Source organism: Microbacterium sp. AC026, from assembly GCF_979258475.1.
The window spans coordinates 2219244-3109515 of the sequence record NZ_OZ409857.1; the positions used below are offsets into that span (position 1 = coordinate 2219244).

At 68.2% G+C, this 890272-nt stretch carries 867 protein-coding genes, 5 tRNA genes, 3 rRNA genes, 73 pseudogenes and 1 riboswitch (2 of these 949 only partly in view); of the genes and pseudogenes, 543 read left to right on the forward strand and 405 right to left on the reverse strand.

Going from position 1 to position 890272, the window contains the following annotated elements; genetic code table 11:
• The 5 genes in view from ACZZ93_RS11010 to pknB are tightly spaced (at most 54 nt apart) and all read left to right on the forward strand, a layout consistent with a single transcriptional unit that may run on beyond the window.
• A protein-coding gene (locus tag ACZZ93_RS11010; RefSeq protein WP_053098271.1) for a PP2C family protein-serine/threonine phosphatase crosses the window boundary here: on the forward strand, positions 1–8 show its end. The gene continues 1288 nt to the left of window position 1, outside the view; the window shows 8 of its 1296 coding nt (coding positions 1289–1296); the start codon falls outside the window, past its left edge; its stop codon occupies positions 6–8.
• Positions 5–1390, forward strand: coding sequence for an FtsW/RodA/SpoVE family cell cycle protein (locus ACZZ93_RS11015; RefSeq protein ID WP_072590403.1), 1386 nt, complete (start codon positions 5–7; stop codon positions 1388–1390). The genes ACZZ93_RS11010 and ACZZ93_RS11015 overlap by 4 nt, the downstream gene beginning before the upstream one ends.
• A gap of 1 nt (position 1391) precedes the next feature.
• Entirely contained in the window at positions 1392–2846 is a 1455-nt protein-coding gene (locus ACZZ93_RS11020; protein WP_056275724.1) for a peptidoglycan D,D-transpeptidase FtsI family protein, read from the forward strand.
• Positions 2843–4594 carry a protein kinase domain-containing protein gene (locus tag ACZZ93_RS11025; protein WP_083569241.1) on the forward strand — a complete coding sequence of 584 codons (1752 nt, stop codon included), beginning with the start codon at positions 2843–2845 and terminating at the stop codon, positions 4592–4594. Before ACZZ93_RS11020 ends, ACZZ93_RS11025 begins: the two co-directional genes overlap by 4 nt.
• Before the next feature lie 54 nt (positions 4595–4648).
• Positions 4649–6343: a Stk1 family PASTA domain-containing Ser/Thr kinase gene (gene pknB, locus ACZZ93_RS11030; protein WP_053098267.1), complete on the forward strand. Its 1695-nt coding sequence runs from the start codon at positions 4649–4651 to the stop codon at positions 6341–6343.
• Here pknB and ACZZ93_RS11035 read toward each other — a convergent pair.
• The 3 genes from ACZZ93_RS11035 to ACZZ93_RS11045 are packed head-to-tail and all read right to left on the reverse strand — an operon-like array spanning position 6322 to position 7883.
• On the reverse strand, positions 6322–6990 hold the full coding sequence (locus ACZZ93_RS11035; RefSeq protein ID WP_463511109.1) for an anthranilate synthase component II: 669 nt from the start codon (positions 6988–6990) through the stop codon (positions 6322–6324). The two genes, pknB and ACZZ93_RS11035, sit on opposite strands and share 22 nt — an antisense overlap.
• Positions 6987–7142: a hypothetical protein gene (locus ACZZ93_RS11040; RefSeq protein ID WP_167947501.1), complete on the reverse strand. Its 156-nt coding sequence runs from the start codon at positions 7140–7142 to the stop codon at positions 6987–6989. The genes ACZZ93_RS11035 and ACZZ93_RS11040 overlap by 4 nt, the downstream gene beginning before the upstream one ends.
• 21 nt (positions 7143–7163) lie before the next feature.
• Positions 7164–7883, reverse strand: coding sequence for a class E sortase (locus ACZZ93_RS11045; RefSeq protein WP_463511110.1), 720 nt, complete (start codon positions 7881–7883; stop codon positions 7164–7166).
• Between the two features lie 160 nt (positions 7884–8043).
• On the opposite strand from ACZZ93_RS11045, the gene ACZZ93_RS11050 reads away from it, so the two are divergent.
• On the forward strand, positions 8044–8283 hold the full coding sequence (locus tag ACZZ93_RS11050; RefSeq protein ID WP_042541028.1) for a cell division protein CrgA: 240 nt from the start codon (positions 8044–8046) through the stop codon (positions 8281–8283).
• 145 nt (positions 8284–8428) lie between these two features.
• Here ACZZ93_RS11050 and ACZZ93_RS11055 read toward each other — a convergent pair whose 3' ends face one another.
• Entirely contained in the window at positions 8429–9331 is a 903-nt protein-coding gene (locus ACZZ93_RS11055; protein ID WP_053098263.1) for a rhomboid family intramembrane serine protease, read from the reverse strand.
• A 21-nt stretch (positions 9332–9352) separates the two neighbouring features.
• Positions 9353–9910 (reverse strand): peptidylprolyl isomerase, encoded by a 558-nt coding sequence (locus tag ACZZ93_RS11060; protein WP_053098262.1) that lies wholly within the window; start codon positions 9908–9910, stop codon positions 9353–9355.
• Between the two features lie 145 nt (positions 9911–10055).
• On the opposite strand from ACZZ93_RS11060, the gene ACZZ93_RS11065 reads away from it, so the two are divergent.
• Both ACZZ93_RS11065 and ACZZ93_RS11070 read left to right on the forward strand, forming a co-directional pair.
• The gene (locus ACZZ93_RS11065; protein WP_463511111.1) at positions 10056–10556 is read left to right on the forward strand and encodes a DNA helicase; all 501 of its coding nucleotides are present in this window, start codon (positions 10056–10058) and stop codon (positions 10554–10556) included.
• Positions 10557–10606: 50 nt separating this feature from the next.
• Positions 10607–11068: an aminoacyl-tRNA deacylase gene (locus ACZZ93_RS11070; protein ID WP_053098258.1), complete on the forward strand. Its 462-nt coding sequence runs from the start codon at positions 10607–10609 to the stop codon at positions 11066–11068.
• Between the two features lies 1 nt (position 11069).
• On the opposite strand, the gene ACZZ93_RS11075 is transcribed toward ACZZ93_RS11070, so the two are convergent.
• Positions 11070–11492: an NUDIX hydrolase gene (locus tag ACZZ93_RS11075; RefSeq protein WP_230101137.1), complete on the reverse strand. Its 423-nt coding sequence runs from the start codon at positions 11490–11492 to the stop codon at positions 11070–11072.
• Positions 11493–11681: 189 nt separating this feature from the next.
• Here ACZZ93_RS11075 and ACZZ93_RS11080 point away from each other — a divergent pair, with 189 nt between their 5' ends.
• From ACZZ93_RS11080 to ACZZ93_RS11090, 3 genes are all read left to right on the forward strand, one after another.
• Positions 11682–12131: a DUF1801 domain-containing protein gene (locus ACZZ93_RS11080; protein WP_053098256.1), complete on the forward strand. Its 450-nt coding sequence runs from the start codon at positions 11682–11684 to the stop codon at positions 12129–12131.
• A 43-nt stretch (positions 12132–12174) separates the two neighbouring features.
• The gene (locus ACZZ93_RS11085; RefSeq protein WP_463511112.1) at positions 12175–13290 is read left to right on the forward strand and encodes a M24 family metallopeptidase; all 1116 of its coding nucleotides are present in this window, start codon (positions 12175–12177) and stop codon (positions 13288–13290) included.
• Positions 13291–13444: 154 nt separating this feature from the next.
• Positions 13445–13960 carry a DUF3253 domain-containing protein gene (locus ACZZ93_RS11090; protein WP_463511113.1) on the forward strand — a complete coding sequence of 172 codons (516 nt, stop codon included), beginning with the start codon at positions 13445–13447 and terminating at the stop codon, positions 13958–13960.
• Positions 13961–13982: 22 nt separating this feature from the next.
• On the opposite strand, the gene ACZZ93_RS11095 is transcribed toward ACZZ93_RS11090, so the two are convergent.
• From ACZZ93_RS11095 to ACZZ93_RS11110, 4 genes are all read right to left on the reverse strand, one after another.
• The gene (locus ACZZ93_RS11095) at positions 13983–14264 is read right to left on the reverse strand and encodes a hypothetical protein (RefSeq protein WP_053098248.1); all 282 of its coding nucleotides are present in this window, start codon (positions 14262–14264) and stop codon (positions 13983–13985) included.
• A 231-nt stretch (positions 14265–14495) separates the two neighbouring features.
• Positions 14496–14568, reverse strand: a tRNA-Ala gene (locus ACZZ93_RS11100).
• A gap of 26 nt (positions 14569–14594) precedes the next feature.
• Positions 14595–14668 (reverse strand) — tRNA-Ile (locus ACZZ93_RS11105).
• Positions 14669–14753: 85 nt separating this feature from the next.
• Positions 14754–15536, reverse strand: coding sequence for a DUF4097 family beta strand repeat-containing protein (locus tag ACZZ93_RS11110; RefSeq protein WP_056277585.1), 783 nt, complete (start codon positions 15534–15536; stop codon positions 14754–14756).
• Here ACZZ93_RS11110 and ACZZ93_RS11115 point away from each other — a divergent pair.
• On the forward strand, positions 15508–15663 hold the full coding sequence (locus ACZZ93_RS11115) for a hypothetical protein (protein ID WP_463511114.1): 156 nt from the start codon (positions 15508–15510) through the stop codon (positions 15661–15663). The two genes, ACZZ93_RS11110 and ACZZ93_RS11115, sit on opposite strands and share 29 nt — an antisense overlap.
• Positions 15664–15702: 39 nt before the next feature.
• Here ACZZ93_RS11115 and ACZZ93_RS11120 read toward each other — a convergent pair.
• The 9 genes and pseudogenes from ACZZ93_RS11120 to dnaA all read right to left on the reverse strand — a co-directional run bounded on the left by ACZZ93_RS11120 (position 15703) and on the right by dnaA (position 27730).
• Positions 15703–16388 (reverse strand): annotated as a pseudogene (locus ACZZ93_RS11120) (LuxR C-terminal-related transcriptional regulator).
• Positions 16376–17644, reverse strand: coding sequence for a sensor histidine kinase (locus ACZZ93_RS11125; protein ID WP_053098246.1), 1269 nt, complete (start codon positions 17642–17644; stop codon positions 16376–16378). The pseudogene ACZZ93_RS11120 and the gene ACZZ93_RS11125 overlap by 13 nt, the downstream one beginning before the upstream one ends.
• Positions 17645–17780: 136 nt before the next feature.
• Positions 17781–18185 (reverse strand): DUF3566 domain-containing protein, encoded by a 405-nt coding sequence (locus ACZZ93_RS11130; RefSeq protein WP_053098244.1) that lies wholly within the window; start codon positions 18183–18185, stop codon positions 17781–17783.
• Positions 18182–20743: a DNA gyrase subunit A gene (gene gyrA / locus ACZZ93_RS11135; protein WP_053098243.1), complete on the reverse strand. Its 2562-nt coding sequence runs from the start codon at positions 20741–20743 to the stop codon at positions 18182–18184. Before gyrA ends, ACZZ93_RS11130 begins: the two co-directional genes overlap by 4 nt.
• A 51-nt stretch (positions 20744–20794) precedes the next feature.
• Positions 20795–22864, reverse strand: a complete 2070-nt coding sequence (gene gyrB, locus ACZZ93_RS11140; protein ID WP_171821963.1) for a DNA topoisomerase (ATP-hydrolyzing) subunit B — start codon at positions 22862–22864, stop codon at positions 20795–20797.
• A 118-nt stretch (positions 22865–22982) separates the two neighbouring features.
• Positions 22983–23486 (reverse strand): DciA family protein, encoded by a 504-nt coding sequence (locus ACZZ93_RS11145; protein ID WP_056275693.1) that lies wholly within the window; start codon positions 23484–23486, stop codon positions 22983–22985.
• A complete protein-coding gene (gene recF, locus ACZZ93_RS11150) occupies positions 23479–24639 on the reverse strand; it encodes a DNA replication/repair protein RecF (protein ID WP_463511115.1) in 1161 nt (386 codons plus the stop codon). The genes ACZZ93_RS11145 and recF overlap by 8 nt, the downstream gene beginning before the upstream one ends.
• Positions 24640–24702: 63 nt before the next feature.
• Complete coding sequence (gene dnaN, locus ACZZ93_RS11155) at positions 24703–25845, reverse strand: DNA polymerase III subunit beta (RefSeq protein ID WP_053098240.1); 1143 nt, start codon at positions 25843–25845, stop codon at positions 24703–24705.
• 493 nt (positions 25846–26338) lie between these two features.
• On the reverse strand, positions 26339–27730 hold the full coding sequence (gene dnaA, locus ACZZ93_RS11160) for a chromosomal replication initiator protein DnaA (protein ID WP_053098239.1): 1392 nt from the start codon (positions 27728–27730) through the stop codon (positions 26339–26341).
• 318 nt (positions 27731–28048) lie between these two features.
• Between dnaA and rpmH the strand changes: the two genes are divergently transcribed.
• The 12 genes from rpmH (at position 28049) to ACZZ93_RS11220 (ending at position 39123) form a co-directional block, all read left to right on the forward strand.
• Positions 28049–28186 carry a 50S ribosomal protein L34 gene (gene rpmH, locus ACZZ93_RS11165; protein WP_022889115.1) on the forward strand — a complete coding sequence of 46 codons (138 nt, stop codon included), beginning with the start codon at positions 28049–28051 and terminating at the stop codon, positions 28184–28186.
• Positions 28187–28213: 27 nt separating this feature from the next.
• Positions 28214–28534, forward strand: coding sequence for a ribonuclease P protein component (gene rnpA / locus ACZZ93_RS11170; RefSeq protein ID WP_230101163.1), 321 nt, complete (start codon positions 28214–28216; stop codon positions 28532–28534).
• On the forward strand, positions 28531–28881 hold the full coding sequence (yidD, locus tag ACZZ93_RS11175) for a membrane protein insertion efficiency factor YidD (protein ID WP_072592157.1): 351 nt from the start codon (positions 28531–28533) through the stop codon (positions 28879–28881). The genes rnpA and yidD overlap by 4 nt, the downstream gene beginning before the upstream one ends.
• A gap of 3 nt (positions 28882–28884) precedes the next feature.
• Positions 28885–29955, forward strand: a complete 1071-nt coding sequence (gene yidC, locus ACZZ93_RS11180; protein WP_056275685.1) for a membrane protein insertase YidC — start codon at positions 28885–28887, stop codon at positions 29953–29955.
• Positions 29952–30446, forward strand: a complete 495-nt coding sequence (locus ACZZ93_RS11185; RefSeq protein WP_056275682.1) for a Jag family protein — start codon at positions 29952–29954, stop codon at positions 30444–30446. The genes yidC and ACZZ93_RS11185 overlap by 4 nt, the downstream gene beginning before the upstream one ends.
• A 37-nt stretch (positions 30447–30483) precedes the next feature.
• Positions 30484–31104 (forward strand): 16S rRNA (guanine(527)-N(7))-methyltransferase RsmG, encoded by a 621-nt coding sequence (gene rsmG, locus ACZZ93_RS11190; RefSeq protein ID WP_463511116.1) that lies wholly within the window; start codon positions 30484–30486, stop codon positions 31102–31104.
• Positions 31105–33856: 2752 nt separating this feature from the next.
• Positions 33857–34300: an AAA family ATPase gene (locus tag ACZZ93_RS11195; RefSeq protein WP_463498375.1), complete on the forward strand. Its 444-nt coding sequence runs from the start codon at positions 33857–33859 to the stop codon at positions 34298–34300.
• A 587-nt stretch (positions 34301–34887) separates the two neighbouring features.
• Positions 34888–35763: a ParA family protein gene (locus ACZZ93_RS11200; protein ID WP_269464941.1), complete on the forward strand. Its 876-nt coding sequence runs from the start codon at positions 34888–34890 to the stop codon at positions 35761–35763.
• The gene (locus ACZZ93_RS11205; protein ID WP_083569415.1) at positions 35763–36731 is read left to right on the forward strand and encodes a ParB/RepB/Spo0J family partition protein; all 969 of its coding nucleotides are present in this window, start codon (positions 35763–35765) and stop codon (positions 36729–36731) included. The genes ACZZ93_RS11200 and ACZZ93_RS11205 overlap by 1 nt, the downstream gene beginning before the upstream one ends.
• Before the next feature lie 61 nt (positions 36732–36792).
• Entirely contained in the window at positions 36793–38241 is a 1449-nt protein-coding gene (locus tag ACZZ93_RS11210) for a sugar porter family MFS transporter (RefSeq protein ID WP_053098230.1), read from the forward strand.
• Positions 38242–38250: 9 nt separating this feature from the next.
• On the forward strand, positions 38251–38586 hold the full coding sequence (locus tag ACZZ93_RS11215) for a hypothetical protein (protein ID WP_053098229.1): 336 nt from the start codon (positions 38251–38253) through the stop codon (positions 38584–38586).
• 18 nt (positions 38587–38604) lie between these two features.
• Positions 38605–39123 carry a GrpB family protein gene (locus tag ACZZ93_RS11220; protein WP_320489778.1) on the forward strand — a complete coding sequence of 173 codons (519 nt, stop codon included), beginning with the start codon at positions 38605–38607 and terminating at the stop codon, positions 39121–39123.
• A 90-nt stretch (positions 39124–39213) separates the two neighbouring features.
• On the opposite strand, the gene trxA is transcribed toward ACZZ93_RS11220, so the two are convergent.
• The 4 genes from trxA to ACZZ93_RS11240 form a co-directional block, all read right to left on the reverse strand.
• Complete coding sequence (gene trxA / locus ACZZ93_RS11225) at positions 39214–39537, reverse strand: thioredoxin (protein ID WP_042541543.1); 324 nt, start codon at positions 39535–39537, stop codon at positions 39214–39216.
• Between the two features lie 67 nt (positions 39538–39604).
• Positions 39605–40579 carry a thioredoxin-disulfide reductase gene (gene trxB, locus ACZZ93_RS11230; RefSeq protein ID WP_053099317.1) on the reverse strand — a complete coding sequence of 325 codons (975 nt, stop codon included), beginning with the start codon at positions 40577–40579 and terminating at the stop codon, positions 39605–39607.
• A gap of 88 nt (positions 40580–40667) precedes the next feature.
• On the reverse strand, positions 40668–42287 hold the full coding sequence (murJ, locus tag ACZZ93_RS11235; protein WP_463511117.1) for a murein biosynthesis integral membrane protein MurJ: 1620 nt from the start codon (positions 42285–42287) through the stop codon (positions 40668–40670).
• Entirely contained in the window at positions 42280–44463 is a 2184-nt protein-coding gene (locus ACZZ93_RS11240) for a DUF6049 family protein (RefSeq protein ID WP_463511118.1), read from the reverse strand. Before ACZZ93_RS11240 ends, murJ begins: the two co-directional genes overlap by 8 nt.
• 74 nt (positions 44464–44537) lie before the next feature.
• On the opposite strand from ACZZ93_RS11240, the pseudogene ACZZ93_RS11245 reads away from it, so the two are divergent.
• The 4 genes and pseudogenes from ACZZ93_RS11245 to ACZZ93_RS11260 form a co-directional block, all read left to right on the forward strand.
• A pseudogene (locus ACZZ93_RS11245) lies at positions 44538–46079 on the forward strand (class I SAM-dependent methyltransferase); the annotation flags it as partial.
• A gap of 54 nt (positions 46080–46133) precedes the next feature.
• Positions 46134–47189 (forward strand): LLM class flavin-dependent oxidoreductase, encoded by a 1056-nt coding sequence (locus ACZZ93_RS11250; RefSeq protein ID WP_463511737.1) that lies wholly within the window; start codon positions 46134–46136, stop codon positions 47187–47189.
• 95 nt (positions 47190–47284) lie between these two features.
• Positions 47285–48871 carry an MSCRAMM family protein gene (locus ACZZ93_RS11255; RefSeq protein WP_463511119.1) on the forward strand — a complete coding sequence of 529 codons (1587 nt, stop codon included), beginning with the start codon at positions 47285–47287 and terminating at the stop codon, positions 48869–48871.
• Positions 48841–49233, forward strand: a complete 393-nt coding sequence (locus tag ACZZ93_RS11260; RefSeq protein ID WP_463511120.1) for a carboxypeptidase-like regulatory domain-containing protein — start codon at positions 48841–48843, stop codon at positions 49231–49233. Before ACZZ93_RS11255 ends, ACZZ93_RS11260 begins: the two co-directional genes overlap by 31 nt.
• Positions 49234–49269: 36 nt before the next feature.
• On the opposite strand, the gene ACZZ93_RS11265 is transcribed toward ACZZ93_RS11260, so the two are convergent.
• Complete coding sequence (locus ACZZ93_RS11265; RefSeq protein ID WP_463511121.1) at positions 49270–51030, reverse strand: alkaline phosphatase family protein; 1761 nt, start codon at positions 51028–51030, stop codon at positions 49270–49272.
• A 79-nt stretch (positions 51031–51109) separates the two neighbouring features.
• Here ACZZ93_RS11265 and ACZZ93_RS11270 point away from each other — a divergent pair, with 79 nt between their 5' ends.
• From ACZZ93_RS11270 to ACZZ93_RS11295, 6 genes and pseudogenes are all read left to right on the forward strand, one after another.
• Positions 51110–51403 (forward strand): hypothetical protein, encoded by a 294-nt coding sequence (locus tag ACZZ93_RS11270; RefSeq protein ID WP_053098222.1) that lies wholly within the window; start codon positions 51110–51112, stop codon positions 51401–51403.
• A 61-nt stretch (positions 51404–51464) separates the two neighbouring features.
• A pseudogene (locus ACZZ93_RS11275) lies at positions 51465–52890 on the forward strand (CCA tRNA nucleotidyltransferase).
• A 216-nt stretch (positions 52891–53106) separates the two neighbouring features.
• Positions 53107–54432: a sigma-54-dependent transcriptional regulator family protein gene (locus ACZZ93_RS11280; RefSeq protein ID WP_056275638.1), complete on the forward strand. Its 1326-nt coding sequence runs from the start codon at positions 53107–53109 to the stop codon at positions 54430–54432.
• 137 nt (positions 54433–54569) lie between these two features.
• On the forward strand, positions 54570–56120 hold the full coding sequence (gene exaC / locus ACZZ93_RS11285; protein ID WP_053098219.1) for an acetaldehyde dehydrogenase ExaC: 1551 nt from the start codon (positions 54570–54572) through the stop codon (positions 56118–56120).
• A gap of 68 nt (positions 56121–56188) precedes the next feature.
• A complete protein-coding gene (locus ACZZ93_RS11290) occupies positions 56189–56590 on the forward strand; it encodes a DUF779 domain-containing protein (protein WP_463511122.1) in 402 nt (133 codons plus the stop codon).
• Between the two features lie 357 nt (positions 56591–56947).
• The gene (locus ACZZ93_RS11295; protein ID WP_463511123.1) at positions 56948–57412 is read left to right on the forward strand and encodes an HIT family protein; all 465 of its coding nucleotides are present in this window, start codon (positions 56948–56950) and stop codon (positions 57410–57412) included.
• Between the two features lie 28 nt (positions 57413–57440).
• On the opposite strand, the gene ACZZ93_RS11300 is transcribed toward ACZZ93_RS11295, so the two are convergent.
• From ACZZ93_RS11300 to ACZZ93_RS11335, 8 genes are all read right to left on the reverse strand, one after another.
• Positions 57441–58220 carry an ABC transporter ATP-binding protein gene (locus ACZZ93_RS11300; RefSeq protein ID WP_463511124.1) on the reverse strand — a complete coding sequence of 260 codons (780 nt, stop codon included), beginning with the start codon at positions 58218–58220 and terminating at the stop codon, positions 57441–57443.
• Positions 58217–59014: an ABC transporter ATP-binding protein gene (locus ACZZ93_RS11305; protein ID WP_463511125.1), complete on the reverse strand. Its 798-nt coding sequence runs from the start codon at positions 59012–59014 to the stop codon at positions 58217–58219. The genes ACZZ93_RS11300 and ACZZ93_RS11305 overlap by 4 nt, the downstream gene beginning before the upstream one ends.
• Entirely contained in the window at positions 59011–59871 is an 861-nt protein-coding gene (locus ACZZ93_RS11310) for an ABC transporter permease (RefSeq protein WP_056275574.1), read from the reverse strand. The genes ACZZ93_RS11305 and ACZZ93_RS11310 overlap by 4 nt, the downstream gene beginning before the upstream one ends.
• Positions 59868–60830, reverse strand: coding sequence for an ABC transporter permease (locus ACZZ93_RS11315; protein WP_053098213.1), 963 nt, complete (start codon positions 60828–60830; stop codon positions 59868–59870). Before ACZZ93_RS11315 ends, ACZZ93_RS11310 begins: the two co-directional genes overlap by 4 nt.
• Positions 60831–60882: 52 nt before the next feature.
• Positions 60883–62376 carry an ABC transporter substrate-binding protein gene (locus ACZZ93_RS11320; protein ID WP_187249175.1) on the reverse strand — a complete coding sequence of 498 codons (1494 nt, stop codon included), beginning with the start codon at positions 62374–62376 and terminating at the stop codon, positions 60883–60885.
• Between the two features lie 28 nt (positions 62377–62404).
• Positions 62405–63100: a DUF1684 domain-containing protein gene (locus ACZZ93_RS11325; RefSeq protein ID WP_056275568.1), complete on the reverse strand. Its 696-nt coding sequence runs from the start codon at positions 63098–63100 to the stop codon at positions 62405–62407.
• A gap of 371 nt (positions 63101–63471) precedes the next feature.
• Positions 63472–64587, reverse strand: coding sequence for a hypothetical protein (locus ACZZ93_RS11330; protein ID WP_463511126.1), 1116 nt, complete (start codon positions 64585–64587; stop codon positions 63472–63474).
• Entirely contained in the window at positions 64584–65546 is a 963-nt protein-coding gene (locus ACZZ93_RS11335) for a hypothetical protein (RefSeq protein ID WP_400339317.1), read from the reverse strand. The genes ACZZ93_RS11330 and ACZZ93_RS11335 overlap by 4 nt, the downstream gene beginning before the upstream one ends.
• Positions 65547–65761: 215 nt before the next feature.
• Here ACZZ93_RS11335 and ACZZ93_RS11340 point away from each other — a divergent pair, with 215 nt between their 5' ends.
• On the forward strand, positions 65762–66121 hold the full coding sequence (locus tag ACZZ93_RS11340; RefSeq protein ID WP_230101268.1) for a hypothetical protein: 360 nt from the start codon (positions 65762–65764) through the stop codon (positions 66119–66121).
• Positions 66122–66140: 19 nt separating this feature from the next.
• Here ACZZ93_RS11340 and ACZZ93_RS11345 read toward each other — a convergent pair whose 3' ends face one another.
• Positions 66141–66728 carry an Lrp/AsnC family transcriptional regulator gene (locus ACZZ93_RS11345; RefSeq protein ID WP_230101269.1) on the reverse strand — a complete coding sequence of 196 codons (588 nt, stop codon included), beginning with the start codon at positions 66726–66728 and terminating at the stop codon, positions 66141–66143.
• 149 nt (positions 66729–66877) lie between these two features.
• Between ACZZ93_RS11345 and ACZZ93_RS11350 the strand changes: the two genes are divergently transcribed.
• From ACZZ93_RS11350 to ACZZ93_RS11380, 7 genes and pseudogenes are all read left to right on the forward strand, one after another.
• On the forward strand, positions 66878–68464 hold the full coding sequence (locus ACZZ93_RS11350; RefSeq protein WP_463511127.1) for an ABC transporter substrate-binding protein: 1587 nt from the start codon (positions 66878–66880) through the stop codon (positions 68462–68464).
• A gap of 252 nt (positions 68465–68716) precedes the next feature.
• On the forward strand, positions 68717–69538 hold the full coding sequence (locus tag ACZZ93_RS11355; RefSeq protein ID WP_463511128.1) for an ABC transporter permease: 822 nt from the start codon (positions 68717–68719) through the stop codon (positions 69536–69538).
• A 73-nt stretch (positions 69539–69611) separates the two neighbouring features.
• Complete coding sequence (locus tag ACZZ93_RS11360; RefSeq protein WP_463507277.1) at positions 69612–70445, forward strand: ABC transporter permease; 834 nt, start codon at positions 69612–69614, stop codon at positions 70443–70445.
• Positions 70442–70720, forward strand: coding sequence for an ATP-binding cassette domain-containing protein (locus tag ACZZ93_RS11365; protein WP_463511129.1), 279 nt, complete (start codon positions 70442–70444; stop codon positions 70718–70720). The genes ACZZ93_RS11360 and ACZZ93_RS11365 overlap by 4 nt, the downstream gene beginning before the upstream one ends.
• Positions 70672–71316 carry an ABC transporter ATP-binding protein gene (locus ACZZ93_RS11370; RefSeq protein WP_463511130.1) on the forward strand — a complete coding sequence of 215 codons (645 nt, stop codon included), beginning with the start codon at positions 70672–70674 and terminating at the stop codon, positions 71314–71316. The genes ACZZ93_RS11365 and ACZZ93_RS11370 overlap by 49 nt, the downstream gene beginning before the upstream one ends.
• A 111-nt stretch (positions 71317–71427) precedes the next feature.
• A pseudogene (locus tag ACZZ93_RS11375) lies at positions 71428–71768 on the forward strand (ATP-binding cassette domain-containing protein); the annotation flags it as partial.
• Positions 71769–71963: 195 nt separating this feature from the next.
• Positions 71964–72146: an ABC transporter ATP-binding protein gene (locus ACZZ93_RS11380; RefSeq protein WP_463511738.1), complete on the forward strand. Its 183-nt coding sequence runs from the start codon at positions 71964–71966 to the stop codon at positions 72144–72146.
• A gap of 181 nt (positions 72147–72327) precedes the next feature.
• Here ACZZ93_RS11380 and ACZZ93_RS11385 read toward each other — a convergent pair whose 3' ends face one another.
• Positions 72328–73041: a hypothetical protein gene (locus ACZZ93_RS11385; RefSeq protein ID WP_230101270.1), complete on the reverse strand. Its 714-nt coding sequence runs from the start codon at positions 73039–73041 to the stop codon at positions 72328–72330.
• Positions 73042–73266: 225 nt separating this feature from the next.
• Between ACZZ93_RS11385 and rpsF the strand changes: the two genes are divergently transcribed.
• The 4 genes from rpsF to rplI are packed head-to-tail and all read left to right on the forward strand — an operon-like array spanning position 73267 to position 74919.
• The gene (gene rpsF, locus ACZZ93_RS11390; RefSeq protein WP_029264265.1) at positions 73267–73635 is read left to right on the forward strand and encodes a 30S ribosomal protein S6; all 369 of its coding nucleotides are present in this window, start codon (positions 73267–73269) and stop codon (positions 73633–73635) included.
• Positions 73636–73640: 5 nt separating this feature from the next.
• Positions 73641–74150, forward strand: a complete 510-nt coding sequence (locus ACZZ93_RS11395; RefSeq protein ID WP_053098204.1) for a single-stranded DNA-binding protein — start codon at positions 73641–73643, stop codon at positions 74148–74150.
• A 50-nt stretch (positions 74151–74200) separates the two neighbouring features.
• Positions 74201–74455, forward strand: a complete 255-nt coding sequence (gene rpsR / locus ACZZ93_RS11400; RefSeq protein ID WP_042541518.1) for a 30S ribosomal protein S18 — start codon at positions 74201–74203, stop codon at positions 74453–74455.
• Between the two features lie 11 nt (positions 74456–74466).
• Entirely contained in the window at positions 74467–74919 is a 453-nt protein-coding gene (rplI, locus tag ACZZ93_RS11405) for a 50S ribosomal protein L9 (RefSeq protein ID WP_053098203.1), read from the forward strand.
• A gap of 254 nt (positions 74920–75173) precedes the next feature.
• On the opposite strand, the gene ACZZ93_RS11410 is transcribed toward rplI, so the two are convergent.
• Positions 75174–76958: a chaplin family protein gene (locus tag ACZZ93_RS11410; RefSeq protein WP_463511131.1), complete on the reverse strand. Its 1785-nt coding sequence runs from the start codon at positions 76956–76958 to the stop codon at positions 75174–75176.
• A 390-nt stretch (positions 76959–77348) separates the two neighbouring features.
• Complete coding sequence (locus tag ACZZ93_RS11415) at positions 77349–78158, reverse strand: hypothetical protein (protein WP_463511132.1); 810 nt, start codon at positions 78156–78158, stop codon at positions 77349–77351.
• Positions 78159–78712: 554 nt separating this feature from the next.
• Between ACZZ93_RS11415 and dnaB the strand changes: the two genes are divergently transcribed.
• Entirely contained in the window at positions 78713–80086 is a 1374-nt protein-coding gene (gene dnaB, locus ACZZ93_RS11420; protein ID WP_053098201.1) for a replicative DNA helicase, read from the forward strand.
• A gap of 191 nt (positions 80087–80277) precedes the next feature.
• Here dnaB and ACZZ93_RS11425 read toward each other — a convergent pair whose 3' ends face one another.
• The 3 genes from ACZZ93_RS11425 to ACZZ93_RS11435 all read right to left on the reverse strand — a co-directional run bounded on the left by ACZZ93_RS11425 (position 80278) and on the right by ACZZ93_RS11435 (position 81880).
• The gene (locus ACZZ93_RS11425; protein WP_053098200.1) at positions 80278–81033 is read right to left on the reverse strand and encodes an SDR family oxidoreductase; all 756 of its coding nucleotides are present in this window, start codon (positions 81031–81033) and stop codon (positions 80278–80280) included.
• 86 nt (positions 81034–81119) lie between these two features.
• Positions 81120–81335, reverse strand: a complete 216-nt coding sequence (locus ACZZ93_RS11430) for a hypothetical protein (protein WP_463511133.1) — start codon at positions 81333–81335, stop codon at positions 81120–81122.
• On the reverse strand, positions 81332–81880 hold the full coding sequence (locus ACZZ93_RS11435) for an SDR family oxidoreductase (RefSeq protein ID WP_463511134.1): 549 nt from the start codon (positions 81878–81880) through the stop codon (positions 81332–81334). The genes ACZZ93_RS11430 and ACZZ93_RS11435 overlap by 4 nt, the downstream gene beginning before the upstream one ends.
• A gap of 190 nt (positions 81881–82070) precedes the next feature.
• Here ACZZ93_RS11435 and ACZZ93_RS11440 point away from each other — a divergent pair, with 190 nt between their 5' ends.
• On the forward strand, positions 82071–82979 hold the full coding sequence (locus tag ACZZ93_RS11440; RefSeq protein WP_463511135.1) for an RNA polymerase sigma-70 factor: 909 nt from the start codon (positions 82071–82073) through the stop codon (positions 82977–82979).
• A 62-nt stretch (positions 82980–83041) separates the two neighbouring features.
• Positions 83042–83386, forward strand: a complete 345-nt coding sequence (locus ACZZ93_RS11445; protein ID WP_056275539.1) for a sigma-70 family RNA polymerase sigma factor family protein — start codon at positions 83042–83044, stop codon at positions 83384–83386.
• Here the strand turns inward: ACZZ93_RS11445 and ACZZ93_RS11450 are convergent.
• Together ACZZ93_RS11450 and ACZZ93_RS11455 are read right to left on the reverse strand one after the other, a co-directional pair.
• Positions 83383–84168 carry a DNA/RNA non-specific endonuclease gene (locus ACZZ93_RS11450; RefSeq protein WP_463511136.1) on the reverse strand — a complete coding sequence of 262 codons (786 nt, stop codon included), beginning with the start codon at positions 84166–84168 and terminating at the stop codon, positions 83383–83385. The two genes, ACZZ93_RS11445 and ACZZ93_RS11450, sit on opposite strands and share 4 nt — an antisense overlap.
• 102 nt (positions 84169–84270) lie before the next feature.
• Entirely contained in the window at positions 84271–85167 is an 897-nt protein-coding gene (locus ACZZ93_RS11455; RefSeq protein WP_053098197.1) for an SDR family oxidoreductase, read from the reverse strand.
• Positions 85168–85320: 153 nt separating this feature from the next.
• On the opposite strand from ACZZ93_RS11455, the gene ACZZ93_RS11460 reads away from it, so the two are divergent.
• Entirely contained in the window at positions 85321–85878 is a 558-nt protein-coding gene (locus tag ACZZ93_RS11460) for a dihydrofolate reductase family protein (RefSeq protein WP_463511137.1), read from the forward strand.
• A 19-nt stretch (positions 85879–85897) separates the two neighbouring features.
• On the opposite strand, the gene ACZZ93_RS11465 is transcribed toward ACZZ93_RS11460, so the two are convergent.
• Entirely contained in the window at positions 85898–86125 is a 228-nt protein-coding gene (locus ACZZ93_RS11465; protein ID WP_053098195.1) for an RNA-binding S4 domain-containing protein, read from the reverse strand.
• Positions 86126–86149: 24 nt separating this feature from the next.
• Positions 86150–87301: an ROK family protein gene (locus tag ACZZ93_RS11470; protein WP_053098194.1), complete on the reverse strand. Its 1152-nt coding sequence runs from the start codon at positions 87299–87301 to the stop codon at positions 86150–86152.
• Positions 87302–87452: 151 nt separating this feature from the next.
• Between ACZZ93_RS11470 and ACZZ93_RS11475 the strand changes: the two genes are divergently transcribed.
• The 8 genes from ACZZ93_RS11475 to ACZZ93_RS11510 all read left to right on the forward strand — a co-directional run bounded on the left by ACZZ93_RS11475 (position 87453) and on the right by ACZZ93_RS11510 (position 95938).
• Positions 87453–88814, forward strand: coding sequence for an ABC transporter substrate-binding protein (locus tag ACZZ93_RS11475; protein WP_447648355.1), 1362 nt, complete (start codon positions 87453–87455; stop codon positions 88812–88814).
• Complete coding sequence (locus ACZZ93_RS11480) at positions 88811–89839, forward strand: carbohydrate ABC transporter permease (protein ID WP_463511138.1); 1029 nt, start codon at positions 88811–88813, stop codon at positions 89837–89839. The genes ACZZ93_RS11475 and ACZZ93_RS11480 overlap by 4 nt, the downstream gene beginning before the upstream one ends.
• Positions 89836–90753, forward strand: coding sequence for a carbohydrate ABC transporter permease (locus ACZZ93_RS11485; protein WP_082297926.1), 918 nt, complete (start codon positions 89836–89838; stop codon positions 90751–90753). Before ACZZ93_RS11480 ends, ACZZ93_RS11485 begins: the two co-directional genes overlap by 4 nt.
• 24 nt (positions 90754–90777) lie before the next feature.
• Entirely contained in the window at positions 90778–91836 is a 1059-nt protein-coding gene (locus ACZZ93_RS11490; RefSeq protein ID WP_320489240.1) for a zinc-dependent alcohol dehydrogenase, read from the forward strand.
• Complete coding sequence (locus ACZZ93_RS11495; RefSeq protein ID WP_463498398.1) at positions 91833–92930, forward strand: Gfo/Idh/MocA family protein; 1098 nt, start codon at positions 91833–91835, stop codon at positions 92928–92930. The genes ACZZ93_RS11490 and ACZZ93_RS11495 overlap by 4 nt, the downstream gene beginning before the upstream one ends.
• On the forward strand, positions 92927–93421 hold the full coding sequence (locus tag ACZZ93_RS11500; protein ID WP_463511139.1) for a hypothetical protein: 495 nt from the start codon (positions 92927–92929) through the stop codon (positions 93419–93421). The genes ACZZ93_RS11495 and ACZZ93_RS11500 overlap by 4 nt, the downstream gene beginning before the upstream one ends.
• A gap of 85 nt (positions 93422–93506) precedes the next feature.
• Positions 93507–94226 (forward strand): glycoside hydrolase family 36 protein, encoded by a 720-nt coding sequence (locus ACZZ93_RS11505; RefSeq protein WP_463511140.1) that lies wholly within the window; start codon positions 93507–93509, stop codon positions 94224–94226.
• Complete coding sequence (locus tag ACZZ93_RS11510) at positions 94223–95938, forward strand: sugar phosphorylase (protein ID WP_372984844.1); 1716 nt, start codon at positions 94223–94225, stop codon at positions 95936–95938. The genes ACZZ93_RS11505 and ACZZ93_RS11510 overlap by 4 nt, the downstream gene beginning before the upstream one ends.
• Before the next feature lie 93 nt (positions 95939–96031).
• On the opposite strand, the gene ACZZ93_RS11515 is transcribed toward ACZZ93_RS11510, so the two are convergent.
• The 4 genes from ACZZ93_RS11515 to ACZZ93_RS11530 all read right to left on the reverse strand — a co-directional run bounded on the left by ACZZ93_RS11515 (position 96032) and on the right by ACZZ93_RS11530 (position 99551).
• Entirely contained in the window at positions 96032–96223 is a 192-nt protein-coding gene (locus ACZZ93_RS11515) for a hypothetical protein (protein WP_463511141.1), read from the reverse strand.
• Between the two features lie 194 nt (positions 96224–96417).
• A complete protein-coding gene (locus tag ACZZ93_RS11520; RefSeq protein WP_463511142.1) occupies positions 96418–97356 on the reverse strand; it encodes a PepSY domain-containing protein in 939 nt (312 codons plus the stop codon).
• Positions 97357–97549: 193 nt separating this feature from the next.
• Positions 97550–98857 (reverse strand): sensor histidine kinase, encoded by a 1308-nt coding sequence (locus ACZZ93_RS11525; protein ID WP_463511143.1) that lies wholly within the window; start codon positions 98855–98857, stop codon positions 97550–97552.
• 16 nt (positions 98858–98873) lie between these two features.
• Complete coding sequence (locus tag ACZZ93_RS11530; protein WP_072592125.1) at positions 98874–99551, reverse strand: response regulator transcription factor; 678 nt, start codon at positions 99549–99551, stop codon at positions 98874–98876.
• Between the two features lie 158 nt (positions 99552–99709).
• Between ACZZ93_RS11530 and ACZZ93_RS11535 the strand changes: the two genes are divergently transcribed.
• Positions 99710–100246 carry a hypothetical protein gene (locus tag ACZZ93_RS11535; protein ID WP_053098185.1) on the forward strand — a complete coding sequence of 179 codons (537 nt, stop codon included), beginning with the start codon at positions 99710–99712 and terminating at the stop codon, positions 100244–100246.
• A 14-nt stretch (positions 100247–100260) separates the two neighbouring features.
• On the opposite strand, the gene ACZZ93_RS11540 is transcribed toward ACZZ93_RS11535, so the two are convergent.
• Entirely contained in the window at positions 100261–100467 is a 207-nt protein-coding gene (locus ACZZ93_RS11540) for a CDGSH iron-sulfur domain-containing protein (RefSeq protein WP_053098184.1), read from the reverse strand.
• The gene (locus ACZZ93_RS11545) at positions 100464–101504 is read right to left on the reverse strand and encodes an iron-containing redox enzyme family protein (protein WP_463511144.1); all 1041 of its coding nucleotides are present in this window, start codon (positions 101502–101504) and stop codon (positions 100464–100466) included. The genes ACZZ93_RS11540 and ACZZ93_RS11545 overlap by 4 nt, the downstream gene beginning before the upstream one ends.
• Positions 101505–101651: 147 nt before the next feature.
• On the opposite strand from ACZZ93_RS11545, the gene ACZZ93_RS11550 reads away from it, so the two are divergent.
• Positions 101652–101831, forward strand: coding sequence for a hypothetical protein (locus tag ACZZ93_RS11550; RefSeq protein WP_053098182.1), 180 nt, complete (start codon positions 101652–101654; stop codon positions 101829–101831).
• A 27-nt stretch (positions 101832–101858) separates the two neighbouring features.
• Here ACZZ93_RS11550 and ACZZ93_RS11555 read toward each other — a convergent pair whose 3' ends face one another.
• The 5 genes from ACZZ93_RS11555 to ACZZ93_RS11575 form a co-directional block, all read right to left on the reverse strand.
• The gene (locus ACZZ93_RS11555; RefSeq protein WP_053098181.1) at positions 101859–103244 is read right to left on the reverse strand and encodes an LLM class flavin-dependent oxidoreductase; all 1386 of its coding nucleotides are present in this window, start codon (positions 103242–103244) and stop codon (positions 101859–101861) included.
• Between the two features lie 81 nt (positions 103245–103325).
• Positions 103326–104057: a nicotinamide riboside transporter PnuC gene (pnuC, locus tag ACZZ93_RS11560; RefSeq protein ID WP_187249190.1), complete on the reverse strand. Its 732-nt coding sequence runs from the start codon at positions 104055–104057 to the stop codon at positions 103326–103328.
• On the reverse strand, positions 104054–104581 hold the full coding sequence (locus ACZZ93_RS11565; protein WP_056275511.1) for a GNAT family N-acetyltransferase: 528 nt from the start codon (positions 104579–104581) through the stop codon (positions 104054–104056). The genes pnuC and ACZZ93_RS11565 overlap by 4 nt, the downstream gene beginning before the upstream one ends.
• 218 nt (positions 104582–104799) lie before the next feature.
• The gene (locus tag ACZZ93_RS11570) at positions 104800–105162 is read right to left on the reverse strand and encodes a hypothetical protein (protein ID WP_463511145.1); all 363 of its coding nucleotides are present in this window, start codon (positions 105160–105162) and stop codon (positions 104800–104802) included.
• A gap of 31 nt (positions 105163–105193) precedes the next feature.
• Complete coding sequence (locus ACZZ93_RS11575) at positions 105194–106111, reverse strand: DUF808 domain-containing protein (protein WP_463511146.1); 918 nt, start codon at positions 106109–106111, stop codon at positions 105194–105196.
• 151 nt (positions 106112–106262) lie between these two features.
• On the opposite strand from ACZZ93_RS11575, the gene msrB reads away from it, so the two are divergent.
• Entirely contained in the window at positions 106263–106730 is a 468-nt protein-coding gene (gene msrB, locus ACZZ93_RS11580) for a peptide-methionine (R)-S-oxide reductase MsrB (protein WP_053098177.1), read from the forward strand.
• Entirely contained in the window at positions 106727–107272 is a 546-nt protein-coding gene (gene msrA / locus ACZZ93_RS11585) for a peptide-methionine (S)-S-oxide reductase MsrA (RefSeq protein ID WP_053098176.1), read from the forward strand. Before msrB ends, msrA begins: the two co-directional genes overlap by 4 nt.
• A 191-nt stretch (positions 107273–107463) precedes the next feature.
• Here msrA and ACZZ93_RS11590 read toward each other — a convergent pair.
• The 3 genes and pseudogenes from ACZZ93_RS11590 to ACZZ93_RS11600 form a co-directional block, all read right to left on the reverse strand.
• Positions 107464–108272: pseudogene (locus ACZZ93_RS11590) on the reverse strand (alpha/beta fold hydrolase).
• An 83-nt stretch (positions 108273–108355) separates the two neighbouring features.
• Positions 108356–109807 carry a catalase gene (locus ACZZ93_RS11595; RefSeq protein ID WP_053098174.1) on the reverse strand — a complete coding sequence of 484 codons (1452 nt, stop codon included), beginning with the start codon at positions 109805–109807 and terminating at the stop codon, positions 108356–108358.
• Between the two features lie 63 nt (positions 109808–109870).
• The gene (locus ACZZ93_RS11600; RefSeq protein WP_053098173.1) at positions 109871–110293 is read right to left on the reverse strand and encodes a Fur family transcriptional regulator; all 423 of its coding nucleotides are present in this window, start codon (positions 110291–110293) and stop codon (positions 109871–109873) included.
• A 94-nt stretch (positions 110294–110387) separates the two neighbouring features.
• On the opposite strand from ACZZ93_RS11600, the gene ACZZ93_RS11605 reads away from it, so the two are divergent.
• Entirely contained in the window at positions 110388–110918 is a 531-nt protein-coding gene (locus tag ACZZ93_RS11605; RefSeq protein ID WP_056275501.1) for a hypothetical protein, read from the forward strand.
• Between the two features lie 30 nt (positions 110919–110948).
• Here the strand turns inward: ACZZ93_RS11605 and ACZZ93_RS11610 are convergent, their stop codons facing one another.
• The 11 genes and pseudogenes from ACZZ93_RS11610 to cycA all read right to left on the reverse strand — a co-directional run bounded on the left by ACZZ93_RS11610 (position 110949) and on the right by cycA (position 123267).
• Complete coding sequence (locus ACZZ93_RS11610) at positions 110949–111614, reverse strand: histidine phosphatase family protein (RefSeq protein WP_082298058.1); 666 nt, start codon at positions 111612–111614, stop codon at positions 110949–110951.
• A 47-nt stretch (positions 111615–111661) separates the two neighbouring features.
• Positions 111662–113701, reverse strand: coding sequence for a hypothetical protein (locus ACZZ93_RS11615; RefSeq protein WP_463511147.1), 2040 nt, complete (start codon positions 113699–113701; stop codon positions 111662–111664).
• Between the two features lie 4 nt (positions 113702–113705).
• Positions 113706–114688 (reverse strand): annotated as a pseudogene (locus ACZZ93_RS11620) (glycoside hydrolase family 130 protein).
• 15 nt (positions 114689–114703) lie between these two features.
• On the reverse strand, positions 114704–115543 hold the full coding sequence (locus ACZZ93_RS11625) for a carbohydrate ABC transporter permease (RefSeq protein WP_053098169.1): 840 nt from the start codon (positions 115541–115543) through the stop codon (positions 114704–114706).
• Positions 115544–115545: 2 nt separating this feature from the next.
• On the reverse strand, positions 115546–116511 hold the full coding sequence (locus ACZZ93_RS11630) for a carbohydrate ABC transporter permease (RefSeq protein WP_082586444.1): 966 nt from the start codon (positions 116509–116511) through the stop codon (positions 115546–115548).
• 10 nt (positions 116512–116521) lie between these two features.
• Complete coding sequence (locus ACZZ93_RS11635) at positions 116522–117790, reverse strand: extracellular solute-binding protein (protein ID WP_072592117.1); 1269 nt, start codon at positions 117788–117790, stop codon at positions 116522–116524.
• Between the two features lie 35 nt (positions 117791–117825).
• On the reverse strand, positions 117826–118818 hold the full coding sequence (locus ACZZ93_RS11640) for a LacI family DNA-binding transcriptional regulator (protein ID WP_053098166.1): 993 nt from the start codon (positions 118816–118818) through the stop codon (positions 117826–117828).
• Between the two features lie 151 nt (positions 118819–118969).
• The gene (locus ACZZ93_RS11645) at positions 118970–119899 is read right to left on the reverse strand and encodes a J domain-containing protein (RefSeq protein WP_053098165.1); all 930 of its coding nucleotides are present in this window, start codon (positions 119897–119899) and stop codon (positions 118970–118972) included.
• Positions 119900–119950: 51 nt separating this feature from the next.
• Positions 119951–120604 (reverse strand): IMPACT family protein, encoded by a 654-nt coding sequence (locus tag ACZZ93_RS11650; RefSeq protein ID WP_463511148.1) that lies wholly within the window; start codon positions 120602–120604, stop codon positions 119951–119953.
• Positions 120605–120635: 31 nt separating this feature from the next.
• The gene (locus tag ACZZ93_RS11655) at positions 120636–121622 is read right to left on the reverse strand and encodes an aldo/keto reductase (protein WP_372984686.1); all 987 of its coding nucleotides are present in this window, start codon (positions 121620–121622) and stop codon (positions 120636–120638) included.
• A 184-nt stretch (positions 121623–121806) separates the two neighbouring features.
• A complete protein-coding gene (gene cycA, locus ACZZ93_RS11660) occupies positions 121807–123267 on the reverse strand; it encodes a D-serine/D-alanine/glycine transporter (protein WP_463511149.1) in 1461 nt (486 codons plus the stop codon).
• A gap of 146 nt (positions 123268–123413) precedes the next feature.
• Here cycA and ACZZ93_RS11665 point away from each other — a divergent pair, with 146 nt between their 5' ends.
• Positions 123414–124886: an MATE family efflux transporter gene (locus ACZZ93_RS11665; protein ID WP_072592114.1), complete on the forward strand. Its 1473-nt coding sequence runs from the start codon at positions 123414–123416 to the stop codon at positions 124884–124886.
• A gap of 118 nt (positions 124887–125004) precedes the next feature.
• Positions 125005–125397: a hypothetical protein gene (locus ACZZ93_RS11670; protein WP_463511150.1), complete on the forward strand. Its 393-nt coding sequence runs from the start codon at positions 125005–125007 to the stop codon at positions 125395–125397.
• A 7-nt stretch (positions 125398–125404) separates the two neighbouring features.
• Here ACZZ93_RS11670 and ACZZ93_RS11675 read toward each other — a convergent pair.
• Together ACZZ93_RS11675 and ACZZ93_RS11680 are read right to left on the reverse strand one after the other, a co-directional pair.
• A pseudogene (locus ACZZ93_RS11675) lies at positions 125405–127113 on the reverse strand (AMP-binding protein).
• Between the two features lie 191 nt (positions 127114–127304).
• The gene (locus ACZZ93_RS11680) at positions 127305–127772 is read right to left on the reverse strand and encodes an acyl-CoA thioesterase (protein WP_072592111.1); all 468 of its coding nucleotides are present in this window, start codon (positions 127770–127772) and stop codon (positions 127305–127307) included.
• 154 nt (positions 127773–127926) lie between these two features.
• Between ACZZ93_RS11680 and ACZZ93_RS11685 the strand changes: the two genes are divergently transcribed.
• Complete coding sequence (locus ACZZ93_RS11685; protein WP_285363513.1) at positions 127927–128541, forward strand: ClpP family protease; 615 nt, start codon at positions 127927–127929, stop codon at positions 128539–128541.
• The gene (locus ACZZ93_RS11690; protein WP_053098157.1) at positions 128538–129131 is read left to right on the forward strand and encodes a ClpP family protease; all 594 of its coding nucleotides are present in this window, start codon (positions 128538–128540) and stop codon (positions 129129–129131) included. The genes ACZZ93_RS11685 and ACZZ93_RS11690 overlap by 4 nt, the downstream gene beginning before the upstream one ends.
• A 177-nt stretch (positions 129132–129308) precedes the next feature.
• Here ACZZ93_RS11690 and ACZZ93_RS11695 read toward each other — a convergent pair whose 3' ends face one another.
• Positions 129309–129584, reverse strand: coding sequence for a helix-turn-helix domain-containing protein (locus ACZZ93_RS11695; protein WP_230100911.1), 276 nt, complete (start codon positions 129582–129584; stop codon positions 129309–129311).
• A 138-nt stretch (positions 129585–129722) separates the two neighbouring features.
• Positions 129723–130610, reverse strand: a complete 888-nt coding sequence (locus tag ACZZ93_RS11700; RefSeq protein ID WP_053098155.1) for a helix-turn-helix transcriptional regulator — start codon at positions 130608–130610, stop codon at positions 129723–129725.
• 92 nt (positions 130611–130702) lie between these two features.
• Here ACZZ93_RS11700 and ACZZ93_RS11705 point away from each other — a divergent pair, with 92 nt between their 5' ends.
• Entirely contained in the window at positions 130703–131575 is an 873-nt protein-coding gene (locus ACZZ93_RS11705) for an aldo/keto reductase (RefSeq protein WP_463511739.1), read from the forward strand.
• Between the two features lie 228 nt (positions 131576–131803).
• On the opposite strand, the pseudogene ACZZ93_RS11710 reads toward ACZZ93_RS11705, so the two are convergent.
• The 3 genes and pseudogenes from ACZZ93_RS11710 to ACZZ93_RS11720 all read right to left on the reverse strand — a co-directional run.
• Positions 131804–132049, reverse strand: a pseudogene (locus tag ACZZ93_RS11710) (MarR family transcriptional regulator); the annotation flags it as partial.
• Positions 132049–132708, reverse strand: a complete 660-nt coding sequence (locus ACZZ93_RS11715) for a GTP cyclohydrolase II (protein WP_372984683.1) — start codon at positions 132706–132708, stop codon at positions 132049–132051. The pseudogene ACZZ93_RS11710 and the gene ACZZ93_RS11715, both read right to left, overlap by 1 nt.
• A 44-nt stretch (positions 132709–132752) precedes the next feature.
• Positions 132753–133640, reverse strand: a complete 888-nt coding sequence (locus tag ACZZ93_RS11720; protein ID WP_463511151.1) for a DMT family transporter — start codon at positions 133638–133640, stop codon at positions 132753–132755.
• A gap of 134 nt (positions 133641–133774) precedes the next feature.
• On the opposite strand from ACZZ93_RS11720, the gene ACZZ93_RS11725 reads away from it, so the two are divergent.
• Positions 133775–134611 (forward strand): sulfurtransferase, encoded by an 837-nt coding sequence (locus ACZZ93_RS11725; RefSeq protein WP_463511152.1) that lies wholly within the window; start codon positions 133775–133777, stop codon positions 134609–134611.
• Here ACZZ93_RS11725 and ACZZ93_RS11730 read toward each other — a convergent pair.
• Entirely contained in the window at positions 134599–135552 is a 954-nt protein-coding gene (locus ACZZ93_RS11730; RefSeq protein WP_463511153.1) for a hypothetical protein, read from the reverse strand. The two genes, ACZZ93_RS11725 and ACZZ93_RS11730, sit on opposite strands and share 13 nt — an antisense overlap.
• 303 nt (positions 135553–135855) lie before the next feature.
• Between ACZZ93_RS11730 and ACZZ93_RS11735 the strand changes: the two genes are divergently transcribed.
• The 3 genes from ACZZ93_RS11735 (at position 135856) to ACZZ93_RS11745 (ending at position 138375) form a co-directional block, all read left to right on the forward strand.
• A complete protein-coding gene (locus ACZZ93_RS11735; RefSeq protein WP_394195119.1) occupies positions 135856–136506 on the forward strand; it encodes an acyl-CoA synthetase in 651 nt (216 codons plus the stop codon).
• Complete coding sequence (locus ACZZ93_RS11740; protein ID WP_053098147.1) at positions 136503–136856, forward strand: hypothetical protein; 354 nt, start codon at positions 136503–136505, stop codon at positions 136854–136856. Before ACZZ93_RS11735 ends, ACZZ93_RS11740 begins: the two co-directional genes overlap by 4 nt.
• A gap of 85 nt (positions 136857–136941) precedes the next feature.
• Complete coding sequence (locus ACZZ93_RS11745) at positions 136942–138375, forward strand: MFS transporter (RefSeq protein WP_463511154.1); 1434 nt, start codon at positions 136942–136944, stop codon at positions 138373–138375.
• A gap of 213 nt (positions 138376–138588) precedes the next feature.
• Here ACZZ93_RS11745 and purB read toward each other — a convergent pair whose 3' ends face one another.
• Both purB and ACZZ93_RS11755 read right to left on the reverse strand, forming a co-directional pair.
• A complete protein-coding gene (gene purB / locus ACZZ93_RS11750) occupies positions 138589–139971 on the reverse strand; it encodes an adenylosuccinate lyase (protein ID WP_056275439.1) in 1383 nt (460 codons plus the stop codon).
• Positions 139968–140444 carry a low molecular weight protein-tyrosine-phosphatase gene (locus tag ACZZ93_RS11755; RefSeq protein ID WP_230100954.1) on the reverse strand — a complete coding sequence of 159 codons (477 nt, stop codon included), beginning with the start codon at positions 140442–140444 and terminating at the stop codon, positions 139968–139970. Before ACZZ93_RS11755 ends, purB begins: the two co-directional genes overlap by 4 nt.
• Before the next feature lie 230 nt (positions 140445–140674).
• Here ACZZ93_RS11755 and ACZZ93_RS11760 point away from each other — a divergent pair, with 230 nt between their 5' ends.
• On the forward strand, positions 140675–140938 hold the full coding sequence (locus tag ACZZ93_RS11760; RefSeq protein WP_072592106.1) for a hypothetical protein: 264 nt from the start codon (positions 140675–140677) through the stop codon (positions 140936–140938).
• On the forward strand, positions 140935–142212 hold the full coding sequence (locus ACZZ93_RS11765; RefSeq protein WP_463511155.1) for a hypothetical protein: 1278 nt from the start codon (positions 140935–140937) through the stop codon (positions 142210–142212). The genes ACZZ93_RS11760 and ACZZ93_RS11765 overlap by 4 nt, the downstream gene beginning before the upstream one ends.
• A 27-nt stretch (positions 142213–142239) precedes the next feature.
• Here the strand turns inward: ACZZ93_RS11765 and ACZZ93_RS11770 are convergent, their stop codons facing one another.
• Entirely contained in the window at positions 142240–142644 is a 405-nt protein-coding gene (locus tag ACZZ93_RS11770; protein WP_053098140.1) for a phage holin family protein, read from the reverse strand.
• A gap of 52 nt (positions 142645–142696) precedes the next feature.
• On the opposite strand from ACZZ93_RS11770, the gene ACZZ93_RS11775 reads away from it, so the two are divergent.
• The 5 genes and pseudogenes from ACZZ93_RS11775 (at position 142697) to ACZZ93_RS11795 (ending at position 148463) form a co-directional block, all read left to right on the forward strand.
• On the forward strand, positions 142697–143770 hold the full coding sequence (locus ACZZ93_RS11775) for a histidinol-phosphate transaminase (protein ID WP_171821958.1): 1074 nt from the start codon (positions 142697–142699) through the stop codon (positions 143768–143770).
• 96 nt (positions 143771–143866) lie between these two features.
• The gene (gene pdhA, locus ACZZ93_RS11780; RefSeq protein ID WP_053099303.1) at positions 143867–144994 is read left to right on the forward strand and encodes a pyruvate dehydrogenase (acetyl-transferring) E1 component subunit alpha; all 1128 of its coding nucleotides are present in this window, start codon (positions 143867–143869) and stop codon (positions 144992–144994) included.
• A 115-nt stretch (positions 144995–145109) separates the two neighbouring features.
• Positions 145110–146089 (forward strand): annotated as a pseudogene (locus tag ACZZ93_RS11785) (alpha-ketoacid dehydrogenase subunit beta).
• 36 nt (positions 146090–146125) lie between these two features.
• Complete coding sequence (locus ACZZ93_RS11790; protein ID WP_053098139.1) at positions 146126–147481, forward strand: dihydrolipoamide acetyltransferase family protein; 1356 nt, start codon at positions 146126–146128, stop codon at positions 147479–147481.
• 67 nt (positions 147482–147548) lie between these two features.
• Complete coding sequence (locus tag ACZZ93_RS11795; RefSeq protein ID WP_463511156.1) at positions 147549–148463, forward strand: aldo/keto reductase; 915 nt, start codon at positions 147549–147551, stop codon at positions 148461–148463.
• On the opposite strand, the gene ACZZ93_RS11800 is transcribed toward ACZZ93_RS11795, so the two are convergent.
• Genes ACZZ93_RS11800 through ACZZ93_RS11810 form a run of 3 tightly spaced genes read right to left on the reverse strand, consistent with a single transcriptional unit; the run spans position 148454 to position 150217 of the window.
• Positions 148454–148723, reverse strand: a complete 270-nt coding sequence (locus ACZZ93_RS11800; protein ID WP_463511157.1) for a hypothetical protein — start codon at positions 148721–148723, stop codon at positions 148454–148456. The two genes, ACZZ93_RS11795 and ACZZ93_RS11800, sit on opposite strands and share 10 nt — an antisense overlap.
• Positions 148687–148992, reverse strand: a complete 306-nt coding sequence (locus ACZZ93_RS11805; RefSeq protein ID WP_463511158.1) for a hypothetical protein — start codon at positions 148990–148992, stop codon at positions 148687–148689. The genes ACZZ93_RS11800 and ACZZ93_RS11805 overlap by 37 nt, the downstream gene beginning before the upstream one ends.
• A gap of 4 nt (positions 148993–148996) precedes the next feature.
• A complete protein-coding gene (locus ACZZ93_RS11810) occupies positions 148997–150217 on the reverse strand; it encodes an ROK family protein (protein WP_394195124.1) in 1221 nt (406 codons plus the stop codon).
• A gap of 101 nt (positions 150218–150318) precedes the next feature.
• On the opposite strand from ACZZ93_RS11810, the gene ACZZ93_RS11815 reads away from it, so the two are divergent.
• The 12 genes from ACZZ93_RS11815 to ACZZ93_RS11870 all read left to right on the forward strand — a co-directional run bounded on the left by ACZZ93_RS11815 (position 150319) and on the right by ACZZ93_RS11870 (position 162995).
• Positions 150319–151662: an ABC transporter substrate-binding protein gene (locus ACZZ93_RS11815; RefSeq protein WP_463511159.1), complete on the forward strand. Its 1344-nt coding sequence runs from the start codon at positions 150319–150321 to the stop codon at positions 151660–151662.
• 65 nt (positions 151663–151727) lie between these two features.
• Positions 151728–152660 (forward strand): carbohydrate ABC transporter permease, encoded by a 933-nt coding sequence (locus ACZZ93_RS11820; RefSeq protein WP_400341229.1) that lies wholly within the window; start codon positions 151728–151730, stop codon positions 152658–152660.
• On the forward strand, positions 152660–153538 hold the full coding sequence (locus tag ACZZ93_RS11825; protein WP_463511160.1) for a carbohydrate ABC transporter permease: 879 nt from the start codon (positions 152660–152662) through the stop codon (positions 153536–153538). The genes ACZZ93_RS11820 and ACZZ93_RS11825 overlap by 1 nt, the downstream gene beginning before the upstream one ends.
• Positions 153539–153583: 45 nt before the next feature.
• Entirely contained in the window at positions 153584–155263 is a 1680-nt protein-coding gene (locus ACZZ93_RS11830) for a glycoside hydrolase family 13 protein (RefSeq protein ID WP_400339198.1), read from the forward strand.
• Between the two features lie 212 nt (positions 155264–155475).
• On the forward strand, positions 155476–156411 hold the full coding sequence (locus ACZZ93_RS11835) for a metal ABC transporter solute-binding protein, Zn/Mn family (RefSeq protein WP_463511161.1): 936 nt from the start codon (positions 155476–155478) through the stop codon (positions 156409–156411).
• On the forward strand, positions 156408–157262 hold the full coding sequence (locus ACZZ93_RS11840; RefSeq protein WP_056275410.1) for a metal ABC transporter ATP-binding protein: 855 nt from the start codon (positions 156408–156410) through the stop codon (positions 157260–157262). The genes ACZZ93_RS11835 and ACZZ93_RS11840 overlap by 4 nt, the downstream gene beginning before the upstream one ends.
• Positions 157259–158137 (forward strand): metal ABC transporter permease, encoded by an 879-nt coding sequence (locus tag ACZZ93_RS11845; protein ID WP_187249213.1) that lies wholly within the window; start codon positions 157259–157261, stop codon positions 158135–158137. The genes ACZZ93_RS11840 and ACZZ93_RS11845 overlap by 4 nt, the downstream gene beginning before the upstream one ends.
• Before the next feature lie 44 nt (positions 158138–158181).
• Positions 158182–158598 carry a Fur family transcriptional regulator gene (locus ACZZ93_RS11850; RefSeq protein WP_042540517.1) on the forward strand — a complete coding sequence of 139 codons (417 nt, stop codon included), beginning with the start codon at positions 158182–158184 and terminating at the stop codon, positions 158596–158598.
• Between the two features lie 23 nt (positions 158599–158621).
• On the forward strand, positions 158622–159629 hold the full coding sequence (locus ACZZ93_RS11855; protein ID WP_053099299.1) for a permease: 1008 nt from the start codon (positions 158622–158624) through the stop codon (positions 159627–159629).
• Positions 159622–160413 carry a TIGR03943 family putative permease subunit gene (locus ACZZ93_RS11860; RefSeq protein ID WP_232224497.1) on the forward strand — a complete coding sequence of 264 codons (792 nt, stop codon included), beginning with the start codon at positions 159622–159624 and terminating at the stop codon, positions 160411–160413. The genes ACZZ93_RS11855 and ACZZ93_RS11860 overlap by 8 nt, the downstream gene beginning before the upstream one ends.
• The gene (locus ACZZ93_RS11865) at positions 160403–162262 is read left to right on the forward strand and encodes an Ig-like domain-containing domain (RefSeq protein ID WP_463511162.1); all 1860 of its coding nucleotides are present in this window, start codon (positions 160403–160405) and stop codon (positions 162260–162262) included. Before ACZZ93_RS11860 ends, ACZZ93_RS11865 begins: the two co-directional genes overlap by 11 nt.
• A gap of 4 nt (positions 162263–162266) precedes the next feature.
• Positions 162267–162995, forward strand: a complete 729-nt coding sequence (locus tag ACZZ93_RS11870; protein ID WP_056275403.1) for a DNA-3-methyladenine glycosylase — start codon at positions 162267–162269, stop codon at positions 162993–162995.
• Here ACZZ93_RS11870 and ACZZ93_RS11875 read toward each other — a convergent pair.
• Positions 162935–163945 (reverse strand): LacI family DNA-binding transcriptional regulator, encoded by a 1011-nt coding sequence (locus tag ACZZ93_RS11875; protein WP_056275400.1) that lies wholly within the window; start codon positions 163943–163945, stop codon positions 162935–162937. The genes ACZZ93_RS11870 and ACZZ93_RS11875 overlap by 61 nt on opposite strands.
• Positions 163946–164205: 260 nt before the next feature.
• Between ACZZ93_RS11875 and ACZZ93_RS11880 the strand changes: the two are divergent.
• The 11 genes and pseudogenes from ACZZ93_RS11880 to ACZZ93_RS11930 form a co-directional block, all read left to right on the forward strand.
• A pseudogene (locus ACZZ93_RS11880) lies at positions 164206–164397 on the forward strand (beta-galactosidase); the annotation flags it as partial.
• A 55-nt stretch (positions 164398–164452) separates the two neighbouring features.
• Positions 164453–166093, forward strand: a complete 1641-nt coding sequence (locus ACZZ93_RS11885) for a beta-galactosidase (protein WP_463511740.1) — start codon at positions 164453–164455, stop codon at positions 166091–166093.
• The gene (locus ACZZ93_RS11890; protein ID WP_053098126.1) at positions 166090–167019 is read left to right on the forward strand and encodes a carbohydrate ABC transporter permease; all 930 of its coding nucleotides are present in this window, start codon (positions 166090–166092) and stop codon (positions 167017–167019) included. Before ACZZ93_RS11885 ends, ACZZ93_RS11890 begins: the two co-directional genes overlap by 4 nt.
• Positions 167016–167921 (forward strand): carbohydrate ABC transporter permease, encoded by a 906-nt coding sequence (locus tag ACZZ93_RS11895; RefSeq protein WP_372984668.1) that lies wholly within the window; start codon positions 167016–167018, stop codon positions 167919–167921. Before ACZZ93_RS11890 ends, ACZZ93_RS11895 begins: the two co-directional genes overlap by 4 nt.
• 88 nt (positions 167922–168009) lie before the next feature.
• Complete coding sequence (locus ACZZ93_RS11900; RefSeq protein ID WP_056275394.1) at positions 168010–169341, forward strand: ABC transporter substrate-binding protein; 1332 nt, start codon at positions 168010–168012, stop codon at positions 169339–169341.
• A 61-nt stretch (positions 169342–169402) separates the two neighbouring features.
• Positions 169403–170041, forward strand: a pseudogene (locus ACZZ93_RS11905) (glycoside hydrolase family 36 N-terminal domain-containing protein); the annotation flags it as partial.
• Between the two features lie 149 nt (positions 170042–170190).
• On the forward strand, positions 170191–171522 hold the full coding sequence (locus tag ACZZ93_RS11910; RefSeq protein ID WP_463511163.1) for an alpha-galactosidase: 1332 nt from the start codon (positions 170191–170193) through the stop codon (positions 171520–171522).
• Positions 171523–171682: 160 nt separating this feature from the next.
• Positions 171683–171919 carry a 50S ribosomal protein L28 gene (gene rpmB / locus ACZZ93_RS11915; RefSeq protein ID WP_042540533.1) on the forward strand — a complete coding sequence of 79 codons (237 nt, stop codon included), beginning with the start codon at positions 171683–171685 and terminating at the stop codon, positions 171917–171919.
• Positions 171919–172089 carry a 50S ribosomal protein L33 gene (gene rpmG, locus ACZZ93_RS11920; protein ID WP_017203558.1) on the forward strand — a complete coding sequence of 57 codons (171 nt, stop codon included), beginning with the start codon at positions 171919–171921 and terminating at the stop codon, positions 172087–172089. Before rpmB ends, rpmG begins: the two co-directional genes overlap by 1 nt.
• Before the next feature lie 3 nt (positions 172090–172092).
• Complete coding sequence (gene rpsN, locus ACZZ93_RS11925) at positions 172093–172398, forward strand: 30S ribosomal protein S14 (RefSeq protein WP_042540535.1); 306 nt, start codon at positions 172093–172095, stop codon at positions 172396–172398.
• 245 nt (positions 172399–172643) lie between these two features.
• Positions 172644–173468, forward strand: coding sequence for an endonuclease domain-containing protein (locus tag ACZZ93_RS11930; protein WP_463511164.1), 825 nt, complete (start codon positions 172644–172646; stop codon positions 173466–173468).
• Between the two features lie 141 nt (positions 173469–173609).
• Here the strand turns inward: ACZZ93_RS11930 and ACZZ93_RS11935 are convergent, their stop codons facing one another.
• Entirely contained in the window at positions 173610–174437 is an 828-nt protein-coding gene (locus ACZZ93_RS11935) for an alpha/beta hydrolase (RefSeq protein ID WP_463511165.1), read from the reverse strand.
• Between the two features lie 125 nt (positions 174438–174562).
• On the opposite strand from ACZZ93_RS11935, the gene ACZZ93_RS11940 reads away from it, so the two are divergent.
• From ACZZ93_RS11940 to ACZZ93_RS11955, 4 genes are all read left to right on the forward strand, one after another.
• A complete protein-coding gene (locus tag ACZZ93_RS11940) occupies positions 174563–175171 on the forward strand; it encodes a TetR/AcrR family transcriptional regulator (RefSeq protein WP_372984664.1) in 609 nt (202 codons plus the stop codon).
• Between the two features lie 109 nt (positions 175172–175280).
• Positions 175281–175826: a helix-turn-helix domain-containing protein gene (locus tag ACZZ93_RS11945; protein WP_082586520.1), complete on the forward strand. Its 546-nt coding sequence runs from the start codon at positions 175281–175283 to the stop codon at positions 175824–175826.
• Positions 175827–176147: 321 nt separating this feature from the next.
• On the forward strand, positions 176148–176435 hold the full coding sequence (locus ACZZ93_RS11950) for an HU family DNA-binding protein (protein ID WP_042541574.1): 288 nt from the start codon (positions 176148–176150) through the stop codon (positions 176433–176435).
• Positions 176436–176519: 84 nt separating this feature from the next.
• Entirely contained in the window at positions 176520–178529 is a 2010-nt protein-coding gene (locus ACZZ93_RS11955; protein WP_082297919.1) for a bifunctional copper resistance protein CopD/cytochrome c oxidase assembly protein, read from the forward strand.
• 95 nt (positions 178530–178624) lie between these two features.
• Here the strand turns inward: ACZZ93_RS11955 and ACZZ93_RS11960 are convergent, their stop codons facing one another.
• The gene (locus tag ACZZ93_RS11960; RefSeq protein WP_463511166.1) at positions 178625–179620 is read right to left on the reverse strand and encodes a hypothetical protein; all 996 of its coding nucleotides are present in this window, start codon (positions 179618–179620) and stop codon (positions 178625–178627) included.
• A gap of 159 nt (positions 179621–179779) precedes the next feature.
• Here ACZZ93_RS11960 and ACZZ93_RS11965 point away from each other — a divergent pair, with 159 nt between their 5' ends.
• Entirely contained in the window at positions 179780–181174 is a 1395-nt protein-coding gene (locus ACZZ93_RS11965; protein WP_053098120.1) for an ATP-dependent DNA helicase, read from the forward strand.
• A 12-nt stretch (positions 181175–181186) separates the two neighbouring features.
• Here the strand turns inward: ACZZ93_RS11965 and ACZZ93_RS11970 are convergent, their stop codons facing one another.
• Both ACZZ93_RS11970 and ACZZ93_RS11975 read right to left on the reverse strand, forming a co-directional pair.
• Positions 181187–181834 (reverse strand): biliverdin-producing heme oxygenase, encoded by a 648-nt coding sequence (locus ACZZ93_RS11970; protein WP_053098119.1) that lies wholly within the window; start codon positions 181832–181834, stop codon positions 181187–181189.
• Positions 181835–181889: 55 nt separating this feature from the next.
• Positions 181890–182213, reverse strand: coding sequence for a DUF2470 domain-containing protein (locus ACZZ93_RS11975; protein ID WP_372984662.1), 324 nt, complete (start codon positions 182211–182213; stop codon positions 181890–181892).
• Between the two features lie 90 nt (positions 182214–182303).
• On the opposite strand from ACZZ93_RS11975, the gene ACZZ93_RS11980 reads away from it, so the two are divergent.
• Positions 182304–183587: a serine hydrolase domain-containing protein gene (locus tag ACZZ93_RS11980; RefSeq protein WP_053098118.1), complete on the forward strand. Its 1284-nt coding sequence runs from the start codon at positions 182304–182306 to the stop codon at positions 183585–183587.
• A 45-nt stretch (positions 183588–183632) separates the two neighbouring features.
• Positions 183633–184649: a magnesium and cobalt transport protein CorA gene (locus ACZZ93_RS11985; RefSeq protein WP_053098117.1), complete on the forward strand. Its 1017-nt coding sequence runs from the start codon at positions 183633–183635 to the stop codon at positions 184647–184649.
• A gap of 204 nt (positions 184650–184853) precedes the next feature.
• Here ACZZ93_RS11985 and ACZZ93_RS11990 read toward each other — a convergent pair whose 3' ends face one another.
• The 3 genes from ACZZ93_RS11990 to ACZZ93_RS12000 all read right to left on the reverse strand — a co-directional run bounded on the left by ACZZ93_RS11990 (position 184854) and on the right by ACZZ93_RS12000 (position 188424).
• Positions 184854–186659 carry a sigma-70 family RNA polymerase sigma factor gene (locus tag ACZZ93_RS11990; RefSeq protein ID WP_463511167.1) on the reverse strand — a complete coding sequence of 602 codons (1806 nt, stop codon included), beginning with the start codon at positions 186657–186659 and terminating at the stop codon, positions 184854–184856.
• A gap of 171 nt (positions 186660–186830) precedes the next feature.
• Positions 186831–187055, reverse strand: a complete 225-nt coding sequence (locus tag ACZZ93_RS11995) for a multidrug transporter (RefSeq protein ID WP_400339151.1) — start codon at positions 187053–187055, stop codon at positions 186831–186833.
• Positions 187042–188424 carry an APC family permease gene (locus ACZZ93_RS12000; protein WP_053098106.1) on the reverse strand — a complete coding sequence of 461 codons (1383 nt, stop codon included), beginning with the start codon at positions 188422–188424 and terminating at the stop codon, positions 187042–187044. Before ACZZ93_RS12000 ends, ACZZ93_RS11995 begins: the two co-directional genes overlap by 14 nt.
• 211 nt (positions 188425–188635) lie before the next feature.
• Here ACZZ93_RS12000 and ACZZ93_RS12005 point away from each other — a divergent pair, with 211 nt between their 5' ends.
• Positions 188636–189280, forward strand: a complete 645-nt coding sequence (locus ACZZ93_RS12005; protein WP_053098105.1) for an MIP/aquaporin family protein — start codon at positions 188636–188638, stop codon at positions 189278–189280.
• Positions 189281–189400: 120 nt separating this feature from the next.
• Entirely contained in the window at positions 189401–190072 is a 672-nt protein-coding gene (locus tag ACZZ93_RS12010) for a GOLPH3/VPS74 family protein (RefSeq protein WP_400339145.1), read from the forward strand.
• Positions 190073–190078: 6 nt separating this feature from the next.
• Here the strand turns inward: ACZZ93_RS12010 and ACZZ93_RS12015 are convergent, their stop codons facing one another.
• The gene (locus tag ACZZ93_RS12015; RefSeq protein WP_463511168.1) at positions 190079–190828 is read right to left on the reverse strand and encodes a DeoR/GlpR family DNA-binding transcription regulator; all 750 of its coding nucleotides are present in this window, start codon (positions 190826–190828) and stop codon (positions 190079–190081) included.
• Positions 190829–190895: 67 nt separating this feature from the next.
• On the opposite strand from ACZZ93_RS12015, the gene ACZZ93_RS12020 reads away from it, so the two are divergent.
• Together ACZZ93_RS12020 and ACZZ93_RS12025 are read left to right on the forward strand one after the other, a co-directional pair.
• Entirely contained in the window at positions 190896–191267 is a 372-nt protein-coding gene (locus ACZZ93_RS12020) for a DUF4406 domain-containing protein (protein WP_187249235.1), read from the forward strand.
• A 52-nt stretch (positions 191268–191319) separates the two neighbouring features.
• The gene (locus tag ACZZ93_RS12025; protein WP_072592087.1) at positions 191320–191685 is read left to right on the forward strand and encodes a cupin domain-containing protein; all 366 of its coding nucleotides are present in this window, start codon (positions 191320–191322) and stop codon (positions 191683–191685) included.
• Positions 191686–191700: 15 nt separating this feature from the next.
• Here the strand turns inward: ACZZ93_RS12025 and ACZZ93_RS12030 are convergent, their stop codons facing one another.
• Both ACZZ93_RS12030 and ACZZ93_RS12035 read right to left on the reverse strand, forming a co-directional pair.
• Complete coding sequence (locus ACZZ93_RS12030) at positions 191701–192603, reverse strand: SDR family NAD(P)-dependent oxidoreductase (protein WP_295103313.1); 903 nt, start codon at positions 192601–192603, stop codon at positions 191701–191703.
• A 10-nt stretch (positions 192604–192613) separates the two neighbouring features.
• The gene (locus tag ACZZ93_RS12035; RefSeq protein ID WP_463511169.1) at positions 192614–193156 is read right to left on the reverse strand and encodes an isochorismatase family protein; all 543 of its coding nucleotides are present in this window, start codon (positions 193154–193156) and stop codon (positions 192614–192616) included.
• A gap of 254 nt (positions 193157–193410) precedes the next feature.
• Here ACZZ93_RS12035 and ACZZ93_RS12040 point away from each other — a divergent pair, with 254 nt between their 5' ends.
• From ACZZ93_RS12040 to ACZZ93_RS12075, 8 genes are all read left to right on the forward strand, one after another.
• Positions 193411–193935, forward strand: coding sequence for an Asp23/Gls24 family envelope stress response protein (locus ACZZ93_RS12040; protein ID WP_053099288.1), 525 nt, complete (start codon positions 193411–193413; stop codon positions 193933–193935).
• Positions 193932–194120 carry a DUF2273 domain-containing protein gene (locus ACZZ93_RS12045; protein ID WP_053098100.1) on the forward strand — a complete coding sequence of 63 codons (189 nt, stop codon included), beginning with the start codon at positions 193932–193934 and terminating at the stop codon, positions 194118–194120. The genes ACZZ93_RS12040 and ACZZ93_RS12045 overlap by 4 nt, the downstream gene beginning before the upstream one ends.
• The gene (locus ACZZ93_RS12050; RefSeq protein WP_187249239.1) at positions 194120–194515 is read left to right on the forward strand and encodes a hypothetical protein; all 396 of its coding nucleotides are present in this window, start codon (positions 194120–194122) and stop codon (positions 194513–194515) included. The genes ACZZ93_RS12045 and ACZZ93_RS12050 overlap by 1 nt, the downstream gene beginning before the upstream one ends.
• Complete coding sequence (locus ACZZ93_RS12055; RefSeq protein ID WP_053098098.1) at positions 194512–195096, forward strand: DUF6286 domain-containing protein; 585 nt, start codon at positions 194512–194514, stop codon at positions 195094–195096. The genes ACZZ93_RS12050 and ACZZ93_RS12055 overlap by 4 nt, the downstream gene beginning before the upstream one ends.
• A complete protein-coding gene (locus ACZZ93_RS12060) occupies positions 195093–195707 on the forward strand; it encodes a hypothetical protein (RefSeq protein WP_056275349.1) in 615 nt (204 codons plus the stop codon). The genes ACZZ93_RS12055 and ACZZ93_RS12060 overlap by 4 nt, the downstream gene beginning before the upstream one ends.
• 44 nt (positions 195708–195751) lie before the next feature.
• Positions 195752–195964: a hypothetical protein gene (locus ACZZ93_RS12065; protein ID WP_053098096.1), complete on the forward strand. Its 213-nt coding sequence runs from the start codon at positions 195752–195754 to the stop codon at positions 195962–195964.
• A gap of 99 nt (positions 195965–196063) precedes the next feature.
• On the forward strand, positions 196064–196237 hold the full coding sequence (locus ACZZ93_RS12070) for a CsbD family protein (protein ID WP_053098095.1): 174 nt from the start codon (positions 196064–196066) through the stop codon (positions 196235–196237).
• 86 nt (positions 196238–196323) lie between these two features.
• Positions 196324–197187 carry a hypothetical protein gene (locus tag ACZZ93_RS12075; protein WP_463511170.1) on the forward strand — a complete coding sequence of 288 codons (864 nt, stop codon included), beginning with the start codon at positions 196324–196326 and terminating at the stop codon, positions 197185–197187.
• Between the two features lie 14 nt (positions 197188–197201).
• Here ACZZ93_RS12075 and ACZZ93_RS12080 read toward each other — a convergent pair whose 3' ends face one another.
• The gene (locus ACZZ93_RS12080) at positions 197202–197858 is read right to left on the reverse strand and encodes a TetR/AcrR family transcriptional regulator (protein WP_463511171.1); all 657 of its coding nucleotides are present in this window, start codon (positions 197856–197858) and stop codon (positions 197202–197204) included.
• A 150-nt stretch (positions 197859–198008) separates the two neighbouring features.
• Here ACZZ93_RS12080 and ACZZ93_RS12085 point away from each other — a divergent pair, with 150 nt between their 5' ends.
• From ACZZ93_RS12085 to ACZZ93_RS12110, 6 genes are all read left to right on the forward strand, one after another.
• Complete coding sequence (locus ACZZ93_RS12085; protein ID WP_463511172.1) at positions 198009–199976, forward strand: glycoside hydrolase family 2 TIM barrel-domain containing protein; 1968 nt, start codon at positions 198009–198011, stop codon at positions 199974–199976.
• A complete protein-coding gene (locus ACZZ93_RS12090) occupies positions 199943–200539 on the forward strand; it encodes a DUF4982 domain-containing protein (protein ID WP_463511173.1) in 597 nt (198 codons plus the stop codon). The genes ACZZ93_RS12085 and ACZZ93_RS12090 overlap by 34 nt, the downstream gene beginning before the upstream one ends.
• A gap of 63 nt (positions 200540–200602) precedes the next feature.
• The gene (locus ACZZ93_RS12095; RefSeq protein WP_463511174.1) at positions 200603–201961 is read left to right on the forward strand and encodes an MFS transporter; all 1359 of its coding nucleotides are present in this window, start codon (positions 200603–200605) and stop codon (positions 201959–201961) included.
• A 28-nt stretch (positions 201962–201989) separates the two neighbouring features.
• The gene (locus ACZZ93_RS12100; protein ID WP_463507327.1) at positions 201990–203234 is read left to right on the forward strand and encodes a glycoside hydrolase family 1 protein; all 1245 of its coding nucleotides are present in this window, start codon (positions 201990–201992) and stop codon (positions 203232–203234) included.
• Positions 203234–204589: a hypothetical protein gene (locus tag ACZZ93_RS12105; protein ID WP_463511175.1), complete on the forward strand. Its 1356-nt coding sequence runs from the start codon at positions 203234–203236 to the stop codon at positions 204587–204589. The genes ACZZ93_RS12100 and ACZZ93_RS12105 overlap by 1 nt, the downstream gene beginning before the upstream one ends.
• The gene (locus ACZZ93_RS12110; RefSeq protein WP_463511176.1) at positions 204544–205290 is read left to right on the forward strand and encodes a hypothetical protein; all 747 of its coding nucleotides are present in this window, start codon (positions 204544–204546) and stop codon (positions 205288–205290) included. The genes ACZZ93_RS12105 and ACZZ93_RS12110 overlap by 46 nt, the downstream gene beginning before the upstream one ends.
• Positions 205291–205410: 120 nt before the next feature.
• Here ACZZ93_RS12110 and ACZZ93_RS12115 read toward each other — a convergent pair whose 3' ends face one another.
• Positions 205411–206127 (reverse strand): winged helix-turn-helix transcriptional regulator, encoded by a 717-nt coding sequence (locus ACZZ93_RS12115; protein ID WP_463511177.1) that lies wholly within the window; start codon positions 206125–206127, stop codon positions 205411–205413.
• A gap of 90 nt (positions 206128–206217) precedes the next feature.
• On the opposite strand from ACZZ93_RS12115, the gene ACZZ93_RS12120 reads away from it, so the two are divergent.
• A complete protein-coding gene (locus tag ACZZ93_RS12120) occupies positions 206218–207051 on the forward strand; it encodes a class I SAM-dependent methyltransferase (RefSeq protein ID WP_463511178.1) in 834 nt (277 codons plus the stop codon).
• Between the two features lie 75 nt (positions 207052–207126).
• Here the strand turns inward: ACZZ93_RS12120 and hxlA are convergent, their stop codons facing one another.
• Together hxlA and hxlB are read right to left on the reverse strand one after the other, a co-directional pair.
• On the reverse strand, positions 207127–207750 hold the full coding sequence (hxlA, locus tag ACZZ93_RS12125; protein WP_053098088.1) for a 3-hexulose-6-phosphate synthase: 624 nt from the start codon (positions 207748–207750) through the stop codon (positions 207127–207129).
• Between the two features lie 46 nt (positions 207751–207796).
• A complete protein-coding gene (gene hxlB / locus ACZZ93_RS12130; protein ID WP_053098087.1) occupies positions 207797–208378 on the reverse strand; it encodes a 6-phospho-3-hexuloisomerase in 582 nt (193 codons plus the stop codon).
• A gap of 94 nt (positions 208379–208472) precedes the next feature.
• Between hxlB and ACZZ93_RS12135 the strand changes: the two genes are divergently transcribed.
• Together ACZZ93_RS12135 and ACZZ93_RS12140 are read left to right on the forward strand one after the other, a co-directional pair.
• A complete protein-coding gene (locus ACZZ93_RS12135) occupies positions 208473–209300 on the forward strand; it encodes a helix-turn-helix transcriptional regulator (RefSeq protein ID WP_463511179.1) in 828 nt (275 codons plus the stop codon).
• Positions 209301–209402: 102 nt separating this feature from the next.
• Positions 209403–209719 (forward strand): annotated as a pseudogene (locus ACZZ93_RS12140) (DUF2277 domain-containing protein).
• A gap of 7 nt (positions 209720–209726) precedes the next feature.
• On the opposite strand, the gene ACZZ93_RS12145 reads toward ACZZ93_RS12140, so the two are convergent.
• Complete coding sequence (locus ACZZ93_RS12145; protein WP_400339104.1) at positions 209727–210329, reverse strand: TetR/AcrR family transcriptional regulator; 603 nt, start codon at positions 210327–210329, stop codon at positions 209727–209729.
• Between the two features lie 94 nt (positions 210330–210423).
• On the opposite strand from ACZZ93_RS12145, the gene ACZZ93_RS12150 reads away from it, so the two are divergent.
• The 5 genes from ACZZ93_RS12150 to ACZZ93_RS12170 all read left to right on the forward strand — a co-directional run bounded on the left by ACZZ93_RS12150 (position 210424) and on the right by ACZZ93_RS12170 (position 214076).
• Positions 210424–211050 carry a stage II sporulation protein M gene (locus tag ACZZ93_RS12150; protein WP_157557453.1) on the forward strand — a complete coding sequence of 209 codons (627 nt, stop codon included), beginning with the start codon at positions 210424–210426 and terminating at the stop codon, positions 211048–211050.
• Positions 211051–211172: 122 nt separating this feature from the next.
• A complete protein-coding gene (locus ACZZ93_RS12155) occupies positions 211173–212000 on the forward strand; it encodes a DUF4397 domain-containing protein (protein ID WP_053098083.1) in 828 nt (275 codons plus the stop codon).
• Positions 212000–212665 carry a class F sortase gene (locus ACZZ93_RS12160; protein WP_463511180.1) on the forward strand — a complete coding sequence of 222 codons (666 nt, stop codon included), beginning with the start codon at positions 212000–212002 and terminating at the stop codon, positions 212663–212665. The genes ACZZ93_RS12155 and ACZZ93_RS12160 overlap by 1 nt, the downstream gene beginning before the upstream one ends.
• A 33-nt stretch (positions 212666–212698) precedes the next feature.
• Entirely contained in the window at positions 212699–213259 is a 561-nt protein-coding gene (locus ACZZ93_RS12165) for an RNA polymerase sigma factor (protein ID WP_150115128.1), read from the forward strand.
• On the forward strand, positions 213243–214076 hold the full coding sequence (locus ACZZ93_RS12170; protein ID WP_463511181.1) for an anti-sigma factor: 834 nt from the start codon (positions 213243–213245) through the stop codon (positions 214074–214076). Before ACZZ93_RS12165 ends, ACZZ93_RS12170 begins: the two co-directional genes overlap by 17 nt.
• Positions 214077–214126: 50 nt before the next feature.
• Here the strand turns inward: ACZZ93_RS12170 and ACZZ93_RS12175 are convergent, their stop codons facing one another.
• Together ACZZ93_RS12175 and ACZZ93_RS12180 are read right to left on the reverse strand one after the other, a co-directional pair.
• On the reverse strand, positions 214127–214618 hold the full coding sequence (locus tag ACZZ93_RS12175; protein ID WP_463511182.1) for a FadR/GntR family transcriptional regulator: 492 nt from the start codon (positions 214616–214618) through the stop codon (positions 214127–214129).
• A gap of 125 nt (positions 214619–214743) precedes the next feature.
• Positions 214744–214887: pseudogene (locus ACZZ93_RS12180) on the reverse strand (hypothetical protein); the annotation flags it as partial.
• A gap of 89 nt (positions 214888–214976) precedes the next feature.
• On the opposite strand from ACZZ93_RS12180, the gene ACZZ93_RS12185 reads away from it, so the two are divergent.
• The 11 genes and pseudogenes from ACZZ93_RS12185 (at position 214977) to ACZZ93_RS12235 (ending at position 224807) form a co-directional block, all read left to right on the forward strand.
• A complete protein-coding gene (locus ACZZ93_RS12185) occupies positions 214977–216575 on the forward strand; it encodes an ABC transporter substrate-binding protein (protein ID WP_463511183.1) in 1599 nt (532 codons plus the stop codon).
• Positions 216576–216650: 75 nt separating this feature from the next.
• Positions 216651–217607 (forward strand): ABC transporter permease, encoded by a 957-nt coding sequence (locus ACZZ93_RS12190; RefSeq protein WP_463511184.1) that lies wholly within the window; start codon positions 216651–216653, stop codon positions 217605–217607.
• A gap of 1 nt (position 217608) precedes the next feature.
• Entirely contained in the window at positions 217609–219663 is a 2055-nt protein-coding gene (locus ACZZ93_RS12195; protein ID WP_463511185.1) for a dipeptide/oligopeptide/nickel ABC transporter permease/ATP-binding protein, read from the forward strand.
• A complete protein-coding gene (locus ACZZ93_RS12200) occupies positions 219660–220478 on the forward strand; it encodes an ABC transporter ATP-binding protein (RefSeq protein ID WP_463511186.1) in 819 nt (272 codons plus the stop codon). The genes ACZZ93_RS12195 and ACZZ93_RS12200 overlap by 4 nt, the downstream gene beginning before the upstream one ends.
• Positions 220475–221422 carry a dihydrodipicolinate synthase family protein gene (locus ACZZ93_RS12205; RefSeq protein WP_463511187.1) on the forward strand — a complete coding sequence of 316 codons (948 nt, stop codon included), beginning with the start codon at positions 220475–220477 and terminating at the stop codon, positions 221420–221422. Before ACZZ93_RS12200 ends, ACZZ93_RS12205 begins: the two co-directional genes overlap by 4 nt.
• A 71-nt stretch (positions 221423–221493) precedes the next feature.
• Positions 221494–222303 (forward strand): ROK family protein, encoded by an 810-nt coding sequence (locus tag ACZZ93_RS12210; protein WP_463511188.1) that lies wholly within the window; start codon positions 221494–221496, stop codon positions 222301–222303.
• Positions 222297–222419, forward strand: coding sequence for a hypothetical protein (locus tag ACZZ93_RS12215; RefSeq protein WP_463511189.1), 123 nt, complete (start codon positions 222297–222299; stop codon positions 222417–222419). The genes ACZZ93_RS12210 and ACZZ93_RS12215 overlap by 7 nt, the downstream gene beginning before the upstream one ends.
• Complete coding sequence (locus ACZZ93_RS12220) at positions 222416–223099, forward strand: N-acetylmannosamine-6-phosphate 2-epimerase (protein ID WP_400339082.1); 684 nt, start codon at positions 222416–222418, stop codon at positions 223097–223099. Before ACZZ93_RS12215 ends, ACZZ93_RS12220 begins: the two co-directional genes overlap by 4 nt.
• Positions 223099–223874: pseudogene (gene nagB / locus ACZZ93_RS12225) on the forward strand (glucosamine-6-phosphate deaminase). Before ACZZ93_RS12220 ends, nagB begins: the two are co-directional and overlap by 1 nt.
• Positions 223871–224083 carry a hypothetical protein gene (locus ACZZ93_RS12230; RefSeq protein ID WP_463511190.1) on the forward strand — a complete coding sequence of 71 codons (213 nt, stop codon included), beginning with the start codon at positions 223871–223873 and terminating at the stop codon, positions 224081–224083. Before nagB ends, ACZZ93_RS12230 begins: the two are co-directional and overlap by 4 nt.
• Positions 224056–224807, forward strand: a pseudogene (locus ACZZ93_RS12235) (DUF4862 family protein). The gene ACZZ93_RS12230 and the pseudogene ACZZ93_RS12235 overlap by 28 nt, the downstream one beginning before the upstream one ends.
• 18 nt (positions 224808–224825) lie before the next feature.
• Here the strand turns inward: ACZZ93_RS12235 and ACZZ93_RS12240 are convergent.
• From ACZZ93_RS12240 to ACZZ93_RS12255, 4 genes are all read right to left on the reverse strand, one after another.
• Entirely contained in the window at positions 224826–225749 is a 924-nt protein-coding gene (locus ACZZ93_RS12240; protein ID WP_463511191.1) for a DUF1295 domain-containing protein, read from the reverse strand.
• A 17-nt stretch (positions 225750–225766) separates the two neighbouring features.
• Positions 225767–226180 carry a hypothetical protein gene (locus ACZZ93_RS12245; protein WP_463511741.1) on the reverse strand — a complete coding sequence of 138 codons (414 nt, stop codon included), beginning with the start codon at positions 226178–226180 and terminating at the stop codon, positions 225767–225769.
• Between the two features lie 23 nt (positions 226181–226203).
• Positions 226204–227595 carry an AMP-dependent synthetase/ligase gene (locus ACZZ93_RS12250; protein WP_463511192.1) on the reverse strand — a complete coding sequence of 464 codons (1392 nt, stop codon included), beginning with the start codon at positions 227593–227595 and terminating at the stop codon, positions 226204–226206.
• Positions 227596–227698: 103 nt separating this feature from the next.
• A tRNA-Gly gene (locus ACZZ93_RS12255) sits at positions 227699–227772 on the reverse strand.
• A gap of 93 nt (positions 227773–227865) precedes the next feature.
• On the opposite strand from ACZZ93_RS12255, the gene dcd reads away from it, so the two are divergent.
• The 3 genes from dcd to ACZZ93_RS12270 are packed head-to-tail and all read left to right on the forward strand — an operon-like array spanning position 227866 to position 229115.
• Positions 227866–228471, forward strand: coding sequence for a dCTP deaminase (gene dcd, locus ACZZ93_RS12260; RefSeq protein WP_042536862.1), 606 nt, complete (start codon positions 227866–227868; stop codon positions 228469–228471).
• Between the two features lies 1 nt (position 228472).
• Positions 228473–228907, forward strand: a complete 435-nt coding sequence (locus tag ACZZ93_RS12265) for a hypothetical protein (RefSeq protein ID WP_056275320.1) — start codon at positions 228473–228475, stop codon at positions 228905–228907.
• Positions 228900–229115, forward strand: coding sequence for a DUF2283 domain-containing protein (locus ACZZ93_RS12270; protein WP_230100931.1), 216 nt, complete (start codon positions 228900–228902; stop codon positions 229113–229115). The genes ACZZ93_RS12265 and ACZZ93_RS12270 overlap by 8 nt, the downstream gene beginning before the upstream one ends.
• A gap of 94 nt (positions 229116–229209) precedes the next feature.
• On the opposite strand, the gene ACZZ93_RS12275 is transcribed toward ACZZ93_RS12270, so the two are convergent.
• Positions 229210–229644 carry a DUF6069 family protein gene (locus tag ACZZ93_RS12275; RefSeq protein ID WP_463511193.1) on the reverse strand — a complete coding sequence of 145 codons (435 nt, stop codon included), beginning with the start codon at positions 229642–229644 and terminating at the stop codon, positions 229210–229212.
• Between the two features lie 92 nt (positions 229645–229736).
• On the opposite strand from ACZZ93_RS12275, the gene ACZZ93_RS12280 reads away from it, so the two are divergent.
• Positions 229737–230321, forward strand: coding sequence for a TetR/AcrR family transcriptional regulator (locus tag ACZZ93_RS12280; RefSeq protein WP_295101196.1), 585 nt, complete (start codon positions 229737–229739; stop codon positions 230319–230321).
• On the opposite strand, the gene ACZZ93_RS12285 is transcribed toward ACZZ93_RS12280, so the two are convergent.
• Positions 230318–231004 (reverse strand): twin-arginine translocation signal domain-containing protein, encoded by a 687-nt coding sequence (locus ACZZ93_RS12285; RefSeq protein ID WP_463511194.1) that lies wholly within the window; start codon positions 231002–231004, stop codon positions 230318–230320. The two genes, ACZZ93_RS12280 and ACZZ93_RS12285, sit on opposite strands and share 4 nt — an antisense overlap.
• Before the next feature lie 400 nt (positions 231005–231404).
• Between ACZZ93_RS12285 and ACZZ93_RS12290 the strand changes: the two genes are divergently transcribed.
• Both ACZZ93_RS12290 and ACZZ93_RS12295 read left to right on the forward strand, forming a co-directional pair.
• The gene (locus ACZZ93_RS12290; protein WP_072592060.1) at positions 231405–231965 is read left to right on the forward strand and encodes a MarR family winged helix-turn-helix transcriptional regulator; all 561 of its coding nucleotides are present in this window, start codon (positions 231405–231407) and stop codon (positions 231963–231965) included.
• Positions 231966–232116: 151 nt separating this feature from the next.
• Entirely contained in the window at positions 232117–233607 is a 1491-nt protein-coding gene (locus ACZZ93_RS12295; protein WP_463511195.1) for an HNH endonuclease signature motif containing protein, read from the forward strand.
• A gap of 24 nt (positions 233608–233631) precedes the next feature.
• On the opposite strand, the gene ACZZ93_RS12300 is transcribed toward ACZZ93_RS12295, so the two are convergent.
• From ACZZ93_RS12300 to ACZZ93_RS12315, 4 genes are all read right to left on the reverse strand, one after another.
• Positions 233632–234552: a cation diffusion facilitator family transporter gene (locus ACZZ93_RS12300; RefSeq protein WP_463511196.1), complete on the reverse strand. Its 921-nt coding sequence runs from the start codon at positions 234550–234552 to the stop codon at positions 233632–233634.
• Positions 234553–234597: 45 nt separating this feature from the next.
• Positions 234598–235299, reverse strand: a complete 702-nt coding sequence (locus tag ACZZ93_RS12305) for an MFS transporter (protein ID WP_463511742.1) — start codon at positions 235297–235299, stop codon at positions 234598–234600.
• The gene (locus tag ACZZ93_RS12310; protein ID WP_463511197.1) at positions 235191–236009 is read right to left on the reverse strand and encodes an MFS transporter; all 819 of its coding nucleotides are present in this window, start codon (positions 236007–236009) and stop codon (positions 235191–235193) included. The genes ACZZ93_RS12305 and ACZZ93_RS12310 overlap by 109 nt, the downstream gene beginning before the upstream one ends.
• 72 nt (positions 236010–236081) lie before the next feature.
• Positions 236082–236783, reverse strand: a complete 702-nt coding sequence (locus ACZZ93_RS12315) for a serine protein kinase RIO (protein ID WP_463511198.1) — start codon at positions 236781–236783, stop codon at positions 236082–236084.
• Between the two features lie 443 nt (positions 236784–237226).
• Between ACZZ93_RS12315 and ACZZ93_RS12320 the strand changes: the two genes are divergently transcribed.
• Positions 237227–238429: an MFS transporter gene (locus ACZZ93_RS12320; protein WP_463511199.1), complete on the forward strand. Its 1203-nt coding sequence runs from the start codon at positions 237227–237229 to the stop codon at positions 238427–238429.
• Between the two features lie 36 nt (positions 238430–238465).
• Here ACZZ93_RS12320 and ACZZ93_RS12325 read toward each other — a convergent pair whose 3' ends face one another.
• Both ACZZ93_RS12325 and ACZZ93_RS12330 read right to left on the reverse strand, forming a co-directional pair.
• Positions 238466–239164 (reverse strand): helix-turn-helix domain-containing protein, encoded by a 699-nt coding sequence (locus tag ACZZ93_RS12325; RefSeq protein WP_463511200.1) that lies wholly within the window; start codon positions 239162–239164, stop codon positions 238466–238468.
• Between the two features lie 47 nt (positions 239165–239211).
• The gene (locus ACZZ93_RS12330; RefSeq protein ID WP_463507344.1) at positions 239212–239379 is read right to left on the reverse strand and encodes a hypothetical protein; all 168 of its coding nucleotides are present in this window, start codon (positions 239377–239379) and stop codon (positions 239212–239214) included.
• A gap of 73 nt (positions 239380–239452) precedes the next feature.
• Between ACZZ93_RS12330 and ACZZ93_RS12335 the strand changes: the two genes are divergently transcribed.
• Complete coding sequence (locus tag ACZZ93_RS12335) at positions 239453–239914, forward strand: DUF3817 domain-containing protein (protein ID WP_463498586.1); 462 nt, start codon at positions 239453–239455, stop codon at positions 239912–239914.
• A 13-nt stretch (positions 239915–239927) separates the two neighbouring features.
• On the opposite strand, the gene ACZZ93_RS12340 is transcribed toward ACZZ93_RS12335, so the two are convergent.
• From ACZZ93_RS12340 to ACZZ93_RS12350, 3 genes are read right to left on the reverse strand one after another with little or no spacing between them, the layout of a single operon-like run.
• Positions 239928–240614 carry a hypothetical protein gene (locus tag ACZZ93_RS12340; protein WP_463511201.1) on the reverse strand — a complete coding sequence of 229 codons (687 nt, stop codon included), beginning with the start codon at positions 240612–240614 and terminating at the stop codon, positions 239928–239930.
• 34 nt (positions 240615–240648) lie between these two features.
• On the reverse strand, positions 240649–242412 hold the full coding sequence (gene cobA, locus ACZZ93_RS12345) for a uroporphyrinogen-III C-methyltransferase (RefSeq protein WP_463511202.1): 1764 nt from the start codon (positions 242410–242412) through the stop codon (positions 240649–240651).
• Positions 242409–243134 (reverse strand): sirohydrochlorin chelatase, encoded by a 726-nt coding sequence (locus ACZZ93_RS12350; protein WP_053098067.1) that lies wholly within the window; start codon positions 243132–243134, stop codon positions 242409–242411. The genes cobA and ACZZ93_RS12350 overlap by 4 nt, the downstream gene beginning before the upstream one ends.
• A gap of 220 nt (positions 243135–243354) precedes the next feature.
• Between ACZZ93_RS12350 and dnaK the strand changes: the two genes are divergently transcribed.
• From dnaK to ACZZ93_RS12375, 5 genes are all read left to right on the forward strand, one after another.
• Positions 243355–245217, forward strand: coding sequence for a molecular chaperone DnaK (gene dnaK / locus ACZZ93_RS12355; protein WP_053098066.1), 1863 nt, complete (start codon positions 243355–243357; stop codon positions 245215–245217).
• A 214-nt stretch (positions 245218–245431) separates the two neighbouring features.
• Entirely contained in the window at positions 245432–245860 is a 429-nt protein-coding gene (locus ACZZ93_RS12360; RefSeq protein WP_463511203.1) for a nucleotide exchange factor GrpE, read from the forward strand.
• A gap of 7 nt (positions 245861–245867) precedes the next feature.
• Positions 245868–246857 carry a DnaJ C-terminal domain-containing protein gene (locus ACZZ93_RS12365; protein ID WP_053098064.1) on the forward strand — a complete coding sequence of 330 codons (990 nt, stop codon included), beginning with the start codon at positions 245868–245870 and terminating at the stop codon, positions 246855–246857.
• 56 nt (positions 246858–246913) lie between these two features.
• Entirely contained in the window at positions 246914–247345 is a 432-nt protein-coding gene (locus ACZZ93_RS12370) for a heat shock protein transcriptional repressor HspR (protein WP_053098063.1), read from the forward strand.
• A gap of 73 nt (positions 247346–247418) precedes the next feature.
• Positions 247419–248828, forward strand: coding sequence for an FAD-dependent oxidoreductase (locus tag ACZZ93_RS12375; RefSeq protein WP_463511204.1), 1410 nt, complete (start codon positions 247419–247421; stop codon positions 248826–248828).
• Between the two features lie 63 nt (positions 248829–248891).
• On the opposite strand, the gene ACZZ93_RS12380 is transcribed toward ACZZ93_RS12375, so the two are convergent.
• Positions 248892–249536, reverse strand: coding sequence for a Pr6Pr family membrane protein (locus ACZZ93_RS12380; protein ID WP_230100937.1), 645 nt, complete (start codon positions 249534–249536; stop codon positions 248892–248894).
• Positions 249537–249743: 207 nt separating this feature from the next.
• On the opposite strand from ACZZ93_RS12380, the gene ACZZ93_RS12385 reads away from it, so the two are divergent.
• Positions 249744–250184, forward strand: coding sequence for a DoxX family protein (locus tag ACZZ93_RS12385; protein ID WP_056275271.1), 441 nt, complete (start codon positions 249744–249746; stop codon positions 250182–250184).
• A gap of 73 nt (positions 250185–250257) precedes the next feature.
• The gene (locus ACZZ93_RS12390; RefSeq protein WP_285363460.1) at positions 250258–250923 is read left to right on the forward strand and encodes a GntR family transcriptional regulator; all 666 of its coding nucleotides are present in this window, start codon (positions 250258–250260) and stop codon (positions 250921–250923) included.
• Between the two features lie 51 nt (positions 250924–250974).
• Here ACZZ93_RS12390 and ACZZ93_RS12395 read toward each other — a convergent pair whose 3' ends face one another.
• The 4 genes from ACZZ93_RS12395 to ACZZ93_RS12410 are packed head-to-tail and all read right to left on the reverse strand — an operon-like array spanning position 250975 to position 254833.
• Positions 250975–251409 carry an ATP-binding protein gene (locus ACZZ93_RS12395; protein ID WP_285363459.1) on the reverse strand — a complete coding sequence of 145 codons (435 nt, stop codon included), beginning with the start codon at positions 251407–251409 and terminating at the stop codon, positions 250975–250977.
• On the reverse strand, positions 251399–251731 hold the full coding sequence (locus ACZZ93_RS12400; protein ID WP_053098057.1) for an STAS domain-containing protein: 333 nt from the start codon (positions 251729–251731) through the stop codon (positions 251399–251401). Before ACZZ93_RS12400 ends, ACZZ93_RS12395 begins: the two co-directional genes overlap by 11 nt.
• Positions 251715–253676, reverse strand: coding sequence for a glycosyltransferase family 2 protein (locus ACZZ93_RS12405; protein WP_053098056.1), 1962 nt, complete (start codon positions 253674–253676; stop codon positions 251715–251717). The genes ACZZ93_RS12400 and ACZZ93_RS12405 overlap by 17 nt, the downstream gene beginning before the upstream one ends.
• Positions 253673–254833 (reverse strand): PP2C family protein-serine/threonine phosphatase, encoded by a 1161-nt coding sequence (locus ACZZ93_RS12410; RefSeq protein ID WP_463511205.1) that lies wholly within the window; start codon positions 254831–254833, stop codon positions 253673–253675. The genes ACZZ93_RS12405 and ACZZ93_RS12410 overlap by 4 nt, the downstream gene beginning before the upstream one ends.
• A 162-nt stretch (positions 254834–254995) precedes the next feature.
• On the opposite strand from ACZZ93_RS12410, the gene ACZZ93_RS12415 reads away from it, so the two are divergent.
• The 9 genes and pseudogenes from ACZZ93_RS12415 to ACZZ93_RS12455 all read left to right on the forward strand — a co-directional run bounded on the left by ACZZ93_RS12415 (position 254996) and on the right by ACZZ93_RS12455 (position 264989).
• Positions 254996–255964 carry a tripartite tricarboxylate transporter substrate binding protein gene (locus ACZZ93_RS12415; RefSeq protein WP_053098055.1) on the forward strand — a complete coding sequence of 323 codons (969 nt, stop codon included), beginning with the start codon at positions 254996–254998 and terminating at the stop codon, positions 255962–255964.
• Positions 255965–256040: 76 nt separating this feature from the next.
• A complete protein-coding gene (locus ACZZ93_RS12420; protein ID WP_056275260.1) occupies positions 256041–256577 on the forward strand; it encodes a tripartite tricarboxylate transporter TctB family protein in 537 nt (178 codons plus the stop codon).
• Positions 256574–258229 (forward strand): tripartite tricarboxylate transporter permease, encoded by a 1656-nt coding sequence (locus ACZZ93_RS12425; RefSeq protein ID WP_053098053.1) that lies wholly within the window; start codon positions 256574–256576, stop codon positions 258227–258229. Before ACZZ93_RS12420 ends, ACZZ93_RS12425 begins: the two co-directional genes overlap by 4 nt.
• Positions 258226–259095, forward strand: a complete 870-nt coding sequence (locus ACZZ93_RS12430) for a dihydrodipicolinate synthase family protein (protein ID WP_320489038.1) — start codon at positions 258226–258228, stop codon at positions 259093–259095. Before ACZZ93_RS12425 ends, ACZZ93_RS12430 begins: the two co-directional genes overlap by 4 nt.
• Before the next feature lie 65 nt (positions 259096–259160).
• Positions 259161–260857 (forward strand): annotated as a pseudogene (locus ACZZ93_RS12435) (long-chain-fatty-acid--CoA ligase).
• A 55-nt stretch (positions 260858–260912) separates the two neighbouring features.
• Positions 260913–261908 carry a LacI family DNA-binding transcriptional regulator gene (locus ACZZ93_RS12440; protein ID WP_463511206.1) on the forward strand — a complete coding sequence of 332 codons (996 nt, stop codon included), beginning with the start codon at positions 260913–260915 and terminating at the stop codon, positions 261906–261908.
• A 1324-nt stretch (positions 261909–263232) separates the two neighbouring features.
• Positions 263233–263469: pseudogene (locus ACZZ93_RS12445) on the forward strand (fucose isomerase); the annotation flags it as partial.
• An 18-nt stretch (positions 263470–263487) separates the two neighbouring features.
• The gene (locus tag ACZZ93_RS12450; protein WP_463511783.1) at positions 263488–263628 is read left to right on the forward strand and encodes a hypothetical protein; all 141 of its coding nucleotides are present in this window, start codon (positions 263488–263490) and stop codon (positions 263626–263628) included.
• 152 nt (positions 263629–263780) lie between these two features.
• Positions 263781–264989, forward strand: coding sequence for an endo-beta-N-acetylglucosaminidase H (locus ACZZ93_RS12455; protein ID WP_463511207.1), 1209 nt, complete (start codon positions 263781–263783; stop codon positions 264987–264989).
• Between the two features lie 19 nt (positions 264990–265008).
• Here the strand turns inward: ACZZ93_RS12455 and ACZZ93_RS12460 are convergent, their stop codons facing one another.
• The 6 genes from ACZZ93_RS12460 to ACZZ93_RS12485 are packed head-to-tail and all read right to left on the reverse strand — an operon-like array spanning position 265009 to position 271466.
• Complete coding sequence (locus ACZZ93_RS12460) at positions 265009–265440, reverse strand: hypothetical protein (protein ID WP_463511208.1); 432 nt, start codon at positions 265438–265440, stop codon at positions 265009–265011.
• Positions 265437–267059, reverse strand: a complete 1623-nt coding sequence (locus ACZZ93_RS12465; protein ID WP_463511743.1) for a glycoside hydrolase domain-containing protein — start codon at positions 267057–267059, stop codon at positions 265437–265439. Before ACZZ93_RS12465 ends, ACZZ93_RS12460 begins: the two co-directional genes overlap by 4 nt.
• On the reverse strand, positions 266951–268306 hold the full coding sequence (locus ACZZ93_RS12470) for a hypothetical protein (protein WP_463511209.1): 1356 nt from the start codon (positions 268304–268306) through the stop codon (positions 266951–266953). Before ACZZ93_RS12470 ends, ACZZ93_RS12465 begins: the two co-directional genes overlap by 109 nt.
• Positions 268303–269238, reverse strand: coding sequence for a carbohydrate ABC transporter permease (locus tag ACZZ93_RS12475; protein WP_230100944.1), 936 nt, complete (start codon positions 269236–269238; stop codon positions 268303–268305). The genes ACZZ93_RS12470 and ACZZ93_RS12475 overlap by 4 nt, the downstream gene beginning before the upstream one ends.
• Positions 269235–270161: a carbohydrate ABC transporter permease gene (locus tag ACZZ93_RS12480; RefSeq protein ID WP_320489031.1), complete on the reverse strand. Its 927-nt coding sequence runs from the start codon at positions 270159–270161 to the stop codon at positions 269235–269237. Before ACZZ93_RS12480 ends, ACZZ93_RS12475 begins: the two co-directional genes overlap by 4 nt.
• A 3-nt stretch (positions 270162–270164) precedes the next feature.
• Complete coding sequence (locus ACZZ93_RS12485) at positions 270165–271466, reverse strand: ABC transporter substrate-binding protein (RefSeq protein WP_372984054.1); 1302 nt, start codon at positions 271464–271466, stop codon at positions 270165–270167.
• A gap of 212 nt (positions 271467–271678) precedes the next feature.
• Between ACZZ93_RS12485 and ACZZ93_RS12490 the strand changes: the two genes are divergently transcribed.
• A complete protein-coding gene (locus ACZZ93_RS12490) occupies positions 271679–272989 on the forward strand; it encodes a glycoside hydrolase 5 family protein (RefSeq protein ID WP_187249284.1) in 1311 nt (436 codons plus the stop codon).
• A 30-nt stretch (positions 272990–273019) separates the two neighbouring features.
• On the opposite strand, the gene ACZZ93_RS12495 is transcribed toward ACZZ93_RS12490, so the two are convergent.
• A complete protein-coding gene (locus ACZZ93_RS12495) occupies positions 273020–274051 on the reverse strand; it encodes a LacI family DNA-binding transcriptional regulator (RefSeq protein ID WP_053098044.1) in 1032 nt (343 codons plus the stop codon).
• Positions 274052–274240: 189 nt separating this feature from the next.
• Between ACZZ93_RS12495 and ACZZ93_RS12500 the strand changes: the two genes are divergently transcribed.
• The 3 genes from ACZZ93_RS12500 to ACZZ93_RS12510 all read left to right on the forward strand — a co-directional run bounded on the left by ACZZ93_RS12500 (position 274241) and on the right by ACZZ93_RS12510 (position 278335).
• Complete coding sequence (locus ACZZ93_RS12500; protein ID WP_463511210.1) at positions 274241–277234, forward strand: alpha-mannosidase; 2994 nt, start codon at positions 274241–274243, stop codon at positions 277232–277234.
• Positions 277235–277360: 126 nt separating this feature from the next.
• Positions 277361–277855 carry a hypothetical protein gene (locus ACZZ93_RS12505; RefSeq protein WP_056275232.1) on the forward strand — a complete coding sequence of 165 codons (495 nt, stop codon included), beginning with the start codon at positions 277361–277363 and terminating at the stop codon, positions 277853–277855.
• 69 nt (positions 277856–277924) lie between these two features.
• The gene (locus tag ACZZ93_RS12510; RefSeq protein ID WP_056275229.1) at positions 277925–278335 is read left to right on the forward strand and encodes an MmcQ/YjbR family DNA-binding protein; all 411 of its coding nucleotides are present in this window, start codon (positions 277925–277927) and stop codon (positions 278333–278335) included.
• A gap of 22 nt (positions 278336–278357) precedes the next feature.
• Here the strand turns inward: ACZZ93_RS12510 and ACZZ93_RS12515 are convergent, their stop codons facing one another.
• Together ACZZ93_RS12515 and ACZZ93_RS12520 are read right to left on the reverse strand one after the other, a co-directional pair.
• The gene (locus ACZZ93_RS12515) at positions 278358–279014 is read right to left on the reverse strand and encodes a hypothetical protein (protein ID WP_463511211.1); all 657 of its coding nucleotides are present in this window, start codon (positions 279012–279014) and stop codon (positions 278358–278360) included.
• Positions 279011–279520: a MarR family winged helix-turn-helix transcriptional regulator gene (locus tag ACZZ93_RS12520; protein WP_463511212.1), complete on the reverse strand. Its 510-nt coding sequence runs from the start codon at positions 279518–279520 to the stop codon at positions 279011–279013. The genes ACZZ93_RS12515 and ACZZ93_RS12520 overlap by 4 nt, the downstream gene beginning before the upstream one ends.
• A gap of 163 nt (positions 279521–279683) precedes the next feature.
• On the opposite strand from ACZZ93_RS12520, the gene ACZZ93_RS12525 reads away from it, so the two are divergent.
• Positions 279684–281240 (forward strand): HNH endonuclease signature motif containing protein, encoded by a 1557-nt coding sequence (locus tag ACZZ93_RS12525; RefSeq protein WP_463511213.1) that lies wholly within the window; start codon positions 279684–279686, stop codon positions 281238–281240.
• Between the two features lie 117 nt (positions 281241–281357).
• On the opposite strand, the gene ACZZ93_RS12530 is transcribed toward ACZZ93_RS12525, so the two are convergent.
• Complete coding sequence (locus tag ACZZ93_RS12530) at positions 281358–281948, reverse strand: hypothetical protein (protein WP_053098040.1); 591 nt, start codon at positions 281946–281948, stop codon at positions 281358–281360.
• Between the two features lie 121 nt (positions 281949–282069).
• Here ACZZ93_RS12530 and ACZZ93_RS12535 point away from each other — a divergent pair, with 121 nt between their 5' ends.
• Entirely contained in the window at positions 282070–283296 is a 1227-nt protein-coding gene (locus ACZZ93_RS12535; protein WP_053098039.1) for a glycosyltransferase, read from the forward strand.
• Positions 283293–284537, forward strand: coding sequence for a glycosyltransferase family 4 protein (locus tag ACZZ93_RS12540; RefSeq protein WP_463511214.1), 1245 nt, complete (start codon positions 283293–283295; stop codon positions 284535–284537). The genes ACZZ93_RS12535 and ACZZ93_RS12540 overlap by 4 nt, the downstream gene beginning before the upstream one ends.
• Here the strand turns inward: ACZZ93_RS12540 and ACZZ93_RS12545 are convergent.
• Genes ACZZ93_RS12545 through ACZZ93_RS12555 form a run of 3 tightly spaced genes read right to left on the reverse strand, consistent with a single transcriptional unit; the run spans position 284522 to position 285813 of the window.
• Positions 284522–285031 (reverse strand): hypothetical protein, encoded by a 510-nt coding sequence (locus tag ACZZ93_RS12545; RefSeq protein ID WP_463511215.1) that lies wholly within the window; start codon positions 285029–285031, stop codon positions 284522–284524. The genes ACZZ93_RS12540 and ACZZ93_RS12545 overlap by 16 nt on opposite strands.
• A gap of 15 nt (positions 285032–285046) precedes the next feature.
• Positions 285047–285604 carry a hypothetical protein gene (locus ACZZ93_RS12550; RefSeq protein ID WP_463511216.1) on the reverse strand — a complete coding sequence of 186 codons (558 nt, stop codon included), beginning with the start codon at positions 285602–285604 and terminating at the stop codon, positions 285047–285049.
• Between the two features lie 47 nt (positions 285605–285651).
• Entirely contained in the window at positions 285652–285813 is a 162-nt protein-coding gene (locus tag ACZZ93_RS12555; protein ID WP_463511217.1) for a hypothetical protein, read from the reverse strand.
• 90 nt (positions 285814–285903) lie between these two features.
• Between ACZZ93_RS12555 and ACZZ93_RS12560 the strand changes: the two genes are divergently transcribed.
• Positions 285904–286878, forward strand: coding sequence for a GlxA family transcriptional regulator (locus ACZZ93_RS12560; RefSeq protein ID WP_363522728.1), 975 nt, complete (start codon positions 285904–285906; stop codon positions 286876–286878).
• Positions 286879–286961: 83 nt separating this feature from the next.
• On the opposite strand, the gene ACZZ93_RS12565 is transcribed toward ACZZ93_RS12560, so the two are convergent.
• Together ACZZ93_RS12565 and ACZZ93_RS12570 are read right to left on the reverse strand one after the other, a co-directional pair.
• On the reverse strand, positions 286962–287312 hold the full coding sequence (locus ACZZ93_RS12565) for a hypothetical protein (RefSeq protein WP_463511218.1): 351 nt from the start codon (positions 287310–287312) through the stop codon (positions 286962–286964).
• Positions 287306–287662, reverse strand: a complete 357-nt coding sequence (locus ACZZ93_RS12570; RefSeq protein ID WP_463511219.1) for an NRDE family protein — start codon at positions 287660–287662, stop codon at positions 287306–287308. The genes ACZZ93_RS12565 and ACZZ93_RS12570 overlap by 7 nt, the downstream gene beginning before the upstream one ends.
• Before the next feature lie 68 nt (positions 287663–287730).
• Between ACZZ93_RS12570 and coaBC the strand changes: the two genes are divergently transcribed.
• Both coaBC and ACZZ93_RS12580 read left to right on the forward strand, forming a co-directional pair.
• On the forward strand, positions 287731–288945 hold the full coding sequence (gene coaBC, locus ACZZ93_RS12575) for a bifunctional phosphopantothenoylcysteine decarboxylase/phosphopantothenate--cysteine ligase CoaBC (RefSeq protein ID WP_463511220.1): 1215 nt from the start codon (positions 287731–287733) through the stop codon (positions 288943–288945).
• Positions 288946–289009: 64 nt separating this feature from the next.
• Positions 289010–291232 (forward strand): ATP-dependent Clp protease ATP-binding subunit, encoded by a 2223-nt coding sequence (locus tag ACZZ93_RS12580; RefSeq protein ID WP_230101032.1) that lies wholly within the window; start codon positions 289010–289012, stop codon positions 291230–291232.
• Positions 291233–291326: 94 nt separating this feature from the next.
• Here ACZZ93_RS12580 and ACZZ93_RS12585 read toward each other — a convergent pair whose 3' ends face one another.
• On the reverse strand, positions 291327–291914 hold the full coding sequence (locus tag ACZZ93_RS12585) for a nitroreductase family protein (protein ID WP_320489013.1): 588 nt from the start codon (positions 291912–291914) through the stop codon (positions 291327–291329).
• Between the two features lie 118 nt (positions 291915–292032).
• Positions 292033–292941 (reverse strand): LysR substrate-binding domain-containing protein, encoded by a 909-nt coding sequence (locus ACZZ93_RS12590; RefSeq protein ID WP_053098034.1) that lies wholly within the window; start codon positions 292939–292941, stop codon positions 292033–292035.
• Between the two features lie 148 nt (positions 292942–293089).
• Here ACZZ93_RS12590 and ACZZ93_RS12595 point away from each other — a divergent pair.
• A pseudogene (locus tag ACZZ93_RS12595) lies at positions 293090–296571 on the forward strand (bifunctional proline dehydrogenase/L-glutamate gamma-semialdehyde dehydrogenase).
• Positions 296572–296661: 90 nt separating this feature from the next.
• On the opposite strand, the gene ACZZ93_RS12600 reads toward ACZZ93_RS12595, so the two are convergent.
• From ACZZ93_RS12600 to ACZZ93_RS12625, 6 genes are all read right to left on the reverse strand, one after another.
• Positions 296662–297717 carry an ABC transporter permease gene (locus ACZZ93_RS12600; protein WP_053099273.1) on the reverse strand — a complete coding sequence of 352 codons (1056 nt, stop codon included), beginning with the start codon at positions 297715–297717 and terminating at the stop codon, positions 296662–296664.
• 47 nt (positions 297718–297764) lie between these two features.
• A complete protein-coding gene (locus tag ACZZ93_RS12605; protein WP_463511221.1) occupies positions 297765–298661 on the reverse strand; it encodes an ABC transporter ATP-binding protein in 897 nt (298 codons plus the stop codon).
• A gap of 200 nt (positions 298662–298861) precedes the next feature.
• Positions 298862–299992: a hypothetical protein gene (locus ACZZ93_RS12610; protein WP_463511222.1), complete on the reverse strand. Its 1131-nt coding sequence runs from the start codon at positions 299990–299992 to the stop codon at positions 298862–298864.
• Between the two features lie 34 nt (positions 299993–300026).
• The gene (locus ACZZ93_RS12615; RefSeq protein ID WP_463511223.1) at positions 300027–301199 is read right to left on the reverse strand and encodes a benzoate/H(+) symporter BenE family transporter; all 1173 of its coding nucleotides are present in this window, start codon (positions 301197–301199) and stop codon (positions 300027–300029) included.
• Positions 301200–301225: 26 nt separating this feature from the next.
• A complete protein-coding gene (locus tag ACZZ93_RS12620) occupies positions 301226–301924 on the reverse strand; it encodes a response regulator (protein ID WP_463511224.1) in 699 nt (232 codons plus the stop codon).
• Positions 301921–303210, reverse strand: a complete 1290-nt coding sequence (locus ACZZ93_RS12625) for a sensor histidine kinase (RefSeq protein ID WP_394195458.1) — start codon at positions 303208–303210, stop codon at positions 301921–301923. The genes ACZZ93_RS12620 and ACZZ93_RS12625 overlap by 4 nt, the downstream gene beginning before the upstream one ends.
• A gap of 103 nt (positions 303211–303313) precedes the next feature.
• Here ACZZ93_RS12625 and ACZZ93_RS12630 point away from each other — a divergent pair, with 103 nt between their 5' ends.
• From ACZZ93_RS12630 to ACZZ93_RS12645, 4 genes are read left to right on the forward strand one after another with little or no spacing between them, the layout of a single operon-like run.
• Positions 303314–304492, forward strand: coding sequence for an MFS transporter (locus ACZZ93_RS12630; RefSeq protein ID WP_053099272.1), 1179 nt, complete (start codon positions 303314–303316; stop codon positions 304490–304492).
• 31 nt (positions 304493–304523) lie between these two features.
• Positions 304524–304928, forward strand: coding sequence for a VOC family protein (locus tag ACZZ93_RS12635; RefSeq protein ID WP_053098028.1), 405 nt, complete (start codon positions 304524–304526; stop codon positions 304926–304928).
• A complete protein-coding gene (locus ACZZ93_RS12640) occupies positions 304925–305236 on the forward strand; it encodes a winged helix-turn-helix transcriptional regulator (RefSeq protein WP_056280383.1) in 312 nt (103 codons plus the stop codon). Before ACZZ93_RS12635 ends, ACZZ93_RS12640 begins: the two co-directional genes overlap by 4 nt.
• 34 nt (positions 305237–305270) lie before the next feature.
• Positions 305271–305897: a dihydrofolate reductase family protein gene (locus ACZZ93_RS12645; RefSeq protein WP_463511225.1), complete on the forward strand. Its 627-nt coding sequence runs from the start codon at positions 305271–305273 to the stop codon at positions 305895–305897.
• Positions 305898–306053: 156 nt separating this feature from the next.
• Here ACZZ93_RS12645 and ACZZ93_RS12650 read toward each other — a convergent pair whose 3' ends face one another.
• Both ACZZ93_RS12650 and ACZZ93_RS12655 read right to left on the reverse strand, forming a co-directional pair.
• On the reverse strand, positions 306054–306869 hold the full coding sequence (locus ACZZ93_RS12650) for a Cof-type HAD-IIB family hydrolase (RefSeq protein WP_463511226.1): 816 nt from the start codon (positions 306867–306869) through the stop codon (positions 306054–306056).
• A gap of 4 nt (positions 306870–306873) precedes the next feature.
• A complete protein-coding gene (locus ACZZ93_RS12655; protein WP_463511227.1) occupies positions 306874–307719 on the reverse strand; it encodes an exodeoxyribonuclease III in 846 nt (281 codons plus the stop codon).
• A 37-nt stretch (positions 307720–307756) separates the two neighbouring features.
• On the opposite strand from ACZZ93_RS12655, the gene pyrE reads away from it, so the two are divergent.
• Both pyrE and ACZZ93_RS12665 read left to right on the forward strand, forming a co-directional pair.
• Complete coding sequence (gene pyrE / locus ACZZ93_RS12660) at positions 307757–308317, forward strand: orotate phosphoribosyltransferase (RefSeq protein ID WP_463511228.1); 561 nt, start codon at positions 307757–307759, stop codon at positions 308315–308317.
• Positions 308314–309216 carry an ROK family protein gene (locus ACZZ93_RS12665; RefSeq protein WP_463511229.1) on the forward strand — a complete coding sequence of 301 codons (903 nt, stop codon included), beginning with the start codon at positions 308314–308316 and terminating at the stop codon, positions 309214–309216. Before pyrE ends, ACZZ93_RS12665 begins: the two co-directional genes overlap by 4 nt.
• A 19-nt stretch (positions 309217–309235) precedes the next feature.
• Here ACZZ93_RS12665 and ACZZ93_RS12670 read toward each other — a convergent pair whose 3' ends face one another.
• The gene (locus tag ACZZ93_RS12670) at positions 309236–309619 is read right to left on the reverse strand and encodes an apolipoprotein A1/A4/E family protein (RefSeq protein ID WP_230101041.1); all 384 of its coding nucleotides are present in this window, start codon (positions 309617–309619) and stop codon (positions 309236–309238) included.
• A gap of 200 nt (positions 309620–309819) precedes the next feature.
• Between ACZZ93_RS12670 and ACZZ93_RS12675 the strand changes: the two are divergent.
• A pseudogene (locus tag ACZZ93_RS12675) lies at positions 309820–309999 on the forward strand (anhydro-N-acetylmuramic acid kinase); the annotation flags it as partial.
• Between the two features lie 89 nt (positions 310000–310088).
• Positions 310089–310976: pseudogene (locus tag ACZZ93_RS12680) on the forward strand (anhydro-N-acetylmuramic acid kinase).
• 17 nt (positions 310977–310993) lie between these two features.
• Here ACZZ93_RS12680 and ACZZ93_RS12685 read toward each other — a convergent pair.
• The 4 genes from ACZZ93_RS12685 to ACZZ93_RS12700 are packed head-to-tail and all read right to left on the reverse strand — an operon-like array spanning position 310994 to position 313541.
• Complete coding sequence (locus ACZZ93_RS12685) at positions 310994–311725, reverse strand: YdeI/OmpD-associated family protein (protein WP_463511230.1); 732 nt, start codon at positions 311723–311725, stop codon at positions 310994–310996.
• 1 nt (position 311726) lies between these two features.
• A complete protein-coding gene (locus tag ACZZ93_RS12690; protein ID WP_053098019.1) occupies positions 311727–312536 on the reverse strand; it encodes an HAD-IIA family hydrolase in 810 nt (269 codons plus the stop codon).
• A 55-nt stretch (positions 312537–312591) separates the two neighbouring features.
• The gene (locus ACZZ93_RS12695) at positions 312592–313224 is read right to left on the reverse strand and encodes a metal-dependent transcriptional regulator (protein WP_230101043.1); all 633 of its coding nucleotides are present in this window, start codon (positions 313222–313224) and stop codon (positions 312592–312594) included.
• Positions 313225–313238: 14 nt separating this feature from the next.
• Positions 313239–313541 (reverse strand): hypothetical protein, encoded by a 303-nt coding sequence (locus tag ACZZ93_RS12700; RefSeq protein WP_053098017.1) that lies wholly within the window; start codon positions 313539–313541, stop codon positions 313239–313241.
• A 158-nt stretch (positions 313542–313699) separates the two neighbouring features.
• Here ACZZ93_RS12700 and ACZZ93_RS12705 point away from each other — a divergent pair, with 158 nt between their 5' ends.
• Positions 313700–316261 (forward strand): rhamnogalacturonan lyase, encoded by a 2562-nt coding sequence (locus ACZZ93_RS12705; RefSeq protein WP_463511744.1) that lies wholly within the window; start codon positions 313700–313702, stop codon positions 316259–316261.
• Positions 316262–316360: 99 nt separating this feature from the next.
• On the opposite strand, the gene ACZZ93_RS12710 is transcribed toward ACZZ93_RS12705, so the two are convergent.
• Entirely contained in the window at positions 316361–317650 is a 1290-nt protein-coding gene (locus ACZZ93_RS12710; protein WP_056280409.1) for an Nramp family divalent metal transporter, read from the reverse strand.
• Between the two features lie 69 nt (positions 317651–317719).
• On the opposite strand from ACZZ93_RS12710, the gene ACZZ93_RS12715 reads away from it, so the two are divergent.
• Complete coding sequence (locus tag ACZZ93_RS12715; protein WP_463511231.1) at positions 317720–318379, forward strand: TrmH family RNA methyltransferase; 660 nt, start codon at positions 317720–317722, stop codon at positions 318377–318379.
• A 71-nt stretch (positions 318380–318450) separates the two neighbouring features.
• Positions 318451–318918 (forward strand): VOC family protein, encoded by a 468-nt coding sequence (locus tag ACZZ93_RS12720; protein WP_053098014.1) that lies wholly within the window; start codon positions 318451–318453, stop codon positions 318916–318918.
• 74 nt (positions 318919–318992) lie between these two features.
• Here the strand turns inward: ACZZ93_RS12720 and ACZZ93_RS12725 are convergent.
• Positions 318993–320311, reverse strand: a pseudogene (locus ACZZ93_RS12725) (MATE family efflux transporter).
• A gap of 112 nt (positions 320312–320423) precedes the next feature.
• Here ACZZ93_RS12725 and ACZZ93_RS12730 point away from each other — a divergent pair.
• The 4 genes from ACZZ93_RS12730 to ACZZ93_RS12745 all read left to right on the forward strand — a co-directional run bounded on the left by ACZZ93_RS12730 (position 320424) and on the right by ACZZ93_RS12745 (position 324536).
• Positions 320424–320984: a DnaJ family domain-containing protein gene (locus ACZZ93_RS12730; protein WP_463511232.1), complete on the forward strand. Its 561-nt coding sequence runs from the start codon at positions 320424–320426 to the stop codon at positions 320982–320984.
• A gap of 41 nt (positions 320985–321025) precedes the next feature.
• A complete protein-coding gene (locus ACZZ93_RS12735; RefSeq protein ID WP_463511233.1) occupies positions 321026–322990 on the forward strand; it encodes a M13 family metallopeptidase in 1965 nt (654 codons plus the stop codon).
• Positions 322991–323169: 179 nt separating this feature from the next.
• On the forward strand, positions 323170–324093 hold the full coding sequence (locus ACZZ93_RS12740) for a serine hydrolase (protein ID WP_394195444.1): 924 nt from the start codon (positions 323170–323172) through the stop codon (positions 324091–324093).
• A gap of 47 nt (positions 324094–324140) precedes the next feature.
• Positions 324141–324536 carry a hypothetical protein gene (locus ACZZ93_RS12745; protein ID WP_463511234.1) on the forward strand — a complete coding sequence of 132 codons (396 nt, stop codon included), beginning with the start codon at positions 324141–324143 and terminating at the stop codon, positions 324534–324536.
• A gap of 51 nt (positions 324537–324587) precedes the next feature.
• Here ACZZ93_RS12745 and ACZZ93_RS12750 read toward each other — a convergent pair whose 3' ends face one another.
• A complete protein-coding gene (locus ACZZ93_RS12750; RefSeq protein WP_463511235.1) occupies positions 324588–326030 on the reverse strand; it encodes an MFS transporter in 1443 nt (480 codons plus the stop codon).
• A gap of 53 nt (positions 326031–326083) precedes the next feature.
• Entirely contained in the window at positions 326084–327547 is a 1464-nt protein-coding gene (locus tag ACZZ93_RS12755; protein ID WP_187250630.1) for a peptide MFS transporter, read from the reverse strand.
• 91 nt (positions 327548–327638) lie between these two features.
• Between ACZZ93_RS12755 and ACZZ93_RS12760 the strand changes: the two genes are divergently transcribed.
• The gene (locus ACZZ93_RS12760) at positions 327639–328328 is read left to right on the forward strand and encodes a GNAT family N-acetyltransferase (protein WP_463511236.1); all 690 of its coding nucleotides are present in this window, start codon (positions 327639–327641) and stop codon (positions 328326–328328) included.
• Between the two features lie 105 nt (positions 328329–328433).
• A complete protein-coding gene (locus ACZZ93_RS12765; RefSeq protein WP_053098005.1) occupies positions 328434–329819 on the forward strand; it encodes a glycine--tRNA ligase in 1386 nt (461 codons plus the stop codon).
• A 57-nt stretch (positions 329820–329876) separates the two neighbouring features.
• Here ACZZ93_RS12765 and ACZZ93_RS12770 read toward each other — a convergent pair whose 3' ends face one another.
• The 4 genes from ACZZ93_RS12770 to ACZZ93_RS12785 all read right to left on the reverse strand — a co-directional run bounded on the left by ACZZ93_RS12770 (position 329877) and on the right by ACZZ93_RS12785 (position 332805).
• Positions 329877–330302 (reverse strand): DUF1801 domain-containing protein, encoded by a 426-nt coding sequence (locus ACZZ93_RS12770; protein ID WP_463511237.1) that lies wholly within the window; start codon positions 330300–330302, stop codon positions 329877–329879.
• Complete coding sequence (locus ACZZ93_RS12775) at positions 330299–330871, reverse strand: HhH-GPD-type base excision DNA repair protein (RefSeq protein WP_431738342.1); 573 nt, start codon at positions 330869–330871, stop codon at positions 330299–330301. Before ACZZ93_RS12775 ends, ACZZ93_RS12770 begins: the two co-directional genes overlap by 4 nt.
• A gap of 37 nt (positions 330872–330908) precedes the next feature.
• Complete coding sequence (locus ACZZ93_RS12780) at positions 330909–331352, reverse strand: hypothetical protein (RefSeq protein ID WP_463511238.1); 444 nt, start codon at positions 331350–331352, stop codon at positions 330909–330911.
• A gap of 145 nt (positions 331353–331497) precedes the next feature.
• A complete protein-coding gene (locus ACZZ93_RS12785) occupies positions 331498–332805 on the reverse strand; it encodes a glutamyl-tRNA reductase (protein WP_230101054.1) in 1308 nt (435 codons plus the stop codon).
• A gap of 61 nt (positions 332806–332866) precedes the next feature.
• Here ACZZ93_RS12785 and hemE point away from each other — a divergent pair.
• The 13 genes and pseudogenes from hemE to ACZZ93_RS12850 all read left to right on the forward strand — a co-directional run bounded on the left by hemE (position 332867) and on the right by ACZZ93_RS12850 (position 343263).
• Positions 332867–333888: pseudogene (gene hemE / locus ACZZ93_RS12790) on the forward strand (uroporphyrinogen decarboxylase).
• A 66-nt stretch (positions 333889–333954) separates the two neighbouring features.
• Positions 333955–334293 carry a metalloregulator ArsR/SmtB family transcription factor gene (locus tag ACZZ93_RS12795; RefSeq protein ID WP_053097999.1) on the forward strand — a complete coding sequence of 113 codons (339 nt, stop codon included), beginning with the start codon at positions 333955–333957 and terminating at the stop codon, positions 334291–334293.
• Positions 334294–334437: 144 nt separating this feature from the next.
• Entirely contained in the window at positions 334438–335913 is a 1476-nt protein-coding gene (locus ACZZ93_RS12800; RefSeq protein ID WP_463511745.1) for a protoporphyrinogen/coproporphyrinogen oxidase, read from the forward strand.
• Positions 335914–336066: 153 nt separating this feature from the next.
• Positions 336067–336489 carry a hypothetical protein gene (locus ACZZ93_RS12805; protein WP_463511239.1) on the forward strand — a complete coding sequence of 141 codons (423 nt, stop codon included), beginning with the start codon at positions 336067–336069 and terminating at the stop codon, positions 336487–336489.
• 1 nt (position 336490) lies between these two features.
• Entirely contained in the window at positions 336491–336898 is a 408-nt protein-coding gene (locus ACZZ93_RS12810) for a phage holin family protein (protein ID WP_053097996.1), read from the forward strand.
• A complete protein-coding gene (locus ACZZ93_RS12815; RefSeq protein ID WP_072592006.1) occupies positions 336885–337166 on the forward strand; it encodes a hypothetical protein in 282 nt (93 codons plus the stop codon). Before ACZZ93_RS12810 ends, ACZZ93_RS12815 begins: the two co-directional genes overlap by 14 nt.
• Positions 337167–337235: 69 nt before the next feature.
• Positions 337236–337913 (forward strand): hydrogen peroxide-dependent heme synthase, encoded by a 678-nt coding sequence (gene hemQ / locus ACZZ93_RS12820; protein WP_053097994.1) that lies wholly within the window; start codon positions 337236–337238, stop codon positions 337911–337913.
• 7 nt (positions 337914–337920) lie between these two features.
• A pseudogene (gene hemC, locus ACZZ93_RS12825) lies at positions 337921–338936 on the forward strand (hydroxymethylbilane synthase).
• Positions 338933–339724 (forward strand): uroporphyrinogen-III synthase, encoded by a 792-nt coding sequence (locus tag ACZZ93_RS12830; RefSeq protein WP_053097992.1) that lies wholly within the window; start codon positions 338933–338935, stop codon positions 339722–339724. The pseudogene hemC and the gene ACZZ93_RS12830 overlap by 4 nt, the downstream one beginning before the upstream one ends.
• Positions 339721–340698 (forward strand): porphobilinogen synthase, encoded by a 978-nt coding sequence (gene hemB, locus ACZZ93_RS12835; RefSeq protein ID WP_053097991.1) that lies wholly within the window; start codon positions 339721–339723, stop codon positions 340696–340698. Before ACZZ93_RS12830 ends, hemB begins: the two co-directional genes overlap by 4 nt.
• A 111-nt stretch (positions 340699–340809) precedes the next feature.
• Positions 340810–342138 (forward strand): glutamate-1-semialdehyde 2,1-aminomutase, encoded by a 1329-nt coding sequence (gene hemL, locus ACZZ93_RS12840; protein WP_363522601.1) that lies wholly within the window; start codon positions 340810–340812, stop codon positions 342136–342138.
• 371 nt (positions 342139–342509) lie between these two features.
• Complete coding sequence (locus ACZZ93_RS12845; protein ID WP_053097989.1) at positions 342510–342959, forward strand: hypothetical protein; 450 nt, start codon at positions 342510–342512, stop codon at positions 342957–342959.
• 55 nt (positions 342960–343014) lie between these two features.
• Positions 343015–343263: a pentapeptide repeat-containing protein gene (locus ACZZ93_RS12850; protein ID WP_463511746.1), complete on the forward strand. Its 249-nt coding sequence runs from the start codon at positions 343015–343017 to the stop codon at positions 343261–343263.
• A gap of 964 nt (positions 343264–344227) precedes the next feature.
• Here ACZZ93_RS12850 and ACZZ93_RS12855 read toward each other — a convergent pair.
• Positions 344228–345013, reverse strand: a pseudogene (locus ACZZ93_RS12855) (ATP-binding cassette domain-containing protein); the annotation flags it as partial.
• On the opposite strand from ACZZ93_RS12855, the gene ACZZ93_RS12860 reads away from it, so the two are divergent.
• The 3 genes from ACZZ93_RS12860 (at position 344907) to ACZZ93_RS12870 (ending at position 350139) form a co-directional block, all read left to right on the forward strand.
• A complete protein-coding gene (locus ACZZ93_RS12860) occupies positions 344907–345968 on the forward strand; it encodes an enoyl-CoA hydratase/isomerase family protein (RefSeq protein WP_463511240.1) in 1062 nt (353 codons plus the stop codon). The pseudogene ACZZ93_RS12855 and the gene ACZZ93_RS12860 overlap by 107 nt on opposite strands.
• A gap of 200 nt (positions 345969–346168) precedes the next feature.
• The gene (locus ACZZ93_RS12865; protein WP_463511241.1) at positions 346169–347896 is read left to right on the forward strand and encodes an ABC transporter ATP-binding protein; all 1728 of its coding nucleotides are present in this window, start codon (positions 346169–346171) and stop codon (positions 347894–347896) included.
• Positions 347893–350139, forward strand: coding sequence for an ABC transporter ATP-binding protein (locus tag ACZZ93_RS12870; RefSeq protein ID WP_320488966.1), 2247 nt, complete (start codon positions 347893–347895; stop codon positions 350137–350139). The genes ACZZ93_RS12865 and ACZZ93_RS12870 overlap by 4 nt, the downstream gene beginning before the upstream one ends.
• Here the strand turns inward: ACZZ93_RS12870 and ACZZ93_RS12875 are convergent.
• Positions 350128–351564 (reverse strand): D-alanyl-D-alanine carboxypeptidase family protein, encoded by a 1437-nt coding sequence (locus ACZZ93_RS12875; RefSeq protein ID WP_463511242.1) that lies wholly within the window; start codon positions 351562–351564, stop codon positions 350128–350130. The two genes, ACZZ93_RS12870 and ACZZ93_RS12875, sit on opposite strands and share 12 nt — an antisense overlap.
• Before the next feature lie 234 nt (positions 351565–351798).
• A riboswitch (TPP riboswitch) is annotated at positions 351799–351908 on the forward strand.
• Between ACZZ93_RS12875 and ACZZ93_RS12880 the strand changes: the two genes are divergently transcribed.
• From ACZZ93_RS12880 to ACZZ93_RS12900, 5 genes are all read left to right on the forward strand, one after another.
• Positions 351902–352558 (forward strand): ECF transporter S component, encoded by a 657-nt coding sequence (locus ACZZ93_RS12880; RefSeq protein WP_053097984.1) that lies wholly within the window; start codon positions 351902–351904, stop codon positions 352556–352558. Its footprint overlaps the riboswitch before it by 7 nt.
• A complete protein-coding gene (locus ACZZ93_RS12885) occupies positions 352555–354015 on the forward strand; it encodes an ABC transporter ATP-binding protein (RefSeq protein ID WP_463511243.1) in 1461 nt (486 codons plus the stop codon). The genes ACZZ93_RS12880 and ACZZ93_RS12885 overlap by 4 nt, the downstream gene beginning before the upstream one ends.
• Entirely contained in the window at positions 354012–354737 is a 726-nt protein-coding gene (locus ACZZ93_RS12890) for an energy-coupling factor transporter transmembrane component T family protein (RefSeq protein ID WP_463511244.1), read from the forward strand. The genes ACZZ93_RS12885 and ACZZ93_RS12890 overlap by 4 nt, the downstream gene beginning before the upstream one ends.
• 308 nt (positions 354738–355045) lie before the next feature.
• Positions 355046–356086, forward strand: coding sequence for a TerC family protein (locus ACZZ93_RS12895; protein ID WP_463511245.1), 1041 nt, complete (start codon positions 355046–355048; stop codon positions 356084–356086).
• 94 nt (positions 356087–356180) lie between these two features.
• Complete coding sequence (locus tag ACZZ93_RS12900; RefSeq protein ID WP_463511246.1) at positions 356181–357464, forward strand: hemolysin family protein; 1284 nt, start codon at positions 356181–356183, stop codon at positions 357462–357464.
• 8 nt (positions 357465–357472) lie between these two features.
• On the opposite strand, the gene ACZZ93_RS12905 is transcribed toward ACZZ93_RS12900, so the two are convergent.
• A complete protein-coding gene (locus tag ACZZ93_RS12905; RefSeq protein ID WP_463511247.1) occupies positions 357473–358198 on the reverse strand; it encodes a phosphotransferase in 726 nt (241 codons plus the stop codon).
• 139 nt (positions 358199–358337) lie between these two features.
• Between ACZZ93_RS12905 and ACZZ93_RS12910 the strand changes: the two genes are divergently transcribed.
• From ACZZ93_RS12910 to ACZZ93_RS12920, 3 genes are all read left to right on the forward strand, one after another.
• Positions 358338–358994: a hypothetical protein gene (locus tag ACZZ93_RS12910; protein WP_463511248.1), complete on the forward strand. Its 657-nt coding sequence runs from the start codon at positions 358338–358340 to the stop codon at positions 358992–358994.
• Between the two features lie 167 nt (positions 358995–359161).
• On the forward strand, positions 359162–359923 hold the full coding sequence (locus ACZZ93_RS12915; RefSeq protein ID WP_056280483.1) for an SDR family NAD(P)-dependent oxidoreductase: 762 nt from the start codon (positions 359162–359164) through the stop codon (positions 359921–359923).
• 46 nt (positions 359924–359969) lie between these two features.
• Complete coding sequence (locus ACZZ93_RS12920; RefSeq protein WP_053097980.1) at positions 359970–360800, forward strand: SDR family oxidoreductase; 831 nt, start codon at positions 359970–359972, stop codon at positions 360798–360800.
• Between the two features lie 27 nt (positions 360801–360827).
• Here ACZZ93_RS12920 and ACZZ93_RS12925 read toward each other — a convergent pair whose 3' ends face one another.
• The 4 genes from ACZZ93_RS12925 to ACZZ93_RS12940 are packed head-to-tail and all read right to left on the reverse strand — an operon-like array spanning position 360828 to position 362842.
• The gene (locus ACZZ93_RS12925; RefSeq protein WP_463511249.1) at positions 360828–361577 is read right to left on the reverse strand and encodes a sulfite exporter TauE/SafE family protein; all 750 of its coding nucleotides are present in this window, start codon (positions 361575–361577) and stop codon (positions 360828–360830) included.
• Between the two features lie 16 nt (positions 361578–361593).
• Positions 361594–362079: a bifunctional 4-hydroxy-2-oxoglutarate aldolase/2-dehydro-3-deoxy-phosphogluconate aldolase gene (locus ACZZ93_RS12930; protein ID WP_463511250.1), complete on the reverse strand. Its 486-nt coding sequence runs from the start codon at positions 362077–362079 to the stop codon at positions 361594–361596.
• Positions 362076–362231, reverse strand: coding sequence for a hypothetical protein (locus ACZZ93_RS12935; RefSeq protein WP_463511251.1), 156 nt, complete (start codon positions 362229–362231; stop codon positions 362076–362078). Before ACZZ93_RS12935 ends, ACZZ93_RS12930 begins: the two co-directional genes overlap by 4 nt.
• Positions 362232–362287: 56 nt before the next feature.
• The gene (locus ACZZ93_RS12940; protein WP_463511252.1) at positions 362288–362842 is read right to left on the reverse strand and encodes a ribosomal protein L7/L12; all 555 of its coding nucleotides are present in this window, start codon (positions 362840–362842) and stop codon (positions 362288–362290) included.
• Between the two features lie 70 nt (positions 362843–362912).
• Between ACZZ93_RS12940 and rlmN the strand changes: the two genes are divergently transcribed.
• Positions 362913–364202, forward strand: coding sequence for a dual-specificity RNA methyltransferase RlmN (gene rlmN, locus ACZZ93_RS12945; RefSeq protein ID WP_171821948.1), 1290 nt, complete (start codon positions 362913–362915; stop codon positions 364200–364202).
• On the opposite strand, the gene ACZZ93_RS12950 is transcribed toward rlmN, so the two are convergent.
• Positions 364151–364783: an NAD(P)H-dependent oxidoreductase gene (locus ACZZ93_RS12950; RefSeq protein ID WP_463511253.1), complete on the reverse strand. Its 633-nt coding sequence runs from the start codon at positions 364781–364783 to the stop codon at positions 364151–364153. The genes rlmN and ACZZ93_RS12950 overlap by 52 nt on opposite strands.
• 66 nt (positions 364784–364849) lie before the next feature.
• Between ACZZ93_RS12950 and ACZZ93_RS12955 the strand changes: the two genes are divergently transcribed.
• The 4 genes from ACZZ93_RS12955 (at position 364850) to ACZZ93_RS12970 (ending at position 368834) form a co-directional block, all read left to right on the forward strand.
• Positions 364850–365416: a TetR/AcrR family transcriptional regulator gene (locus ACZZ93_RS12955; RefSeq protein ID WP_056280495.1), complete on the forward strand. Its 567-nt coding sequence runs from the start codon at positions 364850–364852 to the stop codon at positions 365414–365416.
• 77 nt (positions 365417–365493) lie between these two features.
• Positions 365494–367122 (forward strand): DUF4407 domain-containing protein, encoded by a 1629-nt coding sequence (locus ACZZ93_RS12960; RefSeq protein WP_463511254.1) that lies wholly within the window; start codon positions 365494–365496, stop codon positions 367120–367122.
• A 131-nt stretch (positions 367123–367253) separates the two neighbouring features.
• On the forward strand, positions 367254–367766 hold the full coding sequence (locus ACZZ93_RS12965; protein ID WP_295105388.1) for a hypothetical protein: 513 nt from the start codon (positions 367254–367256) through the stop codon (positions 367764–367766).
• Positions 367767–367820: 54 nt separating this feature from the next.
• Positions 367821–368834, forward strand: a complete 1014-nt coding sequence (locus ACZZ93_RS12970; RefSeq protein ID WP_053097972.1) for an aldo/keto reductase family protein — start codon at positions 367821–367823, stop codon at positions 368832–368834.
• Between the two features lie 62 nt (positions 368835–368896).
• Here ACZZ93_RS12970 and ACZZ93_RS12975 read toward each other — a convergent pair whose 3' ends face one another.
• The 4 genes from ACZZ93_RS12975 to ACZZ93_RS12990 form a co-directional block, all read right to left on the reverse strand.
• Positions 368897–369802, reverse strand: coding sequence for a carbohydrate ABC transporter permease (locus tag ACZZ93_RS12975; protein WP_222839501.1), 906 nt, complete (start codon positions 369800–369802; stop codon positions 368897–368899).
• Entirely contained in the window at positions 369799–370749 is a 951-nt protein-coding gene (locus ACZZ93_RS12980; RefSeq protein ID WP_053097971.1) for a carbohydrate ABC transporter permease, read from the reverse strand. Before ACZZ93_RS12980 ends, ACZZ93_RS12975 begins: the two co-directional genes overlap by 4 nt.
• 3 nt (positions 370750–370752) lie before the next feature.
• Positions 370753–372048: an ABC transporter substrate-binding protein gene (locus tag ACZZ93_RS12985; RefSeq protein ID WP_222839518.1), complete on the reverse strand. Its 1296-nt coding sequence runs from the start codon at positions 372046–372048 to the stop codon at positions 370753–370755.
• 78 nt (positions 372049–372126) lie between these two features.
• Positions 372127–373362, reverse strand: a complete 1236-nt coding sequence (locus tag ACZZ93_RS12990; RefSeq protein WP_285363401.1) for an aminotransferase class V-fold PLP-dependent enzyme — start codon at positions 373360–373362, stop codon at positions 372127–372129.
• Positions 373363–373527: 165 nt separating this feature from the next.
• Between ACZZ93_RS12990 and ACZZ93_RS12995 the strand changes: the two genes are divergently transcribed.
• Entirely contained in the window at positions 373528–374241 is a 714-nt protein-coding gene (locus tag ACZZ93_RS12995; protein ID WP_053099265.1) for a FadR/GntR family transcriptional regulator, read from the forward strand.
• A gap of 124 nt (positions 374242–374365) precedes the next feature.
• Here ACZZ93_RS12995 and ACZZ93_RS13000 read toward each other — a convergent pair whose 3' ends face one another.
• The 6 genes from ACZZ93_RS13000 to ACZZ93_RS13025 all read right to left on the reverse strand — a co-directional run bounded on the left by ACZZ93_RS13000 (position 374366) and on the right by ACZZ93_RS13025 (position 379194).
• Complete coding sequence (locus tag ACZZ93_RS13000) at positions 374366–374881, reverse strand: glycine cleavage system transcriptional repressor (protein ID WP_053097968.1); 516 nt, start codon at positions 374879–374881, stop codon at positions 374366–374368.
• Positions 374882–375015: 134 nt separating this feature from the next.
• A complete protein-coding gene (locus tag ACZZ93_RS13005; RefSeq protein WP_072591991.1) occupies positions 375016–376074 on the reverse strand; it encodes a PLP-dependent cysteine synthase family protein in 1059 nt (352 codons plus the stop codon).
• A 20-nt stretch (positions 376075–376094) separates the two neighbouring features.
• A complete protein-coding gene (locus ACZZ93_RS13010) occupies positions 376095–376904 on the reverse strand; it encodes a hypothetical protein (protein WP_463511255.1) in 810 nt (269 codons plus the stop codon).
• A 111-nt stretch (positions 376905–377015) separates the two neighbouring features.
• Complete coding sequence (locus ACZZ93_RS13015; protein WP_053097965.1) at positions 377016–377819, reverse strand: GntR family transcriptional regulator; 804 nt, start codon at positions 377817–377819, stop codon at positions 377016–377018.
• A gap of 1 nt (position 377820) precedes the next feature.
• Entirely contained in the window at positions 377821–378225 is a 405-nt protein-coding gene (gene rbsD / locus ACZZ93_RS13020) for a D-ribose pyranase (protein ID WP_053097964.1), read from the reverse strand.
• An 18-nt stretch (positions 378226–378243) separates the two neighbouring features.
• On the reverse strand, positions 378244–379194 hold the full coding sequence (locus ACZZ93_RS13025; protein WP_295104082.1) for a ribokinase: 951 nt from the start codon (positions 379192–379194) through the stop codon (positions 378244–378246).
• Between the two features lie 107 nt (positions 379195–379301).
• Between ACZZ93_RS13025 and ACZZ93_RS13030 the strand changes: the two genes are divergently transcribed.
• A complete protein-coding gene (locus ACZZ93_RS13030; RefSeq protein WP_463511256.1) occupies positions 379302–379964 on the forward strand; it encodes a transaldolase family protein in 663 nt (220 codons plus the stop codon).
• 173 nt (positions 379965–380137) lie between these two features.
• On the opposite strand, the gene ACZZ93_RS13035 is transcribed toward ACZZ93_RS13030, so the two are convergent.
• Entirely contained in the window at positions 380138–380815 is a 678-nt protein-coding gene (locus ACZZ93_RS13035) for a FadR/GntR family transcriptional regulator (RefSeq protein ID WP_053097960.1), read from the reverse strand.
• Positions 380816–380861: 46 nt separating this feature from the next.
• On the opposite strand from ACZZ93_RS13035, the gene ACZZ93_RS13040 reads away from it, so the two are divergent.
• Complete coding sequence (locus ACZZ93_RS13040; protein WP_463511257.1) at positions 380862–381683, forward strand: amidohydrolase family protein; 822 nt, start codon at positions 380862–380864, stop codon at positions 381681–381683.
• Positions 381680–381841 carry a hypothetical protein gene (locus ACZZ93_RS13045; RefSeq protein WP_463511258.1) on the forward strand — a complete coding sequence of 54 codons (162 nt, stop codon included), beginning with the start codon at positions 381680–381682 and terminating at the stop codon, positions 381839–381841. Before ACZZ93_RS13040 ends, ACZZ93_RS13045 begins: the two co-directional genes overlap by 4 nt.
• A 46-nt stretch (positions 381842–381887) precedes the next feature.
• Here the strand turns inward: ACZZ93_RS13045 and ACZZ93_RS13050 are convergent, their stop codons facing one another.
• Both ACZZ93_RS13050 and ACZZ93_RS13055 read right to left on the reverse strand, forming a co-directional pair.
• A complete protein-coding gene (locus ACZZ93_RS13050) occupies positions 381888–382661 on the reverse strand; it encodes an SDR family NAD(P)-dependent oxidoreductase (protein WP_463511259.1) in 774 nt (257 codons plus the stop codon).
• Positions 382643–383503, reverse strand: a complete 861-nt coding sequence (locus tag ACZZ93_RS13055) for a fumarylacetoacetate hydrolase family protein (protein WP_463511260.1) — start codon at positions 383501–383503, stop codon at positions 382643–382645. Before ACZZ93_RS13055 ends, ACZZ93_RS13050 begins: the two co-directional genes overlap by 19 nt.
• A 135-nt stretch (positions 383504–383638) precedes the next feature.
• On the opposite strand from ACZZ93_RS13055, the pseudogene ACZZ93_RS13060 reads away from it, so the two are divergent.
• Positions 383639–384933 (forward strand): annotated as a pseudogene (locus ACZZ93_RS13060) (L-fuconate dehydratase).
• The gene (locus tag ACZZ93_RS13065; protein ID WP_463511261.1) at positions 384920–385885 is read left to right on the forward strand and encodes an aldo/keto reductase; all 966 of its coding nucleotides are present in this window, start codon (positions 384920–384922) and stop codon (positions 385883–385885) included. The pseudogene ACZZ93_RS13060 and the gene ACZZ93_RS13065 overlap by 14 nt, the downstream one beginning before the upstream one ends.
• Before the next feature lie 138 nt (positions 385886–386023).
• On the opposite strand, the gene ACZZ93_RS13070 is transcribed toward ACZZ93_RS13065, so the two are convergent.
• Both ACZZ93_RS13070 and ACZZ93_RS13075 read right to left on the reverse strand, forming a co-directional pair.
• Complete coding sequence (locus ACZZ93_RS13070; protein WP_463511262.1) at positions 386024–386887, reverse strand: substrate-binding domain-containing protein; 864 nt, start codon at positions 386885–386887, stop codon at positions 386024–386026.
• Complete coding sequence (locus tag ACZZ93_RS13075) at positions 386830–387270, reverse strand: LacI family DNA-binding transcriptional regulator (RefSeq protein WP_463511263.1); 441 nt, start codon at positions 387268–387270, stop codon at positions 386830–386832. Before ACZZ93_RS13075 ends, ACZZ93_RS13070 begins: the two co-directional genes overlap by 58 nt.
• On the opposite strand from ACZZ93_RS13075, the gene ACZZ93_RS13080 reads away from it, so the two are divergent.
• From ACZZ93_RS13080 to ACZZ93_RS13095, 4 genes are all read left to right on the forward strand, one after another.
• Positions 387215–388084: a sugar phosphate isomerase/epimerase family protein gene (locus tag ACZZ93_RS13080; protein ID WP_187250660.1), complete on the forward strand. Its 870-nt coding sequence runs from the start codon at positions 387215–387217 to the stop codon at positions 388082–388084. The two genes, ACZZ93_RS13075 and ACZZ93_RS13080, sit on opposite strands and share 56 nt — an antisense overlap.
• A 187-nt stretch (positions 388085–388271) precedes the next feature.
• Positions 388272–389774 carry a sugar ABC transporter ATP-binding protein gene (locus ACZZ93_RS13085; protein ID WP_056280538.1) on the forward strand — a complete coding sequence of 501 codons (1503 nt, stop codon included), beginning with the start codon at positions 388272–388274 and terminating at the stop codon, positions 389772–389774.
• The gene (locus ACZZ93_RS13090) at positions 389774–390808 is read left to right on the forward strand and encodes an ABC transporter permease (protein ID WP_171821947.1); all 1035 of its coding nucleotides are present in this window, start codon (positions 389774–389776) and stop codon (positions 390806–390808) included. The genes ACZZ93_RS13085 and ACZZ93_RS13090 overlap by 1 nt, the downstream gene beginning before the upstream one ends.
• 49 nt (positions 390809–390857) lie before the next feature.
• Complete coding sequence (locus ACZZ93_RS13095; RefSeq protein ID WP_056280540.1) at positions 390858–391856, forward strand: ABC transporter substrate-binding protein; 999 nt, start codon at positions 390858–390860, stop codon at positions 391854–391856.
• Positions 391857–391935: 79 nt separating this feature from the next.
• Here ACZZ93_RS13095 and ACZZ93_RS13100 read toward each other — a convergent pair whose 3' ends face one another.
• The 9 genes and pseudogenes from ACZZ93_RS13100 to ACZZ93_RS13140 form a co-directional block, all read right to left on the reverse strand.
• Positions 391936–392232 carry a putative quinol monooxygenase gene (locus ACZZ93_RS13100; RefSeq protein ID WP_463498742.1) on the reverse strand — a complete coding sequence of 99 codons (297 nt, stop codon included), beginning with the start codon at positions 392230–392232 and terminating at the stop codon, positions 391936–391938.
• A gap of 72 nt (positions 392233–392304) precedes the next feature.
• A complete protein-coding gene (locus ACZZ93_RS13105) occupies positions 392305–393273 on the reverse strand; it encodes a phosphotriesterase family protein (RefSeq protein ID WP_053097941.1) in 969 nt (322 codons plus the stop codon).
• Positions 393273–394226: a shikimate dehydrogenase family protein gene (locus ACZZ93_RS13110; RefSeq protein ID WP_463511264.1), complete on the reverse strand. Its 954-nt coding sequence runs from the start codon at positions 394224–394226 to the stop codon at positions 393273–393275. The genes ACZZ93_RS13105 and ACZZ93_RS13110 overlap by 1 nt, the downstream gene beginning before the upstream one ends.
• Positions 394227–394311: 85 nt before the next feature.
• Positions 394312–395193, reverse strand: a pseudogene (locus ACZZ93_RS13115) (NAD(P)-dependent oxidoreductase); the annotation flags it as partial.
• The gene (locus ACZZ93_RS13120; protein ID WP_463511747.1) at positions 395193–395954 is read right to left on the reverse strand and encodes an FGGY-family carbohydrate kinase; all 762 of its coding nucleotides are present in this window, start codon (positions 395952–395954) and stop codon (positions 395193–395195) included. The pseudogene ACZZ93_RS13115 and the gene ACZZ93_RS13120, both read right to left, overlap by 1 nt.
• Complete coding sequence (locus tag ACZZ93_RS13125) at positions 395852–396694, reverse strand: FGGY family carbohydrate kinase (protein WP_463511265.1); 843 nt, start codon at positions 396692–396694, stop codon at positions 395852–395854. Before ACZZ93_RS13125 ends, ACZZ93_RS13120 begins: the two co-directional genes overlap by 103 nt.
• A 9-nt stretch (positions 396695–396703) precedes the next feature.
• On the reverse strand, positions 396704–397261 hold the full coding sequence (locus tag ACZZ93_RS13130; protein ID WP_463511266.1) for a glucose-6-phosphate isomerase family protein: 558 nt from the start codon (positions 397259–397261) through the stop codon (positions 396704–396706).
• Positions 397262–397466: 205 nt separating this feature from the next.
• Entirely contained in the window at positions 397467–398297 is an 831-nt protein-coding gene (locus tag ACZZ93_RS13135; protein WP_463511267.1) for an acetylxylan esterase family protein, read from the reverse strand.
• Positions 398298–398492: 195 nt separating this feature from the next.
• On the reverse strand, positions 398493–399029 hold the full coding sequence (locus ACZZ93_RS13140) for a CGNR zinc finger domain-containing protein (RefSeq protein WP_053097930.1): 537 nt from the start codon (positions 399027–399029) through the stop codon (positions 398493–398495).
• Positions 399030–399068: 39 nt separating this feature from the next.
• On the opposite strand from ACZZ93_RS13140, the gene ACZZ93_RS13145 reads away from it, so the two are divergent.
• The 6 genes from ACZZ93_RS13145 (at position 399069) to ACZZ93_RS13170 (ending at position 404351) form a co-directional block, all read left to right on the forward strand.
• Positions 399069–399680: an EamA family transporter gene (locus tag ACZZ93_RS13145; protein ID WP_463511268.1), complete on the forward strand. Its 612-nt coding sequence runs from the start codon at positions 399069–399071 to the stop codon at positions 399678–399680.
• A gap of 29 nt (positions 399681–399709) precedes the next feature.
• Positions 399710–400048: an EamA family transporter gene (locus ACZZ93_RS13150; protein WP_463511748.1), complete on the forward strand. Its 339-nt coding sequence runs from the start codon at positions 399710–399712 to the stop codon at positions 400046–400048.
• Positions 400049–400121: 73 nt separating this feature from the next.
• Positions 400122–400790 (forward strand): GntR family transcriptional regulator, encoded by a 669-nt coding sequence (locus ACZZ93_RS13155; RefSeq protein WP_056280558.1) that lies wholly within the window; start codon positions 400122–400124, stop codon positions 400788–400790.
• Complete coding sequence (locus tag ACZZ93_RS13160; protein WP_463511269.1) at positions 400787–402313, forward strand: MmgE/PrpD family protein; 1527 nt, start codon at positions 400787–400789, stop codon at positions 402311–402313. Before ACZZ93_RS13155 ends, ACZZ93_RS13160 begins: the two co-directional genes overlap by 4 nt.
• Complete coding sequence (gene prpB / locus ACZZ93_RS13165) at positions 402313–403215, forward strand: methylisocitrate lyase (RefSeq protein WP_053097922.1); 903 nt, start codon at positions 402313–402315, stop codon at positions 403213–403215. Before ACZZ93_RS13160 ends, prpB begins: the two co-directional genes overlap by 1 nt.
• A gap of 2 nt (positions 403216–403217) precedes the next feature.
• A complete protein-coding gene (locus tag ACZZ93_RS13170) occupies positions 403218–404351 on the forward strand; it encodes a bifunctional 2-methylcitrate synthase/citrate synthase (protein ID WP_372984108.1) in 1134 nt (377 codons plus the stop codon).
• Positions 404352–404422: 71 nt separating this feature from the next.
• Here ACZZ93_RS13170 and ACZZ93_RS13175 read toward each other — a convergent pair whose 3' ends face one another.
• Positions 404423–404854, reverse strand: coding sequence for an META domain-containing protein (locus ACZZ93_RS13175; RefSeq protein ID WP_162253870.1), 432 nt, complete (start codon positions 404852–404854; stop codon positions 404423–404425).
• Between the two features lie 304 nt (positions 404855–405158).
• Between ACZZ93_RS13175 and ACZZ93_RS13180 the strand changes: the two genes are divergently transcribed.
• The gene (locus tag ACZZ93_RS13180; RefSeq protein ID WP_463511270.1) at positions 405159–407321 is read left to right on the forward strand and encodes an LPXTG cell wall anchor domain-containing protein; all 2163 of its coding nucleotides are present in this window, start codon (positions 405159–405161) and stop codon (positions 407319–407321) included.
• Between the two features lie 191 nt (positions 407322–407512).
• Here the strand turns inward: ACZZ93_RS13180 and arfA are convergent, their stop codons facing one another.
• Genes arfA through ACZZ93_RS13205 form a run of 5 tightly spaced genes read right to left on the reverse strand, consistent with a single transcriptional unit; the run spans position 407513 to position 413403 of the window.
• Complete coding sequence (gene arfA, locus ACZZ93_RS13185; RefSeq protein WP_187250672.1) at positions 407513–409036, reverse strand: arabinosylfuranosidase ArfA; 1524 nt, start codon at positions 409034–409036, stop codon at positions 407513–407515.
• A gap of 38 nt (positions 409037–409074) precedes the next feature.
• Positions 409075–409980 carry a carbohydrate ABC transporter permease gene (locus tag ACZZ93_RS13190; protein ID WP_053097912.1) on the reverse strand — a complete coding sequence of 302 codons (906 nt, stop codon included), beginning with the start codon at positions 409978–409980 and terminating at the stop codon, positions 409075–409077.
• Positions 409980–410930, reverse strand: a complete 951-nt coding sequence (locus ACZZ93_RS13195; protein ID WP_053097910.1) for a carbohydrate ABC transporter permease — start codon at positions 410928–410930, stop codon at positions 409980–409982. The genes ACZZ93_RS13190 and ACZZ93_RS13195 overlap by 1 nt, the downstream gene beginning before the upstream one ends.
• Positions 410927–412264, reverse strand: a complete 1338-nt coding sequence (locus ACZZ93_RS13200; RefSeq protein WP_463511271.1) for an extracellular solute-binding protein — start codon at positions 412262–412264, stop codon at positions 410927–410929. Before ACZZ93_RS13200 ends, ACZZ93_RS13195 begins: the two co-directional genes overlap by 4 nt.
• A 41-nt stretch (positions 412265–412305) precedes the next feature.
• On the reverse strand, positions 412306–413403 hold the full coding sequence (locus ACZZ93_RS13205; RefSeq protein WP_463511272.1) for a LacI family DNA-binding transcriptional regulator: 1098 nt from the start codon (positions 413401–413403) through the stop codon (positions 412306–412308).
• A gap of 79 nt (positions 413404–413482) precedes the next feature.
• On the opposite strand from ACZZ93_RS13205, the pseudogene ACZZ93_RS13210 reads away from it, so the two are divergent.
• The 12 genes and pseudogenes from ACZZ93_RS13210 (at position 413483) to ACZZ93_RS13265 (ending at position 424906) form a co-directional block, all read left to right on the forward strand.
• Positions 413483–414741, forward strand: a pseudogene (locus ACZZ93_RS13210) (D-arabinono-1,4-lactone oxidase).
• An 83-nt stretch (positions 414742–414824) separates the two neighbouring features.
• Positions 414825–415844 (forward strand): LacI family DNA-binding transcriptional regulator, encoded by a 1020-nt coding sequence (locus ACZZ93_RS13215; protein ID WP_053097905.1) that lies wholly within the window; start codon positions 414825–414827, stop codon positions 415842–415844.
• Complete coding sequence (locus tag ACZZ93_RS13220; RefSeq protein WP_463511273.1) at positions 415841–416491, forward strand: ATP-binding cassette domain-containing protein; 651 nt, start codon at positions 415841–415843, stop codon at positions 416489–416491. Before ACZZ93_RS13215 ends, ACZZ93_RS13220 begins: the two co-directional genes overlap by 4 nt.
• Positions 416488–417387, forward strand: coding sequence for an ATP-binding cassette domain-containing protein (locus ACZZ93_RS13225; protein ID WP_463511274.1), 900 nt, complete (start codon positions 416488–416490; stop codon positions 417385–417387). The genes ACZZ93_RS13220 and ACZZ93_RS13225 overlap by 4 nt, the downstream gene beginning before the upstream one ends.
• 180 nt (positions 417388–417567) lie before the next feature.
• Positions 417568–418563, forward strand: coding sequence for a substrate-binding domain-containing protein (locus ACZZ93_RS13230; RefSeq protein WP_053097901.1), 996 nt, complete (start codon positions 417568–417570; stop codon positions 418561–418563).
• A gap of 86 nt (positions 418564–418649) precedes the next feature.
• Positions 418650–420257 carry a sugar ABC transporter ATP-binding protein gene (locus ACZZ93_RS13235; RefSeq protein ID WP_463511275.1) on the forward strand — a complete coding sequence of 536 codons (1608 nt, stop codon included), beginning with the start codon at positions 418650–418652 and terminating at the stop codon, positions 420255–420257.
• Positions 420254–421321, forward strand: coding sequence for an ABC transporter permease (locus ACZZ93_RS13240; RefSeq protein ID WP_053097897.1), 1068 nt, complete (start codon positions 420254–420256; stop codon positions 421319–421321). The genes ACZZ93_RS13235 and ACZZ93_RS13240 overlap by 4 nt, the downstream gene beginning before the upstream one ends.
• Complete coding sequence (locus ACZZ93_RS13245; protein WP_072591968.1) at positions 421318–422355, forward strand: ABC transporter permease; 1038 nt, start codon at positions 421318–421320, stop codon at positions 422353–422355. The genes ACZZ93_RS13240 and ACZZ93_RS13245 overlap by 4 nt, the downstream gene beginning before the upstream one ends.
• A 166-nt stretch (positions 422356–422521) precedes the next feature.
• Positions 422522–422812: a type VII secretion target gene (locus ACZZ93_RS13250; RefSeq protein WP_053097891.1), complete on the forward strand. Its 291-nt coding sequence runs from the start codon at positions 422522–422524 to the stop codon at positions 422810–422812.
• Positions 422812–424125 carry a putative T7SS-secreted protein gene (locus ACZZ93_RS13255; protein WP_463511276.1) on the forward strand — a complete coding sequence of 438 codons (1314 nt, stop codon included), beginning with the start codon at positions 422812–422814 and terminating at the stop codon, positions 424123–424125. The genes ACZZ93_RS13250 and ACZZ93_RS13255 overlap by 1 nt, the downstream gene beginning before the upstream one ends.
• On the forward strand, positions 424122–424622 hold the full coding sequence (locus ACZZ93_RS13260) for a hypothetical protein (RefSeq protein ID WP_463511277.1): 501 nt from the start codon (positions 424122–424124) through the stop codon (positions 424620–424622). Before ACZZ93_RS13255 ends, ACZZ93_RS13260 begins: the two co-directional genes overlap by 4 nt.
• Positions 424622–424906, forward strand: coding sequence for a WXG100 family type VII secretion target (locus ACZZ93_RS13265; protein ID WP_463511278.1), 285 nt, complete (start codon positions 424622–424624; stop codon positions 424904–424906). Before ACZZ93_RS13260 ends, ACZZ93_RS13265 begins: the two co-directional genes overlap by 1 nt.
• Position 424907: 1 nt before the next feature.
• Here ACZZ93_RS13265 and ACZZ93_RS13270 read toward each other — a convergent pair whose 3' ends face one another.
• The 4 genes from ACZZ93_RS13270 to ACZZ93_RS13285 all read right to left on the reverse strand — a co-directional run bounded on the left by ACZZ93_RS13270 (position 424908) and on the right by ACZZ93_RS13285 (position 429942).
• Positions 424908–426776 carry a glycoside hydrolase family 127 protein gene (locus ACZZ93_RS13270; protein ID WP_463511279.1) on the reverse strand — a complete coding sequence of 623 codons (1869 nt, stop codon included), beginning with the start codon at positions 426774–426776 and terminating at the stop codon, positions 424908–424910.
• Complete coding sequence (locus tag ACZZ93_RS13275; protein ID WP_082297903.1) at positions 426773–427663, reverse strand: carbohydrate ABC transporter permease; 891 nt, start codon at positions 427661–427663, stop codon at positions 426773–426775. Before ACZZ93_RS13275 ends, ACZZ93_RS13270 begins: the two co-directional genes overlap by 4 nt.
• Before the next feature lie 5 nt (positions 427664–427668).
• On the reverse strand, positions 427669–428574 hold the full coding sequence (locus tag ACZZ93_RS13280; RefSeq protein WP_053097880.1) for a carbohydrate ABC transporter permease: 906 nt from the start codon (positions 428572–428574) through the stop codon (positions 427669–427671).
• 69 nt (positions 428575–428643) lie between these two features.
• Positions 428644–429942, reverse strand: coding sequence for an ABC transporter substrate-binding protein (locus ACZZ93_RS13285; protein ID WP_072591962.1), 1299 nt, complete (start codon positions 429940–429942; stop codon positions 428644–428646).
• Between the two features lie 192 nt (positions 429943–430134).
• On the opposite strand from ACZZ93_RS13285, the gene ACZZ93_RS13290 reads away from it, so the two are divergent.
• Complete coding sequence (locus ACZZ93_RS13290) at positions 430135–431157, forward strand: LacI family DNA-binding transcriptional regulator (RefSeq protein ID WP_053097877.1); 1023 nt, start codon at positions 430135–430137, stop codon at positions 431155–431157.
• A 27-nt stretch (positions 431158–431184) separates the two neighbouring features.
• Here the strand turns inward: ACZZ93_RS13290 and ACZZ93_RS13295 are convergent, their stop codons facing one another.
• Positions 431185–432030: an NAD-dependent epimerase/dehydratase family protein gene (locus ACZZ93_RS13295; RefSeq protein ID WP_463507417.1), complete on the reverse strand. Its 846-nt coding sequence runs from the start codon at positions 432028–432030 to the stop codon at positions 431185–431187.
• Between the two features lie 57 nt (positions 432031–432087).
• On the opposite strand from ACZZ93_RS13295, the gene ACZZ93_RS13300 reads away from it, so the two are divergent.
• The 6 genes from ACZZ93_RS13300 (at position 432088) to ACZZ93_RS13325 (ending at position 438764) form a co-directional block, all read left to right on the forward strand.
• The gene (locus ACZZ93_RS13300; RefSeq protein ID WP_463511280.1) at positions 432088–433104 is read left to right on the forward strand and encodes a LacI family DNA-binding transcriptional regulator; all 1017 of its coding nucleotides are present in this window, start codon (positions 432088–432090) and stop codon (positions 433102–433104) included.
• A gap of 243 nt (positions 433105–433347) precedes the next feature.
• Positions 433348–434067 (forward strand): L-ribulose-5-phosphate 4-epimerase, encoded by a 720-nt coding sequence (locus ACZZ93_RS13305; protein WP_285363427.1) that lies wholly within the window; start codon positions 433348–433350, stop codon positions 434065–434067.
• On the forward strand, positions 434064–435665 hold the full coding sequence (locus ACZZ93_RS13310) for a xylulokinase (RefSeq protein WP_463511281.1): 1602 nt from the start codon (positions 434064–434066) through the stop codon (positions 435663–435665). Before ACZZ93_RS13305 ends, ACZZ93_RS13310 begins: the two co-directional genes overlap by 4 nt.
• A 48-nt stretch (positions 435666–435713) precedes the next feature.
• Positions 435714–437237, forward strand: coding sequence for an L-arabinose isomerase (gene araA, locus ACZZ93_RS13315; protein WP_463511282.1), 1524 nt, complete (start codon positions 435714–435716; stop codon positions 437235–437237).
• Positions 437237–438166, forward strand: coding sequence for an aldose 1-epimerase family protein (locus tag ACZZ93_RS13320; protein ID WP_187250690.1), 930 nt, complete (start codon positions 437237–437239; stop codon positions 438164–438166). Before araA ends, ACZZ93_RS13320 begins: the two co-directional genes overlap by 1 nt.
• Positions 438167–438212: 46 nt before the next feature.
• A complete protein-coding gene (locus tag ACZZ93_RS13325) occupies positions 438213–438764 on the forward strand; it encodes a hypothetical protein (protein ID WP_463511283.1) in 552 nt (183 codons plus the stop codon).
• Here the strand turns inward: ACZZ93_RS13325 and ACZZ93_RS13330 are convergent.
• Positions 438700–439365, reverse strand: coding sequence for a type 1 glutamine amidotransferase domain-containing protein (locus ACZZ93_RS13330; RefSeq protein ID WP_463511284.1), 666 nt, complete (start codon positions 439363–439365; stop codon positions 438700–438702). The two genes, ACZZ93_RS13325 and ACZZ93_RS13330, sit on opposite strands and share 65 nt — an antisense overlap.
• Before the next feature lie 93 nt (positions 439366–439458).
• On the opposite strand from ACZZ93_RS13330, the gene ACZZ93_RS13335 reads away from it, so the two are divergent.
• A complete protein-coding gene (locus ACZZ93_RS13335) occupies positions 439459–439842 on the forward strand; it encodes a LysR family transcriptional regulator (RefSeq protein WP_463511285.1) in 384 nt (127 codons plus the stop codon).
• A complete protein-coding gene (locus ACZZ93_RS13340) occupies positions 439839–440357 on the forward strand; it encodes a substrate-binding domain-containing protein (protein ID WP_463511286.1) in 519 nt (172 codons plus the stop codon). The genes ACZZ93_RS13335 and ACZZ93_RS13340 overlap by 4 nt, the downstream gene beginning before the upstream one ends.
• Before the next feature lie 397 nt (positions 440358–440754).
• On the opposite strand, the gene ACZZ93_RS13345 is transcribed toward ACZZ93_RS13340, so the two are convergent.
• Positions 440755–441342, reverse strand: a complete 588-nt coding sequence (locus ACZZ93_RS13345; protein ID WP_053097861.1) for an antibiotic biosynthesis monooxygenase — start codon at positions 441340–441342, stop codon at positions 440755–440757.
• Between the two features lie 379 nt (positions 441343–441721).
• On the opposite strand from ACZZ93_RS13345, the gene ACZZ93_RS13350 reads away from it, so the two are divergent.
• The 3 genes and pseudogenes from ACZZ93_RS13350 to ACZZ93_RS13360 all read left to right on the forward strand — a co-directional run.
• Entirely contained in the window at positions 441722–442906 is a 1185-nt protein-coding gene (locus ACZZ93_RS13350; protein ID WP_463511287.1) for a thiolase family protein, read from the forward strand.
• A gap of 407 nt (positions 442907–443313) precedes the next feature.
• Positions 443314–449038: pseudogene (gene pulA, locus ACZZ93_RS13355) on the forward strand (pullulanase-type alpha-1,6-glucosidase); the annotation flags it as partial.
• Positions 449039–449098: 60 nt separating this feature from the next.
• A pseudogene (locus ACZZ93_RS13360) lies at positions 449099–449344 on the forward strand (Ig-like domain-containing protein); the annotation flags it as partial.
• 68 nt (positions 449345–449412) lie between these two features.
• Here ACZZ93_RS13360 and ACZZ93_RS13365 read toward each other — a convergent pair.
• Positions 449413–451452 (reverse strand): beta-galactosidase, encoded by a 2040-nt coding sequence (locus ACZZ93_RS13365; protein WP_463511288.1) that lies wholly within the window; start codon positions 451450–451452, stop codon positions 449413–449415.
• A gap of 169 nt (positions 451453–451621) precedes the next feature.
• On the opposite strand from ACZZ93_RS13365, the gene ACZZ93_RS13370 reads away from it, so the two are divergent.
• The 4 genes and pseudogenes from ACZZ93_RS13370 (at position 451622) to ACZZ93_RS13385 (ending at position 456050) form a co-directional block, all read left to right on the forward strand.
• Positions 451622–453124 carry a CoA-acylating methylmalonate-semialdehyde dehydrogenase gene (locus ACZZ93_RS13370; protein ID WP_463511289.1) on the forward strand — a complete coding sequence of 501 codons (1503 nt, stop codon included), beginning with the start codon at positions 451622–451624 and terminating at the stop codon, positions 453122–453124.
• A 26-nt stretch (positions 453125–453150) separates the two neighbouring features.
• A complete protein-coding gene (locus ACZZ93_RS13375) occupies positions 453151–454332 on the forward strand; it encodes an acyl-CoA dehydrogenase family protein (RefSeq protein ID WP_463511290.1) in 1182 nt (393 codons plus the stop codon).
• Positions 454329–455230 (forward strand): annotated as a pseudogene (mmsB, locus tag ACZZ93_RS13380) (3-hydroxyisobutyrate dehydrogenase). The gene ACZZ93_RS13375 and the pseudogene mmsB overlap by 4 nt, the downstream one beginning before the upstream one ends.
• A 44-nt stretch (positions 455231–455274) precedes the next feature.
• Positions 455275–456050 (forward strand): annotated as a pseudogene (locus ACZZ93_RS13385) (enoyl-CoA hydratase-related protein).
• A gap of 121 nt (positions 456051–456171) precedes the next feature.
• On the opposite strand, the gene ACZZ93_RS13390 reads toward ACZZ93_RS13385, so the two are convergent.
• Genes ACZZ93_RS13390 through ACZZ93_RS13400 form a run of 3 tightly spaced genes read right to left on the reverse strand, consistent with a single transcriptional unit; the run spans position 456172 to position 457620 of the window.
• A complete protein-coding gene (locus ACZZ93_RS13390) occupies positions 456172–456615 on the reverse strand; it encodes a YdeI/OmpD-associated family protein (RefSeq protein WP_463511291.1) in 444 nt (147 codons plus the stop codon).
• Positions 456612–457082, reverse strand: a complete 471-nt coding sequence (locus ACZZ93_RS13395; protein ID WP_053097845.1) for an SRPBCC family protein — start codon at positions 457080–457082, stop codon at positions 456612–456614. The genes ACZZ93_RS13390 and ACZZ93_RS13395 overlap by 4 nt, the downstream gene beginning before the upstream one ends.
• A 1-nt stretch (position 457083) precedes the next feature.
• A complete protein-coding gene (locus ACZZ93_RS13400) occupies positions 457084–457620 on the reverse strand; it encodes a MarR family winged helix-turn-helix transcriptional regulator (RefSeq protein ID WP_053099260.1) in 537 nt (178 codons plus the stop codon).
• Between the two features lie 133 nt (positions 457621–457753).
• On the opposite strand from ACZZ93_RS13400, the gene ACZZ93_RS13405 reads away from it, so the two are divergent.
• The 3 genes from ACZZ93_RS13405 to ACZZ93_RS13415 are packed head-to-tail and all read left to right on the forward strand — an operon-like array spanning position 457754 to position 461245.
• On the forward strand, positions 457754–458530 hold the full coding sequence (locus ACZZ93_RS13405) for an electron transfer flavoprotein subunit beta/FixA family protein (RefSeq protein WP_053097843.1): 777 nt from the start codon (positions 457754–457756) through the stop codon (positions 458528–458530).
• 1 nt (position 458531) lies between these two features.
• Positions 458532–459503 carry an electron transfer flavoprotein subunit alpha/FixB family protein gene (locus tag ACZZ93_RS13410; RefSeq protein ID WP_463511292.1) on the forward strand — a complete coding sequence of 324 codons (972 nt, stop codon included), beginning with the start codon at positions 458532–458534 and terminating at the stop codon, positions 459501–459503.
• A 2-nt stretch (positions 459504–459505) separates the two neighbouring features.
• Entirely contained in the window at positions 459506–461245 is a 1740-nt protein-coding gene (locus ACZZ93_RS13415; RefSeq protein WP_463511293.1) for a cytochrome b/b6 domain-containing protein, read from the forward strand.
• 109 nt (positions 461246–461354) lie between these two features.
• Here ACZZ93_RS13415 and ACZZ93_RS13420 read toward each other — a convergent pair whose 3' ends face one another.
• Complete coding sequence (locus ACZZ93_RS13420) at positions 461355–461861, reverse strand: GNAT family N-acetyltransferase (protein ID WP_053097837.1); 507 nt, start codon at positions 461859–461861, stop codon at positions 461355–461357.
• A gap of 130 nt (positions 461862–461991) precedes the next feature.
• Here ACZZ93_RS13420 and ACZZ93_RS13425 point away from each other — a divergent pair, with 130 nt between their 5' ends.
• The 12 genes and pseudogenes from ACZZ93_RS13425 (at position 461992) to rrf (ending at position 477098) form a co-directional block, all read left to right on the forward strand.
• The gene (locus ACZZ93_RS13425) at positions 461992–462552 is read left to right on the forward strand and encodes an acyl-CoA thioesterase (RefSeq protein WP_056280685.1); all 561 of its coding nucleotides are present in this window, start codon (positions 461992–461994) and stop codon (positions 462550–462552) included.
• Between the two features lie 60 nt (positions 462553–462612).
• Positions 462613–463380 carry a Rossmann-fold NAD(P)-binding domain-containing protein gene (locus ACZZ93_RS13430; protein ID WP_463511295.1) on the forward strand — a complete coding sequence of 256 codons (768 nt, stop codon included), beginning with the start codon at positions 462613–462615 and terminating at the stop codon, positions 463378–463380.
• Between the two features lie 130 nt (positions 463381–463510).
• Positions 463511–467210: pseudogene (locus ACZZ93_RS13435) on the forward strand (proline dehydrogenase family protein).
• 90 nt (positions 467211–467300) lie between these two features.
• Positions 467301–467735 (forward strand): hypothetical protein, encoded by a 435-nt coding sequence (locus ACZZ93_RS13440; RefSeq protein WP_285363442.1) that lies wholly within the window; start codon positions 467301–467303, stop codon positions 467733–467735.
• Complete coding sequence (locus ACZZ93_RS13445) at positions 467735–467965, forward strand: helix-turn-helix transcriptional regulator (protein WP_053097831.1); 231 nt, start codon at positions 467735–467737, stop codon at positions 467963–467965. The genes ACZZ93_RS13440 and ACZZ93_RS13445 overlap by 1 nt, the downstream gene beginning before the upstream one ends.
• A gap of 1 nt (position 467966) precedes the next feature.
• Positions 467967–468614 (forward strand): alcohol dehydrogenase catalytic domain-containing protein, encoded by a 648-nt coding sequence (locus tag ACZZ93_RS13450; RefSeq protein WP_463511296.1) that lies wholly within the window; start codon positions 467967–467969, stop codon positions 468612–468614.
• Entirely contained in the window at positions 468497–468982 is a 486-nt protein-coding gene (locus tag ACZZ93_RS13455; RefSeq protein ID WP_463511749.1) for a zinc-binding dehydrogenase, read from the forward strand. The genes ACZZ93_RS13450 and ACZZ93_RS13455 overlap by 118 nt, the downstream gene beginning before the upstream one ends.
• Before the next feature lie 165 nt (positions 468983–469147).
• Positions 469148–470035, forward strand: a complete 888-nt coding sequence (ddaH, locus tag ACZZ93_RS13460; protein WP_372984137.1) for a dimethylargininase — start codon at positions 469148–469150, stop codon at positions 470033–470035.
• The gene (gene rocD / locus ACZZ93_RS13465) at positions 470032–471243 is read left to right on the forward strand and encodes an ornithine--oxo-acid transaminase (RefSeq protein WP_463511297.1); all 1212 of its coding nucleotides are present in this window, start codon (positions 470032–470034) and stop codon (positions 471241–471243) included. The genes ddaH and rocD overlap by 4 nt, the downstream gene beginning before the upstream one ends.
• Before the next feature lie 593 nt (positions 471244–471836).
• Positions 471837–473361, forward strand: a 16S ribosomal RNA gene (locus ACZZ93_RS13470).
• Positions 473362–473767: 406 nt separating this feature from the next.
• Positions 473768–476871 (forward strand): 23S ribosomal RNA (locus ACZZ93_RS13475).
• A gap of 109 nt (positions 476872–476980) precedes the next feature.
• Positions 476981–477098: ribosomal RNA gene (gene rrf, locus ACZZ93_RS13480) — 5S ribosomal RNA — on the forward strand.
• Together the 16S, 23S and 5S rRNA genes form the textbook arrangement of a ribosomal RNA operon.
• 110 nt (positions 477099–477208) lie before the next feature.
• On the opposite strand, the pseudogene ACZZ93_RS13485 reads toward rrf, so the two are convergent.
• Positions 477209–477963 (reverse strand): annotated as a pseudogene (locus ACZZ93_RS13485) (IclR family transcriptional regulator).
• Between the two features lie 73 nt (positions 477964–478036).
• On the opposite strand from ACZZ93_RS13485, the pseudogene hutH reads away from it, so the two are divergent.
• From hutH to ACZZ93_RS13505, 4 genes and pseudogenes are all read left to right on the forward strand, one after another.
• Positions 478037–479577: pseudogene (gene hutH, locus ACZZ93_RS13490) on the forward strand (histidine ammonia-lyase).
• Positions 479570–481249, forward strand: coding sequence for a urocanate hydratase (gene hutU, locus ACZZ93_RS13495; protein ID WP_463511298.1), 1680 nt, complete (start codon positions 479570–479572; stop codon positions 481247–481249). Before hutH ends, hutU begins: the two are co-directional and overlap by 8 nt.
• Positions 481246–482462, forward strand: a pseudogene (gene hutI, locus ACZZ93_RS13500) (imidazolonepropionase). The gene hutU and the pseudogene hutI overlap by 4 nt, the downstream one beginning before the upstream one ends.
• Positions 482443–483348, forward strand: a complete 906-nt coding sequence (locus ACZZ93_RS13505; RefSeq protein WP_463511299.1) for an arginase family protein — start codon at positions 482443–482445, stop codon at positions 483346–483348. The pseudogene hutI and the gene ACZZ93_RS13505 overlap by 20 nt, the downstream one beginning before the upstream one ends.
• Before the next feature lie 22 nt (positions 483349–483370).
• Here the strand turns inward: ACZZ93_RS13505 and cls are convergent, their stop codons facing one another.
• Together cls and ACZZ93_RS13515 are read right to left on the reverse strand one after the other, a co-directional pair.
• Positions 483371–484831 (reverse strand): cardiolipin synthase, encoded by a 1461-nt coding sequence (gene cls, locus ACZZ93_RS13510; RefSeq protein WP_053097816.1) that lies wholly within the window; start codon positions 484829–484831, stop codon positions 483371–483373.
• A 135-nt stretch (positions 484832–484966) separates the two neighbouring features.
• Positions 484967–486244 carry a DUF445 domain-containing protein gene (locus ACZZ93_RS13515; protein ID WP_053097814.1) on the reverse strand — a complete coding sequence of 426 codons (1278 nt, stop codon included), beginning with the start codon at positions 486242–486244 and terminating at the stop codon, positions 484967–484969.
• A gap of 127 nt (positions 486245–486371) precedes the next feature.
• Here ACZZ93_RS13515 and ACZZ93_RS13520 point away from each other — a divergent pair, with 127 nt between their 5' ends.
• The 3 genes from ACZZ93_RS13520 to ACZZ93_RS13530 are packed head-to-tail and all read left to right on the forward strand — an operon-like array spanning position 486372 to position 487365.
• Positions 486372–486653, forward strand: a complete 282-nt coding sequence (locus ACZZ93_RS13520; RefSeq protein ID WP_053099257.1) for a type II toxin-antitoxin system prevent-host-death family antitoxin — start codon at positions 486372–486374, stop codon at positions 486651–486653.
• Complete coding sequence (locus ACZZ93_RS13525; RefSeq protein ID WP_463507435.1) at positions 486650–487063, forward strand: PIN domain-containing protein; 414 nt, start codon at positions 486650–486652, stop codon at positions 487061–487063. The genes ACZZ93_RS13520 and ACZZ93_RS13525 overlap by 4 nt, the downstream gene beginning before the upstream one ends.
• A gap of 29 nt (positions 487064–487092) precedes the next feature.
• A complete protein-coding gene (locus ACZZ93_RS13530; RefSeq protein WP_053097810.1) occupies positions 487093–487365 on the forward strand; it encodes a metal-sensitive transcriptional regulator in 273 nt (90 codons plus the stop codon).
• A 21-nt stretch (positions 487366–487386) separates the two neighbouring features.
• Here the strand turns inward: ACZZ93_RS13530 and ACZZ93_RS13535 are convergent, their stop codons facing one another.
• On the reverse strand, positions 487387–488934 hold the full coding sequence (locus tag ACZZ93_RS13535) for an amino acid permease (RefSeq protein WP_053097808.1): 1548 nt from the start codon (positions 488932–488934) through the stop codon (positions 487387–487389).
• Between the two features lie 156 nt (positions 488935–489090).
• On the opposite strand from ACZZ93_RS13535, the gene ACZZ93_RS13540 reads away from it, so the two are divergent.
• From ACZZ93_RS13540 to ACZZ93_RS13565, 6 genes and pseudogenes are all read left to right on the forward strand, one after another.
• Complete coding sequence (locus tag ACZZ93_RS13540) at positions 489091–490446, forward strand: glutamine synthetase family protein (protein WP_463511300.1); 1356 nt, start codon at positions 489091–489093, stop codon at positions 490444–490446.
• Between the two features lie 52 nt (positions 490447–490498).
• A pseudogene (locus tag ACZZ93_RS13545) lies at positions 490499–490810 on the forward strand (gamma-glutamyl-gamma-aminobutyrate hydrolase family protein); the annotation flags it as partial.
• Positions 490811–490953: 143 nt separating this feature from the next.
• Positions 490954–491178, forward strand: a complete 225-nt coding sequence (locus tag ACZZ93_RS13550) for a gamma-glutamyl-gamma-aminobutyrate hydrolase family protein (protein WP_463511301.1) — start codon at positions 490954–490956, stop codon at positions 491176–491178.
• Positions 491175–492536 carry an aldehyde dehydrogenase family protein gene (locus tag ACZZ93_RS13555; RefSeq protein ID WP_463511302.1) on the forward strand — a complete coding sequence of 454 codons (1362 nt, stop codon included), beginning with the start codon at positions 491175–491177 and terminating at the stop codon, positions 492534–492536. The genes ACZZ93_RS13550 and ACZZ93_RS13555 overlap by 4 nt, the downstream gene beginning before the upstream one ends.
• Positions 492537–492583: 47 nt before the next feature.
• The gene (locus ACZZ93_RS13560) at positions 492584–493363 is read left to right on the forward strand and encodes a 3-oxoacyl-ACP reductase (protein WP_053097800.1); all 780 of its coding nucleotides are present in this window, start codon (positions 492584–492586) and stop codon (positions 493361–493363) included.
• Between the two features lie 33 nt (positions 493364–493396).
• The gene (locus ACZZ93_RS13565; protein ID WP_053097799.1) at positions 493397–494125 is read left to right on the forward strand and encodes a FadR/GntR family transcriptional regulator; all 729 of its coding nucleotides are present in this window, start codon (positions 493397–493399) and stop codon (positions 494123–494125) included.
• 34 nt (positions 494126–494159) lie between these two features.
• On the opposite strand, the gene ACZZ93_RS13570 is transcribed toward ACZZ93_RS13565, so the two are convergent.
• Complete coding sequence (locus ACZZ93_RS13570; protein WP_463511303.1) at positions 494160–495548, reverse strand: aminotransferase class III-fold pyridoxal phosphate-dependent enzyme; 1389 nt, start codon at positions 495546–495548, stop codon at positions 494160–494162.
• 36 nt (positions 495549–495584) lie between these two features.
• Positions 495585–497069 carry a CoA-acylating methylmalonate-semialdehyde dehydrogenase gene (locus tag ACZZ93_RS13575; RefSeq protein WP_056279153.1) on the reverse strand — a complete coding sequence of 495 codons (1485 nt, stop codon included), beginning with the start codon at positions 497067–497069 and terminating at the stop codon, positions 495585–495587.
• A 99-nt stretch (positions 497070–497168) separates the two neighbouring features.
• On the opposite strand from ACZZ93_RS13575, the gene ACZZ93_RS13580 reads away from it, so the two are divergent.
• Complete coding sequence (locus tag ACZZ93_RS13580) at positions 497169–498707, forward strand: PucR family transcriptional regulator (protein WP_463511304.1); 1539 nt, start codon at positions 497169–497171, stop codon at positions 498705–498707.
• Between the two features lies 1 nt (position 498708).
• Here the strand turns inward: ACZZ93_RS13580 and ACZZ93_RS13585 are convergent.
• From ACZZ93_RS13585 to ACZZ93_RS13610, 6 genes and pseudogenes are all read right to left on the reverse strand, one after another.
• Positions 498709–500102: pseudogene (locus ACZZ93_RS13585) on the reverse strand (aspartate aminotransferase family protein).
• A pseudogene (locus ACZZ93_RS13590) lies at positions 500099–500580 on the reverse strand (Lrp/AsnC family transcriptional regulator). The pseudogenes ACZZ93_RS13585 and ACZZ93_RS13590 overlap by 4 nt, the downstream one beginning before the upstream one ends.
• A 72-nt stretch (positions 500581–500652) precedes the next feature.
• A complete protein-coding gene (locus ACZZ93_RS13595) occupies positions 500653–501813 on the reverse strand; it encodes an acyl-CoA dehydrogenase family protein (RefSeq protein ID WP_072591930.1) in 1161 nt (386 codons plus the stop codon).
• Complete coding sequence (locus tag ACZZ93_RS13600; RefSeq protein ID WP_463511305.1) at positions 501810–502568, reverse strand: alpha/beta fold hydrolase; 759 nt, start codon at positions 502566–502568, stop codon at positions 501810–501812. Before ACZZ93_RS13600 ends, ACZZ93_RS13595 begins: the two co-directional genes overlap by 4 nt.
• Before the next feature lie 44 nt (positions 502569–502612).
• On the reverse strand, positions 502613–503488 hold the full coding sequence (locus ACZZ93_RS13605) for a sugar kinase (RefSeq protein WP_463511306.1): 876 nt from the start codon (positions 503486–503488) through the stop codon (positions 502613–502615).
• Positions 503489–503522: 34 nt separating this feature from the next.
• On the reverse strand, positions 503523–504686 hold the full coding sequence (locus ACZZ93_RS13610) for an MFS transporter (RefSeq protein WP_056279162.1): 1164 nt from the start codon (positions 504684–504686) through the stop codon (positions 503523–503525).
• A 434-nt stretch (positions 504687–505120) separates the two neighbouring features.
• On the opposite strand from ACZZ93_RS13610, the gene nrdH reads away from it, so the two are divergent.
• The 4 genes from nrdH to nrdF all read left to right on the forward strand — a co-directional run bounded on the left by nrdH (position 505121) and on the right by nrdF (position 509771).
• Complete coding sequence (nrdH, locus tag ACZZ93_RS13615) at positions 505121–505354, forward strand: glutaredoxin-like protein NrdH (RefSeq protein ID WP_042537838.1); 234 nt, start codon at positions 505121–505123, stop codon at positions 505352–505354.
• Between the two features lie 6 nt (positions 505355–505360).
• Positions 505361–505822, forward strand: a complete 462-nt coding sequence (gene nrdI, locus ACZZ93_RS13620; RefSeq protein ID WP_053097788.1) for a class Ib ribonucleoside-diphosphate reductase assembly flavoprotein NrdI — start codon at positions 505361–505363, stop codon at positions 505820–505822.
• Positions 505823–505842: 20 nt separating this feature from the next.
• Positions 505843–507963 carry a class 1b ribonucleoside-diphosphate reductase subunit alpha gene (gene nrdE, locus ACZZ93_RS13625; RefSeq protein ID WP_053099256.1) on the forward strand — a complete coding sequence of 707 codons (2121 nt, stop codon included), beginning with the start codon at positions 505843–505845 and terminating at the stop codon, positions 507961–507963.
• Between the two features lie 830 nt (positions 507964–508793).
• The gene (gene nrdF / locus ACZZ93_RS13630) at positions 508794–509771 is read left to right on the forward strand and encodes a class 1b ribonucleoside-diphosphate reductase subunit beta (protein WP_053097786.1); all 978 of its coding nucleotides are present in this window, start codon (positions 508794–508796) and stop codon (positions 509769–509771) included.
• Positions 509772–510428: 657 nt separating this feature from the next.
• On the opposite strand, the gene ACZZ93_RS13635 is transcribed toward nrdF, so the two are convergent.
• The 4 genes from ACZZ93_RS13635 to ACZZ93_RS13650 all read right to left on the reverse strand — a co-directional run bounded on the left by ACZZ93_RS13635 (position 510429) and on the right by ACZZ93_RS13650 (position 513766).
• Entirely contained in the window at positions 510429–510893 is a 465-nt protein-coding gene (locus ACZZ93_RS13635) for a hypothetical protein (RefSeq protein ID WP_463498894.1), read from the reverse strand.
• A 548-nt stretch (positions 510894–511441) separates the two neighbouring features.
• Positions 511442–511882, reverse strand: coding sequence for a hypothetical protein (locus tag ACZZ93_RS13640; protein ID WP_082297898.1), 441 nt, complete (start codon positions 511880–511882; stop codon positions 511442–511444).
• Positions 511883–511973: 91 nt separating this feature from the next.
• Positions 511974–513320 carry an MFS transporter gene (locus ACZZ93_RS13645; protein ID WP_463511750.1) on the reverse strand — a complete coding sequence of 449 codons (1347 nt, stop codon included), beginning with the start codon at positions 513318–513320 and terminating at the stop codon, positions 511974–511976.
• Positions 513321–513325: 5 nt separating this feature from the next.
• Positions 513326–513766 (reverse strand): MarR family transcriptional regulator, encoded by a 441-nt coding sequence (locus ACZZ93_RS13650; RefSeq protein ID WP_053097780.1) that lies wholly within the window; start codon positions 513764–513766, stop codon positions 513326–513328.
• Positions 513767–513895: 129 nt separating this feature from the next.
• Here ACZZ93_RS13650 and ACZZ93_RS13655 point away from each other — a divergent pair.
• The 6 genes and pseudogenes from ACZZ93_RS13655 (at position 513896) to ACZZ93_RS13680 (ending at position 518494) form a co-directional block, all read left to right on the forward strand.
• Positions 513896–514584 (forward strand): annotated as a pseudogene (locus ACZZ93_RS13655) (copper homeostasis protein CutC).
• Between the two features lie 55 nt (positions 514585–514639).
• On the forward strand, positions 514640–515494 hold the full coding sequence (locus ACZZ93_RS13660) for an alpha/beta fold hydrolase (RefSeq protein WP_372984567.1): 855 nt from the start codon (positions 514640–514642) through the stop codon (positions 515492–515494).
• A 161-nt stretch (positions 515495–515655) separates the two neighbouring features.
• Positions 515656–516057 carry a hypothetical protein gene (locus ACZZ93_RS13665; RefSeq protein ID WP_463511307.1) on the forward strand — a complete coding sequence of 134 codons (402 nt, stop codon included), beginning with the start codon at positions 515656–515658 and terminating at the stop codon, positions 516055–516057.
• Complete coding sequence (locus tag ACZZ93_RS13670) at positions 516021–516392, forward strand: DUF1684 domain-containing protein (RefSeq protein WP_463511308.1); 372 nt, start codon at positions 516021–516023, stop codon at positions 516390–516392. The genes ACZZ93_RS13665 and ACZZ93_RS13670 overlap by 37 nt, the downstream gene beginning before the upstream one ends.
• Positions 516393–516441: 49 nt before the next feature.
• Positions 516442–517490: pseudogene (locus tag ACZZ93_RS13675) on the forward strand (lipoate--protein ligase family protein).
• 38 nt (positions 517491–517528) lie between these two features.
• A complete protein-coding gene (locus tag ACZZ93_RS13680) occupies positions 517529–518494 on the forward strand; it encodes a DNA-methyltransferase (protein ID WP_232224481.1) in 966 nt (321 codons plus the stop codon).
• A 51-nt stretch (positions 518495–518545) separates the two neighbouring features.
• On the opposite strand, the gene ACZZ93_RS13685 is transcribed toward ACZZ93_RS13680, so the two are convergent.
• Positions 518546–519091, reverse strand: coding sequence for a hypothetical protein (locus ACZZ93_RS13685; protein ID WP_463511309.1), 546 nt, complete (start codon positions 519089–519091; stop codon positions 518546–518548).
• A gap of 124 nt (positions 519092–519215) precedes the next feature.
• On the opposite strand from ACZZ93_RS13685, the gene ACZZ93_RS13690 reads away from it, so the two are divergent.
• Complete coding sequence (locus ACZZ93_RS13690) at positions 519216–520682, forward strand: carboxylesterase/lipase family protein (protein ID WP_463511310.1); 1467 nt, start codon at positions 519216–519218, stop codon at positions 520680–520682.
• Positions 520683–520727: 45 nt separating this feature from the next.
• Here ACZZ93_RS13690 and ACZZ93_RS13695 read toward each other — a convergent pair whose 3' ends face one another.
• From ACZZ93_RS13695 to ACZZ93_RS13710, 4 genes are all read right to left on the reverse strand, one after another.
• On the reverse strand, positions 520728–521201 hold the full coding sequence (locus ACZZ93_RS13695) for a DUF3237 domain-containing protein (protein ID WP_463511311.1): 474 nt from the start codon (positions 521199–521201) through the stop codon (positions 520728–520730).
• Positions 521198–521653, reverse strand: a complete 456-nt coding sequence (locus tag ACZZ93_RS13700) for a MarR family winged helix-turn-helix transcriptional regulator (protein WP_463511312.1) — start codon at positions 521651–521653, stop codon at positions 521198–521200. Before ACZZ93_RS13700 ends, ACZZ93_RS13695 begins: the two co-directional genes overlap by 4 nt.
• The gene (locus ACZZ93_RS13705) at positions 521650–522912 is read right to left on the reverse strand and encodes a flavin-dependent oxidoreductase (RefSeq protein WP_463511313.1); all 1263 of its coding nucleotides are present in this window, start codon (positions 522910–522912) and stop codon (positions 521650–521652) included. Before ACZZ93_RS13705 ends, ACZZ93_RS13700 begins: the two co-directional genes overlap by 4 nt.
• Before the next feature lie 94 nt (positions 522913–523006).
• Positions 523007–523663 (reverse strand): TetR/AcrR family transcriptional regulator, encoded by a 657-nt coding sequence (locus tag ACZZ93_RS13710; protein WP_072591912.1) that lies wholly within the window; start codon positions 523661–523663, stop codon positions 523007–523009.
• A 162-nt stretch (positions 523664–523825) separates the two neighbouring features.
• Here ACZZ93_RS13710 and ACZZ93_RS13715 point away from each other — a divergent pair.
• From ACZZ93_RS13715 to ACZZ93_RS13740, 6 genes and pseudogenes are all read left to right on the forward strand, one after another.
• Positions 523826–525178: pseudogene (locus ACZZ93_RS13715) on the forward strand (amidohydrolase); the annotation flags it as partial.
• Positions 525169–525525, forward strand: coding sequence for an amidohydrolase family protein (locus ACZZ93_RS13720; RefSeq protein WP_463511314.1), 357 nt, complete (start codon positions 525169–525171; stop codon positions 525523–525525). The pseudogene ACZZ93_RS13715 and the gene ACZZ93_RS13720, both read left to right, overlap by 10 nt.
• Entirely contained in the window at positions 525522–527180 is a 1659-nt protein-coding gene (locus ACZZ93_RS13725; protein WP_463511315.1) for an ABC transporter substrate-binding protein, read from the forward strand. Before ACZZ93_RS13720 ends, ACZZ93_RS13725 begins: the two co-directional genes overlap by 4 nt.
• Positions 527177–528043: pseudogene (locus ACZZ93_RS13730) on the forward strand (ABC transporter permease); the annotation flags it as partial. The gene ACZZ93_RS13725 and the pseudogene ACZZ93_RS13730, both read left to right, overlap by 4 nt.
• 85 nt (positions 528044–528128) lie before the next feature.
• The gene (locus ACZZ93_RS13735) at positions 528129–528995 is read left to right on the forward strand and encodes an ABC transporter permease (RefSeq protein WP_187250739.1); all 867 of its coding nucleotides are present in this window, start codon (positions 528129–528131) and stop codon (positions 528993–528995) included.
• Positions 528992–530575 (forward strand): ABC transporter ATP-binding protein, encoded by a 1584-nt coding sequence (locus ACZZ93_RS13740; protein ID WP_463511751.1) that lies wholly within the window; start codon positions 528992–528994, stop codon positions 530573–530575. The genes ACZZ93_RS13735 and ACZZ93_RS13740 overlap by 4 nt, the downstream gene beginning before the upstream one ends.
• Before the next feature lie 42 nt (positions 530576–530617).
• On the opposite strand, the gene ACZZ93_RS13745 is transcribed toward ACZZ93_RS13740, so the two are convergent.
• From ACZZ93_RS13745 to ACZZ93_RS13795, 11 genes and pseudogenes are all read right to left on the reverse strand, one after another.
• Positions 530618–530752 carry a hypothetical protein gene (locus tag ACZZ93_RS13745; protein ID WP_463511784.1) on the reverse strand — a complete coding sequence of 45 codons (135 nt, stop codon included), beginning with the start codon at positions 530750–530752 and terminating at the stop codon, positions 530618–530620.
• A 76-nt stretch (positions 530753–530828) separates the two neighbouring features.
• Positions 530829–532393, reverse strand: a pseudogene (locus ACZZ93_RS13750) (amidohydrolase); the annotation flags it as partial.
• A complete protein-coding gene (locus ACZZ93_RS13755) occupies positions 532296–532763 on the reverse strand; it encodes a DUF3237 domain-containing protein (RefSeq protein WP_056279221.1) in 468 nt (155 codons plus the stop codon). The gene ACZZ93_RS13755 and the pseudogene ACZZ93_RS13750, both read right to left, overlap by 98 nt.
• Positions 532760–534463: a nickel ABC transporter ATP-binding protein NikE gene (gene nikE, locus ACZZ93_RS13760; RefSeq protein WP_463511316.1), complete on the reverse strand. Its 1704-nt coding sequence runs from the start codon at positions 534461–534463 to the stop codon at positions 532760–532762. Before nikE ends, ACZZ93_RS13755 begins: the two co-directional genes overlap by 4 nt.
• Positions 534460–535323 carry an ABC transporter permease gene (locus tag ACZZ93_RS13765; protein ID WP_463511317.1) on the reverse strand — a complete coding sequence of 288 codons (864 nt, stop codon included), beginning with the start codon at positions 535321–535323 and terminating at the stop codon, positions 534460–534462. The genes nikE and ACZZ93_RS13765 overlap by 4 nt, the downstream gene beginning before the upstream one ends.
• A complete protein-coding gene (locus ACZZ93_RS13770) occupies positions 535320–536267 on the reverse strand; it encodes an ABC transporter permease (protein ID WP_295100879.1) in 948 nt (315 codons plus the stop codon). The genes ACZZ93_RS13765 and ACZZ93_RS13770 overlap by 4 nt, the downstream gene beginning before the upstream one ends.
• Positions 536264–537946 carry an ABC transporter substrate-binding protein gene (locus ACZZ93_RS13775; protein WP_463511318.1) on the reverse strand — a complete coding sequence of 561 codons (1683 nt, stop codon included), beginning with the start codon at positions 537944–537946 and terminating at the stop codon, positions 536264–536266. The genes ACZZ93_RS13770 and ACZZ93_RS13775 overlap by 4 nt, the downstream gene beginning before the upstream one ends.
• A gap of 73 nt (positions 537947–538019) precedes the next feature.
• Positions 538020–538454 carry a DUF3237 domain-containing protein gene (locus ACZZ93_RS13780; protein ID WP_056279234.1) on the reverse strand — a complete coding sequence of 145 codons (435 nt, stop codon included), beginning with the start codon at positions 538452–538454 and terminating at the stop codon, positions 538020–538022.
• The gene (locus ACZZ93_RS13785; RefSeq protein WP_463511319.1) at positions 538451–539455 is read right to left on the reverse strand and encodes a CocE/NonD family hydrolase; all 1005 of its coding nucleotides are present in this window, start codon (positions 539453–539455) and stop codon (positions 538451–538453) included. Before ACZZ93_RS13785 ends, ACZZ93_RS13780 begins: the two co-directional genes overlap by 4 nt.
• Positions 539413–539970: pseudogene (locus ACZZ93_RS13790) on the reverse strand (CocE/NonD family hydrolase); the annotation flags it as partial. The pseudogene ACZZ93_RS13790 and the gene ACZZ93_RS13785, both read right to left, overlap by 43 nt.
• Positions 539916–540107, reverse strand: a complete 192-nt coding sequence (locus ACZZ93_RS13795; protein WP_463511320.1) for a hypothetical protein — start codon at positions 540105–540107, stop codon at positions 539916–539918. The gene ACZZ93_RS13795 and the pseudogene ACZZ93_RS13790, both read right to left, overlap by 55 nt.
• A gap of 146 nt (positions 540108–540253) precedes the next feature.
• On the opposite strand from ACZZ93_RS13795, the gene ACZZ93_RS13800 reads away from it, so the two are divergent.
• Positions 540254–540823 carry a TetR/AcrR family transcriptional regulator gene (locus tag ACZZ93_RS13800; RefSeq protein ID WP_463511321.1) on the forward strand — a complete coding sequence of 190 codons (570 nt, stop codon included), beginning with the start codon at positions 540254–540256 and terminating at the stop codon, positions 540821–540823.
• A gap of 285 nt (positions 540824–541108) precedes the next feature.
• On the opposite strand, the gene ACZZ93_RS13805 is transcribed toward ACZZ93_RS13800, so the two are convergent.
• A complete protein-coding gene (locus ACZZ93_RS13805; protein ID WP_463511322.1) occupies positions 541109–541555 on the reverse strand; it encodes a nuclear transport factor 2 family protein in 447 nt (148 codons plus the stop codon).
• A gap of 154 nt (positions 541556–541709) precedes the next feature.
• Here ACZZ93_RS13805 and ACZZ93_RS13810 point away from each other — a divergent pair, with 154 nt between their 5' ends.
• Positions 541710–542534 carry a helix-turn-helix transcriptional regulator gene (locus tag ACZZ93_RS13810; protein WP_463511323.1) on the forward strand — a complete coding sequence of 275 codons (825 nt, stop codon included), beginning with the start codon at positions 541710–541712 and terminating at the stop codon, positions 542532–542534.
• 45 nt (positions 542535–542579) lie between these two features.
• On the opposite strand, the gene ACZZ93_RS13815 is transcribed toward ACZZ93_RS13810, so the two are convergent.
• From ACZZ93_RS13815 to ACZZ93_RS13835, 5 genes are all read right to left on the reverse strand, one after another.
• The gene (locus ACZZ93_RS13815) at positions 542580–543008 is read right to left on the reverse strand and encodes a (R)-mandelonitrile lyase (RefSeq protein ID WP_463511324.1); all 429 of its coding nucleotides are present in this window, start codon (positions 543006–543008) and stop codon (positions 542580–542582) included.
• Between the two features lie 59 nt (positions 543009–543067).
• Positions 543068–544117, reverse strand: a complete 1050-nt coding sequence (locus ACZZ93_RS13820; protein WP_463511325.1) for an alpha/beta hydrolase — start codon at positions 544115–544117, stop codon at positions 543068–543070.
• On the reverse strand, positions 544114–544989 hold the full coding sequence (locus ACZZ93_RS13825) for a helix-turn-helix transcriptional regulator (protein WP_463511326.1): 876 nt from the start codon (positions 544987–544989) through the stop codon (positions 544114–544116). The genes ACZZ93_RS13820 and ACZZ93_RS13825 overlap by 4 nt, the downstream gene beginning before the upstream one ends.
• Before the next feature lie 62 nt (positions 544990–545051).
• Positions 545052–545804, reverse strand: a complete 753-nt coding sequence (locus ACZZ93_RS13830) for an SDR family oxidoreductase (protein WP_463511327.1) — start codon at positions 545802–545804, stop codon at positions 545052–545054.
• Positions 545804–546649 (reverse strand): aldo/keto reductase, encoded by an 846-nt coding sequence (locus ACZZ93_RS13835; protein WP_463511328.1) that lies wholly within the window; start codon positions 546647–546649, stop codon positions 545804–545806. The genes ACZZ93_RS13830 and ACZZ93_RS13835 overlap by 1 nt, the downstream gene beginning before the upstream one ends.
• A gap of 196 nt (positions 546650–546845) precedes the next feature.
• On the opposite strand from ACZZ93_RS13835, the gene ACZZ93_RS13840 reads away from it, so the two are divergent.
• On the forward strand, positions 546846–547427 hold the full coding sequence (locus ACZZ93_RS13840; protein WP_463511329.1) for an MFS transporter: 582 nt from the start codon (positions 546846–546848) through the stop codon (positions 547425–547427).
• On the forward strand, positions 547424–548188 hold the full coding sequence (locus ACZZ93_RS13845; protein ID WP_463511330.1) for an MFS transporter: 765 nt from the start codon (positions 547424–547426) through the stop codon (positions 548186–548188). Before ACZZ93_RS13840 ends, ACZZ93_RS13845 begins: the two co-directional genes overlap by 4 nt.
• A 69-nt stretch (positions 548189–548257) precedes the next feature.
• Here the strand turns inward: ACZZ93_RS13845 and ACZZ93_RS13850 are convergent, their stop codons facing one another.
• A complete protein-coding gene (locus ACZZ93_RS13850) occupies positions 548258–548989 on the reverse strand; it encodes an SDR family oxidoreductase (protein ID WP_463511331.1) in 732 nt (243 codons plus the stop codon).
• Positions 548986–549318 (reverse strand): carboxymuconolactone decarboxylase family protein, encoded by a 333-nt coding sequence (locus ACZZ93_RS13855; protein WP_463511332.1) that lies wholly within the window; start codon positions 549316–549318, stop codon positions 548986–548988. Before ACZZ93_RS13855 ends, ACZZ93_RS13850 begins: the two co-directional genes overlap by 4 nt.
• Positions 549319–549457: 139 nt before the next feature.
• On the opposite strand from ACZZ93_RS13855, the gene ACZZ93_RS13860 reads away from it, so the two are divergent.
• The 3 genes from ACZZ93_RS13860 to ACZZ93_RS13870 all read left to right on the forward strand — a co-directional run bounded on the left by ACZZ93_RS13860 (position 549458) and on the right by ACZZ93_RS13870 (position 550857).
• Entirely contained in the window at positions 549458–549913 is a 456-nt protein-coding gene (locus ACZZ93_RS13860; protein ID WP_463511333.1) for a hypothetical protein, read from the forward strand.
• Positions 549914–550140: 227 nt separating this feature from the next.
• Positions 550141–550524, forward strand: a complete 384-nt coding sequence (locus ACZZ93_RS13865; RefSeq protein WP_463511334.1) for a hypothetical protein — start codon at positions 550141–550143, stop codon at positions 550522–550524.
• Positions 550525–550605: 81 nt separating this feature from the next.
• Positions 550606–550857: a PASTA domain-containing protein gene (locus tag ACZZ93_RS13870; RefSeq protein ID WP_463511335.1), complete on the forward strand. Its 252-nt coding sequence runs from the start codon at positions 550606–550608 to the stop codon at positions 550855–550857.
• 24 nt (positions 550858–550881) lie between these two features.
• Here ACZZ93_RS13870 and ACZZ93_RS13875 read toward each other — a convergent pair whose 3' ends face one another.
• The 5 genes from ACZZ93_RS13875 to ACZZ93_RS13895 all read right to left on the reverse strand — a co-directional run bounded on the left by ACZZ93_RS13875 (position 550882) and on the right by ACZZ93_RS13895 (position 553258).
• Positions 550882–551229 carry a hypothetical protein gene (locus ACZZ93_RS13875; RefSeq protein ID WP_463511336.1) on the reverse strand — a complete coding sequence of 116 codons (348 nt, stop codon included), beginning with the start codon at positions 551227–551229 and terminating at the stop codon, positions 550882–550884.
• Between the two features lie 84 nt (positions 551230–551313).
• Positions 551314–551577, reverse strand: coding sequence for a hypothetical protein (locus ACZZ93_RS13880; RefSeq protein ID WP_463511337.1), 264 nt, complete (start codon positions 551575–551577; stop codon positions 551314–551316).
• A 64-nt stretch (positions 551578–551641) separates the two neighbouring features.
• Entirely contained in the window at positions 551642–552253 is a 612-nt protein-coding gene (locus ACZZ93_RS13885; RefSeq protein WP_463511338.1) for a hypothetical protein, read from the reverse strand.
• A 23-nt stretch (positions 552254–552276) separates the two neighbouring features.
• Positions 552277–552690, reverse strand: coding sequence for a hypothetical protein (locus ACZZ93_RS13890; RefSeq protein ID WP_463511339.1), 414 nt, complete (start codon positions 552688–552690; stop codon positions 552277–552279).
• Between the two features lie 7 nt (positions 552691–552697).
• Complete coding sequence (locus tag ACZZ93_RS13895; protein WP_463511340.1) at positions 552698–553258, reverse strand: hypothetical protein; 561 nt, start codon at positions 553256–553258, stop codon at positions 552698–552700.
• Between the two features lie 105 nt (positions 553259–553363).
• Between ACZZ93_RS13895 and ACZZ93_RS13900 the strand changes: the two genes are divergently transcribed.
• On the forward strand, positions 553364–554140 hold the full coding sequence (locus ACZZ93_RS13900; RefSeq protein WP_463511341.1) for a lysostaphin resistance A-like protein: 777 nt from the start codon (positions 553364–553366) through the stop codon (positions 554138–554140).
• A gap of 159 nt (positions 554141–554299) precedes the next feature.
• Here the strand turns inward: ACZZ93_RS13900 and ACZZ93_RS13905 are convergent, their stop codons facing one another.
• From ACZZ93_RS13905 to ACZZ93_RS13915, 3 genes are read right to left on the reverse strand one after another with little or no spacing between them, the layout of a single operon-like run.
• Positions 554300–554647 carry a cupin domain-containing protein gene (locus tag ACZZ93_RS13905; RefSeq protein ID WP_463511342.1) on the reverse strand — a complete coding sequence of 116 codons (348 nt, stop codon included), beginning with the start codon at positions 554645–554647 and terminating at the stop codon, positions 554300–554302.
• Entirely contained in the window at positions 554644–556050 is a 1407-nt protein-coding gene (locus tag ACZZ93_RS13910) for an NAD(P)/FAD-dependent oxidoreductase (protein ID WP_463511343.1), read from the reverse strand. Before ACZZ93_RS13910 ends, ACZZ93_RS13905 begins: the two co-directional genes overlap by 4 nt.
• A gap of 28 nt (positions 556051–556078) precedes the next feature.
• Positions 556079–556546 carry an Lrp/AsnC family transcriptional regulator gene (locus tag ACZZ93_RS13915; protein WP_053097765.1) on the reverse strand — a complete coding sequence of 156 codons (468 nt, stop codon included), beginning with the start codon at positions 556544–556546 and terminating at the stop codon, positions 556079–556081.
• Positions 556547–556646: 100 nt separating this feature from the next.
• Between ACZZ93_RS13915 and ACZZ93_RS13920 the strand changes: the two are divergent.
• Positions 556647–558079, forward strand: a pseudogene (locus tag ACZZ93_RS13920) (gamma-aminobutyraldehyde dehydrogenase).
• Positions 558080–558093: 14 nt separating this feature from the next.
• Here the strand turns inward: ACZZ93_RS13920 and ACZZ93_RS13925 are convergent.
• The gene (locus tag ACZZ93_RS13925) at positions 558094–558381 is read right to left on the reverse strand and encodes a hypothetical protein (RefSeq protein ID WP_463511344.1); all 288 of its coding nucleotides are present in this window, start codon (positions 558379–558381) and stop codon (positions 558094–558096) included.
• A gap of 157 nt (positions 558382–558538) precedes the next feature.
• Here ACZZ93_RS13925 and ACZZ93_RS13930 point away from each other — a divergent pair, with 157 nt between their 5' ends.
• The 3 genes from ACZZ93_RS13930 to ACZZ93_RS13940 are packed head-to-tail and all read left to right on the forward strand — an operon-like array spanning position 558539 to position 561905.
• The gene (locus tag ACZZ93_RS13930) at positions 558539–559678 is read left to right on the forward strand and encodes an ROK family transcriptional regulator (RefSeq protein WP_072591897.1); all 1140 of its coding nucleotides are present in this window, start codon (positions 558539–558541) and stop codon (positions 559676–559678) included.
• The gene (locus ACZZ93_RS13935; protein WP_463511345.1) at positions 559675–560583 is read left to right on the forward strand and encodes a polysaccharide deacetylase family protein; all 909 of its coding nucleotides are present in this window, start codon (positions 559675–559677) and stop codon (positions 560581–560583) included. The genes ACZZ93_RS13930 and ACZZ93_RS13935 overlap by 4 nt, the downstream gene beginning before the upstream one ends.
• Positions 560580–561905, forward strand: a complete 1326-nt coding sequence (locus ACZZ93_RS13940) for an MFS transporter (RefSeq protein ID WP_463511346.1) — start codon at positions 560580–560582, stop codon at positions 561903–561905. Before ACZZ93_RS13935 ends, ACZZ93_RS13940 begins: the two co-directional genes overlap by 4 nt.
• A gap of 6 nt (positions 561906–561911) precedes the next feature.
• Here the strand turns inward: ACZZ93_RS13940 and galE are convergent, their stop codons facing one another.
• The 3 genes from galE to galT form a co-directional block, all read right to left on the reverse strand.
• Entirely contained in the window at positions 561912–562889 is a 978-nt protein-coding gene (gene galE, locus ACZZ93_RS13945; protein WP_463511347.1) for a UDP-glucose 4-epimerase GalE, read from the reverse strand.
• Between the two features lie 94 nt (positions 562890–562983).
• Entirely contained in the window at positions 562984–564180 is a 1197-nt protein-coding gene (gene galK / locus ACZZ93_RS13950; RefSeq protein WP_463511348.1) for a galactokinase, read from the reverse strand.
• Positions 564177–565397, reverse strand: a complete 1221-nt coding sequence (galT, locus tag ACZZ93_RS13955) for a galactose-1-phosphate uridylyltransferase (protein WP_053097758.1) — start codon at positions 565395–565397, stop codon at positions 564177–564179. The genes galK and galT overlap by 4 nt, the downstream gene beginning before the upstream one ends.
• Before the next feature lie 158 nt (positions 565398–565555).
• On the opposite strand from galT, the gene ACZZ93_RS13960 reads away from it, so the two are divergent.
• The 8 genes and pseudogenes from ACZZ93_RS13960 to ACZZ93_RS13995 all read left to right on the forward strand — a co-directional run bounded on the left by ACZZ93_RS13960 (position 565556) and on the right by ACZZ93_RS13995 (position 573530).
• Positions 565556–566509: a LacI family DNA-binding transcriptional regulator gene (locus tag ACZZ93_RS13960; protein WP_463511752.1), complete on the forward strand. Its 954-nt coding sequence runs from the start codon at positions 565556–565558 to the stop codon at positions 566507–566509.
• 298 nt (positions 566510–566807) lie between these two features.
• Positions 566808–567971 carry a Gfo/Idh/MocA family protein gene (locus tag ACZZ93_RS13965; protein WP_053097757.1) on the forward strand — a complete coding sequence of 388 codons (1164 nt, stop codon included), beginning with the start codon at positions 566808–566810 and terminating at the stop codon, positions 567969–567971.
• Between the two features lie 2 nt (positions 567972–567973).
• Positions 567974–569146 carry a dihydrodipicolinate synthase family protein gene (locus ACZZ93_RS13970; RefSeq protein WP_463511349.1) on the forward strand — a complete coding sequence of 391 codons (1173 nt, stop codon included), beginning with the start codon at positions 567974–567976 and terminating at the stop codon, positions 569144–569146.
• Positions 569143–570006, forward strand: a complete 864-nt coding sequence (locus ACZZ93_RS13975) for a sugar phosphate isomerase/epimerase family protein (RefSeq protein WP_463511350.1) — start codon at positions 569143–569145, stop codon at positions 570004–570006. Before ACZZ93_RS13970 ends, ACZZ93_RS13975 begins: the two co-directional genes overlap by 4 nt.
• Before the next feature lie 540 nt (positions 570007–570546).
• Positions 570547–571305, forward strand: a complete 759-nt coding sequence (locus ACZZ93_RS13980) for a sugar phosphate isomerase/epimerase family protein (protein WP_463511351.1) — start codon at positions 570547–570549, stop codon at positions 571303–571305.
• Between the two features lie 71 nt (positions 571306–571376).
• Positions 571377–572357: pseudogene (locus ACZZ93_RS13985) on the forward strand (LacI family DNA-binding transcriptional regulator); the annotation flags it as partial.
• A 73-nt stretch (positions 572358–572430) separates the two neighbouring features.
• Positions 572431–572604 (forward strand): annotated as a pseudogene (locus tag ACZZ93_RS13990) (glycerate kinase); the annotation flags it as partial.
• Between the two features lie 137 nt (positions 572605–572741).
• Positions 572742–573530 (forward strand): glycerate kinase, encoded by a 789-nt coding sequence (locus ACZZ93_RS13995; RefSeq protein WP_463511753.1) that lies wholly within the window; start codon positions 572742–572744, stop codon positions 573528–573530.
• A 589-nt stretch (positions 573531–574119) separates the two neighbouring features.
• Here ACZZ93_RS13995 and pgm read toward each other — a convergent pair.
• Entirely contained in the window at positions 574120–575763 is a 1644-nt protein-coding gene (gene pgm / locus ACZZ93_RS14000) for a phosphoglucomutase (alpha-D-glucose-1,6-bisphosphate-dependent) (RefSeq protein WP_320490665.1), read from the reverse strand.
• 62 nt (positions 575764–575825) lie between these two features.
• Between pgm and pheA the strand changes: the two genes are divergently transcribed.
• Positions 575826–576776 carry a prephenate dehydratase gene (pheA, locus tag ACZZ93_RS14005; protein ID WP_053097750.1) on the forward strand — a complete coding sequence of 317 codons (951 nt, stop codon included), beginning with the start codon at positions 575826–575828 and terminating at the stop codon, positions 576774–576776.
• A gap of 15 nt (positions 576777–576791) precedes the next feature.
• Here the strand turns inward: pheA and ACZZ93_RS14010 are convergent, their stop codons facing one another.
• The 12 genes and pseudogenes from ACZZ93_RS14010 to ACZZ93_RS14065 form a co-directional block, all read right to left on the reverse strand.
• Complete coding sequence (locus tag ACZZ93_RS14010) at positions 576792–578858, reverse strand: molybdopterin oxidoreductase family protein (protein WP_463511352.1); 2067 nt, start codon at positions 578856–578858, stop codon at positions 576792–576794.
• Complete coding sequence (locus tag ACZZ93_RS14015) at positions 578855–580399, reverse strand: FAD-dependent oxidoreductase (RefSeq protein WP_463511353.1); 1545 nt, start codon at positions 580397–580399, stop codon at positions 578855–578857. The genes ACZZ93_RS14010 and ACZZ93_RS14015 overlap by 4 nt, the downstream gene beginning before the upstream one ends.
• A 2-nt stretch (positions 580400–580401) precedes the next feature.
• Complete coding sequence (locus tag ACZZ93_RS14020; protein WP_295102002.1) at positions 580402–581793, reverse strand: MFS transporter; 1392 nt, start codon at positions 581791–581793, stop codon at positions 580402–580404.
• Positions 581794–581918: 125 nt separating this feature from the next.
• Positions 581919–582203, reverse strand: coding sequence for a DUF6457 domain-containing protein (locus tag ACZZ93_RS14025; protein WP_463511354.1), 285 nt, complete (start codon positions 582201–582203; stop codon positions 581919–581921).
• A complete protein-coding gene (gene mobA, locus ACZZ93_RS14030) occupies positions 582200–582910 on the reverse strand; it encodes a molybdenum cofactor guanylyltransferase (RefSeq protein WP_463511355.1) in 711 nt (236 codons plus the stop codon). Before mobA ends, ACZZ93_RS14025 begins: the two co-directional genes overlap by 4 nt.
• Entirely contained in the window at positions 582907–584139 is a 1233-nt protein-coding gene (locus ACZZ93_RS14035) for a molybdopterin molybdotransferase MoeA (protein ID WP_463511356.1), read from the reverse strand. The genes mobA and ACZZ93_RS14035 overlap by 4 nt, the downstream gene beginning before the upstream one ends.
• Positions 584140–584246: 107 nt before the next feature.
• Entirely contained in the window at positions 584247–584456 is a 210-nt protein-coding gene (locus tag ACZZ93_RS14040; RefSeq protein ID WP_053099248.1) for a hypothetical protein, read from the reverse strand.
• 231 nt (positions 584457–584687) lie between these two features.
• The gene (locus ACZZ93_RS14045; RefSeq protein WP_463511357.1) at positions 584688–585005 is read right to left on the reverse strand and encodes a hypothetical protein; all 318 of its coding nucleotides are present in this window, start codon (positions 585003–585005) and stop codon (positions 584688–584690) included.
• Between the two features lie 92 nt (positions 585006–585097).
• On the reverse strand, positions 585098–585607 hold the full coding sequence (locus tag ACZZ93_RS14050; protein WP_463511358.1) for a hypothetical protein: 510 nt from the start codon (positions 585605–585607) through the stop codon (positions 585098–585100).
• A 387-nt stretch (positions 585608–585994) separates the two neighbouring features.
• Positions 585995–587034 (reverse strand): annotated as a pseudogene (locus ACZZ93_RS14055) (LLM class flavin-dependent oxidoreductase).
• Positions 587035–587097: 63 nt separating this feature from the next.
• Positions 587098–587334: a DUF2795 domain-containing protein gene (locus ACZZ93_RS14060; RefSeq protein WP_463511359.1), complete on the reverse strand. Its 237-nt coding sequence runs from the start codon at positions 587332–587334 to the stop codon at positions 587098–587100.
• Positions 587335–587398: 64 nt separating this feature from the next.
• Complete coding sequence (locus ACZZ93_RS14065) at positions 587399–587821, reverse strand: Hsp20/alpha crystallin family protein (RefSeq protein WP_053097741.1); 423 nt, start codon at positions 587819–587821, stop codon at positions 587399–587401.
• Positions 587822–587944: 123 nt separating this feature from the next.
• On the opposite strand from ACZZ93_RS14065, the gene ACZZ93_RS14070 reads away from it, so the two are divergent.
• Both ACZZ93_RS14070 and ACZZ93_RS14075 read left to right on the forward strand, forming a co-directional pair.
• Positions 587945–588229, forward strand: coding sequence for a MerR family transcriptional regulator (locus ACZZ93_RS14070; protein ID WP_053097740.1), 285 nt, complete (start codon positions 587945–587947; stop codon positions 588227–588229).
• A gap of 75 nt (positions 588230–588304) precedes the next feature.
• Positions 588305–590035, forward strand: coding sequence for a cation:proton antiporter (locus tag ACZZ93_RS14075; protein ID WP_053097739.1), 1731 nt, complete (start codon positions 588305–588307; stop codon positions 590033–590035).
• 63 nt (positions 590036–590098) lie between these two features.
• Here ACZZ93_RS14075 and ACZZ93_RS14080 read toward each other — a convergent pair whose 3' ends face one another.
• The 5 genes from ACZZ93_RS14080 to ACZZ93_RS14100 all read right to left on the reverse strand — a co-directional run bounded on the left by ACZZ93_RS14080 (position 590099) and on the right by ACZZ93_RS14100 (position 593619).
• Complete coding sequence (locus ACZZ93_RS14080) at positions 590099–591526, reverse strand: dicarboxylate/amino acid:cation symporter (RefSeq protein ID WP_072591880.1); 1428 nt, start codon at positions 591524–591526, stop codon at positions 590099–590101.
• Positions 591527–591667: 141 nt separating this feature from the next.
• Entirely contained in the window at positions 591668–592006 is a 339-nt protein-coding gene (locus tag ACZZ93_RS14085) for a hypothetical protein (protein WP_053097737.1), read from the reverse strand.
• 127 nt (positions 592007–592133) lie between these two features.
• The gene (locus tag ACZZ93_RS14090) at positions 592134–592364 is read right to left on the reverse strand and encodes a helix-turn-helix domain-containing protein (protein WP_400341424.1); all 231 of its coding nucleotides are present in this window, start codon (positions 592362–592364) and stop codon (positions 592134–592136) included.
• Positions 592361–592996, reverse strand: a complete 636-nt coding sequence (locus tag ACZZ93_RS14095; protein ID WP_463511360.1) for a hypothetical protein — start codon at positions 592994–592996, stop codon at positions 592361–592363. Before ACZZ93_RS14095 ends, ACZZ93_RS14090 begins: the two co-directional genes overlap by 4 nt.
• Positions 592997–592998: 2 nt before the next feature.
• Positions 592999–593619 (reverse strand): hypothetical protein, encoded by a 621-nt coding sequence (locus ACZZ93_RS14100; RefSeq protein ID WP_463511361.1) that lies wholly within the window; start codon positions 593617–593619, stop codon positions 592999–593001.
• 226 nt (positions 593620–593845) lie between these two features.
• On the opposite strand from ACZZ93_RS14100, the gene ACZZ93_RS14105 reads away from it, so the two are divergent.
• The 4 genes from ACZZ93_RS14105 (at position 593846) to ACZZ93_RS14120 (ending at position 598358) form a co-directional block, all read left to right on the forward strand.
• Entirely contained in the window at positions 593846–596371 is a 2526-nt protein-coding gene (locus ACZZ93_RS14105; protein ID WP_053097733.1) for an ATP-dependent Clp protease ATP-binding subunit, read from the forward strand.
• A gap of 124 nt (positions 596372–596495) precedes the next feature.
• Positions 596496–596999, forward strand: a complete 504-nt coding sequence (locus ACZZ93_RS14110; RefSeq protein ID WP_042539928.1) for an amino-acid N-acetyltransferase — start codon at positions 596496–596498, stop codon at positions 596997–596999.
• A 9-nt stretch (positions 597000–597008) separates the two neighbouring features.
• On the forward strand, positions 597009–597668 hold the full coding sequence (locus ACZZ93_RS14115) for a hypothetical protein (RefSeq protein ID WP_394194451.1): 660 nt from the start codon (positions 597009–597011) through the stop codon (positions 597666–597668).
• Positions 597669–597947: 279 nt separating this feature from the next.
• Positions 597948–598358 (forward strand): dehydrogenase, encoded by a 411-nt coding sequence (locus ACZZ93_RS14120; protein WP_463511362.1) that lies wholly within the window; start codon positions 597948–597950, stop codon positions 598356–598358.
• 252 nt (positions 598359–598610) lie between these two features.
• On the opposite strand, the gene radA is transcribed toward ACZZ93_RS14120, so the two are convergent.
• Positions 598611–599978 carry a DNA repair protein RadA gene (gene radA, locus ACZZ93_RS14125; protein WP_285364454.1) on the reverse strand — a complete coding sequence of 456 codons (1368 nt, stop codon included), beginning with the start codon at positions 599976–599978 and terminating at the stop codon, positions 598611–598613.
• Positions 599979–600078: 100 nt separating this feature from the next.
• Between radA and ACZZ93_RS14130 the strand changes: the two genes are divergently transcribed.
• From ACZZ93_RS14130 to cydC, 5 genes are all read left to right on the forward strand, one after another.
• Complete coding sequence (locus tag ACZZ93_RS14130) at positions 600079–600759, forward strand: ArsR family transcriptional regulator (RefSeq protein WP_056279328.1); 681 nt, start codon at positions 600079–600081, stop codon at positions 600757–600759.
• 93 nt (positions 600760–600852) lie between these two features.
• Positions 600853–602268 carry a cytochrome ubiquinol oxidase subunit I gene (locus ACZZ93_RS14135; protein ID WP_053097727.1) on the forward strand — a complete coding sequence of 472 codons (1416 nt, stop codon included), beginning with the start codon at positions 600853–600855 and terminating at the stop codon, positions 602266–602268.
• Between the two features lie 14 nt (positions 602269–602282).
• Positions 602283–603347, forward strand: coding sequence for a cytochrome d ubiquinol oxidase subunit II (gene cydB, locus ACZZ93_RS14140; protein ID WP_463511363.1), 1065 nt, complete (start codon positions 602283–602285; stop codon positions 603345–603347).
• Positions 603348–603410: 63 nt separating this feature from the next.
• Positions 603411–605078: a thiol reductant ABC exporter subunit CydD gene (cydD, locus tag ACZZ93_RS14145; RefSeq protein ID WP_463511364.1), complete on the forward strand. Its 1668-nt coding sequence runs from the start codon at positions 603411–603413 to the stop codon at positions 605076–605078.
• The gene (cydC, locus tag ACZZ93_RS14150; protein WP_463511365.1) at positions 605075–606745 is read left to right on the forward strand and encodes a thiol reductant ABC exporter subunit CydC; all 1671 of its coding nucleotides are present in this window, start codon (positions 605075–605077) and stop codon (positions 606743–606745) included. Before cydD ends, cydC begins: the two co-directional genes overlap by 4 nt.
• Positions 606746–607077: 332 nt before the next feature.
• Here cydC and ACZZ93_RS14155 read toward each other — a convergent pair whose 3' ends face one another.
• On the reverse strand, positions 607078–607854 hold the full coding sequence (locus ACZZ93_RS14155; RefSeq protein WP_463511366.1) for a hypothetical protein: 777 nt from the start codon (positions 607852–607854) through the stop codon (positions 607078–607080).
• Positions 607855–607981: 127 nt separating this feature from the next.
• Between ACZZ93_RS14155 and ACZZ93_RS14160 the strand changes: the two genes are divergently transcribed.
• Both ACZZ93_RS14160 and ACZZ93_RS14165 read left to right on the forward strand, forming a co-directional pair.
• The gene (locus tag ACZZ93_RS14160) at positions 607982–609028 is read left to right on the forward strand and encodes a hypothetical protein (RefSeq protein WP_463511367.1); all 1047 of its coding nucleotides are present in this window, start codon (positions 607982–607984) and stop codon (positions 609026–609028) included.
• A gap of 57 nt (positions 609029–609085) precedes the next feature.
• Positions 609086–609176, forward strand: a tRNA-Ser gene (locus tag ACZZ93_RS14165).
• A 771-nt stretch (positions 609177–609947) separates the two neighbouring features.
• Here the strand turns inward: ACZZ93_RS14165 and ACZZ93_RS14170 are convergent.
• Positions 609948–611201: an MFS transporter gene (locus tag ACZZ93_RS14170; RefSeq protein ID WP_463511368.1), complete on the reverse strand. Its 1254-nt coding sequence runs from the start codon at positions 611199–611201 to the stop codon at positions 609948–609950.
• Between the two features lie 88 nt (positions 611202–611289).
• Between ACZZ93_RS14170 and ACZZ93_RS14175 the strand changes: the two genes are divergently transcribed.
• The 4 genes from ACZZ93_RS14175 to ACZZ93_RS14190 all read left to right on the forward strand — a co-directional run bounded on the left by ACZZ93_RS14175 (position 611290) and on the right by ACZZ93_RS14190 (position 615523).
• Positions 611290–612807 carry an FAD-dependent monooxygenase gene (locus ACZZ93_RS14175; RefSeq protein WP_463511369.1) on the forward strand — a complete coding sequence of 506 codons (1518 nt, stop codon included), beginning with the start codon at positions 611290–611292 and terminating at the stop codon, positions 612805–612807.
• Positions 612808–612843: 36 nt separating this feature from the next.
• Positions 612844–613896 (forward strand): alpha/beta hydrolase, encoded by a 1053-nt coding sequence (locus ACZZ93_RS14180; RefSeq protein ID WP_463511370.1) that lies wholly within the window; start codon positions 612844–612846, stop codon positions 613894–613896.
• 109 nt (positions 613897–614005) lie between these two features.
• Entirely contained in the window at positions 614006–614812 is an 807-nt protein-coding gene (locus ACZZ93_RS14185; protein ID WP_463511371.1) for an amidohydrolase family protein, read from the forward strand.
• A gap of 66 nt (positions 614813–614878) precedes the next feature.
• On the forward strand, positions 614879–615523 hold the full coding sequence (locus ACZZ93_RS14190) for a TetR/AcrR family transcriptional regulator (protein ID WP_372984762.1): 645 nt from the start codon (positions 614879–614881) through the stop codon (positions 615521–615523).
• A 63-nt stretch (positions 615524–615586) separates the two neighbouring features.
• Here the strand turns inward: ACZZ93_RS14190 and ACZZ93_RS14195 are convergent, their stop codons facing one another.
• Together ACZZ93_RS14195 and ACZZ93_RS14200 are read right to left on the reverse strand one after the other, a co-directional pair.
• Positions 615587–616498 (reverse strand): alpha/beta hydrolase, encoded by a 912-nt coding sequence (locus tag ACZZ93_RS14195; protein WP_463511372.1) that lies wholly within the window; start codon positions 616496–616498, stop codon positions 615587–615589.
• 269 nt (positions 616499–616767) lie between these two features.
• Complete coding sequence (locus ACZZ93_RS14200) at positions 616768–617712, reverse strand: LacI family DNA-binding transcriptional regulator (protein ID WP_463511373.1); 945 nt, start codon at positions 617710–617712, stop codon at positions 616768–616770.
• Positions 617713–617879: 167 nt separating this feature from the next.
• On the opposite strand from ACZZ93_RS14200, the gene ACZZ93_RS14205 reads away from it, so the two are divergent.
• The 8 genes and pseudogenes from ACZZ93_RS14205 (at position 617880) to ACZZ93_RS14240 (ending at position 627109) form a co-directional block, all read left to right on the forward strand.
• Positions 617880–619232, forward strand: a complete 1353-nt coding sequence (locus ACZZ93_RS14205) for an MFS transporter (protein WP_372984765.1) — start codon at positions 617880–617882, stop codon at positions 619230–619232.
• Between the two features lie 39 nt (positions 619233–619271).
• Entirely contained in the window at positions 619272–621737 is a 2466-nt protein-coding gene (locus ACZZ93_RS14210; protein ID WP_463511374.1) for a glycoside hydrolase family 2 TIM barrel-domain containing protein, read from the forward strand.
• Positions 621734–622530: pseudogene (locus ACZZ93_RS14215) on the forward strand (family 43 glycosylhydrolase); the annotation flags it as partial. The gene ACZZ93_RS14210 and the pseudogene ACZZ93_RS14215, both read left to right, overlap by 4 nt.
• A gap of 6 nt (positions 622531–622536) precedes the next feature.
• Positions 622537–623247 carry a hypothetical protein gene (locus ACZZ93_RS14220; RefSeq protein WP_463511785.1) on the forward strand — a complete coding sequence of 237 codons (711 nt, stop codon included), beginning with the start codon at positions 622537–622539 and terminating at the stop codon, positions 623245–623247.
• Positions 623244–624446 (forward strand): glycoside hydrolase family 1 protein, encoded by a 1203-nt coding sequence (locus tag ACZZ93_RS14225; protein WP_463511375.1) that lies wholly within the window; start codon positions 623244–623246, stop codon positions 624444–624446. Before ACZZ93_RS14220 ends, ACZZ93_RS14225 begins: the two co-directional genes overlap by 4 nt.
• Before the next feature lie 22 nt (positions 624447–624468).
• The gene (locus tag ACZZ93_RS14230; protein ID WP_372984769.1) at positions 624469–625470 is read left to right on the forward strand and encodes an SDR family NAD(P)-dependent oxidoreductase; all 1002 of its coding nucleotides are present in this window, start codon (positions 624469–624471) and stop codon (positions 625468–625470) included.
• 56 nt (positions 625471–625526) lie between these two features.
• On the forward strand, positions 625527–626306 hold the full coding sequence (locus ACZZ93_RS14235; protein ID WP_463511376.1) for an SDR family NAD(P)-dependent oxidoreductase: 780 nt from the start codon (positions 625527–625529) through the stop codon (positions 626304–626306).
• 35 nt (positions 626307–626341) lie between these two features.
• The gene (locus tag ACZZ93_RS14240; RefSeq protein ID WP_463511377.1) at positions 626342–627109 is read left to right on the forward strand and encodes an SDR family NAD(P)-dependent oxidoreductase; all 768 of its coding nucleotides are present in this window, start codon (positions 626342–626344) and stop codon (positions 627107–627109) included.
• 96 nt (positions 627110–627205) lie between these two features.
• Here ACZZ93_RS14240 and ACZZ93_RS14245 read toward each other — a convergent pair whose 3' ends face one another.
• Together ACZZ93_RS14245 and ACZZ93_RS14250 are read right to left on the reverse strand one after the other, a co-directional pair.
• Positions 627206–629485: a glycoside hydrolase family 3 N-terminal domain-containing protein gene (locus ACZZ93_RS14245; RefSeq protein ID WP_463511378.1), complete on the reverse strand. Its 2280-nt coding sequence runs from the start codon at positions 629483–629485 to the stop codon at positions 627206–627208.
• 38 nt (positions 629486–629523) lie between these two features.
• Positions 629524–630876: an MFS transporter gene (locus ACZZ93_RS14250; protein WP_372984773.1), complete on the reverse strand. Its 1353-nt coding sequence runs from the start codon at positions 630874–630876 to the stop codon at positions 629524–629526.
• Positions 630877–631894: 1018 nt separating this feature from the next.
• Here ACZZ93_RS14250 and ACZZ93_RS14255 point away from each other — a divergent pair.
• Positions 631895–632251, forward strand: a complete 357-nt coding sequence (locus ACZZ93_RS14255; protein ID WP_463511379.1) for a cupin domain-containing protein — start codon at positions 631895–631897, stop codon at positions 632249–632251.
• A gap of 19 nt (positions 632252–632270) precedes the next feature.
• Entirely contained in the window at positions 632271–632825 is a 555-nt protein-coding gene (locus ACZZ93_RS14260) for a tetratricopeptide repeat protein (RefSeq protein ID WP_463511380.1), read from the forward strand.
• Positions 632826–633057: 232 nt separating this feature from the next.
• Here the strand turns inward: ACZZ93_RS14260 and ACZZ93_RS14265 are convergent, their stop codons facing one another.
• A complete protein-coding gene (locus tag ACZZ93_RS14265; RefSeq protein WP_463511381.1) occupies positions 633058–635271 on the reverse strand; it encodes an arylsulfatase in 2214 nt (737 codons plus the stop codon).
• A 2-nt stretch (positions 635272–635273) separates the two neighbouring features.
• Positions 635274–635414, reverse strand: a complete 141-nt coding sequence (locus tag ACZZ93_RS14270; RefSeq protein ID WP_463507526.1) for a hypothetical protein — start codon at positions 635412–635414, stop codon at positions 635274–635276.
• A 242-nt stretch (positions 635415–635656) separates the two neighbouring features.
• On the opposite strand from ACZZ93_RS14270, the gene ACZZ93_RS14275 reads away from it, so the two are divergent.
• Entirely contained in the window at positions 635657–636148 is a 492-nt protein-coding gene (locus ACZZ93_RS14275) for a DUF1269 domain-containing protein (protein WP_201471033.1), read from the forward strand.
• A 153-nt stretch (positions 636149–636301) separates the two neighbouring features.
• Here ACZZ93_RS14275 and ACZZ93_RS14280 read toward each other — a convergent pair whose 3' ends face one another.
• Complete coding sequence (locus ACZZ93_RS14280) at positions 636302–636472, reverse strand: hypothetical protein (protein WP_463511382.1); 171 nt, start codon at positions 636470–636472, stop codon at positions 636302–636304.
• Between the two features lie 76 nt (positions 636473–636548).
• On the opposite strand from ACZZ93_RS14280, the gene ACZZ93_RS14285 reads away from it, so the two are divergent.
• Positions 636549–637346 carry an FUSC family protein gene (locus ACZZ93_RS14285; protein ID WP_463511383.1) on the forward strand — a complete coding sequence of 266 codons (798 nt, stop codon included), beginning with the start codon at positions 636549–636551 and terminating at the stop codon, positions 637344–637346.
• Between the two features lie 7 nt (positions 637347–637353).
• Here ACZZ93_RS14285 and ACZZ93_RS14290 read toward each other — a convergent pair whose 3' ends face one another.
• From ACZZ93_RS14290 to ACZZ93_RS14305, 4 genes are all read right to left on the reverse strand, one after another.
• Complete coding sequence (locus tag ACZZ93_RS14290; protein WP_463511384.1) at positions 637354–637557, reverse strand: hypothetical protein; 204 nt, start codon at positions 637555–637557, stop codon at positions 637354–637356.
• Positions 637558–637602: 45 nt separating this feature from the next.
• Complete coding sequence (locus tag ACZZ93_RS14295; RefSeq protein WP_463511385.1) at positions 637603–637746, reverse strand: hypothetical protein; 144 nt, start codon at positions 637744–637746, stop codon at positions 637603–637605.
• Positions 637747–638282: 536 nt separating this feature from the next.
• The gene (locus ACZZ93_RS14300) at positions 638283–639524 is read right to left on the reverse strand and encodes a Fic family protein (protein WP_463511386.1); all 1242 of its coding nucleotides are present in this window, start codon (positions 639522–639524) and stop codon (positions 638283–638285) included.
• Between the two features lie 27 nt (positions 639525–639551).
• A complete protein-coding gene (locus ACZZ93_RS14305; RefSeq protein ID WP_463511387.1) occupies positions 639552–639758 on the reverse strand; it encodes a hypothetical protein in 207 nt (68 codons plus the stop codon).
• Between the two features lie 288 nt (positions 639759–640046).
• Between ACZZ93_RS14305 and ACZZ93_RS14310 the strand changes: the two genes are divergently transcribed.
• Positions 640047–640574 carry a GNAT family N-acetyltransferase gene (locus ACZZ93_RS14310; protein WP_463511388.1) on the forward strand — a complete coding sequence of 176 codons (528 nt, stop codon included), beginning with the start codon at positions 640047–640049 and terminating at the stop codon, positions 640572–640574.
• Positions 640575–640646: 72 nt separating this feature from the next.
• On the opposite strand, the gene ACZZ93_RS14315 is transcribed toward ACZZ93_RS14310, so the two are convergent.
• From ACZZ93_RS14315 to ACZZ93_RS14325, 3 genes are all read right to left on the reverse strand, one after another.
• Positions 640647–641303: a hypothetical protein gene (locus ACZZ93_RS14315; RefSeq protein WP_463511389.1), complete on the reverse strand. Its 657-nt coding sequence runs from the start codon at positions 641301–641303 to the stop codon at positions 640647–640649.
• A 108-nt stretch (positions 641304–641411) separates the two neighbouring features.
• Entirely contained in the window at positions 641412–643040 is a 1629-nt protein-coding gene (locus ACZZ93_RS14320; RefSeq protein ID WP_463511390.1) for an MFS transporter, read from the reverse strand.
• Positions 643041–643203: 163 nt separating this feature from the next.
• Entirely contained in the window at positions 643204–644571 is a 1368-nt protein-coding gene (locus ACZZ93_RS14325) for a D-alanyl-D-alanine carboxypeptidase family protein (protein WP_463511391.1), read from the reverse strand.
• 141 nt (positions 644572–644712) lie between these two features.
• Here ACZZ93_RS14325 and ACZZ93_RS14330 point away from each other — a divergent pair, with 141 nt between their 5' ends.
• From ACZZ93_RS14330 to ACZZ93_RS14340, 3 genes are all read left to right on the forward strand, one after another.
• On the forward strand, positions 644713–645363 hold the full coding sequence (locus ACZZ93_RS14330; RefSeq protein WP_463511392.1) for a hypothetical protein: 651 nt from the start codon (positions 644713–644715) through the stop codon (positions 645361–645363).
• 131 nt (positions 645364–645494) lie between these two features.
• On the forward strand, positions 645495–646355 hold the full coding sequence (locus ACZZ93_RS14335; RefSeq protein ID WP_463511393.1) for a CPBP family intramembrane glutamic endopeptidase: 861 nt from the start codon (positions 645495–645497) through the stop codon (positions 646353–646355).
• A gap of 32 nt (positions 646356–646387) precedes the next feature.
• Entirely contained in the window at positions 646388–646837 is a 450-nt protein-coding gene (locus tag ACZZ93_RS14340; protein WP_463511394.1) for a GNAT family N-acetyltransferase, read from the forward strand.
• Between the two features lie 79 nt (positions 646838–646916).
• Here the strand turns inward: ACZZ93_RS14340 and ACZZ93_RS14345 are convergent, their stop codons facing one another.
• The 3 genes from ACZZ93_RS14345 to ACZZ93_RS14355 form a co-directional block, all read right to left on the reverse strand.
• Positions 646917–647270, reverse strand: coding sequence for a hypothetical protein (locus ACZZ93_RS14345; RefSeq protein ID WP_463511395.1), 354 nt, complete (start codon positions 647268–647270; stop codon positions 646917–646919).
• A gap of 66 nt (positions 647271–647336) precedes the next feature.
• Positions 647337–647654 carry an NIPSNAP family protein gene (locus ACZZ93_RS14350; protein WP_053097674.1) on the reverse strand — a complete coding sequence of 106 codons (318 nt, stop codon included), beginning with the start codon at positions 647652–647654 and terminating at the stop codon, positions 647337–647339.
• 40 nt (positions 647655–647694) lie between these two features.
• The gene (locus tag ACZZ93_RS14355) at positions 647695–648138 is read right to left on the reverse strand and encodes a hypothetical protein (RefSeq protein ID WP_463511396.1); all 444 of its coding nucleotides are present in this window, start codon (positions 648136–648138) and stop codon (positions 647695–647697) included.
• Positions 648139–648249: 111 nt separating this feature from the next.
• On the opposite strand from ACZZ93_RS14355, the gene ACZZ93_RS14360 reads away from it, so the two are divergent.
• The 7 genes from ACZZ93_RS14360 (at position 648250) to ACZZ93_RS14390 (ending at position 661143) form a co-directional block, all read left to right on the forward strand.
• A complete protein-coding gene (locus tag ACZZ93_RS14360) occupies positions 648250–648510 on the forward strand; it encodes a hypothetical protein (RefSeq protein WP_053097671.1) in 261 nt (86 codons plus the stop codon).
• Positions 648503–648976: a BLUF domain-containing protein gene (locus ACZZ93_RS14365; protein ID WP_463511397.1), complete on the forward strand. Its 474-nt coding sequence runs from the start codon at positions 648503–648505 to the stop codon at positions 648974–648976. Before ACZZ93_RS14360 ends, ACZZ93_RS14365 begins: the two co-directional genes overlap by 8 nt.
• A 136-nt stretch (positions 648977–649112) precedes the next feature.
• Positions 649113–649844: a hypothetical protein gene (locus ACZZ93_RS14370; protein WP_463511398.1), complete on the forward strand. Its 732-nt coding sequence runs from the start codon at positions 649113–649115 to the stop codon at positions 649842–649844.
• On the forward strand, positions 649841–651460 hold the full coding sequence (locus tag ACZZ93_RS14375) for a hypothetical protein (RefSeq protein WP_463511399.1): 1620 nt from the start codon (positions 649841–649843) through the stop codon (positions 651458–651460). The genes ACZZ93_RS14370 and ACZZ93_RS14375 overlap by 4 nt, the downstream gene beginning before the upstream one ends.
• Positions 651412–658092: a DUF5979 domain-containing protein gene (locus ACZZ93_RS14380; protein WP_463511400.1), complete on the forward strand. Its 6681-nt coding sequence runs from the start codon at positions 651412–651414 to the stop codon at positions 658090–658092. The genes ACZZ93_RS14375 and ACZZ93_RS14380 overlap by 49 nt, the downstream gene beginning before the upstream one ends.
• A 51-nt stretch (positions 658093–658143) precedes the next feature.
• Positions 658144–660060 carry an alkyl/aryl-sulfatase gene (locus tag ACZZ93_RS14385; protein ID WP_463511401.1) on the forward strand — a complete coding sequence of 639 codons (1917 nt, stop codon included), beginning with the start codon at positions 658144–658146 and terminating at the stop codon, positions 660058–660060.
• Between the two features lie 72 nt (positions 660061–660132).
• On the forward strand, positions 660133–661143 hold the full coding sequence (locus ACZZ93_RS14390; RefSeq protein WP_463511402.1) for an alpha/beta fold hydrolase: 1011 nt from the start codon (positions 660133–660135) through the stop codon (positions 661141–661143).
• Positions 661144–661181: 38 nt separating this feature from the next.
• On the opposite strand, the gene ACZZ93_RS14395 is transcribed toward ACZZ93_RS14390, so the two are convergent.
• From ACZZ93_RS14395 to ACZZ93_RS14405, 3 genes are read right to left on the reverse strand one after another with little or no spacing between them, the layout of a single operon-like run.
• Entirely contained in the window at positions 661182–662801 is a 1620-nt protein-coding gene (locus ACZZ93_RS14395; protein WP_463511403.1) for an MFS transporter, read from the reverse strand.
• Positions 662798–663532, reverse strand: a complete 735-nt coding sequence (locus ACZZ93_RS14400; protein ID WP_463511404.1) for an ion channel — start codon at positions 663530–663532, stop codon at positions 662798–662800. Before ACZZ93_RS14400 ends, ACZZ93_RS14395 begins: the two co-directional genes overlap by 4 nt.
• Complete coding sequence (locus ACZZ93_RS14405; RefSeq protein ID WP_072591803.1) at positions 663529–664995, reverse strand: DUF2252 domain-containing protein; 1467 nt, start codon at positions 664993–664995, stop codon at positions 663529–663531. Before ACZZ93_RS14405 ends, ACZZ93_RS14400 begins: the two co-directional genes overlap by 4 nt.
• Positions 664996–665252: 257 nt before the next feature.
• On the opposite strand from ACZZ93_RS14405, the pseudogene ACZZ93_RS14410 reads away from it, so the two are divergent.
• The 5 genes and pseudogenes from ACZZ93_RS14410 to ACZZ93_RS14430 all read left to right on the forward strand — a co-directional run.
• A pseudogene (locus ACZZ93_RS14410) lies at positions 665253–666131 on the forward strand (ATP-binding cassette domain-containing protein); the annotation flags it as partial.
• A 144-nt stretch (positions 666132–666275) separates the two neighbouring features.
• A pseudogene (locus ACZZ93_RS14415) lies at positions 666276–666473 on the forward strand (response regulator transcription factor); the annotation flags it as partial.
• A gap of 93 nt (positions 666474–666566) precedes the next feature.
• Positions 666567–667076, forward strand: a complete 510-nt coding sequence (locus ACZZ93_RS14420; RefSeq protein WP_463511405.1) for an LLM class flavin-dependent oxidoreductase — start codon at positions 666567–666569, stop codon at positions 667074–667076.
• Positions 667013–667531 (forward strand): LLM class flavin-dependent oxidoreductase, encoded by a 519-nt coding sequence (locus tag ACZZ93_RS14425; protein ID WP_463511754.1) that lies wholly within the window; start codon positions 667013–667015, stop codon positions 667529–667531. Before ACZZ93_RS14420 ends, ACZZ93_RS14425 begins: the two co-directional genes overlap by 64 nt.
• Positions 667528–669191, forward strand: a pseudogene (locus ACZZ93_RS14430) (alpha-amylase family protein). Before ACZZ93_RS14425 ends, ACZZ93_RS14430 begins: the two are co-directional and overlap by 4 nt.
• 3 nt (positions 669192–669194) lie before the next feature.
• Here ACZZ93_RS14430 and ACZZ93_RS14435 read toward each other — a convergent pair.
• From ACZZ93_RS14435 to ACZZ93_RS14445, 3 genes are read right to left on the reverse strand one after another with little or no spacing between them, the layout of a single operon-like run.
• Positions 669195–670055, reverse strand: a complete 861-nt coding sequence (locus tag ACZZ93_RS14435) for an ADP-dependent NAD(P)H-hydrate dehydratase (RefSeq protein WP_463511406.1) — start codon at positions 670053–670055, stop codon at positions 669195–669197.
• Positions 670039–670767 carry a histidine phosphatase family protein gene (locus tag ACZZ93_RS14440; protein WP_463511407.1) on the reverse strand — a complete coding sequence of 243 codons (729 nt, stop codon included), beginning with the start codon at positions 670765–670767 and terminating at the stop codon, positions 670039–670041. Before ACZZ93_RS14440 ends, ACZZ93_RS14435 begins: the two co-directional genes overlap by 17 nt.
• A gap of 1 nt (position 670768) precedes the next feature.
• Positions 670769–671038 carry a hypothetical protein gene (locus ACZZ93_RS14445; protein ID WP_463511408.1) on the reverse strand — a complete coding sequence of 90 codons (270 nt, stop codon included), beginning with the start codon at positions 671036–671038 and terminating at the stop codon, positions 670769–670771.
• 109 nt (positions 671039–671147) lie between these two features.
• Between ACZZ93_RS14445 and ACZZ93_RS14450 the strand changes: the two genes are divergently transcribed.
• The 4 genes from ACZZ93_RS14450 (at position 671148) to ACZZ93_RS14465 (ending at position 673264) form a co-directional block, all read left to right on the forward strand.
• The gene (locus tag ACZZ93_RS14450; protein WP_463511409.1) at positions 671148–671351 is read left to right on the forward strand and encodes a hypothetical protein; all 204 of its coding nucleotides are present in this window, start codon (positions 671148–671150) and stop codon (positions 671349–671351) included.
• Positions 671352–671395: 44 nt separating this feature from the next.
• Entirely contained in the window at positions 671396–671539 is a 144-nt protein-coding gene (locus ACZZ93_RS14455; RefSeq protein WP_463511410.1) for a hypothetical protein, read from the forward strand.
• Between the two features lie 121 nt (positions 671540–671660).
• Positions 671661–672176 carry a cyclodeaminase/cyclohydrolase family protein gene (locus ACZZ93_RS14460; RefSeq protein ID WP_463511411.1) on the forward strand — a complete coding sequence of 172 codons (516 nt, stop codon included), beginning with the start codon at positions 671661–671663 and terminating at the stop codon, positions 672174–672176.
• A gap of 86 nt (positions 672177–672262) precedes the next feature.
• Positions 672263–673264, forward strand: a complete 1002-nt coding sequence (locus ACZZ93_RS14465) for an NADP-dependent oxidoreductase (protein ID WP_463511412.1) — start codon at positions 672263–672265, stop codon at positions 673262–673264.
• Positions 673265–673337: 73 nt separating this feature from the next.
• Here ACZZ93_RS14465 and ACZZ93_RS14470 read toward each other — a convergent pair whose 3' ends face one another.
• On the reverse strand, positions 673338–674054 hold the full coding sequence (locus tag ACZZ93_RS14470) for an SDR family oxidoreductase (RefSeq protein WP_463511413.1): 717 nt from the start codon (positions 674052–674054) through the stop codon (positions 673338–673340).
• A 154-nt stretch (positions 674055–674208) separates the two neighbouring features.
• Between ACZZ93_RS14470 and ACZZ93_RS14475 the strand changes: the two genes are divergently transcribed.
• Positions 674209–674811, forward strand: coding sequence for a TetR/AcrR family transcriptional regulator (locus tag ACZZ93_RS14475; RefSeq protein ID WP_463511414.1), 603 nt, complete (start codon positions 674209–674211; stop codon positions 674809–674811).
• Positions 674812–674818: 7 nt separating this feature from the next.
• Here ACZZ93_RS14475 and ACZZ93_RS14480 read toward each other — a convergent pair whose 3' ends face one another.
• From ACZZ93_RS14480 to ACZZ93_RS14505, 6 genes are read right to left on the reverse strand one after another with little or no spacing between them, the layout of a single operon-like run.
• A complete protein-coding gene (locus ACZZ93_RS14480; protein WP_463511415.1) occupies positions 674819–675376 on the reverse strand; it encodes a hypothetical protein in 558 nt (185 codons plus the stop codon).
• Between the two features lie 21 nt (positions 675377–675397).
• Positions 675398–676240 carry a galactosyltransferase-related protein gene (locus tag ACZZ93_RS14485; protein WP_463511416.1) on the reverse strand — a complete coding sequence of 281 codons (843 nt, stop codon included), beginning with the start codon at positions 676238–676240 and terminating at the stop codon, positions 675398–675400.
• Positions 676237–676968 carry a glycosyltransferase gene (locus ACZZ93_RS14490; RefSeq protein ID WP_463511417.1) on the reverse strand — a complete coding sequence of 244 codons (732 nt, stop codon included), beginning with the start codon at positions 676966–676968 and terminating at the stop codon, positions 676237–676239. Before ACZZ93_RS14490 ends, ACZZ93_RS14485 begins: the two co-directional genes overlap by 4 nt.
• Positions 676965–677246: a hypothetical protein gene (locus ACZZ93_RS14495; RefSeq protein ID WP_463511418.1), complete on the reverse strand. Its 282-nt coding sequence runs from the start codon at positions 677244–677246 to the stop codon at positions 676965–676967. Before ACZZ93_RS14495 ends, ACZZ93_RS14490 begins: the two co-directional genes overlap by 4 nt.
• Positions 677243–677962: a glycosyltransferase gene (locus ACZZ93_RS14500; protein ID WP_463511419.1), complete on the reverse strand. Its 720-nt coding sequence runs from the start codon at positions 677960–677962 to the stop codon at positions 677243–677245. Before ACZZ93_RS14500 ends, ACZZ93_RS14495 begins: the two co-directional genes overlap by 4 nt.
• Positions 677956–678432: a glycosyltransferase gene (locus tag ACZZ93_RS14505; protein WP_463511420.1), complete on the reverse strand. Its 477-nt coding sequence runs from the start codon at positions 678430–678432 to the stop codon at positions 677956–677958. The genes ACZZ93_RS14500 and ACZZ93_RS14505 overlap by 7 nt, the downstream gene beginning before the upstream one ends.
• A gap of 145 nt (positions 678433–678577) precedes the next feature.
• On the opposite strand from ACZZ93_RS14505, the gene ACZZ93_RS14510 reads away from it, so the two are divergent.
• The 5 genes from ACZZ93_RS14510 (at position 678578) to ACZZ93_RS14530 (ending at position 683077) form a co-directional block, all read left to right on the forward strand.
• Entirely contained in the window at positions 678578–679498 is a 921-nt protein-coding gene (locus tag ACZZ93_RS14510) for a hypothetical protein (RefSeq protein ID WP_463511421.1), read from the forward strand.
• 64 nt (positions 679499–679562) lie between these two features.
• Positions 679563–680492: a WcbI family polysaccharide biosynthesis putative acetyltransferase gene (locus tag ACZZ93_RS14515; RefSeq protein WP_463511422.1), complete on the forward strand. Its 930-nt coding sequence runs from the start codon at positions 679563–679565 to the stop codon at positions 680490–680492.
• On the forward strand, positions 680489–681463 hold the full coding sequence (locus tag ACZZ93_RS14520) for a hypothetical protein (protein WP_463511423.1): 975 nt from the start codon (positions 680489–680491) through the stop codon (positions 681461–681463). The genes ACZZ93_RS14515 and ACZZ93_RS14520 overlap by 4 nt, the downstream gene beginning before the upstream one ends.
• Positions 681457–682767 (forward strand): glycosyltransferase family 2 protein, encoded by a 1311-nt coding sequence (locus ACZZ93_RS14525; protein ID WP_463511424.1) that lies wholly within the window; start codon positions 681457–681459, stop codon positions 682765–682767. Before ACZZ93_RS14520 ends, ACZZ93_RS14525 begins: the two co-directional genes overlap by 7 nt.
• Positions 682768–682783: 16 nt before the next feature.
• Positions 682784–683077 (forward strand): DUF7882 family protein, encoded by a 294-nt coding sequence (locus ACZZ93_RS14530; RefSeq protein ID WP_463507577.1) that lies wholly within the window; start codon positions 682784–682786, stop codon positions 683075–683077.
• A 10-nt stretch (positions 683078–683087) separates the two neighbouring features.
• Here ACZZ93_RS14530 and dinB read toward each other — a convergent pair whose 3' ends face one another.
• Positions 683088–684284: a DNA polymerase IV gene (gene dinB, locus ACZZ93_RS14535; RefSeq protein ID WP_463511425.1), complete on the reverse strand. Its 1197-nt coding sequence runs from the start codon at positions 684282–684284 to the stop codon at positions 683088–683090.
• Positions 684285–684344: 60 nt separating this feature from the next.
• Positions 684345–685007: an arsenate reductase/protein-tyrosine-phosphatase family protein gene (locus tag ACZZ93_RS14540; protein ID WP_463511426.1), complete on the reverse strand. Its 663-nt coding sequence runs from the start codon at positions 685005–685007 to the stop codon at positions 684345–684347.
• Positions 685008–685123: 116 nt separating this feature from the next.
• Between ACZZ93_RS14540 and ACZZ93_RS14545 the strand changes: the two genes are divergently transcribed.
• From ACZZ93_RS14545 to ACZZ93_RS14565, 5 genes are all read left to right on the forward strand, one after another.
• Positions 685124–685384, forward strand: coding sequence for a DUF6458 family protein (locus ACZZ93_RS14545; RefSeq protein ID WP_053097641.1), 261 nt, complete (start codon positions 685124–685126; stop codon positions 685382–685384).
• A 7-nt stretch (positions 685385–685391) separates the two neighbouring features.
• The gene (locus tag ACZZ93_RS14550; RefSeq protein ID WP_053097640.1) at positions 685392–686066 is read left to right on the forward strand and encodes a phosphatase PAP2 family protein; all 675 of its coding nucleotides are present in this window, start codon (positions 685392–685394) and stop codon (positions 686064–686066) included.
• Positions 686063–686875 (forward strand): DUF1206 domain-containing protein, encoded by an 813-nt coding sequence (locus ACZZ93_RS14555; protein WP_053097639.1) that lies wholly within the window; start codon positions 686063–686065, stop codon positions 686873–686875. The genes ACZZ93_RS14550 and ACZZ93_RS14555 overlap by 4 nt, the downstream gene beginning before the upstream one ends.
• 95 nt (positions 686876–686970) lie before the next feature.
• Positions 686971–687129 carry a hypothetical protein gene (locus ACZZ93_RS14560; RefSeq protein ID WP_463511427.1) on the forward strand — a complete coding sequence of 53 codons (159 nt, stop codon included), beginning with the start codon at positions 686971–686973 and terminating at the stop codon, positions 687127–687129.
• A complete protein-coding gene (locus ACZZ93_RS14565; protein ID WP_463511428.1) occupies positions 687126–687326 on the forward strand; it encodes a hypothetical protein in 201 nt (66 codons plus the stop codon). The genes ACZZ93_RS14560 and ACZZ93_RS14565 overlap by 4 nt, the downstream gene beginning before the upstream one ends.
• Before the next feature lie 65 nt (positions 687327–687391).
• Here ACZZ93_RS14565 and ACZZ93_RS14570 read toward each other — a convergent pair whose 3' ends face one another.
• From ACZZ93_RS14570 to ACZZ93_RS14580, 3 genes are read right to left on the reverse strand one after another with little or no spacing between them, the layout of a single operon-like run.
• Entirely contained in the window at positions 687392–688417 is a 1026-nt protein-coding gene (locus ACZZ93_RS14570; protein WP_463511755.1) for a zinc-dependent alcohol dehydrogenase family protein, read from the reverse strand.
• Positions 688418–688458: 41 nt separating this feature from the next.
• On the reverse strand, positions 688459–688656 hold the full coding sequence (locus ACZZ93_RS14575; RefSeq protein WP_463511429.1) for a hypothetical protein: 198 nt from the start codon (positions 688654–688656) through the stop codon (positions 688459–688461).
• Positions 688596–689702, reverse strand: a complete 1107-nt coding sequence (locus ACZZ93_RS14580; RefSeq protein ID WP_463511430.1) for a Bcr/CflA family efflux MFS transporter — start codon at positions 689700–689702, stop codon at positions 688596–688598. The genes ACZZ93_RS14575 and ACZZ93_RS14580 overlap by 61 nt, the downstream gene beginning before the upstream one ends.
• Before the next feature lie 101 nt (positions 689703–689803).
• Between ACZZ93_RS14580 and ACZZ93_RS14585 the strand changes: the two genes are divergently transcribed.
• The 11 genes and pseudogenes from ACZZ93_RS14585 to ACZZ93_RS14635 all read left to right on the forward strand — a co-directional run bounded on the left by ACZZ93_RS14585 (position 689804) and on the right by ACZZ93_RS14635 (position 698857).
• Positions 689804–690694: a helix-turn-helix transcriptional regulator gene (locus tag ACZZ93_RS14585; protein ID WP_463511431.1), complete on the forward strand. Its 891-nt coding sequence runs from the start codon at positions 689804–689806 to the stop codon at positions 690692–690694.
• A 107-nt stretch (positions 690695–690801) separates the two neighbouring features.
• Positions 690802–692523 carry an MDR family MFS transporter gene (locus tag ACZZ93_RS14590; RefSeq protein ID WP_372984906.1) on the forward strand — a complete coding sequence of 574 codons (1722 nt, stop codon included), beginning with the start codon at positions 690802–690804 and terminating at the stop codon, positions 692521–692523.
• 1 nt (position 692524) lies between these two features.
• Positions 692525–692980, forward strand: coding sequence for a MarR family winged helix-turn-helix transcriptional regulator (locus tag ACZZ93_RS14595; RefSeq protein ID WP_053097635.1), 456 nt, complete (start codon positions 692525–692527; stop codon positions 692978–692980).
• A 124-nt stretch (positions 692981–693104) separates the two neighbouring features.
• A complete protein-coding gene (locus ACZZ93_RS14600; RefSeq protein ID WP_463511432.1) occupies positions 693105–693839 on the forward strand; it encodes an ABC transporter permease in 735 nt (244 codons plus the stop codon).
• The gene (locus ACZZ93_RS14605; RefSeq protein WP_372984903.1) at positions 693836–694606 is read left to right on the forward strand and encodes an ABC transporter permease; all 771 of its coding nucleotides are present in this window, start codon (positions 693836–693838) and stop codon (positions 694604–694606) included. The genes ACZZ93_RS14600 and ACZZ93_RS14605 overlap by 4 nt, the downstream gene beginning before the upstream one ends.
• Positions 694603–695550, forward strand: coding sequence for an ABC transporter substrate-binding protein (locus ACZZ93_RS14610; protein WP_053097631.1), 948 nt, complete (start codon positions 694603–694605; stop codon positions 695548–695550). Before ACZZ93_RS14605 ends, ACZZ93_RS14610 begins: the two co-directional genes overlap by 4 nt.
• A gap of 84 nt (positions 695551–695634) precedes the next feature.
• Positions 695635–696108 (forward strand): MarR family winged helix-turn-helix transcriptional regulator, encoded by a 474-nt coding sequence (locus ACZZ93_RS14615; protein WP_053097630.1) that lies wholly within the window; start codon positions 695635–695637, stop codon positions 696106–696108.
• A gap of 93 nt (positions 696109–696201) precedes the next feature.
• Positions 696202–696776, forward strand: a pseudogene (locus ACZZ93_RS14620) (NADPH-dependent FMN reductase).
• 33 nt (positions 696777–696809) lie between these two features.
• Positions 696810–697445, forward strand: coding sequence for a DUF1684 domain-containing protein (locus ACZZ93_RS14625; protein WP_056279558.1), 636 nt, complete (start codon positions 696810–696812; stop codon positions 697443–697445).
• Between the two features lie 62 nt (positions 697446–697507).
• Entirely contained in the window at positions 697508–698596 is a 1089-nt protein-coding gene (locus ACZZ93_RS14630) for an alkene reductase (protein WP_372984900.1), read from the forward strand.
• A 60-nt stretch (positions 698597–698656) separates the two neighbouring features.
• A complete protein-coding gene (locus tag ACZZ93_RS14635; RefSeq protein ID WP_463511433.1) occupies positions 698657–698857 on the forward strand; it encodes a hypothetical protein in 201 nt (66 codons plus the stop codon).
• 161 nt (positions 698858–699018) lie between these two features.
• Here the strand turns inward: ACZZ93_RS14635 and ACZZ93_RS14640 are convergent, their stop codons facing one another.
• Positions 699019–700422, reverse strand: a complete 1404-nt coding sequence (locus ACZZ93_RS14640) for a threonine/serine exporter family protein (RefSeq protein WP_463511434.1) — start codon at positions 700420–700422, stop codon at positions 699019–699021.
• A 66-nt stretch (positions 700423–700488) separates the two neighbouring features.
• Complete coding sequence (locus ACZZ93_RS14645; protein WP_053097624.1) at positions 700489–700833, reverse strand: DUF7882 family protein; 345 nt, start codon at positions 700831–700833, stop codon at positions 700489–700491.
• A gap of 192 nt (positions 700834–701025) precedes the next feature.
• Between ACZZ93_RS14645 and ACZZ93_RS14650 the strand changes: the two genes are divergently transcribed.
• Complete coding sequence (locus ACZZ93_RS14650; protein ID WP_056280245.1) at positions 701026–702210, forward strand: alcohol dehydrogenase catalytic domain-containing protein; 1185 nt, start codon at positions 701026–701028, stop codon at positions 702208–702210.
• Between the two features lie 3 nt (positions 702211–702213).
• Here the strand turns inward: ACZZ93_RS14650 and ACZZ93_RS14655 are convergent, their stop codons facing one another.
• Both ACZZ93_RS14655 and ACZZ93_RS14660 read right to left on the reverse strand, forming a co-directional pair.
• The gene (locus tag ACZZ93_RS14655) at positions 702214–703038 is read right to left on the reverse strand and encodes a CPBP family intramembrane glutamic endopeptidase (RefSeq protein ID WP_056279562.1); all 825 of its coding nucleotides are present in this window, start codon (positions 703036–703038) and stop codon (positions 702214–702216) included.
• A 223-nt stretch (positions 703039–703261) separates the two neighbouring features.
• Positions 703262–703537, reverse strand: a pseudogene (locus tag ACZZ93_RS14660) (SRPBCC family protein); the annotation flags it as partial.
• A gap of 173 nt (positions 703538–703710) precedes the next feature.
• Here ACZZ93_RS14660 and ACZZ93_RS14665 point away from each other — a divergent pair.
• Both ACZZ93_RS14665 and ACZZ93_RS14670 read left to right on the forward strand, forming a co-directional pair.
• On the forward strand, positions 703711–705069 hold the full coding sequence (locus ACZZ93_RS14665) for a cytochrome P450 (protein WP_463511435.1): 1359 nt from the start codon (positions 703711–703713) through the stop codon (positions 705067–705069).
• An 89-nt stretch (positions 705070–705158) separates the two neighbouring features.
• Positions 705159–705320, forward strand: coding sequence for a hypothetical protein (locus tag ACZZ93_RS14670; protein WP_171821937.1), 162 nt, complete (start codon positions 705159–705161; stop codon positions 705318–705320).
• 115 nt (positions 705321–705435) lie between these two features.
• Here ACZZ93_RS14670 and ACZZ93_RS14675 read toward each other — a convergent pair whose 3' ends face one another.
• Positions 705436–706416 (reverse strand): cation efflux transmembrane domain-containing protein, encoded by a 981-nt coding sequence (locus tag ACZZ93_RS14675; RefSeq protein WP_463511436.1) that lies wholly within the window; start codon positions 706414–706416, stop codon positions 705436–705438.
• Positions 706413–707003, reverse strand: coding sequence for a hypothetical protein (locus tag ACZZ93_RS14680; protein ID WP_463511437.1), 591 nt, complete (start codon positions 707001–707003; stop codon positions 706413–706415). Before ACZZ93_RS14680 ends, ACZZ93_RS14675 begins: the two co-directional genes overlap by 4 nt.
• A 39-nt stretch (positions 707004–707042) precedes the next feature.
• On the opposite strand from ACZZ93_RS14680, the gene ACZZ93_RS14685 reads away from it, so the two are divergent.
• Entirely contained in the window at positions 707043–707885 is an 843-nt protein-coding gene (locus ACZZ93_RS14685; protein WP_463511438.1) for a hypothetical protein, read from the forward strand.
• A 308-nt stretch (positions 707886–708193) separates the two neighbouring features.
• On the opposite strand, the gene ACZZ93_RS14690 is transcribed toward ACZZ93_RS14685, so the two are convergent.
• The 8 genes and pseudogenes from ACZZ93_RS14690 to ACZZ93_RS14725 all read right to left on the reverse strand — a co-directional run bounded on the left by ACZZ93_RS14690 (position 708194) and on the right by ACZZ93_RS14725 (position 714331).
• The gene (locus tag ACZZ93_RS14690; RefSeq protein WP_463511439.1) at positions 708194–708679 is read right to left on the reverse strand and encodes a hypothetical protein; all 486 of its coding nucleotides are present in this window, start codon (positions 708677–708679) and stop codon (positions 708194–708196) included.
• Positions 708676–709233 (reverse strand): hypothetical protein, encoded by a 558-nt coding sequence (locus tag ACZZ93_RS14695; protein WP_463511440.1) that lies wholly within the window; start codon positions 709231–709233, stop codon positions 708676–708678. Before ACZZ93_RS14695 ends, ACZZ93_RS14690 begins: the two co-directional genes overlap by 4 nt.
• Positions 709230–709931 carry a hypothetical protein gene (locus tag ACZZ93_RS14700; RefSeq protein ID WP_072591750.1) on the reverse strand — a complete coding sequence of 234 codons (702 nt, stop codon included), beginning with the start codon at positions 709929–709931 and terminating at the stop codon, positions 709230–709232. The genes ACZZ93_RS14695 and ACZZ93_RS14700 overlap by 4 nt, the downstream gene beginning before the upstream one ends.
• Before the next feature lie 37 nt (positions 709932–709968).
• The gene (locus ACZZ93_RS14705) at positions 709969–710847 is read right to left on the reverse strand and encodes an endo alpha-1,4 polygalactosaminidase (RefSeq protein ID WP_463511441.1); all 879 of its coding nucleotides are present in this window, start codon (positions 710845–710847) and stop codon (positions 709969–709971) included.
• A pseudogene (locus ACZZ93_RS14710) lies at positions 710783–711477 on the reverse strand (DUF899 family protein). Before ACZZ93_RS14710 ends, ACZZ93_RS14705 begins: the two are co-directional and overlap by 65 nt.
• Before the next feature lie 61 nt (positions 711478–711538).
• Positions 711539–712945 carry an MFS transporter gene (locus ACZZ93_RS14715; protein WP_053097614.1) on the reverse strand — a complete coding sequence of 469 codons (1407 nt, stop codon included), beginning with the start codon at positions 712943–712945 and terminating at the stop codon, positions 711539–711541.
• Between the two features lie 38 nt (positions 712946–712983).
• Positions 712984–714054: a carboxylate-amine ligase gene (locus tag ACZZ93_RS14720; protein WP_463511442.1), complete on the reverse strand. Its 1071-nt coding sequence runs from the start codon at positions 714052–714054 to the stop codon at positions 712984–712986.
• Positions 714055–714064: 10 nt separating this feature from the next.
• Complete coding sequence (locus ACZZ93_RS14725) at positions 714065–714331, reverse strand: DUF7218 family protein (protein ID WP_053097612.1); 267 nt, start codon at positions 714329–714331, stop codon at positions 714065–714067.
• A gap of 123 nt (positions 714332–714454) precedes the next feature.
• Here ACZZ93_RS14725 and ACZZ93_RS14730 point away from each other — a divergent pair, with 123 nt between their 5' ends.
• Positions 714455–714619 carry a hypothetical protein gene (locus ACZZ93_RS14730; RefSeq protein ID WP_167347464.1) on the forward strand — a complete coding sequence of 55 codons (165 nt, stop codon included), beginning with the start codon at positions 714455–714457 and terminating at the stop codon, positions 714617–714619.
• A gap of 49 nt (positions 714620–714668) precedes the next feature.
• Here ACZZ93_RS14730 and ACZZ93_RS14735 read toward each other — a convergent pair whose 3' ends face one another.
• Entirely contained in the window at positions 714669–714875 is a 207-nt protein-coding gene (locus ACZZ93_RS14735; protein WP_053097611.1) for a CsbD family protein, read from the reverse strand.
• A gap of 167 nt (positions 714876–715042) precedes the next feature.
• Positions 715043–715303: a hypothetical protein gene (locus tag ACZZ93_RS14740; RefSeq protein WP_232224473.1), complete on the reverse strand. Its 261-nt coding sequence runs from the start codon at positions 715301–715303 to the stop codon at positions 715043–715045.
• Between ACZZ93_RS14740 and ACZZ93_RS14745 the strand changes: the two genes are divergently transcribed.
• Positions 715302–715481: a hypothetical protein gene (locus ACZZ93_RS14745; protein ID WP_232224472.1), complete on the forward strand. Its 180-nt coding sequence runs from the start codon at positions 715302–715304 to the stop codon at positions 715479–715481. The two genes, ACZZ93_RS14740 and ACZZ93_RS14745, sit on opposite strands and share 2 nt — an antisense overlap.
• 24 nt (positions 715482–715505) lie before the next feature.
• Here ACZZ93_RS14745 and ACZZ93_RS14750 read toward each other — a convergent pair whose 3' ends face one another.
• Entirely contained in the window at positions 715506–715853 is a 348-nt protein-coding gene (locus tag ACZZ93_RS14750) for a hypothetical protein (RefSeq protein WP_463511443.1), read from the reverse strand.
• A 311-nt stretch (positions 715854–716164) separates the two neighbouring features.
• Between ACZZ93_RS14750 and ACZZ93_RS14755 the strand changes: the two genes are divergently transcribed.
• A complete protein-coding gene (locus tag ACZZ93_RS14755) occupies positions 716165–716650 on the forward strand; it encodes an FBP domain-containing protein (RefSeq protein WP_053097609.1) in 486 nt (161 codons plus the stop codon).
• 4 nt (positions 716651–716654) lie between these two features.
• Here the strand turns inward: ACZZ93_RS14755 and ACZZ93_RS14760 are convergent.
• The 4 genes and pseudogenes from ACZZ93_RS14760 to ACZZ93_RS14775 form a co-directional block, all read right to left on the reverse strand.
• A pseudogene (locus ACZZ93_RS14760) lies at positions 716655–718954 on the reverse strand (beta-xylosidase/alpha-l-arabinosidase).
• 64 nt (positions 718955–719018) lie between these two features.
• Positions 719019–719909: a carbohydrate ABC transporter permease gene (locus ACZZ93_RS14765; RefSeq protein ID WP_056279587.1), complete on the reverse strand. Its 891-nt coding sequence runs from the start codon at positions 719907–719909 to the stop codon at positions 719019–719021.
• Positions 719906–720937 (reverse strand): carbohydrate ABC transporter permease, encoded by a 1032-nt coding sequence (locus ACZZ93_RS14770; protein WP_082297874.1) that lies wholly within the window; start codon positions 720935–720937, stop codon positions 719906–719908. The genes ACZZ93_RS14765 and ACZZ93_RS14770 overlap by 4 nt, the downstream gene beginning before the upstream one ends.
• Positions 720918–722212, reverse strand: a pseudogene (locus ACZZ93_RS14775) (ABC transporter substrate-binding protein). Before ACZZ93_RS14775 ends, ACZZ93_RS14770 begins: the two are co-directional and overlap by 20 nt.
• 163 nt (positions 722213–722375) lie before the next feature.
• Here ACZZ93_RS14775 and ACZZ93_RS14780 point away from each other — a divergent pair.
• The gene (locus tag ACZZ93_RS14780; RefSeq protein ID WP_053097606.1) at positions 722376–723374 is read left to right on the forward strand and encodes a LacI family DNA-binding transcriptional regulator; all 999 of its coding nucleotides are present in this window, start codon (positions 722376–722378) and stop codon (positions 723372–723374) included.
• Here the strand turns inward: ACZZ93_RS14780 and ACZZ93_RS14785 are convergent.
• The 6 genes and pseudogenes from ACZZ93_RS14785 to ACZZ93_RS14810 all read right to left on the reverse strand — a co-directional run bounded on the left by ACZZ93_RS14785 (position 723352) and on the right by ACZZ93_RS14810 (position 730256).
• On the reverse strand, positions 723352–724290 hold the full coding sequence (locus tag ACZZ93_RS14785; RefSeq protein ID WP_463511444.1) for a PaaX family transcriptional regulator: 939 nt from the start codon (positions 724288–724290) through the stop codon (positions 723352–723354). The two genes, ACZZ93_RS14780 and ACZZ93_RS14785, sit on opposite strands and share 23 nt — an antisense overlap.
• Positions 724229–725493 (reverse strand): annotated as a pseudogene (locus ACZZ93_RS14790) (kynureninase). The gene ACZZ93_RS14785 and the pseudogene ACZZ93_RS14790 overlap by 62 nt, the downstream one beginning before the upstream one ends.
• 1 nt (position 725494) lies before the next feature.
• On the reverse strand, positions 725495–726553 hold the full coding sequence (locus tag ACZZ93_RS14795) for an amidohydrolase family protein (protein ID WP_463511445.1): 1059 nt from the start codon (positions 726551–726553) through the stop codon (positions 725495–725497).
• Entirely contained in the window at positions 726553–727344 is a 792-nt protein-coding gene (locus tag ACZZ93_RS14800; RefSeq protein WP_463511756.1) for a tryptophan 2,3-dioxygenase, read from the reverse strand. Before ACZZ93_RS14800 ends, ACZZ93_RS14795 begins: the two co-directional genes overlap by 1 nt.
• Positions 727268–729220 (reverse strand): amidase, encoded by a 1953-nt coding sequence (locus ACZZ93_RS14805; protein ID WP_463511446.1) that lies wholly within the window; start codon positions 729218–729220, stop codon positions 727268–727270. Before ACZZ93_RS14805 ends, ACZZ93_RS14800 begins: the two co-directional genes overlap by 77 nt.
• Positions 729217–730256: pseudogene (locus ACZZ93_RS14810) on the reverse strand (agmatine deiminase family protein). Before ACZZ93_RS14810 ends, ACZZ93_RS14805 begins: the two are co-directional and overlap by 4 nt.
• A gap of 91 nt (positions 730257–730347) precedes the next feature.
• Here ACZZ93_RS14810 and ACZZ93_RS14815 point away from each other — a divergent pair.
• Positions 730348–731055 carry a TetR/AcrR family transcriptional regulator gene (locus ACZZ93_RS14815; RefSeq protein WP_463511447.1) on the forward strand — a complete coding sequence of 236 codons (708 nt, stop codon included), beginning with the start codon at positions 730348–730350 and terminating at the stop codon, positions 731053–731055.
• 9 nt (positions 731056–731064) lie between these two features.
• Entirely contained in the window at positions 731065–732438 is a 1374-nt protein-coding gene (locus ACZZ93_RS14820; RefSeq protein WP_053097599.1) for a pyridoxal phosphate-dependent decarboxylase family protein, read from the forward strand.
• Between the two features lie 41 nt (positions 732439–732479).
• On the opposite strand, the gene ACZZ93_RS14825 is transcribed toward ACZZ93_RS14820, so the two are convergent.
• From ACZZ93_RS14825 to ACZZ93_RS14835, 3 genes and pseudogenes are all read right to left on the reverse strand, one after another.
• Complete coding sequence (locus ACZZ93_RS14825) at positions 732480–733388, reverse strand: alpha/beta hydrolase (protein WP_463511448.1); 909 nt, start codon at positions 733386–733388, stop codon at positions 732480–732482.
• Positions 733389–733642: 254 nt separating this feature from the next.
• The gene (locus ACZZ93_RS14830; protein WP_463511757.1) at positions 733643–733879 is read right to left on the reverse strand and encodes a TetR-like C-terminal domain-containing protein; all 237 of its coding nucleotides are present in this window, start codon (positions 733877–733879) and stop codon (positions 733643–733645) included.
• Between the two features lie 173 nt (positions 733880–734052).
• A pseudogene (locus tag ACZZ93_RS14835) lies at positions 734053–734193 on the reverse strand (hypothetical protein); the annotation flags it as partial.
• A 55-nt stretch (positions 734194–734248) separates the two neighbouring features.
• Here ACZZ93_RS14835 and ACZZ93_RS14840 point away from each other — a divergent pair.
• On the forward strand, positions 734249–734959 hold the full coding sequence (locus ACZZ93_RS14840; RefSeq protein WP_463511449.1) for an MBL fold metallo-hydrolase: 711 nt from the start codon (positions 734249–734251) through the stop codon (positions 734957–734959).
• On the opposite strand, the gene ACZZ93_RS14845 is transcribed toward ACZZ93_RS14840, so the two are convergent.
• From ACZZ93_RS14845 to ACZZ93_RS14855, 3 genes and pseudogenes are all read right to left on the reverse strand, one after another.
• Positions 734956–735507, reverse strand: coding sequence for a cysteine hydrolase family protein (locus ACZZ93_RS14845; protein WP_320490466.1), 552 nt, complete (start codon positions 735505–735507; stop codon positions 734956–734958). The genes ACZZ93_RS14840 and ACZZ93_RS14845 overlap by 4 nt on opposite strands.
• Positions 735504–736949: a purine-cytosine permease family protein gene (locus ACZZ93_RS14850; protein WP_463507609.1), complete on the reverse strand. Its 1446-nt coding sequence runs from the start codon at positions 736947–736949 to the stop codon at positions 735504–735506. The genes ACZZ93_RS14845 and ACZZ93_RS14850 overlap by 4 nt, the downstream gene beginning before the upstream one ends.
• A 47-nt stretch (positions 736950–736996) precedes the next feature.
• Positions 736997–738279: pseudogene (locus ACZZ93_RS14855) on the reverse strand (M18 family aminopeptidase).
• A 366-nt stretch (positions 738280–738645) separates the two neighbouring features.
• Here ACZZ93_RS14855 and ACZZ93_RS14860 point away from each other — a divergent pair.
• The 3 genes from ACZZ93_RS14860 (at position 738646) to ACZZ93_RS14870 (ending at position 741793) form a co-directional block, all read left to right on the forward strand.
• Positions 738646–739404, forward strand: coding sequence for an EamA family transporter (locus ACZZ93_RS14860; RefSeq protein WP_463511450.1), 759 nt, complete (start codon positions 738646–738648; stop codon positions 739402–739404).
• Between the two features lie 180 nt (positions 739405–739584).
• The gene (locus ACZZ93_RS14865; RefSeq protein WP_463511451.1) at positions 739585–739986 is read left to right on the forward strand and encodes a GNAT family N-acetyltransferase; all 402 of its coding nucleotides are present in this window, start codon (positions 739585–739587) and stop codon (positions 739984–739986) included.
• Positions 739987–740266: 280 nt separating this feature from the next.
• Positions 740267–741793: an HNH endonuclease signature motif containing protein gene (locus ACZZ93_RS14870; RefSeq protein ID WP_463511452.1), complete on the forward strand. Its 1527-nt coding sequence runs from the start codon at positions 740267–740269 to the stop codon at positions 741791–741793.
• 230 nt (positions 741794–742023) lie between these two features.
• On the opposite strand, the gene ACZZ93_RS14875 is transcribed toward ACZZ93_RS14870, so the two are convergent.
• Entirely contained in the window at positions 742024–742677 is a 654-nt protein-coding gene (locus ACZZ93_RS14875; protein WP_222839407.1) for a response regulator, read from the reverse strand.
• 226 nt (positions 742678–742903) lie between these two features.
• On the opposite strand from ACZZ93_RS14875, the gene ACZZ93_RS14880 reads away from it, so the two are divergent.
• Positions 742904–744046 (forward strand): sensor histidine kinase, encoded by a 1143-nt coding sequence (locus tag ACZZ93_RS14880; protein ID WP_187250275.1) that lies wholly within the window; start codon positions 742904–742906, stop codon positions 744044–744046.
• A gap of 316 nt (positions 744047–744362) precedes the next feature.
• On the opposite strand, the gene ACZZ93_RS14885 is transcribed toward ACZZ93_RS14880, so the two are convergent.
• Positions 744363–745106: a GntR family transcriptional regulator gene (locus ACZZ93_RS14885; protein ID WP_295101454.1), complete on the reverse strand. Its 744-nt coding sequence runs from the start codon at positions 745104–745106 to the stop codon at positions 744363–744365.
• A gap of 170 nt (positions 745107–745276) precedes the next feature.
• On the opposite strand from ACZZ93_RS14885, the gene ACZZ93_RS14890 reads away from it, so the two are divergent.
• The 7 genes and pseudogenes from ACZZ93_RS14890 (at position 745277) to ACZZ93_RS14920 (ending at position 751883) form a co-directional block, all read left to right on the forward strand.
• A complete protein-coding gene (locus tag ACZZ93_RS14890; RefSeq protein ID WP_053097587.1) occupies positions 745277–746206 on the forward strand; it encodes a phosphate/phosphite/phosphonate ABC transporter substrate-binding protein in 930 nt (309 codons plus the stop codon).
• Positions 746207–746335: 129 nt separating this feature from the next.
• On the forward strand, positions 746336–747181 hold the full coding sequence (gene phnC / locus ACZZ93_RS14895) for a phosphonate ABC transporter ATP-binding protein (protein ID WP_363521041.1): 846 nt from the start codon (positions 746336–746338) through the stop codon (positions 747179–747181).
• Positions 747178–747924, forward strand: coding sequence for a PhnE/PtxC family ABC transporter permease (locus ACZZ93_RS14900; RefSeq protein WP_463511453.1), 747 nt, complete (start codon positions 747178–747180; stop codon positions 747922–747924). The genes phnC and ACZZ93_RS14900 overlap by 4 nt, the downstream gene beginning before the upstream one ends.
• 86 nt (positions 747925–748010) lie before the next feature.
• Positions 748011–748913 carry a phosphonate ABC transporter, permease protein PhnE gene (gene phnE / locus ACZZ93_RS14905; RefSeq protein ID WP_463511758.1) on the forward strand — a complete coding sequence of 301 codons (903 nt, stop codon included), beginning with the start codon at positions 748011–748013 and terminating at the stop codon, positions 748911–748913.
• A pseudogene (locus ACZZ93_RS14910) lies at positions 748910–750057 on the forward strand (TIGR03364 family FAD-dependent oxidoreductase). The gene phnE and the pseudogene ACZZ93_RS14910 overlap by 4 nt, the downstream one beginning before the upstream one ends.
• Positions 750054–750785, forward strand: coding sequence for an HAD family hydrolase (locus tag ACZZ93_RS14915; RefSeq protein ID WP_463511454.1), 732 nt, complete (start codon positions 750054–750056; stop codon positions 750783–750785). The pseudogene ACZZ93_RS14910 and the gene ACZZ93_RS14915 overlap by 4 nt, the downstream one beginning before the upstream one ends.
• A gap of 9 nt (positions 750786–750794) precedes the next feature.
• Positions 750795–751883, forward strand: coding sequence for an alcohol dehydrogenase catalytic domain-containing protein (locus ACZZ93_RS14920; RefSeq protein ID WP_463511455.1), 1089 nt, complete (start codon positions 750795–750797; stop codon positions 751881–751883).
• Positions 751884–751916: 33 nt separating this feature from the next.
• Here ACZZ93_RS14920 and ACZZ93_RS14925 read toward each other — a convergent pair.
• Both ACZZ93_RS14925 and ACZZ93_RS14930 read right to left on the reverse strand, forming a co-directional pair.
• Positions 751917–752494: pseudogene (locus tag ACZZ93_RS14925) on the reverse strand (CinA family protein).
• Complete coding sequence (locus ACZZ93_RS14930) at positions 752491–753012, reverse strand: FHA domain-containing protein (RefSeq protein WP_053097580.1); 522 nt, start codon at positions 753010–753012, stop codon at positions 752491–752493. Before ACZZ93_RS14930 ends, ACZZ93_RS14925 begins: the two are co-directional and overlap by 4 nt.
• A 171-nt stretch (positions 753013–753183) precedes the next feature.
• On the opposite strand from ACZZ93_RS14930, the gene ACZZ93_RS14935 reads away from it, so the two are divergent.
• The 3 genes from ACZZ93_RS14935 to ACZZ93_RS14945 all read left to right on the forward strand — a co-directional run bounded on the left by ACZZ93_RS14935 (position 753184) and on the right by ACZZ93_RS14945 (position 755587).
• Complete coding sequence (locus tag ACZZ93_RS14935) at positions 753184–753534, forward strand: DUF7882 family protein (RefSeq protein ID WP_053097579.1); 351 nt, start codon at positions 753184–753186, stop codon at positions 753532–753534.
• Between the two features lie 152 nt (positions 753535–753686).
• Positions 753687–754571 carry an SDR family oxidoreductase gene (locus ACZZ93_RS14940; protein WP_187250281.1) on the forward strand — a complete coding sequence of 295 codons (885 nt, stop codon included), beginning with the start codon at positions 753687–753689 and terminating at the stop codon, positions 754569–754571.
• A gap of 44 nt (positions 754572–754615) precedes the next feature.
• Positions 754616–755587, forward strand: coding sequence for an EamA family transporter (locus ACZZ93_RS14945; protein WP_072591721.1), 972 nt, complete (start codon positions 754616–754618; stop codon positions 755585–755587).
• Between the two features lie 12 nt (positions 755588–755599).
• Here the strand turns inward: ACZZ93_RS14945 and ACZZ93_RS14950 are convergent, their stop codons facing one another.
• A complete protein-coding gene (locus tag ACZZ93_RS14950) occupies positions 755600–756361 on the reverse strand; it encodes a YidC/Oxa1 family membrane protein insertase (protein ID WP_053097576.1) in 762 nt (253 codons plus the stop codon).
• 62 nt (positions 756362–756423) lie between these two features.
• Positions 756424–756696, reverse strand: coding sequence for a DUF6412 domain-containing protein (locus ACZZ93_RS14955; RefSeq protein ID WP_053097575.1), 273 nt, complete (start codon positions 756694–756696; stop codon positions 756424–756426).
• A 103-nt stretch (positions 756697–756799) separates the two neighbouring features.
• Between ACZZ93_RS14955 and ACZZ93_RS14960 the strand changes: the two genes are divergently transcribed.
• Entirely contained in the window at positions 756800–757846 is a 1047-nt protein-coding gene (locus ACZZ93_RS14960; RefSeq protein WP_463511456.1) for an NAD(P)H-dependent flavin oxidoreductase, read from the forward strand.
• 100 nt (positions 757847–757946) lie between these two features.
• On the opposite strand, the gene purU is transcribed toward ACZZ93_RS14960, so the two are convergent.
• The gene (gene purU / locus ACZZ93_RS14965; protein ID WP_056279633.1) at positions 757947–758798 is read right to left on the reverse strand and encodes a formyltetrahydrofolate deformylase; all 852 of its coding nucleotides are present in this window, start codon (positions 758796–758798) and stop codon (positions 757947–757949) included.
• A 93-nt stretch (positions 758799–758891) separates the two neighbouring features.
• Between purU and ACZZ93_RS14970 the strand changes: the two genes are divergently transcribed.
• Positions 758892–760106, forward strand: coding sequence for a cation:proton antiporter (locus tag ACZZ93_RS14970; protein ID WP_463511457.1), 1215 nt, complete (start codon positions 758892–758894; stop codon positions 760104–760106).
• Positions 760106–760561 carry a glutaminase gene (locus tag ACZZ93_RS14975; protein ID WP_463511459.1) on the forward strand — a complete coding sequence of 152 codons (456 nt, stop codon included), beginning with the start codon at positions 760106–760108 and terminating at the stop codon, positions 760559–760561. Before ACZZ93_RS14970 ends, ACZZ93_RS14975 begins: the two co-directional genes overlap by 1 nt.
• A gap of 54 nt (positions 760562–760615) precedes the next feature.
• Here ACZZ93_RS14975 and ACZZ93_RS14980 read toward each other — a convergent pair whose 3' ends face one another.
• The gene (locus ACZZ93_RS14980; protein ID WP_463511460.1) at positions 760616–760750 is read right to left on the reverse strand and encodes a hypothetical protein; all 135 of its coding nucleotides are present in this window, start codon (positions 760748–760750) and stop codon (positions 760616–760618) included.
• Between the two features lie 143 nt (positions 760751–760893).
• On the opposite strand from ACZZ93_RS14980, the gene ACZZ93_RS14985 reads away from it, so the two are divergent.
• A complete protein-coding gene (locus tag ACZZ93_RS14985) occupies positions 760894–761322 on the forward strand; it encodes a hypothetical protein (RefSeq protein WP_463511461.1) in 429 nt (142 codons plus the stop codon).
• A 114-nt stretch (positions 761323–761436) separates the two neighbouring features.
• On the opposite strand, the gene ACZZ93_RS14990 is transcribed toward ACZZ93_RS14985, so the two are convergent.
• The 5 genes and pseudogenes from ACZZ93_RS14990 to ACZZ93_RS15010 all read right to left on the reverse strand — a co-directional run bounded on the left by ACZZ93_RS14990 (position 761437) and on the right by ACZZ93_RS15010 (position 768966).
• Positions 761437–762177 carry a LysR substrate-binding domain-containing protein gene (locus tag ACZZ93_RS14990; protein ID WP_285363933.1) on the reverse strand — a complete coding sequence of 247 codons (741 nt, stop codon included), beginning with the start codon at positions 762175–762177 and terminating at the stop codon, positions 761437–761439.
• Positions 762178–762229: 52 nt separating this feature from the next.
• A complete protein-coding gene (locus ACZZ93_RS14995) occupies positions 762230–762637 on the reverse strand; it encodes a DapH/DapD/GlmU-related protein (protein ID WP_053097570.1) in 408 nt (135 codons plus the stop codon).
• 81 nt (positions 762638–762718) lie between these two features.
• Complete coding sequence (locus tag ACZZ93_RS15000) at positions 762719–763492, reverse strand: DNA-formamidopyrimidine glycosylase family protein (protein ID WP_056280260.1); 774 nt, start codon at positions 763490–763492, stop codon at positions 762719–762721.
• A gap of 232 nt (positions 763493–763724) precedes the next feature.
• Positions 763725–764342, reverse strand: a pseudogene (locus ACZZ93_RS15005) (EI24 domain-containing protein); the annotation flags it as partial.
• Positions 764339–768966: pseudogene (locus ACZZ93_RS15010) on the reverse strand (ATP-dependent helicase). The pseudogenes ACZZ93_RS15005 and ACZZ93_RS15010, both read right to left, overlap by 4 nt.
• Positions 768967–769035: 69 nt before the next feature.
• Between ACZZ93_RS15010 and ACZZ93_RS15015 the strand changes: the two are divergent.
• On the forward strand, positions 769036–769446 hold the full coding sequence (locus tag ACZZ93_RS15015) for a DUF6157 family protein (RefSeq protein ID WP_463511462.1): 411 nt from the start codon (positions 769036–769038) through the stop codon (positions 769444–769446).
• 2 nt (positions 769447–769448) lie between these two features.
• Here ACZZ93_RS15015 and ACZZ93_RS15020 read toward each other — a convergent pair whose 3' ends face one another.
• Together ACZZ93_RS15020 and ACZZ93_RS15025 are read right to left on the reverse strand one after the other, a co-directional pair.
• Positions 769449–771146, reverse strand: a complete 1698-nt coding sequence (locus ACZZ93_RS15020; RefSeq protein ID WP_463511463.1) for an ABC-F family ATP-binding cassette domain-containing protein — start codon at positions 771144–771146, stop codon at positions 769449–769451.
• Between the two features lie 258 nt (positions 771147–771404).
• Positions 771405–772061, reverse strand: a complete 657-nt coding sequence (locus ACZZ93_RS15025; RefSeq protein ID WP_463511464.1) for an alpha/beta hydrolase — start codon at positions 772059–772061, stop codon at positions 771405–771407.
• 113 nt (positions 772062–772174) lie between these two features.
• Here ACZZ93_RS15025 and ACZZ93_RS15030 point away from each other — a divergent pair, with 113 nt between their 5' ends.
• Complete coding sequence (locus ACZZ93_RS15030; RefSeq protein WP_053097566.1) at positions 772175–772774, forward strand: DUF4916 domain-containing protein; 600 nt, start codon at positions 772175–772177, stop codon at positions 772772–772774.
• A 24-nt stretch (positions 772775–772798) separates the two neighbouring features.
• On the opposite strand, the gene ACZZ93_RS15035 is transcribed toward ACZZ93_RS15030, so the two are convergent.
• Complete coding sequence (locus ACZZ93_RS15035; RefSeq protein WP_053097565.1) at positions 772799–773866, reverse strand: threonine aldolase family protein; 1068 nt, start codon at positions 773864–773866, stop codon at positions 772799–772801.
• 92 nt (positions 773867–773958) lie between these two features.
• On the opposite strand from ACZZ93_RS15035, the pseudogene ACZZ93_RS15040 reads away from it, so the two are divergent.
• Positions 773959–775496: pseudogene (locus ACZZ93_RS15040) on the forward strand (MFS transporter).
• A 51-nt stretch (positions 775497–775547) separates the two neighbouring features.
• On the opposite strand, the gene ACZZ93_RS15045 reads toward ACZZ93_RS15040, so the two are convergent.
• The gene (locus ACZZ93_RS15045; RefSeq protein ID WP_463511465.1) at positions 775548–775889 is read right to left on the reverse strand and encodes a Rossmann-fold NAD(P)-binding domain-containing protein; all 342 of its coding nucleotides are present in this window, start codon (positions 775887–775889) and stop codon (positions 775548–775550) included.
• Between the two features lie 410 nt (positions 775890–776299).
• A complete protein-coding gene (locus ACZZ93_RS15050) occupies positions 776300–777739 on the reverse strand; it encodes a DUF6421 family protein (RefSeq protein ID WP_463511466.1) in 1440 nt (479 codons plus the stop codon).
• 72 nt (positions 777740–777811) lie between these two features.
• Between ACZZ93_RS15050 and ACZZ93_RS15055 the strand changes: the two genes are divergently transcribed.
• Positions 777812–778276 carry an Lrp/AsnC family transcriptional regulator gene (locus tag ACZZ93_RS15055; RefSeq protein ID WP_053097561.1) on the forward strand — a complete coding sequence of 155 codons (465 nt, stop codon included), beginning with the start codon at positions 777812–777814 and terminating at the stop codon, positions 778274–778276.
• A 16-nt stretch (positions 778277–778292) separates the two neighbouring features.
• Here ACZZ93_RS15055 and ACZZ93_RS15060 read toward each other — a convergent pair whose 3' ends face one another.
• The gene (locus tag ACZZ93_RS15060) at positions 778293–778883 is read right to left on the reverse strand and encodes an ArsR/SmtB family transcription factor (RefSeq protein ID WP_463511467.1); all 591 of its coding nucleotides are present in this window, start codon (positions 778881–778883) and stop codon (positions 778293–778295) included.
• Positions 778880–779335 carry a hypothetical protein gene (locus ACZZ93_RS15065; protein ID WP_463511468.1) on the reverse strand — a complete coding sequence of 152 codons (456 nt, stop codon included), beginning with the start codon at positions 779333–779335 and terminating at the stop codon, positions 778880–778882. The genes ACZZ93_RS15060 and ACZZ93_RS15065 overlap by 4 nt, the downstream gene beginning before the upstream one ends.
• 45 nt (positions 779336–779380) lie before the next feature.
• Here ACZZ93_RS15065 and ACZZ93_RS15070 point away from each other — a divergent pair, with 45 nt between their 5' ends.
• From ACZZ93_RS15070 to ACZZ93_RS15085, 4 genes are read left to right on the forward strand one after another with little or no spacing between them, the layout of a single operon-like run.
• Positions 779381–779743, forward strand: a complete 363-nt coding sequence (locus ACZZ93_RS15070; RefSeq protein WP_463511469.1) for a cupin domain-containing protein — start codon at positions 779381–779383, stop codon at positions 779741–779743.
• Between the two features lie 23 nt (positions 779744–779766).
• Positions 779767–780057: a DUF4287 domain-containing protein gene (locus ACZZ93_RS15075; RefSeq protein WP_463511470.1), complete on the forward strand. Its 291-nt coding sequence runs from the start codon at positions 779767–779769 to the stop codon at positions 780055–780057.
• 56 nt (positions 780058–780113) lie between these two features.
• The gene (locus tag ACZZ93_RS15080) at positions 780114–780758 is read left to right on the forward strand and encodes a dihydrofolate reductase family protein (RefSeq protein ID WP_463511471.1); all 645 of its coding nucleotides are present in this window, start codon (positions 780114–780116) and stop codon (positions 780756–780758) included.
• 44 nt (positions 780759–780802) lie between these two features.
• Positions 780803–781780, forward strand: coding sequence for a 1,4-dihydroxy-2-naphthoate polyprenyltransferase (locus ACZZ93_RS15085; RefSeq protein WP_053097558.1), 978 nt, complete (start codon positions 780803–780805; stop codon positions 781778–781780).
• Positions 781781–781810: 30 nt separating this feature from the next.
• Here ACZZ93_RS15085 and ACZZ93_RS15090 read toward each other — a convergent pair whose 3' ends face one another.
• Positions 781811–782095, reverse strand: a complete 285-nt coding sequence (locus ACZZ93_RS15090; RefSeq protein ID WP_053097557.1) for a DUF4229 domain-containing protein — start codon at positions 782093–782095, stop codon at positions 781811–781813.
• A 37-nt stretch (positions 782096–782132) separates the two neighbouring features.
• Positions 782133–783026 carry a hypothetical protein gene (locus ACZZ93_RS15095; RefSeq protein WP_463511472.1) on the reverse strand — a complete coding sequence of 298 codons (894 nt, stop codon included), beginning with the start codon at positions 783024–783026 and terminating at the stop codon, positions 782133–782135.
• A 153-nt stretch (positions 783027–783179) separates the two neighbouring features.
• Between ACZZ93_RS15095 and ACZZ93_RS15100 the strand changes: the two genes are divergently transcribed.
• From ACZZ93_RS15100 to ACZZ93_RS15140, 9 genes are all read left to right on the forward strand, one after another.
• Complete coding sequence (locus tag ACZZ93_RS15100; RefSeq protein ID WP_463511473.1) at positions 783180–783848, forward strand: glycosyltransferase family 2 protein; 669 nt, start codon at positions 783180–783182, stop codon at positions 783846–783848.
• Positions 783833–784159: a hypothetical protein gene (locus ACZZ93_RS15105; protein WP_463511474.1), complete on the forward strand. Its 327-nt coding sequence runs from the start codon at positions 783833–783835 to the stop codon at positions 784157–784159. The genes ACZZ93_RS15100 and ACZZ93_RS15105 overlap by 16 nt, the downstream gene beginning before the upstream one ends.
• Positions 784156–784512, forward strand: a complete 357-nt coding sequence (locus ACZZ93_RS15110) for a hypothetical protein (RefSeq protein ID WP_463511475.1) — start codon at positions 784156–784158, stop codon at positions 784510–784512. The genes ACZZ93_RS15105 and ACZZ93_RS15110 overlap by 4 nt, the downstream gene beginning before the upstream one ends.
• Positions 784443–785135, forward strand: a complete 693-nt coding sequence (locus ACZZ93_RS15115; RefSeq protein WP_463511476.1) for a polysialyltransferase family glycosyltransferase — start codon at positions 784443–784445, stop codon at positions 785133–785135. Before ACZZ93_RS15110 ends, ACZZ93_RS15115 begins: the two co-directional genes overlap by 70 nt.
• Positions 785105–785512, forward strand: coding sequence for a hypothetical protein (locus ACZZ93_RS15120; RefSeq protein ID WP_463511477.1), 408 nt, complete (start codon positions 785105–785107; stop codon positions 785510–785512). Before ACZZ93_RS15115 ends, ACZZ93_RS15120 begins: the two co-directional genes overlap by 31 nt.
• A 6-nt stretch (positions 785513–785518) precedes the next feature.
• Positions 785519–785962, forward strand: coding sequence for an acylneuraminate cytidylyltransferase family protein (locus tag ACZZ93_RS15125; protein ID WP_463511478.1), 444 nt, complete (start codon positions 785519–785521; stop codon positions 785960–785962).
• The gene (locus ACZZ93_RS15130; protein WP_463511479.1) at positions 785890–786741 is read left to right on the forward strand and encodes an HAD hydrolase family protein; all 852 of its coding nucleotides are present in this window, start codon (positions 785890–785892) and stop codon (positions 786739–786741) included. Before ACZZ93_RS15125 ends, ACZZ93_RS15130 begins: the two co-directional genes overlap by 73 nt.
• An 85-nt stretch (positions 786742–786826) precedes the next feature.
• Positions 786827–787699 (forward strand): N-acetylneuraminate synthase family protein, encoded by an 873-nt coding sequence (locus ACZZ93_RS15135; protein WP_056279662.1) that lies wholly within the window; start codon positions 786827–786829, stop codon positions 787697–787699.
• Positions 787696–789114 (forward strand): DUF6716 putative glycosyltransferase, encoded by a 1419-nt coding sequence (locus ACZZ93_RS15140; RefSeq protein ID WP_463511480.1) that lies wholly within the window; start codon positions 787696–787698, stop codon positions 789112–789114. The genes ACZZ93_RS15135 and ACZZ93_RS15140 overlap by 4 nt, the downstream gene beginning before the upstream one ends.
• Positions 789115–789120: 6 nt before the next feature.
• Here ACZZ93_RS15140 and ACZZ93_RS15145 read toward each other — a convergent pair whose 3' ends face one another.
• Both ACZZ93_RS15145 and ACZZ93_RS15150 read right to left on the reverse strand, forming a co-directional pair.
• The gene (locus tag ACZZ93_RS15145) at positions 789121–789933 is read right to left on the reverse strand and encodes a hypothetical protein (RefSeq protein WP_463511481.1); all 813 of its coding nucleotides are present in this window, start codon (positions 789931–789933) and stop codon (positions 789121–789123) included.
• On the reverse strand, positions 789921–790055 hold the full coding sequence (locus ACZZ93_RS15150) for a hypothetical protein (protein ID WP_463511482.1): 135 nt from the start codon (positions 790053–790055) through the stop codon (positions 789921–789923). Before ACZZ93_RS15150 ends, ACZZ93_RS15145 begins: the two co-directional genes overlap by 13 nt.
• Positions 790056–790191: 136 nt before the next feature.
• On the opposite strand from ACZZ93_RS15150, the gene ACZZ93_RS15155 reads away from it, so the two are divergent.
• A tRNA-Met gene (locus ACZZ93_RS15155) sits at positions 790192–790267 on the forward strand.
• A 17-nt stretch (positions 790268–790284) separates the two neighbouring features.
• Here ACZZ93_RS15155 and ACZZ93_RS15160 read toward each other — a convergent pair.
• A complete protein-coding gene (locus ACZZ93_RS15160; protein ID WP_463511483.1) occupies positions 790285–790896 on the reverse strand; it encodes a TetR/AcrR family transcriptional regulator in 612 nt (203 codons plus the stop codon).
• Between the two features lie 70 nt (positions 790897–790966).
• Here ACZZ93_RS15160 and ACZZ93_RS15165 point away from each other — a divergent pair, with 70 nt between their 5' ends.
• The 4 genes from ACZZ93_RS15165 to ACZZ93_RS15180 all read left to right on the forward strand — a co-directional run bounded on the left by ACZZ93_RS15165 (position 790967) and on the right by ACZZ93_RS15180 (position 793910).
• On the forward strand, positions 790967–792280 hold the full coding sequence (locus ACZZ93_RS15165; protein ID WP_233277235.1) for an MFS transporter: 1314 nt from the start codon (positions 790967–790969) through the stop codon (positions 792278–792280).
• Positions 792281–792314: 34 nt separating this feature from the next.
• The gene (gene arfB, locus ACZZ93_RS15170; RefSeq protein ID WP_363521103.1) at positions 792315–792752 is read left to right on the forward strand and encodes an alternative ribosome rescue aminoacyl-tRNA hydrolase ArfB; all 438 of its coding nucleotides are present in this window, start codon (positions 792315–792317) and stop codon (positions 792750–792752) included.
• A 67-nt stretch (positions 792753–792819) separates the two neighbouring features.
• Positions 792820–793515 (forward strand): helicase HerA domain-containing protein, encoded by a 696-nt coding sequence (locus ACZZ93_RS15175; RefSeq protein WP_463511484.1) that lies wholly within the window; start codon positions 792820–792822, stop codon positions 793513–793515.
• Positions 793476–793910 (forward strand): ATP-binding protein, encoded by a 435-nt coding sequence (locus ACZZ93_RS15180; RefSeq protein WP_463511485.1) that lies wholly within the window; start codon positions 793476–793478, stop codon positions 793908–793910. Before ACZZ93_RS15175 ends, ACZZ93_RS15180 begins: the two co-directional genes overlap by 40 nt.
• Positions 793911–793931: 21 nt before the next feature.
• On the opposite strand, the gene ACZZ93_RS15185 is transcribed toward ACZZ93_RS15180, so the two are convergent.
• The 3 genes from ACZZ93_RS15185 to ACZZ93_RS15195 form a co-directional block, all read right to left on the reverse strand.
• The gene (locus ACZZ93_RS15185) at positions 793932–794879 is read right to left on the reverse strand and encodes a DUF1214 domain-containing protein (RefSeq protein WP_463511486.1); all 948 of its coding nucleotides are present in this window, start codon (positions 794877–794879) and stop codon (positions 793932–793934) included.
• 63 nt (positions 794880–794942) lie between these two features.
• A complete protein-coding gene (locus tag ACZZ93_RS15190; RefSeq protein ID WP_463511487.1) occupies positions 794943–797018 on the reverse strand; it encodes a bifunctional lysylphosphatidylglycerol flippase/synthetase MprF in 2076 nt (691 codons plus the stop codon).
• A gap of 4 nt (positions 797019–797022) precedes the next feature.
• Positions 797023–797598, reverse strand: a complete 576-nt coding sequence (locus ACZZ93_RS15195; RefSeq protein WP_463511488.1) for a hypothetical protein — start codon at positions 797596–797598, stop codon at positions 797023–797025.
• A gap of 264 nt (positions 797599–797862) precedes the next feature.
• Between ACZZ93_RS15195 and ACZZ93_RS15200 the strand changes: the two are divergent.
• Positions 797863–797985: pseudogene (locus ACZZ93_RS15200) on the forward strand (PQQ-dependent sugar dehydrogenase); the annotation flags it as partial.
• Between the two features lie 125 nt (positions 797986–798110).
• Here the strand turns inward: ACZZ93_RS15200 and ACZZ93_RS15205 are convergent.
• Entirely contained in the window at positions 798111–798992 is an 882-nt protein-coding gene (locus ACZZ93_RS15205) for an SDR family NAD(P)-dependent oxidoreductase (RefSeq protein WP_463511489.1), read from the reverse strand.
• 56 nt (positions 798993–799048) lie between these two features.
• On the opposite strand from ACZZ93_RS15205, the gene ACZZ93_RS15210 reads away from it, so the two are divergent.
• Positions 799049–799450, forward strand: coding sequence for a MerR family transcriptional regulator (locus tag ACZZ93_RS15210; protein ID WP_463511490.1), 402 nt, complete (start codon positions 799049–799051; stop codon positions 799448–799450).
• Positions 799451–799465: 15 nt separating this feature from the next.
• Here the strand turns inward: ACZZ93_RS15210 and ACZZ93_RS15215 are convergent, their stop codons facing one another.
• Positions 799466–800119 carry a DsbA family protein gene (locus ACZZ93_RS15215; RefSeq protein WP_295103952.1) on the reverse strand — a complete coding sequence of 218 codons (654 nt, stop codon included), beginning with the start codon at positions 800117–800119 and terminating at the stop codon, positions 799466–799468.
• 84 nt (positions 800120–800203) lie between these two features.
• Positions 800204–800620, reverse strand: a complete 417-nt coding sequence (locus tag ACZZ93_RS15220; protein ID WP_463511491.1) for a hypothetical protein — start codon at positions 800618–800620, stop codon at positions 800204–800206.
• Positions 800621–800708: 88 nt separating this feature from the next.
• On the opposite strand from ACZZ93_RS15220, the gene ACZZ93_RS15225 reads away from it, so the two are divergent.
• The 3 genes and pseudogenes from ACZZ93_RS15225 to ACZZ93_RS15235 all read left to right on the forward strand — a co-directional run bounded on the left by ACZZ93_RS15225 (position 800709) and on the right by ACZZ93_RS15235 (position 803623).
• Complete coding sequence (locus ACZZ93_RS15225; protein ID WP_053097541.1) at positions 800709–801077, forward strand: PLD nuclease N-terminal domain-containing protein; 369 nt, start codon at positions 800709–800711, stop codon at positions 801075–801077.
• Positions 801074–802736, forward strand: a pseudogene (gene menD / locus ACZZ93_RS15230) (2-succinyl-5-enolpyruvyl-6-hydroxy-3-cyclohexene-1-carboxylic-acid synthase). The gene ACZZ93_RS15225 and the pseudogene menD overlap by 4 nt, the downstream one beginning before the upstream one ends.
• Positions 802737–802780: 44 nt before the next feature.
• A complete protein-coding gene (locus tag ACZZ93_RS15235) occupies positions 802781–803623 on the forward strand; it encodes a polyphosphate kinase 2 family protein (protein WP_463507642.1) in 843 nt (280 codons plus the stop codon).
• 22 nt (positions 803624–803645) lie between these two features.
• Here ACZZ93_RS15235 and ACZZ93_RS15240 read toward each other — a convergent pair whose 3' ends face one another.
• On the reverse strand, positions 803646–804911 hold the full coding sequence (locus tag ACZZ93_RS15240; protein WP_295103962.1) for an isochorismate synthase: 1266 nt from the start codon (positions 804909–804911) through the stop codon (positions 803646–803648).
• Positions 804912–804973: 62 nt separating this feature from the next.
• On the opposite strand from ACZZ93_RS15240, the gene ACZZ93_RS15245 reads away from it, so the two are divergent.
• From ACZZ93_RS15245 to ACZZ93_RS15275, 7 genes and pseudogenes are all read left to right on the forward strand, one after another.
• Complete coding sequence (locus ACZZ93_RS15245; protein WP_056279688.1) at positions 804974–805537, forward strand: hypothetical protein; 564 nt, start codon at positions 804974–804976, stop codon at positions 805535–805537.
• A 56-nt stretch (positions 805538–805593) separates the two neighbouring features.
• Positions 805594–806252, forward strand: a pseudogene (locus ACZZ93_RS15250) (ubiquinone/menaquinone biosynthesis methyltransferase).
• 45 nt (positions 806253–806297) lie between these two features.
• Positions 806298–807358, forward strand: a pseudogene (locus ACZZ93_RS15255) (polyprenyl synthetase family protein).
• A 58-nt stretch (positions 807359–807416) separates the two neighbouring features.
• Positions 807417–808790 (forward strand): FAD-dependent oxidoreductase, encoded by a 1374-nt coding sequence (locus ACZZ93_RS15260; RefSeq protein ID WP_053097534.1) that lies wholly within the window; start codon positions 807417–807419, stop codon positions 808788–808790.
• A gap of 62 nt (positions 808791–808852) precedes the next feature.
• Positions 808853–809239, forward strand: coding sequence for a DUF3558 domain-containing protein (locus tag ACZZ93_RS15265; RefSeq protein ID WP_463511492.1), 387 nt, complete (start codon positions 808853–808855; stop codon positions 809237–809239).
• Positions 809218–809901 (forward strand): hypothetical protein, encoded by a 684-nt coding sequence (locus tag ACZZ93_RS15270; RefSeq protein WP_463511493.1) that lies wholly within the window; start codon positions 809218–809220, stop codon positions 809899–809901. The genes ACZZ93_RS15265 and ACZZ93_RS15270 overlap by 22 nt, the downstream gene beginning before the upstream one ends.
• Positions 809902–809928: 27 nt before the next feature.
• A complete protein-coding gene (locus tag ACZZ93_RS15275) occupies positions 809929–810942 on the forward strand; it encodes an alpha/beta hydrolase (RefSeq protein WP_463511494.1) in 1014 nt (337 codons plus the stop codon).
• 25 nt (positions 810943–810967) lie between these two features.
• Here the strand turns inward: ACZZ93_RS15275 and ACZZ93_RS15280 are convergent, their stop codons facing one another.
• Positions 810968–811603, reverse strand: coding sequence for a GntR family transcriptional regulator (locus tag ACZZ93_RS15280; protein WP_053097531.1), 636 nt, complete (start codon positions 811601–811603; stop codon positions 810968–810970).
• Positions 811604–812311: 708 nt separating this feature from the next.
• Here ACZZ93_RS15280 and ACZZ93_RS15285 point away from each other — a divergent pair.
• The 6 genes from ACZZ93_RS15285 to ACZZ93_RS15310 all read left to right on the forward strand — a co-directional run bounded on the left by ACZZ93_RS15285 (position 812312) and on the right by ACZZ93_RS15310 (position 816247).
• On the forward strand, positions 812312–812902 hold the full coding sequence (locus ACZZ93_RS15285) for a 4-fold beta flower protein (RefSeq protein WP_463511495.1): 591 nt from the start codon (positions 812312–812314) through the stop codon (positions 812900–812902).
• A gap of 276 nt (positions 812903–813178) precedes the next feature.
• A complete protein-coding gene (locus tag ACZZ93_RS15290) occupies positions 813179–814015 on the forward strand; it encodes a hypothetical protein (protein ID WP_463511496.1) in 837 nt (278 codons plus the stop codon).
• A gap of 71 nt (positions 814016–814086) precedes the next feature.
• Positions 814087–814338: a hypothetical protein gene (locus ACZZ93_RS15295; RefSeq protein WP_463511497.1), complete on the forward strand. Its 252-nt coding sequence runs from the start codon at positions 814087–814089 to the stop codon at positions 814336–814338.
• 442 nt (positions 814339–814780) lie between these two features.
• Entirely contained in the window at positions 814781–815539 is a 759-nt protein-coding gene (locus tag ACZZ93_RS15300; protein WP_463511498.1) for a GAF domain-containing protein, read from the forward strand.
• 87 nt (positions 815540–815626) lie between these two features.
• The gene (locus tag ACZZ93_RS15305) at positions 815627–815773 is read left to right on the forward strand and encodes a hypothetical protein (protein ID WP_463511499.1); all 147 of its coding nucleotides are present in this window, start codon (positions 815627–815629) and stop codon (positions 815771–815773) included.
• 201 nt (positions 815774–815974) lie between these two features.
• Positions 815975–816247 carry a hypothetical protein gene (locus tag ACZZ93_RS15310; RefSeq protein WP_463511500.1) on the forward strand — a complete coding sequence of 91 codons (273 nt, stop codon included), beginning with the start codon at positions 815975–815977 and terminating at the stop codon, positions 816245–816247.
• A gap of 86 nt (positions 816248–816333) precedes the next feature.
• On the opposite strand, the gene ACZZ93_RS15315 is transcribed toward ACZZ93_RS15310, so the two are convergent.
• The 6 genes from ACZZ93_RS15315 to ACZZ93_RS15340 all read right to left on the reverse strand — a co-directional run bounded on the left by ACZZ93_RS15315 (position 816334) and on the right by ACZZ93_RS15340 (position 818829).
• Positions 816334–816666, reverse strand: coding sequence for a hypothetical protein (locus tag ACZZ93_RS15315; protein WP_463511501.1), 333 nt, complete (start codon positions 816664–816666; stop codon positions 816334–816336).
• A gap of 80 nt (positions 816667–816746) precedes the next feature.
• Positions 816747–816875, reverse strand: coding sequence for a hypothetical protein (locus ACZZ93_RS15320; RefSeq protein ID WP_463511502.1), 129 nt, complete (start codon positions 816873–816875; stop codon positions 816747–816749).
• 148 nt (positions 816876–817023) lie between these two features.
• The gene (locus ACZZ93_RS15325; RefSeq protein ID WP_463511503.1) at positions 817024–817410 is read right to left on the reverse strand and encodes a hypothetical protein; all 387 of its coding nucleotides are present in this window, start codon (positions 817408–817410) and stop codon (positions 817024–817026) included.
• A 5-nt stretch (positions 817411–817415) separates the two neighbouring features.
• The gene (locus tag ACZZ93_RS15330) at positions 817416–817628 is read right to left on the reverse strand and encodes a hypothetical protein (protein ID WP_463511504.1); all 213 of its coding nucleotides are present in this window, start codon (positions 817626–817628) and stop codon (positions 817416–817418) included.
• An 8-nt stretch (positions 817629–817636) separates the two neighbouring features.
• Positions 817637–817888 carry a hypothetical protein gene (locus ACZZ93_RS15335; RefSeq protein ID WP_463511505.1) on the reverse strand — a complete coding sequence of 84 codons (252 nt, stop codon included), beginning with the start codon at positions 817886–817888 and terminating at the stop codon, positions 817637–817639.
• 740 nt (positions 817889–818628) lie between these two features.
• Positions 818629–818829 (reverse strand): helix-turn-helix domain-containing protein, encoded by a 201-nt coding sequence (locus ACZZ93_RS15340; protein WP_463511506.1) that lies wholly within the window; start codon positions 818827–818829, stop codon positions 818629–818631.
• 274 nt (positions 818830–819103) lie between these two features.
• Here ACZZ93_RS15340 and ACZZ93_RS15345 point away from each other — a divergent pair, with 274 nt between their 5' ends.
• The 4 genes from ACZZ93_RS15345 (at position 819104) to ACZZ93_RS15360 (ending at position 821869) form a co-directional block, all read left to right on the forward strand.
• A complete protein-coding gene (locus ACZZ93_RS15345; protein WP_463511507.1) occupies positions 819104–819541 on the forward strand; it encodes a hypothetical protein in 438 nt (145 codons plus the stop codon).
• Between the two features lie 263 nt (positions 819542–819804).
• Positions 819805–820239, forward strand: coding sequence for a hypothetical protein (locus ACZZ93_RS15350; protein ID WP_463511508.1), 435 nt, complete (start codon positions 819805–819807; stop codon positions 820237–820239).
• Between the two features lie 10 nt (positions 820240–820249).
• Positions 820250–821020, forward strand: a complete 771-nt coding sequence (locus ACZZ93_RS15355) for a hypothetical protein (RefSeq protein WP_463511509.1) — start codon at positions 820250–820252, stop codon at positions 821018–821020.
• 78 nt (positions 821021–821098) lie between these two features.
• Entirely contained in the window at positions 821099–821869 is a 771-nt protein-coding gene (locus tag ACZZ93_RS15360; protein WP_463511510.1) for a hypothetical protein, read from the forward strand.
• A gap of 28 nt (positions 821870–821897) precedes the next feature.
• Here ACZZ93_RS15360 and ACZZ93_RS15365 read toward each other — a convergent pair whose 3' ends face one another.
• The 5 genes from ACZZ93_RS15365 to ACZZ93_RS15385 form a co-directional block, all read right to left on the reverse strand.
• Positions 821898–822242, reverse strand: coding sequence for a hypothetical protein (locus ACZZ93_RS15365; RefSeq protein WP_463511511.1), 345 nt, complete (start codon positions 822240–822242; stop codon positions 821898–821900).
• Positions 822235–822699, reverse strand: coding sequence for a WhiB family transcriptional regulator (locus tag ACZZ93_RS15370; RefSeq protein ID WP_463511512.1), 465 nt, complete (start codon positions 822697–822699; stop codon positions 822235–822237). Before ACZZ93_RS15370 ends, ACZZ93_RS15365 begins: the two co-directional genes overlap by 8 nt.
• 391 nt (positions 822700–823090) lie before the next feature.
• On the reverse strand, positions 823091–823501 hold the full coding sequence (locus ACZZ93_RS15375) for a hypothetical protein (protein ID WP_463511513.1): 411 nt from the start codon (positions 823499–823501) through the stop codon (positions 823091–823093).
• Positions 823498–824058 carry an FIVAR domain-containing protein gene (locus tag ACZZ93_RS15380; protein WP_463511514.1) on the reverse strand — a complete coding sequence of 187 codons (561 nt, stop codon included), beginning with the start codon at positions 824056–824058 and terminating at the stop codon, positions 823498–823500. The genes ACZZ93_RS15375 and ACZZ93_RS15380 overlap by 4 nt, the downstream gene beginning before the upstream one ends.
• Complete coding sequence (locus ACZZ93_RS15385) at positions 824055–824372, reverse strand: hypothetical protein (protein ID WP_463511515.1); 318 nt, start codon at positions 824370–824372, stop codon at positions 824055–824057. Before ACZZ93_RS15385 ends, ACZZ93_RS15380 begins: the two co-directional genes overlap by 4 nt.
• 113 nt (positions 824373–824485) lie before the next feature.
• Here ACZZ93_RS15385 and ACZZ93_RS15390 point away from each other — a divergent pair, with 113 nt between their 5' ends.
• Both ACZZ93_RS15390 and ACZZ93_RS15395 read left to right on the forward strand, forming a co-directional pair.
• Positions 824486–824701: a hypothetical protein gene (locus ACZZ93_RS15390; protein ID WP_463511516.1), complete on the forward strand. Its 216-nt coding sequence runs from the start codon at positions 824486–824488 to the stop codon at positions 824699–824701.
• The gene (locus ACZZ93_RS15395; RefSeq protein ID WP_463511517.1) at positions 824676–825785 is read left to right on the forward strand and encodes a tyrosine-type recombinase/integrase; all 1110 of its coding nucleotides are present in this window, start codon (positions 824676–824678) and stop codon (positions 825783–825785) included. The genes ACZZ93_RS15390 and ACZZ93_RS15395 overlap by 26 nt, the downstream gene beginning before the upstream one ends.
• 14 nt (positions 825786–825799) lie before the next feature.
• Here ACZZ93_RS15395 and ACZZ93_RS15400 read toward each other — a convergent pair whose 3' ends face one another.
• Entirely contained in the window at positions 825800–826288 is a 489-nt protein-coding gene (locus ACZZ93_RS15400) for a YajQ family cyclic di-GMP-binding protein (RefSeq protein ID WP_053097515.1), read from the reverse strand.
• 188 nt (positions 826289–826476) lie between these two features.
• Here ACZZ93_RS15400 and ACZZ93_RS15405 point away from each other — a divergent pair, with 188 nt between their 5' ends.
• The 4 genes from ACZZ93_RS15405 (at position 826477) to ACZZ93_RS15420 (ending at position 830509) form a co-directional block, all read left to right on the forward strand.
• Positions 826477–827685: a sugar ABC transporter substrate-binding protein gene (locus ACZZ93_RS15405; RefSeq protein WP_053097514.1), complete on the forward strand. Its 1209-nt coding sequence runs from the start codon at positions 826477–826479 to the stop codon at positions 827683–827685.
• Positions 827686–827751: 66 nt separating this feature from the next.
• Positions 827752–829356 (forward strand): ABC transporter permease subunit, encoded by a 1605-nt coding sequence (locus ACZZ93_RS15410; RefSeq protein WP_056279698.1) that lies wholly within the window; start codon positions 827752–827754, stop codon positions 829354–829356.
• Between the two features lies 1 nt (position 829357).
• The gene (locus ACZZ93_RS15415; RefSeq protein ID WP_053097512.1) at positions 829358–830284 is read left to right on the forward strand and encodes a sugar ABC transporter permease; all 927 of its coding nucleotides are present in this window, start codon (positions 829358–829360) and stop codon (positions 830282–830284) included.
• A 72-nt stretch (positions 830285–830356) separates the two neighbouring features.
• Complete coding sequence (locus ACZZ93_RS15420; RefSeq protein ID WP_171821933.1) at positions 830357–830509, forward strand: hypothetical protein; 153 nt, start codon at positions 830357–830359, stop codon at positions 830507–830509.
• Between the two features lie 307 nt (positions 830510–830816).
• Here ACZZ93_RS15420 and ACZZ93_RS15425 read toward each other — a convergent pair whose 3' ends face one another.
• Complete coding sequence (locus ACZZ93_RS15425; protein ID WP_463511518.1) at positions 830817–831014, reverse strand: hypothetical protein; 198 nt, start codon at positions 831012–831014, stop codon at positions 830817–830819.
• A 252-nt stretch (positions 831015–831266) separates the two neighbouring features.
• Between ACZZ93_RS15425 and ACZZ93_RS15430 the strand changes: the two genes are divergently transcribed.
• The 9 genes from ACZZ93_RS15430 (at position 831267) to ACZZ93_RS15470 (ending at position 839432) form a co-directional block, all read left to right on the forward strand.
• Positions 831267–831527 (forward strand): hypothetical protein, encoded by a 261-nt coding sequence (locus ACZZ93_RS15430; RefSeq protein WP_463511519.1) that lies wholly within the window; start codon positions 831267–831269, stop codon positions 831525–831527.
• 124 nt (positions 831528–831651) lie between these two features.
• Positions 831652–832143: a hypothetical protein gene (locus ACZZ93_RS15435; protein WP_072591693.1), complete on the forward strand. Its 492-nt coding sequence runs from the start codon at positions 831652–831654 to the stop codon at positions 832141–832143.
• Positions 832144–832202: 59 nt separating this feature from the next.
• Positions 832203–832850, forward strand: a complete 648-nt coding sequence (locus ACZZ93_RS15440; RefSeq protein ID WP_463511520.1) for a spermidine/putrescine ABC transporter substrate-binding protein — start codon at positions 832203–832205, stop codon at positions 832848–832850.
• A gap of 220 nt (positions 832851–833070) precedes the next feature.
• Positions 833071–833439 (forward strand): 30S ribosomal protein S12, encoded by a 369-nt coding sequence (gene rpsL / locus ACZZ93_RS15445; RefSeq protein WP_013584051.1) that lies wholly within the window; start codon positions 833071–833073, stop codon positions 833437–833439.
• Positions 833440–833444: 5 nt separating this feature from the next.
• A complete protein-coding gene (rpsG, locus tag ACZZ93_RS15450; RefSeq protein ID WP_050722490.1) occupies positions 833445–833915 on the forward strand; it encodes a 30S ribosomal protein S7 in 471 nt (156 codons plus the stop codon).
• Between the two features lie 83 nt (positions 833916–833998).
• Entirely contained in the window at positions 833999–836119 is a 2121-nt protein-coding gene (gene fusA, locus ACZZ93_RS15455; RefSeq protein ID WP_053097509.1) for an elongation factor G, read from the forward strand.
• 148 nt (positions 836120–836267) lie between these two features.
• Positions 836268–837458 carry an elongation factor Tu gene (gene tuf, locus ACZZ93_RS15460; protein ID WP_053097508.1) on the forward strand — a complete coding sequence of 397 codons (1191 nt, stop codon included), beginning with the start codon at positions 836268–836270 and terminating at the stop codon, positions 837456–837458.
• Between the two features lie 183 nt (positions 837459–837641).
• Complete coding sequence (locus ACZZ93_RS15465) at positions 837642–838304, forward strand: VanZ family protein (protein WP_053097507.1); 663 nt, start codon at positions 837642–837644, stop codon at positions 838302–838304.
• A gap of 597 nt (positions 838305–838901) precedes the next feature.
• Entirely contained in the window at positions 838902–839432 is a 531-nt protein-coding gene (locus tag ACZZ93_RS15470) for a hypothetical protein (RefSeq protein ID WP_463511521.1), read from the forward strand.
• A gap of 120 nt (positions 839433–839552) precedes the next feature.
• On the opposite strand, the gene ACZZ93_RS15475 is transcribed toward ACZZ93_RS15470, so the two are convergent.
• Entirely contained in the window at positions 839553–841694 is a 2142-nt protein-coding gene (locus ACZZ93_RS15475; RefSeq protein ID WP_400341734.1) for an asparagine synthetase B family protein, read from the reverse strand.
• A gap of 229 nt (positions 841695–841923) precedes the next feature.
• On the opposite strand from ACZZ93_RS15475, the gene ACZZ93_RS15480 reads away from it, so the two are divergent.
• A complete protein-coding gene (locus ACZZ93_RS15480) occupies positions 841924–842892 on the forward strand; it encodes a hypothetical protein (protein WP_463499556.1) in 969 nt (322 codons plus the stop codon).
• Positions 842889–846023: a glycosyltransferase gene (locus ACZZ93_RS15485; RefSeq protein ID WP_463511522.1), complete on the forward strand. Its 3135-nt coding sequence runs from the start codon at positions 842889–842891 to the stop codon at positions 846021–846023. The genes ACZZ93_RS15480 and ACZZ93_RS15485 overlap by 4 nt, the downstream gene beginning before the upstream one ends.
• Positions 846024–846106: 83 nt before the next feature.
• On the opposite strand, the gene ACZZ93_RS15490 is transcribed toward ACZZ93_RS15485, so the two are convergent.
• The 5 genes from ACZZ93_RS15490 to ACZZ93_RS15510 form a co-directional block, all read right to left on the reverse strand.
• Entirely contained in the window at positions 846107–847225 is a 1119-nt protein-coding gene (locus tag ACZZ93_RS15490; protein WP_400341738.1) for a polysaccharide pyruvyl transferase family protein, read from the reverse strand.
• Positions 847226–847498: 273 nt separating this feature from the next.
• Positions 847499–850549: a glycosyltransferase gene (locus ACZZ93_RS15495; protein WP_463511523.1), complete on the reverse strand. Its 3051-nt coding sequence runs from the start codon at positions 850547–850549 to the stop codon at positions 847499–847501.
• A gap of 72 nt (positions 850550–850621) precedes the next feature.
• Positions 850622–852946, reverse strand: coding sequence for a glycosyltransferase (locus ACZZ93_RS15500; RefSeq protein ID WP_463511759.1), 2325 nt, complete (start codon positions 852944–852946; stop codon positions 850622–850624).
• Entirely contained in the window at positions 852876–855194 is a 2319-nt protein-coding gene (locus ACZZ93_RS15505; protein WP_463511524.1) for a glycosyltransferase family 4 protein, read from the reverse strand. Before ACZZ93_RS15505 ends, ACZZ93_RS15500 begins: the two co-directional genes overlap by 71 nt.
• Positions 855195–855411: 217 nt before the next feature.
• On the reverse strand, positions 855412–856401 hold the full coding sequence (locus ACZZ93_RS15510; protein WP_463511525.1) for a hypothetical protein: 990 nt from the start codon (positions 856399–856401) through the stop codon (positions 855412–855414).
• A gap of 30 nt (positions 856402–856431) precedes the next feature.
• On the opposite strand from ACZZ93_RS15510, the gene ACZZ93_RS15515 reads away from it, so the two are divergent.
• The gene (locus ACZZ93_RS15515; RefSeq protein WP_463511526.1) at positions 856432–857139 is read left to right on the forward strand and encodes a hypothetical protein; all 708 of its coding nucleotides are present in this window, start codon (positions 856432–856434) and stop codon (positions 857137–857139) included.
• Between the two features lie 11 nt (positions 857140–857150).
• Complete coding sequence (locus tag ACZZ93_RS15520) at positions 857151–857474, forward strand: hypothetical protein (protein WP_463511527.1); 324 nt, start codon at positions 857151–857153, stop codon at positions 857472–857474.
• A 16-nt stretch (positions 857475–857490) separates the two neighbouring features.
• On the opposite strand, the gene ACZZ93_RS15525 is transcribed toward ACZZ93_RS15520, so the two are convergent.
• The gene (locus ACZZ93_RS15525) at positions 857491–859824 is read right to left on the reverse strand and encodes a glycosyltransferase (RefSeq protein ID WP_400341748.1); all 2334 of its coding nucleotides are present in this window, start codon (positions 859822–859824) and stop codon (positions 857491–857493) included.
• A gap of 40 nt (positions 859825–859864) precedes the next feature.
• Here ACZZ93_RS15525 and ACZZ93_RS15530 point away from each other — a divergent pair, with 40 nt between their 5' ends.
• The 6 genes from ACZZ93_RS15530 (at position 859865) to ACZZ93_RS15555 (ending at position 865926) form a co-directional block, all read left to right on the forward strand.
• Positions 859865–861031: a nucleotide sugar dehydrogenase gene (locus ACZZ93_RS15530; protein ID WP_400341750.1), complete on the forward strand. Its 1167-nt coding sequence runs from the start codon at positions 859865–859867 to the stop codon at positions 861029–861031.
• A gap of 262 nt (positions 861032–861293) precedes the next feature.
• Positions 861294–861986 carry an ABC transporter permease gene (locus ACZZ93_RS15535; RefSeq protein ID WP_463511528.1) on the forward strand — a complete coding sequence of 231 codons (693 nt, stop codon included), beginning with the start codon at positions 861294–861296 and terminating at the stop codon, positions 861984–861986.
• Entirely contained in the window at positions 861979–863004 is a 1026-nt protein-coding gene (locus tag ACZZ93_RS15540) for an ABC transporter ATP-binding protein (RefSeq protein ID WP_463511529.1), read from the forward strand. Before ACZZ93_RS15535 ends, ACZZ93_RS15540 begins: the two co-directional genes overlap by 8 nt.
• Entirely contained in the window at positions 863004–863654 is a 651-nt protein-coding gene (locus ACZZ93_RS15545) for a hypothetical protein (protein ID WP_463511530.1), read from the forward strand. Before ACZZ93_RS15540 ends, ACZZ93_RS15545 begins: the two co-directional genes overlap by 1 nt.
• Positions 863651–864823: a hypothetical protein gene (locus ACZZ93_RS15550; RefSeq protein WP_463511531.1), complete on the forward strand. Its 1173-nt coding sequence runs from the start codon at positions 863651–863653 to the stop codon at positions 864821–864823. The genes ACZZ93_RS15545 and ACZZ93_RS15550 overlap by 4 nt, the downstream gene beginning before the upstream one ends.
• Complete coding sequence (locus ACZZ93_RS15555) at positions 864820–865926, forward strand: glycosyltransferase family protein (RefSeq protein ID WP_372983969.1); 1107 nt, start codon at positions 864820–864822, stop codon at positions 865924–865926. Before ACZZ93_RS15550 ends, ACZZ93_RS15555 begins: the two co-directional genes overlap by 4 nt.
• Here the strand turns inward: ACZZ93_RS15555 and ACZZ93_RS15560 are convergent, their stop codons facing one another.
• Both ACZZ93_RS15560 and ACZZ93_RS15565 read right to left on the reverse strand, forming a co-directional pair.
• The gene (locus ACZZ93_RS15560; protein ID WP_463511532.1) at positions 865927–866748 is read right to left on the reverse strand and encodes a glycosyltransferase family 4 protein; all 822 of its coding nucleotides are present in this window, start codon (positions 866746–866748) and stop codon (positions 865927–865929) included.
• Between the two features lie 139 nt (positions 866749–866887).
• Positions 866888–868015, reverse strand: a complete 1128-nt coding sequence (locus ACZZ93_RS15565) for a glycosyltransferase (RefSeq protein ID WP_463499567.1) — start codon at positions 868013–868015, stop codon at positions 866888–866890.
• 166 nt (positions 868016–868181) lie between these two features.
• Here ACZZ93_RS15565 and ACZZ93_RS15570 point away from each other — a divergent pair, with 166 nt between their 5' ends.
• The 31 genes and pseudogenes from ACZZ93_RS15570 (at position 868182) to map (ending at position 888941) form a co-directional block, all read left to right on the forward strand.
• Positions 868182–870254: a glycoside hydrolase 5 family protein gene (locus ACZZ93_RS15570; protein ID WP_463511533.1), complete on the forward strand. Its 2073-nt coding sequence runs from the start codon at positions 868182–868184 to the stop codon at positions 870252–870254.
• Between the two features lie 73 nt (positions 870255–870327).
• Entirely contained in the window at positions 870328–872067 is a 1740-nt protein-coding gene (locus tag ACZZ93_RS15575) for a DUF4012 domain-containing protein (protein WP_463499568.1), read from the forward strand.
• A gap of 140 nt (positions 872068–872207) precedes the next feature.
• Complete coding sequence (locus ACZZ93_RS15580; protein ID WP_463511534.1) at positions 872208–872675, forward strand: hypothetical protein; 468 nt, start codon at positions 872208–872210, stop codon at positions 872673–872675.
• On the forward strand, positions 872588–873397 hold the full coding sequence (locus ACZZ93_RS15585) for a sugar transferase (protein ID WP_463511535.1): 810 nt from the start codon (positions 872588–872590) through the stop codon (positions 873395–873397). The genes ACZZ93_RS15580 and ACZZ93_RS15585 overlap by 88 nt, the downstream gene beginning before the upstream one ends.
• Positions 873316–873645, forward strand: a complete 330-nt coding sequence (locus ACZZ93_RS15590) for a sugar transferase (protein WP_463511760.1) — start codon at positions 873316–873318, stop codon at positions 873643–873645. The genes ACZZ93_RS15585 and ACZZ93_RS15590 overlap by 82 nt, the downstream gene beginning before the upstream one ends.
• 179 nt (positions 873646–873824) lie before the next feature.
• The gene (locus tag ACZZ93_RS15595; RefSeq protein WP_463511536.1) at positions 873825–874229 is read left to right on the forward strand and encodes a hypothetical protein; all 405 of its coding nucleotides are present in this window, start codon (positions 873825–873827) and stop codon (positions 874227–874229) included.
• Positions 874230–874297: 68 nt separating this feature from the next.
• Positions 874298–875248 (forward strand): M23 family metallopeptidase, encoded by a 951-nt coding sequence (locus tag ACZZ93_RS15600; RefSeq protein WP_400341766.1) that lies wholly within the window; start codon positions 874298–874300, stop codon positions 875246–875248.
• A gap of 153 nt (positions 875249–875401) precedes the next feature.
• Positions 875402–875614, forward strand: a complete 213-nt coding sequence (locus tag ACZZ93_RS15605; protein WP_053099214.1) for a hypothetical protein — start codon at positions 875402–875404, stop codon at positions 875612–875614.
• A gap of 863 nt (positions 875615–876477) precedes the next feature.
• A complete protein-coding gene (gene rpsJ, locus ACZZ93_RS15610) occupies positions 876478–876786 on the forward strand; it encodes a 30S ribosomal protein S10 (protein WP_017201594.1) in 309 nt (102 codons plus the stop codon).
• An 8-nt stretch (positions 876787–876794) separates the two neighbouring features.
• Positions 876795–877454, forward strand: coding sequence for a 50S ribosomal protein L3 (gene rplC / locus ACZZ93_RS15615; RefSeq protein ID WP_053097486.1), 660 nt, complete (start codon positions 876795–876797; stop codon positions 877452–877454).
• A 2-nt stretch (positions 877455–877456) separates the two neighbouring features.
• Positions 877457–878118 (forward strand): annotated as a pseudogene (gene rplD, locus ACZZ93_RS15620) (50S ribosomal protein L4).
• Positions 878115–878438 (forward strand): 50S ribosomal protein L23, encoded by a 324-nt coding sequence (gene rplW, locus ACZZ93_RS15625; RefSeq protein ID WP_053097484.1) that lies wholly within the window; start codon positions 878115–878117, stop codon positions 878436–878438. The pseudogene rplD and the gene rplW overlap by 4 nt, the downstream one beginning before the upstream one ends.
• Before the next feature lie 20 nt (positions 878439–878458).
• Positions 878459–879298, forward strand: a complete 840-nt coding sequence (gene rplB, locus ACZZ93_RS15630) for a 50S ribosomal protein L2 (protein ID WP_053097483.1) — start codon at positions 878459–878461, stop codon at positions 879296–879298.
• A gap of 12 nt (positions 879299–879310) precedes the next feature.
• Positions 879311–879592, forward strand: coding sequence for a 30S ribosomal protein S19 (gene rpsS, locus ACZZ93_RS15635; protein WP_017829205.1), 282 nt, complete (start codon positions 879311–879313; stop codon positions 879590–879592).
• Positions 879593–879617: 25 nt separating this feature from the next.
• Positions 879618–880016 (forward strand): 50S ribosomal protein L22, encoded by a 399-nt coding sequence (rplV, locus tag ACZZ93_RS15640; RefSeq protein WP_053097482.1) that lies wholly within the window; start codon positions 879618–879620, stop codon positions 880014–880016.
• On the forward strand, positions 880016–880771 hold the full coding sequence (gene rpsC / locus ACZZ93_RS15645; protein WP_042538759.1) for a 30S ribosomal protein S3: 756 nt from the start codon (positions 880016–880018) through the stop codon (positions 880769–880771). The genes rplV and rpsC overlap by 1 nt, the downstream gene beginning before the upstream one ends.
• Positions 880771–881190: a 50S ribosomal protein L16 gene (gene rplP, locus ACZZ93_RS15650; protein ID WP_053097481.1), complete on the forward strand. Its 420-nt coding sequence runs from the start codon at positions 880771–880773 to the stop codon at positions 881188–881190. Before rpsC ends, rplP begins: the two co-directional genes overlap by 1 nt.
• Positions 881190–881507 (forward strand): 50S ribosomal protein L29, encoded by a 318-nt coding sequence (gene rpmC, locus ACZZ93_RS15655; RefSeq protein ID WP_017829202.1) that lies wholly within the window; start codon positions 881190–881192, stop codon positions 881505–881507. The genes rplP and rpmC overlap by 1 nt, the downstream gene beginning before the upstream one ends.
• On the forward strand, positions 881507–881824 hold the full coding sequence (rpsQ, locus tag ACZZ93_RS15660) for a 30S ribosomal protein S17 (RefSeq protein WP_053097480.1): 318 nt from the start codon (positions 881507–881509) through the stop codon (positions 881822–881824). The genes rpmC and rpsQ overlap by 1 nt, the downstream gene beginning before the upstream one ends.
• Entirely contained in the window at positions 881821–882189 is a 369-nt protein-coding gene (gene rplN, locus ACZZ93_RS15665; protein WP_053097479.1) for a 50S ribosomal protein L14, read from the forward strand. The genes rpsQ and rplN overlap by 4 nt, the downstream gene beginning before the upstream one ends.
• Positions 882190–882192: 3 nt before the next feature.
• Positions 882193–882552 carry a 50S ribosomal protein L24 gene (gene rplX, locus ACZZ93_RS15670; protein WP_045253837.1) on the forward strand — a complete coding sequence of 120 codons (360 nt, stop codon included), beginning with the start codon at positions 882193–882195 and terminating at the stop codon, positions 882550–882552.
• Positions 882552–883142 carry a 50S ribosomal protein L5 gene (rplE, locus tag ACZZ93_RS15675; protein ID WP_053097478.1) on the forward strand — a complete coding sequence of 197 codons (591 nt, stop codon included), beginning with the start codon at positions 882552–882554 and terminating at the stop codon, positions 883140–883142. Before rplX ends, rplE begins: the two co-directional genes overlap by 1 nt.
• 120 nt (positions 883143–883262) lie before the next feature.
• Entirely contained in the window at positions 883263–883661 is a 399-nt protein-coding gene (rpsH, locus tag ACZZ93_RS15680; protein ID WP_045253835.1) for a 30S ribosomal protein S8, read from the forward strand.
• Positions 883662–883667: 6 nt separating this feature from the next.
• Positions 883668–884204 (forward strand): 50S ribosomal protein L6, encoded by a 537-nt coding sequence (gene rplF / locus ACZZ93_RS15685; RefSeq protein ID WP_053097477.1) that lies wholly within the window; start codon positions 883668–883670, stop codon positions 884202–884204.
• Between the two features lie 2 nt (positions 884205–884206).
• Positions 884207–884569, forward strand: a complete 363-nt coding sequence (rplR, locus tag ACZZ93_RS15690) for a 50S ribosomal protein L18 (RefSeq protein WP_463511537.1) — start codon at positions 884207–884209, stop codon at positions 884567–884569.
• Positions 884562–885257, forward strand: a complete 696-nt coding sequence (gene rpsE, locus ACZZ93_RS15695; RefSeq protein ID WP_072591671.1) for a 30S ribosomal protein S5 — start codon at positions 884562–884564, stop codon at positions 885255–885257. The genes rplR and rpsE overlap by 8 nt, the downstream gene beginning before the upstream one ends.
• On the forward strand, positions 885257–885442 hold the full coding sequence (gene rpmD / locus ACZZ93_RS15700) for a 50S ribosomal protein L30 (RefSeq protein WP_042538783.1): 186 nt from the start codon (positions 885257–885259) through the stop codon (positions 885440–885442). The genes rpsE and rpmD overlap by 1 nt, the downstream gene beginning before the upstream one ends.
• Positions 885442–886068, forward strand: coding sequence for a 50S ribosomal protein L15 (gene rplO / locus ACZZ93_RS15705; protein WP_072591670.1), 627 nt, complete (start codon positions 885442–885444; stop codon positions 886066–886068). The genes rpmD and rplO overlap by 1 nt, the downstream gene beginning before the upstream one ends.
• A gap of 101 nt (positions 886069–886169) precedes the next feature.
• Positions 886170–887492 carry a preprotein translocase subunit SecY gene (gene secY, locus ACZZ93_RS15710; RefSeq protein WP_053097474.1) on the forward strand — a complete coding sequence of 441 codons (1323 nt, stop codon included), beginning with the start codon at positions 886170–886172 and terminating at the stop codon, positions 887490–887492.
• Positions 887489–888083, forward strand: a pseudogene (locus ACZZ93_RS15715) (adenylate kinase). The gene secY and the pseudogene ACZZ93_RS15715 overlap by 4 nt, the downstream one beginning before the upstream one ends.
• Before the next feature lie 10 nt (positions 888084–888093).
• A pseudogene (gene map, locus ACZZ93_RS15720) lies at positions 888094–888941 on the forward strand (type I methionyl aminopeptidase).
• Positions 888942–889051: 110 nt separating this feature from the next.
• On the opposite strand, the gene ACZZ93_RS15725 reads toward map, so the two are convergent.
• Positions 889052–889297, reverse strand: a complete 246-nt coding sequence (locus ACZZ93_RS15725) for a hypothetical protein (RefSeq protein WP_463511786.1) — start codon at positions 889295–889297, stop codon at positions 889052–889054.
• Between the two features lie 13 nt (positions 889298–889310).
• Between ACZZ93_RS15725 and ACZZ93_RS15730 the strand changes: the two genes are divergently transcribed.
• The 4 genes from ACZZ93_RS15730 to rpmJ form a co-directional block, all read left to right on the forward strand.
• Positions 889311–889571 carry a DsbA family protein gene (locus ACZZ93_RS15730; protein WP_463511761.1) on the forward strand — a complete coding sequence of 87 codons (261 nt, stop codon included), beginning with the start codon at positions 889311–889313 and terminating at the stop codon, positions 889569–889571.
• Entirely contained in the window at positions 889463–889756 is a 294-nt protein-coding gene (locus tag ACZZ93_RS15735) for a DsbA family protein (RefSeq protein WP_463511538.1), read from the forward strand. The genes ACZZ93_RS15730 and ACZZ93_RS15735 overlap by 109 nt, the downstream gene beginning before the upstream one ends.
• Before the next feature lie 181 nt (positions 889757–889937).
• On the forward strand, positions 889938–890159 hold the full coding sequence (gene infA, locus ACZZ93_RS15740) for a translation initiation factor IF-1 (protein ID WP_017201569.1): 222 nt from the start codon (positions 889938–889940) through the stop codon (positions 890157–890159).
• Positions 890160–890223: 64 nt separating this feature from the next.
• On the forward strand, positions 890224–890272 hold the start of the coding sequence (gene rpmJ / locus ACZZ93_RS15745; RefSeq protein ID WP_033106073.1) for a 50S ribosomal protein L36. It continues 68 nt past the right edge of the window; the window shows 49 of its 117 coding nt (coding positions 1–49); it begins with the start codon at positions 890224–890226; the stop codon falls past the right edge of the window.

Below are 890272 nucleotides of genomic sequence, written 5' to 3' on the forward strand. Positions count from 1 at the left end.
CAGGATGACCACCGACGTCACGGCCGACACCAGCGTCATCAAGGCCCTCAAGAGAATGCGGATGCCGCAGACGCAGCGCAACCGCGAGTTCTGGCTGCTGCTCTTCGCCGTCGCTCTCAGTGGCGGCGCTCTCACGCTCGTGCAGCTCGGTGCTCTCGGTCTGATCGACCCGATGATCCTGGCGATCGGCGGTGGCCTCGCCGTGCTGGCGTTCGCCGTGCACTTCGTGCTGCGTGCCGTCGCGTCGGCCGCCGATCCGTTCCTGCTCCCGATCGCCACGCTGCTGACCGGCCTCGGCATCGCGATGATCTATCGCATCGACATCGCGAAGTCCCTCACAGGGTGGGACGCCTACTCGACGAAGCAGCTCGCGTGGACGGGCATCTCTCTCGCCGGGGCGATCGCGTGCGTGATCCTGCTGCGCAACTACCGGGTGCTGTTCCGCTACACCTACATCTTCGGCCTCTCCGGCATCCTGCTCCTGCTGCTCCCCTTCGTCCCGGGCCTGCGCATCCCCGATGCGAACGCCCAGGTCTGGGTGTCGCTCGGCGGCATGTTCGCCTTCCAGCCCGGCGAGCTCGCCAAGATCTGCCTCGCGATCTTCTTCGCGGGCTATCTCGTGCGCACGCGGGAGAGCCTGACGTCTGTCGGCACGAAGTTCCTCGGCATCATGTGGCCGCGCATGCGCGAACTCGGACCGGTTCTGGTGGTGTGGGCGATCTCGCTCGGCATCATCGTCATCCAGCGCGACCTCGGAACCGGAACCCTGATCTTCGGCATGTTCGTCGCGATGCTCTACGTCGCGACCGGCAAGACGAGCTGGGTGCTCATCGGCCTCGCCCTCGTGGCTGCGGGTGTCGCGGTGGCGACACAGATCCTCAGCTACGTGCAGGGCCGCTTCGTCAACTGGCTGTTCCTCTTCGACCCCGAGAAGGTCGACCCCGACGGCGCCGGCTTCCAGCCCATGCAGGGCCTTTTCGGGCTGGCGCACGGCGGCCTTCTCGGCACGGGCTGGGGTCAGGGACGCCCCGACGTCACGCCCCTCGCCCACAGCGACTACATCATCACGAGCCTCGGCGAGGAGATCGGCCTGATCGGGCTGTTCGCGATCCTCTGCCTCTACATGGTCTTCGTGAGCCGTGGCGTGCGCATCGGACTGGCGGGTCAGGACGACTTCGGCAAGCTGCTCGCCATCGGCCTCTCGTTCACCATCGCGCTGCAGGTGTTCATCATGGTCGGCGGCGTGACGAGGGTCATCCCGCTGACCGGTCTGACCACGCCGTTCCTCGCCGCCGGTGGATCCTCGCTCATCGCCAACTGGCTGATCGTGGCCATCCTGCTGCGCATCTCCGACGGCGTCCGCAGCCAACCCCGGGCGGTGATCGGCTGACATGACCAAAGAACTCCGCCGTCTCAGCATCGTGATGCTGTTCATGTTCCTGTCGCTGTTCGCCGCGACCAGCTGGATCCAGGTCGTCGAGGCCGACGCCCTCGGGCAGAACCCGAACAACAGGCGCACGCTCCTCGACAGCTACGAGATCCAGCGCGGGTCGATCATCGTCGACGACGTCGCGATCGCCTCCTCGACCCCCTCGGACGACCGCTACCAGTTCCAGCGCGTCTACACGGATGCCGCGATGTGGGCCCCTGTCACCGGGTACTTCAACCCGGCGCTGCAGTCGGCGACCGGCATCGAGCGGGCGATGAACGCCGACCTGTCGGGAACGGGATCGAGCGCCTTCTTCGCCGAGATCGAGCGGATCCTCTCGGGTCAGCCGCAGAGCGGATTCAGCGTCGAGCTGACTCTGGACACAGCCGCGCAGCGCGCCGCATACGACGCTCTGCAGGGCCTCAACGGCGCGGTCGTCGCTATCGAGCCGAAGACCGGGCGCATCCTCGCACTGGTGTCGACCCCCGGGTTCGACACCAACCAGCTCGCGACGCACGACGCGGATGCCGCGAACGCGACCTACGACCAGCTCGACGAAGACCCCACGAAGCCCCTCTCGAACCGAGCGATCGCCGGCGACCTCAACCCTCCCGGCTCGACGTTCAAGCTCGTCGTGGCGGCCGCGGCCTACGCGTCGGGCAACTGGACGCCCGACTCGACGCTCCCGAACCCGGCCCGCTATCAGCTGCCCGGCTCGACGAACACGGTCGCGAACGCCTGGGGCGGCACGTGCGGCAGCGGAGACACCGTGTCGATCTCCGAAGCCATCCGCCTGAGCTGCAACATCCCGATGGCCGAGCTCGCCGTCGAGCTCGGCGATGACGCGATCCGCGAGATGGCGGAGAAGTTCGGCTTCAATCGGAGCTTCTCGACGCCGCTCGAATCGACTCCGTCGAGCTACCCGCGTGCCCTCGACGACGCGCAGACCGCCCTCACCGGATTCGGCCAGGGACAGGTCACCGCGACGCCGCTGCAGATCGCGATGGTGGCGGCCGGCATCGCGAACGACGGCGTCGTGATGAACCCCCGTCTGGTCGACACGGTGATCGGCAACGACCTCTCGGTCATCCGTTCGTACGACGACACCCAGTTCGGTCAGACGACCGATGCGACGATCGCCGATCAGATCACGGCGTCGATGGTCGCGAGCGTCTCAAACGGCGCTGCGCAGGGTGCAAGAATAGACGGGGTCGATGTGGCGGGGAAGACCGGCACGACCGAGAACGATAACAAGCCGTACACGTTGTGGTTCACCGGTTTCGCGCCGGCGGACGACCCCGAGGTGGCAGTAGCGGTCCTCGTCGAAGACGGCGGTGGACAAGGGCAGTCAGGATCCGGCGACACCATCGCCGCTCCGATTGCAAAGAAGGTCATAGAGGCGGTGCTGGGCAGATGAGACCGACGCAGGGTGTGTCGTTCGGTGGTCGCTACGAGCTGCAGTCGCGTATTGCGATCGGCGGCATGGGCGAGGTGTGGGAGGCGACGGATCACGTCATCGGTCGCACCGTGGCCATCAAGATCCTCAAGGACGAGTACATGGGGGACCCCGGGTTCCTCGAGCGGTTCCGCGCTGAGGCGCGCCATGCCGCACTCGTCAACCACGAGGGCATCGCGAGCGTCTTCGACTACGGCGAGGAGAACGGCAGCGCCTACCTCGTCATGGAGCTCGTTCCCGGCGAGGCCCTCTCGACCGTGCTCGAGCGCGACGGCGCCCTGAGCGCCGACAAGACCCTCGACATCGTCGCGCAGACGGCATCCGCTCTGCAGGCCGCGCATGCGGCAGGTCTCGTGCACCGTGACATCAAGCCGGGAAACCTGCTGATCACGCCGGACGGCCGCGTCAAGATCACGGACTTCGGCATCGCCCGCATCGCCGACCAGGTGCCGCTGACGGCCACCGGCCAGGTCATGGGCACCGTGCAGTACCTCTCGCCCGAGCAGGCGTCGGGGCACCCGGCGTCACCCGCGACCGACACGTACTCGCTCGGCATCGTCGCCTACGAGTGCCTCGCAGGCAAGCGGCCCTTCACGGGTGAGTCGCAGGTCGCGATCGCGATGGCGCAGATCAACGAGCAGCCTCCGCCGCTGCCGCCGACCGTGCCGATCCCGGTGCAGAACCTCGTCATGGCGATGATCGCCAAGAAGCCCGCCGACCGCCCGTCGTCGTCGGCGACCGTCGCACGCGCCGCCCAGGCTCTGCGCCGAGGCGATCTGAACTCCGCGGCCATCGCGGTGCCGGCCATCGCGACCGGCGGTGTCGCCTCCGACGACGCCACCCGGCTGCTCACCGCATCGGGCGACGACGGCACGACGCGCATCCTCCCCACGACGGCCCAGCTGCCCACCGGCGAGCAGGCCGAGGAGGAAGCCGAGAAGAAGAAGAAGCGCAGCCCCTGGACGTGGCCGCTGATCGCTCTCATCGCACTGCTCGTGATCGTGCTCGGTGGAACCGTGTTCGCCCTGATGAATCAGGGCGACCCCGATCCCGAGCCGACCCAGTCGGAGACCGTGTCGCAGACCCCGAAGCCGACACCGACCGAGACCGAGACGCCCGAGCCCGAGCTCGTGGACGTCGATGCTCTCGGTCTCGTGGGGATGCAGTGCGATGCCGCGCAGACCGCTGCCGTCAACGCCGGACTCCAGGCCGAGTGCGTGGTGGGCAACACCATCGCTCCCAACGCGAACCAGGTCGGCACGGTCGAGTCCGTGCAGCCCGGCGGCAACGTTCCCGAGGGCACGGCCATCACGCTGACGACCTTCAAGGAGCAGGTGAAGGTGGGCAAGCCCTCGGGCACCCCGACCATCGCCGGCACCGCCACCGAGGGCGAGCCCGTGACCCTCAACTGGCCGAGCTTCGAGTGCCCCTCGGGCACCCCGGCGCGATCGGCCTTCGAGGTGACGCTCACCAACGCGACGTTCTCCGGCGGCAACGCCGGCGAGTCCATCCGCAGCTTCGGACCCAGCGTGCTCTCGACGCAGATCGTCCCCGGCACGGCCGGACAGTCGATCACCGCCACGTTCCGCGTCTTCTGCGGCAGCGACATGCCGTCCGAGCAGTCGGATGCCATGCCGGGCGTCGTCATCCTGCCCGCCGCGCCGGGCGCCGATGAAGGCGACGCAGACGGCGGAGACTCAGGCGAATAACCCGCTCCCGCCGTAGGCTGGAGCATCCACAAGGTCGTATCAGGGGGTCACTACGTGTCGACAGAGCCACGCGTTCTCGCGGGTCGCTATCGCGTCGACGAGCTCATCGGGCACGGCGGCATGGCGAAGGTGTACCGCGGGTACGATCTGACGCTCGGTCGTGCGGTGGCGATCAAGATCCTCGACCCCGAGCTGGCACGCGACAACGCGTTCCGCACGCGATTCCGTCTCGAGGCCCAGTCCGCGTCGCGCATGTCGCACCCGTCGATCGTCCGCGTCTACGACGCCGGCGACCCCTCGACGACCGACAGCAGCACGGATGAGCCTCCGTACATCATCATGGAGCTGATCAGCGGCACGCTGCTGAAGGACATCATCGCCAAGGGCCCGGTGCCCGTCGACGACGCCGTGCGCTATGTCGACGGCATCCTCGAAGCGCTGGACTACTCGCATCGTGCGGGTGTCGTGCACCGCGACATCAAGCCGGGCAACGTGATGGTGACCGACAAGGGCCAGGTCAAGGTCATGGACTTCGGCATCGCCCGAGCCGTGTCCGACTCGTCATCGACGGTCGCCGAGACCACCCAGATCATCGGCACCGCGGCATACTTCTCACCCGAGCAGGCCAAGGGCGAACCGGTCGACGCACGCGCCGACCTCTACTCGACCGGCGTCGTGCTCTATGAACTGCTCACCGGCCGTCAGCCGTTCCGCGGCGAATCCCCCGTGGCCGTCGCCTATCAGCACGTCAGCGAGACTCCGGTCCCTCCGACCGAGGTGAACGAGGACTCCCCCGGCGCGCTCGACCCGATCGTCCTGCGCGCGCTGGCCAAGGATCCCTACCAGCGATACCCGGATGCCGCGCACTTCCGCGCTGCGCTCGACTCGGCGGTCTCCGGCCACGCGCCGAGCCGCAAGGAGCTCGGCGCGCTCACGAGCGAGCTGTACGGACCGAATCCGCGCGCCGCGCAGGAGACCGCCCGGTCGCTCCGCCAGCTGAGCACCGACACCACCATGGCTCGCACGCAGTCGGGTCCGCCCGTCGCGTGGATCTGGGCGGGTGTGGCACTGCTCGCCGTTCTTCTCGCCTCGGTGCTGTTCTGGGTCTGGACGCTCAGCATGCGCCCGGACGACGTGCCGTCGAGCTCGCGCGTGGTGCCTGATCTCGTCAATGTCTCGTCCGAGCGCGCCCAGGATGATCTCGGCAAGCTCGATCTCACCTCGAAGCTGGTGCTCGAGTCCAGCAACGACATCGTCGAGGGCAACGTGACCCGCACAGACCCTGCGTCCGGCACCGCCGTGAGCGAGGGCGATTCCGTGACGGTCTACGTGTCCTCCGGCAAGGAGACGGTGGTCGTCCCGATGCTCGAGGGCCTGTCTCTGACGGCCGCCAAGGACGCACTCGCGGCGGCAGGGCTCGAACTGGGCACGGTCATCCAGCGCAACGACAAGGGGCTGGCGGCCGAGACGGTGATGGAGGCCAGCGAGGCGGCCGACACCGAGGTCGCACCGCAGACCATCGTGAATCTCGTCGTCGCGAGCGGCCGGGTCACCCTCACCGACGTCACCGGGTGGACGATGGAAGCGGCTCAGGCTGAGCTCGAACGCATCGGCCTCACGCCCAGTCCGGTCGAGCTGATCGACTGCACGCCGACCGAACCGCCCACCGTGTCATCGATGTCGGCCGCGCCGGGAGACGTGGCGATCGGCTCGACGGTCGAACTGCGCTACTGCGTCGCCGCCGGCTGATCCACACGAGCGTCGGGGCCCGACAGCGGGTGCAGTGCCGCTGAGCGTGCCACGGCATGTGCGTCGCCGCACAGTTCGAGCCAGTTGGCGAGCAGACGGTATCCGCCTTCGGTCAGCACGCTCTCGGGGTGGAACTGCACCCCGAGTATGGGCAGACGGGTGTGCTCCAGTGCCATGACGGTGCCGCTCGCGGTGCGCGCAGTGACGGCCACGTCAGCCGGCAGGTCGGTCTCCGCGAGAGCGAGGGAGTGATATCTGCCCGCGTCGAACGGCGACGGGATGCCGGCGAAGAGCGCTGATCCGTCGTGCGTGACCGGCGACACCATGCCGTGCATCAGCTCAGGCGCCTCTGAAACGGTGGTGCCGAACGCGGCGCCGATCACCTGATGCCCCAGGCAGACGCCGAGAAGCGGCATCCGGATCCTCGCGGCGAGCCGCACGGCGTCGACGGAGACGCCGGCATCGTCAGGGGTGCCCGGGCCGGGAGAGAGCAGCAGCGCGTCGAAGTCCGGCAGCATCACCGCGAGTTCAGCGGCATCGATGGTATCCGCCTCGATCAGCGTGACGTCGGCACCGAGCTCGCGCAGATAACCCACGAGCGTGTGCACGAAGCTGTCGTGGTTGTCCACGACGAGCACGCGGGTCATTCGAGGTCGACCTCGCCCGGGGTGATCAGCGGGCTCACCCAGGGGAAGACGTACCAGAAGAGCCCGTAGAGCACCGCTGCGACGAGCACGAGGAGGATGAAGAGCTTCAGCCACCACGGGCCGGGGAGGATGCGCCAGAGTGCGGCGTACATGGGTCGTCTCTTTCCGTTCGGCTAGATCGACGGCGCGGCCGGCGGAGGCGGTGGATCGGTGAGCGCGGCGGGCGGACCCTCGGCGCGGGGCTGGAAGCTCTCGTACACGCCGTAGGCGACGATGCGCTCGGCGAGGGAGTACAGCGGCGAACAGGCGGTCAGCGTGATGTACTTCTCCCCCGTCGCGACGCCGGGCATCTGCGGCACATCGAGCAGCACGTCCGTCTGCGTGGGCTTGACGTACTCCAGCGTCCGGAAGCGGTACGTGAACCATCCGTCAGGCGTCTCGACGACGATCGCGTCGCCGACCTGGAGCTTGTCGAGCTGGTTGAAGGGCTTGCCCCAGGTGGTGCGGTGGCCGGCCATCGCGAAGTTGCCGACCTCACCGGGCATCTTCGAGTCGGTGTAGACGCCGATTCCGAGCTTGTCGAGCGTGCGCGCGCGCGTCGTACCGCCGTAGATGCCGACGTTGTACTCGGCACCGAAGCGCGGCACGTGCATCTGGCCGAGGAGCTCGGTGTCGGCCGGAGCGGCGGGGATCACGGGCTCGAAGACTGTCGCTCCGTCGTCGGTCTCGACGACCGGTGGGAGCTCGGGAGTGGGTGCGTTCGCCCATTCCTGCGAGACCGCCTCACCCTCTTCGTTCTTCTGGGCCGCGATGATGATGTCGCCGATCCACATCTGCCACGCGACGAAGAGAAGCACGATCACTCCACCCGTGAGCAGCAGCTCGCCGAGCACGCTGGTGAAGGTCGCGCGCGACCGGGGGCGGCGGCGGTGTGCACGTCGCTCCCCGAGACGACGGATGCAGTCATGGCGACATGCTATCCGCCAGACCTGTACTCCCGCCCTGCGGCCCTGGTTTTCCGCGCGATATGACACTCTTGGGTACACTGTGGGAATGGCACGCGACCGCAAGACCGAAGAACCCGAAGCTCCGCGCAGCGAAGGCGAAGCCGCACCCAACGCCGTGTGGTTCAAGCCGGTGATGGTCGGCTTCATGCTCCTCGGTCTCGTGTGGATCCTCGTGTTCTACATCTCGGGCATGCAGTTCCCGATCCCGGGGCTCGACAACTGGAACCTTGCGATCGGCCTGGGCATCGCCCTGATCGGCTTCCTGATGACCACACGCTGGCGCTGACGCCCGCCCCACCGATATCGAAGAAGGCCCCTCTCGCGCTGGCGAGAGGGGCCTTCTTCTGAGTTATCCACAGGTTATCCCCAACATGGGGAGAATTACACAGATGTTATTCACATCGGTCAACAAACCTGTTAACAACTTCTGATCAGGAGTAAACCGTCGTGATCAGGAACGGTACCAACAGGGCGACGATCAGGACGAGCGCGACGACGACGGCAACGAGCAGCACGATCTGTAGCGTCCGCTGCTCACGCCGTCGGGTCCTCGTGAGGATGAACGCCACGAGCGCACCGACGATCGCCCCGCCGAGGTGCGCCTGCCAGGCGATGTTCTGAGAGAACACGAAGCCGACGACGAAGTTGATGCCGAGGATCACGAGGATGCCGGTCACGTTCGCGCCGATGTGCCGTCCGATGATCAGCAGGGCGGCCATCAGGCCGAAGATCGCACCGGAGGCGCCCACCGTCGCGGTTCCGGGCGCGAGCAGTGCGACGGCGACGGAACCGCCGAGCCCGCTGATCAGGTACAGCGACAGGAAGCGGATTCGCCCGAGCATCGGTTCGAGACTCTGACCCAGCATCCACAGCGCGAGCATGTTGAGCGCGAGATGCAGGAAACCGCCATGCACGAACACCGCCGTGAGAAGCCGCCACGGTTCGAACGGCATGAGCGACAGATCCGGATACAGATAGCCCGCCGCGAAGAGCAGCTGGCCCGTGATCGCCTGTCCCACACCCGGGATGAGCTGAAGGAGCCCGATGAACGACGTGATCGCCAGCAGCGAGTACGTGACGACGGGCTTGCCGCTGCCACGCGAGGCGAGTGCGGCGCCGCGCCCGCCCCAGCGACGCTCGGCGCGCTTCTGGGCGGGACTGCGGTTCTTTCGCTCTGCGGCCATGCACTCGGGGCAGATGACCCCGACAGCCGCCTGCGTCTGGCATTCGGGGCAGATCGTGCGCAGGCACCGCTGACAGAGCACGAAGCTCTGCCGATCCGGATGCCGGTAGCAGAAGTTGTCGCGGTTGTCCGCGAACTCAGGCGTCGTCATCCGGATCGGCCAGCGTCGGCGTCAGGCCGCGACGATGTCGATCGACTGCAGCACGACCGGCTCGATGGGACGGTCGCCCGCAGCCGTCGGCACAGCGGCGATCGCGTCGACGACAGCCTTGGAGGCGTCATCGGCGACCTCGCCGAAGATCGTGTGCTTGCCCTGGAGCCAGGGGGTGGGGTCGGTCGTGATGAAGAACTGCGAGCCGTTGGTGCCCTCGGCCTTGCCTGTGATGGCGTTGCGACGCAGACCGGCGTTGGCCATGGCGAGGATGTAGGGCTCGTTGAAGTTGAGCTCCATGTTGATCTCGTCGTCGAAGTTGTATCCGGGGCCCCCGACGCCCTGTCCGAGCGGGTCGCCGCCCTGGATCATGAAGTTCGGGATGATGCGGTGGAAGATGACGTCCTTGTAGAGAGCACCCTCGCCCGGCTTGCCGGTGGCGGGGTGCGTCCACTCCTGGGTGCCGTCGGCGAGGCCGACGAAGTTCTTGACGGTCTTCGGGGCGTGGTCGCCGAAGAGGTTGATGACGATGTCACCGTGGTTGGTGTGCAGGGTTGCGACATGAGAAGCGTGAGCCATGGGTCCATTCTCGCAGAGCTTCCCATGAGTTGGCCCGCGTCTAGCGCTCATCGGCCTCCGACGCAAGGGTTCGGCGATTCCCTCGCCCCATACACGGTCGCGTGGCAAGATGGGGAATCCGTACTCCAATCGACAGGAGAGCATCGTGAGCATCAGCCGCAAGCGGAAGAAGGAGCTGCGTCGTCTTCAGAACGACGCCAACCAGCTCTGGGAGAACCAGCAGGTCCTCGTCGGCCACGCCGCCGACGTCGCGCGTGAAGCCGGACGTCAGCTCGGCCACTTCGGTCGCGAGCAGGTCGGTCCTGTCGTCCAGGACACCTACAACCGTCGCGTCGCACCGGTCGTCGACCGTGGCGTCCGCTTCGGTCACCACGTGGTGGACGACAAGGTCGTCCCCATCGTCGGCGGAGTCGTCGGCACCGCGCTCACCGCGTGGGATGTCGCGAACGCCAAGCGCGAAGGCGTCGTGAAGAAGGTCAGGAAGGCCACTCAGCCCGAGCCGAAGGGCCCGAGCGTCGGTTCGGTCATCGCCCTGGTCCTCGGAGTCGCCGCAGCGGCCGGCGTTCTCTACGCCGCGTGGCAGGCACTGCGCGCAGACGACGAGCTCTGGGTCGCAGACGACCCGCTCTCCGCACCTGACGCGTGACCTCGACATCGGAGCCCCCGGCCACTGAGCCGGGGGATCTCCATGCCCGGGTGAGGGACGCCGCAGCGGCTCGCGGACTCGACATCGAGATCCGCGAGCGTCCTGCCGCCCGCAGTCTCTTCGAGGCGGCTGAGCTGCTCGGCATCCCTCCCTCCGGCATCGTCAAGACGCTCGTCGTCAAGCGTTCGGACGACACGTATCTCTTCGCGCTGGTTCCCGGCGGCAGATCGATCTCGTGGCCGAAGCTGCGTGCGGTCGTCGGAGTGAACAAGCTCCGCCTGCCCGAGCCGGATCTCGCCCTCGCGGCGACCGGCTACGAGCGCGGAACGATCGTGCCCATCGGCAGCACCACGGACTGGCCGGTCTTCGCCGACGAGTCGATCGTCGGGCAGCGGATCGCCATGGGTGCCGGCGCTCACGGCTACAGCCTCTTCGTCGACGCCGATGACCTCATCGCCGCGTACGGTGCCACAGTCGCCGACATCTCGGTGCCCGAAGAGGCCCGCGACTGAGTCAGAGGATGCCGGCCATCCGTAGCGAGATGTCGACCAGCTTGACCCTCTGCAGTTCCTTCACGGCTTTCAGTGGGAACCACTCGGCCATGTCGGTCGAGCCATCGGCCTCGAATGTCAGCTTGCCGCCCGTCACCGACGCCCGGTAGACGATGCGCAGGGTGTGCAGAGGCTGATCCGACTGGTTCACCCGCTGGCTCGCCGGGATCACCCTCGAATGAATGCCCAGCAGCTCGCCGACCTTGACCGTGTAGCCGGTCTCCTCGCGCAGCTCACGCCGCACGGCGTCCTCGGGAGCCTCACCCGGTTCCAGCCCTCCGCCGGGCATCGTCCATGCCACTCGACGACCCTCGGTCCAGCGCGCGAGAAGTATGCGACCGTCGTCATCGGTGACGACCGCGTATGCCGCGACCCGCATATCCATGCGTCCACCATAGTGGCCGGGGTTCAGCCAGGGTACGCGCGTGACGATCCTGGACGAAACCTCGCCTCGAGAGGCGTCCGGCTCGTCACGCTTGACCCCGAGACATCGATCACGAATCAAGAAGCACAGCAGTGCGCTGCATCCGTAGTGTGAGATTCACCGCAGATCACACAGTGAAAGGAGTCGGCCATGGCTGACAAAGAGAAGAACTTCAGTGCCGAAGAGCGCGAGGCGATGAAGGAGGCCGCGGCCGACAAGCGCAAGTCTCGGTCTCGTGCCAAGAAGACCCCGGAAGAGGTGCGGGCCGAGGGTGTCGCAGACCTCGAGGCGGCGATCGCGAAGCTTCCCGATGACAACGATCGAGAGCTGTCGAAGGCGCTCCACGACCTCGTGACCGAGGTCGCTCCCGAGCTCATGCCGCGGACCTATTACGGCATGCCCGCTTGGGGCAAGGACGGCAAGGTGCTCTGCTTCTTCCAGCCGGCCAGCAAGTTCAAGGTCAGGTACGGCACGTTCGGTTTCGAGCCGATCTCGAACCTCGACGACGGCACGATGTGGCCGACCGCATACGCGCTGCTCGATCTCTCTGCCGCGAACCGCAAGGTTCTCACCGAGCGCATCCGCCTCGCCGTCAGCTGAGTCGCCGTTCCCGGGGAACGGCCGGCGCAGTAGCGTGGATGCCGTGAGCACACTGCCGTTCCCCGCCTCCGTGTACGCCGCTCGACTCGACCGCGCAGCAGCGCTTGCCGCTGACGCCGGTCTCGACGGGATAGTGGTGGGTCCTGGCCCTGATCTGGAGTATCTGGTCGGCGTCGAGGGAGACACGATCGAGCGCCTCACCGCACTCGTGCTCGGACCCGGCATCGCTCCCACCGTCATCGTGCCGCGCATGGAGTTGGCGAAGGTCAGGACCACGGCGGTGGGTGAGCTCGGCCTCGCCGTCTCCGACTGGGTCGACGGACAGAATCCCTACGACCTCGTGGCCGCCGCCCTGGGCGCAGTCACGCGAGTGGGAGTTTCAGACGCTCTGCCGGCGTTGCACGTGATCCCGCTCTCCGATCGGATCGACGTGCGCGTCGAGCTCGCCACCCCGGTGCTGCGTGAGGGCCGCATGATCAAGGATGCAGAAGAGGTTGCCGAGCTCCGGCGTGCCGGCTCCGCGATCGACGCCGTGCATCGTCGAGTGCCCGAGTGGCTGCGGCCGGGGCGCACCGAGCGCGAGGTGGCGGCCGACATCGCCGAGGCCATCGTGGCCGAGGGCCACCGCACCGTCGAGTTCGTCATCGTCGGCTCGGGACCCAACGGCGCGGATCCCCACCACGAGGTGTCCGACCGCGTGATCGAGGACGGAGACGTCGTCGTCGTCGACATCGGCGGCGCCGTGCCGAGCGGCTACAACTCCGACAGCACCCGCACCTACGTGGTCGGCACACCCGACCGTGAGGCCGCCGATCGCATCGCCGTGCTCGTCCGCGCTCAGCAGGCCGCTGTCGACGCCGTGCGCCCCGGCGCGACGGCCGAGGCTGTCGATGCCGCGGCGCGGTCCGTACTCGCCGAGGCGGGGCTCGGCGAGGCCTTTCTGCACCGCACGGGTCACGGCATCGGCGTCTCGGTACACGAAGAGCCCTACATCGCGCCCGGCAACGATCTCGTGCTGCGCGAGGGCATGGCGTTCAGCATCGAGCCCGGGATCTACTTCGCGGGCCGATGGGGTGCACGCATCGAGGACATCGTCGTCGTGACCGCCGACGGGTGCGAGCGTCTCAACGTCGCCCCGCACGACCTGCGCGCCGTCTGACCTCCGACCGAGAGCCGTTCGAAAGGAGATCCGCACACGGGAGGACGCTTGTCCGTCGACTCGTCCTCCGCAGCGCAGATCTCCTCCCGATCGGGGGTACCCAGGTGCGGTCAAGCCCCTGGTCGACCTGATCATGGTCGGATTGACTGGCTGCATGACCTCGGACGACAGCGCGAACGGCGGCGGTGTGAGCGGTCCGGAGCGCACGCCCGACGGTCATCACGTCGTCATCGACGGCCGGCGTTGGCGCGCGACCGACCCCTTGATCCCCGAGACGTTCCGCCAGGAGCTGGTCAACGAGCTGATGGCTGCGCGGCGCGCGGTGAAGGCGCACGAGCCGGACGCACGACGTCGGGTGCAGGACGCGAAGACCGCGCTCGGGGAACGAGGGGCGCCCTGGTGGGAGGACCGCACCGGCGACGACTTCGACGAGAGGATCGCGGCCGCGATGCGCGCGCTCATCCGCAAGCGGGGCGAGTCTTCGATCTGTCCGAGTGACGTCGCTCGGACTGTAGGCGGGGACTCGTGGCGCTCGACCATGTCGGACGTCCGCCGAATCGCGGCTGCACTCGCCGAGCGCGATGAGATCGTCGTGACGCAGAAGGGCGAGAAGGTGTCCATCGACGACGCCAGAGGCCCGGTGCGCATGGTCCGCGGGCCGAACCTCTGATCACCCGCTCAGACGCGTGGAGTCAGAGCTCGTCGTAGAAACCGGTGTACGGGAAGTCGACGTCACCGGTGTCGCGGGGGTCATATGCCACAGTCGCCACACTGATCGTCACTTGCGTCGTCGGGGTGATGAGCACGCTGACTGCCCGGTTGCCGACGACGACCATGTCGACGAAGGTGCCGGCGGTCTTCGTGGCTGACTCGATACGTTCTCGCAGATCATCGATGTTCTGATCCTGGGCGAGCAGGTAGCTCGATCCATCGAACACGATCTCGGTCTGGATCATCGTCTCCCCGTCGGTCATGCCAGCACGCTACGCCCTCGACCTGAGAATTCGGAGGGGGTTGATATCTAGGAGGTCTAGTGAGAGGCGGGTGCCGCATCGCCCTCGTTGTTAGCAGGTCCATCCACAGCTGTGCACTCAGATGGCACCGCGCGAGCAGTTGTTAACAGGGTTGTTAACACCTGTGGAGACATGCGAAAACGAGAAGGCCCCGCACATGGCGGGGCCTTCTCGAACTGTCTCAACACAGTGTGGAGCCTAGGAGATTCGAACTCCTGACATCCTGCTTGCAAAGCAGGCGCTCTACCAACTGAGCTAAGGCCCCGTGAGGGTATTCATTTAGTTGAGGAGTGGGCCCACCAGGACTTGAACCTGGGACCTCTTCATTATCAGTGAAGCGCTCTAACCGCCTGAGCTATGGGCCCGTCAACCTCCGAAACTTTACCGGAGATTTCCCGAAATACCCAATCGAGGGCGAGGGCACCGGCGCGCCCTCGCCCTCGATCGGAATCAGCGGCCCGGACGGATCGTCACACTGCCTGCCGCAAGTGTGACGTCGATCGTGTTCCGGGTGCCGGATGACTGATCGACCTTCGCGTCGAGCGATCCGGCACTGACGTCCTGGATGATCGAGTACGACTCATCCGGAACCGTGAGATCGACCGAGCCCGCGCTCACGTCGATCGTCGTCTCAGACGGTGCCCGGCCCGTCAGCTCGACGGTGAGGTCGCCCGCCGACACACTGAGATCGGCCGCGTCGACGCCGTCGAGCATCGCATCGGCACGACCCGCGCTCATGTCGATGCTGAGGCTGCTCGCCGCACCTTCGACATCGAGCGCACCGGCGTTGACCGTGACGTCGAGGGCACCGAAGTCTCCGACCACATCGAGACTGCCCGCATCGAGAGTGAGGTCGGCATCGAGCTGCGCGTCGCTCAGCTCTTCAGGCAGGGTCAGCACCGCCGACTGGTCGTCGCCGAACCACTCGCCGAACCACCATCCGAAGCGGAACTCCGGGCTGCGGACGATCAGCTCGTCGCCCTCGCGTTCGAGTCTCCAGGCAGGGCCGCGAGCGTTCGTCACTGCCAGCTCGGCCTCATCGACGTCACCGAACTCGATGCGCATGTTGCCGGCATCCACGTCGAGGTCGAGGGTGTCGATGCCGGACGCATCCTCGGTCAGCACGGCGTCGCTGCCCTGAGTGGAGGCCATCATGCTGCCGGTGGCGGCGACAGCCGCCGACCCGCCCGCTCCGAGGAGCGCGATGCCTCCGACGATCGCCGTGACGATCATGATCGCCGTCGTCCCCGAAGAGCGGCCGGCATCGGCCGGTGCCGCCTGCGCCTGCGCGGGCGCCGGTGCCGATGCCGGTGCCGGTGTGGGCTCCTGTCCCTGCGGCGCGGATGCCGGCGGGGAGTAAGGGGCGTGTGCCCGCCCTGGTAGTCGTCGTTGTTCGTGGTCATCGTCCCAGTCCTGTCTGTCCGGTCGGCGTCGAGCCGCCCGTGTTCTCGATGTGTGCCAGGGCCGCCAGCACGCGTCGGTTGCCCGACTCGCCCTGTTCGAAGCCCAGCTTCTGGAAGATCGCGGTGATGTGCTTCTCGACGCTCGCCTCCGAGAGGAAGAGCAGACCGGCGATGGCCTGGTTCGACTTGCCCTCGGCGATCAGTGCGAGCACGGTCCGTTCGCGCTCGGTGAGACGCTGCATCCGGTCGTCGCGGTTGCGGCGGGTGAGCAGCTGAGCCACGACCTCGGGGTCGAGCACGGTGGCACCCTCGGAGATCCGCTGCACGGAGGCGAGGAACTCAGAGACGTCGGCGACCCTGTCCTTGAGCAGATAACCCAGGGGCCCGCCCTGTGCGGCGATGAGGTCCGATGCGTACCGCTCCTCGACGTACTGAGAGAGCACGAGCAGCGGAAGCGCGGGATTGGTGTCCCGGAGTCCGAGCGCCGCGCGGATGCCCTCGTCGGTGAAGGTCGGGGGAGCCGTACGTCGAGGATGCACAGCTCGGGATCCGTCTCGATGACGGCCTCGCTGAGACCGCTGGTGTCGGGAAGAGCCGCGACCACACTGTGTCCGGCGTCCTCGAGCAGTCGCACGAGCCCCTCGCGCAGCAGGACGGAGTCCTCGCAGATCAGGATGCGCATGGCACGTTCACCTCCAGGCTGGTCGGTCCGCCGACGGGGCTCTCAAGGCGGAAGGTTCCGCCCGCTGCGAGGATGCGATTCGCGATGCCGTCGAGGCCTCCGCCGGGCTGCACCTGGGCGCCGCCCATGCCGTTGTCCTCGACGCGGGCCCAGAGCACCCCTCCGTCGCGGAGGCGGACAGTGACACGCGCCTCGCTGGCCCGCGAATGCTTCGCGGCGTTGGTGAGCGACTCGGCGATCGAGAAGTAGACAGCGGCTTCGGCCTCACGGCTGCAGCGGCCGTCCATGCGCACATCGAGATGCACGGGGATGTGCGAGCGGCCGGCGAGGGCGGACAGCGCCGCGTCCAGGCCCCGGTCGTCGAGGACCGATGCATGGATGCCACGGGCCAGCTGACGCAGCTCGGTGATCGCGGCCTTGGTCGAGGTGTGCGCCTCGGCGATCAGCTCCTTCGCGGCATCCGGGTCGTTGTCGATCTTCTGCTGGGCGAGCCCCAGGGTCATGCCGACCGATACGAGTCGCGGTTGGACGCCGTCGTGCAGGTCACGCTCGATACGTGTGCGTTCGACATCCGCGGCACGTACAGCGCCCTCACGCTGAGCAGTGCTGGTGCGCACTCGCTCGGTGAGCTCGGCCTCGCGGCTGCGAACGACGATGGCGAGTGAGAGCACGCGGTTGAGGAGCGCCAGTCCGATCATTCCGGCGAGGCACGCGGCGACTCCGAGGATCCCGATGAGCGGTGCCCACGCGGGGTCGATGCCGCCCCCGCCGAACGGACCCATCACGGCATCCGTTCCCGTGAGAGGAGCGAACGAGATGGCGATCGACCAGACGAGGCCGAAGGCGAGCCGCAGCACGATCCAGCCGAGAACGGCGGTGATCGCGAAGTTCGCGAGGGCCCTCCACATGCGGCCGTCGATGGCCTGGCGGCCGAGCGAGCGGAGCCAGCCCGCGAACCCGGGGCGATCCCGAGGGCGCCATCTGAGCGGCGTGATGGGCGACCTGTAGAGAGCGCTGACTCGCGCGACCTCGAACCAGCCGACGCCGAACAGGGCGTACACGAGCCCGACGAGCAGCACGATGCCGACGCCCGCCGCGAAGAGCAGGCCGAGGCCGGTGCCGAGGAGTCCGGAAAGAGTCGCGAAGATGAAGCCGCCGATGACTCCGATTCCCGCGAGATGCAGGATAGAGAGCACGATGCGCAACGGCGGCTTCGTGGCCGTCGCCGGTGGTGGCGTGGCAGTGTGTGTCGTCATGGTTCAAAGGTACGGCGGCCCCGATCCGGCCGACACCGAGGCAACCGGAGACCCGGGTTCGGGTTTTCCCTACTCCGTCGGAGAACAGAAGAGGGGCGGATGCTGTTCGCATCCGCCCCTCCTCGAATCCTGACGATCAGTTCGACATGAACCCGACCAGCAGTCCGCCGGTCACCTTCACGGCGACGTTGTAGATCCCGGCGATGACCGCACCCAGCACCGTGAACACGATGAGGTTGAGGATCGAGACCACCGCGGCGAATGCCATCACCTGCGGCAGGCCGGCGACCTCGGAGATCCGCACGGAGTTGTCGGTGATGGTTCCGATGAACTCATCCGCCTGCGTGAGGATGCCGGTCGCCTGCAGCACGAGGAAGATCAGGAAGAACGACACCATCGTCACGATCGCGAGCGCCACAGCGCCCAGGAACGACAGCTTCACGGCCGACCAGAAATCCACGTAGACGAGGCGCAGGCGCACCTGCTTGCCACCGGTCTTGCGCGTGGACTTCTTCGCCAGCTTGTCGGCTACTGTGCTCATGCGTCTGCTTCCTCAGGGTTCTCGTTCGTCTCGGGGGCCGTGGACTCGGAGTCCACCGCAGCCTCATCCGATTCGTCTTCTTCGGTGAGGCCCCGCTCACCGTTGCGGGCGATGGCGAGGATCCGGTCGGCTTCCGTCGTCCGTGCGAACACCACTCCCATGGTGTCTCGGCCCTTCGCGGGCACCTCGGCCACGGCAGAGCGTACCACCTTGCCGCTGGACAGAACCACAAGGACCTCGTCGTCGGAGGAGACCATCAGACCACCCGCGAGAGTGCCCCGATCATCGTTGAGCTTGGCGACCTTGATGCCGAATCCACCGCGTCCCTGGACGCGGTATTCCTCGATGGCGGTGCGCTTCGCATAGCCGCCGTCGGTCACCACGAACACGAACTGGCCGAGGGCGGCGACGGATGCCGACAGCAGGCTGTCGCCCTCACGGAACTTCATGCCCTTCACGCCGGCGGTCGCGCGTCCCATCGGTCGCAGCGCATCATCGGTCGCACTGAACCGGACGGACATGCCGCGGCGGCTGATGAGCAGGATGTCATCCTCAGCGTTCACCATGAGAGCCGAGACCAGCTCGTCCTCGTCATTCAGGCGGATCGCGATGACGCCGCCCTGGCGGTTGGTGTCGTACGCGTCGAGACGCGTCTTCTTGACCAGACCGTCGCGCGTCGCGAGAACGAGATAGTCGGCGACCCCGTAGTCGCGGATGTCGAGCACCTGCGCGATGTTCTCGTCGGGCTGCAGGGCGAGGAGGTTCGCGACGTGCGTTCCCTTCGCATCGCGGCCGGCCTCGGGAACCTCGTAGGTCTTCGAACGGTAGACGCGACCCTTGTCGGTGAAGAACAGCAGCCAGTGGTGCGTCGTCGTCACGAAGAAGTGCTCGACGATGTCATCGGCCCGCAGCTGGGCGCCCTTGATGCCCTTGCCGCCGCGGTGCTGCGACCGGTAGTTGTCGCTGCGCGTGCGCTTGATGTAGCCGGCGCGGGTGATGGTGACGACCATCTCCTCTTCAGCGATGAGGTCTTCCATCGAGACGTCGCCGTCGAAGCCGTGCAGGATGTGCGTGCGACGGTCGTCTCCGAAGCGCTCGACGATGCCGGTGAGCTCTTCGCGGATGATGTCGCGCTGCAGCGACTCGTCGACGAGGATCGCCTGGTACTCGCCGATCAGCCGCTCGAGCTCCGAGGCCTCGTCGAGGATCTTCTGACGCTCGAGGGCGGCCAGTCGGCGCAGCTGCATGTCGAGGATGGCCTGGGCCTGGATGTCGTCGATGTCGAGGAGCTTCTGCAGTCCCTCGTTCGCATCCTGCGTGGTCTGCGATCGACGGATGAGAGCGATGACCTCGTCGAGAGCGTCGAGCGCCTTGAGGTAGGCGCGCAGGATGTGCATGCGAGCCTCTGCCTTGGCGAGACGGAAGCGCGTGCGTCGGACGATCACTTCGAGCTGGTGCGTGATCCAGTGGGTCACGAATCCGTCGATCGCGAGCGTGCGCGGCACGCCGTCGACGATCGCGAGCATGTTCGCGCCGAAGTTCTCCTGCAGCTGCGTGTGCTTGTACAGGTTGTTGAGCACGACCTTCGCGACCGCATCGCGCTTGAGCACGACCACGAGACGCTGACCCGTGCGGTCGGACGACTCGTCGCGGATGTCGGCGATGCCGGTGATCTTGCCGTCACGGGCGAGGTCGCCGATCTTCACCGCGACGTTGTCGGGGTTCACCTGGTACGGCAGCTCGGTGATCACGAGGCACGTGCGGCCCTGGATCTCCTCGACATTGACGACCGCGCGCATGGTGATCGAGCCGCGACCCGTGCGGTACGCCTCGTGCACGCCCTTGGTGCCGAGGATCTGCGCGCCGGTGGGGAAGTCGGGGCCGGGGATCCGCTGGATGAGACCCTCGAGCAGCTCTTCGCGGGGGAGGCCGGGGTTGTCGAGCGCCCAGAGGGCGGCAGACGACACCTCGCGCAGGTTGTGCGGAGGGATGTTGGTGGCCATGCCGACCGCGATACCCACCGACCCGTTGACGAGGAGGTTCGGGAAGCGGGCCGGAAGAACCGTCGGCTCCTGAGTCTGGCCGTCGTAGTTGTCGGTGAAGTCGACCGTGTCCTCTTCGATGTCCCGAACCATCTCGAGCGCGAGGGGGGCCATCTTGGTCTCGGTGTACCGGGGCGCCGCGGCACCCATGTTGCCGGGAGACCCGAAGTTGCCCTGGCCGAGGGCCAGCGGGTAGCGCAGCGACCAGGGCTGCACGAGACGCACGAGGGCGTCGTAGATCGCCGAGTCACCGTGCGGGTGGTACTGACCCATGACCTCGCCGACCACGCGAGCGCACTTCGAGAAGGACTTGTCGGGGCGGAATCCGCCGTCGTACATGCCGTAGATCACGCGTCGGTGGACGGGCTTGAGTCCATCGCGCACGTCGGGCAGCGCACGGCCGACGATCACGGCCATCGCGTAGTCGAGATAGCTGCGCTGCATCTCGGACTGCAGGTCGACCTGGTCGATCTTGCCGTGGTCGTGTGCCGGCTCGGGGCGTACTTCGTCAGTCATGTGTGTTGTCGATTCCGGTCGTTATGGGAACGAATGCAGGCGCGGGACGCGTCAGATGTCGAGGAAGCGGACATCCTTGGCGTTGCGCTGGATGAAGCTGCGTCTCGATTCGACGTCCTCACCCATCAGCACGCTGAAGATCTCGTCTGCCGCGGCGGCATCCTCGATGGTCACCTGGCGGAGCGTCCGGGTGCTGTGGTCCATCGTGGTCTCCCACAGCTCCTTGGCGTTCATCTCGCCGAGACCCTTGTAGCGCTGGATGCCGGCATCCTTCGGGATCCGCTTGCCGTTGTCGAGTCCGAACTTGAGCAGCGCGTCGCGCTCGGCGTCGCTGAACACGTACTCGTGGGGCTGGTTCGTCCACTTGAGACGGTAGAGCGGCGGCATCGCGAGGTACACGAAGCCGGCCTCGATCAGTCCGCGCATGTAGCGGAACAGCAGCGTGAGCAGCAGCGTCGTGATGTGCTGGCCGTCGACGTCGGCATCCGCCATCAGCACGATCTTGTGATATCGCGCCTTCTCGATGTCGAACTCTTCGCCGATTCCGGTGCCGAAGGCCTGGATCATCGCCTGGACCTCTTTGTTGCCCAGGGCCTTGTCGAGACGCGCGCGCTCGACGTTGAGGATCTTGCCTCGCAGAGCGAGGATCGCCTGCGTGTGCGGATCGCGACCCTGCACAGCGGAGCCACCTGCCGAGTCACCCTCGACGAGGAAGATCTCACTGATCGAGGGATCCTTGCTCGTGCAGTCCTTGAGCTTGTCGGGCATCGCGGCGGACTCGAAGACGCTCTTTCGACGAGCGGTCTCGCGGGCCTTGCGCGCGGCGAGACGAGCGGTGGCCGCATCGATCGCCTTGCGGATGACGTTCTTCGCTTGGATCGGGTTGCGGTCGAACCAATCGCCGAGCTGATCGCCGACGACCTTCTGCACGAACGCCTTGGCCTCGGTGTTGCCGAGCTTCGTCTTGGTCTGCCCTTCGAATTGCGGCTCGCCGAGCTTGATCGAGATGACCGCGGTCAGTCCTTCACGCACGTCGTCGCCCGACAGGTTGTCGTCCTTCTCCTTGAGGAGATTGTTCGCCCTGGCGTACTTGTTGACGAGCGTGGTGAGCGCTGCGCGGAAGCCCTCTTCGTGCGTGCCGCCCTCGTGGGTGTTGATCGTGTTCGCGTAGGTGAAGACGTTCTCGGTGTACGACGTGGTCCACTGCATCGCGACCTCGAGAGAGATCTTGCGCTCGGTGTCCTCGGACTCGAACGCGATGATCTCGTCGTTGACGACCTCGGCGTGACGCACCTTGTTGAGGTATTCGACGTAGTCGACGAGACCGCGCTCGTAGAAGAAGACGTCGTTCGGCTGGGTGAGGGTCGGCTGCCCGTCGACCTCGACCTGGTAAGCCGAATCGGGACGCTCGTCGGACAGCTCGATGCGGAGGCCCTTGTTGAGGAACGCCATCTGCTGGAAGCGCGTGCGCAGGGTGTCGTACTCGAAGTTCGTGGTCTCGGTGAAGATCTCGGCGTCCGGCCAGAACGTGATGCTGGTTCCGGTGTCGTCGGACGCCTCGCCCTTCTCGAGCTGCTGCTGCGGGACGCCGCCGTTCGCGAAGCTGTGCCGCCAGACGAAGCCCTTCTGCTTGACCTCGACGTCGAACCGCGTCGACAGGGCGTTGACCACCGACGAGCCGACGCCGTGGAGACCGCCCGAGACGGCGTACGCGCCGCCGCCGAACTTTCCGCCGGCGTGCAGGATGGTCAGAACGACCTCGACCGTGGACTTCGTCGGGTCGGAGGAGTGGGGATCGACCGGGATGCCGCGGCCGTTGTCGACCACGCGGACGCCGCCGTCTTCGAGCAGCGTCACGAAGATGGTGTCGGCGTAGCCGGCGAGGGCCTCATCGACCGAGTTGTCGACGATCTCGTAGACGAGGTGGTGCAGACCACGCGGTCCTGTGGAACCGATGTACATACCGGGGCGCTTGCGGACGGCTTCGAGACCTTCGAGGATCTGGATCGAGTCGGCACCGTACTCACCGGGCTGCTTCACCTTGGGTGAGATCTTGCCCTCGGTCGCGGGGGTTCCCCCGTTGGTCGATTCCGTCTCGTCAGCGGGGGATTCAGGCGTCATCAGAGGGCATTCTCCACATCGATATCACGAATCCCCAGTCTAGCGGCTTTTCGTGGCGAGATGCGGCTCAGCGGCCGCGTGTGGCCCTCTGAGCGTTTCAGACCCCATCCGTGGTGTCCTACCCGTAGGTATCGCGCGGGCCCCGTCCTGGAACGACTCTGGGACCCCATTTCCAGGAGGGTACGTCCGGTCCGATGAAGCGGAGGTTCTCGACACCCGCGTCCGGATACCGTCGGCCGATCTCCGTCAGGATCGTTCCCCGCATGTACTGCAGGTTCTTCGCCCAGGCGGTCGAGTCGCACTTCACCGTGAGCACACCGCGCTCGAGGGAGACGGGTTCGGAGTGCTTGGCGGTGTCCGTGCCGGCGAGGTCGGACCACTGCCTGACCAGGTCCTCACGGGCGAGAGTCTTCTGCCAGCCGGAGTCCCGGGTCAGCTTGTCGAGCACGGCTCCGAGCGGTCCGGGGTCGCGGCCGGGCGTGAACGGCGCGTTGTCGTCGTCGGTGACGATGCGTCGCTTGCGCTTCCACGTCTTCGAACTCGGGGCGAGTCCGCGCAGGCGCAGATAGGTCGCGACGGTCTCGGGAGTCTCGGATGCCGGATCGGGTGCGATCTCACTCATCTGCCACCTCCCTCTCATCACTGATCGTTCCCGCCGAGATCCGCACCACATGGGCGTGGAGCACTTCGGGGATATCCTCCTCCACGGCTGCCGTCACGACCACCTGCTCATAGCCCGCAGTGAGAGCGGCCAGTCGCTGACGGCGATCGGCGTCGAGTTCGGCGAACACATCGTCGAGGATGAGGACGGGATCGCCGGCGGGAGACTCGCTGCGCAGCAGCTCGGCGGAAGCGAGACGCAGCGCGAGGGCCACCGACCAGGATTCTCCGTGGGACGCATACCCCTTCACCGGAAGGCCACGAACGTGCAGCACGAGGTCGTCGCGATGAGGACCGGTGAGCGTGAGACCGCGGTCGAGCTCGTTCGATCGTTTCGAGAGGAGTGCGGCGTGGAACATCTCGGCGATGTCTCCCGACGTCTCGGCCGGCGCGTCGACACCCTCTTCGGGATCCGCCCCGCGCACTGACAGAGCCCACTCGAGCTGCGGACGATGATCCTCGCCCGCGATCGCCGCGTACGCCTCGGCCACCGGCTGCTGGAGATCTGCGGCGAGACGCTGTCGCGCGGTGATGATCTCGGCACCGAGGGAGACCAGCTTGTCGTCCCACACATCGAGGGTGCTCAGGGCCTCGCCCTTGATGCCGCGCGCCCTGGCCGACTTCAGAAGCGCATTGCGTTGCTTGAGAACACGGTCGTAATCGGCGAGGACCGAAGACATGCGGGGCGTGCGCTGGATCAGCAGCTGGTCGACGAAACGACGCCGAGACGAGGGGTCGCCGCGGACGATCTGGAGATCCTCGGGAGCGAAGAGCACCACATGGGCGTAGCGAGGCAGCTCATTGGTCTTCGAGGGGGAGCCGTTGATCCGCGCCTTGTTCGAACCCTGCTTGTTGAGCTGGACCTCGATGAGCACCTTGCGTTCGCCGTGGGAGAGGCGAGCGCGGATGATCGCGAAGTCCTGACCTTCGCGCACCATCGGCGCATCCGACGAGACGCGGTGCGAACCGAGAGTGGCGAGGAAGACGACAGCCTCTGCAAGGTTGGTCTTGCCCTGGCCGTTGCGCCCGACGAGGACGTTGGGACCCTTGTGCAGAGCGAGATCCGCGGTCGCGTAATTGCGGAAGTCGACCAGGCTCAGGTGTTCCACAATCACGCTGTCAGCCTACCTTCGGGCTCTGACACTGCCGTCGCCGCGCGGAGCGCGCCCGTCGCAGGATCAGCGAAGCAGCAGGTTCGGCTGCAGCAGGTACTTGAACGAATCCAGACCGGCCTGGTCGACCGAGGTCTGGCTCGTGATCAGCACGGGGCTGAGCTTGTTCGCGTTGTCGCTCGACGTGAAGGTGACGCGGACGAACTCGCTCTTGACCGCGCCGAGCGCCTCGATGAGGTACTGCGGGTTGAGGCCGAGCGTGACGTCGTCGCCACCCGAGAGGATCGCGTCGACGGACTCGGATGCACGCGCATGCTCACTGCCCGACGCATCCATCGTCACGCTGTCGGACGTGAACGTGAAGCGCAGCGGAGCTGCTCGGTCGAGCACGAGGGACACACGGCGCACGGCCTCGACGAGGTCTGCGGTGTTCACGACCGCGTAGTGCTCGGTCTGCTCCGGGAAGAGACGGCGGACCGGAGGGAAGTTTCCCTTGATCAGCAGCGAGGTGACCGTCTTGTTGCCGGCCGTGAACGCGATGATCTCGCGGTCGCCCGCTCCCGAGAACGCGATCTGGATGGTGCCGGCGTGACCGAAGGTCTTTCCGACCTCGAGAAGAGTGCGTGCGGGCACCAGTGCGCTGGCTTCGACCGCTTCGCCGTCCCACGGCACGTCGCGGAGCGAGACGCGGTAGCGGTCGGTGGCCACGAGGCTGAGCGTCTGACCGGAGACCTCGAGCTGCACTCCGGTCAGGACCGGGGTGACGTCGTCGCGCGAGGCGGCGAAACCCACCTGGCTGATCGCGGTGCCGAAATCGTCGGCGGGCACGACGCCGGAGGAACCGGACACCTCGGGGATCGACGGATATTCCTCGACCGGCATGGCTGCGAGGGTGAACCGCGCCGAGCCGCAGGTGACCGTGATGCTGCCGTCGTCCTCGACGGCGATCTCGATCGGCGCGTTGGGAAGGCGGCTGGCGATGTCGGAGAGCAGTCGACCGTGCACCAGGATCGTGCCCGGTGTGTCGACGGTGGCTTCGATTGTCGTGCGCGCGGATGCCTCGTAGTCGAACGCCGAGAGCGTGAGACCGGAGCCGTCTGCCTCGATCAGGACGCCGGCGAGGATCGGCTGCGGGTTGCGCTGCGGAAGCAGCTTGACCACGAACGACACGGCCTCGCTGAAGACATCGCGGTTGACCTGAAACCTCACGGGTGCTCCCTTGTCGTCGTTCTGAGACGTGTCGTCATCGGTCCTGCCAGTGCAGGGCTTCCCATGCTAGCCCCCAACTCGGGAGTATCCCTACGACCGGATCAAAGCTCGGGCCTGTCGGACTTTCCCCACCCTCTGGTGATCGGATCGCCCCTGAATTGAATTAACTCCTTAACGGTGTTAACACCTGTGGATACTGTGGATAACTCGGTGGAAAGCAGACGCGAGTAGGGAACTACACGGTTGTCAGTTGTGGAATCCCTGAGGAATCCGCGGGTGGACGGCATCCGTCGGGTCGAACCGTCTCCCACAGTTATCCACAGGTTCGGCGGTTTCACACACATTCGTCCCGACCTGCAGGCGAGTCATCCACAAGTTATCCACATGTGCAAACTGGCATCGATCTGCTCCGTCGTATGCCGCTCACACGCACGCAAAGGGGGTCGCAGCCTCCTATCGGAAGCTACGACCCCTTTTTCGAGGCGGCGTGGACTCAGCGTCGACCGAGCTGCGTGGTGATCTCGGTCACCTGGTTGTAGATCGAACGGCGCTCCTTCATGAGCTCGCTGATCTTCTTGTAGGCGTACATGACGGTGGTGTGATCGCGGTTGCCGAACAGCTGGCCGATCTTCGGCAGGGACAGACTCGTCCGCTCGCGGCACAGGTACATCGCGATCTGGCGCGATGTGGCGATCTGCTGAGACCTGCTGGAGCCGTACAGGTCGTCGACCGTCAGCTTGAAGTACTGCGCGGTCGCAGTGATGATGTCGGTCGGCGAGATGATGTTGTCCTCTGCCGTGTCGATGATGTCGCGGAGCACCGTCTGGGCGAGCGAGATGTCGAGGGCCGAACGGTTCAGGCTGGCGAATGCGGAGACGCGGATCAGCGCACCCTCGAGTTCGCGGATGTTCGACGACACCACGGTGGCGATGTACTCGAGTACCTCGTCGGGAATATGAAGCGCCTCGCTCTGCGCCTTCTTGCGGAGGATCGCGATGCGCGTCTCGAGGTCGGGCGCCTGCACGTCGGTGATCAGGCCCCATTCGAACCGACTGCGCATGCGATCCTCGAAGCCGGTGAGATGCTTCGGCGCGACGTCGCTGGTGATGACGACCTGTTTGTTGTGGTCGTGCAGCGTGTTGAAAGTGTGGAAGAACGCCTCCTGGGTCTCCGCGCGACCCTGTAGGAACTGGATGTCGTCGATCAGGAGGATGTCCACATCGCGGTAGCGGGCCTGGAAGGCTGCACCTCGGTTGTTCGCGATCGAGTTGATGAAGTCGTTCGTGAACTCCTCGCTGGAGACGTACCGGACCTTGACCCCTGCATAGAGGGATTGGGCGTAGTCGCCGATCGCGTGCAGCAGGTGCGTCTTGCCGAGGCCCGAGTCGCCGTAGATGAAGAGCGGGTTGTACGCCTTGGCCGGCGCTTCGGCGACGGCGACGGCTGCGGCATGGGCGAACCGGTTGGACTGCCCGATGACGAAGTTGTCGAAGGTGTACTTCGGGTTCAGGCGGGACTCGTGGCGCAGCTGCGTCGGCTGCTCCATCGGGGATTCGACGCGGATCTGCTCCTGGCGGCCGTAGTCGGCGACCGCGATGGGCGCCGTCGGCTGCTCGGCGAGCTCATGATTCACGACCACGCGGTACGACGTCACCTCATCGCCGATGTGGGAGAGGGCCTCCATGATCGGAAGCCGCAGCCTCTTGTTGATCTGCGCGGCGGTGAGATCGTTCGGGACCTCGAGATAGAGGGTGGCCGCCATCACGCCGGCCGGAACCGCGAGACTGAGGAATCCCTGGAGCTGAGGAGTGACTCGGTCGTCCGCCTCGAGGAGCTCCTGCACCGTGGTCCAGATCGGAACGTCGGGCTGGGCAGGTGATGACATGACGCTCCGTGCTGAGGGGACGACGGGCCGTCTGGATGACGCGGCCCGCCTGTGGATAACTTCGGATGCCACGGTAGTCACCACGGCTGGGAACGGCAACCTGCCTACGGGAATCCGCGCGCGTGTTGCTCATACGTGCACGCCGCAGGGTTGTGGATAATAGCTGTGCGGATCGTGCCTGAGCTGGTGGTCGAAGCGCGCAGATTTGCTCTGCGCGCCGTCAAGACGTACCCTTAATCGGTTGACTTATGCCTGAACGGCAGATCCCTATGTCTCCGGTCAAAATGATCCCGGTGGCAGCATTCCCGGAGTGATTCCATGAGCAAGCGCACCTTCCAGCCCAACAACCGTCGTCGCGCCAAGAAGCACGGCTTCCGTCTTCGTATGCGTACCCGCGCCGGCCGCGCGATCCTTTCGGCTCGTCGCGCGAAGGGCCGCACCGAGCTCTCCGCGTAGATCGCTGTGCTCGCCCGCCCGTATCGTGTGACCCGCGGGAGCGACTATCGACTGGTCGTTCGACGCGGATCCCGTTGTGGCGGAGCCAAGGTCGTCACCTCGATGCTGACGACGGGCGAGAGCAGAGCCGCGAGGTTCGGATTCATCATCAGCAAGCAGGTGGGCACCGCTGTGGTGCGCAACACCGTGCGCCGGCGACTCAAAGCCGTGTGTGCGGACGCGCTGACGCGGGTCCCCGAGGGCACGGATGTCGTCATCCGTGCCCTTCCTGCATCCGCGACCGCGACCTACGCCGAGCTGAGTGCGGACGTGAACCGGTGTCTGGATCGTCTCGGGCAGCGGCCATGACCGCTCTTCCGGCATCCTCGATCGGCTCCGCTCAGCTTCATGCCGGTGACGCGATCCGCAGCATCCCGCTGATCCCCCGGAATCTCGTCCTGGGGCTCCTCGCCGGGTACCGCAAGGTGATCTCCCCGATGTATGGAGATGTCTGCGCCTATTACCCATCTTGTTCCGCTTACGCTGTAGGTGCGGTGCAACAGCACGGCGCAGTGCGGGGAGCGGCGCTCTCGGCGTGGCGCATCGTTCGTTGCAATCCCTGGAGCCACGGCGGCGTCGATGACGTCCGTCCGCACGAACACTTCCGTTATGACCTGACCGCTCACGGTTTCGTCGTCCCTGCCCGAAAGGATTGATCGGTGGGTCTTGACCTTCTGCTCGCCAGCGCAACACCCTCGCCGGAGCCTGCCTCCGGCGGCTTCGATCTGATCGGAACCATCCTCTGGCCCCTCAAGTGGGTCGTCGAGCTCGTGCTCGTCGCCTGGCACTGGCTGTTCACGGCCGTCGGTCTTCCTGCCGCATCGGGTCTGACCTGGGTGCTGTCGATCGTCGGTCTCGTGATCGTGGTCCGTGCTGCCCTGATCCCGCTCTTCGTGAAGCAGATCAAGAGCCAGCGAAAGATGATGGAAATTGCTCCTGAGCTGCGAAAAGTTCAGGAGAAGTACCGGGGTAAGAAGGATCAGCTCTCTCGCGAGGCCATGAGCCGCGAGACCATGGCGCTCTACAAGAAGCACGGCACGACGCCGATGTCGAGCTGTCTTCCGCTTCTGGTGCAGATGCCCATCTTCTTCTCGCTGTTCAGCGTTCTGAGCGACGTCTCCAAGCACCACAACCTGGGTGTCGGCGGCGTCGGTCTGCTGAACGCCGAGCTCACCGAGCAGTTCTACAACGCCGAGCTCTTCGGTGTCGCATCGCTGCACGAGACGCTGGGGAACGCGGTCGACGCGGGGAACACCACAGCGATCATCATCCTGGTCACGCTCGTCGTGCTCATGATCGCGTCGCAGTTCTTCACGCAGCTGCAGATCATCTCGAAGAACCTGTCGCCCGAAGCCAAGACCGGCCAGGCGTACCAGATGCAGAAGATCATGCTCTACGTGCTGCCTCTCGGCTTCATCTTCTCGGGCATCTTCTTCCCGCTCGGCGTGGTCGTCTACTGGTTCATCTCGAACCTCTGGACCATGGGACAGCAGTTCCTCGTCATCCGTGAGATGCCGACTCCCGGATCTGAAGCGGCGAAGGCTCGTGAAGAGCGTCTTGCTCGCAAGGGCAAGGCGATCGACGCCTCGGGCAAGGTCGTCCCGATGGCGGCATACGAAGCAGAGCAGCAGCGTCTGCTCGAAGAGGCGGAGCGCGCGAAGGCGCAGGCCCCCAAGCGTCAGCAGCCGGTGGGCAAGAAGCGTTCGAAGAAGAAGGGGAGCGGTTCGTGACGACCGACAACGTGACCGAGACCGTGGAGCCCACGGTCGCAGAGCTCGAGAACGAGGGCGACGTCGCCGCTGACTACCTCGAAGAGCTGCTCGACATCGCCGACATCGATGGGGACCTCAACCTCGACGTGCGGCAGGGCCGCGCATATGTCTCGGTCGAGGCTGAGGGAGACGGACTGGCGCTCCTGTCTGCACCCGACACGGTGCAGGCGCTTCAGGAGCTCACGCGTCTTGCGGTCCAGAGCAAGACGGGTTCGTTCTCGCGATTGATCCTCGATGTGGGCGGATCCCGCGATGCGCGCCGCCGTCAGCTCGAGACGCTCGTGAACGCAGCCGCAGCCAAGCTCGACGATGGAGCGACCCAGGCGTCGCTGCCCGCTATGTCCAGCTATGAGCGCAAGCTGGTGCACGACATCGCGGCCGATCAGGGTCTCGTCTCCGAGTCCTACGGCGAGGGTGCCGACCGCCACACCGTTCTGCGTCGTCGTTGACGTCTCACATGCGACGTCAGGCCAGCGGGATGCGGTCGTGAGTGACCTGGAGATCGAACCGTCGGTGGCGGTCGATCTGTTCGGCGATCGGATCGAGCTGGCCCGGCAGTTCACGGCGGCTCTCGCCCAGCATGGCGAGGAGCGAGGACTCATCGGTCCTCTCGAGCTCCCGCGTTTGTGGTCCCGGCACATCTTGAACAGTGTCATCGCCGCGCCGTTGTTCCACGGTTCGGTCGCAGACATCGGTTCGGGTGCGGGGCTGCCCGGTATCGTCCTCGCTATCGCGCGACCCGATGTGCACTGGACGCTCGTCGAGCCGATGGAGCGCCGGGTGATCTGGCTGAACGAGCAGATCGCCGAGCTGAAGCTCACGAATGTCGAAGTTCTGCGCGCGCGTGCCGAGGAGGTGACTCCTGCGAGCTTCGACGTCGTGACAGCTCGTGCGGTGAGTGCTCTGAAGACGCTGATCCCGCTCACCGCTCCGCTCGTGCGCGATGGAGGCGAACTCACCCTTCTCAAGGGAATGAATGCCGCCAACGAGATCGAAGCAGCGCAGAAGCAGATCAAGAAGTTCCGCCTGTCGGACGTCCGCGTCGAGACTCTCGGCGAGAACGTACTGCCCGAGACGACGCGCGTGGTGAGGGCAGTCGTCCGCTGACGGGTCGATGCCGCGGCTTAGGAAGCTGACCTTCGTCGGGATGGACCTACATTCCGCGTTCGAGATGTACCCGCGCGCTAGAGCGCAGGTGGTGGGTGACTTGGCCACGCACGGTGGTCATGGGCCTGGCACTGTTGTGATCTGCCTCTGCAGCATATGAGGTCTATTGTCGGGGCTCGTCCGGTTGAGCCAGACCTGGTCACCGCGCGAGGCCGGTAGAGTCCCTCGACGATCGTGCCACGATTCGAGTTTATGGCTGATGAGAAGGGTTTTCTTCCGACCCTGGTCGTGCACCTGTGTGGGAGCTCCGTTGCGACGTGACGAGGCACTCAAGCGCTGCTGGATACGGTCAGCAGTGCCGGATAGCCGCCGGCACTCTGCCCTCGCCGTCAAGACTGTCCCGGGATCACGGTCGGTGGTAACGGAACGTGGGCGTGTGGCACGACAGATCAGGCTTCACAGCAGACGTGTCCGGTGTCGGAATCCGGAATGGGTCTGTCCCCGTGTGCTCGTAAGCGAGAGTGTTCGCCCCTCTGGGAACGACCGGGGGTCCTGACGATGTTTCACGTGAAACATGGTTAGGACGACTGCCATGCGGGGGTAAGTCGGGGCGGGCCGAGGTGGGGTGAAGGGATTCCGCCGACAACTTGCGGTGGTCCGGGTCACGAGGGCGTTGCGCTCGCTGGTCTGATCTGTGCCACTCAGCCGCACTTCGAGGCACTGCGGACGGCTGCTGTGCGCTGCGATGCTCGTCGCTGCGCGGGGAGCGGTGCTGCGAGCTACCCTTCTTCTTGGCGCCGGGTCTGGATCTTTGCTTTTCGACCCACGTCACTTCACAGCAGCGAACTTCACCTCACTGAGCTGCCCTAGACCGCACTACACCGTGCGGTCTGCAGTGATTTCTCCTGTTCTGATCTGCGTTCTCGTGATCTGACCTGCGCTACTCGGCCGTGTGCCGTGTGCCGTGTGCCGTGCGCCGTCTGTTGGGCGTTCTGACTACTGAGTGGGGTCCGCGCGTGGTGGAACCCACGTGCGGCACTCAGAGCTTGTGGACAGGGGACCCGGTCCACCCGGGAGTCGTATGTTTCACGTGAAACAGTCGTTTCGTCGCTGCCACGGAACGGGTCACGGTTTTCCCTCGCGTGGCTACGGATGGCATCCCGGTACACCATCCGCCGGGGGAGCGTTGTGAGCTGACAACCAGATCATGGCGCCGAGGAGCGGGACCGTCTGCTCTAGGCATGGTGGGCGGCGGAACATAACTGGAACTTTCAATCGGGTATCGCGGCGGAACCGGTCAGGCGGCTGTTCTGACCCGCTGCCGCTGACAACATTCGGGCGACAGGGTGACCTGGCAACACCCTGATCAGTCTCACCGGGATTCTTGCGGCGTGCGGGAGTGAACGACCACCCTTCGACGGCACGAATGGACACCTATCCTCGGACTGACCGCGTCGCGTTATGCGGCAGGCACAAGTGTTTCACGTGAAACATTGAGCGGCGGGTGGTGATGTCTTTGGATGATTGCGAACGCGCGAAGGCAGGAACAGGGGGAGGGTCTCGGGGGTCAACCGCGACGTGGCGATCGAAGGCACGCTAGTGGCGCATCGTTACTGCCTGCCGGAAACAGTCGGATTGACGGCCCAAAAGACTAGTCATCGTCTGACGATCCCAGTGACTTGATGTGCGAAGCCCCGCCCGCAGTCCAGTCGCTAGCGCACTGATGTGACAAGGCATCGGGGGTATTGATTGTGCGGGGATTCTTTGGCCGGGGAGCGGCCGTCCCCAGTATGAACGACAGAAGCCCCTGAATTGGCGCGAGGCTCGGTGTCGAGCCCGAGCAGCAGCGGGCCGGAGAGTGCAGCGCAATGGCACGCCGCAGTCGCCGCTGGCCCCCCTGCCGCCGATGTCGGCGAGGTCCACCCCGACGTCGGGTGCGGCGGTCTCGCGCAGGGATCCCGGATAAATCCCAGTTCAGCGGGGATCCTTGCACCATACGAGCTCGGCAGCTGTGGCCAGGCGGCACGCGTGACTCGTGCTGGGTTGCCGTCAGTATCACGCAAGGGAAGAGCGGACGGGACTCTATGGACGAACGTTTCACGTGAAACACCGCGAGTGTTGTTTCGCGCCTGCGGTTCCTTCGTGGGTCGACGCCAGGCTCTAGTTCCTCATCGGACCCAACGTGTGCCAGCTCACCCTAGAGCGATGTTTGCAGCGAAGAGCCGAGGCCGTCGACGCGCCTTGGCCCAATCTTTGATAGCTGTGCAGCATGCGAACAACGTACTTCGTTAGCGCCCGTCTGAGCAGATGTTTCACGTGAAACACCGCTGAACTCGTGAGGCGATGGGTGGGGCTCGACCTCGAATAGTCGGTCTCACGTGACCACGGCGCTACCCTTCGTCATCCGACTCGGGTTGGGTGTGTGAAGCCGCGCGTGGCGTGCCCGATGCGTCTCTGATGAGTACGTGATCTGCGCGTGGGTGCCCCCGAGGTGAGGTTCACTGGTGACATGACCCTGAGGCAATGAGCACAGGCGCTCCCGCAGCGGAGCGAAACCCGTCGCGGCTCACGGTGATGCGCCGGCTGGATGCGGCGTATAACCCGAAGCAATAGTGGGGGCCCGCTACCACTCGGCTAGCCGGAGCAGCTCTGGGCGCGAAGGCAATCGCGTCAGGCTGCACCCGATCCGGCTAGAACGCTCCTGTGACTCACGTCGGCAATGTTCCACGTGAAACATCGATATGGTGAATGCATGGTGCGCATGCTCATCACTGGGATGTCCGGCGTCGGCAAGTCCAGCGCGCTGCACGTACTGGGGGAGCGGGGATACTCCGTCGTCGATACCGACTATGGACCGTGGACAACCGAGTCGGGACTGTGGGATGAGGTCTTGATGGGTGCGCTTCTCGGGGAGAGCACTGAAGTCATCGTGTCTGGCACGGTGTCGAATCAGGGTGCCTTCTACGACCGATTCGACCATGTGGTGCTCCTGTCAGCGCCTATTTCGGTGATGCTCGATCGTGTTGGTCGGCGATCTTCGAATCCCTACGGCTCGACGAGGGTGCAGCAAGACGAGATTCGCACGAACCTCGAGACCGTGGAGCCGCTACTGCGGGCGACATCCACCTGCGAGATCGACGCAACTCAACCGCTGACCGCCGTTGTCGACCGGATCGAGCAGCTTCTACGATCTTGACCGAGGCCGAGGTGCGTCAGATGTTTCACGTGAAACTATGCGGCTGTCGACCGTCACCACGGACCTCGGCGCACCGGGGGAGGATCCGGTTCCACGCGATAGTGGTGTGAGGGACGCTGACGAGTTCTGTGCGACCGGTTGGTCTCCCCGAAACGAGGGGCCTCAGCGACGGAGACTCGTCGAGTCCCGTAAGCCGCTCGCGGACAGCCTCTTTCACAGAGGGCAGGACATCCGTGTGGGCCGAGCACAGAGACCTCCCCTCTCCTCACGCCGACGAAATGACCGACACGAACTGGTCACAGGCGCGACAGATGGTGCAGTGCGTGGACGTCGTCCCTCCATGCGTGTCGCCCGATCTCCGGTGCGTCAGGACGTCCAACGGCACAATGAACACCCAGGCCAGAAGGCGAAAGTGCCACTCTCTCCGCAACGGCACGCCCGGACGAGGTATCACCGGCCTGCACGACTCAGGAGGGATTCGAGAAGGCAACGTCTGCCGCAGCGATTAGAGTGGAACACGGCCCCGAAAGGAGTGGATGTTTCACGTGAAACAGCCCGAAAAGGCATCACCGAAGGACTCTTTCGGGATGGATACGCCCCTCGCGCGGGAACTCGCCGATCTCTCCGCACGACGCAGAGCACTCGAGACCGTGTCCATCGACTTCGCCGGCGACACCCGCATCCTGACGGTCTCCAACCAGAAGGGCGGCGTCGGTAAGACGACGAGCGCCGTCAATGTCGCCTCTGCACTCGCGGGTCTCGGAGCACGGGTCCTTGTGATCGATCTCGACCCCCAGGGCAACGCCTCGACCGCGCTCGGTGTGCCGCACAACGCCGAGACTCCGAGCGTCTATGACGTCCTGATCGAAGACACCCCGCTCGCCGACATCGTGCAGCAGAGTCCCGAGGACGAGAACCTCTTCTGTGCACCGAGCACCATCCATCTCGCCGGCGCAGAGATCGAACTCGTCGCGCAGGTCGCACGGGAGCATCGACTGCGACGCGCGCTCGAGGAGTATCTCGTCGACAACCGTATGGACTTCGTCATCATCGACTGCCCTCCGTCGCTCGGGCTGCTCACGATCAACGCCTTCACCGCGGCGAACGAGGTCTTCATCCCCATCCAGTGCGAGTACTACGCGCTCGAGGGTCTGAGTCAACTGCTCGGCAGCATCCAGATGATCCAGAAGCACCTGAATCCCGGACTGCACCTCTCCACGATTCTGCTGACGATGTTCGACGGACGCACGCGACTCGCGCAGCAGGTGGCGGACGAGGTCCGCACGCACTTCCCCGAACAGGTGCTCGACACCGTCATCCCGCGTTCCGTGCGGGTGTCGGAGGCACCGAGTTTCGGTCAGACCGTGATCGCCTACGATGGGCAATCCGCCGGCGCCGTCGCGTATCGCGAGGCCGCTGTCGAGATCGCGTCGCGCACGGCGACGCAGAGCAAGGAGAAATGATGGCGAAGCGCACTGGACTGGGTCGGGGCATCGGAGCCCTCATCCCGACGGCTGATCAGTCCGAGCGTCCCGTGGACGTGTTCTTCCCCGGAGCCAATCTGCGTCCGGCGACGGAGCAGACCAGTGACCAGCCCGCAGCAGAAGCCGACCTCGAGGTCGTTCCCGGCATCCACCTCGTCGAGGTGGATCCGCAGAAGATCGTGCCGAACCCGCGTCAGCCGCGCACGCACTTCAACCCCGAAGACCTCGCAGAGCTCGTGCACAGCGTGCGTGAGTTCGGCGTTCTGCAGCCGGTGGTCGTTCGCAAGAACAGCGACGGCGAGTACGAGCTGATCATGGGGGAGCGGCGCACCCGCGCCGCGCGGGAGGCGGGCCTCGAGAAGATCCCAGCGATCGTCCGCGAGACTGCCGACGAAGATCTCCTGCGCGATGCTCTGCTCGAGAACCTGCACCGCTCCGAGCTGAATCCGCTCGAAGAGGCCTCGGCATACCAGCAGCTGCTCGAGGACTTCGGGATCACCCAGGAAGAGCTCGCCACGCGGATCGGTCGGTCGCGCCCTCAGATCAGCAATACGATCCGTCTGCTCAAGCTCCCCGTTCCCGTGCAGCAGCGTGTGGCGGCGGGGGTGCTGACGGCTGGACACGCTCGCGCGATCCTCAGCCTGGAGTCACCCGAGGCCATGCAGCGTCTCGCCGACAAGGTCGTGAACGAGGACCTGTCGGTGCGCGCGACCGAGGTCGCTGCGAAGACGGAGCCCGCAGCACCCGGCCGGACGGCGAAGCCGACTCCGGGCGCTCGACGGGCGTACCTCGACGAGGTGGCCGGCAACCTCGGGGATCGCCTCAACACTCGCGTCAAGGTGTCGCTGGGCGCTCGAAAAGGCCAGGTCATCATTGATTTCGCATCGATTCAGGATCTGAACCGCATCCTCGGTGAACTGGGCGAATCGGGGTACGGTCCGGCGTGATTCCGCCGCTCGACCCCTGAGCGGTCGTAGACTCTCGACATCTCGTCGATGAGGGGGAGTCATGTCCGGAGCAGCGAGTCCAGTGAAGTTCCAACGCCGCGTCATCGCGGTGAGTATCGCCGCAGCACTCGGTGGCTTCCTCTTCGGATTCGATACCGCCGTGATCAACGGCGCTGTCGATGCTCTCGCGGGGAACGTCTCGGGCTTCGACCTCGGGGTCGGGCTCAAGGGCTTCGCGGTGTCGTCGGCCCTGATCGGGTGTGCCGTCGGTGCGTGGTTCGCAGGACCGATTGCGAACAAACGCGGGCGAATCCCCGTGATGGTCTTCGCGGCGGCGATGTTCTTCGTCTCCGCCATCGGCTCGGGACTCGCGTTCAGTGTGGTCGACCTCATCATCTGGCGAGTGGTGGGCGGTCTCGGTGTCGGTGCGGCATCCGTCATCGCTCCCGCATACATCGCCGAGGTCTCGCCTGCCCGGGTGCGAGGTCGACTGGGCTCTCTGCAGCAGCTCGCCATCGTCACCGGAATCTTCGCCGCTCTGCTCTCCGACGCGTGGCTGGCGGGCCTCGCGGGTGCCGCAGACCAGCCTCTGTGGGGACTCACCGCCTGGAGATGGATGTTCATCATCGAGGCGGTGCCCGCACTCGTCTACGGGATCATGTCGTTCCGTCTGCCCGAATCGCCGCGATATCTCGTGCGCAAGGGCGATCTGAAAGGCGCGTCCCAGGTGCTCGAGACGGTCACGGGGGCCGTTGACGTCGACGCGAAGATCCAGGAGATCACCAGCACCATCGACACCGAGCGCAAGGAGTCGCTGAGCGACCTGCGGGGCAGTCGTCTGGGGCTCAAGCCGATCGTGTGGGTCGGCATCCTGCTCTCCGTGTTCCAGCAGTTCGTCGGCATCAACGTCATCTTCTACTACTCGACGACACTGTGGCAGTCCGTCGGCTTCGATGAGTCGAGCGCCCTGCTGACCTCCGTCATCACGTCGGTGACCAACATCGTGGTGACCATCATCGCGATCCTGCTGGTCGACAAGGTCGGCCGACGCATCATGCTTCTCGTCGGCTCTGTGGGTATGACGGTGACGCTGGGCCTCATGGCGCTCGCCTTCTCGTTCGGTGAGCTGAACGCCGAGGGCACAGCGACCCTGCCTGACCCGTGGGCGACCGTCGCCCTCATCTGCGCGAACGGCTTCGTGGTCTTCTTCGGTGCCACCTGGGGTCCGCTCGTCTGGGTCCTTCTGGGAGAGATCTTCCCGAACTCGATCCGCGCCGGCGCACTCGCGGTCGCGGCAGCAGCCCAGTGGGCAGCGAACTTCTTCATCTCGACCACCTTCCCTGTGTTCGCCGAGATCGGCCTCACATTCGCCTACGGCTTCTACGCGTTCTTCGCGCTGCTGTCGTTCTTCTTCGTGTACTTCAAGGTGCCCGAGACCAAGGGTCGCGAGCTTGAGGAGATGACGGACGAGCTGAAGGTGGAGCGCCGGGGCACCCGCAGGGCGACGTAGGCTGGAAGCATGACCGAGTCAGTTCCGCGCCGCGCCAGCCTCGAAGTGCTGAGAGCAGAAGCGTCGGACGAACTCGCCGTGCTGATCCAGGAGAGACTCCTCGGCGGGGAAGACCCATGGGAGTTCATGGAGGAGCTGCCGAGCGTCGATGAGCTCGTCGTCTACCTGCTGCGAGCCGACAACATCACCGCGAACGACGGTGTGCGACCGAACGCGGCTCGGCACTACCGGGTGCTGCGCCAGATCGCGCTGGAGTACCCCGAGCTCACGCCGGCGGTCTGGGGCCTTCTCGACGAGAAGCAGCGGCACCGACGCTGGGACCCGTCCGTGGCCGACGCCTCCTAGGCTCCCACCGTGCCGCGGATGCTCGTCTCCTACGACCCGGAGTGGCCGAAGCAGTTCGAGGCGTTCGCCGCTGAGATTCAGACGGTCGCGGACGCGGATTGGCTGATCGAGCACATCGGATCTACGGCGATCCCCGGCATGCGCGCGAAGCCGATCATCGACCTGGCCGTCCGCATCGTCGATCGCAGCGACTTCGACGCGCGCAGGCCCGCTCTGGAAGCCGCAGGATGGCGCCTGGGCAGCGCTGTGCGCACGCACCCGGTCATGATCCGCGAATCTGACGGCGTACGGATCGCGATCGCGCACTTCTTCGTCGAGGAGGAGTGGGATGCGGTGCACCAGCGCATCCTGCGGGACTGGCTTCTGGAGCATCCGGAGGATGCCGATCGCTACGCGCATGCGAAGTGCGACGCCGTCGCCGCTCAGGCGAGGGGGAGGACGACCTACAACACCGCGAAGTCGCCCATCATCCAGGAACTCGTCGACCGCGCTCGCGCGTCTCGAGGACTTCCTCCGGTGCGGATCTCCGACAAGTAGTCGGCTCTCGTCTCAGGAATGGGGACGGAAGCGGCTGGGTACGAGAAAGGGCCGCCACCCGGAGGGGTGACGGCCCTGAAGACTGCAGGATCAGCCGATGAAAGCCGCGAGGTCCTGCTCGAGGGCCGGCTTCGGCTTGGCGCCGATGATGGTCGTCTTGACCTCACCGCCCTGGAACACCTTCATCGCGGGGATCGAGGTGATCTGGTACTTCATCGCCAGCTGCGGGTTCTCGTCCACGTTCAGCTTGAGGATGGTGATCTTGTCGGGGTTGTCCGCCTGGATCTGGTCCAGAACGGGGGCGACCATACGACACGGTCCGCACCACTCGGCCCAGAAGTCCACGAGGACGGGACCTTCGGCCTGCAGAACGTCCTGCTCCCAGGTCGCCTGGCTCGTAGCCTTTGCACTCATCAGAGTTCTCCTTGATTCGAGGTTCGCCTGCTACAACAGCGGGCGAGGTGAAAGTGTTCCCGTCCGCTCAGGCGGTGATGATCTCAGCGGCTTCGGCGGCCGGGAACTCGACCGATGCGTCTTCGAGGTCCGCCAGGAAGTGCTCGGCGTCGAGAGCGGCGACCGTGCCCGAGCCAGCGGCCGTGATGGCCTGACGGTAGGTGGGGTCGATCACGTCGCCGGCGGCGAACACACCGGGGACCGAGGTGACGGACGAACGGCCGTCGACCCAGATGGTGCCCTCGGCGGTCAGCTCGAGCTTGTCGTGCACGAGGTGCGTGCGCGGGTCGTTGCCGATCGCGATGAACAGGCCGTCGAGCGCGAGGTCGCTCAGCGTGCCGTCGACCGTGTTGCGCAGCTGCACGCCCGTGACGGAATCGCCACCGAGGATCTCGGCGACCTCGCTGTTCCACACGAACTCGATCTTCTCGTTCGCGAAGGCCCGCTCCTGCATGATCTTCGAGGCGCGCAGGGTGTCCTTGCGGTGGATGACGTAGACCTTCTCGGCGAAGCGGGTGAGGAACGTGGCCTCTTCCATCGCCGAGTCGCCGCCGCCGACGACGGCGATCGTCTTCTCGCGGAAGAAGAAGCCGTCGCAGGTGGCGCACCACGAGACGCCGTAGCCCGACAGGCGCTCTTCGCCCTCGATGCCGAGCTTGCGATAGGCGGAGCCGGTCGCGTAGATCAGCGACTGGGTCTCGTGCACCGTTCCGCTGCCGAGGGTGACCTTCTTGACGGGGCCGGCGAGGTCGAGCTCGGTGACGTCGTCATAGACGACCTCGGTGCCGAACTTCTCAGCCTGCTCCTGGAACTTCGCCATGAGCTCGGGGCCCTGGATGCCCTCGGGGAAGCCGGGGTAGTTCTCGACCTCGGTGGTGTTCATCAGCTCTCCGCCGACCTCGACCGTGCTGGCGATGAGCAGCGGCTTGAGGTTCGCGCGCGCCGCGTAGATGGCGGCGGTGAATCCGGCGGGACCGGAACCGATGATGATGACCTGACGCATGTGCTCTCCGTCGTAGATGCTGAGACGCCGAAAGACGTTCGACTGCTTCAACCAATGGTAACCGCGCGACATTCCCGCGCGAGGGGGCTCAGCGGCCCGGCAGGAAACGCCGCAGCATGCCGCTCGCGACCTTGAGCTCCGGAGCGCGCAGGACAGCCAGGATGCCGATGTAGACGACCACGACGGCGAGGCCGATGATGCAGGTGCCGATGGCTCCCTGGATCTTGTCGGACGTGGTCCACCCGGTCGGGCCGCCGAGCAGGAGGAAGACGCCCCACCCGGCGAACCCGGCAGGAACGGCAGCGACGGCGTAGCGGACGACAGCGGTCATCCAGGTGCGGATCTGGAGTCCGCCGATCTTGCGGTGCAGCAGCCAGCTGGCCACGATCATCTGCAGGGTGCTCGCGATCGACTGGCCCAGCGCGATGGCTGCGGCCAGCATGGTCACCTCGATGATCTCGGCGGCGAGCAGCCACTGCGCGACCAGAGCGGTGACGACCACGAGACCGCACTGGAACAGCGTGAACCAGAAAGGCGTGCGGGTGTCGCCGTAGGCGTAGAAGGTGCGTTGCACGATGAAGAGGATCGTCAGCGGAACCAGGCACACGAGGAAGGCGAGCAGCACCAGCGCCGCTCCTTCGGCGTGCGACGCCTGATTGGTGAAGACTCGCGACGCCGGAATCGCTGCCGCGGCGACCGCGGCGACGGCGACGGCGATGAAGAAGAGCAGGGTGCGGATGCTCTGGGCGATGTCTGCGCGGACCTCGGCATGTCTGCCGGCCGCCGCGTGCTCGCTGATCTGCGTGAAGTAGGGCGTGCCGATCGACAGCACGATGATCGAGTACGGGAGCATGAAGATCAGCCAGGCGTACTGGAAGGTGGCGACGGACGCGCCTCGTCCGGAGGCTTCGGTGAGGATCTGGGTCTGCACGAGTCCGGCGCCGAGGCTCGTCAGCGCCATGAGGAACGTCCATCCGGCGAGCCGTCCGACGTTGCCGAGTCCGACGCCGCGCCAACGGAAGTCGGGGCGGAGCGCGAGACCCGTGCGGCGCCAGAAGATCAGCAGGATCGCGGCCTGGATCACGATGCCGAGCGTGGCCGTTCCACCGAGGGCGGCGATCATCTCGGGAGTCCAGTCGGAGACGCGGGTGAGCGGGCCGCCGAACAGCGCGCCCACGACGAGGAAGCCTGCGATCGACACGATGTTGTTGATGACCGGCGCCCAGGTGAAGGGCCCGAAGATCCGCCGTGCGTTGAGCGCCTCGCCCAGCAGCGCGTAGAGCCCGTAGAAGAGGATCTGCGGCATGCACCAGTACGCGAACGCCGTCGCGAGCGCGAGGAACTCCGCGGAACCCTCCTTGCCGGCGTAGAGCCACACGAGCCAGGGCGCGGCGATCGTGGCGATACCCGTGATGACGACCAGCACGACGGTGCCGAGCGTGAAGAGCTTCGAGATGAAGGCGTTGCCACCGTCGGCGTCCGCTGTCGCCTTGACGATCTGCGGGATGATCACCGCGGTCAGCACGCCCACCGAGATGAGAGAGAAGACGTTGTTCGGCAGCTGATTCGCGATCGCGAAGGCGTCTGCGGCGCCCGCACCGACCGAGCCGATCACGCCGACGAGGACGATGGTTCGCAGGAGCCCGGTGACGCGCGAGATGAGCGTTCCGGCCCCGATCAGTGCGCTGGCGCGGCCGAGACTACTCATTCAGCTCCTCGACGGTATCCGGTGAGGAGGTCGCCTGTTCTTCGTCGCCGGCGAGGGCTTCACGCCGCCGGCGTCGGACGGTGCGGATGATGCCGAGACCGAGCAGCAGCACGATCAGACCGCCGAATGCGGCGAGCCCGATGGTCTCCCATTCGGCCCGCACCGAGACGCGCACGCGCTCGGGCTGACTGATCGGCACACCGGTGGGGCTCGAGAGCGACAGCGTCAGGGTGACCTCGCCACTGCCCACTCGGGCCGACACGGGGACCTTCACCCTCGTCGTCGTGCCGGGCTGGATCGTCCACGGCGTGACGGACTGCACCTCGAGGCGCGGGTCGCTCGGCTTCACCGTGAGCTCGATGTTCACCGGCCATGGCAGGTCGTTGCGCACCGAGAACGGGAGGTCGGCGTTGGCGGAGAGCAGCTGGATGGTGCTCGCCGGAGGGATGTCGACCGCGTTCAGCGTCTCGGTCGTCTGCTCGTTCACGTCGGCGACGGCCTCTGAGAAGCCCTTGTCCGTCAGGCCGACCGCGGTCGCCCGCATGATCTGGATGCGCTTGGGGCTCAGCAGAAGCTGGCTGTCGTCGAGGATCGTGGAGAACTCGCCGAGCACGACCTCGCTGTCGAGCATCCCCTGCAGGGCCGTGGCTCGTGCCGGGTCGGGCTCGGTCGAAAGGGTCGAGGGTGTCGCCGGGATCGCGAGGACCTCGGAGAGACCGAACCCGAGGGAGTCGACCGATGAGACGGCCTCTCTGAGCGCATCAGCGGTGCGGGTCTCGTCGCGGTCGAGTCCGATCAGAAGCGGCGTCGTCGGACTCTCCTGAGCTGACAGGGCGAGATAAGCGCTCGCCTCGGCCAGCGACTGCTGACGGGCGGCGTCGTCGTCTTCGCTCGCCGCCTGCGACAGAGCATCCGATGCGGCATCCACGGCGACCAGCACGCTGTGCGAATCGATCGCGGCGTGCGCGCCGACCGCACCGCCGACCGCTGCAGAGGAGAGGACTGTGACCGCGCCGCCGCTCAGGTACGTCGAGAACGTGTCGAGATCGGCGGCGGAGACATCGCTGCGGGGCCACAGAATGCCGGGGGTCGACCCCTCGACGGCCATGAGCTGTGCGTCGTCGGGCAGCACCGGACCGTCGGTGGGCTGAGGGCTCGGCTCATCACTCGGTGTCGGCACGGGAGTGGGTGCGCTGCCATCCGTCGGCAGCGAGGCGGGAGTCGGCGCGGGAGTCGCGGTGGGGGTCTCGTCCGGAGGCTCGGTGAAGCTGCTGAGGGTGAGGAACGGCGCGAGCGTCGTGGGCTGCAGCAGTCCCGGAAGACCCGCCTGCGCCTGTGTGGTGGCATCGGCATCGCCGAACTGCAGAGAGAACCGCTCGTTGGGCAGAGCGTCGAGAAGTCGCAGCCACTCGCGCGCGCTCTGCGGCGCCGAAGAGCCGAGCACGCGGATGGCGGCGGGGATCGCCGGGTCGATCGCCAGGGTCGCGGACGTCCCTCGGACACCCTCGATCGTCGCGGTGAGTGCGCCGTCGGGCGCGGTGAGAGCGCTGAGCTCGTCCGCGGTGAGAAGGGCGCCGTCGGAGGGCGTCGCCGTGATCGGCACCATCACGGCGACGGGCGGATTCGCGGCAGCGGTCACCACGAGCACGGATGTCGACGTCACCGTTCGCGCGGCATCCTGACCCTCGTTCTGCGCTCCGCTGAGCGTCGCGCGCAGCGGGTACACACCCGGTGCGAGGTCGCCGAGAACTTCGGGAGGCAGGAAGAGGCTCGTCGTCGCGGAGGTCTCGGCGTCGACCGGTGCGACGGTGTCGGTTCCGAGCTGGTCGAAACCCCCTGTGGCGTCGGAGTCATCCAGCCACGTCGTGACCGAGGCTTCGTCCGCGAGCGGAGTGCGGTTGATCTCCAGAGTGACTCGTCCGGCGGAGAGTTCGGACTTCGCGTCGTTCTGCACGGTGATCGAGGCCGTCGTCGCTGTGCCAGGGGCGACCGTTCCGCGCACCCCCGCCGACAACAGGAGCTCGACGGAGGACGCCTCTGACTCGTCATCGGCGGCTGCCACCGCGCTGCCTGCGCCCGTGCTGACCAGGCCGAGTACGATCGCCGAGATGACGGACCCGCGCGCCAGGCGCTGCAGGCGCGTGCGGAGGCCGTTCTCGAAGATGGTCGCGGTCATGAAGGTCTTCCTCGAACGCCGGGATCCCAGGCTGCTCGTGAGTGGTGACCTTGTGATTCTAGGCCGCTGGCTGAATGAGAACCCTGAAGACGCGTAGAGTGACGGCCGTGTCCGACACCCTCGCCCCCACGCCCGATCCGCTCCGCAGCACCGCGCTCGCCGCAGATCTCGACGCCGCGGATCTCCGCTCGGAGCCGCTCCGTCGCCTGTGGGGCGAGGAGGAGGACGACGCGCTGGCCAGAGGCATGCGCGAGCCGATCCTGCGCGCGATCGCCGGTGACGACGGTGTGCTCGCGACTCTCGGCAGGCTGTTGGTGCTCGGGATGCCGCAGCCGATCGCCGCGGTGACGACGGCTCTCCCGAGACTCGGAGCGGACGGCCTCGTGGCCCTCGGCCTCGCGAGGATCGAGGGCGACGAGGTGATCCCCACTGCGCTGCTGCGTCCCCAGTCGTTCGTCGACGCCGACGGGATCGGCGAATGGTGGATCGCCAGCGATCTCGACGAGGTGGCGCTCGACGGCGCGCTGCCCGCGGATCACGTGCTCGGAGTCGGCGGCGCCTCCCGTACGCTCGCCGAGGTCATCATGCCGATCGAGGTCGACCGTGCCCTCGATCTCGGCACCGGATGCGGCATCCAGGCACTGCTCGTCGCTCGTCACGCAGGATCCGTCGTCGCCACGGACATCTCGGCGCGAGCGCTCGCCTATGCCGAGTTGAACGCCCAGCTGAACGGCGTCTCGAACATCGAGTTCCGATTGGGCAGCATGTTCGAGCCCGTCGGGGGAGAGGCGTTCGACCTGATCGTGTCGAACCCGCCTTTCGTAATCACCCCGCGTGCGGAAGGGGTCCCCGAGTACGAGTATCGCGACGGGGGACTCGTCGGTGACGCGCTCGTCGAGCAGTTCCTCCGTGCGGTTCCGTCTTTCCTGACCCCGGGAGGCGTGGCACAGCTGCTCGGCAATTGGGAGTCGCGCGGTGGCCAGGCATCGCTGAGTGGACGCGCGGGTCTCGATCGCCTCTCGTCGTGGGTTCCTGGCGACCTCGATCTGTGGGTCATCCAGCGCGAAGAGCTGTCGCCGCTGGGCTACGCAGAGCTGTGGATCCGCGACGGAGGCACGACGCCCCGCGATGCCGCGTTCACCCCGCTGCTCACCGCATGGCTCGATGACTTCGCCGCGCGTGGCGTCACCGCCGTCGGATTCGGCTACATCCTGGTGCGGCGGCCGGCAGGCGGCGGAGCGCCCCTGCGTCGTCTCGAGCGCGTCGCACAGCCCGTCTCGAACGTGGGCGGGGCGCTGCGTTCGGGTCTCGCGGCGCACGACGTGCTCGCAGAAGGACTGCCTACGACGCTGATCGTCGCTCCGGATGTCACCGAGGCACGACATCTGCTTCCGGGCAACGACGATCCGAGCATCATCGAACTGCGTCAGGGCGGTGGCTTCGCACGGACCATCGCGGTCGACCCGGCGCTCGCCGCTCTCGTCGGGGCCTGCGACGGCGAGCTCACGGTGATGCAGATCGTCGCAGCTCTGGCCGACCTGTTCGAGGTGCCGCTCGTCGACCTGTGGGCCGACCTCGAGCCCCGCATCCGCCAGCTCGTGCTCGACGGTCTGCTGATCCCGGGGAGTGATGCAGGAATACCCGCTCGCATATATGCGTTCGAATACACCATGAAGGCTTTCGGATTCCTCTCCTTCGGGCACTATGCAGACGTGCCCGGTTCGGCGACCCGCACCGCGGAGGACATGCTGAAGCAGACCATCGAGATCGCGGAGGGTGCCGACGAGATCGGCGTGAACGGCGCCTCTGTGCGCGTGCACCACTGGGCTCGCCAGGCGGCGTCGCCCATGCCGCTGCTGTCAGCCATGGCTGCGCGTACGAAGCGCATCGAGGTCGGCACCGGCGTGATCGACATGAGGTACGAGAACCCGTTCCAGTTCGCTGAGGAGGCGGCGGCACTCGACCTGATCGCCGACGGTCGCATCGCGCTCGGCGTGAGCCGCGGGTCACCCGAGACGGCTCTGCGCGGATACGAGACCTTCGGCTTCCCCGACGAGGAGGACCCCGAGCGCGGCAGTGTCATCGCTCGCGAGAAGTTCGACCTCTTCCTCCGTGCGATCGACGGCGAGGGTCTCGCCCCCGGCGACCCCCGCATGGTGGGAGCCGGCCGATACCTCGCGATCGAGCCCCAGTCGCCCACCCTGCGCGACCACATCTGGTGGGGCTCGGGTTCCCGCGCCACCGCGGAGGAGACCGGCCGCAAGGGTCTCAACATGATGAGTTCGACCCTGCTCACCGAGGCGACCGGTGTGCCGTTCCATCAGCTGCAGCGCGAGCAGATCGACCTGTTCCGTTCCGCCTACAAGGAGGCAGGACACACCGGAGCACCTCGCGTCTCGGTGAGCCGCAGCGTGTTCCCGCTCGTCTCGGACATGGACAGGGCGTACTTCGGTCTGCGCAGCGAGGAGAATGCCGACCAGATCGGCATCATCGACGGCTTCCGCTCGACGTTCGGCAAGACGTATGCGGCCGAGCCCGACGTGCTGATCCAGCAGCTCTTGGCTGACGAGGCCGTCATGTCGGCAGACACTCTGTTGCTGACGATCCCTAACCAGCTGGGCCCGGCATACAACCTCCACGTGCTCGAGGCGTTCGCGACCCATGTCGCCCCGGCGCTCGGCTGGAAGCCGAACACCGAGGGTCCCGTGCAGGGAGATCCGGTCTGACGATCGACCGCAACTGCGGATGAAGGGGCGGATGCGAACTGCATCCGCCCTTCTTTTCCTCGACCGGCGAGCCGATATATCGATAGCCTGGCCGCATGCGAGCGCCCAAGAGCGGATTCCTGGCCGGAGCCATCGTCCTCGTCGCAGTGCTTGTCGGCGCGATGCCGGCGGCCGCAGCCACCACCACCACATGGTCGACCTGGCAGCCGCTCACCGGTGTGGGCGGCGCGTACACCACCACCGTGCAGGTGGCAGCGCAACCCGCCCTCACCGCGACGATGACCAGCGATTCGCGCGCAGGGCAGGTCGGAGTCATCTCGGGTGCATCGACCTGGCTGTCTCAGGGCACCCCCGTCGGCGAGAAGTACGGCAGCAGCATCGATCAGCAGTATCTGAACCTGCGGCCGAAGGTCGACAGCCCCACGAGCCCCTCGACGACGACCTACTCATTCGCACGGCCGACGCCGACATCCGGCTGGACGTTCGTGCTGGGCGACATCGATGCTGACTCCGTGCGCATCCAGGCGATCGGCGTCGACGGTCAGACACTCACCGCCGAGGATCTCGGCTTCAACGGAGGCTTCAACTACTGCGCCCCCGGCATCGCGGGCAAGCCCTCGTGCTCGGGAGACGCCGCGGATGTTCCCGCCTGGGACGCCGCGACCCAGACCCTCACGGGCAATGCGGCCGCGTCTGACACGAGCGGCTCGGCGGCCTGGTTCGAGCCGTCGGTGCCGATCACCTCTCTCACGTTCTTCTTCACGCAGCGCTCCGGATTCCCGATCTACCAGACGTGGTTCGCATCGATCGCACGGGACATCACAGGGACCGTCACCGATCAGGCCGACGGCCCGCTGCCGGGGGCCGCTCTCGCGCTCGCGGATGCGAACGGCGATGTGGTCGCCACGACCACGACGGATGCCGACGGTGCGTACTCCTTCCCCGGCTTCGTCGCGACCGACGGATACACGGTGACGGTCACTGTCCCGGAAGGCAAGATCGCCGTGTCGCCGTCGGCGCAGGCCGTCGACCTCACGACCGACGACGGCAGTGCCGACTTCGAGGTGCGTGACATCGTGCCTGTCGCGGTCTCCGGTCGCGTCGTCGACGAGGAGGACGCCGGGGTTCCCGGTGCCGTCATCACGATCGACGGCGTCGAGCCGGTGGCGACCGACGCGGACGGCGGATTCCTGATCGAGGGCGTTCCGGCCGGTCCGCACACCGTCGAGATCACTCCTCCGCCCGGATTCACCACGACCGAGACCGCTGAGATCATCGTCCCGGACGACAGCGAGGAGCCGATCGTCCTCGAGGAGCTGGTCGTGGTCGAGAACCCCGACCTCAGCGGCACGGTGCGGGTCGACGGAACGGGCATCGCCGATGTCACGATCGCCGCCTCAGACGGCGTCGACACGGTCACGACGGTCACCGACGACGAGGGCATCTTCACATTCCCGCGACTGCCGGCGGGAGAGTACGAGATCACGATCACGCCCCCGACGGGTACATCGCAACCGGACCGACGACTCGCACCGAAGAGCTCACCACGGACGACCTCGCGGGCATCGACTTCGAGCTCGCCCGCCCGGGATCGATCTCGGGCGCGGTGCTCACGGACGAGGGCGACCCTCTGGCCGGCGTGGTCCTCACGGTGGAATCGGATGACATCTCGCAGGAGGTGACCACCGACGCCAGCGGCGCCTACGCAATCGTCGACCTGCCGCCGGACACGTATGACCTGACGATCACCGCTCCGGAGGGACGCACGATCATCGGTCCGGCGACGGCCACCTTCGTCGTGACGGCTGCGGGAGAGGCGCTCGTCGGCCCGACCTTCACGGTCTCCGCCGCGGCCGTCACGCCGACGGACCCGACCACGCAGCCACCGACGCAGCCGACGACGCCGCCCGACACCGGGGCGGGCCAGCTGCCTGCGACAGGGCTCGGCTCCGAGACCTTCGTCTGGGCCGCCGCAGGCGCCGCGGTGCTCGTGGTCGGAGCTGTGCTCTTCCTGATCTCTCGTCGCCGCTCGAACCGCGACTGAGACACCGGGGCTGGATGCTGGCATCCACCCCCGAGATCAGGAACCCTTCGCGGGCCCGAACAGCTCGTCGCCGTGCTCGTGCAGCAGGCGATAGGCGTCGGCGAACGTCTCGGGCTCCGGCTCACCCGGCTTGCCGTACTTGGCGAGGAGCAGCCCGAGCAGGCCGCGGGCGGGTGGGGTGAGCGGCTTCATCTGGTCGGCCTCACCGGGCTTCGGCTCGCGCTGCTCGGGATTCGGCGGCGTGTAGGCGGGCGTGGTCACGGGCCAGTCGGCCGGATGCCGGGGTGCGTCGAGGTTCACAGCGGTGAACAGTGCGTTCGCCGACTGGTCGCGGTCGTTGAGCGGCTTCAATCCGTGCAGCCGCGAGAGGGTGGCCGTGACGGATCCGTGGTGCATCTCGTCGTGGACGATCGTGCCGCGCTTCGTATAGGCCGACACGGCGATCGCGGGCACTCGGCATCCGAGTCGATCGAACGTGAAGCCCATCTCACCCGCCCCGGTGTCTTTCGTGGGCTTCGTCGCCGCGGGCGGAGGCACGTGGTCGTAGCATCCGCCGTGCTCGTCGAACGTGATGAGCAGCAGGGTGTTGACGGCGTTCGACCCCTGCGGCGACGCACTCGTGCGCACCGCCTCGTAGATGTCGTGGATCAGCCGATCGCCGGCCCGGACGTCCGAGATGGCGCTGTCGTAGACCGCTTCGCCGTCGACCTCGCTCTCACGGGGCGACCCGAACGGCGGGTGGAAGTCGTTGTGGTCGTAGACCATGCGCGGCTCGATGAACGCATACGCCGGAAGGGTGCCGTTCTTCGCATCGGCGTAGAAGTCCTCCATCGTGCCGAAGTGCTCGGTGCGCCAGTACTTCTCCAGCACGGCAGCGTGCAGCATCCCGGTGAACGACACCAGCTGGAGCTTGTCGATGTAGATCTTCCAGCTGACCTTCTCGTCTTCCAGACGGTTGAACACCGTCGGGGCCGCGGGCGCATCGAGCCACTTGCGGTACCCGCCGCCGGCCTGGTTCGTGACGAAGCCGTGCGACGTCGACGCGTGGAAGAACGACCGGTTGCAGAACGTCTGCGACGGCACCCCGGCGTACCAGTGGTCGAACACCGCGAACTCCGCTGCGAGGGTCGAGAGCACAGGGAGCATCTCGGGCGAGAAGGACCCCATGATGTGCGCGGCCTCGTCGGGGGCCGGCTCGACGCCCTTGCGCAGACGGCGGAAGTTGATGATGTAGTCCTCGAGGAACCCCGACATCGTCGCCTTCTCGCCGCGGGTGGGTGCGTTGAAGGGGGCCGTCATCTGGTCGACGAACAGGTCGGCGTTGTCCTTCGGGTCGACGGTGCCGAAGATCTGCGTGTTGACGTGGGGGTATTCCTCGCCCGGATCGGGATCGGGCAGGCTCATGATCCGGTCGGTGTCGCCGGTGTAGATGTGCGCCTCGACGACCGTGCCGTCGGATGCCGTGTTGCTGTGCGTCCCGAACGCGAGACCCTCGAACTTCTCGCCTGTCGGAAGCGACTCCTTCGAGTAGAGGTACCCGAGCAGGTTGTCGAACGAGCGGTTCTCACCCATCACCACGACGAGATGATCGAATCCGGGTTCGCTGCGGGGAGTCAGTGCGGCGAACGGATCAGGTTCAGTGGCGAAACCCTTCCGCTGGTTCGCGACGTTCGCGCCGATCGCAGCGCCAGCCGCGCCACCGACCACGACGCCGGCCAGTGCGGCGCCGCCCATCTTGAGGAACCCGCGCCGGGACGTGTCAGGCGCTGAGGGGGACTCGTTCGCTTCTGCGGCCACGTGCCGATCCTAGGACTCGGGCGATGCCGAGCACGAGAGCGGGGACTGTGAGGCGATTCGACGCCGGTAGCGTGGGGGCATGAGCTACGCAGGTGAGTCGTCGATCGAGGCGCGCGTCCGTGCCGTGAACGCCGATTTCGGCCGCCGTCAGACGCGGCTGTTCGTGACATTCGCGCTGATCGAGGGGCCGGTGCTGCTTCTGCTCGTTGTCGCGATCTACGGCTTCGAGCTGATCGATCCCGAGATCGGGATCTGGTTCATCGTCGCTGTCGCCGTCGTCGGCGGGTTCCTGTTGAGCACGCTCCTCGTGCGGCTCGTGCAGGCGCGAGTTCGCGCGGTCGCGCAGGCCAAGGGTGAGAACCCGCTGTTCTGACGTCCGCTCGACGGGGACTGCGGCCCGCGGGTGACACCCGTACCCCGGTACGCTGGAACCCATGCTCAACATGGCTGACGGCCTCGCCCGTCTCGGCGCGCTCGCCGAGAATCCGGTCGTCCGCACCCTCGCGGAGGCTTTCGAGAAGGCGGGCTTCGACCTCGCCGTCGTCGGGGGCCCGTGCGCGATGCGCTGCTCGGCAGGCCGACCCACGACCTCGACTTCACGACGAATGCGATGCCGGACGACATCCTGCGCATCGTCAAGCCGATCTCCACGGCCCAGTGGGACATCGGTCGGGCGTTCGGCACGATCGGCGCGCGTGTGCAGGGTGAGCAGGTCGAGGTCACGACCTATCGCGCAGACAGCTACGACGGTGTGACCCGCAAGCCCACCGTCGAGTTCGGCGACACGATCGACGCGGATCTGCACCGACGCGACTTCACCGTCAACGCCATGGCTCTGCTGGTGCCGGCCATCACGCTCGTCGACCCGACCGGGGAGTCGAAGACCTCGTCGCCGGGGTACTGCGCACTCCGGCCGACCCTCAGGTCTCGTTCGGCGATGACCCGCTGCGCATGCTCCGCGCCGCGCGCTTCAGCGCCCAGCTCGGCTTCCGGATCGACGATGACACCGCCGACGCGATCACGCAGCTGCGCGCCACCCTCGAGATCGTGAGTCCCGAGCGCATCCAGTCGGAGCTCGTGCGGCTGATGCAGACGGATGACCCGGTGCGCGGCATCCGCGTGCTGGTCGACACCGGTCTGATGGAGGAGTTCCTGCCAGAGGTGAGTGCGCTGCGACTCGAGGTCGACGAGCATCATCATCACAAGGACGTCTACGAGCACTCCCTCACGGTCCTCCGCCAGGCGATCTCGCTCGAGCACTCGCGTCACCCCGGTGCCGAGCCCGATGTGGCCCTGCGGATCGCGGCGCTGCTGCACGACATCGGCAAGCCCCGCACCCGCAAGCTGGAGGACGGCGGAGTCGTCACCTTCCACCATCACGACGTCGTCGGGGCGCGCATGGCACGCAAGCGCCTGCAGTCGTTGCGCTTCGACACCGACACGACCGAGTCGGTATCGACGCTGATCGAGCTGCATCTGCGGTTCTTCGGATACGCCGAGGGCGCGTGGACGGATGCCGCGGTGCGGCGCTACGTGCGCGACGCCGGCGACCTGCTCGAGCGGCTGCACATCCTCACCCGCGCCGACGTCACGACGCGCAACAAGCGCAAGGCCGGACGACTGGCATCCGCCTACGACGACATCGAATCGCGCATCGCGGCGTTGCGCGAGCAGGAGGAGCTCGACTCCATCCGGCCCGAGCTCGACGGCAACCAGATCCAGAAGATCCTCGGCATCTCGCCCGGTCGTGAGGTCGGCGAGGCCTACAAGTTCCTGCTCGAGCTGCGCCTCGACGAAGGCGTCATCGGAGCGGATGCCGCCGAGCAGCGGCTCCGTGAATGGTGGGCAGCCCGGGTCTGAGCCGATCGAGCCGCATCGACAGCGATGCGGCGGTCGGGCGCGGGCGTCCCCATGAGGGGTCCCCCAGACGACTCGTCACTCCTCCGGTTCGTCGACCTCGGCGGCCTGTGCGAAAGCCTGCACCCGGAACGCGTGACCGGAATATCGCGGGTACCGCCGACGGCATCCGGCTCCTACACTGAGGTAACGCTCCACCATCGACGATCGGAGACGCCCGTGGTCGCGTCGTGGCAGGTGTCACGTGAAGGGCCGCCTGAGGCCTCTCGTCTTCTGATCGAGCGTGCACACGAAGAGCTCATCGCCGGCAATCTCGATGACAAGCGCCTGCAGGAGGTGCGACCTCTCGTCCGCGAATCGTGGGTGCGATCCTGGCGAGGGCGCGTCGGCCCCGAAGGGGCCCCGCAGATCGAACTCGTGAGCGAAGAGCTCGAGGCCTATCGACTCGCGCATCCGCTCGCGTCCGCGATGGACATGATCCGAGCCCTGCTGCTGCCGGGAACCGAGGGGGACTCCGGTGTCGTCGTCGCCGTCGGAGATCAGGCCGGACGGCTGCTGTGGATCGAAGGCGATCGCAAGCTGCAATCGCTCACCGAGGGCATGGGCTTCGTGGCCGGCGCGAACTGGGCCGAGGACGCCGTCGGCACGACAGCTCCTGGCACAGCGCTGGCGCTCGGACAGTCGGTGCAGATCCGCGGTGCTGAGCACTACAACAGGCTGGTGCATCCGTGGTCGTGCACGGCGGCTCCGGTGCGAGACCCCGAGACGCGGCGTGTCCTCGGGGTCATCGACATCACCGGAGGAGACGAGGTCGTCTCGATGCAGGCCAGGCTGCTGGTCGATGCGACAGCGCGCGCGGTCGAGTCGGAGTTGCTCGTGTCGAGACTGCGGGCCCGCAGCGAGTCGCATCGTCCGATCACCATCTCCTCGCGAGCCAAGCCCACGACCCGGGCGACGCTGCACGTCCTGGGACGCGATCGCGCCCGCCTCGAGACCGAGACAGAACTCGAGGAATCCGTGATCGAGCTCAGCGCTCGTCATGCCGCGATCCTCCTGATGCTTGCCGTGCATCGCCAGGGGCTGTCGGCCGAGAGACTCAGCGAACTCGTCTACGGACCAGACGCGTCGGCCGACACGCTGCGGCCGGAGATGGTACGTCTGCGCAAGGTGCTCGAGAAGCACGCCCCCAGCCTCGTCCCCGAGTCGCGGCCGTATCGACTGCCGGTGGTGCTCGAGACGGACGCGCACGACGTCCTCTCGCTGCTCGACCGAGGTGCCCATCGGGTCGCCCTCACCGCATACCGAGGTCCGGTCCTTCCCGAATCCACATCGCCGGGAGTCGAGGAGTTCCGCGAGTCCGTCAGAGCGGCGCTGCGCGAGACGATGCTGTCGGAGGCAAGCCTCGACGTCCTCCTGGAGTACGCCGAGATCCCGGAGGGACAGAGCGATGCCGCGGCCCTGCGCCTCGCACTGGAGATGCTTCCGGCGCGCTCGCCGAAGCGCGCCGGGCTCGTCGCCCGCATCGAACGCATCGAGGAGAGCTGAACCGTCCGGTCTGTCTCGGACATCTGCCGACGGCGTGCAACCATCCGCAACGTTGCGCATCGGGGCGCAACCTCTGCCGACCTACCTTCGAGACACAGCCCGCAGCACCGACGCCGCGGCCCGTCGAAGGAGTCCCGATGACCATCGTCGAAGAAGACGTGTCCACCGCCTACGCCGCTCCCGGTCAGCCGGGCGCCCTCGCTACCTACCGTCCGCGGTACGGCCATTACATCGGCGGAGAGTTCGTGGATCCCGTCAAGGGCCAGTTCTTCGACAACGTGAGCCCCGTCAACGGCAAGCCCTTCACCGAGGTGGGCCGCGGCACCGTCGAGGACATCGACCGCGCGGTCGACGTCGCCTGGAAGGCCTTCGCCAGCTGGGGCAAGACCAGCCCGGCGGAGCGCTCCGTGATCCTCAACAGGATCGCCGACCGCATCGAACAGCATCTCGAGGAGATCGCCGTCGCCGAGACCTGGGAGAACGGGAAGCCCGTGCGCGAGACGCTCGCCGCCGACATCCCACTCGCCGTCGATCACTTCCGCTATTTCGCCGGAGTGCTCCGGGCGCAGGAGGGCGGCATCAGCCAGCTCGACGAGAACACCGTCGCGTATCACTTCCACGAGCCGCTCGGCGTGGTCGGACAGATCATCCCGTGGAACTTCCCGATCCTCATGGCCGTGTGGAAACTCGCGCCGGCGCTCGCCGCAGGCAACTGCGTCGTCATCAAGCCGGCCGAGCAGACGCCGGCATCCCTGCTGTTCCTCTTCGACATCATCGGCGATCTGCTGCCCGCGGGGGTCGTGAACATCGTGAACGGCTTCGGCATCGAGGCGGGTGCACCGCTCGCGCAGCACAAGCGCATCCGCAAGGTCGCGTTCACAGGTGAGACCACGACGGGGCGTCTGATCATGCAGTACGCGTCGCAGAACCTCATTCCGGTCACCCTGGAGCTGGGAGGCAAGAGCCCGAACGTGTTCTTCGAGGACGTCGCCCGCGACACCGCCGACCCGTTCTACGACAAGGCGCTCGAGGGCTTCACGATGTTCGCTCTCAACCAGGGAGAGGTCTGCACCTGCCCGTCGCGGGCGCTCATCCAGCGCTCGATCTACGACGGCTTCCTCGCTGACGGCCTCGAACGCGTCGGCAGGGTCGTGCAGGGCAACCCGCTGGATCCGGCCACGATGATCGGAGCGCAGGCATCGAACGATCAGTTGGAGAAGATCCTCAGCTACATCGACATCGGCAAGCAGGGAGGCGCGCGACTGCTCACGGGTGGCGACCGCGTCGATCTCGGCGGCGACCTCAGCGAAGGCTTCTACGTTGCGCCGACCGTGTTCGAGGGCACGAACGACATGCGCATCTTCCAGGAGGAGATCTTCGGCCCGGTGCTCTCGGTCACCTCGTTCGATGACTTCGACGATGCGATCTCGATCGCGAACGACACCCTCTACGGACTGGGTGCGGGAGTGTGGAGCCGCAGCGGCGACACGGCCTATCGCGCGGGACGGGCGATCGAGGCCGGTCGTGTCTGGACGAACACCTACCACCAGTACCCGGCGCATGCGGCGTTCGGCGGGTACAAGCAGTCGGGCGTCGGTCGCGAGAACCACAAGATGATGCTCGACCACTATCAGCAGACCAAGAATCTCCTGGTCTCGTATGCAGAAGGCCCGATGGGCTTCTTCTGAGCTCGACCTCCGGGCGGGCGCTGCACCGGCAGCGCCCGCCCGGAACCACCTGCAGGAAGGCTCGGACAATGGTCAGCATCGGCACCTATCAGCGGGTCGACGTGACGGATGCCGCGGCATCCCTCATCCGCGATCTCACCGTGCAGCACGGACCCCTGATGTTCCATCAGTCGGGAGGATGCTGCGACGGCTCGTCACCCATGTGCTACCCGGTCGGCATGTTCATCACCGGGCCGAGCGATGTGCTGCTCGGCACCCTCGATGTGGGGCTCGACTCCCCGGTCGAGGTCTTCATGTCGGAATCGCAGTTCGAGTACTGGAAGTACACCCACCTCACGATCGACGTCGTGCCGGGCCGCGGTGCCGGCTTCTCGGTCGAGGGTCCCACTGGAATGCGGTTCCTGATCCGCTCGCGGATGCTGAACGACGCGGAGTTGGAGTACTTCGGGCTCGCGCATTCGGGGAGCTGAGGGAAATGTGGCCAGAAGTATGCCTCTGTTGGCAGCGCATCGGACTAGAAAGGCGAGATGCAGCGCGTATACAGGAGTGAGTTGAAGGACTGCGTATCGCCTCTCGTCGACTTTTGGTTGTCGCAGCCAGGCATCGGTCAGGATATTGAAGACGCACGAAGGCAGTCAGCGGCCGGTGAGTTGCGCACGACTGAGGAGACGATGAAGCGATACGGATTTCAGCCCCGGTGAGTGGAGTCGATTTCGCGGATCCATCCGGGCGAAACCGCGACAGGCTGCCGGAGCAACCAGCCAAAGCATGGCCGGGATGCCGTGAGTTCTACCGTGGCCGCCCTCGCGCCTGGTTACCATGGGCCGATGTGGTGGACGGATGAGGAGTGGGCCGAACTCGTGGACCCGGAGGTCTGCGGTATGTGTGCCGACGCACATCTGCCGGAGAACGAGCACAGCATCCTGGTGGCCTCGACCGAGATGACTCACGTCCGATTGGTACGAAACCAGGCGCATCCCGGCTACACCGTCGTGATCCTCCGTGAGCATCTCACTGACCTCGGTCAGCTGGATGCCGGTCAGCTCAGCGCGTTCTGGCGCGACGTCCAACGAGCGGGCCGATCCATCGACAAGGCATTCGACCCGCGGAAGATCAACTACCTGGTGATGGGACATCGGGCCCCGCATCTCCACTGCCATGTGTTCCCGCAGCATCTGGCGGATGACCCGCTTCAGAACGTGGACATCTCCGATGGACCTGTGCAACTCCCTGACTCGGACATGACCCATTCTGTGGTCGCACTCCGAGAGGCCTGGCACGCGTCAGCCTGACACCACGGAGTCGTCTGCGGCCACCCTGCTAGACGAAGTCGGCTGGCCGCGACTCAGCGGGGAGTCGCGGAACCGCGTCGACCAGCGCCCGGGTGTACGGGTCCTGCGGTGCGTGCAGCACGGATGCGGTGGCGCCCTGTTCGACGACGCGGCCGTTCTGCAGCACCACGGTGCGGTCGCAGGCTGACGCGATCGCGGTGAGATCGTGCGACACCATCACGAGCGACAGGCCGTTCTCTCGACGCAGGCGGTCGAGCAGCTCGAGCACCTGCACGCGCGTCGTCACGTCGAGGGCGCTCACCGGCTCATCGGCGAGCAGCACGCGCGGGCGCGAGACCACGGCTCGGGCGATCGCGATGCGCTGACGCTGGCCGCCCGAGAACTCGTGCGGGTATCGGCGGGCGGTGTCGGCGGGAAGCCCGACCGACTCGAGGGCCTCGGCGATGCGGCGCTGCGCGTCGGCGCCGGAGGCGAGGCCGAGTGAACGCAGGGGCTCGCCGATGATGCGGTCGATGCGCTGACGGGGGTCGAGCGACGAGTACGGATCCTGGAACACCGGCTGCACGCTCGCGCGGAAGCGGCGCATCTGCGCACGGTCGCGCAGCGACAGGGGAGCACCGTCGAAGAGCACCTGTCCATCGCGTGGTGCCGAGAGCCCGAGCATCAGCCGCAGGATCGTCGACTTGCCCGCACCCGACTCGCCCACGAGGCCGAGCGAGTCTCCCTCGTCGAGGCTCAGCGAGACGTCGTCGAGCACCCGGCGCGATCCGTAGGCGAAGCCGGCACCGCGCAGTTCGAGGAGGCTCATGCGTCAGCCTCCTTCGCATCGAGGAACGCATCGAGCGCGCGAGCGCTGTCGACCAGCATCCGCGTGTACGGCTCCGCGGGGCGCCGCAGCACCTCGGCGACCGCCCCCTCCTCGACCACCAGACCGTCGCGCAGCACGACGATGCGGTCGACCATGCGAGACACGACGGCGAGGTCGTGGCTGATGAACAGCAACGCCATGCCGCGTTCGGCGACGAGTCGCTCGAGCAGCGTGAGCACGGCATCCTGCACGGTCACGTCGAGCGCGGTGGTGGGTTCGTCTGCGATGAGCAGCTGTGGCCGGGCGGCCAAGGCGATGGCGATCGCCACACGCTGGCGCTGACCGCCGGACAGCTCGTGCGGGTACGCGCGCGCGAATCGCGGCTCCGACAGCGACACCTCATCGAGCGCCGCCGTGACGGCCGACCCCAGTTCCGCGCCGCGCAAACCGAGATGACGACGCAGCGGCTCGGCGATCTGGCGACCGACCCTCATCAGAGGGTCGAGCGCCGTGAGCGGCTCCTGGAACACGATCTGGGCGACCGGTCCGCGCAACGGCCTCAGGTCGGCATCCTGCGCACCGACGACCTGGTGCCCGTCGAGCAGCACCGACCCGGACGAGACGAGAGAATCCGGCAGCAGGCCGGTGACCGCGAGCGAGGTGAGCGACTTGCCCGACCCGGACTCGCCGATCAGCCCCAGGCGTTCGCCGGGCTGCAGCGAGAACGAGACATCGCGCACGAGAGCCCCGGATCTGGAGTGAACGGTGAGCCCTGCGACCTCGAGAATGCTCATCGGCTCCTCCTGCGGGTCGGGTCGGCGAGATCGCGCAGGCCGTCGGCGAGGAAGTTGACCCCGAGCACGAGGGCGATGATCGCGATGCCGGGGGCGATAGCGCCGACGGGAGCGGTGAGCACGGTGCCCTGCGCCTCCTGCAGCATCCGACCCCACGAGGCGTTGGGCGGCGGGGCACCGAGCCCGAGGTACGACAGGCTCGCCTCCGCGAGCACCGCGGCACCGAACTGCAGCGCCAGGCTGACCGCGAGGGTCGGTGCGATGTTGGGGAGCACGTGCTGGAACACGATGCCGAGCACACCCGTGCCGCTGGTGCGTGCGGCGGTGATGTACTGCTCCTGCAGCACGCGGCGCGAGAGGATGCGGGTGAGACGCGCGACGACCGCCGACATCGCCAGTCCGATCGCGAGCACCGCCGACCACAGCGACGCTCCCTGCACCGCGACGACGAGCATCGCGAGCAGCAGCACCGGGAAGGCGATCACGACGTCCAGTCCGGCGGAGAGCGTGTCGTCGACCCATGGCCGCGAGAAGGCGGCGATCAGTCCGACGATCACGCCGAGAACGGCGGCGATCGCGACCGAGCAGATGCCCACGATCAAGGCGATCCTCGCACCCCACATGAGCTGCGAGAGCAGGTCGCGGCCGAGCCGATCGGTGCCGAGCAGGTGCATGGCGCTCGGCCCCTCGAGACGACTACCACTCGTGTCGGCGAGCGGATAGGGGAGCCAGAACAGCGACACCAGCGCGATGAGCACGATGATGCCGGTGAGCACGAGCCCGATCAGCAGGGTCGCCTTCGGCCGCCTCCGCACGGGGACGGATCCGGTGATCAGCTGCTCGGCGACGCGGCTCATCGGTTGCCCGAGACGCTCGTGCGCAGTCGCGGATCGATCAGGCGCTGCACGATGTCGGCGGCGAACCCGACGAGCAGCACGAAGAGCGTGCTGACGACGAGGACGCCCTGGATGACCTGGAAATCATGCTGTTCGATGGCCGACAGCAGCAGACTGCCGAGACCGGGAAGAGTGAAGACGCTCTCGACGACGACCGCGCCGAGCAGCGTGGTGGACAGCTCGATGCCGAGGACCGCGACGACCGGCACCGAGCCGTTGCGCACTCCGTGACGCAGCAGCGCCTCGGACATGCCCGACCCGCCGGCGCGCGCGGTGCGGAGGTAATCGCTGCCGATCACGTCGAGGGTGGCGGAGCGCACGTAACGGCTGAGGGATGCACTCATCACGATCACGATCGTCGTCACCGGCAGCGCGAGAGACCGCAGCGCGTCGGCCGGATCCTCCCAGCCGTCGCGCGGGAATCCGCCGGACGGCAGCAGGCCGAGGCCGAGTGCGAAGATCCAGACGAGCACGACGCCCACCCAGAACACCGGCACGGCAACACCCAGCTGCGCGAATCCCGAGAGCGCGATGCCGTACCAGCGGTCGGACTTCACGGCGGCGGTGATGCCGATCACCAGGGAGACGAGAAGGGCGGCGGTGAACGCGATGAGTGTGAGTGGGAGGGTCACGGCGAGGCGATCGGCGATGTCGGGGCCGACCGGACGCGAGCTCAGGAACGACTCACCGAGGTCGAAGCGCAGGAGCTGACCGGCCCAGGTCGTGAACTGCTGCAGGAGGGGCTGATCCGAGCCGACCTGTGCGCGGGCGGCGGCGATCTGCTCGGGTGTCGCATTCACCGAGAGCAGGGCGTTCGCCGGGTCGCCGGGGAGCAGCCGCAGCAGCACGAAGATCGCGATCATCGCGACGACGAGCGAGACCACGAGGAACGCGAGGCGGCGCAGCAGGTAGGCGAGCATGGCTTCTCAGGATGAAAGAGGGGGATGCCGACACGCGGCATCCCCTCGCGCGTCAGGACTTGACGATGTCGTAGGCGAAGAACTGCGAGTTCAGGCCGTTGACCGGGTAACCGCTGAGGTCGCTCGAGGCGACCACGATCTGCGGGTACAGGTACAACCATACGCTCGCGGCATCCTCGGCGATCTTCTCGTTGACCTGCTTCAGCAGAGCTGTCTGCTCGTCGGTCGTGGCGGCCTGCTCGGCCTCGGCGACCCACTGCTGCACCTGGGCGTCGTCGTAGCCCCAGTAGAAGTCGGGGTTGCCGTACCAGACCACGTCGCGGTCGTTCACGTGCTCCTGCAGGGTGGCCTCGAAGTCCTGCTCCTTGAAGACCTTCGTGTACCACTCGTCGGCGCTGATCGTGTTGATCTCGACCGTGATGCCGACCTCGGCGAGCTGCGACTGCAGGAACTCCGCGACGGCGGGGTGCGGGTCGTAGCTCGGGGTGTCGAGCGTGAAGGTGAAGCCGTCCGCGTAGCCGGCCTGCGCGAGCAGATCCTTCGAGAGGTCGACGTCGTACGGGTTCACCTGGGTGAGGTCTTCGTACCAGGGGTCGGTGGGCGGCACCATGGATCCGATGAGCGTGCCGTAGTCGCCCCAGATCGACTCGAGCAGCTTCTGGGTGTCGATGGCCGAGTAGATCGCCTTGCGCACGAGGGCGTTGTCGAACGGGGCGACCCGGTCGTTGAAGGCGAGCAGCTCCTTGGTCGTCGAGGTGCCCTCGCTGATGACGTAGTCGTCGCTGTCGAACTGCGCGAGCGAGTCCGGGCTCTGCACGCTGGTGATCACGTCGATCTCGCCGGTGGCCAGAGCGTTGTTCTCAGCGGTCGCGTCGGTGAAGTACGTGTAGACGACCTCGCCGTTCTTGGCGGGCTCGCCCCAGTAGTCGTCCCAGCGCTCGAGGGTCAGGGTCGAGCCCTTCTTCCACTCGTCGAGCGTGTAGGGGCCGGTGCCGTCTTCCGTGCCGGTGATGTCACCGGCCTCGTCGTTGACGATCCAGACGTAGCTGAGGTTGTAGAGGAACGAGATCGACCGCTGCGACAGCGTGAAGACGACGGTCTGGTCATCGGGCGTCGCGATGTCGGCGATGGTCGTGAAGCTCGACTTGCGCGCCGACACGGAGTCCTCGGCGGTGACGGCCTCGATGCTCGACTTCACGTCGGCGGACGTGAGCGGGTCACCCGAGTGGAACGTCACATCGTCGCGCAGAGTGATCGTGTAGGTCAGGCCGTCATCCGACACCTGGGCGTCTTCGGCGAGAAGCGGCTCGACCTCTCCGTCGTCGGTCAGGCGATAGAGGCCCTCGTAGACGTTGCCGGTCAGTGCCTCGGTCACACCCTGGCCGCCGCCCTGCGTGTTGCTCAGGTTGGTGGGCTCGTACAGCGACCCGATGAAGATGGTGGCGTCTTCGCTCGCGGCGTCGTCGGTGGCGCCCGACGCGCAGCCGGCCACGAGGGCGAGCGTGGCGACGGCGCCGAGCGCGCCGAGGATGCGGGTTCTTCTCATGAGTGCTCCAGGGTGAGGGTGCGCGGCGTCACGCCGCGTAGATGTCGAAGCCGTCGCGGAAGACGACGTTCTTCTCGCCTGCTCGGATAGGCAGGGGGAAGCGGTTGGATGCCGGCGGCAGCGGGCAGTTGTACTGGGCGCTGAATCCGCACGGCGGCACGAAGGCGCGGTTGAAGTCGAGCACCACGGTGCCCTCGTCGTCACGGAGCTCTACGAAGAGGAAGCGGCCGGATCCGTAGGTCTCGGAACCGTTCGTCTCGTCGCCGAAGACGAGCAGCAGCGTGCCGCCGTCGTCGAAGGCCGCAAGGTCGTACGCGCGGCCGTCGAGCACGAAGTGGATGTCGCCGGGGACGACGAGCTCACGCGTGCCGCCGTTGTCGCGGATGTGCTCGAACGACACCCGACGATCGCCGGAGACCGGCGTGAAGTGTCCCTCGAGAACCCATGCCGGGTCGTACTCGTATGTGTCGATGCGGTCGAAGGCGCGGATGGCGGGGGACTCGGCATCCCACACGCGCAGCCCGTGCTCGGCCTCCCCGGTCTCGATGTTCGTGCGCTGGATCGGCGTCACGGTCACCGTGTCGGATGAGGCCTGCCGCTCGGCATCCAGATCGGGAGCCTCGCCCGTCCAGCGGGTCTCGATCAGCGCGAGGTTGCCGGTCGCAGAGGTGACGGAGGCGCGGCGATCGGCCTGCCACTGGGTGTGATCTTCGAGTTCAGACATCACCTTCCATTCTCTTGCATGCAGACGGGGGTGGGGCCGGACGCGTCACTCTGGGTAACGGAGATCACGGTGCGAGGAGGGTATGCACGAATGCGGTGTCGGAAAGGCGCCCCAGACCCTCATTTCGCACGTTTCTGGACCGGATGCAACGTGTTCGGTCGAGTCTCTCGGACGCAATGGAATGCAACGTATACCGGTATACCATTACTCATATACGCGCAGAGTCGTCAGTCCCCAGCTGACCCGCGCGTGGACGGTTCGACCGTCCTGCGGAGGGAGAGTCAGATCTTCTTCTGATCCCGAGGGGGATGGGGTGGGAGCGCTGATCCCCAGTCAGCACCCACCCCCACAACCCACCCTCGGGGGTTCCCTCAGAACGACCTGAACCAGAACCAGATCAGTGCGAAGCCGACGAGGAACACGATCGGCACCCACTGGAAGCTGCGCTTCAGCCGGCGTCCCTCACGCGCGACTCCTGGCGGGGGAGCGAGAAGACCGGCCGGCGGAGCGAAGGGCAGACTCGCGGATGCGCCCACCGGTGCGAGGGCGGGCGACGGAGATGCCGGAGCCGCACTCTCGAGCCGCAGACGCTCATCGCGCCAGCGCTCCCACTGATCGAGCTTCGTCATCAAGGCGCCGACGGCTCCGAACAGCCACGCCCAGGTCGCAGGGTCGAGGGTCGACGCCTTGCGCTGTGTATAGAGGAACATCCAGTCGTCGACGATCTCGACATCGAGCTCGGCGGCATTGTCGATGAACCTGGCCATGATGTCGGGCGTGAACAGATACAGCGCGTCACGCTCGTACCCCTCGGGGCAGTACAGCGTGAAGTACTGATCGAAGTCGCCCTCCAGCGAGAGGCGCTGCTCGCGCTGGAACGACGCGGGCAGATTCGACCCGAAGCCGTTGTTGCCCTTGGCGTCGAGCACGATGTTCGGCAGAGGCACATCGAGCTTGACGGCGACGTAGCCCCAGCGGTGGGTGGTCGAGTTCTTCCCCGACCCGGTCGTGTATCGGTAGTTGCCGAACTCGACGAAGCGAGGCTTCGCGCCTCGCACGAGATCGGTGGCTTCTCGGGAGCGTCCGAGGCCGAACAGCATGCCCGGAAGGGCAGGATCGGCGACCCTGGCCTCGTACGTCATGCCGTTCGCCCGGGCGAATGCGTCGAGGCGGTACCGCGCGATGCGGGATCGGCGCCAGCCGACGGTGGCGATCGTGATCCCGACGACCGCGGCGACGAGGATCCCTATGCCGGCGAACGACGACGACCCTGCGTCGGTGAGCAGCGAGACCATCGTCGCGCCGACGACCGTCATGGCCGCGAGGAACGCGATGCCGAAGATCACCAAGGCGACGATCGTCGTGGCCGAGCCGCCCATCTTGCCCCGCGAGCGCAGCTCGGCGTTGAAGGTGCTGACGGCCCGGGCGTCGACGGGATCGGTGAGCGGGCGGGCGTCGAACGATGCGGCCGGCTGCGGTGCCGTCATCGGTTCACCTCGTCGGAGTCCCACGTGAGTTCGGCGTTCTCGGGGATGGCGAAGACCTCGAGGAGGTCGTCGGCGATGAGGTCGGCGATCAGCTCGGCGGACCCCGCGATGATCGTCGAGTCGTAGTCGACCTCGGTGACGAGCACCCAGGCGTGATCGTCGGGCCACAGGATGCTGGGGCTCTGCGCGGCCGGCGCGAACCCGTGCTCCTCGGACTCGCGATCCCGCCACGGCACGTCGAGCACCCAGTCCCGACGCGCGAACGTGCTCGGCGCACCACGGAACAGCACGTGATCGCGGTCCCGCAGCTGCAGCCGCGGACCCTCCGAGACCTCGCGCGACAGGATGCCCTCCTGCCACGTCGGCTTGCGGAACGCGTTGTTGAGCGGATCGCGGATGCTGCGGTCGAGCATCGCCCGGTGGTTCGGGTCGTCGTCGAACGTGAGGAAGGTGCGCGAGGGGCCGTGTCCGAGGTGACCCAGCAGCCCGCCCGTGCCCTCCCACAGCGCGGCGAATCCGGCATCCGGCGTCGCGGTATGCGCGACGAGATGACCCACGACGGTCGCGAGCATCTCGGGTGAGACGACGCCGTCCATCGGCGCGGTGAACTCGCGCCCGTCGGGGGAGATCCGCGCGTTCCAGTCGGTCTCCGGCGGAGTGCGCACGATCCGCTGCCATTGAGCGAGAGGATGCAGCGTCGTGCCGAAGGCGGCGGCCGTCTGCGCCCATGTCGCCGGTTCATCGATGAACCGATCGAGGAGCGACTGTCGCTCGGCCTCCGGCATCCGGTCGTAGTCGTCGTAGGTCGGCACCGGTCGGTCGGGGAGCGAACGCACGATCGCGGGGTGCAGGATGCGCGCATACGCGGGGAAGCCGTGCGGCACTACGGCGTGCATCGTCGAGTTCCAGGGGTCGTCGAGACGCTCGCGCAGCCAGTCTCCGGCAGAGGTGTCAGGCATCCAGTGCATGCGACCCACGGTACCCGGGCCCTTCCCGTCTCCCGAGGTCTCCGCGGCGATGCGGCACCTCGACCCCGATCGTGTGGTCAGACGAAAGGGCGCGCCGGGGAGCCTCTCTGCGGAATTCGTCTCGCTCCGCGCGCCCGTCCGGCGGCCGGCACAGACGGTTCACGAGGCGAGGTGAGAGTCGCCGCCACCCCCTCCATAATCGGAGGGTGAGCACGACTGCAACCATCCCCTCCCTCGACGGCCGCCGGTTCCTGATGGTCTCGTCGACCACCTCGGCCGTGGATCCCGAATCGCCCAGCGAGTTCGTGTACTGGGAGAAGGACGGGGCGATCTGGGGCGACTACTCCGGTGACACCGTCACCTTCGGGCGCTTCGTCGGCACCCGCACCGGCGACACCATCTGGGTCTCGTTCGTGCACGTGCTCGTCTCCGACGGCACCGTCGTGACCGGAGACGGGGAGAGCCGGCTCGAGCTCACGGATGACGGTCGCATCCGCCTCGTCGAGCACTACGAGATGCACGGACTGCCGCAGCTCAGCGTCTGCGAAGAGCCCGCAGCCGCCTGACGGCTCGTTCCGCCGCGGGTCAGCGTGGCGGGAGCATGTCGCGGCCCGGCGTCGCCGGCGTCCACCGCGTCATGCCCAGCGGCGTGGCCAGGTCGCGCTCGGGCAGGTCGCTCGGCAGCAGGAACGACCGGCGGATGACCTCGTCGAGCACGACCACGCTGACGACCGTGCGCACCTCGGGCAGCTGCGCGATGACACCCGTCGTGAACTCGTGCACGCCGCTCACGTCGACCGCACGGATCAGCAGCATGGCGTCGTGCTCGCCGGTGGTGATGGCGCACCACTCGACATCGGGCATCTCGAGCACGCTCTCGCGGAACGACGCCCAGGCCTGCGGGTGCACGGTGACGAAGACCAGCGCACCGATCGACAGCCCGGCCTTCGACTGGTCGACGCGGGCGCTGAATCCCGTGATCACTCCGTCCTGCATGAGCGTCTCGACGCGGGTGTAGGCGTTGGCCCGCGAGATCCCGACGGTCTCGGCCAGTGCGGCGATCGAGATACGACCGTTATCACGCAGCGTCTCGAGGATTCTGTATCCGATGTCGTCCAGTGGGGCGGCACTTCGTCCAGATTGCCTCGTGGCTTCGTCGCTCTTGGTGGACACAATGCTCCTCACGGGCGGGGTCTTGGACAGACTGTGATGACGTCTGCATTCTTGCTGGACACATAGTCCCATACAATGCGAATCTGATCACCGGTCGTCCACCCGGCGTCGACCGAACCCGATGAAACTCCTCGCCCCTGGAGGCCCATATGTCGTCACGTCGCAGCACGTCCGTCATCGCGATCGGAGCCGTCGCTCTCTTCGCCCTCGCTGGTTGCTCCGGTGGCAACTCGGCGAACAACGGCGGAGAATCCTCCGGTTCCGACTCGCTCGTCATCGACACCGCGTTCTCGATCGAGACCGCCGACCCGGGTCACACCTACGACCCGACCGGCAACATGATCGCCAAGGCGCTCTACGAGACGCTCGTCGACTTCGAGGGCTCGGACGTGTCGACTCCCGTTCCCGGCCTCGCATCGTGGGAGCAGAACGACGAGGCGACCGAGTTCACGTTCACGCTCGAGGGGGACCGCGTCTTCTCCGACGGCTCGCCGATCGAGGCGAAGGACGTCGTCTTCACCCTGCAGCGCATCCAGGGCATGACCGATGCCAAGCCGAACTTCCTCCTGGGCGGTCTGACCATCACCGAGGTCGACGAGAAGACGATCTCGATCACCTCCGAGACGCCGCTGCTGCAGCTGCCCGCGATCCTCGCGAACCCGGCGCTCGGCATCGTCAACTCCGACGTCGTGATCGAGAACGGCGGAACCACCGACGGCACCGACAGCGCGCAGGAGTTCCTCGACGGAACCTCCGCCGGCTCTGGACCGTTCGTGCTCGACACCCTCGACCTCTCGTCGCAGGTCGTGCTGACCAAGAGCGACGAGTACAACGGCGACGAAGAGTCCGAATACGGCCGTGTCGTCGTGCGCAACGTCTCGGAGAGCGCGACGCAGCTCGCGAACCTCAAGGGCGGCGACTCGATGGTCGCGATGGACCTCAACGGCGACCAGGTCTCAGGCCTCGGCGACGGACTGAACGTCGAGTCGGTGCCGTCGGGCCAGACGATCTTCCTGCTGCTCAACCAGTCCGAGGCCGTCGCGGGCGAGCTCGCGAACGTCAAGATCGCCGAGGCGATCCGCTACGCGCTCGACTACGACGCGCTGCTCGAGCTCGCGGGTGCCGGCGCCGTGCAGGCGACCGGAGTGATCCCGCCCGGATTCGAGGGCGCCCTCGACAGCGGTGTGGAGCAGGACCTCGACAAGTCGAAGGCTGCTCTGGCCGAGGCCGGCTACACGGGTCAGACCCTGAAGCTGCAGTTCCCGAACGACTACCCGGTCGGCGGTGTGGAGTTCACCCCGCTCGCCGAGCGCGTCCAGGCTCAGCTCGAGGATGCCGGCATCGCCGTCGAACTCGCGCCTGCCCCCTTCGCCACCGAGCTCGACGCGTACGTCAACGGCACCGAGGGCTTCGGCCTGTGGTTCTGGGGCCCCGACTACGCCGACTCGGCGAACTTCCTTCCGTTCGCTCCCGGTCTGAAGGTCGGCCTGCGTGCCGGCTGGGCGGCTGAGGCGAACCCCGAGATCGCAGGCATCGCAGCCGGTGCTGCCGCCGCTACCGATGAGGCCCAGCGCAGCGAGGCCTTCACCTCCTTCGCCGAGGCGATGCAGACCGAAGGTCCCTTCGTTCCGCTGATCGTCCCCGGTCGCAACATCGCCACGGCGGATACCGTCACCGGCGCCGTGTACAACTCGGTGTGGGAGATGGACATCGCCGAGATCACGCCTGCCGGCTGATCGGAGCTGACTCATGACGACGGTGGCCGTGCGACGGCAAGCACAGCGTCGCAGGTCGCCGCTCGTCGGATACCTGCTGCGCCGGATCGGCACTTCGCTGCTCCTTCTCGTGGGGGTCACGATCGTGACCTTCGCACTGACGAACCTCGTGCCCGGCGACCCCGTGTCGGCGGCACTGGGCGAGGAGCATCGCAGAATCCCGAGACGCGCGAGGCGTTCATCAAGGCCCAGGGCCTCGATCAGCCGCTGTTCGTGCAGTACTTCATCTACATGGGGAATCTCCTTCGCGGAGACCTCGGCACATCGCTGGTGACCGGGCGACCGGTCACCAGCGACCTGGCCACCGCGGTGCCGGCGACGATCGAGATCGCGATCGGCGCCATCATCCTCAGCCTCGCGGTCAGCGTCGTGCTCGGCACCCTCGCCGCCTACCGGCGCGGACTCGTCACCGATCAGGTGATCCGCATCGTGACACTGATCGGTCTGAGCGTGCCGACGTTCTGGCTCGCGCTGGTCAGCTTCTACGTGTTCTTCCTCGAGCTGCGCATCGCCCCCGGCTCGGGTCGTATCTCGCCGTCGATCACGCCGCCGCCCCGCATCACCGGGCTCTACACGGTCGACTACCTCCTCAACGGAGACGGTGTCGGATTCGCCGACGCGCTCGCCCACCTGGCGCTGCCGGTGATGGTGCTGTCGCTCGTGACGATCGGCCTGCTCACCCGCTTCATCCGCACCTCCGTGCTCGAGGTGCTGGGCAGCGACTACGTGCGTGCTGCCCGGGCCAAGGGCCTTCCGGCGATGCGCGTGATCCTCGACTACGTCCTGCGCGGGGCATCCCTCCCGATCCTCACGGTCGTCGGCGTCGCCTTCGGATCCCTGCTCTCGGGCACCGTGCTCGTCGAGTCGGTGTTCGCCTGGCCCGGCCTGGGCACCTACGCCTACAACTCGGCGGCCAACCTCGACCTGCCCGGCATCATGGGCGTCGGCCTGGTCGTCGGGTTCATCTACCTCCTCATCAACTTCGTCGTCGACCTGCTCTACGGCGTCCTCGACCCGAGAGTGAGGATCGCATGAGCCGCATCGACTCGGCATCCGGCCCCTGGCGGTTCCGCTTCCGCTGGCCGCGCGCCTGGCGCACGCCCTCGGCGTGATCGGCACCGTGATCGCGGGCGCCTGGATCATCGTCGCCTTCACCGCGCAGTGGTGGGTGCCGTACGGCCCCAACGCTCAGGTGCTGCCACGACTGCAGGCGCCGGGCATCGACACTCTGCTCGGCACCGACGGCAACGGCCGCGACATCTTCTCGCGTCTGATGACGGGTGCGACGGTGAGCCTGCCGCTCGCGCTCATGCTCGTGATCGCCGCGATGATCATCGGCACCGTGGTCGGCGCCGTCGCCGGGTACTTCGGCGGCTGGGTCGACGAGACGCTGATGCGCATCACCGACCTGTTCATGGCGTTCCCGACCGTCATCCTCGCGATGGTGGTGGCGGCATCCCTCGGCCCGTCGCTGTTCAACGCGGTGATCGCGGCGATCGTCGTCTCGTGGCCGCAGTACTCGCGAGTCACCCGCAGCATCGTGCTGGGCCTCCGCGGCCAGAACTACGTGATCGCGGGCCGCCTGCTCGGCCACTCGCCGCTGCGGACGCTGTTCATCGACATCCTCCCGAACATCGCCGGCCCCGTGCTGGTGCTCGCGACGCTCGACATCGGCGCCGCGATCCTGCTGCTGTCCGGACTCTCGTTCCTCGGTCTCGGCGCGCAGCCGCCGACCGCCGAATGGGGCTCCATGATCTCGGCGGCCATGCAGAACTTCGACGCGTGGTGGCTCGGAGTCTTCCCGGGACTCGCGATCCTCACGGTGGTGCTGGCATTCAACTTCCTGGGTGATGCGATGCGCGACATCCTCGACCCGACGGCCGAGGTCACCCACGAGAAGCAGGCCGAGCATGTGGCCTCCGCGAAGGGAGCGGCAGCATGAGCGCTTCGGCCCCCACGAGTGCTCTGAGCATCCGCGACCTGACGATCGACATCGGTCGTCCTCTCGTGCACGGCATCTCTCTCGACCTCGAGGCCGGACGCATCCACGGTCTCGCCGGCGAGTCAGGATCCGGCAAGACGCTCACCTCGTTGGCCGTCCTCGGACTCCTGCCCCGGCAGGCACGCACGGGCGGATCGATCACGCTCGCGGGGAGGAGCTGGTGGGCATGCGCCGGCGGGCGCTCAACCGCATCCGCGGCAGGCGCATCGCGATGATCTTCCAGGACCCCTCGGCGTCGCTGCACCCGCAGCTGCCGATCGGCCGCCAGCTCACGGATCACATGCGCGTGCACCTCGGACTGCGAGGCGAGGCGGCGAAGGCTCGGGCCATCGAACTGCTCGAGACCGTGCAGGTGCCGAACCCGGATGCTGCGCTGAAGCGCTATCCGCACCAGTTCTCCGGCGGACAGCGCCAGCGCATTGCGATCGCGTGCGCCCTCGCGTGCGACCCCGAGGTGCTGCTGGCCGATGAGCCGACCACCGCACTCGACGTCACGGTGCAGGCAGGCATCCTGCGGCTGCTGCGCGACCTCGCGACCGAGCGCAACCTCGCGGTGCTGCTCGTCACCCACGACCTGGGCGTCATGAGCGCGATCGCCGACGAGGTCGCGGTGATGAAGAACGGGCAGATCGTCGAGCGGGCCGACCGCGAGACGCTGTTCCGCGACCCGCAGCACGAATACACTCGCACGCTGCTCGCGGCGCTGCCGGGGTCGAAGATCGCGACCGCCGACGCGGATCCCGCGCTGCTCGATCCGGTGCTGCCGGAGTCGGCCGTGCAGGATGCCGAAGAGGAGGCCCGAGATGAGTGAAGTCGCCGTCCTCGACGCGCAGGGCGTCGTCGTGCGCTACCCCGGAGTCCTCCGGTGGTCGCCGTCGACGGCGTCTCGCTGACCGTCGCCCCCGGAGAGACCGTCGCGCTCGTGGGCGAATCCGGCAGCGGCAAGTCGAGCCTCGCCCGCGCGGTCGTCGGCATCGAGAAGCTCGCCGGGGAGAGGTGCGCTTCCGTGACGCTCCTGTGAAGCCGCTCGGCATCCGTCGACGCGACCTGGCGCTCACCGGCATCCAGATGGTGTTCCAGGATCCGTCGACCTCGCTGAACCCTCGTCGCCGCGTGGGCGATCAGATCGCCGACGGCATCGCTACGGCTCGGGCTCGGGGTGCCGAAGGGTCGACGGTCGCCGAGTGGCTCGACCGCGTCGGCCTGCCGACCGAAGTGGCCACGCGGTTCCCGCACCAGTTCTCGGGTGGGCAGAAGCAGCGACTCGCGATCGCACGAGCGCTCGCCGCGCGGCCGTCGCTTCTCGTCGCCGACGAGCCGATCTCGGCCCTGGACGCATCGACCCAGACCAGCGTCGCGGGGCTCATGCGAGACCTCGTCGCGGAATCCGGCGCGGGGATGCTGTTCATCTCGCACGACCTCGCCGTGGTCCGCCGCATCGCGGACCGCACCTTCGTGATGTTCGCCGGGCGGGTGCTCGAAGCCGGGGCCACCGACCGTGTGTGGTCTGCGCCGCAGCATCCGTACACCCAGGCCCTGCTCGCTGCGATCCCCGAGCCCGACGGTGCGGGCCGCATCCCGGTCGCCCCCTCGACGAACGAGCGGACCGTCTGGTCGGAGATCGCCCCCGTCCTCGACTGAGCCGCGCTGTCGGTTCGGTCGGTAGGGAGGAGATCCGCGGACGGGAGGATGCTCCGAGCCGGATGCTCCTCCCGATCGCAGATCTCCTCCGAATCGCCCGACCCCAGCGCCGGACAGGAATCGACCCGGAACGCACTGCGGGCCGAGGCGTCAGCCCCGGCCCGCAGCATCCGCTCGTGGTTCAGAGCGGGGCGACGATGTCCTGCTCGACGTCCCACTCGGTGATCTCGAGAGAGGTCTCGATCATCTGGCCCGCGGCCTCGGTGCTGCCGCTCGTGGCCAGCACGACGTAGTCCTCGGTGACCTCGAAGACGACGTCGACGGCGACGCCCTGCGCCTCGGACGTGCCGCTCACGAGATACACGTCCTGACCCAGGCGCGTGCCGGTTCCGGTGACTGTGAACTCGCCGGTGAGGGCGCCGGCGGCGGTGGCCGGGTCGGTGCCCGCGGCCGTGGCGGCGCCGCTGCTGAGAGCAGCGACGATCGGGTCGCTCGAGTTCGGGTCGGCGACCTGCCACTCGGTCGTCGGCGTCTTCACCCATGCGTCGTCGCCGATCAGGATGAGCGAGCCCATGGGCGTGATCGTCTCGACGGCATCCGTCTCGGGGTTGAACCGGGCGGTGGTGTCCATGCCCAGGATCGACGTCTTGGCGGCATAGCCGGCGGTGTCGGTCATCGCCTCGGTGATGCAGGCGCCGAGCTCGGCGCCGTCGACCGTCGCACCCTCCGACAGCTCGGGGCAGTCGGAATCGGATGCGGCACCGTCGGTCGCAGGCGTCTCCTCGGCAGCCGACGTCGGCTCCGAATCGGCGGGCTCTTCGGCACCCGCGGTGCACCCGGTGAGCAGTACGGTGGCGGCCAGGACGATGCCGACCCCCCACTTGTTGACGCGCATGGCGTTCCCCTTCGGTCGTGTGCGCACCGAGAGTCAGCACGCACGCATTCCAGCATGCCAAGTGCGAGGTGATGCGCGTGGGGGCACTCCGAAGGTTTCTCCGCTACACTGTCAAGGTTGTCTGCCATCAGGCACCCACTCGGGTGGCTCGGCGGATGACGTGCACACACCCTCCTGCTTCCGGGAAAGTCCCGGAAGCCGTTCTAGTCCGAAGGAGGTGGGTAAGTGACGCACCAGTACGAACTCATGGTCATTCTGACCCCCGAGATCGACGAGCGCCAGGTCGCCCCTACGCTCGACAAGTTCCTGAAGGTCATCACCAACGATGGTGGCTCGATTGACAAGGTCGACATCTGGGGCAAGCGCCGTCTGGCTTACGAGATCCAGAAGAAGAACGAGGGCATCTACGCCGTCGTCAACTTCACCGCCACCAGCGAGGCCACGCAGGAGCTCGACCGTCAGCTGAAGCTGAACGAGCAGATCATGCGCACGAAGGTCCTTCGCTCTGAGGAAGCTCAGGCGATGGTCGCTTCGGAGGCCAAGCGCTCTGAAGAGAAGGCTGCCCGCAAGGCCGCCAAGGCTGCGAAGGCCTGAGTCCGATGGCCGGCGAAACAGTCATCACCGTGGTGGGCAACCTCACGGCCGACCCCGAGCTGCGCTACACGCAGAACGGACTGCCGGTGGCGAACTTCACCATCGCTTCGACGCCTCGGAACTTCGACCGCGCCGCCAACGAGTGGAAGGACGGCGAAGCGCTGTTCCTCCGCGCGTCGGTCTGGCGCGAGTTCGCCGAGCACGTGGCGGGTTCGCTGACCAAGGGCATGCGCGTCATGGCGCAGGGCCGTCTGCGTCAGCGTTCCTACCAGGACCGCGAGGGCAACCAGCGCACCGCGATCGAGCTGGAGGTCGACGAGATCGGCCCCTCGCTTCGGTACGCGACCGCGCAGGTCACCCGTGCGGCGTCGACCGGTGGCGGCGGCGGTGGCGGACAGTCCCGTCCCGCACAGCAGCAGCAGGTGTCGGAAGAGCCGTGGTCTACGCCCGGCTCGTCGACCAGCGCAGATGCCTGGAGCACTCCGGGCAGCTTCGGTGACGACACCCCCTTCTGAAACAGGATCTCCGGATGCTTCGGCATCCGACTCATAATTAAGGAAAAACAATGGCTGGAAAGTCGAGCGGCGACCGCCGCAAGCCGCGGAAGGGTGGCAAGCCCACCGCTCCCGCGAAGTCGATCCGGGTCGGAGTCATCGATTACAAGGATGTCTCCACCCTCCGTAAGTTCGTCTCGGAGCGCGGCAAGATCCGTGCCCGTCGTATCACCGGTGTTTCGGTGCAGGAGCAGCGTCTGATCGCCACCGCGATCAAGAACGCACGCGAAATGGCACTCCTGCCCTACGCTGGCGCCGGCCGGTAAGGGGTAACGAGATGGCAAAGCTGATTCTCACGAACGAGGTCGCCGGGCTTGGTAGCGCCGGTGACGTGGTCGAGGTCAAGAACGGGTTCGCCCGCAACTACCTCATCCCCCAGGGCTTCGCTACGGCGTGGACCCGCGGTGGCGAAAAGCAGGTCGCTTCGATCCAGGCTGCTCGTCAGGCTCGCGCGATCCACGACCGCGACGAGGCCGTGGCACTGAAGAACTCCCTCGAGAACACCAAGGTGCGCCTGGCCGTCAAGGCCGGCAACGAGGGTCGTCTCTTCGGTTCGGTCAAGACCGATCACATCGCGGATGCTGTCGCAGCCGCAGGTCTCGGCTCGATCGACAAGCGCAAGGTGCACATCCCGTCGGCGATCAAGACGACCGGTGAGCACGAGGCCACGGTTCGTCTGCACGACGACGTGACCGCAGTCATCACGCTGCAGGTCGTCGCCGCCAAGTAAGGCGCGACGCTCTCGAACGCCCCCTGTCCTTCGGGACAGGGGCGTTCTGCGTGTGCGGGGTTGTCAGGGCGCACTCGCTCGGGGAGTGGCGGGGCACGACGGATGCCCCGCGCTGGGGACGCGGGGCATCCGTGAACTGTGCGGCATCGCCGACGCGGGCAGGTCTGGGGAACCTGCGCGGGGCGTCGCGGGACCCGCACACCGACGGTGTCGCATCTCCTCCCCGAGGACGTCGACACCGCCGGGGTCTGCGGCTACGCCGTCACACGGCGGCGACGCAGCATCCCCGCTCCGAGCAGGAGCAGGAGAGCGGCGAGCGACACGAAGCCGATCGAGGACGAACCACCTGTGGCGGCCAGTCCCTCGATGGGCTCGGATGCCGTCGCAGCTGTGCCGCTCGCGGCAGCGGCTGCGGTGGCGCCCGTGCCGACGGCTGTCACCGTTCCGGGATTCATGCCGATTCCGGGGGTGGTTCCGGGGTCGGTGCCGGGGTTCGTTCCGGGGTCGGTGCCGGGGTTCGTTCCGGGGTCGGTTCCCGGGTCGGTGCCGGGGTCGGTGCCCGGGTCCGTGCCGGGGTCGGTGCCCGGGTCCGTGCCGGGGTCGGTGCCCGGGTCCGTGCCGGGGTCGGTGCCCGGGTCCGTTCCGGGATCAGTGCCCGGGTCCGTCGTCGGCGGCGTCACCGTGCTCTCGCCGACCACGGAGATGGCGTTGCCACCGACCGTGATCGGGAGAGTGACAGGCGCGGTGACCTGCGTTCCGCCGAGGATTCCGTCGTCTCCGGTGGTGGTGCTGCCGGTGGTCGGGGTTCCTGCGGTGCCGGTGCTGGTACCGCCGGTGGATTCGCTGTCTCCGAGGACGGAGATGGCGTTGCCGGTGACGTCGATCGGCGCGGTGACGGGTGCGGTGACCTGGGTGCCGCCGAGGATTCCGTCGTCTCCGGTGGTGGTGCCGCCGGTGGTCGGGGTTCCTGCGGTGCCGGTGCTGGTGCCGCCGGTGGATTCACTGTCTCCGAGGATGGAGATGGCGTTGCCGGTGACGTCGATCGGTGCGGTGACGGGTGCGGTGACCTGGGTGCCGCTTGCGATTCCGTCGTCTCCGGACGTCTCCGCTCCGGTGCTGCTGCCTCCGGACGGGGTGCCGGTGCTGGTGCCGCCGGTGGATTCGCTGTCTCCGAGGATGGAGATGGCGTTGCCGGTGACGTCGATCGGCGCGGTGATGGGAGCGGTGACCTGGGTGCCGCCGAGGACTCCATCGTCTCCGGTGGTGGTGCTGCCGGTGGTTGGGCTTCCTGCGGTGCCGGTGCTGGTGCCGCCGGTGGATTCGCTGTCTCCGAGGATTGAGATGGCGTTGCCGGTGACGTCGATCGGTGCGGTGATGGGTGCGACGACCTGGGTGCCGCTTGCGACCCCGTCGTCGCCCGAAGTGGTCGGCTCAGTCGATCCCGCGCCGCCGCCGTCCGAGGATGCCGGTGCTGCAGCAACCTGGCCCGCCGTCTCGCTGTCACCGAGCACGGTGATCGCGTTGCCTGAGACGGTGACCGGAACGTCGACGTCCAGCAGGGCCTGGGTACCCGAGAGGACGCCGTCGGCGCCGTTCGTCGTGATCGCGGGAGCGGGAGCGGGAGCGGGAGCCGGAGCTGGGGCCTGGGGAGCCTCAGCCGGAGCGGCCGCCGTGTCGCTCGACGAGTCTCCGAGCACGGTGATCGCGTTGTCGGTCACCGTGACAGGCACGACGACGTCCACGACGGCCTGAGTGCCCGATGCGGTGCCGGAATCGCCACTCGTGGTGGCGGCCGGTGCGGGAGCGGGAGCGGGAGACGAAGCGGGCGCCGAGGTCTGCTGGGCGGAGGTGTCTCCGAGCAGTGAGACCGCGTTGCCGACGACCGTCACGGGCACCGAGATCGGCGCATCCGCTTGGGTGCCCGAGAGCAGCCCGTCTTCTCCTGAGGTGTCTGCCGCGTTGGCGGCTGTTGCGCCGAGCAGGGTGATCCCGCCGGCGAGAAGCGTGCCCCACAGGGCCCGCTTGATGTATGTACGCATGATGACCTTCTCCTGACTGGAAGTGGGTGTGTCTGGATGGGTGCACGCGAAGAGCATGTGCGCGCGCAGCACGGCATCTGTCGTTCACGAGGAACGACCGGACAACCCGTCAGTCAGGAGAGACGTCGGTGTCGGCGACCAGAGACGTCGGAAGGACGTCGTCGGATGCACCGCAAGTGCGCTCCACAGTGCGGAACGCAGAAACTCCCGCATCGCTGAGGCGCGCGGGGGTGAATGAGGATGCTCCGCTCGAACCGGCGGAGGAAGTAGGCGCGGAGGGGGCTCCGGCGGGCGGTGCAGAGGGGGACTCCTCGAGGTCGGCTGCCGGCTCGTTCACCTCGGATGCCGCGACGGACACCGTAGGCGGGAGGTCGGACCCGGCCGACGGAATCACCGGCTGGCGCACCGCGGACGTGGAGAAGTGACCGCGTGTCGGCTCATCGGCCAGGGGGAAACCGTTCCGAGCGGCGCTGTTCCGATCGGACCGGGGTCGGGGTCGGGGTCCGATCCGGAGGATCCGGGGCGTGCGGGGGTGATGGCCTCGAGCACCGGCGGGAGAGTGTTCTCGACCACCGTGCCGACAGTCGGGGTGGTCGCGTCGATGACGCCGACGACATCGTCGATCACCGGCGGCACTCCGAGATCGTCGACCAGTTCTCCGACGATCGGCAGCTCGGTGATCAGATCCTGCACAGGGGCCACGATCTCGGCGACCGGGGATCCGTCCAGCAGATCGGTCACGGGAGTGATGACGGCCCCGGTGGTGTCGGTGGCGGCGTCGATGATCGGCGACGCTGCAGGGCCGACGACGGGCACCTGAGCGATCGTCTCGGCGACGTGCTCGACGACCGGAGGTGCCACCTGCTGCACGGGTTCGACGACGTGAGTGACGACGGGCTCGACGACCTCGGTCACGACCGGCTCGACGACCTGGGTGACCACAGGCTGGACGACCTCGGTCACGACGGGCTCGACCGGCGCGACGATCGGGGAGGTCACCGACGTCACGGTGTCTTCGACCGATGAGACGGTCTCGCTCACGATCGAGGAGACGCCGTCGAGCAGCGAGTCGTTCGATCCGTCGTCCGCGCTCGCGGACGAACCGCCCGTGAGGATCGTGATCGTGGCCCACGCGATCGCGCCCACGCCACCCCAGAGAGCGACGGCAGGTAGGCCGCGGCGGGTTGCCTGAGCGTTCACGTCGACTTCCCTCCCCGAGAGCGATCGTTCGTCCTCGACGCACAGTACGTCGATAGCGGGTGACGATACTCCCGGTATATCGCCGTGTCTAGAGGGTTCCGCTCGGAAACGATGACATATCGCGCACATTTCGGAGGGTTGCGCACTGTGACGCGCCCGGTGGAATCTCGGCTTGACTTTCCCCAGGTTCTACACATCCCATCCCGGATTCGATGAACCTTCAATGCCCGGTTGAACCACGATCTCATCCACAGGGTGGGGAAACTCTAAATACCAGATCAGGTGCAAAAAGAAACTTGTGTTTCGAGGTACTCCACCGACTTATCCACATGCGTTCTGCACAGACTCTCCGGACTTGTTCGCACGCTTTCCACATAGTTATCCACAGGCCGTGTTGCGACCGAAAACCCCCGCTCGTAGCGTGGTCCAGCGACCCGATGTCGGAAGTGCCTGGTTTGCTGTGCGGACGGCCCTTCTCGAGCTGATTCGCATCGCGTGACCGACGCAGTCGGCACCGAGCACACCGGAAGAACCGTCGCATCGAAGGGAGCAGCGTGTCGATCGCCGACATCTCAGAGGAGCGCCTCGGAGGCAAGCGTCCGCAGGAGCGAACGCCTCCCCACGACACGCTCGCCGAACAGAGCGCCCTGGGGGGAATGCTCCTCTCGAAGGATGCTGTCGCCGACGTCATCGAGACGCTCAAGGGTGCCGACTTCTACATCCCCAAGCACGAGCTGATCTTCGAGGCGATCCTGTCGCTCTACTCGCACGGCGAGCCGACCGACGTCGTCGCCGTCACGGACGAGCTCATCAAGACGGGAGAGCTGAGCCGGGCCGGCGGTGCCGACTATCTGCACACGCTCACCTCGATCGTCCCCACCGCCGCCAACGCCGGCTACTACGCGGGCATCGTGTCGGAGCGGGCGATCCTGCGTCGTCTGGTCGATGCGGGAACGCGTATCGTGCAGCTCGGCTACGACGGACAGGGCGACGCGACCGACCTCGTCAACAACGCCCAGGCTGAGATCTACTCGATCACCGGCTCCGAGACCGCAGAGGACTACGTGCCGCTGCAGATCGCGGTCGACGCCGCGCTCGAGGAGATCGAGGCCGCCAGCGGTCGCGACGGGTCGATGACGGGTGTCCCGACCGGCTTCAAGGAGCTCGACGAGCTCACCAACGGCCTGCACGGCGGGCAGATGATCGTCGTCGCCGCTCGTCCCGCCATGGGTAAGTCGACGCTCGCGCTCGACTTCGCCCGCGCTGCCTCCATCGGCCACAACCTCCCCTCGGTCTTCTTCTCGCTCGAGATGGGCAAGAGCGAGATCGCGATGCGTCTGCTCAGTGCCGAGGGGCAGATCCCTCTGCAGAACATGCGAAAGGGAAACCTCGACCCGCGGGACTGGACCACGGTCGCCGCGACCCGCGGACGTATCAACGACGCTCCGCTCTACATCGACGACAGCCCGAACATGACGCTGGTCGAGATCCGGGCGAAGTGCCGTCGACTCAAGCAGCGTGAGGGTCTGCGGATGGTCATCATCGACTACCTGCAGCTGATGACGTCAGGCAAGCGCGTCGAGTCGCGTCAGCAGGAGGTCTCGGAGTTCTCGCGAAGCCTCAAGCTCATCGCCAAGGAGCTGCAGGTTCCGGTCATCGCTCTGTCGCAACTGAACCGCGGTCCCGAGCAGCGCACCGACAAGAAGCCCGCGATCAGCGACCTGCGTGAGTCCGGCTCGATCGAGCAGGACGCCGACATGGTGATCCTGCTGCATCGCGACTCGGTCTACGACAAGGACGTGCGTCCGGGCGAGGCCGACCTGATCGTCGCCAAGCACCGTAACGGCCCGACCGCGACGATCACCGTGGCCTTCCAGGGCCACTACTCGCGCTTCCACGACATGGCACCGGGCGGCGACTTCAACTGAGTCGCGCTCGCTCGCCAGGTCGGGGAGGACGGGACGCCCCCACCACGGGGAGGTAGCAGAAAGGGCGCCCCATCCGATGCCGCCGATGAGCGGCACCCCAGCTGTCGCGTTACAGCGCGACAGAGCTGTGACGCAAGCGTGACACCGGCCGACGCGCCGCGCAAGACCTATTGTCGACCGGTATGCCGCCGCTACTCGCGAGGCGGGTTCAGCGGCAGCCACTCTTCGAGAGTCGTCTCGAAGATGTGCGCCCCGTCTACCGGGATGAGGGTGCGCTCCTCGATCTGCGCACCGTAGTACGGCGCAGCGTCATCACGCACGACCGTGCGAGGATCGCCACGGAAGGCCAGGGCGCGGCGCGCGAACTCGTCCATGCCGAAGGCCTCCGGGCCTGCGATCTCGATGTCGCCGGTCGGCTCACCGGCCGCAGCACGGGCCACTGCCGTGGCGACATCCTCGGCGGCGATCGGCTGGATCAGCGCCCCGGGCAGCGTCACTGTGTCGCCGTCGGTCGAGATGTCGGCGATGCTTCCCACGAACTCGAAGAACTGTGTGGCGTGTACGAGGGAGTATCGGATCCCGGAGTCACGGATCAGCGTCTCCTGCGCGACCTTCGCCGCGAAGTAGGGGATGTTCTGCGGGCGGTTCGTGCCGACGATCGTGAGAGCGACGTGGTGGGTGACACCGGCCGCGGCCTCAGCGGCGAGCAGGTTGCGAGTCGACGTGGTGAAGAACTCCAGCACATCGTCGGGGGCGAACGAGGGGGAGTTCGACACGTCGACCACGGTGTGGGCTCCGACGAGAACCTCCGCGAGGCCCTCGCCGGTGAGCGAGTTCACGCCGGTGTTCGGCGATGCGGCGACGGCGTCGTGGCCGTGCTCCGTCAGCTTCGCGACGACCTTCGAGCCGATGAGGCCGGTGCCTCCGATGACGACGATCTCTGCCATGTCCAAACCTTTCTTCGGTGACGACGCCCGGGTGGCGTCTGCCAGGTATGACCGCTGAGTGCCCGAAGATGTGACGCCTCGGGTTCTCAGATGCTGGCGGGCGTCTTCACCCTCCAGTCGTGATACCTCGTCGGAGCGATCGTCGCGGTCATCTCCGGCAGCAGGTCGCGGGCGGCGAGATGCGCGCCGAAGTACGTTCCGAGCGGATCCGGGACGACCTCCCGATCGTCCTGTCTCGCCCGCAGGTCGAGTGCCGCGAGTTCCGTCAGGCTGAACACCTCGGGGCCGCCGAACTCGATCATCCCGACACGGGGTTCTCCGAGCGCTGCCGTTGCGACCGCGTTCGCGACGTCGTCGGCCGCCATCGGCTGCACGAGCACATCGGCGATGTGCGCGGCTCCTCGCGCAGGGCGTGGTCGGTGATGCTGCGGATGAACTCGAAGAACTGCGTCGCATGCACGAGGGTGTACGGGCGACCGGATGCCGCGATGAGGCGTTCCTGCTGATGCTTGGCGATGAAGTATCCGCCCTGCGCGCGTGCGAGGCGGTCGGTGCCCACGACCGACAGGGCGACGTGATGGGAGACGCCCGCGGCTTCGCCGTAGGCGAGCAGGTTCATCGTCGAGGTGGAGAAGAACTCCTGCGCACCGGCCTCGTCGGTGTACGACGAGTTCGACACATCGACCACCGCGGATGCGCCGGCGAGAGCGTCGTCGAGCCCCTCGCCGGTGAATGAGTTCACCCCCGTGGCGCGGGACGCGACGACGACGTCGTGTCCCGCGCCCTTCAGGATGCGCGTGACGCGGGTGCCGATCAACCCCGTGCCGCCGATGACTGTGATCCTCATGCCGCTCCTCCGATCGAGTGATGCGGACGAGCCCGCATGTACCTGGTTGACCGGCCGGGAGACCAGGCTGTGACGGAATCGCCAGGATTCGTCACAGATCGCGTCGCCCTCCGGTCAGAGCTGTGAGTGGGAGCGCCGACGGCGCGGAAAGGGAGTGCGCATGCGGCGACCTCTGGTGCAGAGTGAAGACGTGACCGCGACACGTGACGAGCACAGCGGGTCGATCCGAGACCTCGGCACCGCGTTCTCGGTGTTCGCCGCCCAGCGTCGCCGACTGTTCGGCATCGCCTACCGGATGCTGGGCACCGTGGCCGACGCCGAGGACATCGTGCAGGAGACCTGGATCCGCTGGCAGAACACCGACCGGACCCAGGTGCAGGAACCCGCCGCTTTCCTCACGACCATCACGACGCGTCTGTCGATCAACGTTCTCCAGTCGGCTCGCGTGAAGCGGGAGACCTACATCGGGCCGTGGCTGCCTGAACCGGTCAACACCGACGACGATCCCTCGCTCGGCGCCGAGCGCGCCGAGGCGCTGCAGTTCGCGATCCTGCTGACGCTCGAGAAGCTCACCCCGACCGAGCGTGCGGCGTACATCCTCCGCGAGGCGTTCGACTATCCGTATCCCCGCATCGCCGAGATCATCTCGTCGAGTGCGGTGAGCGCTCGACAGCTGGTGAGCAGGGCTCGCGCGCACCTGGCCTCGGCGAAGCAGATCACCGTCGAGCCCTCGCATCAACGTCACCTGCTCGAGGCCTTCCTCGCCGCCGCGCGGAAGGGCGATGCCCGGGAGCTCGAGAAGCTCTTCGCCGCCGACGTGGTCAGCTACACCGACGGCAACGGGGTGAAGCTGGCGGCGCGGATCCCGGTGATCGGTCGTGGCCGCGTGGCGCAGTTCGTGGCTGCCTTCGCGCACCACTTCTGGACGGGCAAGTCGATCGGGTGGGTGGAGGTCAACGGTCAGCCCGCCGCGACGCTCGTCGAGAACGGTGAAGTCACCACGATGGTCACCGTCACGGCGTCCGACGAAGGGATCGAGCAGTTGCTCTGGGTGATGAGTCCCCAGAAGCTCGGACACATCACCGCGGTCGCGACATGACTCGCGGGCGGCATCCGGCTCGTCTGGGCCGGCGACCTCGGGATGCCTCCGAACCGATCGCTGTGGAAGAACTCCGGCTGGCGCTCGCCGCGGGCGACCGCGCCGGCATCCGCTCGATGCTGCACCCTGACGTGGTGATGATCATCGACAGCGGCGGTCGCATGCCGCAGTCGTCGACCGCCGTCGACGGGACCCACACGGCATCCGCGGAGCTGGCGGCACTGGTGGCGACCGGCCCCACGGTCTCGATCGCGTCGATCAACGGCTCCGCTGGACTCGTGCTGGAACGAGACGGCGCAGTCGTCGCGGCGGTGTCGGTCGAGAGCAGATCAGGGCTGCTCTCGCGCATCTGGGTCGTCTGCAACCCTGACAAGCTCACCCACTGGAATCGACGCCGCGACGGCTAGAGCGAGATGTCGGATGCCGAGGCGAGCGCCCGCCACTCGGTCGATCGGGCGCTGCGCCGGTCGAGCACATCGGCATCGAGCAGCGGGCCGACATCCAGCCCCGTCACCCGGACGATCTCGGTGATCGGAACCTGGAAGGTGCGGAAGGCGCCGAGCGGCGGAACCGCGAAGAGACCGTCCGGTGACTGGACGAGCTCTGACTGATCGAGCACGAACCCGGCCGCTGACAGACCGTCGGGGCCCTGCCACGCCGCGATCTTCCAGAACAGAAGAGGGATGCGGATGCCGCGGTACGGCGGATCGTCGTCTCCCAGCACAGGGGCCGTGAACACCGAGATCCGCTGATCCGTCGTCTCGGCATACTCGAGCACGTGGTCTTCCAGACCGAGCCAGAGCTCTGCGGACTGATTGAAACCGGCGGCCTGCGGGGCGGCGTTCGGATAGAAGAACGTCGCCTCGGTCGCCGCCCGAGCGTCGTCGACATCACCCCAGCCGGGGTCGCGTCGGCGCACGAGGTGGCCGCGATCGAGGTCGTTGCGCGCATACACCTCGGGTCCGGTCTGCAGTGCTGCATCGACTCGGGGGTCGAGCTGCCAGTCCCCGGTGCGGGGCAGCTCGCGCAGCAGCGCCCCGTCGATGTTCACGCCCGTCACGGCAGCCAGGCGGCGCTCGCGGTCGAGCAGCACGCTGAAGTGGGGGTAGGTCAGCTCCGTCGCATCGCGGGCCGGCCCGGGCAGGGGCACTCGCGTCGGAAGGAAGTCGAGGTCGTATCCGTCTGCCATACCGACATACTGCCTGGTTCCACCGACATCGCCGCGGCCTCGCCGCACACGCGAACGCCCCCTCCGAAGCGAGCTCGGGAGGGGGCGTCCGCGGTCAGCGACTCACGGCGTGGGCATGCCGCCGTTGACGTTGAGCGTCTCGCCGGCGACGTAGCTCGACTCCGCGGAGGCGAGGAAGACGTAGGCGGGGGCGAGTTCTGCGGGCTGGCCCATGCGGCCGAGCGGGGTGTCCTCCCCGAACTCCGGGAGCTTCTCCTGCGGCTGTCCGTCGCTCGGCTGCAGCGGCGTCCAGATCGGTCCCGGTGCCACGGCGTTCACACGGATGCCCTTCGGCGCGAGCTGCTCGGCGAGGCCCTTCGTGAACGCGTTGATCGTGGCCTTGGTCGATGCGTAGTCGACGAGGATCCCCGACGGCGAGTAGGCCTGGATCGACGTGGTGTTGATGATGGTCGAGCCTGCCGGGAGGTGCGGCAGCGCGGCCTTCGTGATCCAGAACATCGCGTAGACGTTGGTCTTGAAGGTGTCGTCGAACTGCTCGTCGGTGATGTCGGTCAGCGACTCCTTGTAGATCTGCTTGCCGCCGTTGTTGACGAGGATGTCGAGGCCGCCGAGCGCACCGACCGCCTCCGAGACGAGCGTGCGGCAGTACTCGGGGTCACGGAGATCACCGGGGATCTGCGCCACGGTCGCGCCGGCGTCGCGGAGGATGCCGGCGATGCGCGCCGCATCCTCTTCCTCTTCGGGCAGGTACGAGAGCGCGACGTCCGCGCCCTCGCGTGCGAAGGCGATCGCAGTCGCCGCGCCGATGCCGGAGTCGCCGCCGGTGATGAGCGCCTTGCGTCCGGTCAGTCGGCCGGTGCCGCGGTAGCTCTCCTCACCGAGGTCGGCCTTCGGACCGAGGTCGGCATCGAGGCCGGGCTCCGGCATGTGCTGCTTCTCGGGTTCGATGTCGGAGTAGAGCTCGGCCGGGTTGGTGAAGGTGTACTGGTCGCGAGACATGGGGGTTCCTCTCGGTCGCTGGTCTGGGGGTATGGCTCCAGCGTGCGCCGACGTCGGAATGTCGGCCAGCACCTTGCGTCTCACGCCGAGGGTCGCTAGAGAGGACGCCGAGAAGGGGTCGACCCGTGCGGACGCCGGGAGTAGCCTCGCCGCATGGCCCGACTCATCTACTCCATGATCACGTCGCTCGACGGATACGTCAGCGGGCCGGACGGCGGGTTCGGCTGGGCGCTCGACGACGACCTGCACGACTTCATCAACAAGCAGTTCGCAGACGTCGGCACCTACCTCTACGGGCGGCGCATGTACGAGACCATGGTCTATTGGGAGACCGCTCATCTCGAACCCGATCAGCCGCAGGTCGGCATCGACTACGCGCGGGTGTGGCAGGCCGCGCAGAAGGTCGTCTTCTCGAAGACCCTCGCCGAGGTGTCGAGCGAGCGCACCCGGCTCGAGCGCACGTTCGATCCGGAGGTGATCGCGCGGTGGAAGGCTGAGTCCGACAGCGACTTCTCCGTCGACGGCCCCACTCTCGCCGCCGAGGCGATCCGCGCGGGACTGGTCGACGAGTTCGGTCTCTTCATCGGACCGGCGATCGTCGGTGGTGGCAAGCCGTTCTTCCCCGACGGGGTGCACGTCGACCTGGAGCTCGCCGAGGATCAGCGCTTCGACAGCGGCGTGATGTTCCTCCGCTACACGACGCGGGTGTGACCGGAAGCGGCCCGCGTGATCAGGGGCGTACGCGAACGGTACGGCCCTCGAAGGTGACCAGATCGCCGTCATGCAGCTGGCGTCCGCGCCGTCGATCGACCTCGCCGTTGACCTTCACGAATCCGTCGATCACGACCTCCTTGGCGTCACCACCCGAGTCGAGCAGTCCCGAGTACTTCAGGAACTGGCCGAGGCGGATCATCTCGCCGCCGATGGAGACATCGTCGATCGGACCGGAATTCGTCATGACTCCGATGGTATCCGGCGGTGCTCAGCTGCGAGCGAGCGCCGCGTTCACCGCGGATGCCGAGTACTCGCGCTCCACCACCATCGCCGCGAGCCCCACGGCTGTCGCCTTCTCGCCCAGTGTCGACTGGCTGATACTCAGGTGCCGGGTCGCGCGGGGCAGGGATCGGGGATAGAGGGTCTCGCGGACTCCGGCCAGCAGCGGCGGCGATGCCAGCATCCCGCCGAGCACCACCTCCGAGGGGTTGAGGAGCGAGACGACCGTCGCGACGACCTCGCCGATCACCCGACCCGCCTCTTGAGTGAGTCGCGCGGCATCGGGGTCGCCGTCAGCGAGGTAGGTGCCGACATCCGAGGCTGACGAGGCGGGCTTGCCGAGCTGGGTGAGCGCCCTGGCCACTGCTCGGCCTGATGCCGCGGCCGCCAGACATCCGTGCGCTCCGCACTGGCACAGCAGGTCGTCGTGCCCGGCGATCTTCACATGGCCGATGTCACCCGCCCCTCCGTCGGTGCCGCGGTATGCCCGGCCACCCAGCACGATGCCGGTGCCGATGCCCGACGAGACCTTGATGAAGCACAGGGAGCGTGAATCGGGATGCGCTGCGCGCTGCTCACCCAGTGCGGCGGCGTCGGCGTCGTTCGAGACCAGCACGGGGACGCCGAGGGCGTCGTGCAGGTGATCGGGGATCGGGTAGGCGTCCCAGCCGGGCATGATCGGCGGCTGCGAGGGGCGCTCGGTGTCGGGGTCGACAGGACCGGGGATGCTGAGCGCGATCGCAGCCACATCCTCGCGGCGGATGCCGGCCTGCGACAGCAGGCGCTCGGCGTGCTCGGCGATCGCGTTGAGGGTCGCGTCGGGTCCGTCGGCGACGGCGACCTCGATGCGCTCCTCGGCGGTCACGCGTCCGGCGAGATCGGTCAGGGCGACGGTGGTGTGCGTGGTGTCGACGTTGGCGGCGATGACGTGCGCGTGAGCGGTGTTGAACTCGAGGCGCCGTGACGGTCGACCCGAGGTGACCTTCTCGGTTCCCGACTCGATGATGAGTCCCGCCTCGAGAAGCGCGTCGATGCGCGTGGCGACGGTCATCCGCGACATCCCGGTGACGTCGAGCACATCGCCGCGCGTGAAGGCGCGGCGCTCTCTGATGAGATCGAGGACTTCCCCGGGACCGGACATCGAACCTCCTGACGACGGGTTCAGCTTAATGCTTGACAGCTAGGCGACTTATGTCTAGCTTTTAGTCTTAATGGGAGTCGACCCGACGGCTCAGTCCTGCATTTCCAGCGCAAGGAGGCGCATAGTGAATACCCGTGCGACAGCAGCAGCAATGGCCGCGGTGTGCGTGACGGCGCTCGCCCTCACCGGATGCACGAGCTCCGGCGACGACGACGGCGGCGATGCCGGCATCACCTTCTGGCTGCAGGAGGACCTTCCCGATCGGGTGGCCGCCACACAGGAGATCGTCGACGCGTTCACCGACGAGACCGGCATCGAGGTCGAGGTCGTCTCGGTCGCGGAAGACCAGTTCGCCCAGCTCATCACCTCGTCTGCCGCGGCCGGCGACCTGCCCGACGTGATCGGCGGGATCTCGCTGCCTCAGGTGCGCACGCTGTCGGCCAACGAGTTCGTCGACACGGATGCCGTCGCGGCGACGATCGACGCGCTCGACGCGTCGACGTTCTCCGAGAACGCGCTCGCCCTGACCTCCGACGGCGACACCAGTCTGGCGATCCCGAGTGAGTCGTGGACCCAGATGCTCTTCTACCGCACCGACCTCTTCGAGGCCGCGGGCCTGGACGTCCCCGACTCGTACGAATCGATCCTCGAGGCCGCGAAGACCCTCGACTCGCCCGAGGTCGCCGGTTTCGTCGGCGCCACCGCCCCGGGCGACGCCTTCACCGAGCAGACCTTCGAGCAGATCGCGCTAGGTAACGGATGCGAGCTCGTCAACGAAGACGGTGACGTCGAGCTCGACTCGGATGCCTGTGTCAGCGCGTTCGAGTTCTATGGCGAGCTGACCGGCGACTACTCGGTGCCGGGTGCGCAGGACGTCGACACGACCCGCGCCACGTACTTCGCGGGCGACGCGGCCATGTTCATCTGGTCGAGCTTCGTGCTCGACGAGCTGGCAGGCCTGCGTGAGGATGCGAAGCCCTCGTGCCCCGAGTGCCTCGCCGACCCGGCCTTCCTCGCGGCGAACACCGGCGTGGTCACGTCGATCGCCGGACCCGACTCCGATGCCGCGGCGCAGTTCGGCGAGATCACCTCGTGGACCATCACCGAGGGAGCGAACACCGACGCGTCGCAGTCGTTCGTCGAGTACATGATGAGCGATGGCTACGAGCCCTGGATCGCGATCGCGCCCGAGGGCAAGGTTCCCGTCCGCACCGGCACCCCCGAGGATCCGACGATGTTCTCCGACATGTGGGCGACGCTTCCCGCCGGAGTCGACACCAAGGCTCCTCTGTCCGACTTCTACGCACCCGAGGTCCTCGATGCTGTGGCCGCAGGGCCGGAGGATCTCGCCCGCTGGGGCATCACCCAGGGCCAGGGCTCGCTGCTCGGCGCGCTGCAGGGCGAGCTTCCGGTCGCGACGGCGGTGAGCGATGTCGCCCAGGGCGGTGACCCGGCTGACGCCGCGTCGACCGCCGCCGAGACCGTGCGCTCGATCGCAGAGTCGCTGAAGTGAGCAGAGTCGTCGAGGGGTCCGGGCTCGGGGCACAGCGCCCCGAGCCCGGCACCACGCCGCCGAGACCGACCGGCGCGGTGAAGCCGCGGCGCGGGTCGAGGCACAGTCGGGAGGAGAACCGGGCGGGGCTGCTGCTCATCTCGCCGACCTTCATCATCATCCTGGTCGCCGTCGTCCTGCCGATCATCTGGGCGATCTCCCTCGCGTTCCAGGACGTCCGCCTGATCAACATCCGCGGCACCGGGATCATCGGCGACTACACCCTCGACAACTTCATCGACGTGCTGACGTCGCCCGGCTTCTTCAGCGCGCTGTGGACCACGGTCGTCTACGCCGTGTGCGGCACGGCGCTCGCGATCGGCATCGGCCTCGCCGCCGCCCTCGCCCTGCGCAAGCCGTTCCGCGGGCGCGGCCTCGTGCGCGCCTCGCTGCTGCTGCCGTACGTCGCCCCGGTCGTGGCCGCGACGTTCGTGTGGTCGACGATGCTCAACCCGCAGTTCGGCATCGTGAACTGGTTCGGCACCACCGTGCTCGGATGGGAGGAGCCGATCGCGTTCCTCTCGGACCGCGCCCTGCCCGTGAGCATCTTCGGGTGGGAGGTCGAGCTGCCGATGGCGCTGATCACCGTCATCCTGTTCGAAGCCTGGCGATCCTTCCCGTTCGCCTTCCTCTTCCTCACGGCCCGACTCGAGGCGGTCCCGGCCGTGCTCGACGAGGCGGCCAGGGTCGACGGCGCGACCCCCACGCAGCGCTTCCGGCACATTCTTCTTCCGCAGCTGCTGCCGACGATCGCAGTGCTCTGCGTGCTGCGCTTCATCTGGACGTTCAACAACTTCGACGACATCTACCTGCTGACGGGTGGCGGAGCCGGCACCGAGGTCGTCTCGGTGCGGGTGTTCGACCTGCTCACCGCTCGCGGTGACATCGGCGCCGCCGCCGCTCAGGCCCTGGTGCTCGCGGCCATTCTCGCCGTGCTCGTCGGCGTCTATCTGAAGATCTTCGGCCGACAGGAGGAGCAGGCATGAGTGCGACGACCGACGCCGTCACCGAGGCCCGGCCCGCCAGACGCGGATTCGACCGCGACGGCTTCGAGAACGCCCTCTTCCGCATCCTCCGCCCGATCGTCATCGTGCTGCTGGTGCTCGCCGCCGTCGTGCCGTTCTACTACATGGTGCTGCTCAGCTTCCGCTCGCTCGACTCGCTGCTGCAGAACCCGGGCGCGCTGTGGATCACGATCGAGGAGCTCGACTTCTCGACCTACCTCGACGTGCTGGCGCCCGTGGACGCCGGCGGGCAGGGCTTCATCGTCTTCATGCGCAACTCACTGCTGGTCGCTCTCGCGACGGTCGTGCTCACGCTCCTGGTGTCGATTCCCGGTTCGTATGCCGTCAGCCGACTGGCCTTCTTCGGTCGCCGTCAGGTGTCCGGCCTGTTCCTCGCGGTGTACTTCTTCCCTGCGATCCTGCTGGCGGTGCCGCTGTTCGTGTTCTTCACGCAGATCGGGCTGCGCGGCTCGCTCGTCGGACTGCTCATCGTCTACGTGTCACAGGTCGCGGCGGTGTCGATCTACACGCTGCGCAACTACTTCGCCACGATCCCGGTCTCGCTCGAGGAGGCTGCGGCACTCGACGGGTGCACCCGGTTCCAGATCATGCGCCGGGTCAGCATCCCGCTCGCCATGCCCGCGATCGTGTCGAACGGACTGTTCATCTTCATGATCGCCTGGAACGAGTTCCTCTTCGCTCTGCTGTTCCTCGTCGAGAAGCGCGATTCGTGGACCGTCTCGCTGGGCCTCTCCCAGCTCTCCGGCAGCATCGAGGTTCCCACCACGGTGCTCATGGCCGGTTCCGTGATCCTGACCCTGCCCATCATCATCCTCTTCTTCGCCTCCGAGCGGCTCCTCGTCGGAGGCCTCACCGCCGGTGCGGAGAAGGGCTGAGTCCCCGCTGGAAAGAAGGCCCCCGTGCCCCACGTCGTGCAGTTCTCCGCCGTCCGAGAGGTCGAGCTGGTCGAGATCGCGCCGCAGCCGCTGACATCCGGAAGCGTGCGGATCTCCACCTGGTACTCGGGCATCTCAGCCGGCACCGAGCTCACCGCCTACCGCGGCACCAACCCGTATCTCACCTCCACGTGGGACGCCGACCGACGGCTCTTCGTGCCGGGTGAGCCCAGCTTCGGCTACCCGGTCTCGGGCTGGGGCTACTCCGAGGTCGGCGAGGTGACCGAGGTCGCGGACGACGTGAGCGGAGTGCGGGTCGGAGACGTGGTGCACGGCATCTGGGGACACCGCAGTGACGCCGTCGTGCCGGCATCCGCGGTCGTGGGGCGGCTCGTGCCCGACGGCGCCGATCCCCTGCTGGGGACTTTCGCGCGGGTGGGAGCGATCGCTCTGAATGCCGTGCTCGCCGCCGACGTGCGGCTCGGCGAGCAGGTCGCGGTGTTCGGACAGGGCGTGATCGGCCTGCTCGCGACTCGCCTCGCCACCCTCGCCGGCGGTCGGGTCACGGCTGTCGACACCCTCGCGACCCGGCTGGCGATGGCCGAGGTCTTCGGCGCACGCCACACGGTCGACGCGTTGCGGGAGGGTGGCGCCGGAGAGTCGATCCGCGAGATCACGGGCGGCGGGGCCGACAGTGCGATCGAGCTGTCCGGCACGGATCGCGCCCTGCACGAGGCGATCCGAGCGGTGAGGCCCGAGGGGCTCGTCGCCGCTTCCGGCTTCTATCAGGGTGGAGCTGCCCACCTGCGCCTGGGGGAGGAGTTCCACCACAACCGCGTGCGGATCGTCGCCAGCCAGATCTCTGGAGTGCCTGTCGCGCTCGGCGGCCGATGGGACCAGGCTCGTCTCGTGCGCACCGTCATGGCGCTCATCTTCGACGGATCGGTGGATGCCGGGGCGCTCGTGTCCGACATCGTGCCGTCGGCCGATGTCGCCGCGGTCTTCGACAGGCTCGACGCAGGCGACCCCGACATCATGCAGGCCCTGCTCCGCTTCGACGCCGCCCCCGAGCGTCTCCGGTGAGCGGCATCCCCGACCATCGCCCGCTCGTCCCGGACCGGCGTCGCGCGATCGGCATCGTCGGCGCGGGGGCGATCGCCCGCAGCGCCCACCTTCCGGCATACGGCGCGTGGGGCCTCCCTGTCGTGGCCGTGACGTCGCGGACTCGCGGTGACGCCGAAGCGCTCGCCGCGGACTTCGGCATCGAGACCGTCCACGAGTCCGTCGAGGCGCTGCTCGCGGATCCCCGTGTCGACATCGTCGATCTGGCGACCGGGCCGACCGGTCGCGTCGAGCTGATCGCCGCGGCAGTGGCAGCGGGCAAGCACGTCCTCGCCCAGAAGCCGCTCATCAGCGACCCCGCTGATCTGCCGCGTCTGCGCGAGGTGCTCGCTGATGCGCGTGAACGGGGGATCCGCGTGGCGGTGAATCAGAATGCGCGGTGGGCTCCGGCCTGGCGCCTCGCGTCTCTGCTGATCCGTGACGGCCGGATCGGAGAAGTGGTGGGGGTCACGCATCTGCACGACAAGCCGCTGCCGCCACTCGTGGGCACGCCGTTCGACGACGTGCCGCACATGCTCCTGAACGACTACCTCGTGCACTGGGTCGACATCACCCGCTGCTGGCTCGAAGGATCCCGGGTGGTCGAGATCGCGGCCCGCGACCACCGCGTTCCCGGCCAGCCCGCTGCCGCCCGGAACCCGTGGGGGGCAGACCTGCGGATGCAGACGTCGACGGGGGCGAGTGCATCGATCCGCATCGTGGGCAACGCGCGGACAGACGCCGGCGGGTGCCCGTTCTGGATCCACGGGACCGAAGGGACCCTCCGCGGCAGCATCCTGCTCGGCTCCGACCGGCTGGTGCTCGAGCGCGACGGGGAGAGCACCGAGTTCGACCTCGACGGCCAGTGGTTCACCGACGGATTCGCCGGCGCGATGGGCGAGCTGCAGTGCGCGATCGACGAGGAGCGCGAACCCGAGAACTCGGCCGAGCACGTCCTCGCCACGGTGCGCGCGACCTTCGCCGCCGTCGAATCCGCTGAACTCGACGGCGCACCCGTGCGCCCCCACGACCTCGAACTGACGACAGCCCTCGCCGGGCGGAGTGGAGAAGCGTGAGCGTCCTCGATGAGATCCCCGTCGGGCCCGACGCCCGGGTGTACGCGGAGGGCTGGCAGAGCTGGAGCCCGACCACGTGGCACGGCCAGGGCGACCCGATCCTCCGGCCGGCCGAGCCGTGGCAGCACGCCATGCGCTTCCGGCCGGGAACCGAGGTGGCGACGGATGCGGTTCAGGGCGAAGGGCTGCTCGTCGTCGATCCGGGCGACGGTGCTCCCGCTCGGGTATTCGGCACGCTCGACGCCCGCCGCGAGGTGCCCACACTGCGCGCCCGCTGGCACGGCGACCGGGTGATCGTGGACACGATCGGCGATGTCGCCGACGTCTCGTCGTGGACTCCGGATGCCGGTGGCGACGACACGGGCCCTCTGCGCTCGCCGCGTTCGGTGACCGCTTCGGCGCAGCCGCCGGTGCCCGGACCGCCGCTCGGTCACCTCGCGTGTGGTGCACCTGGTACCAGTACTTCGAAGACGTGCGGGCTGCTGACGTGATCGAGAACCTTCGGACGATCGACGATCGAGGGCTCGACGTCGACGTGGTGCAGATCGATGACGGCTGGAGCCTCGGCACCGGCGAGTGGACCGCGCCGCACCCCGATTCGGGTCACTCGCCTCCGCGGTCGATGCGATCCGCGAGACCGGGCGCCGCGCGGGGATCTGGGCCGCGCCTTTCTCGGTCGGCGCCGGCTCGACCGTCGCCCGGGAGCACCCCGAGTGGCTCGTCGGCGACGCGGGGCGCAACTGGGGCGACGACCTCCGTGGGCTCGACCTGACGCATCCGGGAGTGCGCGAATACCTGGCCACCGTGTTCGGCGACATCCGCGATCTCGGGATCGACTACGTCAAGCTCGACTTCCTCTACTCCGGGGCGATCCCGGGGGCACGGTGGGATGCCGACGCCACGCCGATCTCGGCCTACCGCTCAGGGCTCGAGCTCATCCGCGAGGTGCTCGGCGACGACGCCTTCATGCTCGGGTGCGGTGCTCCGATCCTCCCGAGCGTCGGACTCGTCGACGCGATGCGGGTCTCGGGAGACACCTTCCACGAGGGTGGCGAGGACGGCTCGCAGGGACTCCGCGGGCGGATGTCGCTCGAGGCCAGGTCGTGGCAGCACGGCCGGTTCTGGGTCAACGACCCCGACTGCCTCGTCGCGCGACCGGAGTTCGCCCTCCGAGACGAGTGGGCTGAGGTGGTTCTCGCGGCGCCCGGGATCCGAGGGTTCTCCGATCGCATCGACGGTCTCGATGCACGCGGCATGCACCTCGTCCGCGAGCTTCTGAAGGAGTCGGTGGCATGAAGACCAAGATTCAGCTCGAGCAGCGCCTGGCCCCCCTGATCGCGCAGCTCTATCCGGATGCCGCGCCCGAGGTGCTCGCGGCGCTGCTCGAGCTCGCTGAGACCTGGCGTGACCGCCTGTCGCCGGCCGCGAAGGCGCGTCCGGATCAGAGCACCGCCTACCTGATCACCTACGGCGACTCGTTCCGGCGGGCCGGTGAGGCGCCGCTGCACACCCTCGCGGGAGTGCTGCGGGAGCACATCGGTGACGTCATCAGCGATGTCCACCTGCTGCCCATCTACCCCTGGACCTCGGACGACGGCTTCGGCGTGCTGGATCACCGTGAGGTGAACCCGGCGCTGGGCACGTGGGATGACGTCGCCGACCTGCGTGAGGAGTACGCCCTCGCCCTCGACTTCGTCGCCAACCACATCTCGAGCTCGTCGCACTGGTTCCGCCGCTGGCTCGAGCGGGACGAGCGGTTCGCCGGGTACTTCCTCGATCCCTCTCCCGACTTCGACGTCTCGCACGTCGTGCGTCCGCGCACCACCCCGCTCGTCCACGAGTACACGCGGCCCGACGGCTCGACGGCCCGTGCCTGGACGACCTTCGGGGACGACCAGATCGACGTCGACCCGAGCACGCCCGCGGTGCTGCTCGACCTCACCGACATCCTGCTCGGCTACCTCGCTCACGGGGCGACGACCGTGCGCCTCGACGCGATCGGCTACCTCTGGAAGGAGTCGGGCACCACCTGCATCCACCTGCCGCAGACTCACGCGATCATCCGCATCTGGCGCGCACTGGTCGACGAGCTCGCACCGGGCACGATGCTGCTCACCGAGACCAACGTCCCCCACGCCGACAACATCACCTACTTCGGCGACGGTGGTGACGAGGCGAACATGGTCTACCAGTTCGCTCTGCCGCCTCTGGTGCTGCACGCGTTCGTGACCGGACGGGCGACGGCGCTCGCCGCCTGGGCGAGCAGGGTGGGACCGGTGAGCGACACCGCGACCTGGTTCAACTTCCTGGCCAGTCACGACGGCATCGGACTGCGCCCCACAGAAGGACTGCTGACCGACGACGATCGCGCCCTGCTCGTGGAGCGCACCCTGGCCCGCGGTGGCCGGGTCTCGATGGCACGTCGCCCCGACGGGAGCGAGGGGGTCTACGAGCTGAACACGAACTACCTCGAGGCACTCGTCGATCCGCAGGACCCCGACCCCGACGCATCGGCTGTGACCCGCGGCCTCGCGGCGCACGCGATCCTGCTGTCGCTGGTCGGAGTGCCCGCGATCTACCATCACTCGCTCTTCGGGTCCGAGCAGGACCACGCGGGAGTGCAGGAGAGCGACATCGCGCGTCGCATCAACCGCGAGGTGCTCGACGCCGACCGTCTGCGCGAGGAGCTGCAGGTCTCGGACCGTCGAGCGGGCATGCTCGACGGCGTGCGGGCGATGCTGGCGGTACGACGCGAGATCGCCGCGTTCTCTCCGTTCGCGTCGCAGCACATCGAGTCGCTCGACGACCGCGTGCTCGTGATCCGTCGGGCGGCCGGCACCCCGGATGAGGTGACGGCGGTCGTGAACGTCAGCGACGCGACGGTCGATCTGCCGTCGGTGAGCGGCACGGATCTGCTCACCGGCACGCGTCATGAGGGGCTTCGCATCCCACCCTTCGGATACGTCTGGCTCGCGGTCAGCCCAGCGCCTTCTGAATCCGCACGCTGAGGCGGTCGGCGGCCCTGGTGGTCAGCGACCGGCGGCTCGCCGTCCGCCGGGTCTTCGTCTGCAGCGCGATCCTCACATCCGATCCGCCGGTCGTCAGGGAGTCGTCACGATCGTCACGTCGGCCGGTGCCTCGAACAGCGACCCGCGGGTGCTGAACGCGACCGAACGGCTGTCGAAGTATCGCCGCTCGACGTGCTTCAGGTCGGTAACGAGGTGCTGCAGTGCCTGCACGACGGAGTCCGCTCGAGCGGGTGTGTAGAAGTAGGTGTGCGCCGTGACTGGCATGGATCCCCCCGGTGTCCGCATCGTCGGCGCGCGATGGCGACCGAACTCACTGAGAGAGACCCGACGAGTGACGGATCATGACGCTACGCGGCGGAATCGCCTGCGGGAACCGGGCCGCTGCCGGCACGTCTGGCTGAAACCGCGTCGAGCCGCCGACCCCAGAGGGCCGGCGGCTCGAAGAACGACGAGGGTGATCAGTCGTCGATGTCGGTGCCGACGACCGCGTAGTCGGCGCTGAAGTCGATGTCGATCGAGCGGCGGTCGCTGGTGAGCACCGACGCGTCGTAGGGGCTGACCTCGTCGTTGTCGGCGTCGAGGTCGGTGATCATCCCGTCGGCCTCGGCCAATGCGGCATCCACGAGGGCACGGATCGCGGCCTCGTCGAGGGTGTGGGTGGGAGCCGTGTCGTCGTCCTCCTGCTCGGTCGAGATCACGGTGGCGGCGAGGTCGGCATCCACTCGCACCTCGGTCTCGCTGCCGTTCGCGGCGGTCAGCTGGACCTCCCAGGTGCCGTCGCGCTTCGCGTCGATCGAGGTGACGTCGCCCTCGGCGGCTCCGCGGGCGGCATCCGCGATGTCCACGAGCTCGTCGGCCGAGTCCGTGCCGATCCCTGTCACGGGGCCGCCGCCCTGCGGAGCGCCCTGATCGTCGCTGTCGCTGTCGTCACGGTCGTCGCCGGGCTGTCCACCGCGGTCTCCGTCGTCGTCGCGGGGTCCGTCCGAGACCGAGGGGCGGTCGTCGTCGTCGCCGATGTCGTCTCCGATGGCTGCTCCGACGGCCACGCCTCCACCGGCGAGGATCAGGGCAGCGGCGACTCCGCCGCCGATCAGCAGAGCGCGCTTGCGACCGCGCTTCGCGGGAGCTGCGGACGCGGATGCCGGGGCGGCGTTCTCAGCCGCGAGCGGCGCGACGGGAACGGTCTCACCATCGTGGGACGGCGTCGCGGTGGGCGCGGGGGTGCGGGCGGTGCTGGGGGAGTCGCGTTCGTCGGGAGGTTCTCGGGCGTCTGGTCGGGGGTCGGGTTCTTGTCGTTCATGTCTCGATGCTCTCGCGGCAGTGCTGAAGCCACCCTGAAGCGTCCTGAAGGCGTCTTCAGGAAGCAGGGGCGTCTCGGCCGCAGTGACACGTACCACCTGCAGGATCCGGGCACGGATGCAGGACGAGACATGGATCCTGTTCCCGCATCCGTGCTCGGGTCCTGCAGACGGCCCGGATACTGAGGTGCCAGGTCCTGCAGACGGCCCGGATGGCGAGGTGCCAGGTCGTGCAGACGGCCCGGACGCTGAGGTGCCAGGTCCTGCGGACGGCCCGGACGCCGAGAGAGTGTCAGTCCGAGAGGGGCAGGGCCACGACGAAGCGCGCGCCGCCCCAACGGGAGGCGTCGACCGAGACGGTGCCGCCGCCGGCCACGGCGATGCCCTGCACGATCGCGAGGCCGAGACCGCTGCCTCCGGCATCCCGGCTGCGCGCCTCGTCGAGCCGCACGAACCGTTCGAAGATGCGCTCGCGCTCGTCGGACGGCACGCCGGAGCCGTCGTCCTCGACGGTCACGAACACCCACAAATCCTGCGGGATCACGCTGATGGCCACGCGAGCCGCGCTGTGCCGGACGGCGTTGTCGGCGAGGTTGCGCAGCAGCTGACCGAGCAGGCGGGGGTCTCCGGTGACACGCGCCGCACGGATGCCGGAGCCGTCGACCTCGACGCCGCGAGACCTCAACCGTCTCACCTCAGCGAGCGCGAGGTCGTCGAGATCGATCGCCTCGTCGTGCGTGCCGCCGCCTTCGTCGAGCCGGGCGAGCAGCAGCAGCGATTCGACGATGCCCTGGAGCCGGAGTCCTTCATCGGACACGACCTCCGCGAGCTCGCCGATGCTCGTGGTGGCCGGGTGGGCCTGCGCGAGCTCGGCGTGCTGTCGGATCGTCGCGAGCGGGGAGCGCAGCTCGTGCGACGCATCGGAGACGAAACGGCGCTGCGCCGTCGCCGAGGCGTCGAGGCGATCCAGCATCCGGTTCATGGTGGTCGCGAGCGCCGCGATCTCGTCCGATGACGGCGGCACCTCGACGCGCCGATGCAGGTGCTCGGCGGTGATCCCGTCGACCTCTTCGCGGATGCGCGTGACCGGTCGGAGGGCCCGTCCGACGACCAGCCACGTGGTCACGGCGACGAGCAGCAGCAGCAGCGGCACGGCCACCGCGAGCAGCAGCGCGACCGTCGACAGCGTCTCGACCCCGTCTTCGATCGACACCGCCAGCACGAGGGTGTCGTCGTCCTCGATGCCGTCGGAGACCACGAGCATGGGCTCGCCGCCGATCGTCAGGGTCTGCGCGCCGTCGGAGACCGGCAGAGCGGTCGACCCCAGTTCGTCGCGCGCATCCTCACTGGCGGCGCGCACCGATCCGTCGCCGCCGATGATCTGCACGATCTCGTCGTCGAGGGTGTCGATGCCGCGTTCGCCGCCCGGTCCGCCGCCGGGGCCGTCGAAGCGATCGGCGAGTTCGTCGAGGCGCTGCTCGGCGGCACGCTCCGCGCTCGCGTGGATGCTGGAGCTCAGGATGCCGTAGAACGAGAACGCCCCGATGAGCAGGGCGACGGCCACGACGAGCGTCGCGCCGAGGGTCGTCCGGGCGCGCACCGATCGGAATGAGCGCCTAGCCACCGTCGGCCGCCAATCGGTAGCCGGCACCGCGGATCGTCTCTATCGCCTCGCGTCCGAAGGGCTTGTCGAGCTTGCGGCGCAGGTGTCCGACGTAGACCTCGACGATGTTGGGGTCGCCGTCGAAGTCGTCGTCCCATACACCGTCGATCAGCTCGCGCTTCGAGAGCACCTGACCTCGATGACGCATCAGGTGCTCGAGCACGGCGAATTCGCGGGCGGTCAGCGTGACCGGGGTCTCGCCCCGCCAGACATGGTGCGACGAGGGGTCGAGCTTCAGGTCTCCGGCTTCGAGGACGGCCGGGCGGGCCACGGCTCCGCGGCGCACGAGGGCGCGGATGCGGGCGACGAGGATCGCGAAGGAGAACGGCTTCGTCACATAGTCGTCGGCGCCCGTCTCGAGGGCCTCCACCTGATCCCACTCGCCGTCCTTGGCGGTGAGCATCAGCACGGGCGTCCAGTTCTCCTCGGCGCGCAGGGCCTCGCACACCTTCCAGCCGCTCATGCCGGGCATCATGAGGTCGAGCACGATCGCGTCGTATCGGGTCTCGCGCGCACGCCAGAGCCCGTCGACGCCGTTGTTCGCCACGTCGACCGCGAAGCCCTCGGCCTCGAGTCCCCGGCGTACGGCGTCGGCCAACCGCACCTCGTCGTCAACCACCAGGATCCGCATTCCTCCAGTGTGGCGGGCGCACGCTGAATCCGGGCTGAAGCGGGGTCGTCGCGCCTCATCGCCGCATCCGGCCTGCACCCCGGGGCGTTGTCGCGGTGAGCGGAGGCGCACACGGAATGACCATTGGCCATTGAGCTCCCGTGTGGTTGCATGAGGGAATGACCGGACTCCGGGGGGACAGGTCGAGAGGTGCACGGCTGCTTCTCGTCGTTGCGACGACCATGATGCTCGCAGGGTGCGCGACGGCCACCGCCGGCCCGCCGGGCGCATCGCCGTCTGCATCTCCGAGTCCCACTCCCACGGCAGCGTGCCCGCAGATCGAAGGCGTCGATCTGCCTCCGGACTGCGCGCCCTACGACCCCGACGACGCGATGGCGCAGAACGAGCGCTACCGCGATCGCGTCGACCTCTCGGAGGAGAGCCGAGCCGCCGCCGAGAAACCGGCGAACGACATCCGCGCCGGCCTCGAGTCGCTCCGCACTTCCGGCGGCCTGTCGGTCGCCGCTGTGGAGGAGGTCTTCGCCGACGCCGGCATCGCCTACGTCCAGACGCTGGGCGACGAGCGGGCCGTGGCCTTCGGTGCAGCTGCTCCCGAAGGCGGATGCATCTTCGGCGAGGTCTCGGCCGACGTGCTCACGGTCGAGATCGGCGGCGTCATCATGGACGGCGGCTGCCTGCCGGCAGTCGGGCACTGACCGACGGGTTGAGATCAGGCGTCGGTGCGGAACCCTGCGGCCTTGTGGGTGCCGTCGCAGAACGGCTTGATCGTCGAGAGGCCGCAGCGGCACAGCGCCACCGTGCGGCGCGTGACCTCGATCGGCTCGCCGTCGGATGACTCCAGCACCGCCGCGCCCCGCACGAGCAGCGGTCCGTCGGGGTAGGCGGTGATGGTGACGGCATCCTCGCGCGCGCTCATCGTGCGTCCCTCGGCCGCAGCGAGGATTCTCCACGCGTCCACGAGTCGAGCATGTGACCCGCTGCCCAGCCGTCCACGGTCAGGCAGGCGGCCGCGCCGAACATGATGTCGGGCAGCAGCTCGGGGTGATCCTCCGCCAACCCGCCGGCGAGGTCACGCGCCGCGATCTGCTCATGCACGGCATCCGCTTCGACGTGCTCATCGAAGTAGTCGGTCACATCCTCACCGAACCCGAGGCGCCGCAGGCCGTCGGCGTACAGGCGGTTGGGGATCGACGAGGTCATCTCGAACGCGGCGAGGTGTCCGACGATGGCGCCGAGGAGGCGCCGGTTGACGCCGAACATCGACATCGAGTTCAGCGAGGCGAGCGTGATGGCCGGCACGTCGTCGACGTATCCGCCGTAGGTGTCGTCGAGTCCGGCGCCGCGCATCGCGCGAGCGAAGATCGTCGCGTGCACGCGGTCGGGCCGCCCGCCGCCGTACTCGTCGGACTGGATCTCGACGAGCGCCGCCTTCGCACGCCCGTGCAGGCGCGGGATCGCCCACGAGTGCGGGTCGGCCTCGCGCAGCGTGTAGATCGAGCGCTGCATGAAGAACTCGTGCATCTGCTCTTCCGTCGCCTTCTTCGCGACGTAGCGCGACAGGCTGGGACCCGTGTCGGCCTCGGCGAGGGCGAAGAGGGCCCGCCCGACGGCATCGACGGTCGGCTCGGGGAGTTCGGGCATCGGGACAGTCGCCCGCAGTGCCCGCTCGAACGCGTGCTCGAGGATTCCCCGTGTCGCGATCAACGCCGGATCCCACTCGAGGGCGGGGTCGAGCTCGGGAAGCGACCCGTACGACGAGGCGTAGAGCACGAAGAGCGCGAGCTGGATGTCGTCGTCGCGCACGACGTCATTGGTCGAAGCGAGCGCAGCCTCGGCCCTGGCACCGAGATCGTCGGCGTCTTCGCCGGTCAGTCGGCGGATGACGGCGTCGCTGAGGGGACCTCTCGCGGTGATGCCGTGAACGGCGGACGAAGTGAGTGCTGGCGCAGACATGGAGATGCTCCCAAGAGTCGGATGCTTGCAGTCTCACCCCGGTGATCAGCGCACGGGAAGGGGATTGACGGCGACGCATCGGATGCGGAAGGGCGGATGCCGCAGCATCCGGATCTGTGACGTCGCCGCGCCGCCTAGGCTGGAACCATGAACAAGAACTCGCTCTGGACCATCGTCGGCGTCGTCCTCGCCGTGGTGATCGCCTGGTGGATCGTCAGCGCGCTGTTCTCGATCCTGTGGTTCATCGCCAAGCTGGCGATCGTGCTCGTCGTCGCGGTCGTGGTGTTCCTCGTGCTGCGCGGGCTCTTCACCTCGAAGGCCGACTGACCGCGCCCGACCGAAGGTCGCTGAGGGTCAGGCGACCGGGACGTTCGCCCCGATCCGATACCTCGCGGCGCGGTGCGTGTCCTGCACGCGGTCGCCCTTGCCCTGCAGCTTGTTGCGGAGGGTGCCCGGCGTGTACTCCTCGGGGTAGACGCCGCGTTCGCGCAGCACCGGGATGACGTGCTCGATGACGTCCTGCCAGGTGCCGGGAGTGACCGCGTAGGCGAGGTTGAAGCCATCGATGTCGGTCTCCTCCACCCACGACTGCAGCTCGTCGGCGATCTCGACGCCCGAGCCGACGATGGTCGGGCCGAGGCCGCCGATCGCGTTGTGGCGTCCGAAGTCGCCGACGGTCCACTCGCGTCCGAGGTCGGCCTCCTCCTTGAGGTGCTGCAGCACAGACTGGATGGCGTTCGACTCGACGTTGCCGACGGGCTCGTCCTCCGCGTACTGCGAGAGGTCGACGCCCATCCAGCCCGACATGAACGTCAGCGCGCCCTCGGGGCTCGCATACGAGAGGTACTCGGCGTGCTTCGCCGCGGCATCCTCGCTCGTCGCCCCGGTGATGACCGTGAGCAGCGTGTAGATCTTCGCGTCGTATCGGTCGCGGCCCGCCTCTTCGAGTGCGTCGCGGATGCGCTTCACGGTGCCGGCGAGCACCTCCTTCGACGGGGCGGCGACGAAGATCGCCTCGGCGTTCTCCGACGCGAAGCGCACGCCGCGGGGGCTCGCTCCGGCCTGGTAGATGACCGGCGTGCGCTGCGGTGACGGCTCGGAGATATGGATGCCGGGAACGCTGAAGTGCTTGCCCTCGTGGCCGATGGGGTGCACCTTCGACGGGTCGGTGAAGATGCCGCGCTCACGGTCCTCGACGACCGCGTCGTCTTCCCACGACCCCTCCCAGAGCTTGTAGAGCACCTCGACGTATTCATCGGCATGGTCGTAGCGGTCGTCGTGCGCGAGCTGGTCCTCCTGGCCCATGTTGCGCGCGGCGCTGGGCAGGTAGCCGGTGACGACGTTCCAGCCGACGCGTCCGTTGGTCAGGTGGTCGAGGGTGCTCAGACGGCGCGCGAACGGGTACGGGTGCTCGAAGGCGGTGCCGGCGGTGATGCCGAATCCGAGGTGCTCGGTGACGGCGGCCATCGCGCTGACGAGCAGGATCGGATCGTTGACCGGAACCTGGGCGCCGTTGCGGATCGCCGCCTCGTTCGTCCCGCCGTAGACGTCGTAGGTGCCGAGGACGTCGGCGATGAAGATGCCGTCGAAGGTCGCGCTCTCGAGCAGCTTCGCGAGGTCGGTCCAGTACGAGATGGTGTTGTACTGGCGCGATCGATCGTCAGGATGCCGCCACAGGCCGGACGACTGGTGGGCGACGCAGTTCATGTCGAAGGCGTTGAAACGGATCTGACGGGTCATGGGGACCAGCAAACCCGTCGATCGACCTCCCGGCCACCCCGGTGACATGCGCCGACACATTCGCCGAGTGGTCGGGGCGGGTCAGTCGCGGTCGCGGTCGACGGTCTTCATGGTGGAGGTGATGGGTCGGGGATCCGGCATGATCGTGTCGACCTGCGGTTTGGCATTCGCCTGCGCGCGGCACCACACGACGAATCCGACCGCGGTGAAGACGCCGTAGAACACGTACATCAGGCCCGTGGCGTAGAAGCCGGAGCTGAACAGCAGCGGCACGCCCACGATGTCGACGGCTATCCAGATGAGCCAGAACTCGGTCCAGCCCTTGGCCATACCGTAGGTGGCGAGCAGCGAGCCGACGAAGGTCCAGGCATCCGCCCACACGGGCTCCCAGGAGCCGAGCGCGCGGAACAGGGGAGTGAGGGCGATCGTGCCGATCACCATCACGAGCACCAGGCCGATGCGGGCGCTGTTGGGCGCCCATCGCGGGGTCACGCGCCCACCGTTCGAGGCGGCCTGGCGCCAGCGCACCCAGCCGTAGATCGCGACGATGATGAACATGATCTGACGCCCGGCCTGGCCGAGCAGATGCGGCAGCTCGTGGTCGGGATTCAGGATCGACCCGAGGAAGACCGTGAGCAGCAGCAGATTGCCGACGATGCCGACCGGCCACGCCCAGATCTTGCGCTGCATGCCGCCGAGGGCGCTCGCCAGGCCGAACGCGTTGCCGACCACTTCGCGGATCAGCAGCACCTGACCGCCGGGGAGCACCCACTGCGAGTTGAAGGCGTCAGCGAGCCAGAGCAGCGGGTTCACGGGCGCTCGTCCGGGAACGGGCGCTCATCGAGCACCAGCTGCAGGAAGGTGAGATCGAGCCAGCGATCGAACTTGGCGCCGACCTGCGGCATCCGTCCGACCTGCATGAAGTCGAGGCGCTTGTGCATGATGATCGACCCTGTGTTGCTGCTCTCGATCGCCGCGACCATGACGTGCTTGCCGAGGCGTCGCGCGCGGTCGATGAGCTCGATCATGAGCGCCTTGCCGATGCCGCGCCCGCGCTGCCCCTCGCGCACATAGACGGAGTGCTCGACCGTATGGCGGTAGCCGCTGTGCGGGCGCCAGTCGCCGAACGTCGCATAGCCGAGGACGCCGGTGTCGTCGACTGCGACGATCACGGGGTAGCCGCGCTCGGTGCGCTCGGCGAGCCAGGCGGTGCGGTCATCGACCGTGACGGCCTCTTCGTTCCAGATGGCGGTCGTGGTCAGCACCGCGTCGTTGTAGATGGCGGTGATCGCCTCGACGTCGGCGGTCTCGGCATCCCGGATCTGGTGGTCGCTCATCGGGTCTCCTGCATCTGCGCTCGGGTGCGCACGGGACGACGGTAGCAGGATGCGGGGGCGGGGTCGGTCTCCGAGGGCTCGCCGCGGCTTCCCTCCTGTGCCGCGTGCAGGACCGGGGCACGTCTGCAGGGCGAGATCCCTCGGATCCTCCTGCATCCATGCGGCGGCCCTGCAGACGGTCCGGGTCCACGGAGTCTCGGAGGGCTCGCCACGTCGGTTCAGGTGTGAAGTCGCCAGTGCGTGAGCTTGGCGGGATTGAGGACGATCCACAGCTGATCGATCACGCCGTCTTCGACGTGCAGGTTCATGACCGAGTGCACCCTCCCTCCGTCGCGGAACACGAGGCCGAGACCCTCGCCGAACTGCCTCTCCTCGACGGTGAAGTGCGGGTTCTTGGCTGCGATTCCGAGCAGGAAGCGCGCGACATTGTCGGCGCCGGCGCGTACGGGAAAGGGCTGGCGTCGGGGTCGCTGCGCGGCGACGCCGATGTTCTGCAGGGTGAGATCACGTTCGACGAATGGCTGCGCACTGAGGATCACGTGCGCGGCGAGTGAGTCGCGCCCCGGATCGCATGTCGGCATACCGACCGAGATTCGAACAGCGGCGTCAGTGTCAGACGTGCACGTCGGCGGGCGATTCCTCACCCTCGTGGAAGCTCGGCTTCTTGCCGATCAGGCGACCGATCCCGAGGATGATCCCCACGATGATCAGACCCGCGATCAGGCCCGCGATGGCCGAGAACAGCGTGTCGCCGATCCAGACGATGACACCGCCGGCCGGCTCGAGGAAGTGCTCGATGCCGTGCAGGATGTCGGCGCCGAAGTGCACGCCGACCTCGCCGAGGTTCACGAGCAGCAGGTGTCCACCGACCCACAGCATCGCGACGGTGCCGAGGATGCTGATGAAGCGGAAGACCGCCGGCATCGAGCGCACGATGCGCGTGCCCGTGTGGCGAACTCGCTGGGACGGGTTCTTCGCCATCTTCAGACCGATGTCGTCGATCTTCACGAGCAGGGCGACTGCACCGTAGACGACGCCGGTCATGAGCAGCGCGATCACGGCGAGGATCGCGAGGGTCGTCCAGATGTCGAGGCCGGCCTCGAGGTTGGCGAGCGAGATCAGCATGATCTCCGTCGACAGGATCAGGTCGGTGCGCACCGCGCCCCACACGAGCTTGTTCTCGTTGCGGGCGCCCTCATCGGCATGGCCGTGCTGCACGCCGAACCATTCGAGCACCTTCTCGGCCCCCTCGAAGCAGAGGTAGGCGCCACCGAGGATCAGGAGATACGGCAGCACCCACGGCGCGAAGGCGGTGAGCAGCAGCGCGATGGGGATGATGATGACGAACTTGTTCGCGAGAGATCCGAGGGCGATCTTCGCCACGACCGGCAGCTCGCGCGCGGGCGTGATGCCCTGCACGTACTGCGGGGTCACGGCGGCGTCATCGATCACGACGCCGGCGGCCTTGGCCGAAGCCTTCATCGCCGCGCTGAGAATGTCATCGACGACGGCGAGCAGTCCAACCGACATGTGTGTCTCCCTGGTGTCTATATAGCGGAGCAACTCTATCGAGTGCGCACAAACTCACAGCGCGCTCACAGTCCCGCGGGACCAAAACCGGCATCCTCCTGGTTCTCTTTTATGACGCTGCAGCCAGCCGCGTCGGACAAGGAGACAGACCATGTCGAACGAGTACAGCAAGACCCCCGAGGCCGTCAGCGACCTCACGCACCTGCAGTACGAGGTCACGCAGGAGGATGCGACCGAGCCGCCCTTCCGCAACGCGTACTGGAACACCCACGACGACGGCATCTACGTCGACGTCGTCTCGGGTCAGCCGCTCTTCGCGTCGACCGACAAGTTCGACAGCGGCACCGGATGGCCGAGCTTCACCAAGCCCATCGAGGCCGACGCCGTGACCACGCGCACCGACCGCACGCTGTGGATGAAGCGCACCGAGGCGCGTTCCAGCGGCGCGGACAGCCACCTCGGGCACGTCTTCGACGATGGACCCCGAGACGCAGGAGGACTCCGGTACTGCATGAACTCCGCCGCCCTGCGCTTCATCCCGGCTGACAGCCTGGAAGATGAGGGGTACGGTCGCTACCGTCACCTCTTCCCCACCCCGAACTCCGAGGAGAACTCATGACCGACACCGGAACAATCACCCGCACCCCCGGGACCGAGACCGCCGTGCTCGCCGGCGGCTGCTTCTGGGGCATGGAAGACCTCATCCGCCGCCAGCCCGGCGTGCTCGACACCCGTGTCGGCTACACCGGCGGCAGCAACGACCACGCGACCTACCGCAACCACCCGGGTCATGCCGAGGCTGTGGAGATCGTCTTCGATCCCACGAAGACGACGTACCGCGACATCCTCGCCTTCTTCTTCCAGATCCACGACCCGTCGACCAAGGATCGCCAGGGCAACGACATCGGCTCGAGCTACCGCTCGGCGATCTTCCCGCTCAGCCCCGAGCAGGAGGCCGTCGCGCGCGACACCATCGCCGACGTCGACGCCTCGGGTCTGTGGCCGGGCAAGGCCGTGACCACGATCGAGCCCGTCGGCCCGTTCTGGCAGGCCGAAGAGGAGCACCAGGACTACCTGATCAAGTACCCCAACGGCTACACCTGCCACTTCCCGCGTGCGGGATGGGTGCTGCCGAAGCGCGAAGAGAACGCGACGGTCTGACCGTCACCCCGAGAGCCCTTCGTCTCCCCGAGACGGAGGGCTCTTCTCGTGCCCGCGGTCAGTGCTCGGGCAGACGGCTGCCGCTCCGGCAATGAAGGAGATCTCGCGGATCGAAGGAGCGGATGCTGAGAAGCATCCTTCGTTGCCTGAGATGTCCTCCGCTACGAGTGGGCAGGCGTGGCGCCCCGCGGTCAGCTCTCCGACAGGAAAGCGAGCGCGGCTTCCTTGAAAGCGCGCGATCCCGGTGCGTTGAAGTGGTTGCGATCGGGGATCTCGAAGAACTGTCCCTGCGGGGCAGCTGACGCCAGGGCGCGAGAGCCCTCGATGATGGCATCCTTCGACCCCGTCGCGAACAGGATCGGGCTCGCCGGCGCGTTCGACGGGTCGGGATCGATCGTCCGAGACGACCGCATCCCCTCGGCCAGCGCCACGAGTGCGCCGAGGTCGTTGCCGGGCACGCGCTCGGTCAGCGCGATGTAGTTCTGCGTCGTCGGATCCGCGACGGGCGTCCCGTCGGCGAGATACGCGCGCACCTGGTCGAGATCGAGCCGCGCGAGAGGATGCCGTCCGGCACCCCTCCGAGCACGGCGCGGCCGATCCGGTGGGGCAGATCGCGCACGACCTCCCAGCCGACCCGGGCCCCGAGCGAGTATCCGACGTAGACGGCCTCGTCGACGAGATACATGTCCATGACCGTCTCGACGTCGGTCGCGAGAGTGCGGATGCCGTAGGCGTCGGCCTGGTGCGGCTTCTCGCTGAGCCCATGGCCCCGCTGATCGAGCGCGAGCACCCGATACCCCGCCTTCGTGAGCTCGCGCACCCACCCCGTGAGCACCCAGGTGTCGCGGGCGCTCGACGCGAACCCGTGCACGATCACCGCCACGGGAGCATCCACATCACCCCAGGTGTATGTCGCGAGGCGAGTGCCATCGGCGGCGTGCACCTGCTGGGGTTCGGGCATCTGGGTCAGGTCGGAGAGAGGAACAGCCACGGCATCCATTGTGCTCCCCCTGCGATGCCCGGAGACGCCGAGACCCACCGGCCCCGAAGGGACGGTGGGTCTCGGTCCTCAGTGGAGGCGGCTCAGAAGCGAGCGCGCAGAGCGTCGCCCAGCGAGGCGTCGACGTTCGTCCAGTACTGGAAGAACCGCTCGCGGATCGCGTCGATCGTGATGCCCTGTCCCTGGCCGGTCAGCGTGTCGAGGAAGCGCGCGCGCTGCTCGTCGTCGAAGACCGTGCGGTAGAGCGTGCCCGCCTGACCGAAGTCGTCGTCGTCGAGGTGCAGGGTCGCGGCGGCGCGGATCAGCTCGCCGTCCGACTCCCAGCTCGCCTCGACACCGGCAGCGGGGTCAGCCGTGGGTCCGCCGGCGGGGCCGTAGGAGTTCGGCGTGTAGACGCGGTGCTCGGCCGGGTTGAACTTGTACTGCATCTGGCCTTCGTGCATGTAGTTGCGCACCTCGGCCGCGTGCGGCTGGTTGACCGGCAGCTGGTTGTAGTTCGCACCGATGCGGTAGCGCTGAGCATCCGAGTATGCGAACACGCGAGCCATGAGCATCTTGTCGGGCGAGATGCCCGTGCCGGGAACCTGGTTGCCGGGCGAGAAGGCGGCCTGCTCGATCTCGGCGAAGAAGTTCTGCGGGTTGCGGTCGAGCGTGAACGTGCCGACCTTGATGCGCGGGTAGTCCTTCTTCGACCAGGTCTTCGTCAGGTCGAACGGGTTGAAGCGGTAGGTCTTGCCCTCTTCGTAGGGCATGACCTGCACGTAGACGTCCCACGAGGGGGCGTCGCCGCGAGCGATCGCGTCGAACAGGTCGCGACGGTAGTAGTCGGCATCCGATCCGGCGAGCTTCTCGGCCTCTTCGGCGCTCATCGCCTCGACGCCCTGCTTCGACAGGAAGTGGTACTGCACCCAGAAGCGCTCGCCGGCGGCGTTGACCCACTGGTAGGTGTGCGATCCGTAGCCGTTCATGTGGCGCCAGCTGCGCGGCAGGCCGCGGTCGCCCATGAGGTAGGTGACCTGGTGGGCGGACTCGGGGGAGAGGGTCCAGAAGTCCCACTGCATGTCGGCGTCGCGCAGACCCGAGTCGCCGAGACGCTTCTGCGAGTGGATGAAGTCGGGGAACTTCATGGCGTCGCGCAGGAAGAAGGTCGGGGTGTTGTTGCCCACGATGTCGAGGTTGCCCTCGGGCGTGTAGAAACGCAGCGCGAAACCGCGCACGTCGCGCCAGGTGTCGGGCGAACCCTGCTCGCCGGCGACCGACGAGAAACGCAGCAGCGTCTCGCTCTGAGCGCCCGGCTGGAAGGCCGCGGCACGGGTGTAGGCCGACACGTCCTCGGTGACGGTGAACGTTCCGAAGGCTCCGCCGCCCTTGGCATGGGGGTTGCGCTCCGGCACGCGCTCGCGGTTGAACGACGCGAGCTTCTCGACGAGGTAGCGATCGTGCAGAACGGTGGGGCCGTCAGCTCCGACGGTGAGCGAGTGCGCGTCGCTCGCGACGGGTGTGCCCGTCTGGGTGGTGGTCGATGGATCGGTCATGTTCTTCTCCTTCTGCACGCAGACACGACGATCATCCCGGGTGCCCGGGATCGGCGTCGGATGCTACTGCGCGGCGTTCTGGCAACTGGGGCACAGGCCCCAGAAGGTCACTTCGGCTGTCTGGACGGTGAATCCCCCCGCCGAAGACGGGGTGAGGCACGGCGCTTCGCCGACGACGCAGTCCACATCGCCGATCGCACCGCACTGGGTGCACACGATGTGGTGATGGTTGTCGTCGATGCGCCGCTCGTAGAGCGCCGCGGACCCTGCCGGTTCGATCCGGCGGATGAGGCCCGCCGTCGTCAGGTCCGCGAGGATGTTGTGCACCGACTGGATCGACGTCGTCGGAAGCACGTCGGACACGGTGCGGAAGATCCGCTCCGCATCCGTGTGGGCCATGGATTCCAGTGCCTCGAGCACGGCGACGCGGCCCGCGGTCGCACGCAGCCCGGCACCGCGAAGTGCCGAGTCGAGTTCTGTCTCCATGGCCCCGACTCTACCGTTTATTTTGAGTAACTCAAAAGAATGGCGTGTCGGGCGCGGCGGTTGCATCATCCTGGCTCATCCGTAGCGTGGAGGCATGTTCAGGAAACGAGCGGCGACGATCGGACTGGTCCTGATGGCGGGCATCGCGCTCGCCGGATGCACGGGAGAGCCGTCGGGGTCGGCGACCGGATCGACGTCTCCCTCGCCATCTCCGAGCGGCTCCGCGTCGACGGCGACTCCGGATGCCGACTCCGACGAGGCGCAGCTTCCGCTGCCCGTGGACGAGATCGCCGAGTGGGCGCAGACGGCGGTACCGGGGTCGGACTCGCCCGGATACGTCTTCGGCTTCTCCGGATGGATGAGCGAGAACAGCTCGGCCAACGACGTCACCAGCTTCACATCGCTCGAACCGGGGACCTATCAGGCGCAAATAGCATGCCGAGGCGAGGGGACGATCGTGCTCACCGTCAGTGAACTCGATGAGGGATCGCCGTCGGAGCCGATCGCGTGCACGAACGAGACGATCGCGTTCGACGTCACGAATGCCCGGACCGGGGTGAGGTTCGAGCTCGCTCTCGACGGCGCTCCCACGATCAATGCGATCTCGCTCGTCACCGTGCCGTGAGTTTCCAGTGCTCTCGTTCCGCTGCGGGGGTCAGGACTCCGACGGTGCGAGGGGCAACTCGAGGCCGTAGTTCCACGTCAGGATCGCCGGCTGCTCGCGATAGAAGCTCAGCACCGACACCGATCCGGCATCCAGCGTGATCTGCGCGCCGAAGCGCGGAGCGAGGCGCAGGTAGACGGCGGTGAGGATGCGGAGGAAGTGGCCGTGCGCGACGAGTGCCACATCGCCCTCGGTCAGCGCCGGCAGCACCCGTGTGAGCACGCGGGACGCGCGGGCGGCGACCTCCTCCACGGTCTCGCCCGGCGTCGCGCCCCGGATCACACCGTGGGTGAAGGCGCTCCAGTCGTAGCCGAGCTCCTCGCGGATGTCCTTCGTCGTGCGACCCTCGTATCCGCCGTAGTCCCACTCGACGAGCAGCGGATCGACCTCGGCGTGAAGCCCCGCGAGCTCGGCCGTGCGCCGAGAGCGCTCGAGGGGTGACGACAGGACGAGCGAGAAGTCGTAGTCGGCGACCAGCCTCCCGGCAGCGCGAGCGAGGTCTTCACCCCGCGCCGTGAGCGGGATGTCGGTGAGGCCGGTGTGGCGGCCGGCCCTCGACCACTCCGTCTCGCCGTGGCGCAGGAGGACGAGCTTTCCCGAGGGATTGTCGGGGGCGGGGCGATCGGGCAGCGGGTCGTACTCGGGAAGCGCAGGCACACCGCAACCGTAGTCCGCACACGTGCCGACGGCACAGCCCCGCACCCTCACCGCGTGATGGTGAAACCTCCGCCGCGCACGCGAACCCTGCCGCCCTGCACAGCCTGGCCACGCTGCGACCCGTCGGCCTCGTAGGCTCGGCCCGATCCCGCAGCGAGGGGCGAGACTCGCTGATCGCGCCGAGCGCCGTTCGCGTACAGCACCGCGGAACCGGATGCCATGGCATACACGGCCGTGGACACCGCCGGCTGGATGACGAGAGCGTCGAGCCGCAGATCGCCGGTGCTCGTGCACCGGACGGTCACCGCATCGGCGGGAAGATCGCCACCGAGCAGCTGGGGAACGAGCATCCCGTCGGCCTCCGTGAGGCCGCGATCGCCCGTTCCTCCGGCAGGGGTTCGCGTGCTCCAGAGCCGCCTGCCACCGCGGAACACCTCCCACACCGCCTCTCCGGCATCCGCCTTCTGTCTCCAGACGAGACCGTGCAGGATGCCGCCGGCCTCCGTCACATCGAACTCGACCGACTCGCCCGCGGGAACCCGCACATATGCGGCTCCCGAGAGGTTGCCCTCGCCGATCCACGCGCCGCCCTCTGGCCGCACGACCTCGCAGCCCGCCGAGAGCCGAGCGCCCTCGGCATCGATCACCCGAAGTCCCGAGAACGAGGACAGGCCGGTGATCGATGTCGCGATGCGTGCGATGTCGTGGTTCGCGTCGAGCAGCAGCATCGTGAGCAGCCCGTGGATCGTGGACTCAGCCCCCGAGTTGCGATTCACGCGCCCGTCGGTCTCCACGCCGTCGAACGTCACGCCGGTGGCCGGGTCGTACACCGGGACGCCTGCGGTGTTCGCCCCGAAGAACCAGCTGGCAGTCAGCCCGGCGAGCACGCGCAGACCTTCTCCGCCGACCGACGCCGCCTGCACTGCGCCCGCGACGCGGCCGTGTGCGCCGTACGCGATCTGCGCCTCCGCGGGCAGTGGCGCCCAGGCGTTGTGCGGTCCGCCCGAGGCGAGCACCTGCGGGGTGAACGTCCCCGCGTCCGCCACGGCCGCGGCGGTCCACTCTCGGCGGCGCAGCAGCGCACCCGCGCGAGCCAGCGCCTCCGGTGCGGCAGCGCCCCAGGCATGCCAGAAACCGAGAGACCCGGTCCACGGCAGAACGGCGCCGAACGGCCATCCCTTCGCCGGGTCGGTGGCCATCGCGGCCACCCCTTCTCCGTAGGTCTGCAGAGCCTGACGGCTGCGCGCATCTCCGGCCTCGGTCGCCGCAGCGAGCCCGAGCATGGCCTCGGCCGTCGCATCCGCGCCGCCGGCGATCAGCCAGGCGGGCAGATCCCGTCCGTCGCTGCGCACCCAGTGACCGGCACGCGACAGAGACTCGCGACCGAGCGCGTCGAGAGCGAGATGCAGCCGTGCGAGCAGGAACGCCGCGAACTCGGAATCCTCCCGCCGGAACGCCGCATAGCCCTCGCCGAATGCCCAGACCGAACGAGCGAGCCAGTAGGACTCGGCGGAGTCCGACGGGTCGGGCAGTTCGACGGGGATCGCACTGGGGTTCAGGGTGCCGTCCTCCTGCTGCCACAGCACCACCCGGCCGGCATTCGGCCCACTCGTCGTCTGCAGGAACGCCAGCGACCTCAGCACATCGCGTGCCTCGTCGCGGGCCTGCGCGTCGCCGGTCGCCTTCCACGCGCGCAGGAACACGATCGCGGCTCGTGCGATGTCATCCGCGTTGTAGGCGCCCTGCGTCCAGTACCCGGTCACGGCGTCGCGAGTGCCGCCACCCACCGGACGGAAGCCGCCCGCACCGTCGGTGTCGGCATAGGTCCACGGTGCGAGCACGCGGGGTGAGGCGTCGATGCCGAACGTGGTGTGCGTGGTACTCGCCACCACGGGAACCTCGGCGAGCAGGAAGCGCAGGTGTGCGAGGTTCGTGAGCCGCGCGCCTCCACCCGCGCCGATCGGTCGAGATCCGAGCGGCAGTGGGGCGGGCGCCGAGGCGTGCGCTCCGGCAGGGTCGAGCGGAAGCAGCGCGAGTGCAGAGGTCGCGGCTGCGGCGGTCAGGAACGTGCGTCGGGAGATGGACATGCTCTCATTCCTCGTTCGCGTCTCTCAGTGCCCGGCCCCACGGCTGCGCGGGATCGTGGATGGCGACGGCCAGCGTCGTGTCGGACTGCCCGTAGTAGGCGAACCACTTGCCTCGGAACTTCACGAGTCCTTCGACGAACGTGACGTTCGACACCAGGCCGTTCATGTCCTCGAATGTCTGCGGCCTCAGCCATGGCTCCTGCAGGCGGGCGATCACCTTCGTCGGCTCGTCGGGGTCGATCGCGATCTGCCCGCACCGGTAGTCGACGTCGACCGATCCGTCGTCATGCACGACCCTCGTCGCGCCGTTCGTGAGGAACACCAGCAGTCCGTTGTCGGCGAGCACGGGCGAGGTGCCGATCTCGACGAGCGCTTCGTCCCAGGTGCCCGGGGTCGGCGAGTACATCGGATCGGTGTCGGCCGTGCCCGGCGTCCAGTGGATGAGGTCGTCGCTGGTCGCCCAGTAGATCGCCCCCTCGCCGAAGTACATCCACCATTTGCCGTGCATCTTCTGCGGCACGATCACGCCGGCCTTCGACCAGTTGAACCCACGCGGATCCATGGTCTTGAACGTGTCGAAGTCGTCGAACAGCGGGCCGTGCTTGGTCCAGGTGCGCAGGTCGGTCGAGGTGGCGAGGCAGAGCTGGGCGCTGCGTCGGTCCCATCCCGTGTAGGTCAGATAGTAGGTGCCGTCGATCAGCGCGATGCGCGGGTCCTCGCATCCGAAGCGCTCGTAGTCCTCTGAGGGGAGAGGATCGGCGCGTCCTCGCGGGTGAAGTTCACGCCGTCGCTCGATCGCGCGATGCCGATGTGCGAGACGATGTCGTCGGCGTGCGCCCGATAGAGCAGCACGACCTCGTCGCCGTCGACGATCGCGGCCGGGTTGTAGAGATTGGCCGACTCCCAGCTGTCGCCTTTCGGTCGAAGGATGGGATTGGCCTCGTAGGGGACGAAGGGGCCCAGGGGGAAGGTTGCTCCGGTGAACATGGGGTGCCTTTCTGGCTAGCCTTTGACGGCGGCGCCGAGGTCGGTGGCTCGGAAGAACCGCTGGAAGACGATGAACAGGATGACGACGGGGAACGCGAGCGCCGTGGCGCCGGCGAGGATGGCCCCGTTCGGATTCGCCGTCGACTGCGCGACGTTGGAGATGTAGTTGGCGAGCGATACGGCGAGCGGCTGCAGCGACGCGTCCTTCGTGATGAGGAACGGCCAGAGGAACTCGTTCCAGGGGCCGATGAACGTGACGAGCACCACCGTGACGAGTACCGGCTTGATCAGCGGGATCGCGACGGACGTCAGCAGCCGGATCTCGCCGGCTCCGTCGATGCGCGCCGCCTCGAAGATCTCGACGGGCAGCGCCTTGAAGAACTGCACGAAGATGAACACCGCGGTCGTGTTGATGAGGAACGGCAGGATCATGCCCATGTATGAATCGCCGAGCCCGTAGTTGCGGGTGATCTGCACGTAGAGCGGGATCATCAGCAGCTGGAACGGCACCATCTGCACGAGCAGCATGAGCACCCAGATGACGCCACGGCCGCGGAAGTCGAGCCTCGCGATCGCATATCCGGCGAGCAGCCCGAACACCACGGTGCCCAGCAGCACACCCGCCGTGAAGATCAGCGAGTTGAGCAGGGAGCCCGCGAGGTCGATGCGGGAGTCGATCGCGAGGAAGTTGTCGACCGTCCACCCGCTCGTCGGGAAGAGCTCGCTGGGCGAGTTCGTCGGATTCTCCTGGAAGGCCCCGACCAGCATGAAGTAGAACGGGAAGGCGAAGCCGATGGCCGCGACCGTGAGCAGGATGAGGCTCAGGATGCGGGGCAGTGAACGCGTGCGTCTCATGGTCATCGCTCCCTGGTCGCGCGGTTGGCGGCGAGTGACAGCATCCCGACCAGGATCACGAGGATCATGCCGATCGCTGCCGCGGTGTCGGGGTTCTGCTGCTGGATGCCCAGCTGGTAGATCAGCAGCACGGGGGTCGACGAGGCGCCGTCGGGGCCACCGCCGTTGGTCAACAGGTAGGGCTCGGTGAAGAGGTTGGCTCCGGTGATGATCGACAGGATCAGCACGAGCGTGGTGGCGCTACGGACGCCGGGAACCGTGACGTTCCAGAATCGGGAGAATGCTCCCGCGCCGTCGGTTTCGGCCGATTCGTAGAGCTCCTTCGGCACGTTCTGCAGCGCCGCGAGATACAGCAGGATGTAGAAGCCCAGCTGCTTCCATGTGACGTAGAGCGCGATCATCGGCATCGCCAGCCCGCTGTTCACGAGCCACGACGGATCGGGGGCGAGCGGGCCGAGGATCGTGTTGATCAGACCGTTGCCCGAGAAGAGCAGCATCCACACGCCGACGAGCGAGACACTGGCCGTCAGATACGGCACGTAGAACGCCACGCGGTAGGCGGCGACCCAGCGGATGCCGGTGTTCAGCGCCGCGGCCAGCACGAGCGAGAGCACGGCGGTGAGCGGCACGTTGATGACGAGGAAGATCAGGGTGTTGCGGAACGAACCGAGCACTCTCGGGTCGGTGAGCACGGTCACGAAGTTGTCGAAGCCCACGAACGGTCGCTCGACCTCGACGTTGGGCGCGGTGAAGAAGTAGTCGTGGAAGGCGATGTAGACCGCGAATCCCAGCGGGAACGCGAAGATCGCCAGCACGAAGACCAGGTACGGCAGCGCGAACAGGCCGCCGATCGGCTGCGCACCCAGCAGTCGGGTGCGCAACCGCGCCCTCGGTGGCCGGCCCGCGGACGGGGCCGGGGCTGAAGTGCCCCCGGCCACGTCCGCGACGGCGTCGTCTCGGAGCGTCATCGCAGACTCATCACTCGGCGACGAGGTCGTCGATCTTCGTCGTGGCGTTCTTCAGGAAGTCGTCGATCGACTCCTTGCCGAAGATCACGGCGGCGGAGTACTCGTCGCGGAACGCCTGCCAGGCCTCCACGGAGTTCGGGATGCTGGGCACGTCGGCCGTCGCCTCGGCCTGCTCGGCGAACGCGACGTAGTTCGGGTTCGCATCGAAGTAGTCGGCGTAGGTCTCCGTGAGGTCGGTGCGCATCGGCATCTGACCGGTGGCCTCGAGCAGCTGTCCGTCGCTGTCGACGCTCGTCGAGAACTTCAGGAACTCCCACGCGGTGCCCTGGTTCTCGCACGCGGTGAACATGGAGACGCTCTTCGAGTCGGCGAAGGTCGTCGGGTTCTCGCGGCCGTCGCTGGTCGGGACCGGCATGAACCCGACGTCGACGGTCTCGGCGTACGAGGGGATCGCCCACGGACCGGCGAGCTGCATGGCGGTGGTGCCGGCGGACATCGCATCGTCGGTCGACGCCTCGTTCGGCGAGAGCTTCTCGTCATAGAACGTCTTCCAGAATTCGGCGACCTCGCGTCCGGCATCCGAGTCGACCGTCGCCTTGCCGTCTTCGACGAGCATGGTGCCGTCGGTCTCGGCGAGGTAGAGCGGGTAGAAGTCGAACCAGGGCTGGTAGAACTCGCTCGTCGGAGCCGGCCAGATGGCGCTCTGCACACCGGAGGCGACGATCGCCTTGGACCCCTCGAGGAACGCGTCGTACGTGTTCATCTGCGGGTCCTCGGGATCGATGCCCGCGGCCTGGAACAGCGCCTTGTTGTACATGACCATGACGGGGTTCGACTTCCAGGGCAGCTGGTAGAAGCTGCCGTCGGTCGCGTACGAGTCGACCTCTCCTCCGCGCTCGGTGATGTAGTCGCTGCCGCCCTCCATGGTGCTGAGGTCGACGAGTCCGCCCTGCTTGACCCAGCCCGAGACGGCGGCCGGGGCCACGTTGTAGACGAGGCAGGGTGCGGTGCCGGCGGTGATCGCGGCGGTGATGGCCTCTTCCGACGACGAGCCCGCGGGGATCTCCTGGGCGTTGACCTTCTCGTCGGGGTGCTCGGCGTTCCAGGCGTCGACGACGGCGGTGCCCCAGGCGACCTCCTGCTCGTTGTTCGACAGCCAGATGTCGATGGAGCCGGTGCCGTCGGCCGAGGCGTCGCCGCCCCCGCCTCCTGACGAGCATCCGGTGGCGACCAGTGCGACGGCTCCCAAGAGCGCTGCTGCGCGGATCTTCTTCTTCATGTTGTCCTCCTTGACGCGATGGTTCGGGTGATCGTCTAGCGGGTGGTGCTCTCCCGGAAGTGCACGACGTTGCAGTCGACGACCTCGGTGCGCGGTTCGGCGCCGAGGATGTCGGCCTGCAGCAGGCGGGCTGCCGCGCGGCCACGTGCGGCAGGACCCGACGAGACGCTCGTGAGCGCAGGGGAGAGGTGGGCCGAGAGGTGGTCGTCATCGAAGCCGGCGATCGCGAGATCGCGGGGGATGCTGAGTCCGCTCGAGCGGGCGTACGACAACCCGGCGATCGCCATCGTGTCGTTGGAGTAGAGGATCGCGGTCGGTCGCTCGGGAAGCGCGAGCAGCTCGGTGGTGCGCTCACGACCGCTGGATGCCGTGAAGTCGCCCTCGCGCAGCAGTGCGTCTCCGCCCACGGCGTCGATGTAGGCATCCGCCCGCACCCGCGAGTGCACGTAGTCGAGAGGACCGGCCACGTGCGCGATGCGCTCATGCCCCTCGGCGCGCAGGTGGGCGATGATCTCGCGCACCGGGGCGTCGTCATCGGTGCGTACGCACGAGAAGCGGGTCGGCTGCTCGTAGGCGCCGACCAGGACGGCCGGCAGGCCGAGTTCTTCGAGCAGCGGCACGCGCCAGTCGTCGTTCCGAAGATCGAGGAGCAGGGCGCCGTCGGCCCGCCCGTGGCTGAGCGAGCGATAGGCGCGTTCCTCTGCCGCCCGATCGGGAACCACCTGCAGGATCAGGGCGGTCTCGGTCTCGGCCAGCACGGACTCGACGCCGGCGATGAACGCGGGGAAGAACGAGTCGTTCGCGATGACCTCGGGGTCGCGGGCCAGCACGACGGCAAGGGCGTTGGCCTTCTGGGTGGCCAGAGCGCGGGCGCTCTGGCTCGGCACCCAGTTCAGCTTCTCCGCGGCGGCGAGCACTTTCGCCCTGGTGTCGTCGGAGATGGGGCGCTTGCCGCTCATCGCGTGAGAGACGGTGGCCTTGGTGACTCCCGCCTCGCGGGCGACGTCGGCGATCGTCGTGCGGCTCATGCCACCTCCTCGTGGAACATCGGGCTGATCGTCCGCATCATCGCCAGGCGTCGGTTTAACCGGTTTGACAGGTGCGGGTGCAGCGAGTGTAAACCGGTTTGACGACGCCCGTCAAGAGGGCCGGACGGATGCCGACAGGGCGCGACCAGGGTCAGACGAAGGTGACGGTCTGCTGCAGTCGGGTGCGGACGTCGAACAGTTCGTTGCCGCCGATCGCTCGTGCGCCGGGCACTCCCTGGCGCAGCACCATCGCCAGGGCGCTGCGCCGCACGACCACGACGGGCACCCCGCGACTGCTGCCCAGAGGTGTGACGGCCTGTGCCAGGTCGTCGTCGGGGAGCACCATGATCAGACCGCCGAACTTCACCTTGGCGGCCTTCGCGACGGTGCGCATGCGGCCGAGCGCCGCGGTGACGGGCGCGCGTGTGCCGAGGCTCGGGCCGGTGATCTCGCCGCGGCGGAACCCGACGACGCCGCCGAAGTCCTCCGACATCACGCCGTAGAGACCCGACGGACTGAGCACGACGTGGTCGAGCTTGTCGTCGGGGTCGGCGCCGGTCGCGACGTCGTGCCAGACCGTGAATCCCATTCCGAGGGCGCTCACCGTGCGGGCGGTCGCCTCTTCTGCCAGCGCATCGGCGAGCAGCCGTCGCAGGTCTCGCGGCGCTGATCGCACGAGCGCCGGGTCATAGGGATCGGGAACCTCGACGCCACGGCCGGCCCACTCGCGGATGAGTGAGAGGTAGCGCTCTCGACGCCATCCGCCGGGGTGGCCGTACGACCGCGCCCGGGGACGCGTGTCGGTGCGGGTCGCCGACTGCGGCCGCCAGCCGTTCCACTCCGGTTCGGCGGGGATGCCGGGGTGGGCGCCGGAGCGACGGTCATAGGCGGCGCGGCCCTCGGGCGTGCCGACGAGTTCCCACGCGCGCTGCACCTGGATGAAGACGGCCGCGTCCCCTCCGGTGTCGGGGTGGGTCTGGCGCAGTCGCAGACGATAGGCGCGCCGCAGCTCGCCGTCGTCGACGGTGGGGTCCACCCCGAGGATCTCGTAGGCGGAAGCCGAGAGCGGGCTGTCGAACATCGCTCTCCTTCCGAGATCGCGTCATCCAGAATATCCGGGCGCTGTTGTGGATCAGCCGGGGACGTCGACGATGCGCTCCACGCCGGTCACCGGCACGACGGAACCGGCGGACGCCGCCGCGATGTCCTCGACGAGACGGTCGACCTCGTCCGCTGGCGCCCACACCTCGAACGTCGCCAGCGCTGCATAGCGGGCGTCGCCGAGCGTCGCTCCGTGGTGCAGCACCCAGTCGCGCAGGAGGTTGTCGTAGCGCCCGGCATCCGCGTGCGAGACGTCGAACATCACCTGCGTGAGCGACTGCCGGTGCACCGGCCACGCGAGGTCGAGGGCCTCCGAGACCGCTGAGGAGTATGCCCGCACGAGGCCGCCGGCGCCGAGCTTGACCCCGCCGAAGTACCGCGTCACCACGGCCACCACATCGGTCAGCTCTCGCCTGCGCAGCACCTCGAGCATCGGCACGCCCGCGGTGCCCGACGGCTCGCCGTCGTCCGACGAACGTGCCTGGTCTCCGAGGAGTCCGGTGACCATCGCGCTGCAGTTGTGCCGGGCATCCCACCACCGCTTCCGCAACCGTGCGATCACGGCATCCGCCTCGTCGACTGAGGCGACCGGCGCGACGGTCGCGATGAATCGTGACTTCTTGATGACGAGCTCGTGCTCCACAGGCGCGGCGATCGTCGCCGGGTAGCTGCGGGGCGGAGTCATCCGCCTCAGACTACCCAGCGCCGGCGCGGGCTCACCGGTCGACGAACGACATCTGCTGCGGGTTGTAGCGGTCGCCCTGCACCCCGACGCGAGCGGCGAGCTGGTCGAGATCCGCCATCTCGTCTGCCGAGAGCGCCACGGCCGCCGCTCCCGCGTTCTCGGCGATGCGCGAGGTGCGGCGGGTGCCGGGGATCGGCACGATCCACGGTTCGCGGGCGAGCAGCCAGGCCAGCGCGATCTGGCCGGACGATGCGTCCTTCGCCTCGGCGAGTGCCGTGACGTGACTCACGAGGGCCTGGTTCGCCGCCCGGTTCTCCTCGCTGAAGCGGGGGATCGTGCCGCGGATGTCTCCGTCTGCGAATGAGGTGGTCTGGTCGACGGTGCCGGTGAGGAACCCCTTGCCCAGAGGGCTGAAGGGTACGAAGCCGATGCCGAGCTCACCGAGCATCGGCAGCACCTCCGCTTCGGGATCGCGGGTCCACAGCGAGTACTCGCTCTGCAGCGCGGTGACCGGCTGCACGGCATGCGCGCGTCGGATGGTGGATGCCGAGGCCTCGGAGAGCCCGAAATGGCGCACCTTGCCTTCGGCGATCAGCTCCGACACCGTGCCCGCGACGTCTTCGATCGGCACGTCCGGGTCGACGCGGTGCTGGTAGAAGAGGTCGATCACGTCGGTGCGCAGGCGCCGCAGCGATGCCTCCGCGACGCGGCGGATCTGCTCGGGGCGGCTGTCGAGCCCGACGCTCTTGCCATCTTCGATGCGCCACCCGAACTTCGTCGCGATCACGACCTGGTCGCGGATCGGCTCGAGCGCCTCGCCGACGAGCTCTTCGTTGACATAGGGCCCGTACACCTCCGCGGTGTCGAAGAACGTGACGCCGAGGTCGAGAGCCGACCGCAGCACGCCGATCATCTCGTCGCGGCTGCCGGGATTGGGTCCGTAGCTCTGCGACATCCCCATGCAGCCGAGTCCGACTGCCGAGACCTCGAGGCCCTGTCCGAGTGTGCGAGTGTGCATGCCGTGTCCTTTCGTCAGGCCCGACGCTACGCGCACGCTCGCTGCTGAGGGAGGGCCTGTCGGAACCTCCCACAGGCAGCCGCCGTTCACGATTCAGCACGAGCAGTCCCGGACACAGCAGAACCGGCCGATTCGTCAGGAATCGGCCGGCTCATGCTGAATTGTGAACGCCGAGCCGTCGCGACTACTCCGTCGAGTCGTCGCGCAGGTAGGCGATGTGCGCGGCGTGCCGGGTCAGGTGGTTCTGCGACTTCCGCACGAACAGCCACGCGACGAGCAGCAGCACGAACCAGATCGGGGTCACGAGCAGCGCGGTCAGCGTGTCGGGCTGTGTCGTCAACGCCCACAGGATGAACACGAAGAACGCGAGCACGACGTAGACCATGAAGATGCCGCCCGGCATCCGGAACCTCGATGCGGCGACCTTCTCGGGCCGCCGGCGCCGGTAGACGAGGTAGCTGCACAGGAAGATCGTCCAGACGAACATGAAGCACACCGCCGAGACCGTGGTGACCATGTCGAACGCGGTGCCGATGTCCTTGCCGGCGTAGAGCAGCACGACACCCGACAGCAGCAGGATGCACGACAGGAACAGCGCGTTCTGCGGCACGCGGCGCTTCGACAGGCGCCCGAACAGCCGGGGCGCATCGCCGTCCTGTGCGAGCCCGAACACCATGCGCGAGGTCGAGTAGATGCCCGAGTTGGCGCTCGACATGGCCGAGGTCAGCACGACGAGGTTCACGACGGTCGCGGCGATGCCGAGGCCCGCGAGAGCGAACATCGCGATGAAGGGGCTCTCGCCCGCGACGTACTCGGTCCAGGGCGTGACGGCCATCAGGATGACGAGGGCGCCGACGTAGAAGAGCAGGATGCGGATCGGGATCGCGTTGATCGCCTTCGGCAGATTCTTCTCGGGGTCCTTCGTCTCGGCCGCGGCGGTGCCGACGAGCTCGACGCCGACGAACGCGAAGACAGCGATCTGGAACCCGGCGACGAAGCCCATGAACCCGTGCGGGAACATGCCGCCGTGATCCCACAGGTTCGCGAAGCTCGCCGTGCCCGCATCGTGCTGGAAGCCGGTCAAGATCATCACGAGACCCGTGATGATGAGCGCCACGATCGCCACGATCTTGATGAGCGCGAACCAGAACTCCATCTCGCCGAAGGCGGCGACGGTGGGCAGGTTCAGCGCGAGCAGGATGACGATCACCAGCACGCCGGGGATCCACAACGGGATGCCGGGGAACAGCGCATCCGTGTAGCCGGCGATCGCGATCACGTCGGCGACTCCGGTGACGACCCAGCAGAACCAGTAGGTCCATCCGGTGAAGAACCCCGCCCACGGGCCGAGCAGGTCGCTGGCGAAGTCGCTGAACGACTTGTACTTGAGGTTCGAGAGCAGCAGCTCGCCCATCGCCCGCATGACGAAGAACAGCATGAAGCCGATGATCATGTAGACGAAGATGACCGAGGGGCCCGCGACCGAGATGGTCTTGCCGCTGCCCATGAACAGGCCGGTGCCGATCGCGCCGCCGATCGCGAGCAGCTGGATGTGCCGGTTGCTCAGTGCCCGCTTCAGGTGCTGCTCGTCGCCGTCGGCCGATCCGTCCACCCCGACGGATCCGCCTGTCTTCTCTGTCGTCATCGCTCGAACCTCCGGTGTTCCGTGCCGCGTCCCGCTGCGGCATCCTTCCGACCGTACTTGGCGATCGGGGATGGCATCCAACCGAATCGATTCGATATCCTGGTACGACCCCCGATCATCCCCCAGTTCTGCGAGCCTCTTCTCTCATGGCCACCTCTCTGACCACGGGCCGTCCGTGGCGTGTCATCCTGTCGTTCTCCATTCCCCTGCTGCTCGGAAACGTCGTGCAGCAGATGTACCAGTTCGCCGACGCCGTCGTCGTCGGCCGGCACCTCGGCGTCGAGTCCCTCGCAGCCGTCGGCGCCACCGGCAGCCTGCTGTTCCTGCTCATCGGCTTCGCCTGGGGTCTGACCAGCGGTTTCGCGATCCCCATCGCGCAGGCGTTCGGAGCGGGTGACGGTGCCGCCGTGCGCCGCTCCGTCGCGACCGGCGTGATCCTGACCGGAATCACGAGCGTGGTGCTCACGATCGTCGCGCCCCTGATCGCCCGGCCCGTGCTCGAGCTGCTGCAGACGCCGGCCGAGCTCATGCCCGAGGCGACGGTCTTCACCCAGATCAGCTTCATCGGCGCGAGCGCGACGATGTTCTTCAACTACCTCTCGGCGATCATCCGGGCGATCGGCGACTCGCGCACACCGCTCATCTTCCTGACCGTCTCGTGCGCGCTCAACGTCGGCCTCGTGATCCTGATGGTCGGTCCGCTCGAGTGGGGAGTCGGCGGCGCAGCCCTCGCGACCGTGGTGGCCCAGGCCGTCTCCGTCGCACTGTGCCTCGAGTTCGTGCGCCGTCGCCTGCCGATGCTGCACCTGCGTCGTGCCGACTGGCGAGTCACCCGCGACGACTTCAGGGAGCACCTGCGCCTCGGTCTGCCGATGGGATTCCAGGCATCGATCATCGCGATCGGCACGCTCACCGTGCAGGTGGCGCTGAACACGCTCGGCTCGGATGCCGTCGCGGCCTACACGACGGCATCCCGCGTCGACGGCCTCGCGGTCGCCTTCCTCTCGTCGCTGGGCCTCGCGTCGTCGATGTACACGGCGCAGAACCTGGGCGGGCGCCGCCCCGACCGCATCCGTCGAGGGGTCGTCGAGGGCACCTGGATGGCGATCGCCGCCGGCATCGCACTCGGCGTCATCATCATCGCGTTCGGCACGCCGATGGTGCGCCTGTTCGTCGGTGAGGGGTCCGACGAGGTCGTGCGACTCGCGCACCTCATGCTGATCATCAACGGATGCGGGTACTGGGCCCTCGGTGTGCTGTTCGTGCTCCGCGGTGCGCTGCAGGGCCTCGGCCACACACTCATCCCCACCGTCACGGGCGTGATCGAGCTGGTGATGCGCGTGGGAGCGGCCGTCGTGCTCGGCGCGCTCATCGGATTCGAGGGCGTCGCGCTCAGCAACCCTCTCGCCTGGCTCGGCGCGATCGTGCTGCTGGTGCCCGCGTACGTGCGCGCTCACCGGTCGCTCGCCCGCATGCCGGTCGACCCGATCGAGTCCACCGAGACGTCGGCGATGGCGATCATCGGTCCGACCGACGGCTCCATGGTCGTCGATGCGGTCGTCACCCAGCCGGTGCGAGTGGTCAAGAGGTCCCGGTTCGCACGGTTGAAGCGCCGCTGAACAACGCGTCACGGTTGAGGAACATCATCCTTCAGATGGATGCCCAGAATGCCGACACTTCGTAATGTTGGTGATGCGGAGGTTCCGCGGACCGGGGGTCGTGATGACATCGTCAAGGGTGGCAAGCGAACTGGCATCGATACTGGTGCCGATCGGAGTGGTGGGGGCCGTGCTCGCGGCGCTGTGCGCGATCGTGGCGGGAGTCGCGATCATGCGCGGAGCGGCGGGTCTCGCCGGCGGAGCGGTAGGACTGTGGATCCCGAGCGCGATGCTCAGCACCACGGCATCGTTCGCGAATCAGTGGACGCCGCTGCTCGTGTCCGGCATCGTGCTCGTCGCGATGCTGGTGATCGGAGCCGTCGCACGCGGGGTCGTCAACGCGGGCGAGCCTGCCCGTGAGGTCGCCCGCGCCGCGCGGATCCAGGCTGTCGTCGACGCGCCCGAGCCGACGGTCCCGGCGCGCTCCACGAAAGCGCCGAGCACCGGCAGTCAGCCTGCGCTCGCAGGCTGAGCCGCACTCAGCGGTAGTCGCGATCCCGGTGCTGCGCGGCCTCGTCCCCTGAGGCCACGCGCTCGGCCTCTCGGGCGCGCAGTTCGACCCGGCGGATCTTGCCGGAGATCGTCTTGGGCAGCTCGGGCACGAACTCGATGATCCGCACCCAGAGGTGCGAGGACAGCCGGTCGTGGGCGTAGGCGAAGATCGATCGCGCGGCCTCGGCGTCGGATCCGGCCGCGTCGGGGCGCAGGCACACGTACGCCTTCGGGACTGCGAGCCGCGTCGGATCGGGGCTCGGGATCACCGCCGCCTCGATCACGAGGTCGTGCTCCAGCAGCACCGACTCGAGCTCGAACGGCGAGATCTTGTAGTCGGACGCCTTGAACACGTCGTCCGCCCGGCCGATGTAGGTCAGATAGCCGTCGGCATCCCGCTGGGCGATGTCGCCCGTGTGGTGGTATCCGCCGACGCGCGACTCGGCCGTCTTCTCGGGGTCGTCGTAGTACCCGGCCATGAGCCCCACCGGAGGATGCGCCAGGTCGAGCGCGATCTCGCCCTCGTGCTCGGCGAGCTCACCGGTCGCGGGGTCGAGCAGCACGACGGGGTATCCGGGCAGGGGTCGTCCCATCGATCCGATCTTGACGACCTGACCGGGGAGTTGCCCACGCAGGCCGTCATCTCGGTCTGGCCGAAGCCGTCGCGGATCGTGCCTCCCCACGCCTCCTGCACCCGGTCGATGACCTCGGGGTTCAGCGGTTCGCCGGCTCCGACGAGCTCGCGCGGCGGGTGGGTCAAGCGCCCGAGGTCGGCCTGGATCAGCATCCGCCACACGGTGGGCGGCGCGCAGAACGTCGAGACATGATGCGTGTCCATGACCTGCATGAGGGTGTTCGCGTCGAAGCGGTCGTAGTTGTAGACGAACACGGTCGCCTCGGCGAGAAAGGGCGAGTAGAAGCTCGACCACGCGTGCTTCGCCCAACCCGGCGACGAGATGTTCAGGTGCACGTCGTCGGGGCGCACACCGAGCCACCACATGGTCGACAGATGCCCGATCGGGTACGACACGTGGGTGTGCTGCACGAGCTTCGGACGGTTGGTCGTGCCGCTCGTGAAGTAGAGCAGAGCCGTGTCATCGGCGGGGGTCGCGGCGTCGGGCTCGAAGGTCGTCGGAGCGTCGGCGGAATCGTCGAAGCGCGTCCACCCGGCCGGAATGCCCTCGCCCACCCCGATGCGCAGGACGTCGCCGTCGATGTCGGTGATGCGCTCGGCCAGGCCGCCGAGCGTCACGATGGCGCGGGCGCGTCCGTGGTCGACGCGGTAGGCCAGGTCGGATGCCGAGAGCAACGTCGAGGTGGGGATCGACACCGCGCCGACCTTGGTGATGGCGAGCATCACCTCCCAGAGTTCGATGGTGTTGCCGAGCATCACGATGACGTGGTCGCCGCGCCCGATGCCGAGTCCTGTGAGCCAGGCGGCGACCTGGTCGGAGCGGTTCGACAGCTCTCCGTAGGTCCACGACTCGAGGCTGAGGTCGGCTGACACGATCTGCACCGCCGGGCGGTCGGGCGACTCGCCGGCGATCACGTCGAACCATTCGAGCGCGAAGTTGAACTCAGCGGGCGCAGGCCAGGCGAACCCCTCGCGTGCCGCGGCGTAGTCCGTCGCGTTCGCGAACAGGAAGTCGCGCATCTCTCTGATCGCGGTCGTGGCTGCGGTGGCGCTGCGGCTCATTCTGGGCTCCTTTGCTCGGCAGACGTGTTCCATCCTCGCACCGAGCGCAGACGCCGGCCTCTGACCCCCGCACCTGCGGAAGGAGATCCCTCGCTCAGAAGGACCGAATCCACTGCCTGGTCCTTCGGTGCGAGGGATCTCCTCCTGAACGGAGGCCCGAACACGGGCAAAAGAGCGGGCGGGAGCCGCGGCTAGGGCAGACGGATCGTCCCCGTGGCGATGCGCTCGGTCGGCATCCGATCGCGGTTGTACGTGATCTCGTCGTATCCGTGCGGCGTCGGCATCCCGTCGTCGTCCAGGCTCACGAAAACGATCTTCTCGATCGTGAGGATGCGCTTGCGCGTGATCATGTTGCGGGCGACGGCGCGCATGGTCAGAGACGTGGTGCCGAAGTGCGTGGCCTGCAGGCCGATCTCGATCAGGTCGCCCTGCACGGCTGAGGCCTCGAAGTTGATCTCGGAGATGTGCTTCGTCACGGCCCGATAATTGCCCAGCTGCACGATCGCGTAGATCGCGGCCTCTTCGTCGATCCACTTCAGCAGGCTGCCGCCGAACAGCGATCCGTTCGCGTTGAGGTCTTCCGGCTTCACCCATTTGCGGGTGCGGAAGTTGATGCCGTCTTCGGACCACTGCCACTCGGGTGTCTTCTGCTTCGCCATGCTACGAGGGTAGGAGCCGCGTGAGTCGGGGGTGTTACGCGAGGATGCCGAACCGATCTGCACGAGTGGATGTGCTGGGGGAGATCTGCTCTGGGCCGATCTGCCGCGAGCGGATACTCGCCCGCACTCCGACACGGCGGCGGATGCTGGGGCCATGAGCGAAGACAACCCCATCCCGCAGTTCGGCCCCGAGGCCCGCCGGGCACTGTTCCACGAACGAGTGCTCGTGCTCGACGGCGCCCTCGACGACGACAACGGCACGCTGCTCATGACGCAGCTGCTCACCCTCTCGGCGGAGGATCCGACGACCGACATCGCCCTGTGGATCCATTCGCCCGGTGGTTCCGTGCCGTCGATGCTCGCGATCCGCGACCTCATGACCCTCGTGCCGAACGACGTGTCGACCCTCGCACTCGGGCTCGCGTGCAGCGCCGGGCAGTTCCTCCTCTCAGCCGGGGCGAGGGGCAAGCGCAGGGCGCTCCCGCACGCGCGCATCCTCATGCATCAGGGCTCGGCCGGGATCGGCGGCTCGGCGGGCGAGCTCGAGACGCAGGCCGACGACCTGAGGCACATGCGCGACACCGTGCTCGGGCTGATCGCGGCCGACACCGGACAGCCCGTGGAGCGCATCTTCGAGGACTCGCTGCACGACCGCTGGTACACGGCGGAGCAGGCGAAGGACTATGGCTTCATCGACGAGATCGTCGCCTCGCTCGCGGATCTCATGCCGCGTCGTCGGGCCCGGGTCGGGCTGGGGGCGGGCGCATGAGCGGCTACACGATCCCCAACGTCATCGCGCAGCATCCGCGCGGTGAACGCGTCATGGACGTCTACTCGCACCTGCTCGCCGAGCGGGTCATCTATCTCGGCACCGGCATCGACGCCGGAGTCGCCAACGCGTTGATCGCGCAGCTGCTGCACCTCGATGCCGACAGCCAGGATTCCGGCATCCAGTTCTACATCAACAGCGAAGGTGGCGACCCGGGGGCGGCGCTCGCGATCTACGACACCATGCAGCACGTTCGTCCGGCGATCGCGACGACGTGTGTGGGTCAGGCGATCGGGCCGGCGGCGCTGCTGGTCGCGGCAGGGGCTCCGGGACAGCGGGCAGCTCTCGCGCACGCCCGCATCGTGCTGCATCAGCCGGCGGGCCAGTCGCGGGGAGCGATCCCCGACCTCATCCTCGCGGCGGACGAGGTCGTGCGGGTGCGTTCCGACATGGAGTCGATCCTCGCCAGGCACAGCGGACGCTCGCTGAGCGAGCTGCGCGCCGACACCGACCGGGATCGCGTCTTCACGGCATCCGCCGCCCGGGACTACGGTCTGGTCGACACCGTGCTGGGGGAGCGGGCGGACTGAGGGGCCACGGCGTTCGTCTGCAGGATCGGGGCACGGATGCAGGATGATTCTGCCGTTCTGGTCCTGCATCCGTGCCGAACTCCTGCAGACGGGCTGACCTGCAGACGGACGGACCTGCAGACGGACGGACCTTCAGACGGACGGACCTTCGGACGGGCGGGCAGACGAGACGAGCCGTCAGGCGGCGAGGGCGAAGGCCCCGCGGGTGGCGGACACCGCAGCGGATGCCGGCGCCATCGTCGCCTGGCGCAGCTCGTCGGCCACGGCGCTCGTCAGTTCGATCAGCGAGGTGTCGAGGGCCCCGGCGATCGCCGCGATCATCTCGCTCGACGGCTCCTTGAGTCCCCGTTCGACCTCGGAGAGGTATTGCGGGGAGACTCCGGCGTTCCCTGCCGTCTCGGTCAGGGTCTCGTCCCGGTCGTGTCGTCGACGGCGCAGCTGGTCGCCGACCATCTGGCGCCATAAGGGCTCGGGCTCACTGGGACGAGGGCGGGCAGAGCGAGGTGCGCGAGGGAACGGGACGAGGTCGGCCATGCCTCACGATAATCCGCCGTCAGCGCACGATTCGAGCCGTTCTGCTCACAGCAGAAATCAGGCCTCGGTGCGCTCTGAAGGCGCATCGATGGTCCCATCGGCAGCGTCGGTCGCCGCCCAGCTGGCCAGCATCCGCAACTTGTCGGCCGATGCCGTTCCCGGCTCCGCCGTGTAGGTCGACATCTGCAGGCCCGGGTCGGCAGGCAGCTCGAACGCTTCGTAGGTGAGTTCCATCTCGCCGACGACGGGGTGGTTGATCCTCTTGACGCCGCTGCGGTGGAAGCGCACGTTGTGCGCCGCCCACAGGGTGCGGAACCGCTCACTGCGCGTCGACAGCTCGCCGACGAGATCGGTGAGCTTGCGGTCGAACGGGTTGCGCCCCGCTTCGCCGCGCATCGCGGCCACGAGCTCCTGGGTGTTTCGCTCCCATTCGGGGTAGAACGTCTGTGCGGCCGGGTCGAGGAAGGCGAAGCGGGCGCTGTTCGGCACCGGGGTCGTGAAGAGCGGCGCATAGAGCGCGCGGCCGAGCGCGTTCGCCGCGAGGTAGTCGAAGTAGTTGTTGCGCACGATCGCCGGCGCCTCGGTCATCGCGTCGAGCAGGCGCAGGATGCTGGGGCGCAGCGTCTCGACCTTCTTGCGCGGCTTGCGGGCGACGGGTGAGGCGTTCGCGGTGCGGGCGAGATCGAACAGATGCGCGGTCTCGGCCTCGTCGAGCTGAAGAGCACGGGCGAGCGCATCGAGCACGCTGTCGGAGACGCCGGACAGATCGCCCCGTTCGAGCCGGGTGTAATAGTCGACGCTGACGCCGGCGAGCAGCGACACCTCTTCACGGCGCAGCCCCGGCACACGGCGGTTGCCGCCGAATGCGGGGAGGCCGGCCTGGTCGGGGGTGATGCGGTCGCGCCTCGACGAGAGGAATTCGCGCACCTCGCTGCGGGTGTCCATGTATGCGACGGTACGCCCCCTGTCGCGAGGGAGGGAGGTACTGGTGGACTCTCCCTCGCGTGGGAGCGGACGCGCACACTGGAGGTATGACGATGAACATCACGCTCAACACCGGCATCGAGATGCCCGCCCTCGGCTTCGGAGTGTTCCAGGCCGCTCCGGACGAGACGGTCGATGCCGTCAGCACCGCTCTCGAGACCGGCTACCGCCTGATCGACACCGCCGCTGCGTACGGCAACGAGCGCGAGGTGGGCGAGGCGATCCGCCGCACCGGTATCGCGCGCGACGAGGTCTTCATCGAGACCAAGGTCTGGATCAGCGATTTCGGCTACGACGAGACCCTGCACGCGTTCGAGAAGTCGACGGGCAAGCTCGGGGTCGATCAGCTCGACCTGCTGATCCTGCACCAGGCCCTGCCGACCCGCTTCGACCTCACCCTGGGTGCCTATAAGGCGCTCGAGACCCTGCTCGCCGACGGTCGGGTGCGCGCCATCGGCGTCAGCAACTTCATGGCGGGGCACCTCGACAAGCTGGCGGCGGAGACGAGCATCGTCCCCGCGCTCAACCAGATCGAGGTGCACCCCTACTTCCAGCAGCGCGAGGTGCAGCAGGCGGATGCCGCGGCCGGCATCGTCACCCAGGCGTGGTCGCCCATCGGCGGCATCACGGCCTACCGCCCCAACGGCGCATCCGTCTTCGACGACGAGACGCTCACGGCCATCGCCGCAGAGCACGGCAAGTCGCCGGCACAGGTGATGCTGCGCTGGCACCTGCAGCAGGGTCGCTCCGCGCTGCCGAAGTCGGTGCGTCCCGCCCGCATCGCCGAGAACTTCGACGTCTTCGACTTCGAGCTCACCGCCGACCAGCTCGACGCGATCGATGCGCTCGACACCGGTGTGCGCCGTGGCCCTGAGCCCGAGGACGTCACGCTCGAGACCTTCGGCCGCGAGATCCCCGAGGCGTGACCTAGAGAGCGGCGGCGACGCCGGGGAGCAGCTTGGCCGTGATCGTGCCGAGCTGCTCCTCTCCTCTGCGGTCAGAGGGTCGAGGATCAGTTCGCGGATCTGCGCCACATGAACGGGCGCCGCCGCCCGCAGCAGGTCACGACCGGCATCCGTCAGCGCAGCGGTCAGCGTGCGCTTGTCGCTGCTGCACGAGGTGCGCGTCACCCAGCCGCGGTCTTCGAGCGAGTCGATCGCGTGGCTGAGTCGTGAGCGGCTGAGCCCGGCGATCTGCGCGAGCTCGGTCATCGGGATCGCGCGATCACCCTGACCTGCGAGGGTCACCAGGATCGCGTAGTGCGAGTGCTTGAGCCCGGTCTCGGCCTTGAGCGTGCGATCGAGCACCTGCGGCAGCAGCTGCACGAACCGGATGGTCGGCAGCCACGTCTGCATCTCCGCATCGTCGAGCCTCCGCTCGCTCGCCGGCTGCGCGTTCATCAGGCGGCTGACAGGTCGAGCGTGTGCGAGGTGTGGTCGCGCTTGGCCTCGAGGTAGCGGTGGTTCGCGTCCGACAGGTGCACGCCGGTGCGCACCTGCTCGGTGACGCGGATGCCGAGGGCGTCGAGCTGTGCCGCCTTGTCGGGGTTGTTGCTCAGCAGACGGATGCTGTCGACGCCCACCGCCTGCAGCATCTGCGCGGCGATCGTGTAGTCGCGTTCGTCTTCGCCGCGGCCGAGTGCGACGTTCGCCTCGTACGTGTCGAGGCCGGCATCCTGCAGCGCGTACGCGTCGAGCTTGGCGTAGAGGCCGATGCCCCGACCCTCCTGGCGCAGGTAGAGCAGGAACCCGCCGTCTTCGGCGATGCGCTCGACGGCTTCACGCAGTTGCGGGCCGCAGTCGCAGCGCTCAGAACCGAACACGTCACCGGTCAGGCATTCGCTGTGCGGACGCACGAGGGGTGCGTCGCCGCCGTCGGCCGCGCGCTCCAGGGCGGCCCTCCAGTCGCCGAGCCCGAGCAGCAGGTGCTCGCGGCCGTCGATCAGTCCGTCGAACGTGACGACATCCGCCGTGGTCGAGAACCCGTCGGCGAAGCGCATCGGCACGCGCACCCGCGTCCGCTCTGTGGCGACCGGAACGACGGTTGAAGTTTCAATCATGTCGGGTGCAACGCGCCGACGCCTGCGATATTCCCGCTGGCGCACTACTCCACGGAACGACGACGCACGGGCTTGAGCTCGCTGGCGAGGATGCCGAGCACCACGAGTGCTCCGCCGATCAGTGCGGCGACGGGCAGGCGTTCACCGGCGATGCGCCCGATCACGGCCGCCCAGACCGGTTCGCCCGCATAGATGATCGTCGCGCGGGTCGGGGACACGGACTTCTGGGCCCAGTTCATCGTGAGCTGGATGACGCAGCTCGCCGCTCCGAGTCCGACTGCGCAGCCGACCCAGATCCACGAGAACTCGGGCAGGCCCTCGCCGACGACCGGCATGGTGAGGATGCCGAGCACTCCGGCGGTGAGGAGCTGGATGATCGTGATCCTGCCGAGGTCGATCCGACCGGCGAACACGCTGATCAGGACGATCTCGGCCGCGATGGGCAGGGTGCTGATGAGCGTCAGGATCTCGCCCGCCCCGAGGGTCAGGGCGAACGCATCGGGTCCCGCGATGAGCAGCAGTCCGAGAAACGCGAGCGCGGCGCCCACGAACGCCATGGCCGGTGGGCGCTTGCGGAAGACGGCCCACTGCGCGAGCGGCACGAGAGGGATGTACATCGCGGTGATGAACGCCGAGGTGCTCGAATCGATGGTCTGCAGCCCGACGGTCTGCAATCCGTATCCGAGATAGATCATCACGCCGATCGCGACCCCGGCGCCGATGTCGCGCCAGCGGATGCCGCGCAGCGCCCGTCGGAAGATGACGATGCTGATCGCGCCGGCGACCAGGAACCGGATGCCGACGAAGAACCACGGCCCCGAGTGCTGCATCGCCCAGTGCACCAGGAGGAATGTGCTGCCCCAGACCGCCGTCACGGCGATGAGGGCGACCTCCTGTCGGCGCAGGCTCATGAAGCGGAATCGAGTGGACATGCTGTCCTTTCTCGACGCGGCCGGGACGAGCCTAGCGCCGCGCCGACCGCCGTCTCGAATCGCCGGTCGGCCCGATATGTCGACGGAATACAGCCGGGTGCGCGATCCGGACGGCGTCTCGCTAGCCTCGGATCATGAGCAACTTCGTGAGCGCCACCGAACTGCGCGATCTGCTGACGTCCGAGACCCCCGTGCGTGTGATCGACGTGCGCTGGCGACTCGACCGGCCCGACGGCCGAGAGGACTACCTCGCGGGCCACATCCCGGGGGCGGTCTTCGTGCCGCTCGCGACCGAGCTCGCCACCCACGGCGAACCCTCGGACGGCCGGCACCCCCTGCCCTCCACAGCGACGCTCCAGGATGCCGCCCGGCGGTGGGGTGTGAACCGGGGTGACGTCGTCGTCGCCTATGACGACGCCAAGGGAGTCAGTGCGTCACGAGCATGGTGGCTGCTGCGTCAGGGCGGTGTCGACGTGCGCGTCCTCGACGGCGGCATCCGCGCGTGGACGGCCGCCGGCCTTCCGGTCGCCGAAGATGACGTGCAGGCCGAGCCCAGCGACGTCGTCCTCGACGAGATCGGCGGCGATGCGATCTCGATCGACGAGGCCGCCTCGTTCGTCGACACCGGTGTGCTGCTCGACGCGCGCGCGCCGGATCGCTATCGGGGAGAGCACGAGCCTTTCGATCCGATCCCCGGGCACATTCCGGGCGCGCTCAACGTCCCGATGGCCGCCCATCTGGATGCCGAGGGCCGGATCCTCGACACGCACACCCTTCAGGCGACCTTCGCCGCCCTCGGGGTGACCGAGGGGACGCCCGTCGCGGCCTACTGCGGCTCGGGCATCACTGCGGCGCACACCGCGCTGGTGCTGGATGAGATCGGCATCGAGGCGAAGGTCTTCCCCGGCTCGTGGAGCCAGTGGTCGAACACTCCGGGACGCCCGGTCGCGGTCGGCGATCAACCCGGGTGAGTCGGTCGGCTCCGAGCTCGCAGGCGGGCGCGGTCAGCGCCCGTCGGCGTAGCTCCAGGCGACGCCGAGCAGTCCGGGTCCGAATGCGCGTCGCACCTGGTGCACCGAATTGCGGCCCTCGAGCGACAGCTCGGTGAGCGTCGAGCCGTCCGGGGTCTCGACGCGCTCTTCGATCCGGTCGGGCAGCGCGTCGGGGTGGAATCGCGTCCACACCAGCAGCTCCCTGGTCTGCCGGGCGACGGCATGACCCGTCTCGCGCTGGGGCGGATAGTCCGGGGGTAGGCGACCGACCACTCGACCATCGCGGTGCTCGGAGCGGTCAGAGGAACGTCGAGTTCGAACAGGACGCCGTGCACCTCGCCGTTCGGGTGCGAGTACCGGGCAGCGATGCGTCCTCCCGCCACCGCCTCGATGAACGGGGCGGGAGTGCTGATGCCCGGTGTCATCTCGAGGAACGGGATCGACGCGACGGTGCCGACGGTCGACTGCACGATGCTGCGCGTGATCGAGTACGAGACGTTGCCCGCGGCATCCACGTCCGTCACCGAGTGGGTCGTGAGTTCGCGCGACGTGTCGGGGTACTCCGCGCCGAGAGCGGCGAACGCCTCTTTGACGGCGTCCTCGAGCTCCTGCTCGTCGAGCGGGAAGAGGTTGGGTCCGAGCGGACCGGTGCGGTTCGTGGTGCCGAGCAGGGCGGTGAGAGAGCCGGGCTCGAGGTGCAGCAGCTGCTCGATGTCGCCGAGCGCGGCCATCGACTGGGCACCCTCGGGGCGCCGAGCTCCGGACCGCCAGTAGCTGAGCGTCGCCATGGACACGCTGTTGCCGCGGGCGCGCAGCTGCTCGTGCAGCCGCGCCAGAGTCAATCCACGCGCATTGATCGCGTCGCGGAAGGACGCTGCGAATACATCGGCATATCGGCGCAGACCACTTTCCATGCTCATCACAGCACCCCCTCCGGTATGTGAAGAATCGAGCCCTAGAGTGAGCATACGACCACACCAGCATCGCGTAGGGGACGAGGTGCTATTTCTGGGGTCTATCGGCTGAGCAGTCGTGAGCAGGGTGCCCGACCTCGCGACCACTCGGCCTGACGCAGTGTCGCCCCCGTCGCTGCGTTCTGTCGCGGGGCCTGATGATCGATCTGGGGAGATCCATCGGGCCCCGCGAACACCTCTCCGGTGTCGGCGCTCACTCAGCGCCCCCGCGTAGACTGGGGGGAACACCCCGGAGGACCCTCGATCTTCATGTCTGCCACCGCCCGCGCGTTCACCGTGCGTCATCTTCAGCTGCTGCGCGCGCTCTTCGCCGCCGCCGCTGCAGTGATGATCACCTTCTCGCCCGATCACTCGGCGGCCGTCGGTCTCTCCGTCTTCAGCGGCTTCGTGCTCACCACCGGCCTCGTGATGATCGTCGCCGCGTGGCTCGTCTTCCCGGCCGGTCAGCGCTGGCCGTCCGTCGTGTTCGCCCTGCTGAGCTTCGTCGCCGGGATGACCGCCGGTGTGCCCGCATGGCGTACCGAAGACCTCTTCTTCGTCGTCGTGATCGCCTGGGCGGTCTCGACCGGCATCCTCGAGCTCGTCGTCGGACTCCGTGCTCGCAAAGCCGGCGATGCAACCGCACGGGACTCGATCACCCTCGGCGCCTTCGGCCTGCTGCTGGCCGTGCTCCTGATCGCGATCCCGGCGGGCTTCGTGCAGCCGTACGCCATCGAGGGAGCCGGTGCGTTCGAGCTGACCGGCATCATCCTCGGCGTCGGGATGTTCGGCGGATACGCGGCCATCGTCGCGGTCTTCCTCGGCATCGCCGGTCTGACCCCGAAGCGAGCGGATGCTGTCGCCGCCGGGACCACGATCGAGAACGACCCCGCCCCCGCCGGGCACGGAGGAGAGCGATGAGCGACGAGAAGCCCACCCGACGCGACATTCTGCGCCCGCTGCACCTGCTGGGCATTGCTCTCGGCTGCGGCGTCTTCGCCGCGGTGGTGACGCTCGTGTCGACCGGCGCCTTCACCGCCCGGGTGAACAACGCCATCGCGAACGGCACCTACGACGGCCTCACGCCGATCGCGCTCGGCCTGGTGGTCGGCGGCGGCGCATTCATCGTCACGCTGCTGTTCCTCGCGATGCTGATCCTCGTGGTCGACCCGGCCGAGGTCACCAAGAAGGTCGACCGCCCCGTGCTGTTCGACCCCGAGACTCCCGACGAGCCGGGCGCCGACAAGCCGGGCCGCACGTCCTCCTCCTGACCGGATCGCAAGCTCCTCCTGACCGGATCGCAAGGTTCTCCATCGCGACCGGAATAGTCCCGGGCTGCGACGGCTTGTCCCTGTAGTGACTGCCTCGATCGACCGCGCCTCCATCGGACTCAGGTCGGAACGAGGCCCGGTGCTCGGGGCCCTCATGCTCGCCACGGGGCTGATCGCGATCGACGCGACGATCCTCGCGACCGCGGTGCCCAGCATCGTGCGCGATCTGGGCAGCTACCAGCAGTTCCCCTGGCTCTTCTCGGTCTATCTGCTCGCACAGGCGGTCAGCGTGCCGATCTACTCGCGCTTCGCCGATACCGTCGGCCGCAAGCCGATCATCCTGCTCGGCATCGCGCTGTTCCTGCTCGGGTCGGTCCTCTCCGGCTTCGCCTGGAGCATGACCGCCCTGATCGTGTTCCGCATCATCCAGGGCCTCGGCGCCGGTGCCGTCGCGCCGATGTCGATGACGATCGTCGGCGACATCTACACGGTCGCCGAGCGCGCCAAGGTGCAGGGGTACATCGCCTCGGTGTGGGCGATCTCCTCTGTCGTCGGGCCGGCGCTCGGCGGCATCTTCGCCCAGCTCGACGCCTGGCGGTGGATCTTCTGGGTCAACATCCCGCTGTGTCTGATCGCGGGATGGATGCTGCTGCGGCGGTATCACGAAGAGAAGCAGACGCAGCGTCATCGCATCGACTACGCCGGTGCCGTGCTGCTCACGGTCGGACTCACGGGCCTGATCCTCGGGATGCTGGAGGGCGGCAACGCCTGGGCGTGGCTGTCGATCCCCAGTGCCGTCTGTTTCGGACTCGGCGCCGCGGCGCTCGTGGCCTTCGGCCTCGTCGAGCGTCGCGCAGCCGAGCCGATCGTGGACCTGCGCCTGGCGGCGCGGCCGCTGATCCTCACGACCACGATCGTCTCCCTGGGCGTCGGCGCCCTGATGACCGGCGTGACGAGCTTCGCACCCGCATATCTGGAAGGGTCCATCGGCATCGCACCGCTGCTGTCGGGGTTGGCCGTCGCGGCGCTCACACTCGGCTGGCCGCTCGCCGCAGCGAACGCGGGCCGGCTGTACATGCGGATCGGTTTCCGACGCACAGCGCTCACCGGCATGTCGATCACCGCGGTCGCGGCGATCGCTCTGGCGGTGGTCTCTCCCTGGCCCAATCCGTTCTCGATCGCCGCCGTGGCATTCGTCCTGGGCTTCGGCCTCGGCTGGAGCGCCGCCCCGACGCTGATCGCGGCTCAGGCCTCGGTCGGCTGGGGCGAGCGGGGTGCCGTGACCGGCATGAACGCCTTCGCCCGCTCGGCGGGCAGCGCGCTCGGGGTGGCCGTGTTCGGCGCGATCTCGAACTCGGTGATCGCGCAGGGCGCGGGGCCCGAGGACCCGGCGACCATCATCTCGGCATCCGTCTGGGTGTTCATCGCTGCCGCCGTCGTGGCCGTGCTCACCCTGATCGCCGCGGCGTTCATGCCGCGGGATCCGGCGGGCGCGCACTCCGGAGAGCCCCGCCCCTAGCCCGCACGGCGTTGGTGACCCGGCGCCGGGTCAGATTCGTGCGGGGTCGCTTCGCTGCGGGGTCGCTTGGCTGCGGGGTCACTTGGCTGCGGGGTCACTTTCGCATCCGATTCGGCCGATTGCGGTGCGTTTCTGGCCCCGCATCGCGCGCGCGGTGCGTTTCTGGCCCCGCACCGAACGAGCGGATGCCTCAGCGGCACCCGCTCGTTCGCGCTACTTCGCGAGCTGCTCGGCGATGCCGGTGTACGAGGCGGGGGTGAGGGCGAGCAGACGCTGCTTCGCGGCATCCCCGATCTCGAGTCCCTCGACGAACTCCGCCAGGTCCGCGGCGCCCACGCGGTGACCGCGGGTGAGCTCCTTCAGCAGCGCGTAGGGGTCGCTGATCGACGAGCGGCCGGCGACGACCTCCGCGCGGATGACGGTCTGGATTGCTTCGGCGAGGACTTCCCAGTTCACGTCGAGGTCGGCGAGCAGCACGTCGCGCGAGAGCGAGATGGCGTTCAGACCGCGACGCAGGTTGTCGATCGCGAGCAGCGAGTGGCCGAACGCGACGCCGATGTTGCGCTGCGTCGTCGAGTCGGTGAGGTCGCGCTGCAGTCGGCTGGTGACGAGGGTCTGTCCGAGGGATGCCAGCAGGGCGCCGGAGATCTCGAGGTTGGCCTCGGCGTTCTCGAACCGGATCGGGTTGATCTTGTGCGGCATCGTCGACGATCCGGTCGCGCCCGCGACGGGGATCTGCGCGAAGTAGCCGAGCGAGATGTACGTCCAGATGTCGGTGGCGAGATTGTGCAGGATCCCGCCGGCGTGACGCACGCGATCGTAGAGCTCGACCTGCCAGTCGTGCGACTCGATCTGCGTCGTCAGCAGGTTGAAACCCAGACCCAGGCCCTCGATGTACTCGCGCGAGATGGTGGGCCAGTCGGCGTCGGGGTCGGCGGCGATGTGCGCCGACCAGGTGCCGGTCGCGCCCGAGAACTTGGCGAGGTAGTCGGATGCCGCGATCTGCGCGCGCACGCGCTCGAGACGCCACGCGAAGACGGCGAGCTCCTTGCCCATGGTCGACGGAGTGGCCGGCTGACCGTGGGTGCGGGAGAGCATCGCGGCGTCGGCGTGCTCGGCGGCCAGCTCGCGGAGCTTCGCGATCACGACGTCGAGACCCGGCAGCCAGACCTCCTCGACCGCGCGCTTGACGGTCAGGGCGTAGGACGCGGAGTTGATGTCCTCGCTTGTGCAGGCGAAGTGGGTGAGCTCGGCGATCGCGTCGAGGCCGAGGGCCGACAGGCGGTCGCGCACGAGGTACTCGATCGCCTTCACGTCGTGCTGCGTGACGGCTTCCTTCTCGGCGAGCCAGTCGATCTCGGCCTGGCCGAAGTCGCGGTAGAGGGCGCGCAGGCGCTCCTTGTCGGCATCCGACAGGGGGCTCGTCTCGAAGAGCGAGCGGTCGGTGAGCGCGATCAGCCACTCCACCTCGACCTCGACACGGGCGCGGTTGAGGCCGGCCTCCGAGAGGAAGTCGGCGAGGCCGGTGACGGCGCCGCGGTAGCGACCGTCGAGGGGGCTCAGCGGCTGGGGCGGGAGCGAAGGCTGGAAAGTCAGGGGAGTCCTCCTGATCGGGCCCCGGGAGTGCGGGGCGTGCGGGGCTGGCGGAGAGCCGGCTCGAGCTGGCGGAACAGCCCGCGAGTCGCGGTCTCAATCATACCGAGCACCGAATCGAACATCTCGGCGCCGGCGTAGTAGGGGTCGGGGACGTCCTGGCTGTGCGCGTCGGGGTCGAAGGCGAGCAGCAGGGTGACCTTGCCCTCCTCGTCCTCGTTGGCGGCCCACTCGCGCAGGATGCGCTCATGAGTGCGGTCGAGGGCGACGACGAGGTCGTTTTCCGAGAAGGAGGAGAAGGTGAACTGCTTCGCGCGGTGGAGTGAGCCGTCGTAGCCGCGGCGGCTGAGGGAATCGAGAGTGCGGTGGTCGGCCCGTTCGCCGAGGTGCCAATCGCCCGTTCCCGCGCTGCGGGAGACGATCCGCGAGCCGAGACCCTGACGTTCCGCGAGATCGCGGAACACCACCTCCGCCATCGGAGAGCGGCAGATGTTCCCCGTGCACACGAAGATCACGCGGAAGGGATCCGGGGATGTCACCGTCCTATTCTGCCGGTCGCAGCCCGATCGCGCGATGCCGGAGATCCCGGGCCGGGCGGGCGCACCCGTTCTGCACCGGTGCCGCGACCGAGCCATCTGCTCACGAGGCCCGAGATCCGAGGGGCGTCCGCACATCGCAGCGGCAGTGGATCGCGGATGCTGGGCGCATGTACTCCTTCGCACTCGCACAGACCGGCGCCGCCGACACCGCCTGGGCCCAGTCCCGCGCCGTGGCAGCGCTTCGCAGCGCCGTCGAGGCGCTCGACGACGTGCGCGCATCGCTCGCCGTCCTCACCGCCGACACCGACTGGCACTCCGACGGGGTGCGCGCGATGCAGCACTCGCTCGACGATCTCCGACGGAGGACACGCGTCGAGGCATCCGAGATGCGCAGCCGTGAGTCAGAGGCCGAACGGATCGACGTCTCATGACAGGGCTGACGATCGACCACGGGGGAGCGATCGCCGTCGACCCCGACGTGCTGCGCGATGTCGCTCACCGCATCGATGCCGTCGCCTCCCGTTATGACGATGCGCGTTCGGCCATCATGCGAGCGCATCGGATCATCGTCGACACACCGGGCTTCAGCGAGCACGTCGACACGGTGGGGCTGTGGGCGTCGGGCGAGCACGTCGCTCGACTCCACTCCGAGTGCCAGGAGACCGCCGAGTCCACCCTTGTCATGGCCGACGCCTACGAATACGTCGAGCTGCGAGCGGAGGCCGAGATGCTCGCGCAGACCGATCCGAGCACGGCGCAGCGGCTGACACGACGAGCCGATCGTCTTGCTGCGTCGGACGAACGCATCTCGAAGATGGCCGACGACCTCGTCGCTGAGTGGCGCGGCAGACGCTTCGAAGGCCTCACGGGCAACCTCGTGACGCCCGCCCTGTACGACCACGTCTTCGGGACCGCCGCGCTCGTCGGGGCGTTCGCGGGGTTCGGCAAGGTGCTCCCCGGCGAGAGGCTGCAGGGCACGGCCGACCCCGTCACGGTCTCGCCGGTGAAGACGTCCTCGCCCCAGGGGGCGCCCTCGGGCCTGGCGGGAGCCTTGAGGCGCATGCCGGGCGCCGTCGGAGCGCAGGTCGCCGTCGAGAAGTACTCCTTCGCCGACGGCACCACGAAGTTCGTCGCCTACCTGGAAGGAACGCAGAGCGTCGCATGGGGAGGTGCGCAGCCGTGGGACTCCAAGTCCAACGCCGAGCTCTACACCGGGAAGAGATCCGCGTCGTATCAGGCGACGATCGAGGCGCTCGAGGCGGCGGGGGCGCAGCCGGGCGATGAGGTCGATGTCGTCGCCCATTCGCAATCGGCCATGGTCGCCGCTCACCTTGCGATGGAGAGTCCGTTCGACGTGCAGATGCAGATCACCGCGGGAAGCCCGGTCGAGCCGACCCTGGATGACGACCAGACCATCATCCAGCTGCGTCATTCCGACGACGTGGTCTCCGGGCTGGCCGGCGGAGGATCGCCCGAGGGGACCGGGTCGGATGACAGCATCACCCTGCTCACTGAAGGAACCCCGCAGGACACCCTCAGGGACCTGACGGTCGACGCGCACCACCTCGACACGTACATCGACACCGCGGAGATGGCCGATGAGCTCAGCGACCTGCGAATCGATGCGATGCACGAGTTCTGGCGCGAGCTCGACACCGCCGAGGTGGTCGAGCGCACCGAGTATCAGGCCGAGCGTGTCGGATGACGGCCGCGCGAGGTGCGCAGGCAGGCGTCAGTCCCGACGCTGCTTCTTGCTCTGCGGACGCAGGATGAAGCCGAAGACACCGTTGATCAGCGAGATGATGAGCGCGGCGAGCACGCCCCACCAGAAGCTGCCGACCGTGAGACCCCAGCCGAACCCGCTCGTGATCCACGCCGTGAGCCAGAGCAGGAAGCCGTTGATCACGAAGCCGATCAGTCCGAGGGTGATGATGTACAGCGGGAACGCGACGATCTTCACCACCGTGCCGATGACGGTGTTCACGAGCGCGAAGATCGCGGCCACCGCGAGCAGGGTCAGTACGAGCTGCAGGGTCTCGCCCGGCGCGAACGCCCTGATCTGCACCTGCAGGGCGGGGATCAGCGTCACGACCCAGAGGGCGAACGCGTTGACGACGACTCGGATGATGAAGCGCATAGTCCGTCCAGTCTTCCATGTGGGGCGCGGGAGCGCCGCGGAATCTAGACTCATGACTGTGACCGACCCGATCCTTCCGCGCATCCGTCCCGCCATCGCCGCCCTGGCGCCGTACCGACAGGGCAAGCAGGCGGGCCCCGACGCATTCAAGCTCTCGAGCAACGAGAACCCGTTCGAGCCGCTTCCGTCGGTCGCCGCGGCGCTGCAGCACACGACGCCCATCAACCGATACCCGGATGCCACCGCCGGCCGCCTTCGCGTACGACTCGGTGCACGGTACGCCGTCGAGCCCGACCAGGTGCACGTGGCTGCGGGCAGCGTCTCGATCCTCCACCAGCTGATCCTCGCGACCGCCTCCGTGGGTGACGAGGTCGTCTACGCCTGGCGCTCGTTCGAGGCCTATCCGAGCCTGCCGCTCGTCGCGGGCGCGACCGGGGTGCAGGTGCCTCTCACGCCCGATTCCCGTCACGACCTCGACGCGATGGCTGAGGCGGTCACCGAGCGCACGCGTGCCGTCATCCTCTGCACCCCGAACAACCCGACCGGTCCGATCATCACGAGCGACGAGTTCGCGACGTTCGTCGAGCGCGTCCCCGCCGATGTGCTGATCGTCCTCGACGAGGCCTACGCCGAGTTCGTGACGGTGCCCGGGGCGGTCGACGGTCTCGCCGAGCGGGTGTTCGAGCGGCATCCGAACGTCGTCGTGCTGCGCACCTTCTCGAAGGCCTACGGACTCGCGGGCCTGCGCATCGGATACGCGATCGGCAACGAGAAGGTCCTCGATGCCGCGCGCACCACCGGCATCCCGCTCTCCGTCACGTCGGCAGCCGAGAACGCCGCGATCGCGAGCCTCGACGCCGAGTCCGAGCTGCTCGAGCGCGTCGCGGTGATCGTCGAGCGCCGCACGCGCCTGCTCGAGGGGCTGCGTCGGCAGGGCTGGGACGTGCCCGACTCGCAGGCCAACTTCATCTGGCTGCCCACCGGCGAGCGCACCGACGAGGTCGCCGCCGCATTCGTCGCCGCCGACCTCATCGTGCGCCCGTTCCCGGGTGACGGCATACGCATCTCCGTGGGCGAGGAGGCATCCGTGGCGCGCGTGCTCGAGGTCGCATCGTCACTGCGCTGATCCGCGCCGTTCCGCCGTTTCTCCGGGTTCCCGGCAGATGCGAGGACGTCCTAGGTATGCGTGACCGGGCATGCGCGCGCGGGTAGCGTGGGGGTCGTGACCTCGTCAGAGACTGAACTCGTCCGCGTCCTGGATCAGGATGGCCGCTTCACGCCGAGTCCGGCTGCTGAGCAGTATCTGTCGTTGATCGAGGCGATCAGCGACGCCGAGCTCGAGCAGTTCTACCGGGACATGGTGGTCATCCGCGCGATCGACACCCAGGCCACCAACCTGCAGCGACAGGGACAGCTGGCGCTGTGGCCGCCGAGCCGTGGGCAGGAGGCCGCCCAGGTCGGTTCGGCCCGCGCCGCCCGCGCCCAGGACACACTCTTCCCGTCGTACCGCGAGCACGCCGTGACTCGCATCCGCGGCGTCGACCCCGTCGACATCATCAAGCTGATGCGCGGTGTCTCGCACGGCGGCTGGGATCCGACAGACCCCAAGAACGGCAACACCCGCCTCTACACCCTGGTTCTCGGCTCGCAGGTGCTGCATGCAGCCGGCTACGCGATGGCGTTGAACTTCGACGGTCGATCCGGCACCGGCGACGTCGACAAGGACGAAGCCGTCATCGTCTACTACGGCGACGGGGCGTCGAGCCAGGGCGACGTGCACGAGGCGATGGTCTTCGCCGCGAGCTACCAGGCTCCCACCGTCTTCTTCCTGCAGAACAACCACTGGGCGATCTCGGTGCCGGTCGCGACGCAGTCGCGGGTGCCGCTGGTCGAGCGCAGCGCCGGCTACGGCATCCCCAGCGTCCGCGTCGACGGCAACGACGTCCTCGCCAGCTACGCCGTGTCGCGCGTCGCTCTCGACGAAGCCCGCAGCGGCCAGGGTCCCCGGGCGATCGAGGCGGTCACGTACCGTCTCGGCGCGCACACCACCAGCGACGACCCCACGAAGTACCGCGGCTCCGACGAAGAGCAGTCGTGGGCGCTGCGAGACCCGATCGACCGCATGCGCGCCTTCCTCGAGAACAGGGGAGCGGCGGGGCAGTTCTTCGCCGACGTGGATGCCGAGGCGGCCGACGCCGCCGAGGACCTGCGTTCACGCAGCGTCGAGCTCGGATCGCCGACCGCAGACAAGATCTTCGATCACGTGTACAGCGACCCGCATCCGCTCGTGGCGGAGCAGAAGGCCTGGCACACGCGCTACGAGGCATCGTTCGAAGGAGACGGCAAGTGATGGACTGCCTTCAGGATTCTCGGCCAGGAGCGACTTTCGCGGCCCGCGCTGCGCGCAGTGGCCGCCGAACGTGCGTATGGCCGCAGAAGTTCACGACGTCGAGGACGGTGCACGCATGACCCTCGAGACGATGCCCCTCAGCAAGGCGCTGAACTCGGGCCTGCGCCGGGCGCTTGAAGACGACTCCAAGGTCCTGCTCATGGGCGAGGACATCGGCAAGCTCGGCGGTGTCTTCCGGGTCACCGAGCACCTGCAGCGCGACTTCGGCGACCGCCGCGTGCTCGACACCCCCTCGCGGAGTCGGGCATCGTCGGCACCGCGATCGGGCTCGCGATGGCCGGGTTCCGTCCGGTGATCGAGATCCAGTTCGACGGTTTCGTGTTCCCCGCGTTCGACCAGATCACGACCCAGCTCGCCAAGCTCACGAACCGCCACGAGGGCAGGATCAGCCTGCCCATCGTGATCCGCATCCCCTACGGCGGGCACATCGGAGCGGTCGAGCACCACCAGGAGAGCCCCGAGGCCTACTTCGCGCACACCCCCGGCCTGCGGGTGGTGTCGCCGTCGACGCCGAACGATGCGTACTGGATGATCCAGGAGGCCATCGCGTCGAACGACCCGGTGATCTTCATGGAGCCGAAGAGCCGCTACTGGCAGAAGGGCGAGGTCGAGCTCGACGCGTCCGCCGCCCCGCTGCACTCGTCTCGCGTCGTGCGCACCGGATCCGACGTCACGCTCGTCGGACACGGAGCCATGGTCACGACCCTGCTGCAGGCGGCCGCGCTCGCCGAGGCCGAGGGCACCAGCTGCGAGGTCGTCGACGTGCGGTCGCTGTCTCCGGTCGACTACGAGCCCATCCTGAGCTCGGTGCGCAAGACCGGACGCATGGTCTACGCCCAGGAGGCCCAGGGCTTCGTCAGCATCGGCAGCGAGATCGCCGCGACCGTCATGGAGCGCGCCTTCTACGCGCTCGAAGCTCCCGTGCTCCGCGTCTCGGGATACGACACTCCGTTCCCGCCCGCGAAGCTCGAGGGCACCTACCTTCCCGACGCCGACCGCATCCTCGAGGCCGTCGACCGTTCGCTCGCCTACTGATCTCACCCTGATCTCACCGTTCCGAAAGGACCGCACATGAGCACGCAGAACTTCAACCTCCCCGATGTGGGCGAGGGCCTGACCGAGGCCGAGATCGTGGCATGGAAGGTCGCGCCGGGTGACTCCGTCGCCATCAACGACGTCATCTGCGAGATCGAGACCGCCAAGTCGCTCGTCGAGTTGCCGTCGCCGCACGCCGGAGTCGTCGGCGAGCTGCTCGCCGCCGAGGGCGCGACCGTCGAGGTCGGCTCGCCGATCATCACCTTCGTGACCGATGCGCGCGACGACGCCGGACCCGGCAAGATCGCCACCGCGGAGGCCCCCGCGCCGGAAGAGGGCGGCGGGTCGGTTCTCGTCGGCTACGGCACGGGCGGCGGTGCGACGTCGCGGCGCAAGCGTCCGGCGGAGCGCCCGGTGCGCTCGTCGGTCGGCGTGATCGCGAAGCCGCCGATCCGCAAGCTCGCCCGCGATCTGGGCGTCGACCTCACCACGGTCACGCCCACCGGAGCCGACGGCGAGGTGACTCGCGACGACGTGATGACCCACGCCTCGCAGGCCAGCGTCTTCCGCAACATCGAGACGCCCGAGTGGGGCGCCGTGCGCGAAGAGACCGTGCCCGCACCGCAGAGCACGCCGGCGGGCCTCGCCCGTGGAGTGTCGGCAGCGCCGGCATCCGCCCCGGTGTCCGACGACCGCACCGAGTCGATCCCCGTGAAGGGCGTGCGCAAGGCGACCTCGTCGGCGATGGTGCAGAGCGCGTACTCCGCTCCGCACGTCACCGTGTGGAAGGAGATCGACGCGAGCCGCACGATGGAGCTCGTCAAGAGGCTCAAGGCATCGCCTGACTATGCCGACATCCGCGTCTCGCCGTTGCTGATCATGGCCCGCGCCGTCATCTGGGCTGCCCGCCGCACCCCGATGGTGAATGCCGCGTGGATCGAGACCGAGGGCGGCGCGGAGATCGCGGTGCGTCACTACGTGAACCTCGGCATCGCCGCGGCGACGCCTCGCGGTCTGCTCGTGCCGAACATCAAGGACGCGCAGGACCTCAGCATGAAGGACCTCGCCCGCGCTCTGAACAGGCTGACGCTCACGGCTCGCGAGGGCAAGACGAGCCCCGCCGACCAGCAGGGCGGCACGATCACGATCACGAACATCGGTGTGTTCGGGATGGATGCCGGTACCCCGATCATCAACCCCGGCGAGGCGGGCATCGTGGCCATGGGCACGATCAGCCAGAAGCCGTGGGTCGTCGACGGCGAGGTGCGCCCCCGCTGGGTGACCACGGTCGCAGGCTCGTTCGACCACCGCGTGATCGATGGCGACGGTATGAGCCGCTTCATCGCCGACGTGGCATCCGTGCTCGAGGAGCCCGCACTGCTCGTGGAGTGAGGCGGACAGCGGGGATACAGTGGCGGAGAACCGTGATGACCGCCCCGACAGAACGGACTCAACGCGGATGAGGATCGAACCGACTGCCATCACCCTCGGAACCTCCGGCCTCGGCCGGCATTCGGAGCCGGGATCCGCCGAGGAGAGAGCGGCCGTCGATGTCGCCATCGACCTGCTCACGAGCAGGCACGGCTTCGTGGACACGTCGAACAACTACTCGGCCGGTCGATCCGAAGCCGTCATCGGCATCGCGCTGCGCGAGCTGGGGATGGACGGTTCGCGAGTCATCTCGAAGGTGGATCAGGACCCTGAGACGGGCGTGTTCGACCGAGACCGCGTCCTCCGCTCGTTCGAGGAGACGACCGCGCGGCTCGGGGTCGACCGGCTTCCGCTGTTGCACCTGCACGACCCGTACTCGGTGTCGTTCGAGGACATGATCTCGATCGGCGGCGCGGTGCAGGGGCTCATCGAACTGCGGAGCGCCGGCGTGGTGGACGCGATCGGTGTGGCGGCGGCTCCGGTCCCGCTGATGGCGAAGTACGTCGAGACGGGGGTGTTCGACGCCGTGCTGATCCACAACCGATTCACGCTCGTGGATCACTCGGCTGAGAGTGTGTTCGCCGACGCCAAGGCACGCGGCATGGCCGTGTTCAACGCTGCGCCCTTCGGTTCGGGACTGCTCGTCAAGGGGCCGCATTCCGGTGCGCAGTACGCCTATCGACCTGCCGGCGAGGAGCTGCTGAGGTGGACCGAGCGTCTGCAGCGCGTCTGCGCCGACCATGGAACGTCGATGGCTGCCGCAGCGCTGCACTACTCGCTGCGGTCCCCGCTGGTCGACTCCACAGTCGTCGGGGTGTCGAGACCGCATCGTCGTGAGCAGCTCGACGAGCTGGAGCAGGCGGAGGTCCCGGAGGGGCTGTGGGGTGCCATCGAGAGCCTGGGGCCGGCGCCTTCCCCGGTCGACGACAGCGACTACGCCTGACGCAGCTCCGCGAGAGCAGTGATCTTCGCGGCGCCGGGGTCCCAGTGCCGCACACTGCGCGCGTGAGCGTGGATGTCGCCGCCGATGAGATCCAGCGCGTCCGCCAGATCGGTGACCCGCAACCGGCGGGCGAGGGCGACGTGCGGCATCCACTCGCCCGGCGCGGTATGCGGGGCATCGTCACCGGACCCGACGGCGGCGAGGATCGTCTCGCGGAGGTGGATCAACTCCGCACGGGGAACGATGCTCCGCGCCAGCACACGGCGATCTCCGGAGCCGAAGAGCAGGGAGCGCCCAGCGTGATCGGGAACGACGGGATGCCGGCGAAGACATCTGGTCCGGGCGGTGACAGGTCGACGCGTGCGACCAGCGTGATGTGAGGGCGGTTGCTCGCCGACGTGTGCCCCGCGAAGCTCGACAGGCCGCGCGCCGCGAGAGCATCCCATTCGGCCCGGACCACGGCCTCGGCCTCTGCGTCGAGGAGCAGTTCGATCGATGACGGGGAGCGCTGCGGCTCTGGTTCTCGCACGACGTCAGCTCACCGCGCTGAGCCGCCGCTCCGCGAGCAGCGGCACGGCCACCTCGCGCGCCGCCCTGCGCGCGGTCGCGACGGCGCCGATCGAGACGACCTCGGCGCCCAGCGTCGAGGCGAGGATCTCGGGTGCCGGCAGGTGCAGCTGGGCCGGCAGCACCTCGCGCGCAGCCGTGAGAACGGGGGCGATGCTCTCGGCCACCGCCCCGCACACGATCACGCGGGAGGGGTCGTACATGCTGCCGAGCACGCCGACCACACGGGCGAGCGTCGCGCCGACGCGGGAGGTGGCCAGGAGCGCATCGGCATCGCCGGCTGCCGCCGCCGTCAGCACGGCGCGGGGGTCGATGCGGTCCTCGCGTGCGAGCCGCCCGATCGGGGATTCGGAGGAGATCTCGCCGCTCTCGACCGCCGCCCGCACCTGATCCTGCAGGGCGTAGCGCAGACCGAAGGCCGAGCCGACGCCGATGATGTGGTCGAACACGACACCCTCGCCGACTCCGCCGTGAGCGCCGTGCAGCACGTGGCCGTCGACCACGACGCCGCCGCCGAAGCGTTCGCTCGCGAGCAGGGCGACGTAGTCACGGCATCCGATGGCTGCGCCGGCCGAGCCCTCGGCGATCGCGGCGAGCTGTGCGTCGTTCTTGATCTCCACGACGGGGGCCCAGTCGGCGAGCGCCTCGGCGAGACCGGGGTTCGTGCGCTCCCAGAAGCCCTCGGGATGCGGCGGAGAGATGCCCGCCCGGTTGACGGGCGCGGCGACGCCGACGCAGATCGCGAGCACCGCCTCGCGCGAGACCTCGGCCTCGGCGAGCGCGTGCTGCATCTGGTCGAGGATCGTGGCGCGGCGTGCCGCCGCGGTCTGCGTCGGGTCGAGGTCGGTGCGGTGGTGCACGAGAGTGTGGTCGGTGGGGTCGGCGACGGTCACCGCGAGGTGGGTGTCTCCGGCATCCACCCCGATGACGACGCCCAGGTCGGATGCCAGCACGAAACGTCGCGCCGGGCGTCCTGCGCGGTAGCTTCCGGCGGCGCGGGCGTTGGGCAGCTCGCGCAGCACCCCGGCATCGACGAGGGTGTCGATCCCGTCGATCGCTGTCGAACGGGTCAGCGAGGTGCTCGCCATCGCCTCGGTCGCGGTGAACTCCCCGGCCGCCCAGGCGAAGTCGAGGATGGCGCCGACGCTGGCTCGTCCGGTGCCGAGACCTGCGGAGACTTCTGTCACGGGCCTTGACCTCACTCTCGTCCAGATGAGAGAGTACCGTTCATCGAAGTAAATTCGCTCACTAGATTTAGTCTGCGGATCTACAGGACGAAAGGACGACGGTGTCTGTGAAACCCCCACGCCCGGCGCAGCTGGTGGCCGGTGCGGCCGCGCTCGCCCTGGTCGGAGCGGCTCTGACCGGCTGCTCGACGGCCGGCGGAACCGAGACCATCCGCTTCACGTTCAGCAAACGCGAGGCGATCGAGTTCATGACAGAGCTCGTCGCCGAGTACAACTCCTCGCAGGACAAGGTGCGCGTCGAGATCGACACCTCGGGTGTCGACGTCGTGTCGGCGAGCTTCGTGCGCGGCAACCCGCCGGACATCATGCTGGCCAACTACAACTACGAGATCGCCCGGTTCGTGCAGCGCTGCGCGCTCACGGATCTCTCCGACACCGAGGCCGCCTCGACCATCCGCGACGACCTGCAGCCGCTCATGGAGCAGTACGGCTCGTGCGAGGGGCGCACGAGCGCGCTGCCGTACTCGGTGATGGGCGCGTCGGTCATTTACAACAAGCAGATCTTCGACGAGCAGGGCCTCGAGGTCCCGCAGACGTGGGACGAGCTGCTCGCCGTGTGCGATCAGCTGAAGCAGGCGGGGATCGACCCCTTCTACGCCACCTTCAAGGACGACTGGACCGTCGCGCAGGGCTGGTACGACTACACCGCCGGCGGCTCGGTCGACGTGATCGACTTCTTCGACACCCTCGCGGAGGAGGGTACCGAGGTCGGTCTCGACTCCGAGGTGTCGTTCGAGAAGGACTTCGCCGAGCCCATGGACCGCATGATGACCCTCGCGACCGAGTACACCAACGCGGATGCCGCGAGCCGCGGCTACGGCGACGGCAATCTCGCATTCGGCAAGGGCGAGGCGGCGATGTACCTGCAGGGGCCGTGGGCGTTCAGCGAGATCGAGAAGACGGCTCCCGACCTCGACCTCGGCACCTTCCCGCTGCCGATGACCGACGATCCCGCCGACCTCGGCGTGCGCGTCAACATGGACCTCGCCGCGATGATCCCCGAGGGGTCGCAGCACCAGGAGGCAGCAGGTGACTTCCTCGAGTACCTGTTCCAGCCCGAGAACATCGAGGCCTACAACGCGTCGCAGCTCGGGTTCACCCCGACGAAGGACGCACCGGCCCCGGACGACCCTCGGATCGAGGGAATGATCGAGTACTACGACAACGGCCAGATCTATCAGGGACCCTCGGTGCTCGTGCCCCGAACCCTGCCGGTCTTCAACTACGCGCAGGCGATGGTGCTGGGCGCGTCCCCGACGTCCACGTTGCGCACCATGGATGCCGACTGGGCGAGGATCGCGTTCCGCGCTCCCATCCCGTCGACCCAGGACAACGCCTCCGGTGAGGACTCAGCATCCGGCGAGACAGAGGAGTCCACGCCATGACGAACACCGCTCTGCCCAACCCGGCAGCCCCCAACCCCTCGTCGTCGAGGCCGACGGCGGGCGCCATCACGAAGCCCAACACCCCCACGACCGACACCACGGCGATCATCACGGGAGGCACCCGCAAGCTCGGTCGCCGCACCCGCAAGGTCGAGCCGATCTACTACCTGTTCCTGCTGCCGACGCTGGTCATCTTCACGCTCGCGATCACCGTGCCCGGCATCATGGGCATCTTCTTCAGCTTCACCGACTCGATCGGCATCGGCGAGTGGAGCTTCAACGGGCTGACCAACTACATCGCGATGTTCAGCGACCCGGCCATCCTGCAGAGCTATCTGTTCACGTTCGGTTTCTCGATCGCCACGGTGATCGTCGTCAACGTGATCGCGTTCCTGCTGGCGGTCGGGCTGACCTCCCGCATCCGGTTCAAGACGGGGCTGCGCACGATCTTCGTGATCCCCATGGTGATTTCGGGCATCATCATCGCCTACGTCTTCAACTTCCTGTTCTCGAACTCGATCCCTGCCGCGGGCGCCGCCACCGGCATCCCGTGGCTCTCGACCAGTCTGCTCGCGAATCCCGATCTCGCGTGGGTGGCCATCGTCATCGTCACCGCGTGGCAGGCGGTTCCGGGCACACTGCTCATCTACATCGCCGGCCTGCTCTCGGTGCCGGGCGAGGTCTACGAGGCAGCCAGCATCGACGGAGCGAACAAGAGGCAGCAGCTCTTCCGCATCACGCTTCCGCTCGTCGCGGGGTACGTGGTGATCAACGTCATCCTGGGCTTCAAGGGCTTCCTCAACGCCTACGACATCATCGTCGGCCTCACCAACGGCGGTCCCGGCACCGCCACCCGCAGCGTCGCGATGACGATCATCGCGGGCTTCAACGGCGGCGACTACGCCTACCAGATGGCCAACGCGACGATCTTCTTCATCGTCGCCGTGCTCATCTCCCTGCTGCAGCTCTCGCTGACCCGCGGAAGGAACGCACTCTGATGTCGACGCAGACACTCACCACCATCCCCACCTCGGGCAAGAAGCCGCGCGTCCGCATGGAGCGTGTCAACTGGTCGGGCACGATCATCCTGATCCTGTGTGCCGTCACCGTGCTGCTGCCGCTGTACGTCACGATCTCGATGGCGTTCAAGACCACGGGTCAGGCGGTCGACGGCGACGCGTTCTCGCTGCCGGCGCCCTTCAGCATCGACGGGTTCGTCGAGGCCTGGAATCTCACGAAGTTCCCGGTCGGCGCGGGGATCTCGCTGCTGGTCACGGCCGGCACCGTGATCGCGACGATCGTGCTCGCGGCCTTCGCGTCGTACGCGATCGTCCGCAACTGGGACCACCGCCTGTTCCGCTGGTCGTTCTTCTACCTGCTCGCCGCGATGTTCATCCCGTTCCCCGTGGTGGCGCTGCCGCAGATCCAGCTGACCGGCTGGGTGGGACTCGACAACCCGTTCGGCGTGATCATCCTCGCGACGATGTTCCAGCTGAGCTTCAGCGTGCTGCTGTTCACCGCGTTCCTGCGGTCGATCCCGATCGAGCTCGAAGAGAGTGCCCGCATCGACGGCGCCACCACCTGGCAGACGTTCTGGCAGCTGATCTTCCCGCTGCTGGCGCCGATGAGCGCGACGGTCGGCATCTTCGCCTTCCTCTACGCCTGGAACGACTTCATGATGCCGTCGCTGATCATCTCCGATCCCGCGCTGCAGACGCTGCCGGTGCGGCAGAACCTCTTCCAGACCCAGTTCAGCAACAACTACAACGTGTCGTTCGCCTCGTACCTCATGGCGATGGCCCCGGCGATCCTGGCCTACCTGTTCACGCAGCGCTTCGTCATGGAGGGCGTCACACAGGGCGCCGTCAAGGGCTGACACGTCGCACACCCCAGACCGCAACACGAAGGAGCAACACCCCTCATGACCGATGCGCTTCTCACCGAGACCCGCGACGACACGACGGCCGCATGGTGGCGCCAGGCCGCCGTCTACCAGATCTATCCCCGCAGCTTCGCCGATGCGAACGGCGACGGCCTCGGTGACATCCCTGGCATCGTCTCGCGGGCCGACTACCTGCGCGACCTCGGCATCGACGCCGTGTGGCTCAGCCCGTTCTATCCGTCGGCCCTGGCAGACGGGGGCTACGACGTGGCCGACTACCGCGACGTCGATCCGCGCCTGGGCACGCTCGACGACTTCGACGACATGGTCGCGGCGCTGCACGAGCGCGGCATCCGCGTCGTGGTCGACATCGTGCCGAACCATTCGTCCGACCTGCACGAGTGGTTCCAGGAGGCGCTCGCCGCAGGCCGCGGCTCGGCGGCCCGCGAGCGGTACATCTTCCGCGAGGGATCCGGTCCCGACGGCGCGGAGCCGCCGACCGACTGGACCGCCGCGTTCGGCGGATCGGCGTGGGAGCGGGTCGATGACGGCCAGTGGTACCTGCACAGCTTCGCCCCCGAGCAGCCCGACTTCAACTGGGACCACCCGGAGGTGCGCGAGGACTTCCTGACGACGCTGCGCTTCTGGTCGGACCGCGGGGTCGACGGCTTCCGCATCGATGTCGCCCACATGCTGACGAAGGATCTGACCGAGCCGCTGCCCAGCACCGCCGATCTCGAGCTGCTCCCGCACGACGGCAACCATCCGCTGCACGACCGCGACGACGTGCACGAGATCTACGCCGAGTGGCGCCGGGTCTTCAACGAGTACGACCCGCCCCGCACCGCCGTGGCCGAAGCCTGGGTCAGCACTCCCGAGCGCCGCGCACGGTATGCCTCGGCCGAGGGGCTCGGGCAGGCATTCAACTTCGACCTGCTGGTCGCCGACTTCGACGCGACGCAGTTCCGCACGATCATCACCGACAACCTCGCGCAGTCCGAGGCCACCGGGTCGTCGACGACGTGGGTGCTGTCGAACCATGACGTCACCCGCCACGCGACGCGCTACGGTCTCGCGCCGCTCGAGGGGCGCACCGGAGTGAAGCAAGGGGTCGAGTGGGTCGCGGCCGGCGGGCCGGAGGATCAGCTCGATCGCGAGGCGGGTCTTCGCCGAGCGCACGCTGCGACGCTGCTGCTGCTCGGGCTCCCCGGCAGCACCTACCTGTATCAGGGCGAGGAGCTCGGCCTCCACGAGGTCGCCGACGTCGCGCCCGAGCAGCGTCAGGACCCGGCGTTCTTCCGTGGTGCCGTCTTCGACGGACTGGGACGGGACGGATGCCGCGTGCCGCTGCCCTGGACCGCATCCGGACCGTCGTTCGGCTTCGGATCCGCCGAGGCGCACCTGCCGCAGCCCGCGTGGTTCGCCGAGTCCGCGGTCGATGTGGAGGCCGCCGATCCGTCGTCGACGCTCTCGCTCTACCGGGAGGCGCTGCGGCTGCGGCACGAGCTGCAGACCGAGGAGAGCCTGGAATGGATCGAGACCGGCCGGCCCGATGTGCTGCGCTTCGCTCGCCCGAACGGCTGGCAGATCGTGACGAACTTCGGCACCGAGCCGTTCGACCTCGGAGCGGATGCCGCCGATGTCGTCCTCGGCACGGTGGTCGACGGGGCGGTCCCGGCGGACTCGACCGTGTGGATCGCGCCGGGTCTCATCGGCTGACCGGATCCGATCGCAGGACGAAAGCACGGATGCAGGGCGAGAACACGGTTTCTCGTCCTGCATCCGTGCGTCGGCCCTGCAATCGATCGTGAAGCGTGCCACCGCACCCCACCGATTTGATAATGGTTCTCATTAGCGTTTAGAGTGGGGGACATGAAGAAGCCGTTCGTCGCCCTCGCCCTCGCATCCGTCGCCGCGCTCTCGCTGGCCGGATGCTCGACCACCCCGCTGCGGGAGAGGGCGGCGACGGCGGAGCGGTGACGGTCGTCGCGAGCACCAATGTCTACGGTTCGCTCGCCGAGCAGATCGGCGGCGACCGCGTCGACGTGACCTCGATCATCACCTCGGCCACGCAGGACCCGCACTCGTACGAGGCCTCGGCCCGTGACCGCCTGACGGTGCAGAAGGCCGACCTCGTGATCGAGAACGGCGGCGGCTACGACGGCTTCATCGACACCCTGCTGAAGGATGCCCAGGACCCGCACATCGTCACCGCCGTCGAGTTCTCGCACGACTTCCCGGGCAACGAGGGTCACTCCGATGAGGAGGGCGCGACCGAGGAAGAGCACGATCACGACCACGCCGAGGGCGAAGAGGGGCATGAGGGCCACAATCACATCGAGGGCTTCAACGAGCACGTCTGGTTCGACCCGCACACCATGATCCACGTGGTCGAGGCGATCGCCGACGAGCTTGCCACGATCGACCCCGACGGCGAGGCGGAGTTCACCGCCAACGCCGAGGACATCGTCGCCGACCTCGAGGGCTTCGAAGCCGACCTCGAGACCCTCAAGACGGATGCCGCCGGCGCCGATGTGATCATCACCGAGCCGCTGCCCGGCTACATCGCCACCGCCGCCGGACTCACCGATGTGACCCCCGAGGGATTCGCGGAGTCGGTCGAGGAGGGCAGCGATGTCGCCCCCGCGACCCTGCTCGAGACCCTGAACGTCGTCGCCAGCGGCGACGTGGCAGCCGTGCTCACCAATGCGCAGACCGGCGGGGCCGAGACGCAGCGCGTCGAGGATGCCGCGACCGCCGCCGGCATCCCTCTCGTCGCGTTCACGGAGCTGCTGCCCGAAGGATCGTCGTACTCTGAGTGGATGAGTGACGCGATCCAGAGCCTCGCCGACGCGCTCCAGTCGTGAGCGCCGCCGCCGACGCGCGGGCAGGAGCCGAGAAGTCGAACCCCGTGCTCGAGGTGCGGGGAGCCGCCCTCCAGCGCGGCGACCGGGAACTGTGGTCGGGCCTCGACCTGACCGTCGAGCCCGGGGAGTTCATCGCCGTGCTCGGACCGTCGGGTTCGGGCAAGACCACGCTGCTGCGCAGCATCCTGGGCCTGCAGCCGCTGTCGGCCGGCGAGATCTCGGTCGCCGGCGGGCCGGTGCGCAAGGGCAACCCGCGCATCGGATACATCCCGCAGCAGCGTTCGCTGGCTCCCGACACGAGCATGCGGGCCCGCGATCTCGTGGCGCTCGGTGTGCAGGGCAGCCGCTTCGGCTTCCCGATCCCGCACCGCGGCGACAAGGCCAAGGTCGATCAGCTGCTCGCCTCGGTCGGAGCCGCGCACTACGCCGACCGCCGGGTCGGCCTCCTGTCGGGCGGTGAGCAGCAGCGACTGCGCGTCGGTCAGGCGCTCGCCGACGAACCCGCCCTGCTGCTGTGCGACGAGCCGCTGTCGAACCTCGATCTCGCGAACCAGGTCGCGATCACCGACATCATCGACCGCCAGCGTCGCGATCGCCGCGCCGCTGTGCTGTTCGTCACCCACGACATCAACCCGATCCTCGGCCGCGTCGATCGCATCCTCTACATCGCCGGCGGTCGCTTCGTGCTCGGCACCCCCGAAGAGGTGCTGCAGACCCGCGTGCTCACCGAGCTCTACGGCACCCCGGTGTTCGTGCTGCGCGCCGGCGACCGACTCGTCGTCGTCGGGGTGCCGGATGCCGAGCCCCACCACCTGCACGACCACGACCACGACCACGGAGGTGCCGCATGACCGTCATCACCGGCATCGTGCCTGCGGTCGACTGGAGTGACGTGTTCTCGTTCCAGGACTACGGCGAGCTCGTCGCCCTGCTCGCGAACTCGATCATCGCGGGTGCGGTGCTCGGCATCGTCGGCGGACTGATCGGCGTCTTCGTGATGCAGCGCGACCTCGCGTTCGCGGTGCACGGCGTCAGCGAGCTCTCGTTCGCGGGTGCCGCCGCAGCGCTGCTCTTCGGGGGCAGCGTGGTCGTCGGATCCCTCGGCGGTGCGCTCGTGGCGGCGATCCTGATCGGCGTCCTGGGGGCCAAGGCCCGAGATCGCAATTCGATCGTCGGGGTGCTCATGCCGTTCGGCCTCGGCCTCGGCATCCTCTTCCTGTCGCTCTACGACGGGCGCAGCGCCAACCGCTTCAGTCTGCTGACCGGACAGATCGTCTCGGTCTCGAGCCCCGACCTCGGCTGGCTGCTCGGCATCAGCATCGTCGTGCTGCTCGGGCTGCTGCTCATGTGGAACCCGCTGCGCTTCGACTCGCTCGACCCCGAGTCGGCCGCGGCCCGCGGTGTGCCGACCCGCGCGGTGAGCCTGCTCTTCATGGTGCTGCTCGGTCTGATCGTCGCGGTCAGCGTGCACATCATCGGCGCCCTGCTCGTGATGGCGCTGCTCGTGACTCCCGCGGCGGCCGCCATGCGCGTCTCGGCCGGGCCGGTCGCGGTGCCTCTGCTCGCGGCGCTCTTCGGGTTCGTGTCGGCCGTCGGCGGCATCCTGCTCGCCCTCGCGGGCACGCTGCCGGTGAGTCCGTACATCACGACCCTGTCGTTCACGATCTACGTCGTGTGCTGGATCATCCAGCGCGCCCGAGGCGGCGTGCGCCGCGTGCGGGCCTGACGTTCCCAGGGCCCGGCAAGGGCGGCGCGCCTAGAATCGTGGGTATGGCTCAGCGGAACACCTGGCAGCGCGATCGCGTGCGCGAAGCCCTCGCCGACGCGCGAGGATTCGTCAGCGCGCAGAATCTGCATGCCTCGCTCCGCGACGACAACACAGGCATCGGCCTCGCCACGGTCTATCGGGCCCTGGCCGGACTCGCCGCAGCCGGCGACGCCGACTCGCTGCAGAGCCCCGAAGGTGAGGCGCTCTACCGCGCCTGCACGACGCAGGGCCACCACCACCACCTGATCTGTCGCAACTGCGGACTCACGGTCGAGATCGAGGCGACCGACGTCGAGCAGTGGGCGCACCGCACCGCGGCCCTCCACGGCTTCACGGATGCCGCGCACGTGGTCGACATCTTCGGGCTGTGCGCCTCCTGCACCAACAAGCGGGACGCCGAAGAGGCAGCGAACGCGTGACCACCCAGGCCGCTCCACGGCCGGTGCACTCGCACCGGCCCTCCCGATCGCCGCGCTCGCCGTGGATCGGGGTCGGCCTCGGCGCCGCGATCGTGCTCGCGCTCTTCCTGATCGACCGGTTCCTTCCGTCGCTCTTCACCGCGAGCCTGCCCAGCAGGGCTCAGGACGGACTGACCCTCGCCCTGAGCGTGCTCATCGAGGCGCTGCCGTTCGTGATCCTCGGCGTGCTGCTGTCGATCGTCGTCCAGGTGTGGCTGCCCGCCGACGTCATCCACCGCTGGCTGCCGAAGCGCGCATGGGCCCGGCGTGCGGTGCTGTCGCTGCTCGGCATGCTCATCCCGGTGTGCGAGTGCGGCAACGTGCCCTTCGCCCGCGGTCTCATGATGCGCGGGCTCGCACCGGCCGAGGCGCTGACGTTCCTGATCGCCGCCCCGATCGTGAACCCGATCGTGATCCTGACCACGCACGCGGCATTCGGCTTCGATGACGGCATCCTGGTGGCCCGTCTCATCGGCGGATACCTGATCGCCAACCTCATCGGCTGGATCTACAGCCGCCACCCCTCGCCCGACTCGCTGCTCACCCAGCGGTTCATCGACACCTGCGACCGCGTCACGCACGAGCACGGCACACCGGTGCGCCGCAGCCTCACGCAGTTCCTCGTCGAGCTGCGCGCCGTGATGCCCGCGCTCGTGATCGGATCGGCGCTCGCCGGAGCGGTGCAGGTGCTGATCCCGCGCGAGGTGCTGCTGGCGATCGGCTCGAACCCGGTGCTGTCCATCCTGGCGATGATGGCCCTCGCGATGACCGTCGCGATCTGCTCGAACGTCGACGCCTTCTTCGCCCTGTCGTTCGCCTCCACCTTCTCGTCGGGCGCGCTCGTGGCGTTCCTGCTCGTCGGCCCGCTCGTCGACGTGAAGATGCTCGCTCTCATGCGCACGACCTTCACCACCCGCACCCTCGTCGGGATCGTCGGCGTGGTGCTGTTCGCCGCCTTCGCGATCGGGATCGGGGTGAACGTCCTTGTCTGATCACGCGCACCCCACGCAGGCCCGCTCGCGCGCCCGTGCCCTGGGCACCCGCTGGCTCGGCATCGGTCTCGCCACGGTGATCTCGGTCGTCACGCTCGGACTCGGCCTGACCGGTCGCCTGAATCTCTACATCAGCCCCGAGTCGGTGTGGTTCGCCTGCGCCGCGGCCGTCGTGACTCTTGCCGGAGCGATCTGGTCGTGCACCCTGCCGCTCGGCGAAGAAGGCGACCACGGACACGATCACGGACACGGCACGGATGCGGATGCCGAGCCGTCGCCTCGCCGCAGCCTCGCCCTCGTGGGCACGGTCACCGGAGGTGTCGTCGCCTCGGGTGTCGTCATCGCAGCGCTCGTGCTGCCGCCCGCATCGCTGTCGGTCGAGCTGGCGATGTCGCGGGTCGGAGAGCAGACCGCGCTGTTCGCCGGGGCCGACGATGTGACCCTCGGGGTCGCCGACACCGCGACCTTCGGGGTGGGCGACTGGGCGAGCGTGTTCGCGACGGCGACCAACACCGCCGCCTACGACGGCAAGACGGTCACGCTGACCGGCTTCGTCACCCCCACGGATGCCGACGGCGTCAACCTCACGCGCCTCGTCATCACGCACTGCGTGATCGACGCGCAGCCGGCGACGCTGCCGGTGACGATCGACGCGGGAGAGTTCGACACCGGCCAGTGGGTCGAGGTCGAGGGCACGGTCAAGGCGGATGCCGACGGCTCGCTGCACGTCGAGCCCACCACCGTCACCGCGATCGACGAGCCTCAGGACCCGTATGAGTACTGACGACGAGCGCCCCGACCTCCCGGCGGTGCCGCGCACGCGCGCCGAGCTGCGCGCCGCCCGCGAGGCGGAAGCGGCCGCTGCTGCCGCGGATTCCCCGTCGCCGTCGGTGAGCGACGGCGGCGCAGCCGAACCCACCGCCCAATCGCCGGACGAGGGCGGCGGGGCAGAGCGAGACGGAACCTCTCCTGCGACCGACACGCCTGTCGTCTCGCCTGCGGCTCGCGGGGCTCGCGGGGCCGGCGGCGAACGGCCGACGCGTTCGACCTTCGTCCCGCCTGATGCGGAGTCCACGACGTCGTTCGCGGCTCACTCCACGACCGACTACGCGCCCCCGGCGCCGGTGCAGCCGAAGGCCGAGAAGAAGCCGAAGGCCGAGAAGAAGCCCAAGCCGGCGAAGGCCGCCAAGCCCGCAAAGGCCGCCAGGCCCGCGAAGCCCGCCAAGCCGGAGAAGCCCGCGAAGCCCGCGAAGCCCGACACCCCGAGCGACCGCCGGTTCCTGCTGGCGCTCGGCGCTGTGCTCGGCATCCTCGTGCTGGTGGGGGCGGGACTCGGCGTCGTCAGCCTCACCCAGGGACCCCGCATCACCGAGGTGCAGGTCGACCCGACCGAGGCCATCGAGACCTCCGGCAGCCGGGTCATCCTCACCGCGAACCAGTCCCTCGCCGCGATCGACGAATCGCAGGTGACGGTCGATCCCGCCGTGCCCTTCACCCTCGACGCCGCGGGCCGCGGCATCGGCATCCGCTTCACCGTGCCGCTCGACGATGACACCGAGTACACGGTGAAGGTCGCTGATGCGGTCGGCGCCGGAGGCGGCCCGAGCGCCACGCTGTCGACGAGCTTCTCGACTCCGGCATCCCACATCTTCCTGCTGCGCCGAGACCCCGACGGGAACGACCAGATCTTCCGCACCGACCTATCGGGCGAGAAGGCGCAGCCCGTGTTCGCGGCCGATAAGATCAACGACTTCCGCGCGACGTCGTCGCAGCTCGTGGTCTCGGTCGAGGAGGACGAGGGCTCGAAGCTGCTCGTGATGGACCGCGACGGGACGGACCAGCGCGAGCTCGAGCTGCCCGGTGTCGGATACGTCGGGGCGATCCAGGTCTCCGACCGCGGGGGTCTGGTCGGCTACAGCTACTCCGACAAGGAGCTCAGCGATACGGAGGGGCGCGCCAGCGTGCTCGTCACCCAATCGCTGAGCGGCGACGACGAACCGGTGGTGACAGAGGTCGGGGGCAAGGAGGCGAACATCTTCGTCTGGCAGTTCGTGCCGGACAGCTCCGCCGTGCTCTTCATCGACTTCGACGGTGCGCTCCCGCTGGTCGACCGCTCGACCGATGCGGGAGTGCAGTCCCTCGGACTCGCGACGACCATCCAGGGCATCTCGCGGGGCACGTACACGGCGATCGTCGAGCGACTCGACGGCACGGTGGTCGAGCTGAACCTCGCTGACGGGTCGGAGGTGCCGCTCGAAGCATCGACTCCCGACTACGGCACCGCGATCACGATCACGCCGTACCCCGGCGGCACGCTGCGCCACGTGGTGTCGCGCGACGAGAACGGTCTGCCCGTCGGTCAGGCGGTCATCCGGGTCAACGACGAGGGCGCGGCGACACCGCTCGTCGAGGTCGATTCGACCGACTCGATCCTGCAGGCCTGCGCGTCGCCCAGCGGCCAGTACGCCGCGGTCGTCATAGCGCCGGAGCTCGCCGACAACCCCTACGACCAGATGCTGCTGCCGCTGCCCGAGAACCTCGAGACGCACCTGCTCGACCTGCGCACGGGTGACGAGATCGTGGCGCTCACCGGCTTCGACGCCTCGTGGTGCCAGACGGCCCCACAGTTCTGAGCCCATGCCGACGGATGCCCTGCACCGAGCGACCCGCGCCGAGCTGAGCGGGCTGCCGGTCGAGGCCGCTCCGCTGCTGCTCGGCGGCGAGCTGCGCACCGTCGTCGCCGGCTCCGAGGTGCGACTCCGACTCACCGAGGTCGAGGCCTATCACGGGCAGGGCACGGGACCCGCGGCCGACCCCGGGTCGCACGCGCGCATGGGGCGCACCGCACGCAACGCGACGATGTGGGGCGAGCCGGGGCACCTGTACGTCTATCTGAGTCACGGCATCCACTCGTGCGTGAACGTCGTCTCGGGCCCCGAGGGTCAGGCGGGCGGGATCCTGCTGCGTGCGGGCGAGGTGGTGCACGGGGCGGATGCCGTCGCGGTGCGCCGCCGTGCGACGCCCCCTCTGACGGCGACTGCGCTGCGCGACCTCGCGCGGGGGCCCGGTCGATTCGGCCAGTCGGCGGGCCTGCGGCATCCGATCCACGACGGCATCGACGCGATCACCGGAGCGGAGTTCGCGGGCGCCCGCGCCGAGCTGTGGCTGCGTGACGAACCGGTGACCGATGTGGCGACCGGGCCGAGGGTCGGTGTGGCCGGCATCGCCGGGACCGCGGCATTCCCCTGGCGCTTCTGGATCTCCGGCGACCCGACGGTCTCGCCGTTCCGCTGGGGGAGGGGCGCTCAGGCCGAGTCTCTCCATACCACGGGCGTCGGCAGCATGATCCCTTCGCGCGGACGCTGATCGTCGCGCAGCTGCGCGAGGACGGATGCCGCGGCCGCGGCCCCGAGACCTTCGGCCGGCTGGTCGACGGTCGAGAGCAGCGGGGTGGTGCGCGTCGCCCACGTGCTGTTGTCGAAGCCGACCACGCCGACGTCATCCGGCACACGCCGTCCCGCTTCGCGCAGCGCCCACATCGCTCCGGCGGCCACCGCGTCGGACGCGGCGAAGACTCCGTCGATGTCGGGTGCTCGGTCGAGCAGTCGCCTCATGGCGGCGGCTCCGTCGGCGTAGGAGTACAGCGGCACCTCTTCGACGAGGTCCGGATCGAAGTCGTCGCCGAGAGCGTCGGTGAATCCGGCGAGTCGATCGGTGCCCGAGTCGCGGTCGAGGGCGGCGGCGATCATGCCGACCCTCGTGCGACCGGTCGCCAGCAGACGTGAGGTGACGGCCTGCGCGGCGCCGCGGTTGTCGACGCCGACCCAGGCGGCATCGACGTCGGGTGGGTGGCCGACGTAGGCGACAGGCAGGTCGAGTCGCATCACGGCCTTGGTGATCGGATCCTGCGCTCGGGCCGAGACGATCACAGCGCCGTCGACGAACCCGCCGTTGAGGTAGCGCGCGACGCGTTCGGTGTCTCGCACCGAGTCGACCACGAGGCAGACCATCTGGTAGTCCGCCTCGGAGAGAGTCTCGTTCGTGCCGAGCATGATCGCGCCGATGTTGGGGTCTTCGAGGAACAGCGCGTGCGGCTCGTGCACGATGAACGCGATGGCCTGGGTGCGCTGTCGCACGAGGTTCTGGGCGGCGGTGTTCGGCACGTAGCCGACCTCTCGGATCGCCTCTTCGATCGCGGTGCGCGCGGCGTCCGACACGTAGCCGCCGTTGATCACGCGGCTGACGGTTCCTCTGGAGACTCCGGCGACGCGCGCGACATCGTGCACGGTGCTGCGACGACGGGCCGAAGTGCTCATGATCGACAGCCTAGCGACCCGGACTTGACGGGATTCGCCACGACATGCGACGATGTGTGCACGTTCACAGAAATCCCGATCGCTGTTTCGACGCAGCGGACTGTGCACGTGCACACATGATCCGCAAAGGAGCGTCACCGATGGCCGCCGCTGTGTCCGACCGCATCGCCACCCTCTCCGCAGGGCGCGGCCTCGTCTTCGGATGCGACTACAACCCGGAGCAGTGGGACCGCAGCGTCTGGCCCGACGACGTGCGGCTCATGCAGCAGGCAGGCGTGGGTCTCGTGGCGATCAACATCTTCGGCTGGTCGTCGATCAACCCCGCCAGGGGAGTGTGGGACTTCGCGGCGCTCGACGAGATCATCGCGCTGCTGCACGCCGCGGACATCCGCATCAACCTCGGCACCGGCACGGCCTCGCCCGCACCGTGGCTCACCGCGCAGCATCCCGAGATCCTGCCGGTCGGCGAAGACGGGACCGTCTTCCAGCAGGGCGGTCGTCAGGGTACTGCCCGAGCTCGCCCTCTTCCGCGCGTACGCCGCCGAGGTCGTCACCCGTGTCGTCGAACGCTACGGCGACCACCCGGCCGTCGCGCTCTGGCACGTGTCGAACGAGCTGGGCTGCCACAACGCGCTCTGCTACTGCGACACGAGCGCCGAGGCCTTCCGTGGCTGGCTGCGCGAGCGGTACGCCGACATCGACGCGCTGAACCGCGCGTGGGGCACGACATTCTGGAGCCAGCGCTACAGCGACTTCGACGACGTGCGGGTGCCCGCTCAGGCCCTCTCGCTGCGCAACCCGGGGCAGATCCTCGACTTCCAGCGCTTCAGTTCCGACGAGCAGCTCGCGCTCTACCGCGCCGAAGCCGCGATCCTGCGCGAGCGGAGCGACGTGCCGGTGACGACCAACTTCATGGTCACCGCGCACATCCGCAACCTCGACTACTGGTCGTGGGCGGGCGAGATGGATCTGATCGCCAACGACCACTACCTCGACCGTCGCCTCGACGACGCGCGAGGCGAGCTCTCGTTCGCCGCCGACCTCACCCGCGGCCTCGCCCAGGGTGCGCCGTGGCTGCTCATGGAGACCTCGACCGGCGCAGTGAACTGGCAGCCCTACAACCTCGCCAAGGCTCCCGGTGAGCTGCAGCGCAACATCGCCGCGCACATCGCGCGCGGCGCCGACGGCATCTGCTTCTTCCAGTGGCGTGCGTCGACCCAGGGCGCCGAGAAGTACCACACGGCACTCGTGCCGCACGCGGGCGAGGACTCCGACCAGTGGCGCGAGGTCGTCGCGCTCGGCGGACTCCTCGATCGCCTGGGCGAGGTCGCCGGGACGCGCGTCGTCGCCGACGCCGCACTGTTCTTCTCCTGGGAGAGCTGGTGGGCCGCCGAGAACGAGGGCCGTCCGAGCGAGGCGCTGACCTACCTCGGCCAGGTGCATGCCGCGCATGCCGCGCTGGCGGATGCCGGCATCACCACAGACGTCGTACGCCCCGGCGGCGACCTCGACGGCCACCGCCTGCTGATCGTTCCCGCGCTGCACCTCATCGGCGATGCGGATGCCGCGGCGATCGCCCGCGCGGTCGAGAACGGCGCGACAGCACTGATCACCTTCTTCAGCGGCATCGTCGACGAAGAAGACAGAGTGCGCACCGGCGGCTATCCCGGCGCGTTCCGCGACCTGCTCGGCATCCGCTCGGAGGAGTTCACGCCCCTGCGTCCCGACGAGACCGTCACCCTGACCGACGGCACGACCGCGACAGTGTGGAGTGAGCGCCTGAAGGCCACGGATGCCGAGGTCATCGCGTCGTTCGTCGACGGCCCCGCCGCCGGACACCCCGCGATCACGCGGCGCGCGGCGGGAGCGGGCGAGGCCTGGTTCCTCGGCACCCAGCCCGCTCGCGAGGACTACCGCGCACTGATCGCACGGCTCGCCGCATCCGCGGGTGTCGCGCCCGTCCCCGGCGCCGGACCCGACGTCGAGATCGTGCGCCGCACCGGCGATGCCGGCTCGTTCCTGTTCGTCATCAACCACGGATCCACGGATGCCGAGGTCGCGGCCGCAGGTCACGACCTCGTCACCGACGCCCGCGCCACCGGCCTGGTGCCGGCCGGTGCGGTCCGCATCATCAAGGAGGATGTATGACCACCACGCTCGCCGCTCCGGCGGTCGCCTCAGCGCCGAAGGCGCCGGGCCGCCGCCGACGGATCCCGCACAAGGGCGCCATCGCGTTCCTCATCGTGCCCTTCGGCGTGCTGTTCGCGCTGTTCTACGTCGTCCCCATCGCCTACGCGTTCTGGCAGTCCCTGCTCGTGGTCGAGCGCGACGGCACCTTCGGCAAGGCCGAGCAGGTGTTCGGCGGCTTCACGCAGTACGTGCTCGTCTTCCAGAACGAGGCCTTCTGGGCATCGATGGGGCGGATGCTGACCTTCGGCGTCGTGCAGGTGCCGGTCATGCTCGGCCTGGCCCTGCTGTTCGCGCTGCTGCTGGACTCGCCGCTCGTCCGCGGCAAGCGCTTCTTCCGCCTCGCGTTCTTCGTGCCGTATGCGGTGCCCGGTGTCATCGCCGCGATCATGTGGGGCTCGCTGTTCTCGCCCAACCTCTCGCCGTTCACCGCGATCACCAAGAACATCGACTTCCTCGGGGCAGACCTCGTGCTGTGGTCGATCGCGAACGTCGTGACGTGGGTCTACGTCGGCTACAACATGCTGATCATCTACTCGGCGCTGCTCTCGATCCCGCAGGAGCTCTACGAGGCGGCCATCCTCGACGGCGCCGGACAGTGGCGCATCGCCTGGTCGATCAAGATCCCGCTGGTGCGCCCGGCGATCGTGATGACCGCGATCTTCTCGATCATCGGCACGCTGCAGCTGCTCGCCGAACCGCAGGTCTTCCGTTCGTTCAGTTCGGCGGTCACGAGCACGTTCACCCCGAACATGACCGTCTACGCCACGGCATCCATCCCGAACACCAACCTCGCGGCCGCCTTCTCGGTCGTGCTGGCCGTGACGACGTTCGTGCTGTCGTTCGGATTCATGAAGTACATGCAGCGCAAGGAGCAGAACGCATGAGCACCATGACGATCGTCGCCCCCGGTCGGGGCTCGCGCGCACAGGCCCCGCGCGGAAAGGGTGCTCGCGAATCGGGCATCTCCCGCACCGGCGCCATGCTGATCATGGCCGTGTTCACGGTCTACTTCCTGCTGCCGCTGTGGTGGCTGCTCGTCGCGTCGAGCAAGGAGACCGGCGACATCCTGACCACCGCCCCGCTGTGGTTCGCCGACTTCCACCTGCTCGACAACATCGCCGAGCTGTTCGCCTACCGCGACGGCGTCTACCTGCGCTGGCTGCTGAACTCGGTGCTCTACGCCGCGCTCGGCGGTGCCATCGCGACCCTGCTCGCCGCCATGGCCGGCTACGCCCTCGCGAAGTACCGGTTCCCGGGCCGCGACCTGATGTTCGACATCGTGCTCGGCGGAGTGCTGGTTCCGGCCACGGCCCTCGCGCTGCCGCTGTTCCTCATCTTCAGCCAGGCGCAGCTGACCAACACGTTCTGGTCGGTGTTCCTGCCGTCGATCGTGAGTCCGTTCGGCGTCTACCTGGCGCGGATCTTCGCGGCCTCCTCCGTTCCCGACGAACTGCTCGAGGCGAGTCGGCTCGACGGCGCGGGGGAGATCCGCACGTTCTTCACGGTCAGCATCCGACTGATGACGCCCGCGCTGGTGACGATGTTCCTCTTCCAGTTCGTCGCCATCTGGAACAACTTCTTCCTGCCGATGATCATGCTGCGATCCGAAGACCTCTTCCCGGTCGTCTTCGGTCTCTACAACTGGAACAACCAGCTGAACCAGCTGCCGGAACTCCGTGGTCTCGTGCTGATCGGCGCTCTGCTGTCGGTCATCCCGCTGATCGTCACCTTCCTCCTGCTCCAGCGCTTCTGGCGCAACGGACTGGGCGCCGGCGCCCTGAAGTGAGCAGGCGGCCGCCCGGACCGACCGGACGGCCCGCACCACCGCACCATCCCTACCGCACCACCCCCATCGCATCCACGAAAGGATCGAAATGCAGCATTCGAAGATGAAGGCAGCCGCTGTCATCGCCATCTCGGCACTCGCGCTCGCCGGTTGCTCGGCGTCCGGCGGAGACAGCTCCGGCACCGGCGGCGAAGCCGCCGCGTGCACCCCGGCGGACGGCGACGTCACGCTCGAGTTCACCTCCTGGATCCCCGGCATCGAAGACGTCGTCGAGATCTGGAACGAGGCCAACCCCGAGATCCAGGTCGACGTGCAGACCGGCCCGAACGGCAACGGCGGCACGTACCAGAACTTCTTCAACCAGATCAAGGCCGGCGATGCGCCCGACCTCGGTCAGATCGAGTACGACGCGCTGCCGAACTTCCTCGTGCAGGACGGCCTCGAAGACCTCAGCGGCTGTGAGGACGTCGTCGCCGCGGAGGACCAGTTCGTCGACTGGGCCTGGGGACAGGTCACCCTCGGCACCGAGGGCGTCTACGGCGTTCCGCAGGACACCGGCCCCATGGCGCTGTTCTACCGCGCCGACCTCTTCGAGCAGAACGGCATCGCGATCCCCACCACGTGGGACGAGTACCGCGAGGCGGCCGTGAAGATCCGTGACCTCGGCGGATACATCACCAACTTCTCGCAGTCGGACATCAACCAGTTCGCCGGCTTCGCCTGGCAGGACGGCGCTCAGTGGTTCTCGAGCGACGACGAGGGCTGGACGGTGTCGCTGGCCGACGACGCGACCACCACGGTCGCCGACTTCTGGCAGAGCATGCTCGACGACGACCTCGTCGCCACGGTTCCCGCCTGGACCGACGAGTGGAACAACGCCTACAACTCCGGTCAGGTCTGGACCTGGAACTCCGCCGTCTGGGGCGCCAACTCGATCTCCAGCGGAGCCCCCGACACCGCCGGCTCCTGGGCTGTCGCACCGCTGCCGCAGTGGGAGGCCGGCGGCACCGCGGCCGGCAACTGGGGCGGGTCGTCGACCGCTGTCCTCAAGGGCAGCGAGCACGTCTACGAGGCGACGAAGTTCGCGCTGTGGCTCAACACGTCGGATGAGGCGCTGACCGCGCTCGCCGAGGCCGCCAACCTCTACCCGGCCACGACAGCCGGTCTCGAGCTGCCGGTCTACGCCGAGGGCGTCGAGTTCTACGGCGGACAGAAGATCTACGACGTCTTCGCCGACGCCGCCACCCAGGTCTCCCCCGACTTCGCGTGGGGCCCGACCATGACCCAGACCTACTCGGACGTGTCCGACGGCTTCAAGGCCGCGGTCTCGGGCAACGGCACTCTGCTCGACGCGATCGAGAAGGGCCAGACGGCGACCATCGACGCGCTCAAGGCCGCATCGATCCCCGTCACGGAGTAACACCTCTCGGAGGCCCGCCCGTATGCTCACGGGCGGGCCTCCCCTTTCGTCTGGAGCGGCAATGAGCGAACTCGTCCACCTGACCTCGGCCGGCGTCAGCGTCGTCATCGACACGACGAGTGCGCGACTGCTGCACTGGGGCGCGGCGCTCGACACCGCCGACCTCGACGCACTCGCGGTGTCGTCGACCGGGGCTGTGACGTTCAGCTCGTTCGACGCCTCGCGCACCGTCCCGCTGCTGGCTGTCGAAGCCGACGGATGGTCCGGCGCCCCGGCGCTCGCGTGGCACCGCGGCGGGCTGCACAGCGCTCCGCTGCTGCGCTCGACCGGGTGGAAGGCGACGGAGTCATCGCTGCGCGGGGAGTTCGCGGATCCCGCGGCCGGCGCATCCGTCGTCCTCGATCTCGAGCTGGATGCCGTCGGCGTGCTCGCCGCCCAGGTGTCGGTCACGAGCACGGCGGATGCTGCCGAGCCGCTCGACCTGCTCGCCGCGCGCATCCTGCTGCCGATCCCCGCACATGCGACAGAGGTGCTCGATCACACCGGACGCTGGACGGGCGAGCGGCGACCACAGCGAGGCGCCCTGCGCCACGGAGCGCATCTGCGTCAGGTGCGCCGCGGTCGCGGTGGCCACGACGCCCCGTACCTGACCGCGATCGGCACCGACGGGTTCGGCTTCCGCCGAGGGGAACTGTGGACCGCGCACGTCGCGTGGAGCGGGGACCTCGAAGTCGGCGTCGAGCGTCTTCCCGAGGGTGCCGGCGTTCACGGGGCGGTGCTCGGCGGGGAGAGCTGCTGCTGCCCGGCGAGATCCGGCTCGGCGCGGGGGAGACCTACGTCTCGCCGCAGGTGTTCCTCGCCTACGGCGAGAGCGGGCTCGACTCCGTGTCGGCCCGCCTGCATCAGACCGTCCGCGCGTTCTCCGCACACCCCACGACGCCGCGCCCTCTCGTGCTCAACACCTGGGAGGCCGTGTACTTCGACCACGACCCCGCGAAGATCATCGAGCTGGCCGAGGCTGCGGCATCCGTCGGCGTCGAGCGGTTCGTGCTCGACGACGGATGGTTCCGCGGACGCCCCGACGACCGATCAGGACTCGGCGACTGGTTCATCGACGACGCCAAGTGGCCGGAGGGGCTGCGGCCGCTCGCCGATCAGGTGCACGGTCTCGGGATGCAGTTCGGTCTCTGGTTCGAGCCCGAGATGGTGAACCCGGTCTCCGACCTCGCCGCGCAGCATCCGGACTGGGTGCTGCAGGCCGCGCCCGACGCGCCCACCTGGCGGCATCAGAAGGTGCTCGACCTGGCGAACCCGGATGCCGCGGCCCACCTGCTGGAGCGCATCGACGCCCTGGTCTCCGAGATCGGCATCGACTTCATCAAGTGGGACCACAACCGCGACCTGCACGCCGCGGTGTCGCCGCACACCGGCCGCGCGTCCGTGCACGCTCAGACGGCCGCCTTCTACGCCCTGCTCGACGCGCTGCGCGAGCGGCATCCCTCTCTCGAGATCGAGTCGTGCGCGAGCGGCGGAGCCCGCTTCGACCTCGGGGTGCTCCAGCGCACCCAGCGCGTCTGGGGCTCGGACTCGAACGATCCGATCGAACGGCAGCAGATCCAGCGCTGGACAGGCACTCTCGTGCCCCCGGAGGTCGTGGGGTCTCACGTCGGTCCGCCGGTCGCCGAGACGACGCATCGCGCGGCATCCTTGCCGTTCCGCATGGCCACCGCGCTGTTCGGGCACGCCGGCATCGAGTGGGACATCACGCGGTGCACGGATGACGAGCGGGAGGCGCTGACCCGCTGGACGGCGCTCTATCGCGAGCTGCGGCCGCTGCTGCACTCCGGGGTCACCGTGCGCAGCGACGAGGTCGACGACGAGACGCTGCTGCACGGCGTCGTCGCGGTCGACGGCTCGCGCGGTGTGTTCGCGTGGGTGCGGCAGGGTGCGTCGGTCGACGCGTTCACGCCGCGCACCCGCATCCCCGGACTGCAGCCCGGCGGGCGCTACCGGCTGCGGGTGCGGGACGAGCTGGGAACCGCGACGCGGCATCAGGTCTCGGACCCCGCTTGGCTGGATGCCGGGATCGAGGCGACCGGCGCGTTCTTCGAGACGGTCGGGGTGCCCCTGCCCCTGCTCGCGCCGGGGGCGGCGCTGCTGCTCGAGGTCGTTCGGGTCTGACTCGGGGTCATGCTAGACTGACTCTTTGTCTGCGCACACTCCTGTGCGTAGTTCGCGTGCTTCCCCTTCTTCGGCCGAGAGATCGGCGATGCGGGGTGGCGCGCAGACAAGGGATCTTGGGTGAGACCGTCCGGTCTCACGGTATAGAAGGAGTCACATCATGGCAGCAGTGTGCCAGGTGACAGGAGCTGTTCCCGGCTTCGGTCACAACGTCTCGCACTCGCACCGCCGGACGAAGCGTCGCTTCGACCCGAACGTGCAGAAGAAGACCTATTTCGTCGCTTCGCTCGGTCGTAAGATCACGCTCAACGTGTCCGCCAAGGGCATCAAGGTGATCGACGTCCGCGGCATCGAGAACGTGGTCAAGGACCTCCAGGCGAAGGGTGTGAAGCTCTAATGGCCAAGAAGGCTCAGGACGTACGTCCGATCATCAAGCTGCGCTCCACGGCAGGTACGGGCTACACGTACGTGACCAAGAAGAACCGCCGCAACACCCCCGACCGCCTCGTGCTCAAGAAGTACGACCCGGTCATCCGTCAGCACGTCGAATTCCGAGAGGAGCGTTGATCAATGGCTAAGAAGAGCAAGATCGCTCGCAACGAGCAGCGCAAGGTCATCGTCGAGCGTTACGCAGAGCGTCGCGCCGAGCTGAAGAAGACCCTGGTCGACCCGAACGCCACCGACGAGGCCCGCGAGGCCGCACGCGTCGGCCTGCAGAAGCTGCCGCGCAACGCGTCGCCGGCTCGCGTGCGTTCGCGCGACGTCATCGACGGCCGCCCCCGCGGTGTCCTCACGAAGTTCGGCGTCTCGCGCGTCCGCTTCCGTGACATGGCACACCGTGGCGAGCTGCCCGGTGTCACCAAGTCCAGCTGGTAAGTCTCAGCAGACAAGCCGAAAGGGGCGAGGATCTTCGGATCCTCGCCCCTTCGCTGTCCCCGGCCTGCGGCCCTCGCTGCGAAGGGGATCTCTCGCTGAGAAGGGGATGCTGCGCCATTCGCTCCTTCGTTGCATGAGATCTCCTTCGCAGCAGTCGCTCTGCACCGAGGGACCGAGTTCACGGTTCTCTACAGGGGCCGGGTGCGCGGCCTCCTCGGAAGCCGACCACGGGGGAGTATCGCCTGATGGATGCGGTCACCGAGCTCGAACGTCAGGGTGGGGTCGCGCGCGTCGAGCGACTTCGGTCACTCGGGGTGAGCGCTCACACACTGCGCCGTGCGAAGGAGCTCGGTGCGGTGAGATCGATCCGCCGAGGATGGATTGCGCTGCCCGACGCCGACCCGATCGTCGTGGGCGCCGCGACTCGCGGGGTCGTCATCACCTGCGTCACCGCAGCCGAGCGCATGGGGTTGTGGGTGCCGAACGCATCGTCCGTCCACGTGGCTGCCCGCCCGAATGCCGCCCGCGTGCGGGTGCCGTCGCAGGTCGTCGTCCACTGGTCGCGCCCGGTGGTTCAGCGCGACCGCGACTCCACCGTCGACGGGCTCGTCAACACCCTCGCCGTGGTGGCGCGCTGCCAGCCGAGAGAGACCGCCCTGGTGATCTGGGAGTCGGCTCTGAACAAGGGGCTCGTCGACGAGCGTGTGCTGTCGCGATTCGAGCTGCCGCCCGCCGCCCGGGAGCTGCTCGAATCCGCCAGGCCGTTCTCGGACTCGGGTCTCGAGACGATCTTCGTGTCGAGGCTGCGGTGGTTGGGTCTTGCGATGGTGCAGCAGGCGTGGCTGCACGGACACCGTGTCGACCTCCTGATCGGCGAGCGCCTGGTGATTCAGATCGACGGAGCGACACACGTCGGAGCACAGCGGACGGCTGACATCGAGCATGACGCACAGCTCATGCTCCGTGGCTATCACGTGCTGCGGTTCGGATACGAGCAGATCATGGCTCGCTGGCCAGAAGTGCAGGCGATCATCATGGATGCTGTCGCTCAGGGCAGGCATCTCGGCTGATGTCCTCGCTTGCAGAGAAGGAGATCTCACCCAGCGAAGGACCGAATGCCTCATCCAGTCCTTCGCTGCGCGAGATCTCCTTCGCGCACCGAGTCGCTCTCCGTATCGCAGACGCCCTCCGAAGCGCCGCAGCGCCCCGCATCAGGCGACGGATGCTGCCGCGTGCTCCACCGCCCAGGTGAGCGCGTAGTCGGCGATCTCCTCCCAGCCGTCCTGACTGACGAGACGGTGGGTGCGGCCCGCATACTCCTTGTACTCGACGATGGCGGTGCTGCCGGACGAGTGGTACTTCTTCACGATCGCGCGGCCGATGGCCGGGGGCACGACGTGGTCGATCTCGCCGGTGATGACGAGCAGCGGGGCGCGGTCGGCGCGTGCGTAGTCGACGTGGGTGACTCCGCCCTTCTCGTTGAGCACCGAGGTCACGCCCTCGAAGAAGACCTTGTTGTAGGAGTTCACGGCGTATTCCTCCCAGAGGGCGTCGGATGCTGCGCGGGGGAGGTCGTTGCCGAACGTGAAGTGGAAGTGGCGCTTCGACAGCGGCTTGGCTCCGTTGATGCCGAAGGGGTTGGAGAGGATCGGCGTTCCGGTCCACAGGGTCGAGAGGGGCAGTGCGGTGACGCCGGCGGTCTGTCCCGGGGCCACGCCCACGTAGGCGGCGCCGAGGCCGCGGTCGGCGAGCATCTGGGTGAGCACGCCGCCGAACGAGTGGCCCATGATGATCGGCTTGGCCGGAAGCGCACGGATGATGCGCTCGTAGTTGTCGGCGATCTGCTTCAGGCCGATCCCCTTGAGGGCCGACGGGTCGCGGCGGATGTCCTCGACGGAGCGGTCATCGATCCCGGGCCATCCCGGGATGATCACCTCGTGGCCCTGCGCGCGGAACCGCTCGGCCCACGTGTCCCAGCTCTTCGGCGTCATCCAGAGTCCGTGGATCAGGACGATCGGGGTCTTGTCGGTGCTGTTCATCGTTTCTTCTCCTATGTCTGCCCCGCCCGGTGCGAGTGCGTTACGCTGATAGTAGACCGAACGTTCTATCTAGCACAACCTATTCCCGAAAACCCGAATCGGATGACACGATGAGAGGGATCATCATGAAGACCACGACTTCCACCTCCGCTCCGACGACGGCTCCTAAGCGGCCCAGCGCAGCCCGCACCCGGCTGATCGACACCGCCACCAGGCTCTTCTACGAAGAGGGGATCCATGCGGTCGGCGTCGACCGCATCATCGATGAGGCCGCGGTCACCAGGGCGACGCTCTACAACCAGTTCGGCGGCAAGGAGAACCTCGTCCTCGCGTACCTGCGCAACGAAGACGAGATGCTCCGCGCGATGTTCGCCGACGCGGGCGAGGCGGTGACGGATCCTGCGCAGCTGATCGACGCCGTGATCGACGGCATCGCCGCCGACATCCGCCTCCGGCACACGCGTGGCTGCCCGTTCATCAACGCGGCAGCGGAGTATCCGGATGCCGACGGTGCCGTCCGTCTGCTGATCGACGAGCACCGGGAGTGGTTCCGCTCGACGCTCCAGGCCGTCGCCGAGCAGGCCGGCCTCGAGAGCCCCGTCGATGTCGCGGCGTCCCTCGTGCTGCTGCGCGACGCCGCGCTCGTCGGCGGGTACCTCGACGGAGACGAGCGGGTCACGCCGGCGTTCGAGCGCACCGCGCGCTCGGTGGTCGCCGCCCACCGCCCGCTCTGACGCGGCGACGGGGCGGCGGATGGCGGCGGGTCGATGGCGGCCAGCTGGCGGCTGACTGGCGGCTCGGTGGCGTGGCGGCGGATCGGGGCCGCTGGAGAGCATGGAGAACATGAACACGACACGGATCACGGAACTGCGCCAGGCGCAGGGGTGGACTCAGGAACGACTGGCGACCGAGAGCGGCGTGGGACTCAGGACCGTGCAGCGCCTGGAAGCCGGACAGGATGCGAGCCTGGAGACGCTGTCTCTGGTCGCGGATGCGCTGCAGGTGCCGGTGCGGGACCTCTTCGCCACGATCGACGATGAGGCACTCAGCAGCCGGGTCGATTCGCTGCAGCAGCGCACGGATGACCAGCAGGCCGCGCGTGATCGCATCGCCCACGCCTGGACCTGGCTCTATGTCGGCATCGGCATCGTGTGCACGCTGCTGAGCTTCACGTTCTCGTATGGACTCGTGCTGTTCCTGTCCTACTGGGTGGGCGGGTATGTGATCCTCACTGCGCTGCGTCGGATCGTCCTCGAGCCACGGCTGGACGCCCGGTACCCGTTGTCGAAGGAGACCCGCACCCGTCGTGCGAAGCGCCGCGCCGCGATGGCCTCCGCCACGGCCGACGACGCATCCCCGACCGCCACGACGACGGCCGAACCGACCTGAGACGCGTCGTCGCCCGGGCTGATCTGCGCGCGCCGAGCGAAGGAGATCTCTCTCACGCAAGGATCGAACGGTGATTCCGAGCCTTCGCGGCAAGAGATCTCCTTCCCACGATGAGGCCGACAGGCGCGCTGAAATCGATGCCCCACGAGTCACATTCGTCACTTCTGCCCCACGACACGCCGCCGAAAAGCCCAAAACCCGCGAAATGACGCGGAAATGTGGGTGGTGGTTGGTACATTCAAGGCGGTCACTCGACCAACGGAGGGCAGCAGCCCTCTGAACCACAACGATGCGACGGGAACCTCGTCGCTGGAGGATGACATGGCTGACAAGTCCATCACCAAGACCGAGCTCGTCGCGAGCATCGCTTCTGCCACCGGCCAGAGCCAGGCCACCGTCTCGGGTGTCCTCGACGCGCTGTTCTCCTCGGTCTCCGACGCTGTTGCCAAGGGCAGCAAGGTCTCGATCCCGGGCTGGATCTCGTTCGAGCAGGTCGCGACCGCAGCTCGCACGGGCCGCAACCCGCAGACCGGCGCCGAGATCAAGATCCCGGCCGGCCACCGCGTCAAGGTGACCGCTGGTTCCAAGCTCAAGGCTGCCGTCAAGTAAGACCGCACCTCTTCGAAGGCCGCTCCCGATCCGTCGGGGGCGGCCTTCGTGCGTCCTCCCGGATCCGCGGCTTAGGCTGGAGGGGTGAGTGCCCGCGCCGTGCAGACCCCGACCCGCTCCGCGTATCGCGCGGCCGGAATCGGCATCCTGCTCGCGACCGGACTGATCGGCGTGATCTTCGCCCTCGTGATCGGCGGAGGCGCGGCTCCGCTGCTGCTGCAGGATCCGGGTCCCTTCGTGCGCTGGGCCACCCCCATCGTCAAGCTCGTGATGAACATCGCGGCCGCGGCGATGCTGGGTTCGCTCGTGCTGGCGCTGTTCGCCCTGCGCAGCGAGGAGAAGTCATTCGACACGGCGCTCAACACGGCCTCGGCCGGCGCTGCCGTCTTCACGGTCACCGCCGGCATCAGCGGATTCTTCACCTTCATGGCGGCCTTCAACCCGCAGCTGAGCGCCGAGCGCGAGTTCGGTGAGCAGCTCGGACGATTCCTGCTGCAGCTGCCGCTCGGTCAGTCATGGCTGATCACCACCATCATGGGTTCGGTGATCACCGTGCTCGCGTTCGCGTGGCGCACGTGGACGCCGACGCTCATCACGGCGATCCTCGCCGCGGCATCCTTCCTTCCGCTGGCGACGCAGGGTCACTCCGGGGAGCTCGCCGGTCACAACATCGCGGTGAACTCGATCCTGCTGCACACGATCGGCGCGGCGGTGTGGCTCGGCGGCCTGCTGCTCGTCGTGATCCTGCGCGACCGCTCGGGCGTGGGCACGGCGCAGCTGGTGAGCCGCTATTCGAGTCTCGCGATCGCCGCGTTCGCCGTCGTCGCGATCTCGGGTCTCGCCCGCTCCGTCGTCTCGTTCGGCGACATCTCGCAGCTCTGGACGCCGTACGGCACCATCCTGCTCGCGAAGGTCGTGCTCCTCGTCGGTATGGGAATGCTGGGCGCCTGGTATCGCACCCGCCTGATCCCTCGGCTCGAGGACGACGGAGCCGCGCGCTGGTTCTGGATGCTGGTGCTGTGCGAGGTCGCTCTGATGGGTCTGGCCTCGGGAGCTGCCGCCGCGCTCGCGCGCACGCCCCCGCCCACCGGCGAGGAGGCGGCGTTCGTGCAGACCCCCGCCGAGAACCTCACCCGCTCCCCGCTGCCGCCGGAGTTCACGATCGACCGCTGGTTCACGGCGTGGGACATCGACGTGCTCTGGCTGGTGGCCGCCGGGTTCGGCCTCTTCCTCTACCTCGCCGGCGTGCGCCGACTGCGGCTCCGTGGTGACCGCTGGCCGATCCACCGCACCGTGTTCTGGGTGCTGGGAATGCTGATGCTGCTCTGGGTCACGGGCGGCCCGATCAACGCGTATCAGGAGTATCTCTTCAGCGTGCACATGCTGGGGCACATGATGCTGTCGATGGCGATCCCGCTGCTGCTGGTCTCGGGGGCGCCGGTCACGCTGGCCCTTCGAGCGATCCACAAGCGCGACGACGGCACCCGCGGTGGTCGCGAATGGATCATGTGGGCCGTGCACTCGCCGTTCTCGAAGGTCGTCACCCACCCGTTCGTGGCGGCGGGCATCTTCATCCTGTCGCTGTGGGCGTTCTACTTCACCGACCTGGTGCGCTGGTCGATGTTCGAGCACCTCGGCCACGAGTGGATGGTCGCGCATTTCCTCATCTCCGGCTACCTGTTCGTGCTGAGCCTGGTCGGCGCCGACCCGGTGCCCTACCGTCTGCCCTACCCGGGGCGCCTCATCACCCTGATCGCCATCATGGCCATGCACGCCTTCTTCGGCGTCGCGATCATGATGCAGGAGGGGCTGATGGTCGCCGACTGGTTCGGGTCGATGGGGCGCACCTGGGGCCCGACGCCCATCGAGGATCAGTACATCGGCGGCGGCATCGCGTGGTCGATCGGAGAGATCCCGACTCTGATCCTCGCGATCACCGTGGCGATCCAGTGGAGCCGCAGCGACACCAAGCTGCAGAAGCGCCGCGACCGTCATGCAGACCGCACGGGCGAGGCGGAGCTCGAGGAGTACAACCAGAAGCTCGCGGCTCTCGCCGAGCGCGACCTGCGTCAGGCGGAGCGCGACGCGCGGTGACCGTGCTCCCGGCCGGCGTCAGCCCGTGGACTCCTCGTCGGGGGATCCGACCCGGATCGACACCTTGCCGTCGGGGAGGATCGTGATCGATCCGTTCACCTGGAACGGGACGTCTTCCGACCGCTCCTGAACCGAGCCGTCGAAGAGCGAGCGGATCTCGACGTCGACGTGCGCGACGGCATCCGTCGGGGGATCTTCCAGTGTCCGCCGTCGGGCACGACGCTCACCTGCGGTTGTGCGGCGATCGACCACTTCGGCAGCGAGGCGAGGCGGTTGGAGACCTCGAGGCCGAACGGGCAGGCGGTCGGCTGCAGCACCTCCTGCGTCGTGCAGGTGGTGAGGAACTCCTCGACCCGCTGCTGCACCACCGCGACGAAGTCCGAGGTGGGCTCGGTCTGCACGTCGACGGGCGTGGTGGCGAGCGGGGTGTCGGCGAGGACGCCGATGCCCTCGGACTCCGCGATCGCAGTGTCGACGGTGACCGAGTACAGCCCCGGCGTGAAGACCAGCAGGGGAAGGGGATCGAGGGGTGCGGCCTCCGCCCCGGCGGGTGAGACCTGGCGGCGATCCATCTCGAAGCCGTTGACGGCGAACTGATCGGCACCGCGCACCGTGAGCTCGACCACGGCCAGCGGGCTCGTCGTGAAGCGCCAGTTGGGGGTGACCCCCGCCCAGCCGTCCTGCTCGACGGTGAAGGTGGTGGTGCCGGCGTGCCCGCTCGCCTCGTACGACACGGTCACCTCGGTCTTGCCGGACTCGTCGGCCTGTTCCGACTGCACCTCCACGTCGGTGAGCGGCGCGAGTGCCGAGTGACGCAGCAGCGCCTCCGACGCCGTGGCTCCGATGCCGGCGATCTCGAGGGTCTCCCGATCGATCGCGACGCCGGGCACGCGCAGAGCGTCAGCCGCTCGTCCTTCCGAGAGCAGGTCGAGGTAGCGCACGACGAACGCCGACGGCCCGTAGAACTGCTGGTACAGGGTGGCTCCACCTGCACCGAGAGCGGCGACGAGCACGAGGCCGACGACCGCGAGGAGCGCGAGATCGGCAGCGAGGCGCGAGCGCCGGGGCGCCTTCGTCTCGACCTGCTGCATGGCGTCAGTCTAGAAGCGTGGCCTGGGACGACGCCGTGCGTGAGTCGGTGTGCGTCGGCCGCGATCGCTGTGTTCCTCGGATGCCGGGCGGCGCCGCCACGTAGCATGGGGAGGCACGGTCTCGCCGTGCATTCCCGCCTCCGTCCGTGTGAGAGAACCGTGTCGCTTCCCGCCCTGTCCGAAGAGCAGCAAGAGCTGTTCCGGTTGATCGAGGACACCAGCGAGCACGTCTTCATCACCGGTCGAGCGGGCACCGGCAAGTCGACGCTGCTGCAGTACTTCTCGTGGAACACGAAGAAGCAGATCGCCATCTGCGCGCCGACCGGCGTCGCCGCGCTCAACGTCGAGGGTCAGACGATCCACTCCCTGTTCCGGCTGCCGATCGGACTGATCGGCGACTCGGACATCGATCAGAACGACAACACGCGACGGATCCTCAATGCGATCGAGACGCTCGTGATCGACGAGATCTCGATGGTCAACGCCGACCTGATGGATGCGATCGACCGTTCGCTCCGTCAGGCGCGGGGCAAGCGGGGCATCCCGTTCGGCGGAGTGCAGATCGTGATGTTCGGCGATCCGTATCAGCTGGCTCCCGTGCCGCCGCGCGGCGACGAGCTGCGCTACGTCAAGGACCACTACCGTTCGTTCTGGTTCTTCGATGCCAAGGTCTGGGCGGGTCCGGCCGGCGGTGAGGGTGACGATGACGACGGGGGACTGTTCGCCGTCGACACCCGGGCCGAGCTGCACGTGCGCGAGCTCGTGCAGATCCACCGGCAGTCGGATGACGGTTTCAAGGCGATGCTGAACGCGGTGCGGTACGGGCGGGTCACCGCGGAGATCGCGGGAGTGCTGAACACGCAGGGCGCGCGCACACCACCGGACCCGGAGCCGGGAGAGGTGCCGATGATCACCCTCGCCACCCGCAACGACATCGTGAACACCATCAACAGCCGCCACCTCGCAGCGCTGCCCGGCAAGGAGCAGACGGCGCGTGCCGAGGTCAGCGGCGAGTTCGGGAAGGGCGAGGCGTCGCTGCCGGCCGAGTCGGAGCTCAAGCTCAAGATCGGCGCGCAGGTGATGTTCCTCCGCAACGACACCTCGATGTCGGGCGAGCCGCCGCGGTGGGTGAACGGCACGATCGGCACGGTCGTGCGGATCCTCGGAGAGACCGTGCGCGTCGAGATCGACGGCGAAGAGGTCGATGTCGAGCCCGCGGTCTGGGAGCGGTTCCGATACTCCTACGAGCCGAGCACCAAGAAGCTGAGCCGTGACGTCGTGGCGGAGTTCACCCAGTTCCCGCTGCGCCTCGCGTGGGCGGTCACGATCCACAAGTCGCAGGGCAAGACCTACGACCGCGCGATCATCGACCTCGGCTCAGGCGCCTTCGCTCCAGGGCAGACCTATGTGGCGCTGTCTCGGCTCACGTCCCTCGACGGGCTCTACCTGTCGAGGGCGCTGCGCCCGAGCGACATCCGCGTCGACGAGGATGTGCGCCGCTTCATGCGCGACGCGTGGCTCGCGGCATCCACTCCCGAGGTCGGGAAGGGCTGAGCCCGTTCGTCGTCAGGCGGCGACGCGTGCGCGGTCGAGGTCTTCGAAGAGCTCGGTGTTGAACCGGTAGGCGAGCAGGACCTCGTCGATCACGCGCTCGCGCTCGGCGTCGTCCCAGGGGGCGGAGTCGAGCTGCTCGCGGTAGACGTCCTTGAACGCCGACGGGTCGGCGATGTCGTCGAAAAGATAGAAGCCGATGCCGTTGGTCTCGAAGCCGAAGCGGCGTGCCATGACGCGTCCGATGAAGATGCCGCCCGACAGATCGCCGAGGTAGCGCGTGTAGTGATGCGCGACGAAGCCACCGGCCCAGGTCGCCCCGACCTGGCGGATGCGCTCGACGTAGCGCTGCGTGGTCGGCAGCGCGACGATCACATCGCGCCAGTGCGCCCCGAGGAGGAACTCGAGGTCGGCCTCGAGCGCGGGCAGGCGGGTCAGCTTGTCGCTGAGGAAGACGGATGCCACGGGGTCCTGGCGCATGCGCTCGCCCGCGCCCTCGAGGGCTTCGTAGATGAAGTAGTGCTGCGCAACGAGCGCGATGTAGTCCTCGCGCGATCCTTCGCCCTTGAGCAGGTCGGACATGAAGCCGGCACCCTCGCTGCGCGAGTGCGAACCGGAGGATCGCTCACGGAGGGCTGCGGAGAAGGAGAGGATCTCGGACATGTGCCCAGTGTAAGGGTCGCCTAACCTGAAAGGAAACCCCTCGGTGAGCCGAGCGTCATGCGTGCGGGCGCGGCTCGACCCCGAGCTTCTCGCAGGCGAGATCGTAGAGCGCGACGACCTCGCGGCGCACGGCGGGGCGCTCCGTGATCGGGCCGGAAGGCCAGGGGATGCGCAGCTCGGAGGCCTCGCCGGAGCGGGTGACCTTCCAGACTCCGCCGTCGCCGTCGAGGTCCGTCATCACGGCGTCGGTGATCTCGTCCGACTGAGACCCTCCGGTCGGCGCGAAGGCGCGCGTGATGAGCAGATTGTCATCGGTGTGGTCGCCGTTCATGTGGCGGAGGATCGCGGAGACGACGTCGGCATCGAACGTGTGGGGCATGGTGATCACCCTAAACGGCGTTCGGTGATGCCTTTCTTTCAGGATGGGCGTTCTAGACTCGGGAGACACGTCTTCCGGGGGTCCCCTTTCATGCAGCTTCTCTCGTCGCGCACGTTCCGCGCAGCAGTGGCCGGCGCAGCCGCGCTCGGGCTCTTCCTCACCGGCTGCACGGCCGAACCGGAGTTCAGCTACCAGCCTCCGTCCCAGGTCGACGGCCCTCTGCCTGACGACACGGTCGCCGCCATGGAGGCGGCCATCACCAACGCGCTCGCCGCATCGGGTGCCTCGGGCGCCGTCGTGGGCGTGTGGGCTCCGTGGAGCGGCAGCTGGGTCGCCGGCCTCGGCACCCAGACCCCCGGCGGCGACGAAGAGATCAGCACCGACATGTCCTTCCGGATCGCGGACATGACGCGTCTCATGACGTGCGACGTGCTCTACGGTCTGGCCGATGACGGCGTGGTCGATCTCGACGACCCCGTGCCCGACCACGTCTCGGGCGTCGCTGACATGAAGGACATCACGCTGCTCGACCTGTGCAACAGCACGAGCGGCGTCGGCTCGTCCGAGGCGACCGCGCAGGCCGCATGGTTCACCACCCCCGAGCGCGTGTGGGCACCCCTCGAGCTCGCGGCGTACGGCCTCGGCGCCCCGCGCACCACTCCGAAGACGACCTACACGAACTCGGATGCCGGCTACCTGCTGCTCGGACTCGCACTCGAGCGGGCGTCCGGCCGCACGGCGTCCGAGCTGATCGCCGAGTACGTGACCCAGCCGCTCGGTCTCTCGGCGACGTCGCTGCCTTCGCCGGCCCCGGCGCCGCCCTCTGACGGACCGGTCATGAACGGGCACTACCTGACACCCGTCGAAGGCGGGTACGACTGTGCGGCCCCGGTCGACATCACCACGCTCTCGTCGAGCACCGGCTACACCGACTCCGGCGTCGTGTCGACGATCGAGGATCTCGGTCGGTACGCCCAGGCCGAAGCCGCGCAGAAGCTGCGCACGAAGGACGAGCCGAACCGCTTCGGAGCTCCCCTGCCGCAGGGCCCCCAGGCTCCCTCCTGGCTCCAGGCCACGGGCGGGGCTCTGCTCGTCGGCTCGATGGTCGGACAGGCGGGCTGGACTCCCGGGTATCAGACGTCGGCGTTCTCCGACCCCGAGACGGGCTTCACGGTCGCGGTGTCGCTCAACAACTCGACGACCGGCGCGACGACCGCGATGTACCTGGCCTGGGAGCTCGCGGCGATCGCCTCCAAGGTGCCTGCGGCCGCGGGTGAGACCGCTCCCGAGTTCGGGCTTCCGTTCACGGCCGAGCAGTATCACCAGGCCATCACGGACTCGGCGGTCGCCTGCGTCGCACCGCCGGCCGCCTAGGGCCCGGCGCACGACCGCCGCGGCATACCGACGAAGGGAACGCCGATGGCGATCATCGACAACGCGATCTACGTCGACGGTGTCCGCACCGAGAATCCGCGGAGCCTCAGTGAGACGTTCGAGGTGCTGCGCGAACGCGGCGGCATGAGCTGGATAGGTCTGTACCGACCGAGCGAAGCCGAGATCCGCGAGGTCGCCGACGAGTTCGGCATCCACGCTCTCGTCGTCGAGGATGCGCTCTCGGGTCACCAGCGGTCGAAGCTCGAGCGGTACGGAGACGTGCTGTTCATGGTGCTGCGATCCGCCCGGTATCTGGATGCCGCGGAGGAGGTCGAGTTCGGCGAGATCCATGTGCTCGTGGGGCCCGACTTCGTGGTGACGATCCGCCACGCGGAGTCTCCCGACCTGGGGCGGGTGCGACGCCGACTCGAAGACGACCCCGGTCTGCTGAAGCTCGGTCCGGAGGCGGTGCTCTATGCGATCCTCGACGAGGTCGTCGACGAGTACGCACCCGTGCTGTCGGGACTCGAGAACGACATCGACGAGATCGAGAGCCAGCTCTTCGAGGACGAGGTCGACGCGACGCAGCGCATCTACGAACTCGGTCGTGAGGTGATCGACTTCCAGCGCGCGGTGCAGCCTCTCGCGGGCATGCTCGACTCGCTGCTGCGAGGTTCGACGAAGTACGAGGTCGACGAGGAACTGCAGCGGTACCTGCGCGACGTGCTCGACCACACCCTGCGTGTGTCGGAGCGCGCGAACACCTTCCGCACGGTGCTCGACAACGCGCTGACCGTCGAGTCCACGATCGTGGCGCGGCGGCAGAACGAGGAGATGCGGCGGATGACCGAGTTGAGCATCCGCCAGAACGACGAGGTCAAGAAGATCTCGGGCTGGGCGGCGATCCTGTTCGCCCCGACGCTCGTCGGCACGGTGTACGGCATGAACTTCGACCATATGCCCGAGCTGCATTGGACGCTCGGATACCCCATGGCGGTCGCTCTGATGCTGGCGATGGGCGTCGGGCTCTACTGGGCGTTCAAGCGCAAGGGCTGGCTGTAGGCCCCACACGGGTGCGGAAGGGAATGCGGGTGGGACTGGGGAGCAGCCCCACCCGCGAGTGCCGCGTCCGTAGGGGAACGCGAGCTCTCGGACACGAAGTCGACTCAGGTCCCCAGGGCCGGCTTCTCGTCCCACTATCAAGACGCTGACGACGCCCGTTCCTGACGCCGCAACCAATATTCCGGTCGGATCCGTGCCCGGACGTCACTTGCCGCCCGGGGTGACGACGACCGCGTACTCGGCTCCAGGACCGGTGACGCCCGACTCCGCATCGACGTATCGCAGGGTGAGCAGGTGGAATCCGAGATGGATGTCGGGGATGTAGTCGTCGGAGGTCACCTCGTCGATGGCGATGAGGTGGGGCACCACGACGCCGTCGACGGCGACCTGCACCCAGCCGCCCGGGATGCCCTCGAGAGTGACGAGCGCGTCGTCCTGCTCGCCGTCGGCGTCAGCATCCGCCCGGTCGATGTGGAGGCTCGACTGGTCACCGGAGATGACCGGCACGGGGAATGCGAGGGGGCCGACCGGCTCGCTGAGGTCCACGTCGCCGGAGGGTGAGGTGTGCTGGGCCGTGAGCGTCATGCCCTGCCTCAGTTCGCCTCCCGCGACGGAGAGCGTGAACTCACCGTCGTCGTCGACCGGCGCCTGGGCGAGGACGGATCCGAGCTCGTCGATGACGGCGACCGTGCTGCCGGGGATGCCGGTGCCGCTCACCGAGGCCGCGAGGGGACTGCTGGTGTCCCACCCGTCCGGACCGATCGCGAACACGGGCGGGATCTCGACCGGCGGGACCTCGACCGGCGGGGTCGCCACGGGGGGTCTGGTCACCGGAGGGCCCGCCGCCGGCGGTGCGGCCACCGGGGCGCTCGGCGGCTCCGGAACGGCGCGCACAGGTGTGTCCTGCCGAGTCGTCTCGACGACCGGCTGCACTGGCGGCTCCACCGGAGCAGGAATGAGCGGTGCGACAGGTGGGGGCGTCGGTGACGTGTCGTCGTCCGTCGCGGGTGTGGCACCGGGAGTCGGGGCGATGGGTCGGGCGGCGGGCCCGGACGCCTCACCACGGTCGCCGTCTGCCGCCGGTTGCGACCAGGGGCCGACCATCGCCACGGCGACCGTCGCCGCGAGGGCGACCGCGCTTCCCGCGGCGATCCCGATGGTGAGCACGCGGCGGGTCCGCAGGGCGGCGGACGGTCCGATGACGGAGGCGCTCGCTGCCGCGCCGGGCTCGAGAGCGGCGTAGGCGGCTGCCCCGGCGCTGCCGAGTGCGAGGGGCAGCAGCACGGCTCGCAGCTTCGACGAGGCCGTGTCGATGTCTCGCGCGATGATCGTGCAGCCGGCGCACCCTTCGAGATGGGATTCGAGGCGGGGGCGCTCGTGCCGACTCACCGGGCGTCGAGAGCGGCGAACGAGCCGCCCGCACGCCCAGCGACACTCCTCGGGACGGGAAGGGTCGGCGATGAGCGCATCCAGCCAGGCATGGCGGAATCCGTCGCGAGCGCGGAGAGCCAGCGCCGACACGGCATTCGGAGTCAGTCCCATCAGCGGAGCGATCTCGCGCGGCTTCATGCCCTCGACCTCGAGGTACCAGAGCAGGGTGCGGTGGTTCTCGGGCAGATTCTTGAACGCCGCCGCGAGCATCGTCTTGTCCGACAGCTGCTCGATCGCGTCGGGGGCCTCATCGGGGATCTCCTCGATGAACTCGATCGGGATGTCCTTCTGCTTGCCGCCCCACGTCGCGGCGGCGTTGCGGATGGCGGCGTAGAGATACGCCCGGAAGCCATCGGTCGGTCCGCCGCCGTTCTGCATCGCGCTGAATGTCTTCGTGAAGGCCTCGCTGACGAGGTCGTCAGGGTCGATGGAACGCGTCACTGCGCGGGCCGCGCGGAGCCCCGCCTCGGAATGGCGCTGCCACAGCACGGCGAACGCTCGGGCGTCTCCGCTCCGCGTCGCGTCGGCGAGCTCGGCATCCGACCGCGTGTCGGTGCTCGGATCTGTGGTGATGCTCATGGCGTCCCCCCGATCGTGGTGACGGGGTCCGGGTCACCGACTCCGAGACCGCGGAGGCGGTCTCGGAGTCAGCATACGCTCAGAGCTTGCTATCGAGGGGTGAGTCGTGATATATCGGAACGCTGAAGTATCGCGGGGGCGATCCCGCGCGAGTTCTCGCCGCCGCTCCGCCTACTGCTCGGGCTCGTCGTCGACCTCGACCCCGGGTCCGGGTCCCGGCCGCACGGCGGCATCGGGGAGGATGTCGATGCGGGTGTTCCCCTCGTGCTCCGAGACCTCGATGCGCGGGGCGGCATCGGCCTCGGTGGCATCAGGGGCCGCGGTCAGCTGGTCGTGGCGCTTCTCCTCGCTCGTCATGGCGTCATCGGCGTCGGGGGTGAGGTCAGGCGTGCTCATCGTTCTCCTTCGTGGTGGTGGATGACGGGGCTCCGTCGTGGTCGCGACGGTCGGAGCGGTTGCGGCCCCAGCGGGCGAGCAGGTACAGCACGGCGCCGACCGCCAGCAGGATCGCGCCGAACAGCCAGACGACCCCTCGCTGCTGGGTGAGCAGCAGGATGCACGAGGCGATGCCCAGCACCGGGATGACCGTCCAGATGCGGAAGTGATCGTGCTCGACGCGGTCACGTCGCAGCACCAGCACCGAGACGTTGACGCTGAGGAAGACGAAGAGCAGCAGCAGCACGACGGTCTCGGCGAGCGTCGCCAGATCGCCGACGAGCGTGAGTCCCATCGCGACGAGGGTCGTGGTGAGGATCGCCACCCACGGGGTCTTTCGATTCGGCAGCACCCGGCCGAGCACGGCGGGCAGCAGGTTCTGCTCGGCCATCCCGTAGGTCAGGCGGCTCACCATGATCATCGTGAGCAGTGCGCCGTTCGCCACCGCGATCAGGGCGATCAGGCTGAACAGCCAGGAGGGGATGCTGGCACCCGCGGCCTCGACGACCGACAGCAGCGGTCCGCTCGACTCCTGCAGCTCGGAAGCCGGCAGCGCGATGGAACTCGCGACACCCACGAGCACGTACACCGCACCGGCGGTGAAGAGCGCGCCGAAGAGGGCTCGCGGATAGGTGCGCCGCGGATTCTTGACCTCTTCGATCATGTTCGCCGAGGTCTCGAAGCCGACGAAGGAGTAGTAGGCGATCACCGCTCCCGACAGGACCGCCAGGGCGACGGGCGTCCCCTCGGGCGTCTGAGTCAGCCGCGAGGCGTCGCCGCCGCCGCCGACCACGAACATCCCGACCACGACGATCACGATCACGAGACCGCTCAGCTCGATCGCCGTCATCACGAGATTCGCGCCGAGCGACTCACGGATGCCGCGGGCGTTGAGTGCTCCGACGATCGCGAGGAAGACGATCGCGACCGGAATGGTCGGCAGGTCGAAGAACGTGCCGAGGTAGTCGCCGGCGAACGCGATCGCCAGGCCCGCGGCGCTCGTCACGCCGGCCGCGAGCATGCTGAACCCGACCAGGAACGAGACGACGGGGCTGTGGAAGGCGCGCTCCGCGAAGACGGATGCCCCGCCGGCGCGCGGATACTTGGTCACCAGCTCGGCGTACGACCCCGCGGTCAGCAGCGCGAGCAGGAGAGCGAGAAGCAGCGGTGCCCACAGCATCCCGCCGACCTTCTCGGACAGCACACCCATCAGGGCGTAGATGCCGGCGCCGAGCACGTCGCCCAGGATGAAGGCGAACAGCAGGGGGCCGGTGATGGCGCGACGCAGGCGAGTGGGCTCCTCCGGCGTCGTGGCGGTGTCGGAAGTCATCCCGGAACAGTACGGACAAGCGTGCCGATGTGGCGACGGGGTTGACATGCCGTCGCATCGCATTCAGGTATTTCACAGGCGCCAGCGCGGCGTACGCCCGGACTCCGACTGCCGTCGCTAGATTCGGGGGCGTTATCGGAGGGTGCGTCGGCTGGAGTGCGCAGGCGGACGGGGGTCGCCTTCCCTCACCTCTCAGAAAAGAGCACTTCTCATGTCCGGTACTCCCCGAAAGGCGCTCGCCGAAGCGATCGCCACGTTCCTCTTCGTCCTCACGATCATCGCGGCGATCAACAGCGAGAGCCCGCTGACTCCGCTCGCGATCGGCTTCACGCTCGCCGTGCTCGTCTTCTCGACCGGCCACATCTCGGGCGCTCACCTCAACCCGGCGGTCTCCGTCGGCGTCTTCATCCGTGGCGGCCTCAGCGTCGTCGACTTCATCGCCTACCTCGTGGCGCAGTTCGTCGGTGGCGCGCTCGCCGCGCTGGTCAGCTTCGCCGTGTGGCCCGCCGGTGGCGAGGCTCTGGTCGTCGAGGTAGGACCCGCCTTCTTCGTCGAGGCGCTGTTCACGCTGATCCTCGTCTGGGTCGTGCTCAACACCGCGACCTCGAAGGACACCGAGGGCAACTCGTTTTACGGCCTCGCGATCGGGGCGACGGTGTTCGTCGGCGCAGCGACCGTCGGTTCGATCTCGGGCGGCGGCTTCAACCCGGCGGTGGCCCTCGGCCTCTCGGTCGGCGGGTACTTCGACTGGGCCTCGCTGTGGCTCTACATCGTCGCCCCCGTGGTCGGCGCGGTCATCGCGGCTCTGCTCTTCCGCGTGCTCAACGCGGACGATGCCAAGAAGATCGGCGCGTAACCACTCTTCATCGAACGCCGCGTCCTCTCCGGAGGGCGCGGCGTTCGTGCGTGTGGGGGTGTTCCGGAATCATCCGTCCGGGGGATGCCGTCGTGAGGTGGCCGGTCATAGCGTGGATGCATGCTGATCGTCGAGGAACTCCACATGCTGCTTCTCCGGCCTGATGGCCGCGTCGAGAGCGCGGTGAGCGTGAACCGCCTGTACGGCGAGGTCGCGGCCGTGATCGTCGACCTCGCCCTGCACGGACGCATCGCGGTGTCGGACGAGAAGAACCCGGTCGTCGAGATCGTGTCGACCGACCCGACGGGCAACCCGATCCTCGATACGACACTGCAGCGCCTCGTGCCGTTGCGCGGCAAGCGGCTGCAGTCGCTCGTGGTGCGCCCCAAGCTCGATCCGCTCGAGATCGTGGTCGAGTCGCTCATCGTGCAGGGCGTGCTCGTCAGAGGGGAGCGCGGATTCTTCGGCTGGGGGTCGGCACGCACTCCCGAATCCGATTCCACACCCGAGCAGGCGCTGAGGGCGCGGCTCGCCGCGGTGATCGCCGGAACGGGTGCTCCGACGCAGGCCGACCTGGCGCTGCTTGCGATCCTGCAGAATCTCAACGCGGCGCACGCGATCCTGCGCGAGGAGTGCGGCGGGCTGTCCTCGCGCGACCTCAAGAAGCGGATCGAGCAGCTCACGGCAGGTTCGCAGGCAGGGGATGCCGTCGCCAAGGCGGTCAACGATGCGATCACGGCCGCGATGGTGGCGATCATGACGCCGACGATCGTGGCGGCGACCATCACCTGACACCGGTCAGCGCAGCACCGGCATGCCCTCTGCGAGATCGCCGATGACCGGGTTCGCGTCTTGAGGGTCGACCACGAGACCGGTGATGGCGTCGACGTTCAGAACCGGGAAGCGCGAGATGGCGCCGATCTTCTCCTCGCTGCCCAGGACGTAGGTCTGCGCACAGCGCGCGGCGATCGCGCGTTTGGTGGCGGCGTCGTCGAGGTTGCCGGTGGTCAGGCCGTGGACGGGATCGACGCCCGTCACGCCCAGGAAGAACAGGTCTGCGGCGAGATGCTGCACGGCCTCCATGGCGAGGGGGCCGCTCGCGACCATCGAGAAGCGGGCGAGTTCGCCGCCGATGATCACGACGCGGGCGTCGGAGTGGTCGGCGACGGCGAGGGCGATCGCCGGGCTGGGGGTGATGACGGTCAGGTCGGCGCCGTACGGCAGCATGCGGGCCATCGCGAGCGTCGTGGTTCCGGCATCCAGCACGATCGTCGAGCCCGGCAGGATCAGCTCGACGGCGCGGCGGGCGACCCGCTCCTTGCTCTCGGTGGCCAGCGACGAGCGCTCGTCGACGGGCCGATCGGCCGGCGGAACCGGCAGAGCGCCGCCATAGACGCGGACGAGTTCGCCCGTGTCGGCGAGCTCGCGCAGATCGCGACGGATCGAGTCCTCGGAGACGCCGAGATCGGTGGCGACGTCCTTCGCCACAACGCGACCGTCTCTGCGCAGGATCTCGCGCAGATGATCCTTTCGTTGCGCACTCAGCATCCGAAGCTCCATCCCGTTCATTCACGAAGTTGCACGTTCCTGCACGGTTAACGTTACAGTCTTCTCCATGAACACACCACTGCTGATTCTCATCGCCGGCCCCTACCGCTCCGGCACGGGCGGCGACCCCGCCCTGATCGCCCGCAACCTCGAGGTCCTCGAAGAGGTCGCGGCCCCCATCCACCGTCTCGGCCACGTGCCGATGATCGGCGAATGGGTCGCCCTGCCGATCCTCCGAGGCATGGACGAGACGGATGCCGCCGAGGGCGACGTCATGTACGAGACGGCCCACCGACTGCTGCAGCACTGCGACGCGGTGCTGCGCCTGCCGGGAGACTCCGCCGGCGCCGACAAGGACGTCGAGATCGCGCTCGAGCGCGGGCTGCCCGTGTATCGATCGATCGACGAGATCCCGTCGAGGGATGCCGAAGCCGTGTGAGCGCTGCTCATCGGGAGGGGGCCGTGGCCAGCCGGTGGCTAGGCTCGTGAGCATGACAGACGATGTGCGCAACGTCCACGACGCCCTCTCGACGATCACCGAGCACTGGCAGCCGCACCGGCTCACCAGCGTCAACGACTACGACGTCAAGGTCGTCAAGCTCCAGGGCGAATTCGTCTGGCACACCCACCCCGACACCGATGAGCTGTTCATGGTGGTGAGCGGCCAGCTCACCATCCAGCTCCGCGACCGTGACGTGATTCTGCACCCGAACGACGTCTTCGTCGTGCCGCGCGGGGTCGAGCACTGCCCGAAGGCGACGGACGAGGTGCACGCGATCCTGTTCGAGCCGAAGGGAACGGTCAACACCGGGGATGCCGGAGGCGACATGACTGCGACACTCCAGGAGCTCGCCTGATCCGCCGTCAGATCGTCAGATCGTGAAGCGCACGCCCGAGAGGTGCTCGGCGACCGACCACAGTTCCGCGCCGACGTCGACCGACCGGACCTGGGCGCTCGCGGCGACCCGCTTCGGCGCCCCGCGGAACTCGAGCAGCCCGCCCGGACCCCAATAATCGCCGCCGGTGGCATCGGCCGCGACGGCAGCATGCACGATCGGCGCGGCCCCGGCATCCTTGCCCTGCACGAGCGGGCGGCTGACCGACGCGAGGGCGCGCGTCAGAGGTGAGACCGCGGCGAGTCCGTCGCGGTGCGGAGTCAGCGGATCGACGGCGTAACCGGGGTGAGCACACAGCGCAGACCGCGCCGTGCCCCGCCACCGGCGGTTCAGCTCGAAGGCGAGGGCCATCAGGGCGGCCTTCGAGCGGCCGTACTGACGCAGCGACGCACCCGTCCACGGCTGAGAGAGCGTGCCAGGGTCGATCTCGGCGAAGCGATGCGCCAGCGATCCGACGGCCACGACCCGAGCGTCGTCGGCGAGCAGACGGTCGAGCTGGGCGACCAGGGCGAAGTGTCCGATCGCGTTGGTGCCGACCATGAGGTCCAGTCCGTCCGCGGTGCGGGCGCTGCGATCCGCCGCCTTGACCCCGGCATTGCAGATCACCGCATCGAGCCGCTCGTCGAGCGATGCCGTCGCCGAGGCGACGCTCGCCAACGACCCGAGATCGACCGGCACGATGTCGAGGTCGGCACCCGGAACCTGCGCGCGGATCGACGACACGGCCACCTGTGCGCGCTCTGCCGACCGGCATCCGAGCAGCACCCTGGCACCCTGCGTGGCCAGGATCTCCGCGCACCAGTATCCGATGCCTGCGTTCGCCCCGGTGACGAGGATCGTGCGGCCGGTGAGGTCGGGGAGCGCGAGCGGCGAGGGCATGTCCTCCAACCTAGGCGGAGACACCCACCCGGTCGGCCGTGCGGACGATCGTCGCGAATCCGCGCGCCGCCAGGATGCTCTCGGTCCGCTGCATGATCTCGTCGCCCGAGACGGCCGCGAGCCCGTCCGTCGCCTCGATCGCCGAGGTCGTCGTCGCATCCGTCACGAACTCCACCGTGAAGCCGAGGTCGGCCGCCATCCGGGCCGTCGTCTCGCAGCACTGCTCGGTGCGGATGCCGCAGACGACCACCCGGCCGACGCCGCGGCGCCGGAGCTGATCTTCGAGATCGGTCGATGTGAACGCGTTGACGGTGGTCTTCGTCACGGCGATCTCGTCGCTCTGCGGGTCGAGGTCGGAGACCACCCGGACGAAGCCGTTGGCCGGATCGAAGACTCCTCCGCTGCCCGGCTCGGAGTGCGTGACCCACACGACGGCGTCTCCCGACCGACGCGCGTACGCGACGAGCTGGGAGATGTTGTCGATGACGCCCGGGTTGGCGGTGGCCGCCCACTCGTCGGGTCGCTGGCGGAAGGATTCCTGCGCGTCGATCACGAGCAGGGCGGTGGCGGGGAGTCGTGGCTCATCCGATCATCCTCGCGGTCCCGGCCCGCGACGGCCAGTGCCTGCACGGCCAGCGACCGCGTGTTCTCTGCCGTCGATCGCCGCTCGGGCGCCGTCTCACAGATTCTCCCGACGAATCTGTGACGAATCCCGCTCGGCGCTCGTCCTATCTGTGAGCGACACACACACGCTCCCGGCGAAGCCACCACGGCCCGGCCGGCACATCGTGAGACGAAGGAATGGTCATGGCAACTCAGGATCAGAACACCCCCACGAGCCCCGCCGACAAGGAGCTCGCTCAGACGTCGACCGCACCGAAGCCGGCTGCCTCGGGTTCGCGCGTCGACCGCACGTCGGCATTCTCGACGTCGCGCGTCCCCGCCGACTCGGATGCCGCGGGCAAGACGGTCATCGCCGACGGCGTCGTCGCCAAGGTCGCCGGCATCGCCGCCCGTGAGGTCGCCGGTGTCTACGCGCTCGGCGGTGGCGGAGCACGTGCCTTCGGCGCCATCCGCGACGCCGTCAACGCCACCGACCTGACGCAGGGCGTCAAGGTCGAGGTCGGCGAGACGCAGGCCGCCGCAGACCTGACCATCGTCGTCGAGTACCCCGCCCCGATCCAGGAGGTCGCGAGCAACGTGCGCGCCGCCGTCGCCGGTGCGATCAGCCGTCTGGTCGGTCTCGAGGTCGTCGAGGTCAACGTCGAGGTCAACGACGTGCACGTCCCCGGTGACGACAACCAGGAGAACGAGGAGTCGCGAGTCTCATGACCCCCACCACCACAGGCGCCCTGATCGGCGCACTCCTGGCCCTGGCTGCTCTGCTGTTCGGGTTCTGGGGATTCCTCCTCATGGCCCTGTTCGCAGGCGTCGGAGCCGTCATCGGCCGGATCGCCTCCGGGAAGCTCGACGTCCGCGGTCTCGCCGACGCCTTCACAGGGCGGCGCACCTCCTGATGCGCGTCGACCAGCACCTCGCCGCCGGTGGCGGCCCCGCGCGGGCCGCCACCGCAGAGGCCACCGTCCCTGGGCGCATCGACGTGAAGGAACGCGTCTACCGCACGGTCACCGAGAAGGCGTCCGCAACCCTGATCGGTGTGCCGCGCGGTGACGTGAAGGTCGACGTCGCCGAGCACCCGGGCGGGATCGCCGTGCGCATAGCGACCCCGCTTCCCGTCCCCGATCTCGACGACACCGTCGCGATCTCCCAGAGCGTCCCCGTCCTCGACCGAGCTCGTCAGCTGCAGGAGCAGCTGCAGCAGAGTCTCAGCGGTCTTCTCGGACGTGACGTGACCCGCATCACCCTCACCATCACCGGTGCCACCATCCCAGAGAGGAGACGAGTGCGATGAGCACCCCGGTTCTTCGTCGCGTCGTCCGACGCGAGACGCATTCGCCGCGGACCGTCGCGATGTTCGTCGCGGTCATCCTCCTCATCCTCGCCCTCGCCTACATCGGGCTCGAGATCGTGCTGAGCCTCGCGGCGCAGCCCGCTCTCCTGCTGGGTCCCGCCGCGGCGGGCGGATGGCTCGTCGGCCTGCCCACCGCACAGCCGGCCGGACTCGTGATCGCGGGCAGCGTCGTGCTCGCCCTGATCGGCGTCGTGCTCGTCGTGCTGGCCGTCACTCCGGGTCGCCTGTCACGGCACACCCTCGAGGCGGGCGACAGGGCGGTCGTCGTCGACAACGGCGTGATCGCCAGCGCGCTCGCCCAGCACCTCTCGGAGGAGACGGGCCTGGCTCGCGAGAGCATCACCGTCGGAGTCGGCCACCGCAGTGTCGACGTCACCGTGCGCCCCGGCGCCGGCATCCCCCTCGACAAGGGCGCCGTGCAGTCGGCCACGGAGGCAGAGCTGCAGACCTACCGGCTGACCCGCAGCGTCCGCACCCGCGTGCGCATCGAGCGCCCCCACGAGAAGGAAGACGAGCTGTGAACAACACCAATCGTGCGCTGAACCGCACCCTGCTGCTCATCATCGGCCTGCTCTTCCTCGGACTGGGCGCTCTCGGCATCGCCATCATGAGCTGGCCGACCGCCACCGACATCTGGACGTCGGCCGGCACGGACGCCCGCTCATGGCTCGACCAGGCGATCGCCGCCACGGCCATCGCCGGCGGCAGCCTCTCGTGGATCGGCATCGGCGCAGTGGCCGCGATCGTCATCGTGATCGTGCTGCTGATCGTCGCCCTCACCAGCATCTCGGGCCGCCGGTCGAAGACCGCCTTCCGCTCGAGCGGAGCACAGAACCCGCTCGGACGTGTCACGGTCACCGAGTCGTTCGTGTCGGATGCCGTCAAGAACTCCCTCGCCGGGAGAGCGGAGATCCTGTCGTCGCAGGTCACCGCGAACGACATCCGTCGAGAGCCGGTGCTGCATGTGGCCGTCACGCCCCGGCAGAACACCGATCCGCGTGAGCTGGTCGACCACATCGACAAGCTGCTCACCAACCTCGCCACCCTGACCGGCCGCGAGAGCGCGACCTTCGTCTCGATCCACACCGGCCTCCGGGCGCGGCTCGCGCACGATCAGCGACGTCTGTCGTGAACGTCGGACCTCGCCCCCACCACCCCAGGAAGCAGGACATCACCATGCGAAACAAGATCCTCCTCATCGGCGCCATCGCCTTCGTCGCCTACGTCGTGGGCAGTCGGGCAGCGACCGTGCAGGTGAACAAGGGCGAGTCCGTGCGGCACCAGCTGGTGCGCATGTGGAACGACCCGAAGGCGAAGAAGGAACGCGCCAAGGCAGCCAAGAAGGCGGCGAAGGCGGCCGAGAAGGCACTCGACAAGGTCCGCCGCTGACACCCCTCCACAGACTTATCGTCGGTCGCGACACGCAACGGCGATAAGACGTCGGGAATCCTCCCGCCGTCACGATCACCCTCACGAAAGGAGCTCCTCATGGGACTCGATGACAAGATCAAGAACGCCGCTCAGGACATCGCCGGCAAGGCGAAGGAAGCGATCGGCAACGCGACCGACAACGACAAGCTCGCCGCCGAAGGCAAGGCCGACCAGGTCAAGGCCGACGCGAAGAAGGCCGGCGAGAACGTCAAGGACGCATTCAAGAAGTAAGACCCCGGCGCGGGCGGATGGAGCGGTGTCACGCTCCATCCGCCCGTTGCTGTGCGCGGCGAGGATGCCGTGAGACGATGCCGGGGATGGATGCTGCCGCTGATGACGAGCTTCGCGAGCTACGGGCTCGTGCCTACGGTCCGCGTGCTGACATCGCGAGCGACCCGTCCGCGGTCCGCCGACTCGAGGAGCTCGAATCCTCGCGCAGCGCGGCGTCGACCGGGGGCGCGGCGGGATCCCAGGCCGCTGGCGCCGCATCCGTTGTGGCCTCCGTTGCCGACTCGGCGCGCGCCGAGCTGCGGGTGGTGCATCCCTCGGCCGATGCATCGCGCGAGAGCGGTGACCTGCTCGACCGACTGGACGACGAGTCCACGTGGGACGAGCCGGTCGCGCCCGCGGCGTCGCGCGAGGTGACCGGGTGGCCGGGGCGCCTGGCGAGGTGGCGAGCACCGCTGTGGGTGGCCTCCGTGGCGGCGTCGGCCGCGCTCGCGGCATCGATCGCCTACGCCTTCGCCGTGGTCCCTCCCGTGTCGTCTTCTGCGGGTGCGCCGCAGATCGAGACGCTCGAGCTCACGAGATCCGGAATGATCGCGCCGGGGTGGTTCGGCGCGGAGAAGGATGCGGCATCGGCCGAGTTCTCCGGCCTGACGGTCTTCCTGACGCCCGGGTGGTACGCCGACTCGGGAGAGCGTTCCTCGGAGAACGTCTGTCTCAATGTCGTCAGGAACGACCAGCTGCCCGATGTGCGTGACTTCACCGAGACGTCCTGGAGTTTCGAGGGCCAACGGTACGCGGCGTGCGGCGTGGGTGCATTCCCGCCGACCGTCGCGGTGCCGTTCGACTCCGGGACCCCCGACGAGCTCGCCGAGCGCTTCCCGTCAGGCGTGGCGCTGCAGTTCGTGCTCGACGGCGACCATGTCGGAGTCTTCCTCGACAGCGGCGAGGAGTAGATCCCGACGCACCGTCAGTGTGCGGCGGTGTCAGCCTCTCGATGGGCGTCCGGGGCGTCCCGGGCGGTCGGGAAAGCGGGGATCACGCTCCGGAGATAAGCCCGCAGCACCCGGTCGATGTCCGTGTTGTCGCGGTTATAGAGCCATTGGATCTGCAGCCCGTCCATCAGTGCGAGATAGGTCGACGCAAGGGTGTCGGAGTCCTCGTCCGACCTGAGTTCCCCGTCGCCGCGCACCTCGTCGAACGCGCGGGCGAGATACTGCCGGAGGCGGTCGTACTGCAGGCGATGATGCTCGTGCGCCGGATGCTCGGTCGCCGTGGCATCCGCGCGCAGCAGGCTGTACAGCTGGATGAGGCCTGGGCGGTCGGCGTTCTGGGTCGAGACTTCGAGCACGGCGGCCAGTGAGTCGATCCCTCGGGTGTCGCGGATGCGCTCGGCGTCCTCGTCCTGGCGCTGGTCCAGCACTTCGGTGAGAAGCTCCTCCTTGCTTCGGAAGTGGTGTCCGAGACCGCGGCGGCTGATGCCGGCACGGTCCGCGATGTCATTGAGAGAGGTGGCGAAGTAGCCGACCTGTGCGAAGCCCTGCATCCCCGCCTCGAGGATCCGCTGACGCACGGCTGCGCTCTTCGCGTAGGGGCCGCGGCCCCCGTGTGTGGCGTCGTTCGTCATGTCTTCTCCTGACCGCTCCGGTCCTCTCGACGACGTCCCGGGCACCTTCGAGAGTACTTCGAATGAAATTACCCATCTGTGGCGTATTTCGTGCTATCTTCATGAAAACCGCCATGCCTGGGTATTTTGGCGGACGTCAAGGAGGATGCTGTGCTGTCAGAGTCGATCGCAAGAGACGATGTCGAGAGTCGTGAGGACCGGCGAGCGTCGACGGGTCGCTTCCTCTTCACCGACGGCTGGGCATATCGCAGCAAAGTGACCGCCTTCCAGGAGCTCGGCGGCAGCTCGGCATCCGAATGGACTTCGGTGCACCTCCCGCATGACGCGCTCATCGCGCAGGAGCGCCGCGCTGACGCGCCGCGAGGAGAGACCAGCGGGTACTTTCCCGGTGGAGCGTTCGAGTATCGGAGGACGCTCGAGGTTGCTGCCGAGCTCGCTGGCCGTCTGATGCGGCTCGAGTTCGACGGCGTGTACCGCGATGCAGCCGTCTACGTGAACGGTCACCTCGCCGGACAGCGGGCGTTCGGCTACTCCCGTTTCTCGGTGCGGATCGACCCGTTCCTGGTCTTCGGGGCCGAGAACGAGATCCGAGTGGAGTGTCGTACCCACCTCGACAGTCGCTGGTATGCAGGAGCGGGCATCTACCGTGATGTGCATCTCGTCGTGAAGGACGCGGTCCACATCGTGCGTGACGAGTTGAGAGTGAGCACGCCGAGTGTCGACACCGACAGCGCTGTGGTCGAGATCGCCGCCGTCGTGGAGAACAGCGGTGCGTTGACGCGGACGTACCGCCTCGAGGTCGACGTCGTCGGGACATCGGGCGAGATCGCCGCAGCGGGAAGCTCGCCCGTGACTCTGCTGCCCGGCAGTCGCGCGACCGTTCGGCGGCGGCTGTTCCTCGAGGATCCGGCGCTGTGGAGCGTCGACGCGCCGAACCTCCACGACGTGCTGATCACGTTGCGCGACCCCGTGGACGAGCGCGTGGTCGACGAGGAGAACGCGGTCGTCGGCATCCGATCACTGCAGCTGGATCCCCGCCATGGCCTCCGCATCAACGGCGAGGTCGTGAAGCTGCGCGGCGCCTGCATCCATCTCGACAACGGCCCCCTCGGCGCGGTGTCGATGCGCGCCGCGGAGGAACGGAAGATCGCCCGCCTGAAAGAGGCGGGGTTCAACGCGATCCGCAGCTCGCACTGCCCGATGAGCACCGCGCTGCTCGAAGCCTGCGACCGACTCGGGATGCTGGTGATGGATGAGACGTTCGACGTCTGGACATCGGCCAAGAGCGACTACGACTACTCGTTCGACTTCCCCGAGTGGTGGGAGCGCGACATCGAGGCGTTGGTCGCGAAGGACTTCAACCACCCGAGCGTGATCTTCTATTCGATCGGCAACGAGATCCCCGAGACCGGAACGCCGATCGGCTCGACCTGGGGTCGCCGACTCGCGGAGAAGGTGCGGTCGCTGGACTCGACGAGATTCGTGACCAACGGCATCAATCCGTTCGTGGCGATGCTCGACACGATCGTGCCGCAGATGAAGGCGCGTCGCGAGGCGAGTGCGCCTGAGACGGCGGGCGGGGTCAACACGATGATGGCGGGGTTCGGCCAGATGATGGGTCATATCCAGTCTTCCGATGCGGCGACCGAGCGCACGGAGGAGTCGTTCGCGGTGCTCGACGCTGCGGGCATGAACTACTCCGACGCCAGATACGTCCAAGACCGCGAGCGCTTCCCTGACCGGATCATCGTGGGCACCGAGACGTGGCCCAGTTCGATCGCCGGCAATTGGGAGCTCGTACAGGCCGACCCGCGAGTCATCGGGGACTTCACCTGGACCGGCTGGGACTACCTGGGCGAGACGGGTCTCGGCACCGTCCGGTACCTGCCTTCCGCCGAGGCGGGCGACACCGCCCCGACATCGGGCTTCTCGGGGGATTCCCCGAACTCACGGCCTGGTGTGGCGACATCGACATCATCGGCACGCGGCGTCCGGTTTCCTACTTCCGCGAGACGGTCTTCGGCCTGCGGTCTGAACCGTATATCGCCGTCGAACGACCCGCCGTCCACGGTGTCCCGGTCGCGGTGGCAACGCCCTGGTCGTGGACCGATTCGCTGAACAGCTGGTCCTGGGCCGGATTCGAGGGGCGCCCGGTGGAGGTCGAGGTGTACAGCGACGCAGACGAGATCGAGCTCCTGCTCGACGGGGCCGTGATCGGCCGCAGTCGGGTGGGAGACCCCGCGCCGTTTCGTGCCGCCTTCACGACGACGTACAACCCGGGAACGCTCGAAGCGGTCGCGTATACCGACGGAGTCGAGACGGGAAGAAGCATGCTTCGCAGCGCGTCGAGCGATCTGCGGCTCTCGGTCGAGGTCGAGCGTGCTGTGCTCCGCCACGACGGCACCGATCTCGGCTTCATCGAGGTGGCACTCACGGATGCGACCGGAACGGTGCACGCCGCCCGCGATCAGGCCGTGACGGTCACCGTCGAGGGCGCGGCCGTGCTGCAGGCTCTCGGCAGCGGCGCACCGGCAACCCGGGAGACCTTCTCGGCCGACACGCATCACACCTTCGACGGGCGCGCACTCGCCATCATCCGTCCGATCGGCACCGGAGACATCACAGTCACTGTCTCGTCCGAGTTCGCGAATCCAGTGAGCGTCGCCCTGACGGCATCCTGACCGACCCCGCACCTTCACCAGACACCCGCACACACGCCACGCACGCCAGACAAAGGAGTCACCATGAGCACCGACGACCACACCGCACCGGGGACCACCCCTGTGACCGCAGGAGTCAGCGACCCGCTGCTGAACGCAGCGACCGTCCCCGAGGAGCCGGTCTTCACCGAGACAGGCACCCTCATCGTGCGCGAGAGGGTGAGCAGAGCCTTCATCGCCCTCCTCGCACTCGGCCTGTTCGGCACCTACCTCGCATTCGTCACCCCGATCGCCATCTCGCTCGCTCTGCGGGTCAACGTCCTCGCGCCCGAAAACCCGGAGTACCTCGGTCTGCTGCTCGGCATCGGCTCGCTCGCCGCGCTGCTGGTCGGGCCGCTGGGTGGGCAGCTGAGCGACCGCACAAGATCACGCTTCGGGCGCCGCCGTCCCTGGCTCATCGGCGGTGTACTGCTCGGACTCGTCGGTCTCACCGTGATGGCTCTCGGCCCGAACGTCCTCGTGCTGGGTCTCGGGTGGATCATCGCCCAGATCGGTCTGAGCCAGGCCGCCAACCTCTTCACGACGATTCAAGCCGACAAGCTGCCCGAGTCGCAGCGAGGACGCGTCGCCGCGATCACCGGGTTCGTGACGATGGTCGCGCCTGTGGTCGGTGCGGTGGTCGGCGGTCGATTCGCCACTCAGCCGTTCCTCCTCTTCCTCGTCCCCGGTGCCGTCGCGCTCGTCTTCGTCTTCGTCTTCGTGCTGTTCTACAAGGACGCCGACAGTCGTTCGCTGACCTTCGACGGACCCCTCTCGGTGAAGGGCGTGCTCTCGGGGTACGTCTTCAACCCGAAGCGCTACCCCGACTTCGCCTGGAACTGGTTGGGCCGCTTCCTGTTCTTCTTCGGGCTCACGCTCAACACGACCTACACGGCTTACTTCTTCGCACAGCGCCTGGACATTCCCGTCATCGAGATCGGCGACACCGTCGCGACCGTCGGCCTGATCGGCATCCTGGGCACCATCGTGGGCGTCTTCGCCGGTGGGTTCCTGTCTGACAGGCTTCGTCGTCGTAAGCCGTTCGTCCTGGGCTCGGCGATCCTGTTCGGGGTCGGAGCCATCGTCATGGTCCTCGCGCCCGACTTCACGCTGCTCATCATCGGCTCGCTGCTGACGAACCTGAGCATCGGGGTCTTCTCGGCGGTGGATCAGGCGCTGTTCCTCGACGTGCTTCCCGAAAGGGACACCGAAGCGGGTCGCTTCGTCAACATCACGCAATTCGCCACCACCATCCCCCAGGCGCTGGCGCCACTCGTCGCGTCCGGTGTCCTGACGCTGATCGCCACGGAGGGAGGACCGAACTATTCGGTGCTCTATGTGGCTGCAGCCGTGCTCGTCGTGATCGGTGGATTCGTCATCCTCCGCGTCAAGTCCGTCCGCTGAATCGCTATACGCACGAAGGATCTCCGAGATGACCGACACCTCCTCCGCGTTCCTCTGGGGTGCGGCGACTGCGCCGCACCAGGTCGAGGGCAACAACGTCAACAGCGACTGGTGGCTCTATGAGCAGCTGATGCCGCACTTCGGCCTGAGCGGCGACGCGGTCGACAGCTATCACCGGTATGAAGAAGACATGCGGCTGTTGGCGGATGCCGGTCTCACCGCCTACCGCTTCGGCATCGAATGGTCGAGGGTCGAACCGATCGCGGGAGAGTACTCACGAGCGGCGCTGGCACATTACCGCCGCATGATCGACACCGCACAAGGGCTCGGTCTCACGCCCGTCGTCACCCTTCACCACTTCACGAGTCCGCGCTGGTTCGTCGAAGAGGGCGGGTGGCTGGGGGACACCGCCATCGACCGGTTCGCGGCCTATGTGACCCGGGTCGTGGAGATCCTCGACGGCGTCGACTGGGTGTGCACGATCAACGAGCCCAACATGCTCGCCCTGATGGTGCTGATGTCGCGATCGATCAACCCGGACGCCGTACCGTCGTTCATCACCCCCACGGTGCAGCCGGGCGAAGGGTTCGTGCTTCCCCGTCCGTCTCTCCACGTCGGTGAACGGCTCGTCGAGGCTCACCTCGCTGCGCGCGCCGTGCTGAAGGAGCGCACCAGCGCCCGGGTCGGATGGACGCTGGCGAATCTCAATCTGTGGGCGAAGCCCGAGAACGAGGTGTACCTCGAGGCCGAGCGTCACGCACGGGAGGATCTCTATCTCCGAGCGGCGCGCGACGATGACTTCATCGGTGTGCAGGCCTACTCGACGCAGGAGATCGATGCGCAGGGATTCGTGGCGGCTGAGCCGGGACCGGAGAACACGCTGGTCGGAACCTACTACCGTCCGGATGCTCTCGAATCGGCCGTGCGGCACGCCTGGGAAGTGACCGGCGGCGTGCCGATTCTCGTGACCGAGAACGGGCTGGCTACGGCCGACGACGATCGTCGAATCGCATACACGACAGGGGCGCTCCGCGGACTGGCCACCGCGATCGATGACGGTATCGATGTGCGCGGTTATCTGCACTGGTCTCTGCTCGACAACTTCGAATGGGGCCACTGGGAGCCGACGTTCGGTCTCATCTCCGTCGATCGAGAGACTTTCACGCGCACACCGAAACCGAGTCTGGCGTGGTTGGGCGAAGTCGCCGCGAGCGATGGGGGCGCGATCGGCATCGGTTTCCCTCGGGCGCGCCTGGCGGAGGGAGCGCGCTGATGGGCGTCGCGATCAACCGGCGCGAGGTCGTGAGCCGTCACGACGTCACCGTCAGCACGCCCGACCCCGAGCACGTTCTCACGGTCGGCAACGGCGACTTCGCCTACACCGCCGACATCACGGGCATGCAGACGTTCACGGCGTTCCACGATCAGTCCCTGGCGGTCAGGGAGGGCCGAGTCGCGGTCAACACGGCGACGATGAGCTCCTGGGGATGGCACGAGATGCCCAACCCCGAGGGTTTCGTCCTCGACGACGCGATGTCCGAGCACCTCACCCGCCGAGGAGCTGTGCGTTACCCCGACCGCCACGACATGGAAGGTGCGATGCGCGGCCAGGTCGCTGACGAGAACCGGGCCGGCGCTTGGTTGAACGCGAACCCGCAGCGGCTGGATCTCGGTCGCATCGGCTTCGCGTTCGACGACCCGGCAACGGGCCCTGAGGCGCTGCGGGACACGCGGCAGACGCTCGACCTGTGGTCGGGGGTCATCCGCTCGGCATTCGTCTTCGACGGGCAACCCGTATCCGTTCAGACGGTGTCGGCCCCCGACGAGTCGCTCGTGGCCTTCCGCATCCACTCTCCGCTGATGGGCGACGGACGGCTGAGGGTCGCGCTGCGTTTCCCCTACGCACATCCGGGGTTCTTCCAGACCTCCGACTGGTCCTCGCCGGAGCGCCACGAGTCCGCCCTCGAGTCGACTGATCTCGGTGCTCGGATCATCCGCACCCTCGATGACACGGCCTATGGGGTCGAACTCGGTTTCACCGGTGGCAGCATCAGTCGGATCGCAGCTCATGCGTTCGAGCTGCGATCCGACGGCGACGATCTCGACCTCATCGTCCGCTTCACCGAGGAGAGCGCCCGAGAACTGCCCACCTTCGACGAGGTGGCCTCGGCCTCGGCGCTCTCGTGGGAGCGCTTCTGGAACTCGGGCGCCGCGGTCGACTTCGCCGGAACGGACGATGCTCGCGCTGCAGAACTCGAACGCCGGATCGTGCTCTCGCAGTACCTCACAGCCGTGAACTCCGCTGGAGTGATGCCGCCGTCGGAGACCGGACTCATCACCAACTCCTGGTCGGGCAAGTCACATCTGGAGATGCACTTCTGGCACGCCGCGCACTTCGCGACCTGGGGTCGCCCCGAGCTGCTCGAACGCAGCCTCGGGTGGTATCGCGCTATCGCCGACCGGGCGCGGGCGACTGCCGACGGGCAGGGCTATCCGGGGATCCGTTGGCCCAAGCAGGTCGGCCCGGAGGGAGGGAGAGCCCCGACCCGATCGGCTCTTTCCTCGTCTGGCAGCAGCCGCACGTGCTCTACCTGCTGGAGCTCGTGTGGAGAGCGTCGGACGCGGTGAAGCGCGCCGCGCTGATCGACGAGTTCGGCGATCTCGTCGTGGGCACTGCGGAGTTCATGGCCGCTTTCGCAGAAGAGCGTGGCGGCCGTTTCCACCTGCTCGGGCCGCTCATGCCGGCGCAGGAGTTCTATGACGTGACCACCACCGAGGATCCCACGTACGAGCTCGCATACTGGTGGTGGGGGCTGGAGATTGCCCAGCGGTGGCGCGAGCGTGCGGGTGAACCTCGACGAGAGGACTGGTCCGCCGTGCAGAACGGACTGACCTCGCCTCATGTCGAGAACGGGCGCTACACGGCCATCGCCACCGCGCCGTACCTTCGTCGCGACGATCATCCGTCGTTGCTGGCCGCGTTCGGAGTGCTGCCATCGACGCCTGTGATCGACCCGAGCATCATGCGCGCGACGCTCGACGACGTCCTGCGCACATGGGAGTGGCCGTCGGCGTGGGGGTGGGACTTCCCGGTGCTCGCCATGACCGCCTCCCGGCTGGGATCGGCCGACGTCGCCATCGATGCGCTGATGCGCGACGAGGTGAAGAACCGATTCACCGCGGTCGGGCACAACAGTCAGATGGGTTCGATCCTCCCGATCTACCTGCCAGGCAACGGCTCGCTTCTCGCCGCCGTCTCGATGCTCGCCACGCACGGGTTCCCACCGACGTGGACCGTCGCCACCGAAGGCTTCTCTCCATGGCCGTGAATGACAGCATCCGTCCCGGTGAGGTCTGGCTCGACACGACGGGTGCGCTGATCCAGGCCCACGGCGGTTCGGTGCTCTACGAGAACGGCACGCTCTACTGACACGGCGAGACTAACGCCCTTAGGCGCTCGCGCCCGCACCCTCCGGCGCACCCACCGGCGCACCCACCCGCGGCACCGCGGCATATCCCGGGCGCATGAACCACGACGGCAGCGCTCGCCGCAGGTCGCTCGGGCCGGTTGCGGTGGCGTCTTCGGCGAGCAGCAGCGTCGTCCATTCGATGTCCCCGCGCCAGAACCGGGTCAGCGCTCGGAGCGTGCAGCGCACTTCGACCGACACGTCGTACCCGGGGTCGGCGTCGCACACGTCGGCCTCGCCGTCGTGGATCACCAGCCACCACCGGCGCTGCGCCGGACTCGCGTCCGTGAAGTGCAGTGCGATCACCGTGCGCGCATCGGGGACGGTGCCGTGATCGACGTTGCGGTGCATGTCCCACAGCAGCAGCTTGGGGTCGAGGTCGGCGTCTCCGAGCTCGCCGATCCAGCGCACCCCCCACGCCGAGAGCTGTTCGACGACCGGACGCAATTCGGCACCCGCGACGGTGAGCACGTAGCGGACGTCAGCACCCTGGGCGATCCGCTCGATGAGGCCGGCACGCTGCAGCTGGTCGAGTCGATGGGACAGCAGCGTCGGCGACATGCGGGGGAGGCCGCGGCGCAGCTCGTTGAAGTGCTCGGTGCCGAGCAGAAGCTCACGCAGCAGGAGCATCGTCCACCGCTCGTCCAGCAGCTCCATCGCCTTGGCGACGGGGCAGAACTGATAGTAGGGGGCGCCCACGGACCTCACGATAGACCCGGTACAGATCGGATACTAGAGCGGTCTGCGCGGGGTTCGTAGCGTGAGGATCACAAGGCAGAGGAGCCCACCATGAACACCACCACCACCGACCTCCAGGCCGACGCCGACCGCGCGCTGAAGGCGAAGCACAGAGTCGTCTGGGCGCTCGGCGACTATTCGGCCGTCGCGCGCGAAGTGATCCCCCAACTCGGTCGCGTGCTCGTCGCCGAGAGCCGCATCGGGCCCGGCGATCGCGTGCTCGACGTCGCCGCCGGCACCGGCAACGCGTCGATCGAAGCTGCGCGCACCGGCGCATCCGTGGTCGCGAGCGACCTCACGCCCGAGCTGCTCGAGATCGGCAGGCAGGATGCTGCACGGCAGGGCGTCGAACTCGCCTTCGAGGAGGCGGATGCCGAGGCGCTGCCCTATGCGGACGACTCTTTCGATGCCGTGCTCTCGTGCGTCGGCGTCATGTTCGCGCCGCATCACGAGGTGGCGGCCGGCGAGCTGACGCGGGTGGTGCGCGCCGATGGACGGCTGGCGTTGATCAACTGGACGCCGGAGGGGTTCGTCGGACAGTTGTTCGCCACGCTCAAGCAGTTCGTCCCCGCGCCGCCTGCCGGTGTGCAGCCGCCGCCGCTCTGGGGTGACGAGGAGCACGTACGCGCCCTCCTCGGAGACCGCGTGACCGAGCTGTCGACGCAGCGTCGGCAGCTGCCGGTCGACAGGTTCGCGTCGGGTGCGGAGTTCCGGGACTTCTTCCGGGACTTCTACGGCCCGACCGCGGCGGCGTACCGAGGCATCGGCGACGACCAACAGCGGCGAGCAGAGCTGGATGATGCGCTCGCCGACCTCGGCGATCGTCACCTCGAGGACGGTCGGATGCCGTGGGAGTACCTGCTCATGACGGCCCGCGTCGTCTAGAGCGGCGCCGTCGGGGCGTTCGACGCACGAAGGGGCCGACCGGGCATCGCCGGTCGGCCCCTCTCTGTGCGGTCGTCAGCTGATCGCGGCGCGCAGCTCGGCGGCGGCGTCTCCGACGTTCTCGGCGCTGTAGATCGCGCTGCCCGCGACGGCGACCTGCGCCCCGGATGCCTGGACGGCGGCGATGCTCGAGGCGTTGACGCCGCCCGCGACGGAGAAGGCGACGCCGGATGCGGTGCCGTCGGTGAGCAGGCTGTCGAGCGAGTAGCCGTCCTGCGCCTGCTCGTCGAGACCCGCGTGCATCTCGACGAACTCGGCACCGAGGCCGATGACCTGCTGCGCGCGGGCGGGCTTGTCGGCGACGCCGATCAGATCCACGACGATGCCCTTGCCGTGCTTCTTCGCGGCCTTCACCGCGCCGGTGATCGTGCTGTCGTCGGCCACGCCGAGCACCGTCACGAGATCCGCACCCGCGCCGAAGGCGATGTCGGCCTCGAGTTCACCGGCATCCATGGTCTTGAGGTCGGCGAAGATCACCTTGTCGGGGTGGGCGCTCTTCAGGGCGGTGATCGCCGAAAGGCCCTCGCTCTTGATCAGCGGGGTGCCGAGCTCGAGGATGTCGACATGCGCGGCCGCGGCGGCGGCGAGCTCGAGGGCCTTCTCGGTGCTGAGCGTGTCGATGGCGAACTGCAGTTTCATGGGTGTTCCGTTCGTTCTGCGGGGTGGATGGTGGGGCGGCAGCCGCTCATTCGAGGTTCGCGTGGCGCGGCCAGAGGTCGTCGGCGCTGGTGCCCTGGCGCTGCCAGAGGGCGTGGAAGAGCCCGTCGCCGATGACGACGACCGCCTGCTCGAACAGGCTCGCCGCGTACTGGTGCGAGGCGTCGGCCGTGCGGTCCAGCTTCTGGGCGGCAGGCACCCGCACGACGACGTCGGCGAGCTCTGACAGGGGCGATGTCGCTGCGGTCGTGAGCGCGCCGATGCGCGCCCCGACCGACGAGGCGCGCTGCGCGGCTCGCACGATCGATTCCGTCGTTCCCGACCCGCTCGCCGTCAGCAGCAGGTCGTCGGCCTCGATTGCCGGAGTGGTGGTGTCGCCCACCACATGCACGTCGAGTCCCAGGTGCATGAGGCGCATCGCGGTCATTCGCAGGGCGAGCCCTGAGCGGCCGGCTCCGAGCACGAAGACGCGCCGGGCATCTACGACGAGGTCTGCCAGATCGATGAGCTGATGCGCGTTCGCGACGCTCGTGCGCTCCGCGACGCGGAGCAGCTCGTTGGCGATGAGGGAGATGGCGGCGCCGGGCGACATCGTGGCGGTGAGAGGCATGTCTCCACTCTTGCGATCGCGCGACCTTCGGGCGCTCCCGCCTCGGGACCGTTCCACCTACCCGAAGGGAGAGGGACGAATAGAGTAGGTGATCATGAGCATCGAAGAGCATGCTGGGCCGGCGGGATCACGCCGACTGGCCGCAGACCACGCGCTCGCCCTCGCCGAGCAGCGGGACCGCTACGCCCTCACCCTCGAATCCCTGCTCGCGACGCTGCGCTCGCAGCGGCTCGACGACCGGGCGGCACGCACGATCGCGGTCGATGTCGCGGCCGGTGCACTGGTCGGACTGCGGACGCACAACGATGAGCAGGGAGCAGGACTCGAGCCGGTGACGGGCGCCTTCGAGCGTCTGCGCGGCGATCTGCGCCCGCTCGTGCGATACAGCGAACTCGACGTGCAGTTCGTCGAGCCCCCGGCCAACGGTCGCGCGCTCCCCGGGGTGATCGCCCACTCTGCGCGCTCGATCGTGAGAAGCACCGTGCTGGCGATCGTCGACCGCGGAGAGACGCGACGCGTGCGCATCCAATGGGACTGCGACGGATTGAACCTGCTGATCGCGATCCGCGACGACGGCCGAGGAGACCTGACGACGCACGACGACGCACTTCGCCCGATCGCCGAGCAGGTCTCTGCACTGTCAGGCGACCTGTCGGTGGCCTCGACACCCGGATGGGGGTCGGAGGTCGTCATCCGCCTTCCTCTCGATCCACCGGCCGAGCCGGGCGATCTGCCGGATGCGATCGACGCCAGCCCGCGAGAGCGCGATGTGTTGCGACTGGTGTCGGCGGGGCGCCGCAACCGCGAGATAGCCGAGACGCTGAACGTGAGCGAGAACACGGTGAAGTTCCACGTGTCGAACCTGCTGCGCAAGTCCGGGGCGGCGTCACGCGTAGAGCTCGCGGCCATCGTGCGCGGCTGACCACCCCTTCGGGTGGGGCTGCGCCTGCTCGGAAGGATAGGTGGGGAAGTCGTCGGTCCGATGCCTCTTGACTCCGGCGCTCAGCGCTCTACCCTGGCAGGCATGTGCCGCAACATCGTTCCTCTGAACAACCTCGCCCCACCGGCCACCGATGACGAATGCCATGAGGCCGCAGTGCAGTTCGTGCGCAAGATCTCGGGTGCGAACGCCCCTCCCGCGCCAACAGGGAGGTGTTCGACCGTGCTGTCGCTGAGATCGAGAAGTCGGTGCGACATCTGCTCGATGACCTCGTCACGACCGCACCCCCGAAGGACCGCGACGAGCAGCGCGAGAAGCGACAGGCTCGCTCAGCCGAGCGGTACGAGGCGATCCGGGTCTTCCAAGAGGCCAAGCGCGCGGCGAAGGCGGCGGCGGACTGAGCCCTCGCTAGTCGTCGCGGAACACGGCATCGACCGCCATCGTGAGCGTGTTCGTCTCGGATCCGAGGATCGATTCGTCCGAGGGGAGCGCCCGTTCGAGGGCGAGGCCGGCGAGGACGGAGTTGAGGAAACGCGCGCGCGTGGCGTTGTCTCCGGCCGGGAGTGAGCCTTCGTCTTCGAGGACGGACAGCCAGTGCTCGACCCTGCGCTGCCCTTCGCGCTCGATGGCCAGGTAGGCATCACGGAGTTCGTCCGTGAGCTCGGGTTCGATGAAGGTCCGGTGCAGGATCGTGGCTGCCTCGCGTGCCTGCGCCCCGACGCCTGACGGAGCGAGCACCTGCCTCAGACATGCGAGGAGCCGCTCCTTCGCGGTCAGCGACTCATCGTGGATCGGGTCGTCCGGTGCGATCACCTCGTAGACCACGCGGAGGACCTCGTCGAGCAGCGCCCGCTGCGTCGGGAAATGGAAGCGCAACGACCCGGTGCTCACGCCAGCCCGCGCTGCGACCGCGCGGACGCTGAGCTTCGCGCCGCGTGATTCGCCGAACATCGTGAGTGCCGCGTGCAGGATGCGGTCCTTCGTCGGCAGCATGCTCGGGTCGGCGGTCATCATCCCATTCTCCACGACCCCCGGTGACACAGTGTGTTAGCGTGGCGTGCGTCCCTTACTAACACACCGTGTTAGTCCATCGACGGGAGCACCCATGACACTCATCCGCAGGCCTTTCCAGATCATCCGCTCGAACCTCCGCGTCTACGCGCTTCTCAATGCGCTCGCCTACGGCACCTTCGCGATCGGCTTCATCCTCGGGCTGCTCTTCCCCGACCTGGTCGCCGGCCGCGCCCAGGCGCTGGAGGACGACGGCACAGCGAGCCTCGTCACCTCTCTGCTCAGCAGCCCCTGGCTCTTCGCGCTGACGATCCTGGCGGTCAACACCCTGCGGCTCGGCGCCCTCACGATCCTGCTGCCCTCGCTCGTCGTGCCGTTCCTCGGACTCGCGACGTTCGCGGTCTGGTCGGTGACGACCGGAGTGACCCTCGTGCCGACGACGCCGGAGGGGTGGGTCGCGCTGATCCCGCATTCGCTGACTCTCGTGATCGAGCTGCAGGCCTACATCCTCCTGCTGCTGGGCGCGTTCCTGCTGGGCCGGTACTGGGTTCGCCCACAGGCGATCGGTGCGCGGAATCGACGCGCGGCCTACCTGCGCGGACTCCAGCACATCGGCTGGCTGAGCCTGCCCGCCCTCGCGCTGCTCATCATCGGGGCGCTCTACGAGGCCTTCTCGCTGCTCTACTTCGTGTACCCGTTGCAGCAGTGGCTGCTCGGATAGCCGGAACGGACATCGACACGGCGATCTGAGAAATCTTTATCCAGGTGCATCCAAACCCGGCGCTCCCGGAGAACAACTCCTATGAAGGGCCGCACAGGGCGGTCCGGGTACAGGAGGAACAGATGCGCAAGACAGTCGCCGCCGGCCTCGCCGTCGGAATGATCACCGCTCTCGGTCTGGCCATGCCGGCCGGCGCCGCCACCACCCAGGCCGCACAGCTCTCGGTGCTGCACGCGATCCCCGACACCCCCGTCGACGTGTACGTGAACGGCGAGCTCACCCTCGACGACTTCGCGCCCGGAGACCTCGCCGGACCGCTCGAGCTGCCCGCCGGTTCGTACGAGGTGGCGCTCACCGCTCCCGATGCCGCCGACGCCAGCGCGCCCATCCTCGGCCCCGCGACCCTCGCTCTCGAAGCAGGCGGGAACTACACCGCCGTGGCCCACCTGACCGAAGCGGGCGAACCCGGTCTCAACCTCTTCACCAACGACATCTCGCAGACGGCTCCCGGCCAGGGGCGACTCACCGTGCGTCACACCGCCGCGGCGCCCGCAGTCGACATCCTCGCGGGCGGATCGCCCGTGATCGAGAACCTCACGAACCCGAACGAGGCCAAGCTCGACCTCCCCGCGGGCACCGTGTCGGCCGCCGTCGCTCTGACCGGCACGACCGACCCGGTCATCGGTCCGGCAGACGTCGCGATCGAAGAGGGCGTCAACACGATCGTCTACGCGTGGGGCAGTGCCGAAGACGGCAACCTCGCGATCGCCGCACAGACGATCTCGGGACTCCACTCGAACCCCGACGGAGTGCCCTCCGGCACCGCGGGCTACCTCGCTGAGCAGGATGCCTCGGCGAACGCCCTCCTCTCGGCGGGTCTCGTCGCCCTCGCGATCGCGACCGCCGTGGGTGCGGGCCTGATCGTCCGTCGCCGCCAGACGGTGCGCTGATGCTCCGAGGCACGCTGCGGACGGCCCGTCTGCGCCGCGTCATCATGACGCTCGGCGCCCTGGTCACCGCGGCGTGCCTCGTGGCATGCACACCGGGAGGGGCGGGCGCGGATCTCCCTCCTTCCACGGAGTCGCCCCCCACGACTCCATCGCCCGTCCCTCCCACTCCCACGAGAGACGTCGCCGTGCGGCCGGGTGCTCTCCCCACCCCGACCGCATCCGTCGCTCCCGTGGGTCTGGCCATCCCGTCGCTCGCCATCGACATGCCGGTGACGGACGTCGGGGTGGCCGACTCCGGACAGATGGAACTGCCCGTCGACCCGGCCATCGCCGGCTGGTATCGATACGGAGCGGATGCCACGAGCACGAGCGGCCGGATTCTGATCGCAGCGCACGTCGACGCGATCGACTATCCGATCGGACCGCTCGCTCGCCTGCGGGACGTGCCCGCCGGCGAGACCATCCTCATCACGGCGGCCGACGGCACCAGCCGCGAGTTCGTGGTGCAGTCGCTGACCTACTACGAGAAGGCGGCACTGCCGACCGACGAGCTCTTCCAGCGTGGTGGCCCCTCGGCCCTGGTGCTGGTCACGTGCGGCGGACCTTTCGACAGCCAGACCGGGCACTACCGCGATAACGTGGTCGCGGTGGCGGTCCCGCGATGAGGCGGGGTGATCACCATGGAGAGGAGACTCCGGGTGGATGAGACCACCGAAGCCGAAGCGGCGCTCGACAGGCGCTTCGTCGCGGGCGACGAGCAGGCGCTCGCGGAGCTCTACCGGCGGTGGTCGCCGGTCGTCTTCACCCTGGCGCTGCGCTCGCTCGGCGATCGGGGGGATGCCGAGGACGTCACCCAGCGCACCTTCGTGTCGGCGTGGAACTCGCGTGCCGGATACGACTCGTCGAAGGCGCGACTGTCGACGTGGCTGATCACGATCGCGCGGCGCCGGATCGCCGACACGTTCGAGGCGCGCGCCAAGGTGCAGCAGCTGCAGGCCGAGATGGAACGACTCACTCCGCCCGACGCCCTCGTCTCCGAATCGATCGATCTGTCCGAGACGCTGCTGCTCTCGAGCGAGCTCCAGCAGCTCGCGCCGGATGCACAGGCCGTCATGCGACTGGCCTTCTACGATGACCTGACCCACGAAGAGATCTCACGCAGAATGGGGATGCCGCTCGGCACCGTGAAGAGCCATATCCGCCGAAGCCTTGCCCGCATGCGCGACCGATTGGAGGTGAACCGTGTCACATCTCGATGACGAGAAGATCGCCCTGATCGCGATGGGCGAACCGGCCGGATCCGACGCCGACATGGAACACCTCGTCGAGTGCGAGAACTGTGCCGCCGAGGTCGCTGCGATGTCGCGGGTGGCGCTCGTGGCGCGCTCCAGCGTCGTCGAGGGCGATCTGGAATCCCCGCCCGCCGACGTCTGGTCGAGGATCCACGGCGAACTCGGGCTGACCTCGGCGGTCGCTGCCGACCCGGCATCCGACGTCCACCCGCCGGAATCGGAGTCCGCATCGGCACCGGCTGCATCGGCACCGGTCTCGGCGGCCGGTCCGGCGACAGCGACTGAGGCGGATGCTGCGGAAGCGGCTGCGCCGCGACACCGGGCTCGTGTCCGTCCACGCCGCCGCTCGTCGGCCACCATGTGGATCCTCGCCGCGTCGATGGCGCTCGTCGTCGCGATCGGCGCCGGAGTCTGGATCGCCCGCACCCTCACGCCCTCCTCTGCCGTGATCGCCTCGGCCGAGCTCGCCGCGTTCCCCGACCACCCCGATGCGGAGGGACAGGCCCGGATCGACGACGACGGCGACGGCCGGCGCACGTTGACGGTGACCCTCGACGGCGACGAGCTCGTCGCCGGCGACTACCGCGAGGTGTGGCTGATCCGCGAGGACGGACAGGCGCTGATCAGCCTCGGGGTGCTCGACGACTCGTCGGGCACGTTCCGCGTCCCCGACAGTGTGGACCTCGACGAGTACCGCCTGGTCGACATCTCATTCGAGCCGGTCGACGGCGATCCTGCGCACTCGGGCGACTCGATCGTGCGCGGCGAGCTCGACTTCGCGTGAGAGGCGCTCCTCCGTCCCCGTAGCTCCGCGAGCGCGCCGTGGCTCTGGGTTCAGGCGCGCGCAGCGCCGGCCTGTGCGAGCACGCGCTGCAGCGGACGGTAGTGCTCGATCACCGCCTCGCGATACGCGTCGACGTCGCCTGCTCGGACGGCGGCGAGCATGTCGCCGTGCGCGACCGCAGTCTGGTGGATGTCATCGGGCTGATCGATGTCGAGCTGGGGCAGTACGGCCGTGTGCACATCCCAGAAGGCGCCGACGAGCTGGCCGACGAGACGGTTGCCGATCGCGTCGAAGAGCTTGGTGTGGAACAGGCGGTCGGCCTCGAGGAAGTGCTCGCCTCGGCTCGCCTTGTCGACCATCTCGGCGACGAGCTCATCGAGCTCTCCACCCTCGTCGACCTGGGCGGCCGCGACGACGCGCTCGGCCATCGAGAGGTCGAGAGCCAGGCGCACCTCGACCACCTCGCGCAGAGACTGGAGGGATCCTTCGGGTGAGAGGACCCCTCGGAAGACCAGCGCCTCGACCATCGGATCCAGCGACATCGCGCCGACGTAGGTGCCGTGGCCGTGCCGGACATCGACGATGTCGAGCGTCGACAGGGTGCGGATCGCCTCCTTACCGACGAGCGCGACACATCGAGCTCTTCGCAGAGCTCGGTCTCGGTCGGGAGTGGATCGCCGGGGGTCAGCCCGCGGGCGATGATGAGCTGCTTGATCTGATCCGCCGTCGTCGAGCGCCGCATCCGCGATGCCCTACTCGTGGTGGACTTCATCTGGTCTCCCTCTCGTCCCGACGCAAACGCTCTGATCATCTCACTCTTGTGATTCGATCGAACGTGTGTTTAGAGTACATCAGACATCAGATGTCCTCAAGATGTCCCCCACCCACCCTGGAGCACACATGAACCGACACGTCACCCGCCGCCGTGCGGGTCGATTCACGACACTGATCGCCGGCACCGTCGCCGCGTCGGTCGTCCTCGCCGGCTGCGCGGCCGGCGCGACCCCGGCAGCCGACGAGAGCGCATCCGCCGGCGACATCGACGCGGACGCGATCATCGAAGCGGGCATCTCGTACACGCTGAACGGCAGCTTCGACCCGATGGTGGCCTCCGGCGCCGTCACGGTCTCGGCGAACTGGCATGTCTTCGAAGGCCTGGTCGACCTCGACCCCGTCACGCAGGAGGCGGCGCCCGCGCTGGCCGCGGACCTCCCGACCCAGGTCGACGACACCACGTACGAGATCGATCTGCGCGAAGGAGCGACGTTCCAGAACGGCGACCCCGTCACTGCCGAGGATGTCGTCTTCAGCTACGAGCGGGTGCTGAACCCCGACAACAACTCACTGTTCCGCACCTTCATCGACTTCGTCGACACCGTCACCGCCGCCGACGAGGACACGGTGCAGATCACCACCGACTACCCGTTCTCGCTCATCAATGAGCGACTCGGCGTCGTCAAGATCGTTCCGAAGGCGGTCGTCGAGGCAGATCCCGAGGGCTTCGGAGCGAACCCCGTCGGCTCGGGCCCGTACTCGCTCGTCTCCGCCGTGCCCGAGGACAAGCTCGTCTTCGAGCGCTACGACGACTACAACGGCCCGCACCCGGCACGCGCTGCGGGCATGAACTGGAACCTGCTGTCCGACGCCTCCGCCCGAGTCACGGCGATGTCGACGGGCACGATTCAAGCCATGGAGGACGTGCCGTACATCGACGTCGACTCCCTGGCATCCGCGGCTGACGTCGAGAGCGTGCAATCCTTCGGGCTGCTGTTCATGATGTTCAACACGAAGGCAGCGCCCTTCGACGACGTACGCGTGCGCCAGGCGATGCACTACGCCCTCGACATGGACAAGATCATCGAGACCGGGATGCTCGGCAACGCGACCCCCGCGACCTCGTTCCTGCCCGAGACGTACCCGAACTACAACGAGGCCTCGACGGTCTACAGCTATGACCCCGAGAAGGCCGAGGAGCTGCTGGACGAAGCGGGCGTCGACGACCTGTCGATCACGCTGCTCACCACCGACACCGGCTGGGTGAAGGAGGTCGCGCCGCTCATCAAGGAGTCGCTCGACGCCATCGGCATCGACACCACGCTCGACATCGGGCAGTCGGCCGCCATGTACGAGAAGGTCGACTCCGGTGACTACACGGTCGCGATCGCACCCGGAGACCCATCGGTCTTCGGCGTCGACCCGGACCTGCTGATGAACTGGTGGTACGGCGAGAACGTCTGGACCCGGACCCGCACCAACTGGGCCGACTCGCCCGAGTATGCCGAACTGCGGACGCTCCTCGACTCCGCCGTGCGGCAGCAGGGCGACGAGCAGCAGGCCACGTGGGACGAGGCGTACGACCTGCTCTCCGACCAGGCAGTGCTCTACCCGCTGTTCCACCGCAAGCTGCCCACCGCATGGAGCAGCCAGGAGCTGGTCGGATTCGCCCCCGTCCCCACCACCGGCCTGTCGTTCCTCGACGTCGGCGTGGCGGCGAAGTAGCCCCGGCCCCCGCGGCGGGGGTGCGCGCCCGAGCGCACCCCCGCCACACCTCCCCGAACCTGGAAGGAGCGGCACGTGTCCAACACGCTCCGCCTCATCGGACGACGCCTGCTGCAGCTGCCGTTCATGATCCTCGGCATCACGTTCCTCGTGTTCTTCGTGATGTCGTTCTCCCCCGTCGACCCCGCGCGCACCGCGCTCGGAGAGACGGCATCCCCCGAGGCGCTCGAGGCGTACCGAGAGCAGTACGGCCTCGATCAGCCGCTGCTCGTGCGGTATTTCACATTCCTGCTCGGCCTGCTGCAGGGCAACCTCGGGACCTACTCGGCGCGCAGCCTTCCGGTGATCGACGAGGTCGTCCGCGCGTTCCCCGTCACCCTGGCGCTGACCTTCCTCGGCCTCCTCATCGCCGTCATCGTCGCCTTCGTGATCGGCGTCCTCGCCGCCGTCTATCGTGACCGCTGGCCCGACCAGCTCATCCGCATCATCGGGGTGGCGTCGCTGTCGACGCCCTCGTTCTGGCTCGCGATCCTGCTCATCCAGCTCTTCACCCTCGGGCTGAACGTGCTGCCCGCGTCCGGTCCCCTGCCCGATCCGTGGGCCGACCCGGCAGGGTGGCTCGCCCGCATGGCGCTGCCGGCCATCGCGCTCGCCGTTCCGGTGATCGGTCAGCTCTCCCGCGTCGTGCGCACCTCGATGGTCGAGGAGCTCGACCGTGACTACGTGCGCACGGCACTCGGCGCCGGCATCCCGCGGACCGTCGTCGTCGGTCGCAACGTGCTGCGCAACGCCCTGATCACGCCCGTGACCGTGCTCGGCCTGCGCATCGGCTACCTCATCGGCGGGGCGGTGGTGATCGAGATCATCTTCGCGATCCCCGGCATGGGCACCCTGATCCTCAACGGCGTGACCAACAACGAACCCAATCTCGTGCAGGGCGTGACTCTCGCAGTGTCACTGGCCTTCGTGGTGATCAACATCATCGTCGACCTCCTGTACGTGCTCATCAATCCCCGAATCCGGGCGGTGTGACATGCGACGCAAACTGACTGAACGACTCTCGCTTCCGGGGCTCCGCTTCGGCGGGCTGTCCCTCGGCTCCCTGATCTGCATCGTGGTGCTCGCGGTGATCGCCCTGGCGGCGATCGCTGCACCCCTGATCGCACCGTTCGATCCGCTGGCCTCCGGCGCCCCGGTGCAGCCGCCGAGCGCCGAGCACTGGTTCGGCACCGACCGCCAGGGTCGCGACATCTTCTCTCGCCTGGTCTACGGCGCCCGGTACTCGCTGGTGATCGGACTCGGTGCGACACTGGTCGCCCTCGCCGCGGCCTGTGTGTTCGGCACCATCGCGGCGACCGCGCCCCGCTGGATCTCCGAGACGCTCATGCGGGTGATGGACGTCGTCATGTCCTTCCCCGGCATCGCGCTCGCCGCGGTGTTCGTGGCGGTGTTCGGCAAGTCGCTGCCGGTTCTCGTGCTGACGATCGCCTTCCTCTACGTGCCGCAGCTCACTCGCATCATCCGTGCGAACATCCTCGACCAGTACGGCGAGGACTACGTCTCGGCCGTGCGCGTCATGGGGGCGGGCACTCCGCGGATCATCGCCAAGCACGTCGCTCGCAACGCGATGGCCCCGGTGCTCGTCTTCGCGACCGTGCTCGTCGCCGATGCGATCGTCTTCGAGGCGTCGCTGTCGTTCCTGCAGGCCGGCGTACCCGACCCCGAGCCGTCATGGGGCAACGTCATCGCCGCCGGGCGCAACCTGCTGATGAGCGGCGCGTGGTGGGCGACGTTCTTCCCCGGCATCCTCATCATGATCACGGTGCTGTGTCTCAACATCCTCTCCGAGGGGATGACCGACGCGATGGTGTCGCCGCGTGCACGCAAGATCAGCGCGGATGCCGCCAACACCGAGGAGTCGACTCACGAGCTCGAAGAGGCGGCCGCCGGCCCGGACGACACGAATGTGATCGTCACGGTCGACACCGCGGTCAACCTCTCCGTTCCGAGCGGCGTACCGGACGTGCTGGTGCCGGTCGCACCCGCGGTGCCACTCGCCGAGCGCCTCGCCGGTCTGCGTCAGCGCGAGCTCGCCCGCGCCGATCGTCTCGTCTACTCGGGCGACGACACCCCGCTGCTCGATGTGCAGGACCTCTGCATCTCGTTCCCGCGGCACGGCGACGTCGACGTGGTCGACCGCGTCAGCTTCACGGTGCGTCCCGGCGAGACCATGGCGCTGGTCGGCGAGTCGGGCTGTGGCAAGTCGATCACGTCGCTCGCGATCATGGGCCTGCTCGACGCGAAGGCCGACGTCCGAGGGCGCATCCTCTTCGACGGCGAGGATCTGCTGCAGATGACGCCGAAGAGCCGCAATGCGCTCCGGGGGCACGACATCGCGATGATCTACCAGGATGCGCTGAGCTCGCTGAACCCGGCGATGCTCATCCGCTCGCAGATGAAGCAGCTCACCTCGAGGGGTGGCACCCGCACGGCCGAGGACCTCCTCGAGCTGGTGGGTCTCGACCCCGCGCGCACGCTCGCCTCGTACCCGCACGAGCTGTCGGGCGGTCAGCGTCAGCGCGTGCTGATCGCGATGGCGCTCACCCGCGATCCGCGACTCGTGATCGCCGACGAGCCGACCACGGCTCTCGACGTCACGGTGCAGGCGCAGGTCGTCGAGCTGCTGATGCGGCTGCAGCGCGAGCTCGGCTTCGCCCTGGTCTTCGTGTCGCATGACCTCGCGCTCGTCGCCGAGCTCACCCACCGCATCACGGTGATGTACGCGGGGCAGGTCGTCGAGCAGGGCACGACCCGAGAGATCCTGACGCAGCCGGTGCACGAGTACACGCAGGGTCTCCTCGGCGCCGTGCTGTCGATCGAGGCGGGGTCCGACAGGCTCCACCAGGTCTCCGGCGTCGTCCCGTCTCCGCGCGACTTCCCCGCCGGCGACCGCTTCGCTCCTCGCTCGTCCGACCCGACCCGCTATGCGGGGGTCGAGCCGGTGAGTCGACGGATCGAGGGAACCGACCATTACTACGCCGCGCATCCCGACGATGCGCCCATCGACGCGATCGGAGCAGGACGATGAACGACGCCGTCATCGAGCTCGAGGACGTGCACGTCCGCTACAAGACACGTGCGTCGTCGCTGTTCCGGCCGAAGTACGTCGACGCCCTCGCCGGTGTCTCGCTCACCGTGAAGCGGGGGCAGACCCTGGGGATCGTGGGGGAGTCGGGCTCGGGCAAGTCCACTTCCGCCAAGGTGCTGGTCGGCCTCGAGAAGCCCACGAGCGGCCGGGTCGTCTTCGACGGCGAGACCGTGACGTCGTTCACCCCGGCGGTGCGCCGACGGCTCGGCCGCATCCTGTCGGTCGTGTTCCAAGACCCGGCGACGGCCCTGAACGCTCGGATGACCGTGCGCGATGCGCTGCTGGACCCGATGCAGGTGCACCGGATCGGCACGACCTCGAGCCGTGACCGCAAGGTACGCGATCTGATCGGACTCGTGGGGCTCCCGGCCTCGGCACTCGAGGCACTGCCCAGCCAGCTCTCGGGTGGTCAGCGTCAGCGTGTCGCCATCGCCCGGGCACTGGTGCTGGATCCGCAGGTCATCGTCGCCGACGAACCCACCTCGGCGCTCGATGTCTCGGTGCGCGCTCAGATCCTCAACCTCCTCACCGACCTGAAGGAGCAGCTCGGGCTCGGCATGGTCTTCATATCGCACGACATCCAGACCGTCCGCTACCTCTCAGACGAGATCGCCGTGATGAACCGGGGAGGGTCGTCGAGTTCGGCGATGCCGCCCGCGTGTTCGAGGCGCCCTCCGACGACTACACCAGAACGCTGCTGGGCGCCGCGCCCTCGCTGCTCGAACCGACCAACTGAAACGACCGGAACACAATGACTGCTGCATCCTCCTCCGTCACCTTCACCGGTGTCATCCCGCCCGTCGCCACCCCGCTGCTGCCCGACGGCACGATCGACCACGTCTCGCTCGAGCGTCTCGTCGAGCGACTGATCGCCGAGGGTGTCTCGGGTCTGTTCGCGCTCGGGTCGACGGGCGAGACCGCCTACTTCACCGACGACCAGCGCGTCGAGCTGCTCACCACGATCGTCAGGGTGAACGCCGATCGGGTGCCGATCATCGCCGGTGCGATCGAGCTGACTGCTCCCCGCATCATCGAGACCGCGCGTCGTCTGGTGGCGGCCGGGGCAAGGGCGATCGTCACGACGGCACCGCTCTACACTCTGAATTCCGCCGCAGAGGTCGCCGATCACTTCCGGGCGATCGCCGCGGCGATAGACGTGCCGCTGTGGGCGTACGACGTGCCCGTGCGGGTGCACTCCAAGCTCGGCATCGACCTGCTCGTGCGACTCGGCGCCGAGGGAGTCATCCACGGGGTCAAGGACTCCTCGGGCGATGACGTCTCGTTCCGCCGTCTGATCGCCGCGAACGACGCCGCCGGGCGTCCACTGCAGCTGCTCACCGGTCATGAGGTCGTCGTCGACGCGATGGCGCTGGCCGGAGCCGACGGCGTGGTGCCGGGCTTCGCGAACGTCGAGGCCGCGGGCTACGTCAGGCTGTGGGATGCCACGCAGCGCGGCGACTGGACAGAGGCGCGCACCGAGCAGGAGCGCATCAACCGCGCGTTCGACATCGTCTTCGCACCGCAGGGCCTCTCGGGTGACGCGACCGGAGTGGGCGCGTTCAAGGCCGCCATGCACGCCCGCGGCATCATCGACCACGCGACGATGGCCGACACCGTGCAGTCGCTCGATGCCGACACCGTCACGCGCATCCGTCAGATCCTCTCGGAGCAGGGGATGCTGCCGGTCGTCGTCTCCTGATGGCGCATCGTCTCGTGCCAGCGCATCATGTCGGATCAGCGCATCATGTCGGATCAGCGGAGTCGCGCGAGGTGGTGCTGGCGGTGGACATCGGCGGCACGAAGACGTCGGCGGCCCTCGCCGATCGTGGCGACATGCTGCTGTGCACCGAGACGGCGCCCACGCGAGCAGCGGAAGGACCGGCGGCGGTCGTCTCGACCGTCGCCGGTCTGGCGCAGAGACTTCTCGACGGATCACCCGCGCGTCTCTCGGGCGTCGGGATCGGCGCGGCCGGGGTCGTGAACGCCGTCACCGGCACGATCGTCTCGGCGACCGACACCTTCGCCGACTGGCCGGGCACCCCCGTCGCCGAGCTGGTGCGCGAGGCGCTGGGCGACCTGCTGGTGCCCCGCGCCCCGGTCGTCGTGCAGAACGACGTCGACGCGCATGCCGAGGGCGAGTACCGGCACGGGGCGGCGGCCGGTGCGGCCAGCGTGCTCGTCGTCGCCGTGGGAACCGGTGTCGGGGCGGGGCTCATCCTCGACGGCAGCGCCGTGCGCGGCGCACACCACGTCGCCGGCGAGATCGCCCACCTGCCGACCCCGGGGGCCGAGCATCTGCGCTGCCCCTGCGGTCGCATGGGGCATCTCGAGGCCATCGGCTCCGGCATCGGTCTGCACGCGCACTTCCGGTGGCTGGGCGGGGATCCGCACATCATCGACGCCCGCGGGGTCGCAGCCGCCGCAGCCGACGGCGACCCGATCGCCATCCGTGCAATCGGAGAGTCCGCCGCTGCCGTCGGGCGCGCGCTCGCCGGCGCCGCGACCATCCTCGACCCGGAGCGCATTGTGATCACCGGGGAGTGCCGAAGATCGGCGACGCATGGTGGACGCCGATGCTGAGCGCGTACGCGGACGACGCCATCGATGCACTGCAGTCCACTCCGATCCTGCCGGGCGCGCTCGGTGACGACGCGCCCCTGCGGGGCGCCGCAGCATCCGCCTGGAGGGCGATATGACATCCATCGACATCCTCGACCGGCTGCGAGGGGGCCTCATCGTCTCGTGCCAGGCCTACCCCGGCGAGGCGATGCGCGATCCCCGCACCATGGCGCAGGTCGCGCAGGCGGCGGTCGTCGGCGGAGCCGCCGGCATCCGGGTGCAGGGCCTCGACGACATCAGAGCCGTCGCCGGGATGACCGTGCCGGTGATCGGGCTCTGGAAGGACGGCGACGCCGACGTCTTCATCACCCCGACGCTCGAGCACGCCAAGGCGGTCGCTGACGCAGGTGCCGACATCGTCGCGATCGACGGGACCCGCAGGCCCAGGCCGGACGGCAAGAGCCTCGCCGAGACGGTCGCGGCGCTCCGCGAGCACACGGACGCCCTGATCATGGCCGACTGCGGCTCGCTCGACGACGCCCTGGCGGCCGAGCGGGCCGGCGTCGACATCCTCGGCACGACGCTCTCGGGCTACACGGCCGAGCGCCCGAAGACCGAGGGGCCGGATCTCGAGCTGATCTCGCTCCTCGCCGCCCGCTGCAGCACCCCGATCATGGCGGAGGGGCGGATCCACTCGCCTGCGCAGGCGGCTGCAGCGGCCGCCGCCGGGGCGTTCGCCGTGTGCGTCGGCACCGCGATCACCCACCCGGCGACCATCACGTCATGGTTCGTCGCCGCACTCACCGAGGAGAGCTGATGGACGTCGTCATCGCACCCGAAGCCCAGATCGGCGAGATCGTCGCCGACGATATCGCCGCCCTGATCGCAGCTCGGCCGGATGCCGTGCTCGGCCTCGCGACGGGATCGAGTCCGCTGCGCATCTATGACGCGGTCGCCGAGCGCGTCGAGCGCGGGGAGCTCTCCTCGCGCGCGCTCGGGGGTTCATGCTCGACGAGTATGTCGGACTGCCCCTGGGACATCCGTGCCGCTACAGCACGGTGATCGACGAGGACTTCGTCTCGCGCGTGGATCTCGCCCCCGGCGCGGTGCGCGGGCCGGACGGTGACGCCGCTGATCTCGACGCGGCGTGTGCCGGCTACGAGAAGTCGATCCGCGATGCCGGCGGTGTCGACCTGCAGATCCTGGGCATCGGCACGGACGGGCATATCGCGTTCAACGAGCCCGGCTCGTCGCTGGCGTCGAGGACCCGAGTGAAGACGCTCACCGCACAGACCCGTGAAGACAACGCCCGTTTCTTCGGCGGCGACGTCGACGCGGTGCCGTATCACTGCCTCACGCAGGGGCTCGGCACGATCATGGACGCGCGACGCATCGTGCTCGTCGCGACCGGTGAGGCGAAGGCAGAGGCCGTCGCGCAGCTCGTCGAAGGGGCGGTGTCGGCCCGATGGCCCGCGACGATCCTGCAACACCACCGACGCGTCACCGTGCTCGTCGATGACGCGGCCGCGTCGCGGCTCGCGCTCGCCGAGTACTACCGGCACACTCAGGCGCACCGCCACCTGGTGTCATGAACGAGCCGCTCGCACCGCTGCTGGTCAGCTCCTACGCGGTGTCTCCCGCGCACGCGACCTGGGATCCCGATCTCGAGGCCGAACTCCTGCCCGCGCTCTGCGCGCTGCCCGATGTCGTAGGGCTCGAGGTGCCGTGGATCGGGGCCTGCACCCTCATGATCCGGGGTGGTTCCTGCGCCACGTGCCTGCCGCGGCCGAGCTCGCGGTGACCCCGCTGCCATGGGTGATGAAGCGGTGTGCGGCCGACGCCCGCTACGGCATCGCCTCCCCGGATGAGGACGGGCGTAGCGCCGCCATCGCCGACCTGCGCGCAGTCGCCCGAGACGTGCGGCGGATCGACCACGACACCGATGCGTCGGTCGCTCTGGTCGCGCTCCACACCGCTCCGCAGGGGGAGGAGATCGAGCGCATCTGGCGGCATCGCTCGCCGAGATCACCGGATGGGACTGGGCGGGAGCGCGGCTCGTCATCGAGCACTGCGACGCCGCGGTGCCGGGTCACCCGTGGGAGAAGGGCTTCCTGACGCTGGACGACGAGCTCGGCGCGATGCTCTCGGTCGACGCTCCGCTGGCGCTCTGGCTGAACTGGGGTCGCTCGGTGATCGAGACGCGCGACGCCGACGCGGTGACCGGGCAGATCGCGGATGCGGCGGCGACCGGTCGGCTCGCCGGGCTGACGTTCTCGGGGTCGGCAGCGATCGACGGCCCCTATGGCCCAGCCTGGACGGACGGGCACCTGCCGCTCGCGGCAGCGGATCCCGCATCCGGTTCGCTGTTGGATGCGGCCCATGCCGCCGCCGCGCTCGCCTCCGCCGGTCAGGTCGAGCGACTCGGGCTGAAGGTCAGTCGACGGCCGGGAGACACGACGGCGGAAGATGTCATCCGAACGGTCGACGACAATCTGCGCGCGTTGAGGGCGGCTGCCCGCGCGTGAACCCGGTCTCCGCGCTTTCTACGCAGCACGCTCCCGCACGGCAGGCCGCGTGAGCCGCGGGATCAGCGAGGGCGTGCTCTCGCGGTACTCGACGTAGTCGGCGCGGTCGCCCCACTTCTTCTCGGCGCGAGCCTCGAGCAGCGGGATGCCGCTCACGCGCGTGAGCAGCAGGATGACGAAGAGCGGCGAGAGGATCGCGACCCACTGCCATCCGCCGAGCACGGGTGCGGCGGTCAGGAACACGCCCACCCAGATGACGATCTCGCCGAAGTAGTTCGGGTGCCGCGAGCGCGACCACAGGCCGGTGCGGATGAACTCGTCCTTGTTCTTCGGGTCGGCGCGGAACGCCGACTTCTGCGCGTCGGCGACGATCTCGATGGTCATGCCGAGCAGCCACACGACGATGCCCACGACGGTCAGCCATCCGATGGGCGCTCGTGCCGCAGCATCCGTGCTGATCGCGATCCATGCCGCAGCCGCCGTGATCGACACCCACGCACCCTGGATCACCCACACCTGCAGGAAGCGCACCGGCGATCCCTTGATCTCGTCGAAGCGGCCGTCGGATCCGGCCTTGTGCACGCGCATCGCGAGGAACGATCCGAGGCGTGCCGCCCACAGGATCACCATCGCCGCGAGAATCCAGCTGCGGGCATCTGGCATGGGCGTCATCAGCACGAGGGCCACGGAGATGGCGAGGAAGGTGAGGCTGCCGGTGAGGTCGAAGAACCGCTCGGTGCGCAGAAGCATCGCGGGGATGAAGGCGAGGATCTGGATCGCGAAGGCCGCGGCGACGGCGATGGCGAACAGCGGGATGCCGCCGACGGTCGCGCCGCCCTGGCTGCCGGCAAGTGCGACGAGGGCGCCGATGACGAGGGCGACGATGATCGCGATCAGCGAGGACCGGGATGACTTCGGTGCGGAGGAAGTGGGGGAGGACATGATGTTCTTTCCGGTTGTCAGAGGTAGAGGTCTTCGACGGTGAGGGCTGCGCGATGCAGCACGACGCTCCGCTTGAGCTTCATGGTCGGGGTGACGAGTCCGCGGTCGTCGAGGTCGGCGAACACGACGCTGAAACGGCGCACCTGCTCGCTGCGAGCGACGAGCGCGTTGGCCGCGTCGACGGTGCGCTGCAGGCGGGCGCGCAGCGTCGGCTCGGTCACGGCGCGGATGTCGGTCTCGGCGAGGAGAGGGATGCTGAGGCCTTCGGCATCCGCCCATGCCCGGGTCTGCTCGGGGTCGAGCACGAGGAGCGCCGAGAGATACGGCTTCCCCTCGCCGACCATCACCGCGTGCGAGACCAGCGGATCCGCCTCGACGACGCTCTCCCAGCGGGTCGGCACGATCGTCTTGCCGTTCGACGTCACGATCACGTCCTTGAGGCGGCCGTCGAGGATCAACCTGCCCTGGTTGTCGAGGCGCCCGAGGTCGCCCGTCCGGAAGAATCCGTCGATGAAGGCGCCGTCGTCGTGCGCGGGGTTGCGGTAGCCGCTGAAGACGCCGAGCCCGCGGGCCAGCACCTCTCCTTCGTCGCTGATGCGCACCGTGAGTCCCGGAAGCGGCGAGCCGACGCTGCCCGACGCGATGCGACCGGGCAGGTTGCCGGTGAGGGAGCGGTCGTCTCGGTCAGGCCGTAGCCCTCGATGACAGGGACGCCGATGCCGCGGAAGAAGAGCGACAGCTCCGAGTCGAGCGCTGCTCCGCCGGAGAGGATGTAGTCGACCCGCCCGCCCATCACAGCGCGGAGGCGGCGGTAGAAGACGGCGTCGTAGAGGCGGTGACGCAGGCGCAGCCCGAGGCTCGTTCCGGGGGTGAGGCCCGCGTCGACCCGCTCGGCACGCCGGCCCCACGCGATCGCCGTCGCCCGAGCCTTCTCCCACACGGCGGTGAGACCCTTATCGGACGCCTTGGCGGCGGCTGCCGCCTCGATCTTCTGCAGCACCCGCGGAACGACGACCAGGAATGTCGGGCGCAGAGTGTCGAGAGTCGCGACGACCGTCGAGGGATCGGAGAGGTGCGCGATGCGCATGCCGCTGGCCAGGCAGATCAGCTGCAGCCCGCGCGCCAGCACGTGGGCGAGGGGCAGGAAGATGACGGTGTTGCCCTGCTCGTTCACGATCTCGCGATACGCGGCGGCGATGTTGAGGACCTGCCCGAGGAAGTTCCGGTGCGTGAGCACGACGCCCTTGGGCTCGCCCGTGGTGCCCGAGGTGTAGACGATCGTCGCGGGGTCGTCCTGCGAGGCCGAGGTCCTGCGAGCCTCGAGTTCGTCGTCGGCGACGTCGACGCCCCGCGCGACCAGGTCGGAGAGCGTGCCGGATGCCGCGGCATCCATCGTCCAGGCGCCGAGAGTGTTCCGTCCGGTCTGCGTGAGCGCCGCCCGAAGAAGCACCGCGTGCTCCGTGGTGCCGCCGATCGCCAGGCGCACGCCGGCATCGGCGACGATGGCGTTGACCTGCAACGGCGATGACGTCTCGTAGATCGGCACGACGACGGCGCCGGCGAACCAGGAGGCGAGGTCGGCGACGGCCCATTCGTAGCGCGTCGGCGCCATGATCGCGATGGGGTCGCCGGCCCGCACGCCCTGGGCGATGAAGCCCTTGGCCAGAGCGCGCACCTGGGTGAGGAACTCCCGAGTCGTGATCGGGCGCCACGGTCCTCGAGCATCCGCGCCTTTGACCTCGAAGGCGACGTGATCGGGAGCTGCGGCTGCGCGTGCGACCAGCAGGTCGGTGACGTTGCGGTACCCGTCGAGGTCGGCGAGCGGCGGGGTCGACGATTCGATCATCGGAACTCCTCTCGGGCGCGCGAGAACGGGCCCATCTGCTCCTGTTCGGAGCGGAGGAGGAAACGGATGGCAAGAGAAAACCCCGGGCGAGCCGGGGGTCCTGTGGAGGGGCTGACGGGAATCGAACCCGCGCTATCTGCTTGGGAAGCAGAAGTTCTGCCATTGAACTACAGCCCCGTACCCGCATCCGAGGAGCGGGTGAACGCAAGCCTACCCGCCTGATCCGTCATGGCCAAAGTGTCGGCGGCGTGTGCCAACTAGGCTGGGGCCGTGCTTCTCAGCGACCGCGACATCAGAGCAGAACTCGCCTCCGGCCACATCGGTCTCGACCCGCACGAGCCGGAGATGATCCAGCCGTCGAGCATCGACGTGCGGCTGGACCGGTACTTCCGTCTCTTCGACAACCACAAGTACCCGTTCATCGACCCGTCGGTCGATCAGCCGGAACTCACTCGGCTGATCGAGGTCGACCCCGACGAGCCGTTCATCCTGCACCCCGGTGAGTTCGCGCTCGGTGCAACGTTCGAGCAGGTCTCCCTGGCCGATGACATCGCGGCTCGCCTCGAGGGCAAGTCGTCGCTCGGTCGCCTGGGGCTCATCACGCACTCGACTGCCGGGTTCATCGACCCGGGCTTCACAGGGCATGTCACGCTCGAGCTCGCGAATGTCGCGACGCTGCCCATCAAGCTGTGGCCCGGAATGAAGATCGGTCAGCTGTGCTTCTTCCGGCTGACGTCGCCGGCCGAGAACCCGTACGGTTCGGGCCCGTACGGCAACCGCTACCAGGGGCAGCGCGGGCCGACCGCCTCCCGCTCGTTCCAGAACTTCCACAAGACGGACGTCGGCACGACCGACGTCGGAGCCGTAGGGGGCTGAGATGAGCAGTGACAGCAGAGATCCGTACATCCGACCGGAGGATGCTGTCATTCCCCCGCCTCCGCCCGAGTCCGAGGTTCCGGATGCGGTGATCCCGCCACCTCCCGCGGAGTCCGAGATTCCGGATGCCGTCATTCCGCCGCCTCCGCCCGAGGCGATGCTTCCCAGCACTCGCCGGTCGCGGCCCAAGCCGGCGATCCTCACGGGCGATCAGCCGGCGCCGGTGGCCGACGACTGGGCGCAGCCGTCGGTGGCACCTGAGGTGCCGACATCCGGGGGATACCGCGCGCTGTCGGCGGTGATCTTCGGATTCCTCATCGTGCTGCTCGCGGCGGCGATCGCCGGTGCGGTCTACCTCGGCACGACGGTGTCGTTCGCGCAGTCGGCGGGTGCCCCGGATGTCGCCGCCGCCGCCGCGACTCTGTGGCGTGGGTGAGCTGCGACGCGACCCTGAGGTCGACGCCGCGTACGTGACGGTGGGCGCAGCGATCGCGGATGGCGAGGTCGCGAGAACCGTCGCGGTGAACCTGCCCGACGACATCTCCGGTGAGCTGTTTCTCGACTTCGATCGCGACGGCCACCTGCTCGGCATCGAGATTCTCGGTGCCTCCCGGTTGCTCCACCCGGAGGAACCGGGCGCCTGACCTTCGCGCCGTGCGACGCGTCGGCCGACGCGCTGTCACGCACGGACTTCGCGGCCGTGCGACCTCTCGGCCGAGAGTGGCGCCAGTGCTTCCCTCAGCGTCTTTTCGAGGCCCAGATGTAGGCGGGCACTGCGACTCCGACGACGACGACATGCATGACCATGAGCCCGATGACGGCGCTCACCGTCGTTCCCGGGATGAAGCGGAGAACGAGCAGCAGGACGTCGGGGATGAACGACGCCACGGTCACGATCGGCACGAGGATCGAGAGCGTGCGGCGGTGGTTGCGGGCGCGGCGGCGCACGAGCGACCAGCCGATCCAGCCGACGACGATGCCCAGAGTCGTGAACAGAGCATAGGCGGGCAGTGTCAGCGGCCCGTATGTCGCCGGAGCGCCGGCAGCCACTGCGAGGAGGGCCACGACGGAGTTCGTCGCGATGGCCACGGCGATGGCGGCGGTGAGGATGAGTGCGGTGCGCAACCGGGATCCGGTGGTGCGCCGGTCTGCGCGGACGGCGGTGGTGACCATGACGGCTCCTTGGAGTGTGGTTCGGATATACGGTACCGAGTAGTACCGGATATAAACGGTACTGCTCGATACCGGAATGTACAATGGGTCCGATGAGCGCAGATGCGATGACCAGACCGGCGGGGCGTCCTCGTGACCCCGGCGTGGAGGCGTCGATTCTCGAGGCGGTGCAGGATCTGCTGATCGAGAGCGGCTACGCCGGCACGACGATCGGCGCCGTGGCAGAGCGCGCCCGCTGCGGGCGTTCCGCGATCTACCGCCGATGGGAGACGAAGGCCGAGCTCGTCGTGGCAGCGGTCGGTGCGCTGCAGGTCGCTGCCGAGGTGCCGGACACGGGCACCCTCCGCGAGGATCTCCTCGCTGCGGCGATGCACTTCGCGAGGGCGGATGACCGCACGGCCGGCGTGCTCGCCAGCATCCTGAGCGAGATCGGACGCGACGACGAGCTGCGCGACATCGCCTATCGAGTGGTCGGCGGACCGCCCGTCGCGGCGCTCACAGCAGTGATCGAGCGATGGATCGAGCGGGGCGAGGTGCGTGCGGACGCTCCGGTCGCGCTCATCGCCGGCCTCGTGCCGACCGCGGCGTTCGGCAGCGTCAGCCTGCGGCGGCGCGCACTCGAATCGGATGCGGTGGTGCAGCTCGTCGACGAGGTCGTTCTGCCCGCTCTGCGCTAGGCGCCTCTCCGCGGCTCGCGACGGGGTCGGCGCTGTTCTCCTGGCGTGAGCTGCCTCGGGGTGCGGTTCCGACGCGCGGGAACGCCCCGTGCGCCGAAGCGAACGGGGCGTTCTGGGTGCAGCGGATGCGGGTGTGACGCCTCAGGCGTCGCGGCCGCGGGAGAAGCCGGCGTCGAAGCCGCGCTCGTAGGCGTGCTGCGCCGCGCGGGCGACGCGGTGCTCGCCGTGGCGTACGTCTCCGAAGCCACCGTGACCGTGACCACCATGGCGGTGGTCACGGTCTTCCGCGATGTCACGCGGGTGGCCGTGGTGGCCGTGGTGTGAGCGGCGTGCGTCCGCGAAGCGGTCGTGGCCCGGGTGTCCGCGGTGACCGCACTCGCGGCGGCGGAACTCGGCATCCGATTCGTGGTCGTGCTCGTGCTCGGACGCGAAGTCGGGTGCGACACCGTGATCGCGTCCGAACGGGTGTCGGTGGTGGCGGCCGAAACCGCGTCCCGGGGCGAATCCGGGTCCGAAACCGTGGCGGCCGAAGCCGCGGCGACGGCCGCGTCCACGAGGAAGCGGCGTCTGCTCGTCCCAACCGAACGCGCGAGCGATCTGCTCGAGCGTGGCCAGTGTGGTCTCGAGGTCTTCGGGCCCGACCGCGTCGGTGACCTTGGCGCGGATGCCGTCGACGACGGCACTGAGGCGGTCTTTCGCCGCGCGGCCGTCGTCGGTGAGCGTCCAGCCGCGGTCGCTGTCGGTGTCGGCGACGACCCAGCCGCGCTCGACCAGGCTGTGCAGCTTGTGTGCGTTGAGGGGGCGGCGGGCCGGCGCGGTGCCGTCGATGATGTTCAGCATCCGCCAGTCGCGGCGGCTTGCATGCTCGCCGTCGAAAGCGGAGTCGAACTCGGTCGCCATCAGGCGGTCGACGGCCTTCAGCCAATAGCCGAAGGGGCGGGAGGTGCTGTCTGTGTTCTGAGTGTCAGAGGTGTTCATGGGTGGAGTCCTTAGATGTCATGGAGCATGTGCTTGTCACTATGCATGTATATGTAGTGTGACATGTAGTGCAGATCCATGTCAAGTCGCATGTAAAATCGATCTGTGAGCGCCGCAGAGAACGACCCCGCCGAGGCCATCGCCCGCGCCCTGTCGCGCCTTCGCGGAAGGCGCCCCGGCGACCGTGGTCGCGGATCGCGAGGGATGGGCGGGCCGCACGGCTGGCACGGCGGACCCCACCCTGACCACTTCGAGCAGGGGAGTCACGGACGCGGGCACCCTGTGCACCCCGGCATGCCGCCGTGGGCGAACGACCCGTCCGGACGCTTCGGCGGTCCGGCGCGGATGCGGATGCTCGAGGCGCTCGCCGCGGCATCCGCTCCTCTCAGCGTCAGTGATCTCGGCGCGGCGATCGGAGTCGATCAGCCCCGGGCCTCGCGGCTCGTGCAACAGGGGGTCGCTCACGGTTTCGTGCGCCGCGAGGCCGACCCCGACGACGCGCGGCGCACGCGCATCGCGTTGACGGACGAAGGGCGCAAGGTCGCTCGGGGCATGCGTGGCGAGCGGCGGGAGGCGCTCGGCAAGGCGCTCGCCGCATTCACGGATGAGGAGCGCGATCAGCTCGCGACGCTGCTGAACAAGCTCGCCGACAACTGGGAGAACTGACTGGCGCGTGGCGGTACTGGCGGTCGGTGTGGGTAGGCGCTCGCCGGTGTTCCGGAATGCATGTCCAGTGTTCCGGAATATGCTTCTGACCTGGCCGAAAAGAGGCTGACTTCAGGGCTCGAATGTCGGTGGCCCCGTGTGTGATGGAGTCATGTCATCCCGCACTCGTGCCCTTCTCGATCAGGTCGTCTCCGACCTCGATCAGGTGCTGTCCGACGACGCGCTCGCGGGGCTTACGGATGCAGAACGGGTCGAGGTGCTGCAGGCTGCGAGCGCGGCGTTCCGGCGGGTCGAAGCCGTGGTGGTCGAGACGATCGCCGCAGGGGATGCGGTGGACTTCCCGCATGCCACGGGGTGCCGCACTCAGAACGAACTGCTGCAGCGCACCCTGCTGACAGACGTGCGAGAGGCGACGCGCGTCGGCAAGGTGGTCGCTCTGGTCCGCCGGGACGTGAATCTGGTGTCCGGCGATTGGCTGCCTGCTCGCTGGCCGGCGCTGCGGGAGGCGCTGCTCGATGGGGTGATCGGAGTCGCGGGGATGCTCGCCGCGACAGAGCCGATCGAGAAGGTGTCGCATCGCATCGGTGCCGCTGATCGGCTCGACGCCGACACGTGTCTCGCTCGCGCGGCTCGCGGCATCAGACCTGACGCCGAGGCGGGCCCCGACGGGGAGGTCCGTGGCCCGGCGCCCACACTCGATGAGCTGAAGCTGCTTGCTGAGACGCTGGTCGCGCTGCTCGACCCTGATGGAGACGGGCCGGGTGATGAGCCTGCCCGGCGTCGGGGGATAACCCTCGGGCGGGTGCGAGACGGGCTGCGGTCGATCAAGGGATACCTGACGCCCGAGGTCGCCGCGCAGTTGGAGCTGATCCTCGATGCGCTGAACAACCCCAAGGGGGACGGGCCGCCGATGCCCGGCGTCGCGTTCACGCCCGCGGCCGATCGCGGCGACGGGGAAGACGGCGGCGAGGAAGACGGCGGCGGGGAAGCCGACGAGGATCCGTACAACTCCGATCCGCGTGCCGTCATCGATGACCGCACGCCGGCGCAGAAGCGTCATGATGCTCTCGCCGCGGCATTGGCGATCGCCGCCCGTCATCGAGATATGCCCGCACTCGGAGGCGCCGCACCGGTGCTGGTCGTGACGGTGGATGCGAACGACCTCGTGAACGGCACCGGGCGTGCGAGCGTCAGCGGTGCGTGGGGCCAACTGCCTCTGAGTGTCGCCTCCCACGTCGGATGCTCCGGCACCATCCAGCGAGTTCTCCTCGACGAGGGTCGGATCATCGGGATCACGACGACCGATCGGGTGTTCACCGTGCATCAACGTCGCGCGATCATCGCCCGCGACAGAGAATGCCTCATCCCCGGGTGCCATGTCCCGGCATCCTGGTGCGAGATCCATCACGTCACCGAACACGCCAGGGGCGGGCCGACGCACACCGACAACGGGGTGCCGTTGTGCTGGTGGCACCACCGGAGTCTGGGAACGTCCGGGTGGGAGATCCGGATGAATGACGGCATTCCGCAGGTGGGAGGTCCGAGGTGGTGGGACCCCGCACAGCAATGGCGCACGCCTCGGCTCAGCGCCTCGGCGCAGGGCAGAACGCGGCGGCCGCCCGTCTTCGCGCGTGCCGGATGAACTCTTCGCGCGTGCCGGATGAACTCAGACAGCTGCCCCGAACTTGAGGGACTCCTCGTCGTCGACCGACAGCGACAGCACCACCGTCTCGACGACGTCGTGCGCCTCGATCTGCTGCTCGATCGCGCGCAGGCTTCGAGCCACATCGTGCTCGCGCGCGTCGCCGGTCAGGTCGACCTCGGCGACGATGAACAGGCGGTTCGGGCCCACGTACTCGATGTGCAGATACGTGAGCCGCTGGATCTGCGGCGACGAGAGCAGCGCCCGCCCGACTCGATCACGCAGCGCGGGCGACGCGTTGGAGCCCACCAGAAACGCGATGTTGCGCCCGATGAGGATGACCGCCACGACGCCCAGCAGGATGCCGACGAGGATCGACCCGATCGCATCCCATGCGGCGACGCCGGTGACCTGGTGCATCGCGATCGCGCCGGCCGCGATCACGAGGCCGATCAGAGCCGCCAGGTCCTCGAAGAACACCGCCCGCAGCGTCGTGTCGCTGGTGTCGAGCACGTAGTCCCACGTCGACGACCCGCGCTCGCGTGCCAACCGTCGAGACTTCACCATCGCCTGCGTGAACGACGCGCCCTCGAGCACGAATGCGATGCCGAGCACGGTGTACGCGACGGTCGGGCTCTCGACCGGGCCCGTCTCGGACAGCTCTTGGACACCATGCATGATCGACACGATCGAGCCGGCGGTGAAGATGCCGAACGCCGCGATCAACGACCAGACGAACGCCGCGCGCCCGTAGCCCAGCGGATGCCGGGCATCCTTCGCCCGCGCACCGCGACGGTCGGCGATCAGGAGGAAGACCTCGTTGCCGGCATCCGCCCACGAGTGCGCGGCTTCGGCGACCATCGACGCGGAAGAGGTGATCACGGCCGCGACCGTCTTGGCGATCGCGACGAGGATGTTGGCGAGGAAAGCGATGATGACCGTCACGCGGTCAGGCTACTCCCGGGGCTGCGACGTCCGCGGGCCATCGGATCAGGCCCGCTGTGTCGCCTTCACCGGCAGCAGCAGGAGGAACCCGGCGATCAGCATCAGCACGATGCCCAGGATGCCGTACGACGTCGACCCCGAGAGCACGATCAGCAGCGTCCACGCACCGGATGCCATCCAGCTCGCCGCCCGACCGGTCGTGGCGTAGAGGCCGAAGATCTCGCCCTCGCGCCCGGCCGGGGTGATGCGGGCGAGGAACGACCGGGATGCCGCCTGCGCGGGACCGACGAATGCGCAGAGCAACAGGCCGCCGATCCAGAACACGACCGTGCCCGCATCCACGAGGAAGAAGACGGCGAGCCCCGCGATCACCATCGAGGCGAGCGAGATGAGGATGATGCGCTTCGGCCCGAAGCGGTCGTCGTAGCGGCCGGCGATGATCGTCGAGACGCCCGCGATGAGGTTCGCGGCGATGCCGAAGATCACGAGATCGAGGAAGGCGAAGTCGAACACCTGGCTGGCGATGACGGCCCCGAAGGCGAAGACGCCGCCGAGTCCGTCGCGGAACACCGCGCTCGACAGCAGGAACCAGAACGTCTGACGGGTCTCGGGGTTGCGGTAGAGGCCGACGACGTCCTTCACGAGAAGTCCGTAGGAGGCGAAGAAGCCGACCTTGCGCTCGGGGCGCCCGAGCGACGGCTCCGGCACGTTGAGGAAGATCGGGATCGAGAAGACGATCGCCCATATCGCGCAGCCGACGGCGATGATGCGGAAGGGCAGCCCCCGTCCTCCGGCAGGCCGAACCAGTCGAGCATGTAGAAGATGACGACCAGGACGAGAGCGATGATCCCGCCGATGTAGCCGAACCCCCATCCGAGCCCCGAGATGCGGCCCACGGTCTTGGGGTTCGCGATGCCGACGAGCATCGCGTTCGAGTTCACGGCAGCGATCTCGCCGAACACAGAGCCGGCCGATATCAATGCGACGCCCAGCCAGAACAGCGCGGGCGTCGGTTCGACGAACCAGAGGCCGAACATGCAGGCGACGAGCGCGCCGGTGCCGATCCCGAGCCAGAGCTTCTGGCGCCCCGCGGCATCCGCTCGCTGACCGAGCACCGGCGCGATCAGGAGGATCGCGATGCCGGCGATCGTCGACCCGAGGCCGAGCCCCGAGGCGAGATCGGCCTCAGCGGCTTCGCGGATCGGATCCTTGGCGTCGAGGCCCGCGATCGACGCCGGCAGGAAAGCCTCGGTCGTGAGGTACAGGGCCGTGAAGATGAAGGTCAGGATGACGGTGTTGAAAGGCTGCGTCGCCCAATCCCACAGCGCCCACGAGTAGACCTGCTTCTTCGGGGCCGGTGTCTCGCCGCGCAGGTCGAGGCCGATCACGCCGACCGCGCCGCTGTTGGCCGTCGCGGCGGGCTCGGGCACCGCGCCGCTCTGCGGGGAATCGCTCATGCTCGAAGTCTGGCGGCGCGGGGTGAACGGACGGTAACGGCGCGCCGGGTGCCGGTGCGAGGCGCGCCGCCCTCACGCGTAGGACGCGGCGAGCATCTCGGCGAACAGCTCTTCGGGGTTCCGTTCGACACGGCGGCGGGTGAACCAGTCGCAGATGTTGACGCAGTCGCGGTGCAGGAGGTCCAGGCCCCGCGGGTTCGCGATGATGTCCACGATCTGCGGCAGGTCGATCACCCGCACCCGGCCGTCGTGCACGAGCAGGTTGTACGCCGAGAGGTCGCCGTGGGCGAAGCCCGCCGCAGCGAAGATCCGCATCAGGTCGACGATCTGGTCGTACAGACCGGCCAGCTCGCCCCGGTCGCTGCGCACCGCCGCCAGGCGAGGTGCCGCGACCCCGCTCGCGTCGCCGATGAACTCCATCAGCAGCTCGGTGCCGTTGACCTGCACGGGGTAGGGGACCGGCGCGCCGAGCTCCCACATGCGGCACAGCGCATCGAACTCCGCGAACGACCACTGCAGGGCGGCGACCGCCCGGCCGTGCTCGCTCTTCTTCGCGAGCGCCCTGGTGTCGCGGGTGTTCCTGGTGCTGCGGCCCTCGGTGTAGACGCCCGAGCGGTGGAAGCTGCTGTGATCGGTGTCGCGGTAGCGCTTGGCGGCGAGCAATGTGCGCTGGGCGGGGTCATCCGGCACCGCCCGTTCGAGCAGGAACACGTCGGCCTCCTTGCCGGTCTTCAGGATGCCGAGTTCGGTGTCGAGCGCGCCCGCGCTCGTCACGACCCAGGCCGGCCGCGGCAGCGGCCCGCGCTCAGAGGGGTGATCGCCGGCCAGGTGGTCCAGCGCTGGTCGTCGCCGGGCTCGACATCGGCGAACGTCGGGACGGATTCGAAGGGGAGGCGTCGAAGGTCGACGCACCGGAGAGACGGGAAGAGGATGCTTCGGAAGAAGCGAACAGATCAGACACGATGTGGCTCCTGAAGAGGGAGGCCACGCGCGGATCAGGAGCGGGAGGCCTCGAGAGGAAGGATGTCGGCGAAGGGCACGACAGAGACGGTGGTCATGTCATCCACTCCTCTCGCTCTGGCCTTCCGGGAGAACCCCGGTGCGTCGTCGAGCCTAGGGTGCGGAGCCGACCGGTGTCCATACCCGATCCGGACGAATGGTCGGATGCCGTGGACGCCGCGTCGGGCGGAGGGCCGCAGCGCTGCGAGTGTGGAGCCATGACGACGACCGCGCCCGTGCCCGTGACGACCGCCCGCACCGAGAGCATCCGCTACGGCGGGCTCATCGTGCTCATGCTGATGGGCTTCCTGCTCGTCACGGCGGAGTTCCTGCCGAACGGCGTGCTCACCGAGATGGCCGATGCGCTCGGCGTGACCCCCGGTCAGGCGGGACAGACCGTCACGGTCACCGCTCTCGTCGGCCTGATCGTCGCACCGACGGTGGGACTCATCTTCCCCCGCCTCGACCGTCGATCGCTGCTCGTCTGGATGGCGCTCGCCGCAGCGGTGTCGAACCTCATCGTCGCCATCGCGCCCAACCTGATCATCGTCCTCCTCGCCCGATTCCTGCTCGGGGCCGCGATCAGCGCGTTCTGGGCGATGTCGATCACGGTCGCCGTGCGCCTCGCCGGACCCGAGCATCTCGGCAGAGGGGTCATGTTCACGTCCGCGGGCGTCTCGCTCGCCACCGTCGCCGGAGTGCCGCTGGGCGTGATGCTCAGCGAGATCGTCGACTGGCAGACGGTGTTCGCGATCGCCGGTGTGCTCATGGTGCTGCTGGCCGTCGCGCTGAGATTCGTGCTGCCCTCGGTGCCGGCGGAGCAGGCGTCCAGCATCCGACTCCTGGTCGACACGGTTCGCCGCCCCGGCATCGCACTCGGCATGGTCGGACACGTGCTCGTGGTGCTCGGGCACTTCCTCGCCTACACGTACGTGCGACTGGCTCTCGAGCGCATCCCCGAGGTCGACGGCTCGACGATCATCCTGCTGCTCGCGCTCTTCGGCGTCGGCGGTCTCGCCGGCAACCTCGGTCTCGGGTTCTTCATCGACCGCACGTTCGCCTTCTTCGCCGTCTTCGCGCCGCTCGTGATCGCGGCCTCGGTGCTGTCGATGATCTTCCTGTCGGGATCGGTCCTCGGCATCGCGATCGTCGTGCTCGTCTGGGGGTTCTTCTTCTCGTCCTGGCTGCTCGTGATCAACACCTGGGTCGGCCACCGCACCCTCGATCGCCTCGAGGCCGGGGGCAGCCTCGTGGTCGTCGGGTTCCAGGGGGCCATCACGATCGCCGCCGGTGTCGGCGGCCTGCTCGTCGACACGCTGAGCGTCGAGGTCGTCTACGTCGTGGGCGCGGCGGCTCTGCTGCTCGGTGCCGTGCTGTTCGGTGCGTCGAACCGGATGAGCACCGCGGCGGCGCGGCTCTGAGCCGTCTCGCCGTGCCCGGCAGGGCGGTCGCCGGGCTCAGGCAGGAACGGCGGTGAGCTGCGATGCCCGCCAGGCGGAGGGCGTCATCCCCGTGCGGCGGCGGAACGCACGGCTGAAACCCTCATCCGAGGCGTAGCCCAACTCGCGCGAGATCTCGCTGATCGCGCGGCCCTCGCTCAGCATCCGCTTCGCCGCGTCGACGCGCACCTCGGTGACGTAGTCGGCGGGTGAGCGTCCGATCGCGCTGCGGAACCGCTCGGCGAACACGGACCGAGACATCGCGCCGACGTTCGCGAGGCGCTCGACCGTCCAGTCGCGTCCGGGCTGCTCGTGGATCGCCTCGACCACCCGGTCGAGGAACGGATCGTTCGACACCGAGGGCCAGCCGGCCGGTGCGCAGCCGTTCGCCGCCCAGGCACGGATGACCGAGAGCAGAACGGTCTGCGCCATCATCCGGCAGATCACGGGATCGCCCTGACGCGAGGGGCAGGTGGCGGGGTCGGAGGGGCCCATGCTGCCGGCGAGCGCGGCCGCCGCCGGCTCGAGAGCGGCGAACGACATGACGGTGATCGGATCGGGAAGAAGCGCGGCGATCATCGAGGCGCTGTCCGAGAACTCCAGGTCGACGACCACCAGGTCGGCCGTCCCGTCGGCTTCGAGGGCGATCGCGGCGCGGCCGAGCGTCAGGAACGCGTCTCCGGCGACCAGGTTCGCGCTCAGCGGGCGATCGTCCACCGCGACGAGCTGGGCCGCGTCGTCGACGTCGAGGCGGCATCCGGTGGTCAGCGGGGGTGCCCGTGCACCGAACCCGATGCGATGTACACGAGGGTGGCGGCACCCGAGGGGATCGGCAGGATGCCGCCGGTGGCGAGTGCGACGCGACGGGCGACACCGACGCGGAGGTCGACGGCGTCGAGCACCTGCCCGAGGGCTGCGGAGTCGACGGTCACCATGCCTTCGGCAACGCCCGGGCGTTCATAGCTATTCCGGATACGCTGAAGGAACCCCCACCCGAGGAGTCCCGTGTTCCGCACACCCGACCGCCTGTTCCGAGTTCTCGCGATCGCGGAGGCGATCACCTGGACCCTTCTGATCTCGGCGATCATCGCCCGTGCCGCCGGTGCGCCGGGCGTCGTCGTGACGGTGGGCGGTGGCATCCACGGGTTCGTGTTCCTCGCCTATGCGGCGACGGCCGTGCTCGTCGCGCTCAATCAGCGCTGGCACCTCGGCGTCGCGATCCTCGCCGTGGCGAGTGCGATCGTGCCCTACGCGACCATCCCGATGGAGATCTGGCTGCACCGCACCGGTCGGCTGGCCGGCGACTGGCGCCTGGAGCAGGCCGACGACCCGCGCGACGCGCGCTGGTACGACCGCCTCATGCGCTGGTTCCTGCGTCGCCCGTGGGTGCTCGCGATCCTGCTCGCCGTCGGCATCGTCGCGCTGTACGTGATCCTGCTGCTGGTCGGCCCGCCCGGCGGCAAGTGAGCCGAGGCCCGGCTCACGAGATGACGACGGCGTTCTTGTCGATCACCTCGGCCATCGTCGCGTCGATGTCGCCACCGGTGCAGTCGACGATGACGTAGAGTCCGACCCCGGTCGCGGTGAAGGCGCGCGCCGCCATCGCCCACTGGCGGTCGGCCTCCTGCCCGAGGACCTGCCGGTTCTCGACCTCGGCATTGCCGCCGACCTGGTAGCTGAAGCCTCCGGTGGTCGACAGCGGGGTGATCGCGGCGGCATCCGCCTCGCCCAGGATGACGGCGAGCATCGCATCGGAGCTCACGCTGTCATCGCCGGCCACGGTCGGCACGTCGGGGATGAGCCCCTGCCAGAACTGCGCGGTGCACGTGTCGTCGACCGTGCCGTAGGTCCAGCCTCCGTTGCCGTCGTCCGGCTCGACGATCTTCCAGCCGTCGTCGACGACGAAGCCGTCTCCCCACTGGATGTAGGCGCTCGCCGGGATGTCTGCGCCGTCTGCGAAGGTCATCGACGACGGCAGATCGCCGGAGGGCTCGTCGGAGGGCTGCTCGGACGGGATCGCGGTCGGGGAGGGATCGGGTCCGTCGCCGTCGGGGACGTTCACCGGGATCTGCGCATACAGGCACCCGCTGAGCGGCAGCACGGCCAGCGCGACCACCGAGGCGGCGGCGAGGCGGACGAGCGGCGAGACCTGCGAGATGCGCGTCATGCCGGTCAGCCTAGCCCTCGGTGCGGGCACCGAGTCAGTGCGCTGTCGCGATCCCGACCGCGTCGTGCACGATCACGGACGCGACCCTCGCGCCCGCCCCCGCGGCGACGATCAGCTGCTGAGGGCCGGGGATCGCCGCATCGCCGGCGGCGTAGAGCCCCGGGACGTCGGTGCGCCCCGAGCGGTCGGTGACGAGGTGCCCGTCGTGGTCGATGGCAGGCGCGAAGCCGCGGAGGAACGACAGATCGGTCTCCCATTCGGGGCGCACGAAGCCGCCCTCGACCGTGACGACGGTGCCGTCGGTCAGTCTGATCGCCTCGATGCGGCCGCGGTCGCCGACGAGCTCGGCGATGGGATGCCGCTGCACGGCCACCCCGGAGGCGGCGAGCTCGGCCTCTTCGGCGGGGCTGACGGTGTCGGCTCCGAGGGTGAAGATCGTGAGATCCTCGGTCCAGCGCGCGATGAGGCGGGCTCGCTCGGCGATGTCGGGGGTCTCGCCGATGAGCGCGAGTCGTCGGCCGCGCAGCTCCCACGCGTCGCAGGCGGCGCAGCTGAACAGGCTGATGCCGTAGAAGCCGCGGAGGTTGGGGACGTCGGGGAGGGTCTCGCGCAGGCCCGTCGCGAGCAGCACGGTCCGGGCGGTCACCACGTCGGTGGGATCCTTGCGCCCCACGGATGCCGTGAACCCGCCGGCCGCATCCGCGGCCGGATCGGCATCCGCACCTGCATCCGTCCAGCGGAGTTCGAGCACCCTGACGCGTGTGCGCACCTCGATGTTCGGGTAGGCGGCGAGCTCTTCGCGGGCCATGCGACGCAGCTCGTGCGGGGCGACTCCGTCACGGGTGAGGAAGCCGTGGGAGTTCAGCGTGGCGGCGTTGCGCGGGCGATCGGCGTCGACCACGAGCACCCGCATGAGCGAACGGCCGAGATTCAGGGCGGCGGAGAGGCCGGCGGGGCCGCCGCCGATCACGAGCACGTCGTAGGTGTCCGCCTCAGCAATTCGCACGTCCTCAGTCTGCCATCTCGGAGCTGAGGGTCGCCTAACTCGCGGGGGCCTCGGCGTGCGGGCTGAGCATGACGACGTCGCCGACGACCACGACCGCGGGGAGCGCACCTGCCGCTCGGCGGCGAGATGCGCGATCGTCGCGAGCGTGCCGACGGTGACGCGCTGACGTGCGCCGAACCCGTCCTCGATGATCGCCACGGGGCAGTCCCCGCCGCGCTCGCCGGCCGCGAGCACGTGCGCCGAATGGCCGAGCGTGTTCACGCCCATGAGCAGCACGACGGTGTGGTCGCGTCCGCCACCGAGCGCGACGATCTGATCATGTGCGCTGGCGACGGTGAACGTCTCGGCGATTCCGCGCTGCGTCAGCGGGATGCCGGCGAGGCCGGGCACCGCGACCGCGCTCGTCACCCCGGCGACCACCTCGACGGGAATGCCGGCCGCCTCGCAGAACAGCTGCTCCTCGCGACCGCGGCCGAAGACGAACGGATCGCCGCCCTTGAGCCGCACCACGCGGCGCCCGTCCCTGGCCAGCGAGACGAGCAGTGCGTTGATGCCGTCCTGCGGCACCGGGTGGTGACCGGGGAGCTTGCCGACGTCGACCACCTCGGCATCCAGCAGGACGCCGTCCTCGGCGAGCTGCGCGAGCACGGCCCGGGCTCCGAGACGGTCGGCCACGATTACATCGGCCTGCTGCAGCGCACGCAGACCGCGCAGAGTCAGCAGGCCCGCGTCGCCGGGTCCGGCACCGACCAGCGTGACCGTGCCGACCCGGGAGGGCGTGTCCGGGGTCATGACCGTGCGGCAGTGGCGGGCAGTCGAGCCGCCGCCTCGTCGTATCGGGCGATGACGAGGTCGATCAGCGGCTGCGGCACCGTCACGCCGTCGAGCAGGGGCGCGGTGACCGAGCGTCCTGCGGTCTGCCTGATCGTGAGGTCGAAGAAGAAGCCCTGCGCGAGCAGATAGGTCGAGACGACCGCGTCGGGGTGCGCGGCGATCGATGAGGGCAGGTCGGGCTGCCGGGCCGCGAGATAGGCGAGCTCGACCTTCGCGCCGAGTCGCAGCGAGAGCAGGGAGGCCATGGCCTCGGCATCCGTCACCGACGCGGGGTCGCGAGAGCCCGCCACCGCGAGGATCACAGGCTCGAGCCGTGCCGCGTCGGCGGACGTGGCGGAGGCCGCACCTGCTGCCGCGAGTCGATCCGCGAGCACCTCGGCGAGCCGGGGGTCGGGTCCCATCGCGTCGCTGACGACGGCGTCCGGCTTCTTCGCCGCCATCCCGTGCAGGTCGTGGTGCACGTGGAAGCCGCGCGACAGCAGCAGCGGCACGATCACGACCGGCCCCTCGATCGTCGGAAGGAGGTCGGCGGCATCGGGCTGCTGCACGTCGACGAAGGCGCTGCGCACCTCGACGTCGGGAAGCGCGGCGGCGACCGCATCGACCAGGTCGGCGATCGCCCGGGCACCCTCGGCATCCGAGGTGCCGTGCGAGACGGCGAGCAGGATGGGGCGGCTCATGGTGCGACTGTAGGCGAGCCGTGTGACGACGGTGTTTCGAGGATCTCGCGGCGCCTCGGGTGCGAATGTGCGCGTCTGGTCGCAAAGTTGAGCCGGGTTGTATCAACTTCATTTGACAGCCTCGGGAGGTCGGAGTACAGTTGAGTCATTGCGACTCAGGTTTCCCTGATCGCCCCGGATTTCCAGACCCACATCAACCTCAGCAACAAAGGAGAATCACATGGCACGTGCTGTTGGAATCGACCTCGGTACGACGAACTCCGTCGTCAGTGTCCTCGAAGGTGGCGAGCCCAAGGTCATCGCCAACGCCGAGGGCTTCCGCACCACCCCCTCGGTCGTCGCATTCACGAAGGACGGCGAGGTGCTCGTCGGCGAGACCGCGAAGCGCCAGGCCGTCACGAACGTCGACCGCACCATCGCATCCGTCAAGCGTCACGTCGGCACCGACTGGACGTTCGACGTCGACGGCAAGAAGTGGACGCCGCAGGAGATCTCCGCGCGCATCCTCCAGAAGCTCAAGCGCGACGCCGAGTCCTACCTGGGCGACACGGTGACGGATGCCGTCATCACCGTCCCCGCGTACTTCAACGACGCCGAGCGTCAGGCCACCAAGGAGGCCGGTGAGATCGCGGGCCTCAACGTCCTGCGCATCATCAACGAGCCGACCGCCGCAGCCCTCGCCTACGGCCTCGACAAGGGCAAGGAAGACGAGCTCATCCTGGTCTTCGACCTGGGTGGCGGAACCTTCGACGTCTCGCTCCTCGAGGTGGGCAAGGACGACGACTTCTCGACGATCCAGGTGCGCTCCACCGCGGGTGACAACCGCCTCGGCGGTGACGACTGGGACCAGCGTCTCGTCGACCACCTGATCAAGCAGTTCAAGGAGACCACGGGCGTCGACGTCTCGGGCGACAAGATCGCGCTGCAGCGTCTCAAGGAGGCGGCTGAGCAGGCCAAGAAGGAGCTCTCCTCCTCGACCAGCACCAGCATCAACCTGCCCTACCTGTCGCTGACCGAGTCGGGTCCCGTCTCGCTCTCCGAGACCATCACCCGCGCGAAGTTCGAGGACCTCACCAAGGACCTCCTCGACCGCACCAAGAAGCCGTTCGAGGATGTCATCCGCGAAGCCGGCATCAAGGTCGCCGACATCGATCACATCGTGCTCGTGGGTGGATCGACCCGTATGCCCGCCGTCGCCGAGCTCGTCAAGCGCGAGACCGGCAAGGAGGCCAACAAGGGCGTCAACCCCGATGAGGTCGTCGCCGTGGGCGCAGCCCTCCAGGCCGGTGTCCTCAAGGGTGAGCGCAAGGACGTGCTGCTCATCGACGTCACGCCCCTCAGCCTCGGAATCGAGACCAAGGGCGGCATGATGACCAAGCTCATCGAGCGCAACACGGCCATCCCGACCAAGCGCAGCGAGACCTTCACCACGGCAGACGACAACCAGCCGTCCGTCGCGATCCAGGTCTTCCAGGGCGAGCGCGACTTCACCCGCGACAACAAGCCGCTGGGAACGTTCGAGCTCACCGGAATCGCCCCGGCTCCCCGCGGCATCCCACAGATCGAGGTCACGTTCGACATCGACGCCAACGGCATCGTGCACGTGTCCGCCAAGGACAAGGGCACGGGCACGGAGAAGTCGATCGTCATCTCCGGCGGCTCGTCGCTGTCGAAGGAGGACATCGAGCGCATGGTGCGCGAGGCCGAGGAGCACGCGGCTGAGGACAAGGCGCGCCGCGAGGCCGCCGAGGTCCGCAACCAGGCCGAGACGCTCGCGTACTCGATCGACAAGCTGATCACCGAGAACGACGAGAAGCTGCCCGAAGACGTCAAGACCGAGGTCAAGGCCGACGTCGACGCTCTGAAAACGGCTCTGGCCGGCGACGACGACGAGGCCGTGAAGACCGCGTTCGACAAGCTGAACCAGTCGCAGGGCAAGATCGGCGAGGCCATCTACGCACAGTCCCAGGCAGAGGGCGCTCCGAGCGCCGACGCCGCGGGCGAGGCTCCGGCCGATGACACCTCCTCCGACGAGGACGTCATCGATGCCGAGGTCGTCGACGACGAGGACGAGAAGAAGTAATCATGACGGACAAGAACTTCGAAGGTGACGACGAGGTTCGCAGCGAGGGTCGGATGCTCAGGCATCCGGCCCCGCGCCGCAGAATCCCGACTCGCGCGAGGCCGCGGCCGCAGAAGGATCCGACGAGACGCCGGTCGACGGCGCCCCCGACGATCTGACGGTCGATGACATCCTCGGCGCCACCCAGACCGGCGAGGCCGCAGCAGAGGATGCTGTGCTCGCCGACCTGGAGTCGACGCTGCTGAACGACCTCAAGCGCCTCCAGGCCGAATACGCCAACTACCGCCGCCGCACCGAAGAGCAGCGCCAGGTCGAGATCGAGCGCGCGAAGGGCGAGGCCGCCAAGGGCCTCATCCCCGTGCTCGACGACCTCGACCGCGCCGCGCAGCACGGTGACCTGGTCGAGGGGACTCCCTTCGCCGTCATCGCCGGCAAGGTGCGCGCGGTCGTCGAGCGTCTCGGTGTCGTCTCGTACGGCGAGAAGGGCGAGGAATTCGACCCGCAGCGTCACGAGGCGATCTTCCAGCAGCCCACCCCGGGCGCCGACAAGACCACGGTGCTCGAGGTCGTCGAGGTGGGTTACCGCCTCGGTGACGTCGAGCTGCGTCCCGCGAAGGTCGTCGTCGCCGTACCCGCAGAGTAGGTGATCGATGGCTAGCCAGGACTGGTTCGACAAGGACTTCTACAAGACCCTCGGGGTCACGAAGGACGTCAGCGACGCTGATCTCAAGAAGACGTACCGCAAGCTCGCTCGCAAGTATCACCCCGATTCCAATCAGGGTGATGAGAAGGCGGAGGCGAAGTTCAAAGAGGTCAGCGAGGCGTACTCCGTGCTCTCTGACGCCGAACAGCGCAAGGAGTACGACGAGATCCGCGCGATGGGCTCGGGCGCACGCTTCACGGCGAGCGGCGCGGGCGCGGGCGGCTTCGAAGACGTCTTCAGCCGGTTCGGGCAGCAGGGGCGCGGGCAGCAGCAGTCCGCCGACTTCGAGGACATCTTCGCGATGTTCAACCAGGGTCAGGGCGGCTCGTTCGGCTCCGGTCGGTTCGGGCAGACCTCCGGCGGATACCGCGGTTTCGGCGGACCCCAGAAGGGGGCCGACGTCACGGCGCGCACCACGCTCGACTTCGTGACGGCCGTGCAGGGCGAGACGATCACCCTGCAGGGCGAAGACGGCAAGCCGTTCAAGGTCAAGATCCCCGCGGGCGTCGCCGACGGTCAGAAGATCAGGCTGCGCGGCCGCGGGCGTCCCTCGCCCGACGGCGGCGAGAGCGGCGACGTGGTGGTCCAGATCGCTGTGCGACCGCATCCCGTCTTCACCCGTGAGGGGCTGAACCTGCGCGTCATCGTGCCGGTGACCTTCACGGAGGCCGCCCTCGGCGCGACCATCGAGGTTCCCACTCTGAGCGGCGACACGGTCAAGCTCCGTGTCGCGCCCGGTACGCCGTCCGGACGCGTTCTGCGCGTCAAGGGGCGTGGGGTCACGACCTCGAAGGGCACCGGCGACCTGCTCGCCGAGCTGCAGATCGCGGTGCCGTCGCACCTCGATGAAGCCGCTCGGGAGGCGCTGGAGAAGTTCCAGGCGCTCGAGCCCTCGGAGAATCCGCGGGCCGACCTGATGGCCAAGGCCCGCCGCTAGAGAACCGCAACACCTGATGATGACGAACGCGAACACCGAGGAAGAGGTGAGGGAACATGGCTGACCAGCACATGGATGCCGACACCCCGGTGTTCGCGATCGCCGTCGCCGCCCAGCTCTCGGGGCTGCACCCGCAGACCCTGCGACAGTACGACCGCATCGGGCTCGTCGTGCCCGGCCGGACGTCCGGCGGCTCACGCCGATATTCGACCCGCAACATCGAGCAGCTCCGCGAAGTCGCTCAGCTGTCGTCGGAAGGCGTCAGCCTTCCTGCGATCGCACGCCTTCTCGACCTCGAAGACGAGAACCGGATGCTGCGCCGCCGCGTCGCCGAACTCGACGCCGCTCTGCGCGCCGAGCGCGAGAACCGCCCGGGCATGCGCGTCTTCGCAGCAGGATCCGCCGGTGTGATCCCGATGCCCAGTGGTCGCCGCATGCGTCGATCGGCCGAGGTCGTGCTCTGGCATCCGGGCAGCGGCCGGGGCTGACAGCTCGCGGCTCGCAGGGTGCAGCCGGCACGCGTCGTCCACCCGCGCGCGGTATCGTTGCGACACGATGAGGATGACGCGTCGCACACTGCTGATCGGCGCCGGAGCCGGTGTCCTGGGAGTCCTGCTGGCCTCCTGCACGCCCGAGCCGGCGCCGTCTCCCACGCCCGATCGCTCGCCGACTCCGAAGCCGACCGCCGGGTCGATCACGCCCGCGGCGTTCGCCCGCAGCTCCTGGACGACCGACCCGTTCGCGCTGGGCGCCGCGAGCTTCACTCCCGTCGGCACGCAGGCGAGTGCCCGCGAGGCGCTGGCCGAGCCGATCGACGACCGCCTGTTCATCTCCGGCGAGGCGACGGATGTCGACGCGCCGGGCACGATCGCGGCTGCGCTCCGATCTGGAGACCGCGCCGCCGATCAGCTCCTCCGCGCGGCCGACAGCGGTGAGCGTGTGGCGATCGTCGGTGCAGGACTCGCGGGTGCGGCCGCCGCAGCCCGCCTCGTCGCCGAGGGGCTGCAGGTCACGGTGTTCGAGGCCCGCGACCGCGTCGGCGGACGCGTCCAGTCCGTGGTCGACGACAAGGCCTGGCCGTTCCCCGCTCAGCTGGGCGGCTGGCTGCTCGGGTCCTCCGACGACGTCCTGCTCGACGCTCTCAACGCCCTCGACATCCGCACGGTACCGGTCACCGGCTCGCTGTGGCGGTCGACCGACGGCGACGTCGAGCCGGTGCCGATCGAGCCGGTGCAGGCCGCCATAGCGACTGCCCAGCAGGGCCTGACCGACGCGTCTCTCGACGACGCGCTCGCGGCGGCGGGTGCCGACCTCGAGGAGCCGGGGCTGGCAGCACTGCTCGCCTCGGTGGCCGCCAGTGCCGGCGCCGATGCGTCCGATGTCTCGACGTGGTTCCCGCCGCGACTGCCGGTCGACGAGATGCTGGCGCCACTCGGCGACCTCACTCCGGCGATCGAGGGGCTGCTCGAGGGTGCGAAGCTGAGCCTCTCGTCGCCGGTCAGTCGCGTCGCCTACGACGAAGCGGGAGTCAGCCTCGGCATCGCCTCGGGCGAATCGCTGTCGTTCGACCGCGTGCTGATCACGGTGCCGCTCGGTGTGCTGAAGAGCGAGGGCCTGCAGTTCTCTCCCGCACTGCCCTTCGGCCACCGCGGAGCGATCGCCGAACTCGGCATGGGGCGCATCGAGACGGTGTGGCTGCGCTTCGAGGATCCGTTGATCGTGGCGGAGCCCGAGCCCGAGCCCGAGGACGGCGCCGATGCAGCGGATGCCTCCGCCGCCACGCTCTGGCATGTGGTCGGAGGCGATGCGCTGATCCGCACGTGGATCAACCTCGCACCGGCCACCGGCGAGAACGTCGTGGTGGGCATCGTCGGCGGAGAAGCGGCGGGCGCATTCGCCGAGCTGAACGACCAGAAGGCGGTCGAGGCCGCGATCGCCTCGCTCGCACCGTTCCTCAGCGCCCCTGCCTGATCGCACGAGCCTGCTCGCCCCCTGCCTGATCACGCGAGCCTGATCCCGCCGGCTCGAGCGTGCTCAGACCTCCGGCCGCTCGTGGCCGCGCCGTCGCATCCTGCTGACGAGCACGATCACCGTCGCGACGAGAGCGAAGATCGCCAGGGCCACTGCGCTGGTGATCAGGAACTCGGGCGGGCCGGACACCTGCCGCGGGTCGAGGAAGTAATACGGGTACCAGCCCACCGACGGTCCGCGCCACATGGTGACGCCGCCCCAGGCGAGCGGGAAGGTGAGCGCCGTCGGCACCACCCACCACGGCACCCCGCGGTGCCCGGGGGTGAGCACCCAGGCGAGGGCCGTGCAGGCCGGCAGGTAGAAGTGCAGCACCTGGTCCGACCAGGGCACGTCGACGCGGATGCCGCGCAGACCCGCCTGCCAGACGATGAGCGCGAAGGCGAGCCCTGCCGTGATGGTCCAGGTGAGCACGAGGGCCAGAGCCACGGTGAACCAGCGGGGGTCCGTCGCCCGGATGAAGGCGAGCACCGTGCCGATCAGCAGCACGACCACGAGGGCGCAGTTGGACTGCACGGTGAGATAGGCGAAGAAGTTCTCGCCGGCGATCGTCCGCGAGCTCAGACCCCAGAAGAGGCGGTGCACGAGGGCGACGGTGCAGACGGCTGCTGTCGTCAGGCGCAGCACGCCGAACACCGATCGTGCCCTCACCTTCGCCTCTGCCCCTTTCCGGCCGTGCCCGATGTTCCCGTATATCGCGCATCATGCCATCCGGCGAGTCTACGGAAGAGAACGCGGCGGCAGTCTGCCCCGCGACTCGTACAGGAGACGGAAAAGTCGTCTTCATAGCGTGGATGCAGGGATCGCCCCTGCTCCGCGCCTGGCGCGCGGTGTCCTGCCACGAAGGAACACCTCCTCATGACGAACACCACCCGCCCCTCTGCCGCCGCCTCGCTGGGACTGCTCGTCCTCCGCGTCGTGGTCGGCGCCGTCTTCGCCGCTCACGGAGCGCAGAAGATCTTCGAGTACACCCTCCCTGGAACCATCGGCAGCTTCGCAGGCATGGGCATCCCTCTGCCCGAGATCGCGGCTCCGGTCGTCGCCTTCATCGAGCTGATCGGCGGCATCCTGCTGGCGCTGGGACTCTTCACGCGCCCCGTCGGCATCCTGCTCGCGATCGACATGATCGTGGCCCTGTTCGCGGTGCACCTTCCGGCGGGCCTCTGGGTCGGCGAGGGCGGCTACGAGTTCGTCGCGGTTCTCGGCGTCGCGGCCCTCGCGCTCGCGTTCACCGGTGCGGGCCGCTTCTCGCTCGACGGTGCCTTCCTGCGCGGTCGGGTTCCCGCCTGGCTCAGCTGAGCGTGCGGGGGAGCGCCCCACGGGGCGTTCGCCCGTCGGTGTGTATCCTGTCAACAGTTAACAGGAGGTCACCGTGACACAGACCGTCAAGCGCGGAGAGTCCCTCGGCGCGCAGGTGGCGCAGGTCCTGCGTCAGCGCATCGTGCGCGGCGAGCTCTCGCCCGGCGCGCGCATCACCGAGGAGGCCCTCGCCGAGGAGTTCTCGGTGAGCAGGGGGCCGATCCGCGACGCCCTCACCCAGCTCAGCTTCGAGAAGCTCGTCGAAGTGCAGCGCCCTCGGGGCGTGTACATCACCGGGCTCTCGCAGGACGACGTGGATCAGCTCTACAGTCTGCGCGGCGCCCTCGAGCAGCTCGCGCTGTCGCGCGCCATGAGGGTGGAAGACGACGAGCGCTGGGCATCGATGGCGGCTGCGGTCGATCGCATGAGTGAGGCCGCAGACAGGGGCGATCACGCCGCCTTCGTCGCCGCCGACCTCGAGTTCCACTCCGAGATCTACGTCCTCGCCGACCATCCGCGTCTGCAGGGCGCGTGGAGTCAGTACCTGCCGACCTTCGCGTCGCTCCTCGAGGTGACCATCAACCACGACGACGACCTCCACGAGTCGTCCGACGACCACATGAAGCTCATGGAGGTGATGCGCTCCGGCAGCCCCGACGAGGCTGCGGCGGTGCTCACGGCCCACCTCGACGGCGCACGCGACCGGATGCTCAGCGAGCTCGCCGACCGACCCGCCTGACGGCGCCTGCGCGTCGGATCTCTGACGGTCTCCGACAGATCTCCGTCCGGATCAGGCGGGAGGCGTCAGGCGACGACGCAGCACCCAGGTGTTGCCGGTCGCATCGCCGCTGTGCTCGAAATCGTCGAGCACAGCGCTCGACAGGGCGAGGCCGCGTCCGCTCTCGCTGTCGACGCCGGGCATCGTGACCGCATCCCAGTCGATCCTGGCCGGATCGGCCGTGTCGACGAAGGTCGCGACGAGGTCGTCGGAGCCGACCTCGATGTCGACCTCGACGGTGATGCCGACATCCGGCTCGCCCTGCGCGTCAGCGTGCGTGGCGATGTTCGTCGACACCTCGCTGACCGCCAGTGCGAACAGCGTACGGTCCTCGGGCGCCACATGCGGGGCGGACTCCCAGAGGGCGTCCAGGGCGTCGAGGACGTGCTCGACGAAGGCGGGGCCGGCGAGGCCCGCGACGTGCGCCCGGCGCTCCTCAACGCCCATCGAACGCCGTCTCGGGTGTCGGGTGGTCGAGCAGCACGCGGTCGAGGTTCGTCAGGTGCAGCACCGTCCGCACCGCCTCGGGCACTGCCGCGATGCGCAGATCGCCGCCGGCGACCCTGGCGCTCTTCAGACCGCCGACGAGGGCTCCCAGCCCCGACGAATCGACGAACTGCAGGTCGGCCATGTCGATCACGATCCTCGACTCGCCTCCGGCCACGAGGTCGTTCACCGCCTTGCGGAGCAGCGGTGCTCCCGTCGCCGTGAGGCGTCCGGACAGGGAGATCACGGCGAAGCCGTCCCTGATGTCAGTGCTGAGATCCATGGTTCTCCTCCTCGAGGGTTCGGGCCGGTCCGCGGTAGCGGGCGGCTTGGATGATGACGCTGAGCACGACGAGGTCGTACAGCACCCACACCGTGTTGACCAGGGTGCCGGTGCCGTCGCCCGTTCCGATGACGACGCGGGTGATGCCGATCACGAGCGCCACGCTGAGCACGACCATCGCGGTCAGCTGCGGCCAGATCTCGCGCCACGGCACTCCTCGCGGATCCCGTCCGTCTTTGCGCGTCACGGCGAACGACAGGGGGCGGCCGAAGACCACGTTCGCGAACGCCGTCCAGCATGCGCGGATCCAGACCGGGAACAGCGCGAGCGAATACTGCTGCCCGCGCCAGGTTCTCAGCCCCTTGGCGACCACGAGGAACAGCAGCTGGTTGACGAGGAAGTAGGGCAGGAACCGCACGAAGAAGTCGACCGACCAGGCGGTCACCGGAAGCACGCCGAACACCAGGTAGACGACCGGCGCCGTGAGATAGATCACGGCGGCGAACCCCGAGAGATAGCTCCACATCGTGGCGAAGTACATCAGCCGCTGCCCGATCGACAGTCCGCGCTTCGCGAGCGGGTTGTCGCGCAGCATCACCTGCAGCGTGCCCTGTGCCCAGCGCAGGCGCTGCGTCAGCATCGTCCGCAGATCCTCGGGCGCGAGGCCCTTCGCCAGGATCTCGTGGTGGTAGACGCTGCGCCAGCCGAGCGAGTGCAGCTGCATCGCGGTGGCCATGTCCTCCGTGACCGAGATCGTGGCGAGCGGAAGGATCGGCTGCGCCTCGTCGCCGCGGTCGAGGCGGAGAGCGTCGAGCAGCGCTCGTACGGCGTCGAGAGCAGTGATCGGCGACAGATCCGACTGGGCGAGCGCCGTCAGGCCCGCCTCGTCGACGACGATCGCGTCGAGTTGCGCATCGTGGGCGATCGGCAGGGAGCCCAGCTCCGCGAGGTCGGATCTGATGCCGGCGAGATCCTTGGCGACCAGGATCACCGAGGCGTTGTGCACCGCAGCCAGCACCGCGTCGGCGACCTCGCGCACGGGCGCCCCGCCGGCGAGATCACGACGGCTCTGGCCGATCGTCACGTGCAGTGCGAAAAGCTCGCGACGGAGTTCGGGATCGGATGCCGAGCGCATCTCCTTCTCGACCAGGGTCTCGGAGGTGCGCAGCGCGCGAGCCGCGGTGTCCGTCACCTCGCGCACGTAGCCGATGATGCCGAGCTGCATCAGGGCGTCGCGACGGAGCACGGCGTTCGATCCGCAGAAGAACGCCGCGTTCCAGCCGTCCTTGCCCTGCTGGATCGGGCCGTAGAACAGCGGCGCCTGGCTGCCGAGCGGATCGGCCTCGTCGACGTTGACGAACCACTGCGGGGTCTGCACCACGGCGACCTCCGGGTCGTCGGCGAAGTACCCGAGCGTGCGGTGCAGGATCAGCGGATCGGGGATCTGATCCGCGTCGAGGATGAGGAGGAACTCCCCGTCGGTCTCGAAGAGCGCGCTGTTGAGGTTGCCCGCCTTCGCGTGACGGGGCTTGCCCATCCAGTCGTCGGAGCGGGTGAGGTAGCCGATGTCGGCGTCGCGGGCGGCCCGCTCGAGCTCGGGTCGGGCACCGTCGTCGAGGATCCAGGTGGTGTGCGGATAGGCGATCCCGCGCGCTGCTCGCGCGGTCGTCATCACGAGCTCGATCGGCTCGTTGTACGTCGCGATGAACACGTCGACCGTGCCCTGAGGCGGCGACACGGGAGCCGGCCGCTCCTTGGCCCGCCACATCGTGAGACAGAAGAGGAAGGTGTCGATCAGGCTGTAGGTCTCTGCGATCACCAGGGGCACGGCGATCCACCACGCCGACCAGTTCACCGATTCGAGCCAGCGCCACGCGACGTAGTTCACACCGAGCAGCACCGACAGCACCGCGATGATGCGGATCGCGGCGAAGCGGGCGGTCATGCGTCGCGCCGCACCACGACCACGGTGATGTCGTCGGTCGCTCGATCGTCCGAGATGAGCTGCAGCGCCTCGTTGATCGCCCCATCGGGACCGAGCGCGTCGAGCACGCGGGCCACGTGGGCGAACGGGTCATCGGCGTCGAGCACGTCGAGCAGGCCGTCGCTGCAGCACACGAAGGCGTCTCCGGGTTCGAGGCGCGTGCTCCGGGACTCCCGAGCATCCTGGTCCGGAAGGGCGGCGCCCATCCCCAGGGGGAGGCCGGTCGAGCGAAGGTGCTCCCACGAGCCGTCGGCTCGGAGGATGAACGCGAGGCTGTGCCCGGCGTCGATCACCTCGAGATCGCCGGTCTCGGGCTGCAGCTTGGCGTGGACCGCCGTCACGAACATCGTCGTCTCGGAGAGGTCCTCCTCGAGCAGCCGGTCGGCGTCGGCGACGGCCTCGGCGATGCTGCGCTCGGGAGCGGTGCGCAGTGAGGCGCGCACGCCCGCGGCGACGATGGCGGGACCCGTGCCCTTGCCCATCGCGTCGGCGAGGGTGATGCGCAGCGCGCCGCCGTGGAGGCGGAGGTCGTAGAAGTCACCCGCCAGGCGGCCACGCGAGGCGCCCCCGCCCGCGATCGTGTAGCCGGCGATGGTGGGGAGCGAGTGCGGTCGCAGCGCGCTCTGGATCAGAGTGGCCTGATCGAGCTCGGCGTCGGCCGCGAGCTCGGTCTGCACCCAGAAGGCGAGGTCGCGCAGCAGGTCGCGCTGCGCCTCCGAGAAGGTGTGCGGCTCGGTGTCGAGGACGCACAGCGTTCCCACCGGTTCGCCGCCGGGTGCGTGCAGCGGGTGCCCGGCGTAGAACCGGAGGTGCGGATCACCGACCACGAACGGATTCGCCGCGAAGTTCTCGGTCGCGCTGGCATCCTCGATCACCACCGTGCGGTCCTGGCCGACCGTGTAGTCGCAGAACGAATCCTGTCGGGGCGCCTCTCGCCCGCCGAGTCCGATCTCCGACTTGCGCCACTGGCGGTCGCCGTCCAGGAGCGAGACGCTCACCATCGGCATACCGAACATCTGCTGAGCCAGCCTGGCGACCCGATCCACTCGTTCATCCCGTGGTGTGTCCAGGATCCCGAGTTCCTCCAGTGCCTGCTGGCGTCTGCGTTCATCGAACATTGCTCCGCTCCCCTCGTAGCTGCTCTCATACTCGCACCTGCCGGGGCGCGGATGACAGGCGGTGGCGGAGAGTTGTATACCGGTATCAGTGTTGACTGTTAACAGTCAACACTGATACGGTCAGGGGTCGACAACAAGGTCGACCCACGTAGAGGAGCAAAGATGCCCCGCAAGCGCATCACCCGGGCCGCCGCCGCTCTCGCGGCCGTCGCCGCCACCGCTCTCGTCCTGTCGGCCTGCACGAAGGTCGAAGAGGGTGAAGACGCGGAATCCGCCTTTCCCGAGAATGACATCCGTCTGATCATCCAGGCGAACCCGGGCGGTGGATCCGACCTGTCGTCGCGTGCCCTCGCGACCGAGCTCGAGGGCATCCTCGGCGTCAGCGTGATCCCCGAGAACATGCCGGGTGCGGCAGGGGCTCTCGCGATGGAGTACGTCGGATCGCAGGATCCGGACGGCTACGTCATCGGGTTCGCCCCGGTCGAGATCGCGATGCTCAACACCACGCAGAGCGCGAACGTGCTGCCCGAGGACTTCGACCTGCTGGGCCAGATCATGCTCGCCCCCGGTGTCGTCACGGTCGGCGCGAACAGCGGCATCGAGACTCTGGAAGACCTGGTCGCCCAGGCCGAGGCCGGCGCCGTGACCGTCGCCAACTCCGGCGCGGGTTCCATCTGGGAGGCCGCGACGATCGGCCTCGGCGACGCGACCGGCGCCGCGTTCACGCCGGTTCCCTATGACGGTGGAGCGACGGCGGTCGCCGCCGCCGCATCCGGTGAGACCGTCGCCGCCGTGTCCGGCCTGGGCGAGGCTCTCGCGCAGGGCGAGGCCGTGCGCATCCTCGCAGTCCTCAACGACGAGCGTCACCCCGACGCCGAGGACGTGCCGACAGCCGACGAGGCGATCGGCGAAGACGTGGTCTTCGGCGGCTGGGGCGGCATCTACGCCCCCAAGGGTCTGCCGGATGACGTGAAGAGCGAGCTCGAGGCCGCCGTCAAGGAGGCCGTCGAGTCCGACACCTACCAGCAGTTCCAGAAGGATGCCGGCAACCTCGTGGTCTACCGCGACTCGGCCGAGTGGACGACGTTCGTGAACGAGCAGTTCGACCTGTTCAAGGACCTCCTGGGCTGACCGGCTCCGACTGCGGGGTCGGCCGCACGCCGGCCCCGCAGTCCGCCGCCGCACGTCAGACCAGGGAAGGAGCACCATGTCCCACGCCGATGTCACTCCTGCGATCGAGCAGGACGCGCACCAGGGGGCACCGCCCTCGCGACCGCTCGAGATCGTCTTCGGCGCCGTCGCCCTGGCGTTCAGCGCCGGCTATCTCTTCCTGGCCACGCAGATCCCGCTGCGCCGAGAGGCACTGCCCGGACAGATCGACGCGCGCTTCTGGCCCATGGTCCTCGCGGTCACGGCGGTCGTCGTCTCGCTCGTGATCCTGGCTCTGGCGATCACCCGCCCCGCTCCCGGCCGCGAAGACCTCGACCGCATCCAGCCGGGCGGCGTGGTCCGCGTCATCGCCACCCTGCTGATCGCCGGGGCCTTCATCGCGGTGTGGTCGCTCGGATCCGTCATCCTCTTCGGCTACCGCATCGAGGTCTTCCCGATCGCCGCCGCCGTGCTGATGGCCGCTCTCATGCTCCTCTACGGGCACCGCCGGTGGCTGAGCCTGATCATCTACTCCGTCTCCGTCACCGCGTTCGTCTACGTGGTGTTCGGCATGCTCCTGAGGATCCCGCTGTGAACGCGCTCATGGAGGGGCTGAACTCGCTCCTCGACATCTCGATCCTGCTGTACATGCTCGTGGGGCTGCTGCTCGGCTTCATGGTCGGCGCCTTCCCCGGCATCACCGCGACCATGGCGGTCGCGCTCGCCGCAGGATTCACGCTCACGCTGGAGCCCGTGCAGGGCCTCGCGGTGCTGCTGACGATCTACGTCGCCGCGAACTTCGGCGACCGCGTGCCGTCGATCCTCATCAACACCCCCGGCACTCCCGCGTCGATCGCAACGACTCTCGACGGCTATCCGATGGCGAAGCAGGGGCGAGCCGGTCTCGCGCTGACGATCTCGGCGATCGTGTCGGCCGTCGGCATCCTCGCCTCCCTCGTGCTCTTCGCCGTCGCCGCCGTGCCGATCGCCAGCTTCGCCCGCGACTACTTCAAGTCGCCCGAGCTGTTCGCGCTCGTCGTCTTCGGCATCGCGATCATGATCGGGATCTCGTCGAAGTCGATGCTCAAGGGCATCCTCGCGGGTCTCTTCGGCCTGATGCTCGGCACCGTCGGAACGTATGCCGCCACGGCGGACCAGCGATTCACCTTCGGAGTGCTCGAGCTGGTCGAGGGCGTCAACTTCATCGCCGTGATCATCGGACTCTTCGGCATCGCCGAGCTCTTCGACCAGCTGCTCACGTATCGCAAGTCGCACGTGCGCCCGATCTCGAGCCTCGGCCGCTGGTGGCCGAATCGCGCCGAGCTGAAGCAGAGCGGTCGAGCCACCGCGGTCGGCGGCGCCGTCGGTCTCGGGGTCGGGCTCATCCCGGCAGCCGGTGGCGACATCGCCGGTCTGATCGGATGGGAACGAGCCCGCAAGGCATCGAAGCACCCCGAGATGTTCGGCAAGGGCTCGATCGAGGGCGTCGCGGCATCCGACACCGCGTCCAGCGCCACGCTCGGCGGCTCCCTCACGACCACGATGGCCCTCGGCATCCCCGGCGACTCGGTGATGGCGGTGATGATCGGGTCGATGATCATCTGGGGCATCACCCCCGGACCCACGCTGTTCACCAACCGCCCCGACCTCGTCGTCTCGATCGTGGGCATCATGCTCGTCGCGACCCTGCTCTCCCTCGGGCTGAGCCTCGTGCGCATGAAGGGCATGGTGAAGCTGCTCGATGTGCCGCAGCCCTACCTGTGGAGCGGCATCCTGATCTTCTGCATCATCGGCACATACGCCACCTCGAACAGCCTGTCGACCGTCGTCACGATGCTCGTGTTCGGTGTCATCGGAGTGCTGCTCAAGCGGATGCAGGTGCCGGCCGGGCCGATCGTGCTCGGCCTGCTGCTCGGCCCCCTGGCCGAGGAGAACCTGGCTCGCACGCTGGCGATCCTGCCCACGCGGCCGTTCTTCGAGGTCGTCAGTCCCATCGCGATCGTGCTGCTCGCGCTCGCCGTGCTCTCGATCGTCATGCCAGCGATCCGCGCGGCCCGCACACCCCGTGCCGAGCGCGGCTCACTCGAGGACTCGATCCTCGATGCCGAGAGCCGGGAGCAGATCGAGAAGGCGCACGGCGAGCTCGCCGCCGACCCCGACCTGCTCACATCGACCGTCCGCAGCGTCCCGGCCGCCACGAGGCGCCCGCGCAAGACCCGTAAGAACTCCAAGGAGAACGAGAAGTGACCCGCTACGACATCCTCACCGCCGTGCCCACAGCCTTCCACAGCGACGGCGCACTCGACCTCGAGGGATCGCGAGCGATCTTCCGCTTCGTCGCCGAATCGGGCAACGAGGGCGCCTTCGTCCTCGGCACCACGGGCGAGTTCCCTGCCGTCGACGCGACCGAGTTCGCGGCGATCGTCGAGGCCGCGCTGGCCGAGCTGAAGGACCGCATGCGCGTCGTCGTGCACGTCGGCCAGCCGAGCACCTTCGAGGCGCTGCGTCTCGTCGAGATCGCGAAGGGACTGGGTGCGACCGAATTCGCCGCCCTCACCCCTTACTACCTCAAGGCCACGGACGAGTCGATCTTCGAGTACTACGAGGCGCTGTCGAGCGCGATCGGCGACGGTCGTCTCTACGTCTACATCTATCCCGCGCGCAGCGGGAATCCGGTGTCGGTCGAGCTGCTGACGCGGCTCGCCGCGCTGCCGAATATCGTGGGCGCGAAGATCAGCGAGCTGTCGCTCGACGACATCGCCGCCTACAGGGCCGCGGTGCCCGCCGACTTCGACCTCTACACCGGCGCCGACCGCGACCTGATCGCGGCCGTGCAGGTGGGTGCCCAGGGTGTCGTCTCGGGCGTCTCCTCGGTCACCCCGAAGCCCTTCCGCGCCCTGGCCGACGCCGGCCGTTCCGGCGATGCCGACGCCATCGCGGTCGCGCAGGCCGCGGTCGACGATGTCGTGTCGCTCATCGGCGGCGACATGGCGCGGATGAAAGAGGCCTACCGCGTGCTCGATGTGGTCGACACGCACTGCCGCATGGCGATCGCCGAGCCGACGGACGAGGAGCGTCGCGCCGTCGCGCAGGTGGTGGCGGCGCACAGCTAGCCGCTCGCATCTCGCGCCGCGCGGGGGCGGGGCCGGCTCACAGCCGGTCGGGGCAGGATGGACCCATGTCCGACTCCCCGTATGAATCCCGGCCATGGCTCGACTCCTACGCGGACGGTGTGCCCGCCGAGATCGACGCTCCGACGCAGACGCTGCCGGAGATGATGTCGGCGAGCATCGCCGCTTTCGCTCGTCGACCGGCGCTCGAGTTCTTCGGTGCGGTCACGACCTACCGCGAGCTCGGCGACCGGATCGCGCGCGCTGCCGAGGGGCTGAGGCGCCTGGGCGTGCACAAGGGCGACCGGGTCGCCCTCGTGCTGCCGAACTGCCCGCAGCACGTCGTGGCGTTCTATGCGGCGCTGCGCCTGGGAGCGATCGTCGTCGAGCACAACCCGCTCTACACGGCGAGGGAGCTGCGGCACCAGTTCGAGGATCACGGAGCGAAGGTCGCGATCGTCTGGGACAAGACGGTCGACACGATCGCCGAGTTCCCCTCCGATCTGCGAGTCGAGCACATCGTGAGCGTCGACCTCACCGAGGCGATGCCCGCCGCTCAGCGGATGCTGCTGCGCCTGCCCATCCCGAAGGCGCGCGCGGCGCGCGCGAAGCTGACGGCCACCCCGCGGACACGGCGAGCAGTGGCCTGGAGGAAGCTGGTCGACCATCGGCCGCTCTCGCGCAAGGTCGCCGGCCCGACGCTCGACGACACCGCCCTGCTGCAGTACACGAGCGGAACCACGGGCACGCCCAAAGGCGCGATCCTCACTCACGCGAACCTGCGCGCCAACGCGATGCAGGGCCAGGCATGGGTGCCCGGTCTGGTCGACGGCGAGGAGACGTTCTACGGCGTGCTGCCGCTGTTCCACGCCTACGGCATGACGCTGTGCCTGACCTTCGCGATGAGCATCGGCGCGAAGCTGGTGCTCTTCCCGACGTTCGACCTCGGCCTGGTCACGAAGGCGGCCCGCACCAGTCCGCCCACGTTCCTGCCCGCGGTCCCGCCGATCTATGACCAGCTCGCCCGAGCCGCATCGCGGGGACCATCGACCTCTCGACCGTCCGATTCGCCATCTCCGGGGCGATGAGCCTTCCCGTCGCGACAGTGCAGCGGTGGGAGGAGGCCACCGGCGGTCTGCTCGTCGAGGGCTATGGCATGACCGAGAGCTCGCCCGTCGCGCTCGGCAACCCGATGGGCAGGAGCAGGCGCCCTGGCACGGTCGGAGTGCCCTTCCCGAGCACCGAGATCCGCGTCGTCGACCCCGCCGACACCGACGTCGACCTGCCCGTCGGCGAACGAGGCGAGCTGCTCATCCGCGGCCCGCAGGTCTTCCAGGGGTACTGGCGCCGTCCCGGCGACACCGCCGATGTCCTGCTGGCTGACGGATGGCTGCGCACAGGCGACATCGCCGAGGTCTCGGTCGACGGCTTCGTCACGATCGTCGACCGCCTCAAGGAGCTCATCATCACGGGCGGCTTCAACGTGTCGCCCAGTGAGGTCGAGGACGCGCTCGAAGCGCACCCGGACGTGGTCGCGGCCGCGGTCGTCGGCCTTCCGCGGTCGAGCGGGGGCGAGGAGATCGCCGCTGCGGTCGTGCTCCGCGAGGGAGCTGTGCTCGACACCGGTGCGCTGCGCGACTTCTGCCGCACGCGGCTGACGCCCTACAAGGTGCCCAAGCGCATCACGGTCGTCGACGAGCTGCCCCGCTCGCTCATCGGAAAGGTCCTGCGCAGGCAGGTGCGGGATCGGATGCTGGCCGACTGACTCGCCGGCGGAGACGAACTCTCCGTGCCGACCTGAAACCGGTTACAGTGTGCCGATGGCCACGATCTACGATGTCGCTCGACTCGCGCAGGTCTCGCCCGCCACCGTCTCGCGGGTGTTCAACGGCACCAGCGTCTCCGCCGCGAAGGTCGACGCGGTGCGCCGGGCCGCCGAGCAGCTGCGCTTCACGCCCAACCGCACGGCTCGCAATCTGCGGCGGCAGAGGTCCGAGGTCATCGGGCTGGTGATCCCCGACATCGAGAACCCCTACTTCACCGAGATGGCCAGAGGCGTCGAGGACGTCGCGTCCGAGGCCGGATACTCGGTCGTGCTCTGCAACTCCGACTCGCAGCCCGAGAAGGAGACGACCTACCTCCAGATCGCGGTCTCCGAGCACATGTCGGGTGTGATCATCGCCCCCGCGTCCGAACGCACGAGGCTCGACGGCATCCTCGACACGGGGCGCCCCGTCGTCGCCGTCGATCGGCATACGGTCTACGACGTCGACGGTGTGGTCATGGCCAATCGCGAGGCCGGGGCATCGGCCACCGAAGCGCTGCTCGCCGCCGGATTCCGGAGGGTCGCGTACATCGGCGGTCCGGAGGGGATCGACACGGCCGCAGAGCGCGCTGCCGGCTGGCGGTCTGCGCTCGCGGCGCGCGCCCCCGAGGTAGATGCCGATGAGCTGCTGCGCTTCGCGACCTTCCGCGTCGACGGAGGCAGGGGCGCCATGGAAGAGCTGCTCGCGCTCCCGGAGCCGCCGGACGCGGTGGTGGCGGGGAACAACCTGATCGGCGTCGGTGCGATCCAGGTGCTGACGGAGCACGGCCTGACCCCGCCGCGGGTCGGCGTGGCGGTGATCGGCGCGCTGCCGTTCACCACCCTCTCGCCCACAGCGGTGACCGTCGTGCGCCTCCCGGCACGCGAGATGGGAGTCCGGGCGGCGCGGATGCTGCTCGAGCGCATCGGTGGGGCCGGTGGTCCGTCGCGCACCGTGGTGCTGCCGGCCGAGGTCCAGCCCGCCCGCGCGGGCGCGACCGCCACGCACTGACGCAGACGACGCTCTGTCCTACTGCTTGCGTGCTGAAACCGATTTCACGTACAGTTGCAGGACACGTGCGATCAAGGAGGACGCGAGTCATGACCTATACCCTGCCGACGACGGCATCCCGACCGGTGTCCGCGCCGAAGACCGCGTACCTGATCGCCTCCGGCGACCTGCGCGAAGCCGCGAACACGGGCGGCTGGCCCGTGCAGGTCGAGCTCGAAGCGGGCGTCACCGGCGTCTTCGAACAGCTCGGCTGGAGCGTCGTCCGAGCCAACGACGTCGATCCCGAGACCGGCCACGGCTTCATCTCGAGCCAGCGCATGGGCCTCGAGGTCTTCAAGAACATCCCGACGGAGGCTCCGCTGATCGTCGCCGAGGCCGTGTGGCAGTACTCGCACCACGTGCTCGCAGGACTGCGCACCCACGAGGGGCCGATCCTCACGGTCGCGAACTTCGCCGGGGACTGGCCCGGCCTGGTCGGACTCCTCGGCCTCAACGCCGGCCTCACCAAGATGGGCAAGCCCTATTCCACGATCTGGTCGGTCGACTTCACCGACGACTGGTTCACGAGCGGCATCAGGGAGTGGACGGAGACCGGGTCGATCACCCATGACGCCTCGCATGTGCGTCCTCTGCCCGAGCTGCCGGACAGCCCCGAGAAGCAGCTGGGTGAGGCGCTCGCCGCCGAGCTGCGCGCCGAGAAGGCCATCATCGGCGTCTTCGACGAGGGCTGCATGGGCATGTACAACGCGATCTTCGACGACGAGCTGCTCAACCAGACGGGCATCTACAAGGAGCGCCTCTCGCAGTCCGCGCTGTACGCCGAGATGCTCGAGGTCGGCGAGGATGAGGCGGATGTCGCCTACGACTGGCTGATCGACGCCGGCATGACCTTCCGCTACGGCGAGGATGCCGCCACCGAGCTGACCCGTGAGCAGGTGCAGTGGCAGCTGAAGATGTATATCGCCGCACTCCGCATCGCCGACGATTTCGGGCTCGACGCTGTCGGCATCCAGTACCAGCAGGGCCTGAAGGACCTCGTCCCTGCATCGGACCTCGCCGAGGGCATCCTGAATTCGACCGAGCGCCCTCCCGTCACCTCTCGCGACGGTTCGCGCGTGCTGCACGACGGCCGGGCCTTCCCGCACTTCAACGAGGCTGACGAGGGGGTGGCAGTCGACGCCCTCGTCACCGACCGGGTCTGGCGCGCCATGGGTCTGGTGCCCGACAACACCCTGCACGACGTGCGCTGGGGCGAGGACTTCGACGGAGAGTTCGTCTGGGTCTACGAGATCTCGGGCTCGGTGCCCGCCTCGCATCTCGGCGGATGGCAGAACGCCGAGGGCTGGCGACAGGGCCACGTCTTCTTCCTGCGGGCGGCGCCACGATCAACGGCGTCTCGAAGCCCGGCGAGATCGTGCTGTCGCGCGTGTTCATCGCCGACGGCATCCTGCAGGCCGACATCTTCCGCGCCTCCGTGGTGGAGCTGCCTGCGGAGGAGACGCAGCGACGCAAGGATGCCACGAACCCGGAGTGGCCGATCGCGCACGTCGTGCTGCACGGCATCTCGCGCGACCAGTTCATGGCCCGCCACAAGGCCAACCACGCGCAGCTCGTCTACGCGCCCGACGCCGAGACGGCCGACAAGGCGCTGATCGCGAAGGCCGCGATGTTCGCGGGCATGGGCATCCAGGTCAATCTCGTCGGAGATGTGACCATCTGAGCGAGGGGTCCAGGCGGTCGAGAAGGGGCGGATGCTGCGGCATCCGCCCCTTCTTCTCTGCCTTCCCGTCACATCACTTAAGCGCTATAGTCAGCGACAGGTCGCGACGGCGCGACCGGATTCGACAACGACGCCGAAGGAGACGATCAGTCATGAGCCAGAACGTCAGGAATCACCGGTTCCGAAAGGGCATCGCCGGTCTCGGAGTGCTCGCCACCGCTGCTGCCGGCATACTCGCCGGAACCACGGGTGCCGCCGCCGACACGACCGAGCCGGTCGACCCACAGCTCGCCGTGTACGTCGAGGTGAACTCGAACGATTTAGCCAACGTCGCCGACTACACCCTTGCCGAGTCCGGAGACGCCGCCATCGACATGGCCATGATCTTCGCCGCCAACATCAACTACGACGGCGAGAAGGCGTACCTGCACTTCAACGAGCGGGTCACCGAGACGCTCGACGACGCCGAGACGCAGATCCGTCCGGTGCAGGAGAACGGCACCAAGGTGCTGCTCTCGGTGCTCGGCAACCATCAGGGTGCGGGATTCGCGAACTTCACCTCCTATGCGCAGGCGGATGCGTTCGCCGCGCAGCTCGCCGACGCCGTGACGACCTATGGTCTCGACGGCATCGACTTCGACGACGAGTGGACCGAATACGGGGCGAACGGCACCCCGCAGCCCAACCCGCAGTCGTTCGGATGGCTGGCCACGGCGCTGCGCGACCGTCTCGGACCCGACAAGATCATCAGCCTGTATGCGATCGGTCCGAGCTACACGACGACCGACTTCACGCTGTTCGACGCGGCCGGCGTGCTCGACTACGCCTGGAACCCGTACTACCCGACCTATGACGCGCCCACCGTCCCTGGGCTGGAGGACCGCACCCGACTCGGGGCAGCGGCGATCGACCTCTCGAACACGAGCGCCGCGACGGCGGAGGACTTCGCGACCCGCACGGTCGCTGACGGCTACGGCGTCTATGTCGCCTACAACCTCACCGCGACCGATCAGTCGGCCTATCTCTCGGGCATCACCGAGGCGCTGAAGGGCGAGGCGACGGAGTACCGGGCGGCGCCTCGCGACACCACCTCGCCGACCGTCACGATCAAGGACGGCGCGCGATTCACCAAGGTCGAGACCGACGGCAGCTACCAGCGCGTGAGCTACAAGCTCTTCGACGAAGGCAAGATCGACCGGCTCTCCGTGAACGGGGTCGTCAAGGACCTCGCGGACGACGCGTGGAGCGACCTGAACTTCGTGAAGCCCGGTGTCTTCGGTGCGGTCGTGGGGGAGAACACGCTGCAGGTGGTCGACGTCGCCGGCAACGTCACCGAGCTCTCGTTCGTCCTGTCGAAGTGACGACGCGCGCTCGAGGCCATCACCCGAGGTCGAAGACCTCGATCTGACGGATCGTGACCTCGGCATCCGCTCGCAGGCGGATCGCCGGGGTCACGACGCGCGACACCAGCTCGAACGGGGTCGTGCGATCGGCCGGGAGCTCCGCGTCGTAGGTGGTCGGAGCCGCCGCCCAGCATCCGTCCGCGTCGAGGATCTCCCATCGCAGCCGAGACGACGGGGCGCCGGTGGCCATCGTCACTGTGAGATCGGAGACCGCGCGCGGCTCGGCGAAACGCCATCCTGCCCATTCGCCCGCCGCCAGGACGACGCCGCTCGAACCGCTCGGGTCGCTCCGGTCGCTCGGGTCGCCGTCGTCGAACAGACGGTCCGCATCGATGACGGATGCCGACGCGATGACGTCTCCTGTGTCTGCCGTGAGATCGCGGCACCAGGGCGCGATCTCATCCGTCATCCGCTCACCCGTCTCGAGAGCATCCGCGGGCTCGGTTCCGAAGACCAGTTCGAGCTCGACGTCCCCGACGAGGGCGTCCCCGGCGAGGGCGTCGACGGGAAGTTCGGCCCTGGGCAGGTCGACCCCGTCGAGCCGGGCACGCTGCAGCACGTGCGCTCCCGGCTCTCGGCGATGAGAGCGGATGCGCAGCGAGCGGCCGTCCGCGCGATCGACGCGGATGTCGTCGAAGAGGGCGAGCCGATCCTCAGCACGCCGGACGCGAGCTCGAGCGGATAGAGACCGAGCGCGGCCCACAGCCACCAGGCGCTCATCTCGCCGTTGTCCTCGTCGCCGGGGAAGCCCTGTCCGATGTGGGCGCCTGCGAAGAGACGCCCGGCCAGCTCGTGCACGATCGCGCCGGCTCGCCACGGCCGGTCGCTGAACGCGTACATGAAGGGGATGTGATGGGCGGGCTGATTCGAGATCGCGCACATGCCCGAACGCAGGGCCCTCGCCTCCCGCTGCTCGTGGATGACGGTGCCGTACGCCCCGCCGAATCGCTCGTCGGCGGTCTCCGGCTCGGCGAAGAGCGCGTCGAGGTGCTGTGCGAAGGCCCCACGTCCGCCGTGCAGCGCGGCGAGGCCGGCGCCGTCGTGCACGGCGCCCACCGACATGCCCCAGGCGTTCGTCTCGACGTTGTCGCCTCCCCAGGTGCGCGGGTCGAACTCGGGGGCGAGGTCGCCGTCGGCATCCCTGCCGCGGAGGAACCCGGATTCCGAGTCGAAGAGTGTGCGATACGACCGCGCTCGGTTGGCGAAATAGCGGGCGAACGAACGGTAGCGAGCGGCATCGCGGTCGGAGCCGGGAGCGGCTGCGCGTTCGGCTTCGAGGGCCAGCTGCTCGGCGAACCGGCCCAGCGCCGCGTCGCTCACCGCGTTCTCGACGGTCCAGCTCATGCCCTCCGGCACCTCGGACGAGATGTAGCCGGTGAAGCGTCCGCGTGCGATGCCCTTGCGGCCGCGTCGCGCATCGGGCCCGGGTTCGCAGGCGTTGCGCCATCCGCTCTCGAACGCCTCCGCCCGGTCGAACGCCACGCCCCACCGGGCGGCATCGGCGAAGATCTGGTCGCTGGAGGTGCCGACCATGCTGTCGACATATCCGGGCGCGCTCCACCGCGCCATCCACCCTCCGCGACGGTACTGCTCGAGCTGGCCGTCGAGCAGTCTGCCGGTCAGCGAGGGATCGAGCAGCGCGAGCGCCGGCCACTCGGTGCGATAGGTGTCCCAATAGCCGTTGTTCACGATGAGCTCGCCGTCGACGATCGGCGCGCTCGTCTCACTCTCCCCGAACGGCGCGCGTGGGGCGAACACGTCGGCGAAGCGATGCCGCGGCGCCTCTGCAGTGCCGGCATTCTCGGCGGCGGAGTTCGGATACAGATGCATCCGATGCAATGCGGCGGCTATCCGGTTTCGATTCTCCTCGTCGGCCAATCGGCGATACGGGGTCTCGGATGCGTCGAGCGGCGGGATCGTCACGCGGCCCAGCACCCGGTTCCAGGAGGCTGCGGCTTCCGCTCGCAACTCGTCATATGCGATGCCCGGAGGACACTCGATCTCGAGACTGCGCCTGGCCTGCTCCACCGACAGGAACGACACGGCCACGCGCACCTCGAGCGACCCGTCGCCGGCGACGTAGCCCGCGACCCGCGCCCGTCCGTCGTCGTCGAGGGCGCCGTGCAGACTCGTCGCAGGGTCGCCCTCGCCATGCAGCACGGCGCCCGCGAAGTAGCAGCGGGGGAGTTGCCCCAGTCCTCGGAGCCCTCGGGCGTCCACCCCTCGAAGCCACCGCCGTCGGTCCAGTGCAGTTCGCCGTCATCGGTGGGCTGATCGATCACGAAGCCGACGACCGCGTCAGTGTCTGCGCCATGCACGCGGAAGGCGGCGGTGTGCGACGTCGCGGTCATCTCCACGCGCAGACCATCACCGAGATCGGCGGCGTACTCGTGGGGGCGTGCTCGCTCGGTGCCCGGGGCGATCCACCGGCGGCGCTCGGCGCGCTCGGAGGCCGGATGCCCGTCGAACGGCATGAGCTGGAGCACCGAGCGGTCGCCGATCCACGGACTCGGCTGGTGCGAGAACTGCAGGGCCTCGAGGCGTCGCCCGGGTGGATCATCGTGGATGCTCGGCCGATACGGCCAGCGCGTGTCCGAGGCATCGGTCGCCGCGGTGACGAAGGTGAAGCCGTGCGGCACGGCGACGGCGGGGGTGGTGTTGCCACGCGAGAAGCGCGGGCCCGAGTGGCTGCCGCGACGAGTGTCCACTCGCTCGACCGGTGGCGGGTCGGCGACGGCATCCTGCTGCTCGACCTGCTCCTCGACCAGGACCTGCACGAATCCCGTGACGAGCGGCGGCAGTCCGCTCATCCCCGCCAGGGATCCGCTGCCGAGCACCAGCTCGACGGTGGCGGAGGTGCGCGGGGCCGAGCCGGGGAGCATCGGCGCCAGCGACACGGTGTCGGCGTTCCACTGCTCGGGCATGCTCCAGCGCGCCGCGAACTGGGCATCGGCGGTCATGGCGAAGTCGTACCGGTCACGCACGGCGGCTGTCTCGCCGAGCCGCGCGCCGCCGTCCCCGCGGACATCGACGGTCACCGCGAGGGCGGCATGCGGAGCCAGGGTCGCCGCATCGCCGTCTGCGTAGAACGCCCAGTGCAGCAGAGTGTCGGGGCTGATCGCGACGTCCGCGAGTCCGGGAACATCGATCCGCTGTTCGCCCGCTGACGGATCGAACGAGTAGGCGAACACGTCACCGCGGAGCACGCCGGAGTGAGGGCGGGACGACGGAGGATCGGCGGGTCCGTCGGCGGGCGTGAGCTGGGCGTCGCTCACCCCTTGACCGCGCCCTCCTGCACGCCCTTGAAGAAGAACCGCTGCGTGAACGAGAACATGATGACGATCGGCACGAGGGCGATCATGGTGCCCGCCGCGATCAGGCGCGGGTCGACCGAGAAGCTGCTGTTGAGGTAGGCCATGCCGACGGTGAGCGTGTACTTCGACGGATCGGAGAGCACGATGAGGGGCCAGAGGTAGTCGTCCCAGGCGCCGATGAAGGCGAAGATCGCGACCACCGAGACCATGCCGCGGATGTTGGGCCACACGATGTGACGGATGCGCTGCCAGGTCGTCGCTCCGTCGACCGTCGCGGCGTCCAGCACGTCCTTCGGGATCATGCGGCAGGCGGTGGCGACGAGCAGCACGTTCATCGCGCTGATGGCGCCGGGCAGGAACACGCCCCACAGGGTGTCGGCGAGGCCGAGCGAGCGGATGGTGAGGAAGTTGCTCGTCACCGTGACCTCGCCGGGGAAGAGCAGGGTCGAGAGCAGGATGGCCATGACGATCCACTTGCCGCGGAACCGCATGCATCCGAGGGCGTAGCCCGCGAAGGTCGCGAGCACCACGTTGCTGACGACGGTGCCCACCGAGACGAGCAGCGAGTGCCAGGCGTAGAGGTACACCGGCACGATCTCGGCGACCGTGGCGTAGTTCTGCAGAGTCGGCTCGCGGGGGATCAGGTTGGGCGGGAACGAGTAGATGTTCTCCTGCGGACCCTTGAACGACGTCGAGAGCTGCCAGAGGAACGGGCCGATGACGAGCACCAGCACGAGCAGCAGCAGCGCATAGCGGCCGATGAGCCCGCCGAGCGTCGGCTTGCTGAAGTCGCCGGAACCGCGGCGGCGGAAGATGGGTTCGCGCGTGGTCGCAGCCGACTGATCGTCAGGGCGACGGTCGTCGTCGATGCGGGGCGGAGTGAGGGTGCTCATGCGGAGACCTTCGCCTTCTTCTCGCGATTCATGAAGGCGATCGCGGCCAGCGGGATGAGGGTGAGGAGGAACAGCGCGACGCTGATCGCCGAGGCGTAGCCGATGTTGCCGTTCAGGCCGGAGCCGACCTGGCGGATCAGCATGACCAGCGACATGTCGTATCCACCGGGACCTCCCGTGCTCTTGGAGAGCACGTCGAGCTCGGCGAACACTCTCATCGCCGAGACGGCGATGAGCACCGCGATGAGGAGCATCGCTCCGCGCACCGACGGGATCGTCACCGACAGGAAGCGACGGAACGAGCCGGCGCCGTCGAGCATGGCCGCCTCGTGCAGCTCCTTGCCGACATTGCCGAGCGCGGCGAGGTACACGACCATGTAGTAGCCCAGACCCTTCCACACCGTGAGCAGGATCGCGCAGCCGAGCAGCAGCCACCGGTCGACGAGGAACGCCATGGGCTTGTCGACGAGGCCGAGGAACTCGAGCGTCTGGTTGATGATGCCGCGGCTGTCGAACAGCCAGGTCCAGATCAGGGCGACGACGACGACCGAGGCGATGACGGGGAAGTAGAAGGTGGTGCGGAAGAACGCGATGCCCGGCAGCTTCTTCTGCACGAGCAGGGCGAGCAGCAGGGGAAGGATCGTGAGCAACGGCACGCAGACGACCACGTAGATGATGCACGTGGTGAGGGCGTTCCAGAACATCTCGTCGCCGAACATCCGCTCGTAGTTCGCGGCGCCGACGAACTCGGGAGTCCGCAGAGGACGTGCGTCCGTGAAGCTCAGGAAGACGGTGTTGAGGAACGGCCAGAGCGCGAACACCAGCACCCAGACGACGGCGGGGCCGAGGAGCAGCCAGGGTGTGAACCACCGGTGCGATCGCATGGTCGTCCTCCGGCTCCGGATGCTGGTGTGCGCGCTCATGGCTTACTGGTCCACGCGGTTCGCGTTGGCGTACTCGACGATCTTGTCGAGCTGCTCCTGCGCGTCGGCCTCGCCGTTGACGGCGAGCGCGATCTGCTGGGTCATGTACGTCGCCATGTCGGAGGTCCACTGGAACGGGATCGCCTTGGCGTCTTCCATGGCCGTGAACACGGTGTCGATCGCGGAGAGCTGCTTCTCGTCGGTGATCGACGAGGAGATGTTCTCGACGACGGCGTCGCCGCCCGCGGAGGTGCCGGGAGCGGTGCCGACCGCGAGCGATGAGAACGCGACCTGGTTCTCTTCGTTCGTCGCGAACTCGGCGAACGCGAGGGCGGCCTCCTTGTTGTCGGAGTCGGCCGAGACGTTCAGTCCCTGCACGTAGAGCGGCGGGATGCCCAGTCGCTGCGTGGCGACCGTGTTCTCGAGCAGCGCGGGCGCGTCCTTCGCGAGGTCGGTCGTGAAACCAGTGCCACCGGTCGTGAAGGCCACCTTCTCCTGGATGTACGCCTCGGCGTTTCCGCCGTAGTCGCCGGTCAGCGCCTCGGCCGGCATGGCTCCGGCCGCGTACGCGTCGGCGTACTTCTCGATGATGGCCGCGGCCTCGTCGGTGTTGAAGTCGAACTCGCCGTCGTCGTTGATGACCTCCATGCCGGCCGACGTGAACGTGTCGAGTGCCGGGATCGATGACAGCAGCTGGACCTTGCCGCCGGACTCGGTCGCGACGTCCTTCGCGAGGGTGAGCAGCTCGTCGACCGTCGTCGGGAGGTTCTCCTCGGTGACGCCGTAGGGGGCGAGCTGAGCGAGGTTCCACCATGATGCGTCGCTGGACAGGTACCAGGGCAGACCGTACGTGCCCTCGACACCCGGGTACTGGCTGTAGGCGTCCCATGCGCCGGTGTTGTATGCCGACTTCAGGTCGGGGTCGGCCGTCTCGAGGTCGACGAGCTTGCCGGCGGCGACGAGCGGGTAGGCGATGTCCGGCGGCAGGTTCAGCACGTCGGGCAGCGTGTCGGCGTTCGCCTGGCTCAGGATCTTCTCCTGGTAGCCGTCGCCCGGCTGGTCGAGCCACTCGACCGTGACCTCCGGGTGCTCCTTCTCGAACGCGTCGATCAGGTCTTCGAAGTAGGGCGTGAACTTCTCGTTCTTCAGCGACCAGGTCTGGAACTGGATCGTCCCGCTCAGCTCGCCGGAGGTGTCGATCGGTCCGTCGGCACCGGATGTGGCACCGCCTCCGGTGCAGCCGGCGAGCGCCATGGCGCCGATCGTGAATGTTGCCAGAGCGACAATGCGTGCGGGAACTTTCATCGTGCTTCTTCCTCGAGGCGGGCGATTGGCGGTATCCGTCCAACGGACTACAACGCTTTAGCAGATGAAACCATCCGATCCCGTCGCTGTCAAGGTCTCGAGGCTGCGTGCATCGGCGGGCCGCGGTATTCCGGGTAGCGGTCCGTTGCTCAAGCGTTATAGTGGTGCGACCACGTCCTCGTCGGAGGGCTCTGTCGGAAAGGTCCGGACACATGACGCAGCGCCGCGCTCTCGATGCTCGCCTGAGATTCGGGGCGAACTACACGCCGTCGAAGGACTGGATGCACTCCTGGCTCGACTTCACCCCCGACGATGTGCGCAGGGACTTCGCGGCGCTCGCCGAGCTCGGTCTCGATCACGTCCGGGTCTTCCCGTTGTGGACGGTGCTGCAGCCGAACCGTACTCTGATCCGCCCGAAGGCGATCGACGACGTCCGCTCGATGGTCGACATCGGCGCCGAGTTCGGACTCGACGTCAGCGTCGACGTGATCCAGGGGCACCTGTCGAGCTTCGACTTCGTCCCGTCATGGTTGTACACCTGGCACGACCGCAACATGTTCACCGATCCGAAGGCGCTCAGCGGGCAGGTCGACCTCGTTCAGACGCTGGCCGGTGCGCTGCGCGATGCACCGAACTTCCTCGGCCTGACGCTGGGCAACGAGACGAACCAGTTCTCGGCGCACACGCACCCGTCCCCGTGGCCCGTGACGATCGACGAGGCAGGGCACTGGATCGAGTCGCTGCTCTCCGCGGCCGAGGGCGCGGCCCCCGGTCTCTCGCACGTGCACAGCGAGTATGACGCGGTCTGGTACATGGACGGGCACGGCTTCACCCCCGCGCACGCGTCTCGGCTGGGCGAGATGACCACCATCCACTCCTGGATCTTCAACGGCACGGCTCAGCGCTACGGCGGCCGTTCGGTCGCCTCCGACCGCCACGCCGAGTACCTCATCGAGCTCTCGCGCGCCTTCGCGACGGATCGGGATCGACCGGTCTGGCTGCAGGAGGTCGGCGCTCCGTCGAACTGCCTCGACGAGAGCGAGATGCCCGGATTCCTCGAAGCGACCCTGCGATCCGCGGTGCGCACCGAGAACCTCTGGGGCGTGACCTGGTGGTGCTCGCACGATGTGAGCCGGGAGCTCGGCGACTTCCCCGAACTGGAGTACTCGCTGGGCCTGGTCGATCAGAGCGGTGCGGCCAAGCCGATCGGCCGCCGGTTCGCCGAACTGATCCCCGAACTGCGCGAACGGGCGGCCACGCCGGAGCGGGAGACGGCCATCGTCGTCGACGTCGACGAGCGCGAGGTGCCGGTGAGCCGGGCGGCGCTGAGCCCGGGCGGTGCCGTGTTCCAGGCGTGGGTGGATGCCTGCGAGCGCGGGCTCGACCCCGCCTTCGTGACGTCTCAGACGGTGCGCGACGACGCGGCGCTCGCCGCGCGCGGCATCCGTCACCTCATCCGTCCTGATCTGTCGACGAGCGGTGTCGACCCCTACGGCTCCGTCAACACCGTCGTCAGCGGCTGAGCGCGACGCCGTAGCGGCCGAAGGGCTCCGTCAGGACGCGGCCGTCGGCGGGGCGGTGCTCTCGCGGGCGGTGAGCGTCGGCGTCGGGCCCTGCGCGCTCGGGAGGTTGGTCCCGGCGACGATCTGCTGCAGCAGCAGTGTCGCGGCCTGCTCGCCGAGCTCGAACGTGTCGCGGGTCATCGCGGTGATCGACGGATTGATCAGGCCGGCGATGACGGAGTCGTCGAAGGAGGCGATCGACACGTCGCGGGGCACCGCGCGGCCCATCTCCTGAGCGACGCGGAGGCCGGCGACGGCCATCACGTCGTTGTCGTACACGATCGCCGTCGGGCGGGGCCTCGCGGAGAGCAGCGATCGCGTGACCGCGGATGCGCGCGCGGGGGAGAAGTCCGTCGTGATCACTTCGCTCGAGACGCCGTCCGCAGCCATGCGATCGAGCACCTCGGCACGCAGTCGGGTGTGCTCGAGCTCGGCGGGACCCGCCACGTAGGCGATGCGGGTGTGTCCGAGCGCGGCGAGGTACGAGAAGAGGGTCTCGGCCACCTCGTCGTCGGCGATCCAGACGCTCGGCACCGCTCCGTCGGGTGAGGGCTTGGAGCCGATCAACACGGCGCGGGCGTCGAGGGCTGCGATCCGGTCGCTGCGCGGGTCGTCGTCGCGGGGGTCGATGAGGATGATGCCGTCGACCTGGTTCGACGAGCGCCACTGGCGATGCACCTCCATCTCCTCGGCGATGTCGGTGACCAGCCGCAGCTGCAGGCTGACCTTGCTCTCCGACAGCCGGGATTCGATGCCCGCGATGAGGTCGGTGAAGAAGGCCTCGGAGCCCAGCGAACGGGCGGGGCGTGCGAGCGCGAAGCCGACCGTGTTGGCACGGGCTCCCACGAGGGCGCGTGCCGCCGAGCTCGGCTGCCAGTGGTTCTCCTCGACGATCGCGAGGATCCGCTGGCGCGTCTCGTCGCTCACCCCCGGGCGTCCGTTGAGCGCGAACGAGACTGCTCCGGGCGAGACTCCGGCCATGCGCGCGATGTCCGCGATGGTGACGCGTTTGGCCGAGGTCATGGGCCTCACACTACTTGATCGGTTTAGCCGCTCGGTAGCCGCACGACAGGGGTCTGACGCGCTCGGTGCGAGATTCACTAGATCGCTTTAGTAAATCCGATAGCATTGTCGGCACCTGCCCGAGAATCGGGCTCCAGTCGCGCACAACGCCTATGCACCACTCACCGTCGAGCCCGGAGAACCAGATACATGCATGACGACACCTCGCTCACCGTCGGCCGCGTCAAGAGGGTGCTCGACGAGCGCATCCGCCCGGCCGTCCACTCGGCCGCCGTCCCCCTCACCGTCGAGGTCAACCAGATCCCCGGCGAGCCGATCAGTCCCGCCGACGGGCTCGCACTGGACTTCGCCCCGGCATCCGTGCCGAGCATGTGGGGTCCTGCCTGGTCGACGACCTGGTTCAAGATCACCGGCGCAGTGCCCGCCGACTGGGCGGGCCGTCGGGTCGAGGCCGTCATCGACCTCGGGTTCGACATCAACATGCCCGGCTTCCAGTGCGAGGCGCTCGTCTACCGGCCGGACGGAACGCCGGTGAAGAGCATCAACCCACGCAATCAGTGGCTGCCGATCACCGAGACCGCGCACGGCGACGAGCCGGTCGAGCTCTACCTCGAGGCGGCCGCCAACCCGGTTCTGCTCGACTACCACCCCTTCCTGCCGACGCAGGAGGGCGACATCCGCACGTCCTCCCGCGAACCGCTCTATCGCACCCGCCGCATCGACCTCGCCGTCTTCGAGCAGGAGGTGTTCGAGCTGTCCCTCGACCTCGAGGTCCTGTTCGAGCTCCAGGCCGAGCTGCCGGCGACCTCGCCGCGACGGATGCAGATCCTGCAGGCGATGGACGACGCCCTCGACGTGCTCGACCTGCAGCACATCGTCGAGACCGCTGCCGATGCCCGAGCTCGACTGGCGCCCGCGCTCGCGGCGCCCGCCGAGGCCAGCGCCCACCGCATCTCGGCGATCGGACATGCGCACATCGACTCGGCCTGGCTGTGGCCGGTGCGCGAGACGATCCGCAAGGTCGCCCGCACCACATCGTCGATGGCGACGCTGATCGACGAGCAGCCCGACTTCCTCTACGGGATGTCGAGCGCGCAGCAGTACGCATGGCTCAAGGAGCACCGGCCCGAGGTCTACTCCCGGGTCAAGGCCGCGGTCGCGGACGGGCGATTCCTGCCGCTCGGCGGCATGTGGGTGGAATCCGACACCGTGATGCCGTCCGGCGAGTCGCTCGTGCGCCAGTTCTCGTTCGGTCAGCGGTTCTTCGAACGCGAGTTCGGCATCCGCTCGAAGGGCGTCTGGCTGCCGGACAGCTTCGGATACTCGCCTGCGCTGCCGCAGCTCATGCGCCGGGCCGGGTTCGAGTGGTTCTTCACGCAGAAGATCTCGTGGAATCAGCAGAACGTGTTCCCGCACCACAGCTTCCTCTGGGAGGGCATCGACGGCTCGCAGGTGTTCACGCACTTCCCGTCGATGGACACGTACAACTCGCAGCTGAGCGGCATGGAAGTCGCCAAGGCATCTCGTCAGTTCAAGGAGAACCGCGTGACGTCGCGGTCGATCGCACCGGTGGGCTGGGGCGACGGGGGCGGTGGCACCACGCGCGAGATGACCGGCAAGGCGAAGCGCCTCGAGAACCTCGAAGGCAGCGCGCGGGTCGTCTGGGAGCACCCCGACACCTTCTTCGAGGCGGCCAGGGCCGAGCTGCCGAACCCGGCCGTGTGGGTCGGCGAGCTCTATCTCGAACTCCACCGCGGAACGCTCACCAGCCAGCACGCCACCAAGGCCCTGCACCGGTGGTGCGAGCACGCACTCGTCGAGGCGGAGCTGTGGGCGGCGACGGATGCCGTGCGCACCGGCGCCGCATATCCCCAGGCCGAATTCGACCGCCTGTGGGAGACGGTGCTGCTGCACGAGTTCCACGACATCCTGCCCGGCACCTCGATCGCCTGGGTGCATCGTGAGGCCGTCGAGGTCCTCTCGCGCGTGCTCGCCGATGCGCAGGCGCTCGCCGACGCCGCGCGCCGCTCCCTCGTGGGAGAAGGCGAGCGCGAGCTGCGGTTCGTGCCGACCTCGGTCGGCGGCGGTCGTGCCCTCGGCGCCGGCTTCGTCGAGGCGCCGGCCCCGGCATCCGTCCTGCTCGCAGGAGAAGACGGCGGCTGGCGACTCGAGAACGAGCTGGTCTCGGTGCTGATCTCCGCCGAGGGACTCATCGTCTCGGCGGTGGACAAGGCGTCCGGCCGAGAGGCGGTGGCCGAGGGGCGGGCGGCGAACCTGTTCCAGCTGCACCAGGACTTCCCGAACATGTGGGACGCCTGGGACATCGATCGCTACTACCGCAACAGCGTCGACGACCTCACCGCGGTCGCATCGATCTCGGCATCCGTCGTCGACGGGGTCGCGACCGTCATCGTGACCCGGGCGTTCTCGGAGTCGACGATCGAGCAGACCATCACGCTCGCGCCGGGCGAGCGCACCGTGCTGTTGCGCAACGACGTGGACTGGCACGAGACCGAGAAGCTGCTCAAGCTCGCCTTCCCTCTCGACATCCAGGCAACGCACACCGAGGCCGAGACGCAGTTCGGCTACCAGTCGCGGGTGACGCACACGAACACCAGCTGGGAGGCTGCGAAGTTCGAGACCTCGATGCACCGTTTCGTGCTGGTACGCGAGCAGGACTTCGGCGTCGCGCTCGTCAACGACTCGATCTACGGGTACGACACCTCGCGCGAGGTCTCGGACGACGCGGTCGCGACCACCGTGCGGCTCTCGCTGCTGCGCGCACCGCGGTTCCCCGATCCCGACACCGATCACGGGCACCACGAGATCACGATCGGCTTCGTGATCGGAGCCGATGCGGCGATCGCGACGACCGAGGGCATCCGACTCAACACCGCGCCGACGGTCGTGCACGGCGAGCGCGAAGTCGCGCCTCTCGTGTCCGTCGACGGCGACGGCATCGTGGTGTCGGGCGTGAAGCTCGCGGACGATGGCTCCGGTGACGTCATCGTCCGTCTCTACGAGGCGCTCGGTCGCCGCGCCGTCGGTTCGCTGGTCGCCGACTTCGAGCACAGGGAGATCCGCGAGGTCTCGCTGATCGAGGATGCGATCGACGACCCGCGCGTCGGCGGAGAGCTGCGCCTGCGGCCGTTCGAGGTGCGGACGCTGCGCATCGTGCGGTGAGGCAGCCGGGAGGATGTTCCTCCGACCGGCGTCCTCCGCGGAAGAACCCATGGCGGGCGGGGATCCCCGAGCGGATACTCGGTTACACGAGTGGCCGATGGGGAGCCCCGACCGAAGGAGTACGACATGGATCAGTACCTGTGGGTTCTGAAGGACAAGGAGCGCGACCTCATCCGCGAGCTCGAGCCTGAGCGACTGGCGGAACTCGACGAGGACGGCCTGCTCGCCCTGCACAAACGGGTCAGGCGGGCCCGCAACAAGCACACGACGAACTATCGGCGCGGTGCGGCGGAGCGCGTCGAGCAGGCGGGCGGTCGAGGTGCCGCAGCCGCCGGGTCGGACAAGGCCCGCGGCCGGGCCTATGTGTTCGAGGAGGCACTCTCGATCATCAGCGCAGAACTCGCCCGCGTGGCTCATGAGCAGGCGGAGGAGCTCAAGGACGAGAGGCTGGCCCGCGCCCGTGAGGGCAGATGGAGTGGACCGGGCTCCGAGGCGCCCTTCGATGAGGGCGCAGGAGCGGGACGGATGCGGGAGCATCAGCAGACCACCGGTGGTGTGAAGCGAGACGCCTCGAGTCGCGCCCAGGGTGCGCGTCGACAGGCGAAGCGCGACTCGCGCTGAACGCCACCCGAGGGGCGGCGAGCGGATGCGGCCATTGTGGCGGCCGCCTCACGGGAGGACGATGGGCGGATGGCGACCGTCGATGATGTCCGTGAGATCGCTCTCGCGCTGCCGGGTGTGAGCGAGCGTGTGGGCGGACACACCGGCGAGCCCTCCTGGCGCCTGGCGAGCGGTCAGATCGCCTGGGTGCGCGGGCCGAGCAAGGTCGATCTGCGGCAACTCGCCGACCTCGGGCTCGACTGGCCGGAGGGACCGGTGCTGGGCGTGCGAGTCGGCAGCCTCGATGAGAAGGCGGCATTGCTCGCCGCAGAGCCCGAAGGGCTGTTCTCCATTCCGCACTTCGACGGGTACCCCGGTGTGCTGGTGCAGCTCGATGCGATCGAGCGCGACCGGCTGGCGGAGATCATCGCGGACGCCTGGCTGGTGCGGGCTCCGGTGCTCGTCGCGAAGCAGTGGCTCGCGGACCGCGGGTTGGACTGACCGCGCCGCGATCAGGCCGCGTTCAGGCCGCGACGAGGAACGGTCGGGCGGCGTCGAGGAACGCGCGCGGGTCGTCGGCCCACAGGCGGATGCGGTCGACCTGATGAGTTCCGCCCTTCGGCGCGAGGCCCGGGAGCCGGATCGCGACGAGGTGTTCGAGTTCGATCTCGATGTTGGTCTCGTCCTGCATCCGCTCGGCGTACTCCGAACCGATGACCCGCGGCTGCTTGGGCTCATCGACGCGACGACTGATCGCGATCGACGCGATGTCGGCCCAGCCGATCGGCACGTCCAGCTCGAGTCCGCTGCGCACCCGGACGCCGTCGGGCCCCACGGCGTGCGGGCGCATGAGCATCGCGCACAGTAGACCGACCATCCAGGTGACGCCCCAGATCCCGAGCACCAGCAGAGTGATCCGCACGACGGGCCACTGATGCACGATCAGGTCGAGGATCGGGATCTCGACAGCGGAGAGGCCGATGAAGATGAACAGCACGGTGAGCACGGGACGGTGATAGCCGATCCCCGTGCCGCCCTTCGGGACTGCGGGACGGCGGGCGATCGCACGCGCGATGCTCGAGTAGACGCGAAGCTCGGCGACCCATGCGCGATGGAGGAAGTTGAGGATGCGCGCGATCGGGGTCGGGCTCGGAGCGGTCGTCTGCAGATGCTCGGTCATGGCGTGCCCTCCGGTGTCGGTGCCGGTGTCGGGGCCGGCACCGGTGCGGGTGCGGGTGCGGGGGCGTGCGCGCTCGCCGCGGAGGTGACGAGGTTCTCGAGATGCGCGGCGACGGCTGTCAGGCCACGCTCGACCGCGGCGCGGTCGTCGGGGGCGATCGCGTTCAGCAGCGTCTCATTGAGCTGCGCGTGCTCCTCCTGCATCTGCGACATGGTCTCGAGGGCGGTCGAGGTGAGCTCGACCAGCAGGGCGCGGCGGTCGGAGGGATGGGGGGTGCGACGGACGTGACCTGAGCCCTCGAGTGCGTCCACGAGAGCGGTGATGTTGCGAGGTGTCACCCCACAGAGGGTGGCGAGGGTCTGCTGCGTCGACGGACCGGTGTGCTGCAGGATCCACAGGAGGTGCACACGGGTCGGTGTGAGATCCGTGCCGGCGAACGCGCGGGCCATGTCCTTCTGGAACAGGTCGGCGATCTGAAGGAGGCGGTCGACGAAGAGGGGTTCCATGTGGTTACCCTATTACATTGTTACCTCTGTTCACAATAGGCATCGCCTGACGGCGTGCACCCTGCGCTGTGCCATTCCGGGAGATTGGAATACGGATCTGATCTGGGGTAATTCTCGGTGGTATCGGGTCTCGAATGTCGGTGGCCCCGGGTTGACTGGGGGTATGAACAGCACTGCGGAGCTTCTGGATCGGGTCATCGCCGACCTCGACACGGTGCTGTCCGATGACGCGCTGGCGGGGTTGTCGGATGCGGATCGGGTGACTGTTCTGCAGGGTGCGGGTGCTGTCTTCCGCCGCGCGGAGGCCGTGATTGTCGAGACGATCGCGACGGGCGACGCGGCTGACTTTCCGCATTCGGCGGGGTGCCGGGGCCTGAATGAGCTGTTGCAGCGGACGGTGTCGGTGGATGTGCGGGGCGCGTCCCGGGTCGACAGGGTCGTCGATCTGGTGCGGCGACCGGTGAGTCTGGCGGGGGAGAGGATGCCGGCCCGGTGGTCGGAGATGCGTCTCGCGTTGCTGGACGGGGTGGTCGGGGTGGCCGGGTTTCTCGCGGCGACGGGGCCGATCGAGAAGGTGTGGGATCGGCTGACGGTCGATCAGCGGTTGGCGGCGGATGTCGCGTTGGCGGGGTGTGCTCGCGGCCACGGCGTCGTGGTCGACGCTGATGGTGAGGGCCTGGAGGCTGATGAGCCGGGTCCGGCGCCGACCCCGCAGGACTTGAAGGCCCTCGCCGAGGATCTCGCGTCGATGTTCGACCCCGATGGGGAAGAACCCAAGGATGAAGACTCCCGGCGCCGGCGGGGCATCACGATCGGTCGTCTCACGGACGGCGTGCACGCGATCCGCGGGTATCTGACCCCAGAGGTCGCGGCGCAGTTGCAGCTGATCCTGGACGCGATCCTCAACCCCAAAGGTGACGGCCCGCCCATGCCCGGAGTGCACTTCGCCCCGAGCGAGGGCGCGGATGCGGATGCGGATGCGGATGCTGGTGCTGGTGCGGATGCTGGTGCGGATACTGACGCCGGCCCGGACGTAGAGGACGGTGACCCGTTCAACTCGGATCCGCGGTGTGTGCTCGATGACCGCTCCGCGGCGCAGAAGCGTCACGACGCCCTCGCGATGGTGTTCGCCATCGCCGCCCGACACAACGACATGCCCACCCTCGGTGGAGCCGCGCCGGTCCTCGTCGTGAACGTCGACGCGAAGGATCTCGTGGGCGGAATGGGCGGAAAGGGCGGAAAGGGCGGAGCGGGCGGAAACGGTGGGTGGGCAACCATCCCCGGATCCGGTGCCCACGTCCCGGTCTCCGTCGCCGCGCACGTCGGATGCGCGGGGGCGATTCAACGGGTGCTGGTCGATGAGGGCAGGATCATCGGGATCACGACCACCGACCGGGTGTTCACGGTGCACCAACGCCGGGCGATCATCGCCCGAGACAAAGAATGCCTCATCCCCGGGTGCCACGTTCCGGCATCCTGGTGCGAGATCCACCATGTCGTCGAGCATGCCAGGGGTGGTCCGACTCACACGGATAACGGGGTCCCGTTGTGCTGGTGGCACCACCGATCCCTCGGCACGTCGGGGTGGGAGATCCGGATGCAGGCGGGGCTCCCGCAGGTACGAGGACCGGGATGGTGGGATCCCGACGAGCGATGGCGCACACCGAGGCTCAGCGTCCTGCGGAACGTGCACGTTCGAGCTGCCCCTATGCGGGTCTGACCTGACGGCGTTGACCGGAGAAGAACAGCCGAATATGGCACCTTCGCCCGCATCCACGACCCGGGAAGGTCCCGCGATCGAACTCTGGCAACCGCCGCTCGGGCGGGAGAATCGAGCTCAGGCGGGTCCGAGGCGGAGCACCTCGGGAGATTCGCCGCCCGTGACCTCATCGGCGACCCGGATGCTGCGCGCGAGGTCATCGAGCGCACCGTCGAGCGTGCCGAAGCGTTCGCGGTCGCTGCACATCGCGGTCAACGTCACCAGGTGCGTGCCGGTGTCCCAGGTGTAGGTGACGAACGGCGGAGATGCAGGGGACGGCGGCATCGCCACGACGAGCTTCTCTCCCGTGCCCAGCCAGCGGCTCGAGAAGGACTGGGTGTCGTCGTAGTCCATCGGCATCGAGGCGCGGGCGATCCGGACTTCGGGAGTCAGCGCCTGCGCGGTCGCCATCGCCACGACCAGCTCAGGGTCCGCCTTCCAGGTCCAGACGAGCACGCGCCCGTCCGCCCGGCGCATCAGCATCGGCGCCGCCTGGCTCATCGCCCAGGCGCCGAGCCGCGAACCCGGACGCTGCGTGGCGCCGATCGCCGAGTTCACCTGCCCCAACAGCATCCGGATCGCCGCCTTGCGGTGCCGGCGCCCCCTCCATCCGAGCGAATCCGTCACGGGGATCCACAGTTGCGGGTCGGCGTCGGCAGTCAGTCGCATGCCTCCACGGTAGGGGGTGAGGCTGAGGGATGCCGGTATGCCTCAGCAGCTCGAACAAGCCCCTCGGGTAGAGTGGCGAGCGCCCGATCGGGCTCCCCTGGCCGCCGTACCGTAAGGCAGAATGTCCTCCTCTACCTCCGATCCGACGAGTGCTTCCGACGTCGCTCCCCACACGGGACCCCGTCCACTGCGCATCCTGATCGGATGCGACACCTTCGCGCCCGACATCAACGGTGCCGCGCGCTTCGCCGAGCGCCTCGCCGCGGGTCTCGTGCAGCGCGGCCACGACGTGCATGTCGTCGCCCCGAACCTGGTCTACCGCCGCACGCCCGCGCGGACGGAGGTCATCGAGGGCGAGCCGATGACTCTTCACCGACTGCCCTCGGTGCGCTGGGCTCCGCATGACTGGCTGCGCTTCGTCTGGCCGTGGCGCGTGAAGCACTACGCCCGCAAGATCATCGACGACGTGCAGCCCGACGTCGTGCACATCCAGTCGCACATCGTGATCGGTCGCGGCCTCTCGCGCATCGCCCACGAGCGGGGCATCCCGGTGATCGCGACGAACCATGTGATGGCCGAGAACATCCTCGACCACACCACGATGCCGAAGTTCATCGACGATCTCGTGCTGCGGTGGGCGTGGGGAGACGCGAAGCGCACCTTCGCACTGACCCGCGCGATCACGACGCCGACGCGTCGAGCAGCCGACTTCCTCGAGCGCACCGTCGCCGTCGAGAACGTCATCCCCGTCAGCTGCGGCATCGACCGCACCCAGTACACGCCGGTCGTCGCGCCCCGTGACGCGAATCGCATCATCTTCGTCGGCCGACTGACCGCCGAGAAGCAGGTCGAGGTCATCCTGCAGGCGATGACGAAGCTCGACCCCGCACTGCACGCCACGTTCGACATCGTCGGCGGCGGGGACCAGCGCAAGCAGCTCGAGAATCTCTCGCACCAGCTCGGCCTCGCCGACCGCGTGACGTTCCACGGACGCACCAGCGATGAGGAACTGCGGGCGCTGCTCTCGCGTGCCTCGGTCTTCACGATCGCCTCTATCGCCGAGCTGCAGTCGATCGCGACGATGGAAGCCATGGCCTCAGCGCTCCCGATCGTCGCGGCGGATGCCGTCGCACTGCCGCACCTCGTGCACGACGGCGAGAACGGCTACCTGTTCGAACCGGGCAATGCCGATGCCCTGGCTGCACGGCTCACCGATGTGCTGACCGCGTCACCCGGGGAGTACGCCCGCATGCAGCAGGCATCTCTCGACGGCGTCGCGATCCACGACATCAACCGCACGCTCGACACCTTCGAGGCGCTGTACCGCGACGAGCCCCTGCCCGAGTGACGGCACCCGCCATGCACATCGTCTTCTTCGGCGATCAGCACCTCGACTCGCTCGGCGGGGCGCAGGTGTCGATGCGGCTGCAGCGCGAGTTCCTCGAGCGCGCAGGCCACACCGTGACCGTCGTGGCACCGAAGATGCACGGATCGCGGGCTGCACGCGGCACCGATCCCTCGAACCTCGACCTGCCGTCGGTGCCGATCACCGTCGACCGCGAGTATTCGATGAGCTGGCCCGGACGCCGCACGGATCGCTTCCTCGATCGGGCGCTGACGCATCGACCGCCCGTGGATCTCGTGCATGTCCAGGCGGACTTCTGGGGTGCGTTCATCGGGCACCGATATGCGGCTCGACACGGCATTCCCGTCGTGCACACCATGCACAACCGCGTGGACGCGGGGATCGCCGCGGTCACCCCGCTGCATGGGCCGGTGCTCTCTGCGTTGAACATCTGGCGGCGCCGGGCGCTCGCGGGGGTCGTGCCGACGATCGGCGGCAGTGACGGCTGGGCGTTCCTGCGTGGAATCGCCGGCGGCGCGTCAGCGGTGACAGCACCGTCGACCCACTTCGCCCGACGCCTCGAAGAGCATGGGGTATTCAGTCCGGTTGATGTGGTGTGGAACGGCATCGACGACGACATCCGCGACGCGACCCTCGCCGCCGCGCCCGGCGAGCGTGAACCGGGGCGCCCTCGTTTCGTCTGGCTCGGGCGCATGAGCCCCGAGAAGCGACTGCTCCCCTTCCTCGAGGCCTTCGTCGAATCGGGAGTCGATGCCGATCTCGAGATCATCGGCGGAGGCGCCCAGCGAGCCGCGGCCGAGAAGATCGTCGAGGACCTGCCGACGGTCCGATTCGCCGGCAAGCTCAGCTATCCCGACACGCTGGCGCGAATCGCCGCCGCTGACGCGCTCGTGCAGACCTCGATCGGCTTCGAGACGCAGGGGATGACGCCGTTCGAGGCGGCGACGCTCGGCACGCCGTCTGTGATCAGCGACCCCGACATCGCCGCAGAACTGGGTGGCGGTCTCTGGGCGGTCCCGGGTGCGTCAGGCACCGAGGACCAGCGACGGGCGGGTCTCGTCGAGACGCTGCGCCGCGCGGCATCCGACATCGCTGCCGGCACCGCACCTCAGCCCATGCGCGAAGTCTCGGAGTCGTTCCGTCAGTCGTCGCGCACCGCCGCGATGATCGAGGTCTACGACCGCGTGCTCGCGGCCGAGTCTCGCACTCAGAACCCGAAGTAGTAGAACAGGTTCGACACCCACGAGACGAGGGTGCCGACGACGGCGCTGCCGCCCACGCCGATCGCGATCGCCGCGAGCAGGTGAGGTGCCGGGCGCCGAAGCGCGATGAGTCCCAGCACCAGACCGGCACCCGCGCCGGCCAGCACGATGAGATTCACGAGGTTCGACAGCAGATCGACGAACTGGTAGCCGACGCTCATGTACATGAACGGGGTGACGATCTGGAAGAAGAGCCCCACGGCCGCGGCACTCACCGCCACGATCAACGCGGTGCGACCGAGGCTCCCGGGCCGCGGTGCTGTCTGCCCTGATGCGTACGGCGGCGTCGCGACTCCGTAGGGCTGGGCGGGCTGTCCGGAGGGCTGGCCGGGTTGCGCGCACGGCTGGCCGGGTTGCGCATAGGGCTGGCCGGGTTGCGCGTACGGCTGGCCTGGCTGCGTATATGGCCTGCCCGAATCCTGGGGGGCGTCTGGGTTCTGCTGCTGGTCGCTCATCGAATCTCCGGACGGTCAGAAGGGAAGCGCGTAGAAGAGATTCGACACCCACGAGATGACGATTCCGACGAGCTGCGATGCGGTGACGCCGATCGCGATGCCGGCGAGGATCTTCGGCCCCGGTCGTCGCACCGACATCAGGCCGAGGATGAGTCCGACGACGGCGACGACCAGCACGAGTCCGTTGCCGATCGCCGAGAACGCGCCGATCGCGAAGGGGTCGCCCGTCATCCGGAACATCAGAGGGTACGACAGTGTGACGACAAGCCCGATCGCGAGCGAGACCAGAGCGAGGAGGAAGGCGGTGCGCCCGAGGCCGGCTCCGGGCTGGGCCGGACGCTGCTCGCCCGGGTACGGCTGTCCGGCATATGTTTGTCCGGCATAGGGCCGTCCGGCATGCTGCTGTCCGCGGTAGGGCTGTCCGGCGTGCGGCTGGCCGTCGTGCGGCGCGTGCTGCGGTTGCGTCGGCTGCGGTGTCGGCTGCGGTACCGGCTGCGCCGGATAGTGCGAGCCCGCGTAGTCCGGGGAGTTCCGTGTGGCTGCGCGGGAGGCTGCTGGGGCTCGCTCATGCACACGAGCGTAGCCGCGCATGCCGGCGCGCAGGGAGATTCCGCTCCGGTTCAGCGATAGACGCGCCCGGTCTTCGCTCGGTCGAGCGCGTCTCGATCGGCGACGCGGGACCAGTCAGTGGGAACGCGTCGGTATCCGTCGCGGCGGAGTTCGATGACCGTGGACACGAGAGCCCACACGGCGAGGGCTATGAGTGCGATGATGAGGAACATGGCAGAAACGCTACGATCACTGTTGATCTGCCACGAGTGGCAGAATAGACTCTGCACGTAGGAAAACTGCCAAACCGGGAGAGCGCCATGATGAAGACCGTCGCCTGCGTCGTCCAAGACGGATTCGCGCCGTTCGAGTTCGGCCTCGCCTGCGAGGCGTTCGGACTGGACCGGTCGAACGACGGGGTCCCGAACTTCGACTTCCGGGTCGTCGCTCCGCACCCCGGTGTCGTGCAGTCGAAGCTCGGCTTCTCGATCAACGTCGAGCACGACCTGTCGTTCGCCTACGAAGCGGACCTCGTCATCCTGTGTCCGGTTCCCCGGGAGTACTGGACGCAGATCGACCCGCTGCTCCTCGAGGTCGCCCGCGACGCGGTCGCGCGCGGCGCCTGGGTGCTCACGATCTGCAGCGGATCCTTCATCCTCGGCGCCGCCGGAGTGCTCGACGGGCGTCGGGCGACCACGCACTGGATGTACTCCGACGTGATGGCCGAGATGTATCCCGAGATCGACATCGACCCCGACGTGCTCTTCGTGCAGGACGACCGCATCATCACGAGCGCAGGCACGGCGGCGGGCATCGACGCCTGCCTGCACCTGCTGCGGATCGAGCTCGGGGCCGAGCTCACCAACCGCATCGCCCGTCGCATGGTCGTGCCGCCGCAGCGCGACGGAGGCCAGGCGCAGTTCATCGACCGTCCGATCCCCGTCGCGCAGAACGATTCGCTCGCCGCCGTCGCGGACTGGGCCGTCGCGCACATCCGCGACGACCTCGGCGTCGACCAGCTCGCGGCCCGCGCGCTCATGTCTCCCCGCACATTCGCCCGACGGTTCAAGGCGGAGTACGGCGCGACTCCGGCGGCCTGGCTGGCGCGGCAGCGTGTGCTGCACGCCCAGCGGATGCTCGAGCGCAGCGATCTGTCGCTCGAGCAGATCGCCGACGAGTGCGGCTTCGGGTCGGCGGCCGTGCTGCGGCAGAACTTCTCGCGGGTGCTCGGCACCACTCCGACGGCTTACCGTGCGCGCTTCTCGTGCGCCGACGACGGCGAGTCGTCTGCGGCCTGAGCGCGGCACCGCGCGACGCACGCGGCGCTCAGCGACGCACGCGGCCCGGCGCGAGCCACGTTGCGCTCAGCGGAGCACGCTGCTCAGTGATCCCAGTGGCCGGGGCTGGGAAGCGCGCGATAGTCGACGTCGACCCCGTCGGGGGTGACCGCGGCGGTGCAGTACAGCAGCGACTGGGTCGGGTAGCCGTGCGGACGGTTGTCGCGGATGATCGCCCGATCGTCCTCCGGGTCCAACCGTGCCGACGAGGCGAGCAGCGTCGTCCACTCGCCGGTCCAGTCGCCGCTGTCGGCCGCGGGCCCGAGCGCCCGGAACTCCGGCAGCCACGCCGCGATCCGGGGAGTGCCGAGGTCGTCGAGGTCGTCGTGCGCGATCATGTGGATGCCGTCGCCGAGCGGTGTCTCGCGCAGCTCCGCGCCGTCCCAGCTCAGCACGCGCGCTCCCCCGGCCGAACCTCGAGCAGGTTGAAGCCGTGCATGGGAAGCGGAGCCACCGGGGACCGCCCAATGACCGATTCGAGGGCGAGCGAACCGCGAGAGACGGCGACGTCTGCCGCGAGATCCACGACGTCGGCGCGGTTCAGAAGCACCGCGAGTCGTCTCTCCGCCGCATTCACCGCGAGCCACGCGCCACCGGCACGCCGGTCGCGGATGCCCGAGACCCCGGGGTAGGCGTCCGGCCACCATTCGCCGAGGGCATCCCACTCCCGTTGCGGGTCTTCATCGCGCACTGCGAGCAGTCGCGCGGTCTCGGATCCGGCCACATCGATCACCACGGTGCACACGGGATCCAGTCTAGAAGCGCGTCGCAGTCCCGGGCCCGCGACGTCGCATGCTGGGGCAGAATCGAACCGTGAACATCGTCGTCGGGGTTACGGGTGGCATCGCCGCATACAAGACAGTGCACCTGGTGCGTCTGCTGACGAAGGCCGGACACGAGGTGACCGTCGTTCCGACCGAGGACGCCCTGCGATTCGTCGGCACCCCGACGTGGGAGGCTCTGAGCCGGCATCCGGTCACGACGAGCGTGCATGACGACGTCGCGCGGGTGCGTCATGTCGCACTGGGCCAGAACGCCGACCTGGTGATCGTCGCCCCCGCGACGGCGAACTCGATCGCGAAGATCACCGCGGGCATCGCGGACGATCTGCTCGGCACCACGCTGCTCGCAACCGAGGCTCCGGTGCTCATCGCGCCGGCCATGCACGCCGAGATGTGGCGCAACGCCGCCACGCAGGCGAACATCGCGACCCTGAGGTCGCGCGGAGTGCATCTGGTCGGCCCGTCCGACGGCGAGCTCGCCGGGGGCGACAGCGGGCCCGGCCGCATGTCGGAGCCGGAGCAGATCTTCGAGGCGGCCGTCGCGCTCCTCGCGCCGCGTGACCTCGACGGGCTGGCGGTGGTCGTGTCCGCGGGCGGCACCAGGGAGCCGATCGATCCCGTGCGCTTCCTCGGCAACCGGTCGAGCGGCCGACAGGGCATCGCGCTCGCGGTGGACGCCGCAGCCCGCGGCGCGAACGTCACGCTGGTCGCCGCCAACATCTCAGCCGATGTGCTGGCCGATGCCCGGCATCCGTCCGTCAGGGTCGTTCCGGTCGGGACCGCGGCCGAGCTCGCCGACGCGATGAAGGATGCCGCCGGGGCTGCCGACATCGTCATCATGGCCGCCGCCGTCGCCGACTACCGCCCCGCGACGGTGTCGGAGCACAAGCTCACGAAGGAGCAGGGCGTTCTCACGCACCTCGACCTGGTCGAGAACGAGGACGTGGTCGCCGCGCTCGCGGCATCCCGCGCCGACGGCCGTGCGCCGCAGGGGCAGACTATCGTCGCCTTCGCGGCCGAGACGTCGGAGGACGCGGACGAACGTCGCGAGCGCGCTCGCCGCAAGCGTGAGCGCAAGGGCGTCGACCTGCTCGCGGTGAACCTCGCGAACGCCGATCACGGCTTCGAGAAGCGCGACAACGCGGTCGAGATCGTCGGGGCGGGAGGTGAGGTCGTGGCATCCGCCGCGGGATCGAAGCGCGAGGTCGCCCGCGTGATCCTGGATGCCGCGCGCAGAATGCGCTAAACTTGAGTCACATCCACTCAACTTTGTGGATGCCGACCCGAAGGAGTCTCCCCAGGAGGAACACATGCCAAGCCCGCAGAGCAGTCCCCAGAACGATGACCAGCAGTCCGCCCTCCAGCAGTTCGGTATCAATCTGACCGACCGTGCCCGACAGGGCAAGCTCGACCCCGTGATCGGGCGAGACAGCGAGATCCGTCGAGTCAGCCAGGTGCTCACCCGTCGCACGAAGAACAACCCCGTGCTGATCGGCGAGCCCGGCGTCGGCAAGACGGCCGTCGTCGAGGGGCTCGCCCAGCGCATCGTGGCGGGTGACGTCGCCGAGTCGCTCAAGGACAAGGAGCTCGTGTCGCTCGACATCTCGGCCCTCGTCGCCGGGGCGATGTACCGCGGCCAGTTCGAGGAGCGGCTGAAGAGCGTCCTCAAGGAGATCACCGAATCCGACGGGCAGATCATCACCTTCATCGACGAGCTGCACGTGCTCATGGGCGCGGGCGGCGGCGAAGGCTCGGTCGCGGCGTCGAACATGCTCAAGCCGATGCTGGCCAGGGGCGAGCTGCGGCTGATCGGCGCGACGACTCTCAACGAGTATCGCGAGTTCATCGAGAAGGACGCCGCTCTCGAGCGCCGCTTCCAGCAGGTCTACGTCGGTGAGCCCACGGTCGAGGACACCATCGCGATCCTCCGGGGGCTCAAGGGCCGCTACGAAGCGCATCACGGGGTGACGATCGCCGACAGCGCGCTGGTCGCCGCCGCTGCACTGTCGAACCGGTACCTGCCGGCCAGGCAGCTTCCCGACAAGGCGATCGACCTGATCGACGAGTCGATGTCGCGGCTCAAGATGGAGATCGATTCGTCTCCGGTCGAGATCGACCAGCTGAAGCGTCAGGTCGACCGCATGAAGCTCGAAGAGCTGGCGCTCAAGCGCGAGAAGGACGCCGCGTCGAAAGAGCGGCTCGCGGCCCTCCGCGAGCAGCTCGTGGGCATGGAGGCGCAGCTCGCCGAGCTCGAAGCCCGCTGGGCGCGCGAGCGCCAGGGCCTCAACCGTGTCGGCGACCTGAAGAAGCAGCTCGACGATGCGATCACCCAGCGCGACCTCGCGATGCGGGAGGCCGACTACACGCGCGCCTCGAAGCTCGAGTACGAGACGATCAAGCGCCTCGAACGCGACATCGCCGAGGCCGAGCAGGCCGAGGCGACGGTGTCGACCGAGGGTCGCATGGTCAACGAGCAGGTCACCGACGAGGACATCGCCGCCGTGATCGCCGCATGGACCGGCATCCCCGTCGGGCGACTGCTGCAGGGTGAGAGCGAGCGACTGCTGCACCTCGAATCCGAGCTCGGCAAGCGCCTGATCGGACAGAAGGATGCCGTGAAGGCCGTCTCCGATGCCGTGCGGCGCTCGCGTGCGGGCATCAGCGACCCCGGTCGCCCGACCGGATCGTTCCTGTTCCTCGGCCCGACCGGTGTCGGAAAGACCGAGCTGGCGAAGGCCCTGGCCGACTTCCTGTTCGACGACGAGCGCGCCATGGTGCGCATCGACATGTCGGAGTACGGCGAGAAGCACTCCGTCTCCCGGCTCGTCGGAGCCCCTCCCGGGTACGTGGGCTATGAGCAGGGCGGTCAGCTGACCGAGGCCGTGCGACGGCGTCCCTACAGCGTCGTGCTGCTCGACGAGGTCGAGAAGGCGCACCCCGAGGTCTTCGACGTGCTGCTCCAGGTTCTCGACGACGGCCGACTGACCGACGGGCAGGGCCGCACGGTCGACTTCTCGAACGTCATCCTGATCCTCACCTCGAACCTCGGTTCGCCCATCCTCATCGATCCGACGCTGTCGCCCGATGAGAAGCGCGAGCAGGTGATGGCGCTCGTGCACCAGGCGTTCCGGCCCGAGTTCCTCAACCGTCTCGACGACATCGTGATGTTCTCCGCGCTCAGTCAGGACGACCTGGCGCAGATCGTCGAGCTGTCGATCGACCAGCTGCACGACCGGCTGCGCGATCGGCGACTCACTCTGGCGGTCACGCCCGACGCGCGGTCGTGGCTCGCCGAGCGCGGCTACGACCCGATGTTCGGCGCCCGGCCGCTGCGGCGTCTCATCCAGACCGAGGTGCAGAACAAGCTGGCCACGGCGCTGCTCTCGGGCGGCGTGCACGACGGCGACCTGGTCAGGGTCGACGTCGCGGTCGACGGCAGCGGGCTGATGCTCACGTCGACGTCACCCGAGCCCGAGCCCGATCTCGGATCCGACGACGATGATGTGATCGACGCCGAGCTGCTCGACGAGTAGGACCCGGCCATGTGCCTCGGTCACGCCCGGGCAGCAGAAGAGGGGCGGATGCCATGGCATCCGCCCCTCTTCTGTGTCGCCCGTGGGCGATGCGTCAGGCGCTGAGGATGACGGTCTCGTCGATCGGGCGACGCACGCGCGGAGCGGTCTCGCCCTGCTGGAGCCCTTCAGGAAGACCGGCGGCGTCACCGAGCTCACCGACAGCGATGACGGTGAGGGCGGAGAATCGCGGCGACAGGTCGGCGAACTCGCGGATGACCTCAGGGTCGAAGCCGCTCATCTGGTGCACCAGGAGACCCTCGTGGTGGGCCTGCACCGAGAAGTGCGCGACGGCCTGGCCGAGGTCGTAGACCGCGTGGCTGATGGCCTTGCCCTCTTCGGACTCGGTCTCGGCGATCGCGACGACGAGCGCCGAGGCCTTCGAGGCCCAGAGCTGGTTGAACTCGACCAGCGAGTCGACGACCTGGTCGAACAGTGCGGTGCCGCGGCGAGCGACGATGAACCGCCACGGCTGCAGGTTGTAGGCCGACGGCGACCAGCGTGCGGCCTCGAGGGCGGCGTTCAGCTTGGCGTCGTCGATCGTGGTCTCGGCGTCGTAGGCGCGGGGGCTCCAGCGGCCGGCGAGGACGTCGAGGACGGGGTGCTCGGTGGGGGCGGTGCGGTCGATCACGGGAGTGCTCACGGAAGTGCCTTTCGAAAAGGAGTCGATCGGACTCCTTCGTCCGGGTACGAGGGTCTCAACAGATGTATGTGAACGCATATTCCCGATGAGGCGAGATGACGTCGGGGACGATCCGCGCTCAGTCCAGCAGGTTGCGGGATGCGGCGGAGGCGAGAGCTCGCCGCACCGCACGGATCGACGGCGCTGCGGCCGATACCCGACGAGCGGAGGAGAAGATCTCCCGACGTGGCTCATCGGGCAGCGGCGTGAGCGCGACGGTCGGTGCCTCGCCGGCCCACACGAGCTCGGGAAGGAGTCCGACGGCGAGACCGGCGCGGATCAGACGCACGTGCGCCGTGAGATCGGCGACCTCGAAGCGCACGTCGGGCTCGAAGCCGGCGGTGCGGCACAGCTGCTCGGCCCAGGCTCGCGACGCCGTGCCTGCGGGTTCGAGCACCCACGGCGCATCCCTGGTCGACCAGAGCGCGGCGACGGCGTCCTCGGCATCCCGGGTCCCCGGCTTCCTGGCCAGCGTGATGGAGTCGTGCACGAGCACCACGCGATCGAGATCGGCGTGGATCGGGCGGGTGCGACCGGGGTACTGCTCGGCGAGGATCAGGTCGAAGTCGCGGCTCGAGACGCCGACGAGCCCGGTCTCGGGATCGCTCTCGGTGACCTCGACGCGCAGGGCCGGATGCTGCTCGCGCAGCGCGTTGAGCGCCCCGGGGAGCAGGGAGTGCGCCGTCGATTGGAAGACCGCGATGTGCACGGTGCCGGTCACCTCCGTGAGCGACTCGGCGACCGCCACTTCGGCGTGTTCGAGCTGATCGAGGATGCCGATCGCCTCGGCCACGAGCACGGTGCCCTGCGGGGTGAACTGCACGCCGCGCCCCACCCGGCGGAGCAGCGGGACGCCGACGTCTCGTTCGAGAGCGCTGAGCTGCTGCGACACCGAAGCCTTGCTGTACGAGAGCGCATCGGCGACGGCCGAGAGCGTGCCGCGACGAGACAGTTCGACCAGCATCCGCAGTCGGTTGACGTCGAGCATCCTGAGCCTTTCGGAGTCGGCTCCATCGTTCACTCCGGCTGAACAGAATGGTCCCGAATCGGTTGATAGACGTAGCCTACCGGCGAGGCTGACAATGATCGAGCCGCACACGTTCCCGGGTGTGCGATCCCCTGGAAGGCTCACCCCGATGACTGTCGTCGCCGACACCACCACCCCCGACACCACGCCGAGCACCGACGAGGTCGCCGCCCTCGTGCAGCGTTGGCTCACCGAGAGCGAGACGCACCCCGTCGAGCCCGCAGCGCAGCGTCTCTCCGAGGTTCTCAAGGACCCGAACGGACTCGCCTTCACGGTCGGCTTCGTCGACGGCGTGATGCGCCCGGAAGACCTCAGTGTCGCCGGCCGCGCTCTCGCTGACCTCTCAGACATCACGCCCTCGCTGCTGCCCGGCTACCTCCGCGCCGCGATCAAGACCGGCGGCTTCTGGGCGCCGAAGCTGCCCGGCGTCGTCGTGCCGATCTCGCGCCGCGTGCTGCGCGCGATGGTCGGGCACCTCGTGCTCGACGCGACGCCGTCGAAGCTCGGCCCGGCGATCGCGAAGCTGCGCAAGAGCGGCAACCGCCTGAACCTCAACCTCCTCGGCGAGGCGGTGCTCGGCGAGCGTGAGGCCGGCCGCCGCCTGCAGGGCACCTACGACTTCCTCGCCCGCAAGGACGTGGACTACGTGTCGATCAAGGTGTCGAGCGTCGTCAGCCAGCTGTCGATGTGGTCGTTCGACGAGGCCGTGGCCGACGTCGTCGAGAAGCTCACCCCCTGTACGAGCTCGCCGCGACCTCGGAGGCCGCCGGCAAGACCAAGTTCATCAACCTCGACATGGAGGAGTTCCGCGACCTCGACCTGACGATCGCGGCGTTCACCAGCATCCTCGACCAGCCCGGGCTCGAGAAGCTCGAGGCCGGGATCGTGCTGCAGGCCTACCTGCCCGATGCGCTCGGCGCGATGCAGCATCTCCAGGAGTGGGCCTCGGCTCGCCGCGCGAAGGGCGGTGCGCCGATCAAGGTGCGCGTCGTCAAGGGCGCGAACCTCGCCATGGAGCACGTCGACTCGGCGGTGCACGGCTGGCCGCTCGCCACCTACGGCACCAAGCAGGATTCCGACACGAACTACAAGCGGGTGCTCGACTGGTCGATGACGCCCGATCGACTGGATGCCGTGCGCATCGGTGTCGCGGGACACAACCTCTTCGACATCGCCTACACCTGGCTGCTGGCGCAGGCCCGCGGGGTGACGGATGCCGTCGAGTACGAGATGCTCCTCGGCATGGCGACGGGTCAGGCCGAGGCCGTCCGCAAGGACGTCGGTCAGCTGCTGCTCTACACGCCCGTGGTGAACCCGGCCGAGTTCGACGTGGCCATCGCGTACCTCGTGCGCCGCCTCGAGGAGAACGCGAGCCCGGAGAACTTCATGTCGGCCGTGTTCGAGCTCGCATCGGACCCCGCACTGCTCACTCGCGAGCGTGAGCGCTTCGAGCGCTCCCTGGCCGGTCTCGAGGCCGACCGCTCCGTGCCCTCGTCGAACCGCGTGCAGGACCGTGCGGCCGAGGCCGCCGCGGGTGCCGGCGGTGAGGTGACCACCGGTTTCGAGAACCAGCCCGACAGCGACCCGGCGATCGCCGCGAACCGCACCTGGGGTCGCGAGATCCTGGCGCGGTCGGTGGAGTCGACACTGGGTCTCGACTCGATCGCTCTCGCCAAGGTCGAGACGACCGACGAGCTCGACGGCATCTTCGCCGCCGCATCCGCCGCCGCCGTGCGGTGGGCCGCACTGCCGGCCGCCGAGCGTGCGGCCGTGCTGCACCGCGCGGGCGACGAGCTCGCCGCCCGTCGCGGTCAGCTCATCGAGATCATGGCCCACGAGGCGGGCAAGACCATCGCCGAGGCCGACCCGGAGGTCTCGGAGGCGATCGACTTCGCGCACTACTACGCCGAGCGTGCCCTCGACCTCGAGAACGTCTCGGGTGCGGAGTTCGTCCCGTCGAAGGTCACCGTCGTGACGCCGCCGTGGAACTTCCCGGTCGCGATCCCCGCCGGTGGAGTGCTCGCCGGCCTCGCCTCGGGCTCCGGTGTGATCATCAAGCCCGCCAAGCTCACGCAGCGCTGCGGCGCGGTCATGGTCGAGGCGCTGTGGGCGGCCGGTGTGCCGCGTGACCTGCTCGCCCTCGTCGATCTCGCGAACCGCGATCTCGGCACGCGCCTCGTCGCCAGCCCCGAGGTCGACCGGGTCATCCTCACCGGTGCCTACGAGACGGCGCAGCTGTTCCGCTCGTTCCGCTCCGACCTGCCGCTGCTCGCCGAGACCAGCGGCAAGAACGCGATCATCGTGACGCCGTCGGCCGACCTCGACCTCGCGGCCGCCGACGTCGCCCGCAGTGCGTTCGGTCACGCGGGGCAGAAGTGCTCGGCGGCATCGCTCGCGATCCTCGTGGGCTCGGTCGCCGACTCGCAGCGCTTCGAGCGTCAGCTGGTCGACGCCGTCACCTCGATGCGCGTCGGCCTGCCCGACGACCCGGCGACCCAGATGGGGCCGATCATCGAGCCGGCGAACGGCAAGCTGCTCACGGCGCTGACGACTCTCGAAAAGGGCGAGCGCTGGCTCGTCAAGCCGAAGAAGCTCGACGACGAGGGGCGTCAGTGGACTCCCGGCGTGAAGATCGGCGTCGCTCCGGGTTCGACCACCCACCTGACGGAGTTCTTCGGACCCGTGCTCGGCATCATGCGCGCGAAGGACCTCGACGAGGCGATCCGTCTGCAGAACGCCGTCGACTACGGCCTCACCGCCGGCATCCACTCGCTCGACTCCGATGAGGTCGCCACCTGGCTCGACCAGGTCGAGGCCGGCAACCTCTACGTCAACCGCGGCATCACCGGCGCGATCGTGCAGCGTCAGCCGTTCGGCGGCTGGAAGCGCTCCGCGGTCGGTGCCGGCGCGAAGGCCGGTGGCCCGAACTACCTGTTCGGCCTCGGAGACTGGGCCCCGGCCGAACTTCCCGCCGCAGCGCCCGGCGCCGCCGTGAACTCGGCCGTCGAGGCCGTGCTCGCCGCTGCGGGTGCAGACCTCGGCGCCGTCGAGATCGAGTGGCTGCATCGCGCCGCCGCATCCGACGAGCGTGCCTGGGTCGACGAGTTCGGCGCCGTGAGCGACAAGTCCGGTCTTGGTGTCGAGCGCAACGTGTTCCGGTACCGCCCGGTCGCCGTCGACGTGCGCATCGCCGAGGCGGCGTCGCTCGCCGACGGCATCCGCGTGATCGCCTCTGCGCTGCGCAGCGGCAGCCCGTTCACGGTGTCGGCATCCGCTCTGCCGTCTCGCGTCGAGAAGGCGCTGCGCGCGCAGGGCGTGACTCCGAAGATCGAGAACGACGCCGCCTGGGTCAAGCGCTACGCGAAGGCCGCGGCGAAGGCCGAGCACACCTGGCAGCGCGTGCGCCTGGTGGGCGGCGATGCGTCGGCCCTGTTCGAGGCCCTCGGCGGCACGCCTGATGTCGCCGTCTGGTCGCACGCCGTGACGGGTGCGGGTCGCGTCGAGATGCTGCCGTTCCTGCACGAGCAGGCCGTCTCGATCACGAACCACCGGTTCGGCAACCCGACGACCCTGTCGGAGGGCCTGATCTGATCCCGGACTGTGACCGTCTGAACGACGAGGCCCCACCCTGCAGACGTCTGCGGGGTGGGGCCTCGTCGATGGAGGGATGTCCGAGCGACCTCAGCCGCGCAGCGCCTCGCCGAGCTTGACCCGCGACCCCATGCGCAGCAGCGAGTTCTCGTAGATCTTCGCGCCGATCATGATCGCCGCGACGCAGCTGGCGAGCAGGATCACGAGGCTGAGCAGCGGCTCCCACCACTGCGCCTCGCCGACGAACAGCCGCATCGGCATGCCGACCGGAGCCGAGAACGGCACGTACGACATGATCGTCAGCACCAGCGGGTTGTCGTTGAAGAAGATGACCAGGATGTACGGCGCCATGATCAGCATCGTGATCGGGGTGGTGGTCGAGCCGATGTCCTCCTGACGCGAGACCATCGATGCGGCAGCGGCGAACAGAGCCGCCAGCAGGATGAAGCCGAAGAGGAAGAATACGGCGAACCAGATGATCGGGGCGCCGAGGGTCGACAGCACCTCGCGTTGACCCGTCGCTATGAGACCGATGGTGGCGACCGCGGCGAGGGCGAGGATCTGCCCCATCGCGAGGATCGTGTTGCCGATCACCTTGCCCGCCAGCAGCGTGCGGGCCGAGATGGTCGACAGCAGGATCTCGACCACGCGGGTCTGCTTCTCCTCCACGACGCTCTGCGCGATGGTGCCGCCGAAGGTCGCCGCCGCACCCATGAAGACGACTCCGAACGCGATCGCGATGAAGTACCGCAGCAGCGGGTTCGTCGTGGCCGGTTCGAGGATCTCGATGTCGGGTGCCTGCGACAGCGCCGACACGAGGCTGGTCGGGGCGTCCTTGAGAGCGATGATCGTCACCCCGGTCGGTCCGTCGCCGGGGAGCACCGCGGCGTCGACCTTCTCCGATCGCACGAGCTCTTCGGCCGCGGCCTGGTCGGCGACCTCGGTGATCTCGACTGAGGGGAGAGCCGACACCTCGGATGCCGTCTCGGAGGTCACTGCGACGGGCATCGCATCGGTGTTCTTGCTCGCGAAGCCCCCGATCACGATGCCGGCGAGGGCGAGCAGCAGCAGGATTCCGGTGGAGATCAGGAACGCCTTGCTGCGCAGCTTCGACCCGATCTCCCGCTCGGCGACGAGCCAGATCATCGATGCCTGTGAGGGCGAGCCTGCAGACCCGGTGGTGTTCGAGGTGCTCACTGGATGACCTCCTTGAAGATCTGGGCGAGGGACGGATGCTTGGGGGCGAAGCTCGCGACGTCTCCGCGTTCGACGGCGGTGCGCAGCACGCGCTGCGCGGTGTCGGCGTCCTCGGCGTCGAACAGGGCGTAGCCGCCCTCGAAATCGATCACGGTCACGCCGGGCTCGGCGCGCAGCCAGCCGGCATCCCCGGCGGAGACCAGCTCGTAGCGGTCGCCGGCGTGCTGAGCGCGCAGCCCGTCGCGCGAGCCGGCCGCGCGGATCGTGCCGCCGGCGAGGATCACCAGATCGTCGCAGAGCCGCTCGACCACATCGAGCTGGTGCGAGGAGAACAGGATCGACGCTCCCTTGGCGGCGCTCGCCTGGAGCACCGACGCGACGACGTCGACCGCGAGCGGGTCGAGGCCCGAGAACGGCTCGTCGAGGATGAGCACCTCGGGGTCGTGCACGAGGGCGGCGGCGATCTGCGCGCGCTGCTGGTTGCCGAGCGACAGCGACTCGATCGTGTCTCCCAGGCGCTCGCCGAGTCCCAGCTCGGTGAGCAGCGCGGTCGCGCGCGACTCGGCATCCGCCTTGCTGAAGCCGTGCAGACGGGCGAGGTAGACGATCTGCTCGAGCACCTTCATCTTCGGGTAGAGGCCGCGCTCTTCGGGCATGTAGCCGAAGTGGCGCCGGTCGGTGCTCGACAGCGGCCGACCGTCGAGTGCGACGGTGCCCCCGTCGGAGCCGAGCAGCCCGAGGACGATGCGCATGGTCGTGGTCTTGCCGGCGCCGTTGCCGCCGACGAACCCGGTGAGGCGCCCCGGCGCCACCTCGAATGAGACGTCGTCGAGCACGCGCCGAGAGCTGTAGCTCTTGGTGATGCCGGTGAGTACGAGCTTTCCTGTGGTCATGCCTTCACGCTATGGCGCGGTGCGGGACCGCGGCATCCCCCACGTGGCGGATCTGCGGGTGGAGTTGCGCAGCGCGGGAGGCGACGGTGGTCCGCCGTGCGGGGAGAGCCCGCGTCAACGCAGGAAGAGCACCGAGAGGATCCCGAGCGCGAACGGGGCCATGGTCACGACGAACATGACGCCGACGATGATCCCGACGATCAGCCAGGGGCTGCGTCGCCGGAGGCGCTGGCCGGGCAGGGCGACGCCCGGCGGCGGGGAGTGAGCAGCCCTGCGGGCGCAGCGAACGGCAGGGCGGGAGCTCCCGGATAAGGGCCAGGATGCTGCCCTGGAATCTGCCCTGGACCCTGCAGTGCTGCCGGGGATCCCGGATGCTGCGTGAGCCGCAGCCGGTCATCGCGCCAGCGCGCCCACTGGTCGAGTTTCGTGAGAAGCGCCCCGACGGCTCCGAACAGCCACGCCCACGTGGCCGGGTCGAGGGTCGAGACATCGCGTCGTGCATAGAGGAAGAGCCAGTCGTCGACGATCTCGACGTCGAGCTGCGCGGCGTGGTCGATGAAGCGCGCCATCACATCGGGGGTGAACAGGTACAGCGCATCGACCTCATAGCCCGTCGGGCAGTAGAGCGAGAAGTAGCGGTCGAAGTCGCCCTCGAGCGAGAGGCGCTGGTCGCTTCTGAAGGCGCCAGCGAGCGTGCTGCCGAGCGTGTTGTTGCCGAGCGCGTCGAGCACGATGTTCGGCAGCGGCACGTCGAGTTTGACCGCGACGTATCCCCAGCGATGGGTCGTCGACTGCTTGCCGTTGCTGGTCGTGTACTGGTAGTTGCCGAACTCGACGAAACGCGGCTCCACGCCGCGCAGCACGTCGGTCGACATCCGACTCGAGCCCGACGAGAAGATCATGCCGGGCAGGGGCGGCTCGTCGATGCGGTCGAGATAGCTCATGGCGTTGGCCCGGGCGAATCGCGCGAGGCGGAAGCGAGTGATGTTGCGCATGCGGATGCTGCGGCGCACGAGCATCACGACGCCGACGACGATGCCGGCGAGAAGCACGAGCCCGATGAGCGCGGCGACGGCGACCCCTGCCTCCTGACCGACCGCATAGCCGAGGCCGAGGATCATGATCCCGAAGATGGGAACGACGCAGAGCAGCGCGAATCCGACGCCGACCCAGGCGATGATCCGTGCGGCCGACGTGGGATGAGCGGTGCGCTGGTCGCGTGCGAACGCGTCGACCTCGGCGGGATTCACCGGATCGAGCAGGGCGCGGGCGTCGAAGGACCCGGCGGGAGCACCGGCCGACGGCACAGGAGCAGGCGTGGGAACTGTCACGCGTCCACGGTAGCCGAGCGCCTTCTCCGCAGCGTCAGCGACGGCCGGCGTGCAGAGCGGTGCGCACGAGGAGTCCGGCCACGAGAGCCCAGAATGCGGCGCTGACGCCCAGCACCGCGATGCCGGATGCCGCCACCAGGAAGGTCACCACGGCGGGGATGCGCTCGCCGGGGTCGTCGATCGCCTGCTGCACCGACGACCCGAAGGCGGCGAACAGCGCGAGCCCCGCGACAGCCGGGATGACTGCGTCGGGAGCGAGCAGCACCAGCGCGGCGAACGCTGCCGAGAAGCCGCCGAGCACGAGGTAGGAGACGCCGGTCGAGACACCGGCGACCCACCGACGCCGTGGGTCGGGATCGGCGTCGGGTGAAGCGGCGAGGGCCGCGCTGATCGCCGCGAGGTTGATCGCATGGCCGCCTGCCGTCGCGCCGATCGCGGTGCCGACACCCGTGACGAGCATCGCCGGACGCCAGGGGACCTCGTAGCCGAAGCTGCGCATGATGGCGATGCCCGGTACGTTCTGCGAGGCCATCGTCACGATGAACAGCGGCAGCGCCACCCCGACCAGAGCGCCGACCGTGAACGTGGGGGCGGTCAGCTCGATCCGGGGGACGAGGAGTCCGGCATCCACTGCCGTGCTCTCCTGCACCAACGAGACGGCCACCACGACTGCTGCCGCGACGAAGGCGAGCGGCACGGCCCACCGCGGCGCGAGACGCGCGAAGACCAACCACGTGATCACCACGGGAACCACGCCCCACGGATTCGCCACGAGGCCGGTGATCGGTGCGAGACAGAGGGGCAGGAGCACTCCGGCGAGCATGGCCTGCGCGATGGACGGAGGGATGCGGGCGATCAGGGTGCCGAGAGCGGGCCACAGCGCCGTGAGCAGGATGAGCGCGGCCGTGACGAGGAACGCGCCGACCGCTGCCGACCATCCGCCGTCGACTGCTCCGGTGGCGGCGAGGAGGGCGGCGCCGGGAGTCGACCAGGCGACGGTGATCGGCATCCGATATCGCCAGGCGAGGACGACGCAGGCGAGCCCCATCGTGAGGCTGACCGCGAGCAGCCCGCTGGCGGCCTGCTCGGGGGTCGCTCCGACGGCGCTGAGGCCCGTGAGCACCACGGCGAACGAGCTCGTGAACCCGACCAGCGCGGTGACCACCCCGGCCAGGATCGGTCGGGTGAGGGGCGCGGCGGTCGGCATGGGTCAGAGGCTATCGCGTGTCGAGGTCACGCCAATCCCATCCGGTGCGCGAGGACGACGGCCTGCACGCGGTCGCGCGCGCCGAGCTTCTGCAGGATGCGTGACACGTGCGTCTTCACCGTCGCCTCTCCGATGAACAGGGCGCTCGCGATCTCGGCGTTGCTGCGCGCGTCGGCCAGCAGCACGAGCACCTCGGCCTCGCGGTCGGTGAGCGGGTCGGCGAGCACGGTCGCTGCGATCTGCGACGGCACGGAGGGGGATGCCGGTGCGGATGCCGGTGCGGATGCCGTCGTGAACCGAGCCAGTACGCGTCGTGTGACCTCGGGTGCCAGCATCCCGTCGCCCGCGGCGAGGGCCCGCACCGCGGCGATGAGATCCTCGGCGCCGGCGTTCTTGAGCAGGAAGCCACTCGCACCGGCGTCCAGCGCCTGATAGAGGTAGTCGTCGCGATCGAACGTCGTGACGATCGCGATGGCCGCGCCGACCTCCGGGTCGGCGACGATCCGCCGAGTGGCCTCGATGCCGTCCATGTCGGGCATCTGCACGTCCATCGTGATGACGTCGGGGCGCAGAGCGGATGCCTGCGCCACGGCGTCGGCGCCGGTCGCCGCCTCGCCGACCACCGTGATGTCGGGTTGCGTGTCGAGGATCGTCCGGAATCCGGCTCGCAGCATCGCGTGATCGTCGACGAGCAGAACGCGGATGGGTGCGTCGGACCCGCTCATGAGGAGACACCCGTCTCGATCGGCGACGCGGCCTGCGCGCCGCCGGCGCCGGTCAGCGGAACTCGAGCCCGCACCCGCAGACCTCCCGCCGCGCGAGGAGCGACGTCGAGCGTGCCACCGGATGCCGCGGCGCGCTCGCGCATGCCCAGCTGACCGAGTCCGGGGCGAAGCACGGCCACGGCGCGACCGGTGTTGACGATCTCGACCTCGACCCCGTCATCGTCGTAGCGCACGCGCACATCGGCGGTCGCGCCGACGCCGGCATGACGCCGAGCATTCGTGAGCGACTCCTGGGTGATGCGATACAGGTTCACGGACACGACCGAGGGCACGGGCCTCGGGGTGCCGATCACCGCATAGTCGGTGGGCAGTCCCGCCTCCGACGACGCGTCGACCAACGAGCGGATGTCGTCGAGCGTCACGGTCGACGCGGCATCCGCCGTCTCGCCGCCGGGTGTGCGAAGCGTCTCGAGCAACTGCCGCAGCTCGTGGATCGCATCGCGCGCGGAGTCCTCGATGCCGCTGAGGATGCTCGTGGTCTTCGCGGGGTCCTGATCGATCACGAGACGAGCGGCGCCCGCCTGCACGCCCATGACCGACACGTGATGGGCGACCACGTCATGCAGCTCTCGGGCGATGCGCACGCGGTCGAGGGCGACGGCCTGCGCCGCGGTCACCTCGCGCTCCTGCTCGAGTTCGGCCGTGCGCTGCTCGAGCACCGCGCGTTCGCGTGCGGCGTGCCAGGAGCGCTCGCCGAAGTAGTAGGCGCCGCCGAAGTACAGCACGTTCAGCAGCAGCTGGATGAGCATGAACGCGAGGTACGGAGAAAGGAGTCCCGCTGCGACCTCGGCCTTCGCCGCCTCTTCGATGGCTTCGCGGTACATCGTGATGATCAGCCAGACGAACATGCCGAGGATGATGCCGACGCGCACGATCATCGCGGCCCGGCGGTTGTTCATCCAGGCGCCGACCGTATAGAGCGACACGAACATGGCGATGTTGCCGACATAGATCTCGGGCACCTGGAACGAGATGGCGAGGAAGTATGCCAGCGACACGGCGATCGCGACCGGGGCCGGCCAGCGCCGACGCACGGCCAGCGGTGCGGTGACCGCGACCGCGTAGACGAGAGCCGTCCACGGTTCGGCCCGGGTGTCGCCGTAGATGTCGGCCACGGTCGAGAGAGCGGCGCTGAGGACGGCGCCCACGAACATGACCGCCGCGAGCACGAGGTCGCTGCGCTGCTCGCGGACGCTGGGGATGCGGGTGAACGGCGCTGCAGGCATCCTCTTACCGTAGAGCCGGGGCGGATGCGGCGGCATCCCCCGCACGAGGGATCGTGGCGGGGCCGTGGTGACGTGCAGACACGCGATCCTGCGAGAATCGAGCGTGACCTCGACTCCGCACACCGCGAAGCCCCGCCTCGCCCCGCTCTACCTCGCCGGATTCACCACCGCTTTCGGGGCCCACGGCATCGCGGCGGCGCTGGGCGCGGAGACCGAGGACATCGGGTGGACGCTGCTCGCGTTCGGGCTCACCCTCGCGCTCTACGACCTCGCCGAGGTGCTGCTCAAGCCGCTGTTCGGCGCGCTGAGCGACCGGGTGGGCGTGCGCCCTGTCATCATCGGCGGCCTCCTCGCGTTCTCGGCGTTCTCGGTCGTCGGCGCCGTGGTTCCCGGCATGCTCGGACTCGTCATCGGTCGATTCGGGCAGGGTGCGGCGGCATCAGCCTTCTCGCCGTCGTCGTCGGCTGCCGTCGCCCGGCTCACCGACGATGCCACCCGCGGGAAGTACTTCGGTCGCTACGGCTCGTGGAAGAGTCTCGGCTACGCGCTCGGTCCGCTGATCGGCGCCGTGCTCGTGGTCTGGGGCGGCCTGCCCGCGCTGTTCTGGGCGCTCGCCGTGCTCGGTCTCGGCGCTGCACTGTGGGTCGCTGCAGCGGTGCCACGGGTCGCCGTGCTGCCCCGCAAGCGAGTCACGCTCGTCGATCTCGGTCGAGAGCTGATCGCGCCCGGATTCCTCGTCCCGACCCTGGTGCTGGCGGCGACGACCGGCGCCCTGGCGGTCGCCGTCGGATTCCTCCCGCTGCTCGGGCGGCAGGCCGGGCTCGACATCGTCTGGAGCATGGCCATCGTGACCGTGCTCGCGATCGCGTCGAGCGTGGCTCAGCCGTTCGTGGGCGCCGCGCATGACCGCGGGCGCATCTCGGTGCGCACAGGCGCCGTCGGCGGCCTGGCGCTGATCGCGGCCGGCATAGCGCTCGCCGCGGTCACGCAGACTCCGGCCGCGCTCGTCGTCACAGCGCTGCTGGTCGGCATCGGCGTCGGGGTCGCGACGCCGATCGCGTTCTCGCACCTGGCCGCATCGACGCCGCCGGAGCGGATGGGCCGCACGATGGGCAGCGCCGAACTCGGACGCGAGCTGGGAGATGCGGGTGGTCCTCTCGTGGCGGGCGCCGTGGCGACGGCATCCGTCCCCGGCGTCGGTCTCGCGGCGGTGGCCGCGCTCACGGCCGGAGCCGGAGTGCTCGCACTGGTGGGATTGCGGCGGGACCGCAGAAGCTCTTGACGCGTCACTTGTATTTTGCAAGTGTTGGCGCATGAGCCTCTTCATCACCTGCCCCGTCGAGAGCGTCGACCGGGCCACCGCGTTCTACACCGCTCTCGGCTGGACTCTCAACGCCGAGATGTCCGATCACAATGTGTCGTGCTTCATGATCGCGCCCGAGCAGTACGTGATGCTCGGCAGCCGCGAGATGTATGCGAGCGTCGGCGGCACGGAAGACGTGATCGGCGGCCCTGACACCCCCTCGAAGGTCACTGTCTCGTTCGACCTCGACAGTCGTGAGGCGGTCGACGAGCTCGTCGACCGCGCGGCTGCCGCCGGCGGTCGGATCGGCGACACCGACGACTACCCCTTCATGTATCAGCGCCAGTTCGACGATCCGGACGGCTATCACTACTCGCCGTTCTGGATGAAGCCGGACGCCGATCCGGGCGCGTGAGCGACCTCGCCGCAGCCCTCGACGTCGTCGGTGCCCGCTGGGCCCTTCTCATCGTCGAGAAGCTGCTCGACGGGCCGCAGAGATACGGCGATCTGCAGCGTGAGCTCGGAGCTCCGACGAACATCCTCGCGACACGTCTGCGCGAGCTCGAAGCGGCCGGAGTGCTGCGGCGACTGCCCCTGCGGCACAACACGCGCGCCTATGCCCTCACCGAGCGAGGCGTCGCATTGCGGGAGGCGATCGAGGCTCTCGGCCGCTGGGGCGCGGAGGTGCCGGCACCCGCCGAGCAGAACGAGCGCATACTGTGAACATCGCCGCCCTCTCGTGCGAAGGAGCACTCTGATGACCGGACGCATTCTGATCGACCTCTTCATGACCCTCGACGGCGTCGCGCAAGGGCCGGGCGGCATCGACGAGGATCCGTCCGGAGGCTTCGAGTTCAGCGGTTGGCAGGCAGGGTATCCGTCGTCGGGGATGGGGCCCCAGGTGCAGCGGGGGATGCAGGGGCTCGATGCGCTGCTGCTCGGGCGCCGCACGTACGACATCTTCGCCGCGTATTGGCCGCATCACACCGACGGTCCGTCGGGGGAGATCGGCAGGCTCTTCGATCGGGTCCCGAAGTATGTGGCGACACGGGATGCCGACCTCGATCTGTCATGGAAGGGCAGCGAGCGCGTCGGTGACGATCTCGCCGCGGAGATCGCCGCGATGCGCGAGCGGCACGACGAGGTGCACGTGATCGGCAGCATCGATCTCGCGCACTCGCTGCTGGCCGAGGGTCTGTTCGACGAGCTCAACCTGTGGGTGTATCCGATCCTCCTCGGCACGGGCAAAAAGGTCTTCGACGACGGCGCCGAGCCGGCGGTGCTGCGACTGCTCGAGGCGCCGGTCGCCGACGACAGCGGAGTGATGCTGCTGCGCTACGGACGGACGGATCGGGTGCCCGAGGTCGGCACCTTCGAGGACTGAAACGGTATATCGCCCGCTTCTTCCCTCCTGCGTGGCGATCCGATAGCTTCAACTCAACGCGGCCACTCGTGCGTCGTCGGCGCGTGCGCAGCTGACGGCGTTGGCGACGAGGACCCGGTGGCTTCTGCGGAAGGGGCCGGGTTCTCACTGTCCGGCTCAGCGGGCGCCGAGCACCCGCTCGATCACCCGTGCCACCCCGTCGTCGTCGTTCGAGGTGCTCGTCTCATCCGCGGCATCCTGCACGACGTCGTCGGCGTCGGCCATCGCGACGCCGTGGCCGGCCCAGCGCAGCATCTCGACATCGTTGAGGGCGTCGCCGAAAGCGATCACATCGCGGCGGTCGATCTCGAGGTGCTCGCAGAGGCGCGCGAGCCCGGTGGCTTTGGTCACGCCCTCGGCCATGACCTCGACGAACGGGGCGCCTGAGAGCGTCGCCTCGAAACCGGTCAGCCCGAGGTCGCGCAGCGCGTCGAACAACGCCGTCGGGGCGAGTTCTGGGTGCCGGATCACGAGCTTGAGGCTGGGTGCGGCCAGCACATGATCGAGCTCGACGCCGCCCATCGTGCGTGGATCGCGCTTGTGGTCGGCGAGATCGGCGATCTCGGCATAGCCGTGCTGCGCGACGAACGTCTCGCCGCCCTCACGCACGCTCGCGAACAGCAGTCCGGGGATGCTGGCGCGTAGCGCCTCGGCCAGGGTGCGGATCGTCTCTGCCGGAAGCTCTTCCGCGAACAGCATCCGTCCATCGACGAGATGTGTCGCGTAGGCGCCGTTGCTGCACAGCGCCCAGCCGTCGAAGCCCGCGCCGTCCGCGAGCGCGCGTAGACCTATCGGCTGGCGAGCGGTCACCGGGACGACATGTACGCCACGGGCGCGCGCGGCATCGAGGGCCGCGCGGGTGCGCCGCGTGACCGATGACGAGGAGTCGAGCAGTGTCCCGTCGAGATCGGTCGCGATCAGGCGGACGGTCACAGTCTCAGGAGAAGATCATCGGCAGGTCGTCGTCTTCCTCGACCCCGCCGAGGTCGAACTCGACGACCACGGGAACGTGGTCACTGGGCTGCTCGCCCTTGCGCTCTTCGCGGTGGATCGACGCTCCGGTGACCGCCTCGGCGAGTGTCTTCGAGCCGAGGATGAAGTCGATGCGGATGCCCTCGTTGCGAGGGAACTTCAGACGCTGGTAGTCCCAGTAGGTGTAGCCCTCGGGAAGCAGCGGGCGGACGACGTCGGTCAGGCCCGCGTCGGCGAGAGCGAAGAAGGCCTGACGCTCCTGCGGCGAGACGTGCGTCGAGACGCCCTCGACGATGTCGGGGTCGCCGTTGTCGGCGTCGAACGGGATGATGTTGAAGTCGCCGACCAGAGCGAGCGGCAGTTCGGGGTTCGCCGAGAGCTCTGCCGCCGTGGACTTCTTCAGCTCCTCGAGCCAGTGCAGCTTGTAGGCGTAGTGCGGGTCGTCGAGCGAGCGGCCGTTCGGCACGTACAGGCTCCACACGCGCACACCGTCGACGAGCACGCCGAGCGCACGTGCTTCGAGCGGTGCATCCGGTCCCTCGTGTCCCTTGGCGAAGCCCGGCATGCCGTCGAAAGACGTGCGGACGTCGGTGATCGGCAGGCGGCTGGCGATCGCGACGCCGTTCCATTGATTCAGGCCGTGGACCTCGACGTGGTAGCCGGCTTCTTCGAACGGCCCGTAAGGGAACTGCTCGGGTTTGCACTTGATCTCCTGCATCGCCAGCACGTCGATGTCCTCTCGGACGGCGAACTCGACGGTGCGGGTGACACGGGTGCGGATGGAGTTGACGTTCCAGGTGGCCAAGCGCATGCGTCAAGCCTAGGCCTTGCCTCCTACACTGGATGCCGTGACCGCACTCGACGCAGACCGCCAGACCCTTCTCGACCTGATCAAGGACGAGGCGGTGTTCCGCGGAGACTTCACGCTCTCGAGCGGCAAGAAGGCGACGTACTACGTCGACATGCGCAAGCTCACCCTCGACCACCGCGCGGCACCGGCGATCGGTCGCATCATGCTCGACCTCATCGGCGACCTCGACGTCGTGGCGGTCGGCGGCCTGACCCTCGGCGCCGACCCCATCGCGAACGCGGTGCTGCACGCCTCGGTCGCCGCCGACAAGCCGCTCGACGCGTTCGTCGTGCGCAAGGAGCCGAAGGACCACGGCCGCGGTCGCCAGATCGAGGGTGCAGACGTCGCCGGCAAGCGCGTCGTCGTGCTCGAAGACACCTCGACCACCGGGCAGTCCGCGCTCAAGGCCGTCGAGGCGCTGCGCAAGGAAGGGGCCGAGATCGTCGCCGTCGCCGTGATCGTCGACCGCAAGACGGGCGCCCAGGCCGCGATCGAAGCCGAGGGCCTCGAATGGCGTGCCGCCTTCGACCTCGACGACCTCGGACTCGACCCCCAGTGACCCGCTACGCGCTGGCCGTCGACGTCGGCGGCACGAAGATGGAGGCCGCGCTCGTGGACGAGCACGGTGTGCTCGTCGGCGGCAGCCGCTCGCGACAGGCGACCGGGCGCCTGGCGACGCTCGAGTCGCTGAACGACGCGGTGATCTCGATCGTGACCCACGCTTTGGCCGCTGTGCCGGCGGATGCCGACCTCGTGGGCGCCGGTGCTGGAAGCGCCGGACCCATCGACCGTGCCGCCGGAGCGATCATGCCGGTGAACATGCCGCTCGCGCGGGGCTTCGGTCTCGCGGAGTCGGTGCGCTCGGCGGCATCCGCTGCACTCGGCCGGGAGGTTCCGACCATCCTCGGCCATGACGGTGGCGCGCTCGCCCTGGCGGAATCCTGGCTCGGCGCCACGCAGGATGCCGGTGCCTCGCTGTCGATCGTCGTCTCGACCGGCGTCGGCGGCGGATTCGTCGTGAACGGCGCCTACATTCCCGGAGCCACCGGCAATGCCGGGCATCTCGGACAGGTGCGTCGCGAAGGCGGACTCACCCTCGAGGAGATCGCCTCGGGGCCCGCCAGCGCCGCCTGGGCTCAGCAACAGGGATGGACCGGAGCCACCGGCGAGGACCTGGCTCGGGATGCCGCCGCGGGCGACACCATCGCCCGTGCCGCGATCGAGCGGTCGGCGAAGGCGGTCGGAGAAGCGCTCGCGGATGCCGCGACCCTCGTCGACCTCGACATGGTCGCGATCGGCGGCGGGTTCTCTCGCGTGTCCGCCGACTACATCGACCTCGTGCAGCAGGCGCTCACGGCCAGTGCCGCGCACGAGTACTCGCGGCGTACCCGGGTCGTGCGCTCGGGACTCGGCGACGAGGGGCCGCTCATCGGCGCCGCGGCGCTCGTCCTACGCTGACCTGTCGGTCACCGGGGAATCAGCGCCCCGCGACGATCAGGTGACGCTGCGGCCCTTCGAGTCGGGCCACCGCGACCTTGAGTTCGGTGACGTCGGCGGCGATTCCGTCGATGCGTGCTGTGAGTTTCTCTTCGACGCCGTCGATGCGTGCCGTGAGCCTCTGTTCGACTCCGTCGATGCGTGCTGTGAGTTTCTCTTCGACGCCGTCGATGCGTGCCGTGAGCCTCTGTTCCACTCCGTCGATACGCGTACCGAGCGACGTCTCGACGCCGACGAGATCGGTGCGGAGGGAGTCGGATCGGCGGATGCACCAGGCGAAGCCCGCGAACATGGTGCCGCCAAGAGCCAGAAGGAGGCCGACGGCGCTGATGACGATCGTGATGATCTCGGCAGACACGAACATGCTCCCATTCTGGGGGTGGCGGGTGGGGTCTCGCAGAATGCTACGCGGGCGACGACCGGGGCCGTCGGCGGTGCGGGTCATCCTTCGGGCACGGGGGAGAACGCGGTCCAGACGATGATCGTGCAGAAAAGATCGATGCTTTCCGTTCGCCCCCTAACAAAACCGGCCTACGCTCGTAGCAGGCGACGGAAGGAACACGCATGCGCGTACTCGGACTGCTCTCGGGCACCTCACACGACGGCATCGACGTCACGGTCGTGGACTTCGCAGAGAGCGACGGAGCGCTGCGCGGCACGGTGCTGCACGAAGACAGCGTGCCGTACGCCCCCGACCTGCGGGCCCGACTCGTCGCGGCGCTGCCTCCGGCGCCCACGACGTTCGCCGAGGTCTGCGAGCTCGACACCCTGATCGGCCAGGCCTTCGCCGAGGTCGCCGCCACGGCATCCGACGTCGTCGGGGAGTGGATGCCGTGTGCACGCACGGCCAGACCGTCTTCCACTGGGTCGCCGACGGCCACGCGCTCGGCACCCTGCAGATCGGGCAGCCGGCGTGGATCGCCGAGCGGGTCGGCGCACCCGTGGTGTCGGACGTGCGCATCCGTGACATCACTGCGGGCGGCCACGGTGCACCGCTCGTGTCGTTCCTCGATGAGCTGCTGCTGCGCGGTCGGGCGGGAGTCTCGGCGGCGGTGAACCTCGGCGGCATCGCGAACGTGACCGTGGTCGGTCCCGACGGTCTGTCGGCCTACGACATCGGCCCGGCGAATGCACTGGTCGACGCGGTGGTCGTCGCCGAGGGGCTGAACGACCGAGGCTACGACGCGGATGCCGCGATCGCTCGCACCGGCACCGTCGACGACGTGCTGCTCGCCGAGCTGCTCGCCGACCCGTAGTACGCCCTGCCCGCGCCCAAGAGCACGGGCAAGGAGCATTTTCACCTCGACTATGTGCGTGCGCACGTCGACCGCATGCGACCCGGCATCGCGCCGGCCGACCTGATCCGCACGCTCACCGAGCTCACGGTCCGCACCGTCGCACACGACATCCGCACCGCCGGCATCCGCTTCCTGGCTGTCTCGGGTGGCGGGTGCCACAACCCGCTCATCATGCAGGGGCTGCGTGAGGCGCTCCCCGACATCGAGGTGGTGCTCGCCGACGAGCTCGGCGCCCCGGTCGACAGCAAGGAGGCGATCCTGTTCGCGCTGATCGGATGGTGCACGTTGCATGGCGTCGCGGCCGTGACGCCCGGCGGCACCGGAGCGCGGGAAGCCCGAATCCTCGGCACCATCACACCCGGTGCGGGTCCGCTGCGGATGCCGGAGCCCGTGGATGGAGTGCGCAGCCTGACGCTGCGCTGATCGAGGGATCGGGGCGCTCAGCGCTTGCGGTCGTCGTCGTCCCAGGGGCCTTCCCACCAGCCGGCGCGCCCATCGCCGCCGCCGCCTCCGCGGCGTCGGGAGCGGAAGAACTGCACCACCCACACGGTCAGCGTGCTGAGGAGGATCAGGAAGATCACCAGGAACAGCAGGTCGGACTGGTTCATGGGCGTTTCCTCCGCGGCATCCGCCACGATCTTGGCGATCCGAGCGGACCGCGTCTCGGCACGCTTCGCCATCGCGATGTGCGTCAGGCCGAACTTCTTGACCGACTTCGGAAAGGCGTCCCAGTGGGCCCGCGCGGCGGGCAGGGCATCCAGCGCCTCCGTCAGTTCGGGCGGCTCGATCCCGGCTTCCGGGCCGTCGAGCAAGGTCCACGACCCGTCCGCCTTCGCGGACTCGAGTACGCGGATGCCGGCCGGTGCGAGCTGTCCGGCGGCCTCGAGGTCGATCAGTCTCGCCTTGTTCGTCGCTGCCCATCCGCTGCCGCGTCGTCGGGGTGAGAACCACTGGCCCACCGTCTGGTCGTCGAAGGTGCGCACCGGACCGTCGATCCATCCGAAGCACAGAGCCTGACGCACGGCATCGTCGTATCCGACACCTCCGGCCCGGTTGCCGCGAACGCTCAGCAGCCAGACTCCCGCGATGCGCTCATGATGCTCCTCGAGCCAGGCGCGCCACGCGGACGCATCCGCTGCGACGACCCGCTCTCCTTCGTCGAGCGCGCCCACGTCAGTCCTCGTCGAGCGTCGGAATCGACTCGGTGACGGTGGGCAGCAGGTCGGCGACCGAGTCGACGATCTCGTCGGGCCGGAACGGATACTTCTCGACCTCGGCCTCGTCGCTGATGCCGGTCATCACGAGCACGGTGTGCAGCCCCGCCTCGATGCCGGCGATGATGTCGGTGTCCATCCGGTCGCCGATCATGCCGGTCTTCTTCGAGTGCGCGCCGATCTTGTTGAGCGCCGAGCGGAACATCATCGGATTCGGCTTGCCGACGACATACGGCTCCTTGCCCGTCGCCTTGGTGATGAGCGCCGCGATCGCGCCGGTCGCCGGCATGACTCCGTCGGCCGAGGGGCCCGTCGCATCGGGGTTCGTCACGATGAAGCGCGCGCCCTTGATGATGAGTCGGATCGCCTTGGTGATCGCCTCGAACGAGTAGTTGCGAGTCTCACCGACGACCACGAAGTCGGGATTCGTCTCGGTCATGATGAACCCGGCCTCGTGCAGGGCCGTGAGGATGCCCGCCTCGCCGATCACGAAAGCTGAACCGCCCGGCAGCTGCTGCGCGAGGAAGTCCGCGGTGGCCAGCGCCGAGGTCCAGATCCGCTCCTCGGGCACGACGAGTCCGCTGGCGCGGAGGCGGGCCGACAGGTCTCGTGCCGTGAAGATCGAGTTGTTCGTCAGCACGAGGTACGGGATGTCGTTCTGCTCCCACCCGGCGAGCAGCTCGGACGCGCCGGGAATGGCGTCGTTCTCATGCACGAGCACGCCGTCCATGTCGGTCAGCCAGCATTCGATGTTGTCGCGGTGTGCCATGAGCACAGCTTATGGGGCGGCGATTACGGGCAGGTGTCAGGTTGTGGCGAGGCTGTCAGGCGCTGAGCCAGACCACCTCTGCGGCGCCGTCAGGAAGCGTCGTCTCGACGCCGTCGAGCTCGATGCCCCGGTCCGTGGTCGTGATGCTCGCCGCGACGGCGACGCCAGCCGCCTCGAGGGCGCGCAGCAGCTCGGGGTCGCGGTCGTCGACGCGCAGCACGCGGCCGACGTGACCCACCGGCGCGTCGGCGAGAAGGATGAAGGGCTCGCGTTCGACGACGCCCGCGGCATCCGGGATCGCGTCGCCGTGCGGGTCGAATCGTGGCCGGCCGAGGCGTGCGTCGATGCCCTCGAGAAGGCGGTCGCTGATCGTGTGCTCGAGCACTTCGGCCTCGTCGTGCACCTCGTCCCAGCCGTAGCCGAACTCCTGCACCAGCCAGGTCTCGATCAGGCGGTGGCGTCGCACCATGGCCAGGGCGCGCTGCGTGCCGGCATCGGTCAGCCGAACCGCACCGTAGGGCACGTGCGAGACGAGGCCCGCGGCGGCGAGCTTCTTGACCATCTCGGTCACCGAAGACGGAGCGATGCCGAGCTTCGCCGCGAGCACCGACGGGGTGATCGGCGCGTCCTGCCACTCGGTGTGCGCGTAGACGGTCTTCAGGTAGTCGTCTGCTGCGGGGGATGCCACTCGTCCAGCCTAGATCAGGGGTTCGCGACGTCGACGAGGATGCCGAAGGCGACCTGGCCGGCGAAGAACACGATGAGGAAGCCCAGCAGAGCGGCGAAGAGCGAGAGGCGTCCGTCGAACCCTTCGATCTCGGCGATGCCGATCTTGCGGGCGCGGAAGGCCAGCACCAGCGTCGCGATGCCCAGCGCCAGCTGCACCCACGGGCCGCCGAACGGAAGCACGGTCGGGAAGGCGACGAGGAGGCCTCCGATCACGCCGGTCGCGATGCCGGTCCACGTGAGGATGCGGACGGTGCGGCGCGCGGGTTCGGCAGACATCCTTCGAGCCTAATCGCCTGGCGAGGGCGCCGTGGACGCTGTGAATCGTGTCAATCGGGCCCGATTCCTTGACGCGAGAGGAGCGCGGCGGGTAGCTTCGACCGGGCACGGGAAAACGCTATCCGAGCGGGCTGCAGGCCCAGAGATGGATTTCGATGATGAACATCCGACACCGATCATTCCGCGCCGTCGTGGCGGTGGCCGCCGCCGGCTGCCTCGTCGCGGGTGGTGCGCAGAGCGCGGCGGCGGCGTCACCCGCAGCCCCGGCCGCGGGTCGCCACGATCACGGCACCCCGGCACCGCAACTCGAGTCGCTCGACCGCGGACTCGTCGCCGTCTCGACCGCCGAGGGCGTCTTCCTCAGCTGGCGACTCCTTGCGACCGAGACGACGGGCGCGACCGAGACCGGCCTCGCCGGCCCCGACTTCGCCGTCTATCGCGACGGCGCGAAGGTCGCCACGGTCACCGACAGCACGAACTACGCGGATGCCGGCGGCTCCGCCACCTCGGAGTACTCCGTCGTCCCCATCGTGAGCGGCATCGAGCTGACGGCATCCGCGTCGGCATCCGTCACCGCCTGGGCCGACGGTCACCACGATCTGCCCCTGCAGAAGCCGGCCGACGGGGTGACGCCGAAGGGCGAGTCCTACACCTACTCGGCGAACGATGTCTCGGTCGGTGACGTCGACGGCGACGGGCAGTACGAGTACGTCGTGAAGTGGGACCCCTCGAACTCGAAGGACGTCTCGCAGCGCGGCTACACCGGGCCGGTCTATCTCGACACCTACGAGCTCGACGGAACGCTGCTGAATCGCCTGGACCTCGGCGTGAACATCCGCGCCGGAGCGCACTACACGCAGTTCCTCGTCTACGACTTCGACGGCGACGGCCGGTCCGAGACCATGCTGAAGACGGCGCCCGGCACGAAGTCGGTGCAGTATGCCGACGACGGCTCGGTCGCGAGCGAGTCGTACATCACTCTCCCCAAGGACGACCGCAAGGCCGGGTACTCGAACGACGACGACTACCGCCTGAGTGCCGCGGACTACGAGCAGCGTCTGGTCGAGATGTTCCTCGGGTGGAGTGACCGCGAGGAGGTCGTGTCGGGCCAGTGGCCGGCCACTCTCGAAGAGGCGTGGGGCATGCCCGTGACGCACGACTACCCGCTCTCGCCGGAGGCCGCGCAGGAACTGGCGACCACCTTCATCGACGTGTACGCGCCGAGCCGCAGCGCGCGCAACCTGCTGCGGGAGTTCGAGGGCTTCATCGTCGACGGACCCGAGTACCTCACGGTCTTCGACAGCGCGACCGGCAAGGAGCTGCAGACCATCCCGTATCCGACCGAGCGAGGAGACGACGGACTGCTGTGGGGTGACTACGCGATGTCGCGCATCGAGCCGGCGAACCGCGTCGACCGCTTCCTCGCCGGCGTCGGGTACCTCGACGGGCAGCATCCGTCGGCCGTCTTCGCTCGCGGGTACTACACGCGCACGACCGTCACGGCCTTCGACTGGGACGGCAAGCGCCTCACGGAGCGGTGGGGCGTCGACAGCGGCCACGTGCCGATGACGAACCCGTTCAACGACTCCCCGCACGGCCGGGACGGCACCGACCCCGAGTTCGGCACGATCACGACGCAGGGCGATCACTCGCTGAGCTTCGCCAACGTGGATGCCGACGGTAAGCAGGAGCTCGTCTACGGATCGGCGACGATCGACGACGACGGCAGCCTGCTGTACAGCTCGTTCGACGTGCTCCCCGAGGGCAGCGCCGATCCCGGGGCGACCGTGCGCCTGGGCCATGGCGACGCCATGCACGTGACCGATATCGACCCCAGCCGCCCCGGCCTCGAGATCTGGACGGCCCACGAGGGTGCGACGAGCGCACCGTACGGGTCGGTGATGCGTGATGCCGCGACGGGAGAGTCCCTGTTCGGGGCGTACTCGGGTCGCGACACCGGTCGCGCCATGATCGGCGACGTGCGTCCCGACGTGCCGGGTATCGAGGTGTGGTCGAGCATGCCAGGCGGCACCGAGGGCAGCGGACTCCTGAGCGCGACCGGCGAGGTGCTGCAGCCGGAGACGCCAGGCACCAACATGCCGATCCGCTGGGCGGGCGACCTGACGACGCAGCTCGTGAACGGCAGCGGCGCCCAGACGCCGACCATCGACGACTGGACCCGCGGGACGCTCGTCACCGCGACCGGAACGCTCACAAACAACGGCACGAAAGGCAACCCGTCGCTCGTCGCCGATGTGCTGGGGGACTGGCGTGAGGAGCTGCTCGTGCGCACCGTGGACTCGAGCGCGCTGCGGTTCTTCACGACGACCGAGCCGACGGCGCACAAGCTCACGACCCTGATGCACGACGTGCAGTACCGGGCCGAGACCGCGCGTCAGCAGACCACCTACAACCAGCCCGCGTACACCTCGTACTACCTGGCGAGCGACATCGACTGGTCGCAGGTGCCGGTGCTGACCGCGCCGACGACTCCGAAGGCTCCGACCTTCACCGACAAGCCGGGCACCTCCCGCGACGAGGTGAAGGTGCCGAAGAACGTGACAGGCATCAGCTACTACGTCAACGGCGAGAAGGTCGAGGCGCGGGGCGGCAAGGTGAAGGTGACGGGAGAGGTGACCGTCGTCGCCGTCCCCGAGCCCGGATGGCGCATCGCCGACGGCGCGACCTCGCAGTGGACCGAGACTCTCCGCTCTCGCTGACGGCGCGGTGACAGGACGCCGCCCCGAGCCGACTCTTCCCGTGCCGGCTCGGGGCGGTTCTGCGCGAACGGGTCGTGCTGCGCGCGCGGGTCCGGTCGCTCAGGCGCCCGTCAGCACCAACCAGAGCAGGGCGCCGTTGAGCGCGATGAGCAGAACGGATGCCACGATGCCCGCCGCCGTCGTCCAGGTGCGATTCGCCCAGACGCCGAGCGTGCGACGCTGCGCGGTGAGCGCGACGAGGGGGATCAGCGCGAACGGGATGCCGAATGAGAGGACGACCTGGCTGAGCACCAGCGCCAGCGTGGGATCGAAGCCGATGCCGAGGATCACCAGCGCGGGGATCAGGGTCACGAGTCGACGCGCGAGAAGCGGGATGCGCACGTGCAACAGGCCGTGCATGATCTCCGCTCCCGCGTAGGCACCGACGGATGTCGAGGCGAGACCGGAGGCCAGCAGCCCGACCGCGAAGAAGGTCGCGACGACAGGCCCGAGTCCCGCGGCGAGCGCGGCATGGGCGCCTTCGAGCGAATCCGTCCCCTCGACACCTGCCAGGTTGGCGGCCGCGAGCAGCAGGATGCCGAGGTTGACGGTGCCCGCGATCACCATCGCGATCGAGACGTCCCAGCGGGTCGCCGTGAGCAGGCGACGGATGCGCGAGGTCTCGGTTCGCGCAGTCTCCGTCGGCCCGTGCGCCGCGGCGGCACCGAACCGATCGCGAGTGAGCGAGGAGTGCGCGTAGATCGCGTGCGGCATGATCGTCGCGCCGAGGATGGAGGCGGCGAGGAGCACCGATCCGGTGCCCTCGAAACGGGGCACCAGGCCACCGACGATGCTCGCGGCATCCGGCGGTGCGATGAAGAGCCCGGCGACGAAGCCGACCGCGATGATCACCATGAGCCCGATGATCACGAACTCGAAGGGCCGAGCGCCGCGGCGGCTCTGCACCGTCAGCAGGACCATCGACACGGCGCCGGTGATGATCCCTCCGAGCAGCAGCGGGATGTCGAACAGCAGGTAGAGGGCGACCGCGCCGCCGATGACCTCGGCCAGATCTGTCGCCATCGCGACGAGCTCGGCCTGCAGCCAGTAGGCCCGACGGGCCCACGGCTTCGTGAGGCGCGCACCCAGCACCTCGGGGAGACTCTGCCCCGTGACGACGCCGAGCTTCGCCGACAGGTACTGGATCAGCCAGGCCATCACGTTGCCCGCCACCACGACCCAGACCAGCAGATACCCATACTGCGCGCCGGCGGTCATGTTGCTCGCGACGTTGCCCGGATCGAGATACGCGACACCGGCGACCAGCGCGGGTCCGAGGAGCCAGAGGCTGCGCGGCGCGGTGGCGCGGGTGGGCGTCGGCCCCTTCTCGACGACAGCATTTTTCGGCATGCCGAAATCGTAGCGGATATTTCGGTGTACCTAAATCGCTGTTGCGGATGCGCCGGATAGCCTGGCTGGATGGATGAGCAGGCGCCCGCGGATGCAGCGGAGACAGGCGGATCGTCGGCCCAGCCCGGATACGGGGTCGGACCCTGGCCCGGCGGCGAGGTCGAGTGGCCTGCGGGGGAGCAGTACGACCCCGAGCTGCTGGCCGTCGGAGACACGCGGAACGTGATCGATCGCTACCGCTACTGGCGGATGGACGCGATCGTCGCCGACCTCGACACAAAGCGGCATCCGTTCCACGTGGCCATCGAGAACTGGCAGCACGACATGAACATCGGCTCGATCGTGCGCAGCGCCAACGCGTTCCTCGCCGACACCGTGCACATCATCGGCCGGCGCCGGTGGAACAAGCGGGGCGCCATGGTCACCGACCGGTATCAGCACGTCGTGCACCATGAGGACGTCGAGGCCTTCACCGTCTGGGCGACCGCCGAAGGCCTGCCGATCGTCGCCGTCGACAACGTCGAGGGCGCAGTGCCCGTCGACCGCGCGGAGCTGCCGCAGAGCTGCGTGCTGCTGTTCGGTCAGGAGGGACCGGGTCTCTCGGATGCCGCGCTCGCCGCGGCATCCGCCCACATCGAGATCACGCAGTACGGCTCGACCCGGTCGATCAACGCGAGCGCGGCCGCCGCGGTGATCATGTACGAGTGGTGCCGGAGGCATGCGGGCTGACGGCGGCGTCGGACCCTCTCGACACGATGCCTGCTCGGGCGTAGCGTGAGTGCCGATCTGAGGAGGTCGACATGGCAGCGATCAGTTCCATCCGCCCGTTTCTCTGGTTCGACGGGCGGGCGCAGGAGGCGATGGAGTACTACGTCTCGGTGTTCCCGAACTCGTCGATCGACCAGGTGGTCCTGTACCCCGACGAATCGCTCGATCGACATTTCGAGGGCATGAGCGGCAAGGTCCTCAACGGCGACTTCACCCTGAACGGCTCGCCGTTCGGCTGCCTCGACGGAGGCCCCGAGTTCGCGTTCAACGAGTCGATCTCCTTCGTGATCGGGTGCGAGGATCAGGCCGAGATCGACCACTACTGGCAAGCCCTCTCGGCCGTGCCGGACTCGGAGGCCTGCGGCTGGTGCAAGGACAGGTTCGGAGTGAGCTGGCAGGTCGTGCCGGCCGGTCTGGATCTGCTCCAGCAGAGGCCAGAGCAGATTCAGGCGCTCATGCACATGAAGAAGATCGTGATCGCCGAGCTCGAGAACGCCTGATCCCTCGCGGCATCCTCAGTTCCCGAGATTCCCGGATACGTGCAGAAGTCCGGAGTCGCAGCGATCGTTCAGTGCTAGACGCCGGCGGTGACCCAGCGACCCGAGCGCACGCGCCAGCCGAGAGTGCCCAGCCGAGCGAGCAGGTAGATGCCGAAGAAGGCGATGGCGAGCCAGATGAGGCCCGCTGACGCATCGACTCCGCTCGCGGCGATGATCCAGAGTGCCGGCAGGAACGGCACGAGATTGATCCCGCCGGCGATCGCGAGGTAGCGCGCGTCGTTCGCCCCCATCAGCACTCCGTCGAGCACGAACACCACCCCGGCGATCGGCTGCGCGAGCGCGAGGATCAGCAGCGCCGGCTGCACGAGCGCCGCGATCTCGGCGTCGCCGGTGAACACGATCCCGAGGACTCCGGAGAGTGCAGCGATGACAGCCCCGACCACGACGCCGAACCACGCGCCCCAGGCCACGGTGCGTTTCAGCACCCGATGCACCTGTCGCTCGTCGCCGGCACCGAGCTCTTTGCCGATCAGCGCCTGTGCGGCGATCGCCAGCGCGTCGAGCGCGAATGCCGCCGCCGAGAAGATCGTGAAGACGATCTGCCATCCGGCGAGCTCCTCGGTGCCGATGCCGGTGGCGACGGCGACCGTCGCGAGCAGAGCGACGCGCAGGCTCACGGTGCGCAGGAACAGCCAGCCGCCCGAGCGCGCTGTGCTGCCCATGCCGTCCCGTCGGGCTTTCAACGATGCGTCGTGCCTCGCCGCGAGCCGCCGGATCACGAGGACGTATGCGCCGACCATGCCCCACTGGGCGACGACCGTGCCGGCCGCCGAGCCGGCGATGCCCCAGCCCAGCCCGTAGATGAACACCACGTTGAGCAGCGCGTTGGCACCGAACCCGAGGCCGGCGATCCACAGGGGAGTCATGGTGTCCTGCATCCCGCGCAGCAGCCCGGTCGCGGCGAACACGATGAGCATCGCCGGGAGCCCCCACATCGAGACGACGAGATAGGCGTTGGCATCGGCGGCCACGGCGTCGCTCGCGCCGAACAGCGAGACCAGCCAGGGGAGGATGCCGCGCCTGCGGCGGCGAGCACGGCCCCGATCGCGAGGGCGAGCCACATGCCGTTGATGCCGACCGAGACGGCCTCGCCCGGTCTGCCGGCGCCGAACAGTCGGGCCACCGCCGGGGTCGTCGAGTAGGCGAGGAAGACCATGAGTCCGACGATCGTCTGCAGCACCGCACCCGCGATGCCCAGGCCCGCGAGCGGCGTCGTGCCGAGATGTCCGACCAGCGCCGCGTCGACGATGAGGAACGCCGGTTCTGCGATCAGGGCGCCGAGCGCGGGGACGGCGAGGCGCAGGATCTCGCGGTTGAGAGTGCGCTCGGTCATCCTCCGAGCCTATGGGCTGGCGCGGACAGCAGGCGGTGCAGCACGCCCGCTCCGCCCTCCGGATCCGGTGCGGTCGTACCCTGGAAGGACCAGGATGCGACGGAGGTGCATCATGACGGATCCACGGGAGGCCGCGGCGCGGTACCGTGCGCGGCAGCGAAGCCGGGGGGACGACGAGGACGACACCGTCTCCGGTGCAGAACCGGGCATCGCCGCAGCCACGGATCGAGCCGCCTTCATCGAGACGGCGATCCAGGTCGCGATCCGCCGGGGCGATTTCGACGATCTCCCCGGTGCGGGCAAGCCCCTCGAGGGACTCGGAACGCACCACGACCCCGACTGGTGGATCCGCCGCAAGATCGAGCAGGAGAACCTGACGGGTCTCGGTCCGCCGGCGATCCTGTTGCGCACCGAGGATCGCGAGCTCGACGACCAGCTCGACCTGCTCGGTCGCGAGGCCGACGTGCGGTCGGTGCTCGAGGACTTCAACGGTCGGGTGCTCGAGGCCCGACGCCAGCTGCAGGGCGGTCCGCCTGTCGTGACGAGTCCACGCGACATCGACGCCGAGGTGGCGGCGTGGGCCGCGCGACGCGCGGCGCGCTTCGCGGCGCGTGCTGCGGAGACGCCGGAGCAGCCCCGGCGACGACGGTTCGGCCTCCGGCGCAGGGCGTGACCCGTCCCCCGAATGTCGGAGCGACGCATAGGCTGGTCGGCATGACCGACGTGCTCCCCTCTGGCCTTGAGACCTCCGAGTTCAGCTCCGACATCCGCCCGCAGGACGACCTCTACCGCCATGTCAACGGCGCCTGGCTCTCCCGCACCGAGATCCCCGGCGACAAGGCGCGGTGGGGGTCCTTCCATCTGCTGGCCGAGCAGGCGGAGAAGGACGTCAGGGCGATCATCGAGGAGTCGCAGGATGCCGAGCCCGGCACTCTCGCCCGCAAGATCGGCGACCTGTTCGCCAGCTTCATGGACACCGAGCGCATCGCCGCCGCCGGGGTGACGCCCCTCGCCGAGACGCTCGCCGAGATCGACGCGATCGACGGCATCCCCGCGTTCCTGCGCACGGTCGGTGCCTACGATCGCGACGGCCGGGCGCACCTGATCGGGTTCTACGTCGACGGCGACCCGGGCAACCCGGAGCGCTACCTCCCGGTGGTCGTGCAGTCGGGCCTGTCGCTGCCGGACGAGAGCTACTTCCGGCTCGACACCTTCGCCGAGACCCGGGCGGCGTACCGCGCGCACCTCGAGCGACTGCTCGCGCTCGCCGGAGTCGCGGATTCCGCGGGCACCGCCGACCGCTCGATCGCCCTCGAGACCGAGCTCGCCGGGCACCACTGGGACAACGTGCGCAGCCGCGATGCCGTCGCCACGTACAACCTGAAGACCTGGGCCGAGATCCAGGAGCTCGCCGGTGTCGACCTCGAGCCGTGGCGCGATGCCGTCGCTCCCGGCCACCCCGAGGCGTTCGCCGAGGTCGTGGTCTCGCAGCCGAGCTTCCTCGAAGGCCTCGGGTCGCTGCTGACCGCCGAGCGTCTCGACGAGTGGAAGGCCTGGCTGCGCGCCCAGGTCGTGCATGCCGCGGCTCCGTATCTGACCGACGACTTCGTGCAGGAGAACTTCTCGTTCTACGGCACCGAGCTCACCGGCGTCCCCTCGATCCGCGAGCGCTGGAAGCGCGGTGTCTCGGTGACCGAGAGCGCACTGAGCGAGGCGATCGGCAAGGTCTACGTCGAGCGGCACTACCCGCCGACGGCGAAGGCCGCGATGGATGAGCTCGTCGGCAACCTCATCGAGGCCTACCGGCAGAGCATCACCGACCTCGAATGGATGACGGCCGAGACCCGCGAACGCGCACTCGCCAAGCTCGACTCCTTCACGCCGAAGATCGGGCACCCTGCCGTGTGGCGCGACTACTCGAGCCTCGAGATCGACCGCGCCGACCTGTTCGGCAACGTGCGCCGTGCGGCGATCTTCGAGCACGACCGCAACGTCGCGAAGGTCGGCAAGCCGATCGACCGTGACGAATGGCACATGCCGCCGCAGATGGTCAACGCCTACTACAACCCCTCGATGAACGAGATCGTGTTCCCGGCGGCGATCCTGCAGTACCCGTTCTTCGACGCGTCGCGCGACGCGGCCGCCAACTACGGCGGCATCGGCGCGGTCATCGGTCACGAGATCGGTCACGGATTCGACGACCAGGGCAGCCGTTACGACGGTGACGGCAAGCTCGAGGACTGGTGGACGGATGCCGATCGCTCCGCGTTCGAGCAGCGCACCAAGGCCCTCATCGCGCAGTACGACGAACTCGTGCCTGAGGGACTCGCCGCCGAGCACCACGTCAACGGCGCGCTGACGATCGGTGAGAACATCGGCGACCTGGGCGGTCTCGGCATCGCGCTCAAGGCGTATGAGATCGCACTCGACGGCGCCGAGGCGCCGGTCATCGACGGCTACACCGGCGTGCAGCGCCTCCTGCTGTCGTGGGCGCAGGTCTGGCAGCAGAAGAGCCGCGACGCCGAGACGCTGCGCCTGCTCACGATCGATCCGCACTCTCCGAACGAGTTCCGGTGCAACCAGATCGTCCGCAACATCGATGCGTTCTACGAGGCGTTCGACGTGACCGAGACCGACGCGCTGTGGCTGCCGCAGGACTCGCGCGTGACCATCTGGTGAGCGCTCCGGCCTCGGCGATCGCGCCGGGTCGGGGTGCCCTGCTGTCTGCCGGATGACGTTCTGATGACCGTATACCGGAGTATGTAGGGCATCCTCACCTGGCGGGGTTACGATATCCGTGCTGCGGCGGATGGACACCGCAGCATCCCGCCAATCCAACCCCCTGTTAAGGATCACGCGTGGGTGCTTCCGAGCCTGCCGACGGCCCGCCACTGGCCTCGCTGCGCCGCTCTCAGCGGACCAGCCGACGCTTGCCGCGCCGTGCTGCCGCAGGGCGCAGGTCGTTCACCTCGACCTTGCGGGCGCTCGAACAGCTGGCGGATGCCGGGGCCCAGGTATCGGTGCATGTCGTCGATCTCGACAACCACACGCACGTCCTCGCGGGCGACGACCATGTGACCATGCCGGTCGCCGGACTCGGTGTCGTGCCCCTGCTGATCGAGGTGGCGGCCGCGTTCGAGGCGGGCACGCTCGATCCGCTCGAGATCGTCGAGCGCACCGCCGTCGATCCGGTGTCGACGTCGGGGCTCTGGCGCCACCTGCACGCGCCCGCCCTGCCGCTCGAAGACCTCGCCGTGCTCGCGGCCACGGCCGGCGACCCCATCGCGGTCAACGCTCTGCTGCAGCGGGTCGGTCACGACCGGGTGCGCGAGCGCATCGAGACTCTCGGACTGCGCCGCACCGCGGTTCTCGACCGATTCCGTGACGAGCGCGGCCCCGATGATGCTCCGCACGTCGCCGTGGGCTCTGCACGCGAGTTCGCGGGTCTCTTCTCGGCACTCGTGAATTCCCAGGTGGTGGGGGCGTCGGTGAGCGCTCAGGTGTCCGAGTGGCTGAGCCTCAATCAGGATCTGAGCCTGGTGGCATCCGCCACCGGCCTCGACCCGTTCGCACACGACCACGACGCGCACGGCCTGCTGTTCATCAACAAGACCGGCCGCGACCGCGGCGTGCGTGCCGAAGCGGGAGTGCTCGCCGGGCCGCGCGCGGGTGTGGCCTACTCCCTGATCGTCTGCTTCGACGATCTGTCGATCACGCACCGACTCCGCGCGCACGACGCCTTCCGCGTCCTCGGGGTCGAGCTCATGGAGTACACCCACTGATCGCATTCCACGCCCGACGCGACGTCGGCCGCGGTTAGCATCGAGCAATGCCCCGTACAGACTGGACCCCGCATCGTCGTGATGACGGAGAACTGCTCGGTTGGATCCATCCGGAAGGCGAGGCCTGGGTCGCGATCGATGTGCTCGGGCGCGCGGTGTCCGGGCCGACGGAGTGGCTCGACGCCGAGGCGGCCCTGGAGGACCACGGGATCGCGTGGCTCGCCGACCCGTGGATGCTCGAGGGCGAGGCCGAGCGCCCCCTGCGCGTGCGCATCGTCGAGGTCACGCCCGATGGCAAGGGGAGATCGGGGCGCATCGTGGTGAAGGTCGACGACTTCGGCGACATCACTCGTCCCGCCACGCAGCAGTACGTGCTCTCCTGGCCCGCCCCTGATCGGCTGCGGACGTCATCGCCGACGGATCCCGATCCGCGGGCGTTCTGACCCGACCGTTCGTGGACTGCGGGCGCCGGCGTGCGCGGTGTGCGTGCGCGGTCAGCCCGGCAGCGAGGGGTGCTGCTCGGACGAGCGCTGGCGGGGGATGAACAGCGACAGGACGAGAGCGACGATTCCGGCGGCGATCGCGAGCCAGAAGCACACGTCGAACGCCGCCCTCGTCGGCACGGATACCCCGCCGACGTCGATGCTCATCGCGGCGAGCACGCCGCCCATCACGGCAGAGGCGCTCGACGTGCCGACCGAGCGGAAGAGGGCGTTGAGTCCGTTCGAGGCGCCGGTCTCGTTCGCGGGCACCGACCGCATGATGATCATCGGCATGGCGGCGAATGTGAAGCCGATGCCGACGCCGATCAGCAGGTTGCCCACCAGGATGTGCCACACCTCGCTCGACCACAGGAGCACGAACACGTACGCGAGGACGATGGCTCCCGCGCCCACGGTGAACAGCGGACGAGGTCCGACGGTGCGCTCGAGCCATCCCGACAGGGGTGAGATCACCATCATCACGAGGCCGGCGGGCATGATGATCAGCGACGCCGAGACCATGTCGAGCCCGAAGCCCGCACCCGAGGCCGCGGGGCCCTCGAGCAGCTGCGGGAACGTCACGTTCGACGCGAACAGTGCGAAGCCCATCCCGATCGCGGCGATGTTGGTGAAGAGCACGGCGGGGCGCGCGGCGACCCGCAGATCGAGGAGCGGATCGTTCGTCCGCAGCTGGTACCAGCCCCAGACGAGCAGTACGCCCACGCCGCCGATGATGCAGGTGAGGGTCAGCGGTGCCGTCCAGCCCCACTCGGCACCGCGAGACACGAACAGCAGGATGCCGGTGAGTCCGATCGCGAGTCCGATGGCGCCGAGCACATCGAGGCGTCCGGGGAACCGCAGCACATCCTCGGGGATCACGAGCAGTACCAGCGCGAGACCCACGACGCCGAGAGCCGCGGCGAGCCAGAACAGCCAGTGCCAGTCCGCGTTCACGGCCAGCAGCGCGGCGACCGGCATCCCGATCGCGCCTCCGACGCCCATGGTCGCGCTCATCAGGGCGACGGCCGTGCCCAGGCGTTCGGGAGGCAGCACGTCGCGCATGATCGCGATGCCGAGCGGCACCACACCCGTCACCGCGCCTTGGAGCGCTCGACCGATGATGACTCCGATGATCGAGCCCGACAGCGCGGCGATCAGGGAGCCGAGAATGAGCAGCCCGAGCAGCACGATCACCACTCGGCGCTTGCCGTACATGTCGCCGAGCCGGCCCGAGATCGGAGTGGCGACGGCGGCGATGAGCAGCGTGATCGTGACGACCCAGGTGGTGTCCTCGCGAGACGCGTTCAGCAGGCGCGGCAGCTCGGCCTGCAGGGGCACGACGAGCGTGAACATGAACGACGAGCAGAGGCCCGCGAAGGCCAGGACAGCGACGATGGCCCACTTGGGTGGTGTTCGGGAGAGTCTTCTGCGCGCGCGATCTTCGTTCTCTCCCATCGCTTCAGGCTATCGGCGTCTGCGACACCGGAGGCGCGAGGACGATGCGATCGTCAGCTCACGCCCTTCATCAGTCGCAACACCGGCTTGACGGCGAACAGCAGACCGAGGCCGACCACGATCGCTATCGCGCCGAGGATCGAGAAGTACGGCACCTCGTTCTTCGGGTCGTAGAACTGCACGAGCCAGCCCGAGATCGCGGTGCCGAGTGCGATCGACAGGAAGAACAGCGCCACCATCTGGGTGTGGAACACCTTCGGCGCGAGCTTCGTCGTGACCGACAGCCCCACGGGAGAGATGAGCAGCTCGGCCACGGTGAACACGAAGAGGATGCCGACGATCGCGAGCAGGGGCGTGGAGTTGGCACCGCCGCCTGCGAACGGCAGGAACAGCAGGAACGCCGCACCCATGATGATCGCTCCCAGTGCGAACTTCACCGGGGTGGAGGGCTGGCGCGGGCCGAGGCGCGTCCAGATCGCCGCGAAGACGCCGGACAGGATGATGATGAACACGGGGTTGATCGACTGGACCCACGAGACGGGCATCTCGAATCCGAAGATGTTGCGGTCGAGGCGCTCGTCGGAATAGACCGTGAGCACGGTGAACTGCTGCTGGTACAGCGACCAGAACGCGACGCTCGTGATGAAGAGCGGCAGGAATCCCCACACGCGGGAGCGCTCGGTGCCGTCGATCCGCCGACTGCTGAGGATGACGGCGAAGTACGCGACCGTCGCGATGATGGTTCCGATGATGACGATGTCCGCCAGGTTGTCGGCCTGGATCACGCCGATGAGCACCAGCACCGCGATGAGCGCGACGGCTGCGACCGCGACGATCGCGACCAGCGGATAGCGCGACCGGGGGAGCGGGTTCGGCACGCGGCGCGCCTCGTCCGGCAGCGCCTTGCGGCCGAAGGAGTACTGCACCAACCCCAGCGTCATCCCGATCGCGGCGAGGCCGAAGCCATAGTGGAATCCGAGCGACGACTGCAGGATGCCGGTGAGGATCGGGCCCAGGAAGGCCCCGAGGTTGATGCCGAGGTAGAACAGCGAGAATCCGGCATCCCGGCGGGTGTCGTCGGCGCTGTAGAGGGTTCCGACGACCGACGTGGCGTTCGCCTTGAGGCCACCGGATCCGAGGGCGACGAGCACGAGCCCGACGCCGACTCCGATGAACCCGGGAAGCAGTGCCAGGGCGACGTGCCCGCCGACGATCACGATCGCACTGATGAACAGCACTCGCTCCGACCCCAGCATCCGGTCGGCGATCCACGCGCCGAGGATGGTCGAGAGGTAGACCGACCCTCCATAGGCGCCGACGATGCCGCCCGCGACGGCCTGCGAGAGTCCGAGGCCACCCTCGGTGACCGAGAAGTACAGGTAGATCAGCAGGATTCCCTGCATGCCGTAGAAGCTGAAGCGCTCCCACATCTCGACTCCGAAGATGTGGACGAGCGCCCAGGGCTGCCCGAAGAACCTGGTGTCGGACTTCTCGGCGGTCGTATCGCTGGTTGACATCCCTCCACGGTACGCCCGCTCGCGGCATGGTTCCCAGACCGTTCGCGTCGCTCGATTCCGAAAACGGCGACCGGAGGGGCAGACTGGGGGCGTGCGAACCATCCGTGATCTGGACACCGTTGAACTCATCATCGACGCGCAGGGCCTGCTCGACTCCATCCGGGGCCCCGAGCGCGTGATCGACGCCGGCACGCTGCGCGCCCTGCAGCAATCCGGCAACTACGTCGTCGGCCTCTTCGACGCCGAGAGCGGCGAAGAGCGGATGGTGGGCGCGTCGATCGCGTTCTTCGGTGCACCCGGACGCCGGGCGATGCACTCGCACATCACGGCACTGCTGCCCGACTACCGCGGACGCGGGTGGGGGCGCGAGCTCAAGGAGCACCAGCGCCAGTGGGCGTTCTCGCGCGATGTCGGCCGCATCACCTGGACGTTCGATCCGCTCGTCGCCCGCAACGCGCACTTCTTCCTCACCGTTCTCGGCGCACGTGTCACCGGATACTCCGTCAACCGCTACGGCATCTTCGGCGGCGGGGATGCCGGGGACGAGAGTGACCGACTCGACGTCGAGTGGGCTCTCGCCGACATCGCGAAGCCACCGGCATCCGACGCGATCATCGAGACGCTGGAGATCCCCTCGGACATCGAGACCATGCGCATCGAGGATCCGGAGGCGGCGCACGAGTGGCGTACGCGGCTGCGCGCGCAGATGGAGGGGCTGCTGGGCAGCGGCCTCGCTCTCTCGGGGTTCGATGTCGAGAAGGGCTACCTCTTCACGGCCTGAGCGCCGCACACCTGGCCTCGCCGGGGTCCTGACGCGAAGCGGTCGCGGATAAGATTGAGGTGCCCGTGATCACGGGCTTTCCCACCGCCGACCATTGGAGCCACCGTGGCCGAACAGTCCCGTCTAGACAAGGTCATCGCCCTTGCCCGCCACCGCGGGTTCGTCTTCCAGGCGGGTGAGATCTACGGCGGTTCGCGGTCCGCGTGGGATTACGGGCCCCTCGGCACCGAGCTCAAGGAGAACATCCGCCGCCAGTGGTGGCAGACCTTCGTGCGCGGCCGCGGCGATATGGTCGGCCTCGACTCGAGCATCATCCTGCCCAAGCGCGTGTGGGAGGCGTCCGGTCACGTCGCGACCTTCACCGATCCGCTGGTCGAGTGCCTCAGCTGCCACAAGCGCTTCCGTGCCGACAACCTGATCGAGGACTTCGAGGCGCGCAAGGGCCGCAAGGCGGAGAACGGCCTCGCCGATGTGCCGTGCCCGAACTGCGGCACGAAGGGACAGTACACCGAGCCCAAGTCGTTCTCGGGTCTCGTCAAGACCTACCTGGGAGTCGTCGACGACGAGTCCGGGCTGCACTTCCTGCGCCCCGAGACGGCTCAGGGCATCTTCGTGAACTTCTCGAACGTGCTCACCGCCAGCCGCAAGAAGCCGCCGTTCGGCATCGGCCAGGTCGGCAAGGCGTTCCGCAACGAGATCACGCCCGGAAACTTCATCTTCCGCACCCGTGAGTTCGAGCAGATGGAGATCGAGTTCTTCACGCCGCCCGCAGAGGCTCAGGAGTGGTTCGACCACTGGGTCGAGGCGTGCTGGAACTGGTTCATCGATCTGGGCATCGACCCCGAGAACATGCGCCAGTTCGACGTTCCCGAAGATGACCGCGCGCACTATTCGGCCGGCACCATCGACGTCGAGTACCGCTTCGGTTTCACGGGCAAGGAGTGGGGTGAGCTCATGGGCGTCGCGAACCGCACCGACTACGACCTGTCGAGCCACAGCGAAGCCTCGGGCCAGAGCCTGACCTACTTCGACCAGGCCACCGGCGACCGTTACACGCCCTACGTGATCGAGCCCTCGTTCGGCCTCACTCGCGCCATGATGGCGTTCCTCGTGGATGCGTATCGCGAAGAAGAGGTGCCGAACGCCAAGGGCGGCACCGATGTGCGCACCGTGCTCAAGCTCGACCCGCGTCTCGCCCCTGTCAAAGCCGCCGTATTGCCGCTGAGCCGCAACGAGCGCCTGTCGCCGCTGGCGCGCGAGGTCGCTGACACGCTGCGCAGCTCGTGGGCCGTCGACTTCGACGACGCGGGCGCGATCGGCCGTCGCTACCGCCGTCAGGACGAGATCGGCACACCGTTCTGCGTCACGATCGACTTCGACTCGCTCGACGACCGTGCGGTCACCGTGCGCGACCGCGACACGATGGCGCAGGAGCGCGTCTCGATCGACGATCTGCACGAGTACCTGGCCGAGCGTCTCAAGGGCGCCTGACGCGCGGACCACCAGAACGAGAGGCCCGCTGTCCGAGAGGACGGCGGGCCTCTCGCGTCAGCCGGTGACGGTCAGCTGCACCTGATCGGTGCCGCCCGCCTCTACCCAGGCGAGCGAGCGCTCGAGGATGCCGCGGAGCACGTCGAGGTCGATCTGTTCCAGGTCCTTGATGTAGAGGCATCCGACGCCGGTGCTGTGCGGGCCGAGGTTCTCGAGCGCGCCCGAGTGCGCATCGACGCCGTCGAACAGATAGATGGTGGTCGCCGCTTTGCGCGGGGCGAAGCCGAGCAGGCCGCTGTCGCCCTCGGCGCCGGTCGGGTACCGGTAGTGGCAACTTCCGAATCCGATGATCGTGCCCCAGGTCTGAGGGTCGCGGCCCGTGATCTCCTGCATGATCGCGGTCAGCGTCTCGGCATCCCGGCGGCGGACCGCCGGAGTGGAGCGGGCGATGAGACCTGCGACGTCATCGCCCGTGGGCTTCATGCGTTCGCCTTCGCCGCAGCTTTCATGGCCTTCTTGTGCTCTCGTACTCTGGTGAGCGATTCGGGCGAGACGATGTCGGCGACGCTGCGGTACGAACCCTCGGTGCCGTAGTCGCCGGCGGCCTCCCGCCATCCCGGGCCGGTGAAGCCGTACTGCTTGCCGAGCAGAGCAAGGAAGATCTTCGCCTTCTGTTCGCCGAAGCCGGGAAGGGCCTTGAGTCGCTTCAGGACTTCGGCGCCCGACGGATCACCGTCGGTCCAGATCGCCGAGGCGTCTCCGTCCCACTGATCGACGATCTCCTGGCACAGGGTCTGCACGCGTGCCGCCATCGAACCCGGGAACCGGTGCACGGCGGGCGTCGTCTTGAACGCCTCGAGGAACTCGTCCGGGTCCATGGCCGCGATCGTGGTGGCGTCGGACGCGCCTGTGCGCTGCTCGATCTTCAGGGGACCGGCGAAGGCCGTCTCCATCGGAACCTGCTGATCGAGCAGCATCCCGACCAGCAGGGCCAGCGGATTGTCGGTGAGCAGCGCGTCTGCGGCGGTGTCTCCGGTGATGTGAAGGGCCATGCATCCAGTCTGGCACCGACGCGCTCCGATGCCGGAGTCAGATGCGCTGGAGCTTGGGAAGGGGGCCCTCGAGACGCGCGACCGAGACTCGGACATCGGCGATGTCGGCCTTGAGCTCTGTCTTGACGTCGTAGATGTCCTGCTTGAGTTCCGACCGGAGCTCGGCGATGTCGCCCTTGAGTTCGGTGCGGAGTTCGGCGATGTCGCCTTTGAGCTCGTTGCGGAGTTCGGCGATGTCGCCCTTGAGTTCGGTGCGCAGTTCGGCGATGTCGGTCTTGAGTTCGGTGCGGAGCTCCGCGATGTCGCCTTCGACCCTCGCGAACCGTTCATCGACCCTGTCGAATCGCTTGTCGATCCTGTCGAACCGTACTTCGAGCCCTTTGGCCTGCTTTGCAAGCATCCGAGAGACGCCGCCGAGCACGGTGGCGGTGACGCCGAAGAGGGCGATGATGATGCCGATCAGGTTCGGATCCACGAGCATTCCCCCAGTCTGCGCCGCGTGATCGACGCTGTCAGGGGTTCGACGATATGAAGCATCGAAGTTGGCCGCCAGGGCGACCGCCGTGCTTCTCCCGAGTGCTGTGGAAAGACCACCACAGAGGGCTCCTGTGCAGAAGGAGCGCGGCTCAGGCGGTCGCGGCGCCGTCGGTATCGGATGACAGCGCGGACTCGACCGGCTCGATGCCGTACAGCGTCGAGAGCGCAGTCGCGAAATCGTCCGCGCGGCCGGCGGCGGCCAGTTCGTGGGCGCGGGTGGTCGGCACGTGCAGCAGCACGCCGGTCAGGTGGCGAAGCGCCTGCTCGACCCTGCCGTCGTCATCGCCGCGCGCGCGAGCGCGGCCGATCTCGGCCTCGAGCAGCGCGAACATATGCGACCGCAGGGCGACGACCGACGGCGTGACGCTCTGTCGGCTGCCGACGACGTGGAAGGTGTCAGCTGCTTCGCGCACCACGGTGCGTGCGGCATCCGTCGCCTGCAGCTCTTCGAGCGGTGCGTGCAGGCTGATGGTCTCGAGGTCGAGCAGCGCGACGCCTTCGAGCGCTGCGACGGCGGGGTCGACGTTGCGCGGCATGCCCAGGTCGACGACCATCTGGCTGTGCGACGCGACGGGGCATCCCTCGGGTGCGATGCCGGTCGGCGCCTGCAGGTGCTCAGGTGTCAGCACAGGAGCGGTCGCCGTCGTGCAGGTGATCAGCAGGCTCGAGCGCGAGGCGACGCGCGCGTAGTCCTCTGCGGCGACCGGGCGGATGCCGTGCTTCGCGGCGAACTTCTCGGCTCGGCCCGAGGGTGAGTACACCGAGATGTTGACGGCTCCCCGTTCGCGCAGTGTCGCGAGGGTGACGGCTGCGTAGGCACCGGTGCCTACGAGCAGCACGCGCTCCGTCGACCAGTCGGCGATGCGGCTGTCAGCGAGTTCGAGGGCGAGGCGCACGAGCGAGCGGCCGGCCCGGCCGAGGGCTGTGACGTTCTTGACCTTGCGCTGCGCCTGGCTCGCGCGCTGGAAAAGCCGCTCGAGCTCGGGCGAGGTGGTGCCCTCCTTGCGCGCGGACTTGAGGGCGCGACGCACCTGACCGGCGATCTCGCCTTCGCCGGAGACGACGGATTCGAGTCCCGATGCGACGGAGAAGAGGTGCTCCGCCACTCGACGACCGGAGTGCACCTCGTAGGCGCCGTCGAGTTCGGACGCGCGGATGCCGGTCGATGCTTCGACAGCCTCGAGCACCGCCTCGACACCGATCGCACCCGCTGCCGTGACGGGCTCGTCCATCTCGACGTAGGCCTCGAAGCGGTTGCAGGTAGCAAGAACGACCGCACCCTGCACGCAGGACGCCATGTCCACGACCGTGGAGGCGACGTCATCGGGGGTGCGGCTCAGGCGTTCGAGCAATTCGAAGGAGGCGGTCTTGTGACTCGCCGTGACAACCAGCAGCACATGACGATTCTACCTGAGGCTTCATGCAGGTCGGCCCGGCGGCGGATGGGAGGATGGTCGCATGGTCCTCTCCGACGCTCCGCTGCTGCGCGCCCTCACCGGCCCCCGCTCCGAACATGCTCCCGTGTGGTTCATGCGCCAGGCCGGCAGGTCGCTGCCCGAGTACCGCGAGCTGCGCGTCGGCACGCGCATGCTGGACGCCTGCCTGACCCCCGATCTCGCGGCCGAGATCACGCTGCAGCCCGTGCGTCGTCACGGCGTGGACGCCGCCGTGTTCTTCAGTGACATCGTCATCCCGCTGCGTCTCGCCGGGGTGGACGTCGAGATCGAGCCCGGACGCGGCCCCGTGTTCGCCGACCCCGTGCGGTCTGCCGCCGATGTCGATCGCATCACAGCGATCGACCCGCTGTCGCTCGACGGCACCGCGATCGCCGAGGCCGTCGGCATCGTCACGGCCGAGCTCGGCGACACCCCCTGATCGGATTCGCGGGTGCTCCCTTCACTCTCGCCGCGTACCTCGTCGAAGGCGGCCCGTCGAAGGAGCACCTGCGGGCGCGGGCCATGATGCACGCCGATCCGGAGTCGTGGAACCGCCTCGCGGGCTGGCTCGCGCAGGTCTCACGCCGGTTCCTCGAGATCCAGCGGGATGCCGGAGCATCCGTCGTGCAGTTGTTCGACTCCTGGGCCGGCTCGCTGAGCACCGCCGACTATCGCGCGTACGTGGCACCGCATTCGCGTGTCGCCCTCGATGCCATCGGCGTGCCGAGCATCCACTTCGGCGTGGGCACCGGGCCCTTCCTCGCCGACATGCGCCTGGACGGCATCGCCGACGGCGTCGGTGTCGACTGGCGGATGCCGCTCGACGAGGCCGCCGCGATCCTCGGCCCCGACGTCTCGGTGCAGGGCAACATCGATCCGGCACTGCTGTCCGCTCCGTGGCCGGTGCTCGAGGCGCATGTGCGCGACGTCGTCGAGCGCGGGCGTGCCGCCAGGGGACACATCGTCAACCTCGGGCACGGCGTGCCGCCCGAGGCGGACCCCGATCAGCTCACCCGTATCGTCGAGCTGGTCCATTCGATCTGAGTTCCAGGGCGCTTCACGGCCGAGCTTCACGAGGATGCAATATAGCGTCAGTGCTAGATTGCACACATGACAGATAGCGCGTCGGACGTCTTCGCGGCTCTGGCGCACCCGACGAGGCGCCAGATCCTGCAGGATCTGAAAGAGGGCGAGCTCGCAGCGGGTGAGATAGCCTCGCGGTTCTCGTCGAGCGGGCCGACGATCTCGCGGCACCTCGGCGTTCTTCGTCAGGCGGGTCTCGTGAGCGAGCGTCGTGATGCCAATCGCATCCTGTACTCCCTCGTCGGCGAGCGGCTGGCGCTCTCCGTAGGCGACTTCCTGTCGACCGTGTGCCCCGAGCAGATCGTGCTCCGTGAGGTGCGCAAGCGCGGCACCGGGCGGGAATCCGCGGTGCAGACCGAAGCGTGACGGGTTTGTCCGGCCGAATGCTGGAAGCCGTTCCCCCGGCGGATGGAAGGATTGACGCATGACGTCGAAGCCAGCGAACAGTGAGACGCCCCCGCCGAACCGGCCGACCTCGCCGCGAGGGCGGCGGAGAGGCACATCGTCGTCATCGGCGGGGGCATCGGCGGCCTGATCGCCGCCCGGGAGTGCGTCAAGGTCGGCATGCGCGTGACCCTGCTCGAGGCGACGGATGCCGTCGGCGGCGCCATCCGTCGCGCTGAGCTCGAAGGCGTGATGGTGGATGCGGGCGCGGAGAGCTACGCGACGAGGGGCGGCCGTGTGCGCGCTCTGATCGAGGAGCTCGGCCTCGCTGACCGTATCGTCGCGCCCGCGGCAGGGAGCGCCTGGCTCGCTGGCATCCCCGGCATCGGCGCGGCACCGCTGCCCGTCGGCGGGATCCTCGGAATCCCCGGCAATCCGTTCCAGGAGGACGTCCGTCGCATCATCGGGTGGTCGGGCGCATGGCGTGCGTACCTGGATCGCGTTCGCCCGCCGCTGACGATCGGCCACAGTCAGAGCCTTGGCAGACTGGTGTCGTCGCGCATGGGAGCCAGGGTGCGCGATCGTCTCGTCGCCCCGGTCACGACCGGTGTGTACTCAGCCTCGCCTGACGACGTCGACGTCGACATCGCGGCCCCCGGACTCAACGCCGCCCTCACCCGCGTCGGATCGCTCTCGGGGGCGGTGCAGACGATGCGGCAGGAGAGCGCGGACAGAGCTGCGAAGGCGCGCGGAGCCGCGATTCGCGAAGGTGCCGCGCTCGCGCCCGGCGCGGCCGTGGAAGGGCTCGACGGCGGTATGACGGTGCTGATCGAGGCGCTGGTCGCGGATATCGAGAAGCTGGGTGGCGTCGTGCACACCGGCGCGCGGGTGACGCAGCTGACGCGCACCGCCGAGGCGTGGATGGTGAAGGCTCACGCCGACGTCGCTCCCGAGGCAGACGCCGTTCTCGGCGACGCTCACACGGAGGAGATCGAGTTCGCCGCAGATGGCGTGGTGGTCGCGACCTCCGAGGGCGCCGCGAGGCGACTTCTCGAGAAGAGCGTGCCCGCACTGGCGGAGACCGCGCCGGCGGATGCTCCGGAGATCGAGATCGTCACACTGCTGCTGGAGCCGTCGGCACTGGCGGGTGCTCCACGGGGCACCGGCGTGCTGACCGTCCCCGGCAGCCACACAGCGAAGGCGCTCACCCACTCCAGTGCGAAGTGGGACTGGGTGCGCGCCGCGGCCGGCCCCAGGCACGTCGTGCGGGTCTCGTTCGGAGCCCAGGGCGAACCCGCCGCCACCACCGCGCTCGACGACGACGCTGCGGCTCGACTGGCGCTGAGCGAAGCATCCGCTCTCCTCGGCGTGCCGCTCGTTGCGGGCGACCTCGTGGCGTCTCACCGCGCGAGGTACGTGCAGTCGCAGCCTGCATCGATCATCGGCTCCGGTGCGCGCCGAGAGGCCGCGAGGTCGGCTGTGCAGGGCGTGCACGGGCTCGCCGCCGTCGGCGCGTGGCTGGCCGGCACGGGTCTCGCCCAGGTGATCCCCGACGCGCGCGAAGAGGCGGACCGGCTTCGTCGGGCGCTGCTCTGGGACTGACGCCGTCGCACGAACCCGAAAGTCGCTCCGCTGTCAACCCTCTGCGTGACAGATGCCGAAATCGGCATACGGGGCTACGCTGGACACCTGCAGGCGGCTCCGAGTCGTCGGTTCGCCCCAGGCGTTCACACCGGAACAACGTGAGGAGACCCCATGAAGGGGAAGATCGGACTCGTCGTAGGAATCGGCGTGGGATACGTGCTCGGAACTCGCGCGGGCCGCGAGAGGTACGAGCAGATCAAGACGCAGTGGCTGAAGGTCTGGAACCTCGACCCGGTGCAGGAGCAGGTCGACAAGGTCAAGGGCTACGTCGGCGACAAGGCGGCGGCAGTGCCCGGTGCGATCTGGACCGGCGTGCAGAAGGTCGTCAAGTCGGCCAGCGGTGGCGACAAGACCGCTGGGCAGCGACTCGACTCCGCCGTGGCTGCGGGGCGCAAGGCCGCTGACGACATCGTCGACGCCACCGAGGACGCCGTCGAAGAGGTCAAGGACGCCGCGAAGAAGGACGACGCGAAGAAGCCCGCGGCCAAGAAGCCGGCAACGCCCGGCTCCACCGCCGCGAAGTCTGGCAGCTGACATGCCCCGCGGATACCGCGATCGCGCCGAGGACAGCCTGCTGTCCCTGATCGGCGATCTTCCCGAGCTCATCAGCAGCCTCGTCAAAGCCGAGATCAACGCGGCCAAGACCTGGATCTCGAAGACGGCGAAGGACGCGGGGATCGGCTCCGTCTGGTTCCTCGTCGCTCTCTTCTTCCTGTTCTGGGCCGTGCCGGTGATCCTGGTGTTCGCGATCGCCGGGCTGTCGTCGTGGTGGCCGGTCTGGCTGTCCGCCCTGGCGGTGCTCGGCATCCTGATCCTCGCCGTGCTGCTGTTCGCGCTGCTCGGCATCCTGAAGTTCCGCAAGGTGCTCGCTCGTAAGAACCCCGCGCAAGCGGTGGGCGAAGACATCAGACTCGTGAAGGAAGCCGGAAATGACGAACTCTGAGATCACGAGGCCGCTGCCCAAGACGGCGGTTCCGGCGGGCATCGTCGACCCGGTCCAGTCGGCTCGGGCGGAGCTGAAGGCCGCTCTCGCGGCGATCGAGGTAAAGGGCAACTTCCCCCGGCGCATCGACACGGCCTCCAAGCGCGCCGCGGCGAAGGCGAGGGTCTTCGCCGACCGCAACCCGGCTGCCGCGATCGCGGGAGCCGTGGGCGTCGCGGTGATCGTCGGCGGTGCCGTCTGGGCGATCGCCCGCGCGCTCTCGCGCTGACCGCAGGCCGAAATCCTCGCATCCTGACTCGCGTTCGCGAGTGCTTCACAAAGGGGGCAGACTGGATCCATGTCCGATGCGCGCGAAGAGAACCCGTCCGGCTTCACCCTCTGGGCAGTCTGGCGACGAAACCCCGATGTGGCGGTCACCGAGTCCGACTCCACGGAGCTCGAGACGATCGTCTCGTACATCGAGGACTCCGGCGTCACGGTCCGTGGCTTCTACGACGTCTCGGGCCTGAAGGCGGACGCCGATCTGCTCGTGTGGTTGCACGGCGACACGGCCGAAGACCTGCAGAAGGCTCTCCGCCGCCTCCGCCGCACCGAGTTGCTGCGCACCCTGCTGCCGGTCTGGAACGTCATGGGCGTGCACCGCGATGCCGAGTTCAACCGGGCTCACGTCCCGGGATTCCTTCGCGGCGTGGAGCCGAAGGACTGGCTGTGCCTGTACCCGTTCGTCCGCACGCCGGAGTGGTATCTCGCGCCCGAAGAGGAGCGCCGGAAGATGCTCGCCGATCACGGACGCAAGGGAGCGGCATTCACCGGGGTCATCGCGAACACGGTCGCCGCATTCGCCCTGGGCGACTACGAGTGGATCCTGCCGCTCGAAGCCGACGAGGTCACCGAGCTGGTCGATCTCATGCGCGACCTGCGCTACACCGACGCGCGCCTGTACGTGAAGGAGGAGGTCCCGTTCTACACGGGCCGACGCCTCCGGTTCGACGAGATCGCGGACGTGCTGCAGTAGGTCGACGATGAACACTCAGAGTCAGACCCCCTCCCCGATCCGATTGGGCACCCGCCGCAGCGCGCTCGCCCAGGCGCAGTCGGGGCACGTCGCCGCCGCGCTCGAGAAGATCTCGGGGCGGCCCGTCGAGCTCGTGCCGATCACCAGCGAGGGCGACACGAATCGTGCGTCGCTGTCGGAGATCGGCGGTCAGGGCATCTTCGCCACGCGTCTGCGAGAGGCACTGCTCGCCGGCGAGTGCGACTTCCTCGTGCATTCGCTCAAGGACCTTCCCACCGCGATCCCCGACGGTCTCGTCATCGCAGCGACCCCGGTGCGTGAGGACGCGCGCGACGTCGCGATCACTCGCGGCGGCACACCGCTGCACCAGCTCCGTTCCGGCAGCAAGGTCGGCACGGGATCCCCCGGCGCATCGCGCAGGTGCACCGGAGGGCTCCGCACGCGGAGGTCGTGGACATCCGGGGCAACGTCGATTCTCGTCTGCAGCGGGTCGCCTCCGGCGAGTTGGATGCGGTGATCCTGGCTGCGGCCGGTCTGTCGCGCCTCGGCACGGACTCCCCGCTGCGCCGCGAAGAGCTGGGCCTCTCCGAATGGCCGACAGCGCCGGGGCAGGGATCGCTCGCCGTGGAGACGCGCACGGATGCCCCCGCAGAGCTGCTCGCCGCGCTCGCCGAGCTCGACGACTTCGACACGCGTCTGGCGGTGACCGTGGAGCGTGCCGTTCTCGAGGGGCTGGATGCCGGATGCCAGGCGCCGATGGCCGCACATGCGGTCGTCGAGGGCGACGAGATCCGCATCAGGACAGTCGTCTACGCCACCGACGGTGGGCGCCGTATCGGCCTCGACGTCACCGAAGCCGTGAACGGGGAGTATATTCGTCGGAACGGCAGCGGCAATGGAGCGGATGCTGCCGGTGGTGCAGACCCGATGCACGCAGCACGCGAGATCGGGTTGTCTGTCGCCCATCGGCTGCTCGAGCAAGGGGCGGCCGACCTCGTCTCCCGAGAGCATTCCTCATCATGACCAATTCGAAGCAGGACCGACCGCTGGACGGCTGGCGCATCCTCGTACCCCGCGGAGGGCCGTGGGGCGACGGTGTCGCCGCCAGTCTGCGCTCCCGTGGCGCGGTGCCCGTCGTGGCACCGCTGATCAATTTCGCCGCCACCACCGACCAGGCAGCCCTCGACGTCGCTCTCACCCGGCTCGCGGATGGAGAGTACGACTGGCTGACGGTGACGAGTGCGACGACCGTCGACGTGATGTTCGCGCACCGCGCGATCGTCCCGCGCCGCACGAAGATCGCGGCCGTCGGCGAGACGACCGCCGCCGCCCTGCAGGCGGTCGGCTACGAAGTCGCGATGGTGCCGGACGAAGACAATTCGGCCGCGGGGATGGCCGAGCAGCTCATCGCCCTCGAGACCGAGCCTCGTCGCATCCTGGCGCTGCGCAGCGAGATCGCGAAGCCCGTGCTCAGCGTCCTCCTGCAGGAGGCCGGTCACGATGTCGACAGCGTTGTGGCATATCGCACGGTCGGCGTCCCGGTCACGGAGCGCATCAAGCGTGATGTCGAGAACGGACGGATCAACGCGATCCTGATCACGAGCGGTTCGGTCGCCGAGCAGGTGCGCGAGCAGTTCCCGCTGATCCCGGACGACACGCTGCTGGCGGCCATCGGTCCGCGCACCGCGAAGGATGCCGATCGGGCAGGTCTGCCGATCACCGTCGTCGCCGACCGTCAGACTGTGGACGCGCTGATCGACGCGGTGTCGAGCTACACCCTCCCGCATGCGGCGGACGAGTTGGCACCGTGAGCTTTCCCGACGTACGACTGCGCCGCCTCCGCCAGTCTGCTGCAGTCCGTGGACTGGTGCGCGAGACCTCGATCGAGCCTCGTCAGCTGGTGCTTCCACTGTTCGTCCGCGAGGGACTCACCGAGGCCGCGCCCATCGGATCGATGCCGGGGGTCGCGCAGCATTCGCTCGACTCTCTGCGGGCCGCCGCGACCGAGGCTGCCGAGGCGGGTGTCGGCGGTGTGATGCTGTTCGGCGTGCCCGCCGTGCGCGACGCTCAGGGCTCGGGCGCCGACGATCCCCAGGGCATCCTCAACGTCGCGACCGAGGCGCTGGCCGCCGAGGTGGGCGATGCACTCGTGGTGCAGACGGATCTCTGCCTCGACGAGTTCACCGATCACGGTCACTGCGGTGTTCTCGCAGCTGACGGGTCGGTCGACAACGATGCGACCCTCGAGCGGTACGCCTCCATGGCGCTCTCGCAGGCGCGCGCCGGCTCGCAGCTGCTCGGTCTGTCGGGGATGATGGACGGCCAGGTCGCGGTCATCCGCGAGGCGCTCGACTCGGACGGCTACACCGACGTGCTGCTGCTCGCGTATGCCGCCAAGTACGCGAGCGCGTTCTACGGCCCGTTCCGTGAAGCCGTCGACTCGCAGCTCACGGGCGACCGTCGTACCTATCAGCTCGACCCGGGCAATCGTCGCGAGGGTGTGCGCGAGGCCGTCGTCGACGAGGAGGAAGGCGCCGACATCGTCATGGTGAAGCCGGCGATGGCGTTCCTCGATGTGCTGCGGGAGGTGCGCGACACCGTCCACATTCCTGTGTGGGCATATCAGGTCTCCGGCGAGTACGCGATGATCGAGGCGGCCGCTGCGAACGGCTGGATCGATCGTCGTGCATCGGTCCTCGAGTCGCTGCTCTCGATCCGCCGTGCGGGTGCTGACGTCGTCCTGACCTACTGGGCGACCGAGGCCGCCCGCTGGCTGCGCGGCTGAGTCGCGCACGCCTTCGCTGAGAGCCCCGTCGATCTGAGTCCCGCCCTCAGGTCGGCGCATTAGCCTGGATGGGATGCCGGGAGAGGTCCGCGCATCGTTGAGGAGTGTGCTGTGACCGACCGCAATGACGACCTGTTCTCCGCTGCCCGCACGGTGATCCCCGGAGGTGTGAACTCGCCGGTGCGCGCGTACGGCTCGGTCGGCGGCACGCCGCGCTTCCTCGCCTCGGCGAGCGGCGCGACGGTCACGGATGCCGCAGGCAACCGCTACGTCGACCTCGTGGCATCCTGGGGGCCGGCGTTGCTCGGCCACGCGCACCCGGAGGTCGTCGCCGCCGTGCAGGAAGCGGCCACCCGAGGCCTCTCGTTCGGCGCTCCCACGGAGGGCGAAGTCGAGCTCGCTCAGTTGATCGCCGACCGCGTGCGGTTCGGGGAGGTTCGGCCGGTGGAGCGGGTGCGGCTCGTGTCGACCGGAACCGAAGCGACGATGACGGCGATCCGGCTCGCCCGCGGCGCCACCGGACGCGACCTGCTGGTGAAGTTCGCCGGGCACTATCACGGGCACTCCGACGGTCTGCTCGCTGCGGCGGGCTCCGGTGTCGCGACGCTCGCGCTTCCGGGTTCCGCGGGTGTGCCTGCGCCCATCGCGGCTCAGACGCTGGTGATCGACTACAACGATCCCGACGCTCTGGCAGCTGTGTTCGCCGAGCACGGCCCGCGCATCGCAGCGGTGATCGTCGAGGCCGCAGCGGCGAACATGGGCGTCGTTCCGCCGCTGCCGGGGTTCAACCGCCTGCTCGCCGAGACCGCTCACGCCCATGGCGCCCTGCTGATCCTCGACGAGGTGCTGACGGGCTTCCGCGTGCACCCGGCGGGCTTCTGGGGGCTCCAGGCGGCCGCCGGTGAGGACTATCTGCCCGACATCATCACCTTCGGCAAGGTCGTCGGCGGAGGGATGCCGCTGGCTGCGCTCGGAGGTCGTGCGGAGATCATGGACCTTCTCGCTCCTCTGGGACCCGTCTACCAGGCGGGCACGCTGTCGGGTAACCCGCTGTCGGTCGCTGCGGGTCTCGCGACGCTGCGCCTCGCCACGCCGGAGGTGTACGCGACGGTCGACGCGGCCGCGGCGCGAGTCTCCCGAGCCCTGGATGAGGCGCTCACGGAGGCCGGTGCGACCCACGCCGTCGCCCATGCCGGCAACCTCTTCAGCGCCTCCTTCCGCGGATCTGCACCTCGGGACTACACCGAGGCTCAGGCGCAGGAGTCGTTCCGGTACGCCCCGTTCTTCCATGCGATGCGCGAGCAGGGCGTGGCGCTCCCTCCGAGCGTGTTCGAGGCGTGGTTCCTCACCGCCGCTCACGGTGAGGAAGAGCTGCAGCGCATCGAGGCAGCTCTGCCCGTGGCTGCGCGCGCCGCAGCTGATGCCGCCGCGACTGCCTGAGCGGAGCTGACCCCCACCCGCCGTGACGGCTCCCTCGCGGAGGCCTCCTGGACGCGTGGGTGGCCCCGCTCGAGGAATGCCGCACCCGTGAAGGCATACTCGATGCTGCCCTGAGCGATGCGACCGGCTGTTCGTCCTCCAGCCGGACAATCTGCCGTCGCTTTTCGACCCAGGAGTCGAGAAGCTCTGCACGCTGCTCGAGGCCGGGGTCGGTGGCGAATGTCCTGTTCCGAATCTAGTAGATTTGTTCGAAAGTCGAGCGGAACACCGGAATGGAAAAGGGGTGGAATCGTGGGAACCGACAACGGATCGTTGCCTTCCTGTGAACAAGACACAGACATCTGGAAGGGTGCCGCTGGCAGACTGGACGCATGGTGACGTTGCTGCTGGACCAGACGCAACTCGAGATCGTGCTCTCGCCGATCGAGCGTGCGGCGAGCTTCCACCGGGACAACGTGCGGCTCGTGCGCGACACCATCACCAAGGTCCAGCTCATCGATGATGCGTGGACCTGGTTGCGTGGCGTGCCGAACCCGGGGACGCACATCCCCGGAGTGCTCGCCGCAGGCACGTGGAAGGCCGCAGGCAGCGTCGACTTCGTCCTCATCCGCAAACGTCGTCCCAGCGTGGTCATCGATCTCTCCGGGGACGCGCAGTACCGGCGACTGATCCTCACGACGAGGCACGGCCTCGCCCTGACCCAAGCGCTCCGACTCGATGTGTCGGATGAGCCGGCGGACGTCGAGGAGATCGTGGCGACGTCGCCCACGCCGGTCTCGAAGGGCAGCCGCCGCCCAGTGATCCGCCCGCGTCCCGCCTGACCGTCACGGAACGGGAAACGCCCTCCGCAGCCTTATGGCGCGGAGGGCGTTCGCAATGGGGAGCGACCTCAGGAGCGGTCGTGCTCACCTTCGTGGTGCTCGTGATGCTCGTGGTGTTCACCTTCGTGGTGCTCGTGGTGCTCACCTTCGTGGTGCTCACCTTCGTGGTGCTCGCCCTCGTGGTGCTCGCCTTCAGCATCCGTCGTCGCCTGCGCGTCGGCTGATGCGTCGGCGTCTCCGAGCGGATAGTCCTTCGGCTCGTCCTCGTAGTACGCGCGCGCTGCTGCAGCGAGCATCGAGGTGACGGCCGCGGATCGGGGGTCATCGTCAGACGGCGCGGCGACGTCATCAGACGACTCCGACGCGTCTTCGGAGTCGTGCGCCTCGCCGAAGAACTCGACGCCGGAGTGCTCCTCCGCGCCGCTCTCGGCCGCCGAGGGGACATCGGGATCGGTGGGAGCACCGACAGGGGTCGTGCCGAAGAGGATGTCGTCGAAGGAGGGCTGAGGCTGTTCCTCGGCCGGGGTCTCGTGCTCGGTCGATTCCCCCGTCGAGTCGTCGTCGCCGGAGACCTCGTCACCGCCCGCATGCGCGGCGTCGGAGGCCACATCAGCCGCATCCTCGGCGTCGTTCGCATCCGAGGCGTCCGCTGCGTAGCCGAGCTCCGCCGCGGCGTACTCGATGTCGCGAGCCGCATCCGCCGCATCCGCGGCGGCGTCAGCCTCGACGTCGGCCGCATCGGCCTCCGCGCGTTCCGCGTCGGAATCGGACGCACCGGAATCGGACGAGTCGGCTTCGGCGGCGTCGGCTTCGGACGCAACGGCGTCGGACGAGTCGGACGCAGCAGGGACCGCCGCGAGCGGCGCTGTCGCCTCCGCGACCGGCGTCTCCGACTCGATGACCGGTGCAGCCGTGATGGCCTGCGGGGCGAGTCTCCCGCCGCGCACGAGCTCGATGAAGACGTCTTCGAGCGTCGGGCCGCGCTGCACCAGGGTCGCCAGAGCGATGCCGGCCGATGCGGCGATGGCGCCGACGGCGCCGGCATTGCTGCCGCGGACCGTGAGACCCGAGCGGAGCACCTCGACCTCGAGGCCGGCGGCCGAGAGCGCCGCCTTCAAGGCGGCGCGGTCCTCGGCGTCGACGACCACGGATCCGGCGGACGGGTCGGCCAGCTTCTCGATGCCGCTCGAGAGGACCAGCTGGCCCTTCGAGAGCACGAGCACGTGGTCTGCGACCTGCTCGATCTCGCTCAGCACATGTGAGGAGACGAGAACCGTGCGGCCCTCATCGGCGAGCCGGCGCAGGAGGAGTCGGATCCACCGGATGCCCTCGGGGTCGAGCCCGTTCGCCGGCTCGTCGAAGACGAGCGCGCCAGGGTCGCCCAGCAGCGCGTGCGCGACGCTCAGCCGCTGCCGCATCCCGAGCGAGAAGCTGCCGATGCGTCCTTCCGCTTCGTGCTCGAGCCCGACCAGAGAGAGGACCTCGTCGACACGCGAGAGCGGGATGCCGTTGGCCTTGGCCGCGATGGTCAGCTGGCGGGCTGCCGAACGCCGCGGGCGGTAGGCAGTCTCCTCGAGGACGGAGCCGATGGTGCGCAGCGGGTGACGCAGTTCAGGATGTGCGACTCCGCCGATCGTGGCGGTGCCGCTCGTGGCGCGCACCTGACCGAGGAGGATGCGCAGCGTGGTGGTCTTTCCGGCACCGTTCGGGCCGAGGAAAGCGGTCACGACGCCGGGCTCGACCCGCGCGGAGAAGTCGGACACCGCCGTCACGTCGTTGAACCGCTTCGTGACGTGCGTGAACTCGAGCACCTGTCCGTCGGGCATCTGCGACCTCTCGTTGCAGTGGGCAGTTCTGTCTATCCTGCCGGAAAAGCCGCCGGATCGTGCATTTACCGTACAGACACGGCCGGATGCAAGGCTCAATCCACCGGGTAGCCTGGCAATCGTGACCGAATCCAGCGCCGCTTCCCGGGTCCTCGTCCGTACCGAGGGAGCCCTCGGCAGGCTGACCCTGAACCGACCGGAAGCGATCAACGCGCTCGACTTCGGCATGGTGCAGGAGATCACGCGCACGCTGGAGCGGTGGCGGTACGACACCGATGTGCAGATCGTGCTGATCGACGGCGAAGGCGACCGAGGCATGTGCGCCGGCGGCGATGTGCGGGGACTGCACGCGCAGATCGTGGAGGGCCGATCCGATGAGACGGCGGAGTTCTTCCGCGCGGAGTACGCGCTGAACGCGATGATCGCCGAGTACTCGAAGCCCGTGGTCACCGTCGCCGACGGCATCACGATGGGCGGAGGCGTCGGACTGTCGGGCCACGCGGCCATCCGCATCGTGACCGAGCGATCGAAGCTCGCGATGCCGGAGACGCGGATCGGCTTCACGCCCGACGTGGGCGGCACGTGGCTGCTGTCACGCGCTCCTGGGCGGTTCGGTGAGTACTTTGGGCTCACGGGGGCGTCGATGAACGGAGCGGACGCCGTACTGCTCGGCTTCGCCGACCATTTCGTGCCCTCCGATCGCCTCGACGCGCTGCGCGAGGCGCTCGCGTATCGTGCCGATCCGACAGGACCGGCCGAGATCGTGCTGCTGTTCGACGAGACTCCCGATCCGTCGACGCTTCCGGCCTCTCGGGGATGGATCGACCACGCGTTCTCCGCCGACACGGTCGCGGAGATCGTGTCGCGGCTGCGCGCGGACGAGGTCCCGGATGCCGCGGCGACCGCGGATCTGCTCGAGAGCCTGGCGCCCACCGGGCTGGCCGTCACGCTCGACGCCGTGCGGGAAGCACGTGCGCTGCCGAACCTGCGTGCCGCCCTGGAGGGTGAGTACCGCCGCGTGATGTGGTTCGTCCTGCGGCATCCCGACCTCGTGGAGGGGATCCGGGCGCAGCTGATCGACAAGGACCGCAATCCGAAGTGGAAGCCGGCGACGATCTCCGAACTGCCTGCAGACCCCGGCGCCGACGCGCGAGACTTCACGCCCGAAGACCCCCTCTTCTAGAGCATTTCGATATATCCGCGGTTGTTCGTCGCGGTGCATAAACCGCTGGCCGCGCCCGAAATGGTTCGCTGTGAGCGAAGGTCCGCCCACAGGGGGATACGAATGTCCGGAGTTCGTGCCACCCTTGCATGTGCGCGATCGTCGGCCTGCGTCCGCCCGTCGGGAGATCCGCCGATTCATCCTTCCTAGAAAGTCCGCCTGTGCTGGGAAAAATCCTCCTCCGTTATCTCGCCCGCTATAAGTGGCTGCTCGTCGCCGTGCTGGTGTTCCAATTCGCCAGCGCTCTGGCCACCCTCTACCTCCCGCGCCTGAACGAAGACATCATCAACAAGGGCGTGGCCCAGTCCGACACCGCCTACATCTGGCGCACCGGGCTCTTCATGCTCGCCGTCTCGCTCGGCCAGATCATCGCGTCGGTCATCGCGACCTACTTCGCGGCTCGCGCGTCGATGGGTGCGGGGCGCGACATCCGTGCCGACGTCTTCGCCAAGGTCAGCGGATTCTCCGAGCGAGAGGTGTCGCAGTTCGGCGCCGGCTCGCTCATCACGCGCAACACGAACGACGTGCAGCAGGTGCAGATGCTCGCGATGATGGGCGCGACGATGCTCGTCACCGCGCCGCTGCTCGCGATCGGCGGCATCATCTTCGCCATGCAGACGAACATCGGCCTGAGCTGGCTCATCGCCGTGTCCGTCCCGCTGCTGCTGATCGTCGCCGGTCTCGTCGTCAGCCGCATGGTTCCGCTGTTCCGCAGCTACCAGGGCAAGCTCGACACCGTGAACCGCGTGCTGCGCGAGCAGCTCACCGGCGTGCGCGTGGTCCGTGCCTTCGTCCGAGAGGGCATCGAAGAAGAGCGCTTCCGCGGTGCCAACACCGACATCATGGTGGTCGGCCGCAAGGTCGGCTCGCTGTTCGTCCTGCTGTTCCCGCTGTTCATGCTCATCCTCAACGTCACGATCGTCGCGGTCGTGTGGTTCGGCGGCATCGAGGTCAACAGCGGCACGGTGCAGGTCGGCACGATCTTCGCCTTCATGCAGTACATCGGCCAGATCATGGGCGGCGTCATCATGGCCAGCTTCATGGCGATCATGATCCCGCGCGCGGCAGTGTCGGCCGAGCGCATCGGCGAGGTGCTCGAGACGCAGTCGAGCATGGTGCGGCCGGCCGACGGCGTGACCGACTTCCCGACACCCGGTTCGGTCGCCTTCGACGGCGTCGAGTTCACCTACCCGGGCGCCGACTCTCCCGTTCTCAAGGGCATCAGCTTCGCGGCCGAGCCCGGCGAGACGGTGGCGATCGTCGGATCGACCGGTGCCGGCAAGACGACCCTCGTGTCGTTGATCCCACGACTCTTCGACGTCTCCGGCGGAGCCGTCTTCGTCGGCGGCGCCGATGTGCGCGATGCCGACGTCGAGTCGCTGTGGGCGACCATCGGCCTCGTTCCGCAGCGTCCGTTCCTCTTCACCGGAACGGTGGCCTCGAACCTCCGGTACGGTCGCGAGGACGCGACCGATGAAGAGCTCTGGCATGCGCTGGAGATCGCTCAGGGACGCGACTTCGTCGAGGAGATGCCCCAGGGGCTCGACTCGAGGATCACCCAGGGCGGCACCAACGTCTCGGGCGGTCAGCGTCAGCGCCTGGCGATCGCCCGCGCGATCGTCCGTCAACCGCAGATCCTGGTCTTCGACGACTCGTTCTCCGCGCTCGACCTCACCACCGACGCCCGACTGAGGCAGGCGCTGTGGCGTGAACTGCCGCACGTGACCAAGATCGTGGTCGCGCAGCGCGTCTCATCCATCACCGATGCGGACCGCATCGTCGTCCTCGAAGGGGGCACCATGGTCGGCGTCGGCACGCACGAGGAGCTTCTCGAGACCAGTACGACCTACCGAGAGATCGTCGAATCGCAGCTGGGGGTAGACGCATGAGCGAGCAGGACGCTCCCCGGACCCGCCGCGGTCGCGCGGCCAAGGCGGCGGACACGACCACTGCGGTCGAGCCGGCGCTGACAGACGAAGAGAAGTACGAGGCCGAGCTCGCCGAGAAGGCGCGCCAGGACGGCGGCGGCTGGGACAGCGTCGCTCCCGGAAAGGCCGACAACTTCGGCAAGAGCTTCAGCCGGATGATCGGGCTGCTCAAGCCGTCGGCCGTCTGGTTCATCCTGGTGTCGATCGCCGGCGCCGTCGGCGTCGTGCTCACGGTCGCGGCGCCGAAGGTGCTCGGTGAGGCCACGAACCTCATCTACAAGGGCTTCATCTCCGTGCAGCTCGCGCAGGCGAACGGGGACTTCCCCGGGTTCCCCGCCGGCACTCCGCAGGACGATGTCGTCGCGGCACTCCGCCAGGGAGGGCAGGACGACTTCGCCAATCAGGTCGAGGCCCTCGGCGCCTTCCGTGTCGGTGACGGTGTCGACTTCGACGCGCTGCGGTGGATCATCATCGCCGTGCTGGCGATCTATGTCACCGCCGCCTTCCTCAGCTGGATCCAGGGTTACGTCATCAACGTCATCATGGTCCGCACCATGTGGCGTCTGCGCGAGCAGGTCGAGGCGAAGATCAACCGTCTGCCCCTGTCGTACTTCGACAAGGTGCAGCGCGGTGATCTGATCTCGCGCGTGACGAACGACATCGACAACATCACCCAGACCATGCAGCAGTCGCTGTCCGGCGCGATCACGGCCGTACTCACGGTCGTGGGCGTGCTGGTCCTGATGTTCTCGATCTCCTGGCAGCTCGCTCTCGTCGCGCTCGTGGCGCTCCCGCTCATGGGTGTGATCTTCGGCGTCATCGGCCCTCGCTCGCAGAAGGCCTTCGGCACGCAGTGGCGCAAGGTCGGCCGTCTGAACGCTCGCGTCGAAGAGGCCTTCTCCGGTCACGCGCTGGTCAAGGTCTTCGGTCGCGAGCAGGACGCGCTGGAGAAGTTCCAGGGCGAGAACGAGGAGCTGTTCCAGGCCAGCTTCAAGGCGCAGTTCCTCTCCGGCATCATCATGCCGGCGATGACCTTCGTCGGCAGCCTCACCTACGTGGGCATCGCGGTGCTCGGCGGTCTCATGGTCGCCAACGGGCAGCTGCGTCTCGGAGACGTGCAGGCGTTCATCCAGTACTCGCAGCAGTTCACGCAGCCGCTGTCCGAGCTCGGTGGGATGGCGGCCGTCGTGCAGTCCGGCACGGCATCGGCCGAGCGGGTGTTCGAGCTCCTCGACACCGAAGAGCAGGAAGCGGACGACGCGGATGCTCCGAAGCTCGCCGACGGCAAGGGCGTCGTGGAGTTCGAGAACGTCGCGTTCTCGTACACTCCCGACCGTCCGCTGATCACCGACCTCTCGTTCCGGGTCGAGCCCGGTCAGACGGTCGCGATCGTCGGTCCGACGGGAGCGGGCAAGACCACTCTCGTCAACCTCATCATGCGGTTCTACGAACTGAACGGCGGGCGCATCCTGCTCGACGGTCAGGACATCTCCGAGGTCACGCGTGACCAGCTGCGCTCTCGCACCGGCATGGTCCTGCAGGACCCGTGGCTGTTCGCCGGGAGCATCCGCGAGAACATCCGGTACGGACGCTCGACCGCGACCGACGACGAGGTTCTCGAAGCGGCGAAGGCGACCTACGTGGATCGCTTCGTGCATGCCCTCCCCGAGGGCTACGACACCGTGCTCGACGAAGACGCGTCGAACGTCTCGGCGGGCGAGCGACAGCTGATCACGATCGCGCGAGCGTTCGTGGCCCAGCCGTCGATCCTGATCCTCGATGAGGCCACGTCGGCGGTCGACACCCGCACCGAGCTGTTGCTGCAGCACGCGATGGCGGCGCTTCGACAGGGACGCACGTCGTTCGTGATCGCGCACCGCCTGTCGACCATCCGCGATGCCGACCTCATCCTCGTGATGGAGCACGGAGACATCGTCGAGAAGGGCACGCACGACGAGCTCATCGCCGCGCAGGGCGCCTACTGGCGCCTCTACCAGTCGCAGTTCGAACAGGCGGCGACCGACATCGACGCAGAGGACGCGCTCACCGGCTCGACTCCGGTCGTCATGAGCGGCGACGCCGAAGACGCGGCTGCGTCGGCACAGGTCGGCGTCTCGGTGGGGGCGCAGACTCCCGCTGCCGAGGCAGCGGCCGCGCAGGCAGTGGTCGAACGGCCGGATGCCGGAGGCTCCTCACGCGCCTGAAGCGCCAGAGCGCCTGAAGCGACAGAGCCCCTGAAGTGACAGAACGCCTCGCCTCCCGAATCCCGGGAGGCGAGGCGTTCTGCGTCCGTCGGGCTTTCGCTGGAGGGACGACGCGTCAGCGCTGGTCGGCCGTGATGCCGAGGAGTTCGAGGGGTGGGTCAGCCGCCACCACGGGCTCGGGGCATCGACATCGTCGGCGAGCGACAGCGACGTCGTCACCGTGTTCAACGGCCCGACGCTCGTCATCGTGCCGACCTCGTCGCCCGCTTCGCGGTTGTCGCCGAGTGAGAAGTCCGTCGAGGCCTCGGCGACGGCGCCGTTCCACAGGACCACATCGGCATCCGCATCAGTGACGACATCGGTGCTCGCGCCCCACGCCGTGGTGACGGTGCCGACGACCGTGCCCTCGGCGACGGCGGGAGTCTGCTGCTCCAGCGCCGTCTCGACCTGCGTGAACAGCGAACGGGTCTCCGTGAGGCGCTGCGCGTCGTCGGCCTGACCGAGAACCGACGCGTACAGATGCACAGTCGTGTCGTCGACAGTGACGACCTTCGCGGTCAACAGGTTCCAGCTGTCGCCGAGCGTGCCGGTCTTGACGCCGACGACGCCGGGGTCCGCCAGCATCCCGTTCGTGTTCACCACCGTGCCCGCACCCGGAAGATCGACCGACGGAGTTCCGACGATGCCGGCGAAGACGGGGTTCTGCATCGCGATCTCGGCCAACGCGACGAGCGACTCGGGTGTGGCCCGGTTGCGGTCGTCGAAGCCCGACGGAGTGATGATCGTGATGTCGTCGAGACCACGGTCGCGCAGCCACACCGCTGCTGCGGCGGTGAACGACGACGGGGAACCCCAGATCTCCGCGGAGAGCCGGTCGATGTAGTTGTTGGCCGATCCGAGCAGCGTTCCCTGGAGGAGCTGGAACTCGGTGAGAGTGCCGCCCACGGGCACGTCGAGCGCGGACTGGTCGGAGAGGCGATAGTCCCAGTAGGCCAGGTTGTCGGCCCGCGTGAACGAGAACTCGGGGCCCTGCTCGCCCACGGCGAGGGGCATCCGCTCGAGCACCATCAAGCTCGAGACGACCTTGGTGACGCTTGCGATCGCCGCAGCGTCGAGCGACGACGACGTCGTACCGATGCCGCCGATCCCCACGGCAGCGCTTCCCTGGGCAGGGAAGGTGATCGCGGCAGCGGGCGCCGCGACGGGGGCGAGTTCGACGGCCTGAACCGTCGGCGCGACCTCGTGCAACGGCCACAGCATGGCCGATCCGGCGTAGGTGCCGAGCAAGCCGACGACGACGCCGAGCGGCACCAGCACGCCGGGCCGGGCGATCGCCGGGCGCAGGTGCGCTCCGGTCAGCAGCGCACCGCCGCTCTCCACGGCCGGCGCGTCATCGAGCGCGTCGGTCGCCGGGTGCTGGGCCACGTCGACCGGGTCGACCCACGTCAGGGAGTGCCGCCGCTGTCTTCCTCCGCCCACTGCGCGGGGGAGTCGCCTCAGGAGTGAAGATCGCAGAGACGTCGTCATCCGCAGGAACGGCGGAGGCGGTGGCCTCGGCGGAATCGGGAGCGGTCACCTCCTCACGGTACCGAACTCGTGCGGGGATCCGTGTCGCTGCAGCGGGAGAGGACGCGGGGTGTCGCCTCTGGGTAAGATCGTGGGTACAACCACGGGAGTCCGGCGAGCCGGGCTGAGAGGGAGCGAATCGCGCTTCGACCGTCGAACCTGATCTGGGTCATGCCAGCGCAGGGAGGAGTCACAGATGAGTACATCCACGTCCGGATCCACCACGGGATCGGCATCGGCCACGCAGTCATCGACGGGCCTCGGTCGCCCGCAGCTCTGGCGCTGGCGGGTCGTCGACATCGTCGTGGCGAGTGTCATCGCCGTCGCATGCGCGATGATCTTCCTGCTCTGGAACGTCGGCTACGAGGTGCCGAGCAGCATCCTGACGCCGCTGCTCCCCGGTGTTCAGGGCCTGCTCGCTGGCCCCTGGCTGATCGCCGGAGTGCTCGGCGGCCTGATCATCCGCAAGCCCGGTGCCGCTCTGTACACCGAGCTGGTCGCCGCGATCATCTCAGCACTCGTCGGCAACGCGTGGGGCCCGCTCACGATCGTCTCGGGCCTTGTGCAGGGTCTCGGCGCAGAGCTGGTGTTCCTGATCTTCCTGTACGGCGTCTGGCGGCTGCCTGTCGCGATGCTGGCTGGTGCCGGCGCGGGTCTCGCCTGCGGCATCAACGACCGCATCCTCTGGTACGCCGGCGCCGACACGCTCTTCACGAGCGTCTACATCGTCTCGACGACCATCTCGGGTGCGGTCATCGCCGGGCTCGGGGCGTGGCTGATCGCCCGAGGACTCGCCGCCACGGGCGCCCTCAGCCGGTTCGCCGCCGGCCGCGAGGTCACCGCACGGGTGTGAGCTCGCTCACGACGCCCGCCACCCTCGAAGCCCGTGGCTGGGGGTGGCGGTACGCGACGCGACGGCGCTGGGCGGTGCGCGACGTCGACCTGCGCATCGAGCCGGGGGAGCGGGTGCTGCTGCTCGGCGCCTCCGGCTCGGGCAAGTCGACGCTGCTCCAGGGGTTCGGTGGGGTGCTCGGCGGTGCGGATGAGGGCGAGACGCACGGTGCGCTGCTCGTCGACGGCGTGCCGCCCACCGACGCCCGGGGTCGGGTCGGGATGGTCCTGCAGGATCCCGATACGCAGACGATCCTCGCGAGGGTCGGCGACGACGTCGCCTTCGGCTGCGAGAACCTCGGCGTACCCCGAGACGAGATCTGGCAGCGGGTGCGCGCGGCGCTGGACGCCGTAGAGCTCGACGTCGACCTCGATCGATCCACGGCCGCGCTGTCGGGCGGTCAGAAGCAGCGCCTCGCCCTCGCCGGCGTGCTCGCGATGCGACCGGGTGCCATCCTGCTCGACGAACCGACGGCGAACCTCGACCCCGAGGGGGTGCGGGACGTACGGGATGCCGTGGCCGCCGCCCTCGATGCGACGAGTGCGACCCTCGTGGTCATCGAGCATCGCATCGACATCTGGCTGCCGCTCGTGACCCGGGTGATCGTGCTCGGCGCCGAGCCCGATGGCACAGTCGTGCTCGCCGACGGGAGCCCGGACGCGGTCCTGGGCGCTCGGGGCGCGGAGCTCGCGGCATCCGGTGTCTGGGTTCCCGGGCACCCGCCCGCCGTCCCGCCCGCACCGGCGCAGCGGCCGGGAGCGACGCTGCTGGAGGCCCGTGGTCTCACTGTGTCTCGCAGGCGCGGGCTCGCCGTCGCCGGTCCGTTCGACGTCGATGTGCGCGCCGGAGAGGTGCTCGGGGTCACCGGTGCGAACGGCGCAGGCAAATCGACGCTCGGGCTCACGCTCGCGGGATTGATCCCGGTCGAAGAAGGTCGGGTCGCCGCTCTGCCGCCCCTCGCCGCCGGAGAGAAGCCCGATCCCATCCACTGGTCGTCGCGCGCCCTGCTCACGCGCATCGCGTCGGTCATGCAGACGCCCGAGCACCAGCTGCTCGCCAAGACCGTGCGCGACGAGCTGTCGGTCGGGCCGCGGGCCTTGAAGCTGCCGGACGCCGAGATCGCCTCCCGAGTCGACGACCTGCTCGAAAGGCTGCGGCTCACCTCGCTCGCCGCAGCCAATCCCTACACCCTGTCGGGCGGAGAGAAGCGGCGGCTCACGGTCGCCGCCGCCCTCGCCACGCGGCCCCGGATGCTGGTGCTCGACGAGCCCACCTTCGGGCAGGATGCGACGACCTGGGCCGAACTCGTCGGCCTGATCGCACGTCTGCGCGACGAGGGCACGGCGATCGTGGCGATCAGTCATGACGAGGCCGTGCTCGAGGCTCTGCACGCTCGGCGCATCGAGGTGGGACGATGATCGATCCGCTGACCGCCCGCGTCGAACGATCCGGTCCGATCGCCCCGCGCTCGGCCCTCGCGAAACTCATCGCGGCGCTTCTCATCGCCCTGCCCCTCGTGCTGACGATCGACGTGGTGTCGGCATCCGTCGCCCTGCTGCTCGAGATCCCTCTGCTCGTGCTCGCAGGCCTGCGCGCGAAGGAGTTCTGGACCCGCACCGCGGTGCTGTGGATCGCGGCGCCGCTCAGTGCGGTCACGATCGCTCTCTACGGCGCGACCAGCGGCACCGTGCATGTCGAGTGGCTCGTCGTGCGCATCAGCGACGGGTCGCTCGCGCTCGCTGCGGCGACCGCCGTGCGCGTGCTCGCGATCGGACTCCCCGCGGTGGTGCTCTTCATCACGGTCGACCCCACCGACCTCGCCGACGACCTGGCGCAGCGGGTGAGGCTGCCTGCGCGATTCGTCGTCGGCGCGCTCGCGGGGATGCGGATGCTGGGCCTGCTCGTCGACGACTGGCGGGCGCTCTTCTCGCGCGGCGTGCGCGCGGGGTGGCCGACGAGGGGCGGGTCCGTCGTGCGCTCGGCATGGCGTTCGCGCTGTTCGTGCTGGCGATCCGTCGTGGATCGTCGCTGGCGACGGCCATGGAGGCTCGCGGCTTCGGCGGTGCGGCACCGCGTTCGTGGGCGCGGGAGTCGAGGTGGGACCGACGCGACACGGCGCTGGTCATCGTCGCGGCGGTGATCCCGGCGGTGGCGATCGCGGCGGCGGTGCTCACGGGTGCGTGGAACTTCATCCTCGGCCCGACCGCCTGACGAGCCCACGACCTGACATCGCCGCCCGAACCACCGGAACCGGAAGCATCCACTCAGCTTTCTCATAGCTGGAATGCCGATGTATTCGCTAGCATCGAGTGAACCCAAGGGGAGTACTCCACCACGGGCGGCTCGTCATTACGGATGTCCCTGCATCCCGGGTCCCCGGTCCTCGTTCTCGAGGATGGAGAAGACCTTGGCGTCGACCTCGTCACGCCTCGTCTTCTGGAGACCTCCTTGAACATCACCCCCCTCGTGTGGATCATCACGATCGCCGTCACGATCGCCTTCTTCGTGTACGAGTTCTTCGCGCACGTGCGAAAGCCCCATGAGCCCACCATCGGCGAGTCCGCCCGCTGGTCGGCGTTCTACATCGGTCTGGCCCTGCTGTTCGGCGTCGGCATCGGCACCGTGTCGGGCTGGACGTACGGCGGTGAGTACTTCGCCGGGTACCTGACCGAGAAGGCGCTGTCGATCGACAACCTCTTCGTCTTCCTCATCGTGATGACCGGCTTCGCCGTGCCGCGCATCTATCAGCAGAAGGTGCTGATGATCGGCATCGTCATCGCGCTCATCATGCGCGGTGGATTCATCGCGCTCGGCGCCACGCTGATCGAGAACTTCTCCTGGATCTTCTACCTCTTCGGTGCGCTGCTGCTGTTCCTGGCCTACCGCCAGGCGTTCGCACAGGGCGACCACAACCCGGCCAACGGCCGATTCATGCGCTTCGTGCGCCGTATCCTGCCGGTGAGCGACGAGTACAACGGCGACCGCCTGACCGTGCAGCGCGACGGCAAGCGATTCTTCACGCCGATGTTCCTCGTGATCATCGCGATCGGCTTCGTCGACCTGATCTTCGCAGTCGACTCGATCCCCGCCATCTACGGTCTGACCGAAGAGGCCTACATCGTCTTCACGGCCAACGCCTTCGCCCTCATGGGCCTGCGCCAGCTGTACTTCCTCATCGGCGGCCTGCTGCAGCGCCTCGTGTACCTCGCGCAGGGCCTCGCGGTCATCCTCGCGTTCATCGGCGTCAAGCTCGTGCTGCACGCGATGCACGTCAACGAGCTTCCGTTCATCAACGGCGGCGAGCCGATGCTGTGGGCGCCTGAGATCCCGATCTGGTTCTCGCTCGTCTTCATCGGCGCGACGATCGCCGTCGCCACCGTCGCGAGCCTCATGAAGACGCGACGCGACGACAAGCGCGACGCGCTCGATACTCCTGATCCGTCCAGCTCTGCACCGCTCACCACCGACATCCAGAAGGAACACTCGTGAACCAGTCGCGCCGCTCCGACGCGTCCGCAGACCCCGACAGACCCGGCGCCCGAATGACCTCGGGCACCCCCGCACCTCGTGAGGTGACCCGCTGATGGGCGACCTCGCGGTGAACATCGCTCTGGTGTTCGTGTTCGTCCTCGTCGGCGGCGTGTTCGCCGCGACGGAGATGGCCCTCGTCACGTTGCGTGAGAGTCAGATCAATGCGATCGCTGCTCGTGGCAGACGAGGCGAGAAGGTCGCGAGCCTGGCTCGCAACCCGAACACCTTCCTCTCGGCGGTGCAGATCGGCGTGACGGTCGCCGGCTTCGCCTCGGCCGCCTACGGTGCGACCTCGATCGCCCCGTCGGTCGCGCCTCTGCTCGAGAACCTCGGGGTCGCCGCTCCGCTGGCTCTCACCCTCTCGACCGTGCTGCTGACGCTCGTGATCGCCTACCTGTCGCTCGTGCTCGGCGAGCTCGTGCCCAAGCGGCTCGCGATCCAGCGCAACGCCCAGTTCGCGTATGCCGTCGCGCCGGTGCTCGACGGCTTCGCCGTGGTCATGAGGCCGGTCATCTGGCTGCTGTCGGTGTCGACGAATGCGGTCGTGCGTCTGCTGGGCGGCGACCCGCACAAGGCGGCGGACGAGCTCAGCGAGGAGGAGCTGCGCGACATCGTCGCGACGCATCAGAGCCTCCCCGACGACGAGCGACGCATCCTCGACGACGTGCTGTCGCTGCGCGGACGTCAGGTGAGCGAGGTCATGCGGCCCCGTCCCGAGGTCGTCGCGCTCGACGGCGCCGCGACGCTCGCCGAGGCCATCGCGGACGTGCGCGAGCTGCCGTTCTCGCGGTACCCGGTGATCGACGCCTCGCTCGACGACATCGTGGGCTTCGTGCATGTGCGCGACCTCTTCGAGGCCGCCGCCGACGACGCGACGCGCGCGGTGCTCGGACTCATGCGTCCCGTCGAGTACGTGCCCTCGACCGCGGGCGTGCTACCCACCCTGACCCGCATGCGGGCGGCCGGTCACCAGATCGCCGTCGTGGTCGACGAGTACGGCGGCACCGACGGCATCGTGACGCTCGAGGACCTCGTCGAAGAGGTCGTGGGCGAGATCTTCGACGAGTACGACACGGAGGACCGGATGCCGGACGCCGGCGGCGCACTCGACGGCCGCCTCAATCTGCAGGACTTCGCCGAGATCACCGGGATCGCGCTGCCCCGTGGCGCATCGGACACGGTCGCGGGCTTCGTCACCGAGACGCTCGGCCGCCTCGCGGTGGTCGGTGATTCGGTCGAGGTGCCCGGTGCGACGATCCGCGTGACGGCCGTCGATCGTCGCCGGATCTCGGAGATCCGAGTGGCCGTGCACGAGGACGCCTCGCCGACCGACTGAGTCGAGTCTCAGGTCTCGTTCCAGAGTCGGCGGTAGTACTCGAGCCGATCCCGGTCGGGCGCGACGCCATACGCCTCGATGAGCGTGTCCTCCCACCCCGCACCGAAGTTCCACGTCGTGCTCATGGAGGCGACGGCGATGTCCGACCAGCGGTCGGCTGCGCCGAGCGCGGCGAGGTCGACGTGCGCGATCGGGCGGCCGTAGTCGTCGAGCAGCGTGTTCGGCATGCACGCGTCGCCGTGGCAGACCACCAGCTTCTCGACCGGTGGCGGCTCGTGCAGGTCGGCCGGCACCGTGACGCCGCGCTCGACCGCGTTCGCGATCCTCCATGCGGGGCTCCAGGTCCAGGGGCACTGCTCGACGGGCAGCGAGTCGTGCATCGCGCGCAGCGCGGTTCCGACCGCGCGTACGGCGGTCTCGGGGTCGTCGATCCATCGGGGGTCCACAGCGCTGCGGCCCGGGAGTGCAGCCGTGACGAGCCACTCGTGCGTGGCGTCCTCACCCTGATCGATCACCTCGGGAACCGCGATCCAACGCCGTGCCCACCGCATCCGCTCCGCTTCGTCCCGCATGTTCGCCTCGGCGTCATGCGGGCCCCACTTGATGTAGCGCCCGTCGTCGGTGCGAAAGGTGAGCCCGCCGATGCCGTTCAGCCATACCGGCGTGAGCGTGGCGCCCGCGGCCAGTGACCGCACGATCGGCGGGATCTCCGTCGTCGTGGAGGGGATGCTCATGGGGCGCTCATCTCATGTTCGAACGTATATCGGTATGCGTGTATTTTTCCGGCTCCGGGTGGCGAGACGCGGTTAGTCTCAGTCGCGGTCGCCGTCGGCGGCCGCATCATCCATCCCACTCGACACATCAGAGGTCTTCGTGCGCGTTTCGTCCCGGTCACAGTGGTGGCGGCGGCAGGGCAGCGATGCCGATGCCTCCTCGTCCGCATCCGCGGCTCCCGAGGTCGCACCCGGTGCCGATTCCGATGCCGCTCACGCTACCGCGGTCGGGCTGCCGAAGGCTCCGGCGATCTCGTCGCAGGAATCCGGCGAACGGGATCTCGACCAGTTCGTCGAGTGGATCTGGAGCGGCGACGTTCCGGCATCCGCACAGGCACCTGACGCCGGCGTCGAGAGCACACGCATCACCATAGAGGAGCAGTACAACATGAGTTCACTTGACGACGCCCTGCAGCAGCTGCTGGCCATCGAGGGCGCCACCGGCGCCGCGATCGTCGACTACGGCAGCGGAATGGCACTCGCCCAGGGCGGCAACCCCTCATTCGACCTGGGGATCGCCGCCGCGGGCAACTCGAACGTCGTGCGCGCCAAGCTGGCGACGATGCGCGACCTCGGCATCACGGATGAGATCGACGACATCCTCATCACCCTGAGCTCGCAGTATCACCTGATCAACGTGCTCAACACGACCGGTGCGAGCGGGCTCTTCATCTACCTCGTGCTCAACAGTGCGTCGGCGAACCTCGCGCTCGCACGCCACAAGCTGAAGGGCATCGCCGCGCAGATCCAGGTCTGATCTCGCGAGTCATTCCGAAGGGGCGGGGCCGTCATGGCCCCGCCCCTTCGACGTGCGCGGCGTAGGCTCGGGGTCGACACCGTCGCGAGGCCTCTGGCGATGTGTCGCCTGAAACTCGGAATCAGCTAAACTGACACTGAGTCGCACACGTTTCGAAGGAGAACCGCATGCAGATCCAGGGCTCGAGTGCTCTCATCACCGGCGGTGCGTCCGGTCTGGGCCTCGCCACCGCGCGGACGCTCGCCGCCGCCGGCGCCGTCGTCACCATCCTCGACCTGCCCTCGTCGGCCGGTGCCGAGATCGCGTCCGACCTCGGCGGGGTGTTCTCGGGCGGAGACGTCACGAGCGCTGAGGATGCCGCTGCCGCCGTGGCCGCAGCGCAGGCCGCCGCTCCGCTGCGGATCGTCGTCAACTGCGCGGGCATCGCCCCGCCGGCGAAGGTGCTCGACCGCGAGGGCAACCCGGCCGTGCTCGCCGACTTCGAGCGCATCGTCCGCATCAACCTCGTCGGCACCTTCAATGTCTTGTCGCAGGCCTCCGCCGTGATCGCGAAGAACGACGCGACCGACACCGGCGACCGTGGTGTCATCGTGAACACCGCGAGCGTAGCCGCTTTCGACGGGCAGATCGGCCAGCCGGCATACTCGGCCTCGAAGGGCGGCGTGCACGCCATGACGCTTCCCGTCGCTCGCGAGCTCGCTCGTTACGGCATCCGCGTCTGCACGATCGCTCCCGGCATCATGGAGACCCCGATGCTGATGGGCCTGCCGCAGGCGGCGCAGGACTCGCTGGGCCAGCAGGTGCCGTTCCCCTCGCGTCTCGGACGCCCCGACGAGTACGCCTCTCTCGTGCAGCAGATCGTCGAGAACGGCTACCTCAACGGCGAGACGATCCGCCTCGACGGCGCGATCCGCATGGCACCGAAGTAAGCCCGAACCCCGAAGTCCCGAAGCCCCGACGCTCCAAGGAGAATCCATGTCACTGGCAGGCAAGACCATCCTGATGTCCGGCGGCAGCCGCGGCATCGGACTCGCGATCGCACTGCGTGCCGCGGCTGACGGCGCGAACATCGCGATGCTGGCGAAGACCGACACCCCGCATCCGAAGCTCGAGGGAACGGTGCACACGGCCGCCGACCAGATCAGGGCGGCGGGCGGTCAGGCGCTGCCGATCGTCGGGGACGTGCGCGACGACGACGACATCACCGAGGCCGTGCTCAAGACGCAGGGCGAGTTCGGCGGCATCGACATCGTCATCAACAACGCCAGCGTCATCGACCTCTCGCGCTCGCTCGACCTCGGCGCGAAGAAGTATGACCTGATGCAGGACGTGAACGTCCGCGGCACGTTCATGCTCTCGCGCGCGGCGGTGCCGATCCTCAAGGACGCCGAGAACCCCCACATCCTGTCGCTGTCGCCGCCCCTGAACCCCACGCCGAAGTGGCTCGGTGCGCACACCGGATACACGCTCGCGAAGTTCGGCATGACGATGGTCACGCTCGGCCTTGCCGCGGAGTTCGCCCGCGACGGCATCGCCGCCAACACCCTGTGGCCGCGCACCACCATCGCCACCGCCGCGGTGCAGAACCTGCTCGGCGGCGACAAGGTCATGGCGGCGAGCCGCACGCCCGACATCTACGCCGACGCCGCCTACGCGGTGCTGCTCAAGCCCGCGGCCGAGTACACCGGTCAGACCCTGATCGTCGAGGACGTGCTCGAGGCCGACGGCGTGACCGACTTCTCGCATTACGCCGCCGTCCCCGGCACTCCCGACGACCGGCTGTTCCCCGACATCTTCCTCGACTGAGGCGGTCGTGCCGCGGGGAGCAGACGGTCAGAACGGCAGGTAGACGGCACCGGCGATCGTCAGCACGATCACGATGCGGTCGAACAGCACCTGGTTCATGCGCTTCGCGAGGCGGATGCCGCCCAGAGCGCCGAGCACCACGAGCGGCGCGAGCACGGCATCCATGAGCAGCACGTGGCCCTCGAAGAGGCCGAGGCCCGCGAGGAACGGGATCTTCACGAGGTTGATGATCGCGAAGAACCAGGCCGAGGTGCCGAGGAACACCTGCACGGGCGTGCGGGTGGCGAGGAAGTACATCGACATCACGGGTCCGCCCGCATTGGCGACCATGGTCGTGAAGCCACCGAGAGTGCCGTAGACGCCCGAGAGCACGATGCCTCCCGGTGCGGGCGACGCGGCATCCGCCCGGTCCTGCCGCCATCGCCGCCACAGGGTGACTGCGATCATCGCCAGCAGGATCACGCCGATCGCCCGACGCACGATGCCGTCGCCCGCGAGCGCGAGGAATGCGAAGCCGGCCAGCAGTCCCGCGAGCACGGCGGGCGCGAGGCGCAGCAGCGTCGGCCAGTGCGCGTGGCGGCGATAGGTGATCAACGCGAACACGTCGCCGACGATGAGCAGCAGGAGCATGGCGGCGGTCGACGTGCGCGCGGGGAGCACGGTCGCGAACAGTGCGATGGCCAGGATGCTGCCGCCGGGGAGCGCGGTCTTCGAGATGCCGATCGTGACGGCGGCGAGGCCGAGCGCCGCCCAGGCGAGGGGTGCGAGTTCGATCACCGGGTCATCGGCCGACTCAGCTGCGGGTCGCAGCGAGCGCCGCGGCGAAGCGGGCCGAGCGCTGTTCGATGTCGGCCCAGTCGGATGCAGCGAGCGAGGCGCCGTTCGCGAGGTCGCCGCCCGCTCCGACCGCCACGGCTCCGGCGCGGAACCAGTCGGCGAGGTTGTCGGGGCTGACGCCTCCCGTCGGCATCAGCGGAGCATCCGGGAACGGTCCGCGCAGCGCGCCGAGGTACGAGGGCCCGCCGAGGGACGCGGGGAAGATCTTGACCACGTCGACGCCGAGCTCGAGCGCGCCCATGACCTCGGTCGGGGTCATGGCACCTGTCATGACGACGCGGCCGGTCTCGAGCATCGCTCGGGTCAGAGCGGGCAGGGTTCCGGGGCTGACGAGGAACTCCGCACCGGCATCGGCGGCGAGGGCGGCCTGCTCGGCAGTCGTCACTGTGCCCGCGCCGATGTAGGCCGCGTCGCCGTGGCGCGCGATGAGTTCGCGGATCACCGCGGGGGCGTCGGGGTCGAGAAGGTGACCTCGATGCCGGTCACGCCACCGCGGATGATCGCCTCGGACGCCTCGAGTGCGAGCTCGGGCGAGGGTGCGCGCAAGACGGCGAGGACGCCGGCGGAACGGGCGCGGGAGAGGCGGTCGGGCATGGCGAAGACTCCTTCGATGGGGGATCGGCTCCATTCTCCCCGACCGCAGCCTGTAACTACAAGTGGCGCGGGTGTGGCCAGGCCTCGACGACGTCCTTCGCCTGCTTGAGGCCGAGCCCGGTGTGCTCCCTGACCAGCTTGATCGCCTGGATCTTCTGCTCGGCGGCGATGAGCCGGTCGACCTCGGAGGCGACGGATGCCGGCAGCGCGCCCCGCACCGACGACGGCGTCGCCGTGATCGACGAGTGGGCGGCCGAGGCGTTCGAGACGGCCGCGAGGTGCGGTGCCGTGGTGCTGACGGACCAGTGGTCGATCCGGTCCTTGGCCTCCTGCAGGCGCACGCCCGTGTGCTGCCGGTAGAGCTTGATCGCATGGATCTTCTGCCCGGCGGCGACGAGACGATCGATCTCGGCGATCACCGCAGGCGTCAGCTGCGATGCCGAGGCGGTCGACGTCGAAGCGGATGCCACGGATCGGGCCATCGTCGGCGACGGGGTGAACACGTGCGGCTCCGGTGCCTTCGGGCGCATCGATCGCAGTGCGGCGCCGATGATCACCACGCCCACGACGACAGCTGCGATGACCGCGCCGACAGCGATGATGATGTCCATGGGGTCAGTCTAGGGACGCCGGGGCCGGCGCCCCAGGCGCTTCCCACCCGGCACCGCGTACCCTGGAGGTATGACCGAGACTCCCCGCACGCGCGAGACGCGCCCCGCCACGGCACCCGCGTCGTCCCGTTCGGGGGCAGTCCGCTCGACCGGCACCCCGCAGGTGCGTCCTGCGACCGAGGGATGGACGCAGCAGAAGGATGCCGAGGGGCGGCCGCTGCTGCAGTTCGCGAGCCCGAAGCGCGGCAAGCCGCCGGTGCATCTCGCCGACCTCACGCCCGCCGAGCGCGTCGAGAAGGTCAAGGAGCTCGGCCTGCCCGGCTTCCGCGCGAAGCAGCTCTCGACCCACTACTTCCGGCACTACACGTCGGATGCCGCGGAGATGACGGATCTTCCGGCCGACACCCGCGAGCAGCTCGTCGCCGGCATGCTGCCGCCGCTGCTCACCGAGGTGCGCCGCCTGGAGACCGACCGCGGCGACACGATCAAGTTCCTCTGGCGTCTGCACGACGGCGCGCTGGTCGAGTCGGTGCTCATGCGCTACCCGGGCCGCATCACCCTGTGCGTCTCGTCGCAGGCCGGGTGCGGCATGAACTGCCCGTTCTGCGCCACCGGCCAGGCGGGGCTCACCCGCAACATGTCGACCGCCGAGATCATCGAGCAGATCGTCCGCGCCAACCGCCTGATCGCCGAGGGCGGTCTCGGCGGCAAGAAGGCCGACGACCACTCGATGGAGCGCGTGTCGAACATCGTCTTCATGGGCATGGGTGAGCCGCTCGCCAACTACAAGCGCGTGATGGACGCGGTGCGCTCGATGGTCGCGCCCCAGCCCGACGGCCTGGGCATGAGCGCGCGCGGCATCACGGTGTCGACGGTCGGACTCGTGCCGGCCATCAAGAAGCTCGCCGACGAGGGCATCCCCGTCACCTTCGCGCTGTCGCTGCACGCACCGGATGACCACCTGCGTGACGAGCTCATCCCGGTGAACTCGCGCTGGAAGGTCGACGAGGCGCTCGACGCCGCCTACGACTACTACGCCAAGACCGGCCGCCGTGTCTCGATCGAGTACGCGCTGATCAAGGACATGAACGACCACGCCTGGCGCGCCGACCTGCTCGCCGACAAGCTCAACGAGCGCGGCCGCGGCTGGGTGCACGTCAACCCGATCCCGCTGAACCCGACGCCCGGCTCGATCTGGACGTCGTCCGAGCCCTCGGTGCAGAACGAGTTCGTGCGCCGCCTCAACGACGCAGGCATCCCGACGACCCTCCGCGACACTCGCGGCAAGGAGATCGACGGTGCGTGCGGTCAGCTCGTCGCGACGACCGAAGACGAGGCTGCCTCCGCCGCCATGGCCTGAGGGTCGTTGGCGCGATCGCGAAGGCCGTCGCGGCGACCGAGAGTCTGGGCGCGCGACAGCCACGACTCGATGCGCGCAGGGCTCGCGTCCTTGACGCCCAGCATCCGCGTGGTGCGCACCGAGCGGATGCCGCAGAACCTCATCGTCCCGCGGGCGACGTGCGTCTGCGCCGGGAGCCCGGTGAAGGGCGTGAGGAACCACGGGGTGTCCGCCAGCAGGAACAGGCGTCCGTTCGCGGCCGTCAACAGGCCTTCGGGCATCCCGAGCTTCGAGTACCGGTACTCCTGCTGCGGCAGCAGGGCCCGATCGAAGAAGCCCTTCAGCAGCGCCGGCACCGACCCCCACCAGAGCGGCGTGAACACCACGACCGTCCGCGCTTCGGCCAGTGCGCGCTTCGCGTCGATCAGGTCGGGCTCGAGCTGCATGCGCCGGCGGTAGCCGAAGCGCAGCGACGGATCGAAGTCGAGATCGCGCGGAGCGAGGACACGGGCGTCGCCATGCGCGGCGGCATAGCGTCGGGCCAGTTCTGCGGTGAGGGATCCGGCATCGGGGTGGCCGTCGATGATCAGTGCGGATGACATGTGCGCTCCTATGTTGACAGTGTCAAGCAATGGTGGACACTGTCAAGATAAGCAACAATGTTGCTTGTGTCAAGTTCCCGATCCGGCTATCACCACGGTGACCTCGCCCACGCCCTCGAGGCGGCGGCGATGCAGCTGCTCGCCGAGAAGCCCGCGGGGGAGATCAGCCTGCGCGAGGTGGCCCGCGCCGCCGACGTGAGCCATAACGCCCCGTACCACCACTTCTCCGACCGGCGCGGTCTGCTCAAGGTCCTCGCCGAGCGCAGCATGGCCGACCTGGTGGCCGCGGTGCGCGGCGGGATCGAGGAGGCGCCGGACTCCGCATCCGCCGTGATCGAAGGCGGTGCCGCGTACATCCGCTACGCGGTCGAGCATCCGCACGGCTTCGACGTGATCTACGACCCGACGGTGTGCATCCCCGGTGAGCCGAGCGAGACCATGGCCCCCCTGATCGATGAACTCGAGCAGCTGCTGTCGGAGGCGTCCGTGGCGGCGGGCCTCGACGCGCAGAGCGTCACCGGAGTGTGGGGCCTCGTGCACGGACTCGGAACGCTGTGCGCCGCCGGACATTTCTCGCTCAAGGACGCGCTCGCCGCGAGCGCCGATGCGCTCGTCCGCATGCTGCCGCGCTGACCCTGACGAGGCCCGCGGAGGCGGAAACACAGGGTTCGTGCACGTTTTCCACAGGCGACATTTCGTAGATTGTCGGAATGCCCTATTCCGCTCACCGCCCAGGACGGTTCGATTCGCAGGGTCGGATCATCCTCGACAGCGACCCGAACGCTGACACGGACGACCTCGACTTCCTGCGCGCGTACGAGCCCACGGGCGCCGATCTGCCGGAACCGCAGCAGGCACCCGAGGTGCCCGATGCACCGGAGCAGGAGCAGGATGCCGCGGCATCCGCCCGTCCCGTGCGTGAGCCCAAGCCCCGGCGTCAGCCGCGCGAGCGCGCACCGCGCGTGCCGGGGTCGCGTCTGCGCAAGCTCGCCATCCTCGGCGGAGCCGAGGGCGAGATCCTCGACCGCGTCCCCGGCGAGACCCCGCGCTTCGTGCAGATGTTCTTCGTGCTGGCCGGAACCGCACTGGTCTCGGCGATCTCCATGCTGTTCGCACTGACCACGGGCGTGCAGGCCGCGATCTGGCTGGCCGTGCCGCTGGCGGTCGTCTGGGCGCTCATCATCTTCAACCTCGATCGCTTCCTCACCTCGACCATGACGTCGACCCGCAACGTCTGGAAGCTCATCGGCCTCGCGATCCCACGTGTGATCATGGCCGCGATCATCGGCTTCGTCGTCGCCGAGCCGCTCGTGCTGCAGATCTTCCACAACGACATCGCGCGCGAGGTCGCCTCGACGAACATCACCCAGGCGCAGGCCGACCAGGATGCACTCGAGACCGGCCCCGAGAAGAAGGCGCTCGACGCCGCATCCGACCGCGTCGCCGAGCTCGAGAACCAGGCGGCGACCGGAATCGTCGCCGGCACCGACTCGTCGTCGGCGACCGAATCGGCCGCGCAGGCCACGGTCGACGACCTCACGGCCAAGATGACCGAGCAGCAGGCCGTGATCGACCAGGCCCGCGTCCTCTACCAGTGCGAGCTCACCGGCGAAGGTGCAGGCACGGTTCCCGGCTGCACCGGCGTGAACGGCGAGGGCGCGAGCTCGGATGCCGCCCAGGCCCAGCTCGCCGAGGCGCAGCAGACCTACGACGCGCTCGCCGCGCAGCTGCGCACCGCCAACGAAGAGCTGGCAGCCGCGGGCACCGCCGCGAAGGAGAACACCAGCACGTCGGAGTCGCAGAACCGTGAAGAGGCGCAGTCTCAGCTGCCCGCCGCGCGCGACAGCTATGCCACCGCGCTCGCCGCGTACAACGCGCGCGCCGAATCGGTGGCGTCCGGCAACGCGGGCGCGATCGGTCTGCTCAGCCAGATCAGCGGTCTGAACAGGCTCAGCGAGAAGGAGCCGACGATCCTGTGGGCGCACATCCTCATCGCCGCACTGTTCTTCATGATCGAGCTGCTGCCCGTGCTCGTGAAGGTGCTCACCTCCTACGGCGACCCGTCGCTCTACGAGAAGGCCGTCGCGATCCGCAAGCAGGTCGCGCTCGACAAGGTGACCGCCGAGGGGTTCCGCGACCGCGCGGCGATCGTCACCGTGCAGTCGCAGGGGATCCAGGCGGATGCCGGACCAGGCGAACCGCAGACCCGCGCCGAGCGCAAGGAGGCCGCGCAGGCCGCCGAAGAGCGTGACGCGGCGCAGGAGCGCGAGCTCGCCGAGAAGCGCGCCCAGGCGCAGACGCTCGCCGAGCAGGAGCAGCTGGTCGAACCGCGCGTCTGACCGCCTGCAGCGTTGGTTCCGATTGCAGTCGGTGCCGTCTGGTCATGCCGGGTGGATGCCCGCTGGGTGGCACCGGTGTCGCGTGGCGGGAGTATCGGGCTGCTCTCAGCGAGCGCCTTTAGCGTGACGGCATGAGAAGACGGCGGCAGACGATCATCGTGTCCACGGTCGGAGTGGCCGTCGTGGTCATCTACGCCGGCCTGGCCGCACTGCAGATCCTCGTGTTCACACCGCTTGCCGCGGCGCCAGGGCTCTCTCTCGCAGAGGTCAAGGCCGAGATGCACAGTGCAGGAGAGTCGCTGAACGAGGCCAGTACGATCTCCATCCTCGCGATCGGCCCGCTGATCGCCGTGGTCGTCGCCGCGATCGCGGTGAGAGCTCGCGCACACCCCGCGATTCCGGCCATCACGCTTCTCAGCGTTCTGATGTTGGGCGGGCCAGGGCTCTTCGTCGCGTCCTTCGGACCCGGCATGGGGATGGCGGACACCTTCATGGTGGCGGGCGGGATCTTCCTCCCGGGGGTGATGCCGTTCTTCGTCGTCAGCGTGATCGCGGGGGTAGCCCTGACGGTGGGGGTGATCCTGGCGGCGACACTCGCGAGAGGGCGTGCGCGTCCGGAGCCGGCCTCACGTCCGTCGGTCTGAGACCGGTCACGGAGATCCGGGCCCGGCGTCTGCCACGGCCGGTAGCGTTATGGCATGGTCAACTATCGCTATCTCGGCAACAGCGGTCTCAAGGTCTCTGAGATCACCTACGGCAACTGGGTCACGCACGCTTCGCAGGTCGGCGACGACGCCGCCGTCAAGACGGTGCACGCGGCGCTCGACGCCGGCATCACCACATTCGACACCGCAGACACCTACGCGAACACCGCGGCAGAGGTCGTGCTCGGCAAGGCGCTCGAGGGTCAGCGCCGGGAGGGTCTCGAGATCTTCACGAAGGTCTACTTCCCGACCGGCCCCAAGGGTCCGAACGACACCGGGCTGAGCCGCAAGCACATCCTCGAATCGATCAACGGCTCGCTGACGCGCCTCGGCACCGACTACGTCGACCTCTACCAGGCGCACCGTTTCGACTACGAGACCCCGCTCGAGGAGACGTTCCAGGCGTTCGCCGACGTCGTGCGCCAGGGCAAGGCCCTCTACATCGGCGTGTCGGAGTGGACGGCCGAGCAGCTGCGCGAGGGGCATGCGCTCGCGAAGCAGCTCGGCGTGCAGCTGATCTCGAACCAGCCGCAGTACTCGATGCTGCACCGTGTGATCGAGGGCAAGGTCGTGCCCGCATCGGAGGAGCTCGGCATCTCGCAGATCGTCTGGTCGCCGATGGCGCAGGGCGTGCTGTCGGGCAAGTACCTGCCGGGTCAGCCGGTTCCCGAGGGCTCCCGCGCGACGGATCCGCACAGCGGCTCCGACTTCATCAAGGGGTTCCTGCAGGACGACATCCTCACCGCCGTGCAGAAGCTCAAGCCGATCGCCGAGCAGGCCGGCCTGTCGATGCCGCAGCTCGCGATCGCCTGGGTGCTGCAGAACCCGAACGTCGCCGCAGCTCTCGTCGGAGCCTCGCGCCCCGAGCAGCTCGCCGAGACGGTCAAGGCCTCGGGCGTGACGCTCGACGCCGACACGCTCGCGGCGATCGACACCGCACTGGGCGACACGGTCAACCGCGATGCAGAGGCCACGTACTCGGTGTCGCCGAAGGCCCGCCTGGTCTGACGGATGCATGACGAAGGCCGCCGTCCCTGAGGGGCGGCGGCCTTCGTCATATCCGGATGCGCTTACTCCTTGACGGCGCCGGCGGTCAGGCCCTGCACGATCCAGCGGCTCGCGAGTGCGAACATCACCATGGTCGGCAGGATCGTCAGCACGGCTGCGGCGCTCATCGAGCCCCAGTCGATGTTGAACGTCGAGATGAACCCGTTCAGCGCCGACGGCACGGTGCGGTTCTCGTCGGTGTTCATCAGCACGACCGACAGGAACAGCTCGTTCCAGCAGTTGACGAAGTTGAAGATGAAGGCCGCGATGATGCCCGGGGTCATCACCGGCACGAGCACCCGGAACAGCGCGCCGAAGCGCGAGCATCCGTCGATCATCGCCGCCTCTTCGAGCGCGTCCGGCACGTTCTCGAAGAAACCGCGCAGCATGACCGTGGAGAACGGGATGCAGACCGCGATGTACACGAGGATCAGGCCGGGCTTGGTGTCGACGAGGCCCAGGTCGGTCATCATCGAGTACAGCGGCCCCAGCGCGATGAACGCGGGGATCATCTGCGTGAGCAGGAACGCCACCAGCACCGTCCCCTTGCCGCGGAACTCGAAGCGCGCGATCACATAGGCGCTGAGCAGAGCGATGAGCGTCGCGACCGCACCCGCGATCGTCGCCACGAGAGCCGAGTTGCCGAGGAAGACCCCGAACGAGCTCTGCTCGAACAGGCTCACGTAGTTGTCGAGCGACGGCTCGCTGGGCCAGTACTCGATCGGGAAGGAGTTGATCGTTCCCGGCGACTTGAACGACGTCAGCGCGATCCAGTACAGCGGGAAGAGCGTGATGACGAGCCAGAGGGCGAGACCGACGACGCGCACGACGCCGCCGACCGAGGCCTTGCGCTTCGGACGCGGTGCCTTCGCGATGTCGGGGACGGTGAGACGCCGGGTCTCGGTGACCGTGGTTCCGGTGATGGTCATCGCTGGACCCTCCGCATCGCCATGAGGTAGAACGCGCAGAACACGAACAGGAACGCGACGACGATGAGTCCGATGGCGCTCGCGATGCCGTAGTTGCCCTGCTGCGTGTAGTTGATCATCCACGTCGTGATGATGTGGGTCTGGTTCGCCGGCCCGCCGTTGGTCATCGCGTAGATGATGTCGGGGAAGTTGAAGATCCAGATGATGCGCAGCAGGATCGTCAGCAGCAGCGTCATCGAGATGTACGGGATGATGATCGAGAACAGCTGACGCACCTTGCCTGCGCCGTCGAGGCTCGCGGCCTCGAGCATCTCATCGGGCACGGACTGCAGAGCCGCGAGGATCATGATCGCGAAGAAGGTCACGCCGTACCAGATGTTGGCGACGATGACCGCGAACATCGCGAGCTTCGGATCCGCCAGCCAGGGCAGCGGGGCGTCGATCAGGCCGGCCTTCATGAGCAGGTCGTTCACGACGCCGAACTCGGCGTTGAACATCCAGCGGAACAGCATCCCGATCAGGAAGCCCGAGACGGCCCACGGGAAGAACACGAGCGCCTGGTAGAGCCCGCGGAAGCGGAAGCGCTTGCGCAGGGCGAGCGCGATCAGGAAGCCGATCACGAGCTGAGGCACGAGCGAGCCGACGACCCACAGGACGGAGTTCCAGGCGACGATCGGGAAGGCAGGGTCTTGGAAGACGGTGACGAAGTTGTCGAAACCCACCCACGGGGTGGAGGTGAGATCCCACAGGTTCCAGTCGTGGAAGGCCATGCGTGCGCCCTGCAGCATCGGCCAGTAGGTGAACCAGCACACGAACACGATCGCCGGGGCCATGAAGGCCAGCAGCGTCAGCGCGTGGCGGCCACGGAAGGGGCGGCGCCGGCGGGATGCCGGGGAGGCCCCGCCGGCGGTGCCGACGGAGCCCCCTTCGAGAGTGGTCCGGGTCACGGATCAGCCCTTTTCCGCAGCGTACTTCTCGGTCCAGAAGGTGTCCCACGACTCGAGCAGCTCGGTGGTCGACATGTTGCCGAGCAGCACGTTCTGCACGTCCTGGTCGGACTTCTGGATCCACTCGGTCCACCAGCTGACGCCGCGAGGCTGCTTGACGTTGACGTAGGTCTCGGGGTCCTCGGTCATCGTGACATAGCTCGTCCACGGGCCCGAGGAGTAGAACTCGTCATCGGCTGCCTCGGAGATGATCGGCACGAGGCTGTTGGCCTGCGCGAACTCGGTGGCCGGCTCGGCCGACGAGAGGAACTCGACGAGCTTGACCGCAGCATCCTGGTGCTCGCTGTTCTCCGCGACGCCCCAGCCGGCGACGGCCAGCGGCTGCGCGGCCTTGCCCGACGGGCCGACGAGCAGCGGGGCGGTGTCCCACTGATCCTCGGTCAGAGAGGAGTCCTGCACGGTCGCGATGACCTCGGGGTCCTGCAGCAGGAACGCCGTGGTGCCGTTGGTGAAACCGGCGACCATCTCGGGGTAGCCCCACGACACGGCGGACGGCGGCGACGCCTCCTTGAAGAGGTCGAAGTAGTCGTCGACGGCTTCCTGTGCCTCGGGAGCGGCGAAGATCGTCGACCCGTCCTCCATCAGGAAGGCGTCATCGACGTCGAGGCCGTCGATCGTGTAGGCCTCGATAGCCGCGACCACATTGCTGTTCGCGTTCTGGCCACCGCGGAACGCGTAGCCGTAGATGTTGTTCGCGGGGTCCTGGATGGCGCTGGCCTGCTCGAGCAGATCCTTCCAGCTGTGCGGCGGGCCGTCGAAGCCCGCCTCCTCGACGAGGTCGGTGCGATAGAAGAGCGACAGGCCGTAGAAGCCGTACGGCACGAAGTAGCTCTTGCCGTCTGCGGCCACGGACGCCGACTGCGCGTTGTCGGTGAGGGCATCCCAGCCGTCCCACTTCTCGAGGTCGGCCGAGATGTCATGCAGCCAGCCGTTGTTCGCGAACGGTCCGACGGTGATGTCGCGGACCTCGAGGACGTCGACGCCCTTGCCCGACTGCAGCATCTGCTGGATCTTCGCGTCGGCCTGCTCGGTGGGCGGCGAGACGAGCTTGACCTTGATGTCGGGGTTCTCCTTCTCGAAGTCGTCGAGGAGTCCGCGCAGCAGGTCGGTGCGGGCAGGATTGGTCAGGCTCTCGACCATCTGCAGGGTGACGGTGCCGTCGGCGGACTCGCCGCCGCCTGCGGAACAGCCGGTGAGCGCGAGTGCGGCGACGGTGCCGATTCCCGCGGCGGTCGTCAAGATTCTGTTCTTCTTCACGAGGTGCCTCTCAGTTGGTGATGGTGGTGGGTCGGGTGGTGGGTGGAGGGGTGGGTCGGGTCAGGAGACGATGATGGAGTCGGCGGTGCGGATGCCGGCACGGCGGAGGATCTGCGGGATGCAGCGCTCGACGAAGGCCTCGAAGTCGGACGCCTCTGTGTAGAGGTGCGCCGACAGGCGGAAGTAGCCGACGCCGCGGAAGCTGGTGAACGCGGTCTCGACGCCGGTCTCGTCGAGCAGGTCCATGCGCAGGGCATCGGCTTCTTCGCGCGTCGAGCCGAGTCCGAGCGGCAGACGCACGAGTCGCATCGACGGCACGGGCGAGGGCAACGGGGTGAGGGGGTCTTCGTCGCCGTAGGGGCGCAGACCCTCGGCGATGATCTCGGCCCCGGCATCCGCCATCTGCGCCATCGCCTGGCGGGCGTTGTGCCACCCGAACTCGGACTCGATGAACTCGATCGACGCCGGGGTGGCGAGGTAGGTCGTCGCGTCGATCGTGCCCTGGGTGTCGAAGCGCTCGGGGTAGGGCTCGTTCGCCGCCCACGAGTCGATGAGCGGCCACAGGTCGTCGCGGTCGGGGGCGTTGGTGACGAGCAGGGCGGAACCGCGCGGGGCGCAGGGCCACTTGTGCAGGTTGCCGAACCACCAGTCGCCGCCGGCGACCGCGGCGGCATCGGCGACGAGACCGGGAGCATGGGCGCCGTCGACGAGGGTGCGGATGCCGCGTTCCGCCGCGAGCTCGGCGATGCGTCGGGTCGGCAGCATCCGCGCGGTCGGCGAGGTGATCTGGTCGACCACGATCAGGCGGGTGGCCGGAGTGAGTGCGTCGGCGAAGCGCTGCACGACCTCGTCGTCGGAGGCGAGCAGCGGCAGCTCGACGGCGCGGACGGATGCTCCGAAGCGGCGGGCCAGGCGCTCCGCGCCCATGGTGATCGCTCCGTAGCCCTGGTCGGTGACGAGGATCTCGTCGCCGCGCTCAAGGTGCAGGGCGTTGTAGACGACGGTCGCGGCGGCGGAGGCATTCGGGACGAAGACGCTGTCTTCGGCATGGGCGCCGAGGAACGGAGCCGTGCGCTCGCGAGCGTCGCGCACCCGCTCGGCGATGCGGGGGAACCACTCGACCGGGCTGAGGTCGGCGCGACGTCGCAGGGCATCCTGCTGCTCGACGACGGCCGTGGGAACCGCGCCGAACGAGCCGTGGTTCAGGTGGATCACGTCGGGATCGAGCGGCCACGCATCACGGGCTCGGATGCCGGAGTTCAGCGTGAGCGGTGCGGGGAAGAGTGGTGCGGGCATCGGTCCTCGTCGGTGCAGTGGGGGAGTTGTTGCACAACTTTGCCACAGAGCTTTCGAAATGGCTACGAAAAGGCGAAGATGAAACATAGTTGTCATACGAATTTGACGAAGGGTCTGCGTCCGACAGACTCAGCAAGGGGATCGGGCGGTGTCAGGAGGATGACGATGAGCGCACTGGACACAGCGCTGCACGGGCTGCGCGCGCTGATCGCGGACGGCGAGCTGCGTCCCGGCGACCGTCTGCCGAGCGAGGGTGAGCTGTGCGAGACGCTCGGCGTCTCACGCGGATCGCTGCGCGAAGCCATCCGCATGCTGGCCGCCCTCGGTGTGCTCGAGACCCGGCACGGCTCGGGCAGCTACGTCAGCGAGCTGCGCGCCGCCGACCTGATCGGCAGCCTCTCTCTCACGGTCGGACTCCTGCCCATGGCCGGGGTGCTCGAACTGACGGAGCTTCGCCGGGTGCTCGAGCCCCACGCGGCTGCGCTCGCCGCGGCCCGCATCGACGCCGCCACGATCGAGACGCTCAGCGGCGTGCTCGATGAGATCGAGGCGAGCGACGACTTCGAGGACCACTCCCGCCTCGACCACGCCTTCCACATGACGATCTCGGAGGTCGCCGGCAACGACGCGCTCACGAGCCTGATCGACGTGCTGCGCTCACGCTCGCGGGCCTATCGGATCCCGGATGCCGGCGACGCCGCCGAACTCAAGCTCCACTCGGATGCCGGGCACCGGGCGATCCTCCGCGGACTCGCGGCGGCGGACCCGGTCGCGGCGTCGGCTGCGGCATCCGCCCACGTGGCTCAGACCGAGTACTGGGTGCGCCGGTACACCGATACGGATCTGCGCGCCGAAGGATCGTCCGTCGAGTCGCCCTGAGTGACGACGATCGCCCTCTCATTTCTCCCGTTCTGCACAGTTCGCCTCGGTCTGCACAGGCGTGCGGTCGCCCCGTGGGCCGTGCGGGACGCTGTGTGCGTATCGGGCGGAGGGGACGCCGCGGTCAGGCGAGGGTGATGTCGACCTGGATCTCCGTGGCGATGCGCTCGAGGTCGCGACGCAGGGCATCGATGTCGACCGACGACGGAACCCGCGCGATCACGGATGCCTCGAACAGACGGCCGCCGGCCATCGCGGCATCCCGCGTCTCGGTCGCGAGCTCCTCGATGCTGAGTTCGTGCGCGTTCAGCACGTTCGAGACCTCGCGGACGATGCCGGATCGGTCGTTGCCCAGCACCCGGATCTCGAGTCGCTGCTCGTCCTCCGCGTCGTCATCAGGCGTTCCGGTGAGGACGGCGAGCGTCAGGAGCCCCTGTCCCTGAAGTCCGCGGAGCGCCGTCTGCAGCTCGTCGGAACGGTCGGCGGCGACCGAGACCTCGATCACTCCGGCGAAGGTGCCCGCGAGCTCAGCCAGCGAGCTGTTCTCCCAGTTGCCGCCGTGGGCATCGACGACATCGGCGACGGCTGCGACGAGTCCGGGGCGATCGGCACCCGCGACAGTGAGGATGAGAGTAGTCATGCGGCCAGCGTAGCCGGAGCGCCTCGGCCCGCGACGTGCCATGACTCCGGAGAATGTGGCCGCTCGAGCCCGAGGAAGCGTGTTCTCCCGGGTGACCTGCCCGGATCTCCGGAGTCATGGAAGCGGAACGAGGGTCAGTCGACCCAGACCCCGGTCTCGAGGAAGTGATCGAGGCGGGTGCGATGCGGGTCGAGGTCCCAGCCCTGCTCGGCGACCCACTCATCGTTGAAGTACGTGCCGGCGTAGCGGATGCCGCTGTCGCAGATGAGCGTGACGATGCTGCCGGTCTCGCCCGCCGCGCGCATGCGCGCGATCAGCTGGAATGCGCCGTACAGGTTGGTGCCGGTCGAACCTCCGGCCCAGTGCAGGGTGCGCTCGCGCAGCATCCGGATCGCGGCGATCGACCCCGCGTCGGGAACGCGGATCATCTCGTCGATCACACTGGGCACGAACGAGGCCTCGACGCGCGGGCGGCCGATGCCCTCGATGCGACTGGGGCGTCCGGCCGGCGCGTCGACGGTGCCCGCCCATCCGTCGTAGAACGCCGAACCCTCGGGGTCGACGACCGCGATCTGCGTTTCGTGGCGGCGGTACTTCACGTACCGGCCGAAGGTGGCGCTCGTGCCGCCGGTGCCTGCGCCCACGACGATCCAGCGGGGGATCGGGTGGCGTTCCTGCGACAGCTGGCTGAACACGCTCTCGGCGATGTTGTTGTTGCCGCGCCAGTCGGTCGCCCGCTCGGCGAACGTGAACTGGTCGAGGTAGTGGCCATGGCATTCGGAGGCCAGGCGCTGAGCCTCAGGAGACATGTCCTCGGCGCGGTCGACGAAGTGACAGCGTCCGCCGTAGAACTCGATGAGGTCGATCTTCTCCTGGCTGGTCGAGCGCGGTACGACGGTGACGAAGGGCAGCCCCAGCATCCGCGCGAAGTACGCCTCGGAGACGGCCGTCGATCCGCTGGACGACTCGACGAGAGTGGAGTCCTCGGTGATGCGTCCGTTGACGAGTCCGTACAGGATCAGCGAGCGCGCGAGACGGTGCTTGAGCGACCCGGTCGGATGCACCGACTCGTCTTTCAGGTACAGGTCGATGCCCCACTCGGGTGGCAGCGGGAAGAGGTGCAGATGGGTGTCGGCGCTGCGGTTGGCGTCGGCTTCCAGCAGGGCGATCGCGGTGCTGGTCCAGTCGCTCATGCTTCGAGCGTAACGCTCCTCTAGCGGGGCGTGTAGCCGCCCTCGCCCGTCTCGCCGTCGTACGTGAAGACCTCGTCCTCGAGGGTGATCTGGATGTCGTCGCCGAGGGGCTGCTCGGCGAGCAGACGCTCCTCGAGCATCGTCATGCGCTCCTCGTACTCCTGCGCCTGCGCATCGTCGACACCCCAGATGGTGGCGACCTTCATGTCGGTGAGGAAGTAGAGGAAGGCGGAGACGGCCGTGCGGTTGAACTCGGTGTCGGGGATGCTCTGCCAGAGCGCGCCGCTGTCGCGCAGGCGCTTGTACTCGTCGATCTTCGCCTGGAGCGCGTCGGCGATGGCGGAGGCATCGGCGTCGCCCGAGCCGTCGGAGTCCGGGTCGCCCTGCGGTGCCTCGGAAGGCGCTGCGGGCTCTTCCGTGACGCTCGTGGCCGGAGGCGCGGTCGCCGGTTCGGTGCGCGAGCTCAGCAGCAGGCTCACGGCAACCGCGATGCCCACGACGACGATCAGCACGAACGCCGCGACCGCTGCGATGACGATGCCGACGGTCCGTCCTGAACGCGGAGGAGGAGGCGCGGACGGGGAAGGATATGCGGCGCCGTAGGGAGGCGACGGCTGCCCCGGGTGCGGCGGCGGGTACGCGCCCATCTGCGGATGCTGCCCCGGCTGGGAGGCAGAGGCGTACGGCGGCAGCGGCGCGGGCGGCCCGGGGATCCCGCCCAGCGGCGGGGCCAGCGGGACGGAGGATCCGAGCTGTCCCGGCGCCGCGGCGGGCGGCGGAGGGATGACCGGGTCGGAGTCGGATGCCGGTGGATGCGCGTCGTCGACCATCGTGTCTTCCCCGATCGCATCGCCCCGTGCGATGCGTGCTCTCGTTCCAGGCTAGTCCGCGACCCGTGCTCGGCCGACCCACCTGTGAGTGGATGCTGCGCGCGGATGCGGCTAGCGGACGGTGCCGGCGCGCGAGGTGCTGCCGTCGCCGTCGACGTGCAGCAGCGACGCCTGCGACTGCTCCTGCTGCAGCTGGAACTCGAAGCGCGAGCGGTCGCCGCGGTGATGGGCCACGAAGTACTCGATCGGCGTGCCGTCGGAGGAACGGCTCACGCTGCGCAGTCGCAGCAGGGCGGAGCCGGCGCTCACCCCCAGATGCTGCGCCTGCTCGTGGGTCGCGACGGTGGCCTCGGCCGAGCGGACGCCGCTGGTCGCCACGATGTCGTGATCGGCGAGCAGGCGGTACAGGGACCGCTCCGAGAGGTCGACGCCGAGCGTGACGCCGCCGACGGCATCCGGCATCCAGGTGGTCGAGAGCGACCAGGGTTCGCCGTCGACGTGACGCAGACGGTCGAGCACCACGACCGGTGCGCCAGGGTCGACCTCGAGTGCCGCCGCGATCTCGTCGTCGGCGAGAGTCTGCTCGTGGCGCAGGACGTCGCTGTGCACGTGCCCGCCGCGGCGCTCGACGTCGTCGTAGAGGCCGATCAGCGTGTGCACCAGGCTCTCGCTCGTGCGGGGACGCGACACGAACGTGCCCTTGCCCTTGACGCGTTCGACGAGCCCCTCGTGCTCGAGCTGGGCCAACGCCTGGCGCACCACGGTGCGCGAGATGCCGTATCGCTCGCAGAGGCGGTGCTCGCCGGGCAGCGGGTCGCCGGGCTGCAGGCCGTCTCGCGAGATGCCGTCGACGATCAGCTGACGCAGCTGGTCGTACATGGGCGCGGCGGAGTGGCGGTCGATCGTGTCGTTCATATCAGTACGCCACTCCCGCGTGCAGGATCACGTTCGCGTAGGGGGTGAACTCTCCCGAGCGCACGAACGCGCGCGCCGAGTGGGTCAGCTTCTTGAAGTCGACGTGCGGGATGAGCTCGATCTCGAAGTCCTGATCGGCGAAGCGCTCGCGCAGCGCGGCCAGCACCTCAGGGCTCTTCTCGGCGACCTCGGCCGACACCGTCGCTCCCTCCACGACGAGCTCGGCGAGCACGGTGTCGAGCACGTCGAAGAAGGCCGGAGCGCCGGGACGATAGGCGAGGTCGATGCGCTCGGATCCGGGCGGGATGGGCAGGCCGGCGTCGGTGACCACCAGCAGATCGGTGTGGCCGGTCTCGCTGATCACGCGCGAGAGTGCGGGGTTGATGGTCGTCGCTGTCTTGCGCATGATGTCTCCTCGGGGATGTCAGTGGGCTTCTCGGGCGGCCAGGAAGGCGTCGACCTCGGCCCGCAGCGGCAGGCTGGGCGAGGCGCCCTGCTTCGTGACGGCGAGGGCTCCGGCGGCGGTCGCCAGGCGTACGGCATCCGTCAGCTCCCAGCCGTTGGCGAGGGCGGCGCCGAGATACCCGGCGTAGGCGTCGCCGGCCGCGGTGGTGTCGACGGCCTCGACAGGGAAGGGCGGGATGACGAATGCTCCCGCTGCGGTCACGACGCACGAGCCCTGACCCGCGAGCGTGATCACGGCGGCGCCGACGCCCCGGTCGAGGAACCAGCGTCCGGCGATCTCCGCCGACGCGGCATCCGTCACCTCGACGCCGCTGAGCACCGAGGCCTCGGTCTCGTTCGGGGTGACGATGTCGATGCTCGCCCACACGGCGTCATCCAGCGGAGCGGCGGGGGCGGGGTCGAGGATGACGGTCATGCCGTGCTCGCGTCCTCGTGACGTGATGTGCGCGGTGAGCGCCGAGGGCGTCTCGAGCTGGGTGAGCAGCACCGACGTGGTCGGCGCGAGGGCTTCGAGCGCCGCGTCGATCTGCTCGGTGCTGAGCGCGGCGTTGGCCAGAGGCACCATGACGATGTCGTTCTGCGCCGAGGCGTCGACGCGGATGTGCGCGATGCCCGTCGGCCCCGGCACCGTGCGCAGGTGCGTGAGGTCGACCCCGGCCTCGCTCAGCCCGTCGACGACGAGGTCGTGGAAGAGGTCGTCTCCCACGCATCCGACGAAGCTCGTGCGGGCCCCCGATCGTCCGGCGGCGACCGCCTGATTCGCGCCCTTGCCGCCGAGCATCAGGGTGAACTCGTCGCCGAGGATGGTCTCTCCCCGGGCGGGGAGCCTGGTCGAGAAGGTCGTCACGTCTGCGGTCACGCTGCCGACGATGACGACGCCGGTGCGATCGGGCGAGGTGGCGGCTGTCATGGCACTCCTGATCGTCGTCGATGCGGGGTGCTTTGACATCCTCCGCGGCTGTCATTACATTAGCCGAATCCGAACCTGTAACGACAGGTTGTGCACAAGGAGACCCGATGACCGCGCTGGCCCCCCGTCTCTATGTCGACAGCGCGGACGTCGACCGCGTCGCCTCGCTCCTCACCGCGGGCGTCGTGCACGGCGTGACGACCAACCCCACGATCCTCGAGCGCGGTGGCCGCACCGCCGCGGAGATCCCCGACCTCTACGCCCGCTGGTCGGACGAGGGCGCCCGCGAGATCTTCTTCCAGACGTGGGGCGGCGACACCGCATCCTTCCTCCGCAACGCCGAGGGCATCCGTGCGCTGGGCGATCGCGTGGCCGTGAAGGTGCCGGCGACCCGCAACGGCTTCGCGGCGGCATCCGCTCTGGTGCGCGACGGCGCGACCGTGCTCGTCACCGCCGTCTACTCGGTCGCACAGGCGCTGGCATGCGCCTCGATCGGGGCGCAGTACATCGCCCCCTACCTCGGACGGATGCGGGATGCCGGCATCGACGGGGATGCGGTGATCGCCCGCATGCAGGAGGTGTGCGCGGGCAGCGACTCGAACGTGCTCGCGGCCAGCCTGCGATCACCTGACGACATCACCGGTCTGCGTCTCGCGGGGGTGCCGTACTTCACGGCGGCACCCGACGTGATCGAGCAGGTGCTGTTCCACGAGGTCAGCGACAGCTCCGCCGCCGAGTTCGACGCGGCGATGGGGCGGCTCGGGGCCTGAGTCGGGATTCGGCGGCGTGGGCCAGCGTCGGCCAGACGCGCCAGATTCGGCCCGACGTCACGGATACGGCCGAGCGAAGCGCATCTGGCCGAACGTGCCTGTCGGGGCCCGGGCGACGAAAGGCGTGCAGGGAAGGCCCGAGGGACGCGTGGCCGAGAGAAGGCGTCGCTGCGTCAGGCGGATGCCGCCTGGCGCAGCCACCGCTCGACGCCGGCGATGTGCGCCGTGGCCAGCGAGGTGGCGAGACCCGAATCGCGCCGGGCGATGGCGTCGGCGATCGCCCGGTGCTCCGAGAGGGTGCGCTCGACCGCTCCGCCCTCGGTGAGACCACGCCACACGCGGGCGCGCACGGTCTGACTGCTCAGGTGCTCGATGAGGCTGGCGAGATAGGCGTTGCCGGCCATGCCGACGATCTCACGGTGGAAGCGGATGTCGTGCTCGACGAGCTCTTCGATGCTGACCGTCGGATCGATGGAGGCGACCTCGCTCTCGAGGCCGGCGATCGCGTCGTCGCTGCCGAGGGTGGCCGCGAGGCCGGTCGCCTGCGACTCCAGCATCCGTCGCACCGCGAAGATCTCGAGCATCGAGTCGTCGTCGTGCATGTCGACCACGAACGAGATCGCCTCGAGCAGCAGGTGGGGCTCCAGGCTGGTGACATAGGTGCCGTCACCGCGGCGCACGTCGAGCACCCGGATCACCTCGAGCGCCTTCACGGCCTCGCGCATCGAGTTGCGTGACAGGCCGAGCCGCTCGGACAGCTCCTTCTCGGGAGGGAGGCGATCGCCGGGTGCGAGTTCGCCCGACACGATCATCGCCTTGATCTTCTCGATCGCGTCGTCAGTCACTGCCATGGCGTCATCCTAGCCATTCATCGGATGTCTGCGGCAGGATGGGGGCATGCGCGTACTCGATTCGCACCTGCACCTCTGGGACCCCGAGCTTCTGCACTACACGTGGCTCGAGGGTCCGCTCGCCTGGCTGTTCGGTGCGACCGAGATCGAGCACGCCCGCATCGCCCGCGCGACGACCGAGCGCGCGGTGTTCGTGCAGGCCGAGACCGTCGAAGACGACTTCCTCGAAGAAGTGCGGTGGGTGGCCGGGCTCGCGCCCCGCGTCGGGGTGGTCGGCATCGTCGCGGGGGCGCGTCTGGATCGCGGCACCGACACCACCGCGCACCTCGAAGGACTCGCCGCTGAGCCGCTCGTGGTCGGCGTGCGGCACAACCTGCAGGGCGAACCCGACGGACTGGCGGTCTCGGCCGACTTCGTCACCGGCGCGCGCGAGGTCGCGGCGCGCGGCTGGGCCTTCGACGCGTGCGTGCGCGCCGCGCAGCTGCCCGAGGTGGCCCGGCTCGCGGGGGCGGTGCCCGAGCTGCGGATGGTGCTCGATCACCTCGGCAAGCCCGAAGTCGGCACGGCGAAGGCCCCGGTGGCGCCGACCATGGAATGGGTGCGCGATCTCGACGACCTGGCACGGCATCCGAATGTGTGGTGCAAGCTCTCGGGGCTGCCGGGAGAGGCCGGAGGCGACTGGTCGGCCGAGCAGCTGCATCCGTTCCTCGACGCCGCGGCCGACGCGTTCGGCGTCGAGCGGCTGATGTGGGGCAGTGACTGGCCGGTCTCGGTCATCGGACCCCGGAGGAGGGCGACCCGTACGCGAACGTCGACGGATCGCCCATGTATCAGCCGACGGCTCGGATCAGATGGGCGGATGCGGTGATCGCCTGGGCCGAGCGCCGCGGGCACGATGTCGACGCGATCATGTGGACGAACGCCGAGGAGTTCTACCGGATCGGAGAGCGGCCGACGCATGAGGACTCTCGGGAGGAGCGGCCGCGCCGCGGCATCCTGGGTTGGCTGCGAGGCGGTCGCTCGTAGCGCCCGCTGTCCGGGGCCGGGACCAGGACAGTGGGCGACGCGGCGGTCAGCCCCCGATGGGACGGAGCCGCAGCTGAGCCATGCCGCCGTCGACCTCGATGAACGTGCCCGTGGTCGAGCCCGCGGCGGGGCTCACCAGGTAGGCGACCGCCGCGGCGACCTCGTCGGGTGAGACCAGGCGGCCGTGCGGCTGGCGGGCCTCGAGGGCGGCGCGCTCGGCGGCCGGGTCGTCGGCCGAGTCGAGCAGACGGCCGACCCACGGGGTGTCGGCGGTGCCGGGGTTGACGGCGTTGACGCGGATTCCCTCGCGCAGGTGATCGGCGGCCATGGCACGGGTCAGGGCCGAGGCGGCGCCCTTCGACGCGCTGTAGAGCGCGCGCTGGGGAAGGCCGGTGGTCGAGGCGATGGATGCCGTGTTGCAGACCGCCGCGCTCGGCGACTTCTTGAGCCACGGCAGCGCCGCCGACGTGACGCGGGCGATGCCCGTGACGTTGATCGAGAGCACGCGCGCCCACTCGTCGTCGTCGTTGGCGCTGATGTCTCCCTGGGCGCCGACCCCGGCGTTGTTCACGACGATGTCGATGCGCCCGAACTTCTCGGCGACGGCGGCCACGGCGGCATCCACCGATGCACGGTCCGACACGTCGGCCGTAAAAGCGGCGAAGGCGGCATCCGCTCCTGAGGTGTCGCGGTCGAGCACCGCGATCTGCGCGCCGTCGGCGTGCAGGCGGGCGGCGATGGCCGCTCCGATCCCGGATGCTCCGCCGGTCACGATCGCGACGAGTCCGTCGAGTGCGCTGCTCACTTCTGTGCCTCCCATGCCACGAACTCCTGGCGCTGATGCCCGAGTCCTTCGATCTCGATGTCGACCACGTCGCCCGCCGTCAGATAGGGGAACTTGCCCCCGAAGGCCACGCCCTGGGGAGTGCCCGTGAGGATCAGGTCGCCCGGCTCGAGCGTGACGTACTGCGACAGGTGGTGCACGATCACGCGCACGTCGAAGATCATGTCGTCGGTGTTCGAATCCTGACGCGCTTCGCCGTTCACCCAGCTGCGCAGCCGCAGGTCGTCGACGTCGATCTCGTCGGGTGTCACCAGCCAGGGGCCGGTCGGGTTGAAACCGGGGGCGATCTTGCCCTTCGACCACTGCCCGCCCGAGACCTCCATCTGGAAGGCGCGCTCCGAGACGTCGTTCGCCACCACGTAGCCGGCGATGTGGGCGTCGGCGTCGTCGGGCGAATCGAGGTAGGCGGCGCGGGCGCCGATCACGATGCCGAGCTCGACCTCCCAGTCGGTCTTCTCGCTGCCGCGGGGGATCGTGACCGCATCGTTCGGGCCGACCACCGTGTTCGGCGTCTTCAGGAACATGATCGGGACGGTCGGCGGCTCGGAGCCGGACTCGCGGGCGTGCGCCGCGTAGTTCTGGCCGATGCAGATGACGGCGCTGGGGCGGGCGATCGGCGCGCCGATGCGCATCGCCGCGGCATCCCCGAGAACCGGCAGTTCGTCGGCGGCGCGGGCCGCGGCGACGCGAGCCCGGAAATCACCGGCGAGGAAATCACCGTTCACATCGGATGTCACAGAGCGCAGGTCGAGGTAGCGGTCACCTTCGACGAGGACGGGGATCTCGGCGCCGGGGGTGCCTAGCCGTGCGAACTTCATGTCTCTCCTGCTCAGTGAGGTGTCCGTGGGTGACGAGGCGCGTCAGTGCGGCCCGTCTCGTTGACAGTATAGACATCCGATGTTTACACTCCAAGAGATCTGCACGGATATCCGCCCCGTGCACGAGAGGAACCCGTGAGCCGCATCGTCGCCCTCGACACGACCGACATCCGCTTCCCGACATCGCTGAGTCTGGACGGATCGGATGCCATGAATCCCGACCCCGACTACTCGGCGGCATACGTGATCGTGCGCACGGATGCCGAGGACGGCATCGACGGCCACGCGTTCGTCTTCACGATCGGGCGCGGCAACGATGTGCAGGTCGCCGCGATCGACGCGCTCGCCGGGCACCTCGTCGGTCGCGAGATCGAGCCGCTGCTCGACGACATGGGCACGACGTTCCGCGACATCATCGGCGACTCGCAGCTGCGCTGGCTCGGCCCCGAGAAGGGCGTCATGCACATGGCCATCGGCGCGGTCATCAACGCGCTGTGGGACATCAAGGCCAAGCGGGCCGGGCTGCCGCTGTGGCAGCTGCTCGCGCGGATGACGCCCGAGGAGCTCGTGGGCCTCGTCGACTTCCGCTACCTCACCAATGCGCTGACGCCCGAGGACGCCCTCGAGATCCTGCGCGCCGCCGAGCCGGGACGCCTCGAGCGCGAACGAGAACTGCTCGCCACCGGATACCCCGGCTACACGACCAGCCCCGGATGGCTCGGATACTCCGACGAGAAGCTCGAGCGGCTCGCCCGCGAGGCGATGGCCGACGGCTTCACCCAGATCAAGCTCAAGGTCGGCGCCGACCTCGACGACGACATCCGCCGTTTCCGCAAGGCCCGCGAGGTGTGCGGACCGGACTTCCCCATCGCGATCGACGCCAACCAGCGGTGGGAGGTGTCGGAGGCGATCGAATGGGTCAACGCGCTCGCCGAGTTCCACCCCGCCTGGATCGAAGAGCCCACGAGCCCCGACGACGTGCTCGGTCACGCCGAGATCGCCAGGGGGTGGCACCCATCCGCGTCGCCACCGGCGAGCACGCGCAGAACCGCGTCATCTTCAAGCAGCTGCTGCAGGCCGAGGCGATCTCGGTCATGCAGATCGACGCCGTGCGCGTCGCGGGCGTCAACGAGAACATCGCCAACCTGCTGCTGGCCGCGAAGTTCGGTGTGCCGGTCTGCCCGCATGCCGGTGGCGTCGGGCTGTGCGAGGCCGTGCAGCACCTCTCGATGTTCGACTTCGTCGCCGTCACCGGCACCCGCGAAGGGCGGATGATCGAATTCGTCGACCACCTGCACGAGCACTTCGTGATCCCCACCGACATCCAGGGCGGGTCGTACATGGCGCCCACGGCGCCCGGATCCGGCATGGAGATGAAGGCCGAGAGCATCGCCGCGTACACGTGGACGGGGCAGCATGTCGGAGTCTGATGCTCTGGCGGTTCCGCCCCTCGGATACGGGGCCGCGAACGTCGGCAACCTCTTCCGCGCGCTGAGCGATGACGAGGCGTGGGCGGTGCTCGATGCGGCGTGGGACAGCGGCATCCGCTACTTCGACACCGCTCCGCATTACGGGCTCGGGCTCTCGGAGCGTCGTCTCGGGGCGTTCCTCCAGACCAAACCGCGCGACGAGTACGTGCTGTCGACCAAGGTCGGGCGCCTGCTGCGACCGAACCCCGACCACGACGGCGGCCTCGACACCGCGAACGACTTCCATGTTCCCGACGATCTGCAGCGTGTGTGGGACTTCTCGGCTGAGGGGATGCGCACCAGCCTCGATGAGTCCCGCGAACGTCTCGGGATCGAGCGCATCGACCTGCTCTACCTGCACGACCCCGAGCGGCATGACCTGGATCTCGCGCTCGCCGAGGCGCTCCCGGCACTCGAGCAGCTGCGTCGCGACGGCGAGGTGACTGCCGTCGGCATCGGCTCGATGGTGTCGGATGCGCTCGCCGCCTCCGTGCAGTCGGCCGACCTCGACCTGGTCATGGTCGCGGGCAGATACACGCTGCTCGAACAGCCGGCGGCGGCCGAGGTGCTGCCGGCGTGCCGAGAGACCGGGACAGGGATCGTCGCGGCATCCGTCTTCAACTCCGGGCTGCTGGCATCGAACGAACCTCGCCGCGACGGGCGATACGAGTACGGGCAGCTTCCCGACGAGCTGTGGGAACGGCTGCTGCGCATCGCACGGGTGTGCGCCGAGCACGACGTGCCGCTGCCCGCCGCCGCGATCCAGTTCCCGCTGCAGTCAGACGTGGTGCGCTCGGTGGTGGTCGGAGGAAGCCGGCCAGGGCAGCTGACGCAGAATGCCGAGTATGCGGCGCTCGAGATTCCTGGCGCGCTGTGGAATGAACTCGCTGCAGAGGGGCTGATCCCAGGCTGAGCCGTACGTCGCGCGTTCACAATTCAGCATAGGTCTGCGCTGGTGGGCGGTCTGGGGCTTCGGCGGCGGCATCAGTGCGGGTTCGTGCTGAATTGTGAACCGGGCCTGCGCCATAACTCCGGACGGCGGAGACGAGGCTCAGCGGCCGACGGTCGACTCGCGCACCACGAGCTCGGCGGCGAAGGGCGTCGGCGCGGGGAGGTCGGCCGTGGGGTCTGTGAGCTGGCGGATCAGGGCGGCACCGGCCGCCCGGCCGATCTCGTACCCGGGCTGCCGCACGCTCGTCAGCGGCACGACGCTCTGGTGGGCCTGCGCGACGTCGTCGAAGCCGACCAGCGCGATCTCCTCGGGCACGCGGATGCCCTGGCGCAGCAGCTGGGTGAGCACGCCGATCGCCACCATGTCGTTGGCGGCGAAGATCGCGTCGGGGCGTTCGGTGGCAGGCATCTCGGCGATCCGCGCGCCGACGTCGAGGCCGTCCTCGGTCGTCAGGTGCGGCACGTCGATCACATCGGCCGTCGCCCCGGCCGCGGTGACGGCATCGCGCAGCCCGAGGAGGCGGTCGTTCGACTGGCTGACGCTCGGCGCCCCCAGGAAGAGGATGCGGCGGCGGCCGAGCGACAGCAGGTGCTCGCCCGCCAGCCGTCCGCCGCCGCGGTCGTCGAACAGCACCGAACCGACGGTCGGCGAATCGGGGATGGGGCCGACGACGACCGAGCGGATGCCGCGGGCGGCGAGCTGTTCGAGCCGGGGTACTACGTCTTCGAGCGGGTAGATGACGATGCCCTGCACGCGGTGCGCCTCGAACATGTCGATGTTGCCGCGTTCGGTGTCGGCGTCGCGGTTGCTGTTGCTGAAGAACAGCGACCAGCCGCCCTCGCGGGCCACGTCTTCGACCCCGCGCGAGAGCTCGTGGAAGTACGGCAGCCAGGCGTCGAGAAGAATCAGCGCCAGCGCCTTGCTGGAGCCGGCTCGCAGTTGACGGGCGGATTCGTTGGGCACGTAGCCGAGCTGGGCGATCGCCTCCTCACCTTCGCCGCGCTCGATTCGCCGAGCACATGCGGGTGGTTGAGGTAGTTCGAGACGGTCGAGGAGGACACCCCGGCGAGAGCGGCGACGTCTTTGACGCTGGCGGGCATGGAGCTCCTGTCGACTGCGCGTCGACGCAGGACGGTCGGCGGCGAGTCCAGAGTAGCCCAGCGATTGCAACGTGCCAAGAAAGTTCTTGACACCGCATCCCCGACCCGCGTACGGTGACCTGAACGCAGAGTTGCAACGTGCCAATCCTGCCGAGGCGAAGGTGCCGCACACCCGTCTCCGAGAGGTCTCATGAACATCGGATGCCACGGGCTCGTCTGGACCGGACACTTCGATGCCGACGGCATCCGTCTCTCCGTCGAGAAGACGAAGGCGGCCGGATTCGACCTGATCGAGTTCCCGCTGATGGACCCGTTCTCGTTCGACGTCGCCGCGGCGAAGGACGCGCTCGAAGAGCACGATCTCGCCGTCAGCGCCTCGCTCGGACTCTCGGGCGCGACCGACGTGACGAGCTCCGACCCGGCCGTCGTGGCCGCGGGGGAGGCGCTGCTGCTCAGGGCGGTCGACGTGCTCGCCGACCTCGGCGGCCAGCACTTCTGCGGCGTGATCTACAGTGCGATGCAGAAGTACATGGACCCGGTGACGGCCGAGGGGCTGGAGAGCAGCCGGCGCACGATCGCCCGCGTCGCCGACCATGCCGCAGAGCGCGGCATCTCGGTCTCGCTCGAGGTCGTGAACCGCTACGAGACGAACGTGCTGAACACCGCACGGCAGGCGCTCGCCTACCTCGCCGAGGTCGATCGGCCGAACCTCGGCATCCACCTCGACACGTACCACATGAACATCGAGGAGTCGGATATGTTCGCGCCGGTCCTCGACGCGGCTCCGGCCCTGCGCTACGTGCACATCGGCGAGAGCCACCGCGGCTATCTCGGCACCGGCACCGTCGACTTCGACACCTTCTTCAAGGCGCTGGGCCGCATCGGCTACGACGGTCCGATCGTGTTCGAGTCGTTCTCGTCAGCCGTCGTCGCCCCCGATCTCAGCCGCATGCTCGGCATCTGGCGCAACCTGTGGACCGACAACGTCGAGCTCGGAGCGCACGCCAACGCCTACATCCGCGACAAGCTCGTCGCGGTCGACTCGATCCGGCTGCACTGAGCCGGGCCGTCGCCTCGATCCGCCGACCTGTTGCCAACTTGTTATTACAGGTCTTCCCATCCGAAGAAGTCTTAGTTACATTTAGATACAACTTGCGCAGGGTGGGGCGTAAGACGCAGAATTGATCCGATGTTTCCGGACCCGACCGGAATATCGCATCACGACCTTCAAGGAAGCAGGTGAGCACATGAGTGACCCCATTCTCAGAGTCGACGGGATCAGCAAGGGATTCCCCGGTGTGCAGGCTCTCAAGGATGTGCACCTCGAGGTGCGAGCCGGCGAGGTGCTGGTGCTCGTGGGCGAGAACGGCGCCGGCAAGTCGACCCTGATGAAGATCCTCTCGGGGATCTACACCAAGGACGAGGGCACCATCACGTTCGAGGGCCAGGAGGTCGAACTCACCAGCCCGCTGCAGGCGCAGCAGCTCGGCATCACGATCATCCACCAGGAACTCAACCTGATGCCCGATCTCACCGTGGCGCAGAACATCTTCGTGGGTCGCGAGCCCACCACCGGCCCCTTCCTGTCGGAGCGCAAGCTCAACGCGCAGACGGCCGAACTGCTGCAGCGCCTCGGCATCAGGGTGAACCCCCGACAGCTCGTCGGCGAGCTGACCGTGGCCGAGCAGCAGATGGTCGAGATCGCCAAGGCGCTCTCGTTCAACGCCAAGGTGCTCATCATGGACGAGCCCACCTCGGCGCTCACCGACTCCGAGACCGAGACCCTGTTCCTGCTGATCGAGCAGCTGCGCGCCTCGGGGACCGGCATCGTCTACATCTCGCACCGCATGGACGAGCTGCGGCGTCTCGCCGACCGGGTCACGGTGCTCCGTGACGGCACATACATCGGATCACTGGAGAAGTCAGAGGTCAGCGTCCCGAAGATCATCGAGATGATGGTCGGCCGCGTGATCGACGAGGGAACCCGTCCGCAGGCCCGCGATCACATCAACGACCCGATCGTGCTCGACGTGCAGGGACTCTCGACCAAGAACCTCCTCAAGGACGTCTCGTTCCAGCTGCACAAGGGCGAGATCCTGGGCTTCGCCGGGCTCATGGGCGCCGGGCGCACCGAGACTGCGCGGGCCATCATCGGTGCCGACCACCGCGACGGCGGCACGATCGCGATCGGCGGCGACCCGGTGCGAATCGGACAGCCGGCGGATGCGGTCAAGCACGGCCTCGGCTACCTCTCGGAGGACCGCAAGCTGCTGGGCCTGATGCTCGAGCAGGACGTGACCTTCAACACCGTGCTCGCCTCGCTCGGGTCGTACGCCAACGGCATCGGCTGGATGGGCGACGCGAAGGCGAAGAACCGCACCAAGGAGTACGTGCAGCAGCTGCGGGTCAAGACGCCCTCGGTGAACCAGGTCGTGAAGCTGCTCTCGGGAGGGAACCAGCAGAAGGTCGTCATCGCCCGGTGGCTGATGCGCGACTGCGACATCCTCATCTTCGACGAGCCGACCCGAGGGATCGACGTCGGCGCGAAGGAGGAGATCTACCGCCTCATGCAGCAGCTCGCTGACCAGGGCAAATCCATCATCGTCATCTCATCGGAGCTCCCCGAGATCCTCCGCGTCGCGAACCGCATCGCGGTCTTCGCGAACGGTCGGATCACCGGGACGCTCCGCAACGAGGAAGCCAGCCAGGAGAAGATCATGCAACTCGCAGCCCACGGGGAGGAAGACTGATGAGCACCCCACAGCAGTCCGGATCGTCGACGACGACGATCATCCAGACGGCGGTCGATGAGAACACCGACAAGCGCGACTTCGGCGGATTCCTCCGTCGCCAGCTGCAGCAGTCGCTCGCCTTCGGCACGCTGATCGTCCTGGTGATCTTCTTCTCGATCGCCAGCCCGAACTTCTTCACCTTCAGCAACATCGCCACGGTGCTGCTGTCGACGGCGGTCATCGGCATCCTCGCCCTCGGCACGACCTTCGTCATCATCACCGGCGGCATCGATCTCTCGATCGGCACCGGTATGGCGCTGTGCGCCGTGATGACGGGTGTCTTCGTCACCAACATGGGGCTCCCCGTCTGGGTCGGCGTGATCGGCGGTGTCCTCACGGGTGTCCTCATGGGACTCGTGAACGGCATCAACATCACCTTCCTCCGGCTGCCGCCGTTCATCGCGACCCTCGCGATGATGATGATCGCCGGCGGACTCGCCCTCGTCATCTCGAACGTCTCGCCGATCTACTTCTCGACCTCGGCCCCCGACTTCAAGAAGATCGCGCTCGGCGTCATCATCCCCGGCATCCCGAACGCCGTGCTGATCACCGCCGTGGCCGCGATCATCGCGTGGCTCGTGCTGTCGAAGACGCTCCTCGGCCGCTACACGTTCGCGATCGGCTCGAACGAGGAGGCCACCCGGCTGTCGGGTGTGAACACCCGCCGCTGGACGATCCTCATCTACATGTTCGCGGGCGCCTTCACCGGCATCGCGGGCATCGTGATCGCGGCCCGCCTCGACTCGGCGCAGCCGCAGATCGGCACCGGCTACGAGCTGCAGGCGATCGCCGCCGTCATCATCGGCGGAACGTCGCTGCTCGGCGGACGAGGCTCGATCCTCGGCACCGTGATCGGTGCGCTCATCATGAGCGTGCTCGTCAACGGCCTGCGCATCATGTCGATCCAGTCGGAGTGGCAGAACATCGTCGTCGGCATCGTCGTGCTGCTGGCCGTCTTCCTCGACTCGCTGCGCAACCGCCAGCGCACCTGACCCACAGATCTACACCCCCCACCACCACACAGAGAACAATGGAGTTTCCATGAAATTCGGCAAGAAGACCGCATTCGCGGCACTCGTGGCCGCATCCGCCCTCGTCTTCGCGGGTTGCGCAGGCGGCGGTGACGTCATCGAAGAAGGCAGCGGCGACGGAGGCAGCGGCGACGGCGAGATGTACATCGCGCTCGTCTCGAAGGGCTTCCAGCACCAGTTCTGGCAGGCCGTCAAGACCGGTGCTCAGGAGAAGGCGGACGAGCTCGGCGTGAAGATCACGTTCGAGGGCCCGGCCGCCGAGACCGAGATCGCCCAGCAGCTCGAGATGCTCACCACCGCGATCGACAAGAACCCGGATGCCATCGCCTACGCCGCCCTCGACCCCGAGGCGTGCGTCGCCCCGCTCGAGCAGGCGAAGGCCAAGGACATCCCCGTCGTGTACTTCGACGCTCCGTGCGACGGCGACGTCGGACTCAGCCTGTCGGCGACCGACAGCAAGGTCGCCGGTGCGCTCGCCGCAGAGCACATGGCCGAGCTGATCGGCGGCGAGGGCGAAGTCGCCATCGTCGGCCACTCGAACATCAACTCGACCGGTGTCGAGCGTCGTGACGGATTCGTCGAGAAGATCGAGGCGGACTTCCCCGACATCAAGATCGTCGACATCCAGTACGGTGACGGCGACCACCTGAAGTCGGCTGACATCGCGAAGACGCTGATCGCCGCTCACCCCGACCTCAAGGGCATCTACGGCACCAACGAGGGCTCGGCCATCGGCGTCGTGAACGCCGTGAACGAGCTCGGCCTCGAGAAGGGCAAGATCACGATCGTCGGCTTCGACTCGGGAGCTGCCCAGATCAACGCGATCAAGGACGGCACGATGGCCGGCGCCATCACGCAGGACCCGATCGGCATCGGCGCGCAGGTCGTCCAGGCGGCGTACGACGCGGCCAACGGCGAGGACGTCGAGGAGTTCTACGACACGGGTTCGTACTGGTACGACAGCACGAACCTCGAGGACGAGGACATCGCAGCGGTCCTCTACGAGTGACCCGCTGAGAAAGAAGCCCCTCACCTTCGGGTGGGGGCTTCTTGCGTGCCGGGGGTGCGGGGGCGCGTGGCGGGGTGCGTCAGATGCGTCGGAGGAAGGTCAGCACGGATGCCGGCTCGACGATCAGCTGCTGCAGCGCCTCATTGAACGGGACGCCGGCCGGGGCCGAGATGTGCGCCTGGAAGGCCGCCTCGTCGCGGTAGACCTCGTAGACGAAGAAGCGGTCGGGGTCGTCGACTAGCCGCGTCGCATCGAACACGACGCTGCCCTCTTCGGCGCGCACCACCGCGGCGAAGTCGCGCAGCAGCGCCGCGACCTCGTCGCCCTTCTCGGGGCGTGCGGTGAACACGGCGTGCAGAATGGTCGGCTCGGTCATGCGGACTCCTCGGGTGTGGGCTGGCGGGGCGGGACGGTGCGGTCAGGCGGCGGTGTGGTCAGGCTGACAGGGTCAGGTCGACAGGGTGAGCAGGCGCGCGGGGTTGGCGACCAGCATCCGCTCGACCACGTCGTCGCCCACCGCGGAGCGCAGCCGCGGCAGGTAGCGCTCGCCGAGATAGGCGAGACCCGGCATGCCGCCGTACGCGAGGTAGCGGGTGCGGCGGGCGACATCGCCGCCGAGAAGGATGCGGTCTCCGCATCCGAGGGCGACGGCCTTCTCGGTCAGGGCGAGCAGCTCGGCATCCGACCTCGTGCGCGGACGCGCGAAGCCGTCGTAGCCCAGGTAGGCGCCGCGCTCGGCGAGCGACGCGTGCAGCCCGGCATCCGGATCGCGGTCGGCATGCGCGAGCACGACGCGATCGGATGCCACGCCTTCGCCCTCGAGCAGATCGAGGACCTCGTGCGCGGCGGTGCAGAACTCCAGGTGCACCATGACCGGCGCGCCGGTCGCTCGGTGCGCCGCTGCGACCGCGAGCAGGGTCGTGTGCTCGAAGGCGGTGATGCTCCAGTAGCCGACGCCGGCTTTCAGCATCCCGGCGCGTACCGGTGATCCCTCGGGCGCAGCCGCCCGGGGCACGTCGGGGGTCTCGAACACCAGCGCATCGTCGACGAGCATCCCGCGCATCACCTCGGCGATGAACAGCTCGGCCAGGCGCTCGACATCCCACACCTGCATCGGATGGTCCTCGCCGTAGTGCGCCTCCCGGTGGCGCCCCGTCGTGGCGACGATGTGCAGTCCGGTGCCGGCGCTGATGCGTGCGACCCCCTCGGGATCGCGCCCGAGCCCGAACGGCGTCGCATCGACCATCGCCGCGAAGCCGCTGGCCCGCAGCAGGGCGGCCTCCTGGCCGGAGAGCTCCTCATCGTCGAGCTCATCGCCGACCAGCAGCGGCGAGATCTGGAACAGGTGCTCGTGATAGTCCGTCGCCCCGAGACGCGTCGGGTCGATGTCGCCGAGCACCGTCCGCACGACGGGCATCAGCGCACCGATTCGGCGGCCTGGGCGAGCCGCTCGACGATCTCGGGCGTGAGGTCGATCTCGAACACGTCCGCGACGACCTGCGACCACCCGTGGATGAAGTAGCGCCAGCCGTCGACCACGTGCAGACCGCGCGCGCCCTCCTGCGCACGCGCCTGATGCAGGAACTCGAGCGAGCCGCGGTAGTTGAACTCCCACACCCACGCGTCCTCGGGGAACGCGACGTCGTCGGGCAGCGGCGAGCCCGGGCGGTCCTTGCCGAGGCCGGTGGCGTTCACGATCAGGGAGCCCGCGGGAGCGCCTGCGACGATGGCCGCGGCATCCTGCACCGTGTCGGTGCGCACGTACGTGATCAGCCCGTCGGGGGTGCCGTGCTGGCGGTGCACCTCGCGCAGGTGGTCGAGCTTGTCGTCGTCGCGAGCGGTCACGGTGATCTTCGCCGGAGCATCCGCCCTCTCCGCCAGCGCCCAGCTGAGCGCGGTGCCCGAGCCGCCGGCGCCGAGGATCACGACCTCCGCCCCGGTGCGGGCGAAGTGGTCGGTCGGCAGGAAGTCATTGAGTGCGAGATCGACGGTGAGGGGGTCTTTGGCGCGGCCGATCAGGCGGTCGCCCCGCTTCGAGATGCTCGAGATCTCGGAGCACGAGACGGCGAACGGGTCGAGCTCGTCGAACAGGTCGGATGCCGCGGCGAACACGTTCATCTTGTGGGTCGTGACCAGTGCGCCCCGGTGCTGCGGGTCGTCGCGGATCTGCTCGACCATGGCGACGTACTGCTCGGGCGTCGCATCCATCGGAAGGTCGTGTCCGATGAGGTTCTCGGTGGGGAGGCCCAGCACCTCGGCCCACTTCGGGAACACCTTCATGATCGACGACGAGCCGGTGCTCACGCCGACGAAGCCCATGTAGCCGCCGGTCGTGGTCGCGGGGGTCGCGGTGGTCTCGGTGATGGTCATCGCTGGGTCCTTCAGGGTCGGGGGAGACGGGGTGGGCGGGCGCGGTGCCCGCGAGAACCGCGAGCACATCGTCGAGGGACATCGAGCCCATGTTGTCGACGGCCTGGGTCGTCTGCGCGCCGAGATGCGGGGTCACGGTGACACGGTCGGCGAGGTCGTCGGCGAGCAGCGGACTCGCGCTCGCCGCGGTGTCGCCGGTCAACGTGTCGGCCGCGTATCCGCCGAGGCGTCCGTCACGCAGGGCGGCGGCGAGTGCCGCCTCGTCGACGAGATCGGGGCGGGCGGTGTTCACCAGGATCGTGCCGGGGCGGATGCGGTCGAGTCGCGCCGCATCGACGAGCGTCTGCCCGCCTGGGGCGTGCAGGGTGATGACGTCGGCGGTGCGGAACAGCTCGTCGAGGTCGACCGGTTCGGCGCCGCGCTCGGCGATCACGTCGGCCGGCAGGAACGGATCTGCCGCGAGCATGCGTGCGCCGAAACCGCTCAGACGTCGCGCGACGCCCTGGCCTATGCGACCGAACCCGACGATGCCGACCGTGGCGGCTCCGAGCTCGCGACCGCGCCGCACGGCCCAGTCGCCGGCCCGCACGCGGCGATCGCCGTCGGGGATGAACCGGAGCGCCGCGAGCATGAGGCCGACGGCGTGGTCGGCGACGGCATCCGCGTTCGCCCCCGGGGTGTTCGTCACCGGGATGCCGCGCCGCAGCGCCGCGTCGAGATCGACTGCCTCGGTGCCGACGCCGTAGCGGGCCACGACCCTGAGGTTCGGCGCGGCGGCCAGGTGGTCGTCGGTCACCGGACCCGTGCCCGCGATCCACCCCTCGGCGGCAGCGAGCAGGGGTGCGAGCTCGGTGAGCCCGTGGTGGGCGGGGCCCCGGACGATCTCGTGGCCGGCGGCCCTGGCTCGCCCGACGAGGTCGAGGTCTCCGTCCGAGAACGACCGGCTGGTCGCGAGGATGACTCCCATCAGGCGCCTCGGGTGGCGGGGGCCTGGGCGAACCACGGCTCGAGCGCGGCGTAGGCGCCGACGAAGCGCGAGTGCCGCTGCGCGTGCACGGCGTGCCGGCCGGCATCCGGAGTGAACTCCGCCGTGACCTCGCTGAGCGCCCGCGCCGCCGAGAAGTCGGCGAGGCCGAGGCCGACGGCACCGGTGACAGCGGCGCCGAGGCTGTTGGCCTCTTCGACGATCGTGCGCCGTCGGATCGGCACACCCCAGACGTCGGCGAGGATGCCGAGCCAGGCGTCGCTCTGCGCTCCGCCGCCTACCGCGTCGATGCGGTCGATCGACGCACCGGATTCGCGGAACGCCTGGATGCAGGTGAGCAGGTTGTACGCGACACCCTCGAGCACGGCTCGGGTGATGTGCGCGCGGGTGTGGTGACGGGCGAGGCCGACGAAGGCTCCGCGGGCGTGCGGGTCCCACAGCGGGGATCGTTCGCCGAGCAGATAGGGGAGGAAGTAGAGGTCCTCGGTGTCGAGGTCGGCCCCGGCCTCCGTGGTGAGCCGGGCGGTGTCGGGGTGCGCGGGGTCGGGGGAGAGGGCTTCGGCGATCCACTGCACCGAGGCGCCGCCGGCCTGCATGGTCGCGGTGGGCACGAAGGATCCGGGCACGACGTTGTCGAACGTCATGGTGCGCATCTGCGGGTCGTGCAGCGGTGTGAGGCTCGCGAACGAGATCCACGACGAGGTGCCCAGGCAGACGTACGCGCCGTCTTCGGGCGCGACGATTCCCGAACCGACGGCGGCCAGGGGCCGTCTCCGCCGCCCATGACGACGCGGACGGATGCCGGAAGCCCGAGGTCGGTGGCCGATTCGGCGGTGAGGGACCCGGCGATCGTCGTCGATTCGAGGATCCCGGGGAAGAGGGCGGGGTCGAGTCCCGCGGCGGCGAGCACATCGGCCGACCACTCGCCGCGCACCTGGTCGTAGGCGTTGGTGCCCGAGGCGTCAGAGCGCTCGGTGGCGAGGCGTCCGGTGAGACGGTAGACGATGTAGTCCTTCGCGACGCAGAAGTGCCGCACCCGCGCCCAGACATCCGGCTCGTTGTCGCGCACCCACATGATCTTCTCGACCGAGTAGGTGGGGTTCAGTCGATGGCCGAGCACGCGGTAGGCGTCCTGTGCGCCGAGACGCTCTTCGAGCGCACGGGTCTGCGCGCCCGAGCGGGTGTCGGCCCAGATGATCGCGGGGCGCACCGGCTCGCCGTGTGCGTCGAGCAGCACCGTGCCCATCATCTGGCCGCTGACGACGAGTCCGCCGACGGTCGACGGGTCGACGCCCGCACGGTCGATCAGCTGTCGGGTCGCCGAGACGACGGCATCCCACCAGTCCGCCGGATCCTGCTCGGCGATGCCGCCCGCGGCGAAGTGCGCGGGGTACGGCACCGTGACCGAGGTGACGAGGCGTCCGTCGTCATGGTGCAGGGAGGCCTTGTCGCCGGTGGTCCCCAGATCGTGCGCGATCAGCATGGCCGGAGCCTATTCCGCGGAGGGGGACGCGGAATAGGGGCGCAGGTCCACGCCCTCGGTGGCGCGATAGGCCCGAGAGCCCATCCCGTGCTCGAGGACCCAGCCGTAGTCGTGGCCGGCGCCGCCCGGGTACACCGCGAGGAACGAGTAGGGCTCGTCGCCCGTGTTGACCGAGCGGTGCGCCCAGCCCGGCGGGATGTAGCCGATCGTGCCGGGCAGCATGTCGAGCCATTCGGTGCGCTCGCCGTCGAACATGAGCAGCCCGCCGCGGCCCTTCAGCGCGAGGTAGATCTCGCCCTGGTGGTTCGGATGCTGGTGGCCCTTGGTCATCCAGAGCTCTCCCGAGGTGTCGCCGGGCATGATCGTGGTGATCGACTGCGGCAGCTCGCGGTCGACCTCGGGCACGGGAGAGCTGACCACGGTGTAGACGACGGGGTTGTCGCCGGCGGCCGCGGCAGCCCAGGCGTCGGCGTCGAGGAAGAGTCCCTCGAGGTCGGACATGCGCCGCGTCAGAGTGGGTCCCTCCGGGGAGAGCGTGAGCTTCTCGGCGTCGAAGGCGATCGCCATCGGCGAGATCGGGGAGTGTGGAACTGGGGCATCGGTGCTCCTCGTGCGGATGCTGCGGCGCTGCGCAACCTGTAATGACAAGTTGAGTGTACCTGTGATGACAAGTGGCGTCCAGTGCTCGGATGCGCAGGCCGGGGAGCGCGGGTGTGCGCCTGCTCCTGGCTCACCCGGACCCGTCGGGCTCGCCATGCGAGTTTCTCCGGAGTCATGGAGCGGAGGCGGCGCGCAGTGCGCGCGCGAGGTGGGCGCGGCCGCCTCTGACGGACTCGGCTGTCACCTCGTCGGCCCCTGGATAGTCGGCATGGCCGGCGGGAAGGACGGCGAGTTCGAGCATCCGCGCCGCGTTCGCGACGCCGAACTGTCCGGGCGGCGGCACGTACGGGTCCCACAGTGCCGCCTCCACGCGCACCGGAACGCGGGCGAAGCCGAGGGCTGACGAGGCGTCGAACCAGCGCAGCGCCTCGCGCGCGTCGGGATGCGCGGCGACGTGATCGCGCACGGTCTCCCCGCTGCCGAGGCAGTGAACGGCGAGGCGCTCGTCGTGCTGCCCGAAGCTCGGGACGATGAGGGTCGCCCCGATATACCGGTCGTCCCACGGCAGGGCGAGCGCTCCGATGCCGCCGCCGAAGCTCTCGCCGACGTAGTAGAGCGGCACGCGTCCGACGAGCGCGGTCAGGGCATCCGCCGCGAGCCAGAGGTCGCGGGCGCAGAGTCCCAGCACGTAGTCGTCGGGGTTCTCGATCCCGGCCAGCACATGCTCGGCCTGGATCTCGGGGGCGCCGATGCCCGTGTTCAGCGTGGGCAGCCCGCGGGCTACGGGGAAGATCGCCGCCGCATCCTCGGGAATACGAGCGAGGTCGATCGCATCCCGCCCGCCGTATCCGTGGCTGTGCACGACGCCCACCCGCGCGGGCGGCGAGACGGGCTCGACGAGCCAGGCACGCAGTCGGATGCCGTCGACTCCGGCGTGCTCGATGATCGACACCCGCCGGCCGTGGATGCTCTCGGTGGACAGCACGGCGGGTGCGGCATCCACCGTCTTCGCCTGTGCGCGCCACGCCTGCCATCGCACGGTGAAGCCGTCCGGCGCTGGAACCGGTGCGATCTCGCGGAGCGTGGCGAGCGTGTGTCCGTAAGCGGCGTCGAACTCGGCGTCGGGGAACCAGGTGTCGTAGGGAGGGGGAAGGTCATGACGAGACGACGCTACCGAACGTCCTCCGGATGCCGCGGCTCAGGCGCTCGCGCGCCGCGCACGATACGCCGCCACCGCGTTGCGATTCGTGCAGGTCGTCGAGCAGTAGCGCTTCGACCGGTTGCGGGACAGGTCGAGAGCGAGCGCCTCGCACGTGTCGTCGGCGCAGATCGAGATGCGGGATCCCTCGTCGGTGCGGATGACGTCGATCAGCGCCATCGCGGTCTCGATCAGCACGCGCTCGGCGAGGGGGCGCTCGTCGGCGACGGCGTGCAGGTGCCAGTCCACGCCGTCATGGCGCACGAGTCGCGGCGCGAGAGACGCTTCGGCCAGCGCGGCGTTGACGTGCTCGGCCATCTCGTCTCGTGGCGCGATGAGCATGGAGCGCAGGCGCGGGCGGATCGCACGCAGCGAGGAGAGCTCGGCGTCGTCGCGGTCGAGGCGGCCGGAGTAGGGGAAGTCCGCGAGAAAGGCGTCGTAGTCGGCGAGCGTCTCGAGGGTCTCGGGCTCTTCCGCCGAGTTCACGAGCCGGATGGCTGCGCGGAGCGCCTCTTCCGTGTCATCGGTGAAGTTCATGTTGACACCTTACAGCGTGCACGAGTAGCGTCACCTGTCATGAGCAAAGTTGCGAATGACATCTCGATGCGCGGCGTGCGTCTCGGTCTGCCTCTGGCGATCGGCGCGGCCTTCGCGTTCGGGATGTCCGGCGCCTGGGCTCGCGGGCTCATCGATGCAGGGTGGACGCCCGGTGCTGCCGTGACCGCGCGTGTCTGGGTCGCCGCACTCGTGCTGCTCGTGCCGACGGTCCTGTCGCTGCGCGGGCGGTGGGCAGTGCTCCGCAAGAACGCCGGGATGGTCGCCGCCTACGGACTGCTCGCCGTCACCGCCACGCAGCTCTGCTACTTCCAGGCCGTCGCCGTGATGGACGTCGGTCTCGCACTGCTCATCGAATACACCGCGCCGATCGCCGTCATCCTCTGGCTGTGGCTCCGCCGGGGCGAGCGGCCGAGTCGGCGCAGCGTGATCGGCGCGGCCATCGCCTTCGTCGGACTCGTGCTGATGCTCGACATCATCACCGGCGCCGAGGTCGATGTCGCCGGCATCCTCTGGGCACTCGCCGCGATGGTGGGTGCGGCGACGTACTTCCTGCTCTCGGCCAAGGCCGACACCGGACTGCCTCCGATCGCGCTCGCCGGGGTGGGCTGCTGCTCGGCGCGATCGCGCTGACGGTCGCCGGACTCGCCGGCATCCTGCCCATCGCCTGGACGACCGACGACATCACCTATCGCTTCGGCACCGTGCCGTGGTTCGTGCCGGTGCTCGCGATCGGCCTGGTCGCGACGGCACTCGCCTATGTGCTCGGCATCGCGTCGACGCGGATGCTCGGCTCCCGCCTCGCATCCTTCGTCGCGCTCTCCGAGGTGGTCGCCGCGCTGCTCTTCGGCTGGCTGCTGCTCGGACAGCTGCCCGATCTGCTGCAGGCCCTCGGCGGGGCGCTGGTGCTGGTCGGCGTCGTCGTGGTGAAGCTCGGCGAGCCGCGTCCCGCCGAGTTCGTCGAGCCGGTGCCGGATGCCGTGGAGCGGCCGCAGCGGTAGTGCAATGTATACGCGAAGCACCCGATAACCGCGCCCCTGATCATCGAAACGTATTTGTGTATACACTGAGGGCATGAGCTCTGTCGCCGATCGCATCACCGCCGGCGATCGAGCCCACGCCGCGCTGCTCGAGGAGATCCAGTCCGGCGCCCTCCCCGCGGGGTTCGTGCTCGGCGAGGTCGAGCAGGCCGCCCGCCTCGGCATCAGCCGCACCCCGATGCGCGAAGCGCTGCGCCGCCTCGCCGCCGACGGCCTCGTCGTGCAGCAGTCGCCGCGAGTGACGGTGGTCGCCGACCTGGATGCGGACGACATCCGCGCGCTGTTCGAGATCCGCCGCGCGCTCGAAGAGACCTCCGCCCGACTCGCGGCCCAGCGGGGTGACGCCGCCCTCTTCGCCGCCCTCGCCGACGAGTTCGCGCACGTCGACCTCACCGCCGTCGAGGGCCGCGACGCGTACTACGCCCTGATCGCCCGCTTCGATGCCGCTCTCGACGGTGCGGTCGACAACGACTACATCGCCTCGGCCCTGCGCACCGTGCGCACCCACCTCGTGCGAGTCCGCCGCATGGCCCGCGACAAGCCGGCCCGCCTCGCAGCCTCAGCCGCCGAGCACCGAACGATCGCGCAGGCCCTCGCCGCCCGAGACGGTGACCTCGCCGCCCACGCCACGCACGTGCATCTGCACAATGCGCTGACCGGCATCCTCGACTCCCTGACCGCCAACCCAGAAGGTGTGAAATGACCGTCACCCACCACGTCCGCGTCCACCGCAGCGATGAGAACCTCGCCCGCGGAGACCAGCTCGCCTGGAAGATCGCCGAGGTCGCCGCCGACCCGGTCGAGGTCGAGCAGGACGTCACCGACATGATCATCAACCGCATCATCGACAACGCGTCGGTGGCCGCGGCATCGCTCACCCGCGGGCCCATCAACGCGGCTCGCGCCCAGGCGTTCAGCCACCCCGTCTCGACCGGCGGCATCGGCGCCACGGTCTTCGGCGCGGCGCTCGACCACCGCACCAGCCCTGAGTGGGCGGCGTGGGCCAACGGCGTGGCCGTGCGCGAGCTCGACTATCACGACACGTTCCTCGCGGCCGAGTACTCGCACCCGGGCGACAACATCCCGCCGATCCTCGCCGTCGCCCAGCACGTGCAGGCCGACGGCCGCGCGTTGCTGCGCGGCATCGCCACCGGCTACGAGGTCCAGATGGACCTCGTGCGCGCGATCTGCCTGCACAAGCACAAGATCGACCACGTCGCGCACCTCGGCCCGTCGGCCGCCGCCGGCATCGGCACGCTGCTCGGGCTCGACGTCGAGACGATCTACCAGGCCGTCGGTCAGGGCCTGCACACCACCACCGCCACGCGTCAGAGCCGCAAGGGCGAGATCTCGACCTGGAAGGCGCACGCCCCGGCCTTCGCCGGCAAGCTCGCCGTCGAGGCGGTCGACCGGGCGATGCGCGGTCAGACGAGTCCCGCGCCGATCTACGAGGGCGAAGACGGCGTGATCGCCTGGATGCTCGACGGCAAGGACGCCGCCTACGAGGTGCCGCTTCCTGCCGCGGGCGAGGCGAAGCGCGCGATCCTCGACTCGTACACGAAGGAGCACTCGGCCGAGTACCAGGCGCAGGCGTGGATCGACCTCGCCCGCAAGCTCGGCACCGAGAATCCGGCGCTGCGCGACCCCGCCAACATCGAGGCCATCGTGCTGCACACCAGCCACCACACGCACTATGTGATCGGCTCGGGTGCGAACGACCCGCAGAAGTACGACCCCACTGCATCCCGTGAGACGCTCGACCACTCGATCCCGTACATCTTCGCGGTCGCGCTGCAGGACGGCGGCTGGCACCACGTCGATTCGTACACCCCCGAGCGGGCCGGTCGCGCAGACACGGTCGCCCTGTGGCACAAGATCACCACGGCCGAGGATGCCGAGTGGACCCGCCGCTACCACTCCGAAGACCCCGACGTGAAGGCGTTCGGCGGTCGCGTCGAGTTCCGCCTCACCGACGGCACGACCGTGGTCGATGAGATCGCCGTCGCGGACGCGCACCCGCTGGGCGCTCGTCCGTTCGCCCGCGAGAACTACATCGCGAAGTTCCGTCTGCTGGCCGAGCCCGTGCTCGAGCCCGCGGAGATCGAGCGGTTCCTCGAGCTCGTGCAGCGTCTGCCCGAGCTCACGGCCGCGGAGGTCGGCGAGCTGTCGATCATCGCGAAGCCCGGCCTGCTCGAGGGCGCCGATGCCCCGAAGGGCCTGTTCTGATGCTGTATTCGCACGTCACCCCGGCCGAGAAGCGCCGTCTGTTCCGCGAGCGGCTCGCGAGTGGCGAGCTGCTGCGCTTCCCCGGCGCGTTCAATCCGCTGAGCGCCCGACTGATCGAGCAGAAGGGCTTCGACGGGGTCTACATCTCGGGTGCGGTGCTCTCTGCCGACCTCGGGGTGCCCGACATCGGCCTCACCACGCTGACCGAGGTCGCCGGTCGGGCCAAGCAGATCGCGCGGATGACCGACATCCCCGCGATCGTCGACGCCGACACCGGCTTCGGCGAGCCGATGAACGTCGCCCGCACGATCCAGGAGCTCGAGGATGCCGGCCTCGCCGGCACGCACATCGAAGACCAGATCAACCCGAAGCGTTGCGGCCACCTCGACGGCAAGAGCGTCGTCGACGAGAGCACGGCGATCCGTCGCATCCGCGCCGCCGCCGACGCTCGACGCGACCCGAACTTCCTCATCATGGCGCGCACCGACATCCGCGCGGTCGAGGGACTGGAGTCCGCGATCGATCGTGCGAAGGCGCTGGTGGATGCCGGGGCGGATGCCGTCTTCCCCGAGGCGATGCGCACCCTCGGCGAGTTCGAGGCGATGGCGAATGCGCTCGACGTGCCGATCCTCGCCAACATGACCGAGTTCGGCAAGAGCGATCTGTTCTCGGTCGACCAGCTGCGGGATGCCGGTGTGAACATGGTCATCTGGCCGGTGTCGCTGCTGCGCATCGCGATGGGCGCGGCGGGCGGTGCGCTCGATACGCTGAACGAGGAGGGGCACCTCACCTCGAAGCTCGGTGAGATGCAGCACCGTGCCGATCTCTACGACCTGATCGACTACGAGTCCTACAAGCAGTTCGACTCCGGCGTCGCAGGCTTCACCGTCACGAAGGAGTGAGCATGACCGAGCCGGACATCAAGAAGGGCCTCGCCGGGGTCGTCGTCGACACGACCGCGATCTCGAAGGTCAACCCCGAGACGAACAGCCTGCTCTACCGCGGTTATCCCGTGCAGGAGCTGGCGGCGACCCAGCCTTTCGAGGCGGTGGCCTACCTGCTGTGGCACGGCGAGCTGCCGACGGCCGACGAGCTGGCCGCTTTCCGCGCGGAGGAGCGCCTCCATCGCGCTCTGACCGACAGCGTGAAGACCGCGATCGACCTCGTTCCGCTCGACGCGCATCCGATGGACGAGGTGCGCACGGCGGTCAGCCTGATCGGTGCCTCCGACACGAACGCGGGCGGATCGGTGCTCGATGCCGGCGGCAGCCCGGAGGAGAACCTCGAGCGCAGCATCCGTCTGTTCGCCGCTCTCCCCGCGATCGTCGCGTACGGTCAGCGCCGCCGCCGCGGGCAGGAGGCGATCGCACCGCGCGACGACCTCGACTACTCGGCGAACTTCCTCTGGATGACGTTCGGCGAGGAGCCCGATCCGGTGGTCGTCGACGCGTTCAACCGCTCGATGATCCTGTACGCCGAGCACTCGTTCAACGCCTCGACGTTCACGGCCCGCGTGATCACCTCGACGCTCAGCGACCTCTACTCGGCGGTGGTCGGGGCGATCGGCGCGCTCAAGGGTCCGCTGCACGGCGGCGCCAATGAGGCTGTGCTGCACATCTTCGACGAGATCGGCGAGGCCTCGAACGTCGTGCCGTGGCTCGACAAGGCGCTGGCCGAGAAGCGCAAGATCATGGGCTTCGGGCACCGCGTCTACAAGAGCGGCGACTCGCGGGTGCCGACGATGAAGGCGGCGCTCGACACCCTGGTCGAGCACTACGACAAGGCGGAGGTGGCAGAGCTGTACGACGCTCTCGAGTCGGAGTTCGTGGCGCGCAAGGGCATCTACCCGAACCTCGACTACCCGTCGGGCCCTGCCTACAACCTCATCGGCTTCGACACCCTCACCTTCACGCCGCTGTTCGTCGCGGCGCGGGTCACAGGGTGGACGGCGCACATCATCGAACAGGCCGGTGCGAACGCTCTGATCCGCCCGCTGTCGTTCTACGACGGCGTCGACGAACGCCACATCGAGAACTGATCGGCGCACCGGCCCGGGTCGACGACCCGGGCCGGTGCGCCGGATCGGATGCCGCACTCCGCGGCGCGACGTCAGCTCGCGCGCGGGAGGGTGCCCAGCTCCGTGCCGGACGCGTCCTTGATCACGAGGACGTCGCCGTCGATCTCGACCGCACGCACGCCCCGCATCCAGCCGTCCACTCCGGGGCACGCCTTCAGCGTCGAGGCGAATCGGGCGAGATCGACACGGTCGCCGTTCACCGAGTAGGTCGTCGTGATGCCGTTGCAGCCGTCACTGCCGTGCACCTCGCCGTCGGCGGTGAACTCGAGGTGCGGCTGACCGGAGGCATCCTCTCCCCACAGTCCGACGAGCTTCTCGACGACGGCGCTGTCTTCGCCGTTCGGGTCGGCGCTCGACGTCGGCGCACTGCTGGGGCCGCCGGTCGCGCAGGCTGCGCCCATCACGGCGAAGGCTCCCAGGATCGCGAGGCCGACGAGGGTGCGTGCTCTGCGGTGGGTGCTCATGGTGGCCATGGTAACCGTGTCGTCTGCGAACGCAATCCGTTGTGCGGCGGGCGGTCGTCCGGCCGTATCGCAAACGAGAGGGCCAGGTCAAGAGGCGAAATTCTGGTAAACAATTTCCCCATTCTGTGGATTTACTGGGTACGCTTCTGGAGATCCCTGCTCGTCTCGACGAACAGGATCCTGCTTGTCGGGGGCCAGCGTCGCAGTTCACGCCTCCACCGGGAGGCGAACGGTTCTGTGTGCACAGCACACTGCCGACTATGAAACTGACTGACGATCCGTGACCAGCAAGGACATACATCACATGAAGCACAGAGTGACAGGCCGCCGCCCACTGGCGCTGACGGCCGCCACCACGCTCGCCCTCTCGGGGCTCTTCCTCGGAGCGCCTGTGGCGTTCGCGGACGACTCCGCAGAAGCACCCGGCCAGGACGCTCCTGCCCAGGTGCTGAACACGAAGGCGGACCTGGCCGAGGCCGACACCGACATGGTCGCGCTCGGTCAGACCGCAGGCGGCGAGAACGTCGTCGTCGTCACGGCCGACACCGGCAAGAGCGACGCCGAGATCACGCAGATCGCGAGCGACAACGGCGTCACCGACGCATCCGTCGTCAAGGTCGACACGGCACTCTCGTCCTTCGCCGAGGGCGACATCGTCGGCGGTCAGGGCTACCTCTCGGTGAGCCCCGATCTCGAGAGCTTCGTCGCCGGCGAGCCCGGGAGCAACGCCTGGTCGTGCTCCATCGGCTTCGCGGCCTTCACGCCCACCGGCGACCCGGCGCTCCTGAGTGCCGGACACTGCGCGTTCGATGAAGACGGCGAGCCGCTCCGCGACACCACGCTGACCGTTCCCAGCAGCGAAGACGCAGCCGGTGGCACCCGGACCGCGCTGCCGGCCACGATCGACCTGCTCGGTACGTTCGGCTTCGCTCAGTTCGGCGGCGGCGACGGCGGCCTCGGTTCGAACGGCGACACCACCGCGACGGACATCTCGACCATCGACATCAACGAGGCCGCAGGCTGGAACCCGGTACCGGCGGTCACCGACTGGACCACTGCCGGCGACTCGCTGAGCTCGCTCGCAGACAGCGTCATCGAGATCAAGTCCGTCGCGGCACCGACGCTCGGCGAGGTCTCGAAGAGCGGTCGCACGACCGGCTTCACCACCGGCGTCGTCGCCAGCGACGACATCCTCGACGGATGGGCCAACATCGACGGTCACTGGGTGCAGGGCTTCTCGAGCAACACGCTCGCAGGCCCCGGAGACTCCGGTGGATCGGTCATCCAGGGCAATGCGGCCGTCGGCCTCATCAGCGGTGGCACGGAAGCGACCGAGACCCAGGAGCAGTTCACCTGGGCGGCATCGCTCGTGACCGCCCTGCCGAAGACGGGTGGCTACCAGGTCGCTCTCGACCTCGACGCACCGGTCGTCACCAGCCCGACCGATGGCGCCGAGGTGCAGCCCGGAACGGCCATCACCGGAACCGCTCCCGGCGCGGAGAAGGTCACGGTCAGCGGCTTCGGCGCAGACCAGACCGTCCGCGTCGTCGACGGCGCGTTCTCGGTGGTCGGCCCGGTCGAGCTCGGCGAGCAGACCATCTCGGTCCGTGCCCGCACCGGCTTCAGCTCCTCCGAGACCGTCACGCTCGACGTGAAGGTCGTGCCGGCCCCGCTGGTCGCGCCGGTCATCACCTCGCCCGCCGACGGATCGACCGTCAACGAGACGGTCACCGCGATCAGCGGCACCGGCCTGCCGACCACCGCCATCACGGTGACCGACGCCCAGACCGATGACGTGCTCGGCACGACCGAGGTCGCCGCGGACGGTTCTTGGACCGTCGACGGACTCACCCTCGAGTACGGCTCGCACAGCGTCGTCGTGACGCAGACCCGCACGATCGACGGCGAAGACGAGGTCTCGCCTGAGGCCACCTCGTCGTTCTCGGTCATCCCCGTCTCGCCGGCCGTGACCTCGGTCGCGAACGGCGCGGAGTTCGCCCACAACGACGGTCCTTCCGGGCTCGCCGGCTCGGGCATCGACGGAGCGACCGTGACGGTGAAGCTCACCGGCGCCGAGCCGGCCACGGCGAACACGGCGGCCCTCGCGGGCGCCTTCGCCGCGGCGAGCGGCACGTTCACGGCCACTGTCGAGGACGGCGCCTGGAGCGTCGACTTCGGTGCGGCTCTCGAGTCGGGCACCTACACGGTCTCGGCCACGCAGGCCATCGACGGCGTCTCGTCGGCTCCGACCGACCTGGCGTTCGCTGTTCTCGCCGCACCGGTCGCCGGCGGTGGCGGAGCCGCTCCCGCTCCCGGTGAGGGTGGCGCAGCCGCCCCGGGTGACGGCGGTCTCGCCGCGACCGGTTCCGACATGCTCGTCCCGCTGACGGCCGGAGCCATCGCGCTCGCCCTGCTCTCGGGCGGACTGCTGCTGGTCGTGCGTCGTCGCCAGCAGATCCAGAGCTGATCGCCTGATCACGATCTGACGGAGTGACCGGCCTCGGCCGCGAACCCCATCGCTGAGAAGCCCGGTATCGATCGATACCGGGCTTCTTCGCGTCTGCGGGGTGCTTCGTGGTGCAGGCGCGCGGGATGCCGGACACGCAGAAGGCCCGACATCGGAATCCGATGCCGGGCCCTCTCCTGTCGAGCCGAACCTCAGGCGAGTTCGATCACCGACCATGACAGCGGCGGCAGCGTCGCACGCACCGACCCGTCGACGACCTCGGCGGCGCCGAGCGGCACCATGTGCACGGCATCCTGCGTGGTCTCGAGGTTCGCGGTGCGACGGTCGCCGCCCTCGGGGATCGTCAGCGTCTCGGCGTTCACGACGCGGAGGCCGGTCAGGCCGCGCAGCTCGACGGTCAGGTCGCTCTCTTCGGTCAGCGAGCGGTTCGCGACGAAGACCACGACTCGTCCGGTCTCCTCGTCCCACGTGGCCGCGGCATCGACCGAGTCGACCCCGCCGTAGCGCTTCGTCTCGATCTGCGGAGCCGACACCGCGAGGCGCAGGATGCGGCCCTTGGCGAGACGGGCCATGCGCTCGAAGGGCCAGAAGCTCGTCTGACGCCAGGCCGGACCGTTCTCCTCCGAGCGGATCGGCGCGATGACGTTCACGAGCTGCGCCTGGTTCGCGATCTTCACGCGATCGCCATGACGCAGCAGGCTGTTGAGCAGCGTGCCCACGACGACGGCATCCGTCACGTTGTAGGTGTCCTCGATCAGACGCGGGTGCTTCTTCCACCCGGCCTTCGCGATCTCGACCGACTCGACGTCGTTGAACTTCACCTGGTCCCACACGTTCCACTCGTCGAACGAGATGTCGACCTGCTTCGTGTGCTTGCCCGCCGCCTTCACCGCATCGATCGTCGCGATGACGCCGTCGATGAACGCATCCATGTCGACCGACTCCGCGAGGAACGACTCGGCGTCGCCGTCATGCTCCTGGTAATACGCGTGCATCGAGATGAAGTCGACCTCGTCGTACGCGTGAGTGAGCACCGTGTGCTCCCAGGTGCCGAACGTCGGCATCGACCGGCCGGACGAGCCGACGGCGACGAGCTCGATCGTCGGGTCGACGAGCTTCATGGCCTTTGCCGACTCCTGCGCCAGTCGCCCGTACTCCGTCGCGGTCTTGCCGCCGATCTGCCAGGGGCCGTCGAGCTCGTTGCCCAGGCACCACAGCTTGATGTCGAAGGGCTGCTCGGCACCGTTCTTGCGGCGAAGGTCCGACCAGTACGTGCCACCCGGGTGATTGGCGTACTCCACGAGCGACCTGGCCTCCTCGACACCCCGGGTGCCGAGGTTGATGGCCTCCATGACCTCGACGTCGGCATCCTTCGCCCAGTCCATGAACTCGTGCAGGCCGAAGGCGTTGGTCTCGATCGTGTGCCAGGCGCCGTCGATGCGCACCGGGCGGTCTTCGACCGGGCCCACCCCGTCTTCCCAGCGGTAGCCCGAGACGAAGTTGCCTCCCGGGTATCGGACCACGGTCGGACCCATCTCCTTCACCAGGGCGAGGACGTCCTGACGGAAGCCGCGCTCGTCGGCCTGCGGGTGCCCCGGTTCGTAGATGCCGGTGTACACGCAGCGCCCCATGTGCTCGACGAACGACCCGAAGAGCCTCCGGGGGACGTCGGCGATGGTGAAGTCGCGATCGATGGTGATGCGGGCCTGAGACATTGCTCTCCTTGTTTCTGGCTCTCGAGCCGGGTGGGGGACTACTGACCGCCGAAGCCGCTGGTCGCGACGCCCTTGACGATCTGCTTCTGGAAGATGATGAACACGATGATCAGCGGCAGCGCCGCCAGCACGGCCTGAGCCATCACCTGGGCGTACTGCACGCCGTAGGCGCTGATCACCGTCTGGAGGCCGACCGGCAGCGTCATCAGCGTGGTGTCGTTGATGACGAGGAACGGCCAGAGGAAGTTGTTCCAGGCGCCGATGAACACGAAGATCGCGACGGATGCCAGGATCGGGCGCGACAGCGGCAGCACGATCGACCAGAAGATGCGCAGTCGGCTGGCGCCGTCGACCCGGGCGGCGTCTTCGAGCTCGATCGGGATCGCGTCGAAGAAGCGCTTCAGGATGAACACCATGGCCGGCGCAACGACCTGCGGCAGGATCAGACCCCAGTAGGTGTCGATCATGTTGAACGCGAGCATCTCGTAGAACAGGGGGATGATGAGCACCTGCGGCGGCACGACGATCGAGGCGATGATGGCGACGAACAGCCACTTGCGACCGGTGAAGTCGAGCCGGGAGAAGGCGTAGGCGGCCAATGCCGAGATCGTGAGCGTGATCAGGGTCACGGCGATCGACGTCCACAGGCTGTTGAACGCCCAGGTGTAGACGTTGCCCTGCGACAGGATCGCGGTGAACGCCTCGATCGTCGGGCCCGAGGCGCCGATCCAGGACGGGTCGCCGCTGGCGGCATCCGTCTCGGTCTTGAACGCCGTCGCGATCGCCCAGAGGAAGGGCAGCAGCCAGCCGACCGCCAGGACGATGAGGACGACGAGTGCGCTGATGCGCAGCACGCCGAACGGCTTCTCGCCCGGCAGGTGCGGGCGACGGGCCCGCGCGGGCTTGGTCGTGGTGATGGTCTCGGTGAGAGTGGCGGTGGACATCACAGCTGCGACTCCTTCCGGCGGCGCGTGATCAGAGCCTGCGCGACGCCGATGATGACGATGAGGGCGAAGAACACATAGGAGATCGCGGCCGAGTAGCCGAATCGGTAACTGACGAAGCCGGCTTCGTAGATGTACTGGACGATCGAGCGGGTCGTGTCACTCGCGACACCGCCGAGCATCTGGTACGCCTGATCGAAGAGCTTGAGCGACGCCAGGATCTGCAGGATCAGGATCAGCACGGTCGCCGGTCCCAGCTGCGGAAGAGTGATCGACCAGAACTGGCGCCACGGCCCCGCGCCATCGAGCGATGCGGCCTCGTACTGCTGCGGCGGGATGTTCTGCATCGCCGCGAGGTACAGCAGGAAGTTGAATCCGACCGTCCACCAGACGGTGGCGATCACGATCGACAGCATGTTGGTGTCGGGATTCTGGAGCCAGGCGAGCGGCTCGAGACCGAAGAACTCGAGGATGTTGTTCGCGGCACCGATCTGCGGGTTGAAGATCCACACCCAGATCTGCGAGATCACGGTCGAGGCGAGCAGGTACGGCATGAAGAACGACAGTCGCCACAGCCACTGACCCGGGATGCCGCGGTCGACGAGCGCCGCCATCAGCAGAGCGATCACGACGAGCGGCACGGTGGACAGCAGGGTGAACCACACCGTATTGCCCATCGACTGCCACATCTTCGGATCCGTCAGCGCCTCGGCGTAGTTCGCGAAGCCGATGAAGGAGCCGCCGGCGCCCGTGAGCGATTGGTCGGTGAAGCTGAGGATGATGCCGTGCACGATCGGCCAGGCGAGGAACAGCACGAACGCGAGCAGGAACGGAGCGAGGAACGCCCAGCTGATGAGCTGCTCGCGGTTGCGGGAGCCGGCGCGACGGATCGGGATGGCGGCCTTGGAGCCGGTGACGATGGTGCGCGTGGAGTCGGTTGCCGTGGTCATGATGCGAACGTCCCCTCGGGGTCTGCCGGGTTGGGCTGACGGAGCAGGGTGTTCACCCGTGCCTCGAACCGGTCGATCGCCGCCGCGGGGTCATCGCCCGACAGCAGGACGCCCTGCACCGCGGCGCCGAACTCGCCCTGGAAGTTGGAGCCCGATCCGGTGAACCACGCGGTGGGGTCGTACACGACGTGCTGCGCGGCCTCGGCGTAGTGGGCCTGGGGGACGAGATCGGCGTACTCGGGGGACTCGGTGACCGGCAGGAAGGCGGGGATGTGCCCGGCCTCGGCCCAGCCGAACGAGCCCTTGAGCATGTCGGCGACGAACTGGTACGTCAGGTCGCGCTTCTTCTCATCGGCGTCGCTCTGATGCGGCAGCACGAACGAGTGCGAGTCGGCGTAGACCGCCGGGGTGCCGTAGAGCGTGGGGATCATGGTCGCGTCGAACGGGATCTCCGCGTTCTGCATGGTGCGGAGCTCCCAGACGCCGGTGAACAGCATGCCGCTCTTGCCGGTCGCGAACTCGGCGACGGCGCTGCCGTAGTCGGCCTGGGCGAGGGCGATCTCGCCGTCGAGCAGAGTGCGCATGAGCGAGAGGGACTCGACCGCGGCATCCTTGTCGATCACGGCCTTGCCGCCGGCGGGCAGCTCCATCGCACCGCCGTGCTGCGAGTAGAAGGTGTAGAAGAGGCGCCACATCTGCGCGCCGTCGCCGAGATATCCGTACGACAGCGCGTGGCCGTCGGCTTTGCCGCCGATCGTGCGCAGCTGCTCGACGAACTCCTCGGGAGACGACGTCTCTGCGAGGCGACCGTCGCTGTCGAGCACTCCGGCGGCATCGCAGATGTCGGTGTTGAACATCGCGACGAACGGATGCGCGTCGAGCGCGACGCTGTACATGTTCTCGCCGACGAAGCCCTTCTCCCAGATGGGCTTCGGGAACGTCGAGGCGTCGACGCCGAGGTCTGCCAGTCGGTCGAGATCCCACGGGTCGAGCAGACCGCCGGGGGCCCAGCCGACCGTGCGGGTGGCGTGCATGATCGCGACGTCGGGGGCGCGGCCACCGGCGCCCGCCATCGCGAGCTTCGTGTAGTACGGGGTGCCCCAGGCGAGCACGGTGGGGCGGATGCGGTACGCGTTCTGCGCCGAGTTCGCGGTGTCGAGCAGCTGCGACATGGTGACGCCGTCGCCACCCGAGAGCAGATGCCAGAACTGGAGGGTCGTGGTGTTCGAGCCCGGGACTGTGCCGGGGGCGCAGCCGGCGAGCAGCGCCGCGGCGGCCGTGACGGAGGCGGCAGTCAGGAACTGCCGTCTGGACATATCGAGCGGGGGCGTCATCGTCACTCCTTCGTGACAGCGGGCGGGGTCGGGGTACATCATTACATCGATGTAATCAGCGGCGCAAGAGTGAGCCGATGCTTCCGAGCCGCGTCAGGGGCGGTAGCCGCGCGGGGTGCCCCGCGTGCTGTCGCGCTCGAGCAGATGATGCGAGAGGGTGAGCGCGCGCGGGGAGCGGAGCGGTCGTCCATGCGCGACTCGAGCAGCGTGAGGGCCGCGTCGGCGAACGCGCGACGATCGAAGGCGATCGTCGTGAGCGAGGGCGACGTGTACCGCGAGAACTCGACATCGTCGAAGCCCGTCACGATCACATCGTCCGGCACGCTCACGCCGTGATCGTGCAGCGCGTGCAGCGCTCCGAGCGCGAGCGAGTCGGTGAAGGCGATGATCGCGTCGAATGCCACACCCCGCCGGAAGAGCGTGGCGACGCCATCCGCCCCACCCGTCATCGACCACGGCATCGGGTTGATCTCGAGAGCGGTGTCGCGCGGGATGCCGACCTCTCGCAGCGCGTCGTGCACGCCCTCGAGTCGCAGGCGACCTGTGGCGGTCGCGACCGCCGCGTCGTCATCGGCGCCGATCACCGCGATGCGGGTCGCCCCGCGAGACAGCACATGCCGGGTCACGTCAGCGGCGGCGCGGCGACTGTCGATCCGCACGTGGTCGGCCCTGTTCTGCTCGACCTCCCCGAGCACGACGAGCGGGGGCAGCCGGTCGGCGTACTTCAGCACGCTGTCCTCGAGGCGGATCGGGTTCAGGATCAGCCCGTCGACCAGGTGCGCGCGAGCGCGCGAGACGAGCTCCCGCTCGCGTTCGGGATCGGTCGCGGTCTCCTCGATCTGCACCGCCAGGCCCCGATCGTGCGCAGCGTCGACGATGCGATGCATCAGCTCGGCCGAGAACGCGGTGGCGAGGTCGGGCAGGGCCACGGCGATGATGCCCGAGCGGCCCTTGCGGAGCCCGCGGGCGTTGAGGTTGGGCACGAAGTCGAGCTCCACCATCGCCGACTCGACCCTGAGCCTCGTCTCCTCGCGAACGGCGACCGTGCCGGTGACGACGTTCGAGACCGTCTTGGGTGAGACGCCGGCAAGTGCGGCGACGTCCTTCATCGTCGCGCGCGGCGGCGGCATCGCAGTCATCCGGTCAGCCTATCCATGCGCGTGCCGAGCGCGGTGCCTCTCCGATGGCGGGCGAGGCTGCCGTGGCTACTATGGCCCGATGACCATCGAACGCAACTGGGCCGGCAACCTCACCTATCGCGCATCCGCGATCGAGCACCCGAGCTCGATCGATGAGCTGCAGGGACTGCTCGCCCGGGGCGGGGCCGTGCGCTTCCTCGGGTCGCGGCACTGTTTCAACGACATCGCCGACACCGACGGGGTGCTCATCGCGCTCGACCGGCTGCCCGTCGTGTTCGAGGTCGCCGACGCCCGTGACGCCGTGCGCGTGTCGGGCGGGCTGCGCTACGGGGACCTCGCCCCGCTGCTCGATGCCGAGGGGCTCGCGCTCGCGAACCTCGCCTCGCTGCCGCACATCTCGATCGCGGGAGCCGTCGCGACCGGAACGCACGGCTCGGGCGACGCGACGGGATCGCTGGCCTCCGCCGTGCGCGCGCTGACGATCATCACGCCGGCGGGGAGATCCGCTCGCTCGCTCGCGGAGACGACGACTTCGACGGCGCGGTCGTCAGCCTCGGAGCCCTCGGAGCGGTCGTCGACGTGACGCTCGATGTCGAGCCCGCCTACGAGGTCGCCCAGCACGTGTTCGAGCATCCGTCGTGGGATGCGATCCTCGCCGACTTCGACGAGGTGACGAGCATCGGAACGAGCGTCAGCATCTTCTCGCGGTGGGAGCACACCGACGTCGCCGACCAGATCTGGGTCAAGCAGCGCCAGCCCGAGGCGCGCGAGAACACCCGCGCCGATCTCTTCGACCGACTCGGAGCGGAGCCTGCGACAGCGAAGCGGCATCCGATCATCGGCGTCGACCCGGTGGCCTGCACCGAGCAGCTCGGAGTGCCGGGGCCGTGGTTCGAGCGTCTCGCGCACTTCAAGCTCGAGTTCACGCCGTCGGCGGGCGCCGAGATCCAGAGCGAGTACCTGGTGCCCCGCGCCGATGCGGTCGCCGCGATCCAGGCGGTCCGCACCCTCGCCGGCCAGATCGCGCCGCTGCTGCTCGTGAACGAGATCCGCACGGTCGCCCCCGACTACCTCTGGCTGAGCTCATCGCAGGGTACGGATGCCGTCGGCATCCACTTCACCTGGAAGCCCGACGAGGCGGCCGTTCGCGAGTTCCTGCCCACGCTCGAGGCGGCACTGCCCGAGACCGCCCGCCCGCACTGGGGAAAGGTGTTCACGCTCGATGCCGCCGAGGTGCGCTCTCGCTACTCGCGCTGGGATGACTTCGCCGACCTCGCGGCGCGGTTCGACCCGGAGCGCCGACTGGTGAACCCCTACCTGGAGCGCCTGGGCCTCTAGCGCCTGCCGCTGCCGCGGGATCCATTGCACCACCGGGGTTGTTCTCGGTAACATTCTCCGAGGCTCGGCCGACGGAGGTGTGCATGGCGAACGTCGGTTCAGACAAGCCCAACATCCGTCAGGTGGCGACCATCGCGGGCGTCTCGCACATGACGGTCTCGCGTGTTCTCAACGATCACCCGAACATCAAGCCCGACACGAAACGCCGCGTGCTCGAGGCGATCGAGGAGCTCGACTACCGCCCGAACCTCGTCGCGCGGGCTCTCGCCACGCAGCGCACCCGCCGGATCGGCGTGATCGTCGAGAGCGCGGTGGCGCACGGTCCGACCAGCATCCTGCGAGCCGTGGAGCTCTCCGCACGTGCCACCGGATACTCCGTCACGCCGATCGCTCTGCACGAGGGCGACCCGCTGTCTCCGCAGGAGGCGGTCGACAATCTCGTGACCCAGGGAGTCGATGCGCTCTGCGTCATCGCGCCCCGCTCGTCGTCCGTGGCGGCGCTGCGCCGTATCGCCATCACGGTGCCGATGCTGGTCGTCAAGGCAGACGCCGACCCGACGTTCCTCACCGTGTCGATCGACCAGCATGCGGGCACGACATCCGTGGTCGACCACCTCGTCGCGCTCGGCCACCGCGACATCCTGCACCTCTCGGGTCCGCTCGACTGGCTCGACGCGAGGGCGCGGGAGCGGGCCTTCCATTCGCGGGCCAAGTCGTGGGGCATCCGCGAACGGCCCATCGTCGTCGGCGACTGGTCGGCCGACTTCGCCTACGACTTCGCGAAGGGGCTCACGCGGCTGCCCGACTATACGGCGATCTTCGCCGCGAACGACGACATGGCGATGGGGCTGATCCACGGTCTGCACGACCGGGGCTTCGAGGTGCCGCGGGATCTGAGCGTGGTCGGCTTCGACGACATCCCGCTGGCGCGGCACTTCATCCCGCCGCTCACGACGGTGCGCCAGGACTTCGGGGCGCTGGGCGTCGCGGTGGTCGAGATGCTGCGCGCGGCGATCGAAGGGCGGGACATCCCCACGCTCACCCGGATCCCGACCGAGCTCGTCGCCCGCGGCTCATCGGCCGCACCTCGGGAGGTGCGATGACCTCCGACCGTGGTCCCGCGCCGGTCGTGCGGCTTGCGGGCATCACGGTCGAGTTCCCCGGCGTGCGCGCGCTCGACGACGTCGACTTCCGGCTGTTCCCCGGCGAGGTGCATGCCGTCATGGGCGAGAACGCCGCCGGCAAGTCCACCCTGGTCGCGGTGATCACCGGCACCCTCGCGCCGGAGGAGGGCACGGTCCTCGTCGACGGCGAGCCCCGTCGGTTCTCGGGGGTCGCCGACAGTCGAGCGGCGGGGATCGCGACGGTGTTCCAGGAGACCCAGCTGAGCCCGAATCTCAGTGTCGCGGAGAACGTGATGCTCGGGCGGGAGCGCCGAGGACGGTTCGGCATCGACTGGCGGAGGACGAGAGCGGATGCCGCGGAGGCGCTGGCCAGACTCGGGCTCGACGGCCTCGATCCGAAGACGCCGCTCTCTCTGCTCACGCCTGCGCAGAAGCAGCTCGTCGCACTCGCGCGCGCGGTCGTCGACGAGCCGAGGGTGCTCGTCCTCGATGAGCCCACCTCCAGCCTCGACGTCGCCGAGGTCGCGACCCTGATGCGCGTCATCCGCGGTCTGCGGCAGCGGGGGTCGCGATCCTGTTCATCTCGCACTTCCTCGAGCAGGCGTTCGCGATCAGCGACCGCATGACCGTGCTGCGCAACGGGCGGCGCGTGGGGGAGTATGCGACGCGAGACCTCGACCGGGCCGACCTGATCTCGAAGATGCTCGGCAAGGACATCGACAGCCTCCGAGCGCTCGGCTCTGAGCGCAAGGCCCACCACTACGCGTACGACGGAGAGCCCGCGATGCAGGCGTCCGGTGTGGGGCGACGCGGTGAGCTCGAGCAGATGGATGTCGAGATCCAACGCGGAGAGATCGTGGGCCTCGCGGGGCTGCGGGGTTCCGGGCGCACCGAGCTCGCGTCGCTGCTCAGCGGTTCGGCGCGGGCCGACAGCGGCGAGCTCTGGGTCGACGGCGAACGGGTGCAGCTGCGGAGCCCGTCGGCGGCGCTGCGACACCGGATCGCGCTGTCGGCCGAGAACCGGGGGACGCAGGGCATCATCGGCGAGCTCACGGCGCGCGAGAACATCATCCTGTCGCTGCAGGCGCTGCGCGGGTGGACTCGTCCGCTCTCGCACGCGGAGTCGCGGGGACTCGTCGAGACGTACGTCGAGGCCCTGCATCTGGATCCCGCCGACCTCGACCGCCCGGTCGGCCTGCTCTCGGGCGGAACCCAGCAGAAGGTGCTGCTGGCCCGTGCGCTGGCGGTGCGTCCGCACGTGCTGATCCTCGACGAGCCCACTCGGGGGATCGACATCGCGGCGAAGATCGATGTCCAGAGACGCATCAGCCAGCTCGCCGGTGACGGAGTGGCCGTGGTCTTCATCTCGTCCGAACTCGAAGAGGTGGTGCGGCTGAGCGATCGCATCATCGTGCTGAAGGACCGCGAGAAGATCGGCGAGCTCAGCAACGGTCCCGGTGTGACAGTCGACACCGTGGTCGAGATGATCGCCGCTGAGCTCAGTCACAGCGTCGAGCTGTGATCGGTAACAACATCTTTCCCTTCATGCATCGTTGATTTTCGTTCGACCTCTTGTGTTCCAGAAATTGTTCCCGGTAACATCACCGCAGGACATGCGATGCAGGTGTCCTGCAATCACGATCGGACCATGACTGGTCCACCACCGCCGGAGTGACCACCGGCATCTCAACGAGGAGAAGAAATGTCCGCGAAGAAGCGCATTCGCATCGCGTTCGGCCTGGCAGCAGTCGGCGCACTCACCATCGGCCTTGCGGCCTGCTCGACCGGCGACTCGGGCGACGGGGGTGGCGACGGCGACGACGTCACGACGGTCGGCTTCGTGGCCGTCGGTCCCGAAGGCGCATGGCGCGAGGCCAACGAGCAGAACATCCAGGACACCTTCACGGAGGAAGCCGGATACGACCTCAAGTACGCACCCGCCACCAACCTCGACCAGAAGTCGCAGATCGACGCGTTCACGTCGTTCGTCGACGAGGGCGTCGATGTGATCCTGCTCTCGGCCACCGAGGCCTCGGGCTGGGAGGACTCGCTCAAGCGCGCACAGGAGGCGGAGATCCCCGTCATCCTGCTCGACCGCGGCATCGAGCCCGACGACGACAGCCTGTACGTCACCCGCATCGCTCCCGACAACGTCGAGGTCGCGAAGGAGGTCGGCACCTGGGCTGCGGCGACGTTCCCCGACGGAGGCAACTACGTCGTGCTCGAGGGGCCGGCCGGCGTCGGCGTCGTGAACGAGCGCAACACCGGCTTCGACGAGGGCCTCGGCGACTCGTCGCTCACCAAGCTCGACGCGCAGACGGCGAACTGGTCGGCGGAAGAGGGCAAGAGCGTCTTCGAGACGATGCTCAAGTCCTCGAACAACGACATCCAGCTCGTGTTCGCACAGAACGACGAGATGGGTCTCGGCGCTGCGCAGGCCGCTGAGGAAGCCGGCCTGGTGGTGGGCGAGGACGTCAAGATCGCCACGATCGACGGCACGAAGAACGCCATGCAGGCGCTCGCCGACGGCCAGCTCAGCTACGTGCACGAGTACAACCCGCTCTTCGGCGAGACGGCCCTCGAGGTCGTCGAGAAGGCTCTCGCCGGTGAAGACGTCGACTCGTACATCGTCGTCCCCAGCGAGGCGTTCGATTCCGCAGAGGCGGCACAGGCCGTGCTCGCCGACCGCAAGTACTGACCCCGCCGCCGGAGCGATCAGCCAGTGAGCCCGGGCGGTGCCGCAACAGCCGCACCGCCCGGGCTCTTCCGGAGGAGGAGACACCGATGAACGAAGCACTGCCCATCGTCGAGATGCGGGGGATCTCGATCGAGTTCCCTGGCGTGAAAGCCCTCGACAAGGTCGATTTCCGGCTGTTCCAGGGCGAGGTCCACGCGCTCATGGGCGAGAACGGCGCGGGCAAGTCGACCCTGATCAAAGCCCTGACCGGCGTCTACCGGATCGACTCCGGGTCGATCGTCGTCGCCGGGCAGGAGCGCAGCCTCGGCGGCGCCGGCGACGCGCAGGATGCCGGGATCTCGACGGTGTACCAGGAGGTCAACCTCGCCCCCAACCTCTCGATCGGCGAGAACGTGATGCTCGGTCATGAGACGCGAGGTGTGTTCGGCATCAACTGGACGGCCACCCACCGCGCTGCGACCGACGCCCTCTCCCGACTCGGCCTGGGGCACCTCGACACCCGCCGGCCGCTCTCGACCCTCTCGATCGCGCTGCAGCAGCTCGTCGCCATCAGCCGCGCGATGGCGATCAAGGCCAAGGTGCTCATCCTCGACGAGCCGACCTCCAGCCTCGACGCCGCCGAGGTCGAGGGCCTCTTCACCGTGATCCGGGCACTGCGAGACCAGGGGGTCGCGATCCTCTTCGTCTCGCACTTCCTCGATCAGGTCTACGCGATCAGCGACCGCCTGACGGTGCTGCGCAACGGACTGTACGAGGGTGAGTACCTCACCCGGGACCTCGACCGCCACGCTCTCATCTCGAAGATGATCGGCAAGGACCTCGATGCGCTCAAGTCGCTCGGAGGCAACCGCCGCCGCGCGCCGCGCGAGGCCGATGAGAAGCCGCTGCTCGCGGCATCCGGAATCGCACGCCGCGGAGCGGTCGAGGCGACCGACCTCGACATCCGCCCCGGCGAGGTCATCGGGTTCGCCGGGCTGCTCGGCTCCGGGCGCACCGAGCTCGCCCGACTGCTCTACGGCGCCGACCGCACCGACGAAGGCACGATCGAGCTGCATGGACGCCGGGTCGACCTCAAGTCGCCCGCCGATGCGCTGCCTCGTCGGATCGCCTTCTCGACCGAGAACCGCCGCGACGAGGGGATCATCGGAGACCTGACCGTGCGCGAGAACATCATCCTCGCCGTGCAGGCGGAGCGCGGATGGGCGCGTCCCATGAGCCGCAAGGAGCAGGATGCGATCGTCGACCGCTACATCGCGCAGTTCAACGTCCGTCCGGCCGACCCCGACCGGATGATCAAGAACCTCTCCGGCGGCAACCAGCAGAAGGTGCTGCTCGGCCGCTGGCTCGCCACGCAGCCCGAGCTGCTGATCCTCGATGAGCCGACCCGCGGAATCGACGTGGGTGCGAAGGCTGAGATCCAGGAGGCGGTGGCCGAGCTCGCCGAAGACGGCGTCGCCGTGGTGTTCATCTCTTCCGAGCTCGAAGAGGTCGTGCGCCTCTCCGAGCGGATCGTCGTGCTGAAGGACCACCGGAAGATCGGCGAGATCCAGAACGGACCGGACGTCACCGCGCAGGTGATCGTCGATGTGATCGCCGCTCACGGAGTCGAGGCCGCTGCCGAGACGCTCGACGACACCGACGGCGCCGTGCCCGATAGCATCGCCCCCACGACCGACAAGGAGGCAGCGCGATGACCGCGTCAGCCGGCACCACCATCTGGCGGGACCTGATCCACAAGCCGTTCTTCTGGGGCATCGTGGCGATCTTCGCGCTGCTCGCCCTGAACGTGATCAAGGACCCGACGTACCTCGCGCTCTCGATCAACCCCAACAACGGCAACCTCGTCGGCAACCTCATCGACATCCTGCGCCAGGCGGCGCCGATCATGATGATCGCGATCGGGATGTCGCTCGTGATCGCCACCGGTGGCATCGACCTCTCGGTCGGATCTCTGATGGCCGTCGCCGGAGCCGTCTCGATGGAGTTCCTCAGCGCCGCAGGCGACTCCTTCGGCGCAGCGCTCGCCGCGGTAGGACTCGCGCTGGTCATCACCGGCATCCTGGGGGCGGTCAACGGCGTCCTCGTCGCCTATGTCGGCCTGCAGCCCTTCATCGCCACGCTCGTGCTCATGCTCGCCGGCCGAGGCATCGCCAAGGTGATCACCGGCGGGCAGAACACGACGGCATCCAACGATGCGTTCCGGTGGATCGCGAACGGCTTCGTGATCGGCATCCCCGTGGTGTTCATCCTCGCGGTGCTGATCGTGATCGCCGTCGGCTGGGTGGTCAGGCGCAGCGCGCTGGGCCTCATGATCGAGGCGATCGGCATCAACCCCCGGGCCAGCCGCATGGCGGGCATCAAGCCGAAGGGACTGCTGCTCACGGCCTACATCATGAGCGGCATCCTCGCCGGGATCGCGGGCATCATGTCGGTCGGCAGCGTCATGACCGTCGACATCTCCCGCACCGGCTACCAGCTCGAGCTCGACGCGATCCTCGCGGTCGTCATCGGCGGCGCATCGCTGGCGGGTGGCAAGTTCTCACTCAGCGGCGCCTTCGTCGGCGCGTTGCTCATCGCGACCCTCGACAAGACCGTGCTGTATCTCGGCGTCTCGTCGTCGGCGACCCCGGCGTTCAAGGCCATCGTGATCGTCGTGCTGTGTCTGCTGCAGTCGCAGCGCGTGCGCAGCTGGTTCCGGACGCGACGCAGAGCCCGCCCGGTCGAACAGATCATCGCGAAAGAAGAGGTGTCCGCATGAGCGTCATGACCGCCCCTCCGGCCCCTCAGGCGACGGAGAGCGTCGCCGACCGTCTGCGACGCATGATCACGGCGAACCCCTCGGTGCTGCCGACGATCGCCTCGGTGGTCATCTTCGTCGGCATGGTGATCTTCGGCGAGGTGGCCTACGGCCGCATCCTGCAGTTCAACACGCTGTCGAACCTGCTCATCAACAATGCGCACCTCATCGTGCTCGCGGTCGCGCTGACCTTCGTGATCCTCACGGGCGGCATCGACCTCTCGGTGGGATCGATCATCGCGGTCTCGTCGGTCGCCGGTGTGATGCTCTCGAACGCCGGCTGGAACGCCTTCGCCGTGATCGTCGCGATGATCGGCATCGGAGTGCTCTTCGGCATCGTCTCGGGAGTGCTGATCCGGTACTTCGACGTGCAGCCCTTCATCGCGACACTGGCGATGATGTTCCTCGGTCGGGGCCTCGCCTCGCTGCTCAGCACCAAGCCCGAGCGGCTGGGTGAGGAGTCGCCGATCCGCTGGATCGGCACCCAGCTGAAGATCATCGACGGCCCGAAGGTCAACGACCTCGTGATCACCCCCGCAGTGCTCATCGCGGTGATCGTCGTGGCCGCCGCGTTCTTCGTTCTGCACCGCACGCGCACCGGCCGCACCGTGTACGCGATCGGAGGATCGGAGAGCTCGGCGCTGCTCATGGGTCTGCCCGTGCAGCGCACGAAGGTGCTCGTCTACGTGATCAGCGGCGGTCTCGCCGGTCTCGCGGCGGTGCTCTACACCGCACGACTCGGCACCGCTCAGAACATCACCGGCATCGGGTGGGAGCTCGACGCGATCGCCGCGGCAGTGATCGGCGGCACCGTATTGACAGGGGCTTACGGATACGTGCTCGGCTCGGTCGTCGGTGCGCTGGTGCTCGGTCTGATGAACGTGCTCATCACGCGTGACGGAGGCATCCCGCCCGAGATGACGACGATCATCACGGGCGGCATCCTGCTCGTGTTCGTGCTGCTCCAGCGCGCAGTGACACGCAAACGGGAGTAGCTTCCGCTCCATCGCCCGAATGGCCCCATCTCGCACCGAGGTGGGGCCATTCGCATGTCTGAGCACCCTGAAGGTCCCATCTCGGAACACCGGTATTCGAGCTGCGGATGTCGGTGACGTCCTCATATGAAGACGTAACGTTGTCGTTCGTGACCGATGGCGTGCGATGACGGATGTGGAGACCGACGAGCTGCGCGCCTTCGCGACGAAGGCCGCCAGTCTGCGGGGCGACTTCGGCTCGGCGGTGGTCGCGCAGTCGTCGGGGTTGGGCGCACGCTCGATCACCGCGGCGGTGGCGCGATTCGGCGACGCATGGACGACGGCACTGGGGCGCCGTCTCGCGGACGTCGACATGGTGGCGGAGAACCTGCGGCAGACGGCCGAGGTGTTCGACCGGGGCGATGAGGCGTCGAGCAGCGAACTCGACCAGATGATCTGGGCCGAGAGCGACTACTGATGTCCGAGCTGGGGATGGCGAACGACCCGGTCGCGCTGATACCGGGCTCGTATGCCGCGGCGCATACGGTCGCGTCCGCGTGGCGGTCTCGGTCCGAGGCCGCCACTGCCCTTCGGGACGGGTTGCGGGGCCTCGAGGTCGATTCCGCGTGGACGGGGTACCCGTATGAGAAGTACCTCGAGCGGGCGGAATACGTGCGGTCGTCGTGGCAGAGGTGCGGCGAGTACTTGATGAGTGGCGCCGCCGCTCTGTCGGCCTATGGCGATGCTCTGCGATGGGCGCAGGACGAAGCCGCACGCGCCATCGACCTGTGGGAGCAGGCCGAAGCAGCGACGATCGCTTCACGCCAGGAGCACCAGGTGAAGGTGCGTGAGCTGGAACGCGACCTTCACCTGCGACACGTCGAACTCGACGTCGCGTTCGTCGACGGCGGCGCGGACCTGCGCGCACAGGCGGTCGACGTCTTGACGAACGCACGGGGTGTGCTGGATCGCTACGCCGTCGACGCTGCCAACGCCATCCACGCAGCGGCGGATGCCGCGCCCCTGCAGACGCCGAAGCAGGCCGAAGGCGCGACGAACTGGGCAGTCGTCGGGGCGGTCGGCTCGATTATGTTCGAGACGGCGGTACTCAACCCGACGATCGAGCAACTGAACTTCATCGCCTCGATGGGCAACGCGCTCGTCAACCACCCCGACATCCTCCTCGAACTCCTCGGCGGAGTCGCGCTCGTGGTCGGTGGCGGCACGATGATCGGCGGCGGAGGTGCCCTCGCGCTCACCGGGGTCGGAGGCGTCCCCGGTGCCGGCCTCGCCTGGGCCGGCGTGGGTGTCGCGGGCGCAGGCCTCGCCGCTGCCGGGCACGCCGGGACGCGATGGATGAACGAGGCGACCGGGGATGATGCGGTCCGCATCGTGGAGCGCCCGCCACCCCACCCCGAACACGGGGGCCGTGACATCAAGGGCCACTGGAACGGCGACGGGCAACGCCCTTGGGTCGATACCGAGAAGATCGGGTTGGATCGAGTCGCTGACAGACGCAGCGTCGAGGTCATCCACGACAAAGTTCGTGCGACCATCGACGGGTACCGTCACAAGCCCGACGCGACGTCAGATCAACACCGCTACTACGACGGCCTCTACGAGAATGCCGATGGGACCTACACCGGCATCGAAGTCAAGGGCGGCACCGGCAGCCGTGACGCAGCCCAAAAGGGATTCGACAGCACGGTCAGTCCCGAACGCCCCGCGACCGCCACCCTCAACGGCAAGACGATACAGATCACCCGAGTGGTCCTGGAGACTGTGAAATGAGTACACCTACGCATATCGACCAGATCAATGGTGAGAGCCGTGGCCCTTTCGTCGACTACGTCCGCCCGTACCCGGAGCAACTGCGGGCGTCACTGAAGGGCATGAACGGGTCCACGTTCTGGTCCTACAGTCTGTGGCGTGCGCCCGAAGGTGCGGACCTCCTCGAGGACATCCCGTTCAGTGAGGAGTACATGCAGTGCGCGGGAACCGCTGAGGCGCTGGCGCTGGAGGTGCGCCGCATCGAGGCCGACGGCACTCCCCGCCAGTACGCGATCGGCAAGCCCGGCGGCGACCGCACAGGCGAGCCCACCGAGGTGATCCACTACGACGACGGTCGCCACAGCACCACGGTCTACCCGCACGAGGTCTTCACCGCCGACGAGGCGGCGGTCGTCTTCTACACGTACTTCCTCACCGACGACGTGTCTCAGCCCTACGAGCTCCGCGATCTGCACCTGAGCTGGCCGAAACCCGGCGCCGAAGAGGGCGACAGCTGATGCGCATCCGTGTCGAGCACGAACCGCTCGCCCAGTCGATCGCGACGTTGGCCGACACCGCGCAGCAGATCCGAGCGCTCCTCGACGACCTGGACGCCGAAGCAACCGGGCTGAGGCACCTGTGGACCGGGGCCGCCCAAGATGCCTACTCCCGCGCTCACCGCGAATGGAACGAGTGTGCCGACGGCATGCAGACCGCTCTCATCAGCGCCGCCACCGCGGCCGCCCGCGCGCAAGCACGCACTCGCGAGACCGAGGCTCACGTCGCCGACCTTTGGAGCTGACTCACACCGTCGGAATCCAGACCCGCATGGTCGACGGACCGCGCCGCGCCCAGTCGTGATAGGCGATCAAGGGGGCGTCGACCGTCTCGCCGGTCGAGCGGTGGCGCACCGGCAGCACCACGTGACCGTCGCGCTCGACGGGCTCCCCGGCCGCGACCGCGTCGCCGATGTCGCCACCGAGGTCGATCGACTCGAGTGCCAGCACCTCGGGGCCGCGTTCGATCGCGACGCTGCCGCGCACGGCATCCACCATCGGATGCGGTGATGTGGTCCTCGCCACGATCGGCAGGTTCAGTTCGACGATGTCGCCGACGCGGAACGCACGAGCGACTTCGACCGCACCCGGAGGTGCAGGCAGCTCTGTGACCTCATTCCCGCTGTGCACACGCACCGTTGCTCCCGATGCCCACGATGGCACTCGCAGCGTCAGTGTGAACTTCGCGTCCTCGGTGATCGTGACGCGAACATCGCCCTTCGCCGGGTAGTCCGTCGAGACATCGAACGCGACGATCCGGCCGTCCGGCAGTGTCGTGCGCACGGTCGACGGTGCGTACTGATGCAGCTGCACGCCGTCATCATCGGCCGTCGCGACATACGCGGAGAGGCTCGCGAACGTGCGCGCCACATTCGGCGGGCAGCACGACACCTCGAACCACGGCGCGCGCAGCGATGACGAGGCGCGCGGCGACGTGGCATCCGGATGCGCCGGGATCCCCGGCGTGCGCTGATGCAGGGTGTTGGCGTAGAAGAACGAGCGCCCGTCGTCACCGGGTGAGGTCGCGACGACGTTGAACAGGGTCCGCTCGATCAGGTCGGCGTACTGCGCCTCACCGGTCGCGAGCAGCAGCCGCCACGAGAACATGATCGACCCGATGCCGGCGCAGGTCTCGGAGTAGGCGCGATCCGGCGGCAGCTCCCAGTCGTCGCCGAAGGCCTCGTCCTGATGGTGCGACCCCTGGCCCCCCGTCACATAGGTGCGGCGTTCGACCGTGCGATCCCACTGCGACCGCAGGGCGTCGAGCAGCGAGTCGTCGGAGAGCTCGGCGGCGACGTCGGCCGCAGCGGAGGAGAGGTAGTTCGCCCGCACGGAGTGCCCGCGAAGAGCCTCGGCGTCGCGCACCGACACGTCGTCCTGGAAGTAGCTGCGCCCCCACTCGATCTCGCCCAGCGACCCACGCCCGTGCCGCTCGACGAACAGCGCGGCCTGATCGATGTAACGCTGCTCGCCGAGCGCTCGGCCGAGCTCGGCAAGCCCCGCCTCGACCTCGGCATGCCCGCAGATCGCGTCCCGGCCGTCGACGCCGAACTCGCGGCAGACGAGATCCGCGGCGCGCCGAGCGATGTCGATCAGACCGTCGTCGGCATCCGGTCTCGTGCGCACCCGGGCGACGGCCGCCTGGAACAGGTGCCCGAGGCAGTACAGCTCGTGCCCCCACTGCAGCGCAGACCAGCGTTCGTCCTGGCCCTCGCGGCCGAACATCGTGTTGAGGTACCCGTCGGGCTCCTGCGCGGCGGCGACCCGGTCGACGACCCGGCGGAATCGCTGCTCGAGGTCGCTGTCGGCTGCGGCATCCGTCCGCCCGATCTCCCACGCGAGCGCCTCGAGGTACTTGTAGATCTCGGAGTCGGCGAACTCGCGTCCCCGACGCCCGTCCGGCAGCGTGCCGGCGGCGGCGAGGTCGAAGTTGGGCAGCCATCCCTCGGACTCGAGTCGCGACTCGATGTGGCTGAGAGTGGCAGTGCCGTTGACGGCCTGGCGGTCGGCCCAGAACCCCCCGGTGATGCGCACCTCGTCGAGGCCGAGCGGGCGCAGACGCCCGTGCGTGGGAACCACCGGGGCGGCCGGTGCAGTGGTGTCGAACATGGTCATCCCTTGAAGGCGCCGGACATGAAGCCGCGCACGTAGTGTCGTTGCAGGATCAGGAAGAGAAGGATGCAGGGGAGCGCCAGCACGACGACTCCCGCCTCGGTCGCGCCGTAGTCGACGACGCCCTGCACCTGTCCGCGGAGGTTCGCCACCGCGAGCGGCAGCGTCATGCGGTTGGTGTCGTTGATGAGGATCAGCGGTGCCATGAAGTCGTTCCAGGCGGTGAGGAACGCGAACAGCCCGACGGTCACGAGCCCGGGCTTGACGGCGGGGAGCAGCACCCGCCACAGGGCGCCCCAGCTCGAGCATCCGTCGACCATCGCCGCCTCGTCCATCTCCCGCGGGATCGACTCGAACGAGATGCGCATCATGAACATCGAGAACGGCAGCTGGAACATCGTGATCACCAGCGCGACGCCGACCAGCGAGTTCTGCAGGCCGACCGCATTGAGGATCACGTAGAGCGGAATGAGCAGGGTCGCATACGGCACCATCAGGATGGCGAGGGTGAGGAGGAACAGTGCGTTCTTGCCGGGGAACGAGAAGCGCGCGAACGCGTATCCGCCCAGCAGCGAGATGAACAGGGTGAGCGCGACGGTGAGCACCGAGACGAAGAGCGAGTTGCCCAAATACACCCAGATGCCGGCCTGGTATTCGCCGAGGGCCGCGTAGTTGCCGAAGCCCCAGCCGTCGGTCTGGCTGGTGCCGGCCATCGGGCTGACCGACGAGACGCCGGTCCAGATGAGCGGATAGAGGAAGATCACGGCCAGCGCGGTCGTGAACACCCAGTACGGGATGCCGAGGACGACGCGAGCGGCCTTCGAGCGATAGCGCGGCGGGGTCGGCTGATGGTTCGGAGCGACGATCGTGCGCGTCAGCGTCTGGGACATGATTCTCAGCTCTCATCCGTGCGGCGGAACGCGCGCAGTTGGAAGACGTTGATGACGATGAGTGCGAGCAGCACGATCACCGAGAGGGCGCCGGCGATGCCGAGGCTGTTCTGCCCCTGGAAGGCGACGTTGTAGATGAGCTGCACGACGGTCATGGTGCTGTTGTCGGGGCCGCCCTTGGTGAGGATGTAGAACTGCTCGAACGCGAGCAGCGACCCGGTCACGCACATCACTGTCGTGAGCGCGAAGGTCGGCTTGAGCAGCGGCACGGTGATGTCGCGGAAGGTCTGCCAGCGGTTCGCACCGTCGATGCGGGCGGCTTCGTAGACGTCATCCGGGATTCCCTGCAGGCCCACCAGCATCAGCAGCATGTAGAAGCCCGCGTATCGCCAGACGATCAGGAAGATGGTCGACCACAGTGCGCCCTCCGGCGTGCCGAGGAACGTGATGCCCCACGACTTCATGAGGTTCGCGAACGGGCCGGCGATGGGGGAGTACAGCACGTAGAACAGCAGTGACGCGGATGCCAGGCCGAGCGCGCTGGGGATCAGGAAGGCCGTGCGCAGGAACCCCTTCCAGCGGGTGGACTCCTGCACGAGCAGGGCCAGGCCGAGCCCGAGTCCGATCAGGATCACCGTCGTGATGACGGTGTAGAGCAGGGTGAAGCGGATGGAATCCCAGAAGAGGCGGTGCGTGACGGCATCCGCATAGTTCTCCGGGAAGTTGATGCCCTGGTTGCCGCTCAGCAGGGGCCAGTCCGAGGCCGACATCTGCAGCACCAGCACCAGCGGCACGATGAACAGCAGGGCGACGAAGATCGCCGTGGGGGCCGCGTACAGCCAGCCCTGCACCGGGCCGCCGAAGGCGGTGCGCCGTCTGCGGCGATGCAGCGGGAGTGTGGCCTGGGTCATCACGTTCTCTTTCGATGGGGGACTGACGAGGGTGGATGCGGGGGCGACGCGGCGCGCCGCCCCGCATGATCACTGCGACAGGATCGCCGTGATCTCCTCGTTGTCGGCGGGCACCGAGTCGTCGCCGTTGAGCACGGCGTTGCGCACCAGGGTGAGCCACGGGCTGCCCGGAGCGTTGAACGCCTGCTGGAAGTTCAGCGCCACCGGGGTGTCGCCCTGGGCTGCGACCTCGTTGATCGTCACCAGTCGGGGATCGGCGGCCGCATACTCGTTGTCGGCCAGGTCTCCGCGGGAGACGGCGTTGCCGTCTTTCGCGAGCACCTCGACCTGGGCGTCCTCGGACATCATCCAGTTGAGGAAGTTCCAGGCCTGCGCGGCCTTCTTCGAGTCCTTCGAGATGCCGATGCCGTCGCCGCCGACGAACGTCGAGGCACCGCCGTCGACACCGGGGATGCCGGCGACTCCCGCGTCGAACTCGAGCGAGGGGAGCAGCGTCGCGGGGAACGGCATCACGCCGACCTTGCCCTCGCTGAACGCGGCGGTCCAGGTGGGGCCGGCCTCATCGGTCGAGCTCGGGAGAACCGCACCCGCCTCTTCGAGGCCTGCCCACGTGTCGTAGACGGCCTGAGCCGAGTCGCCGTCGAGCAGGGACTCGGTGCCGTCGTCGCTCATGACCTCGTCGCCCGATGCCCAGATGGAGGGGAACCAGGTGAAGACCAGGCATCCACCGCAGTTGAGGCCGGTCGCGGTGCCGTAGGTGTCCGGCTTGTTCAGCGCCTGCACGGCCATGGCCGCTTCGGCGAACTCCTCGAGCGTGGCGGGCGCCTTCTCGGGGTCGAGGCCGGCCTCGGCGAAGAGCTCCTTGTTCCAGAAGAGCATCGAGAGGTCGAGGGCGAACGGCAGCACGTACTCGGCGCCGTCGACGGTGCCGGCCGACAGGTGCCCGGGGTTGATCTCGTCCTTGAAGTCGAGGGCGTCGATCTGCTCGGACATGTCCTGGAACAGGCCCTGCTGCGCCCAGTTCGGCACGTAGACGATGTCGGCGGCGAAGAGGTCGGGCAGGCCGCTCGACCCTGCGGCGGCGCCGACCTTCGCGACGTAGTCGTCGTTGGGCACGACTGTCAGCTCGACCTGGTTCTCGTGGCTGTCGTTGTAGGCGTCGACCAGCAGCTTGGCCTGGCGCTCGATCGGCGCGCGGGTCCACAGCGTCAGGGTCGTGCCGTCGTCGGTGCCTTCGGCGGGGATGGGCTCGTCGGAGGCGGCGTCATCGCCGGCGGGTGCGCAGGCGGCGAGTCCGCCGACGAGCAGGCCGGCCGCGATGACGGCGGCTGCTGCCCGACGTGCGGCGTGGGTGCGAATGGTGTTCATGGGCGGGGGCTCCTCTGGGCTCGTCCTCGAGCGGGTGCGGTGTGGCGCTTCGGCAGTGCAGCGCCGGGAGTGGAGATGAGGGTGGAGATCAGGTTCTTCGAAAGTTACGAAAACCCTTTCGAAAAGGTATAGCGTGGTTTCGGAGGGCGCGTCAACCCTCGTTCCGATAACCTTTCAGCACGAAGGAGTGGGATGACGGATACGACTGGAGCACGAGCTGCGACGCTCAGTGACGTCGCCGCGCGCGCCGGAGTCTCGATCTCTACCGCATCCAAGGCGCTGAACGATCGGGGCGACGTATCGGTCGCCACCCGCGCCAAGGTGCGCGCGATTGCCGAGGAGTTGTCCTTCACCCCCAATGCCATGGCGCGAGGACTCCTCGCCGGGCGCACCGGCACGGTCGGCCTTCTCACCAGCGACCTCGAGGGCCGCTTCATGCTGCCGATCCTCATGGGCGCGGAGGATGCGTTCGGCGCAGGTCGCATCAACGTCTTCCTGTGCGATGCGCGAGGTGACGCGATCCGTGAGCAGCACCACCTGAAGGAGCTGCTGAGCCGCAGGGTCGACGGCATCATCGTCGTCGGCCGTCAGACGGATCCGCGCCCCTCGCTCGGGCAGGAGATCCCCGTGCCCGTGGTCTACGCGTACGCCCCCTCGGATGACCCGCGCGACCTCTCATTGACCCCCGACAACTACGCGGGCGGGCGTCTCGCGATCGAGCACCTGTTGGCCTGCGGACGTCGGCGCATCGCGCACATCTCGGGCGACCCGACCTATGCCGCAGCCCAAGACCGCCTCGCCGGCGCCAGAGCAGCACTCGGCGAGGCGGGTCTCGAACTCGTGGGCGAGCCCATGTTCTCGGAGTGGACCGAGCACTGGGGTCGGGATGCCGCGGCGATGCTGCTGCAGCGGCATCCGGACATCGACGCCGTGTTCTGCGGATCCGACCAGATCGCTCGCGGTGTGCTCGACTCGGCCCGCGATCTCGGCCGCACCGTGCCGGACGACCTCGCGGTGATCGGCTACGACAACTGGGAAGTGCTCGCGACCAACGCCCGGCCCGAGCTCACCAGCATCGACGCGAACCTGCAGCAGCTCGGTCGTCAGGCGGCGCTGCGGGTGTTCGATGCGATCGACGGCATCGACATCGGCGAAGGCGCGCACCACCTGCCGGTGCGGCTCGTGATCCGCGGATCGACCATCGCCCGGCGCTGAGGGGCGCTCGCGCGTGCCGGAGTCAGGTCAGGCGTGGTCGCGCCAGGAGTGCTGCGGGTCGAACCCGAGCACGCGGCGGGCCTTGTCGATCGACAGCAGCGTCTCGTTCGGGCCGAACTCGCGGGCGACCGGCACATCGGGGAAGACCTCGGCGAGCAGCTCGGCGTTCGGACGCGTCATCACCGTGTCGGCCGCCGCGATGATGAAGTTGTCGAACCCGGGTGCCGCCACCTCGAGCGCACGCTCCACCGCCTGAGCGCCGTCGCGGGCGTCGATGTATCCCCAGAGGTTCCACTTACGGCGCAGCGCATCGGCGTCGAAGTCGGGGAACTCGGCGTAGTCCTCGGGGTTCATCACGTTCGAGAACCGCAGTGCGGTGATCGACAGGTCGGGATGCCAGCGCACGAGCTCCCTCGCGAGCTGCTCCTCGAGGGTCTTCACGAGCGAGTAGACCGACTCGGGGCGGGCGGGGTAGTCCTCGTCGACCGGCACGTAGGGCGGCGGCACGTCGAACGGCAGACCGAGGACGGTCTCGCTCGAGGCGTAGACGACGCGGCGGATGCCGAGGCGCACCGCCGCCCAGAAGACGTTGAACGTGGCGGGCATGTTGTTGTGGAAGGTGGCGACGTCGCTGCGGATGCCGGGCGCCGGGATGGCGCCGAGATGCACCACGGCGTCGATGCCGTCGTGCCGGTCGCCGACGGCCGTGAAAGCATCCACGACCTGGCCGTAATCCGTGAGGTCCACCTGCACGAAGTCAGGGCCGCGGGTGCCTGAGACGTCCATGCCGATGACCTCGTGTCCGTGAGCGCGGAGCTCCCGCGCGACGACGCTGCCGAGCTTGCCCGATGATCCGGTGAGTGCGATGCGCATGTCACCAGAGTGGCACGAAGACGAGGCGCCGGGGCCGCTCGGCATACACTCGTCGGCGTGAGTGACACCAGCAGCCAGCCGCCCCGCCGCACCGTCGGCGTGCGCGACGTCGCCGTGCGCGCAGGGGTGTCTCGGCAGACGGTGTCGCGCGTGCTCAACGACCACCCCGAGGTCGCCGCCGAGACTCGCGAACGGGTGCTTGCCGCGATGACCGAGCTCGGCTACCGCATGAACAACGCGGCCAGAGCGCTGGGCACCCGCCGCTCCCGCACCCTCGGGGTGCTCGCCACCGACGCACTGCACTATGGCCCGTCGCGCAGCATCGCAGCGCTCGAGGCGTCGGCCCGCGAGGTCGGCTACTGGCTGAGTGCGGCCTTCGCAGATGCGGGGGACACGGATGCCGTGGTCGCCGCGGTCGACCACCTCGTCATGCAGGGAGTCGAGGGCATCGTCGTCGTCGCGCCTCACGCCCACACCCTCGACGCGCTCGACTCGGTGCGCATCGGCGTGCCCGTCGTCACCCTGCACGCAGCCGATCGCGGCGCGCGCGGCCTCTCGGTCGATCAGGAGGCCGGGGCACGACTCGCCGTCGCGGCACTCGCCGACGCCGGGCACACACGCATCGCGCACCTCGCCGGCCCCGCCGACTGGCTCGAGGCCGAGTCCCGCGCTGAGGGGTTCCAGGTCGAGCTCGCCGCACGAGGACTCGCCGCCGGACCGGTCATCGAGGGCGACTGGACCGCCGGCTCGGGCTATGCAGCGGCTCGCGCCGTGCGCGACTCGGGTGTGACAGCGGTATTCGCAGCGAACGACCAGATGGCCCTCGGTCTGCTCGGCGGTCTGCAGGAAGTCGGGCTCTCGGTGCCCGCAGACATCAGTGTCGTCGGGTTCGACGACACTCCGGATGCCGCCTACTACTGGCCGAAGCTCACGACCGTGCGGCAGGACTTCTCGGAATTGGCGCGTCGTGCGGTGGCGGCGGTGCTGGCGGGCAGTGCCGGAGCCGCGGCATCCGACCTCGCGCCGGTGGCACCGGTGCTCGTGACCCGCGATTCGGTGGCGCCGCCGCGCTGAACGGCGCCAGGGTGTGTGCCGGCTCGCTGCGGGGTCAGTTCTGCATGTGCGGCGCGGTGCGGGGCCAGTTCTGCACGTGAATACGCCGTATCCGATGCGAAAGTGGCCCCGCACGGGACGGGAGATGCGAAAGTGGCCCCGAACCGCGGCGCCGAGCGGTCGCCGGTGTCTTGACGGTCCGCCGACCTCCGTGACACACTGCTGTGACCGGTCACAGTGACCACCGCCGACCCCGAGGTATCCGTGAGCAACGAAGCCCCCGTCTTCTCCCCTGAGATCGACGCCTCCATCCAGGCCGTCCGCGAGGATGTCGCCCGTCTGCACGGCGAACTGGTCCGTTACGACCTCATCGTCTGGACCGGCGGCAACGTCTCGGGCCGCGTGCCCGGAGCCGACCTGTTCGTGATCAAGCCGTCGGGCGTCAGCTACGACGACCTCACGCCCGAGAACATGATCCTGTGCGACCTCGACGGCGCCGTGATCCCCGGCACTCCGGGAAGCGACCGCTCTCCCTCGAGCGACACTGCCGCCCACGCCTACGTCTACCGCCACATGCCCGACGTCGGCGGAGTCGTGCACACGCACTCGACGTTCGCCGTCGCGTGGGCAGCCCGTGGCGAAGAGATCCCCTGCGTCATCACGGCCATGGCCGATGAGTTCGGCGGTCCTATCCCAGTCGGTCCCTTCGCGATCATCGGCGACGACTCGATCGGCCGCGGCATCGTGCAGACGCTCTCGGGTCACCGCAGCCGCGCGGTGCTCATGCAGAACCACGGTCCCTTCACCATCGGAGTCGACGCGAAGGATGCCGTGAAGGCCGCCGTCATGGTCGAAGACGTGGCCCGCACCGTGCATTACGCCCGCGAGGCCGGCCCGCTGATCCCGATTCCGCAGGAGGCCATCGACAGCCTCTTCACCCGCTACCAGAACGTCTACGGACAGAACTCGGACGCCCGACGATGAGCGATACGAACATCACGACCGCCCGCGACGACATCCTCGCCGGCCGCACGAGCCTCGGCATCGAGCTCGGCTCCACGCGCATCAAGGCCTGTCTGATCGGACCCGACGCCACCGAGGTGCTCGCGACCGGGTCGTTCTCGTGGGAGAACCGCCTCCAGGACGGCCTCTGGACCTACGCGATCGACCAGGTGTGGACAGGCCTGCAGGCGGCATACGCCGGTCTCGTCGCCGACGCGGACGAGCGCCACGGCGTGCGCCCCGAGACGTTCGGCGCGATCGGGATCTCGGCCATGATGCACGGATACCTCGCGTTCGATGCGCAGGGCGAGCTGCTCACGCCGTTCCGCACCTGGCGCAACACCAACACGGGCGCCGCGGCGGCCGAGCTGACCGACCTGCTCGGCGTGAACATCCCGCTGCGGTGGTCGATCGCCCACCTGCACCAGGCAGTGCTCGACGGCGAGGCGCATGTGCCGCAGCTCGACTTCGTCACCACCCTCGCGGGCTATGTGCACACGAGGCTGACGGGCGAGCGCGTTCTCGGCGTCGGCGACGCCTCCGGCATGTTCCCGATCGACTCGGCCACCGGAGACTACGACGAGCGGATGCTGCAGGCCTACGACGCCCTCGCCGCCGACCGTCTTCCCGCCGCAGCCAAGGACCTGCTCCCGACCGTCCTTCCCGCCGGCGCCGCCGCCGGGACGCTCACCGCCGAGGGCGCGGCCCTGCTCGATCCGTCGGGCGCGCTGCCCCCCGGCATCCCGCTCTGCCCGCCCGAGGGCGATGCGGGCACCGGCATGGTCGCGACGAACTCGGTGTCGCCGCGCACCGGCAACGTCTCGGCCGGAACCAGCATCTTCGCGATGGTCGTGCTCGAGCGCCCGCTCGCCGAAGTGCACCATGAGCTCGACCTCGTGACGACACCCGCGGGCGACGCCGTCGCGATGGTGCACTGCAACAACGGCGCGAGCGAACTGGCCGCCTGGGCAGGGCTCTTCACCCGTTTCGCCGCCGCCGCGGGGCAGCCGCTGAGCGATGACGCCGTCTTCGACGCACTCTTCCGCGAGGCTCTCGACGGAGAGGCGGATGCCGGCGGCCTGCTGGCCTACAACCACCTCGCGGGCGAGCCGATCGCCGGCCTCACCGAGGGGCGCCCGCTGTTCGTGCGCACCCCCGACAGCGCCTTCACGCTGGCGAACTTCATGCGCTCGCAGCTGTACGGCGTGTTCGGCACGCTCGCGCTGGGGATGCAGGTGCTCGCCGCCGAAGGAGTCGAACTCGACCGCATGTTCGCGCACGGCGGCATGTTCCGCACCGCGGGGGTCGCGCAGCGTTTCCTGGCCGGAGCGCTCGGCGCTCCCGTCGCGGTGGGCGAGCTCGCCTCCGAGGGCGGCGCGTGGGGCATCGCGGTGCTCGCGTCGTATCTCGCGCACTCCGAGACGGCGTCGCTGGGGGAGTACCTCGAGCGCGACGTCTTCGCCTCCGCATCCCTCGCGGTCGCCGACCCCGACCCTGCCGACGTCGCCGGCTTCACCGCCTACCTCGACCGCTACCGCGCGGGCCTCGCAATCGAAGCCGCCGCGACCACCGCTCTCTGACCCCCACGCGCACTCTTCACGCCGACACCGGAACACCCAAGGACTCTCATGCCCCGCACCCCGCTCACCACTTCGCTCGACGGCTACGAGGTCTGGTTCCTCACCGGCAGTCAGCACCTCTACGGCCCCGAGACGCTCGCGCAGGTCGCCGAGCAGTCGCAGGAGATCGCCCGCATCCTCGACGAGGCCGGCGAGGTGCCCGTGACCATCGTCTGGAAGCCGGTGCTGACGGATGCCGCAGCCATCAAGCGCACGGCCCTCGAGGCGAACGCCGACGACCGGGTCATCGGCCTGATCGCATGGATGCACACCTTCAGCCCCGCGAAGATGTGGATCGCCGGTCTCGACGCACTGCAGAAGCCGCTCGCGCACCTGCACACGCAGGCGAACGTCGAGCTGCCGTGGGCCGACATCGACTTCGACTTCATGAACCTGAACCAGGCGGCGCACGGCGACCGCGAGTTCGGCTACATCCAGACGCGCCTCGGCGTGCCGCGCAAGACCGTCGTCGGTCATGCGAGCGACCCGCGGGTGCGCCAGGAGATCGCGACGTGGCAGCGTGCGGCCGCCGGCCTCGCGGCATCCCGTTCGCTCAAGCTCGCCCGCTTCGGCGACAACATGCGCTTCGTCGCGGTCACCGAGGGCGACAAGACCGAGGCCGAGCTGCGCTTCGGCGTGCAGGTCAACACGTGGGGCGTGAACGACCTGGCGGATGCCGTCGCCGCGGCATCCACCTCCGAGATCGACGCCCTCGTGGCCGAGTACGAAGAGCTGTACGAGGTCGTGCCGGAGCTTCGTCGCGGTGGCGACCGCCACCAGTCGCTGCGCGACGGGGCCGCGATCGAGATCGGTCTGCGGGCGTTCCTCGAAGAGGGCGGCTTCGGCGCCTTCACGACCTCGTTCGAAGACCTCGGCGCCCTGAAGCAGCTGCCGGGCCTCGCGGTGCAGCGTCTGATGGCCGAGGGATACGGCTTCGGCGCCGAGGGTGACTGGAAGACCGCGATCCTCGTGCGCGTCGCCAACGTCATGGGCGCGGGCCTGCCCGGCGGGGCGAGCCTCATGGAGGATTACACCTACGACATGACGCCCGGCGACGAGCTGATCCTCGGGGCGCACATGCTCGAGGTCTCGCCCTCGCTCACGACGGCGAAGCCGACCCTCGAGATCCACCCGCTCGGCATCGGCGGCAAGGAAGACCCGGTGCGCCTGGTCTTCACCGCCGACCCCGGCCCCGCGATCGTCGTCGCCCTCAGCGACATGCGCGACCGCTTCCGCCTCACCGCGAACGTCGTCGAGAACGTGCCCCCGCGCCAGTCGCTGCCCAAGCTGCCGGTCGGCCGCGCCGTGTGGAAGCCGCAGCCCGACTTCAACACCTCGGCCGCCGCCTGGCTGACCGCGGGTGCTGCGCACCACACGGTGATGTCGACCGCCGTCGGGCTCGAGGCCTTCCGCGATTTCGCCGAGATGGCCGAGGTCGAGCTGCTCGTGATCGACGATGCGACCACCCTGCCCGAGTTCCAGAAGCAGGTCCGCTGGAACCAGGCCTACTACCGACTCGCGCAGGGGCTGTGATGACGGGAGCCGGCCGGCCGCGCTCGGGGCGTCAGCTGCGCATCACCGGGCACGGATACGACGCCGTGATCGCGAGCGTCGGCGCCTCGCTGCGCCTGCTCGCATTCGAAGGACGCGACCTGGTCGTGCCCTTCGACGCCGACGAGGTGCGGCCCGGATACCGCGGCACCACCCTCGCACCGTGGCCCAATCGCATCGTCGACGGTCGCTACACGTTCAGCGGCGCCGAGCATCAGCTGGCCCTCACCGAGCCCGCCCGTGGACAGGCGCTGCACGGGCTGCTCGCCTGGGCCGAGTTCGAAGACCGACTGGTGCTCGACGACCGCGTCGTGCTCGCGGCCGTGATCGAGCCGCAGACCGGCTATCCGTTCCGCGTCGAGGTGGAGACCGAGTACCGCATCGACGGCGACGGCCTTCAGCAGACCGTCACCGCGCGCAACCTCGGGACGGATGCCGCGCCCTGGGGCACAGGGCCGCACCCGTATCTCGTCGCCGGACCCGATGGCCGGGTCGATGACTGGACGCTGACCCTGCCGGCATCCGAGGTGCTGACCGTCACCGACGACCGGCTGAGCCCGGTGGCGCTCGAGGGAGTGTCCGCGCATCCGCAGTGGGACTTCCGCGTTGCGCGCCCGATCGCCGACGTCTTCATCGACCACGCGTTCTCCGGCCTCGCCCGCGAGGGCGGAGTCGCCGAGGTGCGCGTGGTGACGGATGCCGGAAGCGGCGTCGTCATGACCTTCGACGAGCGCTGCCCGTGGGTGCAGGTGCACACGGCCGACAACCCCGGCATCGACGCGATCCATCGCATCGGCCTCGCGGTCGAGCCGATGACCTGTCCGCCGGACGCGTTCAACTCGGGGACCGACCTGGTCGTGCTCGAACCCGGCGCGACGCACGCAGCATCCTGGCGGATCGCCGCCGTCTGACGCGTGGCGGCCGGCCCGAGTCGCTCGCGGCACGGTCGTGGCGCCGATGCGGGGCCAGTTCGGCATCCGGGGCTCGGTGCGGGGCCAGTTCGGCATCCGGGGCTCGGTGCGGGGCCAGTTCGGCACCCGGGACTCGGTGCGGGGCCAGTTCGGCATCCGGGACTCGGTGCGGGGCCAGTTCGGCATCCGGGACTCGGTGCGGGGCCAGTTCGGCATCCGGGACTGGGTGCGGGGCCAGTTCGGCATCCGAATGGGGCGTTTCCGGTGCGCAACTGGCCCCGCACGCGTGATGCCGTGCGAGAGCGGGCGATGCTGCCGGGTGCGGGGCCAGTTCGGCATCCGGGACTCGGTGCGGGGCCAGTTCGGCATCCGGGACTCGGTGCGGGGCCAGTTCGGCATCCGAATCGGGCGTTTCCGGTGCGCAACTGGCCCCGCACGCAGGGTGCGGGTGCGGGTGCGGGTGCGGGTGCGGGTGCGGGTGCGGGTGCGGGTGCGGGTGCCGGATGTCGCGCCTGCGGACCGCGCCTCTCCGATCAGGCGAGTGCCGCGACCAGCGCCCGGGCTGCGGATGCCGACGACTGCGGGTTCTGGCCGGTGATGAGCAGTCCGTCGACGATCGTGTGATCGCTCCACGGGTCGGTCACGTCGATGTCGGCGCCGAGCTCGCGCAGAGAGGTCTCGAGCAGGAACGGCGCGCGGTCCGCGAGCCCTCCGATGCGCTCCTCCTCGTCGGAGAATCCGGTGATGCGCCGTCCGGCGACGAGCGGCTCGCCCGCAGCATCGCGTGCGGGCAGCAGAGCCGCGAGCCCGTGGCACACCGCGGCCAGCGGACGTCCCGCCGCGACGGTCGCCGAGATGAGCGCCGCCGAATCGGCATCCACAGCGAGGTCCTGCATCGGTCCGTGCCCGCCGGGGTAGTAGACGGCCGCGTAGTCGGCGCCGTCGACATCGGCGAGCACCAGGGGAGTGCTGAGCCCCGGGATCTCCGCGAGCGCCGCGGCATCCCCGTCGCCGAGGCTCGACGCATCGGCGACCGGCTCGACACCGCCGGGTGTCGCGAACACCACGTCGTGCCCCGCGGCAGTGAGCAGGCGATAGGGGGCGAGCAGCTCTTCGGCCCAGTAGCCGGTGGGGTGCTCGGTGCCGTCGGACAGAGTCCAGGTGCGGGCGCCGGAGACGACGAAGAGGACGGATGACATGGATGCTCCCAAGGTTCGGACGACGGATGCCGTGCGGATGCGATATCCAGGACAACGGCCCGCCGCGACGAACGATTCCGATAGATTGCCGATATGAGCAATCGGAATTCCGATGGATTGCCCGACCTGGGGCTGTGGCGCACCTTCCTCATCGCGCACCGATCCGGGTCGGTATCGGCGGCGGCGCGCAGGCTCGGACTCGCGCAGTCGTCGGTCACGACGCAGTTGCAGGCGCTGGAGGCGAGCGTCGGCGAGCCGCTGTTCGTCCGTCATGCCCGCGGCATCCGTCCGACGCCCCGAGCCGACGAGCTCGCCGCGCGGCTCTCGGGCCCGCTCGACGCGTTGGCGGATGCTCTCGGCACCCACCCGGCCCTCGAACCGCCGGTCATCCGCCTCGGCGGGGCGGGGAGTTCCTGGCCGCCGTCGCCGCCCCGGCTCTCGCGAGTGCTGTGGCCGGCGGACTGTGGCTTGCGGTGACCACGGGCCTGGCCGACGACCTGCTCGATCAGCTGAGGGTCGGCAGCCTCGACCTGGTGATCTCCGCCGTGCGACCTCGCGGACGGGCGCTTCCGAGCATGCCGCTGTTCGACGAGGAATTCGTGCTCGTGGCCTCGCCGTCGCTGAGCATCGACCCGTCTCCGGCCCTCTCGCCGGACGCGATCGCGCACGTACCTCTGCTCGCATACGACCGAGACGTCCCGATCGTCCGCCGGTACTGGCGCCACGTGTTCGGCATCCGTCTCGACCGGGAACCGGCTCTCGTCTTCCCCGACCTGCGCGCGCTCGCCGCCGCTGCGGTTGCGGGGGCGGGCGTCACCGCCCTGCCGACCTACCTGATCGCCGACGAACTCGCCGATGGCAGACTCGTCGACCTGCGACCCACCCAGGACCCGCCGATCAACACGCTGTATCTCGTGCGGCGACCGGGTCCGTTGTCCGACGGGGTCGCGGCCGTGGAGAAGGCGCTGCGCGCCGCCGTCGCCGACCTCTGACGCTCGTCGCGGCGGCGGTGCGGGGTCAGGTGCGCATCTGGAGTCCGGTGCAGGGTCAGTTTCGCATCCACCATCCGGTGCGGGGTCAGTTTCGCATCCACCATCCGGTGCGGAGTCAGTTTCGCATCGGAAACGCCCGATTCGGATGCGGTAGTGGCCCCCGCACAGATGCACTGCCCGGCCTCACAGATGTGCACCCGCTCGCGCGGCGAACGCACACGACGGACGGATGCCGCACCTCACGGACGCACGCGTCTCGCGGACGCACGCGACTCACGGACGCACGCACCTCACGGACGCACGCACCTCACGGACGCACGCACCTCATGCACGCACCTCACGGACGGATCGCACACGGCAGGTGCGGCAGACCCGATGCGGCAGTGGCGACCGAGCCTCAGCGGTTGAGCCAGTGGCGCAGCGTGCGCGTGACCCAGGGCAGCACCCAGTAGGTCATGATCGGCGTGAGCACGACGGTCGTCGCGAGCACGCGCAGCCAGATCGGCAGCTCGTTCCAGCCGGGCACGGGGCTCAGCGCATAGGTGAAGGCGAGGTTCAGCGGGAAGAACCCGAGCCAGATCGACACGGCCTGCTTCCACCGCGGCGGGGTGCTGACCATCGCGACGGTGGTCGTCGAGCCGTCAGCGCGGGGGAGGGTGATGGTGTCGGTGGTCGGCTCGTCGAACCAGCCCTCGATGCCCGTGCGGCGGCGCACGCGCTCACTGCGCACGAACTGCTCGCCGGTCGACTTCCACCACTCGCGCTCGCCCGACTGCTCCCACGCCACGAGCGACTTCTCGTCGGAGAAGCGGTACAGCATGTGCCAGACATGCGAGTCCTCGCCGTCGCGCACCCAGCCGGATCCGAGGAACCCCGGGTATCGGTGCGCCAGATTCACGCCGGTCTGCACCCAGGCGGTGGCGGCGGCCACGTGCTCGGGGTCGACCTCGCGGCGGATGGAGACAGTGATGGGTTCGCTGGACATGGTGGGGTCCTCGGAGAGAGCGGATCGCCCGGGTCACGGGCGCCTCGACGGTGGGGGATGCGCCGGGGTGCGGGCGCGTGTTCGATTGTATTTCGGATGCCGGGTGTCGCCGGTCGTTTTTCGCCGCGCGCGAAGACGGCATCGAGGTGCATGCCCGATGCCGATGCCGATGCCGATGCCGATGCCGATGCCGATGCCGATGCCGATGCCCGGGTGCCGGGTGCAGGGTGCCGATGCCGGGTGCTTCGGAAGGCCGAATGCGACTGGGACGGCCGGATGCCGGGAATCCGGCCGTCGCGGGCGCGCATGGCCGAGGCTGGTGCAGGGCAGCGACGCTGCATCCGTCCCCGCACTCCGCGACAGGGCGAGAATAGGAGGCATGAGCACGCGCAGCGAAGCCGTCCTGATCGATGTCGTCCGCACTCCCGTCGGACGCGGCAAGCCGGGCGGCGCGCTCTCGGGTGTGCATCCTGTCGACCTCGCGGCGGGTGCTCTCGCCGCGATACTCGAGCGCAGCGGGCTCGAGTCGAGGCAGATCGACGACGTGCTGCTCGGTTGCGTGAGTCAGGTGGGGGACCAGTCGTCGAACATCGCGCGGCAGGCTGTGCTCGCCGCGGGTTTCGACGAGTCGATCCCCGCGACGACGATCGACCGCCAGTGCGGGTCCAGCCAACAGGCCGTGCATTTCGCCGCGCAGGGGATCATGGCCGGCGCGTATGACGCGGTCATCGTCGGCGGCGTCGAGTCGATGAGTCGGGTGCCGCTCGGATCGTCTGCGGCCGGCGGGTCGCCGATGTCGCCTCGCCTGCGTGAGCGCTACCCCGAGGGACTCGTGAACCAGGGCGTCTCGGCCGAGCTGATCGCCCAGCGCTGGGGCATCGATCGCGCAGCGCTGGATGAGTACGCCGCCGAGTCGCACCGCCGCGCGGCCGCCGCGTGGCACGAGGGATTCTTCGACCGCACCGTCATTCCGGTCGCCGAGGCTCCGGATGCCGCGGGCGACGAGACCGTGCGCGCCGGCACGACGGCCGAGGGGCTCGGGGGACTCAGCCCCGCGTTCCGCACCGACGCTCTTGCCGCCCGATTCCCGGACGTCGACTGGCGGATCACTCCCGGCAACTCCTCGCCGCTGACCGACGGAGCATCCGCTGCGCTCGTGATGAGCGCCGAGCGTGCCGAACAGCTGGGACTCACGCCGCGGGCGAGGTTCCACGCGTTCACGGTGGTCGGCGACGATCCGCTCATGATGCTGACCGGCCCGATCCCCGCGACGCGGCGCATCCTCGAACGCACCGGACTCACGATCGATGACCTCGACGCCTACGAGGTCAATGAGGCCTTCGCGTCGGTGCCCCTCGCCTGGGCCGCGGAACTCGGGGCGGATGCCGCCAAGCTCAACCCGCGCGGAGGTGCGATCGCCCTCGGGCACGCACTGGGCTCGTCGGGCACCCGCCTGCTCGGCACCCTGATCGACCACCTCGACGCGGTCGGCGGCCGCTTCGGACTGCAGACCATGTGCGAGGGCGGTGGCATGGCGAACGCCACGATCATCGAACGGCTGTAGGCCGGCATCAGTCATCAGGCACCCGCTGTGCCCCTGCCGGGTCGATGTTCGCCGGACAAGACAGAGAAGACCCCCGCCGACCCGATTCGGCGGGGGTCTCTTCGGGAGCAGACGCTCACCGTATGCGCGGATGACGTGACTACCCGATCCGGTCTGAGTCTGTGTCCGCGCATCTGCAGTTGTAGTCGGCGAAGGTGTCCGGACGGTGAACGCGGCGAGAAATCCTCCTCACCCGGGATTCGCAATCCTGGAAGCGTTTGCGACTTACGGCCAGCAGCAGCATTCCCACCCCTGACTTTTCGCCAGAACGCAACTGCAAGCGCTTGCAGTCATGGAGCCCGCCCTGCTAGCTTCACTCGCAAGCCTCCGGACACGTCGTCGTGTCCGCCGCCATCAGGGAGCATCATTTGTTCAAGTCGGCTCGGTCGAAGACGACCGCTTCACGTCCGCTCGCTCTACTCGCCGCCACCGCGCTCGTCGTCTCGGGCTTCGGCGCGGCCGGCACTCTCGGCGGCTCATCCGCCGCGGCGGCCGATCGCACCGTGGCTCTCGTGGGCTCGCTGCAGTCCGAGCTCGGCTGCGCGGCGGACTGGGCGCCCGACTGCACCGAGACCGAGCTCGAGCCCACGGGCGCCGAGGGCATCTACTCGGCCGAGTTCGAGGTCCCTGCGGGCACGTGGCAGTACAAGGTCGCGGTGAACGACAGCTGGGACGAGGCGTACGGGCTCGACGGCGGGGCCGACGACATCCCTCTGACGGTGGCCGGCCCGACAACCCTCCGCTTCACGTTCGACGACACGCTCAAGCGCGTCGGGCTCGAGTCCACCGACCTGCGTGGCGGCTACACCTCCGACGATGAGGCGCTCATCGCGAGCCCGGCCCGACAGGCGGGTGCCGGCGAGCAGTTCTACTTCGTGATGACCGACCGCTTCGCGAACGGCGACACGGCCAACGACACCGGCGGTCTCGAGGGCGACCGGCTCACCACCGGTTTCGACCCCACGGACAAGGGCTTCTATCAGGGCGGCGACATCGCCGGAATCCGCGAGAACCTCGACTACATCGAGGGGCTCGGCACATCGGCGATCTGGCTGACGCCGAGCTTCGCCAACAAGCCGGTGCAGGGTGAGGGCGCCGACGCCTCGGCCGGCTATCACGGCTACTGGATCACCGACTTCACCCGCATCGACCCGCACCTCGGCACCAATGAGGAGCTGCAGGCGCTGATCGCCGACGCGCACGCCCGCGACATCAAGGTGTACTTCGACATCATCACCAACCACACCGCCGACGTCATCGACTACGCCGAGGGGCAGTACTCCTACATCGACCAGGCGACGAGTCCCTACACGGATGCCGCGGGCACGGCGTTCGACCCGGCCGACCACGCGGGCACCGACGGGTTCCCCGAACTCGACCCGGCGACGAGCTTCCCCTACACGCCGGTGATCGTCGACACCGAGGCCGACGTGAAGGTGCCGGCCTGGCTGAACGACCCGTCGCTCTATCACAACCGCGGAGACTCGACCTGGTCGGGGAGTCGGTCACATACGGCGACTTCAGCGGACTCGACGACCTGATGACCGAGCACCCGACGGTGGTCAACGGCTTCGTCGAGGTCTACGACAAGTGGATCGACCTCGGCATCGACGGTTTCCGCATCGACACCGTCAAGCATGTGAACTTCGAGTTCTGGGAGAAATGGACGGCCGACGTCCTCGACTACGCGCACGAGAAGGGCAACGACGACTTCTTCATGTTCGGCGAGGTCTACGACGCCGACCCGGTGAAGCTCGCACCGTACGTGCGAGACACCGACATGAACTCGATCCTCGACTTCACGTTCCAGTCCTCCGCCGTCAGCTACGCGTCGGGCAATTCGGCCAAGGGCCTGCAGTCCCTGTTCGCGGGCGACGATCGCTACACGACACCCGACTCGTCGGCGACGGCACTGCCCACGTTCCTCGGCAACCACGACATGGGCAGGGTCGGATCCTTCCTCCAGACGACGGATGCTCCGCTCGAGCGCGACGAGCTGGCGCACGAGCTCATGTTCCTCACCCGGGGTCAGCCGGTCGTCTACTACGGCGACGAGCAGGGCTTCACCGGCCCCGGCGGCGACAAGGACGCCCGGCAGTCGCTCTTCGCCACCCAGGTCGCCGACTACGCGAATCAGAACCTCATCACCGGTGAGCAGGCCGGCTCGGTCGACCGCTATGCGACGGATGCCGCGCTCTACGAGCACATCGCCGCGCTGTCAGAGCTCCGGGAGTCGAACCCCGCGCTCAGCGAGGGCGCGCAGATCGAGCGGTACGCGGCGTCCGGTGCTGGTGTGTACGCGTTCTCCCGCGTGGATGCCGACGACAAGGTCGAATACCTGGTGGCCGTGAACAACGCCGCCACCGCGCAGACGGTCGACCTCACCACGCTGACCGCCGACGCCTCGTACGAGGTGCTCTACGGTGACGCCGCGTCCCTCGCCACGGATGCCGGTGCGGCCGCCTCGATCACGGTGCCGGCTCTGTCGGCGGTGGTCTGGAAAGCCGACTCGACCGTCACGGCGCCGTCCGAGGCGGCATCCGTCGAGGTCGTCGTGCCCGCCGCCGGAGCCGGTGTCACCGGACAGTCCGCCGTGCAGGCCGACATCGCCGATCAGTGGGCGCAGACGAGCTTCGCCTGGCGCGTCGTCGGCTCCGAGGAATGGCAGGCGCTCGGCACCGCGGAGGACACCGCCCCCCGCGTCTTCCACGACATCCGCGATCTCGCGAACGGCACGCTCGTCGAATACCGGGCCGTGACGACGGATGCCGCGGGCAACCACGCCGCAGCCTCGACGTACGCGTCGGTCGGCAACGCCGTGACGCTGACGGCCGGCGAGGAGCCCGAGTCTCCGATCGACATGGTGACCGTGCCCGGCAGTCTCAACTCCGAGATGGGCTGTGCGGGCGACTGGGACCCTGCCTGCGAGAAGGCGAAGCTGACCCTGCGCGCCGACGGCGTATGGGAGGGGGCTTTGATCTGCCGGCCGGCGACTACGAGTACAAGGCCGCGATCAACGGCAGCTGGGCCGTCAACTACGGTGCGAACGGTGTGCCGGACGGCTCGAACGTCACGCTCACTCACGCGGGCGGGCCGATCACCTTCTACTTCGACCCGCGCACGAACATCGTGCAGTCCTCGGCCGACGGACCCATCGTGACGCTGCCGGGCTCTCTGCAGGACGAGCTCGGCTGCGCGGCGGACTGGTCTCCCGACTGCCTCGGCACCCTCATGGCCGACGGCGACCGCGACGGCGTCTACGAGTTCTCCACCGCCGACCTCCCCACCGGAGCCTACGAGCTCAAGGTGGCGCACGGCCTGAGCTGGGCTGAGAACTACGGCGCCGACGGAGTGCCGGGCGGCGCGAACATCTCGTTCAGCGCGGCCGAGGGCAGCGTGACGTCGTTCCGCTACACGCTGGCGACGCACGTTCTCGAGGTCGTGAGCGCGGACCCGCAGCTCCCCGGAATCGGAGAGCAGCGCGCGCAGTGGGTCGACGCCGAGACGATCGCCTGGCCGGCGACTCTCGGGTCTGGCGACAAGGCCGCCTATCAGCTGTACTCCTCGGCGGACGCCTCGCTCGCGGTGGCAGACGGCGACATCGCGGGTGGCGAGTCGATCGCGCTCGAGGTGATCGAGGGCGGCCTGACGGACGAGCAGCTCGCCCGGTTCCCCGCGCTCGACGGATACCTCGCCCTGCGGGTGACGGATGCCGATGCGGCGACACTGCTGCGCGCGCAGCTCGCGGTCGTCCAGCGTGACGAGACGGGTGCGCCCTCCGCATTCACCGGCGTGCAGATCGCCGGGGTTCTCGACGATCTCTATGCCGCAGCCCTCGACGACGTCGACCTGGGCGTGACGTTCTCGGGCAAGAAGCCGACGTTCCGGCTGTGGGCGCCGACGGCGCAGAGCGCGACCCTTCTCACCTGGGACGAGGGCGCCGAGGGCGACCCCGCCCGGCACGAGGCCGCGTGGGATGCGGCGTCCGGCGTCTGGTCGGTCGCGGGCGCCAAGGATCTCAAGGGCGACGAGTTCCTGTGGGAGGTCGTGGTCTATGCGCCGACGACCGGTGCGATCGAGACGAACCGGGTCACCGATCCCTACTCGACGGCGCTCACCCTGAACTCGCGGCGTTCGGTCGCCATCGACCTCGACGACAAGGCCTGGCAGCCGAAGCAGTGGCAGAAGGCCGAAGCGCCGGTCGTCGAGCGCGCGGTCGACCGGGCGATCTACGAGCTGCACATCCGCGACTTCTCGATCAGCGACGAGACGGTTCCGGCCGACGAGCGCGGCACGTACCTGGCGTTCACCCGCGACAGCGCGGGCACCGATCAGCTGAAGCAGCTCGCGGATGCCGGAATCAACACCGTGCACCTGCTGCCCTCCTTCGACATCGCCTCGATCGAGGAGGACCGCGCAGCGCAGGCGGTGCCCGACTGCGACCTCGCCTCGTTCGGCCCGGCCGACGCGGCACAGCAGGCGTGCATCCAGGCGGTCGCGGATGCCGACGGCTTCAACTGGGGCTACGATCCGTACCACTACTCGACGCCCGAGGGCTCGTACGCGGTCGACGCCGACGGCGGCGCCAGGGTCAGCGAGTTCCGGTCGATGGTCGGCGCTCTCCATGACATGGACCTGCAGGTCGTGCTCGATGAGGTGTTCAACCACACGGCGGCATCCGGTCAGGCCGAGAAGTCGGTGCTCGACCAGGTCGTGCCCGGCTACTACCACCGGCTGAACGCGGCCGGCGGCGTCGAGACCTCGACGTGCTGCCAGAACGTCGCGACCGAGCACCTCGCCGCGCAGAAGCTCATGGTCGACTCGATCGTGACCTGGGCGCGCGACTACAAGGTCGACGGCTTCCGCTTCGACCTCATGGGCCACCACTCGACGACGAACATGCAGGCGATCCGCGACGCGCTCGACGCCCTGACCCTCGCGAAGGACGGCGTCGACGGTTCGGCGATCCATCTGTACGGCGAGGGCTGGAACTTCGGCGAGGTGGCGGACGATGCGCTGTTCGAGCAGGCCACCCAGGGGCAGCTGGGAGGCACCGGCATCGGCACGTTCAACGACCGCCTGCGCGACGCCGTGCACGGCGGCAGCCCGGTCGACTCGTCGTCGACGTTCCGTCAGGGCTTCGGCACCGGTCTCGGCACCGACCCGAACGGCGATCCGATCAACGGCACGGTCGAGCAGGCGCTCGCCGACCTCGGCCACGAGACCGATCTCGTCAAGCTCGGGCTGGCGGGCAATCTGCGCGACTTCGAGTTCACCACGAGCGACGGCTCGGTCACGGCAGGAGAGGCGATCGACTATCGCGGCTCCGCGGCGGGCTATGCCGATCAGCCGGACGAGACGATCAACTACGTCGATGCGCACGACAACGAGACGCTCTACGACCTCTCGGTGCTCAAGCTCCCGGTCGACACGACGATGGCCGACCGCGTGCGGATGAACACGCTGGAGCTCGCGACTGTGACGCTCTCGCAGTCGCCGTCGTTCTGGCATGCAGGCACCGAGCTGTTGCGGTCGAAGTCCCTCGATCGCAACAGCTACAACTCCGGTGACTGGTTCAACCGCATCGACTGGACCGGTCAGGAGTCGACGTTCGGCTCGGGGCTGCCGACCGCGGCGGACAACGAGGAGAAGTGGCCGATCATGGCGCCGCTGCTCGCCGATCCTGCGCTCAAGCCGGCCGCGGCCGACATGGCGGCCGCAGAGGCATCCGCTCTCGATCTGCTGCGCATCCGCGACGAGGTCGATCTGCTGCGGCTCGGCTCGGCCGAGCTGATCCAGCAGAAGATCACGTTCCCGAACGGCGGGGCGGGGGCGGCTCCGGGCGTGATCCTGATGCAGATCGACGACCTGACGGGTCCCGACGCCGACGCCGATCTCGACGGGGCGCTCGTCGCGTTCAACTCCTCTCCTGCGCCGGTCACGCAGACCGTCGCGGGCCTGGCCGGGCGTTCGTTCGCGCTGACCCCGGCTCAGGCGAACGGAGCGGATGCCGTGGTCAAGACCACGACCTGGGACGCCGCGACCGGCACCGTGACGATCCCCGCCCGGTCGGTCGCCGTGCTGGTCGACGACCAGGTGCAGCCGATCGATACGCGGGTGCGCGCCTCCTCCGACCTGCTGGTGAAGTCGGGCAAGAGCGCCACCGTGAAGGTCACCGTGGCGGCCGACGACGGCAGCGCGCCGGTGGGCACGGTGACGGTGCACGACCGCGGCAAGGTCGTCGCCACGGTCGAGCTGGCTCCCTCCGACAAGGGCAGGGTCACCGTCTCGGTGCCGAAGCTGAGCCGTGGGGTGCACCTGCTCACGGTCCGCTTCGACGGCACGGAGCCGTGGCAGGACTCGCGCAGCACGCGCAACCTCCCGGTGATCGTCTACTGAGGTCGGGTCGAGGGTGCGGCCGCGCGCCGCACCCCTCGACCCGCGCGACCGCGGCCGTCCTCGCGTGATCAGTCCCGCGCGTCGACCCCGCTCGTGTCGATGAACGCCCAGCCGTACGCACCGAGCTCGCGGCGCGCCGCGGTCGACCCCGTGAGCACGTCGCGGCCGGGCACATCGACCGCGAACGGCTCCGCACTGTGGTTGATGACGGTGAGGATGCCGCCTCGGCGTGCGATCTCGACGTGCTCGGGAAGGCCCTCGATCTCGGCGGTCACTCCCGCCTCGACGGCGAGCCAGCGCAGCACGGCTGCCATGCCGGCGTCGTCCGGGATCGTCGCGAGGTAGTAGCCGTTGCCGTCCCCGAAGGCCTTGCGGGTGAACGCCGCTCGCCCGGCGGTGCGACCCTCGGTGAAGCGACCCAGCACCTCGGCATCCTGCACGAGGAGCTCTTCCGCGAAGTACTGGCCGACGATCGTCCCCGCGGGGCTGTCCACTGGCGCCTCCGACTGGCCTGGCCCGTCGGGCACGGCGTGGCTCGCGACCTCTCCGGCCGAGTCGGCCGATCGCACCGACTCGGGCGGCACCAGCGCCCCGAAGTCCTCGAGCGCGACGCCGAGCGCGTCCCGCAGCGAGACGATGAAGCCGCCCTCGCGGAACGCGTCGTCCTGGTCGACGACATCGCTGAACGCCGAGACGAACAGGTCGCCGCCCTGCGCGACATACGCCGTGAGATTCGCGGCGCCCTCATCGCTCAGCAGATACTGCTGAGGCGCGACCACGAGTGAATAGCCGCGGAGATCGCTCGTCGTGTTCACGATGTCGACCGCGAGGTTCTGCCGATGCAGCGCCGCATGCCAGCGGTGCGAGAGCGTCAGGTAGTCGAGCACGATCGGGTGGTCGCGCCCGTCGATCGCCCACCAGTTCTCCCAGTCGAAGACGAGAGCGATCTTCGCCCCCGACGAGACGTCCGGCATCTCGGGGAGCTGCGCGAGCTGTCCGCCCAGCTCGACGACCTCCCGCCAGGTGCGGGTGTCGAGCCCGGCCTGCGGCACCATCGCCGAGTGGAACTTCTCGCTGCCGCGGCGCGACTGCCGCCACTGGAAGAACATGATCCCGTCGGCGCCTCGGCCCACCGCCTGCGCGCTGATCGCCGCCATCTGACCGGGTGCTTTCGGGGCGTTGGTGGGACGCCAGTTCAGGGCATTGGTGGACTGCTCCGTGAGGATCCAGGGCACCCCGGGCTTGAGACCGCGCATCAGCTCGCGTGCGAACGCGGCCCCGCGGAACGACTCGGGGTCGTTGGGATCGGGGTAGTTGTCGTCGCTGATCACGTCGACCTCGGCCGCCCACTTCCAGTAGTCGGCCGGCGGGAACGCGCCCATGAAGTTGGTCGTGATCGGCTGGGTCGCTCCCGCGGCGCGGATGATGTCGCGCTCCATCACGTACAGCTCGAGCAGGGTGTCGGAGGTGAACCGCTTGAAGTCCAGCACGCTGGTCGGGTTGATGCTGTACGGCGCCTTGCGCGGCGGCACGATCTGATCGAAGTCGGTGTAGCGCTGCGACCAGAAGTCCGTGCCCCAGGCGTGGTTGAGGGCGTCGATCGTCGCGTACCTGCGCTGCAACCACGCGCGGAACGCGTCGCGCGCGGCGTCGGAGTAGTCGTAGTGCAGATGGCATCCGTACTCGTTGTTGACGTGCCACAGCACGACGGCAGGATGCTGCGCGTAGCGCTCCGCGAGAGCGGTGACGAGTTCGGCCGCGAGGCGACGGTAGACGGGAGAGGAGGGCGCGAAGGCCTGGCGGCTGCCGGGCCAGAACGTCGAGCCGTCGGCATCCTGCGGCAGCATCTCGGGGTAGGCGGTCGAGGCCCACGGCGGCGGGGATGCGGTGGCGGTGGCGAGGTCGACCTGGATGCCGCCCTCGTGCAGCAGCCCGATGATCTCGTCGAGCCACTCCCAGTCGAACTCGCCCTCGGCCGGCTGGATGCGCGACCACGAGAAGATCCCCAGGCTCACGAGCGTCACGCCGGCCTCGCGCATCAGCCGGACGTCGTCCGGCCACACCTCTCGCGGCCACTGCTCGGGGTTGTAGTCGGCGCCGTAGTGCATGAGTCTCCTGGGTCGGGTGTTCGGCCTGCTCTCTCGACCCTAGCGGGGAAGCGCTTTCCAGCACAGTCATCCGGCGTACTTCCGCAACTGCAAGGACGCCCTAGTAAATATGCGGATGCCGAAGTACCATCGTCATAGTGCCAACGACGGCGCGAAGGGACATCGCACAATGACTCGTACCATTCCCCACTTCGTAGGCGGAAAGCACCTCACCCCCGAGGGAGGGCGCTTCGCCGACGTGTTCGATCCGAGCACGGGATCCGTCCAGGCGCGCGTGCCGCTGGCTTCCGCGCAGGAGGTCGCCGATGTGATCGCGAACGCCGAGGCCGCGCAGGTCGAGTGGGCGGCGACCAACCCCCAGAAGCGCGCACGTGTGCTGCTGCGCTTCCTCGATCTCGTGCAGCGCGAGATGACCGAGCTCGCCGAGCTGCTTGCGAGCGAGCACGGCAAGACGGTCGACGATGCGAAGGGCGACATCCAGCGGGGTCTCGAGGTCATCGAGTTCTCCGCGGGCGCGCCGCACCTGCTCAAAGGCGAGTACTCGACGGGTGCCGGCGCCGGCATCGACGTCTACTCGATGCGGCAGCCGCTCGGAGTGGTGGCGGCGATCACCCCGTTCAACTTCCCGGCGATGATCCCCCTGTGGAAGGCGGGCCCCGCCCTCGCCGCCGGCAACGCCGTGGTGCTCAAGCCCAGCGAGCGCGACCCCTCGGTGCCGGTGCGCATCGCCGAGCTGTTCCTCGAGGCGGGGCTGCCCGCCGGGGTCCTCAACGTCGTGCACGGTGACAAAGAGGCCGTCGACGCGCTGCTCACCGACGACCGCATCCGCGCCGTCGGCTTCGTGGGCTCGACACCGACCGCCGAGTACATCTATTCGACGGCGGCCGCGCACGGCAAGCGCGCGCAGTGCTTCGGCGGCGCCAAGAACCACATGATCGTCATGCCCGACGCCGACCTCGACCAGGCCGTCGACGCGCTGATCGGCTCGGGATACGGATCGGCGGGCGAGCGCTGCATGGCGATCTCGGTCGCGGTGCCGGTCGGCCAGGAGACGGCGGATGCTCTCGCCGCCAAGCTCACCCAGCGCGTGGCTCAGCTGCGGATCGGCCCGTCCCTCGCCTCCGACGTCGACTACGGGCCACTCGTCACCCGGGCTGCCGTCGAGCGGGTCGAGGGGTACATCCAGCAGGGGGTCGACGAGGGCGCGACCCTCCTGGCCGACGGTCGCGGCTTCACGGTGCCCGGTCATGAGCAGGGCTTCTACCTCGGACCGACGCTGTTCGACGACGTGACCACCGACATGGCGATCTACCGCGAGGAGATCTTCGGACCGGTGCTCGTGATCGCCCGCGCCGCCGATTACGAGGAGGCGCTGCGCATGGCATCCGAGCACGAGTACGGCAACGGCGTCGCGATCTTCACGCGCGACGGAGACGCGGCACGCGACTTCGCCGCACGGGTCGAGGTCGGGATGGTCGGCGTCAACGTGCCGATCCCGGTGCCGATCGCGTATTACACGTTCGGCGGCTGGAAGCGCAGCGGGTTCGGCGACCTCAACCAGCACGGCGCCGATGCCTTCCGCTTCTACACGAAGACCAAGACGGTCACGAGCCGCTGGCCGTCGGCCGGCATCCGCGACGGCGCCAGCTTCGTGATCCCCACCATGCACTGACCTCGCGACGCCCACAAGGAATCGACATGACAATGACCACCGTCACCACCACCGCCGAAGAGCGCGAGGCCATTCTCGACGCCGTCCGCGAGTTCGCCGAGACCGAGCTCGCACCCTTCTCCGCCGAACGCGACGAGGAGCACATCTTCCCCCGCGAGTCGCTCGGCAAGGCCGGAGAGCTGGGCCTCGGCGGCATCTACGTGAGCGAGGAGTTCGGCGGCACGGGCCTCAGCCGCTCCGACACCGTGGCGATCTTCGAAGAGCTCGCGAAGGGCGATCCCGCCGTCGCCGCCTACATCTCGATCCACAACATGGTGGTGTGGATGATCGACACCTACGGCGACGATGCGCAGCGCGGCCGCTGGCTGCCCGACCTCACCGCCATGCAGGAGTTCGGCGGCTACTGCCTGACCGAGCCGGGCGTCGGATCCGATGCCGCGAACGTCGCCACGAGCGCAGTGCGCGACGGGGACGACTACCTCCTCACCGGCGTGAAGCAGTTCATCTCGGGTGCCGGCGAGGCCGCCGTCTACGTGGTGATGGCCCGTACCGGCGAGCCGGGAGCCCGGGGCATCAGCGCCTTCCTCGTTCCCGGCGATGCCGAGGGGCTCAGCTTCGGGGCTCCCGAGAAGAAGATGGGCTGGCACGCCCAGCCCACCCGTCAGGTCATCCTCGACGGCGTGCGCATCCCCGCATCCGGAATGCTCGGCGACGAGGGCCGTGGCTTCGCGATCGCGATGTCGGCGCTCAACGGCGGTCGCCTCAACATCGCGGCCTGCTCCATCGGAGGTGCCCAGTGGGCCCTGGATCGGGCGGTGCAGTACGTGCACGAGCGCGTGGCGTTCGGCGAGCCGCTGGCCGAGAAGCAGTCGATCCTGTTCGCGATCGCCGACATGCGCACCGACCTGCAGGCCGCTCGCCTCATGGTGACCGACGGGGCGCTGGCGGTCGACGAGCACGCCCCGGATGCCACGATGCGATGCGCGATGGCCAAGCGCTTCGCGACGGATGCCGGATTCGACGTCGCCAACCGCGCGCTGCAGCTGCACGGCGGCTACGGCTACCTGCAGGACTACGGCATCGAGAAGGTCGTGCGCGACCTGCGGGTGCACCAGATCCTCGAGGGCACGAACGAGATCATGCGCCTGATCGTCGGGCGCGAGATGCTGCGACCGGCGGGATCCGCCTCAATGCGGAGCGCATCATGAGCGAGTCGTCGAGCGTCCGGATCGCCTTCCTCGGACTCGGCCACATGGGGCTGCCGATGGCGAAGAACCTCGTCGCCGCAGGGCACGAGGTGCACGGGTTCGACCTGGTGCCCGCGGCGATCGAGGCGGCGCAGGCCGCCGGCATCCCCGTAGCGGCCAGCGGAGCGGACGCCGTCGCCGACGCCGACGTCGTCATCACGATGTTCCCGGCGGGAAGGCACGTGATCGACGCGTACCGCACCGAGCTGCTCGCCGCAGCCCGCCCCGGCACCCTGTTCATCGAGTCGTCGACGATCGCGGTCGACGAGGCCCGTGCCGCCCACGCGCTCGCGCTCGCCGCGGGGCATCGCAATGTCGACGCCCCGGTGTCCGGCGGCGTCGTCGGTGCCGAGAACGGCACGCTCGCGTTCATGGTGGGCGGCTCGGACGAGGACTTCGCCGCCGCACTGCCGGTGCTCGAGATCATGGGCACGCGCATCGTGCACTGCGGGGGTCGGGGCTCGGCCAGGCCGCGAAGGTGTGCAACAACATGGTGCTCGCCGTCTCGCAGATCGCGGTGGCCGAGGCTTTCGTGCTCGGCGAGCGGCTCGGGCTCGAGCACCAGGCGCTGTTCGACGTGGTGTCGCAGGCGTCCGGTCAGTGCTGGTCCATCACGACCAACTGCCCCGTGCCCGGCCCCGTTCCGACGAGCCCGGCGAACCGCGACTACCAGCCGGGCTTCGCCGGTGCTCTGATGGCGAAGGATCTCGGGCTCGCGCTGCAGGCGATCGAGCAGACGTCGACCGACGCGCGGATGGGGCGGCTCGCCCAGCAGCTCTACGCCGCCTTCGCTGCGGGCGACGGCGCGACCCGCGACTTCTCCGGCATCATCACCGACATCCGCGACGGCAGCGTGTGAGCCGCGCGAGATACTGAGATGACCACGACGGAGAGGCCTTCACGATGACGGAATACGAGACGATCCTGGTCGAGCAGCGCGGACGTGTGGGGTGGATCACCCTGAACCGCCCCGAGGCGCTCAACGCGTTGAACAGTCGCCTCGCCGACGAGGTCACCGCGGCCGCGGTGGCCTTCGACCTCGACGACGGGGTCGGCGCCATCGTCGTGACCGGGTCTGAGAAGGCGTTCGCCGCCGGCGCGGACATCAAGGAGATGGAGGGCATGTCGGCCTCCGAGATGCTCGAGACCGATCATTTCGGCGTCTGGCATGAGTTCGCCGCGGTGCGCACGCCCGTGATCGCCGCCGTCTCGGGGTTCGCACTCGGGGAGGATGCGAGCTCGCGATGATGTGCGACATCATCCTCGCCGCCGACACCGCGAAGTTCGGGCAGCCCGAGATCAACCTCGGCGTCATTCCCGGCATGGGCGGCACGCAGCGGCTCATCCGCGCCGTGGGCTACTACAAGGCGGCCGAACTCGTGCTGTCCGGTCGGTTCATGGGCGCCGAGGAGGCGGAGCGCTCCGGCCTCGTGTCGCGCGTCGTGCCGGCATCCGACCTCCTCGCCGAGGCTACGCGGCTCGCCGAGACCATCGCGTCGAAGTCGCTGCCGTCGGTGTTCGCCGCGAAGGCCGCGCTCGACGCGGCGATGGAGACGACGCTCGCCGATGGCCTCGCCCACGAGAAGCGGGCGTTCGCCGAGCTGTTCGACACCGCCGACCAGAAGGAAGGCATGTCCGCCTTCCGGGAGAAGCGTGCGCCCGACTTCCAGAACCGCTGAGCGCCGGTCCACAACTCCGGAGGACCGCGCCCGTTCCGTGCCGAGCACCCGCCGGCAAGCCCGAACCCTCTCGGATCTCCGGAGTCATGGAACAGGGCGTGAACGCAGACGGCGGGAGACCTCAGCCGCGCAGCGCGTCGACGATCTTCGCGACGCGCCGCTCGCGGGTCGCATCCTGTTTGGCCTCCGCCACCGAGCGGGCGTGCTCCTTGCGCACGGAATAGGGGAGCGCGTCGAAGGCGGCGCGCAGCGCGGTGTCGGCGTCGAGCACCTCCGCGAGGGAGGCGGGCACCTCGACAGTGCGCTCGGCCGCATCCAGCCGGATCACCGCATCGACCTCCTCGTCGATCTCGACGCCGAGGTCGGCGCGCACAGCCTTGCTGAAGCCGATCATGTTCGCTCCTCCCATCCGGGCCAGGCGCAGACGGGCGGTGCGTCCTCCGATCGTGACCGCGACGGGGGACGCCTTCCCCGCTCCGAACGAGGCGACCTGCTCGTCGGTGAGGATGATCGCGGCGGCGGGGCCACGGCCTTCGAGGATCGTGTGCAGGCGCAGTTCGCTCATGCGGGCAGTGTACGCCCGCGTCCCTCGGCCTCGGATGCCAGGTGGGCGTTGCGCTCCTCGATCAGGCGTCGCATGTACTCGCGAAGGATCAGACGGTCGACGAGGCGTCCGATCGGACCGAACGGCGAGTGGAAGACGATCGTGTCGCGGGCCAGCGTTCCCTGCGGATGCTCCTCGAACACGTGCTCGTGCTCGAACGCTCCGAACGGCCCGGAGAGCTGCCGATCGCGGAACCCGCGCGGCGGGTCGACGTCGTACACGATCGTCCGCAGCCGGAACGGGATGCCGAAGTGCCGTGCTCGCCACGTGACGGTCGACCCCTCCGTGAACACGCCGCCGGCGGGAGCCTCGATCATGGTCTCCCGGTATCGCGCCATCGACCGCAGGTGCATCCCGGGGTCGAGAGCGACTGCGAACACCGTCTCACGCGGTGCGGCGATGACCGTCTCGAGCACGAACGCGGCCATGTCAGAGCGGCTCGGGCTGCGGCCTGGGGTCGGTGAAGTCGCCGGCGGCCTTGCGCATGCGGGCGACGATCGCGACGAGCTCGGCGGCATCCTCGCGGCTCATCCCCGGGTCGGCGAAGACGTCGGCGTTCAGGGCGTCCGTGGCGCGAGCGACCAGTTCTCGGCCCGACTCGGTCAGGGCGAGCAGTGCCGCACGGCCGTCGTGCGGGTGCGGTTCGCGCACGATGAGTCCGTCGCGCACAAGGCGCTCCGCGGTGCTCGTGACGGTCGTCGCGTGCACCTGCAGTCGGGCGACGACGCTCGACAGCGGCAGTCGGCCCGACCGGCTGAACGCCAGCAGACGCAGCATCTCGTATCGGGCGAAGCTGAGCGCGAAGGGCTTGAGCGTCGCGTCGACGCGCGCGAGCAGCAGCTGCTGCGCGCGCATGACGGAGGTGACGACGGTCATGCCGTCGGCGGCATCGGTCCATCCGTGCGCGAGCCACTGCCGCTTCGCCTCGGCGAGCGGATCGACGGGCAGCGGACGCGGTCGGTTCACGGTTCTACGGTAGGCCATCGCGTCGCCGCAGCCGGGACCCGGCACCCGGGAGACGACTGGTGGTCCTCAGTCGCTTATCGGGTGGGACTCAGTATCAAGGGACTAGAATCGACGCAGTCGTGAGGAGCAATCGATGAAGATCTTCGTCCTGGTCAAAGAGGTGCCGGACACCTATGGCGACCGCAAGCTGAACCTCGAGACCGGCCTCGCCGACAGAGGTGCCGGCGACGTGGTGCTCGATGAGATCACGGAGCGCGCGCTCGAGGTCGCGCTGAGCCATGCCGACAAGAATGAGGGCACCGAGGTGGTCGCGGTCGCGATGGCTCCTGGCGGCTCGACCGCATCGGTGCGCCGAGCGCTCGCGATCGGCGCAGGCTCCGCAGTGCACATCGCCGACGAGCAGCTCGCGGGGGCCGACCTCGGCCTCACTGCCGAGACGCTGGCCGCGGCGATCCGTCGCGGCGAACCCGACCTGGTGATCACCGGCAACCTGTCGACCGACGGCTCGGGCGGCGTCATGGCGGCGATGCTCGCCGAGCACCTGGGGTGGGCGCAGGCGACGGCGCTGACCTCGGTCGAGATCTCCTCGGACGGCATCACCGGAACCCGAGGGGCGGATGCCGGAGCGCAGCCGATCTCGGCATCCCTCCCGGCGGTGATCTCGATCACCGAGGCACTGCCCGACGCGCGCTTCCCCAACTTCAAGGGCATCATGGCGGCGAAGAAGAAGCCGCTCGAGGTGCTCACCCTCGACGACCTCGGTGTCTCCGCCGACCCGGCGGCCGCACCGCGCACCATCATGACGTCGGTCGCCGAGAAGCCGCCGCGCGCGGCCGGCGTGAAGATCGTCGATGAGGGCGATGCCGCCGAGAAGCTGGTCGAGTACCTCGTGCAGAACAGGCTGGTGTGACATGACCTACCCCGAGAACCCCATCCTCGTCCTGGTCGACCTCGACCCCGCGGGCAACCCCGCCAGCAGCACGGCGGCACTGATCGGCGCGGCCTCGACCGTCGGCGCTCCGGTCGCGCTCGTCGTCGGAGGGTCCGCAGACGCGGCGGCTCAGGTCGCCGCGGCCGGAGCGTCGGTCGTGCTCACGGCCGACGGCGACCCGTCAGTGCTCACCGTGCCGATCGTCGATGCACTGCACGCGGCCTTCGAGCAGGTGCGGCCGGATGCTGTGCTGATCTCGAACTCGATCAGCGGACGCGATGTCGCCGGGAGGTTCGCCGTGCGCGCGAAGCTGGCGCTGTCGGTCGACGCCGTCGGCGTCTCGAGGGATGACGAGGGCATCGTCGCCCACCACTCCGTCTACGGAGGCGCGTACCTCACCGACTCGGCTCCCACGTTCGGCGCACCGGTCATCACGGTGCGTCAGGGCGCGGTCGACGCGCGAGCCGAGGCGGTGGAGTCGCCGACGATCGACGCGCTCTCCGTGTCGGCATCCGGCACCGTCGGGGCGACCGTCGGCGCGGTCGAGGCCGTCGAGTCCACGTCGACGCGGCCTGAGCTGCGCGGCGCCACGCGGGTCGTCTCGGGTGGTCGCGGCCTCGCCTCGAAGGAGAAGTTCGTGCTCGTCGAAGAGCTCGCCGACGCTCTCGGCGCAGCGGTCGGCGCCTCGCGCGCGGCGGTCGACGCCGGCTACATCCCCCAGTCGCATCAGGTCGGTCAGACGGGCGTCTCGGTCTCGCCGCAGCTGTATGTCGCCCTCGGCATCTCGGGTGCGATCCAGCATCGCGCGGGCATGCAGACGGCGAAGAACATCGTCGCGATCAACAAGGACGGCGAGGCGCCGATCTTCGACGTCGCCGACTTCGGCGTCGTCGGCGATCTGTTCACGATCGTCCCGCAGGTGATCGCGGCCCTCGAGGCGCGGAAGAAGTAGCCATGGCGACGCGGATGCTCAGGCGCGGGCTCCCGCGCGTTCCCGGCGGCGAGCCGTGGCCTCCCGGCGACATCGCCGTGGAGGCGCCTGCGGATGCCGAGCACGCATCGCCGCTCTCGGCGCCGTCGACCTCGCTCGATGGGCCGGAGGAGGCCGCCCCGGCGGCTGCCGCTCCGGTGGCTGCCGTTCCCGAGACTGCCGTGCCGGGCCCCGAGTCCTCGGTCGTCGAGCACGCGGTGCCGTCTGCGGCGAGTGGCGCGTCTCTTCGCCGGGGCCTTCCGCGCACGCCGGGTGGCGAACCGTGGCCTCCCGCGAGCGTGGCGGCTGTCGCAGGCGCAGGCGCTGCCGCGGCGCGGACATCGTCTTCGACGCCGGAGCCGGCGGATGCTGCCACCGACGCCGCGGCAGACGTGCCGACCCGGTCCGCCTCGCCGTCCACGCTCGACGAGCCGACGCCTGAGTCGGCCCCGGTCGTCGCGCAGACGGGATCCGTGCGTCGCGGTCTGCCGCGAGTCGCAGGCGGAGACCCGTGGCCCCCGGCGGATACCGTTCCGCTGATCGCAGTCGCCTCGGACGCGGCCTCCTCCATCGCCGTCGATGCCCCGGCTGCCGCGGACGCCCCGGCAGCCGCGGATGCCCATGCCTCCGCGGACGGAGCCCCCGAGGTCGCGGCATCTGCACCGGCATCCGCACCGGCCGCCGCTCCGGCATCCGCACCCACCACGGCCGTCGCCACCGCCGCCGCGTTCGCGCTCGGGGATCCTTCGATCCCGCTGCCCGCTCCCCGCACCGTCTGGAACGGCAGTGCGCCTCGGCACGTCACGGCGACCGCTCCGGCATCCGACCGACCTCGGCCGACCTGGACCCAGGCGATCGCCGTCCTTCTCGGCGCCGCGGCGCTCGGCATCCTGGCGGCCGCTGCCGTGGCGTTCGTGCGGGCGCTGCTGAGCTTCCCGTTCATGCAGGACTTCCTCGCCGCGTTCCCCGGCGAATACGAGCCGGCCGTCGCCGTCGAACCGGGGTTCGCCCCGTGGACCAACTGGGCGCACTTCTTCAACGTGTTCCTGATGGTGCTGATCATCCGGTCGGGCCTCCGCATCCGCAACGAGAAGCGCCCGACCGCGTTCTGGACCCCGCGCAACGATCCCAAGGGCAAGGTCAGCCTGACGATCTGGTTCCACCAGGCGCTCGACATCCTCTGGCTCGTGAACGGCGTGATCTTCGTGGTGCTGCTGTTCGTCACCGGACACTGGGCGCGCATCGTGCCGACGAGCTGGGAGGTCATCCCGAACGCGCTGTCGGCCGCGCTGCAGTACGTGTCGTTCGACTGGCCGACCGAGCACGGCTGGGTGAACTACAACAGCCTGCAGCAGCTGGCCTACTTCGTCACGGTGTTCATCGCGGCTCCCTTGGCGGCGGCGACCGGGTTCCGCATGTCGGGGATGTGGCCGAAGAAGGCCGAACGTCTCTCGAAGGCCTACCCGATCGAGTGGGCCCGCGCGCTGCACTTCCCGATCATGATCTACTTCGTGGTGTTCATCATCGGACACGTCGCGCTGGTGTTCCTCACCGGGTTCCTGCGCAACCTCAACCACATGTACGCCTCCTCGGACGCCGTCGGCTGGACCGGATTCTGGGTCTTCGTGGCATCCCTCGTGGTGATCGCTCTCGGCTGGGTCGCCGCCCGGCCGCTCGTCATCGCCCCGATCGCGAAGCTGTTCGGCACCGTCTCCGGACGTTGACGCGTCCACGATTCAGCCCAGACTGCTTCCGACGCAGCGAAACGGCCCCTGCCTGAGGCAGGGGGCCGTTCATGCGAAAACGTGAGCGCGATGGCCACGAGCCGCGGGCTCAGCGCACGAAGCGCACCTCGGTCAGCGTCTCGCCGAGGAACGGCTCGGTGTGGCTGGCGCCGTCGAGCGTGAATCCGTTGCGCGTGTAGAAGCGGTGGGCGCGGGGGTTGTCCTCCGCGACCCACAGGTAGAGAGGTTCGTCCTTCTCGACGGCGGCGTCGAACAGCTTCTGGCCGATGCCCGTGGAGTGGTACGCGTCGAGCAGGTAGATGAAGTACAGCTCGCGGAACGCCGGGGCGTCCTTGTCGCGGGCGGGGCCGGAGCCGACGAACCCGACGATCTCTCCGTCGACGAGCGCGGCGCGCATGGTGAACTCGGGGCCCTGCGAGGCCCAGTGCGTCCACAGCTCGGCCATGCGGCGGGGCGAGACCTTCTCGAGGGCTGCCTTGCTGATCAGGTGGTCATAGGTCTCGTGCCAGCACTGCGCGTGCACGCGACCCAGGGCTTCCGCATCCACATCACGGACCGGACGGACGATGACTTCAGGCTGGGCTTCGGCGCTCATATCGCGACTCTACGCGCGGGGTCCGCGAAGAGGAAATCGAACGGAAGCGTTCCCGCAGCACCGATATGTCGCTGGAGACATCGCACAACGATGTTCGCGAATCGTTCGTCGCTGGCTACGATCAGTGCTCGTGAACGTGATCTGGCGCACTCTCCTCGTGATCCTCTCCGCCCGTCGCCGCGTGCGGCGAGGCAAGACCCTCGACGCGGGCTCCGTCAGCAGCATCACCCTGACGACGCTCCCCACCGACATCGACATCCTGCGCCACATGAACAACGGTCGTTACCTGTCGCTGTTCGACCTCGGTCGCTGGGACCTGCTGATCCGCACGGGGCTGTTCGACGCGATGAACGAGCGCGGCTGGTACGCCGTCGTGTCGAGCGAGACCGTCACCTTCCGCAAGTCCCTGCAGCTCTGGCAGCGGTTCGAGGTGCAGTCCCGGTTCATCGGACACGACGACAAGGCCGTGTTCCTCGAGCACCGAGCCGTCGTCGGCGGCGAGATCTACGCACGGGTGATCGTGCGCTCGCGGATGCTGCGCCGCACCGGAGGCACGGTCAGCAACGAAGAGCTGTTCGCCGCAGTGGGCAAGCCCGAGGGCGTGCCCGAGATCGACCCGTGGGTGCACGACTGGGCCGCGGCATCCGCTCTGCCTCCCGTGCGCACCTCCGCGCCGAGCGTGTGGAACTGACCCCGTGACCGATCCGTGGGGTCTCGAGACGCGCGCACCGGGCTCGGTGCTGCTGGTGGGATGCGGCAAACTCGGCGTGCGACTCGGCGAGCGGCTCGTCGAGCAGGGCGCGCAGGTCACGGCCATGCGCCGGAGTGCGGGGAGCTGCCCTTCCCGACGATCGAGGCGGATCTGCGGCATCCGCTCGACCGCGACCTTCCGGCCTTCGACTCGGTCGTGGTCACGCTGCCGCCCAGCACCGAGGGCGACTCGATCTATCCACCGGCGCTGCGCGGACTCGCGAAGGCCCTGCCGTCGATGCCGGAGCGGGTCGTGTTCGTGTCATCGACGCGCGTGTTCGAGGGGCGTCCTGGCGAGACACCGCTGACCGAGCGCGACGCGACGCGGGTCTCGAGCGAGCGAGGCGGCGATCTGGTCGAGGGCGAGCAGCTGGCCATGGAGCTGTTCGGTGCCCGCATCGTGCGGCCCGCCGGCATCTACGGCCCGGGACGCGACTTCCTCATCCGACGGGTGCGAGAGGCGGCACCGGTCGACCACACGCGTCGCACGAACCGGATCCACGAGACGGACCTCGTGCGGCTGCTCGAGACGATGCTGCGCGCCGACTCCGCGCCACCGCTGATCCACGCCGTCGATCGGGCGCCGGTGCTGCTCGGAGACGTGGTCGCGCATATCGCCACCCGGCTCGGCGTCGAGCCGCCGCCGCACCTCGACCCCGAGGTCGGCGGCGGGACGGTGCTCGACGGGCATCTGCTGCAGGAGTTCCTCGGCGATCTCGACTACCCGACCTTCCGCGAGGGATACGACGAGATGATCGCCGCGCTCTGAGCGGTTTCACCTCTTCCGGTCGCAGTTCGTGCCGCCCGCCCGCGCGTTCGACGGCACGAACTGCGGCCGGAACCGCACGACGCGATCGTCGCTCAGGGCCAGGCGCTCACCGCGGTCCTAGGCTGAGCTCATGGCCGACCCGATGCCCTCCACGGATCCCGAATCCGTCTCGCTCGCGGACCGTGCGGTCGAGCTCGCCCGCCGCTGGGTGATCGAGGCCGCGGCCGCCGATGTCGACCCCGCGGCCGAGCGCCTGGCCGGTGTGCTGCAGGATGCCAACGGGCTGCCGTTCACGCTCGGATTCGTCGACGGGGTCATGCGCCCCGAGAGCCTCAGCGCCGCGGCATCCCAGCTGCACCGCATCGCCCCGATCGTGCCCGACTTCCTGCCGTGGTACCTGCGGTCGGCCGTGCGCATCGGCGGCGGAGTCGCACAGATGCTGCCGAGCCCCGTGGTGCCCATCGCCCGCCGGGTGCTGCGCGAGATGGTCGGTCACCTGGTCGTCGACGCCCGACCGGCGAAGCTCGGCCCTGCGATCGCGAAGATCCGCGAATCGGGCGCACGACTCAACCTCAATCTGCTGGGAGAGGCCGTGCTCGGCGAGGCCGAGGCGCAGCGGCGGCTCGACGGCATCCATGAGCTGATCCGTCGTCCCGATGTCGACTACGTCTCGGTGAAGGTGTCGGCGATCGTCAGCCACATCTCGATGTGGGCGTTCGACGAGGTCGTGGAGTCGGTCGTCGAGCGCCTCCTTCCGCTGTATCTGACCGCCGCGTCGGATCGCACCTTCATCAACCTCGACATGGAGGAGTATCGCGACCTCGATCTGACGATCGCGGTGTTCACACGCATCCTCGAGGATCCGCGGCTCGAAGGTCTCGAGGCCGGCATCGCGCTGCAGGCCTATCTGCCCGACGCCCTGCCGGCGCTGCAGCAGCTCACCGCCTGGGCTCGCGAGCGCGTCGACCACGGCGGCGCCCCTATCAAGGTGCGGCTCGTCAAGGGAGCCAACCTCGCGATGGAGCGGGTCGAGGCGCGGATGCACGGATGGACGCAGGCGACGTACGACACGAAGCTCGACACCGACGCCAACTATCTGCGCTGCCTCGACTGGGCGCTGCGCCCCGAGAACGTCGCCGCCGTGCGTCTGGGGATCGCGGGTCACAACCTGTTCGGCATCGCCTATGCGTGGCTGCTCGCGGGGAGCGGGGTGTCCGCGCTCTCGATCCGGGATCGGCGACCGCCGCGAACTCGCAGCCGCCGATCGAATTCGAGATGCTCCTCGGCATGGCGCAGGGGCAGGTGCAGGCCGTCTCCCGCGAGGTCGGCGAGGTGCTTCTCTATGTCCCGGTCGTGAAGCCGAGCGAGTTCGACGTCGCCATCAGCTACCTGGTGCGGAGGCTCGAAGAGAACGCGTCGAGCGACAACTTCCTGTCCGCAGCATTCCGCCTCGGTGACGACGAGGCGCTGTTCGTGCGTGAGCGCGACAGGTTCCTCGATGCGGTCGACCGCTCGGCGTCCCCGACGCTGCAGGTGGGGGCGCTGCGCAGCCAGGACCGACTCGCACCCGTGCACGAGTCCATGCGGCCCGTGCCCGTGGCGCCTGCGCCCGAGGAGGGGCTGACCCAGGCGGTGCTCGGAATCTCGCGCGGATCGGATGACCCGACCGGGCCGTTCCTGGAGACCGCGGTCTACGCCCCACGCGAGATCGATGAGGCGACCGGCGGCGCGCCGGGCTTCGCGAACACGCCCGACAGCGACCCGTCGCTTCCGGCCAACCGGGACTGGGCCCGCGAGATCACCGCCCGGATCGACGACTCCACCCTCGGCGTCTCGACGATCGAGGCCGCCCGGATCGACGATGCGGACACGCTCGAGGCCACGATCGCGGGCGTGCACGACGCCGCGGCGCTCTGGGGTGCTCGCCCCGCCGCCGAGCGGGCCGAAGTGCTGCTGCGCGCGGCCGCCGCTCTGGAAGGGCGCCGCGGAGACCTGATCGAGGTCGCCGCCTCCGAGACCGGCAAGGTCTTCGCCGAGGCCGACGTCGAGGTCAGCGAGGCCGTGGACTTCGCGCGCTACTACGCCGCCAAGGCGCGGGAGTTGGATGCCGTCGCCGGCGCCACGTTCGACCCGGCGCGCGTGACGGTCGTCACCCCACCGTGGAACTTCCTCTCGCGATCCCCGCGGGCGGCGTGCTCGCCGCGCTCGCCGCGGGCTCCGGAGTCGTCTTCAAGCCGGCTCCGCAGGCTCGCCGCTGCGCGGCGGTCATCGCCGAGACGCTCTGGGAGGTCGGCGTTCCCCGTGACGTGCTCGCCCTCGTCGACATCGAAGAGGGCGATCTCGGCCGTGAGCTGATCTCGCACGAGTCCGTCGATCGGGTCATCCTCACCGGTTCGTGGGAGACGGCGGCGCTGTTCCGCTCGTGGCGCCCCGAACTTCCGCTGCTCGCCGAGACCAGCGGCAAGAACGCGATGATCATCACCCCCTCGGCTGATCTCGATCTCGCGGTCGCCGATCTGGTTCGCAGCGCCTTCGGGCACGCGGGGCAGAAGTGCTCGGCGGCCTCCCTCGCGATCCTCGTCGGACCCGTCGGACGCTCCCAGCGCTTCGCCCGTCAATTGGCCGATGCCACTCGGTCGCTGCATGTCGGCTGGCCCACCGATCCGCTCGCCGAGGTCGGACCCGTGATCGAGCGACCCGGGGGCAAGCTCGCGTGGGCGCTCACCGAGCTCGAGGGCGACGAGCAGTGGCTCATCGAGCCCGCCGTCTCGACCGACGACCCCACGGGGCGCCTCTGGCGACCCGGCATCCGTGTGGGAGTGCAGCCGGGTTCGCGGTTCCACACCGAGGAGTTCTTCGGCCCGGTGCTCGGCGTCATGCACGCGCCGACGCTGGAGCGGGCGATCGATCTGCAGAATGCGGTCGAGTACGGTCTGACCGCCGGACTGCACACGCAGGACCCGGCTGAGCTCGCGCTCTGGCTCGACCGCGTGCAGGCCGGCAACCTCTACGTGAACCGCGGCATCACCGGTGCGATCGTGCAGCGCCAGCCGTTCGGCGGGTGGAAGCGCTCGTCGGTGGGCCCCGGCGCCAAGGCCGGCGGCCCGAACTACCTCATCGGACTCGGATCCTGGCGGTCGAGCGGGTCCGGCACCGTCTCGAGCACTCTCCATCTGCGCGGGCTGGACTCGCGCATCACCGACCTCATCGAGTCGGCGCAGCCGTCGCTCGACTTCGAGGCCTTCGAGTGGCTGCGTCGTTCTGCGCTCTCGGATGCGCTCGCCTGGGACCGCGAGTTCGGGCAGGTGCGCGACGTGTCGCACCTCGGGATCGAGCGCAACCTGTTCCGCTACCGCCCGGTTCCGGTCGCGATCAGAGCCACCGCGGATGCCGGCTGGCAGGAGCTGCTGCGCGTCGTCGTCGCCGCGGTGCGCGCCGGCGCCCGGTTCGTGCTGTCGACGCCCGTCGGTCTTCCGGCGCCGGTTCGCCGCGCTCTCGGCGAGCTCGGCGCCGTCGTCCACATGGAGAGCGACGACGAGTGGATCGAGCGGATGCGGCGGCGCGCCGAGCAGTCGTCCGCGACGCTCGAATCCCTCGACGACGAATTGCGACCGAGCCGGGTGCGACTGGTCGGGCCCCGCGACTCCGTGGCAGCGCTGCACCGCGCACTGGCGACAGCCGTCGGCGGCGATCCCGACCTCGCGGTGTACGACGGCGAGGTCACCTCCGCCGGGCGCATCGAGCTGCTGCCCTTCGTGCACGAGCAGGCCCTCGCGATCACCGCGCACCGCTACGGCAACCCCGACGCCTGGAGTGCTTCCGTCATCTGACGCCGCGCGAGCGCGGTGTAAAGAATTCTTGACACCGCGGATGCCGCAGGCGTAACCTCGTGTCAAGAATCTTTTACACGGGAGGGTGTCATGGTCTACGAGGAGCGCAACGTCTGGGTCGGTCTCGTCGTCAGCCTGATCGCCATCACGGCGTACGTCGTCGCGGTGCTGCAGCAGGCGGCCGGCGGTCCCGTGACCGAGGTCGACTGGCCGCCGCTGATGCTGTGGATGATCGGCGGCGGAATCGTCGTGACCATCGCGATCAGCATCATCTGGGGCATGATCGCCGGCGCACGTGACCCCGAGGGCGTGGGCAAGTCCGACATCCGCGATCGGGACATCGGTCGCATGGGGAGTCGTGTCGAGCAGGCGTTCGTGGCCATCGCGGGCACCGGCGTGATCCTGCTCTGCGCGATGAACGCGGACGTCTTCTGGATCGCCCACGCCATGTTCGCGGGCTTCGCGGTCGCGACGATCGTGGGCGGGATCGCGCGGGTCGTGGCCTATCGCCGGGGTCTCGTCTGATGGTCAAGCCGACGCTCGTCTCCAACCGCATCCGTGCGCATCGGGAGGCCGCCGGTCTGACCCAGGCTGAGCTCGCCCGCCGTGTCGGCGTGACTCGCCAGACGCTGATCGCGATCGAGCAGGAGAAGTACTCGCCGACCCTCGAACTGGCCTTCCAGATCGCCCGGGCATTCGGCGTCGGCATCGACGACCTGTTCCAGTACCCCGAGCCCACGACCACGGAGGTGTGAGATGACCGAGACGATGCCTGCCTGGGTGCGTGAGACGTACGGCCCGTCCGACGGAGTGCACCTCGAGCAGATCCCCGTTCCGATTGCGCGTCCGGGCGAGGTGGTGCTGCGCGTCGAGGCGACCGCCCTCAACGCCGGTGACATCCGCCTCATGCTCGGAGACCCCCTGCTCGTGCGTCCGGTCTTCGGCCTGACGCGCCCCAAGCATCCGGTGCGGGGAATGGAGGTGGCCGGCACCGTCGTCGCCGTCGGATCCCAGGAGATCGGCGCCGAGGTCGGCGAGCGTGTGGTGGGCGAGCTCGTCGGAGGAGGGGGACTCGCATCGCATGTCGCTGTGCCCGCGACGCGCCTCGTCCCGATCCCGCCGGATGTGACCTCCGTGACCGCGGCCTGCCTGCCGATCGCCGCAGGCACCGCATGGCAGGCCCTCGACCACGCGGGCATCGGCTTCCGCTCCGTCAAGCACACTGCGGCGGGCCATGTCCCTCGAGTCCTGGTGCTCGGCGCCTCCGGGGAGTGGGCACCTTCGTGGTGCAGCTCGCGGCGCTGCGCGGTGCCGAGGTCTGGGCGACGTGCGGCGAACGCAACGCGCGCCTCGTCGAGCACCTCGGCGCCGTGCGCACCCTCGACCATCGTCGCTCGCCGCTGACGGAGCTGCCCGCAGCGCACTTCGACGCGGTGATCGACATCGCCGGAGGGATGCCGCTGCGCGACCTGCAGCGCCTCGTGATCTCCGGCGGACGGGTGGTGCTCGTGACGGGTGACGGCGGCCACGTGCTCGGCCCGATCCCGCGGATGGTGAAGGCGGCGTTCCTGTCGATCGGTTCGAGCCGCCGCATCCGCCCGCTGGCTGCGAGCCCTCGTCCGGAGATCCTGGCGAAGCTGCTCGAGCTCACCGCCGAGGGGCGGATCACACCCGTGATCGAGCGCGAATTCGGATTCGACGAGGCTCGCGCGGCCCTCGCGCACCTCGAGGCCGGTCATACGGTCGGCAAGGTCGTCATCCGCGGAGCCTGAGCGAGAAGCGCCCGCGCTCTGGCGGCGTCCAGGGGACGGGTGACAGAATGGATGCTGGCGTGCCCGAGTCGCATCTTCCCCGGGCGCCGGCTCTCATCGAGCGGCGCGGGTCGAAGGACCGCCGGGCCCCTGGACAGCGTCCGCCGCATCCGTTCGAGGAGCCCCATGTCTGTCGAAACCACTGCGCCGGCATCCGAGACCGCAGCCCCGGTCCGCACCGCACACCACCGTCACTACCTGATGTGCAAGCCGTCGCACTTCACGGTGAACTACTCGATCAACCCGTGGATGGAGCCCTCGAAGCCGACCGACACGGCCAGGGCGGTCGAGCAGTGGCAGAAGCTGCACGACCTGTACCTCGAGCTCGGCCATGAGGTCGAGCTGATCGAGCCTCTCGCCGGGTTCCCCGACATGGTCTACACGGCGAACGGCGGGTTCCTGATCGACGGCCGCGCCTACGTGCCGAAGTTCCGCTTCGTCGAGCGCCAGGGCGAGGCGCCCGCGTTCGCCGACTGGTTCCGCGCCGCGGGCTACGACACCGTGATCCCCGAAGAGGTCAACGAGGGCGAGGGCGACTTCCTGCTCGTCGGCGACGTGATCCTCGCCGGCACGGGGTTCCGCTCGACCGGCGACAGCCACCGCGAGGTCGGCGACGTCTTCGGCCGTGAGGTCGTGTCGCTCAACCTGGTCGACCCGCGCTTCTACCACCTGGACACCGCGATCGCGGTGCTCGACCCCGTGCAGGGCGTAGAGAACGGCGGCCCCGAGCGCGCGAACATCGCGTATCTGCCCGGCGCGTTCGATGACGAGAGCCGGGCGATCCTCGAGGAGCGCTTCCCCGAGGCGATCCTCGTGTCCGACGAGGACGGATCCGTCTTCGGTCTCAACTCCGCGAGCGACGGCTACAACGTGATCATCTCGCCGCGCGCGAAGGGCTTCGAGAAGCAGCTGCGCGAGCGCGGCTACAACCCGATCATGATCGACCTGTCCGAGCTGCTGCTCGGCGGCGGCGGCATCAAGTGCTGCACCCTCGAACTGCGCGGTGCGGTGTGACCGCCGTCGACTCGGGCGTGAGCGCCGAGGTGACGGCGGAGCCGCACGTCGCCCACAACTACCACCCGCTGCCGGTCAACATCGCCCGGGGTGAGGGTGCGTGGGTGACGGATGTCGAGGGCAAGCGGTACCTCGATCTGCTCGCCGCCTATTCGGCGGTGAACTTCGGGCACCGGCATCCGGCTCTCGTGGCGGCCCTGACCGAGCAGCTCGGTCGCGTCACCCTCACGAGCCGCGCCTTCATGAGCGATCGGCTCGAGCCGTTCGCCGCCGCGCTGTCGACTCTCGCCGGCAAAGACATGGTGCTGCCGATGAACACCGGCGCCGAAGCGGTCGAGACCGGCATCAAGGTCGCTCGCGCATGGGGGTATCGCGTCAAGGGCATCGCGGACGACCAGGCGCGCATCATCGTCGCGGCCGGCAACTTCCACGGCCGCACCACGACCATCGTCAGCTTCAGCGACGACCCCGAGGCGCGGACGGACTTCGGCCCGTACACGCCGGGATTCGACGTGGTTCCCTATGGGGACGCGGATGCCGTCGCAGCGGCCATCACCGAGAACACCGCCGCCGTGCTGATCGAGCCGATCCAGGGCGAGGGCGGAGTGGTGATCCCCCCGGAGGGATACCTGCGCCGCATCCGCGAGATCTGCGACGAGAAGAACGTGCTGTTCATCGCCGATGAGATCCAGTCGGGTCTCGGCCGGGTCGGCGAGACCTTCGCCTGCGATCGGGAGGGCGTCGTGCCCGACCTGTATCTCCTGGGCAAGGCGCTGGGCGGCGGGATCCTTCCGGTGTCGGCGGTCGTCGGCAACGCGGATGTGCTCGGAGTCATCCGCCCGGGTGAACACGGTTCGACGTTCGGGGGCAACCCACTCGCCGCGGCCGTCGGCCTGCGGGTCGTCGAGATGCTCGAGTCCGGGGAGTTCCAGGAGCGCGCTCGCGCACTCGGCGCCCACCTCGCCGCCGGCCTCGAGCCGCTGATCGGGCACGGGGTGACCGAGGTGCGCATCGCCGGGCTGTGGGCCGGCGTCGACATCGACCCCGCCAAGGGGACCGGCCGCGAGATCGCGGAGAAGCTCCTCGACCGGGGTGTGCTCGTCAAGGACACCCACGGTCAGACGATCCGCATCGCCCCTCCGCTGGTGATCCGCGCGACCGAACTCGACTGGGCGGTCGAGCAGCTGAAGCTGGTTCTCGGGGCGTGACGCCCTGTCCGCCGGGCGACACGCCCGGCGGACAGCCCGGATTTGCCGGAACCCCGGAACCCACGTAACTTATTACTTGTTCGCCCCACAGGGAAGCGGAGAGGCCGAGAGCCTTACCCCCTCAAGCGGAGAACCACCTCCACTCGATCAGCTCCTCGGAGCAGATCACAGACACACTTCTGTCTGACCTGGAGCTTCCACTTCGGAGAAACGGTCGATTTGACAGCGACTCCGGAACGGATAAGCTAGTGAAGTTGCCTCGGCGGCCTTGAGCCCCGAGCTGCAGATCTGGTTCTGAGCCTCACGGCGTGTCGATTTGACAGGCCGAATGGCACAGATAAGATAGAGAAGTTGCCCTTCGGGCCTGGTTGTGATGACTGGGTCGTGGGAGCATCCGATCCTTGAGAACTCAACAGCGTGCACTTGTCAAATGCCAAATAACCTCGATTCAGCTTCGGCTGGATGAGATTCCTTTGGATCAAAGACCAACCTCCTTGTGGGGTTGGCAACGGATAAAGTCAGCAATGATTTGTCTCTTTGGTCAGCATCAAACTCGCTGCGTCACCGTTTTCCCGGTGTCGTATGCATTTCTTTTTACGGAGAGTTTGATCCTGGCTCAGGATGAACGCTGGCGGCGTGCTTAACACATGCAAGTCGAACGGTGAACACGGAGCTTGCTCTGTGGGATCAGTGGCGAACGGGTGAGTAACACGTGAGCAACCTGCCCCTGACTCTGGGATAAGCGCTGGAAACGGCGTCTAATACTGGATACGAGTAGCGACCGCATGGTCAGTTACTGGAAAGATTTATTGGTTGGGGATGGGCTCGCGGCCTATCAGCTTGTTGGTGAGGTAATGGCTCACCAAGGCGTCGACGGGTAGCCGGCCTGAGAGGGTGACCGGCCACACTGGGACTGAGACACGGCCCAGACTCCTACGGGAGGCAGCAGTGGGGAATATTGCACAATGGGCGCAAGCCTGATGCAGCAACGCCGCGTGAGGGATGACGGCCTTCGGGTTGTAAACCTCTTTTAGCAGGGAAGAAGCGAAAGTGACGGTACCTGCAGAAAAAGCGCCGGCTAACTACGTGCCAGCAGCCGCGGTAATACGTAGGGCGCAAGCGTTATCCGGAATTATTGGGCGTAAAGAGCTCGTAGGCGGTTTGTCGCGTCTGCTGTGAAATCCGGAGGCTCAACCTCCGGCCTGCAGTGGGTACGGGCAGACTAGAGTGCGGTAGGGGAGATTGGAATTCCTGGTGTAGCGGTGGAATGCGCAGATATCAGGAGGAACACCGATGGCGAAGGCAGATCTCTGGGCCGTAACTGACGCTGAGGAGCGAAAGGGTGGGGAGCAAACAGGCTTAGATACCCTGGTAGTCCACCCCGTAAACGTTGGGAACTAGTTGTGGGGTCCATTCCACGGATTCCGTGACGCAGCTAACGCATTAAGTTCCCCGCCTGGGGAGTACGGCCGCAAGGCTAAAACTCAAAGGAATTGACGGGGACCCGCACAAGCGGCGGAGCATGCGGATTAATTCGATGCAACGCGAAGAACCTTACCAAGGCTTGACATATACGAGAACGGGCCAGAAATGGTCAACTCTTTGGACACTCGTAAACAGGTGGTGCATGGTTGTCGTCAGCTCGTGTCGTGAGATGTTGGGTTAAGTCCCGCAACGAGCGCAACCCTCGTTCTATGTTGCCAGCACGTAATGGTGGGAACTCATGGGATACTGCCGGGGTCAACTCGGAGGAAGGTGGGGATGACGTCAAATCATCATGCCCCTTATGTCTTGGGCTTCACGCATGCTACAATGGCCGGTACAAAGGGCTGCAATACCGCGAGGTGGAGCGAATCCCAAAAAGCCGGTCCCAGTTCGGATTGAGGTCTGCAACTCGACCTCATGAAGTCGGAGTCGCTAGTAATCGCAGATCAGCAACGCTGCGGTGAATACGTTCCCGGGTCTTGTACACACCGCCCGTCAAGTCATGAAAGTCGGTAACACCTGAAGCCGGTGGCCTAACCCTTGTGGAGGGAGCCGTCGAAGGTGGGATCGGTAATTAGGACTAAGTCGTAACAAGGTAGCCGTACCGGAAGGTGCGGCTGGATCACCTCCTTTCTAAGGAGCATCTGACTCTTCGGAGTCCAGAACCCAGATCGAAGACGTTCGTTCTTCGCTGGGAGCTCATGGGTGGAACATTTGACATGGTGCGAAGGAAGAAGCTCTCGCTTAGTACACCGCTTGCGGTGGGAACGGGGAGGGTTTCGGATGTCGCACTTGCACGCTGTTGGGTCCTGAGGGACCGGATGCGATCTTCGGATCGTTTCTGTACCTCTGGGCCTCTTGTTGTTTCCCCTGTGGGGGTGGCGAGAAGGGGTACCGCCCGTACTTTGAGAACTACACAGTGGACGCGAGCATCTTGCAGCCGGCTTCGGTCGGTTGCACAAGATGATCTTAAAGATCATTAGTCAATTTCATGCCAGGCCTTCGGGTCTGGTGTCGATTCTGATTCAAACTCATGTGATTTCAAGTCTTTAAGAGCAAACGGTGGATGCCTTGGCATCTGGAGCCGAAGAAGGACGTAGCAATCTGCGATAAGCCTCGGGGAACTGATAAGCAAGTTTTGATCCGAGGGTGTCCGAATGGGGAAACCCCGCTGGGCGGCGTGCCGACCTAGTGACTCCCGCCTGAATATATAGGGCGGGTAGAGGGAACGTGGGGAAGTGAAACATCTCAGTACCCACAGGAAGAGAAAGCAACCGCGATTCCGTTAGTAGTGGCGAGCGAAACCGGAACAGGCTAAACCTAGCGTGTGTGATAGCCGGCAGGCGTTGCACGTTGGGGGTTGTGGGACTTTTCAGTCATCTCTGCCGAGATGGCGGCGTTACACGATGGTATAGACGAACGGTCTTGAAAGGCCGGTCATAGAGGGTGCCAACCCCGTAGTCGAAATGCCAACCGTGGCGCGAAGAGTATCCCAAGTAGCACGGGGCCCGTGAAATCCCGTGTGAATCTGTCAGGACCACCTGATAAGCCTAAATACTCCCAGATGACCGATAGCGGACAAGTACCGTGAGGGAAAGGTGAAAAGTACCCCGGGAGGGGAGTGAAATAGTACCTGAAACCGTTTGCTTACAAACCGTTGGAGCAGCCTTAGTAGCTGTGACAGCGTGCCTTTTGAAGAATGAGCCTGCGAGTTAGCGATATGTGGCGAGGTTAACCCGTTGAGGGGTAGCCGTAGCGAAAGCGAGTCTGAATAGGGCGATTCAGTCGCATGTCCTAGACCCGAAGCGAAGTGATCTATCCATGGCCAGGTTGAAGCGACGGTAAGACGTCGTGGAGGACCGAACCCACTTAGGTTGAAAACTGAGGGGATGAGCTGTGGATAGGGGTGAAAGGCCAATCAAACTTCGTGATAGCTGGTTCTCTCCGAAATGCATTTAGGTGCAGCGTTGCGTGTTTCTTGCCGGAGGTAGAGCTACTGGATGGCCGATGGGCCCTACAAGGTTACTGACGTCAGCCAAACTCCGAATGCCGGTAAGTGAGAGCGCAGCAGTGAGACTGTGGGGGATAAGCTTCATAGTCGAGAGGGAAACAACCCAGACCACCAACTAAGGTCCCAAAGCGCGTGCTAAGTGGGAAAGGATGTGGAGTTGCCTTGACAACCAGGAGGTTGGCTTAGAAGCAGCCACCCTTGAAAGAGTGCGTAATAGCTCACTGGTCAAGTGATTCCGCGCCGACAATGTAACGGGGCTCAAGCACGCCACCGAAGTTGTGGCATTGACATTATTGGTAGGCCTTCGTGGTCCAGCCGTGTTGATGGGTAGGAGAGCGTCGTGTGGCCAGCGAAGCGGCGGTGTAAACCAGCCGTGGAGGCTACACGAGTGAGAATGCAGGCATGAGTAGCGAAAGACGTGTGAGAAACACGTCCTCCGAAAGACCAAGGGTTCCAGGGTCAAGCTAATCTTCCCTGGGTAAGTCGGGACCTAAGGCGAGGCCGACAGGCGTAGTCGATGGACAACGGGTTGATATTCCCGTACCGGCGAAGAACCGCCCAAGCTAATCCAGTAGTGCTAAGTGTCTGAATCCCAGTGACTGATCCCTTCGGGGTGACGCGTTGGGCCTAGCGCACGACCCCATTCTGGTGCGGTTAGCGTATTAACAGGTGTGACGCAGGAAGGTAGTCCAAGCCAGGCGATGGTTGTCCTGGTGCAAGTGCGTAGGCCGAGAGATAGGCAAATCCGTCTCTCACATAGGCTGAGACACGATGCGGATAAAAAGTGGATGATCCTATGCTGCCAAGAAAAGCATCGACGCGAGGTTCTAGCCGCCCGTACCCCAAACCGACTCAGGTGGTCAGGTAGAGAATACCAAGGAGATCGAGAGAATCGTGGTTAAGGAACTCGGCAAAATGCCCCCGTAACTTCGGGAGAAGGGGGCCTTCGACGTATTAGGACTTGCTCCGAAAGCGTTTGGAGGCCGCAGAGACTAGTGGGTAGCGACTGTTTACTAAAAACACAGGTCCGTGCCAAGTCGCAAGACGATGTATACGGACTGACGCCTGCCCGGTGCTGGAAGGTTAAGAGGACCGGTTAGCCGCAAGGCGAAGCTGAGAATTTAAGCCCCAGTAAACGGCGGTGGTAACTATAACCATCCTAAGGTAGCGAAATTCCTTGTCGGGTAAGTTCCGACCTGCACGAATGGCGTAACGACTTCCCAACTGTCTCAACCGCGAACTCGGCGAAATTGCATTACGAGTAAAGATGCTCGTTACGCGCAGCAGGACGGAAAGACCCCGTGACCTTTACTACAGCTTGGTATTGGTGTTCGGTGTGGCTTGTGTAGGATAGGTGGGAGACTGTGAAGCATGGACGCCAGTTCATGTGGAGTCATTGTTGAAATACCACTCTGGTCACTCTGGATATCTAACTTCGAACCGTAATCCGGTTCAGGGACAGTGCCTGGTGGGTAGTTTAACTGGGGCGGTTGCCTCCCAAAAAGTAACGGAGGCGCCCAAAGGTTCCCTCAACCTGGTTGGCAATCAGGTGTCGAGTGTAAGTGCACAAGGGAGCTTGACTGTGAGACTGACAGGTCGAGCAGGGACGAAAGTCGGGACTAGTGATCCGGCAGTGGCTTGTGGAAGCGCTGTCGCTCAACGGATAAAAGGTACCTCGGGGATAACAGGCTGATCTTGCCCAAGAGTCCATATCGACGGCATGGTTTGGCACCTCGATGTCGGCTCGTCGCATCCTGGGGCTGGAGTAGGTCCCAAGGGTTGGGCTGTTCGCCCATTAAAGCGGTACGCGAGCTGGGTTTAGAACGTCGTGAGACAGTTCGGTCCCTATCCGCTGCGCGCGTAGGAAATTTGAGAGGATCTGACCCTAGTACGAGAGGACCGGGTTGGACGAACCTCTGGTGTGTCAGTTGTTCCGCCAGGAGCACCGCTGATTAGCTACGTTCGGGATGGATAACCGCTGAAAGCATCTAAGCGGGAAGCCGGCCTCAAGATGAGATTTCCATACCTTCGGGTGAGAGGCTCCCAGCCAGACTACTGGGTTGATAGGCCAGATGTGGAAGTGCAGTAATGCATGCAGCTGACTGGTACTAATAAGCCGATGACTTGATAACACACCGTTTGTTGGTGCTACGCGTCCACTGAGTGGTTCTCGATGTACGGTCGAGAACCCTACAGACAACAATGATTTGTCTATAGGTTTGATTGAAACATCAATAGTGTTTCGGCGGCCATAGCGTGAGGGAAACGCCCGGTTTACATTCCGAACCCGGAAGCTAAGCCTCACAGCGCCGATGGTACTGCAGGGGGGACCCTGTGGGAGAGTAGGACACCGCCGGACTTCTTTTACACAGAAAAGCCACCCAATGTTGGGTGGCTTTTCTGCGTTAACGTGTGCGCAAGCGCAAGCGCAGCCGTCGACTGACCGGGCGCAGCAGAGAATGCGCCGCATCAGCGCTTGAGCCGTGACTCGAGCACGGACGCCGTCTCGATCACGGCGTCCGCGAGGATACGCTCATCGAGCTCGCCGCCGGCCCAGGTCACAGCGACCGCGGCCACGGGCCAGCCCGCATGATCGCGGACGACGGCGCCGACGCTGCGCAGTCCGTCTGCCACCTCGCTGTCCTCGGTTGCATAGCCGCGTTCACGAACGGTGCGCAGGAGTTCGCGCAGTTCGCTCGGCTTCCGGGGGCCGCGTCCCGTACGGTCGGGGAACGCGGACGCGCTCGGATACAGCGCACGCACCTGCTCGCGGGGAGCGCAGCCAGCATGGCCCGCCCCGAGGCGGTGAGGTGCGCAGGCAAGCGGACGCCGACATCCGTCACGAGAGCCTGCCGTCGGGGAGCGCGCTCCTCGACGATATAGAGCACGTCGCCGCCGCTCATCACCGCCAGGTGGGTGCTCTCCCCGAGACGATCTGAGAGGGCGGCCACAAGAGGCCGCCCGATGCGCGCGAGCGGCTGCTGCCGCGCGTATCCGCCGGCGAGTTCGAATGCCGAGGTGCCGAGGCCCCAGCGCCGGTCTTCCTTCATATGCAGCACGAACCCGTGCGCAGCGAGGGTCGTGAGCAGGTGATAGACGGTCGACCGGGGCAGCTCGAGTTCGCGGGCGATCGCCGAGGCGGCGACGGGCGCGGGGCGCCCGGCCAGATAACTCAGGATCCGCAGCGTGTTGTGGGCGGCGGGCACCTGCGCGGCGGCCTCCATGTTGTCTGGGATCACAGACACAGGATGTCACGATCGCCTGCCACGCGCGACCCGTCGGGTGTGGAATCGAGACATGACCGATCTTCCCGCCGTCCTCGTCGGCGATGCACCCCTGAGCCCCGCCGACGTCGTCGCGGTGGCGCGCCATGGCGCGAGCGTTACGATCAGCTCCGCCGCTCTCGACCGGGTCGCGGAGACGCGGCGCGTGATCGACGGACTCGCGGCAGATCCGCACCCGCACTACGGCGTCTCGACGGGTTTCGGCGCGCTCGCGACGACGTTCATCGCCCCCGACCGCCGCCTTCAGCTGCAGGCGAGCCTCATCCGCTCGCACGCGGCCGGCACCGGCGCCGAGGTCGAACGCGAGGTCGTCCGCGGCCTGCAGCTGCTGCGCCTTCAGACGCTCTCCTCCGGCCGGACGGGTGTTCGCCCCGTCGTGGTCGAGACCTACGTTGCTCTGCTGAACGCGGGCATCACCCCGATCGTGCGCGAATACGGATCGCTGGGGTGTTCCGGTGACCTCGCCCTGCTCGCGCACATCGCGCTCGCGGCGATGGGAGAGGGCGATGTGCGTGACGCCGGGGGACGCTCATCCCGGCATCCGACGCGCTGGCCGCAGCCGGCATCCATCCCCTCACTCTCGTCGAGAAGGAGGGCCTCGCGCTCATCAACGGCACCGACGGCATGCTGGGCATGCTCGTGCTGGCGCTGCACGATCTCGAGACCCTGCTGATCACCGCCGACATGGCCGCGGCGATGTCGGTGGAGTCGCAGCTCGGCACGGATGCGGTCTTCGCGGCCGACCTCATGGCGCTGCGTCCCCAGTCCGGCCAGGCCGAGTCGGCGGCGAACCTGCGGGCCTTCCTGAACGATTCGCCGATCGTGCACAGCCACAAGGGACCGGAGGACGGGCGCGTGCAGGACGCATACTCCCTGCGTTGTTCGCCGCAGGTCCACGGCACCGCGCGCGACACGATGGGCTACGCATCGACCATCGCCGAGCGCGAGCTCGCCAGCGTCATCGACAACCCGGTGATCACGGTCGATGGGCGCATCGAGTCGAACGGCAACTTCCACGGTGCACCGGTCGCAGCGGTGCTGGACTTCCTGGCCATCTCGGTCGCCGACGTGGCCTCCATCTCCGAGCGGCGCACGGACCGGGCGCTCGATCCGGCACGCAACCACGGGCTGCCGCCCTTCCTCGCCGACGAGGTCGGTGTCGACTCGGGGCTGATGATCGCGCAGTACGCGGCGGCTGGAATGGTCTCGGAGCTCAAGCGGCTCGCCGTTCCGGCATCCGTCGATTCCATCCCGTCCTCGGCGATGCAGGAGGACCACGTCTCGATGGGGTGGGCTGCTGCTCGCAAGCTGCGCCGTGCGATCGACGGCCTCGGCCGTGTCATCGCGATCGAGGTGCTCACCGGTGCCCGTGCGCTGGATCTGCGCGCTCCGCTGCAGGCCGGCCCCGCGACCGGAGCGGTGCGCGACCTGGTGCGCACGGTCGCCGCGGGCCCCGGGCCCGACCGATTCCTCTCACCCGACATGGAGGCCGTGACCGCACTCGTGCAGTCCGGCGCCATCGCCCGCATCGCAAAGGAGCACGCGAATGACTGACATCACGACGGATACGACTCCGACCACCGGGCCGCGCACGGTTCGCGCCGCCCGTGGCAACCAGCGCACCGCCAAGAGCTGGGGTGCGGAGGCGGCGAAGCGGATGCTGATGAACAACCTCGACGCCGAGGTCGCCGAGCACCCCGAAGATCTCGTGGTCTACGGCGGCACGGGCAAGGCGGCGCGCAGCTGGGAGGCGTACGACGCGATCGTCCGCACGCTCGATGAGCTCGAGCCGGACGAGACGCTGCTCGTGCAGTCGGGCAAGCCGGTCGGCGTCTTCCGCACGCACGAGTGGGCGCCGCGCGTGCTGATCGCCAACTCGAACCTCGTGGGCGACTGGGCCAACTGGCCCGAGTTCCGCAAGCTCGAAGAGCTCGGTCTGATCATGTACGGCCAGATGACCGCGGGGTCGTGGATCTACATCGGCACCCAGGGCATTCTGCAGGGCACGTACGAGACGTTCTCCGCGGTCGCCCGCTCGCTGGGCAAGGACTCGCTCAAGGGAACGCTGACGCTGACCGGCGGTGCGGGCGGCATGGGCGGCGCGCAGCCGCTCGCGGTGACGCTCAACGACGGCGCCGCGCTGATCGTCGACGTCGACGAGTCGCATCTCGCCCGTCGTGTGCAGCACGGCTACCTCGACGAGTACACCACCGATCTCGATGCGGCGATCGCGCGGGTCGTCGCGGCGAAGGATGCGGGCGAAGCGCTCTCGGTGGGCGTGGTCGGCAACGCGGCCGAGGTCTTCCCCGAGCTGCTGCGCCGCGGGGTGCCGATCGACATCGTCACCGATCAGACCAGCGCGCACGACCCGCTCGCCTACCTCCCGGTCGGCATGGCCGTCGCCGACTGGAAGTCCGAGGCTGAGCGGGATGCGGAGGAGTTCACCCGCCGCTCGCGCGAGTCCATGGCTCAGCATGTCGCGGCGATGGTCGCGTTCCAGGATGCCGGGGCCGCGGTCTTCGACTACGGCAACTCGATCCGGGCCGAGGCGCAGCTCGGCGGATTCGATCGCGCCTTCGAGTTCCCGGGCTTCGTGCCGGCGTACATCCGCCCGCAGTTCGAAGAGGGTCGCGGACCCTTCCGCTGGGCGGCGCTCTCGGGCGACCCCGAGGACATCTACAAGACCGACCGTGCGATCGCCGAGCTGTTCCCCGAGGACAAGGCTCTCCACCGCTGGCTCGAGAAGGCCGGCGAGAAGGTGCACTTCGAGGGACTGCCCGCGCGCATCTGCTGGCTCGGATACAAGGAGCGCCACCTCGCCGGCCTCAAGTTCAATGAGATGGTGGCCTCGGGGGAGCTGGCCGCGCCGATCGTGATCGGCCGCGACCACCTCGACTCCGGCTCCGTGGCGTCGCCGTATCGCGAGACCGAGGCCATGAAGGACGGCTCGGACGCCATCGCCGACTGGCCCCTGCTGAACGCGCTGCTCAACACGGCATCCGGTGCGTCGTGGGTGTCGCTGCACCATGGCGGCGGAGTCGGCATCGGGCGCTCGATCCATGCAGGGCAGGTGACCGTCGCCGACGGATCGGCGCTCGCCGCCGAGAAGCTCGAACGCGTGCTCACCAACGATCCGGGCACCGGCGTCATGCGCCATGTCGACGCCGGATACGAGCACGCTCGGGACATCGCCCGTGAGCGTGGACTCAAGGTGCCGATGCTGTGAGGACCTCGCTGATCACGAACATCGCCGAGCTGACGACCAACGTCGCCTCGCCCGACGGCGACCGCTTCGGCACGCTCGTCGACGCGGCCGTGCTCATCGACGGCGAGCGGATCGCATGGGTCGGCTCCGCTGCGGATGCGCCGGAGGCCGACGTCGTCATCGACGCGGCGGGTCGCGCCGTCATCCCCGGTTTCGTCGACAGCCACAGCCACCTGGTCTTCGGAGGCGACCGCGCCGCGGAGTTCGAGGCCCGGATGGCGGGGCAGCGATACGCCGCCGGCGGCATCCGCTCGACCGTGGTCGCGACACGAGCGGCGAGCGACGACGAGCTGCGCGCGCGTCTGCGGGGTTTCGTCGACGAGATGCTCGCCCAGGGCACCACGACGGTCGAGATCAAGAGCGGCTATGGCCTGAGCGTGCGAGACGAGGAGCGCCTGGTGCGCCTCGCGGCGGAAGTCACGCCCGAGGTCACCTTCCTCGGAGCGCACGTGGTGCCGGTGGAGTACGCCGACCGCGCGGACGAGTACGTCGACTTGGTGACAGGGCCGATGCTCGACGCGTGCGCTCCGCTGGCGAAGTGGATCGACGTGTTCTGTGAGACGGGTGCGTTCTCGGTCGAGCAGTCGCGAAGGGTGCTCGAGGCGGGCATCGCACAGGGGCTCGTTCCCCGAGTGCACGCGAGTCAGCTCGGCCCGGGTGAGGGAGTACGCCTCGCCGTCGACCTCGGCGCGGCATCCGTCGACCACGGCACCTACCTGACCGACTCCGACATCGAGGCGCTGGCAGCATCCGACACGGTGCTCACGCTGCTCCCCGGGGTGGAGTTCTCGACGCGCCAGCCGTATCCCGACGCGCGACGACTCATCGACGCGGGCGTGACCGTGGCGATCGCCTGCGACACGAATCCGGGATCGAGCTTCACGTCGTCGATGCCGTTCTGCATCGCGCTCGCGGTGCGCGACATGGGCCTGACCCCCGCCGAGGCGGTGTGGGCGGCGACCGCCGGGGCGCTCTGGCGCTGCGCCGCGACGATGTCGGCGTGATCACGCCGGGCGCGCGGGCGGACCTCGTGCTGCTGTCGGCGCCGACCCGCATCCATCTCGCCTACCGACCAGGAGTCCCGCTCGTCGAGCGGGTGTGGAAGGACGGCGTCGGGATCTTCGCGGCACCCGGAACGGCAGAGGGGACGAACCATGGCACTGTCGCACGATGAGCTCTGGCCGCGCGCGGGCTCCTGGCCCGGGTTCGAGACAGGGGATGACGCGGATGCCGTGCTGCTCGGCGTGCCGACCTGGCGCACCTCGCTGTCACCGACCGGAGCGCACGCGACGACTGCCGCGATCCGCGAGGCGCTCACCCGGTACAGCGCGACGCTCATGGGGCCGCCCGTGGTCGATCTCGGGGCGGCACTCCGCGTGCTCGATGCCGGGGACGTCGACGAGCCGGACGGCGAGGACGGCATCGCGACCACCGTCCGGCGCGTGCGCGAGCTCGCTGACGCCACCCGTCTCGTCATCGCACTCGGGGGCGACAACGCCCTGACCTATCCGGTGGCGCGCGGCGCCGGGGCTACCGGACTCATCACCATCGACGCGCACTTCGATCTGCGTGACGGCATCTCGAACGGATCGCCCGTCCGTCGGCTGATCGAAGACGCGCCCGATGGCGAGAGGATCGACCCGACGAGGATCGTCCAGATCGGCATCGCGGACTTCGCGAACTCCGCCGCCTACGCGGCGCGTGCTGCCGGGTGGGGAATCCGCGTGATCACCCTCGACGAGGTTCGCCGCCGGGGCATCGAGGACGTCGTCGCGGAGGCGACGCGCATCGCCGGAGCGGGTGCCGCCGCCCGCATCCACCTCGACGTCGACGTCGACGCGGCCGACCGTTCCGCGGCGCCGGGCTGCCCGGCATCCGTTCCCGGCGGCTTCGCCGCGTGGGAGCTGCGCCACCTCGTGCGCGCGATCGTCGGCGACCCGCGAGTGGTCAGCGCCGACATCGCCGAGGTCGATGCGACCGCTGACACCGACGACCTGCGCACGGTGAGGCTCGCCGCGCTGTGCGTGCTCGAGATGCTCGCGGCGCTCGCGTCCCGCTGACACGGCGTCGGGAGAGCGCCACTCAGTTCAGCGCCGATGTCAGCCGGAACAGGCCGTCGAGGAAGGTCGACTTCGCAGGCTCGCGCAGCCATTCGTCGAGTGTCAGCTCCCGCCCGGCGGCGCGGTACTTCTGCTCGACCTGGCGCATCTGCGCGACGAAGGACCCGCCCCGCACCAGCAGCGACATCTCGGAGTTGAGGCTGAAGGAGCGGATGTCCATGTTGCTCGAGCCGATCACGGCGATGTCGTCGTCGATCGAGAAGTGCTTGGCGTGCAGGATGTACGGCGCGGGGTAGAGGAAGATGCGCACTCCGGCTCGCAGCAGCGTCTCGTAGTACGACCGCTGTGCGTGATAGACCATCGCCTGGTCGCCGAGCTCCGATACGAACAGCTGCACGTCGAGTCCGCGCTGGCATGCCGTGGTGATGGCATAGATCATCGCCTCGTCGGGCACGAAGTACGGGCTCGTCAGGATGACCTTCTCGGTCGCGCCGTGGATGAGCGAGAGGAACATCCGCAGATTGTTCTCGGTGCCGTATGCCGGCCCGCTCGGCACCATCTGGCAGTGCAGATCGGCGGGTGGAGGTGCGGGAACGGCGGTGGCCGGTACGCGTTCGACCGCGGACAGGTCCTCGCCGGTCTCGATGAGCCAGTCCGACAGGAACACCGCATCGACCTGGGCGACGACCGGTCCGTCGACGCGGGACACCAGCTCCTGCCACATGAGGCCGCGTCTGATGTTCTTCTCCGAGTTGTAGTCGCGGGAGATGAGATTCTGCGAGCCGACGAAACCGACGTGGCCGTCGACGACGACGAGTTTGCGGTGGTTGCGCAGATCGGGGCGCTGGTACTCGCCCTTGAGCGGGCGAACCGGCAGCATCCATGCCCACGTCACGCCGACCCGGTCGAGCTCCGCGAAGGTCTCCTCCGACTTCGGGATCTTGCGCGAGGCGATGTAGTCGGCCAGCAGGCGCACCGTCACCCCGCGGGCGACGGCCCTCTCCATCGCGTCGAAGAAGCCCCGGGTCGTCTCGTCGCGCGCCGCGATGTAGAACTCCACGTGCACGTATCGCTCGGCGGAGTCGATGGCTGCGGCCATCGCGTCGATCGATGCCTGGTAGTCGTCGATCAGCTGCGCCGACGAGCCACCGACCATCGGCAGGCCGGTGAGGGCGTGATTCTGCTGCGCGACACGCTGCAGCCACCGCGGAGCCTCGGCATCCGGAAGGTCGAGGGCGCGCTCGGCGATCATCGCCGTGATGCGCTGCTGCTCGTCACGGCGCTTCTTCGGCAGCCGGAAGTCTCCGATCAGCAGGTAGAGCGCGATGCCGATGAAAGGAAGCAGGAACACGAGCAGCAGCCAGGCCATCGCCGCGGTGGGCTTGCGATCGCGCGGGATGTAGATCAGCGCGAGCACGTTGATGCAGAACGCCGCGATTGCGAGCACCGACCAGACCAGGTTCGCGGAGAGCAGCGAGTCCATGACTCCTCCTTCGAGGGATGCCGGCATGCCAGAGGGGTTCCCCGTGCGACCTGCGCGAGTGAGGTGCACGCTAGCAGTGGCGCGGCCGCCCCTCCACAGGCCCTCACCCGGAGGGTGCGATGCCGTCCGCCCTGCTCAGACCCCGGGGATCAGCAGGTGCGCGATCGTGAAGATCGCCAGGCCCGCGAGCGCGCCGACGAACGTGCCGTTCAGACGGATGTACTGCAGGTCGCGGCCGACCATGAGCTCGATCTTCTCGGTCGTCTCGACCGGGTCCCAGCGCTCGACGGTGTCGGTGATGATCGACGCGATGTCGTGGCGGTAGCGGTCGACGAGGAACACCGCGGCATCCGACACCCACGTGTCGACGCGGTGCTGCAGCGCGGCATCCGTCGTGAGCCTGTCGCCGATCTCCTGCAGAGCCTGTGCTGCCCGCACACGCAGACCGCTCTCGGGGTCGGCGAGGGCGGTGAGCAGTCCGTTCTTCGCCGTGTCCCAGGCCTCGGCGGCGAGGGCGCCCACGCGGGGGCTGTCGAACAGCGATGCCTTGGCGTTCTCGAGCTTGGCCCTCGTCGCGGGGTCGTTCTGCAGACTGTCGGCGAGGCGGGCGAGGTAGCCGTCGACGGCGATGCGCGCCGGATGCTTCGGGTCGGCCTGCACGGCGCGGACGAACTTGACCGCCTCGTTGTAGGCGGTGTCGTCGACGAATCGGTGGGCGAGCTTCGGCACCCATCCAGGGAGCCTGCGCGAGATGAGTCCCGAGAACGACTCGGCGTTCGCATCCAGCCAGCGGCCGATGCTGTCGGCGGCGAGGTCGACCGCCCCGTGATGCGCATCGGCCTCGACGATCTTCTCGAGCCAGGCGCCGGCGGGCGGTCCCCACTCGGGAGAGACGAGGTGCTCGCGGGCGAGGTCGGTGATGAGGTCGCGCACGTCGTCGTCGCTGAGAGCGTTCAGGACGGCGGTCGCGATCGTCGCCCCCTCGGCCGCCACGCGTTCGGCGTGGGCGGGCTCACGCAGCCATTCACCGGCGCGCTTCGCGATCGCCGTGCTCGCGAGCTTGGTGCGCACGACGCTCGCCTCGAGGAAGTTCGTCTCGACGAACTCGCCCAGCGTGCGGCCGATCTCGTCTTTGCGGTTCGGGATGATCGCGGTGTGCGGAATGGGCAGCCCCAGCGGCCGACGGAAGAGCGCGGTCACGGCGAACCAGTCGGCGAGAGCACCCACCATGCCGCCCTCGGCGGCGGCGCGGACGTAGGCCAACCACGGCTGACGCTCCTGGAAGGCGAACGCGATCACGAACACGACGGCCATGAAGATCAGGGCGCCGAGAGCCACCGCCTTCATGCGTCGAAGAGCGCGAAGTCGTACCTGGTCTGCGGGCGACAGGAGCGCCATCGGGGTTCGCGGCATGACGTCATCCTTTCACGGGGAGTCCTCGCTGAGGTCGGCTTGCAGCGTCCGGTCCGTTCGCCCTTCACCGAGTCCACGCTGTGTAGTACTCTCACTACAGTTCGAAAGGGGGTCCATCGTGTTCACCATGACCGCTCGAGAGTTCAACCAGTCCGTCGCGCGCGCTCAGCGCGTCGCCGACGGGCAGCCCGTGATGATCACGAGACGTGGCGAGCCCGCCTACGTACTGCTGAGCATCGGAGAGTACGAACGCCTCCGGCCCGCCGCTCTGACGGAGGACACGCGATCCTTCCTGGACGTCGTCCGGCCCCTCCCTGAGGGGGCGGATCCCGATGACGTCTTCGGTCAGATCATGGACGAGATCGCCGCCGACAGATCGCGTGACTTCGGACGAGAGATCGACCTGTGACACCGTTCCTGGTCGACACGAACGTGATCTCGGAGATCCGTCGGCCCAGGCCCGACCTCGGCGTGGCGCGGTGGTTCGGCGCGACGGCTCGGGAGTCCATGCACATCAGCGTGATCACCGGGCTCGAACTCGAGCGCGGCGTCCTCCTGGCGCGGAGACGGGATGCCGTCGCCGCCGCGTCTCTGGAACGGTGGCTGGACTCGGTCAGAAGCGGACTGGTGCACCCCGCTCTCGAGGTGACGCAGGCGATCGCTCAGATCACCGCAGCCATCCAAGTGCCGAACCGGCGTCCGCTCGGCGACTCGCTCATCGCGGCCACCGCGCTGCACCACGGACTGACGCTGGTCACCCGCAACGAGAGAGACTTCGACATCCCGGGACTCGCTGTCCTCAACCCGTTCTCGGTCTGACCGAGGCAGGATCCGAGTACCCTCGAATCGTGATCGAAGACATCAAGAAGCGTGCGCTGCACCGCACCAGCATCCTCGAGGGTCAGATGCGCGGAGTCGCGCGGATGATCGAGAGCGAGGAGTACTGCATGGACATCATCACGCAGTCCCGCGCGATCCAGCGCTCGCTCGAGTCCCTCAACCGCCTGCTGCTCGAGAACCATCTGCGCACGCACGTGACGCACATGTTCGACGAGGGCGGGGAGGAGCGCGACAAGGCCGTCGACGAGCTGCTCAAGGCGTTCGACTTCGACCGCAAGTAGCGCCGCGCTCCTCCGCCCCGGTCAGCGTCCGCCGCCGAACACCTCGCCCTCCATGGCGTCGTAGCCCTCGGCCTGCGGGTCGCCGTGCGAACCGCCTGACAGCGCGTACTCCTCTTCGGGCGAGAGCACGAGGCGGTGTCGGAAGAACAGGCCGAATCCGAGCAGGATGATCGCGTAGACGATCGCGATCGCGATGATCGCCGGGCCGAACGTCGGGTTGAGCAGGAAGCCCACGAAGATCAGTGCCGCGATCACCAGGGCGATCACCGCGCCGGGGATGCCCCACGGGCTGACGTACGGACGGTCGACGTTGGGGAACTTCTTGCGCAGGATGATGAACGACACGAGCTGCAGTCCATAGGCGACGACGGCTCCCCACACGGCGATGTTCAGCACGATCGCGCCGGCGACCGTTCCGGCACCCTCCGAGTCAACGGCGGTGAGCACGTCGAGCACGATCAGCGCCACGAAGCCGACCGCCGCGCCGACAGTGAGCGCGACCCACGGGGTCTGCCGCTTTCCGGTGAGCGAGAGGAAGCGGGGGTAGTAGCCGGCGCGGGACAGTGAGTACATGTTGCGTCCGTAGGCGAACATGATTCCCTGCAGCGACGCGAGCAGGCCGATGAGGGCGAACAGCGCGAGCACGGCGGCGAGCTGGTCGCCGACGATCGCGCGGAAGCCGTCGAGCAGCGGCTCACCGGCGGTGCCGGTGGCCTCGGCGCCGATCACGCCGGTGTTCAGGAACAGCACCAGGAGTCCGGTGACGATCAGGGTGCCGCGGGCCCAGAATCCTGCCTTCGGGATGTCGCGGGTCGGGTTGTGCGACTCCTCGGCCGCGAGCGGGAGCTCCTCGATGCCGAGGAAGAACCACATCGCGAACGGCAGCGCGAACAGGATCGGCAGGACGCCGTGCGGAAGGAACGCGGTCTGGCCCTCGTCGGGGACGATGTCCCACAGGGCATCCCACGAGAACGCGCCGGAGAAGATCGCCATGGCGGAGAACACCAGGATGATGCCGATGGAGATCACGGAGACGACGATCGCGAAGCGGAACGAGATGGCGGCGCCCGCGGAGTTCAGGGCGATGAAGACGACGTAGAGGATGAGGTACCAGACCCAGCCTGGCAGTTCGAGGCCGAGCAGCTCGCTCGTGATGCCGTTGGCATACGACGCCGAGAAGTAGACGATCACCGCCGTGGTCGCGACGTACTCGATGGTCTCGGCGGCTCCGGTGACGAGACCGCCCCACGGACCCATGGCCGAGCGGGCGAAGGAGTACGCGCCGCCGGTATGCGGCATCGCGGCCGCCATCTCGCCGATCGCGAAGATCATGCCGTAGTACATCGCCACGAGGATGGCGAACGCGATCAGCATCCCGCCGAAACCCGCGAAGTCGATGCCGAAGTTCCAGCCGGAGAAGTCGCCCGAGATCACCGCGGCGACCGCCAGACCCCACAGGCCCCAGACGCCGGCCGACCTCTTCAGCGTCCGTTTCTCGAAGTAGTCACTCCCGGCACGTGTATAGGTCGCTCCGGCGACCTTGCGGGATTCATTGCTCTGCTGGGACATCCGCTCTCCGTTCGCATGCGTGCAGGCGCCGGGTGCACCTTGCGGATGATTGTGACAGTCAATGGTGGTTTCGTCTACCTTTAAACGACGAGTTGATCTACTCTGAGGGCGAAGCCGGTCGGCCGATCGCTTCACCGCACGAGAACGGAGCGTCAGATGTCGGGCAACCTGAGCATCGAACAGCTGGATGCCGGCATCGCCGCCGGTGAGATCGACACGGTGATCGTGGCCTTCGCGGATGCGCAGGGGCGACTGGTCGGCAAACGCGTGTCGGCGCGGCTGTTCCAGGAGGACATCCTGGCTCACGGGGCCGAGGCCTGCGACTACCTGCTGTCGGTCGACGTCGACATGAACACCGTCGACGGCTATGCGATGTCGGGGTGGGACCGCGGCTACGGAGACATGGTGCTGAAGCCCGACGTCGAGACCCTGCGCAACATCCCGTGGCTCGAGGGCACCGCGCTGGTCATGTCCGATCTCGTGTGGCAGAACGGCGAACCCGTCGGGCCCTCGCCCCGGGCGATCCTCGATCGCCAGCGCGACCGCCTCGCCGGGCGGGGCTGGACCGCGTACTCGGGCACCGAGCTCGAGTTCATCGTCTTCGACAACACCTACCGCGACGCCTGGGCGCGCAAGTACGACGGGCTGACACCCGCGACCGACTACAACGTCGACTACAACCTGCTCGCCTCGACCCGCATGGAGCCGCTGCTGCGTGACATCCGCAACAGCATGGACGGCGCGGGCCTGTACTGCGAGGGCGTGAAGGGCGAGTGTAACTTCGGTCAGCAGGAGATCGCGTTCCGCTATGCGGAGGTGCGGGAGACCGCCGACCAGCACGCGATCTACAAGAACGGCGCGAAGGAGATCGCCGAGCAGCACGGCAAGGCGCTCACGTTCATGGCCAAGTTCAACGAGCGGGAGGGCAACAGCTGCCACATCCACCTGTCGCTGCGCGACGAGTCGGGTGCCCCGGTCATGGCAGGCGACGGAGAGCACGGCTTCAGTCCCGTGATGGAGCACTGGATCGCCGGCATCCTCGCCACTCTGCGCGAATTCACCCTGCTGCTCGCGCCGAACATCAACTCGTACAAGCGTTTCGCGAAGGGCAGCTTCGCGCCGACCGGTGTGGCATGGGGCATCGACAACCGCACCTGCGCTCTGCGGGTAGTCGGCCATGGATCGGGGCTGCGGGTCGAGAACCGGGTGCCCGGCGGAGATGTGAACCCGTACCTCGCGATCTCGGCGATCATCGCGGGCGGTCTGCACGGCATCGAGAACGAACTGCCGCTGCCCGAGCGCTTCACCGGCAACGCCTACGAGGATGCGGTCGACCACCTGCCGACCACCCTGCGCGAGGCGGCGAAGCTGTTCAGCGAATCGACCATCGCGCGGGCGGCGTTCGGCGACGACGTGGTCGAGCACTATCTGAACCAGGCCCGCATCGAGGTGGAAGCCTACGACGCGGCCGTCACCGACTGGGAGCGCATCCGTGGCTTCGAGCGCCTCTGACCCCGCGCCGCTGATCGGCGTCACGACCTATCTCGAGCGCGCGCAGCAGGGGGTGTGGGATGTCAGGGCCGCGTTCCTGCCGGAGCAGTACCTCACAAGCGTGACCTCCTCCGGCGGCATCGCCCTTCTTCTCCCGCCCCAGGATCCGGATGCCGCGGACGCGGCGATCTCAGGGATGGACGGACTCGTGCTCTCGGGTGGCGCGGACGTCGCCCCCGAGCTCTACGGCGAGGACCGGCATCCGCTCACCGACCCCGCGAGGGTCGACCGCGACGCGTGGGAGCTCGCGCTCTTCCAGGCGGCCGAGCGTCGTGGCATCCCGGTGCTCGCCATCTGCCGCGGTCTGCAGCTCGTGAACGTCGCCCGCGGCGGAACCCTGCAGCAGCACCTGCCCGAGTCGCTCGGCACCGAGAAGTACCGCATCGGCGGCGGTGTCTTCGCCGAGAACGACGTCGCGGTGTCGACCGACACCCCCTCGCCGACATCATCGGCGAGACCGAGATGCGGGTGCACAGCTACCACCACCAGGGGGTCGACCGTCTCGGCGAGGGGCTTGTGGCGGCGGCCCACTCCGATGACGGCCTCGTGCAGGCCTTCGTCGACACGTCAGCCGGCCACATCGTCGGCGTCCAATGGCACCCCGAGGAGAACGCCGAGGATCGGCGGCTCTTCACCGATCTCGTCTCACAGGCCCGTGCGTTCGCCGCGCGGCGGAAGGAGGACGCCCGATGAGCGCGTTCACAGTCATCAACCCGTCGACCGGCGCGGTGATCCGCGAGGTCGCGCGCGCCGACATCGGAGAGACGGATGCCGCGATCGCGCGCGCTGTCGCAGCGCAGCGACGGTGGGCGGCGCTCGCCCCGGTCGCGCGGGCTGACGCGCTGCGGTCCTTCGCTCGTGCGGTCGAGGCGGCCACGGAGGAGCTCGCACAGCTCGAGGTGCGGAACTCCGGGCATCCGATCGGCTCGGCCCGCTGGGAGGCCGGACACGTCGCGCAGGTGCTCAACTACTACTCGGCCGATCCCGAGCGACTGTCGGGTCGGCAGATCCCGGTGGCCGGCGGACTCGACGTCACCTTCCACGACCCCTACGGCGTGGTCGGAGTCATCGTGCCGTGGAACTTCCCGATGACGATCGCGGCGTGGGCGTTCGCGCCGGCGCTCGCCGCAGGCAACGCCGTCGTCCTGAAGCCCGCCGAACTCACGCCGTTGACAGCCATCCGACTCGGCGAGCTCGCCCTCGAGGCGGGCCTTCCCGAAGGGATGTTCGAGGTGGTCACCGGGTCGGGATCCGTGGTGGGGCAGCGGCTCGTCGAGCACCCCGACGTCCGCAAGGTCGTGTTCACCGGGTCGACCGAGGTCGGCATCGAGGTCGCCGCCGGATGCGCTCGCGCGCTCAAGCCCGTGACGCTCGAGCTCGGCGGCAAGAGCGCCAACATCGTCTTCGCCGACGCCGACCTCGAGAAGGCCGTCGCCGCGGTGCCCGGCTCGGTGTTCGACAACGCGGGCCAGGACTGCTGCGCCCGCAGCCGGCTGCTCGTGCAGCGATCGGTGTACGACCGGTTCCTCGAGATGCTCGAACCCGCGGTCAGGGCGTGGCGTGTGGGCGACCCGTCGAGTGCCGACACCGACATGGGGCCGCTCATTTCGGCCGCGCATCGCGACACCGTGTCGGGGTTCCTCGACGACGCGAACGTCGCGTTCCGCGGCAGCGCTCCGAGCGGCGACGGATTCTGGTTCGCGCCCGCCGTGGTGCTTGCCGACCCGTCCGACCGGATCGCCCAGCAGGAGGTGTTCGGCCCGGTCGTCGCGGTGATGCCGTTCGAGGACGAGGCCGATGCGATCCGCCTGGCGAACGACACCGCCTACGGTCTCGCCGGGTCGATCTGGACCGAGAGCCTCGGACGGGCCGTGCGCGTCTCGCGCGGCGTGCAGAGCGGCGTGCTCTCGGTGAACTCGCACTCGTCGGTGCGCTACGCGACGCCGTTCGGCGGCATGAAGGCATCCGGACTCGGGCGCGAGCTCGGTCCCGACGCCGCAGAGCACTTCACCGAGACCAAGAACGTCTTCTTCGCGACAGACGAATCCTGACCAGCGACACCCGGCCCGACCATCCCCACCTGCAACGGAGAGCACACATGACCATCGATCTGACCCAGCGCCTCAAGGACCGCGTCGCGATCATCACCGGAGGGGCGAGCGGGATCGGCTTCGCCACCGCTCAGCGCTTCGCGGCCGAAGGCGCGTTCGTCGTCATCGCCGACGTCGACCCCGCCACGGGCGAGAAGGCGGCGGCCGAGGTGGGCGGTGCGTTCCGTCCCGTCGACGTGGCCGACGAGACCATGGTGAACACGCTCTTCGACGGCGTCGCCGCGGAGTTCGGCCGTATCGACATCGCCTTCAACAACGCCGGCATCTCGCCCGCCGACGACGACTCGATCGAGACGACCGAGCTGCCGGCCTGGGATCGCGTGCAGGACGTGAACCTGAAGAGCGTGTACCTGTGCAGCCGTGCGGCACTGCGCCACATGGTGCCGGCGGGTCGCGGATCGATCATCAACACCGCGTCGTTCGTCGCCCTGCTGGGGTCGGCGACCTCGCAGATCAGCTACACCGCGTCGAAGGGCGGCGTGCTGGCGATGTCGCGCGAGCTCGGCGTGCAGTTCGCGCGACAGGGCGTGCGGGTGAACGCGCTGTGCCCCGGGCCGGTGAACACGCCGCTGCTGCAGGAGCTGTTCGCCAAGGACCCCGAGCGCGCGCAGCGACGACTCGTGCACGTGCCGATGGGGCGCTTCGCCGAGCCGTCCGAGCTGGCCGCCGCTGTGGCCTTCCTCGCCTCGGACGACTCATCGTTCATCACCGCCAGCGCCTTCGTGGTCGACGGCGGCATCACGAACGCCTACGTCACCCCGCTGTGAAGCGGGACCATGTCACTGTGACAAGGTGAAAGCATGAGCGAGCACCCTTCCGACGGCGATCTCGTCGAGGTGCGCCGGGCGGTCTACCGGCCGCTTCGCCGAGGCAACGCCCTCGAGGATGCGGTGGCTCGCCTCGTGCAGACCATCCGCCTCGGCGTCGTCGCCCCGGGGGAGTCGCTGCCGCCGGAACGAGAGCTCGCCGCCTCGTTCGGCGTCAGTCGCGACACCGTGCGCGAGGCGATCCGCGAACTCGCCGACACCGGATACCTGGTGCCCAAGCGGGGGCGCTACGGCGGCACGTTCATCGCCGATCCGCTGCCCCAGCCCTCGGACGCCGGGGAGGTCACGGCGGACGAGATCGACGATGTGCTGGGGCTGCGGCGGGTGCTCGAGACGGGAGCGGTGCGGGCTGCGGCGAGCCGGGCGCTGGATGCCGCGACCCGCGCCGACCTGTGGGCGCGACATGAGGCCGCGCTGCCCGCCGGGCCCGAAGAGTATCGGCGTCTCGACACGCTGCTGCACCTCGCGATCGCGGAGGCGGCCGGCATCCCCTCGCTCGTCGCGCTGGTCGCCGAGAACCGGGCCGACGTCAATGCGTGGCTCGACACGTTCCCGCTGATGCCGCGCAACATCCAGCACTCGGGTGAGCAGCATGAGCAGATCGTGACGGCGATCCTCGCCGGGCGGCCCGACGTCGCCGAGGCGGCGATGCGCGATCACCTCGCCGGTTCCGAAGCGCTGCTGCGCGGATTCCTGATCTGAACCCGCGCAGCAGCGGCTGCGCCTCACGGCACTGTCAGCTCGTGGCTGCCTCGTCGGCCACGGCGAGAGCCTCGTCGAGCACGGCCAGACCGCGCACGAGATCGTCCTCGCCGATCACGAGCGGCGGTGCCACGTGCATGCGGTTGAAGTGCGTGAACGGCCAGACACCCGCCTTCTTGGCGGCGGCGGCGAAGGCGGCGACGGTCGCGGCATCCGCTCCGCTCGCGTTGAACGGCACGAGCGGCTCGCGCGTCTCCTTGTCGCGAACCAGCTCGACGGCCCAGAAGAGCCCGCGGCCGCGTACCTCTCCGACGCTCGGGTGGGTGTCGACCCAGCGGCGCAGGGTCGGCTCGACGATGCGCTCGCCGAGGTCGCGCACCCGCTCGAGGATGCGGTCGCGGCGGAACACCTCGAAGGTGGCGACGCCCGCGGCGCACGCGAGCGGATGCCCGGAGTACGTGAGCCCTCCCGCGAACGGCGTGGCGTCGAAGGCCTTCGCGATGCGCTCGGAGATGACGACGCCGCCGAGCGGCACGTACCCGGAGTTCACGCCTTTCGCGAAGGTGATCAGGTCGGGACGCCCGTCGTACGCGTCGATGCCGAACCACTCGCCGAGGCGGCCGAAGCCGACCATGACCTCGTCCGCGATGTAGACGATGCCGTAGCGGTCGCACAGCTCGCGCACGCCCTGCAGGTAGCCGGGCGGCGGCACGAGCACGCCGTTCGTGCCGACGACGGTCTCGATGATGATCGCCGCGATCGTCGAGGGTCCTTCGAGCTGGATGGTCTGCTCGAGGTGGGCGAGGGCGCGCTCGGACTCCTGCTCCGGCGTCTCGGCGTGGAACGGCGAGCGGTAGAGGTAGGGCCCGAAGAAGCGCACGGCTCCGGAATCCGGTGTGCCGTTCGCCCACCGGCGAGGATCACCCGTCAGCGAGATCGCCGTCGAGGTCGACCCGTGATAGCTGCGGTACATCGACAGCACCTTGTGGCGGCCCGTCGACTGGCGCGCCATGCGCACGGCGTACTCGTTGGCCTCGGCGCCGCCGTTGGTGAAGAAGACCTTCTCGAAGCCTTCGGGCGCGACCTCGACGATGAGTCGGGCGAGCTCGCCCCGCACGTCGTTGGCCATCGCCGGCTGGATGGTCGAGAGGCGACCCGCCTGCTGCTGGATCGCGGCCACGAGGTCGGGATGCTGGTGCCCCAGGTTGAGGTTCACCAGCTGGCTCGAGAAGTCGAGGTAGGCGTTGCCGGCGTAGTCCCAGAACGTCGAGCCCTCACCCGCGGCGACGGGCAGCGGATCGATGAGTCCCTGGGCGCTCCAGGAGTGGAAGACGTGGCCGCGGTCGTCCGCCCGCACCTGCGCCTCGGCCTCGGGGGCGGGGAGCGGATGCGATGCGCCGTGGCGATCGATGAAGTTCGTCATGTCTCGTGTCTCGGTTCTCAGTGTCTGCTCGGGGGCTCAGTGGTTGCTCGGGAAGCCCAGGTCGATCTGCGAGGGCGTGTGGTCGGGCCAGCGCGTCGTGACCACCTTCGACCGAGTGTAGAAGTGCACCGACTCGGGTCCGTAGATGTGCGAGTCGCCGAAGAGCGAGTCCTTCCAGCCGCCGAACGAGTAGGCGCCGATCGGCACGGGGATCGGCACGTTGACGCCGACCATGCCGACCTCGATGTCGAACTCGTACTGACGGGCGGTGCCGCCGTCGCGGGTGAAGATCGCGGTGCCGTTGCCGTACGCGTTCGCGTTGACGAGCTCGACGGCCTCGGCATAGGTCTCGACGCGCACGACCGAGAGCACCGGGCCGAAGATCTCGTCGTCGTACACCTTCATGCCGGGAGCGACCCGATCGATGAGGCTGACCCCGATGAAGAAGCCGTCGGAGTCGAACTCCTTCGTCGTGCCGTCGACCACGACGGTCGCACCCTCCGCGGTGGCGCCGGTCACGTAGGAGGCGACGCGGTCGCGGTGCTCGCGGGTGATGAGCGGGCCCATCTCGCTCGCGGCATCCGTGCCCGCGCCGATCGTGAGTCCGTCGATGCGCGAGGCGATCGCTGCGACGAGGTCGTCGGCGATGTCTCCCACCGCGACCAGCACCGAGACGGCCATGCAGCGCTCGCCGGCCGAGCCGTATGCGGCCGAGACCGCGGCGTCGGCCGCGGCGTCGATGTCGGCATCCGGCATCACGACCATGTGGTTCTTCGCGCCGCCCAGAGCCTGCACGCGCTTGCCCGCGTTCGCCGCCCGCTGGTAGATGGAGCGGGCGATCGGGGTCGATCCGACGAAGCTGATCGCGTTCACCCGCGGCGACTCGAGCAGCGCGTCGACGGCCTCCTTGTCGCCGTTCACGACATTGAGCACGCCGTCGGGCAGTCCTGCCTCCTGGAAGAGCTTCGCGATCCAGATGGCCGCCGACGGGTCCTTCTCGCTCGGCTTGAGCACGACCGTGTTGCCGCAGGCGATCGCCGAGGCGACCATCCACAGCGGCACCATGACGGGGAAGTTGAACGGCGTGATCGCCGCGACGACCCCGACGGGCTGCTTGACCGAGTGCACGTCGACGCCGCGCGAGACCTGCTCGCTGCGCTCTCCCTTGAGCAGGTGCACGAGGCCTGCGGCGAACTCGACGTTCTCGATGCCGCGCGAGACCTCGCCGGCGGCGTCCGAGAGCACCTTGCCGTGCTCCGAGGTGACGATCGCCGCGAGCTCGGGTGTGCGCTCCTTGAGCAGCTGACGCAGGCGGAAGAAGACGTCGGCGCGCTTGATGAGGCTCGTCTCGCGCCAGGCGGGCAGAGCGGATGCCGCGGCGGCGATGGCCTGGTCGACCTCGGCGGTCGACGCGAAGGCGACCTGCTTCGACACCTGACCGGTGGCCGGGTCGAAGACCTGTCCCGTGCGCGCCGCGTCGGCGGTCTCTGCTCCATTGATGAGGTGACGGACGATGTCCACGGGGCTCCTTCGTGCTGCGTGATCCGTATCGAACACTCTGACCGAGCAGCGATACGCTGGGTTCTCTCCCATGATCACAGAGCACGAGAGGGCGAACAGGTGTCAGAACGTAGCGACTTCCAGCTGGGTCGGACAGAACGTCCGGACGGCAGCACGTTCCTCAGCGTCTCCGACGTGCTCTCCGAGCCCGCCGTGCAGCAGGGCGGCCCGTCGGTGCTCGTGGGGGGCGCCGCTCTCGATGTCGCCGTGCGGTGGGTGCATGTCTCCGACAGCCCGGACGTCGCGCGGCTTCTCGACGGCGGCGAGTTGCTGCTGACCACGGGAGCCGGGTGGCCGAGCGACGTCGAGCAGCTGCGGGACTTCGCGACCAGCCTGCACCGCGCGGGCATCGCCGGCATCGTGTTCGAGCTCGGCACAGCCCGTAAGGCGGTGCCCCAGCCGCTGGTCGACCTGTGCGCGACGGTCGGACTGGCGCTCATCGCGTTGACCCGAGAGGTCAAGTTCGTCGCGGTGACCGAGGCGGTGCATCATGCCCTCATCGCCGCGCAGACGCACGCGCTGCACGAGCGTCAGCACCTGCACGAGCTCTTCACCGCGCTGAGCCTGCAGGGCGCGCCGGCCGATGTCGTGGTGTCCGAGACCGCGCGGGCGCTGCGCGCACCGGTGATCCTGGAGAACCTCGCGGGTGAGGTGATCGCGGCCGAGGGGCTCGACTCTCCGATCGCCGACGTCCTGAGCTCGCGTGGCGACGCCGAGCGGGTGCCGGTTCAGGCGCGGGGAGTGCGCTGGGGCACGCTGCTCGCCCAGCCGGGACCGGCTCACCCCGCCGGGCGGGTCACGGTGCTCGAACAGGGGGCGACGGCCCTCGCGTTCGGCTGCATCGCCGACGGCGGCGACACCGAATGGTCGCTGCTCGCGCAGCGCACGGTGATCGATGATCTGCTGGGGGCGCGCTTCGCGAAGGCCGACGACATCGACGCGCGGCTGCGTGCCGGCGGTTTCGCCCTCGCCGACCGGCAGTGCCACGGGATCGTCGCCCGAGGGTCGGCGTCGATCAGCGAGCTCGCGTATCGCGCACGGCAGGCGGGGTTCGCCGTCATGGCGGCCAGGGTCGAGGGCGACGACGTCGCTCTGCTCTCGCTTCCGGCATCCGCAGTGCTGTCCGACGAGGTCGTGCTGCGCATCGCCGGTCCCGACCGCGCGGTGTTCGTCGGCCCGGTCGCCGATGACGTCGTCGGACTGCTCGGCTCGCTGCGCGCCGCGCGCGACCTCGCCGACAGCGACCGCGCCGAGGCGGGGGCCAGAGTGCGGCGGGTCGACGATCGCCCGCTCGAGAGGCTCGTCGCCACGCTGCGCGACGATCACCGACTGCACGAGCACAGCGAGCGGATGCTGGCGCCGCTGATCCGCCACGACCGAGAGCGTCGCGGCGACCTGCTCGCCGTGCTCGCGGCTCTCGTCGCACACCCGGGCAACCGCTCGGCGGCGGCCGCCGCGAGTCACCTGTCGCGGTCGGTGTTCTATCAGCGCCTCACGCTGATCGGCGATCTGCTCGGTGCCGACCTCGACGACGGCGAGACGATCGCGGCGCTCCACCTCGCGCTCCTCGCGAGGCGGCGCACCGCGGTGACCGACTGAGTCAGAGCACCGACTGGGCGTCGGTGAGCACGCTCCGCAGGATCTGCTCGATCTGACGGAACTCCGCGGGTCCCACCGTCAGCGGCGGTGCGAGCTGGATCACGGGGTCGCCGCGGTCGTCGGCACGGCAGTAGAGCCCGGCCTCGAACAGGGCGGGGGAGAGGAAGCCGCGCAGCAGCCGCTCGGACTCGTCGTCGTCGAAGGTCTCCCGCGTCGCCTTGTCCTTCACGAGCTCGATGCCGAAGAAGTAGCCGTCTCCGCGCACATCGCCCACGATCGGGATGTCGAGGAGCTTCTCGAGCTCGGCGCGGAACAGGGTGAGTTCTCGCGCACGTGCTCGTTGAGCCCCTCCTCGTCGAAGATCGCGAGGTTCTCGAGGGCCACGGCCGCCGAGACCGGATGCCCGCCGAACGTGTAGCCGTGCGGGAACGACACGTCGCCCTTCGAGAACGGCTCGTAGATCCGGTCGCTGATGACGGTCGCGCCGATGGGCGAGTAGCCGCTCGTCATGCCCTTGGCGCACGTGATCATGTCGGGCACGTAGCCGAGGCCCGTGCACGCGAAGGTGTGGCCCAGGCGACCGAACGCGCAGATGACCTCGTCCGATACGAGGAGCACGTCGTGGCGGTCGCAGATCTCGCGCACCCTGGCGAAGTATCCGGGAGGAGGCGGGAAGCATCCGCCCGAGTTCTGCACCGGCTCGAGGAAGACCGCGGCGACCGTGTCGGCGCCCTCGAACAGGATCATCTCCTCGATGCGGTCGGCGGCCCAGCGGCCGAAGGCCTCGAGGTCGTTGCTCGGGCCGCCCATCTCGGCCGCGCGGTAGAAGTTGGTGTTCGGCACGCGGAACCCACCCGGGGTGACGGGCTCGAACATGGACTTCATCGCCGGGATGCCGGTGATGGCCAGTGCGCCCTGAGGGGTGCCGTGATAGGCGACCGATCGCGAGATGACCTTGTGCTTGGTGGGCTTGCCCATCAGCTTCCAGTAGTGCTTCGCGAGCTTGAACGCGGTCTCGACCGCCTCGCCGCCGCCCGTCGAGAAGAACACCCGGTTCAGGTCGCCGGGCGCCTCGGCCGCGAGTCGGTCGGCGAGCTCGATGGCGGCCGGGTGCGCATACGACCACAGCGGGAAGAACGACAGCTCGGAAGCCTGCTTCGCCGCGGCCTCGGCGAGGCGACGGCGGCCGTGGCCGGCGTTGACGACGAAGAGACCGGCGAGGCCGTCGAAGTACTCCTTGCCCTTCGAGTCCCAGATGCGGTGACCGTCGCCCTTGACGATGATCGGGACGCCGCTCTTCTCCATCGTGGACTGCCGTGTGAAGTGCATCCACAGGTGGTCCTTGGCCATGGTCTGGAGTTCGGCCTCGGACGGTGTCGGGCGTTGCGTGCTCATCTGGTCCCCCAGTTGTAGAGCTGCTTCTGCAGCTTGGCGTAGATGAAGGTCTCGGTCGACAGGACCCCGTCGATCGGGCGGATGTGATCGTTGATGAGGGCGAGGAGGTCCTCGTCGTCCTCGCAGACGACCTCGGCGAGGATGTCGAACGAGCCGACGGTGATGACGACGTAGTCGATGGCGGCGATCTCGGCGATGGCCTCGGCCACGACCCTCGTGTCGCCCGAGACGCGGACGCCGATCATGGCCTGCCGGGGAAGCCGAGCTGCATCGGATCGGTCACTGCGACGATCTGCATCACGCCGGACTCGGTGAGCCGCTGCACGCGCTGGCGGACGGCGGCTTCGCTCAGTCCCACCTCTCGCCCGATGTCGGAGTACGAGCGTCGCCCGTCCTCCTGCAGCAGTTCGATGATCGTCTTCGCGACATCGTCCAGTGGGGGTGCTTCTTCGAGGACGCCATGATGCGATCCTCGCACCGCAGCGGCCGGTCTTCAACTGATTCCGCAGAATCGGCAGAGCCTCAGGGGTGAAACCGCAGAATATCGCGCTTATGCCTCGAGGGGTCCGAGCCAGGCGCTCGCCGCGGTGGAGTGCGCCGATTCGGGATCGGAGGGATGGAATGCGCCCGCGAGGACGTCCCGGTAGAGACGCGACAGCTCGTTCGACGAGAAGTACGAGCCGCCGCCGGCGACGAGCATCGCCTGATCGACGACGTGCTTCGACATCGTGATCGCCCGGTGCTTGACGCCCGACAGCAGGGTGAACCACCGAGCGCCGTTGTCGACCCTCTCATCGACATCGCGGGCGAGCACCGCGATCTGCGGTGGGAGCGCGTCGTACGCGAGGCCCATGTCGGCGATGCGCCAGCGGATGTCGGGATCCTGGCTGTACGTCGCACCCGTCTTCTTCGAACGGCGCATCTGCGCGGTGAGCACCGCGAGGTCGAGGGCACGGCGTGCGATGCCCGTGTAGACGGAGGCGAGCAGGATCTCGAAGACGGAGAAGATCCCGAAGACGATGGGGTCGGGGTTCGGGCCCGGATCGATGCGACGCACCACGTGCGCGGCATCCGCCACGGCTCCGTCGAGACGCGTCGTGCGGCTCTGGGTGCCCCGCATGCCGAGGGTGTCCCAGTCGTCGCCCGTGACGACCGCGTCGGTGCGGTCGACGAAGGCGAAGACCAGCTTCGGAGCGTCGGCGCTCGTCGTGTCGAGGCCGTGCAGCCCGAGCCTCGTCCATACGGGCGCGAGCGAGGTGAAGATCTTGGTGCCGGTGAACGCGTAGCCTCCGTCGGCGGTGGGCGTGGCCTCGGTGTCGCTGCCGAACAGCACCAGGTCGTTGCCGCCCTCGCTGATTCCGAAGGCGAAGACCTCGCCCGCGACCGCGCCGTCCTGCACGAACTCGAGACCCGGCACGCCGCGGTCGGAGAAGACCTTCGCGACGCCGGTCCACACCAGGTGCATGTTGATCGCGAGCGCCGTGGCGGGAGCGGCGGTCGCGAGACGCTGCTGCAGGATCGCCGCCTCGGCGAGGCCGAGCCCCGCGCCCCCGCGTTCGGCCGGCACGAGTATCGACAGATATCCCGCATCGCGGAGCTCATCGAGGTCCTGCTCGGGGAACGTGTTCTCGCGGTCGTGGATCGGGGCCCGCTCGCGGATGCGCTCGAGAAGGTCGTCGGGAAGGTAGGCGGTCGGATCGAAGGTGCTCACGCGAGTGCCTCTCTCAGCTGTCGGACGGTCTCTTCGGGCTTGTCGCGGTGCAGCGAGTGCCCGGCGCCCTCGACGACCGATATCGTGACGAGGGGGTTGGAGGCGAGGACGCCGGCCGCGACCTCGCCGGTGAAGATGCTGTAGACCGCGGGATCCGAGGCGATCACATGGGTGGGAACGGTCAGCCGGGCGGCATCCGCAGTGACGTCCCACGGAGTGTTCTGCGCACTCGTCTGCTCGACCGCCCAGGCGCTCGCGCGGTGCACCGCGTCGACTTTCAGCTCCCAGTCCTGCGGGTGCCAGTGCGGATGCTCCTGCTGCACCAGCTCCACCCTGTTGTCGGCGAAGGCGCGCTCCTGGCTCCTGCGGACGATCGCGGCATCCCGGCCGCCGACGAGGATCGCCGGATCGAGCAGCACGAGTCGGCGCGTCCACTCGGGAGCGGATGCCGCCGCCGCCGTGCTGGAGGCCCCGCCGAGCGAGTGGCCGACGACGGCATCCCAGGGTGCCCCTCCGTCGGGCGTCGTCGTGGCGAGGTCTGCCGCGTAGGCGGCGACCGAGTAGTCGAGGGCGCGCGGGGCGTCGCCGTGGCCACGCAGGTCGACGGCGGTCGCATGCCATCCGGCGTCGGCGAGGTCGGTGCCGACGCGCCACATGAGAGCCGCGGACGAGCCGAGCCCGTGCACGAGGAGAACGCGACGATCGGATGCCGGGTCGCCCCAGGAGATGCGGGGCAGCGTGAGCGGTGCGGGCATGCAGCAAGCCTACGACCGGCTCGCGGCGGTGAGGCCTGCGGAGTTCAGTCGAGGGGCGGCAGGTCGCCGTGCGTCGTCAGCACGCGGGCCGCTGCGGTGTGGCCCGCGGACAGCCGTGCCGACAGATCTGCGCCGTCGAGGGTCGCGGCGAGGAACCCGGCCGCGAACGCGTCTCCGGCGCCGACCGGCTCGACGACCTCGACACGGGGAGCCGGCACGAACACCGGCTCGTCGTCGCCGAGGAACGCGGTCGCCCCGACGTCGCCGTCCTTGACGATGAGCAGCCCGCAGTGCGGCAGACGGGTGCGGATCTCGGCGGCGGTCGCGGTGCCCCAGATGCGCTCGGCCTCGTCGCGTCCGACGAAGGCGATGTCGGCGGCGTCCGCGAGGCGGGCGAGGGTGTCGGCGGCATCCTGCATCGTCCACAGTGCGCGGCGATCGTTGACGTCGAAGGACACGAGGGCGCCGGCGGCGCGAGCGTCGACGAGCAGCTGATCGACCATCGCGCGGCAGGACGGCGAGAGCGCCGGGGTGATGCCCGTGGTGTGCACGATGCGGACGCCGGCGAGCTGAGCGACGTCGAGGAACCCCGGTGCCATCAGCGAGGCGGCCGAACCGCGCCGGTAGTAGTAGACCGACGACGACTCCATGCCGGGGTCCTTGAACATGACGCCGGTGGGAGCATCCGCATCCGTCGTCACCCAGAGGTCGACGCCGCGCCGCTCGAGCTCGGTCGAGATGCGCACGCCGATCGGGTCGTCACCGAGGCGTGAGGCCCACGCGGCGCGGTGCCCTGCCGACACGAGCCCGACCGCGACGTTGCCCTCGGCTCCCGCCAGACCGAGCGCAGCCGTCTCGGTCTCGGCGAGCGGGGCTCCGAGAGCGGTGACGAGTCCCATGGACTCGCCGATGCAGACCACCTCGGGGGCGGCGGATGCGGGGAGGGAGCAGAGCTCATGAAGGGGTGACCGCCAGGGGTTCGGTGTCGGGGTGGGGACTCGCGTCGCGATGGCGCAGGTCGGGGAAGGAGCGGACGAAGACGATCGAGACGACGAGGCCGGCTGCGGCGAACAGTGTCGCGGCGAGGTAGGCGCCGCGCGGATCCGTCGCGTCGACCAGGAAGCCGGCGACCGCCGAGCCCGCCGCGGCGCCGATGAGCTGTCCCGTGCCCGCCCAGCCGAACGCCTCGGCGGTCTCGCTGAACTTCACGCTCGCGGTCGTGATGGCGAACAGCACGGCGAGGGCCGGCGCGATGCCGATGCCGGCGAGGACCAGCGTGCCGCCGAGCCAGAACACGTTGAGGGAGAACATGGTGAGCGCCAGGCCGACGGTGACGATCGCGAGACGGCGGGCCATCGCCCAGGGGCCGATGGGGATGTGTCCGAACGCGAGTCCGCCGGCGAGGCTGCCGACCGAGAAGACGGCGAGCACGAGGCCGGCGGCGAGGCTGCCGTGCTCGAACGTGGCGACGACGCCGACCTCGACGGCGGAGCAGGCGCCGATGAGGAGGAACCCGATGACGGTGGCGAGCAGCACGGGCGGCTTGAGGACGACCTTGCCGAGGGCGTTGCGGCTGCGGGGGATGCGCACGCGACCGACCTCGGGCGAGAGGATGAACCACGCCCCGCCGCCCACCAGCACGACGGCGACGAGCAGGAGACCCTCGGCGGTGCCGACCTGGGTCGAGACGAGGGTGATCACGACGGGCGCGATGACCCAGATGATCTCCTGCAGCGAGGCATCGAGGGAGAACAGCGGAGTGAGCTGCTTCGAGTTCACGAGCTTCGGATAGATGGTGCGCACGGCGGCCTGCACCGGCGGGGTCGAGAGACCGGCGATCATGCCCAGGATCATGTAGCCGGGGATGCTGAGGGGGAGGAGCGCGAGCCCCAGCACGGCGACCACGCAGACGCTGAGCGTCAGGGTGAGCACGCGGCGCATGCCCCAGGCACCCATCCACCGACTCGTGATCGGGCCCGCGACAGCCTGCCCGACGCTCGTCGCGGCGAGCACGAGGCCAGCCGAGCCGTACGACCCGGTCTGCTGCTCGACGTGCAGCAGGATCGCGAGCGAGGTCATCCCGTTGGGGAAGCGAGCGGTCAGCTGTGCAGCGATCATGCGCGCCACTCCGGGCGTGCGAAGAAGGTCCCGATATCCCGCCACGGGTCAACGCTACCGGGAGGCGCGGACGCGGGTCCAAGCGGCTCCTCCGCGACACGCCGCGACACGCCCAAACCGAGTTTCCACAGAAAATCCGATGTCCGAGGTCGGCCGTATCGTCCCCCCTGTGGATGGATCTCTCACAGGTCGTTCCCAGCCGCGATTTCTCGCGGTTCGGAGGCACTGTCAAGGGGGCTGTGCCTGTGGAAGAAACGGTGGAGAACCTGTGTTGTAACAGTGGAGAGCGGTGGAAAACTACACGTATGTAACTACTACCCCTAGTGGTCACCCTGAATGTCCGTACCTATATGTAGTATTGAGATCCCGGTGAGGGTCTACCGGAAAACAGCCTGATTCAGATGCAGGCCAGAGATGTGAGGGGAAGCGAAAAGATGTCGATCACGGTCTACACGAAGCCGTCCTGCGTTCAGTGCAACGCCACCTACCGCGCGCTCGACGCCAAGGGCATCGAGTACGAGATCCTCGACCTGTCGGAGGACGCCACGGCGCTCGAGCAGGTCAAGGCGCTCGGCTACATGCAGGCACCCGTCGTCGTCACCGACGAGGGTCACTGGTCGGGCTTCCGCCCCGACAAGATCGACGAGCTCGCCTCGCGTCTGGCGTGATCCGCCATGAGCGCCGTCGCGACCGCCGCGCCGCTCCTGGTCTACTTCTCGAGCGCCTCGGGTAACACCGCGCGCTTCGTCGAGAAGCTCGGGCTCCCGGCCCGACGCATTCCCCTTCTCCGACAGCAGGAAGAACTCGTCGTCGACGAGCCCTTCGTGCTGGTCACCCCCACCTATGGCGGGGGTGAGGGGCGCGGCGTCGAACGAGGCGCGGTGCCCAAGCAGGTCATCCGGTTCCTCAACGACGAGCGCAACCGGCGTCACATCCGCGGAGTCATCTCGGCGGGCAACACCAACTTCGGCGACTCGTTCTGTCTCGCCGGTGACATCATCAGCCGCAAGTGCAACGTGCCTCACTTGTATCGGCTCGAGATCTTCGGCACACAAGACGATGTAGATCGCGTGAGCGACGGATTGGAGCGACGGTGGGTACCGCAGTTGACGAGCAGGCAGGAGCCGACTCAGTGACGGATACGGTGGCGTTCAAGATGAACCCGACCTACGAGGGCCTGGACTATCACGCCCTCAACGCGATGCTGAACCTGTACGACGCGAACGGCAAGATCCAGTTCGACGCCGACAAGCGGGCGGCGCGCGAGTACTTCCTGCAGCACGTCAACCAGAACACGGTGTTCTTCCACTCGCTCAAGGAGCGCCTCGACTACCTCGTCGAGAAGGAGTACTACGAGCCGGCCGTGATCGAGCAGTACTCGCTCGAGTTCATCCAGAAGCTCAATGACCTCGCCTACGGCAAGAAGTTCCGCTTCGAGACGTTCCTCGGCGCCTTCAAGTACTACACGAGCTACACGCTCAAGACGTTCGATGGCAAGCGCTACCTCGAGCGCTTCGAGGACCGCGTCGTGATGACGGCCCTCGGCCTCGCCGGCGGCGACGAGCAGCTCGCCGTCGCACTGGTCGAGGAGATCATCTCCGGTCGCTTCCAGCCCGCGACCCCGACCTTCCTCAACTCGGGCAAGGCCCAGCGCGGCGAGCTCGTCAGCTGCTTCCTGCTGCGCATCGAGGACAACATGGAGTCGATCGCCCGCGGCATCAACTCCGCCCTCCAGCTCTCCAAGCGCGGCGGCGGAGTGGCGCTGCTGCTCTCGAACATCCGTGAGGCCGGTGCGCCGATCAAGCAGATCGAGAACCAGTCCTCGGGCATCATCCCCGTGATGAAGCTCCTCGAAGACAGCTTCAGCTACGCCAACCAGCTCGGTGCGCGTCAGGGTGCCGGCGCGGTGTACCTCAACGCACACCACCCCGACATCATGCGCTTCCTCGACACCAAGCGTGAGAACGCCGACGAGAAGATCCGCATCAAGACGCTGTCGCTCGGCGTCGTCGTGCCCGACATCACGTTCGAGCTTGCGAAGAACGGCGAGGACATGTACCTCTTCTCGCCGTACGACGTCGAGAAGGTCTACGGCGTCCCCTTCGGCGACATCTCTGTCACCGAGAAGTACCGCGAGATGGTCGACGACCCGCGCATCAAGAAGACGAAGATCAACGCGCGCGAGTTCTTCCAGACGATCGCCGAGATCCAGTTCGAGTCGGGCTACCCGTACATCATGTTCGAGGACACGGTGAACAAGGCCAACCCGATCAAGGGCCGCATCAACATGTCCAACCTCTGCAGCGAGATCCTGCAGGTGAACACGCCGACCACGTACAACGACGACCTGTCGTACGACCAGATCGGCAAGGACATCTCCTGCAACCTCGGCTCGATGAACATCGCGCTGTCGATGGATGCCGATGACCTGGGCCAGACGGTCGAGACCGCGATCCGTGCGCTGAGCGCGGTGAGCGACCAGAGCCACATCCGCTCGGTCCGCTCGATCGAGGACGGCAACGACCGTTCGCACGCGATCGGCCTCGGCCAGATGAACCTGCACGGCTACCTCGCCCGCGAGCACGTGCACTACGGCTCCGAAGAGGGCATCGACTTCACGAACATCTACTTCTACACGGTGCTGTTCCACGCGCTGCGCGCCTCGAACAACATCGCGATCGAGCGCAAGCAGGCCTTCGACGGCTTCGAGGACTCGACCTACGCGTCGGGGGAGTTCTTCGACAAGTACATCGAGCGCGCCTGGGTTCCCGAGACCGAGAAGGTCAAGGAGCTCTTCGCGGGCAAGCACATCCCGACGCAGGAGGACTGGGTGGCGCTGAAGGCGTCGATCCAGGAGCACGGCATCTACAACCAGAACCTGCAGGCGGTGCCCCCGACCGGCTCGATCTCGTACATCAACAACTCGACGTCGTCGATCCACCCGATCGCGTCGAAGATCGAGATCCGCAAGGAAGGCAAGCTCGGCCGCGTCTACTACCCGGCGCCGTTCATGACGAACGACAACCTGGAGTACTACCAGGACGCGTACGAGATCGGCTACGAGAAGGTCATCGACACCTACGCCGCCGCCACCCAGCACGTCGACCAGGGCCTGTCGCTGACGCTGTTCTTCAAGGACACCGCCACGACGCGTGACATCAACAAGGCTCAGATCTACGCATGGCGCAAGGGCATCAAGACGATCTACTACATCCGTCTGCGTCAGATGGCGCTCGAGGGCACCGACATGGCGGAATGCGTCAGCTGCATGCTGTAATCGGCGAGAGATGATCATGCTGGAATTGAGGGATCGCGTAGGCGGATGGCCGATCATCGGTCTCGTCTACGCGGTCCGCCGCTACGATTCGCCTGAGTATCGGTATGTCGGCATGACAACGAAGTCCGTGGGAGTTCGCAGCAGGCAGCACCTGAAATCTGCGCGGGCGGGGAAGAGAACACCTTTTACGACTGGATCCGTGCGCGCGATTCAGAGCAAGAAGAGGTGTATTTCGAACCCGTTGAGGTAGTGATGGGCAGCCAACTTGAGGCTTTGGGTCTCGCCGAGCAGAGCTGGATTGCGAAGCTGCGAGCAGAGGGCCATCGGCTACTGAACCTTTCTGACGGCGGCCTGGGACCTCAAGGGCACGCCTGGACAGAGGCACAGCGTGAAGCCGCGGGTCAGCGATCGCGAGGAAGGAAACGACCGGATATAGGCTCCGGTCCGGATCATCCGAGCTGGGGGACTCGACGTTCCGAGGAGCAGCGAGCCAGTTGGTCCGCTCAGCGCAAAGGCATGAACGCTGGGGAGAGGAATCCGAACTTCGCGAAGTTCGGACCCGAGCATCCGAAGTTCGGACATCGGATGTCCGAGCAGGCAAAAGCGAGGCTCTCCGAGATGCGGAAAGGCGAGTTGAATCCCAACTTCGGAAAATCCGCGAGCGTCGAGACTCGACTCAAGATGTCGATGACCCGCGCAGGCAAGCCGATGCCATCCAGCAGGCGAAGCGCGCACACCAGGTATCACTCAAACAAAGGCGTGTTCAAGGACACGTGCGCATGCTGCGTCGATGACCGTCAGAATGCACAGGACGAAATGAGGAAAGACGAATGACAGGGCAGAAACTTCAGCTTGTCAATGAGGTTCAGGCGATCAACTGGAACCGCATCCAGGACGACAAGGACCTCGAGGTCTGGAACCGCCTGGTGAACAACTTCTGGCTGCCTGAGAAGGTGCCGCTGTCGAACGACGTCCAGTCGTGGAACACGCTCACGCCCGATGAGCAGCTGCTCACCATGCGCGTGTTCACCGGTCTGACGCTGCTCGACACGATCCAGGGCACCGTCGGCGCCGTCTCGCTGATCCCCGACGCGATCACGCCTCACGAAGAGGCCGTGTACACGAACATCGCGTTCATGGAGTCGGTGCATGCGAAGAGCTACTCCTCGATCTTCTCGACGCTCGCGTCGACGAAGGAGATCGATGAGGCGTTCCGCTGGTCCACCGAGAACCCGAACCTTCAGAAGAAGGCTCAGATCATCATGGACTACTACCAGGGCGACGACCCGCTCAAGCGCAAGGTCGCCTCGACGCTGCTCGAGTCGTTCCTGTTCTACTCGGGCTTCTACCTGCCGATCTACTGGTCGTCGAAGGCGAAGCTCACGAACACGGCCGACCTGATTCGCCTCATCATCCGTGACGAGGCCGTGCACGGGTACTACATCGGCTACAAGTTCCAGAAGGGTCTCGAGAAGGAGACCGAGGAGCGCCGCCAGGAGCTGAAGGACTACACCTTCAACCTGCTCTTCGAGCTCTACGACAACGAGGTGCAGTACACGCAGGACCTCTACGACGGCGTCGGCCTGACCGAGGACGTCAAGAAGTTCCTGCACTACAACGCCAACAAGGCGCTGATGAACCTCGGCTACGAAGCGATGTTCCCCTCGACCGTCACGAACGTAAACCCGGCGATCCTGTCGGCGCTCTCGCCGAACGCCGACGAGAACCACGACTTCTTCTCGGGTTCGGGATCGTCGTACGTCATCGGCAAGGCCGAGGCGACGGAAGACGACGACTGGGACTTCTGAGTCACTGTGCGGCGTCGCGCATTGCGGCGCCGCACACCACCCAAGTGACGGGGGACACCACTAGTTGGCCTCTAGGCGTTTCTACTTGGCCAATCGCCGACCGAGATGGCCAGAGTTGGACAAAGACTGCGCTCCGAGAAATGCGGCGTAGCTGTAGGCCCTCGGAAAAGATGAGATAGGCAAGCTAAACGTGGACAGCGTGCAGCTATCCGAGACATCGAGCTACTTGTTGAGATCGGTCTCGAGGACGCATCGCTGGGACAGTGATGTCTAGGAAGCCGCGACTCACCCGGCCGAATCTGGTGTCTCCCTGGCCAAAGGGGAAGACATCAGAGTCCGCCGGGCGAGTCGCGGCTTCCTTGCGCTTGCGCTTCGTGATGCGATTGACGCGAAGGGGAAAAGCGTCCGCTCGGTGTCAAAGGATTGCGGCCTCAACCATCAGGCTCTGAACGCAATCCTGACCGGTGACGTCTGGCCAGACATGTACACCATAGCCATGTTGGAACAAGGTCTGGGAACGCCTCTGTGGCCAGGGTTCACGGCCGGCCGCGGTCATAGCTCGGTAGACGGTCGACCGGGAGAAGCCGGGGGATCCCCACGGTGCAGGGGTGGTGGCTTGGTGACAAGCGTCTCCAAGCCACCGGATGGCCCTCTGGGTCATGGAGTGAGTTCGAAGACCCACGCCAGCGTATTCGCGAAGGGTGTACCGGAGCTCTCGGCGAAGTAGGTCGCGGTCACCACGAACACCGCGGCCCCCTGTTTGTCAGGCAGCAGCGACTGGAGGGGCACTGTTCCCGCTTCTGCTGCAATCGTGAGGGGGCAGGGTTCTGCCGCCAAGCAGTCGTAGATCCTCTCGGGTGGAACCGTCGGATCGATATCGATGAGGCTGCCAGGGTAGACACCGATTGTGAGGCCTGACGGGGTCACAGTATTAATGAGGTCCGCCTGGATCTGTTCCGCGTTAGCGGCTTTGATTCGTGGCACACCATCGATGCGCTCTGTCGGCGTAACTCGCTGTTCCTGACCGGTTCGCCAGTCCACCATGTACGGGGCGATCGTTTCACCCTCAACGAGGAGCGCAGGGGGATGGTCGGGCAAGTCTCGCAAGGCTTGAAACGACATGTCTTCTCCCAGGGTCGGCGATGGCGTGAGCTGTGGTTGGTCCGGGGCGCACGATGTGCACGCGACAGCGATGAGGCCCAGACCAACCAGCAGCACAACTAGTTTGCGTTGCATCCCAGCCGGGACTCATTGAGGCTCGACGTCTGAGCGACGTAGTTCGTCCCCGAGATGAGCACGCGGTGATACGCGTTACCGCGATAAGTCTGAAAGCCGTAGTCGGCGCAGACGATCTTCTTGTCGGGGCTGAGTTGTCTTGGTAGGACCACTTGCCTCTAGACGTTCGTATAGCGCTTCGCGACATGCGCGGTTTGCCTCCACCTCGAGCAGGAAGGATCGCATCATGGCGAAGTCATCGTCACGGTCATCCGCAAAGCCTTCGAAGGGGCAGTTGAGTAAGGCGGGTCGAGTCCTCGGGACTGACTCGTCGAGCAAGACCGCCAAGTCGAAGGCCGGATCGACGCTCGGCAACGGCTGAGCACAGTCACCTGCTGAATGATACGAAGGGGGCGGATGCTGCGGCATCCGCCCCCTTCGTCGTTCCCGCGCGCTCAGGCCGGGGTGTCGTTCGGGTCCAGCGTGCGCAGGGTGTCCTGCTCGACCTCATTGTCGGCCGTCAGCTGGTCTTCGGTGTTCTCGTCGCCGCCGATGGCCGCGTCGCGGTCGGGGCTGGCGTCGCCCTGGATGGCGCCGCGGGGTGATTCGCCGTGCGAGCTGTCGCCCTGGATGGCGCCGCCCTGGGCAGCGCCCTGCGCGTTCTCGTCGTCGGCGTCGCCCTGGATGGCACCGCGCGGCGAGTCGCCGTGCGAGCTGTCGCCCTGGATCGCGCCGCCCTGATTGGAGCCCTGGGCGTTTCCGTCGAGCTCGTCGGGCTGACGCCCGGCGTCTGCCGTCGACTGGCCGTCAGGAGCGGTGTTGTGCTCGGGGATCACGTCGGGGGAGCCTTCTGCGGGCTGCTCGGGGTGCGGGGTGCGTCCTGTGTTCTGGTCCATGACGTGACGGTACGTCCACCCGGCCTGCGCGTGGAGGGCATTGACAAACCGGTCTCACGCGTTCCGCCCGCGATGCCCGGTCAGAACGCGGTCAGTCCTTCTTCGAGGTGCGGATCGGCGTGGTGACGGCTGCCTCGTCGCTGAACTCGACCGGTTCGGCCTTCTTCTCGAGGATCTCGGCCTCGTCGACGATGTTCAGCGGTCGCGTCTCGTCGAGCGTCATGAGGAATCGGCTGCCCTCGGAGCGGTGCAGTCGTCCGGAGGTGAAGACCCAGATGGCGCCGATCGCGCACGCGACGAAACCGGCGGTGCCGCCGAGCATGATCGCCGTGCGCGGCCCGAAGGTGTCGGCCACCCACCCGGCGATCGGGGCGCCGACCGGCGTCGAGCCCATGATCACGGCCATGTACAGCGCGAGCACACGGCCGCGCAGGGCAGGCGCGGTGGTCATCTGCACGTAGCCGTTGGCGGTCGTCAGCAGCGTCACGATCATGAACCCGGTGAACGTCAGCGTGATCGCGTACGTCAGATACGTGGGCATGGATGCGGAGACGAACGCCGTGACGCCGAATCCCCCGGCAGCCAAGATCACGACACGCACCCTGGCTCGGTCACGCCGGGCAGCCAGGAGCGCACCGGCGAGCGAGCCGATCGCGAGCACCGAGCTCAGCACTCCGTACCCGTCGGCGCCCGCCCCGAACTCGATCGCCATGGTCGAGGCGAAGATGGGGAAGTTCATGCCGAAGGCGCCGATCAGGAACACCGTCACGAACACGACGCGCAGGTCGCTGCGCCCCCACACATAGCGGAAGCCCTCGGCGAGTCCGCCGGGGCGGCGGTTCTTCAGGCGCGGTGCGAGCTGGCCGGTGCGCAGCATCAGCAGTGCGACGAGCATCGCCAGGAACGTCACGGCGTTCGCGATGAACACCCAGCCCGAGCCGATCACGACGATCAGCAGGCCGCCGACGGCCGGGCCGATCATGCGGGCCAGGTTGAAGGATGCCGAGTTGAGGGCGACCGCGTTGGACGTGTCGCCGGCGGAGACCATGTCGGAGACGAACGCCTGCCGCGCGGGGGCGTCGAAGGCGTTGACGACGCCGAACGCCGCAGCGAAGCAGAACATCATCGGCAGCGTCATCACGCCGTTGAGCAGCAGCACGCCGACGGCGATCGCGAGCATCAGCAGGGCGCTCTGGGTGGCGAGCAGGATGCGGCGGCGCTCGAAGCGATCGGCGACCCATCCGGTGAGGCTCACGAGCACGAGCGGCGGACCGAACTGCAGCGCCATCGTGACGCCCATGGCCGCGGCGTCGTTGTCGGTGAGCTCGGTGAGCACGACCCAGTCCTGGGCGGTCGCCTGCATCCACCCGCCGATGTTCGAGACGAGGGCACCGGCGAACCAGATGCGGTAGTTGATGTTCGAGAAGGAACGGAACATCGCGCTCATCGGTCGACCACCTTTCGCATCAGGGCGCTCGCTGCGCGCAGCGTCGCCAATTCGTCCTCCGTGAAGTCCAGTTCGCCGAGCATCTCGGCGAGCAGCTCGTCTCTTCGTCGGATGGTCTGCTCCACGATCTCGGTGCCTGCCTCGGTGATGTCGACCTGCACGCGGCGGCGATCTTCGGCATCCGGAGTGCGGAGCACGAATCCCTGCTCTTCGAGTCCGTTGATCATGTTCGTCATCGACGGCGCGGTGACCCGCTCGCGCTCGGCCAGGGCGCTGATGGTGCGGCGACCGTGCATGCGCAGCGTCGCGAGCACCGCGAGCTGCGCGTCGCTCATCGCGTCGACGGCGCGAGCGCATCGCAGGCGCCGTGCGAGCCGGAACGTCGCCATGCGCAGGTCTGTCGCGGTGAGGTGGAGGGAATCATCAGGCGCAGACATTACTTAGACAGTCTAAGTAATTTACGCCCGGATCGGAAGTCGGTGGCAGGATGCACCCGCCGCACGGGTCACAATGGACGGGTGACCCGAACCCCCGCGATCGAAATCGCCGTCCAGGATCCCGCCGGAGTGCGCATCGCCGGAGCCGTCGGCGCCGCGCGCGTCGAGCTGGCCCAGGCCCTCGCGCTCGGCGGTCTCACTCCGTCGCCGGCGACCCTCGACCTGTCGATCGACGCCGCGCATGCCGTCGGCGTCGAGGTGCACGTGCTCGTCCGGCCTCGGGCGGGCGGCTTCCGCTACTCCGCCGACGAGATCGCGATCGCCGAGAACGATGTCCGACGTGCGATCGAGGCGGGAGCCGACGGTGTCGTGATCGGCGCCCTCGACGACGAGGGGCTGCTCGACATCCCCGCCATGCGGCGTCTGCGCGACGCCGCCGGGGAGCATCCGTCACCCTGCATCGCGCGATCGACGTGACCCCCGACCCCGTCGCCACGCTCGTCGCCGCTCGCTCGCTGGGCCTGCGCCGCGTGCTGACCTCGGGCGGCGCCTCGGTCGCGATCGACGGCATCGACACGCTCCGGGCGCTCGTCGCCGAGGCCGCCGGCGAGATCGAGATCATGGCGGGCAGCGGAGTGGATGCCGCCAGCGCCGCCGCCCTCGCCGCCGCCGGTGTCGACGCCCTGCACTTCTCCGCGAAGCGCACGGTGAGAGAAGACGGCGGCGTGCGCATGGGCTCCGCCGCCGACGGCGTCGGAGGATACGAGGTCACCGACCTCGAGATCGCCCAGGGCGTCATCGCCGCGCTGTCGAGCTGACGCGTCCGACGCGGTCGGCCTGACGCACGTCGCGCACTCTCAGTAGGGTGGGGGCGTGACCGATACGCGCGAATTCACGGATGCCGACGGCATCGCCATCGTCTACGACGTGCACCCGGCGGTCGGTGATGCGCGGGGAGTCGTGCAGCTGCTGCACGGGGTGGGCGAGCACGCCGGTCGGTACGGCGCGCTGATCGCCGCGCTCACCGAGGCCGGATTCATCGTCTACGCCGACGATCATCGGGGGCACGGGCGCACCGGCATCCGTCAGCACGGCGGACCCGAGAAGCTCGGTCGACTCGGCAAGGGCGGTCTGCGTGCGGCGGAGGCGGCGATCTGGCAGCTCACCGGCATCATCAAGGACGAGCACCCCGACCTGCCCCTCGTGCTGCTGGGGCACTCGTGGGGATCATTCCTCGCGCAGATGCTCGTGAACGACCACCCCGAGGCGTGGGATGCGGTGATCCTCTCGGGCTCGGCTCTGCGTACGCCCGGATCGCTCAACGCTGCACCGCTCAACGCCCGCTGGACCGCCGACGACGCCACGGGCCTCGAATGGCTGAGCCGCGATCCGGCGGTGTGGACAGCGTTCGACGAGGATCCGCTCACCACGAACCAGCCGCTGCTGAAGCTGTTCGGCCCCGTCGAGGCGGCCAAGCTCTACGGCCGTCCGCGCAAGGACCTCGGACGCGACATCCCCCTGCTGCTTCTCGTCGGTCGCGACGATCCGGTCGGCGGTCCGCGCAGCGTGCACAAGCTCGCCGACGAGTACCGCACCCGATCGGGACTCACCGACATCACGACGCTGGTGTATCCCGACGCTCGTCACGAGATCTTCAACGAGCTGCAGCAGGACGAGGTCAGGGCCGACATCCTGTCGTGGCTCGACACCCGCATTCCCGCTCGCTGACCGTCGCCTCGATCCGGGCGAGCCGTGCCATGATCCGGGCGGCTCGCGCGTCGGCGTGTTACGCCCCGTGAACGGACGTTACAGCGGGTGAATCCGCGTGACGTCATCCCGGCACATCGGCCTCTCCTCCGCATAGATTCACGGCGAGAGGGAGGTGCGGGGTGGGATTCGAAGACGAGTGGCGTGCATGGCACGACGCGCGGGAGCGCTATGCCGGCGCGGAGTACGGCCCGGCCGCGCTCGAGTCGACGAACTGGCTCATCACCGAACCCGCCGCCGTGGAGGGGGTCCCGGGTCTCTGGGCGCTCACGGGAGACGGAGGGATCCGCGGCAGCGATCTCGGTACGGCCGGGTCGGTCGTCACGCTGAGGGGCCGTGAGACGCTGCGGCTCGGACGCCGCGAGCTGCGTGTGTTCGACCGGCGCGGCGAGGTCGCGCTGCGGGTGTTCAACCCCGACGCCCCGAGCGCGAGCGGTTCAGCGCGATCGACGCGTATCCGCCTCGGGAGGGATGGCGGATCCCGGCGGTGTTCGAGCCCACGCCGGGCGAGACGATCACCGTGACCTCGATCGACGGGCGCTCGCACGACACCGACCTCGCCGGACGGCTGCGGTTCACGCTCGACGGTGTCGCGGTGGCGCTGGCCGCGACGCGTGCGCCGCAGGGCGGCCTGAGCGCCGTCTTCGCCGACGGGACCAACGGCACCGAGACCTATCGGTTCCGCTTCCTGCCGGTCGAGGAACCGGCATCAGACGGCTCGGTGGTCATCGACTTCAACCGCGCCTACCTGCCGCCGTGCGCTTTCTCGGACCAGTACGTGTGTCCTCAGCCGCCGCCGGGCAACCGCTTCTCGGCGCCGATCCGCGCCGGAGAGCGCGCGGTGGTGCACGGGCGCTGAATCCGCGGCGTACCGCGCCGACCTGACGGCCCCGCCTTAAGCTGTAACCGTGCACGGTGAATACAAGGTTCCAGGAGGAAAGCTCGTCGTCGTCGACCTCGAGGTCGAAGACGGCAGGATCGCCCGTTTCCGGCTCGCCGGCGACTTCTTCCTCGAGCCCGACACGGCGCTCGACGACATCGACCGGGCGGTCACCGGGCTGCCCGTCGAGACGGACGCCACGGCCATCGCCGCCGCGGTGCGCGGTGCGCTCCCCGACGGTGCACAGCTGCTCGGGTTCACTCCCGAAGCGGTCGGCACGGCCGTGCGCCGCGCCCTGGTCACGGCTCCCGGCTGGAACGACTTCGACTGGGAGATCGTGCACGAGAAGGCGGTCTCGCCGCGCATGAACCTCGCGCTCGACGAGGTGCTCACCTCTCGGGTCGGCGAGGGGCGCCGTCGTCCGACGCTGCGCATCTGGGAGTGGGATCAGTCGGCCGTCGTCATCGGCTCGTTCCAGTCGTACCGCAACGAGGTCGACCCCGAGGGCGCCGCCCGGCACGGCTTCGACGTCGTGCGCCGCATCTCCGGCGGTGGCGCGATGCTCATGGCCGCAGGGCAGATCATCACCTATTCGCTCTACGTGCCGGCATCCCTCGTTCAGGGCATGACCTTCGCCGACTCCTATGCGTTCCTCGACGACTGGGTGCTGCAGGCGCTGCGCTCGCTGGGGATCGATGCGATCTATCAGCCGCTCAACGACATCGCCAGCTCGTCGGGCAAGATCGGCGGAGCCGCGCAGAAGCGCCTCGCCAACGGGGAGTGCTGCACCACGCCACCCTGTCGTACGACATCGACGGCCAGACCATGACCGAGGTTCTGCGCATCGGCCGCGAGAAGCTCAGCGACAAGGGGACGACGTCGGCCGCGAAGCGGGTGGATCCGCTGCGCAGCCAGACCGGCCTCGCGCGGGCCGAGATCATCGAGCGCTTCAAGGACACCTTCCGCTCGCTCACCTCGGCGGAGGACGGCACGATCAGCTCCGACGAGTACGCGGATGCCGAGGCTCTGGTGGAGTCGAAGTTCGCCACCGACACGTGGCTGCACCGGGTTCCGTGACCGACCCCGCGCCTGACCCCTCGTCTGATCCCGGGGCGGTGGATCCCGCTCCCGTCGTCCGCGGTGACGTCTCGATCATCCAGGGCGACAACCTCGCCGTCGCGGCGACCCTGCCGTCGGCGTCGTTCACGCTCGTCTACCTCGACCCGCCGTTCAACACGGGCCGGACGCAGGAGCGACAGGTGGTCACCGCCCGTCGCACGTTCACGACTCAGCAAGAACCGGGTGCGTCCGGAGTCGGACTCCCGGAATCCCGCGGGTCGGATGCGGCGGTCACGCCGATCGTGCTGAGTTCTGAACCGGCGGCGCCGCCGGCCGAGGTGCGGCACGGGTTCCACGGCCACGCCTATGAGCGGGTGCGCGGGATGCTCCGCACCTACGACGACCGCTTCGACGACTACGGCGCCTTCCTGATGCCGCGACTCGAGGAGGCGTGGCGACTGCTGGCCGACGACGGCACCCTCTATCTGCACCTCGACTACCGCGAGGCGCACTACGCGAAGGTGATGCTCGATGCGGTCTTCGGCCGCGACTGCTTCCTGAACGAGCTCATCTGGGCCTATGACTACGGTGCGAAGTCCCGCCGTCGCTGGCCCACCAAGCACGACACGATCCTCGTCTACGTGAAGAACCCCCGCGAGTACGTGTTCAACTCCGACGACATCGATCGCGAGCCGTACATGGCTCCCGGCCTCGTCACGGCAGAGAAGGCCGCCCGAGGCAAGCTGCCCACCGACGTGTGGTGGCACACGATCGTGCCGACGACCGGCCGCGAGAAGACCGGATATCCGACGCAGAAACCCGAGGGCATCCTGCGGCGCATCGTGCGGGCGTCCAGCCGTCCGGGCGACCGTGTGCTCGACCTCTTCGCCGGCAGCGGCACCACCGGGGCCGTCGCCTCGGCTCTCGGGCGCGACGCGGTGCTCGTCGATGACAACCCCGAGGCCGTGCGCGTCATGACCGAGCGGATGCCCGATGCCGTGGTGACCCGCGTCGGGGAGTAGCCCCGCACGCGGAGCACTCTCAGCAAGGATGCTCGCCTGCCGCCACAGGCGTCAGCGTGGTGCGTGGGTTCTCGTGTGCGCGTGGCAACGCGCGAGCAGGTCGGCCCGGCGTCTGATGGCGGCTTGTGCGCTCTCGGTGACGCTGCGTCCCACGCTGCTCGGGGTGGTCACATCGAGACCGGGGCGGGCGAACAGGACGTCGTAGAACGGAGCGAGAGTCTCGTCGGAGAACTTGAGCGTGCGACTGAGCGTCTGCAGCGGCGTGCCCCACCGACTGCCGCTGTCGGCATTGATGTCCGCACCTTCATCGATCAGGCGGGCGAGCAGAGGCGCTTCGGCGGTGAAATCGTGTGCTGTCGCGCTCAGCAACACGTGCAGAGCGTTCACGTGGCTCTCGGTCGCTGCGGCGGCATCAGCGCCGTCGTCGAGCAGTCGCGTGGCGATCGCGACCCGGCTGGCGGGATCGGCGTTGCGGAGGGCTCGCATCAGCAGGGTCGATCCGTCCTCGTCTGCCCACCGTGCGAGCGAGGGGTCGTAGTCGGCGAGAAACTCGGCCTCGTTCGTGATCGCGGAGAAGTAGGCGCGGGGGTAGACCATGACGTCGACACTAGGCGACGGGCGCGGTCCGTGGCGGGAACATGCGGGACGAGGATCGACCGACGGGACACATCCCGGGCTGCCGTTCGGCGGGAGAGAGTCTCGGCGTGAGAGTGTGAGAGTCATGACCGAGTACGTCGAGGTGCAGACCGCCGCGGGGCGGGTTCGCGGGCGCTGGCGCCCGACCACCGGAGGCAGGGGCGCACCGCGGTCGGCGGCCTTCCTCGGCATCCCGTTCGCGGAGGCGCCGGTCGGTGACCTGCGGTTCCAGGCGCCGGTGCCGAAGGCGCCCTGGGACGGCATGCTCGACGCCCTCGAGTTCGCTGCGACCGCCCAGCGCGGCGATCCCGGGGTGACACTGATCCCCGAGCCGAGTGTCGAGGGCGACTCGACTCTGAACGTCAATGTCTTCACGCCCGACCCCACGACGGCGGGTCTTCCCGTGCTGGTGTGGATCCACGGCGGCGGATACTTCGCGGGCTCTCCGGCGAGCCCCTGGTACGACGGCCGGAACTTCAACCGCGACGGCGTCGTCACCGTGTCGATCTCGTATCGGCTCGGCTTCGACGGATTCGGCTGGATCGAGGACGCCCCGTCGAACCGTGGCGTGCGCGACTGGCTGCTCGCTCTCGAATGGGTGCAACAGAACATCGCCGCATTCGGCGGAGACCCCGAGCGGGTGACGATCGCCGGACAGTCCGCGGGCGGCGGCGCCGTGCTGACCCTGCTCGGCATGGAGAAGGCGCAGCACCTGTTCCACGGCGTCTATGCGATCTCGGGAGCGCTCGGCGATGTCGCGGCACCGCGAGCCGAGGCATTCGGGCGGGCGCTCGCTGCGGCGGCGAGCGTCGACCCCACCGTGGCCGGATTCTCATCGGTCGCGGAGGAGCGTCTGCTCGCCCTGCAGAAGAAGGCCACCCAGCTCGGTCCGTCGTCGATGACCAGCATGATCGATGAGGGGCTTCCGCTCGGTCCCGCGATCGACGGCGACCTTCTCGTACGTCCGACCCCTGACTCTCTGCGTGCCGGCGTCGGTGCCGACAAGCCGCTCGTGATCGGCGCAGCCGACGACGAGTTCACCATGGCGTTCACGGGCAGCGCCGCGAGGGCGCTGCGCTGGGTGCCGCAGGGCGTCCTCTTGACCCGGCTGGGCCTGCGCAAGACGATCCGCGCGGACTATCTCGCCGCGAACGCCGACGTCGCCCGTCTCGGCAAGGCCCGCCTCGCCGGTCGCGTCCTCACCGATCGGATGTTCCGCAGCGGAGTTCCCCGCATCGCAGCCGCCCGGGGCGACGCGCCCACCTGGCTCTACCGGTTCTCGTGGCCGTCAGGGCATTTCGGCTTCGCGGAGCACTGCCTCGATGTGCCGTTCTTCTTCGACTGCCTCGACGGCCCCTCGATGGAGGCGCTCGCCGGACCGAATCCGCCGCAGGAACTCGCCGACGAGCTGCACGGTGCCGCCGTCGCGTTCCTCACCACGGGTGATCCCGGCTGGCCGGAGCACCAGGGGGATGCCGGGATCGTGCGGGTGTACGACCTGCCCACCCGCGACGTCGCCGATGCGTACGCGTCGGTGCGTGCGCTGGTCTGACACGCCTCGACGGGCCCGAGCCGGGCCCGTGCCCGGCTGCGGGGCTCAGTTCACCCGGTAGGCGCGGTAGCGCACGGCATCCGCCTGCCTCTGAGCGGCCGAGAGGAACAGGGTTCGCTGCAGGTGGGCGAGTGCCGGCGCGGCCGTCTCGATCTGCACGGTCGTGCGGAAGTAGTACGCGCCCGGGTCGACGTCCTCACCGCGTCGCAGCTGCTCGAGCACGTCGGGAGTGCCTGTGCGGAGTCCCGTCGCGTGCAACAGCAGCAGGTCGCCTCCGTCGGTCCGTGCCGAGTAGCGGCCGTCGATCTCGATCGTCCCGTCGGGTCGCACGATCTGCCAGTCCGCTCCGCCGGGCAGGATCTCGGCCTCGACGGCGCCCGTGATGCGCCCGCCGAGGATCGGCACGACACGGCGATGGCCGACGCTGGTGGCGTGGTGATCTTCGAGCGGGCCGAGGTCGACGGTGACGTCGAAGGCGAACTCGAGGTCGGGCCGGGGGAGTTCATCGTGCGAGGTCATCGGGTCTCCTCATGGTCGGCGGCGAGCAGGTCGCAGAGTCTCTCCAGCACGGGAACCGCGGCCGCGAGCGCGGTTCGCTCTTCGTCGTCGAGCCGACTCGTCGCCTGTGCGACGAGAGCGGAGTTCGCGGCGTCGAACCGGTCGAACAGGTCGAGCGCCTTCGCCGATGCCTGCACCATGACCCGACGGCCGTCGGAGGGCGCCGGGCGTCGTTCGATGAGGCCCTCGCCCTCCATCGCCCCGAGGAGATTGCTCACGGTCGATCGGCTGAGTCGCAGCCGCGCGGCGATCTCCGCCGGACCCGTCGAGGTGCCGCGTGGCAGGGCCCGGATCACGTCGATCTGGGCATCCGACAGCTCGGGAAGCCCAGCCTCCGCCCGCGTCGCGGCGAGGAGCGCGCGCCGCAGCGGGGAGATGACGCCGGCGAGTCGAGCCGCATCGAAACCGCTCATCGACTCACCGCCGACGCCGGGGTGAGCGAGGGGCGCTCGTTGAGGATCTCGGGAAGGAAACCGGCCGCCTTCTTGTAGTCGGCGGCGATCCGCTCGCGCTCGTCAGAGGGGATCACGTCGTCGATGTCGGCGAAGCCCTGCGGCGCGCGCTCGCGAGCGAGCTGCATCACGCGCTCCGGCCCCGTGGCGCGAGTGCCGGCGAGCAGAGCGGTCATCGCGGGGCGGCGGTCCTGCTCGTATGCGGCGAGACCCTCGTCGATGCTCGGGGCTGTCGCGAGGTGGAAGGCCAGCGTGCGCGCATCGAGGATCGCCTGGGATCCGCCGTTCGATCCGTTCGGGTACATCGCGTGCGCGGCATCACCCAGCAGCGTGGTGCGACCGAACGTCCACTGCGGCAGTGCGTCTCGGTCGACCATGGGGTACTCGAGGATCTCGTCGGCGGCGGCTATCGCGGCCGGCACATCGAGCCAGTCGAAGCGCCAGTCGCGGAAGAGCTCGGCGATCGGTCCGGGCTCGACGTGGCGGTTCCAGTCCGCGTCTCCCATGCCGCCGACGCGGCGTTCGGCGATGAAGTTCACCAGCATCCGTCCTTCGGCGTCGGCGTCTGCGGGTGCGAGCGGATACGCGACGAACTTCTGCTCGCCGTCGCCCGCCATGATCATGGTGCGGCCGTCGAGGAACGCCGGAATCCGCGTGACCCCGCGCCACAGGGTGAGGCCGCTCCAGGGCGGGGCTCCTTCACTCGGGTAGCGCAGAGCGCGCAGTGCCGAGTGGATGCCGTCGGCGCCGATGATCACGTCGGCGGTCTCCTCCACCGTGCCGTCGGCGGTGGCGAAGCGCGCGGTCTCGGTGCCGTCATCGTTCGTGGTGACGTCGATGAGGCGGTGATCGAGGCGGATGGGCTCTGCGAGTCGCGCTGCAGCGAGGTCACGCAGAGCGAGTTGCAGACGACCGCGGTGCACCGACAGCTGCGGCCAGCGGTATCCGGCCTCGCGCCCGCGCGGTTCGCTCCAGATCGGCTGCCCGAAGCGGTTGTAGTAGGCCAGCGTCTGCGGTTCTACCCCCAGCTCGGCGATGGTGTCGGCGATGCCGAGTTCGGTGAGCTCGCGCAGTGCGTGCGGCAGCAGGTTGATGCCCACGCCGAGCCCACGGATCGCCGTGCTCCGCTCGAACACGGCGACGTCGCGCAACCCGGCCTCATGCAGGCTGACCGCTGTGGCGAGTCCGCCGATCCCCGCCCCGATGATGATGATCTTCATTGATCGCTCCTGTTCGCGGCTCATCCGAGCCGCCGTCAGATATAGTTTTGTCACAAAACCATATTTGACGCAAGAGGCGGATCGACCTAGCTCCTCAGCGAGCGGCGGCCGTGCGTGCGGCCTCGATGATCACGTCGACGCCCAGCAGGAAGAGCTCCCGGTCCTGCAGATCCGACAGCAGCGCGCTGTTCTCGGCGATCAGGGGGAACTGTCGCGGATCGGCGAGCAGCGGCGAGTCGATCCAGGGGCTGTCCTCGCCGTCGTGGCTGCGGTCCGCTCTCGCTCGAGCGATCCCCGCGGCGCCAGAGAGCACGTGCGAGGCGAGCAGTGCGTAGTGCCGCACCAGCTCCTGCCCTCGCAGCCCGGCACGATGGAAGGCATCGAGCATCAGCTCGATCGCCGCGAGCTCGCCCGCGCCGTGCGTGGTCAGGCTCGTCGCCTCCGCGCCGATGGCCGGGTAGCGGGTGAAGGAGGCGAGGGTCGCTTCGCTCAGCATGCGCAGGCGGCCCGCCCAGTCGTCGACCGGAAGGTCGACGCTTGCTGCGGCCTGACCGTTGAGCTCGTCGAGGAGTGCGCCCATCAGGGCGTCCTTGCTCGCGAAGTGGCGGTAGATGGCGGTCGGGTCGGCGCCGAGATGGGCGCCGAGCTCTCGCACCGAGATGGATGCCGCTCCGGTCTCGGCGAGCTCCATGCCGGCGTCGATGATCGTCGCCCTGTCGAGCCGCACGCGCGCGGATGCCTTGTTCGCCATTCGTCTCTCCGGTCTTCTCTGCTCCATCGTGCCATGCGATGCGGCGATCCCGAGCCGATGGCAACGGAATCGCATCGCCTCTGACAACGCTGTTGACACCATAGATGACCGAGGATACGTTTGTCGCGTTCCAGCAGCATCGACGATGAGGGAAGGTCCACTATGGCGAGCGAGTTCGTCTTCCACGGAGGTCTCGTGTTCACCGGCAGCGGCTCTCCGCTCGCGGATCATGCCGTCGTCGTACGCGACGGTCGCATCGCGGCGGTCGTCCCGGAATCCGAGGCGGACCTCGACACCTTCCCCGACTCGTGCCGCATCGACCTCGGCGGGGCGCTGCTCAGCCCCGGCTTCCAGGACGCGCACATCCACCCGGTGGGCGGCGGAATCGAGCTGCTGCAGTGCAATCTCTCGGACGCGGCCGATGCGGACGACACCGTCGCGATCATCCGCGCGTACTCACAGGCGCACCCGGAGGAGGAATGGATCCTCGGCGGAGGCTGGAGCATGGACCACTTCGCCGGGGGCAACCCGCGGCGTGAACTGCTCGACGACGCGACAGGCGGTCGGCCCGTGCTGCTGCAGAGCCGGGATCACCACAGCACGTGGGCGAGCACGGCGGCCATCGCGCGGGCGGGGATCACGGCCGAGACGGAGGACCCGGCGGACGGCCGGATCGTTCGCGATATCGACGGCTCTCCCGCCGGTACGTTCCACGAGGGCGCCGGCGACCTCTTCGCCGCGGTGCGCCCCGCGACCTCTGCCGATCTCGCCTACCAGGGACTGCTGCGTGCACAGGAAGAGCTCATCGCCCTCGGCATCACCGGGTGGCAGGACGCCATGGTCGGTGCGGACTCCGGCGGGATCTCGGATCCGCTCGCCGCGTATGAGCGGGCCGCGGCCGAGGGGCGATTGCTCGTGCACGTCGTGGGGGCGCAATGGTGGTTGCGAGACGGCGGAGTCGACCAGGTCGCCCGCATGACCGAACGCCGCGAGCGCGCCGCCGCCGCTCATCCCGATCGCCGGATCGACCTCGGAACCACGAAGATCATGGTCGACGGCGTCGCAGAGAACCAGACCGCGGCGATGCTCACCCCCTATCGGGACGAGTCCGGACACGACACGTGCAATCACGGACTGAGCTTCATCGACCCGGACCGGCTGCGCGAATACGTGACGGCCCTCGACGCCTCCGGTCAGCAGGTGCACATGCACGCGCTCGGCGACCGCGCCGTGCGCGAGGCCCTCGATGCTCTGCAGGTCGCCCGTGACGCCAACGGCGACACCGACGGACGCCACCACCTCGCGCACCTCCAGGTCGTCTCGGAGGACGACACCACCCGCTTCGCGCCGCTCGGTGCGATCGCCAACATCCAGGCGCTCTGGGCGACCCACGAAGACCAGCTCGACGACCTGACGCTGCCGTTCCTGCAGGACGGACAGGTGGACCGCCAGTATCCGTTCGGCGATCTCGTGCGACAGGGTGCGCGACTGGCGGCGGGCAGCGATTGGCCGGTCTCCACGGCAGATCCGCTCGCGGCCATCCATGTCGCCGTGAACCGCTCGTATCCCGGGTCCGAGCGGCCGCCGCTCGGGGAGCGCATCAGCGACTCGACCTCGAGACGGCATTCGCCGCGTACACCTCGGGGTCCGCGTACGTGAACCGACGCGATGACGATACCGGCAGCATCCGCGAGGGATACCTCGCCAATCTCGTCGTGATCGAACCGAATCCCTTCCGACTGCCGGTGGCGGAACTGCACCGGGCGCGCGTCACGTCCACCTGGATAGACGGGCGCCGCGTCCACACGGCAGACGCTCTCGCCTCCACCTCGCCCGGCACCGACCGCAAGGAGTCCCGATGAACCGCACGCTCCGCTCCCGTTCCCTCGCCCGAGGAGGCGCGACCGCGCTCGTCGGCGTCCTCGCCGTCGCGGCGCTCGCCGGCTGCGGCCCGGCCGACACGACCGGCTCCGGGTCGGACGAGCCGATCGACTGGGAGCTGACCGAGACGACGGCCGCGCCCAGCGGCGACATCGACTCGTTCACGTTCGCGACCTATGCCGAGCCCTACTCGCTCGACTACGCCTACGCCTTCGACTACGCCGACAACTCGATCCTCGCCAACACCTGCGAGTCTCTGCTGCGGCTGAACCCGGACTACTCCCTCAGCCCCGGCCTCGCGGAATCGTTCGCGCATCCGACGCCCGACACCTGGGTGTACACGATCCGAGAGGGCGTCACCTTCCACGACGGCACTGCGCTCACGGCGGCCGATGCGGTCGCGTCGATGAGCAGACACCTCGACCCGGCCGTCGGATCGTTCTGGTACTCCGTCTACCAGAACGTGAAGTCGATCGAGCAGACCGGCGAGCGCGAGGTGACGGTGACGATGACCGGGCCCGACTCGCAGTTCAATCTCGGCATGGGCGGGTCCGCCGGCGTGATCGAGTCGGCCGCGACCCTGGCCGAGAAGGGCGCCGACTACGGCAACTCGACGGGCGGTGTGAACTGCACCGGTCCCTTCGAGCTGACCTCGTGGGAGTCCGGTGAGTCGATCACGATGACCCGCTACGACGACTACTGGGATGAGGGACTCCGGGCGCGGTCCGGCGAGGTCGAGTTCGTCTTCATGACCGACCCCACCGCGCGCATCAACGCACTCAAGTCCGGAAGCGTCGACGGATCGTGGATGGTTCCCATGGAGGCCGTCTCCACGCTCCGATCGGCGGGCAAGGGAGACGTGCTCTTCGGGATGAGCACCGCGGTGGGCAACATCGTGGTCAGCGATCTCGACGGTCCCCTCGGCGACGTGCGCGTGCGCAAGGCCCTGCTGCTCGCGATGGACCGTGACGGCATCCTTCAGGCTGCGTACCGAGGCGTCGGCGAGACGACCGACGTGATGACCACCCCGTCGGTCTGGCAGGACGCCTCTGATGCCGCGCGCACCGCGGCCTTCGACGACATCACCTCGTACGACCAGAACCTCGAGGAGGCGAAGAAGCTCATCGCCGACGCGGGGGCAGAGGGAGCGGAGCTGACCTACGTCACCGCCCCGATCAGCAACGACTTCGCCGTCATCTCGCAGGCGACCGTCGCCGCTGCCCGGTCGATCGGGCTGACGGTGAACGTCGAGACCGTCACCCCGAACGCCTACACCGCGCTGTTCTCCGACCCCACCGCCCGCGAAGGCGTCGACCTCTTCTACACGAGCTGGTATCTCTCGAGCCCGGATGCGTTGGAGATGTACTCCGTGCTTCGGACAGGCGACTTCAGCAACTACGGCGGGTGGTCCGACCCGGAGTTCGACGCGATCCTGCAGGAGGCCGTCACGATCGACGACCCGGCCGCGCGCAGCGAGCTCACAGCCGAGGCCCAGCGGATCGCGAATGCGGAGCTGCCGTGGCTCCCGCTGTATCAGGCGCCGATATCGCTCTATCTGGGCGAGAGGATCACCGGAGTCCAGCCGTCGATCGCCTTCATGTACTACCCGTGGGCGGCCACGATCGGCGCCCGATGACAGCCGCGCGCCGGGTCGCCGGGAAGCTCGGTGGGCTGCTGCTGACCCTGTTCCTGGCATCGCTGCTCGTCTTCTTCTCGCGCTTCCTCGTGCCCGGCGACCCGGTGAGCTTCCTGTTGCGCGGGCGCAAGCCCAGTGCAGAGGCGGTGGCGCAGGTGACCGCCCAGTACGGACTGGACCTGCCGCCGTGGGAGCAGTACCTGCGTTGGGTTCTCGGTCTGCTCCACGGCGATCTCGGGCGCTCGCTGCAGTACCGGCAGGACGTCACCGAGGTGATCGGCGACCGGCTTCCCGTGACCCTCATGCTCGTCACGATGGCGGGGACGATCGTGCTGGTCGCCGGCGTCGTGCTCGGTGCTGTCGCGGCGCTGAACCGCGGGAGGGCGCTGGATCGGTTCGTCCTGATCGGACTCACGGTGCTCGGCGCGATCCCGTCGTTCGTCGGGGCGATCGTCCTCATCGCGGTGTTCTCCGTGCAGCTCGGCTGGTTCCCCTCCTTCGGGTCGGGCCAGGGCTTCATCGACATGGTCTATCACCTGACCCTGCCGTCGATCGCCCTGGCGCTCGTCTTCATCGTGCTGGTCGGCAAGGTCACCAGGTCGGCCATGGTCGATCAGCTGAGCCGTGAGCACGTCGAGGTGTCGACGAGTCGGGGCGTGCGGCGATCGATCGTCGTGCGGCGGCACGTGCTGCGCAACGCCCTCGGTCCGATCCTGACCGTGAGCGGCGTGCTCGTGGCGGGGCTCATCGTCGCCAGCTCGATCGTCGAGGCGGCGTTCGGGCTGTCGGGGATCGGGTCGCTTCTCGTGCAGTCCGTCGATCGGCTCGACTTCCCCGTGGTGCAGGCCATCGTCCTCTTCGTCGTCTGCGCGTTCGTCGTCATGAACGCGATCGTCGACGTCCTCGAACCCTGGATCGACCCCGATCCGCTGCAGGAGCTGGTGCCCGATGACCTCCTCGACTCCGACGCTCGCGATGCGGGTGCTGCGCGCACCTCGCGGGCGCCGCCCGCGATTCCTCTACCTGGCCAGCGTCGTCGTTCTCGGCGCGGTCGTGCTGGCGGCGATCTTCGCCCCCTTCGTGGCACCCTACGACCCGGATGCGGTGGACTTCACGTCGTTCCTCGCGCCGCCGTCCGCGGCTCACTGGCTCGGCACCGACTCCCTCGGCCGGGACCTGCTGAGCCGCCTCATCTACGGCGGTCGCACGGCGCTCATCGGCCCGCTGCTCGTCGTGCTGTTCTCCACCGTCCTCGGCATCCTGCTGGGGCTGTGGGCCGGGTGGCGCGGAGGGTGGATCGATGCCGCACTCAGCCGGATCTTCGACGTGCTGTTCGCCTTCCCGTCTCTGCTGATCGCGATCATGGCGGTCGCGCTGTTCGGCAAGGGGCTGGTCGCCCCGGTCATCGCCATGAGCATCGCGTACGCGCCGTTCGTGGCACGGCTCACGAGGTCGCTGGTCATGGCCGAGCGCTCGAGGCCGTATGTCTCGGCCTATCGGGTGCAGGGGTTCGGCGGAGGCTGGATCGCCTCGCGGCGAGTGCTGCCGAACGTCACGCCGATCGTGGGCGCGCAGTCGACCCTCAACTTCGGATACGTGCTCGCCGAGCTCGCCGGCCTGTCGTTCCTCGGGCTGGGCGTGCAGGCGCCGACCGCCGACTGGGGCGCGATGATCAACGAGGCGCAGTCGGGAGTCGCCGCAGGGCAGTTCCTGCCGGCGATCGCCCCGGCCGTAGCGGTCGTGCTCGTCGTCGTGTGCGTGAACATCATCGGCGAAGAACTGTCCGACCGAATCGGCGGAGGGAACCCCTCATGAACGCTCTGCTCGACATCCGCGACCTGACGCTCGATCTTCCGAACGGCACCAGACTGCTGCACGGCATCTCGCTGCGGATCGCCTCCGGCGAGACCGTCGGCCTCGTCGGCGAGTCCGGCTCGGGCAAGTCGCTCACGGCCCGTGCGGTGCTGGGTCTTCTTCCCGATCGTGCGACCGTCGGCGGAGCCGTCGCTGTGAACGGACGGTCCCCGCTCGCGGGCGCGGCGGAGCGACAGGAGATCCGTCGGCACGAGGCCGCGATGGTCTTCCAGGATCCGCGCGCCGGCATCAACCCGATGCGGACGATCGGCGATCACGTCACCGAAGGGCTGCGGCTCTGCGAGGGGTGGGCGAAGGAGGCCGCTCGCACCCGCGCCGTCGAGCTCCTCTCCGCCGTCAGGCTGCCCGCTCCGGCGGATCATCTGTCGCAGCATCCGCACGAGCTGTCGGGCGGCATGCTGCAGCGGGTCATGATCGCCGGGGCCCTGAGCACCTCTCCCGGCCTGCTCGTCTGCGATGAGCCGACCACCGCTCTCGACGTCACGACACAGGCGGAGATCATCCAGGTGCTGCGGGACCTCTGCGAGCAGAGCGGGATGGGGATGCTGTTCATCACCCACGACCTCAACCTCGCGGGGTCGCTCTGCGATCGGCTCGTCGTCATGAAGGACGGCGCGATCGTCGAGGAGGGTGTGGCGCGGGACGTGCTGGTGGCGCCGACCGCCGAGTACACCCGGCGTCTGGTCGCGGCGACCCCCCGCATCTCGGGGGAGATCTCACCGCCGACGGCCGTGTCGGGTGCCGAGGCGCAACTCGTCGTGACGGGGGTGGGCAAGACGTATCGGCGGCGCGGTGCGGAGCCGGTCTCCGCCGTGATCGATGCGGGTCTGGTCGTTCCCCGCGGCGGTGCGCTCGCCGTCGTGGGCGAATCCGGGTCGGGCAAGTCGACTCTGGCGCGGATGATCGTCGGACTCGAGGAGCCGGATGCCGGAGCGATCACGATCGGCGGCCGATCCATGGCGGGCATCCCGCGATCGCGCGCCGAGCGGCTCGAGCGTGCCAAGAGGGTGCAGATGGTCTTCCAAGACCCGTACCTCTCGCTCGATCCGCGAATTCCCGTGGGGCGAGCGATAGAGGATGTGCTGAGACTCCACGGCGGCCGCATGGGGAACGACGCGGCCGAGCGCGTGCGCGAACTGATCACCGCCGTGGGGCTGGGAGAAGAGCATCTCACCGCCCGCCCGCGCACGCTGTCAGGCGGCCAGCGTCAGCGTGTGGCGATCGCCAGGGCGCTCGCCGTCGAACCCGAGCTGCTGGTGATGGATGAGGCGACGAGCGCACTCGACGTGTCCGTGCAGGCTCAGGTGCTCGATCTCGTCGCCCGGATCCGGCGGGAGCAGGGGCTGACCCTGCTCTTCATCAGCCATGATCTGGCGGTCGTGCGAAGAGTCTGCGCCGAGACGATCGTGATGCGTCGCGGGGAGATCGTGGAGGCGGGCGCGACAGAGCGTCTGCTGAGCGACCCCCAGCACGAGTACACCCGGTTACTGATCGACTCGGTGCCCGTGCCGATCACGTGAACCGAGGCGGCGACGCACGGGACGGTGCGTCGCCGACTCGATTCACTCGCGCGTGTGCACGACGGCTCCGCCCACGATCGTGACGGCGGTGCCCACGCTGATCAGCGCCTCGGCCGGGATGGCGAACGGATCGACGGTCGATACCGCGATGTCGGCACGGCCGCCGATGCGCAGCATCCCCTCCGCCCAGCACGAGCTCGGCGGATCCGCTGGTGTACGCGGCGAGCGCCTCGGTGAGGGTGAGACGCTGGGTGGCGTCGAGGGGTTCGCGCGGCTGCCCGTCGGGGCCGGGGAGAGTGCGGTTGACGGCGACGTGGATCGCGAGCCACGGGTCGGCCGGCGATACGGGCCAGTCCGACCCCATGGCGATCGCGGCACCGCTGTCGGCGATCGCCCGGAACGGGTAGCCCGCGCGCATCCGCGCGTCGCCGATCATCGGCACGACGGCCGGGTCGACGGATGCCCAGAGGCCCTGGATGTTCGCGGTGATGCCGAGAGGGCCGAAGCGGCGGGCATCGTCGGGGTGGACCATCGACAGGTGCGCGAAGTGATGGCGCTGACCGGTGCCGTTGGCGCGTCGGGCAGCCTCGACCGCGGCCAGGGCGACACGCACGCCGCGGTCGCCCATGATGTGCAGGTGCATCGCGAACCCCGCGGCGTCGAGCGAGACGACGAGTGCCTCCAGTGCCTCGGCGTCGATGTGCAGTTCCCCGCTGCCGGCGTGGCTGCAGTACGGCTCGAGCAGCGCCGCGGTCTCGCCGTGGGGAACGCCGTCGACCATCGCCTTGGCGGTCGATGTGTCGAATCCGGCGGCCGCGTTCGCTGTTCGCACAGCGACGAAGCGCTCGACCAGCTCGGGCACCTGCGCGGCGGTGGTGCCGGGGGAACCCAGAGCGCGCCGGACGTGCGGCTGCGGAGAGTGCCGTCGGCGATGGTCGCGAGATACGCGGCAGTGCAGTCGGCCTTGCCGTTGTACTCGCCGAGGATGGCCTCATGCCAGCCGGTGATGCCGAGCGTCCAGAGGAAGTCCTGCGCGTTGAGCAGGCCAGCCGATATATCGGCATCGGTCGACGCCGGGATCGTTCGACCGACGAGCTCGGCCGCCGTCTCGTTGAGGTATCCGGTCGGTTCGCCCTCGTCGTCATGGTGGATGTGACCGTTCGGCGGCGCCGGGGTGTCGCGGTCGACTCCAGCGAGCTGCAGCGCGCGCGAGTTGACCCAGAGGGTGTGGTGCCCGGCGTCGCTGAGCGCCACAGGGCGGTCGGGCACGATCGCGTCGAGCAGCTGCCTGGTCGGGTGAGGGAACAGCTCGTGGCTCCAGCCGCCGCCGGTGATCCACTCGGCATCCGTCGCCTCGGCCGCTGCCGCGATCAGCGACAGCGTCTCGTCGACCGTGCTCGCGCCGGTGAGATCGCAGCTGAGCCGCTCGACACCAGCGAACGCGGCGTGGATGTGCGCGTCGACGAAACCCGGAAGGATGCCGCCGCCGGCCGCCTCGATCACCCGGGTGTCTGAGCCAGCCAGGGCACGGATCTCGTCGTCGGAGCCGATCGCGATGATGCGCTCGCCGCGGATGGCGACGGCGGTGTCGGCGGTGCCCACCCGGCCGTCGAACACGTGGCCGTCGACGATGCACAGATCGGCGGTGAGGGTGCGGGTCATGGTCGTGCCTCTCGTCGTGGCGGCTGCGCCGCTCTGGTCGTGCTCGTCGATCATCTCGTCACACCACTCGGAAGACGCGGATGACGACCTGGTCGTCTCCCGGTCGCGCGTAGCCGACGAACTGCGACTCGGCGAGCCAACGCAGGGGCTCCGCATCCGTCTGGAACACGAACGCCGTGCGGTAGTAGAGATCGTGCTCGGACGGCTGTCCGCCCGACTCGAACTGCGCGATCGCCGCCTCATTCGCCCGCCAATAGCCGCGGTTGACCACATCGACGAGATGGCCGTCGATCTCGATCAGATACCGCGCATCGAGCTGGGTGGTGACGCCATGGTCGACCCACCAGTCGCCTCCGCCCGGAACGACACGCCCTTCAGCGCGAGGCCCGGTGACGCGGCCGCCGATGATCGGAGTGAAGTGCAGATGGCCGCCCTCACCCCGACCGATGCGCTGAGGCGGGGTCACATCGACCTGCAGCTCGAAGCAGAACTCGAATGCGGGGGTCATCAGCTCGGTGTCGGTCATCGCCGTCTCCTCGTGGTCGGTCGGTCGAGTCCGATCGTCGGGATCGGAGTGGTGCGCACCGGAATGCGCCGCTGCGGCGCCCAGCCCTCGCTCGGGATCGAGTCGAGAAGCAGGCGGGTGTACTCAGCCTGAGGGTCGTCGAGCACGGTGCCGGTAGCGCCGCGCTCCTCGATGCGGCCCTCGCGCATCACCACCACGTCGTCGCACAGTCGGCGGATGACGGTGAGGTCGTGTGTGATCATCAGCAGCGCGACGCCGGTCTCGAGGCGGATGCGTTCGAGCAGCGTCAGGATCTCGACTCGGGTGGTGACGTCGAGCGCCGACACGGCCTCGTCGAGCACGAGGATGCGCGGCTCGGCGGCCAGTGCCCTCGCGATCGCCACACGCTGCCGCTGGCCTCCGGAGAGCGAGCGCGGACGCGCGTCGAGCAGGGCGGGGTCGAGGCGCACGGAGTCCATCAGTGCGCCCACTCGCGCGGAGAGCGCGGCGCGGTCGTCGTCGCGGCGGTGCACGCGGATCGCTTCGGTGAGGCACTGTCGCACGGTCTGGCGTCGGTCGAGCGACTGATACGGATCCTGGAAGACCATCTGCGCGGTCTTCGCGCGGATGCGGCGCTCGGTGCCCGAGGCGGCGGGTGTGCTCCAATCGGAGCCGCCGACGTGCACGGTGCCGGCATCCGTGCGCTCCAGGCCGCAGATGATGCGGGCCGTGGTGGATTTACCCGACCCGGATTCCCCGACGATGCCCAGAGATCCTCCGGCAGCGAGGGTGAACGAGACGTCGTCGACGGCGGTGAGCACCTCGTGCCCGCGCCCACGGGCCGCTCGCACGCGGAATCGCTTGGTGAGACCGTCCACTCGCAGGAGCGGCTCGGCGTCGGCGGAACTCGACGGCTCCGCGGGCGCAGTCAGCGGCACGGCGTCGAGCGAGGCCGACATGAGGATGCGCGTGTAGTCCTGCGTGGCATCCTCTCTCATGCTCCCCGCCCGCAGCGTCTCGATCGTGCGCCCCTCTTTCATGACCACGACCCGATCACACACGGCACCGGCGAGAGCGAGGTCGTGGGTGATGAACAGCAGCGACAGGTCGCGATGGCGACGCAGGTCGCCGATCACCGCCATGACCTCCTCCTGTGTGGTCACATCGAGGGCGGTGGTGATCTCGTCGGCGAGCAGCAGGCGCGGATCCATCGCCAGAGTGGATGCGATCATGACCCGCTGCAGCAGGCCGCCCGACAGCTCGGCCGGTCGCTGACGCAGTCGACGGGCGGGAGAGGGGACTCCGACCTCGTCGAGCAGCTCTATCGCACGACGCTCGGCGGCGTCGACCGTGAAGCCTGCCACGGTGACCAGCGCCTCGGTGAGGAAGTCGCCGATCGTCCGCAGCGGGTTGAGGTGCGCGCGGGGCGTCTGGAACGCCATGCCGATGCGCAGCGCCCGCAGCTCGCGTCGCCCGCGGTCGTCGAGGGACGCGAGGTCCTGGCCTTCGACGCGGATGCTTCCCGCCGTCGTGAAGGACTCGGGCAGGAGGCCGGCGATCGCCCGCACGCTCAGCGTCTTCCCCGAGCCGGACTCGCCGACGAGGCCGACGGACTCGCCGAGGTCGACGTCGAGCGTGCAGTCGTGAACCAGCATGCGGGGCCCCTCGGGAGTCGGCATGCCGATCGCCAGGCCCTGCAGTTCGAGCACCGGTGCCGTCATCGTTCCTTCTCCTCTGCCCAGGTGGTGGTGCGTGCGCCGATGATGCCGACCGCGAGCACGGTGACGACGATCAGCGCCGCCGGGAAGAGCGACTGCTCGGGCGCCCCGGCGAGAATGGCGGCCTGCCCTCCGGCGATCATGGATCCCCAGTCGGCGGCGGGAGGCTGCTGGCCGAGACCCAGGAACGAGATCGCAGCGAGGTCGAGCATCGCGTAGCCGAAGCCGACCGTCGCCTGGGCCGCGACGACCGGGATGAGTGCGGGGATCAGATGACGGAAGCAGATCGCCGCGCTCGACACCCCCTGCACCCGCAGCGCTGCGACGTAGGGGCGACCCAGTTCGCGCGAGGCCGCCGTCTGGGTGAGGCGCGCGACGACCGGGATGTACGCGATCGACAGTGCGACGACCGGGGCGACGAGTCCCTTGCCGAACATGGCCACGGCGAGGACGGCGAGTACCAGGCCCGGGATGGCGAAGATCACGTCGATGATGCGCGCGATCGTGCCGCGGACGAATCCGCCGAACCAGGCGGAGGTGACGGCCAGCGCCATGCCGAGCGTGGTGGAGAGCACGACGACGATGACCGGGGCCGCGACACTGGCCGAGGCGCCGGCGAGAACCCGCGACAGGATGTCCCTGCCGAGGTCATCGGTGCCGAACGGATGGTCGAGGGAGACCACGCCGTTCGTGGGCCCGACGTACAGCTGGTCTGGTGAGTAGGGGGCGAGCCAGGGGCCGGCGACGGCGATCACGGCGATGACCGCGAGCACGACGGCGGCCACGACCACGAGCGGGTCCCGTCGGGCGAGACGACGTGCGGCGACGGGGATGCGCCCCGCGGCGAGCTGACCGACGCTCATGCGTTCCTCCTGGTTCCCGCGCTGTCGGGGTCGATCGCCGCCGCCAGCAGGTCGGCGATGGCGTTCAGTACCACGAACAGGGTGACGAGCAGCAGCGAGACGACCTGCACGACCGGGAGGTCCTTGCGGGCCGCAGCCTCGGTGAGGAGGGAGCCGATGCCGCCGAGGCCGAAGGCCTGCTCGGCGATGGCCGAGGCCGCGAAGAGCCCGGCGATCGTCGTGCCCGAGATCGCCAGGATCTGCGGCGCCGCGTTGTGGAAGACGTGACGACGGAACACCCGCGGCCACGGGATGCCGCGGACCCGGGCCGTCTCGACATGCTCGGAGTGCAGCTGCGCCACGAGAGCGCTGCGCGTCACCCGGCTGATGTACGCGATGAACATCAGCGCGAGCGACGCCGCCGGCAGAACGAGGTGCCAGAGCCGATCGAGTCCTTCGTCACCCGCCCCGAAGGTCGGGAACCAGCCGAGCGAGGTGGCGAAGATCCAGATCAACAGGATCGCGACGATGAACGTCGGCAGAGCCATGCCGAGCGACGTCGAGACCGAGACGATCATGTCGGTACGGCGGCCGCTCACCGCGGCGAGGATGCCGGAGCCGAGGCCGAACACCGCGATCAGGGCCGTCGTGAGCAGCACCAGTTGGAAGGTCACCTCGAAGCGGGCCCCCACGAGCACGGAGACGTCGGTCTTGTAGACGAACGACCGGCCGAAGTCGCCGGTGACGACGCCGCCGAGCCAGTGCAGGTACTGCAACCAGACCGGGTCGTCGAGTCGGTACTCGGCGCGGATGGCCGCGATGAGCTCCGGGGTCGGACGAGCACCGCCCGCCAGCGCCGACACCGGGTCTCCGGGCGTCAGCAGCAGCGCCGAGAAGATGATGACGCTGGCGAGGAAGAGCGTGAGCGCGAGTCCGCCCAGCTTTCCGAGCACCGTCCTGATCATGAGGGGATCCGTTCCGTCGTCCTGGACGACTCACTCGCCGCCGAGGTGCAGCGCCCAGGGGAGCTGTAGATCGCGACCGAGGTGGTGATGCCGGTGAGGTCGTCGGACAGGTAGGTGAGCTGGTAGGCGCCGGCGAGGGTGACCTGCAGCTGGTCGGCGGCGAAGATCTCCTGTGCGCTCACGAACGCGTCGGCCGCTGTGGTGGCATCCGTCGCGGTGCGCGCCGCCTGGAGGTCGGCCGTCACCTCGTCGTTCGCATAGCCCGACCAGTTGAAGATGCCGCCGATCTCGGCCGGCAGCATGAACAGCTGCGGGTAGCCGAGCACGCCGGGCACCTCGAGGTATCCGGTCGTCGCGACGAAGTCGATGCCCTCGCGCAGCTCGGGCGTGTAGAACAGTGCCCCGAAGTCGGCGGGCTGGCGTTCGTCGATCGAGATGGTGAGGCCGATGTCCTTGGCCGCGCTCTGCACGATGGATGCCGTCTGCGAGAACTCCTTCGCGCCGGCAGGCACCGCGAGCACAAGGGGCACCGAGGTGTCGATGCCGGACTCGGCGATCAGCTTCTTGGCCGCATCCAGGTCGACCTCGGGTGCGGGGAGGGCGTCGTAGGCATCCTGGTAGATGTCCTTCGCCTCCATGCCGCTCCACACGAACGGAGGCACGATCGTCTTCTGCACCTCGCCGAGCCCCTGCAGGACGGTGTCGATGTAGACGTCGCGATCGATGGCGAGGCTCAGCGCCTGCCGCACCCGCGGGTCGGCGGCCGCGCTGTCGGCCGACGCGGGGCCGAAGCTGTACGAGGCCGTGGAGGGTCCCGCGATCAGGCGGCCGGCGCCGCCGTCGGCCTCGAAGCTCTGCCGCGATCCGGGAGGCACGGTGAAGGCGCCGTCGATCTCGCCAGCCGTCAGGGCGGAGGTGAGCGTGGGGCCGTCGGTGACGAACACGAAGCGGATGCGCTCGGTCAGCGGAGCGCCGTTCCAGTAGTCGGGGTTCGCGGTGACCGAGATCTCTGAGCCCGGCTTCCACTCCTCGAGCTGGTAGGGGCCCGCGCACATCAGGCCGCCGCCGGAGGTTCCGAGATCCTGACCGGCGGTGGCGCCGAAGGCGGAGCTCATGACGGCTCCGCCTCCGCCGCCGAGGGCATCGCGGAATGTCGTGTCCGGGGCTGCGAAGTGCACGATGACGGTGTCGTCGTCGGGCGTCTCGATGCTCGAGACCAGCGCGAAGGCCGCGTACCACTGCGACGCGGGGGTGCGGTTGCGCTCCAGGCTGTAGGCGACGTCCGCGGCGGTCACCGGAGTTCCGTCCCAGAAGGTGACGCCATCGCGCACCGTGATCTCGAAGGTCACGGGATCGACCCACTCGGCCGTCTCGGCGATGCCCGCTTCGAGGGTGAAGTCGGGTTCGACCGTGAGCAGGCTGTCGCACAGGTTCGGGATGATGATGTTGGCAGAGGACGACGGGTCGAGCGTCTGAGGCTCGCCCTCGACGACCGCCCACGTCACTTCGTCGACGGGCGTGGTCGCCGCGGGCAGCGCGGTGACCAGCGACGAGGCGTCGATCTCGTCAGTGGACGAGTCTGTCGTGCCGGCGCGCGGTGCACAGGCGGTGGCGGCGAGAACGGTCGCAGTCGCCAGGGCGGCGGCGACGGTGAACCGGCGTCGGGTGGTGCGGGTCATGTCGGGTCCTCTCAGGTGCGTGCAGCGGGAGCGTCGTCGACCCCGCCGGGGGTGGTGGTGCGGGCGGTGCGGGTCATCTGACGACGTAGACGCGGATGCAGATCTGCTCGTCCTCGTCGCGGGCGAGGCCGATGAACTGGTTGCGGCTCAGCCAGCTGTGTTCGGGTGCGTCGGTCTGGAAGACCGGGGCGGTGCGGAAGTACGACGAGCCGTCGGCCTCTTCGCGGTAGTAGCCGCGGTTGAGGATGTCGATCGCCGCACCGTCGGCTGCGCGCAGCAGGTAGCGTGCCTCGAGCTGGAACGTGCCGTCGCGCTCGACTGACCAGTCGCCTCCACCGGCGATAACCGTGCCCTGCAGCAGGGGGCCATCGATCGTGCCCCCGGTGATGGGGGTGAAGGCGAGCACCTCGTGCGGTCCACGGCCCAGGTGGATGTCGGTGTCGACGTCGACCCGGATCTCGAAGGCGTACTCGAGGATCGGCTCGGGCTGAGGGGTGTTCGTGGTCATGACAGTTCTCCATCCAGGACGGGGAGGTGGATCGTGAGCCCGTCGGGGCCCCCGACGGTGAGGTGCTGCTGATTGGTCGCGGTGGGCCCCCAGGCCCACGGGTCGGCGCCGGTGCCGGTCTGCGGGATGAACTCGGGATAGTCGCTGCTCGACACGTGAACGCGGAGGCAGTGGCCGGTCTGGAGCCGGTATCCGATCTGCCCCAGGCCGATGTCGATGGTCGCGGGCGTCGTGGCCTCGGCGATCTGACGCTGCCCGCGGGCGATGCGCAGTGCTGTGCCGTCGGGTGAGACGTCGAGCAGTCGGACGAACAGGTCGAGCACGGGGCCGTCGGAGCGGACCGTCGCGGTGGCGCTCACGGAGCCGGCGAGGTCGACATCGGCGGCGACCGGAGACGACGTGAAGACGAGCACGTCGTCGCGGGCGCCGATCGGTGCGTCGTCCGGCATCTCGAGGAGGAACGAGAAGGCGTCCTCGGCGCTCGATGGCACGAGGTCATCGGGGTCGTGCGTCCACGTCAGCTCGGTCGGCTGCGCCGCAGCATCCGTGCGCAGCCCTCCCTCTGCGGTCGCCTGCAGCGTGACGGTGCGGATGCCGGCGGGCGGCCACGCCGCATCCGTCCGCTCCTCTGTCGTACCGGCGAGGTTCCAGCGCACTGCGGGGATGTCGGACGGGGCGCCGTGGCCGCGCAGGTAGACCTCGAAGAACTCGAGCGCGGGGTCGAGAGTGCGGGGAGAAGCGCACGCACCTGGTCGTCGGTGCGCTCGGCCACGCGGTCGGCCGGGTCGCTGAGCAGCTCGTAGCCCTCGTGGTCGATCGACTCGATGCGGAGGTGATGGTGAGCGGCCCACGCCGGACTCTTCGCGATGTCGTCGACATCGGCCCACGACAGGGGCGAGCAGTTGTCCCACCAGCCGATCGTGTGCAGCGCCGGAACCGAACGGCCGGCGAAGGGCGAGCCGAGCGGGAAGCGCGGCAGGTGAACAGGCCGCGGGTACCACTGGTCGTAAGAGATCGAGCGCTCTCCGACCTCGGTGAGAAAGTCTTCGACCTGGGCGGCGAAGTCGCGCCGAGTCCAGTCCGGCTCCCACATGTAGGTGTCGTTGCCATGGAAATGGCTCACCGGATAGAGGTAGGTGATCGCCCACTCGACGGCCGAGACGCGCTCGCCGGGTGCGCGATGCACGGGCTCGCCGAGGCGGGTGCCGGTGACGCGAGGCGCGATCGCCTTGAGCGCGGGGTGGCCACTGGCCGCTGCCGCCCACTGGGTGTAGCCGTAGTAGCTGTCGCCCCACATCGCGACCCGGCCGTTCGACCACGGCTGCTGCACGATCCAGTCGAGCGTGTCCTCGCCGTCCCGCACCTCGTTGACGAAGAGCAGCGCCTCGCCCTCGGAGCGGAACTTGCCCCGCACGTCCTGGGCGACCACGCGGTAGCCGCGGGCCATCAGGTACTCGGCGATTAACGGGATGTAGGTGTAGGTGCCGCTCTTGTCGTACGGCAGGCGGATGAGGATGGTGTCGCCGGCGCGGTCGCCGCCGTCCGAGGGAGGTAGACGTCCGCCGCGAGCAGCACGCCGTCGCGCATCCGGATGCGGGCGGGACGCGCCAGGTCGCTCTCGGGTGCCGCGGGGATGCGGATGTAGCGGGTCATTGCTCTCCTTCGAAACCTCTGCGCCGGGAAGACCGCGGTGCTCGATGAATCACAACGTAAGTCCGTCGAAGTTAATAGTCAAGTCTGACTAGACTAAAAACTTGTAACATCTATGTATCCTGCTGATGCAGGGAAAAGGGGGAACGATGGCACGTCCGACCGTGGCCGCAGAACGACGCGACCAGATCATCGAAGCCACCTTGCAGACCGTGGCCCAGCACGGCATCGCCGGAACCTCACTCGACCGCATCGCCGAGACGGCAGGGATGTCGCGCGGACATGTGCGGCACTTCGTCGGGAACCGCGATCAGCTGCTCGCGGAGACCGCGCGGCACGTCTTCTCCGATGAGAAGGGCGGGCTGACGATCCTCCCGTCCACCCTGACGTCGTTCACCGAGGCGCTCGACTACCTGTTCGGCGAGGACTTCACCCGATCGGATGCCGAGAACGCCGTCGTGCTCGGTTTCGTCGAGCTCTCCCGCACGAACCCCTCCATCGCCGAGGTGCTCACGGAGGCATACGGCAGCACGCGCACCACCCTGGCCGCGCTCGCGGCAGCGGAGTACCCGAACGCCGGTGTGGCGACCTGCGAGCTGGTCGCCGACGGAACACTCTCAGCCGCACTCGGCAACGTCTTCATGGGTGACTTCGACCCCGACGAGGTGCGGACAGCGCGGGTGCGCCGCGCCGTCGAGGTGCTGGTCGCGGCACTCTGAGATCGGGCGGCGGGCGGCTGTTGCGCGTCTGCCGCCAGTGCGATGCCGCTGTCCTGCCGAAAACGCTGATGCCGACGTTTCGGCGGATCAGTTTCGGCGGGGAGTTCCGGCGGCTCGCCTGACGGTGTGTCGCTCGCGAGACGGTCACCCGGGCCCATGCTGCCGAAAACGATCGTTTACGGCGGAGCTAACGGTCGGTCAGATCGTCTGAGATCCTGGCTGGGCGTCGGCGAGGAAGTCGTCCTGCACGGGAGGGACGGCTCAACGCCGGCCCTCCCGTGTTCTCTAGTGCGCTGCAGCTTCCGCGTCGGAATCTTCGATGCCGAGATTGGCGTATGTGACCGGGTTGGCGTACTCGGTCACCGTGCTGATCTTCTCGCCGTCCAGTTCGAACTTGAAGACGTACACATTGCGGTAGGCGAGCTTCTCTGCGCTCGACAGGATGTTTCCTCGCGTCTCGACGAAGACTGCGGTGCCGTCGTGGCCAACGGTCCACACCTGGTCGAGGAATGACACCGAATCGAACTTCGCGGCGACAGAGGTGATGTACCCGCGGATGTGGTCGGCGCCAACGAACTCGTACCAGGGGGCCGGGGAGCCGTCGATGTGAAGACGAATGGTGAGGGTGGCATCCTGGTGCACAGTCGCGAGAACTGCGTCTGGGTTGCGGTTCTCGAAGGCGGCGATGAACTGCTGTGCCAGCGCCAGGGAGTTACCGGGGGTCGTGGTCATGGTGATGTGTCCTTCCGATCTGGCTTCGTCCGAGCAGGGTGCTCGACCGGGCCGGAATCGACGGTACGGACCGTGCTCCGGCACGAGAAGGGACCGTTCTTCCTAGTAATCGGCGTACCAGGCGCATGGATCAGGACGGGACCACAATGGGGAAATGGGATCACGAGGCGAGCTGGCGGCAACACTGAGATCGTGGAGAGATCGTGCCAACCCGGAAGACCTGGGTCTGCCCTTGCGCTCGGAACGGCGAGTGCCCGGCATACGTCGGGAAGAACTCGCCGCGTTGGCGAACCTCTCCATGGATTACATCGTGCGCCTGGAGCAGGGGCGATCGGAGAGTCCCTCACCTCAGGTTGTGGCCTCACTTGGCCGGGCGCTCCGACTCTCGCATCATGAGCTGGAACACCTGTATCTCCTGGCAGGGCTTCTGCCACCAGGACGGCTCACCGTGTCCCGACACATCTCCCCGGGTGTGCAACGCATGCTTGCCCAGCTCGTGAACACTCCATTCGCTGTTTACGATGCGAACTGGACGATGCTTTCTCGGAACCGGCTCTGGGCCGCACTCCTGGGCGAGGACAGGTCTGAAGTGGGACACAATCTCCTCCGGCAGACGTTTTTGCAGGGGGACCGTCATACGCTGCAAGACCACCGGCAATTCTCACTGTTCCAACGGGCTTTAGTCGCGGATCTTCGCACCGCGGTCGGACGCTACCCGCAGGACAGGGAGACGCGGACGCTGATCAGCGAGCTACTCCAGGCGTCACCTAGTTTCGGCCTGCTCTGGGCGGAAGGTGTGGTCGAGCCGTTTCGCACGGAGCGCAAGACCATTCTGAGCCCGTTTCTTGGCCAGATCACACTCGACTGCGACGTTCTCACTACCAGTGACGACGATCTCCGTATTGTGATCTATTCGACGGACGCATCTTCCATCGAGGCAGATCGCCTTCGCACCCTCGCCCAGTTTGCAACCACCTAGTACAGCGCTGACCCGACGCGCGTGCCGAGCGCCACCGCAGTGGGGTCAGTCACTCGAGGCGCTGCCGGTCATGACAACGCCGCGGTACTCCTCGTCGGTGATGTGTTCGAACCAGGTGGTTGTTGTAGCGGGGTCATCGTCGTTCTCGAGCATCGCGAGGTGCTCCATGAAGCAGCCCTCGGTTGCGGCGTGCCAGTGCTCTTCACCGGCAGGCGTGTAGACGGTCTGACCTGCACGGGCTTCGATGATGTTCCCGTCTCGTGTGCCGAAGCGCCCTACGCCCTGGGTGACGCGCAGGTACTGCCCTCGCGCGTGTGAGTGCCAGGCCGTGCGCGAGCCCGGGGCGAAGCGGACGGTCGCGACGACCATGCGCTGATCATCGTCGTGCGGTACCGCGATCGGGTCAAGCCACACGTCGCCGGCGAAGTACTCAGGAGGGTTTCTCGTAGTGGGTGATTCGGGTTCGAGGCGCATGGTTTTCCTTCGTGGTTGGTTAGCGGGAGAGATGAGAACTGTGCGCGTGCCTGACAATCTCAGGGTCGCCAGAGCCAGCGCAGTCCGTTGTAGGTGTACTCGGTGGCGGCGATTCCGTCGTGGGCGTAGCCGTCCTTGACGCGGAAAGCAAAGTTCCCGGGACGCCTGTCCGCCTCTTCGATGAAGGAGCTGTGGGCTCGCATCAGATCGACTCTGGCGGTGTCGTACGGGTGCGCGAAGTCGTCGGTACCGGTGATGACCCAGACGAAATAGCCCTCGGGGGCGCGGCCGTCCGCAGCACTCAGGATGGTTTCCATGTCGAGCGACGTCCCGCAGCTCATCGGGAGGAAGTAGCGGAAGTAGTCCAGTGCGTGCTGGAACGTCCGCCAGGTGGCAACGGCCCCCATGGAGAACCCGCCGAACCCGCGGTGGTCGCGCGAAGCCATCAGCCCCGCGGGCGTGACGTCGTCGGTGTACGTCGAGTAGGTGCTCTCGACCGCAGGGAGAAGATCGTTCAGCAGCTCACGGTGATAGTTCTCGTTCAAGGTCAGTGCGAGGCTGAACGAGGAGCTGTCCTCCGGGCTGGCGTTGTTGTAGGTGGGGCACACCACGATCAAGGGTGGGATCTCGCCCGCCTGGATGGCGTTGTCGAGGACGTTGGTGAACTCGGAGGGGTCGTCGGGGGTCCCGAGCGTGGCCGTTTCGTTTCCCCACCCGCCGTGCATGAGGTAGAAGACGTCGTATTTCTTGTCCTCGGTGTATCCGTGAGGCAGGTAGACAATGGCGCGCTTCGTCAGCGTGCGCGTTCGCTCTTCGTAAGACATCGACTCGAACGTGTCGTAGCTCAACTGCGTCAATGCCCCCTGGTCCCGAGCGGGCGTCCGATAAGACGAGGGGATCTCCGACAGATCTGACGGGATGGCCCCTCGTCGGGCTGGTGACGCCGAGGGCGAGGCGCCGGCTGTGGCACGCTCGTCAAAGGTCGATTCGCTCGGCGTGCACGCCGCCAGCACGATCGAGCTGGCGAGACCGGTTCCTACCACCACGGCTCCACACAGGAGCCCCCGGCGCGTCAGATACGAGTTGCCGGGGGTCGCCTGTTTACTCATGCGCTGGTCTGCTCGGAGTCGCGGGTCGCGGCGAGGCTGCCCAGCAGTCGCAGCCGATCTTCTGTGGGGGTGTCAAGGGCGGGTGTCATGGTGAACATGAGCAGGCCGGGGTCGGCGGGAAGCTCAAGCGCTTCGTAGTCGAATTCGAGGTCTCCCACTTCCGGGTGGTGGAGGCGCTTCGAGCCGGTGCGGTGGAATCGCACGTTGTGGGCGGCCCAGCGGTGCCGGAAGACATCGCTGCGGGTGACGAGTTCGCCGATGAGGTCGGTGAGTGCTTTGTCGTGGGGGTTGCGGCCTGCTTCGATGTGGAGCGAGGCGACGATGCTGTTCGCCCCGCTTTCCCAATCGGCATAGAAGTTCTGCGCCGCGGGGTTCAGGAAGGTGAAGAGGGCGTTGTTGCGCCTGTTCGCGGGGTCATCGACGATCGGGGCGAACACGGCGTGCCCGATCGCGTTGAGCGCAAGGAAGTCTTTGCGAGCGTTGGTGATGTATGCCGGGGCGCCGATGGAATCGAGGAGCCTCTGCAGGGCAGGGCGGATAGTTGTCTTCGACGGGCGTGGCCGCTTGTATCCGGGGCCTCTCGGTCCGGCAGCGTGCGCCAGGTCCTGCAGGTGAGCGGCTTCGGCATCGTCGAGGTGGAGCGCCCGTGCGAGTGCGTCGAGGATCTCGGGGGACACACCGGAGAGGTCACCACGTTCCATCCGCGCGTAGTAGTCCACGCTCATGCCCGCGAGGGAGGCCACTTCCTCGCGCCGGAGGCCGGTGACGCGACGGCGGCCACCGCCGATGATCCCGGCCAGTTCGGGAGTGATCCGCGCCCGTCGGGTCTGGAGGAACTCTCGGACTTCCCCGCGGTTGTCGATCTCGGTCATGCTGTTTCCTCTTCTCTGCGACCGGCAGGGGGTCAAGCGTGTGTTTCGCTCGACCCCACGGTTCAACGCCCGAGTGCGACGAGATCCTCTCGAACGCTTTCGGGTTCCTCGTCGACGGGCATGTTGTCCTGATCCAGGACGCCGTCGAGTGCCGTGTCCTTGGTCAGTGCACCGAAGACGGGCGCGAGGTCGGGTTGCGCGGTGCCGCTGTCGGCGACCAGCTCGAACGTCGTGTGGTCGGCCTCGTCGGAGCGGAGGCTGTCGACCAGCACCCGGGCGATCTGGTCGCGGGCGATGACACCGTCCGCGGGAGACGCGGTGCTGAACAGGTCACCCTGTCGCATCACGATGCGTCGTTGATCGGGCGAGTTGTAATCGAACCACCCGGGCCGGGCGATCGCGTACGCATTGCCGGATGCGCGGACGAGGCGTTCAGCGCGGCGCTTCCACTCGTGTCCCTCGTTCGCACGATCCGTGGTCCCGACAGCGGTCATCAGGGCCAAACGGACACGACGACCTCCCAACGCGGTGAGGACGTTGCGCACAGCGCCGTAATCGACCCGCTCCGCTTCGCCGCGGCCGCCATGCGAGCCGTGCGCGAACACGACCGCATCGATGTCAGCGACCGCATCCCGGAGGGTGTCGGCGTTCGTGAGGTCACCGATGACGATGCCCGCTTCTGCGGGAAGGTTCTGTGTGCGGGAGGAATCGCGGGCGAGTGCGCGCACGCGGTGCCCCTGCTCCAGCGCTTCTCGGACGACGTGGACACCGATGCTGCCGGTGGCGCCGACAACGAGAACGGTCAGGGCACTCATCAGTCCTCCGGAATGTCGCGCCCGAAAGCTTCGAGCGTGATCACCTCGGGCTCCGGGCCGCCGCGGACACCGGTGTCGAGAGCATCGATGCGGGCGATTTCGTCATCGGTGAGCTCGAAGTCGAACACGTCGAAGTTCTCCGCGATCCGGGCGGGCTTGACCGACTTCGGGATCGCCTGCACGCCGTTCTGGATGTGCCAGCGCAACATCACCTGCGCCGCGCTCTTGCCGTGCGCCTTCGCGATGTCCAGGATCACCGGCTCCTCGAACGTGCTCTTGGAGTCGCCGCCGCGGTAGGAGGTGATTCCCCCGATCGGAGACCACGCCTGGGTGAGGATGCCGTGCTCAGCACCGAACTTCTGCAGCTCACGCTGCTGGAAGTACGGGTGCACCTCGATCTGGTTCACCGCGGGCACGATGTCGGTCTGCTCGAGAAGAGCCGTGAGGTGCTCGACCATGAAGTTGCTCACCCCGATCGCGCGGACCTTGCCGTCTGCGAGCAGCTGCTCCAGGGCCTGGTACGCGGCGATCGTCTTATCGAACGCCCCGGGGAGAGCCTGGTGGAGGATGAACAGGTCGATCACATCGACCTGCAGCTTGCGGGCACTCTTCTCGAATGCGTGCAGCGTCTCCTCGTAGCCGTAGTCGGAGATCCACACCTTCGACTCGATGAACACCTCGTTCCGGCTGATCCCGGATTCGCGGATCGCGTCTCCGACGCCGCGTTCGTTCCCGTAGGCTGCGGCGGTGTCGATGAGCCGGTACCCAGTGGACAGCGCGGAGGTCACCGCGGTGGTGGTCTCATCCGGCGGCGTCTGGAAGACACCGAAGCCCAGAGCGGGCATATCAACACCGTTGTTCAAAGTCAGGTGATTTGTCATATCACCCACGGTAGGCCTGCACGGCACGGTAAGGGAGGGACTGGTATTACACGGAAAACCTGTCACTGCTTCCCCGCGCCGCGAGGGCGTGTGATGGTTCCATGGCCCCCTCTTTGACTCCCCCGCCTCGCGCGCGCGGCCGACGTTGATCCTCGCCGTCGTGCTCGTGAGCTATTTCATGATTGTTCTCGACAACTCGATCGTGTTCACCGGTCTCACCCGCATCCGGGAAGACCTGGCGTTCTCGACCAGTGGGCTCTCCTGGGTGCAGAACGCGTACGCCCTCGTCTTCGGCGGGTTGCTGCTGCTCGCCGCACGGGCCGGGGACATCGTGGGTCGCCGTCGCATCTTCATCATCGGACTGACGATCTTCTCCGCGGCATCGCTGCTCATCGGCCTGTCTCCCACCGCCGAATGGATGATCGCCGCACGGGCGCTGCAAGGCATCGGCTCAGCGATCCTCGCCCCGACGTCTCTCGCATTGCTGACCGCCAACTTCGCCGAGGGCACGGCACGCACCAAGGCAATCGCCGCCTACGGGTCCACGGCGGGGATCGGTGCCAGCCTCGGTCTCGTCGTCGGCGGGGTCATCGCTGACCTGACCTCCTGGCGGGTCGGGTTCCTGATCAACGTCCCCATCGGAATCGCCTTGATCATCGCCACGCTGATTCTCATCAGTGAGACCCTCGCGCCCGAGGCCGGTTCGACGTGTCCGGCGCGATCACATCCACCGCCGGCATGACCGCCCTGGTCTATGGCGTCACCCGCACTGCGGACTACGGCTGGTCCGACCTGTGGGCCCTGGTCTTCATCGCGTGTGGCCTGACGCTCCTGGCAGCGTTCGTGGTCATCGAGACCCGCGCGGCCCAGCCGATCCTGCCGTTGCGTGTCCTGCGCGACCGCATGCGCGGAGGGGCATTCATCGCCCGCATGCTCTTCGCCGGGTCGATCTTCGGCTACTTCTTCTTCATCAGCCAGTACATGCAGACCGTCCTCGACTTCACCCCGTTGCAGGCGGGAATCGCGTTCCTGCCAATGACCGTCGTCCAGTTCGTGCTGTCGCTCATCGTCCCCCGCCTCACGCACCGGATCGGAAACGCCGCCCTTGTGACCATCGGGCTGGCGATCACGCTCGCAGGCATGACGTGGCTCAGCTTCGTCAACGCCGACAGCACCTACTGGCTCGGCGTCGCCCCGGCGATGCTGCTGCTCGGTGCCGGCCAGGGTCTCGGTTTCGCACCGCTCACCGCAGCGGGCGTGACAGGAATCGAACCACGCGACGCCGGTGCCGCATCCGGGGCAGTGAACGTCGCACACCAGCTGGGTGGGGCACTCGGGGTGAGTGTCATGGTTGCTGTTGGATCAGCCGCAGCGCAAGGAACCGGAATCACCGCGGTGGCTGCGGAAACCTCCGCAGGCCTCACCACCGGCGCCGTACTCCTCGCCCTGGCTCTGACCTCCGCCCTGGCGCTTGTGCTGCCGGCATCCCGAAGGCCGCGATAACACCTCACAACGCCGCAGAGGCGGGTACCCACATGGGTACCCGCCTCTGCTCTTTCCGGCTGCTTCAGGTCAGATCTGGCTGGCCGGGCGCAGCAGAATCTCGTTGATCGCGAGATGCTTCGGGCGCTGCACCGCGAACACGATGATCTCCGCGACGTCCTCCGCGGTGACCGTCGCCTCGGCATACATCGCGTTGACCGCGGAGTTCGTTGCCTCATGAGTGATGTGCGTGGGAAGCTCCGTTGCCACAACGCCCGGCTCGATGAGGGTGACCCGCACCTCCGGAAGCAACTCCTGACGCAGCGATTCGGACCAGCCGTTCACCGCCCACTTCGTCGCCGCATACACCCCGTTCCCGGCCCGTGCGGTACGGCCGGCGACAGAGGAGATGTTGATGATGTCGCCGCCACCGTCGACGAGCTGATCGAGGAAGACCTCTGTCGTGGTGATCGCTCCGAGCAGGTTCACGTCGATCATGCGCTGATAGTCCTCGCGTTGCGCCGACGAGAACGGGCCGAGGAGCATGATCCCGGCGTTGTTGACGAGCGTGTCCACCCGCCCCAGCTGTTCCCTCACTTGCGCGGCCGCGGCGACGAGCGCGTCCCTGTCGGTGACGTCCGCCGCGACGGCGACGGCACCCTGCCCCAACTCCTCAGCGATGGCTTCGATTCGGTCGGCGCGGCGCGCCAGGAGCGCGACCTTGAAGCCGGCTGCGTGCAGAGCACGCGCGGTGGCTTCTCCGATCCCGGAGGACGCCCCCGTGATGAGTGCGACGCGGTCCGTTGCGGTTGACGTTGTCATTGCTGTTCCTCCTTCTGCGCGAACACGCGCTTGGCGACCTGGATCGCCGACATGGCCTTCGGCCACCCCGCATAAAAAGCGAGATGGGTGAGAGCTTCCACGAGCTCAGCTTCGGTGAGCCCGTTCTTCTTCGCGAGTTCGAGGTGACTCGTGAGCTGCTCGAAGCTGCTGGACGTCACCAGGCTGGCCACGGTCACGAGGCTCCGGTCCCGACGAGACAACTGCCCCTCTCGGGCCCAGACCCGACCGAACAACACATCATCGGTGAGGGAGACGAGCTCCGGCGCGAAATCCCCGACTGCTTTCTGTGCGGGCGTCTGTTCAACCATGAGAATCCTTTCTCGCACGAGGCCACGTAACGCCTCATCGTCCTCCATCGTCCGGGACCCGTCCCGAGATAACCAGGTAACGACAGAGCACCCCACCGAACTCGAACCCGAACTACCGTCGAATGAGGAAGGAGAAACCATGCCCCCCATCGACAGCACCCCCTCACGAATACGAAGGGCCCTTTCCGTCGCGGCGATCGTCGCAACGATCGCATCCACCGCCGCCTGCGCACCCGACACCGCAGCCGCACCCTCCCCCGCGAACACCGACCCGCAGGAGCCATCATCGATGCCTGACGCCGACACGTACGAAGACGGCGAGTACACCGCACGCGGCTGGTACGGATCCAAACCCTCCCACCACGACGTCACCCTCACCATCGAAGACGGCATCGTCAGCGACGTATCGATCACGACCCCCGCAGAAGACGAAACCTCCCTCGGATACCAGCAACGCTTCGCCGAAGCACTACCGGACGCGATCATCGGACAACCCATCGACGACCTCAACGTCGACCGCCTCGCCGGATCCAGCGGATGCTCCGAAGGATTCATGGACGCCCTCGCACAGATTCGCGCCGACGCCCAGCAATAGCCCTCAGCAAAGCGCTCTTCATCCGGCCCGGTAGTTCATAGGATCAACCGAAAGCCTCCGCCGTAACGGGCTTTCGGCGCACGTTATCGGAGCCCTTCTCGACGTTCGTGGTCCCGTCACGCCGAAAACGATCGATTGCGGCAGGCGACCTGCCAGCAAAGAGCCTGTGGGCCCCTGACCAGAAGTGCTCTGGCGGGTACGCGTCTGCCCCTGATACCGTCGGGCTCATGACAGCCCAGATCGCCGAGCAGGGTTCAACGGCGGCTCCGCATCGTCGGCCGCAACTCCGGCCCATCGCGATCATTGCGCTCGGCGTTGTCGTCGTCCCGCTCGCCTTTGCGACGGCATTCAACAGCTGGGGCGCACTCACCGAAGACAGCGCCATGCGCATGGCGTTTGCTACTGTCGCCGGCCAGGTTATCGCCGTTCTGACCGGATTCTTGGTGGTCGGAATTGCGTGGAAGCGCCGATACCGTCTCACGCAAATCGTGGTTCTCGCCGCCATCGCGGTCGCTATCACCATCAACGCGTTCGCGATCGTTGCGTCGACCGGAGACCTGCTGTTGTCCCGTCTCGACCTCATCGCCGAAACGAATCTTCTCAACCAGTAGCGCGAAACGGTATCAGTCGTTGCTGACGTACACGGTAGATGTCGGACACGAGTGGGCCTTCGGCGGCGTAGTGTCCATCTCATGTGGGAGAGCGTGGGAGAAGCGGTCACGGTTCCACTGGTCGAGGGCATGTCATTCCGGGCCGCCCAAGAGATTGCCTCGGCCGCGGGTGTGACCCTCGCCAATCCAGACCCTGACGGTCCGCCGATCGGCGCACTGGCATGGGGGCGGAACTACCTGGTCTTGCATCAGACGCCCCCTGCCGGGACGGTCGTGACCCGGCACTCATCGGTAGCGATTCGCGTCGAAGAAAAGCTTCAAGAGGAACGCTGACGACGCGGACCCGTCGGTAGCGGGTTAGTGGTACAGGGGAGGCGGCGTAGCCAGCACGGCGATCAGCGCCCCCATCACGAGGACCGTGCTGAGCCCCACGATGCTCCATACCGTGGCACGTCGCTCGCGCTTCGGATGCACGCCGCCTAGCCCCACCAGCACGGCCGACAGCAGCAGCACGAGCCAGACCACAAGCGCGATGATGCCCATCCCGATACCGATCGCCCGCTCGGTGTCGTCCGAATCGGCGTACTCGACGACCGTGACGCCGGGGCCCGCCAAGCTGAGGCCGGCTAAGCCGAGCATGAGAGCCCCGAAAAGTCCGATGAGCGTCGCCGCGATGGTCAGGGAGGCACTGCCGACGATCCGCACGGCCCCATAGTGGCACGTGGCGGGCGCGGCAGCCCAATGCCCGACCGCCTCCGCTGCCCGAAGCGGCCTGACCCGTGGCCACTGTCAGGAGAAGAGCTGGCGAAGCGCGTCGAGGTCACCGGAGTCGACCACCTTCTGGACGGCGTCGATGGTCTCCTGGTTCAGGAACATGCCCTTGAGGGTGTCGTTCCAGATCGCCCGCACGGTGTCCACGTCACCGGTGTCAACTGCCCTGCCCGCGGGCTCGATGGCCTGCTGATACGGAATCTGCTGGAACCCCGCAGGCGCGTCATGAGGGTTGAAGTACGGCACCCACGGGACGTCGGGGTCGGGGGTGAGCCAGAGCACCTGCCCCGGCTGGATCCGCGTACGTGGTACGGCGAGCGCAGTCACGAGCGTCGGCAGCGCACAGCTACTGGCAGTTCGGCGACTGCAGCAGCGGAAGCTCGAACCTGGTCAGCCTCGCGGCCGATCCGGGCTCGAGGGCGAACCATCCGGCGATCTGCCCGTCGGCGACCCGCGTGCCGTAGTCGCCGGCGGTGAACGGCTGATGGCCGTCGTCCGCGCTCGTGTGCAGGACAGGGGTGGCGAGCAGCCCATCCTGCTCGAGCACGTCTATCGATGACAGGAAGAGGAAGGACCTCTCTTCGACGGCGTATCCCGATTCGCACCCGTCGACCAGTAGGGGGGTGACGAGCCACGGCATGGTCAGAAACCCCCAGAACACTGCCACCACGGTTCCGCCGATCGACAGCAGTCGCCCGATCACGATCGGTCCGAGCCAGCCGGAAGGCGCCGAGACGGTGCAGAGCATGTAGCTGATCGCGATGAACGCGAGGATCGTGGATGCTCCGATGATGTGTCGTGACGGCAAGGTGCCGAGCAGCAGCTGAGCATCGCCACCGGATGCGGAATCGACCACGGCCACGCCGATCACCGCGATCGTCGCTGCGGCCACTGCCACTGTCGCCGCTGTCTGCAGCATCCGCGGGTGCCGGGATGCCGTGAGGGTGCGCTCACTCATCGCCGCTCTCTTTCACGAACGCATCACGAGCAGGACAGGTGCGAATACACCTCGATGACTCGCTCGATATCGGGGTAGCCCGCTTCTTCCAGAGCGGCCCGCACGTCCTCCCGCACGGATTCCAAGTAGGCGGACCCTCGGAGCCTGATCTCGGGAACGGAGTCGAGGTCAGGATCATCGTCGAGGAGTGAATACCACTCCGACCACTGAGACTCGCTGACCGTCGCATCATCGAGAGCTTTGGCGGCGATGCTGCTGGCCTCGGCGGGCGGATCATCGACCGCGGGGCTGAGCCACCATTCGATCTCGCACGTGCCACCCGGCACAGACACGGTTTCGGAGCGATCGGGACCGCTCGCCGGCGGCACGAGGCCGCAGCCGGTCATCACCAACAGGGCCGCCACCAGAGAACCACCGAACAGCCAAGGTCGACGCATGCAGAGATCATAGGTGAGCGTTCTGAGCATGCTCCGTCGTCAGTTCGGCGAGCATTGCCTGACCAGAGGACATCGGTTCGGTCGTGAGTTCTACGGATCCGAAGGGGAAAGGGTAGAAGAACGTCCCTGTTCCGTCCCACTCGGTGATCGGGATCATCGCGAACCAGATCTGGCTGATCGCGACCGAGACGACGGCGAGGATCGCAACGGCAGCAGCGGCCCGATCGAGGTATCGGATTGCTGAGGGGATGTCTTGCGCGCGGCGCAGCACCGCGGTGATCGCCGCCAATGCGATCGCGGCGAATGCGAAGAGGATCAACGGGCTGGGCTGCAGAGCGAGATCCACGCACGTCGGCGCGGTCTCGGTCGCGTTGCCGGCTGCATCGATGAAACCGCCGTCCGCTGCGACGCCTCCTGGGCAGTATCCCTTGCCGCTCGTCATGAACGTCGAGTAGCCCAGAGCGGCGACCAGCGCGACCACGACCAGGCGCCGAACGCGAGCGATGATCTCCATGCCCGGCACTGCGGACTTTGTCGTCGGCGCCTCCCGCCTCGCGGTCTGAGACACGTTGACCCCCTTGTGCTTTGCCCATGACACTATCGACGGCCGCGCCGAACATCCACCGATATGTTGGTGATTGGAACGAGCTCGCCGACGGAAGGCACAGAACTCATGCGCGTCACCCCTCGGGTCTGGATCGGCCTCGCGATCTACGTCGGCTATGTCGCGGTCATCTTCGTCGTGTCGAAACTGAGCGGTGTCGCTTACACCGAGATCGGAACCTCCGCCGAGTTCACGTGGCGAGGGGCGGTGCTCGACCTGGCGGTCGGTGCCGTGCTGCTCGCCATCACCACGTGGCTGCTGGGATGGTGGAAGCCCGCGCTGTTCGAACGCTCGCGCTCGCACCACAAGTGGCCGATCTTCGTGCCTGCGATCATGTTCGTCGTCGCTGTCGCGAACCTGTTCAACACCGACTGGTCGAAGTTCGATGCGTCGTTCCTGCTGTCGCTGCTCGCCCTCGGGCTCGCCGTCGGATTCTGCGAGGAGCTGATGTCACGGGGACTCCTGCTGACGGCCCTCCGCTCACGCCTCTCCGAGGTATGGGTGTGGCTGCTCACCTCCCTGCTCTTCGGCGGGATGCACATCATCAACGCCGCGCTGGGCGCCCCCGTCGGCCCCACGCTCGGACAGGTGGTGCTCGCCGCCATGTCGGGCACCTGCTTCTACATCGTGCGTCGGGTGACCGGGTCGCTCATCTGGGCGATGGCCTTGCACGGCCTCTGGGACGTCTCAGTCTTCGCGGTCGGCTTCGCCCCGCTCGGCACGGCCTGGGCCGCGTTCCTGAGCCCGGTGATCGGCATCCTCGCGGTCGCCGTCGTCTACTGGGTGATCAAGGGCGCCGATGAGAAGCCGGTCGTCGTGGCGCAGGCAGCATCCGCGCGCGTCTGAGGAGGAGCGGAGCGGAGGGGCGTCGAGAGGGCGCGGCGGAGTCGTTGAATACTGGTGCGGCGTGCGTTCCTGCGTAATAGTGAATGCATCACGATCAGCCCGTTGCCGAAAGGTGCGGGCTGATTTTCTTTGGGGATCGCCTGGTCACACTTCAGCGCGTCAGGCGATGTAGATCTTGCGCAGCGTCTCGGTGACCGTCCACGCGGTGCGCTGCCCCGCGGCGAGGCGCACGACCGACCCGGGGCCGACCTCGACGGCGGGCAGCGGGGGGTCGACGAACTCGATCCGCGCCTGACCGGTCAGCACGACGAAAACCTCGTCGACCTCGGTGTCCGATGCCGTGCCGGGCGTCATCTCCCAGATACCGACCTCGACCTCGCCGAGCATCGCCAACGCATGCGTGGCGGTCGTCGGCTGTCCGAGGAGCACGTCGTCGGCCGGCAGCGGTTCGTGCACGAGCGGCAGTGCCACCGCATCGACTCCGGTTCCCGGCGCGAGCTCGCTCACGAGTCGAAGCCCATGCCGACGGCATCCAGCGTCTTGAGGAACAGGTTGCGCTTGCCCTCGTTGTGATCGGCCCGGTTCATCGCCGCTCGCACGAGGTTGACGCCGATCGAGGCGACGGGCTCGGGCGGGAACGGGATCGGCTTCTCGCGCACCATCGCGAGCTCGGTGCGCTCGGTCGGCTCGCCCGACAGCTTGTCGAGCATGACGTCGGCGGCGAAGCGCGCGGCGCCGACGCCGAGCCCGGTGAACCCGGTCGCGTAGGTCACGCGTCCCTTGCGGGCGGTGCCGAAGAACGCGCAGAAGCGACTCGACGAGTCGATCGCCCCCGCCCACCGATGCGTGAAGCGCAGCCCCTCGAGCTGGGGGAACGTCGTGAAGAAGTGCGAGGCGAGCTTGCGGTGGCTCTCGGCGCGATCCTCGTACTCGGGTCGCACCTTGCCGCCGAAATGGTAGACCGCGTCGTATCCGCCGAACAGGATGCGGTTGTCGGCGGTGAGGCGGTAGTAGTGGAACTGGTTGGCGCTGTCGGCCAGGCCCTGGCGGTTCGACCACCCGATCGATGCCAGCTGCTCGTCGGTCAGCGGCTCGGTCATGAGCACGTAGTCGTAGACGGGAACCGTCATCAGGCGGTTGCGCTTGAGCAGCGAGGGGAAGACGTTCGTGGCGAGAGCCACGGCATCCGCTCGCACCTGCCCGCCGTCACGTGTGACGAGCGTGATCGCGCTCGATCCGTCGCCGATGACCTCGCGCACGAGCGACTGCTCGTAGATCTCGACCCCGAGTTCGACCGCGACGCGCGCCAGCTCGAGACCGAGCTTGGCGGGGTGCACGAGCGCACAGGCATCGCGCTCCCAGGCGCCGGCGAGGAACGTGTCGGAATGCACCTCGGCCTGCACGGCCTCGCGGTCGAGGAATCCCTCCTCCTCGCGCAGCCACTCCACCTGGTGCGGCTCGACGGCGACGGCCAGCTGGCCGGTGCGCTCGAAGTCGACATCCATGTCGTAGCGCTTGACGGTCTGCTCGATGCCGTCGAGGTTCTCGATCCCCAGCTCTTCGAGGCGGTCGATCTCGTCGGGCCAGCGGGTGAGGCCGTTCTCGCGCCCGTGCGTGAGGCTCGCCTCGCAGAACCCGCCGTTGCGGCCCGACGCCGCCCACGCGATGCGGGACGCCTCCAGCAGCACGACGCGACGCTCGGGATCGCGCTCCTTGGCGCGCACGGCCGTCCAGAGACCGGCGTAGCCGCCGCCGACGATGGCGAGGTCGGCCGTGATGCTCTCGGTGAGTGCGGGGTGCGAGACACGCTCGACGTCATCGAGCCAGAACACGCTGAACGCGGTGTCGCGCAGCGAGGCATCGATCACGGCATCCGCGGGGCGGCGACGTTCGAAGACCGTGGTTCCCATGGTGTTCTCCTGGTTCCGGACCCGCGCCTCAGCGCGTGCCCCAGTTGTAGAGGTCTTTGTAGAGCCCTGCGTAGAGCAGGCTCTCGGTGTGCGTGATGCCGGGGATCGTACGGATGCGAGTCGCGATCAGATCGAGCAGGTGGCTGTCGCTCTCGCACACCGCCTCGACGAGGATGTCGAACGTGCCGAGCGTGACGACGACGTACGCGAGTTCGGTGATCTTCGTCAGCTCCTCGGCGATCAGTCGCGGGTCGCCCGTGACGCGGATGCCGATCATCGACATGCGGTTGAAGCCGAGCTGCATCGGGTCGGTCACCGCGACGATCTGGATGATGCCCGCCTCGGTCATGCGCTGCACGCGCTGACGCGCCGCCGCCTCGCTGAGCCCCACCTCTCGGCCGATCTCGGCATAGGGTCGTCGACCGTCCTCCTGCAGCAACTCGACGATCCGCTTCGAGATGTCGTCCAACACGGGCTGCTTCGGCGTGGTGCTCATGTGTCGATATTGACAGGATCGGCGCTTCCTGGCAACTGATTCCATCGTTAAGGTCACTTCACTCTTCTGTATTCGTGATCCGATCGCTAGCATGGCGAGCATGGCCACAGAACTCCTACAGAACTTCATCGGCGGGCAGTACGTTCCCGTGAGCGGACAGACGCGGATGCCGTTGATCGACCCGGTGACCGAGGAGGCCTACGGCGAGCTGCCGGTCTCGGACGCCTCCGACGTGGACGCCGCCTACGCCGCCGCATCCGCCGCGTTCCCGATCTGGCGCGACACCACTCCCGCCGATCGCCAGCTCGCGCTGTTCCGCATCGCCGATGAGATGCAGACCCGCGCCGAGGAGTTCGCCGACCTCGAGTCGAAGGACACCGGCAAGCCGCGAGCCAGCCTCGTGGCCGACGAGATCCTGCAGTCGATCGACCAGCTGCGCTTCTTCGCCGGAGCCGCCCGCAGTCTCGAAGGACGCGCGGCGGGGAGTACCTCGCCGGCCACACCTCGTTCGTGCGCCGCGAGCCGATCGGCGTGATCGGACAGGTCACCCCCTGGAACTATCCGCTGAACATGGCCGTGTGGAAGATCGCCCCGGCGCTCGCCGCAGGCAACACGGTGGTGCTGAAGCCCGCCGAGTCGACGCCCCTGACCACCCTGCTGCTCGCCGAGATCGTCGCGCTGCACACGCCCGCCGGCACGCTCAACGTCGTGCTCGGCGACCGCGACACCGGCGTGGCACTGGTCGAGCATCCGACGCCGCAGATGGTCGCCATCACCGGATCCGTGCGCGCCGGGATGGCCGTCGCGCGATCCGCGGCGAACGACGTCAAACGGGTGCACCTCGAGCTCGGCGGCAAGGCGCCCGCGATCGTCTTCCCCGATGCGAACCTCGACAAGGCGGCATCCGGCATCGTCACCGGCGCGTTCTTCAACGCCGGACAGGACTGCACCGCGGCCACCCGCGTGCTCGTGCACTCGTCTGTGCACGACGAGTTCGTCGCCGCGCTCGTCGAGAAGGCGAAGACGGATGCCCGCACGGGCTCCCCGCACGAGGAGGGCGTGCTCTACGGTCCCCTCAGCAGCGCTGCCCAGCTCGCTCAGGTGCAGGGCTTCGTCGACCGCCTGCCTGCACACGCCACGATCGAGACCGGCGGTGCGCGTCAGGGTGAGAAGGGCTACTTCTTCGAGGCGACCATCGTGTCGGGTCTGCATCAGGACGACGAGGCCGTGCAGGGCGAGATCTTCGGCCCGGTGCTGACCGTGCAGTCGTTCGAGACCGAGGAGCAGGCGCTCGAGATGGCGAACGACGTGCCCTACGCCCTCGCATCGTCGGTGTGGACCGCCGATCATGCCCGCGCGATGCGCTTCTCGCGCGACCTCGACTTCGGCTGCGTGTGGATCAACACCCACATCCCGTTCGTCTCGGACATGCCTCACGGCGGTTTCAAGCACTCGGGCTACGGCAAAGACCTCTCGCAGTACGGCTTCGACGACTACACGCGCATCAAGCACGTGATGTCCGCGCTGGACTGACGGCGGGTCTCGGGCTACCAGCGCGAGCGGATGAGCGACCCTCGCTTGAATCGCACCACCGAGATCGTCATCGGCACACTGCCGACGGGGGCATCGAGCGCTCGCGCGAGCAGCAGCTCGGCGGCCGATCTGACCTCGGCGAGCGTCGCGGCGACGCCGCGCACGTCGAGGTCGGCGACGTGCAGCACCCACCACCCGCGCTCGAGCAGGGCCGTCACCTCATAGGGGTACACGGCCGGGGTCGGAGTGTCGATGCGCGACGACGGACGTCGGTCGAGCCGGTGCGGGATGGTCGGTCGCATCGGATGCCTCCTCCCTGTGGTCGTGCGGGGCCGCGGTGGCTCCCTGAAGCAAGACGCGCACGGCCGCGGATCATGACGCGGATCAGGGTCCGGATCTCTCGACACGTATGACGCGATGTGTCAAGCTGGGGCGGACGTCGAATCCGGGGGGATCAACTTGGCACGACCACTTGCGGGGCCCCAGACCCTGCTCCGAACACTCAACGGCCGCGCGATCCTCGAGACGCTCGCGCGCCGAGGCCCGCTCACCCGCGCCGAACTGGTCGCCGAGACCGGTCTCTCGCGCACTGCGGTGACGCAGGTGCTGCGGATGCTCGAATCATCGTCGGCGGTCGCCGCTGCGGGCGTCGACCGTGACACGCGGGGACCGGCAGCAGGGCGCGTCTCGCTGCATCCTCATCTCGGACTCGCCGCGGCAGTGCACGTCGACGCCCACGCCGCCCACGTCGCGCTGGTCGACCCCACCGGAGCCGTGCGGGCCGAGAGCCACGCCGCCTTCCCCGTGCGCGGGGACCGCGTGCAGCACATCGCCGGCCTCATCGATGCCTGTCAGAGGGCGGTGGCCGGTCCGCTGCTGCTCGCGGTCGTCGGCATCCCGGGCATCGTCACCGCCGACGGGGGCATCCGCGATGATCAGGGTCCCGACGGCGGCGCGTTCAAGAACGCCCTGTCGACGCGCCTCGGCTGCCCGGTGAGGGTCGAGAACGACGTCAACCTCGCAGCGCTCGCCGAGCTCTCCGAGGGCGCCGGCGCGGCGCTCAGCAGCTTCGCGCTGCTGCTCCTCGACGACGGACTCGGCGCCGGCATCGTGATCGACGGCTCCCTGCACCGGGGCTTCTCGGGCGTGGCCGGCGAGGTCATGTATCTGCCGCAGAGTCCGCTGCCGATCGGCGCTCCCGTGCTCGGTGACGCCGTCGTGCGCGACCTCGCCCTGGCGAACGGGCGTGACCCGGACGAGACGATCGACCAGCATCTCGACGCCGCCTCCGCCGGCGATCCGGCCGCACTCGCCATGGCCGCCGAGATGGGACGCAGGCTCACCCTGATCGCGGGCAGCATCGCGCTCGTGCTCGATCCCGAGGCGTTCCTCCTCAGCGGCACTGCCGCGCACCCGGCGCTGGCCCGAGCGGCGGTCGCCTTCGCCGAAGAGCTCGCCCCGCAGCTCCCGCTCACCCTCCTCGTCTCGTCGTTCGGCCCGGAGGCGCCGCTGGTCGGCGCAGTCGGTGAGGCGGCATCCGCTCTTCGCGCGACCGTGTTCTCGCGGTTGCTTCCCGCATCGGACAGGAGTCGGCGATGACCTCGGACCTCGCGGATCGCCTCGGCCTTGCGCCCGGAGCCAGGGGCGTGATCATCAACGCCGACGACTTCGGCATGTGCCACGCGGCCAACACCGCGATCATGCGGCTGCTCGATGCGGGGCACATCGACTCGACGACGCTCATGGTGCCGTGCGCGTGGGCACCCGAGGCGCTCGCTTTCGCGGCCTCGCGCGCCGACCTCGACGTTGGCGTGCACCTCGTGCTCACGAGCGAGTGGACCGACTACCGCTGGCGGCCCCTCACCGGCACCGACACCACCCTCGTCGACGACGCGGGGTACTTTCCCGCCGGCGTTCTCGCGATCGAAGAGCTCGCGTCGGTCGACGACGTCACCGCCGAGATCGCCGCACAGCTGCAGACGGCGTTGGATGCCGGGGTCGACGTGACGCATCTCGACAACCACATGGGGTCTGTCTATGGTCTGCTGACCGGGCGGGACTTCCTCGGCCCGGTGTTCGAGCTCGCCGCCCGCAACGGCCTGCCGTTCCGGCTGCCGCGCAGCATGGACGGGACCGGCGACGACGCCGCCCTGCAGGCGAAGCTCGCCGAGGCCTCGGCCGCCGCCGATGCGCTCGGCGTCGAGATCATCGATCGGCTGTGGAGCCACCCGTTCGAAGAGGCGCCGGACGAGTCGTACGACCAGGTGCGCGACGGGTTCATCGCGCTGCTGCGCGCGGTTCCGGCCGGAGTGACCGAGATCTACCTGCATCCGATGGTCGACGACGACGAGCTGCGCGCGGCCGTCGACTTCGGTGCGGCCAAACGCGGGCACGAGCTTCGCCTGCTCTCCGACCCCGAGGTGCTGCAGGTGTTCGCCGACGAGGGACTGGTGCGGCTCGGATGGCGCGATCTGCGCGATCTGCAGCGGAGCCGACGCGCATGACGTCGTTGACGACGCGGCTGCGCGACCGACGACTCGACGCCGCCCCCACGAGGGCTCAGGCCATCGCGTTCGGAGCATCGGGGTTCCCGACCCAGCTCATGGCGCAGACGTTCTCGGCTTTCGTCGTCTACTTCTACGTCACCCACCTCGGTGTCGCGCCAGCATGGGTGGCCGCGGCGATGATCGCGCACGGCGTGCTGAACGCGGTGCTCAACCCGGTCGTCGGGGCGCTGTCCGATCGCATCCGCACGCCGTGGGGCCGCCGCATCCCGTGGATCGGTCTCGGCATCGTGCCGCTCGTGGTCGCCTTCGCGCTGGTGTGGATGCCGCCGGAGCTGCCGACCGCCGGGCTGATCGTCTGGTTCCTGATCGTGGTGGCGGTGTACGACATCGCCTTCGTCGTGGTCGTGCTGAACATCTCGGCGCTGTTCCCCGAGATCTTCCGCACCACCGATGAGCGGGCGCGCGGCAACGTGCCCCGGCAGATCTTCGCGATCCTCGGCATGGTGCTCGGCACCGCGGGTGCCCCTGCGCTGTACGGCTCGATCGGCTGGCCGGGAATGGCCCTCGTGCTCTCGGCGGTCTGCCTCGTGCTGCTCGTCTGGTCGTTCTTCGGCGGCATGATCGAGCGTCGAGTGCCCGAGGCCGCATCCGAGGCGATGCGCTGGGGCGACCAGCTGAAGTACACGTTCGCGAACCGGGCGTTCGTGCCCTACGTGCTCGGCTCGCTGTTCATCCAGACCTCGATCGCCGTCATCCTCGCGGCGCTGCCGTTCTACGTGCGCTACTCGCTGGGCGCCGCCGAGGGCGAGGCGAGTCTGCTGCTGGGGGCGATCTTCGTCACAGCCATCCCGTCGATCGTGCTGTGGAGCGCGATCGTGCGCCGCACCTCACCCCGCGCAGCGCTGCTGTGGAGCGTCGCCGTGTTCGGGATCTCCGTGCTCGGCTACCTGCTGCCGTCGACCGTGCTCGCCGCAGCGCTCATCGGCGTCGCGGTGGGCGTCGGCGTCGGCGGTCTGCTGCAGCTGCTCGAGGTCGTGCTCGCCCAGATCATCGACGAGGACGCCACCCGCACCGGTCATCGACGCGAGGGCGCGTATTTCGGGGTGAACGGCTTCGTCGTACGCGGCTCGGTCGTGCTGCAGGCCGTCGTGGCGGCGGTGGTGCTCACGGCATCCGGCTTCGACGCCTCGCTCGGCGATGCGCAGCCGGAGGCCGTCGACGGCGGGATCCGCGTCATGGTCACGGTGGTCCCGCTCGTCTTCGCCGCCCTCGCGTGGCTGTGCTTCTGGCTCTACCCGATCCGCACGCGCGATCTCTGACCGACGTCAGGACGCGGCCTGACGGGCCTCCCAGCCCGTGCGGACCATCTCGTCGACCGTGTATCGCATCTTCCAGTCGAGGTCACGCGCGGCGAGCTCGCCGGTCGCGACGATGCGGTCGGGGTCTCCCGGACGCCGAGGGCCGATCTCAGGGGTGAAGTCGATGCCCGTGACGCGTGCGACCGCGTCCATGATCTGCTTCACGCTGAGGCCGTCGCCCGAGCCGAGGTTGTATGCGGCCTCGATCGGCTCGCCACCGGCGAGACGCTTCGCTGCCGCGACGTGGGCGGCGGCGATGTCGCCGACGTGCACGTAGTCGCGCACGTTGGTGCCGTCCTCGGTGTCGTAGTCGTCGCCGTTGATGCGGGGGGTCTCGCCGGCGATGAGCTTCTCGAACACGATCGGGAAGAGGTTGTGCGGGCTCACGTCATAGACCGACGGGTCGGCCGACCCGACCACGTTGAAGTAGCGCAGCGAGGTGTGACGCAGCGGCTTGTCGGAGTCGGCGATCGCGATCGCCTGGTCACGGAGCAGCCACTCGCCGATGAGCTTGGACTCGCCGTAGGGGCTCGCCGGCTTCTTGGCGGTCTCCTCGACGACGAGCGCCACATCGGGAGTGCCGAACACGGCCGCCGACGACGAGAACACGATGTTGGTGACGCCCGCGGCATCCATCGCCTCGAGGATCACCCGAGTGCCCTCGACGTTCTGCGCGTAGGTGTGCAGCGGGCGCTGCACCGAGACGCCGGCGTACTTGTATCCGGCGACGTGGATGACACCCTCGGCGTCGTGATCGCGCAGCGCCTTCTCGACCAGTTCACGGTCGAGGATGCTGCCCTGCACGAAAGCCACGCCTTCGGGCACGAACGATGCGACGCCGCTCGAGAGGTCGTCGAGGACGACGGGCGTGAGCCCGGCATCCGCCAGTGCGCGAACGACGTGCGAGCCGATGTAGCCGGCGCCGCCGGTCACGATCCAGGACATTGTGCTCCTCAGGGTGGGGAAGTGTTCAGTATCTCAGGTCGCGATCGGCGGACTCTGAGGCCGCGCGTTCACGACGTGGTCGAGCGGGCAGCGGTCACGCGTCGCGATGCGCCCCGGCCGACGGCGTGACGGTGAAGATCACGGGGGAAGTGAAACCGGATGCGGCGAACGCCGCCGACACGGCATCCGTCACCTGCTGCACCGAGTCCTGCTCGATCAGCGCGATCGCCGCACCGCCGAAGCCTCCGCCGGTCATGCGAGCACCGAGTGCGCCGGCCGCGAGGGCCGTCTCGACCGCCGTGTCGAGCTCGGGGACCGAGATCTCGAAGTCGTCGCGCATCGAGGCGTGCGAGGCCACGAGCAGGTCGCCGATCGCACGCGCACCGTCTTCGCGCAGCACCACGACGGTGTCGAGCACGCGCTGGTTCTCGGTGACCACGTGCCGCACGCGGCGGAACGTCACGTCGTCCATGAGCTCCTCGGCGCGGGGCAGGTCGTCGACCGAGACGTCGCGCAGGCTCGGCACGCCCATGATCGCGGCACCGCGCTCGCAGGCCGCACGGCGCTCGCCGTATCCGCCCGTGGAGTGCGCGTGCTTGACCCGGGTGTCCATCACGAGGATCGCGAGGCCGGCCTCGGCGATGCCGACCTGCACGAGGTTCGCATCGAGCGAGCGGCAGTCGAGGAAGATCGCGGCATCCGGCTCGCCGAGCATCGACGCCATCTGGTCCATGATGCCGGTCGGGGCGCCGACCGCCTCGTTCTCGGCCTTCCGACCGACGCGGGCGAGGGCGACGCGGTCGAGCCCGGCCTCCCAGAGATCGTTGAGCGCGGATGCCGTGGCACCCTCGATCGCCGCCGACGACGAGAGCCCCGCACCCACGGGCACGTCGGACGCGATGGCGATGTCGAGCCCCGAACCGGTGGCCGCGGACGGAGCGACACCCTCGGCCTGGCGCAGCGCCCAGGCGACACCGAGGGGGTAGGCGGCCCACTCGGGCACGCGCGGCGCGGTGCCGGTCGGGGTCGGGAACAGCTCGTCGAGGTCGTCGAGGGAGACCTCGACCGGCTCGTCGGCGAACGTCGAGGCGACGCGGATGCGGCGGTCGTCGCGAATGCCGACGGCGGCGACCGTGCGATGCGGGATGGCGAAGGGCAGCACGAATCCGTCGTTGTAGTCGGTGTGCTCGCCGATCAGGTTCACGCGCCCCGGCGCCGACCAGACGCCTTCGGGGGTGCGACCGGTGAGGTCGGTGAAGAGTGCGCGCGCGGCGTCCTGGGTGGTGGTCATGCGGATGCCTCGTCTGCGTTCTGGTCTGCGGATGCGGTGTGTGCGGCGTCGGCCTTCGCGATGGCCTCGCGGATGCGGGCCGCACCCTGCTCGGGGGTGACCTCGGCGGCCCAGGCCCACATCGCGGCCTCGGATCCCGCGAGGAACTTGAGCTTGTCGGCCGCCCGGCGGGGGCTGGTCAGCTGCAGGTGCAGGCGCACGCTGTCTCGGCCGACGTTCACCGGGGCCTGGTGCCAGGCGGCGATGTAGGGCGTCGGGGTGTCGTAGAGCGCGTCGACGCCGCGGAGCAGTCGCAGATAGAGGGGCGCGAGCTCGTCGCGTTCGGCATCCGTCGTCTCGGCGAAGTCCGGAACGTGGCGGTGCGGCATGAGGTGCACCTCCAGCGGCCAGCGGGCGGCGAAGGGCACGAATGCCGTCCAGTGCTCCCCGCGGAAGACGACCCTCTCGGACGCCTGCTCGGACTCGAGGATGTGCTGGAACAGGTCGGGCGCGGTGCGGTCGATCGAGTCGAGCAGGCGCGTGGTGCGCGGCGTCACGTAGGGGTAGGCGTAGATCTGGCCGTGGGGGTGGGGGAGCGTGACGCCGATGGCCTCGCCGCGGTTCTCGAACGGGAAGATCTGCTGGATGCCCGGCAGCTTCGACAGGGCGGCGGTGCGGTCGGCCCAGGCCTCGATCACTGTGCGGGCGCGCGTCACCGACTGGGTGCCGAACGAGCCGGTGTGCTCGGGGCTGAAGCACACGACCTCGCAGCGTCCGACCGAGGTGCGGGTGCGGCCGAGTCCGAGGGCGGCGAGATCGTCGAGCCCGCGGGGAGGGTTGCTCGCCTCAGGAGCGGTGCCGGTCGCCTCGGCGAGGGCGGGGCCGAAGGCGGGCGAGCGGTTCTCGAACACGGCGACGTCGTAGAGCGACGGCACCTCCGAGGGGTTGGTCGGCGACTGCGGAGCGAGAGGATCGGCGTCGGCGCTCGGCATCATCACGCGGTTCTGCCGGTTGGCGGCGACCGTGATCCAGTCGCCGGTCAGCACATCGAGGCGCATCGTGGCGGTCTCGCCGCGGGCGTCGAGCGTGCGGCTGTCGACGGCGCGGTCGGCGCCGAGCGTCGTGTCGGGATCATCGAAGTAGATCAGTTCGCGGCCGTCGGCGAGCGTCGTCGCGCGCTTGACGATGCCGGCGGAGAGGGTCTCGGTTCGCAACTCAGGAGATTCGGGCGTGTTCACGTAAACATGGTACGCACAGCGCCGTGGTAACGTCAACATTCCGGAGTTGTGAGCGCGTAGAGAGGGTGCCCGTGGACGACGAGCTGCTGCGCGACGATGATCTGCGTCGCAGCGCCGCGCGCCCGCGCCGCCGCCAGGCCCCGTCCGGTCGTGTCTCGATGGCGATGGTCGCCTCCCGCGCCGGCGTCTCGGGTCAGACCGTGTCGCGCGTCGTCAACGACAGCCCTCGCGTCGACCCCGCGACCCGCCGGCGCGTCGAAGCCGCGATGGCCGAGCTCGGCTACCGCCCCCACCGCGCAGCGCGCGCTCTGCGCACCGGACGCTCGCAGACCATCGGACTCGTCGTCACCACTCTCGCGACGGTCGGCAACTCGCGGATGCTGCAGGCCACCGCCGAGGCCGCGGCTGAACGCGGCTACGCCCTCACCCTCGTCACCGCGGGCGACAGCGTGGCCGACGCCTTCGAGCGCCTGGCCGAGCAGGAGGTCGACGGCGCGATCGTGCTGAACGAGGCGTCGGCGCTGGTACCCGCAGCCGATCGGCCGCCGGGACTGCGCCTCGTGGTCGTCGACGCCCCGGGGTCTGCGGATCTCGCGGTCGTGCACAGCGACCATGTCGGAGGCGCAGCTGCGGCGACCGCTCACCTGCTGGGCCTCGGACACGAGACGGTGCACCACCTCGCCGGGCCTGCCGACTCGTTCGCGGCCGCCGAGCGCGAGCGCGGATGGCGGAAGGCGCTCGCGGAGGTCGGGGTCGAGGCGACCGAGGTCGTCCGCGGCGACTGGACCGCCGAGGCAGGGTTCGCCGCGGGCGAGGCGCTGCGAGCAGCATCCGCCGTTTTCTGCGCCAACGACCAGATGGCGCTCGGGCTCCTCCGTGCGCTCGCCGAGTCGGGGCGGCGGGTTCCCGAGGACGTCAGCGTCATCGGCTTCGACGACGTGCCGGATGCCGCCAACTACCGCCCACCGCTGACGACGATCCGTCAGGACTTCGCCGCCCTGGCACACCGCGCCGTCGACCTGCTCGTCGCCGACATCGAGGGTGCCGCGGACGGTGCGGCATCCGCTGTCGTCGTGCCGACGCTTCTGGTCGAACGCTCCAGCACCCGCTGAGCCGCGCTGCCCGCCACCCTCTGCCCCCCCGCCACCCTCTGCCCCCCCGCGCCCCACGCCCCGCCCGCCCCCGCACCCCGCCCCCTACGGTGCGTGGCCAGAAACGCACCTGAATCGCGCCTTTCGGATGCGTTTGTGACCACGCACGCGGCAGGGGCGGCCATGCCACCGCCCCGCGAACCCGGATAGCGGTTTCCACCCGCCGCTTGCGCGCCCGACGGAGTCGTGGCATGCTGACGGAAAGCGCTTACCCACCTCGGGCGACCGGCGCACGGGCTTCCCACAGAACGGACCAGCAATGTCACAGGCGACACCCCGCGAGATCGGGATCATCATGAACGGCGTCTCCGGGCGCATGGGCTACCGGCAGCACCTCGTGCGGTCGATCCTCGCGATCCGCGACCAGGGCGGCATCGAGCTGCCCGACGGATCCCGCATCACGGTCAAGCCGCTGCTTGTCGGCCGCAACGAGGCCAAGCTCGCCGAGCTCGCCGCGAAGCACGGCATCGACGACTACACGACCGACCTCGACGCAGCGCTCGCCGACCCGAAGTGGGAGATCTACGCCGATTTCCTCGTGACCAAGGCCCGCGCCTCGGCCCTTCGCAAGGCGATCGCGGCCGGCAAGGCGATCTACACCGAGAAGCCGACCGCCGAGTCGCTCGACGAGGCCCTCGAGCTCGCGCGTCTCGCGGACGAGGCCGGCGTCAAGACCGGCGTCGTACACGACAAGCTCTACCTGCCGGGTCTGCAGAAGCTCAAGCGCCTCATCGACTCCGGTTTCTTCGGCCGCATCCTCTCGGTGCGCGGCGAGTTCGGCTACTGGGTCTTCGAGGGCGACTGGCAGCCCGCGCAGCGCCCCAGCTGGAACTACCGCACCGAAGACGGCGGCGGCATCATCGTCGACATGTTCCCGCACTGGAACTACGTGCTCGAGAACCTGTTCGGCGAGGTCAAGAGCGTCTACGCGCAGGCCGCCGTGCACATCGCCGACCGCTGGGACGAGAACGGCGAGCACTACACCGCCACCGCCGAGGACGCCGCGTACGGCATCTTCGAGATCGAGGGCGGCATCGTCGCCGAGATCAACTCCAGCTGGACGGTGCGCGTCAACCGCGACGAGCTCGTCGAGTTCCAGGTCGACGGCACCCACGGATCCGCGGTCGTCGGACTCTTCGGCGCGAAGATCCAGCCCCGCAACGCGACTCCGAAGCCGGTCTGGAACCCCGACCTCGAAGACAGCCACGACTACGACGCCGACTGGCAGAACGTCCCGACCAACGACGTCTTCCTCAACGGCTTCCGTCAGCAGTGGGAGGAGTACCTGGTCTCGTTCGTCGAGGGCACGAAGTACCCCTTCGACCTGCTCTCGGGCGCCCGCGGCGTGCAGTTCGCCGAGGCGGGGCTGACCTCCAGCGCCGAAGGCCGCAAGGTCGCGCTCACCCCGCTGACGTTGGGCTGAGCATGACCACTCTCCGACTTCTCGACGCCGCGGGTGCGGTGACGGATGCCGAGCTGCGCGAAGGCGGCAAGTACACGCGTCCGGCCTCTCCGCTGCAGAGCCGCGTCGCGTACGCCGCAGCCCATGTCGTGCCGAAGGTGCACGCCGACAACACCCCGGGGCAGCCCGCCGACATCGACTGGGACTCGACTCTGGTGTTCCGCCGCAACGCGTACTCGTGGGGTCTGGGCGTCGCCGACGCCATGGACACCGCTCAGCGGAACATGGGGCTGGATGCCGCGGCGACGCGCGAGCTCATCGCGCGCAGCGCCGAGGTCGCCCGCGAGGAGGGCGGCTCGGTCGTGGTCGGCGTCAACACCGATCACGTCGCCGAGTCGCACATCTCGCTCGACCAGGTGATCGACGCCTACAAGGAGCAGCTGCACTTCACCGAGGAGCAGGGGGCGGGCCCGGTGCTCATGGCCTCTCGCCACCTCGCCCGTGTCGCTGAGAACGCCGACGACTACCGTCGCGTCTATCGCGAGGTGCTCTCGGCGGCCACCGTCCCGGTCGTGCTGCACTGGCTCGGCACGGCTTTCGACCCCGAGCTCGCCGGGTACTTCGGAGCGGACGACTGGCAGACGGCATCCGCTGTGCTGCTCGACGTGATCGCCGAGAACCCCGACAAGGTCGCCGGCGTGAAGATGAGCCTCCTGAACGCCGAGTCGGAGATCTCGGTGCGCGAGCGACTGCCGCAGGGTGTGCGCATGTTCACCGGCGACGACTTCAACTACGTCGGCCTCATCGGCGGAGACACCGTGGGGCAGGGTGACGGGCACTCCGACGCGCTGCTCGGCGCGTTCGCGGCCATCACCCCGGTCGCCTCCGCGGCGATCCAGGCGCTGGATGCCGGGGACCCCGAGCTCTACCTCGAGATCCTCGGCCCGACCGAAGAGCTCAGCCGCCAGGTGTTCGCCGCGCCGACCTTCTATTACAAGACCGGTGTCGCCTTCCTCGCCTGGCTCAACGGGCACCAGCCCGCGTTCCAGATGGTCGGCGGACTGCACTCGGCGCGCAGCCTTCCGCACCTCAGCCGCATCGTCGAGCTGGCGAACGCGTCGCTCGCCCTCGAGAATCCCGAACTCGCTCGCGAGCGCTGGCACGGGATGCTGCGCCTGAACGGAGTGGACCTGTGACCGTCGACCCGCGCCTGTCGATCAACCAGGCCACGATCAAGCACGCAGACCTCGCGACGGCGCTGCGGGCGACGGCGGATGCCGGCATCCAGGCGATCGGCCTGTGGCGCGAGCCCGTGAACGAGGTCGGGCTCGACGTCGCCGCGCAGATGCTCGCCGATTCGGGGCTGCGCTTCACGACCCACTGCCGCGGTGGTTTCTTCACCCTTCCGGAGGGGCCGGATCGCATTGCTGCGCTCGACGACAACCGCCGAGCGATCGAGGAGACCGCGACCCTCGCCGCCGCGGGCGCCGACGGATCGACGGCCGTGCTCGTGCTCGTGGCCGGCGGCATCCCGGTGGGATCGCGCGATCTGATCGGCGCGCGCGAGCGTGTGCGCGACGCGATCGGCGTGCTCGCGTCCGACGCGAAGGCGGCGGGCGTGACGCTCGCGATCGAGCCGCTGCATCCGATGTACGCCTCCGACCGCGCGGTCGTCTCGACGCTCGGGCAGGCGCTCGACATCGCGGCCGATTTCGATGCCGACGTCGTGGGCGCGGCGGTGGACACGTTCCACGTCTGGTGGGATCCGCAGGTGCTCGAGCAGATCACGCGCGCCGGCCGGGAGGGGCGCATCGCGACGTACCAGGTGTGCGACTGGAAGACCCCGCTCGCCGCCGATGCGCTGCTGTCGCGGCACTACACGGGTGACGGCGTGATCGACTTCGGCTCGCTCACGCGGGCCGTGATCGACACCGGATACGACCGTGACATCGAGGTCGAGATCTTCAACGCCGACATCTGGGCGGACGCTCCCGAGCACGTCGTCCGTCGTACGGCCGAGACCTTCGGCACCGCGATCTCGCCGCATCTGCGCTGACGGCCGCCGAGAATCGGTCGGGGTCGGGTTTCGGTCGGGCACCGGGATCCGGTCGGGCACCGGGATCCGGTCGGGGCCGGGGTCCGGTCGGGCACCGGCCGCAAACCCCCGCGAGTGGGCCACGCTTCCACCGTCTGCAGGACTCGAGCACGGATGCAGGGCCATGACACCGTTTCCGTCCTGCATCCGTGCCCGCGTCCTGCAGACGGGACGGGGTGCGGCGGTCTTCTCGTCGGACCGGACCGGACCGGACGGGAACGTCCGCCGGCACCGGACCGTTCGCCGGAGCACCTGCAGGACCCGAGCACGGATGCAGGGCCGTGGCACCGTTTCTGTCCTGCATCCGTGCCTGGGTCCTGCAGACGGGACGGGGTGCGGCGGACTTCTCGTCGGACCGGGCGGGACCGGACCGGAAAAGACCGGACGTACAGAAGGCCGCCGAAGACCGGATCACCACCCGGGAACCGCCCACCTGTACGCGGCGGTCGCGCACGGCGCAAGCCCCGAGACACCCCGCCGAACGATTGAGAGGATGACGTCATGACGAAGATCCGCCCAGGACTCTGCTCGGTGACCTTCCGGTCGCTGAGCGCCGAACAGGTGGTCGACCTCGCCGCCGACGCCCGACTCGAGGTCATCGAGTGGGGAGCCGATTCGCACGTGCTGCCCGGCGACGTCGAGCAGGCCGCGAGGGTGGCGACGCTCACGACGGATGCCGGGCTCGTCGCGTGCTCCTACGGCTCGTACTTCCGTGCCGGTGCCGACGAGCCGATCACCCCCGTGCTCGACACCGCCGAGGCGCTCGGTGTCGATCGCGTGCGCGTCTGGGCTGGGCCGATCGGGTCCGACGAGGCGTCGCCGCAGGACTGGGCGTCGACGATCGCCCGACTGCAGGATGCTGTCGATGAGGCCGCCGCCCGGGGAATCTCGCTCGCGCTCGAGTTCCACTCCGGGACGCTCGCCGACACCGCCCGGACGACGCTGCGGGTGCTCGACGAGGTGGCTCGGCCGACGCTCAGCTCGTACTGGCAGCCGACGGTCGGTGCCACGGTCGATGCGGTGCTCGACGAGTACCGCGCGGTCGCCGACCGGGTCAGCGCCGCGCACGTGTTCTCGTGGTGGCCGGATCACGAGAGGCTTCCGCTGCGGGCGAGGGATGCCCTGTGGACCCGCTTCTTCGCGGAGGCGCTGTCCGCGACGACTCCGCCCCGCGATGCGCTGCTCGAGTTCGTACCCGGCGATGATCCGACGCTGCTGCGTGGCGAGGCGGCGACGCTGCGCGCCTACCTCTCCCTCTGAGCCATGCGCCCCCGCAGCCCGGTCGCCGGACCCTCCCCGGCATCGCCCTCACCGCGCAGTATGCTCAGGGCATGAGTCAGCAGGAAAGCCCTTCCCGCGTGCGTCAGCCGCGGCATTCGCGGGGCGCGGCCCCGACCCTGCACGACGTCGCCCGTGAGGCCGGGGTCTCGCTCGCCACGGCATCCCGTGTTCTCAACGGATCCGAGCGCAAGGTGGCCGAGTCCTTCCGCGAGCGCGTCGAGCAGGCGGCCGCCGAACTGGGCTACACGGCGAACGCATCGGCGCAGGCGACCGCCCGAGGAAGTTCGCCCGTCATCGCACTCCTGGTCGCCGACATCGCCGACCCCTACTTCGGACTCATCGCGGCCGGTGTCGCCCGCGGAGCCGACGAACAGGGCCTGGTCGTGACGATCGCGATCACCGAGCGAGATCCGGCACGCGAGGCGCGCATCGTGCGGGCCCTGCGTGGGCAGCGACCCCAGGGCCTGATCCTCGCCGCATCGCGCACGAACGAGCCGACGGACTCCGACACCTCACGCGAGCTCGCGGAGTACGCCCGCTTCGGTGGACGCGTGGTCACGTTCGGCGCCGGCAGCGCAGACAACCGCCACGTCGAGATCGACAACCGCGCCGGCGCCGAAGCGCTCGGTCGCCGCATGGCGTCTCTCGGATACCGCTCCGCCATCGCGATCGGTGCGGCCGAGGGAGTGCTGACGTCGGACGAGCGTCTCGCCGGATTCCGCGCCGGCTTCGAGACCGACGGCGGGGCGATCGAGCGGGTGATCCGCGGCGACTTCCGCCGCGAATCGGGTGCGCAGGCGATGACGGCGGCCCTCGCCGACGGCGTCGAACCCGGCACCCTCGTGTTCGGCATGAGCGACGTGGTCGCGATCGGAGCGATGGCGGCGATCCGCGAGGCCGGTCGTGAGGTCGGCGCCGACATCGCGGTCTGCGGCTTCGATGACGTGCCCTCGAGCAGCGATGTCACCCCGGCCCTCACCACCGTGCGCGTGCCGCTCAGTGAGGTCGGATATCAGGCCTTCCGTGCGACGGTCGACGCCGACTGGCAGCAGGCTCCGCTTCCGCTCGAGGTCATCGTGCGGGCGAGCACCCCGGACTCACCCGATGACCCGCGTGGTGCTGGCGCCGGACAGCTTCAAGGGCACGATCACCGCGGCGGATGCGGCGGCATCCCTCGCCGAAGGCTGGTCATCGGTCGAGCCGACCGCGACGTTCGTGCACCGCCCCATGGCTGACGGCGGCGAGGGCACCGTCGCCGCGTTCGAGGCGGCCGTGCCGGGAGCGCGACGCATGCCGGTCGTCGTCGACGGACCCGCGGGGCTGCCGCTGGAGACGAGCTGGCTGCTGCTTCCCGTCTCGGGGGATTCTCCCGGGGGACCGCCGTCGTCGACCTCGCCTCGACCTCGGGTATCGAACTGCTCGACGAACTGCGTCCGTGGGATGCCGACACCACCGGATTCGGTCAGGCGATCGCCGCAGCCCTCGACCACGGCGTCACGCGACTGGTCGTCGGCATCGGGTCGAGCGCGTCGACCGACGGCGGCACCGGGATGCTGACCGCCCTCGGTGCGCGATTCCTCGATGCCGCCGGTGAGCCGGTCGCGCGAGGAGCCCGCGGTCTCGCCGACATCGCCTCCGTCGACCTGAGCGGTCTGCGCACGGCGCCGCGGGTGCGCGTGCTCACCGACGTCACGAATCCCCTCGTCGGCCCGCGGGGCGCCGCAGCCGTGTTCGGACCGCAGAAGGGTCTCGTCGGCCCGGAGCTCGACGAGGTGGATGCCGGACTAGCGGGCCTCGCCGAACTGCTCGGCCTCGACTCCGCACTTCCGGGCACCGGAGCCGCCGGTGGCACGGGCGGTGCGCTGGTCGCCTGGGGTGCGACGCTCGCCCCGGGCGCTGCCGAGGTGGCGGACCTGATCGGCCTCGCCGACGCGATCGCCGACGCCGACTATGTCATCACAGGCGAGGGGTCGTACGACGGTCAGTCCGGAGACGGCAAGGTGCCCTCGTTCATCGCCGGCCTCGCGTCGACGACCGGTGCGACCGCCCTGCTCGCCGCCGGACGCATCACGGCCGACTCCGACACCGCGCTGTTCACGGCATCCGCGTCGCTCACCGAGATCGCCGGATCGTCGGATGCCGCGCTCGCCGACCCCGCCCGCTGGTTGCGCGAGGCCGGAGCACTGCTCGCCCGCTCGGTCTGACGTATCGCCTCCGCGCGTCGGCCCACGGTGGGGTTCGCTGGTGCGCAGCATCCGTCCGCATTCGTCCGCATTCTTCCGCCCGGGTTGCCCCCGCCCCCCGCAGCATCCGCCCGCCAGCCAGTCGGGACCACTTTCGCAGCGGGCTCGCCAGTCGGGGCCACTTTCGCATCGGGGTCGGCCGTTTCGGGTGCGTAATTGACCCCGCACACGCAGGGGGCGAGCACGAGGGCCGGAAGGCAACTCCGTCCGCCAGTCGGGGCCACTTTCGCATCGGGATCAGCCGTTTCGGGTGCGTAATTGACCACGCACACGCAGGGGCGGCGAGATAGGGGACGTGAGGGCATCTCCGTCCGCCAGTCGGGGTCAGTTTCGCATCGCGGACGCCAGCCGGGGCCACGTTCGCACCGGGATCTGCCGTTTCGGTTGCGTTATTGGCCCCGCACGCACACGGAGAGGATGCCGTGGGGCAGTCCGCCCCCGGATCCGCCACGCGGGCGTTCCGCCACGAAAGAGTTCCGGTCCCGGATGCACTTCTGCCCCCACACGGGCGACGTGCGGGGGCAGAAGAACAGCCCGAAGGACGCGGGGATCAGCCCCCGAGGGCGGCGGACACCACGGCTCGCGCCTCGGCCTGCACCTCGGCGAGGTGCTCCGGGCCGCGCAGGCTCTCGGCGTACAGCTTGTAGACGTCTTCCGTGCCCGAGGGGCGGGCGGCGAACCAGGCGTGCTCGGTCTGCACCTTGAGGCCGCCGATCGCCGCACCGTTGCCGGGAGCGTGCGACAGCTTGGCGGTGATGTCCTCACCCGCGAGGGTCGTCGCCGAGACGGCATCCGGAGCGAGCTTGCCCAGCGTCGCCTTCTGTGCGGGCGTCGCCGGGGCGTCGACGCGCTGGTAGGCCGACGAGCCGAAGGCCTGCTCCAGCTCGGCATACCGCTCCGACGGCGTCTTGCCGGTGACCGCGATGATCTCGGCCGCGAGCAGGCACAGCAGGATGCCGTCCTTGTCGGTCGACCAGACGGTGCCGTCCTTGCGGAGGAACGATGCTCCGGCCGACTCCTCGCCGCCGAACGCGACCGAGCCGTCGAGCAGACCGGGCACGAACCACTTGAAGCCCACCGGCACCTCGAGGAGGCGGCGTCCGAGCGATTCGGCCACCCGGTCGATGATCATCGAAGAGACGAGGGTCTTGCCGATCGCGGCGTCGCGCGGCCACTCGGAGCGGTGCGAGAACAGGTAGTCGATCGCGACCGCGAGGTAGTGGTTCGGGTTCATGAGCCCGGCATCGGGGGTGACGATGCCGTGGCGGTCAGCATCCGCGTCATTGCCGGTCAGCACGTCGTAGTCGCCCTTCTTGGCGACGAGCGAGGCCATGGCCGACGGGGAGGACGGATCCATGCGGATCTTCTCGTCCCAGTCGAGTGTCATGAAGCGCCAGGTCGGGTCGACCTCGGGGTTCACGACGGTCAGGTCGAGGTCGTAGACCTCCTTGATGAGCGCCCAGTACTCGACGGATGCGCCACCGAGCGGGTCGGCGCCGATGCGCACGCCGGCGGTGCGGATGGCGTCGATGTCGATGATCGTCGCCAGGTCGCGCACGTAGGCGTCACGGAAGTCGTACCCCGGAAGCGCGTCCCAGTCGATGTCGGCGAACCGCTCGCGCTTGACGTCGACGAGACCGCCGGCGATCAGCTCGTTGGCGCGGTCGGCGATCCAGCCGGTCGCGTCGGTGTCGGCCGGTCCACCGTGCGGCGGGTTGTACTTGAAGCCGCCGTCGCGGGGCGGGTTGTGCGACGGGGTGACGACGATGCCGTCGGCGCGGCCGGCGGCATCCGGCGCGAGGTCGCGGTTGAAGGTGAGGATCGCGTGGCTGAGCGCGGGCGTCGGCACCCAGGCGTCGCGCGAGTCGACGCGGACGTCGACGCCGTTGGCCACGAGCACCTCGATGGCGCTGCGCTCGGCGGGCAGCGAGAGCGCGTGGGTGTCGCGGCCGAGGAACAGGGGACCGGTGATCCCCTGGCTCGCGCGGTAGTCGACGATCGCCTGGGTGGTCGCCAGGATGTGGTTCTCGTTGAAGCTCTTGGTCAGCGACGACCCGCGGTGACCGCTGGTGCCGAACGCGACCCGCTCGGCGGCGACCCCGGGGTCGGGCACGCGGTCGTAGTAAGCGGCGATCAGCTCGTCGACATCGATCAGATCAGATTCCTCGGCAGGGAGGCCGGCGCGGCTCGTCATGCAGACAGTCTGCCCCCATCTCGGCATCCGCGCATCTTCTGGGCGTGTGCCGGTGCCCTAAGGTGAAACGCGTGACTGAACGCCGCACCTACAGCTATCTCGGCCCCGCCGGAACATTCACCGAAGCGGCGCTCGAACAGGTCGCTGAAGCACGGGGTCAGGACTGGCGTGCCGTGCACAACGTCGGAGAAGCCCTCGCGGATGTGCTCGAGGGTCGCAGCGACGCCGCGATGATCGCGATCGAGAACTCGATCGAGGGCGGCGTCTCGACCACGCAGGATGCGCTCGCTACTCTGCCTGGCCTCCGGATCATCGGCGAGTACCTCGTGCCGGTGAACTTCGTGCTCGTGGCGCCTCGGGGCACGACCCTGGCGGACATCAGCGTGATCGCCGCTCACCCTGTCGCCTACGCTCAGTGCCACGGCTGGCTCGGGGAGCACCTCCCCAGGCACTCGCATGTGCCCGCGGCGAGCAACGTCGCGTCGGCGATCGGCATGCTCGACGGCGGTCTTCCCGCCCAGGCGGCCATCGCCGCCCCGGGCGTCGTGAAGCACCTCGACGTCGACGTGCTGGCCGAGGACATCGGCGACAACGCCCAGGCCGTCACCCGCTTCGTGCTCGTGACCCGCACCACCACGGCCCCGGCGCCGACCGGGGCCGACAAGACCTCGCTGATCGTCGAGCTGCCGAACGATCACCCCGGATCCCTCCTCGAGATGCTCGAGCAGTTCTCGACCCGCGGCATCAACCTCTCGCTGATCCAGTCGCGTCCGATCGGCGACGAGCTCGGCCGCTACCGGTTCGTGATCGACGCCGACGGCCACATCGAGCACGAGCGCATGGCCGACGCCCTGCTCGGCATCCGCCGTTTCAGCCCGCGCGTGGTGTTCCTCGGGTCGTACCCGAGAGCCGACCGGCAGATCGTGCAGTACCCCGAGCGCTACTCCGACGACATCTTCGTCGAGGCGCGCGACTGGCTGCGCGGCATCCTCAGCGGCGAGCCGGACGACTGAGCGCCGCCTCCACGATCAGACCGCGCGGAGCTCGACCAGAGCCCGCTTGAACTCGGGCATGGCCGAGTGCGGATCGACCCGGTCGTCGGTGAGCAGATTGGCGCTCTCGGCATCCGCGTAGTGGAACGGCAGGAACACCGTGTCGGGCCTGATGTCGTGCGTCAGCTCGGCCCGCGCCCGCAGGGTGCCGCGGGAGTTCGAGAGACGGATGCCGTCGCCCTCGCCGATCCCATGACGACGCGCGGTAGCGGGGTGCAGCTGCGCGACGAGATCGGGCCGCTTCTCGGTGAGCTCGGGGATGCGGCGGGTCTGCGCTCCGCTCTGGTACTGCTCGAGCAGGCGCCCGGTGATCAGGGTGAGCCGGTCGGCGCTCGCCGTCTGATGCTCCCGAGCCCGCACGGCGACGAGCTTCGCGCGACCGTCGGCGTGCGCGAAGCGGTCGGCGAACAGTCGAGGGGTGCCGAGGCTCCCGATCGGGAAGGGCCAGTGCGCCTCGATGCCGAGGTCGAGCAGTTCGTGGCTGAGGCCGGAGTAGTCGGCGCGGCCGCCGGCGGAGGCGCGGGCCAGTTCGCCGAACACCTCCGACGGCACGAGGCTCCAGGTGCCGGGGGCGTCGAGGCGGCGGGCGAGCTCGGCCATGATCCACAGCTCGCTGCGGGCGCCGGCGGGGGCGTCGACCGCTCGGCGGCGACGCAGCACCCGGCCCTCGAGGTTGGTCATCGTGCCCTCCTCCTCGGCCCACTGCAGCACGGGGAGCACGATGTCGGCGGCCCTCGCGGTCTCCGAGAGGAAGAAGTCCGAGACGACGAGCAGATCGAGCCGGCCCAGGGCCTCGCGCACGGTCGAGACGTTCGGCGCCGACACGAACACGTTCGAGCCGTGCACGAGCAGCGCTCGTACGCCGCCCGGGAGCCCGGCGCTCTGCAGCAGCTCGACCGCCGGGATGCCGGGCCCGGGAAGGTCGTCGGGGCCGACGCCCCACACGGCCGCCACCGAGCCGCGGGCGGCCGGGTCGCTGATCGACTGGTATCCCGGAAGCTGGTCGGCTTTCTGTCCGTGCTCGCGTCCGCCCTGGCCGTTGCCCTGCCCGGTCAGCGTGCCGTAGCCGCACCCCGGTGTCCCCGGAAGACCCAGGAGCAGTGCGAGGTTGATGGCGGCCGTCGCGGTGTCGGTGCCGTCGACATGCTGCTCGACGCCACGGCCGGTGAGGATGTAGGTCGAGTCGGAGTCCGCCAGTCTGCGTGCCAGATCGCGGATGCTGCGCGCCGGCACCCCGGTGACGGTCTCGGCACGCTCGGGCCACCACGCCGACACCGACTGGCGGAGGGCGTCGAAGCCCGATGTGCGCTGGCGCACATAGCCGTCGTCGTAGAGCTCCTCGGCGATCACGACATGGATCACTGCGAGCAGCAGCGCGAGATCGGTGCCGGGCACCGGCTGCACGTGGATGCCGGCGCCGTCGGCGCTCAGTCGTGCCGTCGAGCTGCGGCGAGGATCGACGACGATGAGACCGCCGCGGGCCCTGGCGCCCTGCAGATGCGAGACGAACGGCGGCATGGTGTCGCCGACGTTCGATCCCAGCAGCAGCACCGTCTCGGCGGTGTCGAGGTCGGTCAGCGGGAACGGCAGGCCGCGGTCGATTCCGAAGGAGCGGTTGGCGGCGGCCGCAGCGGATGACATGCAGAAGCGGCCGTTGTAGTCGATGCGCGACGTGCGCAGTGCGATGCGGGCGAACTTGCCCAACTGGTACGCCTTCTCGTTCGTGAGCCCGCCGCCGCCGAAGACGCCGACCGCATCGGGGCCGTCCTCCTCGGCGATCAGACGCAGCCGCGCGGCGATCAGATCGAGAGTCACGTCCCAGTCCGCCGGGTGCAGTTCGCCGTCGGTCCCGCGCACCAGGGGAGTGGTGAGGCGACCGGCGTCGGCGAGCAGCTCGGCCGAGGTCCACCCCTTCTTGCACAGCCCGCCGCGGTTCGTCGGGAAGTCGCGTCCGGCGACGGCGACCGGCAGCGGTGCGCCCACGGTCGGGGTCAGCGTCATCGCGCACTGCAGCGCGCAGTAGGGGCAGTGGGTGTCGGTCATGCGACGGCCCCCGCGTGGGCGTGCAGCATCTCGGTGATGCGGGCGCGGCATCCTCCGCATCCGGTGCCGGCGCGGGTGCACTCGCCGACCGCAGCCACCGACGAGCAGCCGTCGTCGATCGCGTCCTCGATCTGGCCGACGGTGACGGCGTTGCAGATGCAGAGGGTCGCGTCACGACCGGCCGGTGCGATCGCGTCGGCGTCAGGATCATCGAGACGCAGCAGCAGCGAGCGGTCGGCGGGCAGTTCGCCGCCGCGCAGGTACAGCACGCTCAGTTCGGCCGCGGCCCGCGGCATCCCGACCGCCACGAATCCGGTGAGGATGCCGTCGCGCGTCGCCATCTTCACGTAGGTGCCGTGCTCGGGGTCGGCCCAGACGGCGATGCCGGGGGCATCCTCACCGGCCGGGACAGGGGCGAAGGGGTCGGCCGAGACGTCGCCCGCGGATGCGATGTCGACCAGCTCGCCCTTGAGCACGACGACGCCGGGGTGCTCGTCGGCGAACTCGCCCGGGTGGTCGTCGGCACTGTCGAGCTCGGCGGCGATGGCCGCGGCGAGCCAGCTCGCCTGACGCCAGCCGGGGCCGACGAGGCCGTGCGGTCCGCCCGGCACCTGGCGGTCGTGCAGGAACTCGGCGGGGTCGGCGATGTGGGCGCAGTCCCCGATCGCATGGATGCGCGGATCCGACCACGAGCGCAGTGCGCCGTCGACGAGCACGCCGTTGCCGACGCGGAGTCCCGCGGCCTCGGCGAGCTCGGTGCGCGCCCTGACGCCGCACGACAGCACGAGCAGATCGCCCTCGATGCGCTTGCCGTCGGAGCTCGCGAGTGCACGGAACCGGCGGATGCCGTCGTCGCCCTCGACCCCGATCACACCCTCGGCACGGGTGTGCGGCACCAGCGTGACGCCGGCCGAGGCGAGAGCGGTCGAGAGGATGCTCGCCGACCCCCGGTCGAGTTGGCGGGGCATCGGCATCGGACCGAAGTGGGCCACGGAGGGCACGGCGCCGGCGTCAGCGAGCAGCATGGCGAGCTCGATCCCCAGCACGCCGGCTCCGAGCACCACGACCCGGCCGCCGCGTGCGACCACGGCGCGCACCTGCTCGGCATCCGACAGATCGCGGAGCACGCAGACCCCCGAGGTCAGGCTGCTGTCGAGGCCGGTGGTGTCCGGACCGAGCGTCTCGAGGCCTTCGAGCGACGGGACGATCGATCGCGCGCCGGTCGCGAGCACCAGGCGGTCATACCCGACGGTCGATCCGTCGACCAGCTCGACGACCCGCGCATCCCGATTGATCCGCACCGCTCGCGCCCCCAGCCGCAGATCCACACCGGTGAGGCTCGCGGCAGTGGCGAGAGTGAGCTCGTCGGACGAGGCCTCGCCCACGGCGTATTCCGCGAGCAGCACCCGGTTGTACGGATCCGCCGTCTCGGCGCCCAGCACGGTGACCGTCGCCCGACCGCCTGCCACGAGCGGCAGGAGCTCTTCGGCGAAGCGGATGCCGACAGGCCCCGCGCCGATCACGACGATGCGCTCGGTCATGGTCAGATCCGGTGTCCGGCGAGCGAGGGCCGAGGCATCAGATAGACGAAGACCGTGATGAGGAGCAGCACGATGTAGGCGGCGACGAATCCGCCGAATGCCGGAGCGTACGATCCTGTGCCGCTCTTCGCCGCCGCGAGCACCTGCGGGATCACGAATCCGCCGTAGGCGCCGATGGCCGAGATCAGCCCCAGGGCGGCCGCACCCTTGCGCTGCGTGCTGACCGCGAGCGCGTCGCCCGCGGTCGCGGCACCGCGTGCGGCGAAGACGTTGGGGATCATCCGGTAGGTCGCGCCGTTGCCCACGCCGGCCGCCACGAACAGCAGCAGGAAGCATCCGAGGAAGAGCGCGAAGCTGTTCGCCTCGAGAGTGACGAGCAGCGACAGGGCGCCGACGATCATGAGCGAGAACGCGGCGATCGTCATCCGTGCTCCGCCGAAGCGGTCGGCGAGCTTTCCTCCGTAGGGGCGGGCGAGCGAGCCGACGAGGGCCCCGAGGAACGCCAGCGACAGCGAGGCGCTGCCGATCTGGAACGTCGAGAACTCGGGGAAGGTGTCGGCGATGAGCTTCGGGAAGACGCTGGAGAAGCCGATGAACGATCCGAACGTGCCGATGTACAGCAGCGACAGCACCCACAGGTGCGGTTCGCGCAGTGCGGCGGCGGCCCCGGCGAAGTCCGCCTTGGCCGACGACAGGTTGTCCATGTGGCGCCATGCTCCCCACACGGCCACGAGGATCAGCGGCACCCACATCCAGCCGGCGAACGACAGGCTGAAGGTCGACGCGGCGGTGATCGACACGACGATCGGCACCGCGAGCTGGGCGACCGAGGTGCCGAGGTTGCCGCCGGCGGCGTTGAGCCCGAGCGCCCAGCCCTTCTCCTTCTGCGGGAAGAAGTAGGTGATGTTCGCCATGGAGCTGGCGAAGTTGCCGCCGCCGAAGCCGGCGAGAGCCGCGACGGCGAGCAGCACGCCGAACGGCGTCTCGGGATCCTGCACGACGATGCCGAGCAGGATGGCGGGGATCAGCAGCAGCAGCGCCGAGACGATGGTCCAGTTGCGTCCGCCGAAGCGGGCGACGAGGAACGTGTACGGGAACCGCAGCGTCGCGCCGACGAGGCTCGGCAGCGAGATCAGCCAGAACGACTCGGTGGTGCTCAGAGTGAACCCGGCGGCGGGGAGCAGCACGACGACGATGCTCCAGAGCTGCCAGATGATGAACCCGAGGAACTCGGCGAAGATCGACCAGCCGAGGTTGCGGCGGGCGATCGCCTTGCCCTCGGTGGCCCAGAAGGCCGAATCCTCGGGGTTCCAGCCGTCGATCCACCGGCCGGGGCGGCGCGTGAGGGTCACGGCGGGGGTGTCGACGCTGCTTCTTCCGGTGATCTGGGACATCGCGGCTCCTGCGTTCGAGAGGTGAATGCTCTGAACGTAGGCGGCGGATGTTGCAGGGCCGCACGAGTGCGATTACCGGACGATTACTTCTCGATCACATCGGCGAGGTGGGCGATGAGAGAACTTCAGGAATCCTGTTCGTCGGCGCGCCATTCCCCGGCCAGCTCGGTGATGGTGGCGAACGCCGCAGCGGTGTCCTCGCGGCTGCCGCCCGCGCGACCTGCGGCGAGGCCGGCGAGGTAGGCGCTGAGCGGTGCGGCCGGGCGGGCGACGCCGTGCGCGACATCCCGGGCGAGATCCAGGAGCAGGGCGACATCGACGGACTCGCGATCGATCCCGAGCGCGCTGCAGACCGCCGTGGTCCAGTCGTCCAGGGCTTCGACCGGAAGGTGTTGCGGCTTGTCGGTCATGTCGTCTCCTCGTCTGGTGCTCCGTCGCGCGGGGGCATCGGTGCCGCGGCGCGGGCCCGTTCGAGATCGTCCCACGTGTCGACATCCGTCGCCAGGTCTCCCGCCGGAATCGCGCTGATGCGCAGGCGCGCCAGCAGCGATCGCAACGACGCGTCGCGGCCGCCGTCGGGGAGAGCCGCGGCGGCGGATCGCAGGGCATCGGTGCGGTAGCGGCCGACGAGCCACTGCATGCGTCCCGACGCGTCGATCAGGCAGACGCCGTCGATGCCGTGCGCGCCATCCGTGCTGGGGGCGTCGTCATCGCCGCCCTTGCCGTCGGCGTCGGCGGAGAGGGGCGGATGCCGGCGCAGCAGCGCCACGGCGCCTTCGGCGTTCGGCAGGTCGGCCGCCAGCACCAGGACGTCGGCGGTGTCGACGAGAGCGAGGCCTGCGGCGATGCCGGCGACCGGTCCGCCGAACTCCGGGGTCTCCCGGGTCCATACGACGCGAACACGGGTCGGCGCCGGCGGACCAACGACCACGATGGGGTCGCAGCCGTCGACGGCGGCGATGGCGCGGTCGAGCAGGGTGCGGCCGCCGACCTCGAGCAACGGCTTGGCAGTCCCGTCGAGTCGTGAGGCCCGCCCGCCGGCGAGGATGATCGCGGCAGTCGGCCCGGACGCCGGTGTCGCGGCGTCCGGTGTCTCGGTCGTGCGCGTCCCGGTCACGAGAGCAGCATCACATCGACCAGGTCGCCTGCTGCGACGGCCGATATGTCGGCGGGCACGACGGCATAGGCATCCGCCCTGGCGAGTCCTGCCGCCAGATGCGCGCCCGACGACCCGTCGGCGGCCGCCGGGCGCACCGACCAGGCGGCCGGGTCGGATCGGTCGAGGGCGACGGGCACGTACTGCTGTCGTCCCACCGGGCTGCGCCACGCTGCGGTGCTGGCGAGGCGGAGCATCGGGCGCTGCAGTGCTGCGCGACCCTGGAGAGCGAGCAGCGCCGGCCGCACGAAGGCCTCGAACGACGCGGCGACGCTCGCCGGATTGCCGGGCAGTCCGAACACCAGCGCGTCGCCAAGGCGCCCGAAGGCCTGAGGCCTGCCCGGCTGCATGGCGACCGCCACGAACTCGATGCGATCGCGCAGCACGTTCTTCACGACCTCGTGGGCTCCGGCGCTGACTCCGCCGGACGTGACCACGACATCGACCCGCGCATCGACGAGCGCGCGATCGAGGAGTGCGGTGAAGGCAGCATCCTCGTCTGTCACCGTGTCGACCGAGACGACGTCGGCGCCCGTCTCCGCGCACAGCGCGGCGAGCAGCACCGAGTTCGACTCGGGGATCTGCCCGCGGGCGAGGCCGGCGCCGGGGTCGGCGAGCTCGCTGCCGGTCGAGATGACCGCGACGCGAGGACGACGATGCACCGGCACAGTGTCGATGCCGGTGGCCGCGATGGCCGTGAGCTGGAGCGGGCCGAGGGTGGTGCCCGCTGTCGCGACGACGGCTCCGGCGCGCAGCTCCTCGCCGCGGCGGCGGATGTTGGCACCCGCGCGAGTCGGCGCAGTGACCACGATCGCAGGCGCATCCCACGCCTGCAGGCCGTCGCGGGTGTGCTCGAAGGGCACGACGACGGTCGCCGTGTGCGGCACAGGCGCGCCGGTCATGATGCGTGCGGCCCGTCCCTCACGCAGCTCGGGTTCGTCGGCCGACCCCGCCGGGAGGTCGGCGACCACCGCGAGCTCGACGGGGTGCACGGCCGTGGCCGACTCGACGTCGGTGAACAGGACCGCGTATCCGTCCATCGCCGAGTTGTCGAACAGCGGCACATCGACCCGAGCGTGCACGGTCGCGGCGAGGATGCGGCCCGCCGCCTGCGCGAGCGGCACCGATTCGGCATCCAGCGGTCGGGTGGCGGCGATCACCTTCGCCCGCTGCTCCTCGACCGTCAGCATGCCGGAGGAGCGAGGGGAGTGGTGATTCGCATGCAGTCAGCGTACGACGGTCGCGGGGATGCCCCGCGACCGCGCCGCCCCTCTGCCCCTTGTTTCCCCGTTCGAAGTCAGTGCTCGCGGAACATCGGCCAACCGCTGCCCGGCAGCATGTGCGAGTGCAACGCGCCCTTCGCCGATTCCAGGGTCGGGTACGTGCCTGTCGCCGCATCGGACCCGGCCATGACGACGGTGTATCCCTCGTCGTCATGTCGGATGCTGCCGACGACGCCGTTCGTGCCGTACGCCACCCAGAGGGCCAGGGTCTTGGTAGTGCTCATCATCGAACCCCTTCCGTTGCGGGTGACCCTACGCCCCGGCGCACCGGAATACCAGCCCCTGACGCGGAGTCTTGGCGGCATTCGCCACATGGCGCCGGTGATGCGGGGCCAGTTGTGCATCGCAAACGGATGATCCGGATGCGGAACTGGCCCCGCCGGGACGCCGGATGCGGAACTGGCCCCGCCTGCGGGCGTGGGAGGGGCGGGGCGGGACGCAGAGATGTGCGAGCGTCAGCGACGGGATGCCATCGCGCGACGGATGCGGTCCATCAGCGGTCGCCCGTCGTCCAGGTCGAGCTGAGTCACGCGGATGACGATCCAGCCGAGGTCCTCGAGATCTCGCTGCCGCTGGATGTCGCGGCGCCACTGATCGCGACTCGTGCGGTGGCCGTCGCCCTCGTACTCGATCGAGATCCTGAGGTCGGGATAGGCCATGTCGCTGCGCGCGATGAGGAGCCCGTTCTCGTGGATCTCGTACTGCACGACGGGTTCAGGAAGACCTCCCGCGACGATGAGCAACCGCGTCTCGGTCTCCTTGGGCGATTCCACTCCTTCGCGCGCACGGGACAGCGCGTCACGGACTCGTCGAGAGCCGGGGAAGCGGCCCCAGGCCTGCAGGCGCTGTTCGATGTCGGTCTCTGTCAGGGAGGGCGCCCCTGACGCAGCCCGGGATAGTTGTCGGCCGTGCTCAGCACTGCGTCGAGGGCGATGACCACATGGTCGTCGGTCATCGTCGCGGCGCACATGAACAGAGCCGCGGCCGGATCGACGACCGGAATTCCACCGATTCGCCAGGGATGGGCCCGTCCCTCTGCCAGGCGTCGGCCGGTGACGCCGCGGCGGCGGACGCGCGCCGAACCCGTCGTCACGACCACGAGGATCGCTGTCTCGACGTTCCAGATGCCGGGATGCGGATACCCCCACACCCGCATCGCCGTCTCCCCGCCGATGAGCTGACCACGGTGCAGGAGGGGCGCGAGGGCGACGACGCGATCGAGTGGTGTCTCCACAGCGGTGACCGAACGCACCCCGCGGAAGGGCCTGTCGAGATCGCGCGCGGATGCGCGACCCCGACCGACACCTGCGGCCGCGGCCTGCCGCACGGAGAAATGGCGCCCGAGTTCGTCGGGCAGGAGTATCCGATGGCGCATCCCATCAGGCTCGCTGGTCGGATGCGTCTTCCTGGCCTGATGACCGCGAGATCCCGAGAGATGTGGACAAGTCGCGCCTGTGGACAGATTGAGCGCCGCGTTCTTCCGGCGTGGGGCGGGGCCACTTCTGTATCCGGTGCCGCGAGCGGGGCCAGTTCTGCATCGGGTGCCGCGAGCGGGGCCAGTTCCGCGTCCGGCGCCGCGAGTGGGGCCACTTCTGCATCGGGTGCCGCGAGCGGGGCCACTTCTGCATCTGAAACCGGCGTTTCGGATGCACAAGTGGCTCCGCCTGGCGGCGGGATGCGGAAGTGGCCCCGCTCGCGTGCGCGAGCGCGCGCGGCGACAAGCGCGCGGCGACCGGCGCCTACAGCGCGGCGCCCGCGGCGCCTACAGGGCGGCGGCGATGAGCTCGAGCGTCTGGGCGCGGCCGGCGGCGGCGTCACGAGGCTCGGACTCGTATGCACCGGCGACGGGCGACAGCATGACCTCGTCGACGCCGTACTTCTCGGCGAACGCGCGCACCTCGGCGGCGACCGACTCGCCTGTGCCGACGAACCAGCGCGAGCGGGCGGCTTCGACGACCTGGTCGGTCGCGGCATCCGATTCTGCGGCGAGGGCCTCTTCGACGGTCTCGAGTGCGATGAGCGGCTTGTTGAGGCGCAGGCGCGACATCATGCGCAGCTGCGGAAGGGCGCGCGCCTCGGCCTCTTCCTGTGTCGGCGCGGCGACGACGTTGACCGTGAGGAACGTCCGCGGCTCGGGGTGCTCTTCGCTCGGCTGGTAGCCGGTGCGGTAGAGGTCGAGTGCGCGTTCGAGGCCCTGTCCCGAGAAGTGGTTGGCGAAGACGTAGGGCAGGCCGTGGGATGCCGCGAGCTGCGCCGAGTAGTCGCTCGATCCGAGCAGCCACACCTCGGGGCTTCCGGTGGCGGCCGGGGTCGCGTGCACCGTGTACTCGCCACCCGAGGTGAATCGCACGGTGGCGCCCTCGCCCGAGATGAGTGCGGCGATGTCCTGCACGTTGCGCGGGAACTGCTCGACGTCGCTGGTCGTGCCCGATCCACGCAGCAGCTGGGTGATGACGGGGTCGCTGCCGGGGGCGCGACCGAGGCCGAGGTCGATGCGTCCGGGCGCGATGGCCTCGAGGGCGGCGAACTGCTCGGCGACGATGAGCGGTGCGTGGTTGGGGAGCATCACTCCGCCGGATCCCAGACGGATCTGCGTCGTGCGCATCGCGGCGGCGGCGATCAGCACCGGGGAGTGGTGGATGCCACGGCCGGCATGTTGTGGTGCTCGGCGAACCAGTAGCGGCGGTAGCCGAGCCGGTCGGCGGTCGCGGCGAGATCGAGGGAGGAGGAGATCGCCTCGGCACTGGTCTGGCCGGTGCGAACCGGGACGAGGTCGAGGACGGAGAGCGCGGTGGAAGTCATCCCCGAATGCAACGGCGGGGGCGGGCGGGGCATTCCCGTCCGCCCCATCGTCGCCGGTGCGTCTCAGGCAGCGACGAGACCTGCGGATGCCGAGGGCGTGAACTCCTCGGTGAGCGCGCGTCGCGTGAGGTGATAGCGGATGTGCCAGGCGGCGCTGAAGCTCTGCTCGGGAAGCTGGGCGAGGGCCGTTCGGTCATCGGGGCCGAGGCCGTCGCGGGCTGCTTCGCGGAGCAGGTCGTCTCGTGTCGCCGGGTACTCCATGCCGCGGAGGAACCGGTCGAGAGCAGAAGAGGTGCGCATGGGATCGTCCTTTCCGAAGGGAGAGCGGGGTGGGCCGGGGTGTGCGCCCCGGCCCACCGAAGGGTCAGGCGGTGATCGACTGTCGGTTGTCGCTCGACTCGACCTCGATCTTGCGGGGCTTCGCGCGCTCGCTGACCGGGATGATCACCGAGAGCACGCCGCTCTCGTACGAGGCGCTGATCGCGTCGAGGTCGACGCCGTCGCCGAGCGAGAACTGGCGGAGGAACGAGCCAGCCCCGCGTTCGCGTGCGAGCCAGCGGACGCCTTCGCGACCGTCGGCCGTGCGCTGCGCGCGGATAGTGAGCTGTCCGCCGTCGAGGTCGACGTCGATCGAGCCCGGATCGATGCCGGGGAGGTCGGCGTGCAGGATGTACCTGTCGCCGTCGCGGTAGAGGTCCACCGGCATGAGACGCGGTGCGCGGACGGAGTCCAGCACGCTCGCAGCGAAGCGGTCGAGCTGACTGAACGGATCGAAGGACATGGCCATGAGTGTCTCCTTTCGTGTGGCCCGAGCGGGCGTTCTTCGGTGCAGATTATCTGCAACCATTGCTATAGATTTTTTATAGAACAACGCGAGATAGAATGCAAGTGCGTCGAGAAGGAGGTGCCCATGGGTGATCGTGATCCGAGCATGCCGGTCTACGGCATCGCCGTCGCCGCGCAGCTCAGCGGGGTCCCCGAGGCCAGCCTCCGACTCTTCGAGGCGAAGGGGCTGGTCACGCCCGCGCGCAGCGAGGGCGGCACGCGCCGCTACAGCGACGACGACCTCGAGCGCATCCGCCGGGTGACCGGGCTGCGCGTCGAGGGGATCAACATCGTCGGCATCCGTCGCGTGCTCGATCTGGAGGACGAGAACGCCGGCCTCCGCGACGAGCTCGCCGACGATCGCCCCTGATCCGCGGCCCGCTGCGCCCCGTGACCGACGCGGCTGCGCCCCGCGACCGACGCGGGAGGGCAGTACTTTAGGGGCATGGATGCCGAGATCTTCTACGTGCTCGTCGGTGCTGTCGTGGTGGCCGCGATCGCCCGATGGCGCGGCTGGCCGGCGCCGCTCCTCGTCACTGTCGTGGCGCTCGCGGCATCCTTCCTGCCCTTCGTGCCGGATGTCGAGATCGACGGCCATCTGCTGCTGAACCTCGTGCTGCCGCCGCTGCTCTATTCGGCGGCCCTGGACGTCTCGTTCGTCGGCTTCAAGCGCAGCCTCCCGCAGATCCGACGGCTCGGCATCTGGCTCGTGCTGCTCACGGCGCTCGCGGTGGGGTTCGTGGCCTGGTGGATCATGCCGTCGCTGACCCTGCCGGGCGCCCTGCTGCTCGGCGCGATCGTGGCGCCGCCGGATGCGGTGTCGGCCGCCGCGATCGGCCGCAAGCTCGGTCTGCCGCGCCGCATCATGACGGTGCTCTCGGGCGAGAGTCTGATCAACGATGCGACCTCGTTGACGCTGTACCGCGTGTTCGCGGCGATCCTCGCGGGCGCGACCGTCTCGGTGTGGGGCGGCGTGGGACAGTTCCTGCTGGCCGTCGCCGTGGGTGTCGCGATCGGACTCGTCTTCGGCATCCTGCTGCATCAGCTCCGCATGAGGATCAACGATGCGGTCGTGATCGGGACCTTCGGACTGCTCGCACCGTTCGGCGCCTATGCGATCGCCGAGCACCTGCTGGGTTCCGGAGTGCTCGCGGTCGTCGCGATGGGCCTGTACGTCGGATACAACTCGCCTCGCACCGACTACACGACCCGCCAGCAGGAGAAGCCGCTCTGGCTGTCGGCGGATCTGCTGCTCGAGAGCTTCGTGTTCGCGTACATCGGTCTGCAGTTCCCCCGGGTGCTCCGCGACCTCGGCAGTGAGTCCGTCGAGCAGATCCTCGTGCTGTCGGGCATCGTGCTGCTGGTCGTGCTCGTGGTGCGTCCGCTCTACATCTATCCGACGAGCGCGTGGGCGAACTTCCAGGACCGCAAGCGCCTTCAGCGCTGGGATCGCGGCGTCGAGAACGGCGAGTTCGAGAAACGTCACGAGAAGTCCCGGCGGTGGGGGCAGTTCACGGCCGACGAGCTGCGCACGCACATCGTGCGCGACCAGATGGCCGGGCTGCAGCTGACCTGGAAGGACAGCGCGGTGATCTCATGGGCCGGTATGCGCGGCGTCGTGACGCTCGCGATCGCTCTCGCGGCCGCCGATCTCGCGACGCTCGACGAGGAGGCCTCGCACGCGATCGTCGTGGTGGCGTTCGTGGTGACCGTGGGCACGCTGCTGCTGCAGGGACTCACGCTGCCGATGCTGATCCGCCGCCTCGGGATCGAGGGAGACGTCGATCACGATGACGACCAGCGTGCGCTCGCCGCGGTGCGGGAGAAGAGCCGAGAGGCCGGCAAGGCGTTCCTGGCCGAGAAGCGCGTCGAGTGGGAGGCCAAGTACGGCGAGGTCGACCTGGGAGTGTTCGATGCGTTCACGAAGCGCATGACCCGCGTCGAGAAGGACACCGACGACGCGCAGCAGGTCGAGGATGCCGCAGCTCGCCCGTCCTTCGATGACCTGGCTGCCCTGAGTCGGGGATGGCTGCAGGTGCGCCGTGACATCCTGCTCGCGGAGAGGGACGCGGGCAACCTCGATGAAGAGCTCATGCGCGAGCTGATGACGGCGATGGATGCCGAGGAGCTCGCGCTCGACACCCGCGGTGCCACCCGCCAGCAGGGTCGCGCATAGCGGGAGACGGACGAGCGCCCCGCCCCGGAAGGGACGAGGCGCTCGGGCGGTGACGGAGAGAGGTCAGCGGGTGCTGGCCGGCTCGGTCTCGGATGCCGCGGCATCCTCCTCGGGTGCGTCGTCGTCGGCCGAGTCGTCGGCGAACGGCAGGCCCTCGCGGGGCGCGTTGTAGAGCTCCTCGTCGAGGATCCCCTCGCGCTTGGCGACGATGGTGGGCACGAGCGCCTGGCCCGCGACGTTGACCGCGGTGCGGCCCATGTCGAGGATCGGGTCGATCGCGAGCAGCAGGCCGACGCCCTCGAGCGGCAGGCCGAGCGTCGACAGCGTCAGGGTGAGCATCACGGTCGCGCCCGTGGTGCCCGCGGTGGCTGCCGAGCCGACGACCGAGACGAGCACGATCAGCAGGTACTGCACGAGGGTGAGTTCGATGCCGAAGAACTGCGCGACGAAGATCGCGGCGATGGCCGGATAGATGGCGGCGCAGCCGTCCATCTTGGTGGTCGCGCCGAACGGCACGGCGAAGGAGGCGTACGAGCGGGGAACGCCGAGGTTGCGCTCGGTCACGCGCTCGGTGAGGGGCAGGGTGCCGATCGACGAGCGGCTGACGAACGCCAGCTGCACGGCGGGCCAGACGCCCGAGAAGTACTGCCTGATCGACAGGCCGTTGGTCTTCACGAGCACCGGGTAGACGACGAAGAGCACCAGAGCGAGACCGATGTACACGGCGATCGCGAACCAGCCGAGCGAGGCGAGCTTCTCCCAGCCGTACTCGACGACTGCGGCGCCGATCAGGCCGAAGGTGCCGATGGGGGCGATGCGGATGATCCACCACAGCACGCGCTGGATGACCTTGAGCAGCGACTCCGTGAACGCGAGGAAGGGCTCGGCCTTCTTGCCGGCCTTGAGCGCCGCGATGCCGACGGCGACCGCGATCACGATGACCTGCAGGATGTTGAAGTTGACGCTCGAGGAGAACGTGCCCTCGGTCGCGCCGGGGTTGGTGCTGACGCTGAGGCCGAGGAAGTTCTGCGGGATCAGACCGAGCAGGAAGTTCCACCAGGTGCCCACGGTGTAGGGGGCGCTCGGGGCGAGGTCGTCGCCGGCGCGCGACCCGGGCTGGATCACGAGTCCGAGCACGATGCCGATGCTCACGGCGATGAACGCGGTGATCGCGAACCACAGCAGCGTCTGGCCGGCCAGGCGTGCGGCGTTCTGCACCCGCCGCAGGTTCGAGATGCTCGCCACGATCGCGGTGAAGATCAGCGGCACGACGGCCGTGCGCAGCAGCGTGACGTACGAGCTGCCGATCGTGTCGAGGGTGGCCGAGAGGCCGTTCGGCTCGTCGCCGGTCGCTCCGAGCTGACGGGCGATCAGGCCGGCGGCGATGCCGAGGACGAGTGCGGCGAGGATCTGGAAGCCGAACGACGTCAGCAGCTTCCGGACGGGACCGCGGGTGTCTGGCGCCTTCGTGGCGCGGACGGTGGTGCTCATTGGATCGGGGACTCCAGAATCGGTGCGCGCCGTGTGCGCGCTATCCGTCCACGCTAGGAGCCGCGCCCGCGACCGGAGGCGGAGATGACGAAGGATGACGGATGCCGCAGCATCCGTCATCCTTCGTGGTCGGCCCGGGGGTCAGCCCGCGCACTTCTCCAGGTTGTCGGTGAGGATCTGCGTGGTGAGTGCCTTGTCCTCTTCGCTGGACTGCTTGTCCTCGCCGTTGGCGATGTAGGTGAGGGTCTCGTTGCTCAGGTCGGAGTCGACGAGGGCGTCGGCGAAGCAGGTCGCGACGTCGTCCGTCACGACATCACCGAGTCCCTGCTCTTCGTAGACCTTCTGGATGCCGTCGGCGACGTCGTCGACCGCGGGGCGGGACGTTCCCCCGCAGGCGGCCAGCGAGAAGGCGAGTGCGGCGATGGGCAGAGCCATGAGGATGCGGGAGGGTGTGCGCAGGTTCCGGTCGTTGAGCTTCATGCCGTCAACGCTATCGACCCACAGGAGAATCATAGAAGGGGTTGCGCTGAGTATGCCGTCCGTGATGCTGTCCCGCGGCCGTCACCCGAGGGCGGTCATCGAAACAGGAGCCCCCATCGCGGTCCCCCTACGCGAGCACCAGCAGGTCGCCGACCTCGCAGTCGAGCGCGTCGCAGATCGCGCGCAGGGTCGAGTACCGGATCGCCCGCGCGCGGTCGTTCTTGAGCACCGACAGGTTGACGATGCTCACCCCGACGCGTGCGCTCAGCTCGGTCAGCGTCAGCCCCCGCTCGGCGAGCAGCTCGTCGAGCCGGCAGTGGATGCCGGTGAGCTCGTCGTCGTTCTCCGCCGGGCTCATACGAGACCCCGAGTCTCATCCTCGAGGGTCGCGTTCGTGCGCTGCAGGCGGATGCCCTGACGGAACGCTGCTGCGATGAGGCCCACCGCGACGCCGGTCGCGAAGATCGGGACGATGGACCAGAAATCGATCGGATGCACCGGCTCGCCCGTGCCGATGCCCACCGCAGCGGACACCCCGTTCAGCCCCAGTTTCTCGAGCAGCACGATGAACATCGGAGCGAGCACGAGGGTCCAGCCGATCGCGTCGAAGGCCCGTGCGTTGCTCCGCACGAAGAAGCGTCCGCGGAGGAAGTTCCAGGCGACGAGCATCACGCCGACGATGACGATCAGCGGGGCGAGCGCCCAGAGGACGAGAGAGCCGATGATCGCTGCGGTCGAAGCGGCGTCCACCCCGGTGGCGAACACCATCGCCTCCTGAGCGATCCCCTCGACCGACGCGGCTCCTGAGCCGACGGTCGCGTCGATCGGCTGCTCGTCGATCGGAATGGACCACGCGATACCTTGATCTCGGAAGGTCCCGAGCACCCGGAACACGGTGCTGATCGACGTGACCAGCAGAGCGGCTGCGCCGAAGAGGATCACGGTGATCGCATCCGCGGTCTGCGAACGTGTCGCGGTGGTCGTGCTCATCATCAGACGAGCCCGTCCGTGTCGCGCTGCAGCCGGTCGCCGATCACGAAGACCGTGCTGATGAGGGCGATGACGAACGCCCCGAGGACGAACGTGAACGGCTCGACGCTGATCACGGCGTTGTCCACCCCGTTGTCGGTGATCCTGGCGACCGTCGCGTTGGCCAGCATGTTGTCGAAGAAGCGCACGGTGGCGAACCCGACCAGGCCGGCGATCCCGGCGGTCGCGACGAGAGCTGTGTTGCGGCGGCTGAACACGCGGCCGGTCAGCACGCTCCGCGCCAGCAGGATCAGGCATCCGATGACGAGGACGATCGTGAGGATCTGCGCGACCTGCCCGATGATGCCGGGCACGGCGGCGATCGCCGGAAGCTGCGGGGCGGTGATGATCGCACTGTCGAGACCGACCGTGATGGAGTCGCCGGTGTTGAGGGGCAGCTCGACAGGCGCCGTCGAGCCGACGAACTCGACCAGCACGGGCACGTCGACCCCGCGAGCCAGTTCGATGATGCGGATGATCGAGAACACCGTGATGTAGGCGGCGATCAGTGCTCCTGCGACGCAGAAGCCGATCAGGGCTCCGGAATCGCCGCGAGAGATCGTGCGGTCCTTCGTCGAGGTCATCGTCCACTCCTTATCGAGAGTCGTTATTACCGATAATCGTTAACATAACGACTGTCGATAAGTCCGTCAACCCCGGTGGTCCAGGAGACGCGTCACCGGCGGTCACGGCACTATGCCGACGGCGAACACGGGCATACTGCCTGCGCACGGTGGTTACTCTCGATGTACAAGCGCTTCACGCGTCTTCGCCAGTGTCGAACAACACGTGCGAATAAGGAGTCACAGCATGTTCGAGAGATTCACGGACCGAGCCCGTCGAGTGGTCGTCCTCGCCCAAGAAGAGGCGAAGATGCTCAACCACAACTACATCGGCACTGAGCACATCCTGCTCGGCCTCATCCACGAGGGTGAGGGTGTCGCAGCCAAGGCGCTCGAAAGCCTCGGCATCTCCCTTGACGCCGTCCGCGAGCAGGTGCAGGACATCATCGGTCAGGGCCAGCAGCAGCCCACCGGTCACATCCCGTTCACGCCGCGCGCCAAGAAGGTGCTCGAGCTCAGCCTCCGCGAGGCCCTGCAGCTCGGTCACAACTACATCGGAACCGAGCACATCCTGCTCGGCCTCATCCGCGAGGGCGAGGGTGTCGCAGCCCAGGTCCTCGTCAAGCTCGGCGCCGACCTGAACAAGGTCCGCCAGCAGGTCATCCAGCTGCTCTCGGGTGCCCCCGGACGCGAGCCGGCAGCCGTCGGCGCGCAGTCGAACGACACCCCGAGCGCCCAGGGCGGCTCGCAGGTGCTCGACCAGTTCGGCCGCAACCTCACGCAGGCCGCGCGCGACAACAAGCTCGACCCGGTCATCGGGCGCGAGAAGGAGATCGAGCGGGTCATGCAGATCCTGTCTCGCCGCTCCAAGAACAACCCCGTCCTGATCGGCGAGCCCGGCGTCGGCAAGACCGCCGTCGTCGAGGGCCTCGCTCAGGCGATCGTCAAGGGCGATGTGCCCGAGACGCTGAAGGACAAGCAGCTCTACTCGCTCGACCTCGGCTCGCTCATCGCCGGTTCCCGCTACCGCGGTGACTTCGAAGAGCGTCTCAAGAAGGTCACCAAGGAGATCCGCACGCGCGGCGACATCATCGTCTTCATCGACGAGATCCACACCCTCGTGGGTGCGGGTGCCGCCGAGGGCGCGATCGACGCGGCCAGCATCCTCAAGCCGCTCCTCGCTCGTGGCGAGCTCCAGACCATCGGCGCCACCACCCTCGACGAGTACCGCAAGCACTTCGAGAAGGATGCCGCTCTCGAGCGCCGCTTCCAGTCGATCCAGGTGAACGAGCCGAGCCTCCCTCACACGATCAACATCCTCAAGGGGCTGCGCGACCGGTACGAGGCGCACCACAAGGTGCAGATCACCGACGGCGCGATCGTCGCGGCATCGAACCTCGCCGACCGCTACGTGTCGGACCGCTTCCTGCCCGACAAGGCCATCGACCTGATCGACGAGGCCGGCGCACGCCTGCGCCTCAGCATCCTGTCGAGCCCGCCCGAGCTGCGCGAATTCGACGAGAAGATCGCTAAGGTCCGCGAGCAGAAGGAAGTCGCGTCCGAGGACCAGGACTTCGAGAAGGCCGCATCGCTGCGCGACGAGGAGAAGAGCCTCCTCGCCGAGCGCCTGCGCCTCGAGAAGCAGTGGCGTTCGGGTGACGTCGCGACCGCTGCGGTCGTCGACGAGGGCCTGATCGCCGAGGTGCTCGCACAGGCCACCGGCATCCCGGTCTTCAAGCTGACGGAAGAGGAGTCCTCGCGACTCGTCTTCATGGAGAAGGCGCTGCACCAGCGCGTCATCGGTCAGGAAGAGGCCATCGCGGCGCTCTCCAAGACGATCCGCCGTCAGCGCGCCGGCCTCAAGGACCCGAAGCGTCCCTCGGGCTCGTTCATCTTCGCCGGCCCCACGGGTGTCGGAAAGACCGAGCTCGCCAAGGCGCTCGCCGAGTTCCTGTTCGACGACGAAGCGGCTCTCATCTCGCTCGACATGAGCGAGTTCGGTGAGAAGCACACCGTCTCGCGTCTGTTCGGTGCCCCTCCCGGGTTCGTCGGATTCGAAGAGGGTGGCCAGCTCACCGAGAAGGTGCGCCGCAAGCCGTTCAGCGTGGTGCTGTTCGACGAGATCGAGAAGGCCCACCCGGACATCTTCAACTCGCTGCTGCAGATCCTCGAAGAGGGTCGCCTGACCGATGGTCAGGGCCGCGTGATCGACTTCAAGAACACCGTCATCATCATGACCACCAACCTCGGTGCGCGTGACATCGCCGGTGGTCCGGTCGGATTCCAGATCGAGGGCGTCAACTCGACGAACTACGAGCGGATGAAGGGCAAGGTCAACGAAGAGCTCAAGCGCAACTTCAAGCCCGAGTTCCTCAACCGTGTCGACGACATCATCGTGTTCCCGCAGCTGTCGAAGGAGGAGCTGGTGCAGATCGTCGATCTGTTCACGAAGCGCCTCGGCGAGCGTCTGCTCGACCGCGACATGACGATCGAGCTCTCGCAGGCCGCCAAGGAGCGTCTCATCGAGATCGGGTTCGACCCGGCGCTCGGTGCCCGTCCGCTGCGTCGCGCGATGCAGCACGAGGTCGAGGACCGTCTGTCCGAGAAGATCCTGCACGGCGAGCTGAACCCCGGCGACCACGTGAAGGTCGACGCGAAGGACGGCGAGTTCCTCTTCGAGCACGGTCCCCGTGGCGAGAAGGTCGCGGTCGGCGTCAACACCGGTGGAGCGATCTCCGGCACCCCCGACCTGGCGGTCGCCAGCGGGGAGTGACCTGATCACAGAAGGGGCGGATGCTGCGGCATCCGCCCCTTCTGCGTGTACGGGGGACTCCAGCACTCCGGCATTCCGGGCTCGCTCAGGGTCTGGGGAGGTGACGGGTTCTAGGCTTGACGGTGTGAGCGAGTACATCGTCCGGCCTGCGCGCAGCGCCGACATCATCGGCATCCGAAACCTCCTGCAGCCGATGGTCGAGCAGCGCATCCTGCTCGGCAAGGATCTCGCTGTGCTCTACGGCGCCGTGCAGGAGTTCGTCGTGGCCGAAGCCGACGGCGAGCTGATCGGATGCGGTGCGCTGCACGTCTTCTGGGAGGACCTCGGCGAGGTGCGCACCCTCATGGTCCGCGGGGACTGGCTGCACCACGGCGTCGGCGGCGCGATCGTCGGCGCGCTCGAAGAGCAGGCTCGCGAGCTCGGGCTCAGCCGACTGTTCTGCCTGACCTTCGAGGTCGACTTCTTCGGCCGCCGCGGATACTCGATCATCGGCGAACAGGTCGTCGACCCCGACGTGTACTCTCAGCTGCTGCGCAGCGGCGATGCGGGTGTCGAGGAGTTCCTCGATCTCGCGCATGTCAAGCCGAACACGCTCGGCAACACCAGGATGCTGAAGAGCCTCAACTAACCTGAATCAATGCCTCGCCACTCCGCCGCCGTCTATCGTCGCCGACGATTGGTGACCCTCGTCGCGGCGATCCTGCTCGTCGCCGTCATCGGCGCCGCGGTGTGGCTGCTCCTGGCACGCCCGTGGGCCAGCGCCGCCGAGGCGATGCCCTCGCCGAGTGCCTCGGCCTCGGGATCCCCGTCGCCGGATGCCACGACCTCAGAATCGCCCGCAGCCGAGTCGCCGTCTCCTGAGCCGTCGGCCGATGAGACGCCCGGGATCGTCGCGTGCGAGGCCAAGGACGTCGAGGTGGCTGCCGTGACGGATGCCGATTCGTACGATCCCGGGGTGCTGCCGCAGCTGTCGATCTCGCTGACGAACCGCGGGTCGACCGACTGCGCGATCGACGTGGGGTCGACGACTCAGCGGATGACGGTGTCGAGCGGCACCGATGTCTGGTGGACGTCGACCGACTGCCAGGAGAACCCGAGCAGCATGGTCGCCACGCTCACCGCCGGCGCGACTGTGACGAGCAAGGTGCCGGTCACCTGGGACCGCACGCGGTCGAGCGTCGAGACGTGCGCGGACGAGAATCGGCCGCGAGCTCCCGGCGGCGGAGCGTCGTATCACGTCGCTGTCGAGATCGGCGGCTTCAAGGGCACGACGACGAAGCAGATCCTCCTGTACTGAGGCAAAAACTAGCCAAAGGTCTTGAATACAGTCCTGCACTCAGTTTCGGGTGACACTGCTGTTTCTTTGGGATACCATTGGAGTGACCCTCGCAGACTTGCGGCGCATGCCATCCCCAGTGGCGTCGAGCACAGCGTCCCCAGCGCTTCGACATGCCGCCCGAGGGTCCGTGGGCCCTCTCGAGTACCCCAGTCCCCAATGGATGACTCGAGAGGGCCCCTTTCTTCTCCCGGCTCGGTTTCGGACCGCGCTGCGGCATCCGCTGAATATGCTGGATGCATGGCAGCGAAGAAGTCGAAATCCGCGAAGAGCAAGCCCGCACCTGAGGATTTCCGGTCGGATGCCCTCGCCCAGGCGTTGGAGAAGCAGGACATCGCGGCGGTCGCTCTCGCACTGCGCCACGGCACCACGGTCGTGCCGCTCGTGAAGCCCGGCGCCCGCGACAATCCTCTCGACAGCGGCGAGGTCTGGACCTATCGCGACCCCAAGTCGGGCGATCTGGCACTGCTGCTGTTCAGCGATGCCAAGAACAAGCCGGCCAACCTCCCGCCGGGTGTCGGCATCTACAGTGCGGAGTGGCTGCGGAAGTTCCTCGGCGCGCACCCGATCACCACGGTGTTCCTCGATATCGCGGGACCGCACCCGATGCAGGCCTCGCCCGAAGAGCTGCTCAAGGCCCTCGACGCCTGAGTAGCGGTGCGAGCTCGCTCGCCCAGGCGACCGGCGCAGGCCCCACGGCCCGTGCCGGGTCACTTTCGCGTCGGATGATCTCTGCGGGGTGACTTTCGCATGCCGATCGCCCGTTTGGGGTGCGGAAGTGGCCCCGCTTGACGGTGCGGTGGGGAAATGGCCCCGCGGTGCGGTGCGGTGCGGTGCGGATGTGGCCCTGCTTGACGGTGTTCGGCCCGGATGAGCGCGGGACAGGCGCTCCTCGCCGCGAGCTCAGAACGGCGGGATGTCGGCTTCGCTGCGCCTGCTCGTGTTCCGCGCACGCACGTCGTTGAGCGCCGCACGCAGCGTCTTCGAGCGGTCGTCGACCACCTGGTCGTAGCCGAGCCGCGACGCCTCGGACCGACGCTGCGCCGACTGGGTGACGGGGCGGATCTCGCCGGCGAGGCTGAGCTCTCCGACGGCGGCGACCGTGCGAGGCACCGAGATCTGCTGGATCGACCCCGCCACGGCGATCGCGATCGCGAGGTCGGCCGCAGGCTCGGTGAAACGCACCCCGCCGACGGTCGAGACGTAGACGTCGAGGTTGCTCGTCTTGATGCCGGCGCGGCGTTCGAGGATCGCGAGCACCATCGCGACACGCGACGAGTCGAGTCCGTGCACCACTCGACGGGGATTCGGCGCGGTGGTGGTGATCGTCAGCGCCTGCACCTCGACCGGCAGCGCCCTGCGGCCCTCGAGCGAGATCGCGACGCAGGTTCCCGGCTCGGTGGCACCCTGTGAGAGGAAGAGACCGGACGGGTCGGGCACCTCGGAGATGCCCGCACCCGTCATCTCGAAGCAGCCGACCTCGTCGGTCGGGCCGAAGCGATTCTTCAGCGCGCGGATGAAACGCAGCGACGTCTGACGGTCGCCCTCGAAGTGGCAGACGACGTCGACGAGATGCTCGAGCACGCGCGGCCCGGCGACGGTGCCGTCTTTCGTCACGTGCCCGACGAGGATGACGGGCAGCCCGCGGTCCTTCGCGACGCGGATCAGCGTGGCCGCCACTTCTCGGACCTGGCTCGGCTGACCGGCCGCGCCGTCGATGAGCGACGACGACACGGTCTGCACCGAGTCGACGATCACGAGCTGCGGGGCGACCTCGTCGATGTGGCCGAGGATCGTCGCGAGGTCGGTCTCGCTCGCCAGGTAGAGCTCGTCGTGCAGTGCGCCTGTGCGCTCGGCGCGCAGGCGCACCTGTGCCGGAGACTCCTCGGCGCTCGCATAGAGCACCCGACGGCCGGAGCGGGCGGCTTGAGCGGCGACCTCGAGCAGCAGCGTCGACTTGCCCACACCTGGTTCTCCGCTGAGCAGGATCGCCGCGCCGGGGACGATGCCCCCGCCGAGCACGCGGTCGAACTCGCCGACCCCGCTCGTGCGACGTGGAGCGTCTTCGGTGGTGATCTGCGTGATGGGTCGCGCGGCCTTCGCCGCGGTCGGCGCGAGCGGCGTGATCCGGCTCAGGATGCCCGTCTGGGTGCCCTGCTCCTGCACGGTTCCCCACTGCTGGCACTCGGCGCAGCGACCCACCCACTTGGCGGTCGTCCACCCGCATTCGGTGCAGACGTACGCAGGAGCAGCGGGTTTTCGGGTGGCCATGCAGCCAGGCTATCGCCGAGATCAGACATCCCTATCGCCTGGGGCATTATTCACGGCCGAACCACCCCATGGCGCCGAGCCCCCGCGGGATACTGGATCCATGGCCAACGGCGGGCCCGTCTGCGGGCCGATCTCGACCTTCTCGCGAGTGCAGATCCTGCACGCGCTGTTCGAAGGCGGCCCCCGCATCGATGGCGACGCCGAGCACGACGGCGGACCCGTGCGGACCCGCGGGGAGCGCACGATCGGCGAGCTGTGCGAGGCCACCGGCCTGCATCCCAACACGGTTCGCGAGCACCTGCAGCGCCTCATCGAAGGCGGCTACGTCATCCAGGCCAGTGAGCGCCGCACCACTCGCGGCCGTCCGCGCACGCTGTACAGCGCAGTGACCGGTGCAGCGGATGCCTCGAGTCCCATCGCCCGCAACAAGGCGAAGGCGGCCGCCGTCCGCGGCGATCTGCTGCGTCGGGTCCTGCCTGCGTCGGCATCCTCTCTCGGTCGCGATGCGACCTACCAGCTGGACGCCCTGATCGAACACTTGGAGGAGAGCGGCTTCGAGCCCGTCGTCGATGACGAGCAGCTCACCGTCGATCTCAGCCCGTGCCCGCATGCCGCGGGTCGCGCCGAAGACCGTCCGATGCTGTGCTCCGTGCACCTCGGCCTCATGCAGGGGGTGCTCACCGAAGCCGGTGGGCCGCTCGCCGCCGAGGCCGTTCGCACCTCCGCCCTGCCGGCGGACTGCACCGTGCAGCTGCGTCTGACGGAGATGTCCGCCGCCTAGGCGCGCATCTGCCTTATTCACGGTCGGCGGCCCATCGGGGGCGGCAGGCCCGTCGTTAGCGTGGCACCCCGGGCACGGAAGAAGGAGTGGCTCATGGAATGGTTGGACCCGCTGGTCCTGTCTCGATGGCAGTTCGGTCTCACGACCGTCTATCACTACCTGTTCGTGCCGCTGACGATCGGCATGGCGCTCGTCGCCGCGATCTTCCAGACCGCGTGGGTGCGCACCGGCAAGGTGCAGTACCTGCACCTCACCCGGTTCTTCGGCAAGATCTTCCTCATCAACTTCGCCATGGGCGTCGTGACGGGCATCGTGCAGGAGTTCCAGTTCGGCATGAACTGGTCGGACTACTCGCGCTTCGTCGGCGACGTCTTCGGCGCCCCGCTCGCGTTCGAGGGGCTGCTCGCCTTCTTCTTCGAGGCCACGTTCATCGGCCTCTGGATCTTCGGATGGGACAAGCTGCCGCAGAAGCTGCACCTCGCCACGATCTGGTGCGTCTCGATCGGCAGCATCCTGTCGGCGTACTTCATCATCGCCGCGAACGCCTTCATGCAGAACCCGGTCGGGTACGTCTTCAACCCCGAGACCAACCGCGCCGAGCTCACCGACTTCTGGGCGCTGCTGACCAACCCGGTCGCGCTCGCCGCCTTCCCGCACACCATCTTCGGCGCGCTGATGTTCGCCGCCGGCGTCGTGATCTCGGTCTCGGCCTGGCACCTGGCACGCGGACAGCACTTCGACACCATGCGCATCTCGCTGAAGTTCGGCCTGTGGGCGATGATCTTCTCGACCGCCGGGGTCGTGCTCACGGGTGACCAGCTGGGCCTCGCGATGTATGCGGCTCAGCCGATGAAGATGGCGGCCGCCGAGGCGACCTTCAACACGGTGTGCGGGCCGGACGCCTCCTTCAGCCTCTTCACGCTCGGCACCCCCGACGGCAGCTCCGAGCTGTTCTCGATCCGCGTGCCGTACCTGCTGTCGCTGCTGTCGACCCACACGTTCGACGCGTGCGTGCACGGCATCAACGACCTCAACGCCGAGTACGCCACCACCTTCGCCGACACCGGACTCACCGAGTTCGCTCCGATCCTCTGGGTCACGTACTGGGCGTTCCGCTGGATGATCGGCCTCGGCATGGCCGCCGCCCTCGTCGCCGTGGTCGGCCTCTGGGTCACCCGCAAGGGCGCCAAGAACCCGCCGGCGCCGTGGATGTGGAAGCTCGCGATCTGGTCGTTCCCGCTCGCGCTCGTCGCCAACATCATGGGCTGGGTCTTCACCGAGATGGGCAGGCAGCCCTGGATCGTCTTCGGACTCATGACCACGCAGGACGGCGTCTCGCCGGGCGTCAGCGGCGTCGAGGTGCTGATCTCGCTGATCGCCTTCACCGCGATCTACGCCGCGCTCGCCGTGGTCGAGATCCGCCTCATCATCCGTGCGGCCCAGAAGGGGCCGGACACCGAAGAGCAGCCCCACGAGGAGACGGCCCAGCTGCCGTCCGTCGTGTACTGAGAAAGGGATCAGTCATGGAATACATGTGGTTCTGGATCGTCGCCTTCCTCTTCGTCGGCTACTTCGTGCTCGACGGGTTCGACTTCGGCGTGGGCATGTCGCTGCCGTTCCTCGGCAAGAACGACGTCTCGCGTCGCCAGGTCATCAACACGATCGGCCCCATCTGGGATCTCAACGAGACCTGGGTGATCGTCGCCGGCGCCTGCCTGTTCGCGTCGTTCCCCGAGTGGTACGCGACGCTGTTCAGCGGGTTCTACCTGCCGCTGCTGCTGATCCTGCTCGCGCTGATCCTGCGCGGGGTGTCGTTCGAGTACCGGCACCAGCGTGAGGGCGCTCAGTGGAAGCGCGGCTTCGACCGGATGATCGTGATCGGCTCGGCCGTGCCCGCGCTGCTGTGGGGTGTCGCGTTCGGCAACATCGTGCAGGGCGTGGCGATCGACGAGAACCACATCTACGTGGGCGGGTTCTTCGCACTGCTGAACCCCTATTCGCTGCTCGTCGGCGTCACGACGCTGCTGCTGTTCTTCCTGCACGGCGTGCTGTTCGTCTCGCTCAAGACCGACGGACAGGTGCACTCAGACGCTCGTCGTCTGGTCAAGCTCGCCGCCGGCCCGACGGTGCTCGCCGCCGCTGGCACCGTGCTCTGGACGATCGGAATCGCCTGGGATCGCGAGTCTCCGCTCATGCTGATGGTCATCGGATGCGGGCTCGTCGCGGCGCTCGCCCTGATCGCGTCGGTGCTCTTCTCGATGCGCGGACGTGACGGACGGGCCTTCACGGCGGGCGCCGTCACCGTGGCATCCGCTGTCGTGATGCTGTTCGCGGCGCTGTTCCCCTACGTGATGCCGTCGACGATCGACCCGGCCTTCAGCCTCACGATCGAGAACGCCTCGAGCACGCCGTATACGCTGACGATCATGAGCTGGACCGCCTTGATCGCCCTGCCGCTGGTGCTCGCGTACCAGACCTGGACGTATTGGATCTTCCGCAAGCGCGTCACCCGCAGCTCGATCGAGGGGCTCCGGCGCACGCGTGAGACACGACTTCTGCTCCGGTCGCAGTTCGCGCCGCCTCTCTGATCGGGGAGCGGCACGAACTGCGACCGGAGTGACCTGTCTGACCACGGCTGAGCGGGTGGCGCGGTGAAGCCGGTCGACATCCGGCTGCTGCGGTATGCGAGCGCCGCCCGTGGATTCCTGCTGCTCTCCGGCGCGATCGGGGTCGTGCAGACCGCGGTGACCATCGCGTTCGCGTGGATGCTGACGGATGCCGTCACCGGCGCGCTCGCCGGGCGCGATGTCACGGCATCCCTGCTCTGGCTGCTCGGACTCGCGGCCCTGCGGGGCGTAATGATCGCGGCCTCGGATGCCGCCGGGACCCGCGCCGCGGCGAAGACGGGCATGCAGCTGCGTGCCGCTCTGATCGCCGCCGTCGGCCGCCTCGGACCCGGATGGCTCGCGCAGCGCAATCAGGCTGGCCTCGCCGTCACCGCAGGGCACGGGCTGGAGGCGCTCGACGCGTACTTCGCCCGCTACATCCCGCAGCTCGTGCTCACCGTCATCGCGACGCCGGTGCTTCTCGCGGTCATGTGGTGGCAGGACTGGCCGAGTGGACTGACGGCGCTCATCACGCTGCCGCTGATCCCGTTGTTCCTGATCCTCATCGGCATCGCGACCCGCACGGTGCAGCGCACGCAGTGGCAGACGCTGCAGCGACTCGCGGCACGGTTCGCCGACACAGTGCAGGGGCTCTCGACGCTGCGTCTGTTCGGGCGCGAGCGCCGGGCCGCCGCGCAGATCGAGCACACGGCCGACGAGTACCGTCGCGAGACCATGAAGGTGCTGCGGTTCTCGTTCCTGTCGGGCTTCGCGATGGAGCTGCTGGCCTCGCTCGCGGTGGCGCTGATCGCCGTGGCGGTGGGCTTCCGGCTGCTGTCGGGTGACCTGTCGCTCGAGGTCGGGCTGTTCGTGCTGCTGCTCGCGCCCGAGACGTTCCTGCCGATCCGCCAGGTGGGCGTGCAGTTCCACGCCGCGTCCGAGGGGGTCGCGGCGACCGAGGATGTGTTCGAGGTGCTCGATGCGGCCGGGGCTCGGGCGGACTCGCTCCATGACTCCGGAGATCGGGCGACGGTCGGGCCGGATCCTGCCGATCCGGCCGGTTCTCCGGATGGATCTCCGGAGTCGTGGAGCACGAACGCGCGAGACCTGGTCGTCACCGACCTGCGCGTGCGCGATCTGGCACCCGTCTCATTCATCGCGGCGCCCGGCACCATCACCCTGATCGAGGGGCCGAGCGGCGCGGGCAAGTCCAGCCTGCTCGCGGCGCTGCGCGGTGCCGTCCAGTTCGAGGGGTCGGCCACGGTCGGCGGAGTCGGCGTGGGCGACCTCGCTCCGTCCGAGTGGCTGGCGTGGAGCGGACAGCGCCCCCAGCTGAGCCGCGGCACGATCGCCGCGAACGTCGCGCTCGGTGACGACGAGCCCGACGACGACGGCATCCGCCGTGCCCTCGACGACGCGTGCGCGACCGACCTCGATCCGGCGCTCGAGCTCGGCGTGCAGGGGAGCGGTCTGTCGGGCGGCCAGGCGCAGCGCGTCGCCGTCGCACGGGCGCTGTATCGGCACGCCGCTCATCCCGACGCGGTGCTCGCTCTCGACGAGCCGTCGAGCGCCCTCGACCCCGACACCGAAGCACGGCTCTGGTCGTCGCTGCGCGACCGAGCGGATGCCGGAGCCACGGTCCTCCTCGTCTCGCACCGCCGCTCGGCCAGGGCCATCGCCGATCGCGTCGTCGAGCTGGGGGTGCACGCATGAGCATCAGCGACTCCGCCCGGATCCGCGACGTCCTCCGACTCGCGCAGCCGCCGATGCGCCGCTTCCTCCCCGGCGCGATCTGGGGTTTCCTGTCGGCGGGCGCCGCGGTGAGCCTGCTCGCGGTGAGCGGCTGGCTGATCGTCAGCGCATCGATCGTCGACTCTCTCGTGCCGCTGTCGATCGCGGTGGTCGGGGTGCGGTTCTTCGCGGTGTCTCGTGCGGTGACCCGGTATCTGGAACGGCTGAGCGGCCACGATGCGGCGCTGCGTCAGCTCGCCTCGACACGCGCCGACATGGTGCGGCGCCTCACTCCGCTGTCGCCTGCCGGACTCGGACGAACCGACCACGGTCGCGTGCTCTCGGCCCTCGTCGACGATGTCGAGAACCTGCAGAACCTGCCGCTGCGGGTCGTGCAGCCGCTCGCAGTCTCGGGGCTCGTCGCCCTCGGCGCCGTCGGATTCCTGGCGTTCGTGTCGCTGCCGGCCGCACTCACTCTCTCCGCATGCCTCGTGGTAGCGGCCGCTGCGGCGATCGGACTGGGGTGGGTGTTCGGCTCTCGGGCCGAGGCCGCCGTCTCTCGCCGTCGCGGCGACCTCTCCGCCGCGCTGACCGACTACTTCGGCACGCTCGATGTGCTGCTCGCCTATGGAGCCGAGCCGCAGGCCCGCGAGCGGGTGCGGCAGGCGGATGCCGAGCTGCGCCGCGCCGTGAGCACGGCATCCCTGGCGCAGGCGATCGCAGCCGGCGTCGTGTCGGCGGTCGCGGGCGCGGCGTCGGTCTGGGCGCTGGCTGTCGCGGCTCCCGGGCTGACGACCGGGGCGATCGACGGACCCTGGCTCGCCGTGGCCGTGCTCGTTCCCATGGTCGTGTTCGAGGTCTTCGGCGCCGTGCCGATCGCCGCGGCATCCTGGCGCAGCGTGCGTTCGAGCGCCGAGCGCATCGTCGACGTGCTGCCGGCGGAGATCCCGGCCGAGCTGAGGTCGGACGACGGCGAGGATGTGGAGATCGTCGGAGTTCCCGCGCTGCGACTCCGTGATGTGCGCGCGTGGTGGCCCGGGGGGACGCCGGCTCTCCGAGGAGTCGACCTGGACCTGCGTCCGGGAGAGCGTGTGCTGGTGGCCGGTCCGAGCGGGGCGGGCAAGAGCTCGCTCGCTGCCGCACTCGTGGGATTCCTGCGGATCGAGGGGGAGTATTCCGTCGGAGGCATGAATGCGGCGGAACTCTCCGGTCCCGCTCTGCGACGCACGATCGGGCTGTGTGAGCAGAGTCCGCAGCTGTTCGACGAGGACATCCGCCAGAACCTGCTGTTCGCCCGAGACTCCGCGACCGACGATGAGCTGCTCGCGGTGCTCGACCGCGTCGGCCTCGGCGCCTGGGTGCGCGAGCGGGGCGGACTGGATGCGCGCGTCGGCGACCGGGGCGGGCTCGTGTCCGGCGGGCAGGCGCAGCGGATCGCTCTGGCTCGCGCGCTGCTCAGGGGCTTCCCCGTGCTGGTGCTCGACGAGCCGACCGCGGGCGTCGACCCCGATGCATCCGATGCGCTGCTGCGCGACCTGCTGCACGCGGCGGGGGAGCAGTCGGTGCTGCTGATCTCGCACGTCGCCCCGCCCGCGGGCGCCGTCGACCGGGTCGTGCGGTTGGACGACGGGCGCACGGTCGCGGAGTAGTCCGGCGGCTGTCGGGGTTCAGGGGCGACTTCTCGCCGCTACCCCCGGGCACAGTGTCGGACGTCTAGGGCGGCGTGCCCTGGCATCCGTTCGTCCGTTCGGTGTGTCGGGGGTGGAGTCCGACGTCGTGCCGGGGTTCGGGAATGACAGGCCGCCCGGTGTCGTGTCGGCGACCGTGTGCAGGACGGAAGCACCGATGTCGGTTCAGAACCGCGTTCTGGTCCTGCATACGTGCATCGGTCCTGCAGACGGACGCCAGCCCGGCCGAGTTCAGATGCCGGACCTATCGGGGCGGGGCTTCGTCATCATGCCCGACCGAGGAAGCGCGGAGGTCAGACGCTGAGGTCTGCGCGCGGCTCCATCACGATGCCCTGGGCCTCGAAGACGCGGCGGCGCTCTTCGATGCGGCGGTGCAGCTCGATCTGTGCGTCGTCGACGAGCTGCGGCTCGAGCGCGACGGTGGCCGGGCGCGGGTCGCCGTGGTTGGCCTCGATGTAGGCGTCGAGCTCGGGGCCCGAGGTCCACGACGTGATCAGGGCGTAGCGCGGGGCGGTGCCCCGGTGCCAGACCGCGTGCCAGAAGCGCTGGGTGTCGACGATGATGCGGGAGCCCTCGCGCAGCGGCAGGCGGATCTCGGTCGCGGGGTCGAACCGGTCGGAGCGCAGGAGCAGCAGCGAATCCGTGTCATCGGACAGGTTGTAGTAGCCGCGCACGACCCAGCCGGTGCCGTCTTCGTTGAGGCGGTTGTTGTCGTCCTGGTGCAGGTTGTAGACGGCATCCGCGTAGTCGTTGGGCTGCAGTTCGATGACGCGGCAGCGGCCGACTCCGGCGCCCGGCTCGAGGGCGCGGCGCTGCAGGGTCGGGGCGATCGCGACCTGCGACTCGACCCACACGCCGTCCTTGTCGGTGCGGGGAGGGGTCTGGTTCCAGAAGCCGTTGCATTCGATCGCGCCGGCGTAGCTGGCGAGCGGCGCGAAGCGCGTGACGCCCGACGAGCGCCAGCCGATGTACTCGAGGTCGAGCCACTCCGCGGGATCGGATGCCTGATCGTGGTCGTCGAGCACGACGTAGCCGGTCTCTGCCAGCGCCTCCGATGTGATGAAGCCCATTGCGTCCCCTCCGTGCCTCGACTCCGCGGCGCACCCTGCGACGGATGCCTTTAGGACAGCCTAACTTGGAGGCGCGGCGTTCGTCCGAGAGGCTGCCGGAGAAAACACGCGCCGATAACCTGGATGCATGACTCAGCCGCAGGGTGCCCTCCTCGTGGGCAGTGTGAACTTCGACGACGCCGAGACCACGATGCGCACCGCCGCCGAACTGCTGGGTCCGCGACTCCGCCGCATCCCCGACGGTGAGGTCGGCAAGCGATTCCACTGGATCATGTTCCAGCCCGACGTGCTCGGCGAGGCCGACGGCATCGAGCGCATCGGCGACGAGCCCATCCCGTTCAGGGCCGGCATCGACGCTCGACCGCTGCGCATCGCCGACGGGGTGGACGCGGCGAGCATCCAGCTCCCGCCGCTGGGATATGCGGATGCCGCGATCGAGTCGTATGCGATCTTCTCGCGCCTGCGAGACGAGGGCGTCGTACCTGCCGCGACCCGCTTCCAGGTCTCACTTCCGACGACGGTCGCGGTCGTCTCGTCGTTCTTCTTCGGCGATGACCGCGCCGCCATCGACCCGGTCTACACCGCCGCGCTGCGGCGCGAGGTCGACAGCATCCTCGCGGCGATCCCGCACGACGACCTCGCGATCCAGTGGGACGTGGCGAGCGAGATGGGGATCATCGAGGCCGCGCCGGCGTTCGGGCGGGTCATGGACGTGTGGTGGGAGGGCGATCCGTTCCCCGGTCTCGTCTCGCGCCTCGCAGGACTGATCGACGCCGTGCCGGCCGACGTCGAGGTCGGAGTGCACCTCTGCTACGGAGACGTCGCCGAGAAGCACTTCTTCGAGCCGACGGATGCGGCGAACCTCGTCCGCTACGCGAACGCCGTGATCGCCGCATCGGCCCGCCCGCTGACCTGGCTGCACCTGCCCGTGCCGATCGAACGCGATGACGAGGCGTACTTCGCGCCCCTCGCCGACCTCGCGTACGACGGTGAGCTGTACCTGGGGCTCGTGCACCGGGAAGACGGCGCGGAGGGAGCGGAGCGGCGGATCGCCGTGGCCCAGCGCTTCGCTCCGCAGTTCGGCGTCGCGACCGAGTGCGGCATCGGCCGGGCCCCCGAGGGGACGACCGACGGCATCCTGGGCACGCACGCGGAGGTCGCCGCCGCCTGGTGATCCGGTGCTGACCCACTCGATTCGCGCCGTGGCGCGGGTTGTCGTAAGCTAGTCCGCGGTGACGTGTCCGAGCGGCCGAAGGTGCAACTCTCGAAAAGTTGTGTAGGGTAACCCCCTACCGTGGGTTCAAATCCCACCGTCACCGCCATGGAAACCCCCGAGAAATCGGGGGTTTTTCCGTATCCGGGGTCGGGCGTGGTGCATTTTTGGTGCAGTTCTGAGCAGGGCCGTTGCGTGCTGCTCGCGCGTAACGCGGGTAGTGACCAGCGACGAGCAATGAGATCCTGTGGCGTCCCGCCATGGTTCGAGTAATGGTGATGCAGTCCCGCCCTACGGCTGACTCGCTCACCCATGAGCAAGCAACTGAACGCCGAGTATCGCGATCGCTGTCCCGAGAAGTCCGACGATCAAGACGAAGCGTCGTGGCCAATCGGATCGCAACCCACGAACTGCGAACCATCCCACTGCGCCAAGCGCGATGCCGATGCTAGCGACCGACAGCGTCACCGCCATCGCGGCCGACCACCACCCTGCGCCGCTGAGCAACAACGCGACGACCGGAACGACTGCGATCAGGAGGGGGTGAAAGCCGCACGTGTGGCGTGACGGAGTTGTTCACGGTTCATGGCAGTGTCATGCGAGACGAGGTGCGAGACAACGTCGGCGGCAAACATCGTGCAGGTGAGGGCAACGACTGTCATGGTGACTGTCCCTGCCAGGATCAATGGCTCGAGCGGCGGGTGCGTTAGTTCAATCAGTAGAACGGCGAGAAGCGTGAACGCAACATAGATCGCCTCCCGCAGGGTCTCTGCCCGCTCGTCCGGCGATGCCTGACCGCGGAACCGGGTAGATCTTCGCATTGATGAGTCCTCGTCTCGATCGGTGATCGGGTTTTGGCTACGTTGCAACCGTATCTTCGTCAGCGAACTGTGCGTACTCGAGACACCGCCAGTCCGCCGGCGATCACAAGCGCGGTGGCGGTCGGGAAGATCACAGCGAAGGATCCGGTGGTTAGTACGATCGCTCCGGCGAGTGCGGGGGCAAGTATCTGGGGTGCGATGGCGGCGACGTTGGTGACACCCAAATCTTGAGCAAATGACGTCGAACGTGGTAGCACTTGAGTGACGAGAGCTGTATCGACCGCCTCGAAGCATCCGAATGCGAGCGCTACGATTCCGATCATCGCCAGGTACCCCGTCACGGTGGGGATGACAAGCGGGACTAGCAAACCTGCCCCCATCACGACGGTGGCTCCCACGATGAACGGTTTCCGGCGTCCGATCCTGTCGGACAGGAGGCCTGCAGGCACTGCCGTCAAGCAGATTCCCACGGCAGCGATCGCTGCGGCTATTCCGACGTACTCGACTGCGTCGCTACCGGCGCCAACGTAGTCGCCCAGGATGTAGAGGCCGTAGCCCTGAACGATGAAGAAGCCTGTGTAGACGAGTGTTCTGCTCCCAACAGCCCACCAGAAGTCGGGGTGAGCCTTGGGGTTGACGAGAAAGGTCGTCCACCACCGGGTTCCACGGTTTGGCGGCGAGGAGGTCACGGCCCTGTTGTCGGGATCTCGTGCGATGAACACCCGGGTTATCGTAAGCAGCAGCGGAATGACGCTGAGGGTGATGTAGGCAAGCTGGAGATCGTCGGCGAGCGAAGCCCCGAGGATCGTGCCGCCCATTGAGCCCAGCATGATGCCGAGCCCGAGCCCAGCACTGAACCGTCCCCGACGCGCGGCAGGCACTCGGTCTGGAAGGGTCGCTGCGAGCGGTCCCTGAGCTGCGCTGAGAACGAATTCCGAAGTCAGGTACAGGCAGCCGAGGAGTATCAGAGAGTCGGTGAACCCCATAGCCAGCAGCACCGGCGCTACGACGGCGCTTCCACCGAGCACGTAAGGAGTTCGACTGCCGAGGCGAGTGCGAGTGCGGTCCAACAGCATGCCAGCCAGGGGCTGAGCGATGAGTGCAGCGATGGCGCCGAAGAGCGTGAACAGGCTCAGGGCCGCCACCTTCCCCTCGCCGGCCAAGGCTTCGATCTGAAGCGCGAGTAATACGCCGGGCACGGCGCCGTAGACGACGGAGATTCCGAACTGCGAACTCCAGATCGAGAAGAGCAGTCCGCCTCCTGCAGGTGAGGCGGTCGAGTGTTCGGTCGCTGGCGGGGTGGGGGTACGCATTGCAACTCCTTCGTCGCTGGATACGGATACACCGTAGCCACTACTATGGCATAACGGTTACGATGTATCCATAACTCGTGAAGCGCTGATGGAGTGGGTGGTACTGATGAAGAGCGACGTGGATGTCCTTATCGTGGGCGCGGGTCCGAGCGGGCTGGTTCTGGCTTGTGATCTGCAGCGCAGGGGCGTGACCTTCCGGCTGATTGACGCTTCGATGCGCGGTTTTGAAGGATCGCGGGCGAAAGGCGTGCAGCCGAGGACTCTTGAGGTCTTGGACGATCTGGGCGTTCTGAGTCGGTTGCAGTCGCGGTCGATGTTGTATCCACCGTTAGGCCTGCACCTCGGACCGATCACCTTCAGGCGAACGATGATCAAACTGCACGCGGCCACGCCGGACGTTCCTCACTCCAATACGCTCCTCGCCCCGCAGTACGCCACTGACCTCTCGCTCCGAGAGCGGCTCGAGGAACTCGGTGCCGGGGTGAACTATTCGACTCGGCTCTTGTCGTTCACGCAGCACGAGGGAGGCATCGTGGCGCGATTGGAGACGGCTGAAGACACCGAGGAGGTGCGAGCGCGTTACATCATCGGTGCCGACGGCGGGAGCAGTGCAGTGCGGCGCGCCCTGGGGATCCCATTCCGAGGCACAACGGACGAAAGCGATCGAATGATCGTCGCCGACGTCGACCTCACCGGAATTTCAAGTGACCGGTGGCATATCTGGCCGCGCAAGCAGGGCAGATTCGTGGCTCTGTGCCCGCTACCGGGAGGGAAGTTCCAGTTGATGCTGAAACTGCGTCCCCAGGATTCCGCGGAGATGGATGCTGCCTCGATTGAAAACCTCGTCCGCGACGCCATCGGAAGTCGAAAAGTGAGGATCCACCGAATCCATTGGTCATCGGTGTGGCGACCGAACATCCGTCTCGCGGAACGTTACCGAGTCGGTCGTGCCTTGCTTGTCGGCGATGCGGCCCACGTCCACCCGCCGACGGGAGCTCAAGGACTCAACACGGGCGTCCAAGATGCGTACAACCTGGGCTGGAAGATCGGTCAGGTGCTGGCCGGCGGGGACGACGAGCTCCTCGACACGTACGAGGCCGAACGTCAGCCGGTCGCGGCACGAGTCCTCGGGCTCGCGTCTGGGCTGTACGCGCACATCGTCGACGCCCCGCTCACGGCAATGAAGCGCGGAGACGAGGAGCGTCAGCTCACGCTGACCTACCGTGGAGGGCCGCTCGCGCCTAACGTCGCGACGGACGAGAAGGTCGACGCCGGTGACCGCGCGCCGGACTCTCCCGTGACGTTGGTAGGCGGTGAGGGTACGACGCTCTTCGACCTGTTTCGCGGCCCTTCCTTCACCGTCCTCGCAATCGGCGCGCGAGCCCTTGACGCCCTTGCTCCGGTCCGTTGGTCGGAGCAAGGAGCAGCTATCAAGACAGTAGTTCTGGATGACACACGTAACGATGCGTTCCGCGACATCTACGGAACGCCCAGCGACGCGCTGCTGCTCATCCGTCCAGATGGCTACGTCGCCGCGCGCGCAACTGGAGAACTCCACGACGTCCTGGACTGGCCGAGTCTTCCGTTCTTCCCGCCGTCTCTTTGATCATTCCCGTACTCCGACCACAAGGTGTGTGCTCACATGATCGACCCCCAAACGCCACGCGCCCCCATGCCGCGCGTGATCGACTACGAGCAGCGTCAGGTGATGTCCGACCCCCGCGTCGAGCAACTCTCGCCTGAGTCGCAGGCGGCGCTACGTCAGTTCTCGGAAGACCGTCTGATCGGCTACGGCGTGGAGCGCGCGGATGCGGGCCAGCTTCGCGAGCGTGTGCTCCGCGGGGTTCCGTGGAAGGAAGCGGCGACCATGATCGCCGATCGATGCCGAACGTTAGCGCGACCGGCGGAAACCGGAGGAAATCGAGCCACACGGATCACATATCTGCGCCGAGCGTCGGCGCTGGTGCGCGCCAGCCAGGTGATGATGCTGACGGACACCCCCGAAAGGGCCGCTATCTATGCACGCGCCGGTGATCTGTACGGCCTCGCGAGTCACCTTGCGGGTGATCGTCGCCGTGTTCTCGTCCACAACACGACGGGCGAGCTGGTCGGATGGCACTTCAGGACCAGAGTGCCGTCCCAGGGCGCCGTGCTCCTCATCGGAGGGGTGGAAGGCTATGCCATGGACTTTGACTCGATGGGCGAAGCGCTGGCCGCGCGCGGGATCGAGACACTCGCACTCGATGGACCCGGACAGGGTGAGAGTCGATTCACGCACGAGCAGTACCTGAGCGGCGAATGGAGGAGCGCATACATCGCCGCGCTCGACTACCTCTCGGAAGTGTCCCCGGGACGGCCGATCGGCATTATCGGAAACAGTATGGGCGGGAGTTTCGCCATGGCGGTGGCTGCTTCCGACACCCGTGTGCGTGCATGTGTTGACAACGGCGGTATTCCGGCACCGTGGCTTGTCACGCCCAGCGTCGGAACCTTCTTCACCAAGATGGTCTCGTTTTGCGGCTCAGGAGACCCGGAAGAGGCGATTGCGGTGTGGTCGTCGGTCGTGCCGCTCGCAGAGGGAGCGAATGGCGACTACTCGCTGCTTGTTCTTCACGGTGGCGCCGATCCTCTCGTCACCCAGGCCATGGCTGAGGGGCTCTGGAAGGGGCGCGGACCGCGAACCGAGAGATGGTGATCTTCTCAGATGGCGATCACTGTATTTACAACCACAAGACCGATCGAGACATCCTCGTCGCTGATTGGATGTTCGATCGCCTGTCCTCGGCGCAAGAGGAGCCATCGTCATGAGAATCACCGACGCGCAAATCCATCTCTGGAGCGGACAGGGTGCTCCGCCTCATCACATCCGAGCACCGTTCACGATCGAGCGGGCGCTCCGCGAGATGGATGCCGCCGGAATCGCGAGGGCGGTCAACTGTCCTGCGATCTGGGATGCCTCGGCCAACGACTACTCGATCGAGGCGGCGACCGCTCATCCCGATCGGTTCGCGACCATGGGGTGGTTCGCGCTGGACGGATCCACGAACGCCGCGACCGTCGATGAGTGGCTGGCGAAGCCGGGCATGCATGGCCTGCGGTTTGTCCTCTACGCTCCGGAGGCGGGACCTATGCTCCAGTCCGGCGCGCTCGACTGGTTGTGGACCCGAGCAGACGAGCGAGAGGTTGCCGTCGCACTCATGGTGTTACCAGACCATCTGCCATTGCTTGGCGATCTCGCGCGTCGATATCCGCGGATGCGATTGATCATCGATCATCTCGCAATCGGACCGTTCGCTCTGCTTCCCGATGCTGCGTCGCATCTCGGCTCTCTCCTCGAGTTGTCCCGTCATCCCAACATCGCTGCGAAGGCCACGGGTCTCTTCGGAGCTGCCCCCGACGCATACCCCTTCAGCAGCACCCACGACATCCTGCGGCGAACATTCGACGCGTTCGGGCCTGAGCGCATGTTCTGGGGCACTGACATCACGCGGATGCAGGCCACGTGGTCGGACTGTGTGTCGGCGAGTACCGAGCAACTGTCATGGCTCACGGGTGTAGATCTCGAACTGGTGATGGGTGAGGGGATATCGCGTTGGATCGGCTGGCCCTAAGGCTAACGAGGACCGTACTCGCTAGCGTGTATTGAGTCAGCACCACCGCGACCGACCGGATAAGCAGTGAGCACCACACCAGCGAAACGCAAGCCAGGGCGCCCGCCTGTCCCTCGGCAGACAATCATCGACACTGCACTGAGACTCGTCGATGAAAGGGGAGCAGACGCACTAACCCTGCGCGCCCTGGCTGTCGAACTCTCGTCGAGCACGGCGACGTTGTATCGACACGTCCATAATCGCGCGGAGTTGGTGGGGTTGGTGGTCGACCGGATGCTCGCGGACGTCGAGCTTCCTTCTCTTCAGGTCGACGACCGCGATTCGTGGGACGAGGTCTGTCACCGCACCGCGACGGCGATATTCGTAACGATGGCCGAGCACCGGAAGGTCGCTCCGCTTCTGATCGAACGCTTCCCCGACGGACCGAACGCCATCCTGCTCCGGGAACGCATGGCTCGCGCCCTGCTTCGTGCCGGCTTCTCGGCCGAGGTTGCGGCAAAGTCCGTCGCCATGCTCGGACGGTACATCCTCGGGTTTTCGATGCAGGCGGATGCCGACAACGAAAATGGCCATGATCAGCCGGTCAGAGATGCGGTGAGCACTCCTCACCTTGCGCGGGTTGCTGCATACCTTCCGCAACCACTTATCGCGGAGTTCGACTTCGGGTTGTCTCTCATGCTCCAGGGACTGAGAAACGTGGAGGTCGGCTAACCCACTGGCGAGACGTCGAGAAGAGGCTCAAGGCCTAGCTTGCGCGGCCATCTTGCGTGATCGTCACCTGCCGAACAATCGATTCACCCATGAAGTGCGGACTTCTGTCGCAGCCCTCGCAAGCGGCGAATCGGGCATCAGCGCTTCCCAGCCGTGAGTACCTCCTGGCCAGACGTGGAGCTCGGCGTCGATCCCATCTCGCCACAGTTGCGACGCGTAGGTCACGACCTCGTCACGGAAGACTTCAGCCGAGCCGGCGTCAATGTATGTGGACGGCAGGCCAGAGAGGTCATCGGCGCGAGCGGGCGCGGCGTAGATCGACACCTCGTCAGAACCGCGCCGCACTCCGAGAAGCGATTCCCACCCGACGCGGTTGCTGCCGCGGTCCCACAGTCCAAGCCCGTCGAACTGGCGGGTAGAAACAGTGTCATCACGGTCGTCCAGCATCGGGCAGAGCAGGAACTGACCCAAGAGTTCAGGTCCCCCTCGATCTCTGGACAAGAGGGAAACGCCGGCGGCAAGGCCGCCGCCCGCGCTGGCTCCGGCGATGACCACCCGTCGTGGGTCCATTCCCAATCGGTCGGCGTTCTCAACGAACCAGAGCAGTGCGGAGTAACAGTCCTCGACCGGGATCGGGTCCGGGTTTTCCGGCGCGAGACGATACTCGACCGTCGCTGCGACAGCGTTGTGAGCGACGATCCACGGCGCGACGAGAGATACCCCGGTCATCCGCGTTCCCATGACCATGCCGCCGCCATGCACGTGGAAGATTCCGGGGCCGATCTCGGAGTGGCCGCGCCGCCGAAGGACAGTGAGCGCGAGTTCCGCGCCTTCATGACCGGGCACGGTGAACTCAAGCTGCTCCAGGTCAAAGCGAGTGAGGTCTTCAGGAACGGCGTATTGCCGCATCATCGGAATGGACTCGGCCGTAAGCGGGGCGAAGATGCCTCCTGCTTCCATAGCATCGAGCGCCACCCTAACGGCTGGGTCGAAGGGAGGCCGCTTGGCTGGGGACGATCCTGTGTCCGTATGTGAGCTCACGTGTCTTCTCCTGTTTTCTGGTCCTGCATTCGACTCGGCGGCCAGCAGGTCCGGTGGCGGCTGCGGGCAGGCGCTCGAGATGTTTCGGGAGGGTGCTACGCCTTCGTTTTCGAGCCCGACTGAGTGATGGACAGGGCAGCAGGACCGAGCGTCGACATCCTCCGGTCTCGGGTCCCGCCTCTTGGCCGACGGCTTCGAACGACTCAGGCGGATTCGCCGGAGATGACCCGTAGCTTTATGTCGGGAGCTGGCGATATCTGCTCTTGCCCCAGTGCTCCCAGAGCCGTTGCCATGGTCGCTTGCGCGACCGCAGCGAGGTCGTACCCCACCGTCGTGAGGCGGGGGTTTGTCACCTGCGAGAGCGGGGTGTGGTCCATCCCAATCAAGCCGATGTCAGTCGGTACCTGCCATCCCCGGCGATTCGCAGCATTGAGGAGCGTGATAGCGATGTCGTCGTTATAGCACGCGACGCCAAAACCTGGATCGAGATCGTCAAGCGCCGTCGCTGCGTCGTCCGCGTTGATGCCGAGCCCGACCACTCTCGGTGCTGGGAGATCGGCAGCCGCGCATACGTCCTTGACCGCCTTCTCTCGGTCGTCTCCGTAGGGATCAAGTCGGTTATCGCGCAAGTGAGCGAAAGCGATGTAACGGTACCCCTGAGCGACGAGGTGTTCCGCCTGGATTCGGCCGATGGCGTAGTTGAGGTTCCCGCCCGTTGACGTGTCGAAGGCCGGGACGCCCCTTTCTGCAAGAATCTCCTTCTCACTCGCAGTGAAGGGCTGCAGCGAGAGGACTGCTCTGGGGCGCATTCCCGCGAGGATCCGATCCAGTGACGATGGCGATTGCGTCGAGAGGCGTAGCACGAGGGTCAGCCCCTTCTGCGCCAGCAACTCCGTGACCGTGTCGAAAATGTCCTGGAGGTTCCCACCGAACGTGGTATTCGGGACGAGGGCGATGACGAAGTCACTCGTTCCCGTCCGCAGCATGCGCCCGGCGGACGATGGCTCGTAGTCGAGGTCTTTGGCGGCCTTCAGCACTCGCTCAGCTGTGCCGGCGGCGAAGCGGTGGGCATGCCCGTTGAGTACCTGGCTCACGGTCGCTCGGGACAATCCTGCGTGCCGAGCTACGTCCGCGCTGGTCACTGCCATGATCGAAACCCCTTCTTCGCGACTCCTTCGAGTGTACGCAACTTGTCTCGTGATAACAGAGTTGACACGAGATAATCGTCGTGGTTTGATCACTTATCACGTGGTAAGAAGTCTTGCCCCGCGATCCGGCTGGCAAGGCCGCCAGCCCCATGACGAAGGAGTCTTCCATGTCCGACAATCCAAATGCGCCCGCGACGCCGGGCTCGTCAACCTCGCCCGGTCAGCAGGCCCTCGCTGCCGAGACGCGCGCGGAGAACACCCCAACAGGATCGATCCGCACGAAGGTTTCGAAGCGATATGTGAGCTTCTTGCTCTTCGGCATGTTCGGTGCGTACGTGGCGCTCGTCGCCCCGATCGGCCTTTCCCTGTCGCTGCGTATTCAGGAGATCGCTCCGTCCAACGTCGAAGTCCTGGGCTACGTGATCGGAATCGCGGCGATCGTCACCACGATCACCGGCCCTCTGGTCGGTATGTGGAGTGACCGCACACGTTCGCGGTTTGGCCGACGGCGCCCCTTCGCGATTGCTGGAGCGATCGTCGGGTTCGTCGGTCTTTCGATCATCGCCACCGCGACCGCAGTGCCGCTCCTCCTCGTCGGGTGGGTAATCACCTCCTTCGGGTGGAGCAGCGCGATGAATTCGCTCATTCAGTCGCAGGCAGACAGGCTCCCCGAGTCTCAGTACGGTCGCGTTGCGGGTATGACCGGGTTCGTCCAGATGGTCGCGCCTGTTGCAGGCGTCGGTCTCGCCAGCGCCTTTATCGGCAACAACTTCCTGGTATTTCTCGTCCCCGGCGCTGTCGGACTTTTCTCCCTGTTGTGCTGGTTTGTCTTCGTCCCCGAGCGCGATACCCGTGACCTTGAGTTTGACGATGCCCTGACCGTCCGCAAGGTGCTCGGGAGCCTCGTCTTCAACCCGCGACGCTACCCCGACTTCGCTTGGAACTGGCTTGCTCGACTGCTCTTCATGACCGGCGTCACCTTCTCCACGACGTTCACATCCCTGTTCTTTGCGTCGCGGTTGAGTGAGAACGGCCAGGTCGCGGACATCGGCGGGATCATCGTGATTCTCTCGCTGGTGAGCATCGCGGTCACCGGGGTTGGAGCGCTGGCCGGGGGGTTCCTCTCGGACAAGATCGGTCGACGTCGAATCTTCGTTCTCGGATCTGGAATTCTCTACACCTCGGGTGCCCTGGTGTTGGCCTTCGGCGGCAGTGACTTCGCCCTGCTCCTGGTCGGTTCCGGACTCACCGGACTGGCACTCGGTATCTTCTCCTCCGTAGACCAGGCGCTCGTACTGAACGTTCTGCCCGAGAAGGACACCGACGCCGGCAAGTTCCTGGGAATCAATGGCTACTCCACCTCCATCGCGCAGGCCGTGGCACCGCTTCTGGCCGCCCCGCTGATCTTGATCGGCGTGAGCGGGAATGACCGCAACTATGGCCTCCTCTTCCTCGTCGCCGCGGTCCTGACGATCGTCGCCGGCATCATCGTGCAATGGAAGGTGAAGAGCGTTCGCTGACCTCAGATAACCGCGAACGACCACCTCATGGAGCACCCAATGACACCGACTCTTTTCACCGCCGACTGGACGTTTCACCGCGAAGGAGATCTAGCGGGCAGCACCGTGAGGCTTCCCCATGACGCCATGATCGGTGAGACGCGCACAGCCACCGGGGGTACCGATAACCATGGCGGCTACTTCCCGGGCGGGCGTTACGTCTACCGGAAACGATGGACTGCTCCAGAAGATGCGGACCACCGCTCATACAAGCTCTCCTTTGAAGGCGTCTACGGCATCACATATGTGGTGGTGAACGGGACAGAGATGGCGCGGAGCAACAGCCCCTACCGGCGTTTCGATGCCCCCTTGGGGGACTTGAAGCCGGGGACGGAGGCACTGATCGAGGTGCACGTCGACAACAGCTCCGTCCCGAACAGTCGCTGGTACACGGGCTCCGGAATCTACCGTCCCGTCTGGCTGTACTCGCTCACCGATAGCCGCATCGCCGAAGACGGGGTCAGGATCGTCACACGTGACATTCGCACCGACCGCGGCAGTTCAGACGCATCCGTGCAAGTATCCGTTCGTCTCGACGGACCAGCTGCGATCGGTTCGACCGTTGTGCTGGACATCCACCGCGACGGACAACGGGTTCTGCGGGAAGAACGTGTGGCATCCGGGGGCATCGTCGTCTTCGACACCGTCATTCACAGGGCGGCCCTTTGGTCCGCGGAGGAGCCAAACCTGTACGAAGTCAGCGTGATGATGGGCGTCGACGGGGAGCCGATTGACGAGTATCGCACTCGCACCGGACTTCGCACGATCGACGTCGACTCCAGCCGCGGCCTTCGCATCAACGGACAAGAGGTTCTGCTGCGTGGAACCGCCGTGCATCACGACAACGGAATCCTGGGCGCGGCGACGTTCGACGCAGCGGAGTGGCGGCGAGCTCGCATTCTGAAAGAAGCGGGCTTCAACGCTGTCCGGAGCGCGCACAACCCCTTGTCACGCGCCTTCCTCGATGCATGCGACACCCTTGGCCTCTACGTCATGGACGAACTCACAGACGTCTGGTTTCGTCGTAAGACGCCACACGACGGTGCTCCACAGTTTCACGAATCGTGGGCCGATGACGCTGCGGCGATGATCAGCGAAGACCGCAACAGGCCGTCGGTCATCATGTATTCGATTGGCAACGAGATCGCGGAGTCCGCCGCGCCCTCCGGGATCCGAGTCGCGCAGCAGATCAACGCATACTTCCGCGCGGCAGACTCGACACGACCGACAACGATCGCGGTGAATCCACTACTCGCGATGATGGCCTCCCGAGACAAGAGCACGAGCTCGAACGAGGTGGCCCCGCCAGAACGAAAGCCTGCAACGAGCACCGCGGCCAACCAGATGGCAGCGAGAATCGGCCGCATGATGGTCTTGGCTTCCATGTTGCCTGCGGCGGACAGGGCCACTCGAGGCGTGTTCGATGCCGTCGACATCGCTGGCTACAACTATGGATACGCCGCATACCCGCGCGCCCGACGACGTTACCCGGATCGGGTGATCGTAGGGACTGAATCAATGCCCGGCGACCTTCCCGCCATTTGGAAACGCGTGACCTCCACGCCAGGCGTGATCGGCGACTTCAGCTGGACCGGGTGGGATTACCTCGGCGAAGTCGGTCTCGGCTATTGGAGCTATGGCACAGAACCTGGAGGAATCGCGAAACCGTACCCGGGCATTCTGGCCGGCTGCGGAATCTTCGACATCACAGGTGCGCCGACCGGCACTCTCTCTCTTGTGCAAGCCGTCTGGAACGTGACGGAGGCCCCGGGGATCGCCGTAAGACCCCTCGATCGTGTCGGCCAAAGACCGAACAAGACCCCCTGGTTGTTCACCGACGCGGTGCCCAGCTGGTCGTGGGGCCGTCATTCTGGAACGGCCGAGATCGAGGTCTACTCTGCTGGGGACCACATTGAACTACAGCTCAACGGCCGCTCACTCGGCCGCCGCCGAGCGGGACGCAAAACGAACTACAAGACCCGATTCGCTGTCCCGTATGAACCGGGCGAGCTCACGGCCATCGCGTACACCGCAGGCGCCGAGATCGGGCGCCGCACGCTTCGATCCGCCCGAAACGTAGATCTGCGACTGCGAGCTGAGATCGACGAGCTTCACGGACCCGACGATCTCGCTTTCGTGTGGATCGAACTCGCTGACGCTGATGGAATCGTGGACTTCGGCTCCGAGGACGAGGTCACCGTGCACGTCAGCGGCCCCGCAACGCTCGCCGCTCTCGGCAGCGCCGCGCCGACCTCGGATCGCAGTTACCTTGACGACTCCCACACCACCTACCGGGGGCGGGCGCTCGCGATCGTTCGCCCCACCGGGCTCGGCGGCGAGATAACCATACGCGCCACGTCGCGCCAGCACGGAGTCGCGTCGCTGATCCTTCAGGCGTCTCCGGCTGTCGGCGACACCTCCATTCGGACACCTCTCACTATCGCAACAGGAACGGACGCATCATGACGGTCACCGAACCGATCATCGCGGGCTTCTACCCGGACCCTTCGATCTGCCGCGTCGATGACACCTACTACCTCATCAATTCCAGCTTCGAGTACCTCCCCGGCATTCCGATTCACGCCAGTACCGACCTGGTCACCTGGAACCTCGTCGGCAACGCGCTCACTCGCACGACGCAAATCGCGGAGCACCAGGGGTATCCCAGCGCCGGGATCTTCGCCCCCACGATCCGTCATCACGCTGGCCGGTTCTGGATAATCGGAACTAACGTAAACGACATCCCACTCGGACGCGGACACTTCCTCATCCACGCCGACAACCCGGCCGGCCCTTGGTCCGATCCGATATTCATCCCCGGAACGACCGGCATCGACCCGGATATCGTCTGGGACGAAGACGGGATCGCGCACGTCACATGGTGCTCGCTCGATGGCTCCAACCCAGGGATCCTGTCGGCCCCTGTAGACACCGACACGGGGCAGCTCCAAGATGCGCCCAAGCAGCTATGGGAAGGAACCGGCCTCGCATTCCCAGAAGGCCCGCACCTGTATCACATCGGAGACTGGTGGTACCTGCTGCTCGCAGAGGGGGCACCGAGCGCGGCCATGCGGCAACGATCGCTCGATCGCGCACAATCGAGGGCCCCTACGAATCCTCGCCCCACAATCCATTGCTCAGCCACAGGAGCCTCCCGCTGCCGGTCCAGAACGTCGGCCACGCAGACCTGATCGAGCTCGAGGACGGCGCGTGGGCCGCAGTCCACCTCGGCGTGCGACCGCGCGGACAAACACCGGGTTTCCACGTGAACGGCCGAGAGTCATTCCTTGTTGGTATCGACTGGGTTGATGGATGGCCCGTCATCGACGAGGACAGATATCCGGTAACACCCACCGACCACTCCTTCAGCGATGCGTTCACCACACCCGCAGTACACCCTCGCTGGCTAGGCGTGGGCGTTTTTCCGTCAACATTCACAGAACCGCACCCCGAAGGCGGTCTTCTCATCAACAGTGCGGCGAACGGCAGCCACTCCCTGCTTTCCGCCCGCACCACCGACCTTTCGTGGGCCGCATCGACCAAGTTCGACGCCGACGCAGGCGAAGGGCGATTCGTGGTCCGTATCGACGACAAGAACTGGTACGGGCTGAGCTACGACGGCACCACCGTGACAGCCACCGTCACCATCGGAGGTTTGCCGAACACCGTCGGGCGATGGCAGCCACCGACGGGCGTTTCTCCCTTCTTGCAGATCTCGGCACACCCTGCACCCCTTCTGCCTCACGGAGCGTCACTCGAGCCTGACCTGATCGAGTTGACGGCGGGAGCGGACGACGTCGAGCATGCGTTCGGAACGTTCGATGGTCGATACCTGTCCACGGAGGTCACCGGGGGTTTCACTGGCCGGGTAATCGGGGTCGAAGCCACCGTCGGTCAGATTCGAGTGCACCACGTCCAGTACGAAACCAACCACAACCCGGTCCAGACGAGACACGAGATGAAGGACGCAGAATGAACGCTCAATCGAACTCCGGATTCCTCTGGGGAGCAGCAACCGCCCCTCATCAGATCGAAGGCAACAACGTCAACAGCGACTGGTGGGTATACGAGCAGCGGATGCCCTACTTCAGTCCAAGTGGGGACGCCGTCGACAGCTACCACCGGTACGAGGAGGATATGCAACTTCTCGCCGAAGCCGGGCTGAACGCGTACCGGTTCGGGATTGAATGGGCACGCGTCGAACCTCTGCCCGGCCAGTTCTCCATCGCGGAACTCGCCCACTATCGGCGCATGATCGACACCGCGCTATCCCTCGGCCTCACGCCTGTGGTCACCTTGCACCACTTCTCGAGCCCTCGCTGGTTCATCGAAGAGGGTGGATGGTTGGGTGAGACGGCTCTGGAGCGCTTCTCTGCATACGTAAGTCGCGTATGCGAAATCCTCGACGGGGTGCAGTGGGTGTGCACCATCAACGAACCCAACATGTTCGCCTTCATGATGCTCATGGCCGAGGCCATCAACGCCGACGCGGCACCACAGATGGACACGCCGACTGTTCAGGCCGAAGGTGGATTTGTCCTGCCCCTCCCGCTCCCCGAAGCGACGCAACGACTGATCGAAGCGCATCGCCTCGCTCGCGAGATCGTGCGGGACCGCACCACGGCCGCCGTCGGATGGAGTATCGCCAACCTTGCCCTCTATCCCGCGGATCCCGAGTCAGAAGATCGCTTCCGTGAAGAGCAGTGGGCACGGGAAGACGCATTCGTCGAGGCATCTCGTGGCGACGACTTCATCGGCGTCCAGGCCTATTCCACCCAAGCCGTCGACATCAACGGTCTGGTGCCCCACCCGGAGAGTCCTGAGAACACCCTCGTCGGTACGCCCTATCGACCCGAGGCACTCGAGGTCGCGGTCCGCCACGCCTGGGACATCACCGATGGCGTACCGATCATGATCACGGAGAACGGTATCGCAACCGCGGACGACTCCCGCCGGGTCGCCTACACGAACGAGGCACTCACGGGCCTGTTCTCCGCGATTGACGACGGGATCGACGTGCGCGGTTACCTCCACTGGAGCGCCCTCGACAACTTCGAGTGGGGGCATTGGGAGCCGACGTTCGGACTCATCGCCGTCGACCGTGAGACGTTCGCACGCACACCCAAACCGAGTCTCGCGTGGCTGGGAGATGTCGCCCGTCGCGGGCGACCGTAACACTCGAGGAGAACAGAAACTCATGAACAGCAACGCACCACTCACCGAAACGTCCACCATCGCGCAGTGGCTCGCGGACCCGATCGGGGCTCCCATTATCGAGCGACTCATCGCGACATTCGGCCAGGACCCCGAAGTACTCGCCCAGATTCAGAATCTTCCCCTGAACTCGTTGATCTCGATGAGTCAGGGGCTGCTCACACAGGACAAAGTGGACGACCTCGTGAGAGAAGCGAACGGAGGGGTACTGCCCGAACCGGAAGCGACCGTCGCACCAGCCGGCGCGAACAGATTCAGCGGAAAGACGATCATCGTCACCGGCGCCGGTTCGGGGATCGGCCGCGCCACCGCTGAGCGGATCGTTCTCGAGGGCGGACGAGTTGTCGCCGTCGACATCGCGGCGGACCGGCTCGACGATCTCGTGGCGGCCTCACCCGCGGACGCCGTGGTTCCGGTCGCGGGCGACATCACGACGGAAAGCGACATCGCACGCATCATCGATACCGCGGGGACAGTGATCGATGGCCTTGCCAATGTCGCCGGAATCATGGACGGGATGCTGCCTCTCCACGAAACCGATGACGACGTTTGGGAACGAGTCCTCGCGGTGAACGTCACCGGAACGTTCAAACTGACGCGCGCTGTTCTCCCGCACATGCTCGCTGCCGGGCGTGGGGCCGTGGTGAATGTCGCCTCCGAGGCGTCCCTCCGCGGTAATGCTGCCGGCACTGCGTACACGGCCTCCAAGCACGCGGTGGTGGGAATCACCAAGAGCGCCGCGTTTCTCTACGGCTCGAGTGGGATCCGCGTCAACGCCGTAGCTCCCGGCCCGACCGCGACAGGTATCGCCGGCGAGTTCAGATCTGACTTCTCCAAGGAACGGATCAGCCGCTTCTTCCCCGTACTGCCTCCCGTAACGACGGCTGCGACTCTAGCGGCATCAATCACCTGGTTGCTCAGCGACGACAGCACAAACGTCAACGGCCAGATCCTTGCTTCTGACGGCGGGTGGTCCGTTCAGTAGTCCCTGCCGCAAACATCCCGCCGGGCCAGCCGGCCATGACGAACAGAAGAGAGAATATGTCGAAACTCAAGAACAAGGTCGTCCTGATCACCGGTGCATCATCGGGAATCGGAAAGCAGCTGGCCCTCCGGGCAGCGTCAGAAGGTGCCAATCTCGCCATCTGCGCACGCACCGAGTCCAAGCTGCTCGAGACGCAACGACTTTGCGAAGAACGTGGCGCACAGGTCGTCGCTGTTCCGGTCGACATCATGGACCCCTCCGCGCTAGGACGATACGTGGACGCAGCCGTCGGCCGATTCGGCACTATTGATGCCCTCGTAAACAACGCCCACACGATCACGCTCCCCGCACCATTCCTCGACAAGACAATCGAGGACCTCGATACCGAGATGCGCAGCTCGGTATACGCGTACTGGCACCTGATGAAGCTGAGCTTCCCGCACATGCGCGATCACCAAGGAGCGGGGGCCTCGATCATCAACTTCGCATCCGAAGCGGCCGTGATGGGGGACTCTCTCTACGCGCCATACGCTGCAGCGAAAGAAGCCGTTCGAGGGCTTTCGCGCGTCGTCGCCCGCGAATGGGGCGCGTACAACATCCGCGTCAACACGTTGTGCCCCAACGGCATGACCGACAACATCTCGTCAGGGATCGAGTGGATGGAAGATGCGACGAGAGATCACATCGAGAAGTCGTTCGTGAACAACCCGTTCCGACGCGTCGGTGACCCATATGAGGACGTGGCCCCCGTAGTTGTTTTCCTCGCCTCAGACGAGAGCCGATGGATCACAGGGCAAAACATTCATGCTGACGGCGGCGGGCTGATCAACGCGTGAACCGCACCCGATTCACAGAACAGAGAGAGGGCACCATGGACGGACTGAAGGGCAAAGTCATCGTCTTCGCTGGCGCGGGCGGCATCGCCGCGAGCACCGCACGAATCCTCGGGTCGTCAGGAGCGCACGTCGTCGTCGGCGACATCCTTCAGGAATCCGCTGACCGCACAGCCCAGGCCGCTATCAACGCGGGAGGAAGCGCGGTCGCGCTGTCCGGCGACATCTCCATCGAGAGCGACGTGATCGCTCTTGTCAGCGCAGCGCTCGATCGCTACGGACGCATAGACGGACTGTTCAACGTGGCAGCGAACATCACTCCCGCAGAGGTTGAGAAAGACACCGACGTGGTCGACATAGAGCTCGCCACCTGGCAACGATCGCTCGACGTCAACCTGACCGGCTACCTACTCACCCTCAAGCACACTCTGCCGCACATGCTCACCGCGGGCGGCGGATCCGTCGTGAATACGATGTCGGGGGCGGTGTACGCGGGTATGGAGGACAAGGTCGCCTACGCTGCGACCAAAGCCGGTGTCGGCGCCCTTACTCGCCACGTCGCGCGACGTTTCGGCAAGCAAAGAATCCGTGCCAACGCGATCGCGCCGGGGATGGTCCTCACCGACCAGACTCGCGCGAATCTGCCGGAAGAGTATCAACAGCTCATCTTGCAGGCGACCCCATCACACAGGCTCGGGCAGCCAGCAGACATCGGCGCCAACGTTGCGTTCCTCCTCTCTGACCAAGCCGAATGGGTCACGGGACAGACGCTGTGCGTCGACGGCGGCACGACGATGCGTACCTAAACCGGACGCTCGCCCAGCCCGATGGCGCGGCTGGAGACAATGAAGGGCCCCTTCTGCCGATCGGCAGAAGGGGCCCTTCATCTTCCAGGCCCGTCCTCAGGAGGAAACCACCGAGAATGAGGTGGAGAGCGAAGCCGTGGAATCGCCGCCGATCCAAACGTCGATCGTGGTCGCATCCTGCACCCGACTACGCGTCGCGGCCGACCAGTACTGCAACGTCTCCGGCCCGAGTTCGAAGCGCACGGTATGAGTCGCGCCCGCCGCAATCGCGACCCGCTTGAAACCCTTTAACTCGCGTACCGGACGTGACGAGGTGCCATACCGCTGGTGGGTATACAACTGCACGACCTCTTCCGCATCGCGATGTGACGTGTTCGTCACGTCCACCTGCACCGATACGGTCTCGCCAACAACGACCGAGTCCTTCTCAAGCTGAATATTGTTGTAGTCGAACTCGGCGTAGCTGAGCCCAAATCCGAACGGGTACAGCGGAGTCGATGCCTCATCCCAGTAGCGCGTTCCCCTGTCGTCCGGCGCGAACGTGCGATTGTGGGCGTAGATCATCGGCACCTGGCCGACGTGACGTGGCCATGAGAACGGCAGCCGACCCGCGGGTGATACATCTCCGAAGAGCACGGTGGCGACTGCATCGCCTCCTCGCGTGCCGGGATACCAAGCCTGCACGATGGCAGAAGCGGAGAGATCAATCGATCGGAGGTCAACGGGCCGCCCCGACATCACGACAACGACCACAGGCGTCCCCGTATCCACGATCCTCTGCACCATCTCGACCTGTCGACCAGGAAGGTCGAGCGTGGATCGCGAGGCGAGCTCGCCCGACTGATTCTGACGTTCGCCCACGACGACGACAGCGACGTCGGAACCAGACGCGAGCTGGACGGCGTTGACGATGGCCTCCTCATCGTCATCGGCGACTCCAAACGCTCCCTCGCCGGGGTCGGGGTCTTGACGGTCGAACGGTGAAGGGAACAGTCGATCCGGAAGGGACACGCCGGGGGCATAGTCGACCCGGGTCCGCTCGCCGGCACGCTTCTGAAGCCCTTCGAGCAGGGTGGTGGTGTCATCCGTGCGATGTCCAAACACCCAGGGTCCGAGCGTGTCCCGCTTGCTGTCGGCCAATCGACCGATCACAGCCACCGATCGCGCGTCGGATGACAGCGGGAGAGCGCCGTCATTCTTCAGGAGCACGAGGGAACGTTGAGCGGCATGCGCGGCGGTAGCGAGGTGTTCGGGATCGGTGAGGACGGCTTCGGCTGCACTCTCATCGACGTAAGGATCCTCGAAGAGTCCCAGCTTGAACTTCGCAGCAAGCACTCTCCGCACCGATGCGTCCAGGAGCTCTTCGCTCAGTCGTCCGTCTGCAACAGCAGCCGGGAGATGGTCGAAGGCGGGCTCCGAGACGCTCATTTCCATGTCGTTGCCCGCGATGATGGCACGCGCGGCGGCGTCGGAAGGGTCAGCAGCGAAGTGCTGGATCTCCATCGACTTGATGGCGTTGGCGTCCGAAACCACGAACCCTTCGAAGCCCAGCTCGTCGCGCAGGACATCCGTCAGCAGCCACTTGTTGCCGCTCGCAGGCACGCCGTTCAGGTCCATGTACGCGCTCATGATGTTCTCAGCCCCGGCGTCGATCGCGGCTTTGAACGGCGGGAAGTACACGTTGCGCAGTTCGGCGTCGGAGACCTCGGCATCTTCGTAGTCCCGTCCGCCACGTGCGGCACCGTAGCCTGCGAAGTGCTTCGGCCCGGCCAGAACGTTGGTGGTGCCCAGGTCGCCCTGGAAGCCACGCACCTGTGCGGCCGCTACAGCCGCTCCCAGGTAGGGATCCTCGCCAGCACCCTCCACGATCCTGCCCCAACGCGGATCCCGAGCGATATCGATCATCGGTGCGAACGTCCAATGAATTCCGGACGCCCGCGCCTCTTCGGCGGCCACGGTCTGGCCCTCCTCGATTGTCTGCGGGTCCCAGGACGCGGCGAGTGCGATAGGTACAGGAAGAACCGTGCGTAGACCATGGATGACGTCGAAGCCGAACAACAACGGGATGCCGTGTCGGTTTCCTTCGATTGCCAGACGCTGCCACCTGTTGGTGACCGCGGGATCCTTGATAAACAGGAGCGAGCCGACCTTGCCCGCTGCAGCTGCGGCCTCGACTTGCAGCGGCTGACGCACGAAAACCTGGTGCTCGGGGGGCAGCGAATCGATATCGAAGTCCGCCGGAAGCTCCCCGACGTCGAAGCAGAAGTACTGGGTCAGTTGGCCGGCCTTCTCCTCAATCGTCATGCGCGCAAGAAGGTCTTCGACCCGCTCAGCGACGGTGAGGGACGGGTCTTTGTACGGAGGTTGTGAGGTCACAGGAGTTCTTTCCACGTAGGAGCGCGAAGCTCGGGGTATTAGCGGACGGTCTTGACCCGGAGGAGCACGATGAGGCCCCCGAGGACGGTGAAGGCAGCGGCAGCGAGGTACAGCGGTGTGTAGTTCTTGTCGCCGTCGGCTGCGCCGATGAGGAGGAAGATAGGAGCGACGATCGGGGCGATTGCCTGGGGCAGAGTGAACGAGAAGCTGTTGAGAGCGTTGAACCGCGCAGCCTGGGTGTCTCGCTCAGGAAGCACATCAAGGACAAGCGCCTGATCGACGGCGGAGAACACGCCGATTCCCATGCTGTTCAGGAAGAATCCGAAGATAATCACTTCCAGCGAGGGAGCGAAGGCGACGATGACCGCGCCGGTGGCGAACACCATTCCGCCGCCGAGGATGAATAGCTTGCGCCGACGGAGCTTGTCGGACAAGAAGCCTCCACCGATGGCCCCAGCCATCGTGGCGACAATGCCAATCAGGCCGAGAAGCGCAATCGTTCCGCCGATCTGATCCACAGGTAGGCCCAGGCGCGACGAGAGGAAGAAGGCGGTGAAGGTGGAGCTCAGCGTGAGTCCGAAGAAGAAGAACCATCGCCCGAGGAAGTTCCACGAGAAGTCCGGGTACATGCGGGGGCTGAAGACGTACTTTGCCAGCATCCCCTTCAGGTTCAACTTGTGAGCTGCGGGCATGGCCCGGCTGTCGGCCTCACGAACGAAGACCAGGAAGAGAAGTACAAGGACCACGCCGATCACACCGGGCACGAGGAAGAGAAAGAATGAGTTGAAGGCAAGGGAACCTCCCGCAACAGCGCCGACGACCGGAGCTATCTGGCCCACGACTCCGGTGAGCCCTGCGACCTTGCCACGCTGCGACGCAGGAAGGCGGTCGGCCTGCGAGTTCTGCAAACCGCCGATAACCTGTCCCCATCCGAGCGTCGAGACGATCCAGCCCACCGCAAGCAGAGGCACGTCCTGAGCGAGGGCGAGGATCGTCAGTCCAAGGATGCCCACTACGAGGCCGATGATCATCCAGGGTCGACGACGACCAAGCCGTGAACGAGTCTGGTCACTCAGAACGCCGAACAGTGGAGCAAGAATCACACCAATGCCGGCAGCGATGCCGAGTACGAATCCCAGGCTTGCTTCGTTGTCGGGAGCGAGCTTTTGAATCTGGATCGCGAGTGAGAGCGCGATCGGCGTCACGAAAGCCAAGTTCGCCCCAAACAGAGCGAGCAACAAGAAAGTCACGTAACTCTTGGGCACCCGCGGCCGATCGTCGTCGAACGCATCGGCGACGTCTGAGACTGTCTCAGCCTCAGCTGAGGCGGGGGAGACAGCGATGGGGAACACCGTACCGGCGGCTTCCTCGGGTCCACGGTCACTGGTCAAGATGAGACTCCTTTGTCGTTGTGAGCTTCTCGCTCGACGTCCATTGTCACGAGATAATAGGCGGACACGTGAGATTACCACGTGTCAAGCCCGCTTCCAACCGCAAGAGGGCCAGAGGTATGGCGGTCCTCGGCGGGCGAGTTCTCTCGAGTAGCGTCGATCAACTGCGAACTGAGGGATCCGCCGCGGCGGCGAGGCCCGTTCGATTTCGCTCCCGGGCGGCGCCGCGGGTTTGAGGGGCCGTGCTCAGCTCGGCGGGCCCAAGCTGAACTGTTTCGAACCTCGCCACGCGAGCCGAATAAACAGTGGTTGTCACAACCCTCGACGCGCACTGCCACGTCTCGATTCCTACTGCTACTGAGTCTGCGTCTGCGACACTGACAAGATTCGGCGGCCTCCGGGGTTAGAGCGAAAGCGGTCTCGCTCCCGGTCTTGAGGTCGTGATCGTGCCGGGCGCACTGGGCCAGAACCATATGTGTGGCGATCAGGGTGCTCGTCAGCCTGGGCTGCGCTGGATAGTTGCGATAAGTGGTCTTATCGTCGGTAAACGGCCAGACAGGGAAGTAAGAAGGGGCTGAGCAGATGAGAGCGCGTTTCCAGTGCTGGCGCGGGGTTCCAGCGCGACACGCAGACTTGATGCCGAAGCTGGGAGATCGCAATACGCTCGAGTCGAGTGCCCGTCTGATGTCTACGTTGGGACCATGACTCAACGCGGATCGAAGTTGATGGCTGTCATCGGCGCGTCAGCGGGACTGGTGGGGGCGGCGACAGCCGTGCTGTTCTTCCTCCAGCCCTGGAGAAGCTGTCCCTATGAGGACACATCCGTCGGGTGCGCCATGCTGCCTAACGACGCGGCAGTGATGGTGATCGCGCTTGGTGTCGCCGTCGTTGGCGCCGGGGTGTTCACTGTCGGCAGGCTTCTTTCTCGTCGATCCCAAGGTGTGCGTACTTCCTAGAGCATGTGTCCGGGCGCGCGTTCGCACTAAGCGCCGACCATTTCGTCTGCGAGGATCGAAGAGTGCCCGAGCCTGTCGATGTCACCAATGCTGATCACTACGTGTGGGGCGAGGTCTCGGATGGCTGGCGGCTGCTCGACAGCCCAGGGTTGTCGGTGATCGAGGAGCGAGTGCCGGCCGGCGCCGGCGAAGAGTGGCACGTGCACGACACGGCGGCGCAGTTCTTCTACGTGCTCGAGGGAACGGCTCAGATGCAGACCGCCGAGGGCGCCGTCGACCTCGAGGCCAGGCAGGGAGTCGAGGTCCCGCCTGGGCTCGCGCACCGGTTCTTCAACCCTGGGGACACGGAGACACGGTTCCTCGTGATCAGCACCCCAAACACGCGAGGAGACCGACGGCCCGTCGACGTCGCGCTCTGAGGCGTGTGGTTCGGATAGCGTGACCGAGTACGGCTCCACCACCGTGCACCGGGGAGCCACGATGGCAACGGACAAGCTGAACGCTGAGCTGGATCGAATATTCGGGGAGCGAGACCGCGAGAACATGGCGCCGACGATCGCGGCGCTTCGCCCGATCCTGGAGCAGCACCCGCACGATCCGCGTGTCCTCTACGAAGTCGGCGGCGCGTTCGATACGGCGGGCGAAGAGGTCATGGCGAAGGGTTACTACCGGCGCGCCCTCGAGAACGGACTCCACGGCGACATCCGCCGCCGGTGCTACCTGCAGTACGGGTCCACGCTGCGCAACCTCGGCGATCTGGAGAAGTCCGCGGAGGTGTTCAGGACGGCTCGCGAAGAGTTCCCTGGCGACGTGGCGCTGGGTGCATTCGAAGCGCTGACGCTGCATGCGCAGGGGCAGATGAGTGCAGCGTTGGGTAGTCTGCTCACGCTGCTCGCCGAGCACGTGCATGTCGATGAGCTCGAGCGGTACAAGCCTGCGATGCGGGGAAACGCCGACTACCTGGTCTCGCTCGACGCGCATGAGCACCGTTGAACGCAGCGCGCATCGCACTGGACGGTGCATCGCCCTCGCGGGATGAGGGTCGCGCACGCTCGGGCCGAGATGGTGCGATCTGAGTCTGTCAGCGGGCGCCGGGGGCGTGCGCTGACATCGGGTGTGACGCCCGGCGGGCACCGGCGTCACCCGGGATGCCCCGCCAGCGTTACCTCCCTTGAGGCGGGGCATCCCACCTCGAGGACGTCTCGCTGCCCGTAGTCTCACGCGTTCATTGCTTGAGCATCGCGACGGCCAGCTTGTGCTCGTCGTCGATCAGGTGGGAGTGGTCGTCGTCGCCGAGGTCGATGCGTACCCAGTCGATCGTTCCGGTGAACGCGTTGCCGGTCGCGCCGTAATCGGGTGAGACCGGCGATGCGAGGTCTTGGCCGACGTCGACGGTCTCGTCGAAGGTGAACTGGTAGGGGATCGTCTTCTCGATCCGACCTTCGCCGATCTTGTCTTCGCCGGCGAAGAGAGTGACCGTGCCGCCTTTCGCGACGCCGCCTCCGTCGTAGGCGAAGTGTGCTCGCAACTCGCGGTCCCCAATTGGCGCAGGCTCGTCAGAGCGCACGATGTCGACGGTGATGCCGAGCAGGTTGTACGCGAACGCGAGAGCACCATCCTTCAGGTAGAACGACCAGCCTCCGTACGCGCCTCCTTGCGCGATGAGCACACCGTCAGCACCCGCGTCGGGGATCGATACCTGCGCGGTGACGGTCCACGACTTGTTCTTGATGTTGATCGTGGTGTTCTCGCTCATGCGCTTCATACCGGGATAGAACTTCTGCGTGTCGCTGACGACGAGTTGCGGCCGGCCGGCGATGTCCGGGTTCATCCGCTCGGCGGAGCGGATGTCGAGGGGGAGCACGTTGAAGCGTGCCGCCTGGATGAGGAACAGCCGCTGCAGGTGAGCGAGGCGTTCGGGTTCTTCGGCGGCGAGGTCGTTGGACTGTGTCCAGTCTTCCTCGACGTTGTACAGCTCCCAGACGTCGTCGTCGAGGCCATGGGATGACGCGAGCCAGGGATCCTTATGCTTCGCGACGGCCGTCCAGCCCTTGTGGTAGATCGCGCGGTTGCCGATCATCTCGAAGTACTGGGTCTCGTGCTGCTCGGCCGCGTCGGCATCCGCGTCAGTGAAGGTGTAGTTCATCGCCGTGCCCTCGTAGGGGCGTTGGGTGACGCCGTTGACGATGCTGGGCTCGGGGATTCCGGCGGCTGCGAGCACGGTGGGTGCGACGTCGATGACGTGACTGAACTGGTTGCGGATGCCGCCCTTCTCCACTCCGCCGTTCGGCCAGCTGACGATCGTTCCGTTGCGGGTGCCGCCCCAGTGGCTCGCCACCTGCTTGGTCCACTGGTATGGGGTGTCCATCGCGTGAGCCCACCCGACGGCGTAGTGGTTGTAGGAGCGCGGGGTGCCGATGTCGTCGATGTGATCGGCGACGTACTGTTCGGTCTCGATCTCGTTCATGTGGTTGATCGTGAAGCTCTCGTTGGTCGTGCCGTGCATCGACCCTTCGGCACTGGCGCCGTTGTCGCCGATGATGACGTAGACGAGGGTGTCGTCGAGGATGCCGAGCTCTTCGTAGGCGTCGAGCAGCCGGCCGACGTGGTGATCGGCATAGGCGAGGAATCCGGCGTAGACCTCCATCTGGCGGGCGAGAGCGGGCTTGATCAGATCACTCATCTCGTCCCACGCGGGGATGCCCGGGCTGCGCTCGGTGAGTACGGCGTCGGGCGGGATGACGCCGAGCTCGAGCTGGCGCGCGAACGTTTCCTTGCGGATCTCGTCCCAGCCCTGGTCGAACTGTCCTTTGTACTTGTCGGCCCACTCAGCAGGCACATGGTGTGGTGCGTGGGTGGCGCCGGGGGCGAAGTAGGTGAAGAACGGCACGTCGGGCGCGAGAGACTTCTGCTCGCGGGCCCAGGCGATCGCTTTGTCGGTCATGTCGCCCATGAAGTGGTATCCGTCTTCGGGGGTGCCCCAGGGCTCCACGGGTGTGGTGTTCTCGTACAGGGCCGGGTACCACTGATTGGTCTCGCCGCCGATGAAGCCGTAGAAGTACTCGAAGCCGTTGCCGGGACTCGGCCATCCATCGAATGGGCCGATCGCGCTCGCCTGCCACACGGGCACCTCGTGGCACTTGCCGAACTGAGCCGTGTTGTAGCCGTTGAGCTTCAGCGTCTCAGCCAGCGGAGCGCAGCTGTTGGGACGCAGCGAACTGTAGCCGGGTGCGGAGGTGGCGATCTCGGTGATCCCTCCCATGCCGACCGTGTGGTGGTTGCGTCCGCTGAGAAGTGCCGCCCTCGTGGGTGAGCAGAGCGCCGTGGTGTGGAAGCGGGTGTACTTCAGTCCTGCGGCCGCGACGCGCTCGAAGTTCGGGGTCTGCACGGGTCCGCCGAAGGAGCTGGAAGCGCCGAATCCGGTGTCGTCGATGAGCACGATCAGGACGTTCGGGGAGCCTTCAGGGGGCGCACCGGGGTGATCGGCGGGAACGTGGTGTCGGGGTCGGTCGCGTCGTAGGTGACCGTGCCCGTGTAGGCGAGGTCCGGGATCGGAAGAACAGAACGCTGCACGTCGGACATCGCCACTCCCTGAGGTACGGCGAGCCGGTCTCGCCCTGTGCGGTCGAGCGTATGCGCCACGCGCGAGGCGGAAACGGGCGGGTCACCCTTCGAAGGTGAGGGGCGGGAACGCCCCGTCCCGCTAGGCCGCATCCTGTATCTGGCAGGCGGCGCCGGTGGCGTTGTCCGGCCGTTCCAGGCTCAGAACCATCTGCCGCCGAGAAGGAGCTTCTTGACGGCACTTCCACGAAAGCAGGATCCCCATGGCCGATCTCATCGTCATCGCATACGACTCCGAAGCGGACGCGGAAGCGGCGTACAACCGGGTGCAGGAGCTGCAGGGCGACCTCGTCGTAGAGCTCGCCGGGCTCGCACTCGTCAAGGTTGACGGCGAGGGTAAGACCAAGGTCGAATACCCCGGGACCACCGGCAAAGTGGGTGCCGGTGCCGCCGGCGGGGCTCTCTTCGGCGGACTGATCGGGATCCTCTTCTTCGTCCCCTTCGCGGGACTGATCTTCGGAGGACTCTTCGGTGCCCTGTTCGCGGGCCTGGACAAGACTGGCTTGGACGCCGAGTTCCGCAACCGCGTGAAATCGACGGTCACCGCCGGGAAGTCCGCCATCGTCCTCTACGCCGTGAAGCTCACCGAGGACAAGTTCGCCGCAGCGCTCGCCCCGTACAACGGCACCGTCGTGCAGACATCACTGTCGGAGGAAGACGAGAAGGAACTCATCCACGACCTGGGCTCGCACTGATCGATCGCTACGTGTGCGCTGAGGCGGTCGGCCCCAGATTCGTCGCGCGGGACGACGAATCTGGGGAGGCTGCTGCGCCATCCGTAGCCGACGCACCACCTCCGCAGCCGGCCCCATGCCTCTCAACGCCGGCGTCGGCGATGGGCGGCATCGTCACTCCACCTCGTTCGGGTAGGCCATGAACGATCCTCGTTCGGCGCTGGCCCACCGCCCAATCCAGTGGCATTGGACGATGTTCTTGCTCGGTGCGGTGTACGCCGTGCCCGCGATGATCGTCATGCCGTTCAGCCCAACAGCGGGGCTCGCTCTCGCGGTCGGGGTCATCCCGGTCGCCGCATTCGATCTTCCCGGCTACCGCAGAGGTCGACGCATCATCCCCCTCGTGGGGCTCCTCAGCGCTGTGGGGTTCCTGACCGGCTCTCTCTTGACGCAGGTGCCGTTCCTTGCGGTTTGCGCCATGTTCGGCCTCGCCGTCGGCTGCACCTGGTGGGCGCGGCAAGCTCGAGCGGGCGCGCTGGCGCTTGCGGTGGTTCTTCCACTCACGGGCATCGCGTTGTCCTATCGCGATCTCGCGGAAGGTGCCCTGATTGCCGTCCTCATGCTCGCTGGATCTCTCTACGCATGGGGCGTGGCGATGCTCTGGCCGGAGAGGCAGGTCGCCCCTCCTGCGCGTCCCCCCACCCCGACGCGGCAGGAGGCGCTCACATACGGCGCCCTTCTCGGTATGGCAGCCGCGATCGCCGCGCTCCTCGGATACGTGCTCGAACTGGAGCACGTCGGCTGGGCGACGGGAACTGTCCTGCTGGTGATGCGACCCGGCCGAGAGCAACTCGTCTTGCGTGGTGTCGGGCGAGCAGCGAGCGTCGTGGCCGGAGCCTTCGCTGCGGCATACCTGGCCGGACTTGATCCCCCTGTCGCAGTCACGATCGCCACCGTCGGACTGGCGATCGCTGCCCTCGCCGCAACACAGGGCAGCCGGTGGTACATCGCTCCGGCGTTCACCACCTATCTCGCGCTCACGCTCATCTTGCAGGGCATTGGAGAACGACCAGGACTCCGCTTTGCCGAGCGGGCACTCGAAACACTCATCGGCGTCGCCCTGGCACTGCTGTTCGGCGCCGTGATTCCCATCCTCATCCGAGCGGCGCGCACCGCTTCACAGAAGCAGGTCCCCGACGGTCAAGGGTCTGGTGCCTAGCTGGCGATCACTCAGTGAGCAGATCAGCGTAGAGCTGGGCGGCGCCCGCGGCGTCAAGCGCGAGGATCTCGTCTTCGGGCACCTTCCGCAGCCGCTTGCTGAACGCCGCTTTGGTCAGGAGGACTGCCTCGCGCTCGTTGTCGTTGATGACCTGACGCAGAGCGACCAGCTCGTCGGTGTCGTGCGGGGTCGTGCTGTAGATGAGAGCCATCGGTGTCTCCTCGAGGTCGTGTGTGGGGTGAGCGTCGAGCGCAGGTCAGTCGATCTCGCCTGCCTTCAGCGCGCGCTTGATCGCTTTCATCGACCGCCAAGGGCGACCCTTCAGCGCGTCGTCCTGCGTGATGACGAGAGCTCGGATGTGCCGGGCGGTCTTCTTGCCGATCGGTTTCTGTTCAGGCATGGGGCCACTTGTTCGGGGTCAGGGTCGGTCGTGACGAGCGGGGTGGAGGCTCGCTGAGCAACTGAGGTTTGTGAGGTTGTAAACACGTAAACCCCGGAATCACGCGGATCGACGAGGACTCCGTATAGTGAGGTTTCTGAGGTTGCGGTCGCCAGCCGCAGTGGCTGTCTGACTGGATCCGTCGCGCGGGGGATGACCGCGGGCACGCCGAGTCCGTAGCGTGAAGCGCATGGATATCGCTTCGATGATCATGGGCGGCTCGATCGTTTCGATCGGATGGATCGCGTTCTGGCCGTGGGCACAGCTGAAACGGCTTCGCGAGCTCGAGGAAGTGCAGCCGCAGGTCCGGACTCGGATTAGACCTCGATCGGAGGCAATGCGCTCGGATGCGCTCGGTTGCTGGGGGTCTCCGTCGAAGTGCCCCGGCAATCGAGCGCAGGGGAGCGCACGAAATCCGCGAGATTCCGCGGAAGTCAGACCGGGGGTCATAAGCAGTGCCGACCCGCCCGGGCTTATGACCCCGCGCTGGCGCGTGGCTAGCCTCGAGCGGTCATCCGGCGGATCTGCTCGGCGTATCCGTCGAGGACGTCGAAGATCCCGCGGTGCTGCCAGACGCGGTTGCGTCCTTGGCCGGTCGTCTCGGTGAGCACCCCGCGATCGGCGAGTGTGTCCAGCGCGCGCAGCGCCGCCATCTCGCCGAGTCCGAGCGCGCTCATGAGGTACTTCGTGTTCACAGCCGGCTGGCCCACGAGCGCGGGAAGGACCTTCCAGACCGCAGCGTCGGAGCGGACGCCCTGGAGTAGAGCGCGGGACTCGTCCAGCTGCGCGACGAGATCGTCGACCAGCTGCGTCCCCGTGGACGCGGCGATGCGACTCGCCATGGCGAACTCGCGGATGATCGGGGCAGCGTCGCCGGCTCGGAAAGCGGTCAGCGCCTGGAAGTAGCGCCCGGTGTTCACGAGCAGTCCTGCAGAGATCGGTACGGCGGTGGAGCCGACGAGACCCTTGTTGCGCAGGATCGACTGCGCGAGCGCGCGGCCGGTGCGGCCGTTGCCGTCGACGAACGGGTGGATGGTCTCGAACTGGGCGTGCGCGACAGCGACCTGAACAAGCACGGAGATGTCCTGGCGCTGCACGAATCTGACCAGGTCACCGATCGCACCGGGAATCCGGTCGTGGTGGGGAGCTATGAACTCCGCCTGGCGGGGGCCGGCGTTGCCGGGGCCGATCCAGACCGGTTCTTGGCGGTAGAGACCTGCTTCGTGCTCGAGGCCGGATTGGTGGCGCAGCAGAGCGTGGTGCATCTGCAGGATCGACTCCTCGGAGATCTCGTCCGAGAGCGCGAGGGCTGCCTCCATGGCGCGGACGTTCCCGATCACCGTGAGCGCGTTGGCCTTGTCGCCTTCATCGATCTCGGCGAGAGCGAGCTGCTTCGCCGACGTCGTCAGCTGCTCGATCTGTGAGCTGGACGCGGACTCTGTGCGTAGCAGGATCGCGGTCATCGGGCCCAATGCCGGGCTGTCTGTGCCCAGAGTTCGTCGTGCATGCTCGTCGAATGCGACCAGCTGGCGCGTGGCGTCTTCGACGTCAGCCGCGTCTTCGCTCGGGACCTGAGGGCTCCACCGTGCGAGCGGTGCAGTGACCGTCGCCTCATACGGCCCGGTCTGACGCACAACCTCGGCCCGTGAGAACATCTCCGGTGCATGCGGCGCCCAGTCCAGGGTCTCGCTCGAGACAGCATCAATGGGGATGCGGATGCTGGGCGAAGACGTGGGCATCACATCATCATACCAACACTTATGTACCTAGGTGTTGGCAGGGAGCGACTCGACCCGCGTCTGGCGCGAAAAGCGATCGGCGGCGAGATCATCTCGCCGGATGAACTCGAGCGTCTCTTCGGTCGTGAAGGTTCTACCTCGACGTTCGGCGAGAGCCTCGATCCGAAGCTCCTCCATGCCCTGTCGGATCTCCTGGAGACGTGCGAGACGCGCCTGGTCTGGTGGGTCGATCATGGTGCCTGTCGATGACCTTGAGCGGTACAAGCCCGCGATGCGCGGCAACGCGGAGTACCTCGTCACTCGATGTCTACTTGAGTCTTGTGGGAATGGACTCGAGCGGGGATCCTGAATCTGCCGGATGGCGCCGGGGGCGATCATCTGGCCGGAGTGACTCCGGCGGGCATCGGCGTCACTCGGGGCGCCTCGCACATGAAATGGATCTGAGACTACGGGCCGAGAGGCGGCGCTCGATCGAAGAAGAGCTGGGGCCGGCCCCCGACTCTCCGTCGTCGCGCCAAACTGATGTGGTCTCTGTGGCGACACAAAGGCCAAGGCCGGGTCTACCGGCTCGATCGGGTGAAGGAGCGGCGGATTGTGCTGACGCGAAGATTGACCGCAGATGAAGTGCGCAATCACGCGCCGCGCCTCCTTGAGCTTCAGCACGAGGCGTACGCTGTCGAGGCTCGGCTGATCGGTGACGACCGCATTCCGCCGCTCCATGAGACGGCGTCCGACCTGCTTTCGGCTGGCTTGGAGTGGCTGGTCTGCGTCGACGAGAATCACCAGATCGCCGGAGCGGTGGGATACGTGATCGAGAATGACGTCGTCGACCTCGACCGTCTCATGATCGACCCCACCCATCACCGGAAGGGCCTGGGCGCCGCGTTGGTGGGGCAGGTCATGTCGCTCGCGCCCCAGACGGTCGTCGCGACCGGGCGCGACAATGCGCCAGCTCGAGCGCTGTACGAGTCCCTCGGCTTCGTGCACCAGTCGGATGCCGAGCCGATTCCCGGCCTCTGGGTCAGTCGCTACTCTCGCACCCAAGCCTGAGGAGTACGAGGCAGGGCCGACTCACCCTTCGCCTGACACTCGACTCCGGATGCTCCCGCCTCACGCCCGCGCTCACGCGCAGGATTCGTACGGCGGCTCGTCGAGGGTCGTCGCCGTCACTCCCCAGATGATGTCGGTTCCGGCGGTATAGGTCAGGAAGACCGAACCGGTGCCGGCTTCCGACTCGATCGCGAGATAGCGGCGATCGCCGACGCTCTCGACTTCGACCGCGTCAGGGTAGACGGCCAGCGCCTGGTCGAGCCGGGAACCGAGACCGATCCCCTCAGCGGTCAGCGGGCCGACGGCCGGCTTGCCTTCGAGGTCGACGGGTGAAGCGGACACCTGCACGAGGTCGACCACCGCGGGGTCCTGTTCCGAGACCTCGGGGCGCTGAACGGTGAGCATGTATCCGTCGGCCTCCGTGGACGCGAGCCACGGGCAGGCGTCAACCGGAGCGGCACCCGCCGCCGCCACGGCTTCGTCGTAGGGCGCGCCGAGTTCCACGTCTCCGATGCCCGATGGGCTGACGCCCGCGGTCGGCGTGGAGGACGCGCTGGGCGACGGACTCGGCGCAGGATCAGCGGATGCCGTCACCGTCTGCGTGACCGTCGGGGTGGGGGACGCGGGGGCTGCGCATCCGGCCAGCAGCGCAGCGGCGACCGCTATCCCGAACAGGGGCGAGAGGATGCGTGCACGGCGAACCTGGGGTCGTCTGGTGTCGATATCCATGCTTCGACGCTAACGGCGCGGTCGCGACCAGCCCGTCGATTCTCACGGGATTCCCAGATGCCCCGGCATCCGAAAGGCGCAGGCCTTCTTCTGTCCCCCTGAGCCCGTTCAGCGCTGAGGTCCGGGTCTCCTGCGAGGCGGCGTGGGCTCGGGAAAGTAGTGCACCTCTGTGGGCTCGCCTTCGGTGTGCGCCCGCGCGGTCGCCTGGATCTCACGGTCGCGACCCGTCAGTCTCTGGGTCTGCTGTCGTCGGTACTCTCCCCAGGAGGGGACCATGAAGGACTCGAGCAGCAGGTCCTGCTCTTCGCCGCTGCGGAGGAGCGTCCATCGGTACCCGCCGGTTCGCCGCCGCGAACTCTCCACCAGTCGCATGGATTCTCGGAACGCGTCGATGCTGTCGGGTCGCACGGTGTAGGTGATCTGCACGAGAACGGGGCCGTCGGTCGGCTGGGGGTCGAGGACGAGGGTCGGGGTGGGCCACGACATCGAGACGGTCCGGTCGACGGTGCTCGTGCCCGGCAGAAGCGGCAGCCACATCACACTGCCTGCGATGACGACGAGCAGCGCCGCGGCCACGGCCAGCGACGTCGCCGTGCCGACTGCTCCGGCCAGGGCACCCCAGCCGAACGACCCGACGGCCATCGTTCCCATGAAGACGAGGATGTAGATCGATGCTCCTCGCGATCGCACCCACTGCGGGAGGGTCAATTGCAGTGCGGCGTTCAGCACGGTGAGCGTGCCGATCCAGGCGACCCCGGCGAGAACGAGCAGCAGCAGCATGGGGACGAACGGCAGCCATGCCGCGGCGAGCGTGCCGGCTGCGAACAGCACAGCGCTCACCGCGATCACCGCGTTGTCCGAGAACCTCTTGCGGGCGACGGGCAGAACGAAGATGCCGAGCACGGCCCCGGCGCCGAGCGCTCCGAGCAGGAAGCCGTATCCGCTCGCTGTGAGGTCGAGCCGTTTGGCGGTCACGGGAAGCAGCGCCCACAGTGCGCTGGCGGGCAGGGCGAAGAGCGCGGACCTCAGAAGGATGCGGCGCACGAGGTGGGCGGATGAGACGTACCGGACTCCTGCGCGCAGCGCGGCCGTGAACGGTTCCCTGTCGTCGAGTCCGCTCTGCGGCGGCCGTCGCCACCACAGAAGGGCGACGACTGCTCCGATGAAGCTGAGCGCGTTGATGCCGAAGACGACGGGCGCGCCGAACAGCGACAGCAGCACGCCAGCGAGCGCGGGGCCGACGGCCCGGGCACCGTTCACCGTGACGCCGCCGAGCGCGGAGGACGCGCCGATGAGCGGGCGGGGCACGAGTTCCGGTTGGATCGCCTGCCAGGCCGGGGACGTCAGCGTGGAGGTGATACCGAGCAGGAACGTGAAGCCGAGGATCGTCCACGGAGTGAGCTCGTTCAGGGCGGCGATGACGGCCAGCGCCGCGGCGATCACGGCGCTCGCCACCGACCCCCAGATCAGCAGTCTGCGGCGGTCGAGGGAGTCGGCGAGCACGCCCGCGGGGAGGGAGAACAGCACGGCCGGGGCCAGACTCGCCGTCTGCACGAGGGCGATGATGGTCGCGCTGGCCGCGGCGTCGACGAGGTACCACTGTGCGCCGACGGTCTGCATCCAGGTGCCGATGTTGCTGCCCAGCTGCGCGAACCACAGCACCCGGAATGCCGGGATGGCCAGCGGCGCCCAGGCGGAGACGGCGGCGGATCTCGGTGCCACAGGTCGAGAGGTCATCGGGTCTGCTGACATATCCGGCTGTCCTTCCGCAGAGCACATCGAGCCTGGCGCCTCGATGCAGATCGTATAGCCGGAGAACGCAGGCGGAGGTCGATCGGTCGATCTTTCGACTTTCGTCCGAAGGTCGGCACGCAGCGTTCCTATGCGCGGTCGAGCGGCCTCAGCCCTCGGCGTCCGTCGCGGAGCCGAGCTCGGACGGGTGGGTGAGCCGCCACCACTCGGTGGGCGGATCGATGGTCCCTGCGATGGTCACCGGGGCAGTGACGGTGTTCGGTCCGGCAGTCCAGGTGACGGTCCCCACGGCCGTGCCGTCGCGGTAGGTGGGAGGGGTGTCGATGTCCATCGTCAGCTCGATCGGCGTGTCCGACCAGGTGAAGATCGATGCGTCCTCGCCGATGACCAGGGTGGCGGTGGACCCCCAGGGTGTCGAGATCGTTCCGATCTCCTGGCCCTCGCTCGCGACGGGCACCTGATGGAAGCCGGAGCGGATGCTCTCGAGCTCGGCGATCACGGTGGCATTCACCGACTCGCGCGATGATCCGCCGAGGACGACGCCGGTGATCGCGAGCGGATCGGCCGCGCCCACGTCGAGGGTCGCCGTGTACAGCAGGCTGTGCGTGCCCTCGCCGAGGTTGCCGGTCTTCAGTCCCGTGATCCCGGCGGTGCCGAGGAGGGCGTTCGTGTTGATCAGCTGACCGGCGCCGGGGATCGAGACCGAGGGGGTCGCGACGATCCGAGCGATCGCCGGATGCGCGGCGGCGAGCTTCGCGATGGCCAGCAGATCGGCAGGCGTGCTCGTGTTGCGCGGACTGATGCCGGTGGGCTCGGTGACCGTCGTTCCGGTGAGGCCGTGGGATGCGAGCCAGGCGCGCGTCGCACTGAGGAAAGCGCTCTGTGACCCGAAGATCCGGGAGGACAGCGCGTCGGCGTAGTTGCTCGCGGAGGGGATGAGCATGACGGCCAGGGCATCATGCAACGACATCGAGGTGCCGGTGGGCATCGGAGCGATGGTCGCGCCCTGCACGTAGTACTGGTCGTAGAGGTCGTGATCGGCCTTGCCGAACGTGATGGTCGGTCCGGGGTCGTCTGCGGAGGCGAGCGGAGCCGCGTCGAGGATGACGAGGGCGGTGATGAGCTTGGTGATGCTCGCGATGGGGAGCGGCTCGCCCGTCCCCGTCGCCGACCACGTGCCGCTCGCCCCCTCGCCCAGGTACGCGTCGGCGCCGGACACGCTGATCGCCGATGCCGCAGCCGTATGCGTGGCGACGGCAGCCGCGTCGCCGACCGGGACCTGCGGTGCGCGTGCGGTCACGGCCGGCGGATCCACCGGAGCCGTGAGCGCCCACCCGACGTACCCTCCGGTCACGGCCAGCAGCAGGACCACGCAGACGGCGGTGATGATGAGTCCTCGTCGCCGGCGTCTTCTGCGCACCGCGGGGTCGACCCGATCACCGCTGAACTCCTGCTCATGCGCCATGAGCTCCGCGAAATCGGACAGCCCATCCACCGGCTGCCCGGGTGCCGTCATCGAGAGCCCCTCATCGCGTCCACCCGTCGCTCGCATTCCGCAGAAAAGGCCATCCTCTCGTATGCCGGTATCCTCCGGTATCCGCCGTTCGGGGGACAGCAACCGGTTGAAAGCCGAACGGCGATCCGATGGACTGACGGGATGCGATCGACGACTCCGATGCCGGGCAACCCCTGGCCGCACGACATGTCCATCACCGTGGAGGACAGGCCACAGCTCCTGCTCGAGTTGCTCTGGATTCGAGAGGCGCACGATCTGCGTCCTGTCGGCGAGACGCTGCCGCCGAGGCTGATCGAGACGCCTGCGGCTGCGGCGAACCCGGTGGATGCCGTCACCCGCGACCGCTGGTCGGCAGCCTGGTCGCGGATCTGGGAGGACGTGCTCGCTCACGCCGCCGTCGAGCCCGACCGAGGTCTGCTCGATGCGGTGTTCAGCTCAGACCTGAGCTCCACGGAGCGGGAGCGCCTTCTGCACGAGCTCGTCGGGCCGGCATGGCGAGACGAGTTCGGCGGCGATGTCTTCGACGATGAGGCATACCGGGACTGGGAGCGCCACGGCTTCGATTCTCACGTCGAGACACGACCGACGACGCTCGCCGAGAGTCCCGAGCATCGAGACGTCGAGGCGCTCGCAGATGCCTGGCGTCGCGGCCTCCTGAAGGTCGTGACGATCCCGTGCCGCGAGTTGCACGTGCGACAGATCGGCCCTCACGCGCTGTTGGTCACCGATGAGGTGCGCAGCGACAGCGCGTCGTATCGGTCGGCTCTCGGCTCGTTCGCTCCGAAGAGGTGAGCGACCTCTCTGCGTCAGTCGGGGAACGACGAGCGGATGTTCCGGAACCCTAGGATTGCCAAGGAGACCGGTAGCTCGCTCTCATGCGGCGTCGACGGGGCGCCGTCCGCCGGATCAGGGGGAGCCTCAGGATGAAGACCGCAATCGAACGTCCCCGCAGCATCTGGCTCGCACTCGGGGTCGTGGTCTTCTACGTTCTCTGCGCGTGGGGGCTCGGCAACCTCCTCAGCGGGCTGGTCGGCGACGACGGCTCGTTGGCGGACTTCTCCCTCGGTCACTTCATCCCCCTCGCCGTGGGCATCGGCGGCGTTCTGCTGTTCCTGCGGTGGGCAGGCTGGGGTGCCGAGGTGTGGAGAGAGCGACCGACCCCGACCCTCACCCCTCGCCGGTGGTGGCTGATCTCGATACCCGTGCTCGCGTTCGCCGTGCCGGTGGTCGAGCTGTTCGACGTGCCCTGGGCTGAGCGCTCGCTCGGCTTCCTGGCCGTCGTGGCGATGGGAACGCTGATGGTCGGCTTCGGTGAGGAGCTGGTGATCCGGGGCGTCTTGCTCACAGCGGTCCGCGCGCACTTCGGCGAGTTCGCCGTGTTCCTCCTCACGTGCTTCGTGTTCGCGCTCGCCCATATTCCGGGTTACCTGTTCAGCGGTCTGCCGCTCTTCATCATCGCCTTCAATGTGATCGCCCTGATGTCAGCCGGCGCCACCTACTACTGGATCCGTCGCGTCACCGGACGCATCTGGGTCGCCATGCTCATTCACGCTCTCACCGACTGGGTCCTCTACGTCGGGTCCGACGTCGGGCTTCCGTCCGCATCGGTCCCCGTGCAGCATTCGCCTGCGGACGACTCGGGGACCGGAGCGCTCGGGTACGTGGAGAGCCTGCTTCTGATCCTGCTGGCGATCAGCGTCATCAGCGTCATTCGGGAGAGCCGACGCGACAAGCGGAACGCGCTCAGCGACGACGCGGGGGCCGTAGTCAGCGACCGGATCTGACGTCGCGTCCCGCGCTCTGGCAGGCTTCTGGCATGCATGTGACGATCACTCCGGCGCCGTCTGCGACGTGGGAACGCTACCGAGACCTTCGGCTGGCCGCGCTCGCAGAGTCCCCGGAGATGTTCGGGTCGACGCTGCAGCGGGAGTCCGCGTTCGGCGACGACGTCTGGCGGAGCCGTTCGACTCATCCCGGAGCATTCATCGCGAGCATCGATGGCGAGGACGTCGGGATCGGCGGCGTCTACGACATGAGTGGCCGCTGGGTGGTCAACGGGGTCTGGGTCGCACCGGCGCACCGGGGTCAGGGAGCCGTCGACGCGCTGATGGTCGCCTGCGTGGACTATGTCTCCTCCCGTGGAGCGGACACGATCCATCTCGGTGTGATGGAGAGCAACCCCGGGGGATCGCGGCGTATACGCGCCTGGGATTCACGCCAGATGGGGCGAGCGAGACGCTGCCCGACGGACGGATCGAGATCATGATGTCGCGGCCCGTGGCCACGGGCGGGGCCGAACATCCCGGCAAACGGTCGCTTTCGGACTGAGGTATCCGGAGTCCGAGCTAGTCGCGGTCGGCGTCGATCAGCTCGAGGAGTTTGCGCAGCTCGTCGCGGATCTCGGTGTGGTCGTACTGCCCGGCACGGCTCTCACCGGAGATGACTCCCGAGCGGCGTACCGAGCGGAGATCCCCGAAGGGGAAGGAGTACGCCTCCTTCGTCTCGGGGTTCTCGCTCTTGTCGATGCCCAGGTGCCAGTGGGAGAACTCGGTCCATCCGTGCTGCTCGATGAAGCGGTTCTCGTCGTCAGCGCTGGGCGCGGCCTCCGACCAGTCGTCGCGATCGTCGCGGACGACCTTGCCGTCGCGGACCAGCGAGCGGGCGTGTTCGAGGGCGGGGTGATTCAGTTCGATAGCCATGCGCAGACGCTAGGACGGAGAGCGGCACCGTCGAACCCCTTGACGCACCGGGCGGGAGCATCCTCCTCAGTCGGCGTCGGCCGAGAAGACGGGGCTGAGGAAGCGGCGCTCGTAGCGGCGGATGCATTGGGTCCTGCGCGCGAACTCGAAGGCCTCGATGCACTCGGGGTCGGTCTTCGATGCCGTGCGGTAGACCTCGTATTCGGCCAACGAGGGGAACGTGAACAGCGCGAACGCCTCATCGCTGTCGCCTTCGCTCGGCATGAAGTAGCCGTGGTGGGTCCCGCCGTGCTTCGCCACCAGACGGATCCATGCCCTGCCGTACTCAGTGAAGTCGTCGAGCTTGTCGGGGTCGATCTCGTAGCGCAGGTGAACCGTGATCATGTCCTTGATCCTGCCAGAGCCGGACCGCGCGTTCCGATCGTCACTCCGCCGCCGCTGCGGCGCTCCGCTCTTGTTCTGAATTCGGCGTCCAGCCGAACCAGCCGTCAGCGCTCTCCACCACGCTCCAGTCGCCGCAGGCGAAGACCGTCTTCGCCGTGTACGGGTCCGGGGCGTCGTCGAGCACCCAGGCGGGGGCAGACTGCCGCTCCACCTCGACGCAGTCCTCGCCGAGCGCGGATTCGCTGGTGAGCAGGACGACGGCATCCGGGGCATCCTCGATCGTCGACGTCCGGACGGTGATCGCGGTGGCGTCCGCAGGCAGCCAGTCCGCGTCGACCTCTGCGCCGTCGTCGAACGCTGCGCCGTCGTCGAAGGTCGACGTGGCCTGCTTGTGGACGATGCTGTCGTACGCGGCGCATCCGGAGAGAGTGAGCGCCCCCGCGAGGAGCAGAGCAGGTGCGGCCAGTGCGATTCGTGCGTTCATGTCTCCAGCCTCGCTGGATCGCCGCGCTGCGGCATCGTGCAAGCGAGGTATCGGCATCCGCCTGGAGGATGATCCGGAGCCCGCCCGGAATCTCGAAGGTACGCTGAGGGCATGGGTGATCAATCGCCGACGCCTGTTCGCCCGCTCTGGGCGAGCGTGGCAGACGGCTTCTACGTGGGCAGCCAGGACGGCTCCTTCCTCGGCTACGTCGACCGTCTGTCCGACGGCGTCTGGCGCGCATTCGATGCGGCCTCGCGCTCCATCGGCGACTTCGCGGACCATCATCGAGCGATGGCAGCGGTGACGGCCACCGTCGAGGTCGGCGCGCATCGGTCGGCTCATCACGGCGGGGACGGGGTGCGGAATGACTGAACAGAATCCGCTCGTCTCGCTCGTCTACTGCAGCAGCGCCACGCAGCCGTTCGGCGAACACGAGCTCGGTGCACTGCTGGCAGTGAGTCGCGCCCGCAACAGCGACCGCGACATCACCGGGATGCTGCTCTACCGCGGCGGAGAGTTCGTGCAGATCCTCGAAGGGCCCAGGGCTGACGTCGAGGCGTTGATGGAGAGGATCGGCCGCGACCCGCGTCACACGGATGTCCGCGTGCTGATCGAAGAACCGCTGCACGAACGGCGCTTCCGGGACTGGACGATGGGATATCAGTCCCTCGTCGCTCCCGAGCCTGGAACGGCCTCGGGATATCGCGACTCGTTCGACGATCTCCGCATGGGCGATCACGACATGATCGGTCGCGCGATCATGGAGCTGACGCTGTGGTTCCGAGTGCGTGAGTCGGCCAGCCGGCAGCCCGTCGAGAGCGAAGCCCGGTCGCGCTAGCCGTCATCTGAGGCGGATGAGCATGCTCGGCGCGCCACCACCCGGTGTCACCCCGGCCGGGTGAGGGCGTCCTGTCGGTCTCTTCGGGACCTTCCTACGCTGGCCTGATCCACGCAGGCTCAGGGGGGTCATCGACATGGAACGGCGACGACGGTTTCTCGCAGGACTCACCGTGCTCGCGCTCGCCGCGGCATCCTTGGTCTTCGGAGCGGCGCCGGCCTTCGCGGTGGCGGCGTTCTCGATCCAGAAGTCCGCAGTCGAGGCGGGCCCCTTCGGACCCGGCGACACGGTGACCTATCAGATCACCGTCAACTGCTCGTCGGTGAACGACCCCGGCTGCCTCAACACCGTCATCAGCGACGAGCTCCCGGATCCGCTCCTGTTCAACCCGGCGATCGCGAATCCGGTCACGGTGCAGATCAACCCGCCCGCCGGACAGCCCGCCGGCGACTACGACCTCGACGTGGACACGGCGGGGAACAGCTTCGCCATCACTCCTGGGCTGGATCTCACCGCAGACCCGGTCATCTGGCCCGCGGGATACAGCATGACGGTGACCGTCAACGCGATCGTCGACCCTGCGGCCGATGGCACGTGGGACGGTGCGACGGTGACGAACACGGCCACGGCGGTCGCCGACAACGCGCCGGCCACGCCGGCGACCGCGGACGTCGTGCTCGCCGTGGACACGACGCTCGAGTCGAGCATCGACAAGACGGTCGCGCCGACGAGCACCCTTCCGGCGGTCCCCGGTGAGGTGGTCGACTGGACGGTCACTCCCGGGAACGCCTCGAACCAGAACGTCGACACGATCGTCATCCAGGACCCGGTGACACCCCGGGAGAGTTCGGCGGCTACCTCGATGTGACCGGCTACGACATCACGCCTCCGGACGGAACGGAGTCGACGACGACGGAGTACTTCGTCGACGGCACCTGGACGACGACAGCCCCGGATCCGATCAGCGAGTCCGGCGGTGTCCGTGTGACCTTCACCGGAACCTTCGCGCCCGGGGCCACGGGAGAGGTCGTCGTCCACACGGTCACGAACGACGCCGTCACATCGATTCCGGATGACACCGACGTGACGGTCGTCAACGATGCGTCGTCGACGGTCGCCCGCGCCGGAGAATCCAGCGACCCCACGACGGACTCGGCGTCCGTCGTGATCGCCCAGCGCCTCCCCGACGTCACGATCGAGAAGTCGTTCAGCGACAACACGCTCGTCAGCGGCCAGAGTGCCACCGCCGGCATCGTCGCCACCGTCGGATCCCAGAACGTCCAGACGCTCACCGTCACCGAGCCGACTGCGGGCGCCGCGACCTTCACCGAGCAGGGGCTGCGGTTCGACGGATTCGGCGATGTGGAGTGGCCCGTCGCCGCGACCGCTGCCGAGATCACCTATCAGTACAGCGACTGCGCAGCCAGCACGGAATCGACGACCACTCCCGATACGCTGCCCGAGCCCACCGACGGCTGCACGGTGGAGGGATTCACCATCGTCTACTCGGCCGAGGGGGATGCGATCGTCGCCGGTTCCTACGCGGCGATCCCCATCGACATCACGGCGCTGCCGACCGACGACGCGGTGGCGAGCACCAACGCGGTAGACACCGCCGCCGAGAACAGCGCCGGCCAGATCGGCATCGATGACGCGTCGGCCCCGTTCAAGATCGACCCCCTCACGCTCGACACCTCCGTGACCAAGTCCATCGCTCCGGACACGATCTGGGGAGTGCCGGGAACCGACGCGGATGTCACGCTGACGGGCAACGTCACGCCGGAATCCACGACGGGATCCGAGCGCCTCGTCATCTCCGACCCGGCGGACCCGCAGGCCGACACGGCGTTCTGGGATGCCTTCACGGCCACGGAGATCACGAACACGGACATCCCGGCATGCACGACTCTCACCGTCCGCTACTGGCAGGAACCGGACGGGCCGTGGACCGACTTCCCGGACGCGACGGAGGTGCCGGGCCCGGAGTCGCTGTGGTCGTACGAGATCCCCGCGGATCTCCAGGACGACATCGGCGGCATCCAGCTCGAATACCTGCCGCTGGATGCGGACGGCTGTCCTGTTCTGCTCCCGCCCGGGTTCACGGTCGCCACGCACATCGGCGTCGACCTGACCGACGCGCAGGACGAGGAGGCGACCTTCGCCAACACCGCGCAGTCGCTCGTCGACAACCCGGATGCCGGGGAGAAGACCGCGGACGCATCGGATGACGTCGACGTGCTGCCCATCGACGGCGGGGTCGGACCGGACTTCCTCGACAAGCAGTGGCTGCAGGACGACGTTCCCGCGCTGTCGGGCGAACGCCGCACCGCCCGGCTCCTCTGGTCGACGGAGGGGCTGAACATCAGCAGCATGACCCTCACCGACATCTCCGAGACGGCGGACCCGGCCGATACGGCGGGATCGGTCTACGACGCGTGGAACCTCGTCGCCATCGATCCGATCACGACGACGACCGACCCCTGATCGCGGGAGACGTCGTCTCCGAGGTCGCGCTGTACCTGGACGGGGCGGGATGGACCGACATCACCGCGCAGGCATGCGCGGCAGGATGCGACGGGGAGTTCGGCGGCTACACGCTCACCGAGGCGCAGAGCGCCGACGCTCTCGCGGTCCGGATCGTGATCTCGGAGGGGACGGACGGCGAGGGCGTCGGGTCGTCCTACGAACGCCGTCCCCTGGATCTGCAGTTCCAGGTGCGCGACACGCTGCGGAGCGTCCCCTCGCAGGCGGTGCTGGGCAATTTCCACGACTACACCTACAACACGGGTGAGCCGGGACTCGTCGACAACACCGCCAGCGCCCGCGGCGTCAACGCAGCGACAGGAGTCGACAGCCTCGACGGCGCGGACGACACGATCCTGATCGTCGATCAGCCCATCAACGCCACGCTCACCAAGACCTTCGATCAGGATCAGCTGGGGCTGCCGGCCGTGGATCCGCCGGCGGACCCGTCCGACTATCCGCTCATCAGCGCGACCCTCGTGGCCACGAACATCTCTGCGGCACGGGTGTCCGGCATGGTCATCGACGACCCGACCGCAGGGGAGGCGCTTGCGGACACCGCGTTCGACACCCTCGATCTTCATGACATCGACGCGATCGAGCTGCCCGCGGACATCTCCGAAGAAGAGACCGTGGTCACTCTCGCCCGCGGTGCGGGTTCGACGGAGTACTCGTTTGCCGAGGCTCTCGAACTCGACGCCACCGACCTCGCCGACGTGACGGGACTCTCCGTCGCGTTCCGCTCGGACGACGGGACCCCGGCGATCCCGACCGGCGCGTCGGGACGAGTCCTGCTGACCTGGCAGCTGCGAGACGTGCTGAGGTCGGACCCGGCACAACCCGTCACCGTGACCCCCGCGGGCGAATCGATCGTCAACGACGCCCATGTGCAGCTCGAGAGCCCGGTGCTGGAAGGATGCGCCGACAACCAGTGCGGCACGGGCATCGCGGATGCCGCTGATGAGTTCGCGATCGTCGCGGCGAGTTATGCGATCGAGACGACCAAGACGATCAGTCCCGAATCCGTCTATGAGGACGAATCGACCACGTACGTCACCGAGCTCGGCGGACGACCGAACGGGACCGCGCGCACCACGTCCTTCGAGCTCACCGACAGCACGCCGACGTTCTGGAACACGATGGACTTCGTGGGCGCGCAGATCGCGGTCCCCGCCCCGGTGAACGAGGTGGCGATGGATGTGCTCGTCGATGACGACGCCGGGCGCGACGTCGAGTACGACGAGGTCGCCGGCGATCTCGTCGCCACCTGCAACGGCGCACCGGTGACGGACGCCTCGCCGTGCTGGGAGGCCGGCGAGTGGATCGCATCGCCCACGCCGTCGACCGTTCAGCTCGACCCACCGGCGGGTGTCGACGCGGACACGATCGTGGGCGTGCGCTTCAGCGCGCGTCAGGTGGACGCGGACGGCGAGATCCTGCAGTGGGAGCGTCCCTTCAACCCGCAGCTCACGTTCGCAGTGACCACCGAGCGTCGGGATTTCCTGCGCAGCGACCCCGATGTCCTCGTCTCGACCACCCGACCCGATCTGCAGCCGAACCCCGGCGAGACGGAGCTGGGCGTGATCAGCGACGACGTGCAGTCGTACAGCACGGCGCAGTTCGGTCCCGATCAGGTCTTCGAGCAGGAAGGCCAGGCATCCGATTCGACCGTGGTGCTGCATCGCCCGAACACGGTCGAGGTCACGAAGACCCGCGGATCGTCGGCGCTCGTGAGCGCCTCCGGCACGATCCCCTATGTCATCACCGTCGCCAACACCGGGCAGTGGGACATGACCGGCTTCGAGGTGGTCGACCAGATCGAGACGGATGCCGAGGGCTCGCTGCTCGTCGAACCCACTCCGCCGGCGTATGCCTTCGCGCTCAGCGGCTCCGGTGCCCCCACCGAGGACCCGGGCTTCAGCGCCGAGCTGGATGAGGCCACCGGTCTGCTCACCATCACTGCGCCCGACGACTTCGTGTTCGAGGCCGGCTGGACGCTGACGGTGACCGCGCCGCTGCGGTTCCGCGACGACCTCACCCCGGACACGACCGTCGGCAACACGGTGACCGTCAGCTCCGACCGCCTCTTCGAGACCTGCCAGGGCACGACGGTGATCGATGGCACCGACCTCGCGCCGAAGAGTCCCGAGTCCGGTGTCGCGACCTGCGCGGCCGACACGGAGGTCACGCCGCTCGCCAGTGCGGCGATCTCGGCGAAGAAGTACGTCAAGGGAACGGGCGCGGGCGACCCCGCCACAGCCGACGACGATCTGGGCGTGCTCAACGTCAGCGGCGACGCGGCGGCGTGCGACCCGTCGCTGCCGGGCGTCGTGGACGACGGCTACCACTCGTTCCCGTGCGCCCCTGTCACCCGCCCGGGAGGCGAGGAGTCGTGGCGCATCGACTTCACCAACAACGGCAACACGAGTGCCAGAGTGGTAGCGGCGGTCGACACGCTGCCCACGGTCGGCGACCAGGGCGTGATCGTCGCCGCGGACCGAGGGTCTCAGTTCCCGGTGACGCTGTCGGGCACCCTCGCCGCGAACTTCGCCTCCCTCCAGGACAGCGCGTATGCCACCTACGGCATCTATCTCTCTCCGGCTCAGCTCAGCCAGTCCTGCAACGACAACGCGATCAAGGTGTTCACCGAGGATGCCGCCGTCGACCCCGCCTGCGACTTCCAATGGGAGCTGGCGAGCGATGCCACGCCGCCCGAGACGCTGGCCGCCGCGCGCAGCGTGCTCCTCGTGCTCGAGTACGACAACCCCGACGCCCTCTCGCCGGCACCAGGACTTCGTCCGGGCGAGACGCTGCGACTCACCTACGAGACGCAGACGCCGTTCGTGCTGCCGGCGGCGTCGGCCGTGCCGTCGGGTCTTCCCGTCGCCTACAACTCCTTCGCCACCGCATCCCGCTCCAACGCCACCGTCTCGCAGCCCGAGCGGCCCTCTCTCGTGGTCGAACCGCAGAAGGTGGGCGTCGCGGCGGCCACCGGCCAGCTGCTCCTCGCCAAGGACGTGCAGGCGCCGGAGTTCTCCACCGACATCGAGCTGCCGGCGAGCTACCCGCTCCTCGTGACCTGCACCTCCGGCGGCGAGGCCGTCACCCTGCTGCGTGCAGACGGCAGCGACGCGAGCCGTCCGTCGGTCGACGCCGACGGCACCGTGCTCCAGTACAACAGCGAGACCGGACCCGTGAACCTGCCCCTCTTCTCGACCTGCACCGTGGCCGAAGACCCGGTGCTCCCGGGGGTGACGGTGACCGTGGATCCCGAGACCGGAGTGACCGCCGATCGGGACTGGAGTGAAGAGCCGTCGATCTGGGACCCCTACAGCGGTGACCCCGAGCAGGCGGCGATCACCGTCATCAACGACTTCGCCGCCGGTGGGTTCTCCGTCGCGAAGAGCGTCGACAACGGCGGTGCCTCCGACGAGAACGGTGAGCCCGTCGCCTACACGCGCACGTATTCCTTCGAGGCGACCTGCAGCTATCTCGGGCAGGAGGCGATCCCCGAGGCCGACCGGCAGTTCACGCTGCAGGACGGCGACATCCGAACCTTCTCCGACCTCCCAGCCGGATCCGAGTGCTCGGTCTCCGAGACCGACGCGGCCGGCGCGGCGCAGACCACCATCGTCGTCACGGAGGACGGAGTGGTGGGCGATGAGGTCGTCGCCGACGAGACCTCCTTCACGATCCTCCCGTATGCAGACGGACCGTCGGCGGCGCTGACCGTCGTCGGCGTCGAGAACGCGTTCACCACCGGTGCCGTCGAGGTCACGAAGTCGATCGCGGGCGCCGGGGGAGATGAGTGGGGCGGTGCGACCTTCACCGTCGAGATGGTGTGCACGCTCGAGGGCGCGACCCCGGATCCGGTGTACTCGGACTCCGCCACTCTCAGTCGAGACGACCCCACCTGGCTGGTCGAGGATCTTCCCACCGGTGCCGAGTGCACGGTGACGGAGACGGCTGACGGCGGCGCCAATTCGAGCACGGGTCCCGTCACCGTCGTGGTCGGGGACGACCCAGCGACTCCCGTCGAGGCAGATGTGACCAACACGTTCACGGTCGGCGCCCTCCAGGTGCAGAAGGAGCTCGTCGGCGCGCCGGCCGCGGAGCTGGATCCGGCGATCCAGGACGAGTACCTGATCAGCCTCGCCTGCACACGGGACGTCAACGGCGTCATCACCGACATCGAGATTCCCGGTGGACCCACCCGCATCATCGTCGGCGCGGGCAGCGCGCTCTACCAGGGCCTGCCGACCGGAGCCGCATGCACGGTTTCGGAGCCCGAGGCGGGGCACGCCACCGGCACGACGATCAGTCCGGCCCAGCCGGTCATCATCGGCGACGACGTGACGCCCGTGGAGGTGTCCGTCACGAACGAGTTCGACAACGGCTCGGTGTCGGTCGAGAAGACCGTGGAGGCTCCCGACGGGTTCCCCGTGCCTGCGGAATACACCGCGACGGTGTCGTGCGACTGGTTCGGCGCCGAGGTGCCGCTGGTCGATGACGGGGTCGTCACGCTCGTTCCGGGCGCAGCCCCGGTCGTCATCCCCGACGTTCCGGTCGGCTCGGTCTGCACGGTCGCCGAGGACGACGCCGGCCAGACGGCCGCCGTCGTCACTCCCGCTGCCGTCACCGTGACGGCAGCGGATCAGGTGTTCGCGCTCACCGTCGAGAACTCCTACGAGTGGGCGGCGCTCGAGGTCGGCAAGATCGTCGAATCCGACAGCCCGTTCGTGCCCACCGGTTTCGAGTTCGAAGTCGTGTGCACCTTCCGCGGAGAGGTCGTGGTGGACGACACGTTCACGCTCGATGCCGGCCAGACCGAGGTGATCTCGCCCATCCCCGCACGCTCGGAGTGCACCGTCACCGAGACGGACGACCGGGGGGCCGACGACACGATCACCGCGGCCGAGGTCGTCGGAGCAGACGGCGAGCTGGCACCGCAGATCGACCAGGAGAGCCGCACAGTGGTGATCCCCGAGCTGCAGCCGGGCACCGACACCACCGTCAACACCGTCACCTACACGAACCTGTACGACGCAACGGCGCTGCTGCTGGTGAAGGATCTCGAGGGTGCGGGTGCCGAGCAGTTCGGATCCGACGAGACCTTCACCTTCACCGTCGTCTGCGTGCTCGCCGGCGAGACGGTGCTGTCGACCTCTGTCGAGCTGAATGCGGCGAACGGATGGTCGACGCCGCTGACGGATGTCGTTCCGGGATCCGAGTGCACCGTGACCGAGGACGACCTCAACGGGGCGGATGCCGTGGTGATCGAGCCCAATGACGGTGCGGACACCTCTGTCGGCATCGGCGTGGTGCCGGTGACCGGCGGCCTCGTCACCGTGACCGCGACGAACTGGTATCTCACCGGCTCGCTTGAGGTGACGAAGACGTTCGCGGGCGACGGCGTCGAGAAGTTCGGCAATGCCGCGTATGAGCTGCGGCTCACGTGCGTCCGTGACGGAGAGGTCGTCGGCATCCCCGACGGGGCAGTGCGGATCGTCAGCGCCGACTCGCCGACGGCACTGTGGGAGGAGCTCCCGACCGGGTCCGCCTGCCGCCTCACCGAGGTCGATGACGGCGGTGCCAGCTCGACGGCGATCCTGAACTCCGCAGGAGAGGTCGTCGCCGGTGATGGCGAGAGCTACGCGTTCACGGTGCAGACGGACCCGTCGATCCTGAGCGTCGACGACCAGCCACAGCCAGGACTGGACGTGCAGAACACCTTCGACCTCGCACAGGTCTCTGTGTCGAAGACGGTCGATGGCGGCGGAGCCGTGGCCGCGGACGGCGAACCCGTCGCATACGGACCCTTCGAGGTGACTCTCGAATGCGTCTGGGACGAGCAGCAGGTGCAGGCGCTGGAGCCCATGACCCGGACGATCGCCGATGGAGAGACGATCACGTGGACCGAGCTTCCGCAGGGCGCCGAATGCGGAGTCACGGAGACCGATCCGGCGGATGCCGACTACACCACCCTGGTCGTGACCGAGGGCGGACAGGCAGGCGACGCCGTCGCCGGAACCATAGCGGAGCTCGCACCGCTCCCGGATGTGGACTCCTCGGATCAGACGTCTGTGGCGATCACCAACGTGTTCACCACCGGTGATCTCCGCATCACGAAGATCGTCGACGGATCGGGTGCGGACGCCGTCTCCCGGCTCTTCCCGGTGCAGGTGACATGCGTGCTCATCGATTCGTCCCACCCGGACCCCGGCCTCGTCGTCCTCGACTCGTCGTACGAGATCGGCGGACCGGACCGAGCGACGGCGCAGATCGAGGGAGTGCCCTCGGGCAGCGAGTGCGTGGTCACCGAGACTGACACGGGCGGGGCGACCGAGACGAGGATCACGGTCGACGGTGAAGAGGTTCCCGGAACATCGACCACGGTCACGGTCTCCGATCAGACCATCGGCCTCGTCTTCACGAACACGTTCATCGCACCTCTTCCCTCCACGGGACTCGACGCGCGGGACGCATGGCTCGCGATCGGCGTGGGCATCGCCGTGCTCGGGGGCGGGGTTCTGCTCCTCGTCCGGGCGAGAAGGCGACGGCTCGGATGGCAGCGCGCCGGGGCTCACCTCTGATGGGTGAAGCGCCGATTGCACCGCCGGTCCGCAGAAGCGAGGCTGAGTCACATGACCACCGCGGTGACGCGGTCGCTATCCCAGGAGGAGACGATGGTGCAGAACGATGCGACGGCGGCGATCACGAAGCAGCAGGAGGCGCTGAAGGCGGCGTTGCCGTTCGACGACACCCGTGACTTCGATGCGGCGGACCGCGGTTTCCTCGGCACCATCAGCCCCGCCGTGGTGCACGACGACGAGGGCACTGTGGTGTGGGATGCCGACAGCTACGACTTCATCACCGGCGACGCCCCAGACACGGTGAATCCGAGCCTGTGGCGTCAGTCGACTCTCGTCTCCAAGCACGGGCTGTTCGAGGTCGTCGAGGGCGTCTATCAGGTGCGCGGATTCGACCTGTCGAACGTGAGCTTCATCGAGTCGGACACCGGCGTGATCGTCGTCGACCCGCTCATCTCGAAGGAGACGGCCGAAGCGGCGCTGTCGCTGTACCGCGAGCATCGCGGCGACCGCGCTGTGGTCGCCGTCATCTTCACGCACAGTCACATCGACCATTTCGGCGGGATCTTCGGCATCGTGTCGAAGGAGGACGTCGAGTCGGGTCGGGTGCAGATCATCGCCCCCGAGGGCACGGTGGCCGAAGCGGTGGCGGAGAACGTCTACGCGGGCACCGCGATGGGGCGGCGGGCCGGATACATGTACGGCGCCGCTCTCGAGCGCAGCGCGAAGGGGGCGCTCGGCGCGGGCCTGGGGCAGACCACTTCCACCGGCCACGCTGGAATCATCCCGCCCACGACCGAGGTCTCTGAGACCGGTGAGTCCCACACGGTCGACGGCCTGGTCATCGAATTCCAGATGGCGCCCGGCACCGAGGCACCGGCCGAGATGCACTTCCTGTTCCCGAAGTATCGGGCCCTGTGCATGGCGGAGAACGCGACGCACACCCTGCACAACCTGCTGACCCTTCGCGGGGCGCTCGTCCGCGATCCGCACGTCTGGTCGCGCTACCTGACCGAGGCGATCGAGCGCTACGGAGATCAGGCCGACGTGGTCTTCACCTCGCACCACTGGCCGACCTGGGGCAATGCTGAGATCCTCGAATTCCTCGGTCTCCAGCGCGACCTCTATTCGTACCTCCACGACCAGACTCTGCGGATGACGAACCAGGGCATGACCGGCGCGGAGATCGCGGAAGAGATCCAGCTGCCGCCGATTCTGGAGAACTCGTGGCATGCCCGGGGCTACTACGGCAGCGTCAGCCACAACGTGAAGGCGATCTACCAGCGCTACATGGGGTGGTTCGACGGCAATCCCGCGCGCCTGTGGCCCCACCCGCCGAAGGCGCTGGGCGAGCGGTACGTGGCTCTGGCCGGCGGGATCGACCGTATCGTCGACGCGGCGCAGGCGGCGTATGACCAGGGCGACTTCCGGTGGGCGGCGACGCTGCTCGATCACGCGATCTTCACCGAACCGCAGAACCCGTCCGTCAGAGAGCTCTACGCGGCCACCCTCGAGCAGCTCGCCTACGGAGCCGAGAACGGCACCTGGCGGAACTTCTACATGTCGGGGGCGACGGAGCTGCGCACCGGCAACTTCGGTACTCCGACGACCACGAACGCCCCGGAGATCGTCGCCCAGCTCACCGCCGAGCAGCTGTTCGACTCCGTCGCCATCTCGGTCGACGGACCGCGTGCGTGGGACCTCGACGTCGCGCTCGACTTCACCCTCACCGACGAGGCGCGCAACTTCCGTGTCACGCTCCGCAACGGGGTGCTCGTCTACATCGAGAAGGCCGCGGACTCCGACACGGCTCAGGCGTCACTGTCTCTGACCAAGCCTCGGCTGCTCGCCCTCGTCGCCGGGGACACGGACAGCCCTGGCGTGAAGATCACCGGCGATGCCTCGGCGTTCGCCACGCTCACCTCGGTGCTCACGGCCGGCGATCCGGCATTCGACATCGTCACTCCCTGAGGTCGTGGTGCCGTTCGCATCTCGAGGTCGGGCGACGTCGGATCGCCGTGTCCCGCGGCTGCTCTGGCTGCCATGACCGACGACACCGGCCGAGCCGTCATCGCTGATCTGTGCCGCATCCCCAACCCCGACGCGATCGATCGCACCGCGCACGTCGAGTTGGGAGGTGTCGCGCAGTTCGTCTCGATCCGAGGTCGGGATGCCCGCAACCCGGTCCTCGTCGTCTGCCACGGCGGACCGGCGCTTCCCGCTCTGCCGTCGTCGTGGATCTGGCAGCGCGCTGTCGAGGACTACTTCACCGTCGTCAACTACGACCAGCGCGCCAGCGGCAGGTCTGCGGTCGGCGCGCATGACGGGATGGACCTGAGCGTCGAGCGGTACGTCGATGATCTCGTGGAGCTGATCACGTGGCTCCAGCGCGAACTGGGCGTGCGCAGGGTGGGGGTCCTCGGCCATAGCTGGGGGACGATCATCGGCATCACGGTGGCTGAGCGGCGACCCGATCTGCTCTGGGCCTACATCGGGGTCGGGCAGGTGATCTCCGGCCCCGAGAACGAGGCCGAGAGCTTCGCGTTCGCGATGCGCGGTGCGATCGCCGATCAGAACGACGACGCCGTCGCCGAACTCGAGTCGCTCGGCGAGTATCCCGGAGCGCAGCCGCTCACGCTGGAGCGCATCGTGACGTGCAGGAGGTGGGCGCAGCACTACGGCGGGCTGTCTGCCTATCGGTCGGAGTCCGCGTACTTCACGGACTCCGCAGCACTCTCGCCGTACTACACGGAGGACGAGGTGGAACTCATCAGCGTCGGGCAGCAGGTGACCATGCCGCAGGTGCTGCCCGCTCTGCTGTCGTTCGACGCGAGCGACAGGACCGCGTTCGACGTGCCGATGCTCCAGTTCCTCGGACGCCATGACTGGACGACTCCCACGCCACCCGTCGAACGGTGGATCGACCGTGTGTCCGCTCCGTCGACGCACGTCGTCTGGTTCGAGAACTCGGCCCACCTCTGCATGCTCGAAGAGCCGGGGAAGTTCGTCGTGAGCCTCGTGGAGCTGGCACTGCCGCACGCGGTCGTCGCCTGACCCAGCGGTGGCGCTCGCCGCGGAATGATCAGACCCGCTCATCCGTCGACGACTCTGTCTTCGCGTCGTCGACGGATTTCGATCTCCTGAGGGATGCCGCGCGAGAAGAACAGCGCCAAGAGGCTGATGAGGATGAGTCCGAAGAATGCGACACGCAGCGAGGAGAGCTGCGATTCGCGGTAGATCTCGGCCAGTGCTTCTGCGTCGTCGGCGCTGAGCCCCGCATCCTCGGCGATCGCGGGAACGACCGACGCGGGGACGATCGTGACGCCGTGCTCGGTCGACGCGGCCACCGAGGCGCGGGTCGTCGCGGAGAGGTCGCTCGCGGCGACTCCGGAGGCGAACGAGGTCGACAGGGCCCCGATCAGGATCGACCCGATGAGTGCGGTGCCGAGCGATGATCCCAGATTCTGGAAGACCCCCTGCAGACCGCCCACCTCGCTCGTCTCCTTCGCGCTCACGCTCGACATGTTGACGTTGCCCAGCTGCGAGGCGAGCAGCCCGAGGGCCGCACCCGAGAGGAACATGCCGACGGCGAAGAGGCCGCTGCGCAGGTCGCTCGTCGCCGATCCGAGCAGCACCAGCGCGCTGAAGACCAGAAGGAGCTGACCGATCCGCACGATGGTGCGAGGGGACATCCGCTTCGTGAGGGCGGTGCCGACGATGGAGAACAGCACCAGGGCCACCGAGAGCGGGAAGATCCTGATACCGGTCTGAAGGGCATCCAGCCCGAGTGTCATCTGCAGGTACACCGGCACCATGAAGAAGAGTCCCGCCGTCACGGCGTACTGCGCGCCGAGCACCGAGAGACCGCTGCGAAGAGAGCTGATCCGGAACATCTCGACGGTGACGAGGGGCTGACGCCCGACGCGCACGAGCATCCGCTGCCTGGCGATGAACAGCGCGACGAGCAGCACGCCGACGACGATGAGCCACGCCGCGAGCGAGATGCCGAGCGGCGCGACCGGCACGCCCCCGATGACGGGGATGCGCAGGGGCACGATCCATCCCCACACCTTGCTCTGCAGCATCCCGAAGACGACGGCGACGAGGCCCGCTGACGACAGCGCGACGCTCAGGAGGTCGATGCGGATGCGGACCCGCTCGGTGGCGTCGGTGATGATCCGGGCGTACAGCACCACCCCGATCATGATCACCACCTCTGCAGCGAACACGTAGCGCCAGTCGAAGTACGTCGTGACGAAGCCCCCGATGAGCGGACCGGCGGCCACCGCGGCCCCGGAGACCGCGCCGATGACGGCGAACGCGGTGACCCGTTCGCGTCCCTGATAGTTGTCGGCGACGAGCGCGGCGATGGCGGGTATCACCAGCACGGCGCCGAGCCCCTCGATGACCGACCAGCCGAGGAACAGGGTCTGCACGTTCGGGCTCACCGCCGTGACCAGCGAGCCGACCGCGTACACGCAGGATCCGATCACGAAGGCTCGCCGCCGACCCCACACATCGCCGAGCTTCGCTCCGAGCAGCATGAAGGCCGCCATCGTCAGCGTGTAGAACGTGATCGCGCCCTGCATCGCGGCCACGGTGGTGTCGAGGTCGTCCACGACCGTCGAGATCGACACGTTCATGACGGTGCCGTCGAGCACCATCACGAACTGCGCGCTGCCGAGCACGATGACGACGTTCCACCTCTTCATGACGCCTCCTGGCGAGAGTCGGGCCGGGTGGCCGGTCGAAGACTGCTGCCGCGCATGATGCGCGCGACCGCGGTGATGAGGAACAGCTGGCCCGTGATCGCCTCGGCGACGGCGACCGCCTGGCTGCCCGATGTCACCGGTGCGAGGTTGCCGTATCCCGTCGTCGTCAGCGTCGTGAAGGAGAAGAAGAGCTGATTCGACAGCGAGTCCTCGCTCCCGTCGCCGAACATCGGAGCGCTCGACACGAGCGACACGAGGTTGAAGACGAAGGTGAACAGCATGCCGACGAGGAGGTAGGCGGTGATCGTCGCCATCAGCGCTTCGAGATTGAATCCACGCCGCCGCGCCTGGTGAGCCACGATCGCGGCCGGAGCGACTAGAAGAGCGGCGATGGATGCGGCCGAGAACATGACGTCCAGGATCCGCCCTTCCGCCCCGACGAGCGTGGCGACGATCGTCGTGACGCCGGCGGTGGCCAGCACGATCCACGCGACGTGCTGGATGACGGCTCGCACGGCGGTGATGTGGAAGACGACGGCGACCGTGGCGAGGATGAGCAGGAAGGCGGACGGACTCGGGTTCGTGGTGCGCTGGACGGCGCAGAGCCAGTAGGAGAGGGCCAGCAGCACGAGGGCGGCCACGTAGCCGGGGACGCCGTGCCTGCCGCGCAGGGCTCTGCGTCCCGCGGCATGCGCGGCGACCGGGCGCCTCGTCTGAAGCGGAGTGCTCATGGCGCGGGTCGTTCGAGATCGGCGGCGGCGAGCCGCCCGGAATCCAAAGCGGCGCGGAACGAGGCGAAGTCCCGTTCGTTCTGGTCGGCGTAGGTGTCGGCGAACGCGATGATGGCGCTCTCGAATCCTCGGCCGCGCCCGAGATATCCGGCGATCTCGAGGCGGTCGCCACTGCGGGCGTGGGCCCGGGCGAGGGTCTCACCGCAGACCCGTGCATAGAGCGCGGCGCCTCCGGGAGTCATCGCCTCGGGATCGATCCCGCCCTTCCAATCCTGGAGCTGGCGGATGTAGAAGTCCCTGGTGACGCCGTCGAGGCTGGTGACGCGCTGCCATCCGAGGAAGATGTCCGAGGCCGCCTGCATCAGTCGCTGCCCGCGAACGACTCGTTCGCCGGCGTGATCGAATTCGCTGGGACCGAGGAACTGCTCCAGCACCGACGGCTGTGCCTCTTTCGCCTGCAGGAGCAGCGGATCGTCGTCGTCGCGTCCGCTGAGGAGGATCACCCACGCGCGGGTGCCCACGCTGCCCACCCCGACCACCTTGCGCGCCATATGCCGGTAGCGGTACTCGGAGAGGGGATGGCGACCGCCGGGCAGAGTCCGTCGGTACTCCTCGAGCAGTTCCCGCATCGCGCTCACGTCGTCGAATCCGTCGTAGCCTGCGGCGAGCTCGTCCACGGGCACGATCAGGGGCGGATTCCCTCGGATCCGCAGCTGGCCGTCCTCGCGGTCCACGAGCTTCGAGAACGACTTCGCGTGATCGCGCTTCCGCGCTCTGGCGAGTGCGGCGTCGAGCCGATCGACCGTCTCGTCGTCGGACCGCCCCTTCCGCCTCGCGGAACGGATGCGCCGCTGCGCGCGGTCCGCGTCGAATCGGTCGTACCAGGCGTCGAGGACCGACGCGTCGGCAGCGCGGCTCATGGCGATCCGATATCCGCGCACCGCGGCTTCGACGCAGTCGTGGATCTGCGCGGCGGTGAAGCGCCGTTGGCGTCCGGCCACGGCGAAGCTCGTCGCCAGTCGTTTGATGTCCCACTCGAACGGCCCGGGCAGCGTCTCGTCGAAATCGTTCATGTCGAAGATGAGCTGCCGCTCCGGCGTGCCGAACAGCCCGAAGTTCGACAGGTGCGCGTCACCGCAGATCTGTGCGATCACACCGCTGTGGGGTGTCGTCGAGAGATCCGCGGCCATGAGCAGCGCGCTGCCGCGGAAGAAGGCGAACGGAGAAGCCGCCATCCGCGAGTGCCGCACAGGCACGAGCTCTTCGACCCGTGAGGCCGCCTGGCCCTCCAGCAGCCCGATCGGATCGGCGCGATCCGTCGGTGTGATCCACGGCCCCTGGCCCGATCTGGGAGCGCGGATCCGGGCATCCCTTCCTCGGCTGCGCCGCAGGACGAAATCAGGTGCGACCGGGTGCGGTGCTGCAGGTGCTCCCGGTGCGTCGGACGAACGGGTCTTCGCCATCTCGCTCCTCATCTCGGGTGGAACCGGCACGTGAGACGACGGTCATCGAGATTCTGCGCTCAGTATCGCAGTGCGCGCACCGGTCGGCCAGAGAATGTGCGATGGGCTCAACCGAAGCGGGTGAGGCCGATTCGGGCGGGATCACCGGTGGCATCCCTCTGTAGACCCAGGTACTGCCCGCTCGCCCTGTTCAGGACCGCAGCCCGATGTGCCCGTGCGCGGCCGTTCGTAGCGTCGAAGATGACGAAAGGCGCGACATGATCCGAGTTCAGTCTCTGACCAAGCACTATGGCGAGCGGGTGGCGGTGAACGGAGTCGACTTCACGGTCGAACCGGGCACGGTCACCGGATTCCTGGGGCCGAACGGGGCCGGCAAGTCCACCACCATGCGAATGATCGTGGGTCTGGACAGGCCGACGGCCGGCACGGCGGAGGTGAACGGTCGCCCCTATGCCGATCTGCCTGCGCCGCTGCGCGAGGTGGGCGTCCTGCTCGACGCCCGGTCGGCCCACAGACGCCGCACCGCCTACAAGCATCTGCTCGCGATCGCCGCCACGCACGCGATCGGTGCGGCCCGAGTGCGGGAGGTGATCGGGATCGCGGGTCTGAATGCCGTGGCCGACAGGCGAGTCGGGGGATTCTCGCTCGGCATGAACCAGCGGCTGGGCATCGCCGCCGCCCTGCTGGGGGATCCGCAGACGATCATCTTCGACGAGCCGGTGAACGGTCTCGACCCCGACGGCATCCTGTGGATCAGGGCTCTGCTGCGGCAGCTGGCGGGGGAGGGGAAGACGGTGCTGCTGTCGTCGCATCTGATGAGCGAGATGACCCAGACGGCAGACCAGGAGCTCGTCCGCTACGGCCTCCGTCTCGTGCTCGAGGCGGAGGACGACGTGCACGTGGTCGGCGAAGCGGCCGACGGCGCCTCCGCCGTCGAGGCCGCGATCGCGCTGACCCCCGACGTCATCCTGATGGATGTGCGGATGCCGGGGATCGACGGCATCCGGGCCACGCAGGACCTCGCCGCGCGTCTGCCGCGGACCAGGGTGCTGGTGCTGACCACGTACGATCTCGACGAGTTCGCCTTCGGAGCCCTGCAGGCCGGGGCCGCCGGGTTCCTGCTCAAGAACACGAGACCGGCCGAGCTCGTCGCCGCGATCCGCACGGTCGCCACCGGTGATGCGGTGGTCGCACCCCGCATCACCGCGAAGCTCATCGAGGTCGCCCTGCCGCACCTCGCGCCGCCGGACGCCGGGGCCCGGGAGGGCGCGCTCTCGGCGCTGACCGAGCGGGAACGTGACGTCTTCCTGCAGGTCGCGCGCGGCCTCACCAACAGCGAGATCGCGCAGACGCTGCATCTGAGCGAGTCGACGGTCAAGGCGCATTTCGGCCGCATCCTGGTGAAGCTCGATCTGCCCAGTCGCGTCCAGGCGGTGATCCTGGCCTACGAGCTCGGGATCGTGATCCCGGGCAGCTGAGACCGCGGGCCGATCCGGGCGTCGCATCTTGCCAGACTCGTTCCGGAGTGTCCACCACTGCCGCCGCGCGCTGTTCGTTGCCAGACTCGGCGCATGGTGTTCATCGGTTTTCATGCATCGCACGAGCAGATCCCCCCGAGCACCCTGCTCGAGGCCGTGGTCGAGGCGGAGCGCGCAGGGTTCGACGGGGCGATGTGCTCCGACCACCTCGCGCCGTGGACCACGGCTCAGGGCGAGTCGGGTTTCGCCCTGAGCTGGATCGCCGCCGCGCTCGCCCGCACCCGCTTCTCGATCGGCATGGTCAATGCTCCGGGTCAGCGGTATCACCCGGTGATGATCGCGCAGGCGTTCGCGACGCTGGAGGAGATGTTCCCCGGCCGCTTCTGGGCGGCGATGGGCAGCGGTGAAGCGGTCAACGAGCACGTGACGGGCGACGGATGGCCCGACAAGAGCATCCGCAACGACCGACTGCGCGAGAGCGTCGACGTGATCCGCCGACTGATCGGGGAGAGGAGGTGGACCACGACGGTCTGGTGCGCGTGCATCGCGCGCGGGTCTGGAGCCGACCGGCTGAACCGCCGCCGCTGTTCGCGACCGCTGTGAGCGCCGAGACGGCGGAGTGGGCGGCGTCGTGGGCGCAGGGCCTCGCGACGGTCGCGCAGGAACCGGCCGCACTGCAGCGCGTCGTCGATGCCTACCGGGGTGCAGGAGGCACGGGTCCCTGCATCCTGCAGGTGCATCTCAGCCTGGCCGAGAGCGACGATGCGGCGTTCGCGATCGCGCGCGAGCAGTGGCGGAACGGACTGCTCGCGCCTCCGGTCACCTGGGATCTCGAGCAGCCGGAGGACTTCGAGGCGGCGCTGGTCGGTATCGATGAGGAGGGGCTCCGCAAGGCCGTCCTCATCGACCACGACGCGACCGCACTGGCCGACCGCATCGCGGATCTGGTTCAGATCGGGTTCGACCGCGTCTACCTGCATCACGTCGGCTCCGAGCAGTCCCGATACCTCGACGCCGCAGCATCCGAGCTCATCCCCGCCTTGAAGGAGCGACTGTGAAGATCACCGACACGAGCGACCTCTGGTGGAAGACCGCAGTCATCTACTGCCTCGACGTCGAGACGTTTCTCGATTCGAACGGCGACGGCGTCGGCGATCTGCAGGGCCTCTCCCAGCGCATCGACTACCTCTCGCAGCTCGGCGTCACCTGCCTGTGGCTGATGCCGTTCTATCCGACGCCCGACCGCGACGACGGCTACGACGTCAGCGACTTCTACGGGATCGACTCGCGACTCGGCACCCACGGCGACTTCGTCGAGGTCATCCGCACTGCACGGGACCGCGGGATGCGGGTGATCGTCGACCTGGTCATCAACCACACCTCCGACCGGCATCCGTGGTTCCTCGCCGCGAAACGGAGCGTGGATTCGCCGTATCGCGACTACTACGTGTGGCGTGACGACGCACCTCCGAAGGGACAGAAGAACGCCGTCTTCCCCGGGCAGGCGAACGGCATCTGGGGCAAGGACGAGAAGTCGGGGCAGTGGTACCAGCACAGCTTCTACGAGCACCAGCCCGACCTGAACATCGCCAACCCTCGGGTGCGTGACGAGATCGCGAAGGTCATCGGCTTCTGGTTGCAGCTGGGCATCTCCGGCTTCCGCGTCGATGCGGTGCCCTTCCTGCTCGAGATCCCCGAGGGCTCCGGCATCCCCGAGCCCCACGATCTGCTGCGCGACATCCGCCGCTTCCTGCAGCGCCGGTCGAGCGAGGCGATCCTGCTCGGCGAGGTCAACCTGCCCTACGACCAGCAGGTGCAGTACTTCGGCGGTGATGATGAGGACGAGCTCACCATGCAGTTCGACTTCGTCGGGATGCAGTCGCTGTACCTGTCGTTCGCCCGCAAGGACCCCGCTCCGCTGATCGAGGCGCTGCGGGCTCGCCCCGTGCTCGGATCCGAGGTGCAGTGGGCGAACTTCCTGCGCAACCACGACGAGCTGACCCTCGACAAGCTCAGCGACAGCGAGCGCCAGGAGGTGTTCGACGCCTTCGCGCCCGATGAACGCCAGCGCGTGTTCGGGCGGGGCATCACCCGCCGCCTTCCTCCGATGCTCGAGGGCGACCCTCGTCGCATCCGCATGGCCTACAGCCTGCTCTTCACCCTGCCCGGCACCCCGGTGCTGTTCTACGGCGAGGAGATCGGCATGGGGGAGAACATCGAGATCCCCGGCCGCGAAGCGGTGCGGACGCCGATGCAGTGGTCGGTCGACAAGAACGGGGATTCTCAGATGCCGCGCCCAGCCGGCTCGTCGCTCGGCCACCGTCCGACGGGTACGCGCCGGAGCACGTGAACGTCGCCGCGCAGCTGGGTGACCGCGAGTCGATGCTGTATTTCGTGCGGGCGCTCACCTCGGCGTATCGGATCTCGCCGGAACTCGGCTGGGGAACGCTCGAGATCATCGAACAGCCGGCCGCCTCGCTTCTCGCGCACTCGCTCGCCGCGGACGTGGGCAGGATGATCGCCCTCCACAACTTCGCCGAGGTGCCGGTCACGACTTCGTTCCGGGTGGAGGACGAGCCTGAGGGCACGAGGCTCGTCGATCTGCTCGATCCCGCCCAGATCGCGCTGGGGCCGGACGGCGAGGTCGAACTGGAGGTGCCGGCATACGGCTACCGCTGGCTCCGGGTTTCGCGACCGGGCGACGGACGCGTGACCTGAGGCTCAGTCGACGTCGCCTCGAGCCCCGTCGGCGTCGAGCACGGCGGCGGGGAGTTCGCGCACCAGCTCGCGGGCGAGGTAGCCGAGACCCATCCGCTCGGCGAGTCGGTCTCCTGCGCGGGCGTGCGCCCATGCTCCCCAGACGGCGGCGCGTTCCGGGGCGAGTCCCCGGGCGGCGAAGCCGGTGATGGCGCCCGCGACGACGTCGCCCGATCCGGCCGTGCCGAGGCCGGGGCCGCCGTCGTCGAGTCGCCATGCGGCGCCCGAGGGTGAGACCACGGCGGAGTAGCAGTGGATCACGGCGTCGAGCTCCTGAGCGAGTCCCGGCAGCTCCGAGAAGAGGTCGTCGACGGGGCGGCCCAGCAGGAGCTCGGCCTCGTCGAGATTGGCGTTGACGATCAGGCACGCCGGAAGATCCGAGCGCGGCACGTCGCGCAGTGCACCGACGGCGAAGGCGTCGACCACGAGGCACGAGATGTCGTGGCCCGCCAGCCGCCGCAGCCACCCGAGGGCATCCTCGGGGTCGTCCAGCCCGGGCCCGACCAGCACCGCATCCGCTCCTTCGCAGGCGCTGCGCAGGTCGTCGGTCATCGGTTCGCCCGGACCGGGCGATTCGTAGACCCCGGCCTCGGGGAACGCGATCCGCACGACATCCGCGACCGAGGCGTCGGTCGTGACCGCGACCTTGCCCGCTCCGACGCGCAGCATGGCCTCTCCGCCCAGCACGACCGCGCCGGCCGAGAGAGACGAGCCGCCGATGATCATCGCCGTGCCGCGGGACTTCTTCGAGTCGCCGGGGTCGGGCAGACCCCACTCCTGCAGCAGCTGCGGCGTCACCCGCGTCGGCTCATCCCGGGCCGACATCGGGGCTTCCCGGGTGCACGGTGATGTCGGCGCCCAGCTGCGCGAGGTGGCGCACGTCGGAGAAGTCCTCGAGCTGCCACTGCCGGCCGTCCAGGCGCAGCCGCGTCACCGAGGCGTTGAGCACCGGGTTCGTCGAGGCGAACTGCATGAGGCGCGTCTCGTCCATCCCGGTCAGCAGTGCGACCAGCAGCATCACGACCGCGTCATGCGCGACGACGAGACCGACGCGGGCGTCGTCGGCCAGTGCGTCTCGCAGGAACGACCGCAGGCGCAGGGACACATCGGCCCACGACTCTCCTCCGGGCGGCCGGTGGTAGTACTTGCCCAGTCGCGCCCGACGGTCGGCCTCTTCGGGATGCCGGGCGGCGACGCCCCACCGGGTCAGCAGATCGAGGATGCCGAGCTCTCTGTCGCGCAGCCGTTCGTCGGTGAGCACCCGCTCGACGCCGGCGACGCCCTCCACGCCCTCCATGCTGAGCGCGAACGTCTGCTGGGCCCGCACGTACGGCGACAACCAGGCGACCTGGGGCGTGACAGGGCCGCCGTGCAACGCGGCCGCCAGCGCTCGCGCCTGCTCGGCGCCGGTGGCGGACAACGGCACATCGGCGTCTCGGGTCGCGAGGTTGATCACCTCGGCGCGGGCGGTCTCCGCGGCTGTCGCGGCGACATTGCCGACACTCTCTCCGTGCCTGACGAGCCACAGCTCCTGCACGTCACATCTCCCAGTCTTCGAACGGGAGGTCCCAGGAGGCGTGGTCCGGCTCGATGCGTCCGGTCGTATCGACGTGCCCGGCCTTCTCGACCGAGATCACCACGCGCGTCGTGGGGCGGATGAGCACGCTGATGCTGCGGTCGTCGCCTGACAGGGTGATGAAGGTCGGCGCTGCGGATGCGGCGGCCTCGATCTCGTCCATCACCTGCCGCAGAGGGCGATCGTCACGCAGCACGAAATTCCGGCCGTCGATCTCGATGTTCGTGCTCATTGTGCGCTCCTCCCTCTCGTGTGGCCGACGCTATGCGATCGAAGCGAGTGTGCCGAGGGCCTTGCGTCAGAGGCCGACGAGGGTTATCCGAACTCTCTACGATGAGATCATGCAGATGCTCGACACCCTCGCGCTCGTCGGCGAGGTGCTGTCGTGGGTCGGCCTCGGGCTCGGTCTGCCGATGCTGCTGATCGGCGTCCTCATCCGGACGATCGAGGGGCCGTGGCTGCCCGCAGAGATCGCCGTCATCGAGCGCGACGGGGCGTTGCTCGCCCGCTGGTTCGCCGGGGAGACTTCCATGAGCGACCGCTGAGCCGGCAGGAATCGGCGACCGCGGAGGCCGGCTGGGCCGACGGAGTGGTCAGCGCGAACAACCCCTCCCACGCGCGGGTGGGGGAGCCGCCGCACGCACGCCGCGTCGTCCTCACCCTCGGGATCGTGTTCGCCGGCGTCGGGTTCGTGGGTCTCGTGGTGTCGCTGCTCCCGCTGCTCTGGTCGTAGCTCGTAGGGTGACGGTCATGGAGGACTCCGCCGACATCCCCGCATCCACCCCGATGGACGACTGGTTCGACGCGCTGAGTCGTCCGACCGGTTCTCCCGGGGAGGCGCCGCGTCGGGAGTGATGCTCGCGATCGCCGCCTCGCTGATGAGCATGGTGGGCGGGTACTCCGATGACGACCCTCGAGCATCGGAGCGCCTCGATCCGCTCACCGGGCGACGCGTCGAGGCGCTGCGGGCGGTCGAGGCGGACGGCGTCGTCTCGGCACGCTTCGGGGCTGCTCTCGCACTGCCGAGCGACGACCCGTCCCGCGACGAGCGCGTCCGCGAGGCGGCCGTCGAGGCGGCTGAGTCCGCGGCGCAGGTCGGTGGCATCGGCGTGCGGATGCTGCGCGACGTGCGGGTGCTCGTCGAGGCGGGCAACCCGCACATCGCCGTTGATCTCGCCGTCGCCGCAGAGGCCCTGGGCGCCGGATTGTCGGGGGCGTCGCTGAACATCCGGGCGAACCTGCAGATCGCACGCCGTCACGGATCGTCCGACACCGCGCTCGCCGGCCTCGACGCGGAGATCGAACGGTTGGCGGATGCGCGACGCGAGGTCGCGCAGATCATCGAGGAGCTGTCCTCTCGACTCGACTGAGAACATTTCGCCGCGGTTGACAAGAAAACTGAGTGCACTCATAATAGAGTTCAGTCGTTATTCTGCGACGGATTCCGGAGATCGCCATGAGAGCTTTCGTCCTCTCGAAGTACCACACCGCCGTGCACGCGGCCGACGTGCCCGAGCCCTCCGTGGGCGAGCGCGACGTGCTCGTCCGCGTGCAGGCGGCGGGTGTCAACCAGCTGGATGAGAAGATCCGCGCCGGCGAGTTCAGAGCGATCCTGCCGTACCGTCTGCCGATCGTCCTCGGGCATGACGTCGCGGGCACGGTCATCCGCGTCGGCGCCGGCGTGAGCCGTTTCGCGATCGGCGACGAGGTCTACGCGCGTCCGCGCGATCGTCGCATCGGGACCTTCGCCGAGCGGATCGCGGTCGACGAGAGCGACGTGGCGCTGAAGCCCGCGTCGATCACGATGGACGAGGCGGGGTCGCTGCCGCTCGTCGCGCTGACGGCCTGGCAGGCCCTGGTCGAGATCGGCGAGGTGCGGCCGGGCCACAAGGTGCTGATCCATGCGGGAGCCGGCGGCGTCGGATCGATCGCGATCCAGCTCGCGAAGCACCTGGGCGCGGAGGTGGCGACGACCGCGAGCGGCGCGAACGCCGACTTCGTGAGGATGCTCGGCGCCGACCATGTCGTCGACTACCGGTCTGAGGACTTCGAGGAGGTCCTCAGTGGATACGACGTCGTGCTCGACAGCCTCGGCGGCGAGAACCTCGAGAAGTCGCTGCGCATCCTGCGGCCGGGAGGCAGGGCGGTCGGGATCTCGGGTCCGCCCACACCCGAGTTCGCCCGCGCAGCCGGCCTCAATCCACTGCTCCGACTGGCCATGGCCGTGCTCAGCCGCAAGGTCCGGGCCCAGGCGAAGCGCCTGGGCGTCGCCTACACGTTCCTCTTCATGCGGGCGAGCGGCGAACAGCTGCGCCAGATCGCAGAACTCGTCGACGCGGGAGCCATCCGCCCGATCGTCGGTCGCGTGCTCCCGTTCGAGGAGGCCGCCGACGGCATCGCGTCGCTGACCCGGGGCGGAATCCGCGGCAAGGTCGTGATCAGGGAGCCTGAGTCCTGATCGCTGCAGAGCATCCGGACGCACGAAGGCCCCGGGAGCGATCCGATCGCTCCCGGGGCCTTCGCTGTGTGGACTACTGCTCCGAGGTGCGCGCCAGCTGCGGGTAGAGCGCCTCGAGCGGGGCGCTCAGGGCGGCCCTGACCTGCACCGAGGTGTCGTCGGCGAGCGCCTCGTACTCGCCCGCCTCCGTGGCATCCAGCACCTTGGTCACGAGCACGGCCGGGTCGAGCTTCGGGTCGGTGACGTTCGCCGCCATGGCCGTGTCGACGTATCCGACGTGCACCCCGACGACGTGCACTCCGGCCGGGGCGAGCTCGAGGCGCAGCGAGTTCGTCGCCGACCACAGTGCCGCCTTGGTCGCGCTGTAGATGCCGGCGACGGCGTACCAGCTCAAGGCCGAGTGGATGTCGATGAGCGCCGACTGCGGCTGGGCCGAGAGGATCGGCGCGAAGGCGCGAGCGAGGAACAGCGGGCCGAGGAAGTTGGTCTCGACGTTCGCGCGGATCTCCTCGTCGCTGTGCGAGAGGATGCCGGGGCTCGAGGGCGAGGCGCCGGCGTTGTTGATGAGCACCGTGACGTCGGGTGCGGCCGCGACGGCTGCGGCGATCGATGCCGGATCGGTGACGTCGAGGGCGAGCGGCACGATGCGCTCGTCGTCCCACTCGCGGGGCGTGCGTGCGGAGGCGTAGACCTTCGAGGCGCCGCGCGCGAGGGCCTCGCGGACGAAGTGCGTGCCGATCCCTCCGTTCGCGCCGGTGACGAGGACTACTGCTCCAGAGAGAGAAGGCATGAGGGTGGGCTTTCTGTGGGAGGGATCGAACGGATGCCGTCACGGCTTCACCGTGGATCGATGAGGCGCTCGTGGGAGAATGGGCGGACCGAGCCCACGCCCTGGTGACTATGATCAGAACTGAGCGTGATCATTATTTATTCCGAAGGACGCCATGACTGTCGACTCCCGCCCTCTCGGTCGACGTGAGCGCAACAAGCTCGACAAGCTCGAGCGCATCACGACCGCTGCCGGCGAGCTCTTCGCCGAGCGAGGGGTGGACGACGTCACGACGCAGGAGATCGCCGATCGCGCCGACATCGGCACGGGAACGCTCTTCCTCTACGCCAAGACCAAGGGCGAGCTGCTGCTGCTCGTGCAGAACTCGATGTACGCCGAGGCGCTCGAGCGCGGACGCGCCGCCGCCGCCGACGCGGACGGTGTTCTCGAGGGTGTGCTGGCGGTGATCCGGCCGGTCATCGAATGCAACCGCACCCAGATCGACAACGGCCGCACCTACCTGCGTGAGATCGTGTTCGGCGACCCCGAAGAACCGCATCACGGTGAGGCGCTCGCCCTCACCGGGCAGACCGAGCAGCTGGTCGCCGACGTCATCGCCCGTGATACGCGGGTCTCGGTCGATGAGGCCGCGGCGCTCGCCCGCATCGTCTCGGCCGTCATGTTCCTGACCATGTCCGCCACGATCAACATCGCTCATTCGGTCGAGCAGATCGTCGACGAGGTCGCCGCGCAGATCAGAGTGATCCTGCCGGCCTGACCGTACGTCAGTGCACGAACGCCTTCAGCACGACGAAGGCCACCCCGAACAGCGCTGTGCCCAGCGCCCCGAGGATGCGGACGGGGATGGAGCTGCCCCGACGGAGGAAGGCGACGTAGCCGAGGAAGGCCAGGATGACGGTTCCCGACCACAGGGCGACGTCGTTCGCGGCATCGTCGGGAATGACCCGCGTCGTGCCGGCGACCAGGATGAGGGCGGGGATCCCGGCCGAGCTCAGCATCCCGAGTGAATGGCGCACCGAGCGGCCGACGGCCGTGCGCACGCCCATCTGCTCGGGGTCGTCTCGGCCGAGCCGGGCGACGGCACCCGCGTAGACATGCGCCGCCCAGAAGACGACGACGGTCACTCCGACCGACAGGAGCACCGCGGCAGACGTCTCTCCGTGTGCGGACGAGACGGCGATCAGTCCGCTCACGAGGATCGTTCCGTAGACCGCCGCTTCGGTGCCGAATCCCGGACGCAGGGTGCGGTGCGCGCGAAGCAGCGGGTGCTCATCGGGGAAGACGCCGTCATGCTGCCGAGCGTAGTGCGGATTCCCCGGCATCCGAACCTCCCGTCGAGCGGTTCAGCGACGGGATGCGCTCGCGCGATCGACGCGGCGGAAGCCGTCGCCGTGAGGTTCCACGGCACCGCCCTCGATGAAGCTGTCTATCCAGCCGCGCATCGGCCACTCGCCCCATCGCTCGGCGAACAGAGCGCCGTTGCGCAGGATGTCGTCGAGGTGGCGCCAGGGCGGAGAGCCGGCCGGATGCCACTGGTGGTAGGCATGCGCGCCGCCGACCCAGCGCAGACCGATGCCACGCGCCCGTGCGCGTCGACCCAGGTCGGTGTCTTCGGCGCCGTAGCCCTCGTACACCTCGTCGAATCCGCCGAGACGCGTCCAGGTCTCGGGGGTCACCGCGAACGAGAGCGACCAGAACAGGTCGAACTCGTCATCGGTCGCCGCCACGACGGCGTCACCCGCGGGCAGCGGGCGAGCGGGGTGCGGACGGGTCAGGATGCCGAGATCGTGCGGTGTCGACGGGCGCTGCACACTGTGGAGATAGGTCACCGGGCCGCAGAGGAGGTCCTGCGGGTGCGTTCGCGCGGCACCGATATATCGCTCGACGAGCCCCGGTCCCGGCAGGCAGTCGACATCGAGGAACACCAGCAGGTCGACGTCCTGAGCGAGCGCGAGCGTGGCCGCCGCGTTCCGCGCCGCGCCGACGCGCATGCCGTGGTCGCCCGGCGGCACATGCACGAACCGGGCTGCGGGCGGTGACGGCGGCGCGTCCGCATCCAGCCACGCCTCGATGCGGACGATCTCGACGCCGGGCGTGCTCACCTCGTCGAGGAACCGCCGCTGACGCTGCAGATGGTCGAGACGGTTGATCGAAGCCGGCGTGATGACGGCGACGCGGACGCTCATCGCGCCACCTCCTCGATCGCGCTCGCGGCGCGGGCCGCAGCCCCGTGCACCTGCCACGCGTGCCAGTGGGGAGCGGTCTCGGCAGCTCGGCGGATGCCGTCCATGAGCTGGGAGGGCTCCGCATCGGCCGGAAGACTCTGGGCGAAGCCCTGTGCGGCGAGCGCGCGGGCCATGTCCTCCTGCTCGCCGAAGGGCCTCTCCTGGGCGATCACGACGGCGCGGGCATCGGCGGCGGCGAGGTCGGCGATGCTGTTCTGGCCCGCCGCGCTCACCACGACCGTGGCGCGGCACAGCAGGGGCCAGACGTCGTCGACCCGGTCGTCTCCGTTCGCGCCGGCGGTCTCGACGTCCCACCCGTCCGCTCTGAGCAGCTCGACGGTCTCCGAGAGCCCGTCACGGTCGAGAGCGCGGCCCAGGAACAGCACGCGACGAGGGTGCTCATCGCCGGTGTCGACGCGGGCTCGGCCGTCATAGCGAGACACGCCGCCGACCGCTCGTACGCGCTCGCGGCCGACGAGCGCCGTCGCCTCGATGGTTCCCTGCGGCCAGGGCGTCAGGATGAGGTCGGCGAGGTCGTATCCGAGCCGGTGCGGGGCGTCGGTGCGCTCGCCCGGTTGAGCGAAGACGATCGTCGGCACGCCCATCAGGCGGGCGAGCATCGTGATCTCGACGCTGACGTCGACGACGAAGGCCGCGGTCGGGTGGACGGCCACCCAGTCGGCGATCACCGAGAGGCGAGCCTGATGCCCGGGATGCCCGAGGGTGCCCAGTGCAGGCTGCCGTTCGCGGTGACATCGCCGAGCTCGTGCGCCTCTCGGCGCACTCCGTCGGCCCCGACGACCGGGTCGGAGTCGGAGGGCAGCTGAACCCATGTCGTCCGCGGTGCCAGGGACTCGGGCTCAGGCAAGCTCGAGAACACCGTGACCTCGTCGGCGAGGTGCGGGCGGATCGCCTGCATCCGCGTCAGGTGGCCCCACCCGTGATGGTGCACGTACCAGGCGATCATGCTCCGACCGCCTCCACGAACTCGTGGGCGGGCATCGCGCTCTGAGCGGCGACGGTGAGGACCCGTTCGATCTCGCGATGCCGATGGTCGAGCGAATGCCGCGCGGAGGCGGCGTCGCGCACATCCCGTCGGCGCAGTCCGCTGCGCGACTGCGCGACCAGGTTCGTCGCGGCGCGCGCGAGCGCCTCGGTGTCGGCGGACGGCACCACGGCGGTGCCGGGGATTCCGGCGAGCACCTCACTGGTGCCTCCCGAGTCGAACGCGGCGACGGGCGTGCCGGTCATGAGCGCCTCGGCCATCACCAGCCCGAAGGGCTCCGACCACACCGGTGTCACGAGGGCGACCGATGAGGCCCCGACGAGCGCGGCGAGCTCGGGCTGTCGCAGCGCGCCGACGTAGTCGATGCCCCGGCCGAGACGTGGGCGCACCTCGCGGTCGAAATAGGCGGCGTCGCCGACGCGGCCCGCGAGCTTCAAGCGTGCGCCGGCGCGTCGAGCGGCATCGATGGCGAGATGGGGTGCCTTCTCGGGCACGATCCGGCCGAACCACACCCAGTCCCCTCCGCCCGATCCCAGACTCCACTGTGCGGTGTCGACGCCGTTGGTGAAGACGAACGCCTCGACGCCCTCGGCCGACCACGCGCGCGCCGTGTACTGGCTGACCGCGAGGAACCTGTGCGGCGACGAGCCGTCGAGAGCATTCGACGCGATCACCATGTCGGCGAGGGAGGGGTGTGCAGCGTGGTGACGACCGGAACCCCGATCTCGCGGCTCCACAGGATCGGATCGCCGTGGAGGCTGTGATTGTCGACGACATCGACGCGAGTCTCCGGCGCGTCGAGCCGATCGCGTACCCGCGCGAAGGCGTCGGTCATGAGACGGCGGTGCCCCTCGGGGAAGTCGGTGTCGGACGCATCCCGCGCCCGGTGCCACCGCGGACTCGGCAGGTGCAGGTCGGTGTCGGCGTCGAGGAAGTCCGATCCCTCCGCCGCGCACAGCTCCACATGGTGGCCGCGGCTGCGCAGCCAGCGCACGCGGTTCCAGACCACGGCCTCCAGCCCGCCCGCGTGCGGTTGGCGAAGAGGATGACGTTCGGGCGCCACGACCAGCACCCGCAGCTGCTCGCGACCGATCATGCGCGGGCCCCTCGGTGACGCGCGCACATGCCTCGGCATACAGCCGCGCATGGGCGGTGCGCACCGCCTGCCGCTCGGCCAGCCTCTCGGACCTGCGCGTGTCCATCGGCGACCTGGGCGGCGCGTCCGACGCGCGCGACACGGCCTCGGCCAGCGTCCGCGCGTCGTCGAGCCCGATGACGAAGAAGTCGTCGGGATGCTGCGAGCCGATGTGCCCCACCTCGGTCCCGGCCACGGGGACCCCCAGGTCGTGGCAGAGCTCGACCCATCCCGAGTGGGTTCCGTGCAGGTACGGCAGGACGAAGAGGTCGAGGCCGCCGATCCACGCGGCGATGTCCGCGTCGCTCAGCCGCGGGGTGCGCCGCACGTGCACGGACGGGTGGTCGGCGGCGGCGGCGGCCACGCGGGCTGCCGCCTCGTCATCCCGCGTGCGCTCGTTCAGCAGGATCTCGAAGTCGACGGCGCGACCCGCCTCGGCGAGCTGTCCGGCCGCGTCGACAGCCGTGCGGATCGCACGCTCCGCGTCGATGTTGGGACGCAGGTCGCGCAGGTGGATGCCGACCCGCACGGTCGCGTCGTCCGAGCGCCCGATCACAGGCGCATCGTCGAGCAGGGTGGGGTGCGCCAGCACCTCGCTGCTCCGGTGCCACCGTCGTTCGATCTCGGCCGCCGCCGTCGCGGTGAGCGTGACCAGGTGATCGGCCGACGGAATGATCACATCGAGCAGCTCTCGGTACGGCGCCTGGTCGACCAGCTGCGGGTTCTCGAGGTCGTGCACGGTGTACACGACCGGGCGGCCGAGCCGGTGCGCGGTCTCGAGCGCCTCGCGCAGCTCGTCGGGCGAGAAGGATTCGAGGCCGAAGTGCACGTGCAGCACATCGAACTCATCTGCGTGCGACACCAGCCACTGCGGGGTGAGAGCCACCGGAGGCCACCAGACGCCCGCAGCTGCGCCGGGAACGGGCGGATCGGGGAGGACCTTCACTCGCTCCGTGTCGGCGATGGCGCGCACGTAGGGATGGGTGGCCGGGATCGAGGCGACGCGGATGAGGGCGGGTTCGGTGACGATGTGGTTCTCCGTGGGCGGGCAGAGCATCGACGTGCGGGGTCGCGATGACGGGGGTGACCGCACAGCAAAGGGGGCGCACGACTGATGCGATCGAAGGGGGTACGTTCGAATCATGAGCCACGATCCCGAACCGCGCACGGGCGTTGCGCCGACCGGCTCCGTGGTGCTAGCGCGTCAGAAGCACTACTCGGAGTTCTACGGGCTCACCCCGCTTCCCGGCCGATTCGGCGTCGTCCTCGGCAACTGCCAGGCCGAGTCGCTGCGCGTGGTGATGGATGCGCCGGAGCACCGATTCGTGCGCGTCCCCGCCGTGCACGAGATGACCGCCGCCGACGCCGCGCGCCTGCACGAGATCGCCGGCCTCGCCGACGTCGTGGTGAGCCAGCCGATCCGCGACGACTATCGCGATCTGCCGCTGGGGACGCAGCAGATCGCCGCAGTGACCGATGCCCGGGTCATGACCGTGCCCCCGGTGCGCTTCGCCGGACTGCATCCCTTCCAATCCGCCTTCCGGGTTCCCGGCGTCGAGGGAGATCCGCCCGTCGTGGCGTACCACGACGTGCGCACTCTCGGCGCCGCCGCGGGCATCCCCGTCGTCGCCGCGCTCGCGCCCGCTGAGGTGCGGGCCGTGGGACAGACGTCGATCGACACGCTGCGCCTGCGCGAGCAGACCGCCGACGTGGCGGTCTCCGACCTCTTCGACTCCGTCACGGCCGATCACATGCGCACGGTCAATCATCCGGGCGATGCGGTGTGGATGCCGTTGGGTGCCCGCATGCTCGAGATGCTCGGCCATACGGGCGGCCCGACCGACCCCGGGCGCCCGCTGCTGAACTCGGTGCGCGCGCCGTTGGAGCCGGAGGTCGTCGACGCGTGGGGGCTGGCGGACGAGCCGCGCGCGCACTGGATCGTCGACGGCGTGGCGGTCGACGACGCCGAGGTGCGTGCCGCTCACCGCGAGTGGTACGCCACGCACCCGGAGTTCGTCGACGCCGCCGTGACCCGTCTCGCGCCCCTTCTCGACGTCTGGCGAGCACGATGAGCGTCACCCCGCTGCTGCTGGTCCACCCTGGGACGCACGGCGTCGCCATGTACGGACGGCAGATGGCCGATGCGGTCCGCGTCGCGGACCCGTCGATCCGCACCGTGGAACCGCACGGCCTGGATGCGGACGACGACCGCGCCCCGTTGCACGTGCACTTCACCGACCGACTCTGGGGTCGCTCTCCCGAGGAGGCGGCGCAGACGTTCGGAGACCTCGCCGCCGGGCGCGCGATCAGCGTCACCCTGCACGACGTGCCGCAGGCGTCGGACGGCGAGCGCAACCTGCCACGGCGGCGGGCCGCGTACGCGGCGGTTGCGGCGGCGGCGCGTGGAGTGGCGGTGAACAGCGACCATGAGCGTGCGCTGCTGCGCGAAGAGCGGGTGTGGACGGGCCCGGCGGTGAGCATCCCGCTGCCCGTCGAGCTGCGGCCCGACGTGCCGCGGACGCCGGCTGACGAGTCGATCGGAGTGCTCGGCTACTTCTACCCGGGCAAGGGACACGACGAGGCGGCCCGCGCAGCCGCGTCCGCGGGCATCACGAGGATGACGGTTCTCGGCCGGGCGTCCGACGGCCACGCCGCGGAGCTCGAGGAGTTCGTCCGTCGCGCGGGCGCCCTCGGGGTCGAGGTCGACGTGACGGGCTGGCTCGACGACGAGGAGATCGCCCGGCGGGGACGCGCGGTGTCGGTGCCGGTGATCGCCCATCGCCATGTGTCGGCGTCGGGGTCCCTCGCATCGTGGATCGGCTGGGGGCGCCGTCCCGTCGCCGTGCGCAATCGCTACATGGACGAGATGGCGGCGCTGCGTCCGGGAACCGTGCAGACCGTCGACGGATCAGAGCTCGCCACCGCGGTGCGGGCGGCGTTCGAACGACCCGAGACGACCTGGCACGGACTCACTCGGCTGCCGATGTCGTGGCCGGACGCGGCGGAGGCCTACGTGCGCTGGTGGGGCGGGCTGGCGTGGTGACACGGCGCCCGTGGGTCGTCGGCAACAGGTGGGACTCGCTCGACGGGGTCCAGCCGCAGAAGCTGCCGAAAGTGTCGGTGATCGTCGCCCACTACGAGCAGCCCGGGGAGCTCGCCCGCACGCTGTCGGCGCTGTCGACGCAGGACTATCCGCGCGAACTCCTCGAGATCGTCGTCGCCGACGACGGCTCCGCCGGGGACGTCCTCGTGCCGCCGGGGGTCACCCTCGTGCGGCAGGACGACCGGGGCTTCCGCCTCGCCGCTGCACGCAATCTCGGCGCACGAGCGAGCACCGGGGACGTGCTCTGCTTCCTCGATGCCGACACCGCCCCGGAACCCGGGTACGTGCGGGCGCTCACCCGTCTTCCGGCGCTGCTTCCCGAGGCGGTCACGGTCGGACGGCGTCGCCACGCCGACTTCTCGGGCATCGATGCGGAGACTCCCGTGACCGGGGCGGTGATCGGCCGTGAGCTCCCGGAGCCGGCCTGGCTCGCCGAGGAGTACGCGCGCAGCCGTGACCTGCTCGAGTCCGACGACCGCTCGTACCGGTTCGTCATCGGCGCGGTGATCGCCTGCTCGCGTCGCCTGTTCGAGGAGACCGGCGGCTTCGACGAGTCGTTCTCGACCTACGGCGGGGAGGACTGGGAGTGGGCGCATCGGATGTGGCAGGCCGGCGCCGTGCTGGCGCACGTGCCGACGGCCGTGGCCTGGCACGACGGGCCCGAGTGGGCCGAGCGCACGGATTCCGGGCTCGAGCGCGCGAACGCCCAGACCATGACACTCGTCTCGTCGATCCCGGTCGACGGCTCGGCTCCGCGGGGACTGCTGTCGGCGGTCCCGGATCTCGTCGTCCGGCTGCGCGGCACGCACACCCGGGAGGCGCTGTTCATCGCGGTGGACTCGATCCTCACCGCGTTCCCGCGGTCGCGCGTGATGCTCGATGCGACGTCCGGACTCGACATCGACGACCCGCGCATCGTGATCGACGGCGATGGCGACGAGCCCGAGGCCAGGGTGCTCTGGGAGCTCGACCGCCCGGTCGTGGTCCTCGAGTCGGCAGGGATCGCCGAGCTCGTCGCGGGCCTCGGTGCGGGTGACGTCGGCACCGTCGATCTCGTCGACTCCGCCGGCTCGCCCGCCGGTGTGCTGCACTCGCGACGAGCGCTGCGGCGAGCCGCGCGATGGGGCACGGCAGAGGGATTCGAGACCCTGACCGTCCGTGCGGAAGGCGTGCATCTGCTGCGCTCGAACCCGCACGTGGAGGCATGGGTCGGAGGGTGGGGCGGTCCCGATCGGTTCCGCTGAGCGTACAGTTCTCATCATGGGGAAATTGGAGTACAACAGCTCGCGGCCCGCGATCGAGATCGAGGACGCCACTCTGGCGCACGTGAAGATCGTGATCGGCACGAAGCTGCGCCGCAATGAGAGCTTCATGATGACCTGGCTCTCGAAGCCCGAGGCATCGTCCGGCCGCATGACCATCTGGGTGCACCCCAGCATCCCATTGGTGCTCGAGTTCGATGACCCGACGATGCCCGGGATCGACCCCAAACGGGTCGCCCACATGATGGATCAGCTGAACTCGCGCGGCGAACTGGTGCTCGACCAGCTCTGACGTCGAGCGCTCACTCGTGCTCGGGGAGGATCGGACTCGACCACCCCGGGTCGCGCCCCAGCTGAGCGGCGCGCGAGACGGATGCCGCGCCGAAGCGACCGCGCAGGGTGTCGAGCACCGTGTCGAGTCGTTCGTCGTCGCCCCAGTCGATCGGCAGTTCGGGTGGCGCGTTCTCGGCGCGGTCGAGCTGCGCCAGCGAGATCCCGATGAGGGTGATGCCCCGCGCCTCGATCTCGGGCCAGGCCGCGGCGAGCAGGGTCCGCGCGACGTCGAGCAGGATCGCGGTGCGATCGGTCGGCACTCGGAGAGAGCGTGATCGGGTCGCCTTGGCGAAGTCCCCGTAACGAAGGCGCAGCACGACCGTGCGGCAGACGCGCTCGCCGTCGCGGAGCCGGCGGGCGAGCCGGTCGATGATCTGCGTGAGGAAGAGGTCGAGCTCGTCCGCTGTGCGGGCGCGCGTGCCGAGGGCGCGCTGCGAGCCGATCGAGCCGCGGCGCCGCGCCGTGTCGACCGGGCGCGGGTCGCGCAGGCGGGCGAGGGCGTGCAGGTGCGAGCCTGCAGCCTTGCCCAGCACCCGCTCGGCCGTCGCCGCCTCGAGCTCCGCCAGCTGACCGACCGTGTGCACCCCGTAGCGGTGCAGCTTCTCGGCCGTCACCGCCCCGACGCCCCACAGGCGCTCGACCGGCAGCGGCAGCAGGAACTGCTCTTCCCGGTCGGGTTCGACCACGAGCAGCCCATCGGGTTTGCTGACCGCGCTGGCGACCTTGGCGAGGAACTTGGTGCGCGCCACGCCCACCGAGATGGCCAGGCCGACTTCCGCGCGCACCCGATTCCGCAGCCGCACTGCGACCTCTTCGGGGGTGCCGACGATGCGCCTCAGCCCGCCGACCTCGAGAAAGGCCTCGTCGATCGAGAGGCCCTCCACGAGCGGGGTCGTGTCGCGGAAGATCGCGAACACGTCCTTGCTCGCCGCCGAGTACGCCTCCATGCGCGGCGGGACGACGACGGCATCCGGGCAGAGCTCGAGCGCCTGGCGGCCGCCCATCGCAGTGCGCACCCCTCGGGCCTTGGCCTCATAGCTCGCCGCCAGCACCACGCCTCCGCCGACGATGACGGGCCGGCCGCGCAGAGCAGGCGCATCGCGCTGCTCGACCGAGGCGTAGAACGCGTCGAGATCGGCGTGCAGCACGGTGGCTTCGCCCCGCATCGTGTTCTCCCGTCGACGTGCAGATCGTCGCACGGGCCGGGGACATCCGGGCCGGGGCTGTCAGGCCGCGATCAGCCGCGACGACAGCGCGCGGATCCTCTGGCAGAGCGTGTCGAAGGCGCTCTCGAAGGCGGCGGCCGTGCCGACCCTGGCAGGATCCCGCACCGACCAGTGCAGGTCGTCGCCCGTGAGCATCCGCTCGTGCGCGTCGTCGCACACCGTGATCACCAGGTCGTCGTCGGTGCGCACCTCGTCGACGTGGCGGGGTGGCCGGGCCGGGTCGATGATCAGCCCGTGGCGTTCGGCTGTCGCCAGCGCCTCGGGGTTCACCGCGGAGGCGGGCTGGGTGCCGGCGGAGGCCACGTCGATCGCGCTCACGTCGCGCCAGATGACCTCGGCGAGCTGCGATCGGGCCGAGTTCGCGGTGCACACGAACAGCACCCGGCGCGGGGGAGCGACGCTCGGCGGTGCGAGCGTGTCGAACACCTCGGGGCGGAGCCCGATGTAGCTGCGCCGCCTGTCGAACTCCGAGCGCGTGCGCGTGATGATGCGCGCGGACTCGAGGACGCCGAGATGGTGGGCGATCAGATTCGATCTCAGGTCCAGCGTCCTGCCGATCTCCGACGACGAGAGGTCGCCGAGGGTGAGCAGGTCGACGATGCGCAGGCGCGTCTGATCGGCGAGTGCGGCGAAGATCGCCACGCGGCGTTCGAGATCAGTCATCGTTCCCATCCATATCACGGGATGACGGACGTGTCCACGGGTATTGACTCAATCGGTGTTGACCATATTCTGGTCGTCGCGAGACCGCGGACGCGGTCTCGGAGAGGAATGGACATATGGGCATCGGCAGCGGCATCGCGCTCTTCGTCATCGGAGCGATCCTGGTCTTCGCACTCAACATCGACACCGGCGGCTACGTCGATCTCGATCTGATCGGCTACATCCTCATGGGCGCAGGAGTCGTCGTCTTCCTGATCAGCCTCATCCTCACGATGCGCAGCCGTCGCACCGAGACCGTCGACCGCACCGCCGTCGACCCGGCGACCGGCGACCGCGTGACCCGTCGCAGCATGCGCGACAACGAGCCCCTCGCCTGATGTCGGCGTGACCGAGGTGCAGCGCGGCACCGGCGCGATCGTCGTCGGTGTCGCAGCGACCCTCGCCTTCGTCGTGCTGCGGGCGGTGGTCGCCCTCGGCGGTCACGAGCCGCTCGCGATCGACGTCTGGTGGCACGACCTCATGGTCGCGCTGACCAGCGACATCTGGGTCGTCGTCGCCTGGGTCCCGGCAGTGGTCGGCGGCACCATCGGCATGATCGTCGTCGGAGCGCTGCTGATCGCTGCGCTCATCTGGCGCGGTCGGCGGTGGGATGCCGCGACGCTGGCGATCGCGATGGTCGCCGTCGTGGCGATCGGCGCGACCATGGCGGCAGTGATCGGGCGCACGCGACCGGCGGACTCGCTCGCCGAGAGCGTCGCGACGTCCTTTCCATCCGGGCACACGGCTGTCGCCACGACCGTCGTGGTCGTCCTCGCACTCGTGCTCCGTCGTCGATGGGTCTGGGTCGTGGGCGTCGTGTGGGTGCTCCTCATGATGTGGAGCCGCACCTACCTGCATGCCCACTGGCTCAGCGACGTCGTCGCGGGAATGCTCGAGGGCGTCGCCGTCGCGACATTCGTCTGGGCCTGCATGGAGGCGATCCGTGCGCGGCGCCTCGCGTCTGCGACCCCCACTCCCGACATCTCCGAAGAACCGATCGAAAGCACCGTGAACCCATGAACACTCGCGACTCGGCCGCCTCCACCGCGAGAGCCGCCCAGGACTCGACCGCCTTCCGCGTCCTCGCCCGCGTCGGCTACGTCGTGCTCGGCATCCTGCACATCCTCATCGGGGGCATCGCGATCTCGATCGCGACCGGCGGCGGCGGCGAGAACGCCGATCAGGGCGGTGCCATGCAGCAGATCCAGGAGTCTCCCGCCGGCGTGTTCCTGCTGTGGCTGATCGTGCTCGGCCTTCTCGCTCTCGCGATCTGGCAGATCGCCGAGGCGGTCGTCGAGCGCGATCCCGATGCGAAGAAGAAGTGGGCGCACCGGGCGAAGTTCCTCGGCACGGCTGTCGCCTATCTCGCGATCGGCGCGACGGCTCTGGTCTATGCGCTCGGGGGCCAGTCGCAGTCGTCCGAATCCTCCCAGTCGTTCAGCGCGAAGCTGCTCGCGGTGCCGGCCGGCGTCGTGCTCCTCGTGCTCGTCGGGCTCGGAGTGGCGGCCGTCGGCGTCGCCTTCGTCGTCCGGGGCATCACTCGCGCGTTCATGGAGCATCTGTCCGTGCCGTCCGGAAAAGCGCGATCCGGCATCGCCGCCTTCGGAACGGCCGGCTATGTCGCCAAGGGCATCGCGGTCGGGGTCGCGGGTGTGCTGTTCGTCATCGCGGCGCTCACGCATGACCCCGAGACCGCCGGCGGCCTGGACTCGGCGCTGCGCGCTCTGGCCGGACTCCCGTTCGGCGCCGTCATCCTGTGGGTGGTCGGTGCAGGCCTCGCTCTGTACGGCCTGTTCTGCTTCGCCCGCGCCCGCTACGCCCGGATGTGAGCTGATCCCGCCCGTCGGGCTTCGCCCGCATATCGAACCCTGCGCTGCCGCGCAACCCTGCGCTGCGGATCGGCCGAGTCGGCCAGGATGGATCCATGAAGATCGTCTCGTACGCAGGCCAGCAACTGGTGACCACGGATGACGTGGCGGACTCTCTCGTGACTCTCGCCGCAGCCGTCGCCAAAGAGGGGAGGCCGACGCCGTCGAGATCCCCATCCTCGTCGGCGGGCGCGAGGACTGCGCCGACCTCGTGATCGGCGTGGGCAACGACCTGCTGGTCGGGCCGCACGAGTTCGATGACGACGAGCCCGACTTCAGCGAGCACGCGGCGAAGCTGCAGGCGCACCGCCTCTATCCCGATTCTCCGGACTCGGGAGAGCACGGCGGCCACAGCGACTGGTACGTCGATGTGGACCTCGACCTCGACGGGTCGGCCGCGACGGCACGCTGACCGCGAGGTTCCTTCGCCGACGGCGGAGGGCACGAGAAAGGTGCCCGCCGCCGTCGGGGTTCCGATCAGTCGGTGGTGAGCAGCACCTTGGTGGCGCGACGCTCGTCCATGGCCTTGTAGCCCTCGGCCGCCTGCTCGATCGGCAGCGTCAGATCGAAGACGGCCCCCGGATCGATCTGATCGGTCATGATGAGGTCGATCAGCTGGGGCAGGAAGCGGCGCACCGGCGCCGGCCCGCCCAGAAGGCTGACGGTCGAGAAGAACAGGTCCAGGCCGTCGATCTCGACCCCGTGGCTCACGCCGACGTACCCCACGTGTCCACCCGGACGCGTGGCGTGGATCGCCTGCATCATCGACTCCTGGGTGCCGACCGCCTCGACGGTGGAGTGGGCGCCGTACCCTCCGGTGAGCTCCTTGATCTTCGCGACGCCTGCGTCGCCGCGCTCCTCGACGATGTCGGTGGCCCCGAACTTCGTCGCCAGAGCCTGACGGTCGGCGTGGCGGGACATCGCGATGACCCGCTCGGCTCCGAGCTGTCTCGCCGCGAGGATCGCGAGCAGGCCGACGGCTCCGTCGCCGACCACGGCGACGGTCTTGCCCGGCCCCGCCTCGGCGGCCACGGCGGCGAACCATCCGGTGCCCAAGACGTCGGATGCCGCGAGCAGGCTGCGCGTCTGCGCGGGGGTCGGATCGCCCTCGACGGCGACGAGAGTGCCGTCGGCGAGAGGGATGCGGGCGTAGTCGGACTGGGTGCCGACGCCGCCCATCATGACCTGGTGGATGCAGCGCGACTGGAATCCCGCCTGGCAGATCTCGCACGTGTTGTCGGACGCGACGAACGATCCCACGACGAAGTCGCCGACCGCGATGTCACGGACCTCGTAGCCGACCTCCTCGACGACGCCGATGTACTCGTGACCCATCGGTGTGGGGTGGTCCACCGGCTCGATGCCGCGGTAGGGCCAGAGGTCCGAGCCGCAGATGCAGGCGGCGGTGACGCGGATGACCGCATCCGTCGGCTCGAGGACGGAAGCGCGGGGGACCTCCTCGACGCGGACGTCTCCGGGGGCGTGCATGACGACGGCGCGCATGGTGCGGGTGCTGACGGTGTCTGTGCTCATGATGTTCTCCTTCAGTGGGTGAGGGCGGCGGATGAGGTCGTGTGCGGCGAGTGCCGTGGCGTGCGCCCGCGTGCGGTGCCGATCAGCACCAGGGTGAGGGCCGCGAGCACGGTCGCGGAGACGGTGACCACGCCGAGCGGCAGGATGCTCAAGGCACCGGCGACGCCGACGAGCGGGGCGGCGATGCCCCCGAAGCCGAACCGCACCATCCCGAGAAGCGACGAGGCGGTGCCGGCGATCTGCGGGTATCCGACCAGAGCGAGGGTCGTGGCCGGGGAGACGAGATGGAGACGCCCGCGGCGAGGGCGAACAGCGACGCGAGCACGACCCACAGCGGCATCGTCGTGAGTCCGGCGGCGAGCAGGCCGAGAGCACCGGCGGTCGCGACCACGACACCGGCGGCGAGGACGGCGTGCACGTGCCCTCGTTCGGAGAATCGGCCGGCCAGGTGGCCGAAGACCATGAATCCCGCGGAGTTCGCGCCGAACGCGAGGGCGTAGCCGAGGGGCGACAGGCCGTAGATGTCCTGCAGCACGAACGTCGCGCCGGACAGGTAGGCGAAGAGCGCGGCGTACATCAGCCCCTGATTCAGGACGGCGCCGACGAAGACGCGGTCTCGCAGGAGCGTCCGATAGTCGCTCAGGGTGCGGGTCAGACCGCCGGTCGTCCGTGCCTCGATCGGCAGGGTCTCCCCGAACCGCGCGAGCGCGATGATCAGGATGGCGGCGCCGATGACGGCGAGGAAGACGAAGAGTCCCCGCCAGTCGATGATCGTGTTGAGGAGGCCCCCGAGCAGCGGGCCGACGATCGCCGCGAAGCCGCCGACGACGGTGAGCCGCGCGTAGAAGCGGATCAGCGTCCCGCCGGAGAAGACGTCACGCCCGGCCGCCTGTGCGATCACGATGCCGACGCCGCCGGCGAGTCCCTGCACGAATCGGGCGGCGATCAGCAGCTCGACCGTCGGACTGATCGCGCACAGCATCGACGTGACGATGTACGCCACGATGCCGATGAGCAGGACGCCGCGGCGGCCGTATCGATCCGACACCGGCCCGGCGATGAGCTGACCGGCCGCCAGACCGATGAGGCAGGCGGTCACGGTGAGCTGCGCGACCGACGTGGCGGCGCCCAGCGCTGCCGTGAGAGCCGGAAGAGCGGGCAGGTAGAGGTCCATCGAGATCGGCCCGAAGACGGTCAGCAGAAGCAGCAGGGCGGGGAGCACCCGGTCGACGGAGGGGCGGGCTGCGGATGTCATGCTGTCCACTCTGCGCCTGTCGGGTGCTCCGAGGGAGTCCCTGTCGAGGGGTGTACTGCGAGAACCTCCCCCGAAGCACGGTCGGGGGTAGCGTCCTGAGCATGGACAACAGATCCGAGGTCCGCGAGTTCCTGATGACCCGCCGCGCGCGTGTCGCGCCCGAGTCGGTCGGCATCCCGGCCGGCGGGAACCGACGTGTCGCCGGCCTGCGGCGCAGTGAGGCCGCAGCGCTCGCCGGAGTCAGCGTCGAGTACTACGCGAAGCTCGAGCGCGGCGCGATCGCCGGCGCCTCCGCCGCGGTGCTCGACGCGCTCGCGTCAGCCCTTCAACTCGACGACGCCGAGCGCGCGCATCTGCTCGATCTCGCCCGCGCCGCCGACGGCATCCCGTCGAGCGGCCGCTCGCGTCGCCGGTCGGCGAAGCCCGGGGCTGCACGACCCAGCCTGCAGTGGGCGCTGTCGTCGATCACCGATGCGATCGCGTTCGTCCGCGACCCCCACCAGAACCTGGTCGCCACGAACGATCTCGCCCGAGCCTTCTATTCGCCGGTGATCGGCGACGGCGGCCGCACCCCGAATCTCGCGCGCTTCCAGTTCCTCGACCCGGCAGCGCACGACTTCTATCCCGACTGGGACCTCTTCGCCGAGATGTGCGTCGCGATCATGCGAGCCGAAGCCGGGCGGGATCCGCACGACAAGGGTCTGCAGGATCTCGTCGGCGAGCTGTCGACGCGCAGCGAGACGTTCCGCCGGCTGTGGGCGGCGCACGATGTGCGCATCCACGGCGCCGGCACGAAGCGGTTCCGGCATCCGCTCGTCGGCGAGCTGACCCTGGCGTACGAGGAGCTCGCGATCACCGCCGAGCCGGGCAACGTGCTGCTGATCTACTCGGCCGAGCCGGGCTCGCCCTCGGCCGAGCGTCTCGCGCTGCTCGCGTCGTGGTCCCTGGACCAGCGCGTCGTCGAGCCGACCAGGGACGAGAACCGCGACTAGCGCCCCACTCCATCGACAGATGGTTGCCTCCGGTCTACAGTTGCACTTTCGCAACCAATAGGCGTATAGTTGACTCTTATCAACTTTCTACACAGGAGCTCTCCACTGTGACACACATCTCACCCACCTCCTCAGGCGACGCGGTGCGCTCGCCTCGCGAGGTCTTCACCGCGATCTCGGGCCTCGTCGTCGGCATGTTCGTCGCCGTGCTCTCGGGCACCGTGGTGTCGACCTCCATGCCGGTCATCATCGCCGACCTCGGCGGCACCCAGTCGCAGTACACCTGGGTCATCACCGCCAGCCTCCTCGCGACCGCCGTCTCGACCCCCATCTGGGGCAAGCTCGCCGACCTCGTCGATCGCAAGATCCTCGTGCAGCTGTCGCTGATCATCTTCACGGTCGGCACCGTGATCGCCGGCTTCTCGACCGACACCAACATGCTCATCGCGGTCCGCGTGATCCAGGGCATCGGCGTCGGCGGACTGATGTCGCTCGTGATGATCGCGGTCGCTCTCATCATCTCGCCGCGCGAGCGCGGCAAGTACATGGGCGTGGTCGGCGGAATCATGGCCCTCGGCACCATCGGCGGCCCGCTGCTCGGCGGACTCCTCACCGACGTCTGGGGCTGGCGCTCCAACTTCTTCGTCGGCGTGCCCTTCGCCATCCTCGCCCTCGTGCTGCTGCAGTTCACCCTGCACCTGCCCAAGCCCCAGCGCGACCGCAAGGTGTCGATCGACTACTTCGGCATCGTGCTGCTCGCGGTCGGCGTCTCGACCCTGCTCATCTGGGTCTCGATGGGCGGCAGCCAGTTCGACTGGGACTCCTCGACCAGCATCATGCTCGCCGTCACCGCGGGTGTCGCGATCGCCGCGTTCATCACCGTCGAGTTCTTCGTCAAGGAACCGATCGTGCCGATGTCGCTGTTCCGCAACCGCACCTTCACGCTGTCGGTCATCGCGTCGATCGCCATCGGCGTCTCGATGTTCGCGACCTCGGTGTTCCTCGCCCAGTACTTCCAGCTCGCCCGCGGTGCCACACCGACCGAGTCCGGCCTCATGACGATCCCGATGATCGTCGGACAGATGGGTGCGTCGATCATCATCGGCCAGCTCGTCAGCCGCTTCGGCAAGTGGAAGGGATGGATGCTCACGGGCTCCGTGCTGACCACGATCGGCGTCAGCCTGATGGCGACCCTGCGCTACGACACCCCGTTCCCGCTGGTCGCGACCTACATGTTCGTGCTCGGCGCAGGTCTCGGCATGGTCATGCAGAACCTCACGCTCATCGTGCAGAACGACACCGCGCCGCAGCAGCTGGGCGCCGCCTCGTCGAACGTCAACTTCTTCCGCACGATCGCCGGCACCATCGGCGTGACGGTCATGGGCGCCTCGCTCTCGACCAGCGTCGGCAACTACATCTCCGACGCGCTCGAGGGATTCACTCCCACGACGCCCGATGAGATCGACGCGCTGAAGCACCTCGCCTCCGGCGATGTGCCCAAGGTGACGCAGCTGCCCGACACGATCCGCACGATCGTCGAGGGAGCCTACGGCCACGGCATCGCGGATGCGTTCATCATCGCCATTCCGCTCGCAGTGATCGCCATCATCGCGATCGCGTTCATCAAGAACAAGCCGCTGTCGACGAAGAACGCCGCCGAGCAGCTGCGCGAGCAGGCCGAGGAGTCCGTTCTCGAGGTCTCCGAGGCCGAGGTCGGCGCCACCATGTCGACCGGAGCCATCCGCATCTCGGGCACCGAGTCCGCCTCACCCTCGACCGGCTCGGTGACGACCGTGCTCGAGCGCGACCAGCGGGAGTCGGGGCGCTGACATGGTCACCTCCGAAGCGGCGGCGCCCGCCGACGTCGACACCGCCCTCGGCGACCTCCAGACGCATCTGAATCTCATCTTCGCGAGGACTCGGACGCTCTGGAGGGAGTCGGCGGCGCGCATCGACCCCGAGCTGCAGGTGGGCGGCTACAAGCTGCTGACCTTTATCGATCGGGCGGGCTCCGCCAGCGCTCACGAGCTCGCCGAGCGCTTCGAGATGGACAAGTCCGTCATCAGTCGCCAGGTGCGGATGCTGGAGGAGCTGGGCCTGATCGAGTCGAGGCCGGACGAGCGTGACGGCCGGCTGCGGGTCCTGACGGCGACGCCGTCGGCCTGCTCCGCCCTCACCGAGCTGCGCAGCGACCACGCCTCGCGCCTGCGCACGGTCGTGGCCGAGCTCACGCAGGACGAGATCCACGCGGCATCCAAGGTGTTCCGTCTGCTCTCAGAGGTCTGACCGAGAGCCCGGGCCGATCACGCGACGTGTCGGCCCGGGTTGTCGAGAGCGATATTCTGTGGTTCAGTCGAATGTCTTGACTTCGCGATTCGGCGTCCCAAGACCGTAAAGAACGGTACTTCGGATGAACTGGATCGCCTCCAACCTCGGATTGATCTTCGATCTGACGATCAATCACGTGCGTCTGGCGATCATTCCCATCATCCTCGGCTTCCTGATCGCGGTGCCGCTGGGCTGGGTGGCCAGCCGCAATCGCGTCGCCCGGACGTTCATCATCACGACGGGCAGCCTGCTCTACACGATCCCGTCCCTGCCGCTCTTCGTCATCCTGCCGGTCATCCTCGGGACCCGGATCCTCGATGACACGAACCTGGTCGTGGCGCTGACGATCTACGCGGTCGCGATCATGCTGCGCTCGGCGACCGACGCCTTCGGATCGGTCGATCGGTCGATCATCGAGTCGGCGAAGGCCATCGGCTTCTCGCGCAGCGGCCGGTTCTGGCGCGTCGAGTTCCCTCTCGCCGGCCCCGTGCTGATCGCCGGCCTCCGCGTGGTCTCCGTGTCGACCATCGCCCTCGTCTCGGTGGGCGTGATCATCGGCTCGGAGAACCTCGGCTACCTCTTCCAGAACGGCAAGCAGCGCGGCATCCTCGAGGAGGTCGTCGTCGGGATCGTCATGAGCCTGCTCATCGCTCTCGTCTTCGACTTGATCCTCGTGGCGATCGGGCGGGTCCTCATGCCCTGGAGCCGCGCCGCCGGCGTGCGCGGCAAGAGCGGCGACCCGACCGACCCCGACCCCGCGACCGACAGTGTCAGCACCCGTCGAGTGCTCGCGCCCCCGGGGGCCGGTGTCCGATGAACTTCTTCCTCGACGCCATTGCCTGGATCCTCGACCCCGCCAACTGGGTGCCTGGCTCGCAGAGCCCGCTGCCCATCGGCGACCGACTCGTCGAGCACCTCATCTACTCGGGCGTCTCGCTCGTCATCGCGATGCTGATCGCTCTGCCGCTCGGCTTCTACATCGGGCACACCGGGCACGGTCGCCAGTTCGTGATCGGCTTCACCGGTGCGATGCGCGCTCTCCCGACGCTCGGGCTCCTGTTCTTCCTCACGATGGTGCTGCGCTCCGGTCTCAGCACCACTCCGGCCGTCCTCGTCGGCTCCGTCGTCGCTTTCGTGCTGCTGGCGATCCCGTCACTGCTCGCCGGCGCCTACGCCGGGCTCGAGAGCGTCAGCCGCGAGTCGATCGATGCGGCGCGCGCGATCGGGATGACCGAGATGCAGATCCTCCGCAAGGTCGAGATCCCTCTCGGGCTGCCGGTGATCATCGGCGGGGTCCGCTCGGCCACGCTGCAGGTCATCGCGACCGTGACGATCGCGTCGTACGTCGGACTCGGCGGCCTCGGGCGGATCATCTCGTCGGGCATCGGCCTCAACGACTACACCGTGATCCTCGGCGGGGCGCTCCTGGTGACCGTTCTCGCGCTGAGCGTCGACGGCGTCTTCGCGCTCCTCCAGCGCCTCACCCGTACTCGGGGGCAGACGAGTCGTCCCCTCCGCAGTGTGCAGCGAAACAGGTCGGAGGCCGCTGTGGCGCCGATCGTCGACGAAAGGACCCCCGCATGACCTCTCGAGCCCGTAAGACCTGGCTGACGGCCTGCCTGCTCGCCGTCAGCACCACCGTCGCGCTCGCCGGCTGCGCGACCGCCGACCCGACGTCCTCGGGCGGTGACGCCGCCGAGGGCGACGCGATCGTCGTGGGCTCCTTCGCCTTCCCCGAGAGCGAGATCCTCGGCGAGATCTACGCGCAGGCGCTCGAGGCCGAGGGCTTCGACGTCTCGACCAAGTTCAACATCGGTCCGCGCCAGCAGACGATCCCCGCGCTGCAGGACGGGTCCATCAACCTCATCCCGGAGTACAACGGCAACCTGCTGGCCTACTACGACACGGCGTACGAGGAGCGGACGACCGAGGACGTCGATGCGGCGCTGCCGGATGCGGTGGGCGCGGATGACCTGCAGGTGCTCGACTCGGCCGAGGCCGAGGACAAGGACGCCTACGTGGTGACGAAGAAGACGGCCGAGGACAACGACCTGACGGCCATCGGAGACCTGAAGGCGCTCGAGCCGTTCTCCCTGGCGTCGAACCCGCAGTTCGGCGAACTCGGCTACGGGATCCCGGGGCTGCGCGACGTCTACGGCGTGGGCGTCGAAGCGGGACAGGTCACGTTCGTCCCGTACGAGGACTTCGGCGGTCCCGACACGGTGCAGGCGCTCGTCGACGGCACGGTGCAGGTGGCCGACATCTACACGACGTCGCCGGCGATCAAGTCCGAGGACCTCGTCGTCCTCGAGGACCCGGAGAACATGATCTCGGCGCAGAACGTCATCCCGCTGCTCTCGAAGGACATCTACACCGACAAGCTCGCCGAGGTGCTCAATGCGATCTCCGCCAAGCTCACCACCGACGACCTGATCGACTTGCGCGAACGGGTCGAGGGCGACGAGAAGGCGTCGGCTGCGACCGCGGCGGAAGAATGGCTCACCACCGCAGGTCTGCTCGACAAGTGATCGTGCGGACGGATCACGAGTCGGTGATCTGATCGAAGCCCCGCCGGCACAGCGCCGGCGGGGCTTCATCGTAAGCTGGCGAGCATGAGTGCCTCGTCCGACGAAGTCGCCCCGAAAGACGGCGCCGCAACCCCTGACCTCGATCAGGCGATCTCGAGGGTCGAGCACGAGCTGGGCAGGCTCTTCGCCCGCATCCGGGTGAGCTGGCGCGAAGCCGCGACCACCGTGCATCCCGACCTGCAACCTCTCGGATACCAGGTGCTCACGTCGATCGCCACCGGCAAGGCGACCTCGGCCGGCGCCATCATCGAGCGGCTGCAGACCGACAAATCGGCCGTCAGCCGGCACGTGCGCCAACTCGAGCAGCTCGGTCTCGTCGAGAGCGTCCCCGACCCGGACGATCGCCGCGCGCGGGTGCTCGTCGCCACGGAGCTGGCGCAGGAGCGGGTGGCGCTCGCCCGCGCTCGGTACGAAGAGCGCCTCGGCGAGAGGCTGCGCCGCTGGACGGCTGAGGATCTCGACCACTTCGCGGAGCTGCTCGCCGCCTTCGGCGACTGAGCCGAAGCGCGGCGGACCGCTCGACACGGGGGCTGGACGCAGACGCGAGCCCGGACGAGACTGATCTCACGACTACGGGAATGAGGAACAGTCATGGCATACAGGGTCGGATACTTCGTCGGAAGCCTCTCGTCCACCTCGATCAACCGCATCCTCGCGACGGCGCTGATCAGGCTGGCGCCGGATGATCTCGAGTTCTTCGAGATCCCTATCCGAGACCTCCCCTCTACAGCCAGGACTATGACGCCGACTACCCCGCGGTGGCCGTCGATCTGAAGGAGTCCATCGCCTCGGCGGATGCCGTGCTCTTCGTGACGCCCGAGTACAACCGCTCGATCCCCGGCGGCCTCAAGAACGCGATCGACTGGGCGTCGCGGCCGTGGGGGCAGAACTCCTTCGACCACATCCCCGCCGCGGTCATCGGCGCCTCGGTGGGCGCGATCGGCACGGCGGTCGCCCAGCAGAGCCTGCGCGGGGTGCTGAGCTTCTGCAACGCCCGTCAGATGACGGCGCCCGAGGCCTACATCCAGTTCTCGCCCGACACCTTCGCCGATGACGGGACGGTCCACAACGAGGGCACCGCGACCTTCCTCCGCGACTACCTGGTCGAGTTCCGAGACCACATCGAACGCGTGCTCACGGTGCTGCCGCGCGACACCGACGTGTGAACCCGGGGGCGCGAGCCGCGTAGCCTGAACCACATGACGCTCACGAAAGCCCGCACCGCCGCAGAGGTCGTCGACTGGCGACGCCGTGTCTTCGCCCTCTACGACGCCGTGCGTCGGGCGGACTCCGCCGAAGACGCGCACGAGCTCTGGCGCATCGAGCGCGACGACCTGCTGCTGCACCATGCGGCGACCCCGCTGATGGCCGACGATCGACCGCTGTTCGAAGGGCTCCCGATCGCGTCGTACGATCCGCAGTGGCGCTTCGAGCTGCCGATCCTCGAGGCCGAGCCCGGGGGCTTCGAGTTCGCGACCGGCACCGACGGCGTGGTTCCCTTCGAGCGCATCGGCAGGGTCGAGGTCCCCGACACCGGGTCGCTCGACGTGTGGCGTCTGACGACCTACGGCGGCGGGATCTTCATCCCCGTGCGCGACGCTCTCGCCGGTCGTCCGGGAGGAACCTACGGAGGCGGCCGCTATCTGATCGACACGATCAAGGGTGCCGACCTCGGGTCGGATGCCGAGCGCGGCACGATCGTGCTCGACTTCAACTTCGCCTACAACCCCTCGTGCGCCTACGACCCGGCGTGGGCCTGCCCGCTCGCCCAGCCGGGCAATGTGCTCGAGGTCGCGGTGCCCGTGGGGGAGATGTACGGCCGCGTCGCCGACTGAGCATCCGGTCTGCATATCTCCGCAGGGGAATACTCGGCACCCCAGGGCGCTTGTCCCTGAGCGTGACCCTCTTCGAATCGGCCGTCTTCGGCGCCCTCCCGCTGTCCAACCGCGTCGTCATGGCGCCGCTCACCCGCACCCGTGCGGACGACGACGGTGTGCCCACCGAGACGATGGTGGAGTACTACCGCCAGCGCGCGGGCCAGGGTCTCATCATCTCCGAGGGCACGTGGCCGGCCGCCGAGGGCAAGTCGTACTCCGGGCAGCCCGGCATCGTCACTCCCGCGCAGATCGACGGATGGCGGCGGATCGCCGACGCCGTGCACGAGGCCGACGGCACGATCGTCATGCAGCTGATGCACGGCGGCCGCGTCTCGCACCCCGAGATCTCCGGTGAGCCGCGTGTCGTGGGCCCGAGCGCGCTCGCCGCCCCCGGCCAGACGCACACCCCGGTCGGCAAGGTCGACATGCCGGTCGCTCACGCTCTCACGCTCGACGAGATCCCGATGGTCGTCGAGCAGTTCGTCCAGGCCGCACGCAACGCGATCGCCGCGGGCTTCGACGGCGTCGAGGTGCACGGCGCGAACGGCTACCTCGTTCAGGAGTTCCTCTCGCCGGTGTCGAACATCCGTGACGATCAGTACGGCGGATCGCCCGAGAACCGCGCGCGGTTCGCGATCGAGGTCACGTCGGCGGTGGCTGAGGCGGTCGGGGCCGACCGCACCGGCATCCGTCTGTCGCCGCAGCACAACATCCAGGGCGTCCTCGAGGAGGACGACGCCGACGCACTCGCCACCTACCTCGCCGTCGCCGAGGGCCTCGCACCGCTCGGCCTCGCATTCATCGACGTGCTCAGTGCCGTGCCGACCAGCGAGCTCGTGCAGCGCATCCGCCGCACGGCCGGTGCCCCGCTGATCGTCAACTCCGGATTCGCCGCGCAGACCACCCGCGACGAGGCCGAGATGCTCGTCTCGGAGGGATGGGCCGACGCCGTGGCAGCAGGTCGTCCGGTGATCGCGAACCCCGACCTCGTCGAGCGCTGGCGTCAGGACGCCGAGCTCAACGAGCCGCGCCCTGCGCTGTTCTACGGACGCACGGCCGAGGGATACACGGACTACCCGTCGCTCGAGACCGTGCGCGCCGACGCCTGACGCGCGCAGCTGCGCGAAGTACCCCTGTCGGCGCGGAATATCGGAGCGTACTGTGACCGCATGGTCACCGACGATCCCACTGTCACCAACCCCGATCACTACCGCACGCTCTGGGAGAACGATCTCGTGCGCGTGCTCGAGTACACGGATGAGCCGGGCGACCGCACGACTCCTCACGATCATCCGAACAGCGTGATGGTGACCCTCAGCGATTTCTCGCGCCGTCTGTCAGCGGGGAGCGTACCTTCGACACGTCGTTGATCGCGGGTCAGGCCGTCTGGCTGCCGGCCCAACGCCACTGGGGAGAGAACACGGGCGCGACGTCGACGCACACCATCCTCGTCGAGTTGAAGGGCGACGCCGCGGGGAGCCCGGCGGCGGCGCGCTCGGACCCCAGGTCTGAGGCGCGCGCGTCGTTCGGCTCAGCGCCGGATGACCCGCGCCCGGTTCTTCGCGACGCTGCTGAGGGTGGCGCGCACTGGCGTTCCCAGATACAGGCCGAGCGATGCGCCCGAAGCCAGTGCGATTCCGATCACCGCGGCATCGACCAGAGAGCCGCCGATGCCGACGACCCCGGATGCCGACCCTGCCGCGTGGATCATCTCGAGCAGGCCCTGGAACACCGCGACACCGGGCACGAGCGGCACGATCGCGGCCGTGGTGACCGCGACCGACGGGACGTGCAGCTTCACCGCGATCAGCATCCCGATGAAGCTCGCGAGCAGGGCGCCGATCGCGCTCGCCGCAGCCGGATGCAGGTTCAGACCGACCATCGTCGAATAGCCGGCGATGGTGACGGCGCTGAGCAGCGCGCTGACGAGGATGATCCGAAGACCCGCGCCATTGAAGACGGCGACGGCGATCGCGATGATGATCGCCCCCGCGAACTGGTTCAGGAGCGGACCGAACGGGGCCGGGTCATCGGGCAGACCCATCGTGAAGCCGAGCACGCTGCCGAGTTCGAGGCCGACGAGGATGCCGATCACGACTCCGAGCGTCTGCATCGTCAGATCGAGGATGCGTCCGCCTGCGGTGAGCGCGAATCCGTCGATCGCATCCTGAGCGGCCCCCACCACGGTGAGTCCGGCGAGCATGAGCACGATTCCCGACGCGACGATGATCGATGGTCGGATGCCGACGAAGGGCTCGATGCCGGCGGCCCCGAGGGCCGAGACGGCGACCGCGACGACCGTGGTGACGAACCCTCCGGCGATCTGACTGAAGAACAGCGGAACGCGCACGCGAGCGAGGCCGGCCTGGGTCAACGCCGCGCAGAGCGCCGCGATGAACGTGAGACCGACGATGAGCGGCGAGGCCCCGAGCATGATGCTCACTCCGACGGCGAGCAGCGCTCGTGCCACGATGACCACCGGCTGCTGGTAGCCGAAGGGCACGCGCCGCAGGGCACGGAACGTCGAGCGGGCCGATTCGAGATCCAGTCCGTCGTCGATGTCGGCGACCAGGGCCTGCACTCTCTGCAGCTTGGCGTGGTCGGGGGCGGCGACGCGCACGACCCGCACGAGCGTCTCGGGCCAGACCTCACCGCTCAGGTGGAACGAGACCGTGATCGAGTTGTAGGTGACATCGACCTGCACGTCCCGCATGCCGTACGCGGCGCAGATGCGGGTGATGGCCAGCGTGACCTCGTGCGCCGAGGCGCCGACCCCGAACATCGATTCGCCGATGCGGGTCGCGAGGTCGAGCACACGCGGCACGGTGCGTTCGTCGATGATCGGCATCGCCTCGGTGTGGGCGACGGATGAGGGGTCGGTGTGCAGGATCCTGCGCACGGAGGCGAGCAGTCGCCGCTGGGGATTCGGGGACACGATCCCATTCTTCCTCCTCGCGACCGGTGCATCCGACGCCGCGAGGACTGGGGCGGAGAAGATCCGTCAGGCCTGCGCCGGAACCTCGACGCGCTCGACCGGCGGCGCCGTGCCTTCGGCCGGCTCGCTCACCAGGCGCAGACCGCCGGGGGCGTTCGCCGTGAACGCCAGCGCTTCGATCCACGCGCGGTTGATCTGCGGCTGACGGCTCCCGCTGTACTTGAAGACGAGGGAGCTGCCGGCGTGCACCCAGACAGTCGTCCGACCGCCGCCGACAGCCATGTCCTCGCGCCAGGAGAACGAGAAGGGCTCGCCTCTCCTGAGCTTCGCCGTCATCACGAGCTGCAGGTGCGTGAGCGCCCTGTCCTCGATGTCGGATTTGACGGTGCCCTCGTAGATGAACTTGCCCATGATGATCTCCCCAGTACGCCACAGTGCCCGCGAGACGAGGCGTATCGAATGATCACCGATGGTGGATCCAGTTTCCCATATTCCGATGTGCACCGCGCCTGTCGAACGTTCAGGAACCGCCTGTCAACCCTCTGTCACTTCGCGCGCCGTCGATGGAGGGTGGCCGTTCGACACGTAACGAGGAGGATGACGATGAAGGCACTCACCTGGCAGGGAACGCGCAACGTGGCGGTCGAGGAGGTACCGGATCCGACCATCGAGCACGCGACCGATGCGATCGTCCGGATCACCTCCTCGGCGATCTGCGGTTCGGACCTGCACCTCTACGAACTGCTCGGACCGTTCCTCGACAAGGGCGACATCCTCGGCCACGAGCCGATGGGGGTCGTGGTGGAGGTGGGCAGCGGTGTGCGCGACCTCGCGGTCGGCGATCGCATCGTCATCCCCTTCAACATCTCGTGCGGGCACTGCTTCTTCTGCCTGCGCGGCCTGCAGTCGCAGTGCGAGACGACGCAGGTGAAGGAGTACGGCAGCGGCGCCGCGCTGTTCGGTTACACCAAGCTCTACGGCCAGGTGCCGGGCGGGCAGGCCGAATACCTGCGCGTCCCGCTCGCCGACTACAACCACATCAAGATCGCGTCCGATCTCCCCGATGAGCGGTACCTGTACCTCAGCGACATCCTGCCGACGGCCTGGCAGGGTGTGGAGTACGCGAACGTGCCGGAGGGCGGGACGCTCGCCGTGATGGGGCTCGGCCCCGTCGGGCAGTTCGCAGCCCGCATCGGAGCGCACCGCGGATACCGGGTGCTGGCCGTGGACCCTGTCGCGGAACGCCGGGAGATGGCGGCACGCCACGGAGTCGAGGTCTTCGACCTCACGGATGACGTCGTGGCCGAGCTGCGGGACCTCACCGACGGGCGCGGCGCGGATTCCGTGGTCGACGCCGTGGGCATGGAGGCGCACGGCAACGCCGGCGTCGCCCTCGTGCAGAAGGCCGTCGGACTGCTGCCGGATCCTGCCGCCCGCGCCGTGTTCGACAAGGCCGGGATCGACCGACTCGCCGCCGTGTACGCATCGATCGACGTCGTGCGCCGGGGTGGCATGGTGTCGCTCAGCGGCGTCTACGCGGGCGATGCCGACATCCTGCCGATGAAGACCCTGTTCGACAAGCAGATCGGCATCCGTATGGGCCAGTGCAACGTGAAGCGCTGGACCGACGATCTGATGCCGCTCGTCGAAGACCTCTCCGACCCCCTCGGCGTGATGGATCTGATGACCCACGATGCTCCGCTCGAGGATGCGCCGGAGCTCTATCGCACCTTCCAGCGCAAGGAGGACGGCTGCATCAAGGTCGTGCTGCGACCGTCTGCCGCGTGAGGGTCAGGCGGCGGCCCCGACACCCGGGGCCGCCGCCTGCGTCTGCTCGACGCGACCGCGGATGAAGAACAGGCAGATCACGCCGACGACGATCACCACGATGTTGCCGAGGTTCGCGATCGAGCCGAACGCGCTCTCCGCCGGGTAGGTCGTGTGCAGGAAGATGCTCGGGTCGGTGCTGGCGTGCAGCAGGATCGGCGCGACGATGGTCCCGGTCACGCGCATCGCGAGGTACATGCAGATGCCGAACGCGAAGGTGTAGGCCAGCTGGATGAGGGTCGCGAACAGGGACTGGCCGGTGAGCAGATTGCCGGCGTGGAGCAGGGCGAACAGGGCCGAGGAGATCACCGCGACGACGAGCTCACGCTGACCCGCCTTGCGCAGCAGGTTCACCACGAGGCCGCGCGTCAGCACCTCCTCGGCGAAGCCGATGAACAGTCCGGCGAGGAGCCAGGTCGCGACGACCTCGAATCCGGCCGCTCCGTAGTCGATGGCGAACAGGTGGAGCACGTTGAAGAGGAGCACGACGGCGACTGCGATCCACATCCATCCGCGTCCGCGGATCGGCTGCGGACGGAAGATCTCACCCAGCCAGCCGACGGATGCCGCGAAGCCGATGAGCAGCAGGCAGCCGACGAGAACCGGGATCGCGTAGAACACGAGGATCCCCGCCGCGCTCTGCGGATCCTCGATCTGAGCCGCGAACGGGGTCAACAGCAGAGACAGCCCGTTGTAGAGCACGAAGTAGACGACCACGAGGATGACGGCCCGCCACCAGCCGCCCTGTTCCCAGAAGCGTCGCCAGGCGGACTGCGTCACATCGGTCATCGTGCATCCCTCCGCATCCGCGGAGGTCGCGGCTCACGACCCAATATATGGGCAGGAGCGGGTCAGGACGCGCGCCCCTCCGCGAGGTAGGCGAGGCGGTGCAGGGTCTCGGAATTGCGCCAGCGCAGCAGGGAGCGGTCACCAGACCGGGCAGCAGCGTGGCGGGGCCGTTCACGGGTTCCTCGTCGATGCGCACCATCGTGCCGCCGTCATACGACCGCACCCGCAGAGTGACGCGGGCCTCGCCGATCGGCCAACCCTTCGCGCGCATGACCATGCGGTTCGGGGGCGACCATTCCTCCACCACGGTCGTGTCGTCGAGCAGAGCGGGCCAGACGCCGACCGAGTGATGCAGCTCAGCGCCCGGCTGCGGCCACGACTCATCGACGTCGCGCATGCGCGAGGCGCCCACCACCCACGCCGGGTACAGCCAACCGTTGCCCAGCACCCGGAAGACATCGTCGGGCTGACAGTCCATCGTGCGCACGTTCTTCGCCATGTCGGAACTCCTCTCGCGTCGTGACGATGATCGCGTGGCTTCCGATTCGCAGACAGGGGGTTGACGACCGCGCGTGGGGAGTGCGGGTCGCGCGGCACGAGTGAGGCACTAGCACAGAGGCCCCGCTCGCGCCTCCCCTGGTTCGGCGACCACGTCTCTGCGAACGTCGCAGCATGGCACTCATCGACATCCCCGCGCGTGCGGCGCGAAAGCTCGGCGCACTGGCACAGGACGACGCTCCCACCCTGCTGACCCGCGGCTACGGGTTCGGGGCACGGATCTGGCGACGGGTGCCGCCAGGTGCGAGATCGGCGCCGATGCGGCTGCTCGGCAGTGACGCGGTCTTCGTCAGGGGAGTGGAGGGGGTCGAGCTCTTCTACGACGAGACCCGCATCGCGCGCTCCGGAGCCATGCCCGCGATCGTGCAGGAGAGCCTGTTCGGGCACGGCTCCGTGCACAGCCTCGACGGCACAGCCCACCGGCACCGCAAAGCCGCCTTCGTCGGCGCCCTCTATGAGGACGAGCAGGTCGCACGACTCACGCCCTGGCTCGAGCGCGAATGGCAGAGCGAGCGCCGGGCGTGGCTCGACGGCGGCACCCGCAGCGCCTACGACGCGGCCGTCGGCGCGCTGGGCCGGGCGATCATGGGCTGGGCGGGTGTGCCGGGCACGCCGGCGGCCCAGACCCGATGGGCGGCGCGGCTCGCCCAGATCGTCGACGGCTTCGGCTCGCCGTACTCGCCGGTATACATCGCCGCCCTGGCGAACCGGTGGTGGTCGGACCGTCATTCCGCTCGGCTCATCGAGGCGGTGCGGCACGGCTCGCTGCGCGCCGAATCGGGCACGGCGCTCGAGGTGTGGGCGCATCACCGCGACGAGGACGGCGAGCTGCTCCCGGCGCGCGTCGCCGGTGTCGAGCTGCAGAACAGCATCCGTCCGATGATCGCAGTCGCCCGGTTCGTGGCCTTCGCCGCGAAGGAGCTGCACGAGCGTCCCGACTGGCGCGAGCGCATCGCGGCCGAGGCCGTCGAGCGCGGGTCGGTCGTCGGCGGACCGCTGTCGATCATGTTCGCGCAGGAGATCCGTCGCACCTCTCCCTTCGTGCCGATGCTTCCCGGTTGGGCCACCGCGGACATCGAGATCGACGGTCAGACGGTGGATGCCGGAGGACGCGTCGTCCTCGACCTGCAGGGCACCAACACGGACGACCGCTTCTGGGCGCGCCCCCAGCGTTTCGACCCCGAGCGCTTCCGCGACATCGAGGACTACGAAGCGCTCGCCGCATTCGTTCCTCATGGTGGCGCCGACGTCCCGACGGGGCACCGCTGCCCGGGCGAGAAGCTCGCGATCGCAGGGCTGGCCGCGGCGATCACGGTGCTCAGCGACCCCGACCTGCGGATCCTCGACGAAGGGCTCGACGTCGACCGGTGTCGGCTGCCCACCAAGCCGCGGTCCGGCGGTGCGGTGCGCTCGGCGGCATCCGTATCGGCGTCGTCATCGGCATCCGCGTCCCGTGGGTGCCCCTTCCACTGAGTGGGTGAACGCGTTCTGTCAAGGGGCGCGCATCGGCTGCTCCGTCCCGGCATGCTGACCGGACTGCGCACACCGACGAAGGGAGCACCATGTCAGACATCGAATCCACCCCCGACGACGGGCGATCCGAGGCGGACGAGACGCCGATGATCCCCGACGAGCTCGCGCCGCGTCAGCAGTCCGAGGACCCGGTCCCGAACGATCCGGACGCCGCGGGCTCGGAGGACGGCGACGACGAGGACGACCTCTGACGCCTGCCGAGAGCGGCCGGTCGCCCCAAGCGACCGGCTACGGCGCCCGCCGCACGGACTCCCCCTAACTGGTGCGGTGGGCGTCCTGCCGTCCGGGGTCTCGCTCCGAGCGAGGTCAGTCACGGCCCGAGGTGTCGACGCCCTGGGGGAGCTCCTCCACCGGGACGACGACGACATCCTGCACCTTCCAGTCGAGGTCGGTGATGCGCGTCGCGAGGTCGGTGACGTCGCCCATCGACACCTTTCCGCGATGCGGCACGACGAACGCCTCGATGTGGAAGACCTGCCCCTGATCCCGCATCCGCACTCCTGCCTCCGTGACCCAGGGGCGGGAGCGCATGGTCGAGATCACGTCACCGGCGAGCGGATGCGGGTGCTTGCTGTCGTACGTCCTGGCGCGCTGGTCCATGAGATCGATCACGGCGGTCTTGGTGTTGCGCCAGCCGTCCCACACGATCCCGAGCGAGATCACGAGAGCCGCAGCGCCGTCGAGCCACCACACGCCGGCACCCACACCGAGCACGCCGACGATCGAGGCGACCGTGGTCTGCCAGTCGGCCTTGGCCATGTCGGCGTCGGCGAAGAGCAGCTTGTTGTGAAGCACGGGCGCGAGCTTCGCCTTCGCCGGTCCGTAGAAGAACACCGGGCCGACGATGACCACGGCCATCACGGCGACCATCAGCCAGCCGAGCCAGATCGTCTGCCCGAACAGCTGCACCGTGCCGATGGTCGGGTGCTCGCGGGCGATGAGCCCGGTCACCGCTTCGACCGCCAGATTGAGTCCGACCGCCAGCAGGGCGACGCCCGCCACGAGGTGTCCGATTCCCATCACGCGGTGCAGGCCGTAGGGATGCTTGACCGAGGGGCGCTTGCGGATGAAGATCAGCGCGACGAGGAAGACGATCTGCGGGATCAGCGACAGCATGTCCTCGATCCACGCGGTGCGCATCGCCTGCGAGTTGCCGACGACCAGGGCGATCAGCGCGATCGTCACCGACGTGTAGGCGATGGTGAACCATTCCCACCCGATCGCTCGGCGGAGCGCTGCGCGCTGCTCGTCCGGCAGCTCGGTGCGGCCGATCCGCTGCACGGTCATCGCGACCCCACCGCCTCGTCGAGGTGACGTTCGAGAGCGCTGAGGAACGCGTTCTCGCCGAGTGGCACGAGCATCACGATCTCGCGACCGTTGGCTCCGTCGATCTCGGGATAGCCGCGGGTGACCCCGGCCTTGTCGATCCAGGGGGTGTCAGAGGTGAAGCCGCCCGCAACGAGGTCGAGGTCGCCGCGCTCGAGCATCCCGACCAGCGTCTCCTCCGACCCGTAGGTCCAGTCGATGTCGGCGTCGATGCTGTCGGCGAAGCCTGTCACGAGGTCGGCGATGCTTCCTGTGGGGGTGTCGCGATCGGTGTCGACCAGCCCGGGATCAGCCGAGACGCCGACCCTCAGGTCAGCGCCGGTCGCCGACGCGAGAGTGCCGTCCGGGTCGGCCGGGATGGTCAGGCCGCAGCCCGAGAGTGCGGCGGCGAGCAACAGCGCCACTGCGGCCGAGACCGCGCGGCGGGGAGTCCACGTCGATGCGTTCACGACGCCATGGTGCCCCCGCAGGGCGGCGGTGAGAACCGGGTTGACGCCCGATGTGGCGCGGAGTATGCCGCCGGCGTGAGCCGGGGTCGGTGTCCTCATGCCGCTCGACGACGGTGATCCACCGGTACGGTAGGGCACATGTCACAGGCCCTCCGCACGTTCGGGCGCATCCTCGCCCGACACTGGCCTGCGCTCATGGCCTGGTATCTCGGGGGCGAGGCGCTGCATCGCGTACTGATCGAGCTCGCCGGCTTCGTCGGCGGTCACACCACGCTCGGGGGCCTGCTGCTGCTGCCGCTGGCGGTCGCCGCCCGACTCGTCGCGTACGTCGCGATGTATCTCACTGTGCGACCCTCCTTGCCGCACAGCCGGAGGGAGGATGCCGGCGGCCTCCGCGAGTTCGCCTCCGCGACTCTCGCCGCGATCCTGCCGTTCTTCGCCTTCTACACCGCGTGGGGTCTGCTCGATGCCGACCAGATCGAGTTCTTCCAGATCGCGAGCGCGATCGCGCTGGCCGATTCCGGGTACGACCTCGTCCAGATGGGCGATCGCGGTGGTGTCATCGCGGTCGGCGTGCTGCCGGTGACGGTGCTCGTGATCGCGTTGATCGCACGACTGCTCTTCACGCGCTTCGCCGACCGGCTGCCGCGGTGGACGATCATCCTGGCCACCTATGCCGAGGTGCTGTGGACCTTCATGCTCTTCACACTCGTCGCACGGTGGTGGGTCAGCGTCCTGGACTGGTTCGGTGAACGAGAGGCGGCCGGGTGGCTGCAGAGCCTCGGCGACTGGTTCTCGGTGAACATCGAACCCATCGCCGCCGTATGGGAAGGGGCGACCTGGCTGGCGGGCATCCTCGTCGCCGCACTCCTCGTCCCCGCGGCCTGGCTCACGGTCGCCGGTGTGATCTTCGGCACGACCTTCGACTCGACTCCGCCGTTCGCACGCTTCGGCGGGGAGCGGCGCGAGGGGCGGCACTGAGCATCGCGCGCACGCTGGTGATGCGACTCGAAGGCCTCTGGGCTGCCGTCGCGGTGATCTGGCGTGGCGGGCCGTTGCTCTTCGGCGTCTACGCACTGGCCTACGCCGCGTGGGGCTTCGCCGAGCAGGTGGGCACCCGGGGAGTCCTGCTGCTGATCGGGGGCCACGAATCGTCGTTCTGGGCGGGGTTCTTCCCGCTCGTCACCGTCGCCATCGGTGCCGTCGCCGAACCGCTCAGGGTGGCGATCGTCGCCACGGCCTATGACGCCGTCATCGGCCGGCCCCGGTCTGGCCTCGACACCCGCCCGTCAGGGCTCGATACGGAAGCGGGCGAGGTCGTCGTCACTGCCCTCGATGTCGAGGAGGAACGGGCCATCGGCGTCGTCGGGAAGCAGGAAGGTCAGCAGGATGCGGTACGACGCCGGCTCGGCGATGCATGAGCTCTCGCCCTCGTCGTAGGGCACATCGAGGTCTGCGCGAGAGTTGAGCCAGGTGCGATCGGCGTCGATCTCTGTGAGTGTCGTCTGTCCGCAGAGCGATGCCGCGGATCCGCCGCTCGACGACAGCCGGACGCTGAGCGTGCGGGTCCCCGCAGGCGCCTCGAACTCCGCCCATTCCGTGGGCCCGAGCGTGAGGGTCTGTCCGGCGATGTCGACCGTCGTGTCGGCGTCGATCACCCGATCCGTCGGCCGGATGCTCGGCGCGATGTCGAGCCATGCCGTGGCGCCCACCATCGCGACGGCCGCGATCGCCAACGCGATCAGCCCGGTCCGCTGCGTCCGCCACCAGCTCATGGGATCCGCAGTTCGGGGTCATCGAGCTCGAGACTCGGCGTGCGAGGAAGGTCGTCCAGTTCGAACGGGATGGCGATCACGTCGTCGAGCTCGGCGGTGAAGTACGAGGAGATGAGACGCAGGTCCGCCTGCCCCGATGTCAGATCCGGTGGCAGCTCGAAGGCCAGCGTCCCGACCGTGTCGATGCCGAGTCGCAGCGGGGTCGACGTCAGCGTCGCGTCGGGTCGCTCGCTGGCCTGGAACACGCGATCGTCGATCGTCAGCGTCGCGAGCTGGATGGCGGCATCCACCTCCGTGCGGGGCGCCGAGGCGATCACCGTCACGACGAGCCAGTTCCCCTCCGCACTCCAGTCGCCACCGGACACCGCCACCTGGTCCGCGAACGTCGCGTCCGTCGCTGCCGCGACCAGAGTGCGGGATTCGACGGGGTCGCCGAAGGCGCCACGCACGATGGTCGGACCGATGACGTCGTCATCGGTCGGGGTGACGGCGGTCAGCACGCCGGCCGCGACCACCAGCGCAGCGCCGACTAGCCAGGGGGTCGCGCGTCTCATCGTGTCTCCTGGGCGGTGACCGAGATGCGTGCGCTGAGGGCGGCAGGGCGCCACGTGACCGCTCGTGAGGAGAGGATCACCGCTCCACGCTGGATCTGCACCTCGTGCACGTCGAGCGCGACAGAACCGTCGAGGAACGCGTCCTCGGGTATGGTCCAGGCGAAGGTCACCTGGCTGGGGACGCCCGGCTGCAGGATGACCTGGCCGGATGACCCGTCCGCTCGCCAGACCGCCACCGAGTCACTCGCGGGGACGCCTGCGAGGTCGAGAAGCGGACGGCCGGTGTTCACGAACCCGGTGCTTATGCGGTCGACGGTGGTGCCGACTCCGATCGGAGCATCCGACAGATTCTCCATGCGCGTGCTCATCACGAGCAGCTTCTCGCCGGGCTCCGCCTCGAGATACTCCGACTCGACCTCGGTGACGAACTCGGCGTCGAGCACGGTGATCGCGTACTGCGAGGTGCGCACTTCCTCATCCGCGCCGCGCAGCGTCGGCGAAGCCTCTGCACGGGCGAACCCGCCCATCGCCGCGACGACGATGGCCACGGCGGCGACCGCGACTGCGGCGAACCAGATCCATCGGGGCAGCTCGGCGATCCCGCGCGTCCACCGGGAGGCAGCGTGCCGCACGACCTGCGCGGGCGCCGGGCGCGAGGCCGCAGGCGTGGCGCCACCGTGATCCCCCGTCATGCTCACGGGGCCAGCATATCGATGTGCATTGCTGAGGCGACGGTCAGCGATCGCAGGTCTCGAACACGTACCCGTCGTCTGACGGCGTGACGAGGTCGCGGTCTCGCAGCACCATCGACGAGGGGGCGTCGTCGTCGGCGCACATGTCGTCGAACGACCGCGGCAGCTCGTCGGAGTACTCGATGTCGATCACGGCGTCTCCGTAGACGTCGGTGAACGCCCCGCACTCGTCGAAGACGCTGCACTCCTCGACGACGGCGAAGTCGAATCCTGCGCGCTCGCGCAGCACCGGTGCGTCTTCGGCGGCGTTCTTCTGCCCGGCCGCGAGTCCGGAGTCGTGCGCGACGTCGACCAGCAGCGCCGCGAGGGCGAGGTTGTCGTCGAGAGTGAGCGCGTCGTCCGAGCGGGTGTACGAGTCGAGGTTGTCGAACTCGACCGCGTCGAATCCCGACTCGGCGCACCCCTCGATCCACGGTCCGGCGATCTCGGCGATGCGCTCGCGGCGCTCGTCCGTCGACGTGTCGAGCAGAGCCTCATCGGGCCAATCGGGGTCGAACACCGGCTCGCCGTCGCTCTGCAGCACGAGGTCGTCGGGCCAGGTGTCGAGCTCGCCCGGCTGGGTCTGGAATCCATTCACGTAGCAGACCGAGTACAGCCCGTCGGCGGGCTCATCCGAGCGGTCGCGGCCGACGATGCCGACTCCGTCGGCGGGGTCGTAGCCGCCGCCGAGCTGATAGTCGGGGGTCACTCCCGCGGGGGAAGGGCGAACTGCGCCGGAGGGTCGGAGATGGTCGTGACGCACCCTGTGAGCGTGAGGACCAGCACGGCGATGGCGGCGACCTCGACCGTGGCGCGCCTCAGCTGCCGGCCCCGTACAGTGCGGCGATCTCTTTCGAACCCATCCCCTGAGAATACGTCTCATGCTGGGGCCAGCCGGCGGGGAGTCCTCCCACTCCTCCTGTCGGCCGAAGGGCAGCAGATCGACGAGACCCTGCAGCTGGCTCATGCGCTCGGTGCCACGGCCGTTCGTGTGCCACGTGCGATAGACCGTGTCGCCGTCGCGGAGCAGCACGTTCACGCCGAAGCCCTCGTTCGGCCCGGCGTCCACGTCGGCACCGAAGGTGCTGTCGGCGCTCGAATACCAGGTCATGCGGTTGCCCACCCTGTCGCGGTAGGCCAGTGCCTCATCGATCGGTCCGTTCGTCACGATCACGAAGCGGGCGTCGTAGTAGCGCTCGAGGAAGTCGAGGCGGGTGAACTGCGACGTGAAGCCGGTGCAGCCGGGGCATTGCCACTCATTGCCGTCGGTCCACATGTGGTTGTAGACGATGAGCTGGCGGTGCTCGCCGAAGATCTCGGGCAGCCGTACCGGCCCGTCTTCTCCGACGAGCGTGTAGTCGGGCAGCTCGACCATCGGCAGTCGTCGTCGTTGTGCCGCGATCGCATCCAGTTCTCGCGTCGCCGCCTTCTCACGCACGCGCAGTGCATCGAGCTCGCGACGCCACGTGTCGACGTCGACGACGGGCGGAAGGGGCGTCTGGGGCGTGCTCACGGTGGACCTCCGGGTGCTCGGTAGGACGATGCCCCCAGTGTGCGCCCGACCACCGACATCGTCAACCGATCGGCGAGGGTGCCCCGTCGACGGCCGGAGCCTCGGCCTCCTCGGCCGGATTGCGGCGGATGCCGATCCACGACACCACACCGCCGAGCACGAGCAGCGCGGCGGTGACCCAGGCCGCGTTGTGGAAGCCCGCGAGATCGAGCGTGCCGCCGATGATGGTCGACAGCATCGCGACGACGAGCAGCCCGGCGACGCGGGAGACCGCGTTGTTGACCGCGGAGGCGATGCCCGAGCGGGATTCGTCGATGGCGCCGAGGATCGCCGAGGTGAGCGGAGCCACGGTGAGCGAGAGCCCGAGGCCGAGCACGATCATCGCCGGCAATACCTGCCACCAGTAGTCGAAGTCCTCGCGGACGAGCAGCAGCATCAGCGCGCCGACCGCCATGATGAGCGGACCGACGGTCATGAAGATGCGGGGCCCGAAACGACCGGCCCAGGATCCGGCGCGCGAGCTGACGAGGATCATCAGGATCGTCATCGGCAGGCTCGCGAGGCCGGCCGCCGTGGCACTGAGACCTGCGCCCTGCTGCAGGTAGACGCCGACGACGAAGCCGTTGAGCGACAGTGCGGCGTAGACGAAGAGGGTGGCGAGGTTGCCCCAGGCGAAGTCGCGCACCCGGAACAGCGACAGCGGCATCAGCGGGGAGGCCGAGCGCTGCTGGCGCACGAGGAACCAGGCGAACAGCGCCGCTCCGGCGATGCCGGGCATCCAGATCGCGGGGGACTGCCACCCGAGGTTCGGCTGCTCGATCAGCGCGAAGACCACAGCGCCCAGACCGATCGCGCACAGCGCCCCGCTGAGCCAGTCGACCCGCACACCGCTGGGGTGCTCCTTCAGCTTCAGGCGCGAGAGCAGCACGAGCGTGACGGCGATCGGCACCACGTTGATGAGGAAGACGAATCTCCACGAGAGGAAGTCGACGAAGAGCCCGCCCAGCAGGGGGCCGACCAGCTGTGCCGCCGTCGTGAACGCGGTCCAGACGCCGATCGCCCGGGACTGCACGTCGGCGCGCATCGTCGCCGTGATCAGCGCGAGCGAGCTGGGCACGAGCAGCGCACCCGCGGCGCCCTGCGCCGCGCGCGCGATGATCAGGATGAGGGGATCGGGTGCGGCGGCCACCGCGACGGATGCCACGCCGAAGGCGATCAGGCCGATGCGCATCACGAGCACCCGGCCGTAGGCGTCCGACAGCGACCCCGCGAGCAGGATCAGCGCGCTGAGGGTGATGAGGTACGCGTCGACCACCCACTGCTGAGTGGTGATGCCGCCGCCGAGCTCTCGGCTGATCGCGGGCAGGGCGACGGTCACCACGGTGCCGTCGAGGAAGGTCACGAAGGACGCGAGGACGGCGACGGATATCACGAGCCGCTGCAGCGGCGCGAAGCGAGAGGATGCCACACGGCGACACTACTGCCGCCGGGAGACCTCCGGGGCGGTCAGCGGGTCGCGGTGCTCGTCCGATACAGCTCGCGGAGTCCGGCGGCGCCGTCATCCGCGTAGGCGCGGTGCTGGCGCTGGGCGCCGGTGCCCTCGGATCGGAGGCGGGCGAGGCCGTCGACCACGAAATCGTCGTCGCCGAGCTGGGCGAGCGCCGGGCGCAGCCGTTCGAGCAGCCGGTCGGCGATCGTCCAGGCCGGTTCGATCGATCCGTCCACCGGGTCGACGAGGCGAGCATCCGTGCCGTATCTGGCCGCGGTCCACAGCGAGGCGTCGATCGCGTCGAGGCTCAGACCGTGACAGTCGTCGAGGGCGTCGCTCACCAGCAGCGCGCGAGTCAGGGCCACGGCGAGCAGAGTGTCGTCGACCGTCAGCTGCGCATCGAAGACGCGCACCTCGACGGTGGGGAACCTCTCGGACAGGCGGACGGTCCATGACAGCGAGCTGGCTTCGGCGATGGCCCCCATCGAGACCAGCTGATCGACGTGCGAGCGGTAGTCGCTCAGATCGTGGAAGAGAGGAGGACTCCACGAGGCAGGAAGTCGACGGATCAGGATGCTGCGCCAACTCGCGTAGCCCGAATCCCGCCCGTGCGCGAACGGCGCATTGCCGGTGATGGCGAGCAACGGAGGCAACCAGGCCCGCACGCGGTTGACCACGCGGACGCGCTCCTCCTCGTCCGGCACCTCGACGTGGATGTGCAGGCCGTTGACCTCGTGCTCACGCGTGATCTCGACGAGCTGGGCGGACACCGCGTCGTAGTGGGGCGACGACGAGACCACGAGGCGGTTGGGCGAGATGAAGGGGGTGCCGGAGGCGGCCACGATCGATCCCTGCTCCGCAGCGACCTCGCCGAGAATCCCTCTCGTGCGACGCAGCTGCCCCTCGGCATCCGCTCGCGTGACGCACGGGTCGGTCGCCGACTCGAGCTGGCAGGTCAGATACTCAGGGGTGAGACCGGAGCCCGCCGCGTCGAGGATGCGCTCGCGCGTCTCGGGAGTCATGGCCGACGGCACGAGTGTCTGCTCGTCGAGGAGGACGAACTCCTCCTCGACACCGAACCGGGCCACAGACGCGGACCTAATGATCGCGCAGCGCCGAGATGAGCTCGGCCTTGCGCTTGCCGCTGTAACCGGTGAGGCCGATCTCCTTGGCGCGTTTGCGCAGTTCGTCGACGGTCCAGTCCTCGTAGTCGCCGTGCTCGCCGCCTCGCCGCCCGACCGTGCTGCGGCCGTCTCTGGCTGCGGCGTTCGAGATCCTGGCGGCCTTCTCCTTCGAGGCGCCGTCATCGCGGAGCTCTTCGTACAGCTCCGGATCCTTCAGTGAGTTGTTCCTGCGTCCTGGCATGTCGTCTGCTCCTCTCGCACGGCGGGAAGCCCCGCGTCAAGGCCCTCCGGTGACAGGCCCCGGGGGTCTAGGTTGAGTGACCGATGGGCGCACTCCCCCGCGCCCCCAAGAAGGGAAAGACCGATGAACATCCTGCTGATCATCATCATCGTGGTCGCCATCATCCTGGCGATCACCGGCGGGCTCGTGCAGTCCCTGCAGTTCCTCCTGTGGGTCGGCCTGGTGCTGCTGGCCATCGCGGTCATCGCCTGGTTGATCCGAGCGATCTCCGGCAGCCGCACCCGCTGATCCACGCAGTGAGGCCCGCTTCGGCGGGCCTCACTCCGTTTCTCAGGGATCAGTCCCGGGAAGCGTCCCGCAGACCGTCGCCGACGTTGTGTGCGGCGTCCTTGACGTTCTCTCCGGCCTGCTTGACCGAAGCCTTCGTCTGGTCGGCGCGACCCTCGGCTTCGAGGCTCTCGTTGTCGGTCGCCTTTCCGACGCCCTCCTTGATCTTTCCGCCGGCCTTCTCGGCTGCGTTCTTGATGTCGTCTGCTCCACTCATGGCGCGATTCCTTTCATCAGTCGATCAATGGATGTCCACCGTCGCACGGACCGAGAATCCTGCACACGGGATTGACAACCGCGGTCGGGCGTGACAGCGCCACCTCCCCGTCGACGCGGACGTCGGCGACGACTAGCCTGGCCCCAGGCGGGTGGTCCTGCCCGCTCTCACCTCGGCTGCGGTCGACGAAGGAAGCGGTAGAACATGGACTCGATGATGATGGGCGCCATGCGCTCGAACATGATGTCGATGCCCGACATGGCGACCATGGACATGTCGGTCATGCAGGCCTGCATGGACGCGTGCTCGGCCTGTGAGCAGGCGTGCACGGTGTGCTCGACGCAGATGATGGACTGCTCACCGGCATGCATGAACTGCGCGGACATGTGCAACACCATGATGCGGTCGATGATGCGGATGCAGGGCATGACCCCTGCGTCGATGATGGCGATGCTCGACGCCTGCATCGCGATGTGTCAGACGTGCATGGACGAGTGCATGGCGCACGCCGACCACAGCGAGGTGTGCAAGATGTGCGCTCAGACCTGCAAGGACTGCATGGACGCGTGCATGGCCGTCAAGGACATGATGATGGCGACCGCCTGAGCGGCAGCGAGGCGCACGGCGCCCTCAGGAGCGCGCGACGTTGAACTGCGTGCGACCGACGGCCAGCACGCCGTAGCGCACGTGCAGCGCGATCGGCGTGCCCGCAGGAGCCTCGAGCGCTGCGCCGCCGCTGTTCCACAGTGCGTGAGTCGCCCCGTCGAGGGTGCGCACGCGCAGTTCGCCGGTCGCCGCGTCGGCGTGCTCGACGATCGCGTCGGTCCATTCGGTCGGGGTCGCCGATGCGATGCGCGCCTGGATAAGGTGAAGCGCGTGACCCGCCTCGAACGAGGAGCACGCGAAGCCGTGGCGGCACATGCACGCAGAACGCTCACGCACCGAGAGAGGCGAAAGGCGGTTCAGCGGCGTGGACACGGTGGTCTCCTTCATGAGCGGACGTTCCGGCAAGAGTAGGTCGGCCGTGGCAGCGAGGAAACCCGAGCCGACATGCTCCGAAACAAACGGGCGTAGACTCGCGGGGTGCTGTTGTCGAAGAGCGCTCTCCGGATTCCGGATCGAGCGCGGAATGGAGCCGTGGGCGCGTTCAGCGCCACGGACAGAGGCTGACGATCGGCCGGAGGCGGAACATCCCGTCCCCGGAACCACGTCGTACCCGGCATCCGTGCGGATGCCGTCCTCCATTCCTCTTCCGCCGCCCTCTGCGGCCCGCACGAAAGCACCGACCCATGCGTCCCATCGACGAGCGCACCCTGCGCGCCTCCTTCATCAACGCCTCCCGCAAGGAGGTCTCCGATCTCACCCTGCCCGCCGGCTTCGCCGACCTCGACGTCGAGAAGCTCGACTACCTCGGCTGGGTCGACCCCAAGCTCCCTCGACGTTCGTATGTCGTCGCCTGGGTCGATGACGTCCTCACCGGCGTGATCCTGCAGCGCGCCGAGCAGCGCGTCACGGCCAGAGCCCAGTGCTCCTGGTGCGAGGACGTCACCCTGCGCAACGACGTGCAGCTGTACGTCGCCCGCAAGGCGGGTCCGGCCGGCCGCAAGGGCGACAGCATCGGCACTCTCGTCTGCGCGGAGTTCGGATGCTCGCAGAACGTGCGCGTGCTGCCGCCGCTCGCCTACGAGGGCTACGACCGCGAGCTCGCCCGCGAGATGCGCATCCTGAAGCTCCAGGAGCACGTGAGCGCGTTCATCGCGGGTGTGAAGGGCTGACGCCTCACACGATCTCGAGCCGGGCGACCGTCTCCTCCTCGTCACAGGCGCCGCCGACCCACAGGCGTACGGCTCCTGCTTCGACCCGCTTGACGCCGTCGAGCCCGGTGAAGGCCAGCCGGTCGATGGGCACGTCGAACTCGACGATCTGCTCGGCGCCGGGCGCGAGCGCGACCCGCCGGAAGTCCAGCAGCTGGGCGACCGGACGGGTCACGCTCGCGACCTCGTCGTGCGCGTAGAGCTGCACGACGTCCGTCGCGGCGATCTCGCCGGTGTTGCGCACGCGCACCGTCGCCCGGAAGTTCTCCCCGAGGTGACCGATGCGGGTGCGGTGAGCTGATCGTGGGCGAAGGTCGTGTAGCTGAGACCGAAGCCGAAGGGCCGCACGGGCGTGGAGTCGGCGCTCGTGACATCCGTGAGCCCGCCCAGCACGGGGTGCAGATACGAGTACGGCTGCGCTCCCGCCGAACGCGGCAGCGATACCGGCAGCCGACCCGACGGAGCGACGCGACCGCTCAGCAGCCGCGCGATCGCGGGGCCGCCCTCCTCGCCGGGGAAGAACGTCTGCAGCACAGCCGCGGGGATGTCCGCGGCTGCCTCGTTCGCCACGGCCGAGCCGTCGACTGCTCCGAGGCCGGTCATGGTCCCGGCGGCGCCCGCACGGGTCGGCAGCGCCCAGTCGAGGACGTACGGACGTCCGGTCATCGCGATGAGGATCACAGGAGTGCCGGTCGCGACGACGGCCTCGACCAGCTCGCGCTGGACGCCGGGGAGCTCGAGGTCCTCGACGTCGTTGCCCTCGCCCACGGTGCCTCGTCCGAAGAGGCCGGCGCGATCGCCCACCACGACGACGGCGACGTCGGCAGCGGAGGCGGCGTCGACCGCGGCGGGGATGCCGGAGCGATCGGAGCCCTCGACCTCGCATCCGATCGCCGAGACGATCTCGGCGGCGGGGAACTCGTCGCGCAGCGAGCCGCCGACCGTCGGCAGATCGATGCCTGCGGGGGTGTCGGGGTGATGCGCGAGCACATGGTTGACGAACGAGTAACACCCCATCAGCGCTTCGGCGCTGTCGGCGTTCGGCCCGATCACGGCGATCCTGGCGGTGGTCGAGGGCGCGAGCGGCAGGGATCCGTCGTTGCTCAGCAGCACGATCGACTCCTCGGCGAGACGGCGCGCGAGCGCACGGTGCTCTGCCGGATCCAGGTCGATCGCGGTCGGAGGGGTGTCGAAGTCGGCATCCAGCAGCCCGAGCTCCTCCTTCTGCGCGAGCACCCGGCCCACGGCCCTGTCGAGGATCTCGACCGGGAGCCGACCGTCCCGCACCTGATCGGCGAGCGTGACGAAGGCGTCGGGCGAGGGCAGCTCGACATCGATTCCCGCTGTGAGCGCGAGCCTGGCGGCGTCCGCTGAGTCCGCGGCTGCGCGGTGCATGCTGTAGAGGAAGTCGACCGCGAAGTAGTCCGACACGACGACTCCGTCGAACCCCCAGCGATCGCGCAGGATGCCGGTCAGGTAGTGCGCATCTGCCGTGACGGGAACGCCGTCGATGTCGACGTAGGAGTTCATCACGCTGCGGGCGCCGCCCTCGTGGATCGCCATCTCGAACGGCGGGAGCAGCACGTCCTCGATCTCTCGCACGCCCGCGCTCACGGGCGCGTGATTGCGTCCGGCCTTCGAAGCGGAGTATCCGATGAAGTGCTTCAGGGTCGCGTGCACGCCCTCGGACTGGAGGCCGCGGACATACGCCGTGCCCACCCGGCCGACGACCAGCGGGTCCTCGGCGATGCACTCGTCGACCCGGCCCCAGCGGGGGTCGCGGATGACGTCGAGCACGGGAGCGAGGCCCTGATGGATCCCGAGTGCGCGCATCGATGATCCGACCGCTCGGCCCACCGCCTCGACGAGCTCGGGGTCGAACGCGGCGCCCCAGGCGAGCGGCGTCGGGAAGGTCGCCGCCTTCCAGGCGGCGAGACCGGTCAGGCACTCCTCATGCACGATGGCGGGGATGCCGAGTCTGGTCTGCTCCTTCAGGCGGCGCTGCTCGGCCCACAGCCACTCGGCGCGTTCCACAGGGTCGACCGGACGCGTGCCGTACACCCGGGTGAGGTGACCGATCCCGTGCTCCGAGGCGTCCTCGTAGCGGGTCGAGCTCTTCTTCTCGCCCGACATCGGCGCGACGACCTCGACGCCCTGGTCCACCCAGAAGCCGACGAGCTGCGCCTGCTTCTCCTCGAGGGTCATCCGCGCGAGGAGCTCCTCGACGCGGGGCGAGCGCGGCGCGGCGCCTGCGTACTGCGACATCTTGTTCTCTCTCTCGTTCTCGTTCTCGTTCTCGTCGACGTGCGGGGTCGCGACGGCGACCGTGTCAGCCCTTGACAGCACCGGTCAGCCCTCCCACGATCCGCCGTTCGAACAGGCTGAAGAAGATCAGCGCAGGGATCATCGACAGGGAGGTGAATGCCAGCACTTTCGCGGTGTCGACCGAGTACTGCGAGGCGAACGACTGCACGCCGAGCGGCAAGGTGAACGCCGAGGCGTCGTTGAGGATGAACAGCGGCAGCAGATAGCCGTTCCAGCTGCCGATGAACGCCAGGATGCCGGTCGTGATCACTCCCGGCAGGGAGAGCGGCAGCACCATCCGCCAGAAGAACCCGATGCGGCTGCATCCGTCGATGAACGCGGCCTCCTCGATCTCATCGGGGATCGCCCGGAGGAACGGCACGAGGATGATGATGGTCGTCGGCAGGGCGAAGGCGATCTGCGGCAGGATCACTCCGCCGAGCGAGTTCATCAGCCCGAGACTGCGCACCACGATGTACAGCGGCGTGATCGCCACGGTCAGCGGGAACATCAGGCCCGCGGCGAAGAAGGCGTAGAGCACGCCGCGACCGGCGAACCGGTATCGAGCGAGCACGTATGCCGCCATCAGCGCGAGAGCGACGGTGCCCACGGTGGTCGCGAGCGCGACGATCGTCGAGTTGCCCACGAGCCGCCAGAACACGTCGCCGGTGAGGACGTCGAGGTAGTTCGACACCACCCAGGGAGACGGGAACCCCGACGGGTCGGTCGTGATCTGCGCGTTCGTGCGGAACCCGCCGGTGATGATGTATGCGATGGGCGCGAGCATCAGTCCGACGGCGATCAGCGCGACGAAGTACACGGTCGGATGCGCCCACGGGAGCTTCGGCGTGGCGGTTCGACCCGGGCGTCCGAGACGTGCGGGTCGCTGGGTGACGAGCACCGAGGTGGCGGTCATCGGACGTACTCCTTCTGTGTGGTGGCGTCTGCACCGGAGTCGGCGTCTGCGTCTGCGACGGCATCCTGCGGGACGGCATCCTGCGACGCGCGCGACCGGGAGCCGCGCTTGCGACCCGAGGCACCCGTGAGGGCGCCGTCGGTGTCCTTGCGCAGCACCGCACGCTGATAGATGAGAGCGACCACGAGCGAGATGAGGAACAGGACGACCGCGACCGCGTTGCCGTAGCCGTAGTTGCCGGCGTTGCGGCCTTCGGAGACCATGTAGGTCGCCATGGTCGACGTACCCGCGGTGGAAGCGATGTACTGGCCCCAGATGATGTAGACGAGGTCGAACAGCTGCAGTGAGCCGATGATCGACAGGAACGCCCAGATGCGCAGAGTCGGCGCCAGGAGCGGCAGAGTGATGCGCCACTGGATCTGCCAGTAGGACGCGCCGTCGATCGCCGCCGCCTCGTGCAGCTCCTCCGGGATGCCCTGGAGGCCTGCGAGGAACAGGATGACCGCGAAGCCGATGTACTTCCACGTGATGATGGCCATCAGCGTCCAGATCGCGATGCCGGGATCCGACAGCCAGTCGGTGGCGAGGAATCCGAGGCCCATGTTCGTCAGCATCGCGTTGATCGCGCCGTTGGTCTGAAGCATCAGGCTCCACCCCGTGCCCACGACGACCTCGGAGATCACGTACGGGACGAAGATCAGCACGCGGATCAGCGACTGGCCGCGCATCTTGCGGTTGAGCAGCAGCGCCAGCACGATGGCGATCGGGCCCTGGAGCACGAGGGAGAACACCAGGATGAACCCGTTGTGCGCGAGCGCGTCGTGGAACAGCGGGTCCTGGAGGATCGTGAGGTAGTTCTTCAGCCCGACGAAGTCGGTGGGAGGGCCGTAGCCCTGCCAGCTGAAGAACCCGTAGTACGCCGCCATCAGCACCGGAAAGATGACGAAGGCGAGGAACACGAGCAGGGCGGGCCCGGCCAGAAGGATCACTTCCAGCCGGGCACGCATGTCACGCTTTCGCTGCGGCATCCTGCACAGCCTTGACAAGGTCTTCCGCGCTGCTGTTGCCGGCGAGCAGGTCGACCACGGCGACGTTCAGCGCGTTGCCCACGTTCTGGCCGTAGACGGTGTCGAGCCACTGCGTCGCGAAGGGGGCAGCGTTGTACGCCTCGAGGATCGTCTGCAGGTAGGGCTCGGTGACGGCCTCCTGAGCGACCGTGTTGACGGGCGGGGCGTTGAACGCCTTGTAGTACGCGGTCTGCACGTCCGAGGTGCCGATGTAGTTCAGGAAGTCGACGCAGGCGTCCGGTGCATCCACCGAGCACGAGTAGCCGTCGACGCCACCCATCATGGAGCCGGGTTCGCCGTCTCCGCCCTCGACCTCGGGGAACGGGAACCAGCTGAGGTCGGCCAGCGGCTTCTGATCAGGGTGAGCGAGCCGATGACGCCGGGGTTCCAGGCGCCCATGAGCTCCATGGCGGCCTGGTGGTTCGCGATGAGGCCGGCCGAGCTGCCCGCGCCCTGCTGTGCGGGAGTCGTCAGGAATCCGGAGTTGAAGGGCTCGGTCTCGGCGAACGCCTGCAGGTCCTCACCGGCACGCACCCAGCAGTCGTCGCTGAAGTCCATCTCGTCCGCCGCGGCGGCGAGGGTGTCCGAGCTGCATTCGCGCAGCGCCAGCCAGTAGTACCAGTGCGCGGCGGGCCAGGCGTCCTTGGCGCCGAGTGCGATCGGGTCGATCCCCTCCGCCTTCAGCGCCTCGGTGGCGACCTCGAGCTCCTCGAGGGTCGTCGGGTTCTCGGTGATGCCGGCCTGGTCGAAGAGGTCCTGGCTGTAGAAGAGGCCGCCGGGCAACACGGCGACGGGCATGGCGTAGATCTTGCCGTCAAGGCTGTTCGCCGAGTACGACGCATCGGGGATCTCGTCGGCGGCCGGGCCGTCGATGGCGTCGGTGAGATCCTTGAGCTGGCCGGCTTTGACCATCGCCGCCATCTTGCCGCCACCGCGCTGCAGGAAGATGTCGGGGGCGTCGCCGGAGTTGAGGGCGGTCTGCAGCTTGCCGTCGAGATCCTCGTTCTGGATCGACTGGATGTCGATCGTGACGCCCGGGTTGTCCTTCTCGAAATCCGCGACGGTCTGTTCCCAGAACTCCACTCCGGGGCCCGTCGTCGAGTTGTGCCACAGGGTCATGCTGGTGTCGCCGCCGTCACCGGAGCCGGACGAGTCCGCGGTGCAGCCCGAGAGCGCGAGCGCTCCGACGGCCAGGACCGTGACTGCGGAGGCGAGGGGGAGCCTTCTGCTGTTCATGTGATCGTTCTCCTCATCGAGTTGCGCGCCGCGTCACTGCGGGGCGCCTGCGGACACTCTGGTGAGACCGCAGTGGCATGAGTCTCCGGCGGACGCGCTCGATCGTCAAACGTTTTCGAAAACAGTTTCCATCGCGATCGGCGGGAGACTACGCTGGCGTCTCATGGGGGCACGCACGACGATCCATGACGTCGCGAAAGCGGCGGGAGTGTCTGTGTCGACCGTCTCGAAGGCGGTGAACGGCCGGTACGGGATCGCGGATGCCACGGTGCAGCGCGTACTCGACGCGGTGAAGGAGCTCGGCTACGAGTCGAGCCTCGTGGCGAGCAGCATGCGCGCGCGGCGCACCGGTGTGATCGGCGTGCTGCTGGCGGACTTCGAACCCTTCAGCGCCGAGATACTGAAAGGCGTCGGCTCGGCCGTGCACGACACCTCCTTCGATCTGCTCGCGTACAGCGGTTCCCACCTCGGCGCGGGCGACGGATGGGAACGCCGATCCCTGAGCAGGCTCTCCGGCACGCTCATCGACGCCGCGATCATGGTCACGCCCACGGTCGTCAGCGCCGGCACCGAGATCCCCGTCGTCGCGATCGATCCGCACACGGGCCGGGCCGACCTGCCCACGGTCGAGTCGGACAGCTTCGGAGGCGCGCTCGTCGCGACCAGACACCTCATCGAACTGGGCCACCGCCGCATCGGCTTCCTCGCCGGTCGCCCCGACCTGCGCTCGGCCGGGCTGCGCGACGCCGGGTATCGCAGGGCTCTGTCGGACGCGGGGATCCCCCTCGATCCGTCGCTGATCGGTGTCGGTCGCTACGAGCTCGACGCGACGAGGGAATCTGCTCGCATCATGCTGAGCGGCGACTCGCGTCCCACGGCGATCTTCGCCGCCAACGACCTCTCCGCGATCGCGGTCATCGATGTCGCCCACGAGCTCGGTCTGCGGGTGCCCGACGATCTGTCGGTGATCGGATTCGACGACGTGCCGGAGGCCACCAGAAGGGCGCTGCCGCTCACGACCATCCAGCAGCCGATGCGGCGACTCGGCGCGGTCGCGGCTGACATGGTGTTCACGCTGCTCGCGGGGCAGGAGGTCGACGAGATGCACGTGATCCTGCCGACGCGGCTGGTGGTGCGGGCTACGACCGCCCCGCCGCGGTGAGCTCGGCGCCGGTCGCGGAGCTTCCGGCCGCGGGGTGTCGCGTGACGTCGCGCACACGCTGCCACGCGGCATCCGACAGCTCTGTCGACAGCCTCTGGAACTCGGCGACGCTGCGCCGACCGGGCCACTCGGCCGGCAGCATCGACGGCGGCAGCCCCGGATCGATGTAGGGCAGCACTCGCCAGCGGTCGAGCAGCTGCACATACGCGGCGAACGGCGCGGTGGGCAGCGTCGCGAGCGAGGCCTGGAACGCGAGGTGCTCGGCGCGCAGCGACTCGAGGTCCCACCAGTCGGCGGCGGCCTCGGGCAGTGTGCGGGCCGTCGTCGGCGTGCCGGCCTGGAACAGGGTCACCCACTCGCTCGCTTCGAGGTCGTCGACGATCTCCTGCACCTCGCCCTGCAGATGCCCCGGACAGATCCACAGCGCAGGGGAGACGACACCCGCCCCGATCCACTGCAGGCGACGGCGAAGCTGGTGTCGGGTGGCTCGCGCGCTCTCGGGCATCGAGAACGAGATGAGGCACCAGCTGTCGGCATCCGTCATCTCGCGCATCTCGAAGATGCGCCGATCGCCGCGCTCGAGCATCGTCGCGGCATCCGGATTCAGCAGATACCCGGCCGCGTGCCTGCGCTCGGCGAGCAGCAGTCCCTTCTGCTTGAGACGGGTGACGCCGGTGCGCGCCTGCGCCGTGGGGATCCCGAGATCGCCGGCGAGGGCGACCAGGTCGGCCGTCGAGATCCAGCCGCCGAGAGGTCGCAGATACAGCCCGACCAGAGTGCGCAAGAGGGAGGCGGTGCTGCCGGGGCGCGCATCGATGTCATCGAGCACGGGGCCTGTGGTCGCCTCTGCGCGGTCAGCGGTCATGCGACTCCAGTGCGTCGCGCACGGCGAGGACGCCGGTGAGCGTCTCGACATATGACGTGCTGAGAGGGAGAGCCCCAGACGGATGCCGTCGGGGAAGCGGAAGTCGGGGATGATGCCGTCGGCCCATAGTCGCTGCGTCACCGCGCGGAAGTCGGGGTGGCCGATGGTCACGTGGCTTCCGCGCTGTGCGGCGTCGCGGGTGCTGAGCAGGCGCACGCCGAGAGGCGCGAGCACCTCGTCGTGGGCGCGGACCGCGAAATCGGTGAGCGAGAGCGACTTCTCACGGATCGCCTCGACCGACGCCTGCTCGATCAGGTCGAGCATGCCCTGCATCGCGAGCATCGAGGTGATCGGGGGAGTGCCGCTGAGCAGCTGACGGATGTCGCCGGCCGGCTCGTACTGCGGACCCATCGCGAAGATGTCGGCGGCGCTCCACCACCCCTGGATCGGCTGGCGCAGCACGCCCTGATGCTCGCGCCGCAGGTAGGCGAACGCGGGGGAGCCGGGGCCGCCGTTGAGGTACTTGTAGGTGCACCCGACGGCCATGTCGACGCCCCAGTCGTCGAGCTGCATGGGGATCACGCCGGCCGAGTGGCACAGATCCCACATCATCAGCGCGCCGACCTCGTGCACCGCGGTGGTGATCGCCGGCATATCGGCCAGGGCGCCGGAGCGGTAGTCGACGTGGCTCAGCGACACGAGCGCCGTCTTCGCAGAGATCGCAGCGACCACATCGGCCATCTGCACCCCGAGCACCGGATCGGGCTCGATCCACCGCACCGTCATGCCGGTCTCGGCGGCGACGCCCTCGGCCATGAATCGGTCGGTCGGAAAGTTGCCCGCCTCGATGACGAGCTCGGTGCGCGAGGGGTCGGCGGTGGCGGCCGCGCGCATCAGCTTGTAGATCAGCACGCTGGTCGAGTCGGCGACCACGGTCTGACCCGCGGCGGCGCCGAGGGTGACACGTCCGATGCGATCGCCGAGCTCCATCGGAAGGGCCATCCACTGCTCGTCCCACGAGCGGATCAGGCGGGTGCCCCAGTCGTCGCGCACGAATGCGGCGAGCTTCTCGGGGGCGTCCTTCAGGGGCCGGCCGAGCGAGTTGCCGTCGAGGTAGGCGCCGACACCGGGCGCTTCGGCGAAGGCGGAGAGGTGTGAGTGCAGCGGATCGGCCGCGTCGAGAGCCTGCGCGAGGTCGAGGAGGGTGCTGTCGGCGGTCGGAGCGGCGGTCGTGGTCTCGGGTGAGTCGGTCATGTCATGCCTTCAGATCGGCGCTGGTCAGCGGGCGGGCGAGTGTCGGGTCGGCGTCGATGCCGGGGAGTCTCAGGAGCAGAACGGCGGAATCGAGCGGGTCCAGCGGCGCGAGAGCGCGCAGGAGGTCATCGCCCGCGATGCCTGCCTCGCGGAGCGCTGCGAGCTCGGCGGGGTTCAGGCCCACGGGCGTCGGACCGTTGCCCATATCGGTGCCGTAGAGCACCATTCCGCCGGCGGCGTGGAAGCGGCGGACGTTGTCGACCGCGATGGCTCGCTCCTCGCTGTCCGCATCGTGGATCGCGAGCGTCGAGATCCACGAGACGGATGCCGCCTGTCGGGCGATCTCGTCGTCGGCGAGCCGTTCGGTGAACGGTGCATGGGCGAGACGGGCGGCCCCGAGGCCAGCGGCGCGCTGCGCCTGGCCCGGTCCCTCGGCATGGGCGACCACGGACAGCCCGCGGGCCGAGGCGGCGTCGACGATCGTGCGGAACAGGTCGTCGTCGAAGACGGGGCCTGCGGTGGCATTGCTCGCCACCTTGATGCAGGATGCCCCGGCATCCGCCATCGCGGTGACGGCCGCGCGCGCCGTCTCTGAGTTCGCGATCTCGCGGAAGGATCCCGTGGGGGCCCAGTCGCGGTCACTCGGGTACCCGCCGACGGGAGTGAGGAATGCGCCGGCGAAGTCGACCTGGACACGGTGCGAGGCGTCGGTTCGCCGGAACTCCGGAATCCCCGCGTCGGCTCGGCGGACATCCGCATAATCCGGGATGGTGTGGCGCAGATCTCCAAAGTCGTGGGGCGACGATGCCCGGGACAGCGGTTCGATGACGGCCGGGTCCGCCCCGAGGTCGACCACGCGGCCCAGGGTCGAGCTCGTGAGCAACGTGTGGTCGATGAGCTGAAGGTGCACGTGGTGGTCGGTGAAGCCGCCGATGACCACGCCGGCCAGACGGGGCAGATCGCGGGCGGGAGGCTCGGCGCGGAGCCGCATCCACTCGCCGTCGCGGTCGATGATGCCGTCGCGCCATCCTTCGCCGTCGAAGAAGGTCGCCGCGTGCATCAGCCGCCGATCTCGGTGCGCACGGTGTAGAGCTCGGGGAAGAACGTCAGGTCGAGGGCGCGCTGCAGGAATCCGACTCCGCTCGAGCCGCCGGTGCCGACCTTCATGCCGATCGTGCGCGCGACGGTCTTGAGGTGACGGAAGCGCCAGAACTGGAAGTTGTCCTCGAGGTCGACGAGGTCTTCGCACGCTTCGTACAGATCCCAGTGCTGCTGGTGGTTCTGGTAGATCTCACGGATGGCCGGCACGAGTGCGGGCGTCTCGCGGTAGGGGAGACGCACGTCCCGGTCGAGGATCTCGGTCGGGATCGGGAGGCCGCGTCGCGAGGCGTAGCGCAGGAACTCGTCATAGAGCGTCGGCTTGTGCCATTCGGCGGTGAGCAGCGCGAGGTTCGCGGGGTGGTCGCTGAAGACGCTCAGCATCTTCTCGTTCTTGTTGCCCAGCGCGAACTCGACGGCGCGGTACTGCACCGACTGGAAGCCGGAGGAATTGCCGAGCGCTCCGCGGAACTGCGCGTATTCGGTGGGCGTGAGCGTCGCGAGGATCGCCCACTGCTGGGTCATGACGTCCTGGATGCGCTTGACGCGCGCGACCCTCTTCAGCGCCTCACGGAGGTCGTCGCTCGCGAGCAGCTGGCGTGCCGACGACAGCTCGTGCAGCAGCTGCTTGAGCCAGAGCTCGGTCGTCTGGTGCTGGATGATGAACAGCAGCTCGTCATGGTGCTCCGGGACGCTGACGGGATTCTGGGCAGTGAGCAGCTGGTCGAGCGACAGATACGACCCGTACGTCATGCGTCCGGACAGATCGGTGACGATGCCGGCTTCGAGCTCGCGCTCGTTGTTCTCGGTGCTCATGGGTCGCTTCCTGTCGTGACGGACAAGAAGAACATATAACAATCGTGGCGAGCGTCACAATAGTGAAATGTTGCGCGGTGGGACCGGCTCCGCCGAGGTCAGAGCCTCGGCGTGCGCAGCGGGGAGTACGCCGCTCGCCGGGTGCGCCGACGGCTTCGAACCCGGCCGCGAGTCGCAGCAGCGACGAGTCGTCATAGGCGCGGCCGGCGAACGTCAGGCCGATCGGCATGCCGATGTCGGCCATTAGACCCATCGGCACCGTCACGGTCGGAATGCCGAGATGACGGATGGTCAGGTTGCCGTTCGCGATCCAGGTGCCGTTGCGCCAGCCGAGGTCGGCGGATGACTCATTCACATCCATGTCAGCCGGTCCGACGTCGGCCACCGCGGGGAAGACGACCGCGTCGAGCTCGAGCTCGTCCATCCACTGCTCGAGGTCGACCCGGCGGGTCTCCTCGAGTCCGCGGAGGCCGTCCGGCAGCTCGGGCATGTCCTCGAATCCGACGCCGGGGTTCTCGCGCACCCATTCCGGGTACTCGGCGATGTCGTCGTCGAAGCCGGTGTAGCGGTCGGGCAGCGCACCCTCAGGGTGGGGGAAGATCGATGCCCCGTCGACCTCCGCGAGAGTGTGCAGCCGCGGGTCGCCGTTCGCCCGCAGGAAATCCTCCCAGGCCCAGGCCGACAGGTCGACGATCTCGCGGTGCAGGTACTCCGGCGTGACGAGCCCGCGGGTGGCGATGGTCGGGGCGCCGGGTCGATCGCCCTCGTAGTTCGACACCACCGGGAAGTCCACGTCGACGACCGTCGCGCCGGCCGCCTCGAGGCTCCGTCGGGCCGCCTGCCATCGGTCGATCACGGACGGACGCGTCGCGATGCGCAGGCCGGTCGGGCCGCCGATGCCCGGATCGTCGGCGGTGCCCGCGTCGGAGTCGGCGTTGATGTACATGCGCGGGATTCCGATGCGAGCGCCGTCGAGAGCTGCCGCCGCATCGGTGGAGAGCGCGCGGTACGACGCGGGGCGGACCTCGGAGGACTGCGGCAGGGACACCCAGGGCTGTGCGCGCCAGAAATCGCCGCGGACCTCGGCGTCGTCGGCGACGATCACATCGAGCACCTCGAGCAGATCGGCCATGGTGCGGGTGTGCGGCACGACGACATCCATCGTCGGCACGAGCGGCCAGTTGCCCCGCGTCGAGATGACGCCTCGCGAGGGCGTGTAGGCGCACAGGGCGTTGTTCGTGGCCGGGCCGCGACCGCTCGACCAGGTCTCCTCGCCCAGACCGAACGCGCCGAAGCTGGCAGCCGTCGCCGTGCCCGAGCCGTTCGACGACCCGGAGGCGAAGGGCGCGGTGAGGAAGTCTGCGTTGTAGGGGCTCTCGGCGCGGCCGTAGACGCCGCGCTGCATGCCGCCGTTCGCCATCGGCGGCATGTTGGTCAGCCCGAGGCAGATCGCGCCTCCCGACCGCAGACGCTCGATCGTGAACGCGTCGCGCTGCGCGACGAGGTCGGCGAAGGCGGGGCTGCCGGCGGCCGCCGTGAGCCCTCGCACGAGATAACTGTCTTTCGCCGTGTACGGGATGCCGTCGAGCGGCCCCCGCGTCTCGCCACGGGCACGTCTCGCGTCCGATGCCTCGGCCTCCGTGCGCGCCTCGGGATTCGCGACGACGATCGCGTTCAGAGCCGTGTCCGTATCGGGGCCGTCGTAGGCGGCGATGCGCGCGAGGTAGGCGTCGACCAGTTCGACGGAGGTGGCAGCGCCCGTCTCCAGCGCTCGCCGCAGGTCGGCGATCGAGGCCTCGACCACGTCGATCATGCGAACACCCCCACACTCGGCTGCTGCTGGGTGATGCAGTGGATGCCGCCGCCGCGGTCGAACAGCGGGCGCGCGTCGACGGTGACGACCCGGCGGCCGGGATAGACGTCGGCGAGGATGGCCCTCGCGGCGGCATCGGCCTTCTTGTCGCCGAACCCGCACGCGACGACGCCGTCGTTGGTGACCAGATGGTTGACGTAGCTCCAGTCCACGAACCCCTCGCCGTCGCGCAGGGTCGCGGGCGCGGGCAGGTTGACGATCTCGAAGCGGCGACCGGCGGCATCGGTCTGATCGCCGAGGTGCGCGCGCAGCTCGCGGGTGACCTCGTGGTCGGGGTGCGCGGGATCCTGCTGATCGTGCAGCAGCAGCCGACCGGGGAGACGATCGTCGCCACGATGTCGACGTGGCCGTTCGTGCCGAAGTCGTCGTAGTCGCGGGTGAGGCCCCGGGGCAGCCACACGGCCTTCGAGGTGCCGAGAGTGCGGGCCATCTCGGCCTCGACGCGGGCCTTGTCGGCGTAGGGGTTGCGGCGCGGGTCGAGCTGCACGGTCTCGGTGAGCAGCACGGTGCCCTCGCCGTCGACGTGGATTCCGCCGCCCTCGTTGACGAGGGTCGAGCTCACGAGCTCGGCGTCGACGGCCCCGGCGATGATGCGCGCGTGCTGCGCCGCCTTCTGCCACTGCGCCCAGGCCGGTGCGCCCCACCCGTTGAAGATCCAGTCCACCGCGCCGAGCACGCCGGGTCGCTCGTCGTCGATGACGAACGTCGGCCCGGAGTCGCGCATCCAGAACTCGTCGACCGGCGCCTCGACGATGTCGATGGCACCGCTGAGCATCCGCCGGGCGCGGGCGATCTCCGCCGGGTCGACGATCATCGTGACCGGCTCGAACTCGGCGACCGCATGGGCGACGGCGGTCCAGGTCTCGTAGCCCTCGTCGCGCTCGGCCGCCGTCTCGCCGAGCGTCGGCCCCTCGGCGGGGAACGCCATCCAGGTGCGGTCGTGCGGTGCGGTCTCGGCGGGCATGTGCCAGGCCATGGTTGTCTCCCTCGCTGCTGATCACGACCTCGGCAACGAGAGTCGCCGTCGCTATTGAACACGCGATCAACGAGTGATACGGTAACCCGTGATGAAGACCACGTCAAGACCCGCCGCACCGCGCAGGCTGCCGCCGGAGGAGCGCGAACGCTCGATCCTCGACGGCGCCGTATCGCTCGCCTCGGAGAGCGGCCTCGAGGCCCTCACCGTGCGAGCCGTCGCTGCGCGGGTCGGCGTCACACCCGCTCTCGTCGCCCACTACCGGCCCGTGATGGAGTCGTTCGTCGCCGAGGTATTCACGACGATCGTCGCGGCCGAGCGCGAAGAGGTCATCTCCTCCTACGACCCGACTGTCGACCTGCGCACGAATCTGCTGCGTCTCATCGAGACGCTGCTCGACGACTCGCGCGACGACGTGGCGATGGTGTGGGTGCAGTCGTGGGCGCTCGGAGCCCGCAACGAGGCGCTCGGCACCCGGGTGCGCACCGAGATGGACCTCTGGCACAGCGCCCTCGAAGACCTCATCGCCCGGGCGATCGCCGAAGATCCGGCAGTGCGGGTCGATCCCGATTCGTCGGCGTGGATGCTGCTCGCCATGGTCGACGGGATGAGCGCCCACTCGCTCGTGCACTGGGCGCCCCGCGATCGGGCGGCACTCGCTCGCCGCACCCTCTCCGCCGTGCTCGACGTCCCCGTGACGGACGTTCCGGAACCCTCCGCTCCGGTGTCGGACGATCTCGAGCCCGGCGCAGCACGACGGGCAGCACAGCCCGCACAGCCCGCAGAAACCCTCAGGTAAGGACAGCTCATGGGAGCAGAACGCATGCACGCGGCCTCGGCCGAATCGACGGCGATCGTCGATGCAGTGCTCGACTACTCGCGCCGGCGGATGCTCGCGGCCGATGTGCCGCTCGACAAGCCCCAGTCGCCCGCCGAGCTCGACCGTCTGGTCGGCACGACGATCACCGATGCGGGTCTCGGATCGCAGCGGGCGCTCAGCGTGTTCGAGCACATCCTCGCTCCCGCCTGCCTGACGACGAGCCACCCGGCGTATCTGTCGTTCATCCCAACGGCGCCGACCATCGCGTCGATCGCGTTCGACCTCGTGGTCTCGGCATCCGGCCTCTATGGCGGCAGCTGGCTCGAGGGCGCAGGAGCCGTGCACGCCGAGAACGAGGTGCTGTCGTTCCTCGCCTCCGAGTTCGGCCTTCCCGACACCGCGGGCGGGGTGTTCGTGCAGGGTGGCACGATCGGCAACCTGTCGGCACTCGTCGCGGCGCGCGAGGCGGCGAAGGCGAAGCTGCTCGACGCGGGCAAGGAGCTGCCTCGTCGCTGGAAGATCGTGTGCAGCGTCGAGGCGCACTCCTCGAACAAGTCGGCGGCGAAGGTCATGGACGCCGACGTGCTGCTCGTGCCGGCCGGAGACGACGGCGTGCTGAGGGCGGACGCGGTGCGCGACGCACTCGCCGAGCACGGCGACGAGATCTGCGCGGTGGTCGCCACCGGCGGCTCGACCAACTTCGGCATCGTCGACGACATCGCCGGCATCGCCGCGCTGAAGGACGAGTTCGACTTCTGGCTGCACATCGACGGCGCGTACGGGCTGACCGCCATGCTGGCCCCCGAGGCTCGGGGTGTCTTCGCCGGGGTGGAGCGAGCCGACTCGGTGATCGTCGATCCGCACAAGTGGCTGTTCGCGCCCTTCGACTGCTGCGCGCTGATCTACCGCGACCCCGATGCGGGTCGTCGCGCGCACACCCAGCACGCCGAATACCTCGACACGCTCACCGACGCGGGCGACTTCAGCCCGTCGGACTACTCGATCCAGCTCACCCGGCGCCCCCGGGGGTTGCCGCTCTGGTTCTCGCTCGCGACGTACGGGGTGACGGCGTATCGCGAGGCCGTGAGCGCGACGCTCGCTCTGACGCAGCGGATCGCCGCCGAGATCGCCGCGCGGCCCGAGCTCCGTCTCGTGCGCGACCCCCAGCTGTCGGTCGTCGTCTTCGAACGCGAGGGCTGGGAACGCGGCGACTACGACCGGTGGTCCGACGAGCTCCTCGACTCGCAGCGTGCGTTCGTCGTGCCGAGCTCGCACGGGGGCCGACCGAACACCCGCTTCGCGATCCTCAATCCGCTCACCACGTTCGACGACCTCGTCGGCATCCTCGACACGATGAAGTAGGCAGCGGGACACGAAAGACGGCCCACGCCGACCCCGCCCCGTCAGCGGGTGGTGTGCGCGTCCAGGAAGTCGATGGTCTTCTGCAGGGCCGTCTGCGCATCCGGCATGTCGAGATGGAACTGGTATTCGTGGGGCAACTGCGGCTCGTGCGGCGCAGGCCAGAAGAGGGTCGTCACGTCGACGCCGAGCGCGTCGAGCCGCTGGGCCATGGGGATCGACTGCAGCCAGGTGAGACCGTCGCCGTTGCCGCCCGAGATGTAGGTCGTCGGGAAGTCCTCGGTGACCCAGTCGATCGTCGACATCGTGGCACCGGTCGAGTCCTCGGCCCAGGTCTTGGTGCCTGAGTACGCCCACATCGAGGTCTTCAGCCCCCAACCGGCGATGCCGTCGAGCGTCGCGAGTGCGGCCAGGTCGTAGACGCCGCAGTTCAGCACGGTCGCCACCACCTGCTCGGCCTCGAGCGCCGGGGTGACGTCCATGATCTCGGCGTAGTCGGGGCTCGTGATGAGCGTCGCCATCTGACTGGCCAGCTGACCTCCGGCGGAGTCGCCCGCGAGCACGATCCGGGTCGGGTCGACGCCCAGCTCGTCGGCGTGCGCGTCGATGTAGGCGAGCGCGTCGTTGAGCTGGTGCACGGCGAGCGGATACACCCCTTCGGGTCCGATCGTGTAGTTCACGGCGATGGTCGTGTAGCCCTCCGCAGCGAGGATCCGCATGTACGGGTCGACGTTCTCCTTCGATCCCGAGATCCAGGCGCCGCCGTGAATCCAGACGACGGTCGGAAGCGGGCCCGTGGCGGATGCCGGTGTGAAGACGTCCATCGTGGTGTCGGCGCCTCCGTCCGCATACGCGAGATCGAGCTTCTCGGTGAGTTCGGTGTCGGGCACGTGCTTGTCCATCTCGGCGGCAGTCTCGTCGCCGCCCTGGGTGAACACCGCGCGGATGACCATCGCGGACGGCCAGGGGTGAGCGCGCCGATGATCGCCACCACGGCGACGACGATCAGCACGATTCCGGCGGCCACCTTCGTGCGATGCCAGGGGCGACGACCCTTCGTCGGGTGGACGGATCCGTCGTCGTGCGCGCTCGCGGTCATGGAAACCCCTCTCCGCGCATCATCTTGGCAGTATTCCGGTTGCTCTTCGGCGCAGCCGCTCGACGAGCGGTGAGATCGGCAGGCCACCGAGCGGGGTGCTCCGACCTCTCAGGCGGTCAGTCCCGCGAGTATGCGCTCCACCGCGTAGTCGAACGCCTCGTCGACGTCGCCGCCCAGACGGAAGGCTCCGGCGAGTTCCATCTGCAGGAACCCGGTCGCCCAGGAGGTGAAGAGCCGGGCCGCATCGAGCGCCCGATCCGGCCCGACGAGAGCGGCGCATGAGCGCAGCACCGGAACAGACGTCCGGTGCAGGGCGTCTTCGGGCGCGGAGGCGGTGAACAGCAGGCGGAACGCGTGCGGGCGTTCGTGCGCGAAGGTGCGGTAGGCGGAGGCGAGGAGGGGAGCTCGTCGCCTGCGGCGTCGAGCCTGACCGTCAGCGCGTCGGCCGAGGCCTCCGCCACTGCGGAGAGCAGAGCGTCACGATCGCGGATTCGCTTGTAGAGGGAAGGTGCGCGGACGCCCACTCGCTCGGCGACCGCCTGCATGGTGAGTCCCGCGGGTCCGGCGGATTCGAGGATGTCGCGACCGGCGTCGATGATGGCCGCCAGCGAGGTTCGTTCGGGGGTCGGCATCCGGGTCTCCTTCATGGCTATTGACATTAGCTATGATAGCTACGTAGTCTAGCCATCATAAGCCACCGCGAAGGGAACGGCCATGAAGCTCGCACCGCACCTGCATCGACTCGGCAACGACATCGTCGCGTCATACCTCATCGATCTGCCCGAGGGGATCACGCTCGTCGACGCCGGGCTGCCCGGCCACTGGAACGATCTGCAGCGCACCCTCGCAGAACTGGGGCGCCCGCTCTCCGACATCAGGGGCCTCGTCCTGACCCACGGCGACAGCGACCACATCGGGTTCGCCGAGCGGCTGCGCAGCGAAGCAGACGTGCCGATCTTCATCCACAGCGCCGACGCGCACCGCGTGCGCACGGGTGAGAAGCCGAAGACCCCGATGGGACCCGCTCGCGTCGGTCCACTGCTCGGCTTTCTCGCCTATGGCGTGCGCAAGAACGGGCTGCGCACGCGCCATGTCACCGACGTCATGACGGTCGCCGACGGCGAGGTGCTCGACCTGCCGGGATCTCCGGTCATCATCGGGATGCCGGGACACTCGCCGGGCAGCATCGCGGTGCACATTCCCGCAGCGGACGCGGTGTTCGTCGGCGACGCCCTCACCACGCGCCATGTGCTGACGGGGCAGGTCGGTCCTCAGCCCGCGCCATTCACGGATGAGCCGACCGAGGCCATCGCGTCTCTCGACAGGCTGGCTACCGTGTCGGCATCATGGGTGCTGCCCGGGCACGGAACTCCGTGGCGGGGGTCGCCCGCCGACATCGCGGCCGCGGTGCGCGCGGGGAGCTAGAGCCCCGACAACACGGAGGCGGTGTCGCTGATCGTGATCTGCGGCGGGTAGAGACCCATCACCTGCATCGCGGCCGCATGATTCTCCGCCGTCGATCCCGCGCAGGCATCGCCGACCACGGTGACGTGCGCTCCGGCATCCGCTGCGGCCAGTGCGGTCGAGATGACGCAGCAGTCGGTCGCGACACCCGCCAGCACGACGTGCGCCCCTCGGCCGACGACCGCCTCGATCTCTGCGCCCCACTTGCCGAAGGTCGGCAGGTCGAGAGTCGGATGCGGCGACAGCCCGGCCGCGTCGGGGACGAGGTCGAACAGTGGATCCGTCGGCGGCTGGTCGGCGAACGGCCACGCGGCGAAGTAGGCGCCCCACGAGGTCGAGCGGTCTGCCGTCGGCATCCAGCGCGTCACGATCACGCGGTCGCCGAAGGCCGTGGCCAGCTCGCGGATGCGCGGCATCGTGTCGGCGAAGAACGGCGATCCCCACGCAGATCCGGGCGACGCGAAGATCTGCTGAGGGTCGATCACGATCAGCCAGGGACCGTCGCTCACGCCGAGGCCTCCTGCGCGCGGATCTTTCCGGCCCGGGCGAACCAGGTCACGACGAACGACAGGACGAGGGCGAAGAAGACGCCGAGGTTGGCATAGGCCCAGTCGCCGTCGACACCCCCGACGAGGCCGAGCAGGTAGCCCTGCCAGTTGTTCCACGGCGCCGCATCCGCGAATCCGTTGAGCACGAAGCCCCAGCCGATCACGCTCGCGATCACCATGGTGCCGATCGAGATCCAGTCCCACGCGCCGTAGCGGCCGCGGCTGTCGAAGAGCGCCTCGTCGTCGTAGTCCTTCTTGCGGCGCAGGATGTCGGCGATAAGGATGCCGGCCCATGACGCCAGCGGCACGCCCAGCGTGATGAGGAAGCTCTGGAACGGACCGAGGAAGTCGGTCGCGAAGAACACCACGTAGATCGTGCCGATCGTGAGGATCACGCCGTCGATCGCCGCCGCCGACGGGCGGGGGATGCGGATGCCGAGGCTCAGCAGCGTGAGGCCCGAGGAGTAGATGCCCAGCACCGCGCCGGAGACGAGCGCCAGCACGGCGGTGAGCAGGAACGGAACGAGCACCCAGATGGGCAGGATCGTCGCGAGCGCGCCGATCGGGTCGGCGGCGATCGCCGCGCTGAGCTCGTCGTCGGATCCGGCGAGCAGCAGACCGACGATGACGAGGATCACGGGAGCCACCGAGCCGCCGATCGTGTTCCACAGGACGATCGCTCCGTCGGATGCCGTGCGCTTCTGGTATCGCGACCAGTCGGCGGCGATGTTGATCCAGCCGAGGCCGAAGCCGGTCATGACCATGACGAGTGCGCCGGTGACCTGTCCGATCCCGCCGTCCGGACGCGCGAGGACGGCCGCCATGTCGATGCTCGGAGCGGCGAGGACGATGTAGAGCACCGTCACGATGCCGGTGACCCAGGTGAGCACCGACTGCAGCTTCATGATCGTGTGATAGCCGAGCACGGATGCCGCGACGATGAGCGCGGCGACGATCACTGTGGCGGTGATCTTCAGCGCGATGCTGTCGCCGTCACCGCCGAGCTGCGTGATGACGGTGGCCGTGGCGAGCACGGCCATGATCGCGAGGAACGTCTCCCAGCCGATCGACGTCAGCCACGAGACGATGCCCGGAACCTTCTGCCCCTGCACGCCGAACGCCGCACGGGACAGCACCATGGTGGGCGCCGAACCGCGCTTGCCGGCGATCGCGATCAGTCCGCACAGCAGGAACGACACGACGATGCCGATGATCGACACGAGGGTCGCCTGCCAGAACGAGATGCCGAAGCCCAGCACGAACGAGCCGTACGACATGCCGAACACCGAGACGTTCGCCGCGAACCACGGCCAGAAGAGGTCGCTCGGCTTCGCGGTGCGCTCGGATTCGGGGATGATCTCGATGCCCGCGCGCTCGATGAGAGCAGGCTTGATGTCCGTCATGCCATCATCCTGGCACTGCGCAGGGCCCGCGAGGGCGTCGGCAGGGCTCAGCCGGCGAAGAAAGCTCCGGCGACGCGGGTGAGGTCGTGCAGGTCCGAGACGCCGGCGAGCTCGCGCGCCGAGTGCATCGACAGGATCGGGATGCCGACGTCGACCGTGCGGATGCCGAGACGCGTGGCCGTGATCGGGCCGATCGTCGAGCCGCACGGCACGTTGTTGTTCGACACGAACTCCTGCGTGACCACGTCGGCGGTCTCGCACCAGCCGCGCCAGGCGGCGGAGCCGACGGCATCCGTCGCGTAGCGCTGGTTGGCGTTGAGCTTGAGGATCGGTCCCGAGCCGAGCACCGGCTGCACGACGGGGTCGTGCTTGTGCACGTAGTTCGGGTGCACCGAGTGGCCCACGTCGCTCGACAGGCACCACGACGCGGAGAACGCGCGTCGACGCTCGGAGGCGTCGGCGCCGAGCGCGTCGTAGACGCGGCCGAGGATGTCTTCGAGCAGGGGGCCGCCCGCGCCGGAGCGGGAGTTGGAGCCCAGTTCTTCATGGTCGAACGCCGCGAGGATCGCGATCGGTCCGCTGACTGCCGTATCGATCTTCTCGAGCGCGACGACGCCGGCGTGCACCGAGGCGAGGTCGTCGAGTCGGCCGGACGCGAAGAACGCGCGGTCCTTGCCGAAGATCGCGCCGCGCGCTGTGTCGGCGATCACGACGTCGTAACCGCGGATGTCGGATGCCGAGACGCCGGCCGAACCGGCGAGCTCGGCCAGGATGTCCTCCTGGGTCGGGTCGCCGAGGCCCCAGACCGGCTGCGTCTGGAACTGCTTGTCGAGCGCGAGGCCCGTGTTCGCCTCGCGGTCGAGGTGGATCGCGAGCTGGGGAAGCCGCAGCAGCGCTCCCGTGTCGGCGAGCACCACGCGTCCGTCGGCGAGGGCCAGCCGTCCGGCGAGACGCAGCTCGCGGTCGAGCCACGAGCTCAGCAGCGGACCGCCGTACACCTCGACGGCCGCCTGCAGCCAGCCCTCGAACCGGTCGTCGGCTGCGGCTTGAGCTTGAAGCCGGGGGAGTCGGTGTGAGCACCCAGGATGTGAGCGGGCGTGGTCGCGGTGGCGTCCCCCGGAACCGTCCACGCGATCGCGGCACCGTCTCGCACGACGACATAGCGTCCGCCGGGGGCGACATCCCAGGCCTGATCCTCTTCGAGCCGCGTGAAACCGGCCTCCTCGAGGCGCCTGGCCACCTCGGCGGCGGCGTGATAGCTCGAGGGCGAGGCGGCGACGAAGTCGGCGAGATCCTCGGCGTGGGAGAGAGCGTCCGGGGTGACGGGCATGAGCGACCTTCCTGCAGGGGCGGTCCTTCGATCGTAATCGGCGACTCGATGCGCGATCTCCGCGACGGTCGGATGGCGGTCGTTCACCTTCTCGTCACCATCGGCCGGTACGGTCGATCTCGATAGCGCCTAGGGTTCCGGGGTTCGTCCCGTCTGGTCCGAGCGGCGCCACGGTGCTCCTCCGCAGGAGCGCCGTCATCTGACAGGACAAAAGCCCGGAGGACCCTGTTCGTCGCGCCCGCGAAGAACGGAAGGGTCTCTGATGTCCGCTCTCGCCTTCGCTCTCGTCCTCGCCGCAGCCGTCACGCACGCCGCCTGGAACATCATCGCCCACGGCGTGAGCCGCGCAGGGACGCCGTTCCTCTGGTGGGGGCCGTCGGAGGAACCGCCGTCTGGATCGGGGTCGTGCCGTTCACCGGCGGGCTCGGCACCGATGACGTGCTGGCGTTCCTGCTCGGCGTCGGAGTCTCCGGTGTGCTGCACGTCGCCTACATGGCGGTGCTGCAACGCGGATATCGCGAAGGCAACCTCTCGACCGTCTACGCGACGGCTCGGGGCACCGGGCCGTTCCTCTCTGTGATCGTCGCCGTGCTGGTGCTCGGGGAGCGTCCATCGGCCCTCGCGCTCGCCGGCGTCGCGGCGATCATCCTCGGAGTCGTCGCGATCGGTCTCGTCGACCGAGGACGCGCCGACCGGTCGCGTCGCCTGGATCCCGGGCTCGTGTTCGGTCTGCTCACCGGCGTCGCGATCGCGGTCTACACGATCTGGGACGCCACCGCCGTGCGCACGTGGAACCTCTCGCCCGTCGCCTTCATGGTGGGGACGATGCTGCTCGAGATCCCGTTCTACTCGCTCGGCGTCCGAGGCCGATGGGCGGCCGTTCGCGCGCTCGGCCGCACGCAGTGGAAGCGCATCGTGGCGTTCAGCATCCTGTCGCCGCTCTCGTACATCCTGGTGCTCACGGCCATCCAGATCGCTCCGGTCGCACTGGTCGCGCCGCTGCGCGAGGTCAGCGTTGTGCTGGTCAGCCTGTTCGGTGTCTTCGCCCTGAAGGAGAGCAGGCCCGGATGGCGTCTCGCCGCGTCCGCGGTCGTCGCCGGCGGGATCGTGCTGCTCGCGCTGTAGCGGTGGGTCTGCAGCGGTGGGGCTGTGGTCGTGGTTCTGTGGTCGTGGTCGTGGTCGTGGTCGTGGTCGTGGTCGTGGTCGGGGTCGTGGTCTCTCCGGGTGCGTGGCCTGCGTGATTGTATGGATGCTGTGTGCGCCGGGTGGAGTCTTCGAGAGAGCAGTCGGTCGGATGCGCACTGGATGTCGGAGCTGCGAGCGATCGTCATGCGCGCCGATCTGGAGCGTCTCGGACGCTTCGACCCGGTGCGTGTGCGGCAGCGGTTCCTCGATGGGTTCGTCCCGCAGAACACGCGAGTGATCGTGGTTGCCGGGCAGGACGTGGGGCTCATCGCGGTGAGGCCCGAGAGCGACGCGGTGTGGATCGAGCACTTCTACCTCGATCCCGCTCAGCAGGGCCGCGGCCTCGGCTCCGCGGTGCTGGCGGACGCCTTGGAGACGCATCATGCGGGCGATGACCGGCCGTTCCGCCTCAATGTGCTGCAGGGCAGTCCGGCGCGACGGCTGTACGAGAGGCACGGCTTCGAGCTCGAGAGCGAAGACGCGGTCGACGTCTTCATGAAGGCCGAGCCGCTCCGGCGCTGATCGGGTGCTTCGTGACGGGTGCTCGGTCTGGGGTCTCGTTCCTCGTGTCTGGGTCCTTGTTCCTCGTTCCTCGTTCCTCGTTCCTCGTTCCTCGTTCCTCGTTCCTCGTTCCCCGTTCCTCGTTCCTCTTGTCTCTTCTGCCCTCGTTGACTGGTCTCTCCGCTCCTCTTGTGCCTGCGTTGTGCGGCATTCCGGGAGATTGGAATACGTGCTGTGATCTGGGATAAATCGGACTGGTTTCGAGGGTCGAATGTCGGCGGCCCCGTGTTGACTCGAGGGTATGAACAGCATCGTGGAGCGTCTGGGTCGGGTCGTCGCTGACCTTGATGCGGTGCTGTGTGATGACGCGCTGGCGGGGTTGAGCGATGCGGAGCGTGTCGCGGTGCTGCAGGCGGCGGGGGCCGTGTTCCGGCGGGCCGAGGCGGTGATCGTGGAGACCGTGGCGACCGGGGATCCTGCGGGGTTTCCGCATGCGGCAGGGTGTCGCGGGGTGAACGAGCTGGTGCAGCGGATGGTCGGCGTGGATGTGCGGGGTGCGTCCCGGGTCGACAGGGTCGTCGATCTGGTGCGCCGGCCGGTGAGTCTGGCGGGGGAGCGGATGCCGGCGCGGTGGTCGGAGATGCGCGTGGCCTTGTTGGATGGTGTGGTGGGTGTCACGGGGTTTCTGGCGGCGACGGGCCCGATCGAGCGGGTGTGGGACCGGTTGAGCGTGGATCAGCGGTTGGCGGCGGATGTGGCGTTGGCGGGGTGCGCCCGCGGGCACGGGATCAGCGGGGGCGCGGATTCTGGTCCGGCGCCGACGGTGCAGGATCTGAAAGCTCTTGCGGAGGATCTCGCCTCGATGTTCGACGCGGACGGGGAGGAGCCGAAGGATGAGGACGCGCGGCGCAAGCGCGGGATCACGATCGGTCGTCTCACGGACGGGATGCATGCGATCCGGGGGTATCTGACTCCGGATGCCGCGGCCCAGTTGCAGCTGATCCTGGACGCGATGCTGAACCCGAAGGGTGACGGCCCGCCCATGCCGGGAGTGTTCTTCACCCCCAGCGGTGACACCGGTCACGCAGACACAGACACAGACACAGACACAGACACCGGTGTTGACCCGGGTGTTGATCCGTTCAATATGGATGAGCGCAGCGTGCTCGATGATCGCACCGCGTCGCAGAAACGCCACGATGCTCTCGCCGCCGCTCTCGCGATAGCCGCCCGTCACAAGGACATGCCCACGCTCGGTGGTGCCTCCCCGGTGCTCGTCGTCACCGTCGACGCGACAGACCTCGCCCACCATGCGGAAGGTTCTGCGTTCGGTGCGGGCATCGCCGGCGCGGGTGGTGGTGCGGGCAACGGCGGGTGGGCGACGATCCCTGGATCCGGTGCGCATGTGCCTGTGTCCGTCGCGGCGCAGACCGCATGTGCGGGGGCGATCCAGCGGGTGCTCCTGGACGAGGGGCGCATCATCGGGATCAGCACCACCGACCGCGTGTTCACCGTGCATCAACGCCGGGCGATCATCGTCCGCGACAAGGAATGCCTCATCCCCGGGTGTCACGTGCCCGCATCCTGGTGCGAGATCCATCACGTCACCGAACACGCCCGCGGTGGGCCGACCCATACCGACAACGGTGTGCCGCTGTGCTGGTGGCACCACCGATCCCTGGGCACCTCGCAGTGGGAGATCCGTATGAACAACGGGCTCCCCGAAGTCCGTGGACCGAACTGGTGGGACCCCGACCAACGCTGGCGCACCCCACAACACAGCCTCCCCGCGGACCGTGACCGAAGGTGCCTCGTTCGAACCGGGTGATACGCGGCGGCATCCTCACGGCAAGTGCTGCTGATCCCGAACAGCCGGCCAGACTCAGCGAGCCAGCCCCAGCGGGCCGGACTCACAGTGCCCGGCTCAACGGGCCCGTCTCGCCGTGCCCGGCTCAATGGACGCGCCTCAACAGTCTCACTCCAATGATCCCGCTGGTCAGCGATCTCGCCGGTCAGCGGTCTCGCCGGTCAGCGGTCTCGCCGGTCAGCGGTCCCGCCTCAGCGGAAGTCGACCAGCCCGGCGTGCGCTGCCGTGACGAGGATCTGCACGCGATCGCGCACGTGCCACTTCGACATGATGCGGCCGAGGTGGGCCTTCACGGTTCCCTCCGACACGATCAGTGTGCGCGCGATCTCGGCGTTGGACATCCCCTGCGCGAGTCGCTGCAGCACCTCCTGCTCGCGATCCGTGAGCGCCTCCAGGGTGTCGTCGCCGCCGACGGGCTCCGTATCCCGCACGTGCTTGATCAGCAGCGACGCGATCCGCGGCGACAGCGAGCTCGCTCCGCTGTACACCTCTCGCACACCTTCGAGAATGCTCGCCGCGCTCGAGTCCTTCAGCAGATAGCCCGACGCACCTGCGCTGAGCATCGGAAGCACGGTGTCGCTGCCGTCCAGCGTGGTGACCGCGAGGATCTTGATCTCAGGCCAGCGTTCGCTGATCACCGCCGTCGCCTCGATGCCGTTCATCTCCGGCATCTGCACGTCCATCATCACCACGTCGGGACGCTCGCGTTCCACGACCTCGATGCCCTCGAGCCCGGACTCCGCCTCGGCGATCACCGTGATCTCCGGGTCGCGGGAGACGAAGTGAGAGAGCGCTGAGCGCACCAGGGGATCGTCATCGACGATCACGACGCGGATTTGGGACATGGAGGAAGCCTAACCGGGGTCTACCTGCGGCGCGAGGTATTAGACCTTTGGCTATCGAGGTGTAGCCGTGAGACAGATGTGCCGCTCGCAGATCACCGAGAAGATGAGTACATCGCTAGTCAAAAGTGCAATAAAGGAGGTGAACGTATATGTCTTTCTGGAACCAGGTTGGTCACTTCTTCGGCTTCTACCGCTAATATATATGGCGAAAAGGAGATACTGAAGTATGGCTTCAAGTCTTTCGACGGGTGACCGCTCTGACGTCACCCGACTCGGCAGGGGCGAGAAGCTCAGCACGATAGAACGCATCGCCGTTTTGGCGGTCGTCGGGACCATCGTCATCTTCGACATCGTCGGACTGTTCCTCCCTCCGGGGCTGGAACCTCTGACAGCGGCAATCGGGATCGCATCCACTGCAGTCCTCGGCCTCTTCCTCTGGTCGCCACTCATCGCGACATACGCCCTCGGCGTCGTGTTCGCCCTATCCTTCATCCCCGGCATCGAAGCCCAGGTGCTGACCGTCGCCGCTTTCGCGGCCGGCTTGATCGTGCGCCTGGGGTGGACCTCACTGGTCCTGTCCTATGTCGGAGTCTTCCTCGTCGCATCCGCGTTGGTCGCCATGGGCGATTCGACGGATGCGTTCAACATCGGCATCTTCCTGGTCGGCGCCGCAGTGTCCGGAGCTGTCGGCTATGCGCTTCGCCTGGCATTCGCTCGAGGGCGGACGCTCGAGATGCAACTGGCCGAGAAGGCCGAGCAGGAACGCCAGGCAGTACTCGCTGAGCGGCGCTGGATCGCCGGCGAGCTGCACGACAGCATCGCGCACCACCTCACCGTGGTGGCGCTGCACGTGCAGATGCTCGACGACGATCGCACGAGCAGAGATTCGCAGGAGGCGATTCGCATCGCCGCACGCAAGGCGATGACCGACCTCCGCTTCGTGATCGACCTCGCAGACGACGGACCCCGCTCCGAGGGAATGCCCTCCGGTGATCTGGTGGCCTCCGTCGAGGAGGCCGCGCAGGAGTTCGAAGCCGCCGGCCATGCCGTGGCCGTCATCGGCGACCCTTCCGATGAGCGCGTCCCGCGGGCCGCCGAGATCATCCTCGCGCGCATCATGCGAGAGTCCGCCACCAACGTCCTCAAGTACGCCGGCGCGGGCGAAGTCGAGATCCGATTCGACATCGACGACGACGCCGCGAAGATGGCGGTGAGCAGTCCGCTCTCCATCACGCCGCGTCGCGAGCTCTCCTCGAGCCGCACGGGCATCGGCCGCATGGCCGAACGGGTTCTCGGTGCCAGCGGCGAATTCAGCGCCGGCGAAGTCGACGGCCGCTGGGTCGTCTCGGCGCTGCTGCCGATCGTCTGACGCCTCCGGCATCCCAGCATCCCGGCTTGAAAATGGCAGGGGATTGCGTACCGGCATTCCGGTACGCTGGGAGCCGGATCCGCGGAATTCCGGGGTTTTCAACGTGAAACCTAGACGAAAGTCCAGGGTAGATCTCGACTATAGACCGTGTTCCATGGTGTAGCCGGGCGCTTACATTGGGTATACCCCAGAAATAGCGCATCCCCAGCGCTGTGATCGCGAGCGCGGTCTTTGGAATCTGATCCCCATCGCGCTCGCGATCGGCTTCTTCCGACGAGTCACCTCGAGGAATCGATGCCGATCGACTGGCCGGCTGTCAGCCGCCCACCGCACGCATGTAGTGCCCGTCCGTCGAGATCCCCGACGCCGCGACCGTGAACCGCACCACCTCGCTGAGGTAGCGATCTTCGGATGCCTCGAAGATGCGCCCGCCCGCATCACGGGAGATGCGGCTGAGTCGAAGGATCGGCGTTCCCTGCGGCACGCGCAGCAGGGCGGCATCCTGCTCGTCGGCGGCGACGGCGTCGATCTGGTGCTCGAGCCCGACGATCGGGTGTCCCACCGACCCGAGGTACTCCGTGATCGAGATCTCGTCCGTGTCGACGTCGAGCAGTCGTCGTCCTACTGCCTCGGTGTAGAAGAGCCGCTCGAGCATCGTCGGCCGGCCGTCGAGCAGGCGCAGTCGCACGACGCTGACGATCGTGTCGTCGGGCGACACTCCGAGCAGTTCTGCGCGGTCACCGGCCCTGCGAAGGCTCAACTCCTGCGTCTGTGCGCCCGGAGTCACCCCGAGATCGCGGGCCCAGCGAGTGAACGGCACCGACACATCGACCGCCTGGCTGGCCTTGCGCGACACGACCCGCGCGGGGCGTCCGCGCCCCGTCTCGATCAGGCCCTCTCCGCGCAGGGCGGCGAGAGCGTTCCTGATCGGACCCCGCGAGGTGCGCCACCGGTCGGCGAGCTCCGCCTCGGTCGGCACGTCGTCGCCGGGGCGGAGCGTGCCCGCCGCGATCTGCGCGCGGAGGTCGTCTGCGATCTGGGTGTATACAGCTTCGGCCACATAGGCATACTACTTCGCTATCGAGGTGGAAGGGTTGCGCGTTCGCTCGACGTTCATCCGAGGAAAGACCGGGTGAACGGACCTTGAACTCTTCCAAGTTAGGTACATATCTTGGCTGTTGTCCTGTCAGAGTGGCTCGTGGATCACCCCTCCCACTCTGAAAGGTCCTCATGAAGCTCCGCGCTCTCCCCGTACTCGCCGGCGCCGCGATCCTCGCGCTCGGCCTCGCCGCCTGCTCCGGCTCCGCAGAGGCCACCGGCGCGTCCGGTGCCGACGCATCATCGGCCGCCGGTGGATTCGCCGTCGACGAGAACACGCTCGTCTTCGGCGTCGTGCCCGACTCGGTCGACACCGAGACGAACTACCAGCCGCTCATGGACTACATCGCCGAGATCACCGGCAAGACGGTGGAGTACCACGAGTCCACCGACTACGCGGCGCTCATCGAGGCCGCCGTCGCCGGCAAGGTCGACGTCGCCTCGTTCTCCGGTTTCACCTACGTCACCGCCACGAACAACGGCGCGAAGCTCACCCCGATCTCCTCGATCGTGACCGAGGAGGGCCAGGAGCCCGGGTACTACTCCCAGGCCATCGTGCCTGCCGACAGCGACATCTCGAGCATCGAGGACTTCGCCGGCAAGAAGGTCTGCTTCGTCGATCCCTCGTCGACGTCGGGATACCTCTTCCCCTCCTACAACCTGCTCGAGGCGGGCATCGACCCCAAGACTGACATCACGCCCGTCTTCGCGGGCAAGCATGACGTGAGCGTGCAGAAGGTCGGCGAAGGCGTCGAGTGCGAGGTCGGATTCGCCGAGGACTCCGAGGTCGAGAAGTCGGATGCCGTCAAGGTCATCGACGAGACCATGGTCCCCGGAGCGCCGCTCGTCTACTCGTCGACTCTGCCGGACGACGTCGCGCAGGAGCTCATCGACGGACTCTCCGAGATCACGATCGACGACATCATCGCCGCCGGCATCGAGGGCGCGGACACTGATGCGTTCCGCAGCGTGTTCTACGCCACCAAGCCCGTCGACGACGCGTACTACGACCTGATCCGCGACATCTGCAAGGAGACCGAAGCGGAGCAGTGCCAGGGCTGACGCCCGATCGCTGACCGCAGCGTCAGCCGAGCGCCCCCGTTCCGCAGTGTGCTCCCACCCCGGGGCAGCGGAGCGCGGGGCGCTCACCCGCAAGAATCACGCTCGACGCCACGACCCTGGAGAACTGACATGAACACGGCATCCGATGCCCTCATCCGCCTGGACGGTGTGACGAAGACCTTCGGCTCGACCACCGCGCTGAAGAACGCATCGCTGCAGGTCTCACGCGGCGAGATCGTCGTGCTGCTCGGGCTCTCCGGCTCGGGCAAGTCGACGCTGCTGCGCCACCTCGACGGTCTCGAGGTGCCGACCTCGGGTGAGATCGAGGTGCTCGGCGCGAAGGTCCCGACGCTCAAGGGCAAGGCGCTGCGCGCCCTCCGCAGCCGGGTGGGATTCATCTTCCAGCAGTTCGAGCTCGTGCCCTCGCTGACGGTGCTCGAGAACGTGCTCACCGGATCTCTGTCGGAGGTCCGCGGCCCGCGGCTCGGCCTCTGGGGCTACTCGAAGGCGGCGAAGCTGCGCGCCCTCGAGCACCTCGATCGCGTCGGGCTGCTCGACCGGGCCTATCAGCGCAGCGACACCCTCTCCGGCGGCCAGCAGCAGCGCGTGGCGATCGCCCGCGCCCTGATGCAGAAGCCCGACATCCTGCTCGCCGACGAGCCCGTCGCATCCCTCGACCCGGAGTCCAGCGACCAGGTGATGGCGCTGATCCGTGAGATCGCCGCCGACGAGGGGCTCACGGTGGTCTGCAGCCTGCACCAGGTCGACCTCGCGATCTCGTGGGCCGACCGCATCGTGGGGCTGCGCCACGGCGAGATCGTGCTCGACACCCCGACCGGCGACCTGACCAAGGCCGAGGTCATGGAGATCTACGGCCGAGTCGCCACGACCACCGCAGAGATCCGCGCCGTGCAGGACGAACTCACCGAGATCACGGTCGACGTCGCCCAGCTCGACAAGGCGCGGGCCTCATGACCGTCCTCTCGGACCCGCCTCGGGCGCACGCGACTCCCGCACGCACGAGTGTCGCCGATCGAACCCCTCGCCGCCCGATCTCCGCCGAGCGCATCGCCGCCGGGTTGACGCTGCTGGCGCTCCTGGTGCTCGGCATCCTCGCCGTCGACGAGGTCGGCATCTCGATCCCGGCGATGGTGCAGAGCTGGGGCAACGCCGAGAACTTCATGGCCCGAGTCGGCGGCCTCTCGTTCCCTGAACCGGCCGACCTCGCCTGGCTGATCGCCCTCACCGTCGGGCTCGTGCTCGTCGGCACGTTGCTCGCCGCCGCCCTGTCGGTGCCGATCGCCTACCTCGCAGCCTCGAACACGACCCCCGGCAACGGATGGCGTGCCGCCGCGCGGTTCGTGGGAGTGCTCACCCGAGCGCTGCCGGATGTCGTGCTCGCGATGGCGTTCGTTCTCATGTTCTCGCTCGGCACCCTGCCCGGCATCCTCGCCATCGGCATCCATTCGATCGGGATGATCTCGAAGATGTTCGCCGACGCGATCGAGCAGATCGACGAGGGCCCCCGGCTCGCGATCCGCGCCGCGGGGGATCGAAGATGCAGGAGTTCGCCTCAGGAATCCTTCCCCAGGTGCTGCCGAGCTGGGTCGCGACGGTGCTGCACCGCAACGACATCAACCTGCGCGGCAGCGTCGTGCTCGGCTACGTGGGCGTGGCCGGCCTCGGACTCGAGATGTCCTACGCCTTCAAGTCGCTGAACTACGGCAAGGGCCTCGGCATCGCCCTGGTCATCTTCGTCCTGTGCGTCGTGATGGAGATCGTGTCGAGCCTGGTGCGCGGGGCAATGCTCGGCCAGCAGCGGCAGACGCGGTCGTGGATCGACCGCATCATCCACCCGCGACTGCGCGGGGCGACGGGCGCGGCGACGACGGAGCGCCCGGAGTGGGCGGCCAGCCCGCAGACCGCCGTGCGTCGACCGTGGACCGCGGAGCGGGTGCGCAACACGACCGGCATCGTGACGGCGGTGCTCGTCGTCATCGGCAGCGTCGTCGTCAGCCAGATCAACTGGATGGACTTCTTCACCTTCTGGGCCAAGCTCCCCGAGGTCGCAGCGAAGTTCTGGCCGCCGTCATTCGGCAGCTATGAGGCGTCGGCGATGATCGCGGCCATGCGAGACACGGTCGCGATCGCACTCGCGGCGACGGTGCTCACGCTGCTGCCGTCGCTGATCCTCGGCTCCCTCGCCGCGAGCAACGTCGCACCCGGAGCGGGAGCGCGGGGCATCGCGCGCTTCCTGCTCGTCGGCATCCGCGGCATTCCCGAGCTGATCCTCGCGATCGTGCTCGTCGTCATCACCGGCCTCGGCGCTCAGGCGGGAGTCATCGCGCTGGCCATCGGCGGCATCGGTCTGCTCGGCAAGCTGATCGCCGATTCCCTCGAGGAGGTCGACCGTGGGCCCGAACGGGCCCTGCGGGCGGTCGGCGCCACCCGGCTGCAGACCTACGCCTCGGCGACCGTGCCGCAGGGCATGCAGGCGCTCATCGGGCACAGCTTCTACATGCTCGACACGAACATCCGCGCCGCGACCATCCTCGGCATCGTCGGCGGAGGCGGTGTCGGGTACTACCTGCTCAACGCCAGCCAGGGTTCGCGCTATGAGACCGTGACGGCGATCGTGCTGATGATCCTCGTCACCGTGCTCGTCGTCGAAGGGCTCGCGATGTGGATGCGCAAGGTGTTCCGATGAGCGGCCGCACCGGCTCGACCGACTCCGCCGACCTCGTGGTCGTCGGCTCGGGGATCATCGGCCTCGGCGCCGCCTACGCGGCGGTGCGGCGGGGTCTGAGCGTCATCGTCGTCGACAGAGCGGATGCTCCCGTCGGCGCGACGATCCGCAACTTCGGCCACCTCTGCATCGGCGCGCAGACGGGGAGGCCCGGCGCTACGCGGACCTGTCCAGAGACCTGTGGCTGCGCCTCGCTCAGGATGCAGGGTTCTGGATCCGCGAGTCGGGGACACTGGTCGCCGCCCGCCACGCCGACGAGATCGCCGTGCTCGAGCAGGCGGCGGCCGATGGCGGCATCCGGATGCTCGATGCGGATGAGCTGCTGCGCCTCGCCCCGCTCCGTCGCCGGGGACTCCTCGGTGGAGCGCACATCGAGACCGACCTGCAGACCGATCCGCGCACCGCCGCCGCGGCGATCGTGCGGCACCTCGCAGGACTGGGCGTCGACTTCCGCTTCCGCACGGCGGCGACCTCCGTCGCCGGACGCCGCGTCGAGACGACGAGAGGCGCGATCACCACGGGCGCGGTCGTCGTCGCGGCGAATCACGACATCGACCAGCTGCTGCCGGAGGTGGCGGAACGGTCAGGCGTCGTCCGGTGCGCTCTCGACATGATGCGTGCAGCGGTGAGTCTCGGGCATCCGCTCTCCGCCCCGCTGCTGACCGGGTGGTCGCTCGTCCGCTACGGACGCTTCGCCGACGGTGCCGCCACCGCCGCGCTCCGCGATCGCCTGCATTCGGAGCGTCCGGACCTCGCCGCGCTCGATCTCAATCAGATGTACACGCAGCTGCCGGACGGCACGCTCATCATCGGCGACTCGCACGCCACATCGACAGCGCCGGAGCCGTTCCAACCCGAGGCCGCGTTCACGGCGTTCCTCGCCGAGGCGGAGGCGCTGTTCGAGATGCCGGCCCCACGGGTGCTGGAGCGCTGGCAGGGCGTGTATGCGAAGGCGTCGAAGGACTTCCTCATCGACACAGTCGACGAGGGGGTGCTGGTGCTCGCCGCGACCACCGGCATCGGAATGACCACGGGTCTGGGGCTCGCCGAAGAGAATCTCACCGCCACCTTCGGGTGGACACCTGCAATGGAAGGAACCCCATGACCACTCAGCTCGACGCAGCTCCGGCACCGGCGTTCGAACTCATCGTGCTCGACATGGCCGGCACGACCGTGCTCGACGACGGGGTCGTCGAGACGGCGTTCCAGCGCGCCGCCGAACGCACCGGCGTCGCCGATCGGATGCCGTGGGACGACGCGCTCGCGCACGTGCGCGCCACCATGGGGCAGTCCAAGATCGAGGTCTTCACGCACCTCGCGGGAGGAGACCGTGCCGCCGCCGAGCGCGCGACGGCCGCATTCGAAGGCGCCTACGCCGAGATCGTGGCCGAGCAGGGGGTCACCGAGATCCCCGGGGCGGCCGATGCGATCCAGGGGCTGAAGGACGCCGGTCTGAGGGTCGTGCTCACGACCGGATTCGCGCCGGTCACCCGCGATGCGCTGATCGACGGTCTGGGCTGGCGCGGGCTCATCGACCTCGCCCTCTCGCCGGTCGACGCCGGGCGCGGGCGTCCGGCACCCGATCTCGTGCTCACGGCGCTGATCCGCACACAGACCTCGTCGGTCGCCGCTGTCGCTGTCGCCGGAGACACGATCAGCGACGTCGAGTCGGGCCGCCGCGCAGGCGCCGGTCTCGTCGCCGGCGTCCTGACGGGCGCCCACGACGCACGCGCGCTCGAGCTCGCCGGTGCCGACGTCGTGCTCGAGGACGTGACGCATCTTCGCGGCACGCTCACCGAGCGCGGGCTGCTCCCTCTCGTGCCCACGGTCTGAGGCCCTGACATGGGAACTCTGCTGATCCGTCCTCCCGGCCACCGTCGCGACGTGGCCCTGCGGCCCGCGGCCACAGCGATGGTGTGGATCGGTGAGGGCCACCCGCACGAGATGATCGCCGTTCCCGGTGTCGCGCTCGGTGAGCACGACGTGCTCGTCGCCGTCGAGATGTCGACGATCTGCGGGTCCGACGTCCACACCGTGCACGGACGTCGGTCCGCCCCGGTGCCGCTGGTGCTCGGACACGAGAGCGTCGGACGCGTGATCGCCCTGGGCGACGGCGGGGCCTCGACGGTCGACGGCGTCCCCGTGCGCATCGGGGATCGGATCGTCTGGTCGGTCACGATCTCGTGCGGCACCTGCGACAGGTGCGCCCAGGGTGTGCCCCAGAAGTGCCGCACGCTCGGCAAGTACGGTCATGACCGCATCGGCGTGCACGGCGACCTCACCGGCGCGTTCGGCTCGCACGTCCAGGTGCGGGCGGGCACCGCGATCGTGCGGGTGCCCGAGTCCCTGCCGGCCGCGGTGCTCGCTCCGGCATCGTGCGCGACCGCGACCGCCTGGGCCGCCGTAGCCCGGGCCGCGCGCGATCACGACCTCGACGGCGCGACCGTCCGCGTCCACGGAGCCGGACTCGTCGGGCTCTCGGCCGCGGCGATCGCGGTGGAGCACGGCGCGACGGTCGAGGTGCTCGACCCCGCACCCGAACGGCTGGCTCTGGCCGCACGCTTCGGCGCCGGTCCGATCGATCGTGACCCGGACGTGGTGATCGAGGCCTCGGGGCATGCCGTGGCCGAGGCGCTCGCCGGCGTCGCCACCGGGGGCACGGTCGTGCTGGTCGGGAGCGTCTTCCCTGCCGAGCCGGTGCCCCTCGACGCCGAGAGCATCGTTCGCCGGCTGGTGACCGTCACCGGCGTGCACAACTACACGGGATCGGAGCTCGCCGAGGCTGTCGCATTCCTCGCAGGACGAGGACGCGCCTACCCGTTCGTGGACGCGGTCGGCGAAGTGCGGCAGCTCGCCGACCTCGACGAGGCCATCACCGCGGCATCCGCACTCGGCGCGCCGTTGCGCATCGGCGTCGTACCCGGACGCTGACGGGAGACGGGTCGAGCGCAGGAGAGCCAGGGCTCAGGCCGTGGGCTCTGCCGCGCCATCTCCCTCGGCGTCGTCTACGGCGTCGTCTTCGGCAGCCGCGGATGCCGAAGACTCCGGTCCCGAGCGCCGCGGCCCCGCAGGGCGGATACCCTCGGCATGGAACGCGAGCAGTCGCATGGCCGTGTCGACCGTCTCGTCGAGGACTTCCTGCGGATCGCCGCTGAGTGCCAGCCTGCGGTGGCCGACCCCGTCGCCCGTGGCCCATCCGACATAGACGGTGCCGGGCTCGTGCCCGCCTTCAGGATCGGGCCCGCCGACCCCGTGGTCGAGATGCAGACGTCGGCGTCGAACAGCCGCAGTGCGCTCGCGGCGAGATGCTCGGCGCACTCGGGGGAACAGGGATCCGTTCCCGGCGTGAGTCCGAGCAGGCTCTCCTTCACATCGGTGAGGTAGGCCACGATGCCGCCGGCGAACCACGAACCGGCGTCGGCCCCCGCGCCGATCGTGCTCGCCAGACGTCCCGAGGTCAGGGATTCCACCACGCAGATGCGCAGTCCGCGCTCAGCGGCGACCTCGCTGACGCGGTCCAGCGGTGACTGCTCTGCTGTCACTTCTCTTCGGCGGAGTCCGCGTGCGTCGGGGCGTCGGACTCGATGGTCGCCTCGTCGGAGTAGTCGGGCCGCGGGGGCTGCAGCGGCTGGTCGGAGTACTCGCCGCCGAGGCGTCCGCCGTACGGGCGCCCGTGGTCGGCGAACTCGTCGCGTGCGTAGACCAGCTCCCACTCGCCGACGGTGAAGCGTGCGCCGGTGCGCAGCGTCTGGGTGCGATCGCCGGGGTGGGTGGCGGTGGCGTCGGGGTTGCTGTTCATCTCGCCCTCGCCGTGGAGTTCGAGGACGTACTCGTCACGGTCGTCGTGCGTGATCGTGGCGTGCACGGGGTCGGCGCCGTCGAGCCGCAGCTCGTTGTCGGCAGCGGAGCCGATGCGCACCACGTCGACCTCGAGGGCGAACTCGGCGCGCTCGCCGTCGCGCGTGACGCGCAGGCGCGGGTTGCCCTCGCCGAACTCGGCGTGAGTGGTCGTGGGGGTGTAGCCCTCATCGGAACGGTCGTCGATGTGTCGTGCGTTCATGGTGGGTCTCCTCGCGGTTCCTGCCAGGATATCGGCGAAGGGATCCGCACGCAGGGGGTTGACTTCGGCCCGCTCCGACCCCGTCTGGACAGCCCGCTCGGGCCGACGCATCGAGGGCCTGCGGTCCCATAAACTGCATGACGAAGACCTGCACACCAGAGGAGAGGGCGAATGGGCAAGTTCATCTACGAGGGCAGCGTGAAGACCGAGATCGAGGATCGCGCCCTCACCCACCTGCAGCTCGTGATGACCGCCAAGCTGCGACGCGCCGAGCCGTTCCCGTTCAGCTGGCGCGAAGACGCGAGCGTCGGCGGCGGCCGCACGACGGTGTGGGTGCAGCCGGGCAGCTCGCTCGTCTTCAAGTACTTCGGCAGCAGGCAGCCGTCGATCAACCGCGCCTGGATCGAGGCGCTCGCCTTCACCGCGAACGCGCCGAGCGGGCTGTATCTCGTTCCCGAGCCACAGGACACGTCCGGCCCCGTCGCGCCGGCCGACGACGAGCCTGCCGCTCCCGGGGCCTGAGCGGCCCGAGCCATTCACCTGTCGCACTCCGATCGTCGATCGAGGTGTCGATTGTCAACCCCTCCCGAGGGCGCCGACGGGCCGCGAGTCTCGTTGGACGCCCGACTCAGGCCACGCACGATGATGGCGAGTCGCGAGGAAGAGGAGACACCATGGCAGACAGCACCCCCGACCCCCGCAGCCAGCACCGCGACGAGGAATTCCCCGGTCAGCAGCAGAACCAGCCGGGACTGACCGACGACATGCGCCCGGCTCCCGACCACGGCGAGGAGTCGTACGTGGGCCACGGGCGTCTTGAGGGGCGTCGAGCCCTGATCACCGGCGGGGATTCCGGAATCGGCCGAGCCGTCGCGATCGCCTTCGCCCGCGAGGGAGCCGACGTGGCGATCGTGCACATGCCGGAGGAGCAGGCGGATGCCGACGAGACCATCGACCTCGTGCGCGCGGAAGGCCGCCAGGGGCTGAGCCTCGCCGGCGACGTCCGCGACGAGGCCTTCGCCACCGAGGTGGTGACCGAGACGCGGAGCGCCTTCGGCGGCCTCGACATCCTGGTGCTGAACGCCGCGTACCAGCACGACATCGACGGCTTCGAGAATCTCGAGACCGACCGCCTCCGCCGCGTGTTCGAGACCAACCTCTTCGGCCTGCTGTACTCGGCCAGGGCCGCGTACCCGCATCTGGAGTCCGGCTCCAGCATCATCGTCACGTCGTCCGTGCAGGCCTTCGAGCCGTCGCCCAACCTCATCGACTACGCGATGACCAAGGCGGCGCAGGTCGCGTTCGTCAAGGCGCTCGCCGAGGAGGCGGGAGAGCGCGGCATCCGCGTGAACGCCGTCGCTCCCGGCCCCATCTGGACGCCGCTGATCCCGGCCACCGGCTGGTCGGACGAACGGGTGAAGACCTTCGGATCCGACACGCCTCTCGGCCGGGCCGGACAGCCCGCAGAGCTCGCCGGCGCCTACGTGTACCTCGCGTCGGCGGAGTCGTCGTACACCTCCGGCGCCGTGCTCGCGGTCACCGGCGGCAAGCACCTCTGACGGGGCCGGTTCGCCGGCATCCGCGCGCGCCGTAGGCTGGCTGGGTGAAGCAGTCCACGCCGTCCCGTCCGCTCGTGGGCGTCGTGCTCGTGGTCTGCTCGTGTCTGTCGCTGCCGTTCGGGGCCGCGGTCGCGGCCCAGCTCTTCCCGGTGCTCGGCCCGTGGGGTGTGACCTCGCTGCGCGTGGCGATCGCGGCGCTGCTGCTGGTCGTCATCGTGCGCCCGAGGCCATTCCGGTGGTCGAAGTCGCAGTGGCTCGCCGCCGTGCTGTTCGGGGTCTCGCTCGCCGCGATGAACGGCTTCTTCTATGCCGCGATCGACCGCATCCCGCTCGGTCCGGCCGTCGCGATCGAGTTCCTCGGGCCGCTCGTCCTCGCCGCCGTGCTGACCAGGCGCCTCGTCGATGCCGCCTGGGTGGGGGTCGCGCTGCTCGGGATGGTGCTGCTCGGCGTCGACGGACTGATCGGCGCCGAGCCCCTCGATCCGCTCGGGATCGTCTTCATCCTGATCGCCGCCGGCTTCTGGGCCATGTACATCCGGATGAGTGCCCGGGTGGGTGCCATCATCCCCGGCAGCAGCGGACTCGCGGTCGGCCTGGTCGTGGCCGCGATCCTGCTGATCCCGGTCGGTGTGCCGGCCGCGGTCACCGTCGCGGGCGACATGCAGCTGCTGCTACTCGCCGCGGTCACCGCCGTGCTGTCGTCGGTGATCCCCTACAGCTTCGAGCTCGCCGCGCTGCGTCGCCTGCCGCAACGCGTGTTCGGCGTGCTCCTGAGCCTCGAGCCCGCATTCGCGACGCTCGCCGGGTGGCTGATCCTCGGGCAGTCGGCGACTCCGCTGCGGATGCTCGCGATCGCCCTGGTGGTGGCGGCGAGCGTCGGCACGACGCTCGGCGTGCGACGTCAGCGCCGTCGAGACGATGCGGCCGCAGCCCGAGAGGTCGGGACCGCGCCCGACGGCGCCCGCCGCGACGACGAGCCCGGTCCCTTCACCGCGCCGATCCCGCTGCCCGAATGACCGGCCGACCCGTCAGGCGCTGACCGCAGCAGGCACGGGCAGCGGATAGCGGCGCCGCAGCAGCATCCGCTGCACCAGCGTCCAGACCACGGTCACGGTGAGATACAGCGCGGCGGCGAGCGGCACGAACATCGCGAAGACGGCCGTCAGATAGTGCAGAGCGCTGGTCACACGCAGCATCGTCGGCGAGTTCAGCGGCGAGTCGTCGTCGACCACGGCCGGCCGGAAGACCCGTCGTGTGATCTCGGCCACCACGATCATCACGGCGATCAGCGCACCGAAGACCCACAGCGTCTCCGGCGTCGCCGTGCCGCCGAAGACGGCGGAGACGAGACTGGTGCCCAGCGGTGCACCGAACAGGTCGTGCGTGAGCAGGTCGTTCGGGTGCCCGGCGATGTCGGGGCGGATGAACAGCGTGTACAGGATGCCGACGACCGGCGCCTGAGCGAGGACCGGCAGCATCCCGGCGAACGGAGACGTGTTCTCGGAGCGGTAGAGCTCGAGCATCTCCTTCTGCAGGCGCTCGGGATTCTTCTTGTGCCGGCGCTGCAATTCTCGCAGCCGAGGAGCCAGGCGCGCTCTGGTCTGCTCGGCCTTCGCCTGCGAGACGCCGACGGGAATCAGCAGGGCGCGCACGAGAAGCGTGACGAGCACCACGGCGAGTGCGGCGGCGGATGCTCCGGCGAGCGGTTCGAGCAGTGCGGAGAGCCCGGCGAGGGCGCCGTACGCCGCGTCGAGCAGGAAGGTCAGGGGTGGGAAGGCGAAGATGTCCATGGAAGTCCGTTCGTGTGTCGGGAAGGGGCGGCGAAAGCCGCGCAGTCCCGTACGAGGACGGACTACGCGGAGACGGCGACTCCCGGCGCACGAGGACGCGGGTGACCGGCGGCGTCAGGATCGCTCTGGGCGAGCAGGGTCGAGACGTCGATCGCCCGCAAAGGGTGCGGGGCGCTGCGTGGAGAGGGCGGTGCGACGCTCAGCGCCACGGCGATCGTGAGGGTCGTCAGGGCGATCAGCGCGATCGCGACACCGAGTGCCGCGGCATCCGGCACCGCGATGACCCCGAGCGCGGCCGCGACGAAGCCGAGCATCTGCCCGAACCATTCGCTCATGCGCGCCTCCCTGATCCCTCACGCCGAGATTATCACCGGCATCCGAGTGCGGCATCGGTCGCGCGCCCGCCTCGGGGCAGGGGAGCGGAGATAGCCTCGAGGCATGAGTGATCTGCGCGCACTGCTCGGCATCGAACACCCCATCATCCTCGGTCCGTTCGGCGGGCTCTCCTCCGTCGGGCTCACGGCGGCGGTCAGCGAGGCCGGCGGCCTCGGCGGCTATGGGCTCTACGGCTACGACGCCGACCGCATCGACGCGACGATCGCGTCTCTGCGGGAGGCGACCTCGCGTCCTTTCGCGGTGAACATCTGGCTGCCGACCGGCGACGAGGTCGAGCCGAATCCGCAGCACACCGTGTTCGCGCAGGCGCTGCAGCCGTTCTATGACGCGGTCGGACTCGAGGTGCCCGCCCGCCCCGAGCGCTACCTGCCTCCCCTCGACGAGCAGCTCGACGCGATCTTCGAGGCGGCGCCGGCCGTGCTGAGCACCGTCTTCGGGGTTCCGTCCGGGGCCGTCGTCGACGAGGCGCACCGCCGCGGCATCCGTGTCGTGGGAACCGCGACGACCGTCGCCGAAGCCGTCGCACTCGCGGACGCCGGGGTCGACGCCGTCGTCGCGACCGGCTTCGAGGCCGGCGGCCATCGGGTGTCGTTCCTCCGTCCGGCCGAGGAATCGCTCGTCGGGACCTTCGCACTCGTGCCGCAGGTCGTGGATGCCGTCGATGTGCCGGTCATCGCGGCCGGCGGCATCGCCGACAGGCGCGGAGTCGCCGCCGCATTCGCGCTCGGAGCGTCAGCCGTGCAGGTCGGCACGGCCTTCCTCGCGACGGTGGAGTCGGCGGCGAACCAGGCGCATCGCGACGCCATCCGCTCCGCCGCCGCCGACGGCACCGTTCTCACGAAGGCGATGAGCGGACGCCTCGCCCGCGGCACCCGCAACCGCGCGGTGCGGGCGATCGAGGCGAGCGGGACGATCGCCCCGTTCCCGATGCAGAACTGGCTCACCGGCCGATTCCGCGCGGCAGCGGGCGAGCAGAACCTCGGCGAGCTGCAGTCGCTCTGGATGGGTCAGGGCGCGGCACTGGCCGGTCATGCGACCGCCGCCGAGGCCTTCGCCGAACTGCTGGCGGGAGTGCCGGAGGCCCGGTGAGGGTCGTTGTCGATCCGGGCGGTGAAGCTGGCTAGATCCCGGGGGGCTCGCCGTCGACGTCATCGGCTCAGAGGCGTCGCACCCCTCTGAGCACCCCGGGTCAGAGGATGACGGTGGACCGGCCGTGGACGATCACACGGTCCTCGGCATGCCACTGCACGGCACGGGCGAGAACGAGGCGTTCGACGTCGGCGCCGCGCTGCTGCAGATCGGCGGCCGACTCCGAGTGCGTGACACGGGTGACGTCCTGCTCGATGATCGGTCCCTCATCGAGATCCGCCGTCGCGTAGTGCGCGGTGGCTCCGATCAGCTTCACACCGCGGTCCTTCGCCCTCGCATACGGGTTCGCCCCGATGAACGCGGGGAGGAAGGAATGGTGGATGTTGATGATCGGGGCGCCGAGACCCTCGATGAAGTCGTCGGTGAGGATCTGCATGTACCGGGCGAGGACCACCAGATCCACGTTGCCGCGCAGGAGCTCGAGCTGACGCTGTTCCATCGTCTGCTTGTCGCCTGAGGGGATGTGCACGAACGGCACCCCGAAGGAGCGTACGGACTCGGCGAGGTCGGGGTGGTTCGAGACGACCATCGTGACGTCGATGTCGAGCTGGCCACGCTGCGTGCGCCACAGCAGCTCCATCAGGCAGTGGTCGTACTTCGAGACGAAGATGGCGACGCGCTTGCGCCGCGCGGTGTCGTGCAGCGACCATTCCATGCCGAACCGCTCGGCGACCTGAGCCAGATCGGCTTCGAGAGCCGTGCGCGCCGCCGAGAGGCCGGGGAGGTGGATCACCGTGCGCTGGAAGAACCGGCCGCCCTCGGAGTCGGTGGAGTGCTGGTCGAGTGAGATGATGTTCGCGCCGTGGACGGAGAGCACGCCGGCGACGGCGGCGACGATGCCGGGCTGATCATCGCAGGCGATCAGCAGGCGGGCGGTGTCGGGCTGAGACATGAGGGCTCCTCGGGGGTGTGCATCGATTCTGCCGTGGATGCGACCACCGGGCGAATCGGACGCATCGCGACGACGGGTCGCTACTCTGGGAGCGTGGACGCGGGCGATCTCGGACTGGTGCTGATCCCGCTGCTCGCCGTGGCAGCGCCGCTGCTGGCGCGCGGCATCCGACCCCTCATCCGCGTGCCGATCATCGTGTTCGAGCTCGTCCTCGGGATTCTCGCGGGGCCCGCGGTGCTCGGCTGGGTCGAGCCGACGCCCATCCTCGAGAAGCTCAGTGATTTCGGTCTCGCGATGCTGTTCTTCATCGCGGGCTCCGAGATCGACTTCCGGGCGGTCGCCGGACGGCCCCTCGTCCGCGCCTCGATCGGGTGGGCCATCAGCGTGGTGCTGGGCATCGGGATCGGCTTCCTCCTCGCCCCGGGCGAGGGGATGGTCGTGATCGCGATCGCCCTCAGCTCCACCGCACTCGGCACGCTGATGCCGATCCTCAGGGATGCGCAGGAGACCGACACCCCGTTCGGACGTGCGGTCACCGTGATCGGCGCGGTCGGCGAGTTCCTGCCGCTGATCGCGATCTCGCTCTTCCTCAGCACCCGCACCACCCCGCTCGCCACCGCGGTGCTGCTCGCCTTCGTCGTGCTCGCGGGGCTCGCCGTGCTCATGGCTCGGAGGATGCCGCACGGGCGCCTCCACTCGTTCGTGCGTGCGACTCTGCACACCTCCGACCAGTTCGGCGTGCGGTTCGTGCTGCTGCTCATCGCGTCGCTGGTCGGCCTCAGCGTCGTGCTCGACCTCGACATGCTGCTGGGTGCATTCGTCGCCGGAGCGGTGTGGCGCATCATCATGGCGCGCGCGCCCGAGAAGGACGCCGAGGCGGTCGAGACGAAGCTCGAGGCCATCGCGTTCGGCTTCCTCGTACCGATCTTCTTCCTCTACACGGGCGTGAACTTCGACCTGCAGGCGCTCACCGGCTCGTCGTCGGCGATGCTGATGCTTCCGCTGTTCCTCGTCGCGCTGCTCGTGCTCCGAGGCACGACCGCGCAGCTCTCCGCGCCGATGGGCGCGAGCGCCAGAGACCGCACCGCGATCGGGCTGCTGGCCGCGACAGGTCTGCCCATCATCGTCGCCGTGACGGCGATCGGGGTGGATCAGAAGATGATCGACACCGGCACGGCGGCAGCGCTCGTCGGGGCCGGGATGCTGTCGGTGCTGCTGTTCCCCCTGATCGGAATGCTGATCCGCGGCGAGGCGGCACGACTCGTCGACCCGGCGCTCGTCCGCGAGACACCGCAGGGGGAGCTGTGATGGCCGCGTCCGCGCTCGTCGCCGACGCGGTGCGTGCGCTCGCCGGCCTTCCGAAGGAGGGACTCGGTGAAGAGCGCGAATCGCGGTGGCGCGGACGCCGCATCGTGCGGGTGGGCGAGGCGTGGCACCTCGGCGTGCTGCTGCTCACCGAGACGCACGCACTGGCGACCGCCGAAGTGCTGAGGGCCGCCGATCCGGGGCGCCGCGGCTACACGGCGGAGTCCGCGCGCGAGCGCGCAGAACGACGTGCTCTGGCACTGCGGGGCGGGTTCGACGAGGGCGATGTCGTGCACGTCGGGTGGTCGGTGATCGACCTCGCCGCCGTGGACGCGGGCGGAGCGTCCGGGCCTCTGGCGATGGTCGACACGGTGCCATCCGTGCGATGGAGCACGGCAGGCGGTTGGATGCCGCTCGAGGCATACCTCCGCGAACGGGTGGAGCTGCTGCGCGGCTGAGGCGACAGGCTCGGCTGACCGGCCGAGCCCGCGGCTCGGCTGAGCCCGCGGGCGTCAGGCTGCCGCGAACGTCTGCGCGAAACGGCGCAGCAGCGCCGCACCCTCCGTCACGGATGCCGACAGCACCTGCCCCTGCACGGCGTCGAACTCGTCGGGGTCGAAGTATCCGGTGGTGCGATAGAACGTCATCCGATCGGCGAAGTCCCGGGAGTCGGCTCCGGATGGAACTGCGCCGTGTAGAGGTGGGTGCCCACCCGATACGCCTGCACGGGACAGGTGTCGTTCGTGGCGAGCAGCACCGCGCCCTCCGGCAGAGCCCCGGCGCTCTCCTTATGAGCGGTGAAGACGGTGAGCGCGGGGAGCTCGGACCGAAGACGGGGTCCGCGGCGCCGGCGGCGGTGGTCTCGATCACGGTGGCGCTCGCCGACTCGGGGGTGTCCGACGTGACGTGGCCGCCGAGCATCCGCGTCACCACGCCGATGCTGAAGCAGGTGAAGAAGGCGGCGACCTGCGAGTCGATCGCCAGCCGCGCGATGTGCTCGAGATCCGCTTCGACCCTCAGCTGCACGGCGGACTTCTCGACGTCGCTGACGTTGAACGGCGAGCCGCCGACGACGACGCCGCTGTATCGCGCGAGGCGCGCGGGGTCGAGGCGCTCGGTGAGCAGGTCGAGGCGGTCGACGACGTCGACGCCGAGCGCCCGTCGGAACGAGGCGTGCTCGGCATCCGCCGCCCCGAGTTCGGGGCGCACACAGACGTAGAGAAGCGAGACCACCACGAGAGTCTAACGACGACGGGACACGGTCGACGTCGCCGCCGACTCCGACCACATCACGGAGCCGCCGCGGAGCCGTCGCGGTGGCGGCGCGCTCGCGTCATCGGGACGAGTTTGACGTGCGGCCGCGCACGATCCCGATGAACGTCTCGACGTCGGGGGTGGTGTGATCGCGGCGCCAAGCCAGGGCGACCGTCGAGGTGGGGCCGTCGGCCAGGGGTCGGTGGCCGACATCCTTGCGGTGGTGCAGGCGTGCGAGCGACATGGGGACGATCACGATGCCCGTCCCGGTGGCGGCGGTCACGATGGCGTCCGCGACCGACAGCGGTGCGAAGGCCGGCGCGACGGCACCCGGGATGTCGATCGGACCGAGCGCATCGTCGGTCGGGACCATCACGATCTCGCCCGACAGATCGGCGACGGTCAACTCGTCGGCCGCGAGGAGGTGCGACTCGATCGATGCGACCACCACCGGCACCTCGTCGTACAGCGTGATGATGTGCAGGTTCTCATCTGCCAGCGGCAGGCGCACGAGGGCCGCATCGAGGTCGCCGATGGCGTCTCGCTGATCGGCGACCTCGATCGTCACCAGCTCGATGGGCACATGCGGCATCCGCTGCTTCCAGGCATCGATCCACTTGCCCGGCGTCGCGCCGGGGACGACCCCGAGACGGAATGTGCGCGGCTGCTCCGGTTCGGTGTCGGGCGCGTCGAAGACGACCTTAGCGGTCTTCTTCGGAGGCTTGGGTGGCGGGAACCGCTGAGCCGGTGCGGCCTTGTTGCGCCGCACGGGCGAGCCCTTGCCGGCACGTCCTGCCGGTCGTCGTCCCTGAGTCGCCATGTGCTCCAGGGTACCCGGCGGATGCGGTGAGACGTTCTGAGAGCGCGGCCGATCAGGCCGCGAGCCACAGGCCCTTCGGGTCGGTGGCGACCGTCAGTCCGGCCGCGACCGTCTCGTCGTCGCCGATGCGCGCACCGCGGACGATCCGCGCTCCCGCGCCGACCTCGGTGCGGACGCCGATGTGCGCGCCGTCTCCGACGGCGGCACCCTGGCCGATGTGTGCGTGCGCGTCGACGTGCGCACCCTCGCCGATCACGGCATCCGGTTCGATCCATGCGCCGCGGGCGATGGTCGCCCCCGCGCCGATACGGGCGCCGGGTTCGATGTAGGCGCCCGCTTCGATGTGCGCCTTCGGATGGACCTTCGCGCCGTGCGCGACGAGACCGCGACCGTTGGCGTGCTTGCGGTATCGCAGCGTGGCGCCCTGGTCGTTCTCGATGTCGACGTAGTTCTTTCCCACGATTCCTCCCGTGTTCCGGAGTTCTCCGGATATATCAATAACCACGGGGGTGCCGGATTCATTCCCGAGCATGGATGCGGGTCATCGCTGACACACGGGACACCAGAATGTGATCCTCTCGCGGGTCGGATCCGCGCCCTGCTCGCCGCGTCTGATGGGGGTTCCGCAGCGGCGGCACTGGCGTCCGGCACGTCCGTACACCCACGTCCCCTGACCGGGGCGATCGACCCCGGTGAAGGTGCGATGGCGACGATCGCGGTTCGCGCGGATCGTGCGCACGCCGAGGTCGAGCAGTGCGGGAACGTCGACCTCCGGTGCGGGGGTCGTCGGCAGGATTCCGCGGAGGAACAGGAGTTCCGCGGCGTATTCGTTGCCGAACCCCGCGACGTTCCGCTGGTCGAGAAGGGCGACGTGGATGCTGCGGGTGTCGGCGCTCACGCGTCTGGCGGCCTCGACGGCATCCCAGTCCGGGCCGAGCGGATCGGGGCCGAGATGGCCGACGAGCTCGTCCTCGTCGCGGGTCGGGACGACCTCGATCTCGGCGAGGTCGATGCCCACCGCCTCGCGCTGCGCCGTGCCGACGATCGCGCGGACCTTGAACGCCGGATGCCGCCACTTCTCACCCGCCCGGTAGACGAGCCAGGCGCCGTCCATGCGCAGATGGGAATGCAGCGTGCTGTCGCCGATCCGCAGCAGCAGATGCTTGCCGCGCGCGATCGACGAGAGGATCGGCTGACCCGTCAGATCGAGCGTCGCGAATCGCGGCACCCGAAGGTCGAAGCGCGCCACCTCGCCGCCGACCAGCGCCTCGTCGAGACGTCTGGCGGTGCGGAAGACGGTATCGCCCTCGGGCATCAGGCGTGCCCTGACCCGGGGGCGGCGGCAGCGGCGCCGAGACGCTTCCCGGCAGGGGAGGCGGAGGAGTGTGCTGTGGAGCGTGCTGCGGAGTGTGCTGCGGAGTGTGCTGTGGCAGCGGCGTGCGCTGCAGCATGGTGCGCGCGAGGGCAGTGGCACCCGCGACAGCGGCGGGCATGACCGCGACAGCCCCGCCGGGGATCAGAAAGCACAGCTGCGTGGCGACACCGAAGCCGAGCACGCGCGCGCGGCTGCCGCGGAACAGCACCGCCCGGTCGGCAGGGCTGAGATCGCGGGCGTCGAACGCCCGCCCGGTGAGCTCGCGGGCGAGCATCCGTCCCGACAGCACGACGCCGCCCACCGCACCGAGGAATCCGCCGATGAGAGGGATGAGACCGAGGAGCAGCACGGCGATCGCGATCAGGATGCCGAGGACCACGAGTCTCAGGCCCTCGCCGACCGCCATCCAGAATCCGCCGCCGTCCGAGGGCGGGGCGTCGCCGAGATCGGCCTCGACAGCGCGCCAGATGCGCTGGTAGAACGGGTCGCCGATCGTCAGGGCGAGGGCGCTGAACACGGCGCTCGCGAGTGCGAGCGCCGCGGCGAAGATCACGATGCCCACGGCGGCGCGCAGCACCGAGCGCCAGGCCGGGATCCAGCCGTCGGCGAAGGGCGTGAGACCGTCGGAGATCGGCCCGAGAGCGAGCGCGAGCGGTACGAGTCCGGCGAGCAGCACCAGCGCGGCGATGAAGCCCGGTACGAGACCGAGGGCCATGAGCCCTGGTCGGCGCCGCCATGTGCCGAAACCGCGCAGCAGGGTGCGGACGCCGCTGATGAACTCCCCGATCATGCGTCCAGCCTAGAAGCAGTGGTCATGGGCCGGTCAGATCGCCTTGCGCAGCGTGTAGCCGCGGGGGTGGCCACGAATCCGGACTCCTGCAGAGCGAGGGCGAGCTCGGTGCCGTACACGCCCTCGCCGTTGACCTTCTCGACCGTGAGCGTGTCGAGGCGCCGCGCACGGGCGGTCGCTGCGAGGTCGGTCGCTGCCGCGCGCAGCACCTCGGCGTCGTCGGTGAAGCACAGCACCGTGCGTCCCCCGCGTTCGAGGTAGAGGACGAGCGATCCGTCGACGATCACCACCAGGCCTCCGGCCTTGCGCCCGGGGCGATGCGAGACCTCGTCGCGCTTGGGCCATCCGAGCGCCGCGCCGTACGGGTTGGCGGGATCTGTCGCGGCGAGCGTGACGGCATTGCGAGGCGGCGGATCGGCGAGCCCGGCGAACGTGCGAAGTCGGTCGACGGTGGCGGATGCCGCGAACTGCGCCGCGCCGAGCCTCTCGATCACATAGCCGCGGCGGCAGTGCCCAGCCTCCTCGAAGCCGGCGAGGACCCGGTATGTCTGCGCGAACCCGCCCGGCACGCCCTCGGCCTGCACGGCTCCGCGGGTGACCACGCCGTAGCGGTCGAGGAGCAGCCCTGCGGTGACGGTCGCACGACGAGCGGCATCCGTGTCGACGGTGGGCAGCAGCGACCAGCGCCCGCCGATCGACGTCGGTCGGGGCGCGGTCCGTGCCAGCGACATCCCCCGATAGGTGCGCGTGCGCGGAGCGCGTCGGGTGACCCGGTGCGCCTGGGAACCACCGGCCAGCAGCGACCGGATCGGGGCGAAGGTGTCGTTGGTGACCCGGCCGCCCCACGTCAGCGCCCACAGCGCCTCGAGCACGGACTGCTCGTTCTCGGCGCCGGTCATGTCCTTCAGCTGACCGGCGAAGTACGCGCCACCCGCATCCAGCGCGATCAGCACTCGGGCCTCGAGCGAGTCGGCGGCGATCTCGTCGTCGGGCTCGGGCAGCGTGAACGGCGCGAGGTCTGCGGGATGCAGCGAGACCCAGCCGTCGCGCCCCGGCAGCGTGCCGTGGCCCGACCAGATGACCTCTCCCGAGGCAGTGAGCTCGTCGAGCAGGGCGGGGGAGTAGTCGCGCACCCGAGAGGGCAGCACGAGCGACTCCCACGCGCTCGCGGGCACGGGCACCCCGGCGAACTGCTCGATCACCGCGAGCACCCCGTCGAGTCCCTCGAGCGGGCGTCCCAGGTGCTGCCAGTCCGGCAGGAAGCGCGCATACGCCTCGGGTGACACGGGCTCGACGCTGCCTCGGATCGCGGCGAGCGACCGCATCCGCAGGCGGCGCAGCACCTCGGTGTCGCACCATTCGGTCTCGTTCCCCGTGCCCGAGGCCTCGGGCAGGAAGTAACCGCTGGTCAGTCTGCCCGAGTGCTCGAGCCGCTGCAGGGTATGCCGCGCGACGGCGGCGCCGAGCCCGAATCGCGTCGCGACGGCATCCGTCGTGAAGGGACCATGCGTGCGGGCATAGCGCGCGATGAGGTCGCCGAGCGGATCGGCGAGCGGTTCGAGGAATGCGACGGGGATGCCGGTGGGCAGCGCGACGCCGAGTGCGTCACGCAGCCGACCGGCGTCCTCGATGGCTGCGACGCGCGTGGTGCCGGCGACGGTGACGGGGATCGCGCGGCGGGCGGCGATCAGAGCGTCGAGGTGGTCGGATGCGGACCCCGTCTCCGGGTCGAGTCGTGCGTCGATCTCGGCGGCATCCATCGGACCGAGCATCCGCAGCAGATCGGCGACGCCTTCGAGACCTCGCGCTCGTCGCTCGGGGTCGAGGCGCTGCGCTTCTCTCTCGAACTGGGCGATGACGTCGGGGTCGAGCAGCTCACGGAGCTCGACCGTGCCGAGCAGCTCGCCGAGCAGCGCGGGGTCGACCGAGAGGGCGGCCGCCCGGCGCTCGGCGAGGGAGAGTCCCCTTCGTACATGAAGGCGCCGACGTAGCCGAACAGCAGGTCGCGGGCGAAGGGCGAGGGCTGAGACGGCTGCGTCTCGACGAGCCGGATGCGCCGGTCGGCGATCGACACCGCCAGCGTGCGCAGCGAGGGCAGGTCGTAGACGTCCTGCAGGACCTCACGGAGCGTCTCGAGGATCACGGGGAACGTCGGGTGCCGGCGCGCCACCTCGAGCAGCTGCGCCGAACGCTGACGCTGCTGCCACAGCGGGGTGCGCCGGTTGGGGTTGGTGCGCGGCATGAGCAGCGCGCGCGCCGCGCATTCGCGGAAGCGCGACGCGAACAGCGCCGAGCCGCCGACCTCCTGGGTGACGAGCTGCTCGAGTTCATCCGGGTCGAACACGAAGAGCTCGGCCCCGGGCGGCTCGGCCTCGGCATCCGGGATGCGCACGATGATGCCGTCGTCGCTCGCGACCGCAGAGCCCTCGACTCCGAGTCGCTCGCGGATGCGGGCGTTGATCGCCAGCGCCCACGGTGCATGCACCTTCATGCCGTACGGGGAATGAAGGATGACCCGCCAGTCGCCGACCTCGTCGCGCCCGCGCTCGACCGTCAGAGTGCGATCGGTCGGCAGCGTTCCGGTCGCTTCGCGCTGCTCGGTCAGGTGCGCCATCAGGTTCATCCGCGCCTGCGCGTCGAGTCCGGCGTCGATCAGTCGCTGGGCGGCCTTCTCGGGAGTCGCGGCGGAGACCTCTCGCGAGAACCTCCCCAGCGCCTCGCCGAGCTCGAACGGTCGGCCGATGCCGTCTCCGTGCCAGAACGGCACCTTGCCGGGCTGGCCGTAGGCGGGGATGACGTTGACCCGGTCATGGGTGATCTCGGCGATCCGCCAGCTCGTCGTGCCGAGCGTGAAGACGTCGCCCACTCGCGACTCGTAGACCATCTCCTCGTCGAGCTCGCCGACGCGCGCGCCGGTCGACTCGCCGGCGACGAAGACCCCGAAGAGTCCGCGATCGGGGATCGTGCCCCCGCTCGTGACGGCGATGCGCTGCGCGCCCGGACGTCCGGTCAGGGTGCCGGCGTCTCTGTCCCACACCAGCCGCGGGCGGAGCTCGGCGAACTCATCGGAGGGGAACCGTCCGGCGAGCAGGTCGAGCGTCGCCTCGTAGGCCGATCGCGGGAGCGACTGGAACGGAGCCGAGCGACGCACGGTCTCGAACCACTCCTCGACGCTGATCTCGCCGAGGGCGCTGGCGGCGACCGTCTGCTGCGCGAGGATGTCGAGTGGATTGCGGGGCACCTGGATCGCCTCGATCTTGCCCGCCAGCATCCGCTCGGTGACGATCGCGGTGTGCAGCACGTCGCCGCGGTGCTTCGGGAAGAGGGCGGCCCGGCTGATCTCGCCGACCTGGTGACCTGCTCGCCCGACGCGCTGCAGACCGGAGGCCGCGGACGGCGGGGCCTCGACCTGGATCACCAGGTCGACCGCACCCATGTCGATGCCGAGCTCGAGGCTGCTCGTCGCGACCACGCAGCGCAGGACACCGGACTTGAGCTCTTCTTCGACCTGGGCGCGCTGCTCTTTCGAGACCGACCCGTGGTGCGCCTTGGCGAGCACGGGGTCTGCTCCGGCGGTGGCACCTGCCTGCGCCATCATGGCTGCCGGCACGGAGGCCTCGGGCAGTGCGACGCCGATGCGCTCGGAGTAGATCTCGTTGAGTCGCCCGGTGAGGCGCTCGGCGAGGCGACGCGAGTTGGAGAACACGATGGTCGACTTGTTCTGCAGGATGCGATCGACGATCGCCTCCTCGACGTGGGGCCACACGGAGCCGGTGACCTCGGTGTACTCCGCATCCGCCGCGTCTCCCGCGTCCTTCGGCGCGCCGGGAGGGGGTGGCGGATTGGTCATGTCGTCCATCGGCACCACGACGCCCAGCTCGAACGTCTTGGACGCCGGCGGCGCGACGATCTCGACAGGGGCCGCGCCGCCGAGGAACCGCGCGACCTCGTCGATCGGACGCACGGTGGCCGACAGTCCGATGCGCTGTGCGGGTTCGTCGTGGCCGTGGGTGCGACGCAGCGCATCGAGACGCTCGAGGCTCACCGCGAGGTGGGCTCCGCGCTTGGTCGCGGCGACCGCATGCACCTCGTCGATGATGACCGTGTGCACATCGCGCAGCGTCTCGCCGGCGCGACTGGTGAGCATCAGATACAGCGACTCGGGGGTCGTGATGAGGATGTCGGGCGGATCGGAGACCAGCTTGCGGCGATCGCTCGAGGTCGTGTCGCCCGAGCGCACGCCGACCGTCACCGAAGGGGCCTCGACGCCGAGCCGCCTGGCCGACTGGCCGATGCCGATGAGGGGCGAGCGCAGGTTGCGCTCCACGTCGACGCCGAGCGCCTTCAGCGGCGAGATGTAGAGGATGCGCGTGCGCGAGGCGTCGGCGGCCTTCGTGCGCTTCGCGGGAGGGGTGGGCTGCTCGATGCGCTCGCGGAACACGCTGTCGATCGCCCAGAGGAAGGCCGACAGCGTCTTGCCCGAGCCGGTCGGTGCGACGACGAGCGCGTGCTTTCCGGCAGAGATCGCATTCCAGGCGCCCGACTGGGCGGGCGTGGGTTCGGGAAACGCACCCCGGAACCAGTCTTGCGTGGCAGGGGTGAAGCGTTCGAGCACGTCGCTCATCCCTCCATCATCACCCGTGCCACCGACATCGGGGTCGGCATTGTCCGAGGGTGCGGGCATGCTGTAGGCATGGCGACGCACACCACGAACTACGCGAGCACGTTCATCGAGGTCGCAGAAGACTGTCCCGTCGACCACGCCGAAGAGCCGCCGACGGGTGAGAGGCCCACGATCGCCGCACTGCACTATCGACTGATCGCGCAGGAGCCGTATGCGCGCACCTCCGACGACGTGATCTTCACCACGCATGCGCTGCGTGCCGGGATCGACCCCGACGACGCCGCCGCACGCGAGGCGTTCTTCTCGAAGGGGCAGCCCTGCCTGCGCTCATCACCGCTGGGAAAACGCTACGGGTGGGGGATCGCCCACGACGCCGAGGGGCGGGTCGCGCTCGTCCCTCGAGAATCCGAGGACTACACCCTGCTCGCCGCCGACCCCGCGATCGCCCATACCCGGGCGATGCGGAGCCGACGGGCGTGAGCTCACCTCGCGGTCAGTGAGCCGTCGACGTCGATCTCGAGCGTGAGTCCCAGGTCGAGACGCGCGAGGAACGCATCGTCATGACTCACGACCAGCACCGCCCCGCGGTATGCCCGGAGCGCCTCGACCAGCTGATCGACCGTGTCGATGTCGAGGTTGTTCGTCGGCTCGTCCAGCACAACGAGGTGGGGTGCGGGGTCCGAGAGCAGCAGTTTCGCCAGAGCCACGCGGAACCGCTCCCCGCCTGACAGAGCGGCGACAGGTCGCTCCGCGGTGGCCCCTCGGATGAGGAACCGTGCGAGGCGATTGCGCAGCTCCTTCTCGGGCACCTGCGGTGCGGCATCCGCGATGTTCTCGAATACCGACCGGTTCTCGTCGAGCCCGTCGACGCGCTGCGGCAGGTAGCCGATCCGGTCGGTGAGAGCTGTCGCGACGAGGAGCGCTCCGGAGCTCCGGAGATCCGCGTCGTCACCTGACGGATCGGGCCGGTCCGCGTCGAGCGGCAGCGCTTCTCCGGAGTCGTGGCCGACGTCGGCCACGGAGTCGTGGCCGACGTCGGCCACGAGCCGTTCGAGCAGCGTGGTCTTTCCGGCGCCGTTGCGCCCGATCAGCGCGACCCGGTCGGGGCCCTGGATGATCCACGACCTCTCGCCGTCGCCGATCGTCGCGATGCGACGACTGCGTGACACCTGTGGATCCGGCAGCTCGATCTTCATCGACGCGTCGGACCTCAGGCGCCGCCCCGCCTCGTCGAGCGCGGTGCGGGCGGCATCCTCCTTCGCCCCGACCTCCGTGCGCAGCCTGCCCGCCGACACCTCGGCCGCCATCTTGCGCCCGTGGGCCACGATCTTCGGCACGCGCTTCTCGATCTCGGCCTTCTTGGCGGTGCGCGCTCGGTGGGCGAGCTTGACCTCGGCCTCGATGCGCTGGCGCTTCTCCTTGCGGAACTCCTGTTTCGCCGTCACCTCCGCCTGCCTCGCGGCATCCTGCTCGGCGTCCAACCAGGCGCGCCATTCGGAGTACGGCCCGCCGAACACGCTCAGCGTCTGGGCGTAGAGCTCGGCGGTGTCGTCCATCAGTTCGAGCAGCGACAGGTCGTGGCTGACAACGATGAGTGTGCCCTTCCACGAGCGGACCATCGCCGCGAGTCTCGCGCGGGCGTCGCGGTCGAGATTGTTGGTCGGTTCGTCGAGCAGGGTGATCGGCGCGCGCCGGAGACGGATGCCGGCGATCGCGACCAGCACGGCCTCACCACCCGACAGCTCGCCGACCCTCCGGTCGAGGAACTCGGGGGCGAGCCCGGCGTCTGCCAGGGACATCTCGGCGCGCGCTTCGATGTCCCACTCGTCGCCGACCGTGTCGAAGTGCACCTGATCGACGTCGCCCGCGCCGATCGCACGGACGGCATCGAGGGCGGGAGCCACTCCGAGAAGATCGGCGACCCGGCGGTCGACGTCGAGTGTGAGCTGCTGCGGCAGGTAGGCGACCTCGCCGGTGGTGGTGAGGTGCCCGGCCGTCGGGGTCAGCTCGCCCGCCATCAGCCGCAGCAGCGTGGACTTGCCGGCGCCGTTGCGACCGACGAGGCCGGTGCGACCGGAGCCGAATGATCCGGAGACCGAGTCGAGCGCTGACGTGCCGTCGGGCCAGGTGAAGGTGAGTCGATCGAGGGTGACCGATGAATGAAGAGTGGGGACTGACATGGTGTCTCCTGTCCGGTGCGAGGGTGCACTGACACCGGTCGCCCGATGGGCCCGTCTGAGCGGGTCGCTGTCGAAGGACAGCGGGCGGTGGTCTGCCGTGGAGTCGGCGATCGTCGGGTCAGCGCGCGGAAAGATGAGCGCGGAGGCGACGGATCAGATCAAAGGACTTCCAGACACGGCGGACAGGACTCAACGACGATACCCGGGCGTGTCGGAGTTTCGCAACCCCGGGCGTGTCGCGGCTGCGTGCGGGGGCGGTCACGCCTCGACGGCGCGCTCCAACCACTTCGTGAGGAACGCGCGCACGTCTCGGAGCTCCTCCTCCGAGATGCTGTGCGTGAGCCCGGTGTAGACGCGTCCGGACAACTCGGAGTGCGCCGGAAGCCACTCGGCGGTGTGCGCGACCAGCGCCTGGGGGATCACCTGGTCGTTCGTGCCTCGGCCCCAGAAGACGTGCGGTCGCGCCTCGGTCAGCGCCTCGTCGCCCGGCAGCTCGCCGGGCGCGGCGTAACCGCTGAGGGCCACCACGGTGTCGATGCTCCCGGGCGCGAGTCGCATGGCCTGCAGGGCGACGGCGGCACCCTGCGAGAACCCGAGAAGGGCCACGGCAGGGGCGTCGGCCCTGACATCGTCGAGCCAGCGCAGGAACGCCTCTGCCGCGACGGTGACGGATGCCGAGCTGCGGCCGTCGAGACCCTCGATGGCGTACCACGAGCGCCCGGGCATCGGCCACGGGGGAGCGAGCGGGGCGGCGACGGACGCGACCACGATGCCGTCCGGCAGGTAAGGGACGAGACCGAACAGGTCGTGCTCGTCGGCGCCGTATCCGTGCAGCAGCACCAGCAGCGGCATCCCCGCGCGATCTTCCGTCGACCAGCGCGTGAGGAGCCCGTCGATCATCAGTTCTTCGCTCACGGTCCCATCCTGCCAGCGCCGTCCGACACCCGCAGGAGACGATCATCGGATCGTATGCCGGTCGTGGCCTCAAGTCGGTGTTCGCCGGAGGGCGCTGCTGGTAGAAAGGAGACATGGCCGTCCGCACACCTGATCCCGACCCCGAGCCCGACGACGGCATGGAGGGCTTCGGCGCCGCACAGCCCTCGCGTGACTCCAACCCGGGGTGGTTGAGCGACTTCGAGCTGGCGGAGGCGAGACGCCATCTGCCCATGCTCTACGTCGAGGCGATCCCGGTGAGGACCGATGGCTCCGGGCAGGTGACCGAGATCGGCATCCTGCTGCGTTCGACGCCCATGGGCGAGATGACGCGCACCATCGTCTCGGGGCGAGTGCGGTTCGGCGAGACGATCCGCGATGCGCTGTTCCGCCATGTCGAGAACGATCTGGGCCCGATGGCGTTCCCGCTGCTGCCGCCGCAGCCGCTGCCCTTCACGGTCGCCGAGTACTTCCCGATCCCGGGGGTCAGCGCCTACCACGATGACCGTCAGCATGCCGTCTCGCTCGCGTTCGTGGTGCCGGTCACCGGCACGTGCGAGCCGCGCCAGGATGCACTCGAGGTCACCTGGTTCTCGCCCGAGGCCGCGGCATCGGACGCCGTCGCCGCCGAGATGGAGGGCGGGCGAGGCACCCTCATCCGCCTGGCGCTCGCGAACCTCGGTCTGCTGCGCTAGCCGCTCCGCTCAGTTCCGCTCAGCTCAGCGTGTCGTGAGGCGCGCGAGCTCTGCGACGAACTCGTCGACGTCGGACTCCTCGGTGTCGAAGCCGCACATCCACCGCACCTCGTTGCGCGCGGCATCCCAGTCGTAGAAGCGGAACTTCTCGCGCAGCTGGTCGGCGATGCCATCGGGCAGCTGCGCGAACACGCCGTTCGCCTGGGTCGGCTGCGTGAACGAGACGCCGGTGATCTCACCGGCCGCGATGCCGGCCTCGATCGCCCCGCGCAGCCGCTGCGCCATGGCGTTCGCGTGCTGGGCGTTGCGCAGCCACAGGTCTCCTTCGAGCAGCGCGATGAGCTGGGCGGAGACGAAGCGCATCTTCGACGACAGCTGCATGTTGAACTTGCGGGAGTACTGCAGTCCGTTCGATGCCTCGGGGTTCAGCACCACGATGGCCTCGCCGAGCATGGCGCCGTTCTTCGTGCCGCCGAAGCTGAGCACGTCGACGCCGGCGTCGCGGGTGAACGCGCGCAGCGGCACGTCGAGGGCTGCGGCCGCGTTCGAGATGCGCGCGCCGTCGAGGTGCAGGGTCATGCCGCGTTCGTGCGCGTGATCGGCGAGAGCCCGGATCTCGTCGACGGAGTAGAGGGTGCCGAGCTCGGTCGACTGCGTGATCGAGACCACGAGCGGCTGCGCGCGGTGCTCGTCGCCCCAGCCCCAGGCCTCGCGGTCGACGAGCTCGGGCGTGAGCTTGCCGTCGTCGGTCGGGACGGCGAGGATCTTGAATCCGCCGATCTTCTCGGGCGCTCCGCCCTCGTCGACGTTGATGTGCGCGGAGGATGCCGCGATGACGGCTCCCCAGCGGGGCAGCATCGACTGCAGGCCGGTGACGTTCGCACCCGTGCCGTTGAACACCGGGAACGCCTGGACGCCCTCGCCGAAGTGGGCGCGGAACACCTCTTGCAGACGTGCGGTGTAGGCGTCCTCGCCGTACGCGACCTGGTGGCCGCCGTTCGCCGCTGCGATGGCCGCGAGGACCTCGGGGTGGACGCCGGAATAGTTGTCGCTGGCGAAGCCCCGGACCGCGGGGTCATGCTGAATAGTCACCGCACAAGCCTACGGGCGGATGCCGAGCCCGGCGTCCCCCGGCCGGCATACCGCTCTAGCGAATGTCCGAGGCCCCGCCTACCCTCTAATTCATGGAGCGCAACGCTGCGAAGACCGCCTTCGCGAACGTCCTCGTCAACACGCTCATCGCGAACGTGACGACGAGCTTTCTGTGGTTCGCGCTGACCTTCTGGGTCTACATCGAGACGCAGTCCGTGCTCGCGACCGGCGTCATCGGCGGCGCGTACATGCTGTTCATCGCCTTCTTCGCGATGATCTTCGGCACCATCGTCGATCGCAATCGCAAACACACGGTGATGCTGCTCTCGAGCGTCATCTCGGCGGTCGCCTTCCTGATCGCCGGCGTTCTCTACGTCTGGCAGCCGGAGGCGGCGCTGCTCGACCTCGGCGGTCCGTGGTTCTGGCTGTTCTCGGCGATCATCCTGTTCGGCGGGGTGATCGAGCAGCTCCGCAACATCGCGCTCTCGACGACCGTCACGCTGCTCGTCCCCGAAGATCGACGGGCCAACGCCAACGGCCTGGTCGGCACGGTGCAGGGTCTGGCCTTCCTCGTGACCAGCGTCTTCTCCGGGCTGTCCATCGGCTTCCTGGGCATGGGGTGGACGCTCGCGATCGCGATCGGCGCGATGGTGCTGACCTTCGTGCACCTGCTCTTCATCCGCATCCCCGAGGGGCGCCGCAGCCAGACCCCGATGCGAAGAGCGCCCTCGACTTCCGCGGCAGTGTGGCGGCGATCCGGCTGGCCCCCGGACTGTTCGCGCTGATCATCTTCTCGACGTTCAACAACCTCATCGGCGGCGTGTACATGGCGCTGATGGATCCGTACGGTCTCACGCTCTTCGACGCGCAGATGTGGGGCTTCGCGCTGGCGTTCGCGTCGACCGGGTTCCTGATCGGCGGCGGGCTCGTGGCGAAGTTCGGCCTCGGGGCGAAACCCATGCGCACCCTGCTCCTCGTCGTGATCGCGATGGGCATCCTGGGGTCGGTGTTCATGCTGCGCGAATGGTGGCCGCTCTACGTCGTCGGCATGTGGATCTACATGGCCCTCGTGCCGCCCGTCGAGGCGGCCGAGCAGACGATCATCCAGAAGGTCGTCCGCTACGACAGGCAGGGGCGTGTGTTCGGCGTCGCCGCGGCGATGGAGGCCGCAGCCGCTCCGATCACGGCATTCCTCATCGCGCCGATCGCGGAGTTCCTGATCATCCCGTACATGAGGACGCCCGAGGGGCAGCAGCAGTGGGAGTGGCTGCTCGGTGAGGGTAAGGCTCGGGGCATCGCCCTGATCTGCCTGTTCGCGGGCATCATCATGGTGATCGCCGCGACGCTGGCCTTCTTCACGAAGTCGTATCGCAAGCTCACCGAGCTCTACGCGAACGCGCCGGAGCAGAATCCCGGCGACGGCGACGGCGAATCCGACGGCGACGGCGCACCCGACGATGCAGGCGAGAACACGGGCGGCGGCACGGGCGCCGGCGCCGAGAGGAACGCGGACGCGGTGGCCGACGGCCGAGCGGATTCCGCCGACGACCGCAGCGTCGATGCGCGCGTCGCGGATGCTCCGCCGCCGCTCCGAGGGCTCCCTCCTGAGGTGCCGGAGGCGCGCCGCTAGCGGAACGGCGTCACCAGCCGAACGCGTCGGCAGCGGAACGGGGTGCGGCGTTCAGTCGAGCGTGATGATCTGGTCGTTGAGATCGGCGGCGTCCGCATCCCACAGCGTGAGCACCTGCGGCGCGAGCGAGTCCGGGTCCAGTGCCTTGGCGCGGAAGACGACCGATGCCGCGCGCAGGGGCTCGACGGCATCCCGCGCTGCCTTCGCGAAGCCCTGCGCCACCGCGCGCGTCCACGCCTCGCTCGCGGCCTTGACGGCGGCGTAGTTCGCGCCTCCCGCCAGAGGGCGACCGACCGCTGTCGACGAGACGATCGCGAAACGTCCGGCGTCAGAGGCGCGCAGCAGGGAGTCGAAGGCGCGGCTGGTGGCGCGCACCGCATCGAACGCGGGCATAAGCGCGTGCAGGTCGTCGTCGGTCTGCCCGGCGAGGCCCCTCCGCCGCGCCAGCCGCCGACCAGCGGGATCACGGCGTCGATCGCCTGCAGGCGGGAAGCGAGTTCCGTCATCGACGCCAGCGAGGTCGCGTCGGCCACCTCGACCTGTGCGCCGAGTGCGTCGAGCGCGTGCAGCCGTTCTGAAGATCGGCCGGTGGCGACGACGCGCGCCCCGGCGTCGACGAGTGCTCGCGCCAGGGCGAGGCCAGACGGGCTGGTGGCTCCGGCGAGGAGGATCGTGCGGTCGGTGACGCTCATGTGCTCAACTCTCAAGAAGAAACAGTTCTGCGGCCACCCCGGGCAGGAATGGCCGCAGACGCTGCGTCCGGTCGCACCACACGATCGGACCCCAGAAATGCGCGATTCGAGTCAGTCGTCGGTGCCCCGGATGCCGACGGTCGACTCGATGACCGCCTTCATCTTCTTGTCGAGGGTCTCGAAGAACATCGACAGCGGGAACTCGTCGTCCATCACGGCATCCGTGTAACCCTTCGGCGCGCCGGCGAGGATCTCGTCCGACAACCCGCGGGCCCACTGCGATGCCGGGTGCGGCGTGAGCGTGCCGCGCACGAGGTCGTACGCGGCGAGCCAGTGCGCGACCTTCGGGCGGTCGATCGAGTGCCAGTACAGGTCGTCGATCGCGTCGCCCAGAGCCACGACGGCATCCGGCACGTTGTCCCAGTCGAAGGTGAGCGCCGTGTCGGTCCAGTGCAGCACGCCGCGCTGGTGCAGCCAGGCGAACAGCAGCTGTCCGCCGACGGCGTCGTAGTTGCGCGTGCGGGTGCCGGTGATCGAGAAGCGGAAGATCCGGTCGAAGATCACCGCGTACTGCACGAGGTGCGCGTAGTCGTGCATCTCCTGCTCGGTCTCGGTGAGCTCCTCACCCGCGGCGATGCGGGCCGCGAGGGTGCGCTCGATGTTCACCGACTCGCGGAACGCCGTCATGTCGCAGCGCATCTCCTCGAGCGAGTAGAGGAAGAACGGCATCCGCTGCTTGATCATGAACGGGTCGAAGGGCAGGTCGCCGCGCATGTGGGTGCGGTCGTGGATGATGTCCCACATGACGAAGGTCTTCTCAGCCACCTGCTGATCGTCGAGCATCGCGCTCGCGCGTTCAGGCAGGTCGAGGTTGGTGATCGCGGCAGCGGCGCGGGTGACCCGGCGGTAGCGTGCGGCCTCGCGGTCCTGGAAGATCGCGCCCCATGTGAACGAGGGGATCTCGCGCATCGCGACGGTCTCGGGGAACAGCACGGCCGAGTTGGTGTCGTAGCCGGGCGTGAAGTCGACCAGACGCAGCGAGACGAACAGCTTGTTGCCGTAGTCGCCGGCCTCGAGGGCGGCGATGAACTCGGGCCAGATCGTCTCGACGATCAGCGCCTCGACGAGTCGGTCGTTCGATCCGTTCTGCGTGTACATCGGGAAGACGACCAGGTGGCGGATGCCGTCGACGCGGTGCTGCTGCGGCTGGAACGCCAGGAGCGAGTCGAGGAAGTCCGGCACGCCGAAGCCCTCCGAGACCCAGCGGTCGAAGTCGACGACGGAAGCGGCGAGGTACTCGGCGTCGTGCGGGAAGGCGGGAGCGAGTGCGCGGATGCCGGCGGTGATCGCGGCGACGAGGTCGCGCGCCGCGGCGTGGTGCGCGGCATCCGGGATCGATCCGTCCTTGATCTGCATCTCGCGGATCGCGATCGCGGCGTCCTTGAGCTGAGCCCAGGCGACGCTCTGCTCGGCGATCGATGCGTCCTCGACGACCTCGGGTTCGCCGACGATGGCCTGAACAGCGGTGCTGTGGGCAGAAATGATGGACATCGGGACCTCCGATCGGAGAGTTTGACGGAAAGATTCCGGCATATACGGAATCCTGACGATAATATTACATCTATGGATGACTCTGTCGACCGCGCGATCCTGGCCGAGATCTCACGAGACGGCCGTGCGACACTGTCCCAGTTGTCCGATGCTGTCGGCCTCTCCGTGTCGGCCGTGCAATCACGTCTGCGTCGCCTCGAGACGCGCGGGATCATCACCGGCTACCGCGCGATCCTCGACCCCGAACTCGTCGGCACGCCCCTGTCCGCCTTCATCGAGATCACGCCGCTCGACCCGGCGCAGCCCGACAACGCCCCCGAGCTTCTCGAGCACCTCGACGCGATCGAGGCGTGCCACTCGATCGCGGGAGACGCCAGCTACATGCTGTTCGTGCGGGTCGCCTCGCCCCGCGCGCTGGAAGAGCTCGTGCGCGACATCCGGCTGGCCGCGAACGTGAGCACCCGCACCACGGTCGTGCTGCAGACCTACTACGAGCACCGGCCGATCATCTCGGTCGCGCCGGACGCATCCGCATAGCGCGGACGCGCGGTGCTCACAGGGCGGCGCCGACCATCGCCTCGCCGAGGGGCGTGCGCAGATGCAGCATCCTCGCGCCGTCGCGCTCGCTCGAGATCAGTCCTGCGTCGCGCAGCACGGTGAGGTGGTGGGATGCGGTCGACACCGCGATTCCCGCGTCCTGAGCGACCTGCGAGGTCGTGCGGGACGTGCTGGCTCCCAGGAGGATGCCGGCGCGAGCGGGGCCGAGGAGGGCGCCCAGCGCCCCGGAGATCTCGGCGGCGTCCCTCGACCAGCCGGCGGTCACCCCGCGCGCCGGGTAGAACAGCGTGGGTTGCGCCGGCGGCTCGGTGAGCACCATGCACCCCCATGTCGACATCACCGACGGAACGAGCACCAGCCCGCTCCCGTGGCAGTCGACGACCTCGCTGTGGCGGCGCAGCGAGACGCGCACGGCTCCGTCGCCCCAGGTCACTTTCGGGTGGAGGCCCCCGGCCATCTCTCTGATCCCCGACGTGGCGATCACTCGCGATCGGACCGCGATGTCGGCTCGCAGCAGCCGATCCAGCTGCGGCCAGACCGGCGCCAGTGCGGCATCCCACATCTCCGACCAGGCGTCTGCGATCATCGCCCGCGCTCGTTCGGGCTGCTGCTGCATGTCGCGCAGTGCGCGTCGGCGAGCGCCGGTCGAGCGGATGACCATCTTGCCGAGGTCGACGCGCAGTGGATCGAGGGTGCGCTGCGCAGCGCCGACAGCTCGGTCTCCGGTGTCATGTCCCATGCGGGGGCGGTCGTGAAGAAGTCGGGAAGATAGCCGTCATCGCCGACGACGACGGCGAGCAGGCGGAAGCTCTCGCGAGGCAGCCGATCGCGCACGGCGCGCAGCCATCCCCACTGCAGGGGATGCTGGGCCGGCCGCAGCAGCACGCGCACGGCGTGGGCGAGCTCATGCCCGGGGGATATGCCGAACCGCACCGCCTGGATGTCTCCGGGGCTCAGAAGGAACTCCACGCGGTGGTCGGGATGCTCGACGCCCTCGCGTGGCGTGCCGGCACCTGCGACGACAGAGTTTCGATCCACATCGAAACTCTAGGTCGTTCATCACGGCCTGTCGAGACTGGGCTCATGAACACCACGTCATCTGCTCTCGCAGCCGTCGCCGCAGCGGACATCCGCATCGGAACCGGGAACAGCCGACGCTTCGTCGGCGCGGATCACGGTGCGGCCATCTCCTACTTCTACGTCGAGAATCAGCCCGGCGACGGGCCCGGGCTGCACTGGCATCCCTACCCCGAGACGTGGGTGGTGCTCGAAGGCACGGCGCGCATCACGGTGGGCGCGGACACGATCGTCGCCTCCGCCGGTGACACGGCCACGGGCCCGGCCTCCGTGCCACACTCCTTCACGAACATCGGTCGCGGAACGCTGCGCCTCATCGGCATCCATGCGTCCGCCACGATCATCCAGACCTTCCTCTCCGAGGACTGACCCACGACACACCAGGAGCACCCATGTCCTTCCAGGCATACCTCGACAAGGTCGAGACGCAGACCGGCCTCACCCCGCGGCAGTTCATCGAACTGGCGAAGGGGCAGGGCTTCGACGAGACGACCAAGTCCACCGTCGTCCTCAACTGGCTCAAGCAGGACTACGGTCTCGGGCACGGGCATGCCCAGGCGATGGTCCACGTGATCCTCAAGGGGCCGAAGATCAGCGACAAGCACGTCGGCAAGGGCGGCGCGCACGGCGATGCGTCCGACACGCTCTGGCTCGACGGCAAGGACACCAACCCCGACGGCTGATCCCGCCCGCCACCGCACGACCGAGAACACCCAGAACACCGCACCGAGGAGCCCGTATGGCAGTCCGCGTCGATCTCAACGTCTCCCTCGACGGATTCGCGACGACCACCGACCAATCACCCGAGAATCCGTTCGGCGAGGACTGGTCGCGTCTGGTCGCGGCGTACACCGCGACGCGGACGTTCCGCAGCCGCGTGCTCGGCGACACGTCGGGTGCCGGCACGACCGGCGTCGACGAGAGATACGCCCAGGAGTACTTCGAGGGCGTCGGCGCCGAGATCATGGGTGCCGGGATGTTCGGTCTGCACCAGAACCCCGATGACATCGAGTGGCGCGGATGGTGGGGCGACGAGCCGCCGTTCGAGGTGCCGGTCTTCGTGCTCACGCATGCACGGCGCGAGCCGATCGAGTTCGCCAACGGGACCGTCTTCCACTTCCTCGAGACGACCCCGGAGGAGGCGCTCGCCCGGGCTGCAGCGGTGGCCGGCGACCGGGACGTGCGCGTCGGCGGCGGCATCGACGTCGTGCGGCAGTTCCTGCGCAGGGGCCTGGTCGACCGGCTGCACCTTGCGGTCAACCCGCTCGTGATCGGAAGCGGGCAGCGCATCTGGGACGGACTGCGCGGCATCGAGAACGACTACGAGCTGCGTTCCGAGGTGGCCGAGAGCGGTGTCATCCATCTGAGCTTCCGCCGAGACTGAGGCGCAGAGGGGCGTCCATCGGCGCCCCCAGTAGGATTCCCTGCGTGGCAGCATCCTCGAAGCGCAAGAAGAATCAGCCCCGTGTGAGCGGCAATCCCGCGAAGCGGGCGAGCGGCAATCCGGCGACCCAGACCGCCATCGACGCCGGGCCCGTCACAGTCCGCGACTGGATCGGCGCCGCACGGCTGCGCACTCTGCCGCTCGCCGTCGCCCCCGTCGTCATCGGCACCGGCGCCGCACGCAGCACCGGTCCGGAGTTCCACTGGGTTATCGCGCTCGCGTGCCTCGCGGTCGCCGTGCTGCTGCAGGTCGGCGTCAACTTCGCGAACGACTACAGCGACGGCATCCGGGGCACCGATGCCGTGCGCGTCGGCCCGGCCCGCCTGACGGCATCCGGTCGGGTGAAGCCCCGCACCGTGCTCGTCGCCGCGTTGGTCTTCTTCGCACTCGCTGCGGCGGTCGGGGTCGCGATCGTGGTCCGCACCGAGCAGTGGTGGATGCTGGCCATCGGCGCCGCGTGCATCATCGCCGCGTGGTTCTACACCGGCGGCAAGAGGCCCTACGGGTACAACGCTCTCGGCGAGGTGTTCGTCTTCATCTTCTTCGGCCTCGTCGCGACGCTCGGCACGACGTGGGTGCAGGCGTTCGAACTGCCCCAGCAGGCATGGCTCGGGGCGATCGCGGCGGGCCTCTTCGCCTGCGCCGTGCTGCTCGCCAACAACCTGCGCGACATCGATCAGGATCGCCTGGTCGGCAAGCGCACGCTGACGGTGCTGATCGGCAAGCGCGCGACCCAGGTGCTCTTCACGCTGTTCGTGATCGTGCCCTTCGGCATCCTCGCGTTCATCGCGCTGCTGTACCCGATCGCGTGGATCGGGCTGCTCGCGCTGCTCGCCGGGCTCCCGGCCATCCTGATCGTCTGGACCTATCGTCAGGCGAAGGAGCTCGTCACGGCCCTGGCGCTGACATCGCTGACCGCACTGCTCTATGCCGGTGCGTTCTTCTGGGCCCTCGCCGGCTGAGCCGCAGATCGAACCGGCTGGCGCTGTGCGTCAGGCCCTCTCGGCGCCGTCGATCGCGTCGTCCTCGACGTCGGCGTCCTTCTGCGCGGCGGAGCTCTTGCCTTCGCGGCGCTCGACGATCCGGGCCGAGGCGTCGGTGAGCGGCCGGCGCAGGAACAGCATCGAGATGCTCACGCCGATGAGCGCGGCGAAGATCGCGGCGAGCCACCAGTACTCGCGGAAGATCGGGAAGAAGAACCACATGATCGCCAGCGGCACGAGGAAGGCCAGCAGACGCAGCACGGTGTAGACGAGGAAAGGTGCACGGTTCTTCACCCGCTCAGTCTACGTTCGCGACCTGAGGGGTCAGCCGTCAGCCGTCGATGCCCAGCGTCCGGAACGGGATGCCGCGCACGACGCGCTTCCACGGGTGCTCTCCGAGCGACCACAGCAGCTTCTCGTCGAGGTCGAGCGCGAGGTCCTCGCAGCCGACGGGCAGCGGCACCCGGTCGCGTGCCAGCGAATCGCGGTTCCCCGTCCACAGGACGCCGGGTCGCATGTGATCCGACTGCGAGACGAAGTGCCGGTCACCCCAGCGGACGGCGCCCTGCATGTGCGTGATCCCGGGCGAGAAACGGCTGATCTCGCGGAACTCGTCGCCATCGCCGTCCGGCACGGAGAACTCGCCGATGCGTCCCTCGTCGTCGCGGGAGTACTCGCCGATGAGCACCCTCCGCAGGGGCACTCCCTCATCGTCGTAGACGCGGCCGAGGTACGAGCAGCGGAGGTCGAGCGGGTGGACGCGGGTGCGCACCGCGACGAGCGCGGTGGCCCGCAGACCGCGTCCCCGCGCGCCGGCGAGGCGTCGCGCCTCCGGGCCCCGGACGCGCCGGATGTCGGCGAGGTCGAACTCCCAGATGCCACGGCCGGTGGCTGCGACGAACAGGCGGTCGTCGAACCACGCGAGTCCGCCGGCGTGGATCCGGGCGGGCTGGAGCTCGCCGTCCTCGTCGATCGCGAGCAGCACGTCGAGATGTCGGGAGCGCTCGAGGTCGACGAACGCGACCCGCGATGCCAGATGGTGTCCGTCGAGCTGCTGCCGGAACCAGCTCACGGCGAGAGTCCGACGCCCCTGCCACAGGCCCAGGTCGATGCCCTGCGGGTACCAGCGGCGGGTCCAGGTGCGGGCGCTCAGCCACCGCAGGTCGACCGTGCTGCGGCGCTTCTGCCGCACCGGGCGCCACGTCGTTCCGAACGGCCAGAGCATGCTCCCATCGTCGCCGATCCCCGGGCGCGGTGCGAATCCGGCATCGCCACGCCCGGGTCGACCGAGATCACGTCACCGCGCGTTCACCCGCAGGCCGCCGACCGGCAAGGAGCGCCTGAGAGCATTCCGACACCGTCGACCCGGGGGAGTTCTGTGCGCACACCGCTCGTGACCGTCATCCTGCCCGCCAAGGACGCAGGCGCCTACATCGGCACGACGCTCGAGACGCTGACACGGCAGTTCGACGATCCCGCCGCGCTCAAGCTCGTGGCGATCGACGACGGCTCCCGTGATGACACCGGCATGCTCATGCGTCGATACGCCGAGCGCTTCCCGCACGCCGAGGTCATCGTCAACGCCCGGCCGAAGGGGCTCGCGAGCGCCCGCAATCAGGGGCTCGAGCGGGTCGACGGCGACGCGTTCTGCTTTCTCGACGGCGACGACTGGATGCAGCCGGGGCGGCTCTCGGTGCTGGTGCGCCGACTGCATGAGCTGCGCTGCGACCTGCTCCGCACCGATCACGTCACCGTGAAGGACGGCGTGCGCACCCTCGTGCCGGCGCCTCACCCGTGGCGCGAGGCGGTCGGCTCTCCGCGCGACGCGATCCTGCCCGAGAACGAGCCGACCATGGTCGACTATCCGTTCGCGTGGGCCGGCATCCTGCACCGTCGCCTGATCGACGAGGGAATCGCGGGGTTCACACCCGGCCTGTTCACCGCCGAGGATCGTCCGTGGATCTGGCGTCTGCATCTGCGGGCCCGGTCGTTCGCGGTGGTCGACGCTCCTGCCCTGCTCTACCGCCGGGGGTGTCGACATCGCTGACTCAGGTGCGCGATCGCCGCCAACTGGACTTCGTGCGGGCGATGGGCGAGGTGCTCGACATCGTCGAGGCGGATGCCGAGGCCGACCGCTTCCTCCCGAAGGCGGTGTGGAGCGTGATGGCCCTCTCGTCCCGGCACCTGGTGCGATCGAGGCGGATGACGCCGTCGCTGCGCGCCGAGATGCGCGCGGGCCTCCGCGGTCTGCTGGCCCGCCTGCCCCAGAGTGAGACCACGGCCGTGCTGTCGCGCCTCGACGGACCGCGTCGCCGAGTGCTCGCCCCACTGCTGCGTGCGGTCGGACGTGCGGCATGACCCAGCTCTTCGCGGTGCACAGCGCCTATGGGCTCGCCACCGTCGCCGCAGCGCTCGACGGCGGGCTGCTCGGCGAGCACGGCGAGCGCGTGCTCGTGCCGTTCGTGTCCTCGCGGGTGCCCGAGACGTCCGTGGGCATCGTCGCCGACCCGGCACTCGCGAGCCTCCGCGACCGGTTCGACCGGATCGAGGATCTCGACGCGCTGCTCGGTCCGCTGCATCCGAGCTCCTGGAAGCCGGATGCCGGCGACCTGCCGCTGCTGCGGCGACTGCTGACGAGGGCATGGGGATCGACCCCGGCGACCTCGAACTGCTCGTGCAGAGCCCTCAGGTCGCCCCGGCGCGCGTCCTGATGCAGATCTTCCCTCATGCGCGTCTCTCGATCATCGGCGACGGGCTCATGACGTACTCGCCGATGCGGGTGCGGATGCCGCACACGATCACCGCTCGGATCGGCCGCGTCGTGCACGTCGACGTGGTGCCGGGGGTCACACCGCTGGTGGGCTCGCCCGTCGCGACGCCGGTGCCGGTCTCACCCGATCTGTTCCGGGCGGTGCTCGCCGAGACCGCCGAGGCGGTCGACGACACGGCGGAGCTTGAGAGCGCGCTCGACGGAGAGCCGACAGTGCTCGTCCTCGGCCAGTACCTGTCCGCCCTCGGCCTGGTCGGCGAGCGCGAGGAGATCGCGCTGCAGAAGGAGATGATCGATCGTGCGGCCGGCCGGCGACCGCAGCACATCGTCTTCAAGCCGCACCCTCGGCGCCGCCTCGGCTCAGCGACGCACTGCGCGACCGAGCAGCGGTCCACGGCATCGACTTCCGCGAGTACCGCGGCGCGCTCGCCGCAGAGGCGCTGGCCGAGCGGGTCGATGCCAGGGCCGTCATCGCCGGATTCTCGACGGCGCTGCCGACCGTCCAGGCCCTGTTCGGTCGAGAGATCGAGGCGGTGGGCACCGACACCGTGCTCGCACGTCTGACCCCGTACGAGAACAGCAACCGGGTGCCTGCGACGATCGTGGACGCGCTGACCAGGCCGGACTCCCCGTATCGCGATCCGGCGCGCATGCAGCTCCTGATCGACGCGGTCGGCTACGTCATGCAGCCCGTCGTCGCCGCACACCTCCGCGAGCGTGCCGAGCAACTGCTCTCCGGCATCCGCCCGTCCGATCGCGATCGCTACTTCGCGCCCGAGAGGCTGATCGAACTGCGGTTGCCCGGGGCGCCGCGCGAGACGGCGATCCGTCGCGTGCTGCGCCCGGTGGGCGGCATCGGTCGAGTCGAGCAGGTGCGGCTCACCGTGCTCGCCGCGCGGCGCAGACTCTCGCGTGCCTGGCGCGTGCTCAGAGGGCGATGACGGACGATGACGGGCGATGACGGCGAGGGGACGAGCGGCATGATCGAGCAGCAGCAGCAGCAGCAGCAGAGGACGGATGCCGGCAGGGTCGTCGCGATCATCCCGGCACGTGGCGGGTCGAAGGGCGTGCCGCGCAAGAACCTGCGCCGTGTGGGCGGTGTGCCTCTCATCGAACGCGCCGTGCGCACGGCGCTGGAGGCCGAGGGCATCGACCTCGTGGTGGTGTCGACCGACGACGACGAGATCGCGGCGGTGAGCGAGGCGGCCGGGGCGCGAGTCGTGCGGCGACCGACCGCGATCTCCGGCGACACGGCGTCGTCGGAGTCGGCCATCCTGCATGCTCTCGACGAGCTCGCCGCAGGGGAGACCGGGCTGACGTGGTGGCCTTCCTGCAGGCGACATCGCCGTTCATCCCGCGCGAGGCCCTGTCTCGTGCCGTGCGCGAGGTGAGCGAGCGTCGGGCGGACAGCGTGTTCGCCGCCCATGAGACCTACGGATTCCTCTGGGCACGCAGCGCGGATGCCGACGCAGCCGTCGCACTCAACCACGACGCCGCGCGTCGCCCGCGTCGCCAGGATCGCGAGCCGCACTACCTCGAGACGGGCGCGTTCTACGTCTTCCGCGCTGAGGGCTTCCGTGAGGCGGAGCACCGCTTCTTCGGCCGCATCCGCATCGCCGAGGTGCCCGAATGGACGGCGATCGAGATCGACGACGAGCAGCAGCTCCGCATCGCCCGAGCGCTCGCCGCCCTTCACGAGAGCCCGGACCGGGTGCCGGTGCGAGCGATCGTGACCGACTTCGACGGCGTGCACACCGACGACACGGCGACGGTCGACGCCGACGGCATCGAACGGGTGCGGGTGAGCCGGGAAGACGGCATGGGGGTGTCGCTGCTGCGGCGGGCCGGCATCCCGATGCTGATCCTCTCCACCGAGGTCAACGCGGTGGTGCGGGCTCGGGCCGACAAGCTGCGCGTTCCGGTGCTGCACGGCATCGACGACAAGGAGTCCGCGCTGCGCGGGTGGGCCGAGGAGGTCGGCATCGCGCTGGCCGACATCGCGTACCTGGGCAACGACGTGAACGACCTGCCGGCACTGCGCATCGTCGGCTGGCCGGTGGCGGTGGCCGACGCGCATCCGCTGGTGCTCGAGGCCGCCAGGGTCGTGCTCACGCGCCGGGGCGGCCACGGCGCCGTCCGCGAGCTGATCGAACGGGTGTTGCCCGCCTGACCGGTGCCGGTAACCCTCCTGTCGTTCGGCGTTCACCCCCGGCGCGTACTCAGGAGAGAAGGCCATTTCGACGACCGGAGGAACCATGACTGTCAGCATCGGCTCACGCGTGATCGGCGGCGGTCACCCCGCCTATGTCATCGCGGAGATCGGCCTCAACCACAACGGCGACGTCGACCTCGCCAAGCGCCTGATCGACGTCGCGGCGAAGGCGGGAGCCGACGCCGTGAAGTTCCAGAAGCGCACCCCCGAGATCTCCACCCCCGAGCACATGCGCGATGTTCCGCGCGAGACGCCATGGGGCACCATGAGCTACCTCGACTACCGCCGCCGCGTCGAGTTCGGCCGTGACGAGTACATCGCGATCGGCGATCACGCCACGATGCTCGGGCTCGACTGGTTCGCGTCGCCGTGGGACGTGCCGAGCGTCGCCTTCCTCGAAGACCTCAACGTCGTGGCACACAAGGTCGCCTCCGCGAGCCTGACCGACACCGAGCTGCTCGTCGCGCTGCGCGAGACCGGCAAGCCCGTCATCCTCTCCACCGGCATGTCGACGATCGAGCAGATCGACCGCGCCCTCACGACCCTCGGCACCGACCGGGTGGTGCTGATGCACGCCACCTCGACGTATCCGCTCGAGCCCGAAGAGGCCAACCTGCGCGCGATCGCCACCCTGCGCGACCGCTACCCCGGTGTTCCGGTCGGATACTCGGGCCACGAGCGGGGGCTGCAGATCTCGCTGGCCGCCGTCGCGATCGGAGCGGTGGCCGTGGAACGCCACATCACGCTCGACCGCACGATGTGGGGCTCCGACCATGCGGCATCGCTCGAACCCACCGGACTCGAGCACCTCGTGCGCGACATCCGCGTGATCGAGATGGCTCTGGGTGACGGCGTCAAGCGCGTGTTCGACAGCGAGCGGGCGCCGATGGCCAAGCTGCGCCGCATCCCGGCATGAGCGGATCCGGTTCGCTACGGGTCGTCGCGATCGCCGACGCCGACTCGTTCGTGAAATGGTCGGCGTCGCTGCTCGGCAGCGTGCCCGGCATCCGTCCGCACCTGCTGCTCGTGCAGACGCCGCTGACCGCCAGCCTCGACCAGCAGCGGAGTGCGCTGGCGGGCACGGGGATGCTGTCCGACGATGTGACCCGCCTGTCCTTCGCGCGCGTGAGCGCCTGGCTCGAGGGGCAGCGTCCTGAGGTCGTGCTGCTCGCCGGCCGCGGCCCGTTCGTGCGCCTGTTGGGCCGGGTCGTCGACGGGCTCACCGTGCGACCGGTCGTCGTCGCCGGACTTCCGGGCATGGCCGTTCCCGCACAGCGCGGTGCCCTCGAGTACCGGCGGAACGCCGATCTGCTCGTCGTGCACTCGCATCGGGAGGAGCGCGCGTTCGCCGAGCTGGGTCGCCGGATCGGCGTGCAGGTGCCGACGGCACTCGCGACCCTGCCGTTCGCGAGATCCCGATCGCGGATGGTGGCGGCTGATCGGGCACGGGTGATCGCGGCCGAGTCCGGAGGATCGACCGGAACCCTCGTCGCCGAGAGGCCGGCCGAGCCCCGGGCGGTGCGGATGCCGGCGACCGACATCGTGTTCGCGGCCCAGGCCCTCGTGCCGACCGACCGGGAGGAGCGCGCCGAGATCGCGGCCACCCTCGTGCGCGCGGCCGAAGCGGACCCGAAGCGTCGTGTGGTGGTCAAGCTGCGGTCGCGGCCCGGTGAGTCGGAGACGCATCTCGAACGCGACGCGTACCTCGATCTGCTCCCTGCGAGGCGTCCGGAGAACCTCGTCGTCTCGTACGGATCCATGGCACAGGCGCTGTCGACGGCGGCCGGACTCGTCACGGTCAGCTCCACCGCGGCGGTCGAGGCGGTGGCGCAGGGGGTTCCCGTGATCGCCCTCGACTCGTTCGGAGTGAGCAAGAGCCTGTTGAACACGGTGTTCGTCGGCAGCGGTCTGCTGGGCGGGCGCAGTGAGGTCGTGGCCGGGCGCTTCCGGCATCCGCACCCCGTCTGGCTGCGTGACAACTACTTCCACCCCTCGGCCGAGTCGACCTGGTGGGAGCACGTCGAACAGCTCGTCGCGCTGCGCCGCGCCGGGGACTCCCGGCGAAGCGCGTGCCGGCGGCCCGCGGTGGCGCGATGCACGAGGCGTGGCATCGCGCGAGTGTGCTCGGGGCGAACGACCGCACACTCCGCGGAACCGCGGCGCTCGCCGTCGGCGTGCCCGCCACGGCGCTGCTCGGCGCTCTGCGGCGGGGTCGATCGTCGGCGGGCGGCGGCACCTGGGCCGACGCGTCGACCGATTTCACGCTCGAGCCGAACCCCTTCCACGACTCGATCCGGCGCTGAGGGCGCTGCCGACCCCTCACACGGCTGAGTGCCCTCACGCGGCGGACGGTCGAGGCGCGGAGATCGACGGCGGGTTCGGGTCGTTCCACCGCTGGAAGGTCTGCACCCACCAGAACGTGGCGAACAGGATCAGCGCGACGGCCTCGCCGATCAGCACGACCGGAGTCTCACCGAAGGCCTGACGGAAGAGCAGAGCCACCACCAGCAGCACGAGGTCGGCGATCATCAGCCCCGAGATCCACCGATAGATCGTGCGCTGTCGGGGCGTGGGCGGCGTCTCGTCCGGGTCGAGCGGCCCTCCCGCGTAGAGGATCGGGACGGCTGCGAACACTCCGAAGAACAACAGGGTCGCTGCGAAGTGGATGCTGTTGACCGGCCAGAAGTTGAACGGGAAGTGCTCGTTGACCGCCGGAGCGAATGCGAGCGCCACGACCACGACCGCGGTCACGAGCGCGATGATCGAGACGAGCGTCGCCGAGCGATTCGGGGTGCGGGTGCGGCGACGGATCAGCGCCATCGTGACCACGACCGCCACGACCACCACGGCGTAGACGGCGATTCCCTCTTTCGCGCTTGCGACGGCGTCGACGGGGATGCACTCCTGCGCCGTCGGGCACGGCATCCGGTCGACCGCGCGCGGATCGGCGATGCCCACGGGGACGATCGCGATGAGCGGCGCGAACACCGCGCACACGTCGAGCAGGGTCGTCGCGCGACTGCGTCCCGAGAGCGCGAGCAGGGCCACGGATGCCGCGATCAGGGTGCCGACGAGGACGTCGCGGACCGGTGTGTAGAAGGCGTGGCTGATCGAGGGCAGCGGGTTCCAGCCGAAGATCAGGGTGTCCACGACACGACGATGCTCTGCAGCACGACAGCGAGGATCAGCGCGACGACGATGAGAACCAGCGCCAGACGCAGGTAGCGATGCGTCTTCTGTCCGGTCGTGACGAGGGCGTCTGCGGCTGCCATGATCGTGAAGGTACACCGCCGGGCCGACGCCGACGTGTGACGCCCCGCGACGGTCCTTGTCATGCGCGGACTCACTCTGTCAATCCCCGCAACGTTCCTGGTCTTCCCGGTCGGGGCCGGGTAGCGTCATTCCCATCGCGGCGATCCGGGCGGTCCCGGGCCTCAGCTCATACCTGATGGCGTTGCGGGTTCGACTCCCGCCGTCGCGTCCACTTCACCGGTGACGCCGTCAGTCCTCGCTGGTGATCCGCGCTTCGACCGGCGCCCATCCGTTCTCGAGCACGGTGAATCCGGCGGCGAGGATCCCGAGCTGGTCATCGCTCTCGTTGACGAGCAGCTGCATCTGCAGCACGAACCGCGAGTACACGCGGATCTCCGGGGTGGCCAGGGTCAGTCCCAGTTCGACCGCGATCGCATCCGCGAGCGCGTCCTCGTGTCGCAGCCACATCCGGGCGGCGTATTCACGCAGCGCCGGCGTCTCGTTGAGGAACCGCGAGAAGACCTGCGACACCTCCGCGCCGTGCTCGGCGAGGTTCGCGTGCACCTCGGCCGTGTAGAAGTCGTGGATCGCGCGGTTGATGGTGACGCCCGCGGCGCGGTCGCGAACCGCGGAGACGAGCCGGTCCCGCTGCTCGTCGTCCTCGTCGAAGACGAGCGCCTCCTTCTGCGGAAAGTGCGCGAACACCGTCGTCGGGGAGACGTCGGCGGCATCCGCGACCTCGCGGATGCTGACGTTGTCGAACCCGCGCTCAAGGAACATCATCGTGGCGACGTCGGAGATGTTCTTGCGCGTCGCGGCCTTCTTGCGCTCGCGGCGACCGATCGGCTCAGCGTTCGTCATGTGTCCACGATATCGCGAACCCGATCCGGAACTGGCTTGACAACAAAACTGGTATTGATACAGTTTCGGAGTGACTTCACTAAACACATCGCTCGCGCGCAGCGACAAGCGCGCCTGGACCATGCTCATCGTGCTGACGATGCTCACCGTCGTCGGCATGACCGTCGTGCTTCCCGTCCTGCCGTTCGTCGTGCTGCAGTACGTGTCGCACGAAGGCGACCTCGCCATCTGGGTCGGCATCCTCGAAGCGATCAACGGCCTGTGCGCCTTCCTGGTCGCCCCCTTCCTCGGTCGCCTGTCCGACCGCTTCGGGCGGCGACCGGTGATCATCGCCGCCGCCTTCGGAGCGGCGTTCGCCATGGCGCTGTTCGGCATCGGGGGAGCGATCTGGGTGCTCGTGCTCGCGCGTGTCATCCAGGGACTGACCGCCGGCGACCTTCCTGCCCTCTTCGCCTACCTCGCCGACATCACGCCGCCCGAGAAGCGCGCTCAGCGGTTCGGTCTGCTCGGTGCGCTCTCGGGAATCGGCATGATGATCGGACCCGCGATCGGCGGACTGCTCGCGGCCGTCAGCCTGCAGCTGCCGGTCTTCCTCACCGCAGCCGTCGCCCTCGTGATCGCGATCCTCAGCATCTTCCTGCTGCCCGAGAGCCTCGCGCCCGAGAACCGGATCGAGCGCATCTCGGTGCGCGAGATCCAGCCGTTCGGCGTCTTCAAGGAAGCGTTCGGACGCAAGGAGCTGCGTGGTCTGATGATCGGATTCGGCCTCCTGGCGCTTCCGTTCGGCTTCTTCGTCAACAACTTCAGCGTGCTCGCGCTGGACTCGATCCAGTGGGGGCCGACGCAGATCGGTCTGCTCACGGCAGGCGTCGGCATCATCGACATCCTCATCCAGGGCGTGCTGCTCGGCATCCTGCTTCCTCGCATCGGCGAGCGGGGCGTGATCATCAGCGGCATCGTGGCGCAGGCGATCGGACTGGCCGGGCTCGCTGTCGTCGCGTCGATCTTCGCGCAGCCGTGGGTGTTCATCGTCGGTGCGCTGATGCTCGCCGCAGGGCAGGGCGCCTCGACCGCGGCGATGGACGGAGCCATGTCGAACGCGGTCGGCGACGACGAGCAGGGCTGGCTGGGCGGAGCGACGCAGTCGCTCAACGCCGCGATGAACACGGCGGCCCCTCTGATCGCCGGTGCGCTCTATGTCACGGTCAGCCATGCGGCTCCCTACTGGCTCGGCGTCGCGCTGATGATCGTCGCCGTGATCGTCGTGTCCCGTGCGCACATCGCGAACACGGCGAAGAAGGACGCGCGGACGCACGATGTTGGGGCCGAGGTCGAGACCGACGCGAGGGACGTCCCGGTCGCGGTCACCGACGCCCGCAGCTGAGACGCAGGCTCCGCAGCCGGGGGATGATGGACACATGCCCAGTCCTCATCGCCCCGGTCTGCGGGTCTCGTCGGGTCTCACGATCCCCGAGGCCGAGCTGTCGTGGCGTTTCTCGCGGTCGTCGGGCCCCGGCGGACAGAGTGTGAACACGGCGGACTCGCGGGTCGAACTCCTCTGGGATGCCGCGGGCAGCACGACGCTCACCCCGCACCAGCGTGATCGCCTCCTCGATCGGCTGAGCGGGCGTCTCGTGAACGGCGTGCTGACCATCGCCGCATCCGAGCACCGCGCCCAGCTGCGCAACCGCGACGCCGCACGTGAACGACTCGCGAGCATCGTCGCCGAGGCGCTGCGTCCGCCGGCGCCGCAGCGCCGCGCGACCAAGCCGAGTCGAGGGTCGAAAGAGCGGCGGCTCAAGGCGAAGCAGCAGCGCACTGATGTCAAGCAGCTGCGCAGGCGCCCGAGCGACTGACCCGCGCATCGCACCGACAAGGTGAGGTCCGCTTTCGCCACCCGCCCTCTGCGGGCACTCTGAGTTCATGACCGCACTCACCATCGGCACGCCTCTCGACAGCGGGCTCGGAACCGTCACCCTCGATCCGCGGCGCTTCAACCGGCACACCTTCTGGTGCGGCCAGAGCGGCAGCGGCAAGACCTACGCGCTGGGCGTCGTGCTCGAGCAGCTCCTGCTCGAGACCGAGCTGCCGATGCTGATCCTCGACCCGAACGCCGACTTCGTGCGGCTGCAGAGCACGCGGCCGTCCGCGGCCCCGCATCACGCCGAGCGCATCGCGGACTCCGACATCCGGGTGTTCCGCTCGGGGCGCGTCGACGGCGAGCCGTTGCGCGTGCGCTACATCGATCTGTCGCCGGCATCCAAGGCAGCCGTGCTGCGGATGAGTCCGATCCAGGATGCCGAGGAGTACAACGTCCTCCTCCATCTCGATCAGAACGCGAGGCTGCTCGGCTCGGATCGCATCGTGCCCCACCTGCGCGACGGCGGGCACGACGCCCGCAACCGACTCGCCGACCGCATGGAGAACCTGCAGGTGCTGGAGTGGGAGCTCTGGTCCCGCGGCGAGGCGTCGGTCGTCGACGTGATCGAGCAGCGGCCGCGGGTGACGGTGCTCGACCTCGGCGGATTCGACCACCCCGCCGAACCGAAGGTCGCAGCCCTCGCGGTGCTCGAGCACCTGTGGTCTCGTCGCGAGGAGCGAAAGCCCTGCTCATCGTGATCGACGAGGCGCACAATCTGTGCCCTCCCGACCCGCGCACCGAGGTCGAGCGGGCGCTCACCGAGCAGCTCGTGCAGATCGCCGCCGAGGGTCGCAAGTTCGGGCTGTGGCTGTTCCTGTCGACACAGCGGCCGACGAAGATCCATCCGAACGTGCTCTCGCAGTGCGACAACCTCGGTCTGATGCGCGTCAACGCGCCGCGCGACCTGGCGGAGCTGGCCGAGGTGTTCGGCTTCGCGCCGGAGGAGGCGATCCGCAGGTCCCAGACCTTCACACAGGGTCAGGCCCTCTTCGCCGGGGGGTTCATCGCCGAGCCGACCTTCGTGCAGATGGGGGAGCGACTGACGGAGGAAGCGGGCGGGGACGTCTCGGTGCCGCTCCGCTCGACCCCGTAGCGCCACCCCTCGGGCTCGGGATCAGCTTGCTGTGAGTGCGGGGAACGACCACGTGCCGTCCAGCAATTCGGTTCGAGGTCGGTAGAGACGCACCAGGTAGTTCCACCCTTGAGTGAGGGGAAGCACGTTGGGCAGTGCGGGGTCGCCGCCGAAGCGCACGGTGATCGACCCGTCCGGATCCCGCACGCCCGTCACGCTGTTGACGCTGTATGCGCCGGCGTCGTTCGGAGCGAAATAGCCTTCCGCGTCGTACAGCGAGACGGACCAGAAGCCGTCCACCGGCACGTCGCCGACCCGCAGCGTGTACTCGCCGACCGGGAGCCGGGGATCGACGTTGATATAGAAGGCCTCGTTCTCGGGCAGACCGCCCCAGGCGGCTGCGGTCCCCAGAAGGTGCCGCACGGGGTCGACGTCCTCGGCTCGACCGAAGCAGCGCTCCAGACCGCCGAGGCCCTTTGCGAGGGTGAGGAGCGCCTGGCGGGTCTCGGCGAAGCTCGATTCGTCGTAGGCCGGCGCAGCGAACTCCCGCGCGCCGGTCGAGCTCACAGCGAGTTCGTCCTGGAGGGCGTTCACGATCGAGACATCATCAGGATCCTCGGAATCCACCAGGATGCGAGTGGCCGCGAGCACGAAATCGGAACCGAGGTCTTCGGCCGAGAGCGAGTGGACGCCGGGGTCGTGCAGCACCTTGTCGATGTAGTGGCCCTCGTTCACCAGCATCACCGAGACGTACCGGTCGCCGGCATCCGGCACGGTGATCGTCGCCCCTTCGGAGATGTCGATGATCGCAGCGCTGTAGAGGGTGTCGCGATTCATCCTGATCACGGTCTGCTGGTCGATCGGCGTGGTCACTCGATAGTGGTTCCACCGGTTGGAGCCGCCGGCCGACGCCGCGATCGCGGCGAACATGCGGGCGGTCTCGATCTCGGCGAAGTTCGCGAACGTGACGGGAACGGAGGTGTCGGTCATGGCTTCATCCTGGCGGTGCCGGTCTCGGCGAGCGCGGAATCATCACCTCAGGAAGGTGAGGCCTCAGTCCTTGCTGCCGCGCACCAGCTCCAGCCCCGCTCCCGCGAACTGCCTCAGCGTCGCATCCGGCAGGAACGCGCGGGTGAGCGCTGTGCCGATCGCCGCGAGATCGCTCTCGTCGCGGAAGAGCAGATACATCGTCTCGTACCGCGGGTGGAACTTCTGCTTGAAGCGGTGCAGCGAGCCGAAGCCGTACACGGGCTCGAGCGCTTCGGCAAGGCGTTCGCTGAGGACGGCGATGATGCCCGCGTCCGGCGGATAGTCGTGCGCGAGCGGAGCACCCGAGAGCGACATGATCTCGGCACCCTCCTCGGAGAACTGCTTCGCGGACGAACCGATCAGGTACTCCATGACGGGTGCGAAGCCGCCGTCGCGGCGGCGCATCAGGTCGAGCGTCCAGCCGCGCACGACGCCGCCTTCGCCATAGACCGGCAGCCACGAGAGGAAGCCGTCGACGTCACCGTTCGGGGCGATCGCGAGAGCGAGTCGCACCTCGCGGTCCTCCGCCTCATCCAGCGTGCCGAGAGTGAACCGCATCTCGGGCAGGTCCTTGTCACCGACCCATGCCTCGGAGATCGCACGCAGCTGCTGCCGTACGCCCCACGATTCGTCCGCCAGGCGCGTCATCCGGAAGGTCATGTCCTCGCGCCCCGCCCGATTGAGCGAGCTGCGCACCGAGTTCCAGCGCTTGCCGGTGAACTCCAGACCCGGCAGGTCGACGATGGTGTCGTCGGCGACGACCAGGCTGCGCCAGCCGGCGGGCACGGCGGCCCGGGTGGCGTCGTCTGCGCTGAAGAAGCACGGGACGAGGCCTGCCAGCTCCGCCGTGCGGATGAACTCCGTGACGGCGACCGCGCGGGATGCGGGCGGTCCGATCGGATCCGCGAGCGCGAGCGCCACACCGGCCCGTCGCTGGTAGGCGACGATCCCGGCATCGCTGCGGGCGTAGCTGTTGCCCTCCCAGGTCGTCATCCACGACAGGGTGCCCCCGCCGTGCGCACGCAGCTCGGTCTTCACGTCGTCGACCGTCGGGGCCGGCTGGATGCCGAGGAGAGACTTGCGCTTCGCCCGGAACGCGCGGCGCACGGCGATCAGGTAGACGAGCAGGATCACCCAGAGGAAGCCGTTGGCGAGCGCGAGCTCCGTCTCGCCGTCCCACCGCAGATCGACCTGCGCCTGCGAGAACACCGTGATGAGGATGAGGACCAGAGCTGCGACCAGGATGTTGAAGAGCCCGAGCAGCATCACGAGAACCCACGCCCAGCGACGGCCGCGCAGGAGTCCGTTCACGAGCACGACGATGACGACGAGGTCGAGCGCGAGGTCGATGAACCCTCCCGACGCGGGCTCGGTCGGGCCGAACGGGCCGTCGGTGGCGACGAGAGTCGTGATGATCTCGACCGCTCCGAGCACCATGAGCGAGATCACGGCGATCAGACGCTGCTCTCGCACCGTGGTCCGCTGCACACGCAGGGTGCGGTCGACGACGAGGATGAGCAGCACCGCGAGCAGGTGCTCGAGATCGGCGACCGCACCCCAGAACAGCATCGCGATGAACACGAAACCGAGCAGCACGAGCCAGCCACGCACTCGCCACGGCGGGCGGAAGAGCCCGATCGCGGCGGCGATGCACGCCATTGTGCCGCCGGAGGCGCCGACATCGAGCGCCTGGGCCTGCTCCTGAGCCCAGGCCCAGGGCAGTTGCGAGGCGACGAACAGCACGAGCGCGGTGGCGAGGATCGCGAAGAGCTGTCCGACCCAGTAGTACGCGAGGGCGACCCTGGTGCCACGTCGGTGTTCGAGATACGCCATGCCCCAGAATCCCGAGATCGTGAACAGGTACACCCACGGCTCGTTGACGAAGAACGTGCCGGTGAGCGGCGTCCACCACATCCCCTGCGCGAGGTTGGGCAGGCCGTATGCGACGGTGCCGAACAGGTCGGTCTTCTCGAACGGGGTCCACAGGCCCTGCCAGATCACGCCGACGGCGAGGATCACAGCCACCATCGCGAGGGTGGCAGGAATGCGCCGCAGTACGGCGGCGACGGGATGCGATGTGGGGGTTCGCGCCTCAGTCATGCGCTCAGCGTAGCGACCGACCGTCGCCTTCCGGAGTGGAACGTCGTGGCGCGTGATGGCTCCATGCCCAGCGGTAGCCGACGCCGCCGAACGTCATGAAGCCGGCGGCGAGCACCAGTCCGGCGACGATGCCGAGCGCGATCGCCCCGGCGAAAGCGCCGCCACCCGCGATCACGGCCGAGCCGACGAGCATCCCCACGACGCAGGCGTTCACGACGATCAGCAGCATGACCGAGCTGCCGAGCAGGATGCTCAGGCGACGGGGACGGAGGAACGAGTACGTGCGCTTCATCCCCGGTTCGTCGTCGTGCGGCGAGGCGAGGAAGACATCGGCGACCTCCGGATCCAGGTCGACGTACGCGCCGCGGATGCGGTTCATCGCGACGACGTACATCATGTCCTCCTCCGACACGTTCATCACGCGCACCTGGGTCATGAAGCCGATGACCGCGAGGAACGCGAGGATCGCGAGTGACGCGCCGCCGAACCACCCGCCGAAGTCCGACGCCTGCCCCAGCAGTCCGATGGTCACGAGTCCGGCGGAGACGAGGGTCAGGAAGATCGTGATGCGCGACAGCACCTCGCTCTGCGCGGTGCTGCGGGCGGCGAGAAGCCCCAGTGCTCGGTGGCGAGAAGCTGCGCACGGCGGCCCAGCACCGCATCCGACTCCCCGCTCGTCCGTGGCGGCGCGACATCGTCGTGCGGCCCTGCCGGCCCCTCCGCAGGCACGGGCTGCTCCACGGAAGCGCCCTCGTTCATATCGGTATTGTGCTCCTGCATCCGACTCTCCGAAATGGGTTCATCGGCACGCACACCCGGTCGACGCTGTCGCTCGGCGTCGATTCCGCGGCTGCGCGACGTCGTCGCCGGACCGGACGGCATGCTCTGGGTGCTCACGAACAATACCGACGGACGCGGAAGCCCCTCGCCCGGCGACGACCGCATCCTCCGTCTCGCCGCCGACTGACGGCAGCAGCCCGACGCGGGCCGCCGCTCAGGCGAAGCCGTCGACTCCCGTCGCGGTGACCGAGAGCGCCCACAGCCGCTCGGCGGCCTCGGGATCGATCGCCCAGTGCTTCACGCCGCCGGTCGTCATGTCCGTGTGCTCGGGCGGGACGATGCCCTTGATCGAGCAGTCCTCGCAGTACGCGCCGCTGCGATCGGCCAGTTCGGGAGCCGTCGCGGCCCAGAGACCCGTCGACGCCCCTCTGCCGGAGTCTTGAAGCGCGGGTTCGGCGTGCCGTCCTCGTCGATCCAGCCGCGCGAGATCAGCTCCTCACGGGGCACGTGCCGCTGCAGGTCGGTCATGATCCCGCCCGGGTGCACCGAGAAGGCGAGGATGCCGCGGGCCGCGCCACGACGGGCCAGCCCGACGGCGAACAGCGCGTTCGCCGTCTTCGACTGCCCGTAGGCGACCCACGGGTCGTAGGGCGTCGTCGCGAAGTCGATGTCCTCGAATCGCACGGGGGAGCGGAAGTGCCCTCCCGAGGAGTAGGAGACGACGCGAGCGCCCTCCGGCAGCAGTTCGGCCACTCCGTTGACCAGGGCGAAGTGGCCGAGGTGGTTGGTGCCGAACTGCGACTCGAAGCCCTGCGCGGTGTGACCGAACGGGGTGGCCATGATGCCGGCGACATCGAGCACGAGATCGATCGGGCGTCCGTCGCGACGGACGGTCTCGGTGAACGCTGCCACCGAGTCGAGGTCGCCGAGGTCGGCGCTGCGGACGTCGACCGCGTCGATCCCTGCGAGCGCCTCCTCGGCGGCGTCGAGGCGACGCGCAGGCACGATCACGCGCACTCCGGCATTCGCGAGCGCACGCACCGTCTCGAGTCCGAGTCCCGAGTACCCGCCCGAGACGATCGCGGTCTTGCCCGAGAGGTCGACCTCGGCGATCACCTCGGCCGCAGTGGAGCGATAGCCGAACTCCGAGGCGAGGGGCTGCTGACGGGCGATCATGTCGAGAGGGGAGTGCATCTGTCATGCTCCGACCGTACGATCTAGAGTGCACTCGAAGTCAAGGAGGAGTCCTCGTGGAGGATGTGATCGACACGACGCGCACGTTCAGCATCGGCGAGCTCGCCCGTCTGGCCGGTGTGAGCGTGCACACGCTGCGCTGGTACGAGGCAGAAGGGCTCTTCCCTCGCGACGTGCCGCGCACCTCCGGCGGTCGGAGGGTCTACGCCCACGACTCGCTCGCGTGGCTCGCGCTGCTCGCGCGACTGCGCGAATCCGGCGCCCCCATCGCCCTGCTGCGTGAGTACGCCGCCCTGGTGCGCGCCGGCAGCGGCAACGAGGCCGAGCGTCTCGCCCTGCTGCGCGCGCACGAGCGCTCCCTCGACGCGCAGATCGAGACGCTGATCGCCTGCCGTCAGGTCGTCAGCGCGAAGGCGGGCGCGTACCAGGAGGCGCTCCTCGCCCGAGGACTCCTCTGACGACGGCTCTGCGGGCTACTGCTCCACGGCCTTCTCCAGCGCCGCTTCGAGGTCCCCCCACGCCTCCAGCACCACGGGCTCGCCGTCGATGAAGAAGCTGGGGGTGCTGCGCACTCCGAGCCGCTCGCCGTCGCTCCTGTCGGCCTGCACGCGATCGAGCGTCGCCGGGTCGGTGATCGCCGCATCGTAGGCGGCCATGTCGAGTCCGAGCTCGGCCGCGATTCCCCGGAACACCTCGGGCGTCTCCTCGGACTTCTCGCCCCACTGGGCCTGCGTCTCGAAGAGGCGGTGGTACATGTCCTCGAAGCGGTCCTGCTGCGCCGCGGCTTCGGCGGCGAGAGCGGCCTGCGTCGAGTTGATGTGACCGGGCAGAGGGAAGTACCGCACGACGTAGGTGATCTCGCCCGAGTACTTCTCGCGCAGGTCTTCGACGATCGGATAGAACGCTCCGCAGGCCTCGCATTCGAAGTCGAGGAACTCGACGACGGTGACGGCGTCCGGTCCTCCGTCGTCGAGGACGTGCGAGTCGGTGCGCACGGTCTGCCGCTTCTCGCCCTCGGGCGGCAGGGGTTCTGCGGGGCGCTGCGACAGGGCGTAGGCGACGCCGACGATCGCGAGGACGATCGCGGCGGCGACGGTGATCAGGGCCACCTTGACAGGGGTCTTCATGGGGTTCTCCAACGGTTCGGATCAGGCAGGGTGAGTGAGCCGCGACGAGCGCGGCCGGGGTCGCCGACGAGCGGCGTGCCTGATTCAGGTGCGGGAGACCGAGAGCTGAGCGAGGGTGAGTGCGGGGACGTGCAGACGAGGACCCGCGCGGCTCGGAGCCGATGCACACACCACCGCAGCGCGACGGATCAGCGGCGCGCCTCTGACGGAGCGCAACGAGAGCAGCACGAGGAGGACGCAGCAGAGCGCCGCGACCATGACGATCCCGGCGTCGTCCGATGGAGCGGACTCGACCATGCTCGTCTCGTCGTGGTGCGCCGTGACCGACGCGACGCTCGCGCCCGGAGCGAGGCACAGCGTCGTGTGCGCATCCGCCTTGCCGTGCGACGCCGACCACGCGCCGATGACGAGCAGCAGGGCGAGGCCGAGGGCGAGACCGACCCGGAGGATCAGCGTCCGCTCGACGCCCTGGTGACGCAGCGGCATCGACGGGGCAGGCATGGTCCGCGCAGTCTAACAATCGGGCATCGGCGCCCGCGCTGAGCGCCCAGGCAGATCCACGCGTCACAGACCCGCCTACACTGGAGGGGTGGCGAGACTGTTGATCGTTGGCGGCTTCCTGGCCGCCATATTCTGGGTGTACAGCATCGTCGACTGCGCAGTGCAGCCGCCGACGCGACACCGGGGCGTGCCCAAGGCCGCCTGGATCGCCATCGTCATCCTCATCCCGGTCATCGGGGGCATCCTCTGGTTCACGATCGGCCGACGCCGCGCGAACGACAACGGCGGAGCGATCACGATCATCGCGCCCGACGACGACCCCCAGTTCCTCCGCAGCATCAGCAAGAGCGAGCAGGATGCGCGCATCCGCCGTCTCGAGGAGGAGCTCGCTCGTCTCGAGGACGAGACCGACGACGGAGCCGCACCGGACGGTACGGCGCCGGACGCGCGTCCGTGACCTCATCGCCCGCGACGGATGCTGCGGCATCCTGATCGCCGATCTGATCGGCCACGGCGTGCGCGATCTCGTGCTCTCGCCGGGGTCTCGATCTCAGGCGCTCGCGCTCGCCGCGGTGCATGCCGCGAATCAGGGGCAGCTGCGTCTGCACGTGCGCATCGACGAGAGGGTCGCAGGATTCACCGCGCTCGGTCTCTCGCGTGAGACGGGTGTGCCCGCGGCGGTGCTCTGCACTTCGGGGACCGCTGCCGCCAACCTCCTTCCCGCAGCGATGGAGGCCTTCCACTCGGGGGTGCCGCTGCTGCTGCTGACGGCCGATCGGCCGCCCGAGCTGCGCGGAGTGGGAGCCAATCAGGCCACCATCCAGCCGGGCATGTTCGCCTCCTGGGTGCGCGAGCAGATCGATGCCCCCGTGCCGGGCGACGGTGACTGGGCGGGTCTCGCGATGCGCGCCGTCGCCGCGGCGATGGGCGCGGATGCCACCCACGGTCTGGCCGGTGTCGCCGGCCCCGTGCACCTGAACCTGCCGTCGCGCGAGCCGCTGTCGGGCGACGTCCCGACCGTCGACATCGTGCCGGGCGACGTGCCCAGACCGGTGGCGGCAGAAGCGCTCCTGCTCGAGCGGGGGCCGCGTACGGTCGTCATCGCCGGCGCCGACGCGGGACCGGATGCCGAAGAGATCGCGCACGCCGGATCCTGGCCGTTGATCGCCGAGATCGTCAGCGGTGCGCGCTTCGGCCGCCAGGTCGTGCACGGCTATCGCGCGCTGTTGGGCGACCACGAGCTGGGCGGTCGCATCGAGCGCGCCGTCGTGCTCGGGCACCCGACGCTCAGCCGTGAGGTGGCTCGCCTGCTGTCGCGGCCGGATGTCGACGTGATCGCCGTCCGACGTGGCGGCGAGGCTCTCGATCTCAACGGCCGCACGACGGCCGCGGCGTCCGTGTCGGTCACACCCGGCGTCGCCGACCGCGAGTGGCTCGGTGCGTGGCTCACGGCATCCGCGGCTCACGCCGTCGATCTCAGCGAGCGGGCGCCCGACCAGGACGGTCTCACGTCGACCGATCCGTCGGCGCGGCGCGACGCGGTGAAGGCCGAGCTGGCGGCGGTGCGCCGGCCGCTCGACCGTGAGCTGCTCGCCGACGCCGTCTGGCGGGCGACCTGGCCGCACGATCGACTCGTCTTCGGCTCGTCGCGGCTCGTGCGGGTGGCCGATGCGGTGCTCGGTGGCAAGAAGGTCCCGGTGCACGCCAACCGCGGGCTCGCGGGGATCGACGGCACGATCGCCACCGCCACGGGCATCGCGCTCGCCAGTCAGGCCGGGGAGCGCCCGGGGTCACCCGCGTGCTGCTCGGCGATCTGACTTTCCTGCACGATGTCGGCGCCCTGCTGCTCCCGCCCGACGAGCACGAGCCTCGCATCCAGGTCATCGTGGGCAACGACGGCGGCGGCACGATCTTCGACGGCCTCGAGGTCGCGGGCACGGCGGATCGGGCCGATCTCGATCGCGCGTTCTACACGCCGCACGCGGTGCGGCTCGAGCAGCTGGCACTCGCCTACGGATGGGAGTACCAGCGCGTGACGACCCGCACGGCACTCGACCAGGCCCTCACCACCCCGGCCGGTGGCCGTCAGCTGATCGAGGTCCCGCTGTCCCGCTGAGAACCTTCGCCTCCGCTGCGGATATCCAGTGGCAGGATGAACGCATGACAGCGCATGAGTGGGCCAAGGCCCTCCAGGTCGGCGACGGATTCCGCCTCTCCGACCTCGATCCGCAGAGCACACCCGGCTACAGCGGCGCGAAAGCCGACGGCAAGCGCGATCTCGAGGCGGGCCTCGACGAGCTCAATCAGCTGCAGGAGCGGCTCTTCGCCGAGAGCCGCGTCGGCGTGGCGAAGGACTCGGTGCTGCTGATCCTGCAGGCGATGGACTCCGCGGGCAAGGGAGGCATCGTGCGCCACGTGGTCGGCGGGGTCGATCCGCAGGGCGTCGCACTCACGGCGTTCAAGGCGCCGACCGACGAAGAGCTCGAGCACGACTTCCTGTGGCGTGTGTCCAGGCGCCTCCCGGAGCCCGGGTTCATCGGCGTCTTCGACCGCTCGCACTACGAGGACGTGCTGATCGGTCGGGTGCGTTCGCTGGCCCCGGCGGACGAGATCGAGCGCCGGTACGACGCGATCAACGAGTTCGAGGCCGCGGTCGCCGCATCGGGAACGCGCATCGTCAAGGTCATGCTGCACATCTCGCCCGACGAGCAGAAGTCGAGACTGATGGAGCGGCTCGAGCGACCCGACAAGCACTGGAAGTACAACCCGGGCGATGTCGACGAGCGACTGCTGTGGGACGACTACATGGCGGCGTATCAGATCATGTTCGAGCGCACATCGACCGAGGCGGCTCCGTGGCATGTGATCCCGGCGAACCACAAGTGGTTCGCCCGCCTCGCCGTGCAGGAGCTGCTGCTCGACGCGCTGCAGCGCATCGATCCGCAGTGGCCGGCGGCCGACTTCGATGTCGAAGCCGAGAAGGAGCGCCTCGCAGCGAGCTGACTGCGGGCGGTCCGGGCGCGGGTCAGGCGAGCGCGTCGACCAGCGGACGGAACTTGACCCGGGTCTCGAGCAGCTCGGACTCGGGGTCGGATCCTGCGACGATGCCTGCGCCCGCGTAGGCGGTGACGGCGATGTCGGTCTCGGCGGGGGTGAACTGCGCGCAGCGCAGCGCGATGGCCCACTCCCCGTTGCCGGCCGCGTCGACCCACCCCACCGGACCGGCGTACCGCCCGCGGTCGAACGGCTCGAGCTCGCGGATCGCCGCGATCGCCGCGGACGTCGGGGTGCCGGCCACGGCGGCGGTCGGATGCAGGGCGCCGACCAGGTCGAGTGACGAGCCGCCATCGGCCAGCTCGCCCTCGACGTCGGTCGCCAGGTGGAAGAGGTTCGGCAGCTTGAGCAGGAACGGCTGCTCGCTCGCCGCCAGTGCGCGGGTGTGCGGACGCAGCGAGGCCAGCACGCTCTGCACCGCGTACTCATGCTCGTCGAGGTCCTTGGTGCTCGAGACCAGGTGGCTGGATGCGACGGTGTCGGCATCCGCGTCGGCTCCGCGACCGATCGTTCCGGCGAGCACGCGGGCGGTGACGGTGCGCTGCTGCACGGTGACGAGGGTCTCGGGACTCGCGCCGATCAGCCCGTCGACAGCGAACGCCCACGTGTCGGGGTATCCGGTCGACAGCGCGCGCACGAGCCGGCGCAGGTCGGAACCGGCCGGGATGCTGCCGGTGAGGTCGCGTGCGAGTACGACCTTGCTGAGCTCGCCGGCGGCGATGCGTTCGAGTGCCTGCCGCACCGAGTCCTGATAGCCCTGCGGGCTCTGGGCACCGGGGCCGACGGTGCCGGCCCAGTGCGGGCCGTAGGCGATCGTCGCCGCCTCAGGCCGCGGCTCGGTTGCGGGTGCCGACGCCGACGACGAGCGGATGCGGGTGATCCAGGTGCGCCCGTGGTGTCGACCGATCACGAGCGCCGGCACGACGAGGATGCTGTCGGCGGCGGAGTCCTCGTCGAAGGTCAGCGCACCGAAGGCGACCAGTCCGGAGCCGGGGAGCCCGAGCTCGTCGTCGATCTCGGCATCCTGCGCGAGCTCTCGCCATGCCCGAGCGATCGCAGCGGATCGCAGGGCCGCTGCGCCGGCGGGGATGCGGACCGTCTCGACGATGGCGTCGCCGACGGCGACGATGCCGTCGCCGCGGCGCAGCCAGGCGAGAGGCCGCGACGGGTCGGCGTAGGCCAGGAGATCCTCGACCGGATCGATCTCACGGGTCTCCACGACCAGCCTGCTGCTCACCCCTCCAGCCTAGTTCGTCACCCGTCGACCGGGATGTGACAGGCCACGCCTACGCTGAGTGCATGAGCGACGTCCGCCCCGCACCCGGCACCGAGATGATCTTCCAGTGGCGCAAGTGGGACGGGTCTCCGCACTGGCGTCATGAGTGCGTGTACCTCGGCGCCGACGAGTGGGGCGACTGGCTCGGCCAGCCCGTCGGCTGGTCGAGCGCTCGACCGGGCGCGGGCTACATCGCCGAGGCCCCCAATGTCACGCTCGTGCCGAGGCGGTCCGACTTCGCCCTGACCGTGAACCGTGACCACCCGAAGGGCATGCGGATCTACATCGACATCGGATGGGAGGTGCGCTGGTCGGACGACCCGCTCCTCGCCGTCGGCATCGACATGGACCTCGACGTCGTGCGGGTCGAGGGTCCGCGCGGCACATGGGTCGACGACCGCGACGAGTGGGCCGAGCACAGCGTGAGCTACGGATACCCCGCCGAGATCATGGCCGGACTCGAGGCTCTGGCCCTCGATCTCGAGCGGCGGGTGCGAGATCGCCTCGCCCCTTTCGACGATGCCACGCCGGATCTCTGGCTCGACCGCCTCGACGCGCTGCACCTCGCGCCTAGACTGGGCGTGTGACCTCGAACGAAGCCAACCGCGCCGATCTCGGCAAGGACCCCGCCCGCGTCAGCGGCATGTTCGACCAGGTCGCCGCGGGCTACGACCGGACGAATACGGCGATGACGGTCGGCAACGACGCGCTCTGGCGCGCGGCCACGACGAGGGCCGTCGCCCCGAAGCCGGGGAGAAGATCCTCGACCTCGGTGCGGGCACCGCGTCCTCGTCGGCATCCCTCGCCCGCAGCGGTGCGCAGGTCGTCGCCGCCGACTTCTCGCCGGGCATGCTCGCCGAGGGGCAGCGCCGCCACGGCAGCATCCGCAATCTCTCGTTCGTGCAGGCGGATGCCACCGATCTGCCGTTCGACGACGGCGAGTTCGACGCCGTCACCATGTCGTACGCGCTGCGCAACGTCAACGACCCGAAGAAGGCGCTGCGTGAGCTGCTGCGCGTCACGAAGCCGGGCGGTCGTCTGGTGATCAACGAGTTCTCGACCCCGCCGGGCTCGGTCTTCCGCGCCGCGTACCGGTTCTACAACTCGCAGGTGCTTCCTCGGGTGGCTCGCGTCGCCGGCACCAACGGCGACGCCTACGACTACCTGAACGAGTCGATCCGTGACTGGCCCGACCAGAAGAAGCTCGCCGCGTGGATCCGCGAGGCCGGGTGGACCGAGGTCGAATACCGCAACCTCTCGTTCGGGATCGTCGCGCTGCACCGGGCGTTCAAGCCCGCGTGAATGCGACGCGCGTACCCGCCCAGCTGACGACGGTAGGCTGAGACCGTGACTTCGAGCCGCGTAGCCCCGGGTTCGCGACTGGCGAGCCGTCTCGGTTTCAGCGACCGTGTCTTCATCGGCACCGCCGGTCGACGCATCGCGCAGGCGATCGAAGACGGGCTCGAGCTCGTCGAGACCGGTCTTGCCGACGACGTGCGTGTGGCCGATCCGCTCGCCGATGCCGCCAGCCGCTATCTGTACGAGGCGGGGGCAAGCGCATCCGCCCCGTGCTGACGCTGCTCGCGGCCCAGCTCGGCGACGGCAACACCGATCAGGTGATCGATGTCGCGAAGGCGCTCGAGATCACCCATCTCGGCTCGCTGTATCACGACGACGTCATGGACGGTGCGGATCGCCGTCGCGGAGTGCCCGCGGCGCAGACCGTGTGGGGCAACAACATCGCGATCCTGACCGGCGACATCCTCTTCTCCCGTGCGAGCCAGCTGATGTCGCGTCTGGGTGAGCGGGCCATCCGGCTGCAGGCCGACACCTTCGAGCGCCTCGTCCTCGGACAGATGCACGAGACGATCGGCGCTCAGCCCGACGATGATCCCATCGAGTTCTACCTCCAGGTGCTGGCCGACAAGACCGGCTCTCTCATCGCCGCGGCGACGCAGGGCGGCGTGATCTTCTCCAACGCACCGTCGGAGTACGAAGAGCCGCTGCGCGTGTACGGCGAGAAGATCGGCGTCGCCTTCCAGCTGCTCGACGACGTGATCGACCTGTCGGCGAAGCCCGAGGACACCGGCAAGGTGCCGGGCACCGACCTGCGGGCCGGGGTTCCGACGATGCCGTACCTGCTGCTGAAGGCCGAGGCCGATGACGCCTCGATCGGTCTCGCCGCTCGCATCGACGACGGGGTGGCGCGCATCGCCGAAGGGGCCGACCCCGCGATCCTCGACGGACCGCTGACCGAGCTCCGCGACCACGTCGGAACGCAGAAGACCCTCGCGCTCGCGCACTCCTGGACTCAGGATGCGATCGACGCGCTCGCCCCGCTCCCGCGTGGCACCGTGCGCGAAGCGCTCACTCGTTTCGCAGAGACCCTCGTCGAACGCTCCAGCTGATCGCATCGCGGCCCTCGGCCGCGTGCGCCGGGCGTGACGGCATACGAAAGGACCCCTTATGACCAAGCTCAGACTGGCCATCGTCGGAGCGGGCCCCGCCGGCATCTACGCAGCAGACATCCTGCTGAAGGCCGAGCGCAAGTTCGACGTCTCCATCGATCTCTTCGAGCAGCTCCCCGCCCCCTACGGCCTGGTCCGCTACGGCGTCGCCCCCGACCACCCGCGCATCAAGGGCATCGTCAACGCGCTGCGCGATGTGCTCGACCGCGGTGACATCCGGCTGTTCGGCAACGTGCGGTTCGGCGAGGACATCACCCTCGACGACCTGAAGAAGCACTACAACGCGGTCATCTTCGCCACCGGCGCGATCCGCGACACGACGCTCGACATCCCCGGTATCGACGCGGTCGGCGCCTACGGGGCAGCAGACTACGTGAGCTGGTTCGACGGCCACCCCGATGTGCCGCGCGAGTGGCCGCTCGACGCCGCATCCGTCGGTGTGCTGGGCAATGGCAACGTCGCTCTCGACGTCGCCCGCATGCTGGCGAAGCACGCCGAAGACCTGCTCGTCACCGAGGTGCCGGAGAACGTCTACGAGGGTCTCAAGGCGAGCGCCGTCACCGATGTGCACGTGTTCGGACGCCGCGGACCCGCTCAGGTCAAGTTCACCCCGCTCGAGCTGCGTGAGCTCGGCGAGCTGCGTGACGTCGACATGGTCGTCTACGACGAGGACTTCGACTACGACGAGGCGTCGAAAGACGCGGTGGCCAGCAACAAGCAGGTCATGGTGATCGACCGCATCCTGCAGTCGTGGCGCAAGCGCGACTCGGTCAACAATGCGGGAGGCACGGCATCGCGTCGTCTGCACCTGCACTTCTGGGCCCGCCCGGTCGAGGTCCGCAAGGACGACGCCGGTCGTGTCGCGGCCCTCGTCTACGAGCGCACGAAGCCCGACGGGCAGGGCGGTGCCGTGGGCACGGGCGAGATGCGCGAGGTTCCGCTGCAGGCGCTCTACCGCGCCATCGGCTACTTCGGCTCGCCGCTTCCGGGCGTCCCCTTCGACAAGAAGCACGGCGTCATCCCCAACCGCGAGGGCCAGGTGCTCGCCAAGGACTCGAACCAGCAGATGCCCGGCATCTACGCGACAGGGTGGATCAAGCGCGGACCGGTGGGCCTGATCGGCCACACCAAGTCGGATGCCATGGAGACCGTGCGGCACATCATCAACGACCAGGGCTCGTGGTGGCACCCGGAGGACCCGTCTGAAGAGGCGATCCCCGCCCTGCTGCTCGAGCGCGGTGTGAAGTGGACCGACCTCGAAGGCTGGCACCGGCTCGACGAGCACGAGGTCGCTCTCGGTGCGCCGCACGAGCGCGCGCGCGTCAAGGTCGTGCCGCGCGACGAGATGGTGCGCGTCTCCCGCGGAGAGTGACCGACACCGGATCGTTGTCGGCACCCGGTGCGCCTGCGGGGCGGCATCCGTAGGGTGAAGGGATGCGACTGCGATCCCTGATCGTCCTCGGCACCGCCGCTCTGCTGCTGGTTTCGGGGTGCACTGCCGAGCCGGCCGCCGAGCCGAAGCCATCAGGGTCGCCGTCTGCGACGGCGTCGTCGACCGGCACACCGTCCCCGACGCCGGCGCCCATCGTCGAACCGGCGGCGGCGTTCGATGTGACGTGCGACGACGTCGCCGCCACCATGGCCGAACTCGTGGGGGAGCCGTCGACGCCGGTCGCACCGGCGCTGTCGCTGGTATCTGCGATGGGCTGGCTGCCAGGCCCCGGGCAGTACATGTTCCAGCGCGCAGGGGGATCGCGTGCTCCGCGGGTGACACGGAGCGCAGCTGGGAGGTCACGATCGTGCCGGATGCCCAGGCTGTGATCGCCGGCGCGACCGAGCGTCAGGGCTTCTGGGGTGAGCAGGCGAGTTGCGAGGACGGGCGCTGCGGCTTCGAGCTTCCCGACGGAGACGTGCTGCTGTCGGCCACCGTCGTCGACCCCGATCTGGGAGCGGATGACACCGCTCCGATCGAAGAGGCGCTGCGTCGGATCGCCGCCTCGGCGGCTGCGAGCCTGCGCGAGGTCGACTACGTCGAGAGCGACATCGTCGGTGCGCCGTGCGAGCGCTTCATCACACCGGAGCAGGTGAATGCCGAATTCGGAGTGACGGATGCCGCGCTCTTCTCGGACTTCGGCGGCTGGGGCATCCCAGCGGAGGTGTACGAGGTCGTCAACGGATCGCGCATCTGCTATTTCAAGTCGGCCGGGAGCGAGTACGAAGGATCCAGCTATCTGATGCTCACGACACTTCCCGCCGGGGCATGGGCGTTCGAGAAGATCGACGGTGACCCCGTCGAACTCGAGGGAGCCGATGCCGCCACGGCGAGCACGGGTGCGAACGGCGAGAAGATCGTCGACGTGCGAGTCGGTCCGGACTGGATCCGGCTGGTGACCTTCGACAACGGAGCCGGGGCCGCTGATCCGGCACCGCTCGCGCAGCAGGTCGTGCGCAGCCTCACGGTCGGACACACCGCTCCCCAGTAGTCGACACCGTTTCGATAGCCTGGCGGCATGCCTGAGTGGATACCGGACGTCCTCGGCGACGAGTTCGAGCAGCTCACGCTCGAGCTCGGCGAGGACGATGAGGGACCGCTCGTCGCCACGCTCGTGCGTGCGGTGCCGCGGGACCGGCCCTGGTGGGACCGGCTGCGCGGGCAGAGCCTCCCGCTGGACGATGTCGACGTGCTCTATGTGCACGGCTGGTCGGACTACTTCTTCCAGAAGCGGCTCGCTCGCTTCTGGACGTCTCGCGGGGCGCGCTTCTTCGCGCTCGACCTGCGCAAGTACGGCCGGAGTCTGCGCGATGGGCAGACTCCCGGCTACATCACCGACCTCGTCGCGTACGACGAGGACATCGCCGCGGCTCTGTCCGCGATGGGGCACGGAACTGGAGCCGCGGCATCCACCCGGCGGCTCGTGCTGCTCGGCCACTCGACCGGCGGACTCACCCTGAGCCTGTGGGCGTCGCGGCACCCCGAGACGGCGGATGCCGTGATCCTGAACAGCCCCTGGCTCGAGTTCCAGGTCGCTTCCGCCCGCCCGCTCATCGCTCCGGTCGCCGAGCTGCAGGCCAGGTGGGCTCCTCGGGAGGTCGCACCGCAGGTCGATCTCGGCTTCTACACCCGCGCGCAGCAGGAGGTCGCCGACCCCGACGATCCGGTCGAGGTGAACCTCCTCTGGCGTCCGGCGCAGACGATGGCCGTCCACGCGGGGTGGTTCCACGCGATCCTCACCGGACACGCCAAGGTCGCGGCGGGGCTGACGATCGACGCGCCCGTGTGCGTGCTGCTGTCCGCACGCTCAGCGACGCCCACGCGATGGTCGGAGGACCTCACCCGAGCAGACTCGGTCTTGGTCGTCGACGACATCGCGCGGGCGTCGCTGAAGCTCGGTCCGTCTGTCACTGTCGAGCGCATCGACGGAGCCCTGCACGACGTCTTCCTCTCGCGGCATGGGGCCAGAGAGGAAGCGTATCGCCGCCTCGACCGATGGGTCAGAGGCTGGACGGCCGCGCGCCGACAGTGATCAGGCGCAGTGTCCGACCCAGTGGTCAGACGTAGTGCATCAGACGTGCCTGCTGCTCGGCCTCGTCGGCATCGCCGCGCAGCACCGCGTCGTGGAAGTCCCGGTAGACCTGGAGCATGCGCTCGCGGTCGTTCTCGGGCACGCTCCAGCCGCGGAGATTGCGGAAGAGAGCCATGCTCGCGTCGTTGATCAGCACCTGGTGCTGCGCGTTACGACTGCGCGCGCTGAGGAACGAGAACACCGCCCACCGTGTGTTGGAGATGTGCACGTCGTCATCGAGCGCCGTGTACATCTCCTCGACCAGTGCGGCGAGACTCTCGCGGTCCTGCTGGCTCATCCGCGCGACGCCCATCCGCGCGGCCATCCCCGCCTGATACCCCGCGAACTCGAGCGTCTGCTCGACGGTCTCTGCCGTGACGGCGGTGACCTCGGTGTATCTGCTCGGGTACATCGTCACGAGCCCGAGACGCTCGAGACGCTGTAACGCCTCTCGCACCGGAGTCCGTGACACATGCAGTTCTTCGGCGACGTCGACATCGCGGATGCGATACCCCGGCTCCAGCACACCGTCGACGATCTGCGCGCCGATGTGCTGAAACACCTCCTCCGCCAAGAGCTGCTTGCTTTCTCGAATACTCGTCATCGAGTTGTTGGTGTTCATGGACTGCCCCCAGTTGCTTTCCAGATCCGGGCTCCCCATGATGTGCCCGGACGGCCACTACATCACGAAGTGGATCGCGATGCCAATAATCCACAGACGAGTTTTCCGACGATCACGCAGGCGCTTGTCGTCGGCGCGTCGTCGCAGGATTGAGTACGGGTGATTTTCTGTGGTCGGCGAGTGTTGGGACACTCGCCGACCACAGACGATGGCGTGCACGGAGCTGAACTGCGCCCAGTCCCCACAAGGCGGGAACCGCGATCCGCGAAGCGCGGAACCGTGGTTCGGCAGCGCGTCATGCATCGCCGCATCGTCTGTCGCGTCGGGACGCGACTGCATCCAGTCTCGGTCACTCCGACCCATATATCGGAATGGGATCCGAGGGCACAGAAAAGGGGACGGATGCGGCGGCATCCGTCCCCTGCGTTGTGGGATCAGCGGTAGTTGATGAATCGGGGGCAAGGTAGTGGGGTGTGGTGTGCAGTCGCATGACTCCCGTGATTCCGCGGCTTCGGATGGTGGCCGATGGCGGCTAGCCGTGGCGCGAGGTGGGTGTTTTGCGGACTCTATGCGGACTAGCCTGCAGATCATGACGCATCCGACCGAGGACCCGCGGGGGTCGCTGACGGCCAATTCTCGCCGGGGTCCCGTGCTCACCACCAAGCAGGCAGCCGAGTAGTAGGCGTCAAGCCGCAGACGCTCCGGGTCATGAAGTGCGAAGACGCTGGCCCGAAGGCATCCAAGCAGGGGCGCCTCAACGTCTACTACCTGGCCGACCTGAACGCATTGCTCGCCTCGCGGCTCGTCAAGGAATGTCGTACGTCGCCTGGACGCGGTCATGTGCGGCTACAGGGCCGGAATGTTGTCGACGGGATCAGCTCGACTCGGGCCTCTAGCCCTGTGCGGGATGCGTCGGGGGACGCGGTCTGGGATGCTGTCGGGATGGAAACGCTATGGGACCGGAATGGTCATGTTGTGGGGTGGATCGAGGACGATCGCCTACGTTCGCTCGACGGGAAGGTTATCGGCTGGCTGGTGTCGGATGACCTCGTGTATTCGCTACGGGGCCGACACGTCGGCTGGTACGACGACGGCCAGTTCTGGGATCTGAAGGGGCACGTAGTTGTGTTCACTCAGGATGCGAGTGGTGGGCCTGCGAAGCCTGGCCTGTCTGGTGTGCCGGGCACGCCCGGTATGTCCGGGGTTCCCGGGATGCCCGGACTCGGCGGTGTGCACGGGAAGCCGGGGTACTCCGGCTCGTGGAGCTCCCAGGACTGGGAGTCGTATCTGTCCGCCTGACCCTCAACGACGAAGCCCCGGTGTCCTCATGTGAGGGCCGGGGCTTCGGTCTGGGCGGACTTGTCCACCACCGGCGAGTGGATCGCGCTCCGGCGGCAACGGTTCGCGGTGGGACAACACGGTACGCAGGGGTTCGGAGATGCAGGACGTGTCGAGCCGACATCCTGAGTGCTAGTACCGGGCGACCCATGTCCCGTTCTCGAGGCGGCACCCGAATGCGACCGTCCCGCCAGCGAGGAAATGATGCTGACGCGGCACAGGGAGATTGGAGTGCTCGTGTCCTGCCTTGCCGGCGCATTGCACGTCGGGGTATCGTCTGGCGCGTTTCCCGGGCTGGCTGACGAGCACATCGGCTCGCAGGTTGCACTGAGTCTGAGTCATGGTGCACAGCATCCCAGCGGGATCAGACATCACGGCAGATGCGCTGGAAAAGGCGACGAAGGCGAAGAAGGGGACGGCCTGGTAGTTGTCGTCGAGCGCGGTCACGTGCGGCTAGTCGGCCGGGGTGTGCACAGGTTCGTCCACAGAGGGGCGGGTGCTTGTCGGGGGCGCATCGTATCGTTGCCGTCACGCGTGGAAGGAGTCTGCGCGTGGGAAGGGCACAGCATGCTTTATCTGGTCACGCCTTCGGGCCTCGAATGGACAGGCAACGTTGGGCAGGATCTCGTTGACTTCGCGAGAAGGGAGGGGCGCGATCTGGGGGCCATCGAGGGCTGGTGGGAGCGAGCGGCGACGCCGATGAACGCGGACCATGTCCGGTCGGCATTGCGGTGGGGGCTCGCCTCGCAACGGGGCATCGTGGTCGCAGCTACCCACACGGTGCAGATTCAGCGGCCTCGTGAGCTTGAGAAGCTGATCCGGGAGACGTCGCCGCGGATGAAGGCGTATCGCGAGAGCCCGGAAGTGAAGATGGTCGATGACTTCCTCGAGGCGCAGATGCCAGGGTGGAAGGCCCACGGGGAGAAGACCGACGCAGCTGTCGACGCGTCGATGCAGGATTCTTTGGAGACCGCGATCGAAGACGCGGCGGACGAGCTGGCGAACAAGGACGTCGACGCGGACCTGCGAGCGCATTGGATATCGCTCGGCGGAGTTGTTCCGGATCCCGAGTAGATCGAACGAGCCAAGCCCGGTGTTCTCTCTTGAGGCCCGAGGCCCGGTGCCCGGTCTGGGATGCTGTGGCGATGAGCGACATCATTTGGATCGAGCGGCTTGGCGACGCGACGTGGGGCCTGCGGATTCGTCCGACGGGTGACTTCCCGGCTGGACGAATCGAACGACTGTCGCAGTTCGTTTCCCTCGAGGACGAGGGGTCCCTCGCCGAGATCGACCGAGTCGTGGAGACCTGGGGCTGGGAGCGTGTGCCGCACCTGAGCCTTTGGCGTGACGACGTCGGGCGGTACCAGGTGCCAGTGACGCCGATGATGCTCGGCTGACTCTCGTGCGCGTGACCATGCCACCTTTATGCGTGGTCACGTCGCCGGCCCCTCCTATGCTGATGGCTACCCGAGCGCAGGGCGCGGGGACGGCATAGAGGAAGGGTTCACAGTGGCGGACCGGAGAAGCACAGAAGCGGCGCTGTACGGCGCTATCACGGCGGAGATCGCGAATCTCCCGAAGGTCAGCAACACGATTTTCCGTGCGAAGGCGCTCGCAGATCTGGCAATTGCGTACCGATACGTGACCGGGGGCGATCAGCCCGGGAGCACATCAGTACACGTCGAGAAGTAGACGGGGACGATCGAAGCCCCGGGTATCCCTCGCGGAGGGGCCGGGGCTTCGAGCTGGGGAAGACGTTATGAAAGCGATGCCGCGGAATCCGATCCCAAAGCCCTGGCCTCACGAGGGCAAGCCCTCCGAGCCGATAACGTGTGTCGGGTGTTCAAAGTTCTCGGGTCGCTCGCCGACCGCTACTGGCCAATCTTGGTCTCGGCGGCTGGCGCGGTTGCACTTGCCTTCTTCGGCACGATCTGGATCGGCGCGGCGGACGCGATCGGTGAGTTCTGGACGATCTTCCTGATCGTCGTTGCGGGGATCGCCTCTATCTTCAGCGGTATCTACATGGCGGTGGCTCAGGAGCTTAGGACTCAGCGAACGGAGTCCGAACTCCTAACTGTTATGCGCTCAACGATCATTCCCCTGGCCGAGCAAGTCATCGCGGTGAAGAAGCCGGTCGTCGGCGAAGCGCTTGAGAACCTTGCGACCGAACTGACGCTGCAGTGTCGCGCCCTCGTCAGGGGGAACGACGCGATCTGCGACGTGAACGTGTACAGGCTGGTGTCGCACGGACTCGAGCGAGTGAATCGTGCCTCACGAGACGCCCGTAAGAGCTTCAAGAACACGCCGAAGAAGACGCCCCGCGCGATCGAAGAACGCTGCACCGTCGAACGCGTCGTTGCGGGTGATCCAACGTTCTGCCCGGACGTGCGTAGCAAGAAGTGGCGTCGCGAGTACTCCCTGGAGAAGCGAGATCGTGACTACCGCGCGTTCATCTCAGTTCCGATCTTCAACGCCAGTCACAAGCCGATTGGCATGTTGTCCATGAACAGTAACCACAAGAACGGTCTCACCGATCTGCACAAAAGTCATCTCGAAGCTGCAGCGAAGATCTACGCGAAAGCTGCTGAGGTATCCTGAGTTGTTGCACTCGCCGATACGATCAGCAATCTCATACCGATTTACGGCACTATGGATCCAGGGGATGCAACCACGAGGAGGAAGCTGATGGCCCGTGACCGGTACACCGAAGACGACGAAGCTCGTTTCCTCGAGATCATTGAGCTCCGCGACGCGGTGCGCGCAGAAGAAGACATGGCTGCGCACAAGCGGACTCTGAAGCGAATTGGCTTCAGGCCCAACGAAGAGCAGTGATCTCTGAGCACGAAAGCCCCCGCGAGGTCGGGGGCTTTTCTGTGTCCGCTGTCAGACGAGCGAGATCGGTGCTGCGCCCCTGGCGTGCGTTTCGCGGATGCGTGCGGCAAATATTTGCGGACGTTCTGCGGAACCGGCGTGAGACACCGCCCGTGCGCAAACCGTGGCTGCGGTGTCGGATGCCCGCCGTAGAAGCTCAGCGTGCACCTCGACGCGACCTGCGCCCGCAATCGGTACGCCGCGGACCCCGCGCCGGTCGTCGCTGGACTGATTGCTCGCGACCGGACCGACGTGCTCGCCGAGGCCGTCGGCACGTGGGTCGGATACTTCAAGGATGAGCACACGCGGATCCTCTGCGCCGCGCTCCGCGAACTTCCAGGGCTCGGGCCATGGATTGCGCTCGGGAATTACAGGCGGCACGCCCTAGGGCACAGCACTCCGAACGTCACGACTCACAACAGGCTGAACGCCTAGGGGACGTATCGACTCGAGAATCGATCGGGGAAGGCCTCGATCAGTGGACGGCGGTGTCTCCTTCGGCGAAAGTTGTCACGATCTTCTTAGTCTGATTCACAGAACTGGGTGAGCTGAGCATTCCACTCCTCGGCGGTGCAGAACCGTGACACGACACCCCACCCGGCCGCGATCTTGTACATGTTGCCGCTGTTCGTGAGCATCATCATGTAGCCGTTCGGGCCGCTCTGAGCTGGCGTGAGGTTGCCGTTCGGGTGCTCGCCGCCACCGGATGAGACGGTCTTGATGAGACGGATGCCCTCGTGTCCCGGCTTCGTGAGGTCTGCCTCCAATCGCCATGTCTTCCACGAGCCCTGCACGACCCGAACGTTCGGTGCCGCCGTAGTCGTGGGCGCGTCACGGGCAAGGTCGACAGTCACGTTGAGCGGCGCACCCAAGTACTCAAACGAATGCTCCTCAGCGGCCATCGGCGCTCACCTACCGGCGCGTGCGACTGTGCTCAGCGGTTCGGTACCGCATGGAGGTTCCCGTCACCGTCGGCGAACACGAGGTAGAGGTTGTTCGCGTTCGCGAGAGCCGCCCACATGCTCGAATTGCTGTGGACGGTGATGCTGGCTGGTGTCGCCATGGTCGTATCCTTCGGGTCTGGCGCAGGCAATCTGCGCTCGGGTCGTGCGGTGGGTGGGGCCGGCCGGAACCCAGGAGAGGATGACCGGCCCCGGCCGTGACGCCACCGCACGGAGGCGGGCAGGGTCGGCGTCACGGTGGTCATGGGATCAGGCGTTGCGCTCTGCGAGCAGCTTCGGCTTCTGACTGGAGCCGAGCTTGGCCGCGAGGCTCTGCGTCTCGTAGTGCGCCCACAGGACCGGGTAGACCGCCTGGCGGATCCACTCCTCGAGCGCACCCGAGGAGTGTGTGACGCCGTCGACGGTGACGCCGGAGACGACACCGCCATGTGCCCAGTGCGCCGAGAAATTCGGGTCGTAGTGATCTGGCTTCGGTTCGTGCGACCACCCACGGGTGGGGACCTTCGCGTCGGACAGAGTCTGGCCGGCGTCCTGGATCGCGGCCTGGTAGGCCTTGTGCGCGGCGAACAGACCTTCGAGTCCCGCGACTGCCTGATCAAAGGCCTGCAGCAGCTTGTCGGGTACACCGTCGAGCATGCCTCTTACGGCCGCTTTCGCGTCTGCTCGAGCCTTGTCAGCGGCCTTCTCGGCGGCGATCTGGTCGCCTTTCTTGCCCGCCCGACGAGCGCGGCGAGGTCGATCGCTGCACGCGCGTTGGCGAGCTGGTCGGCGGTGACGGGCTTGCCGTCGACTGCGTCCTGCTCGAGCTTGGCGAGAGCGGCCTCGGGCGTGAGGGTGGTGGTGGTTTCAGACATGGTGTCTCCTAGTTGGTGGTTGAGGTCTCGATGTAGCTGGGGCGGCGGGCAGCGAATGCGGCGTCGCGTTCAGCTCGCAGCTCCGACATCAGGTCTTCGGTGATCTCCGTGCGCCCTGATGTTGGCTTGGGTGCCTCGGGGTCATCGCTGGCGGGTTCGGACGGGGCTGCGTCGAGGTGGTCAGCGAGTGCTCGGAGTTCTGTAGTGAACGGGCGCAGCCGCTCAGCGAGGTCCGGGTCAATCGGGGGTGTATCGGTCATGGTGTGTGTTCTCCTGGGTCGTGCTCGCCCCTGCAGCGAGCGGGTGTTCGGGCCTACGCGGCTCCGAGGTCTTCGAGCCGGATTCGCTCGCACTTGTCGCAACCTGTTGCCGTGAGTGGATAGCCGGGATGCTCGGGACAGTCGTTCGCGCCCAATAGCGAGAGACGAGGTGGGATCGGGGTCGGCTTGTCTCGGGCGATGGTGGAAGCGGCCGTGGCTGCTCGACGCGCGTCGCCACATGCTCGACATGGCGCTCCGTCTGTGCCCCTTGGGTGGTTCGAGCAGAAGGGGAGGGGGCGCTCGCGCCTCCCTGATGTTCTTCTGACTGGATGGTGTTCTGAGAAATGGTGTTCTTAGTGGCGGGTTCACCGACGTCGGCTGAACCGTCGTCGGCTGAACCGTCGTCGGTAAATCCACCGGTGTCGGAAAATCCGACTGCGATAGTGGGGTCGCTGATCTCGTACTCGATCTCGTTGAAGCGACCGCTCTCGCCCTGTGTCTGCCGGCGTACGAGGTAGCCGCGGCGGACGAGCTCCTGGACGGCACCGCGGATCGCGTCGCGGCCCTCAGGGCCCGCCTTCTGCAGGCTGGCGATTGTGATGTGCCAACCCGCTCGGTGAGTCATCAGTTCAGCCAGCAGTCCACGAGCACGCCGAGAAAGCTCCTGGTCACGAAGCCACGCGTTCGGGATCTGGACGAAGTCCCTCTCGAACGGCATCGGAGTGCGAGTGATTCCCATGTCAGGCGGCCGGGGTGTCTTCGAGGTCGAGCATGCGCAGGAGCGGTGCGACGGGGATGACGATGCGCCCGCCGATGCGGAGGCTCTTGATCTCGCCGGCATGGACCGCGGCATAGGCGGCACCGCGTCCGATGTTCAGCACCCGCGCTGCGGTGGCGACGTCCGTCGTTGCTCGGCCTGCGAGCTCTGCGGGGATCGGCATGAGGGTCGACCTTTCTCGTCTTGTTCTCGATCAGTTCGTCTAATACGTTTAGTTTTGCAACCAAGTTGCACAGCTCGCTAGTTGCACGAAGGGATTTCTCATGCACGATCAGCCCGAGATCGTCGACTGGATCACCATCCGCGTCCGCGGCGGCAAGATCCGCATACCCGTGACGAAAAAGGGCTCGGACATGTGGACGCAGGTGGGCGACCGGCAGGTCCCGGTCGCCCTCGAGCTACAGCTGCGCGAGGTGGACGCTCCCGCGGTCGACGTCATGATCGAGATCATCAACCACGTACCGCGGGTCACGAGCCTGAAGTTCTGGCGGTACGGTGACGGTCGCGAGGTTCGCAAGCGCGACCTGGACCTCGATCTCGAGAGCCTCGTGGAGCAAGCCGTCGCGATCGTCAGCACGCCGATAGGCGACGACGGTCGATCCGGGCGACAGCTACCGAATCCGTTCGGCGGCGAGGTCGAAGATGTCGAGCTGATCCGAGTCGGCGTGAGTGCTGTCCGGAACGCGCGCAAGCGAAGCCAGCGCACTATGACACCCGAGCGGATGCGGCAGATCGCTGAGATCTATCAGGAACAGGAAACCGGTGGTTTGGATGCCGTCGCCGCAGCGTTCAGCGTGCACCGCACGACCGCTTACCGATGGATCATGAAGGCGCGAGACGCGGGTCATCTGCCCGCGAGCGAGGAGAGCATGTGATGGAGAAGAAGAGCATCTACGAGCTGCTGCAGATCGTAGGCGCTGAGAAGGAGCGACACTATCTGACTCTCTCGCCCCACGATCAGCGCATCGTGCGTGCAGTCGAGGAGAAACGACTGACGAACCTGGAGGCGGCACTCTGCAACGGTTTGCGAGTGCTTCTCCGCAGCGACAGCGAAAGCGCGTGCGCGATGCCAAGCCGGTTTCCGCTGAGAGCTTCGAGAAGCTCAGGGCGGAGCTAGAGGCGGCGTCAGCACGGCTCCGTGAGCGTCACCCCGAACTCCGGCAGGGCGATGAGTCCTAACCTCCCCACCGCCCGCAGGGCGACCGTGTATACCGACCAGCTCGCCGGCGCGACTCTGATCGAGCTGCTCGATGCCGCCGACGAAGACCGCTGGCCGAACAGCCAATGTGCGGAGGAATGGGTGCTGCTGCGGAACTGGGCGATGCAGACGGAGACGCTCATGTTCGATGAGGCGGAGAACCTCGCCTGGGAGCAGAGCATGCGCGAACTCGCCCACAGGGACCTCCCGTACGCCGAGTGGATCGAAGCCCGAGGGGAAGCGCTCAAGGAGCGGACGCGCACCAGGAAGCTCGCACAGGCCAACCTTCGCTATAAGTACGGGTACCGGGGTGCGCGGCGATGGGGGCTGCTCTGCAACGCGGTCCGCGATCTCTACCGCGCCTGGTCACAGTAGACTCCGCCTCATGTGGTGGCGATGGGACGGCTGGCCGACAGCGGGCGAATGGCAGGCGTGGTGGAGTTTTGTCGGGGTCGTTGTCGCAGCGGTCCTGCTTTACGTGGCGTGGAAGCAACTCAGCGGGCTTGCGGAGTCCAACCGGGAGCTCAAGACGTCGAACGAGCTGCTCACAGCATCCAACAGGAGTCTTTCCCGTCCTGTGATTGTCGTCGAGTACTCGTTTGAAGCATTCGGCTCTAGGAGCTTTCTCGACACCGAGAGCCGTAACGTCATCTACATCGTCGTGCGGAACATCGGGTCATCCGCGGCACGCGATGTGCGCCTGTCCGTTTCGCCTCTATTTCAACGGGCTGGCAGGATTGTCGTGCTCCCCTCCACGGCGGATCTGAACGAGCTCTTCAACGGGGTCACGCAGGTACAGATGCTCGGCCCCGGTCAGCAGTTGAAGTACCCCTTCGACGGAGGTAAGGAGGCCCTGAACAGTCCGACTGTTCCCCCCGAGTACACCGTCTCCGCCACCTATACGGACCTGCAGCGCTCGGAACAGTTCAGTGATGATTTCGTGCTCCACATGGCCCCTTGGGGGTTCACCCCGGTCAATGAGGACCCGCTGCAGCGACTCTCAAAGGATGTTCAGTTCCTTTCTGAAACGCTGAGAGACGGAATGGTCGGGCTCCCTCGCATCGCGAGGGAGGTTGGCGTCGTCGCGACCGAGATCAAATCGTTCCCTAGGCCTAGGCTTCGATCTCGGATCCCTGGTCCCTCGCGGCGGCGGTAGTTGCCGCACCCGCGTACACGCCTGACGCGTGCGCGCGTAGGTGTGACCGATCGTCAACTAGTCGATATGGTCGGCCTTGTGGAACTCATCTCAGAACAACTGCACCGCACGCTCACGTACATTGCCGCCGTCAGTCGAGCTGGCGCGGCGATGACGCTGGAGCAGCTCGAGGCGTACGCCGTGAACCCGTTGCCGGCTCGACGGCGCACACGCAACATTGCGGACGCAGTAGTTTCGCAATACATGACGATGTTTGAGCGGGAGGTCGTGCCGGGAGAATCAGTCGGATCGTTCTTGACGCGTGTGCAATGGATCGATTGTGGCAGCGGAGTGCAGCTGACTGCCCTTGGGCGCGCGGTCCTCCAACATGCAGACCGCCAGCCGTTGGCCGACGTGGCAGATGAGCCGCTGATGGTGACGATCGATCCGGAGGACAGATTGGCGTACACGCGGATCTTTGATCTGATGTCGTCGTACGGCGAGGGGCTGCTAGTCGATAAATACCTCAACCTCGAGGGGTTGGGCGACGTGATGTCGATCTCTTCTGTGGACCGGCTGCTCACAAGTGATGATGCGCGGCGTAACCGACTTACTCTTTTCGGCCGCGCGCTCGGAACCGATGAGGGCTCTCCGCAGCTGCGCACCCTTCCTGCCGCGCGACTCCATGACCGCTTCTTCATCCCAGATGACGGGCCCGTTTTTGCCTTGGGGTCGAGTCTCAACTCGATCTCGGCTCGACCGGGTGTGGTCACGACGATCGCCGACAGTGCTGCTCAGGCGATTCGGGAGATGTATGAGCGGCTGTGGGGCGAGGGCACCGCCGTCTCCGCTGTCCTCCCGGATGAGTGACGAGTCGTCATAGCCAGATGCGCGAAGTTCAGCTGTGGTGGCGCTGGAGGTCGTAGAGCTTGTAGCTGAGGCGCCTGTAGGCCTTCGTTTCGCGTCCGTCGCGGCGACGGTTGGTCTGTGGCAGCTCAAGGACTTCTCTAAGCAGCTCGTCCTCCCGTTCGAGGCGCTTGAATTCGCAGTCGAGTCGGTGGGCGGCGGCTCCGACGTGGGTTCGCCAGTCGTTCTCGAAGTGGAGGTGTTCGGCGCGGGCGATCTTGGTGACGACGCCGGGGGAGACGCCGTGCTTGCGGGCGATCTCGTTGCGTCCGAGGCGGCGGACTCCGATGTCCTCGATGACGGCTGTGCGGAGTTCAGGTGGGAGAGGCTTAGGCATCGACGGTGACCTTGCTCGCGCGCTCGTGTAGGTCTGCCTCCGCCTCGTACTCTGCTGCAGCGTCGAGGAACCAGGGCTCGACTTCTCCGCGAGTGACGGCGTCGCGTAGGCGTGTGGCCTGCGCGCGGCACCAGGCGGTTCGCTTCTCCCTGGCGGTGACAGCGGGGTCGTGCTTCGGGCGGCTCTGCTTGGCTGCTCCGCCGCCGCTTCGGCCTGTAGCTGGCGTGCGTGGCGTGGGGGTGGAGCGGTGGCCGGCCCAGTACCCGATCTTCGGGTTAGCGGCCCTCGCATACTGGCGGCAGAGGAGAGCGACGTCGCAGGTGGCGCAGATCTCGGCGAGATCCTTCGCTACCGCTGCGGTGACGCGGTCCTCGGGGAAGCGGGCGTCGCCGTGGCACTGAGGGGCGCGCATCTCGAGCGCCCGTGAGAGCTGATCGTAGGCATCATCCGGTGACATAAGGTCAGAATAACCCGAACCCTGTTCATGACGCGGCAAAAGGCGTAGTGTCGCACGATGTCGACCAGAGAAGAATGCCTGATCGAACTCGCCGACTTCCTAATCGCCATTGCTGACGAGCTCCCCGAACGGGATGAGGCGACGCTGGTCGGCGAGGTTCGGTCGTGAAGACGCGTGCGCAGGCGCTCGAGGACCTAGCCGCAGTAGTCAGGGAAATCGACGCACGCGTGCGCACGATGACGGCCCGCGAGGCTGCCGAGTATGCATGGCGACACTGGACCACCCGATGACTCTCGATGAGCTCACCGCATACCTTGAGGGACTCGGCATCTGCAAAACAGAGAGCGGCCCGGACTTCCCGCAACGAGGTGTCAGGGCCGCTCCGCCGGAGTCAGTCGTCGAGCGCTCGTAGCTGATCGTTGACGTCTGACCTGCGCTTGAGTTCGCGCTCGAGCTGGCCTTGCAAGTTCGTCACTTTCGCGTCGGACCGCGCGAGCTCGCGCTCGCCCTTCGCGTGTGCGATCGTCCGCCAGACGGGTGAGCACTCGAGAACGACGGCATTCCCACCCCAGCGATTGATCGTGGCTGCTCGCTCCTGCGCGGCCGACCTCGAGCGGTAGATGTGGCGTGTCGAGGGATAGAAGAACGGTCGGTGTTCCCCCCACTTCTCCTCGCAGAACTCCGCCCAACCGGCCGGCTCGGGCGCATCGGGGTGTGGCTGTGGCCCATCGTGGAGTTCGAGATCGTCGTTCTCGTCGGGCGCATGCCGCACCTTGTACAGACGCTCACGATTTGCGGTCATGCGGGGATCTCCTCGGTGATTGATCGAGCCGTCCGACCGTCGTCAATCGCACGGGTGCGAAGGCGAATAAGTGAGAACGTGACCGTGAGTGCGAGATCGTGCAGTCCCTGTCGGTCCAGCTCCTCGATCGTCTTGGTGAGTTCCTGCGTCGCGCGATCGACCGGGCTCAGAGTCGGGTCTGGGACCCCTTCGACTATCGAAGCAGCCTCATTCAGCGCGGCAGTTAGGGCCGAGATCCGTGAGACCCTGACCGAGAACTCCTCGGCGTGCGTGACGCCGTGCACGTCGCCCGGCTCGTCCCATTTCACGATGACGTCGGTGCCTAGGTCCGTTTCACAGAGGGTGTGTGCAACGACCATGGTGAATGGGCCCGATGTAAGTTCACGGCTGTAGACGACGAGCGGCGGAGAGTCATTTGACACCTCAGTGTCCGTCGCCCAGTGATCGGGGGTAAGGTTGCTCATGATCTGGTTCCTCTCGTAGGGGTTCGGGTTCTCGCCCTCGCGCTGGTGGCCGCCAGCAGCGGGGGCTTTTTCTGTGATGATTAAGGCGCTCACGTCAGCGTCCAAGCCGTGGCGCGGTTACCGAGCATCGAGTACGCGACCACGCCCGCGTCCCGGACGCCGCCGAGTCTCACGAGCTTCGCGCGAGCCGTCCGGATCCGCTGAGCCGTCACCCGGGGTACGGACGAGTGGGCGGCCGCGCGAGCGTTGTACTCGCTCACGATCTGCTCGTCGGTGAGGGCGCCGCGCTCCGAGAGGATGACGGTGATCGCCGCAGCGACGCGCTCCTTCGCGGCAAGCGACAGTGTGTCGTCGGCGTCGCTCGACGTGCCGGTGTCGAGGGCGAGTGGGTGTGCCCGGGTGCTCACGATGCCCTCGCCGCGTCGGCATCCGCCGACGAGTCGCGGCTCTGCACCTTGACCACGAGTTTCCGTACGATGCGGAGGGCATGGCCCCAGTGAGCGAGATCCTTGCGAAGGGCGTGGATCCGCAGCTGTACGAGGTGGTGGAGGGAAGAATCGTCTCTGCGTCGCCCGAGGAGAGGCTTTCGCAGATCTACTTCGACGAGTCGCGGCGGCAGTCGGACGCATACGCGCGACCGAAGCAGGCAGCGCACAAGCAGCGCGTCGAGTTCCTGTATGACGAGTACCGCGGCGACGAAGAGGGAGATGATGGCGAGCATCAAGCAAAGGCCTGATGGCGTCTGGCGGGCGCGCTATCGAGACAGTGCCGGCAAGGAGCACGCGAAGCACTTTTCGCTCAAGCGGGACGCGCAGCGGTGGCTGAACGAGGTGACGGCTTCGGTCGTGACCGGGCAGTACGTCGATCCCCGCGCGGGCGAAGTCTCATGGGCCGCCTGGACGTCGTCGTGGATCCGGCTGCAGTCGTGGGCCGATGGGACCGTTCAAGCCGCGCAGACGGCGCTCCAGTCCGTCCCGTGGCGGGACCAGCCGATCGCTCGCGTGACGGAGCTGCACGTCCAAGCGTGGGTCACAGGCGAGCAGAGGCGGAAGCTCGCGGCTTCTACGATCCGTACGAGGCTCAACTACGTGCAGATGGCATTCCGGGCCGCGGTGCGGGCGAAAGTCATAGTTGAGAACCCGGCGGCGTACGTGAAGGCGCCCAGGGTGCGCAAGGCCGAGGTCACGATGGAGATCCTCAGCGCGGATCAGGTGCATGCCGTGCTCGACGTCGCCGGCGACTTCCGGTCCTTCGTCGAGGTGTGCGCGTACGCCGGCCTCCGTCTCGGGGAAGCGGCGGGGTTGCGGCTCGGCGACGTGAACTTTCTCGGCAGGTCGATCAGTGTCCGTCAGCAGGTGCAGGGCACGTCCATCGCCACGGCCAAGATCGTGCCACCGAAGTACGGAAGCGAACGCACCATATCCGTGCCTGGCGAGCTCACCGCGGCTCTCTCCGCTCACGTCGCCGTTCGCGCGCTTGAGTCACCCGAGGCCCAGCTGTTCCAGACACCGCTTGGACGGCTGTGGCAGCGCAACAACGCGGGGGAGGAATGGCGGCGCATCCGCGCGACCGTCGGGCTCCCATCTGAGGTGACGCTGCACACCCTGCGGCACACCTTCGCGTCGAACCTCATTGCGTCGGGCTGCGACGTCGTGACCGTGCAGCGCGCGCTGGGCCACGCTCAGCCGTCGATCACGCTCAACACCTACGCCCACCTGTGGCCGTCCGCGGAGGACCGCACGAGAGCTGCGACCGCTGATTTCATGCGATCCGTAGCCGGTTCTGCGGACTCCCCGCGGACTGAAAGCAAGAAACCCTAGGTCAGCGGGTAGCTCTAGCGGTAGTTGATGAACTGCAGGTCGAGATCGAGATCCGCGCCCTTGAGCAGCGCGATCACCGACTGGAGGTCGTCACGGCTCTTCGACTGCACGCGCAGCTCGTCGCCCTGGATCTGGCTCTTCACGCCCTTCGGACCCTCGTCGCGGATGAGCTTGTTGATCTTCTTCGCGTTCTCCGAGGAGATGCCGTCCTTGAGGGTCGAGACGATGCGGAACTCCTTGCCGCTGGCGAAGGGTTCGCCCGACTCGAGGCTCTTGAGCGAGATGCCGCGCTTGATGAGCTTCGACTGGAAGACGTCGAGAACGGCCTTCGCGCGCTCCTCGGTGCCGGCGATGATCAGGATCTGCTCGCCGCTCCAGGCGATGGAGGCGCCCGTGCCTTTGAAGTCGTAGCGCTGCTCGATCTCCTTGCGCGCCTGGTTCAGGGCGTTCTCGGCCTCCTGGTGATCCACTTTCGAGACGATGTCAAAGGAACTGTCAGCCATACGCAAAGTGTATCGACACCGCCGTTTTCACGCTCGCTTGGAAGCGCTTCCATCGACTCTCACGCACCAATCCGCGGTTACAGCTTGATATCGAAGGGCTTTTGCATTGCGATTCCCGTCGTTCTCGATGCATACTGTAAGCGCTTGCAGTCCTTGCAGGCCACAAGTACTCAGAGAGGCACACACCAATGAAGGTGAACAAGAGGGGCATCGTCGCCGCCGGCGTCATCGCGATCGTTTCGACTCTTTCCCTGGCCGGTTGCTCGACCGCGACCGACGGCGGCGACGCATCCGAGGGTGAGAACGGCGGCACGCTGACCGTCTGGGTCGACGCCGAGCGCGTCGACGCGCTGCAGAGCGCCGCCGACTCCTACGAGGAGAAGACCGGAGTCAAGGTCGAGCTCGTCGGCAAGTCCGTCGACGACATGAAGGATGACTTCATCCAGCAGGTGCCGACCGGCAAGGGCCCCGATGTGGTCATGGGCGCGCACGACTGGCTCGGAGAGCTCTCGACCAACGGCGTGGTCGCCCCGCTCGAGCTCGGCGACTCGTCGGCCGACTACCTGCCCGTCGCCCTTCAGGCGGCGACCTACGACGGAACCGTCTACATGCTTCCCTACGCGGTCGAGAACATCGCCGTGCTGCGCAACGCCGACATGGTGCCCGCCGCCGCGACGAGCTTCGACGACATGGTCTCGAAGGGCGCGTTCGTCGTCGAGCAGGGCACCGAGGGCAACCCGTACCACCTGTACCCGTTCCAGACGGCGTTCGGCGCTCCGGTCTTCGGCACCGACGACTCGGGCAGCTACGACTCCGCAGATCTGCAGCTCGGCAGCGAGGGCGGAACGGCCTTCGCCGACTGGCTCGCCGCTCAGGGCGCCGCAGGCACGCTGAACACCGACGTCGACGGCGAGATCGCCAAGCAGCAGTTCCTCGACGGCACCGCGTCCTTCTGGCTGACCGGCCCGTGGAACGTCGGCGCCGCAGTCGACGCCGGCATCAACGTCGCGATCGACCCGATCCCCAGCCCCACGGGTGAGACCGCGTCGCCGTTCGCCGGCGTCAAGGGCTTCTTCGTGAGCTCCGAGTCGAAGAACAAGGTCGCCGCGAACGACTTCCTCGTGAACTACATCGGCACCGAAGAGGTGCAGCTCGAGCTGTTCGAGGCCGGCAACATCCTCCCCGCGCTGACGGCCGCCGCCGATTCCGCCGCCTCCGACCCGATCATCGCCGGCTTCCAGGCCGTCGGTGCGGATGCCGTCCCGATGCCCGCGATCCCCGCGATGGGATCGGTCTGGGAGTTCTGGGGCGTGGCCGAGGCCGCGATCATCAACGGCTCCGACCCGGCGTCGACGTGGCAGAAGCTCGTCGACGACGTCACCGCAGCGATCAAGTAAGACACCCAGCACCATCCCTGCCGGGGCGGACCTCGTCCGCCCCGGCAGCTCGACGACGGGGACGAGATGACAGACACCGCCGAGCCCACGGCTCCACTCACCAAGCGCCAGCGCCAGGCCGCCGGCATCGCCGAGGCCGCATCCGGGCCGATCGGCTGGATGCTCCTGAAGATCCTGCTGCTGGCGATCGTCGACGCCATCGCGCTGTATGCGGCGTTCGTCCTCTTCGGGCAGCAGGAGTGGCTGGTGCTCGGCCTGGTCGTGGCCGTCACCGTGCTCGTCAACTACATCTACTTCTCGCGCAAGCGCATCCCCGCGAAGTACCTCACGCCCGGCATCATCTTCCTGATCATCTTCCAGGTGTTCACGCTGCTGTACACCGGGTACATCGGCTTCACCAACTACGGCACCGGCCACAACGGCACGAAGGACCAGGCGATCTCGTCGCTCCTCGCCTCCGCCCAGGAGCGCGTGGAGGACTCCCCGACGTACCCGGTCACGGTCGTCGAGCAGTTCGGCACCTACGGCCTGCTGGTGACCGATCCCGACTCCGGCGACGCGCTGCTCGGCACGGCCGAGCAGCCGCTGGAGGAGGTCGACGCCGAGTTCGACGGCGACCAGGCTGTGGCCGTCGACGGCTGGACCACGCTGCCCCTCGCGAAGGTGTTCACGCTCTCGGAAGAGCTGGAGAAGCTCTCGGTGCCGTTCAGCGACGACCCCAACGACGGCAGCCTGCGTGCGCCCGACGGCCAGAAGGGCTACCTGTACGTCTCGACGCTCGAGTACGACGCGGATGCCGACACCATCACCGACACCACGACCGGCGCGGTGTACTCCGACACGGGGGAGGGGTCGTTCATCGCCGAGGACGGCGCCGAGCTGCTCCCCGGCTGGCAGACCACCGTCGGGTTCGACAACTTCGTGCGCGCGGTCACCGACGACTCCATCCGCGGCCCGCTCATCTCGGTGACGATCTGGACCTTCGTGTTCGCGGTGCTCTCCGTGGCGACGACGTTCTTCCTCGGCCTGCTCCTCGCGCTGGTGTTCAACAACACACGGATGCGATTCCGCAACGGGTACCGGATCATCCTGATCCTCCCGTACGCATTCCCCGCGTTCCTCTCCGCGCTCGTCTGGGCCGGGATGATGAACGAGAGCTTCGGCTTCATCAACCAGGTGATCTTCGGGGGAGCGGACATCCCCTGGCTCACCGATCCGAACCTCGCGAAGGTCTCGGTGCTGCTGGTGAACCTCTGGCTCGGCTTCCCCTACATGTTCCTCGTCTGCATGGGCGCCCTCCAGGGCATCCCCGAAGACGTCAACGAGGCCGCGGTGATGGACGGCGCCAACCCGTGGCAGGTCTTCCGGCGCATCAAGCTTCCGCTGCTGCTCGTCACGGTGGCGCCGCTGCTGATCTCGTCGTTCGCGTTCAACTTCAACAACTTCAACCTGATCTACATGCTGACCAAGGGCGGGCCGCGGTTCGACGATGTCAGCATTCCGGTCGGGCACACCGACATCCTGATCTCGATGGTCTACAAGGTGGCTTTCACGGGGCAGTCCCGCGACTACGGCCTCGCCTCCGCGTTCACGATCCTGATCTTCATCGTGGTCGCGACGATCTCGATCATCAGCTTCCGCAAGACCAAGGCCCTCGAGGAGCTGAACTGACATGAGCACCACGGACATCGGCACCACCGCCCGCACCGTCGCCGTCGAACAGAACCTCGCGCCGCGTCGCCGCAGCTTCGGCGCATGGTTCGCCGACACCGGATGGCGCCATGTGGTCGCCATCGTCGTCAGCGCCTTCGCGCTGTTCCCGCTGCTGTACGTCGTCTCGGCCTCGCTCAATCCGAGAGGAACACTGACCGGATCGAACCAGCTGTTCTCGGCGTTCGGCTTCGACAGCTACGTGCGCATCCTGAGCGACCCGCAGAACCCCTACGGGCTGTGGTTCCTGAACACGCTCGTCATTGCCGTGGTCACGGGAGCCGTGACGGTGTTCATCGGCGCCCTCGCGGCATACGCCTTCTCGCGCATGCGCTTCGCGGGTCGCCGCATCGGCCTCGTCACGATCGTCGTCGTGCAGATGTTCCCGCAGCTCCTCGCCGTGGTCGCGATCTTCCTGCTGATGTCGACGCTGGGGGACTGGTTCCCCGCGATCGGACTGAACACGCACACGGGGTTGATCCTCGTCTACCTCGGCGGCGCGCTCGGGGTGAACACCTATTTGATGTACGGGTTCTTCAACACCCTGCCGATGGAGCTCGATGAAGCGGCGCGCATCGACGGCGCCGGACACGCGCGCATCTTCTTCACGATGATCCTGCCGCTGGTCGCGCCGATCCTCGCGGTCGTCGCGCTGCTGTCGTTCATCGGCACGGTGAACGAGTACGTGATCGCGAGCGTCATGCTCGTCGATGTCGAGCAGCAGACCCTGGTCGTCGGTCTCACCAAGCTCGTCGCCAACCCTCGATACGCGGACTGGTCGGCCTTCTCGGCCGGCGCGGTGATGGCCGCCATCCCGGTGATGATCCTGTTCCTGTTCCTGCAGCGGTACATCGTCGGCGGACTGACCGCGGGCGCCACGAAGGGCTGATCCGCGATCATGGTCGTCGCGTTCGCGGCGTTGCGATCACCCGTCGTGCGACGGCGGCCGTAGCGTGATGGCATGACGCGTGTGGCCGGGCGGAACGTGGCGATCAGCTGGGTCGCCGGAGTGCTGTGCGCGGGCGTGATCGGCGCTCTCGTCTGGTTCTCGATGCCGATCGTGCCGGTCGTCGCATCGTTCGTCGGCGACACCCTCCGTTCGACGCTTCCCTAGCGATCACGGGCTGCACGACACGTCGGCACGCCTCCCTCGGGGTGCGGTCGGGCGGCGGTAATCTCGCAATGCACACATCCGATGAGAGGCGCACCCCCATGAGTGACCCCGAGGTTCCCCAGCCCGAGCGGCCGAAGGACGTCAACGACGTCGTCGACAGCGCGAACGCTGGACTCGACGCCGCCGCCGCAGCGGGTGCAGGCGTGCATGGCACGCCCGCGGACGCTGCGCACGACACGTCGGCTCCGACACCTGCCCAGCCCGCCGTCGACCCGGATCTCGCCGCGTTCGAAGCCGCCGAGAAGGATCACCCCGGCACCTTCGCGACGCCCGAGCTCAACGACCCGAAGTACCTCGACGCAGACGACACGACGACGTCGCGGAACACGGATGCCGACACGACGAAGTCGTTCGGCACGGATGCGGACGCACCCCCGCCTACACGCCGCCGGTCGCGCACGAGCAGTCCGCTCTCGCCGGAGCCGCGTACTCGTCGGCCGACCACACCGAGACCCGGATCGTCCCGTCCGAGCCTGCCGCCGCCGAACCGGTCATCGCGCCGGTCCAGCAGCAGCCGATCTTCGTCCAGGCTCCCGAGCCGCCCCGCGAGCGGGGAAACCGCGGCACCGCCGGTGCGATCGGTCTGCTCGCGACCGTCGCCTTCGCGATCCTCTACCTGGGTGCGACGCTCGGCCTTCGGGCCGTCGCGGGTAACATCACGGGCGAGAACATCGGCGAAGCGGCTCTCGCTCCGCTGATGACCTGGGGCTTCTGGGTCCCCGTCGTGGTGTTCTTCCTCGGCTTCTGGCTTCTCGGAGCGTTCATCAACCGCGGACGCTGGGGACTCTGGGTGGTCTTCGGCATCATCGTCGGGCTCATCGCCTACGGCGGACACATCCTCGGTGCTCTCTTCGAGGCGCCGTTCTGGCTGCTCACGGCTCGGGAGGGAGCGAGCTCATCGGAGCCCAGCTCTTCCACCCGCTCGCCATCGCGGCGTTCGTCTTCGGCCGTGAGCTGACCATCTGGTTCGGCGCGTGGGTCGCCCGCAGCGGGGCGCGCAAGACCGAGCTCAACGCCGAGGCGCAGCGTGAGTACGAGCGCACGCTCGAGGCCGGTCCGACGCTCTCGAGGTAATCACGAACATGTCATCGCCGAACCCCCGTGGACCCGCGTCCCCGGGGGTTTCGGCCATCCTGGCTCTGGTTCTCGCCACGATCAGCTTCTTCGCCCTGGCGGTGTTCGGCCTCGGCGCGCTGAGCGTGGCCACCGACCGGGACATCATCGCCGTCCCTGGCCTGGGGCAGGTGCCGGGAGCGGTCGGGATGCTCGCGGCGGTGGTGGCGTTCGCGCTGTCGCTCTGGGGGTCGCTGCGGCGATCGCATCCGTCGTTCCTCGCGGCGCCCGCCGTCGCGCTGGCGACGGCGCTCGCGCATCTGGTCGTCGTCTGGATCGCGGTCGCGGTCGCGAGCGGTGACCTGATCGTCGCGACGGTCGTCGCGGGCGATCTCGTCCGTGGCGGGGCGAGCGCGGTGCTGTTGGCCGCCGGGGCCATCGCCGCCTGGGGCGGCATCGCGCTGCGCCGCACGCGCGCGCAGCAGCCGCAGTGGCCGTGGGAGCGCGACGACGAGGAATGACGCCCCGCCGTCGAGACGAAATCTCGGCAGCAGCGGTGCACGCGCCGTACGCTCTACGTGTGGAGCGCTCGTTGGAGACGCAGGTCGACCAGGCCGTCGAGGCCTGGTTGCGGTGGGTGCCGCGCTGGGAGCCGGCGACGCATCGTGGTCGGGTCGCGCCCTGTCGGCGTTGCCTGGGCTCGCCTATCCTGTCGGCGGCGGGCATCGGATCGAACACGCCGCACGGCGTGCAGCACGGCCTCTCGACCCGGATCAAGACGATCGTCGATCATGCCGTGGCCGAGTACACCGCGAGGAACCTCCCGATGCTCCAGCGCGAGCTCGACCAGCAGGCCGCACGGAACCGGGCGCGCAGCTACCGTCCGGCCGACGGGCTGGATCCGGAGTTCGACGGCCTCCCGCTCGATCCTGAGCCGGTCCCCGGTGCGCCGTTCCTCTTCACGATCGCGGGACTGGCGGACGAGGCGGTCGACGAACTGCCGCCGTTGCCGCCGCTGAGCGACGAGGCGAAGGTGGCGCTGCGACAGGAGGTGGCCCTCGCCGACGAGTACGCGAACATGGTCGGCCGTGAGATCTGCGGCATCCTGCTGCGCCACCGCATCTACATCCAGGCCGCGATCTCGCAGCATGTCGAGCCGCAGATCGAGGCGCTGCTCGCCGAGCTCACCGATTCGCTCGACTCCCCGTTCGACTCGGACCAGGCCTAGCGACCGCCGCTGAGCGGCCTTCATTTGACCACCACGTTACGCGGCATTACACTTGATCAGGTGTGTGCACGTCTCGACGTGTGCGCTGGGCGTCGGCACCATGCCGGTCCGCCCCCACGGCATACCCACCACCACAAAGGCTCGTCGATTCCGGCGTGCCGGTGGGTCACTGATGTGAAACCCATCACGCTGTCACCGTGCAGCATTATGAGGAGAGAACGTGCCAACCATTCAGCAGTTGGTTCGCAAGGGTCGCTCGCCCAAGGTCTCGAAGACCAAGGCGCCTGCACTCAAGTCGAACCCGCAGCAGGCCGGGGTCTGCACCCGCGTCTACACCACCACCCCGAAGAAGCCGAACTCGGCGATGCGCAAGGTCGCTCGTGTGAAGCTCCGCAACGGCACCGAGGTCACCGCCTACATCCCCGGTGAGGGTCACAACCTCCAGGAGCACTCGCTGGTGCTCGTCCGTGGAGGCCGTGTCAAGGACCTCCCCGGCGTCCGTTACAAGATCGTCCGTGGCGCCCTGGACACCCAGGCCGTCAAGAACCGTAAGCAGGCTCGCAGCCGCTACGGCGCAAAGAAGGGCTGAGTCCAATGCCTCGTAAGGGTCCCGCCCCCAAGCGTCCCGTCGTCAACGACCCGGTATACGGCGCTCCGATCGTCAGCCAGCTGGTCAACAAGATCCTGGTCGACGGCAAGAAGTCCCTCGCCGAGTCGATCGTCTACAACGCCCTCCGTGGCGTCGAGGCGAAGAACGGTCAGGACGCCGTCGCCACTCTGAAGAAGGCGCTCGACAACGTGCGCCCGACTCTCGAGGTCAAGAGCCGCCGCGTCGGTGGCTCGACCTACCAGGTTCCGGTCGAGGTCAAGCCGCACCGCGCGAACACCCTCGCGCTGCGCTGGCTCGTCAGCTACGCCAAGGGTCGTCGTGAGAAGACGATGACCGAGCGTCTCCAGAACGAGATCCTCGACGCGTCGAACGGTCTCGGTGCAGCGGTCAAGCGCCGCGAGGACACGCACAAGATGGCCGAGTCGAACCGCGCGTTCGCTCACTACCGCTGGTAAACAGCTTCGCCCGCCCCCGATCACACATCGGGGGCGGGCACCCCTCTTCGCAGTACGACTGCACAAAAGATAAGGACACTCCTGTGGCACAAGACGTGCTCACCGACCTGAGCAAGGTTCGGAACATCGGCATCATGGCTCACATCGATGCTGGCAAGACCACCACGACCGAGCGCATCCTGTTCTACACGGGCGTCAACCACAAGCTCGGCGAGACCCACGACGGTGCCTCGACCACCGACTGGATGGAGCAGGAGAAGGAGCGCGGCATCACGATCACGTCTGCCGCCGTGACCTGCTACTGGAACAAGAACCAGATCAACATCATCGACACCCCCGGTCACGTGGACTTCACGGTCGAGGTGGAGCGCTCGCTCCGCGTCCTCGACGGTGCTGTCGCCGTCTTCGACGGCAAGGAGGGCGTCGAGCCCCAGTCCGAGACCGTGTGGCGTCAGGCCGACAAGTACAACGTCCCCCGCATCTGCTTCGTCAACAAGATGGACAAGCTCGGCGCGGACTTCTACTTCACCGTCGACACCATCATCAACCGCCTCGGCGCCAAGCCGCTGGTCATCCAGCTGCCCATCGGTGCGGAGAACGACTTCATCGGCGTCGTCGACCTCGTCGAGATGCGCGCGCTCGTCTGGGCGGGTGACTCCAAGGGTGACGTCACCATGGGTGCCTCCTACGAGATCCAGGAGATCCCGGCCGACCTCAAGGAGAAGGCCGACGAGTACCGTCAGCAGCTCCTCGAGACCGTCGCCGAGACCGACGACGCGCTGCTCGAGAAGTTCTTCGGTGGCGAGGAGCTGACCGTCGCCGAGATCAAGGGCGCGATCCGCAAGCTCACCGTGGCTTCCGAGATCTACCCGGTCCTCTGCGGTTCCGCGTTCAAGAACCGTGGCGTGCAGCCGATGCTGGATGCCGTCGTCGACTACCTCCCGAACCCGCTCGACGTGGGCTCGATCGAGGCGCACGACCCCAAGGACTACGACACGATCATCGAGCGTCACCCCGACGCGAAGGACCCGTTCGCGGCTCTCGCGTTCAAGGTCGCCGTGCACCCGTTCTTCGGTCGCCTGACCTACGTCCGCGTCTACTCGGGACAGCTCGACTCCGGCGCTGCGGTCATCAACTCGACCAAGGGCAAGAAGGAGCGCATCGGGAAGATCTTCCAGATGCACGCCAACAAGGAGATCCCGGTTCCCTCGGTCACCGCCGGCAACATCTACGCCGTCATCGGTCTGAAGGACACCACCACCGGTGACACCCTCACCGACCCGGCCTCGCCGGTCGTCCTCGAGTCGATGACGTTCCCCGAGCCCGTCATCGAGGTCGCGATCGAGCCAAAGACCAAGGCCGACCAGGAGAAGCTGGGTGTCGCCATCCAGAAGCTCGCTGAAGAGGACCCGACCTTCCGCACGGAGCTCAACCCCGAGACCGGTCAGACGACCATCAAGGGCATGGGCGAGCTGCACCTCGACATCCTCGTCGATCGCATGAAGCGCGAGTTCAACGTCGAGGCCAACGTCGGCAAGCCGCAGGTGGCGTACCGCGAGACGATCCGCAAGGGCGTCGAGAAGTACGACTACACGCACAAGAAGCAGACCGGTGGATCGGGTCAGTTCGCGAAGATCCAGTTCAACATCGAGCCGCTCGACCTCGACGACGAGAAGACGTACGAGTTCGTCAACGCGGTCACCGGTGGTCGCATCCCGCGTGAGTACATCGGCTCGATCGATGCCGGCTTCCAGGACGCGATGAACGTCGGCGTGCTCGCCGGATACCCCATCGTGGGTGTCAAGGCGACCATCGTCGATGGTGCTGCTCACGACGTCGACTCCTCGGAGATGGCGTTCAAGATCGCAGGATCGATGGGCATGAAGGAAGCCCTTCGTCGGGCGAACCCGGCGCTGCTCGAGCCGCTCATGGCGGTCGAGGTGCGTACTCCCGAGGAGTACATGGGCGACGTCATCGGCGACCTGAACTCGCGTCGTGGCCAGATCCAGTCGATGGAGGACGCCGCAGGCGTCAAGGTCGTCCGTGCACACGTCCCGCTGTCCGAGATGTTCGGCTACATCGGCGACCTGCGCTCGAAGACCTCGGGCCGCGCCGTCTACTCGATGGAGTTCAACAGCTACGCTGAGGTTCCCCGCGCTGTGGCCGACGAGATCGTCCAGAAGCACCAGGGCGGCGGCGAGTAACACTTTCCTGGGAGCCGGGTTCACGCCCGGCTCCCAGGTCCCCTACAACTTCACATTCCCTCTCTACTAAACTGAGAACCTAACCCGTAGAGATCCGGTCGCAATCCAGTGCCCGGTGACCTCTACACGACGTCCTGAGGAGGACCAAGTGGCTAAGGCCAAGTTCGAGCGGACCAAGCCGCACGTCAACATCGGAACCATCGGTCACGTCGACCACGGCAAGACCACGCTCTCCGCAGCGATCTCGAAGGTGCTTGCTGACAAGTACCCCTCCGACACGAACGTGCAGCGCGACTTCGCTTCCATCGACTCGGCGCCGGAAGAGCGCCAGCGTGGAATCACCATCAACATCTCGCACATCGAGTACGAGACCCCGAAGCGCCACTACGCGCACGTTGACGCTCCCGGCCACGCCGACTACGTCAAGAACATGATCACCGGTGCTGCTCAGATGGACGGCGCGATCCTCGTGGTCGCCGCCACCGACGGCCCGATGGCTCAGACGCGTGAGCACGTGCTGCTCGCCAAGCAGGTCGGCGTCCCTTACCTGCTCGTCGCACTGAACAAGGCCGACATGGTCGACGACGAGGAGATCCTGGAGCTCGTCGAGCTCGAGGTCTCCGAGCTGCTCGCCTCGCAGGGCTTCGCCGAGGACGCTCCTGTCGTCCGCGTCTCCGCTCTGAAGGCACTCGAGGGTGACGAGAAGTGGACCCAGTCCATCCTCGACCTCATGGAGGCCGTCGACAACAACGTTCCCGACCCCGTGCGCGACAAGGACAAGCCGTTCCTCATGCCCGTCGAGGACGTCTTCACGATCACCGGTCGTGGAACCGTCGTCACCGGCCGCGCCGAGCGTGGCACGCTGGCCATCAACTCCGAGGTCGAGATCGTCGGACTCCGTCCGACCGTCAAGACCACGGTCACGGGTATCGAGATGTTCCACAAGCAGCTCGACGAGGCATGGGCCGGCGAGAACTGTGGTCTCCTGCTCCGTGGCACGAAGCGTGAGGACGTCGAGCGCGGTCAGGTCATCGTCAAGCCGGGTTCGGTCACGCCGCACACCGACTTCGCCGGTACCGCGTACATCCTGTCCAAGGATGAGGGTGGGCGTCACAACCCGTTCTACACGAACTACCGCCCGCAGTTCTACTTCCGCACCACCGACGTCACCGGCGTCATCACGCTGCCCGAGGGCACCGAGATGGTCATGCCCGGCGACACCACCGACGTGACGGTCGAGCTGATCCAGCCGATCGCCATGGAGGAGGGCCTCGGCTTCGCCATCCGTGAGGGTGGACGCACCGTCGGCGCCGGTACGGTCACGAAGATCATCAAGTAAGCATCTGCTTCTCGCACAGGGGTCGGGCCTTCGGGTCCGGCCCCTGTGTCGTACCCGGGGCAGTGGGTCTCCGAGGCGGTTTCTCGGTGACTTCGCGGCGAGATGCGATCGACGATCGATAGCATGGCCCGAGTCTGTCCGCAGGCGTCGTCGCCCGGCCCCGGGCATGAGAGGAACGCGACCATGACACAGATCCACGTGGGACCGCCGCCTCCGCGAAGCCATGCGCGGCTGTGGATCTCGACGCTGCTGCTCATCGTCTACTCCGCCTTCGTGCTGCTGGTGACGATGTGGCCGCAGCCCGAGCAGCTCGAGTTCGACAGCATCGCCGGGCGGGTGCTCCGCGCACTGCACAACCTCGGGGTGCCCGAGCGGTTCGGCTACAACGAGCTGGAGTTCGTCGCCAACATCGGCATGTTCGTGCCGCTCGGATTCCTGCTCGGACTCGCGCTCGCGCGCAAGGCCTGGTGGCTCGCGATCTTCCTGCTGCCGGCTTTCTCCGGAGCGATCGAGTTCACGCAGGGCATCGCCCTGGACGAGCGCGTGTCGACCGTTCTCGACGTGCTCGCCAACACGGTCGGCGGATATGCGGGTCTGCTGCTGGCGATGATCCTGAGGGCGATGATCCACGCCAGGGATCGCACGATGATCGAACGCGAGCTGTGGGAGCGTCGCGCCGCCGCGGCCGAACTGCAACGGCAGAACGCGGCGCGAGCGGCGGCTCGTCACGCGTCACCGGTGCAGGCGGCGACGGCGTGGGCCGAGGAGCCCGATCCGGTGACCCGCGTGCTGGACGCGGACTTCTGGGAGACGGGGGACGCGCCTACGGTGCGGATCCCGGTCTAGGTTCTCGAAGAGGCTGCCGTATCCGAGATCTGGAACAGCGTGGGGGTTCAGTTCGACTGCGGGCAGGCCGATAGGATTTCGGGGGCTGGACAACCAGCATCTTGATCGGAGGAACGCCATGAACGCCAGAGATCAAGATCGAGGAACGCTCCCGAGCTGGCGGATCGAGAACGACGTTCTGGTCTCGAGCAGCGGAGTCGCCTTCCTGGCCGGGGAAATCAGCAGCCTCTCCAATATGCGACCGGCGAGCTGAAACCGGCGCCGGAGTCCGTCCGAGTCTTCTCTCGCAATCTCGAGGCTCGCGCTGCCGACACCTTCGCACGAGGTGTGGGCTACGCGCATGTCGTGTTCCCGGACAAGCAGTCCGTCCTGACGGAAGAATTTCCGTTCCAGCCTGTCGTCAGGTTGGGCGAGACGTATCTCGAGCAGCTTCCAGCGACGATGGTTCCGCGCGTCGTCTACCCCGTGCGCGAGCTTCGCCAGGAGCCGAACAGCTGCCTGCCTCTCGACACCCATCTGTCGCACACAGGCTCGCTCGTCGTCCTGCGCGAGATGGTGGCGGCTGTCGGAGTGGAGGCACCCGAGGCACTCGATCGAGTGGCGAGCCGGATCATGCGACCACGCCGTTGGTCAGGAGACCTCGGGAGCAAGTTGAATCCAGAGCGCTTTCAAGAGGCGCTCCAGCTCCACCCCGATTGGGAGGTGCAGGAGTTCAACAGCGGGGGCGGCTTCAACGATGGGATGATCGACATCCTCCTCAGTCCGGACGCGCCGATCAACAAGACGGTCCTGTTGTTCGGAGATTCCTTCTTCCGGCTGATGCTGAAACACCTGAGCGGAGTCTTCACCCGGGTGGTGTGTCTGAGGACCAGGTTCTATCACCGCGAGATGGTGGAACTGATCGAGCCCGACATCATCTTCACGGGCAACGCCGAGCGCTATCTCTCCCGCGTGTACTCGGATGAGAACGCCCTGCCCTTCGCGCTGTACCGTGCGTCCCGAGGTATCGCAGAGCCCTTCGAGCCCGAGTTCCTGGAGGCCTGGAGAAGCATCAGCTCACCGCGCGCGGCACAGTCCAGAGCCTTCCTCGCGGATCGCCGGGTCCCGCCAGAGCGACGGATCGCATGAGTGGCGATTCCGCCGGAGCGACAGATCGCCGATGCCCGGAGGCAGCGCCGACCATCCCCAACGGTGGACTTCCCCGTAGGTAGGAGCCGTTGTCAGCCGGATCGTCGATCAGACGCTTGATCACACAGCGGGGGAATCGCGCTTGCGCAACGAATCCAGTTCGCGCCGTACGGCGCGCAGCTCCGTTTCGAGTTTGCGTCTCTCGTTGGCGACCTGCCGCAGCTCGAGATGGAGATCGTAGACGTCCGTGTCCCTCGCAAAAGCGGCGTCGTTCCCGGACGCGGCGTCGATGACGAGGTCGGGCGCGTCCGCTACGGGAACGCCGTCGAGCGCGTCGGAAGCGGTGAGATCGACAGGTGTCCCTTTCTGACGCCCGTCGAACAGCACAGCTGCGCCCGACTTCGCGCGCAATATCGTTCGCGCTTCGAGCGTCTCCGTTCCCGCCTCGGCGTTGAACTTGAGCGGGAGCTCATAGCCGTGCGCGTAGCACAGAGATGTCAGGAGTGAATAGAGCCGGGTCATCTTGATCGACGGGATGTCCGCGCGAGCGTCCGTGATGGCGGACCTCGCCTTCTCCTTGTCGAAGTAGTCCCAGAGGGGGCTCGATCCGCATTCGTCGATGATCTGAAGGAAGCGCCGCTGCAAGGGGGACTTGAAGAACAGGGCAGATTGCCAGCCCGACGCCGACACGAGCTGGCGGGTGTTCCGCACGGGAGGCACGTGGACGGCGCTGCACCCCGCATTCAGTTCCAATCCGCCGTGCCAACCGTGCTCGGCGAACGGCAGGTCGACCAGATCGAAACGACTCCGCTTGACGATCTCGTAATGGATACGTTCGTCGTTTCGCCATTCCGGCGGAGCCAGGAAGGAGAGATCGATCAGGTCCGGGTCGTAGAGAGGATGCACGGGGTGGCTCGCCCACAATGCTCCCTGGGAGAACTGTGCGCTCTCCCATGACTGCATGCCCTCGATGCGGAAGACGCCTCCGAGCTGGGCCACGCTCGCGCCGCTGTCGACGTAATAGCGTGCGCGCTCAACCAGCTGTTCCTTGAGGTCTGCGGCAGCGTCCGCCCGCAGGAGATCATTCGGATCGATGTTGGCTCCCGCGAACATCCGCTGAGCGAAATCTTCGGGAGAAGCGTACGGAGTGCTGAACCACTTGTCCCGATACACCTCACCCACGTGACCCTGGAGCAGTACCGCGGGCGAGATGCCCGCGCTCCCTCCGCCATCCCAGATCGGCAGCATTCCGTCGTAGCGGAAGACCGCGCCGAGGCGCTGCCTGAATATGTCTCCCGAGGAGAAGCTCGCGGGCTTGGGAATGTTGTTGGTGAACTCAGCGCCGATCGCCTCGGCGACACTACGGCCCACGACGACATCGGGGTGATCCGGGACACCGTTGGAGAACGCCGCCAGAGTGGCCGGGAGCGGACCGGTCATGGTCGCCAAGGCCGCGATGGCGCGAGAATCGCGGCCACCGGTGAGCGCCAGGTTCACCCTCGCTCCCGTATCGAACACAGCTCGAAGCGAGCCGGCCATCTCGCCGACCACCCGGTCCAACACCGCTTCGGGATCTCGCGCGAGTTCCGCGCGCATCTCGCCGCCGTCTTGACGGTTGAGATAAGAGAGAGGGCGCTCATGGACCAGAACGCCGCTGTCCGTGATTCCGAGCCAGCCACCCTGGGGCACGCGACGAATGCCGCTGACCAGGGTGTCCTCTCCCAAGGGCCAGAATGCGATCGCCTGCCAGGCGAGGCTTCGGTAGTCGAAGTCCAAGTGCGGCATCAGGGCCTGAATCAAACGCGGTCGCGTGGTGACGATGCATGTCCCATCCCCGGCCTCGTGGTAGAAGAGCGGGACCATGGACAGGGGGTCACTCACGAAGGTTGCGTCACTTCCATCGAAGTGACAGATCCCGTAGTCGCCGACGAGGCGTTCGCGCAGAGTCGGCGAGCCTCCGCCCGTGATCTCGCGGGCGATCGCCTCGGCGGTCAGGAGGTGGGCATCGTCCCGCCCGCGCCTGATCGCATGGCCCTTGAGCAGGGTCACCGCGCCGTCTAGGTCCGTGTGCCTCTGATCGCTCGCCCGATAGAGGTGAGTGGAGCGCGAGAAGTGCATGGCCGCCATGCGTCGGTCGGCTGAGACCAAGAGCTCCGCGCCTTCGGAGCGGTATCCGAGCGCCGCGATCAAGGAAGAGGACCGGTTGTTGAGGATCTGTGCACCCTGGCCAGTCCGGTCACTGATGAACACATAGTCGCTCATTGTCCAGCCACTCCCAATCATCTGCGCGCAGGCGCGTCTGCCTTCAGTAGCGTACATGCGCGCGCTCGCGCTGCACTTCTCGGTCTGAGCCGCCCGATATGACGGCGTGGCGACGGGGGCGTGCGGGGACCGGGGCCGCGCGGGGCGTTGCGATATCCTGGCATCGGCTCGTGATCCGCAAAGACAGGTTCTTTCTGCGTGCCGTACTAGGAGGGGTGTGGCTGCCGATATGACAGCACTGGTCGGAGTGATCGACGGGTTCAATGGACGAGGTGTGTTCGGGTGGGCTCGTCGCGACGGCGACGGCTCGAGTCTTCACATCGACATCGAGCTCGACGGCGTGCTCGTCGCGACGAACGTCCCCGCCGACAGGTTCCGGAAGGATCTCGTCTCCGCCGGTGACGCTCATGGCAGGCACGGTTACGTGTGGGAACTCCCCGCCTCCGCGACGTTCGGGGAGCGTGTGAAGGTCGCAGTCCTGGCGAACGGATCGGGCGAACTGATCGCAGAGCGCGAGTTCGCAGCGCCTTTCAGCGGCACGCCCTGGCGCGGTGCCATCCGCGAGCCCAAGAACCGGGCGCTGAACGGTTGGGTGAAGCTGAACGGCAAGAACGACCCTGTCGTCGCTGACATCTATCTCAACGAACACCGCGTCGCTGCAAGTCACAGGTGCGACCTCGCAGTTCCGGAACTCACCACGGGAGCCGGAACAGGATCGTGGGGATTCAGTGTTCCCACCGGCAAGTTCCGCCCCTCGGCAGACTCCGTCGTGGTGTCGCTCCGCGATCCCGCAGACGGGTCGATCATGCTCGAGAGAGAGGTGAGCACCGCCGCCCTCAAAGACTCGTACCGCGGCAGCCTCGAAGGCACCGACGACGCTGACGTGCGCGGATGGGCCATCAATGAGAACTGGCCGGATGACGTCTTCGATGTCGAAGTGCTTCTCGACGGCCATCCATATCTGACGGTCAAGAACTCGCTGCCGCGAAATGACCTGCGCAAAGCCGGCCTCGCCAACGGCCAGGGCGGAGTGAGATTCATCAATCCGCTGCACCGATGGATCTCCGACGGTGCTGAGCACGCACTCTCGCTGCGGTTCCCCGACCAGACGACGAGTAGCGAGTATCGCTTCAGCTCACACCCGCGCCAGTCACAGGGGGAAGCGTCCGCTTCGAGGAGCCCTCGCGCCGTGGCGTGACCATCATCGTCCCGATCTACAACGCGCCGGACGATGTGGCGGTATGCATCGAGCGTCTCCTGGCTCACACCCCTGAATCCGCACGCATCCTGCTGATCGACGACTGCTCACCCGATGCACGGGTGAGAGAAGTGCTTGCTCGCCACCGCGACGAGACGAGGCTACGGATCCTCGGCAACGAGACGAACATGGGGTTCACGAGGACCGTGAACCGGGGGATCGTCGAAGCAGGGGACGACGACGTCGTGCTCCTGAACTCGGACGCGCGCGTGACGCCCGGATGGCTCGACGGCATGCTCGCGGCCGCCGCCAACTCGCCTCGGACCGCGACAGTGACCGCCATGTCGGACCGAGCCGGCGCGTTCTCGGCGCCGCGAATCGGGAACGACAATCCGCTGCCTGCCGGCGTCGATGAGATCGCGTATGCGCGTGCGTTCCGCCGGGAATCGGTGCGGGTGTATCCGAGAGTCCCCACCGGCAACGGTTTCTGCATGTGGATCAGCCGACTCTGCATCGAGGAGATCGGGCCGCTCGATTCGCAGGCTTTTCCGCGTGGTTATGGCGAGGAGAACGACTTCTGCATGCGCGCGGGCCGCGCCGGTTGGATCCACGTCATCGATGACAGCACCTATGTCTTCCACGATCGATCGAAGAGCTTCGGCGATACCAAGACCGAGCTGCTCGCCGCAGGCCGGGCCGTCGTAGACGCTCGATACCCCGAATACAAGCACGCGATCCGCGTTTTCCGAGAGAGCCCGGAGATCGCGATCGCGCGAAATCGTGCGCACGTCGCGCTGACCGTGGCGTCCAGGAGCGCTGTCGCGCTTCCTCGTGTTCTCTACGTCATCTCGACGACGACGGGTGGGACGCCCCAGACGAATGCGGACCTCATGAACGCGCTCGACGACGCCGTGGAGCCTTGGGTGTTGCGCTGCGATTCGCGCGAGATGACTCTGAGCCGGGTCGTCGACGGCGAGCTTCACGAAGTGTACCGACACGAACTGCATCACGAGCTCGAGCCGATCGGTCACATCTCGCCCGAGTACGACAGCGTGGTCGGGTCGTGGCTCAGACAGTGCGATTTCGACATCGTCCACATCAGGCATCTGCTGTGGCACTCGCTGTCGCTGCCGGGCATCGCGAGCCAGCTCGGGATGAAGGTCGTCGTCTCCTTCCACGACTACTACGCCTTGTCTCCCAACCTGAAGTTGATCGACGATCGGGGCACCTACCTGGGTGACGAGTACGTCGGGTCAGGTTCGGTGTACCGCGACTCCGGCTGGCCGGTGCAGCAATACCCGACACCGACAGGCGAATGGCTGCAATGGTGGCAGGACCGTTTCTGGCGGGCGATCCGGATGTGCGACGCATTCGTCACCACGTCGGACAGCGCCCGCGACCTGATCCTCTACCACTTTCCCGAGATGGATCCCGAGCGGTTCAGTGTCATCGAACACGGTCGGGACTTCGAAGTCCTCCGCTTCGTCGCCGCTCGGCCGGTATATGGCGAGCCCATCAGGATTCTGGTGCCAGGGGGGATCAACGCGGCGAAGGGCGCGGAGATTCTGCGATCGATGGCGGACGCCGATGCCCATGGGCAGATCGAGTGGCACATTCTCGGACCGATAAAAGAGAAGTTCGAATCCAAGGGGTCACGCGTCGTCTACCACGGCGCCTACAAGCGTGAGAACTTCGGCAAACTCGTCGAGAAGATCGCGCCCCATGCGGGAGCGGTGCTCTCGATCTGGGACGAAACCTACTGTCATACCGTCACGGAGATGTGGAGCGTCGGCATCCCCGTCTTCGTTCTCGACTTCCCCAACGTTGCGCAGCGCGTGAGACGCTTCAATGCCGGCTGGGTTCTCGACGGCCTGGACGCCCCCTCCCTGCTCACGCAGATGACGGAGGCGCTCTACGATCGTGAGGCACGCGTGGCGGCTCTGCGTGGTGTCCACGATTGGCAGAACGGTTGGGGCATCGCGTGGACGACGAAGCAGATGGCACTGCGGTACCTCGACGTCTACCGCCGGATTCTCGCCGGATCGGAAGGCGATTCGTCAGACACGCTCCGAGTCGGCGTCCTTTCCCGTTCTTCCCGTGACCTCACGCGAGCCCCCGCATCGACCTATATCCGACTGTGGGAACGCACGCGGAACTCTGTGGCCCGCGATGTGGACTTCGTGCGGGTCGCACCGGACGGCGCGATCGCATCCGTGCGGCAGGGCTTGATCGACGGATTGATCGTGCAGCGCGACGCGGTACCCGCCGCAGCCGTCACGGACCTGATCACGGCACTCAGCGCGGCCGGTGCGGCGCTCGTGATCGAGGAGGACGGCGATCTGATGCCGGCCGATTCCGAAAGCGACGCGCGCCTGAGAGATGTCGCGGATGCACCTGCATCGACGGCGCTGCTGCGCCGCGCGACGGCCTTCTCGGTGTCGACAGAGGCGCGCCGTGACCGATTGGCGGATCTGGATGTTCCGGTTGAGGTCTTCCCTGCCGCGCTGAGTGATCGTCTGTGGAGCGTGCCGGTCAGTCCGCGGGTACGAGATGGGAAGGTCCGCGCGCTGTACCTCGGAGACCGGACGCACCGCGCGGATCTCGACGTGGTGCTCCCGGCGCTCGATGCGTTCGCGGCCACCCGCCCCGACTTCGAACTCGTGTTGATCGGCATCACCGCTGAAGATGAGCTGGAAGAGCTGCGAGACGGCCGGCCCTGGCTGCAGGGCTTCGAGGCGCCGGAGAGCGTTCGGCAGTTCCCGCAGTCCGTCGAATGGCTGCATGAGTGCGCCGAACGAGTCGACTTCGCGATCGCACCGCTGGCGGGCACGGAGCTCGACGCGTCCCGGTCTGACCTCCAGCTCCTCGAACATCTCGCCCTGGGGATGCGTACTGTCGCCAGCGCCGTCGGGCCGTACCGGGAGACCTCGATCCCCGGGGTGACAGCCGTCGCGAACTCGGTCGACACATGGGTCGATGCGCTCCGTCGCACGACCACCGAGGTCGAGTCGGAAGGATCGCGTATCGAGGGCCGCGCCTGGCTGGTCGAGAACGGCATGCTCGCGGGTCAGCAGCCCCGGTTCGATCGGTTCCTGAGATCAGCGGTGGATACCGCGAGAACCCCGCACTAGGACGCAATGATCGCGGTGTGATTCCGTCGGCCCCGCTGCGCGGGGCCGACGGCGAGTGTGTCCGCCTCCTGGCGGACGCGCTGCTAGTGGGCAGCGACCGTCCGGGCAGCGCCCTGCAGTGCCCCTCGAAGCTCAGCCCAGTGATCGTCGATTCTCCGGAGGGCCGGCTCGATATCGACGGGGGTCAGTGCGGTCTGCCGGCCGCCGGCGCTGAGGACCTTCAGGGCCTCGTCCCAGCTCGAGACCAGGCGTTCTTCGGCGTCGAGGTGCGCAAGCAGCCCGCGGAACTTGTGCTGGGCGGCGTGGCTGGCGACGATGAGTCCGGGGACTCCGAACGACGCGGCAGTGATGAACCCGTGCATGGATGAGCCGATGTACGCGCACGAGCGAGAGATCACGTAGGCGATGTCCTCTACGGCCTTCGGCGCTCCGAACACGACCGGGTCAGAGTGCATCTGTGCAGCCACCGTCTCGGCGAAATCGTCGTCGCCGTGACAAGGACCGATGGCGATGAGGACGATCGTCGCTTGGAGCGTCGCGGATAGCTCATCGAGACGTCGGGCGAGCGACGCGACGTCGCCGCCCTTGTAGCGGGCATTGATGTGCACTGCTGCGAACCGGGAGTCCAACGTCTCCGTCAGCCGGGTCGGCGCGTCCAGGTTCGCAGGCGCGCTCGTGGTGAACATGTCGCGGAGTTCCAGTGCGGAATCGGGGACCACGGTGGCTCCCGGGACGCCGATAGACCGCAGTACCTCTTGGCTGTAGGTGTCGCGGACGGAGAGGTAATCGGCTCGGGAGGCGAAGCGACGCATCAGAGGTGCGGCCGTCCTGCCCGGCACCTTGGGAACTCCCGGGGCGTTCACCACCAGAGGGATCCGCTGTCTCGTTGCGAGTTGCGTGGCACCGAGCCACAATCGCGGGTACGCCACGCTTTTCACACTCTTGTAGGTGGCGAGGTTGGTCCCATTGTCATGGATGATGTTCCCGCCCCCGACAACGACGGCGTCGAACTCGGTTCCTGCTCGCTGCACGTCGGCCAGAGAACGGCTGACGGGAACATCCCGATAGATCCGTATGCCGCCTACCGGCGATATATGAACGACCTCATCTGAGATGTCTGCGAGTCGCCATTCCAGAAGACGGGGGAACAGGAGATCGCCGTAGTTGGCGACGTCGAATGTGCCGAAGTGAGCAATTCGCACTAGGTCTCCCAGTCTTCGTGCACGATGCGGGTATTCATGTCAGAGCAAGTCGAGGCGCCGGAGCCGCTCGTCGAACCGGGCGGGTACTCGACGGGCGCGGAACCTTCGGGTGGTCTTCTGACCGGCGACGCTGTCACGAACTATACAAGCGAATCGAGAGAGAAGGCGAGTAGTCGTGGACTCGCCTCGCCGGGGGTCGGGAAGCGTGCCGGCATCCGATGATCGATCCCATTCGGATACCCGGGCTGTGGAGGCGTGGCACGTGCCCTCACGTCAGCTACGCCGCGACAGCGCCGCGTCGAGAAGCGTACGGGCCCGCGAATCGAAGGAGTGATCCGCGCGGATTCTCGAGGCGATCTCGGCCATCCGCTCGGCCGACGGCATCCAGCTTCGATCGGTGACGAGCTCGCGCATGCGCTCCACCGAGTCCGCGACGACCACGGCACCTTCGAAGATCTCCAGGCCGTCGATCGCGTCGCTGATCAGCGGTGTTCCGCAGGCGAGGGCATCGAACGTGCGGTTGTTGATGAAGCCCCACTCCGCCATGTCGGAGAAGTGGTCATTGAGAACGATGTTCGCCGACCTGTAGGCGTGCGGCAGACGATCGGCATCGAGGTACCCGTCGCGCACATAGCGCTCGGGCGCGAACTTGTGCCAGCCGGGGCCCCAGAGGCCGACCGGAGCTTCGGCCTGCACGGCCATTCCCACGATGGCGCGTCCGAATTCGTGCCCGTGACTTCCTCCGACGAAGATCAGATCATCGGGCTCACTGACCGGGTCCAGGTCGGGCCGGAAGCGTTCAGGCGACGTCGCCTGCAGAAGCGGCTCGATGGTTCGACCGGAGCGTGCCGACATCCAAGCGGCCCACTTCTCCGAGGCGGCGTACACGAGGTCGTATCCGCGAACCTCGTCGACAGTCACCAGCTCCGGTCGGCTGATCACCCAGAGGATGTTGACAGCCCCGGGCTGCGGAGGGATCGCATGGCGTCCTCGCAGTGTCAGCACGACGTCGTCGAGGTACGAGGTCGACCGGGTCCAGGCCTCATGCCGATCCGTGACAACCTGCTGCCCCTGAGCCCTGAGTGCGCGTGCGAGATCGGACGCGAACGGGATGTCACCCCAGTGATCGCCGCCCCGCGTGCATGGAACGCCGGTCTTGATGGCCCAGCGCAACTGCGTGGGTGAGGTCGCGGATGCGGTCTCCAGACGACGCGACTCTCTCAGCAGCACTGGATTGGCCGACGGCTGCCCAGGGCTGAAGGTGGGCGCGAAGCCGGCGACCGTCATACCCAGAGCGCCGTAGCGGTATCGGTCGTCGGGTGCGCTCTGTCCGTGCCAACGCTCGAGATAGGTGCGGCGATTCTGCACCTGTCGGCGTTCGCGATAGGCACTGGTGCCCGGCTGATGAACGACGATCGCTTGCGGTTCGCATTCGAATCGAGCCGTGGGCATCTCGCGCTTCGCCCGACGGCAGAAGTCCATATCTTCGAGGCCGTTCGCATACATCGGGTCGAAGCCCGAGAGCTCGGCGAAGATCGCGGCGTCGAAAAGACTGGCGCTGGCGCTGATGGCGGTCAGGTCATCAGTCCGTACGACTGCGGCGTCGTCGATAGTGAGATTCGCGAGCAGCCCGCTCGGCAGGGGCAGCTGGTCGTAGAAGGCATAGCCGGCGTGCTGCACTGTGTAGTCCCGGTTCACCAGGAGGGCTTGAACACCGGCTGCCCCGCGCTCCCGCCGCCTCGTCGACAGGGCCTCGAGCCAACCGTCTCGGGCATCCGCATCAGGGTCGAGGAACGCGACCTGAGCGCCCGTGGTGAGGGAGAATCCGTAGTTGGCCGCGAGGGCGAAGTTGTTGTTCGCCGGGAGGCGGACGTACCGGACTCGCGGTTCGCTCATATAGCGGAGCGTCAGGTGCCGACCGACCGCAGCACGTGAACCGTTGTCGATGATGACGACCTCGAGATCGTCATCGAAGGAGTGCAGGAGGCGGTCGATGGACCGAGCGGCGTGCCCTGTCGATCCGGCGACGACAGTCACGAGGCTCGTGCGATCTGCGACGCGGTCATCGACGGACCGGCGCGTGGCCTCCCAGTCGATGAGGTTGCGCTCAGTGACGACCCACTGCCAGTGCTGTGACTCATTCTGAGTGATGCGCCCGTCGGCACTCTTGTTGTCGTATTCGCATCCGACGAACGGGAGGTATTCGAGTCGTCCCAGCTTCGCCAGTCGAAGGACGAGGTCGTAATCCACCCAGCGGCGCAGCGTGACGTCGAAGACGCCGGTCTCCTGCAGGGCCTGCGCCCGAACCACCAGCACGTTCAAGTCGATGGAGTTTGCGAGCTGAAGGTCGATGAGCTGTGCATCGCCGCCGCGATAGGCCACATCGTCGTCGCCGTGCAATCGCAGTCCAGCATGGGACGCGACGACGTCGGGAGCCGCGTCGAGGGCAGCCAACGACAGCTCGAGGAATCTGCGGGTCCAACTGTTGTCACTGTCGAGGAACGCGATGAACTCGCCCCGCGCCTGCTCCAGCCCGGTGTTGCGGCTGGCGCCGACGCCCGCGTGGGGACCTGCGAGAAGGCGCACCCGAGGGTCGGTGCGCACGTACTCTGCGACGACGTCACGTGTGGTGTCGGTCGACCCGTCATCGACGACGATCAATTCGAACTGGTCATGGGTCTGCGCGAGCACGGATTCGATCGCCACCCCCACGAGATCGGCTCGATTCAGAACCGGCATGATCACGGAGACGAGCGCGCGCGAGGGAGCGTTCGCCGAAGTGACGCCCGTGATCCACTGCTGAGTCTCTTTGTGGTCCCATGTCTTGCGACGAGGCGGCAGCGCGGCGGCCATCTGGTCCCGGTGGGTCTCTGCGAACTCGATGGCCGCCCTGCGCGCCTCGCCAAAGGTCGGGACGGCGCCCGCGAACCCCTCGGGGACAGGGAGAACCTGGTCGGGGCGGAGACGGGAGAGCAGGTCCAGGGGGTCTTCGTCGGTGAGGCGAGGATCGAACAACGGCCCCCAGGCATGTGTCCGCGCGTGGGGGCTGCGCAGGTAGCTGAGCAAGGTCGCCACGCCGTCTCGCGCGCGGGTCGCACTGCGGACGCTCGAGGGGAAGAACTCGATCTCGATCAGCGGGTGCGGAGAAAGCCCCGATCCGATGCCGTGAGCGAGATAGTGCTGCATCGCCTGTCGGGGTGTCTGCCCCTTCAGCTGGACGATCTCGGAGTAGTAGGAATGGTCGAATATCCCGCTCCTGAGCAAGGCGCCCGTGGCGTACACGCGGCGTGCCTCGATGTACTGAGCCCGCGCCGTCTTCTTCAATCCTGCTACCGACACTCGCGATTCCCCCTGATATATGGCGTTTTGTCTGATGCTATTCGATGTCGTCCGCGCTCATGCGGAGGTGATCGCACGCCGCACACGCTCGGCGGCGGGTCTCAGCCACGGCGCGCGCGCGAGCACAGCCCGCGCCGCCGGGATCGTCTTGCGCGAGAGGCGTCGTGCGAGCGTGCCCCGGCTGCTCGTCGTGGAGTCCTCGCCGCCACTGCGCACATTCGTGCTGCGCGAAGGAGAGCGCGTTGCCGCATGCTGCTCGGCGAACATGATGGACAGGTCCACGATCTGCCGGACATCGGCGAGAGTCGGTTCGGGCGACAGCTCGGACGGCAGCGTGCCGGAGACGAGTCCGCGATACCAGGACGCAAAGTCGTGGGAGAGTTCGCGCTCGGCCGCGACCAGCGATGCGTCCGACATGCGTGCGTAGCGGGTCGAATCAGCCACGATCTCGGCGACACGTCGGGCAAGCGCCTCGGCATCCCCCCATCTCGTCGTCGCGACGCCGCCGTTCTCGCGGGTCACGGCCAACCACGGCAGGTCGTACATCGCGACAGGGAGACCTCGCGACTGCGCCTCGGGGATGGTGAGCGGGTAGCCCTCGATGATGCTGGTGTTCACGAAGAGATCGGCGGAGTCGATCGCCGCGAGGAGCGCGTCGCCACGAAGCGGTCCTACGGCCGTGACTCGGTTGCCCAGTCCTCGTTCCTTGGCCGTTCTGTTCAGCTGCGCGGCAGTCATGTCTCGCCAGTCGGGACCGATGATCCGAAGGCGGAAGTCGACACCCATGCGATCGAGATTCTCGGCCATGTCGATCAGTTCGCTCACCCGTTTGGTGCGTTCCTGCAGTCGCCCCCACCAGACGAGTTCGGCCCGACGGCCCGCAGGTGCGCGCCTAGGCGCGGCCTCGATGCCCGCGGCGAGCAGGTTCGAGGACGGCGGATTGGGCAGGTAGGACACACGCGGCATCCCCCGCAGCTTCCAGAATGCGACGTCGAGCGGCGAGAGCACGACGAGATGCGAGAGCAGGGGAAAGTAGCGCGGGGCGGATTCGAGCCGTGCGAGACCCAGCAGCAGCGATCGACCGGCGAAGTTGTGCGACCAGCCGATGGTGCCGACGCCCTCTGCGCGAGCCGCGAGGGCGAAGGCCTGCCATGACGTCGAGTACTGCCACTGGTGATCGATCACGAGATCCACTTCGTGGAGCGCGCATACCTCGGCCCATTGCGCGAGCGCGCCGCCGAGAGTGTCAGTCGACACCTCGGCGAACCCCACCCCTGCCGGAAGGTTGGAGAGGTCGCTCCCCGGCTCACGCGCGACGACCGTGACCCGGAACCCGGACTCCTGCAGCACTCGCGCCTGAGAGATCACGACGCCCGAGATCCCGCCGGTGCGCAGATGGTTCGTTGCGAGCATGATGCTGCGCACCGGGCGAGCTGCGAGGTCGATCGCGTCACCGTGCGCGGCGAGCGTGTCGATCGCCTGGGGCCAGTGCAGCGCGGTGGACTGCACGATGTCGCTGGCGGACGCTCGCGTGTACAGGTCGGCGAACATCGCACTCCGCAGATCCGAGCGCGTGTGCTCCGCGAGATAGCGCGTGGTGTAGCCGATGATGGCGCGTCGGACGGACCCGTAACTCGTGAGGACGAGATCGGAGTCCGTGCTGGTGCTGGCGATCTGTCGAACCGCCGGCTCGATCGAATCGATGGATCGGATGGCGCCCGCGTAGAACGATGCTGTGCGGAGATCGCGCACCTTCTGACCGCTCCCACCGCGCCCGAAGTGATAGCAGTACAGACGGTCCGGGATCGACTCGAGGCGCGTGGCCAGCGCTGCGGCGAGGAAAGTGATCGGCAGGTCGTTGACCCTCGGCAGCACGAGATCTGCGGGCATGAGCGCGTAGGCATCGACGAGTAGGCGGGTACGGAACAGGTACCGCCACAGCTGCCCCTGGGCGGGACGATCGAGTGGGAACAGGTTGCGGAGCACATCGCTTCCGGCGAGCGACGAGTGCTTCGGTTGCAGGCGCGACTCGAACCGCCCGCCGGTGCGACCGTCGAGCTGCACGACCTCGACGCCGAACTGCACGAGGTCCGCACCGGTCGCCGTCGCCTTCTCGACCGCTGCCTCGGCTGCGGTGCCGGCGAGTTCGTCGTCGCCGTCGAGGAACAGCAGGTGGTCCGCCTTCGCCGCGAGGATCCCGGTGCGACGTGCGTGGTACGCCGACGCGTTCTTCTCGTGACGGATCAGCCGAACACGAGGGTCTCTCGCGATGTAGCGTTCGACGATCGCGGCGGTGTCATCTGTCGACGCGTCATCGACGACGATGATCTCGATCGCTGCGAGAGTCTGTCGAATGCAACTGTCGAGTGCGTCGGAGATCACGTCCGCGTCGTTGAAGACGGGGACGACGATGGAGACGAGGGGAGTCGCGGTCATGTGATCTCTCGTTATCGGCGCCGCAGTATGCGTGTGACCTTCGTCGCCGCCGGTCGCAGCCAGGGGGCCGCATCGATGACGCGACGGCCGATGGGGGTAAGCACGCGTTCGATGCGGATTCCAAGAGCCGGCCGCGATGAAGCGGCGAGCGCGGGTGCGCTCGTCGTGGACCGGGCCGGTGCGGGACGCGGGGGTGGCGTGCTTCGCTCGGCGAAGAAGACGAGCAGCTCGAGCACCTTGCGTCCGTCCTCGAGCGTCGGCTCGGGGAGAGCTCCGGCGCCAGCTCCCCGCGCAGCAGCTGCGAGTAGAGCTGGGAGAAATCATGCGAAGTCGCCTCGACAGCAGCTGCCACCGAGGCGCGGGACATCGCCTCGTACAGCGCCGGATCCACGGCGAGGTCGGCGATCGCCCCGGCGAGAGCCTCGGGATCCTGCTGGGGGGTGGAGATGACTCCGTCGTTGCCCTGGATGAGCGAGAGCCACGGCAGGTCGTACATCGCGATCGGAAGACCGCGCGACTGCGCCTCAGGCAGCGTCAGAGGGTAACCCTCGATGATGCTCGTGTTCACGAAGACATCAGACGAATCGATCACTTCGAGCAGATCGGCACCGTGCCGGGGGCCGATGGCTTCGACACGCTCCGAGACGCCGCGGGCCTCGGCGAGAGCCAGCAGCCGATCCGCACTCATATCGGCCCAATCAGGACCGACGATCCGCAGGCGGAAGTCGACTCCGAGCCGCTGCAGTGCCGCGGCGACCTCGACGAGCTGCGTGACCTTCTTGGTGTGCTCCTCGAGCCGGCCCCACCAGACGAGCTCCAGTCGCCGGTCGAGCGGCGCAGGCTTCGGGCCGCGCACTTCGCCGGCGGCGAGGAGGAACGGCGACGGTGGGTTCGGGAGGTAGCTGACATGACGGATACCCCGCAGCTTCCAGAACGCCACATCCAGCGGCGAGAGCACCACCAGGTGTGCGAGAGCCCGGAGGTGGGTGTGCAACAGCGTCTGCAGGTCGTTTCCGTTGTAGGTGGGCCGCCCGGCGAAGTTGTGCATCCACCCGACGGTCGCCGACCCCGCGGTGCGGGCAGCCAGTGCGAACGACGGCCAATCTCGGGAGTACAGGACGCGGTGATCGACGACCACATCGACGTCGAAGCGGCGGCAGAGCTGCGCCCACTGCATCACGCGCTGACGTCGGCTGATGCCGGTCAACTGCACGAGCGTCACGCCCTCGGGCACGAGCGACTCGGCGCTCCCCGCGCGGTGTGTGGCGATCGTCACACGATATCCGGCTCCGATCAGGATCCGCGCCTGCGCGAGCAGCACACCGGAGACTCCGCCCGTGGTCAGGACGTTGGTCGTCAACAGCACGCTGTGCACCGGAGTGCGACCGAGTTCGAGGCGTTCCCCCTGAGCGACGAGCGCGGGGATCGTGTCGGGAGCGAACGTCACGGCGGCTGAGATGAGGTCGAGGTCGGTGACGCAGGCACGCAGTGCCTCGTACCCGCGGGCGCGCATCTCCGGCGGCAGCGAGGTGAAGGCGTCAAGCGCTTCCCCGATGGCAGTGAGGTAGGCCGCGATGTGGCCGTCGAGCAGCGGTTCGGGGTCGGAGCTGTGACGGGCCTGCTCCCGGATGGTCGCCTCGATGGCCCGGAACGACGCGATGCGATGCAGTGCCCGATCGAGGCGGTGCTCCGGCTCGGTCTCGATGTCGCGACGGGATGACCGGTGCAGATACTCGACCGTGCTGACAGCTGCGTACGATGTGGCCGATGCATAGGCGAGCAGCACGGTCGCGCGGTCATCGAGCGGGTGGTCGGCGGCGGTCGCGGCGTACGCCTGTCTGAGCAGACTCGTCTCGAACAGGTGACGTGAGATGTCCAGTTCCGCCGCTGTGTCTCGCGGAACGAGGCTGCGCAGGATGTCGACTCCGCGGAGGGGGCGGGCCTCGACGGTGCGCTTCACACGGGAGCGGGCGCCCTTCGTCGCCGGGAGGGGGAACCCGACGAGCTGCGCACGCGACTCCACTGCGCGGCGGTGAAGGCGCATCGCCGTGCCACGCTGCACTGCGTCTCCAGGTTCGAGCACCAGCACATACGGTGCGCGCGCAGCTTCGATGCCGGCCCGACGCAGCTGCGCGTGAGCGGAATCCGACGGCTCGGTGATGATGACGACGCGTTCGTCGGAGAAGTGGGTCATCGCGCCGGAGCCGGCACCGCCTGCGCGGACGCACACGACCTCGATCCGGGTGAGCGACTGCGCGAGACAGGAGCGGATGCTGCGATCGACGGCGTCCGAGTCTGCGTCCGCAGCGATGATGAAGGAGACCAGGGAGTCGAGGGCGTCGTCATGGGATCGGGTGGCGGTCAGCGCGCTGCCGCCGCGGCGCGATACACGGCGCGATACTGCGCGCTGATTAGGTTGGGTGCCCGCGATTCGAGGTTGGGTCGGCCGGTGGGGGATCCGCTCGGAACGAAGCGAGCGTCTTCTCGAGCTCGTCGGCCGTCAACGGGCCGCTGTGACGCCGCACCCAGGACGGGCCGACCTCTTCGGCCAGCGACCGCGTCTGCTCGGTGTCTTCGACGAGCACCGGCCGGTCCAGGGACAGGGCGAGCATGAGGATGCTCTGGGACTCGTAGGCCTCGGCCGCTCCGACGATCACGATCTCGGCCTGACTCACCTCGGAGACGCAACTGGCATCGGAGAGGAGTTCGTCACGGAGTGACATCGAGTCGGGGTGGTCCGCGAGGGTTCGCATGTACGCTGCCTCGTGTTCGACTGGCACCTTGCCTGCGACGCGCAGCGTCCACGCGGGAAGGTCTGCGAGGCCGAACACCGTGAGAGCGGCTCGGCATGTCGGATGGAGCGTGGTGACCGCCGTGATCAGCACGCGCCCTGGCACGGACTCCTGCCGAGGAAAGCCGAGGAACCGGTCCCGCATGTGGCTGTGGGCGACGACCTGCGCCGATCGGCCATCCGCCGCAGTCGTGGGGTGCAGAGCGAGCACCGCAGCCGCGGCGCCGTCCACGATGACTTCTGCTCGAGAGTCGGGGCCGTTCGCCTCCTCGCCGCGGAGTGTGCGCACGAGTGCGATGCGTCGGCGCCGCAGAAGCCGGATGAAGCGCTTCGCACGCCTCGTGCGGTCGCGAGCACTGCGGTCTCCGAGGACGCTCGAGATGTCGGTGAGATGGATCACATCCGCCCCACGCGCGCGAAACGGGTCGGTGCGGAACTCCAGCACGACATCCTTCGGCGCCCGCCCCTCCGAGTCGTCGCCGATGAGCTGGTCGACGTAGTCGACCCGATATCGCGGGGGACGCGAGGTGACGAGCACCGTCGGAACGGAAGCCTCGGTCGCGCCCTGTTCAGTCGCTGCCCCGGTCCTGGGAACGGGCACGGAGAACACAGAGCCACCATATAGTGGGGTGCAGTGATTGTGAAACCGACTCAGCATGTCTTCGCCCATCTCAGCGGGCAGGACGACAACCTCGGCGACTCTGCCCTGCGGCTGGCGTATCTCGCCGCACTTCGAGGCCCGGGGCGGCATGTGCACCTGCACCTCGGGGAAGCGACGAGCGACTTCATGGCGGGGTTCGCACCTGCGCCCGATCTCACCATCTACAGCGCGAGAGCGCAGTGGTCAGCTGCCGAAGCCGCGACGGCTCGCCCGGTGCTGGCGTTCAACGCCGGTGAGATCAATCCGCGTACCGGCCACTTTCCCGTTCCGACACGTGCGGCCGAGTGTGCGCGCGCTCTCGACGCGGGCGGGACGGTGATCTTCGCCGGCCTCGGCATCAAGAACGTCGACAAACTGCAGGGTGTCGCCTTCGACCCGGTCATGCGCGAGGCCCCGGTGATGTCGTGGCGGGACCGGGGGTCTCGCGACGGCGCCGGCTTCGGTGATTTCGCGCCGGATTGGGCGTACTCGGAGGGAGCGGCTGTCGACGAGTGGGCGCCGGCTGCCGGGCGGCCGCTCATCGCGGTGACGATGCGCTTCGACCGGGCGTGGCCGGGGAGGAGTGGCTCGCATCCGTCCGCGCGTTCGCAGCTGCGACGCAGACCCGAATCGTCACCGTGGCGCAGGTGGCGCGTGACGCGCCACGAGGCGTTCACCTCGCGCGCGCTCTCGGCGGCGAGTACGTGATGCCCTCGAGCATGCGGCACGACGTCCTCGACGAATACGTGCGCGCCGTGTACCGGCAGTCGCTCGCCGTCATCAGCGACCGGGCACACGGCCTCATCATCGGCGCGACTGAAGGCGCTCATCCGATCGGCTCGGGAAGCGACCCGAACAAGATCTCCCGCCTGCTGACGGCGGTGGGGCTCGGCGCCCTCGTAGGTGGGTACGACCAGTTCGACGACTTCGCCCGTCGATTCGAGACTCACCTTCCGACGCTCGCCCCCGCGGTGGACGCCGCTCGCGTCGATATCGCGGGCCTGACCGCGCGCATCCACGCGGCGATGGATGCTGTGGCGTAACGCCGGACATCACAGGTCAGCGCGCGCCGAGCCATCTCTTCGCGCGGTGCGCGAGCGGCTGCAGCCCGGGCACCCGTCGCAGCGTCGCGCGCCCGAGCGGTGCTGCCGACTGCCAGACGCGCGTGCCCCACGTCGATGAATCGGCGGATGCGACGGTGCGGCCCTCGGCGCGCTGGGCGAAGAACACCAGCAGACCGAGCAGCTGCCTGGCATCGTCGAGCGTCGGCTGCGGTGAGAACCTCGGCGGAAGCGCACCGGTGACCACGTCGCGGTAGAGCTGTGCGAAGTCGTACTCACGCGACCGTGACGCAGCATCCGACGAGGCCAGCGACAGCTGCACATAGCGCTCCGGATCCTCGAACGTCTCCGCGAGTCGGGAGGCGAGCCCGCGCCTATCGCCCTGGGGCACGGCGACGACACCCTGGTTGTCCTGCACGAGCGTGAGCCAGGGGAGCTCGTACATGAAGACCGGGAGCCCCCGGGCCTGTGCTTCGGCGATCGTGAGCTGATACCCCTCGATGATGCTGGTCGAGACGAAGGCATCCGCGGAGTCGATGGCCGAGACCAGCGCAGCCCCTCGCAGAGGCCCGACGGCGACGACGGCATCTCCGACGCCGCGACGACGCGCGAGGGCGTTGAGCTTCTTCGCGGTGACGTCATCCCAGTCCGGGCCGACGATCCGCAGTGTGAAAGGCACGCCGAGGGCGCGCAGCTGCACTCCGACCTCGACGAGCTCCCGCACCTGCTTGGTCCGCTGCTCGAGTCGCCCCCACCACACCAGCTCGAGACGGTCGGACGGCGGCGTCTTCGCACCTGTGTGAGCCGCCGACTCGAGCATCAACGGCGAGGGCGGGTTCGGCAGGTACGCCACGTTCTCGATGCCGCGCAGGCGGAAGTAGGCGACGTCGAGCGGTGACAGCGTGATGAGCTGAGCGAGCGTCGGACTGCAGTGCTCGATCAGGGTGAGCCGATCGTTGCCGTCGTAGACCGGTCGAGCGACGAAGTTGTGCAGCCAGCCGATCGTCGCCGCGCCCTCGGCTCGTGCCACGAGCGCGAACTCGGGCCAGGTGTCGGTGTAGAGCAGTTGGTGGTCGATGACCACGTCGACCTCGTGGGCGCGACAGATCTCGGCCCACTGCGTGAGCTGGGCGGGCAGTTGACGTGAGGTCAGCTCGACGAACGGGATGCCGGCGGGAAGAACGGTCGCGTCGCTGCCGCCGTTGCGGGCGACGACGGTCACCCGGTAGCCCGCCTCATGCAGATAGCGCGCCTGCGAGGTGAGCACGGCCGACACGCCGCCGGTACGGAGGGTCGACGTGACGAGCAGGATGCTGCGTGCGGGCCGGTCAGGCAGCCCCTGCCACGTCGTGTGGAACCTGAGAGCCTTGAGAGTCGCCGGATAGAACCGCGCAGCGGCATGGATGATGTCCGGGCCGCTGACGACCGTGTGCAGATGTGCGAGAGCGCCGTCGAGCATGCCCTCGTCGCTGTGCTCGACCAGCTGGAAGCACACGTATCCGATGATCGAGAAGCGCACCGACGCGTAGGTGTCGCGGACGAGGGTCGGATCGGCATGTGCGGTTGCGAGTGCCTCGACAGCCGATCCGATCACGTCGACCGAGCGGATCGCCCCTGTGTAGAACCGCGCCCGTTCGAGGGTGTCGACCCGGTGCCCGCTGCCACCGCGACCGAAGTGATAGCGGTACAGCTTGTCGGGGACCGCCGCGTAGCTCTCGGCGAGTATGGCCACGAGGAAGAGAAGCGGCAGGTCGTTGATGCGCGGGAGCACGAGGTCGTCGGGGACGAGGGAGTACGCCTCGCGCAGCACGCTCGTGCGGAAGAGGAATCGCCAGAGCTGACCCTGAGCAGGCTTTCCCACCGGGAAGAGGGCGCGCAGCACGTCATCGCCGGCGTGCGGATGCTGCGGCGGCTGCAGGCGCACCTCGTACGGGCTGCCGGTGCGGCCGTCGCGCTCGATCACCGTGACACCGAACCCGACGATGTCCGCGTCCGTCTCCTCGGCCTTCGCGACCGCGACCGCGGCGGCATCCGGGGTCAGCTCGTCGTCGCCGTCGAGGAACATCACGCGATCGGCGCTCGCCGCGAGGATCCCCGTGCGGCGAGCCTGGAAGGCCGACAGGTTGCGTTCGTGGCGCACGACGCGCACTCGCGGGTCCCGTAGCCGGAATCGCTCGAGCACGCCGGCAGTGCCGTCGGTCGAGGCGTCATCGACGCAGATGATCTCGATGTCGACGAGGCTCTGCGCGAGGGCGCTCTCGAGAGCCGTCGCGACAGTCGCGTCGTCACCCGAGACCGGTATGACGATGGAGAGCAGAGGGCGCGGTGTCATCGCGCACGAGTCTATCCGCGGGCCGGGATAGCCTGAGGGCATGAAGATCGCCATCGCCGGGACCGGATACGTCGGCCTGTCCAACGCCGTCATCCTCGCCCAGCACCACGAGGTGTTCGCCGTCGACATCGACCCCGCGAAGGTCGAGATGCTCAGCCGCAGAGTCTCGCCCATCGCCGATGTCGAGCTCGAGGACTACCTCGCCACGCACGAGCTCGACCTCACGGCGACGGTCGATGCCGACTCCGCCTACCGGGATGCCGAGTTCGTCGTCGTCGCGACGCCGACGAACTACGACGAGGTCACCAACTACTTCGACACCTCGTCGGTCGAGAACGTCATCGACACCGTGCTCGCGGTGAATCCCGACGCCGCGATCGTGATCAAGTCGACCGTGCCGGTCGGGTTCACCGCGCGTATGAAGGCGGAGCATCCGCAGTCGAAGATCGTGTTCTCCCCGGAGTTCCTGCGAGAGGGGCGCGCGCTGCACGACAACCTCTATCCCTCGCGCATCGTCGTCGGAGACCGAGGCCCCGTCGGGGAGCGCTTCGCCGCCCTTCTGCTCGAGGGCGCGATCGCCACCGACGTGCCGGTGCTGCTCACCGAGTCGACCGAGGCCGAGGCGATCAAGCTCTTCGCCAACACCTACCTGGCGTTGCGAGTCGCGTACTTCAACGAGCTCGACACCTACGCGGTGGTGCACGGGCTCGACACGAAGCAGATCATCGAGGGTGTCGGACTCGACCCGCGCATCGGGTCGCACTACAACAACCCCTCCTTCGGCTACGGCGGATACTGCCTCCCGAAAGACACCAAGCAGCTGCTGGCGAACTACTCCGAGGTGCCGCAGAACCTCATCGCGGCGATCGTCGACGCCAACAGCACCCGCAAGGACTTCGTCGCCACCGACATCCTCGCCAGAAAGCCGCGCACCGTCGGCGTCTACCGCCTCGTCATGAAGTCGGGGTCGGACAACTTCCGCGCGTCATCGATCCAGGGGATCATGAAGCGCATCAAGGCGAAGGGCGTCGAGGTGGTCGTGTACGAGCCGTCACTCGACGAAGACGAGTTCTTCCACTCGGAGGTCGTGCGCGATCTCGACGAGTTCAAGTCCCGGGCCGATGTCATCATCGCCAACCGCTCGACCGATGCGCTCGACGACGTCGCCCATAAGATCTACACGCGCGACATCTACGGCCGCGACTGACCGACGCTCAGACGACGGATAGTCGCTGGGGTAGCATGTTCCGATATGCCGCCCTGGCTCTTGGACGTCTCGCGTCAGGGTAGAGAGAGGTAGAGGAATCCGAATGGGAGCGATCGCTGCGCCCGCGGTTGCCGGTCTGACCGAGGTGGGAACCCGCCCTCGGCTTGGCGGCTATCTGGCAGAGTCATGGCGACTTCGCGCGTTCGCAGTGCGGCTGGCAGGCAGTCGCCTGATTTCGGGTCTGTTGCCGAATCGCCTCGGTGTGCTCTGGATCGTCCTCAAACCGCTCTCGCTCGCGATCACGTACGGCGTGATCTTCCACTTCATCCTCTCGGGCGCCGCCCGGCCCGAGAACTTCGTCCAGTTCCTCATCGTCGGCGTCTTCGTCTTCGAGTTCTTCACAGGCTGCTTCGGCAACGGCTCGAAGGCGATCACCAGCAACAGCAAGCTCGTGCAGAGCTTCGGCTTCCCGCGCGTCCTGCTCCCGCTCTCGGTGATCGTCGAGCAGGCGATGCGGATGATTCCCGTCGTTCTGCTCCTCGGCATCCTTCTGCTCATCCTGGGCGAGCCGATCTCCTGGTCATGGTTGCTCATCGTCCCGGTCCTCGCGGTCATGGGCGTGTTCAACTTCGGGGTGGCTCTCATCGTCGCTCGGATCTCTGTGCGCACGAGAGATGTGCAGCAGCTGATCCCGATCGTGACCCGTGTGCTGTTCTACGCCAGCGGCATCTTCTTCGACGTCGACGGAGCGCTCGCCGACTATCCGACGCTACTGACCATCGTGCACCTCAACCCCATCTACGAGTTCATCGCCATCGCACGTGACGTGCTGCTCGATGGGTACACGGCTCCGTTGCTCGTATGGGTCGCTGCTCCGATCTGGGCACTGGTGGTGCTCGTCGGCGGCATCATCTACTTCTGGCAAGCCGAACCGAAGTATGGCCTCAGTGACTGATCTTCTTCTCCCCGGCCAGAAGCCGGCCATCGACGATCACGCGCCCCGAGCGATGATCGTGGCAGACGATGTGCACATCAACTATCGCGTCTACGCATCGGGCAAGCGGATGACCACCCGCGAATCGATGTTCAGCCTGCGCTCGCTCAGAGGGGGACGAGACCTTCAGACCGTCCCCGCACTGCGAGGAGTGAGCTTCACGGCCTCTGAGGGCGAGTCGATCGGCGTCGTCGGACACAACGGCTCTGGCAAGTCGACGCTCTTCCGGGCGATGACCGGGCTGATTCCGCCTTCGGACGGGCGCATCTTCGCCCGAGAGCGTCCTGTGCTCCTCGGTGTGAACGCGGCTCTCGTACCCGAGCTCTCGGGTGAGAACAACATCCGCCTCGGGCTGTTGGCGATGGGCTTCACACCTGAGGAAGCTGCCGAGCACGTCGACGAGATCGCCGACTTCGCCGAGCTCAACGACTTCATCTACCACCCCATGCGCACGTACTCATCCGGCATGGCGGCACGGTTGCGATTCGCGATCGCATCGGCGAAAGCGCACTCGATCCTCCTCATCGACGAGGCCCTCGCGGTGGGAGACCGGCGATTCCGGACCAAGAGCGAGAAGCGCATCAACGAGCTGCGTGCCAGCGCCGGTCTCGTGATGATCGTCAGCCACTCCACGAGCTCGCTGAAGGAGACCTGCGAGCGGGTGCTGTGGGTGCACAAGGGCGAGCTCATCGCCGACGGCCCCACCGACGACGTCATCGCCGAGTACATCGACTGGACGAAGAACCCGGGGTCCAGCGCCGTGGGTGCGGCCTCCGCGCCCAGGCCCTCGACGAAGAACGCCCCGTGGCCGTCGGTTTCGATGCCAGTGACGTTGATGACCCGCAGGGTGCTCGGTCGACGAGCGGCGCGCCCGCGGCGGCCGCGATCTCCTCCGATGCCGGAGAGCCGCGCGCTCTCGCCCGGCGCGACAGGCACCGTCGGGCCGAAAGGCGCACGAGGAAGCGCAGCGCCCTGCTGATGGTGCTCTCCGGGGTCGCCGTGCTGCTCGCGGTCGCCGCCGGTGCGATCATCGGCACGCTCAGCAGCGTCGCGGCACCGGCCGGAGCCGAACCGTCCACGCGACCGACGCCGCAGCAGTCCACTCCTGCGGCGGACCCCGTGATCAAGAGCTTCACCGCGAATACCGCGACAGTCGAATGCGCCTCCGAGGAGGCCGAAGACGCACAGGTGCTGCTGAGCTGGCAGATCGATGACGCGAAGAGTGTCGCGATCGCAGCGGCCGAGACGCAGGTCGACGCGCTCGAGCTCCCACTCGCTGCAGCCTTGCCGGCGAATCTGACCGACCGAGCCGTTCCCTTCTCCTGCGCGACCGAGGCCGTCGTCTACACGGTGACCGCCGAGAACGAGGATGGCGTGAGAGTCAGCGCCCCCGTAACGGTCACGCGCGTGCTCCCGGTCGAGACCGAAGAACCCGACTACGAGGCGCCCCGGCCCGACCCGCGGCCCTCGCAGCCGAGCGAACCCGAGCCGGTCGCCCCGCCCGCCCCTGAGGTGCCTGTCGAGCCCGAGCCGACCACGCCGCCCACGGAGCCGACGCCGGAGCCCACGACGCCGCCGATCACCGAGCCTCCCGTCTTCGATCCGGGAACCGGCACGACCATCCCGTGAGCGTGCGGGGCGGCCGCACCGCATCCGAGAACAGCTCCCCTCGGGGAAGCGAGGAGATGTACCTCATGCGCCGCCGGGAATCACGATCGTCCAAGGCGTCCCGAGCGACCCGAACCTTCGTGTCGCTGACGGGTCCCGCCGGCAACATCGGTGACGCGCTGATCCGCCGCGAGACCCTCGGGTGGTCGCTGGGCACGAGCGACGAGCTGGTCGCGTACACGGGGGATGCGCCCGATGTGTGGCTGAGGCAACTGGGCCTGCCTGCTGAGGCCATCGTGCTTCGGAACAAGAAGTCCGTGCCGCGCTGGCTCCGGCTGCTGGTTCTCGCCCCTCGTCGCCCCGTGCTGGTGTTCGAAGCCGGTGAGATCCCGCTCGACCGAGGCAACGGTCTGCGAGAGCTGGTCTTCCTCGTCGAGACCCTCATCGTCCGTCTCAAGGGAGGGATCGTCGTCCGTCCGCCGCGCGGTATCCGAGCGCCGTCGCAGCCCGCGCTCGCCATTCATCGCCTGGCAGCTCGTCTCTCGCAGGTGACGCTGTGGCGCGACGAGGCGACGCTGAGGACCGCGCGATGCGGTCGGCTCGCTCCGGACATCGGATTCTCCGCCGGCTCGCGCCTCGGAATCCCGTGGGGCGAGCGCCCCGAGCTTCTGGTGAGTCTGCGCGGCGCGCGTCCTCTGCCGGATGCAGACTGGCTCGCTACGGTGCGTGAGGCCGCTGAGCGCGCCGGCCTCTCCATCCGTACCGTCGTCCAGGTGCGGGAGGACGAGAGCCGAGCGCGAGAGCTCGCACAGCTGCTCGGTGGTGAGTTCGAGGCCTGGGGCGACACCGATCCGCTGGCTCAGGAGGAGCGCCTCCGGCAACGCTACGACGCGGCGCAGGTCGTCATCAGCGACCGCATGCATGTGCTTGTGCTCGCCGCTCTGAGCGGGGCGGTTCCGCTCGAACTGGTTCCCGGCCCCACGATGAAGATCACGAAAGCCTTCGCCGCCATCGGACTGCACGGCGTCTCCGTCGACTCGTCTGCGAGCGATCCGACTCGTATGCTCGCTGCGCTTCTCCCGACGCCGGAGCGCGCATCGGAGGTCTCCGAACGCGTGCGTCACGCGGCGGCGACTCTCGAGGGCATCCAGCACGAGATCCGTGACGCCGTGCGCAGGGCGCGAGCATGACCGATGCCACGGGGCGAGCCGGCGCCTCGCCCGCGCGCATCCTGTTCCTCTCGCACAGCCATCCGTTCGGCGCCTTCCGGGTCGGCAGTCACCACTACGCCCGTGTGCTCTCCCAGCGTGGAGCGGACGTCGTGCATCTGAGCACTCCGATCTCCCTCGTGCATCGGCTGACCGGACGAGTGGACAGACAGCAGCTGGCACGCGTGCCGCGTCGCGCTCGGCGAGATGACGACGGGGTCCTCCAGGTCGTCCCGCGCACGATCCTGCCGGCGCCTGTCGGAGCCCCCAGTGTGGCTCGGATGCTGCAGCGTGAGGGCATCTCCGCAGGATTCGACGCCGTGCTCATCGATCAGCCACTGCTCTGGGACCACTCCGTGCGATCGCTTTCGGAACGCGTGATCTATCGACCCACCGATCTGTACCCCGGTGGGCTGAAGAATGCGCTGCAGCGGCGCATACTCGCCGAGGCCGACGGTGTCGTCGCCACCTCTGACGAGGTCCTGCGAGGGCTCGGAGCGCTGCACGTCCCCTCGCTCGTGCTGGGCAACGGGGCTGAGGTCGCGCGCTTCGCACAGCCAGCTGCCGAGGCTCGTCCCCGTCCGGCGCGGTGCGTCTACGTCGGGGCGCTCGACGATCGCTTCGATTGGGAGCGCGTCGAGGCCTGGGCCCGAGCGCGACCAGAGGTCGAGTTCGTCATCGCCGGCCCCGACGGCCGACCGCCGCGGCCCGTGCCGTCGAACGTCGACGTCGTCGGCCCCGTCCCCTACGCCGACGTTCCGGCGTTGCTGCACACGGCGCGCGTCGGCCTCCTGCCGTTGTCCGACAGTCCCCTCAACGCCGGTCGAAGCCCGATGAAGCTCTACGAGTATCTCGCGGCAGGTCTCGCCGTCGTGGCGCGTGAGACGCCCGGCATCCGCGCCTCACCCGATCTCGGCATCGAGGTGTACACCGACGTCAGTGACGCGGACGCCGCGCTGGAGCGCGCCCTGGGGCACCCGTCACCGAATCGTGCCGGTGGACAGGCCGCGTCCTCCGCCTCGTGGGAGCACAAGACCGATTCGCTGGAGGAGTTTCTCCCGTCGGTCCGGCGACGCAGAGCGTAGTCAGTCGAGCAGTCTGGTGATCGTGTCCGAGATGATCGCCGCGGTGCGGTTCCAGTCATAGCCGTCGGGCGGAACGACCCGTCGCTCGGTGGCCACCGCCTCGGTCAGCGCGCTCGCCCACTCCTGCGCATCGTCACGGGAGGTCACCGCGTGACCGCGATCTTCGACGATCTCCGCGACCGATTCGCACCCGGCCCAGTACACGACGGGCGTTCCGCAGCGAATCGACTCCAATGCGGGAAGACCGAACCCTTCCAGGGTCGAGGGCATCACCGTCGCCGCGGCGCCCCGGTAGAGGTCCGCCAGCTTCTCGTCGTCGACGCCACTCACCCAGCGCACTCTCGTGTCGACGCGCCGGTACGCCGCCCTGGCGTCGAGGTCGGCGATCTCGCGCTCGGGCACGACGGCGACCAGGCGAACGTCGCGCGCCGAGACCAGGGCGTCGAGCACGACGTCGAGGTTCTTGTGGGCACGGCCGTTGCCGACGAACAGGACGTAGGGGTCGGACTGCTCCGACGTGCCTGCGCGCGGGTGGAACGCATCCGAGCATCCGTTGCCCGCGTTCACGATCTCGACGTCGTCGTCGTCCACCCATGAACGGAGCGCTCGAGCCGATGTCTCGGAGACCGTCAGCACGACGCCGGCTCTGCGCACGACGTTCCTGACCGGGCCGGAGTAGTAGGCGGCGAACTTCCACCCTCCGAGCCCCGGACTGCTCAATTGGATGAGATCGTGCAGGGTGAGCAGCTGCTTTCGAGCGCGCAGGAGCGCGCCATAGCCGGGCGAGTAGACGAGGGCGTCGGGAGCGGTGGCGGCACCCACCGAGCGGAACGCATCGACCGCGGAGAACGGGGTGCCAGCGAGGTGCAGGGGCTTCCAGGGCAGGCTCAGCCGGGGAGGACCTCCGCGGCGTATCGGCCGATGCCGTGTGCGCCGCGGTATCGGTCATCCACGAGAACGGTCATGCGCTCCTCGCTTCCGACGAGTGTGCGCCATCGACCGACTCCGCCACCCACTCCCTGATGCGATCCGCGAACACCGCTTCGGAGAACTTCATCGCCTGCGCGCGGCACGCGTCGGGTGAGACACCGGCGGCCACCTCGACGGCTCGGCGCAGCTCGTCGCGCGTCCAGCTCTCGACGAAGGCGCCGGTGGTGCCTTCGACGATGGTCTCGGTCGTACCGCCCACGGGTGCGGCGATCACCGGTCGACCTGCCGCCATGGCCTCGACCGGGACGATGCCGAAATCCTCGACCGCAGGGAAGACGAGCGCGATGCAGCGCTGCAGCAGCGCGCGGTAGAGCTCCGCTCCGGGCGACCTCACGAAGAAGACCCGACCCGGCGCGCGCTCTTCGGCGAACGAGCGCAGACGATCCTCATCCGGTCCCGCACCCGCGAGCACGACCGGCATGTCGGCGGCGTTGCCGGCCTCGATCACGAGATCCAGTCGCTTGTAGGGGATGAACCGCGAGAAGCCGAGGAGGAAGGTCTCGGGCAACTGCGCGAGCGCGTCCTGATCCCGTTCGTCCGGTTGAGGTGCGCGGAGGAAGCCGGTCACATCGACGGGAGGGTGGATCACCGTGCTCTCGCGATGCCATGCCTCGGCGATGCGCTTCTGCACGAACACGCTGTTCGCGGCGATCGCGACGGGCTCCTGGGCCCTCCGGCGATCCAGCCCCTTCAGCAGCGTCGCAGCGGCCCTCGCGGCGAACGTGTTGCCGCGCACATCGAGCTCGGGGTTCCAGATGTAGCGCGCCGGGGTGTGGGCGTAGACGAGCTTCGGGGCGCCGCGCCCGGAGCCCCCGAATCTCGCATGGTGCGCGAAGAGATGCGAGCTCGTGAGGATCCAGTCCGCATCGACGCTCGGAAGAGTCCGCCAGGCGAGCGGCATCAGACCGACGGCTGCGGCCTTGCGTCCGCGCAGCGGTGTGCGGGCCAGCCATGTCTCGCCATCGACGACGAAGCGGCCTTCGCTTTCATTCCACAGGCAATAGCGCGCTGCGTCCGGGAAGACCCGGCTGAGTGCCTCGAAGACGTTCTCGGAGCCGCCTCTCGGAGCGAGCCATTCGTGCACCAGCACACCGCTCACAGCGCCGACCTCGCACCACAGGGCACGCGGGCGCGCAGTGTCGGCTGGGCCTCTGCAAGCATGCGTCGAGTCTAGGGAAGTTCTCGGCGGGCGGGCCCAGGGCGGCTGTCAGGTTCGTCCCGAGTACGACCCGATACATTGGAGACGAACACTCGGGGGAAAGGACATGATGGCTCTGCGCGCGACGAAGAAGACGATCATCATCGCGAGCGCGGTCACCGTGCTCCTTGTCGGAGGAGGTGCCGCTGCTGCGATGGTCATCTCCGGGCAGCAGGCGCAGCCTCGCGCCGATGCCTCTCCTGAGGCTTCTCCCGAGCCGGTCGTGACCGAGTCGCCGGCCGTGGTTCCGGTGACGAATGTGGCACGCGCATCGGTCGACGGATGGACACTCGCAGACCGCCGAGTGGTCGGCACGGTTCTGCCCGAAGTTGGCGACGCCGCGCAGGGCGCTGTGTCTCTGCGAGTGGATGCCCCGGCTGATGATGCGGACATCGTCGCCGCGACCGCTCCCGTCGCACTCGCGCCGGACACGGAATACACGCTCACCGCTTCGGTGCGGGTGCTCGCAGAGGAGAAGACCGAGACCGGTGTTCGCCTGACCGCGGGAGGCCAGACCTTCACGCTTCCCGAGCTGGATGCGGAATGGGAGACGATCGAGTTCCCGTTCACCTCGACGGCCGATCAGCCCGCCGCATCGACGTTGGACGTCGTGCTCTCCGGTGCCGTGCGCGGGTTCGGGATCGACGACGTGTCAATCACCGCGGCCGGCACCGACAACCTCGTGCCCAACGGCTCCTTCGAAGCCGTGCAGACTCCGGCGGGCATCGTCAACGACTCACTCGTCATGACGGATGAATCCGCGGTGCTCGCCGTCTCTCTCGCTGAGGGGCCCGTGCAGTGGAATGCCACATCGACGGCCGGCGGTGAGCCGATCACCGGCGAGTTCGAGTCCGCAGGCCCTCTCTCGGCCCTGCCGTTGACCGGCGTGACTCAGGGGCACTACACCGTCGCCGTCAACGACTCCTCCGGGCGGCAGATCCAGACGGACGTCGCAGTGATCGACACCGACGGCTTCTCCGTGAGCCAGGACGGGCGCTTCGGCGTGGGAGCGCACGTCGAGAAGGAGGCCTTCATCGGCACCGGATCTCTGGCGGCCGCGATCGGCTTCGCCGAGGTGCGCAACGACATCTCGTGGGAGCGGAACGAGAAGGTCGCCGGCCAGTACGTGTGGGACGAGAACTATGTGCGCGAGTTCGAGCGCATGCACGCGAACGACGTGAAGCTGCTGGGCCTCGTCGTGTACGGCAACAGGCTCTACGGTGCCAGGAAGGCGCCGGGCAACGAGGCGGCGATCCAGGCATACGGCGCCTATGCGAAGGCCGTCGCCGACCGGTTCGATCTCGTCGGTCTCGAAGTCCTGAACGAGTTCAACCATCGCGAGAACGACACGGCCTGCGGGCCGGCGCCCGCCTGCTACGTGCCGATCGCGCAGGCCGTCCGCGACCACGTCAGCACGGCGTATCCGGACCTCCCCATCGTCACGGGCTCCACCGCCCTCTACGACAGCGAGTGGTTCACCGGGTTCTGGCAGGCCGGCGGCATGGCCGTGACCGACGCGGCGAGCTACCACCCCTACGAGTCGTGGATCAATCGCGACGCCGATCTGATCGCCGGCACGGTGCAGCAGTCCTACGCCGACATGCAGGAGTTCGCGGGGGAGACGCGGCCTGTGTGGGTCACCGAGATGGGATTCCCCACGCATTACGACGGGGTCTCCGTGCTCGAGCAGGGGCAGATGATGGTGCGCAACCAGGCCCTTGCCTTTGCAAACGGCGTGGAGAAGTACTTCTGGTACGACCTCGTCAACGACGCTGCCGACCCCGCCGCGGGGGAGTCGAACTTCGGCCTTTACGAGAACTCGCCGCGCCCGGACGTCGTCGCTCTGGCTCCGAAGCCCGGGGCCTTCGCTCAGGCTCTGATGATCACACAGCTCCGCGACAAGGCCTTCGCCTCGGATGAATCCGACGACACGACCACGGTGGAGGTGTTCGGGACGGAAGGCGACGAGACGCGAATCGCGTGGGCGAAGCAGGGCGAGGTGCAGCGCACCTTCGCGTCCGACGTCCCCGTGACGGTCACCGACATGTCCGGGCAGACGCAGTCGATCGTCCCCGAGGGCGGCGAGGTCACTCTGACCCTCGGCGCGTCTCCGATCTTCATCTCATCGGAAGCGGAGTGAGCGCCGCGAAGACGGTCTCAGGTGTCGCCAGTACAATTCACCAGATCACTCCAGCACGAAAGGCAAGTCGACCATGAGCGCAGGTAGTCAGGATGCGCAGAGCATCGACGAGCAGAAGTCGGGCCGTCAGCGTCGACGACGTCGTGTCTGGGTGATTCTCGCTCTCGTCGTCATAGCGTTCCTCCTCGCGGTGTGCTGGGTCGGGCTCCGCGCCATCACCGTGAAGGACGGGCTGATCCAGAGCCAAGAGCTCATCGGTCAGATCCAGGACGGTGGCGCCGAGGTCGACGAGGTCCTCCCCGAGCTGTCCGAGAGCGCTGCGAGCGCCGGTGCCGCGGCATCCGATCCGGTGTGGTGGGTCATGGAGTGGGTCCCCGTTGTGGGCGACAACCTCAAGGGGGTGCGCCTCGCGGCACAGTCGCTCGACGCGCTCGTCAACGGTGTCGCACTGCCCGTGATGGGCGATGAGGATTCGACGGGATCGATCACGGAGCGGCTGCTCGAGGCCACCGACGATCAGGCGACGCACATCACCGAGCTCGCGGACGGGCTGGAGTCCGTCTCGCAGTCTCCCTTCCTCGTGTCGGTCGTGCGCGAGGGCGTCGACCAGGTCGACGAGGTGATGTCGGCGGCCGCCCCCATGATCGGAGTGCTCCCGACGCTGCTCGGAGGCGAAGGCGCGCGCAACTATCTGCTCGTCTTTCAGAACAACGCCGAGACACTCGCCCTCGGAGGCAGTGCTGCCGCGCAGACCCTCGTGCGGGTCGAGAACGGCACGATCTCGATCGGCGCGCAGGGCGACAGCGGCAACTACCAGAACGGCGTCGCGGTCGACGTCGACGTCCCCCCGAGCGCCATCGAGCTGTACACGAGCTACCTCGTCGACCACATCAACACGAGCATGAGTCGCCCCGACTTCCCCACCGCGGCGAAGATCATGCGCGCCTGGTGGCAGCGAGACATCGCTGACGACGAGATCGCCGGCGTGGTCTCGATCGATCCGATGGCGCTGTCGCGCATCCTCAAGGCCACAGGTCCGATCGAGCTGGCCTCGGGCGAAGTCCTCTCCGAAGAGAACGCGGTCTCGCTGCTGCTGAGCGAGGTCTACGGACGCTGGGATTCCTACAAGGAACCCGAACTCGTCGATGGATTCTTCGCCGACACCGCCGCGGCAGTGTTCGACCAGATCGCGTCCGGGGACTTCGATCTGAAGGACATGATGTGGGCGATCACGGAGAGCGCGTCGCAGGGCAGCGTGCTCGCCTGGAGTGATGACGCTCAGGTCGCCGCCGCGATCGAAGGCGAAAGGATCAGCGGCGTTCTTCCGACGGACAACTCCGATGCGACGACTGTCGGCATCTATTTCAACAACAGCAACGGCTCGAAGATCGACTACTTCACGGAGACCGCGACGACGGCCACGGCGATCTGCGAGGCGGGCAACACGACGTTCACAGCCACGGGTTCGCTCACGCTACCGCTGACCCAACGTCAGGCCGAGGCGCTGCCCCGTTATGTGCAGAGCATGACCTTCGGCGCCCGGTTCCGTGACTGGATCTTCATCTACGGTCCTCCGGGAACGACGCTGAGCGACGCCACCTTCAACGGCGACGAGGTGTCGGTCATGCACCGCGACATCGATGACCTCGGCCGACCGGTCGTCGCGTTCGAGGCGTGGTTCGACCCAGGGGACTCGATCGACGTGACGGCGACGTTCGTCGGATCAGACGGCGATTACGGACCGCTCGCGGTGCAGACGAACCCGATGGTGCGGGGAGAGAAGCCCGTCGTCACCGACGACTGCGCCGGCTGAGGTCTATCCCCGGCTCGGCGGCAGCCCGATATACTTGCACGCGTTCTGACGTCAGCGCGGTCAAGGGGGTGAGTGTCGTCGTCGTTCAACTCGAGCACGGTGGCTCCAGCGCCGCGCGTGAGCCGAGGAACACCGCCCCGGTGCAGATGAAGAAAGCCCGGCGAGTCGCATGGACTCGGCTCTACGCGAGTCGTCTCTTCTACAACGACGTCGTCGTCGTCCTTCTCGCACTCATCATCGCGGCGATTATCGTGCTTCCGGGGCTGCTGACCGGTGTCTCCTGGCCCGGCGGGCCCCGAGTGTCGTATCTCCTGGTGCTCGCGCTGATCGGCATCCTGTGGTTGATAGCTCTCGACGTGACGGATTCCCGCGACCGTCACACGGTGGGGCACGGGGCGGATGAGTACCGCAGAATCGTCAACGCGTCGGTCGCCGTGTTCGCGGTCACCGTCGCCATCGCGTTCTTCCTCGGCATGGAGCTTTCGCGCGCGCTCGTCGCAGTCGTCTTCCCCTCGGACTCGTGCTGCTCCTCCTGTCGCGGTGGATGTGCAGGCAGTGGCTGCGTGGGCGGCAGAAGACGGGGCGGTATCTGCACAGGGCGGTGGTGATCGGCGAGCCGTCGAAGGTCGCCCTCGTGGGGCGCGAGATCCGGCGTGCCAAGAGCAGCGGGTATGAGATCCTCGGAGTGATCACCGAGACCACCTCCGCTGCGGACATCTCGGGCTTCGAGGTGCTCGGCGACATCGCGAACGTCGAGAGAGTGCTCGACGAGGTGCGCTTCGATGCGCTGATCATCGTCGGGTCCGATGATCTCGACCCACTGACGATGCGCCGCCTGGGGTATTCGGTGTCCGACCGCGACATCCAGCTCATCATGGCCCCGGTGCTCACGGACATCGCCGGACCTCGCATGCATGCGACGCCCGTCGCCGGTCTGCCTCTCGTGCACGTCGACTTCCCGCGGATGGAAGGTGCCAAGCGCTTCCTCAAGCGGGCCTTCGACATCGTCGGCTCCTCGCTGCTGCTCGTCCTCATGTCGCCGGTCTTCCTGATCGCCGCCATCGCGATCCGTATCGACGGACCCGGGGGCATCTTCTTCCGTCAGGAACGGATCGGCCGCGGAGGGCGCACCTTCGGCATGCTGAAGTTCCGATCGATGGTGGCGGATGCCGACGACCAGCTGGCGACCCTCCTCGATCTGCAGGGGATGCAGGAACGCCGCTGTTCAAGATCAACGACGATCCGCGCATCACCAGAGTCGGACGCTTCTTCCGCAGGCACTCCATCGACGAGCTGCCTCAGCTGGTCAACGTTTTCCTCGGGCACATGAGCCTGGTGGGTCCACGGCCTCAGCGCGCCACGGAAGTCGCGCTGTACGACGACTTCGCGCATCGCCGCCTGCTGGTGAAGCCCGGCATGAGCGGGTTGTGGCAGGTGAGTGGACGCTCTTCGCTGTCGTGGGAGGAGACCATCCGCCTCGACCTGTACTACGTCGAGAACTGGTCGCTCATGCAGGACCTCATCATTCTGTTCCGCACCGTCCGCACGGTCGTTGCCCCCGGTGCCACGGCGCACTGAGCGATCGTCGCGAAGATTCCCCGCGACTGTCCGCGTCGCATCCACGGCTGACGCCAGGCGCTGGGTACATTCAAAATCATGAGATCCCCCTTGCTCGGTGTGTCGCCGCGAGTGCTCTGGTCGTCTTCCTCGTCGGTGGTGCCTCGGGTTGCGCTGCGCTGCCGAGCGCGTCGAGCCCGGTGCCGACCTCGACGGCCTCGACTCCCGATCCCAGCCCGTCGGCCGCAGACCCCACTCCCGACCCCTCGGTCAGCCCGGAGCCCACGGCGACTCCGTCCGACGGCTTCGGTGGTTTCGAGAGTGGAGAGCTGGCGCAGATCTGCATCGACGCGACGCTCTCGGCATTCCCCGCCGACGTCGCCTTCACCATCGAAGACACCCGCATCGAGAAGCGGTCGGTCGCTCCAGAATGGCTCGTGCTGGTTCCGGCGCAGGCCTCCGGGCTCGAGGCGCAGGCCCAGTGCACGATCGGAGGCTCGCCCTCCGCGCCTGAGCTCGGCATGTCGTCGGCATCACTCGAGCCACTCCCGGAGGAGCAGATCGAGAACCTGATCCGCGGCGAGAACGAAGGCGGCGACCGCTAGTGTGCGACGCGGGGGACGCTGAGCCCTCGGCCAGCCGCTCACCACAGCCGCTCCTCTCTCGGCGCGCGATGCTGATCGCCGCCGGCGGGGTCGTCGGGGCTTCCGCCGTGGGGTGGGACCTGTTCTCGCCGGGTCTCAGCGCGACCGCGGCGGGGACCTACCTTCGGCCGTGTGGAGACGTCCGCATCTCAAGCTCCTGGCAAGGGCACAAGAACCGGAATCCGCCCTCGGGCGAGCCGGGCACCGATTATGCGGTGATCACCGGCACGCAGATCCGGGCGGCCGCGAACGGAGTGATCGTCGATCGGAAGGATTCGACGACGACCGCGACCGGACGCTACCTCGCGCTTCGGGCCGACGACGGCAACTACATCCGTTATCTGCACCTGCAGTCGAGCACGGTTCCCCTGGGTGCACGTGTCGCTCGCGGACAGGTGATCGCCTACTCGGGCGCGTCCGGTTTCGGCAGCGATGCCGGTTACGGCCCCCATGTCCACGTCTCCCTCTGGATCGGTGGCACGCCGCTCCAGCTGGGATTCACCAACTCGGTCGACTTCGAGAACTACGTCGAAACCGGTCCCTACCAGCCCCCAGCGGAGGATCCTGTGCCCACCCATAAGTCATCGACACTGTCGTGGAACGCTGTCTTGCCGGAGGGGGCGTGGGCTCGCATACCGGTTGCCCCCGGTGCCTTCTGGCTGGCTGAGAGCAGCGCGACCATCAAGGAGACGGGCGAGCTCTCGCTCTATCTCACGGCGACCGGGGTCACCAAGGGATTCCAGGTCCGCGTCGTGGCACAGACCCTCAATGGCAGCGGAGGGGTTGTGAGCACATCCCCGCAACCGATGCTCGAGGTCCCGGCGACGAAGGCAACCGCAGCGAACTCTCCGACATACGGCCTTTACACGCTGCCGTACTTCCTGTCGGGTCCGCTGCGCCTGTATGCCGATATCCGTGCTCTCAATCCGGGTATCAGGGTGCAGCAGGTCGTGTTCAAGAAGAACTACTGGCAGTCGTAGCCGCACATCCTCCGCTCGAGTGTCGGTGTCGCAGCCGCGGGGGTCGTGTTCGGAGGACGTTCCCGTCCGAACGTCTTCCGCCGACCACCCGTTGCGTGCAGAATGAACGTGCGTCGGGGATCCGTCGCACTGATCGCACACAAGGGGGCCCGCATGGGTATCGATGAGACTGTCAACAAGGGCAAGGATCTGTACGAGCAGAACAAGGACAAGATCGCCGAGGCAGTGAAGAGCGAGCAGGCGGAAGACATCAGCGACAAGGTGCTCGACGGCGTCGCCGACTTCGCCAAGAAGATCGCACCGGGTGCCGCTGACAAGATCGACGAGATCCGCGACAGCGCCGACAAGGCCGTCGGCAACGAGTGAGACCACGCGTCTGAGACGCAGAGCGGCGATTCCCCCACGGGGGAGTCGCCGCTCCTCTGCGTGCGGCACCAAGTATTCGGCCCGCCGGTATCGCGTTTCACGTCCGGGTTCCCTTAGAATGGATGACGATCGCCTGGGGAACTTGCGATCAGGGATGTCGAAGGGGTTCGACTTCCCGAATTCACGCGGTTCGCCGCGTCAAACTGGGGATAACGATTTTGGGGATCATCGTGCGACGCGCGCACTCTGTGCGCTCAGACGTCTTCCCGCCCGCGCGGCGGTCTCTTCGCCGCGCCCTCGGTCGAGGAACCCGGCGTCCCTTCACGCCGGAGTCCTCGCGTTCGGTGTGCCCCCTCGCACTGAACGCCCTCCCCAAGCGGGGCGAGGCATGGGGATGCCTCGCCCCGCTCTCCTCAGCGCGCTGAGGGGTCGTCGGCGGCGTCGATCAGAGGCGCCGATCCGACGGCTGGGGTGCGCACTCAGGGGATGCTCAGCGAATGCGACACGCCCGGGTTTGCGCAAGTGAAATCGGCCGTGGCAGAATAGACAGGTTCGACATTCCGGCGCGCTCAGCGTCAGCCGGATCACCATCACGACAGTGCATAGGCGGCGCAGACGCGCAGGGACCTAGGCCGCGGGTGGCAGAACGATCCCGACATCTTCATCACGAGGGCTTCGCCGTGCGCGGCGGAGGTCGGACATCCGCTCGCCGAGGCGTGCGGGATGACAGCAGAACAGTGGTGCAGCAGATCGACTCGCGAGAGCCGTTCGAGTGCCGAGGCGCGAACAGCGCCGACGTGCGTCCAATGCCCCTGGGTCACCCGGCCCAGGTCGGTAAGACGCTTAAAGAGAGAGAGCAGACAATGGCGGGACAGAAGATCCGCATTCGCCTGAAGTCGTATGACCACGAGGTCATCGACACGTCCGCACGCAAGATCGTCGACACCGTGACCCGTGCGGGCGCAACAGTCGTCGGCCCCGTGCCCCTTCCGACCGAGAAGAACGTCGTGTGCGTCATCCGGTCGCCCCACAAGTACAAGGACAGCCGCGAGCACTTCGAGATGCGCACCCACAAGCGTCTGATCGACATCGTCGACCCGACGCCGAAGGCTGTCGACTCGCTGATGCGTCTCGACCTGCCTGCCGATGTCAACATCGAGATCAAGCTCTGAGGTCGGACATGGTTGACATCAACTCCAAGATTTCCAAGGGCATGCTCGGCACCAAGCTCGGCATGACCCAGGTGTGGAACGAGAACGGCAAGCTCGTTCCCGTCACCGTCATCGAGCTCGCCTCGAACGTGGTCACGCAGATCCGTACCCCCGAGAAGGACGGCTACAACGCCGTGCAGATCGCGTACGGCCAGATCGACCCGCGCAAGGTGAACAAGCCGCTGACCGCTCACTTCGAGGCCGCCGGCGTCACGCCGCGTCGTCACGTCACCGAGATCCGCACCGCGGATGCCGCTGACTACTCGCTGGGCCAGGAGCTCACGGTCGACGGCACCTTCGAAGCCGGTCAGCTCGTCGACGTCGTCGGCACGAGCAAGGGCAAGGGCTTCGCCGGTGTCATGAAGCGTCACAACTTCAAGGGCGTCTCGGCTTCGCACGGTTCGCACCGCAACCACCGCAAGCCCGGCTCCATCGGCGCATCGTCGACCCCGAGCCGCGTCTTCAAGGGCATGCGCATGGCCGGCCGTATGGGTGGCGAGCGCGTGACCGTCCTCAACCTCACGGTGCACGCCGTCGACATCGAGAAGGGTCTGCTGCTCGTCAAGGGCGCCGTCCCCGGTGCTCGTGGTCGCATCGTCTACGTCCGCAACGCAGTGAAGGGTGCCTGATCATGGCTGACTCCACTCTCGCGCTTGACGTCCTCAAGGCAGACGGCAAGAAGGCTGGCTCGATCGAGCTTCCCGCCGAACTGTTCGACGCCAAGACGAACATCCCGCTCATCCACCAGGTCGTCGTCGCGCAGCTCGCGGCGGCTCGCCAGGGAACCCACTCGACCAAGCGTCGCGGTGAGGTCTCGGGTGCAGGCCGCAAGCCCTTCAAGCAGAAGGGCACGGGTAACGCCCGTCAGGGCTCGATCCGCGCGCCGCACATGACCGGTGGTGGAATCGTGCACGGCCCCAAGCCGCGCGACTACTCGCAGCGCACCCCCAAGAAGATGATCGCCGCAGCCCTCCGCGGTGCACTCAGCGATCGCTTCCGCGGGGACCGTCTGCACGTGATCGACACGTTCGGCACCGATGGCGCCCCTCGACGAAGGCAGCCGTGAGCTTCCTCTCGCAGGTCGCCACGTCGAAGAACGTCCTGGTCGTCATCGTGCGCAACGACGAGCTCGCGCTCAAGAGCATCCGCAACCTCAGCAACGTTCACGTTCTGACGTTCGACCAGCTCAACGCCTACGACGTTCTCGTCTCCGACGACATCGTCTTCACCCAGGCCGCGATCGAGGGCTTCATCGCCTCGAAGTCCGGCGCCAACCAGGAGGTCTCCGCATGAGCGAGCAGGCATCTGTTCTCCAGACGGCCCTGAACAAGGACCCGCGCGACGTCATCCTGAAGCCGGTCGTGTCCGAGAAGAGCTACGGTCTCATCGACGAGGGTAAGTACACCTTCCTCGTGGACCCGCGCGCTTCGAAGACCGAGATCAAGCTCGCCATCGAGAAGATCTTCGGCGTCAAGGTCGCAGGGGTCAACACCCTCAACCGCGTCGGCAAGGCTCGTCGCACCCGCTTCGGCACCGGCAAGCGCAAGGACACCAAGCGCGCCATCGTGACCCTGAAGTCGGGCACCATCGACATCTTCACGGCAATCGGCTGATCCGGGGGATAAGGACAATAATGGCTATTCGCAAGTACAAGCCCACGACCCCGGGCCGTCGCGGCTCGTCGGTGGCTGACTTCGCCGAGATCACCCGATCGACGCCGGAGAAGTCGCTGCTGCGCCCGCTCTCGAAGACCGGTGGTCGCAACAACCAGGGCCGCATCACGACCCGTCACATCGGTGGTGGCCACAAGCGCCAGTACCGTGTCATCGACTTCCGTCGCAATGACAAGGACGGCGTCGACGCCCGCGTCGCTCACATCGAGTACGACCCCAACCGCACGGCACGCATCGCGCTGCTGCACTACTTCGACGGCGAGAAGCGCTACATCCTCGCGCCGGCGAAGCTGAAGCAGGGCGACGTCGTCGAGTCGGGTGCTGGTGCCGACATCAAGCCGGGCAACAACCTCCCGCTGAAGAACATCCCGACGGGTACCGTCATCCACGCGATCGAGCTCCGTCCCGGTGGCGGCGCGAAGATGGCACGTTCGGCCGGTGCATCCGTCCGTCTCGTGGCCAAGGATGGCAACTTCGCCCAGCTGCGTCTGCCCTCGGGCGAGATCCGCAACGTCGATGCGCGCTGCCGCGCGACCATCGGCGAGGTCGGCAACGCCGAGCAGTCGAACATCAACTGGGGCAAGGCCGGCCGCATGCGCTGGAAGGGCGTCCGCCCGACCGTCCGTGGTGTCGCGATGAACCCGGTCGACCACCCGCATGGTGGTGGTGAGGGCAAGACGTCCGGTGGACGTCACCCCGTCTCCCCGTGGGGCCAGGCTGAGGGTCGCACCCGTCACGCCAACAAGGAAAGCGACAAGTACATCGTGCGTCGTCGTAACGCCGGCAAGAAGCGTAAGTAGGAGTAAGAGAAGATGCCTCGCAGTCTTAAGAAGGGCCCCTTCGTCGACGATCACCTGCTTCGCAAGGTGGTCGTGCAGAACGAAGCCGGCACCAAGAACGTCATCAAGACCTGGTCTCGCCGGTCCATGATCATCCCGGCCATGCTGGGTCACACGATCGCGGTCCACGACGGTCGCAAGCACATCCCCGTGTTTGTGTCCGAGACCATGGTCGGCCACAAACTGGGCGAGTTCGCGCCCACCCGCACCTTCCGCGGCCACGAGAAGGACGACAAGAAGGGCCGCCGCCGCTGACGCGGTGGCGATAGAGGAGAGAGAAATGGTGGAGTCCATCGCACGCGTGCGACACATCCGCGTGACCCCTCAGAAGGCTCGTCGTGTCGTCGCGCTCATCAAGGGCAAGCAGGCCCAGGAGGCTCTGGCGATCCTGAAGTTCGCACAGCAGAGCGCCAGTGAGCCGATCTACAAGCTTGTCGCGTCGGCCATGGCCAACGCACAGGTCAAGGCGGATCGTGACGGCGAGTACCTCGACGAGCAGGACCTGTACGTGGCTAACGCCTACGTAGACGAGGGGACGACGCTCAAGCGTTTCCAGCCTCGTGCACAGGGTCGCGCTTTCCAGATCAAGAAGCGCACGAGCCACATCACGGTCGTGCTCTCGACGCCTGAGGCGGCTCCGGCCGCTGCAAGCGACAGCAACAAGAAGGCGAGCAAGTAATGGGACAGAAAGTAAACCCGTACGGCTTCCGCCTCGGCATCACCACGGACCACGTGTCGCGTTGGTTCTCGGACTCGACGAAGCCGGGTCAGCGTTACGCCGACTACGTCGCCGAGGACATCAAGATCCGCAACCTGCTGAAGACGCAGCTCGACCGCGCCGGTGTCTCGAACATCGAGATCGAGCGCACCCGTGACCGCGTCCGCGTCGACATCCACACCGCCCGCCCGGGCATCGTGATCGGTCGTCGTGGCGCCGAGGCCGAGCGCATCCGCGGCGACCTCGAGAAGCTCTCGGGCAAGCAGATCCAGCTGAACATCCTCGAGGTCAAGAACCCCGAGGCTGACGCTCAGCTCGTCGCACAGGGCATCGCCGAGCAGCTGTCTGCTCGCGTGGCGTTCCGTCGTGCGATGCGCAAGGGTCTCCAGGGCGCGCAGCGCGCTGGCGCCAAGGGCATCCGCATCCAGGTCTCCGGCCGCCTCGGCGGCGCCGAGATGAGCCGCTCGGAGTTCTACCGCGAGGGTCGTGTGCCGCTGCACACGCTGCGCGCGAACATCGACTACGGCTTCTACGAGGCGAAGACCACCTTCGGCCGCATCGGCGTGAAGGTCTGGATCTACAAGGGTGACCTGACCAACAAGGAGCTTGCTCGCGAGCAGGCCAACGCCCCGAAGTCCCGTCGTGACGACCGTGGTGGCGACCGCCGCCGCGCGCCGCGCAACGAGGCCCCTGTCGCAGAAGGAGCGTCTGCCTGATGCTTATTCCCCGCAAGGTCAAGTACCGCAAGCAGCATCACCCCAAGCGTGATGGCCAGGCCACCGGTGGCACGAAGGTCTCCTTCGGCGACTTCGGCATCCAGGCCCTCACGCCCGCTTACGTGACCAACCGTCAGATCGAGTCCGCTCGTATCGCGATGACGCGTCACATCAAGCGTGGTGGAAAGGTGTGGATCAACATCTACCCCGACCGCCCCCTCACCAAGAAGCCTGCCGAGACCCGCATGGGTTCCGGTAAGGGTTCCCCCGAGTGGTGGGTCGCCAACGTCAAGCCGGGTCGCGTCCTCTTCGAGGTCGCAGGCGTCAATGAGGAGCTCGCTCGCGAGGCCCTCACCCGAGCAATCCACAAGCTGCCGCTGAAGGCACGCATCATCAAGCGCGAGGAGGGCGACGCGTAATGGCGATCGGCACCAAGGAGCTCGCTCCGGCAGAGCTCGACACGTTCGAAGACCAGCGCCTCGTTGAGGAGCTGCGTAAGGCCAAGGAGGAGCTGTTCAACCTCCGTTTCCAGTCGGCCACCGGCCAGCTGGAGAGCCACGGCCGCATCCGCGCCGTCAAGCGCGACATCGCGCGCCTGTACACCGTGATCCGCGAACGCGAGCTGGGCATCCGTGCGACGCCCGCTCCGGTCGAGGCTCCGGCCAAGAAGGCGACCAAGTCGAAGGCGAAGAAGGCGGACTCCGCTGACGACGCCGTGAAGGAAGAGGCTGAGTGATGGCCACCAAGAAGGAAGCTGCCGTCGAGGCTGAGCACGCAGAGCACGATGTTCGCGATGCGGATGCCCGTGGGTACCGCAAGTCGCGTCGTGGCTACGTCATCAGCGACAAGATGGACAAGACCATCGTGGTCGAGGTCGAGGACCGCGTGAAGCACCCGCTTTACGGCAAGGTCATCCGCCGCACCTCGAAGGTCAAGGCGCACGATGAGGCGAACTCCGCCGGCATCGGCGACCTCGTCCTGATCAACGAGACCCGCCCGCTCAGCGCCACGAAGCGCTGGCGTCTGGTGGAGATTCTGGAGAAGGCCAAGTGATCCAGCAGGAATCCCGCCTCAAGGTCGCCGACAACACCGGCGCGAAGGAACTGCTCACCATCCGTGTGCTCGGCGGCTCGCGCCGTCGTTACGCCGGACTCGGTGACACGATCGTCGCGACCGTCAAGGACGCGATCCCCGGCGGCAACGTCAAGAAGGGCGATGTGGTCAAGGCCGTCATCGTCCGCACGGTCAAGTCCACGCGTCGTCCCGACGGCTCGTACATCAAGTTCGACGAGAACGCCGCCGTGATCCTGAAGAACGACGGGGAGCCCCGCGGCACCCGTATCTTCGGACCGGTCGGTCGCGAGCTTCGTGACAAGAAGTTCATGAAGATCGTCTCGCTGGCGCCGGAGGTTATTTAAGTCATGGCGAAGATCAAGAAGGGTGACCTGGTTCAGGTCATCACCGGAGCCACGCAGGAGCGTGGCGGCGACCGCGGCAAGCAGGGCAAGGTCCTCGAGATCCTGTCCGACAAGAACCGCGTCATCGTCGAAGGCGTGAACTACGTCACCAAGCACACGCGCGTCGGACAGACGCAGCGTGGCACCAAGACGGGCGGCCTCGAGACTGTCGAGGCCTCCATCCACATCTCGAACGTCGCACTCGTCGACCCCTCGACCAAGAAGCCGACCAAGGTCGGCCACCGGGTCGAGGAGCAGACCAAGGACGGCGTCAAGCGCACCGTCCGTGTGCGGTACGCGAAGAAGTCAGGTAAGGACCTCTGATGGCAACCACCGACGCTGCGGTGGCTGGCAAGATCCAGCCCCGCCTGAAGGCGAAGTACAAGGCCGAGATCCAGCAGAAGCTGCAGGATGAGTTCGGCTACACCAACGTGATGCAGATCCCCGGTCTGGTCAAGGTCGTCGTGAACACCGGTGTCGGTGAAGCGGCCCGCGACAGCAAGGTGATCGACGGCGCGATCGACGATCTCACCAAGATCACCGGTCAGAAGCCGCTCGTCACGAAGGCTCGCAAGTCGATCGCGCAGTTCAAGCTGCGCGAGGGCCAGGCCATCGGCGCACACGTCACCCTCCGCGGTGACCGTGCGTGGGAGTTCCTGGACCGTCTCGTCTCGCTCGCTCTGCCCCGTATCCGCGACTTCCGCGGCCTCTCGGGCAAGCAGTTCGACGGAAACGGCAACTACACCTTCGGTCTCCAGGAGCAGAGCGTGTTCCACGAGATCGATCAGGACAAGATCGACCGGGTTCGCGGTTTCGACATCACCGTCGTCACCACCGCGAAGACGGACGACGAAGGTCGCGCGCTTCTTCGTCACCTCGGCTTCCCCTTCCGTACGGAAGACGCCCAGGCGTAAGCGGTTTCGGGCGGGGCGCACAGCGCCCCGCCCGATCCCGTACAATTGAAGATTGCGTGTCATCGCAGGCCGTCTGTCGTGTAACGGCAGCCGGAACCTCATGAACAAAGGAAAACAACAATGACAATGACAGACCCGGTCGCAGATCTGCTGACCCGTCTGCGCAACGCGAATTCGGCGCATCACGACTCCGTGACCCTGCCGTCGAGCAAGCTCAAGACGCACATCGCCGAGATCCTCCAGCAGGAGGGCTACATCGCTGGATGGGAGACGACTGACGCTCGCGTCGGATCGAACCTCACCCTGCAGCTGAAGTACGGCCCCAACCGTGAGCGTTCGATCGCGGGCATCAAGCGCGTGTCGAAGCCCGGCCTCCGCGTCTACGCGAAGTCCACCGAGCTGCCCAGGGTCCTCGGCGGACTCGGCGTGGCCATCCTGTCCACCTCCTCCGGTCTCCTCACTGACCGTCAGGCAGAGCAGAAGGGCGTGGGCGGAGAAGTTCTCGCCTACGTGTGGTAATCGAAAATGTCGCGTATTGGACGACTTCCCATCGACGTTCCCGCGGGCGTGACCATCTCGGTCGACGGCCGTGAGGTCGCGGTGAAGGGCCCCAAGGGTGAGCTCACCCTGACGGTCGCCAAGCCCATCGAGGTCGCGGTCGAGGAGAACCAGGTTCTCGTCACCCGTCCCGACGACGAGCGTGAGTCCCGGTCGCTTCACGGCCTGACCCGCACGCTCATCAACAACAACATCATCGGCGTGACCCAGGGCTACACCAAGGGTCTCGAGGTCGTCGGAACCGGTTACCGTGTCGCTCAGAAGGGCAGCTCGGTCGAGTTCGCCCTCGGCTTCTCGCACCCGGTCCTCATCGACCCGCCCGCCGGTATCACGCTCACGGTCGAGGGCACCAACAAGCTCACCGTCAGTGGTATCGACAAGCAGGCTGTCGGCGAGGCAGCTGCGAACATCCGCAAGATCCGCAAGCCCGAGCCGTACAAGGGCAAGGGCGTGCGTTACGCCGGCGAGGTCGTGCGTCGCAAGGCCGGAAAGAGTGGTAAGTAACCATGGCTCTCAAGTCAAAGTCTGACGCCCGCGCGCGTCGTCATGCCCGCCTTCGCAAGAAGGTCGTCGGCACCGAGGCGCGTCCGCGCCTCGTCGTCAACCGCTCGGCTCGCCACGTCTTCGTGCAGCTTGTCGACGACAGCAAGGGTCACACCGTCGCGTCGGCATCGACGCTCGAGACCGACCTGCGTTCGCTCGAGGGTGACAAGACCGCCAAGGCCCGCAAGGTCGGCGAGCTTCTCGCCGAGCGTGCGAAGTCTGCCGGCGTTTCCGAGGCAGTGTTCGACCGTGGCGGAAACCGCTACGCCGGTCGTGTCGCCGCCATCGCCGACGGCGCCCGCGAAGGGGTCTGGCACTGTGAGTGACAACAAGGAGAACGAAGTGACCGAAGCGGCAGCTGCCACTTCCGAGACTGCCACCGGCACCACGCAGGCAGAGCCGTCTCAGCGCGACAACCGCCGTGGCGGCCGTAGCGACCGCAACCAGGGTGGCCGTGACCGCAACTCCCGTGACCGTGGGGACAACCAGTTCCTCGAGCGCGTGGTCACCATCAACCGCGTCTCGAAGGTCGTGAAGGGTGGTCGTCGCTTCAGCTTCACCGCTCTCGTGGTCGTCGGCGACGGCAACGGTCTGGTGGGCGTCGGCTACGGCAAGGCCCGCGAGGTCCCTCTGGCGATCTCGAAGGGTGTCGAAGAGGCCAAGCGCAACTTCTTCCGCGTTCCGCGCGTCGGCAGCACCATCCCGCACCCCGTGCAGGGTGAGGCCGCAGCAGGCGTCGTCCTGCTTCGTCCGGCCGCTGCCGGTACCGGTGTCATCGCCGGTGGTCCGGTTCGCGCCGTGCTCGAGTGCGCCGGCATCCACGACGTGCTGTCGAAGTCGCTCGGCTCGTCGAACACGATCAACATCGTGCACGCGACGGTGACGGCCCTGAAGATGCTCGAGGAGCCCCGTGCGGTCGCCGCACGTCGTGGCCTCGAGTTCGACCAGGTCGCACCCGCGCGTCTCGTCCGTGCGGAGGCTGACGCCATCGCCGCACAGAAGGTAGGTGCCTGATGGCTGCGCGCCTGAAGGTCACGCAGGTCAAGTCCAAGGTGAGCGAGAAGCAGAACCAGCGTGACACGCTGCGCAGCCTCGGTCTGAAGCGAATCGGTGACAGCACCGTTCGCCCCGACGACGCGCAGACGCGCGGTTACGTCAAGACCGTCGCCCACCTCGTCAAGGTTGAGGAGATCGACTAATGGCTGAGAAGAACGAAGCCGCAGGCGCCGAGAAGGCCCCGAAGAAGGCTGCCGCTCCCAAGGCCGCAGCCGAGAAGAAGCCCGCCGCCAAGAAGGCACCGGCGAAGGCGACCGAGGCCAAGGCCGACGCCGTCAAGAAGCCGGCTGCCAAGAAGGCTGCGCCGAAGAAGGATGCTCCGGCATCCCGCCCCGGCGTGCTGAAGGTGCACCACCTGCGTCCGGTCCCCGGATCCAACACCGCGAAGACCCGTGTCGGTCGCGGTGAGGGCTCCAAGGGTAAGACCGCGGGTCGCGGTACCAAGGGCACGAAGGCTCGCAACACCGTTCGCGTCGGGTTCGAGGGTGGGCAGATGCCTCTGCACATGCGCACCCCGAAGCTGCGCGGGTTCAAGAACCCGTTCCGCGTCGAGTACCAGGTCGTGAACCTGGAGAAGCTCGCGGAGCTGTACCCCACAGGTGGCGACGTCACCATCAGCGACCTGGTCGCCAAGGGTGCCGTTCGCAAGAACGAGAAGGTCAAGGTTCTCGGAGACGGCGACATCGCCGTGAAGCTCACCGTCGCGGTCGACAAGGTCTCGGGTTCCGCCGAGCAGAAGATCGTGGCGGCTGGCGGATCCGTCAAGTAACCACTTCATGAGAGGGGTCGGAGATTCTCCGGCCCCTCTTATGGGTTAGCCTGTTCTTTCAGCCGTCCTTCAGGGATCGGCAACCTTTCAGGAGGACGTCCTTGTTTAGCGCCATCGCGCGGATCTTCCGCACGCCCGACCTGCGTCGGAAGATCGGTTTCACCCTCGCCATCGTCGCCATCTACCGGCTTGGCTCGAATGTGCCTGCTCCGTTCGTGAACTTCCCGAACGTCGAGGAGTGCCTCGCGCTGAACTCCGGGACGGAGGGACTCCTCGGACTCGTCAACCTGTTCTCGGGTGGCGCGCTCCTCCAGCTCTCGATCTTCGCCCTCGGCGTGATGCCGTACATCACTGCGACGATCATCACCCAGCTCCTTCGCGTGGTCATCCCTCACTTCGAGGCTCTGCACAAAGAGGGCCAGGCCGGCCAGGCCCGTCTGACCCAGTACACGCGCTACCTCACCATCGCTCTCGCACTGCTGCAGTCGACTACGCTGGTCACGGTGGCCCGCAGCGGTCAGCTCTTCGGCACCACCGACATCGCCGCGTGCCAGAACCTCCTCACCAACGACGTGTGGTGGGCGCAGCTGCTCATCATCATGGCGATGACCGCCGGCACGGGCCTCATCATGTGGTTCGCGGAGCTCGTCACCGAGCGCGGTATCGGCAACGGCATGTCGCTGCTCATCTTCACCTCGATCGCCGCGACGTTCCCCGGAGCCATGTGGCTCATCTGGGAGAGCAAGGGCTTCGAGGTCTTCCTCCTGGTGCTTCTGGTGGGAATCATCGTCATGGGCCTCGTCGTCTTCGTCGAACAGTCCCAGCGGCGCATCCCGGTGCAGTACGCCAAGCGCATGGTCGGTCGCCGCACCTACGGCGGCACCAACACGTACATTCCGATCAAAGTCAACATGGCCGGTGTGATCCCCGTGATCTTCGCCTCGTCGCTGCTGTACATCCCGGCGCTCATCGCACAGTTCAACACCCCGCAGGACGGCTCCGAGCCGGCAGCGTGGGTCACCTGGATCAGCGCGAACTTCACGACCGGCAACAGCCCGATCTACATGGCCGTGTACTTCCTGCTGATCATCGGCTTCACGTACTTCTACGTCGCGATCACCTTCAACCCGGTCGAGGTCGCAGACAACATGAAGAAGTACGGCGGATTCATCCCCGGCATCCGTGCCGGTCGTCCGACTGCCGAGTACCTCGACTACGTGCTCACGCGCATCACGCTGCCCGGGTCGATCTACCTCGGCCTCATCGCGCTGATCCCGCTCATCGCTCTCGCCACCGTCGGCGCCAACCAGAACTTCCCGTTCGGCGGCGCATCGATCCTCATCATCGTGGGTGTCGGTCTCGAGACGGTCAAGCAGATCGACGCACAGCTGCAGCAGCGACACTACGAAGGGCTCCTCCGATGACTCGATCAGCTCGTCTCCTCATCGTCGGTCCGCAGGGCTCGGGGAAGGGCACGCAGGGCGTCCGCATCGCAGAGTCCTACGGCATCCCGGTCGTCTCGACGGGCGACATCTTCCGCGCGAACATCAAGGAGGGCACGCCGCTCGGCCAGCAGGTCACGGCGATCCTCGACAAGGGCGATCTCGTTCCCGACGAGCTCACCAGCGAGATCGTTCGCGATCGCCTCTCGCAGGATGATGCAGCCAAGGGCTTCCTGCTCGACGGATACCCCCGCAATGCCGCGCAGGTCGAGCACCTCGACGCGTTCCTCGGTGCCCGGGGAGTCCCTCGACGCCGTCATCCTGCTCGACGTCCCGCGCGAAGAGAGCATCGAGCGTCTCAAGCTCCGTGCAGCGGAGCAGGGTCGCTCGGATGACACGGATGAGGCGATCGCACACCGTCTCGACATCTACGAGCACGAGACGGCCCCGATCCTCGAGGTCTACGGCCCCCGTGGGATCGTCGACCGCATCGACGGCGTGGGCTCGCTCGACGAGATCACCGAGCGCGTGTTCGCGGCGCTGACCGCACGCGGTCTGCGCCTCGCGGCCTGATCACCGAACGATGTTCCGCAAGTCGATCTACAAGAGCGCGGCTCAGCTGCGTGCGATGGTGGAGCCCGGTCTCATCACGGCGGCTGCGCTCGACGCCGTGCGGCCGCTGATACGACCCGGTGTCACGACTCTCGAGCTCGACGCCGAAGCGAGCCGTGTGATCCTCGCCCGTGGCGCGGAATCGAACTTCCAGCTCGTTCGCGGATACCGGCACACCACCTGCATCTCGGTGAACGAAGAGGTCGTCCACGGCATCCCGGGTGAGAGGGTCCTTCAGGCAGGCGACATCGTCTCGATCGACTGCGGCGCGCAGTTCCAGGGCTGGAACGGCGACAGCGCCATCACCGTCGTCGTCCCTGATGAGACGCGCCCCGAGCTGGTCGCCCGGCGCGAGGAGCTCTCGCGGGTCACGGAGGGCTCGATGTGGGCGGGGATCGCCGCCATGGCGTCCGCTTCGCACCTCGGTGACATCGGAGCCGCGATCCAGGGTTACATCGAGGCACAGGGCCCGTCAGCCGTCTCCGGCGAGACGTACGGCATTCTGCGCGAGTACGTCGGCCACGGCATCGGACGCAAGATGCACGAGGCGCCCAGCGTCTTCAACTACCGCACGCCCGACCCGGGCGCCGAGGTCAAGCCCGGTCTCGTGCTGGCGATCGAGCCCATGGTCACTGCCGGCAGCGACGAGACCTTCGTCGAGGACGACGACTGGACCGTCTCGACGGTCGACGGCACCGACGGCTCGCACTGGGAGCACAGCGTCGCACTGCACGCGGACGGGATCTGGGTGCTGACCGCGGCAGACGGGGAGCGGCCGGTCTCGCCCCGTTCGGCGTGACGCCGACCCCGATCGCCTGAAGCCGGCGCTGTCGGTCACGACGCGATCGGCGATCCAGCGCTCGATCACAACGTGCGCATAGGTTTCTCCGGGCACAATGGGTGTATGGGTGCGCGTGCGCCCGAGGACTTCAAGCCGGGTCCGCCATCGGCGGACCGCGACAGAAACGGAAAGCAATGGCAGCCGCGAAGAGCAACACCAACTGGTTCGTGATCGGCGTCTCGGCGGCAGTGGTGGTCGTGCTGGCCGTTCTGGCCTTCGTCGTCGTGTTCCTGAACAACCAGGCGACCTCCCCGGGCACGGCCCCGCAGAGCTCGATCGTGAACGAGGAGACCGGCGCCATCTCGTTCGGGTCGGGCGAGGACGAGATCGACACCTACGTCGACTTCATGTGCCCCGTCTGCGGGCAGTTCGAGGACGTCTACGGCGAGCAGCTGCAGGCGGCAGCCGCCGACGACAAGATCACGCTGAACATCCACCCGGTGTCGATCCTCAACCGCTACTCGACGACGGGGAGTACTCCTCGTTGTCGGCCGGCTCGATGTACTGCGTCGCCGCCGAGGCTCCCGACTCGACTCTCGACTACTTCAACCTGCTCTTCGCGAACCAGCCGGAGGAGAACTCGGCCGGTCTCAGCGTCGAGGAGCTGAGCGCGCTCGCCGAGCAGGCCGGGGCGGGCGCCGCGGCTGACTGCATCGCCGACGGCACCTACAACAAGTTCGCCGACTCGCAGACGAAGGCGCACGAGATCACCGGGACCCCGACCGTCGAGGTCAACGGGAACCGCATCGAGAACAGCGAGATCGAGGCGGAGTTCGCCAAGATCCTCGGCTGATCCCGTCTCATCCGATCAACGGGAGTTCCGGCATTCTGCTCAGGTTGCCGGAACTCCCGTTGTCGGATAACATAGATCCTTGGTGCCTTGCGCCTTGATTCGGCGTGTCTGAATCGGCAGAGGTATCGCAATCCAATCACCCACCGCAGATCGACCGGTCTGCAGAAGCGTCAGCGAGGCTATGGCTAAGAAAGACGGTGTCATCGAGATCGAGGGCGTGATCTCCGAGGCTCTGCCCAACGCGATGTTCCGCGTTGAGCTCTCCAACGGACACAAGGTCCTTGCAACGATCTCAGGCAAGATGCGGCAGAACTACATCCGCATCATCCCCGAAGACCGTGTGGTCGTGGAGCTCAGCCCCTACGACCTGACCCGCGGACGAATCGTCTACCGCTACCGCTGATCGGTCGAGAAGTAACACCCCAGGCACTCAGCCTGCCCGGTGAAGACAGCGAATAGGACACATCATGAAGGTCAACCCCAGCGTCAAGCCCATGTGCGATCACTGCAAGGTGA

Coding starts and splice junctions, on each gene's coding strand:
- ACZZ93_RS11130 (WP_053098244.1), bottom strand. CDS start 18,185: ATGAGCACAGTAGCCGACAAGCTGGCGAAGAAGTCCACGCGCAAGACC.
- ACZZ93_RS11205 (WP_083569415.1), top strand. CDS start 35,763: ATGGCGAAGCGCACTGGACTGGGTCGGGGCATCGGAGCCCTCATCCCG.
- rplR (WP_463511537.1), top strand. CDS start 884,207: ATGGCTCTCAAGTCAAAGTCTGACGCCCGCGCGCGTCGTCATGCCCGC.
- ACZZ93_RS12530 (WP_053098040.1), bottom strand. CDS start 281,948: ATGCGACTGACTGCCGACGCCGACCCGCAACTGTGGATCCCCGTGACG.
- ACZZ93_RS11325 (WP_056275568.1), bottom strand. CDS start 63,100: ATGTCTGAACTCGAAGATCACACCCAGTGGCAGGCCGATCGCCGCGCC.
- ACZZ93_RS12455 (WP_463511207.1), top strand. CDS start 263,781: ATGAGCCAGAACGTCAGGAATCACCGGTTCCGAAAGGGCATCGCCGGT.
- ddaH (WP_372984137.1), top strand. CDS start 469,148: ATGTCTGTCGAAACCACTGCGCCGGCATCCGAGACCGCAGCCCCGGTC.
- ACZZ93_RS13445 (WP_053097831.1), top strand. CDS start 467,735: ATGGTCAAGCCGACGCTCGTCTCCAACCGCATCCGTGCGCATCGGGAG.
- ACZZ93_RS12020 (WP_187249235.1), top strand. CDS start 190,896: ATGAACACACCACTGCTGATTCTCATCGCCGGCCCCTACCGCTCCGGC.
- ACZZ93_RS11470 (WP_053098194.1), bottom strand. CDS start 87,301: ATGTCCGGTCCCGGGGAAGTCCTCGATCTCATCAGAGAGCGCCGCGCC.
- ACZZ93_RS13410 (WP_463511292.1), top strand. CDS start 458,532: ATGACCTACCCCGAGAACCCCATCCTCGTCCTGGTCGACCTCGACCCC.
- ACZZ93_RS12100 (WP_463507327.1), top strand. CDS start 201,990: ATGACCGACACCTCCTCCGCGTTCCTCTGGGGTGCGGCGACTGCGCCG.
- ACZZ93_RS14985 (WP_463511461.1), top strand. CDS start 760,894: ATGAGCGGTGAAGACGGTGAGCGCGGGGAGCTCGGACCGAAGACGGGG.
- ACZZ93_RS13600 (WP_463511305.1), bottom strand. CDS start 502,568: ATGCCCGCACCGCTCACGCTGCCCCGCATCTCCTGGGGCGACCCGGCA.
- ACZZ93_RS15220 (WP_463511491.1), bottom strand. CDS start 800,620: ATGCCTGCCCCGTCGATGCCGCTGCGTCACCAGGGCGTCGAGCGGACG.
- ACZZ93_RS14690 (WP_463511439.1), bottom strand. CDS start 708,679: ATGAGCTGGTGGCGGACGCAGCGGACCGGGCTGATCGCGTTGGCGATC.
- ACZZ93_RS14540 (WP_463511426.1), bottom strand. CDS start 685,007: ATGACTGATCTCGAACGCCGCGTGGCGATCTTCGCCGCACTCGCCGAT.
- ACZZ93_RS14340 (WP_463511394.1), top strand. CDS start 646,388: ATGCATGTGACGATCACTCCGGCGCCGTCTGCGACGTGGGAACGCTAC.
- ACZZ93_RS15430 (WP_463511519.1), top strand. CDS start 831,267: ATGACCTGGGGCTTCTGGGTCCCCGTCGTGGTGTTCTTCCTCGGCTTC.
- ACZZ93_RS12870 (WP_320488966.1), top strand. CDS start 347,893: ATGAGCGAGCAGGACGCTCCCCGGACCCGCCGCGGTCGCGCGGCCAAG.
- ACZZ93_RS15020 (WP_463511463.1), bottom strand. CDS start 771,146: ATGTCAGTCCCCACTCTTCATTCATCGGTCACCCTCGATCGACTCACC.
- ACZZ93_RS14345 (WP_463511395.1), bottom strand. CDS start 647,270: ATGGCTATCGAACTGAATCACCCCGCCCTCGAACACGCCCGCTCGCTG.
- ACZZ93_RS14395 (WP_463511403.1), bottom strand. CDS start 662,801: ATGAAGAGGTGGAACGTCGTCATCGTGCTCGGCAGCGCGCAGTTCGTG.
- ACZZ93_RS15260 (WP_053097534.1), top strand. CDS start 807,417: ATGACCAAGCTCAGACTGGCCATCGTCGGAGCGGGCCCCGCCGGCATC.
- ACZZ93_RS12950 (WP_463511253.1), bottom strand. CDS start 364,783: ATGTCATCCGCACTGATCATCGACGGCCACCCCGATGCCGGATCCCTC.
- ACZZ93_RS14960 (WP_463511456.1), top strand. CDS start 756,800: ATGAGTGATCTGCGCGCACTGCTCGGCATCGAACACCCCATCATCCTC.
- ACZZ93_RS14075 (WP_053097739.1), top strand. CDS start 588,305: ATGGATGCCGAGATCTTCTACGTGCTCGTCGGTGCTGTCGTGGTGGCC.
- ACZZ93_RS12160 (WP_463511180.1), top strand. CDS start 212,000: ATGCTCCGAGGCACGCTGCGGACGGCCCGTCTGCGCCGCGTCATCATG.
- ACZZ93_RS15480 (WP_463499556.1), top strand. CDS start 841,924: ATGACAGCACTGGTCGGAGTGATCGACGGGTTCAATGGACGAGGTGTG.
- ACZZ93_RS11515 (WP_463511141.1), bottom strand. CDS start 96,223: ATGCCAGTCACGGCGCACACCTACTTCTACACACCCGCTCGAGCGGAC.
- ACZZ93_RS13125 (WP_463511265.1), bottom strand. CDS start 396,694: ATGCTGATCGCGCACGATCTGGGGACCACCGGCGACAAGGCCTCCCTG.
- ACZZ93_RS14800 (WP_463511756.1), bottom strand. CDS start 727,344: ATGACGTACGGGTCGTATCTGTCGCTCGACCAGCTGCTCACTGCCCAG.
- ACZZ93_RS13005 (WP_072591991.1), bottom strand. CDS start 376,074: ATGAGCGACTGGACCAGCACCGCGATCGCCCTGCTGGAAGCCGACGCC.
- ACZZ93_RS11015 (WP_072590403.1), top strand. CDS start 5: ATGACCACCGACGTCACGGCCGACACCAGCGTCATCAAGGCCCTCAAG.
- rplC (WP_053097486.1), top strand. CDS start 876,795: ATGGTTGACATCAACTCCAAGATTTCCAAGGGCATGCTCGGCACCAAG.
- ACZZ93_RS13050 (WP_463511259.1), bottom strand. CDS start 382,661: ATGGGAGGCACAGAAGTGAGCAGCGCACTCGACGGACTCGTCGCGATC.
- ACZZ93_RS11850 (WP_042540517.1), top strand. CDS start 158,182: ATGGCTCAGCGGAACACCTGGCAGCGCGATCGCGTGCGCGAAGCCCTC.
- ACZZ93_RS13565 (WP_053097799.1), top strand. CDS start 493,397: ATGAGCGAGCACCCTTCCGACGGCGATCTCGTCGAGGTGCGCCGGGCG.
- ACZZ93_RS11760 (WP_072592106.1), top strand. CDS start 140,675: ATGTACTCCTTCGCACTCGCACAGACCGGCGCCGCCGACACCGCCTGG.
- ACZZ93_RS12205 (WP_463511187.1), top strand. CDS start 220,475: ATGACTGCTGCATCCTCCTCCGTCACCTTCACCGGTGTCATCCCGCCC.
- ACZZ93_RS11700 (WP_053098155.1), bottom strand. CDS start 130,610: ATGGACACCCGCAGCGAGGTGCGCGAATTCCTCTCGTCGAGGCGCGAC.
- ACZZ93_RS14850 (WP_463507609.1), bottom strand. CDS start 736,949: ATGACGGACATCAAGCCTGCTCTCATCGAGCGCGCGGGCATCGAGATC.
- ACZZ93_RS14980 (WP_463511460.1), bottom strand. CDS start 760,750: ATGACGTTCTATCGCACCACCGGATACTTCGACCCCGACGAGTTCGAC.
- araA (WP_463511282.1), top strand. CDS start 435,714: ATGCCCCGCACCCCGCTCACCACTTCGCTCGACGGCTACGAGGTCTGG.
- ACZZ93_RS11475 (WP_447648355.1), top strand. CDS start 87,453: ATGGCCGCGGTGTGCGTGACGGCGCTCGCCCTCACCGGATGCACGAGC.
- ACZZ93_RS12240 (WP_463511191.1), bottom strand. CDS start 225,749: ATGTCCTCCCCCACTTCCTCCGCACCGAAGTCATCCCGGTCCTCGCTG.
- ACZZ93_RS14100 (WP_463511361.1), bottom strand. CDS start 593,619: ATGACCTCGACGAAGGACCGCACGATCTCTCGCGGCGATTCCGGAGCC.
- ACZZ93_RS12155 (WP_053098083.1), top strand. CDS start 211,173: ATGCGCAAGACAGTCGCCGCCGGCCTCGCCGTCGGAATGATCACCGCT.
- ACZZ93_RS12600 (WP_053099273.1), bottom strand. CDS start 297,717: ATGATCTGGCTCGTCGCCGAGCGGGAGATCGGGTCGAAGCTGCGCAGC.
- ACZZ93_RS11625 (WP_053098169.1), bottom strand. CDS start 115,543: ATGAGACGCACGCGTTCACTGCCCCGCATCCTGAGCCTCATCCTGCTC.
- ACZZ93_RS14940 (WP_187250281.1), top strand. CDS start 753,687: ATGGCAGACAGCACCCCCGACCCCCGCAGCCAGCACCGCGACGAGGAA.
- ACZZ93_RS12015 (WP_463511168.1), bottom strand. CDS start 190,828: ATGCTGAGTGCGCAACGAAAGGATCATCTGCGCGAGATCCTGCGCAGA.
- ACZZ93_RS11890 (WP_053098126.1), top strand. CDS start 166,090: ATGACCACCACGCTCGCCGCTCCGGCGGTCGCCTCAGCGCCGAAGGCG.
- ACZZ93_RS11870 (WP_056275403.1), top strand. CDS start 162,267: ATGCCGACGGATGCCCTGCACCGAGCGACCCGCGCCGAGCTGAGCGGG.
- ACZZ93_RS13645 (WP_463511750.1), bottom strand. CDS start 513,320: ATGTTCCGTTCCTTCTCGAACATCAACTACCGCATCTGGTTCGCCGGT.
- ACZZ93_RS11025 (WP_083569241.1), top strand. CDS start 2,843: ATGAGACCGACGCAGGGTGTGTCGTTCGGTGGTCGCTACGAGCTGCAG.
- ACZZ93_RS11995 (WP_400339151.1), bottom strand. CDS start 187,055: ATGAGCACGCCTGACCTCACCCCCGACGCCGATGACGCCATGACGAGC.
- ACZZ93_RS13755 (WP_056279221.1), bottom strand. CDS start 532,763: ATGACCGACACCGAGCTGATGACCCCCGCATTCGAGTTCTGCTTCGAG.
- ACZZ93_RS11435 (WP_463511134.1), bottom strand. CDS start 81,880: ATGAGGATCACAGTCATCGGCGGCACGGGGTTGATCGGCACCCGCGTC.
- ACZZ93_RS15570 (WP_463511533.1), top strand. CDS start 868,182: ATGATGGCTCTGCGCGCGACGAAGAAGACGATCATCATCGCGAGCGCG.
- cydB (WP_463511363.1), top strand. CDS start 602,283: ATGGAATACATGTGGTTCTGGATCGTCGCCTTCCTCTTCGTCGGCTAC.
- rpsC (WP_042538759.1), top strand. CDS start 880,016: ATGGGACAGAAAGTAAACCCGTACGGCTTCCGCCTCGGCATCACCACG.
- ACZZ93_RS14390 (WP_463511402.1), top strand. CDS start 660,133: ATGACCGACGACACCGGCCGAGCCGTCATCGCTGATCTGTGCCGCATC.
- ACZZ93_RS15320 (WP_463511502.1), bottom strand. CDS start 816,875: ATGGCGACACCAGCCAGCATCACCGTCCACAGCAATTCGAGCATGTGG.
- ACZZ93_RS11825 (WP_463511160.1), top strand. CDS start 152,660: ATGTCGACGCAGACACTCACCACCATCCCCACCTCGGGCAAGAAGCCG.
- ACZZ93_RS11940 (WP_372984664.1), top strand. CDS start 174,563: ATGAAGACCACGACTTCCACCTCCGCTCCGACGACGGCTCCTAAGCGG.
- ACZZ93_RS13320 (WP_187250690.1), top strand. CDS start 437,237: ATGACGGGAGCCGGCCGGCCGCGCTCGGGGCGTCAGCTGCGCATCACC.
- ACZZ93_RS13735 (WP_187250739.1), top strand. CDS start 528,129: ATGACCTCCTCGACTCCGACGCTCGCGATGCGGGTGCTGCGCGCACCT.
- ACZZ93_RS11450 (WP_463511136.1), bottom strand. CDS start 84,168: ATGGCAGACGGATACGACCTCGACTTCCTTCCGACGCGAGTGCCCCTG.
- rplF (WP_053097477.1), top strand. CDS start 883,668: ATGTCGCGTATTGGACGACTTCCCATCGACGTTCCCGCGGGCGTGACC.
- ACZZ93_RS13035 (WP_053097960.1), bottom strand. CDS start 380,815: ATGGCAGTGACTGACGACGCGATCGAGAAGATCAAGGCGATGATCGTG.
- ACZZ93_RS13000 (WP_053097968.1), bottom strand. CDS start 374,881: ATGACTACTCTCATCCTCACTGTCGCGGGTGCCGATCGCCCCGGACTC.
- ACZZ93_RS14115 (WP_394194451.1), top strand. CDS start 597,009: ATGCCTCGCCACTCCGCCGCCGTCTATCGTCGCCGACGATTGGTGACC.
- ACZZ93_RS15555 (WP_372983969.1), top strand. CDS start 864,820: ATGACCGATGCCACGGGGCGAGCCGGCGCCTCGCCCGCGCGCATCCTG.
- ACZZ93_RS13335 (WP_463511285.1), top strand. CDS start 439,459: ATGAGCAATCGGAATTCCGATGGATTGCCCGACCTGGGGCTGTGGCGC.
- ACZZ93_RS15175 (WP_463511484.1), top strand. CDS start 792,820: ATGACCGCACTCACCATCGGCACGCCTCTCGACAGCGGGCTCGGAACC.
- ACZZ93_RS12805 (WP_463511239.1), top strand. CDS start 336,067: ATGAAGGGGAAGATCGGACTCGTCGTAGGAATCGGCGTGGGATACGTG.
- ACZZ93_RS15205 (WP_463511489.1), bottom strand. CDS start 798,992: ATGCACTCCCCTCTCGACATGATCGCCCGTCAGCAGCCCCTCGCCTCG.
- ACZZ93_RS14645 (WP_053097624.1), bottom strand. CDS start 700,833: ATGGGCAAGTTCATCTACGAGGGCACCGTCAAATCCGACATCGAGGAC.
- ACZZ93_RS15365 (WP_463511511.1), bottom strand. CDS start 822,242: ATGCCTAAGCCTCTCCCACCTGAACTCCGCACAGCCGTCATCGAGGAC.
- ACZZ93_RS11145 (WP_056275693.1), bottom strand. CDS start 23,486: ATGAGTGAGATCGCACCCGATCCGGCATCCGAGACTCCCGAGACCGTC.
- ACZZ93_RS12655 (WP_463511227.1), bottom strand. CDS start 307,719: ATGCGCTTGGCCACCTGGAACGTCAACTCCATCCGCACCCGTGTCACC.
- ACZZ93_RS11705 (WP_463511739.1), top strand. CDS start 130,703: ATGAACATCACGCTCAACACCGGCATCGAGATGCCCGCCCTCGGCTTC.
- ACZZ93_RS12755 (WP_187250630.1), bottom strand. CDS start 327,547: ATGTCAACCAGCGATACGACCGCCGAGAAGTCCGACACCAGGTTCTTC.
- ACZZ93_RS14670 (WP_171821937.1), top strand. CDS start 705,159: ATGTCAGACATCGAATCCACCCCCGACGACGGGCGATCCGAGGCGGAC.
- ACZZ93_RS12795 (WP_053097999.1), top strand. CDS start 333,955: ATGACAGATAGCGCGTCGGACGTCTTCGCGGCTCTGGCGCACCCGACG.
- ACZZ93_RS11765 (WP_463511155.1), top strand. CDS start 140,935: ATGACAGGGCTGACGATCGACCACGGGGGAGCGATCGCCGTCGACCCC.
- ACZZ93_RS14210 (WP_463511374.1), top strand. CDS start 619,272: ATGACACCGACTCTTTTCACCGCCGACTGGACGTTTCACCGCGAAGGA.
- ACZZ93_RS14880 (WP_187250275.1), top strand. CDS start 742,904: ATGGCTTCAAGTCTTTCGACGGGTGACCGCTCTGACGTCACCCGACTC.
- ACZZ93_RS11775 (WP_171821958.1), top strand. CDS start 142,697: ATGACTGTGACCGACCCGATCCTTCCGCGCATCCGTCCCGCCATCGCC.
- ACZZ93_RS14080 (WP_072591880.1), bottom strand. CDS start 591,526: ATGAGCACCACCGTCCGCGCCACGAAGGCGCCAGACACCCGCGGTCCC.
- ACZZ93_RS12690 (WP_053098019.1), bottom strand. CDS start 312,536: ATGGCACACCGCGACAACATCGAATGCTGGCTGACCGACATGGACGGC.
- dnaA (WP_053098239.1), bottom strand. CDS start 27,730: ATGTCATCACCTGCCCAGCCCGACGTTCCGATCTGGACCACGGTGCAG.
- ACZZ93_RS13140 (WP_053097930.1), bottom strand. CDS start 399,029: ATGAACTTCACCGATGACACGGAAGAGGCGCTCCGCGCAGCCATCCGG.
- msrB (WP_053098177.1), top strand. CDS start 106,263: ATGTCGAACGAGTACAGCAAGACCCCCGAGGCCGTCAGCGACCTCACG.
- ACZZ93_RS12005 (WP_053098105.1), top strand. CDS start 188,636: ATGTCCGGTACTCCCCGAAAGGCGCTCGCCGAAGCGATCGCCACGTTC.
- ACZZ93_RS12625 (WP_394195458.1), bottom strand. CDS start 303,210: ATGCCTGCAGCGCCGTTCACCCGCATCCCCAGCGTCCGCGAGCAGCGC.
- ACZZ93_RS11680 (WP_072592111.1), bottom strand. CDS start 127,772: ATGGCGAAGCAGAAGACACCCGAGTGGCAGTGGTCCGAAGACGGCATC.
- ACZZ93_RS15505 (WP_463511524.1), bottom strand. CDS start 855,194: ATGACCCACTTCTCCGACGAACGCGTCGTCATCATCACCGAGCCGTCG.
- rplI (WP_053098203.1), top strand. CDS start 74,467: ATGGCAAAGCTGATTCTCACGAACGAGGTCGCCGGGCTTGGTAGCGCC.
- ACZZ93_RS13350 (WP_463511287.1), top strand. CDS start 441,722: ATGAGCACGCGCAGCGAAGCCGTCCTGATCGATGTCGTCCGCACTCCC.
- ACZZ93_RS14470 (WP_463511413.1), bottom strand. CDS start 674,054: ATGCCTTCTCTCTCTGGAGCAGTAGTCCTCGTCACCGGCGCGAACGGA.
- ACZZ93_RS15275 (WP_463511494.1), top strand. CDS start 809,929: ATGCCTGAGTGGATACCGGACGTCCTCGGCGACGAGTTCGAGCAGCTC.
- rpmD (WP_042538783.1), top strand. CDS start 885,257: ATGGCTGCGCGCCTGAAGGTCACGCAGGTCAAGTCCAAGGTGAGCGAG.
- rplB (WP_053097483.1), top strand. CDS start 878,459: ATGGCTATTCGCAAGTACAAGCCCACGACCCCGGGCCGTCGCGGCTCG.
- ACZZ93_RS14170 (WP_463511368.1), bottom strand. CDS start 611,201: ATGCGTACCCCCACCCCGCCAGCGACCGAACACTCGACCGCCTCACCT.
- ACZZ93_RS14275 (WP_201471033.1), top strand. CDS start 635,657: ATGGCCGATCTCATCGTCATCGCATACGACTCCGAAGCGGACGCGGAA.
- ACZZ93_RS14315 (WP_463511389.1), bottom strand. CDS start 641,303: ATGGATATCGACACCAGACGACCCCAGGTTCGCCGTGCACGCATCCTC.
- ACZZ93_RS11040 (WP_167947501.1), bottom strand. CDS start 7,142: ATGTACGCCGCACTCTGGCGCATCCTCCCCGGCCCGTGGTGGCTGAAG.
- ACZZ93_RS12405 (WP_053098056.1), bottom strand. CDS start 253,676: ATGACCGCCCGCTTCGCCGCGATCCGCATCATCGCGGTGCTGTCGGTG.
- ACZZ93_RS12000 (WP_053098106.1), bottom strand. CDS start 188,424: ATGACTTCCGACACCGCCACGACGCCGGAGGAGCCCACTCGCCTGCGT.
- ACZZ93_RS14070 (WP_053097740.1), top strand. CDS start 587,945: ATGGGTGATCGTGATCCGAGCATGCCGGTCTACGGCATCGCCGTCGCC.
- ACZZ93_RS12620 (WP_463511224.1), bottom strand. CDS start 301,924: ATGAGCGGGTCCGACGCACCCATCCGCGTTCTGCTCGTCGACGATCAC.
- ACZZ93_RS12975 (WP_222839501.1), bottom strand. CDS start 369,802: ATGACCATCACCGGAACCACGGTCACCGAGACCCGGCGTCTCACCGTC.
- rbsD (WP_053097964.1), bottom strand. CDS start 378,225: ATGCGCAAGACAGCGACGACCATCAACCCCGCACTCTCGCGCGTGATC.
- ACZZ93_RS12230 (WP_463511190.1), top strand. CDS start 223,871: ATGAACGAGCCGCTCGCACCGCTGCTGGTCAGCTCCTACGCGGTGTCT.
- ACZZ93_RS14460 (WP_463511411.1), top strand. CDS start 671,661: ATGCTCGCGATCGCCGCCTCGCTGATGAGCATGGTGGGCGGGTACTCC.
- ACZZ93_RS13910 (WP_463511343.1), bottom strand. CDS start 556,050: ATGGGAACCACGGTCTTCGAACGTCGCCGCCCCGCGGATGCCGTGATC.
- ACZZ93_RS11550 (WP_053098182.1), top strand. CDS start 101,652: ATGAACAAGAACTCGCTCTGGACCATCGTCGGCGTCGTCCTCGCCGTG.
- ACZZ93_RS14755 (WP_053097609.1), top strand. CDS start 716,165: ATGCGTCCCATCGACGAGCGCACCCTGCGCGCCTCCTTCATCAACGCC.
- ACZZ93_RS13190 (WP_053097912.1), bottom strand. CDS start 409,980: ATGTCCACCGCCACTCTCACCGAGACCATCACCACGACCAAGCCCGCG.
- ACZZ93_RS15420 (WP_171821933.1), top strand. CDS start 830,357: ATGACGCGTGTGGCCGGGCGGAACGTGGCGATCAGCTGGGTCGCCGGA.
- ACZZ93_RS11020 (WP_056275724.1), top strand. CDS start 1,392: ATGACCAAAGAACTCCGCCGTCTCAGCATCGTGATGCTGTTCATGTTC.
- ACZZ93_RS13845 (WP_463511330.1), top strand. CDS start 547,424: ATGACCGCCCTGGTCTATGGCGTCACCCGCACTGCGGACTACGGCTGG.
- ACZZ93_RS14930 (WP_053097580.1), bottom strand. CDS start 753,012: ATGAACGCACGACACATCGACGACCGTTCCGATGAGGGCTACACCCCC.
- ACZZ93_RS12175 (WP_463511182.1), bottom strand. CDS start 214,618: ATGTCGCTGGATCCGATGGTCGAGGCGCTGGTCTTCCGAGGGGTCCTC.
- ACZZ93_RS12555 (WP_463511217.1), bottom strand. CDS start 285,813: ATGTTCCTCATCATCGCACTCATAGCCCTCGCCGTGTGGGCTCTCGTG.
- ACZZ93_RS14400 (WP_463511404.1), bottom strand. CDS start 663,532: ATGAGCACTCCGCTTCAGACGAGGCGCCCGGTCGCCGCGCATGCCGCG.
- ACZZ93_RS15075 (WP_463511470.1), top strand. CDS start 779,767: ATGTCCTTCCAGGCATACCTCGACAAGGTCGAGACGCAGACCGGCCTC.
- ACZZ93_RS13205 (WP_463511272.1), bottom strand. CDS start 413,403: ATGACTGCGATGCCGCCGCCGCGCGCGACGATGAAGGACGTCGCCGCA.
- rplO (WP_072591670.1), top strand. CDS start 885,442: ATGGCTGAGAAGAACGAAGCCGCAGGCGCCGAGAAGGCCCCGAAGAAG.
- ACZZ93_RS11605 (WP_056275501.1), top strand. CDS start 110,388: ATGTTCAGGAAACGAGCGGCGACGATCGGACTGGTCCTGATGGCGGGC.
- ACZZ93_RS15330 (WP_463511504.1), bottom strand. CDS start 817,628: ATGTCTGAAACCACCACCACCCTCACGCCCGAGGCCGCTCTCGCCAAG.
- ACZZ93_RS14595 (WP_053097635.1), top strand. CDS start 692,525: ATGGTCACCTCCGAAGCGGCGGCGCCCGCCGACGTCGACACCGCCCTC.
- ACZZ93_RS13430 (WP_463511295.1), top strand. CDS start 462,613: ATGCGGCAAACTCGGCGTGCGACTCGGCGAGCGGCTCGTCGAGCAGGG.
- ACZZ93_RS15415 (WP_053097512.1), top strand. CDS start 829,358: ATGAGCACCACGGACATCGGCACCACCGCCCGCACCGTCGCCGTCGAA.
- ACZZ93_RS14130 (WP_056279328.1), top strand. CDS start 600,079: ATGGCCAACGGCGGGCCCGTCTGCGGGCCGATCTCGACCTTCTCGCGA.
- ACZZ93_RS14300 (WP_463511386.1), bottom strand. CDS start 639,524: ATGCCCACGTCTTCGCCCAGCATCCGCATCCCCATTGATGCTGTCTCG.
- ACZZ93_RS13195 (WP_053097910.1), bottom strand. CDS start 410,930: ATGACCACGGCAACCGACTCCACGCGCACCATCGTCACCGGCTCCAAG.
- ACZZ93_RS14840 (WP_463511449.1), top strand. CDS start 734,249: ATGAAGCTCGCACCGCACCTGCATCGACTCGGCAACGACATCGTCGCG.
- ACZZ93_RS13265 (WP_463511278.1), top strand. CDS start 424,622: ATGCGCATCCGTGTCGAGCACGAACCGCTCGCCCAGTCGATCGCGACG.
- ACZZ93_RS14530 (WP_463507577.1), top strand. CDS start 682,784: ATGGGGAAATTGGAGTACAACAGCTCGCGGCCCGCGATCGAGATCGAG.
- ACZZ93_RS11770 (WP_053098140.1), bottom strand. CDS start 142,644: ATGCGCTTCATCATCCGAGTCGTCGTCAACGCGTTCGCCCTCTGGGTC.
- ACZZ93_RS15525 (WP_400341748.1), bottom strand. CDS start 859,824: ATGACACCGCGCCCTCTGCTCTCCATCGTCATACCGGTCTCGGGTGAC.
- ACZZ93_RS13870 (WP_463511335.1), top strand. CDS start 550,606: ATGTGGGAGAGCGTGGGAGAAGCGGTCACGGTTCCACTGGTCGAGGGC.
- ACZZ93_RS13295 (WP_463507417.1), bottom strand. CDS start 432,030: ATGCGCATCGCACTCACCGGATCATCGGGCAAGCTCGGCAGCGTCGTC.
- ACZZ93_RS14555 (WP_053097639.1), top strand. CDS start 686,063: ATGAACACTCGCGACTCGGCCGCCTCCACCGCGAGAGCCGCCCAGGAC.
- ACZZ93_RS13270 (WP_463511279.1), bottom strand. CDS start 426,776: ATGACCATGTTCGACACCACTGCACCGGCCGCCCCGGTGGTTCCCACG.
- ACZZ93_RS14520 (WP_463511423.1), top strand. CDS start 680,489: ATGAGCGTCACCCCGCTGCTGCTGGTCCACCCTGGGACGCACGGCGTC.
- ACZZ93_RS15370 (WP_463511512.1), bottom strand. CDS start 822,699: ATGTCACCGGATGATGCCTACGATCAGCTCTCACGGGCGCTCGAGATG.
- ACZZ93_RS12215 (WP_463511189.1), top strand. CDS start 222,297: ATGCTGAGCGCGTACGCGGACGACGCCATCGATGCACTGCAGTCCACT.
- ACZZ93_RS14465 (WP_463511412.1), top strand. CDS start 672,263: ATGAGAGCTTTCGTCCTCTCGAAGTACCACACCGCCGTGCACGCGGCC.
- ACZZ93_RS14890 (WP_053097587.1), top strand. CDS start 745,277: ATGAAGCTCCGCGCTCTCCCCGTACTCGCCGGCGCCGCGATCCTCGCG.
- ACZZ93_RS15530 (WP_400341750.1), top strand. CDS start 859,865: ATGAAGATCGCCATCGCCGGGACCGGATACGTCGGCCTGTCCAACGCC.
- ACZZ93_RS15605 (WP_053099214.1), top strand. CDS start 875,402: ATGGGTATCGATGAGACTGTCAACAAGGGCAAGGATCTGTACGAGCAG.
- ACZZ93_RS11985 (WP_053098117.1), top strand. CDS start 183,633: ATGGCGATCATCGACAACGCGATCTACGTCGACGGTGTCCGCACCGAG.
- ACZZ93_RS13095 (WP_056280540.1), top strand. CDS start 390,858: ATGAAATTCGGCAAGAAGACCGCATTCGCGGCACTCGTGGCCGCATCC.
- ACZZ93_RS12310 (WP_463511197.1), bottom strand. CDS start 236,009: ATGAGCGATTCCCCGCAGAGCGGCGCGGTGCCCGAGCCCGCCGCGACG.
- ACZZ93_RS12990 (WP_285363401.1), bottom strand. CDS start 373,362: ATGCCCGCACCACTCTTCCCCGCACCGCTCACGCTGAACTCCGGCATC.
- ACZZ93_RS11730 (WP_463511153.1), bottom strand. CDS start 135,552: ATGAGCATGGAAAGTGGTCTGCGCCGATATGCCGATGTATTCGCAGCG.
- ACZZ93_RS12350 (WP_053098067.1), bottom strand. CDS start 243,134: ATGAGCCGCCCCATCCTGCTCGCCGTCTCGCACGGCACCTCGGATGCC.
- ACZZ93_RS14330 (WP_463511392.1), top strand. CDS start 644,713: ATGCGATCGACGACTCCGATGCCGGGCAACCCCTGGCCGCACGACATG.
- rpmC (WP_017829202.1), top strand. CDS start 881,190: ATGGCGATCGGCACCAAGGAGCTCGCTCCGGCAGAGCTCGACACGTTC.
- ACZZ93_RS13255 (WP_463511276.1), top strand. CDS start 422,812: ATGTCCGAGCTGGGGATGGCGAACGACCCGGTCGCGCTGATACCGGGC.
- galK (WP_463511348.1), bottom strand. CDS start 564,180: ATGACCACCACCCAGGACGCCGCGCGCGCACTCTTCACCGACCTCACC.
- ACZZ93_RS14385 (WP_463511401.1), top strand. CDS start 658,144: ATGACCACCGCGGTGACGCGGTCGCTATCCCAGGAGGAGACGATGGTG.
- phnC (WP_363521041.1), top strand. CDS start 746,336: ATGAACACGGCATCCGATGCCCTCATCCGCCTGGACGGTGTGACGAAG.
- ACZZ93_RS11510 (WP_372984844.1), top strand. CDS start 94,223: ATGAAGACCAAGATTCAGCTCGAGCAGCGCCTGGCCCCCCTGATCGCG.
- ACZZ93_RS15050 (WP_463511466.1), bottom strand. CDS start 777,739: ATGTCCATCATTTCTGCCCACAGCACCGCTGTTCAGGCCATCGTCGGC.
- ACZZ93_RS14135 (WP_053097727.1), top strand. CDS start 600,853: ATGGAATGGTTGGACCCGCTGGTCCTGTCTCGATGGCAGTTCGGTCTC.
- ACZZ93_RS11195 (WP_463498375.1), top strand. CDS start 33,857: ATGGTGCGCATGCTCATCACTGGGATGTCCGGCGTCGGCAAGTCCAGC.
- ACZZ93_RS12340 (WP_463511201.1), bottom strand. CDS start 240,614: ATGACGCGCATCTCGCAGGTCTCGCCGCTCGTCCGCCTCGCCGCCGCC.
- ACZZ93_RS14600 (WP_463511432.1), top strand. CDS start 693,105: ATGAACTGGATCGCCTCCAACCTCGGATTGATCTTCGATCTGACGATC.
- infA (WP_017201569.1), top strand. CDS start 889,938: ATGGCTAAGAAAGACGGTGTCATCGAGATCGAGGGCGTGATCTCCGAG.
- ACZZ93_RS15355 (WP_463511509.1), top strand. CDS start 820,250: ATGTGGTGGCGATGGGACGGCTGGCCGACAGCGGGCGAATGGCAGGCG.
- ACZZ93_RS13240 (WP_053097897.1), top strand. CDS start 420,254: ATGACCGCGTCAGCCGGCACCACCATCTGGCGGGACCTGATCCACAAG.
- ACZZ93_RS12605 (WP_463511221.1), bottom strand. CDS start 298,661: ATGACCACAGGAAAGCTCGTACTCACCGGCATCACCAAGAGCTACAGC.
- ACZZ93_RS13885 (WP_463511338.1), bottom strand. CDS start 552,253: ATGAGTGAGCGCACCCTCACGGCATCCCGGCACCCGCGGATGCTGCAG.
- ACZZ93_RS14605 (WP_372984903.1), top strand. CDS start 693,836: ATGAACTTCTTCCTCGACGCCATTGCCTGGATCCTCGACCCCGCCAAC.
- ACZZ93_RS12780 (WP_463511238.1), bottom strand. CDS start 331,352: ATGCTCGTGGATCCGAACCTGATCGGCATCATCATCGCCCTCTTCGGC.
- rplE (WP_053097478.1), top strand. CDS start 882,552: ATGGCAACCACCGACGCTGCGGTGGCTGGCAAGATCCAGCCCCGCCTG.
- ACZZ93_RS12010 (WP_400339145.1), top strand. CDS start 189,401: ATGCTGATCGTCGAGGAACTCCACATGCTGCTTCTCCGGCCTGATGGC.
- ACZZ93_RS13285 (WP_072591962.1), bottom strand. CDS start 429,942: ATGAACACCATTCGCACCCACGCCGCACGTCGGGCAGCAGCCGCCGTC.
- cls (WP_053097816.1), bottom strand. CDS start 484,831: ATGGACTCGCTGCTCTCCGCGAACCTGGTCTGGTCGGTGCTCGCAATC.
- ACZZ93_RS15110 (WP_463511475.1), top strand. CDS start 784,156: ATGACCCAGCTCTTCGCGGTGCACAGCGCCTATGGGCTCGCCACCGTC.
- ACZZ93_RS13180 (WP_463511270.1), top strand. CDS start 405,159: ATGAAGCACAGAGTGACAGGCCGCCGCCCACTGGCGCTGACGGCCGCC.
- ACZZ93_RS14180 (WP_463511370.1), top strand. CDS start 612,844: ATGATCGACCCCCAAACGCCACGCGCCCCCATGCCGCGCGTGATCGAC.
- ACZZ93_RS14405 (WP_072591803.1), bottom strand. CDS start 664,995: ATGGCGAAGACCCGTTCGTCCGACGCACCGGGAGCACCTGCAGCACCG.
- ACZZ93_RS13805 (WP_463511322.1), bottom strand. CDS start 541,555: ATGACCACGACCCCCGGTAACTCCCTGGCGCTGGCACAGCAGTTCATC.
- ACZZ93_RS14485 (WP_463511416.1), bottom strand. CDS start 676,240: ATGAGCGTCCGCGTCGCCGTCATCACGCCGGCTTCGATCAACCGTCTC.
- ACZZ93_RS13860 (WP_463511333.1), top strand. CDS start 549,458: ATGCCCCCCATCGACAGCACCCCCTCACGAATACGAAGGGCCCTTTCC.
- ACZZ93_RS11465 (WP_053098195.1), bottom strand. CDS start 86,125: ATGACGAATTCCGGTCCGATCGACGATGTCTCCATCGGCGGCGAGATG.
- ACZZ93_RS13980 (WP_463511351.1), top strand. CDS start 570,547: ATGACGAAGATCCGCCCAGGACTCTGCTCGGTGACCTTCCGGTCGCTG.
- ACZZ93_RS13025 (WP_295104082.1), bottom strand. CDS start 379,194: ATGACAGCCGCCACCTCGCCCGATCGCACCGGCGTCGTCATCGTCGGC.
- ACZZ93_RS11125 (WP_053098246.1), bottom strand. CDS start 17,644: ATGACGACACACACTGCCACGCCACCACCGGCGACGGCCACGAAGCCG.
- ACZZ93_RS11960 (WP_463511166.1), bottom strand. CDS start 179,620: ATGCAGCAGGTCGAGACGAAGGCGCCCCGGCGCTCGCGCCTCGCTGCC.
- ACZZ93_RS11565 (WP_056275511.1), bottom strand. CDS start 104,581: ATGAGCGACCACCAGATCCGGGATGCCGAGACCGCCGACGTCGAGGCG.
- ACZZ93_RS14335 (WP_463511393.1), top strand. CDS start 645,495: ATGAAGACCGCAATCGAACGTCCCCGCAGCATCTGGCTCGCACTCGGG.
- ACZZ93_RS14730 (WP_167347464.1), top strand. CDS start 714,455: ATGAACATCCTGCTGATCATCATCATCGTGGTCGCCATCATCCTGGCG.
- ACZZ93_RS11690 (WP_053098157.1), top strand. CDS start 128,538: ATGAGCGGCTACACGATCCCCAACGTCATCGCGCAGCATCCGCGCGGT.
- ACZZ93_RS11110 (WP_056277585.1), bottom strand. CDS start 15,536: ATGATCGTCACGGCGATCGTCGGAGGCATCGCGCTCCTCGGAGCGGGC.
- arfA (WP_187250672.1), bottom strand. CDS start 409,036: ATGTCTCAGGCCCGCATCACCATCGATCGCGACTTCACCATCGCCGAC.
- ACZZ93_RS15325 (WP_463511503.1), bottom strand. CDS start 817,410: ATGCTCGACGGTGTACCCGACAAGCTGCTGCAGGCCTTTGATCAGGCA.
- ACZZ93_RS13405 (WP_053097843.1), top strand. CDS start 457,754: ATGAAGATCTTCGTCCTGGTCAAAGAGGTGCCGGACACCTATGGCGAC.
- ACZZ93_RS11790 (WP_053098139.1), top strand. CDS start 146,126: ATGAGCACGCAGAACTTCAACCTCCCCGATGTGGGCGAGGGCCTGACC.
- ACZZ93_RS13230 (WP_053097901.1), top strand. CDS start 417,568: ATGTCCGCGAAGAAGCGCATTCGCATCGCGTTCGGCCTGGCAGCAGTC.
- ACZZ93_RS12320 (WP_463511199.1), top strand. CDS start 237,227: ATGACGACGACCGCGCCCGTGCCCGTGACGACCGCCCGCACCGAGAGC.
- ACZZ93_RS11090 (WP_463511113.1), top strand. CDS start 13,445: ATGACCTCGGACGACAGCGCGAACGGCGGCGGTGTGAGCGGTCCGGAG.
- ACZZ93_RS15115 (WP_463511476.1), top strand. CDS start 784,443: ATGGGGATCGACCCCGGCGACCTCGAACTGCTCGTGCAGAGCCCTCAG.
- ACZZ93_RS14160 (WP_463511367.1), top strand. CDS start 607,982: ATGACTCAGCCGCAGGGTGCCCTCCTCGTGGGCAGTGTGAACTTCGAC.
- ACZZ93_RS12670 (WP_230101041.1), bottom strand. CDS start 309,619: ATGTTCGTGTCTGCCGAGATCATCACGATCGTCATCAGCGCCGTCGGC.
- prpB (WP_053097922.1), top strand. CDS start 402,313: ATGCTGTATTCGCACGTCACCCCGGCCGAGAAGCGCCGTCTGTTCCGC.
- ACZZ93_RS12850 (WP_463511746.1), top strand. CDS start 343,015: ATGGGGAGCGACCTCAGGAGCGGTCGTGCTCACCTTCGTGGTGCTCGT.
- ACZZ93_RS12845 (WP_053097989.1), top strand. CDS start 342,510: ATGGTGACGTTGCTGCTGGACCAGACGCAACTCGAGATCGTGCTCTCG.
- ACZZ93_RS15600 (WP_400341766.1), top strand. CDS start 874,298: ATGCTGATCGCCGCCGGCGGGGTCGTCGGGGCTTCCGCCGTGGGGTGG.
- gyrB (WP_171821963.1), bottom strand. CDS start 22,864: ATGACGCCTGAATCCCCCGCTGACGAGACGGAATCGACCAACGGGGGA.
- ACZZ93_RS14610 (WP_053097631.1), top strand. CDS start 694,603: ATGACCTCTCGAGCCCGTAAGACCTGGCTGACGGCCTGCCTGCTCGCC.
- ACZZ93_RS15000 (WP_056280260.1), bottom strand. CDS start 763,492: ATGCCCGAGGGCGATACCGTCTTCCGCACCGCCAGACGTCTCGACGAG.
- ACZZ93_RS12490 (WP_187249284.1), top strand. CDS start 271,679: ATGACGCAGCGCCGCGCTCTCGATGCTCGCCTGAGATTCGGGGCGAAC.
- ACZZ93_RS12960 (WP_463511254.1), top strand. CDS start 365,494: ATGCCCTATTCCGCTCACCGCCCAGGACGGTTCGATTCGCAGGGTCGG.
- ACZZ93_RS12830 (WP_053097992.1), top strand. CDS start 338,933: ATGACCAATTCGAAGCAGGACCGACCGCTGGACGGCTGGCGCATCCTC.
- ACZZ93_RS11970 (WP_053098119.1), bottom strand. CDS start 181,834: ATGTCCGAGATCCTCTCCTTCTCCGCAGCCCTCCGTGAGCGATCCTCC.
- ACZZ93_RS14500 (WP_463511419.1), bottom strand. CDS start 677,962: ATGGTGATCGCGTCGAATGCTCTCGACGGCTCGTCGCCGCACAGGTTC.
- ACZZ93_RS12410 (WP_463511205.1), bottom strand. CDS start 254,833: ATGTTCGATGAACGCAGACGCCAGCAGGCACTGGAGGAACTCGGGATC.
- pgm (WP_320490665.1), bottom strand. CDS start 575,763: ATGACGAGCCGCGCCGGCCTCCCTGCCGAGGAATCTGATCTGATCGAT.
- ACZZ93_RS13965 (WP_053097757.1), top strand. CDS start 566,808: ATGTCACAGGCGACACCCCGCGAGATCGGGATCATCATGAACGGCGTC.
- ACZZ93_RS14580 (WP_463511430.1), bottom strand. CDS start 689,702: ATGACATCCGCAGCCCGCCCCTCCGTCGACCGGGTGCTCCCCGCCCTG.
- ACZZ93_RS15465 (WP_053097507.1), top strand. CDS start 837,642: ATGACACAGATCCACGTGGGACCGCCGCCTCCGCGAAGCCATGCGCGG.
- ACZZ93_RS13130 (WP_463511266.1), bottom strand. CDS start 397,261: ATGGCGATCGCCTTCGACGCCGAGAAGCTCACGCTCTCCCCGGAGGGA.
- ACZZ93_RS13200 (WP_463511271.1), bottom strand. CDS start 412,264: ATGACGCCCCCGCTCGATATGTCCAGACGGCAGTTCCTGACTGCCGCC.
- ACZZ93_RS14060 (WP_463511359.1), bottom strand. CDS start 587,334: ATGCGCACCTCTTCTGCTCTCGACCGGTTCCTCCGCGGCATGGAGTAC.
- ACZZ93_RS14230 (WP_372984769.1), top strand. CDS start 624,469: ATGAACAGCAACGCACCACTCACCGAAACGTCCACCATCGCGCAGTGG.
- ACZZ93_RS13220 (WP_463511273.1), top strand. CDS start 415,841: ATGACCTCCGACCGTGGTCCCGCGCCGGTCGTGCGGCTTGCGGGCATC.
- ACZZ93_RS15125 (WP_463511478.1), top strand. CDS start 785,519: ATGACGGGCGATGACGGCGAGGGGACGAGCGGCATGATCGAGCAGCAG.
- rpsN (WP_042540535.1), top strand. CDS start 172,093: ATGGCTAAGAAGAGCAAGATCGCTCGCAACGAGCAGCGCAAGGTCATC.
- ACZZ93_RS14975 (WP_463511459.1), top strand. CDS start 760,106: ATGGCCGCGTCCGCGCTCGTCGCCGACGCGGTGCGTGCGCTCGCCGGC.
- ACZZ93_RS12385 (WP_056275271.1), top strand. CDS start 249,744: ATGACGAACACCACCCGCCCCTCTGCCGCCGCCTCGCTGGGACTGCTC.
- ACZZ93_RS11555 (WP_053098181.1), bottom strand. CDS start 103,244: ATGACCCGTCAGATCCGTTTCAACGCCTTCGACATGAACTGCGTCGCC.
- ACZZ93_RS14915 (WP_463511454.1), top strand. CDS start 750,054: ATGACCACTCAGCTCGACGCAGCTCCGGCACCGGCGTTCGAACTCATC.
- ACZZ93_RS11410 (WP_463511131.1), bottom strand. CDS start 76,958: ATGCGTACATACATCAAGCGGGCCCTGTGGGGCACGCTTCTCGCCGGC.
- ACZZ93_RS12705 (WP_463511744.1), top strand. CDS start 313,700: ATGAACATCCGACACCGATCATTCCGCGCCGTCGTGGCGGTGGCCGCC.
- ACZZ93_RS13635 (WP_463498894.1), bottom strand. CDS start 510,893: ATGTCGTTTCAAGCCTTGCGAGACTTGCCCGACCATCCCCCTGCGCTC.
- ACZZ93_RS15410 (WP_056279698.1), top strand. CDS start 827,752: ATGACAGACACCGCCGAGCCCACGGCTCCACTCACCAAGCGCCAGCGC.
- ACZZ93_RS12510 (WP_056275229.1), top strand. CDS start 277,925: ATGGCGACCGTCGATGATGTCCGTGAGATCGCTCTCGCGCTGCCGGGT.
- ACZZ93_RS11695 (WP_230100911.1), bottom strand. CDS start 129,584: ATGGTCGGCGACCAGCTGCGCCGTCGACGACACGACCGGGACGAGACC.
- msrA (WP_053098176.1), top strand. CDS start 106,727: ATGACCGACACCGGAACAATCACCCGCACCCCCGGGACCGAGACCGCC.
- ACZZ93_RS13900 (WP_463511341.1), top strand. CDS start 553,364: ATGCGCGTCACCCCTCGGGTCTGGATCGGCCTCGCGATCTACGTCGGC.
- ACZZ93_RS14205 (WP_372984765.1), top strand. CDS start 617,880: ATGTCCGACAATCCAAATGCGCCCGCGACGCCGGGCTCGTCAACCTCG.
- ACZZ93_RS13835 (WP_463511328.1), bottom strand. CDS start 546,649: ATGCCCGCTCTGGGCTTCGGTGTCTTCCAGACGCCGCCGGATGAGACC.
- ACZZ93_RS15185 (WP_463511486.1), bottom strand. CDS start 794,879: ATGACCGACACCTCCGTTCCCGTCACGTTCGCGAACTTCGCCGAGATC.
- ACZZ93_RS14765 (WP_056279587.1), bottom strand. CDS start 719,909: ATGACCGCCACCTCGGTGCTCGTCACCCAGCGACCCGCACGTCTCGGA.
- ACZZ93_RS12810 (WP_053097996.1), top strand. CDS start 336,491: ATGCCCCGCGGATACCGCGATCGCGCCGAGGACAGCCTGCTGTCCCTG.
- ACZZ93_RS13155 (WP_056280558.1), top strand. CDS start 400,122: ATGAGCTCTGTCGCCGATCGCATCACCGCCGGCGATCGAGCCCACGCC.
- ACZZ93_RS11255 (WP_463511119.1), top strand. CDS start 47,285: ATGCGAGCGCCCAAGAGCGGATTCCTGGCCGGAGCCATCGTCCTCGTC.
- ACZZ93_RS11755 (WP_230100954.1), bottom strand. CDS start 140,444: ATGGCGGAGGTGGTGTTCCGCGATCTCGCGGAACGTCAGGGTCTCGGC.
- ACZZ93_RS12905 (WP_463511247.1), bottom strand. CDS start 358,198: ATGAGCATCCCCTCCACGACGACGGAGATCCCGCCGATCGTGCGGTCA.
- ACZZ93_RS13710 (WP_072591912.1), bottom strand. CDS start 523,663: ATGGCGAACAAGGCATCCGCGCGCGTGCGGCTCGACAGGGCGACGATC.
- ACZZ93_RS14035 (WP_463511356.1), bottom strand. CDS start 584,139: ATGCTGACGGTCGAGGAGCAGCGGGCGAAGGTGATCGCCGCCACCCGA.
- ACZZ93_RS14480 (WP_463511415.1), bottom strand. CDS start 675,376: ATGCCGGGGAATCCGCACTACGCTCGGCAGCATGACGGCGTCTTCCCC.
- ACZZ93_RS11220 (WP_320489778.1), top strand. CDS start 38,605: ATGCTCGTCTCCTACGACCCGGAGTGGCCGAAGCAGTTCGAGGCGTTC.
- ACZZ93_RS11540 (WP_053098184.1), bottom strand. CDS start 100,467: ATGAGCGCGCGCGAGGATGCCGTCACCATCACCGCCTACCCCGACGGA.
- ACZZ93_RS13725 (WP_463511315.1), top strand. CDS start 525,522: ATGAACCGCACGCTCCGCTCCCGTTCCCTCGCCCGAGGAGGCGCGACC.
- ACZZ93_RS13970 (WP_463511349.1), top strand. CDS start 567,974: ATGACCACTCTCCGACTTCTCGACGCCGCGGGTGCGGTGACGGATGCC.
- ACZZ93_RS13215 (WP_053097905.1), top strand. CDS start 414,825: ATGGCGAACGTCGGTTCAGACAAGCCCAACATCCGTCAGGTGGCGACC.
- ACZZ93_RS14025 (WP_463511354.1), bottom strand. CDS start 582,203: ATGACCGACAAGCCGCAACACCTTCCGGTCGAAGCCCTGGACGACTGG.
- ACZZ93_RS12395 (WP_285363459.1), bottom strand. CDS start 251,409: ATGGGCGTTGAGGAGCGCCGGGCGCACGTCGCGGGCCTCGCCGGCCCC.
- ACZZ93_RS11545 (WP_463511144.1), bottom strand. CDS start 101,504: ATGTCTGCGCCAGCACTCACTTCGTCCGCCGTTCACGGCATCACCGCG.
- ACZZ93_RS13940 (WP_463511346.1), top strand. CDS start 560,580: ATGACGTCGTTGACGACGCGGCTGCGCGACCGACGACTCGACGCCGCC.
- ACZZ93_RS11720 (WP_463511151.1), bottom strand. CDS start 133,640: ATGTCCACTCGATTCCGCTTCATGAGCCTGCGCCGACAGGAGGTCGCC.
- ACZZ93_RS13160 (WP_463511269.1), top strand. CDS start 400,787: ATGACCGTCACCCACCACGTCCGCGTCCACCGCAGCGATGAGAACCTC.
- ACZZ93_RS14185 (WP_463511371.1), top strand. CDS start 614,006: ATGAGAATCACCGACGCGCAAATCCATCTCTGGAGCGGACAGGGTGCT.
- ACZZ93_RS11270 (WP_053098222.1), top strand. CDS start 51,110: ATGAGCTACGCAGGTGAGTCGTCGATCGAGGCGCGCGTCCGTGCCGTG.
- ACZZ93_RS14365 (WP_463511397.1), top strand. CDS start 648,503: ATGACTGAACAGAATCCGCTCGTCTCGCTCGTCTACTGCAGCAGCGCC.
- ACZZ93_RS14545 (WP_053097641.1), top strand. CDS start 685,124: ATGGGCATCGGCAGCGGCATCGCGCTCTTCGTCATCGGAGCGATCCTG.
- ACZZ93_RS13170 (WP_372984108.1), top strand. CDS start 403,218: ATGACCGAGCCGGACATCAAGAAGGGCCTCGCCGGGGTCGTCGTCGAC.
- ACZZ93_RS15055 (WP_053097561.1), top strand. CDS start 777,812: ATGGATGACTCTGTCGACCGCGCGATCCTGGCCGAGATCTCACGAGAC.
- ACZZ93_RS13915 (WP_053097765.1), bottom strand. CDS start 556,546: ATGAGCACCACGCCGAAGCAGCCCGTGTTGGACGACATCTCGAAGCGG.
- ACZZ93_RS14815 (WP_463511447.1), top strand. CDS start 730,348: ATGAAGACCACGTCAAGACCCGCCGCACCGCGCAGGCTGCCGCCGGAG.
- ACZZ93_RS14935 (WP_053097579.1), top strand. CDS start 753,184: ATGGGCAAGTTCATCTACGAGGGCAGCGTGAAGACCGAGATCGAGGAT.
- ACZZ93_RS12720 (WP_053098014.1), top strand. CDS start 318,451: ATGGCAGCGATCAGTTCCATCCGCCCGTTTCTCTGGTTCGACGGGCGG.
- ACZZ93_RS13515 (WP_053097814.1), bottom strand. CDS start 486,244: ATGCCGCGAACCCCGATGGCGCTCCTGTCGCCCGCAGACCAGGTACGA.
- ACZZ93_RS14015 (WP_463511353.1), bottom strand. CDS start 580,399: ATGACCGAGCGCATCGTCGTGATCGGCGCGGGGCCTGTCGGCATCCGC.
- ACZZ93_RS11425 (WP_053098200.1), bottom strand. CDS start 81,033: ATGGCAGAGATCGTCGTCATCGGAGGCACCGGCCTCATCGGCTCGAAG.
- purU (WP_056279633.1), bottom strand. CDS start 758,798: ATGTCTCAGCCCGACACCGCCCGCCTGCTGATCGCCTGCGATGATCAG.
- ACZZ93_RS12080 (WP_463511171.1), bottom strand. CDS start 197,858: ATGACGAACGACGCCACACACGGGGGCCGCGGCCCCTACGCGAAGAGC.
- ACZZ93_RS11305 (WP_463511125.1), bottom strand. CDS start 59,014: ATGAGCATTCTCGAGGTCGCAGGGCTCACCGTTCACTCCAGATCCGGG.
- ACZZ93_RS13375 (WP_463511290.1), top strand. CDS start 453,151: ATGACAATGACCACCGTCACCACCACCGCCGAAGAGCGCGAGGCCATT.
- ACZZ93_RS15015 (WP_463511462.1), top strand. CDS start 769,036: ATGGCGACGCACACCACGAACTACGCGAGCACGTTCATCGAGGTCGCA.
- ACZZ93_RS13365 (WP_463511288.1), bottom strand. CDS start 451,452: ATGCACTACGGCGCCGACTACAACCCCGAGCAGTGGCCGCGAGAGGTG.
- ACZZ93_RS12500 (WP_463511210.1), top strand. CDS start 274,241: ATGCATGACGACACCTCGCTCACCGTCGGCCGCGTCAAGAGGGTGCTC.
- ACZZ93_RS14370 (WP_463511398.1), top strand. CDS start 649,113: ATGGAACGGCGACGACGGTTTCTCGCAGGACTCACCGTGCTCGCGCTC.
- ACZZ93_RS13075 (WP_463511263.1), bottom strand. CDS start 387,270: ATGCCGTCGGCATCGAAGTGTCCGGTCCAGACGAGCCCGTGGCATCCG.
- ACZZ93_RS12745 (WP_463511234.1), top strand. CDS start 324,141: ATGCCCCGTACAGACTGGACCCCGCATCGTCGTGATGACGGAGAACTG.
- rpsR (WP_042541518.1), top strand. CDS start 74,201: ATGGCTGGAAAGTCGAGCGGCGACCGCCGCAAGCCGCGGAAGGGTGGC.
- ACZZ93_RS15095 (WP_463511472.1), bottom strand. CDS start 783,026: ATGCTCTGGCCGTTCGGAACGACGTGGCGCCCGGTGCGGCAGAAGCGC.
- ACZZ93_RS11095 (WP_053098248.1), bottom strand. CDS start 14,264: ATGACCGACGGGGAGACGATGATCCAGACCGAGATCGTGTTCGATGGA.
- ACZZ93_RS11990 (WP_463511167.1), bottom strand. CDS start 186,659: ATGAGCATCACCACAGATCCGAGCACCGACACGCGGTCGGATGCCGAG.
- nrdF (WP_053097786.1), top strand. CDS start 508,794: ATGACAGGGCAGAAACTTCAGCTTGTCAATGAGGTTCAGGCGATCAAC.
- ACZZ93_RS11795 (WP_463511156.1), top strand. CDS start 147,549: ATGAGGATCGAACCGACTGCCATCACCCTCGGAACCTCCGGCCTCGGC.
- ACZZ93_RS14675 (WP_463511436.1), bottom strand. CDS start 706,416: ATGACCGTGCAGCGGATCGGCCGCACCGAGCTGCCGGACGAGCAGCGC.
- rpsJ (WP_017201594.1), top strand. CDS start 876,478: ATGGCGGGACAGAAGATCCGCATTCGCCTGAAGTCGTATGACCACGAG.
- ACZZ93_RS15475 (WP_400341734.1), bottom strand. CDS start 841,694: ATGAGCGACTATGTGTTCATCAGTGACCGGACTGGCCAGGGTGCACAG.
- ACZZ93_RS11535 (WP_053098185.1), top strand. CDS start 99,710: ATGACCGGACTCCGGGGGGACAGGTCGAGAGGTGCACGGCTGCTTCTC.
- ACZZ93_RS11060 (WP_053098262.1), bottom strand. CDS start 9,910: ATGGCTCACGCTTCTCATGTCGCAACCCTGCACACCAACCACGGTGAC.
- ACZZ93_RS13685 (WP_463511309.1), bottom strand. CDS start 519,091: ATGGTCTACCCCCGCGCCTACTTCTCCGCGATCACGAACGAGGCCGAG.
- arfB (WP_363521103.1), top strand. CDS start 792,315: ATGCCCAGTCCTCATCGCCCCGGTCTGCGGGTCTCGTCGGGTCTCACG.
- ACZZ93_RS12145 (WP_400339104.1), bottom strand. CDS start 210,329: ATGACCGCCGACCCGAGCATGCTGCCGACGAAGGACCGCATCCTGCAC.
- ACZZ93_RS14090 (WP_400341424.1), bottom strand. CDS start 592,364: ATGAGCCCGGCGGAGAACGACGACGAGCTCACCGGCATCCACTGCCGG.
- ACZZ93_RS13105 (WP_053097941.1), bottom strand. CDS start 393,273: ATGCCCGTCGTGCGGACGGTGCTCGGCGACATCGACCCGACGCGTCTC.
- ACZZ93_RS12045 (WP_053098100.1), top strand. CDS start 193,932: ATGACCCCCACCACCACAGGCGCCCTGATCGGCGCACTCCTGGCCCTG.
- ACZZ93_RS15285 (WP_463511495.1), top strand. CDS start 812,312: ATGAAGTGCGAAGACGCTGGCCCGAAGGCATCCAAGCAGGGGCGCCTC.
- ACZZ93_RS15235 (WP_463507642.1), top strand. CDS start 802,781: ATGACAGCGCATGAGTGGGCCAAGGCCCTCCAGGTCGGCGACGGATTC.
- ACZZ93_RS11575 (WP_463511146.1), bottom strand. CDS start 106,111: ATGTCGGTTGGACTGCTCGCCGTCGTCGATGACATTCTCAGCGCGGCG.
- ACZZ93_RS13110 (WP_463511264.1), bottom strand. CDS start 394,226: ATGACCATCACCGAGACCACCGCGACCCCCGCGACCACGACCGGCGGC.
- ACZZ93_RS11335 (WP_400339317.1), bottom strand. CDS start 65,546: ATGCCTGACACCTCTGCCGGAGACTGGCTGCGCGAGCGTCTCGACGAC.
- ACZZ93_RS14870 (WP_463511452.1), top strand. CDS start 740,267: ATGAACAGCATCGTGGAGCGTCTGGGTCGGGTCGTCGCTGACCTTGAT.
- ACZZ93_RS12450 (WP_463511783.1), top strand. CDS start 263,488: ATGGCCCGCCACAAGGCCAACCACGCGCAGCTCGTCTACGCGCCCGAC.
- nrdI (WP_053097788.1), top strand. CDS start 505,361: ATGAGCGCCGTCGCGACCGCCGCGCCGCTCCTGGTCTACTTCTCGAGC.
- ACZZ93_RS12460 (WP_463511208.1), bottom strand. CDS start 265,440: ATGACGGATGAGATCGCGCCCTGGTGCCGCGATCTCACGGCAGACACA.
- ACZZ93_RS11650 (WP_463511148.1), bottom strand. CDS start 120,604: ATGACTCCGCCCCGCAGCTACCCGGCGACGATCGCCGCGCCTGTGGAG.
- murJ (WP_463511117.1), bottom strand. CDS start 42,287: ATGAGTAGTCTCGGCCGCGCCAGCGCACTGATCGGGGCCGGAACGCTC.
- rplX (WP_045253837.1), top strand. CDS start 882,193: ATGGCGAAGATCAAGAAGGGTGACCTGGTTCAGGTCATCACCGGAGCC.
- ACZZ93_RS12700 (WP_053098017.1), bottom strand. CDS start 313,541: ATGTCTGCCGAACCCGCGCGCCGCACCGTCCGCATCCTCACGTGGACC.
- ACZZ93_RS14505 (WP_463511420.1), bottom strand. CDS start 678,432: ATGCGCGGCTGTATGCCGAGGCATGTGCGCGCGTCACCGAGGGGCCCG.
- ACZZ93_RS14650 (WP_056280245.1), top strand. CDS start 701,026: ATGAAGGCACTCACCTGGCAGGGAACGCGCAACGTGGCGGTCGAGGAG.
- ACZZ93_RS11935 (WP_463511165.1), bottom strand. CDS start 174,437: ATGAACAGCACCGACAAGACCCCGATCGTCCTGATCCACGGACTCTGG.
- ACZZ93_RS12635 (WP_053098028.1), top strand. CDS start 304,524: ATGAGCCTCTTCATCACCTGCCCCGTCGAGAGCGTCGACCGGGCCACC.
- ACZZ93_RS11210 (WP_053098230.1), top strand. CDS start 36,793: ATGTCCGGAGCAGCGAGTCCAGTGAAGTTCCAACGCCGCGTCATCGCG.
- ACZZ93_RS12105 (WP_463511175.1), top strand. CDS start 203,234: ATGGGCGTCGCGATCAACCGGCGCGAGGTCGTGAGCCGTCACGACGTC.
- ACZZ93_RS13705 (WP_463511313.1), bottom strand. CDS start 522,912: ATGAAGATCATCATCATCGGGGCGGGGATCGGCGGACTCGCCACAGCG.
- ACZZ93_RS14515 (WP_463511422.1), top strand. CDS start 679,563: ATGAGCCACGATCCCGAACCGCGCACGGGCGTTGCGCCGACCGGCTCC.
- ACZZ93_RS12775 (WP_431738342.1), bottom strand. CDS start 330,871: ATGGCCCTTCACATCACCGGAGACACCGCCGCAGACGCGCTGCTCACC.
- ACZZ93_RS14325 (WP_463511391.1), bottom strand. CDS start 644,571: ATGACGGCACCCGGGCAGCCGGTGGATGGGCTGTCCGATTTCGCGGAG.
- ACZZ93_RS12280 (WP_295101196.1), top strand. CDS start 229,737: ATGAGCGCAGATGCGATGACCAGACCGGCGGGGCGTCCTCGTGACCCC.
- ACZZ93_RS14420 (WP_463511405.1), top strand. CDS start 666,567: ATGGTGTTCATCGGTTTTCATGCATCGCACGAGCAGATCCCCCCGAGC.
- ACZZ93_RS13395 (WP_053097845.1), bottom strand. CDS start 457,082: ATGGCCGCGTTCGTGCTCGAGACGGTCATCGCCGCACCGCGTGAGACG.
- ACZZ93_RS15295 (WP_463511497.1), top strand. CDS start 814,087: ATGAGCGACATCATTTGGATCGAGCGGCTTGGCGACGCGACGTGGGGC.
- ACZZ93_RS11320 (WP_187249175.1), bottom strand. CDS start 62,376: ATGAGAAGAACCCGCATCCTCGGCGCGCTCGGCGCCGTCGCCACGCTC.
- ACZZ93_RS13030 (WP_463511256.1), top strand. CDS start 379,302: ATGACCGCGCTGGCCCCCCGTCTCTATGTCGACAGCGCGGACGTCGAC.
- ACZZ93_RS13780 (WP_056279234.1), bottom strand. CDS start 538,454: ATGACCACGAACACCCCTCAGCCCGAGCCGATCCTCGAGTACGCCTTC.
- ACZZ93_RS13330 (WP_463511284.1), bottom strand. CDS start 439,365: ATGTCATCCGTCCTCTTCGTCGTCTCCGGCGCCCGCACCTGGACTCTG.
- ACZZ93_RS14175 (WP_463511369.1), top strand. CDS start 611,290: ATGGAGTGGGTGGTACTGATGAAGAGCGACGTGGATGTCCTTATCGTG.
- ACZZ93_RS12375 (WP_463511204.1), top strand. CDS start 247,419: ATGACGCGTCGCACACTGCTGATCGGCGCCGGAGCCGGTGTCCTGGGA.
- ACZZ93_RS13820 (WP_463511325.1), bottom strand. CDS start 544,117: ATGAGTAAACAGGCGACCCCCGGCAACTCGTATCTGACGCGCCGGGGG.
- ACZZ93_RS15140 (WP_463511480.1), top strand. CDS start 787,696: ATGAGCGGATCCGGTTCGCTACGGGTCGTCGCGATCGCCGACGCCGAC.
- ACZZ93_RS15135 (WP_056279662.1), top strand. CDS start 786,827: ATGACTGTCAGCATCGGCTCACGCGTGATCGGCGGCGGTCACCCCGCC.
- nrdH (WP_042537838.1), top strand. CDS start 505,121: ATGTCGATCACGGTCTACACGAAGCCGTCCTGCGTTCAGTGCAACGCC.
- ACZZ93_RS13800 (WP_463511321.1), top strand. CDS start 540,254: ATGGCACGTCCGACCGTGGCCGCAGAACGACGCGACCAGATCATCGAA.
- ACZZ93_RS14320 (WP_463511390.1), bottom strand. CDS start 643,040: ATGACCTCTCGACCTGTGGCACCGAGATCCGCCGCCGTCTCCGCCTGG.
- ACZZ93_RS14575 (WP_463511429.1), bottom strand. CDS start 688,656: ATGGTGCGGTTCGGCTTCGGGGGCATCGCCGCCCCGCTCGTCGGCGTC.
- ACZZ93_RS13260 (WP_463511277.1), top strand. CDS start 424,122: ATGAGTACACCTACGCATATCGACCAGATCAATGGTGAGAGCCGTGGC.
- ACZZ93_RS13420 (WP_053097837.1), bottom strand. CDS start 461,861: ATGAGCGCCGAAGCCCAGCCTGAAGTCATCGTCCGTCCGGTCCGTGAT.
- ACZZ93_RS11365 (WP_463511129.1), top strand. CDS start 70,442: ATGAGCGCTTCGGCCCCCACGAGTGCTCTGAGCATCCGCGACCTGACG.
- ACZZ93_RS14635 (WP_463511433.1), top strand. CDS start 698,657: ATGGTCACCGACGATCCCACTGTCACCAACCCCGATCACTACCGCACG.
- ACZZ93_RS14615 (WP_053097630.1), top strand. CDS start 695,635: ATGAGTGCCTCGTCCGACGAAGTCGCCCCGAAAGACGGCGCCGCAACC.
- ACZZ93_RS13810 (WP_463511323.1), top strand. CDS start 541,710: ATGGGATCACGAGGCGAGCTGGCGGCAACACTGAGATCGTGGAGAGAT.
- ACZZ93_RS11900 (WP_056275394.1), top strand. CDS start 168,010: ATGCAGCATTCGAAGATGAAGGCAGCCGCTGTCATCGCCATCTCGGCA.
- ACZZ93_RS14200 (WP_463511373.1), bottom strand. CDS start 617,712: ATGGCAGTGACCAGCGCGGACGTAGCTCGGCACGCAGGATTGTCCCGA.
- ACZZ93_RS12485 (WP_372984054.1), bottom strand. CDS start 271,466: ATGAAAGTTCCCGCACGCATTGTCGCTCTGGCAACATTCACGATCGGC.
- ACZZ93_RS14585 (WP_463511431.1), top strand. CDS start 689,804: ATGGACAACAGATCCGAGGTCCGCGAGTTCCTGATGACCCGCCGCGCG.
- ACZZ93_RS13640 (WP_082297898.1), bottom strand. CDS start 511,882: ATGGACCAGAACACAGGACGCACCCCGCACCCCGAGCAGCCCGCAGAA.
- ACZZ93_RS11115 (WP_463511114.1), top strand. CDS start 15,508: ATGCCTCCGACGATCGCCGTGACGATCATGATCGCCGTCGTCCCCGAA.
- cobA (WP_463511202.1), bottom strand. CDS start 242,412: ATGACCCCGGACACGCCCTCCCGGGTCGGCACGGTCACGCTGGTCGGT.
- ACZZ93_RS12065 (WP_053098096.1), top strand. CDS start 195,752: ATGCGAAACAAGATCCTCCTCATCGGCGCCATCGCCTTCGTCGCCTAC.
- rpmH (WP_022889115.1), top strand. CDS start 28,049: ATGAGCAAGCGCACCTTCCAGCCCAACAACCGTCGTCGCGCCAAGAAG.
- dinB (WP_463511425.1), bottom strand. CDS start 684,284: ATGCGGGGCGAAGCCACCGTGCTGCACGCCGATCTCGACGCGTTCTAC.
- ACZZ93_RS15335 (WP_463511505.1), bottom strand. CDS start 817,888: ATGACCGATACACCCCCGATTGACCCGGACCTCGCTGAGCGGCTGCGC.
- ACZZ93_RS14475 (WP_463511414.1), top strand. CDS start 674,209: ATGACTGTCGACTCCCGCCCTCTCGGTCGACGTGAGCGCAACAAGCTC.
- ACZZ93_RS12480 (WP_320489031.1), bottom strand. CDS start 270,161: ATGAGCGCGCACACCAGCATCCGGAGCCGGAGGACGACCATGCGATCG.
- ACZZ93_RS12995 (WP_053099265.1), top strand. CDS start 373,528: ATGAGCGCACTGGACACAGCGCTGCACGGGCTGCGCGCGCTGATCGCG.
- ACZZ93_RS14655 (WP_056279562.1), bottom strand. CDS start 703,038: ATGACCGATGTGACGCAGTCCGCCTGGCGACGCTTCTGGGAACAGGGC.
- nikE (WP_463511316.1), bottom strand. CDS start 534,463: ATGACGGCACCGGTGCTCGAACTGCAGGGCCTGGCGATCGGCATGCCG.
- ACZZ93_RS11600 (WP_053098173.1), bottom strand. CDS start 110,293: ATGGAGACAGAACTCGACTCGGCACTTCGCGGTGCCGGGCTGCGTGCG.
- ACZZ93_RS13795 (WP_463511320.1), bottom strand. CDS start 540,107: ATGACCCGCTACATCCGCATCCCCGCGGCACCCGAGAGCGACCTGGCG.
- ACZZ93_RS11200 (WP_269464941.1), top strand. CDS start 34,888: ATGGATACGCCCCTCGCGCGGGAACTCGCCGATCTCTCCGCACGACGC.
- ACZZ93_RS11735 (WP_394195119.1), top strand. CDS start 135,856: ATGTCTGCCACCGCCCGCGCGTTCACCGTGCGTCATCTTCAGCTGCTG.
- ACZZ93_RS14900 (WP_463511453.1), top strand. CDS start 747,178: ATGACCGTCCTCTCGGACCCGCCTCGGGCGCACGCGACTCCCGCACGC.
- ACZZ93_RS12030 (WP_295103313.1), bottom strand. CDS start 192,603: ATGCCCTCGCCGCTCGCGCTCCCCGACCTCACCGGCCGCACGATCCTC.
- ACZZ93_RS14570 (WP_463511755.1), bottom strand. CDS start 688,417: ATGCGCGCCGTCGTCATGCACGCCCCCGGAGACGTCCGCGTCGAGGAG.
- ACZZ93_RS15730 (WP_463511761.1), top strand. CDS start 889,311: ATGTGCCCCGTCTGCGGGCAGTTCGAGGACGTCTACGGCGAGCAGCTG.
- ACZZ93_RS14795 (WP_463511445.1), bottom strand. CDS start 726,553: ATGCACGCGGCGACCTTCTTCGACGGCGAAGGATGGCGCGACGGCATC.
- ACZZ93_RS12070 (WP_053098095.1), top strand. CDS start 196,064: ATGGGACTCGATGACAAGATCAAGAACGCCGCTCAGGACATCGCCGGC.
- ACZZ93_RS13960 (WP_463511752.1), top strand. CDS start 565,556: ATGGCGATGGTCGCCTCCCGCGCCGGCGTCTCGGGTCAGACCGTGTCG.
- ACZZ93_RS12420 (WP_056275260.1), top strand. CDS start 256,041: ATGTCCCACGCCGATGTCACTCCTGCGATCGAGCAGGACGCGCACCAG.
- ACZZ93_RS13250 (WP_053097891.1), top strand. CDS start 422,522: ATGACGGATGTGGAGACCGACGAGCTGCGCGCCTTCGCGACGAAGGCC.
- ACZZ93_RS15245 (WP_056279688.1), top strand. CDS start 804,974: ATGAGCGACGTCCGCCCCGCACCCGGCACCGAGATGATCTTCCAGTGG.
- ACZZ93_RS13740 (WP_463511751.1), top strand. CDS start 528,992: ATGAACGCTCTGCTCGACATCCGCGACCTGACGCTCGATCTTCCGAAC.
- ACZZ93_RS11330 (WP_463511126.1), bottom strand. CDS start 64,587: ATGACGGCACCGCAGCCGGCCGCATCGTTCGACGCCCGCCCGCTCACC.
- ACZZ93_RS13695 (WP_463511311.1), bottom strand. CDS start 521,201: ATGACCTCGCACGATGAACTCCCCCGGCCCGACCTCGAGTTCGCCTTC.
- ACZZ93_RS14360 (WP_053097671.1), top strand. CDS start 648,250: ATGGGTGATCAATCGCCGACGCCTGTTCGCCCGCTCTGGGCGAGCGTG.
- ACZZ93_RS13100 (WP_463498742.1), bottom strand. CDS start 392,232: ATGACCGAGCCGACCATTCTGCACGCCGTGTTCACCGCACGCCCCGAG.
- ACZZ93_RS14950 (WP_053097576.1), bottom strand. CDS start 756,361: ATGGACATCTTCGCCTTCCCACCCCTGACCTTCCTGCTCGACGCGGCG.
- radA (WP_285364454.1), bottom strand. CDS start 599,978: ATGGCCACCCGAAAACCCGCTGCTCCTGCGTACGTCTGCACCGAATGC.
- ACZZ93_RS13505 (WP_463511299.1), top strand. CDS start 482,443: ATGGCACTGTCGCACGATGAGCTCTGGCCGCGCGCGGGCTCCTGGCCC.
- ACZZ93_RS12580 (WP_230101032.1), top strand. CDS start 289,010: ATGCCAAGCCCGCAGAGCAGTCCCCAGAACGATGACCAGCAGTCCGCC.
- ACZZ93_RS11315 (WP_053098213.1), bottom strand. CDS start 60,830: ATGCTCGCCTACCTGCTGCGCCGCCTCGCGTTCCTCGTGGTCTCGCTC.
- ACZZ93_RS13520 (WP_053099257.1), top strand. CDS start 486,372: ATGACCGCTCGAGAGTTCAACCAGTCCGTCGCGCGCGCTCAGCGCGTC.
- ACZZ93_RS13080 (WP_187250660.1), top strand. CDS start 387,215: ATGAACATCGGATGCCACGGGCTCGTCTGGACCGGACACTTCGATGCC.
- rpsQ (WP_053097480.1), top strand. CDS start 881,507: ATGGCCACCAAGAAGGAAGCTGCCGTCGAGGCTGAGCACGCAGAGCAC.
- ACZZ93_RS12645 (WP_463511225.1), top strand. CDS start 305,271: ATGACCGGACGCATTCTGATCGACCTCTTCATGACCCTCGACGGCGTC.
- ACZZ93_RS11050 (WP_042541028.1), top strand. CDS start 8,044: ATGGCACGCGACCGCAAGACCGAAGAACCCGAAGCTCCGCGCAGCGAA.
- ACZZ93_RS14695 (WP_463511440.1), bottom strand. CDS start 709,233: ATGAGACGCGCGACCCCCTGGCTAGTCGGCGCTGCGCTGGTGGTCGCG.
- ACZZ93_RS13325 (WP_463511283.1), top strand. CDS start 438,213: ATGCGGGGCCAGTTCGGCATCCGGGGCTCGGTGCGGGGCCAGTTCGGC.
- ACZZ93_RS11240 (WP_463511118.1), bottom strand. CDS start 44,463: ATGACCGCGACCATCTTCGAGAACGGCCTCCGCACGCGCCTGCAGCGC.
- ACZZ93_RS12050 (WP_187249239.1), top strand. CDS start 194,120: ATGCGCGTCGACCAGCACCTCGCCGCCGGTGGCGGCCCCGCGCGGGCC.
- ACZZ93_RS13245 (WP_072591968.1), top strand. CDS start 421,318: ATGAGCGTCATGACCGCCCCTCCGGCCCCTCAGGCGACGGAGAGCGTC.
- ACZZ93_RS12095 (WP_463511174.1), top strand. CDS start 200,603: ATGAGCACCGACGACCACACCGCACCGGGGACCACCCCTGTGACCGCA.
- hutU (WP_463511298.1), top strand. CDS start 479,570: ATGACTGACATCACGACGGATACGACTCCGACCACCGGGCCGCGCACG.
- ACZZ93_RS13345 (WP_053097861.1), bottom strand. CDS start 441,342: ATGTCCAGCGAACCCATCACTGTCTCCATCCGCCGCGAGGTCGACCCC.
- ACZZ93_RS13865 (WP_463511334.1), top strand. CDS start 550,141: ATGACAGCCCAGATCGCCGAGCAGGGTTCAACGGCGGCTCCGCATCGT.
- ACZZ93_RS15575 (WP_463499568.1), top strand. CDS start 870,328: ATGAGCGCAGGTAGTCAGGATGCGCAGAGCATCGACGAGCAGAAGTCG.
- ACZZ93_RS12935 (WP_463511251.1), bottom strand. CDS start 362,231: ATGCCCGACCGCCTCTCCCGCGCCCGTTCCGCCGGCGTCCTCGCCGTC.
- ACZZ93_RS12440 (WP_463511206.1), top strand. CDS start 260,913: ATGGCCACGATCTACGATGTCGCTCGACTCGCGCAGGTCTCGCCCGCC.
- ACZZ93_RS15305 (WP_463511499.1), top strand. CDS start 815,627: ATGGCCCGTGACCGGTACACCGAAGACGACGAAGCTCGTTTCCTCGAG.
- ACZZ93_RS12400 (WP_053098057.1), bottom strand. CDS start 251,731: ATGGATCTCAGCACTGACATCAGGGACGGCTTCGCCGTGATCTCCCTG.
- ACZZ93_RS14560 (WP_463511427.1), top strand. CDS start 686,971: ATGAAGATCGTCTCGTACGCAGGCCAGCAACTGGTGACCACGGATGAC.
- ACZZ93_RS15045 (WP_463511465.1), bottom strand. CDS start 775,889: ATGCCCGCGTTCGATGCGGTGCGCGCCACCAGCCGCGCCTTCGACTCC.
- rpsH (WP_045253835.1), top strand. CDS start 883,263: ATGACAATGACAGACCCGGTCGCAGATCTGCTGACCCGTCTGCGCAAC.
- ACZZ93_RS13290 (WP_053097877.1), top strand. CDS start 430,135: ATGACGGATACGACTGGAGCACGAGCTGCGACGCTCAGTGACGTCGCC.
- ACZZ93_RS12295 (WP_463511195.1), top strand. CDS start 232,117: ATGTCATCCCGCACTCGTGCCCTTCTCGATCAGGTCGTCTCCGACCTC.
- ACZZ93_RS12200 (WP_463511186.1), top strand. CDS start 219,660: ATGAACGACGCCGTCATCGAGCTCGAGGACGTGCACGTCCGCTACAAG.
- trxB (WP_053099317.1), bottom strand. CDS start 40,579: ATGCGTCAGGTCATCATCATCGGTTCCGGTCCCGCCGGATTCACCGCC.
- ACZZ93_RS14290 (WP_463511384.1), bottom strand. CDS start 637,557: ATGGCTCTCATCTACAGCACGACCCCGCACGACACCGACGAGCTGGTC.
- ACZZ93_RS13275 (WP_082297903.1), bottom strand. CDS start 427,663: ATGTCCCAGACGCTGACGCGCACGATCGTCGCTCCGAACCATCAGCCG.
- rpmB (WP_042540533.1), top strand. CDS start 171,683: ATGGCAGCAGTGTGCCAGGTGACAGGAGCTGTTCCCGGCTTCGGTCAC.
- ACZZ93_RS15520 (WP_463511527.1), top strand. CDS start 857,151: ATGCGGCACGACGTCCTCGACGAATACGTGCGCGCCGTGTACCGGCAG.
- ACZZ93_RS13745 (WP_463511784.1), bottom strand. CDS start 530,752: ATGCTGCGCATCGGCGGCCGTGCCGACATCGCGGTATCGACCGTCGAT.
- ACZZ93_RS11975 (WP_372984662.1), bottom strand. CDS start 182,213: ATGCCCCACACGTTCGATGCCGACGTCGTCTCCGCGATCCTCCGCCAC.
- ACZZ93_RS13830 (WP_463511327.1), bottom strand. CDS start 545,804: ATGAGTGCCCTGACCGTTCTCGTTGTCGGCGCCACCGGCAGCATCGGT.
- ACZZ93_RS13765 (WP_463511317.1), bottom strand. CDS start 535,323: ATGAGCGTCGGTCAGCTCGCCGCGGGGCGCATCCCCGTCGCCGCACGT.
- ACZZ93_RS12770 (WP_463511237.1), bottom strand. CDS start 330,302: ATGAAGCCCACGGGCGATGACGTCGCAGGTCTCATCGCCCGCTCCACT.
- ACZZ93_RS11295 (WP_463511123.1), top strand. CDS start 56,948: ATGTGGTGGACGGATGAGGAGTGGGCCGAACTCGTGGACCCGGAGGTC.
- ACZZ93_RS12495 (WP_053098044.1), bottom strand. CDS start 274,051: ATGACCTCGGCCAAACGCGTCACCATCGCGGACATCGCGCGCATGGCC.
- ACZZ93_RS13090 (WP_171821947.1), top strand. CDS start 389,774: ATGAGCACCCCACAGCAGTCCGGATCGTCGACGACGACGATCATCCAG.
- rlmN (WP_171821948.1), top strand. CDS start 362,913: ATGACCGAGACTCCCCGCACGCGCGAGACGCGCCCCGCCACGGCACCC.
- ACZZ93_RS15545 (WP_463511530.1), top strand. CDS start 863,004: ATGGTGCTCTCCGGGGTCGCCGTGCTGCTCGCGGTCGCCGCCGGTGCG.
- ACZZ93_RS14350 (WP_053097674.1), bottom strand. CDS start 647,654: ATGATCACGGTTCACCTGCGCTACGAGATCGACCCCGACAAGCTCGAC.
- ACZZ93_RS14120 (WP_463511362.1), top strand. CDS start 597,948: ATGGCAGCGAAGAAGTCGAAATCCGCGAAGAGCAAGCCCGCACCTGAG.
- ACZZ93_RS15030 (WP_053097566.1), top strand. CDS start 772,175: ATGGCCGTCCGCACACCTGATCCCGACCCCGAGCCCGACGACGGCATG.
- ACZZ93_RS12120 (WP_463511178.1), top strand. CDS start 206,218: ATGAACACCACCACCACCGACCTCCAGGCCGACGCCGACCGCGCGCTG.
- ACZZ93_RS12545 (WP_463511215.1), bottom strand. CDS start 285,031: ATGAGCGACCAGCAGCAGAACCCAGACGCCCCCCAGGATTCGGGCAGG.
- ACZZ93_RS12915 (WP_056280483.1), top strand. CDS start 359,162: ATGCAGATCCAGGGCTCGAGTGCTCTCATCACCGGCGGTGCGTCCGGT.
- ACZZ93_RS14240 (WP_463511377.1), top strand. CDS start 626,342: ATGGACGGACTGAAGGGCAAAGTCATCGTCTTCGCTGGCGCGGGCGGC.
- ACZZ93_RS13175 (WP_162253870.1), bottom strand. CDS start 404,854: ATGAGCACCCACCGCAGAGCACGCACCCTCGTCGGCCTCGCGATCCTG.
- ACZZ93_RS15265 (WP_463511492.1), top strand. CDS start 808,853: ATGCGACTGCGATCCCTGATCGTCCTCGGCACCGCCGCTCTGCTGCTG.
- phnE (WP_463511758.1), top strand. CDS start 748,011: ATGCTCGGCCAGCAGCGGCAGACGCGGTCGTGGATCGACCGCATCATC.
- gyrA (WP_053098243.1), bottom strand. CDS start 20,743: ATGACTGACGAAGTACGCCCCGAGCCGGCACACGACCACGGCAAGATC.
- ACZZ93_RS13775 (WP_463511318.1), bottom strand. CDS start 537,946: ATGACCCGCACCACCCGACGCCGGTTCACCGTCGCCGCCGCCCTGGCG.
- ACZZ93_RS15060 (WP_463511467.1), bottom strand. CDS start 778,883: ATGATCGCAGACGCCTGGTCGGAGATGTGGGATGCCGCACTGGCGCCG.
- ACZZ93_RS12195 (WP_463511185.1), top strand. CDS start 217,609: ATGCGACGCAAACTGACTGAACGACTCTCGCTTCCGGGGCTCCGCTTC.
- ACZZ93_RS14495 (WP_463511418.1), bottom strand. CDS start 677,246: ATGATCGCCTGGTACGTGCACCATCACGGGTGGGGCCACCTGACGCGG.
- rplW (WP_053097484.1), top strand. CDS start 878,115: ATGAGCGAGCAGGCATCTGTTCTCCAGACGGCCCTGAACAAGGACCCG.
- ACZZ93_RS14920 (WP_463511455.1), top strand. CDS start 750,795: ATGGGAACTCTGCTGATCCGTCCTCCCGGCCACCGTCGCGACGTGGCC.
- ACZZ93_RS11300 (WP_463511124.1), bottom strand. CDS start 58,220: ATGAGCCTCCTCGAACTGCGCGGTGCCGGCTTCGCCTACGGATCGCGC.
- ACZZ93_RS15735 (WP_463511538.1), top strand. CDS start 889,463: ATGTACTGCGTCGCCGCCGAGGCTCCCGACTCGACTCTCGACTACTTC.
- ACZZ93_RS11725 (WP_463511152.1), top strand. CDS start 133,775: ATGAGCAACTTCGTGAGCGCCACCGAACTGCGCGATCTGCTGACGTCC.
- ACZZ93_RS14865 (WP_463511451.1), top strand. CDS start 739,585: ATGTCGGAGCTGCGAGCGATCGTCATGCGCGCCGATCTGGAGCGTCTC.
- ACZZ93_RS13310 (WP_463511281.1), top strand. CDS start 434,064: ATGAGCGATACGAACATCACGACCGCCCGCGACGACATCCTCGCCGGC.
- ACZZ93_RS14770 (WP_082297874.1), bottom strand. CDS start 720,937: ATGCCGCAGCGAAAGCGTGACATGCGTGCCCGGCTGGAAGTGATCCTT.
- ACZZ93_RS11250 (WP_463511737.1), top strand. CDS start 46,134: ATGAAGGCTTTCGGATTCCTCTCCTTCGGGCACTATGCAGACGTGCCC.
- ACZZ93_RS12940 (WP_463511252.1), bottom strand. CDS start 362,842: ATGGACATCATCATCGCTGTCGGCGCGGTCATCGCAGCTGTCGTCGTG.
- ACZZ93_RS14270 (WP_463507526.1), bottom strand. CDS start 635,414: ATGTCCGACGTGCAGCGTTCTGTTCTTCCGATCCCGGACCTCGCCTAC.
- ACZZ93_RS14450 (WP_463511409.1), top strand. CDS start 671,148: ATGCAGATGCTCGACACCCTCGCGCTCGTCGGCGAGGTGCTGTCGTGG.
- ACZZ93_RS12055 (WP_053098098.1), top strand. CDS start 194,512: ATGAGCACCCCGGTTCTTCGTCGCGTCGTCCGACGCGAGACGCATTCG.
- ACZZ93_RS14680 (WP_463511437.1), bottom strand. CDS start 707,003: ATGAGGACACCGACCCCGGCTCACGCCGGCGGCATACTCCGCGCCACA.
- ACZZ93_RS13555 (WP_463511302.1), top strand. CDS start 491,175: ATGAGCGCGTTCACAGTCATCAACCCGTCGACCGGCGCGGTGATCCGC.
- ACZZ93_RS14990 (WP_285363933.1), bottom strand. CDS start 762,177: ATGGCGACTCAGGGACGACGACCGGCAGGACGTGCCGGCAAGGGCTCG.
- ACZZ93_RS11640 (WP_053098166.1), bottom strand. CDS start 118,818: ATGAGCCGCACGACGATCGCCGACGTCGCCCGCGAGGCGGGAGTCACC.
- galE (WP_463511347.1), bottom strand. CDS start 562,889: ATGTCCTGGATCGTGACCGGCGGCGCCGGCTACATCGGCTCGCACGTC.
- ACZZ93_RS13825 (WP_463511326.1), bottom strand. CDS start 544,989: ATGACCGAGATCGACAACCGCGGGGAAGTCCGAGAGTTCCTCCAGACC.
- ACZZ93_RS13040 (WP_463511257.1), top strand. CDS start 380,862: ATGCGCGTACTCGATTCGCACCTGCACCTCTGGGACCCCGAGCTTCTG.
- ACZZ93_RS11615 (WP_463511147.1), bottom strand. CDS start 113,701: ATGTCCATCTCCCGACGCACGTTCCTGACCGCCGCAGCCGCGACCTCT.
- ACZZ93_RS12150 (WP_157557453.1), top strand. CDS start 210,424: ATGACACTCATCCGCAGGCCTTTCCAGATCATCCGCTCGAACCTCCGC.
- exaC (WP_053098219.1), top strand. CDS start 54,570: ATGACCATCGTCGAAGAAGACGTGTCCACCGCCTACGCCGCTCCCGGT.
- ACZZ93_RS15405 (WP_053097514.1), top strand. CDS start 826,477: ATGAAGGTGAACAAGAGGGGCATCGTCGCCGCCGGCGTCATCGCGATC.
- ACZZ93_RS11715 (WP_372984683.1), bottom strand. CDS start 132,708: ATGATTGAAACTTCAACCGTCGTTCCGGTCGCCACAGAGCGGACGCGG.
- cycA (WP_463511149.1), bottom strand. CDS start 123,267: ATGACGACAGAGAAGACAGGCGGATCCGTCGGGGTGGACGGATCGGCC.
- ACZZ93_RS11875 (WP_056275400.1), bottom strand. CDS start 163,945: ATGAGCACTTCGGCCCGTCGTCGCAGCACCGTGCACGATGTCGCGCGC.
- ACZZ93_RS15280 (WP_053097531.1), bottom strand. CDS start 811,603: ATGAACACCAACAACTCGATGACGAGTATTCGAGAAAGCAAGCAGCTC.
- ACZZ93_RS14825 (WP_463511448.1), bottom strand. CDS start 733,388: ATGGTCATCCGCGCGGTGTTCACCCAGGGCGGCGACGAGACTGCCGCC.
- ACZZ93_RS11430 (WP_463511133.1), bottom strand. CDS start 81,335: ATGATCGAGTTCGGCGGCCCCGAGGTGTTCAGCCTGACGGAACTCGCG.
- ACZZ93_RS12730 (WP_463511232.1), top strand. CDS start 320,424: ATGACGGATCCACGGGAGGCCGCGGCGCGGTACCGTGCGCGGCAGCGA.
- ACZZ93_RS15080 (WP_463511471.1), top strand. CDS start 780,114: ATGGCAGTCCGCGTCGATCTCAACGTCTCCCTCGACGGATTCGCGACG.
- ACZZ93_RS13235 (WP_463511275.1), top strand. CDS start 418,650: ATGAACGAAGCACTGCCCATCGTCGAGATGCGGGGGATCTCGATCGAG.
- rpsG (WP_050722490.1), top strand. CDS start 833,445: ATGCCTCGTAAGGGTCCCGCCCCCAAGCGTCCCGTCGTCAACGACCCG.
- ACZZ93_RS15215 (WP_295103952.1), bottom strand. CDS start 800,119: ATGAAGACCCCTGTCAAGGTGGCCCTGATCACCGTCGCCGCCGCGATC.
- ACZZ93_RS12535 (WP_053098039.1), top strand. CDS start 282,070: ATGTCCTCCTCTACCTCCGATCCGACGAGTGCTTCCGACGTCGCTCCC.
- ACZZ93_RS12615 (WP_463511223.1), bottom strand. CDS start 301,199: ATGCCGACCGCCGCGCCCCTCACCCGACCGATCCTGGCCGGGGTGGTC.
- ACZZ93_RS11845 (WP_187249213.1), top strand. CDS start 157,259: ATGACCGTCATCACCGGCATCGTGCCTGCGGTCGACTGGAGTGACGTG.
- ACZZ93_RS12520 (WP_463511212.1), bottom strand. CDS start 279,520: ATGGAACCCCTCTTCGTCGACCGCCTCCTTCAGATCGCCGACCTGTTC.
- ACZZ93_RS12025 (WP_072592087.1), top strand. CDS start 191,320: ATGACAGACGATGTGCGCAACGTCCACGACGCCCTCTCGACGATCACC.
- cydC (WP_463511365.1), top strand. CDS start 605,075: ATGAGCATCAGCGACTCCGCCCGGATCCGCGACGTCCTCCGACTCGCG.
- ACZZ93_RS11395 (WP_053098204.1), top strand. CDS start 73,641: ATGGCCGGCGAAACAGTCATCACCGTGGTGGGCAACCTCACGGCCGAC.
- ACZZ93_RS13225 (WP_463511274.1), top strand. CDS start 416,488: ATGACCGTGCTGCGCAACGGGCGGCGCGTGGGGGAGTATGCGACGCGA.
- ACZZ93_RS13700 (WP_463511312.1), bottom strand. CDS start 521,653: ATGAGCGGTTTCGATGCGGCTCGACTCGCCGGCGTCATCTCCCCGCTG.
- hemQ (WP_053097994.1), top strand. CDS start 337,236: ATGTCCGATGCGCGCGAAGAGAACCCGTCCGGCTTCACCCTCTGGGCA.
- nrdE (WP_053099256.1), top strand. CDS start 505,843: ATGAACCCGACCTACGAGGGCCTGGACTATCACGCCCTCAACGCGATG.
- ACZZ93_RS13535 (WP_053097808.1), bottom strand. CDS start 488,934: ATGTCCCAGCAGAGCAATGAATCCCGCAAGGTCGCCGGAGCGACCTAT.
- ACZZ93_RS12220 (WP_400339082.1), top strand. CDS start 222,416: ATGACATCCATCGACATCCTCGACCGGCTGCGAGGGGGCCTCATCGTC.
- ACZZ93_RS12040 (WP_053099288.1), top strand. CDS start 193,411: ATGGCAACTCAGGATCAGAACACCCCCACGAGCCCCGCCGACAAGGAG.
- ACZZ93_RS14305 (WP_463511387.1), bottom strand. CDS start 639,758: ATGATCGACCCACCAGACCAGGCGCGTCTCGCACGTCTCCAGGAGATC.
- rplP (WP_053097481.1), top strand. CDS start 880,771: ATGCTTATTCCCCGCAAGGTCAAGTACCGCAAGCAGCATCACCCCAAG.
- ACZZ93_RS14820 (WP_053097599.1), top strand. CDS start 731,065: ATGGGAGCAGAACGCATGCACGCGGCCTCGGCCGAATCGACGGCGATC.
- ACZZ93_RS14665 (WP_463511435.1), top strand. CDS start 703,711: ATGGCACTCATCGACATCCCCGCGCGTGCGGCGCGAAAGCTCGGCGCA.
- ACZZ93_RS14225 (WP_463511375.1), top strand. CDS start 623,244: ATGAACGCTCAATCGAACTCCGGATTCCTCTGGGGAGCAGCAACCGCC.
- rpsS (WP_017829205.1), top strand. CDS start 879,311: ATGCCTCGCAGTCTTAAGAAGGGCCCCTTCGTCGACGATCACCTGCTT.
- ACZZ93_RS12415 (WP_053098055.1), top strand. CDS start 254,996: ATGCCCCGCAAGCGCATCACCCGGGCCGCCGCCGCTCTCGCGGCCGTC.
- ACZZ93_RS13560 (WP_053097800.1), top strand. CDS start 492,584: ATGACCATCGATCTGACCCAGCGCCTCAAGGACCGCGTCGCGATCATC.
- ACZZ93_RS14105 (WP_053097733.1), top strand. CDS start 593,846: ATGTTCGAGAGATTCACGGACCGAGCCCGTCGAGTGGTCGTCCTCGCC.
- ACZZ93_RS12965 (WP_295105388.1), top strand. CDS start 367,254: ATGAGAAGACGGCGGCAGACGATCATCGTGTCCACGGTCGGAGTGGCC.
- ACZZ93_RS14510 (WP_463511421.1), top strand. CDS start 678,578: ATGCTGCGAGCCGATGTGCCCCACCTCGGTCCCGGCCACGGGGACCCC.
- ACZZ93_RS11630 (WP_082586444.1), bottom strand. CDS start 116,511: ATGACGCTCCGAGACGACGCCGTCGCGGACGTGGCCGGGGGCACTTCA.
- ACZZ93_RS14705 (WP_463511441.1), bottom strand. CDS start 710,847: ATGAGACGTATTCTCAGGGGATGGGTTCGAAAGAGATCGCCGCACTGT.
- ACZZ93_RS11455 (WP_053098197.1), bottom strand. CDS start 85,167: ATGTCTCGCGACCAGTACACCTTCACCAACCCGGCCGAGCTCTACTCC.
- ACZZ93_RS15435 (WP_072591693.1), top strand. CDS start 831,652: ATGTCATCGCCGAACCCCCGTGGACCCGCGTCCCCGGGGGTTTCGGCC.
- ACZZ93_RS11740 (WP_053098147.1), top strand. CDS start 136,503: ATGAGCGACGAGAAGCCCACCCGACGCGACATTCTGCGCCCGCTGCAC.
- ACZZ93_RS14310 (WP_463511388.1), top strand. CDS start 640,047: ATGTGGTCTCTGTGGCGACACAAAGGCCAAGGCCGGGTCTACCGGCTC.
- ACZZ93_RS11595 (WP_053098174.1), bottom strand. CDS start 109,807: ATGACCGATCCATCGACCACCACCCAGACGGGCACACCCGTCGCGAGC.
- ACZZ93_RS12880 (WP_053097984.1), top strand. CDS start 351,902: ATGAGTACATCCACGTCCGGATCCACCACGGGATCGGCATCGGCCACG.
- ACZZ93_RS14435 (WP_463511406.1), bottom strand. CDS start 670,055: ATGTCGGCCCGGGATGAGCCGACGCGGGTGACGCCGCAGCTGCTGCAG.
- ACZZ93_RS15375 (WP_463511513.1), bottom strand. CDS start 823,501: ATGACCGCAAATCGTGAGCGTCTGTACAAGGTGCGGCATGCGCCCGAC.
- ACZZ93_RS11215 (WP_053098229.1), top strand. CDS start 38,251: ATGACCGAGTCAGTTCCGCGCCGCGCCAGCCTCGAAGTGCTGAGAGCA.
- ACZZ93_RS12370 (WP_053098063.1), top strand. CDS start 246,914: ATGGCTGACCAGCACATGGATGCCGACACCCCGGTGTTCGCGATCGCC.
- ACZZ93_RS12250 (WP_463511192.1), bottom strand. CDS start 227,595: ATGATCGAATCGTCGACCCCGCCGCTCGCCGACCTCGACGGGTACCGC.
- ACZZ93_RS14010 (WP_463511352.1), bottom strand. CDS start 578,858: ATGACCGACACCCACTGCCCCTACTGCGCGCTGCAGTGCGCGATGACG.
- ACZZ93_RS14805 (WP_463511446.1), bottom strand. CDS start 729,220: ATGATCGACGTGGTCGAGGCCTCGATCGCCGACCTGCGGCGAGCGCTG.
- ACZZ93_RS11635 (WP_072592117.1), bottom strand. CDS start 117,790: ATGAAGAAGAAGATCCGCGCAGCAGCGCTCTTGGGAGCCGTCGCACTG.
- ACZZ93_RS13850 (WP_463511331.1), bottom strand. CDS start 548,989: ATGACAACGTCAACCGCAACGGACCGCGTCGCACTCATCACGGGGGCG.
- ACZZ93_RS13055 (WP_463511260.1), bottom strand. CDS start 383,503: ATGAAGTTCGCACGGCTAGGCACCCCCGGCGCCGAGATCCCCGTCCTC.
- ACZZ93_RS13925 (WP_463511344.1), bottom strand. CDS start 558,381: ATGCGACCGACCATCCCGCACCGGCTCGACCGACGTCCGTCGTCGCGC.
- ACZZ93_RS13570 (WP_463511303.1), bottom strand. CDS start 495,548: ATGACGAACTTCATCGATCGCCACGGCGCATCGCATCCGCTCCCCGCC.
- ACZZ93_RS12515 (WP_463511211.1), bottom strand. CDS start 279,014: ATGACCGAGCATCTGCAGACGACCGCTCCGAGCCCGACCCCGATCGCG.
- ACZZ93_RS14085 (WP_053097737.1), bottom strand. CDS start 592,006: ATGAAGCTCAACGACCGGAACCTGCGCACACCCTCCCGCATCCTCATG.
- rpmG (WP_017203558.1), top strand. CDS start 171,919: ATGGCCAAGAAGGCTCAGGACGTACGTCCGATCATCAAGCTGCGCTCC.
- ACZZ93_RS12265 (WP_056275320.1), top strand. CDS start 228,473: ATGAGCAGTGACAGCAGAGATCCGTACATCCGACCGGAGGATGCTGTC.
- ACZZ93_RS15190 (WP_463511487.1), bottom strand. CDS start 797,018: ATGACTGAGGCGCGAACCCCCACATCGCATCCCGTCGCCGCCGTACTG.
- ACZZ93_RS13815 (WP_463511324.1), bottom strand. CDS start 543,008: ATGCGCCTCGAACCCGAATCACCCACTACGAGAAACCCTCCTGAGTAC.
- ACZZ93_RS11370 (WP_463511130.1), top strand. CDS start 70,672: ATGCGCCGGCGGGCGCTCAACCGCATCCGCGGCAGGCGCATCGCGATG.
- ACZZ93_RS12475 (WP_230100944.1), bottom strand. CDS start 269,238: ATGAGCACCCTCACTCCGCCCCGCATCGACGACGACCGTCGCCCTGAC.
- ACZZ93_RS14040 (WP_053099248.1), bottom strand. CDS start 584,456: ATGAGCACTACCAAGACCCTGGCCCTCTGGGTGGCGTACGGCACGAAC.
- ACZZ93_RS13390 (WP_463511291.1), bottom strand. CDS start 456,615: ATGAGCGAACTGCGCCTGCACACGATCCTCGAAGGCCGTGGCCCCGCC.
- ACZZ93_RS14095 (WP_463511360.1), bottom strand. CDS start 592,996: ATGAGCACGACCACCGCGACACGTTCGCAGACCGCGGATGCGATCACC.
- ACZZ93_RS13690 (WP_463511310.1), top strand. CDS start 519,216: ATGACCGAGTACGTCGAGGTGCAGACCGCCGCGGGGCGGGTTCGCGGG.
- ACZZ93_RS13280 (WP_053097880.1), bottom strand. CDS start 428,574: ATGACCCAGGCCACACTCCCGCTGCATCGCCGCAGACGGCGCACCGCC.
- ACZZ93_RS12505 (WP_056275232.1), top strand. CDS start 277,361: ATGGATCAGTACCTGTGGGTTCTGAAGGACAAGGAGCGCGACCTCATC.
- ACZZ93_RS12750 (WP_463511235.1), bottom strand. CDS start 326,030: ATGGGAGAGAACGAAGATCGCGCGCGCAGAAGACTCTCCCGAACACCA.
- ACZZ93_RS13855 (WP_463511332.1), bottom strand. CDS start 549,318: ATGGTTGAACAGACGCCCGCACAGAAAGCAGTCGGGGATTTCGCGCCG.
- ACZZ93_RS13610 (WP_056279162.1), bottom strand. CDS start 504,686: ATGATCGCTGCACAGCTGACCGCTCGCTTCCCCAACGGGATGACCTCG.
- ACZZ93_RS11380 (WP_463511738.1), top strand. CDS start 71,964: ATGTTCGCCGGGCGGGTGCTCGAAGCCGGGGCCACCGACCGTGTGTGG.
- ACZZ93_RS11290 (WP_463511122.1), top strand. CDS start 56,189: ATGGTCAGCATCGGCACCTATCAGCGGGTCGACGTGACGGATGCCGCG.
- ACZZ93_RS14020 (WP_295102002.1), bottom strand. CDS start 581,793: ATGTCCCAGATCACCGGAAGAAGCAGCGTCGACACCCCCGCCGTGACC.
- ACZZ93_RS11835 (WP_463511161.1), top strand. CDS start 155,476: ATGCTCGACCACCCCGCTGCGGGAGAGGGCGGCGACGGCGGAGCGGTG.
- ACZZ93_RS11945 (WP_082586520.1), top strand. CDS start 175,281: ATGAACACGACACGGATCACGGAACTGCGCCAGGCGCAGGGGTGGACT.
- ACZZ93_RS14355 (WP_463511396.1), bottom strand. CDS start 648,138: ATGAACGCACGAATCGCACTGGCCGCACCTGCTCTGCTCCTCGCGGGG.
- ACZZ93_RS12715 (WP_463511231.1), top strand. CDS start 317,720: ATGGATGAGCAGGCGCCCGCGGATGCAGCGGAGACAGGCGGATCGTCG.
- ACZZ93_RS11865 (WP_463511162.1), top strand. CDS start 160,403: ATGAGTACTGACGACGAGCGCCCCGACCTCCCGGCGGTGCCGCGCACG.
- ACZZ93_RS12710 (WP_056280409.1), bottom strand. CDS start 317,650: ATGCCGAAAAATGCTGTCGTCGAGAAGGGGCCGACGCCCACCCGCGCC.
- ACZZ93_RS12275 (WP_463511193.1), bottom strand. CDS start 229,644: ATGGTCACCACCGCCGTCCGCGCAGACCGGCGCACCACCGGATCCCGG.
- ACZZ93_RS14735 (WP_053097611.1), bottom strand. CDS start 714,875: ATGAGTGGAGCAGACGACATCAAGAACGCAGCCGAGAAGGCCGGCGGA.
- ACZZ93_RS11950 (WP_042541574.1), top strand. CDS start 176,148: ATGGCTGACAAGTCCATCACCAAGACCGAGCTCGTCGCGAGCATCGCT.
- ACZZ93_RS15340 (WP_463511506.1), bottom strand. CDS start 818,829: ATGCCGATCCCCGCAGAGCTCGCAGGCCGAGCAACGACGGACGTCGCC.
- ACZZ93_RS15345 (WP_463511507.1), top strand. CDS start 819,104: ATGATCGAGATCATCAACCACGTACCGCGGGTCACGAGCCTGAAGTTC.
- ACZZ93_RS15150 (WP_463511482.1), bottom strand. CDS start 790,055: ATGGCAGCCGCAGACGCCCTCGTCACGACCGGACAGAAGACGCATCGC.
- ACZZ93_RS14625 (WP_056279558.1), top strand. CDS start 696,810: ATGACGCTCACGAAAGCCCGCACCGCCGCAGAGGTCGTCGACTGGCGA.
- ACZZ93_RS11895 (WP_372984668.1), top strand. CDS start 167,016: ATGAGCACCATGACGATCGTCGCCCCCGGTCGGGGCTCGCGCGCACAG.
- ACZZ93_RS13085 (WP_056280538.1), top strand. CDS start 388,272: ATGAGTGACCCCATTCTCAGAGTCGACGGGATCAGCAAGGGATTCCCC.
- ACZZ93_RS12920 (WP_053097980.1), top strand. CDS start 359,970: ATGTCACTGGCAGGCAAGACCATCCTGATGTCCGGCGGCAGCCGCGGC.
- ACZZ93_RS13650 (WP_053097780.1), bottom strand. CDS start 513,766: ATGTCTGCGCCTGATGATTCCCTCCACCTCACCGCGACAGACCTGCGC.
- ACZZ93_RS13415 (WP_463511293.1), top strand. CDS start 459,506: ATGGCGACGCGGATGCTCAGGCGCGGGCTCCCGCGCGTTCCCGGCGGC.
- ACZZ93_RS15070 (WP_463511469.1), top strand. CDS start 779,381: ATGAACACCACGTCATCTGCTCTCGCAGCCGTCGCCGCAGCGGACATC.
- ACZZ93_RS12970 (WP_053097972.1), top strand. CDS start 367,821: ATGGTCAACTATCGCTATCTCGGCAACAGCGGTCTCAAGGTCTCTGAG.
- ACZZ93_RS11665 (WP_072592114.1), top strand. CDS start 123,414: ATGGCCACCTCTCTGACCACGGGCCGTCCGTGGCGTGTCATCCTGTCG.
- ACZZ93_RS11080 (WP_053098256.1), top strand. CDS start 11,682: ATGGCTGACAAAGAGAAGAACTTCAGTGCCGAAGAGCGCGAGGCGATG.
- ACZZ93_RS14955 (WP_053097575.1), bottom strand. CDS start 756,696: ATGAGCGAATGGTTCGGGCAGATGCTCGGCTTCGTCGCGGCCGCGCTC.
- ACZZ93_RS15400 (WP_053097515.1), bottom strand. CDS start 826,288: ATGGCTGACAGTTCCTTTGACATCGTCTCGAAAGTGGATCACCAGGAG.
- ACZZ93_RS12365 (WP_053098064.1), top strand. CDS start 245,868: ATGGCTAGCCAGGACTGGTTCGACAAGGACTTCTACAAGACCCTCGGG.
- ACZZ93_RS12815 (WP_072592006.1), top strand. CDS start 336,885: ATGACGAACTCTGAGATCACGAGGCCGCTGCCCAAGACGGCGGTTCCG.
- ACZZ93_RS12075 (WP_463511170.1), top strand. CDS start 196,324: ATGGATGCTGCCGCTGATGACGAGCTTCGCGAGCTACGGGCTCGTGCC.
- ACZZ93_RS11980 (WP_053098118.1), top strand. CDS start 182,304: ATGCAGCTTCTCTCGTCGCGCACGTTCCGCGCAGCAGTGGCCGGCGCA.
- ACZZ93_RS11075 (WP_230101137.1), bottom strand. CDS start 11,492: ATGGATATGCGGGTCGCGGCATACGCGGTCGTCACCGATGACGACGGT.
- ACZZ93_RS14235 (WP_463511376.1), top strand. CDS start 625,527: ATGTCGAAACTCAAGAACAAGGTCGTCCTGATCACCGGTGCATCATCG.
- ACZZ93_RS11645 (WP_053098165.1), bottom strand. CDS start 119,899: ATGTTCGACAGCCCGCTCTCGGCTTCCGCCTACGAGATCCTCGGGGTG.
- ACZZ93_RS12185 (WP_463511183.1), top strand. CDS start 214,977: ATGAACCGACACGTCACCCGCCGCCGTGCGGGTCGATTCACGACACTG.
- ACZZ93_RS12525 (WP_463511213.1), top strand. CDS start 279,684: ATGAACAGCACTGCGGAGCTTCTGGATCGGGTCATCGCCGACCTCGAC.
- ACZZ93_RS14295 (WP_463511385.1), bottom strand. CDS start 637,746: ATGCCTGAACAGAAACCGATCGGCAAGAAGACCGCCCGGCACATCCGA.
- ACZZ93_RS11655 (WP_372984686.1), bottom strand. CDS start 121,622: ATGCACACTCGCACACTCGGACAGGGCCTCGAGGTCTCGGCAGTCGGA.
- ACZZ93_RS13450 (WP_463511296.1), top strand. CDS start 467,967: ATGACCGAGACGATGCCTGCCTGGGTGCGTGAGACGTACGGCCCGTCC.
- ACZZ93_RS14280 (WP_463511382.1), bottom strand. CDS start 636,472: ATGACCCCGACCGCGAGAGCGAGCCCCGCTGTTGGGCTGAACGGCATG.
- ACZZ93_RS14740 (WP_232224473.1), bottom strand. CDS start 715,303: ATGCCCTGCATCCGCATCATCGACCGCATCATGGTGTTGCACATGTCC.
- ACZZ93_RS14445 (WP_463511408.1), bottom strand. CDS start 671,038: ATGAGCACGAACATCGAGATCGACGGCCGGAATTTCGTGCTGCGTGAC.
- ACZZ93_RS15160 (WP_463511483.1), bottom strand. CDS start 790,896: ATGACGAACGCTGAGCCGATCGGTCGCCGCGAGCGCAAGAAGGCCGCG.
- ACZZ93_RS13935 (WP_463511345.1), top strand. CDS start 559,675: ATGACCTCGGACCTCGCGGATCGCCTCGGCCTTGCGCCCGGAGCCAGG.
- ACZZ93_RS11685 (WP_285363513.1), top strand. CDS start 127,927: ATGAGCGAAGACAACCCCATCCCGCAGTTCGGCCCCGAGGCCCGCCGG.
- ACZZ93_RS14780 (WP_053097606.1), top strand. CDS start 722,376: ATGGGGGCACGCACGACGATCCATGACGTCGCGAAAGCGGCGGGAGTG.
- trxA (WP_042541543.1), bottom strand. CDS start 39,537: ATGAGTGCAAAGGCTACGAGCCAGGCGACCTGGGAGCAGGACGTTCTG.
- hxlB (WP_053098087.1), bottom strand. CDS start 208,378: ATGCCTCTCACCGCCACGATGTCGCCCGGCGCCGCCATCTCCCTCATC.
- ACZZ93_RS12890 (WP_463511244.1), top strand. CDS start 354,012: ATGATCGATCCGCTGACCGCCCGCGTCGAACGATCCGGTCCGATCGCC.
- ACZZ93_RS13370 (WP_463511289.1), top strand. CDS start 451,622: ATGACTCGTACCATTCCCCACTTCGTAGGCGGAAAGCACCTCACCCCC.
- ACZZ93_RS12900 (WP_463511246.1), top strand. CDS start 356,181: ATGGGCGACCTCGCGGTGAACATCGCTCTGGTGTTCGTGTTCGTCCTC.
- rplV (WP_053097482.1), top strand. CDS start 879,618: ATGGTGGAGTCCATCGCACGCGTGCGACACATCCGCGTGACCCCTCAG.
- ACZZ93_RS13010 (WP_463511255.1), bottom strand. CDS start 376,904: ATGGTCGACGACGCGCATCCACCGGCATCCGACTCCGACCCGGTCATC.
- ACZZ93_RS13540 (WP_463511300.1), top strand. CDS start 489,091: ATGTCGGGCAACCTGAGCATCGAACAGCTGGATGCCGGCATCGCCGCC.
- ACZZ93_RS13890 (WP_463511339.1), bottom strand. CDS start 552,690: ATGCGTCGACCTTGGCTGTTCGGTGGTTCTCTGGTGGCGGCCCTGTTG.
- ACZZ93_RS14155 (WP_463511366.1), bottom strand. CDS start 607,854: ATGGGCTTCATCACATCGGAGGCGCTGGCAGAGACCGGCTACGTCGTG.
- ACZZ93_RS11460 (WP_463511137.1), top strand. CDS start 85,321: ATGGCCCGACTCATCTACTCCATGATCACGTCGCTCGACGGATACGTC.
- ACZZ93_RS11930 (WP_463511164.1), top strand. CDS start 172,644: ATGGATGCGGTCACCGAGCTCGAACGTCAGGGTGGGGTCGCGCGCGTC.
- ACZZ93_RS14050 (WP_463511358.1), bottom strand. CDS start 585,607: ATGCGCCATCGGATACTCCTGCCCGACGAACTCGGGCGCCATTTCTCC.
- ACZZ93_RS11570 (WP_463511145.1), bottom strand. CDS start 105,162: ATGCCGACATGCGATCCGGGGCGCGACTCACTCGCCGCGCACGTGATC.
- ACZZ93_RS14725 (WP_053097612.1), bottom strand. CDS start 714,331: ATGCCAGGACGCAGGAACAACTCACTGAAGGATCCGGAGCTGTACGAA.
- ACZZ93_RS11350 (WP_463511127.1), top strand. CDS start 66,878: ATGTCGTCACGTCGCAGCACGTCCGTCATCGCGATCGGAGCCGTCGCT.
- ACZZ93_RS13015 (WP_053097965.1), bottom strand. CDS start 377,819: ATGAACGACACGATCGACCGCCACTCCGCCGCGCCCATGTACGACCAG.
- ACZZ93_RS13440 (WP_285363442.1), top strand. CDS start 467,301: ATGGTCTACGAGGAGCGCAACGTCTGGGTCGGTCTCGTCGTCAGCCTG.
- ACZZ93_RS13145 (WP_463511268.1), top strand. CDS start 399,069: ATGAGCAAAGTTGCGAATGACATCTCGATGCGCGGCGTGCGTCTCGGT.
- ACZZ93_RS14875 (WP_222839407.1), bottom strand. CDS start 742,677: ATGTCCCAAATCCGCGTCGTGATCGTCGATGACGATCCCCTGGTGCGC.
- ACZZ93_RS11055 (WP_053098263.1), bottom strand. CDS start 9,331: ATGACGACGCCTGAGTTCGCGGACAACCGCGACAACTTCTGCTACCGG.
- ACZZ93_RS13065 (WP_463511261.1), top strand. CDS start 384,920: ATGTCGGAGTCTGATGCTCTGGCGGTTCCGCCCCTCGGATACGGGGCC.
- hxlA (WP_053098088.1), bottom strand. CDS start 207,750: ATGAAACTGCAGTTCGCCATCGACACGCTCAGCACCGAGAAGGCCCTC.
- ACZZ93_RS14685 (WP_463511438.1), top strand. CDS start 707,043: ATGTCACAGGCCCTCCGCACGTTCGGGCGCATCCTCGCCCGACACTGG.
- yidD (WP_072592157.1), top strand. CDS start 28,531: ATGACCGCTCTTCCGGCATCCTCGATCGGCTCCGCTCAGCTTCATGCC.
- ACZZ93_RS11385 (WP_230101270.1), bottom strand. CDS start 73,041: ATGCGCGTCAACAAGTGGGGGGTCGGCATCGTCCTGGCCGCCACCGTA.
- ACZZ93_RS14785 (WP_463511444.1), bottom strand. CDS start 724,290: ATGTCGAGACGCTCACCGGCGTCCTCGCCGTGCGCGACGCACTGGAGT.
- ACZZ93_RS13770 (WP_295100879.1), bottom strand. CDS start 536,267: ATGATCAGGACGGTGCTCGGAAAGCTGGGCGGACTCGCGCTCACGCTC.
- ACZZ93_RS14065 (WP_053097741.1), bottom strand. CDS start 587,821: ATGGCCATGTCCTTCGATCCGTTCAGTCAGCTCGACCGCTTCGCTGCG.
- ACZZ93_RS14745 (WP_232224472.1), top strand. CDS start 715,302: ATGACCCCTGCGTCGATGATGGCGATGCTCGACGCCTGCATCGCGATG.
- ACZZ93_RS12590 (WP_053098034.1), bottom strand. CDS start 292,941: ATGCTCGACGTCAACCGACTGCGGATGCTGGTCGAACTGTCTCGTCGC.
- ACZZ93_RS11530 (WP_072592125.1), bottom strand. CDS start 99,551: ATGCGGATCCTGGTGGTTGACGACGAGGTGCGGTTGGCCGACGCCGTA.
- ACZZ93_RS11310 (WP_056275574.1), bottom strand. CDS start 59,871: ATGAGCCGCGTCGCCGAGCAGCTGATCACCGGATCCGTCCCCGTGCGG.
- ACZZ93_RS15395 (WP_463511517.1), top strand. CDS start 824,676: ATGGCGAGCATCAAGCAAAGGCCTGATGGCGTCTGGCGGGCGCGCTAT.
- ACZZ93_RS11035 (WP_463511109.1), bottom strand. CDS start 6,990: ATGACCCGCGTGCTCGTCGTGGACAACCACGACAGCTTCGTGCACACG.
- dnaK (WP_053098066.1), top strand. CDS start 243,355: ATGGCACGTGCTGTTGGAATCGACCTCGGTACGACGAACTCCGTCGTC.
- ACZZ93_RS11485 (WP_082297926.1), top strand. CDS start 89,836: ATGAGTGCGACGACCGACGCCGTCACCGAGGCCCGGCCCGCCAGACGC.
- ACZZ93_RS11830 (WP_400339198.1), top strand. CDS start 153,584: ATGACCGATGCGCTTCTCACCGAGACCCGCGACGACACGACGGCCGCA.
- ACZZ93_RS12735 (WP_463511233.1), top strand. CDS start 321,026: ATGACCGACGTGCTCCCCTCTGGCCTTGAGACCTCCGAGTTCAGCTCC.
- ACZZ93_RS12135 (WP_463511179.1), top strand. CDS start 208,473: ATGAGCATCGAAGAGCATGCTGGGCCGGCGGGATCACGCCGACTGGCC.
- ACZZ93_RS12560 (WP_363522728.1), top strand. CDS start 285,904: ATGAAGACCGTCGCCTGCGTCGTCCAAGACGGATTCGCGCCGTTCGAG.